Source organism: Streptomyces sp. NBC_00209, from assembly GCF_045206345.1.
Classification (GTDB): domain Bacteria; phylum Actinomycetota; class Actinomycetes; order Streptomycetales; family Streptomycetaceae; genus Streptomyces.
Window position 1 is genome coordinate 5,350,007 of the sequence record NZ_CP108121.1, and the last position, 922,746, is coordinate 6,272,752.

Annotated in this window: 822 protein-coding genes, 9 tRNA genes, 6 rRNA genes, 9 pseudogenes and 4 riboswitches (2 of these 850 only partly in view); of the genes and pseudogenes, 546 read left to right on the forward strand and 300 right to left on the reverse strand. The window is 72.3% G+C overall.

What is annotated here, in order from left to right:
- A protein-coding gene (locus OG867_RS24285; RefSeq protein WP_406288428.1) for a hypothetical protein crosses the window boundary here: on the forward strand, positions 1-767 show its 3' portion. 475 nt of this gene lie to the left of the window's left edge; the window shows 767 of its 1,242 coding nt (coding positions 476-1,242); the start codon falls outside the window, past its left edge; its stop codon occupies positions 765-767.
- On the opposite strand, the gene OG867_RS24290 is transcribed toward OG867_RS24285, so the two are convergent.
- Positions 724-1,989 (reverse strand): glycosyltransferase 87 family protein, encoded by a 1,266-nt coding sequence (locus tag OG867_RS24290; protein ID WP_406288430.1) that lies wholly within the window; start codon positions 1,987-1,989, stop codon positions 724-726. The two genes, OG867_RS24285 and OG867_RS24290, sit on opposite strands and share 44 nt — an antisense overlap.
- Positions 1,990-2,097: 108 nt before the next feature.
- Between OG867_RS24290 and OG867_RS24295 the strand changes: the two genes are divergently transcribed.
- The gene (locus OG867_RS24295; RefSeq protein WP_328899799.1) at positions 2,098-3,240 is read left to right on the forward strand and encodes a glycosyltransferase family 4 protein; all 1,143 of its coding nucleotides are present in this window, start codon (positions 2,098-2,100) and stop codon (positions 3,238-3,240) included.
- A gap of 124 nt (positions 3,241-3,364) precedes the next feature.
- On the opposite strand, the gene OG867_RS24300 is transcribed toward OG867_RS24295, so the two are convergent.
- Positions 3,365-5,161 carry an AMP-dependent synthetase/ligase gene (locus tag OG867_RS24300; RefSeq protein ID WP_406288432.1) on the reverse strand — a complete coding sequence of 599 codons (1,797 nt, stop codon included), beginning with the start codon at positions 5,159-5,161 and terminating at the stop codon, positions 3,365-3,367.
- A gap of 265 nt (positions 5,162-5,426) precedes the next feature.
- Between OG867_RS24300 and OG867_RS24305 the strand changes: the two genes are divergently transcribed.
- From OG867_RS24305 to OG867_RS24330, 6 genes are all read left to right on the forward strand, one after another.
- Positions 5,427-6,206 (forward strand): metallophosphoesterase, encoded by a 780-nt coding sequence (locus tag OG867_RS24305; protein WP_406288434.1) that lies wholly within the window; start codon positions 5,427-5,429, stop codon positions 6,204-6,206.
- Between the two features lie 99 nt (positions 6,207-6,305).
- A complete protein-coding gene (locus OG867_RS24310; protein WP_406288437.1) occupies positions 6,306-6,755 on the forward strand; it encodes an SRPBCC family protein in 450 nt (149 codons plus the stop codon).
- 4 nt (positions 6,756-6,759) lie between these two features.
- Positions 6,760-7,968 (forward strand): ArsA-related P-loop ATPase, encoded by a 1,209-nt coding sequence (locus OG867_RS24315; protein ID WP_406288439.1) that lies wholly within the window; start codon positions 6,760-6,762, stop codon positions 7,966-7,968.
- An 83-nt stretch (positions 7,969-8,051) separates the two neighbouring features.
- Positions 8,052-8,510, forward strand: coding sequence for a DUF5304 domain-containing protein (locus OG867_RS24320; protein WP_328899794.1), 459 nt, complete (start codon positions 8,052-8,054; stop codon positions 8,508-8,510).
- A 74-nt stretch (positions 8,511-8,584) separates the two neighbouring features.
- Positions 8,585-9,526, forward strand: a complete 942-nt coding sequence (locus tag OG867_RS24325) for an ROK family glucokinase (RefSeq protein ID WP_328899793.1) — start codon at positions 8,585-8,587, stop codon at positions 9,524-9,526.
- 80 nt (positions 9,527-9,606) lie between these two features.
- Positions 9,607-10,365 (forward strand): endonuclease/exonuclease/phosphatase family protein, encoded by a 759-nt coding sequence (locus OG867_RS24330; protein ID WP_406288443.1) that lies wholly within the window; start codon positions 9,607-9,609, stop codon positions 10,363-10,365.
- Here OG867_RS24330 and OG867_RS24335 read toward each other — a convergent pair.
- The gene (locus OG867_RS24335; protein ID WP_328899791.1) at positions 10,362-11,030 is read right to left on the reverse strand and encodes a hypothetical protein; all 669 of its coding nucleotides are present in this window, start codon (positions 11,028-11,030) and stop codon (positions 10,362-10,364) included. The genes OG867_RS24330 and OG867_RS24335 overlap by 4 nt on opposite strands.
- A complete protein-coding gene (locus OG867_RS24340; protein ID WP_406288446.1) occupies positions 11,023-11,814 on the reverse strand; it encodes an alpha/beta hydrolase in 792 nt (263 codons plus the stop codon). The genes OG867_RS24335 and OG867_RS24340 overlap by 8 nt, the downstream gene beginning before the upstream one ends.
- Before the next feature lie 223 nt (positions 11,815-12,037).
- On the opposite strand from OG867_RS24340, the gene OG867_RS24345 reads away from it, so the two are divergent.
- The 4 genes from OG867_RS24345 (at position 12,038) to OG867_RS24360 (ending at position 15,836) form a co-directional block, all read left to right on the forward strand.
- Positions 12,038-12,778: a lysophospholipid acyltransferase family protein gene (locus OG867_RS24345; RefSeq protein WP_406288449.1), complete on the forward strand. Its 741-nt coding sequence runs from the start codon at positions 12,038-12,040 to the stop codon at positions 12,776-12,778.
- A 34-nt stretch (positions 12,779-12,812) separates the two neighbouring features.
- On the forward strand, positions 12,813-14,045 hold the full coding sequence (gene macS / locus OG867_RS24350) for a MacS family sensor histidine kinase (protein ID WP_406288451.1): 1,233 nt from the start codon (positions 12,813-12,815) through the stop codon (positions 14,043-14,045).
- Positions 14,042-14,734 (forward strand): response regulator transcription factor, encoded by a 693-nt coding sequence (locus tag OG867_RS24355; protein WP_328899788.1) that lies wholly within the window; start codon positions 14,042-14,044, stop codon positions 14,732-14,734. The genes macS and OG867_RS24355 overlap by 4 nt, the downstream gene beginning before the upstream one ends.
- Positions 14,735-14,831: 97 nt before the next feature.
- On the forward strand, positions 14,832-15,836 hold the full coding sequence (locus OG867_RS24360; RefSeq protein WP_406288453.1) for a 2-hydroxyacid dehydrogenase: 1,005 nt from the start codon (positions 14,832-14,834) through the stop codon (positions 15,834-15,836).
- A gap of 22 nt (positions 15,837-15,858) precedes the next feature.
- On the opposite strand, the gene OG867_RS24365 is transcribed toward OG867_RS24360, so the two are convergent.
- The 3 genes from OG867_RS24365 to OG867_RS24375 form a co-directional block, all read right to left on the reverse strand.
- Positions 15,859-17,727: an anthranilate synthase family protein gene (locus tag OG867_RS24365; RefSeq protein WP_406288456.1), complete on the reverse strand. Its 1,869-nt coding sequence runs from the start codon at positions 17,725-17,727 to the stop codon at positions 15,859-15,861.
- Between the two features lie 97 nt (positions 17,728-17,824).
- Positions 17,825-17,881 carry a trp operon leader peptide gene (locus OG867_RS24370; protein ID WP_073968448.1) on the reverse strand — a complete coding sequence of 19 codons (57 nt, stop codon included), beginning with the start codon at positions 17,879-17,881 and terminating at the stop codon, positions 17,825-17,827.
- 92 nt (positions 17,882-17,973) lie between these two features.
- The gene (locus OG867_RS24375) at positions 17,974-20,769 is read right to left on the reverse strand and encodes an N-acetylmuramoyl-L-alanine amidase (protein WP_406288458.1); all 2,796 of its coding nucleotides are present in this window, start codon (positions 20,767-20,769) and stop codon (positions 17,974-17,976) included.
- Between the two features lie 168 nt (positions 20,770-20,937).
- Between OG867_RS24375 and OG867_RS24380 the strand changes: the two genes are divergently transcribed.
- On the forward strand, positions 20,938-22,284 hold the full coding sequence (locus OG867_RS24380) for a class II 3-deoxy-7-phosphoheptulonate synthase (RefSeq protein WP_328904294.1): 1,347 nt from the start codon (positions 20,938-20,940) through the stop codon (positions 22,282-22,284).
- A gap of 170 nt (positions 22,285-22,454) precedes the next feature.
- The gene (locus OG867_RS24385; RefSeq protein WP_328899784.1) at positions 22,455-22,691 is read left to right on the forward strand and encodes a (2Fe-2S)-binding protein; all 237 of its coding nucleotides are present in this window, start codon (positions 22,455-22,457) and stop codon (positions 22,689-22,691) included.
- Positions 22,692-22,697: 6 nt separating this feature from the next.
- Here the strand turns inward: OG867_RS24385 and bfr are convergent, their stop codons facing one another.
- Complete coding sequence (bfr, locus tag OG867_RS24390; protein WP_093709197.1) at positions 22,698-23,177, reverse strand: bacterioferritin; 480 nt, start codon at positions 23,175-23,177, stop codon at positions 22,698-22,700.
- A gap of 154 nt (positions 23,178-23,331) precedes the next feature.
- On the opposite strand from bfr, the gene OG867_RS24395 reads away from it, so the two are divergent.
- Complete coding sequence (locus tag OG867_RS24395; protein WP_328899783.1) at positions 23,332-23,964, forward strand: sulfite oxidase-like oxidoreductase; 633 nt, start codon at positions 23,332-23,334, stop codon at positions 23,962-23,964.
- A gap of 29 nt (positions 23,965-23,993) precedes the next feature.
- On the opposite strand, the pseudogene OG867_RS24400 reads toward OG867_RS24395, so the two are convergent.
- From OG867_RS24400 to thiO, 5 genes and pseudogenes are all read right to left on the reverse strand, one after another.
- Positions 23,994-24,131: pseudogene (locus OG867_RS24400) on the reverse strand (endonuclease IV); the annotation flags it as partial.
- A gap of 8 nt (positions 24,132-24,139) precedes the next feature.
- A complete protein-coding gene (pknB, locus tag OG867_RS24405; protein WP_406291161.1) occupies positions 24,140-26,074 on the reverse strand; it encodes a Stk1 family PASTA domain-containing Ser/Thr kinase in 1,935 nt (644 codons plus the stop codon).
- 181 nt (positions 26,075-26,255) lie between these two features.
- Positions 26,256-27,050 (reverse strand): thiazole synthase, encoded by a 795-nt coding sequence (locus tag OG867_RS24410; protein WP_406288462.1) that lies wholly within the window; start codon positions 27,048-27,050, stop codon positions 26,256-26,258.
- 2 nt (positions 27,051-27,052) lie between these two features.
- Positions 27,053-27,271 carry a sulfur carrier protein ThiS gene (gene thiS, locus OG867_RS24415; protein ID WP_405936375.1) on the reverse strand — a complete coding sequence of 73 codons (219 nt, stop codon included), beginning with the start codon at positions 27,269-27,271 and terminating at the stop codon, positions 27,053-27,055.
- Positions 27,268-28,443 carry a glycine oxidase ThiO gene (gene thiO, locus OG867_RS24420; RefSeq protein ID WP_406288464.1) on the reverse strand — a complete coding sequence of 392 codons (1,176 nt, stop codon included), beginning with the start codon at positions 28,441-28,443 and terminating at the stop codon, positions 27,268-27,270. The genes thiS and thiO overlap by 4 nt, the downstream gene beginning before the upstream one ends.
- A riboswitch (TPP riboswitch) is annotated at positions 28,441-28,552 on the reverse strand. Its footprint overlaps the gene before it by 3 nt.
- Positions 28,553-28,634: 82 nt before the next feature.
- On the opposite strand from thiO, the gene OG867_RS24425 reads away from it, so the two are divergent.
- From OG867_RS24425 to OG867_RS24450, 6 genes are all read left to right on the forward strand, one after another.
- On the forward strand, positions 28,635-29,867 hold the full coding sequence (locus OG867_RS24425) for an NAD(P)/FAD-dependent oxidoreductase (protein WP_406288467.1): 1,233 nt from the start codon (positions 28,635-28,637) through the stop codon (positions 29,865-29,867).
- A gap of 121 nt (positions 29,868-29,988) precedes the next feature.
- Positions 29,989-30,942, forward strand: a complete 954-nt coding sequence (locus OG867_RS24430; RefSeq protein WP_406283230.1) for an IS481 family transposase — start codon at positions 29,989-29,991, stop codon at positions 30,940-30,942.
- Between the two features lie 57 nt (positions 30,943-30,999).
- Positions 31,000-31,365: an Rv2175c family DNA-binding protein gene (locus tag OG867_RS24435; RefSeq protein WP_328899777.1), complete on the forward strand. Its 366-nt coding sequence runs from the start codon at positions 31,000-31,002 to the stop codon at positions 31,363-31,365.
- A 99-nt stretch (positions 31,366-31,464) separates the two neighbouring features.
- Positions 31,465-32,157 carry a thiamine phosphate synthase gene (gene thiE, locus OG867_RS24440; RefSeq protein ID WP_328899776.1) on the forward strand — a complete coding sequence of 231 codons (693 nt, stop codon included), beginning with the start codon at positions 31,465-31,467 and terminating at the stop codon, positions 32,155-32,157.
- A 150-nt stretch (positions 32,158-32,307) separates the two neighbouring features.
- Positions 32,308-33,225, forward strand: a complete 918-nt coding sequence (gene metF / locus OG867_RS24445) for a methylenetetrahydrofolate reductase [NAD(P)H] (protein WP_406288471.1) — start codon at positions 32,308-32,310, stop codon at positions 33,223-33,225.
- Positions 33,226-33,275: 50 nt separating this feature from the next.
- Positions 33,276-34,145 (forward strand): hypothetical protein, encoded by an 870-nt coding sequence (locus OG867_RS24450; protein ID WP_406288473.1) that lies wholly within the window; start codon positions 33,276-33,278, stop codon positions 34,143-34,145.
- Positions 34,146-34,155: 10 nt separating this feature from the next.
- Here the strand turns inward: OG867_RS24450 and OG867_RS24455 are convergent, their stop codons facing one another.
- From OG867_RS24455 to OG867_RS24475, 5 genes are all read right to left on the reverse strand, one after another.
- Positions 34,156-35,667 (reverse strand): phytoene desaturase family protein, encoded by a 1,512-nt coding sequence (locus tag OG867_RS24455; RefSeq protein ID WP_406288476.1) that lies wholly within the window; start codon positions 35,665-35,667, stop codon positions 34,156-34,158.
- Positions 35,668-35,705: 38 nt separating this feature from the next.
- Positions 35,706-36,335, reverse strand: a complete 630-nt coding sequence (locus OG867_RS24460; protein ID WP_328899772.1) for a DUF4126 domain-containing protein — start codon at positions 36,333-36,335, stop codon at positions 35,706-35,708.
- Between the two features lie 346 nt (positions 36,336-36,681).
- A complete protein-coding gene (locus tag OG867_RS24465) occupies positions 36,682-37,293 on the reverse strand; it encodes a TetR/AcrR family transcriptional regulator (protein WP_073864598.1) in 612 nt (203 codons plus the stop codon).
- 29 nt (positions 37,294-37,322) lie between these two features.
- Positions 37,323-39,410, reverse strand: a complete 2,088-nt coding sequence (locus OG867_RS24470) for a YhgE/Pip family protein (protein ID WP_406288480.1) — start codon at positions 39,408-39,410, stop codon at positions 37,323-37,325.
- On the reverse strand, positions 39,382-40,149 hold the full coding sequence (locus OG867_RS24475; protein ID WP_406288482.1) for an ATP-binding cassette domain-containing protein: 768 nt from the start codon (positions 40,147-40,149) through the stop codon (positions 39,382-39,384). Before OG867_RS24475 ends, OG867_RS24470 begins: the two co-directional genes overlap by 29 nt.
- A gap of 166 nt (positions 40,150-40,315) precedes the next feature.
- On the opposite strand from OG867_RS24475, the gene OG867_RS24480 reads away from it, so the two are divergent.
- The 3 genes from OG867_RS24480 (at position 40,316) to OG867_RS24490 (ending at position 42,379) form a co-directional block, all read left to right on the forward strand.
- Complete coding sequence (locus tag OG867_RS24480; RefSeq protein WP_328899769.1) at positions 40,316-40,843, forward strand: SAV_6107 family HEPN domain-containing protein; 528 nt, start codon at positions 40,316-40,318, stop codon at positions 40,841-40,843.
- Positions 40,844-40,940: 97 nt separating this feature from the next.
- Entirely contained in the window at positions 40,941-41,699 is a 759-nt protein-coding gene (locus OG867_RS24485; RefSeq protein ID WP_328899768.1) for a methyltransferase, read from the forward strand.
- A gap of 281 nt (positions 41,700-41,980) precedes the next feature.
- Positions 41,981-42,379: a DUF3040 domain-containing protein gene (locus OG867_RS24490; RefSeq protein ID WP_328899767.1), complete on the forward strand. Its 399-nt coding sequence runs from the start codon at positions 41,981-41,983 to the stop codon at positions 42,377-42,379.
- A gap of 91 nt (positions 42,380-42,470) precedes the next feature.
- On the opposite strand, the gene OG867_RS24495 is transcribed toward OG867_RS24490, so the two are convergent.
- The 4 genes from OG867_RS24495 to OG867_RS24510 all read right to left on the reverse strand — a co-directional run bounded on the left by OG867_RS24495 (position 42,471) and on the right by OG867_RS24510 (position 48,102).
- The gene (locus tag OG867_RS24495) at positions 42,471-44,882 is read right to left on the reverse strand and encodes a DUF3488 and DUF4129 domain-containing transglutaminase family protein (RefSeq protein WP_406288485.1); all 2,412 of its coding nucleotides are present in this window, start codon (positions 44,880-44,882) and stop codon (positions 42,471-42,473) included.
- A 10-nt stretch (positions 44,883-44,892) separates the two neighbouring features.
- Positions 44,893-46,263, reverse strand: coding sequence for a DUF58 domain-containing protein (locus tag OG867_RS24500; protein ID WP_406288487.1), 1,371 nt, complete (start codon positions 46,261-46,263; stop codon positions 44,893-44,895).
- A complete protein-coding gene (locus tag OG867_RS24505) occupies positions 46,263-47,312 on the reverse strand; it encodes a MoxR family ATPase (RefSeq protein WP_328899764.1) in 1,050 nt (349 codons plus the stop codon). Before OG867_RS24505 ends, OG867_RS24500 begins: the two co-directional genes overlap by 1 nt.
- A 259-nt stretch (positions 47,313-47,571) precedes the next feature.
- A complete protein-coding gene (locus OG867_RS24510) occupies positions 47,572-48,102 on the reverse strand; it encodes a beta-class carbonic anhydrase (RefSeq protein WP_406288490.1) in 531 nt (176 codons plus the stop codon).
- A gap of 377 nt (positions 48,103-48,479) precedes the next feature.
- Here OG867_RS24510 and rsmH point away from each other — a divergent pair, with 377 nt between their 5' ends.
- From rsmH to OG867_RS24590, 16 genes are all read left to right on the forward strand, one after another.
- Entirely contained in the window at positions 48,480-49,445 is a 966-nt protein-coding gene (gene rsmH, locus OG867_RS24515) for a 16S rRNA (cytosine(1402)-N(4))-methyltransferase RsmH (RefSeq protein ID WP_406288493.1), read from the forward strand.
- A 94-nt stretch (positions 49,446-49,539) separates the two neighbouring features.
- Positions 49,540-50,007, forward strand: a complete 468-nt coding sequence (locus tag OG867_RS24520) for a cell division protein FtsL (RefSeq protein WP_328904292.1) — start codon at positions 49,540-49,542, stop codon at positions 50,005-50,007.
- Between the two features lie 4 nt (positions 50,008-50,011).
- Positions 50,012-51,985 carry a peptidoglycan D,D-transpeptidase FtsI family protein gene (locus OG867_RS24525; protein WP_406288496.1) on the forward strand — a complete coding sequence of 658 codons (1,974 nt, stop codon included), beginning with the start codon at positions 50,012-50,014 and terminating at the stop codon, positions 51,983-51,985.
- Positions 51,986-52,002: 17 nt separating this feature from the next.
- On the forward strand, positions 52,003-53,721 hold the full coding sequence (locus OG867_RS24530) for a UDP-N-acetylmuramoyl-L-alanyl-D-glutamate--2,6-diaminopimelate ligase (RefSeq protein ID WP_328899760.1): 1,719 nt from the start codon (positions 52,003-52,005) through the stop codon (positions 53,719-53,721).
- A gap of 4 nt (positions 53,722-53,725) precedes the next feature.
- The gene (gene murF, locus OG867_RS24535) at positions 53,726-55,132 is read left to right on the forward strand and encodes a UDP-N-acetylmuramoyl-tripeptide--D-alanyl-D-alanine ligase (RefSeq protein ID WP_328899759.1); all 1,407 of its coding nucleotides are present in this window, start codon (positions 53,726-53,728) and stop codon (positions 55,130-55,132) included.
- Positions 55,129-56,199: a phospho-N-acetylmuramoyl-pentapeptide-transferase gene (gene mraY, locus OG867_RS24540; protein WP_328899758.1), complete on the forward strand. Its 1,071-nt coding sequence runs from the start codon at positions 55,129-55,131 to the stop codon at positions 56,197-56,199. Before murF ends, mraY begins: the two co-directional genes overlap by 4 nt.
- The gene (gene murD / locus OG867_RS24545; protein ID WP_328904291.1) at positions 56,196-57,623 is read left to right on the forward strand and encodes a UDP-N-acetylmuramoyl-L-alanine--D-glutamate ligase; all 1,428 of its coding nucleotides are present in this window, start codon (positions 56,196-56,198) and stop codon (positions 57,621-57,623) included. The genes mraY and murD overlap by 4 nt, the downstream gene beginning before the upstream one ends.
- A 50-nt stretch (positions 57,624-57,673) precedes the next feature.
- On the forward strand, positions 57,674-59,008 hold the full coding sequence (gene ftsW, locus OG867_RS24550) for a putative lipid II flippase FtsW (protein WP_406288499.1): 1,335 nt from the start codon (positions 57,674-57,676) through the stop codon (positions 59,006-59,008).
- Between the two features lie 6 nt (positions 59,009-59,014).
- Positions 59,015-60,109, forward strand: coding sequence for an undecaprenyldiphospho-muramoylpentapeptide beta-N-acetylglucosaminyltransferase (gene murG / locus OG867_RS24555; RefSeq protein WP_328899756.1), 1,095 nt, complete (start codon positions 59,015-59,017; stop codon positions 60,107-60,109).
- A gap of 51 nt (positions 60,110-60,160) precedes the next feature.
- Positions 60,161-60,955 carry a cell division protein FtsQ/DivIB gene (locus tag OG867_RS24560; protein ID WP_406288502.1) on the forward strand — a complete coding sequence of 265 codons (795 nt, stop codon included), beginning with the start codon at positions 60,161-60,163 and terminating at the stop codon, positions 60,953-60,955.
- Positions 60,956-61,231: 276 nt separating this feature from the next.
- The gene (gene ftsZ / locus OG867_RS24565) at positions 61,232-62,455 is read left to right on the forward strand and encodes a cell division protein FtsZ (protein WP_328899754.1); all 1,224 of its coding nucleotides are present in this window, start codon (positions 61,232-61,234) and stop codon (positions 62,453-62,455) included.
- Positions 62,452-63,210 carry a peptidoglycan editing factor PgeF gene (gene pgeF / locus OG867_RS24570; protein WP_406288504.1) on the forward strand — a complete coding sequence of 253 codons (759 nt, stop codon included), beginning with the start codon at positions 62,452-62,454 and terminating at the stop codon, positions 63,208-63,210. The genes ftsZ and pgeF overlap by 4 nt, the downstream gene beginning before the upstream one ends.
- Before the next feature lie 6 nt (positions 63,211-63,216).
- Entirely contained in the window at positions 63,217-63,936 is a 720-nt protein-coding gene (locus OG867_RS24575) for a YggS family pyridoxal phosphate-dependent enzyme (RefSeq protein WP_406288507.1), read from the forward strand.
- Between the two features lie 125 nt (positions 63,937-64,061).
- Entirely contained in the window at positions 64,062-64,679 is a 618-nt protein-coding gene (locus tag OG867_RS24580) for a cell division protein SepF (RefSeq protein WP_018104459.1), read from the forward strand.
- Between the two features lie 72 nt (positions 64,680-64,751).
- Positions 64,752-65,036 (forward strand): YggT family protein, encoded by a 285-nt coding sequence (locus tag OG867_RS24585; RefSeq protein WP_018104460.1) that lies wholly within the window; start codon positions 64,752-64,754, stop codon positions 65,034-65,036.
- A gap of 49 nt (positions 65,037-65,085) precedes the next feature.
- A complete protein-coding gene (locus OG867_RS24590; protein ID WP_018104461.1) occupies positions 65,086-66,213 on the forward strand; it encodes a DivIVA domain-containing protein in 1,128 nt (375 codons plus the stop codon).
- Between the two features lie 293 nt (positions 66,214-66,506).
- On the opposite strand, the gene ileS is transcribed toward OG867_RS24590, so the two are convergent.
- On the reverse strand, positions 66,507-69,650 hold the full coding sequence (gene ileS / locus OG867_RS24595; protein WP_406288511.1) for an isoleucine--tRNA ligase: 3,144 nt from the start codon (positions 69,648-69,650) through the stop codon (positions 66,507-66,509).
- 575 nt (positions 69,651-70,225) lie between these two features.
- On the opposite strand from ileS, the gene OG867_RS24600 reads away from it, so the two are divergent.
- The 5 genes from OG867_RS24600 to OG867_RS24620 all read left to right on the forward strand — a co-directional run bounded on the left by OG867_RS24600 (position 70,226) and on the right by OG867_RS24620 (position 74,754).
- Positions 70,226-70,867, forward strand: coding sequence for a TraR/DksA C4-type zinc finger protein (locus tag OG867_RS24600; protein ID WP_328899749.1), 642 nt, complete (start codon positions 70,226-70,228; stop codon positions 70,865-70,867).
- Between the two features lie 57 nt (positions 70,868-70,924).
- On the forward strand, positions 70,925-71,578 hold the full coding sequence (gene lspA / locus OG867_RS24605; RefSeq protein ID WP_406288514.1) for a signal peptidase II: 654 nt from the start codon (positions 70,925-70,927) through the stop codon (positions 71,576-71,578).
- A 65-nt stretch (positions 71,579-71,643) separates the two neighbouring features.
- The gene (locus OG867_RS24610; protein ID WP_328899747.1) at positions 71,644-72,585 is read left to right on the forward strand and encodes an RluA family pseudouridine synthase; all 942 of its coding nucleotides are present in this window, start codon (positions 71,644-71,646) and stop codon (positions 72,583-72,585) included.
- Positions 72,585-73,058: a GNAT family N-acetyltransferase gene (locus OG867_RS24615; RefSeq protein WP_406288516.1), complete on the forward strand. Its 474-nt coding sequence runs from the start codon at positions 72,585-72,587 to the stop codon at positions 73,056-73,058. Before OG867_RS24610 ends, OG867_RS24615 begins: the two co-directional genes overlap by 1 nt.
- Positions 73,059-73,167: 109 nt before the next feature.
- On the forward strand, positions 73,168-74,754 hold the full coding sequence (locus OG867_RS24620) for a Na+/H+ antiporter (protein ID WP_328899745.1): 1,587 nt from the start codon (positions 73,168-73,170) through the stop codon (positions 74,752-74,754).
- 12 nt (positions 74,755-74,766) lie between these two features.
- Here the strand turns inward: OG867_RS24620 and OG867_RS24625 are convergent, their stop codons facing one another.
- Positions 74,767-75,900: a mechanosensitive ion channel family protein gene (locus OG867_RS24625; RefSeq protein ID WP_406288518.1), complete on the reverse strand. Its 1,134-nt coding sequence runs from the start codon at positions 75,898-75,900 to the stop codon at positions 74,767-74,769.
- A gap of 37 nt (positions 75,901-75,937) precedes the next feature.
- Here OG867_RS24625 and OG867_RS24630 point away from each other — a divergent pair, with 37 nt between their 5' ends.
- Positions 75,938-76,516, forward strand: a complete 579-nt coding sequence (locus tag OG867_RS24630; protein WP_406288521.1) for a dienelactone hydrolase family protein — start codon at positions 75,938-75,940, stop codon at positions 76,514-76,516.
- Between the two features lie 51 nt (positions 76,517-76,567).
- On the opposite strand, the gene OG867_RS24635 is transcribed toward OG867_RS24630, so the two are convergent.
- The 4 genes from OG867_RS24635 to OG867_RS24650 all read right to left on the reverse strand — a co-directional run bounded on the left by OG867_RS24635 (position 76,568) and on the right by OG867_RS24650 (position 80,102).
- Positions 76,568-77,419, reverse strand: coding sequence for a thioredoxin domain-containing protein (locus tag OG867_RS24635; protein ID WP_406288524.1), 852 nt, complete (start codon positions 77,417-77,419; stop codon positions 76,568-76,570).
- A gap of 50 nt (positions 77,420-77,469) precedes the next feature.
- Positions 77,470-78,189, reverse strand: a complete 720-nt coding sequence (locus tag OG867_RS24640) for a hypothetical protein (protein WP_406288526.1) — start codon at positions 78,187-78,189, stop codon at positions 77,470-77,472.
- A gap of 58 nt (positions 78,190-78,247) precedes the next feature.
- Positions 78,248-79,573, reverse strand: a complete 1,326-nt coding sequence (locus tag OG867_RS24645) for a DUF2252 domain-containing protein (RefSeq protein ID WP_406288528.1) — start codon at positions 79,571-79,573, stop codon at positions 78,248-78,250.
- 349 nt (positions 79,574-79,922) lie between these two features.
- On the reverse strand, positions 79,923-80,102 hold the full coding sequence (locus tag OG867_RS24650) for a hypothetical protein (protein ID WP_330311654.1): 180 nt from the start codon (positions 80,100-80,102) through the stop codon (positions 79,923-79,925).
- Between the two features lie 222 nt (positions 80,103-80,324).
- On the opposite strand from OG867_RS24650, the gene OG867_RS24655 reads away from it, so the two are divergent.
- The 4 genes from OG867_RS24655 (at position 80,325) to OG867_RS24670 (ending at position 84,312) form a co-directional block, all read left to right on the forward strand.
- Entirely contained in the window at positions 80,325-81,638 is a 1,314-nt protein-coding gene (locus OG867_RS24655) for an NYN domain-containing protein (protein ID WP_406288532.1), read from the forward strand.
- 154 nt (positions 81,639-81,792) lie between these two features.
- A complete protein-coding gene (locus OG867_RS24660; RefSeq protein ID WP_328904290.1) occupies positions 81,793-82,767 on the forward strand; it encodes an ABC transporter ATP-binding protein in 975 nt (324 codons plus the stop codon).
- Positions 82,764-83,549 (forward strand): ABC transporter permease, encoded by a 786-nt coding sequence (locus tag OG867_RS24665; RefSeq protein ID WP_328899736.1) that lies wholly within the window; start codon positions 82,764-82,766, stop codon positions 83,547-83,549. Before OG867_RS24660 ends, OG867_RS24665 begins: the two co-directional genes overlap by 4 nt.
- Positions 83,550-83,583: 34 nt before the next feature.
- Positions 83,584-84,312 carry an ABC transporter permease gene (locus OG867_RS24670; RefSeq protein ID WP_406288534.1) on the forward strand — a complete coding sequence of 243 codons (729 nt, stop codon included), beginning with the start codon at positions 83,584-83,586 and terminating at the stop codon, positions 84,310-84,312.
- Positions 84,313-84,535: 223 nt separating this feature from the next.
- Here OG867_RS24670 and OG867_RS24675 read toward each other — a convergent pair whose 3' ends face one another.
- The 5 genes from OG867_RS24675 to OG867_RS24695 form a co-directional block, all read right to left on the reverse strand.
- Entirely contained in the window at positions 84,536-86,014 is a 1,479-nt protein-coding gene (locus OG867_RS24675) for a DUF1214 domain-containing protein (RefSeq protein ID WP_406288536.1), read from the reverse strand.
- A gap of 344 nt (positions 86,015-86,358) precedes the next feature.
- Positions 86,359-86,859, reverse strand: coding sequence for a Cys-tRNA(Pro) deacylase (gene ybaK / locus OG867_RS24680; protein WP_406288538.1), 501 nt, complete (start codon positions 86,857-86,859; stop codon positions 86,359-86,361).
- 5 nt (positions 86,860-86,864) lie between these two features.
- On the reverse strand, positions 86,865-87,608 hold the full coding sequence (locus OG867_RS24685; protein ID WP_406288540.1) for an LON peptidase substrate-binding domain-containing protein: 744 nt from the start codon (positions 87,606-87,608) through the stop codon (positions 86,865-86,867).
- 5 nt (positions 87,609-87,613) lie between these two features.
- Positions 87,614-88,654 (reverse strand): hypothetical protein, encoded by a 1,041-nt coding sequence (locus OG867_RS24690; protein WP_406288543.1) that lies wholly within the window; start codon positions 88,652-88,654, stop codon positions 87,614-87,616.
- 225 nt (positions 88,655-88,879) lie between these two features.
- Positions 88,880-90,481, reverse strand: coding sequence for an oxidoreductase (locus OG867_RS24695; RefSeq protein WP_328899731.1), 1,602 nt, complete (start codon positions 90,479-90,481; stop codon positions 88,880-88,882).
- A 146-nt stretch (positions 90,482-90,627) separates the two neighbouring features.
- Here OG867_RS24695 and hisD point away from each other — a divergent pair, with 146 nt between their 5' ends.
- The 12 genes from hisD to OG867_RS24755 all read left to right on the forward strand — a co-directional run bounded on the left by hisD (position 90,628) and on the right by OG867_RS24755 (position 102,613).
- The gene (hisD, locus tag OG867_RS24700) at positions 90,628-91,950 is read left to right on the forward strand and encodes a histidinol dehydrogenase (protein WP_328899730.1); all 1,323 of its coding nucleotides are present in this window, start codon (positions 90,628-90,630) and stop codon (positions 91,948-91,950) included.
- Positions 91,947-93,083, forward strand: coding sequence for a histidinol-phosphate transaminase (locus OG867_RS24705; RefSeq protein WP_406288547.1), 1,137 nt, complete (start codon positions 91,947-91,949; stop codon positions 93,081-93,083). Before hisD ends, OG867_RS24705 begins: the two co-directional genes overlap by 4 nt.
- Positions 93,080-93,676, forward strand: a complete 597-nt coding sequence (gene hisB / locus OG867_RS24710) for an imidazoleglycerol-phosphate dehydratase HisB (protein WP_328899728.1) — start codon at positions 93,080-93,082, stop codon at positions 93,674-93,676. The genes OG867_RS24705 and hisB overlap by 4 nt, the downstream gene beginning before the upstream one ends.
- Entirely contained in the window at positions 93,673-93,840 is a 168-nt protein-coding gene (locus tag OG867_RS24715; protein WP_018104487.1) for a hypothetical protein, read from the forward strand. Before hisB ends, OG867_RS24715 begins: the two co-directional genes overlap by 4 nt.
- Before the next feature lie 17 nt (positions 93,841-93,857).
- Complete coding sequence (gene hisH / locus OG867_RS24720) at positions 93,858-94,499, forward strand: imidazole glycerol phosphate synthase subunit HisH (RefSeq protein WP_328899727.1); 642 nt, start codon at positions 93,858-93,860, stop codon at positions 94,497-94,499.
- Positions 94,499-95,224 carry a bifunctional 1-(5-phosphoribosyl)-5-((5-phosphoribosylamino)methylideneamino)imidazole-4-carboxamide isomerase/phosphoribosylanthranilate isomerase PriA gene (gene priA / locus OG867_RS24725; protein ID WP_018104489.1) on the forward strand — a complete coding sequence of 242 codons (726 nt, stop codon included), beginning with the start codon at positions 94,499-94,501 and terminating at the stop codon, positions 95,222-95,224. Before hisH ends, priA begins: the two co-directional genes overlap by 1 nt.
- The gene (locus OG867_RS24730) at positions 95,221-95,625 is read left to right on the forward strand and encodes a RidA family protein (protein WP_328899726.1); all 405 of its coding nucleotides are present in this window, start codon (positions 95,221-95,223) and stop codon (positions 95,623-95,625) included. The genes priA and OG867_RS24730 overlap by 4 nt, the downstream gene beginning before the upstream one ends.
- Positions 95,622-96,377, forward strand: coding sequence for an imidazole glycerol phosphate synthase subunit HisF (hisF, locus tag OG867_RS24735; protein ID WP_328899725.1), 756 nt, complete (start codon positions 95,622-95,624; stop codon positions 96,375-96,377). Before OG867_RS24730 ends, hisF begins: the two co-directional genes overlap by 4 nt.
- 127 nt (positions 96,378-96,504) lie before the next feature.
- Entirely contained in the window at positions 96,505-99,189 is a 2,685-nt protein-coding gene (locus OG867_RS24740) for a LuxR C-terminal-related transcriptional regulator (protein ID WP_406291165.1), read from the forward strand.
- A 177-nt stretch (positions 99,190-99,366) separates the two neighbouring features.
- Complete coding sequence (locus OG867_RS24745) at positions 99,367-100,656, forward strand: PucR family transcriptional regulator (RefSeq protein WP_406288553.1); 1,290 nt, start codon at positions 99,367-99,369, stop codon at positions 100,654-100,656.
- Positions 100,657-100,755: 99 nt separating this feature from the next.
- Positions 100,756-101,343 (forward strand): helix-turn-helix domain-containing protein, encoded by a 588-nt coding sequence (locus tag OG867_RS24750; RefSeq protein WP_328899723.1) that lies wholly within the window; start codon positions 100,756-100,758, stop codon positions 101,341-101,343.
- A 22-nt stretch (positions 101,344-101,365) separates the two neighbouring features.
- Positions 101,366-102,613 carry an MFS transporter gene (locus tag OG867_RS24755; protein WP_406288558.1) on the forward strand — a complete coding sequence of 416 codons (1,248 nt, stop codon included), beginning with the start codon at positions 101,366-101,368 and terminating at the stop codon, positions 102,611-102,613.
- A gap of 30 nt (positions 102,614-102,643) precedes the next feature.
- On the opposite strand, the gene OG867_RS24760 is transcribed toward OG867_RS24755, so the two are convergent.
- The gene (locus OG867_RS24760) at positions 102,644-103,276 is read right to left on the reverse strand and encodes a TIGR03085 family metal-binding protein (protein ID WP_406288561.1); all 633 of its coding nucleotides are present in this window, start codon (positions 103,274-103,276) and stop codon (positions 102,644-102,646) included.
- A gap of 85 nt (positions 103,277-103,361) precedes the next feature.
- Here OG867_RS24760 and hisI point away from each other — a divergent pair, with 85 nt between their 5' ends.
- The 11 genes from hisI to lgt all read left to right on the forward strand — a co-directional run bounded on the left by hisI (position 103,362) and on the right by lgt (position 112,201).
- Positions 103,362-103,745, forward strand: a complete 384-nt coding sequence (hisI, locus tag OG867_RS24765; protein ID WP_406288564.1) for a phosphoribosyl-AMP cyclohydrolase — start codon at positions 103,362-103,364, stop codon at positions 103,743-103,745.
- An 11-nt stretch (positions 103,746-103,756) separates the two neighbouring features.
- Positions 103,757-105,244, forward strand: a complete 1,488-nt coding sequence (locus OG867_RS24770) for an anthranilate synthase component I (RefSeq protein ID WP_406288566.1) — start codon at positions 103,757-103,759, stop codon at positions 105,242-105,244.
- Positions 105,245-105,312: 68 nt separating this feature from the next.
- Positions 105,313-105,969, forward strand: a complete 657-nt coding sequence (locus OG867_RS24775; RefSeq protein WP_328899718.1) for a TIGR02234 family membrane protein — start codon at positions 105,313-105,315, stop codon at positions 105,967-105,969.
- Positions 105,970-106,091: 122 nt separating this feature from the next.
- Positions 106,092-106,340 (forward strand): HGxxPAAW family protein, encoded by a 249-nt coding sequence (locus OG867_RS24780; RefSeq protein ID WP_328899717.1) that lies wholly within the window; start codon positions 106,092-106,094, stop codon positions 106,338-106,340.
- Positions 106,341-106,486: 146 nt separating this feature from the next.
- Entirely contained in the window at positions 106,487-106,921 is a 435-nt protein-coding gene (locus OG867_RS24785; protein ID WP_406288569.1) for a DUF2752 domain-containing protein, read from the forward strand.
- Positions 106,922-107,048: 127 nt separating this feature from the next.
- Positions 107,049-107,858 carry an indole-3-glycerol phosphate synthase TrpC gene (gene trpC, locus OG867_RS24790; protein ID WP_328899715.1) on the forward strand — a complete coding sequence of 270 codons (810 nt, stop codon included), beginning with the start codon at positions 107,049-107,051 and terminating at the stop codon, positions 107,856-107,858.
- 7 nt (positions 107,859-107,865) lie between these two features.
- Positions 107,866-108,033 (forward strand): tryptophan biosynthesis modulator TrpM, encoded by a 168-nt coding sequence (gene trpM / locus OG867_RS24795; protein WP_328904554.1) that lies wholly within the window; start codon positions 107,866-107,868, stop codon positions 108,031-108,033.
- 118 nt (positions 108,034-108,151) lie between these two features.
- Complete coding sequence (gene trpB, locus OG867_RS24800) at positions 108,152-109,438, forward strand: tryptophan synthase subunit beta (RefSeq protein ID WP_328899714.1); 1,287 nt, start codon at positions 108,152-108,154, stop codon at positions 109,436-109,438.
- On the forward strand, positions 109,435-110,247 hold the full coding sequence (trpA, locus tag OG867_RS24805; protein ID WP_406288573.1) for a tryptophan synthase subunit alpha: 813 nt from the start codon (positions 109,435-109,437) through the stop codon (positions 110,245-110,247). Before trpB ends, trpA begins: the two co-directional genes overlap by 4 nt.
- A gap of 75 nt (positions 110,248-110,322) precedes the next feature.
- Positions 110,323-111,141, forward strand: a complete 819-nt coding sequence (locus OG867_RS24810; RefSeq protein WP_406288576.1) for a thioredoxin domain-containing protein — start codon at positions 110,323-110,325, stop codon at positions 111,139-111,141.
- 118 nt (positions 111,142-111,259) lie between these two features.
- Entirely contained in the window at positions 111,260-112,201 is a 942-nt protein-coding gene (gene lgt / locus OG867_RS24815; RefSeq protein WP_406288579.1) for a prolipoprotein diacylglyceryl transferase, read from the forward strand.
- A 212-nt stretch (positions 112,202-112,413) separates the two neighbouring features.
- On the opposite strand, the gene OG867_RS24820 is transcribed toward lgt, so the two are convergent.
- From OG867_RS24820 to OG867_RS24850, 7 genes are read right to left on the reverse strand one after another with little or no spacing between them, the layout of a single operon-like run.
- Complete coding sequence (locus OG867_RS24820; RefSeq protein WP_406288581.1) at positions 112,414-113,226, reverse strand: HpcH/HpaI aldolase/citrate lyase family protein; 813 nt, start codon at positions 113,224-113,226, stop codon at positions 112,414-112,416.
- The gene (locus OG867_RS24825) at positions 113,223-114,422 is read right to left on the reverse strand and encodes a CaiB/BaiF CoA transferase family protein (RefSeq protein ID WP_406288584.1); all 1,200 of its coding nucleotides are present in this window, start codon (positions 114,420-114,422) and stop codon (positions 113,223-113,225) included. Before OG867_RS24825 ends, OG867_RS24820 begins: the two co-directional genes overlap by 4 nt.
- Positions 114,419-115,303, reverse strand: coding sequence for a ribokinase (rbsK, locus tag OG867_RS24830; protein ID WP_406288587.1), 885 nt, complete (start codon positions 115,301-115,303; stop codon positions 114,419-114,421). The genes OG867_RS24825 and rbsK overlap by 4 nt, the downstream gene beginning before the upstream one ends.
- Positions 115,300-116,679 carry an ADP-ribosylglycohydrolase family protein gene (locus tag OG867_RS24835; protein WP_328899707.1) on the reverse strand — a complete coding sequence of 460 codons (1,380 nt, stop codon included), beginning with the start codon at positions 116,677-116,679 and terminating at the stop codon, positions 115,300-115,302. Before OG867_RS24835 ends, rbsK begins: the two co-directional genes overlap by 4 nt.
- Entirely contained in the window at positions 116,676-117,878 is a 1,203-nt protein-coding gene (locus tag OG867_RS24840; protein WP_406288591.1) for an ADP-ribosylglycohydrolase family protein, read from the reverse strand. The genes OG867_RS24835 and OG867_RS24840 overlap by 4 nt, the downstream gene beginning before the upstream one ends.
- Complete coding sequence (locus OG867_RS24845; protein WP_406288594.1) at positions 117,805-118,998, reverse strand: ADP-ribosylglycohydrolase family protein; 1,194 nt, start codon at positions 118,996-118,998, stop codon at positions 117,805-117,807. Before OG867_RS24845 ends, OG867_RS24840 begins: the two co-directional genes overlap by 74 nt.
- Entirely contained in the window at positions 118,995-120,083 is a 1,089-nt protein-coding gene (locus OG867_RS24850) for an ADP-ribosylglycohydrolase family protein (protein WP_406288597.1), read from the reverse strand. The genes OG867_RS24845 and OG867_RS24850 overlap by 4 nt, the downstream gene beginning before the upstream one ends.
- A gap of 281 nt (positions 120,084-120,364) precedes the next feature.
- On the opposite strand from OG867_RS24850, the gene OG867_RS24855 reads away from it, so the two are divergent.
- The 3 genes from OG867_RS24855 (at position 120,365) to OG867_RS24865 (ending at position 127,520) form a co-directional block, all read left to right on the forward strand.
- Positions 120,365-121,099, forward strand: a complete 735-nt coding sequence (locus tag OG867_RS24855; RefSeq protein WP_328899703.1) for a VIT1/CCC1 transporter family protein — start codon at positions 120,365-120,367, stop codon at positions 121,097-121,099.
- A gap of 408 nt (positions 121,100-121,507) precedes the next feature.
- The gene (gene gltB, locus OG867_RS24860) at positions 121,508-126,067 is read left to right on the forward strand and encodes a glutamate synthase large subunit (RefSeq protein WP_406288600.1); all 4,560 of its coding nucleotides are present in this window, start codon (positions 121,508-121,510) and stop codon (positions 126,065-126,067) included.
- The gene (locus OG867_RS24865) at positions 126,060-127,520 is read left to right on the forward strand and encodes a glutamate synthase subunit beta (RefSeq protein ID WP_406288603.1); all 1,461 of its coding nucleotides are present in this window, start codon (positions 126,060-126,062) and stop codon (positions 127,518-127,520) included. Before gltB ends, OG867_RS24865 begins: the two co-directional genes overlap by 8 nt.
- Before the next feature lie 109 nt (positions 127,521-127,629).
- Here OG867_RS24865 and OG867_RS24870 read toward each other — a convergent pair whose 3' ends face one another.
- A complete protein-coding gene (locus tag OG867_RS24870) occupies positions 127,630-128,850 on the reverse strand; it encodes an SLC13 family permease (protein ID WP_328899700.1) in 1,221 nt (406 codons plus the stop codon).
- 65 nt (positions 128,851-128,915) lie between these two features.
- Between OG867_RS24870 and OG867_RS24875 the strand changes: the two genes are divergently transcribed.
- From OG867_RS24875 to OG867_RS24885, 3 genes are all read left to right on the forward strand, one after another.
- Positions 128,916-129,401: a pyridoxamine 5'-phosphate oxidase family protein gene (locus OG867_RS24875; protein ID WP_406288607.1), complete on the forward strand. Its 486-nt coding sequence runs from the start codon at positions 128,916-128,918 to the stop codon at positions 129,399-129,401.
- 206 nt (positions 129,402-129,607) lie between these two features.
- Complete coding sequence (locus OG867_RS24880) at positions 129,608-129,811, forward strand: cold-shock protein (protein ID WP_018104519.1); 204 nt, start codon at positions 129,608-129,610, stop codon at positions 129,809-129,811.
- Positions 129,812-129,899: 88 nt separating this feature from the next.
- On the forward strand, positions 129,900-131,438 hold the full coding sequence (locus tag OG867_RS24885; protein WP_406288610.1) for a DEAD/DEAH box helicase: 1,539 nt from the start codon (positions 129,900-129,902) through the stop codon (positions 131,436-131,438).
- Positions 131,439-131,526: 88 nt separating this feature from the next.
- On the opposite strand, the pseudogene OG867_RS24890 reads toward OG867_RS24885, so the two are convergent.
- Together OG867_RS24890 and OG867_RS24895 are read right to left on the reverse strand one after the other, a co-directional pair.
- Positions 131,527-132,410 (reverse strand): annotated as a pseudogene (locus OG867_RS24890) (hypothetical protein).
- Positions 132,411-132,483: 73 nt separating this feature from the next.
- The gene (locus tag OG867_RS24895) at positions 132,484-134,259 is read right to left on the reverse strand and encodes a glycoside hydrolase family 35 protein (protein ID WP_406288612.1); all 1,776 of its coding nucleotides are present in this window, start codon (positions 134,257-134,259) and stop codon (positions 132,484-132,486) included.
- A gap of 136 nt (positions 134,260-134,395) precedes the next feature.
- Between OG867_RS24895 and OG867_RS24900 the strand changes: the two genes are divergently transcribed.
- From OG867_RS24900 to OG867_RS24925, 6 genes are all read left to right on the forward strand, one after another.
- A complete protein-coding gene (locus tag OG867_RS24900) occupies positions 134,396-135,274 on the forward strand; it encodes an AraC family transcriptional regulator (protein WP_161206568.1) in 879 nt (292 codons plus the stop codon).
- Between the two features lie 19 nt (positions 135,275-135,293).
- Positions 135,294-135,632, forward strand: coding sequence for a chorismate mutase (locus OG867_RS24905; RefSeq protein WP_328899695.1), 339 nt, complete (start codon positions 135,294-135,296; stop codon positions 135,630-135,632).
- Positions 135,633-135,728: 96 nt separating this feature from the next.
- Entirely contained in the window at positions 135,729-138,230 is a 2,502-nt protein-coding gene (gene pepN / locus OG867_RS24910) for an aminopeptidase N (RefSeq protein WP_406288616.1), read from the forward strand.
- A gap of 250 nt (positions 138,231-138,480) precedes the next feature.
- Positions 138,481-139,884 (forward strand): pyridoxal phosphate-dependent decarboxylase family protein, encoded by a 1,404-nt coding sequence (locus OG867_RS24915; protein WP_406288619.1) that lies wholly within the window; start codon positions 138,481-138,483, stop codon positions 139,882-139,884.
- Positions 139,881-141,287, forward strand: coding sequence for a SidA/IucD/PvdA family monooxygenase (locus OG867_RS24920; protein WP_328899692.1), 1,407 nt, complete (start codon positions 139,881-139,883; stop codon positions 141,285-141,287). The genes OG867_RS24915 and OG867_RS24920 overlap by 4 nt, the downstream gene beginning before the upstream one ends.
- A 221-nt stretch (positions 141,288-141,508) precedes the next feature.
- Positions 141,509-142,597, forward strand: coding sequence for a peptidoglycan-binding protein (locus OG867_RS24925; protein ID WP_328899691.1), 1,089 nt, complete (start codon positions 141,509-141,511; stop codon positions 142,595-142,597).
- Between the two features lie 77 nt (positions 142,598-142,674).
- Here the strand turns inward: OG867_RS24925 and OG867_RS24930 are convergent, their stop codons facing one another.
- Complete coding sequence (locus OG867_RS24930) at positions 142,675-144,486, reverse strand: bifunctional metallophosphatase/5'-nucleotidase (protein WP_406288622.1); 1,812 nt, start codon at positions 144,484-144,486, stop codon at positions 142,675-142,677.
- A gap of 194 nt (positions 144,487-144,680) precedes the next feature.
- Between OG867_RS24930 and OG867_RS24935 the strand changes: the two genes are divergently transcribed.
- Together OG867_RS24935 and pyk are read left to right on the forward strand one after the other, a co-directional pair.
- Positions 144,681-145,382, forward strand: coding sequence for an SIMPL domain-containing protein (locus OG867_RS24935; RefSeq protein ID WP_328899689.1), 702 nt, complete (start codon positions 144,681-144,683; stop codon positions 145,380-145,382).
- Positions 145,383-145,528: 146 nt separating this feature from the next.
- Complete coding sequence (gene pyk / locus OG867_RS24940; RefSeq protein WP_406288625.1) at positions 145,529-146,962, forward strand: pyruvate kinase; 1,434 nt, start codon at positions 145,529-145,531, stop codon at positions 146,960-146,962.
- A 9-nt stretch (positions 146,963-146,971) separates the two neighbouring features.
- On the opposite strand, the gene OG867_RS24945 is transcribed toward pyk, so the two are convergent.
- Together OG867_RS24945 and OG867_RS24950 are read right to left on the reverse strand one after the other, a co-directional pair.
- Entirely contained in the window at positions 146,972-147,742 is a 771-nt protein-coding gene (locus OG867_RS24945; protein WP_406288627.1) for a transcriptional regulator, read from the reverse strand.
- An 81-nt stretch (positions 147,743-147,823) separates the two neighbouring features.
- Positions 147,824-147,906: transfer RNA gene (locus tag OG867_RS24950), tRNA-Leu, on the reverse strand.
- 97 nt (positions 147,907-148,003) lie between these two features.
- Between OG867_RS24950 and OG867_RS24955 the strand changes: the two genes are divergently transcribed.
- On the forward strand, positions 148,004-148,654 hold the full coding sequence (locus OG867_RS24955; RefSeq protein ID WP_406288629.1) for an ANTAR domain-containing response regulator: 651 nt from the start codon (positions 148,004-148,006) through the stop codon (positions 148,652-148,654).
- A 65-nt stretch (positions 148,655-148,719) separates the two neighbouring features.
- On the opposite strand, the gene OG867_RS24960 is transcribed toward OG867_RS24955, so the two are convergent.
- From OG867_RS24960 to OG867_RS24990, 7 genes are all read right to left on the reverse strand, one after another.
- Complete coding sequence (locus OG867_RS24960; protein WP_406288631.1) at positions 148,720-149,436, reverse strand: ABC transporter ATP-binding protein; 717 nt, start codon at positions 149,434-149,436, stop codon at positions 148,720-148,722.
- Positions 149,433-150,311 carry an ABC transporter ATP-binding protein gene (locus OG867_RS24965; protein ID WP_328899685.1) on the reverse strand — a complete coding sequence of 293 codons (879 nt, stop codon included), beginning with the start codon at positions 150,309-150,311 and terminating at the stop codon, positions 149,433-149,435. The genes OG867_RS24960 and OG867_RS24965 overlap by 4 nt, the downstream gene beginning before the upstream one ends.
- 4 nt (positions 150,312-150,315) lie before the next feature.
- Entirely contained in the window at positions 150,316-152,094 is a 1,779-nt protein-coding gene (locus tag OG867_RS24970; protein WP_328899684.1) for a branched-chain amino acid ABC transporter permease, read from the reverse strand.
- A 5-nt stretch (positions 152,095-152,099) separates the two neighbouring features.
- On the reverse strand, positions 152,100-153,029 hold the full coding sequence (locus tag OG867_RS24975) for a branched-chain amino acid ABC transporter permease (RefSeq protein WP_406288636.1): 930 nt from the start codon (positions 153,027-153,029) through the stop codon (positions 152,100-152,102).
- 99 nt (positions 153,030-153,128) lie between these two features.
- Positions 153,129-154,346 carry a branched-chain amino acid ABC transporter substrate-binding protein gene (locus OG867_RS24980; protein WP_406291167.1) on the reverse strand — a complete coding sequence of 406 codons (1,218 nt, stop codon included), beginning with the start codon at positions 154,344-154,346 and terminating at the stop codon, positions 153,129-153,131.
- A gap of 648 nt (positions 154,347-154,994) precedes the next feature.
- Positions 154,995-155,465: a PaaI family thioesterase gene (locus OG867_RS24985; protein WP_406288639.1), complete on the reverse strand. Its 471-nt coding sequence runs from the start codon at positions 155,463-155,465 to the stop codon at positions 154,995-154,997.
- Between the two features lie 66 nt (positions 155,466-155,531).
- On the reverse strand, positions 155,532-157,817 hold the full coding sequence (locus OG867_RS24990) for an FdhF/YdeP family oxidoreductase (protein ID WP_406288641.1): 2,286 nt from the start codon (positions 157,815-157,817) through the stop codon (positions 155,532-155,534).
- A 170-nt stretch (positions 157,818-157,987) separates the two neighbouring features.
- Here OG867_RS24990 and polA point away from each other — a divergent pair, with 170 nt between their 5' ends.
- The gene (gene polA, locus OG867_RS24995) at positions 157,988-160,699 is read left to right on the forward strand and encodes a DNA polymerase I (protein WP_406288644.1); all 2,712 of its coding nucleotides are present in this window, start codon (positions 157,988-157,990) and stop codon (positions 160,697-160,699) included.
- A gap of 150 nt (positions 160,700-160,849) precedes the next feature.
- Here the strand turns inward: polA and OG867_RS25000 are convergent, their stop codons facing one another.
- Entirely contained in the window at positions 160,850-161,722 is an 873-nt protein-coding gene (locus tag OG867_RS25000) for a DUF4184 family protein (RefSeq protein WP_406288646.1), read from the reverse strand.
- Between the two features lie 223 nt (positions 161,723-161,945).
- Here OG867_RS25000 and OG867_RS25005 point away from each other — a divergent pair, with 223 nt between their 5' ends.
- Complete coding sequence (locus OG867_RS25005) at positions 161,946-163,682, forward strand: lytic transglycosylase domain-containing protein (protein WP_406288649.1); 1,737 nt, start codon at positions 161,946-161,948, stop codon at positions 163,680-163,682.
- 59 nt (positions 163,683-163,741) lie between these two features.
- Here the strand turns inward: OG867_RS25005 and hrpB are convergent, their stop codons facing one another.
- A complete protein-coding gene (gene hrpB / locus OG867_RS25010) occupies positions 163,742-166,243 on the reverse strand; it encodes an ATP-dependent helicase HrpB (protein WP_406288651.1) in 2,502 nt (833 codons plus the stop codon).
- A 61-nt stretch (positions 166,244-166,304) separates the two neighbouring features.
- Positions 166,305-167,105 carry a class I SAM-dependent methyltransferase gene (locus OG867_RS25015; RefSeq protein ID WP_406291170.1) on the reverse strand — a complete coding sequence of 267 codons (801 nt, stop codon included), beginning with the start codon at positions 167,103-167,105 and terminating at the stop codon, positions 166,305-166,307.
- A 408-nt stretch (positions 167,106-167,513) separates the two neighbouring features.
- Here OG867_RS25015 and rpsA point away from each other — a divergent pair, with 408 nt between their 5' ends.
- From rpsA to OG867_RS25035, 4 genes are all read left to right on the forward strand, one after another.
- Positions 167,514-169,025 carry a 30S ribosomal protein S1 gene (gene rpsA, locus OG867_RS25020; protein ID WP_328899675.1) on the forward strand — a complete coding sequence of 504 codons (1,512 nt, stop codon included), beginning with the start codon at positions 167,514-167,516 and terminating at the stop codon, positions 169,023-169,025.
- A gap of 168 nt (positions 169,026-169,193) precedes the next feature.
- Positions 169,194-170,132, forward strand: a complete 939-nt coding sequence (locus OG867_RS25025) for a PAC2 family protein (protein WP_406288655.1) — start codon at positions 169,194-169,196, stop codon at positions 170,130-170,132.
- Positions 170,133-170,210: 78 nt separating this feature from the next.
- On the forward strand, positions 170,211-170,819 hold the full coding sequence (gene coaE / locus OG867_RS25030) for a dephospho-CoA kinase (RefSeq protein WP_406288658.1): 609 nt from the start codon (positions 170,211-170,213) through the stop codon (positions 170,817-170,819).
- Between the two features lie 101 nt (positions 170,820-170,920).
- Positions 170,921-171,283 carry a tetratricopeptide repeat protein gene (locus OG867_RS25035; RefSeq protein ID WP_073968291.1) on the forward strand — a complete coding sequence of 121 codons (363 nt, stop codon included), beginning with the start codon at positions 170,921-170,923 and terminating at the stop codon, positions 171,281-171,283.
- Here OG867_RS25035 and OG867_RS25040 read toward each other — a convergent pair.
- Positions 171,280-171,573, reverse strand: a complete 294-nt coding sequence (locus OG867_RS25040) for a DUF6343 family protein (RefSeq protein WP_328899672.1) — start codon at positions 171,571-171,573, stop codon at positions 171,280-171,282. The genes OG867_RS25035 and OG867_RS25040 overlap by 4 nt on opposite strands.
- Here OG867_RS25040 and OG867_RS25045 point away from each other — a divergent pair.
- Complete coding sequence (locus tag OG867_RS25045; protein WP_406288662.1) at positions 171,572-171,742, forward strand: hypothetical protein; 171 nt, start codon at positions 171,572-171,574, stop codon at positions 171,740-171,742. The genes OG867_RS25040 and OG867_RS25045 overlap by 2 nt on opposite strands.
- 31 nt (positions 171,743-171,773) lie before the next feature.
- Here the strand turns inward: OG867_RS25045 and OG867_RS25050 are convergent, their stop codons facing one another.
- From OG867_RS25050 to OG867_RS25060, 3 genes are read right to left on the reverse strand one after another with little or no spacing between them, the layout of a single operon-like run.
- On the reverse strand, positions 171,774-172,856 hold the full coding sequence (locus OG867_RS25050; protein WP_406288664.1) for a tyrosine-protein phosphatase: 1,083 nt from the start codon (positions 172,854-172,856) through the stop codon (positions 171,774-171,776).
- Between the two features lie 38 nt (positions 172,857-172,894).
- Positions 172,895-174,886, reverse strand: coding sequence for a hypothetical protein (locus tag OG867_RS25055; protein ID WP_406288666.1), 1,992 nt, complete (start codon positions 174,884-174,886; stop codon positions 172,895-172,897).
- A 3-nt stretch (positions 174,887-174,889) separates the two neighbouring features.
- Positions 174,890-175,792, reverse strand: a complete 903-nt coding sequence (locus OG867_RS25060) for an SGNH/GDSL hydrolase family protein (protein WP_328899668.1) — start codon at positions 175,790-175,792, stop codon at positions 174,890-174,892.
- Positions 175,793-175,943: 151 nt separating this feature from the next.
- Here OG867_RS25060 and OG867_RS25065 point away from each other — a divergent pair, with 151 nt between their 5' ends.
- The gene (locus OG867_RS25065) at positions 175,944-177,197 is read left to right on the forward strand and encodes a PucR family transcriptional regulator (RefSeq protein WP_406288669.1); all 1,254 of its coding nucleotides are present in this window, start codon (positions 175,944-175,946) and stop codon (positions 177,195-177,197) included.
- 39 nt (positions 177,198-177,236) lie between these two features.
- Positions 177,237-177,434: pseudogene (locus tag OG867_RS25070) on the forward strand (SAM-dependent methyltransferase); the annotation flags it as partial.
- 86 nt (positions 177,435-177,520) lie between these two features.
- Here OG867_RS25070 and OG867_RS25075 read toward each other — a convergent pair.
- On the reverse strand, positions 177,521-177,868 hold the full coding sequence (locus tag OG867_RS25075) for a hypothetical protein (protein ID WP_328899667.1): 348 nt from the start codon (positions 177,866-177,868) through the stop codon (positions 177,521-177,523).
- Between the two features lie 237 nt (positions 177,869-178,105).
- On the opposite strand from OG867_RS25075, the gene OG867_RS25080 reads away from it, so the two are divergent.
- From OG867_RS25080 to OG867_RS25090, 3 genes are all read left to right on the forward strand, one after another.
- On the forward strand, positions 178,106-179,008 hold the full coding sequence (locus OG867_RS25080) for an SPFH domain-containing protein (RefSeq protein WP_406288673.1): 903 nt from the start codon (positions 178,106-178,108) through the stop codon (positions 179,006-179,008).
- A gap of 175 nt (positions 179,009-179,183) precedes the next feature.
- Positions 179,184-182,045, forward strand: a complete 2,862-nt coding sequence (locus OG867_RS25085) for an SNF2-related protein (protein ID WP_406288676.1) — start codon at positions 179,184-179,186, stop codon at positions 182,043-182,045.
- A complete protein-coding gene (locus OG867_RS25090; RefSeq protein ID WP_406288679.1) occupies positions 182,042-183,397 on the forward strand; it encodes an SWIM zinc finger family protein in 1,356 nt (451 codons plus the stop codon). Before OG867_RS25085 ends, OG867_RS25090 begins: the two co-directional genes overlap by 4 nt.
- An 18-nt stretch (positions 183,398-183,415) precedes the next feature.
- Here the strand turns inward: OG867_RS25090 and OG867_RS25095 are convergent, their stop codons facing one another.
- Together OG867_RS25095 and OG867_RS25100 are read right to left on the reverse strand one after the other, a co-directional pair.
- The gene (locus OG867_RS25095; protein ID WP_406288681.1) at positions 183,416-183,787 is read right to left on the reverse strand and encodes a TetR-like C-terminal domain-containing protein; all 372 of its coding nucleotides are present in this window, start codon (positions 183,785-183,787) and stop codon (positions 183,416-183,418) included.
- Between the two features lie 80 nt (positions 183,788-183,867).
- A pseudogene (locus tag OG867_RS25100) lies at positions 183,868-185,500 on the reverse strand (IS200/IS605 family accessory protein TnpB-related protein).
- Positions 185,501-185,694: 194 nt separating this feature from the next.
- Here OG867_RS25100 and OG867_RS25105 point away from each other — a divergent pair.
- The gene (locus OG867_RS25105; protein WP_328899662.1) at positions 185,695-185,928 is read left to right on the forward strand and encodes a hypothetical protein; all 234 of its coding nucleotides are present in this window, start codon (positions 185,695-185,697) and stop codon (positions 185,926-185,928) included.
- A 51-nt stretch (positions 185,929-185,979) separates the two neighbouring features.
- Here OG867_RS25105 and OG867_RS25110 read toward each other — a convergent pair whose 3' ends face one another.
- Entirely contained in the window at positions 185,980-186,510 is a 531-nt protein-coding gene (locus tag OG867_RS25110; protein ID WP_406288685.1) for a DUF3574 domain-containing protein, read from the reverse strand.
- A 190-nt stretch (positions 186,511-186,700) separates the two neighbouring features.
- Here OG867_RS25110 and OG867_RS25115 point away from each other — a divergent pair, with 190 nt between their 5' ends.
- Entirely contained in the window at positions 186,701-187,351 is a 651-nt protein-coding gene (locus OG867_RS25115; protein ID WP_328899660.1) for a helix-turn-helix domain-containing protein, read from the forward strand.
- Positions 187,352-187,386: 35 nt separating this feature from the next.
- Positions 187,387-188,700, forward strand: coding sequence for an MFS transporter (locus OG867_RS25120; RefSeq protein WP_406288688.1), 1,314 nt, complete (start codon positions 187,387-187,389; stop codon positions 188,698-188,700).
- Here OG867_RS25120 and OG867_RS25125 read toward each other — a convergent pair.
- Positions 188,660-189,871 carry a pyridoxal phosphate-dependent aminotransferase gene (locus tag OG867_RS25125; protein ID WP_406288691.1) on the reverse strand — a complete coding sequence of 404 codons (1,212 nt, stop codon included), beginning with the start codon at positions 189,869-189,871 and terminating at the stop codon, positions 188,660-188,662. The two genes, OG867_RS25120 and OG867_RS25125, sit on opposite strands and share 41 nt — an antisense overlap.
- Before the next feature lie 85 nt (positions 189,872-189,956).
- On the opposite strand from OG867_RS25125, the gene OG867_RS25130 reads away from it, so the two are divergent.
- Together OG867_RS25130 and OG867_RS25135 are read left to right on the forward strand one after the other, a co-directional pair.
- On the forward strand, positions 189,957-190,622 hold the full coding sequence (locus OG867_RS25130; RefSeq protein ID WP_406288694.1) for a winged helix-turn-helix transcriptional regulator: 666 nt from the start codon (positions 189,957-189,959) through the stop codon (positions 190,620-190,622).
- 106 nt (positions 190,623-190,728) lie between these two features.
- Positions 190,729-191,217: a cupin domain-containing protein gene (locus tag OG867_RS25135; protein WP_406288697.1), complete on the forward strand. Its 489-nt coding sequence runs from the start codon at positions 190,729-190,731 to the stop codon at positions 191,215-191,217.
- Positions 191,218-191,251: 34 nt separating this feature from the next.
- Here the strand turns inward: OG867_RS25135 and OG867_RS25140 are convergent, their stop codons facing one another.
- Positions 191,252-191,617, reverse strand: coding sequence for a nuclear transport factor 2 family protein (locus OG867_RS25140; protein WP_406288700.1), 366 nt, complete (start codon positions 191,615-191,617; stop codon positions 191,252-191,254).
- Positions 191,618-191,701: 84 nt separating this feature from the next.
- Here OG867_RS25140 and OG867_RS25145 point away from each other — a divergent pair, with 84 nt between their 5' ends.
- Entirely contained in the window at positions 191,702-192,340 is a 639-nt protein-coding gene (locus tag OG867_RS25145) for a uridine kinase (protein ID WP_406288703.1), read from the forward strand.
- A gap of 19 nt (positions 192,341-192,359) precedes the next feature.
- On the opposite strand, the gene OG867_RS25150 is transcribed toward OG867_RS25145, so the two are convergent.
- Positions 192,360-193,262: a carbohydrate kinase family protein gene (locus tag OG867_RS25150; RefSeq protein ID WP_406288706.1), complete on the reverse strand. Its 903-nt coding sequence runs from the start codon at positions 193,260-193,262 to the stop codon at positions 192,360-192,362.
- The gene (locus OG867_RS25155; protein ID WP_406288708.1) at positions 193,259-194,200 is read right to left on the reverse strand and encodes a pseudouridine-5'-phosphate glycosidase; all 942 of its coding nucleotides are present in this window, start codon (positions 194,198-194,200) and stop codon (positions 193,259-193,261) included. The genes OG867_RS25150 and OG867_RS25155 overlap by 4 nt, the downstream gene beginning before the upstream one ends.
- Positions 194,201-194,315: 115 nt before the next feature.
- Here OG867_RS25155 and OG867_RS25160 point away from each other — a divergent pair, with 115 nt between their 5' ends.
- Positions 194,316-195,137 carry a class I SAM-dependent methyltransferase gene (locus tag OG867_RS25160; RefSeq protein ID WP_406288710.1) on the forward strand — a complete coding sequence of 274 codons (822 nt, stop codon included), beginning with the start codon at positions 194,316-194,318 and terminating at the stop codon, positions 195,135-195,137.
- Positions 195,138-195,146: 9 nt separating this feature from the next.
- On the opposite strand, the gene OG867_RS25165 is transcribed toward OG867_RS25160, so the two are convergent.
- The gene (locus OG867_RS25165; protein WP_406288712.1) at positions 195,147-195,689 is read right to left on the reverse strand and encodes a methylated-DNA--[protein]-cysteine S-methyltransferase; all 543 of its coding nucleotides are present in this window, start codon (positions 195,687-195,689) and stop codon (positions 195,147-195,149) included.
- Between the two features lie 44 nt (positions 195,690-195,733).
- The gene (locus OG867_RS25170; protein ID WP_406288714.1) at positions 195,734-196,672 is read right to left on the reverse strand and encodes a glycerophosphodiester phosphodiesterase; all 939 of its coding nucleotides are present in this window, start codon (positions 196,670-196,672) and stop codon (positions 195,734-195,736) included.
- Positions 196,673-196,893: 221 nt separating this feature from the next.
- On the opposite strand from OG867_RS25170, the gene OG867_RS25175 reads away from it, so the two are divergent.
- The 5 genes from OG867_RS25175 to OG867_RS25195 all read left to right on the forward strand — a co-directional run bounded on the left by OG867_RS25175 (position 196,894) and on the right by OG867_RS25195 (position 204,008).
- Positions 196,894-197,772, forward strand: coding sequence for an MHYT domain-containing protein (locus OG867_RS25175; protein WP_328899648.1), 879 nt, complete (start codon positions 196,894-196,896; stop codon positions 197,770-197,772).
- Between the two features lie 39 nt (positions 197,773-197,811).
- Positions 197,812-199,980, forward strand: coding sequence for an excinuclease ABC subunit UvrB (uvrB, locus tag OG867_RS25180; RefSeq protein ID WP_328899647.1), 2,169 nt, complete (start codon positions 197,812-197,814; stop codon positions 199,978-199,980).
- Between the two features lie 137 nt (positions 199,981-200,117).
- On the forward strand, positions 200,118-200,696 hold the full coding sequence (locus tag OG867_RS25185) for a TerD family protein (protein ID WP_328899646.1): 579 nt from the start codon (positions 200,118-200,120) through the stop codon (positions 200,694-200,696).
- A gap of 121 nt (positions 200,697-200,817) precedes the next feature.
- On the forward strand, positions 200,818-202,758 hold the full coding sequence (locus OG867_RS25190; protein ID WP_406288718.1) for a TerD family protein: 1,941 nt from the start codon (positions 200,818-200,820) through the stop codon (positions 202,756-202,758).
- 266 nt (positions 202,759-203,024) lie between these two features.
- Positions 203,025-204,008 carry a TerC family protein gene (locus OG867_RS25195; protein ID WP_328899644.1) on the forward strand — a complete coding sequence of 328 codons (984 nt, stop codon included), beginning with the start codon at positions 203,025-203,027 and terminating at the stop codon, positions 204,006-204,008.
- Positions 204,009-204,039: 31 nt separating this feature from the next.
- Here the strand turns inward: OG867_RS25195 and OG867_RS25200 are convergent, their stop codons facing one another.
- Together OG867_RS25200 and OG867_RS25205 are read right to left on the reverse strand one after the other, a co-directional pair.
- Positions 204,040-204,696: an MBL fold metallo-hydrolase gene (locus OG867_RS25200; protein WP_406288720.1), complete on the reverse strand. Its 657-nt coding sequence runs from the start codon at positions 204,694-204,696 to the stop codon at positions 204,040-204,042.
- Between the two features lie 29 nt (positions 204,697-204,725).
- Entirely contained in the window at positions 204,726-205,415 is a 690-nt protein-coding gene (locus OG867_RS25205) for a maleylpyruvate isomerase family mycothiol-dependent enzyme (RefSeq protein ID WP_406288722.1), read from the reverse strand.
- Positions 205,416-205,591: 176 nt separating this feature from the next.
- Between OG867_RS25205 and uvrA the strand changes: the two genes are divergently transcribed.
- A complete protein-coding gene (gene uvrA / locus OG867_RS25210; RefSeq protein ID WP_406288724.1) occupies positions 205,592-208,588 on the forward strand; it encodes an excinuclease ABC subunit UvrA in 2,997 nt (998 codons plus the stop codon).
- A 229-nt stretch (positions 208,589-208,817) separates the two neighbouring features.
- Entirely contained in the window at positions 208,818-209,246 is a 429-nt protein-coding gene (locus tag OG867_RS25215) for a Rieske (2Fe-2S) protein (protein WP_406288726.1), read from the forward strand.
- Between the two features lie 22 nt (positions 209,247-209,268).
- Here OG867_RS25215 and OG867_RS25220 read toward each other — a convergent pair whose 3' ends face one another.
- Positions 209,269-210,195 (reverse strand): hypothetical protein, encoded by a 927-nt coding sequence (locus OG867_RS25220; protein WP_328899639.1) that lies wholly within the window; start codon positions 210,193-210,195, stop codon positions 209,269-209,271.
- Between the two features lie 227 nt (positions 210,196-210,422).
- Between OG867_RS25220 and OG867_RS25225 the strand changes: the two genes are divergently transcribed.
- From OG867_RS25225 to pgi, 12 genes are all read left to right on the forward strand, one after another.
- The gene (locus OG867_RS25225) at positions 210,423-211,073 is read left to right on the forward strand and encodes a papain-like cysteine protease family protein (protein ID WP_328899638.1); all 651 of its coding nucleotides are present in this window, start codon (positions 210,423-210,425) and stop codon (positions 211,071-211,073) included.
- 4 nt (positions 211,074-211,077) lie between these two features.
- Positions 211,078-211,932: a hypothetical protein gene (locus OG867_RS25230; RefSeq protein ID WP_406288729.1), complete on the forward strand. Its 855-nt coding sequence runs from the start codon at positions 211,078-211,080 to the stop codon at positions 211,930-211,932.
- A 117-nt stretch (positions 211,933-212,049) separates the two neighbouring features.
- Entirely contained in the window at positions 212,050-214,092 is a 2,043-nt protein-coding gene (gene uvrC / locus OG867_RS25235) for an excinuclease ABC subunit UvrC (RefSeq protein ID WP_406288731.1), read from the forward strand.
- Complete coding sequence (gene rapZ / locus OG867_RS25240) at positions 214,089-215,051, forward strand: RNase adapter RapZ (RefSeq protein ID WP_328899635.1); 963 nt, start codon at positions 214,089-214,091, stop codon at positions 215,049-215,051. The genes uvrC and rapZ overlap by 4 nt, the downstream gene beginning before the upstream one ends.
- Entirely contained in the window at positions 215,048-216,082 is a 1,035-nt protein-coding gene (gene yvcK, locus OG867_RS25245; protein ID WP_073864694.1) for a uridine diphosphate-N-acetylglucosamine-binding protein YvcK, read from the forward strand. Before rapZ ends, yvcK begins: the two co-directional genes overlap by 4 nt.
- On the forward strand, positions 216,073-217,062 hold the full coding sequence (gene whiA, locus OG867_RS25250; RefSeq protein ID WP_018104603.1) for a DNA-binding protein WhiA: 990 nt from the start codon (positions 216,073-216,075) through the stop codon (positions 217,060-217,062). The genes yvcK and whiA overlap by 10 nt, the downstream gene beginning before the upstream one ends.
- A 259-nt stretch (positions 217,063-217,321) precedes the next feature.
- Positions 217,322-218,332, forward strand: a complete 1,011-nt coding sequence (gene gap / locus OG867_RS25255) for a type I glyceraldehyde-3-phosphate dehydrogenase (RefSeq protein WP_219573458.1) — start codon at positions 217,322-217,324, stop codon at positions 218,330-218,332.
- Positions 218,333-218,443: 111 nt separating this feature from the next.
- On the forward strand, positions 218,444-219,655 hold the full coding sequence (locus OG867_RS25260; RefSeq protein WP_406288734.1) for a phosphoglycerate kinase: 1,212 nt from the start codon (positions 218,444-218,446) through the stop codon (positions 219,653-219,655).
- Between the two features lie 6 nt (positions 219,656-219,661).
- Positions 219,662-220,438, forward strand: coding sequence for a triose-phosphate isomerase (gene tpiA, locus OG867_RS25265; protein WP_018104606.1), 777 nt, complete (start codon positions 219,662-219,664; stop codon positions 220,436-220,438).
- A 110-nt stretch (positions 220,439-220,548) separates the two neighbouring features.
- Positions 220,549-220,785 carry a preprotein translocase subunit SecG gene (secG, locus tag OG867_RS25270; protein ID WP_161207408.1) on the forward strand — a complete coding sequence of 79 codons (237 nt, stop codon included), beginning with the start codon at positions 220,549-220,551 and terminating at the stop codon, positions 220,783-220,785.
- A gap of 109 nt (positions 220,786-220,894) precedes the next feature.
- Positions 220,895-221,230: an RNA polymerase-binding protein RbpA gene (locus OG867_RS25275; protein WP_073864697.1), complete on the forward strand. Its 336-nt coding sequence runs from the start codon at positions 220,895-220,897 to the stop codon at positions 221,228-221,230.
- 152 nt (positions 221,231-221,382) lie between these two features.
- On the forward strand, positions 221,383-223,035 hold the full coding sequence (gene pgi / locus OG867_RS25280) for a glucose-6-phosphate isomerase (protein WP_328899633.1): 1,653 nt from the start codon (positions 221,383-221,385) through the stop codon (positions 223,033-223,035).
- A 38-nt stretch (positions 223,036-223,073) separates the two neighbouring features.
- Here pgi and OG867_RS25285 read toward each other — a convergent pair whose 3' ends face one another.
- The 6 genes from OG867_RS25285 to tkt all read right to left on the reverse strand — a co-directional run bounded on the left by OG867_RS25285 (position 223,074) and on the right by tkt (position 230,112).
- On the reverse strand, positions 223,074-223,430 hold the full coding sequence (locus OG867_RS25285; RefSeq protein WP_328899632.1) for a VOC family protein: 357 nt from the start codon (positions 223,428-223,430) through the stop codon (positions 223,074-223,076).
- A 102-nt stretch (positions 223,431-223,532) separates the two neighbouring features.
- Positions 223,533-224,318 (reverse strand): 6-phosphogluconolactonase, encoded by a 786-nt coding sequence (gene pgl, locus OG867_RS25290; protein WP_406288738.1) that lies wholly within the window; start codon positions 224,316-224,318, stop codon positions 223,533-223,535.
- Positions 224,315-225,337 (reverse strand): glucose-6-phosphate dehydrogenase assembly protein OpcA, encoded by a 1,023-nt coding sequence (gene opcA, locus OG867_RS25295; RefSeq protein WP_406288740.1) that lies wholly within the window; start codon positions 225,335-225,337, stop codon positions 224,315-224,317. The genes pgl and opcA overlap by 4 nt, the downstream gene beginning before the upstream one ends.
- Positions 225,334-226,866, reverse strand: a complete 1,533-nt coding sequence (gene zwf / locus OG867_RS25300; RefSeq protein ID WP_328899629.1) for a glucose-6-phosphate dehydrogenase — start codon at positions 226,864-226,866, stop codon at positions 225,334-225,336. The genes opcA and zwf overlap by 4 nt, the downstream gene beginning before the upstream one ends.
- A gap of 5 nt (positions 226,867-226,871) precedes the next feature.
- The gene (tal, locus tag OG867_RS25305; protein WP_328899628.1) at positions 226,872-227,990 is read right to left on the reverse strand and encodes a transaldolase; all 1,119 of its coding nucleotides are present in this window, start codon (positions 227,988-227,990) and stop codon (positions 226,872-226,874) included.
- Positions 227,991-228,024: 34 nt separating this feature from the next.
- Positions 228,025-230,112, reverse strand: a complete 2,088-nt coding sequence (gene tkt / locus OG867_RS25310) for a transketolase (protein ID WP_328899627.1) — start codon at positions 230,110-230,112, stop codon at positions 228,025-228,027.
- A 446-nt stretch (positions 230,113-230,558) separates the two neighbouring features.
- On the opposite strand from tkt, the gene OG867_RS25315 reads away from it, so the two are divergent.
- Both OG867_RS25315 and OG867_RS25320 read left to right on the forward strand, forming a co-directional pair.
- On the forward strand, positions 230,559-231,512 hold the full coding sequence (locus tag OG867_RS25315; RefSeq protein WP_328899626.1) for a heme o synthase: 954 nt from the start codon (positions 230,559-230,561) through the stop codon (positions 231,510-231,512).
- A 92-nt stretch (positions 231,513-231,604) separates the two neighbouring features.
- A complete protein-coding gene (locus OG867_RS25320; RefSeq protein ID WP_328899625.1) occupies positions 231,605-231,967 on the forward strand; it encodes a hypothetical protein in 363 nt (120 codons plus the stop codon).
- 85 nt (positions 231,968-232,052) lie between these two features.
- Here OG867_RS25320 and OG867_RS25325 read toward each other — a convergent pair whose 3' ends face one another.
- The 3 genes from OG867_RS25325 to OG867_RS25335 all read right to left on the reverse strand — a co-directional run bounded on the left by OG867_RS25325 (position 232,053) and on the right by OG867_RS25335 (position 234,838).
- The gene (locus tag OG867_RS25325) at positions 232,053-233,066 is read right to left on the reverse strand and encodes a COX15/CtaA family protein (RefSeq protein WP_406288746.1); all 1,014 of its coding nucleotides are present in this window, start codon (positions 233,064-233,066) and stop codon (positions 232,053-232,055) included.
- 75 nt (positions 233,067-233,141) lie between these two features.
- Positions 233,142-233,909, reverse strand: a complete 768-nt coding sequence (locus OG867_RS25330; RefSeq protein ID WP_406288749.1) for an ABC transporter permease — start codon at positions 233,907-233,909, stop codon at positions 233,142-233,144.
- A complete protein-coding gene (locus tag OG867_RS25335) occupies positions 233,906-234,838 on the reverse strand; it encodes an ABC transporter ATP-binding protein (RefSeq protein ID WP_328899622.1) in 933 nt (310 codons plus the stop codon). Before OG867_RS25335 ends, OG867_RS25330 begins: the two co-directional genes overlap by 4 nt.
- Positions 234,839-234,974: 136 nt before the next feature.
- Here OG867_RS25335 and OG867_RS25340 point away from each other — a divergent pair, with 136 nt between their 5' ends.
- From OG867_RS25340 to OG867_RS25380, 9 genes are all read left to right on the forward strand, one after another.
- Positions 234,975-235,715: a metalloregulator ArsR/SmtB family transcription factor gene (locus tag OG867_RS25340; RefSeq protein ID WP_328899621.1), complete on the forward strand. Its 741-nt coding sequence runs from the start codon at positions 234,975-234,977 to the stop codon at positions 235,713-235,715.
- Positions 235,712-237,133: a Fe-S cluster assembly protein SufB gene (sufB, locus tag OG867_RS25345; protein ID WP_031094525.1), complete on the forward strand. Its 1,422-nt coding sequence runs from the start codon at positions 235,712-235,714 to the stop codon at positions 237,131-237,133. Before OG867_RS25340 ends, sufB begins: the two co-directional genes overlap by 4 nt.
- A 60-nt stretch (positions 237,134-237,193) precedes the next feature.
- A complete protein-coding gene (gene sufD, locus OG867_RS25350) occupies positions 237,194-238,375 on the forward strand; it encodes a Fe-S cluster assembly protein SufD (RefSeq protein ID WP_328899620.1) in 1,182 nt (393 codons plus the stop codon).
- Positions 238,375-238,692, forward strand: coding sequence for a bifunctional 3-phenylpropionate/cinnamic acid dioxygenase ferredoxin subunit (locus OG867_RS25355; RefSeq protein ID WP_073720274.1), 318 nt, complete (start codon positions 238,375-238,377; stop codon positions 238,690-238,692). Before sufD ends, OG867_RS25355 begins: the two co-directional genes overlap by 1 nt.
- Positions 238,693-238,699: 7 nt before the next feature.
- Positions 238,700-239,464, forward strand: a complete 765-nt coding sequence (sufC, locus tag OG867_RS25360) for a Fe-S cluster assembly ATPase SufC (RefSeq protein WP_328899619.1) — start codon at positions 238,700-238,702, stop codon at positions 239,462-239,464.
- Positions 239,461-240,717: a cysteine desulfurase gene (locus tag OG867_RS25365; protein ID WP_328899618.1), complete on the forward strand. Its 1,257-nt coding sequence runs from the start codon at positions 239,461-239,463 to the stop codon at positions 240,715-240,717. Before sufC ends, OG867_RS25365 begins: the two co-directional genes overlap by 4 nt.
- 21 nt (positions 240,718-240,738) lie before the next feature.
- Positions 240,739-241,194 (forward strand): Fe-S cluster assembly sulfur transfer protein SufU, encoded by a 456-nt coding sequence (gene sufU / locus OG867_RS25370; RefSeq protein WP_073968341.1) that lies wholly within the window; start codon positions 240,739-240,741, stop codon positions 241,192-241,194.
- The gene (locus OG867_RS25375) at positions 241,191-241,529 is read left to right on the forward strand and encodes a metal-sulfur cluster assembly factor (RefSeq protein ID WP_018104628.1); all 339 of its coding nucleotides are present in this window, start codon (positions 241,191-241,193) and stop codon (positions 241,527-241,529) included. Before sufU ends, OG867_RS25375 begins: the two co-directional genes overlap by 4 nt.
- 89 nt (positions 241,530-241,618) lie before the next feature.
- Positions 241,619-241,984, forward strand: a complete 366-nt coding sequence (locus OG867_RS25380; protein ID WP_406288754.1) for a VOC family protein — start codon at positions 241,619-241,621, stop codon at positions 241,982-241,984.
- Here the strand turns inward: OG867_RS25380 and OG867_RS25385 are convergent.
- The gene (locus tag OG867_RS25385; protein ID WP_406288756.1) at positions 241,981-243,045 is read right to left on the reverse strand and encodes a hypothetical protein; all 1,065 of its coding nucleotides are present in this window, start codon (positions 243,043-243,045) and stop codon (positions 241,981-241,983) included. The genes OG867_RS25380 and OG867_RS25385 overlap by 4 nt on opposite strands.
- A 77-nt stretch (positions 243,046-243,122) precedes the next feature.
- On the opposite strand from OG867_RS25385, the gene OG867_RS25390 reads away from it, so the two are divergent.
- Positions 243,123-243,443 (forward strand): multidrug efflux SMR transporter, encoded by a 321-nt coding sequence (locus OG867_RS25390; RefSeq protein ID WP_018104631.1) that lies wholly within the window; start codon positions 243,123-243,125, stop codon positions 243,441-243,443.
- Complete coding sequence (locus tag OG867_RS25395; RefSeq protein ID WP_406288758.1) at positions 243,443-243,979, forward strand: TetR/AcrR family transcriptional regulator; 537 nt, start codon at positions 243,443-243,445, stop codon at positions 243,977-243,979. The genes OG867_RS25390 and OG867_RS25395 overlap by 1 nt, the downstream gene beginning before the upstream one ends.
- Before the next feature lie 7 nt (positions 243,980-243,986).
- On the opposite strand, the gene OG867_RS25400 is transcribed toward OG867_RS25395, so the two are convergent.
- Entirely contained in the window at positions 243,987-245,285 is a 1,299-nt protein-coding gene (locus OG867_RS25400; RefSeq protein ID WP_406288760.1) for a lipase, read from the reverse strand.
- 360 nt (positions 245,286-245,645) lie between these two features.
- Between OG867_RS25400 and dapD the strand changes: the two genes are divergently transcribed.
- Complete coding sequence (gene dapD, locus OG867_RS25405) at positions 245,646-246,635, forward strand: 2,3,4,5-tetrahydropyridine-2,6-dicarboxylate N-succinyltransferase (RefSeq protein WP_406288762.1); 990 nt, start codon at positions 245,646-245,648, stop codon at positions 246,633-246,635.
- Here dapD and dapA read toward each other — a convergent pair.
- Both dapA and OG867_RS25415 read right to left on the reverse strand, forming a co-directional pair.
- Entirely contained in the window at positions 246,632-247,525 is an 894-nt protein-coding gene (gene dapA, locus OG867_RS25410) for a 4-hydroxy-tetrahydrodipicolinate synthase (protein WP_406288764.1), read from the reverse strand. The two genes, dapD and dapA, sit on opposite strands and share 4 nt — an antisense overlap.
- A gap of 115 nt (positions 247,526-247,640) precedes the next feature.
- Positions 247,641-248,084 carry a GNAT family N-acetyltransferase gene (locus OG867_RS25415; RefSeq protein ID WP_328899612.1) on the reverse strand — a complete coding sequence of 148 codons (444 nt, stop codon included), beginning with the start codon at positions 248,082-248,084 and terminating at the stop codon, positions 247,641-247,643.
- Between the two features lie 221 nt (positions 248,085-248,305).
- Between OG867_RS25415 and OG867_RS25420 the strand changes: the two genes are divergently transcribed.
- The 3 genes from OG867_RS25420 to OG867_RS25430 all read left to right on the forward strand — a co-directional run bounded on the left by OG867_RS25420 (position 248,306) and on the right by OG867_RS25430 (position 251,709).
- A complete protein-coding gene (locus tag OG867_RS25420; RefSeq protein WP_406288766.1) occupies positions 248,306-249,823 on the forward strand; it encodes a hypothetical protein in 1,518 nt (505 codons plus the stop codon).
- Between the two features lie 145 nt (positions 249,824-249,968).
- Complete coding sequence (locus tag OG867_RS25425) at positions 249,969-251,432, forward strand: alkaline phosphatase PhoX (protein WP_328904285.1); 1,464 nt, start codon at positions 249,969-249,971, stop codon at positions 251,430-251,432.
- Positions 251,433-251,478: 46 nt separating this feature from the next.
- Entirely contained in the window at positions 251,479-251,709 is a 231-nt protein-coding gene (locus OG867_RS25430) for a CarD family transcriptional regulator (protein WP_018104640.1), read from the forward strand.
- Between the two features lie 54 nt (positions 251,710-251,763).
- Here the strand turns inward: OG867_RS25430 and OG867_RS25435 are convergent, their stop codons facing one another.
- Entirely contained in the window at positions 251,764-252,969 is a 1,206-nt protein-coding gene (locus OG867_RS25435) for a TerD family protein (RefSeq protein WP_406288769.1), read from the reverse strand.
- A gap of 109 nt (positions 252,970-253,078) precedes the next feature.
- Positions 253,079-253,894 (reverse strand): NAD(P)-dependent oxidoreductase, encoded by an 816-nt coding sequence (locus tag OG867_RS25440; RefSeq protein WP_328899609.1) that lies wholly within the window; start codon positions 253,892-253,894, stop codon positions 253,079-253,081.
- Between the two features lie 198 nt (positions 253,895-254,092).
- On the opposite strand from OG867_RS25440, the gene OG867_RS25445 reads away from it, so the two are divergent.
- Positions 254,093-255,037 carry a 5-dehydro-4-deoxyglucarate dehydratase gene (locus OG867_RS25445; protein ID WP_328899608.1) on the forward strand — a complete coding sequence of 315 codons (945 nt, stop codon included), beginning with the start codon at positions 254,093-254,095 and terminating at the stop codon, positions 255,035-255,037.
- Positions 255,034-256,239 (forward strand): hypothetical protein, encoded by a 1,206-nt coding sequence (locus OG867_RS25450; RefSeq protein ID WP_406288772.1) that lies wholly within the window; start codon positions 255,034-255,036, stop codon positions 256,237-256,239. The genes OG867_RS25445 and OG867_RS25450 overlap by 4 nt, the downstream gene beginning before the upstream one ends.
- Here OG867_RS25450 and OG867_RS25455 read toward each other — a convergent pair.
- Positions 256,225-257,436, reverse strand: coding sequence for an MFS transporter (locus tag OG867_RS25455; RefSeq protein ID WP_406291172.1), 1,212 nt, complete (start codon positions 257,434-257,436; stop codon positions 256,225-256,227). The genes OG867_RS25450 and OG867_RS25455 overlap by 15 nt on opposite strands.
- A 265-nt stretch (positions 257,437-257,701) precedes the next feature.
- Here OG867_RS25455 and OG867_RS25460 point away from each other — a divergent pair, with 265 nt between their 5' ends.
- The 12 genes from OG867_RS25460 (at position 257,702) to OG867_RS25515 (ending at position 271,456) form a co-directional block, all read left to right on the forward strand.
- Positions 257,702-258,358, forward strand: coding sequence for a GntR family transcriptional regulator (locus tag OG867_RS25460; RefSeq protein WP_406288774.1), 657 nt, complete (start codon positions 257,702-257,704; stop codon positions 258,356-258,358).
- Between the two features lie 29 nt (positions 258,359-258,387).
- The gene (locus OG867_RS25465) at positions 258,388-259,290 is read left to right on the forward strand and encodes a dihydrodipicolinate synthase family protein (RefSeq protein WP_328899605.1); all 903 of its coding nucleotides are present in this window, start codon (positions 258,388-258,390) and stop codon (positions 259,288-259,290) included.
- Positions 259,287-261,014 carry an L-arabinonate dehydratase gene (araD, locus tag OG867_RS25470; protein WP_328899604.1) on the forward strand — a complete coding sequence of 576 codons (1,728 nt, stop codon included), beginning with the start codon at positions 259,287-259,289 and terminating at the stop codon, positions 261,012-261,014. The genes OG867_RS25465 and araD (OG867_RS25470) overlap by 4 nt, the downstream gene beginning before the upstream one ends.
- Before the next feature lie 158 nt (positions 261,015-261,172).
- A complete protein-coding gene (locus OG867_RS25475; protein ID WP_328899603.1) occupies positions 261,173-262,102 on the forward strand; it encodes a sugar ABC transporter permease in 930 nt (309 codons plus the stop codon).
- On the forward strand, positions 262,099-263,016 hold the full coding sequence (locus tag OG867_RS25480; protein ID WP_406288776.1) for a carbohydrate ABC transporter permease: 918 nt from the start codon (positions 262,099-262,101) through the stop codon (positions 263,014-263,016). Before OG867_RS25475 ends, OG867_RS25480 begins: the two co-directional genes overlap by 4 nt.
- Before the next feature lie 5 nt (positions 263,017-263,021).
- Entirely contained in the window at positions 263,022-264,200 is a 1,179-nt protein-coding gene (locus OG867_RS25485; protein WP_406288778.1) for a Gfo/Idh/MocA family protein, read from the forward strand.
- Positions 264,197-265,024, forward strand: a complete 828-nt coding sequence (locus tag OG867_RS25490) for a PmoA family protein (RefSeq protein WP_406288780.1) — start codon at positions 264,197-264,199, stop codon at positions 265,022-265,024. The genes OG867_RS25485 and OG867_RS25490 overlap by 4 nt, the downstream gene beginning before the upstream one ends.
- On the forward strand, positions 265,021-266,562 hold the full coding sequence (locus OG867_RS25495; RefSeq protein ID WP_406288782.1) for a family 43 glycosylhydrolase: 1,542 nt from the start codon (positions 265,021-265,023) through the stop codon (positions 266,560-266,562). The genes OG867_RS25490 and OG867_RS25495 overlap by 4 nt, the downstream gene beginning before the upstream one ends.
- Before the next feature lie 80 nt (positions 266,563-266,642).
- A complete protein-coding gene (locus OG867_RS25500; RefSeq protein ID WP_328899598.1) occupies positions 266,643-267,977 on the forward strand; it encodes a sugar ABC transporter substrate-binding protein in 1,335 nt (444 codons plus the stop codon).
- A 106-nt stretch (positions 267,978-268,083) separates the two neighbouring features.
- Entirely contained in the window at positions 268,084-268,905 is an 822-nt protein-coding gene (locus OG867_RS25505) for a rhamnogalacturonan acetylesterase (protein WP_406288785.1), read from the forward strand.
- A gap of 62 nt (positions 268,906-268,967) precedes the next feature.
- Entirely contained in the window at positions 268,968-270,302 is a 1,335-nt protein-coding gene (locus OG867_RS25510) for a pectate lyase (protein WP_328899597.1), read from the forward strand.
- A gap of 68 nt (positions 270,303-270,370) precedes the next feature.
- Positions 270,371-271,456: a pectinesterase family protein gene (locus OG867_RS25515; RefSeq protein WP_406288788.1), complete on the forward strand. Its 1,086-nt coding sequence runs from the start codon at positions 270,371-270,373 to the stop codon at positions 271,454-271,456.
- On the opposite strand, the gene OG867_RS25520 is transcribed toward OG867_RS25515, so the two are convergent.
- The 7 genes from OG867_RS25520 to OG867_RS25550 all read right to left on the reverse strand — a co-directional run bounded on the left by OG867_RS25520 (position 271,457) and on the right by OG867_RS25550 (position 278,169).
- Positions 271,457-272,203: a hypothetical protein gene (locus OG867_RS25520; RefSeq protein ID WP_406288791.1), complete on the reverse strand. Its 747-nt coding sequence runs from the start codon at positions 272,201-272,203 to the stop codon at positions 271,457-271,459.
- Positions 272,200-272,787: a SigE family RNA polymerase sigma factor gene (locus OG867_RS25525; protein ID WP_328899594.1), complete on the reverse strand. Its 588-nt coding sequence runs from the start codon at positions 272,785-272,787 to the stop codon at positions 272,200-272,202. Before OG867_RS25525 ends, OG867_RS25520 begins: the two co-directional genes overlap by 4 nt.
- Positions 272,788-272,884: 97 nt before the next feature.
- Positions 272,885-274,330: a peptidoglycan D,D-transpeptidase FtsI family protein gene (locus OG867_RS25530; RefSeq protein ID WP_406288794.1), complete on the reverse strand. Its 1,446-nt coding sequence runs from the start codon at positions 274,328-274,330 to the stop codon at positions 272,885-272,887.
- Positions 274,331-274,430: 100 nt separating this feature from the next.
- Positions 274,431-275,090: a response regulator gene (locus tag OG867_RS25535; RefSeq protein WP_406288796.1), complete on the reverse strand. Its 660-nt coding sequence runs from the start codon at positions 275,088-275,090 to the stop codon at positions 274,431-274,433.
- Positions 275,087-276,349 (reverse strand): sensor histidine kinase, encoded by a 1,263-nt coding sequence (locus OG867_RS25540; RefSeq protein ID WP_406288798.1) that lies wholly within the window; start codon positions 276,347-276,349, stop codon positions 275,087-275,089. Before OG867_RS25540 ends, OG867_RS25535 begins: the two co-directional genes overlap by 4 nt.
- On the reverse strand, positions 276,346-277,311 hold the full coding sequence (locus OG867_RS25545; protein ID WP_406288801.1) for a hypothetical protein: 966 nt from the start codon (positions 277,309-277,311) through the stop codon (positions 276,346-276,348). The genes OG867_RS25540 and OG867_RS25545 overlap by 4 nt, the downstream gene beginning before the upstream one ends.
- 87 nt (positions 277,312-277,398) lie before the next feature.
- Positions 277,399-278,169, reverse strand: coding sequence for an IclR family transcriptional regulator (locus tag OG867_RS25550; RefSeq protein WP_405897149.1), 771 nt, complete (start codon positions 278,167-278,169; stop codon positions 277,399-277,401).
- 167 nt (positions 278,170-278,336) lie between these two features.
- Between OG867_RS25550 and OG867_RS25555 the strand changes: the two genes are divergently transcribed.
- From OG867_RS25555 to OG867_RS25580, 6 genes are all read left to right on the forward strand, one after another.
- Positions 278,337-279,857, forward strand: a complete 1,521-nt coding sequence (locus OG867_RS25555) for an aldehyde dehydrogenase (NADP(+)) (protein ID WP_406288804.1) — start codon at positions 278,337-278,339, stop codon at positions 279,855-279,857.
- Positions 279,854-280,459, forward strand: a complete 606-nt coding sequence (locus OG867_RS25560; RefSeq protein WP_406288806.1) for a DUF1349 domain-containing protein — start codon at positions 279,854-279,856, stop codon at positions 280,457-280,459. Before OG867_RS25555 ends, OG867_RS25560 begins: the two co-directional genes overlap by 4 nt.
- Before the next feature lie 48 nt (positions 280,460-280,507).
- A complete protein-coding gene (locus OG867_RS25565; protein WP_328899586.1) occupies positions 280,508-280,996 on the forward strand; it encodes a GNAT family N-acetyltransferase in 489 nt (162 codons plus the stop codon).
- A gap of 113 nt (positions 280,997-281,109) precedes the next feature.
- The gene (locus tag OG867_RS25570; RefSeq protein WP_328899585.1) at positions 281,110-281,808 is read left to right on the forward strand and encodes a DsbA family oxidoreductase; all 699 of its coding nucleotides are present in this window, start codon (positions 281,110-281,112) and stop codon (positions 281,806-281,808) included.
- Positions 281,809-281,877: 69 nt separating this feature from the next.
- A complete protein-coding gene (locus OG867_RS25575; protein WP_406288809.1) occupies positions 281,878-282,939 on the forward strand; it encodes an aminotransferase class V-fold PLP-dependent enzyme in 1,062 nt (353 codons plus the stop codon).
- Between the two features lie 117 nt (positions 282,940-283,056).
- Complete coding sequence (locus OG867_RS25580) at positions 283,057-284,010, forward strand: IS481 family transposase (protein ID WP_331720360.1); 954 nt, start codon at positions 283,057-283,059, stop codon at positions 284,008-284,010.
- A gap of 45 nt (positions 284,011-284,055) precedes the next feature.
- Here OG867_RS25580 and OG867_RS25585 read toward each other — a convergent pair whose 3' ends face one another.
- The 6 genes from OG867_RS25585 to OG867_RS25610 all read right to left on the reverse strand — a co-directional run bounded on the left by OG867_RS25585 (position 284,056) and on the right by OG867_RS25610 (position 289,800).
- Positions 284,056-285,066 carry a VOC family protein gene (locus OG867_RS25585; RefSeq protein ID WP_406288811.1) on the reverse strand — a complete coding sequence of 337 codons (1,011 nt, stop codon included), beginning with the start codon at positions 285,064-285,066 and terminating at the stop codon, positions 284,056-284,058.
- A gap of 91 nt (positions 285,067-285,157) precedes the next feature.
- Positions 285,158-286,051 (reverse strand): ectoine hydroxylase, encoded by an 894-nt coding sequence (thpD, locus tag OG867_RS25590; RefSeq protein ID WP_406288813.1) that lies wholly within the window; start codon positions 286,049-286,051, stop codon positions 285,158-285,160.
- Positions 286,052-286,056: 5 nt separating this feature from the next.
- Positions 286,057-286,455, reverse strand: a complete 399-nt coding sequence (locus OG867_RS25595; RefSeq protein WP_328899581.1) for an ectoine synthase — start codon at positions 286,453-286,455, stop codon at positions 286,057-286,059.
- Between the two features lie 51 nt (positions 286,456-286,506).
- Positions 286,507-287,769 (reverse strand): diaminobutyrate--2-oxoglutarate transaminase, encoded by a 1,263-nt coding sequence (ectB, locus tag OG867_RS25600; RefSeq protein WP_406288815.1) that lies wholly within the window; start codon positions 287,767-287,769, stop codon positions 286,507-286,509.
- 75 nt (positions 287,770-287,844) lie between these two features.
- A complete protein-coding gene (ectA, locus tag OG867_RS25605; RefSeq protein WP_202534490.1) occupies positions 287,845-288,375 on the reverse strand; it encodes a diaminobutyrate acetyltransferase in 531 nt (176 codons plus the stop codon).
- A 318-nt stretch (positions 288,376-288,693) separates the two neighbouring features.
- A complete protein-coding gene (locus OG867_RS25610) occupies positions 288,694-289,800 on the reverse strand; it encodes an aminotransferase class V-fold PLP-dependent enzyme (protein WP_328899579.1) in 1,107 nt (368 codons plus the stop codon).
- Between the two features lie 133 nt (positions 289,801-289,933).
- On the opposite strand from OG867_RS25610, the gene OG867_RS25615 reads away from it, so the two are divergent.
- Both OG867_RS25615 and OG867_RS25620 read left to right on the forward strand, forming a co-directional pair.
- A complete protein-coding gene (locus tag OG867_RS25615; protein WP_328899578.1) occupies positions 289,934-291,034 on the forward strand; it encodes an amidohydrolase family protein in 1,101 nt (366 codons plus the stop codon).
- Between the two features lie 323 nt (positions 291,035-291,357).
- On the forward strand, positions 291,358-292,455 hold the full coding sequence (locus tag OG867_RS25620; RefSeq protein ID WP_406288819.1) for an SCO1860 family LAETG-anchored protein: 1,098 nt from the start codon (positions 291,358-291,360) through the stop codon (positions 292,453-292,455).
- A 158-nt stretch (positions 292,456-292,613) separates the two neighbouring features.
- On the opposite strand, the pseudogene cobC reads toward OG867_RS25620, so the two are convergent.
- Positions 292,614-294,224: pseudogene (cobC, locus tag OG867_RS25625) on the reverse strand (Rv2231c family pyridoxal phosphate-dependent protein CobC).
- 6 nt (positions 294,225-294,230) lie between these two features.
- Here cobC and OG867_RS25630 point away from each other — a divergent pair.
- Positions 294,231-294,953 carry a ZIP family metal transporter gene (locus OG867_RS25630; RefSeq protein WP_406288821.1) on the forward strand — a complete coding sequence of 241 codons (723 nt, stop codon included), beginning with the start codon at positions 294,231-294,233 and terminating at the stop codon, positions 294,951-294,953.
- 5 nt (positions 294,954-294,958) lie between these two features.
- Here the strand turns inward: OG867_RS25630 and OG867_RS25635 are convergent, their stop codons facing one another.
- The 7 genes from OG867_RS25635 to OG867_RS25665 all read right to left on the reverse strand — a co-directional run bounded on the left by OG867_RS25635 (position 294,959) and on the right by OG867_RS25665 (position 303,518).
- A complete protein-coding gene (locus OG867_RS25635) occupies positions 294,959-296,392 on the reverse strand; it encodes a cobyrinate a,c-diamide synthase (protein ID WP_406288823.1) in 1,434 nt (477 codons plus the stop codon).
- Complete coding sequence (gene cobO / locus OG867_RS25640) at positions 296,386-296,985, reverse strand: cob(I)yrinic acid a,c-diamide adenosyltransferase (RefSeq protein WP_018104683.1); 600 nt, start codon at positions 296,983-296,985, stop codon at positions 296,386-296,388. Before cobO ends, OG867_RS25635 begins: the two co-directional genes overlap by 7 nt.
- On the reverse strand, positions 296,985-299,006 hold the full coding sequence (locus OG867_RS25645) for a putative cobaltochelatase (protein WP_406288826.1): 2,022 nt from the start codon (positions 299,004-299,006) through the stop codon (positions 296,985-296,987). Before OG867_RS25645 ends, cobO begins: the two co-directional genes overlap by 1 nt.
- On the reverse strand, positions 299,003-300,556 hold the full coding sequence (locus tag OG867_RS25650) for a cobyric acid synthase (protein ID WP_406288828.1): 1,554 nt from the start codon (positions 300,554-300,556) through the stop codon (positions 299,003-299,005). Before OG867_RS25650 ends, OG867_RS25645 begins: the two co-directional genes overlap by 4 nt.
- Complete coding sequence (locus OG867_RS25655) at positions 300,553-301,581, reverse strand: cobalamin biosynthesis protein (RefSeq protein WP_406288830.1); 1,029 nt, start codon at positions 301,579-301,581, stop codon at positions 300,553-300,555. Before OG867_RS25655 ends, OG867_RS25650 begins: the two co-directional genes overlap by 4 nt.
- Positions 301,582-301,703: 122 nt before the next feature.
- Positions 301,704-301,833: riboswitch (cobalamin riboswitch) on the reverse strand.
- 146 nt (positions 301,834-301,979) lie between these two features.
- Complete coding sequence (locus tag OG867_RS25660) at positions 301,980-302,213, reverse strand: hypothetical protein (protein ID WP_328899572.1); 234 nt, start codon at positions 302,211-302,213, stop codon at positions 301,980-301,982.
- A 33-nt stretch (positions 302,214-302,246) separates the two neighbouring features.
- Complete coding sequence (locus OG867_RS25665; protein WP_406288833.1) at positions 302,247-303,518, reverse strand: anion permease; 1,272 nt, start codon at positions 303,516-303,518, stop codon at positions 302,247-302,249.
- A gap of 132 nt (positions 303,519-303,650) precedes the next feature.
- Here OG867_RS25665 and OG867_RS25670 point away from each other — a divergent pair, with 132 nt between their 5' ends.
- The 3 genes from OG867_RS25670 to OG867_RS25680 all read left to right on the forward strand — a co-directional run bounded on the left by OG867_RS25670 (position 303,651) and on the right by OG867_RS25680 (position 306,992).
- Complete coding sequence (locus OG867_RS25670; protein WP_406288835.1) at positions 303,651-304,307, forward strand: class II aldolase/adducin family protein; 657 nt, start codon at positions 303,651-303,653, stop codon at positions 304,305-304,307.
- Between the two features lie 80 nt (positions 304,308-304,387).
- On the forward strand, positions 304,388-305,515 hold the full coding sequence (locus OG867_RS25675; protein ID WP_406288837.1) for an alpha/beta hydrolase: 1,128 nt from the start codon (positions 304,388-304,390) through the stop codon (positions 305,513-305,515).
- 184 nt (positions 305,516-305,699) lie between these two features.
- Positions 305,700-306,992 (forward strand): hypothetical protein, encoded by a 1,293-nt coding sequence (locus OG867_RS25680; protein WP_328904283.1) that lies wholly within the window; start codon positions 305,700-305,702, stop codon positions 306,990-306,992.
- Between the two features lie 135 nt (positions 306,993-307,127).
- Here the strand turns inward: OG867_RS25680 and OG867_RS25685 are convergent, their stop codons facing one another.
- Positions 307,128-308,015 (reverse strand): neutral zinc metallopeptidase, encoded by an 888-nt coding sequence (locus tag OG867_RS25685; protein ID WP_406288839.1) that lies wholly within the window; start codon positions 308,013-308,015, stop codon positions 307,128-307,130.
- A 244-nt stretch (positions 308,016-308,259) separates the two neighbouring features.
- Between OG867_RS25685 and OG867_RS25690 the strand changes: the two genes are divergently transcribed.
- The 3 genes from OG867_RS25690 (at position 308,260) to OG867_RS25700 (ending at position 311,341) form a co-directional block, all read left to right on the forward strand.
- Positions 308,260-309,858, forward strand: coding sequence for an ABC-F family ATP-binding cassette domain-containing protein (locus OG867_RS25690; RefSeq protein ID WP_328899567.1), 1,599 nt, complete (start codon positions 308,260-308,262; stop codon positions 309,856-309,858).
- 319 nt (positions 309,859-310,177) lie between these two features.
- Positions 310,178-310,399: a helix-turn-helix domain-containing protein gene (locus OG867_RS25695; RefSeq protein WP_018518904.1), complete on the forward strand. Its 222-nt coding sequence runs from the start codon at positions 310,178-310,180 to the stop codon at positions 310,397-310,399.
- 150 nt (positions 310,400-310,549) lie between these two features.
- On the forward strand, positions 310,550-311,341 hold the full coding sequence (locus OG867_RS25700) for an enoyl-CoA hydratase/isomerase family protein (protein ID WP_406288842.1): 792 nt from the start codon (positions 310,550-310,552) through the stop codon (positions 311,339-311,341).
- Positions 311,342-311,402: 61 nt separating this feature from the next.
- Here the strand turns inward: OG867_RS25700 and OG867_RS25705 are convergent, their stop codons facing one another.
- Complete coding sequence (locus tag OG867_RS25705; protein WP_406288844.1) at positions 311,403-312,113, reverse strand: hypothetical protein; 711 nt, start codon at positions 312,111-312,113, stop codon at positions 311,403-311,405.
- Between the two features lie 93 nt (positions 312,114-312,206).
- On the opposite strand from OG867_RS25705, the gene OG867_RS25710 reads away from it, so the two are divergent.
- Genes OG867_RS25710 through amaP form a run of 5 tightly spaced genes read left to right on the forward strand, consistent with a single transcriptional unit; the run spans position 312,207 to position 314,540 of the window.
- Positions 312,207-312,689 carry an Asp23/Gls24 family envelope stress response protein gene (locus OG867_RS25710; protein WP_406288846.1) on the forward strand — a complete coding sequence of 161 codons (483 nt, stop codon included), beginning with the start codon at positions 312,207-312,209 and terminating at the stop codon, positions 312,687-312,689.
- 33 nt (positions 312,690-312,722) lie between these two features.
- Positions 312,723-312,914 (forward strand): hypothetical protein, encoded by a 192-nt coding sequence (locus OG867_RS25715; RefSeq protein WP_328899563.1) that lies wholly within the window; start codon positions 312,723-312,725, stop codon positions 312,912-312,914.
- A complete protein-coding gene (locus tag OG867_RS25720) occupies positions 312,911-313,273 on the forward strand; it encodes an Asp23/Gls24 family envelope stress response protein (RefSeq protein WP_406288848.1) in 363 nt (120 codons plus the stop codon). The genes OG867_RS25715 and OG867_RS25720 overlap by 4 nt, the downstream gene beginning before the upstream one ends.
- Entirely contained in the window at positions 313,270-313,956 is a 687-nt protein-coding gene (locus OG867_RS25725) for a DUF6286 domain-containing protein (protein ID WP_328899562.1), read from the forward strand. Before OG867_RS25720 ends, OG867_RS25725 begins: the two co-directional genes overlap by 4 nt.
- Complete coding sequence (gene amaP / locus OG867_RS25730; RefSeq protein ID WP_406288851.1) at positions 313,953-314,540, forward strand: alkaline shock response membrane anchor protein AmaP; 588 nt, start codon at positions 313,953-313,955, stop codon at positions 314,538-314,540. The genes OG867_RS25725 and amaP overlap by 4 nt, the downstream gene beginning before the upstream one ends.
- 235 nt (positions 314,541-314,775) lie before the next feature.
- On the opposite strand, the gene OG867_RS25735 is transcribed toward amaP, so the two are convergent.
- The 5 genes from OG867_RS25735 to OG867_RS25755 form a co-directional block, all read right to left on the reverse strand.
- Entirely contained in the window at positions 314,776-315,531 is a 756-nt protein-coding gene (locus OG867_RS25735) for an SDR family oxidoreductase (RefSeq protein WP_406288853.1), read from the reverse strand.
- Positions 315,532-315,535: 4 nt separating this feature from the next.
- Positions 315,536-317,362, reverse strand: coding sequence for a glycoside hydrolase family 15 protein (locus OG867_RS25740; RefSeq protein WP_406288855.1), 1,827 nt, complete (start codon positions 317,360-317,362; stop codon positions 315,536-315,538).
- Positions 317,363-317,424: 62 nt separating this feature from the next.
- On the reverse strand, positions 317,425-318,240 hold the full coding sequence (locus OG867_RS25745; RefSeq protein ID WP_406288857.1) for an SURF1 family protein: 816 nt from the start codon (positions 318,238-318,240) through the stop codon (positions 317,425-317,427).
- A 71-nt stretch (positions 318,241-318,311) separates the two neighbouring features.
- Positions 318,312-318,545, reverse strand: coding sequence for a hypothetical protein (locus OG867_RS25750; RefSeq protein ID WP_026171732.1), 234 nt, complete (start codon positions 318,543-318,545; stop codon positions 318,312-318,314).
- Positions 318,546-318,608: 63 nt separating this feature from the next.
- On the reverse strand, positions 318,609-319,616 hold the full coding sequence (locus OG867_RS25755) for a DEDDh family exonuclease (RefSeq protein ID WP_328899557.1): 1,008 nt from the start codon (positions 319,614-319,616) through the stop codon (positions 318,609-318,611).
- A gap of 82 nt (positions 319,617-319,698) precedes the next feature.
- On the opposite strand from OG867_RS25755, the gene OG867_RS25760 reads away from it, so the two are divergent.
- The 4 genes from OG867_RS25760 to OG867_RS25775 all read left to right on the forward strand — a co-directional run bounded on the left by OG867_RS25760 (position 319,699) and on the right by OG867_RS25775 (position 323,149).
- On the forward strand, positions 319,699-320,412 hold the full coding sequence (locus tag OG867_RS25760) for a VIT family protein (RefSeq protein ID WP_328899556.1): 714 nt from the start codon (positions 319,699-319,701) through the stop codon (positions 320,410-320,412).
- Between the two features lie 116 nt (positions 320,413-320,528).
- A complete protein-coding gene (locus OG867_RS25765; protein WP_406288860.1) occupies positions 320,529-321,428 on the forward strand; it encodes a sterol desaturase family protein in 900 nt (299 codons plus the stop codon).
- The gene (locus tag OG867_RS25770) at positions 321,425-322,084 is read left to right on the forward strand and encodes a lysoplasmalogenase (RefSeq protein ID WP_406288862.1); all 660 of its coding nucleotides are present in this window, start codon (positions 321,425-321,427) and stop codon (positions 322,082-322,084) included. The genes OG867_RS25765 and OG867_RS25770 overlap by 4 nt, the downstream gene beginning before the upstream one ends.
- Positions 322,085-322,105: 21 nt before the next feature.
- Entirely contained in the window at positions 322,106-323,149 is a 1,044-nt protein-coding gene (locus OG867_RS25775) for a zinc-dependent alcohol dehydrogenase family protein (protein ID WP_328899553.1), read from the forward strand.
- Between the two features lie 56 nt (positions 323,150-323,205).
- Here OG867_RS25775 and OG867_RS25780 read toward each other — a convergent pair whose 3' ends face one another.
- A complete protein-coding gene (locus OG867_RS25780; RefSeq protein ID WP_406288865.1) occupies positions 323,206-324,744 on the reverse strand; it encodes a S8 family peptidase in 1,539 nt (512 codons plus the stop codon).
- A gap of 288 nt (positions 324,745-325,032) precedes the next feature.
- Between OG867_RS25780 and OG867_RS25785 the strand changes: the two genes are divergently transcribed.
- The 3 genes from OG867_RS25785 (at position 325,033) to moaA (ending at position 328,168) form a co-directional block, all read left to right on the forward strand.
- Positions 325,033-325,398 (forward strand): DUF485 domain-containing protein, encoded by a 366-nt coding sequence (locus tag OG867_RS25785; protein ID WP_406288868.1) that lies wholly within the window; start codon positions 325,033-325,035, stop codon positions 325,396-325,398.
- Positions 325,395-327,026 (forward strand): cation acetate symporter, encoded by a 1,632-nt coding sequence (locus OG867_RS25790; protein WP_406288871.1) that lies wholly within the window; start codon positions 325,395-325,397, stop codon positions 327,024-327,026. The genes OG867_RS25785 and OG867_RS25790 overlap by 4 nt, the downstream gene beginning before the upstream one ends.
- A 152-nt stretch (positions 327,027-327,178) precedes the next feature.
- Positions 327,179-328,168: a GTP 3',8-cyclase MoaA gene (gene moaA, locus OG867_RS25795; protein ID WP_406288873.1), complete on the forward strand. Its 990-nt coding sequence runs from the start codon at positions 327,179-327,181 to the stop codon at positions 328,166-328,168.
- 10 nt (positions 328,169-328,178) lie between these two features.
- Here moaA and OG867_RS25800 read toward each other — a convergent pair whose 3' ends face one another.
- Positions 328,179-328,418 carry a hypothetical protein gene (locus tag OG867_RS25800; RefSeq protein WP_406288875.1) on the reverse strand — a complete coding sequence of 80 codons (240 nt, stop codon included), beginning with the start codon at positions 328,416-328,418 and terminating at the stop codon, positions 328,179-328,181.
- A 209-nt stretch (positions 328,419-328,627) separates the two neighbouring features.
- Complete coding sequence (locus OG867_RS25805; RefSeq protein WP_328899547.1) at positions 328,628-328,996, reverse strand: DUF3099 domain-containing protein; 369 nt, start codon at positions 328,994-328,996, stop codon at positions 328,628-328,630.
- Between the two features lie 198 nt (positions 328,997-329,194).
- Here OG867_RS25805 and OG867_RS25810 point away from each other — a divergent pair, with 198 nt between their 5' ends.
- Positions 329,195-329,470: a GlsB/YeaQ/YmgE family stress response membrane protein gene (locus tag OG867_RS25810; protein WP_328899546.1), complete on the forward strand. Its 276-nt coding sequence runs from the start codon at positions 329,195-329,197 to the stop codon at positions 329,468-329,470.
- 90 nt (positions 329,471-329,560) lie between these two features.
- Here the strand turns inward: OG867_RS25810 and tyrS are convergent, their stop codons facing one another.
- The 3 genes from tyrS to OG867_RS25825 are packed head-to-tail and all read right to left on the reverse strand — an operon-like array spanning position 329,561 to position 333,792.
- Positions 329,561-330,829, reverse strand: a complete 1,269-nt coding sequence (tyrS, locus tag OG867_RS25815; protein WP_406288879.1) for a tyrosine--tRNA ligase — start codon at positions 330,827-330,829, stop codon at positions 329,561-329,563.
- 48 nt (positions 330,830-330,877) lie between these two features.
- Complete coding sequence (locus tag OG867_RS25820) at positions 330,878-332,272, reverse strand: metallopeptidase TldD-related protein (protein ID WP_406288881.1); 1,395 nt, start codon at positions 332,270-332,272, stop codon at positions 330,878-330,880.
- Positions 332,269-333,792 carry a TldD/PmbA family protein gene (locus OG867_RS25825; protein WP_328899543.1) on the reverse strand — a complete coding sequence of 508 codons (1,524 nt, stop codon included), beginning with the start codon at positions 333,790-333,792 and terminating at the stop codon, positions 332,269-332,271. Before OG867_RS25825 ends, OG867_RS25820 begins: the two co-directional genes overlap by 4 nt.
- Before the next feature lie 222 nt (positions 333,793-334,014).
- Here OG867_RS25825 and fabG (OG867_RS25830) point away from each other — a divergent pair, with 222 nt between their 5' ends.
- The 3 genes from fabG (OG867_RS25830) (at position 334,015) to OG867_RS25840 (ending at position 336,061) form a co-directional block, all read left to right on the forward strand.
- Positions 334,015-334,734, forward strand: a complete 720-nt coding sequence (gene fabG / locus OG867_RS25830) for a 3-oxoacyl-[acyl-carrier-protein] reductase (protein WP_018104724.1) — start codon at positions 334,015-334,017, stop codon at positions 334,732-334,734.
- A gap of 5 nt (positions 334,735-334,739) precedes the next feature.
- Complete coding sequence (gene fabI / locus OG867_RS25835; protein ID WP_406288886.1) at positions 334,740-335,507, forward strand: enoyl-ACP reductase FabI; 768 nt, start codon at positions 334,740-334,742, stop codon at positions 335,505-335,507.
- 173 nt (positions 335,508-335,680) lie between these two features.
- Positions 335,681-336,061: a hypothetical protein gene (locus OG867_RS25840; RefSeq protein WP_406288889.1), complete on the forward strand. Its 381-nt coding sequence runs from the start codon at positions 335,681-335,683 to the stop codon at positions 336,059-336,061.
- A gap of 10 nt (positions 336,062-336,071) precedes the next feature.
- Here the strand turns inward: OG867_RS25840 and OG867_RS25845 are convergent, their stop codons facing one another.
- Entirely contained in the window at positions 336,072-336,746 is a 675-nt protein-coding gene (locus tag OG867_RS25845) for a FadR/GntR family transcriptional regulator (protein ID WP_328899541.1), read from the reverse strand.
- 100 nt (positions 336,747-336,846) lie between these two features.
- Here OG867_RS25845 and OG867_RS25850 point away from each other — a divergent pair, with 100 nt between their 5' ends.
- From OG867_RS25850 to OG867_RS25865, 4 genes are all read left to right on the forward strand, one after another.
- Positions 336,847-338,136: a CynX/NimT family MFS transporter gene (locus OG867_RS25850; RefSeq protein WP_328899540.1), complete on the forward strand. Its 1,290-nt coding sequence runs from the start codon at positions 336,847-336,849 to the stop codon at positions 338,134-338,136.
- A gap of 26 nt (positions 338,137-338,162) precedes the next feature.
- Positions 338,163-338,273 (forward strand): SGM_5486 family transporter-associated protein, encoded by a 111-nt coding sequence (locus tag OG867_RS25855; protein ID WP_328904281.1) that lies wholly within the window; start codon positions 338,163-338,165, stop codon positions 338,271-338,273.
- 145 nt (positions 338,274-338,418) lie between these two features.
- On the forward strand, positions 338,419-338,619 hold the full coding sequence (locus OG867_RS25860; protein ID WP_018104730.1) for a hypothetical protein: 201 nt from the start codon (positions 338,419-338,421) through the stop codon (positions 338,617-338,619).
- A 72-nt stretch (positions 338,620-338,691) separates the two neighbouring features.
- Entirely contained in the window at positions 338,692-339,210 is a 519-nt protein-coding gene (locus OG867_RS25865) for a histidine phosphatase family protein (protein ID WP_328899539.1), read from the forward strand.
- An 84-nt stretch (positions 339,211-339,294) separates the two neighbouring features.
- Here OG867_RS25865 and serB read toward each other — a convergent pair whose 3' ends face one another.
- Complete coding sequence (gene serB / locus OG867_RS25870; RefSeq protein ID WP_328899538.1) at positions 339,295-340,551, reverse strand: phosphoserine phosphatase SerB; 1,257 nt, start codon at positions 340,549-340,551, stop codon at positions 339,295-339,297.
- A gap of 228 nt (positions 340,552-340,779) precedes the next feature.
- Between serB and OG867_RS25875 the strand changes: the two genes are divergently transcribed.
- Positions 340,780-343,356 carry an FHA domain-containing protein gene (locus OG867_RS25875; RefSeq protein WP_328899537.1) on the forward strand — a complete coding sequence of 859 codons (2,577 nt, stop codon included), beginning with the start codon at positions 340,780-340,782 and terminating at the stop codon, positions 343,354-343,356.
- An 85-nt stretch (positions 343,357-343,441) separates the two neighbouring features.
- Here the strand turns inward: OG867_RS25875 and OG867_RS25880 are convergent, their stop codons facing one another.
- Positions 343,442-344,200 (reverse strand): transglycosylase SLT domain-containing protein, encoded by a 759-nt coding sequence (locus tag OG867_RS25880; protein ID WP_328899536.1) that lies wholly within the window; start codon positions 344,198-344,200, stop codon positions 343,442-343,444.
- 441 nt (positions 344,201-344,641) lie between these two features.
- On the opposite strand from OG867_RS25880, the gene OG867_RS25885 reads away from it, so the two are divergent.
- Together OG867_RS25885 and OG867_RS25890 are read left to right on the forward strand one after the other, a co-directional pair.
- Complete coding sequence (locus tag OG867_RS25885) at positions 344,642-345,787, forward strand: GAF domain-containing sensor histidine kinase (protein WP_406288895.1); 1,146 nt, start codon at positions 344,642-344,644, stop codon at positions 345,785-345,787.
- Positions 345,780-346,424, forward strand: coding sequence for a response regulator transcription factor (locus tag OG867_RS25890; RefSeq protein WP_328899534.1), 645 nt, complete (start codon positions 345,780-345,782; stop codon positions 346,422-346,424). The genes OG867_RS25885 and OG867_RS25890 overlap by 8 nt, the downstream gene beginning before the upstream one ends.
- A gap of 59 nt (positions 346,425-346,483) precedes the next feature.
- Here the strand turns inward: OG867_RS25890 and OG867_RS25895 are convergent, their stop codons facing one another.
- Complete coding sequence (locus tag OG867_RS25895; protein WP_406288897.1) at positions 346,484-347,263, reverse strand: hypothetical protein; 780 nt, start codon at positions 347,261-347,263, stop codon at positions 346,484-346,486.
- Between the two features lie 154 nt (positions 347,264-347,417).
- Between OG867_RS25895 and OG867_RS25900 the strand changes: the two genes are divergently transcribed.
- The 5 genes from OG867_RS25900 to OG867_RS25920 all read left to right on the forward strand — a co-directional run bounded on the left by OG867_RS25900 (position 347,418) and on the right by OG867_RS25920 (position 351,420).
- The gene (locus tag OG867_RS25900; protein WP_406288899.1) at positions 347,418-348,215 is read left to right on the forward strand and encodes an ABC transporter ATP-binding protein; all 798 of its coding nucleotides are present in this window, start codon (positions 347,418-347,420) and stop codon (positions 348,213-348,215) included.
- 33 nt (positions 348,216-348,248) lie between these two features.
- Complete coding sequence (locus tag OG867_RS25905) at positions 348,249-349,094, forward strand: hypothetical protein (RefSeq protein ID WP_406288901.1); 846 nt, start codon at positions 348,249-348,251, stop codon at positions 349,092-349,094.
- Positions 349,095-349,153: 59 nt separating this feature from the next.
- Positions 349,154-349,585, forward strand: a complete 432-nt coding sequence (locus OG867_RS25910; protein ID WP_328899531.1) for an NfeD family protein — start codon at positions 349,154-349,156, stop codon at positions 349,583-349,585.
- Positions 349,586-349,659: 74 nt separating this feature from the next.
- Entirely contained in the window at positions 349,660-350,589 is a 930-nt protein-coding gene (locus tag OG867_RS25915) for an SPFH domain-containing protein (RefSeq protein WP_328899530.1), read from the forward strand.
- A 63-nt stretch (positions 350,590-350,652) separates the two neighbouring features.
- The gene (locus OG867_RS25920; protein WP_406288905.1) at positions 350,653-351,420 is read left to right on the forward strand and encodes a sulfite exporter TauE/SafE family protein; all 768 of its coding nucleotides are present in this window, start codon (positions 350,653-350,655) and stop codon (positions 351,418-351,420) included.
- A gap of 4 nt (positions 351,421-351,424) precedes the next feature.
- Here the strand turns inward: OG867_RS25920 and OG867_RS25925 are convergent, their stop codons facing one another.
- The 4 genes from OG867_RS25925 to OG867_RS25940 all read right to left on the reverse strand — a co-directional run bounded on the left by OG867_RS25925 (position 351,425) and on the right by OG867_RS25940 (position 353,913).
- On the reverse strand, positions 351,425-351,892 hold the full coding sequence (locus OG867_RS25925; protein WP_406288908.1) for a hypothetical protein: 468 nt from the start codon (positions 351,890-351,892) through the stop codon (positions 351,425-351,427).
- A complete protein-coding gene (locus tag OG867_RS25930) occupies positions 351,892-352,398 on the reverse strand; it encodes an HNH endonuclease (protein ID WP_406288910.1) in 507 nt (168 codons plus the stop codon). The genes OG867_RS25925 and OG867_RS25930 overlap by 1 nt, the downstream gene beginning before the upstream one ends.
- A 149-nt stretch (positions 352,399-352,547) precedes the next feature.
- Entirely contained in the window at positions 352,548-353,087 is a 540-nt protein-coding gene (locus tag OG867_RS25935; protein ID WP_406288912.1) for a YbhB/YbcL family Raf kinase inhibitor-like protein, read from the reverse strand.
- Positions 353,088-353,130: 43 nt separating this feature from the next.
- The gene (locus OG867_RS25940; RefSeq protein WP_328899525.1) at positions 353,131-353,913 is read right to left on the reverse strand and encodes a sporulation protein; all 783 of its coding nucleotides are present in this window, start codon (positions 353,911-353,913) and stop codon (positions 353,131-353,133) included.
- A 73-nt stretch (positions 353,914-353,986) separates the two neighbouring features.
- Here OG867_RS25940 and OG867_RS25945 point away from each other — a divergent pair.
- The 3 genes and pseudogenes from OG867_RS25945 to OG867_RS25955 all read left to right on the forward strand — a co-directional run.
- Positions 353,987-354,244, forward strand: a pseudogene (locus OG867_RS25945) (DNA-3-methyladenine glycosylase); the annotation flags it as partial.
- Between the two features lie 14 nt (positions 354,245-354,258).
- The gene (locus OG867_RS25950) at positions 354,259-354,870 is read left to right on the forward strand and encodes a DNA-3-methyladenine glycosylase (protein ID WP_406288915.1); all 612 of its coding nucleotides are present in this window, start codon (positions 354,259-354,261) and stop codon (positions 354,868-354,870) included.
- A 169-nt stretch (positions 354,871-355,039) separates the two neighbouring features.
- The gene (locus OG867_RS25955) at positions 355,040-355,558 is read left to right on the forward strand and encodes a hypothetical protein (protein WP_406288918.1); all 519 of its coding nucleotides are present in this window, start codon (positions 355,040-355,042) and stop codon (positions 355,556-355,558) included.
- A gap of 297 nt (positions 355,559-355,855) precedes the next feature.
- Here OG867_RS25955 and OG867_RS25960 read toward each other — a convergent pair whose 3' ends face one another.
- The 4 genes from OG867_RS25960 to OG867_RS25975 all read right to left on the reverse strand — a co-directional run bounded on the left by OG867_RS25960 (position 355,856) and on the right by OG867_RS25975 (position 359,079).
- A complete protein-coding gene (locus OG867_RS25960; RefSeq protein WP_406288921.1) occupies positions 355,856-356,689 on the reverse strand; it encodes a Scr1 family TA system antitoxin-like transcriptional regulator in 834 nt (277 codons plus the stop codon).
- A complete protein-coding gene (locus OG867_RS25965; protein ID WP_406288923.1) occupies positions 356,686-357,210 on the reverse strand; it encodes a DUF6879 family protein in 525 nt (174 codons plus the stop codon). The genes OG867_RS25960 and OG867_RS25965 overlap by 4 nt, the downstream gene beginning before the upstream one ends.
- Positions 357,194-357,400, reverse strand: coding sequence for a hypothetical protein (locus OG867_RS25970; RefSeq protein ID WP_284578267.1), 207 nt, complete (start codon positions 357,398-357,400; stop codon positions 357,194-357,196). Before OG867_RS25970 ends, OG867_RS25965 begins: the two co-directional genes overlap by 17 nt.
- A gap of 230 nt (positions 357,401-357,630) precedes the next feature.
- Complete coding sequence (locus OG867_RS25975; protein WP_406288925.1) at positions 357,631-359,079, reverse strand: recombinase family protein; 1,449 nt, start codon at positions 359,077-359,079, stop codon at positions 357,631-357,633.
- Positions 359,080-359,147: 68 nt separating this feature from the next.
- Here OG867_RS25975 and OG867_RS25980 point away from each other — a divergent pair.
- The 6 genes and pseudogenes from OG867_RS25980 to OG867_RS26005 form a co-directional block, all read left to right on the forward strand.
- A pseudogene (locus OG867_RS25980) lies at positions 359,148-359,543 on the forward strand (DNA-3-methyladenine glycosylase); the annotation flags it as partial.
- Between the two features lie 555 nt (positions 359,544-360,098).
- Positions 360,099-361,624, forward strand: a 16S ribosomal RNA gene (locus tag OG867_RS25985).
- 299 nt (positions 361,625-361,923) lie between these two features.
- Positions 361,924-365,048, forward strand: a 23S ribosomal RNA gene (locus tag OG867_RS25990).
- A 136-nt stretch (positions 365,049-365,184) separates the two neighbouring features.
- A 5S ribosomal RNA gene (rrf, locus tag OG867_RS25995) occupies positions 365,185-365,301 on the forward strand.
- The 16S, 23S and 5S rRNA genes sit together here, the layout of an rRNA operon.
- Positions 365,302-366,112: 811 nt before the next feature.
- Positions 366,113-366,742: pseudogene (locus tag OG867_RS26000) on the forward strand (hypothetical protein); the annotation flags it as partial.
- 75 nt (positions 366,743-366,817) lie between these two features.
- Positions 366,818-367,510: a tetratricopeptide repeat protein gene (locus tag OG867_RS26005; RefSeq protein WP_328904279.1), complete on the forward strand. Its 693-nt coding sequence runs from the start codon at positions 366,818-366,820 to the stop codon at positions 367,508-367,510.
- Between the two features lie 49 nt (positions 367,511-367,559).
- Here the strand turns inward: OG867_RS26005 and OG867_RS26010 are convergent, their stop codons facing one another.
- Complete coding sequence (locus tag OG867_RS26010) at positions 367,560-368,840, reverse strand: DUF1015 domain-containing protein (protein ID WP_328899522.1); 1,281 nt, start codon at positions 368,838-368,840, stop codon at positions 367,560-367,562.
- A 71-nt stretch (positions 368,841-368,911) separates the two neighbouring features.
- On the opposite strand from OG867_RS26010, the gene OG867_RS26015 reads away from it, so the two are divergent.
- The 4 genes from OG867_RS26015 to OG867_RS26030 all read left to right on the forward strand — a co-directional run bounded on the left by OG867_RS26015 (position 368,912) and on the right by OG867_RS26030 (position 373,025).
- The gene (locus OG867_RS26015) at positions 368,912-369,940 is read left to right on the forward strand and encodes an HAD-IIA family hydrolase (protein WP_328899521.1); all 1,029 of its coding nucleotides are present in this window, start codon (positions 368,912-368,914) and stop codon (positions 369,938-369,940) included.
- Between the two features lie 150 nt (positions 369,941-370,090).
- Positions 370,091-371,050, forward strand: a complete 960-nt coding sequence (locus OG867_RS26020; protein ID WP_328904278.1) for an iron chelate uptake ABC transporter family permease subunit — start codon at positions 370,091-370,093, stop codon at positions 371,048-371,050.
- Positions 371,047-372,120 carry a FecCD family ABC transporter permease gene (locus OG867_RS26025; RefSeq protein ID WP_406288928.1) on the forward strand — a complete coding sequence of 358 codons (1,074 nt, stop codon included), beginning with the start codon at positions 371,047-371,049 and terminating at the stop codon, positions 372,118-372,120. The genes OG867_RS26020 and OG867_RS26025 overlap by 4 nt, the downstream gene beginning before the upstream one ends.
- 65 nt (positions 372,121-372,185) lie before the next feature.
- The gene (locus OG867_RS26030) at positions 372,186-373,025 is read left to right on the forward strand and encodes an ABC transporter ATP-binding protein (RefSeq protein ID WP_328899519.1); all 840 of its coding nucleotides are present in this window, start codon (positions 372,186-372,188) and stop codon (positions 373,023-373,025) included.
- Between the two features lie 7 nt (positions 373,026-373,032).
- Here the strand turns inward: OG867_RS26030 and OG867_RS26035 are convergent, their stop codons facing one another.
- The gene (locus OG867_RS26035) at positions 373,033-373,380 is read right to left on the reverse strand and encodes an SCP2 sterol-binding domain-containing protein (RefSeq protein WP_328904277.1); all 348 of its coding nucleotides are present in this window, start codon (positions 373,378-373,380) and stop codon (positions 373,033-373,035) included.
- A gap of 54 nt (positions 373,381-373,434) precedes the next feature.
- Here OG867_RS26035 and OG867_RS26040 point away from each other — a divergent pair, with 54 nt between their 5' ends.
- The 6 genes from OG867_RS26040 to OG867_RS26065 all read left to right on the forward strand — a co-directional run bounded on the left by OG867_RS26040 (position 373,435) and on the right by OG867_RS26065 (position 379,485).
- Positions 373,435-373,707 (forward strand): hypothetical protein, encoded by a 273-nt coding sequence (locus tag OG867_RS26040; RefSeq protein WP_018103593.1) that lies wholly within the window; start codon positions 373,435-373,437, stop codon positions 373,705-373,707.
- A 7-nt stretch (positions 373,708-373,714) separates the two neighbouring features.
- Positions 373,715-374,530 (forward strand): TlyA family RNA methyltransferase, encoded by an 816-nt coding sequence (locus tag OG867_RS26045; protein ID WP_328899518.1) that lies wholly within the window; start codon positions 373,715-373,717, stop codon positions 374,528-374,530.
- On the forward strand, positions 374,527-375,432 hold the full coding sequence (locus tag OG867_RS26050) for an NAD kinase (protein ID WP_328899517.1): 906 nt from the start codon (positions 374,527-374,529) through the stop codon (positions 375,430-375,432). The genes OG867_RS26045 and OG867_RS26050 overlap by 4 nt, the downstream gene beginning before the upstream one ends.
- Positions 375,433-375,473: 41 nt before the next feature.
- Positions 375,474-377,219: a DNA repair protein RecN gene (gene recN / locus OG867_RS26055; protein WP_328899516.1), complete on the forward strand. Its 1,746-nt coding sequence runs from the start codon at positions 375,474-375,476 to the stop codon at positions 377,217-377,219.
- Between the two features lie 205 nt (positions 377,220-377,424).
- The gene (locus OG867_RS26060; protein ID WP_406288932.1) at positions 377,425-378,498 is read left to right on the forward strand and encodes a glycosyltransferase family 4 protein; all 1,074 of its coding nucleotides are present in this window, start codon (positions 377,425-377,427) and stop codon (positions 378,496-378,498) included.
- Positions 378,499-378,567: 69 nt separating this feature from the next.
- Entirely contained in the window at positions 378,568-379,485 is a 918-nt protein-coding gene (locus OG867_RS26065) for a sulfurtransferase (protein WP_406288934.1), read from the forward strand.
- A 71-nt stretch (positions 379,486-379,556) separates the two neighbouring features.
- On the opposite strand, the gene OG867_RS26070 is transcribed toward OG867_RS26065, so the two are convergent.
- Positions 379,557-381,359, reverse strand: coding sequence for a glycoside hydrolase family 15 protein (locus OG867_RS26070; protein ID WP_328904276.1), 1,803 nt, complete (start codon positions 381,357-381,359; stop codon positions 379,557-379,559).
- Positions 381,360-381,761: 402 nt separating this feature from the next.
- Here OG867_RS26070 and OG867_RS26075 point away from each other — a divergent pair, with 402 nt between their 5' ends.
- From OG867_RS26075 to OG867_RS26135, 13 genes are all read left to right on the forward strand, one after another.
- A complete protein-coding gene (locus tag OG867_RS26075; protein WP_328899513.1) occupies positions 381,762-383,435 on the forward strand; it encodes a CTP synthase in 1,674 nt (557 codons plus the stop codon).
- A 90-nt stretch (positions 383,436-383,525) separates the two neighbouring features.
- Complete coding sequence (locus OG867_RS26080; protein ID WP_328899512.1) at positions 383,526-384,152, forward strand: NUDIX hydrolase; 627 nt, start codon at positions 383,526-383,528, stop codon at positions 384,150-384,152.
- A 204-nt stretch (positions 384,153-384,356) separates the two neighbouring features.
- Positions 384,357-386,420, forward strand: coding sequence for a tetratricopeptide repeat protein (locus OG867_RS26085; protein WP_328899511.1), 2,064 nt, complete (start codon positions 384,357-384,359; stop codon positions 386,418-386,420).
- 142 nt (positions 386,421-386,562) lie between these two features.
- On the forward strand, positions 386,563-387,678 hold the full coding sequence (gene ald / locus OG867_RS26090) for an alanine dehydrogenase (protein WP_328899510.1): 1,116 nt from the start codon (positions 386,563-386,565) through the stop codon (positions 387,676-387,678).
- 368 nt (positions 387,679-388,046) lie between these two features.
- Positions 388,047-389,165, forward strand: coding sequence for a ParA family protein (locus tag OG867_RS26095; protein WP_328899509.1), 1,119 nt, complete (start codon positions 388,047-388,049; stop codon positions 389,163-389,165).
- The gene (locus OG867_RS26100) at positions 389,162-389,710 is read left to right on the forward strand and encodes a hypothetical protein (RefSeq protein ID WP_406288938.1); all 549 of its coding nucleotides are present in this window, start codon (positions 389,162-389,164) and stop codon (positions 389,708-389,710) included. Before OG867_RS26095 ends, OG867_RS26100 begins: the two co-directional genes overlap by 4 nt.
- A gap of 114 nt (positions 389,711-389,824) precedes the next feature.
- The gene (locus OG867_RS26105; protein WP_406288939.1) at positions 389,825-390,793 is read left to right on the forward strand and encodes a segregation and condensation protein A; all 969 of its coding nucleotides are present in this window, start codon (positions 389,825-389,827) and stop codon (positions 390,791-390,793) included.
- Positions 390,793-391,431, forward strand: coding sequence for an SMC-Scp complex subunit ScpB (scpB, locus tag OG867_RS26110; protein WP_406291176.1), 639 nt, complete (start codon positions 390,793-390,795; stop codon positions 391,429-391,431). Before OG867_RS26105 ends, scpB begins: the two co-directional genes overlap by 1 nt.
- Positions 391,431-392,591 carry a pseudouridine synthase gene (locus OG867_RS26115; protein ID WP_406288941.1) on the forward strand — a complete coding sequence of 387 codons (1,161 nt, stop codon included), beginning with the start codon at positions 391,431-391,433 and terminating at the stop codon, positions 392,589-392,591. The genes scpB and OG867_RS26115 overlap by 1 nt, the downstream gene beginning before the upstream one ends.
- A gap of 127 nt (positions 392,592-392,718) precedes the next feature.
- Complete coding sequence (pnuC, locus tag OG867_RS26120; RefSeq protein WP_406288943.1) at positions 392,719-393,366, forward strand: nicotinamide riboside transporter PnuC; 648 nt, start codon at positions 392,719-392,721, stop codon at positions 393,364-393,366.
- Complete coding sequence (locus OG867_RS26125; RefSeq protein WP_406288945.1) at positions 393,363-394,442, forward strand: AAA family ATPase; 1,080 nt, start codon at positions 393,363-393,365, stop codon at positions 394,440-394,442. The genes pnuC and OG867_RS26125 overlap by 4 nt, the downstream gene beginning before the upstream one ends.
- Positions 394,439-395,173 (forward strand): NUDIX domain-containing protein, encoded by a 735-nt coding sequence (locus OG867_RS26130; protein WP_328899503.1) that lies wholly within the window; start codon positions 394,439-394,441, stop codon positions 395,171-395,173. The genes OG867_RS26125 and OG867_RS26130 overlap by 4 nt, the downstream gene beginning before the upstream one ends.
- Positions 395,170-396,186 carry an ADP-ribosylglycohydrolase family protein gene (locus OG867_RS26135; protein ID WP_328899502.1) on the forward strand — a complete coding sequence of 339 codons (1,017 nt, stop codon included), beginning with the start codon at positions 395,170-395,172 and terminating at the stop codon, positions 396,184-396,186. Before OG867_RS26130 ends, OG867_RS26135 begins: the two co-directional genes overlap by 4 nt.
- A 7-nt stretch (positions 396,187-396,193) precedes the next feature.
- Here OG867_RS26135 and OG867_RS26140 read toward each other — a convergent pair whose 3' ends face one another.
- Positions 396,194-396,886, reverse strand: coding sequence for a DNA polymerase beta superfamily protein (locus tag OG867_RS26140; RefSeq protein WP_328899501.1), 693 nt, complete (start codon positions 396,884-396,886; stop codon positions 396,194-396,196).
- Positions 396,887-397,039: 153 nt separating this feature from the next.
- Between OG867_RS26140 and aroH the strand changes: the two genes are divergently transcribed.
- From aroH to der, 5 genes are all read left to right on the forward strand, one after another.
- A complete protein-coding gene (aroH, locus tag OG867_RS26145; protein WP_073968087.1) occupies positions 397,040-397,402 on the forward strand; it encodes a chorismate mutase in 363 nt (120 codons plus the stop codon).
- A complete protein-coding gene (locus OG867_RS26150) occupies positions 397,399-398,484 on the forward strand; it encodes a prephenate dehydrogenase (RefSeq protein WP_328899500.1) in 1,086 nt (361 codons plus the stop codon). The genes aroH and OG867_RS26150 overlap by 4 nt, the downstream gene beginning before the upstream one ends.
- A 124-nt stretch (positions 398,485-398,608) precedes the next feature.
- Entirely contained in the window at positions 398,609-399,325 is a 717-nt protein-coding gene (gene cmk, locus OG867_RS26155) for a (d)CMP kinase (protein WP_018103617.1), read from the forward strand.
- Entirely contained in the window at positions 399,322-399,984 is a 663-nt protein-coding gene (locus OG867_RS26160) for a lysophospholipid acyltransferase family protein (protein ID WP_328899499.1), read from the forward strand. The genes cmk and OG867_RS26160 overlap by 4 nt, the downstream gene beginning before the upstream one ends.
- A 64-nt stretch (positions 399,985-400,048) precedes the next feature.
- Positions 400,049-401,518 carry a ribosome biogenesis GTPase Der gene (gene der / locus OG867_RS26165; protein ID WP_328899498.1) on the forward strand — a complete coding sequence of 490 codons (1,470 nt, stop codon included), beginning with the start codon at positions 400,049-400,051 and terminating at the stop codon, positions 401,516-401,518.
- Positions 401,519-401,593: 75 nt separating this feature from the next.
- Here the strand turns inward: der and OG867_RS26170 are convergent, their stop codons facing one another.
- Entirely contained in the window at positions 401,594-401,923 is a 330-nt protein-coding gene (locus OG867_RS26170) for a hypothetical protein (protein ID WP_406288949.1), read from the reverse strand.
- 152 nt (positions 401,924-402,075) lie between these two features.
- A complete protein-coding gene (locus OG867_RS26175) occupies positions 402,076-402,858 on the reverse strand; it encodes a hypothetical protein (protein ID WP_406288952.1) in 783 nt (260 codons plus the stop codon).
- Positions 402,859-403,489: 631 nt separating this feature from the next.
- Here OG867_RS26175 and OG867_RS26180 point away from each other — a divergent pair.
- On the forward strand, positions 403,490-403,705 hold the full coding sequence (locus tag OG867_RS26180) for an I78 family peptidase inhibitor (protein WP_406288954.1): 216 nt from the start codon (positions 403,490-403,492) through the stop codon (positions 403,703-403,705).
- 75 nt (positions 403,706-403,780) lie between these two features.
- Here OG867_RS26180 and OG867_RS26185 read toward each other — a convergent pair whose 3' ends face one another.
- The gene (locus OG867_RS26185; protein WP_328899494.1) at positions 403,781-404,806 is read right to left on the reverse strand and encodes a phosphatase PAP2 family protein; all 1,026 of its coding nucleotides are present in this window, start codon (positions 404,804-404,806) and stop codon (positions 403,781-403,783) included.
- Positions 404,807-405,272: 466 nt separating this feature from the next.
- Here OG867_RS26185 and OG867_RS26190 point away from each other — a divergent pair, with 466 nt between their 5' ends.
- Both OG867_RS26190 and OG867_RS26195 read left to right on the forward strand, forming a co-directional pair.
- Complete coding sequence (locus tag OG867_RS26190) at positions 405,273-406,994, forward strand: MFS transporter (protein ID WP_406288957.1); 1,722 nt, start codon at positions 405,273-405,275, stop codon at positions 406,992-406,994.
- A gap of 63 nt (positions 406,995-407,057) precedes the next feature.
- Positions 407,058-408,269 carry an acyl-CoA dehydrogenase family protein gene (locus OG867_RS26195; RefSeq protein WP_328899492.1) on the forward strand — a complete coding sequence of 404 codons (1,212 nt, stop codon included), beginning with the start codon at positions 407,058-407,060 and terminating at the stop codon, positions 408,267-408,269.
- A 15-nt stretch (positions 408,270-408,284) separates the two neighbouring features.
- Here the strand turns inward: OG867_RS26195 and OG867_RS26200 are convergent, their stop codons facing one another.
- Positions 408,285-408,728: a cell division protein SepF gene (locus OG867_RS26200; RefSeq protein ID WP_406288960.1), complete on the reverse strand. Its 444-nt coding sequence runs from the start codon at positions 408,726-408,728 to the stop codon at positions 408,285-408,287.
- 365 nt (positions 408,729-409,093) lie between these two features.
- On the opposite strand from OG867_RS26200, the gene OG867_RS26205 reads away from it, so the two are divergent.
- From OG867_RS26205 to OG867_RS26225, 5 genes are all read left to right on the forward strand, one after another.
- Complete coding sequence (locus tag OG867_RS26205; protein WP_406288962.1) at positions 409,094-410,263, forward strand: DUF5685 family protein; 1,170 nt, start codon at positions 409,094-409,096, stop codon at positions 410,261-410,263.
- A gap of 436 nt (positions 410,264-410,699) precedes the next feature.
- Positions 410,700-411,674: an LLM class flavin-dependent oxidoreductase gene (locus tag OG867_RS26210; RefSeq protein ID WP_328899489.1), complete on the forward strand. Its 975-nt coding sequence runs from the start codon at positions 410,700-410,702 to the stop codon at positions 411,672-411,674.
- Positions 411,671-412,597, forward strand: a complete 927-nt coding sequence (locus OG867_RS26215; RefSeq protein WP_406288965.1) for an LLM class flavin-dependent oxidoreductase — start codon at positions 411,671-411,673, stop codon at positions 412,595-412,597. The genes OG867_RS26210 and OG867_RS26215 overlap by 4 nt, the downstream gene beginning before the upstream one ends.
- A 5-nt stretch (positions 412,598-412,602) precedes the next feature.
- Positions 412,603-413,403 (forward strand): DUF1684 domain-containing protein, encoded by an 801-nt coding sequence (locus OG867_RS26220; protein ID WP_406288967.1) that lies wholly within the window; start codon positions 412,603-412,605, stop codon positions 413,401-413,403.
- Positions 413,404-413,589: 186 nt separating this feature from the next.
- Positions 413,590-414,489: a S1 family peptidase gene (locus tag OG867_RS26225; RefSeq protein WP_328899486.1), complete on the forward strand. Its 900-nt coding sequence runs from the start codon at positions 413,590-413,592 to the stop codon at positions 414,487-414,489.
- A gap of 62 nt (positions 414,490-414,551) precedes the next feature.
- On the opposite strand, the gene OG867_RS26230 is transcribed toward OG867_RS26225, so the two are convergent.
- Positions 414,552-415,037, reverse strand: a complete 486-nt coding sequence (locus tag OG867_RS26230) for a phospholipase (RefSeq protein ID WP_406288969.1) — start codon at positions 415,035-415,037, stop codon at positions 414,552-414,554.
- A 137-nt stretch (positions 415,038-415,174) separates the two neighbouring features.
- Entirely contained in the window at positions 415,175-416,170 is a 996-nt protein-coding gene (locus OG867_RS26235) for a DUF3533 domain-containing protein (RefSeq protein ID WP_406288971.1), read from the reverse strand.
- 129 nt (positions 416,171-416,299) lie between these two features.
- On the opposite strand from OG867_RS26235, the gene OG867_RS26240 reads away from it, so the two are divergent.
- The 4 genes from OG867_RS26240 (at position 416,300) to OG867_RS26255 (ending at position 423,499) form a co-directional block, all read left to right on the forward strand.
- Positions 416,300-419,818: a DNA polymerase III subunit alpha gene (locus OG867_RS26240; RefSeq protein ID WP_406288973.1), complete on the forward strand. Its 3,519-nt coding sequence runs from the start codon at positions 416,300-416,302 to the stop codon at positions 419,816-419,818.
- Entirely contained in the window at positions 419,815-420,825 is a 1,011-nt protein-coding gene (locus OG867_RS26245) for a hypothetical protein (protein ID WP_328899464.1), read from the forward strand. Before OG867_RS26240 ends, OG867_RS26245 begins: the two co-directional genes overlap by 4 nt.
- Before the next feature lie 222 nt (positions 420,826-421,047).
- The gene (locus OG867_RS26250) at positions 421,048-421,941 is read left to right on the forward strand and encodes an esterase/lipase family protein (RefSeq protein ID WP_406288975.1); all 894 of its coding nucleotides are present in this window, start codon (positions 421,048-421,050) and stop codon (positions 421,939-421,941) included.
- Positions 421,942-422,020: 79 nt separating this feature from the next.
- On the forward strand, positions 422,021-423,499 hold the full coding sequence (locus OG867_RS26255) for a trifunctional class I SAM-dependent methyltransferase/NUDIX hydrolase/VOC family protein (protein ID WP_406288977.1): 1,479 nt from the start codon (positions 422,021-422,023) through the stop codon (positions 423,497-423,499).
- 37 nt (positions 423,500-423,536) lie between these two features.
- Here OG867_RS26255 and OG867_RS26260 read toward each other — a convergent pair whose 3' ends face one another.
- Together OG867_RS26260 and OG867_RS26265 are read right to left on the reverse strand one after the other, a co-directional pair.
- On the reverse strand, positions 423,537-424,034 hold the full coding sequence (locus OG867_RS26260; protein WP_406288979.1) for a DUF402 domain-containing protein: 498 nt from the start codon (positions 424,032-424,034) through the stop codon (positions 423,537-423,539).
- On the reverse strand, positions 424,015-424,935 hold the full coding sequence (locus OG867_RS26265) for a GNAT family N-acetyltransferase (protein WP_406288981.1): 921 nt from the start codon (positions 424,933-424,935) through the stop codon (positions 424,015-424,017). Before OG867_RS26265 ends, OG867_RS26260 begins: the two co-directional genes overlap by 20 nt.
- 69 nt (positions 424,936-425,004) lie before the next feature.
- Here OG867_RS26265 and OG867_RS26270 point away from each other — a divergent pair, with 69 nt between their 5' ends.
- The 4 genes from OG867_RS26270 to OG867_RS26285 all read left to right on the forward strand — a co-directional run bounded on the left by OG867_RS26270 (position 425,005) and on the right by OG867_RS26285 (position 427,590).
- Positions 425,005-425,379 (forward strand): GntR family transcriptional regulator, encoded by a 375-nt coding sequence (locus OG867_RS26270; protein ID WP_328899459.1) that lies wholly within the window; start codon positions 425,005-425,007, stop codon positions 425,377-425,379.
- Between the two features lie 193 nt (positions 425,380-425,572).
- Entirely contained in the window at positions 425,573-426,355 is a 783-nt protein-coding gene (locus OG867_RS26275; protein ID WP_328904274.1) for an SGNH/GDSL hydrolase family protein, read from the forward strand.
- A gap of 184 nt (positions 426,356-426,539) precedes the next feature.
- Positions 426,540-426,803, forward strand: coding sequence for a hypothetical protein (locus OG867_RS26280; protein ID WP_328899458.1), 264 nt, complete (start codon positions 426,540-426,542; stop codon positions 426,801-426,803).
- A 166-nt stretch (positions 426,804-426,969) separates the two neighbouring features.
- Entirely contained in the window at positions 426,970-427,590 is a 621-nt protein-coding gene (locus OG867_RS26285) for a TetR/AcrR family transcriptional regulator (RefSeq protein WP_328899457.1), read from the forward strand.
- A 56-nt stretch (positions 427,591-427,646) separates the two neighbouring features.
- Here the strand turns inward: OG867_RS26285 and OG867_RS26290 are convergent, their stop codons facing one another.
- Genes OG867_RS26290 through hmgA form a run of 3 tightly spaced genes read right to left on the reverse strand, consistent with a single transcriptional unit; the run spans position 427,647 to position 431,142 of the window.
- The gene (locus OG867_RS26290; RefSeq protein ID WP_406288985.1) at positions 427,647-428,936 is read right to left on the reverse strand and encodes a type ISP restriction/modification enzyme; all 1,290 of its coding nucleotides are present in this window, start codon (positions 428,934-428,936) and stop codon (positions 427,647-427,649) included.
- Positions 428,937-428,984: 48 nt separating this feature from the next.
- Positions 428,985-429,785, reverse strand: a complete 801-nt coding sequence (locus tag OG867_RS26295) for a GntR family transcriptional regulator (RefSeq protein ID WP_406288987.1) — start codon at positions 429,783-429,785, stop codon at positions 428,985-428,987.
- 28 nt (positions 429,786-429,813) lie between these two features.
- On the reverse strand, positions 429,814-431,142 hold the full coding sequence (gene hmgA / locus OG867_RS26300) for a homogentisate 1,2-dioxygenase (RefSeq protein WP_406288990.1): 1,329 nt from the start codon (positions 431,140-431,142) through the stop codon (positions 429,814-429,816).
- A gap of 119 nt (positions 431,143-431,261) precedes the next feature.
- Here hmgA and OG867_RS26305 point away from each other — a divergent pair, with 119 nt between their 5' ends.
- The 7 genes from OG867_RS26305 to OG867_RS26335 all read left to right on the forward strand — a co-directional run bounded on the left by OG867_RS26305 (position 431,262) and on the right by OG867_RS26335 (position 440,439).
- Positions 431,262-433,367, forward strand: a complete 2,106-nt coding sequence (locus OG867_RS26305) for a hypothetical protein (protein ID WP_406288993.1) — start codon at positions 431,262-431,264, stop codon at positions 433,365-433,367.
- The gene (locus tag OG867_RS26310) at positions 433,364-434,176 is read left to right on the forward strand and encodes a hypothetical protein (RefSeq protein ID WP_406288996.1); all 813 of its coding nucleotides are present in this window, start codon (positions 433,364-433,366) and stop codon (positions 434,174-434,176) included. Before OG867_RS26305 ends, OG867_RS26310 begins: the two co-directional genes overlap by 4 nt.
- Entirely contained in the window at positions 434,173-435,657 is a 1,485-nt protein-coding gene (locus OG867_RS26315) for a hypothetical protein (protein ID WP_406288999.1), read from the forward strand. Before OG867_RS26310 ends, OG867_RS26315 begins: the two co-directional genes overlap by 4 nt.
- Positions 435,658-435,694: 37 nt before the next feature.
- Entirely contained in the window at positions 435,695-436,312 is a 618-nt protein-coding gene (locus OG867_RS26320) for a TetR/AcrR family transcriptional regulator (RefSeq protein WP_328899450.1), read from the forward strand.
- 139 nt (positions 436,313-436,451) lie between these two features.
- Positions 436,452-437,810, forward strand: coding sequence for an ABC transporter ATP-binding protein (locus tag OG867_RS26325; RefSeq protein WP_328899449.1), 1,359 nt, complete (start codon positions 436,452-436,454; stop codon positions 437,808-437,810).
- A 108-nt stretch (positions 437,811-437,918) separates the two neighbouring features.
- A complete protein-coding gene (locus OG867_RS26330) occupies positions 437,919-439,313 on the forward strand; it encodes an aldehyde dehydrogenase family protein (RefSeq protein WP_406289002.1) in 1,395 nt (464 codons plus the stop codon).
- Between the two features lie 46 nt (positions 439,314-439,359).
- Positions 439,360-440,439, forward strand: coding sequence for a Zn-dependent alcohol dehydrogenase (locus OG867_RS26335; protein ID WP_406289004.1), 1,080 nt, complete (start codon positions 439,360-439,362; stop codon positions 440,437-440,439).
- Here the strand turns inward: OG867_RS26335 and OG867_RS26340 are convergent.
- Positions 440,436-441,092 carry a TetR/AcrR family transcriptional regulator C-terminal domain-containing protein gene (locus OG867_RS26340; RefSeq protein ID WP_328899446.1) on the reverse strand — a complete coding sequence of 219 codons (657 nt, stop codon included), beginning with the start codon at positions 441,090-441,092 and terminating at the stop codon, positions 440,436-440,438. The two genes, OG867_RS26335 and OG867_RS26340, sit on opposite strands and share 4 nt — an antisense overlap.
- A gap of 65 nt (positions 441,093-441,157) precedes the next feature.
- Here OG867_RS26340 and OG867_RS26345 point away from each other — a divergent pair, with 65 nt between their 5' ends.
- The 3 genes from OG867_RS26345 (at position 441,158) to OG867_RS26355 (ending at position 443,369) form a co-directional block, all read left to right on the forward strand.
- Complete coding sequence (locus OG867_RS26345) at positions 441,158-442,309, forward strand: acyl-CoA dehydrogenase family protein (RefSeq protein WP_406289008.1); 1,152 nt, start codon at positions 441,158-441,160, stop codon at positions 442,307-442,309.
- A 59-nt stretch (positions 442,310-442,368) separates the two neighbouring features.
- Positions 442,369-442,659, forward strand: coding sequence for a YiaA/YiaB family inner membrane protein (locus OG867_RS26350; protein ID WP_328899444.1), 291 nt, complete (start codon positions 442,369-442,371; stop codon positions 442,657-442,659).
- An 86-nt stretch (positions 442,660-442,745) separates the two neighbouring features.
- Positions 442,746-443,369, forward strand: coding sequence for a TetR/AcrR family transcriptional regulator (locus tag OG867_RS26355; protein WP_328899443.1), 624 nt, complete (start codon positions 442,746-442,748; stop codon positions 443,367-443,369).
- A 56-nt stretch (positions 443,370-443,425) separates the two neighbouring features.
- Here the strand turns inward: OG867_RS26355 and OG867_RS26360 are convergent, their stop codons facing one another.
- The gene (locus OG867_RS26360) at positions 443,426-443,887 is read right to left on the reverse strand and encodes a MaoC family dehydratase (RefSeq protein ID WP_161207181.1); all 462 of its coding nucleotides are present in this window, start codon (positions 443,885-443,887) and stop codon (positions 443,426-443,428) included.
- Between the two features lie 128 nt (positions 443,888-444,015).
- Here OG867_RS26360 and soxR point away from each other — a divergent pair, with 128 nt between their 5' ends.
- A complete protein-coding gene (soxR, locus tag OG867_RS26365; RefSeq protein ID WP_406289011.1) occupies positions 444,016-444,525 on the forward strand; it encodes a redox-sensitive transcriptional activator SoxR in 510 nt (169 codons plus the stop codon).
- A 42-nt stretch (positions 444,526-444,567) separates the two neighbouring features.
- Here soxR and OG867_RS26370 read toward each other — a convergent pair whose 3' ends face one another.
- Positions 444,568-445,179 carry a hypothetical protein gene (locus OG867_RS26370; protein ID WP_328899441.1) on the reverse strand — a complete coding sequence of 204 codons (612 nt, stop codon included), beginning with the start codon at positions 445,177-445,179 and terminating at the stop codon, positions 444,568-444,570.
- A gap of 229 nt (positions 445,180-445,408) precedes the next feature.
- Here OG867_RS26370 and OG867_RS26375 point away from each other — a divergent pair, with 229 nt between their 5' ends.
- Entirely contained in the window at positions 445,409-448,246 is a 2,838-nt protein-coding gene (locus tag OG867_RS26375) for a penicillin acylase family protein (RefSeq protein WP_406289013.1), read from the forward strand.
- A 42-nt stretch (positions 448,247-448,288) separates the two neighbouring features.
- On the opposite strand, the gene OG867_RS26380 is transcribed toward OG867_RS26375, so the two are convergent.
- Positions 448,289-449,581 (reverse strand): DUF1343 domain-containing protein, encoded by a 1,293-nt coding sequence (locus OG867_RS26380; RefSeq protein ID WP_328899439.1) that lies wholly within the window; start codon positions 449,579-449,581, stop codon positions 448,289-448,291.
- A 202-nt stretch (positions 449,582-449,783) separates the two neighbouring features.
- On the opposite strand from OG867_RS26380, the gene OG867_RS26385 reads away from it, so the two are divergent.
- From OG867_RS26385 to OG867_RS26400, 4 genes are read left to right on the forward strand one after another with little or no spacing between them, the layout of a single operon-like run.
- Positions 449,784-450,548 carry an SDR family oxidoreductase gene (locus OG867_RS26385; RefSeq protein ID WP_328899438.1) on the forward strand — a complete coding sequence of 255 codons (765 nt, stop codon included), beginning with the start codon at positions 449,784-449,786 and terminating at the stop codon, positions 450,546-450,548.
- A complete protein-coding gene (locus OG867_RS26390) occupies positions 450,545-452,200 on the forward strand; it encodes an AMP-binding protein (RefSeq protein WP_406289015.1) in 1,656 nt (551 codons plus the stop codon). The genes OG867_RS26385 and OG867_RS26390 overlap by 4 nt, the downstream gene beginning before the upstream one ends.
- Before the next feature lie 39 nt (positions 452,201-452,239).
- Positions 452,240-452,833 (forward strand): TetR/AcrR family transcriptional regulator, encoded by a 594-nt coding sequence (locus tag OG867_RS26395; RefSeq protein ID WP_018103668.1) that lies wholly within the window; start codon positions 452,240-452,242, stop codon positions 452,831-452,833.
- 45 nt (positions 452,834-452,878) lie between these two features.
- Positions 452,879-453,043, forward strand: coding sequence for a hypothetical protein (locus tag OG867_RS26400; protein ID WP_328899436.1), 165 nt, complete (start codon positions 452,879-452,881; stop codon positions 453,041-453,043).
- Between the two features lie 4 nt (positions 453,044-453,047).
- Here the strand turns inward: OG867_RS26400 and OG867_RS26405 are convergent, their stop codons facing one another.
- Complete coding sequence (locus OG867_RS26405) at positions 453,048-454,262, reverse strand: acyl-CoA dehydrogenase family protein (protein ID WP_406289019.1); 1,215 nt, start codon at positions 454,260-454,262, stop codon at positions 453,048-453,050.
- Positions 454,263-454,269: 7 nt separating this feature from the next.
- Entirely contained in the window at positions 454,270-455,292 is a 1,023-nt protein-coding gene (locus OG867_RS26410; RefSeq protein WP_328899434.1) for a phosphotransferase family protein, read from the reverse strand.
- A gap of 152 nt (positions 455,293-455,444) precedes the next feature.
- Between OG867_RS26410 and OG867_RS26415 the strand changes: the two genes are divergently transcribed.
- Together OG867_RS26415 and OG867_RS26420 are read left to right on the forward strand one after the other, a co-directional pair.
- Positions 455,445-456,734, forward strand: coding sequence for an enolase C-terminal domain-like protein (locus OG867_RS26415; RefSeq protein WP_406289023.1), 1,290 nt, complete (start codon positions 455,445-455,447; stop codon positions 456,732-456,734).
- 47 nt (positions 456,735-456,781) lie between these two features.
- Positions 456,782-457,726 (forward strand): NADP-dependent oxidoreductase, encoded by a 945-nt coding sequence (locus OG867_RS26420; RefSeq protein WP_328899432.1) that lies wholly within the window; start codon positions 456,782-456,784, stop codon positions 457,724-457,726.
- Positions 457,727-457,737: 11 nt separating this feature from the next.
- Here OG867_RS26420 and OG867_RS26425 read toward each other — a convergent pair whose 3' ends face one another.
- The 4 genes from OG867_RS26425 to OG867_RS26440 are packed head-to-tail and all read right to left on the reverse strand — an operon-like array spanning position 457,738 to position 459,918.
- Positions 457,738-458,049, reverse strand: coding sequence for a DUF202 domain-containing protein (locus tag OG867_RS26425; RefSeq protein WP_328899431.1), 312 nt, complete (start codon positions 458,047-458,049; stop codon positions 457,738-457,740).
- Positions 458,046-458,441, reverse strand: coding sequence for a DUF202 domain-containing protein (locus OG867_RS26430; protein WP_328899430.1), 396 nt, complete (start codon positions 458,439-458,441; stop codon positions 458,046-458,048). Before OG867_RS26430 ends, OG867_RS26425 begins: the two co-directional genes overlap by 4 nt.
- Positions 458,442-458,484: 43 nt before the next feature.
- Positions 458,485-458,997: an NUDIX domain-containing protein gene (locus tag OG867_RS26435; RefSeq protein ID WP_328899429.1), complete on the reverse strand. Its 513-nt coding sequence runs from the start codon at positions 458,995-458,997 to the stop codon at positions 458,485-458,487.
- A 30-nt stretch (positions 458,998-459,027) separates the two neighbouring features.
- On the reverse strand, positions 459,028-459,918 hold the full coding sequence (locus tag OG867_RS26440) for a DMT family transporter (RefSeq protein ID WP_328899428.1): 891 nt from the start codon (positions 459,916-459,918) through the stop codon (positions 459,028-459,030).
- A 182-nt stretch (positions 459,919-460,100) separates the two neighbouring features.
- On the opposite strand from OG867_RS26440, the gene OG867_RS26445 reads away from it, so the two are divergent.
- Both OG867_RS26445 and OG867_RS26450 read left to right on the forward strand, forming a co-directional pair.
- Positions 460,101-461,756, forward strand: coding sequence for an FAD-binding dehydrogenase (locus OG867_RS26445; RefSeq protein ID WP_328899427.1), 1,656 nt, complete (start codon positions 460,101-460,103; stop codon positions 461,754-461,756).
- Between the two features lie 87 nt (positions 461,757-461,843).
- Complete coding sequence (locus tag OG867_RS26450) at positions 461,844-463,085, forward strand: aromatic acid exporter family protein (protein ID WP_328899426.1); 1,242 nt, start codon at positions 461,844-461,846, stop codon at positions 463,083-463,085.
- Positions 463,086-463,092: 7 nt separating this feature from the next.
- Here OG867_RS26450 and OG867_RS26455 read toward each other — a convergent pair whose 3' ends face one another.
- Entirely contained in the window at positions 463,093-463,533 is a 441-nt protein-coding gene (locus OG867_RS26455; protein ID WP_328899425.1) for an ASCH domain-containing protein, read from the reverse strand.
- 111 nt (positions 463,534-463,644) lie between these two features.
- On the opposite strand from OG867_RS26455, the gene OG867_RS26460 reads away from it, so the two are divergent.
- Both OG867_RS26460 and OG867_RS26465 read left to right on the forward strand, forming a co-directional pair.
- Positions 463,645-464,382 carry a molybdopterin-dependent oxidoreductase gene (locus OG867_RS26460; RefSeq protein WP_406289028.1) on the forward strand — a complete coding sequence of 246 codons (738 nt, stop codon included), beginning with the start codon at positions 463,645-463,647 and terminating at the stop codon, positions 464,380-464,382.
- A 34-nt stretch (positions 464,383-464,416) separates the two neighbouring features.
- Positions 464,417-465,013 carry a cytochrome b/b6 domain-containing protein gene (locus OG867_RS26465; protein WP_406289030.1) on the forward strand — a complete coding sequence of 199 codons (597 nt, stop codon included), beginning with the start codon at positions 464,417-464,419 and terminating at the stop codon, positions 465,011-465,013.
- On the opposite strand, the gene OG867_RS26470 is transcribed toward OG867_RS26465, so the two are convergent.
- Together OG867_RS26470 and OG867_RS26475 are read right to left on the reverse strand one after the other, a co-directional pair.
- Positions 464,999-466,396 carry a gluconate:H+ symporter gene (locus tag OG867_RS26470; protein WP_328899423.1) on the reverse strand — a complete coding sequence of 466 codons (1,398 nt, stop codon included), beginning with the start codon at positions 466,394-466,396 and terminating at the stop codon, positions 464,999-465,001. The two genes, OG867_RS26465 and OG867_RS26470, sit on opposite strands and share 15 nt — an antisense overlap.
- 11 nt (positions 466,397-466,407) lie before the next feature.
- Positions 466,408-466,917, reverse strand: coding sequence for a gluconokinase (locus OG867_RS26475; protein ID WP_406289033.1), 510 nt, complete (start codon positions 466,915-466,917; stop codon positions 466,408-466,410).
- 142 nt (positions 466,918-467,059) lie between these two features.
- On the opposite strand from OG867_RS26475, the gene OG867_RS26480 reads away from it, so the two are divergent.
- From OG867_RS26480 to OG867_RS26490, 3 genes are all read left to right on the forward strand, one after another.
- On the forward strand, positions 467,060-467,761 hold the full coding sequence (locus tag OG867_RS26480; protein ID WP_328899421.1) for a FadR/GntR family transcriptional regulator: 702 nt from the start codon (positions 467,060-467,062) through the stop codon (positions 467,759-467,761).
- A gap of 105 nt (positions 467,762-467,866) precedes the next feature.
- Positions 467,867-468,952 (forward strand): S-(hydroxymethyl)mycothiol dehydrogenase, encoded by a 1,086-nt coding sequence (locus tag OG867_RS26485; RefSeq protein WP_406289036.1) that lies wholly within the window; start codon positions 467,867-467,869, stop codon positions 468,950-468,952.
- Entirely contained in the window at positions 468,952-469,581 is a 630-nt protein-coding gene (locus tag OG867_RS26490; RefSeq protein WP_328899419.1) for an MBL fold metallo-hydrolase, read from the forward strand. Before OG867_RS26485 ends, OG867_RS26490 begins: the two co-directional genes overlap by 1 nt.
- Here the strand turns inward: OG867_RS26490 and OG867_RS26495 are convergent.
- From OG867_RS26495 to OG867_RS26535, 9 genes are all read right to left on the reverse strand, one after another.
- On the reverse strand, positions 469,578-470,516 hold the full coding sequence (locus OG867_RS26495) for a pseudouridine synthase (protein ID WP_406289039.1): 939 nt from the start codon (positions 470,514-470,516) through the stop codon (positions 469,578-469,580). The genes OG867_RS26490 and OG867_RS26495 overlap by 4 nt on opposite strands.
- Positions 470,517-470,847: 331 nt before the next feature.
- Positions 470,848-472,017 (reverse strand): ATP-binding protein, encoded by a 1,170-nt coding sequence (locus OG867_RS26500; protein WP_406289041.1) that lies wholly within the window; start codon positions 472,015-472,017, stop codon positions 470,848-470,850.
- A 587-nt stretch (positions 472,018-472,604) separates the two neighbouring features.
- Entirely contained in the window at positions 472,605-473,645 is a 1,041-nt protein-coding gene (locus OG867_RS26505) for a serine hydrolase domain-containing protein (RefSeq protein ID WP_406291178.1), read from the reverse strand.
- Between the two features lie 111 nt (positions 473,646-473,756).
- Entirely contained in the window at positions 473,757-474,860 is a 1,104-nt protein-coding gene (locus tag OG867_RS26510) for a glycosyltransferase family 4 protein (protein WP_406289044.1), read from the reverse strand.
- Positions 474,857-475,393: a dCTP deaminase domain-containing protein gene (locus OG867_RS26515; RefSeq protein ID WP_406289046.1), complete on the reverse strand. Its 537-nt coding sequence runs from the start codon at positions 475,391-475,393 to the stop codon at positions 474,857-474,859. The genes OG867_RS26510 and OG867_RS26515 overlap by 4 nt, the downstream gene beginning before the upstream one ends.
- Positions 475,390-475,929, reverse strand: coding sequence for a dCTP deaminase (dcd, locus tag OG867_RS26520; protein ID WP_405939981.1), 540 nt, complete (start codon positions 475,927-475,929; stop codon positions 475,390-475,392). The genes OG867_RS26515 and dcd overlap by 4 nt, the downstream gene beginning before the upstream one ends.
- On the reverse strand, positions 475,926-477,140 hold the full coding sequence (locus OG867_RS26525) for a metallophosphoesterase (protein ID WP_406289049.1): 1,215 nt from the start codon (positions 477,138-477,140) through the stop codon (positions 475,926-475,928). Before OG867_RS26525 ends, dcd begins: the two co-directional genes overlap by 4 nt.
- Positions 477,137-478,456 carry a UDP-N-acetylglucosamine 1-carboxyvinyltransferase gene (locus OG867_RS26530; protein ID WP_406289051.1) on the reverse strand — a complete coding sequence of 440 codons (1,320 nt, stop codon included), beginning with the start codon at positions 478,454-478,456 and terminating at the stop codon, positions 477,137-477,139. The genes OG867_RS26525 and OG867_RS26530 overlap by 4 nt, the downstream gene beginning before the upstream one ends.
- A complete protein-coding gene (locus tag OG867_RS26535) occupies positions 478,453-478,956 on the reverse strand; it encodes an ATP-binding protein (protein ID WP_406291180.1) in 504 nt (167 codons plus the stop codon). Before OG867_RS26535 ends, OG867_RS26530 begins: the two co-directional genes overlap by 4 nt.
- Positions 478,957-479,076: 120 nt before the next feature.
- Between OG867_RS26535 and OG867_RS26540 the strand changes: the two genes are divergently transcribed.
- Positions 479,077-480,360, forward strand: a complete 1,284-nt coding sequence (locus OG867_RS26540; RefSeq protein WP_406289053.1) for a helix-turn-helix domain-containing protein — start codon at positions 479,077-479,079, stop codon at positions 480,358-480,360.
- Positions 480,357-480,911: a flavoprotein gene (locus OG867_RS26545; protein WP_406289056.1), complete on the forward strand. Its 555-nt coding sequence runs from the start codon at positions 480,357-480,359 to the stop codon at positions 480,909-480,911. Before OG867_RS26540 ends, OG867_RS26545 begins: the two co-directional genes overlap by 4 nt.
- A gap of 82 nt (positions 480,912-480,993) precedes the next feature.
- Here OG867_RS26545 and OG867_RS26550 read toward each other — a convergent pair whose 3' ends face one another.
- The 5 genes from OG867_RS26550 to OG867_RS26570 all read right to left on the reverse strand — a co-directional run bounded on the left by OG867_RS26550 (position 480,994) and on the right by OG867_RS26570 (position 487,018).
- The gene (locus OG867_RS26550; RefSeq protein WP_406289058.1) at positions 480,994-481,395 is read right to left on the reverse strand and encodes a DNA-binding protein; all 402 of its coding nucleotides are present in this window, start codon (positions 481,393-481,395) and stop codon (positions 480,994-480,996) included.
- Positions 481,392-481,640, reverse strand: a complete 249-nt coding sequence (locus OG867_RS26555; protein ID WP_406289061.1) for a hypothetical protein — start codon at positions 481,638-481,640, stop codon at positions 481,392-481,394. The genes OG867_RS26550 and OG867_RS26555 overlap by 4 nt, the downstream gene beginning before the upstream one ends.
- An 82-nt stretch (positions 481,641-481,722) precedes the next feature.
- Entirely contained in the window at positions 481,723-482,892 is a 1,170-nt protein-coding gene (locus tag OG867_RS26560; RefSeq protein ID WP_406289064.1) for a hypothetical protein, read from the reverse strand.
- A 14-nt stretch (positions 482,893-482,906) separates the two neighbouring features.
- Positions 482,907-483,980 carry a hypothetical protein gene (locus OG867_RS26565; protein WP_406289066.1) on the reverse strand — a complete coding sequence of 358 codons (1,074 nt, stop codon included), beginning with the start codon at positions 483,978-483,980 and terminating at the stop codon, positions 482,907-482,909.
- A 149-nt stretch (positions 483,981-484,129) separates the two neighbouring features.
- On the reverse strand, positions 484,130-487,018 hold the full coding sequence (locus OG867_RS26570; RefSeq protein WP_406289069.1) for a glycoside hydrolase family 2 TIM barrel-domain containing protein: 2,889 nt from the start codon (positions 487,016-487,018) through the stop codon (positions 484,130-484,132).
- A gap of 240 nt (positions 487,019-487,258) precedes the next feature.
- On the opposite strand from OG867_RS26570, the gene OG867_RS26575 reads away from it, so the two are divergent.
- From OG867_RS26575 to OG867_RS26610, 8 genes are read left to right on the forward strand one after another with little or no spacing between them, the layout of a single operon-like run.
- Entirely contained in the window at positions 487,259-489,091 is a 1,833-nt protein-coding gene (locus tag OG867_RS26575; RefSeq protein WP_328899414.1) for a hypothetical protein, read from the forward strand.
- A 28-nt stretch (positions 489,092-489,119) separates the two neighbouring features.
- Positions 489,120-490,301 carry a hypothetical protein gene (locus tag OG867_RS26580; RefSeq protein ID WP_406289072.1) on the forward strand — a complete coding sequence of 394 codons (1,182 nt, stop codon included), beginning with the start codon at positions 489,120-489,122 and terminating at the stop codon, positions 490,299-490,301.
- Complete coding sequence (locus tag OG867_RS26585) at positions 490,298-492,934, forward strand: hypothetical protein (protein WP_406289075.1); 2,637 nt, start codon at positions 490,298-490,300, stop codon at positions 492,932-492,934. The genes OG867_RS26580 and OG867_RS26585 overlap by 4 nt, the downstream gene beginning before the upstream one ends.
- Positions 492,931-494,253, forward strand: coding sequence for a hypothetical protein (locus OG867_RS26590; RefSeq protein ID WP_406289077.1), 1,323 nt, complete (start codon positions 492,931-492,933; stop codon positions 494,251-494,253). Before OG867_RS26585 ends, OG867_RS26590 begins: the two co-directional genes overlap by 4 nt.
- Positions 494,250-495,806, forward strand: coding sequence for a VWA domain-containing protein (locus OG867_RS26595; protein WP_406289080.1), 1,557 nt, complete (start codon positions 494,250-494,252; stop codon positions 495,804-495,806). Before OG867_RS26590 ends, OG867_RS26595 begins: the two co-directional genes overlap by 4 nt.
- The gene (locus tag OG867_RS26600) at positions 495,803-496,462 is read left to right on the forward strand and encodes a 4Fe-4S single cluster domain-containing protein (protein ID WP_406289081.1); all 660 of its coding nucleotides are present in this window, start codon (positions 495,803-495,805) and stop codon (positions 496,460-496,462) included. Before OG867_RS26595 ends, OG867_RS26600 begins: the two co-directional genes overlap by 4 nt.
- Positions 496,452-497,840, forward strand: a complete 1,389-nt coding sequence (locus OG867_RS26605) for a hypothetical protein (protein WP_406289084.1) — start codon at positions 496,452-496,454, stop codon at positions 497,838-497,840. Before OG867_RS26600 ends, OG867_RS26605 begins: the two co-directional genes overlap by 11 nt.
- The gene (locus OG867_RS26610) at positions 497,837-500,425 is read left to right on the forward strand and encodes an ATP-binding protein (protein WP_406289087.1); all 2,589 of its coding nucleotides are present in this window, start codon (positions 497,837-497,839) and stop codon (positions 500,423-500,425) included. Before OG867_RS26605 ends, OG867_RS26610 begins: the two co-directional genes overlap by 4 nt.
- A 66-nt stretch (positions 500,426-500,491) precedes the next feature.
- Here OG867_RS26610 and OG867_RS26615 read toward each other — a convergent pair whose 3' ends face one another.
- Entirely contained in the window at positions 500,492-501,484 is a 993-nt protein-coding gene (locus OG867_RS26615; RefSeq protein ID WP_406289089.1) for a hypothetical protein, read from the reverse strand.
- A 120-nt stretch (positions 501,485-501,604) separates the two neighbouring features.
- On the opposite strand from OG867_RS26615, the gene OG867_RS26620 reads away from it, so the two are divergent.
- Both OG867_RS26620 and OG867_RS26625 read left to right on the forward strand, forming a co-directional pair.
- Complete coding sequence (locus OG867_RS26620; protein WP_406289091.1) at positions 501,605-501,925, forward strand: CU044_2847 family protein; 321 nt, start codon at positions 501,605-501,607, stop codon at positions 501,923-501,925.
- A gap of 6 nt (positions 501,926-501,931) precedes the next feature.
- Positions 501,932-506,332, forward strand: a complete 4,401-nt coding sequence (locus OG867_RS26625; RefSeq protein WP_406289093.1) for a tetratricopeptide repeat protein — start codon at positions 501,932-501,934, stop codon at positions 506,330-506,332.
- Between the two features lie 19 nt (positions 506,333-506,351).
- Here OG867_RS26625 and OG867_RS26630 read toward each other — a convergent pair.
- A tRNA-Leu gene (locus tag OG867_RS26630) sits at positions 506,352-506,439 on the reverse strand.
- Positions 506,440-506,597: 158 nt separating this feature from the next.
- On the opposite strand from OG867_RS26630, the gene OG867_RS26635 reads away from it, so the two are divergent.
- The 3 genes from OG867_RS26635 to OG867_RS26645 all read left to right on the forward strand — a co-directional run bounded on the left by OG867_RS26635 (position 506,598) and on the right by OG867_RS26645 (position 509,207).
- Positions 506,598-507,932, forward strand: a complete 1,335-nt coding sequence (locus tag OG867_RS26635; RefSeq protein ID WP_328899403.1) for a M20/M25/M40 family metallo-hydrolase — start codon at positions 506,598-506,600, stop codon at positions 507,930-507,932.
- A gap of 144 nt (positions 507,933-508,076) precedes the next feature.
- A complete protein-coding gene (chpH, locus tag OG867_RS26640) occupies positions 508,077-508,310 on the forward strand; it encodes a chaplin ChpH (protein WP_328899402.1) in 234 nt (77 codons plus the stop codon).
- Positions 508,311-508,445: 135 nt separating this feature from the next.
- A complete protein-coding gene (locus OG867_RS26645) occupies positions 508,446-509,207 on the forward strand; it encodes a chaplin (RefSeq protein ID WP_406289096.1) in 762 nt (253 codons plus the stop codon).
- 100 nt (positions 509,208-509,307) lie between these two features.
- On the opposite strand, the gene OG867_RS26650 is transcribed toward OG867_RS26645, so the two are convergent.
- Complete coding sequence (locus OG867_RS26650; RefSeq protein ID WP_018103708.1) at positions 509,308-509,496, reverse strand: DUF5703 family protein; 189 nt, start codon at positions 509,494-509,496, stop codon at positions 509,308-509,310.
- A gap of 47 nt (positions 509,497-509,543) precedes the next feature.
- Here OG867_RS26650 and OG867_RS26655 point away from each other — a divergent pair, with 47 nt between their 5' ends.
- Entirely contained in the window at positions 509,544-510,203 is a 660-nt protein-coding gene (locus tag OG867_RS26655) for a hypothetical protein (protein ID WP_018103709.1), read from the forward strand.
- An 81-nt stretch (positions 510,204-510,284) separates the two neighbouring features.
- Here the strand turns inward: OG867_RS26655 and OG867_RS26660 are convergent, their stop codons facing one another.
- Both OG867_RS26660 and OG867_RS26665 read right to left on the reverse strand, forming a co-directional pair.
- Positions 510,285-512,543, reverse strand: a complete 2,259-nt coding sequence (locus OG867_RS26660; RefSeq protein WP_406289099.1) for a helix-hairpin-helix domain-containing protein — start codon at positions 512,541-512,543, stop codon at positions 510,285-510,287.
- Complete coding sequence (locus tag OG867_RS26665) at positions 512,540-513,523, reverse strand: aldo/keto reductase (RefSeq protein ID WP_406289101.1); 984 nt, start codon at positions 513,521-513,523, stop codon at positions 512,540-512,542. The genes OG867_RS26660 and OG867_RS26665 overlap by 4 nt, the downstream gene beginning before the upstream one ends.
- Positions 513,524-513,629: 106 nt before the next feature.
- Here OG867_RS26665 and OG867_RS26670 point away from each other — a divergent pair, with 106 nt between their 5' ends.
- Together OG867_RS26670 and OG867_RS26675 are read left to right on the forward strand one after the other, a co-directional pair.
- Positions 513,630-514,679: an LLM class F420-dependent oxidoreductase gene (locus OG867_RS26670; RefSeq protein WP_328899398.1), complete on the forward strand. Its 1,050-nt coding sequence runs from the start codon at positions 513,630-513,632 to the stop codon at positions 514,677-514,679.
- 242 nt (positions 514,680-514,921) lie between these two features.
- Positions 514,922-515,710, forward strand: coding sequence for a ferritin-like domain-containing protein (locus OG867_RS26675; protein WP_406289104.1), 789 nt, complete (start codon positions 514,922-514,924; stop codon positions 515,708-515,710).
- Between the two features lie 16 nt (positions 515,711-515,726).
- Here the strand turns inward: OG867_RS26675 and OG867_RS26680 are convergent, their stop codons facing one another.
- Complete coding sequence (locus OG867_RS26680; protein ID WP_328899397.1) at positions 515,727-516,722, reverse strand: magnesium and cobalt transport protein CorA; 996 nt, start codon at positions 516,720-516,722, stop codon at positions 515,727-515,729.
- Between the two features lie 74 nt (positions 516,723-516,796).
- Between OG867_RS26680 and OG867_RS26685 the strand changes: the two genes are divergently transcribed.
- From OG867_RS26685 to OG867_RS26705, 5 genes are all read left to right on the forward strand, one after another.
- Complete coding sequence (locus OG867_RS26685) at positions 516,797-517,495, forward strand: histidine phosphatase family protein (protein ID WP_328899396.1); 699 nt, start codon at positions 516,797-516,799, stop codon at positions 517,493-517,495.
- Between the two features lie 93 nt (positions 517,496-517,588).
- Entirely contained in the window at positions 517,589-518,179 is a 591-nt protein-coding gene (locus OG867_RS26690; protein ID WP_020207450.1) for a DUF3090 domain-containing protein, read from the forward strand.
- Positions 518,143-518,982, forward strand: coding sequence for an SCO1664 family protein (locus OG867_RS26695; protein WP_406289109.1), 840 nt, complete (start codon positions 518,143-518,145; stop codon positions 518,980-518,982). The genes OG867_RS26690 and OG867_RS26695 overlap by 37 nt, the downstream gene beginning before the upstream one ends.
- A gap of 110 nt (positions 518,983-519,092) precedes the next feature.
- Positions 519,093-520,322, forward strand: coding sequence for a cysteine--1-D-myo-inosityl 2-amino-2-deoxy-alpha-D-glucopyranoside ligase (mshC, locus tag OG867_RS26700; RefSeq protein ID WP_406289111.1), 1,230 nt, complete (start codon positions 519,093-519,095; stop codon positions 520,320-520,322).
- A gap of 123 nt (positions 520,323-520,445) precedes the next feature.
- Positions 520,446-523,496, forward strand: a complete 3,051-nt coding sequence (locus OG867_RS26705) for an NPCBM/NEW2 domain-containing protein (RefSeq protein ID WP_406289114.1) — start codon at positions 520,446-520,448, stop codon at positions 523,494-523,496.
- Positions 523,497-523,556: 60 nt separating this feature from the next.
- On the opposite strand, the gene OG867_RS26710 is transcribed toward OG867_RS26705, so the two are convergent.
- Positions 523,557-524,699: a PAC2 family protein gene (locus OG867_RS26710; protein ID WP_328899392.1), complete on the reverse strand. Its 1,143-nt coding sequence runs from the start codon at positions 524,697-524,699 to the stop codon at positions 523,557-523,559.
- A 233-nt stretch (positions 524,700-524,932) separates the two neighbouring features.
- Between OG867_RS26710 and OG867_RS26715 the strand changes: the two genes are divergently transcribed.
- The 5 genes from OG867_RS26715 (at position 524,933) to OG867_RS26735 (ending at position 530,719) form a co-directional block, all read left to right on the forward strand.
- The gene (locus tag OG867_RS26715) at positions 524,933-526,270 is read left to right on the forward strand and encodes an enolase C-terminal domain-like protein (protein WP_406289117.1); all 1,338 of its coding nucleotides are present in this window, start codon (positions 524,933-524,935) and stop codon (positions 526,268-526,270) included.
- Positions 526,267-527,046, forward strand: a complete 780-nt coding sequence (locus tag OG867_RS26720; protein WP_328899390.1) for an SDR family oxidoreductase — start codon at positions 526,267-526,269, stop codon at positions 527,044-527,046. The genes OG867_RS26715 and OG867_RS26720 overlap by 4 nt, the downstream gene beginning before the upstream one ends.
- 63 nt (positions 527,047-527,109) lie before the next feature.
- On the forward strand, positions 527,110-528,150 hold the full coding sequence (locus OG867_RS26725) for a sugar ABC transporter substrate-binding protein (RefSeq protein WP_406289120.1): 1,041 nt from the start codon (positions 527,110-527,112) through the stop codon (positions 528,148-528,150).
- Between the two features lie 2 nt (positions 528,151-528,152).
- The gene (locus OG867_RS26730; RefSeq protein WP_328899388.1) at positions 528,153-529,670 is read left to right on the forward strand and encodes a sugar ABC transporter ATP-binding protein; all 1,518 of its coding nucleotides are present in this window, start codon (positions 528,153-528,155) and stop codon (positions 529,668-529,670) included.
- Positions 529,667-530,719, forward strand: a complete 1,053-nt coding sequence (locus tag OG867_RS26735) for an ABC transporter permease (RefSeq protein ID WP_328899387.1) — start codon at positions 529,667-529,669, stop codon at positions 530,717-530,719. The genes OG867_RS26730 and OG867_RS26735 overlap by 4 nt, the downstream gene beginning before the upstream one ends.
- Before the next feature lie 131 nt (positions 530,720-530,850).
- Here OG867_RS26735 and OG867_RS26740 read toward each other — a convergent pair whose 3' ends face one another.
- The 5 genes from OG867_RS26740 to OG867_RS26760 form a co-directional block, all read right to left on the reverse strand.
- Positions 530,851-531,522, reverse strand: a complete 672-nt coding sequence (locus tag OG867_RS26740; protein ID WP_328899386.1) for a FadR/GntR family transcriptional regulator — start codon at positions 531,520-531,522, stop codon at positions 530,851-530,853.
- Positions 531,523-531,645: 123 nt separating this feature from the next.
- A complete protein-coding gene (locus OG867_RS26745) occupies positions 531,646-533,259 on the reverse strand; it encodes a glycerol-3-phosphate dehydrogenase/oxidase (RefSeq protein WP_328899385.1) in 1,614 nt (537 codons plus the stop codon).
- A gap of 5 nt (positions 533,260-533,264) precedes the next feature.
- Entirely contained in the window at positions 533,265-534,806 is a 1,542-nt protein-coding gene (gene glpK / locus OG867_RS26750) for a glycerol kinase GlpK (RefSeq protein WP_328899384.1), read from the reverse strand.
- Between the two features lie 42 nt (positions 534,807-534,848).
- A complete protein-coding gene (locus OG867_RS26755) occupies positions 534,849-535,640 on the reverse strand; it encodes an MIP/aquaporin family protein (RefSeq protein ID WP_328899383.1) in 792 nt (263 codons plus the stop codon).
- A gap of 240 nt (positions 535,641-535,880) precedes the next feature.
- Positions 535,881-536,645 carry an IclR family transcriptional regulator gene (locus OG867_RS26760; protein WP_406291182.1) on the reverse strand — a complete coding sequence of 255 codons (765 nt, stop codon included), beginning with the start codon at positions 536,643-536,645 and terminating at the stop codon, positions 535,881-535,883.
- Between the two features lie 238 nt (positions 536,646-536,883).
- On the opposite strand from OG867_RS26760, the gene metH reads away from it, so the two are divergent.
- The 3 genes from metH to OG867_RS26775 all read left to right on the forward strand — a co-directional run bounded on the left by metH (position 536,884) and on the right by OG867_RS26775 (position 542,970).
- On the forward strand, positions 536,884-540,396 hold the full coding sequence (gene metH, locus OG867_RS26765) for a methionine synthase (RefSeq protein ID WP_328899382.1): 3,513 nt from the start codon (positions 536,884-536,886) through the stop codon (positions 540,394-540,396).
- Between the two features lie 119 nt (positions 540,397-540,515).
- Positions 540,516-541,208 (forward strand): HAD family phosphatase, encoded by a 693-nt coding sequence (locus OG867_RS26770; protein ID WP_018103732.1) that lies wholly within the window; start codon positions 540,516-540,518, stop codon positions 541,206-541,208.
- 157 nt (positions 541,209-541,365) lie between these two features.
- Positions 541,366-542,970, forward strand: coding sequence for an ABC transporter substrate-binding protein (locus OG867_RS26775; RefSeq protein ID WP_406289126.1), 1,605 nt, complete (start codon positions 541,366-541,368; stop codon positions 542,968-542,970).
- Positions 542,971-542,991: 21 nt separating this feature from the next.
- On the opposite strand, the gene OG867_RS26780 is transcribed toward OG867_RS26775, so the two are convergent.
- Together OG867_RS26780 and OG867_RS26785 are read right to left on the reverse strand one after the other, a co-directional pair.
- On the reverse strand, positions 542,992-543,663 hold the full coding sequence (locus tag OG867_RS26780) for a response regulator transcription factor (protein WP_018103734.1): 672 nt from the start codon (positions 543,661-543,663) through the stop codon (positions 542,992-542,994).
- A gap of 9 nt (positions 543,664-543,672) precedes the next feature.
- Positions 543,673-544,518: a RecB family exonuclease gene (locus tag OG867_RS26785; RefSeq protein ID WP_406291183.1), complete on the reverse strand. Its 846-nt coding sequence runs from the start codon at positions 544,516-544,518 to the stop codon at positions 543,673-543,675.
- Between the two features lie 183 nt (positions 544,519-544,701).
- Here OG867_RS26785 and OG867_RS26790 point away from each other — a divergent pair, with 183 nt between their 5' ends.
- The 3 genes from OG867_RS26790 (at position 544,702) to OG867_RS26800 (ending at position 547,719) form a co-directional block, all read left to right on the forward strand.
- Complete coding sequence (locus tag OG867_RS26790) at positions 544,702-545,952, forward strand: site-2 protease family protein (protein WP_406289129.1); 1,251 nt, start codon at positions 544,702-544,704, stop codon at positions 545,950-545,952.
- Between the two features lie 71 nt (positions 545,953-546,023).
- On the forward strand, positions 546,024-546,929 hold the full coding sequence (locus OG867_RS26795) for a tRNA (adenine-N1)-methyltransferase (RefSeq protein ID WP_328899379.1): 906 nt from the start codon (positions 546,024-546,026) through the stop codon (positions 546,927-546,929).
- Positions 546,930-547,128: 199 nt separating this feature from the next.
- Positions 547,129-547,719 (forward strand): hypothetical protein, encoded by a 591-nt coding sequence (locus OG867_RS26800; RefSeq protein ID WP_406289131.1) that lies wholly within the window; start codon positions 547,129-547,131, stop codon positions 547,717-547,719.
- A gap of 36 nt (positions 547,720-547,755) precedes the next feature.
- Here OG867_RS26800 and OG867_RS26805 read toward each other — a convergent pair whose 3' ends face one another.
- A complete protein-coding gene (locus tag OG867_RS26805; RefSeq protein WP_328899377.1) occupies positions 547,756-548,067 on the reverse strand; it encodes a ferredoxin in 312 nt (103 codons plus the stop codon).
- Between the two features lie 242 nt (positions 548,068-548,309).
- On the opposite strand from OG867_RS26805, the gene arc reads away from it, so the two are divergent.
- From arc to prcA, 6 genes and pseudogenes are all read left to right on the forward strand, one after another.
- Positions 548,310-550,076, forward strand: a complete 1,767-nt coding sequence (gene arc / locus OG867_RS26810; protein WP_328899376.1) for a proteasome ATPase — start codon at positions 548,310-548,312, stop codon at positions 550,074-550,076.
- A gap of 241 nt (positions 550,077-550,317) precedes the next feature.
- The gene (gene dop, locus OG867_RS26815) at positions 550,318-551,829 is read left to right on the forward strand and encodes a depupylase/deamidase Dop (RefSeq protein ID WP_406289134.1); all 1,512 of its coding nucleotides are present in this window, start codon (positions 550,318-550,320) and stop codon (positions 551,827-551,829) included.
- A 130-nt stretch (positions 551,830-551,959) separates the two neighbouring features.
- The gene (locus OG867_RS26820) at positions 551,960-552,178 is read left to right on the forward strand and encodes a ubiquitin-like protein Pup (protein ID WP_406289137.1); all 219 of its coding nucleotides are present in this window, start codon (positions 551,960-551,962) and stop codon (positions 552,176-552,178) included.
- Positions 552,179-552,284: 106 nt separating this feature from the next.
- Positions 552,285-552,429: pseudogene (locus OG867_RS26825) on the forward strand (endonuclease domain-containing protein); the annotation flags it as partial.
- Positions 552,381-553,229, forward strand: a complete 849-nt coding sequence (prcB, locus tag OG867_RS26830; protein ID WP_328899373.1) for a proteasome subunit beta — start codon at positions 552,381-552,383, stop codon at positions 553,227-553,229. The pseudogene OG867_RS26825 and the gene prcB, both read left to right, overlap by 49 nt.
- A 63-nt stretch (positions 553,230-553,292) precedes the next feature.
- The gene (gene prcA, locus OG867_RS26835; RefSeq protein WP_406289140.1) at positions 553,293-554,117 is read left to right on the forward strand and encodes a proteasome subunit alpha; all 825 of its coding nucleotides are present in this window, start codon (positions 553,293-553,295) and stop codon (positions 554,115-554,117) included.
- A 51-nt stretch (positions 554,118-554,168) separates the two neighbouring features.
- On the opposite strand, the gene OG867_RS26840 is transcribed toward prcA, so the two are convergent.
- Positions 554,169-555,194, reverse strand: coding sequence for a LacI family DNA-binding transcriptional regulator (locus tag OG867_RS26840; protein ID WP_406289143.1), 1,026 nt, complete (start codon positions 555,192-555,194; stop codon positions 554,169-554,171).
- Between the two features lie 131 nt (positions 555,195-555,325).
- On the opposite strand from OG867_RS26840, the gene OG867_RS26845 reads away from it, so the two are divergent.
- The 12 genes from OG867_RS26845 to OG867_RS26900 all read left to right on the forward strand — a co-directional run bounded on the left by OG867_RS26845 (position 555,326) and on the right by OG867_RS26900 (position 567,343).
- A complete protein-coding gene (locus OG867_RS26845; RefSeq protein ID WP_406289146.1) occupies positions 555,326-556,585 on the forward strand; it encodes an MFS transporter in 1,260 nt (419 codons plus the stop codon).
- A gap of 9 nt (positions 556,586-556,594) precedes the next feature.
- The gene (pafA, locus tag OG867_RS26850; protein ID WP_026171599.1) at positions 556,595-557,956 is read left to right on the forward strand and encodes a Pup--protein ligase; all 1,362 of its coding nucleotides are present in this window, start codon (positions 556,595-556,597) and stop codon (positions 557,954-557,956) included.
- Between the two features lie 143 nt (positions 557,957-558,099).
- Positions 558,100-559,062 carry an FKBP-type peptidyl-prolyl cis-trans isomerase gene (locus OG867_RS26855; RefSeq protein WP_406289149.1) on the forward strand — a complete coding sequence of 321 codons (963 nt, stop codon included), beginning with the start codon at positions 558,100-558,102 and terminating at the stop codon, positions 559,060-559,062.
- A 43-nt stretch (positions 559,063-559,105) separates the two neighbouring features.
- Positions 559,106-559,477: an FKBP-type peptidyl-prolyl cis-trans isomerase gene (locus OG867_RS26860; RefSeq protein ID WP_328899368.1), complete on the forward strand. Its 372-nt coding sequence runs from the start codon at positions 559,106-559,108 to the stop codon at positions 559,475-559,477.
- A gap of 112 nt (positions 559,478-559,589) precedes the next feature.
- Positions 559,590-560,543, forward strand: coding sequence for a WYL domain-containing protein (locus OG867_RS26865; protein ID WP_361035202.1), 954 nt, complete (start codon positions 559,590-559,592; stop codon positions 560,541-560,543).
- A gap of 14 nt (positions 560,544-560,557) precedes the next feature.
- Positions 560,558-561,514, forward strand: a complete 957-nt coding sequence (locus OG867_RS26870; protein WP_328899367.1) for a WYL domain-containing protein — start codon at positions 560,558-560,560, stop codon at positions 561,512-561,514.
- A 16-nt stretch (positions 561,515-561,530) separates the two neighbouring features.
- Positions 561,531-561,809 (forward strand): hypothetical protein, encoded by a 279-nt coding sequence (locus OG867_RS26875; protein ID WP_328899366.1) that lies wholly within the window; start codon positions 561,531-561,533, stop codon positions 561,807-561,809.
- 14 nt (positions 561,810-561,823) lie between these two features.
- Positions 561,824-562,021: a hypothetical protein gene (locus tag OG867_RS26880; RefSeq protein WP_328899365.1), complete on the forward strand. Its 198-nt coding sequence runs from the start codon at positions 561,824-561,826 to the stop codon at positions 562,019-562,021.
- A 221-nt stretch (positions 562,022-562,242) separates the two neighbouring features.
- A complete protein-coding gene (gene tatA / locus OG867_RS26885; RefSeq protein WP_328899364.1) occupies positions 562,243-562,527 on the forward strand; it encodes a Sec-independent protein translocase subunit TatA in 285 nt (94 codons plus the stop codon).
- Positions 562,528-562,578: 51 nt separating this feature from the next.
- A complete protein-coding gene (gene tatC / locus OG867_RS26890) occupies positions 562,579-563,529 on the forward strand; it encodes a twin-arginine translocase subunit TatC (protein ID WP_328899363.1) in 951 nt (316 codons plus the stop codon).
- Positions 563,530-563,546: 17 nt separating this feature from the next.
- Entirely contained in the window at positions 563,547-564,464 is a 918-nt protein-coding gene (locus OG867_RS26895; RefSeq protein WP_406289155.1) for a diacylglycerol kinase, read from the forward strand.
- Between the two features lie 44 nt (positions 564,465-564,508).
- The gene (locus OG867_RS26900; protein ID WP_406289158.1) at positions 564,509-567,343 is read left to right on the forward strand and encodes a DEAD/DEAH box helicase; all 2,835 of its coding nucleotides are present in this window, start codon (positions 564,509-564,511) and stop codon (positions 567,341-567,343) included.
- 56 nt (positions 567,344-567,399) lie between these two features.
- Here the strand turns inward: OG867_RS26900 and OG867_RS26905 are convergent, their stop codons facing one another.
- The 3 genes from OG867_RS26905 to OG867_RS26915 form a co-directional block, all read right to left on the reverse strand.
- A complete protein-coding gene (locus OG867_RS26905; protein WP_018103758.1) occupies positions 567,400-567,789 on the reverse strand; it encodes an SPW repeat protein in 390 nt (129 codons plus the stop codon).
- Positions 567,790-568,029: 240 nt separating this feature from the next.
- Positions 568,030-568,677 carry a fasciclin domain-containing protein gene (locus OG867_RS26910; protein WP_406289160.1) on the reverse strand — a complete coding sequence of 216 codons (648 nt, stop codon included), beginning with the start codon at positions 568,675-568,677 and terminating at the stop codon, positions 568,030-568,032.
- Positions 568,678-568,786: 109 nt separating this feature from the next.
- Positions 568,787-570,358, reverse strand: coding sequence for a molybdopterin-dependent oxidoreductase (locus OG867_RS26915; protein WP_406291185.1), 1,572 nt, complete (start codon positions 570,356-570,358; stop codon positions 568,787-568,789).
- A gap of 207 nt (positions 570,359-570,565) precedes the next feature.
- Here OG867_RS26915 and OG867_RS26920 point away from each other — a divergent pair, with 207 nt between their 5' ends.
- From OG867_RS26920 to OG867_RS26940, 5 genes are read left to right on the forward strand one after another with little or no spacing between them, the layout of a single operon-like run.
- A complete protein-coding gene (locus OG867_RS26920; protein WP_406289163.1) occupies positions 570,566-571,840 on the forward strand; it encodes an NAD(P)/FAD-dependent oxidoreductase in 1,275 nt (424 codons plus the stop codon).
- Positions 571,837-572,559 (forward strand): DUF1365 domain-containing protein, encoded by a 723-nt coding sequence (locus OG867_RS26925; protein ID WP_406289165.1) that lies wholly within the window; start codon positions 571,837-571,839, stop codon positions 572,557-572,559. The genes OG867_RS26920 and OG867_RS26925 overlap by 4 nt, the downstream gene beginning before the upstream one ends.
- Complete coding sequence (locus OG867_RS26930) at positions 572,556-573,839, forward strand: cyclopropane-fatty-acyl-phospholipid synthase family protein (RefSeq protein ID WP_328899356.1); 1,284 nt, start codon at positions 572,556-572,558, stop codon at positions 573,837-573,839. Before OG867_RS26925 ends, OG867_RS26930 begins: the two co-directional genes overlap by 4 nt.
- Positions 573,836-575,167, forward strand: a complete 1,332-nt coding sequence (locus tag OG867_RS26935; protein ID WP_406289167.1) for a class I SAM-dependent methyltransferase — start codon at positions 573,836-573,838, stop codon at positions 575,165-575,167. The genes OG867_RS26930 and OG867_RS26935 overlap by 4 nt, the downstream gene beginning before the upstream one ends.
- A complete protein-coding gene (locus tag OG867_RS26940; protein ID WP_406289169.1) occupies positions 575,164-575,967 on the forward strand; it encodes a DUF1295 domain-containing protein in 804 nt (267 codons plus the stop codon). Before OG867_RS26935 ends, OG867_RS26940 begins: the two co-directional genes overlap by 4 nt.
- 57 nt (positions 575,968-576,024) lie before the next feature.
- Here OG867_RS26940 and OG867_RS26945 read toward each other — a convergent pair whose 3' ends face one another.
- Together OG867_RS26945 and OG867_RS26950 are read right to left on the reverse strand one after the other, a co-directional pair.
- On the reverse strand, positions 576,025-576,786 hold the full coding sequence (locus tag OG867_RS26945; protein ID WP_328899353.1) for an anti-sigma factor: 762 nt from the start codon (positions 576,784-576,786) through the stop codon (positions 576,025-576,027).
- Positions 576,783-577,367, reverse strand: a complete 585-nt coding sequence (locus OG867_RS26950; protein WP_406289172.1) for a sigma-70 family RNA polymerase sigma factor — start codon at positions 577,365-577,367, stop codon at positions 576,783-576,785. Before OG867_RS26950 ends, OG867_RS26945 begins: the two co-directional genes overlap by 4 nt.
- 220 nt (positions 577,368-577,587) lie before the next feature.
- On the opposite strand from OG867_RS26950, the gene OG867_RS26955 reads away from it, so the two are divergent.
- On the forward strand, positions 577,588-578,223 hold the full coding sequence (locus OG867_RS26955) for a PadR family transcriptional regulator (protein WP_406289175.1): 636 nt from the start codon (positions 577,588-577,590) through the stop codon (positions 578,221-578,223).
- Between the two features lie 100 nt (positions 578,224-578,323).
- Positions 578,324-579,103, forward strand: a complete 780-nt coding sequence (locus OG867_RS26960) for an ABC transporter permease (RefSeq protein ID WP_406289178.1) — start codon at positions 578,324-578,326, stop codon at positions 579,101-579,103.
- Positions 579,104-579,321: 218 nt separating this feature from the next.
- Here the strand turns inward: OG867_RS26960 and OG867_RS26965 are convergent, their stop codons facing one another.
- Both OG867_RS26965 and OG867_RS26970 read right to left on the reverse strand, forming a co-directional pair.
- Entirely contained in the window at positions 579,322-580,164 is an 843-nt protein-coding gene (locus OG867_RS26965; protein ID WP_406289181.1) for a siderophore-interacting protein, read from the reverse strand.
- Between the two features lie 79 nt (positions 580,165-580,243).
- Positions 580,244-581,152, reverse strand: a complete 909-nt coding sequence (locus OG867_RS26970; RefSeq protein WP_406291187.1) for a 5'-3' exonuclease H3TH domain-containing protein — start codon at positions 581,150-581,152, stop codon at positions 580,244-580,246.
- Between the two features lie 320 nt (positions 581,153-581,472).
- On the opposite strand from OG867_RS26970, the gene OG867_RS26975 reads away from it, so the two are divergent.
- The 3 genes from OG867_RS26975 to OG867_RS26985 all read left to right on the forward strand — a co-directional run bounded on the left by OG867_RS26975 (position 581,473) and on the right by OG867_RS26985 (position 585,882).
- Complete coding sequence (locus OG867_RS26975; protein WP_328899348.1) at positions 581,473-582,537, forward strand: betaine/proline/choline family ABC transporter ATP-binding protein; 1,065 nt, start codon at positions 581,473-581,475, stop codon at positions 582,535-582,537.
- Positions 582,530-585,163 carry an ABC transporter permease/substrate binding protein gene (locus OG867_RS26980; RefSeq protein WP_406289184.1) on the forward strand — a complete coding sequence of 878 codons (2,634 nt, stop codon included), beginning with the start codon at positions 582,530-582,532 and terminating at the stop codon, positions 585,161-585,163. Before OG867_RS26975 ends, OG867_RS26980 begins: the two co-directional genes overlap by 8 nt.
- Positions 585,164-585,336: 173 nt before the next feature.
- Complete coding sequence (locus OG867_RS26985; RefSeq protein ID WP_018103775.1) at positions 585,337-585,882, forward strand: helix-turn-helix domain-containing protein; 546 nt, start codon at positions 585,337-585,339, stop codon at positions 585,880-585,882.
- A gap of 28 nt (positions 585,883-585,910) precedes the next feature.
- Here the strand turns inward: OG867_RS26985 and OG867_RS26990 are convergent, their stop codons facing one another.
- The gene (locus OG867_RS26990) at positions 585,911-587,053 is read right to left on the reverse strand and encodes a TDT family transporter (protein ID WP_406289189.1); all 1,143 of its coding nucleotides are present in this window, start codon (positions 587,051-587,053) and stop codon (positions 585,911-585,913) included.
- 70 nt (positions 587,054-587,123) lie between these two features.
- Here OG867_RS26990 and OG867_RS26995 point away from each other — a divergent pair, with 70 nt between their 5' ends.
- The 3 genes from OG867_RS26995 (at position 587,124) to OG867_RS27005 (ending at position 589,583) form a co-directional block, all read left to right on the forward strand.
- Positions 587,124-588,053 (forward strand): LysR family transcriptional regulator, encoded by a 930-nt coding sequence (locus OG867_RS26995; protein ID WP_406289192.1) that lies wholly within the window; start codon positions 587,124-587,126, stop codon positions 588,051-588,053.
- A gap of 73 nt (positions 588,054-588,126) precedes the next feature.
- Positions 588,127-588,627, forward strand: a complete 501-nt coding sequence (locus OG867_RS27000; protein ID WP_406289195.1) for a GNAT family N-acetyltransferase — start codon at positions 588,127-588,129, stop codon at positions 588,625-588,627.
- Entirely contained in the window at positions 588,624-589,583 is a 960-nt protein-coding gene (locus OG867_RS27005; RefSeq protein WP_406289198.1) for an aminoglycoside phosphotransferase family protein, read from the forward strand. Before OG867_RS27000 ends, OG867_RS27005 begins: the two co-directional genes overlap by 4 nt.
- On the opposite strand, the gene OG867_RS27010 is transcribed toward OG867_RS27005, so the two are convergent.
- Positions 589,580-590,263, reverse strand: coding sequence for a gamma-glutamyl-gamma-aminobutyrate hydrolase family protein (locus OG867_RS27010; protein WP_328899339.1), 684 nt, complete (start codon positions 590,261-590,263; stop codon positions 589,580-589,582). The two genes, OG867_RS27005 and OG867_RS27010, sit on opposite strands and share 4 nt — an antisense overlap.
- 107 nt (positions 590,264-590,370) lie before the next feature.
- Here OG867_RS27010 and OG867_RS27015 point away from each other — a divergent pair, with 107 nt between their 5' ends.
- The 4 genes from OG867_RS27015 to OG867_RS27030 are packed head-to-tail and all read left to right on the forward strand — an operon-like array spanning position 590,371 to position 594,910.
- Positions 590,371-591,738 (forward strand): glutamine synthetase family protein, encoded by a 1,368-nt coding sequence (locus tag OG867_RS27015; RefSeq protein WP_406289200.1) that lies wholly within the window; start codon positions 590,371-590,373, stop codon positions 591,736-591,738.
- Positions 591,739-591,792: 54 nt separating this feature from the next.
- Entirely contained in the window at positions 591,793-593,157 is a 1,365-nt protein-coding gene (locus OG867_RS27020) for an aldehyde dehydrogenase family protein (RefSeq protein WP_406289202.1), read from the forward strand.
- 6 nt (positions 593,158-593,163) lie between these two features.
- A complete protein-coding gene (locus OG867_RS27025; protein ID WP_328899336.1) occupies positions 593,164-593,952 on the forward strand; it encodes a 3-oxoacyl-ACP reductase in 789 nt (262 codons plus the stop codon).
- A 22-nt stretch (positions 593,953-593,974) separates the two neighbouring features.
- Positions 593,975-594,910, forward strand: coding sequence for a DUF2510 domain-containing protein (locus OG867_RS27030; protein ID WP_406289204.1), 936 nt, complete (start codon positions 593,975-593,977; stop codon positions 594,908-594,910).
- On the opposite strand, the gene OG867_RS27035 is transcribed toward OG867_RS27030, so the two are convergent.
- Positions 594,907-596,109: an amino acid deaminase/aldolase gene (locus OG867_RS27035; protein ID WP_328899334.1), complete on the reverse strand. Its 1,203-nt coding sequence runs from the start codon at positions 596,107-596,109 to the stop codon at positions 594,907-594,909. The genes OG867_RS27030 and OG867_RS27035 overlap by 4 nt on opposite strands.
- A gap of 303 nt (positions 596,110-596,412) precedes the next feature.
- Here OG867_RS27035 and OG867_RS27040 point away from each other — a divergent pair, with 303 nt between their 5' ends.
- The 4 genes from OG867_RS27040 (at position 596,413) to OG867_RS27055 (ending at position 599,873) form a co-directional block, all read left to right on the forward strand.
- Positions 596,413-597,150 carry a hypothetical protein gene (locus OG867_RS27040; RefSeq protein WP_406291189.1) on the forward strand — a complete coding sequence of 246 codons (738 nt, stop codon included), beginning with the start codon at positions 596,413-596,415 and terminating at the stop codon, positions 597,148-597,150.
- Positions 597,147-598,319: a type VII secretion-associated serine protease mycosin gene (mycP, locus tag OG867_RS27045; protein ID WP_406289206.1), complete on the forward strand. Its 1,173-nt coding sequence runs from the start codon at positions 597,147-597,149 to the stop codon at positions 598,317-598,319. Before OG867_RS27040 ends, mycP begins: the two co-directional genes overlap by 4 nt.
- 34 nt (positions 598,320-598,353) lie before the next feature.
- Positions 598,354-599,082, forward strand: a complete 729-nt coding sequence (locus OG867_RS27050) for an SseB family protein (RefSeq protein ID WP_406289209.1) — start codon at positions 598,354-598,356, stop codon at positions 599,080-599,082.
- An 83-nt stretch (positions 599,083-599,165) separates the two neighbouring features.
- Positions 599,166-599,873, forward strand: a complete 708-nt coding sequence (locus OG867_RS27055) for an MIP family channel protein (RefSeq protein ID WP_406289211.1) — start codon at positions 599,166-599,168, stop codon at positions 599,871-599,873.
- Positions 599,874-599,946: 73 nt separating this feature from the next.
- On the opposite strand, the gene OG867_RS27060 is transcribed toward OG867_RS27055, so the two are convergent.
- Positions 599,947-600,309, reverse strand: coding sequence for a DUF1844 domain-containing protein (locus OG867_RS27060; protein WP_406289213.1), 363 nt, complete (start codon positions 600,307-600,309; stop codon positions 599,947-599,949).
- 387 nt (positions 600,310-600,696) lie between these two features.
- On the opposite strand from OG867_RS27060, the gene infC reads away from it, so the two are divergent.
- From infC to OG867_RS27105, 9 genes are all read left to right on the forward strand, one after another.
- Positions 600,697-601,365 carry a translation initiation factor IF-3 gene (gene infC, locus OG867_RS27065; RefSeq protein WP_328904266.1) on the forward strand — a complete coding sequence of 223 codons (669 nt, stop codon included), beginning with the start codon at positions 600,697-600,699 and terminating at the stop codon, positions 601,363-601,365.
- Positions 601,366-601,485: 120 nt separating this feature from the next.
- A complete protein-coding gene (rpmI, locus tag OG867_RS27070; protein ID WP_099176763.1) occupies positions 601,486-601,680 on the forward strand; it encodes a 50S ribosomal protein L35 in 195 nt (64 codons plus the stop codon).
- A gap of 107 nt (positions 601,681-601,787) precedes the next feature.
- Positions 601,788-602,171 (forward strand): 50S ribosomal protein L20, encoded by a 384-nt coding sequence (gene rplT, locus OG867_RS27075; RefSeq protein WP_003970214.1) that lies wholly within the window; start codon positions 601,788-601,790, stop codon positions 602,169-602,171.
- Positions 602,172-602,291: 120 nt separating this feature from the next.
- Positions 602,292-603,134, forward strand: a complete 843-nt coding sequence (locus tag OG867_RS27080) for an RNA methyltransferase (RefSeq protein ID WP_328899328.1) — start codon at positions 602,292-602,294, stop codon at positions 603,132-603,134.
- 148 nt (positions 603,135-603,282) lie between these two features.
- Positions 603,283-604,395, forward strand: a complete 1,113-nt coding sequence (locus OG867_RS27085) for a PAS domain-containing sensor histidine kinase (RefSeq protein ID WP_328899327.1) — start codon at positions 603,283-603,285, stop codon at positions 604,393-604,395.
- Between the two features lie 154 nt (positions 604,396-604,549).
- Positions 604,550-605,677, forward strand: a complete 1,128-nt coding sequence (gene pheS / locus OG867_RS27090) for a phenylalanine--tRNA ligase subunit alpha (RefSeq protein ID WP_328899326.1) — start codon at positions 604,550-604,552, stop codon at positions 605,675-605,677.
- A complete protein-coding gene (gene pheT / locus OG867_RS27095) occupies positions 605,677-608,226 on the forward strand; it encodes a phenylalanine--tRNA ligase subunit beta (protein WP_406289218.1) in 2,550 nt (849 codons plus the stop codon). Before pheS ends, pheT begins: the two co-directional genes overlap by 1 nt.
- 310 nt (positions 608,227-608,536) lie before the next feature.
- Entirely contained in the window at positions 608,537-609,889 is a 1,353-nt protein-coding gene (locus OG867_RS27100; protein ID WP_406289220.1) for a transcriptional regulator, read from the forward strand.
- A 50-nt stretch (positions 609,890-609,939) separates the two neighbouring features.
- Positions 609,940-610,470 (forward strand): NUDIX domain-containing protein, encoded by a 531-nt coding sequence (locus OG867_RS27105; protein WP_406289223.1) that lies wholly within the window; start codon positions 609,940-609,942, stop codon positions 610,468-610,470.
- A 56-nt stretch (positions 610,471-610,526) separates the two neighbouring features.
- Here the strand turns inward: OG867_RS27105 and OG867_RS27110 are convergent, their stop codons facing one another.
- A complete protein-coding gene (locus OG867_RS27110; protein ID WP_328899322.1) occupies positions 610,527-611,387 on the reverse strand; it encodes a 3-hydroxybutyryl-CoA dehydrogenase in 861 nt (286 codons plus the stop codon).
- Positions 611,388-611,622: 235 nt separating this feature from the next.
- Between OG867_RS27110 and OG867_RS27115 the strand changes: the two genes are divergently transcribed.
- Complete coding sequence (locus tag OG867_RS27115) at positions 611,623-612,873, forward strand: glycoside hydrolase family 10 protein (RefSeq protein ID WP_406289227.1); 1,251 nt, start codon at positions 611,623-611,625, stop codon at positions 612,871-612,873.
- A 10-nt stretch (positions 612,874-612,883) separates the two neighbouring features.
- Here the strand turns inward: OG867_RS27115 and OG867_RS27120 are convergent, their stop codons facing one another.
- Together OG867_RS27120 and OG867_RS27125 are read right to left on the reverse strand one after the other, a co-directional pair.
- A complete protein-coding gene (locus OG867_RS27120) occupies positions 612,884-613,099 on the reverse strand; it encodes a DUF1918 domain-containing protein (RefSeq protein WP_328899320.1) in 216 nt (71 codons plus the stop codon).
- A gap of 48 nt (positions 613,100-613,147) precedes the next feature.
- Complete coding sequence (locus tag OG867_RS27125; protein ID WP_406289230.1) at positions 613,148-614,116, reverse strand: DMT family transporter; 969 nt, start codon at positions 614,114-614,116, stop codon at positions 613,148-613,150.
- Here OG867_RS27125 and OG867_RS27130 point away from each other — a divergent pair.
- A complete protein-coding gene (locus OG867_RS27130; RefSeq protein ID WP_406289233.1) occupies positions 614,115-615,584 on the forward strand; it encodes a PLP-dependent aminotransferase family protein in 1,470 nt (489 codons plus the stop codon). The genes OG867_RS27125 and OG867_RS27130 overlap by 2 nt on opposite strands.
- A gap of 54 nt (positions 615,585-615,638) precedes the next feature.
- Positions 615,639-616,202 (forward strand): histidine phosphatase family protein, encoded by a 564-nt coding sequence (locus OG867_RS27135; protein ID WP_328899317.1) that lies wholly within the window; start codon positions 615,639-615,641, stop codon positions 616,200-616,202.
- Here the strand turns inward: OG867_RS27135 and OG867_RS27140 are convergent.
- The 5 genes from OG867_RS27140 to OG867_RS27160 form a co-directional block, all read right to left on the reverse strand.
- The gene (locus OG867_RS27140) at positions 616,162-618,411 is read right to left on the reverse strand and encodes an MMPL family transporter (protein WP_406289236.1); all 2,250 of its coding nucleotides are present in this window, start codon (positions 618,409-618,411) and stop codon (positions 616,162-616,164) included. The two genes, OG867_RS27135 and OG867_RS27140, sit on opposite strands and share 41 nt — an antisense overlap.
- A 77-nt stretch (positions 618,412-618,488) precedes the next feature.
- The gene (locus OG867_RS27145) at positions 618,489-619,244 is read right to left on the reverse strand and encodes a Clp protease N-terminal domain-containing protein (RefSeq protein WP_406289239.1); all 756 of its coding nucleotides are present in this window, start codon (positions 619,242-619,244) and stop codon (positions 618,489-618,491) included.
- Between the two features lie 131 nt (positions 619,245-619,375).
- A complete protein-coding gene (locus tag OG867_RS27150) occupies positions 619,376-619,873 on the reverse strand; it encodes a peptidylprolyl isomerase (protein WP_328899314.1) in 498 nt (165 codons plus the stop codon).
- A gap of 47 nt (positions 619,874-619,920) precedes the next feature.
- Entirely contained in the window at positions 619,921-620,433 is a 513-nt protein-coding gene (locus OG867_RS27155; RefSeq protein WP_328899313.1) for a DinB family protein, read from the reverse strand.
- A gap of 39 nt (positions 620,434-620,472) precedes the next feature.
- Entirely contained in the window at positions 620,473-621,255 is a 783-nt protein-coding gene (locus OG867_RS27160) for a LysR family substrate-binding domain-containing protein (protein ID WP_406289242.1), read from the reverse strand.
- A 58-nt stretch (positions 621,256-621,313) separates the two neighbouring features.
- Between OG867_RS27160 and OG867_RS27165 the strand changes: the two genes are divergently transcribed.
- Complete coding sequence (locus OG867_RS27165; RefSeq protein WP_406289245.1) at positions 621,314-621,718, forward strand: DUF5997 family protein; 405 nt, start codon at positions 621,314-621,316, stop codon at positions 621,716-621,718.
- A gap of 66 nt (positions 621,719-621,784) precedes the next feature.
- Here the strand turns inward: OG867_RS27165 and OG867_RS27170 are convergent, their stop codons facing one another.
- The 4 genes from OG867_RS27170 to OG867_RS27185 all read right to left on the reverse strand — a co-directional run bounded on the left by OG867_RS27170 (position 621,785) and on the right by OG867_RS27185 (position 626,008).
- Positions 621,785-623,266 carry an FG-GAP and VCBS repeat-containing protein gene (locus tag OG867_RS27170; RefSeq protein ID WP_406291191.1) on the reverse strand — a complete coding sequence of 494 codons (1,482 nt, stop codon included), beginning with the start codon at positions 623,264-623,266 and terminating at the stop codon, positions 621,785-621,787.
- Positions 623,267-623,445: 179 nt separating this feature from the next.
- Positions 623,446-624,444, reverse strand: coding sequence for a type I glyceraldehyde-3-phosphate dehydrogenase (gene gap / locus OG867_RS27175; RefSeq protein ID WP_406289248.1), 999 nt, complete (start codon positions 624,442-624,444; stop codon positions 623,446-623,448).
- Positions 624,445-624,623: 179 nt separating this feature from the next.
- The gene (locus OG867_RS27180; RefSeq protein ID WP_328899309.1) at positions 624,624-625,574 is read right to left on the reverse strand and encodes a helix-turn-helix domain-containing protein; all 951 of its coding nucleotides are present in this window, start codon (positions 625,572-625,574) and stop codon (positions 624,624-624,626) included.
- Entirely contained in the window at positions 625,574-626,008 is a 435-nt protein-coding gene (locus OG867_RS27185) for a VOC family protein (RefSeq protein WP_406289250.1), read from the reverse strand. Before OG867_RS27185 ends, OG867_RS27180 begins: the two co-directional genes overlap by 1 nt.
- A gap of 99 nt (positions 626,009-626,107) precedes the next feature.
- On the opposite strand from OG867_RS27185, the gene argC reads away from it, so the two are divergent.
- Genes argC through OG867_RS27210 form a run of 5 tightly spaced genes read left to right on the forward strand, consistent with a single transcriptional unit; the run spans position 626,108 to position 630,941 of the window.
- On the forward strand, positions 626,108-627,136 hold the full coding sequence (gene argC / locus OG867_RS27190) for an N-acetyl-gamma-glutamyl-phosphate reductase (protein ID WP_406289253.1): 1,029 nt from the start codon (positions 626,108-626,110) through the stop codon (positions 627,134-627,136).
- Complete coding sequence (argJ, locus tag OG867_RS27195; RefSeq protein WP_328899306.1) at positions 627,133-628,287, forward strand: bifunctional glutamate N-acetyltransferase/amino-acid acetyltransferase ArgJ; 1,155 nt, start codon at positions 627,133-627,135, stop codon at positions 628,285-628,287. The genes argC and argJ overlap by 4 nt, the downstream gene beginning before the upstream one ends.
- A complete protein-coding gene (gene argB, locus OG867_RS27200; RefSeq protein WP_328899305.1) occupies positions 628,284-629,186 on the forward strand; it encodes an acetylglutamate kinase in 903 nt (300 codons plus the stop codon). The genes argJ and argB overlap by 4 nt, the downstream gene beginning before the upstream one ends.
- On the forward strand, positions 629,183-630,394 hold the full coding sequence (locus OG867_RS27205; protein ID WP_406289256.1) for an acetylornithine transaminase: 1,212 nt from the start codon (positions 629,183-629,185) through the stop codon (positions 630,392-630,394). The genes argB and OG867_RS27205 overlap by 4 nt, the downstream gene beginning before the upstream one ends.
- A 10-nt stretch (positions 630,395-630,404) precedes the next feature.
- On the forward strand, positions 630,405-630,941 hold the full coding sequence (locus OG867_RS27210) for an arginine repressor (RefSeq protein ID WP_018103822.1): 537 nt from the start codon (positions 630,405-630,407) through the stop codon (positions 630,939-630,941).
- Here the strand turns inward: OG867_RS27210 and OG867_RS27215 are convergent.
- A complete protein-coding gene (locus tag OG867_RS27215; RefSeq protein WP_406289258.1) occupies positions 630,938-631,645 on the reverse strand; it encodes a L,D-transpeptidase family protein in 708 nt (235 codons plus the stop codon). The genes OG867_RS27210 and OG867_RS27215 overlap by 4 nt on opposite strands.
- Before the next feature lie 49 nt (positions 631,646-631,694).
- A complete protein-coding gene (locus OG867_RS27220) occupies positions 631,695-632,927 on the reverse strand; it encodes a HEAT repeat domain-containing protein (protein WP_406289260.1) in 1,233 nt (410 codons plus the stop codon).
- 90 nt (positions 632,928-633,017) lie between these two features.
- Between OG867_RS27220 and argH the strand changes: the two genes are divergently transcribed.
- From argH to OG867_RS27240, 4 genes are all read left to right on the forward strand, one after another.
- A complete protein-coding gene (gene argH, locus OG867_RS27225) occupies positions 633,018-634,490 on the forward strand; it encodes an argininosuccinate lyase (protein WP_406289263.1) in 1,473 nt (490 codons plus the stop codon).
- A gap of 65 nt (positions 634,491-634,555) precedes the next feature.
- Positions 634,556-635,527: an aldo/keto reductase gene (locus OG867_RS27230; RefSeq protein ID WP_406289265.1), complete on the forward strand. Its 972-nt coding sequence runs from the start codon at positions 634,556-634,558 to the stop codon at positions 635,525-635,527.
- A 63-nt stretch (positions 635,528-635,590) separates the two neighbouring features.
- A complete protein-coding gene (locus OG867_RS27235) occupies positions 635,591-636,142 on the forward strand; it encodes a TetR/AcrR family transcriptional regulator (RefSeq protein ID WP_328899299.1) in 552 nt (183 codons plus the stop codon).
- On the forward strand, positions 636,139-637,683 hold the full coding sequence (locus OG867_RS27240) for an MFS transporter (RefSeq protein WP_406289267.1): 1,545 nt from the start codon (positions 636,139-636,141) through the stop codon (positions 637,681-637,683). The genes OG867_RS27235 and OG867_RS27240 overlap by 4 nt, the downstream gene beginning before the upstream one ends.
- A gap of 59 nt (positions 637,684-637,742) precedes the next feature.
- Here OG867_RS27240 and OG867_RS27245 read toward each other — a convergent pair whose 3' ends face one another.
- Positions 637,743-638,414 carry a lysophospholipid acyltransferase family protein gene (locus OG867_RS27245; RefSeq protein ID WP_328899297.1) on the reverse strand — a complete coding sequence of 224 codons (672 nt, stop codon included), beginning with the start codon at positions 638,412-638,414 and terminating at the stop codon, positions 637,743-637,745.
- A gap of 234 nt (positions 638,415-638,648) precedes the next feature.
- On the opposite strand from OG867_RS27245, the gene OG867_RS27250 reads away from it, so the two are divergent.
- Both OG867_RS27250 and OG867_RS27255 read left to right on the forward strand, forming a co-directional pair.
- Positions 638,649-639,815, forward strand: a complete 1,167-nt coding sequence (locus tag OG867_RS27250; protein ID WP_406289270.1) for a glycerophosphodiester phosphodiesterase — start codon at positions 638,649-638,651, stop codon at positions 639,813-639,815.
- Between the two features lie 204 nt (positions 639,816-640,019).
- Positions 640,020-640,526, forward strand: a complete 507-nt coding sequence (locus tag OG867_RS27255; RefSeq protein ID WP_406289273.1) for a GNAT family N-acetyltransferase — start codon at positions 640,020-640,022, stop codon at positions 640,524-640,526.
- Positions 640,527-640,556: 30 nt separating this feature from the next.
- Here OG867_RS27255 and OG867_RS27260 read toward each other — a convergent pair whose 3' ends face one another.
- Together OG867_RS27260 and OG867_RS27265 are read right to left on the reverse strand one after the other, a co-directional pair.
- A complete protein-coding gene (locus OG867_RS27260) occupies positions 640,557-640,991 on the reverse strand; it encodes a hypothetical protein (protein WP_328899295.1) in 435 nt (144 codons plus the stop codon).
- A 2-nt stretch (positions 640,992-640,993) separates the two neighbouring features.
- Positions 640,994-641,353 (reverse strand): hypothetical protein, encoded by a 360-nt coding sequence (locus tag OG867_RS27265; protein ID WP_328899294.1) that lies wholly within the window; start codon positions 641,351-641,353, stop codon positions 640,994-640,996.
- A gap of 573 nt (positions 641,354-641,926) precedes the next feature.
- Here OG867_RS27265 and OG867_RS27270 point away from each other — a divergent pair.
- From OG867_RS27270 to OG867_RS27305, 8 genes are all read left to right on the forward strand, one after another.
- Complete coding sequence (locus tag OG867_RS27270; RefSeq protein ID WP_328899293.1) at positions 641,927-642,985, forward strand: ATP-binding cassette domain-containing protein; 1,059 nt, start codon at positions 641,927-641,929, stop codon at positions 642,983-642,985.
- Positions 642,982-643,650: a methionine ABC transporter permease gene (locus tag OG867_RS27275; RefSeq protein ID WP_328899292.1), complete on the forward strand. Its 669-nt coding sequence runs from the start codon at positions 642,982-642,984 to the stop codon at positions 643,648-643,650. Before OG867_RS27270 ends, OG867_RS27275 begins: the two co-directional genes overlap by 4 nt.
- A 71-nt stretch (positions 643,651-643,721) precedes the next feature.
- The gene (locus OG867_RS27280; protein WP_406289278.1) at positions 643,722-644,579 is read left to right on the forward strand and encodes a MetQ/NlpA family ABC transporter substrate-binding protein; all 858 of its coding nucleotides are present in this window, start codon (positions 643,722-643,724) and stop codon (positions 644,577-644,579) included.
- A 102-nt stretch (positions 644,580-644,681) separates the two neighbouring features.
- Positions 644,682-645,368, forward strand: a complete 687-nt coding sequence (locus OG867_RS27285) for a GNAT family N-acetyltransferase (protein ID WP_328899290.1) — start codon at positions 644,682-644,684, stop codon at positions 645,366-645,368.
- Positions 645,369-645,475: 107 nt separating this feature from the next.
- A complete protein-coding gene (gene cbiE / locus OG867_RS27290; protein ID WP_406289281.1) occupies positions 645,476-646,714 on the forward strand; it encodes a precorrin-6y C5,15-methyltransferase (decarboxylating) subunit CbiE in 1,239 nt (412 codons plus the stop codon).
- A 331-nt stretch (positions 646,715-647,045) separates the two neighbouring features.
- On the forward strand, positions 647,046-650,258 hold the full coding sequence (cobT, locus tag OG867_RS27295) for a nicotinate-nucleotide--dimethylbenzimidazole phosphoribosyltransferase (RefSeq protein WP_406289283.1): 3,213 nt from the start codon (positions 647,046-647,048) through the stop codon (positions 650,256-650,258).
- 443 nt (positions 650,259-650,701) lie between these two features.
- A complete protein-coding gene (gene cobA, locus OG867_RS27300; protein WP_328899287.1) occupies positions 650,702-651,952 on the forward strand; it encodes a uroporphyrinogen-III C-methyltransferase in 1,251 nt (416 codons plus the stop codon).
- A gap of 58 nt (positions 651,953-652,010) precedes the next feature.
- Positions 652,011-652,829 carry an RNA methyltransferase gene (locus tag OG867_RS27305; RefSeq protein WP_328899286.1) on the forward strand — a complete coding sequence of 273 codons (819 nt, stop codon included), beginning with the start codon at positions 652,011-652,013 and terminating at the stop codon, positions 652,827-652,829.
- 1 nt (position 652,830) lies between these two features.
- Here the strand turns inward: OG867_RS27305 and OG867_RS27310 are convergent, their stop codons facing one another.
- Entirely contained in the window at positions 652,831-654,114 is a 1,284-nt protein-coding gene (locus OG867_RS27310) for a protein kinase domain-containing protein (RefSeq protein ID WP_328899285.1), read from the reverse strand.
- Between the two features lie 205 nt (positions 654,115-654,319).
- Between OG867_RS27310 and OG867_RS27315 the strand changes: the two genes are divergently transcribed.
- The 4 genes from OG867_RS27315 to OG867_RS27330 all read left to right on the forward strand — a co-directional run bounded on the left by OG867_RS27315 (position 654,320) and on the right by OG867_RS27330 (position 656,562).
- Complete coding sequence (locus OG867_RS27315) at positions 654,320-654,580, forward strand: hypothetical protein (RefSeq protein ID WP_161207865.1); 261 nt, start codon at positions 654,320-654,322, stop codon at positions 654,578-654,580.
- 186 nt (positions 654,581-654,766) lie between these two features.
- The gene (locus tag OG867_RS27320) at positions 654,767-654,958 is read left to right on the forward strand and encodes a hypothetical protein (RefSeq protein WP_328899284.1); all 192 of its coding nucleotides are present in this window, start codon (positions 654,767-654,769) and stop codon (positions 654,956-654,958) included.
- A gap of 291 nt (positions 654,959-655,249) precedes the next feature.
- A complete protein-coding gene (locus OG867_RS27325) occupies positions 655,250-656,215 on the forward strand; it encodes a phosphotransferase enzyme family protein (protein WP_406289287.1) in 966 nt (321 codons plus the stop codon).
- A 68-nt stretch (positions 656,216-656,283) separates the two neighbouring features.
- Positions 656,284-656,562: a zf-TFIIB domain-containing protein gene (locus tag OG867_RS27330; protein WP_328899282.1), complete on the forward strand. Its 279-nt coding sequence runs from the start codon at positions 656,284-656,286 to the stop codon at positions 656,560-656,562.
- Between the two features lie 50 nt (positions 656,563-656,612).
- Here OG867_RS27330 and OG867_RS27335 read toward each other — a convergent pair.
- The 5 genes from OG867_RS27335 to OG867_RS27355 all read right to left on the reverse strand — a co-directional run bounded on the left by OG867_RS27335 (position 656,613) and on the right by OG867_RS27355 (position 657,072).
- Positions 656,613-656,684: transfer RNA gene (locus tag OG867_RS27335), tRNA-Val, on the reverse strand.
- 22 nt (positions 656,685-656,706) lie between these two features.
- Positions 656,707-656,778 (reverse strand) — tRNA-Val (locus tag OG867_RS27340).
- 37 nt (positions 656,779-656,815) lie between these two features.
- A tRNA-Val gene (locus OG867_RS27345) sits at positions 656,816-656,887 on the reverse strand.
- Position 656,888: 1 nt separating this feature from the next.
- Positions 656,889-656,962 (reverse strand) — tRNA-Cys (locus tag OG867_RS27350).
- 37 nt (positions 656,963-656,999) lie between these two features.
- Positions 657,000-657,072: transfer RNA gene (locus OG867_RS27355), tRNA-Gly, on the reverse strand.
- Between the two features lie 163 nt (positions 657,073-657,235).
- Here OG867_RS27355 and OG867_RS27360 point away from each other — a divergent pair.
- The 3 genes from OG867_RS27360 (at position 657,236) to OG867_RS27370 (ending at position 659,993) form a co-directional block, all read left to right on the forward strand.
- Entirely contained in the window at positions 657,236-658,273 is a 1,038-nt protein-coding gene (locus tag OG867_RS27360; RefSeq protein ID WP_406291193.1) for a chorismate-binding protein, read from the forward strand.
- Entirely contained in the window at positions 658,270-659,091 is an 822-nt protein-coding gene (locus OG867_RS27365; RefSeq protein ID WP_406289289.1) for an aminotransferase class IV, read from the forward strand. The genes OG867_RS27360 and OG867_RS27365 overlap by 4 nt, the downstream gene beginning before the upstream one ends.
- Before the next feature lie 65 nt (positions 659,092-659,156).
- The gene (locus OG867_RS27370; RefSeq protein WP_406289291.1) at positions 659,157-659,993 is read left to right on the forward strand and encodes a GNAT family N-acetyltransferase; all 837 of its coding nucleotides are present in this window, start codon (positions 659,157-659,159) and stop codon (positions 659,991-659,993) included.
- Positions 659,994-660,001: 8 nt separating this feature from the next.
- Here OG867_RS27370 and OG867_RS27375 read toward each other — a convergent pair whose 3' ends face one another.
- Positions 660,002-660,529 (reverse strand): DsbA family protein, encoded by a 528-nt coding sequence (locus OG867_RS27375; RefSeq protein ID WP_406289293.1) that lies wholly within the window; start codon positions 660,527-660,529, stop codon positions 660,002-660,004.
- A gap of 158 nt (positions 660,530-660,687) precedes the next feature.
- On the opposite strand from OG867_RS27375, the gene OG867_RS27380 reads away from it, so the two are divergent.
- The 3 genes from OG867_RS27380 (at position 660,688) to OG867_RS27390 (ending at position 662,676) form a co-directional block, all read left to right on the forward strand.
- Positions 660,688-661,158, forward strand: a complete 471-nt coding sequence (locus tag OG867_RS27380; protein ID WP_406289294.1) for a hypothetical protein — start codon at positions 660,688-660,690, stop codon at positions 661,156-661,158.
- Between the two features lie 237 nt (positions 661,159-661,395).
- A complete protein-coding gene (locus OG867_RS27385; protein WP_406289297.1) occupies positions 661,396-662,367 on the forward strand; it encodes an acetylxylan esterase in 972 nt (323 codons plus the stop codon).
- A 153-nt stretch (positions 662,368-662,520) separates the two neighbouring features.
- Positions 662,521-662,676: a hypothetical protein gene (locus OG867_RS27390; RefSeq protein WP_202542324.1), complete on the forward strand. Its 156-nt coding sequence runs from the start codon at positions 662,521-662,523 to the stop codon at positions 662,674-662,676.
- A 4-nt stretch (positions 662,677-662,680) separates the two neighbouring features.
- Here OG867_RS27390 and OG867_RS27395 read toward each other — a convergent pair whose 3' ends face one another.
- Together OG867_RS27395 and OG867_RS27400 are read right to left on the reverse strand one after the other, a co-directional pair.
- Positions 662,681-663,256: a CGNR zinc finger domain-containing protein gene (locus OG867_RS27395; protein ID WP_328899276.1), complete on the reverse strand. Its 576-nt coding sequence runs from the start codon at positions 663,254-663,256 to the stop codon at positions 662,681-662,683.
- Positions 663,257-663,449: 193 nt separating this feature from the next.
- The gene (locus tag OG867_RS27400) at positions 663,450-663,863 is read right to left on the reverse strand and encodes an SsgA family sporulation/cell division regulator (RefSeq protein WP_003959770.1); all 414 of its coding nucleotides are present in this window, start codon (positions 663,861-663,863) and stop codon (positions 663,450-663,452) included.
- A gap of 190 nt (positions 663,864-664,053) precedes the next feature.
- Between OG867_RS27400 and OG867_RS27405 the strand changes: the two genes are divergently transcribed.
- Positions 664,054-664,545 carry a TIGR02611 family protein gene (locus tag OG867_RS27405; RefSeq protein ID WP_328899275.1) on the forward strand — a complete coding sequence of 164 codons (492 nt, stop codon included), beginning with the start codon at positions 664,054-664,056 and terminating at the stop codon, positions 664,543-664,545.
- 66 nt (positions 664,546-664,611) lie between these two features.
- A tRNA-Val gene (locus tag OG867_RS27410) sits at positions 664,612-664,683 on the forward strand.
- Positions 664,684-664,745: 62 nt separating this feature from the next.
- On the opposite strand, the gene OG867_RS27415 is transcribed toward OG867_RS27410, so the two are convergent.
- Positions 664,746-667,241, reverse strand: a complete 2,496-nt coding sequence (locus OG867_RS27415) for an SCO7613 C-terminal domain-containing membrane protein (RefSeq protein WP_406289302.1) — start codon at positions 667,239-667,241, stop codon at positions 664,746-664,748.
- 83 nt (positions 667,242-667,324) lie between these two features.
- Between OG867_RS27415 and OG867_RS27420 the strand changes: the two genes are divergently transcribed.
- Positions 667,325-667,771, forward strand: a complete 447-nt coding sequence (locus OG867_RS27420; protein WP_406289305.1) for an SRPBCC family protein — start codon at positions 667,325-667,327, stop codon at positions 667,769-667,771.
- 39 nt (positions 667,772-667,810) lie between these two features.
- A tRNA-Val gene (locus tag OG867_RS27425) sits at positions 667,811-667,882 on the forward strand.
- 68 nt (positions 667,883-667,950) lie between these two features.
- On the opposite strand, the gene OG867_RS27430 is transcribed toward OG867_RS27425, so the two are convergent.
- Positions 667,951-668,676, reverse strand: a complete 726-nt coding sequence (locus OG867_RS27430; protein ID WP_328899272.1) for a 3'-5' exonuclease — start codon at positions 668,674-668,676, stop codon at positions 667,951-667,953.
- 189 nt (positions 668,677-668,865) lie between these two features.
- Between OG867_RS27430 and OG867_RS27435 the strand changes: the two genes are divergently transcribed.
- From OG867_RS27435 to thrS, 3 genes are all read left to right on the forward strand, one after another.
- Positions 668,866-669,432 (forward strand): DUF4365 domain-containing protein, encoded by a 567-nt coding sequence (locus OG867_RS27435; RefSeq protein WP_406289308.1) that lies wholly within the window; start codon positions 668,866-668,868, stop codon positions 669,430-669,432.
- Positions 669,432-670,619, forward strand: a complete 1,188-nt coding sequence (locus OG867_RS27440; protein WP_406289310.1) for a hypothetical protein — start codon at positions 669,432-669,434, stop codon at positions 670,617-670,619. Before OG867_RS27435 ends, OG867_RS27440 begins: the two co-directional genes overlap by 1 nt.
- A gap of 90 nt (positions 670,620-670,709) precedes the next feature.
- A complete protein-coding gene (thrS, locus tag OG867_RS27445; RefSeq protein WP_406289313.1) occupies positions 670,710-672,686 on the forward strand; it encodes a threonine--tRNA ligase in 1,977 nt (658 codons plus the stop codon).
- Between the two features lie 39 nt (positions 672,687-672,725).
- Here thrS and OG867_RS27450 read toward each other — a convergent pair whose 3' ends face one another.
- Positions 672,726-673,403, reverse strand: a complete 678-nt coding sequence (locus OG867_RS27450) for an ion channel (RefSeq protein WP_328899269.1) — start codon at positions 673,401-673,403, stop codon at positions 672,726-672,728.
- 66 nt (positions 673,404-673,469) lie between these two features.
- Here OG867_RS27450 and OG867_RS27455 point away from each other — a divergent pair, with 66 nt between their 5' ends.
- The gene (locus OG867_RS27455) at positions 673,470-674,030 is read left to right on the forward strand and encodes an HIT domain-containing protein (RefSeq protein ID WP_328899268.1); all 561 of its coding nucleotides are present in this window, start codon (positions 673,470-673,472) and stop codon (positions 674,028-674,030) included.
- Positions 674,031-674,104: 74 nt separating this feature from the next.
- Here the strand turns inward: OG867_RS27455 and OG867_RS27460 are convergent, their stop codons facing one another.
- Entirely contained in the window at positions 674,105-675,775 is a 1,671-nt protein-coding gene (locus OG867_RS27460; protein WP_406289315.1) for a hypothetical protein, read from the reverse strand.
- Between the two features lie 154 nt (positions 675,776-675,929).
- Positions 675,930-678,140: an elongation factor G-like protein EF-G2 gene (locus OG867_RS27465; protein WP_406289318.1), complete on the reverse strand. Its 2,211-nt coding sequence runs from the start codon at positions 678,138-678,140 to the stop codon at positions 675,930-675,932.
- Positions 678,141-678,503: 363 nt separating this feature from the next.
- Here OG867_RS27465 and pgsA point away from each other — a divergent pair, with 363 nt between their 5' ends.
- From pgsA to OG867_RS27540, 15 genes are all read left to right on the forward strand, one after another.
- Positions 678,504-679,154 carry a phosphatidylinositol phosphate synthase gene (gene pgsA / locus OG867_RS27470; protein ID WP_406289320.1) on the forward strand — a complete coding sequence of 217 codons (651 nt, stop codon included), beginning with the start codon at positions 678,504-678,506 and terminating at the stop codon, positions 679,152-679,154.
- The gene (locus tag OG867_RS27475) at positions 679,151-680,092 is read left to right on the forward strand and encodes a phosphatidylinositol mannoside acyltransferase (protein ID WP_328899264.1); all 942 of its coding nucleotides are present in this window, start codon (positions 679,151-679,153) and stop codon (positions 680,090-680,092) included. Before pgsA ends, OG867_RS27475 begins: the two co-directional genes overlap by 4 nt.
- Positions 680,089-681,249 (forward strand): glycosyltransferase family 4 protein, encoded by a 1,161-nt coding sequence (locus tag OG867_RS27480; RefSeq protein ID WP_328899263.1) that lies wholly within the window; start codon positions 680,089-680,091, stop codon positions 681,247-681,249. Before OG867_RS27475 ends, OG867_RS27480 begins: the two co-directional genes overlap by 4 nt.
- Positions 681,250-681,288: 39 nt before the next feature.
- Positions 681,289-681,837, forward strand: a complete 549-nt coding sequence (locus tag OG867_RS27485) for a membrane protein (RefSeq protein WP_018103869.1) — start codon at positions 681,289-681,291, stop codon at positions 681,835-681,837.
- Between the two features lie 149 nt (positions 681,838-681,986).
- Positions 681,987-682,907: a pyridoxal 5'-phosphate synthase lyase subunit PdxS gene (gene pdxS, locus OG867_RS27490; RefSeq protein ID WP_328899262.1), complete on the forward strand. Its 921-nt coding sequence runs from the start codon at positions 681,987-681,989 to the stop codon at positions 682,905-682,907.
- A gap of 6 nt (positions 682,908-682,913) precedes the next feature.
- The gene (gene pdxT / locus OG867_RS27495) at positions 682,914-683,507 is read left to right on the forward strand and encodes a pyridoxal 5'-phosphate synthase glutaminase subunit PdxT (RefSeq protein ID WP_406289323.1); all 594 of its coding nucleotides are present in this window, start codon (positions 682,914-682,916) and stop codon (positions 683,505-683,507) included.
- 61 nt (positions 683,508-683,568) lie between these two features.
- Positions 683,569-684,321, forward strand: coding sequence for a YebC/PmpR family DNA-binding transcriptional regulator (locus tag OG867_RS27500; RefSeq protein ID WP_328899260.1), 753 nt, complete (start codon positions 683,569-683,571; stop codon positions 684,319-684,321).
- 134 nt (positions 684,322-684,455) lie between these two features.
- The gene (gene ruvC / locus OG867_RS27505) at positions 684,456-685,025 is read left to right on the forward strand and encodes a crossover junction endodeoxyribonuclease RuvC (RefSeq protein WP_328904262.1); all 570 of its coding nucleotides are present in this window, start codon (positions 684,456-684,458) and stop codon (positions 685,023-685,025) included.
- Positions 685,022-685,648: a Holliday junction branch migration protein RuvA gene (gene ruvA / locus OG867_RS27510; protein WP_406289325.1), complete on the forward strand. Its 627-nt coding sequence runs from the start codon at positions 685,022-685,024 to the stop codon at positions 685,646-685,648. Before ruvC ends, ruvA begins: the two co-directional genes overlap by 4 nt.
- Positions 685,649-685,724: 76 nt before the next feature.
- Complete coding sequence (gene ruvB, locus OG867_RS27515) at positions 685,725-686,798, forward strand: Holliday junction branch migration DNA helicase RuvB (protein ID WP_406289328.1); 1,074 nt, start codon at positions 685,725-685,727, stop codon at positions 686,796-686,798.
- A gap of 165 nt (positions 686,799-686,963) precedes the next feature.
- On the forward strand, positions 686,964-687,434 hold the full coding sequence (yajC, locus tag OG867_RS27520; protein ID WP_328899257.1) for a preprotein translocase subunit YajC: 471 nt from the start codon (positions 686,964-686,966) through the stop codon (positions 687,432-687,434).
- A 147-nt stretch (positions 687,435-687,581) separates the two neighbouring features.
- Positions 687,582-689,336: a protein translocase subunit SecD gene (gene secD, locus OG867_RS27525; RefSeq protein ID WP_328899256.1), complete on the forward strand. Its 1,755-nt coding sequence runs from the start codon at positions 687,582-687,584 to the stop codon at positions 689,334-689,336.
- Between the two features lies 1 nt (position 689,337).
- A complete protein-coding gene (gene secF / locus OG867_RS27530; protein ID WP_328899255.1) occupies positions 689,338-690,435 on the forward strand; it encodes a protein translocase subunit SecF in 1,098 nt (365 codons plus the stop codon).
- Positions 690,435-690,986 carry an adenine phosphoribosyltransferase gene (locus OG867_RS27535; RefSeq protein ID WP_328899254.1) on the forward strand — a complete coding sequence of 184 codons (552 nt, stop codon included), beginning with the start codon at positions 690,435-690,437 and terminating at the stop codon, positions 690,984-690,986. Before secF ends, OG867_RS27535 begins: the two co-directional genes overlap by 1 nt.
- Before the next feature lie 150 nt (positions 690,987-691,136).
- The gene (locus OG867_RS27540; protein WP_328899253.1) at positions 691,137-693,695 is read left to right on the forward strand and encodes a bifunctional (p)ppGpp synthetase/guanosine-3',5'-bis(diphosphate) 3'-pyrophosphohydrolase; all 2,559 of its coding nucleotides are present in this window, start codon (positions 691,137-691,139) and stop codon (positions 693,693-693,695) included.
- A gap of 68 nt (positions 693,696-693,763) precedes the next feature.
- On the opposite strand, the gene OG867_RS27545 is transcribed toward OG867_RS27540, so the two are convergent.
- Complete coding sequence (locus OG867_RS27545) at positions 693,764-694,993, reverse strand: DUF349 domain-containing protein (RefSeq protein ID WP_328899252.1); 1,230 nt, start codon at positions 694,991-694,993, stop codon at positions 693,764-693,766.
- Between the two features lie 173 nt (positions 694,994-695,166).
- A complete protein-coding gene (locus OG867_RS27550) occupies positions 695,167-695,964 on the reverse strand; it encodes a peptidylprolyl isomerase (RefSeq protein WP_406289334.1) in 798 nt (265 codons plus the stop codon).
- A 149-nt stretch (positions 695,965-696,113) separates the two neighbouring features.
- On the opposite strand from OG867_RS27550, the gene OG867_RS27555 reads away from it, so the two are divergent.
- From OG867_RS27555 to OG867_RS27570, 4 genes are all read left to right on the forward strand, one after another.
- Entirely contained in the window at positions 696,114-696,809 is a 696-nt protein-coding gene (locus OG867_RS27555) for an MBL fold metallo-hydrolase (RefSeq protein ID WP_406289336.1), read from the forward strand.
- An 11-nt stretch (positions 696,810-696,820) separates the two neighbouring features.
- On the forward strand, positions 696,821-698,083 hold the full coding sequence (gene hisS, locus OG867_RS27560; RefSeq protein ID WP_328899249.1) for a histidine--tRNA ligase: 1,263 nt from the start codon (positions 696,821-696,823) through the stop codon (positions 698,081-698,083).
- A 275-nt stretch (positions 698,084-698,358) separates the two neighbouring features.
- Positions 698,359-698,994 (forward strand): vitamin K epoxide reductase family protein, encoded by a 636-nt coding sequence (locus tag OG867_RS27565; protein WP_073864340.1) that lies wholly within the window; start codon positions 698,359-698,361, stop codon positions 698,992-698,994.
- Positions 698,995-699,065: 71 nt separating this feature from the next.
- The gene (locus tag OG867_RS27570; RefSeq protein WP_406289339.1) at positions 699,066-700,442 is read left to right on the forward strand and encodes a replication-associated recombination protein A; all 1,377 of its coding nucleotides are present in this window, start codon (positions 699,066-699,068) and stop codon (positions 700,440-700,442) included.
- A gap of 33 nt (positions 700,443-700,475) precedes the next feature.
- On the opposite strand, the gene OG867_RS27575 is transcribed toward OG867_RS27570, so the two are convergent.
- Entirely contained in the window at positions 700,476-701,177 is a 702-nt protein-coding gene (locus OG867_RS27575) for a DUF2470 domain-containing protein (protein ID WP_406289341.1), read from the reverse strand.
- Positions 701,178-701,365: 188 nt separating this feature from the next.
- Here OG867_RS27575 and rpsD point away from each other — a divergent pair, with 188 nt between their 5' ends.
- Positions 701,366-701,980: a 30S ribosomal protein S4 gene (rpsD, locus tag OG867_RS27580; RefSeq protein WP_136327444.1), complete on the forward strand. Its 615-nt coding sequence runs from the start codon at positions 701,366-701,368 to the stop codon at positions 701,978-701,980.
- Here rpsD and OG867_RS27585 read toward each other — a convergent pair.
- The gene (locus OG867_RS27585) at positions 701,968-704,172 is read right to left on the reverse strand and encodes an ATP-binding protein (protein ID WP_406289345.1); all 2,205 of its coding nucleotides are present in this window, start codon (positions 704,170-704,172) and stop codon (positions 701,968-701,970) included. The two genes, rpsD and OG867_RS27585, sit on opposite strands and share 13 nt — an antisense overlap.
- A 217-nt stretch (positions 704,173-704,389) precedes the next feature.
- On the opposite strand from OG867_RS27585, the gene OG867_RS27590 reads away from it, so the two are divergent.
- From OG867_RS27590 to nusB, 14 genes are all read left to right on the forward strand, one after another.
- Positions 704,390-704,830, forward strand: coding sequence for a DUF948 domain-containing protein (locus OG867_RS27590; protein WP_406289347.1), 441 nt, complete (start codon positions 704,390-704,392; stop codon positions 704,828-704,830).
- 7 nt (positions 704,831-704,837) lie between these two features.
- Entirely contained in the window at positions 704,838-705,185 is a 348-nt protein-coding gene (locus OG867_RS27595; protein ID WP_328899244.1) for a DUF6167 family protein, read from the forward strand.
- Positions 705,185-707,854, forward strand: a complete 2,670-nt coding sequence (gene alaS, locus OG867_RS27600) for an alanine--tRNA ligase (protein WP_406289351.1) — start codon at positions 705,185-705,187, stop codon at positions 707,852-707,854. Before OG867_RS27595 ends, alaS begins: the two co-directional genes overlap by 1 nt.
- A gap of 8 nt (positions 707,855-707,862) precedes the next feature.
- Positions 707,863-708,336 carry a Holliday junction resolvase RuvX gene (gene ruvX / locus OG867_RS27605; RefSeq protein ID WP_328899242.1) on the forward strand — a complete coding sequence of 158 codons (474 nt, stop codon included), beginning with the start codon at positions 707,863-707,865 and terminating at the stop codon, positions 708,334-708,336.
- A gap of 95 nt (positions 708,337-708,431) precedes the next feature.
- Positions 708,432-710,249: an endolytic transglycosylase MltG gene (gene mltG / locus OG867_RS27610; RefSeq protein WP_406289354.1), complete on the forward strand. Its 1,818-nt coding sequence runs from the start codon at positions 708,432-708,434 to the stop codon at positions 710,247-710,249.
- Positions 710,246-711,073: a shikimate dehydrogenase gene (locus OG867_RS27615; RefSeq protein WP_406289356.1), complete on the forward strand. Its 828-nt coding sequence runs from the start codon at positions 710,246-710,248 to the stop codon at positions 711,071-711,073. The genes mltG and OG867_RS27615 overlap by 4 nt, the downstream gene beginning before the upstream one ends.
- Positions 711,074-711,218: 145 nt before the next feature.
- On the forward strand, positions 711,219-712,403 hold the full coding sequence (gene aroC, locus OG867_RS27620) for a chorismate synthase (protein WP_406289358.1): 1,185 nt from the start codon (positions 711,219-711,221) through the stop codon (positions 712,401-712,403).
- Positions 712,400-712,942 carry a shikimate kinase gene (locus OG867_RS27625; RefSeq protein ID WP_406289361.1) on the forward strand — a complete coding sequence of 181 codons (543 nt, stop codon included), beginning with the start codon at positions 712,400-712,402 and terminating at the stop codon, positions 712,940-712,942. Before aroC ends, OG867_RS27625 begins: the two co-directional genes overlap by 4 nt.
- Positions 712,939-714,033, forward strand: coding sequence for a 3-dehydroquinate synthase (gene aroB / locus OG867_RS27630; RefSeq protein WP_406289363.1), 1,095 nt, complete (start codon positions 712,939-712,941; stop codon positions 714,031-714,033). The genes OG867_RS27625 and aroB overlap by 4 nt, the downstream gene beginning before the upstream one ends.
- Positions 714,030-714,470 carry a type II 3-dehydroquinate dehydratase gene (gene aroQ, locus OG867_RS27635; RefSeq protein ID WP_406289365.1) on the forward strand — a complete coding sequence of 147 codons (441 nt, stop codon included), beginning with the start codon at positions 714,030-714,032 and terminating at the stop codon, positions 714,468-714,470. Before aroB ends, aroQ begins: the two co-directional genes overlap by 4 nt.
- A 123-nt stretch (positions 714,471-714,593) precedes the next feature.
- Positions 714,594-715,448, forward strand: a complete 855-nt coding sequence (locus OG867_RS27640) for a Pro-rich N-terminal domain-containing protein (protein ID WP_328899235.1) — start codon at positions 714,594-714,596, stop codon at positions 715,446-715,448.
- Between the two features lie 92 nt (positions 715,449-715,540).
- Positions 715,541-716,647 carry a M24 family metallopeptidase gene (locus OG867_RS27645; protein ID WP_328899234.1) on the forward strand — a complete coding sequence of 369 codons (1,107 nt, stop codon included), beginning with the start codon at positions 715,541-715,543 and terminating at the stop codon, positions 716,645-716,647.
- Between the two features lie 51 nt (positions 716,648-716,698).
- Positions 716,699-717,265, forward strand: coding sequence for an elongation factor P (gene efp / locus OG867_RS27650; protein WP_328899233.1), 567 nt, complete (start codon positions 716,699-716,701; stop codon positions 717,263-717,265).
- A 2-nt stretch (positions 717,266-717,267) separates the two neighbouring features.
- Positions 717,268-717,699: a transcription antitermination factor NusB gene (gene nusB / locus OG867_RS27655; RefSeq protein ID WP_328899232.1), complete on the forward strand. Its 432-nt coding sequence runs from the start codon at positions 717,268-717,270 to the stop codon at positions 717,697-717,699.
- A 191-nt stretch (positions 717,700-717,890) separates the two neighbouring features.
- On the opposite strand, the gene bldD is transcribed toward nusB, so the two are convergent.
- Positions 717,891-718,391 carry a transcriptional regulator BldD gene (gene bldD, locus OG867_RS27660; protein ID WP_018103903.1) on the reverse strand — a complete coding sequence of 167 codons (501 nt, stop codon included), beginning with the start codon at positions 718,389-718,391 and terminating at the stop codon, positions 717,891-717,893.
- A gap of 221 nt (positions 718,392-718,612) precedes the next feature.
- Between bldD and pyrR the strand changes: the two genes are divergently transcribed.
- The 14 genes from pyrR (at position 718,613) to OG867_RS27730 (ending at position 735,202) form a co-directional block, all read left to right on the forward strand.
- A complete protein-coding gene (pyrR, locus tag OG867_RS27665) occupies positions 718,613-719,197 on the forward strand; it encodes a bifunctional pyr operon transcriptional regulator/uracil phosphoribosyltransferase PyrR (RefSeq protein WP_406289370.1) in 585 nt (194 codons plus the stop codon).
- Positions 719,198-719,283: 86 nt separating this feature from the next.
- Positions 719,284-720,276: an aspartate carbamoyltransferase catalytic subunit gene (locus OG867_RS27670; RefSeq protein ID WP_406291195.1), complete on the forward strand. Its 993-nt coding sequence runs from the start codon at positions 719,284-719,286 to the stop codon at positions 720,274-720,276.
- 2 nt (positions 720,277-720,278) lie between these two features.
- On the forward strand, positions 720,279-721,565 hold the full coding sequence (locus OG867_RS27675) for a dihydroorotase (RefSeq protein ID WP_328899230.1): 1,287 nt from the start codon (positions 720,279-720,281) through the stop codon (positions 721,563-721,565).
- Positions 721,562-722,137 (forward strand): hypothetical protein, encoded by a 576-nt coding sequence (locus tag OG867_RS27680; RefSeq protein WP_406289373.1) that lies wholly within the window; start codon positions 721,562-721,564, stop codon positions 722,135-722,137. Before OG867_RS27675 ends, OG867_RS27680 begins: the two co-directional genes overlap by 4 nt.
- Positions 722,134-723,273, forward strand: coding sequence for a glutamine-hydrolyzing carbamoyl-phosphate synthase small subunit (gene carA / locus OG867_RS27685; protein ID WP_406289375.1), 1,140 nt, complete (start codon positions 722,134-722,136; stop codon positions 723,271-723,273). Before OG867_RS27680 ends, carA begins: the two co-directional genes overlap by 4 nt.
- A complete protein-coding gene (gene carB / locus OG867_RS27690) occupies positions 723,266-726,574 on the forward strand; it encodes a carbamoyl-phosphate synthase large subunit (RefSeq protein ID WP_406289378.1) in 3,309 nt (1,102 codons plus the stop codon). Before carA ends, carB begins: the two co-directional genes overlap by 8 nt.
- Positions 726,575-726,631: 57 nt before the next feature.
- Positions 726,632-727,741: a quinone-dependent dihydroorotate dehydrogenase gene (locus OG867_RS27695; protein ID WP_406289380.1), complete on the forward strand. Its 1,110-nt coding sequence runs from the start codon at positions 726,632-726,634 to the stop codon at positions 727,739-727,741.
- Positions 727,738-728,577, forward strand: coding sequence for an orotidine-5'-phosphate decarboxylase (pyrF, locus tag OG867_RS27700; protein WP_328899225.1), 840 nt, complete (start codon positions 727,738-727,740; stop codon positions 728,575-728,577). Before OG867_RS27695 ends, pyrF begins: the two co-directional genes overlap by 4 nt.
- A 245-nt stretch (positions 728,578-728,822) precedes the next feature.
- Positions 728,823-729,146, forward strand: a complete 324-nt coding sequence (locus tag OG867_RS27705; RefSeq protein ID WP_018103912.1) for an integration host factor — start codon at positions 728,823-728,825, stop codon at positions 729,144-729,146.
- Between the two features lie 38 nt (positions 729,147-729,184).
- Entirely contained in the window at positions 729,185-729,802 is a 618-nt protein-coding gene (gmk, locus tag OG867_RS27710) for a guanylate kinase (protein WP_026171628.1), read from the forward strand.
- 82 nt (positions 729,803-729,884) lie between these two features.
- The gene (gene rpoZ, locus OG867_RS27715; protein WP_003970369.1) at positions 729,885-730,157 is read left to right on the forward strand and encodes a DNA-directed RNA polymerase subunit omega; all 273 of its coding nucleotides are present in this window, start codon (positions 729,885-729,887) and stop codon (positions 730,155-730,157) included.
- Positions 730,158-730,290: 133 nt separating this feature from the next.
- On the forward strand, positions 730,291-731,493 hold the full coding sequence (coaBC, locus tag OG867_RS27720; protein ID WP_406289385.1) for a bifunctional phosphopantothenoylcysteine decarboxylase/phosphopantothenate--cysteine ligase CoaBC: 1,203 nt from the start codon (positions 730,291-730,293) through the stop codon (positions 731,491-731,493).
- A 239-nt stretch (positions 731,494-731,732) separates the two neighbouring features.
- The gene (gene metK, locus OG867_RS27725) at positions 731,733-732,941 is read left to right on the forward strand and encodes a methionine adenosyltransferase (RefSeq protein ID WP_328899222.1); all 1,209 of its coding nucleotides are present in this window, start codon (positions 731,733-731,735) and stop codon (positions 732,939-732,941) included.
- A gap of 128 nt (positions 732,942-733,069) precedes the next feature.
- On the forward strand, positions 733,070-735,202 hold the full coding sequence (locus OG867_RS27730; RefSeq protein ID WP_406289388.1) for a primosomal protein N': 2,133 nt from the start codon (positions 733,070-733,072) through the stop codon (positions 735,200-735,202).
- Positions 735,203-735,345: 143 nt separating this feature from the next.
- Here OG867_RS27730 and OG867_RS27735 read toward each other — a convergent pair whose 3' ends face one another.
- Positions 735,346-735,822 (reverse strand): hypothetical protein, encoded by a 477-nt coding sequence (locus OG867_RS27735; protein WP_161211039.1) that lies wholly within the window; start codon positions 735,820-735,822, stop codon positions 735,346-735,348.
- A 243-nt stretch (positions 735,823-736,065) separates the two neighbouring features.
- On the opposite strand from OG867_RS27735, the gene fmt reads away from it, so the two are divergent.
- From fmt to OG867_RS27755, 4 genes are all read left to right on the forward strand, one after another.
- Positions 736,066-736,998: a methionyl-tRNA formyltransferase gene (gene fmt, locus OG867_RS27740; RefSeq protein ID WP_406289392.1), complete on the forward strand. Its 933-nt coding sequence runs from the start codon at positions 736,066-736,068 to the stop codon at positions 736,996-736,998.
- A gap of 120 nt (positions 736,999-737,118) precedes the next feature.
- On the forward strand, positions 737,119-738,552 hold the full coding sequence (locus OG867_RS27745; protein ID WP_328899219.1) for a transcription antitermination factor NusB: 1,434 nt from the start codon (positions 737,119-737,121) through the stop codon (positions 738,550-738,552).
- 114 nt (positions 738,553-738,666) lie between these two features.
- The gene (gene rpe / locus OG867_RS27750) at positions 738,667-739,350 is read left to right on the forward strand and encodes a ribulose-phosphate 3-epimerase (RefSeq protein WP_328899218.1); all 684 of its coding nucleotides are present in this window, start codon (positions 738,667-738,669) and stop codon (positions 739,348-739,350) included.
- A 138-nt stretch (positions 739,351-739,488) separates the two neighbouring features.
- Positions 739,489-740,505 (forward strand): sugar-binding transcriptional regulator, encoded by a 1,017-nt coding sequence (locus tag OG867_RS27755; protein ID WP_406291197.1) that lies wholly within the window; start codon positions 739,489-739,491, stop codon positions 740,503-740,505.
- 77 nt (positions 740,506-740,582) lie between these two features.
- Here OG867_RS27755 and OG867_RS27760 read toward each other — a convergent pair whose 3' ends face one another.
- The gene (locus tag OG867_RS27760; RefSeq protein WP_406289396.1) at positions 740,583-741,605 is read right to left on the reverse strand and encodes a terpene cyclase; all 1,023 of its coding nucleotides are present in this window, start codon (positions 741,603-741,605) and stop codon (positions 740,583-740,585) included.
- A 307-nt stretch (positions 741,606-741,912) separates the two neighbouring features.
- Between OG867_RS27760 and OG867_RS27765 the strand changes: the two genes are divergently transcribed.
- The 4 genes from OG867_RS27765 (at position 741,913) to OG867_RS27780 (ending at position 746,755) form a co-directional block, all read left to right on the forward strand.
- The gene (locus tag OG867_RS27765; protein WP_406289398.1) at positions 741,913-743,379 is read left to right on the forward strand and encodes a GuaB1 family IMP dehydrogenase-related protein; all 1,467 of its coding nucleotides are present in this window, start codon (positions 741,913-741,915) and stop codon (positions 743,377-743,379) included.
- 97 nt (positions 743,380-743,476) lie between these two features.
- Entirely contained in the window at positions 743,477-743,920 is a 444-nt protein-coding gene (locus OG867_RS27770) for an Lrp/AsnC family transcriptional regulator (RefSeq protein ID WP_161208500.1), read from the forward strand.
- A 285-nt stretch (positions 743,921-744,205) separates the two neighbouring features.
- On the forward strand, positions 744,206-745,003 hold the full coding sequence (locus tag OG867_RS27775; RefSeq protein ID WP_406289401.1) for a carbon-nitrogen hydrolase family protein: 798 nt from the start codon (positions 744,206-744,208) through the stop codon (positions 745,001-745,003).
- 51 nt (positions 745,004-745,054) lie between these two features.
- Positions 745,055-746,755 carry a flavin monoamine oxidase family protein gene (locus tag OG867_RS27780; protein WP_406289404.1) on the forward strand — a complete coding sequence of 567 codons (1,701 nt, stop codon included), beginning with the start codon at positions 745,055-745,057 and terminating at the stop codon, positions 746,753-746,755.
- Between the two features lie 13 nt (positions 746,756-746,768).
- Here the strand turns inward: OG867_RS27780 and OG867_RS27785 are convergent, their stop codons facing one another.
- Both OG867_RS27785 and OG867_RS27790 read right to left on the reverse strand, forming a co-directional pair.
- A complete protein-coding gene (locus OG867_RS27785; protein WP_328899213.1) occupies positions 746,769-748,160 on the reverse strand; it encodes a solute carrier family 23 protein in 1,392 nt (463 codons plus the stop codon).
- Positions 748,161-748,314: 154 nt separating this feature from the next.
- Positions 748,315-749,541, reverse strand: a complete 1,227-nt coding sequence (locus OG867_RS27790) for an MFS transporter (protein WP_406289408.1) — start codon at positions 749,539-749,541, stop codon at positions 748,315-748,317.
- Between the two features lie 122 nt (positions 749,542-749,663).
- Here OG867_RS27790 and OG867_RS27795 point away from each other — a divergent pair, with 122 nt between their 5' ends.
- Positions 749,664-750,839, forward strand: a complete 1,176-nt coding sequence (locus OG867_RS27795) for an ROK family transcriptional regulator (RefSeq protein WP_406289410.1) — start codon at positions 749,664-749,666, stop codon at positions 750,837-750,839.
- A 91-nt stretch (positions 750,840-750,930) separates the two neighbouring features.
- Here the strand turns inward: OG867_RS27795 and OG867_RS27800 are convergent, their stop codons facing one another.
- Positions 750,931-753,252 carry a chitinase C-terminal domain-containing protein gene (locus tag OG867_RS27800; protein WP_406289412.1) on the reverse strand — a complete coding sequence of 774 codons (2,322 nt, stop codon included), beginning with the start codon at positions 753,250-753,252 and terminating at the stop codon, positions 750,931-750,933.
- Positions 753,253-753,529: 277 nt separating this feature from the next.
- Positions 753,530-753,660, forward strand: a riboswitch (FMN riboswitch).
- Between the two features lie 155 nt (positions 753,661-753,815).
- Here OG867_RS27800 and ribD point away from each other — a divergent pair.
- From ribD to OG867_RS27850, 10 genes are all read left to right on the forward strand, one after another.
- Positions 753,816-754,916 carry a bifunctional diaminohydroxyphosphoribosylaminopyrimidine deaminase/5-amino-6-(5-phosphoribosylamino)uracil reductase RibD gene (gene ribD, locus OG867_RS27805; protein WP_406289414.1) on the forward strand — a complete coding sequence of 367 codons (1,101 nt, stop codon included), beginning with the start codon at positions 753,816-753,818 and terminating at the stop codon, positions 754,914-754,916.
- Complete coding sequence (locus OG867_RS27810) at positions 754,917-755,534, forward strand: riboflavin synthase (protein ID WP_406289417.1); 618 nt, start codon at positions 754,917-754,919, stop codon at positions 755,532-755,534. It abuts the gene before it with no gap.
- Entirely contained in the window at positions 755,531-756,175 is a 645-nt protein-coding gene (locus OG867_RS27815; RefSeq protein ID WP_018103934.1) for a nicotinamide mononucleotide transporter family protein, read from the forward strand. Before OG867_RS27810 ends, OG867_RS27815 begins: the two co-directional genes overlap by 4 nt.
- A complete protein-coding gene (locus tag OG867_RS27820; RefSeq protein WP_406289419.1) occupies positions 756,172-757,470 on the forward strand; it encodes a bifunctional 3,4-dihydroxy-2-butanone-4-phosphate synthase/GTP cyclohydrolase II in 1,299 nt (432 codons plus the stop codon). The genes OG867_RS27815 and OG867_RS27820 overlap by 4 nt, the downstream gene beginning before the upstream one ends.
- Positions 757,471-757,499: 29 nt before the next feature.
- Positions 757,500-757,985: a 6,7-dimethyl-8-ribityllumazine synthase gene (gene ribH, locus OG867_RS27825; protein WP_018103936.1), complete on the forward strand. Its 486-nt coding sequence runs from the start codon at positions 757,500-757,502 to the stop codon at positions 757,983-757,985.
- A gap of 34 nt (positions 757,986-758,019) precedes the next feature.
- Positions 758,020-758,292 carry a phosphoribosyl-ATP diphosphatase gene (locus OG867_RS27830; RefSeq protein WP_018103937.1) on the forward strand — a complete coding sequence of 91 codons (273 nt, stop codon included), beginning with the start codon at positions 758,020-758,022 and terminating at the stop codon, positions 758,290-758,292.
- Positions 758,293-758,355: 63 nt separating this feature from the next.
- The gene (gene hisG, locus OG867_RS27835) at positions 758,356-759,204 is read left to right on the forward strand and encodes an ATP phosphoribosyltransferase (RefSeq protein WP_403995813.1); all 849 of its coding nucleotides are present in this window, start codon (positions 758,356-758,358) and stop codon (positions 759,202-759,204) included.
- Positions 759,205-759,229: 25 nt separating this feature from the next.
- Entirely contained in the window at positions 759,230-759,694 is a 465-nt protein-coding gene (locus OG867_RS27840; RefSeq protein ID WP_328899205.1) for a PH domain-containing protein, read from the forward strand.
- A gap of 186 nt (positions 759,695-759,880) precedes the next feature.
- Complete coding sequence (locus OG867_RS27845; RefSeq protein WP_328899204.1) at positions 759,881-761,242, forward strand: hemolysin family protein; 1,362 nt, start codon at positions 759,881-759,883, stop codon at positions 761,240-761,242.
- Entirely contained in the window at positions 761,239-762,336 is a 1,098-nt protein-coding gene (locus OG867_RS27850; RefSeq protein WP_406289423.1) for a hemolysin family protein, read from the forward strand. The genes OG867_RS27845 and OG867_RS27850 overlap by 4 nt, the downstream gene beginning before the upstream one ends.
- A 42-nt stretch (positions 762,337-762,378) precedes the next feature.
- Here the strand turns inward: OG867_RS27850 and OG867_RS27855 are convergent, their stop codons facing one another.
- Complete coding sequence (locus tag OG867_RS27855; RefSeq protein ID WP_328899202.1) at positions 762,379-764,268, reverse strand: AAA family ATPase; 1,890 nt, start codon at positions 764,266-764,268, stop codon at positions 762,379-762,381.
- Positions 764,269-764,671: 403 nt separating this feature from the next.
- On the reverse strand, positions 764,672-765,256 hold the full coding sequence (locus OG867_RS27860; protein WP_328899201.1) for a hypothetical protein: 585 nt from the start codon (positions 765,254-765,256) through the stop codon (positions 764,672-764,674).
- A 192-nt stretch (positions 765,257-765,448) separates the two neighbouring features.
- Here OG867_RS27860 and OG867_RS27865 point away from each other — a divergent pair, with 192 nt between their 5' ends.
- Together OG867_RS27865 and OG867_RS27870 are read left to right on the forward strand one after the other, a co-directional pair.
- Positions 765,449-766,801: a peptidase C39 family protein gene (locus OG867_RS27865; RefSeq protein WP_406289426.1), complete on the forward strand. Its 1,353-nt coding sequence runs from the start codon at positions 765,449-765,451 to the stop codon at positions 766,799-766,801.
- A gap of 25 nt (positions 766,802-766,826) precedes the next feature.
- Positions 766,827-767,876, forward strand: a complete 1,050-nt coding sequence (locus tag OG867_RS27870) for a glucose 1-dehydrogenase (RefSeq protein ID WP_406289428.1) — start codon at positions 766,827-766,829, stop codon at positions 767,874-767,876.
- Positions 767,877-767,900: 24 nt separating this feature from the next.
- Here OG867_RS27870 and OG867_RS27875 read toward each other — a convergent pair whose 3' ends face one another.
- Positions 767,901-768,551, reverse strand: coding sequence for a TetR/AcrR family transcriptional regulator C-terminal domain-containing protein (locus OG867_RS27875; protein WP_406289430.1), 651 nt, complete (start codon positions 768,549-768,551; stop codon positions 767,901-767,903).
- A gap of 71 nt (positions 768,552-768,622) precedes the next feature.
- On the opposite strand from OG867_RS27875, the gene OG867_RS27880 reads away from it, so the two are divergent.
- The 5 genes from OG867_RS27880 (at position 768,623) to OG867_RS27900 (ending at position 774,763) form a co-directional block, all read left to right on the forward strand.
- Positions 768,623-770,044 (forward strand): FAD-dependent oxidoreductase, encoded by a 1,422-nt coding sequence (locus OG867_RS27880; RefSeq protein ID WP_406289433.1) that lies wholly within the window; start codon positions 768,623-768,625, stop codon positions 770,042-770,044.
- 172 nt (positions 770,045-770,216) lie between these two features.
- Positions 770,217-770,924, forward strand: coding sequence for a response regulator transcription factor (locus OG867_RS27885; RefSeq protein WP_406289435.1), 708 nt, complete (start codon positions 770,217-770,219; stop codon positions 770,922-770,924).
- A 110-nt stretch (positions 770,925-771,034) separates the two neighbouring features.
- A complete protein-coding gene (wecB, locus tag OG867_RS27890) occupies positions 771,035-772,168 on the forward strand; it encodes a non-hydrolyzing UDP-N-acetylglucosamine 2-epimerase (protein WP_406289438.1) in 1,134 nt (377 codons plus the stop codon).
- 46 nt (positions 772,169-772,214) lie between these two features.
- Entirely contained in the window at positions 772,215-773,549 is a 1,335-nt protein-coding gene (locus OG867_RS27895; RefSeq protein WP_406289441.1) for a glycosyltransferase family 2 protein, read from the forward strand.
- Positions 773,550-773,587: 38 nt separating this feature from the next.
- The gene (locus tag OG867_RS27900) at positions 773,588-774,763 is read left to right on the forward strand and encodes a PP2C family protein-serine/threonine phosphatase (protein ID WP_406289443.1); all 1,176 of its coding nucleotides are present in this window, start codon (positions 773,588-773,590) and stop codon (positions 774,761-774,763) included.
- A gap of 75 nt (positions 774,764-774,838) precedes the next feature.
- On the opposite strand, the gene OG867_RS27905 is transcribed toward OG867_RS27900, so the two are convergent.
- A complete protein-coding gene (locus OG867_RS27905; protein ID WP_406289445.1) occupies positions 774,839-779,125 on the reverse strand; it encodes a S8 family serine peptidase in 4,287 nt (1,428 codons plus the stop codon).
- Positions 779,126-779,462: 337 nt separating this feature from the next.
- Between OG867_RS27905 and OG867_RS27910 the strand changes: the two genes are divergently transcribed.
- Positions 779,463-783,551 (forward strand): S8 family serine peptidase, encoded by a 4,089-nt coding sequence (locus OG867_RS27910; protein ID WP_406289448.1) that lies wholly within the window; start codon positions 779,463-779,465, stop codon positions 783,549-783,551.
- A 43-nt stretch (positions 783,552-783,594) separates the two neighbouring features.
- On the opposite strand, the gene OG867_RS27915 is transcribed toward OG867_RS27910, so the two are convergent.
- Complete coding sequence (locus OG867_RS27915) at positions 783,595-784,449, reverse strand: helix-turn-helix transcriptional regulator (protein WP_406289450.1); 855 nt, start codon at positions 784,447-784,449, stop codon at positions 783,595-783,597.
- 206 nt (positions 784,450-784,655) lie between these two features.
- Here OG867_RS27915 and OG867_RS27920 point away from each other — a divergent pair, with 206 nt between their 5' ends.
- Positions 784,656-788,432: a S8 family serine peptidase gene (locus OG867_RS27920; RefSeq protein ID WP_406289452.1), complete on the forward strand. Its 3,777-nt coding sequence runs from the start codon at positions 784,656-784,658 to the stop codon at positions 788,430-788,432.
- Between the two features lie 195 nt (positions 788,433-788,627).
- Positions 788,628-788,777: an SCO1431 family membrane protein gene (locus OG867_RS27925; RefSeq protein WP_406289454.1), complete on the forward strand. Its 150-nt coding sequence runs from the start codon at positions 788,628-788,630 to the stop codon at positions 788,775-788,777.
- A 65-nt stretch (positions 788,778-788,842) separates the two neighbouring features.
- Here OG867_RS27925 and OG867_RS27930 read toward each other — a convergent pair whose 3' ends face one another.
- Positions 788,843-790,117 (reverse strand): glycoside hydrolase family 18 protein, encoded by a 1,275-nt coding sequence (locus tag OG867_RS27930; protein ID WP_406289456.1) that lies wholly within the window; start codon positions 790,115-790,117, stop codon positions 788,843-788,845.
- A 391-nt stretch (positions 790,118-790,508) separates the two neighbouring features.
- Between OG867_RS27930 and OG867_RS27935 the strand changes: the two genes are divergently transcribed.
- Positions 790,509-791,681: an acyl-CoA dehydrogenase family protein gene (locus OG867_RS27935; RefSeq protein WP_328899187.1), complete on the forward strand. Its 1,173-nt coding sequence runs from the start codon at positions 790,509-790,511 to the stop codon at positions 791,679-791,681.
- Positions 791,682-792,079: 398 nt separating this feature from the next.
- On the opposite strand, the gene OG867_RS27940 is transcribed toward OG867_RS27935, so the two are convergent.
- Entirely contained in the window at positions 792,080-792,475 is a 396-nt protein-coding gene (locus tag OG867_RS27940) for a hypothetical protein (RefSeq protein WP_328899186.1), read from the reverse strand.
- A 202-nt stretch (positions 792,476-792,677) separates the two neighbouring features.
- Here OG867_RS27940 and OG867_RS27945 point away from each other — a divergent pair, with 202 nt between their 5' ends.
- The 4 genes from OG867_RS27945 to fxsA all read left to right on the forward strand — a co-directional run bounded on the left by OG867_RS27945 (position 792,678) and on the right by fxsA (position 796,733).
- A complete protein-coding gene (locus tag OG867_RS27945; RefSeq protein WP_018103953.1) occupies positions 792,678-793,118 on the forward strand; it encodes an Lrp/AsnC family transcriptional regulator in 441 nt (146 codons plus the stop codon).
- 46 nt (positions 793,119-793,164) lie between these two features.
- Complete coding sequence (locus OG867_RS27950; protein WP_406289461.1) at positions 793,165-794,805, forward strand: amidohydrolase; 1,641 nt, start codon at positions 793,165-793,167, stop codon at positions 794,803-794,805.
- Between the two features lie 527 nt (positions 794,806-795,332).
- Complete coding sequence (locus OG867_RS27955; protein WP_406289463.1) at positions 795,333-796,100, forward strand: polyprenol monophosphomannose synthase; 768 nt, start codon at positions 795,333-795,335, stop codon at positions 796,098-796,100.
- A 54-nt stretch (positions 796,101-796,154) separates the two neighbouring features.
- Complete coding sequence (gene fxsA, locus OG867_RS27960; RefSeq protein ID WP_406289465.1) at positions 796,155-796,733, forward strand: FxsA family membrane protein; 579 nt, start codon at positions 796,155-796,157, stop codon at positions 796,731-796,733.
- Positions 796,734-796,872: 139 nt separating this feature from the next.
- Here fxsA and OG867_RS27965 read toward each other — a convergent pair whose 3' ends face one another.
- The 4 genes from OG867_RS27965 to OG867_RS27980 all read right to left on the reverse strand — a co-directional run bounded on the left by OG867_RS27965 (position 796,873) and on the right by OG867_RS27980 (position 800,371).
- Positions 796,873-797,247, reverse strand: a complete 375-nt coding sequence (locus OG867_RS27965) for an RNA polymerase-binding protein RbpA (protein WP_003959706.1) — start codon at positions 797,245-797,247, stop codon at positions 796,873-796,875.
- A 274-nt stretch (positions 797,248-797,521) separates the two neighbouring features.
- Positions 797,522-798,898 carry an MFS transporter gene (locus OG867_RS27970; RefSeq protein ID WP_406289468.1) on the reverse strand — a complete coding sequence of 459 codons (1,377 nt, stop codon included), beginning with the start codon at positions 798,896-798,898 and terminating at the stop codon, positions 797,522-797,524.
- A gap of 49 nt (positions 798,899-798,947) precedes the next feature.
- Entirely contained in the window at positions 798,948-799,712 is a 765-nt protein-coding gene (locus OG867_RS27975; RefSeq protein WP_328899182.1) for a glycerophosphodiester phosphodiesterase, read from the reverse strand.
- Complete coding sequence (locus OG867_RS27980) at positions 799,709-800,371, reverse strand: YitT family protein (RefSeq protein WP_406289472.1); 663 nt, start codon at positions 800,369-800,371, stop codon at positions 799,709-799,711. The genes OG867_RS27975 and OG867_RS27980 overlap by 4 nt, the downstream gene beginning before the upstream one ends.
- Before the next feature lie 102 nt (positions 800,372-800,473).
- On the opposite strand from OG867_RS27980, the gene OG867_RS27985 reads away from it, so the two are divergent.
- Positions 800,474-801,973, forward strand: coding sequence for a PLP-dependent aminotransferase family protein (locus OG867_RS27985; protein ID WP_406289475.1), 1,500 nt, complete (start codon positions 800,474-800,476; stop codon positions 801,971-801,973).
- 55 nt (positions 801,974-802,028) lie between these two features.
- Here OG867_RS27985 and OG867_RS27990 read toward each other — a convergent pair whose 3' ends face one another.
- Both OG867_RS27990 and OG867_RS27995 read right to left on the reverse strand, forming a co-directional pair.
- Positions 802,029-803,648 carry a hypothetical protein gene (locus tag OG867_RS27990; protein WP_406289477.1) on the reverse strand — a complete coding sequence of 540 codons (1,620 nt, stop codon included), beginning with the start codon at positions 803,646-803,648 and terminating at the stop codon, positions 802,029-802,031.
- A gap of 37 nt (positions 803,649-803,685) precedes the next feature.
- Positions 803,686-803,880: a hypothetical protein gene (locus OG867_RS27995; RefSeq protein ID WP_018103962.1), complete on the reverse strand. Its 195-nt coding sequence runs from the start codon at positions 803,878-803,880 to the stop codon at positions 803,686-803,688.
- A gap of 243 nt (positions 803,881-804,123) precedes the next feature.
- Here OG867_RS27995 and OG867_RS28000 point away from each other — a divergent pair, with 243 nt between their 5' ends.
- The 6 genes from OG867_RS28000 to OG867_RS28025 all read left to right on the forward strand — a co-directional run bounded on the left by OG867_RS28000 (position 804,124) and on the right by OG867_RS28025 (position 817,275).
- Positions 804,124-804,516 (forward strand): ankyrin repeat domain-containing protein, encoded by a 393-nt coding sequence (locus tag OG867_RS28000; RefSeq protein WP_330311228.1) that lies wholly within the window; start codon positions 804,124-804,126, stop codon positions 804,514-804,516.
- Positions 804,517-804,766: 250 nt separating this feature from the next.
- A complete protein-coding gene (locus OG867_RS28005; RefSeq protein ID WP_406289482.1) occupies positions 804,767-806,188 on the forward strand; it encodes a HEAT repeat domain-containing protein in 1,422 nt (473 codons plus the stop codon).
- 99 nt (positions 806,189-806,287) lie between these two features.
- Positions 806,288-809,917, forward strand: a complete 3,630-nt coding sequence (locus tag OG867_RS28010; protein WP_406289484.1) for a hydantoinase B/oxoprolinase family protein — start codon at positions 806,288-806,290, stop codon at positions 809,915-809,917.
- 70 nt (positions 809,918-809,987) lie between these two features.
- Positions 809,988-811,514 carry a hypothetical protein gene (locus tag OG867_RS28015; RefSeq protein WP_406289487.1) on the forward strand — a complete coding sequence of 509 codons (1,527 nt, stop codon included), beginning with the start codon at positions 809,988-809,990 and terminating at the stop codon, positions 811,512-811,514.
- Between the two features lie 55 nt (positions 811,515-811,569).
- Entirely contained in the window at positions 811,570-812,484 is a 915-nt protein-coding gene (locus tag OG867_RS28020; RefSeq protein ID WP_406289489.1) for a hypothetical protein, read from the forward strand.
- Between the two features lie 57 nt (positions 812,485-812,541).
- On the forward strand, positions 812,542-817,275 hold the full coding sequence (locus OG867_RS28025) for a hypothetical protein (protein ID WP_406289492.1): 4,734 nt from the start codon (positions 812,542-812,544) through the stop codon (positions 817,273-817,275).
- A gap of 27 nt (positions 817,276-817,302) precedes the next feature.
- Here the strand turns inward: OG867_RS28025 and OG867_RS28030 are convergent, their stop codons facing one another.
- Entirely contained in the window at positions 817,303-817,749 is a 447-nt protein-coding gene (locus OG867_RS28030; RefSeq protein ID WP_406289495.1) for a hypothetical protein, read from the reverse strand.
- Between the two features lie 400 nt (positions 817,750-818,149).
- On the opposite strand from OG867_RS28030, the gene OG867_RS28035 reads away from it, so the two are divergent.
- Genes OG867_RS28035 through OG867_RS28050 form a run of 4 tightly spaced genes read left to right on the forward strand, consistent with a single transcriptional unit; the run spans position 818,150 to position 822,328 of the window.
- Complete coding sequence (locus tag OG867_RS28035; protein WP_406289498.1) at positions 818,150-820,870, forward strand: nitrate- and nitrite sensing domain-containing protein; 2,721 nt, start codon at positions 818,150-818,152, stop codon at positions 820,868-820,870.
- A complete protein-coding gene (locus tag OG867_RS28040) occupies positions 820,867-821,310 on the forward strand; it encodes a roadblock/LC7 domain-containing protein (RefSeq protein WP_328899171.1) in 444 nt (147 codons plus the stop codon). Before OG867_RS28035 ends, OG867_RS28040 begins: the two co-directional genes overlap by 4 nt.
- A 9-nt stretch (positions 821,311-821,319) precedes the next feature.
- Positions 821,320-821,742, forward strand: a complete 423-nt coding sequence (locus OG867_RS28045; RefSeq protein WP_328899170.1) for a DUF742 domain-containing protein — start codon at positions 821,320-821,322, stop codon at positions 821,740-821,742.
- Positions 821,723-822,328 (forward strand): ATP/GTP-binding protein, encoded by a 606-nt coding sequence (locus OG867_RS28050; protein WP_328899169.1) that lies wholly within the window; start codon positions 821,723-821,725, stop codon positions 822,326-822,328. Before OG867_RS28045 ends, OG867_RS28050 begins: the two co-directional genes overlap by 20 nt.
- A gap of 78 nt (positions 822,329-822,406) precedes the next feature.
- On the opposite strand, the gene OG867_RS28055 is transcribed toward OG867_RS28050, so the two are convergent.
- A complete protein-coding gene (locus OG867_RS28055; RefSeq protein WP_406289501.1) occupies positions 822,407-822,757 on the reverse strand; it encodes an Mpo1-like protein in 351 nt (116 codons plus the stop codon).
- Between the two features lie 117 nt (positions 822,758-822,874).
- Positions 822,875-823,681: a M15 family metallopeptidase gene (locus tag OG867_RS28060; RefSeq protein ID WP_406289503.1), complete on the reverse strand. Its 807-nt coding sequence runs from the start codon at positions 823,679-823,681 to the stop codon at positions 822,875-822,877.
- Between the two features lie 124 nt (positions 823,682-823,805).
- On the opposite strand from OG867_RS28060, the gene OG867_RS28065 reads away from it, so the two are divergent.
- The 3 genes from OG867_RS28065 to OG867_RS28075 all read left to right on the forward strand — a co-directional run bounded on the left by OG867_RS28065 (position 823,806) and on the right by OG867_RS28075 (position 827,639).
- Complete coding sequence (locus OG867_RS28065; RefSeq protein WP_328899166.1) at positions 823,806-824,315, forward strand: NUDIX domain-containing protein; 510 nt, start codon at positions 823,806-823,808, stop codon at positions 824,313-824,315.
- Positions 824,316-824,674: 359 nt separating this feature from the next.
- Positions 824,675-826,651, forward strand: coding sequence for an acetoacetate--CoA ligase (locus tag OG867_RS28070; protein WP_406289505.1), 1,977 nt, complete (start codon positions 824,675-824,677; stop codon positions 826,649-826,651).
- Between the two features lie 40 nt (positions 826,652-826,691).
- Positions 826,692-827,639, forward strand: a complete 948-nt coding sequence (locus tag OG867_RS28075) for a hypothetical protein (protein WP_406289508.1) — start codon at positions 826,692-826,694, stop codon at positions 827,637-827,639.
- Positions 827,640-827,707: 68 nt separating this feature from the next.
- Here the strand turns inward: OG867_RS28075 and ptsP are convergent, their stop codons facing one another.
- The gene (ptsP, locus tag OG867_RS28080) at positions 827,708-829,378 is read right to left on the reverse strand and encodes a phosphoenolpyruvate--protein phosphotransferase (RefSeq protein WP_328899163.1); all 1,671 of its coding nucleotides are present in this window, start codon (positions 829,376-829,378) and stop codon (positions 827,708-827,710) included.
- A 79-nt stretch (positions 829,379-829,457) separates the two neighbouring features.
- Positions 829,458-829,907 (reverse strand): PTS glucose transporter subunit IIA, encoded by a 450-nt coding sequence (locus OG867_RS28085; RefSeq protein WP_328899162.1) that lies wholly within the window; start codon positions 829,905-829,907, stop codon positions 829,458-829,460.
- A gap of 689 nt (positions 829,908-830,596) precedes the next feature.
- On the opposite strand from OG867_RS28085, the gene OG867_RS28090 reads away from it, so the two are divergent.
- The 13 genes from OG867_RS28090 to OG867_RS28150 all read left to right on the forward strand — a co-directional run bounded on the left by OG867_RS28090 (position 830,597) and on the right by OG867_RS28150 (position 845,852).
- Positions 830,597-832,122 (forward strand): 16S ribosomal RNA (locus tag OG867_RS28090).
- 301 nt (positions 832,123-832,423) lie between these two features.
- Positions 832,424-835,548 (forward strand): 23S ribosomal RNA (locus tag OG867_RS28095).
- Positions 835,549-835,627: 79 nt separating this feature from the next.
- Positions 835,628-835,744, forward strand: a 5S ribosomal RNA gene (gene rrf / locus OG867_RS28100).
- A gap of 148 nt (positions 835,745-835,892) precedes the next feature.
- Positions 835,893-836,501 (forward strand): CDP-alcohol phosphatidyltransferase family protein, encoded by a 609-nt coding sequence (locus OG867_RS28105; RefSeq protein ID WP_328899161.1) that lies wholly within the window; start codon positions 835,893-835,895, stop codon positions 836,499-836,501.
- Between the two features lie 112 nt (positions 836,502-836,613).
- Positions 836,614-839,109, forward strand: a complete 2,496-nt coding sequence (locus tag OG867_RS28110) for a mannose-1-phosphate guanyltransferase (RefSeq protein ID WP_328899160.1) — start codon at positions 836,614-836,616, stop codon at positions 839,107-839,109.
- Positions 839,110-839,214: 105 nt separating this feature from the next.
- Positions 839,215-840,117: a DUF881 domain-containing protein gene (locus OG867_RS28115; protein WP_406289512.1), complete on the forward strand. Its 903-nt coding sequence runs from the start codon at positions 839,215-839,217 to the stop codon at positions 840,115-840,117.
- Entirely contained in the window at positions 840,114-840,446 is a 333-nt protein-coding gene (locus OG867_RS28120) for a small basic family protein (protein ID WP_003970459.1), read from the forward strand. Before OG867_RS28115 ends, OG867_RS28120 begins: the two co-directional genes overlap by 4 nt.
- 5 nt (positions 840,447-840,451) lie before the next feature.
- Positions 840,452-841,240: a DUF881 domain-containing protein gene (locus OG867_RS28125; RefSeq protein WP_328899158.1), complete on the forward strand. Its 789-nt coding sequence runs from the start codon at positions 840,452-840,454 to the stop codon at positions 841,238-841,240.
- An 82-nt stretch (positions 841,241-841,322) separates the two neighbouring features.
- Positions 841,323-842,186 carry an FHA domain-containing protein gene (locus OG867_RS28130; RefSeq protein WP_328904257.1) on the forward strand — a complete coding sequence of 288 codons (864 nt, stop codon included), beginning with the start codon at positions 841,323-841,325 and terminating at the stop codon, positions 842,184-842,186.
- A gap of 42 nt (positions 842,187-842,228) precedes the next feature.
- Positions 842,229-842,969, forward strand: coding sequence for a MerR family transcriptional regulator (locus OG867_RS28135; protein ID WP_328899157.1), 741 nt, complete (start codon positions 842,229-842,231; stop codon positions 842,967-842,969).
- Between the two features lie 53 nt (positions 842,970-843,022).
- Positions 843,023-843,499, forward strand: a complete 477-nt coding sequence (locus OG867_RS28140) for a bifunctional nuclease family protein (protein ID WP_026171779.1) — start codon at positions 843,023-843,025, stop codon at positions 843,497-843,499.
- A gap of 167 nt (positions 843,500-843,666) precedes the next feature.
- Positions 843,667-844,284 (forward strand): MerR family transcriptional regulator, encoded by a 618-nt coding sequence (locus OG867_RS28145; protein WP_328899156.1) that lies wholly within the window; start codon positions 843,667-843,669, stop codon positions 844,282-844,284.
- Positions 844,285-844,376: 92 nt separating this feature from the next.
- The gene (locus OG867_RS28150; protein WP_406289517.1) at positions 844,377-845,852 is read left to right on the forward strand and encodes a DNA polymerase IV; all 1,476 of its coding nucleotides are present in this window, start codon (positions 844,377-844,379) and stop codon (positions 845,850-845,852) included.
- On the opposite strand, the gene OG867_RS28155 is transcribed toward OG867_RS28150, so the two are convergent.
- A complete protein-coding gene (locus OG867_RS28155; RefSeq protein WP_406289520.1) occupies positions 845,777-846,145 on the reverse strand; it encodes a PRC-barrel domain-containing protein in 369 nt (122 codons plus the stop codon). The two genes, OG867_RS28150 and OG867_RS28155, sit on opposite strands and share 76 nt — an antisense overlap.
- 116 nt (positions 846,146-846,261) lie before the next feature.
- Positions 846,262-846,359: riboswitch (glycine riboswitch) on the forward strand.
- Between the two features lie 194 nt (positions 846,360-846,553).
- Here OG867_RS28155 and gcvP point away from each other — a divergent pair.
- Complete coding sequence (gcvP, locus tag OG867_RS28160) at positions 846,554-849,439, forward strand: aminomethyl-transferring glycine dehydrogenase (protein WP_406289522.1); 2,886 nt, start codon at positions 846,554-846,556, stop codon at positions 849,437-849,439.
- A gap of 72 nt (positions 849,440-849,511) precedes the next feature.
- Here the strand turns inward: gcvP and OG867_RS28165 are convergent, their stop codons facing one another.
- Together OG867_RS28165 and OG867_RS28170 are read right to left on the reverse strand one after the other, a co-directional pair.
- On the reverse strand, positions 849,512-849,718 hold the full coding sequence (locus tag OG867_RS28165; protein WP_328899152.1) for a DUF5999 family protein: 207 nt from the start codon (positions 849,716-849,718) through the stop codon (positions 849,512-849,514).
- Positions 849,719-850,040: 322 nt separating this feature from the next.
- Entirely contained in the window at positions 850,041-850,637 is a 597-nt protein-coding gene (locus tag OG867_RS28170) for a hypothetical protein (RefSeq protein ID WP_328899151.1), read from the reverse strand.
- A gap of 479 nt (positions 850,638-851,116) precedes the next feature.
- Between OG867_RS28170 and OG867_RS28175 the strand changes: the two genes are divergently transcribed.
- The gene (locus OG867_RS28175) at positions 851,117-852,622 is read left to right on the forward strand and encodes a glutamate-cysteine ligase family protein (RefSeq protein WP_328899150.1); all 1,506 of its coding nucleotides are present in this window, start codon (positions 851,117-851,119) and stop codon (positions 852,620-852,622) included.
- A gap of 33 nt (positions 852,623-852,655) precedes the next feature.
- Here OG867_RS28175 and OG867_RS28180 read toward each other — a convergent pair whose 3' ends face one another.
- Entirely contained in the window at positions 852,656-854,440 is a 1,785-nt protein-coding gene (locus tag OG867_RS28180) for a VWA domain-containing protein (protein WP_406289525.1), read from the reverse strand.
- A 184-nt stretch (positions 854,441-854,624) separates the two neighbouring features.
- Between OG867_RS28180 and OG867_RS28185 the strand changes: the two genes are divergently transcribed.
- Positions 854,625-855,404, forward strand: a complete 780-nt coding sequence (locus OG867_RS28185) for a CPBP family intramembrane glutamic endopeptidase (RefSeq protein WP_406289528.1) — start codon at positions 854,625-854,627, stop codon at positions 855,402-855,404.
- Between the two features lie 42 nt (positions 855,405-855,446).
- On the opposite strand, the gene OG867_RS28190 is transcribed toward OG867_RS28185, so the two are convergent.
- Positions 855,447-856,265, reverse strand: coding sequence for a PhzF family phenazine biosynthesis protein (locus OG867_RS28190; protein WP_406289531.1), 819 nt, complete (start codon positions 856,263-856,265; stop codon positions 855,447-855,449).
- Between the two features lie 129 nt (positions 856,266-856,394).
- Here OG867_RS28190 and OG867_RS28195 point away from each other — a divergent pair, with 129 nt between their 5' ends.
- Together OG867_RS28195 and OG867_RS28200 are read left to right on the forward strand one after the other, a co-directional pair.
- A complete protein-coding gene (locus OG867_RS28195) occupies positions 856,395-857,063 on the forward strand; it encodes a HEAT repeat domain-containing protein (RefSeq protein ID WP_406289533.1) in 669 nt (222 codons plus the stop codon).
- A 19-nt stretch (positions 857,064-857,082) separates the two neighbouring features.
- Entirely contained in the window at positions 857,083-858,084 is a 1,002-nt protein-coding gene (locus OG867_RS28200; RefSeq protein WP_328899145.1) for a MerR family transcriptional regulator, read from the forward strand.
- Between the two features lie 25 nt (positions 858,085-858,109).
- Here OG867_RS28200 and OG867_RS28205 read toward each other — a convergent pair whose 3' ends face one another.
- Positions 858,110-858,535, reverse strand: coding sequence for a nuclear transport factor 2 family protein (locus tag OG867_RS28205; protein ID WP_328899144.1), 426 nt, complete (start codon positions 858,533-858,535; stop codon positions 858,110-858,112).
- Positions 858,536-858,619: 84 nt separating this feature from the next.
- Between OG867_RS28205 and OG867_RS28210 the strand changes: the two genes are divergently transcribed.
- On the forward strand, positions 858,620-859,189 hold the full coding sequence (locus tag OG867_RS28210; protein WP_406289536.1) for a TetR family transcriptional regulator: 570 nt from the start codon (positions 858,620-858,622) through the stop codon (positions 859,187-859,189).
- Positions 859,190-859,381: 192 nt separating this feature from the next.
- Here the strand turns inward: OG867_RS28210 and OG867_RS28215 are convergent, their stop codons facing one another.
- Together OG867_RS28215 and OG867_RS28220 are read right to left on the reverse strand one after the other, a co-directional pair.
- The gene (locus tag OG867_RS28215) at positions 859,382-860,206 is read right to left on the reverse strand and encodes a phosphotransferase (protein WP_406289538.1); all 825 of its coding nucleotides are present in this window, start codon (positions 860,204-860,206) and stop codon (positions 859,382-859,384) included.
- 61 nt (positions 860,207-860,267) lie between these two features.
- Positions 860,268-860,621 carry a hypothetical protein gene (locus OG867_RS28220; RefSeq protein ID WP_406289541.1) on the reverse strand — a complete coding sequence of 118 codons (354 nt, stop codon included), beginning with the start codon at positions 860,619-860,621 and terminating at the stop codon, positions 860,268-860,270.
- A 131-nt stretch (positions 860,622-860,752) separates the two neighbouring features.
- On the opposite strand from OG867_RS28220, the gene OG867_RS28225 reads away from it, so the two are divergent.
- Positions 860,753-861,367, forward strand: coding sequence for a PadR family transcriptional regulator (locus tag OG867_RS28225; protein ID WP_406289544.1), 615 nt, complete (start codon positions 860,753-860,755; stop codon positions 861,365-861,367).
- A gap of 63 nt (positions 861,368-861,430) precedes the next feature.
- On the opposite strand, the gene OG867_RS28230 is transcribed toward OG867_RS28225, so the two are convergent.
- A complete protein-coding gene (locus OG867_RS28230) occupies positions 861,431-861,619 on the reverse strand; it encodes a hypothetical protein (RefSeq protein ID WP_328899140.1) in 189 nt (62 codons plus the stop codon).
- Between the two features lie 147 nt (positions 861,620-861,766).
- Between OG867_RS28230 and OG867_RS28235 the strand changes: the two genes are divergently transcribed.
- Complete coding sequence (locus OG867_RS28235; RefSeq protein ID WP_406289547.1) at positions 861,767-862,744, forward strand: EamA family transporter; 978 nt, start codon at positions 861,767-861,769, stop codon at positions 862,742-862,744.
- Here the strand turns inward: OG867_RS28235 and OG867_RS28240 are convergent.
- Positions 862,741-863,430, reverse strand: a complete 690-nt coding sequence (locus OG867_RS28240) for a pyridoxamine 5'-phosphate oxidase family protein (RefSeq protein WP_406289550.1) — start codon at positions 863,428-863,430, stop codon at positions 862,741-862,743. The genes OG867_RS28235 and OG867_RS28240 overlap by 4 nt on opposite strands.
- A 35-nt stretch (positions 863,431-863,465) precedes the next feature.
- Here OG867_RS28240 and OG867_RS28245 point away from each other — a divergent pair, with 35 nt between their 5' ends.
- On the forward strand, positions 863,466-864,797 hold the full coding sequence (locus OG867_RS28245) for an aminotransferase class I/II-fold pyridoxal phosphate-dependent enzyme (RefSeq protein ID WP_406289553.1): 1,332 nt from the start codon (positions 863,466-863,468) through the stop codon (positions 864,795-864,797).
- Between the two features lie 54 nt (positions 864,798-864,851).
- On the opposite strand, the gene OG867_RS28250 is transcribed toward OG867_RS28245, so the two are convergent.
- Positions 864,852-865,811: a DMT family transporter gene (locus OG867_RS28250; protein ID WP_406289555.1), complete on the reverse strand. Its 960-nt coding sequence runs from the start codon at positions 865,809-865,811 to the stop codon at positions 864,852-864,854.
- 74 nt (positions 865,812-865,885) lie between these two features.
- Here OG867_RS28250 and OG867_RS28255 point away from each other — a divergent pair, with 74 nt between their 5' ends.
- Positions 865,886-866,809, forward strand: a complete 924-nt coding sequence (locus OG867_RS28255; RefSeq protein WP_406289557.1) for a LysR family transcriptional regulator — start codon at positions 865,886-865,888, stop codon at positions 866,807-866,809.
- A gap of 30 nt (positions 866,810-866,839) precedes the next feature.
- Here the strand turns inward: OG867_RS28255 and OG867_RS28260 are convergent, their stop codons facing one another.
- The 3 genes from OG867_RS28260 to OG867_RS28270 all read right to left on the reverse strand — a co-directional run bounded on the left by OG867_RS28260 (position 866,840) and on the right by OG867_RS28270 (position 871,332).
- On the reverse strand, positions 866,840-868,978 hold the full coding sequence (locus OG867_RS28260) for a prolyl oligopeptidase family serine peptidase (RefSeq protein WP_328899134.1): 2,139 nt from the start codon (positions 868,976-868,978) through the stop codon (positions 866,840-866,842).
- Between the two features lie 75 nt (positions 868,979-869,053).
- Positions 869,054-870,652 carry an MDR family MFS transporter gene (locus tag OG867_RS28265; protein WP_406289561.1) on the reverse strand — a complete coding sequence of 533 codons (1,599 nt, stop codon included), beginning with the start codon at positions 870,650-870,652 and terminating at the stop codon, positions 869,054-869,056.
- A 77-nt stretch (positions 870,653-870,729) separates the two neighbouring features.
- On the reverse strand, positions 870,730-871,332 hold the full coding sequence (locus tag OG867_RS28270) for a TetR family transcriptional regulator (RefSeq protein ID WP_406289563.1): 603 nt from the start codon (positions 871,330-871,332) through the stop codon (positions 870,730-870,732).
- Positions 871,333-871,459: 127 nt separating this feature from the next.
- Here OG867_RS28270 and OG867_RS28275 point away from each other — a divergent pair, with 127 nt between their 5' ends.
- Positions 871,460-872,248 carry a maleylpyruvate isomerase family mycothiol-dependent enzyme gene (locus OG867_RS28275; RefSeq protein WP_406289565.1) on the forward strand — a complete coding sequence of 263 codons (789 nt, stop codon included), beginning with the start codon at positions 871,460-871,462 and terminating at the stop codon, positions 872,246-872,248.
- Between the two features lie 16 nt (positions 872,249-872,264).
- On the opposite strand, the gene OG867_RS28280 is transcribed toward OG867_RS28275, so the two are convergent.
- The 4 genes from OG867_RS28280 to chvE all read right to left on the reverse strand — a co-directional run bounded on the left by OG867_RS28280 (position 872,265) and on the right by chvE (position 877,280).
- Positions 872,265-873,242, reverse strand: coding sequence for a DUF6215 domain-containing protein (locus tag OG867_RS28280; protein ID WP_406289567.1), 978 nt, complete (start codon positions 873,240-873,242; stop codon positions 872,265-872,267).
- A gap of 92 nt (positions 873,243-873,334) precedes the next feature.
- Positions 873,335-874,582, reverse strand: coding sequence for a multiple monosaccharide ABC transporter permease (gene mmsB, locus OG867_RS28285; protein ID WP_406289569.1), 1,248 nt, complete (start codon positions 874,580-874,582; stop codon positions 873,335-873,337).
- Positions 874,579-876,126, reverse strand: coding sequence for a multiple monosaccharide ABC transporter ATP-binding protein (mmsA, locus tag OG867_RS28290; RefSeq protein ID WP_406291199.1), 1,548 nt, complete (start codon positions 876,124-876,126; stop codon positions 874,579-874,581). Before mmsA ends, mmsB begins: the two co-directional genes overlap by 4 nt.
- Positions 876,127-876,170: 44 nt before the next feature.
- Positions 876,171-877,280: a multiple monosaccharide ABC transporter substrate-binding protein gene (gene chvE / locus OG867_RS28295; RefSeq protein WP_406289571.1), complete on the reverse strand. Its 1,110-nt coding sequence runs from the start codon at positions 877,278-877,280 to the stop codon at positions 876,171-876,173.
- A 317-nt stretch (positions 877,281-877,597) separates the two neighbouring features.
- On the opposite strand from chvE, the gene araB reads away from it, so the two are divergent.
- The 3 genes from araB (at position 877,598) to araD (OG867_RS28310) (ending at position 881,624) form a co-directional block, all read left to right on the forward strand.
- A complete protein-coding gene (gene araB, locus OG867_RS28300; RefSeq protein WP_406289573.1) occupies positions 877,598-879,304 on the forward strand; it encodes a ribulokinase in 1,707 nt (568 codons plus the stop codon).
- 62 nt (positions 879,305-879,366) lie between these two features.
- Positions 879,367-880,875, forward strand: a complete 1,509-nt coding sequence (gene araA / locus OG867_RS28305) for an L-arabinose isomerase (RefSeq protein WP_328899126.1) — start codon at positions 879,367-879,369, stop codon at positions 880,873-880,875.
- Positions 880,876-880,910: 35 nt separating this feature from the next.
- Positions 880,911-881,624, forward strand: coding sequence for an L-ribulose-5-phosphate 4-epimerase AraD (gene araD, locus OG867_RS28310; RefSeq protein ID WP_406289577.1), 714 nt, complete (start codon positions 880,911-880,913; stop codon positions 881,622-881,624).
- A 79-nt stretch (positions 881,625-881,703) separates the two neighbouring features.
- Here araD (OG867_RS28310) and OG867_RS28315 read toward each other — a convergent pair whose 3' ends face one another.
- On the reverse strand, positions 881,704-882,744 hold the full coding sequence (locus OG867_RS28315) for a LacI family DNA-binding transcriptional regulator (RefSeq protein ID WP_406291201.1): 1,041 nt from the start codon (positions 882,742-882,744) through the stop codon (positions 881,704-881,706).
- 378 nt (positions 882,745-883,122) lie between these two features.
- On the opposite strand from OG867_RS28315, the gene OG867_RS28320 reads away from it, so the two are divergent.
- From OG867_RS28320 to OG867_RS28350, 7 genes are all read left to right on the forward strand, one after another.
- Positions 883,123-883,974: a HipA family kinase gene (locus OG867_RS28320; RefSeq protein ID WP_406289579.1), complete on the forward strand. Its 852-nt coding sequence runs from the start codon at positions 883,123-883,125 to the stop codon at positions 883,972-883,974.
- Positions 883,971-884,354, forward strand: a complete 384-nt coding sequence (locus OG867_RS28325) for a DUF3037 domain-containing protein (RefSeq protein ID WP_406289582.1) — start codon at positions 883,971-883,973, stop codon at positions 884,352-884,354. Before OG867_RS28320 ends, OG867_RS28325 begins: the two co-directional genes overlap by 4 nt.
- Before the next feature lie 213 nt (positions 884,355-884,567).
- On the forward strand, positions 884,568-885,329 hold the full coding sequence (fabG, locus tag OG867_RS28330; RefSeq protein WP_328899122.1) for a 3-oxoacyl-ACP reductase FabG: 762 nt from the start codon (positions 884,568-884,570) through the stop codon (positions 885,327-885,329).
- A gap of 20 nt (positions 885,330-885,349) precedes the next feature.
- Positions 885,350-886,105, forward strand: coding sequence for an SDR family oxidoreductase (locus OG867_RS28335; RefSeq protein ID WP_328899121.1), 756 nt, complete (start codon positions 885,350-885,352; stop codon positions 886,103-886,105).
- Between the two features lie 117 nt (positions 886,106-886,222).
- The gene (locus OG867_RS28340; RefSeq protein WP_406289585.1) at positions 886,223-887,815 is read left to right on the forward strand and encodes an ABC transporter substrate-binding protein; all 1,593 of its coding nucleotides are present in this window, start codon (positions 886,223-886,225) and stop codon (positions 887,813-887,815) included.
- A 103-nt stretch (positions 887,816-887,918) separates the two neighbouring features.
- A complete protein-coding gene (locus tag OG867_RS28345; protein WP_406289588.1) occupies positions 887,919-888,602 on the forward strand; it encodes a uracil-DNA glycosylase in 684 nt (227 codons plus the stop codon).
- Between the two features lie 94 nt (positions 888,603-888,696).
- Entirely contained in the window at positions 888,697-889,182 is a 486-nt protein-coding gene (locus OG867_RS28350; RefSeq protein WP_406289590.1) for a hypothetical protein, read from the forward strand.
- 25 nt (positions 889,183-889,207) lie between these two features.
- Here the strand turns inward: OG867_RS28350 and OG867_RS28355 are convergent, their stop codons facing one another.
- Both OG867_RS28355 and OG867_RS28360 read right to left on the reverse strand, forming a co-directional pair.
- The gene (locus tag OG867_RS28355) at positions 889,208-889,669 is read right to left on the reverse strand and encodes a hypothetical protein (RefSeq protein ID WP_406289593.1); all 462 of its coding nucleotides are present in this window, start codon (positions 889,667-889,669) and stop codon (positions 889,208-889,210) included.
- Between the two features lie 101 nt (positions 889,670-889,770).
- A complete protein-coding gene (locus tag OG867_RS28360) occupies positions 889,771-890,358 on the reverse strand; it encodes a TetR/AcrR family transcriptional regulator (RefSeq protein ID WP_406289595.1) in 588 nt (195 codons plus the stop codon).
- Between the two features lie 93 nt (positions 890,359-890,451).
- Between OG867_RS28360 and OG867_RS28365 the strand changes: the two genes are divergently transcribed.
- Both OG867_RS28365 and OG867_RS28370 read left to right on the forward strand, forming a co-directional pair.
- Complete coding sequence (locus OG867_RS28365) at positions 890,452-891,666, forward strand: FAD-dependent monooxygenase (protein ID WP_406289597.1); 1,215 nt, start codon at positions 890,452-890,454, stop codon at positions 891,664-891,666.
- Between the two features lie 19 nt (positions 891,667-891,685).
- Positions 891,686-892,585 carry a Gfo/Idh/MocA family protein gene (locus OG867_RS28370; RefSeq protein WP_406289599.1) on the forward strand — a complete coding sequence of 300 codons (900 nt, stop codon included), beginning with the start codon at positions 891,686-891,688 and terminating at the stop codon, positions 892,583-892,585.
- Here the strand turns inward: OG867_RS28370 and lnt are convergent.
- Together lnt and OG867_RS28380 are read right to left on the reverse strand one after the other, a co-directional pair.
- Positions 892,582-894,153, reverse strand: a complete 1,572-nt coding sequence (gene lnt, locus OG867_RS28375) for an apolipoprotein N-acyltransferase (RefSeq protein ID WP_406289602.1) — start codon at positions 894,151-894,153, stop codon at positions 892,582-892,584. The genes OG867_RS28370 and lnt overlap by 4 nt on opposite strands.
- A gap of 92 nt (positions 894,154-894,245) precedes the next feature.
- Complete coding sequence (locus tag OG867_RS28380; RefSeq protein WP_406289604.1) at positions 894,246-895,115, reverse strand: universal stress protein; 870 nt, start codon at positions 895,113-895,115, stop codon at positions 894,246-894,248.
- Between the two features lie 153 nt (positions 895,116-895,268).
- Here OG867_RS28380 and OG867_RS28385 point away from each other — a divergent pair, with 153 nt between their 5' ends.
- Positions 895,269-895,649, forward strand: a complete 381-nt coding sequence (locus tag OG867_RS28385; RefSeq protein ID WP_406289606.1) for a hypothetical protein — start codon at positions 895,269-895,271, stop codon at positions 895,647-895,649.
- 46 nt (positions 895,650-895,695) lie between these two features.
- Here OG867_RS28385 and OG867_RS28390 read toward each other — a convergent pair whose 3' ends face one another.
- Entirely contained in the window at positions 895,696-896,568 is an 873-nt protein-coding gene (locus OG867_RS28390; protein ID WP_406289608.1) for an undecaprenyl-diphosphate phosphatase, read from the reverse strand.
- 187 nt (positions 896,569-896,755) lie between these two features.
- Complete coding sequence (locus OG867_RS28395) at positions 896,756-897,472, reverse strand: TVP38/TMEM64 family protein (RefSeq protein ID WP_406289610.1); 717 nt, start codon at positions 897,470-897,472, stop codon at positions 896,756-896,758.
- A 363-nt stretch (positions 897,473-897,835) separates the two neighbouring features.
- Between OG867_RS28395 and tuf the strand changes: the two genes are divergently transcribed.
- Positions 897,836-899,017 carry an elongation factor Tu gene (tuf, locus tag OG867_RS28400; protein WP_406289612.1) on the forward strand — a complete coding sequence of 394 codons (1,182 nt, stop codon included), beginning with the start codon at positions 897,836-897,838 and terminating at the stop codon, positions 899,015-899,017.
- Positions 899,018-899,123: 106 nt separating this feature from the next.
- The gene (locus tag OG867_RS28405) at positions 899,124-899,969 is read left to right on the forward strand and encodes a spermidine synthase (protein ID WP_406289614.1); all 846 of its coding nucleotides are present in this window, start codon (positions 899,124-899,126) and stop codon (positions 899,967-899,969) included.
- Here OG867_RS28405 and OG867_RS28410 read toward each other — a convergent pair.
- Together OG867_RS28410 and OG867_RS28415 are read right to left on the reverse strand one after the other, a co-directional pair.
- Entirely contained in the window at positions 899,931-901,244 is a 1,314-nt protein-coding gene (locus tag OG867_RS28410) for an MFS transporter (protein WP_406289616.1), read from the reverse strand. The two genes, OG867_RS28405 and OG867_RS28410, sit on opposite strands and share 39 nt — an antisense overlap.
- Before the next feature lie 54 nt (positions 901,245-901,298).
- On the reverse strand, positions 901,299-902,396 hold the full coding sequence (locus tag OG867_RS28415) for a hypothetical protein (RefSeq protein WP_328899107.1): 1,098 nt from the start codon (positions 902,394-902,396) through the stop codon (positions 901,299-901,301).
- Between the two features lie 156 nt (positions 902,397-902,552).
- On the opposite strand from OG867_RS28415, the gene OG867_RS28420 reads away from it, so the two are divergent.
- Positions 902,553-902,990 carry a DUF4442 domain-containing protein gene (locus tag OG867_RS28420; protein WP_328904252.1) on the forward strand — a complete coding sequence of 146 codons (438 nt, stop codon included), beginning with the start codon at positions 902,553-902,555 and terminating at the stop codon, positions 902,988-902,990.
- A gap of 156 nt (positions 902,991-903,146) precedes the next feature.
- Positions 903,147-903,809 carry a DedA family protein gene (locus OG867_RS28425; RefSeq protein WP_406289618.1) on the forward strand — a complete coding sequence of 221 codons (663 nt, stop codon included), beginning with the start codon at positions 903,147-903,149 and terminating at the stop codon, positions 903,807-903,809.
- 12 nt (positions 903,810-903,821) lie between these two features.
- On the opposite strand, the gene OG867_RS28430 is transcribed toward OG867_RS28425, so the two are convergent.
- Positions 903,822-904,352 (reverse strand): gamma carbonic anhydrase family protein, encoded by a 531-nt coding sequence (locus tag OG867_RS28430; RefSeq protein ID WP_328899105.1) that lies wholly within the window; start codon positions 904,350-904,352, stop codon positions 903,822-903,824.
- Between the two features lie 139 nt (positions 904,353-904,491).
- On the opposite strand from OG867_RS28430, the gene OG867_RS28435 reads away from it, so the two are divergent.
- A complete protein-coding gene (locus tag OG867_RS28435) occupies positions 904,492-905,229 on the forward strand; it encodes an acyltransferase (RefSeq protein ID WP_406289620.1) in 738 nt (245 codons plus the stop codon).
- 5 nt (positions 905,230-905,234) lie between these two features.
- Here the strand turns inward: OG867_RS28435 and OG867_RS28440 are convergent, their stop codons facing one another.
- A complete protein-coding gene (locus OG867_RS28440; protein ID WP_406289622.1) occupies positions 905,235-906,101 on the reverse strand; it encodes an EamA family transporter in 867 nt (288 codons plus the stop codon).
- 92 nt (positions 906,102-906,193) lie between these two features.
- Between OG867_RS28440 and OG867_RS28445 the strand changes: the two genes are divergently transcribed.
- Together OG867_RS28445 and OG867_RS28450 are read left to right on the forward strand one after the other, a co-directional pair.
- On the forward strand, positions 906,194-906,766 hold the full coding sequence (locus tag OG867_RS28445; protein WP_328899102.1) for an XRE family transcriptional regulator: 573 nt from the start codon (positions 906,194-906,196) through the stop codon (positions 906,764-906,766).
- 43 nt (positions 906,767-906,809) lie between these two features.
- On the forward strand, positions 906,810-907,382 hold the full coding sequence (locus OG867_RS28450; protein ID WP_406289625.1) for a YbaK/EbsC family protein: 573 nt from the start codon (positions 906,810-906,812) through the stop codon (positions 907,380-907,382).
- Here OG867_RS28450 and OG867_RS28455 read toward each other — a convergent pair.
- A complete protein-coding gene (locus OG867_RS28455) occupies positions 907,379-907,786 on the reverse strand; it encodes a CoA-binding protein (RefSeq protein ID WP_406289627.1) in 408 nt (135 codons plus the stop codon). The two genes, OG867_RS28450 and OG867_RS28455, sit on opposite strands and share 4 nt — an antisense overlap.
- A 59-nt stretch (positions 907,787-907,845) precedes the next feature.
- On the opposite strand from OG867_RS28455, the gene OG867_RS28460 reads away from it, so the two are divergent.
- The 3 genes from OG867_RS28460 (at position 907,846) to OG867_RS28470 (ending at position 912,947) form a co-directional block, all read left to right on the forward strand.
- Entirely contained in the window at positions 907,846-908,466 is a 621-nt protein-coding gene (locus tag OG867_RS28460) for a YigZ family protein (protein WP_406289629.1), read from the forward strand.
- Positions 908,467-908,589: 123 nt separating this feature from the next.
- Positions 908,590-909,756, forward strand: coding sequence for an exonuclease SbcCD subunit D (locus OG867_RS28465; protein ID WP_328899098.1), 1,167 nt, complete (start codon positions 908,590-908,592; stop codon positions 909,754-909,756).
- Entirely contained in the window at positions 909,753-912,947 is a 3,195-nt protein-coding gene (locus OG867_RS28470) for an AAA family ATPase (RefSeq protein WP_406289632.1), read from the forward strand. The genes OG867_RS28465 and OG867_RS28470 overlap by 4 nt, the downstream gene beginning before the upstream one ends.
- Here the strand turns inward: OG867_RS28470 and OG867_RS28475 are convergent.
- Positions 912,937-913,383 carry an Lrp/AsnC family transcriptional regulator gene (locus tag OG867_RS28475; protein WP_406289634.1) on the reverse strand — a complete coding sequence of 149 codons (447 nt, stop codon included), beginning with the start codon at positions 913,381-913,383 and terminating at the stop codon, positions 912,937-912,939. The two genes, OG867_RS28470 and OG867_RS28475, sit on opposite strands and share 11 nt — an antisense overlap.
- A gap of 93 nt (positions 913,384-913,476) precedes the next feature.
- On the opposite strand from OG867_RS28475, the gene OG867_RS28480 reads away from it, so the two are divergent.
- Positions 913,477-913,965 carry a rhodanese-like domain-containing protein gene (locus OG867_RS28480; protein ID WP_406289637.1) on the forward strand — a complete coding sequence of 163 codons (489 nt, stop codon included), beginning with the start codon at positions 913,477-913,479 and terminating at the stop codon, positions 913,963-913,965.
- Positions 913,966-914,011: 46 nt separating this feature from the next.
- Here the strand turns inward: OG867_RS28480 and OG867_RS28485 are convergent, their stop codons facing one another.
- Positions 914,012-915,697 carry a DUF885 domain-containing protein gene (locus tag OG867_RS28485; protein ID WP_328899094.1) on the reverse strand — a complete coding sequence of 562 codons (1,686 nt, stop codon included), beginning with the start codon at positions 915,695-915,697 and terminating at the stop codon, positions 914,012-914,014.
- Between the two features lie 38 nt (positions 915,698-915,735).
- A complete protein-coding gene (locus OG867_RS28490; protein ID WP_328899093.1) occupies positions 915,736-916,254 on the reverse strand; it encodes an Lrp/AsnC family transcriptional regulator in 519 nt (172 codons plus the stop codon).
- Positions 916,255-916,313: 59 nt separating this feature from the next.
- Between OG867_RS28490 and OG867_RS28495 the strand changes: the two genes are divergently transcribed.
- Positions 916,314-917,561: a trans-sulfuration enzyme family protein gene (locus tag OG867_RS28495; protein ID WP_406289640.1), complete on the forward strand. Its 1,248-nt coding sequence runs from the start codon at positions 916,314-916,316 to the stop codon at positions 917,559-917,561.
- On the opposite strand, the gene OG867_RS28500 is transcribed toward OG867_RS28495, so the two are convergent.
- The 3 genes from OG867_RS28500 to OG867_RS28510 all read right to left on the reverse strand — a co-directional run.
- Positions 917,488-918,882, reverse strand: a complete 1,395-nt coding sequence (locus OG867_RS28500; RefSeq protein ID WP_406289642.1) for a GNAT family N-acetyltransferase — start codon at positions 918,880-918,882, stop codon at positions 917,488-917,490. The two genes, OG867_RS28495 and OG867_RS28500, sit on opposite strands and share 74 nt — an antisense overlap.
- A gap of 143 nt (positions 918,883-919,025) precedes the next feature.
- Entirely contained in the window at positions 919,026-921,689 is a 2,664-nt protein-coding gene (locus tag OG867_RS28505; RefSeq protein WP_406289644.1) for a DUF6493 family protein, read from the reverse strand.
- Positions 921,686-922,746: the 3' portion of an SWIM zinc finger family protein gene (locus OG867_RS28510; protein ID WP_406289647.1), read on the reverse strand. It continues 313 nt past the right edge of the window; 1,061 of the gene's 1,374 nt are visible here — the last part of the coding sequence; its start codon lies off the right edge, out of view; it ends in the stop codon at positions 921,686-921,688. Before OG867_RS28510 ends, OG867_RS28505 begins: the two co-directional genes overlap by 4 nt.

The window sequence follows — 922,746 nt, forward strand, 5'->3', positions numbered from 1 at the left end:
AGCAGGGCGACGTCGAGGTGGTGCACGGGAAGCACAGCCTGGTCCTGGGCGTCGGCCGCACCCGGGACGAGCTGGACACCATCGCGGCGACGGCGGACGAGGCGGTGCCCGCGGTCTCCGCCGCCTGGCCGGAGCGGTGGGCGGGGCGCGTGGTGGTGCTGGTGCCGGACAGCGTGACGGAGATGGGCCGGCTGCTCGGGTCGCCCGCCTCGAACTACAAGGGCATAGCGGCCGTCACCACCGGCGAGACCGGCGGCACCGGGAAGGCCCCCGCGGACCGGGTGATCGTCAACCCGGAGGCGTACGCCCTGCTCGGCGGGTTCGGGCAGCGCGTCGTCCTCACCCACGAGACCACCCATGTGGCCACCCGCAAACGGACCTCGTCGGCCACCCCGACCTGGCTCTCCGAGGGCTTCGCGGACTGGGCGGCCTACCGGGACCAGGACCGCACCGCCGAGGAGATCGCCCCCGAGCTGGCCGACGCGGTCCGGGCCGGTGACGTGCCGGCCGGGCTGCCGGAGGACGAGGACTTCGCCTTCGCCGGGGACGCGGACCGGCTGGCGAAGGCGTACGAGGGCGGCTGGCTGGCCTGCGAGCTCATCGCCGACCGCTGGGGCGAGGAGAAGCTGTTCGCCTTCTACCGGGCCGTCGGCGCCCACCACGGGCGCGACGGGGCGGTCGAGGACGCCCTGCACGAGGTCCTCGGCACCACCCCGCAGGACTTCACGGCGCGCTGGCGGGTGTATCTGCGCGACCGGCTCGGCTGAGCGCGGGCTCCGCCTCCGCCTCCCGGACTTTCCTGCGGACCGGGGCCCGTACGGTGTCCCGCCACAGCCGCACGGCCGCCAGCACAGACGCGGCGACCAGCAGTCCGTTGCGCAGGAACATCAGCGTCAGGCCCTGCGCGTCGCTCGTCACCACATGGACGAAGCCGATCGGGAACTCCAGCTGCGTCACGCCCGTGGCCGCCACCACCAGCACGGCCGGCCACCCCATCCGGCTCTCCCGCAGCACCAGGCACACCGCCGCGAGACCGACCAGCCACAGCATGTACTGCGGGCTGATCACCCGGCTCGTCGTGGTGAACAGCAGCACCGCCGTGAACGCCGCGTCCGCCGGCGTACTCACCCCGAACGTCCGCGCCCGCAGCCGCCACACCAGCAGCCAGCCGAACGCGGCCACGCTCAGCCCCAGCGCCAGCGTGCTCACCAGCGGCACCTGCGGCCCCAGGAACTCCAGCGAGCCGTAGTGCAGCTCCACCCGGCCCTCCCAGCCGAACTGCCGCCACACATGGAAGACCAGCGCCCCCAGCGACTCGACCTCGGTGCCCCGGTCCCGCTGGAAGCCGAGGAACGCCAGCGCGCCCGGCGCCGCCGCCACGCACACCAGGAGCAGCCCGGCCGCCACCGCCGCCGCCGTCCCCCAGGCCAGCCGGGTCGCGCGCCCCCGGGCCGTCCCGGCCAGCAGCAGCGCCGGCCACACCTTCAGCAGCGCCCCGAACGCGGCCAGCGCTCCCAGCACCCGGGGGTGCCGCAGCCCGGTCAGCAGCGCCGCCACCGCCACGGCCGTCACCATCACGTCGTACCGGGCGTACGCGGTCGTGCCGAGCAGCGGGACGCCCGCCACCCACACCCACACCCCGGCCGCCCGGCGCCCCGGACCGTCGCTCGCCCGCAGCAGCATCCCCAGGACCAGCGCGTCGCACAGGAACGCCAGCACGAAGAAGGCCGTGGCGTAGTCCAGGAACGGCAGCAGGGCGGGGGAGAGGACCGCCAGGGCCGCCACGGGCGGGTATTGCCAGGTGACGTCGGACTCCGGGTAGCTGCCGGAGCGCAGCACCTCGGACCAGCCGTGGTAGATCACCGACACGTCGCTCGTCACGTCGAACCCGGGCGGGGTGACCACCTTGGTCACCCAGAGCAGCAGCACCGCCCTGGTGAGCGCCCACACCACGAAGGCCGCCGGACGCGTGCCGCTGGAACCCGTCATGACCTGCCCTCACCCGTCCTGTACGCCGTACGAAACAGCCATGATGCCCGCAGGGCCTGTGCGCGGGCCATCAGGCACGGCCGCCGGGGCCCGGTACTGTCGGCGGCGATGGACAAGACCTTGATCGTGACCAACGACTTCCCGCCCCGCCCGGGAGGCATCCAGGCGTTCCTGCACAACATGGCGCTGCGGCTCGACCCCGGCCGGGTCGTCGTCTACGCCTCCACCTGGAAGCGCGGGGCCGAGGGCGCGGCCGCCACCGCCGCCTTCGACGCCGAGCAGCCCTTCACCGTCGTCCGCGACCGTACGACGATGCTGCTGCCCACCCCGCGGGTGACCCGGCGCGCCACGGAGCTGCTGCGCGCGCACGGCTGCTCGTCCGTCTGGTTCGGCGCCGCCGCCCCGCTCGGCCTGATGGGCCCGGCGCTGCGCGAGGCGGGCGCCCGGCGGCTCGTCGCCACGACGCACGGCCACGAGGCGGCCTGGGCGCAGCTGCCCGCGTCCCGGCAGCTGCTGCGCCGGATCGGCGAGGGCACCGACACGCTGACCTACCTCGGCGAGTACACCCGCTCCCGGATCGCCGCCGCGCTGAGCCCGGACGCCGCCCGCCGCATGGTGCGGCTGCCCCCCGGGGTGGACGAGAAGACGTTCCGCCCGGACTCCGGCGGCGACGAGGTCCGGGCCCGGCTCGGGCTCACCGAACGGCCCGTCGTGGTCTGCGTGTCCCGGCTGGTGCCCCGCAAGGGCCAGGACACCCTGATCCTCGCGATGCCCGCGATCCTGGCCGCCCAGCCGGACGCGGTCCTGCTGATCGTGGGCGGCGGGCCCTACGAGGACGACCTGCGGGGGCTCGCCGCGCGCACCGGCGTCGCGGACTCCGTGCGGTTCACCGGGCCGGTGCCCTGGTCCGAGCTGCCCGCGCACTACGGGGCCGGGGACGTCTTCGCGATGCCCTGCCGGACCCGGCGCGGCGGCCTCGACGTGGAGGGCCTGGGCATCGTCTACCTGGAGGCGTCCGCGACCGGGCTGCCGGTGGTGGCCGGTGACTCCGGCGGCGCCCCGGACGCGGTGCTGGACGGCGAGACCGGCTGGGTGGTGCGCGGCGGCGAGCCCGGCGAGGCGGCGGAGCGGATCACCGCGCTGCTGGGCGACGCGGAGCTGCGGCGGCGCATGGGGGAGCGGGGCCGGGCCTGGGTCGAGGAGAAGTGGCGCTGGGACCTGCTCGCGGACCGGCTGCGCGAACTGCTCTGATACGACGACGAGGGGGCCCGCACCACACCGGTGCGAGCTCCCTAGGGGGTGTCTTGCCGATCATGGCCGGGTCCGCGGCCTGACCGACCCTGATCGGCAAGACACCCCCTAGTCCACGTACGTCTCACGAGCGGTAGATCGACTCCACCTCGTCCGCGAAGTCCTTCGCCACGACGTTCCGCTTCAGCTTCAGCGAGGGCGTGATGTGGCCCGCCTCCTCGGTGAACTGGGCGCCCAGGATGCGGAACTTGCGAACGGACTCGGCCTTGGAGACCGCCGCGTTGCCGTCGTCCACCGCGCGCTGCACCTCGGCGATCAGCTCCGGGTCGCCGCGCAGCGACAGCGCGGTCGAGCCGGCGGGCTTGCCGTGCTCCTCGGCCCAGTGGCCCAGGAACTCCTCGTCCAGCGTCACCAGCGCGCCCACGAAGGGCCGCCCGTCGCCGACCACCATGCACTCCGCGACCAGGGCGTGGCCCCGGATGCGGTCCTCGATGACGGCGGGCGCGACGTTCTTGCCGCCGGCCGTGACGATGATCTCCTTCTTGCGGCCGGTGATCGCGAGGTAGCCGTCCTCGTCCAGCGTGCCGATGTCCCCGGTGTGGAACCAGCCGTCCGCCAGCGCCTCGGCCGTCGCCGCCTCGTTGTTCCAGTAGCCGGAGAACAGGTGCTCGCCGTGGAGCAGCACCTCGCCGTCGTCCGCGATGCGCACCACGGAACCGGGGAGCGGCTGGCCGACCGTGCCGATCTTCTGCCGGTCCCACGGGTTGAAGGCGGTGGCCGCGCAGGACTCGGTCAGGCCGTAGCCCTCCAGGACGGTGAAGCCGATGCCCCGGTAGAAGTGGCCCAGGCGCTCGCCGAGCGGTGCGCCGCCGGAGATCGCGTGCTCGCCGCGCCCGCCGAGCACCGCGCGCAGCTTGCCGTAGACCAGGCGGTCGAAGACCTTGTGCCGGAACTTCAGGCCCATGGAGGGGCCCTGCGGGGTGCCCAGCGCGCGGCTGTACGCGATGGCCGTGTCGGCGGCCCTGTCGAAGATCTTGCCCTTGCCGTCGGCCTGCGCCTTGGCGCGCGCCGCGTTGTAGACCTTCTCGAAGACGCGCGGCACGCCGAGGATCAGCGTCGGGCGGAACGCGGCCAGCTCGTCGGTGAGGTTCTTGATGTCCGGGACGCAGCCGAGCTTGATCGGTGCCATCACCGAGGCGACCTCCACCAGCCGTCCGAAGACGTGCGCGGCGGGCAGGAACAGCAGGACCGAGCACTCGCCGGTACGGAAGAGGGGTTTGAGGCGTTCCACCACGTTGCCGCACTCCGCGAAGAAGCTGCGGTGCGTCAGCACGCAGCCCTTCGGGCGGCCCGTGGTGCCCGAGGTGTAGACGATGGTGGCGGGGTCGTCCGCCCGGGCCGCCGCGCTGCGCAGGTCCACGGTCTCCTCGGAGACCCCTTCGCCCTCGGCGCGGAGCGTGTCGACGGCGCCCTTCTCGATCTGCCAGACGTGGCGCAGCCCGGGGAGCCGGTCGCGCACGGAGGCGACGGCGGCGGCGTGGACGTCGCTCTCGACCAGGACCGCGACGGCCCCCGAGTCACCGAGGATCCACTGCACCTGCTCGGGCGAGCTGGTCTCGTACACCGGCACGGTCACCGCGCCGGCGCTCCAGATCGCGAAGTCCAGCAGCACCCACTCGTAGCGGGTGCGGGACATCAGGGCGACCCGGTCGCCGGGCTCGACGCCCGCCGCGATCAGGCCCTTGGCGGCCGACCGGACCTCGGCCAGGAACCGCGTGGCGGTGACGTCCGTCCAGACGCCCGCCACTTTGCGGCTCATCACCGCGACATCGGGATGCTGAGCGGCATTGCGGCGGATGAGATCCGTCAGGTTGCCGTCCGAGGGGACCTCGTACAGGGCCGGAAGGCTGAACTCGCGCAAGACTGCTGCTCCTCATCGGGCTCCGGTGCCACGGCTCTGTGTGACGCACCGGCGCGGTCCAAGATGGCGGGTGCTCAGTGGGGTGAGCACGACTGGACTGCCCGGACGTTACCCACCAGTACTCGGTTCCGGATAGGGGGTCCCGGCCAGATGTCTTATGCGTCACACATATCGGGACGTCCTTTCGCGCACAGTAGTCCACCCGTACACGCACCAGGAAGTAACCGCAGGTCCGGGGCCTCTGCGCAGGCCCTAGGCTGTTTTCATGCGAGCAGGAGCGAACACCCGCGTCCATGTGGTCAGCGACGTGCACGGCAACACCGAGGCGCTGGCCCGCGCCGGGGACGGTGCCGACGCCCTGATCTGCCTCGGTGACCTGGTCCTCTTCCTCGACTACGCCGACCACTCGCGCGGCATCTTCCCCGACCTCTTCGGCGTCGAGAACGCCGACCGGATCGTCGCCCTGCGCACGGCCCGCCGCTTCGAGGAGGCCCGCGCCTTCGGCCGGGGCCTGTGGCAGGGCATGGACCGCAACGCCGCGATCACCGAAGCGGTCCGCCGGCAGTACGCCGAGATGTTCGCCGCGCTGCCCACCCCGACGTACGCCACCTACGGCAACGTCGACATCCCCGCCCTGTGGCCCGAGTACGCCACCCCCGGCACCACCGTCCTGGACGGCGAGCGCGTCGAGATCGGCGGCCGCGTCTTCGGCTTCGTCGGCGGCGGCCTGCGCACGCCGATGCGCACTCCGTACGAGATCGACGACGAGGAGTACGCCGCCAAGATCGAGGCGGTCGGCGAGGTGGACGTGCTCTGCACCCACATCCCGCCCGAGGTGCCCGAGTTGGTCTACGACACCGTGGCGCGTCGCTTCGAGCGCGGCAGCCGGGCCCTGCTCGACGCCATCAGGCGCACCCGCCCCCGCTACTCCCTCTTCGGCCACGTCCACCAGCCGCTGGCCCGCCGGATGCGGATCGGCGCCACCGAGTGTGTGAACGTCGGCCACTTCGCCTCCACCGGCCGGCCCTGGGCACTGGAGTGGTGAACCGCCCCACCCTGGGACGGGTCGCCGGGCGCACGCGATAGCCTTCTGGCGGCAGGCTCCTGCCGACGGACCGGTACACCGCACTGGAGGGCCACAGCGATGGCTGAACACACCAGCTCGAGCATCACGATCGAGGCGGCGCCGGCCGACGTCATGGGTGTGATCGCCGACTTCGAGCGCTATCCGGAGTGGACCGGCGAGGTCAAGGAGGCCGAGATCCTCGGCACCGACGAGCACGGCCGCGCCGAGAAGGTCCGCCTCGTCCTGGACGCCGGCGCGATCAAGGACGACCACACCCTCGCCTACACCTGGATCGGCGACTACGAGGTCAGCTGGACCCTGGTCAAGTCCCAGATGCTCCGCGCCATCGACGGCTCCTACGCGCTCGCCCCCCTCGGCGACGGCGACCGCACCGAGGTCACCTACCGGCTGACCGTCGACGTCAAGATCCCCATGCTCGGCATGATCAAGCGCAAGGCGGAGAAGGTCATCATCGACCGTGCCCTCGCCGGCCTGAAGAAGCGCGTCGAGTCCGTCCCGAAGGGCTGAGCACGTGCGTACGGTCCTGGTCACCGGACCCGGCGGAGCCGGCCGTACGATCGTCGCGGCGGCCACCGCGCTCGCCTCGGCCCGCGACGGCGCCCGCACCCTGCTGATCTCCGCCGACCCGATACCCGGCTTCCCCGACGCCACCGCCCCCACCCCGGTCACCGCCGGGCTGCGGTCCGTCCGGATCGACTCCGCCGCCCACTTCCGCGGCGAACTCCTGGCCCTCCAGGAGCAGTTGTCGTCCGTCCTCGACCTGCTCGGCGGCAACCGGCTGGACGGCGAGGAGCTGACCGAACTTCCCGGCAGCGGCGAACTCGCCCTGCTCCACGCCCTGCGCCGGGCCGCCCACGGCGACTGGTCCGCCGAGACGTACGACCTCCTCGTGGTGGACCTCCCGCCCCTGCTCGACGCCCTCCGTCTGCTCGCCCTCCCCGAACAGCTGCGCCGCTACCTGCGCCGGCTGCTGCCCCAGGAGCGCCAGGCCGCCCGCGCCCTGCGCCCGATGCTCGCCCAGCTGGCCGGTGTGCCCATGCCCGCCCCGTGGCTGTACGAGGCCGCCGCCCGGCACGACGCCGAACTGGCCCAGGTACAGGCGCTGATCGAGGACCGGGCCACCACCCTCCGCCTCGTCGCCGAGCCGGGCCCGGCCGCCGACGAGGCCCTGCGCGCCGCCCGCACCGGCCTCGCCCTGCACGGCCTGCGCGCCGAGGCGCCGGTCGCCAACCGGATGCTGCCCGGCCACTCCCCTGACCCGTTCTTCGCCGCGCTCGCCGCCCAGCAGGAGAAGTCCCTCGGGCGCTGGGCGGACGAGGGCGCGGCCCCGGTCCGGATCGCCCACCTCGGCCGCGACCCGCAGGACCCCGACGACCTCCTGTCCCTGGCCGGCGCGGACGGTGAGGAGGGCTCGCTCGCCGTGTCCGGCACCGGCGAGGTGGGCGGCCGGGCCCCGGACCCCTGGTGGACCGAGGAGGCCGGCGGGCCGGACGGCGACGGGATACTCGTCTGGTGCCTGCGGCTCCCCGGCGCCGTCAAGAAGGACCTCCAGCTCGTCCGGCGCGGCGGCGAACTCCTGCTGACCGTCGGCCCGTTCCACCGCATCGTCCCCCTGGAACCCGCCCTGCGCCGCTGCACCGTCTCCGGCGCGGCCCTCACCGACGGGGTGCTCCGGGTCCGCTTCACGCCCGATCCCGCGCTCTGGCCCCGGACGGGCTGAACGGCCCACCAGCGTTCGGGTACCGTCGAAGGTACGTGTCCGGTATGCCGGGCCGCCCGGCCACGATGCCCCAGGAGTCCGCCATGAGCGAAGCCACCGATCGCCCCGCCGACGACAACGCCTGGGCCGACGCGTGCGCCGAGGACCTCGCCGCCGAGCAGGCCCGCCGCCGCGCCGCCTACGGCCCGCCGCCCGGCTCCGCCGCCGAGGAGCTGCGCAAGCTGATGGACGCGGTGTCCGACAAGCTCGGCTCGTTCCAGGCGCCGCTTCTCGGACTGGCCGCGCAGGGTGCCGTGCAGCAGGTCATCCAGCAGGCCAAGGCGGCCGTGGAGCCCGTGATCGAGCGCAATCCGGACGTTTTCGATCACATCGCGGCGGCCGGTAACGAACTCCTCGCCGCCTACCGCTCTGCGGTCCAGGGCCAGGAAGGCCGCTGGACCCGGGGGGCGGGGGACCCCGCGGGCACCGAAAAGAAGGTGGAAGACCCCGAAGGCCCCCGGGACGAGGGGTCCGGCGCCGGCGAACACATCGACCTCGACTGACCGGCGCCGGACAGGACGGGGCCCGGCCTCGGGTACGGTTGCCTCAGCGGGGCTCGACCGGAACTGAGGGATTCATGGGACTCACCATCGGCGTCGATATCGGCGGCACGAAGATCGCAGCTGGAGTGGTCGACGAAGAGGGCCACATCCTCTCGACCTTCAAGGTGCCGACCCCGCCGACGGCCGAAGCCATCGTGGACGCGATCGCGGCGGCGGTCTCCGGCGCGAGCGCCGGGCACCAGGTCGACGCCGTCGGCATCGGCGCGGCCGGATATGTGGACGACAAGCGGGCCACCGTGCTGTTCGCACCCAACATCAACTGGCGCCACGAGCCGCTCAAGGACAAGGTCGAGCAGCGCGTCGGCCTCCCTGTCGTCGTGGAGAACGACGCCAACGCCGCCGCCTGGGGCGAATACCGCTTCGGTGCCGGCCAGGGCCACGACGACGTCATCTGCATCACGCTGGGCACGGGCCTCGGCGGCGGCATCATCATCGGCAACAAGCTGCGCCGCGGACGCTTCGGCGTGGCCGCCGAGTTCGGCCACATCCGGGTCGTCCCGGACGGTCTGCTCTGCGGCTGCGGCAGCCAGGGCTGCTGGGAGCAGTACGCCTCCGGCCGCGCCCTCGTGCGGTACGCGAAGCAGCGCGCCAACGCCACCCCGGAGAACGCCCCGATCCTGCTGGCGCTCGGTGACGGCACGGTCGACGGTATCGAGGGCAAGCACATCAGCGAGGCGGCCCGCCAGGGCTGCCCGGTGGCCATCGACTCGTTCCGCGAGCTGGCCCGCTGGGCCGGTGCCGGACTCGCCGACCTGGCCTCGCTGTTCGACCCGTCGGCCTTCATCGTCGGCGGCGGCGTCTCGGACGAGGGCGAGCTCGTCCTCGACCCGATCCGCAAGTCGTTCCGGCGCTGGCTGATCGGCGGCGAATGGCGCCCGCACGCGCAGGTGCTCGCCGCCCAACTCGGCGGCAAGGCAGGACTCGTGGGCGCCGCGGACCTGGCCCGCCAGGGCTGAGCCCGACCCGCACGACCAATCGCCGGACGCCCGTCGCGCCCCCTGGGGGAGCGACGGGCGTCCGCCGTATCGTGAGGGGCATGGCCACGATGTCGCTGCCCGATTCGTGCACCGAGCCGGACGGTTCGGCCGTCATCCGCGTGCTCAGCTACAACATCCGCTCGATGCGCGACGACCGCGCGGCCCTCGCCCGGGTCATCCGCGCCTGCGCCCCCGATCTGGTCCTCGTCCAGGAGGCGCCGCGCTTCTTCCGCTGGCGCAAGTACGCCGCCCGGCTCGCCGCCGCCACCGACCTGGTGGTCCTGGGCGGGGGCGCCACCGCCGCCGGGCCGCTGCTGCTGTGCTCGCTGCGCGCCACGGTCGAGCGCACCGAGGACATCCTGCTGCCCCGCACCCCGGGCCACCACCGCCGGGGCTTCGCCACCGCCGTGGTCCGGTTCGCGGGCACCCGGGTCGGCGTGGTCAGCTGCCACCTGAGCCTTCAGCGGCAGGAGCGGCTGGCCCAGGCGGAGCGGCTGGCGGAGACCGTGGACGCGCTGGGCGTGGCGCACGCCGTCGTCGCCGGTGACCTCAACGACGTACCGAGCGGGCGGGCCTTCCGGCGGCTGGCCGGTCGCTACCAGGACTGCTGGGAGACCAAGGCGCAGGGTGGCGAGTACACCTTCCCCGCGCACGAGCCGCGCCGCCGCATCGACGCCGTCTTCGCCACCGGCGGCATCGAGGTCCTCGGCTGCGGGGTCCCGGACGGGCTGCCCGGCGTGCGCGAGGCCGACCTGCGGGCCGCGACCGACCACCGCCCGGTACTGGCCGCGCTGCGGGTGCCCGCCGACAGGACCTAGACCACCGCGCCCCGGCCCGGGTCGTCGTCGTCCTCGTCGGAGTCCATCCGCGCCACCAGCGTCACGAAACCGCCCAGGAACCCGCCGACGCAGACCGTCGTCAGCCACCAGGTCATCTCCCAGGACAGCAGCACCGCGAGCAGCATCAGCACCGGCCCGCCGACCACCGCGAGCCAGGCGAACTTCGCCGTGGCGTCGGCCTCCGGCAGCGGCGGCGGCTCCGGCGGCACGAAGTGCCCCTCGTCGTCGTCCCCGCCGCCCGTGCCGGGCGCGTCGGGGTCGGCCGGCTCGAAGTCGCGCGGGCCCACGCCCGGCGCGAAGACCACGGAGCCACCGAGCGGCTTGTCCTCCGCCGGCTTCGGCTTGGGCGGCCGCTTGCCGAGCCCCTTGTCCGAGGCCGGGGCGGTCAGCGGACCGTCGTCCGGCAGCGCCAGATCCTCGATCGACCGGAAGGGCCGCGCACCCGGCGGGTCCGGCGGCTCGTCCCCGTAACCCTCCACGATGGCCCGCCAGACGGCTTCCTCGTCCAGCGGTCCGTCCCCCGCACCGGCCGGTGCGTCGGGTGCCGCGCCCTTTCCGTCGTCGTCGGCGACGGCCGCCCCCTCCACGGGGACCGGCTCGCGCTCCTCCTCGCTGCCCGCGCGTTCCGCGTCGTGCTCAGCCACCGGACGTGCTCCCCTTCTTCCCGCCCTGATCCTTCTCGCTCGGAGCGAGGCGGCCGATGAACACAAGACTCTCGTCGAAGATCCGCTTCGCATCATGGTCCAACGTCGCCACGTGGTAGCTCTGTTCCAGCAGGATCTCCCGGACGTCCGTCGAGGAGACGCGGCTCAGGATGCGGGCCGTGTCGGCGGGCGGCACGACATGGTCCTGCGGGCTGTGCAGCAGCAGGAGCGGCTGGGTGACCTGGGGCAGCTCGCCGTCGACCAGCCGGAAGAACCTGCGCACCGAATGCGCCGCGTGCAGCGGCACCCGGTCGTAGCCCACCTCCGCGACGCCCTCCAGGGCGATGTCGCTGACCAGGCCCTTCGTCGTCGGCACCAGATGGCGGACCACCGGCAGCGCGTGCGCCGCGAGGCCGTGCACCTTGTTGGCCGGATTGACGAGCACCAGACCGCTGACCGCGTCCCCGTGCTTCGCGGCCAGCCGCAGCGCCAGCGCACCGCCCATCGAGAGCCCGAAGACGAACACCCGCTCGCAGCGCTCCAGCAGCCCGCGGAGCTCCCGGTCCACCTCCGCGTACCAGTCCTGCCAGCCGGTCACCTGCATGTCCTGCCAGCGCGTGCCGTGCCCGGGGAGCAGCGGCAGCGAGACCGTGAGGCCCCGCTCGGCCAGATACTCGGCCCAGGGGCGCAGCGACTGCGGGGAACCGGTGAATCCGTGACAGAGGAGGACGCCGACCTCTCCGCCCTCGTGGCGGAACGGCTCGGCTCCGGGAAGGACCGGCACCGGGGTCTCCTGTTCATGAGGCTCGCGGGGGAGCGAGCGGGGAGCGGAAGGGAGGTTCGGAAGGATGTACGGGATACGCGAGGATTACTTCACCGTACGCGACCGGGCCGACACCGACCAGGGCCGTCACCGCCCGGGCCGCGTGCACCCTTCCGCGCCGGGCGGGAGGAAGGGGGACGCGGCGGGTTAAGGTCTGTCGGACAGCACACAGGAGGCATCCGAGTTGATCTACGGCGCTATGAAGTTCTCCATCGGCGGGTCGCTGAAGCTCGCCTTCAGGCCGTGGGTGGAGGGCCTGGAGAACATCCCCGCGCGCGGGCCCGCGATCCTCGCCAGCAACCACCTGTCGTTCTCCGACTCCTTCTTCCTGCCGGCCGTCCTGGACCGGAAGGTGACCTTCATCGCGAAGGCCGAGTACTTCACCGCGCCCGGCGTGAAGGGCAAGCTCACCGCCGCGTTCTTCAAGGGCGTCGGACAGCTCCCCGTCGACCGCTCCGGCGCGCGCGGCGCCGGTGAGGCGGCGATCCGGGCGGGCATCCAGGTCGTGGAGAGCGGCGGCCTCTTCGGTATCTACCCCGAGGGCACCCGGTCGCCCGACGGCCGGCTCTACCGGGGCAAGCCCGGCGGTCTGGCCCGCGTCGCGCTGGCCACCGGGGCGCCGGTCATCCCCGTCGCGATGATCGACACGGAGAAGATCCAGCCGCCCGGCCAGGTGATGCCCAAGCTGATGCGCCCCGGCATCCGGATCGGCAAGCCGCTCGACTTCAGCCGCTACCACGGCATGGACGGCGACCGCTTCATCCTGCGCTCGGTCACCGACGAGGTGATGTACGAGATCATGAAGCTCTCGGGCCAGGAGTACGTCGACATCTACGCGACCGCCGCCAAGCGGCAGATCGCCGACGAGGCCAAGCGCCGGTCCGAGGCCGCGAAGAAGACGGACGGCGACGGCGCCGGCGCCTGAGCGGCGCGGCGGTCGGGGGACGGGGGAGAACCGCATGGTCAAACGCGTACGCGTGGTCCGGATGTCGGTGGAGCAGCCGCTGTGGCGCGCCCTGACGGCGTACCGCGTGCTGACGATGCTCTACGCGGTCCTGCTCGCCGCCTTCGCCCGGCACGACTACGAGCGGCCCTGGATAGCGATCACCTTCCTGTCGCTGATGGGCGTCTGGACGCTCGCCACCCTGCCGAAGGTGGGCAGTGCGGCCGCCTGCACCAAGCGCTTCCTGGGCGCGGACCTGGCCATCGCCCTCATCGGGATCGTGGTCACCCCGCTCGCCGACTTCCAGGCGCAGCACGTCGACGGGCCGACCCTGCCGTCCATCTGGACCGCCGGTTCCGTCCTGGCCTTCGCGATCAAGGGCGGCTGGCGCTGGGCGGGCTTCGCCTCCAGCCTGGTCGCCGTCGCCAACCTCATCGAGCGCGGCGAGCCCAGCCGAGACACCCTGCACAACGTGATGCTGGTCTGGGTCGCCTCCATCGCCATCGGTTACGTGGTGGAGGTCGCCCGGGCCAGCGAGCGCACCCTCGCCCGCGCCCTGGAGATCGAGGCCGCCACCCGCGAACGCGAACGCCTCGCCCGGGACATCCACGACGGCGTGCTCCAGGTCCTCGCGATGGTCCAGCGGCGCGGCGCCGCGCTCGGCGGCGAGGCTGCGGAGCTCGGCCGGATGGCCGGGGAGCAGGAGGTCGCCCTGCGCACCCTGGTCTCCAGCGGCCTCGTGCCGCCCACCCGGCTCTCCGAGGACGCCTCCGAGGGCGCCGTCGTCCGGACCGTCGAGACGGACGACGACGAACCGGGCGCCGGGGACGGCGGCGAGACCGACCTGCGCACGCTGCTCGCCCGGCACGCCGGCTCCCGGACCAGCTTCGCGGAGCCCGGCGCCCCGGTGCCGCTGCCGTCCGCCGCGGCGGCGGAGCTGGCGGCCGCGGTCGGCGCCGCCCTGGACAATGTCCGGGTGCACGCGGGCGAGGGTGCCCAGGCGTGGATCCTGCTGGAGGACTGGCCGGACGAGGTCATCGTCACGGTCCGGGACGACGGGCCCGGCATCCCCGAGGGGCGGCTCGCGCAGGCCGAGGGGGAGGGGCGGCTCGGGGTCGCCCTGTCGATCCGCGGCCGGCTGCGCGATCTGGGCGGTACGGCAGAGCTGATCTCGGTTCCCGGCCAGGGCACCGAGGTCGAATTGAAGGTTCCTAAGGTTTCACGGGGGAAGGCGGGGTCGGTCCGATGAGCGCGACACACGAAGAGGGCACCGGGCAGCGGGCGATCAGGGTGATGGTGGTGGACGACCACCCGATGTGGCGCGACGCCGTGGCCCGCGACCTCGCCGAGGCCGGCTTCGACGTGGTGGCCACCGCCGGCGACGGGCCCCAGGCCGTACGCCGGGCCGGCGCCGTCACCCCGGACGTCCTGGTCCTCGACCTCAACCTGCCCGGCATGCCCGGCGTGCAGGTCTGCAAGGAGCTCGTCGGCAGCCGGCCCGGACTGCGGGTCCTCGTGCTCTCCGCCAGCGGCGAGCACGCCGACGTCCTGGAGGCGGTCAAGTCCGGCGCCACCGGCTACCTGATGAAGTCGGCGAGCACCCAGGAGCTGACCGAGGCGGTCCGCCGCACCGCCGCCGGCGACGCGGTCTTCACCCCGGGCCTGGCCGGCCTGGTCCTCGGCGAGTACCGCAGGCTCGCCTCGGAGCCCGCGCCGGCCGCGTCCAACGAGCCCAAGGCCCCCGAGCTGACCGACCGGGAGACCGAGGTGCTGCGGCTCGTGGCCAAGGGGCTCTCGTACAAGCAGATCGCGGAACGGCTCGTCATCTCGCACCGGACCGTGCAGAACCACGTCCAGAACACCCTGGGCAAGCTCCAGCTGCACAACCGGGTCGAGCTGGTGCGGTACGCCATAGAGCGCGGGCTCGACGACGCTTAGGGCCTGTCGTTCGGATCAGGCCCTGAGCGGCGGGGCGGGGTACGCCACCGTATATTCGCGATGACCGGCCCGCCCAGCACGCAGACAGGGAGACGTCGTGGAGATCCTGGCCTTCGGAGTGCAGTCCGACGAGAAGCCGCTGATCGAGAAGGCGTTCGCCGGGAAGCACGAAGTCCGCTGCCTGGACGTCTTCCTGAACCGGGACACCGCCCCCATCGCGGCGGGCTACGAGGCCGTCTCCACCAGCGTCAACTGCGACCTGGGCGGTGCGGTCCTGCAGACCCTCGCGGCCGGCGGCACCCAGCTGGTCGCCCAGCGCTCCACCGGCTTCAACAACATCGACCTGGACGTCGCCGAGCGCCTGGCCCTGCGCGTCGCCCGGGTCTCGTACTACTCGCCCTACTCCGTCGCGGAGTTCGCCTGGACCCTCGCCATGGCGGTCAACCGCCGGGTGATCCGGGCCGCGAGCCGCACCCGCGACTTCGACTTCCGGCTCGACGGGCTCCTCGGCCGCGACATGCACGGCCGCACGGTGGGCGTCATCGGCACCGGCAAGATCGGCGAGGCGTTCACCCGGATCGCCCACGGCTTCGGCATGAAGCTGCTCGGCTGGGACGTCGCCGAGAACCCGGCCTGCGCCGAGCTGGGCATGCGGTACGTCGACAAGGAGCGGCTGCTCGCCGAATCCGACCTGGTCAGCCTGCACGTGCCGCTGCTCCCCTCGACGCACCACCTCATCGACAAGGACGCCCTCGCCCTGATGAAGGACGACGCGATCCTCGTCAACTCCAGCCGGGGCGGCCTCATCGACACCTCGGCCCTGGTCGGCGAGCTGCGCGCGGGCCGCTTCCTCGGCGTCGGACTCGACGTGTACGAGGCGGAGGCCGGGCTGTTCTTCCTGGACAAGTCCCTGGAGGGCGTGGACGACGACACCCTGGCCCGGCTCGTCACCTTCCCGAATGTCATCGTCACCTCGCACCAGGCGTACTACACCGAGGACGCGGTCGGCCAGATCATCGACGCCACCGTCGAGAACGTCGGCGACTACCTGGCCGGCCGCCACAGCGACAACGTCCTGGTCCCGGCCCGCCCCGGGACCTGACCCCGAGGCCCGGGGAAGCGTCTCAGCCGCGCACCGGCAGCCCCGCCAGCAGCTCGGACACGATCGCCGCACCGCGCAGCGTCAGCACCGACTCCGGGTGGAACTGCACCGAGGCGAACCCGGCCCCGCGCAGCGCGTGCAGCTCCCCGGACGCCTCGTCCCGGCTCGCCTCGATGCCGTGCGCGGTCAGCTCCGCCGCCCCGGAGTCGTCGCAGCGCGCGGTGAAGCTGTTGTAGAAGCCGACCGTCTCGGGCCGCCCGAACAGGTCGATACGGGTCTGCGCCCCCTGGTACGGCACCGCCTTGCGGACGATCTCCAGGCCCAGTTCGGCCGCGATCAGCTCATGGCCCAGGCACACCCCGAGCAGCCCGTGCCGGTGGTCCCGGACCAGCTCGGCGGCCAGCGCGCGAAGCAGCCGCATCTTCGGGTCGGCCGCGTCCGCCGGATTCCCCGGGCCGGGGCCGAGCACCACGGGCCCCTCGTGCGCCCGCACCGCATCCCGCAGCCCCGGCTCGTCGTAGCGGCGCACGGTGACGTCGAGCCCCGAGGCGCGCAGCAGGTGCCCGAGCATCGCGGTGAACGTGTCCTCGCCGTCCACCACCAGGGCGTGGCCGACGCGGTCGGCGGCGCGCTCCTGCATCCGCAGCCAGAACGGGGCGAGCCCGTCCCGCCGGGCGTCCAGGGCCGCCCGCACCCGGGGGTCGTCGGCCAGCCGGGGCCGCTCCCGCTCCGCCCCGGGGCGGGCCGGGCGCACGCCGAGGGCGGCGAGGACGCCTGCCGCCTTGGCGTGGGTCTCGGCGACCTCGCTCTCCGGGTCGGAGTGGCGCACCAGGGTCGCCCCGACCGGCACCCGCAGCGTGCCGTCCGCGTCGATGTCGGCGGTCCGGATCAGGATCGGCGAGTCCAGGCTCTGGGTCCCGTCGGGCTCCCGGCGCAGCAGGGCCAGCGCGCCCGCGTAGTAACCGCGCCCGCCGTCCTCGTACCGCTCGATGACACGGCAGGCGTTCTGCACGGGGGAGCCGGTGACGGTCGCCGCGAACATGGTCTCCTTCAGCACCTCCCGTACATCCAGTGAGGAGCGTCCGCGCAACTCGTACTCGGTGTGCGCGAGATGGGCCATCTCCTTGAGGCGCGGGCCGATCACCACACCGCCCATGTCGCCGACGGTGCACATCATCTTCAGCTCCTCGTCCACCACCATGGAGAGCTCCTCGGTCTCCTTGCGGTCCCCGAGGAAGGCGAGCAGGCTCTCGGGGGTGGGCCCCTCGGCGGGATAGCGGTAGGTGCCGCTGATCGGGTTCATCACGACGGTCCCGCCGGACATGCGTACGTGCACCTCGGGGCTGGCGCCGACCAGCACGCGATCCCCGGTGTGCACGACGAACGTCCAGTACGCGCCCCGCTCGCCCGCCAGCAGCCGCCGGAACAGGGCCAGCGCGTCCGCCCGGCCGAAGCCGTCGATCCGGCCCCGGAACGTCCGCCGGATGACGAAGTTCGCACCCTCGCCCCGGCCGATCTCGTCCTCGATCACCCGCCGCACGGTGCCGGCGTACTCCTCGTCGCTGACGTCGAACGCCCCGTCGTCCACCCGGACTTCGTGGCGGGGGAGCGCGTCCAGCGCCTCGTCCAGGGACATCGTGTACGTCTCGTCCGCGACCAGGACCGACAGCGGTGTGCCGTCGTCGCGTACGTCGAAACCGCGCTCCGCGATCTGCCGGAACGGCACGAGCGCCAGCGACGGGAGGTCGCCGACGGGGATGTCGGCGAGCCGGTCCGCCTCGTGCACCCGGCCGATCAGCACCTCGACGGTGTCGTGGTCGTGGCCGGGGGTGCGGCGGCGCAGCAGGGCGAACGGCGGGCAGTCGTCGCGCAGGAGTCGGTCGAAGCTCATGGGTCGGTTCCTTCCAGGGAATCAGCTGGGAGGAACGGCCCGTGGACACGGAAAAGGCCGCCCCTCGGGCGGCCTCTGCGTCAGTGTGTACGCGCGATCAGCGGGCCGCCGGATGAGCGGTCCACCACCAGTTACGGGTCGAGTGCGCGAACATGCCCCGTACCCTAGCCCACGCCGGACGGCGGCGGGGCCCTTTCCCACCGGCCGGGTGGGAAAGGGCCCCGCGCGCACGAGACGTCCGGTCGGCTAGAACAGGGTGTCGTAGATCTGCCAGCCGTCCCCGACCTGCGACTTCGTCGCGAACGGGGCCGTCACCTTGCCGGTGGAGTGGTAGAACCAGAAGTCTCCGGCCGAGTCCACGCCGACCAGGTCGCCCCGGCCGTCACGGTCCAGGTCGCTCGGGCCGAGCAGCAGCTTGTACTTGCCCCAGCCCGAACCGATCTTCACCCGCGCGTCGTACGGCTTGGTGGCCGAGCCGGTGCCCGTGTAGATCCACAGGACCCCGGACTTGTCCCGGGCCACGAAGTCCGCCTTGCCGTCGCCGTTCAGGTCGCCGGTGGAGACGATCTGGTCGTAGATCTGCCAGCCGTACCCGATCTTCGCCTTGGGCTCGAAGGGCTTCGCCGGGGCACCCGTGCCCTTGTAGAAGTAGATGTCGCCGGCGCTGTTCCGGGCGATCATGTCGGCCTTGCCGTCACCGTCGAGGTCGCGCATGCCGTTGAGGCTGCTGTACTGGTTCCAGCCGCTGCCGACCTTGAGCCGGGCCAGGTACAGCTTGTCCGGGTTGCCGCTGCCCCGGTAGTACCAGAGGACGCCGTCCTTGTCGCGGGCCACGAAGTCGCCCGTACCGTCGGCGCGCAGCGCGGTCATCGCGGTCAACGCCGTGTAGCTGCCCCAGCCGTAGCCCGCCTGGTAGCGGCGGTAGTACGGGGAGGAGGCGCTGCCGGTGCCCTGGTACTGCCAGATCTTGCCGGCACTGTCGCGGCCGATCATGTTGTAGCGGTCGGTGGCGGCGTCGGGGGCGGTGCTGGCCGCCTCCTGGACGTCACTGGCCTTCACCCAGGCGATGCGGTGGTTGTAGCGGATCGGGGTGTAGACCGTGGTGCCCACGACCCGGATCTGCGAGGAGCCGAAGTAGTCGTCGCCCTGGACGTCCGCCCCGGCCCGTACGTACGCCTGGCCGGCGGGCAGCTTGTACTTCGTGAGGTAGTCCGGGTTGTCCGTCGGGGCCTCGGCGCCCGTGCCCTCGTACGCCGAAGCCTCGGGGAAGGAACGGCCGTACAGCCGGGCGGTGGCCCCGCTCTTCAGCTTGATCACGGCCGGGGCCGGACCGTCGACGCGCGAGGTGAACTGGCCGCCGGGGTTGGAGAACCACGCCTTCTGACCGCCGTACCAGATGGCGGTCCAGTCGGCCTTCGCCTCGGCGACGACGTACTTGCCGCCGGCGACGACCTTGTTGCCCCAGTTCGGGCCGTCGGTGGCCTTCACGTTCGGCATGTACGGGTCGACGATCTTCGACGCGGATGTGGAGGCCGAGGTGTACAGGTAGCCGAAGTTCGCCGGCTGCTTGGCGACCGTGCTGCCGCCGTACGTCAGTTCCGGCTGGTTGGCCGTGGTGAAGGGGGGTACGACCCGGACCACCTGACCGGCCTTGACCGGGCCGCCCGCGCCCTCGGCGCCGGTCGGGGCGCCCATCAGCGCCATGTAGTGGTTCCAGTCCCAGAACGGGCCCGCGTCCCAGTGCATGCCGGCGACGCTGGAGGGCCCGGAGTCCAGGGTGCCGGGCACCTCGTCGTGGCCGATGATGTGCTCACGGTCCAGCGGGACGCCGTACTTGCCGGCCAGGAACTTCACCAGGGCGGCGGAGGACTCGTACTGCGGCTCCGTGTACCACTTGCCCGCCTTGATCGCGTAGCCCTCGTGCTCCACGCCGATCGAGTGCATGTTGAGCGACCAGTTGCCCGCGTGCCACGCCAGGTTCTTGTTCTCGACCATCTGGGTGACCAGACCGTCCGAGGCGCGGATCACGTAGTGGGCGCTCGCGCCCTGTGACGGGTCCCGGAAGGTGTCCAGCGCGGCCTGGTAGCCGCCCTCGGTGTCGTGGATGACGATCTGGCGGATGTCGTAACCGCCCGCGGGGCGGTTGGCGAGGCTGTAGTTCCGGGTGCCGCTCTTCGGGTCCTCGGCCGGGACGAAGTTGCAGTTCAGGCCGGAGGGGCACTCGGGCGTAGGCGTCGCGGCCGTGCTCGCGGGCGTCGCGGCGAGCGAGAGCTTCGACGGCTTGACCGGGGCGACGGACGGGTCGGCGGGAAGCGTGACCTGCTGACCGTCCGCCGTGACCTCGCGCTCGCCGGTCCTGACCGACTCGAAGACCCGCTTGGCGAAGAGGTCGGCACCCTTCGTGTCCGGGGCCTGGCTGTACCTGGCCACGGCCGCGTACCAGCGGCCCGGCTCCTTCGGCAGCGAGCCGGTCGCGTCCCGCTGGTACTCCGCCAGCAGCGCGGCGCCCGCGCGGATGGACTGCTCCGTGCTGTCCTTCACCGCCTCCGTGCCGGCGTCGATCAGCTTCGCGGCCTCGTCCAGCGTGTGCAGCCGGGGGTCGCTGGTGTCGACGGTCTCCTTCGGGAGCGAGCGCTTCGCCTTCTCGGCGTCGAACTTCTTCTCGATCTCGGGGCTGCCGCTCAGGTTGACGTGCGCGAGGCCGTCCTCGTCACCGGGCCGGGCGACATCCTGCGGGGTCACCCGCGTGAGCCCCATGACGTTGTACGCCCCGCTCGTGCTCGGCTCGCCGTCGTGGCTCTCCCAGCGCGTCTGCCGGTACGAGACCGCCATCAGCACGCTCCGGGGCACGTCGAACTCACGGGCCGCGTCCTCGAACTGGGCCTGGAGCACGGCGGACGGCGAGGCGGGCTCGGCGTTCCCCGGGTCCGGGTCCTGCGAGGCCATGGCCAGGGTGCCGATCGTCGCGGTCGCGACCACGGCGGCGCCGACGCCGATCAGCAGCCGTCTCTTCTTGAGATCCCTCCGGTGATTCCGCTTCAAGTCCCCACCCTCGATGTTTACTTGGCCAACGTTGTGCAACGCTGAAAGTCGTGAGGCTAGCAGGCCGCCGGGCCCGCCCCGGCACCGACCGTGGCGAGACGTCCGTCTCAGTGACTGGGCAACCGGGAAGGGGAGCGGGCGCGACCCCGTAATGTGGACGCCGTGACCGTGAACGCCAATACCTCCGTCGCCGGTGGCAACACCTGGCGAGACCTTCCCGCGGCGCAGCAGCCCGAGTACCCCGACTCCGAGGCCCTGCGCGATGTACTCGCGGACCTCGCGTCGTATCCGCCGCTCGTCTTCGCGGGCGAGTGCGACCAGCTGCGTGCCCGTCTGGGAGCCGTCGCCAAGGGCGAGGCGTTCCTCTTGCAGGGCGGAGACTGCGCCGAGGCATTCGACGCCGTGTCGGCCGAGCACATCCGCGCCAAGCTGAAGACGCTGCTCCAGATGAGCGCCGTCCTCACCTACGCGGCCTCCGTGCCCGTCGTCAAGGTCGGCCGGATCGCCGGCCAGTACTCCAAGCCGCGCTCCAAGCCGACCGAGACCCGCGACGGCGTGACCCTGCCGACCTACCGGGGCGACTCCGTCAACGGCTTCGCCTTCACCGAGGCCGAGCGCGTCCCCGACCCCGAGCGCCTGAAGCGGATGTACCACGCGTCCGCCTCCACGCTGAACCTCGTGCGCGCCTTCACCACCGGCGGTTACGCCGACCTGCGCCAGGTGCACGCGTGGAACCAGGACTTCGTGAAGTCGTCCCCGTCCGGCCAGCGCTACGAGGCCCTGGCCCGCGAGATCGACAACGCGCTGAACTTCATGAAGGCGTGCGGCACCGACCCCGCCGAGTTCAAGGCCGTCGAGTTCTACGCCTCGCACGAGGCCCTGCTGCTGGACTACGAGACGGCGCTGACCCGCACCGACTCGCGCACCGGCCACCTGTACGACACCTCGGGCCACATGGTGTGGATCGGTGAGCGCACCCGCCAGATGGACGGGGCGCACATCGAGTTCGCCGCCCGGGTCCGCAACCCGATCGGGATCAAGCTCGGCCCGACGACCACCGTGGACGAGGCCCTGGGCTACATCGAGCGCCTCGACCCCGAGCGCGAGCCCGGCCGGCTGACCTTCATCGTCCGGATGGGCGCCGACAAGGTCCGCGACAAGCTGCCCGAGCTGGTCGAGAAGGTCACCGCCTCCGGTGCCACCGTCGCCTGGGTGACCGACCCGATGCACGGCAACACCTTCGAGGCGGCCTCCGGCCACAAGACGCGCCGCTTCGACGACGTCCTGGACGAGGTCAAGGGCTTCTTCGAGGTGCACAAGGGCCTCGGCACGCACCCCGGCGGCATCCACGTCGAGCTGACCGGCGACGACGTCACCGAGTGCGTCGGCGGCGGCCACGAGATCTTCGTGGACGACCTCCACCAGCGCTACGAGACGGCCTGCGACCCCCGGCTCAACCGCAGCCAGTCGCTCGACCTGGCCTTCCTCGTCGCCGAGATGTACCGCGACCAGTAAGGGCCGCGGCAGGCGGCACCGTACGACTGTGGGGCACGGATCGATGTGATCCGTGCCCCACAGGGCGTTCACGGGCTTTTGCCACCCGGGCGCGACAGGTAAGGTTAGGTTAGCCTCACCGATCATCGGGGCGGCGCCCACGACCCGTCCCCGCCCGGGAGGTGAACCGCATGTACGTCTGCTCGTGCTTCGGCGTTACGGAGCAGCAGGTCAAGGACCATGCGGCGGCCGGGGCCTGCACGCCCCGCCAGATCGCCTCCGCCTCCAAGGCCGGCACGGACTGCGGCGGCTGCGTCCGCACCATCCAGGCGATGCTCGGCCGGGGCGCCTGCCCGCGCCGCGAGCTCCTGGAGCAGAAGCAGACGCCCGCCACCGCTCCGGTGGAAGGGCTCCCCGAAGCCGCCTGAGCGCGGTCAGCTCTCCGGCTGCTCGATGAGCTGCGCGATGTACAGCGGCTCGCCCAGCTTCTCGACCAGGTCGAGCTGGGTGTCGAGATAGTCGATGTGGTGCTCCTCGTCCGCGAGGATCGACTCGAAGATGTTCGCCGACGTGATGTCGCCCTTGTTGCGCATCAGCTCGATCCCGCGCTTGAGGCGGTCGATCGCCTCGACCTCGACCTGCCGGTCGGCCTGGAACATCTCGGTGACCGTCTGGCCGACCCGTACATGGAACAGCCGCTGGTAGTTCGGCAGACCGTCGAGGAAGAGAATGCGGTCGGTCAGGATCTCCGCGTGCTTCATCTCGTCGAAGGACTCGGCGCGCGTGTATTTCGCCAGCTTCGTCCAGCCGAAGTTGTCCTGCATCTTCGCGTGCAGGAAGTACTGGTTGATGGCAGTCAATTCGGCGGTCAGCTGTTCATTCAGGAACTCGATGACCTCGGGGTCGCCCTGCATCGCAGAGGCTCCTTCCAACCGGTGAACTGGGCACGTTGGCGGCATCCTCGCACCGGACCCGGTAACCGTCCAGTAAGTGCATGCTTAGTACGAGTTGCCCGAATAGCCTCCGCCCTGGTCACGACCACCCCCGCCTGTCTGTCACCATGGAGTCATGGGTCAGCCGGAAAGCCGGGAACACCGCGCGTCAGAGCAGTCCGAGCTTCCGCCGGGCCAGCGGCTGCAGCGTGGGTGGCCGGTGACCCACTACGGGCCCGTCCCCAAGTTCAAACCGGAACGCTGGGAATTCCGCGTCTTCGGCGCGACCGCGGACGGCGAGAAGCACTGCTGGAACCACGAGGAATTCTCGGCGCTGCCGTTCTCCTCGGTCGTCGCCGATCTCCACTGCGTCACGAAATTCAGCATGCTCGGCGCCGAGTGGGGCGGTGTGCTCGCGCGCGACGTGGTCGCCCTCGCGCCGCCCGCCCCTCAGGTCACGCATGTGATGGTCTGGGCCGAGTACGGCTTCAGCTCCAACCTCCGGCTGGACGACTTCCTCACCGACCGGACCCTGTTCGCCACCCACAAGGGCGGCGAACTGCTCACCGCCGAACACGGCTTCCCGCTCCGGCTCGCCGTCCCCCATCTGTACGCGTGGAAGGGCCCCAAGTGGGTCCGGGGTATCGAGTACATGACCGCCGACCGCCGCGGCTTCTGGGAGGAACGCGGCTACCACAACATCGGCGACCCCTGGCAGGAACAGCGCTACTCCTACCAGGAGGAGCCCGGGGACGGCCCCGAACTCTGAACCGGGCCCCGCACCGTCTCTGAACCCGCGCCGGACCGGGTGGCCCAGCCGCGCGGGTCGGCGACGAAGACCTGGACGGCCTCGGCGCCCACCCCGCGGGTGTGGGGGAGACCGACTTCGGCGAGACCGCCGGTCACGGGGACACGGCCGCCGACTGGGTTGCGCATACGGATCTCTACAGTCCCTTGGTCTTGATGGTGATGGTGCTGCCCTCGGGGGCCCGGTCGCCGCCGTCCACGGACTGGCTGGAGACCTTGTCGCTGAAGGAGAGGAAGCCGCGGTCGACCTTGACGTCGAAGCCCGCGGCCTTCAGCTCGTCCTCGGCGTCGTCCACGTCCATACCGACCACGTCCGGCACGTCGGCCATGCGTGGCCCGTCGGAGATCGTCAGCGTCACGGTGTCGCCCTCGGCCGCCTCGTCGCCCTCCTTCGGTGACTGGACGGCGACGTCGCCCTCGTCCTCCGGCGAGTGCACCCGGCCGGGCTTCACCTTCACCTTCAGGCCCTCGTCGGCCAGCGTGTCCGTGGCGTCGTCGACGGAGAGTCCGGTGACATCGGGGACGTCGACGCGGCTGCCCTTGGAGACGACGATCGCGACCGCCGAGTCCGGGTGGCGGTCGGTGCCCGCCTCCGGATCCGTACGCAGCACCTCGCCGGCCGCCACGTCCTCGCTGAACTCCTTGGTGACCATGCCCGGGAGCAGGCCCGCCTTCTTCAGCCGCTGCCTGGCGTCGGCGAGCCGGTCGCCCGCGACATCGGGCACCTGGATGATCTCGGGGCCGCGCGAGACGACGAGCGAGACCGAGCCGTTGCCCCTGATCCGGGCGCCGGACTCGGGGTCGCTGCTCATCACCTTGCCCCGGTCGACGGTGTCGCTGAAGGCCCGCTCCACGCCCTTCAGCTCCAGGCCGGCGCCGGAGAGCCGCTCCTTGGCCGTCTTCTCGGTCTGGCCCAGGAGCGAGGGGACCTTCGTGAACTGTCCGGAGTTGATGTACCAGACGCCGCCGCCGACGCCCAGGACGACGAGCACCGCCAGGACCGCCGCGATCAGCCCGCGCCGGGCGCCGCCGAGCGGCCCGGTCCGGCGGGGCGGCAGCGGGTGCTGCGGGGGCGGGGGCATCTCCAGCCGGCTGGTGTGGTGGGCGGTGCCCAGGTCCCTGGGCAGGACCCGCGGGATCACCGTCGTCCGCGCGTCGGACCGCTCCGCCCCGCCGTCCGGTCCTGGCTCCGGCAGCGCCTGCGGCGGTACGGCGTCGAGCTGCGCGTCCGTGAGGGCGGCGCGCGTCCGGCGGGCCCCGGCGAGCAGCACCACCGCGTCGAACGGGCGGGCCTCCGGGTCCCGGGCGGTGGCGCTCGCCACCAGCGCGTCCAGCTCGGGCGCGAGGCCGGGGACGACGGCGGACGGGGGCGGCACGTCCTCGTGCAGATGCTGGTAGATGACCTGGGCGGCGGACTCCCCGTCACGCGGCTTGGCGCCGGTCAGCATCTCGTACAGCACGACGCCGCAGGCGTACACGTCGGCGCGGGTGTCCGCCGTGCCGTGCTCGATCTGCTCCGGGGCCAGGTACGAGACGGTGCCGAGGATTGTCCCGGTGGTGTTCGTGACCGTGTCCACGGCCCGGACCAGGCCGAAGTCGGCGACCTTGACCCGGCCGTCGTCCCCGATCAGCACGTTCTCCGGCTTCATGTCGCGGTGCACGAAGCCCGCCCGGTGCGCCGCGCCGAGGGCGGCGAGGACCGATTCCAGGATGTCCAGCGCGGCCCGGGGGCGGAGCGCGCCGCGCTCGCTCAGCACATCGCGCAGCGTGCACCCGGCGACGTACTCCATGGCCAGATAGACGTACTGACCCTGGGCGCCCTGGTCGAAGACCCCGACCACGTTGGGGTGGGCGAGATGCGCCACCGACTTGGCCTCGCGGATGAAGCGCTCGACGAACGAGGCGTCGGTCGCCAGCGCCGGGTGCATCACCTTGAGGGCGAGCACCCGGTCGAGCCGCATGTCCATGGCCCGGTAGACCGTGGCCATGCCGCCCACGGCGATGCGGGCATCGACGCGGTAGCGGCCGTCGAGCAGCTGCCCGACGAGGGGGTCCTGGAGGGTCGTATCCACCATGCGAGTCTACGAGCCGCCGCGGACAGGCCCGCCGCTGTGCAGCGAACCCGGCGCAGGACTGAAGCCGAGCCGTGACAGGGGCGCGCCGCCCGAGCCCGGAATCCCGGCTTCCCACGGCTCCCAGGCTCCGGAACTGTGGATTTCGGCACGTTGGTCCGGACCGGGCGGCCCTTCGCCCTCAGAACGCCGGCCGCTCCGGATCGAGCACCGCCCGCCCGGCCGTCGGCGACGACGCCTCCGCGAAGTGGCGGCGCGGGATGCGTCCGGCCCGGTGCGCGAGCCGCCCGCCCTCCACCGCGTGCCGCATCGCGGCGGCCATCAGCTCCGGCTCCTGGGCCCGGGTCACCGCCGAGGCGAGCATCACCGCCGAGCAGCCCAGCTCCATCGCGAGCGCCGCGTCCGACGCGGTCCCGGCGCCGGCGTCCAGGATCACCGGCACCCCGGCCCGCTCGGTGATCAGCTGGAAGTTGTGCGGGTTGCGGATGCCCAGGCCCGAGCCGATGGGGGAGCCGAGCGGCATGACCGCCGCACACCCCACGTCCTCCAGCTTCCGGGCCAGGACCGGGTCGTCGTTGGTGTACGGCAGCACCGTGAATCCGTCGTCCACCAGGATCTCGGCGGCGTCCAGCAGCTCGACCGGGTCCGGCAGCAGCGTCCGCTCGTCGGCCACCACCTCCAGCTTCACCCAGTCCGTGCCCAGCGCCTCACGGGCCAGCCGGGCGGTGAGCACGGCCTCCCCGGCGGTGTAGCAGCCGGCGGTGTTCGGCAGCACCCGGATGGACAGCTTCCGCAGTACGGAGAGCACCGAGCCCTGCACGGTCGGGTCGAGGCGGCGCATCGCGACGGTGGTCAGCTCGGTGCCGGACGCGATCAGAGACCGCTCCAGCACGTCCAGGCTGGGCGCCCCGCCCGTGCCCATGATCAGCCGGGAGGCGAAGTCGCTGCCGCCGAGGGTGAGCAGATCGTCGGACATCGTCAGCCTCCCTGGACCGCGGTCAGGACCTCGACCCGGTCGCCGTCGGCGAGCGCGGCGGCGGGCCACTGGCCACGCGGCACCACGGTCTCGTTGAGTGCGGCGGCCACCCCCGCCGTCGCGTCGGTCAGCGTCGCGACCAGGGCGTCCAGGGTGGTGCCCGGCGCGACGGCGGCCGGGGCGCCGTTCACGGACACGGTGAGCGGGGTGGGCTCGGTCATGCGGGCTGCTCCTGGGGTGCGGGGACCGGGGCGAACCGGCCGGGGGAGAAGGGGCGGACCGCCTCGGGCGGCTCGCCGCCGGCCAGCAGCGACGCCATGGCGTCCCCGGTGACGGGGGTGAGCAGCACGCCGTTGCGGCCGTGGCCGGTGGCGAGGTGGAGGCCGGGCAGCGCGGTGCGGCCGAGCAGCGGGGCGTTGTCGGGCGACGCGGGGCGCAGGCCGGCGCGGGTCTCGGTGAGCGGCAGCTCGGTGATGCCGGGCACCAGCTCGTGGGCGTCGCGCAGCAGCTCGTAGACCCCGCCCGCGGTGACGGTGGTGTCCCAGCCCATCTCCTCGGTGGTGGCGCCGACGACCAGCTCACCGTTCTCGCGCGGTACGAGGTAGACGTGGCTGCCCCGGACCACCGCGCGCACGGTGCGCGAGAGGAAGGGGGCGTACGCCGGGGGCACGGTGAGGCGCAGCACCTGGCCCTTGACCGGGCGCACCGGCGGCAGGACGTGGGCGGGGACCCCGGCGAGCCGGCCGCTGAGGCTGCCCCCGGCGAGCACGACCTGATCGGCGGCCACCTCCGTACCGTTGTCGAGCACGGCCCCCACGGCCCGGTCCGCGACCACGGAGAGCCGGTCGGCGCGGTGGCGGTGGAAGACCACTCCGGCCCGTTCGCACGCGGTGAGCAGCGCGGCGGCGAGGCGGCGCGGGTCGACCTGGTGGTCGCCGTCCACCCGGAGGCCGCCGCGCACGCCCGGGGCGAGCATCGGTTCCAGGCGGCGGCACTCGCGCCCGGTCAGCCACTCCGACTCCAGGCCCGAGCGGCGTTGCAGCTCGTGGAGCTCGCGCAGATGGGCGCGGTCGTCCGCGTCGAGCGCGACGGCCAGGGTGCCGCAGGCGCGGAAGCCGATGTCCTGCCCGCTCGCCTCCTCCAGCTCGGCCGTGAACGACGGATAGCGCCGGGCCGAGGCGAGGTTGAGCCCGAGCAGTGTCTCCTCGCCGTAGTGCAGTTCGGTGACGGCGGCCAGCATCCCGGCCGCGACCCGGGCCGCTCCGCCGCCCGGCTCGGGGTCGGCGAGCGCGACGGTCAGACCGCGCCGCGTGGCCCGCCAGGCGGTCACCAGGCCGATGACGCCGCCCCCGATGACGAGGACGTCGGACCCTTCGGTGGGATGGGTGCGCATGGGTGTCCAGCCCCTCCCTTCGCCGGCATGACCCGGATCAGGTTCGTACGGTCGGAGGCCGCCAGCCTCCCTCTCAGCCCGGTGCGCCCGGGCTCCCGCGTGTCTTACGGTGGCCAGCCTAACGACCTCACCCGGCGGACCGGATAGGGGGCGCTCTTCCTGATGGATCGTCAGCTACGTAGGGTGGACAGGTGAGCGAGCAGCAGCGGGCAGAGCGGACGGAACGCCGGGTCGTCGTCGCGGGCGCGGGCATGGCGGGCGTGCAGACCGCCGTCGCCCTGCGGGAACAGGGCTTCACCGGCCCCGTCACGCTGATCGGCGCCGAACCCCACCAACCCTACGACCGGCCCCCGCTGTCCAAGGCGGTGCTGCTCGGCAAGGCCGAGGAGTCCGCCTTCGACATCGACTTCGAGGGGCTGGACATCGCCCTGCGCCTGGGCTGCGAGGTCACCGGAGTCCGCGCCGGAGACCACGAACTCGACACCTCCGAGGGCCCGGTCCCCTACGACGTCCTGGTCCTCGCCACCGGCGCCGAACCCGTCGCCCTGCCCGGCTCCGCCGGGGTCCCCGGCGTCCACCTGCTGCGCACCCTGGACGACGCGGCCCGGCTGCGCCCCGTCCTCGAAGCCGGGCACCCCGTCGTGGTCGTCGGCGCCGGCTGGATCGGCGCCGAGTTCGCCACCGCCGCCCGTGCCGCCGGCTGCGAGGTCACCGTCGTGGAGGCCGCGGACCGACCCCTGGCCGGTGCCCTGCCCGCCGAGGTCGCCGCCCCGATGACCGCCTGGTACGAGGAGAGCGGCGCCCGGCTCCTCACCGGCGCCCGGGTCGCCCGCGTCGAGCCCGGCACGGTGGTCCTCGCCGACGGGCGCACCCTCCCGGCCGGCGCGGTCGTCGTCGGCATCGGCGCCCGCCCCGCCACCGGCTGGCTCGCCGGCTCCGGCATCGCGCTCGGGCCCGAGGGCTCGGTGACCGCCGACGCGGCGCTGCGCACCTCGCTGCCGGATGTGTACGCGGTCGGCGACTGCGCCTCCTTCCCCTCGGCCCGCTACGGCACCCGCCTGGTCGTCCACCACTGGGACAACGCCCTCCAGGGGCCCAGGACCGCCGCCGCGCACATCGCGACGGAGGGCGCCGGCATCCCGCCGTACGACCCCGTGCCCTACTTCTGGTCCGAGCAGTTCGGCCGGTTCGTGCAGTACGCCGGACACCACGCGGACGCGGACACCCTGCTGTGGCGCGGCGACCCGGCCGGGCCCGCCTGGTCGGTGTGCTGGCTGCGCGACGGCGACCTGGTCGCGGTGCTCGCGGTGAGCCGCCCGCGCGACCTGGCCCAGGGGCGCCGGCTCGTCGAGGCGAGGGCCCGGATCGACGCGGACCGGGCCGCAGACCCCTCCGTACCGCTCAAGTCGGCGGTCCTGCCCTAGGTGTTCTGTCCGAGGAGGTTGTGGACGGGTGAGCCATATCTCGGCTGAGGGATCTTGAACGGGTGAGGGCCTTCCGGGTTCGGTGTGGATTGCGACATCTGCACCGACCAGAAAGGCCCTCGTGCCCCACCGTAATGCACCCCTGACCGAGACCGGCCGCCTGCGTCTGGCCCACTGCGTCGTCGAGGACGGCTGGCCCCTGCGGCGGGCGGCCGAGCGCTTCCAGGTCTCACCCACCACCGCCCAACGATGGGCGAGCCGCTACCGGGACCTCGGCGAGGCCGGCATGACCGACCGCTCCTCCCGCCCCCACCACAGCCCACGACGGACCCCGACCCGCACCGAACGCCGGATCATCAAGGTCCGACTCCTGCGCCGGTGGGGACCGGCCCGCATCGCCCACCTGCTGGGCCTGGTCCCCTCCACCGTCCACCGCGTGCTGGTCCGCTTCGGCCTGGCCCGCCTCACCCACCTCGACCGCGCCACCGGACACGTCATACGCCGCTACGAACGCGACCGCCCCGGCGAACTCGTACACGTCGACATCAAGAAGCTCGGCAACATCCCCGACGGCGGAGGCCACAAGGCCCTGGGCCGCCAGGCCGGCCGCAAGACCCGCTCGAACGCCGGCTACAGCTACATCCACACCGCCGTCGACGACCACTCCCGCCTCGCCTACAGCGAGATCCTCACCGACGAGAAGAAGGAAACCGCCACCGCCTTCTGGACCCGCGCCCACGCCTACTTCACCAGCGCAGGCATCACCGTCGAACGCGTCCTGACCGACAACGGCTCCTGCTACAAGTCCCACACCTGGCGCGACACGCTCGCAGCGGCCGGGATCGCCCACAAACGCACCCGCCCCTACCGCCCCCAGACCAACGGCAAGGTCGAACGCCTCAACCGCACCCTGCTCGACGAATGGGCCTACGCACGCCCCTACCGATCAGAACAAGAACGCCGCGACGCGTTCCCACAATGGCTCCACACCTACAATCACCACCGCGGACACACCGCGCTCAAGGGCCAACCACCCGCCAGCCGCGTCCCTAACCTCACGGGTCAGTACACCTAGGGCCTGAAGAGCCGAGTCCGGGTTTCGGCTGTCAGTCCGGGATGGCAGGCTTGTCCCGTGACCGAGATTGACGCAAAGACCGATGCACTCGTCCCCGCCTGGCTCCACCTGCCCGACATCGCGGAAATGCTCGATGTCGAGGTGACGCGTGTGCGGCAGCTGGTCAAGGAGGGCCAGCTCATCGCCGTACGCCGTGGGGAGAACCGGACGCTTCAGGTGCCCGCCGCCTTCATCGACGGCGACAAGGTGGTAAAGGGCCTCTCCGGGACCCTGACGCTCCTGAGGGACGACGGCTACTCCGACGAGGAGATGCTCGAATGGCTCTTCACCACCGACCCGTCCCTGCCGGGCACGCCCGCGCAGGCACTGAGTGAGAATCGCGGCACGGAGGTGAAGCGCCGCGCCCAGGCGCTCGCCGTCTGACCGGCCGGGCAGCGGGCCGCATCGCCCGAGCGGGCGGCCCGCTGCCCCGCGCCGTACCCTGATCCGCCGTCACCGTCTTCCCCGGGGGGGAACCGCACCATGTCCACGCCGAGGCCGTATCCGGAAAGTCCCGTCTGGTCCGCAACGCCTGGCACGCCGCTGTCCGACGCCCGGCTCTACCTGTGCACGGACGCGCGCAGGCGCCAGGGCGACCTGCCCGACTTCCTCGACGCGGTCCTCGCCGGCGGCGTGGACATCGTCCAGCTCCGCGACAAGGGCATGGAGGCGGGCGAGGAGCTCGACCACCTCGCGGTCCTCGCGGACGCCTGCAAGCGTCACGGCAAGCTCCTCGCCGTCAACGACCGGGCGGACGTGGCTCACGCCATCGGCGCCGACGTGCTGCACCTGGGCCAGGGCGACCTGCCCGTGCCCGCCGCCCGCGCGATCATCGGCGCCGAGCCGGTCATCGGCCGCTCCACGCACGCCGAGGCCGAGGTCGACGCCGCCGTCACCGAGCCCGGCGTGGACTACTTCTGCACCGGCCCCTGCTGGCCAACCCCCACCAAGCCCGGCCGCCACGCCCCCGGCCTGGACCTCGTGCGGTACGCCGCCTCGCTCGCCCCGGCCCGCCCCTGGTTCGCCATCGGGGGCATCGACGCGGACAACCTCGACCAGGTGCTGGACGCCGGGGCCCGCCGGATCGTCGTCGTACGGGCCCTGACGGAGGCGTCCGACCCGGGTGCCGCCGCCGCCGAGCTGGCGCGACGGGTCCGCGAGCGCGCCGGAGCCTGACGGGGACGGCCGCTTCCGAAGCGGCTGCCCGGGCCGAGCCCGGGCCGGTCCTGGGACGAATCTGTCCGAAGGATGGACAAGAACCAGTCAATTCCGGCAAATGACTCTGCTTGGGTTGGGGGCCCGCCCCGCCCTGGTTAACCTGCCCATATGGCCCTTGGCACACCTTCCACCAGGACAGATCACGCGCGCACCGTGCGTGAGATGCTCGCGACCGGCAAGACCTCGTACTCGTTCGAGTTCTGGGCGCCCAAGACCGAGAAGGGCGAGCGCAACCTGTGGAACGCGCTGCGCCGGGTCGAGGCCGTCGCCCCGAGCTTCGTCTCGGTGACGTACGGAGCCGGCGGCTCCACCCGCACCGGCACGGTGAAGGCCACCCAGGACATCGCCGCCGAGTCCACGCTCACCCCGGTCGCGCACCTCACGGCGGTCAACCACTCGATCGCCGAGCTGCGCAACATGGTCGGCCAGTACGCGGACGCCGGCATCCGGAACATCCTCGCCGTGCGCGGAGACCCGCCGGGCGACCCGATGGGCCCCTGGGTCGAGCACCCGCAGGGCGTGAAGTACGCGGCGGACCTGGTCCGGCTGATCAAGGAGGCCGGCGACTTCTGCGTGGGCGTCGCGGCGTTCCCCGAGCGGCACCCGCGCTCCGACGACTGGGACACCGACGTCCGCCACTTCGTGGACAAGTGCCGCGCGGGCGCCGACTACGCGATCACGCAGATGTTCTTCGACCCCGCGGCATATCTCCGGATGCGTGACAGGGTGGTCGCGGCGGGTTGCGAAACCCCGGTCATCCCCGAGGTCCTGCCGGTCACCAACGTCCGGCAGTTGGAGCGGCTTTCCCAGCTCAGCGACGCGGCGCTGCCCGACGACCTGAAAGAGCGCATCCTCGCCGCCAAGGACGACGCCGCCGCTGTACGCTCCATTGGCATCGACTTCGCAACGCGGTTCAGCGCGAAGCTGCTCTCCGAGGGCGTGCCCGGACTGCACTTCATCACGCTGAACAACTCGACTGCGACGCTCGAGATCTACGAGAATCTCGGACTGCACAAGCAGTCGTGACCGGCCGTACCCGCCACCATCCGGGGCGGTGGCCGTAGAAGGGGGCGGGCATGGGCTGGACGGTCCTCTACATCGCGTTCGGTGTCGTCGCGCTGTGGCTGCTCGGCGAAGTGCTGCTGCAGTACAAGGCGCGGCTGCGCTGGCGCCTCCTCGCCTTCACCGGCTTCCTCGGTGTGGTGATCGGCGTCCTGGTGCCGTCCGTACCCGTCATCGCCCTCGGCGCGGTCGCCTTCGCCACCGGCCAGACCTACGTCACGCTCTCGTTCCGCAAGGGCTTCTCCACCGGCTGGGCGATAGGGGGCAAGCCCGGGGAGAGCCGCCGCCGGCGCGGTGCGGCCGCACGCAAGCCCACCCTGGAGGTCTCGGACCTGGAGGTGGAGTACGAGGGTGGCGCCCCCGACGCCCCGGCCGCCCCGCCGTCCGCCCCTGGCCCCGCAGCCGTCTACGCGACCGAGCCGATGCCCGAGGACACCGGGCAGTACGGCATCTACACCGAACCCGCGCCGCCCCGCCCGGCCCAGGAGCCCCAGGCCGCGCAGGGCCACGAGGCGTACGACCCCTACGGGTACCCGGCCCACCAGCCCCAGGGTCAGGACACCTACGCCGGAGCCGGGCAGTACGACTACGGCACCGATCAGCAGAGCTACGCCGCCTACTCCGACCCGTACATCGGCACCACCGCGAGCACCCCGCAGTACGGCACGTACGACGGCTACGGGAACTACGACGGCTACGGCGGCCAGCAGCAGTACGCCGACCCGTACGCGCAGGCCGACGGCTACGGATCGGAGACCCCGCCGGGCGGCGTCTGGGTGCCGCAGCAGCGCGAGGGCGAGCAGTACCCGCAGCAGCCCGCCGCCCAGCCCGCCCCGTACCCGAACGGCTACGACACCGGCTACAACGAGCAGTACCGCTACTGAGGTGCCCGGCTCACCGCGAGCCGCGGAAGTCCTCCCCCTCCACCACGGTCCCCGCGACCAGCGCCCCGGACATGCCCGCGTGCGCCAGTCCGCCGCCCGGATGCGACCAGCCGCCGGCCAGCAACAGGCCCGGCAGCCGGGTCCGGTTGGCGGCGTGCAGGAAGGCGCCCCCGGCACCGCCCAGCGCAGGCGGCGGCACGGCACCGCCCTCGGCACCCGTGTCCGCGGCGGTCTCGGCGGGCGTCCGCACCCGCGTCCGCAGCACCCGCTCCCGCAGGCCCGGCACCGCCGCGCCCGCCACCCCGGTCAGCGTCTCCGCGAACCGGGCCCGCAGCGCCTCGTCCGTCCAGTCCACCGGGCCGTGCGGGGCCACCGTCGCCACCAGCGTCACCGCCTCGTGCTCCGCGTCGGGGCGGGTCGACGGATCGTCGGGGCGCAGCACCGTCACCGTCGGGTGCGCGGCGATCCGGCCCCCGAACACCGCCGCGCGCTCGGCCGCCCCGTCCGCCGGGTGCACCACGGTCCGGTGCACGGCGTCCGCGGGCCGCCCGCCGCGCAGCGACAGCATCACCACGAACCGGCCGCTCGCCCCCGCCCCGTCCGCACGGACCGTCACATCCCCGTCGGCCCACAGCTCCTGACCCGGCACCAGTCCGGGCCACGGCCGGGCCCCGAGCACCACGTGGGCGGCCTCCGCGACCGTCCCGTCCGCCAGTTCCACGCCCGCCGCGCGGCCGTCCTTCGCCACGACCCGGGCCACCTCGGCGCCGAAGACGAACTCCACCTTCCGGGCCAGGCACCGCTCGTACACCGCCCGGGCCAGCGCCCGCATGCCGCCGCTCACGTACCAGGCGCCGAACGTCTCCTCCATGTACGGCAGGAGCGCCGCGCCCGCCGGGGCGCGCGAGGGGTCCAGGCCGTACCCGAGGGCGTATCCGTCGAGGAGGGCCGCCAGCCGGGGGTCCGCCAGCTCCCGGGCGCCGACCTCCGCCACCGTCCCGGCCCGCCGCGCCGGGCGCAGCAGCCGCCGGTGCTCCTCGGCCGGATACGGGTCACGGCCCAGCACCTGCCAGTCGGGGCGCAGGGGCTCCTCCAGGAGCGGCCGCCGCGAGCGGTCCCAGGCATCCCGGGCCCGGTCGAGGAAGGCCCCCCACTTCGCACCCGCCCCACCGCCGAGCGCGGCGTCCAGGGCGGCGACGGTCCCGGCGCGCGAGGCGTTCGGCAGGGACACGGAGGTGCCGTCCGCGAACAGGTGCCGGCTCGCCGGATCCACCTGGCTCAGCGTGACGCACCGCTCCAGCGGCTCCTTGCCGGTCTTCACGAACAGGTCGCGGTAGACCGCGGGGAGGTGGAGGAGTCCGGGGCCGGTGTCGAACGTGAAGCCCTCGTCGGCGTACTGCCCGAGCGAGCCGCCGTACGTCCGGGACCGCTCGTACACCGTCACCCGGTGGCCTGCCACGGCCAGCCGGGCCGCCGCCGCCATGGCGCCCATCCCGGCGCCGATCACCGCAATTCGTGCCATGCAGGCGACCTTAACGGCCGCCACCTACAGCCCCGCCGTCAGCCCCAGGGAGCGCCGGAAGGGGGGATGACGGGCTGCCGCACCCCGCGCTTCTCCTCGCGGCGCCGCGCCCTGCGGCGCCAGAACCGGCGGATGCGGGAGGCCAGGAAGATCACGAGCGCGAGACCCACGACCAGGAGTGTCCCGGCGAGGGTGGCGGCTATCCACGGATGGAAGATCGCGAAGGTGACGATGCCCGCGACGCCCAGGTCCTCGGCGGCGCTCAGCGCGATGTTGCTGAAGGGCTCGGGGGAGGTGTTGACCGCCATCCGCGTCCCGGCCTTCACCAGATGGCTCACCAGGGCGGTCGAGCCCCCGATGGCCCCGGCCGCGATCTCCGGGAGCGAACCGCTCTCGCCGGCCAGCAGGGCCGCGACGACCGCGCCCATCACCGGCCTGACGACCGTGTGCACCGCGTCCCACGCGGTGTCGACGTAGGGGACCTTGTCGGCGACCACCTCGCAGAGGAAGAGGACCGCGACGACGACGAGCACGTCCGTGCGCTGGAGCGAGGCGGGCACCTCGTCGCTGACACCGGTCGCGCCGAATATGCCGAGCAGGAGGACCACCGCGTACGCGTTGATCCCGCTCGCCCAGCCGCTTGTGAACACCAGAGGGAGTACCGACACGCAGGCGATCGTAGCCAGCGGGTCTGGCCCTCCGGCAGTGCGCGTGAAACCCGGCTCTGAGTACCCGTACTCAGAGCGCGGGATGAGTAGCCGCACGGATGGCCGTGACCTGCCGGAACGGCAGAGTGGGTGTCCACGGAAGGGGCGCCGCCCCGCCACCGCCGGCACGGGGCGGCGGTGGCGGGGCGGCACCTCCCTTCCGAACGGGGGTGCGCGACGGAGGACTTCGGGACCACGGGGGACACGGGGTCACGGGGGAGGGTCCTCCGGCAGCACGGAAGGCGCCGGTCGGGCGGGCTCGGGGGACGGGCCACGCGCGACCGGCGCCTTCGTGCGTACGGGGTGTTCAGTGTCCGCTGACGCGGCCGCGCAGCAGCAGGGACAGCGCCGAGTGCACGTCGTCGATCGAGCGCTCCGGCTGGAACGCCTGCCAGTCGAGCGCCGCCACCAGCACCATCCCGACGAGCGCCGCCGCCGTCAGGGGCACGTCGATCTCCTCGCTCAGCTCGCCGTTCGCCACGCCTTCCGCGATGACGCCCTCCACCACGGCGACCGCCTCGCGGCGCACCACCAGCAGGGTGGACTGCCAGGCGCGGTTGGTGCGCCAGAGCTCGGCCACGTACAGCTGGGTGAAGGCCGGGTAGCGGTCGATGAAGACCAGACCGGCCCGGATCATGGCGTCCAGCGCCTCGACCCGGCTGCCGCCTCGGGCGCCGGTCTCCTCGGCCGCCGCGCGCAGCGAGGAGGTGAGCAGCCCGACGCCGTGGCGCAGCAGCTCCTCGAAGAGCTCGGTCTTGCTCTTGAAGTTGTAGTAGACCGTGCCCTTGGCGACCCCGGCCCGGTCGGCGATCTCGTCCACCGTGGTCGCCGAGAAGCCCTTCTCGGCGATGAGGGTGACGGCCGCTTCGTAGAGCCTCTGCCGGGTGGCCTGGCGGCGCGTGCTGCTACTGCTTTCCATGGACCTGATTCTCACAGGTCCCGGCACGGTCACAGGCTCAGCTCCGGATGCAGCCGCTCCAGTGTCCACATCTGCTTGCGGCGGGCCGACAGGGCGGTCAGCGCGAGCGCCCCGGCGGTGAAGGCCGCGAGCACCGCGCAGCCCTGCCAGACCGGGCCGAGCCCGCCGCCCGTGATGAGCCGGCGCAGCCCCTCCACGACGTAGCTCATCGGCAGGTACGGGTGGATCGCGTTGAAGAAGCCGGGACTGGTCTGGACGGGGTAGGTGCCGCCGGCCGAGGTCAGCTGGAGCATCAGCAACGCGAGGACGAGGATGCGCCCCGCCGCGCCGAAGCAGGCGTTCAGCCACTGCACGATCGCCGCGAAGCAGCAGGTGACCAGCGCCAGGAAGCCGAGCGTCCCGGCGGTGTGCGCCATGTCCAGGCCGGGGCCCCAGTGCAGGACGGACATCAGCGCGGCCGTCTGGAGCAGCCCGACCCCGGCCACCGGCAGCCAGCCCGCGAGGGCGATCCGCCGGGCCGGTGCCCCGGCGGCCAGGGCGCGCCCGCTGAGCGGCTGGATCAGCATGTACGCCACCATCGCGCCGACCCAGAGGGAGAGCGGGATGAAGTAGGGCGCGAAGCCGGTGCCGTAGTTCGGGGCGGAGTGCAGCGACTGCGAGGCCAGTCGCACGGGGTCGGCCATGACCTCCGTACGGGCGTCGCGGTCCTTCTTCCCGTAGTCGGGGATCTCGCCGACGCCGTCGCCGAGCCCCTGGGCGAGCGTGGTGGACCCGTCCTTCAGGCGGACCAGGCCCTTGTCGAGGCTGTCGGCGCCCTTCTTGAGCCTGCCGACGCCCGTGTCCAGGTCGGACGAGCCGGTCTTCGCCGTGCCCAGGCCGGTGTGCAGCCGGTCCGTGCCGGTGGCGACCTTGTGCGCGCCGGTGTTCAGCGCGTTGATCTTCCTGACCGCGGCTTCCAGGTCCTCGTCCAGGTGCGGGGAGCGGGCGGCGAGTCCCTTCGCCTGCTTCTCCAGCGTGGTCAGCTGGGTGCGGAGCTTCTTCAGGTCCCCGTTCTGGTTCTTGACCAGGGCGTTCACGTCGTCGGCCACGGCGGCGACGTCGTCCGCCGCTGTCACGGCCCGCTTCAGCGGCGGGCAGACGGCGGGGTCGGGGACCGGCTGCTCCTCGCAGCGGGTGCGGTGGATATCGGTGAGGTCGTCGGCGGCGGTGTGCGCGGCGGTGGCGGCGGTGGGCGCCGCCTTCACGAGCAGGTCCAGGTTGTCCCGTACGGTCTTCGACGTGTCGGCGACCAGCCGGGCGGTGTCGCCGATGGCCTTTCCGTTGTCCTTCAGGAACGGGCGCACGTCGGCGGCGACCCCGTTGACCTTGTCGGCGAGGAGCTGGGTGCCGTCGGCGACCTGGCGAGAACCGGTCTCCAGGTCGCCCGCGCCCTTGTCGAGCTTCACGATCCCGCCGGACAGCTTCTTGCTGCCCGCCTTCGCGTCCTCCAACCCGTCCGCGAGGTCCTTCGAGCCCTTCTTCGCCTTGCCGGTCCCGTCCCTGAGGTCGGCCGCGCCCTTGGCCGCCTTCGCCGTCCGGTCGTGCAGGTCGGAGAAGCTGATGAAGATCCGGTCGAGGAACCCGCGCGAGGCGTTGGCGGACGCGGCCGTGCGGACCTCGGAGAACACCGTGCGGGATATCTGCCCGACGATGTAGTTGTTCGCGTCGTTGGTACGCACCTGGAGCGCGCCGGTCTCGGGGGAGTCACCGGCACTGGAGGCGATGCGCGCGCTGAAGTCCGCGGGCATGCGCAGCGAGAGGTAGTACGTGCCGTCCTCGACGCCCCGGTCCGCTTCCTCGGCGCTCACCTCGTGCCAGTCGAAGGTCTTCGACTCCAGGAGCTTGCCGGTGATCCGATCGCCGGCCGCCAGGCGCTCGCCGTCGGCGGTGGCGCCCTTGTCGTCGTTGACCAGGGCGACCGGGATGCGGTCGAGGCGCCCGTACGGGTCCCAGAAGGACCACAGGTACAGGGCGCCGTAGAGCAGGGGGAGCAGCAGGAGCGCGGCGAGGGCGGCGCGCGGCAGCCGCCCCCTTCCGAAGCGCCTCAGCTCAAGCGCGGCCAGTCTCGGGATACGCATCGGCCGGTTCCTCCTCGTGCGTGGTGGCTTCGGTGGTGTCCGGGGCGGTGCCCGTGTGTACGGTGACGGCGCCCTCGGGGGCCTCGCTGCAGACGGCCAGGACGGTGGTGCCGGCGGCGGCCACGGAGCGCAGCAGCTCCCACACCTCGGCCCGCTCGGCGTCGGACAGCTTCAGATCGGTGTCGTCCACCGCGAGCAGCCGGGGCCGGCCCATCAGCGCGAGGGCCACGGACAGCCGCAGCGCCTCGGTCCGCTCCAGATCCCGTACGGCGGTGCGCTCGGCCCTGGGCAGCGTCGCGGGGTCGAGCCCGGCGCCGGCCAGGGCGGCGTCGATCCGGGCCCGGGCGGCGGCGGCCCGCTCACGGGGCCGGCGCAGCAGGGCGCGCGGGGAGCCGTCGTAGCGGCGCAGGAGCAGGGCCCGTTCGCGCAGGTGCTCGGCGACCGTGAACGCCGGGTCCAGCTCGCTGACCCCGGGCACCGGACCCAGGGCCGCGACGCGGCGGACGGCGGCGGCCCGGCGCGGCAGGGCGAGGCCGGCGGTCGCGGCCTCGCCCTCGGTGGGGCGCATACGGCCGGTGAGGGCGAGCAGCAGGCAGGTGCGGCCGGAGCCGGACGGGCCCTCGACGGCGATCAGGGAACCGGGGTCCGCGCGGAAGCCCACCCCCCGGAAGGCCCAGCCGCGCGGCCCTTCGAGCCCCAGATCCTCGGCGGTGACGGCCGCCCCGTGCGGACTCTCCACGCACCCCACCCCTCTTTTGAACTGACTGGTCAGTTCAAAAAGTAGCCCGAACTTGCGATCGAAGCAAAAGCCCAGGTCAGGGGAGTGTGAGGGTCGATTGTCAGTGGGGGCCGTCACGATGGATACAGACGGCCACAGAGCCGTTACCGAGACAGGAGGTTCTGTCATGGCCCACTCGTCCGCAGCCGCCGCCCCGCGACGCCGCGCAGACGGCCCTGCTCCCTCACCGACCGGCCCGGCCCGCGATGTCCACCCCGTCGTCCGGCGCACCACCGCACCGCCCGCCGCCCTCGATCTCCTCACCCAGGCCCGCACCGGCCTGGACGAGGCAGCTGTCCTCTCCGTGCCCAACGAGCGGTACGCCACCGCTCACCTCGCCGCCCTGCGCACCGCGGCCGCGGTCCTCGCCGCGCGGGCCCGCCCCGAGCCCGCGCGCCGGCGCAGGGAACCGATCCGCAGCGCCTGGGAGATCCTTCCGGAGCTGGCCCCCGAGCTCGCCGAGTGGAGCGCCCTCTTCGCCTCCGGCGCCGCCCGGCGGGCCCGCGCCGAGGCGGGCATACCCGGCGCGGCCAGCCGGCGGCAGGCCGACGACCTGCTGCGCGACGCCGCCCTGTTCCTGCGCCTCGTGGAACGGCTGCTCGTGCTCCAGCCGGTGCTGCCCCAGCCGCGCGGGGAGCGGCCCGACGCGGGGTGACCGCGTGGGCGGCGCCAGGCCATAGGGTGGGCGGTACCCGTTACCTGCGCTGTTCACGCTCCGCCCCCGGGCGGCCCGTGCCGAGGAGTCAACTGCCGTGTCCGACCCGCTGCGCCCCCGTGCCTCCCTCCGTACCGCCGTGGTCTGGGAGGTCCTGAAGGACGCCCTCGACCGACGGGTCAAGGTGACCGGCCGGGACGCCCTGGACGTGCTGGACACCGGCGGCGGCACGGGCAACTTCGCGGTGCCCGCCGCCCGGCTCGGCCACCGGGTCACCGTGGTCGACCCCAGCCCCAACGCGCTCTTCGCGCTGGAGCGCCGGGCCGCCGAGGCCGGGGTCGCCGACCGGGTGCACGGGGTGCAGGGCGACATCCTCGGCCTGTTCGACGTGGTCGAGCGCGGGGGCTACGACGCGGTGCTCTGCCACGGCGTCCTGGAGTACGTGGACGACCCCGCAGAGGGCGTACGGCACGCGGTGGAGGCCCTCCGTCCGGCCGGCGCGCTGAGTCTGCTCGCCGCCGGGCTCGGCGGAGCCGTCCTGGCCCGCGCGCTGGCCGGCCACTTCAACGAGGCGCGGCACGCGCTGGGCGACCCGGAGGGCCGGTGGGGCGACGGGGACCCGATGCCCCGGCGGTACACGGCCGAGCAGCTGGCCGAGCTGGTCACCGCCGCCGACGTCGAGGTGGGCGCCGTGCACGGGGTCCGGGTCTTCGCCGACCTCGTGCCCGGGGTCCTGGTGGACACCGAGCCGGGCGCGATGGAGGCTCTGCTCCGGCTGGAGGCCGCCGCAGCCGAACTGCCCGCGTTCCACTCCGTGGCCACCCAACTGCACGTCCTGGGCACCAAGCGGGGCTGAACCCCCGGAGGGGTACCGGCGGGAGCGCGGCTGATCAGCGACGCAGCGGCAGACGGAGTACGCACCGACCGCCCCGTTCGGCGCTCCGGCCCCGTATGATCGGGGGACACCATCCGGCATGACGGATCGGAGGTTGGGGAATCAACTCAACAACCGAGCCGTCGTGGCGGCCCGGACTGGCTGTTTGGCAATGAGGGCGGGTTTCACCGGGGCGATTCCCTGCCTATCCTGGAAGGGCCGCATACCGGCCGCCCCCCGCGGCCGACGACGAGGAGGACTCCGTGCCGCTCTCGGAGCACGAGCAGCGAATGCTCGAGCAAATGGAGCGAGCGCTGTACGCCGAAGATCCCAAGTTCGCGACAGCGCTCGAGGGAAGTGGGCTGCGTACGTACACCCGGCGACGGGTCTACCAGGCGATCGCTGGCTTTCTGGTGGGTATCGCGCTCCTCATGGCCGGAATGGTCGCTCAGCAGATCTGGATCAGCGTGGTGGGCTTCCTCGTCATGCTGGGCTGCGCGGTGCTCGCGGTCACGGGATGGCGCAAGGCGCCCAAGCCGGGCGAACAGCAGTCGGTGCGCAGCGGTGGTGCGGGAGACCGCAGGCAGTCCCGCCAGCGCCGGTCCGTGATGAACCGGATCGAACAGCGGTGGCAGCGCCGCCGCGACGAGCAGGGACAGTAGGCACAGAACACTTCAGTTGAAGGGGCGGCCGCGATCACGCGGCCGCCCCTTCACGCGTGCGGGCGCCTCGGGCGCCCGCACGGTGGCCCCCTCAGCCCTCCTGGCGGGACGGGCGCCGGCTCCACGCCGGGCGGGGGAAGCGGAAGCGGGCGGACAGGGACGCCCGGCGCCTGGAGAGGGCCCAGGCCACCCGTACGGACGAGCGGGGGGCAAGGAGCGCGCGGAGACGGGCCGGGCGGCCGGCCGACAGGCCCAGACCGGTCCGTACCGCCCGCGCGTCCTCAGCGAGGCCCGACGCCGGCTGCGGCTCGCGGGCGTAGAGCGCCTGCTCCACCGCTCCCGCGACCCGGTGCACCGCGTCCGCCGCCTCCGTGTCCAGCCGGCCCAGACGCACCAGCCGCTCGGCGGCCCGGCGCGGGGTCAGCGCCTCGTCCGGGGGAATGCCGTGGTCCCACGCCGTGTCGGTGACCTCGCGCCACGCCGCCAGCGTCCGCGCGGTCGCGTCGGCGGGGGTGCGGCCGCCCGAGGAACCCAGGCGGCGGGCCCGCGCCCGCCGCCGCCAGAACATCGGCAGCAGGGGCAGCACCAGGACGAGCACCACCGCGGCGGCCACGCCCAGCACGGTGCCCGTCGGCGTCCCCGGGTCCGTCGGCGCGGCCGCACCGGGCGCCGCCGACTGCCCGCACTCGCCCTGCTTGCGCAGCTGGGCCGGGCAGCTCTCCGACGCGGACGGCGTGGCCGCGACCGGCGCCGAGGCGTCCGCCTCCGGCTGCGCCGGGTCCGCCGTGTCACCGGTCGGCGCGTCGGGCAGGGTGTACGACGGGACGGAGCCCCGCGTCGGCGTCGGCTCGAAGCGCGTCCAGCCGATCCCCTCGAAGTACAGCTCGGGCCAGGCGTGCGCGTCGCGCAGACCGACCGAGTACGAACCGTCCGCCTGCGCGCTGCCCGGCGTGAAGCCCACCGCGACCCGGGCCGGGATGCCCAGCGTCCGGGCCATCGCCGCCATCGTGAACGAGAAGTGGACGCAGAAGCCCTGCTTGTCCTTCAGGAAGCGGGCGATGGCCGCGCTGCCCGTACCGGAGTCGACCGAGGTGTCGTACCTGAACCCGCCGTCGGTCGAGAAGTAGTCCTGGAGCTTCACCGCCCGCTCGTAGGAGTTGGCGGCCCCCTTCGTGACCTCGTCGGCCGTCCGCGCGACGACCTTCGGCAGCGAATCGGGCACCTGCGTGTACTCGCGCAGGAGGTCCGGCGGCACCGCGCCCGCGTGGGCGAGCTGGTCGGACGTCGGCTGCACGTCGAGGCTGGTCACCGTGTACTGCGCGCCGCCGGTGGTCTCCCCGTCGTCACCGACGAGGGTGCGCCCCTCCGGCTCGAAGCGCCACCGGCCGCCCACCCGCACCTCGGACGCCGGGTAGGGCAGCGGCAGATACGTCTGCTTGTAGGACGCCGAAGCCGAGACGGTCGACCTGATCTCCGTGACCGCGACGGACGAGGAGAGACCGGCCGGGGCCGGCAGCCGCTTCGGCACGTCCTGGAGCCCGCGCGTCGAGGCACGCCACTCGTTCCCGTTGAACTGGTCCAGGGCCAGGATGCGCAGATAGAAGTCGCTCGGACTGCTCGCGCTGGTGCGGTACGACATGACCTGCCGGTTATCCGGCTGGTTGAGGTTGTCCTGGAGCGAGACCAGCGGGTTCACCGCGGAGATCGTGCCGCCTCCGCGCCCCTTGCCGCCCCCGCCGCCCGTACCGCCCAGCAGCCCGCCGTCGAGCGCGGGCAGCGCCGCCGGCACCACCAGCGCGATCCCGAGGGCCACCGCCCCGATCCGGCGCCCCGTACGCACCGGGGCGAGCGCCCGGCCGCCCCCCGTGGTGTCGAGCCCGGCGGACGAAGAGCCCCGGGGCCGCGCGGCCCCCGCGAAGACCCGGCCCCACTGGGAGAGCCGGTCGCGCCCCTCGGCCAGCAGGAGCAGCAGATAACCGCAGGCGGCCAGGAGGAACCACAGCCAGCCCGCGCTGCCCTCCGCCAGCCCGGCGGCCACCGAATACAGCGCCAGCAGAGGCAGCCCGGCGGGCGCGGCGCCGCGGAACGTGACCGCCAGCGTGTCCACCAGCAGCCCGACCAGCAGGACACCGCCCACCAGCATCAGCCGGATGCCCGGGGTCGCCGGCGCCGGGATCGCGTACTGCCCGACGTCCTCCCCGCCGGTGGTCAGCAGGTCCACGAGCTGCCGCACGGCCTGCGGTCCGGGTAGCACGCCCGCCACCGCCTGCTCCCGGGCGAACGCCACGGTCAGCAGCACCACCATGACCAGCGCCTGGGCGGCGGCCGTCAGCAGCCGGGGCAACGGCACCCGGCGGCCCAGCACCCCCACCCCGCACTGCACGGCCAGCAGGAAAGCCGCCTGCACGATCCAGCTCACCGGGTCCACCAGCGGCAGCATCGAACAGGACGCCATCAGCGTCGCCGCGAAGGCGGCCAGCGCCAGCCTGCCCCGACCGCTCATGACCGCCCCCTCATGACCAACTCCCGAATCCCGCCGGACCGGCCGCTCCGCCGGACCCGGCCACCGCACCGTGCCGGCCCGCCAGCTGCCACAGCTCGGCCAGCCGTGCGCCGGGCTCCACCGGCACCACCGTCCACCCCGCCTCGCGCAGCAGCCGCAGTCGATGTTCCGCCGCCTCTCGGGTGGCGGGCGACTCGCCGTTCACCCAGGCGGCGCTGTCCAGGACGAAGGCCACGGCCCCGCCGCTGCGCTGCCGCATCCGGGCGGCCATCCCCGTCTGCTCCTCGTCCAGATCGCCCAGGAAGGCGATCAGCAGTCCCTCGCCGCCCCCGCGCAGCACGTCGTGGGCGCGGGAGAGGCCCCCGCCGTCGGAGTGCCCGATCTCCGCGAGGGTGTCCATCATCAGCCCCGCCGCGTCCGCGGTGGCCTGGGTGGCGCCGGCGAAACCGCCCTCGCCCTCGCCCGGCACCGCGTTCCCCGCGTCCGTCAGCAACCGGACCGCGAAGCCGCGCTCCAGCATGTGCACCAGCGCGGACGCCGCCCCGGAGACGGCCCACTCGAACGCGGAGTCCGGCCCCGCCCCCCGGTAGGCGGTCCGGCGGGTGTCCAGCAGAACCGTGCACCGGGCGCGCTGCGGCTGCTCCTCGCGGCGCACCATCAGCTCCCCGTAGCGCGCGGTGGAGCGCCAGTGGACCCGGCGCAGATCGTCCCCGTAGCGGTAACCGCGCGGGATCACGTCGTCGTCACCGGCCAGCGCCAGGGACCGCTGGCGGCCCTCGCCGTATCCGGAGGACTCACCGGCCAGCGGCACGGGCGGCAGCGGTTCGGTGCGGGGGACCACGACCAGGGTGTCGTGGGCGCTGAACGAGCGGGTCAGCTCGCACATGCCGAAGGGGTCGCTCAGCCGCAGTTGCAGCGGGCCGAGCGGATAGCGCCCGCGCAGGTCGGACCGGACCCGGTAGGACACCTCGCGGCGCCCGCCCGCCTCCACCCGGTCCAGCACGAACCGGGGCCGCGGCCCGAGCACGTACGGCACCCGGTCCTGGAGCATCAGCAGACCCGTGGGCAGCCGCGAGACGTTGTCCATGCGCAGGTGAACGCGGGCCTCGGAGCCCGCCGGGACGCGCGAGGGGGCGAGCCTGCGGGTGCCCGTGACCCGGTAGCGGGTCCGGTGGAGCACCGTCACCGACACCAGCGGCAGCACGGCGAGCAGCAGCCCGACCCGCAGCAGGTCGCCCTGGCCCAGCACATAGGCGCAGACCGCCGCCGCGATCCCGGCCGCGAGAAAGGACCGGCCACGGGTCGTCAGGCCGCCGAACGCGGCCCGCAGCCCGCCCTTGTCGTCGCCGCCGTCCATCGCGACGGGCCCCGACGCGGCCATCACGGACGCCGCGCGCCGGGCTGCTGCCCTCCGCCGTACGCCGGGCCCGCCGGATACGCGGGGGCGGGGGCACCGGACCCGCCGGAGGCCGTGGGCACCGGGGTCTGCTGAAGGATCTCCAGCACCACCTGCTCGGCGGTGCGGCGGTTGAGCTGGGCCTGCGCGGTGGGCAGCAGCCGGTGGGCGAGCACCGCGCAGGCCAGGGCCTGCACGTCGTCCGGCAGGCAGTAGTCCCGGCCGGTCAGCGCGGCGGACGCCTTGGCGGCGCGCAGCAGGTGCAGCGTGGCGCGCGGCGAGGCGCCGAGCCGGAGGTCGGGGTGGACGCGGGTGGCCGCGACGAGCTGGACCGCGTATCTGCGGACGGCCTCGGCGACGTGGACCGCGCGGACCGCCTCGATCAGCTTCACGATGTCGTGCGCGTGTGCCACGGGCTGGAGGTCGTCCAGCGGCGAGACGCCGCCGTGCACGTCGAGCATCCGGAGCTCGGCCTCCGCGCTGGGATAGCCGATCGACACCCGGGCCATGAACCGGTCGCGCTGGGCCTCGGGCAGCGGATACGTGCCCTCCATCTCCACCGGGTTCTGCGTCGCCACGACCATGAAGGGGTCGGGCAGCTCGTAGCTGTGCCCGTCGATGGTGACCTGGCGCTCCTCCATCGACTCCAGGAGCGCGGACTGGGTCTTCGGGGAGGCGCGGTTGATCTCGTCGCCGATCACGACCTGCGCGAAGATCGCGCCGGGCTTGAACTCGAAGTCCCGGCGCTGCTGGTCGTAGATCGACACACCGGTGATGTCCGAGGGCAGCAGGTCGGGCGTGAATTGGATGCGCCGCACCGAGCAGTCGACGGACCGGGCCAGCGCCTTGGCCAGCATGGTCTTGCCCACACCCGGGACGTCCTCGATCAGGAGGTGCCCCTCCGCGAGCAGCACGGTCAGCGAGAGCCGCACGACCTCGGGCTTGCCCTCGATCACGGCCTCCATCGACCTGCGCACCCGATCCACGGTGGTGGTCAGATCTGTGAGGCTCGCTCGATCGTCATAGGTCGTCACCCCGGCCCTCCTCGGCCCCGCCCCACGCTCACCAGGAGCAAGGGGATTCCCCAGTCACGGGCCGGCGCCCTCGTACGGCCCGGCCCACCCCGAATTGCCGACACCGCGCCGGACGGGGTCCGGCGGGGTGTCACTCACGCATTCTTGTTGCCGTTACCGCTTCGTGTCACTCGCCTGTGGACAACCGGGGGCGATATGTCGGATTGGGTGAGGATTTCGTCACCGGAAGGTGGTGGTCCGGGACCACTCGGGCCTTCGGTCAGGAGACGGGCAGGACCTCACGCAGCTTGCCGGTGGTCACGTCGAAGACAAAACCGCGCACGTCGTCGGTGTGCTTGAGGAACGGCGAGGTGCGGGCCCGCTGCATCGACTGCCGCACGTCCTGGTCGGCGTCGGTGTACGCCTCGACGGCCCAGGACGGCCGCTGGCCGACCTCGTGCTCCAGCTCCTGGCGGAAGTCCTCCGTGATCGACTCCATGCCGCAGCCCGTGTGGTGGATCAGGACGATGCTGCGGGTGCCCAGGGCCCGCTGACTGATCGCCAGCGACCGGATGACGTCGTCGGTGACCACACCGCCCGCGTTGCGGATGGTGTGGCAGTCGCCCAGTGCGAGGCCGAGGGCCTTGTGCAGGTCGAGACGGGCGTCCATGCAGGCGACCACGGCGACCTGGAGCACCGGCTTGGCGTCCATGCCGGGGTCCTTGAAATCTGCTGCGTAACGGCCGTTCGCCTCGACCAGGCGGTCGGTGACGGTGGGGGTGGAGGCGGGGGAGTGCGCGGAAGTCGACATGCTCAAGACGTTAGCCCTCACCACCGGCCCCCGGGCGAGAGGGAAGCGGACAAAAAACGTCAACAGTGCTTGTTGTGAGGTAATCCACAAGCCCGCCTCCGGCCACCCGTGCGGGTGAACGCGCGACGGCCGACGCGCTGTCGGGTTGATTGATCGGGAATCGATCGAGTGGCAGGGTGGACTAAAGTGACGGGAAGTTACCGACACCCTGCACATTTCGAACTTTTACCCGTGTGCGCGGCGTACGTACGGCCCGGCCCTCTCCCGCTCGCCGGTCGGCTGACGCCCCTTCCCCGGCGTCGGCGGACCTCCCCTTCGCGAGCGGGCGGGGACCAGGCCGTACGTCCCGCCACCGGGAGCTGAGCCTGAGAGGGCGCATGAGCCAGACCCGACACGTCCCGGTGATGCTCCAGCGATGCCTGGACCTGTTGGCACCGGCTCTGGAGGCCCCGGGCCCGCAACCCCCCGTGGTGGTCGACTGCACCCTCGGCCTCGGCGGCCACAGCGAGGCGCTGCTTTCCGCCTTCCCCACCGCCCGGCTGATCGCCCTCGACCGGGACAAGGAGGCCCTGCGCCTCTCCGGCGAGCGGCTCGCCCCCTACGGCGACCGCGCGACCCTGGTGCACGCCGTCTACGACGAACTGCCCGAGGTGCTCGACCGGCTCGGCATCCCCAAGGTGCAGGGCATCCTGTTCGACCTCGGCGTCTCCTCGATGCAGCTGGACGAGTCCGACCGGGGCTTCGCCTACGCCCGCGACGCACCGCTCGACATGCGCATGGACCAGACGACCGGCGTCAGCGCCGCCGAGGTCCTCAACACCTACCCGCCGGGCGAACTGGTGCGCATCCTGCGCGCGTACGGCGAGGAGAAGCAGGCCAAGCGCATCGTCTCCGCCGTCGTGCGCGAGCGCGAGAAGGAGCCCTTCACCAACAGCGCCCGGCTGGTCGAACTCATCCGCGAGGCCCTGCCGCAGGCCGCCATGCGCACCGGGGGCAACCCCGCCAAGCGCACCTTCCAGGCCCTGCGCATCGAGGTCAACGGAGAGCTCACCGTCCTGGAGCGGGCCATTCCGGCCGCCGTCGCCGCCCTCGCCGTCGGCGGGCGCATCGCGGTCCTCTCGTACCAGTCCCTGGAGGACCGGCTCGTGAAGCAGGTCCTCGCGGCGGGCGCCGCCAACACCGCCCCGCACGGCCTGCCCGTCGTCCCCGAGCGCTACCAGCCCCGGCTGAAGCTCCTCACCCGGGGCGCCGAACTCCCCACCGAGGAGGAGGTCGCGGAGAACCGCCGCGCCGCCCCCGCCCGGCTGCGCGGCGCCCAGCGCATCCGCGAGGACGAGCGGTGAGCCGGCGGACGGCCGCGCGCGCCGGGGACGGAGCGGCGCGGTGAGCAAACCGGCCGGGCAGTCGAAGGGACGCGTCGCACGGCTCACCCGGCTGATGCCCGCCGGGCCGAGCACCGCGGCCCGGACCCCGTTCGTCCTGCTGGTCGTGGTGCTCCTCGGCGGCGGCCTGATCACGCTGCTGCTGCTCAACTCCGCGCTCAACGAGGGCTCCTTCGAACTGAGCGAGCTGAAGAAGCGGACCACCGAACTCACCGACGAGCAGCAGGCCCTCCAGCGCGACGTCGACGCCTCCTTCGAGCCCGACGCCCTGGCCCGCCGCGCCCGTGAGCTGGGCATGGCCCCCGGAGGCAGCCCCGCCTTCCTCGACCCCGACGGCAAGGTCCGGGGCGTCCCGTCCAAGGCCGCTCCGGCCCCGGTCGTCGCGCCCCCGCCGAGCACGCCGACCCCCACGCCGACACCCACCCCCACCGGAACGGCCGCCGTCACCCCGGCGCCCGGGCCCACCGGGCCCACGCCCTCCGGCACACCGGCAGCCCAGCCCTCCACGAGCCCCGGCAGGTGACGCAGTGCCCCCCAAGGAACCGCCGCGCCGCCGGGTACCCGGCCCTGCGCGTCCCCGTAACGCCGCTGCTGCGTCCGGCCGCCCCCGCCCCCAGCAGCGGCGGCGGTCCCCGTCCGCCGCTCAGCGCGCCCGCTCCCGGCGGCCGCTGCGGCTGGGCAGCCCGCGCCCCCGGCTGCGGCTGGTCAGCCTCGCCCTGACGCTCGTCATGATCGCGTTCGTCGTACGGCTCCTCCAGGTCCAGGCCGTCGACGCGCACGCGTACGCCGCGAAGGCCGAGACCAACCGCTACCTGAGCTACACGGTCGCCGCGGAGCGCGGTGAGATCACCGACCGCAGCGGCATCGCGCTGGCCACCAGCGTGGACGCGTACGACATCACGGCCGACCCCAAGATGTTCACGCCGGCCGACAGCAAGGCACCCGACGCCCCCCAGCAGGCCGCCGCCCTGCTCGCGCCGATCCTCGACGTCGACGCGGACGGACTGGTCGGGAAACTCTCCAAGCCGAAGAGCCGGTACGCGGTCCTGGCGCGCAGGCAGACCCCGCAGGTCTGGAAGCAGATCAAGGACCTCAAGTCCGCCTTCGCCGAGAAGGCCGCCAAGGACAAGGCGGCCGGCGGGCCCGGCGCCAACGTGCTGGCGGGCGTCTTCCAGGAGGGCACCACCAAGCGGGTCTACCCCAACGGCACCCTGGCCGCCGGGATACTGGGTTACGTCAACGCCGAGGGCAAGGGCGCCGGCGGCCTCGAATCCCAGCTCGACAAGGAGCTCGCGGGCGAGGACGGCACCATCAAGTACGCCCAGTCCGGCGGCCGCAGGGTGCCCACGGCGGGCACCAAGGAGGTCCCCGCGGTCCCCGGCTCCGACATCGAGCTGACCATCGACCGCGACATCCAGTGGGCCGCCCAGAAGGCCATCTCGGAACAGGTGACGGAGTCCAAGGCCGACCGCGGCTACGTCATCGTGCAGAACACCCGCACCGGCGAGGTCCTCGCCATGGCCAACGCCCCCGGCTTCGACCCCAACGACCTCTCCCAGGCCGACGCCGCCTCGCTCGGCAACGCGGCCCTCCAGGACGTCTACGAGCCCGGCTCCACCAGCAAGGTGATGTCCATGGCCGCCGTCCTCGAAGAAGGCGCCGCCACGCCCCTCACACACGTCACGGTCCCCAACCGGCTGCACCGGGGCGACCGCCTCTTCAAGGACGACATCGACCACGCCACCTGGCAGCTGACGCTCAACGGTGTGCTCGCCAAGTCCAGCAACATCGGCACCATCATGGCCACCGGCCAACTGGGCAGGACACAGTCTCAGGCGAACAAGGTGCTGTACTCCTATCTGAGGAAATTCGGCATCGGATCGCCCACCGGGCTCGACTACCCCGGCGAGACGCCCGGCCTCCTCGCCAAGCCGCAGGACTGGTCCACCTCGCAGCAGTACACGATCCCGTTCGGCCAGGGCCTCTCCCTCAACGCGATGCAGGCCGCCTCGATCTACTCGACCGTCGCCAACGGAGGCGTACGGATCCAGCCGACGCTCGTACGCGGCACCAAGGGTCCGGACGGCCGCTTCACCCCGGCCGAGGCGCCCGAACAGACGCGCGTGGTCAGCGAGAAGACCGCGAAGACGCTCGCCACCATGCTCGAATCGGTGGTCGCCGACCAGGAGGGCACCGGCACCAAGGCCCAGATCCCCGGCTACCGGGTCGCGGGCAAGACCGGCACCGCCAACCGCGTCGACCCCGTGCGCGGCGGCTACCACGGCTACACCGCCTCCTTCGCCGGGTTCGCGCCCGCCGACGACCCCCAGGTCACCGTCTACTGCGCGATCCAGAACCCCACCAAGGGCAGCCACTTCGGCGGCCAGACCTGCGGGCCCATCTACAAACAGGTCATGGAATTCGCCCTCAAGACGCTCCAGACACCCCCGTCCGGCCACGCGCCGGCCAAGCTGCCGGTGTTCTTCGGAACCGGCGAGTGAACGCGCGGAGACCACCAGTGACAACCATCACCCCCGACCCCGGGAACCGGAACGAGGACGTCCGATCCGCGGGCCCCTCACTTCGCGAGAGGCCGGGTGAGCCCGGTACGCTCACCGCCGTGCCCCACGCCGAACAGCCCCGAACGACCCAGAAGGACGCGCCTGTGAACTACCCGGGAGCGCCTCGCCCGGACCGCCTGCGGCCCACCTCCCTGGTCACGCTGGCAGAGCGGCTGGGACTGGAACCGCCGGGCACCGGCGACATCACCGGCATCACCCACGACTCCCGGGCGGTGCGCCCCGGAGACCTGTACGCGGCCCTGCCGGGCGCCCGCCTGCACGGCGCCGACTTCGCCACCCAGGCGGCCGGTCTCGGCGCCGCGGCCATCCTCACCGACCCCTCCGGCGCCGACCGCGCCCGGGCCACCGGCGTGCCGGTCCTGGTCACCGAGGACCCGCGCGGCCGGATGGGCGAACTCGCCGCCGAGATCTACGGCCACCCCGGCACCGGCCTCCTCCAGGTCGGCATCACCGGCACCTCCGGCAAGACCACCACCGCCTACCTGGTCGAGGGCGGCTTCCGCGGCGCCGGACGCACCTCCGGGCTCATCGGCACCGTGGAGATGCGGATCGGCGACGAGCGCATCAAGTCCGAGCGCACCACGCCCGAAGCCACCGATCTCCAGGCACTGTTCGCCGTCATGCGCGAACGCGGCGCCGACGCCGTCACCATGGAGGTCTCCAGCCACGCGCTGGTCCTCGGCCGGGTCGACGGCTGCGTCTTCGACGTCGCCGTCTTCAACAACCTCAGCCCGGAGCACATGGAGTTCCACTCCGGCATGGAGGACTACTTCCAGGCCAAGGCCCGGCTGTTCACCCCGCGCCGCAGCAAACGGGGCGTCGTCAACTACGACGACGAGTACGGCCGACGGCTCGTCACCGAGGCGACGGTGCCCATCACGACCTTCTCCGCCGAGGGTCACCCGGACGCCGACTGGCGCGCCGAGGACGTCGTCGTCGGCCAGCTCGGCTCCACCTTCACCGTCGTCGGGCCGAACGGCGAGCGGGCCACCGCCAAGGCCCCGCTGCCCGGCCCGTTCAACGTCGCCAACACCCTGGCCGCGATCGTGGCCCTCGCCGTCGCCGGCATCGACCCGCAGACCGCGGCGGACGGCATCGCGACCGTGCCCGGGGTGCCCGGCCGGCTGGAGCGGATCGACGCCGGACAGCCCTACCTCGCCCTGGTCGACTACGCGCACAAGACCGACGCCGTGGAATCCGTGCTGCGGTCCCTGCGCAAGGTCACCAAGGGCCGGCTGCACATCGTCCTCGGCTGCGGCGGCGACCGCGACACCACCAAGCGCGCCCCGATGGGCGCGGCGGCGGCCCGGCTCGCCGACACCGCCGTACTGACCTCCGACAACCCCCGCTCCGAGGACCCTCTCGGCATCCTCGCGGCCATGCTCGCGGGCGCCGCCGAGGTGCCCGTCCACGAGCGCGGCGACGTCCTGGTCGACGCCGACCGCGCCGCGGCCGTCGCCGCCGCGGTGGCCCGGGCCGAGCCCGGCGACACCGTGCTCGTCGCCGGCAAGGGCCACGAGCAGGGCCAGGACGTCCACGGTGTCGTCCGCCCCTTCGACGACCGGGTCGTCCTGCGCGAGGCCATCGAGCGCTCCCTGGAGCACGAAGGCGCCGGACCCCGTGCCTCCCACCACGAGAACAACAGTCAGGGATGACCAAGTGATCGCCCTTTCCCTCGCCGAGATCGCCGAAATCGTCGGCGGGCAGACGCACGACATACCGGATCCGTCGGCAACCGTCAGCGGGCCCGTCGTCATCGACTCCCGCAAGGTGACCCCCGGCAGCCTCTTCGTCGCCTTCGCCGGCGAACGGGCCGACGGCCACGACTACGCCGAGCGCGCCGTCGCGGCGGGCGCGGCCCTCGTCCTGGCCACCCGCCCCGTCGGCGTGCCCGCGATCGTCGTGGACGACGTCGTGGCCGCCCTCGGCGCGCTCTCCCGCGCCGTCGTCGGCCGCCTCGGCGCCACCGTCGTCGCCCTCACCGGCTCCGCGGGCAAGACCTCCACCAAGGACCTCATCGCCCAACTCCTGGAGCGCAAGGGGCCCACCGTCTACCCGGAGGGCAACCTCAACAACGAGATCGGCCTGCCGCTCACCGCGCTGCGCGCCACCGACGAGACCAGGCACCTGGTCCTCGAAATGGGCGCCCGCTACATCGGGGACATCCGCTACCTCACCGGACTCGTCCCGCCGCGCATCGGCCTCGTCCTCAACGTCGGCAGCGCGCACATCGGTGAGTTCGGCGGCAAGGAGCAAATCGCCCAGGCCAAGGGCGAGATGGTCGAGTCGCTCCCCGAGGACGGCATCGCCGTGCTCAACGCCGACGACCCTCTCGTACGCGCCATGTCCTCCCGTACCAAGGCCCGCGTCGTCCTCTTCGGCGAGGGCGCGGATGCGGACGTACGGGGCGAAGACGTCCACCTCACCGACGACGGACGCCCCGCGTTCCGCCTCCACACACCCACCGGGTGCAGCGAGGTGACCATGCGCCTGTACGGTGAGCACCACGTGTCGAACGCGCTCGCCGCGGCCGCCGTCGCCCATGAGCTGGGCCTGTCCGCAGACGAGATCGCCGAAGGGCTCTCCGAGGCGGGCACCCTCTCCCGCTGGCGCATGGAGGTCACCGAGCGTCCGGACGGCGTGACGTTCGTCAATGACGCCTACAACGCCAACCCCGAATCCATGAAGGCAGCGCTCCGCGCGCTGGCCGCCATGGGGAAGGGGCGTCGTACGTGGGCGGTGCTCGGCCTGATGGCCGAGCTCGGCGACGCCTCGCTCGCCGAGCACGACGCGGTCGGACGGCTCGCCGTCCGGCTCAACGTCAGCAAGCTCGTCGCGGTCGGGGGCAGAGAAGCCTCCTGGCTGCAACTGGGCGCATACAACGAGGGTTCGTGGGGTGAGGAGTCGGTGCACGTGTCCGACGCACAGGCTGCCGTCGACCTGTTGCGCAGGGAACTGCGCCCGGGAGACGTGGTGCTGGTGAAGGCGTCCCGGTCGGTCGGCCTTGAGCAGGTCGTCACAGCACTGCTGGAGAACGCGACCGAGGGCGAGGTCGCGGGCCGATGAGGCAGATCCTCTTCGCTGGAGCCATCGGGCTCTTCCTGACCCTGGTCGGCACGCCGCTGCTGATCAAGCTCCTGGCCCGCAAGGGATACGGGCAGTTCATCCGCGACGACGGCCCGCGTTCCCACGGGTCCAAGAAGGGCACGCCCACGATGGGCGGCATCGCCTTCATCCTGGCGACGCTCATCGCGTACGTCCTGGCGAAGGTGATCACCGGCGAGGAGATGCGCTTCTCCGGTGTGCTGGTCCTCTTCCTGATGGCCGGCATGGGACTCGTCGGTTTCCTCGACGACTACATCAAGATCGTCAAGCAGCGCTCGCTCGGTCTGCGCGCCAAGGCGAAGATGGCCGGCCAGCTGATAGTCGGGATCGCCTTCGCGGTGCTCTCGCTCCAGTTCGCCGACGCCCGCGGCAACACCCCGGCGTCCGACAAGCTCTCGTTCGTCGAGGACTTCGGCTGGTCGATCGGCCCGGTGCTCTTCGTCCTCTGGGCGCTGTTCATGATCCTCGCCATGTCCAACGGCGTGAACCTGACGGACGGTCTGGACGGCCTGGCCACCGGCGCGTCGGTGATGGTCTTCGGCGCCTACACCTTCATCGGGCTCTGGCAGTTCCAGGAGTCCTGCGCCAACGCCACCACCCTCACGAACCCGAGCGCCTGTTTCGAAGTGCGCGACCCCCTCGACCTCGCGGTCGTGGCCTCCGCGCTGATGGGCTCCTGCTTCGGCTTCCTGTGGTGGAACACCTCGCCGGCCAAGATCTTCATGGGGGACACCGGCTCGCTCGCCCTCGGCGGCGCGCTCGCCGGCCTGGCGATCTGCTCCCGCACCGAATTCCTGATGGCGATCCTCGGCGGCCTCTTCGTGATGATCACGATGTCCGTCGTCATCCAGGTCGGCTCGTTCAAGATGACCGGCAAGCGCGTCTTCCGCATGGCCCCGCTCCAGCACCACTTCGAACTCAAGGGGTGGTCCGAAGTCCTTGTCGTGGTCCGCTTCTGGATCATCCAGGGCATGTGCGTGATCGTCGGACTCGGCCTCTTCTACGCAGGATGGGCAGCCAAGAAGTGAGCAACGTGGACTGGCAGGGCAAGCACGTCACGGTCGCCGGGCTCGGGGTCTCCGGAATCCCGGCGGCCCGGGTCCTGCACGGTCTCGGCGCCGTCGTCACCGTGGTCAACGACGGCGACGACGAGCGCTCCCGCGCCCAGGCCGCCGAGCTGGAGGCGCAGGGCATCGCCGTGCGCCTCGGCGACGGCGACACCCTGCCCCCGTCCACCGGACTCGTCGTCACCGCCCCCGGCTGGAAGCCCGGCAAGCCGCTGTTCGCCGCGGCCGCCGAAGCGGGCGTCCCGGTCTGGGGCGACGTCGAGCTCGCCTGGCGGCTGCGCGGCCAGGACGGCCGGGAGCCGGCACCCTGGCTCGCGGTCACCGGCACCAACGGCAAGACCACGACCGTACGGATGCTCGCCTCCATCCTGGAGGCCGCCGGGCTGCGCACCGCCGCCGTCGGCAACATCGGCGTCTCCCTGCTGGACGCCGTCCTGGGCGAGGAGACGTACGACGTGCTCGCCGTCGAACTCTCCAGCTACCAGCTGCACTGGGCGCCCTCGCTGCGCGCCCACTCCGCCGCCGTGCTCAACCTGGCCCCCGACCACCTGGACTGGCACGGCTCCATGGAGGCGTACGCCGCCGACAAGGGCCGGGTCTACGAGGGCAACCGCGTCGCCTGCGTCTACAACGCGGCCGACCCGGCCACCGAGGACCTGGTGCGCGAGGCGGACGTCGAGGAGGGCTGCCGCGCCATCGGCTTCACCCTCGGTACCCCGGGGCCCTCGCAGCTCGGTGTGGTGGACGGCATCCTGGTCGACCGGGCGTTCGTGCAGAACCGCCAGAAGCAGGCCCAGGAGCTGGCCGAGGTCGGCGACGTCAACCCGCCGGCCCCGCACAACATCGCCAACGCCCTGGCCGCCGCGGCGCTGGCCCGCGCCTTCGGCGTCGAACCCGGCGCCGTCCGCGACGGGCTGCGGAACTTCCGCCCCGACCCGCACCGCATCGAGCACGTCGCGGACGTGGCCGGGGTCGCGTACGTGGACGACTCCAAGGCCACCAACACGCACGCGGCCGAAGCCTCGCTCGCCGCCTACGACTCCATCGTCTGGATCGCCGGCGGCCTGGCCAAGGGTGCCACCTTCGACGAGCTGGTGACCGGCTGTGCCAAGCGGCTGCGGGGCGTCGTGCTCATGGGCGCCGACCGCGCCCTGATCCGCGAAGCCCTCGCGCGACACGCCCCCGAGGTACCCGTGGTCGACCTCGACCGGACCGACACTGGGGCGATGTCCGAGGCGGTCCGCGAGGCCGCGCGGCTCGCCCGGCCGGGTGACACCGTACTGATGGCCCCGGCCTGCGCCTCCATGGACATGTTCGTCAACTACAACAAGCGGGGCGAGGCATTCGCGGACGCCGTCCGCGCACGCGCCGCCGAGAGCGTCTGACGGGCCCGGCCGCCGCGCCCCGGGCACGAGCAGGGGGAGGGGACAGGGACATGCCGGCCGAAGAGAGCGTGCGGGTCAGGCCCGCGGCCAAGGCCCGGCGGCCCGCGGCGGTGCGGGCCCGGAGCACCGGCGGCCCCCGCAGCCCGCGCGGCGGCGGGGTACGGCGACTGTACGAGCGGGCACGGCGGGCCTGGGACCGGCCGCTGACGGCGTACTACGTGATCCTGGGCGCCGGACTGCTGATCACCGTGCTCGGCCTGGTGATGGTCTACTCCGCCTCGATGATCAAGGCGCTGGAGCTCGGCAAACCCGGCACCTACTTCTTCCGCAAGCAGTTCCTGGCCGCCGTGATCGGGGCCGGGCTGATGGCGGCCGCCGCCCGGATGCCGGTGAGGCTGCACCGCGCGCTGTCCTACCCGCTGCTCATGGGCGCCGTCTTCCTGATGGCCCTGGTCCAGGTGCCGGGGATAGGGATGTCGGTCAACGGCAACCGCAACTGGCTCTATCTGGGCGGGCCCTTCCAGCTCCAGCCCAGCGAGTTCGGCAAGCTGGCGCTCGTGCTGTGGGGGGCCGACCTGCTCGCCCGTAAACAGGACAAGCGGTTGCTGACCCAGTGGAAGCACATGCTGGTGCCGCTGGTACCGGTCGCCTTCATGCTGCTCGGGCTCATCATGCTCGGCGGCGACATGGGCACTGCGATCATTCTCACGGCCATCCTGTTCGGCCTGCTCTGGCTGGCCGGGGCACCCACCCGGCTGTTCGCCGGAGTGCTCGCCACCGCCGGGCTCATCGGCTTCCTGCTGATCAAGACCAGCCCCAACCGCATGTCCAGGCTGGACTGCATGGGGGCCAGCGAGCCGGGGCCGGGAGGCTCCTGCTGGCAGGCCGTGCACGGCATCTATGCTCTGGCATCGGGCGGATGGTTCGGTTCCGGCCTCGGCGCGAGTGTGGAAAAATGGGGCCAACTTCCCGAACCGCACACCGACTTCATCTTCGCCATCACCGGGGAGGAACTGGGGCTGGCGGGGACGCTGTCGGTGCTCGCCCTCTTCGCGGCTCTAGGCTATGCGGGTATCCGCGTGGCCGGACGCACGGAGGACCCCTTCGTGAGGTACGCAGCGGGAGGTGTGACCACCTGGATCACGGCGCAGGCCGTGATCAACATCGGTGCGGTGCTCGGCCTGCTGCCGATCGCCGGTGTCCCGCTCCCGCTGTTCTCCTACGGGGGGTCGGCCCTGCTGCCGACCATGTTCGCCGTCGGGCTGCTGATCGCGTTCGCGCGGGACGAGCCCGCCGCGAAGGCGGCCCTGGCCGTGCGGAGGCCCGGGGTGAGATGGAAGACGATGAGACGGCGCGTCAAGAAGCGGCCGTCCGGAGAGCGGTGAAATTCGGTGCATGTCGTACTCGCCGGCGGGGGGACCGCCGGCCACATCGAGCCCGCGCTCGCCCTCGCGGACGCCCTGCGCAGGCAGGACCCGAGCGTGGGGATCACCGCTCTCGGCACGGAGCGCGGACTCGAAACCAGACTCGTACCCGAGCGGGGGTACGAACTGGCGCTGATCCCGGCCGTGCCGCTGCCGCGCAAGCCCACCCCTGAACTCATCACCGTCCCGGGCCGGCTGCGCGGCACCATCAAGGCCGCCGAGCAGATCCTGGAACGCACCAGGGCCGACTGCGTGGTCGGCTTCGGCGGTTACGTGGCCCTCCCGGGCTATCTCGCCGCCAAGCGCGCGGGCGTCCCGATCGTGGTCCACGAGGCCAACGCCCGCCCCGGCCTGGCCAACAAGATCGGCTCGCGGTACGCGCACGGCGTCGCCGTCTCCACGCCCGACAGCAAGCTGCGCGGCGCCCGCTACATCGGCATCCCGCTCCGCCGCACCATCGCCACCCTCGACCGGGCCCGCGTCCGCCCCGAGGCGCGCGCGGCGTTCGGCCTCGACCCCAACCTGCCGACGCTGCTGGTCTCCGGTGGCTCGCAGGGCGCCCGCCACCTCAACGAGGTGGTGCAGCGCGTCGCTCCGCTGCTCCAGCGCTCCGGCATCCAGATCCTGCACGTGGTCGGCCCGAAGAACGAATTGCCGCGCGTGGACAACATGCCCGGGATGCCCCCCTACATCCCGGTACCGTACGTGGACCGGATGGATCTCGCGTACGCCGCGGCCGACATGATGCTCTGCCGCGCGGGCGCGATGACCGTCGCCGAACTCTCCGCCGTCGGACTGCCCGCCGCCTACGTCCCGTTGCCCATCGGCAACGGCGAACAGCGGCTCAACGCCCAGCCGGTGGTCAACGCCGGCGGCGGTGTGCTGGTGGACGATGCCGCGCTCACTCCCGAGTGGGTGCAGGGCAACGTCCTCCCGGTGCTGTCTGATCCGCACCGATTGTATGAAATGTCTCGGGCCGCCGCCGAGTTCGGCCGCCGGGACGCCGACGATCTGCTGGTCGGCATGGTGTACGAGGCGATTGCCGCACGCCGTAACGCGTGAGGCCGACGGGTCCGGGGGCGGTGGCCCCCGGGCCCGGCATAAGGAGCGAGCGTGGCCGGACCGACGACCGCCCAGCGTGGTGCAGGGAAGCAGGAGGACGCCCCGGACCGGCCGCCGCGGCCACGCCCCGAGGGGCGCCGCGTCTCCCGGCGCCGGCTGCTGCTCCTGATCGCCGGAGCCGTGCTGCTGCTCGGCTCCGGCGCCGTCTGGGCGCTGTACGGCTCCTCCTGGCTGCGGGTCGAACAGGTCAGGATCACCGGTGTCGGGGTGCTGACGCCGGCCGAGGTGGAGCGCGCCGCGGCGGTGCCGATGGACGCCCCCCTCGTCTCCGTGGACACCGGCGCCATCGAGAAGAGGTTGCGCCAGAAGTTGCCTCGTATCGACAAGGTGGATGTCGTTCGGTCATGGCCGCACGGGATCGGACTTAAGGTGACCGAACGAAAGCCGGTCCTGTTGGTGGAAAAGGGCGGAAAGTTTATCGAAGTGGACGACGAGGGCGTCCACTTCGCGACGGTGGACAAGTCGCCCGGGCACGTGCCTCTGCTGGAAGTGGCCAAGGGCCGTTCCGCGAGCCTGCGCCGCTTCGGCAGTGACCGGCTGGTGCGGGAAGCGGTCCGGGTCGCGGGTGACCTTCCGGACGGCATCGCCGAGGACACCCGGGTCGTCCGGGTCGACTCGTACGACGCCATCTCCCTGGAACTCAGCGGGGATCGCACGGTGATGTGGGGAAGCGGCGGAGCGGGCGCGGTGAAGGCGAAAGTCCTCACCGCTCTCATGAAGGCCGCCCCCAAAGCGGGACACTTCGACGTGAGTGCCCCCACCGCCCCCGCGGTGTCGGGCGGTTGACGCACATTTGGCCTGGCCAGCACCCTGGTTGGTCAGCGCTACGGGTGATCACATAGGGTGAAAAGAAAAACGGGAGGTTCGGCGTGTTCGTTGAACGTGCGCCACTTGTCGACTTAGTGTCCTGTTCGGAAGAGTCCATGAAGCAGACACACTGGTAACCCTAAACTTGAACGTTAGGGTTTGGGTCGGCGTTCGGACCGTCCCAATCGGCATCCGTCGTCGCGGCGGGATCACCGCGAAGCGACGACACGTAACTCGAGGCGAGAGGCCTTCGACGTGGCAGCACCGCAGAACTACCTCGCAGTCATCAAGGTCATCGGTGTCGGCGGCGGTGGTGTCAATGCCATCAACCGAATGATCGAGGTCGGTCTCAAGGGCGTCGAGTTCATCGCGATCAACACGGATGCGCAAGCCCTGTTGATGAGCGACGCCGACGTCAAGCTCGACGTCGGCCGCGAACTCACCCGCGGCCTCGGCGCCGGGGCGAACCCGGCCGTCGGTCGTAAGGCGGCAGAGGACCACCGTGAGGAGATCGAGGAGGTCCTCAAGGGGGCCGACATGGTCTTCGTCACCGCAGGCGAAGGCGGCGGCACCGGCACCGGTGGCGCACCCGTCGTCGCCAACATCGCGCGCTCGCTCGGCGCCCTGACGATCGGTGTGGTCACCCGCCCGTTCACCTTCGAGGGCCGGCGCCGCGCCAATCAGGCGGAGGACGGCATCGCCGAGCTCCGCGAAGAGGTCGACACCCTCATCGTCATCCCCAACGACCGGCTGCTGTCCATCTCGGACCGCCAGGTCAGCGTGCTCGACGCGTTCAAGTCGGCCGACCAGGTCCTGCTCTCGGGTGTCCAGGGCATCACCGACCTCATCACCACCCCGGGCCTGATCAACCTCGACTTCGCCGACGTCAAGTCGGTCATGTCCGAGGCCGGTTCCGCGCTCATGGGCATCGGCTCCGCCCGCGGCGACGACCGCGCGGTGGCCGCCGCGGAGATGGCGATCTCCTCGCCGCTCCTGGAGGCGTCCATCGACGGCGCCCGCGGTGTCCTGCTCTCCATCTCCGGCGGCAGCGACCTCGGTCTCTTCGAGATCAACGAGGCCGCGCAGCTGGTGAGCGAGGCGGCCCACCCGGAGGCGAACATCATCTTCGGCGCGGTCATCGACGACGCCCTCGGCGACGAGGTGCGGGTCACCGTCATCGCGGCGGGCTTCGACGGCGGGCAGCCGCCGGCCCGCCGGGAGAACGTCCTCGGTGCGAACAGCGCCAAGCGCGAGGAGCCGGCCCCGACGCCGGTCCGGTCCGCGCCCGAGCCGGTGCGCCAGTCCGGCGGGCTCGGTTCGGTGCCGCCGCGTGAGGAGCCGCCGGTGCAGGCCGAGCCGGTCCCGGTGTCGGGTGAGACCCACCTTCCGCCGGTCGTCTCGCCGCCGCACGTCCCGCCGGCACGTCCCTACTCGGACTCCCAGGCCGAAGAGCTGGACGTACCGGACTTCTTGAAGTGATAGGTCCGCATGACGCAGTGAACCCGACGGTTTCTGTCTTTTCGCGGGGCGGCGCTCATTTCTCCTTCACCGACAGGTGGGGCGGAGTGAGCGCCGCCCCGTACGCGGAGCTCAATCTCGGCGGCGCGGTCGGTGACGACCCCGCCGCCGTTCTCGCCAACCGCGAGCGGGCCGCGCGCGCCCGGGGGCTCGACCCGGCGCGGGTCGTCTGGATGAACCAGGTCCACGGCCGGGACGTGGCCGTGGTCGACGGACCCTGGGGCGAAGCGGCGGAGATTCCCGCCGTGGACGCGGTGGTCACCGCGCGGCGCGGACTCGCGCTCGCCGTGCTGACCGCCGACTGCACACCCGTCCTGCTCGCCGACCCGGAGGCCGGCGTCGTCGCCGCGGCGCACGCCGGGCGGCCGGGGCTGGTCGCCGGGGTCGTGCCGGCCGCGGTCGCGGCCATGGTCCGGCTCGGCGCGGAGGTCTCCCGGATCACCGCCCGGACCGGGCCGGCCGTCTGCGGACGGTGCTACGAGGTGCCGGCGGCGATGCGGGACGAGGTCGCCGCGAGCGTGCCGGGCACCTGGTCCGAAACCAGCTGGGGCACTCCGGCGGTGGACGTCACCGGCGGAGTGCACGCCCAGCTCGCGGAGCTCGGCGTCACCGACCGGCAGGCGTCGCCCTTCTGCACCCTGGAATCGGGCGACCACTTCTCGTACCGACGCGACCGCACCACCGGGCGGCTCGCCGGATATGTCTGGCTGGACTGATAGGGCATGACGGAACGCAAGGAACAACTCGCCGCGAATCTGGCGCGGGTGGAGGAACGGATCGCTTCGGCCTGCGTCGCGGCCGGGCGCGAGCGGGAGGAGGTGACCCTGCTCGTGGTCACCAAGACCTACCCCGCGAGCGATGTGCGGATTCTGCACGGACTCGGTGTGCGCCAGGTCGCGGAGAACCGGGACCAGGACGCCGCCCCCAAGGCCGCCGAGTGCGCGGACCTGTCCCTCTCCTGGCACTTTGTCGGCCAGTTGCAGACCAACAAGGTCCGTTCCGTGGTCGGTTATGCCGATGTCGTGCAGTCCGTGGACCGTACGAAGCTGGTGACCGCCCTCTCGACGGCGGCCGAGCGCCGCGAGCGCGAACTCGGCTGCCTCATCCAGGTCGCGCTCGACGCGGAGAGCGGCGAGCGGGGAGCCCGCGGGGGCGTCGCGCCCGACGGGATCGAGGAGTTGGCGGACGCGGTCGCCGCCGCGCCCGGGCTCCGGCTGGACGGACTGATGACCGTCGCGCCGCTCGCCGGCCCCTTCGCCGGGCGGCAACGGGCCGCGTTCGACCGGCTGATGGAATTCTCATCCCGGCTGCGCGGGAACCATCCGGCTGCGAACATGGTCTCCGCAGGGATGAGCGCGGACCTCGAGGACGCGATCGCGGCCGGAGCGACACATGTGCGCGTCGGTACTGCGGTACTCGGAGTCCGCCCCGGGCTCGGGTAACGTCGCCAAGCAAGTCGGACCACAGCAGAAAATATGGTCATTACCGCCCAGGGCGGGTAGGCCGGAGTGGATCGCGGGCACTTGGTGACAGATGCCGATCCACCACAGAGCGGAGGACTCAGAGCATGGCCGGCGCGATGCGCAAGATGGCGGTCTACCTCGGCCTCGTGGAGGACGATGGGTACGACGGCCCGGGGTTCGACCCCGACGACGAATTCGAACCCGAGCCGGAGCCCGAGCGCGACCGGCGCCGGCACCAGCCCGCGCATCAGGTGGAGCGGGACCGGGAGCGCGACGAACCGGTCCGCGCGGTCCAGCCGCCGGCGCAGCGGGAGCCGGTCCAGATCCCCGCGGAGCGTGAGCGACCCGCCCGGATCGCACCCGTGGCATCCATCACACCTGAACGTCCGAACATGGAGAAGAACGCACCGGTGATCATGCCCAAGGTCGTGTCCGAGCGCGAGCCCTACCGGATCACGACGCTGCACCCCAGGACGTACAACGAGGCCCGTACCATCGGGGAACACTTCCGTGAGGGCACTCCGGTGATCATGAATCTCACGGAGATGGACGATACGGACGCAAAGCGACTTGTCGACTTTGCCGCGGGACTCGTCTTCGGTCTCCATGGCAGCATTGAGCGAGTGACACAGAAGGTGTTCCTGTTGTCGCCTGCTAACGTCGATGTCACGGCGGAGGACAAGGCCCGCATCGCAGAGGGCGGATTCTTCAACCAGAGCTGAGAACACGACACCGGGAACAACCCGGCCGAGAGGCCGGTGCTACGAGAGCCAGGGGAGAGGGAAGCGCGAGAGATGGGCGTCGCACAAAGTGTTGTCTACATCGCGTTGATGTGTTTCCTCATCGTGCTGATCTTCCGGCTCGTCATGGACTACGTCTTCCAGTTCGCACGTTCATGGCAGCCGGGCAAGCCGATGGTGGTCGTCCTGGAGACGACCTACACGGTCACCGATCCACCGCTCAAGCTCCTGCGGCGGTTCATCCCGCCGCTGCGTCTCGGGGGCGTGGCACTCGACCTGTCCTTCTTCGTTCTGATGATCATCGTTTCCATCCTGATCAGCATCGTGGTCAGGCTGTGAGCGATACGGTCTTGCCGACTGCCGACGACTACGTAGAGGTGAAGAAGAGATGCCGCTGACTCCCGAGGATGTGCGGAACAAGCAGTTCACGACGGTCCGCCTCCGAGAGGGCTACGACGAGGACGAGGTCGATGCCTTCCTCGACGAGGTCGAGTCGGAGCTGACCCGCCTGCTCCGTGAGAACGAGGACCTGCGTGCCAAGCTGGCCGCCGCCACGCGTGCCGCCGCGCAGAACCAGCAGCAGGGCATGCGTAAGCCGCCTGAGCAGCAGGACCGGCCGGGTGCCCCGGTGCCCGCCGCCATATCGGGCCCGCCGGTCCAGCAGCAGCCCCCGCAGATGGGTCCCCCCCAGCTGCCCGGTGGTGCTCCGCAGCTGCCCGCCGGTCCCAGCGGTCACGGCCCCCAGGGCCCGCACGGCCCCGGTCCGCAGGGCCCCCACGGCCCCGGCCCGATGCAGGGTGGCCCCATGGGCGGCCCGATGGGCGGTCCCATGGGCGGTCACAACCCGCAGCAGCAGATGCAGCAGATGCAGCCGCCGCCGCAGATGCAGCAGCAGGGCCCCGGTGGCGACAGCGCCGCCCGTGTCCTGTCCCTGGCCCAGCAGACCGCCGACCAGGCGATCGCGGAGGCCCGTTCCGAGGCCAACAAGATCGTCGGCGAGGCGCGCAGCCGCGCCGAGGGCCTGGAGCGGGACGCCCGCGCCAAGGCGGACGCGCTGGAGCGGGACGCGCAGGAGAAGCACCGCGTGGCGATGGGCTCGCTGGAGTCGGCCCGCGCGACGCTGGAGCGCAAGGTCGAGGACCTGCGGGGCTTCGAGCGCGAGTACCGGACGCGTCTGAAGTCCTACCTGGAGAGCCAGCTGCGTCAGCTGGAGACCCAGGCGGACGACTCGCTGGCTCCGCCGCGCACCCCGGCCGCCGCGTCGCTGCCGCCGTCGCCCTCGCTGGCTCCGGCCGGCGCGGGTGCCATGGGGCACACGATGGGCGGCAACCACGGCGGTCAGCCGATGGGTGGCGGGAACCCGTCCATGGGCGGTGCCCCGTCGTACGGCGGTCAGCAGCAGATGTCGCCGGCGATGACGCAGCCGATGGCGCCGGTGCGGCCGCAGGCGCCGCAGCCGATGCAGCAGGCGCCGTCGCCGATGCGTGGGTTTCTGATCGACGAGGACGACAACTGAGCGGGGCGCGCTCGTTGAGCGCGTAGCCGTCGGCAGGCTGAGGGCCGGGCCCCGGGGTTTCCCCGGGGCCCGGCCCTTTTGCGTACCCGATCCGCTGCGCGGGGCTTGTTCCCCGCCCCGCCCCTTCCCGGAACTGGGGCTCCGCCCCAGACCCCGCGCCTCAAACGCCGGCGAGGCTGAAGGTTGCGGCGCGGCGAAATCAAGCCCCTCCGGCGATTGAGGAGCGGGGGCGGGTAGGGGAACAGCAAAGGGCCCGGCCGGAGTGTTCTCCGGCCGGGCCCCTCCGGTTACCGCTACGCCTTGCGGAGGCGGAACGTCAGGGACAGGCCCTCGTCCTCGAACGGGGTGCCGTACGTGGTGTCCGCCTCGTCCCGCGCGTAGTCCACGGCCAGGACCTCGTCCGCGATCAGGGTCGCGTGCTCCGTGAGGGCCTCCGTCGTCGCGGGGGACGTGGAGGTCCAGCGGACGGCGATGCGGTCCGCGACGTCCAGGCCGCTGTTCTTGCGGGCCTCCTGGATCAGGCGGATCGCGTCACGGGCCAGGCCCGCGCGCCGCAGCTCCGGGGTGATCTCCAGGTCCAGGGCGACCGTCGCGCCCGAGTCCGAGGCGACCGACCAGCCCTCGCGCGGGGTCTCCGTGATGATCACCTCGTCCGGCGAGAGGGTGACCGTCTCGCCGTCCACCTCCACCGACGCCGTGCCCTCGCGCAGGGCGAGCGACAGGGCCGCCGCGTCCGCGTCCGCGACCGCCTTGGCCACCGCCTGTACGCCCTTGCCGAAGCGCTTGCCGAGCGCCCGGAAGTTCGCCTTGGCCGTGGTGTCGACCAGCGAGCCGCCCACCTCGGAGAGGGAGGCGAGCGAGGAGACGTTCAGCTCCTCCGTGATCTGGGCGCGCAGCTCCGCGGACAGGGCCTCGAAGCCCGAGGCCGCGACCAGCGCCCGGGACAGCGGCTGGCGGGTCTTGACGCCCGACTCCGCACGCGTGGCCCGGCCCAGCTCGACCAGACGCCGTACCAGTGCCATCTGCGTCGAGAGCGCGGGGTCGGTCGCCGCCGGGTCCGCCTTCGGCCAGGACGACAGGTGGACCGACTCCGGCGCGTCCGGGGCGACCGGCACGACCAGGTCCTGCCAGACCCGCTCGGTGATGAACGGAGTCAGCGGGGCCATCAGCCGCGTGACGGTCTCCACCACCTCGTGCAGCGTGCGCAGCGCCGCCTTGTCGCCCTGCCAGAAGCGGCGCCGGGAGCGGCGCACGTACCAGTTGGACAGGTCGTCCACGAACGCGGACAGCAGCTTTCCGGCGCGCTGCGTGTCGTAGCCCTCCAGGGCCTGCGTGACCTGGTCGACCAGCGTGTTCAGCTCGCCGAGCAGCCAGCGGTCCAGGACGGTCCGCTCGGCGGGCGCCGGGTCCGCGGCCGAGGGCGCCCAGCTCGACGTACGGGCGTACAGGGCCTGGAAGGCCACCGTGTTCCAGTACGTCAGGAGCGTCTTGCGGACGACCTCCTGGATCGTGCCGTGGCCCACGCGCCGGGCCGCCCAGGGGGAGCCGCCCGCCGCCATGAACCAGCGCACCGCGTCCGCGCCGTGCTGGTCCATGAGCGGGATCGGCTGGAGGATGTTGCCCAGGTGCTTGGACATCTTCCGGCCGTCCTCGGCGAGGATGTGGCCCAGGCAGACGACGTTCTCGTACGACGACTTGTCGAAGACGAGCGTGCCGACCGCCATCAGCGTGTAGAACCAGCCGCGGGTCTGGTCGATGGCCTCCGAGATGAACTGCGCCGGGTAGCGGCTCTCGAAGATCTCCTTGTTCTTGTACGGGTAGCCCCACTGCGCGAACGGCATCGAGCCCGAGTCGTACCAGGCGTCGATGACCTCCGGGACGCGGCGCGCCTCCAGGCCGCAGCCCTCGTGCGTACAGGCGAAGGTGACGTCGTCGATGAACGGGCGGTGCGGGTCCAGGCCGGAGAGGTCCGTGCCGGACAGCTCGCCCAGCTCGGCGCGCGAGCCGACGCAGGTGAGGTGCCCCTCCTCGCAGCGCCAGATCGGCAGCGGGGTGCCCCAGTAGCGGTTGCGGGACAGCGCCCAGTCGACGTTGTTGGTCAGCCAGTCGCCGAAGCGGCCGTGCTTGACGGAGTCCGGGAACCAGTTGGTCTTCTCGTTCTCCTGGAGCAGCCGCTCCTTGACCGCGGTGGTGCGGATGTACCAGGACGGCTGCGCGTAGTACAGCAGCGCGGTGTGGCAGCGCCAGCAGTGCGGGTAGCTGTGCTCGTACGGGACGTGGCGGAAGAGCAGGCCGCGGTCGTTGAGGTCCTCGGTCAGCGCCTCGTCGGCCTTCTTGAAGAAGACCCCGCCGACCAGCGGCAGGTCCTCCTCGAAGGTGCCGTCGGGGCGGACCGGATTGACCACCGGCAGTCCGTACGCCTTGCAGACCAGGAGGTCGTCGGCGCCGAAGGCGGGGGACTGGTGGACCAGCCCCGTACCGTCCTCGGTCGTCACGTACTCGGCGTTGACGACGTAGTGCGCCTCGGCCGGGAAGTCGAGCAGGGCGAACGGGCGCTCGTACGTCCAGCGCTCCATCTCGCGGCCCGTGAACGACTGGCCGGTGAGCTCCCAGCCCTCGCCGAGCGCCTTCTCCACCAGCGGCCGCGCGACGACGAGCTTCTCCTCGCCGTTCGTCGCGACGACGTAGGTGACGTCCGGGTGCGCGGCGACGGCGGTGTTGGAGACCAGGGTCCACGGGGTCGTCGTCCAGACGAGGAGCGCCGCCTCGCCGGCCAGCGGTCCGGAGGTGAGCGGGAAGCGCACGAAGACGGAGGGGTCGACCACCGTCTCGTAGCCCTGCGCCAGCTCGTGGTCGGACAGGCCGGTGCCGCAGCGGGGGCACCAGGGGGCGACGCGGTGGTCCTGGACCAGCAGGCCCTTGTTGAAGATCTCCTTCAGCGACCACCACACGGACTCGACGTACTCGGGGTCCATCGTGCGGTACGCGTCGTCCAGGTCGACCCAGTAGCCCATGCGGGTCGTGAGCTCGGCGAAGGCGTCGGTGTGCCGGGTCACGGACTCGCGGCACTTGGCGTTGAACTCGGCGATGCCGTACGCCTCGATGTCCTTCTTGCCGTTGAAGCCCAGCTCCTTCTCGACCGCCAGCTCGACCGGCAGGCCGTGGCAGTCCCAGCCGGCCTTGCGGCCCACGTGGTAGCCCTGCATGGTCCGGAAGCGGGGGAAGACGTCCTTGAAGACGCGGGCCTCGATGTGGTGGGCGCCGGGCATGCCGTTGGCGGTCGGCGGGCCCTCGTAGAACACCCACTCGGGGCGGCCCTCGGACTGGTCGAGGCTCTTGTTGAAGACCTTGTTCTCGCGCCAGAAGTCGAGCACGGCGTGCTCAAGGGCGGGCAGGTCGACCTGGGCGGGTACCTGGCGGTACTGCGGCGATGTCATGTGCGGGCTTCCTCCGGCGGATGTCTTCCACTTCCGTCGGAGGGACGAGAACCGAGCCGGTCCCCGCGGTACCACCCTCCTTGGCCCCGGGCGTGCGCCCCGGGCCCCCTCATTGGGGTGCGACGCCGGTTCTACTGACCCTGGGGCCCGTGGGCGGAGCCCACTGACCCGAGCGTTCTTCCGGCGGCTCCGGGGTGATCTTCACGACGCGCTCGCCCCCGGGCTCCCACCGTCCCCGGGTCGCTGCCGGCTGCGTACGACGCTACTCGTCCCATCCAAGCCTCTCGCTGAGCCCAGTGTACGGGCCCCGGGGCACGACGTCCGACCGGTTTACGGAGGGGCCCGGCGTGACCCGAATGGCCACACGGGGCGTACGCGGCCGGAGCGCTGCCGGGCGCGCGGCGGAAAGCCGGATTACCCGGCGGGGAGCTGGGCACAACGGATGCAGACACACGGTGATCGGGACACGGGGAGGCGGGATGCGGCGGCGTGCCCCGTTGCCGCGGGACCTGGGTCGACTTATCGTCCCAGCACGACTCGCGAGCAAGATCACAGTGTGTGAAGGGGCCGCGGCCATGGTGGAGAAGAAGGCGCCCGGCAAGAAGACCTCCGCCAAGAAGGCGGCGGCCCGGAAGACCGCGTCGAAGAAGACCACGCCGAAGAAGACCGGGGCCACCGCGGCCTCGGCGACCACGGGGGCGGCCGAGGCCGCCGATCAGACGGGAGCCCACACGGTGGTAGCCAAGAAGAGCGCGGCCGGTACCCGGACCGCGGGCGAGGACACGGCACCCGTGCCGCCCGCCCGGGGCGCCACGGCGCCGGGAGACCTGGCCGTACGGCCGGGCGAGGACCCCTGGACCCCGGAGGAGGTCGCCTCCGCGCGGGACGGGCTGACCGGTGAGGCCACCCGGCTCCGCAACGAGCTGGAGGCGTCCGGTCTCGCGCTGGCCGGGCTGATGCGGGACTCCGGCGACGGGGCGGGCGACGACGAGGCCGACACCGGCACCAAGAACATCACCCGCGAGCACGAGATGCAGCTCGCCGCCAACGCCCAGGAGATGCTGGACCAGACCGAGCGCGCCCTGGCCCGGCTGGAGGCCGGCACGTACGGGCTGTGCGAGGTCTGCGGCAAGCCGATCGGCAAGGCGCGGATGCAGGCGTTCCCCCGGGCCACGCTGTGTGTCGAGGACAAGCAGAAGCAGGAGCGCCGAGGCTGATTCGCACGGGCGTGCCGTACCCTCGTCCTCAGTCGGGAACTAGGTTGAGGGACTCACGTGGCAGAGGCGGAGCGCATCATCGGTACGCCGGACATCACCGGGGCTGAGGGAAGCGGAGAGACCGGGCCGGACGGCTCGGCCGCTTCCCCGGACCAGGTTGAGCCGGAGGCCCGGGACACCGGGGCCACCGCGGCGGACGCGGACGTCGACCGCTCGCCGGCCACCCGTCGGCGCCGGGTCATCCTGCTGTTCTGCGTCGCCGTCGTCGCGTACCTGCTCGACCTCGGCAGCAAGATGCTCGTCGTGGCGAAGCTGGAGCACCAGGAGCCGGTCGAGCTCCTCGGGGACTGGCTCAAGCTGGACGCCCTGCGCAACTCGGGGGCCGCGTTCGGCATCGGCGAGGCGTTCACGATCATCTTCACGATCATCGCGGCGACCGTCATCGTGGTGATCGCGCGGCTCGCGCGCAAGCTGTACAGCCTGCCGTGGGCCATCGCGCTCGGCCTGCTGCTCGGCGGGGCCCTCGGGAACCTCACCGACCGCATCTTCCGCGCGCCGGGCGTCTTCGAGGGCGCGGTGGTGGACTTCATCGCCCCCGCCCACTTCGCCGTCTTCAACCTGGCCGACTCCGCGATCGTCTGCGGCGGCATCCTGATCGTGTTCCTCTCCTTCAAGGGCCTGGACCCCGACGGCACCGTGCACAAGGACTAGGTCCTTTCTCAGGGCCTTTCGGACCGCGGGACGAGGGACCGGCGGGGGCAAGGCATACTCGACTGGTGAGTACGCAACCCGAGGTCCGCACCCTGCCCGTCCCCGATGGTCTGGAGGGCGAGCGCGTCGACGCCGCCATCTCCCGGATGTTCGGCTTCTCCCGCACCAAGGCCGCCGACCTGGCCGCCGCAGGAAAGGTGCAGGTGGACGGCTCGGTGGTCGGGAAGTCCGAGCGGGTGCACGGCGGTGCCTGGCTCGAAGTGGAGATGCCGCAGGCGCCCGCGCCCGTGCAGATCGTCGCCGAGCCCGTCGAGGGCATGGAGATCGTCCACGACGACGACGACATCGTGGTCATCGCCAAGCCCGTAGGCGTCGCCGCGCACCCCAGCCCCGGCTGGACCGGCACCACCGTCATCGGCGGCCTCGCCGCCGCCGGGTACCGGATCTCGACCTCCGGCGCCGCCGAGCGCCAGGGCATCGTGCACCGCCTCGACGTCGGGACCTCCGGGCTGATGGTCGTCGCCAAGTCCGAGCGCGCCTACACCCTGCTGAAGGCCCAGTTCCGCGACCGGGTCGTGGAGAAGAAGTACAACGCGCTGGTCCAGGGCCACCCGGACCCGATGAGCGGCACCATCGACGCTCCCATCGGCCGCCACCCGAACCACGACTACAAGTGGGCGGTCGTCGCGGACGGCAAGCCCTCGGTGACCCACTACGACCTCATCGAGGCGTACCGGGCCGCCAGCCTCCTCGACATCAAGCTGGAGACCGGGCGCACCCACCAGATCCGGGTGCACATGGCCGCCCACCGCCACCCCTGCGTCGGCGACCTCACCTACGGCGCCGACCCCACCATGGCCAAGCGCCTCGGCCTGACCCGCCAGTGGCTGCACGCGGTGAAGCTGGGCTTCGAGCACCCCGCCGACGGGAGCTGGGTCGAGTTCACCAGCACCTACCCCGACGACCTCCAGCAGGCGCTGGACCGTATCGCGGCGGAGAGCGAGTGATGGCCGGGCCCCTCGCGTACACCACCCGGACCGTCGCCGACGAGCAGGACCGCGCCGGGTGCTTCCAGGTGCGCAAGGAGGTCTTCGTCGGGGAGCAGAACGTGCCCGAGGAGATCGAGTACGACGCCCACGACGCGGACGCGCTGCACGTCATAGCCGTCGCCGCCGACGGCACCGCGCTCGGGACCGGCCGGCTGCTGCACGGCCCCGCCGCCGCGTCGCACACCGGCGGGGACCCCGCCGTCGGCTCGCTCGGCCGGCTCGCGGTGAGCAAGGAGGCCCGGGGCCTCGGCGTCGGCGCCGCGCTCGTGCGGGCCATCGAGGACGCGGCCCGGAGCCACGGCCTCACCGCCGTCGACCTGCACGCCCAGACGCACGCCCTGCGCTTCTACGAGCGCCTCGGCTACGAGCCGTACGGCCCCGAGTTCATGGACGCGGGCATCCCGCACCGGGCGATGCGCCGGACGATCTGACGCCCCGCCGCGCCCCCTGACCTCGGCAGGCGGGGGGCGCATGGCAGGGTGAGGGGCATCGGCCGGGCGTGGGACCGGGCCCCGGCCGGAGCGCTCCGGAAGGCACTCCGTGGACCAGATGTCACTGCTGCTCGTGCTGCTGCTCGGGGCCGTGGTCACGGTTCCGCTGGGGGACCGGCTGAAGCTGCCGGCGCCGGTGCTGATGACGCTCTTCGGCGTCGTGCTGGCCTTCCTCAGCTTCGTGCCGAACGTGGACATCCCGCCGGAGATCATCCTCCCCGCGCTGCTGCCGCCGCTGCTCTACGCCTCGGTGCAGCGCACCTCCTGGCGGCAGTTCGCCGCGAACAAGCGGCCCATCCTCCTGCTGGCCGTCGCCCTGGTCTTCCTCACGACCGCCGCCGTCGCCGCGGTCGCCGACGCGATCGTGCCGGGGCTGCCGCTCGCCGCCGCCGTCGCCCTCGGCGCGCTCGTCGCCCCGCCCGACCCGGTCGCCGCCACCGCCGTCGCCGGGTCCGTCGGGCTGCCCCGGCGGCTCATCTCCATCCTGGAGGGCGAGGGGCTGTTCAACGACGTCACCGCGATCGTGCTCTACCACGTGGCCATCGCGGCGGCCGTCAGCGGGACCTTCTCGTGGCCCGAGGCGTTCGGGCTGCTCGTGCTGTCCGCGGTGGTCGCCGTCGCGGTGGGCGTCGCGCTCGGCTGGCTCACCATCAAGCTGATGGGGCTGCTCGGCGACGCCACCCTCCAGGTCGGCCTGACCCTGCTGGTGCCGTTCGTCAGCTACGTGCTCGCCGAGGAGCTGATGGGCTCCGGGGTGCTCGCCGTCCTGATGACCGCGATGTTCCTCGCGGAGCACACCGCGGACGCCGACGACGTCCTCGGCCGGCTCACCGGACGCACCTTCTGGGAGATCGTGGACACCCTCGTCACCGGGATCGCCTTCGGGCTCATCGGCCTCGAACTCCACAACGTGTTCGGCACGGCCGACGGACGCCTGCTGGAGACGGCCGGCTGGGGCCTCGCGGTCGTCGCGGTCGTCGTCGGCGTACGGCTGCTGTATCTGCTGCCGGCCACCTGGCTCGCCAAACGGCTGCACACCCGGCGGGACGTCAGCGAGGAGATCCCCACCAGCTGGCGGGAGACCGTGATCATGTGGTGGGCCGGGATGCGCGGGGTGGCCTCCGTCGCGCTGGCCCTCGCGATCCCGCTGGAGACGGACGACGGCAAGCCGTTCCCCGGCCGCGACGAGATCGTCTTCATCGCGTTCTCCGTGATCATGGTGACCCTGGTCTTCCAGGGGCTGACGCTGCCCTGGCTGGTGCGGCGGCTCGGGGTGCGCGCGGACGCGGACGCCGAGGCGGCCCTGGAGAAGGACCTCGCGGTCCGGGCGGCCAAGGCGGCCCGGGAGCGGCTGAAGAAGATCGAGGCGACCGAGGACCTGCCCGAGGACGTGGTCGAGCGGCTGCACCGGCTCGCGTACGACGTGGGGGCGCGGATCAGCCCGGAGATGGTGGACGACGAACGGCGCGACGCCTACGCCAAGCGCGTCGAACGGTTCCAGGCGGTCAGCCGGATCCAGCGCGAGATGATGTCGGCCGCCCGCCACGCCGTGCTCTCCGCGCGCAGCGAACCCGGCTCCGACCCGGAGGTCGTGGACCGGGTCCTGCGGCAGCTGGACGTACGCAGCCTGCGCTGAGGCCCGCGCCGGTCAGCCCCGGCCGGTGCGCGGGGTCCGGTTCCAGCCGCTCGCGGGCTTCTCGTCCTTGCCGGTCCCGTTCACCGACGGCCAGGCGTCGCCGGGCGGGAGCGCCGCGGGTGCCGTCGCGACCCTCGGCAGCGCGTACGGGTGGTGGTCGCGCAGCCAGCCGATCAGCTGCTCCCGGACCGCGCAGCGCGCCGTCCAGATGTCGTCCGCGTCCTTCGCCGTGACCACCGCGCGCACCTGGATCGTCGTCGGGGTGGTGTCCGTGACCGCCAGGGACCAGTTCCGGCCGTCCCAGGCGGCGCACTCGCCGAGGATCTCCCGCAGCTTGTCGCGCATCGCCTCGACCGGCGCCGAGTGGTCGAGGTGGAAGAAGACCGAGCCGGTCATCTGCGCCCCGCCGCGCGACCAGTTCTCGAACGGCTTGCCCGTGAAGTACGAGACCGGCATCGTGATCCGCCGCTCGTCCCACGTACGCACCGCGAGGAAGGTCAGGGTGATCTCCTCGATCGTGCCCCACTCGCCGTCCACCACCACGGTGTCGCCGATGCGGACCATGTCGCCGAACGCGATCTGGAGGCCCGCGAAGAGATTGCCCAGCGTGGACTGGGCGGCGACACCGGCGACGATGCCGACGAGACCGGCCGACGCCAGCATCGAGGTGCCCACCGCCTGCATCTCGGGGAACGTCAGCAGCATCGCCCCGACGGCCAGGATCGTCACAACGGCGATGACCACGCGCTGGATCAGCGTCACCTGCGTCCGCACCCGCCGTACCCGCGCCGGGTCCCGGTTGTGGGCCGCCGCGTAGCGCGCGTACACCGAGTCCACGACCGCGATGGCGATCCGAACCACCAGCCAGGCCGACGCGCCGATCAGCACCAGCGTCAGCAGCCGGCCGATACCCACCCGGTGGTCCTGGACCGGGCCGAGACCGGTCCTGGCATACGTACCGCGCAGCAGCGCCGCGCACATGACCAGCTGGAACGGGATCCGGCACTGCCGCAGCAGGCCCCACAGCGGGGTCTCGTGGTGCCGGGCGTCGGCGCGCCTCAGCAGGAAGTCGAACAGCCAGCCCGCCGCCAGGGTGATCACCACCGAGCCGCCGAGGACGATCAGCGGCCGCAGAACACTCTCCATGCTGTCGCTCTCCATCCCTTCGAACGCAACTGGCACCATGGGCGCCATGAACATCATGCTTTTCCACTCGATGTACGGTCTGCGCCCCGCCGTGCAGGCCGCAGCCGACCGGCTGCGCGCCGCGGGGCACGAGGTGCGCGTGCCCGATCTGTTCGAGGGGCACACCTTTGATTCGGTGGAGGAAGCGGAGGCGTTCCGGGAGGAGACCGGCAAGGAGGAGCTGCTGAAGCGGGCCGTGCTCGCCGCCGCGCCCTACTCCGACCAGGGCCTCGTCTACGCCGGATTCTCGCTCGGCGCCTCCGTCGCCCAGACGCTGGCGCTCGGCGACGAGAAGGCGCGCGGGCTGCTGCTCCTGCACGGCACCTCGGACATCGCGGAGAACGCCTCGGTGGACGAGCTGCCCGTACAGCTGCACGTCGCCGACCCCGACCCGTACGAGACGGCCGACTGGCTGAACTCCTGGTACCTGGACATGCAGCGGACCGGGGCGGACGTGGAGGTCTACCGCTACCCGGGCGCCGGGCACCTGTTCACCGACCCGGAGCTGCCGGACTTCGACCGGGAGGCGGCGGAGCTGGTCTGGAAGGTCGCGATCGGGTTCCTCGCCACGCTGTGACGCGCGAAGGGCTCCGCGCGGTGGGTGCGCGGAGCCCTTCGAGGGGGCGGGTCAGCCCTTCAGCGCGGCGGTCATCGCCGTGTTGAAGTCCTCGGCCGTCATCGGTGCGTTCTTGCCGTCGCTGCCGGTGATCTTCTTGCCGTCCATGACCAGGCTCGGCGTGCCGGTCACGTCGTCCTTGTTCTCGTCGAAGCTCTTGGACATCTTCAGGGCCCAGGCGTCGTACGTGCCATCCTCGACGGCCTTCTTGAAGTCCTTGTTGCCCTTGAGGTCCTTCACCGAGTCGGCGACCTTGAGCAGGTAGCTGTCGTCCTTGAACTTGTCGTCCGACTCGTCCGGGTGGAACTCCGCCGAGTACAGCGCGCTCTTGTACTCCAGGAAGGCGTCGGTGCTCACGTTCAGGGCGGCGCCGAGCGCGCTCAGGGCGTTCTTGGAGCCCTCGCCGCGGGTGCCGACCGACGGGTCGCCGCCGCCGAGGCTGTCGCCGTCGATGAACGACGCGCCTATGTACTGGATCTTGTACTTGCCGTCCGCGACGTCCTTGGTGAGGGTCGGGCCGACGGTCTGCTCGAACGAGGCGCAGATCGGGCAGCGGGAGTCCTCGTACAGCTTCAGGGTCTTCTTCGCGCTGTCCTTGCCGATGACGACGGTGGTGCCGTTCGTGCCCGAGGTGTTCTTGGGCGCGACGACCGTCTTCTCGTCCTTGAGGGAGTCCCAGTGGGACGGCTTGTTCAGCTGCATCACCGCGTAGCTGATACCCGCGACGACGGCGAGGCCGGCGACGACCGAGACGCCGACGATGACCTGCCGGCGGGCCTTGTCCTTCTTCGCCTGGCGCTCGCGCTCCTCGCGCAGCCGCTCGCGGGCGGCGGATTTGTTGGCCTGGCTGTTGCGCTTGCTCATGGTGGTGTTCTCCGTGGGATATGGGTCGTACGGTCCGGGGTTCGCGTTGCTCAGAGGGCACAGGCCCCGAGCGGCGGACCCCTCCGTCCCACGGAGTGCACGAGGAGGCGGGCGCGGCCCGGCAGCAGCGGGCCGGATGCGGCGGGGCGGGCCCCGGTCCGCCGGGAGCGGCCCGCCGTGCGGACCACGGCCACCGCGATCAGCAGCGGCCGGAACGCCAGCAGTGCGCCCGCCCGGAGCAGCCCGGCGAGCGCCAGCTCTCCGCGGTGCAGCCAGGCGGCGGCGAGCAGCCCGACTGTGACATGGGCGGCGAGCAGCAGCCAGGGGACCAGCGGGCCGGGGGAGGCGAGCAGTGCGGCGGTGCCTTGGCCGCCCGCGGTCACCGAGGCCAGCGGTGTGCCGACATCGCCGAGCTGTGCGGCGCCGGGGCCGAGGTCGCCGCCCCCGCACAGGACGTCGACGCCGACTGAGCGCAGGGGGCCCGCTATCGGACCGCCCGCCGCCCCGTAGCAGAGGTGCTGGCCGGTGGTGAAAAACGTGTCGGCGGCCAGCTCCAGGGGGACCAGCAGCCCGGCGATCGCCCCGAAGCCGCGCTGACGCCCGGCCAGGGCGTAGGTCACCGCGAAGACGGCCACGGCCAGCACGGCTACGGAGGCCAGGGGCAGTGCGACCTGGGAGAGCAGGACGTGGGACGCGGCGGAGAGCGTCACGACGAGCGCTGTGAAAAGCGCCGCGCGTGCCGCTCTGAGCCGCGTCCCGGATATGTCCATCGCCCAGGAGTGTCGCATGCGAACCTGTAAGCGATCCCTAAAGGTTCCGTTTCGCCGGCTACAGGCCCGGGATGCGTCCGTTGCGGAACAGGTCCACGAAGATCTGGTGGTCCGCGCGGGCCCGGGCGCCGTAGCTGTGGGCGAAGTCCACGAGGAGGTCCCCGAAGCCTTCCTCGTCGGCCGCGATGGCGGCGTCGATCGCCCGCTCCGTGGAGAACGGCACCAGTGAGTGGCCGCTCTCGTCGTCCGCCGCCGAGTGCATCGTTGCCGTGGCCCGGCCGAGGTCGGCGACGAGCGCCGCGATCTCCTCGGGCTCGTCGATGTCGGACCAGTCCAGGTCCACCGCGTACGGCGACACCTCGGCGACGAGCTGGCCGGCGCCGTCGAGCTCGGTCCAGCCGAGCCACGGGTCGGCGTGGGCCTGGAGGGCGCGCTGCGAGATGACCGTGCGGTGGCCCTCGTGCTGGAAGTAGCCGCGCACGGCCGGGTCCGTGATGTGCCGGGAGACGGCCGGGGTCTGGGCCTGCTTGAGGTAGATCACGACGTCGTTCTCCAGGGCGTCGCTGTTGCCCTCCAGGAGGATGTTGTACGAGGGCAGGCCCGCCGAGCCGATGCCGATGCCGCGCCGGCCCACGACGTCCTTGACCCGGTAGGAGTCCGGCCGGGTCAGGCTCGACTCCGGCAGCGTCTCCAGATAGCCGTCGAACGCGGCCAGCACCTTGTACCGTGTCGCCGCGTCCAGGTCGATCGCGCCGCCGCCCTCGGCGAACCGGCGCTCGAAGTCGCGAATCTCGGTCATCGAGTCCAGCAGCGAGAACCGGGTCAGCGCGCGGGCGGTGCGCAGCGCGCCGAGCAGCGGGCCCTCGGCGGTGTCCAGCGTGAAGGGGGGCACCTCGTCGTTCTTGGCGCCCGTCGCCAGGGCGCGGATGCGCTCGCGGTAGGCCGCCGCGTAGATCCGTACCAGCTCGGTGATCTGCTCGTCGCCCAGCGCCTTCGCGTACCCGAGCAGGGCGACGGAGGCGGCGAAGCGCTTGAGGTCCCAGGTGAAGGGGCCCACGTACGCCTCGTCGAAGTCGTTCACGTTGAAGACGAGGCGGCCGTTGGCGTCCATGTAGGTGCCGAAGTTCTCCGCGTGCAGGTCGCCGTGGATCCAGACCCGGCCGGTGCGCTCGTCCAGATACGGGCCGCCGTGCCGCTCGCGCTCCAGGTCGTCGTAGAACAGGCAGGCCGTGCCCCGGTAGAACGCGAAGGCGGAGCCCGCCATCTTGCGGAACTTGACCCGGAAGGCGGCCGGGTCGGCCGCCAGGAGTTCCCCGAAGGCGGTGTCGAAGACCTCGAGAATCTGCTCCCCGCGCCGCTCCGCGCCGGTCTGCGTGTCCGACATCTGTGACTGCCTCCTGGTACCCGACCTGGGTGATGACGTGCATGACAAAAGGGACGGGTGGTCCCGCCCTTCCAACGCGCGACCGTATCGCGGAGTGCCCGCCGCCGCGCTCCTCGGAGACGCAGACTTCCACGCTGTCCCCCCAGACATCGCCCAGGGTGGCGACGTGATCCTCTTCGGACTCACGGCTGTCCGCAAGCGCGAGGACGTGCCGCGCCTGGTCGCGAGGGAATGCAGGTCCCCGACATCTCGAACGCGGGGACCAACGCGCCGGGTACGCGTACGGGAGGGGCGGCTCCGCTTGCGCGGGGTCGCCCCTCCCGGTGTGCCGGCCTTACCGGGAGTCCGGTCAATTGTGGCCGAAGCGCCGCTGATGCTTACGCGCGACATCGGCAGGGCTGCCCTGCGCCTGCGACTGCATCGAGCTCTGGGCCTCGGTGGCCGTCGAGCGCGACTGCTCGGAAGCGCGCTCCGCCTGCGAAGCGCGATCCTGCTGGCTGCCCTGCTTGCGGTTCTTGTTCTTGGCCATGGTGTTCCTCCTATAAGGACTCTCGGGGCCAGGACCACCGTCAGATTCACATAATCGGATAAACATCGCATGTCGGATCATTACCGTGCGTAGTGGCGGGGTATGATGCGCGCTTTTCGCGATCCGCCACGCCGATGATCGAGTTCCGGCCGTTAACCCCGGCGTGGTCGGGCAGACTCGAAGGAACCCTGAGAAAACCCGATCCCGATTGCCTGGAAGAGGGTGGAACGCGTGGACCGTTGCGTCGTCCTGGTGGACGCCGGCTACTTGCTGGGCGCAGCCGCGAGTCTGCTGGCAGGAGAGCCCGCCCGGTCCCGCATCACCGTCGACCACGCGGCCCTCATCCAGCAGCTGCGCGAGCGCGCCGAGGCCGACACCGCGCAGCCGCTGCTGCGGATCTACTGGTTCGACGGCGCCCCCGACCGCGTTCCGCAGCCCGAGCACCGCAGGCTGCGCGTGATGCCCCGGGTCACCGTCCGGCTGGGCGCACTCACCCGCAGTGACGGGCGCTGGGCGCAGAAGGGCGTCGACGCCGCGATGCACGCCGAGCTGACCGAGCTCGCCCGCAACCGCGCCTGCTCCGACGTGGTCCTGGTGACCGGCGACGGCGACCTGCTCCCCGGCCTGATGTCCGCCAAGGAGCACGGCGTCGCCGTCCACCTCTGGGCCGTCCAGGCCGCCGACGGCGACTACAACCAGTCCGAGGACCTGGTCGCCGAGGCCGACGAGCGCCGCGTCCTGGACCGCGCCTGGATCACCCAGGCCGTCCGGGCCAAGGAGACCGGCGGCCTCTGCGCCCCGCCGCCCGTCCCGCGCCCCGAGATCGCCGCGATCCTCTCCGCCCCGCTGCCCGAATCGGCCCTCGCCGCCTCCGCCGAGCGCGCGTCCCGGGCCGCCGCGCAGGCCGGCGCGGCGGCCCGGGACGACGAGGAGGCGGCGCCCCGGCCCGGTGAGGCCCCCGCCCAGCCCGCGCAGGGCCAGGGCGCCAAGGGCGTGCCCACCCCGAAGGACCTGGCCGGCACCCTGCGCGGGCCCGCCGGACCGGCCGAGCGGCAGCCCGCCCCGCAGCCCGCGGCGACCCTGCGCTGGTCATCGGACCGGGGCTGGGTGGAGCGCGGCGGTCCGCTCGGCGAACCCCCGGAGACCGCGTCCCTGCCGACGCTCGCCCAGCTCACCAGCGCCGAACAGCGCTGGGCCGACCGCGAGGAGGACATCACCACGGTCGGCGGCGACCCCTTCGAGGTGGGTCAGGTCTTCGCCCGGCGCTGGATGGAACGGCTCCCCGAGACAGGCCACCTCCAGAAGCTCTCCGCCCTCTACCCGCGCGTCCCGCACCGCATCGACGGCGAACTCCTGCGGTACGCGGCCCGCTTCGGCCTCCTCGCCCACAAGGACGACCAGATCGATGAGCACGACCGGTACGCGATCCGGGCGGGCTTCTGGCGCGAGATCGACGTACGGGCCGCCGCCGACCACGCGCCGGCGGCGGAGCCGGCCGCGGAGAAGGCCGGGAAATCCGGGCCCGCCGGGAGCTGAGTCCGGATTCGGGTGAGAGCCGCTCAACCCGGCGGCCGTCCGTGGCGTTGATGTCCGATCGGTGCGGCCCCGGGCGTAATGCCGGTCCCCGGACCCCGTACCCTCGTACCTCGTGAGTACGGGGACAGTACAGGCGCCGACGGCGAGCGGCACCGTGTGCGCGGTGCGCGATCTGGTGAAGACCTACCCCCCGGCCCGGGGCCGCCGCGGCACGCCCGCGACCCCCGAAGTACGCGCCACCGACGGCATCAGCCTCGACGTCCGGCGCGGTGAGATCTTCGGACTGCTCGGGCCCAACGGAGCCGGCAAGTCCACCCTCGTACGCCAGCTCACCGGGCTGATGCGGCCCGACTCCGGCAGCGTCGACGTCCTCGGCCACGACCTCGTGCGCCACCCCGAGCGGGCCTCCCGGCTGATCGGCTACCTCGGGCAGGAGTCCACCGCCCTGGACGAGCTGACCGTCGCCCTCGCCGCCGAGACCACCGGGCGGCTGCGCGGGCTCCCCGTGCGCGAGGCCAGGGCCGAGCGCGACGCCGTCCTCGACGAGCTCGGCCTCACCGACATCGCGGGCCGGCCGCTGAAGAAGCTCTCCGGCGGCCAGCGGCGCCTCGCCTGCTTCGCCGCCGCGCTCGTCGGGGAGCGCCCCGTGCTCGTCCTGGACGAGCCCACGACCGGCATGGACCCGGTGGCCCGGCGCGCCGTCTGGGCCGCCGTCGACCGGCGGCGCGCGGAGCGGGGTGCGACGGTCCTGCTCGTCACCCACAACGTCATCGAGGCCGAGACCGTCCTCGACCGGGTCGCCGTCATCGAACGCGGCAAGGTCATCGCCTGCGACACCCCCGCCGGGCTCAAGGAGCGCGTCGCCGGGGAGGTCCGGGTCGAGCTGGTGTGGCGCGACCGCGCGCCCCTGGAGATCCCCGAGGTCGCGGCCCTGCGCGCGCGTGCGCAGGAGTCCGGGCGGCGCTGGGCGCTGCGGCTCGCGCCCGACGAGGCGCGGGCGGCGGTCGCCGCGGTGACCGGGGGCGCGGCCTTCGCGGCACTGGACGACTTCAGCCTGGCGACGCCGAGCCTGGAGGACGTCTACCTCGCGCTCGGCGGCGGCGCGACCAAGGGACTGGTGAAGGCATGAGCGGAATCGGTGCGGTGGCCGGGGCGGCCGCGACGCTCGCCCCCCGGGCCCGGCTGTTCCCCTCCCTCGCGGCCGTCTACCGCGCCCAGCTCTCCCGGGCCCGGGTGGCCCGCATCCCGCTGCTCTTCGTGGCGACCTTCCAGTCCATCGGCATCATGATCCTCATGCGCGGGGTGGTGGACGGCGGCTCCGAGGCACGGGCCGTCGTCGCCGGGTCCAGCGTCCTGGTCGTCGCCTTCGTCGCTCTGAACCTCCTCGCCCAGTACTTCGGGCAGCTCCGGGCGAGCGGCGGGCTCGACCACTACGCCACCCTGCCCGTGCCGCCCGCCGCCGTCGTGCTCGGCGCGGCGGGGGCGTACGCCTCCTTCACCGTGCCCGGGACCGTCGTCACGGCGGTGACCGGCAGCGTGCTGTTCGGGCTGCCGATGGCGCATCTGTGGGTGCTCGTGGCCGTCGTGCCGCTGTCCGGCGCGGCGCTCTCGGGTCTCGGCGCCGCGCTGGGGCTCCTCGCGCCGCGTCAGGAGCTCGCCACGCTCCTCGGGCAGCTCGGCATGTCCGCCGCGCTCCTGCTGGGCGTCCTGCCGGCCGACCGGCTGCCGGAGCCGGTGGGCTGGGCGCGCGATCTGCTGCCGTCCACGTACGGGGTGGAGGCGCTGGCCCGGTCCTTCGGCGCCCATCCCGACTGGGCGGTCGTCGCGCTGGACCTCGCGGTCTGCGCCGTCGTCGGTGTCGTCTCGCTCGCCGTCGCGACCTGGGCGTACCGCAGGGCGGCGGTCCGGTGAGGCGCGGCTCACGGGCGCCTGGCACGATGGCACGGTGACCGCACCTCTGACGCCGCCGAACCGGCCCTCGTCCGACGACCACCACGACTGGCAGAAGCCGGATCCGGGGGGTGAGCCGGGCGGTCCCGCCGCTGTGTACGGCTCCCACCTGGCGCCCGCGCCGGGGGTGGACCGGGACGGGCTGCGGGCGGATCTGCTGCGGGCGGGTGTCACCGTCGTCGTGGTGACCGTCGCCGGTGTCCTGATGGGGCTGCTGTGGCTGTGGCTGGCGCCCCGGGTGCCGCTGATCTCCGACAACACCGCGGTGTTCCTCAACGACAGCGAGGGCGAGGAGGCGATCGGAGCCGACGGCACGTTCGCCCTGCTCGGGCTGGCGTTCGGGGTGGTGTCGGCGGGGCTCGTCTTCTTGTTCCACCGGCGCGGCGGGATCTTTCTGACGGTGGGCCTTGCGGTGGGCAGCGTGCTCGGGTCGCTGCTGGCGTGGCAGCTCGGGACGCGGTTGGGGCCGACGTCCGATGTGGTCGCGCATGCGCGGGAGGTCGGCAAGGGGGTCGTGTTCGACGCGCCGCTGGAGATGCATGCGCACGGGGTGCTGCTGGCTTGGGGGCTGGCGGCGATGGTGGTGAATCTGGGGTTGACCGCGGCTTGGGGGCCGCGGGAGTTCGAGGGGGAGTGGGCGTCTTACGGGGGGTGGGGGCCGGGGACGCCAGGGGCGCCTTCGGCGCCGTCGTCCGGGTCCGCCGCGCCGTCCGACGGGGCGTAGGGGGCCGTCGCGCGGGGCCTTTCCCCTACCCGGCCTCGGGACTCGTAGGGCCGCGTGTCGAGGTATCGCGTATTCTCACCGCCGGCGGCGGGGCGGAGCAGAGACGGCCGTGCGCCGGCCCGCCACGACGCGGCGCGTTCCGCGAGGTCGTGCACTGCGGGTGTGTCCCGGCGCGGGGCGAGTGCGTGCGGGACGGTGTCCAGGCGGCGGATGGCTCGCGGCGTCAGCGATCGCCAACGCGTTCGAAGTCGCCGGGGATGTAGAGGCGTTCGAAGAAGGCTTCCTCGGGACCGTAGAAGCGGATGATTGCGAACCAGCCCCGCCCGGGTACGGTCCTGATCCAGTTGGTGGCGTCCTCGGGCCGCTCGGGGCCGGTGTGCAGGGTGATGGACCGGTCACCGTTGAGGGCGATGTCGTTCATGCCGTTGAGCGAGGAGAAGGTCTGTCCCTCGGCATCGACTTCGGCGGCGGTTTCCGCGTCGTAGAGGGTGAGCGACCAGAAGAGATGGGCCGGTGGGTCGGCCGGCAGGTCGAGGCGGTAGGTGTGCTCGCCCCGGAGCGCCTCTCCGGTGTGGTCACGGTAGGTGTTGGCGTATTTGGCGCCGGAACCGACGATGGCGCTGATCATGCCGGTGCTGATCGAGTAGTGGTTGACGAACATGTGGGCCTTGGCGTTGATGTCCGTGTGCCCGGTCTCACGGCTGCGGAACTCTTCGTCGAGGAGGGTGTGCCAGAAGTCGTCCTGAGCGGTCTTGACATGCGCGACCCACTGGCGGTCCGCCCACCACAGTGCCCCTTCCTCCTCGTTGTAGGTGGCCGCCGTCGTCTTGGCCATCCGCCATGCGGTGGCCGCCGCCAGGTCCAGCAGTTCGCGCCGGCGGGAGGTGGGGGCGAAGGCTCGCCCCTTGCGGATGCCCAGGGCGGCCAGGACTCCGTGCATGTAGGGGTCGACCAGGTCGACCCGGTCGCGCTGGATGAAAGCGTCGAGCATCGTGAAGAACGATCCGTCGCGGGGAAACAGAGCGTCGGCCGGAACGTCGGAGACGTGGCGGAAGTCCATCGGCAACGCCTCGCCGGTCAGAGGCCGCAGACGGATGCCCTCGATGGACTCCACCCCGGGACTCACATCGTCCACGGAGGCGAAGAAGCCGCGCAGCAGGAAGTAGATGTTGTTGGTGGTGCTGCGGTAGACGTAGTAGTCGTCCCACGCGTCCTCGGTGTCGGGCTCCAGGTCGTCGGGCACGATCAGGTACGACCCGCCCTTGCCCGCATCCGGGCCGGGCAGCCCGATGTCGCCGCGGTAGCGCACGCCGTCGATCAACGGGCCCGTCAGTGGGCGGTGCCAGAAGTCGTCCACCAGGCCCTGGATGCCCGGCGGGGCCTCCACCACCAGCGGCCCCGTCTGCGACAGGTCGGCGAACGCCATCCCGTAGATCACGTCGCAGTTCGGCGTCGTGATCACGGTGCGAGGCTTCAGCCGCTGCTCGTACACCGATACCACCTGATAGCCGGCACCGGCCGCAGCCCCGAGGCCGTCGCGCATCGCGCACGCGTTCACGACCGGCAGTGCCCATAGATAGGTCTGCACCGCCCGCTGGAAGAACAGCTCCTCCTGAAGCGTCCGCGTGGTCGCGTCCGACGGGTATCCGCCCTCCAGCGGCAGCGCCGCCAGCTCCTGGTACCGCTCGTCCATCGACGTCATCGGCAAGTTCCTCCACCATCGCCCATGCTCGGGCGTCGTCACTGAAAAGACCTTGAAGGTCACGCTAGGCGATCTCCATGCGTGTGCGCCCCACAAGAACAGGGCGGCCTGTCGGGTGGAGGGGGTGGGAGATGAGCGGTCGGAGGCGAGGCGAGGGCGGGACGTCCGCATGCCCGAGCGCCTCGACGCCGTCCTCATCGGCCTGAACTGGATCGGCAACTCCCTCGCCCCGCCCAACATCGACCCGATGATCGAGTGCTTAGCGCCAACGGCTGTGCCGTTGGTCCCCAGGCCGCTACCCGTACCTTCCCGAAACCGGTCCGCCAGGGGTCCCGCGCCCCGCGTCAACCTCGGCCGATGTCCGCGAACACCGCGCCCGTCAGCGCCGCCAGGTCCTCCGGGGACAGCTCCACCTCCAGGCCCCGGCGGCCCGCCGAGACGCAGATCGTGGGGTGGGTGCGGGAGGACGCGTCCAGGACCGTGGGGAGGCGTTTGCGTTGGCCCAGGGGGGAGATGCCGCCGCGGACATAGCCCGTGGTGCGTTCGGCCGCGGCCGGGTCCGCCATCGTGGCGCGTTTGCCGCCGGCGGCCGCGGCCAGGGCCTTCAGGTCCAGGGAGCCGGCGACCGGGACGACGGCGACCGTCAGGCGGCCGTCCACGTCGGCGATCAGGGTCTTGAAGACGCGGTCGGGGGAGACGCCCAGGGCCTGGGCCGCCTCCTCGCCGTAGGAGGGCGACGCCGGGTCGTGTTCGTACGCGTGCACGGTGAACGCCGTGCCCGCCGCCGTCAGGGCGACCGTGGCGGGGGTGCCGCCGGACGGGGGCTTCTTCTGCTTCTTGGCCATGGGCGTCAGTTCGGGTGTGTCGGGGCGACGGTCAGGTCCACCGCGGGGAGCGACGGCAGGTGCCGGATGACCGCGGTCTCCGCGCGCAGGATCCGCAGCTCCTCGCGGAGCCGGGTCGCGGTGTCCGGGGCCTGGAGGAGCCGCTGCTTGGCGGGGACGTCCAGGATCACCGTGGAGGCGACCAGATACGAGACGACCGACGGGTCGTCCGGCAGCTCCGCGCCCGTGGTGAGGGAGCGCTCGCTCGCGCCCGCCAGGCGCTTCTGGTAGCCGCGGAAGGCCCGCAGGACGCCCTCGGCGAGCGGGCCCGCCTCGTCGCCCGGGTCCTCCTCCAGCTCCTCCAGCTCGGCCGTGAGGAAGGGGCCGCTCGCGTCCACGGACAGGAGCCGGACCCGGGTGGTGCCGGTGGCCAGGACCTCGAAGCTGCCGTCCGCGCGCTCCCGGATGGTCGCGGCGTCGGCGACGCAGCCCACCCGGTGCAGCGACTGGAGGGGATCGGGTCCGAAGCCGTCGGCCGGGGCGCGTTCGACGGGCTTGCGGACCGCCTCCGGCATGCCGAGACCCGTGACGGCGGTCTCCCGGCCGTCGCGGATGGCGACCACGGCGAACCGGCGCGGTTCGTCCTCGTCAATCGTCAGGAGCTCCCGCATCATGGCGCGATATCGCTCCTCGAAGACGTTGAGGGGCAGCACGAGGCCCGGGAACAGCACCGCGTTCAGCGGGAACAGAGGCAGGCGAGCGGTGGTCACAGCGGTCAAGCGTAATGGCCGCGCGCCCGCCCTCGTCCGGAGCCTTGCCTCAGCGGGGTCGCGGAGGCCACCCGGAGCCGTGCGCCGTCCCGCGCGTCCAGGAACCGGCCCAGTGGATCGCCGGACACCGAAGCCCACGGGAACGAGGACGCGTGCGGGCCGATCCGGCCGAACTGTTCCAGTGCCTCGGCCCACCGGCCCCGTACCACCAGGACGTACGCGAGCAGATTGCGGACCTCGGCCGGCCAAGGGTCGCCCGGGGCGAAGGCGGCCGACAGCGAGATCGCCAGGTCCGCCGCCGCGTCGATCCGCTCCACCTGCACCGAGGTCGACCGGGTGTCCCAGGGACCCTCGGTCAGCATCGCGAACGCGGCCCGCAGCGGCAGCGCCTGGACCAGGGAGCTGGGCACCGAGTCCTCGGCGGCCCGCTCCGCGAAGTCGAAGCACTCGCGGTGCGAGCCGTACCAGGCGGCCGAGAGGTACTGGAGGGCGGCGACATGGCAGCCGTAGTGGTGCGTGGAGCGCTGGAGGGCTTCCCCCCACAGCGCCTCGAACGCGGTGTGCGTGGCCTGCGTGCCCCGGGCGTGGTCCAGCGCGAGGCGCCAGGGCACCGGGTCGCGCGGGTCACCGGCCGCGGCCGCCGTGATCAGCGGCCCCACCTCGCGCAGCTGCTCCGCGCGCGCCGGGGACTCCCAGGCGCGGTCGACCGAGAGCTGCGCCTTGACGAGCAGCGCGTCCGGATCGTGCGGCGCGGCGGCCAGCCAGTCCGCGAGCCAGCCGTCCCGGTTGCGGGCGAACGCGACGAGCCGTCTCAGGTAGCGGTCCCGGCTCTCCCACTCGGCCGCGTCCCGGGTGGTCGCCAGGAGCTTCGCGGCCGGTTCGTACTCCCCGGCCGCGGCGGCCACCAGCGCGGGGGACAGCCGTTCGTCGGGGGCGTCGAGCAGCACGGCGTGGTCCGTGGGCAGCCCGGTGGAGAGCGCCGGGGTGTAACGGAACACGCGCGCGGTTCGGAGCAGAGCGCGGAGGAAAGGCATGGTGCAGACCATTGAAAAGCGCTGGTGGAGGCAGGCGCCAGGGGGAGTGCTGTGAAGCATTTGTGCCGAGTGGATGGGTTGCCCGGCCGTCGGTCAAGGAGCGGTAAAGGAATCCGGGGATTCTGGCTCATTCTCGTCGGTCCCGGGCAGAAGGTCCGTGGTCCGTCCAGGCGGTGACGGTGCCCCGCGCGGCCTGTGGCCGCCGGGGAGGGCCGTCCGCGCTCCGGCGTCCGGCGGTCAGCCCCGGCGCAGCAGCCGGGAGGCGCCCGCCGCGACCGTGGTGGCCAGTATCCACCCCACCAGGACCAGCCCGGCCGCCATCCACTGCCAGCCGCCCTCCAGCCGCCAGTAGCCCTGCTGGCCGAGATCGATCACCGGGACGAGCAGATCCAGCGCGTACAGCGCCGCGTTCCACTGCGGATGCTCCGCGCCCTTGATCGAGGCCGGGTCGTACCGCGAGAAGGCCAGCGTGCCCGCCGCCCACAGCACCGCCATCCACACCGCGGCCCGCCCCGGCCGGTATCCGTAGGCCACCGTCCAGTCCTGGAGGTAGCCCCACAGCTTCCCGGCCGGCGGCAGGGTCTCGCGGCGGCGGCGCTGTTTGGCGAGCAGCACCTCCCGGGCGTCCGCGTCCTCCCCGCAGCTCCGGAGCACCGCCGCCAGCCGCTCGTACGGCTCCGGCACGTACTCCGGGGTCGCCGCCGCCACCCACTCCAGGCGCCGGGACAGCGGGAAGTGTCCGTACGGGACGAGGTTCTCGTACACGAAGCCGCCCATCGCGAGCCCGCCCGGGCCCGGCCAGCTGGACGACACGTCGATCAGCGTGACGACCTTCGCGCCGTTGAGCACCACCCGGCCGCGCACCGGCCGCTCCGGGTTGAACCGCAGCTCCGGCGTGACCGTCCGGCGCAGCGACAGCTCCTCGTGCGCGTCCAGCACGAACACCGCCTTGTGCAGGTCCACCGCGTCACCGAACCTGCCGTCGTCCAGCCGCACCCCGCCCCGGCAGCGGAACACCTGCGAGCGGGTGCCGTGCGCCGGGGTCGGCGAGGTCGCGATGCCGTACGGGGGAGTGGTGCCCTGGTTCCCCGTGTCGACGCTGACCCACGCCTCGCTCATGTACAGCGTCCGCTCGACGCTGAGCTGCGGGGCGTTCAGCGCGCGGCGGCCCCGGCCCGCGCGCAGCCGGCTGCCGCGCAGGCTCAGCGAACCGCCCACCTTCGCCCCGCGCAGACTCAGCTCGCCCAGCATGTCGGCCATCTCGGCCTGGAGGTCCTGGGCGACCGCAAGACCGTCCCCGAGCAGCGCCCGCCCCTGCCGGTCCGGGCCGACCTCGATCTGGTTGACCAGCAGGTCCGTGCCGATCTGGGCGTCCGTGAGCCGGATCCCGCGCTCCACCCGGCAGCGCGGCAGATGCAGATCGCCCTCGGTGCGCAGCCGGGCCGCGTCGAACCGGGGCATCGCGCACCCCACCAGCCGCAGGGTCGTGAAGTGGCACTCCGGGAACACCACCTCCTCGTCGAACCGGCAGCCGGTCAGCTCCACGTACGGATCGACGCGACCGCCCGCCAGGTCCAGCTTCCCCGTGATCCGTACGCCCCAGAGCTTCAGCGCCGTCACCCGGCCCGGCCGGGCCGGCGGGCCGCTCAGCAGCAGCCGGGCGACGACCCGGGCCGCCACACTGCGCTCGGGGCCCCACTCGTGCGGGGCGAACGGATCGTCGCGGACCCGGTCGCGGGACCGGAGGTCGTAGGTCGTGCCGTTCCGGAAGGACTGCCACATGCCCAGCTCCGCCGCGCTGAGGCCGTCCGGGAGATCATCGTCGTGCCGCTCCGTCACCGGTGCCCCTTTCGTTCGGAGGCGTGATCCCGTTATTCCCTCTGAGTGACGGAATGAACGCACATAGTCAGCCGTCACAGCACCGGCATGTATCAGCCAGTGATACGGCCGTCCGGTCGCGCGCGGCGGTCTGCGAGAATTGCGGTGTGATCTCTCGAATCGATCTGCGCGGCGATGCCCTCCCCGAGGGTGCCGCCCTGCGCGACCTGCTGCCCCGTGCCGAGTTCGACGTGGAGGCCGCCCTGGAGACGGTGCGGCCCATCTGCGAGGACGTACGCCATCGTGGCTCGGCGGCAGTGATCGACTGGGGGGAGAAGTTCGACGGCGTCCGGATCGAATCGGTCCGGGTGCCCGCCGCCGCCCTCGCCCGGGCGCTGGAGGAGCTGGATCCGGCCGTCCGCGCCGCCCTTGAGGAATCCGTCCGCCGCGCCCGCCTCGTCCACCGCGCCCAGCGCCGTACCACGCACACCACCCAGGTCGTCCCCGGCGGCACGGTCACCGAGAAGTGGGTGCCCGTCGACCGCGTCGGGCTCTACGTGCCGGGCGGCCGCGCGGTCTACCCGTCCTCCGTCGTGATGAACGTCGTCCCGGCCCAGGAGGCGGGCGTCCCCGGCCTCGCCGTCTCCTCGCCGCCCCAGAAGGAGTTCGGCGGACTGCCGCACCCGACGATCCTGGCCGCCTGCGCCCTCCTCGGCGTGGACGAGGTCTACGCCGCCGGCGGCGCCCAGGCCGTCGCGATGTTCGCGTACGGCACCGAGGACTGCCGCCCCGTCGACCTGGTCACCGGCCCCGGCAACATCTACGTCGCCGCCGCCAAGCGCCTTCTCAAGGGCCGCATCGGCATCGACGCCGAAGCCGGACCCACCGAGATCGCGATCCTGGCCGACGCCACCGCCGACCCGGTGCACGTCGCCGCCGACCTGATCAGCCAGGCCGAGCACGACCCGATGGCCGCCGCCGTCCTCGTCACCGACTCCGAGGAGCTGGCCGCCGCCACCGAGGCCGAGCTGGTCACCCAGGTCGCCGCGACCAAGCACGTCGAGGAGCGCATCGAGCCCGCCCTGGCCGGCCGGCAGTCCGCGATCGTCCTCGTCAACGACCTGGCGGACGGCCTCACCGTCGTCAACGCGTACGCCGCCGAGCACCTGGAGATCCAGACCGCCGACGCCGCCGCGCTCGCCGACCGCGTCCGCAACGCCGGAGCGGTGTTCGTCGGCCCCTGGTCGCCCGTCTCGCTCGGCGACTACTGCGCGGGCTCCAACCACGTGCTGCCCACCGGCGGCTGCGCCTGCCACTCCTCGGGCCTGTCCGTGCAGTCCTTCCTGCGCGGCATCCACATCGTGGACTACACGCGCGACGCGCTCGCCGAGGTCACCCACCACGTGGTGACCCTCGCCGAGGCGGAGGACCTCCCCGCCCACGGCGCCGCGCTCAAGGCCAGGTTCGGGTGGAAGGTTCCCCAGCGGTGACGAACAGCGACACGGGCGGCCCCACGGCCAACCCCTGGGACGCCCTGCCCCTCCGCGACGAACTGCGCGGCCAGTCCCCGTACGGCGCGCCCCAGCTCGACGTTCCCGTACGGCTCAACACCAACGAGAACCCCTACCCGCTGCCCGACGCCCTGGTCGACCGCATCGCCGAACGGGTCCGCGAGGCCGCCCGCGACCTCAACCGCTACCCCGACCGGGACGCCGTCGAGCTGCGCACCGAGCTCGCCCGCTACCTCACCCGCACCGCCGGGCACCGCGTCGAGACCGCCAACGTCTGGGCCGCCAACGGCTCCAACGAGGTCCTCCAGCAGCTGCTCCAGACCTTCGGCGGGCCCGGCCGCACCGCGATCGGCTTCGAGCCCTCGTACTCGATGCACGCCCTCATCTCCCGCGGCACCGGCACCGGCTGGATCTCCGGGCCGCGCAACGAGGACTTCACCATCGACGTCGACGCCGCGTGCGCCGTCATCGCCGAGCGCCGCCCGGACGTCGTCTTCATCACCTCCCCCAACAACCCCACCGGCACCGCCGTGGACGCCGACACCGTCCTCGCGCTGTACGAGGCCGCGCAGGCGGCCAAGCCGTCGATGGTCGTCGTGGACGAGGCGTACGGCGAATTCAGCCACCACCCCTCGCTGCTCCCGCTGATCGAGGGCCGCCGCCACCTGGTCCTCTCGCGCACCATGTCGAAGGCGTTCGGCGCCGCCGGGCTCCGCCTCGGCTACCTCGCCGCCGATCCCGCCGTGGTCGACGCGGTGCAGCTGGTCCGGCTGCCGTACCACCTGTCCTCCGTCACCCAGGCCACCGCGCTCGCCGCCCTGGAGCACACCGATACGCTCCTCGGGTACGTCGCGCAGCTCAAGAGCGAGCGCGACCGGATCGTCACCGAGCTGCGCGGTCTCGGCTTCGACGTCACCGAATCGGACGCCAACTTCGTCCAGTTCGGCCGCTTCGCCAACAGCCACGCCGCCTGGCGGCAGATCCTCGACCGGGGCGTCCTGGTCCGGGACAACGGCGTACCGGGATGGCTGCGGGTCTCCGCGGGGACCCCGGCAGAGAACGACGCGTTCCTCGATGCGGTGCGCGGACTGAAGAAGGAGCACGACGCATGAACCCCCGCACAGGCCGCGTGGAACGCACCACGAAGGAAACGTCCGTGCTGGTCGAGATCAACCTCGACGGCACCGGCAAGGTCGACGTCGCGACCGGGGTCGGCTTCTACGACCACATGCTCGACCAGCTCGGCCGGCACGGTCTGTTCGACCTCACCGTCAAGACCGACGGCGACCTGCACATCGACTCGCACCACACCATCGAGGACACCGCCCTCGCGCTCGGCGCCGCCTTCAAGCAGGCGCTCGGCGACAAGGTCGGCATCTACCGCTTCGGCAACTGCACCGTCCCGCTGGACGAGTCGCTCGCCCAGGTCACCGTGGACCTCTCCGGCCGCCCCTACCTGGTGCACACCGAGCCCGAGAACATGGCGCCGATGATCGGCGCCTACGACACGACGATGACCCGGCACATCCTGGAGTCGTTCGTCGCCCAGGCGCAGATCGCCCTGCACGTCCACGTCCCGTACGGGCGCAACGCGCACCACATCGTGGAGTGCCAGTTCAAGGCGCTCGCCCGTGCCCTGCGCTACGCCAGCGAGCACGACCCGCGCGCGGCCGGCATCCTCCCGTCCACGAAGGGCGCCCTGTGACCGGCCTCAACACCATCCTGATCCTGGTCGGCCTGTTCCTGGCCGGCGGGGTCTACTCCTTCTCCAAGCAGGGCATGCCCAAGGGCGTCATCGTGCTGCTCTCCATCGCATCGCTGATGTGCCTGGTGGCGGGCGTCCTGCGCATTCAAGGTCTCTGGGACTAGGAAGCGACGAGCGACACGTGGATACGAAGAAGAAGGTCGTCGTCTTCGACTACGGCTTCGGCAACGTCCGTTCCGCCGAGCGCGCCCTCGCCCACGTCGGCGCGGACGTCGAGATCACCCGCGACTTCGACGCCGCGATGAACGCGGACGGGCTGCTCGTGCCCGGCGTCGGCGCGTTCTCGGCGTGCATGGAGGGCCTGAAGAAGGCCCGCGGCGAGTGGGTCATCGGCCGCAGGCTGGCCGGCGGACGCCCCGTCATGGGCATCTGCGTCGGCATGCAGATCCTGTTCGAGCGCGGCATCGAGCACGGTGTGGAGACCGAGGGCCTGGACGAGTGGCCCGGCACGGTCGGCCCGCTGAAGGCCGACGTCGTCCCGCACATGGGCTGGAACACCGTCGAAGCCCCCGAGGGCTCCCAGCTGTTCGCCGGACTCGACCCCGAGAGCCGGTACTACTTCGTGCACTCCTACGCGGCGCACGACTGGTCCCTCGAAGTCACCAACGCGAAGATCCGTGCCCCCAGGGTCACCTGGGCCACGCACGGCGAACGGTTCGTGGCGGCCGTGGAGAACGGCGCGCTGTGGGCCACCCAGTTCCACCCCGAGAAGTCCGGCGATGCCGGCGCCCAGCTGCTGACCAACTGGATCGAGACGCTGTAATGCCGAAGCTTGAACTGCTCCCCGCCGTAGACGTCCGCGACGGCCAGGCGGTCCGCCTGGTGCACGGCGAGTCCGGCTCCGAGACCTCCTACGGTTCCCCGCTGGAGGCCGCACTCGCCTGGCAGCGCGCCGGCGCCGAGTGGCTGCACCTCGTGGACCTGGACGCCGCCTTCGGCACCGGGGACAACCGGAGCCTCATCGCCGAGGTCGCCGGCGCCATGGACATCAAGGTCGAGCTGTCCGGCGGCATCCGCGACGACGCCTCGCTCGCCGCCGCCCTCGCCACCGGCTGCCGCCGCGTCAACCTCGGCACCGCAGCCCTGGAGACCCCGGAATGGGTCGCCAAGGTCATCGCCGAGCACGGCGACAAGATCGCCGTCGGCCTGGACGTGCGCGGCACCACCCTGCGCGGCCGGGGCTGGACCCGCGACGGCGGCGACCTCTACGAGACGCTGGCCCGCCTCGACTCCGAGGGCTGCGCCCGCTACGTCGTCACCGACATCGCCAAGGACGGCACCCTCCAGGGCCCCAACCTGGAACTCCTGAAGAACGTCTGCGCCGCCACCGACAAGCCCGTCGTCGCCTCCGGCGGCGTCTCCTCGCTGGACGACCTGCGCGCCATCGCCTCGCTCGTTCCGGCGGGCGTCGAGGGCGCGATCGTCGGCAAGGCCCTGTACGCGAAGGCGTTCACCCTCGAAGAGGCGCTGGAGGCGGTCTCCGTATGACCGAATCCGCATCCGTGCGCCGCGTCTCCTCCGGTGCCCCCTGGGAGGAGAAGTTCGGCTACTCCCGCGCCGTCGAACTGCCGAACGGCCTGGTGCTCGTCTCCGGCTGTACGTCCGTGGTGGGCGGCGAGATCGCCGCGGGCGGCCCGTACGACCAGACGGTCACCGCCTTCCACGTCGCCCTCGACGCGCTGAAGGAGCTGGGCCTCGGCCGCGAGGACGTCGTCCGCACCCGGATGTACGTCATGCACGCCCGGGACACCGACGAGGTCGGCCGCGCCCACAAGGAGCTGTTCGACGCCGTGCGCCCCGCCGCCACCATGGTCGTGGTCTCCGGCTTCGTGGACCCGGGCCTGGTCGTCGAGGTCGAGGTCGAGGCATACCGGGCGGGTGCGCGATGAGCCTCGCGGTACGCGTCATCCCCTGCCTCGACGTGGACAACGGCCGGGTCGTCAAGGGCGTCAACTTCCAGAACCTGCGGGACGCGGGCGACCCCGTCGAGATGGCGAAGCTGTACGACGCCGAGGGCGCCGACGAGCTGACCTTCCTGGACATCACCGCGTCCAGCGGCGACCGGGAGACCACCTACGACGTGGTGCGCCGCACCGCCGAGCAGGTCTTCATCCCGCTCACGGTGGGCGGCGGCGTCCGCACCCCGGACGACGTCGACAAGCTGCTGCGGGCCGGCGCGGACAAGGTGGGCGTCAATACGGCGGCCATCGCCCGGCCGGAGCTGATCCGGGAGATCGCCGAGCGCTTCGGCCGCCAGGTCCTGGTGCTCTCGGTGGACGCCCGGCGCACCCCGGAGGGCACGTTCGAGGTCACCACGCACGGCGGCCGCCGGGGCACCGGCATCGACGCCGTCGAGTGGGCCCACCGGGCGGCGGACCTCGGCGCCGGGGAGATCCTGCTCAACTCGATGGACGCCGACGGGACGAAGGACGGCTACGACACCGAGATGATCGCCGCCGTCCGCGAGCACGTCCGGGTCCCCGTCATCGCCTCCGGCGGCGCCGGCCGGCTCGCGGACTTCGCGCCGGCCATCGACGCCGGGGCCGACGCGGTCCTGGCCGCTTCCGTCTTCCACTTCGGCGACCTGCGCATCGCCGAGGTCAAGGGCGCGCTGGCGGAGGCCGGGCACCCGGTGCGCTGACCGGCCGGTTGTGCGCGTGCACAGACATGGGGCGTCCTTCCCTGGGAGGGCGCCCCACACGCGTACGCGCACCTTCCGGGCCCCGGTACGCGGGCCTAGCGTGCCGGGCGTGACTCCCCCCACGACCGTGCACCGTCCGCTCCGGCTGTACGGCCGTAGCGGTGAACTCGCCGCCCTGGACGCCCTGCTGACGCTCCTTCATCGCGGCGAGGGCGGCGCTCTGGTCCTCACCGCCCCGCCCGGCTCGGGCCGCACCGCCCTGCTGGCCCACGCCGTCGCGGCGCACCGCGACCGGGGCGCGGGACCCGTCCTCCACGTCGTCGCCGCCCCCGGCGAACGGTGGGTGCCGTACAGCGGGCTGCACGCGCTGCTGTGCGCGGCGGGCCCCGCACCCGGCAGCCCCGGCCCCGTACCGCGCGACGGCCTTCTCGCCCTGCTCCGGCGGACCGGCGGCGGCCGGCCGCTCCTCGTGTGCGTGGACGACGCCCACCTCTGGGACCCCGACTCCCGTGCCGCTCTCGCCTTCGCCGCCCGCCGGCTCGGTCCGGGCACCCCGGTCGCCGTGCTGATCGCCGCCGGGGACGAGGCCGGCTTCGCCGGGCTGCCCGCCCTCCGCCCCGGCCCCCTGGACGACGAGGCGGCCGCCGCGCTCCTGGACCGGCTCACCGGGGCGGACCGGGCCGACCCGGTGGTGCGGGGCGAGCTGCTCCGGGAGGCGGCCGGGAACCCCGGGCTGCTCACCGGTCTCGCCGCCTGCCTCACCCCCGCCCAGCTCGCCGGGCGGACCCCGCTGCCCTATCCGCCGCCCGGCGGCGAGGAGGTCCTGGCCGCCCACGCCGACCGCGTCGGCCACCTCCCCGCCGCCACCCGGGCCCTGCTCCTCATCGCGGCCGCCGCCCACGCGCACGAGCCGGAGGGCGCGGGGGCGGACCTCGCTCTCGTACACCGGGCCGCCGCGTCGGCCGCCGTCCCGCACCCCCCGGGCTTCACGGCCGGTGCGCTCCGGCGGGCCGGCGACCGCGTCCACTTCGGCGAGCCCCTGATGCGCCGCGCCCTTCTGCACCGGGCGCCCCCGGACCGCCGCCGCGCGGTGCACGCCCTGCTCGCCGGCCTGCTCGCGCCCGGGTACGCCGCCCTCGTCCAGCGGGCCTGCGCGTCCCCCGGCCCCGACGCCCCGCTCGCCGCCGCACTGGAGGCCGCCGCCGCCCCGCCCCGCCCGCACGCCGACCGCGCGACCGCCCTCGCCCACGCGGCCGCGCTGACCCCGGACGGGGCGACGAGGTCCGCCCGGCTCGTAGCGGCGGCCGAGCAGTACCGGCTCGCGGGGGACCCGGGGCGGGCGCGTGCCTCGCTGGCGCGGGCGGCGGCCCCGCCCGGCCACGGCCCCGCCCACCACACCCGCGGCCTGCTCGCCCTCGCCGACGGGCCCGCCCCGGACGCCCACGAGACCCTGCTCACCGCCGCCGCCCTGCTCGCCCCGCACGACCCCGGGAGCGCCCGGGACGCCCTGCTCGGGGCCGCCGAGGCCGCCTGGGCGGCGGGCGACGCCCTCGGCTACCTGGACGCGCTGACCCGTATCCCCGCGGACACCGCCGACCGGGACCTGGCCCACTACCGGGACGGGATGTGCGCCGTGCTGCGTGGCCGGATCGGTGCGGGGCACCGGCTGCTGCGCCGCTGTCTCGACTCCGGCGCCCGCGACCCGGGGGCGCTGCTACGGGCCGGGGCGGCCGGTCTGGTGCTCGGCGACCTCGACGCCGCCCGCCGGGCCGGGACCCGCGCCCTCGCCGCCGTGCACGCGAGCGGTGCCGACGCCCTGCTGCCGCAGGCGCTGGAACACCTGGCCTACGCGGAACTGCGCGCCGGCCGGCACGCCCGGGCCCGGGCCCATGCGCTGGACGGCCTGCGCGCGGCACGCCGTACCGGGCGGCCCAACACCGCCGCCCATCTGCACGCCGTACTCGCCCTCGCGGCCTCGGTGGAGAGCGGGGCGCGGGAGTACGCGGCGCACGCCGAGGCCGCGCTCGCGGGCGCCGCACCGCACGGGCTCGTCCAGGCGGAGACCCTGGCCACCTGGGCGCTGGCTCGGGCCGATCTGGCGGCCGGGCGCCCGGCGGAGGCGGCGGCGCGGCTCGACCCGCTCGTCCGGCCCGGGCCCCGGCGCGGCCACTTCGCCACCCGGATGCTCGCCGTGCCCTGCTACGTCGAGGCGTCCGTGCCGGCCGGGCGGGCGGTCCGGGGCGGGGGAGCGGACCCGGTGGCCGAGGCGGTGGCGGAGTTCGCCGTGTGGGCGACGCGCACCACGGACCCCCAGGTCCCCGCCCAACTGGCCCGCTGCCGGGCCCTGCTGGCGCCGGAGAGCGAGGCCGCCGGGCGGTACGGGGAGGCCCTGGCCCATCACGACCGGGCCGGCGGCGACTTCGAACAGGCCCGGACCCGGCTGCTGTTCGGGTCCTGGCTGCGCAGGCGCCGCCGTACCCGCGAGGCCCGCGAGCCGTTGCGGGACGCCCTCGTCGGCTTCGAGCGGTGCGGGGCCCCGGCCTGGGCGGCCCGGGCGAGCGGTGAACTGCGGGCCGCCGGTGCGGCGGTGGATCCCCCGGGGCCCGCCGGGGCGGCCGCGCCGCTGACCGGGCTCACCCCGCAACAGGCCCGGATCGCCCGGTGCGTGGCCGAGGGGGCCACCAACCAGGAGGTCGCCCGGCGGCTCTCGGTGAGCACCCGGACCGTCGACCACCACCTGCGCAACGTCTTCGCCGCGCTGGGCGTGCGCTCGCGGACGGAGCTGGCCGGGCTGCTGGGGAACGGGCGCTGAGAGCGCCCAAGTTGCGGGACCGTGATGAGAAGGAGGCCGCACGCCTCTAGGTACCGACTGGGCGGTATGTCATTCTGCGGGCGTCAGGATCATTCGGTGCGCCCGCGGCCCTGTCCTGGGCGAGGCGTGCCGGAACCGGCCGCGCACCGAGCCGGCCGAATCCCGGTGGAGGCCGCCATGCCGCAGGTCGTACGTTCACGGGTCAGGGCGCTGCACGCGCCGCCGCCCGTCGCCCCGGCCCCGCGCCGCTTCCGTTCGCTGGCCGACCGCGAGGCCGTCGCCGTCCTGCACCGGGCCGCCCGGGTGCTGGTCGCGGCGCTCCCGGAGCTGACGGACCGGATGGTGGAGGCGCTGCGGGAGCGGGAGCCCGCCTACCGCGCGGCGATCGAGGCCGCCCCGGCGGAGATCTGGCAGGAGGTGCACCAGTCGCTGCGGCACAACGTCGGTTCGCTCATCCAGCCCCGCGAGTTCCGGGAGGCCGCGCACCGCACCTCGCGGCGGATCGGCGAGGTCCGGGCCGAGCAGGGGGTGCCGCTGGACGCGGTCCTGCACGCGTTCCGGATGGGCGGGGCGATGGTCTGGCAGGACCTGGTGGACGAGACCGCCCGCCGCCACCCCGAGGACATCCGGCTGCTGGTCCATGTCGCCGCGGACGTCTGGAACTTCGTGGACGAGCACTGCGGGCTCGTCGCCGACGCCTACCGCGGGGCGGAGCGCCGCCTCGCCTGGCGCCGGGAGAACCGGCACCGCCTGATGACCGCCGCGCTGCTCGACGGCACCGCCCGGGTCGCCGACCTCCCGGACACGGCAGCGGCCCTCAGCCTGCCGGAGGACGGCCGGTACGCGGTGCTCGCGCTGCGCGACGCCCGCCGCTCCCCGCACGGCGCGGCGCACCCGCCCCTGGAACTGCCCGCCGGCCCGGACACCGTGTGGCACACGGGGGCCGAGGCGGAGTACGCCGTCCTGTCGCTGGGCCGGGCCGACGGCACGGACCCGGCGGACGCCCTCGCCGCGCTGGCCGCCGGCCTGTGCGTGCCGCCCGGGGCCCGGGCCGGCATCGGCTCGGCGGTGGACGGGCTGGCGGCGGTCGGGGACGCCCGGCGCCTCGCGGACACGGCGCTGCGGGCCTGCCCGGCGGAGGGCGGGACCGTCCTGCTCGACGCGCACCTGCCCGCCGCCCTGGTCGTCTCGTCCCCGGTGCTCGGCGCGGCCCTCGCCGACCGGGTCCTTGGCCCTCTGGACCGGCTGGACGCGGCGGACCGGGACGTGCTCATCGACACGCTCACCGCGTGGTTCGACGCGGACGGCTCGGCGCCCCGGGCGGGCGCCCGCCTCTACTGCCACCGCAACACCGTCCTCAACCGCCTCCGCCGCTTCGAACAGCTCACCGGCCGCTGTCTGACCCGCCCCTCGGACGCCACCGAGGTCTCCCTGGCGCTCGCGGCCCGCCGCCTGCTGCCGGGCTGAGACCCCGCGAGGTCCGTCCGGCCGGCGCGTACCAAGACGCGCAACATTTCTTTCGCAATAAATATTGCGCAAGTTTTCTTTCCTATCTACGCTCGGGACATGGCACGCGAAGAATCACGCCGGGTCTCCGACCTCGGCACCCTCAAGGCGTTCGGGCACCCCCTGCGGATGAAGCTCTACCGGGCCCTCTACATCTCCCGGCAGGCCACCGCGTCCCAGCTCGCCGAGCAGGTGGACGAGGCGGTCTCGCTCGTCAGCTACCACCTGCGCAAGCTCGCCGACCACGGGCTGATCGAGGAGGCCGACCGGCAGGGCAGGGACGGCCGCGAGCGCTGGTGGCAGCCCGCATCGGAGGGGCTGAGCTTCCACGACGAGGACTTCAGCGACGCGCCCGAGAAGGCCGCGACGCACTCCGCCGTCAGCAGGCTCTCCTTCGACCAGCACGTCGAGATGTACCGCCGCCACCTCGACGCGCACCGCACCTGGCCCGCCGAGTGGCGCCGCGCCTCCTTCAGCTCCGAGTACCTCGCCCGGCTGACCGCCGACGAGCTCGCCGCACTGGCGTCCGAGATGAACGACCTCATCAAGCGCTACGAGCAGCGGGGCCGCGTCCGCGAGGAGGCCGGCGACGGCGAGAACCGCGAGAACGTCGCGCTCCACGTGTACGGCTTCCCGTTCCGCACCTGACGGCCCCCGAGAGGACGAGACCGTGACCGCCACCCTGCCCGCCTCCGCCGAGGCCCCCGCCCGCCCGGCCCACCGCGACGGCAACGTCCTGCGCTGGCTCGGCGCGTACACCGCGTCCATGATCGGCGACAGCGTCTACTACATGGCCCTCGCCTGGGCCGCCGCCCGCACCGGCAACGCCTCGCAGACCGGCCTGGTGCTCGCCGCCGGCTCCATACCCCGGGCGGTGCTCCTGCTCGGCGGGGGAGTGCTCGCCGACCGGCTGGGCCCGCGCCGCGTGGTCATCGCCAGCGACACCGCCCGCTGCCTGGTGATCCTCGGCCTCGCCGGGACCCTGCTGCTCACCTCGCCCACGGTGTGGACGCTGATCGCCGTCGCGCTCGTCTTCGGCGCCGTCGACGCCCTCTTCCTGCCCGCCGTCGGCGCCCTGCCGCCCCGGATCACCGCCGCGTCCCAGCTCGCCCGCGTCCAGGGCATGCGCGGCCTCGCCACCCGGACCGCCAACGTCGTCGGCGCCCCGCTCGGCGGCGTCGCCGTCGCCCTCGGCGGCCCGGTCCTCGCCTTCGCCGCGGCCGGGATCCTCTTCGCCGTGTCGCTCCCGCTCCTGCTGGCCGTACGGATGGCCCCGCTGCCCGCATCCGAGTCCGCCGCCCCCACCGGCACCGCCTGGCACGGACTGGCCGACGGGCTGCGCCACATCCGCCGGCACCCGCTCCTCGGGCCCCTGATGCTCGTCATCGCCGTCAGCGAACTCGGCTTCGTCGGCCCCCTCAACCTCGGCCTCATCCTGCTCAGCGACGAACGCGGCTGGGGCGCCTCCGGCATGGGCTGGGTCATCGCCGCCTTCGGCACCGGAGCGGGCGCCTCCGCCCTCCTCCTCGCCGTACGCGGCCGCGTCCCCAGGGCCGGACTGGTCATGTGCCTGACCGTCCTCGTCGGGTCCTTCGCCATCGCGGCCCTGGCGTACGTGCCCTCCGTACCGCTCGCCGCGGCCGTCGGGGTCCTCGTCGGGCTCTTCGCCGGCCTCGGCGGCTCGCTGTGCGGCGCGCTCACGCAGACCGTCACCGACCCGGCCTACCTGGGCCGCGTCACCTCGGTCTCCACACTCTTCACGCACGCCCTCGCGCCGCTCAGCTACCCCGTCACCGGCGCCGCCGTCGCCCTCTGGGGCACCGGCCCGGTCTTCGTCGCCAGCGCCGCCCTGTGCGCCGCCGGCGCGGGCACCGGCCTGCTCCTCGCCCCGCTCCGCCGGGCGGAACTCCCGGGCTGACCGGGCGGCCCGAGCCCTGACGCGTACGGGCTACATGCCCAGCTTCGCCGTCGTCACCCGGCCGATCGCCTCCGGCTCGCCCTCCAGCTCCACCCGCGCCGCGTCCTGCCGCCCGAACGCGAACAGCAGCAGCTCGCCCGGTTCACCGGTCACCGTCACCACCGGCGTCCCCCGGTGTGCCACCGCGGTCTGCCCGTCCGGGCGGCGCAGCACCAGGCCCACCGGCGCCTTCCGGCCCAGCATCCGCGCCGCCTTCTCCGTACGCGCCCACAGCACGTCCGCGAAGACCGGGTCCAGCTCACGCGGCGTCCAGTCGGGCTGCGCCCGGCGCACGTCCTCCGTGTGGATGTAGAACTCCACCGTGTTCGCCGCCTCGTCCAGCTGCTTCAGGCCGAACGGGGACATCCGGGGCGGGCCGGTGCGGATGAGCTGGATCAGCTCCTCGTACGGCTTCTCGGTGAACTCGGCCATGACCCGGTCCCGCCGGGCCCTCAGCGGCCCGATGAGCGTCCCGGCCGCCGCGTCCGGCCGCCGCTCCCGCACCACCACATGGGCGGCCAGATCACGGGCCGTCCAGCCGTGGCAGAGGGTCGGGGCCTGCGGACCCGCCGCCTCCAACAGGTCGGCGAGCAGAAGACGTTCGCGCTTCGCATGGGTCGACATGCCCGCCAGCGTACGACCGCCGTCCCCCGTCCGCCCAGTGGACGCCCGCCCGGACACCCCGCGCCACCACGGCACAATGGGGCCCATGAGCAGCACGCCCCCGCCCGGCACCCCCCGGACCGCCAGCGACCTCGACCCCGCCATCGCCGCCCGCCTCAAGCGCGGCGCCGACGGACTCGTCCCGGCCGTCGCCCAGCAGTACGACACCGGCGAGGTGCTGATGCTGGGCTGGATGGACGACGAGGCGCTGCACCGCACCCTCACCACCGGCCGCTGCACCTACTGGTCCCGCAGCCGCCGGGAGTACTGGGTCAAGGGCGACACCTCGGGCCACATCCAGCTGGTCAAGTCCGTCGCCCTGGACTGCGACGCCGACACCGTCCTCGTCAAGGTCGACCAGACCGGCGCCGCCTGCCACACGGGCGACCGCACCTGCTTCGACGCCGACACGCTCTTCCTCGGACAGTAGGGTCTGCCGCCATGGACCTCGACACCTTCCGCAAGCTGGCCGTCGACCGGCGCGTCATCCCCGTCACCCGCCGCCTCCTCGCGGACGGCGACACCCCCGTCGGCCTCTACCGCAAGCTCGCGGGCGAGCGCACCGGCACCTTCCTGCTGGAATCCGCGGAGAACGGCCGCACCTGGTCGCGCTACTCGTTCATCGGCGTACGCAGCGCCGCCACGCTGACCACCCGCGACGGCGAGGCCCACTGGCTCGGCACCCCGCCGGTCGGCGTCCCCGTCGACGGCGACCCGCTGCACGCCCTGCGTGCCACCATCGAGGCCCTGCACACCCCGCACGACCGGGAATCCGGCCTCCCGCCCTTCACCGGCGGCATGGTCGGCTACCTCGGCTACGACATCGTGCGCCGCCTGGAGAAGATCGGCGAGAGCGGCGGCGACGACCTGAAGCTGCCCGAGCTGACCATGCTGCTCACCTCGGACCTCGCGGTCCTGGACCACTGGGCCGGCAGCGTCCTGCTCATCGCCAACGCCATCAACCACAACGACCTGGCCACCGGTGTGGACGAGGCGCACGCCGACGCCGTCGCCCGGCTCGACGCGATGGAGCGCGACCTGCGCCGCCCCGTCGAGAACGCCCCCGCCGCCCTGCCGCCCTCCGAGCTGCCCCCGTACACCGCGCTTTGGGGCGGCCAGGCGTACCAGGACGCCGTCGAGGACGTGAAGGAGCGCATCCGGGCCGGCGAAGCCTTCCAGGTGGTGCCCTCCCAGCGCTTCGAGACCCCGTGCACCGCGAGCGCCCTCGACGTCTACCGGGTGCTGCGCGCCACCAACCCCTCGCCGTACATGTACCTCTTCCGGTTCGACGGCTTCGACGTCGCCGGGTCCAGCCCCGAGGCCCTGGTCAAGGTCGAGGACGGCCGGGCCATGGTCCACCCCATCGCCGGAACCCGGCACCGCGGGGCCACCCCGCAGGAGGACCAGGCCCTCGCCGACGAACTCCTCGCCGACCCCAAGGAGCGCGCCGAGCACCTGATGCTCGTGGACCTCGGCCGCAACGACCTGGGCCGGGTCTGCGAACCGGGCAGCGTCGAGGTGGTCGACTTCATGTCCATCGAGCGCTACTCGCACGTGATGCACATCGTCTCCACCGTCACCGGCAAGGTCGCCCAGGGGCACACCGCCTTCGACGTGCTGACCGCCTGCTTCCCCGCCGGCACCCTCTCCGGCGCCCCCAAGCCCCGCGCCCTCCAGATCATCGAGGAGCTGGAACCCACCCGCCGGGGCCTGTACGGGGGCTGCGTCGGCTACCTGGACTTCGCCGGGGACTCCGACACCGCCATCGCCATCCGCACCGCCCTGCTCCGCGACGGCACCGCCTACGTCCAGGCGGGCGCGGGCGTCGTCGCCGACTCCGACCCGGTCGCCGAGGACACCGAGTGCCGCAACAAGGCGGCGGCCGTCCTCCGCGCCGTCCACACCGCCAACCGCCTCGGCGGCGTCTAGGGCCTGGCCGGGGGTCCTAGGGCCCCCGGCCAGGGGCGCGGTGGGGCGTTCCCGGCCGGTGAGGGATAGTGGAGTACGTGAGTGCCGTCCCCGTACCCCAGCCCCGTACCGAAGCCGCCGCCGCGCCCGACAGTGCGGGGAGCCGCCGCACCCTGGCCGCCGGCCTGCTCCTCGGGGCGGCCGGCGCGACCGTCGTCCTGCTCGCCTCCGGGCAGACCTGGGCCGAGGGCAAGGCCCCCGTCGGCGGCGGCAGCCTGCCGCTGAGCGCCGACGGGCAGGACGTCACCGGACTCCCCGCCGCCCTCGCGATCGTCGGCCTGGCCGCCCTCGTCGCCGTCTTCGCCGTACGCGGCGGCGGCCGGCGGGTGGTCGCCGGACTCCTCGCGCTCAGCGGACTCGGCGCCGCGCTCAGCGCCTTCCTCGGCGTGTCCGACAGCGGGGCGCTGGACGAGAAGGCCGCGCAGACCAGCGGTGACGCCGCCGCCACCATCACGACGCTCAGCCACACCGCCTGGCCGTACGTCACGGCGGCCGGCGGTCTGCTGATCCTGCTCGCCGGGCTGCTCGCCCTGCGCTACGGCAGCCGCTGGCCCACGATGTCCGGGCGCTACGAGCGCGACGGCACCCCCCGCCCCCGCAAGGCCCCCCGCCCGCTCGACCCCGACCGGCCCGAGGATCTGTGGAAGGCCCTGGACCGCGGCGAGGACCCGACGCGCGAGGCATGACCCCCCAGCTCACGTCCTACCCGCACGTACGGGACAATGACGGTGAGCTGGCACAGCGGCACGGGCCGTGGGCACAGCGACCCGAGCGATTCCAACAGCGCAACACCAACGAGGAGCAACTCATGGCGGGCAGCAGCCACGGACACACCCCGGCCGCCTGGACCGGTGTCATCATCGCCTTCATCGGCTTCTGCGTCGCGGGCGTCTTCATGGTCGCGGCCAACCCGGTCGGCTTCTGGGCCGGCATGGGCGTCATCCTGCTCGGTGGTGTCGTCGGCGTCGCGATGAAGGCCGCGGGCCTCGGCATGCCGAAGGAGTCGGCCGAGATGAGCGCCGCCCGAGCCCGCGCCGGCCAGGCGCAGACCTCCTGACCCCCGCACCACGTACGCCGGAAAGGCGCGGCCCGGACCGGGCTGCGCCTTTCCGCGTCAGCGGCGACAATCACCGGGTGGACGCAACGCCAACGCCAACGCCAGCCCCCGCCCCGGCTCCCGGGCCGCCGCCGCCCTTCGCCCCCGTGCGGGCCCCCCTCTTCCCCACGGCCCCCGCCGGCGCCTCGCGGCTGCGGCGGATCGCCGTCCCGGTGGGCGTGCTCGCCGGAGTCGTCGGCGCCTTCGGATACGTCGCCACCGTCGACCCGAACCAGCCCGGCCACTACCCCGTCTGCCCGCTGCTGCGGTTCACCGGCATCTACTGCCCGGGCTGCGGCGGCCTCCGCAGCGCCCACGCCTTCGCCCACGGCGACCTGGCCGCCGCCTTCGGCGCCAACGCGCTCGCCGTCGTCGGCTACGGGATCTTCGCCGTGCTGTGGGCCGTATGGCTGATCCGCGAGGCCCGCGGAAAGCCCCTGCGGATCGGGCTGCGGCCGGTGCACTGGTGGGCGATCGGCGCCGTACTGCTGCTCTTCACGGTCATCCGGAACCTCCCCTTCGGTTCCGCGCTCGCCCCGTGAAGTCCCAGGTAGTGGGACAGCGGCCGGGCGGATGCGGGCCCAGCGCCCTCCTGCGGATAACATCGGAGTGGCTGATCCTGTGGCCTGTTACGTTTTTTTGTCACCGTTCCGGAAGGGGGCCGCTCGCGTGAGTGTGCTCGACGAGATCATCGACGGCGTTCGCGCCGACCTCGCGGAGCGGCAGGCGCGCGTCAGCCTCGACGAGCTCAAGGAACGCGCCGCCCGTGCCCCCCGCGCCAAGGACGGTGTCGCCGCCCTGCGCGGCGAGGGCGTGACCGTCATCTGCGAGGTCAAGCGCTCCAGCCCCTCCAAGGGCGCGCTGGCCGCCATCGCCGACCCGGCCGCGCTCGCCGCGGACTACGAGGCCGGCGGGGCCTCGGTCATCTCGGTCCTCACCGAGGAGCGCCGCTTCGGCGGCTCGCTGGCCGACCTGGAGGCCGTCCGCGCCAAGGTCGACATCCCGATCCTCCGCAAGGACTTCATCGTCACCTCGTACCAGCTGTGGGAGGCGCGCGCGTACGGCGCCGACCTCGTGCTGCTGATCGTCGCCGCCCTTGAGCAGGAGGCCCTGGTCTCCCTGATCGAGCGCGCCGAGTCCATCGGCCTCACGCCGCTGGTCGAGGCGCACGACGAGGAGGAGGCCGAGCGCGCGGTCGAGGCCGGCGCCCGGATCATCGGCGTCAACGCCCGCAACCTCAAGGACCTCAAGGTCGACCGCTCCACCTTCGAGCGCGTCGCCCCCGAGATCCCCGCCCACGTCGTCAAGGTCGCCGAGTCCGGCGTCCGCGGCCCGCACGACCTGATCGCCTACGCCAACGCCGGCGCGGACGCCGTGCTGGTCGGCGAGTCCCTGGTCACCGGCCGCGACCCGCGGACCGCCGTCGCCGACCTCGTCGCCGCCGGCGCCCACCCCGCGCTGCGCCACGGACGGAGCTGACCCGGCCGTGTCGTCCGTTCCGCACCCCGAGCCGATGCGCTGCGCGCTGCCCTCGTGGCACCGCGGCTGCCGGGCGCCCGCGCGCCGGGTACGCGGCCGGCGGGTGCGGTACGTGATCGGCGCCGAGCCCGGTCAGGTCAACGGCATGCGATGGCGCACGACGCGCGCGCTGTAGAGCGAGCCCCGGCGCCGTCCCGCGTGTCCGAAACCGCCCCGGTCCCGGACCGGGGCGGCGCTCTGCTCACGGCGCAGACGGTGCAACCACCCCTGTGACGACTAGGAGCACGTCCCGCATGTCTTCCGACTTCTTCATCCCGGACCCGGAGGGTCTGATCCCCAGCGCCGAGGGCTACTTCGGCGCGTACGGCGGCAAGTTCATCCCGGAGGCGCTGGTCGCCGCGGTGGACGAGGTCGCCGTCGAGTACGAGAAGGCCAAGGCCGACCCCGCGTTCGCCGCCGAGCTCGGCGAGCTGATGGTCCACTACACCGGACGGCCCAGCGCCCTCACCGAGGTGTCCCGCTTCGCCGAGCACGCCGGCGGCGCCCGCGTCTTCCTCAAGCGCGAGGACCTGAACCACACCGGATCGCACAAGATCAACAACGTGCTGGGGCAGGCCCTGCTGACCCGGCGCATGGGCAAGACCCGCGTCATCGCGGAGACCGGCGCCGGACAGCACGGCGTCGCCACCGCGACCGCCTGCGCCCTCTTCGGCCTCGACTGCACCATCTACATGGGCGAGATCGACACCCAGCGCCAGGCGCTGAACGTGGCGCGCATGCGGATGCTCGGCGCCGAGGTCATCGCCGTGAAGTCCGGCTCCCGCACCCTCAAGGACGCCATCAACGAGGCGTTCCGCGACTGGGTCGCCAACGTGGACCGCACCCACTACCTCTTCGGTACGGTCGCGGGCCCGCACCCCTTCCCGGCGATGGTCCGCGACTTCCACCGCGTCATCGGCGTGGAGGCCCGACGGCAGATCCTGGAGCGGGCCGGCCGGCTGCCGGACGCCGCCGTGGCCTGCGTCGGCGGCGGCTCCAACGCCATCGGCCTCTTCCACGCCTTCGTGCCCGACGCGGACGTCCGCCTCATCGGCTGCGAGCCCGCCGGACACGGCGTGGAGACCGGCGAGCACGCGGCGACCCTGACCGCGGGCGAGCCCGGCATCCTGCACGGCTCGCGCAGCTACGTCCTCCAGGACGACGAGGGCCAGATCACCGAGCCGTACTCCATCTCGGCCGGTCTGGACTACCCGGGCATCGGCCCCGAGCACGCCTATCTCAAGGACGTGGGCCGGGGCGAGTACCGCGCCGTCACCGACGACGCGGCCATGCAGGCGCTGCGCCTGCTCTCCCGCACCGAGGGCATCATCCCGGCCATCGAGAGCGCGCACGCGCTGGCCGGGGCGCTGGAGGTCGGCAAGGAGCTGGGCAGGGACGGGCTGATCCTGATCAACCTCTCCGGGCGCGGCGACAAGGACATGGACACGGCGGCCCGCTACTTCGGGCTGTACGACACCGACGCGGCGGTCGAGGCGGATGCCGGCAGCCGGAACGCGGAGATCGAGGGGGACGCGCTGTGAGCGGCAACATCGAACTGCTGAACACCACGCTCGCCGCCACGCGGGCCGAGGACCGGGCCGCGCTCATCGCGTACCTGCCGGCCGGCTTCCCGACCGTCGACGGCGGCATCGAGGCCATCAAGGCCGCCGTGGCGGGCGGCGCCGACGTCATCGAGGTGGGGTTGCCGCACAGCGACCCGGTGCTCGACGGCCCGGTCATCCAGACCGCCGACGACATCGCGCTGCGCGGCGGCGTGCGGATCGCCGACGTGATGCGCACGGTGCGCGAGGCCCACGAGGCCACCGGGGCGCCGATCCTGATCATGACGTACTGGAACCCGATCGACCGGTACGGCGTCGAGCGGTTCACGGCGGAGCTGGCCGAGGCGGGCGGCGCGGGGTGCATCCTGCCCGACCTGCCGGTCCAGGAGTCCGCGCTGTGGCGCGAGCACGCGGAGCGGCACGGCCTGGCCACCGTCTTCGTCGTCGCGCCCAGCAGCAAGGACGAGCGGATCGCCACCATCACCGACGCGGGCTCCGGCTTCGTCTACGCCGCGTCCCTGATGGGCGTCACCGGCACCCGTGCCTCGGTCGGCGCGCAGGCGCAGGAACTGGTCCGGCGGACCCGGGCCACCACCGAGCTGCCGGTCTGCGTCGGACTCGGAGTGTCCGACGCCGCCCAGGCCGCGGAGGTCGCCGGCTTCGCCGACGGCGTCATCGTCGGCACGGCCTTCGTCAAGTGCATGCTGGACGCTCCCGACGAGGCGGCCGGCCTCGCGGCCGTCCGTTCGCTGGCGGCCGATCTTGCCGAAGGTGTTCGAAAGCGCTGACACCTGGGGTAACCCGAACGGGTGGACCTCGGTCCGGGGAGGCACGCGAGTGCCTCCCCGGGTCGTTTGCGCGGTGTGAGCGAGAAGAACGAACAGGGTAAGAGGGCCGCGCGAGACCGGCTGATCCAGCAGCGCGAGCAGGCGAAGGCGCGCGACCGCCGGCGCCGCACGCTGATCGTGTCCACGGCCGTGGTGGGGGTCCTGGGCCTGGCCGCCGTCGTCGGCGTGATCGCGGCGAACACCGACGGCAAGAGCGACAAGTCCAAGGCGTCCGGACCCGCCGTCGCCCCGTCCGGGGCGACCGGGAAGGACGCCCTGGCCATCCGGGTCGGCGCGGACGACGCCCCGTCCACGCTGACCATCTGGGAGGACTTCCGCTGCCCGGTCTGCGCCCAGTTCGAGACCGCGTTCCGCGACACGATCCATGAGATGGAGCGCGACGGCCAGATCAAGGTCGACTACCACCTCGCCACGATCATCGACGGCAACATGGGCGGCAGCGGCTCCCTCAAGGCGGCCAACGCGGCCGCCTGCGCGCAGGACGCCGGCAAGTTCCCCGCGTACCACGACGTGCTGTACAGCAACCAGCCGGCGGAGACCGACGACGCCTTCGGCGACAACGACAAGCTGATCAAGCTCGCCAAGAAGGTCCCCGGTCTTGACACGCCCGACTTCCGGGGCTGCGTCGAGGACGGCAAGCACGACGCGTGGGTGCAGAAGTCCAACAAGGCATTCAGCGACGGCGGCTTCCAGGGCACTCCGACGGCGCTGCTCAACGGAGAGTCGATCTTCCCGAAGAAGGGCGACGAGGCGATCACCGTGGCCAACCTGAAGAAGTGGGTCGCCGAGGCCAACAAGGGCAAGGAACCGGCCACCCCCACGGCCACGCCGTAGGGCCTCGGGGGCCGGCTCCCATGGGGCCGGCCGGGGGAATCGACGGCCCGCTCGTTACCCAGACGTTGCCGGGCGGGTTGTCCTCCCTCCCGTCCGGCAGGGTAGCGTCGACGCTGCCATGAACCTTGCCTACATTCCCAGCCCGTCGACCGGCGTGATCGATCTCGGACCGATCCCGCTCCGCGGCTACGCGTTCTGCATCATCATCGGTGTCTTCGTCGCCGTCTGGTTCGGCAACAAGCGCTGGATCGCCCGAGGAGGCACCGCCGGCACCGTTGCCGACATCGCCGTCTGGGCCGTCCCCTTCGGGCTTGTCGGCGGCCGGCTCTACCACGTCATCACCGACTACCAGCTGTACTTCAGCGACGGTGAGGACTGGGTCGACGCCTTCAAGATCTGGCAGGGCGGCCTCGGTATCTGGGGTGCGATCGCGCTGGGCGCGGTCGGTGCCTGGATCGGCTGCCGCCGCCGCGGGATCCCGCTGCCCGCCTGGGCCGACGCCCTCGCCCCCGGCATCGTGCTCGCCCAGGCGTGCGGCCGCTGGGGCAACTGGTTCAACCAGGAGCTGTACGGCAGGGCGACCGACGTCCCGTGGGCGCTGAAGATCAGCGACGGGCCGAACCGGTTGGCCGGCACCTACCACCCGACCTTCCTGTACGAGTCGCTGTGGTGCGTCGGCGTGGCCGTCCTGGTGGTCTGGGCCGACCGCCGCTTCAAGATGGGCCACGGCCGGGCGTTCGCGCTGTACGTCGCGGCGTACTGCGCGGGGCGCGCGTGGATCGAGTACATGCGGGTGGACGAGGCGCACCACATCCTGGGCCTGCGGCTCAACGTGTGGACCGCGCTGATCGTGTTCGTGCTCGCGGTGACGTACATCGTGATCTCGGCGAAGATCCGCCCGGGCCGCGAGGAGGTCGTCGAGCCGGGGGCGCCGGAGGCGCCGGAATCCTCGGACGAGTCCAAGGACGACGCCGCCGACGAGGCCGATGCGAAGCCGGACGCCGACGCGGATGCGGACGCGCCGAAGGCGGACGGTACGGCGGAGGCCGCGAAGGGCTGACGCCGCGCGCCAGCTGAGTGAGGGGCCGCCGAGGTATTCGGCGGCCCCTTCGCCGTCGTGGGGTGTCCTCAATCGCCGGACGGGCTTGATTTTGCCGCTCACCGTTGAATTGGCTCCGCCGGACGGGCTTGATTTTGCCGCTCGCCGTTGATGCGGCGGAAATCCAGCCCGTCCGGCGATTGAGGACAAAGCGGTAAGGGTGGAGCGCCAGGTCACCGCTTCCGTTGGGCCAGCGCCAGCGTCCGCCGCGCCTGCGCAACCACCGCCGCGTCCACGAAGCGGCCGTCCGGGAGGGCCTGCGCGCCCGCCTGGTCGCGGGCCGCCTCCACGATTTCCCAGGCCGCTTCGACCTCCTGCGGTGTCGGGCGGAACGCGCGTTCGATCACCGGGAGCTGGCGGGGGTGGATCGCCGCCCGGCCCAGGAAGCCCAGGGCCCGGCCATGGACGCAGGAGGTCCAGAGGCCGTCCAGGTCGCGGACGTCCGCGAAGACCGACTGCGTGGGCGGCGCCAGGCCCGCCGCCCGGGCGGCGACCACCACCCGGCTGCGCGACCAGTCGAGCCCCGTGTCCTCCCGTACGCCCAGATCCGCGCGGAGGTCCGCCTCACCCAGGGCGATGGCCCGGACCTGGGGGTGGGCGGAGGCCACCGAGTACGCGTGCTCGATACCGAGCGCCGACTCCAGGAGCGGGCACAGGGCCACCCCGGGGGCCAGCGCCGCGATGTGGTGCACGGACGCGGCATGGGTGATCTTCGGCAGCCGCAGCCCGCCGAGCCCCGGCAGCCCGGCGAGCGCCCCGACGTCCGCCTCGTCGTTGACCCGCACGTGCACGGGCGGCCCCGTGTCGGCCGGCGGGTCCGACAGCAGCTCCACCGTCGCCGCGCGGGCGTACTCCTTGCGGTCGGGGGCGACCGCGTCCTCCAGGTCCACGATCACCACGTCCGCCCCCGAGGCGGCCGCCTTGCGCACGACGTCCGGCCGGTCCCCGGGCACGTACAGCAGGGTGAGGGGGGCCGCCGCGCTCACAGCACCCGCTCCGCCCGCAGCGCCGAGATCTCGGGCCCGCTCAGCCCCAGCTCGGTCAGGATCTCCTCGGTGTCGGCCCCGTGCGGGCGGCCCGTCCAGCGGATCGCGCCCGGCGTCCGGGAGAGCCGGAAGAGGACGTTCTGCATCCGCAGCGGGCCCAGCTCCGGGTCGTCCACCTCGGTGACCGTGTCCAGTGCCCGGTACTGCGGGTCCTCCATCACGTCCCGTACATCGTGGATGGGGGCGATGGCGGCCTCCGCCTTCTCGAACGCGGACAGGGCCTCCTCCCGGCTGTGCCGGGCGATCCAGCGGCCCACGGCCTCGTCCAGCTCGTCGCTGTGCTCGGCGCGGGTGGCGCCCGAGGCGAACCACGGCTCGTCGATCAGGTCCGCCCGCCCGACCAGCCGCATCACCCGCTCCGCGACGGACTGCGCGGAGGTGGAGACGGCCACCCACTGCCCGTCCGAGGTGCGGTAGGTGTTGCGCGGGGCGTTGTTGCGCGACCGGTTCCCGGTGCGCGGCTGTACGTAACCGAGCTGGTCGTACCAGAGCGGCTGCGGGCCGAGCACCGTCAGGATCGGCTCGATGATCGCCATGTCGACCACCTGCCCCTCGCCGGTCCGGTCGCGGCCGGCCAGGGCGGCCATCACCGCGTACGCCGTGGCGAGCGCGGCGATCGAGTCGGCCAGCCCGAACGGCGGCAGGGTCGGCGGTCCGTCCGGCTCCCCGGTGATCGCCGCGAAGCCGCTCATCGCCTCGGCGAGCGTCCCGAAGCCGGGCCGGTGGGAGTACGGGCCGAACTGCCCGAAGCCCGTGACGCGCACCAGCACGAGCCGGGGGTTGACCGCGTGCAGCTCGTCGGGCCCGAGGCCCCACCGTTCCAGCGTGCCCGGCCGGAAGTTCTCGATGATCACGTCGGTGCCGGCGGCGAGCCGCAGCAGCACATCGCGGCCCTCCGGGGCGGACAGGTCGAGCGTCAGGTTGCGCTTGTTGCGGCCGAGGAGCTTCCACCACAGGCCCACGCCGTCCTTCGAGGGCCCGTGGCCCCGGGAGGGGTCGGGGCGGACCGGATGCTCGACCTTGATCACCTCGGCGCCGAAGTCGCCCAGCATCGTCGCGCAGAGCGGGCCCGCGAAGAGCGTGGCGAGATCGACCACCCGCAGTCCGGTGAGCGGCGGCGCCGCTGGGGCGCTCACGCGCCGTCGATTTCGCTGCGGTACGGCATGGAGACCGAGGCGCCCGGCTTCTGCACGCAGAGCGCGGCGGCGGCCGAGGCCCAGGCGACGGCCTGCGGGACGGGGCGCCCCTCGCCGAGCGCCACGGCCAGGGTGCCGACGAAGGTGTCCCCGGCGCCGGTGGTGTCGACGGCGGTCACGTCCGGGGCCGGGAAGTGGATGGTGCGGCTGCCCCGGGCCGCGTACAGGCTGCCCTTCGAGCCCAGCGTGATGAGCACCGCGGGGACCTGGCCGAGCAGGATCTCCGCCGCCGCGTGCGGGTCGTCGTAGCCGGACAGCCCGGCCGCCTCGTGCTCGTTGGGGATCAGCAGGTCGACGTGGTCGAGGAGCTCGGGGGGCAGCTCCTGTACGGGGGAGGGGGTGAGCACGGTCCGTACGCCCTGGGCGTGACCGGCGCGGGCGCCCTCGATCACGGCGGACATCGGCAGCTCCAGCTGGAGCAGCAGCAGATCCGCCTCGGCGATGGCGGCCACCTCGCCCGGGCCGAGCGCGGTCAGGGTGCCGTTGGCGCCGGGGATGACCACGATCGCGTTGGAGCCCTTGGCGTCGACCACGATGTGGGCGGTGCCGCTGGGGCCCTCGGCGGTGTGCAGCAGGTCGGTGTCGACGCCGGACTGCTCCAGGTTCTCCCGCATCCGTACGCCGTACTCGTCGTCGCCGACCGCGCCGATCATCAGCACGTCACCGCCCGCGCGGGCGGCGGCGACCGCCTGGTTGGCGCCCTTGCCGCCGGGGATGGTGCGGAACTCCCGTCCGGTGACGGTCTGGCCGCGTTCCGGGGCCCGGTCGACGTAGGCCACAAGATCCATATTGGTGCTGCCGAGCACCGCGATCCTGGTCATGGGCGGAGTGCCTCCTCGTGGGTGAGCCGGTGGGTCAGGGCGGCCAGGGTGTCGAAGCCGGACCCGTCGAAACCGGGGACGGACGTGGCGAGCCGGTTCTTCAGCGGGGTGGTCCACCGGTCGGGCAGCGCGTCCGGCCGGCCGGCGAGCAGCCCGGCGAGCGAACCGGCGGTCGCGCCGTTGGAGTCGGTGTCCCAGCCGCCGGACACCGCCTTGCAGACGGAACCGGTGAAGTCGCCGTCGGCGTGGGTGAGGGCGGCGGCCAGCAGGGCCGCGTTGGGCAGCACGTGCACCCAGTGGTACCTGCCGTACGCCGCGTGCAGCCGGTCCACGACCGTATCGAAGTCCCGCTCCTCGCGGGCGGCCGCGATGCCGTCCCGTACGGCCGCCGCGAACCGCGAGCGCGGCGGCACCACGCGCAGGCCGGTGGCCAGGCAGCCGTGCACGTCGGTCTCGCCGTCGGCCGCCTCGGCCAGCGCCGCCGCCGTGAACATCGCGCCGTAGACGCCGTTCCCGGTGTGGGTGAGGACCGCGTCGCGGTACGCCTGCTCCGCGGCGCCCGCCGGGTCGCCGGGCCGGGTCCAGCCGTGCACGTCGGCCCGGATCTGCGCGCCGATCCATTCCCGGAACGGGTTGCGGTGCCGGGCGGTGTCCGGCGGCTCGATGCCGTCGAGCAGATTGCGGTACGCGATCCGCTCGGCGGTGAACGTACGCCCCGCCGGGAGCTCGTCCAGCCACAGCCGGGCCAGGTCCGCGGTGGTGAACGCGGTGCCGTGCCGCTGGAGCAGCAGCAGGGTGAGCAGGGGGTGGTTGAGGTCGTCGTCCTCGGGCATCCCGTCGATGTTCTCGGCGAGCGAGGTGGCCGCGGAGCGCCGGTTCCACGGGTAGGTGGCGGCCAGCGGGGCGGGCAGGCCCCGGGCGGTGAACCAGGTGTTCAGCGGCCAGTTGCCGGTGGCCCGGGCGAGGGCGCGGATCCCTTCCAGCGGCAGCTTCTCGACCGGTTTGCCCAGCAGGCACCCGGCGGCCCGGCCCAGCCAGGCGGCGTGCAGCCGCTCCGGACCGGCGGTCCGCACGTCCCGGGCGTGCGGCCACTGCGGGCAGGCGGCCCGGATCTCGTCCAGGCCGTCCGGCTCGTCACCGGCCAGCGGGGACTCCAGCAGGGCGAGTTCGTCGAGCAGCCGTTCGGCGACCGCGCGCAGCCCGGGCGGGGCGCCGGGGTCGGACGCGCCGGCACGCTCCGGGGCGGGGGAGCCGCCGGCCTCGTACCACCGGCGGGCGAGGGCGCGCGCGTCGCGGCCGTCCTCGGCGGCCTGCCGCAGCTCGTGGCCCACCAGGTCCTCCGGCTGTACCCAGGTCACCCGCACCGCCGTGGTCACGGGGTACCCGCCAGCGTCGCGAAGGCGGCCTCGTGGGCGCGGCGGCGGGCGGTGTCCCGGGCGAACACCTCGCGGGCGACCTCGGCCAGGGTCCGGGCCGGGGCGCGCAGATCGAGGCGGCTGGCCTCCGCGACCGTCGCGGCCCAGTCGGCGGGGACGGCCCGCTCGCCGTACAGGGCGCCCGCGAGCGCGCCGCTCATGGTGGCGATCGAGTCGCAGTCGCGGCCGTAGTTGACCGAGCCGAGGACCGCCTGCCGGTAGTCCCCGCCGGCCGCCAGCAACATGCCGAGGGCGACCGGCAGCTCCTCGATCGCGTGCAGCCGGGACGGGCGGCGGGCGCCGAGCGAGGGCTCTCGGTAGTCGGGGCCGACGGTGTCGAAGGGGGCGACGGCCGCGCGCAGCGGGACGAGCGCCGACTCGACGTCCCGGTGGCGGGAGGCCGCCTCGCAGACGGCCTCGATCGCGGCACGGGTGCCGTCCTTGGCGAGCGACAGGCACGCCTCCACGACCGTGGCGGGCGTCGCCCCGGGCGCGCAGGCGGCGGCGACCGCGGCCGCGAAGACGCCCGCCGCCTCCCTGCCGTAACTCGACTGGTGGGCGCCCGCGACGTCGATCGCCTCGGCGTACGCCGCCTGCGGATGGGCGGCGTTCACCAGGCCGACCGGGGCCATGTACATCGCCGCCCCGCAGTTGACGATGTTTCCGGAGCCCGCCTCGCGCGGGTCGACGTGCCCGTAGTGCAGCCGGGCGACGATCCACTTCTCCGCGAGGAAGACCCGCTGGAGCGGCAGCGCCTCGGCCTCCAGCTCGGGAATCCAGCGGGGTTCGCCGATCATCTCCGGTACGAGGTGGTCGGCGACCGCGTACGCGTCGAGATGGCCGCGCACCTTCCCGTACACCCGGACCAGCGCGTGCGTCATCAAGGTGTCGTCGGTGACGTGCCCGTCGCCCTTGTGGTACGGGGCGATCGGGCGGGCGGTCCGCCAGTCGTCGCCGTCCCAGGGGCCGACGATCCCGGTGATCCTGCCGCCGTGCCGGGCCGTGATCTGCTCCGGGGAGCGGCCCTCGACCGGGCCGCCCAGCGCGTCGCCGACGGCGGCGCCGACGAGGGCACCGGCGATCCGGTCATCGAGCGTGGGCGTCGTGGCTGTCGTGGGGGAGGGGGATGTCGTGGGCGCCAGGGGCACGGTGGATGTCATGTCCGGATTGTCCACCCGTGGGGGCCGGTTCCGTGGCTGCCAGCAGCCCGGCGAGTTCCACCAGATCCGTGCCGGCGAACCGGGGGAGCGCGCAGCCGGCCAGCGTCCGGCAGGTCTCCCGCCAGCCGTCGGGCACGGAGCCGATGGTGCCCAGTGCCCCGGTCAGCGCCCCGGCCAGGGCGGGTGCGGAGTCCGCGACCCGGGACAGGCAGGCCGCCGCGGGCACGGCCTGCGCGATGTCGCCCCGGGACGCGGTGGCCAGAGCGAGGGCGACCGGTACGGTTTCGGCGGCGGCGATCCCGTAGCTGTAGACGTGGTCCACGATCTGGTGCTCCAGGACCGGGACGAGCGCGAACGCCCCGGCCCGTTCCCCGGCGAACTCCCGGGCGATCCGGACCGCGTGGGCCGCGTTGCGGGCGATCTCGGTGCCGTCGGGGAGCTGGGCCAGCGCGGCGTTCACGGCCGTGTCCACGTCCGCCCCGCCCAGCGCCTCGGCGCTCGCGGCGGCCATCGCCCGCGCCCCGTGCACCCCGTCGCCGTCCTGCGTGAAGCGCGCGTCGAACTCGGCGAGTTCCGCCGCCGCGTGCGGGTCGCCCGGGTGGACGACCGCGAGCACGGCCGCCCGTACGCACGCCGCGTCGTCGAAGTAGTGCGGGTTGTCGTGCCCGGTGGCGGGCGGCCGCAGCCCGGCCGCGAGGTTCCCGAGCCCGGCCCGCACCGAGATCCGGGCGCGCAGCGGCAGCACGGCCGCCTCCACCTCGGGCGCGCGGGCCGCGGCCGCGGCGACCTCGGCGGCGAGCGCGTTCCAGGCCCCGGCGACGGCGGCGCGCACCCGCCCCGGTCCGGCGGCCGCCAGCACGGTCGCCGCCGCGAAGGCCGCCCACTCGGCGTCGTCGGACGGGCCGAGCCGCAGCGGCTCGGGGGGCTGGTTGAGCGCGATGGGCACGGGGAGCGTGGTCGTCGCGTTGTGCTCGGCGAAGGTGTCCAGCTCGCGGGTCAGCCGCCGGGTCCACTCCGGCATCCGGGCCGCCCGGTGCCGGGCCGCGGGCCACCCCGCGGCGTCCCCGGCGGCCAGCCCGATCAGCAGCCCCTCGATGCGGGCGCGCCGTGCGCCGCTCATCGCCGCACCGCCCCCTCGCCACCGGGTTCTCCGTCCGCCGCGCCCGCCAGCAGGTCCGCGACGTCCACCACGTGGTACCCCCGCATCGACGGCAGGCAGCTGCCACGGACCGGGCCGATCGCGTCCGCCCAGAGGCGCGGGATGGCCGACGCGCCGTGCAGGGCACCGGAGAGGGCGCCCGCCACCGCGGCCGTCGTGTCGGCGTCGCGGCCCATGTTGACGGCCATGAGCACCGCCGTACGGAAGTCGCCGCGCGCCGCGGCGAACGCGCCGAAGGCCAGGCCGACCGCCTCCGGGGCCAGGTCGGTCCAGGGGTAGCCGCCGACCACCACGGCCGAGCGGACCGCGCGTTCGCCGGTGAGGCGGTCGGGGTACGGGCGCTGCGCCGCCGTCACCGCGCGGCGCAGGGAGCGGGCCGTCCAGGAGTCCATGGGGACGACCGAGAGCGCGGCGGCGATCACCGAGGTGACCGAGGCGCCGGTCATCGCGGCGGCCACCCCGGCGGCCACCGCCTGGCCGCCGTAGATGCCCTCGCCCTCGTGGCTGACCCGGCCGTCGACCGCGACCAGCCGGGCCGCCTCGGCGGGGCGGCCGGCCGCGAAGACGCCGAAGGGCGCGGCCCGCATCGCCAGGCCGTCGCTCCAGGCGTGCCGGTGCTGGGCGGAGATCGGCGCGGCCAGACCCCGGCGCAGGTTCTCCAGCGTGCCGCGCTCGCTGAAGCCGGCGCCCCGGAACGGCCCCTCGTCCAGGTCGGCGATCCACAGCCGCCAGGCCCGCTCGACATCGGTGACGGTGAGCTCCGAGCCGTGCCGGGCCAGCAGCAGCCCGGAGAAGATCGCGTACTCCGTGTCGTCGGTGCCCGCCGGGTCGTCGCTGACGAAGCCCTCGATCCGGCCCCAGCGGCGGCGGATCTCGGAGGGCCGCATGTTCTCCGCCGGGGCGCCGAGCGCGTCGCCGACCGCGAGGCCGAGCAGCGCGCCCCTGGCCCGGTCGACGGACCCGCCCGGTTCCGGATCGTCCGGAGGCCGTGCCGTCTGTGTGCCGCCCGCCCGCGGCGCCGTCGGATTTCCTGCGACCGTCTCCATCGCGTCGACCCTTCGCTCGTACCGAGCCAGTACTCGTGCCTGTGGGATCCGTTCCACGCCGAGCCCGGACGAAGGCCGGTTACGCACACAAAAGGGCCACTCGGATGACGCCTTCCGGACAGCAAGGCAAGCCGTACCTATCCGGTTACGCAGGGTGGTAAGTACGGCCTTCCTTGCTGGCAGGAGCGATTTTTCGTGCGTATTTTCGATGGTGTCGAGCGGGGGCGGGCGGGCAGGAGGTCCGTCTCCGGAGAACCCGGACCAGGGGAGAGGGATACGTCGTGGCCATCATCGAGACCGACGCCGTACTGCACGAGGCGCACCGGGACAACCACACCCACCGCGACGTCAACGGCGGCTGGCTGCGTCCCGCGGTCTTCGGCGCGATGGACGGCCTCGTCTCCAACCTGGCCCTGATGACCGGCGTCGCCGGCGGCGACGTCTCGCACCGCACCATCGTCATCACCGGCCTCGCCGGGCTGGCCGCCGGGGCCTTTTCCATGGCGGCCGGCGAGTACACCTCCGTGGCCTCCCAGCGCGAGCTGGTCGAGGCCGAGCTGGACGTCGAGCGGCGCGAGCTGCGCAAGCACCCCGTGGACGAGGAGCGGGAGCTCGCCGCGCTCTACGCGTCCCGGGGCGTCGAGCCCGCGCTCGCCCGCGAGGTCGCCCGACAGCTCTCGCGCGATCCGGAGCAGGCCCTCGAAATACACGCCCGCGAGGAGCTGGGCATCGACCCGGGTGACCTGCCGTCGCCCCTGGTGGCCGCCGTCTCCTCGTTCGGCGCCTTCGCGCTGGGCGCCCTGCTGCCCGTGCTGCCATTCCTGCTGGGGGCCGGTGCGCTGTGGCCGGCCGTGCTGCTGGCGCTCGCCGGACTGTTCGGCTGCGGCGCGGTGGTGGCCCGGGTGACCGCCCGCAGCTGGTGGTTCAGCGGACTGCGCCAGCTGGCGCTGGGCGGCGCGGCCGCCGCGATCACGTACGGCCTGGGCGCCCTGTTCGGCGTGGCGATGGGCGGCTGACCCCGCCTGCTTCGTACGCGTAACGGGCCGGTTCACGCAACCGCCCCGTTACGCGTATGCCACGCGTGTGACGTACGTCTTGGCCCGGGCCTCTGGGCGCGACCACGCCGCGCACCGTAAAATGAGTCTCTATGCAGGGCTGCACATATGTAGCCACTACCCGGCGGTTTCGTTTTCCCCGCCACCGGGCATGAGCCGTAGACACCGCAGGCAACGACGCCTGCTCTCCGCGTCTCCCGGGCGCCGATCCTCCGACAGCGACCCACTTCACCGTCGTCGACGGTGTCCGCATGTTGGAATGGTTCATCCGCTTTTTGAGAAGCGCCCCATCATGTAATCTGCACGAAATTTCGCAGAGGGCCAACGTCGTCCCTCGGCACATATGCCACGACGACGACGGGAGAGCCGATGCGCACCGACGCCTGGTCGCCCATGGACGGTCGCCCCGCCCCCCAGGGGATGTACGACCCCCGCAACGAGCACGACGCCTGTGGCGTGGGGTTCGTAGCCACTCTGACCGGTGTGCCCGGCCACGAGATGGTCGAGCAGGCTCTGACCGTGCTCCGCAACCTCGAACACCGCGGTGCCACCGGATCGGAGCCCGACTCCGGTGACGGTGCCGGCATCCTGCTCCAGGTCCCGGACACGTTCCTGCGCGCCGAGGTCCCCTTCGCGCTCCCCGAGGCCGGTGGCTACGCCGTCGGCATCGCCTTCCTGCCCGCCGACGACTCCACCGGTGCCGTCCGCGAGCTGGAGAAGATCGCCGGCGAGGAGGGCCTGACGGTCCTCGGCTGGCGCGAGGTCCCGGTCACCCCGGACATCCTCGGCAACGGCGCCCGCGCCACCATGCCCGAGTTCCGCCAGCTCTTCGTCTCGGACGGCGAGAGCACCGGCATCGCCCTGGACCGCAAGGCGTTCCTGCTGCGCAAGCGCGCCGAGCGCGAGGCCGGGGTCTACTTCCCGTCGCTCTCCGCCCGCACCATCGTCTACAAGGGCATGCTCACCACCGGTCAGCTGGAGCCGTTCTTCCCGGACCTCTCCGACCCCCGGTTCGCCACCGCGGTCGCCCTGGTCCACTCGCGCTTCTCGACCAACACCTTCCCGAGCTGGCCGCTCGCCCACCCGTACCGTTTCGTCGCGCACAACGGCGAGATCAACACGGTCAAGGGCAACCGCAACTGGATGAAGGCCCGCGAGTCCCAGCTCGCCTCCGGCCTCTTCGGCGACGCGCCGCTCGACCGGATCTTCCCCGTCTGCACCCCGGACGCATCCGACTCCGCGTCCTTCGACGAGGTCCTGGAGCTGCTCCACCTCGGCGGCCGCTCGCTGCCGCACTCGGTGCTGATGATGGTCCCCGAGGCGTGGGAGAACCACGACTCGATGGACCCGGCACGCCGCGCGTTCTACCAGTACCACTCCGCGATGATGGAGCCCTGGGACGGCCCGGCCTGCGTCACCTTCACCGACGGCGTCCAGGTCGGCGCGGTCCTCGACCGCAACGGTCTGCGCCCCGGCCGCTACTGGGTCACCGACGACGGCCTCGTCGTGCTCTCCTCCGAGGTCGGCGTCCTGGACATCGACCCGGCCAAGGTCGTCCGCAAGGGCCGCCTGCAGCCCGGCCGCATGTTCCTCGTGGACACCGCCGAGCACCGCATCATCGAGGACGACGAGATCAAGGCGTCCCTCGCCGCCGAGCACCCCTACCAGGAGTGGCTGGAGACCGGCGAGATCGAGCTGGAGGACCTCCCCGAGCGGGAGCACATCGTCCACACGCACGCCTCCGTCACCCGCCGCCAGCAGACCTTCGGGTACACCGAGGAGGAGCTGCGCGTCATCCTCGCCCCGATGGCCCGCACCGCCGGCGAGCCCCTGGGCTCCATGGGCACCGACTCGCCGATCGCCGCGCTCTCGGCCCGCCCCCGGCTGCTGTTCGACTACTTCACCCAGCTGTTCGCGCAGGTCACCAACCCGCCGCTGGACGCCATCCGCGAGGAGCTCGTCACCTCGCTGCGCTCCGTGCTCGGCCCCTCGGGCAACCTCCTGGAGCCGGACGCCGCGTCCTGCCGCAGCGTCGCGCTGCCCTTCCCGGTGATCGACAACGACGAGCTGGCCAAGCTCATACACATCAACGCCGACGGCGACATGCCGGGCATGAAGGCCGCCACGCTCTCCGGCCTCTACCGGGTGCACGGCGGCGGCGACGCGCTGGCCGCCCGGATCGAGGAGATCTGCACCGAGGTCGACGCCGCCATCGAGGACGGCGCCCGCCTGATCGTCCTGTCCGACCGGCACTCCGACGCCGAGCACGCGCCGATCCCCTCGCTGCTGCTCACCTCCGCCGTCCACCACCACCTCATCCGCACCAAGCAGCGCACCCAGGTGGGCCTGCTGGTCGAGGCCGGTGACGTCCGCGAGGTCCACCACGTCGCGCTGCTGATCGGCTACGGCGCCGCCGCGGTCAACCCGTACCTGGCCATGGAGTCCGTCGAGGACCTGGTCCGGGCCGGCACCTTCATCGAGGGCATCGAGGCCGAGCAGGCCATCCGCAACCTGATCTACGCCCTGGGCAAGGGCGTCCTGAAGGTCATGTCCAAGATGGGCATCTCCACGGTCGCCTCCTACCGGGGCGCCCAGGTCTTCGAAGCGGTCGGCCTCGACCAGTCCTTCGTGGACCGGTACTTCAACGGCACCGCCACCAAGATCGGCGGCGCCGGTCTCGACGTCGTCGCCAAGGAGGTCGCCGCCCGGCACACCAAGGGCTACCCCGCCTCCGGCATCTCCGCCTCGCACCGCGCGCTGGAGATCGGCGGCGAGTACCAGTGGCGCCGCGAGGGCGAGCCGCACCTGTTCGACCCGGAGACGGTCTTCCGCCTCCAGCACGCCACCCGCAACCGCCGGTACGACATCTTCAAGAAGTACACGGACCGGGTGAACGAGCAGTCCGAGCGGCTGATGACGCTCCGCGGCCTGTTCGGCTTCACCTCGGACCGCCCCTCGATCGACATCGAGGAGGTCGAGCCCGTCTCGGAGATCGTCAAGCGCTTCTCCACCGGCGCCATGTCCTACGGCTCCATCTCGCGCGAGGCCCACGAGACCCTCGCCATCGCGATGAACCAGCTGGGCGGCAAGTCCAACACCGGTGAGGGCGGCGAGGACGCCGACCGGCTCTACGACCCGGCCCGCCGCTCGTCCATCAAGCAGGTCGCCTCCGGCCGCTTCGGTGTCACCAGCGAGTACCTGGTCAACGCGGACGACATCCAGATCAAGATGGCCCAGGGCGCCAAGCCCGGCGAGGGCGGCCAGCTGCCCGGCCACAAGGTCTACCCGTGGGTCGCCAAGACCCGGCACTCCACCCCGGGCGTCGGCCTGATCTCCCCGCCGCCGCACCACGACATCTACTCCATCGAGGACCTGGCTCAGCTGATCCACGACCTCAAGAACGCCAACCCGCAGGCCCGCATCCACGTGAAGCTGGTCTCCGAGGTCGGCGTCGGCACCGTCGCGGCGGGCGTCTCCAAGGCGCACGCGGACGTGGTCCTCATCTCCGGCCACGACGGCGGCACGGGCGCGTCCCCGCTCACGAGCCTCAAGCACGCGGGCGGCCCCTGGGAGCTCGGCCTCGCCGAGACCCAGCAGACCCTGCTGCTCAACGGCCTGCGCGACCGCATCGTCGTGCAGACCGACGGCCAGCTCAAGACCGGCCGCGACGTCGTCATCGCCGCGCTGCTCGGCGCCGAGGAGTTCGGTTTCGCGACCGCGCCGCTCGTCGTCTCCGGCTGCGTCATGATGCGCGTCTGCCACCTCGACACCTGCCCCGTCGGCATCGCCACCCAGAACCCGGTGCTGCGCGACCGCTTCTCCGGCAAGGCCGAGTACGTCGTCAACTTCTTCGAGTTCATCGCGCAGGAGGTCCGCGAGCTCCTCGCCGAGCTCGGCTTCCGCACGATCGAGGAGGCCGTCGGCCACGCCGAGCTGCTGGACACCGACCGGGCCGTCACCCACTGGAAGGCGCAGGGCCTGGACCTCGCCCCGCTGTTCTACGTCCCCGAGCTGCCCGAAGGCGCGGTCCGGTACCGGAACACCGAACAGGACCACGCCCTCGACAAGGCCCTCGACAACGAGCTGATCAAGCTCGCCGCCGACGCCCTCAAGGCCGGCAGCCCCGAGACCGCCCAGCCGGTCCGCGCGCAGATCGCGATCCGCAACATCAACCGGACCGTCGGCACGATGCTCGGGCACGAGGTCACGAAGAAGTTCGGCGGTGCGGGCCTGCCCCAGGACACCATCGACATCACCTTCACCGGCTCCGCGGGCCAGTCCTTCGGCGCCTTCCTGCCCAGCGGGGTCACCCTGCGCCTGGAGGGCGACGCCAACGACTACGTCGGCAAGGGCCTGTCCGGCGGCCGCGTCGTCGTCCGCCCCGACCGCGGCGCCGACCACCTCGCCGAGTACTCCACGATCGCGGGCAACACCATCGCCTACGGCGCCACCGGCGGCGAACTGTTCCTCCGCGGCCGCACCGGTGAGCGCTTCTGCGTCCGCAACTCCGGCGCCACCGTCGTCTCCGAGGGCGTGGGCGACCACGGCTGCGAGTACATGACCGGCGGCCACGCCGTGGTGCTCGGCGGGACCGGGCGCAACTTCGCGGCCGGCATGTCCGGCGGTGTCGCGTACGTCATCGACCTCAACCGCGACAACGTCAACGCCGGCAACCTCGGCGCGGTCGAGGAGCTGACCGACACCGACAAGCAGTGGCTGCACGACGTCGTGCGCCGCCACCAGGAGGAGACCGGCTCCACCGTCGCCGAGAAGCTTCTCGCCGAGTGGGACACCGCGGTGGCTCGCTTCAGCAAGATCATCCCGTCCACCTACAAGGCAGTGCTCGCCGCCAAGGACGCCGCTGAGCTCGCCGGTCTCTCCGAGCAGGAGACCACCGAGAAGATGATGGAGGCGGCGACCAATGGCTGACCCCAAGGGCTTCCTGACCACCGGCCGCGAGGTCGCGCAGACCCGCCCCGCCGGCGAGCGCGTCAAGGACTGGAACGAGGTCTACGTTCCGGGCTCGCTGCTCCCGATCATCAGCAAGCAGGCCGGCCGCTGCATGGACTGCGGCATCCCGTTCTGCCACAACGGCTGCCCGCTCGGAAACCTCATCCCCGAGTGGAACGACTACGCCTACCGCGAGGACTGGTCCGCCGCGTCCGAGCGGCTGCACGCCACGAACAACTTCCCGGAGTTCACCGGGCGGCTGTGCCCGGCGCCCTGCGAGTCGGCGTGCGTGCTCGGCATCAACCAGCCGGCCGTCACCATCAAGAACGTCGAGGTCTCGATCATCGACAAGGCGTGGGACAGCGGCGACGTCACCCCGCAGCCGCCCGAGCGCCTGTCCGGCAAGACCGTCGCCGTCATCGGCTCGGGTCCGGCCGGTCTCGCCGCCGCCCAGCAGCTCACCCGGGCCGGTCACACGGTCGCCGTCTACGAGCGCGCGGACCGCATCGGGGGCCTCCTCCGGTACGGCATCCCCGAGTTCAAGATGGAGAAGTCGCACATCAACCGCCGCATCGAGCAGATGCGCGCGGAGGGCACCAAGTTCCGCACCGAGACCGAGATCGGCCGGGACATCGACGCCGCGAAGCTGCGCCGCCGCTACGACGCCGTGGTCATCGCCGCCGGTGCCACCGTCTCGCGCGACCTGCCCGTCCCGGGCCGGGAGCTCAACGGCGTGCACTACGCGATGGAGTACCTGCCGCTCGCCAACAAGGTGCAGGAGGGCGACCTGACGGTCTCCCCGATCACCGCCGAGGGCAAGCACGTCGTCGTCATCGGCGGCGGCGACACCGGCGCCGACTGCGTCGGCACCGCGCACCGCCAGGGCGCCCTGTCCGTCACCCAGCTGGAGATCATGCCCCGGCCGGGCGAGGAGCGGAACACCAACCAGCCCTGGCCGACCTTCCCCATGCTCTACAAGGTCACCTCCGCGCACGAGGAGGGCGGCGAGCGGGTCTACTCCGTCTCGACCACCCACTTCGAGGGCGACGAGGACGGCAACGTCCAGGCCCTCCACCTGGTCGAGGTGGCGTTCAAGGACGGTAAGCTGGAGCAGAAGCCCGGCACCGAGCGGGTCATCCCCGCGCAGCTGGTCACGCTCGCGATGGGCTTCACCGGCACCGACCAGGCCAACGGCCTGGTCCAGCAGTTCGGTCTGGAGCTCGACGCACGGGGCAACATCGCCCGTGACGAGGACTACGCGACCAACGTCGGCGGCGTCTTCGTCGCCGGGGACGCGGGCCGCGGCCAGTCCCTCATCGTGTGGGCCATCGCCGAGGGCCGATCCGCGGCACGCGGAGTGGACCGCTTCCTGACCGGAGCCAGCGCGCTGCCGGCCCCGATCCGCCCGACGGACCGTTCCCTGACGGTCTGATACGGCACACAGACGTCCCGCACAACGGCGTGCGGAACTGAACGCGGCGCCTGCCCGTCCCCGACCGGACGAATCGGCAGGCGCCGTGGCGCGTCCGGGGGCAGGTGGCTCAGGCGGTCAGCGCCAGCGCGCAGGTCGCCGCCGCCGTCGCCGTCACCGCGAGGACCAGGCCGGTCAGCGCGAAGCGCCGTACACCGATCCGCGTCCCCTGGAACCGGCACCGCTCGAACCACAGGAGCGTCGCCAGCGACCCCCACGGGGTGACCAGCGGGCCCGCGTTGACCCCGATCAGCAGGGCCAGCAGCTGGTGGTGGTTGTCCGCCGGGACGACCGCCTCGCCCGCCACGTACGCCGGAAGGTTGTTCAGTACGTTGGCGAGCCCCGCGCCCACCCCGGCGGTGCGGAGCATGCCCACGAGGCCGTCGTCCGAGCCGAGCGCCCGCACCAGCACCTCGTGCAGCCCGTGCGCGTTGACGGTCTCCACCACCAGGAACATCCCCGGCACCAGGACCAGCAGCCGCCACGGGACCAGCGAGAGCCGCAGCTCCTCGCGCCGCCGCACCGCGTACGCCCCCACCACGACGACCATCGCCACCAGCGAGGCCGACCAGAGCGGCACGTCCACCACCAGGATCGCCAGCAGGAACCCGGCACACGCCACCGAGCAGACGCCCAGCAGCACCCGGTCGTCGGGCGACGGCACCTCCGGCGGGGTGTACGTGTCGGCGCCCCGCCGCCCCCGGCGCCAGTAGAAGACCCACAGGCACAGCGCCGTCATCCCGATCGCGGCCAGCTGCGGCAGCCACATCACGGCGGCCAGACCGGCCGGGGACAGCGCCACCCGGTCCGCCGCAAGCAGATTGGTCAGATTCGATACGGGGAGCAGCAGGCTCGCCGTGTTGGCCAGCCACACCGTCGTCATCGCCAGCGGCACCGCCGCGATGCCCACCCGCCCGGCCAGCGCCAGCATCACCGGGGTGAGCAGCACGGCGGTCGTGTCGAGGTTCAGGGTGATCGTGGTCAGCGAGGCGAACGCCACGCACAGCCCGAACAGCAGCGGATACCGCCCCCGCCCGGCCCGCGCCACCCACGCCGCGACCACGTCGAAGACCTGCGCCCGGCCCGCCAGCTCCGCCAGCACGATCACCGTCGCCAGGAACGCGAGCAGCGGCCCGATGCGCCGCAGCTGGTCCTGCGCGGGCCCGGACGGCAGCAGCCCGGTCGCCGCGGCGATCACCCCGAGCAGCAGCAGCCCTCCGGCCAGCCAGTCCAGGGGATGCAGCCGCCGCACCAGGGCGCGCGAGCGCTCCGTGAAGTGATCATTCCGCATGCGCTCATCGTGTCAGACCTCAATACCTGACAGAGGATGACGGGATTCTCCGGTTCCATGGGCCCATGACCACAAGCACCTGGACCGACTTCCGCACCGCCGAGCCCGACTTCGCCGACACCGTGCGACGGAGGTTCGCGCCGTACAAGCACCATGTCCTCGCCACCCTCCGCCGGGACGGGTCGCCCCGGCTCACCGGCCTGGAGGTGGACTTCTGGGAGGACGAGCCGCACCTCGGCATGATGCCGAACTCCCGCAAGGCCCTCGACCTGCGCCGCGACCCCCGCTTCTGCGTGCACGCCAACCCCGGGCCCGACGCCGTGATGGCCGACGGGGACGTCCGGATCTCCGGACGCGCCGTCGAGGTGACCGACCCCGCCGTCCTCGCCCGCTTCATCGAGGAGCGCACCCCGCCCGAGCCCTTCCACCTGTTCCGCGTCGAGCCCACCGAGGTGGTGCGGGTCGGCCTGGAGGGCGGCGACACCCTCGTCATCAGCACCTGGCGTCCCGGCCGCCCGCTGCGCACGATCCGCCGGGGCAACGAAGGCTGACCGACCCTCCTCCCGACATCCGGCGGCTGCTCGTGCTACGGTGGTCGTGTTGCAGTTTTGGTACCCATGAACTTTATGTGCGCCTGACGGGAATGCTTCGTCAGGCGCTTTATTGTTTTCCGGCTTTCTCCGGATGGGGCTCAATGCGGCGACTTGGAATTCGTAAAGTGCGAATTTCCGGCACTGCACCTCCTTAGGAGATCGACATGGCTACTGGAACCGTGAAGTGGTTCAACTCTGAAAAGGGCTTCGGCTTCATCGAGCAGGACGGCGGCGGCGCCGACGTCTTCGCCCACTACTCGAACATCAACGCCCAGGGCTTCCGTGAGCTCGTCGAGGGCCAGAAGGTCAGCTTCGACGTCACGCAGGGCCAGAAGGGCCCGCAGGCGGAGAACATCGTCCCGGCCTAATTTTCGCCGGACGCGTACCTCGCAGCCGGGGCCCGCACCGTCAAGGTGCGGGCCCCGGCTCGTGCTGTCCCAGGAGGACAATCCCGATATGACCCGCTCCGAACGCCAGGACCGTCCCGCTCGCAACCGCCCGTCCAGGGCGCGCGGCACGGACCGGGCACAGGCAACCGCACAGGGTTCCGGCAAGGGAACCGGAAAGGCGTCGCCCCGTCGCAGGGCCACGCCGCCGCAGGGCGAATTCGCGCTGCCCGAGACCATCACCCCCGCACTGCCCGCCGTTGAGGCGTTCGCCGAGCTGGACATGCCCGCAGCCCTGCTGAAGACCCTTGCCGCGCAGGGCGTGACCGAGCCGTTCCCGATCCAGGGCGCCACACTGCCCAACTCGCTGGCCGGCCGTGACATCCTCGGCCGGGGCCGCACCGGCTCCGGCAAGACCCTCGCCTTCGGGCTCGCGCTCCTGGCCCGCACCGCCGGCCGCCGCGCCGAGCCGAAGGCACCCCTGGTCCTCGTCCTCGTCCCGACCCGCGAGCTCGCCCAGCAGGTCACCGACGCGCTGACCCCGTACGCCACCTCGGTCAACCTGCGGCTGGCCACCGTCGTCGGCGGCATGTCGATCACCCGGCAGTCCGCCACGCTGCGGCGCGGCGCCGAGGTGCTGGTGGCGACCCCGGGCCGGCTCAAGGACCTCATCGAGCGCGGCGACTGCCGCCTGGACCAGGTCGCGATCACGGTCCTGGACGAGGCCGACCAGATGGCCGACATGGGCTTCATGCCCCAGGTCACCGCCCTGCTCAGGCAGGTCGAGGCGGGCGGCCAGCGGATGCTGTTCTCCGCGACCCTGGACAAGAACATCGACCGCCTGGTCAAGATGTTCCTGACCGACCCCGTCGTGCACTCGGTCGACCCGTCCGCCGGTGCGGTCACCACCATGGAGCACCACGTCCTCCATGTCCTGGACGAGACCGACAAGAAGGCCGTCGCGACACGGATCGCCGCCCGCGAGGGTCGCGTGATCATGTTCGTGGACACCAAGCGCGCGGCGGACCGTTTCGCCAAGCGGCTGCTCGCCAGTGGGGTACGCGCTGCCGCGCTGCACGGCGGGCGCTCGCAGCCGCAGCGCAACCGGACCCTGGACCAGTTCAAGAACGGCCAGGTCACGGCGCTCGTCGCGACGAACGTGGCGGCCCGCGGCATCCACGTGGACGACCTCGACCTCGTGGTCAACGTGGACCCCCCCACCGACCACAAGGACTACCTCCACCGGGGCGGCCGCACGGCCCGTGCCGGTGAGTCCGGCAGTGTCGTCACCCTCGTCCTGCCCGACGAGAAGCGGGACATGACCCGTCTGATGCGCGACGCGGGCATCGACCCGCGCACCACCCGCATCCGCTCCAGCGACGAGGAGCTGACCCGTATCACGGGCGCCCGCGAACCGTCCGGAGTCGCGGTCGTCATAGAGGTCCCGCAGCCGACGCAGCCGAAGCCGCGCACGCGGCCGGCAGGCACGGGCACTCGCTCGGGCAGCCGCGGCCGGGGCCGAGGGGCCGGTGCGTCCCGCAGCACCGGTGCCTCCCGCAGCACCGGTGCCCCCCGGGGCGCGGCGCAGCGCAGCCGCCGCGCCGCGTAACACCCCCGGGGGCGCTGCCCCCGGACCCCCGCTCCTCAATCGCCGGAGGGGCTTGATTTCGCCCCTCCGGCGCGTGCGCGGTGACCGGTCACGTCGTGCAATCCAGCACCGCGCGACACAGCGCGCACCGCACCCGCACCCGCCCCCGCACCGGAACCCGGTTCCGCTGGTGGCAGACGGGGCACGGGAACGCCACCCGCAACCCGTCCTCGCCCGCCTCGAAGGCGTACGACCCCCCGGGCCCCCCGGACCCGGTCCGCCGGTCCCGCGCATAGCGCCGCCGCCCCGCCCACCCCGCAGCCGTCAGCGGCGCCCGCGCCGCATCCCGCAGCGCCCGCGCCCGCCCCTCCGTGTACGCGGTGTACGCCTGCGGACTGGTGAACCACGGCGAGGGGTCCTCGCCGAACACCAGCGCCCGCTCGGCCAGCACGTACCCGAACTCCTCCGGCGTCAGGTACCCCAGCTTCTGGCTGGACGTCGCGTCCTCGCGGAACGCGTCGAGGAGCAGCCACCCCGCCCCCAGGTAGGCCGCCGCCGTGTCGGTCAGGATCTCGTTGTCGCGGGTGCCGGGGAACTCCAGGCCCAGCCGGTGCAGCAGCACATGGGCGACCTCGTGCGACAGGGCCGCCCCGATGTCCCGGCGATGGGTGCGAAGCGGTCGTTCAGCTCCACGAAGTACTCCGGCCCCGCCGCGAGTTCGACGCTGCCCGCGTGCTCCATCGACCGGAACGCCACGATCACCCGGGCGTCCGGCAGCCGGTAGTGGTGCACCATCGCCCGCGCCACCCGCTGCGCGCCCAGGTGCAGATCGTCCGCGTCGGCGAACGCGGCGTCGACCGGGGCGAGGCTCGTCGCGAACTGCTGGACGCCGTCCGCCGACAGCCTCCGGTACAGCGCGGTGATCGCCGAGCGGACCGTCTCCAGATGCGGGAACCCGTGCGCGACCGGGCTGCGGCGGGGGCTGTCCGGCATGTCCGCACCCCCGCTCCTCGCTCCGGGCCCGACTCCTCACCAATGTAGACGGGAGAAGGGCGTCCCGGGGTTGTCAGCCGGTACGGACCGGCAGCCCCGGGCCCAGCTCGACGAACGGCGCGCCCGCGCCCTCCGTCTCCAGCACCCACACCTCGTTGACCCCGTCCCGCAGCACCGGACCCGGCACGTACAGCGTGTGCTGCGGGCCCGCCGACCAGTACCGGCCCAGGCAGAAGCCGTTCACCCAGACGAACCCCCGCGTCCAGCCCGGGAGTTCGAGCCCCGCGTGGTCCGCCCCGGCCGTCAGCTCGAACGTGCCCCGGTACAGGCCCGTCCCGCCCTCCCCGTCGACCGGCGCGAACGGCACGCCCGCCACCGCGCCCGGCTCCTCGAACGCGTCGAGCCGGAGCGCCCGCGCCCGCACCCCGTGCAGATACTGGCGCTCGTGCAGCACGCCCCCGGTGATGCCCTTCGGTTCGCCCAGGCGCGGCCCGTAATTGACCCGGCCCAGCGACTCCACCCACAGCTCCACGTCGGCGGGCCCGGCCACCGGCTCCTCCAGGGTGGCGGCCCCCTCGCTCAGGACGCCCCGGCGCACCCCGTCCACGTACACCACCGCACGGTCCCGCAGCCCCGAGACGCCCAGCGGGTACGGGCGGCGCGGACCCGGCACGGCGACCCGGTAGCGGACCAGGCCGCGGTCCACGCCCAACTCCTCGAACGTCGGCGGCACCCCGGACTCCGCCTCCTCGTCGCCCAGCGCCTCCAGCACCGCGTTCAGCGGCGCCCACTCGGTCAGCTCCGCCCGGACCGGGGCGGCCGGCCCGACCGGCTCGGGAGGCAGCGGGGGCAGCGGCCCGTCCGCGTATCCGGCGAGGACCTTCCGGAACAGCCGGAACTTCTCCGTGGCCCGGCCGTACTCGTCCACCGGCGCGTCGTAGTCGTACGACGTCACCGTCGGCAGCAGCTCCTGGTCCTGGAGCGGGCCGGATCGGTTCGCGCCCGCCCATCCGGCGAAGTTCGTACCGCCGTGCGCCATGTAGACGTTCACCGACGCCCCGCACTCCAGGATCTCCGCCAGCGCACCGGCGGCCTGAGCCGGATCCCGCACCACCGGCGGCGCGCCCCAGTGCTCGAACCAGCCGCACCAGAACTCCATGCACATCAGCGGACCCGACGCCTGGTGGCGGCGCAGCACCCGGAACGCCTCGCGGGCGCCCGAACCGAAGTTGGCGGTGGCGAGGAGGCCGGGCACCGAACCGCCGGTGAGCATGTGGTCCTCCGGCCCGTCCGAGGTGAACAGCGGCACGCTCACCCCGTACGCGCGCAGGAGCTCCGCCACCCGGCGCAGGTAGACGGCGTCGGTGCCGTAACTCCCGTACTCGTTCTCGGCCTGCACCATGATCACCGGGCCGCCGCGGTGGATCTCCCGCTCGGCGACCTGCGGCAGCAGCTCCGCGAACCAGGCTCGGACCGCGTCGAGATAGCCCTCGTCGCGGGTCCGCACCCGGCGCCCGAACCGCCCGGTCACCCAGGCGGGCAGACCGCCGTTCTCCCACTCCGCGCAGATGTACGGGCCCGGGCGCACGATCGCCCACAGACCGGCCCGGTGCGCCGCGTCCAGGAAGCGGCCCAGCGCCCCGGTGTCCCGGAAGCGGCCGGACCGGGGCTCGTGGAGATTCCACGGGACGTACGTCTCCACACAGTTCAGGCCCATCGCCCGCAGCATCGCGAGCCGGTGGTCCCACTGGCCCTCGTGCACCCGGAAGTAGTGCAGCGCCCCGGACAGCAGCCGTACGGGCTCCCCGTCGATCCGGAAGCCGTCGTCCCCGACGGTGAAGTCAGCCATGGTGCCCGTTCTCCCGATGCGCGGAATGTCTCGGTCCAGCCTCAGCCCTGGCGTGCGGCCGGTCCATGGACAAAGATCTTGGCTGTTTGGACGCGTGTTGCCTGACCAGAGGGCCGGACCGGGGAGGAAGAGGCCGATGTACCACACCTGGATGCGCTTCTTCACGCCCAGCCCGCTCCACCACCGCCTCGGTCTCGTCTGCCTCGGCGTCGGCCTCCAGCACGGCACCCTGCCGACGGTCGGCCCGCGCACCCTGGACCACCATGTGGCCGTCGTCGTCCACTCGGGCAGCGGCTGGTTCGCCGGGCCGGACGGGCGGCGGGTCCCGGTCACCGCGCCCAGCCTCATCTGGCTGACCCCGGGCACCCCGCACCACTACGGCGCCGACCCCGCGACCGGCTGGGACGAGAGCTTCGTGGACTTCACCGGGCCCGCCACCGCCACGTACACCGAGCTCGGCTACATCGAGCCCGACCGCCCCCTGGTCCCCCTCGCCGACACCGCCGCCCCGCGCGCCGCGATCGGCCGGATGGTCCGGGCGGCCCGGCGCGGCAACCCGCTCCTGGAGGTCGAGACGGGGGCCGCCGTGCACGAACTCCTCGTCGCCCTGCGCCGGGCCCGCGCCGACGTCGGCCCCGACGGCGACCCGGTGCTCCAGGCGCTCGCCCGGGACGCCTTCCAGCCGCTGTCCGTCGCGGAGCACGCCGCCCGGCACGGGATGACCTCCGCCGAACTGCGGACGGCGGTGCGCCGGGGCGCGGGATGCAGCCCGAAGGACTACCTCCTCACCATCCGGCTCGGGCGCGCGAAGGAGCTCCTCGCCACGAGCGACCTGCCGGTCGCGGCCGTCGCCCGCCGGGTCGGCTACGACGACCCGGCCTACTTCTCCCGTCTCTTCGCCCGGCGCGTCGGCATCGCCCCGGTCCGCTTCCGCGAACAGCAGGGGCGTACGGTCCCGGGCGGCTGGAGCGACCGCGTCCCGGACCCCGAACACCCACCGACAATCACCTCGTAGCCCCGTAAGCTCGCTGCCCATGACCACGAACGACATCGACGCCTCCGTACGCGTCGAACTCGACCGGCTGCGCCAGAGCATCGACAACATCGACGCCGCCGTCGTCCACATGCTGGCCGAACGCTTCAAGTGCACCCAGCAGGTCGGCCACCTCAAGGCCGCCCACCAGCTCCCCCCGGCCGACCCGGCCCGCGAGGCCCGCCAGATCACCCGTCTCCGCGAGCTCGCGGAGAGCGCCCACCTCGACCCGGCCTTCGCCGAGAAGCTGCTCAACTTCATCGTCGCGGAGGTCATCCGCCACCACGAACGCATCGCGGACGAGTCCGCGAACGGCACGGAGGCGGCCGGGGAGCGATAGAGGGGTTTTCCGCCCCGGCCCCGGCCGCCTCCGCGGCCGTCCGCCCCCAGCGGAACCCGCCTGCGCGCCGCCGCGGCGATACGGCAGCATGTCCCCATGTCCGTACTGACGCGCGATGAAGCGCAGGCCCGAGCCCAGATCCTCGACGTACAGCGATACACGATCGAACTCGATCTCACCGCGGGGGAGGAGACCTTCGACTCCCGTGCCGTGATCGAGTTCACCGCCCGCGCGGCCGGTGACACCTTCATCGAGCTCAAGCCCGCCACCCTGCGCTCGATCACCCTCGACGGGCAGCCGCTGGACCCCGCGGACCTCACCGGGAACCGGTACCCCCTCACCGCCCTCACGGCCGGACCGCACGAGATCCGCGTCGACGCCGCCATGCGCTACTCCCGCACCGGCGAGGGCATGCACCGCTTCACCGACCCCAGCGACAACGAGACATACGTCTACACCCAGCTCTTCATGGAGGACGTCCAGCGGGTCTTCGCCGCATTCGACCAGCCCGACCTCAAATCGGTCTTCGCCCTCACCGTCACCGCCCCCGAAGGCTGGACCGTCCTCGGCAACGGCGTCACCGAGCACACCGGCGACGGCCGCTGGACCATCGCCCCCACCCCGCCGCTCTCCACGTACCTCGTCGCCGTCGCCGCCGGCCCCTGGCACTCCGTGACCACCGAGCACGCCGGACTGCCCTTCGGCATCCACTGCCGCCGCTCCCTCGCCCCCCACCTCGACGCCGACGCCGACGAGATCCTCGACATCACCCGGGCCTGCTTCGACCGGTTCCAGGAGAAGTTCACCGAGCCGTACCCCTTCGACTCCTACGACCAGGCGTTCGTCCCCGAGTTCAACGCCGGCGCCATGGAGAACCCCGGACTCGTCACCTTCCGCGACGAGTTCGTCTACCGCTCGGCCGTCACCGACACCGAACGCCAGACCCGCGGCATGGTCATCGCCCACGAGATGGCCCACATGTGGTTCGGCGACCTCGTCACCCTCGCCTGGTGGGACGACATCTGGCTCAACGAGTCCTTCGCCGAGTACATGGGCTACCAGACCCTCGCCGAAGCAACCAGGTTCACCGACACCTGGGTCGACTTCGGCGTAGCCCGCAAGGGCTGGGGATACGACGCCGACCAGCGCCCCTCCACCCACCCCGTCGCCCCCGACCCGGCCGACGTCCCCGACACCGCCTCCGCACTCCTCAACTTCGACGGCATCTCCTACGCCAAGGGCGCCTCCGCCCTGCGCCAGCTCGTCGCCTGGCTCGGCGAGAAGGACTTCCTCGCGGGCATCAACACCCACTTCGCCCGCCACAAGTTCGGCAACGCCACCCTCGCCGACTTCATCGACAACCTCGCCTCGGCCACCGACCGGGACGTCCACGCCTGGGCCGAACAGTGGCTCCGCACCACCGGCGTCGACACCCTCGCCGCGCACACCACCGAGACCGACACCACCTGGTCGCTCACCGTCGACCACCGGGGCACCCGCCCCCACCGCATCAGCGTCGGCGTGTACGACCACAGCCTCGACACCCAGCACGGGCCCACCCCCCTCGTCCTGCGCGAACGCTTCGACGCCGGCATCCCCGAGGAAGCCCCCGTCACCCGCCCCGGCCGCCGCCCCGCCCTCGTCGTCCCCAACGACGAAGACCTCACCTACGCCAAGATCCGGTTCGACCCGCACTCCTGGAACACCGTCCTGGACAGCCTCTCCGGCATCCCCGACGCCCTCACCCGCGCCGTCGTCTGGAACGCCGCCCGCGACATGGTCCGCGACGCCGAACTCGCCCCCACCACCTACCTCGAAGCCGCCCGCGCCCACCTCCCGTACGAGACCGACCTCGCCCTCCTCCAGGGCGTCCTCGCCTTCGCGGACACCCAGGTCGCCGGCCGCTACACCGCCCCCGAGGACCGGCCCGCCGCCCTCGCCACGATCGCCTCCCTCTGCCGCGACCTCATCCGCCGCACCGAGGACGGCACCCACCCCGGACTGCGCCTCACCGCCGTCCGCCACCTCATCGACGCCGCCACCCAACCCGACACCATCCAGGGCTGGCTCGCCGACGACACCGTCCCCGGCGGACCCGAACTCGACCCCGAACTGCGCTGGCGCATCCTCACCCGCCTCGCCGTCCTCGGCGCCACCGACGAGACCGCCATCGACGCGGCCCTGGAGGACGACCCCAGCGCCACCGGCCAGGAAGGCGCCGCCCGCTGCCGCGCCGCCCTGCCCACCCCCGAGGCCAAGGCCACCGCCTGGGACGCGATGTTCCACGACGACAGCCTCTCCAACTACCTCTTCACGGCCACCGCCCAGGGCTTCTGGCAGCCCGAACAGACCGACCTCGTACGCGCATACGTGCCCCGCTACTACCCCGAGGCCGCCCAGCTCGCCGCCCGCCGCGGCCCCGCCATCGCCGAAGCCGCCGGACACCACGCCTTCCCCGCCCACGCCGTCGACGCCGACAGCCTCCGCACCGGCGAAGAGGCCCTGAACGACCCCGCCCTCACCCCGGCCCTCCGCCGCAAGCTCACCGACCAGATCGACGACCTGCGCCGCGCCCTGAACGTACGCAACGCCAACTGACCCCACCCGCACCACCCGTGCCCGGCCCGCCCCTCACCACGAGGAGCGCGCCGGGCACACGCGTACCACCGCACGCCCTCAGGGCAGGCCCTACCACCCCGACCCCCGACACCACACCCCCACCCGCACCCCGCCACCCTTTCGAGTTCAGATCACCCGGTCCCCGGCCGCGCCACCCGAAACCCGGACAAGCTGGCACGCACACCCATGCCCGCAGCCCGTCCCCGCGCGCCCGAAGGACCCCCGCCCCATGCCCGTACCACCCCTCGCCGGGTCCACCACCGGACCCGACGCCCTGCGCCCCCTCCTCGACACCGTCCTCACCGCCCTCGCCGAAGGCGCCCGACGCCGCGCCGGCCCCCTCCCCGCAGGCGGACCCGACACCGTCACCCCCCGCACCCGCACCGTCCTCACCCCCCTCATCCCGGACCAGGGCACCGGCGCCCACCACGCCCTCGCCACCCTCGTCCAAGCCCTCACCGAAGGCGCCGCCGACCCCGCCGACCCCCTCTGCGCCGCCCACCTCCACACCCCGCCCCTCGCCCTCGCGGCCGCCGCCGACCTCGCCGCCTCCGCCCTCAACCCCTCCATGGACTCCTGGGACCAGGCCCCCGCCGCCTCCACCCTCGAAGCCGACACCACCGCCGCACTCGCCGCCGAGGTCTACCCCGGCCACCCCGCACCCGACGCCCTCATCACCACCGGCGGCACCGAGGCCAACCAACTCGGCCTCCTCCTCGCCCGCGAACGCCACGGCCCCGTCCAGACCATCACCGGCACCAACGCCCACCACAGCTTCACCCGCGCCGCCTGGCTCCTCGGCCTCCCCGAACCCCTCACCGTGCCCGCCCCGAACGGCACCATCGACATCCCCGCGCTCCACGAGCTCCTCGCCCGCAACCAAGGACAGGGCCCCCTCCTCGTCACCGCCACCGCCGGCACCACCGACACCGGCCAGATCGACCCCCTCGCCGAGATCGCCGACCTCTGCGCCCGCCACGGCGCCGAACTCCACATCGACGCCGCCTACGGCGGACCCCTCCTCCTCAGCCCCGCCCACCGCCCCCTCCTCGACGGCCTCGACCGCGCCGACAGCGTCACCCTCGACCTCCACAAACTCGGCTGGCAGCCCGCCTCCGCCGGCATCCTCGCCGTCCCCGACCGCCACCACCTCCACGCCCTCCACCACCAAGCCCCCTACCTCAACGCCGACGACGACACCGAAGCCGGCCTCCCCGACCTCCTCGGCCGCTCCCTGCGCACCACCCGCCGCCCCGACGTCCTCAAGATCGCCGTCACCCTCCGCGCCCTCGGCCGCACCGGACTCGCCGACCTCATCGACCGCACCTGCGCCGCCGCGCACACCCTCGCCGACCTCATCACCGCCACCCCCGGCCTCGAACTCCACGACCGCCCCACCATCAGCACCGTCCTCTTCCGCCCCACCGACGCCGACGACCACACCGTCGCCACCATCCGCCGCACCCTCCTCACCCGCGGCCACGCCGTACTCGGCCGCACCCACACCCACGGCCGCCTCTGGCTCAAGGCCACCCTCCTCAACCCCCACACCACCCCCGACGACCTCCACCGCCTCCTCGCCCTCGTCACCCACCTCACCGCCGAACTCAAGGAAGGCAGCACCCTCCGATGACCGCCGCCCCGGCCACCCCCGACCCCCTCCGCACCCACGACCTCGTCGGCATCGGCATCGGCCCCTTCAACCTCTCCCTCGCCGCCCTCGCCCACGGCCTCCCCACCCCCCTCACCACCGCCTTCTACGAACAGCGCCCCGCCTTCCACTGGCACCCCGGACTCCTCATCGAAGGCGCCACCCTCCAAGTCCCCTTCCTCGCCGACCTCGTCACCCTCGCCGACCCCACCAGCCCCTGGACCTTCCTCAACTACCAACGCACCCAGGACCGCCTCTACCCCTTCTACTTCGCCGAGCGCTTCCACATCCACCGCGCCGAATACGACGCCTACTGCCGCTGGGTCAGCACCCAGCTCCCCGGCCTCCACTTCGGCCACCAGGCCGACGCCATCCGCTGGGACCCCCAGACCGCCCGCTTCGACGTCGACCACACCCAGCTCGACGCCCACGGCGAAGCCGAATCACTCGGCCGCACCCACACCCGCCACATCGCCCTCGGCATCGGCACCGAACCCCACATCCCCGAACCTCTCAAACCCCTCACCGACACCGGCACCGCCCCCGTCATCCACTCCGCCGACTACCTCCAGCACCGCGACCGCCTCCTCCAGGCCCGCCACATCACGGTCATCGGCTCAGGACAGTCCGGCGCCGAGATCTTCCTCGACCTCCTCCGCGCCCGCCCCACCGGCAACGAAGGGCTCCACTGGCTCGCCCGCACCCCCGCCTTCGCGCCCATGGAGTACTCCAAACTCGGCCTCGAACACTTCACCCCCGACTACACCCGCTACTTCCACGCCCTCCCCGAAACCGTCCGCGACACCCTCGTCCCCCAGCAGTGGCAACTCCACAAGGGCATCGACCACGACACCATCGCCGCCCTCCACGACGAGCTCTACCGCCGCACCCTCCACGGCGGCTGGCCCGACGCCACCCTCACCCCCGGCGTCACCGTCCGCACCGCCGGACGCGTCGCCAACACCCGCGTCGAACTCCACCTCGAACACACCCAACAGGGCACCCGCACCCGCCTCACCACCGACGCCGTCGTCCTCGCCACCGGCTACCGCGAACGCCCCCTCGACACCCTCCTCCACCACCTCGCCCCCCACCTCCGCCGCGACGCCGCCGGCCGCCCCCGCGTCGACGCCCACCACCGCCTCGACCTCGGCCCCGCGGTCACCGGCCACATCTACGTACAGAACGCCGAACGCCACACCCACGGCGTCGGCGCCCCCGACCTCGGCCTCGCCGCCTGGCGCAGTGCCACCATCCTCAACGACCTCACCGGCACCACCCCGTATCCCCTCCCGAAGCGCACCGCCTTCACCACCTTCGGCCTCACCCAGCCCGCCATCCCCACCCAGCAACCCACCCTCGTCCCCCTCGCCCACAACAACTGACCCACCCGGCCCCCGAGACAAGCCGCCCACCAATCGCCGACATTGTTGAGGTCACGTCACTACCGGGTGCGGCTTTCGCACAACACTGGTCCGACGCCCCCCCACTTGCCATCGTGGTGCCCCGTCAGCCACCTCAGGCGGCACACCAAGAACGACAGCACCCCCCCACCAGTGGGCGCCGTCGGACCGTGTGCCGCGCCTGGACTCACATCGGGGGACCCATGTCCATCACACGCCGCACACAGATCGCCCTCGCCGGCCTCGTCGCCGCGGGAATCGCCGCCGCCGTCGTCGTCGTACCGTCGCTCACCGACGACACCACCGACCAGAAGACCGTCGCCGCCACCAGAGACACCGACTACGGCCCCGAACCCGAGGCCGACAGCGACCTCGTCACCCAGGCCGACCAGATAGCCTCCATGGCCACCGGCACCATGTCGCCCGACACCATGATCAACCGGGCCCGCACCTGGCTCACCGCCAACGGCGGCCACCAGGTCCCCTACAGCATGCAGCGCGTCTGGAAGGACGGCTACCGCCAGGACTGCTCCGGCTTCGTCTCCATGGCACTCGCACTCGGCAAGCCCGGCCTCAACACCGTCGGCCTCGCCAGCTCCGCCAGCGGCGTCACCAAGCACCTCAGCAGCACCAGCCAGCTCAAAAAGGGCGACCTCCTCATCGACGCCAGCACCAGCGACGGCGACTTCCGCCACGTCGTCATCTTCGAGAAGTGGGCCAACTCCTCCCACAGCTCCTACTGGGCCTACGAACAGCGCGGCTCCCACGGCACCACCCACCGCACCCTGAGCTACGGCATCGGCAAGGACAACTACGACCCCTACCGCCCCCTCAAGCTCAGCGGAAGCAGCAGCGGCGGAGGCAGCAGCACGCCCTCCACCCCCAGCGCCGCCTGGCCCGTCCTCAAGAGCGGCTCCAAGGGCACCGACGTCCGCTCCGCCCAGCAACTCCTCATCGCGCGCGGCTACTCCATCGCCGCCGACAGCAGCTTCGGCCCCGCGACACGCGCCGCCGTCATCCGCTTCCAGAAGGCCCACGGCCTCGCCGCCGACGGCGTCATCGGCCCCAACACCTGGTCCAAGCTCATCGTCGTCGTCAAGTACGGCACCAAGGGCAACGCCGTCAAGGCAGCCCAGAACCAGCTCAAGGTCTACGGCTACTCCCTCGCCGTCGACGGCAGCTTCGGCGCCAAGACCAAGGCCGCGACCCTCGCCTTCCAGAAGAAGTACCACCTCACCGCCGACGGCGTCATCGGCCCCAACACCTGGCGCACCCTCCTCGGCACCCGCTGACACACGCCACAGCGGCCCCCTTTCCCCCCGCACCCGCGGAAGGAAAGGGGGCCGCCGTCACACCCGTACAGGCGCCCCTAGAACACCGGCACCCCGTCCCGCGTCAGTTTCCAGTCCACCGAAGCGAACTCCGCACCGTCCACCGAACCCTTCGCCTGCACCCAGCCGATGATCGTGTTCCGGATCTCCTCCGAATTCGCCCACAGCTGCTTCGCCGCCGGAACATGCGGGAAATTGCCGCCCCCGCTCGCCCGGTAGTTGTTCACCGCCAGCACGAACTGCGCCTTCGGGTCGAGCGGCTTCCCCTCGAACGACAGATTCACGATCCGCGAACCCACCGGCTTCGCGATGTCGATGTCATACGTCAGACCCGACACCGCGTCGTAGTTGTAGTCCGGAGTGCTGTCCGCATTCGTCAGCTTCTCCGGATCCACCGGAGCACCCGCCGCCGTCTGCACGTAGTACCTCGCCGAGAACTCCAGGTAGTCCAGGATCTGCGCACCCGTCACCAGACGCGCCTCCAGCGTGTTCTCGAACGGATACAGACCCGCCGCGTCCTTGATCGTCACGTTCCCGGCCGGAATCCGCGCCGTACGCGAGAAGCACGACGCCTGCGACAGCACCGGCAGCTCCGCGTACTCACCACCCGCCAGCGCCGCCTTCACCGTCTCCGCCTGGACGACGTTGATCAGATCGATGATCGGCTCGTCCTTCCACGCCGCCTCCGCCGTGGTCATCTCCGACGCCGCCGTACCGATCACCTGGTTGACGTACGCCACGACCTTCCGGTGCTCGTCCGCCAGCAGCTTCGTGATCTTCCGGTCCTCCGCCGCCGTGTTCGAGTTCAACACCCGCGAACCGGCCTTCTCGACCACCCAGCGGCCCTTCTCCCACACCACCTCGAAGTCGAACAGCGTCAGCCGCTGCCCCCACTTCAACGGCTCCGAGAGCACGACCTTCTTCCCGGTCTCCTTGTTCTCCACGAAGTACTCGGGAATCTCCAGGTGCGCGTGACCCACCAGGATCGCGTCGATCCCCGGCACCTGCTCCGCCACCAGACCCGCCGCGTTCTCCACGTACGGAATCTGGTCCCCGTACGACGACGTCCCGCTGTTCCCCGAGTGCGCCGACACGATCACCACGTCCGCGCCCATCGAACGCAGCCGCGGCACATACTTCGCCGCCTGCTCCTCAAGACCCGGGAACACGATCTTCCCGCTCACGTTCGCCTTGTCCCAGATCGCGATCCCCGGGTTCGTCAGCCCCAGGACCGCCACCTTCACATCCCGGCCGTGCTGCGTCCGCAGCTTCTTGATGACGTACGGCGCGAACGCCGGCCGCAGCGTCTTCGCGTCCAGCGCGTTCGCCCCGAGCAGCGGGAAATCACACTGCTCCTCGAACTTCCGCAGCACCGGAATCCCGTAGTTGAACTCATGGTTCCCCAGCGCCGCCGCGTCGTACCCGATCGCGTTCATCGCCTGCGCCATCGGGTGCACCGGACCACGCTTCGCCGTGATCGGGTCGATCTTCGCGTAGTAGTACGAGAGCTGCGTCCCCTGGATCGTGTCACCCGCGTCGATCATCAGGGTGTTGTGACGGCCCTTCTCGCGCCGCACCTGCTCCACCAGCGTCGAGATCTTCGCCAGACCGACGTCGTTGTGGTCCTTGTCGTCGAACTCGGCATCCGTGAAGTAGTCCCAGTTGAAGACGTTCCCGTGCAGGTCCGTCGTCCCCATCACGGTGAACGAGTACCGCTTCTGCGGACGCCCGTGACCATGACCGTGCCCACGCCCGTGCGCCTGGGCGGGCGACGCGGCGCCGCCCACCACCACCGCACCCGCGCCGGCCGCGGCCGATGTCCCCAGGAACGTCCTTCGGTTCAGCGGCATCTCGTCTCCCACATTTCGGTTCACCTGGTGCGAAGTTCTGTCGTACGCCGTCCAGCGACGCGCGTAGATAATCACCCGGGCGCCACCTCCGGCAACACCCCCGGCAGGTTTCCGTTCCATGACCACACATCGACAGGACGGCGTCCGGCCGTACACACCCCCCCACTGTCACGCCCGGATGCCACAGTGGACCCATGACCGAGCCCGCGCAGCCCTTTGGCACCCCGGACCAGCCCCGCGTCGCCGTCCGAGGCGAAGCCCGCCTCCAAGTCGACCCCGAGATCGCCCGCCTCTCCCTCACCGTCACCGCCCGCGGCAAGGACCGCCGCGCCGCACTCGAAGACCTCACCCGCCGCAACACCACCGTCCTCGAACTCGCCCGCACCTACGGCGACGCCATCGAAAAGCTCGAAACCGGCTCCCTCTTCGTCAGCCCCGAACTCACCCAGCGCGGCCGCGACGAGAAGATCCGCGCCTACCACGGACGCGTCTACATCAACACCACCCTCAACGACTTCACCGTCCTCGGTGAATTCATCACCCGCGTCGGCGACCTGGAGATGACCCAGGTCAGCGGACCCTGGTGGGCCCTGCGCCCCGACTCGCCCGCCCACGGCGACGCCCGCCGCCAGGCCGTCCGCGAAGCCGTCCAGCGCGCCCGCGAATACGCCGGAGCGCTCGGCGCGGAACTCGCCGCGCTGGTCGAACTCGCCGACATAGGCGCGGAGAACGCCGCCCCGCCCGTCGCGTACGCCAGGGCCGGCGGCTACGGCGCCCCGCCCCAGGCACCCGGCGCGGCCGCCGGAGCCCCGCCCGCCATCGACCTCGAACCGCAGCGCCAGACCGTGTACGCGCAGGTGAACGCCCGCTTCACCATGACCCCGCCGAAACTCTGAATCACCGCCCACGGGGACGGCGGCGCGTGCTCATCAGAGCGCGCCGCCGCACAATTCAACACTTGTCAATAACCCTTCACGCAAAGGTGGTTGGACAGTCATGCGGAGCCAATTACCTACCCATAGGTAAGGTCTAGGCTCGCACCATGCGCCGAGCCAAAATCGTTTGCACCCTGGGACCCGCAACCGACTCATACGACCAGATCAAGGCCCTGGTAGAGGCGGGAATGGACATCGCCCGCCTCAACCTCAGCCACGGCAGCTACGCCGAACACGAAGAGCGCTATCAACGCGTGCGCAAAGCGTCCGACGAGGCGCACCGCAGCGTCGGCGTCCTCGCCGACCTTCAAGGCCCGAAGATCCGCCTCGGACGCTTCCGCGAAGGACCCGTACTCCTTGAACGCGGCGACGACTTCACCATCACCGTCGAGCCGATGGAGGGCGACCGCAACGGCTGCGGCACGACGTACGACGGCCTCGCCGCGGACGTCACCCCCGGTGAGCGCATCCTGATCGACGACGGCCGCGTCACCCTGGAGGTCATCGAGGTCGACGGCCCCCGCGTCCGCACCACCGTGGTCGAGGGCGGCATGGTCTCCGACCACAAGGGCCTCAACCTCCCCGGTGTCGCCGTCTCCGTCCCCGCGCTCTCCGAGAAGGACATCGAGGACCTGCGCTGGGCCATCCGCACGGGCGCCGACATCATCGCCCTCTCCTTCGTCCGCAGCGGCCGCGACATCGAGGACGTCCACCGCGTCATGGACGAGGAGGGCCGCCGCCTCCCCGTCATCGCCAAGGTCGAGAAGCCGCAGGCCGTCGAGAACATCGAGGACATCGTCGCCGCCTTCGACGGCATCATGGTCGCCCGCGGCGACCTGGGCGTCGAAATGCCGCTGGAGCAGGTGCCGATCGTCCAGAAGCGCGCGATCAAGCTCGCCAAGCGCAACGCGAAGCCGGTCATCGTGGCGACGCAGATGCTCGACTCGATGATCGACAACTCCCGGCCCACCCGCGCCGAGGCGTCCGACGTCGCGAACGCGATCATCGACGGCACGGACGCGGTGATGCTCTCCGGCGAGACGAGCGTCGGCAAGTACGCGATCGAGACGGTCCGCACGATGGCCCGCATCGTGGAGGCGGCCGAGGAGGACATCCTCGCGAAGGGGCTCCCGCCGCTGACGGACCGGAACAAGCCCCGCACCCAGGGCGGCGCGGTGGCCCGCGCGGCGGCGGAGATGGGCGACTTCCTCGGCGCGAAGTTCCTGGTGGCCTTCACGCAGAGCGGCGACACGGTGAAGCGGTTGTCGCGTTACCGCTCGCCGATCCCCCTTCTGGCCTTCACCCCGGACCCGGCGACGCGTTCGCAGCTCAACCTGACCTGGGGCGTCGAAACGTTCCTGGGCCCGCACGTGGACTCGACGGACGCGATGGTCGCCCAGGTGGACGAGGAACTCCTGAAGATCGGCCGCTGCCGGAAGGGCGACGTCGTGGTCATCACGGCGGGCTCCCCGCCGGGTGTCGCGGGCTCCACGAATCTGGTGCGCGTGCACCACATCGGCGAGGACGACAGCCCGAAGTAGCGGGGCGGCTCAGTATTTCGGCCCGACGTGAGCGTCCATGAGAGCGACGGACGCCCGTCGGGCGACGGAGATGTTCTTGCCGTTGGTGTCCTTCCACTCGACGCCGACCCGGTCGAGCGTGTCGGTGTAGAGCCTCAGGATGTCGGCCGACAGATTGGTGAAGAAGTAGCGCGGGTACTCGTAGCGCCGTCGCTCGCCACGGACGAGGCGGGTCGCCCAGTTGGTGATGCGGCAGCCGTCGGAGTGGATCAAACCACTGATGAACTCCCAGGGATGGGCGTCCACGATTTCTTGTTGCCACTCGGCCAGAGCGATGTGGCGGTCGTGCTTCTTGCCGGGGCCGTGCTGGGGGAACAGGCAGGTCCAGTGCTTGCTGAGGCACGTCACGTACTGGCAGCCCTGCCGCTGTACCCGGAACACCTTGTTGGCTGGTCGAATGATTTGCATGGCTTCGGCGCACGCGTCCATGATCCCGGGCCATGCGTCGGCGCAGGCGATGCGGAGTGCGTAGACACCTCGCCTGCCCTGGCTGATGCAGCCGTCTCCGAGGTAGAGCCCGAGCAGATATGCGTAGGCGAGGCGATCAAATTCCCCGCCTGTGCACTGTGGGCAGTCGGCGGGCCGTTGGGAGGGGATTCCGCGCCGTCTGCGATCTGCGTACAGCCACGAGCCGATCGTTCCGGCGGGAACGTTCAGTTCTCGTGCGACGTCCGCATTGCGGGCTCCGCCGCGGAGAAGGGTGAGGGCCCTCTGTCGTAATTCCGTTTCGTACACGTTCACGTGAATAGGATGAACGCCCCGAACCTGCCCCACGCAGCAAAAAGCGGATGTTCACGAGAACGTGAACATCCGCTTTGTATGTGCCCGGTGTGGGATTCGAACCCACATGCCCGAAGGCACGGTGGTTTGAGCACCGCGAGTATGACCAGTTCCTCCAACCGGGCAAGGTGGGAGCTGTGCAGCAGTGTACCGGGTCCCGTTGCTGCGGCGAAGCTAGGTAGGCTCAGAGGCAGCAGTCCTGTCCTGGAACAAGGAGCCCCCGTGACCACCCCCGAGTCGCCCCAGCCCGTCGCCGATGACGACAAGTCGCACGTTCCGCCGCTGACGACCCGTGTCGTCATCGCCGAGGACGAAGCGCTCATCCGCCTCGACCTCAAGGAGATGCTCGAAGAGGAGGGGTACTCCGTCGTCGGGGAGGCCGGGGACGGGCAGCAGGCCGTCGAGCTGGCGCGGGAGCACAAGCCGGATCTGGTCATCCTCGACGTGAAGATGCCGGTCCTCGACGGGATCTCCGCCGCCGAGAAGATCGCCGAGGAGTCCATCGCCCCGGTCCTCATGCTCACCGCGTTCTCGCAGCGCGACCTCGTGGAGCGGGCCCGGGACGCCGGGGCGATGGCGTACCTCGTGAAGCCGTTCAGCAAGAGCGACGTCGTCCCGGCGATCGAGATGGCCGTGTCCCGGTTCTCCGAGCTGAAGGCCCTGGAGGACGAGGTCGCCGACCTCGCCCAGCGGCTGGAGACGCGGAAGCTGGTGGACCGGGCGAAGAGCATCCTCCAGACGGACTACGGGCTCTCCGAGCCGGAGGCGTTCCGGTGGATCCAGAAGACGTCCATGGACCGCCGACTGTCGATGCAGCAGCTCGCCGAGGCCCTGATCGAGGACGCCGAGGAGAAGAAGAAGGCCGCCGAGTAGGCCCCGTACAGCACAGGAAAGGCCCGCGCCACGGAGGCGCGGGCCTTTCTCGTACGCGTGAGCGCTCAGTCCTCGCCCAGGTACGCCTTGCGGACGGACTCGTCGTGGAGGAGGTCCCGGCCGGTCCCCGAGAGGACGATCTTGCCGATCTCCATGACATGACCCTGGTCGGCCAGGGACAGCGCGGCCTGGGCGTTCTGCTCGACCAGGAGGATCGTCGTGCCGGAGGCACGGAGTTCCACGATGGTCTCCATGATCTTCTGCATCATGATCGGCGAGAGCCCCATGGAGGGCTCGTCCAGCATGAGCAGCTTGGGCTGGGACATCATCGCCCTGCCCATGGCGAGCATCTGCTGCTCGCCGCCGGAGAGCGTTCCGGCGGCCTGCTTCCGGCGTTCCCCGAGAATGGGGAAGAGCTCGTAGGCGCGCTGGACGTCCTTCTCGATGCCCGCCTTGTCGTTGCGGAGGTACGCGCCGAGCAGCAGGTTCTCCGTGATCGTCAGCCGGGGGAAGATGTGCCGGCCCTCGGGGGAGTGGGCGAGGCCCAGGGAGACGATCTTGTGTGCGGGGATGTTGGTGAGCGGTTCGCCTTCGAAGAGGATGCGTCCGGCGAGGGGTTTGAGCAGCCCGGAGAGGGTGCGCAGGGTGGTGGTCTTGCCGGCGCCGTTGGTGCCGATGAGGGTGACCACCTGGCCGGCCTCGACGGTGAACGAGATGCCCTTGACGGCTTCGATCTTGCCGTAGGCGACGCGGAGGTCCTCGACCTCCAGCAGTGCGGTCATCGGTTGTCCTCCTCTTCCGTGCTCGTGGTGGTGGCGCTCGCTTCCGCCTTCTCGACCTCGGCGACCTCGTCGGCGCCGGGGGCGCCTTCGAAGGGGGTGCCGAGGTAGGCGGCGATGACGCGCTCGTCGCTCTGGACCTCGGAGGCGGTGCCCTCGACCAGTTTCTCGCCCTGGACGAGGCAGGCGACGCGGTCGCAGAGGTTGAAGATGAAGCGCATGTCGTGCTCGATGACGAGCACGGCGATGCCCTGGTCCCGGATCGCGAAGATGAGCTCTTCGGTGACGCGGGTCTCCTGCGGGTTCATGCCGGCGGTGGGCTCGTCCAGGAGGAGGAGTCCGGGGTCGCTGGCGAGCGCGCGGGCGATTTCCAGCTTGCGCTGGTCTCCGTAGGGGAGGTTGCGCGCGAGGTGGTCGGCCTTGTCCTGGAGGCCGATGAACTCCAGGAGTTCCATGGCGCGTTCGCGGCTGGAGTTCTCCGCGGCCCGGTAGCCGGGGAGGTGGAGCAGCGCCGACCAGAGCCCTTCCTTGGTCCTGGTGTGGCGTCCGACGAGGACGTTCTCCAGGACGGTCATGTTGGCGAAGAGCCGGATGTTCTGGAAGGTGCGGGCGATGCCGGCCTTGGTGACGAGGTGGGGCTTGGGTGGCAGGACGGTGCCCTTGTAGCTGACCTTGCCCTCGGTGGGGACGTACAGGCCGGTGAGGCAGTTGAAGAAGGTGGTCTTGCCGGCGCCGTTGGGGCCGATGAGGCCGACGATCTCGCCGCTGTTGACCTGGAGGTCGACGTCGCGGACGGCGGTGAGGCCGCCGAAGCGCATGGTGACCCCGCTGGCGTCCAGGACGGTCGTCCCGGTGGCGGTCTCTGTGGTGGTGGTCATGGTGTTACGCCCCCGCCTTGGCGATGCCGGCGTCCGTCTCGTCGGACTTCCGGGGTGTGGGCACGTCGAGCTGGTCGTTCTCGTGGAATTCGAGCTGCTTCCTGCGGTCGGCGACCAGGCCCTCGGGCCGGAAGCGCATCAGGAGGACGAGCGCGATGCCGAAGAGGAACAGCTGGTAGTCCTGCATGAACTGGAGCTTCGCCGGGATGAGGTAGAGCAGTGCGGCGCCGACGAAGGGTCCGCTGAGGGTTCCCATGCCGCCGAGGATGACGGCGGCGAGGAGGAACGCGGAGTTCGGCGGCACGGAGCCGGCGAACTGGTACTGCTCGGGCGTCACGGTGTAGTTGACGTGTGCCTGTACGGTGCCGGCGAGGCCGGCCAGTGTGGCGCCGAGGGCGAAGGCGAGCAGCTTGAGCCGGAAGGCGTTGATGCCCATGGCGGTGGCCGCGGTCTCGTCCTCGCGGATGGCGACCCAGGCGCGGCCGATGCGGGATTCCCCGGAGCGGCGGAAGACGAGCACGACGACGGCGGTGACGACGAGCATCAGCAGGTAGTAGTTGGCCGGCCTGCTGAGGGTGAAGGGTCCTACGTCGTGGCTGAGGGCGAAGTCGATCCCGAACAGGTTGAGGTCGGGGATGCTGGGGATGCCCTGGGAGCCGTTGGTGAGGTCGGGGCCGCTGTTGCCGTTGAGGTTGTTGACGGTGACGCGGAAGATCTCACCGAAGCCGAGGGTGACGATGGCGAGGTAGTCGCCGCGCAGCCGGAGGGTGGGGGCGCCGATGAGGACGCCGAAGATCATCGAGACGACCGCTCCGGTGAGGACGGCGGCCCAGAAGGGGAATTTGACGCCGATCGCGGAGAGGGGTGCGCCGGAGACCAGGGCGGCGGTGTAGGCGCCGACGCCGAGGAAGGCGACGTAGCCGAGGTCGAGGAGGCCGGCGAGGCCGACGACGACGTTGAGGCCCAGGGCGACGGTCGCGAAGATGAGGATGTTGACGCCGATGAGGGCGTATTCCGCGGTGTCCTGGGTGAAGGGGAAGCAGAGTGCGGCGACGAGGGCGGCCGCGAGGGTGACGTTGCGGTGCTTCGAGGTCAGCGCGGTGAGCCGGGCGATGAGTCCGGCGCGGGTGAGGGCGGTGAAGGCGAAGCCCGCGGTGATGAGGAAGCCGATGAACTGTTCGGAGTCCTCGGTGGGGATGTCGATCCCGTAGGTGAAGACGTAGAGCGCGAGGCCGAAGGCGACCGCGATGATGATGATCTCGGCCCAGGCCGGGAGGGCCTTGGCGCGGGGGGCCGACGGGGCGGCGAGGCTGTTGCGGAAGCGCTGCCAGGCGTTCGGCGCGGGGCCGTCGGCGGAGGGCGGGACGTCGTAGGGGAGGGCGAGGGAGGCGATGACGGCGATGAGTGCGCCGATGCCGCTGACCCAGGCTCCCGGTTCGAGGTTGACGACGCCGCCGAGCTCGTAGGAGATCGCGCCCATGGTGTAGCCGGTGGTGCCGAGGGTGGCGAGGGCCAGGAGGCGGACCGGGCTGTTGGTGCCGGCGGGGGTGAGCCAGCGCAGTCCGGGGATGCCGTAGCCGGTGAGGGCGAAGAGCAGGGTGAGGATCGCGCCGGTGAGGGTGAGGACCTGGAGGCCGCCGGGGTAGCCGGTGACGGTGAGGTCGCCGGGGAATTCGGAGGTCCAGGTCCAGGGGAGGAGGGTGCCGGTGAGGGCGGCCGCGGCGCCGGCGAGGGTGGCGATGCGGGCGGCGGGGGCGGGGAGGGGGAGCAGTGCGGTGGTCATCCGTATCACGCCCTGTCCGCGACGCGTTCGCCGAGCAGGCCCTGGGGCCGCAGCAGCAGGACGACGATGAGGAGGACGAAGGCCCACACGTCCTTCCAGGCGCCGCCGCCGAAGAGGTCCATCCCGGGGACGTCGCTCATGTAGCCGGTGGCGAGGGATTCGGCGACGCCGAGGACGACGCCGCCGAGCATGGCGCCGTAGATGTTGCCGATGCCGCCGAGGACGGCGGCGGTGAATGCCTTGAGGCCCATGAGGAAGCCCATTTTGAAGCCGATCTGGCCGTTCTTGAGCCCGTAGGCGACGGCGGCGACGGCGGCGAACGCGGCACCGATGGCGAAGGCCATGACGATGATGCGGTCGGTGTTGATGCCCATGAGCTTGGCGGTGTCGGGGTCCTGCGAGGTGGCCTGCATGCCGCGGCCGGAGCGGGTCTTGGAGACGAAGAGCCCGAGGGCGATCATGCAGACGGGGGCGGCGATGAGGACGAAGAGGTCACCGCGCTGGACGTGGGCGCCGAAGATGTTGAAGGCGTCGCCCTTGAACTGCGGGAAGGGGCGGTCCTTGGTGGCGTCGGGGTACCACTTCCAGATGGCCTGCTGGAGTGCGAGGGAGAGCCCGATCGCGGTGATCAGCGGGGCGAGCCGGGGGGCGTTGCGCAGGGGCCGGTACGCGAAGCGTTCGGCGGCGACGCTGATGGCGACGGAGCAGATGACGCCGCCGATGATCATGACGGGGACGATAGCGAGGAGGTTGGCGCCGGCCGGCATCCAGAGGTACACGGTGAGAGCTCCGAAGCCTCCGATCATGAAGATCTCGCCGTGGGCGAAGTTGATGAGCTGGATGATTCCGTAGACCATCGTGTAGCCGATCGCGATGAGTCCGTACATCGCGCCGAGGATGAGTCCATTGGCCAGCTGTTGCGGCAGTTCGTGCACCGCAGGGCCTCCGTGGAGTGGTTCGGATATGGCACCGCGCGGGAGTGCTCGTAGCGCTCCCGCGCGGTCTGGGGTCGGTCGGGGCGTGCCCGGGAGCGGTTACGGCTTGTATGCCTCGCTGAGCTTGGAGGCCCACTTGCCACCGTCGACCTGGTAGGCGGTCATCATGGTGTTGGTGGTGTCGCCGAACTCGTCGAAGGAGACCGGGCCGGTGACGCCGTCGAACTTGACCTTGCTCATGGCGGCGAGCACCTTGGCGCGGGCGTCGTCGGGGAGCTTGCCGTCGTTCTCGGAGACGGCGAGCTTGACGGCCTCGATGATGGCCCAGGTGGCGTCGTAGGTGCCGCCCCCGTAAGCCTCGTAGGCGTCCTTGTAGCCGGCGGTCTTGTAGTCCGCGATGAACTTCTTGGCGGAGTCGAGCTCCTCGACGGGCTTGCCGACGGAGGTCGCGATGTCGCCCTGGGCCTTCTTGTTGAGCTTGATGAAGTCGGCGCTGTACATGCCGTCGCCGCCCATGAGCGGGATCTTGACGCTGTCCTTGAGCTGCTGGCTCAGGGGCGCGCCTGCGGGGTACTCACCGCCGTAGTAGACGGCCTTGGCGCCGGACTTCTTGACCTTGGTGACGACGGCGTTGAAGTCGCGGTCCTCGGGGTTGACGTGGTCGGAGCCCACGATCTTGCCGCCGAGGCCGGTGAAGGTCGCCTTGAAGGAGGCGGCGAGACCGGCGCCGTAGGGCTTCTGGTCGTCGATGAGGTAGACCTGCTTGATCTTCGCGTCGTTGTACAGGTACTTCGCGGCGAAGGCGCCCTGGATCTGGTCCGTGGTGGCGGTGCGGAAGTAGGTCGCGAAGGGGCGCTTCTTGTCGCCGGTCTTCCAGTTGTCGCCCTGGGTCAGCTCGGTGCCGGTGTTGGCGGGGGAGACCTGGGTGAGGCCGGCGTCGTTGAGGGGCTTCTGCATCGACTGGGCGACGCCGGAGTTCAGCGGGCCGACGACTCCGACGACCTTCTTGTTGTCGATGAACTTCGTGGCGTTCTGCTGGCCGACGGAGGGCTGGGCCTGGTCGTCGAGCGGCTGCACCTCGAAGGTGATGCCGGGGACCGTCTTGTCCTTGTTCGCCGTCTTGGCGGCGAGGTCGGCGGAGTTCTTGATGCCGAGGCCGAGCGCGGAGAGGTCACCGGTGAGCGGCGCGTCGACGCCGATGACGACGGTCGTGTTGCCGCTGCCGCTGTTGCCGTCGCTCTTGTTGTCGTCGTCGCGCGACCCGCAGGCGGTGAGCGTCAGTGCACCGGTGGTGAGCACTGTGGTGAGGATGAGCAAAGAACGGTGTCGCACGAAAGGTCCTTTCCCTGGCGCGGCCTCCTCGCTTGAGGTGCCGTGTCGTTCGCCGGGCCGTACTGGGTTGGTACAGGGCCGTGCTTGCAGACGCGCCCGGCGGCGCGGTGACTGGCCGTGACTCTAAGGGCAGTGGTGGGGGTCGGGAGGGGTGCCGGCCAAGGATGTGACTGTCTTGTTATGCCCTTGAGCAAGGCTTGAGGTGGCTGGGTGGACATGTACGGTTTTTTACCGGACCGTGAAGTGACCGCAATGTGAGAACGCGCAGCTCTGCTAAGGGGCTTGAGGTGATCTTGCTGCTGTCGCCCGGCGGGGGCCCGGTGCGGGGGCGTGGGGGCATGCCGGAGGGCCCGGTGGTGTCGGGGCCGGGCTGATCGCGTCGTGACGAAGTGCGTCACCTCGGGCGTTGATTACGCTGCGTTACGGTGGCGGGGGTGCGGCGACGCGGTGTGGTGGCGGGGGCGGGTGAGGTGTGGGCAGCTGAGTGGGCCATGGAACGGGGCGTCGGGTCAAGGGGGTTGACGCCGTGCGCCGCTCAATTTCCTTGATCATGGCGGTGGTTGTGCCCGGATATGCCGCTGCCCGGCCGTTTTGGGTCACGGCCGGGCAGGGGTGGTGGAGCGTGGTGCGGGGTCAGGCGGCTTCGGGTGCGGGTGCCTCGCGCAGCAGGCAGGTGAGGCGCGCGGTGCAGACCCGCTTGTCCTGCTCGTCGGTGATGGCGATCTCGTACGTGGCGGTGGTGCGTCCCCGGTGCACGGGGGTGGCGGTGCCGGTGACGAGGCCGCTTCGTACCCCTCGGTGATGGGTGCAGTTCAGGTCGACGCCCACGGCGAACTTGGACGGGCCGCCGTGCAGCATCGACCCGACGGAGCCCAGGGTCTCGGCGAGGACGGCGGAGGCGCCGCCGTGCAGGAGTCCGTACGGCTGGGTGTTGCCCTCGACCGGCATGGTGCCGACGACGCGCTCGGCGGAGGCTTCGAGGATGCGGACGCCCATGCGTTCGCCGAGGTGGCCGGCGGAGAAGAGGGCGGGCAGGTCGACGCCGAGCGCGGCGTACTCGTCGATGATCTCCTGGGGGAACGTGGGTGCGGTGTGCTCGCCCATGGGTCCGCCTTTCGTCTCGGTGCGGTGCTCGTACGCGTCGTTCTTATCAGACGCCTGAGCGAGCGCTTAGGGCGTGTCGTTGTGCGCGGGCTCGAAGCGCACCACGACGGACTTGGAGGCGGGGGTGTTGCTGGTGTCGGCGGTGGAGTCGAGGGGGACCAGCACATTGGTCTCCGGGTAGTACGCGGCGGCGCAGCCCCGGGCGGTGGGGTAGTGGACGACGCGGAAGCCGGGGGCGCGGCGCTCCACACCGTCCTTCCACTCGCTGACGAGGTCGGTGTAGGACCCGTCGGCCAGTCCGAGGGCTTCCGCGTCCTGCGGGTGTACGAGGACGACGCGGCGGCCGCCCTTGATGCCCCGGTAGCGGTCGTCCAGGCCGTAGATCGTGGTGTTGTACTGGTCGTGGGAGCGCAGGGTCTGGAGCAGCAGCCGGCCCTCGGGCAGCTCGGGGAACTCGACGGGCGCGGCGGTGAAGTTGGCCTTCCCGGTGGCGGTGGGGAAGCGGCGGGAGTCGCGGGGGCCGTGCGGGAGGGTGAAGCCGCCGGGGTGGGCGATGCGCGCGTTGAAGTTCTCGAAGCCGGGTACGACCCGGGAGATGCGGTCCCGGATCGTCGCGTAGTCCTTCTCGAACTCGTCCCAGGGCGTGGTGGATTCGGGCCCGAGCACGGCGCGGGCGAGGCGGGCGACGATGGCGGGTTCGGAGAGCAGGTGCGGGCTCGCGGGGGTGAGGTTGCCGCGCGAGGCGTGGACCTTGCTCATGGAGTCCTCGACGGTGACGAACTGCTTGCCGCCCGCCTGGACGTCCTTGTCGGTACGGCCGAGGGTGGGCAGGATCAGCGCGCGGGCGCCGGTGACGGCGTGGGAGCGGTTGAGCTTGGTGGAGACGTGGACGGTGAGGCGCGCGTTGCGCATGGCGGCCTCGGTGACGTCGGTGTCGGGGGTGGCGGCGACGAAGTTCCCGCCCATCGCGAAGAAGACCTTGGCCTCGCCGTCGCGCAGGGCGCGGATCGCGCGGACCACGTCGTAGCCGTGGTGGCGCGGTGAGGTGATCCCGAACTCCTTGTCCAGGGCGTCGAGGAAGGCGGGCGCGGGCCGTTCGAAGATGCCCATGGTGCGGTCGCCCTGGACGTTGGAGTGGCCGCGCACGGGGCAGACGCCGGCGCCGGGGCGGCCGATGTTGCCGCGCAGCAGGAGGAAGTTGACGACCTCGCGGATGGTCGGCACGGAGTGCTTGTGCTGGGTGAGGCCCATGGCCCAGCAGACGACGGTGCGCTCCGACTCCAGGACCATCGCGAGGGCCTGCTCGACGGCGGCGCGGTCGAGTCCGGTCGCGGTGAGCGTCGCGTCCCAGTCGGCCCCGGCCGCGGCGGCGGCGAACTCCTCGTAGCCATGGGTGTGTTCGGCGACGAACGTCCGGTCGACGGCGCCCTCGGTCTCCAGGATCAGCTTGTTCAGGAGGCGGAAGAGGGCCTGGTCGCCGCCGATCCGGATCTGGAGGAACAGGTCGTTCAGCGGGGTGCCCTTGAGCATGCCCTGCGGGGTCTGCGGGTTCTTGAAGCGTTCGAGGCCGGCCTCGGGCAGCGGGTTCACCGAGATGATCTTCGCGCCGGCCGCCTTGGCCTGCTCCAGGGCGGAGAGCATCCGGGGGTGGTTGGTGCCGGGGTTCTGCCCGGCGATGATGATCAGGTCGGCGTGGTGCAGGTCCTCCAGGGACACCGAGCCCTTGCCGACGCCGATCGTCTCGGTGAGCGCGGAGCCCGAGGACTCGTGGCACATGTTGGAGCAGTCCGGCAGGTTGTTGGTGCCGAACTCGCGGGCGAAGAGCTGGAGGAGGAACGCGGCCTCGTTGCTGGTGCGCCCGGAGGTGTAGAAGACGGCCTCGTCGGGGGAGGCGAGGGCGCCCAGTTCCTCGGCCATGATGTCGAAGGCCCGCTCCCAGGTGACCGCCTCGTAGCGGTCGGCGCCCTCGGGCAGGTAGACGGGCTGGGTGATGCGGCCCTGCTGACCGAGCCAGTAGCCGCTGCGCCCGGCGAGGTCGGAGACGGGGTGCTCGGCGAAGAAGTCCGGGGTGACGCGGCGGAGCGTGGCCTCCTCGGCGACGGCCTTGACGCCGTTCTCGCAGAACTCGGCGGTGTGCCGCTTGTCGCCCTCGGGCCAGGCGCAGCCGGGGCAGTCGAAGCCGTCCTTCTGGTTGACCTTGAGGAGGGTCTGCGCGGTGCGGCGCAGACCCATCTGCTGCTGGGCGACGCGCAGGCTCTGGGCGACGGCGGGCAGCCCGGCGGCTGAGTGCTGGGCCGGTCCGACCCGGGGGGCGTCCTGGACGGGGTCTCCTGCGGGCGGCTTGCTGGCCATGGTGCTCCCCTTCGAGCCGGCTGCGGGCCCCCGGGAGGTGTCTCGCGGGTCCGCCGTGGGTGTTTCCTTCTCCCTACCGATCCTGGCACGGGGGCCGGGCCGGGTGCCCGGTGAGGCGTCGCGGGCGGCGGCCGGTCCGGAATGTCAGTGGTCCGTGGCAGGATCGGGGTGTGGCTGAGACGGCATCGAAGAAGACGGCAGACAACCGACCGCGCCTGCTCCTCATGGACGGGCACTCCTTGGCGTACCGGGCGTTCTTTGCGCTGCCCGCGGAGAATTTCACGACGGCGGCGGGCCAGCCGACGAACGCGGTGTACGGCTTCATGTCGATGCTCGCGAACACGTTGCGTGACGAGGCGCCGACGCACTTCGCCGTGGCGTTCGACGTGTCCCGCAAGACGTGGCGGGCGCAGGAGTTCCCCGAGTACAAGGCGAACCGGTCGAAGACCCCCGACGAGTTCAAGGGCCAGGTCGAGCTGATCGGCGAGCTGCTGGACGCGATGCACGCGGACCGGTTCGCGGTGGACGGTTTCGAGGCGGACGACGTCATCGCGACGCTGGCGACGCAGGCCGAGGCGGCCGGCTTCGAGGTCCTGATCGTCACGGGCGACCGCGATTCGTTCCAGCTGATCACGGACAACGTGACCGTGCTCTACCCCACCAAGGGCGTCTCCGAGCTGACCCGGTTCACCCCGGAGAAGGTCGTGGAGAAGTACGGCCTCACCCCGCGGCAGTATCCGGACTTCGCGGCGCTGCGCGGTGACCCGTCGGACAACCTTCCGAGCATCCCCAAGGTCGGTGAGAAGACCGCCGCGAAGTGGATCAACCAGTTCGGCTCGTTCGACGAGCTGATCGCGCGGGCCGACGAGGTCAAGGGCGTCGCCGGGCAGAATCTCCGCGACCACCTGGACGCGGTGAAGCTGAACCGCGTGCTGACCGAGATGGTCCGGGACGTGGAGCTGCCGAAGACCCCGGAGGGGCTGGAGCGCGCCCCGTACGACCGCACGGCGGTCACCGGCATCCTCGACCTGCTGGAGATCCGCAACCCGAGCCTGCGCGAGCGGCTGCTCGCGGTGGACCCGGGCGCGGCGGAGGCCGAGCCGCCCGCGCCCGCCGCCGGGATCGAGCTGGACGGGGCCGTGCTCTCCACCGGCGAGGTGGCCCCCTGGCTGGCGGAGCACGGGGCGCAGCCGCTGGGCGTCATGACGGTCGACACCTGGTCGCTCGGGGTGGGCACGGTCACCGAGATCGCGCTCGCCGCAGCCGACGGCTCCGCCGCCTGGCTGGACCCGGCGCAGCTGGACGCGGCCGACGAGCAGGCGTTCGCCGCCTGGGTCGCGGACCCGGCCCGGCCCAAGGTCATGCACAACGCGAAGAGCGCGATGCGGGTCTTCCCGGAGCACGGCTGGCACCTCGACGGCGTCACGATGGACACCGCGCTCGCCGCGTATCTGGTGAAGCCGGGCCGCCGCTCCTTCGCGCTGGACGCGCTGGCCGTGGAGTACCTCGGCCGCGAGCTGGCGCCGGCCGCCGCGGCCGACGGTCAGCTGGCGTTCGGCGCCGACGACCGGGCGGAGGCCGACGCCCTGATGGCGCAGGCCCGTGCGGTCCTGGATCTCGGTGACGCGTTCACGGAGCGGCTGAAGGAGGCCGGCGCGGCCGAGCTGCTGCACGACATGGAGCTCCCGACGTCGATCCTGCTCGCCCGCCTGGAGCGGCACGGCATCGCGGCGGACCGGGCCCATCTGGAGGGCATGGAGCAGCAGTTCGCCGGGGCCGTCCAGCAGGCGGTGAAGGAGGCGCACGCGTCGGTGGGCCGGGAGTTCAACCTCGGTTCGCCGAAGCAGCTCCAGGAGGTCCTGTTCGGTGAGCTGGGCCTGCCGAAGACCAAGAAGACCAAGACCGGTTACACGACGGACGCGGACGCGCTGGCCTGGCTGGCCGGCCAGACGGAGCACGAGCTGCCCGTCCTCATGCTGCGCCACCGCGAGCAGGCGAAGCTCCGGGTCACGGTCGAGGGCCTGGTGAAGACGATCGCGGCGGACGGCCGCATCCACACCACGTTCAACCAGACGGTGGCCGCGACCGGCCGCCTCTCCTCCACCGACCCGAATCTGCAGAACATCCCCGTCCGCACGGACGAGGGCCGGGCGATCCGCCGCGGCTTCGTCGTCGGCGAGGGCTTCGAGACGCTGATGACGGCCGACTACAGCCAGATCGAACTGCGCGTGATGGCCCACCTCTCCGAGGACGCGGGCCTGATCGAGGCGTTCACCTCCGGCGAGGACCTGCACACCACGGTCGCCTCGCAGGTCTTCGGCGTGGAGAAGTCCGCGGTCGACCCGGAGATGCGGCGCAAGATCAAGGCCATGAGCTACGGCCTCGCGTACGGGCTGTCCGCCTTCGGCCTCTCCCAGCAGCTGAACATCGAGGCGGGCGAGGCCCGGGTCCTGATGGACACCTACTTCGAGCGGTTCGGCGGGGTCCGGGACTATCTGCGCCGTGTGGTGGAGGAGGCCAGGGCCACCGGGTACACGGAGACCGTCTTCGGCCGCCGCCGCTACCTCCCCGACCTGAACAGCGACAACCGCCAGCGCCGCGAGACCGCCGAGCGGATGGCGCTCAACGCCCCGATCCAGGGCACCGCCGCCGACATCGTCAAGGTCGCCATGCTCCAGGTCGACCGGGCGCTGAGCGGGGCGGAGCTGAAGTCCCGGATGCTGCTCCAGGTGCACGACGAAATCGTGCTGGAGATCGCCGCGGGCGAGCGGGAGCAGGTGGAGCGCATCCTGCGCCACGAGATGTCCACGGCGGTGCGGTTGCGCGCCCCGCTGGACGTGTCGGTCGGCGTCGGCGGTGACTGGGAGTCAGCGGCCCACTGACCGCTTCCGGCCGGGGCCCGCGGGGGCCCCGGCCGACTCCGCCTCCCGCCGCGCCGGGGCTAGGGCCTTTCGTTTGGATCAGGCCGGGCTCGCGGGGCCTGGCGCGCGCATCTGCCGCGTTGTCGTCAATCACCAACGCTCCGCGTTGCTTCAATCCTCCGCCTTGCAGCTGCACGTGCCAGGCCCCGCTCCCTGATCCGGCCTGATCCAAACGAAAGGCCCTGGCCGCACCGCCGCCGCGTACAGCAGGAGCCCGGCCGCGAGGCCCGCGCCCGCGCCGAAGCAGGCGGTCGGGATGATGTCCAGCGGCGTGTCGATGTGCCCGTAGTACGCGTACCAGCGGGCGCACCGATGGGCGGTGCCCAGCACGGCGCACAGCCCGATCGTGGCGAACGCCCAGCCCCGGACCCGCGCGGTCAGGACCGGCACCGAGGCGGGCACCGGCCGGTCCCCGGTCCGCCGCAGCCCCGACACCGTGAACCAGGCGAGCAGCAGCAGGGCCGGGGCGGACGTGCCGTACTGGACGAGCGTGAAGACCGGATACCCGGCCACGCTGCCGTCGAGCCCGGGGACCAGCCGTACACCCCACCGGTCGTGATGGGTGAAGGCGTCCCACACGACATGGGTGGCGGACCCGATCACCGCCGACACCACGAACCACGCGGCGTCCCGTGCCCCAAGTCCCCACCGCCCGGGGCCCGTCGGCGCCCCGCCGCCCCGCAGCCAGGTGTGCACACGCCCCCGCCACCGCTCCGGCAGCAGCGCCACCAGCGGGTCGCGCAGCAGCAGCCACAGGCCGAGCGCCAGCGCGGTGATCAGGACGTCCACGGTGGCGACGCCCCACACCGCGTGGGTGACCTCGCCGAACTCCATCGCGCCCGGAACCACCGAGTCCGCGAAGTACGTCAGGTCGGGGGCGAACGACCCGGCGACCAGGGCCGAAGCGAGCAGCGGACCACGGCCCGTGCCGTCGCGCCGAATCCCGGGGAGCACGGCGGCGGCATGGCTGAGCGTGAAGGGCATGCGGGCAGTATGCGTGACCCGGCGGGGCAGGTCCGGGGTGGCTCGGCGGGCAGGAAGATCCGTCACGGGGATGTCCCCACGTGGACAACTTGTGTTCAGGAAGGTGAGAAAGCGGTAAGAACCGGCCCGCCCGCTGTGTGCGCGCCGCGGGAGTTGCCGTAGGGTCGCCTGAGTCCAGGCGCAGGGGAGCGCCGACAGCGACGAGGGGGAGGGCCCACACACCATGGCAGCGCAATTCGGTCGCCGACTGTACAGAGGAGCGGCCACCACCGCCGTGGCTGCCGTGGCCGTCGCGGCGCTTTCCGCCTCGCAGGCCCCCGGCGCCCCGTCCGCGGTCGTCGCGGCGGACGGCGACCAGCCGGCCGCGGGCTCCTCGACCCCCGCGGACCAGGGCGGCGGCGTCTCCGGCGACTCGCCGTACTACACGGACCTGCCGCCGCTGAACACCCCGGCCAAGCCCGGCGGTTCGGCCGACCTGCCGGTGACCGGCCCCGCCGAGTCCGGCATACCCGCCTCCGTCCTGGCGGCGTACAAGAAGGCCGAGCGGACCGTCGCGGGCACGGACGCGGCCTGCCGGCTGCCGTGGCAGCTGCTCGCCGCGATCGGCAAGGTCGAGTCCGGGCAGGCCCGCGGCGGCCGGGTCGACGCGCAGGGCACCACGCTCTCCCCGATCCTCGGCCCCGCCCTCGACGGCAACGGCTTCGCGCTGATCAAGGACACCGACAACGGTGCCTACGACGGGGACCGGACGCACGACCGGGCGGTCGGCCCGATGCAGTTCATCCCGTCCACCTGGGCGACCTGGGGCCAGGACGGCAACGGCGACGGCCGCAAGGACCCCAACAACGTCTACGACGCCGCGCTCGCCGCCGGGCGCTACCTCTGCGCCGGCGACCGCGACCTGTCGGCCGCCGCCGACGTGGACCGGGCGGTCCTGAGCTACAACCACTCCGACGTGTATCTGCGTACGGTCCGCTCCTGGTTCACGTACTACAACCGCGGCACGCACGAGGTCCCCGACGGCACCGGCGCCCTCCCGACCGGCCCCACCAGCCGGAACCCCGGCCCCAGTCGGCCGGACGGCGGCCCGTCGAGCACCCCGTCCCCGACGCCCCCGCCGTCCGAGACGCCGAAGCCGGGCGGTTCCACCGAGCCCACCGAGCCGTCCGAGCCGTCCGAGCCGTCCGCCGAGCCCTCGGGCCCGGCCGGGACGGCCAAGCCGCCGGCGCCGTCGCACACCCCGAAGCCGGCGCCCAGCCCGACGCACGTCGCGGCCTCGCTGGAGAAGGTGTCCTCCATCGACGACACCGCCATCGCCGGTGAGACCTTCGAGGGGCACGCAGGGGTGCGGGCGCGCAGCCTCCTCGGTGGCCCGGTGGCCAAGGAGGCCGTGACCTTCAGCATCACCGGCAACGCCGGTGTCACGTTCGAGGGCGGCCTCAGGACCGTCGTCGTCGTGACCGGAGCCGACGGCATCGCGACCGCCCCGGCCGTGCGCGCGGGCGAGAAGACCGGCGAGTTCCAGTTGGATGCCACTGCCCGAGGCGTTTCGAGGGTCTGGACCTTCTTCCGCGGTACGGTCACCTCCCGTCTGCCCGACACCCTTGTGCTGACCGGCACCCCGAAGCTGACCGCCGTCGCCGGTGAGACCTTCGAGGGCATCACGATCGCCGCCACCCACAAGGGCAAGGCCGTGGGCCGGGTCCCTGCCTACGCCTCCGTAGTCACCGACGGCCGCGACCCGGACGCGCCCGGCCAGGGCCCGTTCTGGACGAACGGCGCAGGCGACATCACCCGCAGCCTCGACGAGCTGCACACGGAGGCCGACGGCACCCTCAAGGTACCGACGTTCTACGCCGACGGGGCCGGTACGTACGTGCTGCGCGTCGCCACCGGCGGCGGCGCCACGCTCGACATCGAGCTGACCGTCGAGGCGCCCCCGGCCACCACCGGCTCCTGACGAGGCACACACCCGGGCAGCCCCTCCGCCGCCGGCCGGCCGAGGGGCTGCCCCCTGTTTCAGTCCCGCTTCAGGCGCGCCTTCGTGAACCGGGTCGCCTCCATCGTCGCCGGGTCCTCCGGCCACGGGTGCTTCGGGTAGCGGCCGCGCAGCTCAGCCCGGACCGCCTTGTAGCCGTCGCGCCAGAACGACGCCAGGTCCGCCGTCACCGCCGCCGGCCGCCCCGCGGGGGAGAGCAGGTGCACCAGGACCGGCACGCCCGCCACCTCCGGGGTCTCCTGGAGGCCGAACAGCTCCTGGACCTTCACCGCGAGCACCGGCTGGTCCCCGCCGTACTCCACCCGGATCCGCGAACCGCTCGGCACCTCGATCCGCTCCGGCGCCAGCTCGTCCAGCCGGACCGCCTCGCCCGTCGCCCACGGCAGCAGCCTCCGCAGCGCCTGCCCCGCGTCGATCGCGGCCAGGCCGGAGCGCCGCCGCGCCCGGGACAGCTCGGGCTCCAGCCAGGCCCCCGGGTCCGAGAGCAGCGCCTCGTCCGACACGTCCGGCCAGGGCTCACCCCGCACCCGGTGCAGGAAGGCCAGCCGCTCCCGCAGCTGCCCCGCGTCCCGGCTCCACCGCAGCAGCCCCGGGCCTTCCCGCCGCAGCCCCTCGACCAGGGCTTCGCGGACCAGCGCCGGATCGGGCTGCTTCAGCGGGCGCGCCGCCAGCTCGACCGCCCCCAGCCGCTCCACCCGGCGGGCCACCACGTCCCGGCCGTCCCAGCGGACCTCCTCGCCCGCGAACCGCAGCGGCCCCGCCGCCAGGAGCGCGGTGTCCTCATCGATGACGGCCGCCAGGCGCACCCGGGCGGACGCCGCGTGCGCGGGCCGGTCCGCGACCGCCACGGCCAGCCAGGGCGCCCCGCGCAGCCCGGAGCCCTCGCCCGGCTCCGCGCCCGTGCCCGACGCCATCAGGAACGCCCCGCCGCCCCGCGCCCGCGCCACCCGCTCCGGGAACGCCAGGGCCGCCACCAGCCCCACCGCCGCGTCGTCCGCGACGGTCCGCCCGCCGCCGTCGCCCTTGAGCGCGGACGACAGGCGCCGCACCTCCTGGCGCCAGCGCCCCGCGTAGGCGTCCTGGCCCCGGCGCGCGGTGCGCAGCGCGGCCGCCAGATCGTCCCCGTACGCGCGCGGCGGTTCCTCGCTCAGCAGCGCCACCACCTCGGCGGTCCGGCGCCCGCCCACCTCGGCCGCCCCGTCCAGCAGCGCCCGGGCCAGCCGGGGGTGCAGTCCGAGCCGGGACATCCGCACGCCCCGTTCGGTGACCCGGCCGTCCGGCCCCACCGCGCCGACCGCGCCGAGGACCTCGCGCGCGGCGGCCATCGCCCCCTCCGGCGGCGCGTCGAGCAGCGCGAGCCCGGTGGCGTCCGGATCACCCCAGCAGGCCGCCTGGAGGGCGAACGCCGTCAGGTCGGCCACCCTGATCTCCGGGGCCGGGAACCGGGCGAGCCGGCCGTCCTCGGCCCGGTCCCAGCAGCGGTACACCGTCCCCGGCGCCTCGCGCCCCGCCCGGCCCGCGCGCTGCCGGCCCGCCGCCTGCGACGCCCGTACGGTGGCCAGCGCGCTCAGCCCCCGGGCGTGATCGGTGCGCGGCTCCCGGGCGAGCCCCGAGTCGACCACCGTCCGCACCCCGGGGACCGTCAGCGACGACTCGGCCACCGAGGTCGCCAGGACCACCCGCCGTCCCTCCGAGGACCCGGCCAGCACCGCGTCCTGCACGGCGGCCGGGGCCCGACCGTGCACCTGGAGCACCTCGGCCGCCACACCCGCGAGCTGCCCGGCCACCCGGCCGATCTCGCCGACGCCGGGCAGGAAGCACAGCACGTCGCCGTCCCGCTCGGCGAGCGCCCGCCGTACCACGGAGGCGACATGGCCCAGCAGCGCCGGGTCGACCCGCATCCCGTGCGGCGGCCGCACCGGCACGGACGGCGGGGCCCACACCACCTCCACCGGGTGCGACACGCCCCGCGCCTCGACCACCGGGGCGTCCCCGAGCAGCCGCGCCCAGCCCTCCGCGTCCGTCGTCGCGGACGCCGCCACCAGGCGCAGGTCGGGGCGGAGCGCGGCGCGCACGTCCAGCAGGAACGCGGCCACCGTGTCCGCGTCGAGATGGCGCTCGTGGCACTCGTCGATGATCACCGCGTCCACCCCGGCCAGCTCCTGGTCGCGCTGCAACCGCTGGAGCAGCACGCCGGTGGTGACGACCTCCACCACGGTGTCCGGGCCCACCACCCGCTCGCCGCGCACGGTGAACCCGACGCGCTCCCCGGCCCGCTCGCCCAGCAGCCACGCCATCCGCCGGGCCGCCGCGCGGGCGGCGATCCGGCGCGGCTCGGCGACGACGACCCGGCGTACCGGGCCCCCGCCGGTCAGCCCGGCCAGGGCGAGCGGGACGAGGGTGGTCTTGCCGGTGCCGGGGGGTGCGCACAGCACCGCGGTCCCGTGGTCGTCCAGTGCCTGCCGGAGGGCGGGGACGGCGGTGCGGACGGGCAGCCGGTCGAGGGCGTCGGTGCGGATCACGCCCCCAGTCTCGTACGAAGGGCGCCCGCGCCCTGATCCGGCCTGATCCAAAGGAAAGGCCCTAGTCCCGTACGCAGACGAAGATCGCGGTCCCCGGGATCAGGTTGCCGCGCAGCGGGGACCAGCCGCCCCACTCCTGGTCGTTCCAGGCGGGCCACTCCGGCTCGACCAGGTCCACCAGCCGGAAGCCGCCCGCGACCACGTCCCGGATCCGGTCGCCCAGCGTGCGGTGGTGCTCGACGTAGACCGCGTCGCCGTGCTCGTCCTGCTCGACGTAGGGCGTGCGGTCGAAGTAGGAGGCCGCGACCGACAGGCCCTCCGGGCCCGGCTCGTCGGGGAAGGCCCAGCGAAGGGGGTGCGTCACGGAGAAGACCCAGCGGCCGCCGGGGCGCAGCACCCGGCGGACCTCGCGGAAGACCTGGACCGGGTCGGCGACGAAGGGCACCGCGCCGTAGGCGGAGCAGGCCAGGTCGAAGGAGGCGGTGCGGAACGGCAGCCGTCCGGCGTCCGCCTCGACCAGCGGGACGTCCTCGCCGATGCGCCGGGCGTGCTGGAGCTGGCGGTGGGAGAGGTCCAGGGCGACGGGGCGGGCGCCCTGCGCGGCCAGCCAGCGGGAGCACTGCGCCGCGCCGGCGCCGATCTCCAGGACGTCGAGCCCCTTCAGGGCGGCGGCGGGGCCCAGCAGCCCGGCCGTCTCCTCGTCCAGGCCCTCGGGGCCCCAGACGAAGCGGTCGTCGCCGAGGAAGGCGCCGTGGTCGCTCTGGTACTCGTCGGCGTTGCGGTCCCACCAGCCCCGGCTGGCCCGGCTGCTCTCGGCGGTCCCGGCGCTGCGGCGGGTCGCCTCGGGTTCGGCGGCGTACATCTCTTGGCTCATCGTGTCCGTCGTTGTAGTTTGCCTTCACCCCGCCGTACGCGGTACGTACCAAGGGGGCCTGCGCAGCGCTGTACCGGTGTGTCCGGACGTTGCCGGACACGATCTGGCCTCGGGGAACCCGAGTTGTGCCGGATATGGGGCTTTCCGTCCGCGGTGTCCGCCTTCGCGCATTGACCGTGCCCTGCTGCCCCCGTATGCTACAAGTTGCGCTGCGAGCCTGCGCTCCTCAGACCTAGCAGGCCGCGCTCGCATCTGTTGCTAGTCCCCTCGGTTCACGAGGCGCCTTCCGGTCACGGAATGGGCGCTTACCGGGCTGTCCGGCTTAGGCAGAGGCGATACGGGCTTTCGGCGTAGCAGTACCTACGACTCACTGTCCGTACCGGAGCCCTTTCCCACATGACGAGCAGCACCGAGACCACCGCCACCACTCCGCAGGTTGCGGTCAACGACATCGGCGACGCGGACGCGTTCCTCGCGGCGATCGACGAGACGATCAAGTACTTCAACGACGGCGACATCGTTGACGGTGTCATCGTCAAGGTTGACCGGGACGAGGTTCTCCTCGACATCGGTTACAAGACCGAAGGTGTCATCCCGAGCCGCGAGCTCTCGATCAAGCACGACGTCGACCCGAATGAGGTCGTCAAGGTCGGTGACGAGATCGAGGCCCTGGTTCTCCAGAAGGAGGACAAGGAAGGCCGCCTGATCCTCTCGAAGAAGCGCGCTCAGTACGAGCGTGCCTGGGGCACCATCGAGAAGATCAAGGAAGAGGACGGCATCGTCACCGGTACCGTCATCGAGGTCGTCAAGGGTGGTCTCATCCTCGACATCGGCCTCCGTGGCTTCCTCCCGGCGTCGCTCGTCGAGATGCGTCGTGTCCGCGACCTCCAGCCTTACGTGGGCAAGGAGCTCGAGGCCAAGATCATCGAGCTGGACAAGAACCGCAACAACGTGGTCCTGTCCCGCCGCGCCTGGCTCGAGCAGACCCAGTCCGAGGTCCGCCAGACGTTCCTCACGACCCTCCAGAAGGGTCAGGTCCGCTCCGGCGTCGTCTCCTCGATCGTCAACTTCGGTGCCTTCGTGGACCTGGGTGGCGTCGACGGTCTGGTGCACGTCTCCGAGCTGTCCTGGAAGCACATCGACCACCCCTCCGAGGTTGTCGAGGTCGGCCAAGAGGTCACCGTCGAGGTTCTCGACGTCGACATGGACCGCGAGCGCGTCTCGCTGTCGCTCAAGGCGACGCAGGAAGACCCGTGGCAGCAGTTCGCCCGTACGCACCAGATCGGGCAGGTCGTCCCCGGTAAGGTCACCAAGCTCGTTCCGTTCGGTGCGTTCGTCCGCGTGGACGAGGGCATCGAGGGCCTGGTCCACATCTCCGAGCTGGCCGAGCGCCACGTGGAGATCCCGGAGCAGGTCGTCCAGGTCAACGACGAGATCTTCGTCAAGGTCATCGACATCGACCTTGAGCGCCGTCGCATCAGCCTCTCGCTGAAGCAGGCCAACGAGGCGTTCGGCGGCGACCCGGCCTCGGTCGAGTTCGACCCGACCCTGTACGGCATGGCCGCGTCCTACGACGACCAGGGCAACTACATCTACCCCGAGGGCTTCGACCCCGAGACCAACGACTGGCTCGAGGGCTTCGAGTCCCAGCGCGAGGTCTGGGAGACGCAGTACGCCGAGGCGCAGCAGCGCTTCGAGCAGCACCAGGCCCAGGTCATCAAGTCCCGCGAGGCCGACGAGGCCGCTGCTGCCGAGGGCGCTGCCGCCCCCGCCGGCAACGCCCCGGCCGCCTCGGGCGGCAGTGGCGGCGGCTCCTACTCCTCGGAGTCCGCGGACAACTCCGGCGCCCTGGCGTCGGACGAGGCCCTGGCCGCGCTCCGCGAGAAGCTGGCGGGCGGCCAGAGCTGACGCTCTGTCCCTCCGGCCGGTCATCGGCTGCGGTAGGTAAGTGACCGTGAGGCCCGCTCCCTTCGGGGAGCGGGCCTCACGTGTTTCCGGCGTGAAAGAGCGCGTACGGGGAATGACCGGGGTACCCCGGGGCGTTCTTCTCCAGGAACACAAGGAGGAGCGGTAACCGTGCCTGATCCGCAGAGTTTGTACGAATGGGAGCCGAAGGGCCTGGCTGTGGTCGACATGGCGCTCGCCCAGGAGTCGGCCGGCCTGGTCATGCTCTACCACTTCGAGGGCTACATCGACGCGGGTGAGACCGGCGAGCAGATCGTTGACGGCCTGCTCGAATCGCTGCCGCACCAGGTCGTGGCCCGCTTCGACCACGACCGCCTGATCGACTACCGCGCACGGCGTCCGCTGCTGACGTTCAAGCGCGACCGCTGGGCGGCGTACGAGACACCCGCCCTGGAGGTCCGCGTCGTCCAGGACGCCACGGGCGCGCCGTTCCTGCTGCTGTCCGGGCCCGAGCCCGACGTGGAGTGGGAGAGGTTCGCCGCCGCCGTCGAGGAGGTGGTCGAGCGCCTGGGCGTCCGCCTCGCGGTCAACTTCCACGGCATCCCGATGGGTGTCCCGCACACCCGCCCCGTCGGCATCACCCCGCACGGCAACCGCACCGACCTCACGCCCGGCCACCGCAGCCCCTTCGAGGAGGCGCAGGTCCCCGGCTCCGCCGAGGCGCTGGTCGAGTACCGGCTGATGGAGGCGGGCCACGACGTGCTCGGCGTCGCCGCCCATGTGCCGCACTACGTCGCCCGCTCCTCCTACCCGGACGCGGCGCTCACCGCGCTGGAGGCGATCACGGCCGCGACCGGCCTGGTCCTGCCGTCCGTCGCGCACGCCCTGCGCACCGAGGCGCACCGCACCCAGACGGAGATCGACCGCCAGATCGGCCAGGGCGACGAGGAACTGGTCTCGCTGGTCGAGGGCCTTGAGCACCAGTACGACGCGGTCGCGGGTGCGGAGACCCGGGGCAACCTGGTCGCCGAACCGGCTGACCTGCCGTCGGCCGACGAGATCGGCCTCGAATTCGAGAAGTTCCTCGCCGAACGCGAGGGCGACGTCTGAGCGTCGCGCCGCTCTCGTGCCCGCTGCCCATGGCCCCGCCTGTCGGGGCGGCGGGCAGCGGGCACTAGGCTGCCGGGCATGCTGAGAGTGGGCCTGACCGGGGGCATCGGAGCCGGTAAGAGCGAAGTGTCCCGGCTGCTCGTCGGCCACGGTGCCGTGCTCATCGACTCGGACCGCATCGCCCGCGAGGTGGTCGAGCCAGGCACCCCCGGACTCGCCGCCGTGACCGAGGAGTTCGGCCCCGGCATCCTGACCCCCGACGGCACCCTGGACCGGCCCGCGCTCGGCGCGATCGTCTTCGCCGACCCGGACCGCCTGGCCGCGCTCAACGCGATCGTCCACCCCCTGGTCCGCGACCGCTCCGCCGAACTGGAGAAGGCCGCGGGGCCGGACTCCGTGGTCGTCCACGACGTCCCCCTCCTCACCGAGAACGGCCTCGCCCCCCTCTACGACCTGGTCATCGTGGTCGACGCCGCCCCGGAGACCCAGCTCGACCGGCTCGTCCGGCTGCGTGGCATGACCGAGGGGGACGCCCGCGCCCGGATGGCCGCCCAGGCCACCCGCGAGCAGCGGCGCGCCGTCGCCGACCTGGTCATCGACAACGACGGACCGGTCGAGGAGCTGGCGGCCCGGGTCCGCGAGGTCTGGGCGGAGCTGGCGCGCCGGGCGGCGGCGGAGACCGGCTGAGCCGGGTCCGTACCGCATCGCCGGCCGGGCCCGTCGCCGTACCGGAATACCCGCAGCCGCCCCCGTGTTGACCTCGGGACGGACCAGAGAAGGATGCCACCGTGCCCGAGAGGACCCCGGAAACCGACGTCATCGACTTCCGAGCGGCCGAGCAGCTGCTCGCCGCGCGCGATCCCCGGGGCGCCGTGCGGCTGCTCGACTCGGTGATCGCCGCCCACCCCGAGAACACCGCCGCCCGGCTGCTGCGCGCCCGCGCCTTCTTCGCGGCGGCGCAGCTGCGCCCCGCCGAGCTGGAATTCGAGCTGGTGCTTGAGCGCGAACCGGACAACGCCTTCGCACACTTCGCCCTCGCCCGCACCTTCGAACGCTCCGGCCACCCCGAGCGGGCCACCCGCCACTTCCGGCTGGCGGCCGCGCTCGACCCGAAGCCGGAGTATCTGCGGGCCGCCCGCTTCGAGGACTAGGGGGTGCCCGGCGGCGGGCCCTGGCCGCCGTGCGGGCCGTGGTCGGGGTCGTACGGGGGGATGGAGCGGCCCGGCTGGTAGTGCGCGCCCTGGCGCAGCCGGTGCACGACCACGCACAGGTCCACCAGGACCAGGACGAGCAGCACCCCGCAGACGGCGGCCCAGCCGGTGCGGCCGTTCACGGCGAAGGCCGTCACGCCGAAGACGGCCCAGGCCAGGCCCCATAGACTCAGCCAGAGCCGCATCCGCAGCGGACTGCGGGCGGTCGTCGGTTCATTGCCGGTACGCATGGCATCGCCTCCCTACCAGCATGGACCCGCGGCCGGACAGGTGCGGTGCGGGAGGGCGGGGGCCGACGGTGACGGGTACGGCGGGGTGATCGCCGAGGTGGCCGACGACCTGTGCCCGGAGTTCGAGCACGCCGTCGGGTGGCCGCCGGACCACTGCCCGGGCTGCTGAGCGCCGGAGGGCGCGGCGGCCGGGTGCGCGGTCAGCCGGTCAGCAGCTTCGCCCGCAGCGCCGCCACGGTCGCCGCGTCGAGCTTCAGCCCCTCACGTACGTACGTGTCGAAGTCGCCGTAGATCTGGTCCACCTCGGCGTACGCGGCGCGCAGCCAGCTCAGCTCCACGGCCTGTGGGTCGCCGGTGTACTGGTTGCTGGCCAGGAAGTCCGCCTCCACCGTGGCCCGGGGGACACCGAGCAGGGTGAGCAGGACGGCCGTGCCCCAGCCGGTGCGGTCCTTGCCCGCGCTGCAGTGGAAGACCGTGGCGCCGGAGGTGTTCGTGGCGACGGCCGTGACGAGGTCGTGGAAGGCGTAGTCCGCTCCCACGAAGTTGACCATGAACGGGTAGCCGATGGACTGGCCGAGGTCCGAGGAGCCGGAGAAGAGCCCGGCGGCGATGGCCTCCGCCAGGGTCATCAGGGCCGAGTCGTGGAAGCGGATGCCGTGCGCGAGCGAGACGACGTCCGCGACCTGGTAGCGCACCCCGGCGGGCAGCCGGTCCGGGTCGTCGTGGCGCTCCTGGGCGTTGCGCAGGTCCACGTCGAGCGTCAGCTTCTGGGAGACCAGCCGCTGCTGGTCGGCGTCGGTGAGACCGCTCAGCTTGTTGGAGCGGTAGACCAGGCCCGGGCGCACCCAGTGCCCGTCCGTGGTGCGGTAGCCGCCGATGTCCCGGAAGTTGCGGGCCGAGGCCAGGCCGAGCGAGCGGTCGGCGACGACGAGCGGGCTGCCGCTGTCCGGGACCAGCCGGAAGTACCAGCGCCCGGCCTCCGGGAGGGTGCCCGGGGCGACGGTCAGCGAGCCGGTGCCGGGGGCCGTGCCGAGCGCGGTGCCGGTGGTGGCGTCGGGCGAGGTGACGGCGGTGACGGTCACCGATCCGGCGGGCGAGGCCCAGGACAGGGTGTGGCCGCCGTCGGCGGTACGGGTGGCGGTGGCCGCCGTGAACGGGACGGCGGACTGCGCGACGGAGGACGAAGCGGTCGTGGGCGGCGCGGCGAGGGCGGCCGGGGCCATGACCGTACCGGTGAGAAGGGCGGTGGCGAGGACGGCTCCGGCGATGCGGTGCGTACGCATGGTGCTCCTTGTCGTGACCCTGCGGGGCAGGGGAGGCGTCAGGAGGTCGGTGTGGCGGTGCACGGGGTGGTGCCGCAGACATTGATGACCCGCCCGGTGGTCAGGAAGGTGGCCTTCTGCTGACGTGCGGCGGACGAGTTGCGGGGATCTTCGTGCGGGTCGTGCCCGTACGCGGGTCCGGCGGGCGGCGTGTTGGTGACCGGGGGTGTGGGCGTACCGCTGTCCCAGACGGTCATCGCCGAACCCCGGTAGGGCAGTTGGTGCGGGCCGATGCGCCGGATGCCCCAGTACGGGACGGTGTCGGGGCTGCGGCCCGCGGCGAGCGCGGGGGTGAGCAGCCGGGCGCCGATGGTGCGCGCCTCCACGTCGGCCGCCGCGTTCGCGACCTGGTGGTCGCCGTACGCGAGGTGCATCAGGACCTGGTGGCGGTCGGTGAGGTGGTTGGCGTACGCGTTGGTCTCGCCCCGGTCCCAGACCATCTGGAAGAGCTGGAGGACCAGTTGCTGGTGCAGCTTGTCCGGGTAGGCGGCGTCCAGGACCTGCTGGAACGGGGCGAAGTCGGCGCTGCGGTTGAGGAGCAGGCCGTAGTTCATGCCGGTGACGCCGAGCACCCCGCGCCGGATGTCGGTGGAGGCGGCGACGAGCGCGCCGCCGAGGATGCCGCCCTGGCTGTTCCCGTCGTACGCGAGTCCGTGCCGGGTGTCCACGAGCGGACGCCCGTCGGCGGTGCGGAACGCCGGGTCGGCGGTCAGGCCCTGGGCGTGGATCAGGGCGCGGCCGAGGAACAGGGCGTTGAGGATGCCCTGTTCGCTGCGCTCGGGGACGGCCGGGAAGAGGCTCGGGTCGGCGAGTGCGGCCAGCACGACGGGGATGTCGTCCTTGGCCATGCCGATCCAGTCCGTCGCGCAGAACGTGAAGTCGTGCTCGGCGGCCATGTCCTTGACGTTGCCCGCGCCGACCTCGTTGCGTGAACCGAGCAGCCCGTGCCCGTAGAGCGAGGGGTGCGACGGCCCGCGGAAGGCGGCGCGCGGGATCTCGCAGCGGAACGCGGCGGTCTGGGTGCTGCCCGGAAGCGCGCGCGGGGCGCCGTTCCGGTCCCGGTTCAGCACCGCGCCGGGCGGCCCGCCGGGGGCGTCCAGATAGCCCGGGACGCTGATCTCGCCGGTGACCTCGCGGGCGATCCGGGTGTCCTGCTCCTCGGTGAAGTCGGTGACCCCGGTGACCGTGAAGGCGGGCGCGCGGTCGCCGAGCCCGCGGAACGCGTCGTCGCGGAGGGTGAACAGGTCGCCGGTGAGGCTGCGCGTCGAGGCGACCGTGAAGTCCCAGGCGAGGTTGAGTCCCTGGGGGGAGACGCCCGCCCGGCGCAGCGCGGACAGCCCGGGCCGCAGCCGGTCCTGGCGGGTGCGCAGCGGATCGTGTGCGGGCAGCCGTCTCCCGGCGACGGCGGCGAAGGGGGCGGCGGCCGGAATCGTACGGCCCGACCCGTCCTTGAGGTGGCGCAGCGCCACGGCGTAGTGGTGGCCGTCCTCGAAGTTGCGGGCCGGGTGGATCAGCAGGGCCCGGCGCGCGGGGTCGGTGGCGTTGCTGTCCGGCTCCGCCCAGTACGGCCACCGCTCACCGGTCGTGGTGTCCAGCAGGACGATGGGCGCGTCCCGGTCCAGGGACCGGCCGATGTCGGTGAGCGGGGCCGCGCCGGTCCTGGCCAGGTCGAGCCCCGGGACCTGGGCGATCAGCGTGGAGCCGGGGGAGAAGCCGTCGGACCGGTTCCAGGCGGCCGGGTCGACGGTCTGCCCGGTCGCGGGCCGGGGCAGCGCCGAGGTGTCGAAGGCCACCCGGCGGCCCGTGTCGGTGCGCGGGTCCGGCCGGGTGTACCAGTCGTTGGGGAACGGCAGCAGGCACTCGGCGGGTGCCAGCGGGTCGCAGCCCCGCGCCGGGGAGGGGCCCGCCGGGGCCGCGTGGGCGGGCGGGGCGAGGAGCGCGGCCGTGCCGAGCGCCACCGCGAGCAGTCCGTCGAGCATCCGCTGCCGCACGGCTCAGCTCCCCTGGAGGTGGGCGCCGATGATGCGCGCGTAGGCGGCCTCGCCCCGCTGGTTCGGGTGCAACGGGGCAGCCGACGCGGTCGGCACGTACCCCTCGACCCACTTGTCGGACGGGGCCTGGCAGGCGTCGTGGCCCTTGCTCGGCGTGGCGACGTCGATGTACTCGGCACCGTGCGCGGCGCTCTGCTCGGCGATGACCGCGTTCATCCGGTTCACGCTGCCCTGGAGGAAGTCCGCGTCGACCGGCAGCACGGGCTGCAGCGGCCAGCAGCCGCCCGGCTTGATGTAGAGCCCGTACCCCGTCACGAGGACCCTGGCGTGCGGCGAGCGCTGGTGGATTCCGTCCAGTACGGCTCCGAGGCGCGGCGCGAAGGCGGCGATCCGCTGCGCCACCTGGTCGACCCCGCCCTCGGTCAGCTTGTCCTTGCACGGGGTCGCGGTCGGGTCGAGCTGCATGCAGTCCTGCGCGATGCCGACGAGACCGGCGTCGTTGCCGCCGATGGTGAGGGTCACCAGGCCGGTGTCGGCGCGCAGCGCGTCGAACTGGGGTGCCGCCGAGCCCATCGGCACGTCGAGCAGCGACAGCGACTGCTTCTCCGTCATGTGCTTGGACTGGGCCCCGCTGCAGGTGACGTCGCGCAGCGAGGCGCCGATGCTCGCCGCCAGCTCGTGCGCGTAGTTGTGCGTGGATCGGCCGCAGGCCAGCGGTCCCGTGATGCCCGGGATGAGCGGTCCCGAGGCCATCGAGTCGCCGAGGGCCACGTACTGCACGGGGGCGTCGGCGCTCGCCGCCCAGGCGCCGGACGCGGTGGTTCCGACGGCCAGGGAAGCCAGGGCGGCGGCGGTGGCGGCTCCTCTGGCAGTACGACAGAACGTCTTGTTCCGGAACGAGTTCATGACGACCTCCGGTGCGCTATGAGTGGGGGCATGGCGGGTGTCGCCGGTCATCATGCAGACTCGAACGCCGTCGTTTAACTGGTGGGTAACGCAGACTTCGCCGGGGGCTTTTGTGACGCGTGACAATGAACGGACAGCTGGACAGGGGCCGTTGGCCATCGCCGGACGCCCGGTGGCGGTCCGGTTGCGGGCCCGCGTTCCCGCCCTGACCACCCGGGTGGTCGCCCGTCTTCTCAGTGACCTGCCGGTCTACGCGGAGCTGCCGCACGAGGAGATCGCGGGCGATATCGCGGACATCGTCCAGCACAATCTGCGGCTCTTCGCGGACGTCCTCGAACACCGCAGGGCCGCCACCGACGGCGAACTCGCCCAGCAGCGCGACTCGGCGGCCCAGCGCGCCGAGGAGGGCGTGCCGCTGGACGCCATCCTCACCGCCTACCAGGTGGGCGTCGCGATGTGCTGGGAGGAGACCGCGCAGGACGCCGGGCCCGGGGACCTGCCCGCCGTGCTGGAGATCATGGACCGCATCCTCGTCCTCCAGCAGCAGCTGACCTCGGCGGTGAGCGGCGCCTATCTGGAGGCCCGGCAGATCCTGGACAGCCAGGAGCACGGCGGCCGGCACGCGCTGATGGCCGCGCTGCTGACCGGTGAGGACCTGGACGGCTTCACCCGCCGCACCGGCCTGCGCCCGGCCGCCCGCTATCTGACGATGGCGCTCGCGCTGGCCCCGCACCCGGACGAGACGGGGCCGGGCCTGCCGCAGGGTCCCGGGGCCGGTACCGCGTCCGGCCCCGGTTCCGGGGCGGGCGCGGGCGTGGCCGCCCGGCGGAAGATACGGCGCATCCGGACGGCCCTCGACCGGTTCGCCGGGACGCCCGCGCTGACCGCCCTGGACGCGTCCGGCGGCACCGTGCTGCTGCCCGTCGCGGAGCCGCCGCGGTGGGACGGGCCCGGCGGGCTGTGCGACCTGATCGCCGAGGCGACCCGGGCGGCGGGGGTCCCCGTGACGGCCGCGGCCGAGACCGCGGCACCGGACGGGGTGCCCGCGGCGGTGGCCCGTAACGGGGAGATCGTGGACCTGGTGGCCCGCACCGGCCGGGCCCCCGGCCTCTACCGGCTGGCCGACGTGCTCCTGGAGTACCAGCTGAGCAGGCCCAGCGAGGCGCTGCGCGGGCTCGCGGGGCTGTTGAGCCCGCTGGACGCCAAGCCGGAGCTGCTGCACACGTTGGAGACGTACCTCGGACACGGCCTCGACCGCCGGGCCGCGGCGGCGGCGCTGCACGTCCACCCCAACACCGTCGACTACCGCATCCGCCGCATCGACCGCCTCACCGGCCTCTCCCCGGCCCGCCCGGCCGACCTCCAGCACCTGAGCGCGGCCCTGGTGGCGCGCCGCTCCGTCTGAGGCCGGGAACGCCTGCGGCCGTACGGTCGTTCGGTGGGTATGAGCGCACAGCTGGTACGTGAGGGTTGCTCAGGGACGGGGCCGGGCGCGATCACCCCGGACGGCTGCGCGGTGGAGGTGTACACCCGGCTGCCCGTGGGCGACGAACCGGACGTGATCGAGGCGGCCGTCCCCGCCGGTGCGCACATCCTGGAACTGGGCTGCTGGGTGGGCCGGGTGACGCACCCGCTGATCGAGGAGCGGCCGGGCTGAAGGTGGACCGCTATCCCACGGACGACGGCATCTGGGTGCGGGCCGTGCCCGTGTAGCGGCCGCCCGGGCGGTCAGTGGATGGTGCTGAAGCTGCGCCAGGGGCGCGCGTTCGGCGCGTTGACGTCGGAGAAGGTGGTGGCGACGTACGTCGTGCCCTTGCCGGTGCAGTCGGGCGTCCGGTACAGCACGATGTCGACCAGGGTCTCGTTGGCCACCGCCTTCGCGCCGGCCGGGGCGAGCCGGTGGCAGCCCTTGACCGAGGGGCTGTTCACCTCGACCACGGCGTCCCGCTCGGTGGTGTAGATGACCGGGCCGACCGCGGTCCGGCCGAGGCCCGAACAGCCTGCGACGGTGAGGGTCAGGAACACGGCCTGGGCGGCGATGCCGAGCCGGCGGCGTCGGCGGTCGATCACGGGCATGGGCGGATCCTCGTCTGTCTCGTCACCACGCACACCGCGGGTGTACGTGCCGGTGCCGCTCACCCTGCCCGCTTCCCCGGGCCCCGGCATCCGGGAAGCGGCCGGGCGGGGGAGCGCGACCGCGCCCGGCGTACCTGCGGAGGTTCGACCCGGAGCAGAACTGGGCATATCGTGGTAATAGCGCACGAATGCGTGCGGTGCCGATTGTCGGGCTGTCCCGGCTGGCAGGGGGCCGTCATGGTCCAGGACCTCTTGATCGCGTTGGTCGTGGTGGCGCTCGCGGGCGCCCTCTACACGGCGGCGGCCGCCAGGGTCGTCAGGCAGTACGAACGGGGCGTGGTCCTCAGACTGGGCCGGCTCCGCGACGAGGTGCGCCCGCCGGGGTTCACGATGGTGCTGCCCGGCTTCGACCGGCTGCGCAAGGTCAACATGCAGATCGTGACCATGCCCGTGCCGGCCCAGGACGGGATCACCCGGGACAACGTCACGGTCCGGGTGGACGCCGTCATCTACTTCAAGGTGGTCGACCCGGCGAGCGCGGTCGTGGAGGTCGAGGACTACCGCTTCGCGGTCTCGCAGATGGCTCAGACGTCACTGCGTTCCATCATCGGCAAGAGCGACCTGGACGACCTCCTCTCCAACCGGGAGAAGCTGAACCAGGGCCTGGAGCTGATGATCGACAGCCCCGCGGTCGGCTGGGGTGTCCAGATCGACCGGGTCGAGATCAAGGACGTCTCGCTGCCGGAGACCATGAAACGCTCCATGGCCCGCCAGGCCGAGGCCGACCGTGAACGGCGCGCCCGGGTCATCAACGCGGACGCGGAGCTCCAGGCGTCCAAGAAGCTGGCCGAGGCGGCGTCGCAGATGTCCACCCAGCCCGCCGCGCTCCAGCTGCGACTGCTCCAGACCGTGGTGGCCGTGGCGGCCGAGAAGAACTCCACACTGGTGCTGCCGTTCCCGGTGGAGCTGCTGCGGTTCCTGGAACGGGCCCAGCAGCAGGGGGCGCCGGGGGCGCCCGCCCCCGAGGCCGGGCAGGCGCCGGACACCGGCACGCCCTCGCCTCCGGCCGCCTCCTCCGAGGACCCGGGCACGCAGGCCCCGAGTCCGTCCCCCTCCGCCGAGCCGTACGCCCACCACTGACCGGCCCGCGCGGCCGCTCCCCGGCCGCCGTCCGACCCGTACGAGCTGCGGGGACGGCGGCGGCCGGGCCCTTGTCCGGGTCTTTGTCAGACCCCCCGCCTAGACTCGCCGGACAGAGGGACCGGTACGGACGATCCGTGCTGACCAGGGACGAAGCGCGTGAGGGGAGGGACCGGTGAGCACCGCACCGCCGCCGCAGGACGCGGACGACAGCCGCCTGCCGCGCTGCGCCGCCGTCTTCCTGCCCGGTACGCCGCCGCGCCGGGGCCGCGTCGCCTTCTGGGACCCGCTCGATGCCCCGCTCCCCGGGACCGAAAGCGCCCGGAGCGAGGAGATCACGGTCGTCCGGCCGTACGGCGCCGGGGGCGAGGTCCGCCCGCAGGCCGTGCCCGCGCTCCTGTTCACCGTCGCCGACGCCCTGCCCCTGCTCGCCCGCGCCCGCCACCTGCGCTCCGCCCACCCGGCCACCCGCGCCTGGGGCGCCGCCGCCCTGCACGCGCTGCACCTGGTGGCCGGCGGCCGCATGCTCCCCGGGCTGACCGCCGACGACCACGACGCCTGGCGGGCCGGCCCGCGCGACGCCGGGGACGTCGCCCACCTGCGCGCGGTGGCCGCCGCCCTGCCCTGGGAGGGGCACGCCGTCCCGCTGCCCGGCCCGACCCCGCCCCGGCTGCCCGAACCCGAGGCGCTGATCGGCGCCTTCCTCGACGCCGTCGCCGACACACTGCCCCGGACACCCGCCGCCGCGTTCGCCGTGGGCGCCCCCTTCGCGGCCGCCGAGCCCCAGCGCCTGCCCGGCGCCCGGGACTGGGCCGTCGAGGTCGCCTCGGGCCTGGACACCGGGGTCCGGGTGTCGCTCCGCCTGGACCTCTCCGCGTACGAACTCTTCGACACGACCGGCCCCGACGCGGCGACCGACGAGACCGCCCGGCACGCCGCGGCCGCCGTCACCCAGGTGCACAGCCTCGCCGACCCCACCTACGTGGTCGACGCCGCCGCCCTGTGGGCCGGTGAGGCGGGCGAGCCGTTCGGGCCCCGGGCGCGGGTCGACACCGCGCTCGCCCTGCGCCGCGCGGCCCGCGTCTGGGCCCCACTCGAACGGCTCCTGGACCAACCGGTCCCCGATGTGCTGGCCCTCGGCGAGGACGAGCTGTACGAGCTGCTCGGCGTCGCCGGGAGCCGGCTCGCCGCCGCCGGGGTGAGCGTCCACTGGCCCCGGGAGCTGGCCCGTACCCTCACCGCCGCCGCCGTGGTCAGGCCCGCGCCCGGCACGGCCACGGACGGCACCGCGTTCTTCGACGCCGAACAGCTCTTCTCGTTCGACTGGCAGCTCTCGCTCGGCGACGAGCGGCTCACCGAGGCCGAGATGGACGTGCTCGCCGAGGCCCACCGCCCCGTGGTGCGGCTGCGGGACCAGTGGGTCGTCGTGGACCCCGCGCTCGTCCGCAAGGCCCGCAAGCGGGAGCTGGGCCTGCTCGACCCGGTGGACGCCCTGGCCGTCGCCCTGACCGGCAGCGCCGAGGTGGACGGCGAGCAGGTCGAGGCGGTGCCCGCCGGGGCGCTCGCGGAGCTGCGCACCCGTCTCCTCACCGAGGACACCGCGCTCGCCCCGCCGCCCGGACTCCACGCCACGCTCCGGGACTACCAGCTGCGCGGCCTCGCCTGGCTGGACCGGATGACCTCCCTCGGCCTCGGCGGCTGCCTCGCCGACGACATGGGCCTCGGCAAGACGATCACCCTGATCGCCCTCCACCTCCACCGCGCCCACCCCGCGCCCACGCTGGTCATCTGCCCCGCCTCCCTGCTGGGCAACTGGCACCGCGAGATCAACCGCTTCGCCCCCGGCGTTGCCGTGCGCCGGTTCCACGGCACCGGCCGCACCCTCGCCGGGGCGGACCGGGGCTTCGTCCTCACCACGTACGGCACGATGCGCTCCAGCGCCGCCGAGCTGGCCGCCCACGGCTGGGGCCTGGTCGTCGCCGACGAGGCGCAGCACGTCAAGAACCCCCACTCCTCCACCGCGAAGGCCCTGCGCACCATCCCGTCCCCGGCGCGCGTCGCCCTCACCGGCACCCCCGTGGAGAACAACCTCTCCGAGCTGTGGGCGCTGCTCGACTGGACCACGCCCGGACTGCTCGGCCCGCTCAAGGCGTTCCGGGCCCGCCACGCCCGGATCGTGGAGAACACCGGCACGGCGGCCGGCCTCGGCAACGACGAGGCGGTGGAGCGGCTGTCCCGGCTCGTGCGGCCGTTCCTGCTGCGCCGCAAGAAGTCCGACCCCGGGATCGCGCCCGAGCTGCCGCCCAAGACGGAGACCGACCACCCCGTCTTCCTCACCCGCGAGCAGGCCACGCTGTACGAGGCCACGGTGCGCGAGACCATGGCGTACATCGAGGCGTCCGAGGGCATCGCCCGGCGCGGCCTGATCATGAAGCTGCTGGCCTCGCTCAAGCAGATCTGCAACCACCCCGCGCAGTATCTGAAGGAGGACGCCGCCCGGCTCACCGGGCGCTCCGGAAAGCTCGCCCTCCTGGACGAACTGCTCGACACGATCCTCGCCGAGGACGGCTCCGTGCTCGTCTTCACCCAGTACGTGACGATGGCCCGGCTGCTGTCCGCCCACCTGACCGCCCGCGCGGTCCCCTCGCAGCTCCTCCACGGCGGTACGCCGGTGGCCGAGCGGGAACGGATGGTGGACCGCTTCCAGTCCGGCGAGGTCCCGGTCTTCCTGCTCTCCCTCAAGGCGGCGGGCACCGGGCTCAACCTCACCCGGGCCGCCCATGTCATCCACTACGACCGCTGGTGGAACCCGGCGGTCGAGGAGCAGGCCACGGACCGGGCCTACCGCATCGGCCAGACCCAGCCCGTCCAGGTGCACCGGCTGATCGCCGAGGGCACGGTGGAGGACCGGATCGGCGAGATGCTGCTCGCCAAGCGGGCCCTTGCCGACGCCGTCCTCGGCAGCGGCGAGAGCGCGCTCACCGAGCTGAGCGACCGCGACCTGGCCGACCTCGTCTCCCTCCGGAGGCCGTCATGAGCCCCGCCCCCCGCCGCCCCGGCGCCGCCCGCCCCACGACCGGACCGCTCGCCGCCCGCCGGGACGCCGGCCGCGACATCCGCCCCGGCGCCCGCTCCCGCCCCGGCCCCGACGACCTGCGGCGCACCTTCGAGGCCGTCCCGGCGCGCACGTCCGGCGAGGGCGAGCCGTTCGCGGAGAGCTGGTGGGGCCGGGCCTGGGTGGCGGCGCTCGAATCCCTGTCGATGGACGGCCCGCGCCTCGCCCGGGGCCGGGACTACGCGGACGGCGGCCACGTCGCCGCGATCACCGTCACCCCGGGGCACGTCGTCGCGTACGTGCACGGCAGCCGCCCCCGCCCGTACCGCGCGGAGCTGCGGCCGCGCACCTTCACCGACCCCGACTGGGACACCCTGCTCGACGCGGTCGCCGCCCGCCCCGGCCACCTCGCCGCGCTGCTCGCCAAGGAGATGCCGCACTCCCTGGCCGAGACCGCGACCGCCGCCGGGATGACCCTGCTGCCCGCCCCGGGCGACCTCGACCCCGCCTGCACCTGCCCCGACCGAGGCAGGCCCTGCAAGCACGTCGCCGCCCTCAGTTACCAGATGGCCCTCCTGCTGGACGCCGACCCGTTCGTCCTGCTCCTGCTGCGCGGCCGGGGCGAGCGCGAACTCCTTGAGGAGCTGGGCCGGCGCAACGCGGCACACTCCGCCCGGGAGCGGCCCCCCGCCCCCGACACCCCGTCCGTCCCCGCCGAAGAGGCGCTGGCCGGCCGATTCCTGCCCCCGCTGCCCGCGCCCTTCCCCGTCGATCCGCACCCGGGCCGCCCGCCCGCCTACCCCGTCCTCCCCGGCGCCCGGGACCCGCTCGCCCTGGACCAGCTCGCCACCGACGCGGCAGCCCGCGCCCACGCCCTGCTGACCACCGGCCACGACCCGCTCGCCGGGCTCACCACCTGGCAGGACGCCGTCCGTCTCGCCGCCGCCGGACCCACCGCCGGGCTCACCGCGACGACCCGCGCCCTCTACCGGGAGCTGGCCTCCGCCACCGGCCGCAACACCACGGACCTGGCCCGCGCCGTGGCCGCCTGGCGGCAGGGCGAGGCCGAGGGTCTCGCGGTCCTGGAGACCCCGTGGGACCCCCCGGCCGGCCCGTTCGACCGCGCCCGCCCGGCCCTCGCCGCCGCCGGCTACCCCCGCTTCCAGCCCTGGCGCAACCACCTCACGCACCCCGGCGGCGCCCTCCAGCTCCGCTTCGGCCGCGACGGCCGCTGGTACGGCTACGAGTCGGACCCGGGCCAGGACGAGTGGTGGCCGCGCGCCGCCCCGGACCACGACCCGGTCGGCGCCCTCCTGGAACTGACCGGCGGCTGAAGCGTCGCGAGGCCCCGCTCAGCCGGTCCCGGGCAGCACCCCGTCGACCACGGCGGCGGCGAACCCGGGCGGTACGGGCTCGTTCCTGAGCACCGCCCGCACCCACACGGCCCCGGCGATCAGGTCGAGCAGCAGCTTCGGGTCGGCCCCCGGAGGCAGCTCGCCGCGTGCGGCGGCCCGGGCGAACACCGGCTGCTCGCGCGCGAACCGGTCCGCGAAGAAGTCCCGGGCCAGCGCGGCGAGCTCGTCGTCGGCCAGCCCCGTCCCCGAGGCCAGGGCCCGCACGACCGCCCGCGTCCGTACGCCGGTGACCAGGGCGGCCACTTGCTCCGTGAGGGCGATCAGGTCTCCGCGCAGCGAACCGGTGTCGGGGATGTCGATGTCCAGCACCCGGGCCCGGAGCAGCGCCGCCCGCAGCAGCGCCGCCTTCGACGGCCACCAGCGGTAGATCGTCGTCTTGTTGACCGTTCCTAGTCAGTGAGCAGGAGTGGGTCTTGGACCCACATCCTGCTCACTGCGGACATCCCGAACGGTTTTGGGTGTCCTGGTTGCCCGCGTTCTCGCCGCGTCCGGTGGCACGGATCGTGTCCGTGGTCCGGGAATGCGGGGGCGGGTTCCCTCACGCCCAGGGCCACGCCGGTCGGCCTGGACGGTCCGATGCCCGTGCACATCGCTCTGGTGCGCACGGGGCGGTGTCGTCCGACGCCGGATCGGGTGTCCGAGGGCGCGTCGCCCGATCGCGACACCGGCGGCATCGTGACGGGACATCTTCCGGCGGGGCGTGGTCAGCGGCTTCTGCCAGTGCTGACCACCCCACACCGAGGTGTAGGCCGGGTCGACCGCGATGATCGCCAAGCTCTGTTCGGCGGCCATGGAGACAAGGCGGGCCTTGAGCCTGCCGGTGGGCATACCGGAGATCAACTGCCTGAAACGCTTCCGGCGACCGTGCTTCTCCCGCGTCTTCTCCGCACCGAAGTCCAGATCCTCGATGGCGATCACGGTGACGCCGGTCCGGCGGGCCCAGTGCAGGAGGCGAGTGAGGGCGTGGCGGACCTGCGCGTCACGATGTGCGGCCGTTCCGGACAGGTCGTACGGAAAGCGCTGCGGTTCGCCAACCGGGTTGCCGTGGAGGTCGAGGCGGTAGGCAGCGAAGTGGTCGGCGTTGGTGTCCACCCCGATCACACCCCCGACCCTCGCCGCCTCCAACGGGACGGTCCGCACGACCGGTCGCTGCCAGGACGCCGTCAGGTACCAACGCCCCCGGCCGGTGTCGTAGTGGATGCGGTAGGCCACAGCACGGTTGCCTTCGACGCGGTCGGCCCACTCCACACCCCGGTGCGCAAACCCGACCGTGGGAGTGAGGGTGTAGCGGCCGTGTGCGCTGTTGGCGAGGTGAGCCAAGGGGGCGGGGAGCTTGATGCTGACCTGCCCCTCCGGAGTGACGCGGATCGTCTCGTTCCCGTACCGCTTGCCCGACTCGCCGTCCGCCGCCAGGAACCACCGCTCAGCCTCCCACCGCCCCCGCCACTCCTCCTCGCTCAGTCCGGCCTCGGCGAGGTGATGGCGGGTGTTCAACAGGCGCTTCCCGCCCCGCACGACCCGGACCCGTCCTGCCCGCCAGTCCGCAACAGCGGCAGCGAGCCGGTCCTCCAAGGCTGTGAGACGGCGGGACTTGTGAAACCACTCACCCCGGGACCTGTAACCACCCGGCGCACGCTTCGTGCCCTTGGCCCCGACCGGGAGCGACAACCGGTGCCGCAGGGTCCTGATCCCGGCCTCCAGCGAACGGATGTGCGCGGCCAGGCACCGCCGGGCCAGCGCCCATTGATCATGCGACGCCTTCGTGATCGCCCCAGCGATCCGCGACGACGACACCCCCGTCAACCCACGCTTACGCGAAGCCCACGACTCAGCAGTGTGATTCAGGCCGTCCGCACACCGCGCCTTCAGATCCCGCGACGCCAGCCCACCCTGATACGCGCCGACAGCCCGCAACACCCGCTCGTCCTGTTCGGTCAGGTACGTGAGACGGTCCCGCACCGCCACCCCGGACGGTCCGGGCACCACGAACGACGCCGCCACATCCCTCACCGCGCCCACCATCGCACCCCCACCGGCCCAGCCCGTCCCCCAGCACAACGAGCAACCATCCACCAGGTCACCCATTCGATCCCAGAACCCACATCCCCACGCCGTCCACCCGCACCACCCTGCTCACTCCCATGCACGACGACTCACTCACACGCACTCCACACACAGCAGTTCAGAACCCCCGCCTCCTGGGCGACGGCCTCGATGTGAGTCCCGCGTGCCCGCGCTCGGCGAGCAGCCGCAGCGCGGCGTCGAAGATCGCCTCGCCGACCGTGGTCATTCCGTACTCGCTCTGGGCGCTGCGCCGGTTGCGGGCGGCGGGCATCCCGGTCGGCGGCGCCCGGGAGACCGCGGCCGGACTGGCGCTCCTCCCGGTCGCCGTGGCGGGCGCGCACGCGGCGGCCAGGGTGCTGGCCCGGCCCGGTACGACCGGTGCGTGACGCGACCGGGCCGGCCCGGGCCCGTACCACTGGCGCGGGAACGGGCCGCGCTCAGAAGTCCGCCGTCACCCGCTCCTCCAGCCGGCCCACCGAGTCCTGCGCGTACTCCTTCTCGTACGCGTCGCGGATGCGCTCGATCTGGCGGCCGCGCAGCCGGGCCTCGGAGGCCGGGTAGAGCAGGGTCAGCTCGTAGCTGCGCTCGTGTTCGATGACGCCGTGGGAGTCGCGCCACTGGCCCCGGCCGTCCTGGAGGGTCAGCCCGTTCGGGAAGCGCGGGGTGACCTCCTCGTCGATGAACGCGAGGAACTGCCGGTCGGTCACCACCGCCCCGCCGTCCGGGCGTTCGGTGCCGAAGAGCAGCCGGGTCTCGATGTAGTCCTTCCCCCGTACGGCCCCCGCCACCGCCGGGCGGGGCTCCGGCGAGGCGCCCGAGCCGAGGGTGGCGTACGCGACGGGCGTGCCCACCGCCAGGACGGCGAGCCCCGCCGTGGCGGCGACGAGCGCGGTCCGCCGGCGCGGGCGGCGGTTGTCGGGGGAGCCGGCCGGCTCGCTCGCGGCGGCGGTGCGGAACAGGAGAGGCATGGGGGAGCCCTTCGGTCCGGATACGGGGAGAGGCGCGCGGACGCGCGGGCCTCACTGTCGCAAGCGGGCCCCGACGGCCCCTGCCGGACAAGGGGTGCCACAGGGATTCCACCCGAACGGGCGGGAGCGCACGGACGCGTCGGGCGCCCCCTCTATTGACAGAATTCTATCGAGAGAACACTCTCATTGCATGGCGCAGTCGAAAGAATCCGCACAGCGAGCCCATCGAGCACCTGCCCCGGCCGAGGCGGAGGCCCGGCCGGCCGGTACCGACGAGGCCGATGAGCAGGTCTTCGCTCCCGAAGGCCCCCGCCGCCTCACCGATCCGGCCTCCATGCGGGCGCTCTCGCATCCCGTGCGGCTCGCGCTCATCGAAGCCCTCAGCGTCCAGGGGCCGTTGACGGCGACCCAGGCGGGGCAGCTGATCGGCGAGTCCCCCACCACCTGCTCGTTCCACTTTCGCCAGCTCGCGAAGTACGGCTTCGTGGAGGAGGCCGGACCCATGCCCGGCCGCTCCCGTCCATGGCGGGTCACCCGGCTCGGCTGGTCCATGGAGAGTGATCCCGACGACGAGACGTCCGCCGGGCGGGAGCGCGACCTGGCGGTCCGGCATCTCGGTGACCTGGCCCTGGAGCGCCAACTCGAACGCCATCGGGCACACGGGCGGAAAAGCGAGCGGACGCACACGATTTGGTGGGTCACCCCGGACGAGGCGGACGAACTCCAGGGAGAGATCGACACGTTGGTCATGCGCTACCGGGACAGGCTTCACGACCCCGCGTCGAGGCCGGCGGACGCCAGGCCGGTGGAGGTGGTGATCCTCACCCATCCGTTCGCCTGAACACACCGCCAGCACCGAACGACCGGGGGGACAGCATGACCGCCGAAACAGCGGCCACAGCGGATACGAAGCCCGACGGCACGAAGCCGTTACGCAGAAACAGGGACTTCACCCTGCTGTGGGGAGGTCAGGCGGTCTCCGAGCTCGGCACCGCAGTGTCGCTCCTGGCGTTCCCCCTGCTCGTGCTGTCGCTGCGCGGTTCCGCCGTGCAGGCGGGGGCACTCGGCACGCTCCAGGCGGTCATCCGGGTCGGCTTCATGCTCCCCGCCGGTGTGATGGCCGACCGCCTGAACCGGAAGCGCGTCATGCAGGTGTGCGACGCGGGGCGGGCCGTCCTCTTCACGGTCCTGGTCGCGGCGCTCCTGCTCGGTCACGCCTCGCTCGCGGTGATCTTCGTGGTCGCGGGGGCGGCCGCCGTGCTGGACGTGCTGTTCGGCGCGGCCGAGATGTCGGTCATCAGCCAGCTCGTACCGGAGTCACAGCTCGCGGACGCCTTCGCCAAGAACGAGGCGCGCTCGTACGGGGCATCGCTGGCCGGGCCCCCGCTGGGAGGCTTCCTATACGGGCTCGGCCGTGCGGTCCCGTTCCTCTTCGACGCCCTGAGCTACCTGCTCTCGTTCCTGGCGGTCTCCTTCATCCGCAGACCCGCCCACCCGAATCAGGCAGGGAGCGCCGCGACCTCGCTCCGCCACGACACGCTGGAGGGCCTGCGCCATGTCCTGGCGAGCCCCTACCTCCGGTCGGTGGTCCTCGTGGCGGCACCGGTGAACTTCGCGCTGACGGGTGCGCAGTTCTCGACCGTGCTGATCCTCGCGGAAGCCGGTCACAGCCCGAGGGCGCTCGGTCTGGCCCAGGGCTGCATCGCGATCGGGGGCCTGCTCGGAGCCCTCTGCGCGGTCCGCCTGCAAGGGCTCCTGCCCTTCCACCGCCTGCTGCTGGCGGCCCTGGGCGCCCTGCTGGCCCTGCTCGTGGCGAGCACCGCTCTGAACGGCAGCCTGCTGATGGTGGCCCCGCTCGCCGCAGGTCTGTTCCTGGCTCCTGCCGTCAACTCGCTGCTCTTCGGACGCCTCGCCGCGACCACTCCGGCCCGCATCCAGGGCCGCGTCATCAGCGTCGTCGCGCTCGCGGCCACGGGGGCCGCCTCGCTCGCCCCGGTCGTCGTCGGCACGCTGGTGGAACAGCGCGGGGGCACGGCCGCGATGACCACGGCCGTGGCAGCCGCAGTCCTCTCCCTCGCAGCCGCCGGCCTTGGCCGTGCCGCGCTCCGGGAAGACCAGGAAGGCCAGGACGATCAGGAAGCCCGCGACCTCACTGCCGGTACCCCGCCAGGAACCGCCCGATCCGGCTGATGGCCGCGTCGAGGTCGTCCGCGTGCGGCAGGGTCAGGATGCGGAAGTGGTCGGGGCGCGGGTAGTTGAAGCCGGTGCCCTGGACGACCTGGATCTTCTCGCGCAGCAGCAGGTCCAGGACGAACCTCTCGTCGTCCGCGATCGGGTGCACCTTCGGGTCGATGCGCGGGAAGGCGTACAGCGCGCCCTTCGGCTTCACGCAGGAGACGCCCGGGATCTCGTTCAGCTTCTGCCAGGCCCGGTCGCGCTGCTCGTACAGCCTGCCTCCGGGCACCACCAGGTCCCGGATCGACTGCCGGCCGCCGAGCGCGGCCTGAATGGCGTACTGGGCGGGGGCGTTGGGGCACAGCCGCATGGAGGCCAGCATCGTCAGCCCCTCCAGATAGCTGCGGGCGTGCTGCTTCGGGCCCGACACCACCATCCAGCCGGAGCGGAACCCGGCCACCCGGTACGTCTTCGAGAGCCCGCTGAAGGTGAGGCAGACGAGGTCCGGGGCGAGTACCGCCACGCTGTGGTGCTCGGCGTCGTCGTAGAGGATCTGGTCGTAGATCTCGTCGGCGAACACCATCAGGCCGTGCCTACGGGCCAGGTCGAGGATGGCCTCAAGGACCTCGCGCGGATAGACGGCGCCGGTCGGGTTGTTGGGGTTGATGATCACGACGGCCCGGGTGCGGTCGGTGATCTTCGAGGCCATGTCGGCGACGTCCGGGTTCCAGTCGGACGCCTCGTCGCAGGTGTAGTGCACGGCCTTCCCGCCGGCCAGCGTCGTGACCGCGGTCCACAGCGGGTAGTCCGGGGACGGGATCAGCACCTCGTCGCTGTCCTCCAGGAGCCCCTGCACGGCCATCGAGATGAGCTCGGAGACGCCGTTGCCGAGGAAGACGTCGTCCACGCCGACCTCGGTCAGCCCCATCGCCTGGTAGCGCTGGACCACGGCGCGCCGGGCGGACAGGATGCCGCGCGAATCCGTGTAGCCGTGGGCCTGCGGGAGCATCCGGATCATGTCCTGGACGATCTCCTCCGGCGCCTCGAAGCCGAAGAGGGCCGGGTTGCCCGTGTTGAGCCGGAGCACGCTGTGGCCCGCCTCCTCCAGGGCGTTGGCGTGCTCGATGACGGGGCCCCGGATCTCGTAGCAGACCTCGTTGAGCTTGCTGGACTGGCGGAATTCCATGCGGTGCCTCCCCGACCCGATTGCGATACTTGGTTTTACCAAGCTCGGGCTTGGAAAGTCCAACAACATGTCTAGACTGCGTCGCATGCCACGTCAGACACAGCCGGCCCCCCGCCCGGCCCGCCGCCGGAGTTACGACCAGTTCTGCGCCGGCGCCCGCGCCCTCGACGCGGTCGGCGACCGGTGGACGTTGCTGATCGTCCGTGAACTGCTGGCCGGTCCCCGCCGCTACACCGATCTCCACGCCGACCTGCCCGGCGTCAGCACCGACGTGCTGGCCTCCCGGCTCAAGGACATGGAGCAGGGCGGCCTCGTCACCCGTCAGAAGCTCCCGCCGCCGGCCGCCGCCACGGTGTACGCGCTCACCGCACGCGGCCACGGACTGCTGCCGGTCCTCGCCGCGCTCGCCGAGTGGGGCGCCCCCGCGCTGGTCGAGCGGCGGCCCACGGACGCGGTCCGGGCGCACTGGTTCGCGCTCCCGCTGCTGAGGGCCCTGAAGGGGGCGGCCACGGGCGTGCTCGATGTCCGTCTGGACGAGGGCGAGTTCCACATCCGTACGGGCGAGGTGGCGGCCGGCGTGCCGGTGTACGGGGACGGGCCCGCCGCGGACGCCGACGCGCGCGTCGTCCTCGACGCGGAGCTGTGCCTCGCGCTCGGGCGCGGCGAGCCGACGTTCGCGGAGGCGGTCAGGGACGGCCGGATCGAGGTCTACGGAGACGGCGCGCTGGCCGAGGAACTGCGCGGCGCCTGACGGCCGGCCGGCTGGGCCGGATGCCGATGGCGTGATTCCAGCGGTCCTCTTCCGGGTACCGTCCGGGCATTTGAGATGTCCGTGACACCCGAGACAGGAGAGAGCCATGGGGAACGGCGTACAGCGGGTGCGGCAGAGCCGGTGCGGCAGGGCGTTCGTCGTCGCGGGGTGCGTGGCGGCGCTCGCGTTCGTGCCGACGGCGGCCGGTGCCACGCCCGGCAGCGGGGTGACCGCGACCGTCGTCGCCAAGGGCACCTCGGTGGGCAAGCTGAAGGTGAAGGCGCCGAAGGGCCGGGCGGACGTCACCTTCCGCACGATCACCATCGAGCCGGGCGGTTCCACCGGCTGGCACACCCACACCGGCCAGCTGATCGCCGTCGTCAAGTCCGGCACGCTGACCCGCACCCTGGACGACTGCTCGGTCGAGGTGTCCCCGGCGGGCACGTCGTTCATCGAACCGTCGGGGAAGAGGCACCGTCACATCGGGCGCAATCTGGGCACCGAGCCGGTGGTCCTCTGGGTGACGTATCTGCTGCCCGAGGGCAGCGAACTCTCCGACGACGCCGACGCGGTGGAGTGCGGACCGGGGAAGTGACGCGCGGGGACGCCCACCCGTCGGCCGGCCGCAGTCAGCGGGCGAGTGTCTCCCCGTACGCGCCGAGCCCGGCGATCACCAGCCCGTCGCGGAGGGTCAGCACCTCGTACACCCGGCCGCCGATCTGGTTCCGGTAGTCGATCACCAGCGAGTCGACGCTCGCCCGGACGTCCATCACCTCGAACTCCAGGTCCGGGATGAGTGCGAGCCCGCGCGCCCAGTACGCCCGCAGGGCGTCCTTGCCGCGCACGGTCCCGGAGGGGTCGCCGGTGAAGCGCGCGATCATCGGGGAGCTGAAGGTCACGTCCTCGTGGTAGTGCGTCAGGATGCGTTCCAGGTCGTGGGAGTTCCAGTCGTCCTGCCAGCGCGCGGCGAACGTACGGGCGAATTCAAGATCCATGGCCACGACCGTAATCCTCGCGGCGGATCGCGGCCGAGGCATTCCGGCATCCGGCCACCGGGCGCGACGCGCGATGATGGACGGGTGCGATTCGAAGCGATCACCCGGGACCGGCTGACGGACGCGCTCGCCGCGCACGCCGACGCGCGGGAACCGGCCGACGGCGGACCCTGGCTGAAGATCGCCGTCGACGGCGCCCCGGCCGCCCGCCCCGGCGACCTGGCCGGTTCGGTCGCCGCGGCGCTGCGGCTCCGGGGCCGCGCCGTGCTCCCCGTCTCCACCGCCGGATTCCTGCGGCCGGCGAGCCTGCGGTACGAGTACGGGAAACAGGACCCGGACGCGTACTTCGGCAGCTGGTTCGACACCGGCGCCCTGTGGCGCGAGGTGTTCGGCCCCCTGGAACCGGGCGGCAGCGGGCGGGTGCTGCCCGATCTGTGGGACCCGGCGACGGACCGGGCCACGCGCAGCCCGTACCAGCGGCTGCCGGAGGGCGGGGTGCTGATCCTGCACGGACCGCTGCTGCTCGGCCACTGGTTCCCCTTCGACCTCGCCGTCCACCTGCGCCTATCGGCGGGCGCCCTGCGGCGGCGCACGCCGGAGGACGAGCTGTGGACCCTGCCCGCCTTCGAGCGGTACGAGGACGAGGTGGCGCCCGCCGACAACGCGGACGCGGTGGTGCGGGCGGACGACCCGGGGCACCCGGCATGGACGGGGCTGGGGTGAGGCGCGGGTTCGAGTCCCGTTACTCGCCCGGCAACGGCGGCCGCCCGCCCACCGTTGCGACGGCCTCCGCCCCCGCCCGGCACCCCGCCGCAGCCGCCACCGCGTCGTCCGCGCCCGCCAGCCGCGCCGCGAGGAAGCCCCCGGTGAACGCGTCGCCCGCCCCGGTCGAGTCCACGGCCCGCCCGGCCGGCGCCGCCGGGACCCGGCCGGTCACCGCGCCCCCGGTGGCGAGCAGCGCCCCGCCCCCGCCGAGCGTCACGACCACCCGGCGCGCGGGCATGCTCAACTTCGCGGCCGCGTCCGCCGGGTCCGGCAGGCCGGTGAGCAGCCGGGCCTCGTCCGCGTTGGGCAGCAGCAGGTCCGCCCGCTCGGTCAGGGCGAGGAACCGGTCGACGCCGAGACCGGCCAGGAAGCCCGCCGACGCGGGGTCCACGCTCACCGGAACGTTGCGCCGTACGGCCTCCCGCAGGGCGAGCAGGGCCGTCGCCCGGCTCGTATCGGCGAACAGCAGATAGCCCGACAGGTGGAGGTGGGCGACCCCGTCGAGCAGCGTGGGCGACCAGTCCTCGGGGGAGAGCCGCAGCACCGCGCCGCTGTCGGTGAGGAAGGTGCGCTCGGCGGCGGAGTCCACCAGGGCCACGACGGTCGCGGTCGGCGCCTCCTCGTCCACCGCGAGCAGCCCGCGCACTCCCGCCCGCCGCAGCAGCCCGCGGTGCCAGTCCGCCGAGTCGGCGCCCACCCGGGCCAGCAGCCGCACGTCCCGGCAGCCCGCGCGCGCCGCCCAGCAGGCCACGTTGGCCCCCGCGCCGCCCGCCCGGGTCCGGATCACGGCGGCCGTGTCCGTGCCGTGGGCCAGCGCCGACCCGTGCCGGGCCACCACATCGGTGACCACGTCCCCGACGACGAGGAGGCCGCCGCTCACCGCGCCGCCCAGGCCGTCGCGATACGGGCGGCGAGCGCCACATTGCCCCGGACCGCGGCGAGGTTGGCCTCCAGCGAGGCGCCGCCGGTGTGCCGCACCAGATGGTCCAGCAGGAACGGCGTGACCGCCTGCCCCGCCACCCCCCGCTCCCGGCAGGCCGCCAGCGCCTCGGCGAGCACCCGGTCGTGCAGCCCGGGGTCCAGCTGTTCGTCCTCCGGTACGGGGTTGGCCACGATCAGCGCGGCCTCGGGGCCGCCCAGCGCGTCCTGGGCACGCATCACCTCGGCGACCTCCCCGGGCGAGGTCACCGTCCAGTCGACCGGCTCGCCCGAACTGCTCAGGTAGAACCCGGGGAACGTGTCCGTGCCGTAGCCGAGCACCCCGACGCCCAGCGTCTCCAGCCGTTGCAGCGTGGCCGGGACGTCCAGGATCGACTTCACACCCGCGCACACCACGGTGATCCCCGTACGCGCCAGCAGCCGCAGGTCCGCCGACTCGTCCTGCGTCTCGGTCCAGCCCCGGTGCACCCCGCCGAGCCCGCCGGTCGCGAAGACCCGCAGCCCGGCCCGGGCCGCCAGGTGGGCGGTCGCGGACACGGTCGTCGCCCCGCTCGCCCCGGCCGCCAGCGCCGGGGCGAGGTCGCGGTGCCCCAGCTTGCGCATCCCCGGGTCCTCGGCCACCCGTTCCAGCTCGGCCTTGTCCAGCCCGATCCTGGCCCGCCCGTCCAGCACCGCCACGGTCGCGGGCACGGCCCCGGCGGACCGCACGAGCCCCTCCAGCTCCCCGGCGACCCGCAGATTGCGGGGGCGGGGCAGACCGTGGGCGATGATCGTCGACTCCAGGGCGACGACCGGCCGGTGCGCGGCGAGGGCGGCCCGCACCTCGGCGGAGAGGACCGGCGCGTAGGGGGTGGCGTCGAGGGGCGCGTTGAGTGACATGTCCACATCCCTGTCGCGGGTGGGCGGCACTCAAACGTGGCAGGGCCCGCCCCGGCCCGCCGGGTGGCGCGAAACCGTCCGCCGGCAGCCGCGTAGGGGGCGTTAGGGTCGGCCCATGCCCTCCGCGACCGGCCAACCCACCTCCTCCGTACGTGACTTCTACGACGACCTCGCCGCCGACTACGACCTCGTGTACGCCGACTGGCAGGCGAGCATCGAGCGCCAGGCCGCCGCGCTGTCGGGCCTGATCACCACCGCGCTCGGCGAGGGCGCCCCGTACGACGTACTGGACTGCGCCTGCGGCATCGGCACCCAGGCGCTCGGCCTCGCCGCGCGCGGACACCGGGTCACCGGCAGCGACCTGAGCCCCGCCGCCGCGGCCCGCGCAGCGAAGGAGGCGGCCGCGCGCGGCCTGGACCTGCGCACGACGGCCGCCGACATGACGCGACTGCCCTTCGGCGACCGCTCCTTCGACGTCGTCGTGTGCGCCGACAACTCGCTGCCGCACCTGCTCACCCCGGAAGCGGTGCAGGCGGCACTCGGCGAGATGCGCAGGGTGCTCCGCCCCGGCGGCGTACTCCTGGTCTCCACCCGGCCGTACGACCGGCTGCGCCGCGCGCGGCCCGCGTCCACGCCGCCGCAGGTCAGGGACGAGACGGGCGGCCGGGTCGTCACCTTCCAGCTGTGGCACTGGCGCCCGGACGGCGAGCGCTACGACCTGGAGCACTTCCAGCTGCACCCGGCGGCGGAGGGGGACGAGGGCTGGGACGTGCGTACGCGCCGCACCTCGTACTGGGCGCTCGCGCAGGACCAGCTCACCGGCTTCGCCCGGCGGGCCGGCCTGACGGAGCCCGCCTGGCACCAGCCGGAGGCGACGGGCTTCTTCCAGCCGGTGCTGGTCGCGCACCGGCCGGACGCGGACCCGGACCCCGTCTGACGGCACGGCTCAGAACAGCGGCTCCGGCAGCACCCCTTCCAGCGCCAGCAGTTGCCGCTTGGTCTCCAGGCCGCCGCCGAAGCCGCCTATCCCGCCGTCGCTCTCCACCACCCGGTGGCACGGCACCACCACGGGCAGGGGGTTGGACCCCATCGCCGCGCCGACCGCCTGGGCCGCGCCCGGCTGCCCGACCCGCTCGGCCAGCTCCCCGTAACCGGCGACCGCCCCGTACGGCACGCCCCGCGCCAGCTCCTGCAGCACTTGGCGGTGGAAGCCGGCGGTCAGCGACCAGTCCAGGCCGAGCGAGAACTCCCGCAGCGTCCCCGCGAAGTACGCCTCGAACTGGCGTATCGGCTCGGCCAGCCGGGCGGAGCCGGGGGCCCGCACCGGCTCCGCGCCGAGCCGGCCCCGCAGCCGGTCCAGCGCCCTGTCCCGTATCTCCGGGCGGGCGTGGAAGACGACGCTCACCAGCCCCGTCTCCGTCGCGGCCAGCATCAACGGACCGATGTCGCTCTCGACCACGGCCCACTCGACGACCCCGTTGCTGTCCATGCCACCACCGTACGGCGGCCCACTGACAACGGGGCCCGGCGGACTCAGCCCCGGGTGGCCGCGCGCACCACGTCGGGGGTGTTCGTGATGATCCCGTCCACCCCCATGCCCTCGACCCGGCGCGCGGCCGCCGCGCCGTTCACCGTCCAGGGGTTCACCTGGAGCGCCTTGCCGTGCGGGCCCTTCAGGGCGTGCGCCGCCGTCACATAGCCGCCCGACAGGCCCGTGTACGAGGGGTTGATCTGGTCGGCGAACGCCGCGTAGGCGGGCAGCTCGGAGACGGCCGGGGCGCCGAGGAAGCCGGTCACCACGTCCGGGCGCAGGGAGTGCACCGTACGCACGCTGTCGGCGCCGAAGCTCTGGATCACCAGGCGGCTCCGGACATGGCTCGTGTCCAGCCAACCCTCCTCGTCCAGCACCCGGAGGGTCGCCCGCTCGATCCCCGGGTAGCTCTCCGGGCTCTTGATCTCCAGCAGGAGGTTCTGCCCGTTGTGGCCGAGCCGCTTCAGATACTGGTGCAGGGTCGGCACCCGGGTCCCGGCGTACGCGGGCCCGAACCAGCCGCCCGCGTCCAGCCGGGAGATCTCGGCGGCGGTGAAGTCCTTGACCGCCCAGGGCGCACGGTCCGGGAACACCTCCTCGGCGTTCGTCGTCCGCCTGAGGTCGGTGTCGTGGATGACGACCACCACCCCGTCCCTGGTGAGCTGGACGTCGTTCTCCACCCAGTCGAAGCCCAGCGCGTCGGCCTTGTCCACGGACCTGAGCGTGTTCTCGGGAGCGTACGCCGAGGCGCCCCGGTGGGCGTAGACGCGCGGGTGGTCCGCCTTGGCGTCGGCGGCCCGGCGGACCGGGGCGACCCGCTGGACCGGGTGCCGGGTCAGCGGGGTGTCCGCGACCGGGGTGCCCGGATGCGGCATCAGCAACGTGCCGGCGCCCATGACGGCAGCGGCGGCGACGGAGGCGGTAGCGGTGCCTGCGTACACGTGGACTCCTTGCGTCAGAGTTGCGGACGGCCCGAGCGTCTCAGCCGGCCCCGAACACCGAACAGGCGCAGGATGGCCACTGTGTGAAGGGACCGCGTCACCCGCTGTCGGCCCGGTCGATAAGATGCGGCACTTCTGTTGTGTCTGCCGGGCCTTGCGCCCGGACGACAGCCCCTGGGATCGTCCTGACCCGGGCTTGCTGCTGCGAAGGGCGTACAAGGATGCAGGGCACGATCGACGGCTTCAGCTACGGAGCGGTGACCCCTGCGGCGGCGTTCCTGATGGCGTGCCTCGGTGCGGCGCTGGGCCTGCGCTGCACCACGCGGTCACTGCGTACCGAGCGTTCCTTCAGGGCCGGCTGGCTGGCTCTCGGGGCGACCTCCATAGGTTCGGGCATCTGGACCATGCACTTCATCGCGATGACGGGCTTCTCCGTCGAAGAGGTGCCGATCGGCTACGACAAACCGATCACCTTCGCCAGCCTCGCCGTCGCGATCGTCATGGTCGGCATCGGGATCTTCCTGGTCGGGTACCGGGGCGCCACCCGCATGGCCCTGGTGACGGGAGGCACGATCACCGGACTCGGTGTGGCCTCCATGCATTACCTCGGCATGGCGGGAATGCGTCTTGATGGGCGGTTCGAGTACGACACGGTGACCGTGAGCCTCTCCGTGGTCATCGCCGTGGTCGCCTCGACCGCCGCGCTGTGGGCCGCCGTCTCCATCCACGGCTTCCTGCCCAGCCTCGGCGCGAGCATCGTGATGGGCGTCGCCGTGAGCGGCATGCACTACACCGGCATGGCCGCGCTCCGGGTCCATCTGCACCCCTCCGCCTCGGCCGCCGCCCACGCCCCCGGCGACAGCGCGGGCGCGCTGCTGGTCCCCATGCTGCTCGGCCCCGCCTGCTTCCTGCTGCTGGCCGCCGTCGTGGTCATGTTCGACCCGCTGGTGGTCATGGGCACGCCCGACTGGGACGACCCGCGCGCCGTGCGGACGCCCGGCGTCCCGGCCCAGCGCCAGGTCCCGCGCTTCGGCACGTACGCCGACCCGGCCTCCTTCCACTCCCGCCCGCGCGACGCCGTGGGGCCCGCGGACTGGTGAACCGGGCCCGTTGTCAGTGGCGGGTCGTACGGTGGTTGCATGCGGCCAGTCTCGAAGATCGAACGTACGGTGGCGCCTTTCGAGGTCATCAGCCCCTACCAGCCCAGCGGCGACCAGCCCGCGGCCATCGCCGAGCTGGAGAAGCGCGTCCGCGCGGGGGAGAAGGACGTCGTGCTCCTCGGCGCGACCGGCACCGGCAAATCCGCGACCACCGCGTGGATGATCGAGAAGCTCCAGCGCCCCACGCTGGTCATGGCGCCGAACAAGACGCTCGCCGCCCAGCTGGCCAACGAGTTCCGCGAGCTCCTGCCCAACAACGCCGTCGAGTACTTCGTCTCGTACTACGACTACTACCAGCCCGAGGCGTACGTCCCGCAGTCGGACACCTACATCGAGAAGGACTCCTCGATCAACGAGGAGGTCGAGCGGCTGCGCCACTCCGCGACCAACTCGCTGCTCACCCGGCGCGACGTCGTCGTGGTCGCCTCCGTCTCCTGCATCTACGGCCTCGGCACACCGCAGGAGTACGTGGACCGCATGGTCCAGCTCAAGGTGGGCGAGGAGATCGACCGCGACCAGCTGCTGCGCCGCTTCGTGGAGATCCAGTACACGCGCAACGACCTGGCCTTCACCCGGGGCACCTTCCGGGTGCGCGGCGACACCATCGAGATCTTCCCGGTCTACGAGGAGCTCGCCGTCCGCATCGAGATGTTCGGCGACGAGATCGAGGCCCTGTCCACGCTGCACCCGCTGACCGGCGAGGTCATCAGCGAGGACCAGTCCCTCCACGTCTTCCCCGCCAGCCACTACGTGGCGGGTCCCGAGCGCATGGAGAAGGCCGTCAGCGGCATCGAACGGGAGCTGGAGGAGCGGCTGGCCGAGCTGGAGAAGCAGGGCAAGATGCTGGAGGCCCAGCGGCTCCGTATGCGTACGACGTACGACATCGAGATGCTCCGCCAGATCGGCACCTGCTCCGGCGTCGAGAACTACTCGATGCACTTCGACGACCGTTCCCCCGGCACCGCCCCCAACACCCTCCTCGACTACTTCCCGGAGGACTTCCTCCTGGTGCTTGACGAGTCGCACGTCACGGTCCCGCAGATCGGCGCCATGTACGAGGGCGACGCCTCCCGCAAGCGGACCCTGGTCGACCACGGCTTCCGGCTGCCGTCCGCCCTGGACAACCGCCCGCTGAAGTGGGAGGAGTTCCTCCAGCGGATCAACCAGACGGTCTACCTCTCCGCCACCCCGGGCACCTACGAACTGTCCCGCGGCGACGGCTTCGTGGAGCAGATCATCCGCCCGACCGGCCTGGTTGACCCCGAGGTCGTCGTCAAGCCCACCGAGGGCCAGATCGACGACCTGGTGCACGAGATCCGGGTGCGCGCCGAGCGCGACGAACGGGTCCTGGTCACCACGCTCACCAAGAAGATGGCGGAGGACCTGACCGACTACTTCCTGGAGCTCGGCATCCAGGTCCGCTACCTCCACAGCGACGTCGACACGCTGCGCCGCATCGAGCTGCTGCGCGAGCTGCGCTCCGGCGAGTACGACGTCCTGGTCGGGATCAACCTCCTGCGCGAGGGCCTGGACCTGCCCGAAGTGTCCCTCGTGGCCATCCTCGACGCCGACAAGCAGGGCTTCCTGCGCTCGGGCACCTCGCTGATCCAGACCATCGGCCGCGCGGCGCGCAACGTCTCGGGCCAGGTCCATATGTACGCGGACAAGGTCACCCCGGCCATGGCGCAGGCCATCGACGAGACCAACCGCCGCCGCGAGAAGCAGATCGCGTACAACACCGAGCGCGGCATCGACCCGCAGCCGCTGCGCAAGAAGATCAACGACATCGTCGCCACCATCGCGCGCGAGGAGGTCGACACCGAGCAACTGCTCGGCACCGGCTACCGCCAGGGCAAGGAGGGCAAGGCACCCGTGCCCTCCCTCGGCAAGCACGCCGTCCCCGGCGACGGCAAGGCGGCGACGGCCGGGAAGTCCGCGAAGGCCGGCAAGGCGGGCAGGTCCGGCCGGGACGCCGCGGCGGTCACCGACCGCCCGGCGACCGAACTGGCCGGGATCATCGAGGAGATGACGGACCGGATGCGCGCCGCCGCGGCCGACCTCCAGTTCGAGGTCGCCGCCCGGCTGCGCGACGAGGTGGGCGAGTTGAAGAAGGAGCTGCGCCAGATGCGCGAGGCCGGTCTGGCCTGACCGGCCGGGTGGTTCGGGCGGCATGTTGCAGGACCGACACAAAACGGCCCAGGCCCTCCGCGCGGGTGACACCACTGCGTAGGGTGCGGGGAAACCGCACAAGGACGGTTGCGGGGAATGCGGAGAGGGGACAGCGCGTGACGGTCAATATGACCAAGGGCCAGGCCATCAGCCTGCAGAAGAGCGACGGGGGGACCCTGACCGCGGTACGGATGGGGCTCGGCTGGCAGGCGGCACCGCGCCGCGGTCTGTTCGGCTCGCGCACCCGGGAGATCGACCTGGACGCCTCGGCCGTCCTGTTCGCCGACAAGCAGCCGGTCGACGTCGTGTTCTTCCGGCACCTCACCAGCGACGACGGCTCGGTGCGGCACACCGGGGACAACCTCGTGGGCGGCGCCGGTTCCGGCGGCGACGACGAGTCGATCCTCGTGGACCTCCAGCGGGTGCCGGTCCACATCGACCAGATCGTCTTCACGGTGAACTCCTTCACCGGCCAGACGTTCCAGGAGGTGCAGAACGCCTTCTGCCGCATCGTGGACGAGACCAACGGCCAGGAGCTCGCCCGCTACACGCTGGACGGCGGCGGGCAGTACACCGCGCAGATCATGGCGAAGGTGCACCGCGCGGGCAACGCCTGGAAGATGACCGCCATCGGCACCCCGGCCAACGGCCGCACCTTCCAGGACCTCATGCCGGCGATCCTGCCGCACCTGTAGGACGGCACACCGGACCGTCAGGTCCGCATCGCGGTACGCGCAGCTCCCGGCGGCATCGGCCACCGGGAGCTGCCCGCATACTTCACCCACACCAGCGGTACCACGTCGAGGGGACAGGGCAATGACGGCCGAGCTGGTCCGGGGGCAGAACCACACCTTGCCCCAGACCCGTCTGGAGATCCGGATATCGGCCGGGGCGCCCGTCGTGGCCGGTGCCACGCTCGGTGACGAGCACGGCAGGGTGGCCGGCGTCGAGTGGATCGCCCACCCCGGGTCACCGCAGCTGCACGGTCTTGAGGTCTCCCGGCAGGCCGCCGCCGACCACCGCCTCGCCGTCGACCTCGACGCCCTGCCCGAGGGGGTCCACCGGGTCACGGTGCTGCTGGCCCTCCCGCTCGACGCCGGCGGGCCGACCCGGTTCGGCGCCGTCGCCTCGCCCTTCGTCGCGGTCACCGCCCTCGACGGCGCTGAGATCGCCACCTTCACGCTGACCGGCCTCGACAGCGAGTCCGCGGTCGCCGCCCTGGAGCTGTACCGCCGCCAAGGCGCCTGGAAGGTCCGCGCGGTCGGCCAGGGATACGCGGGCGGCCTCGCGGCCATGCTCGCCGACCAGGGCGTGGACCGGGCCGCCGAGCTGGCCGGGACCATCCAGGACGCGGTCGCCCGGGGCCTCGCCCGCTCGGTGGCTCCGCCGCCGCCCCGCACCCCGGAGGGCGACCGGGTCAGGCACGCGCCCACCCCGGCCCCCGCCCCGGGCAACGGGCAGCCGCCCGTCCCGCCGCCCCCGCCGGCCACACCGGCGCAGCCCGAGCCACTGGCGGAGCCGGCCGCTCCGGGCGGCCCGGTCAACTACGCGCACCCGCGCCGCCAGTCCACCGCGCCCCCGCCGCCGCCCCCGGCCGCGCCGCCCGCCCAGTCGGGGCAGCCCGCCCAGCCCGTCGCCGGGGACGCCACCGGCTGGTCCATGGACGAGCGCCTGTACAACCAGGTGTGGGGCATGTTCGAGGACCTGGCCCGCGCCGTCGCCGCCTACCGCAGCGCCGTCGACTTCGCCGAGTCCCGGATGGACCAGGAGCTGGAGCGCACCCTGTCCGACCCGCGCAGCCGCATCGGCGGCGCGGGGGACCGGGCCCGCGAGGAGGCCCGCGCCAAGCGCGACGAGCTGACCGCCCGTGCCCGCGAGTCCCTGGACCGCGACCTCGCCCAGCTCGACGCCGAGTCCGCCGTCGTGGAGCCCGCGCTCCCCGCCCCGTACGCGGGCTGGGACAACCCCGTCTGGCACGGCTACCGGGTGCCGATGGAGATCCCCATGGCGCTGCGCATCGGCGACCTCCACCTCCCGGAGCGCGCCGACCTGCGCATCCCGCTCCTCGTCCGGCTGCCGCTGGAGCGCGGCATGTGGATCGACAGCGGGCGCACCGCCTCCGAGGCCGCCGCCCTGACCGGCCCGGACCAGCTGCGCAGGCTCGCGATGGAGACCGCCGTGCTGCACGCGGCCCGGCTGCTGGCGGTCTACCCGCCGAACGAGTTCACGGTCCACGTCATCGACCCGGCCGGATCGGCCGCCGGGGCGCTCGCCCCGCTGGTCCGCTCCGGGGTGCTGCCCTCGCCGCCCGCCGCCGGGGCGCAGGGCGTCTCCTCGGTCCTCGCCCACCTCACCCGGCGGGTGGACCTGGTGCAGATGGCGATCCGGGCCGGAGCCGCCGACTCGCTGCCGCCGGACCTGGACCCGGCCGAGCAACTGCTGATCGTCAACGACTTCCCGCACGGCTTCGACGACCGGGCGGTGACCCAGCTGCGCTACCTCGCCGACGAGGGGCCGTCCGTGGGCGTCCACCTGATGATGGTCGCGGACCGGGAGGAGGCGTCCGAGTACGGCCCCATCCTGGATCCGCTGTGGCGCTCGCTGCTGCGGGTCACCCCGGTCGCCGACGACCATCTGGCCGACCCCTGGGTCGGTCACGCGTGGACGTACGAGCCGCCCAGGACGCCGCCGGGGAGCGCGGTCCTGGACCAGGTGCTGGAGCGGGTGGCGCAGGCCCGTCGCACCGGGCACCGCTGAGCCGCCGGGCCCCGTAACGCCTTCGGCAAACCGCCATTGACCTGCTCTTTTGGAGATTCTTTAGGCTTCTCTTTACCTTTCCTTGGTATTTCCTGTACCGTTCATGGAGCGGAGGGGAGTACTCCCATACGCGGCGTTCCCGTCAGTACGGACTGTGACCGGTCCCGGGGCGCCGGCCCAGGTGCGCAGCCCGCGCGCCCGGGTGGAAGAGACCTCCGGCAGCGACGACGCTGATCAGTAGCCCGTAGCGAACTGCCGGAGGCGCAGTGGACGTTTCATGGACCCTCTGGGCGCTGACCATCTTTGGTCTGTGCGCCCTCATCGCCGTCGACTTCTTCATCGGGCGCAAGCCCCATGACGTGTCGACCAAGGAAGCCGGGATCTGGACGATCGTCTGGATCGTGCTGGCCGCACTCTTCGGCCTCGGGTTGCTCGTCTTCGGCGAGACCCAGGCATCGGGCGAGTTCTTCGCCGGCTACATCACCGAGAAGTCGCTCAGCGTCGACAACCTCTTCGTCTTCGTGCTGATCATGGCGAAGTTCTCGGTGCCCTCCCACCTCCAGCAGCGGGTGCTGCTGATCGGCGTGCTGATCGCACTGGTGCTGCGGGCGATCTTCATCGCCGCCGGCGCCGCGGTCATCGCCAACTTCTCGTGGATCTTCTACATCTTCGGCGCGTTCCTGATCTACACCGCCTGGAAGCTCATCCAGGAGGCGCGGGCCGACGACGAGGACGAGGAGTTCGAGGAGAACCGCCTCCTGAAGAGCATCGAGCGCCGCTTCGGCGTCGCCGACCGGTACCACGGCACCAAGCTCTTCATCCGCAACAACGGCAAGCGCGTCATGACCCCGCTGATGGTCGTCATGCTCGCCATCGGCACCACGGACGTGCTGTTCGCGCTGGACTCCATCCCCGCGATCTTCGGCCTCACCCAGGACCCGTACATCGTCTTCACCGCCAACGCCTTCGCCCTGATGGGCCTGCGCCAGCTGTACTTCCTGATCGGCGGTCTGCTGGAGAAGCTGGTCCACCTCAGCTACGGGCTGTCGGTGATCCTCGGCTTCATCGGCGTCAAGCTGGTGCTGCACGCCCTGCACGAGTCCGGGGTGCACGTCCCCGAGATCTCCATCCCGGTCTCGCTCGGCGTGATCTGCGGGGTGCTGATCATCACCACGATCACCAGCCTCATGGCCAACAAGAAGAAGGCCGAGGCCGAGGCCCGCGCGACGAAGACCGGGGACCGCGTCTAGCCCCGGCGGTACGGGGACGGACGGTCCCGCCTCACCAGCCCCGGGCGCGCCACTCGGGCAGGTGGGGGCGTTCGTCCCCCAGCGTGGTGTCGCGCCCGTGGCCCGGGTAGACCCAGGTCTCGTCCGGCAGCGGCGCGAAGAGCTTGGTCTCCACGTCGTGCAGCAGGCTCGCGAACGCCTCGGGGTCCTTGTGCGTGTTGCCGACGCCGCCGGGGAAGAGGCAGTCCCCGGTGAACAGATGCGGCGCCCCGTGCGGGTCGTCGTACAGGAGCGTGATCGAGCCCGGGGTGTGACCGGCCAGACGGCGGGCGGTGAGGGCCACCTCGCCGACCCGGATGGTGTCGCCGTCCTCGACCAGGACCTCTGTCGGCACCTCGATGCCCTCGGCGTCGAACCGCCCCGCGTAGGTGCGCGCCCCGGTCGCCGCGACCACCTCGCCCAGCGCCCGCCAGTGGTCGCGGTGCCGGTGGGTGGTGACGACGGAGAGGACCGAGTCGTCACCGATCAGCCGCAGCAGCGTCCCGGCCTCGTCGGCCGCGTCGATCAGCAGCTGCTCGCCGGTGGCCCGGCAGCGCAGCAGATAGGCGTTGTTGTCCATCGGGCCGACGGCGACCTTCGAGATCATCAGATCCGTCAGCTCGTGCACATCGGCGGGCCCGCCGACCCTGACCGCTCCGCTGTACGTCATGCTTCTCAGCCTATAGCGGGGGCAGCGGCCTACAGCGGGGGCAGTGCCGGAAGCGTGCCGCCTTCGGCCGTCAGCGCCGCGCCGTCGCGCCGCCCGCTGAGCCAGCCCAGCAGCTCGGGCGCCGTGCCCCGGACCGCGACCGGCCCGCCCTCCGCGCCGCCGCCGGTCGTCCAGACCCGCCCGGTGTCGTCGGCGAGCGACGCCGGCACGACCTCCGGGTGTCCGGCGAACCGCTCGGCCAGGAAGCCGATCTCCCGCGCGGTGAACTCCTCCGGCAGGTCCTCCAGCTCGTAGCCGACACCCAGGTCGACGTGGTGCAGCTCCACCTCGCCGCGGCGCCGGAACGGCACGTGGACCGCCGAGTCCGTCACACCGTTGCGCAGGGTCACCGTGCGCGACCAGTCCGCCGGCTCGGCCGCCGCCTCCACGAAACGGGCCGCGCTCGCCGTCAGATCGGCCAGCTGTTTCGCCTGGGACCGGGGGGCGTCCCGCTCGATGTCGCGGTCGCGGGTTTCGCTGTCTGCGTACATCGGCAGGCCGCGGAGAACATTTGCGAGCGCGTCGGCGTTACGAGAGAGGTGCGCGATGACATGACCGCGGCTCCAGCCCGGCAGCCGTGACGGCTCGGACAGCGCCGCGTCGTCCAGTTTTCCGGTGGCTCCGAGCAGCCGATCCGTCGCTTCCCGGAGTGCTGCCAGGTCGTGCGCATGATCAGTCATGGGGCCGAGCCTAGCCTCGGCCACTCGTTCGGGTGAAGGAGTTCTCAGCCGTCCGCAATTCGAATGTGCGTGCTATACGCTCGAAGTCGAAAGCTTCGTACACCGCTGTGGCGCCCCCCATACCCTGGGCCGGGGGCTCAGTTCCCCCGCTTCTCTCCAGAAAGGTGCGGACCGGCGTGGCCGACCGTCTCATCGTCCGTGGTGCTCGCGAGCACAACCTCAAGAACGTCTCGCTCGACCTTCCCCGCGACTCCCTGATCGTCTTCACCGGGCTCTCCGGGTCGGGCAAGTCATCGCTCGCGTTCGACACGATCTTCGCCGAGGGCCAGCGACGCTACGTGGAGTCGCTCTCCTCGTACGCCCGGCAGTTCCTCGGCCAGATGGACAAGCCGGACGTCGACTTCATCGAGGGCCTGTCGCCCGCCGTCTCCATCGACCAGAAGTCGACCTCGCGCAACCCGCGCTCGACGGTCGGCACCATCACCGAGGTCTACGACTACCTCCGGCTGCTCTTCGCCCGGATCGGCAAGCCGCACTGCCCCGAGTGCCACCGCCCCATCTCGCGCCAGTCGCCGCAGGCCATCGTGGACAAGGTCCTCGGCCTGCCCGAGGGCAGCCGCTTCCAGGTGCTCTCGCCGTTGGTGCGCGAGCGCAAGGGCGAGTTCGTGGACCTGTTCTCCGACCTCCAGACCAAGGGCTACAGCCGAGCCCGGGTGGACGGCGCCACGATCCAGCTCTCCGAGCCGCCCACGCTCAAGAAGCAGGAGAAGCACACCATCGAGGTCGTCATCGACCGCCTCACCGTGAAGGACAGCGCCAAGCGCCGGCTGACGGACTCCGTCGAGACCGCGCTCGGCCTCTCCGGCGGCATGGTCGTGCTCGACTTCGTGGACCTCCCCGAGGACGACCCCGAGCGCGAGCGGATGTACTCGGAGCACCTCTACTGCCCGTACGACGACCTCTCCTTCGAGGAGCTGGAGCCGCGCTCCTTCTCCTTCAACTCCCCGTTCGGCGCCTGCCCCGACTGCACCGGCATCGGTACGCGGATGGAGGTCGACCCGGAGCTGATCGTCCCGGACGAGGAGAAGTCCCTGGACGAGGGCGCCATCCACCCCTGGTCCCACGGCCACACCAAGGAGTACTTCGGCCGCCAGATCAACGCCCTGGCCGAAGCCCTCGGCTTCCGTACGGACATCCCCTGGGCCGGGCTGCCGCAGCGCGCCAGGAAGGCCCTGCTGCACGGCCACAAGATCCAGACCGAGGTCCGCTACCGCAACCGGTACGGGCGCGAGCGCGCCTACACCACCCCGTCCTTCGAGGGCGCCGTCCAGTTCGTCAAGCGGCGGCACTCCGAGGCCGAGAGCGATTCCAGCCGGGAGCGCTTCGAGGGGTACATGCGCGAGGTCCCCTGCCCGACCTGTGAGGGCACCCGGCTCAAGCCGATCGTCCTCGCGGTCACGGTGATGGAGAAGTCCATCGCCGAGGTCTCCGCGATGTCCATCAGCGAGTGCGCCGAATTCCTCGGCCGCCTCAAGCTGAACGCGCGCGACAAGAAGATCGCCGAGCGGGTCCTCAAGGAGGTCAACGAGCGGCTGAAGTTCCTGGTCGACGTCGGCCTGGACTACCTCTCGCTGAACCGCGCCGCGGGCACCCTGTCCGGCGGCGAGGCCCAGCGCATCCGGCTCGCCACCCAGATCGGCTCCGGCCTCGTCGGCGTGCTCTACGTGCTGGACGAGCCCTCCATCGGACTGCACCAGCGCGACAACCACCGGCTGATCGAGACTCTGGTCCGCCTCCGCGACATGGGCAACACGCTCATCGTCGTGGAGCACGACGAGGACACCATCAAGGTCGCCGACTGGGTGGTCGACATCGGCCCCGGCGCCGGTGAGCACGGTGGCAAGGTCGTCCACTCCGGCTCGCTCAAGGAGTTGCTGGCCAACGACAAGTCGGTCACCGGGCAGTATCTGACCGGCAAGAGGTCGATCCCCGTGCCCGACGTGCGGCGCCCCGTGGACCCCTCGCGGCTGCTCACGGTGCACGGCGCCCGGGAGAACAACCTCCGGGACATCGACGTCTCCTTCCCGCTCGGCGTGCTGACCGCCGTCACCGGCGTCTCGGGCTCCGGCAAGTCGACGCTGGTCAACGACATCCTCTACACCCACCTGGCCCGCGAGCTGAACGGCGCCAAGTCGGTGCCCGGCCGGCACACCCGGGTCGACGGGGACGACCTGGTCGACAAGGTGGTGCACGTCGACCAGTCGCCCATCGGCCGTACGCCCCGGTCCAACCCGGCCACGTACACCGGCGTCTTCGACCACGTCCGCAAGCTGTTCGCGGAGACGATGGAGGCCAAGGTCCGCGGCTATCTGCCGGGCCGGTTCTCCTTCAACGTCAAGGGCGGCCGCTGCGAGAACTGCTCCGGCGACGGCACGATCAAGATCGAGATGAACTTCCTGCCCGACGTGTACGTCCCGTGCGAGGTCTGCCACGGTGCGCGCTACAACCGGGAGACCCTGGAGGTCCACTACAAGGGCAAGTCCATCGCCGAGGTCCTGGACATGCCGATCGAGGAGGGCCTGGAGTTCTTCGAGGCCGTCCCCACGATCGCCCGTCATCTGCGCACGCTCAACGAGGTCGGCCTCGGTTACGTGCGGCTCGGCCAGTCCGCGCCGACGCTCTCCGGCGGTGAGGCCCAGCGGGTCAAGCTCGCCAGCGAGCTCCAGAAGCGCTCCACCGGCCGCACGGTCTACGTGCTGGACGAGCCGACCACCGGTCTGCACTTCGAGGACATCTCCAAGCTGATCAAGGTGCTCTCCGGCCTGGTCGACAAGGGGAACTCGGTGATCGTCATCGAGCACAACCTCGACGTCATCAAGACCGCCGACTGGGTCGTGGACATGGGCCCCGAGGGGGGCAGCGGCGGCGGCCTGGTCATCGCCGAGGGCACCCCGGAGTACGTGGCGGGCGCCCCCGCCAGCCACACCGGGAAGTTCCTCCAGGAGATCCTGGACGCCGACCGGGTCAGCGAGGCCGCCGTCCCGGCCGCGCGTAAGCCGGTGGCCAAGAAGGCCGCGAAGTCCGCCCCGGCCGCCCGGAAGACGGCGACGGCCAAGACGGCGACGGCGAAGAAGACGGCCGCCAAGAAGACGGCACGCGCCCGCAAGAGCTGACACCGGACACCCGGTGCGAGGCGGCGGCCCCTGACGACGGGGGGGGGCGCCGCCTCGCCGCGTTCCCGGCTGTCCTGCCCGCCGCCGACCAGCCACGATCGCCACGACCGGCCCCCGCGCGGAGGCGCCCGTCTCCGCCGGTATCGTCGGTTACGTCACCGATGCCGCGGCCGCCCCGGGCAGCTCCGGCACGGTTTCCCGTTCTGACCGCCCTACCCGTGGAGACCGCATGTCCGGCCAGCCCGCCGCCCGCCGCACCGTGCTGAAGGGCGCCGCTCTCGCGGGCGTCGCCGGGCTGGGGGCCGCCGCCTGCTCGACCGACTCGAAGCTCGGCCACGCCCAGACGCCGACCCCCACCGCCCCCGTCGAGCTCGGCGCGCCCGACGAGATCCCCGTCGGCGAGTCCAAGCTCTACCGCGAGCAGCGCGTCGTCGTGACCTGCCCGGCCAAGGGGGAGTTCAAGGCGTTCAGCGCCCAGTGCACCCACGCCGGCTGCCTGCTGGACAAGGTCGAGAAGAACGAGGGCCACTGCCCCTGCCACGGCAGCCGCTTCGACACCACGACCGGCAAGGCCATCCACGGCCCCGCGACCGTGCCGCTGCCCGCCGTCCCGGTCCGCGTCGAGGGCGGAAAGCTGATCGCGGGCCCCGACGCCTGATCCGGCCCCCGCGCCCGCGGACCTACTCCCAGTCCCAGTCGATCCCCACCAGCCCCGGCCGCACCCCCTGCTCGACCAGATGTACGGTCCGGTGCCGGCCGGTCAGCGTGAGCTCCGCCCGCGCGCCCCGGGGCGCGCCCGCCGACGCCTGGGCGAAGCTCCGGCACCGTACCGGCAGCGCCTCCTCGGCGAACCCGACCTGGAGCACGTACTGCCCGCCGCCGAAGGTGAAGCCGCGCATGTACTCGCCGCACGGCCCGCCGGTCCCGTCCTCGAAGCCGTAGCCGAAGAGGTACGTGTCGCCCGCGCGCAGCCGGGTGTCGAACAGCAGCTCGGCGACCAGTACCCCGGTCTCCCGGTCCCAGCGGACCCGGCCCGTCCGGCAGTTCTCCCGGGCGCGCACCGTCACCCGCGCCGGATCGCACCCCGGGTCCCCCACGTACACCGCGAGATAGCGGTCGATGCCGTCCCGGTGGGCGCGCACGACGTGCTGGGAGGCCCGCTGCTGCATCTGGCGCCCCGGCCCGATCCGCACCCGCTCCTGGTGCCCCACTGTGTGCAGCCCGCCGTCCGCGGGTGACTCCAGCCCCGCGAGCAGCCGCTCCACGGCCCCGGACGTCTCCACCAGCGAGCGGTACGTGCGCGCGGGCGGGCGCTCGGTGTCCGGGCGGGGCTCCTCGGCGTCCAGGAGGCCGAGCAGCGCATTCGGTGGCAGGGCGAGGACCTCCTCCAGGGCCTTCACGGCGCGCAGCGACTCCGGACGCTGCGGGCGGCGGGCCCCCTGCTGCCAGTAACTCAGGCTGGTCACGCCGAGCTTGATTCCCCGGTGCGCCAGATGGTGCCGGACCCGCTGGAGCGGCAGCCCGCGCACCGACAGCGCGGTGCGCAGGGCCAGGTGGAACGGGCCGGTGTGCAGCACCTGCGCCAGTTCGGCCTCGGTGTGCCGCATGGGTCCTCCAGGTGAACGTTCACGCCGGCCGGGCACGGGGCCGCGCCGACGGGTGCCGGTCCGCAGGTGGCCGGGGGCGCGCGTTCACACCTCGGCCCCGGGCGTTCACACCGCGGTGTTCACCCGCATTCAAGCGTGTTGACCCGTCCCCGACAACGGTTGATGCTCCTCCACAGCGTCCGGACGCGCTCCTCGGAACCCCCACCCCCCGCCCCGGGAGGAACGCCATGCGCAACCCAGGTACGAGGCCGGCCCGGCTGTCGGTGACAGCCGTACTGGCCGCCCTGCTGCTCGCCGTCCCCACGGCGACCGCCACCGCCGCCGACCAGCCCCGCATCGCAGCCGCCACCGCCACCGCCCAGGTCCGGACCGCGTCCGCCCCGACGGCCGCCCTCGCCGCCACCAAGCGGCTGAACATCACGATGCAGGCCCAGCAGAAGACCAACTGGTGCTGGGCCGCGTCCGGCAACACCATCGCCACCTGGTACGGCCGGAACTACAGCCAGAACGAGTTCTGCAACGCCGCCTTCAACCGCGCCCAGGGCTACGACTGCCCGAACTCGCAGGCCGCCCTCGACAACGTGCAGAACGCCCTGTACTGGGCGGGCATCAGCCCCGGCTCGTACGTCAGCGGCTGGCTGCGCTACTCCACCGTGCAGACCGAGATAGCCGCCGGACGCCCGGTCGAGACCCGTATCCAGTGGTCGTCGGGCGGCGGCCACATGCACGTCCTGTACGGCTACGACGACGCCAACAGCCTCGTCTACTGGGGCGACCCCTGGCCCTCCAGCAACCGCTACAACTGGGCCTCGCACGCCTGGTACGTGAACAACAGCGAGTTCTCCTGGACCCACTCGCTCTACCGGATCGGGGCGTGACGCCATGACCACCACCCGTACCCGGAGCGCCCGCCGCCCCCTCGCCGCCGCCCTGGCCGCCGCCGGTGTCCTCGCCGGCACGGCCCTCCTCACCGCCGCCCCGCAGGCGGCCGCCGCCGACGGCCCCCAGGCCGGTCCCGCGGCCCTGGCCGCGGCCCACGAGGCGGCCACCGAAACCACCACCCTGAACACCCTGTCCCGGTTCTTCGCCCGCGAGGGCGCCGTCACCGAGAAGGCCGCCGCACCCCGCATCCAGGGCGAGGCGGTGCCCGTGCGCACCCTGTCCGCCGGGTTCGTCGCGGGCGAGCCGGGCGCCCCCGTCTCCTCCCTCGACTACCTGGCCAGCACCGCCGTCTCCTCGGACGGGCAGAAGGCGTCGCTCTGGACGCTGCCGGAACCCGGCAAGGACGGCGGGATGCGGGTGGTGAACATCGCCACCGGCGACGACGAGGCCCGCTACACCGCGGCCGGCGCCCGCGAGCTGCCCGGCGGCATCGTCTTCCACGAGCCCCAGATCGACGCCTGGTACGTGCAGAAGGGCGACCGGGTGCTCCCGCTCGACCAGGACGCCGTCCGTGCGGTCGGCAAGCAGGGGACGACGCTCTCCGCGTACCGCACCCGGGTCCACGCCGCCTACGCGGACAAGCTCCCCGGATCCGCGTACGCCCGCAAGGGCGAGGCCGGCGGCTACGGGCCCGAGGCGAAGAAGGGGTCCGGCCCCGCCATCGCCGCCGCCTCCACCACCAACGGGACCGCGCTGACCGCGGGCTCCATGGCGGCCGCCGGGGGAGCCGTCGCCGTACTCGCCCTGTGCGGCGTCACCGCCCTGCGCCTGAGGAGCCGCCGCCGGACCGGATGACCGGGCCGCGGCCCCCACGACCCCGCGCTCCGGGACAGGTGCTCCCCACCCCTGTCCCGGAGCGCGGCGCCATCCGCGCACCCCGCGCTGTCACTGCCCGCAAGTAGGGTGGGGAGCATGGCAGACCCCTCCAGCTACCGCCCCAAGCCGGGACAGATCCCCGACTCCCCGGGGGTCTACAAATTCCGCGACGAACACCGCCGGGTGATCTACGTCGGGAAGGCCAAGAGCCTGCGCCAGCGCCTGGCCAGCTACTTCCAGGACCTCTCCGGCCTCCACCCGCGTACGCGCACGATGGTGACCACGGCCGCCTCCGTGGAGTGGACGGTCGTCGCCACCGAGGTCGAGGCGCTTCAGCTGGAGTACTCCTGGATCAAGGAGTACGACCCCCGGTTCAACGTCAAGTACCGCGACGACAAGAGCTATCCCTATCTGGCGGTCACGCTCAACGAGGAGTTCCCCCGCGTCCAGGTGATGCGCGGCGCCAAGAAGAAGGGCGTGCGCTACTTCGGTCCGTACGGGCACGCCTGGGCGATCCGCGAGACGGTCGACCTGATGCTCCGCGTCTTCCCCGTCCGCACCTGCTCCGCCGGCGTCTTCAAGAACGCCGCCCGGACCGGCCGCCCCTGCCTCCTCGGCTACATCGGCAAGTGCTCGGCCCCCTGCGTCGGCCGCGTCACCCCCGAGGAGCACCGCGAACTGGCGGACGACTTCTGCGACTTCATGGCCGGCCGCACCGGCACGTACATCCGCCGCCTGGAGAAGGACATGATGGCGGCCGCCGAGGAGATGGAGTACGAGCGGGCCGCGCGGCTGCGCGACGACGTCGAGGCGCTCAAGCGCGCGATGGAGAAGAGCGCCGTCGTCCTCGCCGACGCCACCGACGCCGACCTCATCGCGGTCGCCGAGGACGAGCTGGAGGCCGCCGTCCAGATCTTCCACGTGCGCGGCGGCCGGGTCCGCGGCCAGCGCGGCTGGGTCACCGACAAGGTGGAGAACGTCGACACCTCCGGCCTCGTGGAGCACGCCCTCCAGCAGCTGTACGGGGAGGAGAGCGGCGACGCCGTCCCCAAGGAGGTCCTGGTCCCGGCCCTGCCCGAGGACCCCGCGGCGGTCTCCCAGTGGCTCGCGGACCGGCGCGGCTCCCAGGTGAGCCTGCGCATCCCGCAGCGCGGCGACAAGAAGGACCTGATGGTCACCGTCCAGCGCAACGCCCAGCAGGCCCTCGGACTGCACAAGACCAAGCGCGCCTCCGACCTCACCACCCGCTCCCGGGCCCTGGAGGAGATCGCCGGGGCCCTGGACCTGGACACCGCCCCGCTGCGCATCGAGTGCTTCGACATCTCCCACCTCCAGGGCGACGACGTCGTCGCGTCCATGGTCGTCTTCGAGGATGGTCTCGCCCGCAAGGGGGAGTACCGCCGCTTCCAGATCAAGGGCTTCGAGGGCCAGGACGACGTCCGCTCGATGCACGAGGTGATCAGCCGCCGCTTCCGCCGCTACCTCCAGGAGAAGGAGCGCACGGGGGAGTGGGAGGAGACCCCGGCGCCCACCGGCCCCGTCCCGGCGGTCCTCGGCGACTCCCCGGCCGACAGCGACGCCCGGGCCGCTGAGGATTCCCGCGAGGACGACGGCCGACCCAAGCGGTTCGCGTACCCGCCGCAGCTCCTCGTGGTGGACGGCGGGCAGCCGCAGGTCGCCGCCGCCAAGCGGGCCCTGGACGAGCTCGGCATCGACGACATCGCGGTCTGCGGCCTCGCCAAGCGCCTCGAAGAGGTCTGGCTGCCCGATGACGACGACCCGGTGGTCCTGCCCCGCTCCAGCGAGGGCCTGTATCTCCTCCAGCGCGTCCGCGACGAGGCGCACCGCTTCGCCATCACCTACCAGCGCGCCAAGCGGGCCAAGCGCATCCGCGCCAGCCCGCTGGACGCCGTCCCCGGCCTCGGAGACACCCGGAAACAGGCCCTGATCAAGCATTTCGGCTCCGTCAGGAAGCTGCGGCAGGCGACAATCGAAGAGATCTGCGAGGTTCCCGGGATAGGCCGCAGGACAGCGGAGTCCGTGGCCGTCGCCCTCGCGGCGGCCGCCCCGGCCGCACCCGCCGTGAACACGGCCACAGGAGAGATCATGGAAGAGGACGACGGGGGCAGCACGACATGACCGAGCACGAACATGAACACGGGCACGACCGCACGGACCGAGCAGACGGAGCAGCACACGTGAGTACGGGCACCCCGACCGAGACGGGCGACGCCGCGGCCATCCCGGAGCTGGTGATCATCTCCGGCATGTCCGGCGCCGGGCGCAGCACAGCGGCCAAGTGTCTGGAGGACCTCGGCTGGTTCGTCGTGGACAACCTGCCGCCCGCGCTGATCCCCACCATGGTGGAGCTCGGCGCCCGCTCCCAGGGCAACGTGGCCCGGATCGCCGTCGTGGTCGACGTGCGAGGCCGCCGCTTCTTCGACAACCTGCGCGAATCCCTCGCCGACCTGGACGCCAAGGGCGTCACCCGCCGGGTGGTCTTCCTGGAGTCCTCCGACGACGCGCTGGTCCGCCGCTTCGAGTCGGTCCGCCGCCCCCACCCGCTCCAGGGCGACGGCCGCATCGTGGACGGCATCGCCGCCGAGCGCGACCTGCTGCGCGAGCTGCGCGGCGACGCCGACCTGGTGATCGACACCTCCAGCCTCAACGTCCACGAACTGCGCGCCAAGATGGACGCCCAGTTCGCCGGCGACGAGGAGCCGGAGCTGCGCGCCACGGTGATGTCCTTCGGCTTCAAGTACGGCCTGCCGGTCGACGCCGACCTGGTGGTCGACTGCCGCTTCCTGCCGAACCCGCACTGGGTGCCGGAGCTGCGCCCCTTCACCGGGCTGAACGAGGAGGTGTCCGCGTACGTCTTCGACCAGCCCGGCGCCAAGGAATTCCTCAACCAGTACACCGAACTGCTCCAGCTCGTCGCCGCGGGCTACCGCCGCGAGGGCAAGCGCTATGTGACCATCGCGGTGGGCTGCACGGGCGGCAAGCACCGCTCGGTGGCCATGTCCGAGAAGCTGGCGGCCCGGCTCGCTACGGAGGGGATCGAGACCGTGCTCGTGCACAGGGACATGGGGCGCGAGTGACCAGTCGCAATCTGCGCCTGCGCCGGCTGCGGGGCGCGGCGCCCGCGCTCTCCGTGCGCAAGCGCGGCGCCCAGCCCAAGGTCGTCGCCCTCGGCGGCGGCATGGGCCTGTCGGCCTCGCTCACCGCGCTGCGCCGGATCACCGGCGATCTGACCGCCGTGGTCACCGTCGCCGACGACGGCGGCTCCAGCGGGCGGCTGCGCGAGGAGCTGGGCGTCCTGCCCCCCGGCGACCTGCGCAAGGCGCTGGCCGCCCTGTGCGGCGACGACGAGTGGGGCCAGACCTGGGCCCAGGTCATCCAGCACCGCTTCCAGTCCAAGGGCGACCTGCATGAGCACGCGGTCGGCAATCTGCTGATCGTCGCCCTCTGGGAGCAGCTGGGCGACCACGTCCAGGCCCTGGACCTGGTCGGCAAGCTGCTCGGCGCGCACGGCCGGGTGCTGCCCATGTCCGCCGTGCCGCTGGAGCTCCAGGCCCTCGTCAAGGGCCACGACCCGGACCGTCCGGAGGACGTGGACACCGTGCGCGGCCAGGCCACCGTCGCCCTCACCCCGGGCGAGGTGCAGTCCGTGCACCTGGTCCCGGCCGACCCGCCGGCCGTCCCCGAGGCGGTCGCCGCCGTCCGGGACGCGGACTGGGTGGTCCTCGGCCCGGGCTCCTGGTTCTCCTCGGTCATCCCGCACCTGCTCGTCCCCGAACTGCTGGACGCGCTGATCGAGACGAAGGCCCGCAAGGTCCTTTCGTTGAATCTCGCACCGCAACCCGGTGAAACAGATGGCTTCTCACCGCAGCGTCATTTGGAGGTTTTGGGACGACACGCCCCTAAACTCGCCCTGGACGTGGTGCTGGCCGACGAGGCCGCCGTGCCCGACCGCGATTCCCTCGCCGACGCAGCCAAACGGCTCGGTGCCGCGGTCGAGCTGGCGCCCGTGGCCTCACCCGACGGCGTTCCGATCCATGATCCGGAGCTGTTGGCCGCCGCGTACGACCGTATTTTTCGGATGCATGGAAGGATCGGCCCATGGCGATGACGCCGGCGGTGAAGGACGAAGTCTCCCGGCTTCCCGTGACCCGGACCTGCTGCAGGAAGGCAGAGGTCTCGGCGATTCTCCGGTTCGCGGGCGGCCTCCACCTGGTGAGCGGCCGGATCGTGATCGAGGCGGAGCTGGACACCGCGATGGCGGCGCGCCGGCTCAAGCGGGACATCCTGGAGATCTTCGGGCACAGCTCGGAGCTCATCGTGATGGCCCCCGGCGGACTGCGGCGCGGCTCGCGTTACGTCGTACGGGTGGTGGCGGGCGGCGACCAGCTGGCGCGCCAGACCGGCCTGGTCGACGGCCGGGGCCGCCCCATCCGCGGCCTCCCCCCGCAGGTGGTCTCGGGGGCCACCTGCGACGCCGAGGCCGCCTGGCGCGGGGCGTTCCTGGCGCACGGCTCGCTCACCGAGCCGGGCCGCTCCTCCTCGCTGGAGGTGACCTGCCCGGGCCCGGAGGCCGCGCTCGCCCTGGTCGGCGCCGCCCGCCGGCTCTCCATCGCGGCCAAGGCCCGCGAGGTGCGCGGCGTGGACCGGGTCGTCGTCCGCGACGGCGACGCGATCGGCGCCCTGCTCACCCGGCTCGGCGCCCATGAGTCGGTGCTGGCCTGGGAGGAGCGCCGGATGCGCCGCGAGGTCCGGGCCACCGCCAACCGCCTCGCCAACTTCGACGACGCGAACCTGCGCCGCTCCGCCCGGGCCGCGGTCGCCGCGGGCGCCCGGGTCGGCCGCGCCCTGGAGATCCTGGGCGAGGAGGTCCCGGAGCACCTGGCGGCCGCCGGGCGGCTGCGCATGGAGCACAAGCAGGCGTCGCTGGAGGAGCTGGGCGCCCTCGCCGACCCGCCGCTGACCAAGGACGCGGTCGCGGGCCGTATCCGCCGGCTCCTCGCGATGGCCGACAAGCGGGCCCAGGACCTGGGCATCCCCGGCACGGAATCCACTCTCAGCGAAGAGCTGGCCGACGGCCTGGTCGGCTGAGCCGTACCGGCGGTACGCGCCCCGCGAGGGGAACGGCCCGCCGGCCCGCGGTCGTTGACGCTGCGTAATCGTCGCAGAGGAGGCCGCGCGGCGCCCGGAGGCCCGTATTCCTACTGGGGAGTACGGGCCTCCCGCGTTCTTACGGCACGGCTCGATGTCACCCCGGCGGCTCCGGAGAGGTAGGGTCGGAGGCGGTCGGGGACATCCCATACAACTCGCCGGCGTCGAAAACCGGCGTACCTAACGAGGAGATCGGTTCGTGACGATCCGCGTAGGCATCAACGGCTTTGGCCGCATCGGTCGTAACTACTTCCGCGCGCTGCTGGAGCAGGGTGCGGACATCGAGATCGTGGCTGTCAACGACCTGGGTGACACCGCGACCACGGCCCACCTGCTGAAGTACGACACCATTCTGGGTCGTCTGAAGGCAGAGGTGAGCCACACCGCCGACACCATCACCGTCGACGGCCACACCATCAAGGTGCTCTCCGAGCGCAACCCGGCAGACATCCCGTGGGGTGAGCTGGGCGTCGACATCGTCATCGAGTCGACCGGCATCTTCACCAAGAAGGCCGACGCCGCGAAGCACATCGCCGGTGGCGCGAAGAAGGTCCTCATCTCGGCTCCGGCCAAGGACGAGGACATCACCATCGTGATGGGTGTCAACCAGGACAAGTACGACGCGGCCAACCACCACGTCATCTCCAACGCCTCCTGCACCACCAACTGTGTGGCGCCGATGGCCAAGGTCCTCGACGAGAACTTCGGCATCGTCAAGGGTCTGATGACGACGGTCCACGCGTACACGAACGACCAGCGCATCCTGGACTTCCCGCACTCGGACCTGCGCCGCGCCCGCGCCGCCGCCGAGAACATCATCCCGACCACGACGGGCGCCGCCAAGGCGACCGCCCTGGTCCTCCCGCAGCTCAAGGGCAAGCTCGACGGCATCGCGATGCGCGTCCCGGTCCCGACCGGCTCGGCCACCGACCTGGTCGTGACCCTCCAGCGCGAGGTCACCAAGGACGAGGTCAACGCCGCGTTCAAGAAGGCGTCCGACGACGGCGACCTCAAGGGCTTCCTGACGTACACCGAGGACCCGATCGTCTCCTCGGACATCGTCAGCGACCCGTCGTCCTGCACCTTCGACTCCTCCCTGACGATGGTCCAGGAGGGCAACACGGTGAAGATCCTCGGCTGGTACGACAACGAGTGGGGCTACTCCAACCGTCTCGTGGACCTCACCGTCTTCGTCGGCGGCCAGCTCTGAGCACCGCCGCACCGGCAGGCATCTCGATGTGAGCACGGGGCTCGAACAGCGCGACGCTGCGCTGTTCGAGCCCCCTCGCATGCTCACTCGTCCTCCAAGGAGTCCAGACAGATGAAGACGATCGACGCACTTCTCGCCGAAGGGGTCGCCGGTAAGCGGGTATTCGTCCGCGCCGACCTCAACGTGCCGCTGAACGGCACCACCATCACCGACGACGGCCGCATCCGCGCCGTCACCCCGACCGTCCGCAAGCTGGCCGAGGCCGGCGCCCGGGTCGTCGTCGCCTCGCACCTGGGCCGCCCCAAGGGCGCCCCGGACCCGGCGTTCTCGCTGGCCCCCGCCGCCACCCGGCTCGGTGAACTTCTCGGCGCCGACGTGGCGTTCGCGACCGACACGGTCGGCGAGTCCGCCCGCACCACCGTCGCCGCGCTGACCGACGGCCAGGTCGCGGTCATCGAGAACCTCCGCTTCAACCCCGGCGAGACCTCCAAGGACGACGCCGAGCGCGGCGCCTTCGCGGACCAGCTCGCCGAGCTGGCCGACCTGTACGTGGGCGACGGCTTCGGCGCCGTCCACCGCAAGCACGCCTCGGTCTTCGACCTCCCGGCCCGCCTCCCGCACGCGGCCGGCGACCTCATCGCCACCGAGGTCGGCGTCCTGAAGAAGCTCACCGACGAGGTGCGGCGGCCCTACGCCGTGGTGCTCGGCGGCGCCAAGGTCTCCGACAAGCTGGGCGTCATCGACCATCTGCTGGAGCGCGCCGACCGCATCCTCATCGGCGGCGGCATGGCGTACACCTTCCTCAAGGCCCAGGGCCACGAGGTCGGCAGCTCGCTGCTCCAGGAGGACCAGATCCCGGCGGTCCAGGAGTACCTGCGGCGCGCCGAGGCGAAGGGCGTGGAGTTCGTGCTCCCCGTCGACGTCGTCGTCGCGCCCGCCTTCCCGGACCTGAAGACCAAGGCCCCGGCCCACCCGGAGACCGTCGCCGCCGACGCCATGCCGGCCGGGCAGATGGGCCTGGACAACGGTCCGGAGACCAACAAGCTCTACGCATCGAAGCTCGCCGACGCGGCCACCGTCTTCTGGAACGGCCCGATGGGCGTCTTCGAGCACCCCGACTTCGCCGAGGGCACCCGGGCCGTCGCCCAGGCCCTTGTCGACTCCTCGGGCTTCAGCGTGGTCGGCGGTGGCGACTCCGCCGCCGCGGTCCGCATCCTGGGCTTCGACGAGAACGCGTTCGGACACATCTCGACCGGTGGCGGCGCCAGCCTCGAATACCTCGAGGGCAAGACGCTTCCCGGCCTCGCCGCTCTGGAGGACTGACCTTTCATGACCACTCGCACCCCGCTGATGGCGGGCAACTGGAAGATGAACCTCAACCACCTTGAGGCCATCGCGCACGTCCAGAAGCTCGCCTTCGCCCTGGCCGACAAGGACTACGACGCCGTAGAGGTCGCCGTCCTGCCACCCTTCACCGACCTGCGCTCCGTGCAGACGCTGGTCGACGGCGACAAGCTGAAGATCAAGTACGGCGCCCAGGACATCTCGGCGCAGGACTCCGGCGCGTACACCGGTGAGATCTCCGGCCCGATGCTCGCCAAGCTGAAGTGCACCTTCGTCGCCGTCGGCCACAGCGAGCGCCGCCAGTACCACGCGGAGACCGACGAGGTCTGCAACGCCAAGGTGAAGGCCGCGTACAAGCACGGCCTGACCCCGATCCTCTGCGTCGGCGAGGGCCTGGACGTCCGCAAGGCCGGCGACCAGGTCGCCTACACCCTCGCGCAGCTCGACGGTGCCCTGAAGGACATCCCGGCCGAGCAGGCCGAGTCCATCGTGATCGCCTACGAGCCGGTCTGGGCCATCGGCACCGGCGAGGTCGCCACCCCGGAGGACGCGCAGGAGGTCTGCGGTGCGATCCGCGTCCGCCTCGCCGAGCTGTACTCGCAGGAGCTGGCCGACGCGGTCCGCATCCAGTACGGCGGCTCGGTGAAGTCCGGCAACGTGGCCGCGATCATGGCCCAGCCCGACGTCGACGGCGCCCTGATCGGCGGCGCGGCGCTCGACGCCGACGAGTTCGTCAAGATCGTCCGCTTCCGCGACCAGTGAGTATGCGGTAGCGCGGATCCGTCGTACCCTTGCGGGGGCCGGGGAGGGCGACCTCCCGGCCCCCGTTGTTCGCACACGCAGTCGGTATTTCCGGAAAGTAGGGACCAGCCGTGATTCTGGGGTTCGAGATCGCCCTGATCGTCTTCAGCCTGCTGCTGATGCTGCTGGTGCTCATGCACAAGGGCAAGGGCGGCGGTCTCTCCGACATGTTCGGTGGCGGCATGCAGTCCTCCGTCGGCGGCTCCTCGGTCGCCGAGCGCAACCTCGACCGCATCACCGTCGTGGTCGGTCTGGGCTGGTTCGCGTGCATCGTGGTGCTTGGTCTGCTCATCAAGCTGGACAGCTGACCCGTCGTGCACGTTTCCCGGTGACGGTGTAACTCCTTTCACTGGACGCGCGTTGGGCCTTACGTAGACTGGGGCACCTTCGAGCACCATCACGCAGGGAGTTACGACCGTGGCAAGTGGCAACGCGATCCGTGGAAGCCGGGTCGGGGCGGGGCCGATGGGGGAGGCCGAGCGCGGCGAGTCCGCGCCACGGCTCCGCATCTCCTTCTGGTGCTCGAACGGGCACGAGACGCAGCCCAGCTTCGCCCATGACGCGCAGGTACCGGACACCTGGGACTGCCCGCGATGCGGTTTCCCGGCCGGCCAGGACCCGGAGAGCCCGCCCGACCCGCCGCGCACGGAACCGTACAAGACACACCTCGCGTACGTACGCGAGCGCCGCAGCGACGCGGACGGCGAGGCCATCCTCGCCGAGGCCCTGGCGAAGCTCCGCGGCGAGATCTGAAGACGTTCACCGGCCGGACGCCCCCTGGGTGCCCGGCCGGAATGCTTCTGTCCTGCCGCAGCCTGCCGCTGTCACGTCCGGCCCGCCTGATCAATTAGGTTGGAGGGGCAGCGGGGAACTGCGGTGACGAGAGAAGTGGGCTGATGTCCGGGATGAACGCAACTAGCCGTACCAGGCTCAACCAGACGCCGGAATGGGCGGCGCTGGGAAAGCACCGTGAGCAGCTCGGGCCGGCCGGTCTGCGCCAGTTGTTCGCGGACGACCCGGAGCGCGGCACCGGGTACACCCTGCGGGTCGGCGACCTGCACCTCGACTACTCCAAGCACCTCGTCACCGACGAGACGCTGACCCTCCTGCGCGAACTCGCCGCGGCCACCGACGTGTTCGGGCTGCGCGACGCCATGTTCCGCGGCGACAAGATCAACACCACCGAGGACCGGGCGGTCCTGCACACCGCGCTGCGCGCCCCGCGCGACGCCGTCGTCGAGGTCGACGGCGAGAACGTGGTGCCGGCCGTGCACGCGGTGCTCGACAAGATGGCCGCGTTCTCCGACCGGGTCAGGTCGGGGGAGTGGACCGGTCACACCGGCAAGCCCATCAAGAACATCGTCAACATCGGCATCGGCGGCTCGGACCTGGGCCCCGCCATGGCGTACGAGGTGCTGCGCTCCTTCACGGACCGCTCGCTCACCTTCCGCTTCGTCTCGAACGTGGACGGCGCCGACCTGCACGAGGCCGTCCGCGACCTCGACCCGGCCGAGACGCTGTTCATCATCGCCTCGAAGACCTTCACCACCATCGAGACGATCACCAACGCCACCTCCGCCCGCGACTGGCTGCTCACCGGCCTGAGGGCCGGTCAGGACGCCGTCGCCAAGCACTTCGTCGCGCTGTCGACCAACGCGGAGAAGGTCGCGGACTTCGGCATCGACACGGCCAACATGTTCGAGTTCTGGGACTGGGTCGGCGGCCGCTACTCGTACGACTCCGCCATCGGCCTCTCGCTGATGATCGCCATCGGTCCGGACCGGTTCCGCGAGATGCTCGACGGCTTCCACCTCGTGGACGAGCACTTCCGCACCGCCCCCGCCGAGGAGAACGCCCCGCTGCTGCTCGGCCTGCTGGGCGTCTGGTACGGCGCGTTCTTCGACGCCCAGTCGCACGCGGTGCTGCCCTACAGCCACTACCTGTCCAAGTTCACCGCGTACCTCCAGCAGTTGGACATGGAGTCCAACGGCAAGTCCGTGGACCGCGACGGCAACCCCGTCGACTGGCAGACCGGACCGGTCGTCTGGGGCACCCCCGGCACCAACGGCCAGCACGCCTACTACCAGCTGATCCACCAGGGTACGAAGGTGATCCCGGCCGACTTCATCGGCTTCGCGCAGCCGGTCGAGGACCTGCTGCCCGGCCTGGTCGCCCAGCACGACCTGCTGATGGCCAACTTCTTCGCCCAGACCCAGGCCCTCGCCTTCGGCAAGACGCCCGACGAGGTGCGCGCCGAGGGCGTCCCCGAGGAGCTGGTGGCGCACAAGACGTTCCAGGGCAACCACCCGACGACGACGATCCTCGCCGACCGGCTCACCCCGTCCGTGCTCGGCCAGCTGATCGCGCTGTACGAGCACAAGGTCTTCGTCCAGGGCGCCATCTGGAACATCGACTCCTTCGACCAGTGGGGCGTCGAGCTCGGCAAGGTCCTCGCCAAGAAGATCGAGCCCGTCCTGACCGAGGGCAAGGGCGGCGAGCAGCTGGACAGCTCGACCGCCGCGCTCGTCTCGACGTACCGCGAGCTGCGCGGGCGCTGAGCCTCACCTGAGGGGCCCCGCCGGACGGGTGGGGTCCCTCAGCCGTGCGTCGTGTCGATGACGCAGAAGCGGTTGCCCTCCGGGTCCGCCGGCACCACGAAGTCCGGGTCCTCCGGATACAGCTTCCAGTCCACCTCCGCCGCGCCCAGCGCGAGCAGCCGGGCCACCTCGGCGTCCTGCTCCTCCGTGTACAGGTCGAGGTGGACCCGGGGCACCTCCTGCACCGGGGACGTGCCGCGGCCCAGCGAGAGCCCGACGCCCGGCCCCTCGGCGGGGACCAGGACCACCCAGTCCTCCGCGGCCGGTTCCCGCTCCACGTAGCCCAGGGCCGCCTTCCAGAAGGCCGCCGCCCGCGCCACGTCCGACGCGCCCATCACCACGGTTCCGATACGCATGGGGCCGAGCCTTTCACGCACCGCCCCGCCCCCGGAAACGCGCCGGGCCCGGCCCGCCCCGAAGGACGAACCGGGCCCGTGGGCAGCCCCGCCGGCGGCCGGTCAGGCGGAGGCCGGCGGATACAGGGCGCGCGGGAGGCGGGAGGCCGCCGCCGCGTCCAGCAGCCACAGCGTGCGGGCACGGCCGTACGCACCGGCCGCCGGCGCCTGGATCTCGCCGGCCCCGGACAGGGCGATGGCGACCGCCTCCGCCTTGTCCTCGCCCGCGGCCAGCAGCCACACCTCGCGCGCCGCCCGGATGGCGGGCAGCGTCAGCGAGACCCGGACCGGCGGCGGCTTGGGCGCACCGTGCACACCGACGACGGTGCGCTCGGTCTCCCGCACCCCGGGCAGTTCCGGGAAGAGCGAGGCGACATGCGTGTCCGGGCCGACGCCCAGCATCAGCACGTCGAACTCCGGCACGGGGCCGTGGTCCTGCGGCGCCGAGGCGGCGGCCAGCTCGGCCGCGTACCCGGCGGCCGCGGCATCGGCGTCCGGGCCGTAGGGGCCGTCCGTCGCGGGCATCACGTGCACCCGCGACGGGTCCAGGGGCACGGCGTCCAGCAGGGCCTCGCGGGCCTGCGTGACATTGCGCTCCGGGTCTCCCTCCGGCAGGAACCGCTCGTCGCCCCACCACAGGTCGAGCCGCGACCAGTCGACCGCGTCCCGGGCGGGCGCGGCGGCGAGCGCGGCCAGGAGGCTGTTGCCGTTGCGCCCGCCGGTGAGCACCACCGAGGCGTCGCCGCGCGCGGCCTGGGCGTCCACGATCTTCGTGATCAGCCGGGCCGCGGCGGCCTGCGCCATCAGCTCCTTGTCGCGGTGCACGACGAGCTGCGGGACTCCGGTCACTTGGCCGCCGCCTTCTTCGCCGGGGCGGCCTTCTTCGCGGCGGGGGCCTTGTCGGAGGCCGGGGCGGGGGCCTTGGCGGGCTCGCCCGGACCCGCCTTCTCCAGGCGGTCCACGCCGAACTTCACGGTCGACTCGTAGATGTTGTCCGGGTCGAGCCGCCGCAGCTCCTCCGCGAGGAGCTCCGCCGTCTCGCGGCGCTTGAGCGCCACCGCGCGGTCCGGCTGACCCACCATGCAGAGCGTGGCGAGCGAGCCGTCGGCCCGGTCCAGGACGATGTCGCCGTTCTTCGTGGTCATCCGGACGGCCGTCAGACCGGGGCCGCCGGACGTGGTGCGCTCCACCGGGACGCCGAGCCGGTCCGCGAGCCACATGGCCAGCAGCTCGCAGCTCGGGTTGTCCGACTCGCCCTCGACCGTGGCCGACACGACCTCGGCGGGCTGCTGGTCGAGCGCCGCGGCCAGCATCGAGCGCCACGGCGTGACGCGCGTCCATGCCAGGTCCGTGTCACCGGGCCGGTAGGTCCGGGCGCGCGTCGCCAGCTCGTCGAGCGGGTGCTCGGCCGAGTAGGTGTCGGTGATCCGGCGCTGGGCCAGCGCGCCGAGCGCGTCCTTCGCCGGGTCGGCGGGGGAGTCCTGCGGCCACCACGCCACCACCGGGGCGTCCGGCAGCAGCAGCGGCAGGACGACCGACTGGGCGTGGTTGGCCAGCTCGCCGTGGAGCCGCAGCACCACGGTCTCGCCGGAGCCCGAGTCGGAACCGACCCGGATCTCGGCGTCGAGCCGTGCGTCGCGGCGGGCGCGCGGCGATCGGCTGAGCCGCTTGATGACGGCGATGATCCGCGAGGGATGCTCCCGCGAGGAGTCGCTCGCTGCCTTCAGCGCGTCGTAGGCGTTCTCCTCGTCGGTGACGATGACGAGGGTGAGGACCATCCCGATCGCCGGGGCGCCGACCGCGCGCCGGGCCGAGATGAGCGCCTGGTTGATCTTGCTGGACGTGGTTTCCGTGAGATCGATCTTCATGGCCGGCGCCAGCTCCGTCCGTCGCGTGCGAGCATCTCGTCCGCCTCGGCCGGGCCCCAGGTGCCGGCCGGGTACTGGGCGGGCTTGCCGTGCTTGTCCCAGTACTCCTCGATCGGGTCGAGGATGTTCCAGGAGAGCTCGACCTCCTGGTGGCGCGGGAAGAGGTTGGCGTCGCCGAGCAGGACATCGAGGATGAGCCGCTCGTACGCCTCCGGGCTGGACTCCGTGAAGGACTCGCCGTACGCGAAGTCCATCGTGACGTCCCGGACCTCCATCGAGGTGCCGGGCACCTTGGAGCCGAACCGCACCGTGACGCCCTCGTCCGGCTGCACCCGGATGACCAGGGCGTTGCCGCCCAGCTCCTCGGTGGCACCGGACTCGAACGGCAGGTACGGGGCGCGCTTGAAGACGACCGCGATCTCCGTGACCCGGCGGCCGAGCCGCTTGCCGGTGCGCAGATAGAACGGCACGCCCGCCCAGCGGCGGTTGTTGATCGTCAGCTTGATCGCGGCGAAGGTGTCGGTCTTCGACTTGGGGTCGATGCCGTCCTCCTCCAGATAGCCGACGGCCTCCTCGCCGCCCTGCCAGGCGTGCGTGTACTGGCCGCGCACGGTGTGCTTGCCCAGGTCCTCGGGCAGCTCCACCGCCGTGAGCACCTTGAGTTTCTCGGCGACCAGGGCCTTCGGGTGGAAGGAGCCGGGCTCCTCCATCGCGGTCAGCGCGAGCAACTGGAGCAGGTGGTTCTGGATGACGTCGCGGGCGGCGCCGATGCCGTCGTAGTAGCCGGCCCGGCCGCCGATCCCGATGTCCTCGGCCATCGTGATCTGCACGTGGTCGACGTAACTGCGGTTCCAGATCGGCTCGAACATCGTGTTGGCGAAGCGGAGCGCCAGGATGTTCTGGACGGTCTCCTTGCCGAGGTAGTGGTCGATCCGGAAGACCTCGTTCGGCGGGAAGACGTCGTGCACGATCTGGTTGAGATCCTGCGCGCTCTTCAGATCGTGGCCGAACGGCTTCTCGATGACGGCGCGGCGCCAGCTGCCTTCCTTCTGGTCGGCCAGCCCGTGCTTCTTGAGCTGCTGGACGACCTTGGGGAAGAACTTCGGCGGGACGGACAGGTAGAAGGCGAAGTTGCCGCCCGTGCCCTGCGCCTTGTCCAGCTCCTCGATCGTGGCCCTGAGGGTCTCGAAGGCCACGTCGTCGTCGAAGTCGCCCTGCACGAAGCGCATGCCCTGGCTGAGCTGCTGCCAGACCTCTTCGCGGAAGGGGGTACGGGAATGCTCCTTGACGGCGTCGTGGACGACCTGGGCGAAGTCCTCGTCCTCCCAGTCGCGGCGCGCGAAACCGATGAGTGAGAAGCCCGGCGGCAACAGGCCGCGATTGGCCAGGTCGTAGACCGCGGGCATCAGCTTTTTACGGGACAAATCGCCCGTGACGCCAAAGATGACCAGGCCCGACGGCCCCGCGATGCGCGGGAGCCGTCGGTCCTGGGCGTCACGGAGCGGGTTGGCTCCGGGAACACCAGACAAAGTGGTCAGCCCTTCGAGGGGGCGAGGCGCTGCAGCTCCGCCTCGGTCGACTTGAGCAGGTCGTTCCAGGACGTCTCGAACTTCTCGACGCCCTCGTCCTCCAGCAACTGCACGACGTCGTCGTAGTCGACACCGAGCTTCTTGATCGCGTCGAGGTCGGCGCGAGCCTGGTCGTACGCGCCGGAGACGGTGTCGCCGGTCACCTCGCCGTGGTCCGCCACCGCGTCCAGAGTCGCCTCCGGCATGGTGTTGACCGTGTTCGGCGCGACGAGGTCCACGACGTACAGGGTGTCCTTGAGGGCCGGGTCCTTCACGCCGGTCGAGGCCCACAGCGGACGCTGCTTGTTGGCGTGCGCCTTGTCCAGGGCGGCCCAGCGCTCACCGGCGAAGACCTCCTCGTACGCCTCGTAGGCGAGCCGGGCGTTGGCCAGGGCGGACTTGCCCTTCGCGGCCTTCGCCTCGTCGCCGCCGACGGCGTCCAGGCGCTTGTCGATCTCGGTGTCCACGCGGGACACGAAGAAGGACGCCACCGAGTGGATCTTGGAGAGGTCCAGGCCCGCGGCCTTCGCCTTCTCCAGGCCCGTCAGGTAGGCGTCCATGACCGCGCGGTAGCGCTCCAGCGAGAAGATCAGCGTGACGTTGACGCTGATGCCCCGGCCGATCGTCTCGGTGATCGCGGGCAGGCCCGCCTTGGTCGCCGGGATCTTGATCAGCGTGTTCGGGCGGTCCACCAGCCAGGCCAGCTGCTTGGCCTCGGCGACCGTGGCCGTCGTGTGGTGCGCCAGGCGCGGGTCGACCTCGATGGAGACCCGGCCGTCCTGGCCGTCCGTCGCGTCGAAGACCGGGCGCAGGATGTCGGCCGCGTCCCGGACGTCCGCGGTGGTGATCATGCGGATCGCCTCCTCGACGGTCACCTTGCGGGCCGCGAGGTCGGTGAGCTGCTGGTCGTAACCGTCGCCCTGCGAGATGGCCTTCTGGAAGATCGACGGGTTGGTCGTGACCCCGACGACGTGGCTCTGGTCGATCAGCTCGGCGAGGTTGCCCGAGGTGATCCGCTTGCGCGAGAGGTCGTCGAGCCAGATCGCCACGCCCTCGTCGGAGAGGCGCTTGAGTGCGTCTGTCATGAGAAATGCATCTCCTACTAGTCGTATACCGGCGTCAGCGCGTGGCGGCGGCGAGGGATTCCCGGGCGGCGGCGGCGACGTTCTCGCCGGTGAAGCCGAACTCGCGGAACAGGACCTTCGCGTCCGCCGAAGCGCCGAAGTGCTCCAGCGAGACGATCCGGCCGGCGTCTCCCACGTACCGGTACCAGGTCAGGGCGATGCCCGCCTCGACGGCCACGCGTGCCTTGACCGACGGGGGCAGGACGGAGTCCTTGTAACCCTGTTCCTGCTCCTCGAACCACTCGACACACGGCATCGAGACCACACGGGTCGGAATTCCGGCCGCCTGGAGCTCCTCGCGCGCCTCGACGGCGAGCTGGACCTCGGAGCCCGTACCGATCAGCACGACCTGGGGCTTGCCGCCCTCGGCCTCGAAGAGCACGTAGCCGCCCTTGGCCGCGTCCTCGTTCGCCTCGTACGTCGGCACGCCCTGGCGGGTCAGCGCCAGGCCGTGCGGGGCGCCCTCGCCGAACACCTTGGTGTAGCGGCGCAGGATCTCGCGCCAGGCGATGGCGGTCTCGTTGGCGTCGGCCGGGCGCACGACGTTGAGGCCCGGGATGGCGCGCAGCGAGGCCAGGTGCTCGACCGGCTGGTGGGTCGGGCCGTCCTCGCCGAGGCCGATCGAGTCGTGCGTCCACACGTAGGTCACCGGCAGGTGCATCAGCGCGGACAGGCGCACGGCGTTGCGCATGTAGTCGGAGAACACCAGGAAGGTGCCGCCGTAGATGCGGGTGTTGCCGTGCAGCGCGATGCCGTTCATCGCGGCGGCCATGGCGTGCTCGCGGATGCCGAAGTGGATCGTGCGGCCGTACGGGTCGGCCTCCGGCAGCGGGTTGCCCGCCGGGAGGAACGACGACGTCTTGTCGATCGTGGTGTTGTTCGAACCGGCCAGGTCGGCGGAGCCGCCCCACAGCTCGGGGATGATCCCGCCGAGCGCCTGGAGCACCTTGCCGGACGCGGCGCGGGTGGCGACGCCCTTGCCCGTCTCGAAGACCGGCAGGCTGTCCTCCCAGCCCTTGGGCAGCTCGCCCGCGGCGATGCGGTCGAAGTCGGCGGCGCGCTCGGGGTTGGCGGCGCGCCAGGCGTCGAAGCCCTTCTCCCACGCGGCCTTGGCCTCGCGGCCCCGGTCCAGGGCGCGGCGGGTGTGCGCGATGACCTCGTCGGCGACCTCGAAGGACTTCTCCGGGTCGAAGCCGAGCACCTTCTTGGTCGCGGCGACCTCGTCGTCGCCGAGCGCCGAGCCGTGCGACGCCTCGGTGTTCTGGGCGTGCGGGGCGGGCCAGGCGATGATCGAGCGGGCCGCGATGAACGACGGGCGCCCGGTCTCGGCCTTGGCGGCCAGCAGGGCGTAGTAGAGGCCCTCGGGGTCCAGGTCGCCGTTGGGCAGCTGGTCGACGCGCTGGACGTGCCAGCCGTACGCCTCGTAGCGCTTGACGGTGTCCTCGGAGACCGCGGTCTCCGTGTCGCCCTCGATGGAGATGTGGTTGTCGTCCCACAGCAGGACCAGGTTGCCCAGCTTCTGGTGGCCGGCCAGCGAGGACGCCTCGGCCGAGATGCCCTCCTGGAGGCAGCCGTCACCGGCGACGGCCCAGACCATGTGGTCGAACGGGGAGGTGCCGGGGGCCGCCTCCGGGTCGAACAGGCCGCGCTCGTAGCGGGCGGCCATGGCCATGCCCACGGCGTTGGCGACGCCCTGGCCCAGCGGGCCGGTCGTCGTCTCGACCCCGGTGGTGTGGCCGTACTCCGGGTGGCCCGGGGTCTTGGAGCCCCAGGTGCGGAACGACTCCAGGTCGTCCAGCTCCAGGCCGTAGCCGGCCAGGTAGAGCTGGATGTACAGGGTCAGGCTGCTGTGGCCCGCCGACAGCACGAACCGGTCGCGGCCGGTCCAGTCCGCGTCCGCCGGGTCGTGCCGCATCACCTTCTGGAAGATGGTGTACGCGGCGGGAGCCAGGCTCATCGCCGTGCCCGGGTGGCCGTTTCCGACTTTCTGTACGGCGTCCGCGGCGAGGACGCGGACGGTGTCCACGGCCCGCTGGTCCAATTCGGTCCACTGGAGGTCTGTGGTGGTCGGCTTGGTGCTCACCCTGAGTCAGGGCTCCTCTCCAACTGTTGTAGACCGGTGACTTCGACCGCACCGGATGCTGTCGAGCCTACCCCCGTCCGTACCCGTGTTTTCCGGCTCCTACCAGGGTGCGGGCGGCCCGTGGAATCCGCCTCCCGTATGAGCGGAAGGGCTCACCGATGGGCTTCTCCGATGAGCGCGGAGACCCACTCCTGGGCGCTCCGAAGAGCGGCCCCGGGCCCGGTTGCGGAGACCCCGGAAGCGGGTCGCGCGAGCCCTGCGACACCAGTGCGTCACTCGTGCGTACGAGACGGCTCGCGGCCGGGCCGCGGCGGCCGTCCGCGCCACATCAACACGACCCCACCCCCGCGAAGGGCGGCCTGTCCCCAACGTCTACAGTGGTCGGGTTCGCGCAAGTCTTCACCGGGCCCTCACGCCCGGAGCTTGCTGGGATTTCTCTGTCAGGGGTGTGCGTGACGGCCGTCGAGTCCCGACCCGCAGGGGTCGCCTTGACTCCGAGCCCAGGGGGCCAACGCCCGTTCGGGGCCCGTGTCAAGGCATTCGTGGCACTGACCAAGCCTCGGATCATCGAGCTGTTGCTGATCACCACTGTTCCGGTGATGTTCCTGGCCGCTCAGGGTGTACCCGACCTGTGGCTCGTGCTCACTACCACCATCGGCGGCTATCTGTCCGCCGGCGGTGCCAATGCACTGAACATGTACATCGACCGCGACATCGACGCGCTGATGGACCGTACGTCGCAGCGCCCGCTGGTCACCGGGATGGTGAGCCCGCGCGAGTGCCTGGCCTTCGGCATCACCCTCGCGGTGGTCTCGACGGTCTGGTTCGGTCTGCTGGTCAACTGGCTGTCGGCGGCGCTGTCGCTGGGCGCCCTGCTCTTCTACGTCGTGGTCTACACGATGCTGCTGAAGCGCCGCACCTCGCAGAACATCGTCTGGGGCGGCATCGCGGGCTGCATGCCGGTCCTCATCGGCTGGTCCGCCGTGACGAACGAGATGTCCTGGGCCGCGGTGATCCTCTTCGCCGTCATCTTCTTCTGGACGCCGCCGCACTACTGGCCGCTGTCGATGAAGGTGAAGGACGACTACGCGCGCGTCGGCGTCCCCATGCTCCCGGTCATCGCGTCCAACCGGGTGGTCGCCCGCCAGATCGTCGCCTACAGCTGGGTGATGGTCGCCGTCTCGCTGCTGCTCACGCCGCTGGGCTACACCGGCTGGTTCTACACGGCCGTGGCGCTGCTGACCGGCGGCTTCTGGCTCTGGGAGGCGCACGGGCTGCTCAGCCGGGCCAAGTCCGGGGTGACGGGCGCGAAGCTCAAGGAGATGCGGCTGTTCCACTGGTCGATCACCTATGTGTCGCTGCTCTTCGTCGCCGTGGCGGTGGACCCCTTCCTCCGGTAGAACCCCTGTTCCGTCCGACGGGCGGGGAGCGTGGCCGATGCCACGCTCCCCGCCCGTCGCCGGTTGATCTACCCGCCGGTAGCATCCTGTCCATGGCAGAGACGGCAGAGGCTGAGACCCAGCAGGTGGACGGCAGGCAGGCGGCGCGCGCGGAGCGCAGGGCGGCCCGGCTGGCCAAGCAGATCGGTGCCTTCGCGAAGGCGCACGGCGGCGCCGAGGGGCAGCTCGCCTACCTCGGGCAGATGGGCGCCCGCATCGTCCTGGTGGGCGAGGACGGCGCGTGGGGCGATCTGGTCGCCCCCTCGTACGAGATCGCCGAGAGCGCCGCGCAGCGGTCCGGGATCACGCTCCACGAGTCCTTCGACGGCGAGTTCGCGGCGAAGGTGCGCACGGGGCCGTACGAGTGGAGCCGGATGGCCGGCATCCAGGTCGGCGGCCCGTCCAACGCGGCCTGAGGCCGGAGAAACGGACCGGGGCTCCCGCTCCGCGGCTGTGCGCCGTCGGAGCGGGAGCCCCGGTCCGTTCGTGTGTGCCCCCGCGTCAGCCCGCCGCGGCGGGCTCCGCCTGTGCGGCCGCCGGTGCCGGAACCCCGGCGACGGCCACCGGCCGCTCGCGCAGCGACAGCATGACGCGTACGACCCCGGTCCACACCAGGCACGAGCCGAGCATGTGCACGCCGACCAGGATCTCCGGGGTGTCGGTGAAATATTGCACGTAGCCCACGATTCCCTGGCTCATCAGGATCAGGAACAGCTCCCGGGTCCGGTGCAGTGGCCCGATCGGCGCGTCCACGGCCTTCAGGACGAACCAGAGCGCGACGGTCAGCGCCACCACGACCCAGGCCAGGTCCGCGTGCAGCTGGGCGACCGTCTTCCAGTCGATCGGGATGCGGTGGACGTCGCTGGAGTCGCCCGCGTGCCGTCCGGCGCCCGTGACCACCGTGCCCACGGCGATCAGCAGGCCCGCCGCGACGGCCAGCAGCCAGGCCAGCTGGGCGACCGCCTTGCCGACCAGGGGGCGCGGCGCCTCGTCGCCCTCACGGGTCCGCTGCCAGGTCATCAGGGCGACCGTGAGCAGCGCGGCGGAGAGCAGGAAGTGCGCCGCGACGGTGTACGGGTTCAGCCCGACGAGCACGACGATGCCGCCGAGCACCGCGTTGCCCATCACGATCCAGAACTGGACCCAGCCGAGCCGGGTGACACCGCGCCGCCAGGGCTTCGCGGACCGGGCCGCGATGATCGCCCAGCCGACGGCCGCGCACAGCACGTACGTGAGCATCCGGTTGCCGAACTCGATGGCGCCGTGGAAGCCCATCGCGCTCGTCGCCGTCAGGCTCTCGTCGGTGCACTTGGGCCAGGTCGGGCAGCCGAGGCCGGAGCCGGTGAGCCGGACGGCGCCGCCGGTCACGACGATGAGGACGGCCATCACGACCGCGGACATGGCCGCGCGGCGCACCGTCCGGGGCTCGGGCGTCCAGCGCTCGGCGATGTACAGCAGCGGATTGCGCAGGGCTTGAGCGACTTCGGCTCGGGTCAGCTTGGGCACGCGCACCATGGTAGGACGCCGCTTGTGCAAGCTTTCACGAGGGGGACGAGTTACGCGTATCGGCGACGGAACGCGTCTGCCGGGTCACTCCCAGCGGAAGAAGCGGGCCGCCGCGCCGAGCCCCAGTACCGTCCAGACCGCGAGGATGCCCAGGTCGCCCCACGGCATACCGGCGCCGTGTTGGAGGACGTCCCGCAGCCCGTCCGAGAGGGCCGCGATCGGCAGCAGGCCCAGCACCGACTGCACCGCGTCCGGGAACTTCTCCAGCGGCACGATCACCCCGCCGCCCACCAGGAGCAGCAGGAAGACCAGGTTGGCCGCGGCGAGGGTCGCCTCCGCCTTCAGCGTCCCGGCCATCAGCAGCCCGAGCCCCGAGAAGGCGGCGGTCCCCAGCACCAGGAGCAGCAGCACGGAGAGGGGGTTGCCGTGCGGCGACCAGCCGAGCACGAAGGCGATCACCGTCAGCAGGACCACCTGGAGGACCTCGGTGACCAGCACGGACAGGGTCTTCGCCGTCATCAGCGCCCAGCGGGGCAGCGGTGAGGCGCCGAGCCGCTTGAGCACCCCGTAGCGCCGCTCGAAGCCGGTGGCGATGGCCTGGCCGGTGAAGGCGGTCGACATCACGGCCAGCGCCAGCACGCCGGGCGTCAGGAAGTCGACCGGCTCGCCCGCGCCGGTGTCCACGATGTCCACGGAGCTGAACAGCACGAGCAGCAGCGTCGGGATGACCACGGTCAGCAGCAGCTGCTCGCCGTTGCGCAGCAGCATCCGCGTCTCCAGCGCGGTCTGCGCGGCGATCATGCGCGGCAGCGGGGCGGCGCCAGGCCGGGGGGTGTACGTACCGGCGCTCATGCGCGCAGCTCCTTGCCGGTCAGTTCGAGGAAGACGTCCTCCAGGGTGTGGCGCTCGACGGAGATGCCGGAGGGCATCACGCCGTGCTGCGCGCACCAGGAGGTGACGGTGGCCAGCAGCTGCGGGTCGATCTCGCCGGTGATGCGGTACGTGCCGGAGCTCGGTTCGTCCGCCTGCGTGCCGTCGGGCAGCGCCTTGAGCAGCGAACCGAGATCGAGCCCGGGGCGGCCGGTGAAGCGCAGGGTGTTCTCGGCGCCGCTCCGGCACAGGGCCTCGGGGGAGCCCTGGGCGACGATCCGGCCGGCGTCGATGACGGCGACCTCGTCGGCGAGCTCCTCCGCCTCGTCCATGAAGTGGGTGGTGAGCACCACGCTCACGCCGTCGGCGCGCAGCTCCCGGACCAGGTCCCAGGTGGAGCGGCGGGCCTGCGGGTCGAGCCCGGCGGTGGGCTCGTCCAGGAAGACCAGCTCGGGCCGGCCCACGACCGCCATGGCCAGGGCGAGCCGCTGCTGCTGGCCGCCGGAGAGCCTGCGGTAGGAGGTCCGGCCGCAGGAGCCGAGGCCGAGGCGCTCGGTCAGGGCGTCGACGTCGAGCGGGTGGGCGTGCAGCTTCGCCATGTGGCGGAGCATCTCGTCGGCGCGGGCGCCGGAGTAGATCCCGCCGGACTGGAGCATCACGCCGATCCGGGGGCGCAGCCGCGCGGCGTCGGCGACGGGGTCGAGGCCGAGGACCCGGACGGTCCCGCCGTCGGGGCGGCGGTAGCCCTCGCAGGTCTCGATGGTGGTGGTCTTGCCGGCGCCGTTGGGGCCGAGCACGGCGGTGACCGCGCCGGCCGGGATCTCCAGGTCGAGGCCGTCCACCGCGGTCTTGTCGCCGTACCGCTTCACCAGGCCGCTGATCCGGACGGCCGGGCGGGGCTCGCTGTTCATGGCAGACGAGTCTAGGCAGCGGCCCGGGAAGACCAGGCCCCGGGGCTTGATTAGGTAACCCTAAGTGATGAAAGGCACCGTTGATCGTTTCGGACCGTGGTTGTCACGGCCGGAGGAATTACGCAACAATGGCGTTGTGAAATACACGGGCGAGGCTCCTCAGGAGGAACTCGCGACCGGTGAGCGCTCGACGCGCAACCGCGTCGCGCGGTCCATCCTGGACCACGGCCCGTCCACCGTCGCGGAGCTGGCGAAGCGGCTGAGGCTCACCCAGGCCGCCGTGCGCCGCCATCTCGACGCGCTCGCCTGCGACGGCGTGGTCGAGGCCCGCGAGCAGCGGGTGTACGGGGCACGGACCCGGGGCCGTCCGGCCAAGGTCTTCGCCCTCACCGACTGCGGCCGGGACGCCTTCGACCAGTCCTACGACACGCTCGCCGCGGACGCCCTGCGCTGGATCGCCGAGACCGCGGGCGACGATGCGGTCATGGCGTTCGCCCGGGCCAGGACCGCCGAGCAGTCGGCGGCCTACCGCGCGGCGATCGATGCCGCGGACCCCGAGGCCCGTACGGAGGCGCTGGCCAGGGCGCTGTCCGCCGACGGGTACGCTGCTACGGCGCGCAGCGCGCCGGGCCCGCAGCAGGGTGAGCAGCTGTGCCAGCACCACTGCCCGGTCGCGCACGTCGCCGAGCAGTACCCGCAGCTGTGCGAGGCGGAGACGGAGATCTTCTCCAGCCTCCTGGGGACCCATGTGCAGCGTCTGGCCACCATCGCCCACGGCGACGGGGTGTGCACGACGTACATTCCGCGCAGCGGACACCCCACCCCACAGACCACCGATTCAGCATCTGCAAGCACGGCCGGGAGGAACCCCGCATGACGCTCCCCACGGAGACTGCCCACCCTGAGCTCGATGGCCTGGGCACGTACGAATTCGGCTGGGCCGACTCCGACGCGGCAGGCGCGGCGGCCAAGCGCGGCCTCTCCGAGGCCGTCGTCCGCGACATCTCGGAGAAGAAGAACGAGCCCGAGTGGATGCTGAAGCTGCGGCTCAAGGGCCTCAAGCTCTTCGGCAAGAAGCCCATGCCGAACTGGGGCTCGGACCTGTCGGGCATCGACTTCGACAACATCAAGTACTTCGTCCGCTCGACGGAGAAGCAGGCGGAGTCCTGGGAGGACCTGCCCGAGGACATCAAGAACACGTACGACAAGCTCGGCATCCCCGAGGCGGAGAAGCAGCGCCTCGTCGCCGGCGTCGCCGCGCAGTACGAGTCCGAGGTCGTCTACCACCAGATCAACGAGGAGCTGGAGGCGCAGGGTGTCATCTTCATGGACACCGACACCGCGCTGAAGGAGCACCCGGAGCTCTTCAAGGAGTACTTCGGCACCGTCATCCCCGTCGGTGACAACAAGTTCGCCTCGCTGAACTCGGCCGTGTGGTCCGGCGGCTCGTTCATCTACGTGCCGAAGGGCGTGCACGTGGAGATCCCGCTCCAGGCGTACTTCCGTATCAACACGGAGAACATGGGCCAGTTCGAGCGCACGCTGATCATCGTGGACGAGGACGCCTACGTCCACTACGTCGAGGGCTGCACGGCCCCGATCTACTCCTCCGACTCGCTGCACTCCGCGGTGGTCGAGATCATCGTGAAGAAGGGCGGCCGCTGCCGCTACACGACGATCCAGAACTGGTCGAACAACGTCTACAACCTGGTCACCAAGCGCGCCGTGGCCTACGAGGGCGCGACCATGGAGTGGGTCGACGGCAACATCGGCTCCAAGGTCACCATGAAGTACCCGGCCGTCTACCTGATGGGCGAGCACGCCAAGGGCGAGACCCTGTCCATCGCCTTCGCGGGTGAGGGCCAGCACCAGGACGCCGGCGCCAAGATGGTCCACATGGCCCCGAACACCTCGTCCAACATCGTCTCCAAGTCGGTGGCGCGAGGCGGCGGCCGCACCTCCTACCGCGGCCTGATCGAGATCGGCGAGGGTGCGCCGGGCGCGAAGTCCAACGTCCTCTGCGACGCGCTGCTCGTGGACACGATCTCCCGGTCCGACACCTACCCGTACGTCGACGTCCGCGAGGACGACGTGTCGATGGGCCACGAGGCGACCGTCTCCAAGGTCTCCGAGGACCAGCTCTTCTACCTGATGAGCCGCGGCATGACCGAGTTCGAGGCCATGGCGATGATCGTGCGCGGCTTCGTGGAGCCGATCGCCAAGGAGCTCCCGATGGAGTACGCCCTGGAGCTCAACCGGCTGATCGAGCTGCAGATGGAGGGTTCGGTCGGCTAGTACGCCGCCGAACACGTCCTGAAGTACTTGTTGACTGAGAAAGCGAGCACTACGACAGCCATGGCTGAGGCTCAGAACATCCCCGCGGGGTCCACCACCGCCGGTTCCATCGCGGTGGCCGCGGAGTCGACCGTCGCCACGCGCATGAGCGCCCCGCCGTCCTTCGACGTCGCGGACTTCCCCGTTCCGCACGGCCGCGAGGAGGAGTGGCGGTTCACCCCGCTGGAGCGGCTGCGCGGCCTGCACGACGGCACCGCCGTCGCGACCGGCAGCGGTGTGAAGGTCGCCATCGAGGCCCCCGAGGGCGTCGTGGTGGAGACCGTCGGCCGTGACGACGCCCGGCTGGGCAAGGCCGGCAAGCCGGTCGACCGGGTGGCCGCGCAGGCGTACTCGTCCTTCGAGCAGGCCCACGTCGTCACGGTGCCCAAGGAGGCCGTGCTGACCGAGCCGATCCGGATCGCCGTGCACGGCGAGGGCGGTGTCGCCTACGGCCACCAGCTCGTGGAGCTGGGCGCCTTCGCCGAGGCCGTCGTCGTCATCGACCACACCGGTGACGCGGTGCTCGCCGCCAACGTCGACTACGTGCTGGGCGACGGCGCCAAGCTGACCGTCGTCTCCGTGCAGGACTGGGACGAGCGCGCGGTCCACGTCGGCCAGCACAACGCGCTGGTCGGCCGGGACGCCTCGTTCAAGTCCGTGGTCGTCACCTTCGGCGGCGACGTGGTCCGGCTGCACCCCCGGATCGCGTACGCGGGCACCGGCGGCGAGGCCGAGCTGTTCGGCCTGTACTTCACCGACAAGGGCCAGCACCAGGAGCACCGCCTCCTGGTCGACCACAACACCCCGCACTGCAAGTCCAACGTGGCCTACAAGGGCGCGCTCCAGGGCGACGAGGCGCACGCGGTGTGGATCGGCGACGTGCTCATCCAGGCCGCCGCCGAGGGCACCGACACCTACGAGATGAACCGCAACCTGGTCCTCACGGACGGCGCGCGGGTCGACTCCGTGCCGAACCTGGAGATCGAGACCGGCGAGATCGTCGGCGCCGGCCACGCCTCCGCGACCGGCCGCTTCGACGACGAGCAGCTGTTCTACCTCCAGTCCCGGGGCATCCCGGCCGAGGAGGCCCGCCGCCTCGTCGTGCGCGGCTTCTTCGCCGAGCTGGTCCAGCAGATCGGTCTGCCGGACGTCGAGGCCCGGCTGCTCGACAAGATCGAGGCCGAGCTGGAGGCGTCGGTCTGATGGCCTTCGTCAAAGCCTGTGCGCTGAGCGAGCTGGAGGACGACACCCCCAAGCGGGTGGAGCTCGACGGCACGCCGGTCTCCGTCGTCCGCACCGAGGGCGAGGTGTTCGCGATCAACGACATCTGCTCGCACGCGAACGTCTCGCTGTCCGAGGGCGAGGTCGAGGACTGCATGATCGAGTGCTGGCTGCACGGATCGAGCTTCGACCTGCGCACCGGCAAGCCGTCCGGCCTTCCCGCGACGCGCCCCGTCCCCGTATACCCCGTCAAGATCGAAGGGGACGATGTGCTCGTCTCCGTCACCCAGGAGTCCTGAGTCACCCATGGCAACGCTTGAAATCCGCGACCTGCACGTCTCCGTCGAGGCCGACAACGCCACGAAGGAGATCCTCAAGGGCGTCGACCTGACCGTGAAGCAGGGCGAGACCCACGCCATCATGGGCCCCAACGGGTCCGGCAAGTCCACCCTCGCGTACTCCCTCGCAGGCCACCCCAAGTACACGATCACCAGCGGCACGGTGACCCTGGACGGCGAGGACGTCCTGGAGATGTCCGTGGACGAGCGGGCCCGCGCCGGCCTGTTCCTCGCCATGCAGTACCCGGTCGAGATCCCCGGTGTCTCGGTCTCCAACTTCCTGCGTACCTCCGCCACCGCCGTCCGCGGCGAGGCGCCCAAGCTGCGTACCTGGGTGAAGGAGGTCAAGGAGACGATGGCCGGCCTCCAGATGGACCCGTCCTTCGCCGAGCGCAACGTCAACGAGGGCTTCTCCGGCGGTGAGAAGAAGCGCCACGAGATCCTTCAGCTGGAGCTCCTCAAGCCGAAGGTCGCCATCCTGGACGAGACCGACTCCGGTCTGGACGTCGACGCCCTGCGCGTCGTCTCCGAGGGCGTCAACCGGGTCCGTGAGTCCGGCGAGGTCGGCACGCTGCTGATCACGCACTACACCCGGATCCTCCGGTACATCAAGCCCGACTTCGTCCACGTGTTCGCCAACGGCCGGATCGCCGAGTCCGGCGGCGCCGAGCTGGCCGACAAGCTGGAGAACGAGGGCTACGAGGCATACGTGAAGGGTGGCGCTGCCGCGTGACATATCTGCCGGGCCTCCTCGACACCGAGGCGATCCGCAAGGACTTCCCCCTCCTGGACCGCACGGTCCACGACGGCAAGAAGATCGTGTACCTGGACAGCGCGGCGACCTCGCAGAAGCCGCGCCAGGTCCTCGACGCCCTCAACGAGTACTACGAGCGCCACAACGCCAATGTGCACCGGGGCGTGTACACGATCGCGGAGGAGGCCACGGCGCTGTACGAGGGCGCCCGCGACAAGGTCGCCGCCTTCATCAACGCGCCCAGCCGCAACGAGGTCATCTTCACGAAGAACGCCTCGGAGTCGCTGAACCTCGTGGCCAACATGCTCGGCTGGGCCGACGAGCCCTACCGGGTCGACCACGAGACCGAGATCGTCACCACGGAGATGGAGCACCACTCCAACATCGTTCCCTGGCAGCTGCTCTCGCAGCGCACGGGCGCGAAGCTGAAGTGGTTCGGCATCACCGACGACGGCCGGCTCGACCTGTCCAACATCGACGAGATCATCACCGAGAAGACGAAGATCGTCTCCTTCACGCTGGTCTCGAACATCATGGGCACGCACAACCCGGTCGAGCAGATCGTCCGCCGCGCCCAGGAGGTCGGTGCGCTCGTCTGCGTCGACGCCTCCCAGGCGGCCCCGCACATGGTGCTCGACGTGCAGGCGCTCCAGGCCGACTTCGTGGCCTTCACCGGTCACAAGATGGTCGGCCCGACCGGCATCGGCGTCCTCTGGGGACGGCAGGAACTCCTGGAGGACCTGCCGCCGTTCCTGGGCGGCGGCGAGATGATCGAGACCGTGTCGATGCACTCCTCGACCTACGCCCCCGCGCCGCACAAGTTCGAGGCCGGTACGCCCCCGATCGCCCAGGCCGTCGGCCTCGGCGCGGCCGTGGACTACCTCTCGGCGATCGGCATGGAGAACATCCACCGCCATGAGCAGGCCATCACCGCCTACGCGGTGAAGCGGCTCCTGGAGGTGCCGGACCTGCGGATCATCGGCCCGGCCACCGCGGAGGACCGCGGCGCGACGATCTCCTTCACGCTCGGCGACATCCATCCGCACGACGTGGGGCAGGTGCTGGACGAACAGGGCATCGCGGTCCGGGTCGGCCACCACTGCGCCCGCCCGGTCTGCCTGCGGTACGGAATTCCTGCGACGACGCGAGCGTCGTTCTATCTGTACTCCACGCCCGCCGAGGTCGACGCCCTGGTGGACGGCCTGGAACACGTCCGGAATTTTTTCGCCTAGACGCGGCTGGGGATTGAACTCGTGAAGCTGGATTCCATGTACCAGGAAGTGATCCTGGACCACTACAAGCACCCGCACGGGCGCGGTCTGCGGGACGGCGACGCCGAGGTGCACCACGTCAATCCGACGTGTGGTGACGAGATCACGCTGCGGGTGCGGTACGACGGCGAGACCATCGCCGACGTGAGCTACGAGGGCCAGGGCTGCTCCATCAGCCAGGCCAGCGCCTCCGTGCTGAACGAGCTGCTGGTCGGCAAGGAACTGGGCGAGGCGCAGAAGATCCAGGCCGCGTTCCTGGAACTGATGCAGTCGAAGGGGCAGCTGGAGCCCGACGACGCGATGGAAGAGGTGCTGGAGGACGCGGTCGCGTTCGCCGGTGTCTCGAAGTACCCGGCCCGGGTGAAATGCGCGCTGCTGAGCTGGATGGCGTGGAAGGACGCGACGGCGCAGGCGCTGTCCGAAGGGAAGACCGCATGAGCGACAACGAGACCGTGACGACCAAGCCCGCCTCCGAGGAGGAGGTCCGCGAAGCGCTGTACGACGTGGTCGACCCCGAGCTGGGCATCGACGTCGTCAACCTGGGGCTGATCTACGGCATCCACATCGATGACGCCAACATCGCCACCCTCGACATGACCCTGACGTCCGCGGCCTGTCCGCTGACCGATGTCATCGAGGACCAGGCGAAGTCCGCGACGGACGGCATCGTCAACGAGCTCCGGATCAACTGGGTCTGGATGCCGCCGTGGGGCCCCGACAAGATCACGGACGACGGCCGCGAGCAGCTGCGCGCGCTGGGCTTCAACGTCTGAGCCTCCGCGTACGAACCGAAACGGCCCCGGCTGCCCGCCGGGGCCGTTTCGGCATTGTGGGCGCACGAGCCGCGGGGCAGACTGGGCCCATGGCCCTTCGCTTCTATCAGCTCGCCGTCGACGCCCACGATCTCCCCGCCCAGGCGCGCTTCTGGTGTGCCGCCCTGGACTGGCGGGTGCTCTACGAGGACGAGGACGAGATCGTCATCGGCGCCGACGAGACCGCGCTGCCCGGCATCTGCTTCCTGTCCGTGCCCGAGGACAAGGCGGTCAAGAACCGGCTGCACATCGACCTCTCCCCGGACGACCAGGCCGCCGAGGTCGAACGGCTGACCGCGCTCGGGGCCCGGCGCATCGAGGTCGGCCAGCCGTCGGACGTGACGTGGGTGGTGCTGGCCGATCCCGAGGGCAACGAGTTCTGCGTACTGCGCCCGAAGAAGACGCTGACCGACTAGGGCGTGTACCGCGGCGGTACGCCGGCGGCCTCGGTGAGGACCGGGGCCAGGTTCTCGGTGCGGATGCGCCGGTCCACGTACAGCAGCCCCGTGATCAGCGGCGGGAACACGGCGACGACCAGCTGGCCCACGAGCTGGCCGAGCACCGCGAGGACCAGGTAGCCGCCCAGGGCGGTGATGATCGCGGCCGGGTGCGTGTGCTCGTCCACGGCGGTGGAGCCCATCGCGCCGGTGAACATGCCGAGGAAGTTGAACGGCAGTTGGATGATGTAGCTCACCGCGGAGGAGATGAGGCCCGCGAGGAGCATCATGCCGAAGATCCGCCACCAGTCGCCGCGCACCAGCAGGGCCGAGCGGCGGAGCGAGGCCAGGGGGCCCTGGTTCTCGAAGACGGCGGCCGAGGGGGCGAGCGCCAGCCGCACCCAGAGCCAGAGGATCAGCGGGATGAAGGCGAGGAAGCAGACCGCGCCCACGACGATCAGCGTCACCGCGCCCCCGCCGCCGTCCGTGGCGACCGCGGCGATGATGCCCGCGGTGAGCGCGCCCACCGCCAGCGCCATCGGCACCATCGTGATCAGCCCGGTCAGCAGAAGCGTGCCGATCACCGCGGGCGTCCGCGCCCAGGCCCGCCGCCAGACCGCGGAGAACGTCGTCGGCCGGCCCAGCACCGCGTCCTGGAGGAGCGCCGGTACCGCCGCGTAGACCACGGCCGAGGCGATCACCATCGCGAGGAAGCCGAGCAGCACGACCACGCCGAAGGCGACGATCACCGGGACCACGTCCCCCGAGGCGGCGCTCTCGCCCTCGTCCAGATCGAACAGCCGGTCGAGATGGTCCGAGACCGCCCCGTACGCGACGGCGACCGCCACGCCCAGCACGACCAGGGCCCCGCCGTACAGCGCCGCGCCCACCGCGAAGAGCTGCTTGCCGTAGCGGCCCAGCGTCGAGAACGCGCCGTTGAATATGTCCCCGAGCCTCAACGGTCCCAGGGGTATGACCCCCGGCTTCGGCGGCGCCCAGCCACCGCCACCCCAGCCGCCCCACCCTGCGTCCTGCGCCACTGCTGCTCCCGCCCGTCTGTTCGATCATGTACTGAACGGACCACGGTAGCGGCAAGGCGTTGCGTACACTCGTACACATGGGATACGGACTGCTCGCCGCGGCCATCGCGGCGGAGGTGGCGGGGACGACCGCCATGAAGTACAGCGAGGGATTCACCCGGCTCTGGCCCTCGCTGATCACCGTCGCCGGCTACCTCCTGGCCTTCTCCCTGCTCGCCCAGACCCTCAAGACCCTGTCCGTCGGCACCGCCTACGCGATCTGGGCGGGCGTCGGCACCGCGGCCGTGGCCCTCATCGGGATGTTCTTCCTGGGCGAGTCCGCCACGCCGCTCAAGGCGCTCGGCGTCCTGCTGGTCATCGCCGGTGTGGTGGTGCTCAACCTGGGCGGGGCGCACTGATGGCCCGGCGGTACGACCCCGAGCGGCGCGACCGGATCATCGACGCGGCGATCCGGGTGGCCGGCGAGCGGGGCATCGCCGGGCTGAGCCACCGCTCCGTCGCCGCCGAGGCCGATGTGCCGCTGGGCTCGACCACGTACCACTTCGCCTCGCTGGACGAACTGCTGATCGCCGCCCTGCGCCGGACCAACGAGAACTTCGCCGCCGTCCTGCGCGAGAGCGCCGACCTCGCCGACCCGGACGCGGACCTCGCCACCGAACTCGCCCGGCTGCTCGGGGAGTTCTTCGCGGGCGGGCGCGGCCGGGCCGAGCTGGAGTACGAGCTGTATCTCGCCGCAGTGCGCAGGCCCGCGCTGCGCCCGGTCGCCGCCGAGTGGACCGACGAGGTGACCGCCCTGCTCCGGCCGCGCACCGATGCGGCCACCGCACGCGCCCTGGTCGCCCTGATGGACGGCATCTGCATCCAGGTGCTGCTCACGGGCGGCGCCTACGACGAGGCGTACGCCCGCGAGATGCTGGGCCGGGTCGCGCGCTGAGAGGGTGTCAGCGCCGGGAGAGCCCGGCGAACCAGCGGACGATGCGCGGGGTGGCCGCTACGTTCGACCCCAGGTGGCGCGAGCCGTGGTAGTCGGCCGCGCCGAGGTCCGTGACCGGGGCGTGCACCCCGTTCCCGGCCAGCGCCGCGTGGCAGATCGCCGTGTTTCCGGTCGTCGCCTGCTCGTCGCCGGAGGCCATGTAAAGGCGGACCGGGGCGCGCGGGGTCCAGTCCGCGCAGACCGCGTCGGTGGTCCGCAGCGCCTCGGCCAGGCCGCCCGTCGGGTGCGCGAGGAGGGCGCGGCCGTGCGCGGTCAGCAGCTCGTCCAGCGTCCCCGGGGTGCCCGCCATCAGCTCCTGGCCGGTGTGCGCGCCGTCGAAAAGGGCCTCCACGGTGGAGGCGTAGGGCTCCCGGAACACCTCACCCGGGTCCTCGTAGACCGGGTGCAGGCGGTTGAAGGCGACCAGGGTGTACGCGGCGTAGACCACGCTCGACTTGGCGTCCAGCTTGCCCGCGAGGAGCGCGCGCAGCTCCGCGCCGCCGAAGTCGTACGCCCCGCTGACCGGCGCCAGCGCGCCGAGCCGGAACCAGTGGTCCTCGCCCGCCTGGAGCGCCCGGCCGAGCCCGAGGGCCGCCGAAGCACCCTGCGAGAAGCCGGTGACCATGACCTCGCGGTCCAGGACGTGCCCGGTGCGGGGTGCGAAGGCGCGGGCGGCCCGGAGGAGGTCCAGCGACGCGGTGGTCTCGGAGCCGATGTCCATCCAGGGGTGGAGGCCGGGACCGGTGCCGAGGCCGAGGTAGTCGGGCGCGACCGCGAAGGACCCGGCCGAGGCGTGCGCGATCACCGGTGCGGAGACGAAGGCGGCGCGCTGGGCGGACGGGGCGTCGTCCCTGTGGCTGCCGGTGCCGTGGGCGAAGGAGACGGCGCGCAGCCGGGGCGCTCCGCGCAGCGGCACGGCGACGAGCCCGCTCGCCGTGGTGGGCCGGCCGTGCGCGTCGACGGTCCGGTAGACGAGCCGGTAGGCGACGACGCCGTACCGGACGGTGTCCGCGCCGAACCCGGCCGCGGTCAGGTCGGCGGTGACGGCCTGCGGGGTGGTCAGGGTGTACAGCCGCTCGGCGGAGACCAGGGTGCCCCGGCCGGCCGCATCGACGGGCGCGGCGTGCGTGGGGGAGGCGGGGGCCGGAGCGGCCAGGGCGGCCGGGCCGCTTAGCAGCAGCCCGCAGCAGGCGGCCGCCGCGACGGTGCGCAGGAGCACGCGGGAGCGGCGGGCGGGGAAGGCGGGCGAGGGGGCGGGTGCGGTCATGGGCCTCTCCAACTCAGGTGCTTTCTTGGCTACTTGAGCTTTTCGCGCCAGCGGGCCCGCGCGCATTGGCGGAGGCCCCCGGCCTGGTCGGGGGCTGTCCCCCGTACGGGTCAGCGGCTGCCCGCGCCCTCCACCGCCGCCCGCACGCTGTCCTCGGGTACAGCACCTCGCGGACCCGTACGGTCCCGGTCCACCACCGGGGTCAGCCGCGAAGGCCGCCTGCTCGTGCGGGCGTGTCGCGGGCGCCTCGATCAGCGGCCCGGCGGCTGCCCGGGTCTCCCGCGCCGGTCCCGGCGGCGCGCCGCCCGGAGGCTGGGACGGGTTCGCCCGCGCGGCCCCGGTCCGGTTAGGTTTCTGGTCATGACCGACACGACTTCCACCCGTACCACCGGCGCCGTCGCCGCCGGCCTCGCCACCATCGCCGGCGACGGTGCCGTCCTCGACACCTGGTTCCCCGCCCCCGAGCTGACCGCCGAGCCCGGCCCCGCCGGAACCGGGCGGCTCAGCCCCGACCAGGCCGTCAACCTGCTCGGCGAGGGCGCCGCCAAGGCCATCGGCGTCGACGCCCGCCGCGGGGTCGAGGTCGTCGCCGTGCGCACGGTCATCGCCTCGCTGGACGACAAGCCGCTCGACGCCCACGACGTCTACCTGCGCCTGCACCTGCTCTCGCACCGCCTGGTCCAGCCGCACGGGCAGAATCTGGACGGCATCTTCGGCCACCTCGCCAACGTCGCCTGGACCTCGCTCGGCCCGGTCGCCGTGGACGACCTGGAGAAGGTGCGGCTCAACGCCCGCGCCGAGGGCCTGCACCTCCAGGTCACCTCCGTCGACAAGTTCCCCCGCATGACGGACTACGTGGCGCCGAAGGGCGTGCGGATCGCCGACGCCGACCGGGTGCGCCTCGGCGCGCACCTCGCCTCCGGCACGACCGTGATGCACGAGGGCTTCGTCAACTTCAACGCCGGCACGCTCGGCACCTCCATGGTCGAGGGCCGCATCTCCGCCGGCGTCGTCATCGGTGACGGCTCGGACATCGGCGGCGGCGCCTCCACGATGGGCACGCTCTCCGGCGGCGGCAAGGAGCGCATCGTGATCGGCGAGCGCTGCCTGGTCGGCGCGGAGGCCGGGGTCGGCATCGCGCTCGGCGACGAGTGCGTCGTGGAGGCCGGTCTGTACGTCACCGCCGGCACCCGGGTCACCCTGCCGGACGGCCAGGTGGTCAAGGCACGCGAGCTCTCCGGCGCCTCGAACATCCTGTTCCGCCGCAACTCGGTCACCGGAGCCGTCGAGGCCCGCCCGAACAACGCGGTCTGGGGCGGCCTCAACGACGTCCTGCACAGCAACGACTAAGCAGCGACGAGGAGTTCCTCGTACGCCGCACGCAGCCCGTCGGACGCCTCGCGCCCGGCGGGCTGCAGCGGTTCGCGGACGGGGCCCGCCGCCAGCAGCGCCTTCGCGGTCACGGTGCCGGGCAGCCCGGAAGCCATCATCAGCGCGGTCAGCGGGGCCAGCCGCGCGTTCAGCCGGGCGGCCCCGGCGGTGTCCCCGGCGTCGAACGCGTCCAGCACCGCCCGCATCCGGCCCGGCACCACGTTGGCGACCGTGCTGACGTACCCGGCGCCGCCCACCGCGTACAGCGGCAGATTCAGCTCCTCGCAGCCCGAGTAGTAGGCGAGCCCGCCGGCGGCGATCACCCGGGTCGCCGTCAGCAGGTCCTGGGAGCAGTCCTTCACGGCCACGATGCGGGGGTGCTCCGCGAGCCTGAGCATCGTTTCCGGCTCGATGCGGGTGCCGGTACGGCCGGGGATGTCGTACAGCATCACCGGCAGGCCCGCCGCGTCCGCGATTCGCCGGAAGTGCGCCTCCACGGCCGCCTGCGGGGGCCTGCTGTAGTACGGGGTCACCACCAGGAGCCCGTCCGCGCCCGCCCGTTCCGCCTGGTGCGCCAGCTCGATCGTGTGCCGGGTGTCCGCGGTGCCGATGCCCGCCACCAGCGGCACGTCCGGGCCGACCGCGTCGCGTACCGCGCGCAGCAGCTCCGCCTTCTCGCCGTCGGAGGTGGTCGGGGACTCGCCGGTCGTACCGCTGAGCACCAGCCCGTCGCAGCCGCCCGCGACCAGGGCGACGGCGTGCGCGGCGGCCGTCTCCCGGTCGAGGGCGCCGTCGGCGGTGAACGGCGTGATCATGGCACAGAGGGCGCGGCCGAAGGGGCGCGGGCGGGCAGCGGCGGAAGGCGTCATGTCCGCAGTCTCGGCCCGCCTGACCGTGAAGGTCCACTTAGATCTGCTGTGGGTGAAGGTGAAGCAATGCTCAAGGGTGGGCGGGCGGCCGTGTGCTGCGGGGCGTCCCGGGCGCTCAGAGGGCGAGCTTGAAACCCTCATGGCTCGCGGTGAACCCCAGCGAGGTGTAGAAGCGGTGCGCGTCCGTCCGGCTCCGGTTGCTGGTGAGCTGCACCAGCGCGCAGCCGCGCAGCCGGGCCCGCTCCACGGCGAGCTCCATCAGCCGCCGCCCCAGACCGCCGCCCCGGCGGTCCGCCCTGACCCGCACGGCCTCGATCAGCGCCCGCTCCGCACCGCCCTTGCCGAGCCCGGGGATGTACGTCGCCTGGAGGCAGCCCAGCACCGTCCCGTCCGCCTCCAGCACCAGGATCTCGTTGCGCGCGTCGGCCGTGATGTCGGCGAACGCCTTCTCGTACGCCTCGCCCACCACGACCGACGCGGGGTCGGTCACCGCGTCCTCGTCGGCGAGCAGGGCGAGCACGGCGGGCAGGTCGGAGCGGGTGGCGGTACGCAGATTCACGCCCCGGATTCTGGCACGGGCGCCCCGGCGTGACACGGGCCGGTCCCGGGCACCGGAGCCCATGCCCGCATTCCGGTCGGCACGCGGCGAAATGCGTCTACGCTGGGGGCGTGTTCCGCATGTTTCACCTGCCCCGCCACAGGCCCTGGGCCCCGCGGCACATGTCCTGAGCCGGCCGGTCCGGCGACCGAAACCCCCGTATGTTCCGAGGAGACCCCCTGATGTCCGCAGAGCGCCCGACCCTGCCGCCGGTCCGGCTGCACACCGAGGCCGAGCTGGCACGGGACGCGCTGGCCGCGCCGCTGCTCGCCCGTGCCGCCCGGCTCGCCCGCTGGGCCGGCCCGGACACCAGGGTCGGCGCCGGCGGCGAACTGGTCGACGCGCAACTGCCCGCCGCCGCCGAACTCCTCGGCCTCACCCCGGACGAGGACGGCGCGGCCGAGGCCAGCGAGGCGTGGCGGCTCGCCGTGGACACCGGTCTGGTCGACATCGAGGACCCCGCAGGTGAGACGGGCGACCCGGACGACACCATCGGCGGGGAGGACGGCTTCGGCGGGGACGACGGGGCCGGGGGCGAGGAGCCGGCCGGGACCGTCACGCCCGGCGAGAACCTGGCGCTGCTGACCGGGGGTTCGCCTGCGGACGTCCTCGCGATCTGGCTCGACGGCCTGGAGGCCGCGTACGCCGACGCCACCGCGCCCGCCTTCGATGACTTCGCCGACCTCATCGGGGAGGACGGCTCGGTCGACTTCGACGCGCTCGACTGGGACCCGGAGACCGAGACGGAGTTCCTGGACGGCGTCCTCGGCAACCTCTACCTGCTCACCGTCGGCGAGGGGGCGGACGGGTCGCCCGTGCCGCTGCCCGCGCTCGCCGCCTCGATGATCGTCCCCGACGACATGGGCGAGCCCACCGACGACGTCCTGGAGCAGGTCTCGGACGCGATGATGCGGCTGGACGACCAGTTCCGGGTCCTCGAACCCATCGGCATCGTCGAGTACCAGCCGGTGGACGAGGCCCTGCTGGTGGAGGAGGGCGAGGACACGCCCGCCCCGGGCGACGAGGAGGACGTCACCCGCTACGGCATGGTCCGGCTCACCCCGCTGGGCCTCTACGGCATCCGCGCCCGCATGCTGGACGCCGGGGTGGACGCTCCGGCGATCGGCGACCTCGCGGACAAGGGAGCCGACGCGCTCCTCGGCGGCGTCGCCCACTACCCGGAGGCCGCGGCCCGCGCCGAGATCCAGCTGTGGCTCACCCGCCGGGGCCCGGACGGCGTCGCCGCCGAACTCCTGGACGCCGCGCGGGGCACGGACGAGCTGGGCCCGCTGCGCCGACTGCACTGCCAGCAGGCGCTCGCCCTGGTCGGCGCCGAGGCGGAGCCGGCCGTGCGCGCGGTGCTGGGCGACCCGGAGCTGGGCGGCCTGGCCCGGGTCTGGCTCGCCGAGCGCGGCGCGGAGGGCGTCCCGGCGCCCTCCGAGGAGATGATCTTCTGGCTCGCCATCGACACGATCGCGGCCCAGCTGGAGGCCGCCGGCGACCTCGAAGAGCTCCAGGGCCTGGTCGAGGGCCTGTCCGGCCAGCACAGCGGCTTCTTCGAGGAGGCGTGGCGCGTCGACCACCCGGCCACCGCGGACGTCCTGGAGGCGATGGGGCGGCTGCACAGCGACAAGAAGCAGGCCAAGGACGCCCGCAAGGCCGCGTTCAAGGCGCGCTCGCGCGGCGGTTCGGCCGACTGAGCGGGCGTACCACGACGGAGTGCGGGGCGGCCGAAGTTCACCGAACGGGCCGCCCCGAAGTCGTCACCGGTTCAACTGGTGTTGGGGAACGGACGGAACGGTGAGGGCCGTCAACAGCACGCCCCCGCAGCACCAGGAGTACGTGATGGCCTTCACGCGCAGGGAATTCACCAGACAGTCCGCCCTCACCGGCGCCGGCATCGCCCTCACCGGAACCGTCGCCGCGCTGGCCACCGCGCCCGGCGCCCTCGCCGCCGGGGACCCGAACCACGGCGATGGTCACGGCCACGACGGTCACGGTCACGGCCATGACCACGGCCCCGGGTACGGCCCGCTGCGCTCCGACCCGAAGGGCGTACTCGCGCTGCCCGCCGGATTCTCGTACCGGATCATCACGCACTGCGGGGTCACCAAGCTGGACAGTGGTGAGTACACCCCCTCCAACCACGACGGCACGGCCGCCTTCGAGGGCCCGCGCGGGGTGACCCTCCTGGTCAACAACCACGAGCTGGCCGGCACCCGGGAGGGCTGGGAGCACCCCGTGCCCCTCACCGACGGCCTGGTCTACGACCCGGTCGCGGCGGGCGGCTGCACCGTCGTGGAGACCCGCCGCGACGGCCGCACCGCCGAGTGGGTCGGCATCGCCGGCACCTCCACCAACTGCGCGGGCGGCGCCACCCCGTGGGACACCTGGCTCACCTGCGAGGAGACCGAGGACAAGGCCGGCAAGAACGGCCTCCTGAAGGACCACGGCTACGTCTTCGAGGTCGACCCGTACGACAAGCGCGCCAACCGCTCGCCGCGCCCCGTCAAGGCGTTCGGCCGGTACGCGCACGAGGCGGTCGTCATCGACCCCAAGCAGGGCCACGCCTACCTCACCGAGGACGCGGCCGGTCCCAACGGCCTGCTCTACCGCTGGGTGCCGCCGCACGGCTTCCGGCACGGCCGGGGCAAGCTGCGCACCCTCGCCGACGACGCGGGCGTGCTCCAGGCGTTCAAGTGCTTCGACAAGTCCGGAAAGTTCGTGGACGACCTCTCGCGGGCCACGAAGACCGGCACCGTGTACGGCGTGGACTGGGTGGACGTGCCGGACCGCGACGCCAGGTCCGTCTCGGTGCGCAAGCAGTTCGCGGACGGCACGGTCACCCGCGCCCGCAAGCTGGAGGGCATGTGGTGGGCCGACGGCGGCACGTACATCGTGTCCTCCTTCGCCCGTGACGAGAGCCCCGTCCAGCACGACGGCCAGGTCTGGTTCTACGACCCGAAGCGCCGCACGCTGACCCTGAAGGTGCTCCTCGGCGTCAACCCTGACCCGTCGAAGGACGGCGCCTTCGACGGCCCGGACAACATCACCGTCTCGCCGTACGGCGGCCTGGTCATCGCGGAGGACGGCGAGGGCGTCCAGCACCTCTTCGGGGCCACCGAGAGCGGCCGTACGTACCCCATCGCGCGCAACGAGCTGAACATCGGCAGCGAGGCGGAACCGGAGTACAGCGAGTTCACCGGGGTCACGTTCTCGCCGGACGGACGGACGCTGTTCGCCAACATCCAGACCCCGGGGATCATGGTCGCGATCACCGGTCCGTGGAAGCGGCAGCCCAACCGTTAACAGCGGGGCATGGCGTCGGGCCCCTCGGGGGCGCATACTCGACTTAATGAAACAGTCAGCCGGCTCCCGCCGCCACCTGCCGTCCAGTCCCTTCAACCGCCCGGCCCAGGCGGCCCCACCGGTCGAGTTGTTCGACGTGGGTGACCGGGTCTCGCACGACCAGTTCGGTCTCGGGCGCGTCCTCGCCGTCGAGGGCGACAACGATGCGGTGCTCATCGACTTCGCGGGCCGCCAGGGCCGCATCATGAGCCCGTACTCCAAGCTCACCAAGCTCTGAGGCCGTCACAGGGGCCGTCCGCCAGCCGCGCGGACGGTCCCTGAGCCATGCCCGCTACAGGGTTTGGGCGGCCGGTTTGACCATGCCCCGGACGGTCCGGGACTTCACGAAGTCGCCCAGTGCGGTCATCTCCCACTCGCCGGAGAACTGTTTGATCAGCTTGGCCATCATCACGCCGGTCTGCGGTTCGGCCCCGGTCAGGTCGAAGCGGACCAGCTCCTCGTCGGTGGCGGCGTCCACCAGCCGGCAGTACGCCTTGGCGACCTCGGTGAACTTCTGGCCCGTGAACGAGTTCACCGTGAACACCAGGCCCGTCGCCTCCGCCGGGATCCGGCCCAGGTCCACGACGATCACCTCGTCGTCCCCCGCGCCCTCACCGGTGAGATTGTCCCCGGAGTGCTTGATCGCGCCGTCCAGGATGGACAGCTTGCCGAAGTAGCAGCTGTCCAGGTGGTTGCGCTGGGGGCCGTACGCGATGACCGAGGCGTCCAGGTCGATGTCCTTGCCCCGGAAGGCGGGCTCCCAGCCGAGGCCCATCTTGACCCGGGAGAGCAACGGGCGCCCCGCCTTGACCAGCGAGACCGTCTCGTTCTTCCGGAGGCTGACCCGGCCCTTGTCCAGGTTGATCCGGCCGGGCGCGGCCGGTGCGGAGGCCGCGGGGGCGGCCGGGGGCGCGGGGGCGGTGACCGGAGCCGGGGCGGCGGCCGGCGGCGGGGGAGCGGGTGTGGTGACCGCCGGGGCGGCGGGCGCGGCGGCGGGCTCCTCGACCGTGACACCGAAGTCCGTGGCGATACCGGCCAGGCCGTTCGCGTACCCCTGGCCGACCGCGCGGACCTTCCAGGCGCCGCCGCGCCGGTAGATCTCCATGATCACGAGCGCGGTCTCGGTGCCCAGCCGGGGCGGGGTGAAGGAGGCGATCGCGGCGCCGTCGTCCGCGTTGCGCACGGTGGCGGTCGGCTCGACGCCCTGGAAGGTCCGGCCGGCGGTGTCCGGGCTCGCCGTGACGACGATCTTCTCGATGCCGGCGGGCACCGAAGCGGTGTCCACGACGACGGCGTCCGGCGCGCTCCCGCCGCCGGAGCGGTAGCTCACGCCGGGGCCCGTGGGCTGGTTGTAGAAGATGAAGTCGTCGTCTGAGCGCACCTTGCCGTCGGCGGTGAGCAGCAGGCCCGAGACGTCGAGCCGCACGGGCGCGGCGACGTCCACCGCCACGCGGACGGTGTTCAGCGGGAGGTTCGAGCCGGGTGTCATAGCGGTCATGTCCGGATGAACGAACGACCCGGCTTTGCCGTTCCCTTACCTTTCGGCAGCTTCGCCCGAACGGCGGAATGCCCCGTTCCGGGCGCCGCTCGGTGCGACCGGACCCCGCTCAGTGCGGCCAGCGGGGCGGGTGGGTGCAGAAGTGGCCGCCGAGGTGGGCGTGGTCCGGGTTGGCCGGGTCCAGCTCGCCCTGGTCCGCGACCAGCTTCGCCGCGTACGGCTCCGAGTCGTCCCGCGGCTCGTAACCCAGCGCGCGGGCCGAGGTGAGGTCCCACCACAGCCGGGTGTTGTCCGAGGAGCCGTGGACGACGGTGTGCCCGACGCCCTCGGCGGTGAGCGCGGCGTCGAGGAGCCGGGCGCCGTCGGCGGGGCTCATCCACACGGAGAGCATCCGTACGGAGGTCGGCTCCGGGAAGCAGGAGCCGATGCGGACGGAGACCGTCTCCACGCCGTGCAGGTCCCAGTAGAGCTGGGCGAGGTCCTCGCCGAACGACTTGGAGAGGCCGTAGAAGGTGTCGGGGCGGCGCGGGGTCTCCACCGGGATCAGCGGATCGCCCGGGAGCGGGCGCGGGGTGAAGCCCACCGCGTGGTTGGAGGAGGCGAACACGACGCGCCGGACGCCGGCCTCGCGCGCGGCCTCGTACAGGTTGTACGTGCCCTCGATGTTCGCCTTGAGGATCTTGTCGAACGAGGCTTCCAGGGAGATGCCCGCGAGGTGGATGATCGCGTCGACCCCCGTCACGGCCGCACGCAGCGCCTCCCGGTCGCCGAGGTCGGCGGTGATCGCGTCCGGCTCGCCCTCGATCGGCACCATGTCGAACAGGCGCAGCGTGTAGCCGTGGGCGGGCAGCAGCTCGCGCATCAGCGTGCCGAGGCCGCCGGCGGCGCCGGTGAGCAGGACGGTGCGGGGCTTTTCGGCGGGCATGCGGGGTCTCCTCTTGGATCAGGTTCACATGCGTGGACAAGGTATGCGGGGGGTCGGGAGGCGTCAAGGGAACCCGGCGGGGGGTTGGTCCGGACCCGGGCGTCGTCGCCTTGACCCCGGCGCCCCGCCGGGCCTAGCTTAGAAAGCGTTCATAAATATGGACACTAATCAGAGATGCGCACGCCTCAGGAGGCGCCCGTGAGCTCAGACCCGCTTGCCGCCCGGCTCACCGCCGTTGCCGGGCCGCTCTTCTTCCCCGTCACCGCGTACGACGCGACCGGCTCCGTGGACCTGGACGTCTTCCGGGCGCACGTCCGCCAGGGCGTCGACGCGGGCGCGGCGGCCGTCTTCGCGTGCTGCGGCACCGGGGAGTTCCACGCCCTGACCCCGGAGGAGTTCCGGAGCGTCGTCGCCGCCGCGGTGGAGGAGACCGCCGGACAGGTGCCGGTCGTCGCGGGCGCCGGGTACGGCACCGCGCTGGCCGTCCAGTTCGCCCGGCTCGCCGAGGAGGCGGGCGCGGACGGGCTGCTCGCCATGCCCCCGTACCTGGTCCACGCGGACCAGGAGGGACTGCTGGCCCACTACACCGCGCTGGCCGGGGCGACCGGCCTGGAGACCATCGTCTACCAGCGCGACAACGCCGTCTTCACCCCCGAGACCGTGCTCGCCCTGGCCCGGACCCCCGGGATCATCGGCCTGAAGGACGGCTACGGCGACCTGGACCTCATGCAGCGCATCGTGAGCGCGGTGCGCACCGGGCTGCCCGGGCAGGACTTCCTCTACTTCAACGGGCTGCCCACCGCCGAGCTCACCGGTCTCGCCTACCGGGGCATCGGCGTCACGCTGTACTCCTCGGCCGTCTTCGCCTTCGCCCCGGACATCGCGCTCGCCTTCTACCGCGCCCTGGAATCCGGCGACGACGCCCTGGTCAACGCGCTGCTCGACTCCTTCTACCGGCCGCTCGTCGAGCTCCGGGCCCAGGGCCGCGGCTACGCCGTCTCGCTCGTCAAGGCGGGCGTCCGGATGCACGGCCTGGACGTCGGGCCGGTGCGCAGCCCGCTCACGGAGCCGCCCGCCGCCCACATCAAGGAGCTGACGGAGATCATCGCCGCCGGGCGCGCGCTGCTGGAGGGGCGCGGATGAGGACGTCCGCCTTCCTCTACCCCTGGGACGTCGTCGGTGACCCGGACGCCCCCGCCCGCATCGCGGACCTCGGCGTCCAGCAGGTGACGCTCGCCGCCGCCTACCACTCCACCCGGGCGCTGACCCCCCGCCACCCCGGCCACCGCATCGTCACGGCCGAGTACGCGGCGGCCCTGTACCCGCCGGACGGACAACACTGGGCGGGCCGGGCGCTACGCCCGTACCGGCAGGCGTGGATGTCCTCCGACGACCCCTTCGCGGAGGCCGCCGAGGCGCTGTCCGGGGCCGGTCTCGACGTGCACAGCTGGGTGGTCCTCGCGCACAGCTCCCGCCTGGGCGCGGACCATCCGGACACCTCCGTGGTCAACGCCTACGGGGACCGCTACCCGTGGGCGCCCTGCATCGCGCGCCCGGAGGTCCGCGCCTATCTGGTGGACCTGGCGGCGGAGGCGGCGGTACGCGGCGGGGCGCGGGGCACCGAGCTGGAATCGTGCGGCTGGTACGGCTTCGCCCACCTGCACGCCCACGACAAGGTGGCCGGTGTCGGGCTCGGCGACGCGGCGCAGTACCTCATGTCGCTCTGCTTCTGCGCCGTCTGCCGGGCCGGTTACGCCGGAGTGGGCCTCGATCCCGAGGAGCTGGGCGCGGCCGTGCGCCGGGCCCTGGAACCGGTCTGGTCCGGCTCCGGATCACCGGACGCGGGCTGGGAAGCCGTCGGGAAGCTGCTCGGCGCCGACCTCGCGGAGGCGACGCTGCGGTGGCGCACCGAGGTGGCCCGGAGCCTCCAGGAAGCGGTGACCGGCGCGGTGCGCGCGGCGGCGGCGCCCGGGTTCCAGGTGCTGCTGCACGCCGACCCCGCCCCGTACCGCTGCGGGGCCAATGCGGGCGTCGACCCCGGGCATATCCTGTCCGTGGCGGACGGCGTGGTCCTGCCGTGCACGGGTACGGACGCGGCGCGGGAGGCGGTGCTCGGGCCGTTCGCCGGGCGGGCGGGCGGTCGCGGCGAGTCCACCGGCGGAGCCCCCGTGGTCGCCGCCAACCTCACCGTGGTGCGCGGCATGGGCGGCAGCCCGGACACCCTGGAACGGGACGCCGCGCACGCCGCCGCGCTCGGTGCGAACCAACTCCGCCTCTACCACGCGGGCCTGGCCTCCGACCCCGACCTGGCGGCCGTGGCGGGGGCGCTCTCACGCCTCGGCTGAGACCGCCGGGCCGCCGGGAACCATCCGTTCCCGGCGCCCCGCCGCCAACAGGAAGGCCGCCGTCAGGGCCGCCCCCGCGCCCACCAGCGGCAGCAGTACCGTGACGTCCACCCGCGCCACCAGACCCGCGCCGATCCCCAGCGCCACCGCGTTCGGCGACATGATCAGCGTGTCGGCGGTCGCGGCCGTGCGGCCGAGGACCGCGTCCGGGGTCTCCCGCTGGACCGCCGTCAGCGCGGCGATCAGCACGCATGGCAGGCCCACCCCGATCAGCGCGCACGCGGCGAGCGCCACCGCGTCGGACGGCACGGCCCGCAGCCCCACGGCGAACCCGAACACCGCGATCCCGGCCGCCCCGAACACCCGCCCCGGCAGCCGGCGCATCAGCGCGCCCGCGAACAGCCCGACCGTGACGGACCCGAGCCCCTGGGCGACCGACAGCACCCCGGCATACGCGGGGGAGTGGCCGAGGGTGTCCACGACGGCGTACAGCGTCGCCCCGTTGAGCCCGGCGCACAGCATCGTGGCCGAGGCGGCGAGGACCAGGGGGCGCAGCACCGGCGACCCCCACAACTGCCGCATCCCGGCCGTCCAGCCGCCCGAGCCCATCGGCGCGGGGCGGGCCGTCCGGCGTACCCGCAGCAGCGCGTAGAGGCCGGCCGCCAGGGCGAAGGAGACCGCGTCCAGGAGCGCCACCGCGCCGCCCCCGAAGCGGGCGTAGAGCCCGGCGCCGGTCAGCGGGGCGACCAGCTTCATGCCCTCGTTCGCCATCATCCGCAGCCCGTTGAAGTCACCGAGCAACGCGGCCGGGACCGCCCCCGCCACCACGGCCGACTCCGCCGAGTCCATCAGCACCGACAGGCCCCCGTACAGCACCAGCACCGCGAAGAGCAGCCGGACGCGCCCTTCCGCGCCCACCAGCGCGAGCGCCGCCATCAGGACCGCGAGGACGACGTTCGTGCCCACCAGCAGCGGCTTGCGCGGCAGGCGGTCCGCCACCGCCCCGAGCAGCGGGCCGAACAGGACCGGCAGCCACACCGCGAACAGGGCGAGCGCCGCCAGGGAGTCCGAGCCCGTCAGCGACCTGACCCAGATCCCGGCCGCCAGTCGCATCGCCGAACTGCCGAACCCCGAGACCACGACCGCCGCGAGGAACACCCCCGCCGTCCGGTTCCGCACCACCCGACCCACCGCCATCACACCCACCGCACCTTCCTGACCTGCGTGTTCTCCATGCGGTCAGGCTGGCGGCTGAGGCCCCGGCACGGCATCGGGCAGATGCCCTACCCCCGGGAACTCCCGCGCTCCGCACCGGGATCCGTGTACGGCACATGTCCCGGTCCCACGAAGTTCTTTTGTCAGAAGCGTTGACGAAACATTCGCGGCGGCCCTAGCTTCATCGCGTCGTACTTCGTACGTCATATATGAGACGCGATACGCGAGATGTGAGAGCCCTTCACCCATGACCTTTGCGCCCACCCCGATTCCGTCCCGCACCCAGTACGTGCTGGAGGCGATCAAGCACGCGATCCTCACGGCACAACTGAGGCCGGGGCAGGCGCTCGTGGAGACCGAGCTCGCCGCGCAGTTCGGGGTCTCCAAGACCCCCGTCCGCGAGGCGCTGAAGACCCTCGCCGGCACCGGACTCGTCGTCATGAGCCAGTACAAGGGCGCCATCGTGCGGCTGGTCGACGCGGCCATGGCCCGCGAGGTCTACGACGTACGGCTGCTGCTCGAACCGGAGGCGCTGCGCCGCTCGATCACCCGCAAGGCGTCGCTCGACGTGGCGCAGGAGGCCCTGGAGCGGGCGGACTCGGCGGGCGACAAGGCCGACCGCTCGCTCGCCAACCGGGACTTCCACCGGGCGCTCTACCTGCCCTGCGGCAACCCGCTGCTCGCCCGGATGCTGGACGAGGTCCGCGACCAGGCGGCGCTGGTCTCCACGGTCGCCTGGTCGGCGATCCCGTCCTGGGAGCGGGAGGCGGCCGAGCACCGGGAGATCCTGCGGCTCGCGCTCGCCGACGACGCGGACGCGGCGGCCGGGGCCCTGCACGACCACATCGCGTCGTTCGTCCGCCGCGCCTTCCCCGACGACGAGGACGGGGGCGGCGCGGCGTGAACCGGCACACCGACGAAAGGCCAGTCCGCATGGACCTCACCCCGCTGAAGGCGGCCCTCGCAGATGTCGTGGCGATCCCGGTGACCCCGTTCGCCGGGGACGGATCCATCGACACGACGGCGCACCGCGCCCTGCTGCGGAGACTGCTCGACGGCGGCGTGCGCATCGTCACCCCGAACGGCAACACCGGGGAGTTCTACGCGCTCACCCCCGAGGAGCGGCGCACCGTCACCGAGCTGACCGTCGAGGAGGCCGGCGGCCGCGCCACGGTCCTGGTCGGCGTCGGACACGATGTGCCGACCGCCGTCGCCGCCGCCGAGCACGCCCGGGACGCCGGGGCCGAGATGGTGATGGTCCACCAGCCCGTCCACCCGTACGTCTCGCAGGAGGGCTGGATCGACTACCACCGGGCCATCGCGGAGGCCGTGCCCGGGCTCGGGGTCGTCCCGTACATCCGCAACCCGCACCTGGACGGCGTCTGCCTGGCCGTCCTCGCCGACAGCTGCCCCAACGTCATCGGCGTCAAGTACGCGGTGCCGGACGCGGCCCGCTTCGCCGCCTTCGCCCGCGACGCCGGACTGGAACGCTTCGTCTGGGTCGCCGGCCTCGCCGAGCTGTACGCCCCGGCCTACTTCTCGGCCGGCGCCACCGGCTTCACCTCCGGGCTCGTCAACGTGGCGCCCGGCGTCTCGCTGGCCATGCTGGAGGCGCTGCGGGCCGGGGACCACCCGGCGGCCATGAAGGTCTGGGAGCGGATCCGCCGCTTCGAGGAGCTGCGCGCCGACCGGCAGTCCGCCAACAACGTCACCGTCGTCAAGGAGGCCCTGGCCGCCCTCGGGCTGTGCGACCGCGCGGTGCGCCCGCCCAGCCGGGTGCTGCCCGAGGCACAGCGCGCCGAGGTCGCCGACCAGATCGCCGGGTGGTCCATATGACCGCCCGCATGGCCCCCGAGGAACTGCGCAGCCACCAGTGGTACGGCACCGACGGGCTCCGCTCGTTCAGCCACCGCGCCCGCACCCGCCAGCTCGGCTACCTCCCCGAGGAGCACCTGGGCAAGCCGGTCGTGGCGATCCTCAACACCTGGTCGGACATCAACCCCTGCCACGTACACCTGCGCGACCGGGCGCAGGCCGTGAAGCGCGGGGTCTGGCAGGCGGGCGGCTTCCCGCTGGAGTTCCCGGTCTCCACGCTCTCGGAGACCTTCCAGAAGCCGACCCCGATGCTCTACCGGAACATGCTGGCCATGGAGACCGAGGAGCTGCTGCGCTCCTACCCGGTCGACGGGGCGGTGCTGCTCGGCGGTTGCGACAAGTCCACCCCGGCGCTGCTGATGGGCGCCGCGTCCGTGGACCTGCCGGCCGTCTTCGTACCGGCCGGACCGATGCTGCCGGGGCACTGGCGGAACGAGGTCCTGGGCTCCGGCACCGACATGTGGAAGTACTGGGACGACAAGCGCGCCGGGCTCATCGGCGACTGCGAGATGGACGAGCTGGAGAACGGCCTCGCCCGCTCGCCCGGCCACTGCATGACCATGGGCACCGCCTCCACCCTCACCGCCGCCGCCGAGGCGCTCGGCGTCACCGTCCCCGGCGCCTCCTCGATCCCCGCCGTCGACTCCGGCCACGACCGGATGGCCGCCGCCTCCGGCCTCCGGATCGTCGAACTGGTGTGGCAGCGGCGGAAGCTGTCGCAGATCCTCACGGCGGAGGCGTACGAGGACGCCGTCGCGACCGTCCTCGCGCTCGGCGGGTCCACCAACGCCGTCATCCACCTCATCGCGATGGCCGGCCGCTCCGGGATCAAGCTCACCCTGGACGACTTCGACCGCATCGCCCGCACCGTCCCGGTCCTCGCCAACCTGCGCCCCGGCGGGAAGTACCTGATGGAGGACTTCCACTTCGCGGGCGGCCTCCCCGGCTTCCTGGCCCGGCTCACCGACGTACTGCATCTGGACCGGCCCACGGTCGCGCACGACACCCTGCGCGAACAGCTCGACGGGGCGCTCGTGCACAACGACGACGTCATACGGAAGCGCTCCAACCCGCTCGCGGACGAGGGCGGCGTGGCGGTCCTGCGCGGCAACCTCTGCCCGGACGGCGCCGTCATCAAGCACATCGCCGCCACACCGCACCTGCTGCGCCACACCGGGCCCGCGGTCGTCTTCGACGACTACAAGGAGATGCAGCGCACGATCAACGACCCGGCGCTCGCGCTCACCCCCGACCACGTGCTGGTCCTGCGCAACGCGGGCCCCAAGGGCGGTCCCGGGATGCCCGAGTACGGCATGCTGCCGATCCCCGACTACCTGCTCAAGCAGGGTGTACGGGACATGGTCCGGCTCTCCGACGCCCGGATGAGCGGCACCAGCTACGGGGCGTGCGTGCTGCACATCGCGCCCGAGTCGTACGTCGGCGGGCCCCTCGCCCTCGTCCGCACCGGTGACCTCGTCACCCTGGACGTCGAGGCGCGGCTGCTCAGCCTCGACGTGCCCGACGAGGAACTGGCGCGCCGCCGCGCCGAGTGGACCCCGCCGCCCGTCCGCTACGAGCGCGGCTACCAGGCGCTCTACCAGGACCAGATCACCCAGGCCGACACCGGCTGCGACTTCGCCTTCCTGGCCCGGCCGGGAGAAGTGCCCGACCCGTACGCCGGCTGAACGGCCCCTCAGGAATTCCGGCGCCCCCTTGTTCGGCATACCGAACGCCATGCGGGAAGCGCTTGCGCACTACCCGCACCACCGGCTCCGCCGCGTAACACCGCACGAAGGAACACCGCACCACCCGCACCCCCGTACAGAGAGAACGGAGACGTGTCATGGCCCAAGCCTCCGCCGCGGCCACACCGCCCAAGGTGCCCCGGCGCCGCTCCGCGAGCCCTCGCCGGCTGCCGTACCTGCTGATCGCCCCCGCGGGGCTGCTGATGCTCGGCTTCATCGCCTACCCGGTGATCAGCGTCTTCTACTACAGCCTGCAGAACTACAACGTCACCAAGCCCTGGCGGAACGGCTTCGCCGGCCTCGACAACTTCACCCGGATCTTCACCGAGGACGACCAGTTCTGGACGACGCTCGGCTTCAGCGCCCAGTGGGTCCTCGTGCAGGTCGCGCTCCAGCTCACGCTGGGGCTCGCGCTGGCCCTGATCGTCAACCAGACCTTCATCGGCCGGGGCATCTCCCGCGCCATGGTCTTCTCGCCGTGGGCCGTCTCCGGGGTGCTGACCAGCACCATCTGGATCCTGCTCTACAACTCCTCGACCGGCTTCAGCCGCTACCTCGCGGACGCCGGAATCGGGGACTACGGCACCTCGGTGCTCTCCGACACCGGCACCGTCTTCTGGGCCGCGACCGTCGCCGAACTCTGGCGCGGCGTCCCCTTCTTCGCCATCCTCATCCTCGCCGACCTCCAGTCAGTCTCCAAGGAGCTGTACGAGGCGGCCTCCGTGGACGGCGCCGGACGGCTGCGGCAGTTCTTCCACATCACCCTGCCCCACCTGCGGGACGCGATCATCCTGTCCACGCTGCTGCGCGGGGTCTGGGAGTTCAACAACGTCGACCTGCTCTACACCCTCACCGGCGGCGGACCGGCCGGCGAGACCACCACGCTGCCGCTCTACGTCGCCAACACCGGCATCGAGGGCCACGACTTCGGCTACGCCTCCGCGCTCACCACCGTCGCCTTCGTGATCCTCCTCTTCTGCTCGATCGTCTATCTGCGCCTGAGCAAGTTCGGAGGCGACCACAAGTGACTGCCGCCCTCGCCGAGAAGAACGGCACCCACGCCACACGGCCGGCCGCTCACGCAGGCCCGCCGCCTGCCGCGCCCGGCCGCAGGCCCGGCCGCGAACGCGCCTTCGACGACGTACCGCGCTGGCAGATCTACGTACCGCTGGGCATCTACCTGGTCTTCACGCTCGTCCCGTTCTACTGGATGTTCCTCTTCGCCGTCCGGCCCGCGGGCTCCACCTCGCTGGTGCCGTGGCCGATGACCGGGGAGCACTTCTCCAAGGTCTGGAACGAGCGCAGCTTCGCCGTCTTCTTCCAGAACAGCATGATCGTCGGCGTCTGCACCCTGATCGCCACGACCCTCGTCGCACTGGCCGGCGGCTACGCCCTCGCCCGGTTCGACTTCAGGATCAAGAACGGCTTCATGCTGGCGCTGCTCTGCTCGCAGTTCATCCCCGGCGCGCTGATGCTCGTCCCGCTCTTCGAGATCTTCAAGAACCTCCAGATGATCAACTCCCTGGGGAGCGTGGTCATCGCCGAGACGGTCTTCCAGCTGCCGCTCTCCATCATCCTGATCAGCGGATTCATCAAGAACGTGCCGCCCTCGCTGGAGGAGGCCGCCTGGGTGGACGGCTGCTCGCGCTTCCGCGCCTTCTGCGCGGTCGTGCTGCCGCTGCTGCGCCCCGGGCTCATCGCCGTCGGCTCGTTCGCCTTCGTGCACAGCTGGAACCACTTCCTGTTCGCGCTGATGTTCCTCAGCGAGCAGGACAAGCAGACGATCCCGGTCGGCCTGAACACCCTCATCGGCGCGGACAGCGTCGACCTGGGCGCGCTCGCCGCGGGCGGGGTGATCGCCGCGGTACCCGTGGTGATCGTCTTCGCCTTCATCCAGAAGTGGCTGATCACCGGCTTCAGCGCCGGCGCCGTGAAGGGGTGACGCACATGACCTCGCTGCCCCCCACCGCCACCCCCGTGCCGATCGTCCTCGCGGGCGCCCGGGGCCACGGCCACTGGCACCTCGCCAACATCCGCCGCCTCCAGCACCAAGGGCTCGTCCGCCTCGCCGGCATCTGCGAGCTCACCCCGCTCGACGCCACCGAGCTCGACGCCTTCGCGGACGAACTCCCCGAGCAGTCGGCGGACTTCGGCGCCCTCCTGGACTCCACCGGGGCCCGTGCCGCCGTCATCTGCACCCCCATCCAGACCCACACCGCCCTCGCCCTGACCGCCGCCGGGCGCGGCGTGCACCTCCTCCTGGAGAAGCCGCCCGCCGCCACCCGCGCCGACTTCGACCGCATCCGCGCCGGGGTGCGCGACGCGGGCACCGCCTGCCAGGTGGGCTTCCAGTCCTTCGGCTCGCACGCCGTCCCCGCCATCCGGGAACTCGTCGCCACCGGCGCCATCGGCACCGTCCGGGGGTACGCGGCGGCGGGCGCCTGGGTCCGCGACGACGCCTACTACCGGCGGGCGCCCTGGGCCGGCCGGCGCCGCATCGGGGACACCGAGGTGGTCGACGGCGTCCTCACCAACCCGCTCGCCCACGCCGTCGCCACGGCCCTCGCACTCGCCGGGACCACCGCCGAGGACGTCACCGCCATCGACACCGAGCTCTTCCGGGCCCACGACATCGAGGCCGACGACACCTCCTGCGTACGCGTCACCACCGCGTCCGGGCCGCCCGTCACCGCCGCCGTCACCCTCTGCGCGGAACAGGCGGGGGAGCCGTACGTCATCGTCCACGGCGACCGCGGCCGCGTCACCTTCTGGTACAAGCAGGACCGCGTCCTCGTCCAGCGCGCGGGCCACGGCCCCGTGGAAACCGTGCACGGGCGCACCGACCTCCTGGAGAACCTGGTCGCCCACCTGACGGACGGCGCCCCGCTCCTCGTACCGCCGGAGCGCACCGGCGCCTTCATGGAGGTCGTGGAGGCGGTACGGACCGCGCCCGAACCGCGCCCGCTGCCGTCCGACGCCTGGCACACCGCCCCCGTGCCCGGCACCGGGGCCGCCCGCCGGGTGGTGCGCGGCATCGACGCCCTGGTCGCGTCCGGCGCCGAAACCCTCGCCCTCTTCTCCGAACTCGGCGCCCCCTGGGCACGCAGCGAGGTGACCTCCCCATGACGAACACCGCCCTGCTCAGCTGCGCCGGCCGCCCCGTCGGCCGCTACACCTACCGCCCCGCCGACGCGGGCCGCCCCTACCTCCACCCGGTCGCCACCCTCGCCGGCACCCTCGTCACCGAGGAGCGCCCGGCCGACCACGTCCACCACCTGGGCGCCTCCGTAGCCGTCCCGGACGTCTCCGGGCGCAACTTCTGGGGCGGGCGCACCTTCGTCCGGGGCCAGGGGCCCACCGTGCTCGACAACCACGGGACGCAGCGCCACCTCGGCTGGAAGCTGTGCGACCCGGACGGCTTCGTGGAGGAGCTCGGCTGGGAGGCCGGCGGCGGCGAACTGCTGCGCGAGCACCGTACGGTGGCCGCCGCCGCGCTCTCGGACACCGCCTGGGCGCTCGACTTCTCCTTCTCGCTCACCAACCCCGGCTCCGGCGACCTCTCGATCGGCAGCCCCGCCACCAACGGCCGTCCCGGCGCCGGATACGGCGGCTTCTTCTGGCGCGCCCCCAAGGAGGCGTCCCCGCCCGCCGTGTTCGGCCCGGCGGCGGACGGCGAGGAGGCGGTGCACGGGCGGCCCGCCGACTGGGTCGCGCTCTGCGGCGCGGGCTGGTCCCTGGTCTTCGCCGGGGCGACCGAGGAGACCCGCCGGGACCCGTGGTTCGTGCGCACCGCCGAGTACCCGGGCGTCGGCTCCTCCCTCGCCGCAGCCGAACGGCTGCCCGTCCCCGCAGGGGCCACGGTCGTACGCCGCGTGGTCACCGTCGTCGCGGACGGCCGCCTCGACCGGGCGGGCGCCGCCGCCCTCGTCCGCCGGGCGGTGACCGCGTGAGCGCCCGGCCCCCCTGGACCGCCGACCCGGGCGACGGCACCTACCGCAACCCCGTGCTCAACGCCGACTGGTCCGACCCCGACGTGATCCGCGTCGGCGACGACTTCTACCTCACCGCCTCCAGCTTCGGCCGCGCCCCCGGACTGCCGCTGCTCCACTCCCGCGACCTGGTCAACTGGACGCTGACCGGGCACGCCCTGGACCGCCTGGAGCCCGCCGCCGAATTCGCGGTACCGCGCCACGACTGCGGGGTGTGGGCGCCCTCGCTGCGGCACCACGCCGGACGGTTCTGGATCTTCTGGGGCGACCCCGACCACGGCATCCAGCAGATCAGCGCCGAGGACATCCGGGGCCCGTGGACCGCGCCGCACCTGGTGAAGGCCGGGCGGGGGCTGATCGACCCGTGTCCGCTGTGGGACGAGGAGACCGGCGAGGCGTACCTCGTGCACGCCTGGGCGAAGTCCCGCTCCGGGATCAAGAACCGGCTCACCGGGCACCGGATGAGCCCCGACGGGCGGGAACTCCTGGACGAGGGCAAGACCCTGATCGACGCCGACACGCTGCCCGGCTGGTTCACCCTGGAGGGCCCCAAGTTGCACCGCCGCAACGGCGAGTTCTGGATCCTGGCCCCGGCGGGCGGGGTCGCGACGGGCTGGCAGGGCGCGTTCCGCTCGCGCGACTTCTTCGGTCCCTACGAGGAGCGTGTCGTCCTCGCCCAGGGCCGGACCGGTGTCAACGGCCCGCACCAGGGCGCCTGGGTGGACACCCCGGCCGGGGAGGACTGGTTCCTGCACTTCCAGGAGCGCGGGGCGTACGGGCGCGTGACGCACCTCCAGCCGATGCGCTGGGACGGTGACGGCTGGCCGGTCATCGGCGACGCCGGCGAACCCGTCGCCACGCACCGCAAGCCCGCCCTGCCCGCCCAGCCCGTCGAGGCCCCGGCCTGCGACGACGGCTTCCCGGGCGGCCGCCACGGCAGGCAGTGGCAGTGGACGGCGAACCCGCGCCCCGGCTGGACCGTCGAGCACGCCGGGGACGGGCTGCGGCTGAGCTGTGTACCGGCCCAGGACGGGCACGACCTGCGGCTCCTGCCCCACGTACTGGTCCAGCGGCTGCCCGCCGAGACGTTCGGCGCCGAGGTCGGGCTCGCCCTGGACAGCGAGGTGCCCGGGGCGAAGGCGGGGTTCGCCGTGCTCGGGGACGCGTTCAGCTGGATCGGGCTCGAACGGCAGGCGGAGGGCGGGGCGCTGCTGGTGCACCGGTTCGCCGAGGCGACCGCCACCGCCGAGCGCGACGCCGGGCATGCCAGGCCGGCGCCCTCGGGCACGGCGCGGCTGCGGATCGAGGTGGCGGCGGGGGCCCGGTGCCGCTTCCTGGCCGACACCGGGGACGGGGCCGGGTTCCGGCCCTCCGGTCAGGTGTTCGCCGCCACCCCGTGGCGCTGGGTCGGCGCGCTGCTCGGGCTGTTCGCCACCGCGCCGCCCGGGACGGGCCCGACCGGGACCGCCCGTTTCACCGGCTTCCACGTCACCGCGTAACCGGACCACCGTCCGGCGCAACCCCCCATGCACGCGTACGAACCGAGAGACCCGAGAGAACCGAGAGAGAAGAGCCGATCATGAACATCTCGAAGACGCAGCGGGGGCGCGCCGCGGCCGCCGTCTCGCTCGCGGCGGTGCTCGCCCTGACGGCGACCGCGTGCGGCGACGACGGCAGCGGCAGCGGCGACGAGGGCAGCGGCAAGGGCGAGATCACCTTCTGGGACAACAACGGCGGTCCGCGCACCGCCGTCTGGAAGGAGATCATCCAGGACTTCGAGAAGAAGTACCCGGACATCAAGGTGAAGTACGTGCCGATCCCGATCGCGGACGTGCAGTCCAAGTACGACACGGCCATCGCGGGCGGCGGAGTGCCGGACGTCGGCGGCGTCGGCACCGCCTACCTGGCCAACATGGTCTCGCAGGAGGCCCTGGAGCCGCTGGGCGACCGGATCAAGGACTCCTCGCTCAACGGCAAGCTCGTCGAGGGCATGGTCGAGAGCGTCAAGGACGCGGCCGGCCGGGACGACGAGATGTACACCGTGCCGACCTCCGCGAACAACGGCGCGCTGTGGTACCGCACCGACCTCTTCGAGGCGGCCGGGCTCGACGCGCCCACCACCTGGGCGAAGTTCTACGAGGCCGCCGGGAAGCTGACCGACGCCAAGAAGAACAAGTTCGGCTACACCATCCGGGGCGGCGCCGGCTCCATCGCCCAGGCCGTCGACGCGGCGTACGGGCAGTCCGGGATCACCGAGTTCTGGAACGGCGACAAGACCACCCTCAACGACCCCAAGAACGTGGCGGCGCTGGAGAAGTACGCCGCCCTCTACAAGAAGACGACGCCGTCCGCCGACGTCAACAACGACTTCACCAAGATGGTCGCCCAGTTCGACACCGGCACCATCGGCATGCTGAGCCACAACCTCGGCTCCTACCAGGACCACCTGAAGGCCCTCGGCAAGGACAAGTTCGCCGGCATACCCAACCCGATCGGTGACGGCGGCACCCGGGTCCAGGTCTCCAACCCGGTCGACGGCCTCGGCCTGTTCAAGGCGAGCAAGAACAAGACGGCCGCCTGGAAGTTCATCGAGTTCGCCGCCTCGCACGAGTCGAACAGCAAGTGGAACGAGTCCGCGGGCGCCATCCCCGCCAACACCGAGGCCGCCAAGGACCCGTGGATCAGCGAGGCCGCGCCGACCGAGCTGGCCGCCAAGGCCCTCACCGACGGCTCCACCAAGATCGTGCAGCTGCCGTACTACCTGCCCGACTGGAACAACATCAGCAAGGCCGACAACGAGCCGGAGTTCCAGAAGCTGCTGCTCGGCAAGGTCACGGCCAAGGCGTTCCTGGACAAGATGGCCGACGAGCTGAACGCGGCCCAGAAGGAGTGGAAGGAGCGGAGCAAGGGCTGATCCGGCCCGGTGCGGGGCCGGGCGCGGGACCGTCGTGCGGACGGCCCGCCCCGCCCCGCCGCCCCTGCCCTCCTGCGTACCCACCCACGAGAGAGGCAGCTCCACCGTGTCACTGACCCGCAGACAGACCGCGGCCGCCCTCGCCGCGCTGCCCCTGGCCCTCGCCGCCACCCCCGCCGCGGCGCACGGCGCCCGCCCCCGTACCCGCACCGTGCACATCGCGGGTGACTCGACGGCCGCGCAGAAGTACGCCGACGCCGCCCCCGAGACGGGCTGGGGCATGGCCCTCCCGTTCTTCCTCGGGCACGGGCTCACCGTGGCCAACCACGCCATGAACGGCCGCAGTTCCAAGAGCTTCATCGACGAGGGGCTGCTCGCCGCCCTGCTGCCCGGCGTCCGCCCGGACGACCTGCTGCTCATCCAGTTCGGGCACAACGACGAGAAGACGGAGGACCCGGCGCGCGGCACCGACCCCTACACGACCTACCAGGACTGCCTGCGCCGGTACATCGCCGAGGCCCGCGCCCGGCGCGCCCGGCCCGTGCTGCTCACCCCGGTCGAGCGCCGCAGGTTCGCCGAGGACGGCACCGCCAGGCCCACCCACGGCGACTACCCGGCCGCGATGCGCGCCCTGGCTGCCGAGGAGCGGGTCCCCCTGCTCGACATGCAGGCCCGCACCCTCGACCGCTGGCAGGAGCTCGGCCCCGACGGCACCGAGGCGTACTTCAACTGGCTGGCGCCCGGCGAGTCCCCCAACTACCCCGACGGACGGCAGGACAACACCCACTTCCGGCCCGCCGGTGCGATCGAGGCCGCCCGGATGACGGCCCGCGCCCTGCTCGACGCGCGGGTGCTCGCCCCGCGTGAACTGCGCCGGCTCGGCGCACGCGTGCCCGAGACGTGGATCAGCTGGCCGCCGGCCGCCTGACACCCGCGCCACCCCCCGTCCTTCCCCTTCCACAGGTCCCGCACCAGAACCGAGGATTTGTCATGTCCACACGCAGAAACCGTGCCCGCGCCATCGCCGTCGCGATGGGCTGCGCCTCGCTGGCCCTCGCGCTGAGCGTCCCCGCCCAGGCATCCCCGCAGCCCCGCGGCACGAAGGGCGTCGACCGCGCCGTCCTGGCCAAGGGCGACGGCTGGGCCTCCGCCGAGGGCTCCACCACCGGTGGCGCCGCCGCGACGCCCGACCACGTCTACACCGTGCACAACCGCGCCGAACTCATCGCCGCCTTCGAGGACGCGGGCGACGCGCCGAAGATCGTCAGGATCGCCGGGACCGTCCACGGCAACGCCGACGCCCAGGGCACCCCGATCGACTGCGAGGCGTACCAGACCGACGGCTACACCCTGGACAAGTACCTCGCCGCCTACGACCCCGGCACCTGGGGCCGCGAGGAGGTCCCGTCCGGGCCGATGGAGGACGCCCGGCTCGCCTCCGCCAAGCTCCAGAAGGCCGCCGTCAACGTCTACGTCCCGTCCAACACCACGCTGATCGGCACCGGCAGGGACGCCACGGTCATCGGCGCCTCGATCCAGATCCAGGACGTCTCCAACGTCATCGTCCGCAACATCTCCTTCGAGGACACCTACGACTGCTTCCCGCAGTGGGACCCGACCGACGGCGACACCGGCCACTGGAACTCGGAGTACGACAACCTCGTCGTCTACGGCTCCGACCACGTCTGGGTCGACCACAACACCTTCAGCGACGGGGACCGCCCGGACGCCGACCAGCCCCGCTACTTCAACGAGCTGTACCAGCAGCACGACGGTCTCTTCGACATCGTGAAGGGCGCCGACCTGGTCACCGCCTCCTGGAACGTCCTCAAGGACCACGACAAGACGATGCTCCTCGGCAACAGCGACAAGGCCGGGGACACCGACCGGGGCAAGCTCCGCGTCACCCTGCACCACAACCTGTTCAAGGACGTCAACGAGCGCGCGCCCCGCGTCCGCTTCGGCCAGGTCGACTCGTACAACAACCACTTCGTCGCCACGAAGGGGAGCGTCTACGGCTACTCGTACGGGATCGGCGCCGAGTCCCACCTGGTCGCCGAGCACAACGCGTTCACGCTGAGCGGTGAGTTCGACAAGGCGAAGATCCTCAAGAAGTGGTCCGAGTCCTCGCTGACGGCCTCCGACAACTGGGTCAACGGCCGCCGCACCGACCTGATCGCCGTCCACAACGCGGGCGTCCCCGAGGAGCAGCTGACCACGGGCGCCGGCTGGACCCCGACCCTGCGCAACCGGATCGACCACCCGCTGCTCGTGCCGCTCGTCGTGGGCCTCGGCGCGGGCGCGGGCCGGCTGCCCGGAGCCTGACCAGCCGCCCCTTCCTCCGCCGGCGCCGTGCGGGCGCCGGCGGAGGCCGCCCCCGCAAAGGAGCACCCATGCCCACCCGACGCACCGCCCTGACCCTCCTCGCCTCGTCCGCCCTCGCCCTCGGGACCGCCCAGCCGGCCGTCGCGCACGGCCGCCCCTTCGGCCGCTACGGCTCGCCCGCCCGCCGCCGCGACCGCGCCACCCTGTACGTCGACGCGCGCGGCCACGGCGACCACACCACCGTCCAGGCCGCCGTGGACGCCGCCACCGGCCCCGGGCGCACCCTGGTCATCGCCCCCGGCACCTACCGGGAGACCGTCGACATCCCCGCCGACCGGACCGGCCTCACCCTCATCGGCGCGAGCGGCGACCCGCGCGACACGGTGATCGTGTACGCCCACGCCAACGGCACCCCGCGCCCCGACGGCTCGGGCACCTACGGCACCAGCGGGTCCGCCACGGTCACCGCCCGGCCCGCCGGACTCACCGCCCGCGACCTGACCTTCGCCAACGACTGGCTGCGCGCCGACCACCCCGACTACACCGGCACCCAGGCCGTCGCCATCAAAGTGACCGGCGACCGCTCGGCGTTCCACCGCTGCCGCTTCCTGGGCCACCAGGACACGCTGTACGCGGACTCGGCGTCGCTCACCGACTTCGCCCGGCAGTACTACCGCGACTGCTACGTGGAAGGGGACGTCGACTTCGTCTTCGGACGGGCCTCCGCGGTCCTGGACCACTGCCACTTCCGCACCCTGGTCCGCACCGACCTGGCCACCGCTCCCCACGGCTTCGTCTTCGCGCCGAGCACCGCCGGGGCCAACGCGCACGGCTTCCTGGTCCTGCGCTCCCGCGTCACGAGCACCGCCCCCGACGGGTACTTCAAGCTGGCCCGCCCCTGGGTGCCGTCCTCGGACCTCACCGCGCACCCCATGCTGACGGTGCGCGACAGCCACCTCGGCGCGGGCATCGACACGGACGAGCCGTACGGCACCATGTCGGCCGGCTTCCCGTGGCAGGAGCAACGGTTCGCGGAATACCGCAACACGGGCCCCGGCGCGCGCGTCACCGTCCCGGCCGACCGCCCGCAGCTCACGGCGTCCGAGGCGCGGGCGCACACTCCGGCCGCGTGGTTCGGCGACTGGCGGCCGTAGTCACCGCGCCCGCCCGAAGTGGTCGCCCACCGCCGCCTTCCCGCCCGAGGCGCGGACCGCGTGGGCGGTCACGGAGTCGCCGGTGGCGTCCCGGTCGCCCTCCGCGTGGTTGTACTGCCCGGCGAAGGTATGCGTCCCGGCCGGGACGGTCCGGCCGGGACGCAGCGTCCACCGGTAGACCAGAAAGCCGCCGCTCTCGTTCACCGACACGGTGAAGTCCGGTTCGGGCAGGGAGCGCCAGGATCCGGTGCTGTTCACCCCGCCGGTCTCGGCGACCCGCAGCTCCACGGTGAGCGCGGACAGCGGCTCGGTGGTCCGCAGGGTGACGTTGCTCTGCGCCCAGTACGGGTTGCTGTTCGGGTCGACCACGCCGCCGGCCCACAGCGGACCGTCCTCGGGCCGCAGTCCGCCGGGGGCCTTCGCGGCGGGGGAGTCCGATGCGGAGGAGTCCGGGCCGGGGGAGTCCGGGCCGGGGGAGGGCGCCGAGGCCACCCGCCCGCCGCGCGCCCGGGCGTCGTCGCCCGCCGAGGTGACCGCGAACGCTCCGGCCGCCAGCACCCCGCAGACCGCCGCCGTCGCCCCGGCCACCCGCAGCCACGGGCGCACCGCGCGCGGCGGGCGCACGGACCGGGGTGCCGGGCGGTCGCCCGCCATCCCTCGCTCGATCCGGGCCAGCATCCGGGCCCGGTCGGGGCGGTGGGCCTCGGCGGCCTCCCGCAGCCGCCCGGGCAGCTCCTCGTCCTTCACCGGTCTCCTCCGCTGCGCTGCGCCGCGACGGCCACCCGGACCCGCGCGGCGGGCGTCTCGGGCCTGATCGGCAAGACGCCCCCCAGCATCCGCTGCAGTTCCGCGACGCCGCGCGAGGTCTGGCTCTTCACCGTACCCACCGAGATCCCCAGCACCAGCGAGGTGTCCCGCTCCGAGAGGTCGAACGCGTGCCGCAGCACCACACAGGCCCGCTTGCGGAACGGCAGCCTGCGCAGCGCCTCCTGCACATCCACCACCGCCGGCACATCGGGCCCCTCGGCCGCCCCGTCGTCCGCGCCGCCGCGCGGCGCCCAGAACAGGGCGATCCGGCGGCGCTCGCGTACCGCGCTGCGGATGCGCGTCCGGGCCAGGTTGGCGACGACGCCCCGCGCGTACGCCACCGGGTGCCCGGCCTCGCGGACCCGGTCCCAGCGGTGCCAGAGCGCGAGCAGGGCGTCCGCCGCGAGATCGTCGGCGGCATCCGCCTCCCCGGTCAGCAGATGGGCGAGGCGGGCCAGTTCCGCGTAATGGGCCTCGAAGAACGCATGGAACTCGGCGGCGGCATCGTCGACTGCTGTGCCCACGGCAACCCCGTCCCCCTGCGCTCGCACGCCCGGCCCGTCCGGATACGCCCCCGCCGGGGCGTGAGCGTACCGCAAGCGCTTCGACAGGGGGACGGGTCTACCGCCGCAGCGCGGCCTCCATCATCTTCCTGGCGACCGGCGCCGCGAGCCCGTTGCCGCTGACCTCCGACGCGGTCGAACCGGAGTCCTCCACGATCACGGCCACCGCGACCTCCTGGCCGCCTGACTTCGCGTACGAGGTGAACCAGGCGTACGGGGTGTTGCTGTTGTCCACACCGTTCTCGGCGGTGCCCGTCTTGCCGCCGACCTCGGCCCCGGCGATCCGGGCGTTGGTACCGGTGCCCTTCTCCACCACGGTCACCATGGCGCTGCGCAGCTGCTTCGCGGTGTCCTCGGAGACGATCCGCTTCGTGTCGCCGTCCGCGAAGTCCTCCAGCGTGCCGCCGTCCCCGTCGGTCACCTTCGACACCATGTGCGGGGCGGCCAGCTCACCGCCGTTGGCCAGGGCGGCGGAGACCATCGCCATCTGGAGCGGGGTCGCGGTCACCTCGAACTGGCCGATGCCCGACAGCGCCGTCTGCGGCTTGTCCATGTCCTCCGGATACACGCTCGTGGACGCCCGCACCGGCACGTCGAGCTTCTCGTCGTCGAAGCCGAACTTCTCCGCCATCGCCCGCACCTTGTCCTGGCCCAGATCGGCGGCGACCTTGCCGAAGACGTTGTTGCACGAGTACTGGAGGGCGACCCGCAGCGAGGCGTTCTCGCAGGGGGCGGACGCGCTCTCGTTCCGCAGGGGGGTGCTGGTGCCCGGCAGGGTGTACGGGACGGGGCTCTTCGTCGGCTCGTCCACGGAGTCGTACAGGCCGTTCTCCAGCGCCGCCGACGCCACGACCAGCTTGAACGTCGAACCGGGCGCGAGCGGCTGCCGCAGCGCCCGGTTGACGAGCGGCTTGTCCTGGTCGGCGAGCAGCTTCGACCAGGTGTCGCCGTCGTTCGTGCCGCTGATGTCCGACGGGTCGTACGACGGGGAGGACACCATGCCCAGGATCTGCCCGCTCCTCGGGTCGATCGCCACGGCCGCGCCCTTGTCGTCGCCGAGCGCGTCGCTCGCCGCCTTCTGGACGTCCGGGTCGATCGTCGTGACCACGTCACCGGGCGCGGACCGCTTCCCCGTCAGCGCGCCCAGCGGACTCTTCAGCCGGTCGTCGGTGCCGTCCAGCACATGGCTGTAGATCCCTTCGAGCTGCGTCGAGCCGTACGCCTGCGAGCTGTAACCGGTCACGGACGAGTAGAGGCCGCCCTGCCGGTAGGTGCGCTTGTACGCGAGATCGCTGCCCTCCGTCCGTTTCGAGCCCGTGACCGGCGAACCGGCCACGATGATGTCGCCCAGCGGCTGCGCGTACTGCGCGATGGTCTTCCGCCGGTTGTGGTCGTCGTCTGCGAGCGCCTTGGCCTGGTACGTCTGCACCCAGGTCGCCCGCCCGAGGAGGGCGAGGACCAGCAGCAGACAGAAGACCGAGGCGCGCCTTATCGTCTTGTTCATCCCGCTCGGTGGACGAGCGGGATGCGGCGGGTCGTTCCCGGTTGTGCCGCTTCTCACCGATTCCTCATACGGTGACCACGGCGTGCACGGCCCTACGGGCTCAGCCCGGCGTGATGAACCCCGACTCGTACGCCGTGATCACCGCCTGGGTACGGTCCCGGGCCCCGGTCTTCGCGAGGACCGCCGCCACATGGGTCTTGGCCGTCGCCGCGCCCACCGCCAGCCGGTCCGCGATCTCCGCGTTCGTCAGCCCCGCCGCGATCAGCCGCAGCACCTGCGCCTCCCGCTCGGTGAGCCGCGCGGCCCACGGCGGGGCGGGTGCCGGCACGGGCGTCCCGTACGCGGCGGCGAGCTGCCGCACGGCGGACGGGAAGAGCAGCGAGTCGCCGCACGCCACCAGCCGGACCGCCTGCACCAGCTCCTCGGCCGCCGCCCGCTTCAGCAGGAAACCCGCTGCCCCGGCGCGCAGCGCCTCGTACACATAGGCGTCGTGCTCGAAGGTGGTGACGACCAGGACGCGCGGGGCCGGGTCGAGGCCGGCGAGGATCTGCTCGGTGGCCCGGATGCCGTCCGTCTCGGGCATCCGGACGTCCATCAGCACCACGTCGGGCCGCAGCGCCCGCACCACGGAGACCGCCTCGGCGCCGGTGGCGGCCTCGCCGACGACCTCCAGGCCGTCCTCGGCGTCCAGGATCGCCCGCAGCGCGGTGCGCACCATGCGTTCGTCGTCGGCGAGGACGATCCGGACCGGTGTGCTCATCGGCGCTCCTTCGCGGGGGCGTGCAGGGGGAGGCAGGCGGCCAGCCGCCACACGCCGTCGTCGCGGGGACCGGCCTCGGTGGCGCCGCCGAGCAGCAGGGCGCGTTCCGCGACGCCGGTCAGTCCGCGTCCGCCGCCGGGGCGGGCGACCGGGGGCCGGGGCGGAAGCGCGCTGTCCAGGACGAGCGTCAGCTCGCGGGGGCCGACGCCGACGCGCAGCCGGACCGGGGCCCCGGGGACGCCGTGCCGCAGCGCGTTGCTCAGGCCCTCCTGCACGATCCGGTACGCCTCGGCCGAGACGGGTCCGGGGACCGCGCCCGGGTTCCCGTCGGCCTCGTAGCGCACGGGCACCCCGCACCGGGCGAGCAGCCCGCCGAGCGCGTCGAGCCCGGGGCCCGCGAGCGCGTCGGACCCGTCGCCGTCCTGCCGCAGCAGGCCGAGGAACGCGTCGAGTTCGCCGACCGTGCGCCGCGTGGTCTCCTCGATCGCGGTGAGCGCCTGCCGGGCGAACTCGGGGTCGCTGTCCAGGACCCGCCGGGCGGCCCCCGCCTGGAGGGTGACGGCGCTGAGCGCGTGGCCGACCGAGTCGTGCAGCTCGCGGGCGAGCCGGTTGCGCACGGCCAGTTCGGCGGCCCGGCGCTCGGCGGCGGCCAGCCGGTCGTCCGGGGTCGGGCCGAGCAGCACCGGCGCCCGGTTCGCGAGCAGCGCCCCGGCCGCCGCCGCGCACCCCGCCAGCGCGACGAGCATGGCCGCCCCGGCCGGGGGCGCGGCGGCCAGGACCCAGGTGTGGTCCAGGGCCGGGCGGGCGTCCAGGGCGGATTCGTGGAGGGCCGGGACGAACGGCAGCGCCATCACGCAGACCGCGAACGGGACGAGCGCCAGCGTCATCCCGCTGATGATCCCGCCGAGGCCGACGTGCAGCGTGAACCAGGCGGCCGAGCGCGCCCGCGCCTGCCGGGAGGCGGCGGGCCCGTCCGCGAGCGGCCGGTCCGGGGCCAGGCCGCACAGCGCGCGGGCGGCGGCCACCGAGAGGGGCCGGGCGGTGGGGAGCAGCGCGGTGACGGCGGCCATCGGCAGGGCGCAACCGAAGGCGGCGAGCTGGGCGGGGAGCGAGGTGAAGGGGTTGACGCCGGGCGCGTACAGGCCGACGGCCACCGTGCCGACCAGGAAGTACGGCATCAGCAGGGCACCGCCGATGATCAGGTGCAGCCACCGCAGCCGGGCACGGCGGCCCACCAGCCGGGGTATGAGCGGGGTCATGCCGGGGCGCCTCGCGTCCCGGCCGCGCGTTCCGCGAGGAAGTACGCGCCGAGGGTCACCACCAGCGTCCCGACCAGCATCTGCACAGCGTAGGTGAGCACCATGCCGGGCGTGGCCGCTTCCGCGGCCTCCCCGGCCGAGCCCAGCGCGGCCAGGCAGAGCCAGCCGCCCCAGCAGGCCGTCGCCCCGGACCCGCCCCACGCCAGCGCGAGCGGCACCCGCAGCGGCAGCGCGGACCGGCGGAAGGCCAGCAGCAGGACCCCGGCCACGGCGACCGCGATCCACAGCACGTACACCGCCTCCAGCACGTGGAAGCCGCTGTCCCGCCCGGCCGCCCGGTCCGGGGTGAGGCCGGCCGTCGAGCCCGCCGCCCAGAGCAGATGCGCGGTGCCGGGCGCCAGGGCGAGGAGCGACGCGGCGACGGCGGCGGCCCGCAGCGCGGGGGCGGTCGGGCTCGCGGGCAGTTCGCCCAGGGTGCCCCGCCAGAGGTGGCCCCAGCGGTCACGGGCGTACAGCACGAACAGCGCGCCCAGGGACAGACCCTGGAGGATGAACCCGCCGTAGACGACGCCGAACACCCACGCGTGCAGGAAGGGCCGGCCCGCGGCCTCCGCGCCGCCGGTGTCCCCGCCCAGCGCCCCGGCCAGCAGCTGCGCCGGGTAGCCGGTCATGATCGGCAGCAGCAGTCCGGTCGCCGTCCACATCGGCAGCGCGAGCAGCCACGCGGGCACCCGCAGCCCCCAGGGCCGGGTGAGCAGCAGGGCGAGGACCACCACCGCGCCGTCCATCAGCACCGAACCGCCGTTGGTGACGGCCATCAGGGCGCGGTGGTCCAGCAGCACGCTGCCGTCCGGGATCCCGACGCGGCTGCCCGCCACCCACGCGGTCTTGAGCGTGATGTACGGCAGGCAGGAGACGATGGCGACGGTGCGCAGCGCGGTGCGGGCGGAGACGGATGTCATGGCCCCCACGCTGCCCGGCGCCCCGCTCCCGCACGTCCTGCCCGATGACGATCCGCCTCCGCCGCGCGGGGGAGACGGACCGGGGCCTCAGAGCCTGCGGGTGGCGAGCGTCAGCCGGTCGCGCGCGTCGAACAGCGCGTCCTTGACCAGCTGTTCGTGCGCGGGCGTGAGCCGGGCGACCGGCACCGAGCAGCTGACGGCGTCCCGGGCCGGGGTGCGGTACGGGACGGCGACGCCGAAGCAGCGCAGCCCCAGCGTGTTCTCCTCGCGGTCCACCGCGTACCCCTGCTCGCGGATCTGGTGCAGCTCCTCGATGAGCTTCTCCCGGTCCGTCAGGGTGTGTTCGGTGAGCGCGGGCAGCGTCTCGGGCAGCATCTTGCGGACCTGCTCGTCGCTGTAGGTGGCCAGCAGCGCCTTGCCGAGCGAGGTGGAGTGCGCGGGCAGCCGGCGGCCGACGCGGGTGAAGGGGCGCAGATAGTGCTGGGACTGGCGGGTGGCGAGGTAGACCACGTTGGTGCCGTCGAGCCGGGCCAGGTGGATGGTCTCCGTGGTGTCGTCGGAGAGCCGGTCGAGCGTGGGGCGGGCCGCGGCGACGACCTCGTCGCCGTCGATGTACGAGGTGCCGACCAGCAGCGCCCGTACGCCGATCCCGTAACGCGTCCCCGTCGCGTCGGTCTCGACCCAGCCCAGCTCCACCAGGGTGCGCAGCAGCATGTAGAGGCTGGACTTCGGGTAGCCGACGGCCTCCTGGACCGCGGCGAGCGAGTGCATGCCGGGCCGTCCCGCGAAGTACTCCAGCAGCTCGACCGTCCGTACCGCGGACTTGACCTGCGCCCCACCCGACTCGGGAACCGACATCGCCCTGCCCCTTTCACCCCGCCGACGAAACACTGCGACTTCTTGCCAACACCGAACGCCCGGAAATAGAGTCGCTTCACATTCACGTTCAGGAACGCTGTTCAGAATACCGAACAGCTTATACCGGACGACTTCTGATGTGCGGCAGTGGAGCGGAAGGAAACACGGTGGCAGCAGCACCAGTCTGGAGCGTCGACCCCCGCACCGGGAACCCGCGCGAGCAGGTTGCGGTGGAGGCCACGGCGGAGGAGGTCGACCGCGCGGTCCGCGCCGCCCACGCGGTACGCGCGTCCCTCGCCGACCGCACGAAGCGCGCCGCGTTCCTGCGTACGGCCGCCGAACTGCTCACCGAGGCCGGGGACCACGTCATCGAGGCCGCCGACGCCGAGACGGCCCTCGGCCCGGCCCGGCTGACCGGCGAACTCGCGCGCACCGCGGCCCAGCTGCGGGCCTTCGCGGAGGTCGTGGACGAGGGCGCCTTCCTCGACATCCACATCGACCACGCGGACGCCACCCGCACCCCGCCCTGGCCCGACCTGCGCCGCTACAAGATCCCGCTCGGCGTCGTCGCGGTCTACGCGGCCAGCAACTTCCCGCTCGCCTTCTCCGTCCCCGGCGGCGACACCGCCAGCGCCCTCGCGGCCGGCTGCCCCGTCGTCGTCAAGGCCCACCCGGACCACCCGGCGACCTCCGAGCTCTGCGCCTCGGTCCTGCGCCGGGCGGCCGCGCGCACCGGGCTGCCCGAGGACGTCGTCACCCTGGTGCACGGCTTCGACGCGGGCGTCGCCCTCGTCCGGCACCCGCTCGTCGCCGCCGCCGGCTTCACCGGCTCGGTGCGCGGCGGGCGCGCCCTGTTCGACGCGGCCGCCGCCCGCCCCGCGCCCATCCCCTTCCACGGCGAGCTGGGCTCCCTCAACCCCGTCGTCGTCACCGAGGCCGCCGCCGCCGAGCGCGGCGAGGAGATCGGCACGGGCCTGGCCGGATCGGTGACCATGGGCGCCGGACAGTTCTGCACCAAGCCCGGATTCGTCCTGGCCCCCGAGGGCGAGGGCGGCGACCGCCTCCTCAAGGCGCTCACCGAGGCCGTCAGCGACACCGAGGCCGGCGTCCTGCTCGACCACCGCATGCGCGACGCCTTCCTCGCCGGGGTCACCGAGCGCGCCGCGCTCCCCGGGGTCGAGGCGCCCGTCACCCCCGGCGCGGGCGGCGAGCACACCGTCGCGGCCGGCTTCCTGACCGTCCCGGCCCGCGAGCTCACCGCCGAGGGCCCGCACGACGCGCTCCTGGAGGAGTGCTTCGGCCCGGTCACCGTCGTCGCCCGCTACGCCTCCGAGGACGAGATCACCGCCGTCCTGACCCGTCTCCCCGGCAACCTCACCGCCACCCTCCACATCGACACCGAGGAGGCCGACGGCGGCGCCGCGGACGTCCTCGCCGCCCTCACCCCACTCGCCGGGCGGGTCCTGGTCAACGGCTGGCCGACCGGCGTCGCCGTCGCGCCCGCCCAGCACCACGGCGGCCCCTACCCGGCCACCACCTCCACCTCCACCTCGGTCGGCGCCACCGCCATCGAGCGCTGGCTGCGCCCGGTCAGCTACCAGGCGACCCCCGAAGCGCTCCTCCCGCCGGAGCTGCGCGAGGACAACCCGCTGGGCCTGCCCCGCCGCGTGGACGGACGACCCGCATGAACCTCCCCGAACTCCCCTTCGCGCTCGATCCGCACGGCCCCGGCGGCGGCTGGACGTACGGGAACGGCGCACTCACCGGCCGCGCCGGCGCCCGCCAGGACCGCTTCGTCCCGCCGGGCGGCGACAGCCTGGACCCGGCGAGCGACGCGCCCCGGCTGCTGGGTGCCGCCCCGGCGGGCGACTTCCAGCTCGTCGCCCGGGTGAAGGTGGGCTTCGCCGCCGCCTTCGACGCGGGCGTGCTCTACCTCCACGTCGGCGACCGGGAGTGGGCCAAGCTCTGCCTGGAGCTGTCCCCGGAGCGCCCGACCGTCTGCACGGTGGTCACCCGGGGCCACTCGGACGACGTCAACTCCTCCGTCGTGGACGGCGACACCCACTGGCTGCGCCTGAGCCGTACGGGACACGCCTTCGCCTTCCACGCCTCGGCCGACGGTGAGAAGTGGACCTTCGTCCGCGTCTTCACCCTCGGCACCCCGGAGCAGGCGGCCACCGCATCCGTCGGCTTCCTCGCCCAGTCGCCCACGGGCGAGGGCTGCGAGGTGACCTTCGACCGGATCGCCTTCCGGGCGGAGGGCCTGGCGGACCTCCGCGACGGCAGCTGACGGCCGGGGCGCCGGAACCGGCGCCCCGGCCCGTACGTCCTCCCCACCGTGATCCGTACAGCGACGCAGGACGACCTCGACGCGATCGTCACCCTGCACACCGAGGCCAGGGCCACCTACTACAGCGGCCATCTCGCCGAGGAGGAGTACGCGGGCCCGGCCGAGGTGGGCCGGGCCCGGGAGGGCTGGTCGGGGGCGATCGACCGGGACGACGCCACCGTGCTCTGCGTGGAACGGGACGGCGCCCTCGTCGGCATCGCCGCCTACTCCGTACGCGAAGGCTCCGCGCACCTCTCGCAGGTCCATGTGTCCCCGGCCCACTGGCGCGAGGGCGTCGGCAGCGCCCTGCACCTCGCGTGCGTCGCCGACTGGCAGCGGCGCGGTGTGACGTGCGCCCGTCTGGAGGTCTTCGAGCCCAACAAGCGCGCCCAGGCGTTCTACTCGGCGTGCGGCTGGGTCGCCGACCCGGAGAAGCCCCGGCACGGCGACCATCTGGTGCTGCGCCTCGCGGTGCGGGAAGCGCCGGGGAGAGGCTGAGCACATCGGGCACGGGCCCGGGAATGGCCCGCGCCCGTCACGCGTTGGGCGGGGAGCGGAGGGTGCCTCCGCGCCTGCCGCAGCCGTCGATGAGTCCGGAGAGAAGAAGAGTCATGCGCGTCGAGATCTGGAGCGACATCGCCTGCCCCTGGTGTTATGTCGGAAAAGCCCGTTTCGAGAAGGGCCTTGCGGGCTTCGCCCACCGCGACGACGTCGAGGTGGTGCACCGCTCCTTCGAGCTCGACCCCGGCCGCGCCAAGGACGACACCGAGCTGGTCACCGACATGCTGGCGCGGAAGTACGGGCGCACCCCGGACGAGGTCCGCTCGATGGAGGCCAACGTCGCGGCCAACGCGCAGGCCGAAGGGCTCGGCTACCGCGCCGAGGGCCGCGACCACGGCAGCACGTTCGACATCCACCGCCTGCTGCACCTGGCCAAGGCCCGCGGCCGCCAGGAAGAGCTGCTGACCCTCGCCTACCGGGCCAACTTCGCCGAGGAGCGGTCCGTCTTCGACGACGCCGTCCTGCTGGACATGGCCGTCGAGGCGGGGCTCGACGCCGAGGAGGCGCGCGCCGTGCTCGCCGACCCGCGGGCGTACGCCGACGAGGTGCGCGCCGACGAGCAGGAGGCGGCCGAGCTGGGCGCCAACGCGGTGCCGTTCTTCGTGTTCGACCGGCGCTACGGCATCTCCGGCGGCCAGCCCGCCGAGGTCTTCGCCCAGGCGCTGGAACAGGCGTGGAAGGACCGCCCGGTGACCGCCGCCGGCGACGCGGCGGCCTGCGACGCCGACGGGGCCTGCGAGGTCCCATAAGCATCGCTTGGGGTCGGCCGTGAATTTCTGTCAATTGACCCCAGATCGGCGAAGGTTCACGCTGAACGCATGACGATCTCCCCGCTCAGCCGTGCCGTCGCCGCCGAGTTCGCGCCCGAGACCACCTACCTCAACACCTCCACCTGCGGGCTGCTGCCCCGTCGCACCGTCGACGCGGTGAAGACCCTCGCCGAGGAGGGCGCCTCCGGCCGCCGCGCCGGTTCGGGCGACTTCGAGGCGGTGGAACGCGCCAGGGACGGCTTCGCGCGGCTCGTCGGCGTCGGGGCCGACCGGGTCGCCGTCGGCAGCTCGGTCGTCGCCCACGTCGGGCTGATCGCGGCCTCGCTGCCCCCGGGGTCCGAAGTGCTCGCCCCCGAGGGTGAGTTCAGCTCGGTCGTCAGCCCCTTCGCGGTCCGCGGCGACCTCGACATGCGGTACGTGCCGCTGGACGGGCTGGCCGGAGCCGTGCGCCCGTCCACCGCGCTCGTCGCCTTCTCCTCGGTGCAGTCGGCGGACGGCCGCCGCGCCGACCTGGACGCGGTCCGGGCCGCCGCGGCCGCCCACGGCGCCCGCACCCTGCTCGACGCCACCCAGTCCGCGGGCTGGCTGCCGCTCGACGCGGGGGCCTACGACTACACGGTCACCGGCGGCTTCAAGTACCTGCTCTGCCCGCGCGGTACGTCGTTCCTCACCGTCACCGAGGAGGCGCAGGAGGACGTGCGGCCGGTCGACGTGGGCATGGCCGCCTCCGAGGACCCGTGGGGCAGCGTGTACGGACCGGTCACCAAGCTCGCCGCCGACGCCCGCCGCTACGACGAGCCGCCCGTCTACCTCGCGTACCACGGTGCCGAGCACTCCCTCGCCCTGCTCCACGAGATCGGCGTCGACGCCCTGCACGACCACGCCCTCGCGCTCGCCGACCGCTTCCGCGCCGGCATCGCGGCCCTCGGGCACCCGACCGTCCCCGCGGACACCGTCGTCGTCGCGGTGCCCGGGCTCGGCGACCGGGCACCGGAGCTCCAGCGGGCCGGGGTGCTGGTCGCCGGCCGGGCCGGCAACCTGCGCGCGTCCTTCCACCTCTACAACACCGAGGCGGACGTGGACCGCGCGCTCGACATCCTCGCTGCCTAGGTGTTCTGTCCATGGAGGTTGGTGACGGATCCCACGGCTTGGGGATCTTGAACGAGTGAGGGCCTTCCGGGTTCGGTGTGGATTGCGACATCTACACGGAACGATCAGAAGGCCCTCATGCCCCACCGTAATGCACCCCTGACCGAGACCGGGCGTCTGCGTCTGGCCCGCTGCGTCGTTGAGGACGGCTGGCCTCTGCGCCGGGCCGCCGAGCGCTTCCAGGTCTCGCCCACCACGGCTCAGCGGTGGGCGGGGCGCTACCGCGAGCGGGGCGAGGCCGGGATGACCGACCGCTCCTCCCGGCCCCACTACAGCCCGCGCCGGACACCGACCCGTACCGAGCGGCGGATCATCAAGGTCCGTGTCCTGCGGCGCTGGGGACCAGCCCGCATCGCCTATCTGCTCGGGCTGAACCCGGCGACCGTGCACCGCGTCCTGACTCGCTACAAACTCGCCCGCCTGGCCCATCTGGACCGAGCGACCGGCCGGGTGATCCGCCGCTACGAGCATGCCGCCCCCGGTGACCTCGTGCACGTCGACATCAAAAAGCTCGGCAACATTCCCGACGGCGGCGGCCACAAGGCCCTCGGCCGGCAAGCAGGCCGCAAGAACCGGGCGGGCGCCGGCATGAGTTTCCTGCACAACGCAGTCGATGATCATTCCCGTCTCGCCTACAGCGAGATCCTCACCGATGAGAAGAAGGAAACCGCCGTCGGATTCTGGCAGCGCGCCCACGCCTACTTCGCCGCCGCCGGGATCACCGTCCAGCGCGTCCTGACCGACAACGGTTCCTGCTACACGTCGTACCTCTGGCGCAACTCACTTGTTTCACAGGGCATTTCACACAAGCGCACCCGCCCCTACCGGCCCCAGACAAACGGGAAGGTCGAGCGGTTCAACCGGACCCTGCTGGACGAGTGGGCCTACGCCAAGGCATATCGGACCGAGACCGAACGGCGTGACGCCTACTCGCGATGGCTCCACACCTACAATCACCACCGCGGACACACCGCGCTCAAGGGCCAACCACCCGCCAGCCGCGTCCCTAACCTCACGGGTCAGTACACCTAGGGCCTGTCTGACCATTCCCGTCTGCCGGGCACGGTCAGACAGGCCCTAGTCCAGCGGGGCGCTCCGCCACTTCCAGGACGTCACGCGCTCGCGGCCGGGCAGTTCGGCGCGACCGGTGGACCAGAGCAGCACGGCCCACCGGTCCTTGTCGTCCGGCGCCCCGGGGAAGAGCCGGGCCAGCGTCCGGTCGCACAGCCCGGCGGGCGGCTCCCAGGAGACGCCCAGGGCCGAGGCGATGTCATGGGCGTGCACCAGGGTCTCCACGACGCTCATGGCCGCGAAGCCCTCCGGGTCGGAGACCCCGTACGCGTGGTACGAGCGGGTGGCCGGGGATGCCGTACGGACCATCGCGGCCAGCAGCGCGCCGCTCGCCTCCACGGTCTGGAGCAGCCCCGCCACACCCGCCTCCGGGTTGGCGGAGACCGCGTTCCACGGGCCGCCCTCGTGCCGGGGGGCGTAGTGGTAGGGCGCGTGGGTCTCCACCGACGGCGTACGCGGGCCCAGCTGGACGGCGTACGAGAACAGGTCGTCGCTCAGGTGCTCCGCGGTCTCCCAGCAGTCCCACGTCAGCGTCCCGGCCGGGACGCGCCAGTCCGCGGCCGAGGCGGCGGCGAGCGTGTCGACGGCCAGCCGGACCGCCTCGGTCACGTCGTCCGCGGTGACCGGCAGCCGCGTACCGGTGAGCGCGGCCCGTTCACCGGCGCCGCACTCCACGCAGAACTCGTTGCCCTCCGGGTCTGCCAGGGTCGCCCAGCCCCGGCCGTTCGGCTTGCGGTGGTCGGCGACCAGGGTGGCGCCGAGGGCCAGCAGCCGCTCGACCTCCTCGTCCCGGGTGCGGTCCTCGGGCCGGATGTCCAGGTGGACGCGGTTCTTGGTCTGCTTCTTGTCGGGCACGGTGACGAACAGGAGGGCGGCGCCCGGCGATTCGACCAGGGCCTCGGGGTCACCGGGCAGATCGTCGTCGGCGAGCGGGGCGCCGAGCACGGCCGACCAGAAGGTGCCCAGGGTGTAGGCGTCGGCGCAGTCGATGGTGATGTGCTTTACGTGGGATGTCATGCGCTCACTGTTCCCGCCCGCCCCGCCCCCGGTCCACCCAGATATGCCGGAGGGGGCGGCACGGGAATCCGTACCACCCCCTCCCAAGGCCCTACTTCACCGGGGTGAAGTCGCGCGCCCCGATGAACTCCGGGCGGCGGACCGGCGCCGCGAACGGCTCCTGCGCGGCGTTCTCCACGCTGTTGAACACGATGAACACGTTGCTGCGCGGGTACGGCGTGATGTTGTCGCCCGAGCCGTGCATCGCGTTGCAGTCGAACCAGGTCGCCGAACCGGGCCTGCCCGTGAAGAGCCTGATGCCGTGCCGGTCGGCCATCCTCGTCAGCGCCTCGTCGGACGGGGTGCCCGCGTCCTGCATCTGGAGCGACTTCTTGTAGTTGTCCTTCGGCGTCTCACCCGAGCAGCCGAGGAACGACTTGTGCGAGCCGGGCATGATCATCAGCCCGCCGTTGGTGTCGTGGTTCTCGGTCAGCGCGATCGACACGGACACCGTCCGCATGTTCGGCAGACCGTCCTCCGCGTGCCAGGTCTCGAAGTCCGAGTGCCAGTAGAACCCCGAAGCCCCGAACCCGGGCTTGACGTTGATCCGCGACTGGTGGACGTAGACGTCCGAACCGAGGATCTGGCGGGCCCGGCCCACCACCCGCTCGTCGGCGACCAGCCGGGCGAAGACCTCGCTGATCCGGTGGACCTCGAAGACCGACCGCACGGACTGCGACTTCGGTTCGATGATGGAGCGCTCGTCGGCGCGGACGGCCGGGTCGGCGATCAGCCGTTCCAGCTCGGCGTGGTAGCCGGCCACCTCGTCCGGGCTGATCAGCTGCTCGACGGGCAGGAAGCCGTCGTGCTCGTAGCCCTGGAGTTCCCTGGCGGTGATGGGACCCGGCGCGCCCGGCGCGGACCAGATGACCGGGTCCTGGCGGGGAGTGGTCATCTCGGCGGCGCCGCGCGAGGGGTACAGGTCGGTGCGTACGTCGGTGGTCATGGGGTTCAGCCCTCCTCGGTCAGCAGTGGATAGACACCGTTCTCGTCGTGCTCCTCCCGTCCGGTGACCGGCGGGTTGAAGACGCAGACACAGCGGAAATCGGACTTGGGCCGCATCGTGTGGCGCTCGTGGCCGTTGAGCAGGTACATCGTCCCCGGCGTGATCCAGTGCTTCTCACCGGTCTCGTCGTCGGTCAGCTCGGCCTCGCCCTCGACGCACAGGACCGCCTCGATGTGGTTCGCGTACCACATCGACGTCTCGGTACCCGCGTACATGATGGTCTCGTGGAGCGAGAAGCCGACCTTCTCCTCGGCGAGCACGATGCGCTTGCTCTCCCAGGTGCCGGAGGCGGACTTGATGTGCCGGTCGGTGTTCTCGACGTCGGCGAACGATCGGACGATCACGGTGGTTCGATGCCTTTCTCTGTACGGAGGTGAGGTGTGCGGTCCGGACCGTCAGGCGGTCTCGCGGACGGCACGGGCCAGCGTGCGCAGGCCCTCGTCCAGCTCCTCGGGTGTGATGGTGAGCGGCGGCAGCAGCTTCACGACCTCGCTCTGCGGGCCGGAGGTCTCCAGGAGCAGCCCCAGCCGGAACGCGCGGGCGCAGACCGCGGAGGCGCGCGCCGGGTCGTCGAACTCCAGGCCCCAGACCAGGCCGCGGCCACGGAACCGGGCGCTGTCGTGCTCGCCGCAGATGGCCAGCATCGTCTGCTCGATCTGCTCGCCCCGGGCCAGCGTCTGCTTCTCCATCTGGCCGTCCGCCCAGTAGGCGTCCAGCGCGGCGGCGGCGGTGACGAACGCGGGGTTGTTGCCGCGGAAGGTGCCGTTGTGCTCGCCCGGCTCCCAGACGTCCAGCTCCGGCTTGAACAGGCAGAGCGACATGGGCAGTCCGTAGCCGCTGATGGACTTCGACAGCGTCACGATGTCCGGCGTGATGCCGGCCTTCTCGAAGGAGAAGAAGCCGCCGGTACGGCCGCAGCCCATCTGGATGTCGTCCACGATCAGCAGCATGTCCTGGCGGTGGCACAGGTCCTGGAGCGCGCGCAGCCACTCGGCGCGGGCCACGTTGATGCCGCCCTCGCCCTGGACGGTCTCCACGATCACGGCGGCCGGGTGGTTGAGCCCGGAGCCCTGGTCCTGCAGGAGCCGCTCGAACCAGAGGAAGTCGGGGACCTGGCCGTCGAAGTAGTTGTCGAACGGCATCGGCGTGCCGTGCACCAGCGGGATGCCGGCACCGGCCCGCTTGAACGCGTTGCCGGTCACGGCCAGCGAGCCGAGCGACATGCCGTGGAAGGCGTTGGTGAACGAGACGACGGACTCGCGCCCCTTGACCTTACGGGCCAGCTTCAGCGCCGCCTCGACGGCGTTGGTGCCCGTCGGGCCGGGGAACATCACCTTGTACGGCAGGTCGCGGGGGCGCAGCACGACGTTCTGGAAGGTGTCCAGGAAGGCGCGTTTGGCGGTGGTGGCCATGTCGAGGCCGTGCGTGATGCCGTCGCGTTCGATGTAGTCGATCAGCGCGCGCTTGAGTACGGGGTTGTTGTGGCCGTAGTTGAGCGAGCCCGCGCCGGCGAAGAAGTCCAGGTACGAGTGGCCGTCCTCGTCGGTCAGCCGGGCGCCCTGGGCGCGGTCGAACACGGCGGGCCAGCCGCGGCAGTAGCTCCGGACCTCGGATTCCAGGGTCTCGAAGACACTGAGGGCGGGCGGGGTGATGGTCACAGCGGGTCTCCTGCGGGGCGTGAGGTGGTGTGACGGGCGGCGTTGAAGGAAGCTGCGGCGGGTGGGAGTGCGCGCTCAGGCGTGGAACGGGCCGATGCGGTAGAGCACTTCCGGCAGATGGGTGCCTTCGGGGAACAGTCCGCCGTCGAAGAGCACCTCGCGCTCCAGGGCCACGTCGTGGCGCTGCGCGTAGGAGGTGAAGAGGCGGTCCGACGCGGTGTTGTCCGGGGTGACGGTCGTCTCGACCGAGGCCAGGCCCTGTTCGGCGGCGACCCGCGCGGTCAGGGAGTCCAGCAGCTTCGCCGCCAGGCCCGTACCGCGGTGGCCGTGGTCGACGGCCACCTGCCAGACGACGAGCGTCTCGGGGCGGTCCGGCCTGATGTACCCCGTCACGAAGGCGACCGGGGCGCCGGTCTCGTCACGGGCGACCACGGAGGTCGCCGCGAAGTCACGACACCACAGCAGGTAGCTGTACGAGGAGTTGAGGTCCAGGACCTCGGAGTCGCGGGCGATGCGCCAGATCGCGGCCCCGTCCTCCACCCGTGGCGTGTCGATCGTAAGGAATTCGCTTCGGGCACTTGCAAAATCTGCTGGTGCGGCGGTCATGGCATTTGAATTTACCCAGCAAGTTTTTAAATTGCATCGAGGCAAGGGGTTGGGTGAGGCGGGCGTCTGTGTTATCAGGCGGGTGCGCGCACCGGCGCGAGCAGCCTTCTCTTTCTGGCGTTCTGTCCGGTATTTATCGGGCAAATCTCCGACTGTGTGGAGTCGGTCACAAGCCCATAACTCTCTCCACACACAACCGAAATGGGGCCCGGGAACAGCTTGAAAACTGGGGTGTTTAGCCTGGGGAGAAGCGGGCATAAGAATGCGGGGAGCTGCTCTGATTCAGGCAGCTCCCCGCATTGTTTATCGGCCCCGCTTTTATGTGCTGGGCCAGGTTTCCGAGACGGCCTTCCGGGCAGCCTCCAGATCGACCTGCCGGCCCGTCCCGGCCAGCGCCGCCCCCAGAGCCGCGAGCGAGGAGAGCACCGCGCCCCGCGTCGCATCCACCCCGTAGTGATTCACCCGGATCATCTCCTTGGCCAGCGCACCCCCGCCCGCGATCAGCGGCAGCGAGGGCTCGGCCGCGAGCGCCCGCGCGACCACCTCGGACGCGTCCACGTCCTCCGGCGTGCGCAGCGTCGTCGCCACCGGCGCCGCGTCCCGGGCCTCGTGGACGTACGGGGTCAGGCCGCCGCCCAGCGCCACCGCACCGGCCCGGGTGGCCGCCGCGGCCGCCGCGTGACGGGCCGTCACCGCGTCCAGGCCCTCCGCCTCGATCCGTTCCACGCACGCTTCCAGGGCCAGCATCTCCAGCTGGGCCGGGGCGTGCAGCAGCGCCGTGCGGCCGCCGTCGATCCAGCGCTCCTTCCAGTCGAGGAGCGACAGGTAGGACCGGCGCGGCGCCTGCGGGTTGGCCGCGATCCGCTCCCAGGCCCGTGCGCTCACCGACACCGCCGAGACCCCGGCGGGCCCGCCCATCGCCTTCTGCGCCCCGATCACGCACAGGTCCACGCCCCAGACGTCCGGCAGCAGCGGCTCGGCGCCCACCGAGGCGACCGCGTCCAGCATGAACAGCGCGCCGTGCGCCCGCACCACCTCGCCGATCTCCGCGACCGGGTTGGTGTTCCCGGTCGCCGCCTCGGCGTGGACCAGCGAGACGAAGTCGATCTCCGGATGCGCGGCCAGCGCCTCGGCGACCTGGTCCGCGGTGACGGCCGTGTGGAACGGCACCTCCAGGTCGACGACCTCGGCCCCGCAGTCGCGCAGCCAGTTCCCGAAGGTCTGCCCGTACGGTCCGGTCACCACGTTCAGCGCCGTCGAACCGGGCCGGGCGCCGCCCCGGATGCAGCCCTCCAGGGGCAGCAGCGCCTCGCCCTGCATGATGACGACGTCCTGCTCGGTGGCCAGCAGACCGGCCACCCGCCGCTCGATCGCCGCGAAATGCGCGGCGGTCAGCGGAGCGAGGTCGAGGAAGGGGTGCGTCACGGCGGTGCTCTCTTCGGTTTCGGTCGGCGGGCTCCGGCCTGCTGACCGGGCGCCTCCGAGAGTACCCAGCACCGTCCGGACGGGCCGGGACAGGGCATGTCGCACGCGATGGGCCCCTCGTACAGTGCTGTGCATGAGTGATCACGAGGCATCGCGGGTGCTGCATGTGAAGGGGCGGGTGCTCGTCGGACCCGAGGAGGTCAGGGACGAGCTCTGGGCGGTCGGCGGACTGATCACCTACGAGCGGCCGCCCGGCGCGGACGACGCCGTCACCGTCACCGGCTGGGCCCTGCCCGGCCTGGTCGACGCCCACTGCCACGTCGGACTCGACCACCACGGCGCCGTGGACGCGGCGACCAGCGAGAAGCAGGCCCTGGACGACCGGGAGGCCGGGGCGCTGCTCCTGCGGGACGCGGGCTCGCCCGCCGACACCCGGTGGATCGACGACCGCGAGGACCTGCCGAAGATCATCCGGGCCGGCCGCCACATCGCCAGGCCCCGCCGCTACACCCGTAACTACGCCTGGGAGGTCGAGCCCGATGAACTCGTCGCCCATGTCGCCCAGGAGGCGCGCCGGGGTGACGGCTGGGTGAAGCTCGTCGGCGACTGGATCGACCGCGAGGTGGGCGACCTGACGGCGCTCTGGCCGCGCGAGGCGGTCGAGGCGGCCATCGCGGAGGCGCACCGGCTGGGCGCCCGCGTCACCGCGCACTGCTTCGCGGAGGACTCGCTGCGCGACCTGGTCGAGGCCGGGATCGACTGCGTCGAGCACGCCACGGGCCTCACCGAGGACACCATCCCGCTCTTCGTGGAGCGCGGTGTGGCGATCGTTCCGACGCTGGTCAACATCGCCACCTTCCCCTCGCTCGCGCAGAGCGGCGAGGCGAAGTTCCCGCGCTGGTCCGCCCATATGCGTCGGCTCCACGAACGCCGTTACGACACCGTGCGCGCCGCCTACGACGCCGGGATCCCGGTCTTCGTCGGCACCGACGCGGGCGGGGTCCTCGCGCACGGCCTGGTGGCCGACGAGGTCGCGGAGCTCGTCAAGGCGGGCATCCCGCCGCTGGCGGCGCTGTCCGCGACGACCTGGGGGGCGAGGTCCTGGCTCGGCAGGCCCGGCCTGGAGGAGGGGGCACCGGCCGACCTCGTGGTGTACGACGAGGACCCGCGGGCGGACGTGCGGGTGCTGGCCGGGCCGCGCCGGGTCGTCCTGAACGGGCGCGTGATCGGCTGACGCACCGCGTTGACCGGCAGTGACCTGGGAGCGGCCCGCTCGTTGAACCTTTTCCGTGTACGCGGCACGGTCCTCGTACGGGCCGCCCCCGACGGTCCGAAACGCCCCGGCACTCAGTGAAACGGGTGAACCCGAGGAACGCACGTGCCGGAATATTCGAATACGGGCGCGAAAACCCCCCTTTGGAGTGAACTGGCCTCAGGTGTCCGCCAGTTCACCCTCTGTGCGTAAAGATTCACGGAGTCGAGGCCACCGGTGCCCGCGATGTCCCCCATTGGACGGCGCGCCGGTGGCTCCATGTCTCCTGTGGGGGTTCCACCATCTTGAACAGCAACACCTTCCGTCTCGCCGCCCTGGCGGTCGCCGCAGCTCCCGTCGCCGCCCTCGTCGCGGTCCCGGCTCATGCCGCCCCCGCGACCACCACGGCCGGCGGCGACGGGAAGGCGAGCGCGGTCGTGCTCCGTACCGCGCTCGACGTCTCCCTCCTCAACAAGACGGTCGATGTGCCGTTGAAGGTCACGCTCAACGAGGTGCGGGCACCGCGCAGCGCCGAGCAGACCGCGCTCAGCGTGCGGCTCGACGGCGTGGACCGCGGAAAGCCGTTCAGCGTCCTCAAGGCGGACGTGGCCACCGCGAAGGCCACCGCCGACAAGCACCGGGCGGCCGGATACAGCAACCTCGCCAACGCCCGGGTGAGCCTCCCCGGGCTCACGGTGTTCCCGCTGCTCAAGGTGGAGAAGGTCACCTCGAAGGCGGTCTGCGAGGTGGGCAGTCGGCCGGTCGCCGAGGCCAACGTGCTCGGGTACGTGTCGGTGCTCGGCAAGCGCGTCACGCTCACGGCGGGCGGCACCACGCGGGTCGCGGTGCCGCATGTGGGCGAGGTGACGCTCGACCTGTCGAAGACGGAGACCACCTCGCGCACGGCCGCGGCGGTGGCGCTCCGGCTGAAGGTGTCGGTCAACCCGCTCGACCTGAACGTCGCGGACGTCAAGGGCGAGGTCACGCTCGCGGAGGCCACCTGCGAAACCCCGAAGGGCCACGGCGGCCACACGGGCGGCGGCGACAACGGGGGCGGCCACAACGGCGGCGGCGACAACGGCGGCAACGAGAACGGCGGCAACGAGAACGGCGGCGGCGACAACGGGGGCGCGACCGGGGGCGGTTCGACGGACGGCGGCTCGGGTGACGGCGGCTCCGGGAACGGCGGCTCCACGGACGGCGGCGACAAGGCCGGCTCCACCGGGGGCGGCGGTGACGTGAAGACCCAGACGGGTACGGACCAGGCCCCGGCCGCCACCGACGGGGACCTGGCCGAGACGGGCGGCAGCTCCAGCACCCCGTACATCGCGGGCGGCGCGGCGCTGCTGTTGGCGGCCGGCGCGGGCGCCATGGTCCTGACCCGCCGCCGCGCCCGAGGCTGACGGCCCGAGGGGAGGAACCCCGGGGGAGGGGATGGTGAGCGGTGCTCCGAGGGGGGAGCATCGCTCACCTATGGAAGCGCCGCGCGCCGAACGGAGCGTCGCTCACCAACCAGAGCGCCGCTCACCAACCGGAGCGCCACCCACCATCCGGAGCGCCGCTACCGCCCCGCCACCGTCAGTGCCTGGAGCGCCAGGTCGAGCGCCTGGAGGAAGCGGTTGGTCGTCGTCCGGTCGCGTACCGCCAGCCGCAGCCAGCCGTCCCCGAGCCCCGGAAACGTATCTCCTCGCCGCGCCGCGAACCCCAGCATCCGCAGCCGCTCCCTTATCTCGGCGGCGCCGTCGAGGCGGATCAGCACGAACGGCCCCTCGGCCGGCTCCACCACCCGGACCTCGGAGAACTCCCGCAGCCCGGCGACCAGATGAGCCCGGTCCACCACGATCCGGTCCGCCGCACCGGCGGCCTCCGCCAGCGCGCGCGGCTCCACGCACGCCTCCGCCGCCGCCAGCGCGGGCGACGACACCGGCCACAGCGGCTGCGCCTCCTCCAGGGTGCGGATGGTCTCCGGGTCGGCCGCCACGTAACCGATGCGCAGCCCGGCGAGCCCCCAGGTCTTGGTGAGGCTGCGCAGGACGACGAGCCCGGGGATGTCCGTACGCCCGCACAGGGCCTCGCGCTCGCCCGGCACCGCGTCCATGAACGCCTCGTCCACCACCAGGGTCCGGCCGGGACGCGCGAGGCGTTCGAGGACGGCGGCGGGATGGAGGACGGACGTCGGGTTGGTCGGGTTGCCGACGACCACCAGGTCCGCGTCGTCGGGCACGTCCGCCGGGTCGAGCCGGAAGTCGTCCCCGGCCCGCAGCAGCACCCGCCCCACCTCGTGCCCGGCCGCGCGCAGCGCCGCCTCGGGCTCGGTGAACTGAGGGTGCACCACGTACGGCCGCCGGGCGGGCAGCGCACGGGCGACGAGGACGAACGCCTCCGCCGCGCCCGCCGTCAACAGGACGCGTTCGGGCGGAAGTGCGTGCCGTGCGGCAACGGCCTCGCGGGCCTCGCGGCCGTCCGGATACGCGGCGAGCGCGCCCAGGGAGCCGGCTATGCGCTCCTTCAACCAGGCCGGTGGGGTGCCGGCCCGTACGTTGACGGCGAGATCGGTCAGATCCCGGCCCCGTCCGCGTACTTCCGCGTCGCCGTGGTGACGCAGATCGTGGGTGCCCGCGCCTGTCGCGTCGGGACTCTCAGTGGGAGTGTGCATGACCGCCGTGGTGGGGGTGTGGTGTGGGGGTGTGCGCCGTGGCCTGGGTGGACTCCGGCAGGATGACTATGCGCCCCGCACCCTGTTTCACGCAACGGTCCCGACGGGCCGGCGCGCGACCGCGCAGGTGGCCATCGACGGGTGCCCGTCGCGAGGCCGTGACTTCCTTTTGGGTACGAGGAGTTGACCGCCGCCGGCGAGGGCGGCGGCCTCGGCCACCGAGGGGGTGCCGAGGGCGGTGAGCGCCGCGCCGGAGGGGTGCGGGACGGGGACCAGGGCGAGCACGTCCGCCGGGTAGGCACGCAGCGGAACCCCGAGCCGCGCGGCGGCCCCGAGCAGCCCCGGCTCACGGGCCTTCGCCGTTACGGTCACCAGCGCGGCGAGCTCCGTGAGCCCTGCCTCCCGCAGCACCTCCAGGACCAGCCCGGTGACCTCGTCGGCGGAGACACCTCGGGAGGCGCCGACGCCGACGACCAGCGCGCCGAGATGCGCGGAGCGGGGTGCATCGGCTAGCAAGAGGCCATGGCGGTGTTCGTCGCGCTCGGCGCGTTCCTGATGACCCTGGCGGGCGGCTGGGTCGCCCAGCGCGTCAGCGACCGCCGCCACCTGGTCCTCGGCCTGGCCGGTGGGCTGATGCTCGGCGTGGTCGGGCTGGACCTGCTGCCCGAGGCGGTGGAGGCGGCGGGCGGCCTGGTCTTCGGCGTCCCGGCGGCGTTGCTGCTGTTCGTCGGCGGCTTCCTCGTCGCCCACCTCGTGGAGCGGCTGCTCGCGGTGCGCCAGGCGGCCCACGGGGCGGCCGAGGAGCGGGTCCCGCAGGTCGGGCTGACGGCGGCGTCCGCGATGGTCGGCCACAGCCTGATGGACGGGGTGGCGCTCGGCGCGGCCTTCCAGGTCGGCGGCGGGATGGGGACGGCCGTCGCGCTCGCCGTGATCACGCACGACTTCGCGGACGGCTTCAACACGTACACGATCACCAGCCTGTACGGGAACGCCCGCCGCAAGGCCCTCACGATGCTCTTCGCGGACGCGGCGGCGCCCGTCGTCGGGGCGGCGACCACGCTGCTGTTCACCCTGCCGGAGGAACTGCTCGGCTGCTATCTCGGCTTCTTCGGCGGCGCGCTGCTCTACCTCGCCGCCGCCGAGATCCTGCCCGAGGCCCACCACGACCACCCGGCCCGCTCCACCCTGCTGTGCACGGTGGCCGGAGTGTGCTTCATCTGGCTGGTGGTCGGCCTCGCCCAGTGACCCCGTCACCCCCGGCACCGCTCCACGAACCGTGCGGCCGTGCCGGGCGAAGCGGCCCAGTGGGTGTGCAGATAACTCGCGTGTACGTTGCCCCGGACGAACCCCTCCACACGCCGCTCGGGCCGGTGCATGCCCCAGGCGGGTTCGTCACCGGCCCCGGGCTCGATGACGGTCCGGTGGAACTCGTGCCCCCGCATCCGCGCCCCGGCGGGCGCCAGCACGTTGTCGGTGAGCGCCACGGCGTCCCGGTACCCGAGCGTCAGCCGCTTGGTCATCCGTGCATCGGCGTCGAGCACCCCGCACATCGGCAGCCCGTCCAACGACCGCCCCAGATACAACAACCCGGCACACTCGGCGGCCACCGGCGACCCCGAGAGAGCCAACTCCGCGACGGCCTTCCGCAAAGCTTCGTTGGCCGACAACTCGGGGGCGTACACCTCGGGAAACCCACCCCCGATGACGACGCCCCGCGTCCCGAGGGGGAGAGCCTCGTCCCGCAGCGGATCAAAGGAAACGACGTCGGCCCCGGCAGCGGCGAGCAATTCGGTGTTCTCGGCGTACGAGAACGTAAAAGCGGCCCCACCAGCAACAGCAACAACAGGCTTGACGCCCGCCAAATCAAGCCCCTCCGGCGCTTGAGGAGCGGGGTCCGGGGCAGAGCCCCGGTTACGGGAAGGGGCGGGGAGGGGGAAACCGCCGCCGACAGCACCCCCCGCATCCCACACCGCCCCACCCGGCACCCCCGGTGCCGACCGCGCCAAAGCCAACAACCCCTCCAGATCGCACCCCGCAGCCACCTGCCCCGCCATCGCCGCGACAGCGGCCACCGCATCGGACCGCCGCTCCGCCACCGGCACCAACCCCAGATGCCGCGACGGCACGGAGACCCCCTCCGCCCGCCGCAAGGCGCCCAGCACCGGCACCCCCGACTCCTCCAACGCCTCGCGCAGCAACGCCTCGTGCCGGTCGGACCCCACCTTGTTCAGGATCACCCCGCCGATCCGCACCCCCGCGTCCCAGGACGCGAACCCGTGCACCAGCGCCGCCACCGACCGTGACTGCGACGACGCGTCCACGACGAGCACCACCGGCGCCCGCAGCAGCTTCGCCACCTGCGCGGTGGACGCCAGCTCACCGAGCCCCGAGGCCCCGTCGTACAGCCCCATCACGCCCTCGACCACGGCCAGCCCGCACCCCCGCGCGCCATGCGCGAACAGCGGCGCGATCAGCTCGGGCCCGCACATGTAGGCGTCGAGGTTGCGCCCCGGCCGCCCGGTCGCCAGCGTGTGGAAGCCGGGGTCGATGTAGTCGGGGCCCACCTTGTGCCCGGACACGGCGAGCCCCCGCGCGGCGAACGCGGCCATCAGGCCCGTCGCGACGGTGGTCTTGCCGCTGCCCGACGAGGGCGCGGCGATGACCAGGCGTGGCACATTCACCACTCGATGCCCCTCTGGCCCTTCTGCCCGGCGTCCATCGGGTGCTTGACCTTCGACATGTCCGTCACCAGGTCCGCCGCGTCCAGCAGCGCGGCGGGCGCGTTGCGGCCGGTGATCACCACGTGCTGCGTCCCGGGGCGGTCGCGCAGCACCGAGACGACCTCGTCGGTGTCGATCCACCCCCAGTGCAGCGGGTAGGCGAACTCGTCCAGCACGTACAGCCGGTACGTCTCGGCGGCCAGGTCGCGCTTGACCTGCTCCCAGCCCTCCCGGGCCTTCGCCTCGTTGTCCGTCTGGTCGTCCCGCTGGACCCAGGACCAGCCCTCGCCCATCTTGTGCCAGGCGACGGACCCGCCCTCGCCGCTCGCGCCGAGGACCTTCAGCGCGTTCTCCTCGCCGACCTTCCACTTCGCCGACTTGACGAACTGGAAGACCCCGATGGGCCACCCCTGGTTCCAGGCGCGCAGCGCGAGCCCGAAGGCCGCCGTCGACTTCCCCTTGCCGATGCCGGTGTGCACCATCAGCAGCGGCCGGTTGCGCCGCTGCCGGGTGGTCAGTCCGTCGTCCGGCACGCTCTCCGGCTGTCCCTGCGGCATTACGCGACCCTCCTGTCGGTGTGCCCGAGGCCCGCGCCCCGGACGTCCTTGACCAGCCCGGCGATCGATTCGGCGCGCAGCTCGTCCAGCGTGACGGCGGTGCCGCCCAGGTCGGCGGCGAGGGCAGCCGCGAGCCCCAGCCGTACCGGGCCCGTCTCGCAGTCCACGACGACCGACGCCGTGCCCTCGGCCGCGTGCAGCCGGGCGGCCCGCGCCGCCAGCGCCACCGGGTCCGGCCCACCGGTCGCCCGTCCGTCCGTCACCACGACCAGCAGGGCCCGCCGGGACGGGTCGCGCAGCCGCTCCACCCGCAGCACGTCGTGCGCCTTCAGCAGCCCGGCGGCCACCGGGGTCCGCCCGCCCGTCGGCAGCGACTCCAGGCGGGCCGCCGCCGCGTCCACCGACGAGGTCGGCGGCAGCGCCACCTCCGCCTCCCGGCCCCGGAAGGTGACCAGACCGACCTTGTCGCGCCGCTGGTAGGCGTCCATCAGCAGGGACAGCACCGCGCCCTTGACGGCGCCCATGCGCTGCCGGGCGGCCATCGACCCGGAGGCGTCCACGACGAACAGCACGAGATTGCCCTCGCGCCCCTCCCGCGTCGCCTGCCGCAGATCGTCCCGCCGCACCACGAGCCCCCGCCCGGACCGGCCCCGCGCCCGCTGGTGCGGGGCGGCGGCCAGGACCGTCGCGGCCAGATGCAGCTTGGTCAGCGTGCCCTCGGGCCGCCGCGAGCCCGTCGTCCGCCCGTGCGCGGTGCGGGCCCGGGACCGCCGCCCCGCCGCCCCCTCGCCGAGACCGGGCACGCTGAGCATCTTCGTACGGAACGGCTCACCGGCCCGTACGGGCTGCTGCTCACCGCCCTGCCCAGGCACGGGCGCCCCGGGCGTGTCGTCCGCCGTGTCCTCGGGCCGGGGCGGCGTGTCGGGCCCGTCCCCCTGCGGCGGAAGCCCGCCGCCACCTCCGCCGCCCCCGCCGTCACCGGGCCCGTCCGGCTCCGGCTCGTCGTCCCCGCCGCCGTTCCGCTCCAGCGTGTCGTCCAGCTTGTCCTCGTCGAGGCCCGGCGCGTCGAAGGGATTCCGCCGCCTCCGGTGGGGGAGCGCGAGCAGCGCCGCCCGCCGGACGTCCTCGGCCTGTACGTCGGTGCGCCCCGCCCACGCGGCCAGCGCGGTCGCGGTCCTGGCCATGACGATGTCCGCGCGCATCCCGTCGACCTCGAAGGCCGCGCAGGTCGCCGCGATCTGCCGCAACGCCTTGTCCCCGAGCACCACTTCGGACAGCAGCGCCCGCGCGGCCGTGATCCGGTCCCGCAACTCCGCTTCCTCGTCGGCCCAGCGCGCCGCGAAGGCCGCCGGATCGTCCTCGTAAGCGAGCCGCCGCCGCACGACCTCCACCCGCTGGTCCGTCTCCCGGGACGCCGCGACCTCGACGGTGAGCCCGAACCGGTCGAGCAGTTGGGGCCGCAATTCGCCTTCCTCGGGGTTCATCGTCCCCACGAGCAGGAACCGCGCCGCATGCCGCACGGAGACGCCCTCGCGCTCCACGTACGAGGCACCCATGGCCGCCGCGTCGAGCAGCAGGTCCACCAGATGGTCGTGCAGGAGGTTGACCTCGTCCACGTACAGGATGCCGCGGTGCGCGTCCGCGAGCAGGCCCGGTTCGAAGGCTTTCACGCCCTCCGCGAGGGCCCGTTCGATGTCGAGCGCCCCGACGAGCCGGTCCTCGGACGCGCCGACCGGCAGCTCCACGGTCCGCGCCGCCCGCGACACGCCGGAGGCGTCCTCGTGCGGGCCGTCCGGACACGCCGGGTCGGGCGAGGCGGGGGCGCACGAGAAACGGCACCCCGGCACGACGGCGACCTCCGGCATCAGCGCGGCCAGCGCGCGCACGGCGGTCGACTTGGCGGTGCCCTTCTCGCCACGGACCAGGACCCCGCCCACGGCCGGGCTGACCGCGTTGAGCAGCAGCCCGAGCCGCAGGTCGTCCTGGCCGACGATGGCGGTGAAGGGGTAGGGCGTACTCACAGGGCCTCCTTGACGGGGATGGCGGGCGCTCCCGGCGGGATGAACGGCAGACCGGACGGCGCGCCCGACTCGATGAGCCGCCACAGCGCGTCGGTGTCCGCGTGTTCCTCGATCAGGTCGCCGAGGCGGTCGAGCTGTTCCTCGCGCAGACCGGCGAAGCAGGTGTCGGGCGCGGGCACGAAGCGGCGGCCGCCGAGCCGGGCGACCTCGGCCAGGAACCGGCGGCGGAAGGCGTCGCTCTCCAGCGAACCGTGCCAGTGCGTGCCCCAGACGGCACCGGACCGGCAGCCGTCCAGCGGGGTGCCCCGGCCGTCCGTCAGGAACGGTTCGCCGCCGCGCACATCGGCGACGCCGTGATGGATCTCGTATCCCTCGACGGGCTCACCGAGCGCCTCGCCGGACGGCCGGGCGAGCGTCTTCCCGCAGTCGAAGCGGACGCGCACCGGCAGCAGCCCGAGCGCGTCGACCCGCCCGGCGCGCGACTCCACCTCGTCCTCGATGCGCTCGCCGAGGATCTGGTAGCCGCCGCAGATCCCGAGCACCGGCCGCCCCTCGGCGGCGCGCCGCCGCAGGGCCTCGGCGAGCCCCCGCTCGCGCAGCCAGGCCAGCGCCTTCACGGTGCCCCGGGTGCCGGGCACGATGACGAGGTCGGCGTCGACCAGCTCCTCGGCCCGGTCCACGAAGCGGACGACGACGCCCGGTTCGGCGGCCAGCGCGTCCACATCGGTGAAGTTCGACATCAGCGGGATCGCGCACACGGCGACGCGCAGGATGTCCTCGCCGTGCGGCGGGGCGACCGCCGACTCGCGTACGGTCCCGCGCAGCGACACCCGCAGGCCGTCCTCCTCGTCGATGCCGAGCCCGTGCGCGAAGGGCAGCACCCCGTACGTGGGACGGCCCGTCAGGTCGCGCAGCATGTCGAGCCCCGGCTCCAGCAGCGAGACGTCGCCCCGGAACTTGTTGACCAGATACCCCGCGATCAACTCCTGGTCCTCGGGAGCGAGCAGCGCGGTCGTCCCGAAGAACGAGGCGAAGACCCCGCCCCGGTCGATGTCCCCGACCACCACGACCGGGAAGCGCGCGGCCCGGGCGATGCCCATGTTCACGATGTCCGTGCGGCGCAGGTTGATCTCGGCGGGCGAGCCCGCGCCCTCGCAGATCACCGCGTCGTACGTGCTCCGCAGCTGCTCCAGGCAGTCCGTGACGGTGGACAGCAGCTGTTCCTGCCGCCCGCCGTGGTAGCCGCGGGCGCTCATCTCGCCGACCGGCCGCCCCATCAGGACGACCTGGCTGGAGCGGTCGCCGCCGGGCTTGAGCAGCACCGGGTTCATCAGGGCGGTCGGTTCGACGCGGGCGGCCTGGGCCTGCATCGCCTGGGCCCGGCCGATCTCGGCGCCCTCGCGGGTGACGAAGGAGTTCAGCGACATGTTCTGCGCCTTGAACGGGGCGACCTTCACGCCCCGGCGCACCAGCCAGCGGCAGATGCCCGCCGTGACGACGCTCTTGCCCGCGTCCGAGGTGGTCCCGGCGACCAGCAGTCCGCCGCTCATATCGCTCTCCGTCCAGCAGTACGGGATACGTGAGGTCTGCGGGCCGGGCGCGCGATCGGGGTCTGCCCCGCTCCTGAGATCCGGCGCGCGAGGGCCCCCGCGCCCAGCCGGGCGGCCACGCTGACGCCGAGGGCGAGCACGCCCACCCGGCGCGAGAGCCGCACCGCGCGCTCGATGTCCCCGGTCTCCACCGCCCGGCCGGCCTGCCCGTTGAGCACGGGCCGGTGCTCGACGCGCCCGCCGTAGGCGAGGGTCCCGCCCAGCCGTACGCCCAGCGCCCCGGCGAACGCGGCCTCCACCGGCCCCGCGTTGGGGCTCGGGTGCTGCGCGGCGTCCGCCCGCCAGGCCCGTACGGCCTCCCGGGGGCGGCCGCCGGAGGCCACGGCGAGCAGGGCGGTGAGGCGGGCGCCGGGCCAGCCCGCGAGGTCGTCCAGGCGGGCCGAGGCCCAGCCGTACCGCAGGTGGCGGGGCGACCTGTGGCCGACCATCGCGTCGAGCGTGTTGGCGGCGCGGAAGCCGACGAGCCCGGGGACACCGGCGAGGGCGCCCCAGACGAGGGCGCCGACCACGGCGTCCGAGGTGTTCTCGGCGACGGACTCCACGACGGCGCGCGCGATCCCGGGGCCGTCCAGCGCCTGCGGGTCGCGTCCGCACAGGTGCGGCAGCCGCTCCCGGGCCAGCTCGATGTCCCCCGCGGCGAGCGCCCCGCCGATGGCCCGGGCCTCGCGCCCCAGCGACGTACCGCCGACGACGGACCAGGTGGCGGCGGCGGTCAGGGCCACGGACGCGGCGGGGTGGCGGCGCAGGGCACGGGCGGCGAGCGCCGCGCTCCCGGCGGCGCCCCCGGCGCAGATCAGGGTGTGCAGGGCGCCCCGGCCGCGGTGGTCGCGCCAGAGCCGGTCCTCGACGGCCGCGGCGGCCCGCCCGAAAGCGGCGACCGGGTGCCCCCTGCGGGGGTCACCGAGCAGCAGGTCGCCGATCAGGCCGGCGGTGGCGCCGTACGCGTAGATGCGATCGGCACGCACGGTTCAGCCGGCCGTACCGGAGTCCGCCGACAGAGGCTGTGGGGGGAGGGGCGCACGGCAGCCGGGCATGGCGGTATGTCCTCACTCAGGGTCCGCGCCCTGGTTCGACGTGACGGCGACAAGAGTCTCCTGGCTTCCGGATCGGCGGATTCCCCGGTCTTCCAGCCCGCTCGCGCGGGCCGTGACGTGCGGTGGGGGACCGCTCCCCGGTGACAGTGGCGGGACCGCGCCGGATTCGCACCGGCTTCCTCTGCTGTCGCCGTAATGGCTCCGGCAGTCCACCACGCCCCGCGAACGCCCGTCAACTCGCCGTTGACCTGCGACGGCGGGGTGGAGGCGGACGCGCGTCGGGCCGGACGCGCACGAGGTGCGTCCGGCCCGACGGGGCGGGTGTCGCGTCAGGCGACGATGAGATAGATGCCGTACGCGACCGCCGCCGCGCACAGCCCGAAGCAGACGTACGCTCCGGCGCGCGCCAGCAGGAGCGAGGAGCCCGCCGGACCGCCCTGCGCGGCCGGTTCCGGCTGCTTGGAGAGGCCGGCGATGCCGAGCGTGAAGAGCCCCACCAGGGCGACGGTGGCGACGAGGGAGACGCCGAAGACGGTGCCCAGAGCTGCCCAGTCGATGTTCATACGGGGTGTCCTTTACCGGAGTACCGGGGTCTGTCAGACCGTGGCGGGTCGGGCCGGATCGGCGGCGACGGGTGCGGCGGGCGCCGGGATGGTGGCGGCGAGGTCGTGGGCCTGGGCCACGGTGGGCGGCGGGCTCACGGCCGCGATGGCCTGGGTGACGACACCCGCGGGCTCGGCCGGGGCCGTGGCCTCGGTGCCCGGTGCGACATCGCCGTGGCCGACGGGCGTGCGGCGCGAGAGCACCCAGATCGCCCCGGAACCGGCGATCAGGAGGGCCGCGACGACCACGACACCCCAGGTGCCCTGCTTCGTCAGGAACTCCGCGCCCGCGCCGACCAGACCGGCGGCCGGCAGGGTCAGGCCCCAGGCGACGAACATCCGGGTGGCGGTGGACCAGCGGACCACACCCCCCTTGCGGCCGAGGCCCGCGCCCATCACGGCCCCGGAGCAGGACTGCGTGGTGGAGAGGGAGAAGCCGAGGTGCGAGGAGGCCAGGATGACGGTGGCCGCGCTGGTCTGGGCGGCGAAGCCCTGCGGGGGCTTCAGCTCGGTCAGGCCGCTGCCCATGGTGCGGATGATGCGCCAGCCGCCGAGGTACGTGCCGAGCGCGATGGCCAGACCGGCGCTGACGATGACCCAGACCGGCGGGTTGGAGCCGGGGGAGAGGACGCCGCCGGTGACCAGGGCCAGGGTGATGATGCCCATCGTCTTCTGCGCGTCGTTGGTGCCGTGGGCGAGCGAGACGAGCCCGGCCGAGGCGATCTGCCCCGCCCGGTAGCCCTTGGCGGTCGCCTTCTCCTGGGCGTCGTTGCGGATCTTCCCGCCGATCCGGTACGTGAGCCTGGTGGCCAGGAGCGCGGCCACGCCGGCCACGATCGGGGCGGCGACGGCGGGCAGCAGCACCTTGGTGACGACGGTGCCGCCGTTGACCGACGACCAGCCGGCGGACATCACCGCGGCGCCGATGAGGCCGCCGAACAGTGCGTGGGAGGAGCTGGACGGGAGTCCGACCAGCCAGGTCAGAAGATTCCACAGGATGGCGCCGACGAGCGCCGCGAAGATGACCTCGGTTCTGAGGCCGTCCTCGTTGACGATCCCGCCGGAGATCGTCTTGGCGACCTCCACGGACAGGAACGCGCCGACCAGATTGAGAGCGGCGGACATCGCGACCGCCGTCTTGGGTTTGAGTGCGCCGGTCGAGATGGTCGTGGCCATCGCGTTGGCGGTGTCGTGGAAACCGTTCGTGAAATCGAACACTAGAGCTGTCACGATCACTATCGCGAGCAGCAGCGTGATGTGTTCCATTTACCCAGGCAATCGTTCGACGTCATTGGCACGTGGAACGTAGGCAACTTGAGTGAACGGAAGATGAACTGAGCAGGGCGCTGCGGTGACCCCCGTGGCGGCGGCCGGGCGGCGCCCGGAAAGGATCTTCGGATGAGTGACGGACAGCACGACGCGATCGCCCGGGGATGGGAGGCGGTCGTGGCCACGGCCCGCCGCACGGCGGCCGAGGGACTGGTCGTCGGAACCTCCGGAAACGTCTCGCTGCGGGTCGGTGACACGGTGCTGGTCACACCCAGCGGAGTGCCGTACGACCGGCTGGGCCCCGAGGACCTGACCGGCGTCGATCCGGAAGGCAACCAGACCTTCGGGACACTGGCCCCCACCAGCGAACTTCCCCTCCACCTCGCCGTCTACCGGAACACCGAAGCGAAGGCCGTCGTGCACACCCACGCGGTCCACGCCACCGCCGTCTCCACCCTCGTCCCCGAGGTCCCCCCGGTCCACTACGCCGCCGCGATGCTCGGCGGCACGGTCCGCGTCGCCCCCTACGCCCGGTATGGCACCCCCGAGCTGGCCGCGAACATGCTCACCGCCCTCCGCGACCGCACCGGCTGCCTGCTCGCCAACCACGGCACCGTCGCCTACGGCGCCACCCTCGACGAGGCGTACGACCGCACCGCCCAGCTCGAATGGCTCTGCCGCGTCTGGCTCACCGCGAGTGCCGTACCCGGCCGCACCCCGGCCCTGCTGTCGGAGGACCAGCTCGGCGAGGTCCTGGAGGCCCTGAAGGGATACGGGCAGCGCTGAGGCGGTCCGTATGGGGCCCGGACCGGCCCGGACGGCCCTGCCCACTGGCATCGCGGCGCCCGGACCCCGACACTGAGGGTGTGCGCCCGGTTACCGCGACGGCAGCGGCCGTCACCACACTCATCAGCGCCGGCGCGGCAGCGGTCGCGGCCGGCCGGTTCGCCGGCGACGTCGCCCTCAAGACGCCGCCCGGCCGACCGCTCCCCGCCGACCGCGAACTCACCGTCCACGCGACGGCCGCCGGGCAGGTCACCCTGACCCGGTCCCTCACCTCGCTGCGCCCCGGCACGTACGGGCTGACCGGCAAGGACGTCCACGCCGTCGTCGGCCCCGTGATCGACCGGGCCCACCAGGCCGCCGACACCGTCGTGCGCCGGCTGGAACGCGTCGACCACGGCATCCTCGCCCCCGGCGACAAGGTCCGCCTCACGCCCCAGGTGTACAGCGGCGACCCCGGCAGCGCGCTCGGCCTGGCCTTCCGCGAGGTGCGGATCCCTGGCGAGCTCGGCGAACTGCCCGCCTGGTACGTCCCGGCGCCCCGCCGCACGTGGGTCATCACCGTCCACGGCATCGGCGCCACCCGCGAGCACCCGCTCAACCTCCTGGGCTTCCTGCACGGCAGGCAGCTGCCCGTGCTCGACCTCGCGTACCGGGGCGACCCGGGCGCCCCCCGCTCCCCGGACGGGCTCGGCCACCTCGGCGAGTCCGAGTGGCGCGACCTGGACGCCGCGATCCGCTTCGCCGTCCGCAACGGCGCCGAGCAGGTCATCCTGTACGGCTGGTCCACCGGCGCGTCCATGGCGCTGCATGCCTGCGTGGGCTCCGCGCTCCGCGACCGGATCTCCGGCCTCGTCCTCGACTCGCCCGTGCTGGACTGGACCGACACCCTGCGCGGCCTGGCCGCCGCACGCGGGGTCCCCGCCGCGCTGCTGCCGCTGGCCGTGCGCGCCGCCCAGGGGCAGACCGGACTGCACGGCACCGCGCTCCTGGACACCTCGGTCCCGGTGACCCTGCACGTCCCCACGCTCGTGCTCCACGGCCCCGACGACACCCTGGCCCCCTTCATCCACTCCCGCCGGCTCGCCGCCGCCCGCCCCGACCTGGTCTCCCTGCACACCGTGGACCGCGCTCCGCATGCGGCGATGTGGAACGCCGACCCGGACCAGTACGAAGAGACGCTGCGCCGCTTTCTCACGCCCCTGATGTGAGGTGATGCGCCGGTTCGGCCGATTGGTCCCGGCCGGCGCGCGAGCCCGTCAACGCCGGTGACCCGGGTTCCGTTTGGGCTTTCGGGCCGTCAGGGGCAAGACTGCTCCCGTGACGTCCCGTACCCCGCGCGACTCCAGGCTGCGTCTTGTCCGCCCGCGACCCCTCGCCACCGCCCGAAGGGCCGTGACCACCCGGCGCACCAGGCCCGCGCCGCGCCCGCCCGAGGGCACCCCACCCCGGGCGGAGCTGGCCCGCCAGGCCCGGACGGTCCTCGCCGACGCCGTGCGGATCGCCCGCTGGGCGGCCCCCGGCACCACACCGCCGGCCGCCCTCGAACACGCCGCCGCCGCGCTGGACATCTCCCCGGAGCAGGTGCGCTCCGGCTGGGACCGGGCCCGGCTCGCCGGACTGGTCGAACTCCACGGCGACACGGCACGCCCCGGCTGGCGGCTGCGCGCCTGGGACCGGGACGACTCCGCGGTGCTGCGCGGCTGGGTGGCGCTGTTCGACGCCTGGTCGCTCGTCCACCCCGCGCCCCGGGGCGTCGAGTCCACCGCGGTCGCCGAGGCCGTCGAGGCCGTGCCGCAGGTCCTCTCGCTGCTCCAGCTCTCGGCCGGTCCGGTCACCGTGCCCGCCCTCCTCGACCTCCTCGGCCAGCGGGTCGCGGAACTCCACGAGGAGCGCTGCGAGGTGCCGTACGGCCCCGAGCCGCTGCCCGCCCCCGCCGAACCGGCCCCCACCGCCCACCCCCCGGCCCTCGTCGCCCGCCTGCTCGACTGGGCCCTGGAGGGGCTGGCCGACGTCGGGGCGCTCACCCTCGGCGCGGACCAGGCCACGCTGACGCCGCTCGGCAACTGGGCGGTCTGGGTCAAGCTGGAACAGATCTGCGTCGCCGCGCAGAGCCCCGCCGGCAACATCGAGCAGGCCGCCGCCGACATGCTCCTCGGTTGCGCCCGCCTCACCCCCGGCCCCGCCCGCGCCGAATACCGCGCCTGGCTGGCCGCCCGCCCCGTCGGCAGTGCCGTCGCCGAACTCCTCGACGTCGCCCGCGGCGAGGACGCGTTGTTGCGCGGCCTGGCCTTCGAGGCCCTGCGCGTGGTCGGCGCCCCCGCGGAGCCCGAGGTCCGGGCGGTCCTGACCGCCCCGTCCCTGCGCCCGTACGCGCTGCTCTGGCTCGCCGAGTACGACGGTGCGGACCCCGAGGACGCTCAGGAGGTCCTCAGCCGCGAGGAGGCCACGTGGCTCTGGGTCGACACGGCGGCGGCCGTCGCCGACCACGGTGAGACGGGCCTCCTGGTCCGCCACCTCGACTCGGCGGTCCAGGGCACGGTCCCGGCCCTCCTGGACGAGGTCCGCGCCGTCGGTCACCCCCGCACGGTCCAGGTCCTGGTGGCCCTGGCCGCGGCCCACCCGGACCCGGCCCTGGCCAAGGCGGTCCGCAAGGCGGCTTTCCAGGTCCACACGGGCGGCTCCTGACCCGGGGGCGCTGCCCCCGGACCCCCGCTCCTCAATCGCCGGAGGGGCTTGATCGTGCCGCGCGACGAACCCCAGCCCCTACATACGGCCTCGTGTGATTCAGGTCTCAGTCTCGCACCGCCCACCGACGCCGGCTCAGCGGAACGTGTCGCAGTCGCCCATGTCCCCGCTCCGGAACCCCGTGGTGAACCACTCCTGCCGCTGCGCCGCGGACCCGTGCGTCCAGGACTCGGGCGTGACCCGGCCCTGGAACCGCTCCTGGATCCGGTCGTCCCCGACCGACGCCGCCGCGTCCAGGCCGTCCCGGATGTCCGCCCGGGCGACCTCGGTGATCAGCGGCCGCCCGGTCGACTCGTCGGGCGTGGTCGTCGCGTGGTGCGCCCAGACCCCCGCGTAGCAGTCCGCCTGGAGCTCCACCCTGACCGCGTTGCTGTTCTCGCCGGTCCGCCCGTCCTGGGTCCGGCCCAGCGTCCCCATCTGGTTCTGCACGTGGTGCCCGTACTCGTGGGCGACGACATACGCCTGGGCGAACGGCCCGCCGCTCGACCCGAACTTCGTCCGCAGCTCGTCGAAGAACCCCAGGTCGAGGTAGACCTGCCGGTCACCGGGGCAGTAGAACGGCCCCACGGCCGAGGTCGCTGAGCCGCAGGCCGTGCCGACCCGGTCGGTGAACAGGACGGTCCGCGCCGTCGCGTACCGCGCGTCGCGCCGGGTGAACTCCTGACCCCAGTAGTCCTGCACGCTGTTGACCACCGCGACGATCCGGCAGTCGTCCCTCGTGTTGGCGTCCCGCCCGGTCCGGCACTCCCGCGCCACCTGCCCCGCCGACGACGCGGTCGCCGTCGGCGAGTCGCCCGACGAGAGCCCGAGCTGATCGGGGCCCACCCCGAAGAGCAGCCCCAGGATCAGCGCGATCACCCCGGCGATGCCCCCGCCCACGGTGGCCCGGCCGCCCGGGACGCGGCTGCCGCGTACGTCCCTGACCTCCGAGGTGTCCAGACCGGCGTCGTCGTCGAACTGCATCGCACACCCTCCGCCACGGATCACGGTCCCTTCGCCGAGTATCCGGTGATACACCCCGTAATGCCCTGTTCACGTCCTGTGCCCGGGCCGGCGCCGGACGGGGGAGCACGCGGAAAAGTCGGTGGACACCGCCAGTAGACTGGTTTCCATGGCAGTTCTCCTTGTGCGTGTGCGTGAGTAGCGGCGTCGATCCGTCAGCACCCGTCGTTCCTCCGCCCTTCCTTCCGCCCTGGAGTACCTCCCCGTGATCACCGCCTCCGGCATCGAGCTGCGCGCCGGCGCCCGTCTGCTCATCGAATCCGCCAGCTTCCGCATCGCCAAGGGCGACCGCATCGGCCTCGTCGGCCGCAACGGAGCAGGCAAGACGACCCTCACCAAGTGCCTCGCCGGCGAGGGGACCCCCTCCGCCGGCACCATCACCCGCTCCGGCGAGGTGGGCTACCTCCCGCAGGACCCCCGCACCGGCGACCTCGACGTCCTGGCCAGGGACCGGGTCCTGTCCGCCCGCGGCCTGGACGAGATCCTGCGCAAGATGCGGGAGAACGAGGAGCGGATGGCGAACGGCAAGGGCGCCACCCGCGAGAAGGCGATGAAGAAGTACGAGCGCCTGGAGACGGAGTTCCTCACCAAGGGCGGTTACGCCGCCGAGGCCGAGGCCGCCACCATCGCCGCCGCGCTCAGCCTGCCCGACCGGGTGCTCGGCCAGCCGCTGCACACCCTCTCCGGCGGTCAGCGCCGCCGCGTCGAGCTGGCCCGCATCCTCTTCTCGGATGCCGACACGCTGCTCCTGGACGAGCCGACCAACCACCTCGACGCGGACTCGATCGTCTGGCTGCGCGACTACCTCAAGTCCTACCGCGGCGGCTTCGTCGTGATCTCCCACGACGAGGAACTCGTGGAGACGGTCGTCAACAAGGTCTTCTACCTCGACGCCAACCGGTCCCAGATCGACGTGTACAACATGGGCTGGAAGCTCTACAAGCAGCAGCGCGAGGCCGACGAGAGGCGCCGCAAGCGCGAGCGCCAGAACGCCGAGAAGAAGGCCGCCGCCCTCAACGCGCAGGCGGACAAGATGCGCGCCAAGGCGACCAAGACGGTCGCCGCGCAGAACATGGCCAAGCGCGCCGACCGGCTGCTGTCCGGCCTGGACGAGGTCCGCGTCGCCGACAAGGTCGCCAAGCTGCGCTTCCCCGACCCCTCGCCCTGCGGCAAGACGCCCCTGATGGCGGAAGGGCTCTCCAAGTCCTACGGCTCGCTGGAGATCTTCACCGACGTCGACCTGGCCATCGACAAGGGCTCCCGCGTCGTCATCCTCGGCCTCAACGGCGCTGGCAAGACCACGCTGCTGCGGCTCCTCGGCGGCGCCGAGCGGCCCGACACCGGCGAGGTCGTGGAGGGGCACGGCCTCAAGCTGGGCTACTACGCCCAGGAGCACGAGACCCTGGACCCGGACCGCACGGTCCTGGAGAACATGCGCTCCGCCGCTCCCGACCTGGACCTCGTTGCCGTCCGCAAGACGCTCGGCTCCTTCCTGTTCTCCGGGGACGACGTGGACAAGCCCGCCGGGGTGCTCTCCGGCGGTGAGAAGACCCGTCTGGCCCTGGCGACCCTGGTCGTCTCCTCCGCCAACGTGCTCCTGCTGGACGAGCCCACCAACAACCTGGACCCGGCCAGCCGCGAGGAGATCCTCGGCGCGCTGCGCACGTACAAGGGCGCGGTCGTCCTCGTCACCCACGACGAGGGCGCGGTCGAGGCCCTTCAGCCGGAGCGGATCATCCTGCTCCCGGACGGCATCGAGGACCTGTGGGGTGCGGACTACCGGGACCTGGTCGCCCTGGCCTGATCCCCCGGACTGGATCATTCGGCCTACCCGAGATCCGTCATCTGTGTGAGTACGTCTCATACCTCGGCGCGGCGCCCGGCAGATAACTGCCGGGCGCACCCATTTCCGCCCCCCTGTCCGTGCGTGCCCTGACCTGGACGTTCCTTTCCGGACGCCCACGCCACACCGCGTACGAGCTGTTGGAATGAGGCATTCCGGTCGCACCGGCGCACTCCCGGGGCGCGAATCCGGTCGCAGAGACCTTGCCGAATGGGTGGCCAGGAAGCGCCCGAGGGGTGATCATGAGAGTCCAGAGCGCACTTCCCACGAGGAGGCACGGGTGGCCGAGACTCTGAAGAAGGGCAGCCGGGTGACCGGCGCCGCGCGCGACAAGCTCGCGGCAGACCTGAAGAAGAAGTACGACTCCGGTGCGAGCATCCGGGCGCTGGCCGAGGAAACGGGCCGCTCCTACGGATTCGTCCACCGGATGCTCAGCGAATCCGGCGTGACGCTCCGCGGACGCGGCGGCGCCACACGAGGCAAGAAGGCCGCGACGGCCTGACGGCCGGCAGCGGATCGGGGTACGTCACGGGACGGCCCCGGGAGTTCCTGGTCCGGGTGCGCCCACCCGGTCGGCCGTAGAGCCGATCCGGTGGTTACTGTTCAGTCACTTAGCTTGATGTGCTGACTGCACCCGAACCGGAGGCCCCGTATGACCTCGCTCGACTCCGTGCTCGACCAGGACGGCGTCCGACTCACCGTCGACGACGCGGTTGCCACGGTGACCCTCACCAACCCGGCGAAGCGCAACGCCCAGTCTCCCGCTCTGTGGCGGGCGTTGACCGAGGCCGGACGGGCCCTGCCCGGCAGTGTGCGGGTCGTCGTGCTGCGCGCCGAAGGCGTGTCGTTCTCCGCCGGACTCGACCGCCAGGCGTTCACCCCCGAGGGGTTCGACGGTGAGCCGTCGTTCCTCGACATGGGTCGTGGCCCGGAGGCCGAGCTCGACGCGCTGATCGCCGAGTACCAGGAGGCGTTCACCTGGTGGCGCCGCAACGACATCGTGTCGATCGCGGCCGTCCAGGGCCATGCCATCGGCGCGGGCTTCCAGCTCGCCCTCGCCTGTGACCTGCGCATCGTCGCCGAGGACGTCCAGTTCGCCATGCGCGAGACCAGCCTCGGCCTGGTGCCCGACCTCACCGGCACGCACCCCCTGGTGCACCTCGTCGGGTACGCCCGCGCGCTGGAGATCTGCGCCACCGGCCGCTACGTCCACGCCGAGGAGGCGGAGCGCACCGGCCTGGCCAACCTCGTCGTGCCCGCCACCGAGCTCGAAGGCGCCGCGCGCGATCTGGCGGGCGCCCTGCTGGCAGCCCCGCGTGACGCCGTCATCGAGACCAAGGCGCTGCTGGGCGGCGCCCTCTCGCGTACGTACGAGGAGCAGCGCGCCGCCGAACGGGCCGCGCAGGGCCGCCGCCTCCGCGATCTGGCGAGCGCCCTCGGCTGACGTACGGGGCGGGCCGGAACCGCAACGCGCCCTCCGGCCCGCCCTCGATCCGTACCGGGGCTCAGCCCGCCGCGCCGTCCTCCGTGACCGCCGTGACCAGCACGGCGACCGGGGGCCGCCCCTCGGCCGCCTCCGTCACCGCCTCGCGCACGGCGCGGGCCACGTCCAGCGCGCGGTGGCCGCTCTCCGTCGCCAGCTCGACGCGCACATGGTCCTCGCCCGTCCGCACCGCCGGGCCCAGCACGCCGGTCAGCGCCGCCACCCCGGCCACCGAGGCGGCGGCCCGCCCCGCGGCGTTCTCCGCGTCCACCGGACGCACCTCCACAGGCTCCGGCTCCACCCGTTCGGGCGAGCCGTCGAGCAGTCCCGTCACCCGCAGGTCCACCTCGGAGACCACCAGGCCCAGCCGGCGCGCGGCGGCCGACAGAAGGGCCGCGCGCAACGCGTCGGCGGCTGCGGGCAGGGGCCGGTCGGCCGTCGCGGTCATCGTCGCCTCGATTCGTAGGGGACCCGGCGGCAGCGCGCTCGGGGGCGGGGGGACGTGGGCGGCGGGAGCCGAGTCCGGGTCGGCCACGGCGATCCGCAGCTCACCGAGGACCGGACCGGGCTCGGGGCCCGCCACGGCCCGGCGCAGCACCGCGACCGCGGCCCGTTCCGCGATCCAGGCCCCGTCCGCCGGACCGCCCAGAGGGAGTAGCCGGCCCAGCGAGAGCCGTTGGCGTACCGCAGCCGTCCACGCGTGGGCCCTGTGCGGGCCGTCAGCCGTCGTCATGGCCACCAGACTGCCGTATCCACGGCGCGAGTCGGGGCAAGCGCCCTTAATGTGGGCAAAGTAGTCACATCTGCCCCGAAGGGAAGAGCGGCGATGACCGAGACCCCACAGCGGAACCGGCCCGAGAACCCCGACAGCAACGCCTCGGGCGGCAGCAGCCTGACCAAGCGCGGCGGAGGCGATCCCGGCACCCGCGGCCGTACGACCATCGCGGACGGAGTGGTCGAGAAGATCGCCGGAATGGCGGCACGCGACGTCGTCGGGGTGCACGCGATGGGCAGCGGCCTGTCCCGCACGTTCGGCGCGGTCCGCGACCGGGTCCCCGGCGGCTCCAAATCCGTCACCCGGGGCGTCAAGGCCGAGGTCGGCGAGACCCAGACCGCGCTGGACCTGGAGATCGTCGTCGACTACGGCGTGTCGATCTCCGACGTCGCCCGCGATGTACGGGAGAACGTCGTCGCGGCCGTCGAGCGCATGACCGGCCTGGAAGTGGTCGAGGTCAACATCGCCGTCAGCGACGTGAAGCTGCCCGACGAGGACGACGATGACGACGAGTCAGAGTCCCGCGTCCAGTAGTCCCGGCGTCCCCGAGCGGTTGAGGAGCACACGATGAGCATGGCTGTGGCCGGTCTGCTGGCCGGCATGGCGCTCGGTTTCGCCGGATACTTCGGCGGATTCGGAGCCTTTGTGCTGGTGGCCGCCCTCGGAGCGGTCGGCTTCGTCGCCGGCCGCTTCGCCGACGGCGATCTGGAACCCGGCGACTTCTTCCGCAGTCGCGAGCGCGGCGACCGACGGCGGTGACGGAGGTGTCGGGGGCGAGCGGCCCGGTCTCGGCCGGGGAACGGGGAGAGACGCGGATCGCCGACCGGGTGGTCGCGAAGATCGCCGCCCAGGCGGCCAAGGAGGCGGTCGACACGACCCCGAAGGAGGCGGCGTCGCCGCGTGCCACGGTCACCGTGCACCGTGACACCGCCCGCGTACGGGTGAGCCTGGAGCTGGGATATCCCACGGACATCGGCCACCAGTGCGGTGCCGTGCGTCGACGGGTCGCCGAGCGGGTAAAGGCGTTGGCGGGGATGGAGGTGCCCGAAGTGGCCGTCCAGGTCGAACGCCTGCATCCCACCGGAGCGAGCCTGGCGGCACAGGGGAGGATTCGATGACCGAGCCCCACGACCCGGACGACGGCACAAGGCGACCGCCCGATGGCGGGGCGGTGGAACACGGCAGTGTCCTCGCGCTCGACCAGTCGGCCTCCTCCGCGGCCTACGACCCCGCGCCCGGCAAGGAACGGCCCGAAGGCGGCGCGGGGCGCTTCTGGGCCGCCCGCCGCATCCCCGCCGGCATCGTCGCCGCGGTGATCCTCGGCGCGAGCGGCCTGCTCCTCTACGACGTGGCGGCGGTCCGCGCCGGACACCCCGCGATGCGGTGGCGCCGCAGCCTCGCGGACGAGCTCGCGACCCGGCGGCTGGACGACGTCTGGGTGCTGACCGGCGCGTCCGTCGCGGCCGCCCTCGGGCTCTGGCTGCTGCTCCTCGCGCTCACGCCCGGGCTGCGCGACCTGCTGCCGATGCGCCGCGAACACACCGACGTGCGCGCCGCGCTCGACCGGACGGCGGCCGCCATGGTGCTGCGCGACCGGGCCGTCGAGGTGGCCGGCGTCCAGTCGGTCCGGGTCCGCATGGGCCGGAGCAAGGTGGGGGTGCGTGCCCTCTCGCACTTCCGGGAACTGGACGACGTACGGGCCGACCTGGACACCGTGCTCTCCACAGGCATCCGGGAACTGGGACTGGCCAGGCAGCCGAGCCTGTCGGTCCATGTCCGCCGGCCGGCGAAGAAGGGGTGAACGGCGTGCTCAGGACCGTCAACCGGGTACTGCTGGGGCTGGCCGGACTGGTGCTGCTCTGCGTGGGCGGCGGGGTGCTCGCCGCGGCGGCGGGCCTCTCCGTGCCCTCCTGGTGGCCCTGGTACGGCAAGAACGACGTCCTGCTCAGCGAGGCGGACCGGGACCGCTGGCGCGGCGAGGGCTGGTGGTGGCCGACGGTGATCGCGGTCCTCGCCGTCCTCGTGGTCCTCGCCCTGTGGTGGCTGCTGGCCCAGCTCCGTCGCTCCCGCCTCAACGAGGTGCTGGTGGACAGCGGCGACGGCGAGGGCGCCCTGCTGCGCGGTCGCGCCCTGGAGGGGGTGCTCGCCGAGGAGGCGGGCGCCCTGGACGGGGTCGCCCGCGCCCAGGTCACCCTGACCGGCAAGCGCTCCACCCCGGCCGCCCGGGTCCGGCTGCTGATGGAGCCGCACGCCGCGCCCGACGAGGCGCTGGGGCGGCTGAGCGACGAGGCGCTGGCCCATGCCCGGGACTCCGCCGGGCTGGCCCGGCTGCCCGCCGAGGTCCGGCTCAAGGCCGTCAAGCACCGGGCCGCGCGGGTGAGCTGACGGGCGGTGATACGGCGGTGGCGCGGGCTCCGCGCCGCCGCCGTATCACCGCCCGCGGCCAGGGCGTGTCCGCAAAGTCCCGTCTGGCCCGCGGCGTCTGGCACGCACTCTCGCCGCACCGGCCGAAATCCCAAGTACGTCCAGTACGAGGGATTGCGGCCGGCACGCCGAGAGCACGCACCAGACGCCGCGGGCCACGCCCTTCGGGCGTACGACGGGACTTTGCGGACACGCCCTAGAAGCCGTGCCGGTAGCCGCCGTCGACCGGCACCATGATGCCCGTCAGGTACGAGGCGGCCGGGGACAGCAGGAACGCGGCCGTGCGGCCGAACTCCTCCGGGGTGCCGTAGCGGCGCAGCGGGATGTTCGCCTCGTTGGTGTTGCGCGCGGCCTCCGCGTCGCCCGACAGCGCGTCCAGCTCCCGCACCCGGTCCGTGTCGATCCGGGCCGGCAGCAGCCCCACGACCCGGATGCCGCGCGGACCGAGCTCGTCGGCCATCGACTTCGCGGCGCCCGCCAGGCCGGGGCGCAGCCCGTTGGAGAGGGTCAGCCCGGGAATCGGCTCGTGGACGGAGCCGGAGAGCACGAAGCCGATGACCCCGCCCTCGCCGAGCGCCGCGGCGGCCGCCCTGGCCAGCCGTACCGCTCCCAGGAAGACGGACTCGAAGGCCGTCCGCCACTGCTCGTCGGTGTTGTCCGCGATCCCGCCCGGCGGCGGACCGCCGACGCTGATGAGGATGCCGTCGAGCCGGCCCAGGCCCTCCCGGGCGGCCTCCACCAGCCGTTCGGCCGCCGCCGGGTCGCCGTTGTCGGCGGCGAGACCGACGGCGTCCGGGCCCAGGTCGGCGGCGGCCTGCTGGGCGCGCTGCTCGTCCCGGCCGGTGATGACCACCTTCGCGCCGTCCGCCACCAGGGCCCGCGCGGTGGCGTAGCCGAGCCCGCGCGTCGCTCCGGTGACGATGTACACACGGTCCTTCAGTCCAAGATCCATGGCCCTATCCTGCCGTGCCGCCCCCGGCGTCGTCCTCGGCGGCCCGCACTTCGGCCGGCTGCGCCTCGGCCAGTGCGACCGCCGTGCCGACCAGGCCGATATGGCTGAACGCCTGCGGGAAGTTGCCGAGCTGGCGCCCCGCCGCCGTGTCGTACTCCTCGGCCAGCAGGCCCACGTCGTTGCGCAGGGCGAGCAGCCGCTCGAAGAGCTCGGTGGCCTCCTCGGTGCGCCCGGTCATGCGCAGGGCGTCCGCCAGCCAGAACGAGCAGGCCAGGAAGGCGCCCTCGTCGCCCGGCAGCCCGTCGATCGAACCGCCGTCCGTGCTGTAGCGGCGCACCAGGCCGCCGCTGCCCAGCTCCTCGCGCACCGCGTCCACCGTGCCGATCACCCGCGGGTCGTCCGGCGGCAGGAAGCCGGTCCGGGCGATCAGGAGCGTCGCGGCGTCCAGCTCCCGGGAGCCGTACGACTGGGTGAAGGTGTTGCGCACCGGGTCGTAGCCCCTGTCGCACACCTCCCGGTGCACGGCGTCCCGCATCGCCCGCCAGCGGTCGGCGTCCCCGGCCAGCGAGGGGTCGCCCTCCAGGCTGCGTACCGCCCGGTCGGCCGCGACCCAGGCCATCACCTTGGAGTGCACGAAGTGGCGCCGCTGCCCGCGGATCTCCCACAGCCCCTCGTCCGGCTCCCGCCAGGTGGACTCCAGGAAGCCGAGCAGGCTGAGCTGGAGGCTCCAGGCGTGCGGCTTGTCGTCCAGGCCCGCGTCCCGGGCCAGCCGGAGCGAGTCGATGACCTCCCCGTACACATCCAGCTGGCGCTGGCGCACCGCCGCGTTGCCGATCCGGACCGGGGCGGAGTTCTCGTAACCGCGCAGCCACGGCAGCTCGGACTCGGGGAGTCTGCGCTCGCCGGCCAGCCCGTACATGATCTGGAGGTCCGCCGGGTCCCCGGCGACCGCGCGCAGCAGCCAGTCCCGCCAGGCGGCGGCCTCCTCCAGATAACCGGCCGAGAGCAGTGCGCCGAGGGTGAGCGTGGAATCCCGCAGCCAGCAGAAGCGGTAGTCCCAGTTCCGTACGCCGCCGATCTCCTCCGGGAGCGAGGTCGTCGCGGCCGCCACGATGCCGCCCGTCGGGCCGAAGGTGAGCGCCTTGAGGGTGATCAGCGAGCGGATCACGGCGTCCCGGTACGGCCCCTGGTACTTGCAGCGGGCGGACCACTCGGCCCAGTCGGCCAGGGTGTTCTCCAGCGCCTCGTAGGGGTCGACGCGCTTGGGCCGGGGTGAGTGCGAGGGGTGCCACGTGAGGACGAAGGCCACCTTCTCGCCCTTGGACACGGTGAAGGACGAACAGGTGGAGAACTGCTGGCCCCACGTCTTGACCGGTGGTTCGCTGCGCAGCCAGGCGGAGTCCGGCCCGGCGACCGCGACCCGGTGGCCGTCCGTACGGCGCATCCAGGGCACGATGGACCCGAAGTCGAAGCGCAGCCGGATCACGGACGCCATCTCGACGGTGCCGCTGACCCCTTCGACGATCCGCATCACGTCCGGCTCCTTGTCGCGCTGCGGCATGAAGTCGATGACCTTGACGGTGCCGGTGCGCGTCTCCCAGTACGTCTCCAGGACCAGGGAGTCGCCCGCGTAGCCGCGCCGGGTGCAGGTGTCCGCGCCCTTGGGTGCGATCCGCCAGTGGCCGTTGTCCTCGTCGCCGAGCAGGGCGGCGAAGCAGGCGCCCGAATCGAAGCGGGGCAGGCACAACCAGTCGACAGAACCGTTTTTGCCGACCAGGGCCGCGGTCTGGAGATCGCCGATGAGGGCGTAGTCCTCGATGCGTGGGGTCACGTTCAGGCGTCTTCCCGAACCCGGCCTCCGTTAAGCAGACTGTGTGCCAGGAGAGGCGGGAGTCACGCCTGGGCGGGCTCGGGCTCCGGCTCCGGTGTCGCGTCCTCGGCGGCAGCGGCGGCCGCCTCCGCGGCGGCGATCCGGTCGCGCTTCTCGCGCCGGGCCAGGACCACGAAGCCCACCGGGACCCCGGCGGCGAACAGCCACCACTGCACGGCGTACGCCATGTGCGGGCCGATGGAGCTGTCGTCGGGGGCCTCGATCGGTTCCGGCGAGCCGCTCTTCGGCGCCGGGGCGGTGAGCTCGACGTAGCCGCCGAGCACCGGGCGGTCGAGCAGCCGGGCCTGCTGGGCGCTGCTGATCAGCATCACCTGACGGTCCGGAAGGTCCGAGATGTCCTTGATGCCGCTCGCGCCGGTCGTCTCGTCGGCCTTGAGCCGCCCGGTGACGGTGACCTCGCCCCTCGGGGCGGCCGGTACGTCGGGGAAGGCGTGCTGGTCGTCGGCGGAGGGGACCCAGCCCCGGTTGATCAGGACCGTGCCGCCGCCCTTGAGGTCGAACGGGACCAGTACATGGACGCCGATGGAGCCGTCGGTGGCGGTCCTGCGGCGGACGACGACCTCGTGCTTCTCGTCAAAGGTCCCGGTGGCCGTCACGGCGCGCCAGTAGTCCGAGCGCGGAACGGTGTGGCCGGGGGAGGTGAGCGCGGACACGGCGACCGGGTCCGCCTTCAGATTGCGCGAGATCAGGGCGTTCTGCGCGACCTTGTGCTCGTGCCGGTGCAGCTGCCAGAAACCCAGCTCGATCATCGTGGGGATGAGGACGAGCGAGAGGAGGGCGAGGATCAGCCACTGCCGGGTCATCAGGAAGCGGTACACCCCACGACGGTACAACCGGCCGCGGGGCGACTCGCGCACGGGGTGGCCGAAGGGGTGGCCGCCCCGTGTCCTCAGACGCGGTCCACGATGCCCACCTTCCCCTCCGCGCGGGCGCAGTGCCCGCCGCAGAACCAGTGCCCGTCGACCTCGACGCCCTGGCCGATGACCTGGACCCGGCAGTGCTCGCAGATGGGCGCCATGCGGTGGATGGCGCAGGCGAAGCAGTCGAAGACGTGCACCGCGCCCTGCGCGTGCACCTCGAAGGACATCCCGTAATCGTTTCCGCAGACCTCACAACGTGCCATGCGCCACAGGGTGGGACCCGGAGGCGGCGGCGGGCGGCCGGCGGGCGGCGAGTCGCCCCCGGTTCACTCCGATGACGGCGTGGGCGCGGGCACCTTCGCGACGGCCGGGGCGACATCGCGCAGGAGATGTGTGAAGGCGCTCTCGTCCAGGACCGGGGTGCCGTACGTCTTCGCCTTCACCGTCTTCGACGTCGCCGAGTCCGGGTCGTTGGTGACGAGCAGGCTGGTCAGTCGGGAGACGCTGGTCGCCACGTGCAGCCCCGCCTCCACCGCCCGGTCCTCCAGCAGTTCGCGGTCGACCGAGGTGTCCCCGGAGAACGCCACCCGCATGCCCTGCTTGAGTGGTTTGTCCTTCTCGTACCGTCCCGGGTTCGGATACGGGCAGGCCGGACGCTTCCGCGAGGCGCGCCAGGTGCCGTGTCCCCCGTACGAGGACGAGGAGCCGGACCGCGGGGTCACCGGCGAGTGGGACCACTCGGTCAGCGGCAGGCACTCCAGGAGCGGCAGCCGCACCCCGTCCCGCGCCGCCGCGTGCAGGCTCGGGCGGAACGCCTCCGCCAGCACCCGCGCGTCGTCCAGCGCGTGGTGCGCGTGCTGCTGGACCACGCCGAAGTGCTCCGCGAGGGACGCCAGCTTGTGGTTGGCCAGCGGCAGCCGGAGCTCCTTGGCCAGCGCGATGGTGCACAGCCGCTGCCGCACCGGCGCGGTGACCGAGGCGCGCGCGTACTCCCGCGCCAGCATCGACCAGTCGAACGCGGCGTTGTGCGCGACGAGCACCCGGTCCGCGAGCCGTTCGGACAGCTCGGCGGCGATCTCCGGGAAGAGCGGCGCCCCCTCCAGCACGTCACTCGTCAGCCCGTGGATCCAGACCGGCCCCGGATCGCGCTCCGGATTGACCAGCGTGTACCAGTGGTCCTCGACGTCGCCCCGCGCGTCCAGGCGGTAGACGGCAGCGGACACTATCCGGTCGTCCCGGGCGAGCCCGGTGGTCTCCACGTCGACCACCGCGTACCCCTGCGGGTAGGCGGCGGGCCACGGTGCTGCGGTCTGCGGGTCGTCGAGCATGGTCACAGAGAATACGGGCCGACTCGGACAGTCCCCTATTCGGTGGGCGTCCGTGCCCGGTGGCGCCGCGAGGTGAGACCATCCCGGGATGACGCGAGCGCCGGAGCACGACGAACCTCACGGTGGCGGGCTGGGTACCCGGCTCAACTGGCTGCGGGCCGCGGTGCTCGGGGCGAACGACGGTGTGGTGTCCACCGCCGGGCTCGTCGTCGGTGTGGCCGGAGCCACCGACGACCGGGGTGCCCTGCTGACGGCCGGGCTGGCCGGGCTGCTCGCCGGGTCGTTGTCGATGGCGGCCGGCGAGTACGTCTCGGTGTCCACCCAGCGCGATTCGGAGAAGGCCGCGCTGGCCACGGAGAAGCGGGAGCTCCTGGAGACCCCGGAGGCGGAACTCGCCGAGCTGGCGGGCCTGTTGGAGGGCAAGGGGCTGAGCCGCGAGGTGGCCCGGGAGGCCGCCGTCCAGCTCACCGAGCGCGACGCGCTGCGCGCCCACGCGGAGGTCGAGCTCGGCATCGACCCGGACGACCTCACCAACCCCTGGCACGCGGCGGGCGCCAGCTTCCTCGCGTTCACGGTCGGCGCCGTGCTGCCGTTGCTCGCGATCGTGCTGCCCCCGGCCGCCGCCCGGGTCCCGGTGACCGTGCTCTCCGTCCTCGCGGTGCTGGCCGTGACCGGTTGGTGGAGCGCCCGCCTGGGCGAGGCCGCCCCCGGCCGGGCGGTGCTCCGCAACATGGGCGGGGGAGCGGTGGCCATGGCGGTGACGTACGTTGCGGGGCATCTGCTGGGGGCGGCGGGGGTGTGAGGCCCGGTACGGCGCGCACCCTGTCGGAAGTCACCAAAGAGCGCTGACCGCAGGTCTCCCATACTTGTTGGTAACAACATCTGGTCCCCGGCCGACCCCGGCCCTACCGTGCAGGCATGCCGACGAACCTGCCCGACGTAGTGCTCTGGTCCATACCGGCCTTCGTCCTGCTCACCGTTCTGGAGATGGCGCTGCACCACTTCCATCCCGACGAGGACGCCGCCGGGTACGAGGCGAAGGACGCCGCCACCAGCATCACCATGGGGCTGGGCAGTCTGGTCTTCGACCTGATGTGGAAAGTGCCCATCGTCGCGCTCTACACCGCGGTGTACGAACTGACGCCGCTGCGCGTCCCGGTCCTGTGGTGGACGGTCCCGCTGATGCTGCTCGCGCAGGACTTCTTCTACTACTGGTCCCACCGCGGCCACCACGTCATCCGCATCCTGTGGGCCTGCCACGTCGTGCACCACTCCAGTGAGAAGTTCAACCTCTCCACCGCGCTGCGCCAGCCCTGGACCTCGCTGACGTCCTGGCCGTTCTATCTGCCGCTCATCGCGTGCGGGGTGCACCCGGCGGCGCTCGCGTTCTGCTCGTCGGCCAACCTCGTCTACCAGTTCTGGGTGCACACCGAGCGGATCGACAAGCTGCCCCGGCCCTTCGAGTACGTGCTCAACACGCCCTCCCACCACCGGGTGCACCACGCCTCGCAGGGCGGCTACCTCGACCGCAACTTCGGCGGCATCCTCATCGTGTGGGACCGCTGGTTCGGCTCGTTCGCCCAGGAGACGGCGCGGCCGGTCTACGGGCTCACCAAGAACATCCACACGTACAACCCGCTGCGCGTCGCCACCCACGAGTACGCCGCCATCGCCCGCGACGTCCGCGCCGCGAGCGGCTGGGGCGAGCGGGCCGGGCGCGTCTTCCGCGGCCCGGGCTGGCAACCGGCCGCGGCCCGCACCGCCCCGGCGACCGTCCCCGCAGCCGTGGCCGCGCCCGCCCCGGAGGGCACCGCATGAACGAGCGCTTCGCCCGGCCCCTGCTCATCGCCTTCCTCGTCGCGTGCGCCGTCGACCTCGTCGGCGTGCTCACCGGCCCCGACTGGCTCCACCTCGGCGCCAAGCCGCTCCTGATGCCGCTGCTCGCCGGGTACGCCCTCGCCCGGCGCGGGCCCAGGCTGCTGATCGCGGCGCTGCTGTGCGGCTGGGCGGGTGACGTGTTCCTGCTGGTCGACTCCGACCTGGCGTTCCTCGTCGGGATGGCCGGGTTCGCCGCCGGGCACGTCTGCTACCTGGTGCTGTTCGGCCGGGCGCGCGGGGCCCTGATCCCGGCGCTCGTGTACGCCGTCGTGCTCACCGTGTTCCTCGTCCTGATCTGGGACGGGCTGCCGGCCGGGCTGCGGATCCCGATGGCCGGCTACAGCCTGCTGCTGACCGCCATGGCGTACCGCTCCGGCGTCCTCGGCCGGTACGCGGCGACCGGCGGGGCCCTCTTCCTGCTCTCCGACGCGCTCATCGCCACCGGCATCGCGGACTGGCCGCAGCTCCCGGCCCCCGGCTTCTGGGTGATGCTCACGTACGTGGCCGCACAGCTCCTGCTCACCCTGGGGGTGCTCGCCCCGGCCCGGCAGGAAGCCGGCCCGGGGGCGTACCGTGAAAGGAGTATCAGCATCTGAGATCAGCAAGGACCCCCACGCATGCGCGCCACCGTTATCCACGCCCCCCACGACATCCGCGTCGAGGAGGTGCCCGACCCGGTGATCCAGCAGCCCACCGACGTGGTGCTGAGGGTCCTGCGGGCCTGCATCTGCGGCAGCGACCTGTGGGCCTACCGGGGTGAGTCCGCCCGGCAGCCGGGTCAGCGCATCGGCCACGAGTTCCTCGGGATAGTAGAGGAGGCCGGGTCCGAGGTGCGCGGGTTCTCCGCCGGGGACCTGGTCGTCGCCCCGTTCGTCTGGTCCGACGGCACCTGCGCGTACTGCGCCGAGGGCCTGACCACCTCCTGCCCGCAGGGCGGCTTCTGGGGCTCGGTGGGCTCCGACGGCGGGCAGGGCGAGGCCGTCCGCGTCCCGCACGCCGACGGCACCCTGGTCGCCCTGCCCGCCGCCGCGGCCGCCGACGACCGGCTGCTCACCGGCCTGCTGGCCCTCTCCGACGTGCTCGGCACCGGCCACCACGCGGCGGTCGGCGCGGGCGTACGGGCCGGCTCGACCGTCGCCGTCGTCGGGGACGGGGCCGTCGGGCTGTGCGGAGTGATGGCCGCCAAGCGGCTCGGCGCCGAGCGGATCATCGCGCTCGGCCGGCACACGGCGCGCACGGACATCGCCCGGGACTTCGGTGCCACCGACGTCGTCGCCGAGCGCGGCGACGCGGCGGTCGCGGCCGTACGGGAGCTGCTCGGCGGCGAGGGCGCGCACTGCGTGATCGAGGCCGTGGGCACCGAGCAGTCGATGCGCACCGCCGTCGGCATCACCCGGGACGGCGGGGCGATCGGCTACGTTGGCGTCCCGCACGGCAGCGGCACCGGACTCGACCTCGGCGACATGTTCAACCGGAACATCGCGCTGCGCGGCGGCGTCGCCCCCGTGCGCACGTACATCCCGGAACTGCTGCCCGACGTGCTGGACGGCACCATCGACCCCTCGCCCGTCTTTGACCTGTCCGTCGGGCTCGAAGACGTACCGGCCGGCTACAAGGCGATGGACGGGCGGACGGCGCTGAAGGTCCTCATCACGCCGTGAATCACCCGTGACCCGGAGGCCCGGGGGCCGGGACGCACCGGCCCCGGACCCCGGGCTCACCAGCGCACGGCGTCCAGCGCGTCGACCACACCGGCCCCATAGAAGCCGTTGCGGTTCTTGCCGCCCTCGCAGACCGCGTCGGCCGTGCCGTCACCGTCGATGTCGTACGGCGCGTCGCACGCCTTCGCGTCCGCCTCCAGCGCCAGCAGCGCCTTGACGGCGGCGGGCGGGGCGTACGGGTGCTTCGACTTGATCAGGGCCACGACACCGGCGACATGCGGGGACGCCATCGACGTACCGGCCTTGTAGCCGTACGTGCCGCCCGGCAGCGTCGAGAGGATGAGGCCGCTCGTCGCCGGGGGCTCGGGGGTCTGGTAGATGGTCGAGTCCCCGCCGGGCGCGGCCACGTCGATGACCCCGTTCCCGTAGTTCGAGTACGACGCCTTCAGGCCCTTCGCGCCCGTCGCCGAGACCGTGACGACGCCCGGGAGCATCGTCGGGATGTCCAGGCACTGGCGCGGGTCGACGGTCCGGCCGCCCGGGGTGGAGTCGTTCGGGCTGGTCGTGTCCTCGATGGAGTCCGCCGCCAGGTCCTCGGCGGAGTTCCCGGCGGCCGCGACGTTGACCGCGCCCTTCAGCTCGGCGTACCGGGTGGCCCGGTACACGGCTTCGACCAGGGCGCCCTGGTCCGGGTCGTTCTTGCAGTTGTACATCCACGGGTCGGTGTAATAGCTGTTGTTGGTGACGTCCACCCCGTGCTCGGCCGCCCAGACGAAGCCGCAGACGACGGACTCGGTGTAGAAGAAGCCGTCCGGGTTGGCGACCTTGATGCCGGACACCTTCACGCCCGGCGCCACGCCCGTCACGCCGATGCCGTTCTTGGCCGCCGCGATGGTGCCGGCGACATGGGTGCCGTGGTCGCTCTCGCCGGGGTTCGGACGCCAGGCGCCGTCCGTGGTGTCCGGTGCGCCCGACGCGCAGTTCGCGGAGGCCGCGCGGTCGAAGTTGGGCGCGAGGTCCGGGTGGGTGTCGTCCACGCCGGTGTCGATGACCGCGACGGTCACCTCGGAGCTGCCCAGCGACTTCTGGTGGGCCTTGTCCGCCTTGATGGCCGGCAGGTCCCACTGCAACGGCTCCATCGGGTCCTGGTCCGCCGTCGCCTTCGCCGCCGCGGCCTTCTCCTGCGCCGCCGTCAGGGGCTGCTCGACCCCGATGTCCTTGGTGGCCTGGGGCACGATCGGGTTGGTGCGCGTGGCACCCGCCGACTGGACGCCCCTGACCTTCCGGACCGTCTTCGCGAAGTCCGGGTTCGTCGAGTGGACGACGATGACGCCGATCCGGTCGTAGGCGATCACCACCGTGCCGCCGGCCCGTTCTATCGCCTTGCGCACCTGCCTGACGGTGCCCGGACCGCCCTGGGTGTTGACCACGTACGACAGTTCCGGTCCGTCCGCCGGCACCGCCGCCGCGGGGGCACCGTGCCCCTCCGGGGCGGCGGAGGCGACCCCCGCCGGCAGGAAGCCGAGCGAGGCGGTGAGGGCCAATCCGACGGGCAGCGTCAGTGCGCGCGTCCGTCCGGATCCCAGATGAGCCATGGGGTCTCCACTTCATCCGTGTCAGCCGACCGGACACCAGGCGTGTCCGGTCGCGTACATGACCAGTGAAGCTAGCGCCGATCATCCCGGCACATCAATCGATTCGCGCGAACACGTGCACATCGGACCCCCCGAAGGGGTGGCGAAGAGAAGCGGCGAACCCAAGTGAACCGCTTCGCCGCGCGTTGCGTGCCGTTGTCAGGGGAAGCGCACCACCACCCCCCGAACACGAGGTCCCCAGTGCAACCGACCGTCCCCACCACCGCACCCGCGTCGCGAGGAGAATCCGTGGCTACCGATGCACCGCCGCCCGAGGGCGGTCCGGAGAAGAGCCCTGCCCAGCCCACGACCGAGGCGTTCCTCGCGGAGCAAGGCAGCGCGGAGTTCGGCGAACTGCGCCGCGCCCACCGCTCGTTCGCCTTCCCGCTGACCGTCGCCTTCGTCCTCTGGTACCTGCTGTACGTGCTGCTCTCCAATTACGCGGGCGGCTTCATGGGCACCAAGGTCTTCAGCAACATCAACGTGGCCTTCGTCTTCGGCCTCGCCCAGTTCGTCACCACCTTCCTCATCGCCTGGCTCTACTCGCGCCACGCCAACGCGAAGCTCGACCCGAAGGCCGAGGCCATCAAGTCCCGTATGGAGGCCGACGTATGAGCGCCGCGTACCACTCCCACACCGCCGTGACCCTCGCCGCCTCGTCCACCAGCGAGCACCGGCCGCTCATCATCACGCTGTTCGCGGTCTTCGTCGCCGCCACCCTCGGCATCACCGTCTGGGCCGGCCGCCAGACCCGCAGCGCCTCCGACTTCTACGCGGGCGGGCGGCAGTTCACCGCCTTCCAGAACGGACTCGCGGTCTCCGGCGACTACATGTCCGCCGCGTCCTTCCTCGGCATCGCCGGCGCCATCGCCCTCTTCGGCTACGACGGCTTCCTCTACTCCATCGGCTTCCTCGTCGCCTGGCTGGTGGCGCTCCTGCTCGTCGCCGAACCCCTGCGCAACTCGGGCCGTTACACCATGGGCGACGTCCTCGCCTACCGGATGCGCCAGCGCCCGGTGCGCACCGCGGCGGGCGTCTCCACCATCATCGTGTCGATCTTCTACCTGCTGGCGCAGATGGCGGGCGCCGGAGCACTGGTCACCCTGCTCCTCGGCATCAGCAGCGACGGCGGAAAGATCCTCATCGTTGCGCTGGTCGGCGTACTGATGATCGTCTACGTCACCATCGGCGGCATGAAGGGCACCACCTGGGTCCAGATGGTCAAGGCCGTCCTGCTCATCGCCGGCGCCCTCCTGATGACCCTCATGGTGCTGTGGAAGTTCGACTTCAACGTCTCCGACCTGCTGGGCACCGCCGCCGAGAAGAGCGGCCACGGCTCCGCGTTCCTGGAGCCCGGCCTGAAGTACGGCGCCACCGGCACCTCGAAGCTGGACTTCCTCTCCCTCGGCCTCGCCCTGGTCCTCGGCACCGCGGGGCTCCCGCACATCCTGATCCGCTTCTACACCGTGCCCACCGCCAAGGCCGCCCGTAAGTCCGTCAACTGGGCCATCGGCATCATCGGCGCCTTCTACCTGATGACCATCGCCCTGGGCTTCGGCGCCGCCGCGCTCATCGGCCCGAAGAACATCGCGGCGCCCGGCAACACCGCCGCCCCGCAACTCGCCGAATACCTCGGCGGTGTCGGCACCACCGGCGGCGCGGTCATGCTCGCCGTCATCTCCGCGGTCGCCTTCGCCACCATCCTCGCCGTCGTCGCCGGACTGACCCTCGCCTCCTCGTCCTCCTTCGCGCACGACATCTACGCCAACGTCATCCGCAAGGGCCAGGCCACCGAGCAGGAGGAGATGAAGGCCGCCCGCTGGTCCACCGTCTTCATCGGCGCCGCCGCGATCGTCCTCGGTGTCTTCGCCCGCGACATGAACGTCGCCGGGCTCGTCGCCCTGGCCTTCGCCGTCGCCGCGTCCGCCAACCTGCCGACGCTCCTCTACAGCCTCTTCTGGAAGCGCTTCACCACCCAGGGCGCGCTGTGGTCGATCTACGGCGGCCTGGCCTCCTCCGTGATCCTGGTGCTGTTCTCGCCGGTCGTCTCCGGCAACGAGAAGTCCTCGATGTTCAAGGGCGTCGACTTCGCCTGGTTCCCGCTGGAGAACCCCGGCCTGATCTCCATCCCGCTCGGCTTCCTGCTCGGCTGGATCGGCTCGCTCCTGTCCAAGGAGGAGCCCGACAAGGGCAAGTACGCCGAACTGGAGGTCAAGTCCCTCACCGGCATCGGAGCCCACTGACCCGTGCCCGTACGAGGCTGCGTCGTAGGGTCCTACGACGCGGCCTCGCCGCACCTCGTGCCAAACGGGCCCCCTCCGCCGCCTCCGGTCTCGCGTAGGCTCGAAAGAGTCAGCTACCGCGACCGGGAAGTCACCGGGGGAGGGGGCCCACCATGCTCATCGACACCTACGACAGGGTCGCCACCGACCTGCGCGTCTCGCTCACCGACCGGTGCAACCTGCGCTGCACCTACTGCATGCCCGAGGAGGGCCTGCAGTGGCTGGGCAAGCCCGACCTGCTCACCGACGACGAGATCGTCCGGCTGGTCCGCATCGCCGTCACCACGCTCGGCGTCACCGAGGTCCGCTTCACCGGCGGCGAACCGCTGCTGCGCCCCGGCCTCGTCTCCATCGTCCAGCGCTGCGCCGAGCTGGACCCCCGCCCGAGGATGTCCCTCACCACCAACGGCATCGGGCTGAAGCGGACCGCCGCCGCCCTCAAGGACGCCGGACTCGACCGGGTCAACGTCTCGCTCGACACCCTGCGGCCCGAGGCGTTCAAGACCCTCACCCGCCGCGACCGCCACCACGACGTGCTGGCCGGTCTGGAGGCCGCCCGCGAGGCCGGACTCACCCCCGTCAAGGTCAACACCGTCCTGATGCCGGGGCTCAACGACGACGAGGCCCCCGACCTGCTCGCCTGGGCCGTCGAGCACGGTTACGAGCTCCGCTTCATCGAGCAGATGCCGCTGGACGCCCAGCACGGCTGGAAGCGCGACGGCATGATCACCGCGGGCGACATCCTCGCCTCGCTGCGCACCCGCTTCGACCTCACCCCGGAGGACGACGGCGAGCGCGGCTCCGCCCCCGCCGAGCGCTGGACCGTCGACGGCGGACCGCACCGGGTCGGCGTCATCGCCTCCGTCACCCGCCCCTTCTGCCGGGCCTGCGACCGCACCCGGCTCACCGCCGACGGACAGGTCCGCACCTGCCTGTTCGCCCGCGAGGAGACCGACCTGCGCGGGGCGCTGCGCTCGGACGCGCCCGACGAGGAGATCGCCCGTATCTGGAAGCAGGCGATGTGGGGCAAGAAGGCCGGGTCCGGCCTCGACGACCCGAGCTTCCTCCAGCCCGACCGCCCCATGTCCGCGATCGGCGGCTGACCCCACCCCCTTACGGGGAGGTGGGGCGCGACTCCCACTCCGCCAGCGTCACCACGTCCTTGAGGAAGCCCCGCGCCCCGAGGAACGAGGACAGGTGCTCCCGGTGCTCCTCGCAGGCCAGCCACGTCTTGCGGCGCTCCGGCGTGTGCAGCTTCGGGTTGTTCCAGGCCAGCACCCAGACGGCGTCGGCCCGGCAGCCCTTGGCCGAACACAGGGGGGCGGGATTCTCGGCGGATTCGGGGGAGTTCACGGACCCAACCCTAGGACGCGTCCCCTGCGGGAAAGAAAGCGGGGGAAAAGGCGACGCCGGGCAGCCACGGGGGGAGCTGCCCGGCGTCGGTCCGTCGCTCCGACGGGGGATGCGGAGCGCCTGCAAAGTATGTCACGCACACCCTGCCGCGGTGCACCGGAACTTCATGATTGATCTGAGCTTTTCTTGAGCTTGGGCCCGCCGTGGGTTCAGCCGTGCTCCGGCCCATCCGAAGACCGGAAACCGCGTCCGGACTGCGGTGAGGGCGTCGCCGCACCGGCTTCGAGCGCCGGGTGCGACTGGGGCGGCAGGGCGAACGTGGACGGCAGCGAGGGGCTGGTCTCGCGGCCCGCGTTGGCGATGACGACGGCCACGTACGGCAGCAGCACCCCGAGGCCGAGCGCCACGAACGCGATGTGCCGCTCCACGTTCCACAGGACCGCGGCGGCCACCACCGACACCGTGCGCACCGACATCGAGATCACATAGCGGCGCTGTCTGCCGCGCACGTCATCGGCGAGCCCCTGCCGGGCCCCCGTGATCCGGAAGACCTCCGCACCACCCTGTTTGCGCACCACGTCCCCACCAACCTTCCCCGGACCCGGACCGGCCGCTCCTACGCTACGCCCGGCTTTCGGCGCGTACGAGACCGGGGCACGCCCATTGCGTACATTCCGGCCCTCGCCCGCACGGACCCGCACGACATGCGGTGGCGCGCCGCAGCGTCGACACTGGGCGGGACATGCGCGACACGGCGTCGCACAAGGAGGCAGCACATGGGCTGGTTGTGGGCAATCATCGTGGGCTTGGTGCTCGGACTGATCGCCAAGGCGATCCTGCCGGGCAAGCAGCAGATCCCCCTCTGGCTGACGGTCATCTGCGGCATGGTCGGCAGCATCCTCGGAAATGCTGTCGCGACGTGGATCGGCGTCAACGACACCAAGGGCATCGACTGGACGCGCCATATCCTCCAGCTCATCGGCGCGGTGGTGGTCGTCGGTGTCGGCGACATGCTGTACGCCTCGCTGCGGGGCAACAGACAGCGCACCTGAATCCGTTCCGGGACTCCCGGAACGGACGAAGCGGCCGGACACGCGAGACGTGTCCGGCCGCTTCTCCGTCGGTACGGGTACGCGTACGGCTCAGCCGGCCGTGACCTCGATCGCCGCCAGGTTCTTCTTGCCCCGGCGCAGCACCAGCCAGCGCCCGTGCAGCAGTTCCTCGCGGGCCGGGGCCGCCTCCCCGTCGACGGCCTTCACGTTGTTCACGTAAGCGCCGCCCTCCTTGACCGTGCGCCGCGCCCCCGACTTGGACGGCGCCAGACCGGCCTCCACCAGCAGGTCCACCAGCGGGCCCAGCTCGGTGACCCGGGCGTGCGGCACCTCGGACAGGGCGGCGCCCAGCGTCGCCTCGTCCAGCTCGCCCAGGTCACCCTGGCCGAACAGGGCCTTCGACGCGCCGACGACCGCCGCGCACTGGTCGGCCCCGTGCACGAGCGTCGTCAGCTCCTCGGCCAGCGCGCGCTGCGCCGTCCGCGCCTGCGGGCGCTCCTCCGTGACCTTCTCCAGCTCCTCAAGATCGGCCGGGGTCCGGAAGCTGAGGATGCGCATGTAGCGCGAGATGTCCCGGTCGTCCACGTTCAGCCAGAACTGGTAGAACGCGTACGGCGTCGTCATCTCCGCGTCGAGCCAGACGGCCCCGCCCTCCGACTTGCCGAACTTGGTGCCGTCCGCCTTCGTCATCAGCGGCGTCGCCAGCGCGTGCACCTCGGCGCCCGGCTCCAGGCGGTGGATCAGGTCCAGGCCGGCCGTGAGGTTGCCCCACTGGTCGCTGCCGCCCTGCTGGAGGGTGCAGCCGTAGCGGCGGTACAGCTCCAGGAAGTCCATGCTCTGGAGCAGCTGGTAGCTGAACTCGGTGTAGCTGATGCCCTCGTCGGACTCCAGCCGGCGGGCGATGGACTCCTTGGTCAGCATCTTGTTGACCCGGAAGTGCTTGCCGATGTCCCGCAGGAACTCGATCGCGGACAGGCCCGCGGTCCAGTCCAGGTTGTTCACCATGACCGCGGCGTTCTCGCCCTCGAAGGACAGGAACGGCTCGATCTGCGCACGCAGCCGGGTCACCCACTGGGCGACGGTCTCCGGGTCGTTCAGCGTGCGCTCGGCGGTCGGCCGGGGGTCACCGATCTGACCGGTGGCCCCGCCCACCAGGGCGAGCGGCCGCAGCCCCGCCTGCTGGAGCCGGCGCATGGTGAGCACCTGCACCAGGTGGCCGACGTGCAGGCTGGCCGCGGTGGGGTCGTAGCCGCAATAGAACGTGACGGGACCGTCCGCGAGAGCCTTGCGCAAGGCGTCCTCGTCGGTGGACTGGGCGAACAGCCCGCGCCACTTCAGCTCGTCGACGATCTCCGTCACGGTTCCAGTGCTCCTTAAGCGATACGTTTGACGGTTCAGTCTAGGCGGTCAGACGCCCCGGCTGACCGAGCTCATGTTGAAGTCCGGGATGCGCAGCGCGGGCATCGCGGCCCGGGTGAACCAGTCGCCCCACTCGCGCGGCAGCGTCTTCTCGGTGCGGCCCGCCTCGGTGGCGCGGGACAGCAGCCCGACGGGGGACTCGTTGAACCGGAAGTTGTTCACCTCGCCCACCACCTCGCCGTCCTCCACCAGATAGACCCCGTCCCGGGTCAGCCCGGTCAGCAGCAGCGTGGCCGGGTCCACCTCGCGGATGTACCAGAGGCAGGTCAGCAGCAGCGCGCGGCCGGTCGTCGCGGCGACCATCTCCTCCAGCGACCGCTCGCCCCCGCCCTCCAGGATCAGGTTGTCGATCGCCGGGGCGAGCGGCTGCTTCGTCAGGGCCGCGGTGTGCCGGGTCGTCGTCAGCCGCTCCAGGCGGCCGTCGGCGACCCAGTCCGTCCGGGGCAGCGGCAGGCCGTTGTCGAAGACCGATCCGCCGTCCCCGGAGGAGTGCGCGATGACGAAGGGCGCCGACTCCAGGCCCGGCGCGTGCGGGTCGCTGCGCAGGGTCAGCGGGAGCGGGGACAGCGTCTCGCCGAGCCGGGTGCCGCCGCCCGGCTTGGAGAACACCGTCCGGCCCTCCGTCGCGTCCCGCGCCGTGGAGGACCAGAGCTGGTAGATCAGCAGGTCCGCCACCGCGGTCGGCGGCAGCAGCGTCTCGTACCGCCCGGCGGGCAGCTCGATCCGGCGCTCCGCCCAGCCGAGCCGCCGCGCCAGCTCCGCGTCCATCTCGGCCGGGTCGACGTCCTTGAAGTCCCGTGTGGAGCGGCCCGCCCAGGCGGAACGGGTGCGGTCGGGCGACTTCGCGTTCAGCTCCAGCGTGCCGTTCGGCTGGTCGTGGCGCAGCCGCAGCCCCGTGGAGGTGCCCAGGTAGGTGGAGGTCATCTGGTGGTGCGCGAAGCCGTACAGCTCGCGCCCCCCGGCCCGGGCCCGGGCGAAGGCGTCCCCGAGGGCCGGCGCGAACGCGGCGAACACCTCGGAGTCCGTCTCGGCGGGCGCGTCCGTGAAGCCGGGCGACGCGGGCACCCCGGTGACCAGCGGCTGGGCGTCCTCGGCCGGTCCCGCGGAGCGCGCGGCGGCCTCGGCGGCCCGGACCAGCTGCTCCAGGTCGTCCGTGGTGACGGCGGCCCGGGACACCACACCGGAGGCGGTGCCCTCGGCGCCGTCGACCGTGGCGACGACGGTCAGGGTCCGGCCCCGGGTGACCCCGTTGGTGGTCAGCGCGTTGCCGGCCCAGCGCAGATTGGCCGACGACTCCTCGTCCGCGATGACCACACAGCCGTCGGCGGTGGACAGTTCGAGCGCCCGCTCGACGATCTCGTACGGCTTGCTGACGCGGCTCATCGCCCGGCCTCCTGCGTCGTATTGAGGATGTTCACGCCCCGGAACAGGGCCGACGGGCAGCCGTGCGAGACCGCCGCGACCTGGCCCGGCTGGGCCTTGCCGCAGTTGAAGGCGCCGCCCAGTACGTACGTCTGCGGGCCGCCGACCTTCTCCATCGAGCCCCAGAAGTCCGTCGTCGTCGCCTGGTACGCGACATCGCGCAGCTGTCCGGCCAGCCGGCCGTTCTCGATGCGGAAGAACCGCTGCCCGGTGAACTGGAAGTTGTACCGCTGCATGTCGATGGACCACGACCGGTCCCCGACCACGTAGATCCCGCGCTCCACCCCGCCGATCAGATCCTCCGTGGAGAGCCCGCCCGGATCCGGCCGCAACGACACGTTCGCCATGCGCTGTACGGGGACATGGCCGGGGGAGTCCGCGTAGGCACACCCGTTGGACCGGCCCAGGCCGGTGAGCTTCGCGATGCGGCGGTCCGTCTGGTAGCCCACCAGGGTCCCGTCCTTCACCAGGTCCCAGGACTGCGCCTCGACGCCCTCGTCGTCGTAGCCGATCGTCGCGAGCCCGTGCTCGGCGGTGCGGTCGCCCGTCACGTTCATCACGGGCGAGCCGTACGCCAGCTTGCCCAGCTGGTCGAACGTGGCGAACGACGTTCCCGCGTAGGCCGCCTCGTAACCCAGCGCCCGGTCCAGCTCCGTGGCGTGGCCGATCGACTCGTGGATCGTCAGCCACAGGTTGGACGGGTCCACGACCAGGTCGTACGTCCCCGCCTCCACGCTCGGCGCCCGCATCTTCTCGGCCAGCAGCCCGGGGATGCGCTCCAGCTCACCGGCCCAGTCCCAGCCGGTCCCGGTCAGGTACTCCCAGCCGCGCCCCACCGGAGGCGCGATGGTGCGCATCGAGTCGAACTCGCCGGTCGCCGAGTCCACCGCCACGGCCGTGAACTCCGGGTGCAGCCGGACCCGCTGCTGCGTGGTGACCGTGCCCGCCGTGTCCGCGTAGAACTTGTTCTCGTGCACGGCCATCAGCGAGGCGTCCACATGTGCCACGCCCTCGGCCGCCAGCAGCCGCGCGCTCCACTCGGCGAGCAGTCCGGCCTTCTCCCCGGCCGGTACGTCGAAGGGGTCGACCTCGTATGCCGAGACCCAGGTGCGCTCCCCGTGCGAGGGCTCGTCCGCCAGCTCCACCCGCTCGTCGGAACCCGCCGCCGCGATCACCTTCGCCGACAGCTTCGCCATCGCGACGGCCTGCGAGGCCACCCGCGCCGCCGCGTCCATCGTCAGATCGACGCCCGAGGCGAACCCCCAGGCCCCGCCGTGCACGACGCGGACCGCGTAACCGAGGTCGGTGGTGTCCGAGCCCCCGGCGGGCCGGGCGTCCCGCAGCCGCCAGGTCGCACTGCGCACCCGCTCGAACCGGAAGTCGGCGTGCGCCGCCCCGAGCGCCCGCGCCCGGGCGAGCGCCGCGTCGGCGAGGGCCCGTAGCGGAAGCGCCAGGAACGACTGATCTACCTCATGGGGCACGGGCGGCCTCTCCTTCGCGGTCACATACCCAGGGATCGTTTACGAGGCAGTGAAGCACGGCCCACGTCCCGTCGCGGACGATTTTCCCGGGCCGGCCGGGACCTCGGACTGTAGGAACCCGACAGTGCCCGGCCAGAGGCGCTGTCAGGGGCCGATTCTCCGCCGCGCGGACGGTACCGATAGGTTTCCGAGGTACCAGACCGCTAACGAAAGGGTGATCCGTTGAGCCGCTCGGTTCTCGTCACCGGAGGAAACCGGGGCATCGGCCTCGCCATCGCCCGCGCTTTCGCCGACAACGGCGACAAGGTCGCGATCACCTATCGTTCCGGCGAGCCGCCCGCCGAGCTCACCGAAGCCGGTGTTCTCGCGGTCCGTTGCGACATCACGGACCCCGAGCAGGTGGAGCAGGGCTACAAGGAGATCGAGGAGAAGCACGGCAACGTGGAGGTGCTGGTCGCCAACGCCGGTATCACCAAGGACCAGTTGCTGATGCGCATGTCCGAGGAGGACTTCACGTCCGTCCTCGACACCAACCTCACCGGCACCTTCCGGGTCGTCAAGCGCGCCAACCGCGGCATGCTGCGCGCCAAGAAGGGCCGCGTCGTCCTGATCTCCTCGGTCGTCGGCCTCCTCGGCTCGGCCGGCCAGGCCAACTACGCGGCGTCCAAGGCCGGTCTGGTCGGATTCGCCAGGTCCCTGGCGCGCGAGCTCGGCTCGCGGAACATCACTTTCAACGTCGTCGCGCCCGGCTTCGTGGACACCGACATGACGCAGGTGCTCACCGAGGAGCAGCGCAAGGGCATCGTGGCCCAGGTGCCGCTCGCGCGTTACGCGCAGCCCGAGGAGATCGCCGCCGCGGTGCGCTTCCTCGCCTCCGACGACGCGTCGTACATCACTGGAGCCGTCATCCCCGTTGACGGCGGATTGGGCATGGGTCACTGATCACCATGAGCGGAATTCTCGACGGCAAGCGCATCCTCATCACGGGTGTGCTGATGGAGTCGTCCATCGCGTTCCACGCCGCCAAGGTGGCGCAGGAGCAGGGCGCGGAGGTCATCCTCACCGCGTTCCCGCGGCCCACCCTGACCGAGCGCATCGCCAAGAAGCTCCCCAAGCCCGCCAAGGTCATCGAGCTGGACGTGACCAACCAGGAGCACCTGGACCGCCTCGCCGGCCTGGTCCGCGACGAGCTTGGCTCGCTGGACGGCGTGGTGCACTCCATCGGCTTCGCGCCGCAGGACGCGCTCGGCGGCAACTTCCTCAACACCCCGTTCGAGTCGGTCTCCACGGCGATGCACGTCTCGGCGTTCTCGCTGAAGTCGCTCGCCATGGCGTGCAAGCCGCTGATGAGCGAGGGCGGCTCGATCGTCGGCCTCACCTTCGACGCGCAGTTCGCCTGGCCGCAGTACGACTGGATGGGCCCGGCCAAGGCCGCCCTGGAGGCCACCTCCCGCTACCTGGCCCGCGACCTGGGCCCGGACGGCATCCGCTGCAACCTGATCTCGGCCGGGCCGCTCGGCTCCATGGCCGCCAAGTCCATCCCGGGCTTCGACGGGCTCGCCGACGTGTGGAACACCCGCGCGCCGCTGGCCTGGGACATGAAGGACCCGGAGCCGGCCGGCCGCGGCATCGTCGCGCTGCTCTCGGACTTCTTCCCGAGGACCACCGGCGAGATCGTCCACGTCGACAGCGGCGTGCACATGATGGGCGCCTGACCTCCCGGTCCCGTACGTTCCGACCGCGCACCGTCCCCGGAGCCCCCGGAGGCGGTGCGCGGTCGTCCCTCCCCCTGCGTACGCCCTTGCCGCGCTCAGGTCGAAAAGCCGGACGATCCACCGCAGAATGTGGAGGAACCGGACTTCCGGTCCGGTGTGGGGAGGAGATCGCTGTGCGACGCACACCTCACCGAACCCGTTCCCTGCTGGCCTCCGGCGCGGTCCTCGCCGCGCTGCTCGTCCCCGCCGGTCTGTACGCCGCCGGGCACGTCGGAGCCGCCGGTGCGGCCGCGCCGCCCGCGCCCAGCCCCGAACCCGCCGGCTCCGAGTGCCGTACGTCCGTCGAGGGCTCCCGGGTCGTCGCCTACTGCCACAACCCGTACCCCTCGGCCGACCGCGTCCAGCTGCACACCGAGTGCGCCCGCTGGTGGGACGTGGACGCGGACTCCAAGCCGGTGACCGTCGGCCCGGGGCGCACGGTGCGCCTCGCCGACCGCTGCTGGAAGGAAGTCGCCTCCGCCTGGGTCACCCACAGCGCGGCGCCCAAAGCCTAGGAACCGGGCCTCAGACCCGGTCCGCCAGACAGGTCAGCGCGTGGCTCGCGGCCTCCGTGGCCGCCGTCTCCGCGTCGCCCGCCCGGATCGCCTCGACCAGGCGGCTGTGGTCCATGTGGTTCTCCGGCCGCAACTCCTGGCCGACGTCGCCGCGCAGGTAGTCCCGCAGCAGGTCGCCCAGGTCCGCGTAGAGCCCCGTCAGCACGTCGTTGTGGGAAGCGGCCACCACGGCCAGGTGCAGCGTCGCGTCGGCGGCCACGAACGCCTCGGCGTCCCCGGCGGCCCAGGTCTCCTCGCGCCGCCGCATCAGCGCGTCCAGCTGCTTCAGGTCCCGCTCGGTGCGCCGGACCGCCGCGAGCCGCGCCGCCGAGGACTCCAGGGTCGACCGGAGCTCCGCGATGTGGCGCGGGTCCGCCGAGGCGAACCGGCGGTGCATCACCCCGGCCAGCTCGCTGGTGGCGACCACGTAGGTGCCCGAGCCCTGCCGGATGTCCAGCAGCCCGTTGTGCGCGAGTGCCCGGACCGCCTCACGGACCGTGTTGCGGGCCACCCCCAGCTGCTCGACCAGCTCGGGCTCGGTCGGGATGCGGGAACCCACCGGCCACTCGCCCGTGGTGATCTGGTTCCTCAGCTGGGCAATCACCTGGTCGGCGAGTGCCGAACGCCTCGGGGACGTCAGCGCCATGGTGCTCCTCGGTCGCAACTGCTCATGGGCCCGATCTTCTCAGGGTTGGGTGGGCGGACGGAATGGACAACCAATCATCCCATGATTCTATGATGGCCTCATGCGTGACGAAGAGACGACTCCCCAGACCGCGACCGGGACCCTGAACCCCGGCGCCCCGGCAGCCATCCGCGCCGACGCCCCCGCACCGCGGACCGGCCCCTCGCCGTGGACGCTGCGCCTGGTCACCATCGGGCTCGTCCTCACCGCGCTCAACCTCCGCCCCGCCATCACCAGCCTCGGCGCCCTCCTCGAAGAGGTCCGGGACGGGCTGCACATGAGCGGCAGCGTCGCCGGGGTCCTCACCTCCGTGCCCCCGCTCTGCTTCGCGGTCTTCGGCGTCATGGCACCGCGCCTCGCCCGCCGCTTCGGCCCCGGTGCGGTGGTCTGCGCGGGCATGGTCGCCATCACCGCGGGCCTGGTGATCCGGCCCCTGGTCGGCGGCACCGCGGGCTTTCTGGCCGCCAGCGCCCTGGCCCTCATGGGCATCGCCGTCAGCAACGTCCTGATGCCGGTGATCGTCAAGCGCTGGTTTCCCGACCGCGTCGGCTCCATGACCGGGCTCTACTCCATGGCCCTGGCCCTCGGCACCTCGCTCGCCGCCGCCGTGACCGTGCCCCTGACCGACGCGATGGGCGGCAGCTGGAAGGCAGGACTCGGCATCTGGGCCATCCTGGCCGCCGCCGCGATCCTGCCCTGGATCCCGCTCCTGCGGGCCCGGGCCACCGCCGACGGGCCGGTCCCGGCCGCCGCGCGGCCCGAGGCCCCGGAGCTCCGGATCACCCGCAGCCGGACCGCCTGGGCCCTCGCCTGCTTCTTCGGCCTCCAGGCCACCGCCGCGTACATCACCATGGGCTGGATGCCCCAGATCTTCCGGGACGCCGGGGTCTCCGCGGGCACCGCGGGCGTCCTGCTCGCGGTCACCATGGCCATGGGCGTCCCGCTCGCCTTCGTGATCCCGCGCGTCGCCGCCCGGATGCGCACCCAGGGCCCGATCGTCGTCTTCCTCGGCGCCTGCGGCCTCACCGGCTACGCGGGCCTCTACCTGGCCCCCTCCGGCGGCGCCTGGGCCTGGGCGCTGCTCCTGGGCATCTCGAACTGCGCGTTCCCGCTCGCCCTCACGATGATCGGCATGCGGGCCCGCAGCGGCGCCGGAGTGGTCCGGCTGTCCGCGTTCGCCCAGTCCACCGGCTACCTGATCTCGATCCCCGGACCGCTCCTGGTCGGCGTGCTCTACCAGCACAGCGGCGGCTGGGGCGTGCCGATCGCGCTGATGGCCGCCCTGATGGTGCCGCAGATGGCCGTGGGCGTGCTGGCCGGCCGGGACCGGACGATCGAGGACGAATCCTGAGATGCGAGACTGGGGCCATGTCACCTGTGCTCGATCCGAACCCCCAGAACGGTCAGAAGAAGCTGCTCCTCGTCCTCGGGGCCATGCTGCTGATCACGGTCGTCGTCGGCGTCATCGCCGCCATCGCATCCCCGTGACGCCCCGGCCCGGCCGGGGTGGTGCTAGCACCACCATCCCCTAGGGGGCCAGGGTCAGGGTGAAGTGGGTGGGTCACCGGATGGGAGCGGCGCCCCCGCCTCCGTAGGTTCTGAGTATCAGAACCGACCACCCACGGAGGCGGACATGCCGGCCCGTACGCACACCACCCGTCCGGAGCCGAGCGGCGTCGACGTACGGCTGCCGTGGTGGGCCATCGCGCTGCCCGCCGTCGCCTTCGCCGCGCTCCTGCTGCTGATCGCCGGACCGGGCCAGGCGCAGGCCGCCACCGGTGAATCGGCGACCGGCCAGCTGCTGCGGCACCTCGTGGAGCTGGTGACCCGCTGACCTCCGGCCCCGGGGGCACGAAGCCTCCAACACCCTGCGCCAGCTGGCGCGTTTCATGCGAAGCTGAGGTGTATGAGCGCCGATACATCTCGCAGGATCGTCCTTCTCAGGCATGCCAAGGCGGAATGGTCGCAGGAGTCCGACCACGAGCGGCCCCTGGCCGAGCGCGGCCGCATGGAGGCCCCCATGGTGGGCCGCAGGCTCGCCGATTCCGGGATCGTCTTCGACCTGGCCCTCTGCTCGACCGCCGTCAGAACGCGTGAGACGTGGAAACTGGCCGTGCACGAGATGCCCGAGCGCCCGAGGACCGTGTACGAGGAGCGGCTCTACGAGGCATCGCTCGGCGAGCTGATCGCCCTGGTCAACGAGACCCCGGACGACGTCGCGGACCTGCTGGTCATCGGCCACAATCCCGGCATGTACGCGCTCGCCGACGCCCTCTCCGGGAGCGGCGAGGGCGACGCGCTCGCCCGGATGGCGCGCGGCGGCTTCCCGACCGCCGCCTTCGCCGTGATCGGGTTCACCGGCCCCTGGAAGAGCGTCGAGCACGGCGTCGGCAGGCTCGCCGAGTACTGGACCCCCAACGACTGACCCGCCGCCCGTGCGGGAAGGGCCCCGGCGCGCACCTCGCGGTGTGTGCCGGGGCCCTTCCCGTAGCCGTAGCCGCGGCGGAACCTACTCCACGAGGCCGTCGGCCGCCTCGACCTCCTCGCGGGAGACGCCGAGCAGATAGAGCACGGTGTCCAGGAACGGCACGTTCACCGCCGTGTGCGCGGCCTCGCGGACCACCGGCTTCGCGTTGAACGCGACCCCGAGCCCCGCCGTGTTCAGCATGTCCAGATCATTGGCCCCGTCACCGATCGCCACCGTCTGCGCCAGCGGCACCCCCGCCTCGGCGGCGAAGCTCCGCAGCAGCCGGGCCTTGCCCGCCCGGTCCACGATGTCCCCGGTCACCCGGCCCGTGAGCTTTCCGTCCACGACCTCCAGCGTGTTGGCGGAGGCGAAGTCGAGTCCCAGGCGCTCCTTCAGATCGTCGGTCACCTGCGTGAAACCGCCCGAGACCACGCCCACTTGGTAGCCGAGCCGCTTCAGCGTACGGATCAGCGTCCGGGCCCCCGGCGTCAGCCGGACCTCGGCGCGGACCTTCTCCACCACGGACACGTCAAGACCCGCGAGCAGCGCCACCCGGGCGTGCAGCGACTGCTCGAAGTCCAGCTCGCCGCGCATCGCCCGCTCGGTCACCTCGGCGACCTCGGCCTCGCAGCCCGCGTGCGCCGCGAACAACTCGATGACCTCGTCCTGGATCAGCGTCGAGTCGACGTCCATCACGACGAGCCGCTGCGCCCGGCGGCTCAGCCCCGCCGAGACGACCGCCACGTCCACGCCGATGCCCGCGGCCTCCGGCGCCAGCGCGGTGCGCAGCTCCTCGGTCCCCGTACCGGACACCGCGAACTCGACCGCCGTGACGGGGTACTTCGCCAGCCGGAAGATGCGGTCGATGTTCCCGCCGGTCGAGGTGATCCGGGCCGCTATGGCCGCCGTGGACTCCGCGGTGAGCGGGTGCCCCAGCACCGTGACGTGCGAACGGCCCACGCCGCGCGGCCTGTTGTCGCCGGTGCCGGAGATGATCTCGGCCTGGAGCTTCAGCGACTCCGCCCAGTTGTGCACGGTGGCCCGCAGCTCGCCCTCGGTGGTCCCGCCCGCGGTGGGCGCGGTGACCAGCGCGCACAGGACGATGCGGCCCCGGGTCACGACCTGCTCGATGTCGACCACGTCGACCGAGTAGGCGGCGAGGGTGTCGAAGAGGCCCGCGGTGATCCCGGGGCGGTCCTTCCCGAAGATCTTCACCAGCAGGGTCGGTACGTCCGGACCCTGCCGGGACGCGGCGGGCTCGGGAGACAGGGCGGGCTCAGGAGGCCGGGATACGCTCATGGTGCACCCACCGTATCGGTCCCCGAGCGCGCGCAGGGAGCCCGTCCCGAGTGCCGGACACTCCGGGCACCCGCACCCGGTCCGTCCCCTTTCGCCTGGCTGCGCAGGTCTCGGTGCGGTCACCCTCGGCCGCCCGGCTTTCGTATCCGGGACCGGTCCTGGAATAGTTCCCCACGATGTTCAGCATCCCTAGACTCCCTGCGACGGGGGTAACACGGGGGACAACTAGTGGGGCGCGGAGTGCCGGAACTCGTACTGGAATTGAATGGCAGGACCTGGACGCTCGATCCGTCCAGGACATACACCCTGGGGCGTGATCCGCAGGGGGACATGGCGATCGATGACGCCAGAGTGTCGTGGCGGCACGCCACGATCAGCTGGAACGGGCGCAGTTGGTTCATCGAGGACCACGGCAGCACCAACGGCACGTACGTGCACGGGCAGCGGATCCACCAGCTGGAGATCGCGGCCGGCTCCACCGTGAACCTGGGCAACGCCACCGACGGACCCCGGCTGAGCCTGAGCGCCGCGGACCTCTACAGCGGCCGGTCCGCCGGCCCCGCGCAGCCGCAGCAGACCCCGCCGCACCAGCCCCAGCAGGGCGGCCCGGGCTGGCAGCAGCCGACTCCCCAGCAGCCGCCCCTCCAGCATCAGGCACCTCAGCAGCCCGTCCCGCCGCAGCAGCAGGGCTGGCAGCAGCCCGCGCCGCAGCAGCCGCACGTGCCGCAGCAGGGCGGGGCCCCGGGCCCGCCCGGCCCCGGCACCGGCCCGGCGGGAGCGGCGCCGGTCTACGGGGACCGCAGCCCGACCACGTTCCACCAGCTGGCGCTCGGCCGGGTGATGCGGATCGGCCGTGCGCTGGAGAACGACCTGGTCGTCTCGGACCTCCAGGTCTCCCGTAACCACGCCGAGTTCCACGCGACGCCCGACGGCCGCTTCGAGATCCGCGACCTCGGCTCGCACAACGGCACGTACGTCAACGGCCAGCCGCTCTCCAAGTCCGGCTCGGCGCTCATCGGCCCGAACGACACCGTCGGCGTCGGTCACTCGACGTTCCGGCTCGTCGGCGACCGGCTGCAGGAGTTCGTCGACACCGGTGAGGTCTCCTTCGCGGCCCGCCACCTCACGGTCACGGTCGACGGCGGCAAGCAGATCCTCCGGGACGTCTCGTTCGGCGTCCCGGAGAAGTCGCTCATCGGCGTCATCGGCCCGTCCGGCTCCGGAAAGTCCACGCTGCTCAAGGCGCTCACCGGCTACCGGCCCGCCAACCAGGGCGACGTCCTCTACGACAACCGGAACCTCTACAAGCAGTTCGCCGAGCTCCGCCAGCGCATCGGCCTGGTTCCGCAGGACGACATCCTGCACAAGGAACTGACCGTCACCCGCGCCCTGAAGTACGCGGCCAAGCTCCGCTTTCCCGCGGACACCACCGAGACCGAGCGCCAGGCCCGGATACACGAGGTCCTGGCCGAGCTCAAGCTCGACGTCCACAAGGACAAGAAGGTCACCTCGCTCTCCGGCGGCCAGCGCAAGCGCGTCTCGGTGGCGCTGGAGCTGCTCACCAAGCCGTCGCTGATCTTCCTGGACGAGCCGACCTCCGGCCTCGACCCGGGCATGGACCGCGATGTGATGCAGCTGCTGCGCGGACTGGCCGACGACGGCCGTACCGTCCTGGTCGTCACGCACTCGGTGGCCGAGCTGGCCATCTGCGACAAGCTCCTGGTGATGGCGCCGGGCGGCGCCGTGGCCTACTTCGGCCCGCCGGACGAGGCGCTGAACTTCTTCGGCTACACCACCTGGGCCGACGTCTTCTCGGCGTTCGAGAACTACCGCGACTACGACTGGTCGGGGCGCTGGCGCGGTTCGCAGCACTACCAGATGTACGCCGCCGACATCGACGCCGCCGCCGTGCAGTCCGTACACATGCCGCCGCCGCAGCAGATGCGCCCGCCGAAGCCGCAGGGCTGGGGTACGCAGCTGTGGACGCTGATGCGCCGCTACCTCTCGGTGATCGGCTCCGACAAGGGCTTCATGGGCCTGATGGTGATCCTGCCCGCGGTGCTCGGCATCGTCAGCGTGGTCATCCCCGCCGACTTCGGCCTCGCCCCGCCCAAGCCGCCGTCCCGGTTCAACGGCGACGCCGGAACGATCATGCTGATCCTGGTGATCGGCATGACGTTCTCCGCGGCGGCCAACTCCGTACGAGAGCTGATCAAGGAACGGGTCATCTACGAACGGGAACGGGCCACCGGCCTCTCCCGCTCGGCCTACCTGATGTCCAAGGTGATCGTGCTCGGCGTGATCACGGCCATCCAGGGCGTCATCATCTGCGGCATCGGCTTCGCCACCCGCGATCTGCCCGCCGAGGGCCTGATCATGCCGCCCGCCGTGGAGCTCTGCGTGACGATCATCGCGCTCGGCTTCACCTCGATGATGTTCGGCCTGGTGATCTCCGCGCTGGTGAAGACCTCCGAGAAGACCATGCCGCTGCTGGTCATGTTCGCGATCGTCCAGGTCGTCTTCACGGGCATCCTCTTCCAGGTCTACGGATCGCCCGGCCTGGAGCAGTTCGCCTGGCTCATGCCGTCCCGCTGGGCCATCGCGGGCGCGGGCTCCACGCTCGACCTCGCCCACCTGATGCCGCCGTGGGACCAGAAGAACCCCACGGACCTGGACCCGCTCTGGGAGCACTCGGTGAGCCAGTGGGGGATCAACCTCTCGGTGCTGCTGTTCATCGGCGTCGTCTGCGGCTTCGCGGTCGCGCGGCTGCTGCGCCGCCACGAGCCCGAGGTCATGCGCAAGTAACCGGCCCGGACACGCGCCGAAGGGCGGCACCCACGCGGGGTGCCGCCCTTCGGCGTCTGTCATCGGCGGTACGGATCGCGGCGGATCAGTACGCGCTGTCGACGTTGTCGATCGAGCCGTACTTGTCGGCGGCGTAGTTGGCCGACGCGGTGATGTTGGCGACCGGGTCGTACTGCGTGTGCGGGGTGCCGGACACGTGGTAGTAGTCGAAGGTCGGCTTGATGATCTGGAGCAGACCGATCGACGGCACGCCGTTCTGGGCGTTGATGTCCCAGTCGTTGATGGCCTTCGGGTTGCCGCTGGACTCGCGGATGATGTTGCGGTGCAGGCCCTCGTACGTGCCCGGGATGCCCTTCTTGTGCATGATGTCGAGGGACTCCCGGATCCAGCCGTCCAGGTTGTTGCCGTACAGGTGCGTACGGGCGGAGGAGCGGCTGGAGCGCGACTCGGACGTGTGGGACTTGGCCTTGGAGTGGGCCTTGGCCTTCGCCTTCTTCTTCAGCTCGACCTTCTTCTCGGCCTTCTTCGCCTTGGCCTCGGCCTTCTCCTTCACCGCGGCGGCCTTCTTGGCCTTGGCGGCGTCGGCGGCCTTGACCAGCTTCTCGGCGGTCGAGTGCTGCTGGATGACGCTGTCCTGGATCGCGCGGGCCTGCTTGGAGCTCGCGGAGTCGAAGATGACCGGGGAGGCGGCGGACACGGCCTGCGGTTCGGTCTCGGCCTCGGCGTGACCGGGCACCAGGGACAAGGAGAGTGCAGCGGCGGCGACGGCGGAGACGCCGGCGGCGGAGAGCTTCTGGGTCTTGTTCAGGTTACGGAGACGGCCGGTGAAGCGGGACGCGGACATACAGGCTTACCTCTTCGAATTCGGGGGGGTCCTCACGGAGGACGAAGACGGGAGCGACTGCGCATCTCCGTCGGGGACGAGCTCAATTCTTAGCGGCGGCAAAATGCCGTGGCAAAGGTGTGACGTACGAAGCCGGGTAGTGGAATGGTGGGCGGTTTGCCGGGTTCGCTCCCAGGTCATCCGCACCCAAATCGCCCTTTTCGGTCGACTAAGCGGCTTCGTAAGTGACGTGGGCCCTATGCCCGGCCTCACATCGGGCGAGTAGCAGCCTCACTATGTGTTGCCGAAGCAATGCGGAATGCGATGTTCCGGAGAGGGTTCGGGAAGCCGTCTCCGGCCCCGCCCGCAGCGCACCGGCCGCAGGTCCTAGTCCCTCCGCCCCGGTCCCCGGCCGCCTCCGGTCCGATACGGGGCTCGGAGGCCGCCGGTACGGTGAGGCGCATGAGCCACCGACCGCCCTCCGGCCTCGCCGCCGTCAGCGCCGCGCTGCTCGCCATGAGCCGTCACCTGGAGGTACGGGACGTCCTGAAGACGATCGTCGCCTCGGCCCGCGAGCTCCTGGACGCCGAGTACGCCGCCCTCGGGGTCCCCGACGACCACGGCGGCTTCGCCCAGTTCGTCGTGGACGGCGTCAGCGACGAACAGTGGAAGGCCATCGGCCCGCTGCCCCGGCAGCACGGCATCCTCGCCGCGATGCTCCACGGCGCGAAGACCGAGCGCCTCGCCGACGTCCGCAAGGACCCCCGCTTCGAGGGCTGGCCCAGCGCCCACCCCGACATGTCCGACTTCCTCGGCCTGCCCATCCGGGACGGCGACGAGACCATCGGCGCCCTCTTCCTCGCCAACAAGCGATGCCCCAAGCCCGAGGGCGTCTGCGGCTTCAACGCCGAGGACGAGGAACTGCTCTCGACCCTCGCCCAGCACGCGGCCATCGCTCTCGCCAACGCCCGCCTCTACGAACGCAGCCGCGAGCTCACCATCGCCGAGGAGCGCTCCCGCCTCGCCCACGAGCTGCACGACGCGGTGAGCCAGAAGCTCTTCTCGCTGCGGCTCACCGCCCAGGCCGCCGCCGCCCTGGTCGACCGCGACCCGGCCCGCGCCAAGGGCGAGCTCCAGCAGGTCGCCGCCCTCGCCGCCGAGGCCGTGGACGAACTGCGCGCCGCCGTCGTGGAGCTCCGCCCGGCCGCCCTGGACGAGGACGGCCTCGTCGCCACCCTCCGCACCCAGGTCCAGGTCCTCGACCGGGCCCACACCGCCCGGGTCACCTTCACCGGCACCGGCGTCCGGGCCCTGCCCGCCGCCCAGGAGGAAGCACTGCTCCGGGTCACCCAGGAGGCCCTGCACAACGCCCTGCGCCACGCCGACGCGGCCCACGTCGACGTCACCCTCGCCCGCCACGACGGTGCCACGCTGCTGCGGATCACCGACGACGGCCGGGGCTTCGAACCCGCCGCCACCCGCCGGGCCGGGCGCCACCTGGGCCTGGTCTCCATGCGGGACCGGGCGAGCGGCGTCGGCGGCCGCCTCACCGTTGAATCCGCGCCCGGCAAGGGCACCACGATCGAGATGGAGATCCCCGGTGGCTGACAGGATCATCAGGGTGCTGCTCGTCGACGACCACCAGGTCGTCCGCCGCGGCCTGCGCACGTTCCTGGAGATCCAGGACGACATCGAGGTCGTCGGCGAGGCGGCCGACGGCGCCGAGGGCGTGGCCAGGACGGAGGAGCTGCGGCCCGATGTCGTACTGATGGACATCAAGATGCCCGGCACCGACGGCATCGAGGCGCTGCGCCGCCTCCGCGAGCTGGAGAACCCGGCCAAGGTGCTGATCGTCACCAGCTTCACCGAGCAGCGCACGGTCGTCCCCGCCCTGCGCGCGGGCGCCTCCGGTTACGTATACAAGGACGTCGACCCGGACGCCCTGGCCGGCGCCATCCGCTCCGTGCACGCCGGGCACGTCCTGCTCCAGCCCGAGGTGGCCGGGGCGCTCCTCTCCCAGGACGAGCCGGGCACGGGCACCGGCCGGGGGAGCACCCTCACCGAACGCGAGCGGGAAGTGCTCGGCCTGATCGCCGACGGCCGGTCCAACCGCGAGATCGCGCGGGCCCTGGTCCTGTCCGAGAAGACGGTCAAGACCCACGTCTCGAACATCCTCATGAAGCTGGACCTGGCCGACCGCACCCAGGCGGCGCTCTGGGCGGTCCGCCACGGAGCGGCGGGCTGAGCCGGGGGAGCGGGGCGAGTCCGGAGAGCGGGCGTCCCCAACCGCGCCCGCTCCTCCCCTTACCGCGCCCGCTCCTCCACATACGCGTTGTACGCCGCCACCTGCGCCCGCCGGGCCACCCGCTCCACCGGCCGCAGCGCCGCGCCCCGCGCCGCCATCTCCGACGCGCTCACCGCGCCGCCGGGCCCGTTCTCGTACGCCACCGAGACCAGCAGTCCGACCCGCTGGGCGAGCTCAAGGACCCGCACCGCCCTCGGCGGATAGCCCGGGGCCAGTACCTCGCGCCCGTGCTCCGCCCGCGCCCGGTACGCGTCCGCCGCCGCCTCGGCCACCGGCCCCGAACCGGCCACGTCGAGCCGGGTCAGCAGCGCCGTCGCGTCCCGCAGCGCCTCGGCCAGCTCCCGTTCCGCCTCGCCCAGCGAGGGCACGTCGGCCGGCGGAGCCTCCCGTACCGCCAGGCAGTGCCACACCACGTCCACGTGCACATCGCCGGCCGGGCCCGCCTCGCGCACCTCGGGCACCAGCCCGTACGGGGCGCCGTGGGTCACCACGGCCTCCTCCGCCTCCAGCGCCCGGGCGTTGAAATCGGCCGGACCGCTCAGCCCCAGCGGATGCCCCGGCACCGGCAGCGCGACCCGGAAGCCGCTCACCCCCAGCGCCCGCAGCCGCCCCAGGGCGAACGTCAGCCCGACCGGACCGGCCTCACCCGGCAGCCCCTCGACGCGGTGCACCGCGTCCTCCCCGACGATGGCGAGCGCCGCGTCGTCCGGGGACACGAGCCCCGCCAGCAACGCGTTCCCCCAGGCGGTCAGCAGCCCTGAACGTGGTTCCGAAAGCATGCGGACAGCCTAGGGGGTGCCTTGGCGGTCAGGGCCGGGTCCGCGACGGCGGGCCCAGCGCCGCCGGTGCTCACGCGGTGGCGTAGGTTTTCCCTGGGAGCTGTGCCCACAGGCACGCGACGATCTCGACACTGCATGGGGAGACAACGCGCTCATGAGCGATGTACTGGAGCTGGTGGACGTATCCGTGGTCCGCGACGGACGCGCTCTGGTGGACGACGTCTCCTGGTCGGTCAAGGAGGGTGAGCGCTGGGTCATCCTCGGCCCCAACGGCGCCGGCAAGACCACCCTGCTCAACATCGCCTCCAGCTACCTCTTCCCCACCAAGGGCACCGTCAGCGTCCTCGGCGAGCGCCTCGGCGGCGTCGGCACCGACGTCTTCGACTTGCGCCCCCGCATCGGCATCGCGGGCGTCGCCCTGGCCGAGAAGCTGCCCCGCCGCCAGACGGTCCTCCAGACGGTGCTCACCGCCGCCTACGGCATGACCGCCACCTGGAACGAGAACTACGACAAGGTGGACGAGGACCGCGCCCGCGCCTTCCTCGACCGGCTCGGCATGACCGAGTACCTCGACCGCAAGTTCGGCACCCTCTCCGAGGGCGAGCGCAAGCGCACCCTGATCGCCCGCGCCATGATGACCGACCCCGAGCTCCTCCTCCTGGACGAGCCCGCCGCTGGTCTCGACCTCGGCGGCCGCGAGGACCTGGTCCGCCGCCTCGGCCGGCTGGCCCGCGACCCGTACGCGCCCTCCATGATCATGGTGACCCACCACGTCGAGGAGATCGCCCCCGGCTTCACCCACGTGCTCATGATTCGCCAGGGCAAGGTGCTCGCCGCCGGCCCCATGGAGACCGAGCTCACCTCCCGCAACCTCTCCCTCTGCTTCGGCCTCCCCCTCGTGGTCGAGCACCAGAGCGACCGCTACACCGCCCGCGGACTGCCGCTCGGCTAGAGCGGCGCCGAATACACCAGAAGGTGCTGTCTCGTGGGTCTGGGGTGGGATGTGGAACGACAGCAGTACGTGGCGCGTTGCTCGGAGCTCTTCGCGGTGGGTGGCTACGCGGCCGTGAGGAAGGCCGCCGAGGCGGGGCTCCAGGAGTCCGGACCCGATCCGGCTCTCTATCGCTGGCTCGGACAGGCGCACGCCGCGGAAGACGACGACGACCACGACCGTGAGGCCGAGACGGCCTATCGCAAGGGTCTCGCACTGGCGGAAGACGATCTCGGGCTCATGGTGGCGTATCTGGAGCTGTGTCTCCGCTCGGACTCCTGGGCACACCCGGGGCGGGCGCGCCGGGCGGCGGCCCTGCGGGAGAGGATCGACGAGCTGGCTCCGCCCGGGTCACCCGAGCGCGAGCGAGTCGACGACGCGACGGGCTGGGCCGGCCGGGGTTATTGGGATGACCTGTACGTGGCCGCCGCTCGCGGGCAGGCCGATCAGGCGGCTGTGGCGGAGCAGAGCGTGCTGGTCACCGACGCGCTACGGCGGGCCGCCCGGGGCGAGTCCACCGCGGACACCGGCGAAGACCTGCGGGCAGCCGAAACCGCCGCGGCGGTCGAGCTCCTTCAGGGCGCCCGGAACGCACCACTGCGCCTGCTCCTCGCGCACCGGGTCGCCGCGTACGTGCTGACGTTCGCGGCGTCGTTCGGCCTGAACAAGGCACTGGTGCTGAGCGGGACGCTGGACTTCAGCCTGTGGGGCTGGCTGCTCTGGGTTCCCGTGCTCCTGGCCGAGGCCAAGCTCCGCGAGGCGAGGAACCTGGGACGGGAGCGCGTGATCGCCCGCATCCAGGCGCGCCACGGCGAAACGCCCCTCAAGTCCGCCCCGTAGCAGGCGTCCTGCCCGGTCGTGCCCTGTCCTTGGAGTGCGCGCGGTCCTACCATGACCACGTGGACATCGACGCGTGGGTGTGGTGGCTGATCGGCGCGGTGGGACTGGGCATTCCGCTCGTCCTCACCGCGATGCCCGAGTTCGGCATGTTCGCCGTGGGGGCCGTCGCCGCCGCGGTCGTGGCGGCCCTCGGCGGCGGAATCGTCGCCCAGGTCCTGGTCTTCGTCATCGTCTCGGTGGCACTCACGGCCGTGGTACGCGTGATCGCCGGGCGGCAGCGCGCGGACCGGACGCCGGTGCACGCCACCGGCATCGACGCCCTGAAGGGCCGTCAGGCGGTCGTCCTGGAACGGGTGGACGGCGCCGGTGGCCGCATCAAGCTGGCGGGCGAGATCTGGTCGGCGCGCGCACTCGACCCCGGATTCAGCTACGAGCCCGGCCAACAGGTCGACGTCGTGGACATCGACGGGGCGACGGCCGTCGTCATGTGACCGAACTGCCCCCACACCCAGGCGCGTTCTGTCAGACTCGATGACGATCATCAACCGAAGGGCACGAGGAAACGATGCAACCGATCATCATCGTCCTGATCATTCTGGTGGTGCTCGTCTTCATCGCCCTGATCAAGACGATCCAGGTCATCCCGCAGGCCAGCGCCGCCATCGTGGAACGCTTCGGCCGGTACACCCGCACCCTCAACGCGGGCCTGAACATCGTCGTCCCGTTCATCGACTCGATCCGCAACCGGATCGACCTGCGCGAGCAGGTCGTGCCCTTCCCGCCGCAGCCCGTCATCACCCAGGACAACCTGGTCGTCAACATCGACACCGTCATCTACTACCAGGTGACCGACGCCCGGGCGGCGACGTACGAGGTCGCCAGCTACATCCAGGCCATCGAGCAGCTCACCGTCACCACCCTCCGCAACATCATCGGCGGCATGGACCTGGAGCGGACCCTCACCTCCCGCGAGGAGATCAACGCGGCCCTGCGCGGCGTCCTGGACGAGGCCACCGGCAAGTGGGGCATCCGCGTCAACCGTGTCGAGCTCAAGGCGATCGAGCCGCCCACCTCCATCCAGGACTCGATGGAGAAGCAGATGCGCGCCGACCGCGACAAGCGCGCCGCCATCCTCCAGGCCGAGGGCACCCGCCAGTCCGCGATCCTCACCGCCGAGGGCGAGAAGCAGTCCGCGATCCTGCGTGCCGAGGGTGAGGCCAAGGCCGCCGCCCTGCGCGCGGAGGGCGAGGCCCAGGCCGTCCGTACGGTCTTCGAGGCGATCCACGCCGGCGACCCGGACCAGAAGCTCCTCTCGTACCAGTACCTCCAGATGCTGCCGAAGATCGCCGAGGGCGACGCCAACAAGCTCTGGATCGTGCCCAGCGAGATCGGCGACGCCCTCAAGGGCCTCAGCGGCGCCTTCGGCAACCTCGGCTCCGGCGCACCCGGCTTCAACACCGGCAAGGAACGACGCGAGGAACCCCCGGTCGACTGACGGGTACATCCCCCCGTGCATGATGCGGTGCAGCAAGCACCGATCACGCACGGGGGATACGCCATGTCCATCTGGGAGATGCTCGCGGTCTTCGCCGCGGGGATCAGCGCCGGCACGATCAACACGATCGTCGGCTCCGGCACACTCATCACCTTCCCCGTCCTGCTCGCCACCGGCCTGCCCCCGGTCACCGCCACCGTCTCCAACGCGCTCGGCCTGATCCCCGGCTCCATCAGCGGCGCGATCGGCTACCGCAAGGAGCTCGAAGGACAGCGCTCCCGCGTCCTCAAACTCAGCGTGGGCGCCCTCATCGGCGGCCTCACCGGCGCCACCCTGCTCCTGGCGCTGCCCTCGACGGCCTTCGAGACCATCGTCCCGGTCCTGGTCGCCCTGGCCCTCCTCCTGGTCATCCTGCAACCGCGCATCAGCAAGGCCGTCCAGGAGCGGCGCGCCCGCACCGGGGTACCCGCCCACCCCGACGGCGGCCCGCTGCTCTACGTCGGCCTGACCCTCGCCAGCGTCTACGGCGGCTACTTCACGGCCGCCCAGGGGATCATCTACCTCTCCCTCATGGGCATGCTGGTGGACGACACCATCCAGCGCCTCAACGCCGTCAAGAACGTCCTCGCCGCCGTCGTCAACAGCATCGCGGCGCTGTTCTTCCTCTTCGTCGCCGACTTCGACTGGACCGCCGTCGTCCTGATCGCGGTGGGCTCCGCCATCGGCGGCCAGATCGGCGCCAAGGTCGGCCGCCGCCTCAGCCCCGCCCTGTTGCGCGCCCTCATCGTCACGGTCGGCACGGTCGCCATCGTCCAGCTGCTGCTGCGCTGACGGCTCAGGAAGGGGTGAGGTACGCGGCCGCCGCGTCGACGAACCGGTCGTGGGCGGCCCTCGCGGCCTCCTGGGCAGCGGTCAGCGCCTCGGTGCTGTGGGACAGGTCCTGCATGGTGTAGGCGGCGACGACCATGTTCTTCGCCGCGGTACGTACGGCCGCGTCCGGGATGAGCACCTGCACGGCGACGAGCGGCCGGGTGATCGCGGACCGCGTCACGTGCGAAGCGGCGCGCAGTTCCGCGAGCCGCTCGTCGGAGGCCCCGGCGAGCTGGGCCTCGCCCCGCATCCACATGGCCCGGCGGTGATCGGAGCCGGCCGCGGCCAGCGTGGTCACCGCCTCCAGCCGCTCACGGCGCACCTGCTCGGTGGCCGCCGCGGCGGCACCGCGGCTCGCACTCCGCTGCTGGAAGACCCCCGCGACCACGGCACCGAGCAGGGTGCCGAGCACGGCGATGGCGGTGGTGACCACTACGCCGCCGTACGCGCCAGCCACTCCGGCAGCGCCGAGCGGTCACCCGCCCCCAGCGCCAGCAGCATCGCCTCCGCGGGGGAGGGAACGAAGGGCCTCCGCAGCAGCGGCATCCCCGCCTGCTCCGGCGTACGGTCCGCCTTCCGGTGGTTGTCCTCCGCGCAGGAGGCCACCGTATTGAGCCAGGTGTCCTGCCCGCCCTGGGCCCTCGGCACCACGTGGTCGACGGTGCTCGCCCGCTTCCCGCAGTACGCGCACCGGTGCTGGTCCCGGACCAGGACGCCCCTTCTGGACCACGGGGCCTGTCTTCGGAACGGCACCCGTACGTACCGGCAGAGCCGGATCACCCGGGGCACCGGGATGTCCACATCGGCGCCGCGCATCCGGAGGCCGGGGTGGGACTGCTCGACAACGGCCTTGTCCTGGAGGATCAGCACCACCGCACGGTTGAGTGTCACCGTCGACAGCGGCTCGAAGCTCGCGTTCAGTACCAGCGTGTCCCGCATCCCGCCCACCTCCCGTGTGCCGGCCGCCCCCTGGCAGGCCCGGATCAACTCTGGCCCCGGCACGCCGTGATGGACAACGCATTAAAAAATGCCCTGCCCTGATCTCTCCAAGACCAGGGCAGGGCAAACGGATGCGGACGTTTTGGTGTTCAGGCGCTGTCGGCCGGCTCCGCGTACTCGGCGACCAGCTGAGCCCGGCCCACGGTGTGGAACCGGAGGTTGAACCCGACCACAGCGGGCGAGGCGTCGCTGTCGGGCCCCAGCTTCTCGCTGTCCACCGCGTACACGGTGAACACATAGCGGTGGTTCTCCCCGGCCGGCGGGGCGGCACCGCCGAAGTCCTTCGTCCCGTAGTCGTTGCGCGCGTGCACGGCACCGGCGGGCAGTCCCTCGGACTTCCCGCCGCCCGCGCCGGCCGGCAGCTCCGTGACGGACGCGGGGATGTCGAAGAGCACCCAGTGCCAGAACCCGCTGCCCGTGGGCGCGTCGGGGTCGAAGCACGTCACGGCGAAGCTCTTCGTCTCCACCGGGAAGCCCTCCCACCGCAGCTGCGGCGAGGCGTTCCCCGCCGCGTACACCTGCGCGTCGGAGAGCACGGCCCCCGGGGCGATGTCCTCGCTCACCACGGTGAACGAGGGGACCTCCGGATGGAAGTCGTGCGGCAGCGACGCCCTCTTCGGCTCGGTCACGTCAGCACCTCTCTGTCGGCTCCGTCGGATGACGCCTCCGACCCTAGAGCCAGTTGCGCGAACCGCCGACCTGCGCCAGCCACTGGTTCAGATAAGCCGCCCAGTCGGTCTCGTGGAAGTTGTGCAGACCGACCTTGAAGGCGCGGTACGAGTCGCTGCCCTCGCTGAACAGACCCGCCTTCTTGTCCATCTCCAGGATGACGTCCATCTCGCGGTCGTCCGCGACGAACGACAGCTCCACCTGGTTCAGCCCCCGGTACTGCTGCGGCGGGTGGAACTCGATCTCCTGGTAGAACGGCAGCCGCTGCCGCGTACCGCGGATGTGGCCGCGCTCCATGTCGGCGCTGCGGAAGCTGAAGCCGAGCTGGCCGAAGGCGTCGAGGATGGCCTCCTGGGCCGGCAGCGGGTGCACGTTGACCGGGTCGAGGTCGCCGGAGTCCAGCGCCCGCGCGATCTCCAGCTCGGTCGTCACCCCGATGTTCATGCCGTGCAGGTGCTGGCCGGCGAACATGGTGATCGGCGTCTCCCAGGGGATCTCCAGGCCGAACGGCACCACGTGCACCGCCCCCGCCCGCACCTGGAAGCCGCCGCCGACGCGCAGCTTGGTGAACTCGATGTCCTGCTTGTACTCCTGGTCCTGGCCCTCGACCTCGACCCGGGCCTGCAGGCCCACGGACAGCCCCTCGATCTGCTGGTCGACGGAGCCGCCCTGGATGCGCACCTCGCCCTGGACTACCCCGCCCGGGACGACGTTGACCTCGCTCAGCTCGGTCTCCACCGAGGCGCCGCCGGCACCCATGCTCGCGAGCAGCCGCTTGAAGCCCATGTTTTCTCCTCCTAGGTCCTGACCCCTACATACGCGCGACGACCGTAGTCGGTTCCCAGTAACCTCGAACCTCATGATCGATGGCCCGGACCGTACGCCGCTGACGCGGGACTTCTTCGACCGCCCCGTACTGCAGGTGGCGCCCGACCTCCTCGGCCGCACCCTGGTCCGCAGCACCCCGGAGGACCCGATCGCCCTGCGCCTCACGGAGGTGGAGGCGTACGCCGGCGAGATCGACCCGGGTTCGCACGCCTTCCGGGGCCGGACGCGGCGGAACGACGCGATGTACGGCCCGCCGGGCCACGCGTACGTCTACTTCACGTACGGCATGTCAAGGCAGTCAGCATGAACGTTGATTTCCTCTCCCATCCCGCTGAAGAGGTCGCCCCCAAGCTGCTCGGATGCGTCCTCACCTGCAAGACCCCCGAGGGGACTGTGAGCATCGCCATTACGGAAACCGAGGCGTACTCCGGCACGGCTGACCCAGCTTCCCATGCCTACCGGGGCCGGACTGCCCGCAACGCCACCATGTTCGGGCCCGCAGGACACCTCTACGTCTACCGGTCCCACGGTCTCCACTGGTGCGCCAACGTCGTCACCGGTACGGACGGCGTCGCCTCGGGTGTCCTCATCCGGGCAGGCAGGGTCATCGAGGGTGAAGACCTGGCACGCAAGCGGCGAGGAGCGAAGGTCGATAGTCCACGTCTCGCCCGCGGTCCGGGGAACGTCGGCCAGGCACTCGGCATCACGGCAGAGCACAACGGCGCAGACCTCCTGACGGGTACCTCGGTCATGCTGTCCGAGGGGGAGCCGGTACCTGCCGCACTCATCCGGGTCGGTCCTCGGGTAGGCGTGAGCAAGGCCCACGACTGGCAACACCGGTTCTACCTCGCCGGCGATCCGACGGTCTCGGCGTACCGCCTGAGCCCGCGAGCCAAACCGACCACCGGAGCTTGAGCCTCTGTGCGCCTTGCTGACGGCCCGCCGGTGAGTCGGTGCGGAGTTTGGGGCAGGCGATGCGTGATCGTCCGCGAGCGCGGCCCGTGACGCGTTCCTGGCCGGTCGAGTGACTGCTGGCGGTGGCCCGCCGGGTTCTGATGTCGTACTCCGCTTCTATGCTCCTGCGATGACGTCTTACGAAGGAACGCATCCCACCGTTCTCGTCCGGGTCGGCAACCTCCAGGCCCAGATCGACGAGCAGCTCGCACCAGCTATCCAGGCGATCTGGGAGTGTGGCATCGACACGTTCACCTGCTGCCAGGACCTGGCCGAGAGCAACGCGGACTGGCCGGTGAAGTTGCCGCACATGGCGGAGTGGGTGGAGTCCCGCCGCGGTTGGATGCTCATCGACTTCCCGGTGGACAGCGGACTCGCCTTCCTTTCGGCTGTCGCAAATGCCGGACCGCGAGACGCGTTCTACGTGCGAACGACCCACTGGGCCGCCCCCGACGCCTGGGACGTGAAGATCAAGCCGATGGACGCGGCGATGTTTCAGGGGGACCAGCCGTCGGACTTCGGCCTGCGCCTCCTGCAGGTCAGCTTCCCTGCCTACGATCTGCCGGAACTGACCCGGCGCCTCGGCGAACACGCCGCAGGCCGTACGGTGCCGCCTGCCCCCGCCGACTGGAGCACAGTGGGTCGCTAGCATAAGATTCCTGGCCAGGTCGCCGCCGTCGCTCCCGACCGCACGAGACCGAGTTCAGACCCGAAGGGCTTGAGCGTCCACCTGTGAAGAGATCGTGCCATCCGTGCACGATCCACCCCTGCAACGAAAGGGAGGTAGATGTCCCGCCATCCGGCGGGGGTCACTGGCGCACTCGTGTGCGCCGCACAGGAAGGAGCCACCCCCAGTGGCTATCAGCTTCGGCCATGACCGCCCGTGGGGCGGAGTCTCCCAGCACGAGTACCGGCGCATGGCACAGCATCCGGGACACCTACTCGCCTACCGCGTCCACTTCGCTGCCATCGGGTGGGCAGACCGGCAAGGACACGCAGGCTTCCAGCCCGGCCGGCTGGCCGCCCTATTGGGCAAGGACGGCAAGTCGCTGTCCGACCAGAGCACCCGCAACGCGGTGGCCCGCGCCAAGGAACTCGACACCAACGCGGCGTCGTAGATGGTGAACGTACTCAGAGGGGTTCGCGGCGTCGGTGCCCCTACGGGGATCACCCCGATCTGAACGTTCGGGAGGTAGGACAGGGACGCGAGACGGTCCATCTGCTCGGCCAGTGCGAGTGGGGAGACGACCGGCCAGCGAACCGCCTGCTCGGTCAGAACGAACGTGAACCGCTTGGAGGCGTCGTAGAGGACGGCTTGCCGTCCCAGCTTCCCCGCCACTGCCTTGCTCGTGTCGGCTGTCGAGTGGGCCAGGCTCGCCCGTACGTACTCCGGGGTTGCGAGCAGTCCGGTAACCATCGAGAGCAGGAAGTACCGCATCTGCGTGGAGGACGCTTCGAGGGACTTCAGCTCGGCCTGTCTCGTACCGAGTCCCTTGCGCCGAAGTTCTCGGAGGTTCCGCCACTCGGTGTTCGCCATTCTGGCGAGGGCGGAGACCTCCGCGACCAGTCCCGGCGGAGCGTCCAGAGCTCGCAATATCTGCTCGACGTCGACCAGGGACGGCCGTGTCCGGCCGTTCTCGATGCGAGACACCTTCGACTGGGACATGTTGCAGCGCGCTGCGAGCCGGTCCCCTGAGAGGCCGGCTCGCTTGCGCAAGTCCCGAAGCAGAGAGGCGAGTTCGGTACCAGACTCGCCAAGCTGCTCAGCTTCGAACGTCACTCCGCCACGCGCTCCGCGTACTCCAGGAAAGGGACGGACTCGGCAATGGCGATGCGCTGCCACTCGACGAACGGCGCAGGGTCACCCTCGTACAGCTCCCGGCTGATCTGCGTGCCGTCGCCCCCGTAGTGCATCAGGACGACTGTCGAGCGGTCGAACATCCAGAAGTCCTCGACATCCGGCAACGGGTTCTCTCGCTCGGTCACGTCAAGGATGCGGATGTCCTCCCCGGCGAGCACGTGCGGGGCGTAGTACCGCGAGAACTCGAAGCGCAGGTACTCGGAGAGCGGTCGAGTCAGGACGTGCACTCGACCCTTGCTCTTACCCTCGCCGCGCAACCGCTTGAGGTCTTCCGTGTACGCCGACGAGTAGCTGTTCGGGTCCACGTGCTTACCTGCCCGGAAGGCTTCGAGCTCTTCCGCCTCCTGCGGTACGAGGTACTGGGGCAGGGTCTCCAGTCGCCACGCCTCCGACTGGAAGCCTCGGAGCATCGCCCGCCACTCGTCACCATCCAAGAGCACGAACGGCCTCCCGAAGAACGCTCTCGGGGATCTCCACAAGTCCTTCCCCTTGCGGGGGAGCGAAGGCGTCGGACACGTCGCCCTGAACCACGATGGAGCCGGAAGCGGTGCGGTAGACGTTCGGGCAGTCGTCCTCGCCGCACGTGCCGTTGCCGTTGCCGGTGAGCCGAGTCAGTTCTTCGCGTGCCATGCGGAACCCCCTTGACTTGGCGGCCTGGTCAGGCCGCCCGAAACGACCGTACGGGGGCCGCCTGCGGCCGTCCATGCATGGACGTGACTCATGCACGTTGTTGCATGAACTGGGCAGCGAGAGGGGCGCGCTTCCTCGACGGGCATGGCGAAGGGCCCCGCCCGACACTGGTTGGCAGGGCCCGTGCTCACCGAGCGCCGACAGCCGGCTCGGCTCTCTGCGGTCGGATCTCAAGGGTTCCGGAACGTGATCCGGCAGTGCTCGCCCTTGAAGGACCGAACCCCTCGACCGCGCGGCATCAGTTCGACTCGCTCGCAGACCTGCATGACGACGGTCCGCACGTAGTCGATGCGGTCGGGGTCCTCATAGTCCAGTTCCTCCCACAGGTACTCGATGTCGCCGAGGTCGACGCGCACCCGCTGCGATGCCAGGTCTGCCAGCTCGGCCCGGATCTTGGTCAGGTCGGCGTCGCACCTGCTGATGCCCGTCCGCAAGGTCGACGCGTCGATGTCCCCTACGGCGAACATCTCCGCCAGGGCGGTGCGCCTCTCGGATGCGGCCGTCTCCTCGGCCAGCAGCTCGGCCTCTCGCTCCTCGTCTGCGGCATCCGTGGCCGGTGCCGCGTTCCACTCCTCGGCCTTGTCGATGACCTTCCTGACCACGAAGGAGTCGAGCGGGTCCGCGGGGCAGGTGATGCACCGGCCACCCGAACAGGTGTAGATGCGGTACCGCTCTCCTGCCGCATTCTTCTTGCTCCACCCCTGAGTGACGACGGCCTGACACTTCGAGCAGCGGACCACGCCGGACAACAGGGCCTTGCGCTTGCCGCCCCCGCCCGTGTTGCGCTCGGGGTCGCTCAGGTGGCGGACCAGGGCCCGGAATATGCCCTCGGAGACGATCGCCTCCCAGCTGCCTGCGCCGGTCTCCTCGGTCCGTCGCACCCGCGTCCCGTCCGGCTTCTCGACCCACTGCGAGTACGTCTGGATTCCCGCGTTCCTCGGCTTCAAGAGGACCATCCGAAGGTTCGAGCTGCGCCACTCCTTGCCATGCGGCGAGAGCAGCCCACGCGTGTTCCAGTCCTTCGCGATGGACCAGAGGGTGACGCCGGCCAGGGCATCCCGGTACGCCTGCCGCAGGGCTTCCGCCTCTGCTTCCCGGTGCCTGCCGTCCCGCTCGAAGCCGAAGGGGCGAGTACTCCAGAAGGGCCTGCCCGACTCCCTGCGCCGCTGGTGTCCGAGCACCTGACGCTCGACTCGCATCTCGGTCTCGTTGCGAGCCACCACAGCGCCGATGCGAGCAGCGAGACGGCCGGACGGGGTGGACAGGTCGAGCACTCCCTGCGCCTGTGCGGCGGCCAGCGTGACGCCGGTCGCCTCGGCCAGGTCCACCAGATCCTCCAGGTCCCAGGGGGTGCGGTACATACGGTCGTAGTGGCGGGACACGATGGCGTCTGCCTTGCCGTCCTCCACCAGAGCCTTGACGCGCTCCCACTCGGCGCTCCGCTTGGTTCCCCGCTTCGTCGAAGCCGACGTGTCCTTCTCAACGATCGTGGCTACGACTGACCAGCCCCTCCGGTCGCACAGCGCCTGACTCAGCTCGACCTGTTGTGTCAGGTTCCCACCCTTGGATTCCTCGCCCCTCGGGGTGGGGCTGAGCCTGGCGTAGATGATCGCTCGCACTGCCTGTCTCCTGCTTGTCGTCGCTTTGCCGATGCTGCCGGACCAACGACATACATGCCTAGTGAGTTACCTACGGCATGTGGCACTGAACGAACCTGGTGTGCGGCCCCGAGGGCAGGGCGAGCGGGGTGCTGCTCCGGGCCGGCGAGATCCTGGAGGGCGCGGAGCTGACGCGTAAACGTCGAGTTTCGGCCCGCAATGACAAGGAACTGGCCAAAGGCCCGGCCCGCCTCGCGACTGCCCTGGACATCGGCCGCGCACTGGACGGCGCCGACGCCATCGCCCACGAGGGCGCCGAGCTCTCCGTGTTCCACGGCACCCCGCCCCTTCGTGACCAGGTGCGGAACGGACCGCGGACCGGAGTGGGCGGCGACGGGGCGGTGCACCCCTGGCGGTTCTGGATCGACGGGGACCCCACGGTGAGCCCTTACCGCGCCCATGTGCCGCGTCGCAGGTCAACTTGACTCGCTCGGGTGGGCGCCCTAATGTTGTCCGGGTCGCTTGACACGGGTACAGCTGTTGGTTCGGTCCATTCGGATCGTGAACCGCGCAGACCCGGAGCGGCCAACCACTACCTACGACTCACCCCAGAGGGTGCGAGTTTCGGCATGCCGGAATTTGGTCCCACTGACTCGATTATGAGTAAACGGGAGAAGCCGCTAAAGTAGTGGACACGCCGAAAGGCGAAAGAAAGACCCGCTTCGACCGGGAAATTGGACACGAAAGAGTCTGATAGAGTCGGAAACGCAAGACCGAAGGGAAGCGCCCGGAGGAAAGCCCGAGAGGGTGAGTACAAAGGAAGCGTCCGTTCCTTGAGAACTCAACAGCGTGCCAAAAGTCAACGCCAGATATGTTGATACCCCGGCCTGCTTCGGCAGGTTGGTGGTTCCTTTGAAAGTCCTACACGGTCCTCTTTGGGTCCGGGTAGGCAAAACACAGCGAGGACGCAGTGGACGACGGGTCTTATTCCGACCTTGTCGTTCCGCTCTCGTGATGTGTCTCCCGATTACGGGAAAACATTCACGGAGAGTTTGATCCTGGCTCAGGACGAACGCTGGCGGCGTGCTTAACACATGCAAGTCGAACGATGAAGCCCTTCGGGGTGGATTAGTGGCGAACGGGTGAGTAACACGTGGGCAATCTGCCCTTCACTCTGGGACAAGCCCTGGAAACGGGGTCTAATACCGGATAATACTTTCTCCCTCCTGGGAGAAGGTTGAAAGCTCCGGCGGTGAAGGATGAGCCCGCGGCCTATCAGCTAGTTGGTGGGGTAATGGCCTACCAAGGCGACGACGGGTAGCCGGCCTGAGAGGGCGACCGGCCACACTGGGACTGAGACACGGCCCAGACTCCTACGGGAGGCAGCAGTGGGGAATATTGCACAATGGGCGAAAGCCTGATGCAGCGACGCCGCGTGAGGGATGACGGCCTTCGGGTTGTAAACCTCTTTCAGCAGGGAAGAAGCGAAAGTGACGGTACCTGCAGAAGAAGCGCCGGCTAACTACGTGCCAGCAGCCGCGGTAATACGTAGGGCGCAAGCGTTGTCCGGAATTATTGGGCGTAAAGAGCTCGTAGGCGGCTTGTCACGTCGGTTGTGAAAGCCCGGGGCTTAACCCCGGGTCTGCAGTCGATACGGGCAGGCTAGAGTGTGGTAGGGGAGATCGGAATTCCTGGTGTAGCGGTGAAATGCGCAGATATCAGGAGGAACACCGGTGGCGAAGGCGGATCTCTGGGCCATTACTGACGCTGAGGAGCGAAAGCGTGGGGAGCGAACAGGATTAGATACCCTGGTAGTCCACGCCGTAAACGTTGGGAACTAGGTGTTGGCGACATTCCACGTCGTCGGTGCCGCAGCTAACGCATTAAGTTCCCCGCCTGGGGAGTACGGCCGCAAGGCTAAAACTCAAAGGAATTGACGGGGGCCCGCACAAGCAGCGGAGCATGTGGCTTAATTCGACGCAACGCGAAGAACCTTACCAAGGCTTGACATACACCGGAAAGCATCAGAGATGGTGCCCCCCTTGTGGTCGGTGTACAGGTGGTGCATGGCTGTCGTCAGCTCGTGTCGTGAGATGTTGGGTTAAGTCCCGCAACGAGCGCAACCCTTGTTCTGTGTTGCCAGCATGCCCTTCGGGGTGATGGGGACTCACAGGAGACTGCCGGGGTCAACTCGGAGGAAGGTGGGGACGACGTCAAGTCATCATGCCCCTTATGTCTTGGGCTGCACACGTGCTACAATGGCCGGTACAATGAGCTGCGATGCCGCGAGGCGGAGCGAATCTCAAAAAGCCGGTCTCAGTTCGGATTGGGGTCTGCAACTCGACCCCATGAAGTCGGAGTTGCTAGTAATCGCAGATCAGCATTGCTGCGGTGAATACGTTCCCGGGCCTTGTACACACCGCCCGTCACGTCACGAAAGTCGGTAACACCCGAAGCCGGTGGCCCAACCCCTTGTGGGAGGGAGCTGTCGAAGGTGGGACTGGCGATTGGGACGAAGTCGTAACAAGGTAGCCGTACCGGAAGGTGCGGCTGGATCACCTCCTTTCTAAGGAGCATCTAGATTCCGCAAGGAATCCAGAGCCACTACGTCGGCAAATGTTCGACGGTGGTTAGCTCATGGGTGGAACGTTGACTACTCGGCACGGCAAGTTGTTTGTCACTAGTACTGCTTCGGCGTGGAACGTGAAAAATGATTGGTCGGGTCGGGCACGCTGTTGGGTATCTGAAGGTACGGCCGTCATGGTCGTCCTTCGGTTGCCGGCCCCAGTGAACTCGCCTGTATTGGGTGGGGTGGTGGGTGGCTGGTCGTTGTTTGAGAACTGCACAGTGGACGCGAGCATCTGTGGCCAAGTTTTTAAGGGCGCACGGTGGATGCCTTGGCACCAGGAACCGATGAAGGACGTGGGAGGCCACGATAGGCCCCGGGGAGCTGTCAACCAAGCTTTGATCCGGGGGTGTCCGAATGGGGAAACCCGGCAGTCGTCATGGGCTGTCACCCGCTGCTGAACACATAGGCAGTGTGGAGGGAACGAGGGGAAGTGAAACATCTCAGTACCCTCAGGAAGAGAAAACAACCGTGATTCCGGGAGTAGTGGCGAGCGAAACTGGATCAGGCCAAACCGTATGCGTGTGATACCCGGCAGGGGTTGCGCATGCGGGGTTGTGGGATCTCTCTTTCATAGTCTGCCGGCTGTGAGACGAGTCAGAAACCGTTGATGTAGGCGAAGGACATGCGAAAGGTCCGGCGTAGAGGGTAAGACCCCCGTAGCTGAAACATCAACGGCTCGTTTGAGAGACACCCAAGTAGCACGGGGCCCGAGAAATCCCGTGTGAATCTGGCGGGACCACCCGTTAAGCCTAAATATTCCCTGGTGACCGATAGCGGATAGTACCGTGAGGGAATGGTGAAAAGTACCGCGGGAGCGGAGTGAAATAGTACCTGAAACCGTGTGCCTACAAGCCGTGGGAGCGTCGCTGTATGTGCTTGCACATGCAGTCGTGACTGCGTGCCTTTTGAAGAATGAGCCTGCGAGTTAGCGGTGTGTAGCGAGGTTAACCCGTGTGGGGAAGCCGTAGCGAAAGCGAGTCCGAATAGGGCGATTGAGTTGCACGCTCTAGACCCGAAGCGGAGTGATCTAGCCATGGGCAGGTTGAAGCGGAGGTAAGACTTCGTGGAGGACCGAACCCACCAGGGTTGAAAACCTGGGGGATGACCTGTGGTTAGGGGTGAAAGGCCAATCAAACTCCGTGATAGCTGGTTCTCCCCGAAATGCATTTAGGTGCAGCGTCGTGTGTTTCTTGCCGGAGGTAGAGCACTGGATAGGCGATGGGCCCTACCGGGTTACTGACCTTAGCCAAACTCCGAATGCCGGTAAGTGAGAGCGCGGCAGTGAGACTGTGGGGGATAAGCTCCATGGTCGAGAGGGAAACAGCCCAGAGCATCGACTAAGGCCCCTAAGCGTACGCTAAGTGGGAAAGGATGTGGAGTCGCAGAGACAACCAGGAGGTTGGCTTAGAAGCAGCCACCCTTGAAAGAGTGCGTAATAGCTCACTGGTCAAGTGATTCCGCGCCGACAATGTAGCGGGGCTCAAGCGTACCGCCGAAGTCGTGTCATTCATACACATAGGGCCAACGCCTGTATGGATGGGTAGGGGAGCGTCGTGTGCCGGGTGAAGCAGCCGCGGAAGCGAGTTGTGGACGGTTCACGAGTGAGAATGCAGGCATGAGTAGCGATACACACGTGAGAAACGTGTGCGCCGATTGACTAAGGGTTCCTGGGTCAAGCTGATCTGCCCAGGGTAAGTCGGGACCTAAGGCGAGGCCGACAGGCGTAGTCGATGGACAACCGGTTGATATTCCGGTACCCGCTTTGAAACGCCCAGTACTGAATCAGGCGATGCTAAGTCCGTGAAGCCGGCCCGATCTCTTCGGAGTTGAGGGTAGTGGTGGAGCCGATGAACCAGACTTGTAGTAGGTAAGCGATGGGGTGACGCAGGAAGGTAGTCCAGCCCGGGCGGTGGTTGTCCCGGGGTAAGGGTGTAGGCCGTGTGGTAGGCAAATCCGTCACACGTTAAGGCTGAGACCTGATGCCGAGCCGATTGTGGTGAAGTGGATGATCCTATGCTGTCGAGAAAAGCCTCTAGCGAGTTTCATGGCGGCCCGTACCCTAAACCGACTCAGGTGGTCAGGTAGAGAATACCGAGGCGTTCGGGTGAACTATGGTTAAGGAACTCGGCAAAATGCCCCCGTAACTTCGGGAGAAGGGGGGCCATCACTGGTGAGAGCACTTGCTGCTTGAGCTGGGGGTGGCCGCAGAGACCAGCGAGAAGCGACTGTTTACTAAAAACACAGGTCCGTGCGAAGCCGTAAGGCGATGTATACGGACTGACGCCTGCCCGGTGCTGGAACGTTAAGGGGACCGGTTAGCTGCTCTTCGGGGTGGCGAAGCTGAGAACTTAAGCGCCAGTAAACGGCGGTGGTAACTATAACCATCCTAAGGTAGCGAAATTCCTTGTCGGGTAAGTTCCGACCTGCACGAATGGCGTAACGACTTCTCGACTGTCTCAACCATAGGCCCGGTGAAATTGCACTACGAGTAAAGATGCTCGTTTCGCGCAGCAGGACGGAAAGACCCCGGGACCTTTACTATAGTTTGATATTGGTGTTCGGTTCGGCTTGTGTAGGATAGGTGGGAGACTTTGAAGCGGCCACGCCAGTGGTTGTGGAGTCGTCGTTGAAATACCACTCTGGTCGTGCTGGATGTCTAACCTGGGTCCGTGATCCGGATCAGGGACAGTGTCTGATGGGTAGTTTAACTGGGGCGGTTGCCTCCTAAAGAGTAACGGAGGCGCCCAAAGGTTCCCTCAGCCTGGTTGGCAATCAGGTGTTGAGTGTAAGTGCACAAGGGAGCTTGACTGTGAGACCGACGGGTCGAGCAGGGACGAAAGTCGGGACTAGTGATCCGGCAGTGGCTTGTGGAAGCGCTGTCGCTCAACGGATAAAAGGTACCCCGGGGATAACAGGCTGATCTTCCCCAAGAGTCCATATCGACGGGATGGTTTGGCACCTCGATGTCGGCTCGTCGCATCCTGGGGCTGGAGTCGGTCCCAAGGGTTGGGCTGTTCGCCCATTAAAGCGGTACGCGAGCTGGGTTTAGAACGTCGTGAGACAGTTCGGTCCCTATCCGCTGTGCGCGTAGGAATATTGAGAAGGGCTGTCCCTAGTACGAGAGGACCGGGACGGACGAACCTCTGGTGTGCCAGTTGTCCTGCCAAGGGCATGGCTGGTTGGCTACGTTCGGAAAGGATAACCGCTGAAAGCATCTAAGCGGGAAGCCTGCTTCGAGATGAGTATTCCCACCCTCTTGAAGGGTTAAGGCTCCCAGTAGACGACTGGGTTGATAGGCCAGATGTGGAAGCCCGGTAACGGGTGGAGCTGACTGGTACTAATAGGCCGAGGGCTTGTCCTCAGTTGCTCGCGTCCACTGTGTTGTTCCCAGGCCACGAACAGTCGTGCTGGTTGAACAGCGTCATTCATTAAATTGAAAAGTGTGCTTGTTCGCTAAGTGCCGATACTCCGCCTTGCTGGGGAGTGGCCGATAGTGTTTCGGTGGTCATTGCGTTAGGGAAACGCCCGGTTACATTTCGAACCCGGAAGCTAAGCCTTTCAGCGCCGATGGTACTGCAGGGGGGACCCTGTGGGAGAGTAGGACGCCGCCGAACAATTTTTGAAGGACCCTTGGTCCCAGCGTTCAGCGCTGGGGCCAAGGGTCCTTTTTGTTTTGCCCGAAGCGCGTCGGGTGTCCGGCTGCGCAAGAATGTCTGTAGTACCCCGATGACAGGAGCTCCACCCATGTCCACCAACTCTCCCGACGATCGTTCGGAGCGCGAGCCGCGTCGCCGGGATGGCGGTGACCGGGGCGGCTTTGGCAGCGGTCGCGACGACCGTTCGCGCGGTCCGCGCCAGGACGACCGCCCCTCCGGGGGCGGCTTCCGACGCGACGACCGGGACCGCGACCGGGATCGTGGACCGCGCCGCGATGACCGTCCCTCCGGCGGTGGTTTCCGCCGTGACGACCGGGGTGGTTCCACCGGTGGTGGGTTCCGCCGGGACGACCGTGGCGGCGGCTCCGACAACCGTGGTGGCGGCTTCCGTCGCGACGACCGTGCCCCGCGCCGTGAGGATGACCGTGGTGGCCGGCCGGGTGGCTTCGATCGCCGCGATGACCGTCGTGACGACCGTCGTGACGACCGGCCCCGTGGCCCCCGTCGCGACGACGACAACCGCGGTGGCGGCTTCCGCCGCGATGACCGCCCGTCCGGTGGTGGCTTCCGCCGGGACGACCGTGGCGGCAACTCCGGTGGCGGTTTCCGCCGGGACGACCGTGCCCCGCGCCGTGAGGATGACCGTGGTGGCCGGCCGGGTGGCTTCGATCGCCGCGATGACCGTCGTGACGACCGTCGTGACGACCGGCCCCGTGGCCCCCGTCGCGACGACGACAACCGCGGTGGCGGCAACTCCGGTGGCGGTTTCCGCCGCGACGACCGTGGCGGCAACTCCGGTGGCGGTTTCCGCCGCGACGACCGTGGCGGCAACTCCGGTGGCGGTTTCCGCCGCGACGACCGTGGCGGCAACTCCGGTGGCGGTTTCCGCCGCGACGACCGTGGCGGCAACTCCGGTGGTGGCTTCCGCCGCGACGACCGGGGCGGTTCCACCGGTGGTGGCTTCCGCCGTGACGACCGTGCCCCGCGCCGCGAGGACGACCGTGGTGGCTTCCGCCGCGACGACCGTGCCCCGCGCCGCGAGGACGACCGTGGTGGCTTCCGTCGCGACGACCGGGGTGGTTCCACCGGTGGTGGGTTCCGTCGTGACGACGACCGCGGTGGCCGCCCCGGCGGCTTCGACCGTCGTGACGACCGCCGCGATGACCGTCGTGACGACCGGCCCCGTGGCCCCCGTCGCGACGACAGCCGTCCGGCCGGCGGCGGGTTCCGCCGTGACGACCGGGACCGGGACCGCGATCGTGGCCCCCGCCGTGACGACAACCGGGGCGGCGGCTACCGCGGCCAGCGGGACGACCGTGGTGACCGCGGCGGCTACCGGGGCGGCGACGACCGAGGCGGCCGCCAGGGTGGTTACGAGCGCCGGGACGACCGGGACCGGGAGCCCATCAAGCGGCTGCCCATCCCGGACGACGTCACCGGTCACGAGATCGACCAGGACGTCCGCCAGGAGCTGCTGAGCCTGCCCAAGACGCTGGCCGAGGACGTGGCGCGGAACCTGGTCATGGTGGCCCGGCTCATCGACGAGGAGCCCGAGGAGGCATACGCGTACGCGCGCATCGCCCTCCGGCTCGCCTCGCGCGTCGCCGCCGTCCGCGAGGCCGCCGGTTTCGCCGCCTACGCGACCCAGAAGTACGCGGAGGCCCTGGCGGAGTTCCGGGCGGCCCGGCGGATGACCGGGTCCGTGGAGCTGTGGCCGGTCATGGCCGACTGCGAGCGCGGTCTCGGGCGGCCCGAGAAGGCCATGGCGATGGCCGGTGAGCCCGAGGTGCAGAAGCTGGACAAGGCAGGCCAGGTCGAGATGCGTCTCGTGGCCGCCGGCGCCCGGCGGGACATGGGGCAGATCGACGCCGCCATCGTCACCCTGCAGAGCCCCGAGCTCGCCTCGAACGCCGTGCACCCGTGGACCCCGCGCCTGCGCTACGCCTACGCCGACGCGCTGCTCGAAGCCGGCCGCGAGGACGAGGCGCGCGAGTGGTTCGGCAAGGCGCTGGAGGCCGACAAGGACGGCGCCACCGACGCGTCCGACCGCCTCGCCGCGCTGGACGGCGTCGAGTTCGTGGACGCCCTGGACGACGACGAGGCCGAGCCCGTCGCCGCCGACGCGGACCGGGACGAGGCCGACGAGGACGACGAGTCCCAGGCGTAACGCATGAGAAGAGGGCGGCACCCCGTGCGGGTGCCGCCCTCTTTCGCGTTCAGCCCAGGTTCAGGCTGCGCAGGACCAGGCCCGTCGCCGGCTTCGGGCCGAACGACGTCGACTTGCGGGGCATGGTGACGCCCTGGCGGGCCAGGTCCCGGACGAGCTCCTCGCGTACCGGATGCATCAGCACCGCCGTGGAACCGTGCCGCTCGGCCTGCTCCACGGCGGCGGCGGTGTCGTGGATGTACGCGATGTGCGCCGGGTCGTCCGGGATACGCCACACCCGGTCGAGCAGCGCCGAGTGCAGGACCGTCGCGTCCAGGGTGCGCCAGCCGGCCGGGCGGTCCGCCGGGACCGTGCGGGCCAGCAGCGCCTCGTCCGGGAGGTCGGCCAGATGGAAACCCCCGTCGCCCGCGAGCAGGAAGGCGTTGCCCTCCGCGGCCGCCCCGGCCAGGGCCTCCATCGCGTCCGGAAGCGGCCCCGCCACCTCCCGTATCCGGAACAGCCCGGTCAGCCTGGCCAGCGCGTCCGCGACGGGCAGACCGTGCAGCAGGCGGTGGATGGCGCGGACCCGGAGCGGGTAGCGGACGGTGTCCACCAGCAGCACGAGGCCGTAGTCCCAGGGGCCCGGGACCGTGTGTTCCTGCTGGAGCCTGAGATAGGTGGCCCAGCGGTGGTGGCCGTCCGCGATGAGCGCCTGGCGCCGGGCCAGGTCCGCCTGGATCTCCGCGCGCTCGGCGGGATCGGTGACCGCCCACAGGCGGTGGCGGAAGCCGTCCTCCGTGGTCGTGCAGAGCAGCGGCTCGCGTGCGACGGTCCGCTCGACCACCGCGGTCGCCCCCGTCGCCGAGTCCTCGTCGCCCCGGTACGTCAGCAGCAGCGGTTCCAGATGGGCGGCGGTGGCGCGCATCAGGTCGGCCCGGTCCTCGACCACATGCGCCATGACGTCCTCGTGCGGAAGCACCACGCCCTCGGCCGGCCCGGAGAGGGCGAGGGCGCCGATGACGCCCCGTTGCAGGATCTCGTCGTCGCGCTGCTCGTACACGTACAGGGCGGGCTCGGCGTCCGGGGCGAGGACGCCCTCCGCGAGCCAGTCGTCCAGGGTGGCGGCGGCCCGGGCGTTGCGGGCGGCGACCGTGCCGGCCTGCGGCAGGATCAGCCGGACGATGTTGTGCGGGTCCGCCGACTCCAGGTGCAGCAGCCCGTCGGGCCGCACGACCACGTCGTACGGGGGAGAGGTCACCGCGGCGAGGCTGCCGACCCGCTCGGGAACGTAACGCAGGCCACGGAACGGAAGCAGACGCAGTCCCTGGTCCGTCGTGCCTCGTGTGTTCATCCACGCATCGTATGTGGGCTGCACGGATGCGCGATGATCGGGGGAGAAGCAGTCGAAGAGGAGCGCGGAACATGAGTGGGACGAGCAGGACCAGGCCGAGCGGCAGCAGTACCGCGCTGAGTGAGGCGTACGACACGGCGCTGCTCGACCTCGACGGTGTCGTGTACGCGGGCGGGCACGCGATCGACCACGCCGTCGAGGCCCTCGGCGCGGCCCGCGACGGCGGGATGCACCTGGCGTACGTCACCAACAACGCGCTGCGCACCCCGGCCGCCGTGGCCGAGCACCTCACCGAGCTGGGCGTCCCGGCCGAGCCCGGCGACGTGATCACCTCGGCGCAGGCCGTGGCCCGGCTGGTCGCCGACCAGCTGCCCGCCGGGGCCCGGGTCCTCGTCATCGGCGGCGAGGGACTGCGCGTCGCGCTGCGGGAACGCGGCCTCGAACCCGTCGAGTCGGCCGACGACGACCCGGTCGCGGTGGTCCAGGGGTACGGCGGCCCGGACCTGGCGTGGGGCCGGTTCGCGGAGGCGTCGTACGCGATCAATCGCGGGCTGCCGTGGTTCGCGTCCAACACCGACCTGACGATCCCCGGCGCGCGGGGGATCGCGCCGGGCAACGGGGCGGCCGTCGAGGTCGTCCGTATCGCGACCGGCGCCGAGCCGCAGGTCGCCGGGAAGCCGCTCCCGCCGATGCACCGCGAGACCGTGCTGCGCACCGGCGCGGAACGGCCGCTGGTGGTCGGCGACCGGCTCGACACCGACATCGAGGGGGCCTTCAACGGCGGTGTCGACTCGCTGCTCGTGCTCACCGGGGTGACCGACGCGGTCCAGCTGGTGACCGCCGTGCCCGAGCACCGGCCGACGTACATCGACGCGGACCTGCGCGGCCTGCTCACCGGACAGCCCGAGGTGGCGGAGGCCGGCGAGGGATTCCGCTGCGGCGGCTGGACGGCCTCCGCCGGGGGCCGCGCGCTCGTGCTGGAGGGCGACGGCGACGCGCTCGACGGGCTGCGGGCGCTGTGCGCGGCGGCCTGGGCGCACGCCGGGGACGGGGCCTGTGACCTGGACGCGGACAAGGCCGTGGCCCGGCTGGGGCTGTGAGGACGGGCCCGGGATCCGAGGGGCTGGGTAGGCTAACCTAACCGGGTGTTGGTTGAAAGCCCCCCGGATTCCAGTTCCGGCCCGATAGCCGCGCCGGACAAGGCCGCCGCTCCCCGCAGACGTCATGCGGCGAGAGCGGCGGGGCTCCTGGTGGCCGTGGCCGTCCTCGTGCTGGTGTGTCTCGCGTCCATCGGGATCGGCGCCAAGGCGCTGCCGCTCTCCGACGTGTGGCACGGCCTGTTTCATGACGCGGGCAGCGGCGACGACGTCCTCGTACGCAAGGTGCGCGTCCCGCGCACCGTGCTCGGGCTCCTCGTCGGTGCCGCGCTCGGCCTCGCCGGGGCGGTCATGCAGGCGCTGACCCGTAACCCGCTCGCCGAGCCCGGCATCCTCGGTGTCAACGCGGGGGCCTCGGCCGCCGTCGTCTCCGCCATCAGCTTCTTCGGCGTGACCTCGCTGACCGGCTATGTGTGGTTCGCCTTCGCGGGCGCCGCGATCGTGTCGGTGGCCGTGTACTTCCTCGGCGGAAGCCGCTCCTCCACCCCGGTGCGGCTCGCGCTCGCCGGGACGGCCGTCACCGCCGCGCTGTACGGATACGTCAACGCCGTACAGCTGCTGGACTCGGCGGCGCTGGACCGGCTGCGGTTCTGGACGGTCGGCTCGCTGGCCTCCGCGAACACGGAGACCGTCGGCAAGGTGTGGCCGTTCATCGCGGCGGGCGTCCTGCTGACCGTGTTCATCGCGCGCCCGCTCAACGCCCTGGAGATGGGCGACGACACCGCCAGGGCGCTGGGCGCGAACCTGACCCGGACCCGGGTGCTCGCGATGCTCGCCGTGACGCTGCTCTGCGGGGCGGCGACCGCCGCGTGCGGGCCGATCGTCTTCATCGGGCTGATGATCCCGCACCTGGTGCGCACCCTCACCGGTCCCGACCTGCGGTGGATCCTGCCGTACGCGGCGGTGCTCTCCCCGGTGCTGCTGCTCGGCGCCGATGTGGTCGGCCGGGTCATCGCCCGCCCCTCGGAGCTCCAGGTCGGCATCGTCACCGCGCTCATCGGCGGGCCCGTCTTCATCTACCTCGTACGACGCAAGAGGATGTCCCAGCTGTGAAGGCCACGACCACGAAGGAGACGGCGCGCGCCGTCCGTCCGGTACGGGCCGTGCGGACGGCCGGGGGGTACTCGTTCCGGATGAACGTGCGGGCGGCCCTGGTCGTCCTGCTCCTGGCCGTCGTGGCGGCGGGCGCCTCGGTCGTCCTCATCGGCAGCGGCGACTTCTCGATGACGCCCGCCGAGGTCCTGACCACGCTCTTCGGCCACGGGACCTTCCAGCAGGAGTTCATCGTCACCGACCTCAGGCTGCCCCGAGTGCTCGTCGGGCTCCTCGTCGGCGGGGCGCTCGGCGTCGGGGGCGCCGTCTTCCAGACCATCTCCCGCAACCCGCTCGGCAGCCCCGACGTGCTCGGCTTCGGCCAGGGCGCCACGGTCGGCGCGCTCACCGTGATCGTCCTCTTCCAGGGCGGCGCGAAGGAGGTCGCGGCCGGTGCGGTCGTCGGCGGCCTGCTGACCGGTGTCGCGGTCTACCTGCTCGCGTGGAAGCGCGGCGTACACGGCTTCCGGCTGGTCCTGGTGGGGATCGGGGCGGCGGCCATGCTGACCGCCGCGACGCAGTACCTGATCACCAAGGCGAACCTGGTCGACGCGACGCGTGCCGTCGTCTGGATGACCGGCTCGCTCGACGGCCGCGACTGGGCGCAGGTCTGGCCGCTGCTGGTCGTCTGCGCCGTGCTGCTCCCGCTGGTGTACGGGCACGGGCCGGCCCTGCGCGTCATGGAGATGGGCGACGACGCGGCGTACGCGCTCGGGGTACGGGTGGAACGCACCCGCCTCCTCCTCATGGGCGCCGCCGTGCTGCTCGTCGCCGTCGCCACGGCCGCCGCCGGGCCGATCGCCTTCGTCTCGCTGAGCGCCCCGCAGCTGGCGCGCCGGCTGACCCGGTCCACCGGCCCGAACCTGGTGGCCGCGACGTTCATGGGGGCGGCGCTCCTGCTCGTCGCCGACTGGATCGCGCTCGACGCGTTCGGCGACCGTCAGCTGCCGGTGGGTGTGGTCACCGGGGTGCTCGGCGGCTGCTATCTGGTGTGGCTGCTGGTGACCGAGCGCAAGGCGGGGCGCATATGAGACCCCGTACCACCGCCCCTCTCCAACCGTCCGACAGCCGACCGTCCGACCCCCGGAGTACGACCATGCAGCGCCTCACCGCGGACTCGGTGACCCTCGGATACGACCAGCGGGTCATCACGGAGAACCTTTCGGTCGAGATACCCGACCGCTCGTTCACCGTGATCGTCGGCCCCAACGCCTGCGGCAAGTCGACGCTGCTGCGGGCGCTCTCCCGGATGCTGAAGCCGAGCCGGGGCCAGGTGCTGCTGGACGGGCAGTCGATCCACGGGCTGCCCGCGAAGAAGGTCGCCAGGACGCTGGGCCTGCTGCCGCAGTCCTCGATCGCGCCGGAGGGCATCACGGTCGCGGACCTCGTGGCGCGGGGGCGGTACCCGCATCAAGGGCTGCTGCGGCAGTGGTCGCCGGAGGACGAGCGGGTCGTCCAGGAGTCGATGGGGGCGACAGGCGTCGGGGAACTGGCCGATCGCTATGTCGATGAATTGTCCGGCGGTCAGCGCCAGCGGGTCTGGATCGCGATGGCCCTCGCCCAGCAGACGCCGCTGCTGCTGCTGGACGAGCCGACGACGTACCTCGACATCCAGCACCAGATCGATGTGCTGGACCTGTGCGCCGAACTGCACGAGACGCAGGGGCGGACGCTGGTGGCCGTCCTGCACGACCTGAACCACGCGGCGCGGTACGCCACGCATCTGATCGCGATGCGCGGTGGGGAGATCGTCGCGGCGGGGGCGCCGGGGGAGATCGTCACCGCGGAGCTGGTGGAGCGGGTGTTCGGGCTGCGGTGTCAGGTGATCTCCGATCCGGAGACGGGGACGCCTTTGGTGGTGCCGGCCGCGCGGGTGCGCGGGGCGCGCGTTGCGCGCGGGGCCGAAAAGACGTCCTCAAGCGCCGGACGGGCTTGATTTTTTGCTACAGCAGTGACTTCAGTTTCAGGAGGTCTCTGAAGCCTGCCTCCAGGCGGACTCGCCCCGAGGCCCATGCCTTCGCGAAGTTCAGGTTGCCGTCGACCAGGGCGACCAGGTCGTCGCCGGTCATCGCGAGGCGGATCTCGGCCTTTTCGTGGGGTGGGCCCTCCAGCGTGTTCAGGACCTGGATGCGGCCGCCGGACAGGCGGCCGGTGAACGTGATGTCCAGGTCCCGGATGTGGCAGCTCAGCGAGCGGTCCAGGTCGGCGGCGCGGCGCACGTCGCCGTCGGCCCCCGCGAGGTTGTCGGAAAGTCTGTCGAGTGCGCTGCGGCACTCCGCCATGGTCGCCATCAAGATCGACGTTACCCCAGCGCTTCGCGGTAGCGTTTCCGCATGAGCGACCCGATGCCCGAGCCCGAGACGGACGCCCCGCCGGAGCCGGCCGAGCCCGCGGGGCCGGCGCCCCTCGGTGTCGTACGGACGCCCACCGGCAGTGCCGAGGTGGACGGTCTCCTTGAGCGGCTGGCCGACGCCGACCACCTCGCGGCGGACGGACACACCGAGGTGTACGAGGATGTACACCGGGGCCTGCGCGAGGCGCTGAGCGCGCTGGACGCCGGGCCCGCCCCCGCACCGGGACCACCCGTACCGGTGCCCCCGTACAACCACAGGAGCTGAACCGAACGTGGCAGGAGTCGCCCGTCGCCGTCTCGATGCCGAGCTGGTACGCCGCAAGCTGGCCCGGTCGCGCGAGCACGCCGGCCAGCTGATCGCGGCGGGCCGGGTGACCGTCGGCGGCAACACCGCGACCAAATCGGCCACCCAGGTCGAGACCAGCGCCGCCGTCGTGGTCACCAAGGACGACAGCGACCCGGAGTACGTCTCGCGCGGCGGCCACAAGCTGGCCGGCGCCCTCGCCGCCTTCGTCCCGCTCGGGCTGGAGGTCGAGGGCCGCCGGGCGCTGGACGCGGGCGCCTCGACCGGCGGGTTCACCGATGTGCTGCTGCGTGCCGGGGCCGCGCGGGTCGTGGCCGTGGACGTCGGCTACGGGCAGCTCGCCTGGTCGCTCCAGTCCGACGAGCGCGTCGTCGTCAAGGACCGCACCAACGTCCGGGAACTGACGCTGGAGGCCATCGACGGCGAGCCGGCCGACCTGGTGGTCGGCGACCTGTCGTTCATCCCGCTCGGGCTCGTGATGCCGGCCCTGTTCCGCTGCACGGCCCCCGGCGCCGACCTGGTGCTCATGGTCAAGCCGCAGTTCGAGGTCGGCAAGGATCGGCTCGGCAGCGGCGGGGTGGTGCGCAGCCCCGAACTGCGCGCCGAGGCGGTACGGGAAGTGGCCCGCCGGGCGTGGGCGCTGGGCCTGGGGGTGCGGGGCGTGACCGCGAGCCCGCTGCCGGGGCCCTCCGGGAACGTCGAGTACTTTCTGTGGCTGCGGGCCGGAGCACCGGAACTGGATCCCGCGGATGTCGACCGTGCAGTGGCGGAGGGGCCCCGTTGACGACGCATGAGGCACGAACAGTCTTCCTTCTCGCGCACACCGGCCGCCCGGCCGCGATCCGCAGTGCGGAACTCGTCGTGCAGGGGCTGCTGCGCAACGGCCTGGGGGTGCGGGTCCTCGCCACCGAGGCGGCCGACCTGCCGCTGCCCCCCTCCGTCGAGACGGTCACCGATGCGACGCCCGAGGTACTCAACGGCTGCGAGCTGCTGATCGTCCTCGGCGGCGACGGGACGCTGCTGCGCGGCGCCGAACTCTCCCGCGCCTCCGGCGTGCCCATGCTCGGCGTCAACCTCGGCCGGGTCGGCTTCCTCGCCGAGGCCGAGCGCGACGACCTCGACCAGGTGGTCGACCGGGTCGTCACCCGGGCGTACACGGTCGAGGAGCGCATGACGATCGACGTCCTGGTGCACAGCAACGGGAACGTCGTCCACACCGACTGGGCGCTCAACGAGGCGGCCGTGCAGAAGGTGTCGCCCGAGCGGATGCTCGAAGTCGTCCTGGAGATCGACGGCCGGCCGGTGACCGGGTTCGGCTGCGACGGCATCGTGTGCGCGACGCCCACCGGCTCGACCGCGTACGCCTTCTCGGCCGGCGGGCCCGTCGTGTGGCCGGAGGTCGAGGCGCTGCTGATGGTCCCGATCAGCGCCCACGCCCTGTTCGCCAAGCCGCTCGTGACCTCGCCCACGTCGGTGCTCGCCGTCGAGGTCCAGCCGCACACCCCGCACGGGGTGCTGTGGTGCGACGGGCGCAGGACCGTCGAGCTGCCCTCCGGGGCGCGGGTCGAGGTGCGGCGCGGCGCCGTGCCCGTCCGGCTGGCCAGGTTGCACCGGGCGTCGTTCACGGACCGCCTCGTCGCCAAGTTCGCGCTGCCCGTCTCGGGATGGCGGGGCGCGCCCCACTGACCCCGCCCGTGTGCACGCGGGCCGGGAAACCTCGTATGGTCATGTCCGTGTTGGAGGAGATGCGGATACGGTCGCTCGGGGTCATCGACGACGCGGTGGTGGAGCTGTCACCCGGTTTCACCGCGGTGACGGGTGAGACCGGCGCCGGCAAGACCATGGTCGTCACCAGCCTGGGGCTGCTGCTCGGCGGGCGTGCCGACCCCGCCCTGGTGCGGATCGGTGCCAAGGCCGCGGTGGTCGAGGGCCGGATCACGGTGGCCGACGGCGACGCGGTGGCGCTGCGCGCCGAGGAGGCCGGGGCCGAGATCGAGGACGGGGCGCTGCTCATCAGCCGCACCGTGTCCGCCGAAGGGCGCTCCCGGGCGCACCTCGGCGGCAGATCCGTGCCCGTGGGCGTGCTGTCCGAGCTGGCCGACGAGCTCGTCGCCGTGCACGGCCAGACCGACCAGCAGGGCCTGCTCAAGCCCGCCCGGCAGCGCCAGGCCCTCGACCGGTACGCGGGCGACGGCGTCGCCGTGCCGCTCGCCCCGTACGCGGCGGCCCACCGGCGGCTGCGGGACGTCGCGGCGGAGCTGGACGAGCTGACGACGCGCGCCCGCGAACGCGCCCAGGAGGCCGACCTCCTGCGCTTCGGCCTCAACGAGGTCGCCGCCGTCGAACCCCTGCCCGGGGAGGACACCGAGCTGGCCGCCGAGGCGCAGCGGCTCGGCCACGCCGACGCGCTCGCCTCCGCCGCCGCCCTCGCGCACACCGCGCTGGCCGGCAACCCGGAGGACCCGGAGGCCCTGGACGCCACGACCGTGGTGGCCGCCGCCCGGCAGGCCCTCGACGGGGTGCGCTCGCACGACCCGGCGCTCGCCTCGCTCGCGGACCGGGTCGGCGAGATCTCCATCCTGCTCGCGGACGTCTCCGGAGAACTGTCCGGTTACGCGGACCAGCTCGACGCCGACCCGCTGCGGCTCGCCGCCGTCGAGGAGCGGCGCGCCGCGCTCACCGCCCTCACCCGCAAGTACGGCGAGGACATCACCGCCGTACTCGCCTGGGCGCAGGAGGGCGCGGACCGGCTCACCGAGCTGGAGGGCGACGACGACCGGATCGGGGAGCTGACCGCCGAGCGGGACGCCCTGCGCGCCGAACTCTCGGGCCTCGGGCAGGCGTTGACCGACGCCCGGACGGCCGCCGCCGCGTCCTTCGCGGAGGCGGTGACCGAGGAACTGGCGTCCCTGGCCATGCCGCACGCCCGGGTGTCCTTCGACATCCGGCAGACCGAGGTGGCGGACGAGGCGTCCGGCATCGAGATCGGCGGCCGCAACGTGGCGTACGGCCCGTCCGGCGCCGACGAGGTCGAACTCCTCCTCGCCCCGCACCCCGGCGCCCAGCCCCGGCCCATCGCCAAGGGCGCCTCGGGCGGTGAGCTGTCCCGGGTGATGCTAGCGGTCGAGGTGGTCTTCGCGGGCTCCGACCCGGTGCCCACGTACCTCTTCGACGAGGTCGACGCGGGCGTCGGCGGCAAGGCGGCCGTCGAGGTCGGGCGGCGGCTCGCGAAGCTGGCGAAGTCCGCCCAGGTCGTCGTCGTCACGCACCTGCCCCAGGTGGCCGCGTTCGCCGACCGGCAGCTGCTGGTCGAGAAGACCGTGGACGGCTCGGTGACCAGCAGCGGGGTCACCGTCCTGGAGGGTGAGGACCGGGTGCGGGAGCTGTCCCGGATGCTCGCGGGCCAGGAGGACTCCGAGACGGCCCGCGCGCACGCCGAGGAACTGCTCGCCACGGCCCGCGCCGACGGATAGCCGTGACGGCCGGGGCGTCCGTGCGCCCCGGCCGTACGGGTGTCGTGGTGCCGTACACACTTTCACCCGTGCGGGTGGTGTCGGCCGTCCGATTTGTCGTGGTGAGCCCCGGAGTTACGGTTCCGTCGTGCCGGAACGTGCGTACGGACTGGCATCCTTGGCGGTGTTCGTACCCCCGACTCGGGAGCCCCGGGAGCCAATCGACGTGTCACAGCTGCGCACGGTTCAGGTAGTCGGCGGCGGCAGTGCCGGCAGCAGCACGCACGCCGGCTCGCTGGCCGCCGGGCTGGTCGCCCGGGGCGTGCGGGTCACCGTCTGCGCGCCGGCCGCGCTGGACCGCGTCCACGACTTCGCCGCCACCGGCGCCCACTTCGCGCCCGTGCCCCGCCGCAGCGACCCGGCGGCCGTCGCGGCCCTGCGCGCCGCCTGCGCCGAAGCGGACGTCGTCCACGCGCACGGACTGCACGCCGCCGTGCGGGCCGCCCTGGCGATCGGCCGCCGGCCCGTCCCGCTGGTCGTCACCTGGCACACCCGGGCCCACGCCGAAGGGGCCCGCCGCCGGCTGCTGCACCTCCTGGAGCGCAGGGCCGTGCGCGCGGCGGCCGTGGTGCTCGCCACCTCGTCCGACCTGGTCGACCGGGCGCGCGCCCGGGGCGCCCGCGACGCCCGGCTCGCGCCCGTCGCCGCCCCCCGGCCGCCGAGCCCGGCCGGGCCGCCCGCCGCCAAGGTCCGCGCCGAACTGGGCGCGGTGGGGCGGCCGTTGATCGTGGCGCTCGGCACGCTCGTACCGCATCACGGCTACGACACCCTGCTCGACGCGGCGGCCGTGTGGAGCCTGCTCGACCCCGTACCGCTGGTGGCCGTCGTCGGCGAGGGGCGGGAGCGGGCGGCCCTGCGGCGGCGGATCGCGGCCGAGGGCCTGCCCGTCGAACTGCTCGGCGACCGTTCCGACGCCGCCGCCCTCCTGGCCGCCGCCGACGTCGCCGTCCTGCCCAGCCGCTGGGAGTCCCGCTCCACCTCCGCCCAGCAGGCGCTGCGGGCCGGGGTGCCCCTGGTCGCCACGGCGGTCGGCGGCACGCCCGAACTCGTGGGGGACGCCGCCGTCCTGGTGCCGTACGCGGACGGCGAGGCGCTGGCCACCGAGGTGGCCCGGCTGCTCGGGGACCCGGCCGAGCGGGACCGGCTGGCCGCCGAGGGCCTGCGGCAGGCGGCGAGCTGGCCGACGGAGGACGACACGGTGGCCCAGGTGCTCGCCGTGTACGACGAGCTGGCCCGCTGAGGAAGCCGTTGACAGCCTCCCGGGCGGCTGCGATCTTGAAAAATCGGACTGGGCGGCTGGGGAGGGCGTATGGACGGGGAAACGCACGCGTACGGGGACGAGGGCACCGCTGTCGGCGCGTTGCCCGGCCCCCTCGTCTCCGTGGACTGGCTCGCCGCGCGCCTCGGCGCCCCCGGGCTGCGGGTGTTCGACGCGTCGGTCGGCGCTCCCGGGCCGGTGCTCGACGCGTCGGCCGCCGCGCACCGGGGGAGCGGCACGCGGATCGCGGGGGCCGGGGTCTTCGACATCGACGGCGCGCTCTCCGACCCCACGGCGCCGGTGCCCCACACCATGCCGGACGCCGCCCGGTTCACCGAGGAGATGCGGGCGCTCGGCCTGAACGACGCGGACACCGTGATCGTGTACGACGCCGCCGGGATCTACTCCAGCGCCCGGGCCCGGTGGATGCTTCGGGCCATGGGCTTCGACCGGGCCGCCGTCCTCGACGGGGGCCTGCCCGCCTGGACCGCCGCCGGACTGCCCGTCACCGAGGGCGCGCCCGAACCGGCCGCCGGGCGCGGGGACTTCACGGCCCGGCCCCGGCCCGGGCTCCTCGTCGGCGCCGGCGAGGTGGCGGAGGCGCTGGCGGACCCGGAGGCGGCGGTGCTCGACGCCAGGACCCGGGGGCGGTTCGAGGGCACGGAGCCCGAGCCGCGGGCCGGGCTGCGCGGCGGCCATATGCCGGGGGCCGTCAGCCTGCCCTTCGGCCGGCTCCAGGACGAGGGGCGGATGCGGGCGCCCGACGAGCTGCGCGCGGCGTTCGCCGGTGCGGCGGGTGGCCGAGAGCGGCTGTACTTCAGCTGCGGGTCCGGGGTGACCGCCTGCGTCCTCGCGCTGGGGGCCGAGCTGGCCGGATACCGGGACCTGACCGTGTACGACGGATCGTGGAGCGAGTGGGGCCTCCCCCAGGCGGACCCGGCGGACCGGCCCGTCGTGACGGGCCCGTAAGAAGCGCTGATACGGCTCCGCCCGGCTGCCGGGGTCCGGCAGCCGGGCGGGGAGGACGCGGACCGCGTCCGTCAGCCCACGTACGCCCCGCTCGCCGTCAGGCGCAGGGCCGTGTCGATCAGCGGGACGTGGCTGAACGCCTGCGGGAAGTTGCCCACCTGGCGCTGGAGCCGGGCGTCCCACTCCTCGGCCAGCAGGCCCAGGTCGTTGCGGAGGGACAGCAGCCGCTCGAACAGGCGGCGCGCCTCGTCCACCCGGCCGATCATCGCGAGGTCGTCCGCCAGCCAGAACGAGCAGGCCAGGAACGCGCCCTCGTCGCCCTCCAGGCCGTCCACGCCCGCGTCGTCGCCCGCGGTCGGGTAGCGCAGGACGAAGCCGTCCTCCGTGGACAGCTCCCGCTGGATCGCCTCGATGGTGCCGATGACCCGCTTGTCGTCGGGCGGCAGGAAGCCCATCTGCGGGATCAGCAGCAGGGAGGCGTCCAGCTCCTTCGACCCGTACGACTGGGTGAAGGTGTTGCGCTCGGGGTCGTAACCCCGCTCGCAGACGTCGCGATGGATCTCGTCGCGCAGCTCGTGCAGCCGCTCGACCGGGCCCTCCGCGTCGCCGGATTCGATGAGCTTGATGGTCCGGTCGACCGCGACCCAGGCCATCACCTTGGAGTGCACGAAGTGGCGGCGCGGCCCGCGCACCTCCCAGATGCCCTCGTCCGGCTCGTTCCAGTGCTTCTCCAGGTACTCGATCAGCTTGAGCTGGAGCCCGGTGGCGTAGTCGTTGCGGGCCAGGCCCGTCATGTGCGCCAGGTGCAGCGCCTCGGTGACCTCGCCGTACACGTCCAGCTGGAGCTGGCCCGCGGCTCCGTTGCCGACGCGGACCGGGGCGGAGCCCTCGTAACCCGGCAGCCACTCCAGCTCCGCCTCGCCCAGCTCCCGTTCGCCCGCGATCCCGTACATGATCTGCAGGTTCTCCGGGTCGCCGGCCACCGCGCGCAGCAGCCACTCGCGCCAGGCGCGGGCCTCCTCGCGGTAGCCGGTGCGCAGCAGCGAGGAGAGGGTGATCGCGGCGTCGCGCAGCCAGGTGTAGCGGTAGTCCCAGTTCCGGGAGCCGCCGATGTCCTCGGGCAGTGAGGTGGTCGGCGCGGCGACGATGCCGCCGGTCGGCGCGTAGGTCAGGGCCTTCAGCGTGATCAGCGAGCGGACCACGGCCTCGCGGTACGGGCCGTGGTACGTGCACTGCTCGACCCACTCGCGCCAGAAGTCCGCGGTCGCCTCCAGCGAGCCGTCCGGGTCCGGGAGCGCGGGCGGCTCGTGGTGCGAGGGCTGCCAGCTGATGGTGAACGCGATCCGGTCACCGGGGGAGACGGTGAAGTCGGAGTACGTCGTCAGGTTCTCGCCGTAGGTGTCGACGGGCGTGTCCAGCCACACCGAGTCCGGGCCCGCGACGGCGACCGTACGTGAGTCCACCTTGTGCACCCAGGGGGTGACGCGGCCGTAGCTGAACCGCATGCGCAGCTCCGAGCGCATCGGCACCCGGCCGCTGACGCCCTCCACGATCCGGATCAACTGCGGTGCGCCGTCGCGTGGCGGCATGAAGTCGGTCACTCTGACCGTGCCGCGCGGCGTGTCCCACTCCGATTCGAGGATGAGGGAATCCCCGCGGTAGCGGCGGCGGTCGGCCGGGGGAGGCTCGGTGCCCTCCGGGACGGCCGGTCCCAGACGCCAGAAACCGTGTTCGTCGGTGCCCAGGAGGCCCGCGAAAACGGCGTGTGAATCGAAGCGGGGCAGGCAGAGCCAGTCGGCTGTGCCGTCCCGGCAGACCAGGGCTGCGGTCTGCATGTCTCCGATGAGTGCGTAATCCTCGATGCGCCCGGCCACGTGCATCTCCAGTCGAACGGCCATGTCGCCCCGTGGGGCGCTTACTGCGGGTCAAGAGGTTGTCGCAAGGGGTTGTAGTGGGGGGACCTGCGAACTTCCGGCCTCGCCCGAGCGAGTGTCCGAGCAGGATACGACGCAGCCGGGTGATCCGCGCGCCCCTCTTGCCAACCGGAGTGGTCCGATTGAGCGGGATGCGAGCGGCATATGCGGCTCGCGCCGCGCTCGCGGGCCGGTGGCCGGAAGCAGTCTCCCCCTGTCGCTGATACCCTGGTAGCCCGTGGACCGGTGGTTGTCGGCGAGAGCAGACGAGGCCCCCGAACCGCAGCGACGGCATCTCCGGAATCTCCGGACGGCAAGCCGGTACGCACCTCACGATCGCGACCACGGGAGCCCCCTTTGGCTATGCAGCCCACATCCACGACGACCAAGCACATCTTCGTCACCGGGGGTGTCGCCTCTTCCCTCGGCAAGGGTCTGACTGCCTCCAGCCTCGGTGCCCTGCTCAAGGCGCGCGGCCTCCGGGTCACCATGCAGAAGCTCGACCCGTACCTGAACGTCGACCCCGGCACGATGAACCCGTTCCAGCACGGCGAGGTCTTCGTGACCAACGACGGTGCGGAGACGGACCTCGACATCGGCCACTACGAGCGCTTCCTCGACGTGGACCTCGACGGCTCGGCCAACGTCACCACCGGCCAGGTCTACTCGCAGGTCATCGCCAAGGAGCGGCGCGGCGAGTACCTGGGCGACACCGTGCAGGTCATCCCGCACATCACCAACGAGATCAAGCACCGCATCCGGCGCATGGCCACCGACGACGTCGACGTGGTCATCACCGAGGTCGGCGGCACCGTCGGCGACATCGAGTCGCTGCCGTTCCTGGAGACCGTGCGCCAGGTCCGCCACGAGGTCGGCCGGGACAACGTCTTCGTCGTGCACATCTCGCTGCTGCCCTACATCGGCCCCTCCGGCGAGCTGAAGACCAAGCCCACCCAGCACTCCGTGGCCGCCCTGCGCAACATCGGTATCCAGCCGGACGCGATCGTGCTGCGCGCCGACCGCGACGTGCCGACCGCCATCAAGCGCAAGATCTCGCTGATGTGCGATGTGGACGAGGCCGCCGTGGTCGCCTGCGTGGACGCCAAGTCGATCTACGACATCCCCAAGGTGCTGCACACCGAGGGCCTGGACGCCTACGTCGTGCGCAAGCTCGACCTGTCGTTCCGCGACGTCGACTGGACCGTCTGGGACGACCTGCTGGACCGCGTCCACAACCCCGACCACGAGGTCACCGTCGCCCTGGTCGGCAAGTACATCGACCTGCCCGACGCCTACCTCTCGGTCACCGAGGCCATCCGGGCCGGCGGCTTCGCCAACAAGGCCCGGGTCAAGGTCGAGTGGGTCGCCTCCGACGACTGCAAGACCCCGGCCGGTGCCCAGAAGGCCCTGGCCGGCATCGACGCGATCTGCATCCCCGGCGGCTTCGGCGAGCGCGGCGTCGTCGGCAAGGTCGGCGCGATCCAGTACGCCCGCGAGAACAAGGTGCCGCTGCTCGGCCTCTGCCTGGGCCTCCAGTGCATCGTGATCGAGGCGGCCCGCAACCTCGCGGAGATCCCCGACGCCAACTCCACCGAGTTCGACGCCGCGACCTCGCACCCGGTCATCTCGACCATGGAGGAGCAGCTCGCGTACGTCGAGGGCGCCGGTGACCTGGGCGGCACCATGCGGCTCGGCCTGTACCCGGCGAAGCTCGCCGAGGGCTCGCTCGTCCGCGAGGCGTACGAGGACCAGCCGTACGTGGAGGAGCGCCACCGCCACCGCTACGAGGTCAACAACGCCTACCGCGCCGAGCTGGAGAAGAAGGCCGGCCTGGTCTTCTCGGGCACCTCCCCGGACAACAAGCTGGTCGAGTACGTCGAGTACCCGCGCGAGGTCCACCCGTATCTCGTCGCCACCCAGGCGCACCCGGAGCTGCGCTCCCGCCCGACCCGCCCGCACCCGCTCTTCGCCGGCCTGGTGAAGGCGGCCGTCGCCCGCAAGACGGGCGCCGCGGCCGGAGGCGAGCAGAGCGAGTAGGCGGCACCTCCGCAGGCGTTACGGTTGACCGGGGCGCGCGTCCGAGCAGGGACGCGGGCCCCGGTCACCGTTTTTCGTGGGAGGACGCAGATGGGTTTCCAGGACACGCCCGAGGAATGGCGCGTCACCGAGAGCGCGACCCCGTTCCGGGGGAAGAAGACCAGCGTCCGCTCCGACGACGTCGAGATGCCCGACGGTACCGTCGCGCACCGCGACTACCAGGTGCACCCCGGCTCGGTCGCCGTGCTCGCGCTGGACGACGAGGGCCGCGTCCTGGTCCTGCGCCAGTACCGCCACCCCGTCCGCCACAAGCTGTGGGAGATCCCCGCCGGGCTGCTCGACGTGCCCGGCGAGAACCCGCTGCACGCCGCACAGCGCGAGCTGTACGAGGAGGCGTACGTCAAGGCCGAGGACTGGCGGGTGCTCTCCGACGTCTACACCTCGCCCGGCGGCTCCGACGAGGCCGTACGCATCTTCCTCGCCCGGAACGTCTCCGAGGCGGAGGGCGAGCGCTTCGAGGTCGCCGAGGAGGAGGCCGACATGGAGCTGGCCCGGGTGCCGCTCCAGGACCTCGTGCGCAAGGTGCTCGCCGGCGACCTGCACAACAGCTGCCTGGTCGTGGGCGTGCTCGCGCTCACCGCGGCCCTCGCGGGCGACGGCGTCGACGCGCTGCGCCCCGCCGACGCGCCCTGGCCGGCCCGCCCCTTCGAAGCCTGACGGGCCGTCTGAAACCGTGCGGGGCGGTCGATGAGCTCGCCCGTACGGTCACTCCCGCGCATCCCCCGATCGTAAAATCTGCTGATCCGATCGGGGGATGCCCGGGTCGCGCTCCCCCTTCTCCGGCCATCCGCCTGAACTACGCTTCGAATGCCCTGACCGGAGTCCCGCAGGGCGACGCGTCAGCGAAGTGGAGCGTGGCCCGTGACGGATCAGGCGGTGGACACCAGCGGCCCGGCCGAGGCAGCGGGGACCGAGGAGCCGCCCGCCCCGGAACCGGCCCGATTCTTCGGCCGCGAACGCGAGTTGAAGGAACTGCGCGACGACATCGAGCGCGCCGGACTCGACACCATGGCCGGCCGCCGCAGCGCCCGCGCCCGGGTCCTCCTGATCGCCGGACGCCCCGGCTCCGGCCGCACCGCGCTCGCCTCCGAGCTCGCCCGCCGGCTCCTCGAAACCGGCGACTACCCCGGCGGCCTGCTCCGTGTCCGGCTCGCCGAGACCGGCGGCGGCCCCGTCCCCCCGGAGCGCGCCGCCCGCGACCTCCTCGGCCGGCTCGGCCTGACCGGACCGCCCGGCGCCGACGCCGACGAACTGACCGAAATGGTCCGCGAGGCCCTGGCCGTCCGCCGGGTCCTGCTGCTCCTCGATGACGCGGCGGACGCCGAACAGGTCGACCCGCTCCTGCCCGACAACCCGGACTGCCTCGTCGTCGCCACCTCCGAGGGCCCGCTCACCGGCATCCCCGGCGTCCGGCCCTGCACCATCGGCGGCCTGGACGCGGGCTCCGCCGTCCAGCTGCTCGGCCGCGCCACCGGTCAGGTCAGGATCACCGTCGACCCGCTGACCGCCCAGACCGTGGCCGAGGAGTGCGGCGGGCAGCCGGCCGCCCTCGTCCTCATCGGCGGCTGGCTCGCCGCCCGCCCGACCGCCTCCGTGGCCGACGCCGGGCGGCAGCTGCGCGCGCTGCCGGACGACCCCGAACTGCCCGCCGGGACGCGCCCGCTGACCCGCGCCTTCCGCCTCGTCCACGACTCGCTGCCGGCCACCCCCGCGCGGATACTGCGACTGCTCTCCCTCGCCCCCGGCGGCCTCGCCGACGCCCACACCGCCTCCGCGCTGGCCGGCTGCTCCGTCTCGGCCGCCCGGACCACCCTGGACGACTTCGTCACCCTCGGCCTGCTGCGCCGCGAGGGCGCCGACGGACCGCAGTACGAGGTCCCGGGCTGCCTCGCCGGGCTGCTGCGGGCGCTCCTGGAGGACCGGGACCGCCCCGCCGAGATCCAGCTCGCCCGGGCCAGGATGCTGGAGCGCACCGTGCGCCTGCTCCAGTCCTGCCGCGCCGTCACGGACCCCGAGGGCTCGCCGTCCCGCCGCAAGCTGGCCGGCCTCCCGCGCACCCTGCGCTTCCCGGACCCGGAGACCGCCGCCGCCTGGCTGCGCGCCCGCAGGCCCGCCCTGCTCGCCGCCGCCCGGATCGCCGTCGAGGACGGGGAGCTCGACACGCTGGCCCGTCGGCTGGTCGCCGCGCTGGTGCGGGCGCTCGCCGCGCACGAGGGCACCGACGCCGCCGCCCCCGACCTCTACGCCCTGCACGGCCTGGTGCTGGCCGTCGCCGAGCGGCGCGACCTGCCCCGCGAGCGGGCGGCGGCCCTGCTCAACCTGGCCGACCTGGACGCCGGGACCGGCCGCACCCGTGAGGCGCTGGCCCGCTACCGGGAGGCGCTGGACGCCGGGCGGGCCGCGAAGGACCTCTACGCCACCGGGCGGGCCATGGAGTCCGTGGGCGGCGCCTACGCGGAGCTGGGCGACTACCCCCGGGCCTCCGACTGGTACGGACGGGCGCTCGCCCAGCGCCTCACCCAGGGCGAGCCCGCCGAGGCGGCGCGCCTGTACGGGCGGCTCGGCACCGTCCACACCTACGCCGGGCGGTACGGCGAGGCGCTGCGGAACTGGCGGGCCGCCGCGGCGGGCCACCGCAGGCTGGGCGACCTCGCGGCCCAGGCGCGGGCGCTCAGCGAGATGGCCCGGGTCCAGGAGTACGCGGGCCGGCCGCAGGAGTCGCTGCGCACCTGCCGGGAGGCGGTGGAGTGGGCGCGGCGGGCCGAGGACGTACGACTTCAGGCGGCGCTGGAGCTGCGGCTCGCGGACACCCTGGACCGGCTCGGCGACCCCGCGGCGGCGGGGCTGCACCGGGGAGCGGCCGACAGATTGCTGGGCGAAGCGGGCGCGACCTGCGAAACCGACGGTGCTTCCTCAGAAAAATAATGCTTTGCAAGGCTAGACAGCGGGAAGCCCTTCATTAAACTGGCTGTACCGCGGCCTTTCGCGGTGCCTTCACATGTGATGCATCTACCCTTTTTGCATTGCTGTGCCCGGATTATCCTCTGAGCCAAGGACCGTGATCGACATGAAGGTCGGCATCCCCCGCGAGGTCAAGAACAACGAGTTCCGCGTGGCGATCACGCCTGCCGGTGTGCATGAGCTCGTCCGCCACGGCCACCGGGTCGTCGTCGAGCGGAACGCCGGAGCGGGCTCCTCCATCACGGACGAGGAGTACGTCGCGGCCGGGGCGGAGATCCTGCCCACGGCCGACGAGGTCTGGGCCGCCGCCGACCTGCTGCTCAAGGTCAAGGAGCCGGTCGCCGAGGAGTACCACCGCCTCCGCAAGGGCCAGACCCTCTTCACCTACCTGCACCTCGCGGCCTCCCGCGCGTGCACGGACGCGCTCCTGGAGTCGGGCACCACCGCCATCGCGTACGAGACCGTCGAGACGGCCAACCGCGCGCTGCCGCTGCTCGCCCCGATGTCGGAGGTCGCGGGCCGGCTGGCCCCGCAGGTCGGCGCGTACCACCTGATGCGCTCGGCCGGCGGCCGCGGCGTGCTGCCGGGCGGTGTCCCGGGTACGGCGGCCGGCCGCGCCGTCGTCATCGGCGGCGGTGTCTCCGGCTGGAACGCCACCCAGATCGCCGTGGGTCTCGGCTTCCACGTCACACTGCTCGACAGGGACATCAACAAGCTCCGCGAGGCGGACAAGGTCTTCGGCACCAAGGTGCAGACCGTCGTCTCCAACGCCTTCGAGCTGGAGAAGGCCGTGGTCGAGGCCGACCTCGTCGTCGGTGCCGTGCTGATCCCCGGCGCCAAGGCCCCGAAGCTGGTCACCAACGAGCTCGTCGCCAAGATGAAGCCCGGAAGTGTACTTGTCGACATTGCAATTGATCAGGGTGGCTGCTTCGAGGACTCGCACCCCACGACGCACGCCGAGCCGACCTTCCAGGTCCACGACTCGGTCTTCTACTGCGTCGCGAACATGCCCGGCGCGGTGCCCAACACCTCGACGTACGCCCTCACCAACGCGACGCTGCCCTACATCGTGGAGCTCGCCAACCGGGGCTGGGCCGAGGCGCTGCGCCGGGACGCCGCGCTCGCCAAGGGCCTCAACACCCATGACGGGCAGGTCGTTTACCGCGAGGTGGCCGAGGCGCACGGCCTTGACCACGTCGACCTGAACACGCTCATCGGCTGACCCGGGTCAACCGCCTCGTCAACTCCGTGCTTCCGGCCGGACCTTGCTGTCAAGGTCCGGCCGGAAGCATGCCGGGGCCGCGCGCGCCCCCGAGCAACTCGTCTCGAACGTAACCCTTTAACCGTTTCGTGCACTCGGGAAAAGTGTGTACCGAGGGTTGCGCGCCCTTGACAGCGGGGCGTTCGATTGCCGACACAACGGGCCGGGTCCGGCGGATTGTGTTGCTGCGGACAGGGGACACGCCATAGAGTCGCCAATCGTCGGCATGGTGCCACGCTGACCTATCGATAAGTTTCCTGGTCACGTCCAAGGAGGTAAGACGACTTGTGAATGAGTCGACAATTACTCCCGGGGGTGTTCAACCAGGGATGCCTGCACGGGGCCAGAGCCCGAACGGGCTGGAGGCTGTCGGCTCCGTCGCTGTCCGCACCTTCTCCACCCACCAGCACATGACGACAGCCCCCCAGATGATGGACGGCCTACACGTGAACGCCATGGCCGGCAACGAGAGTGGCCGGGACACCGCCCCCCTCGCCGACTTCGCCGAGACGCCCCAGGCGCATTTCTACGACCCCGACGCCGAGTACGAGCCCGACCCGGAGTACGCGGCCACGCTCGCGCCGGACGCCGCCCGGCAGCGCCGTGAGCGGATCGGCCCGACCGGCCGCCCCCTGCCCTACTTCCCGATCCCGGGCCCGCTGACCGACCACGGCCCCGCGAAGATCATCGCGATGTGCAACCAGAAGGGCGGCGTCGGCAAGACCACGTCGACCATCAACCTGGGCGCCGCGCTCGCCGAGTACGGACGGCGCGTGCTGCTGGTCGACTTCGACCCGCAGGGTGCCCTCTCGGTCGGCCTCGGGGTCAACCCGATGGAGCTCGACCTCACCGTCTACAACCTGCTCATGGAGCGGGGCATGGCGGCCGACGAGGTCCTGCTGAAGACCGCGGTCCCCAACATGGACCTGCTCCCCAGCAACATCGACCTCTCCGCCGCCGAGGTGCAGCTCGTCAGCGAGGTGGCCCGCGAGTCGACGCTCCAGCGCGCCCTGAAGCCGCTGATGGCCGACTACGACTACATCGTGATCGACTGTCAGCCCTCGCTCGGCCTGCTCACGGTGAACGCGCTGACCGCCGCGCACAAGGTCATAGTGCCGCTCGAGTGCGAGTTCTTCGCGCTGCGCGGGGTGGCCCTGCTCACCGAGACGATCGAGAAGGTCCAGGAGCGGCTCAACCCGGACCTGGAGCTCGACGGCATCCTCGCCACCATGTACGACTCCCGTACGGTGCACAGCCGCGAGGTCCTGGCACGGGTGGTCGAGGCGTTCGACGACCACGTGTACCACACGGTCATCGGGCGCACGGTCCGCTTCCCGGAGACCACGGTCGCCGGTGAGCCCATCACCACGTACGCGTCCAACTCGGTCGGTGCCGCCGCCTATCGCCAGCTCGCCAGGGAGGTGCTCGCCCGGTGTCACGCCGAGTGAGTCTGCCCGGGGCCGACGAACTGTTCCGTACGACCGGGGGGATGGGGCTCCAGTCCTCGTCGCCCGCGGAGCGCAGGCGCAAGGCGAACGGCGAGGCCCGGGTCCCGGCTCCGGCCGGTGAGAACGAACCCGGGGCCGAGGCGCCGGGGGAGACCGCCCCGGACCCCGGCGCCGACGCGGGCGACTCGCGCAGCCGGTCCGCCGAGGGCGACCGGGTCGCCGTCGCCGCCCAGGCCGGCCGCCGCCCGCAGCAGCCCGCCGAACCCGCCCCGGCGCCCGTCGTGCAGCAGCAGCGCAGGCGCGGCGGCGGACGCGGTGCGAACCGGCGGCCCAGCGGCCGCGAGCGCCACGACGAGAAGATCACGGTCTACGTCTCCGCCGAGGAGCTGATGGACCTGGAGCACGCGCGCCTCGTCCTGCGCGGCGAGCACGGCCTCGCCGTGGACCGGGGCCGGATCGTCCGCGAGGCGGTCGCCGTCGTCCTGGCGGACCTGGAGTCGCGCGGCGACGCGAGCATCCTCGTACGACGGCTGCGCGGCCGCTGACCGGTACGGCGCCGGTAGCCTGCCCGGAAGGCCCGCCGCCGGTCGTGCGGCCCGCCTCCCTTTCGTACGGGCCGCCGCCCGCCGCCGTAGCCCGCCCGCGCACCCTGGATCTCCATGCCGACACCCGACGAGCCCGCCCGCACCGCCCGTCGCCCCCTGGGGCGCGGGCCGGGGGCGGGGGGCGTGCCCGTGGAGGCGCCGGCTCCGCCTGAGGCGCCCGCGCCGGAGGAGGTCCCCGAAGCGGCCCCCGCCCCCGACGACGGCCGGTTCAGAGTCCGGCTCGCGAACTTCGAGGGTCCCTTCGACCTGCTCCTCCAGCTGATCTCCAAGCACAAGCTGGATGTGACCGAGGTCGCCCTGTCCAGGGTCACCGACGAGTTCATGTCCCATATTCGCGCGATGGGCCCCGACTGGGACCTGGACCAGACGACCGAGTTCCTGGTGGTCGCCGCGACCCTCCTCGACCTGAAGGCCGCCCGGCTGCTCCCCGCCGCCGAGGTCGAGGACGAGGCGGACCTCGCGCTCCTGGAGGCCAGGGACCTGCTCTTCGCGCGGCTCCTCCAGTACCGCGCGTACAAGCGCGTCGCCGACATCTTCAGCGGCCGGCTCGAAGCTGAGGCCCGCCGCTTCCCCCGTACCGTCGGCCTCGAACCGCACCACGCCGCACTGCTGCCGGACGTCGTCATCAGCATCGGCGCCGAGGGCTTCGCCCGGCTGGCCGTGAAGGCGATGCAGCCGAAGCCCGCGCCGCAGGTGTACGTCGACCACATCCACGCCCCCCTGGTCAGCGTCCGCGAGCAGGCGGGCATCGTGGTCGCCCGGGTCCGCGAGGCCGGCGAGATGAGCTTCCGGGCGCTGACCGAGGACGCGCCGGACACCCTCACCGTCGTCGCCCGCTTCCTCGCCCTGCTGGAGCTGTACCGGGAGAGGGCCGTCGCCCTGGACCAGGACGTGGCGCTCGGCGAGCTGATGGTGCGCTGGGCCGGCGAGGCGGGGGCCGAGCCCGTCGTGACGGACGAATTCGACCAGGAGGCCCCGGACGCCCCGGACGGCCCCGAGACCCCGGAGGACGAGACGCCATGATGGACCCCACCGGCTCCGCGGTCGCGGACCTCGACCTCAAGCCCGCCCTGGAGGCCGTCCTGATGGTCGTGGACGAGCCCGCCACCGAGGAGCACCTGGCCAAGGTGCTGGAGCGCCCCCGACGGGCGGTGGCCGCCGCGCTGCGGGAGCTGGCCGACGAGTACACCGTGCAGCGGCGCGGCTTCGACCTCCGGCTCGTCGCGGGCGGCTGGCGCTTCTACACCCGGCCCGCGTACGCGGCGGCGGTCGAGGGCTTCGTTCTGGACGGCCAGCACGCCCGGCTGACCCAGGCGGCGCTGGAGACCCTGGCGGTGGTCGCGTACCGGCAGCCGGTGGGCCGGTCGCGGGTCTCGGCGGTGCGCGGGGTGAACTGTGACGGGGTCATGCGGACCCTGCTCCAGAGGGGCCTGGTCGAGGAGGCGGGCACGGAACCCGAAACAGGTGCGATCCTGTACAGGACGACGAACTACTTTCTGGAGCGGATGGGCCTGCGTGGCCTGGATGAGCTCCCGGAGCTCGCGCCCTTCCTCCCCGAGGCGGACGCGATCGAGGCCGAGACGCCAGAGGGTGTGCCGTCGTTCGATCCGGACGCACCGGACACCCCGGAAACTCACGCAGACGACAAGACGGACTTTTGATGCGAAGCAGTGGCAGGAACAGCGGTAGCGGCGGCGGCAGGAGCGGCGGCAGCGGCGGGGGCCGGAGCGGCAGGAACAACAGCGGCACCGGCAGGAACAGCAACCCGAACGCGCGGACCCCCCGCTCGGAGCGCGAGGACCGCCGGAACGAGGAGCGCCCCCGCAAGCCCAGGCCCGAGGAGCGCCGCTACGACACGGGCTCCGACAAGCCCGGCGCCGACGGTGCCCGCAAGGGGCGCGGCGCGGCGGCCCGGGGCGGCGCCAAGGGCGGCCCGAAGAGCCCGCAGGGCGGCGGCGCGAAGGGCGGCGCCCGGCGCGGTCCGTACGGCGCCCCGGCGCGCCCGCGCGAGCTCGACGCCAAGATCGAGCAGCGCAACCGCGACCGGTACGCGAACAAGCCCGAGATCAAGACCCCGAAGACGCACCCGGGCGCCGAGCAGGAGGGCGAGCGGCTGCAGAAGATCCTGGCCCGCGCCGGCATGGGCTCGCGCCGCGCCTGCGAGGAGCTGATCGACCAGAGCAGGGTCGAGGTGAACGGTGAGATCGTCGTCGAGCAGGGCATGCGCGTCGACGTGCACAAGGACGAGATCAAGGTCGACGGGCTGACCGTCGCCACCCAGTCCTACCTGTTCTTCGCGCTGAACAAGCCGGCCGGGGTCGTCGCCTCCATGGAGGACCCGGACGGGCGCCAGTGCCTCGGCGACTACGTCACCAACCGCGAGACGCGGCTCTTCCACGTCGGCCGGCTGGACACCGAGACCGAGGGCATCATCATGCTCACCAACCACGGCGAGCTGGCCCACCGTCTCACCCACCCCAAGTACGGCGTCAAGAAGACGTACCTGGCGGCCATCCAGGGCCCCCTCCCGCGCGACCTGGGCAAGCGGCTCAAGGACGGCATCCAGCTGGAGGACGGGTACGCCCGCGCCGACCACTTCCGCGTCGTGGAGAACACCGGCAAGAACTACCTGGTCGAGGTGACCCTGCACGAGGGCCGCAAGCACATCGTGCGCCGCATGCTGGCCGAGGCGGGCTTCCCCGTCGACCGGCTGGTGCGCACCGGCTTCGGTCCGATCGCGCTGGGCGACCAGAAGTCGGGCTGGCTGCGCCGGCTCACCAACACCGAGGTGGGCATGCTGATGCGCGAGGTCGGGCTGTAGCCCGTCCCTCGTAGCGCCTGAAGGCCCGCGGCCGGTTCCCCGGAATTCTCCGGAGAGGAACCGGCCGCGGGCCTTTCGCATGCTCGGTCCAGCATTTATAGTCATGGTGACTATTAAGGAGGTGGGCGTGAGTCTCGCGGACATACTCGATCCCCTGCGGCAGCCCCTGGTGACGGTCCTGGACACCCCGGTCAGCTGGACCGAGGTGCTGGGCTTCGGCAGCGGCGCGCTGTGCGTCTGGCTCGTGGCCCGCCAGCACCTCGCCAACTGGCCGATCGGCATCGCCAACAACCTCTTCTTCCTCCTGCTGTTCACCCAGTCCGGCCTGTACGCCGACGCCGGACTCCAGATCGTCTTCATCGCCCTCGCCGCGTACGGCTGGTGGACCTGGACCCACGGGGGTGGACCGGGGACGGAGCTGCCGGTGCGGCGCACCACGCGCACCGAGTGGACCGGGCTGCTCGTGGCGGGGGCGGTGGGGACCGCGGCGCTGACCGTCCTGCTCGACCGGGCGACCGACTCGACCGTGCCGTTCTGGGACGCGCTGACGACCGCGCTCTCGCTCGCGGCGACCTACGGGCAGTGCCGCAAGCTGGTCGAGTCCTGGTGGCTGTGGATCGCCGCCGACCTCGTGTACATCCCGCTGTACGCGTACAAGGAGCTGTACCTGACCTCGCTGCTGTACGTGGGCTTCCTGACGCTCTGCCTGACCGGCCTGCGCAACTGGCGCCGCGACCTCACCCCGTCCACCCCAAACCCTGGGACCCTGGCATGAAGCGCTACCCGCACGGACTCGTGCTCGGCAAGTTCTACCCGCCGCACGCCGGCCACCACCACCTCGTCCGCACCGCCGCCGTCCGCTGCGAACGGCTCACCGTCCTGGTCTGCGCCGCCTCGGTGGAGTCCGTCCCGCTCGCCGACCGCGTCGACTGGATGCGCCAAGCCCACCCCGACGTGACGGTGGTCGGCGCCATGGACGACACCCGCATGGACCTCCACGACCCGGCGATCTGGGACGCCCACATGGCCGTCTTCACCGCCGCCGTGCCCGAGCGGGTGGACGCCGTCTTCACCTCGGAGTCGTACGGGGACGAACTGGCCCGCCGCTTCGGCGCCGAGTCCGTCTGCGTCGACCCGGACCGCACCGCGTACCCCGTCTCCGGTACCGCCGTCCGCGCGGACCCGGCCGACTGCTGGGGCTTCCTCGAAGCGCCGGTGCGGGCGGCGCTCGCCCGCCGCGTGGTCGTCCTCGGCGCGGAGTCCACCGGCACCACCACACTGGCCCGCGCGCTCGCCGCCCACTACCGGCAGCGCGGCGGGATCTGGGCGCACACGGGGTACGTGGCCGAGTACGGGCGCGAGTTCAGCGAACGGAAACTGGCCGGGCTGCGCGAGCGGTGGCCCCGGGCCCAGTGGGAGGACGTCACCCTCGCCACCCATGACTTCCCGCACATCGCCGAGGTCCAGAACGCCCGCGAGGAGGAGGCCGCCCGCACCGGCTCCCCGGTGCTCTTCTGCGACACGGACTCCTTCGCGACGACCGTCTGGCACGAGCGGTACGTGGGCGGGCGCAACCCCCTGGTCGAGCGCGTCGCGGACCGGGCCCGCCACCACCTGTGGCTGCTCACGGACCACGAGGGCGTCGCCTTCGAGGACGACGGGCTGCGCGACGGCGAGGAGCTGCGGCCCTGGATGACCGACCGCTTCCGGGCCGAGCTCACCCGTACCGGCCGGACCTTCATCGAGGTGACCGGCAGCCGTGAGGCGCGCCTCGCCCGCGCGGTCGAGGCCGTCGACGCGCTGCTCGCCGAGGGCTGGGACTTCGCCGCGCCCCTCCCGGAGCACCGATGAGCGCCGCCGCCCCCGAGGGGTACGACCCGAGCGCCTTCGAGCCGTTCGCGGTCACCGTGGACCTGGCGGTCTTCACGGTCCGCGAGTCCCGGCTGCACGTCCTGCTGGTCGAACGCGGCGCGGAGCCGTACCGGGGCCACTGGGCGCTCCCCGGCGGCTTCCTGCTGCCCCGCGAGTCCGCCGGGGCCGCCGCCCGCCGCGAGCTGGCCGAGGAGACCGGGCTGAGCGACGACACCGTCTCCGGCCTCCACCTGGAGCAGCTGCGCACCTACAGCGACCCGGACCGCGATCCCCGGATGCGCGTCGTCTCCGTCGCCCACACCGCCCTCGTCCCGGACCTGCCCGAGCCGCGCGGCGGCGGTGACGCGGCGGGCGCGCGCTGGTGGGACGCGGCCCGGACGGGCCCGCTCGCCTTCGACCACGACCGCATCCTCGCGGACGCCCGCGACCGGGTCGGCGCCAAGCTGGAGTACACCTGCCTGGCCACCGCGTTCTGCCCGCCGCACTTCACCCTGGGCGAGCTGCAACAGGTCTACGAGACGGTCTGGGGCGTCGAGCTCGACCGCCCCAACTTCCGCCGCAAGGTCCTCGCCACTCCGGGCTTCGTGCAACCCGCGGAGGGGGCCCCGCGCCGCACCGGCGGCCGCGGCAAACCGGCCGCCCTCTACCGGGCGGGCGACGCCACCGCACTCCACCCCCCGCTCCTGCGACCGGAAGGACGCCCAGCATGACGACGACCCGTACGAAGAAGGCCGCGACCGGCGCGCTGACCGGGCTCGCGCTCGGCGACGCGCTGGGGTTCCCCACCGAGTTCAACGACGTCCCGTCGATCCTCGCCACGTGCGGGCCCTGGCGGGAGATGGAACTGCCGAAGCCGGCCTTCGTCACCGACGACACCCAGATGACCCTGGCGCTGGGCCGGGGCCTGCGCACCGCCATGGACCGGGGCCTGCTCACCGGGCTGCGGCTGGCCCGCCCGGTGCGCGAGGAGTACGTCGACTGGTACCACTCGCCCGACAACAACCGCGCCCCCGGCCGCACCTGCCTGGAAGCCTGCGAACTCCTCGACAGCGACCGCGTCTGGCAGGAGGCGAGCCGGACCGGCTCCAAGGGCTGCGGCGCCAACATGCGCGTCGCGCCCATCGGCCTGGCGCCCGGCCTCAGTGACGAGCAGCGCTCCGGTGCCGCCCAGCTCCAGTCGGCCCTGACCCACGGCCACCCGACCGCGCTCGCCGCCTCCGACCTGACCGCCCGGGCGGTGCACCTGCTCGCCCGGGGCACCGAACCCCTCGGCCTGATCGGACAGCTGCGCTCGTACGCGTACGAGAACCGCGAGCGCTACCTCGACCGGTGGCTCGGCGACCTCTGGCGCCACACGCACGACGCCTCGCCCGAGGCGTACATCAGCCGGGGCTGGGACGAGTGCCTGGCCGCGCTGGAGACCGTCCAGGACGCCCTGCGCGCCCCCTCGCCGGAGACCGACCCCTGCGAGCGGACGGGGGACGGCTGGATCGCCGAGCACGCCCTCGCCACCGCCCTGCACTGCTTCCTGCTCTTCCCGGACGAACCCGTCACCGCCCTGCGCCGCGCCGCCTGCACCCGGGGCGACTCGGACTCCATCGCCTGCCTGACCGGCGCGCTGGCCGGTGCCCACCTGGGGCCGGACGCCTGGCCCGCCGCATGGGTGGAGCGCATCGAGTACCGGGACGAGCTGCTGGAGCTCGGGGCGCTCTGGGACGCCTGAACCGCGCTCAGGCCGCCGCCGACGCCCGCCGTGTACGGACCAGGAAATCCTCGACGCGGGCCCGGTCCGGCCCGGCCGGCAGCGGGGAGGCGCCGGTCGCCTCGTCGTTCTCGGCGGCGAGGCGGGTCATGCGGCGTTCGACCTCCGGCCAGGGGACCTCGCCGCGCCTGACCGCGAGGAGGGCTTCGCGGGCCTCGCCCACCTCGATCGTCAGTTCGCCGGTGCGCAGCAGGTCCCGGCAGCTCGCCAGCAGGCGCAGCAGGTGCATCGCGTGCTTCCAGCGCGGGGCGCCGTGGACGCGGACGTCCGCCTCCAGCTTGCGGCGCTGGGCCAGGGCGTAGCGTACGAACGAGTCGTGCGCCCGGCGGGAGAGGAAGGCGCCGCGCAGGGCGAGCAGTTCCCGGCCGGTGTCGTCCACGTGCTCCACGAGCGGCGAGTGCAGGCACTCCAGCACGTTCGGATTGGCTCGCAGCGCCAGCTCGCAGAAGCGTTCCAGCTCCCAGGAGAACTGCTCGTCCGCCGGACCCTCGATGTGCGTGGGCGGCTTCTCGAAGCGCCAGAACAGCGGGGTCGGTGCCAGGAACACGCCCCGCCGGTCGGTGTCGCTGGTCTCGGTGGCGAGACCGAAGGCGCGCGACCCCATCACACAGGAGTACACCGTGTGGCGGCGCACCAGGTCCTCGTCGGTCGGCGTGATCATGCCGGGAGGCTACGCGAGGACCGGGCGCGGGCGCGTCTCATAAAAAGGGCGGGCGGGCACGGGACCCCGCCGCCCCTCTACGCTGATCGCAAGCAGCAGCGCTACTGGTAGCGCACACGCAAGAAGCGGTACGGAACAAGCGAGGAGCACGACGTGGCGGTACGAGCGGTCCGGGGCGCCGTCCAGTTGGACCGGGACGAGACCGGGCACCTGCACGAGCAGGTCGGCGCCCTGCTCACCGCCGTGCTGGAGCGCAACGAACTCGTCGCGGACGACCTGATCAGCATCTGGTTCACGGCCACGCCCGACCTGCACAGCGACTTCCCGGCCGCCGCCGCGCGCTCCCTCGGGATCGTCGACGTGCCGCTGATCTGCGCCCAGGAACTGGACATCGAGGGGGCCATGCCCCGGGTGGTCCGGGTCCTGGCGCACGTCGAGACCTATCTGTCCAAGGCCGAGATCAACCACGTCTACCTCGGCGCCACCGCCGCCCTGCGCAAGGACATCGCCCAGTGAGAACCGCCGTCGTCATCGGTACCGGCCTCGTCGGGACCTCCGCGGCCCTCGCCCTCGCGGGCCGGGGCGTCACCGTCCACCTGGTCGACCACGACCCCGAGTCCGCCAGGACCGCCGCCGCGCTCGGCGCCGGTACGAACGAGCCGCCCGAGGGCCGCGTGGACCTGGCGGTCGTCGCCGTGCCGCCCGCCCACACCGCGACCGTGCTCGCCGCCGCCATGCGCGACGGGGTCGCCCGCGGCTACCTCGACGTCGCCAGCGTGAAGGGCGGCCCGCGCCGCGAGCTGGAGGCGCTGGGGGCCGACCTCACCCCGTACATCGGCACGCACCCCATGGCCGGCAAGGAGCGCTCCGGTCCGCTCGCCGCGACCGCCGACCTCTTCGAGGGGCGGCCCTGGGTGCTCACCCCGACCCGGGACACCGACACCGAGGTGCTGAACCTCGCCCTGGAGCTGGTCGCGCTGTGCCGGGCCGTCCCGGTCGTCATGGACGCCGACGCCCACGACCGGGCCGTCGCGCTCGTCTCGCACACCCCGCAGCTGATCTCCTCGATGGTCGCGGCGCGGCTTGAGGACGCCGACGAGAGCGCGGTGCGGCTGTGCGGGCAGGGGATCAGGGACGTGACCCGGATCGCGGCCTCCGACCCGCGCATGTGGGTGGAGATCCTGTCCGCCAACCCCGGTCCCGTCGCCGACGTCCTCGCGGGCGTCGCCGCCGACCTGGAGGAGACGGTCACCGCGCTGCGCGGGCTCCAGTCCGCCGACGAGGAGAAGCGGCGCGCGGGCACCGACGGCATCCGCGACGTCCTGAGCCGGGGCAATGCGGGCCGCGTCCGGGTGCCCGGCAAGCACGGCGCCGCCCCGGCCTCGTACGAGACGGTCGCCGTCCTGATCAGCGACCGGCCCGGCGAGCTGGCCGCGATCTTCGCCGACGCGGGCCGGTCCGGGGTCAACATCGAGGACGTGCGCATCGAGCACGCCGGCGGCCAGCAGGCCGGTCTCGTCCAGCTCATGGTTGAACCCAGCGCCGCACCCGGCCTGGCGGCGGCCCTCCGCGACCGGGGCTGGTCGATCCGTCAGTAGGACCGTGGGACACTAACCGGTCGCACGCTTGTCCACAGGGGTGACCGGACTCCTCCCCGCACTCGGTAACCTTGTGCGGGGCGGGTTCACGCGTCCCGCCCAGCCCGCCCCGAGCACCAGGAAGGTGTCCACCACCGTGGAAACCGTAAGCGCCGCCGTCCGGACCGCCCCGGCCGCAGTGATCGTCGCCATCGACGGCCCCTCCGGCACCGGCAAGTCCAGCACCTCCAAGGCCGTCGCCGCCCAGCTCGGCCTCAGCTACCTGGACACCGGCGCCCAGTACCGCGCCATCACCTGGTGGATGCTGAACAACGGGATCGACGTGCACGACGCCGCGCAGGTCGCCACCGCCGCCGCCAAGCCCGTCATCGTCTCCGGCACCGACCCCGCCGCCCCGACGATCACCGTCGACGGCGAGGACGCCTCCGGCCCGATCCGCACCCAGGAGGTCACCTCCAAGGTCAGCGCCGTCAGCGCCGTCCCCGAGGTGCGCACCCTGATCACCGAGCTCCAGCGCACCATCGCCGCCGAGGCGGAGAAGGGCATCGTGGTCGAGGGCCGCGACATCGGCACCACCGTGCTGCCCGACGCCGACATCAAGATCTTCCTCACCGCGTCGCCGGAGGCCCGCGCCGCCCGCCGCAGCGGCGAGGTCAAGGGCGCCGATCTCGCCGCCACCAAGGAAGCGCTGATCAAGCGGGACGCCGCGGACTCCGGCCGCAAGACCTCCCCGCTCGCCAAGGCGGCCGACGCGGTCGAGGTGGACACCACCGAGCTGACCCTCCAGCAGGTCATCGAGTGCGTCGTCACCCTCGTCGGGGAGAAGCGGGCCGCGAAGTGACCGACGCCACGAGCGCGCCCTCGCCGCGTGGTGCGGCGGTCGGGCGCGGCATCGGGATCGGGCTGATGTACGGGCTCTTCAGGCCCCGTGTCCTCGGTGCCTGGCGGGTCCCGGCCGCCGGACCCGTCATACTCGCGGTGAACCACTCGCACAACATCGACGGGCCGATGCTGATGGGCACCGCGCCCAGGCCCGTCCACTTCCTGATCAAGAAAGAGGCGTTCGTCGGCCCCCTGGACCCGTTCCTGCGCGGAATCGGGCAGCTGGAGGTGGACCGCACGACCGCCGACCGCACCGCCATCACCCGCGCGCTCGGCGTGCTGGAGGACGGCGGGGTGCTGGGGATCTTCCCCGAGGGCACCCGGGGCGAAGGAGACTTCGCCTCGCTGCGCGCCGGGCTCGCGTACTTCGCGGTGCGCAGCGGCGCGCCGATCGTCCCCGTGGCCGTCCTGGGAAGCACCGAGCGCCGCGGACGGTTGATATCGGCACTGCCTCCGCTGCGCAGCCGCGTGGACGTCGTCTTCGGGGACGCTTTCGAGGCGGGCGACGGCAGCGGCAGGCGTACGCGCAAGGCGCTGGACGAGGCCACGCTGCGCATCCAGGCCCGGCTGACCGGCCACCTGGAGCACGCCGGGCGCCTTACCGGGCGCACCGGGTAAGACGTGAGTAGTGGATCGCGCGCTGCGTGGTCCATCGATGATGATGCAAAGAGGAACGGACTTCATGAACGACCAGATTCACTCCGGCGGCTCGGACCACGAGCACGGAGAGCTTGGCGATGCCGAGTACGCGGAGTTCATGGAGCTCGCCGCGCAGGAAGGGTTCGACCCCGAGGAGGTCGAGGGCGCGCTGGACGAGGCCGGTCACGGACCGCTCCCCGTCCTCGCCGTCGTCGGCCGGCCCAACGTCGGCAAGTCGACCCTGGTGAACCGGATCATCGGCCGCCGCGAAGCCGTCGTCCAGGACAAGCCGGGTGTCACCCGCGACCGCGTCACCTACGAGGCCGAGTGGGCGGGCCGCCGCTTCAAGGTCGTGGACACCGGCGGCTGGGAGCAGGACGTCCTCGGTCTGGACGCCTCCGTCGCCGCCCAGGCGGAGTACGCGATCGAGACGGCCGACGCGGTCGTCTTCGTCGTGGACTCCACCGTCGGCGCCACCGACACCGACGAGGCCGTCGTCAAGCTGCTGCGCCGGGCCGGCAAGCCGGTCGTGCTCTGCGCCAACAAGGTCGACGGGCAGAGCGGCGAGGCGGACGCCAGCGCCCTGTGGTCGCTCGGCCTCGGCGAACCGCACCCGGTCTCCTCGCTGCACGGCCGCGGCACCGGCGACATGCTGGACGCCGTCCTGGAGGCCCTGCCCGAGGCCCCGCCGCAGTCCTTCGGCACGGCCGTCGGCGGCCCGCGCCGCATCGCGCTCATCGGCCGCCCGAACGTCGGCAAGTCCTCCCTGCTGAACAAGGTGGCCAACGAGGACCGCGTCGTCGTCAACGAGCTGGCGGGCACCACCCGTGACCCGGTCGACGAGCTGATCACGCTCGGCGGCATCACCTGGAAGTTCATCGACACGGCCGGCATCCGCCGCCGCGTCCACCTCCAGGAGGGCGCGGACTACTACGCCTCGCTGCGCACCGCCGCCGCCCTGGAGAAGGCCGAGGTCGCGGTCATCCTGATCGACTCCAGCGAGTCGATCAGCGTCCAGGACCAGCGCATCGTGACCATGGCCGTGGAGGCGGGCCGTGCCGTCGTGCTCGCCTTCAACAAGTGGGACACGCTGGACGAGGAGCGCCGCTACTACCTGGAGCGCGAGATCGAGACCGAGCTCGCGCAGGTCGCCTGGGCCCCCCGGGTCAACGTCTCGGCCCGCACCGGCCGCCACATGGAGAAGCTGGTCCCGGCGATCGAGACCGCGCTCGACGGCTGGGAGACCCGCGTCCCGACGGGCCGGCTCAACGCCTTCCTGGGCGAGATCGTCGCCGCCCACCCGCACCCGGTCCGGGGCGGCAAGCAGCCCCGCATCCTGTTCGGCACCCAGGCGGGCACCAAGCCGCCGCGCTTCGTCCTCTTCGCCTCCGGCTTCCTGGAGCACGGCTACCGGCGCTTCGTGGAGCGCCGCCTGCGCGAGGAGTTCGGCTTCGAGGGCACCCCGATCCACATCTCGGTCCGGGTCCGCGAGAAGCGCGGCCGCAAGAAGTAACCCCGTACGAGGCGGTACGCGACAGCCCCGGAGCGCTCGGTCACCGAGCGGTCCGGGGCTGTCGCGTACGGGAGGTCAGGCGTCCCGTGAGCCGGGCGGCAGCGCCGCGGGCCGGGTACGCCCCGCGTGACGGCCCACCCGCTGCCAGCCGCCGAGGCTCCCGGAGCGGGTGCCCGTGCCGGAGCGGTCGCCCGCCGCCGTCACCGTACCGCCGGGGGAGGAGTGGCCCGAGTGGCCGCGCATCGGGGCGCGCGAGCCGAAGAGGCCGAGGGCCTGGAGGCCCAGACTCTCCTCGCCGGTCCGGTCACCCGGCAACGCCCGGAACGAGCGGCGGTACTCGGAGTACAGCGCGTCGTAGATCGGGGTGTGGGACGGGCCGCCCGAGGGGTCCTGCGCGGGACGCATGGCAGGGATCGGGCTCGGACGCTGGTGGAAGGGGTCGTATGAGTGCACGTAGGTGCCAACGACCTCGTCGGCCGTCGGATGCGGGCCTGCCGGGGAAACACCCGTCGGGCAGACAACTGTTCGCCGCCGGGGCCCCGGATACGCGGCCACGGTCAGGTCCCGGCCAGCGGCATGGCGGCGGCGACCAGCAGCCCGGCGGCCGACGCCTTCTCCAGTGCGTCGCGCAGCAGGTCCTCGCGGGGCTGCTGGCCGATGGAGCCCGCCGGGGCGGCGTAGACCAGCACGGTCTGCGACTTGTTGGCGGCGGTCCGCCAGCCCTCGGTGACCTGGAGCGGCGCGTGCGCCTGCCACCAGGCGACCGGGGTGCCGCCCCCCGTACCCGGCTGGAGCACGGCGTGCAGCTGGCCCATGGCGAGCAGGATCGACCAGCCGTGCAGCACCTCCGGCACCTGTTCCATGCGGTGGACCGGCTGGAATCCCTGTTCCAGGAGGAGCTGCAGGAACTGGTCGCCGTCCCGGCCGTCCGTCCCGGGGCGGGCGATCGCGCCGGTCGGCTCGACCACCAGGGCCGGGTGCAGCTCGTCGTCGATCAGGACGAGGCCGCTGGTGATGCCGAGGACGGCCTGCTCGGGGACGACCCGCTCCGGCTCCCCCTGGTCGCCGCCGGTGATGCTGCGGACGGCGCCCTGAAGCTGCTCCTCGGCGACCTGGACGACCTGCGAGGGGATGCAGCTGGCGTGCGCGAAGGCGAGCACGGCGGTCTCGTCGCCGACGAACAGCACCGTGCTGGTGCGCTCCTGCTCGGAGTCGCCGGGGGTGCGGCAGGAGGTGCAGTCGTAACTGCCCGGGGCGTTGTCGCCGACGAGCAGCCGGTCGGCTTCGGCGTCGCCGATCTCGGCGCGTACGTCCTCGCTGACGTCGAGCATGCGCGGCACGGGGGCTCCTCGAACTCGGTACGTGCGCCGGGGGGTTCCCGGCTCAGAGATGACAACGGGCGAGCCGCTGCCGGGGTCACGCGGGAAGCCGTACGGAATCGGGCCCGGGTGCGCCGGGAGGGTGGGGGACCGGCGGGGGATCGGCTGACAAAAGGGGAGAAAACAGCCCGCGCGGACGGGTGTGGAGGGCGGGCGCGGGGTACGCGCGCGAAGCGGACGGCCACCCGGCCGCGTGCCGGAATGCGCGGAACCGGGTTGTCCGCTATACGGTCCGGTGGCCACGGGCGGGTCCGTCCGATGGTATGTCTGTCGGTCCCGGGGATAAGGGTGCGATAAGGGAGGGTGAATTACCGGCGAAGCCCGTCTTCGCGGAACGTTTTCCCGCAGGAAATTCGGCCTCGTCCCCGGGTGGAAATCCTCGTCGATTTTCCGCCGGTCCGAAGATCGTTCACCGGCCTGTGCGATTACTGTGCGTCCGGTCGTGAATCGCACGTTCGGGTGAAGGGGTCCGTGGGGAACGCGTGTCGGGATCCTGTGACACAAGCGTGACCGGTGAGCGACGTGAGGATGCCGTGTGCCCGCGCGCGGCCCCCGCTACCGCCCCCGCGCCCGGGCGCCTACGGTGAGAGGTATGGCACCCATACCGACTCCGCCCGCCCGGCCCGACGACGCCACCGGCGCGTATGTGGGGCTCTCCGCAGAGACCGCCGAGCAGCGGGCCCGGGAGCACGGCTGGTCCACCGTACGGACCCTCGCACCGGGCACGGTCATCACCATGGAGTTCCAGGTGGGCCGGATCAACTTCGAGGTCGACGGCGGCGTCGTCAGGCGCTGCTGGACCGGCTGAGCCGCCCGGACTGCCGGCGTACGCGAGGAGGGGCCCCGACCACGTGGTCGGGGCCCCTCCTCGCGTACGCCGGGCTCAGCCGCCGGCGACCGGCCGGGCCGGAGCCGTGCCCCCGCGCGGCGTGCGGTCGGCATGCGGCGGGCGCCGGCTGCCGGCCGGCGTCACCGGGGACCGCTCCGAGCGCGCCGCGTGGGCCGCGGCCGGCGCGGGATGGGGGCGCGGGCGGCCATTCGCGGCCGGCGGACGGCCTGCCTGGCCGCGCGCCGGGCCCTGCGCCGCCGGCTCCTCCGCGGGCGGCTGCAGGGCCGGCTGTGCGGCCGGCACGGGCGCCGGGGCGTCGGGGGCGGGCACCGGGGCCACGGGGCGGCTGCCGGGGGCGCCCAGCCGGGCCCGGGCGGCGAAGATCCAGTTCTCGGCGCGGGTGATCAGCGGCTCCACCCAGGGCAGGCCGAGCAGGATCAGCAGGCCCGCCGCCCAGCCGAGGAGCACGTCGCTCAGCCAGTGCGTACCGAGGTAGACCGTCGTCAGACCGACGCCGAGCGAGACGATCGCGGACATGGCCGACAGATAGCGCCTGGCCCTCGGGGTGGCGGCCAGGTAGGCGAGGATCCCCCAGGTCACGACGGCGTTGGCGGTGTGGCCGGAGGGAAATATATCGCCGCCGGCGAAGAGCTCGGCCGATCCGATCCTGGTCGCGTAGTGCGGGCCGAGCCGGCCGAGGCCGATCTTGACCGCGCCCACCGTCAGGTTGAGCAGCAGCAGCGAGGCGCCGAGCGTCAGCAGCGGACGCAGGGTGTGCTGCCGCCAGGAGCGCCAGCCGAGCCAGCAGGCGACCATGACCGCGGTGGGCCCGCGCTGACCGAGGACCACGTAGTAGTCGAGGGCGGCGTGGATTTCGGGCCACTGCTGGTAGGGCCGGAAGAGCATGACCTTCCAGTCCAGGGCCACCAGCCAGGACGACATGAGCACGGCAACGACGATGGCCAGATAGAACGCCAACGTCCCGCCGAAGAGAGCGATGCGGTGACGGCTCATCCGCGGTGTCTCTATCTTCGGCGGTTCCGGCTCCCGGTCCAGCCGGGCGAAGAAGTCGGTACGCACCCAATCGACGTTACAGCGAGTGAGTGGGCGCGCCTGTCGATCCGGGCGCTTTGTGATGACGATGTGATGTGGAGTATGTCTCAGCCGCCGGGTTTTTCCAGGGAGTCCGAATAACCCATCTATTCTTTTCGGCCTGTTATGCGATTCCTGTTCGACAAATAATTCGCTGACGCCTGCGAAGAATTCCGGGGATCTCGAAGTGTGTTTATCCACGGTGCGGCGGAACGGAACGGAGGGTGCCAGTCCGGTTACCGTACGGCTTCGGGTGGGGGGTCGGACGGGGCCGCCGGGTGGCGTGCGCAGTGGCGTACGCCACACTCCGCCGGGTCGGACGGTATGAGATGGGCCACGTGTGGCCCCGCCGAACTCGCGTACGCTGACGGATCACTCGCCCGTCGACGCCGGGCCCGGACACCGCGTCCCGTGGGCCCGCCGAGAGCGAGGGGACCATCTGGGAGGTAGATGCATGACCGGGACGCCCACCGCCCGAATCCGTCTGCGCGCAGCCGCCGACGGTGCCAACCGCTGGGTCGTCCTGGTCGTCCTCTGCCTGAGCCTGCTGCTCGTCGCGCTCGACGCGACCGTGCTGCACGTGGCCGTCCCCGCCGTCACCGAGGACCTGCGGCCCAGCGCCGTCGGTCTGCTGTGGATCGTGGACGCCTACCCGCTCGTCTGCGCCTCGCTGCTGATCCTCTTCGGCACCCTCGGCGACCGGGTCGGACGCCGCCGCGTCCTGCTGCTCGGTTACGCCCTCTTCGGCGTCGCCTCGGCCGTCGCCGCCCTGGCCGACAGCGCGGGCGTGCTCATCGCGGCGCGGGCCCTGCTCGGCGTCGGCGGGGCGATGATCATGCCCGCCACCCTCTCGATCCTGCGCCAGGTCTTCCCCGACCGGCGCGAACGGGCCGTGGCGATCGGCGTCTGGTCCGCCGTGGCCGCCGTCGGCGCCGCCACCGGGCCCGTCATCGGCGGCTTCCTGGTCGAGCACTACTGGTGGGGCTCGGTCTTCCTGATCAACATCCCGCTGATGGCCCTGATCCTCCCGGTCGGCCGGCTGCTGCTCCCCGAGTCCCGGGGCAACGACGACGGACCCTGGGACGTGCTCGGCGCGCTGATGGCCGCCGGCGGGGTGCTCGGCATGGTCCTCGGCGTGAAGCGGGCCGGCACCGGCGAGGGGCTGGCCGACCTCGCGACCCTGGTGCCGCTGCTGCTCGGGGCCGCCCTGCTCGCCGCCTTCGTGCGCCGCCAGAAGCGGCGCACCCACCCGCTGATCGACATCGGCATGTTCACCCGGCCCGCCTTCTCGACCGCCGTCGGCTGCATCGTCCTGGCCATGCTCGCCCTGGTCGGCCTGGAACTCGTCGCCGTCCAGTACCTCCAGCTCGTCCTGGGCCTCAGCCCCCTGGAGACCGGTCTCCGGCTGCTGCCGCTCACCTTCGCCGCGATGGCCGCCGGCGCCACCGGCTCCCAGACCCTGCGCCGGATCGGGCCGCGCCGGATGGTCGGCTGGGGCTTCGTCCTGACGGCCGCCTCGGTGCTGGCCCTGACCGTGATGGGCCGCGACGACCGGCCCGTCCTGCTGGCCTCCGCCTTCGTGGCCCTCGGCTTCGGCCTCCAGTCCACGCTGTTCGGCGCGTACGAGTCGATGCTCAGCGAGGCCCCCGTCGATCGGGCGGGCGGGGCGGCGGCGATCGGGGAGACCTCCTACCAGCTGGGCGCCGGGATGGGGATAGCGCTCCTCGGCAGCGTGATGAACGCCGCCTATACGCCCGGCCTCGCGGGGCTGCACGCCGACGGCGTCCCCGCGTCCGCGGCCGCCGGGGCCGGTCACTCGCTCGGCGAGGCGTACCAGCAGGCCGCGGCGCTGGGCGGGCCGCTCGGCGCCGTCCTGCGCACCACGGCCCGGGACGCCTTCATCGACGGGCTGCATGTGACGCTGCTGGTCAGCGCGGGGCTCCTGCTGCTCGGGGCGCTGGCCGCGCTGCGGCTGCCCCGGGTGATGGAGTGCGCCCCGAAGCTCTGCGAGCCCCGGGAGCCGGTGGAGCGGCTCGACGACGCGCCACCGCGCGAGGCGGACCGGCTCGACGCGCCGCCCCGGGTGCCCGGGCGGCGCCGGCCGGGCGGGGCGGGCTCCGGACACTCTGGACGTCCGGCACGCCGGGTCGTAACGTCGGCACGGCACCGTAACTAACGCTGCTAGTTTTCGAGAACCGACGCTGCTGGTTTTCGAGCACCCCGCCGGAGGCGCACCCTCATGTCCACCGCCCCCACCCCGAAGCTCCCGCCCTTCGACCCCCGGGACCCGATCGGCGTCGACGACCTGCTGAGCCCCGAGGACCTCGCGATCCGCGACACCGTCCGCACCTGGGCCGCCGACCGCGTCCTGCCGCACATCGCCGAGTGGTACGAGAACGGCGAGCTGCCCGGCATCCGCGAGCTGGCCCGCGAGCTGGGCGCCCTCGGCGCGCTCGGAATGTCGCTCCAGGGCTACGGCTGCGCCGGCGCGACGGCCGTCCAGTACGGGCTGGCCTGCCTGGAGCTGGAGGCGGCCGACTCCGGCATCCGCTCGCTGGTCTCCGTACAGGGCTCCCTCGCCATGTACGCCATCCACCGCTACGGCTCCGAGGAGCAGAAGCAGCGGTGGCTGCCGGGCATGGCGGCGGGCGAGACCATCGGCTGCTTCGGCCTCACCGAGCCCGACCACGGATCGGACCCGGCCGCCATGCGCACGTACGCCAGGCGCGACGGCGAGGACTGGGTGCTCAGCGGCCGCAAGATGTGGATCACCAACGGCTCGGTCGCCGGTGTCGCGGTCGTCTGGGCGCAGACCGACGAGGGGACGGCCGGCACCGGCATCCGGGGCTTCGTCGTCCCGACGGACGCACCGGGCTTCTCCGCGCCCGAGATCCGGCACAAGTGGTCGCTGCGCGCCTCGGTCACCAGCGAACTGATCCTGGACGAGGTGCGGCTGCCCGCCGACGCCGTCCTGCCCGGGGTCAGCGGGCTGCGCGGCCCGCTCAGCTGTCTGAGCCACGCCCGCTACGGCATCGTCTGGGGCGCCATGGGCGCGGCCCGGTCCAGCTTCGAGGCGGCCGTCGACTACGCGCGCACCCGCGAGCAGTTCGGGAAGCCGATCGGCGGCTTCCAGCTCACCCAGGCCAAGCTGGCCGACATGGCCGTCGAACTGCACAAGGGCATCCTGCTCGCCCACCACCTGGGGCAGCGGATGGACGCGGGGCGGCTGCGCCCCGAGCAGGTCAGTTTCGGGAAGCTGAACAACGTGCGGGAGGCCATCGAGATCTGCCGCACCTCGCGCACGATCCTCGGCGCCAACGGGATCTCGCTGGAGTACCCGGTGATGCGGCACGCGACCAACCTGGAGTCGGTCCTCACCTACGAGGGGACCGTGGAGATGCACCAGCTGGTCCTGGGGAAGGCGCTCACCGGCCTGGACGCGTTCCGATGAGCGCCCGGAGGGCGGTCAGCTCTGGTTGAAGAAGCCGTCGGCCGGCCGGCCGGCGGCTTCGCCGTTCATCACCTGGGTGTCGGCGGGGGTCAGCAGGAAGACCCGGGTGGCGACGCGGTCGATCGACCCGCGCAGTCCGAAGATCAGCCCTGCGGCGAAGTCCACCACGCGCTTGGCGTCGGCGGAGTCCATGGACGTGAGGTTCATGATCACCGGGACGCCGTCCCGGAAGAGCTCGCCGATGGCGCGGGCGTCCCGGAAGCTGTCCGGGGTCACGGTGGCGATCCGGCGGCCCGTCTCCTCGGCGGTCTCGGAGGCCACCCGTACCCGGGGATCGGTCACCCACGCCTGACCGGTACCGGTCCGTGCACCCTCGGAGTACTCGTCGTCGTCGTAGTACCGCTCGTCGTTGTCCTCTACGAGGCCCAGCCAGGCACTCGCCTTGCGCACCGATCCCATGGACGCCTCCTCTCACCGCGGTTCCTTGGTGTTCCGCATCTCTTTCGTATCCCTATGGTCGTCCATGATGCGGATCGTGCGCCAAGGGGATAGGCGGCGCGCAGGGCATTCGTGACGGTACTGGTGCAGAGGATGTGGCGATTCGTCAGGGTTCATACGGATAAAGGGGCCTGAAGAAAGAAAATATGATGTCCGAGCCGTACGGGTGACATGGGGGACGTACGGGTGAACGGGACGCTGGGTACGATGCCGTCGCGTCCGCGCCCGAGTGCGGCGCACCCGCGAACGAAACCCGGGGGACGGCCGTGTTCGGAATAGTCAGGCCCTGTACGCATCGCCTCTCCGAGAGGCTCAAGACCGAGTGGATGGCCCATCTCTGCGGGCTCTGTCTGGCGCTCCGCTCCGACCACGGGCAGTTCGCCCGGGTCGTCACCAACTACGACGGCCTGATCGTCTCGGTCCTGACGGAGGCTCAGGCCGAACGCGCCCCCGCACAGCGCCGCACGGCCGGGCCCTGCCCCCTGCGCTCCATGCGCACCGCGCCCGTCGCGCGCGGCGAGGGCGCCCGGCTGGCCGCCGCCGTCTCGCTGGTGCTTGCCTCGGCGAAGGTGCGGGACCACGTCGCCGACCGGGACGGCCTGTTGGCGCGCCGCCCGGTGGCCGCGGCGGCCCGTCGGGTCGCGGCGAGCTGGGACCGGGCCGGGGCGCGCACCGGCGCGCAGCTCGGCTTCGACACCGCGGTCCTGGTCGACGCCGTCGACCGGCAGACCGGCATCGAACTCCTCGCCGGACCCGGCACCCCGCTGCTGACGGTCACCGAACCCACCGAGACCGCCACCGCCGCGGCGTTCGCGCACACCGCCGTCCTCGCGGGCAGGCCGGAGAACGCCGAGCCGCTCGCCGAGGCGGGGCGCCTCTTCGGACGCCTCGCGCACCTGCTGGACGCCGTGGAGGACCAGGAAGCCGACGCGGCGTCGGGTGCCTGGAACCCGCTCACCGCGACCGGCACCTCGCGCGCCGAGGCCCGGCGGCTGTGCGACGACGCGCTGAAGGGCGTACGGCTCGCGCTGGCGGACGCGGAGTTCACCGACGGAAGGCTCGCCCATGTGCTGCTGACCCACGAGCTGCGGCGCTCGGTGGACCGGGCCTTCGCCACGGACGTCTGCTCCCACCGGTCCGGCGGGCTGCTGACCGTACCCGGCGAACCGTCAGGAACGGCGCCCGCGAGCTCCTTCGGGCCGCCGCCGGGCAATCCGTACGCGCCCACGGGACCGGGTGGTCCCTCCGGGCCCCGGCCACCCGAGCCGCCGCGCGACCGGCGCGGGCTCGTCGTGGGCTGCCTGGTGTGGGCCGGGCTCGCCTGCACCTGCCAGATGTGCTGCGGCACCTTCGAGGACCCCTGGTCACGTCAGCGGCGTGAGGGGCTGTGCAGCCAGTGCGACTGCGGGGACTGCTGCGACGGCTGCGACGCGTGCAGCAACTGCTGCGACTGTTGCAGCTGCTGTGACGGTTGTGACTGCGGGTGCGACTGCTGAGGCGGTGTCACCTGTACGTCGTCACCCCTGCGTCCCGCTCCGCGGCATGGCGGAGCGGGACGGAGCGAGGGGAGGGTGTGCTGCTGTGCCGGACGTGCGAGGGCGCGCCTGGACAAGGGTGGGACAGGCGCGGGGAGCAGGGCGTCGGCTCAACAGGAACAGGACCACACACGACCGAAGTCGATGTGGGAGCGCTTGACCAGCCACTGCTGCGATTGCATGGCCCCAGTGGAACAGCCGTCCGATGACCCGTCAACTGCCTTGAGACGTACTGCTCACAGTGTGGACAGGCTTGACAGTCCGCCCCCGGCACCGCTTGTCTCGGGGGAGGACCGGGCTGAGGGGCCCGTCCGCCCTGCTCCACGCTGCTGCGATTCCGCGTTTCCGCGCCGAGGGCGCGCCCCGTGTCCGATCACCGTATCCACGGAGCCTCCCCATGCCCGCGCGCACATCCGCATCCCGTCCTGTCCTGCGCCCCCTCCACCTGGCCGCCGAGATCGGCGGCCCGCCCCGGTACGACGCCGCCCACCACACCGGCCTCGCCCGGCTCGCGGAGGGCGGCGCGCTCGACTTCGTCACCCTCGGCGACTCCTTCGCCCGGCCGGGGCCCGACGCGCTCGCCGTCCTCGCCCGGGTGGCCCCCGCCACCCGCCGCATCGGCCTCGTGCCGACGGTCACCGCCACCCACACCGAGCCGTCCCGCCTGGCGTCCGCCGTGGCGACCCTGGACTGGGTCAGCCGGGGCCGGGCGGGCTGGCGGGCCGGCGTGTCCGCGACGGAGGCCGAGGCCCGGCTCCTCGGCCGCCGCCCCGCCGCGTCCGCCGACGCGCTGTGGGACGGGGCCGGGAAGTGCGCGGAGCACTGCGCCCGGCACTGGGACCACTGGGAACCGCCCCAGGGCCACCCCGTCGTCGTCATCGACGGCACGCCCGAACCGGCCAGGGCCGTCGCCGCCCGCCATGCCGACGTCGTCCTCGTCCGGGCCGCCACCCCCGAGCGGACCGCCGCGATCCGCGACGACGTGCGCCGCCGCGCCGCCGCGCACGGCCGGGACCCCGACGCGCTGCGGGTGTTCGCCGCGCTCACCGTCGACCTCGGCGACGCCGAGACGGCACCGGAACCGGGGCTGGCCGACGAGCCGCCACCGGCCGACCGGGGGACCTACTACCGGGGCGGCCCGGTCGACCTGGCCGCGCTGATCACCCGGTGGCACCGGGCCGGCGCGGTCGACGGCTTCCACCTCACCCCGATCACCCCCGGGCGTGACCTCGAACGGATCGTCAACGGCACGGTGGCCCTGCTCCAGCACCGCAGCCTGTTCCGGACCTTCTACCCGGGCGGCACCCTGCGCGAGCACCTGGGCCTGGCCCGGCCCGCCCGCCGGTACGCACGGGCCGGAGCGGGCGTATGACGACCGCGCCGACCCGGCCGATGCACCTCGCCGCGCACGCCCCCGGCGCCGGCGAGCGGGCCGGGTTCGCCTCGTACGAACAGCTCGCGCGCACGGCGGAGCGGGGCCTGTTCGACTTCCTCCTCGTCGCGGAGGGGGAGTCCGGCGGGCCCGACGCGCTCACCGTGCTGGCCGCCCTCGCCGCCGGCACCGAGCGGCTCGGTCTGGCCGCCGGCGCCGCCTTCGGGGAGCCCTGCGAACTGGCCCGCCGTCTCGCCACCCTCGACCACCTCAGCGCCGGCCGGGCCGCCTGGCACGCGCACCCCCCGGCCGGCGGGCACCCGCGCGCCGCCGAGTGCGTCGCCGCCGCCCGCGCGCTCTGGGACTCCTGGACGCCCGACGGCACCCCGCGCCCCGTCACCCATCACGGGCGGTATTTCGCGGTGGAGGGCGAGTTCACCGTGGAACGCTGTCCGCAGGGGCATCCCGTCACCGTCCTGGCGGGCGACTCACCGGAGGACCGGGAACTCGCCGCGTCCGCCGCCGACATCGTCCTCGTCCCGCACACCACGCCGGGCGCGGCCCGCGCCCGCTACGCGGAGGCGAAGGGGCGGCTCGCGGCCCACGGCCGGGCGCACGGCGAGCTGAAGGTCATGCTCCGCGTCGGCTTCGTACTCGACGACACCGGCGCGCACCCGGCCCGGCCCGCCGGGCAGAAACCCTTCACCGGCAGCCCGGCCGACATCGCCGCGCTGCTCACCGCGTACGTCGCCGAGGGCGCCGCCGACGGTTTCGTCCTCGTCCCGTACGCCCCCGGCGGCCTCGACGGCTTCGTGGACCGGGTCGTTCCGCTCCTCCAGGACCGGGGGGCGTTCCGCCGTACGTACACCGGTTCCACGCTGCGGTCGCACCTCGGGATCGCCGCACCCGTATGGAAGGGTTGACCACCATGAGCACGCACGCACAGCAGCAGGCAGCGCGGGACTGGGAGCGCTGGCACGAGGAGCGGACCGCCACGGTCTCGGCGCCCTACGGTCCGCTCTCCCTCACCGGGACCCACTGGCTCGCGGACTACCCGGAGGGGCGAATTCCGGCCGTCCCGGGCCGGTGGCGCGAGGAGGACGGCACACCGGTGCTCGACGCGGCCCCGGAGGACGGGCTGACCGTCGACGGGAAGCCCTTCGCCGGGGAGGTCCGGCTCGGTGCGGACCAGGGGCCGATCGACGCCTCCCGGGTCGCGCACGAGGGGCGCAGGCTCGTCGTGCTCCGCCGCGAGGGCCTGTGGGCGGTCCGGGTCTTCGACCCCGGTTCGCCCGCGCGGCGCGCGTTCCGGGCGATCGAAGCGACCCCGTACGCGCCGGGCTGGGCGGTGCCGGGCACCTTCCGCCCGTACGCGGACGCGCGCACCGTCCGGGTCGAGAACGCCGACGGTGTCGCACGCGGGCTCGGGCTCGCCGGGGAGATCGCCTTCGAGCTGGACGGGGCCGGGCACACGCTCCAGGTCGCCGTCGAGCCGGACGGGTCGCTCTGGGCCGTCTTCGCCGACGCGACCAGCGGGAACAGCAGTTACCGCTTCCGGTTCCTGCGGCCCGCCGCACCGGACGCCGACGGCGCGGTGACCGTCGACTTCAACCGTGCGCTGCTGCCGCCGTGCGCCTTCGCGGACCACTTCATCTGCCCCTTCCCGCCGCCGGGCAACACCCTTCCGGTGGCCGTGGAGGCGGGGGAGCGGCAGCGGGCCGACGGCTGAGGATGTCGCGAGCTCAGGCCAAAAGGCACCCTTGCGCGAGAAGTTGACGCCTTGAATACTCCCGAGCAGCGCTTGTCAGGGGCACGGCATATCCGGAATGCGGACGGATGGCCGTGTGCCTGACTGCGCCTCACGGGCCCGACCACCCCACAGGCGGGCCCCCGATTCCCCTCGGGAGGAATGACAGTGAGGATCAAGCGCACCACCCCCCTCAGCGGTACCGCCAGACGCACGCGGGCCCTCGCCATCGCGGCGGGCCTGGTCGCCGTAGGCGCCCTGGCCGCCCCCACCGCCCAGGCGAACTCCAGCGGAACGTACAGCGCCAACCAGCTCGCCGCCGCCAGTGACGCCGTCCTCGGCGCCGATGTCGCCGGCACGGCGTGGAGCGTCGACCAGAAGACCGGGAAGGTCGTGGTCACGGTCGACAGCACGGTCTCCGCGGCGGAGATCAAGCAGATCAAGGACTCCGCGGGAGGCAACGCGGGCGCCCTGCGCATCGAGCACACCCCCGGCACGTTCAACAAGCTGCTCGCCGGCGGCGACGCGATCTACGCCCCCGGCTGGCGCTGTTCCCTCGGGTTCAACGTCCACAGCGGCAGCACGTACTACTTCCTGACCGCCGGTCACTGCACCGACGGCAACCCGCCCTGGTACACCAACTCCTCGAACAGCACCTACATAGGCCCGACGGTCGGCTCCAGCTTCCCGGGCAACGACTACGGAATCGTGCGCTACGACAACACCTCGCTCGCCCACCCGGGCAAGGTCGGCAGCGTCACCATCACCGGCGCGGCCAACGCCACGGTCGGCATGTCGGTGACCCGCCGGGGCTCCACGACCGGCATCCACAGCGGCACCGTCACCGGTCTCAACGCCACGGTCAACTACGGCAACGGTGATGTCGTCTACGGCATGATCCAGACCAATGTGTGCGCCGAGGGCGGCGACTCGGGCGGTCCGCTCTACTCCGGCAGCAAGGCCGTCGGCCTGACCTCCGGCGGCAGCGGCAACTGCAGCTCCGGCGGTACGACGTTCTTCCAGCCGGTCACGGAGGCGCTGAGCGCGTACGGCGTCACCCTGAACTGACGCCCGGCCCGTACGGACACATGGCCCCCGGTTCCGCCGGGGGCCATGTGCGTGGGTGCCGGTCAGCCTCTGCCCGCGCCCGCCCCGGCCGGTGCCACGCCGAAGATGTCCACCGCGTGGTAGTACGTCCAGGCCGTGCCGTCGCACGAGGTCCGCTTGGCGCCGGAGTAGGCGGCGCACACCCGCTTGAGGTCCGAGTAGAGCGCGTTGTCGAGCCGGGCCTTGTTGGCGGAGAACGTGCCGGCGGCCTTGTAGTTGCGGTACCCGAAGTCGTGGCGGGCGCAGGCCGTCTGGAACGGGAAGCCGAAGGGGTTGTCGGGCGAGGTGCTGCAGTAGTCCGTCGACCAGTCGAAGCCGTACGCGGACCAGGCGCCCTTGTTGTTGCGGGCGGAGTTCCACGCGTTGTAGCTGGCGGCGCTCGTCTGCGTCCAGGAACTGAGCACCTGGGGCTTGTCCGCGGGGGCCGCCGAGGCGGACGCGACGGGCAGCAGGGCGAGCGGGAGCGACAGCCCGAGGGTGGCGAGCAGGGTGGCGACGCGACGGCGCATGGACAACCTCCGTGGGGAGAGGGGCAGTTGGATCGTTCTCGCGGGCGTGCGAGGTCGCTCCAGAATGCCGCCATGCACCTGTCATGCCTAGGGGCGTGCGGTGGCTCTTCGGGGCTGTGCGCCGTGCGGGGTACGCGTCAGCGGGCGCGCCGCCGCATCGCCGTCAGCAGCGTGCCCGCCGTGCCCACCACCGCCCAGGCGGACAGCACCAGCAGGGGGCCGGTCACCGCGTTGCCGTGGAAGTACGCGATCGAGCGGGCCGTCCAGGTCGACGCGCCCGGGGGCAGGGCGGGGCCGATCGCGCGCCAGAAGTCCGGGAGCATCGGGAGCGGGAAGGCGCCGCCCGCGCTCGGGTTGCCCGCGATGACCACGATCAGGACGGCCAGGCCGATGCCGACGATGCCGGTCAGCCCCTCCAGGGCGAGGGTGATCATGCCGACCGCGAAGACGGTCAGCGCGCCCAGGCCCGCCAGCCCCCAGAAGCTGCCGGGCAGGGCGCCGAGGACCGGGCCGATGATGAGCGCGCCGCCGATGCCGCCCGCGATCGCGTACAGCGCCATGACCCCGGTCCGGATCAGCGCGCGCTGCCGGTTGGCGGGGCGGGTGCCCGCGCTGATCGCCAGGATCGAGGCGCACAGATAGCCGCCGACGCACCAGCCCACCGCCAGGTAGAACGCGGACAGCCCGTCGAAGTCCTGGGGCGAGGCCGGGGCCACGTCGACGGCGCGCACCGTGCGCCGCTGGGCCGCCTCCGCCTCCTTGACGATCTTCGTGAGCGAGGTGGCCAGGACGGTCCCCCCGCCGGAGGCGACCAGCACGGTGTCCCTCGTGCCCCGGGGGTCCACGATCAGGGCGCCGTCGATCTCGCGGTCGAGGATCTGCCGGCGGGCGGTGGCCTCGTCGGAGACCGTACGCGGGTCGAGCGGACCGCCCGGGAGGCCGTCCAGCTGAGCGACGAGCCGGGCGGACGCCTGCTGGGGCGCGACGACGCCGAAGGGGACGTCCGTCGGCTTCGGGTGGTGCAGCGCCCCGATGTAGGACGCGATGAACAGCAGCTGGAGCGCCAGCACCCCGATGACGAGCAGAGCGGCCCGGGGGGTGACGGCGTTCCGCACCTCGTCGGCGAAAGTCATGCCCCCACGCTCCGGGCCGCCCCTCGCGCGCGCAGTCGGGGCGCGGCCGAACGGCGGAAGGGGAGGGCCGCGTGACCGGGGGAGATCAGGCGGGCGCCGGTTATCGTACGAGTGTTCGAAACTTGGTTTATGGTGGAGAGCGAGGGGGTGGCCAGCGCGTACGAATCGGTTCAGGAGGTGCAGGTGCCAGGGTTCACGCATCTGCATACCGCCTCCGGGTTCTCCCTGCGGTACGGGGCCTCGCACCCGGAGCGGCTGGCGGAGCGCGCCGCCGAGCGCGGTCTGGACGCCCTCGCGCTGACCGATCGCGACACCCTCGCCGGCGCGGTCCGGTTCGCCAGGGCCTGTGAGCGGGAAGGGGTGCGCCCGCTGTTCGGGGCGGACCTCGCGGTGGGACCGGGGACGGGGGAGGCGCCCGCCCGGCGCCCCCGCACCCCCGCCCGGGGAGGCGTCTTTGTCGATGAATCGGCGCCTCGGGTCACCTTCCTCGCCCGCGACGGCGCCCTGGGCTGGGCCGAGCTGTGCCGTCTGGTCACCGCCGCCCACGCCGCCGTTCCCGAGGGCGGGCGGCCCCTGGTCGGCCCGCCCGCGCTGCCCGCCGAAGGGCTCACCGTGCTGCTCGGCCCCGCCTCCGACGTGGGCCGGGCCCTGTCGGCGGGCCGTCCCGACCTGGCCGCCGCCCTCCTCGCCCCCTGGCGCGAGATGTACGGCGACGGCCTGCGCCTCGAAGCCGTCCACCACGGGCGGACCGGCACCGGGCCCGGTTCGCTGCGGCTCGCCGCCCGTACCGTCGGCCTCGCCGCCGAGCAGGGCGTACGGGCGGTGCTGACCAACGCCGTCCGGTACGCCGACCCGGGGCAGGGCCCGGTCGCAGACGTGCTCGACGCCGCTCGCCGGCTCGTCCCCGTCGACCCGCGCCGCGCCCCGCTCGACAGCGGTGAGCGCTGGCTCAAGGACACCCGCGCGATGGCGGAGGCCGCCGAGCGGATCGCCTCGGCCGCCGGGCTCGGCGCCGGTGCCGGGGTGCGGCTCCTCGCGGAGACCCGGGACACCGCCGAGGCGTGCGTGGTGGACCCCAAAAACGACATCGGCCTCGGCTCCGTCCACTTCCCCGAGCCCGGCCTCGTCGGCGCGGACCGGCGCACCGCCCAGCGGGTGCTGGCCTCCCGCGCGGCCGCCGGCATGGTGCTGCGCGGCTACGACCGCAGGCCCGGGTACTGGGACCGGATGCACCACGAACTGGACGTCATCGCCCACCACGGCTTCGCCTCGTACTTCCTGACGGTCGCCCAGGTGGTGGACGACGTACGCGCGATGAAGGTGCGGGTGGCCGCCCGGGGCTCCGGGGCCGGTTCGCTGGTCAACCACCTGCTGGGCATCGCCCACGCCGACCCGGTCGAGCACGGGCTGCTGATGGAGCGCTTCCTGTCCAGGCGCCGCTTCGTGCTGCCCGACATCGACATCGACGTCGAATCGGCCCGCCGCCTCGACGTCTACCGCGCGATCATCGACCGCTTCGGCGCCGAGCGGGTCGCCACCGTCGCCATGCCCGAGACCTACCGGGTGCGCCACGCCATCCGCGACGTCGGCGCCGCGCTCTCCATGAACCCGGCCGAGACCGACCGGCTCGCCAAGGCGTTCCCGCACATCCGGGCCCGCGACGCCCGCGCGGCCATGGAGGAGCTGCCCGAACTGCGCGAGGTCGCGAGGACCAGGGAGACGTACGGGAGGCTGTGGGAGCTGGTGGAGGCGCTGGACGCGCTGCCGCGCGGCGTCGCCATGCACCCGTGCGGGGTCCTCCTCTCGGACGCCTCGCTGCTGCGCCGCACCCCCGTCGTGCCCACCAGCGGCGAGGGCTTCCCGATGTCCCAGTTCGACAAGGAGGACGTGGAGCACCTGGGGCTGCTCAAGCTGGACGTGCTGGGCGTACGGATGCAGTCGGCGATGGCGCACGCGGTCGCCGAGGTGAAGCGGGCCTCCGGGCGCGAGGTGGACCTGGACGCCGTGGAGCCGGGCGACCCGCGCACGTACCAGCTGATCAGGACGGCCGAGACGCTGGGCTGCTTCCAGATCGAGTCGCCGGGCCAACGGGACCTGGTCGGCAGGCTCCAGCCGGAGAACTTCCACGATCTGGTGGTCGACATCTCGCTGTTCCGGCCGGGCCCGGTCTCCGCCGACATGGTCCGCCCGTTCATCGAGGCCCGGCACGGCCGGGCGCCGGTCCGCTATCCGCACCCCGACCTGGAGGGCGCGCTGAGCGAGACGTACGGCGTGGTGGTCTTCCACGAGCAGATCATCCGGATGGTCGACATCATGACCGGCTGCGGTCGCGACGAGGCCGACCGGGTCAGGCGCGGGCTCTCCCACCCCGAGTCCCAGGCCCTGATCAGGGTCTGGTTCGCCCAGCACGCGGCGGCGCGCACGTACGACGCGGAGGTCATCGCCCGCGCCTGGGAGATCATCGAGGCGTTCGGCAGCTACGGCTTCTGCAAGGCGCACGCGGTGGCCTTCGCCGTACCCACGTACCAGTCGGCCTGGCTGAAGGCGCACCACCCGGCGGCCTTCTACGCCGGGCTGCTCACCCATGACCCGGGGATGTACCCGAAGCGGCTGCTGCTCGCCGACGCCCGGCGGCGCGGGGTGCCCGTGCTGCCGCTGGACGTGAACCGGTCGGCGGCCGCCCATCAAATCGAACTGGTGTCTGATGGTGGGGAGGAGAGGGAACGCTGGGGGCTGCGGCTCGCGCTCTCCGACGTGCACGGGATCAGCGAGGCCGAGGTCGCCCGGATCGAGGACGGCCAGCCCTACAGCTCACTGCTGGACTTCTGGCAGCGGGCCCGCCCGGGAAAGCCGGCCGCCGAACGGCTCGCCCAGGTGGGCGCGTTGGACGCGTTCGGCGCCAACCGGCGCGATCTGCTGCTGCACCTGTCCGAACTGCACCGCGCCCAGCGCGGCGCGGGCTCCGGCGCGCAGCTTCCGCTCGGCGGCGGCCACCGCACCGCGTCCGCCGGCCTGCCCGACCTCAACGAGGCGGAACGGCTCAGCGCCGAGCTGGGCGTGCTGAGCATGGACGTCTCGCGCCATCTGATGAGCGATCACCACGCCTTCCTCAAGGAGCTCGGCGCGGTCTCGGCGAAGCGGCTGCGCGAGGCGCGGCACGGGGAGACCGTGCTGGTCGCGGGTGCCAAGGCGGCGACCCAGACCCCGCCCGTCCGCTCCGGCCGCCGGGTCGTCTTCACCACCCTGGACGACGGTACGGGCCTGGTCGACCTGGCCTTCTTCGACGACAGCCACGCCGCCTGCGCGCACACCGTCTTCCACTCCTGGCTGCTCCTTGTACGCGGGGTGGTGCAGCGGCGCGGGGCGCGCAGCCTGAGCGTGGTCGGCGCGGCCGCCTGGAACCTGGCGGAGCTGGCCGAGCTGCGGCGCACCGGCGGACTCGACGCGGTCGCGGAGCGGCTGGCGCAGGTGCCGGAGCCGGAGGCCGGGGGTTCGCCATCGGATGAGGCCCCGCCCGGTGACGACGGGCGGCGCATCCGGATGCCCACCGGTTACGAGATGAACCCCTGGGCCGACCTCAAGCCGCCCGGCGAGGGGCTGCCCACCGGAAGGAAGCTGTGGCACCAGAGCCCGGGGAGCGCGGGATGACCGGGGTGCCGGACGGGCAGCCCGATGTCCTCTGCCTGCGGTTCCGGCGGGTCGGCGGCGGGCCCCCGGACGCCGCCGGGTACGCGGGGCTGCTCGCCCTGCTCGGCTCGTTCACCCCGGTCGTGGAGGCGGCCCCGCCGGACGGGGCGCTCGCCGATGTGCGCGGCGCGCTGCGCTACTTCGGGCGGGACGTGAAGGGCCTGGCCTCGGTGATCCGGGTCCGCGCGCTGGCCCTGCACGGGGTGGACTGCGCGATCGGGGCCGCCCCGAACCCGATGCTGGCCCGGATGGCGCTGCGGCAGGCCGCGCCCGGGACGACCTTCGTGGTGCCCGCCGACGGGGTGGCCGCCTTCCTCGCGGACCGGCCCGCCGCCGCGCTGGACGGCGTCGGGGCGGCGACGGCCCGGACGCTGTGCGGGTACGGGCTCGACTCCGTCGGCCGGATCGCGGCGGCCCCGCTCGGCACTCTGCAACGGATCACCGGGACGCGGACCGGGCGCGACCTGTGGGAGCGGGCGCACGGCGTCGACCGCACCGCCGTCCGGCCGAACGCCGCCGCCCGCTCGGTCGCCGCCGAGCGCACCTTCCCGCGCGACGAGCTGGACCCGGAGCGGCAGCGGCGCGCGCTCATGTCGCTCACCGAGGAGCTGGGGGCGCGGCTGCGGGGCGAGGGGCAGGTGTGCCGCGCGCTCGCGGTCTCCGTGCGCTACGCCGACCGCACCGGCTACGCGACGCTGACCCGGAGCCGTACCCTCCGCGAACCCACCGCGCACTCCGCGGAGCTCACCGCGCTCGCGTACCGCATCCACGACTCGTTCGGCCTGCAACGGGCCCGGGTGCGGGGGATCGGGCTGCGCGCGGAGGGGCTGGGCGAGGCGGAACGGGCCGCCCAGCAGCTGAGCTTCGACCCGGTGGACGAGCGGGCCCGGCGGATCGAGGCGGTCGCGGACGAGCTGCGGGAGCGGTTCGGCCCCCGGGCCGTGATGCCGGGGCGGCTGGCGGCCTGAGGGGGGTTCGCCACCCGCCGCGTGGCCGCGGCGGCTCGTGGGCCGGTCGCGTAACCCCGGCCGTCCCGCGCCCCGCGGACTTTTTACCGACGCGTAACTTCCCAGCGAACCCTACTCATGCGTAATTTGGCATGAGCACGCAGAACATCAGCGGAAACTTGTGGTCCGGGCCGCAGGGTGCACAGACATCGCAACTCCCTTGAGCCGCAAGGAGACCCCACGATGCTGCCCTGGACCCGTGCGTCGCGTTCCCCACGCGCCCGCCGGACACTCGCCGCCCTGCTCCTCGCCGTCGCCGCGGTCGCCACCCCCACGGCGACCGCGGCGGCCGCCCCCGCCGCCGCGACGGCCGCCACCTCGCGCGGCTGGAACGACTACTCCTGCAAGCCCTCCGCCGCCCACCCCCGCCCCGTCGTCCTGGTCCACGGGACCTTCGGGAACTCCGTCGACAACTGGCTCGTCCTCGCCCCGTACCTGGTGAACCGGGGCTACTGCGTCTACTCGCTCGACTACGGCCAGCTGCCCGGCGTGCCGGTCTTCAACGGGCTCGGTCCGATCGACAAGTCGGCAGGCCAGCTCGCCACGTTCGTCGACAAGGTGCTCGCCTCCACCGGCGCCCCCAAGGCGGACCTCGTGGGCCACTCGCAGGGCGGCATGATGCCGAACTACTACCTGAAGTTCCTCGGCGGCGCGGCCAAGGTGAACGCCATGATCGGCCTCGCCCCCGACAACCACGGCACCACGCTGCTCGGCCTGACCAAGCTCCTGCCGTACTTCCCCGGCGCCGAGTACCTGCTCAACGCCGGTACGCCCGGACTCGCCGACCAGGTGGCCGGATCGCCCTTCATCAAGAAGCTCAACTCCGTGCCCGACACCGTGCCCGGCGTCCACTACACCGTGATCGCGACCCGCTACGACGAGGTCGTGACCCCGTACCGGACCCAGTTCCTGGACGGGCCGGACGTGCGCAACGTCCTGCTCCAGGACCTGTGCCCGGTCGACCTGTCCGAGCACGTGGCGATCGGGACCATCGACCGGGTCGCCTACCACGAGGTGGCGAACGCCCTGGACCCGTCGCACGCCGGCCCGACCAACTGCGCCTCGGTCATCGGCTAGAGCCGTACGCCCCCGTCCCGGTGAGGTCCTTCCTCGCCGGGACGGGGGCGTTGTCAGTGGCGGCTGGCACGATCGGATCATGACGACGACCGACTGGGATTCCCTCGCCGACACCTTCGACCAGGAGGCCGATCACGGGCTGCTCGACCCGGTGGTCCGCGCCGCCTGGGCGCGGCGGATGGAGAGCTGGCTGCCCGCCGGACCGTCCGACGTGCTCGACCTCGGCTGCGGTACGGGGAGCCTGGCGCTGCTCGCGGCCGGGCAGGGCCACCGGCTCACCGGCGTGGACAGTTCACCGCGCATGGTGGAGCGGGCCCGCGCCAAGCTGGCCGGCACGGACGCCGAGGTGCTGGTGGGGGACGCGGCCCGGCCGCCCGTCGGCGACCGCGGGTTCGACGTGATCCTCGCCCGGCACGTGGTGTGGACGCTGCCCGACCCGGCGGCCGTCCTGCGCCACTGGGCGGGGCTCCTGCGCCCCGGCGGCAGGCTGGTCCTGGTGGAGGGCGTGTGGAACGGCACCGGTCTCTCCGCCGGACGCCTCACCGCGCTGCTCGCCCCGCTCACCGAGCGCGTCCACCACGAACGGCTCTCCGGCGACCGCGACCTCTGGGGCAAGGACGTGGACGACGAGCGGTACGCGCTGGTCGCCCCCGTGCGCGGGACGCGCCGCCACACCGAGGTGGTCGACGTGCACCTGATCCTCCGCCGCGGCTCCGAGGTCCTGCTCGCCCGCCGGTCCGGCACGGGGTACGCGGACGGCCTGCTGCACGCCCCGTCCGGCCATGTGGAGGACGGCGAGGACGTGCGGCAGGCGCTGATCCGGGAGGCGGCCGAGGAGACCGGCCTCGCCCTGGACCCGGCGGAGCTGCGCGTGGCCCTGGTCATGCAGCATCGGGGCCCGGGCGGCGCCCCCCGCACGGGCTGGTTCTTCGAGGCCGCGTACGACCCCGCGCGGCCCCCGTACAACCGCGAACCCGACAAGTGCTCCGAGCTGGCCTGGTATCCGCTGGACGCCCTCCCCGACGACATGGTCGCCTACTGCCGCGCGGGCCTCGAAGGCTACCGGGCGGGGGAGCGCTTCCTGATCCACTGGCACGAGGACGGCGACCCGGTCGCGTACGAACCGGAGGGCCGTCGACGGGCGGTGGTACTGCCGGTGGGCGGTACCCGCACGGGGCAGGTCCACCACATCGAGCTGTGGGTGCCCGACCTGGCGGCGGCCGTGCCGGGCTGGGACTGGCTCCTCGGCGAGCTGGGCCATGTCCCGTACCAGGACTGGGCGCACGGACGCAGCTGGCGGCGCGGGGACAGCTATGTGGTGATCGAGCAGTCGCCCGACCTGGCCCCCGGGACGCACGAACGCCGCCGCCCCGGCCTCAACCACCTGGCGTTCCACGTCGAGCACCGGGCCGCCCTGGACGCCCTGGTGGCCCGGGCCCCGGACCACGGCTGGCGGTTGCTCTTCGCGGACCGCCATCCGCACGCGGGCGGCGAGGACTGCGTGGCCGCCTACCTGGAGGACGCGGCGGGGTACGAGGTGGAGCTGGTGGTGCGCTGAGGGGGCGTCGGCCGGGCGCGAGGGCCGGGCCCCGCACTCACGCCAGCAGCGGGGCGAGCCCGTCCGCCGAGCGGGCCAGCCGGTCCAGTTCGTCCAGCGCCGCCGCCGCGGCCCGCGCCGCCTCCGGGTCGCGCTCGGCCAGGCCGCTCGCGGCGAACTCGTCCTCGTCCAGGCGCAGGACCTCCGCGCGGTCGGCCGACACCCACAGGTCGAGGTCCAGGTCCTCCACGACCAGCTCGCCGTCCCGGAGCACGGCCGGGCGGGTCACATCGCAGTACCAGCCCTTGAGTTCGCCCGCGCCGGTGCGGACCTCCTTCACCGCGAACCAGGCGTTCCGCCAGTAGTGCTCGGTGAAGACGTCGCCCGGTTCGAAGCGGACGAAGCCGAAGTCCCGGACGCCGGGGGCGGCCCAGGGGGCCCGTACGGTCACCCGGGTGCCGTCGTCGGCGACCAGGGCCGCCGGATACCTGATCTTGGTCTTCCCGGCCTTGACCAGGACGACGGTCGGGCCGGCGTCAGCCGAGCCTGCGGGCATGGCGTACCTCCGTGGCGCAGATGGTGTAGCCGAACCAGCGGTTGATCGCCAGCATCGGCCCGTTCCCGGCGTCGTTGCCGGTGTAGGCGTCGGTGTACCCGGCGGCGCGCGCCCGGTGCAGCGAGTCGTTCTTCGCGAGCTTGGCGAGGCCGCGGCCCCGGTGCGCCCGGCGGGTGCCCGTCATCGCCGAGCCGTAGCGGCTCACCCCGTCGGTCCGGGCGGCGCTGAAGGCCGCCACCTCGCCGCCGGCCAGCACGACCGAGGTGAGGCGGTGGTCCAGGCCGGGGTCGTTCCAGGTTTCGGCGAGCCATTCCGCGTAGTCGTCGAGCCGGGCGGGCGTGTCGCTGGGCTCGTCCGCCGTGGCCTCGGCGTCCGCCTCGAAGAGCGGGCGGGGATCGTCGGCGAAGTCGGCGCCCGTCCGCAGCTCGACGCCGGTCGGCGGCTCCTGACGCGGCGGCAGCGAGCCGTTCGCCAGGTCCAGATGGAGGAAGTGGGCCGGCCGGCTCGGCGTGTAGCCGTGCTTCGCGGCGAACGCCCGGTTGCCGGGTGTGTCCAGGACCCAGGTGTAGAGCGAGCTCGCCCCGGCCCGTGCCAGATACTCCTCGGCGGTCCGCAGCAGCAGCGTGCCCGCGCCCCGGCCGGTCCGCTCCGGGTGGGTGTACGGATTGCAGAACCCCTGCCCCGGCTCCGGGCTCTCATGGGCCAGGCCCACCTGCGCCGTCCCGATGATCTCGCCGTCCTCCTCGGCGACCAGCATCCGGTACCGCCGCGCCGCCGGGGCCCCGGTGAGCTCGGCCACGGTCTGCTCCGGCGTGGTGATCATGTACGGGAGGGCGGCGTGCCGCACCCGCACCCACCCCTCGGCGTCGTCGGGCCGGAAGTCGCGTACGAGGACAGTCATGCGCCGGACGCTAGCCGCGCCGCCGACCCGACCGCCTCCCATTTTCCGCCGGTGGGGGACAATCGGCCCGTGACCCTGAAGATCGCTGTGGACCCGGACTCCGGCATCGCCCCGTACGAGCAACTGCGCACCCAGATCTCCGAACAGGCCCGCTCCGGCGTGCTGCCGGTCGGCTACCGGCTCCCGACGGTACGCGGCTTCGCCGAGGAGCTGGGCCTCGCCGCCAACACGGTCGCCAAGGCGTACCGCGCCCTGGAGGCGGACGGCGTCATCGAGACCCGCGGCCGCAACGGCACCTTCGTCGCCGCCGCGGGCGACACCGCCGACCGCAACGCCGCCGCCGCGGCCCGTACGTACGCGGAACAGGCCCGCCGCCTCGGCCTCTCCCACGCCCGCGCCCTGGAACTCGCCGAGGACGCGGTACGCGCCGTCTTCGCCGACTGAGAGCGGGCATCTGCTGTAACCCCTGCGCCTACGGGCTGAGTTGACGGGGTGGCCGGTCATGAGCGCTTCGGAAAAAGCTCACCCGTTCGACTTGGCATGAACACTTCCGGAAACGGTGTCCGCGCTGCTACCACTGAGTAGGCAGAGATCCTGCCGGTCGCTCAAGGGAGATTCCGTGAAACTGTCCAGACTCGTGGCATTCTCGTCCTCGCTCCTGCTCGGCGCCGTCATCGCCCTGACCGGGGCGGCCACCGCGAACGCCGCGGCCTCCGTCGACTACGTCGCCCTCGGGGACTCGTACTCCTCGGGTGTCGGCTCCGGGAGTTACATCAGCTCCAGCGGCGACTGCAAGCGCAGCACCCTCGCCTATCCCTCCCTCTGGGCCTCCGCCCACTCGCCCGCCTCCTTCTCCTTCACGGCCTGCTCCGGGGCGCGTACGGGCGATGTGATCGCCAGTCAGCTCGGACCGCTGAACTCATCGACCGACCTCGTCTCGATCTCCATCGGCGGCAACGACGCGGGCTTCTCCGACGTGATGACGACCTGTGTCCTCCAGTCGGAGTCCACCTGCCTCAACCGCATCGCGACCGCCCGCAGCTACGTGGACAGCACGCTGCCCGGCAAGCTGAACTCGGTGTACGACGCGATCGAGGCCAAGGCACCCTCCGCCCATGTCGTCGTCCTCGGCTACCCGCGCTTCTACAAGATCGGCGGCAGCTGTGTCGTCGGGCTGAGCGACAAGGTGCGCAGCGCCATCAACGGCGCCGCCGACTACCTCAACGCGGCCACCGCCAAGCGCGCCGCCGACCACGGCTTCAGCTTCGGCGACGTCACCTCCAAGTTCACCGGACACGAGATCTGCTCAAGCAGCGTCTGGCTGCACAGCCTCAACGTGCTGAACATCGGCGAGTCGTACCACCCCTTCGCCGCCGGGCAGTCCGGCGGCTACCTGCCGGTCCTGAACGCGCTCGACTAGGCCGGTGGCGCGCCCCGAAAGGGGCGCGCCCGTCAACTCGCCCCGGAATCGGGCAGATTCGCCGACGCCTCGTCAACCTCCGTATATGTGTGCGCAATCCCGCTCCCGGGATACACGAGTGTCGGTGGCAGGCGATAGGGTTAACCTGCCCGGGCCGAGTGCCCTCGTACGGGTGGGGAGTGACATGGAACAGATAACGGTGCGCAGCAGGGCGCGCGTGCCTGCCATTACATGCGGGAGCAGCGCGACGAGTTCGCGCCTCGACCGCCATCTCGCGGTGCTGGGCGGTCCTGTCGTGCCGCAGCGCGAGGCGGCGGAAGCGACGCTGCTGATGCGCGAGCTCACCTCGCGCGACGCCGGACACACCCGGCGCAGCAGAAGTGCACGGGTGTCGCTCTTCGCGCCACTGCGCCGACTGCGGCGCTCGCTCTTCGGCAGCCGCCGCTGACCCGACCGCGGTCCTGATTCCCGCAGCGCGCTGCTGCCCGCTCTTCCGTCATCCCCGGAGCCGGCAGTGGCGCGTCGCCATGTCCGCACCTGGTCACAGGCTGTGTCCGGCAGGCCCGCCTGGGTGCCGAGTTAATTCGGTGCCGAACTACTTCTACACTGTGCTCATGCCCGAGAAGCGAGCCGCGCGTCTGCATCCCGACGAGCGAAGGGCACAATTGGTGGCAATTGGCGTGGACATGCTCGCCGACTGTTCCCTGGACGAGCTCTCCACCGATGCCGTGGCCCGGCGGGCCGGCATATCGCGCGGCCTGCTCTTCCACTATTTCGACTCCAAGCGCCACTTCTACCGGTCCGTGGTGCGCCGTGAGTGCGACGCGTTCGCCGCCGCCACCGCACCGGACGCCTCGCTGGACCCGGTCGCCTGGATGCGCGCGTTCATCGCCGGTTTCATCGGGTACGTGACCGGGCGCCGCAAGGTCTACCGCGCCCTCGTCCGGGGCGCCGCCGGCAGCCACCCCGCCGCCGGGGACATCGTGGAGGCCACCCGCGCCACCCTCGCGTGCCGGGTCGTGGAGGGGCAGCGCCGGCTCGGGATGGCGCCGTCGCCCCGGCTGACCCTGGCCGCCCGGGCCTGGCTCGCCTTCGCGGAGGAGGCGGTCACCGGCTGGCCGCTGGACGAGCCGGACGCCCTGGACGAGCTCCGCGCCTTCCTGGAGACGGCCTTCGTCCGACTTCTCGGCGACCTCGGCCGGCCGGCCGCCCTGGCCGAGCAGGGCGCCGGCTAGGGCCTGTCGTCACATTCCCGTCTGCCGGGCGGACAACGGGAATGTGACGACAGCCCCTAGAGCAGCGCGAACTGCCCGTCCGGCCCCTCCTCCTGATGGTCCAGGACCGAGGCGGGCCGCCGTGCCGCCTCCCCGACCGGCAGCACCCCCGCCGCCCGTAGCTCGTCCTCCCCGGTCCCCGGGCCCGCCGCCAGCGCCCCGGCCAGCTCCTCCTGACGGGGCCGCAGCCCGGCGAGGAGGGCGAGGAGCGTGACCAGGTCCAGCAGCTCCGAGGTCCACTCCTGCGGCCAGGCGCGCGGCCGGACCGCTTCGAGCCCCGCCGCGTCCGCCCCCGGCGCCCCGCACACCGCCGCCCGGCGGTCGAACCACAGATCGAGGACCCGCACCCCGCTCACCCGGAACTCCCACGCACCGGCGGGCACCGGCGCGACGCGGCCGGTGCCGAGCACGAGCACCCGCTCCTCGGGCTCGTACGACAGGGACGCCGGGACCGGCGGGACGGCCGCCCGCACATAGGGGCGCTGTCCGCCCGGCAGCCGGGGGCGCTCCGCCCCGCGCGCCCCGCGCAGCTGGAGCCGCAGCAGCTCGCGGCCCAGCTCGACCCCCTCCGCCCAGCGCGCGGCGTCCGCCGGGAGCGGGACCACGCAGCCGGCCGGTGAGGGGCGGGCCGCCGCCAGGATCCAGGCGAGCACCGACTCGGCGGTGACCGCGTCCCCGTACCGGGCTCGCAGTACGGGGAGCAGGCCCGGGGCGAGGTTGGGTTCGAGGCCGCCGGGGCGGCGGTACAGCGGGCGGACCCGGCCGGGGCGGCCGGCGGGGGAGTAACCGTCGGGCAGCAGCGTCGTCACCGACAGGGCGGGGCCCGGATCGTGGGGCACCCGGCCGTGCTCGACCAGGAAGAGCTGGTGGTCGTCGGCGACCCGCCACAGCTCGGGCCTGGCCACGTCGATCAGGCGGTGGTCGGGCAGCAGCCACTGTTCGTCGTACGGCCCGTGCAGCACCCGCACCGGCTCCGGACAGGGGCCGCTCTCGCGGGCGAAGCGGCCGGTGGCGCCGGACCGGCCGGGCAGGGCGGCCACGGCACTCTGCTGCGTACGGGCGCGGGTCGGGGCGAACAGTCGCTCGCGCTCCTCGCCCGATGCCCGCACGAGGCGGTCCCAGCGGGCCCGCAGAGAGGCCGCGTCCGGGGCCGTCACCCAGGCGCGCCCGGTGCGCAGCGGCCGGACCGACCAGGGCATGAGGTCGTCCAGGAGGGGGCCGCGCGGGTCCTCGCCGGACCCGGCCGCTGCCGGTGCTGCCACCGTGTCGCCCTCCCCGCCTGCCGCGCCCGCCGCCTTCCCCGGCATCGTAACGGCGTCGACGGGGGCGGCGTCAGGGTGCCTTCCCGTGCGGGATCAGCGCGCTTCCACCGTCACCGAGAACGAGAACCGGTCGCCCCGGTAGTGGATCCGGGCCACGTCGACCACCCGGCCGCCCTCGTCGTACGTGACGCCCGTGTAGTAGAGGATCGGGCTCAGCAGCGGGACGCCCAGCAGTTCGGCGGTGGCCGGGTCGGCGAGGCGGGCCTCGACCGTGTCGGTGATCCGGGAGATCGGGACGCCGACCCGGTCGCGCAGCACCTTGGTCATCGGCCACCGGTCGAGGTCCGCCGGGTCGAGGTCCGCCGCGACCTCCGGGTGCACCCAGTTCTGCGCCCAGTTGGTCGGCTCGCCGGTCGTCCCGTCGCACCGCAGCCGGCGGTAGCCGACGACCTCCGTACAGCCCGGGAAGTGCTCGGCCACCTCGCCCGGGACCGGGACCGGGCCGTGGCCGAGCAGGGTGGAGCGCTCGCCCGACTGCTGGGCCACGATCGCGTCGATCGAGCCGAGCAGCCGGACCGGCGATCCCCGGCGGGCGTGCGGCTCGATGAACGTGCCGCGCCGCCGGTGCCGGCTGATCAGGCCCTCCGCCTCCAGCTCCTTGAGCGCCTGGCGCATGGTCAGCACGCTCACCCCGTAGTGCGCCGCGAGCTGCTCCTCGGTGGGCAGCCGCAGCGTGGCGTCCGGGGCGCGGCCCAGTATGGACGCCCGCAGCGACTGCGAGACCTGGTACCACAGCGGCAGCTTGCGGTTCAGGACCAGCGAGTCGGGCGCGAAGGCGGTGCCCCGGGGCGCGGGGCTGTTCGCGGCGGGCTGCGGCACCTGATCCTCCTGCATGCGTCGTCGCCGGGCCCGGGAGGGCGCGTTACGGCCTGAAGTTGCGGCTCAGACCCTGCCATACGTCGTCGTAGCCCTGCTGAAGGTGGTCCGCCGTCGCGGCCTGCGCGGTCGTGGTGACCGGCCAGCGGGTCTCGAACATGAAGGCCAGGCCGTCGTCGATCTTCTGCGGCTTCAGCTCGGCCGCGCCGGCCTTGTCGAAGGTCTCCCGGTCCGGGCCGTGCGCGGACATCATGGTGTGCAGCGAGCCGCCGCCGGGCACGAAGCCGCCCTTTCCGGCCGTCTTCGCGTCGTACGCGCCCTCGATCAGGCCCATGTACTCGCTCATCACGTTGCGGTGGAAGTACGGCGGGCGGAAGGTGTCCTCACCGACCAGCCAGCGCGGCGCGAACACCACGAAGTCCACCCCGGCCAGGCCCGGCGTGTCCGAGGGCGAGGTCAGGACCGTGAAGATCGACGGGTCCGGGTGGTCGTAGCTGATCGACCCGATGACGTTGAACCGGTGCAGGTCGTAGACGTACGGGCTGTGGTTGCCGTGCCAGGCGACGACGTCCAGCGGGGAGTGGTCGTAGGTCGCCGTCCAGAGGTTGCCGCAGTACTTGTTGATCACCTCGACCGGGCGCTCCACGTCCTCGTACGCGGCGACCGGGGCGAGGAAGTCCCGCGCGTTGGCGAGGCCGTTGGCGCCGATCGGACCCAGGTCCGGGAGCATGAACGGGCGGCCGTAGTTCTCGCAGACGTACCCGCGTGCGGTCTCGTCCAGCAGCTCGACCCGGAAGCGGACGCCGCGCGGGATCAGGGCGACATGGCCGGGCTCGGCGCGCAGCAGGCCCAGTTCGGTGCGCAGCAGCAGCCCGCCGTGCTGGGGGACGATCAGCAGCTCGCCGTCGCTGTCGCTGAACACCCGGTCCGTCATCGCCGCGTTGGCGCTGTACAGGTGCACGGCCATGCCGGTGCGCTGCGCCGCGTCGCCGTTGCCGCCGAGCGTCCACAGGCCCGCCACGAAGTCCGTCCCGGGCGCGGGCTCGGGGAGCGGGTCCCAGCGCAGCCGGTTCGGGTCGGGCACGGTCTCGGTGAACGGGGCGGTGCGCAGAGCGCCGTTGTCCGTGCGGACGAACGGGGGATGGGCCGCCGAGGGGCGGATGCGGTACAACCAGCTGCGGTGGTTGTGGGCGCGGGGCTCGGTGAACGCGGACCCGCTCAGCTGCTCCGCGTACAGCCCCAGCGGGGCGCGCTGCGGGGAGTTGCGCCCGTGCGGGAGCGCTCCCGGCACCGCCTCCGAGCTGTGCTGATTACCGAAACCGGTGGAGTACGCAAGCCCCTCCGCCGTCTTCCTCGCCTGCTCGATGCCGCCCATGTGCGCTCCCGTCCGAAGGAATCCTATGCATAACCGTAGGAATGGAAGCGTGGCGCGTCAACGGCATTCGTCGTGCAGAAGGGGTTCAAAAAGCTGAACAATGCTCTACTCTCCCGCACATGTCGTGGACACGAAGACTTTTGGCGGTTCTGGCGGTGCTCGCCGCCGCACTGCTCGCGGCCCCCGCCGCCCAGGCGCACGAGGAACGGCCGGTCACCCTGCCCGACGGCACCGGCAGCGTCCCCGTGTACCGCACCGGCGAGCCCGATCTCCTGGTCTGCAAGACCGACCGGGCCGACTTCGAGCGCCGGATCTCGGGTTTCCCCGAGGCGTTGAAGGCGCGCAACCTCACGCTCTTCGAACGGTGCCGCACCTCCGGCTACCGCCACCTCCAGCAGGCGGTCGACGCGGTCGACGGGCCCGGGAAGAACATCGCGATCCTCCCCGGCCTGTACGAGGAGGAGCCCTCGCTCCCCGCGCCGAAGGGGGAGTGCACCCGGCTCAAGGCCCCCAACTCGCAGCTCGGCTACCAGATCCTCAGCTACGAGCAGCAGGCGAAGTGCCCGCACAACCAGAACCTGGTGGCGATCCTCGGTAAGAAGGACCTCCAGATCGAGGGCACCGGCGCGGCCCGCACGGACGTCGTCATCGACGCCAAGTACCGCAAGCTGAACGCGATCCGCTCGGACAAGTCCGACGGGATCTACTTCAGGAACTTCACCGCCCAGCGCACCACGTTCAACTCGCTCTACGTCCTGGCCCAGGACGGCTTCGTCATCGACGACGTGCTGACCCGCTGGAACGACGAGTACGGCTTCCTGACCTTCGCCGGCGACCACGGCCTGTACAAGAACTGCGAGTCCTACGGCAACGGCGACTCCGGCATCTACCCGGGCAGCGCCTCCGACATCAACGACGGCTACGGCTACGACGTACCGCGCTACTCGATCGAGATCACCGGCTGCCGCAGCCACCACAGCATGGTCGGCTACTCCGGCACGGCGGGCGACTCCGTCTACGTCCACGGCAACGAGTTCGACCACAACATGGGCGGCGCCTCGATGGACAGCGCCTTCCCCGGCCACCCCGGACTCCCGCAGAACCACGCCCGCTTCGAACGCAACCTGATCCACGACAACAACGCCGACTACTACCGCTACGTCGCCGACGGCACCTGCGCCAAGCCGCCCGCCGAGCGGGGTTACGAGGACGGCGTCGTCTGCCCGCAGATCTCCATGCCCCCGGGCACCGGCATCATCACCGCCGGCGGCAACTGGAACCGCTACGAAGACAACTGGATCTACGGCCAGAACCGCGCCGCGTTCTTCCTGAGCGCGGTCCCCGCCTTCATCCGCGGCGAGAACGCCCTCGGCAAGCAGACCGACACCTCGCACCACAACCGCTACGCCGGCAACCACCTCGGCACCGACAAGAGCGGCACGTCCCGCCCCAACGCCACCGACGTCTGGTGGGACGGCCAGGGCGACGGCAACTGCTGGCAGTCGGACACCGGCGCCTCGACCCCGCGCTCCCTGCCCAGCTGCGGCGACAAGCGGGGCGACGTGTCGGGGTCCACCGACCGGATCGCCGGCGAACCCGTCAAGCTCGCCCAGCTGCTGGTCTGCGCCGACTACGACGTACGCGCCCGGCGGCTGCCGGCCGGCTGCGACTGGTACGGGGCACGCGGCATCGCACGCATCGAGGTCCAGGCCGCCCTGGGCATCGCCGTGGTCCTCGTGCTCGTCGGCGGGGTGCTCTGGTGGCGGCGGCTCCGGACCAGCCGGCTCGCCACGGTCGCGTCCGCCCTCGGCGTCCTCGGCCTCGGCCTCGACGTGGCCGGGTCCACCATGGGCCTCGCCGCCACCTACGTCCCCGCCGTCGCACTGCTGCTCACCGGGCTCTGGTGGACCGGCCTCGGCCTGGCACTGCGTCCGGCGCGCCCGGTGTTCGGCTGGGTGACCGTGGTCCTGGGCGCGCTGACGCTGCTCGACGCGCTGGACAAGGGCGTGTTCATGATCCCGTGGATCCCGCTCAGCCCGGCCTGGGTACGGGGGCTGCTCGGCCTGGTCTGGGTCGTCTGGGCCGTCGTGGCCGCGGCCCGGCACGGGGAGCGGGGGCGCGCGGAGCGCGCCGAAGGCGGGGGCGGGGACGGCCGTTCGGAGCCCTCGGCCGCCACCGCTTCGACGCGGACCCCCGCCCCGGACTCGGAAGGCGACCCCTCATGACCCGCGCCCGCCCCGCCGCCCGCCCCGCCCTCGCCCTGCTCACCGCCGCCGTCCTCGTCCTCGGTGCGGGCGCCTGCGGGGGCAGGGCCACCACCCACCACAAGCCCGGCACCAGTCACGCCGAGGACACCGGCAGCAACGGCCGCCTCCTGAAGGCCGACGACGGCGACGGCCACCGGCTCCGCCAGGTCGACGCCGACGGCGCCCCCGAGGTGGACCTCGCCGTCCGGCCCGACTCGGAGGACGGCTGGAACGTCCACCTCACCGTGCGCGACTTCCGCTTCACCCCGGACAGCGTGGGCGGCGGCGCGCTCGCCGGACGCGGCCACGCCCGGCTCTTCCTGGACGGGCACCCGCTCGCCCGGGTCTACGGCGCCTGGTTCCACCTCCCCGAATCGCTGCTGCGCGCGGCCGGGGGCGGCACCCACCTCACCGCGGGGCTCTACGCCGACGACCACACCGCCTGGGCCGTCGGCTCCGCCCCGGTCCGGGCCGCCGCCACGCTCGGCGACGCCTCCGCGAGCCCCTCCGCCCCGCCCGACGACGACACCACCACCGTCGACATCGCCATCGAGGACGGCAAGGTGAGCCCCGCGCCCGGCCGCACCGAGATCGCGAAGGGCCGCACCGTACGCCTGCGGGTCCACAGCGACCGCGACGACGTCCTGCACGTCCACGGCTACGACAAGGAGGCGAGGCTCCCCGCCGGACGGACCGTCACGGTCACCTTCACCGCCGACCGGACCGGGCTCTTCGAGGTCGAGACCCATGAGTCGGACCTCCTGCTGACCCAGCTCGTCGTCCGGTGACGGGCGCCCCCGCCCCCGGTGCCGTGCGCGTCCTCGCCCACGGCATCGGGGCCCAGCACGACCTGCCCCTCTCGCCGTTCTACGCGTTCGCCGGGGCCTTCGCCGCGCTCTTCGTCTCCTTCCTCGCGCTCGGCCTGCTCTGGTCGGACTCGCGGTTCACGGGCGACACGGCGGGCCGCCCGCTCCCGGCCGCCGTCCAGCGCCTGGCCGACGCCCGCGCCACCCGGCTCACCGCCCACGGGCTCGGCCTGGCCGCCGCGCTCGCCGTCGTGCTGTGGCTGCTCCTCGGCCCCGCCGACCCGGACCGCAACCCGGCGCCCGGCGCGGTCTACGTCCTCCTGTGGGTCGGGCTCGTCCCCGCCTCGCTGCTCCTCGGCCCCGTCTGGCGCCCGCTCAACCCCCTGCGCACCCTGCACCTCCTCGCCTGCCGCGCGCTCCGCCGCGACCCGGACACCGGCCGACCCCTCCCCGCAAGCGTCGGGATGTGGCCCGCCGCGGCCGGGCTCCTCGCCTTCACCTGGCTGGAACTCGTCGCCCCCGACCCCGCCTCGCCCACCGCCCTGCTGGTCTTCCTCGGCGTCTACGCGGCCGTCCACCTCACCGGTGCGGCGGTGTACGGCGCCCGCTGGTTCGACCACGCCGACGCCTTCGAGGTGTACTCCGGCCTCCTCGGCAGGCTCTCCCCGTTCGGCCGTGTCCGTGCAGTCCCGTCTGGCCCGCGACGCCTGGCACGCACTCTCGCCGCACCGGCCGAAATCCCAAGTACGTCCAGTACGAGGGATGTCGGCCGGTACGCCGAGAGCACGCACCAGACGCCGCGGGCCACGCCCTCCGGGCGTACGACGGGACTTCACGGACACGGCCGCCGCCGCCCCGCCGACGGCCGCCTCGTCGTGCGCTCCCCGTTCAACGGGCTCGACGCCACGCCCCGGCTCCCCGGACTCGTCGCCACCGTCTGCGTGATGCTCGGCTCCACCGCTTACGACGGCTTCTCCGACGCGCCGCGCTGGATCGCCACCGTGCAGACCTCTGAGCTCGGCCGTACCACCACCGCCACCCTGGGGCTGCTCGGCGCCGTCGCCCTCGTCGCCACCCTGTACGGGCTCTGCGCCGGCGCCGCCCGGCTCGTCTGCGGCACGCTGCCCCACCCGCTCACCGCGTTCGCCCACTCGCTGGTGCCGATCGCCCTCGGCTACCTCGTCGCCCACTACTTCACGCTCTTCGCCACCGAGGGCCCGCACACCGTGCGCCTGGCGTTCGGCGCCGACCGGCCCCCCGTGCCCGAACCGCCCCTGGGGCCGGGCGGCGTCGCGACGCTCCAGGTCCTCGCGATCGTCACCGGCCACGTCCTCGGGGTCATCGCCGCGCACGACCGGTCCGTACGGCTCATGCCGCCCCGGCGCGCCGTCATCGGACAGCTCCCGCTGCTCGTCCTGATGATCGCGTACACCGTGGGAGGGCTCGCCCTGCTCATCGCCTGAGCCCAGGCTCCCGCCGCCGCAGGAGGTGCACGGCATCATGGAAGGCGTGCCCGACACGAACAACCTCCGCCGTGCCCCGGTCCAGCAGCGCAGCGCCGAACGCCTCGCCCGGATCCTCGACGCCTGCGCCGGACTCCTGGACGAGATCGGCTACGAGCAGCTGTCCACCCGGGCCGTGGCCCAGCGGGCCGGGGTGCCCATCGGCTCCGTCTACCGCTTCTTCTCCAACAAGCGGGCCCTGGCGGACGCGCTGGCCCGCCGCAACCTGGACAGCTACGCCGAGCGCATCACCGCCCGGCTGACCGCCATCGAGACCGCCGACTGGCGCGGCGCGATCGACGCCGTGCTGGACGAGTACCTGGCGATGAAGCGCACCGTCCCCGGCTTCGCCCTGGTCGACTTCGGCGCCCCCGCGCCCGACGAGGACCCGGCCGACGACGCCAACCAGCGCGTCGCGTCCCGGCTCACCGGGCTCCTCGCCGGACAGCTCGGCCGGGAGGCCGACGCGGACCTGCTGCGCGCCATCCTGGTCTGCGTGGAGGCGGCCGACGCCCTGCTCAAACTCGCCTTCCGCGGCGACCAGTCCGGCGACGACGCCCTCGTCGCCGAGACCCGCGAACTCATCCACGCGTACCTCGCCCGGAGGCTCGACTGATCTTCCCTCGGCTGTGAATGCGCCCGGGGGGTTACCCAACTTTGCGCGAGTCATTCCCTCACCGGGCGCGGTGGGCTAATTTCGGGCCACTGCTGCCGCTCCCCACCGCTCCCTCACGAACCCTCCCGGGCGGAACCACATGACTCGCGCCATCACCCTGCACAACGTCAGCAAGGCATACGGGCGGTCCCCGCGCGCCGTCGACCGTCTCTCGCTCTCCATCGACCCGGGCGAGTTCGTCGTCCTGCTGGGCCCCTCCGGCTGCGGCAAGTCGACCGTGCTCCGCATGATCGCCGGCCTGGAGGACACCAGCGAGGGCGAGATCCTCCTCGACGGCGAACCGGCCAACCACCTCACCCCGCGCGAACGCGGGATGGCCATGGTCTTCCAGAACTTCGCGCTGTACCCGACCATGACCAACCGGGCCAACATCGGCTTCCCGCTGAAGCTGGAGAACCCGCGCGCGGACCACAACGAGCGCATCGAGAACACGGCCAGGATGCTCGGGATCGAGCGCGTCCTGGACCGGCTCCCCGGCCAGCTCTCCGGCGGCGAGCGCCAGCGGGTCGCCATGGGACGGGCCATCTCGCGCCAGCCCTCCGCCTTCCTCATGGACGAGCCGCTGTCCAACCTCGACGCCAAGCTCCGCAACCACCTGCGCGCCGAGATCGCCCAGCTCACCAAGGAACTCGGCGTCACCACCGTCTACGTGACCCACGACCAGGCCGAGGCCATGTCCCTGGGCCACCGGGTCGCCGTCATGCGCGGCGGAGTCCTCCAGCAGGTCAGCCCGCCGCGCGAGGTGTACGCCCTGCCGGAGAACGTCTTCGTCGCCGCGTTCATCGGGACGCCCCGGATCAATCTCCTCCAGGCCGTGGTGCACGCGCCCCTGGAGGGCCGGATGTCCATCGACCTGGGCCGCCAGCGCCTCCCGCTGCCCGAACCGCTCAGCCCCGACCACCAGCTCCTGCGCATCCAGCAGGGCCGCCCGATCATCGTCGGCCTGCGCTCGGAGGCGGTCCGGATCGCCCCGCCCAGCCACGCCCGCCCGGGCGAGGTCGCGCTCAGCGGCATCGTGGAGCACGTCGAATACCAGGGCCACGAGGCGCTGGTCCACCTCAACACCGGCTCCCGGCCCGCCGTCGTCCCCGAGCTGGAATCGGCCCGCACCGACCGGGGACCCGCGCGCAGGCGGCGCGGCGGCCAGGGCGGTACGGGGATGCTGGAGCGGATCAGGGAGCGCGCCACCTCCTACGTGGGCGGGTCCGTCGCCGTCCTGGACGCGCCGGAGGCCGACGACCTGCCGCCGGGCATGCACAGCCCGGACCGCCCCGCCGTCACCGCCAGCGACCTCGTGGTGCGGACCGGGCCCGACATGATGCTGCGCACCGGCGGCCAGGTGCCCCTCCTGGTCGACCTCGCCCACCTGTACGTCTTCGACCACCAGGGCCGCCGCATCTGCCCGCTGCCGAAGGACGTGCCAGGGCTGGACATGTAGCCGGGGGAGGGCCGGCACGTGACGGGGGTCTCTGGCGCCTGAAAACTAACAGCGCTAGTTTGGGCTCCGGACGATCCCGTCCGTCACCGTGCCCGGGAGGAACCAGCGATGAAGGCCCACGACGGTATGTACATCGGCGGCGCCTGGCGGCCCGCCGCGGGAACGGACACGATCGCGGTCGTGAACCCGGCGGACGAGCAGGTCATCGGCCACGTCCCGGCCGGCACCGCCGAGGACGTCGACGCCGCGGTACACGCCGCCCGCGCCGCCTTCCCGGGCTGGGCCGCCACCCCGCCCGCCGAGCGAGCCGCCCGCATCGCCGCCCTCCGCGACGTGCTGGGAACCCGCGCGGAGGAGATCGCCGGAACGGTCACCGCCGAGCTGGGCGCCCCGCCCGCGCTCGCCGCCTCCGTGCACGCGGGCCTCCCGGTCCTGGTCGCCGGGACCTACGCCGAGCTCGCCGCCACGTACGCCTTCGAGGAGCGGCACGGCAACTCGACGGTGTACCTGGAGCCCGTCGGCGTCGTCGGCGCGATCACCCCGTGGAACTACCCGCTGCACCAGATCGTCGCCAAGGTCGCCCCCGCGCTGGCCGCCGGCTGCACGGTCGTCCTCAAGCCCGCCGAGGACACCCCGCTCACCGCCCAGCTCTTCGCCGAGGCGGCCGCCGAGGCCGGGCTGCCCGCGGGCGTGTTCAACCTGGTCACCGGCCTGGGCCCGGTCGCCGGACAGGCCCTCGCCGCGCACGAGGACGTCGATCTCGTCTCCTTCACCGGGTCCACCGCGGTCGGCCGCCAGATCGGTGCCACGGCCGGCGCCGCCGTCAAGCGCGTCGCGCTGGAACTGGGCGGCAAGTCCGCCAACGTGATCCTGCCCGGCGCGGACCTCGCCAAGGCGGTCAACGTGGGCGTCGCCAACGTGATGTCCAACTCCGGGCAGACATGCAGCGCCTGGACCCGGATGCTGGTGGACGCCGAGCGGTACGAGGAGGCCGTGGCGCTCGCGGCGGCGGCCGTCGCCAAGTACGTGCCCGGGGACCGGGTCGGCCCGCTCGTCAACGCCAAGCAGCGGGCCCGGGTGCGCGGTTACATCGAGAAGGGCGTCGAGGAGGGCGCCCGCCTCGTCGCCGGCGGCCCCGAAGCACCGCTGCCCACCGGCTACTACGTCAGCCCCACGGTGTTCGCCGACGTCACCCCGGAGATGGCCATCGCCCAGGAGGAGATCTTCGGCCCCGTCGTCTCGATCCTGAAGTACGAGGACGAGGACGACGCGCTCCGTATCGCCAACGGCACGGTCTACGGGCTCGCGGGCGCGGTCTGGGCCGCCGACGACGAGACGGCCGTGGCCTTCGCCCGCCGGATGGACACCGGCCAGGTCGACATCAACGGCGGCCGCTTCAACCCGCTGGCGCCCTTCGGCGGCTACAAGCAGTCCGGCGTCGGCCGCGAACTCGGCGCGCACGGCCTCGCCGAATACCTCCAGACCAAGTCCCTCCAGTTCTGAGCCTCCTATCACCCACCCCCATCAGCGATCAGCAAGGAGCCAGTCCGTGGTCCGCGCCGCCGTACTGCCCGCCGTCGGAGCTCCGCTGGAGATCACCGACATCGTCCTGCCGGAGCCCGGCCCCGGCCGGGTGCGCGTCCGCCTCGCCGCAGCCGGGGTCTGCCACTCCGACCTCTCGCTGTCCAACGGCACGATGCGGGTGCCCGTCCCCGCCGTCCTCGGCCACGAGGGCGCCGGCACCGTCGTCGCGGTCGGCGAGGGCGTCACCCATGTCGTCCCGGGCGACGGCGTCGTCCTCAACTGGGCGCCCTCCTGCGGCAGCTGCCACCACTGCGGCATCGGCGAGGTGTGGCTCTGCGCGGGCGCCCTGGCCGGCGCGGCCAACCTGCACGCCCGCACCGCCGACGGCACCGACCTGCGCCCCGGGCTGAACGTCGCCGCCTTCGCCGAGGAGACCGTCGTCGCCGGGAACTGCGTGCTGCCCGCCCCGGACGGCATCCCGCTCACCGACGCGGCGCTCCTGGGCTGCGCGGTGCTCACCGGCTACGGCGCGGTCCACCACAGCGCGCGGGTCCGCGCGGGGGAGTCCGTCGTGGTGTTCGGCATCGGCGGCGTCGGGCTCGCCGTGCTCCAGTCCGCCCGGATCGCGGGCGCCTCGCAGGTCATCGCGGTCGACGTCTCCCCGGAGAAGGAGGAGCTGGCCCGCCGGGCGGGCGCCACGGACTTCGTCCTCTCCTCGGAGACCACGCCCCGGGACATCCGGAAGCTCACCGGGGGCCAGGGCGCGGACGTGGCCGTGGAGTGCGTGGGGCGCGCGACCACCATCCGGAGCGCCTGGGAGTCCACCCGGCGGGGCGGCCGCACCACGGTCGTCGGCATCGGCGGCAAGGACCAGCAGGTCACCTTCAACGCCCTGGAGATCTTCCACTGGGGCCGCACCCTGACCGGCTGCGTCTACGGCAACAGCGACCCGGCCCGCGATCTGCCGGTGCTGGCGGACCACATCCGGGCGGGCCGCTTCGACGTCTCCCTGATGGTCACCGAACGCATCGGCCTGGACGGCATCCCGGCCGCCTTCGACAACATGATCGCGGGCAAGGGCGGCCGCGCGCTGGTGGTCTTCTAGGGCCGGGCGCGGGCGGGCTCCAGCTGCGCGTACTGCAGCTCCAGCCCGTCCACCAGCGCCCGCAGCCCGGTCTCGAAGGCCCCCTCGTCCACCTGCTGCCGCCGCTCGGCCAGCAGGTGCGCCTGGCCCAGGTGCGGGTAGTCGGCGGGGTCGTACGCCGTCTCGTCGTCCACGAACCCCCGGGCGAAGGAGCCGAGCGCCGAGCCGGTGATGAAGTACCGCATCAGCGCCCCGATGTACGTGGCCTGGGCGGGCGGCCACCCCGCGCGCACCATGGCCCCGAACACGGCGTCCGCGACCCGCAGCCCGGCCGGGCGGCGCCCGGGCCCCTGCGCGAGCACCGGGACGATGTGCGGATGCGCGGCGAGTGCCGCCCGGTAGGAGACCGCCCAGTCGTGCAGGGCGGCCCGCCAGTCGCGGGGGTCGGACTCCTCGAACATCGACAGGTCGACCTGTGCCGAGACGGCGTCGGCGACCGCGTCCAGGATCTCGTCCTTGTTGCGGAAGTGGTTGTACAGGGAGGGCCCGCTGACCCCCAGCTCGGCCGCCAGGCGGCGGGTCGACACCGCGTCCAGCCCTTCGGCGTCCACGAGGGCGCTCGCCTTCTCGACGATGCGTTCTCTGCTCAGGAGGGGCTTGCGCGGGCGGGCCATGCGGCACATAGTAGGCCCTGCCAGCTGAAAACTAGCAGTGCTAATTAAGGCGGAGGGTGCGGCCGATGAACCTGGAGCTGAGCGAGGAGCAGGAAGCCGTCCGGCAGCTCGCGAGGGACTTCGTCGCCCGCGAGGTCACTCCGTACGCGGCCGAGTGGGACCGGTCCGAGAACGTCGACAAGTCGATCGTCAAGAAGCTCGGCGCCCTCGGCTTCCTCGGCCTGACCGTCCCCGAGGAGTACGGCGGCTCGGGCGGCGACCACCTCGCGTACTGCCTGGTGACCGAGGAGCTGGGCCGCGGCGACTCCTCGGTGCGCGGGATCGTCTCGGTCTCGCTCGGCCTGGTCGCCAAGACCATCGCGGCCTGGGGTGACGAGGAGCAGAAGCGCCGGTGGCTGCCCCGGCTCACCTCGGGCGACGCGGTCGGCTGCTTCGGGCTCACCGAGCCCGGCACCGGCTCGGACGCGGGCGGCCTGGCGACCCGGGCCGTGCGGGACGGCGGCGACTACGTGATCAACGGCGGCAAGATGTTCATCACCAACGGCACCTGGGCCGACGTGGTGCTGCTCTTCGCCCGCACCAACGACACCCCCGGCCACAAGGGCGTCTCCGCCTTCCTGGTCCCCGCCGAGGCCCCGGGCCTCAGCCGCCGCACCATCCACGGCAAGCTCGGCCTGCGCGGCCAGGCCACGGCCGAACTGGTCCTGGAGGACGTCCGGGTGCCCGCGAGCGCCCTGCTGGGCCCCGAGGGCAAGGGCTTCTCGATCGCCATGTCCGCCCTGGCCAAGGGCCGGATGTCGGTGGCCGCCGGCTGCGTCGGCATCGCCCAGGCGGCCCTGGACGCGGCCGTCGGCTACGCCGGTGAACGCGAGCAGTTCGGCAGGCCCATCGCGGGCTACCAGCTCGTCCAGGAGCTCATCAGCGACATCTCCGTGGACGTCGAGGCGGCGCGCCTGCTCACCTGGCGGGTCGCCGACCTCATCGACCGGGGCCAGGACTTCGCCACCGCCGCGTCCCGGGCCAAGCTGTTCGCGTCCGAGGCCGCCGTCCGGGCCGCCAACAACGCGCTCCAGGTCTTCGGCGGCTACGGCTACATCGACGAGTACCCGGTCGGCAAGCTGCTCCGGGACGCCCGCGTGATGACGCTCTACGAGGGCACCAGCCAGATCCAGAAGCTGATCATCGGCCGGGCCCTGACCGGGGTCTCGGCGTTCTGAGTATCTTCTGAGTATCCGAACGGATGTGGCGTGCGTCATACCGCCGGATGCTGGGCGCCATGAGTGAGACGACATCGGTCAAACAGCAGACCACAGGCGCCTACTTCGGGCAGGCCGTCGCGTCCTTCGGGATCGCGATGGCCGCGGTGACCCTCGGAATCTACTTCCTCGACGCCGACGCCTGGGTGCGGGGCTTCCTCGCCGTCGGCGTCCTCTACCTGGTCACGTCCTGCTTCACCCTGGCCAAGGTCATCCGGGACCGGCAGGAGGCGGGCCAGCTGGTCAGCCGGGTCGACCAGGCCCGGCTGGAGAAGATCCTCGCCGAGCACGACCCGTTCCAGAAGCTCTGACCCCCACCTCGCGAAACGTTCCCCTAAGCGCTTGCTCAGGATCGGGGTATGGTGTGCGTCCTGCTGACTGAGAGGGGCGAGCGACGATGAGCACGGCGCAGGAGACCGACGCCGAGGACCCGCCGTGGGCCGAGGTGACGCCCGAGGCCGCGCGGCGGCTCCTCGTCGCGGCCGTCGACGCCTTCGCCGAGCGCGGGTACCACGCGACCACCACCCGGGACATCGCGGGCCGCGCCGGAATGAGCCCCGCCGCGCTCTACATCCACTACAAGACGAAGGAAGAGCTGCTCCACCGGATCAGCCGGATCGGCCACGACCGCGCCCTGGCCGTGCTGGAGGCGGCCGCCGACAGCGACGGCACGGCCGCCGAACGGCTCGCCACCGCCGTACGCGCCTTCGTCCGCTGGCACGCCGAACGGCACACCACCGCCCGCGTGGTCCAGTACGAGCTGGACGCGCTCGGCGAGGAGCACCGCACCGAGATCATCGCGCTGCGCCGCAGCACCGACGCGGTGGTGCGCCGGATCATCGGTGAGGGCGTCGCCTCCGGCGAGTTCGACGTACCGGACGTGCCGGGCACCACGCTCGCGGTGCTGTCGCTCTGCATCGACGTGGCGCGCTGGTTCAACGCGCAGGGCAGCCGGACGCCCGACGAGGTCGCCGAGCTGTACGCCGGCCTGGTGCTGCGGATGGTCGCCGCCGGGCGCTGAGCACGTTCACGTCCCCGTGGGGCCGGGGGCGTTCGCGTATGCACGCGGGCGCGGGCTCAGAAGTAGTAGCGCGACACCGACTCGGCGACGCAGGCCGGCTTGTCGCCGCCCTCGCGCTCGACCGTCACGACGGCGGTGATCTGCACGCCGCCGCCCGCCTCCTCGACGCTCTTCAGGACGGCCGTCGCGCGCACCCGGGAGCCGACGGGCACGGGGGAGGGGAAGCGGACCTTGTTGGTGCCGTAGTTGATGCCCATCTTCGCGCCCTCGACCGCCATGACCTGCGGGACGAGCACCGGCAGCAGCGACAGCGTCAGATAGCCGTGCGCGATGGTCTTCCCGAACGGGCCGGCCGCCGCCTTCTCCGGGTCCACGTGGATCCACTGGTGGTCGCCGGTGGCGTCGGCGAACAGGTCGATCCGCTTCTGGTCGACCTCCAGCCAGTCGCTGTACCCCAGCTGCTCGCCCACGCCGTCCCGCAGCTCCTGCGCGGACTCGAAGATCCTCGGCTCAGCCATGTCCCTGCTCCCTGCCCTTCACACTCTCCTGATCATCCACGCTTTCTAAGCGCTTGCTCAGCATCCTGCGCGGGTGCGTTCCTGTCAACGACGGACCGGCCGGGCACCGGCCACGTAGGCTTCGACGGGTGCCCCAGATCCCGCAGACACTTCACGAACTCACCGTCGGCCAGCTCTCCGCGCGCAGCGGCGCCGCCGTGTCGGCCCTGCACTTCTACGAGGCCAAGGGCCTGATCAGCAGCCGCCGCACCAGCGGCAACCAGCGCCGCTACAGCAGGGACGCCCTGCGCCGGGTCGCCTTCGTCCGCGCGGCCCAGCGGGTGGGCATCCCGCTGGCCACCATCCGCGAGGCGCTGGCCGAACTCCCCGAGGAGCGCACCCCGAACCGCGACGACTGGGCGCGGCTCTCGCACGTCTGGCGTTCCGAGCTGGACGACCGGATCAAGCAGCTGGGCCGACTCCGCGACCACCTCACCGACTGCATCGGCTGCGGCTGCCTCTCGCTGGAGACCTGTGTCCTGTCCAACCCGGACGACATCAACGGCGAGAAGATCAGCGGCTCGCGCCTGATGCCGGAGCGCAAGCCGGACCGCGCGCCGGCCGCCCGTGCGGCGGAGAGCGCCGAGGGCTGCTGCTGACCGATGCGTACCGGGCGGCCCCTGCGGTGGGCCGCCCGCCCCTCAGGCCACCGTCGCCAGCTCGCCCGCCCGGTCGCGGCGGGCCCGCGCCAGGGCCGCCGGGGTGAGCACGGGCTGCGGCACCACGATCCCGCACCCCGTGCAGACCGGGCCCGACCACGGCTCGGTGTCCAGGTCGTGCCGCCAGGTGATCCCGGTCTTGCCGCACACCGGGCAGCCGGCGCCGGGCTCCGCCTCCAGGGCCGAGATCAGCCGGGCCAGCACCTCGGCGAGCGGGGCCGAGGGATGGACCGCCGGGTCGTCGCAGCGCGCGACGCCGTTGCCGCCCCAGGTGCGCCGGTGCCAGTCGTCGAAGGCGCCCGGCCGGCGCAGCCCCCGGTGCTTCTCCCGCCTGCGGCGCTCCGCGAACCCCGCCTCGTAGCCGAGCCAGACCGTGCGGGCCCGCTCCAGCTCGTCCAGTGCCCGCACCAGCCGCACCGGGTCCGGGTCCCGGTCCTCGGGGGCTATGCCGTGCCGTGCGCACAGATGGTCCCAGGTCGCCCGGTGCCCGTAGGGGGCGAAGCGTTCCAGGCATTTGCGCAGCGAGTACCGCCGCAGTGCCAGATCGCTTCTCGGGTCGCGGACCTGTCTCGCCAGACTCCGGAAACCGGCCATTGAGCCGCCACCTCCGTCGCTCGTACTCCGTCGCCCGTACTTCGGCGTCAGGGGATGGACGTACGCCTGCCCGGATCGGCTCCATCCAAAGACCGAAGCGTCCGAAAGATGAGACGCCGCACAGAATCCGGCGGCATGTGGCGATTCGGAAAAGGTGACCGATGTTCACCTTACCGGCGGGTCGTACCGCCAGTAACCTGCCGCGCATCGGCCTCTCGGAGGAGTACGCATGCCCCCACGCACCCGTATGACCCGCACCGGTACCACCAGAGCCGCCGCCCTCGCCGCGGCTCTCGCCCTCGGTACGTCCCTGCTCGCCGCCGCTCCCCACGCGGGCGCCGCCGAGGCGGACCCCGTCCCCGACTACTGCCAGGGGCAGTGCGACGACATCCTGCCGCCCGGCGAGAACGGCAACGCCACCCTGGTGGAGATCCTGGGCAACAAGGCGTTCGGCACCCATCCCGCGCACAGCGACGACCAGCTCGACCGCTACGACGGGCTGGTCGCCGGGCACACCGGGCTCACCGACCAGAAGCTCACCGACTTCTTCAACGACGCCTCGTTCGGCGTCCCGAAGGCCCAGGTGGAGTCCGTCACCGCACCGCGCGACGACGTCACCATCACCCGCGACAAGTCCTCCGGCGTCCCGCACATCAAGGGCACCACGCGCTACGGCACCGAGTTCGGCGCCGGGTACGCGGCCGGGCAGGACCGGCTGTGGTTGATGGACCTCTTCCGGCACATCGGGCGCGGCGAGTTGACCTCGTTCGCGGGCGGGGCCCTCGCCAACCAGGGCCTGGAGCAGCAGTTCTGGCCGCAGGCCCCGTACACCGAGGCCGATCTGGAGGCCCAGGTCGAGTACATCAGGACCCATGAGGGGGCCCGGGGCGAACAGGCCATGGCGGACGCGCAGGCGTACGTGGACGGCATCAACGCCTACCGCAAGAAGTCGAAGGACGGCCGTTACTTCCCCGGCGAGTACGTCCTGACCGGCAAGATCGACGCCATCACCAACATCGGCGAGATCCAGCCGTTCAAGCTCACCGACCTGATCTCCATCGCCTCGGTCGTCGGCGGCCAGTTCGGCGGCGGGGGCGGCGGCGAGGTGCAGGCGGCGCTGTCGCTCCTCTCCGCGCAGCAGAAGTACGGCGTCGCCGAGGGCACGAAGGTCTGGGAGTCGTTCCGCCAGCGCAACGACCCCGAGGCCGTGCTCACCATCCACGACGGCACCTCCTTCCCGTACGCCGACAAGCCCGACAAGGCCGTCGGCACCGCCCTCCCGGACCAGGGTTCCGTCACCGCCGAACCCCTCATTCACGACCGCACCGGTTCGGCGGGCACGGGTGTGAAGGCCCCGGTCAAGGCACCGGCCGCGCTCAAGAAGGCGCAGGGCATCTTCGACGACGGCGTCATCCCGGAGGGCTCGCTGCCCGGCTCCGGCTCCGGCGCCCAGAAGCGCGGGATGTCCAACGCCCTGCTGGTGTCCGGCAAGAGCACCGCGAGCGGGCACCCCGTCGCCGTGTTCGGACCGCAGACCGGCTACTTCGCGCCGCAGCTGATGATGCTCCAGGAGCTCCAGGGCCCGGGCATCAGCGCGCGCGGCGTCTCCTTCGCCGGTGTCGGGATGTACATCCAGATGGGCCGGGGCCAGGACTACGCCTGGAGCGCCACCTCGGCAGGCCAGGACATCACCGACACGTACGCGATCGACCTCTGCGAGCCCGACGGCTCCACGCCCACCAAGGACTCGACGCACTACCTCTACCGGGGCACCTGCACCGCGATGGAGAAGATGGAGAAGTCCAACTCCTGGAAGCCGACCGTCGCGGACTCCACCGCCAAGGGCTCGTACCGGATGCAGGTATGGCGTACCGACTACGGCATCGTCACCCACCGCGCCACGGTGGCCGGCAAGCCCGTCGCGTACACCACGCTCCGCTCCACCTACCGGCACGAGGCCGACTCGATCATCGGCTTCCAGATGCTCAACGACCCGGCGTACGTCACCGACGCGGCGTCCTTCCAGCGGGCGGCGAGCGACATCGACTACGCCTTCAACTGGTTCTACGCCGACTCCCGCACCGCCGCCTACTACAACAGCGGCATGAACCCGGTGCGCGCGCCCGGCGTCGACCCGGCGCTCCCGGTCCGCGCCGAGAAGGCGTACGAGTGGCAGGGCTACGACCCGGCCGCCAACACCGCCGCATACACCGCCTTCGCCGAGCACCCGCACTCCAGCGGCCAGGACTACTACATCTCCTGGAACAACAAGCAGGCCGAGGGGTACGCCGCTTCGGGCTTCGGGCTCAGCGCGGTGCACCGGGCCGACCTGCTGGACGACCGGGTCGCGAAGCTCGTCGCGGAGGGCGGTGTGACCCGCGCCTCGCTCACCCGGGCCATGGCGGACGCGGCCCTCACGGACCTGCGCGGCGAGCAGCTGCTGCCCGAGCTGCTGAAGGTCATCCGCTCCCAGCCGGTGACCGACCCGGACCTGAACGCGGCGGTCCAGCAGCTGGACTCCTGGCGCGCGGCGGGCGCCCAGCGCAAGGAGACGAGCCCCGGCTCGCACGCGTACGGGCATGCCGACGCGGTCCGGATCATGGACGCGTGGTGGCCGCGGCTGATCGAGGCGGAGTTCCGGCCCGGTCTCGGTGACGACCTGTACGGGGCGCTCACCGCGAACCTCGCCACCGACGAGTCCCCGGCCGCCAGCCACGGGCCGAGCGGGGCGCACAGCGGCTCGGCCTTCCAGTACGGCTGGTGGGGCTTCGCCGACAAGGACCTGCGCCAGGTGCTCGGCCAGGAGGTCAAGGGCCCGCTGGCCAAGTCCTACTGCGGCAACGGCGACCTGAGCGCCTGCCGTGCGGCGCTGCTCGCCTCGCTCAAGGAGGCGGCGGCGGTGCCGGCGGCCGAGGTCTACCCGGCCGACGACAGCTGCAAGGCCGGCGACCAGTGGTGCACGGACTCGATCATCCACCGTGCGCTGGGCGGCATCGCCCAGAAGGCCGTCCACTGGCAGAACCGCCCGACGTACCAACAGGTGGTGGAGTTCCCGAGCCACCGTTGAAACCGCGGCCGGGCGGGTCCTCGCGGGCCCGCCCGGCCCACCTCACCGGTACTGCAAGTACCGCTTACGGACGGCCCGGAACTTCGCGAGGTCCGACGCCCAGGCGCCGACAACCTCGTCCAGATCCGCCCCCGCATCGATCATCGTGCGCACCCGCGTATTGCCGGTCAGCTTGTCGATCCAGTTGTCCGACCGCCACGCGAACCCGCTCCACGTCCGCTTCGCGGTGATCAGCAGCGCGATCCCCGTACGCACCGGGTCGAAGACCTCGCGGTCCTGGACGTGCAGCTGCACGCCGCCCACCGTGACGCCCTGGAACTTGGAGAACGTCGGCGCGAAGTACGCCTCGCGGAACGCCACCCCCGGCAGCTCCAGCGCGTTGGCCGCGTCGGCCCACGTGTGGTCGATGCCCTCCGCGCCCAGCAGCTCGAACGGGCGGGTCGTGCCGCGCCCCTCGGACAGGTTCGTCCCCTCGAAGAGGCACGTTCCGGAGTAGACGAGCGCCGTGTCGGGCGTCGGCATGTTCGGGCTCGGTGGCACCCACGGCAGCCCCGACGCGTCGAAGAAGTCGGAGCGCGACCACCCCGTCATCCTCACGATCTCCAGCTCGGCCGGGCGGTCCTTCAGGAACTCCCCGTTGAACAGCAGCGCCAGCTCGGTCACCGTCATCCCGTGCGCCTGGGAAATCTCCCGGCGCCCCACGAACGTGCCGAACGCCGGGTCGAGCACCGGTCCGAGCGCCGCCCGCCCCGACACCGGGTTCGGCCGGTCCAGCACGACGAACTTCTTGCCCGCGAGGGCGGCCGCCTCCATGCAGTCGTACAGCGTCCAGATGTACGTGTAGAAGCGGGCGCCGGCGTCCTGGATGTCGAAGACGATCGTGTCCACGCCGGACGCGGTGAAGACGTCGGCGAGCGCCTGACCGCTCTTCAGATACGTGTCGTAGACCGGCAGCCCGGTCGCCGGGTCGTCGTAACGCCCCTCGGAGCCGCCCGCCTGCGCGGTGCCCCGGAAGCCGTGCTCGGGGCCGAAGACGGCGGTGAGGTTCACCCGGCCGTCCGGGTGCATCACGTCCACGATGTGCCGGACGTCGGACGTGATCCCGGTCGGGTTGGTGACGACGCCGACGCGCTGCCCCTTCAGCAGGGCGTAGCCGTCGGCCGCCAGCCGGTCGAAGCCGGTACGGAACCGCTGCCCGCCCCCGTGGCCGTTCCCGTGCCCGTGGCCCTTGCCGTGCGCCGTACCGGCGGCCGCGGGGCCGGCCGACGCGGCCGTGGCCGCGAGGGCTCCCATCGCACCGCCGGCGCTGAGCAAACCACGCCTGGACAGGCTCATTCGGCTACCTCCAAGATCGCGACGAGTGTCATGGCCACGCACGCTAGCGCGCCGAGCGGCCCGGGGGGAACGTGTCGGACGGGGCCGCCGCGCCGGGAGTGGCCGATGAGACGGCTCCACCCCTTCCCGCACGCCACCCCTTCCCACACGACATACCGACTGGTTAGTCTGCCCGTGCAGTCGGCTGAGAGGTGCGAGAGCGATGAGTACGGTGCAGGGCGCTGGCGTAGTGGTCACCGGGGCCGGAGGCGGCATCGGCGCCGCCCTCGCCCGCAGATTCGCCGCCGAGGGCGCACGGGTCGTCGTCAACGACCTCGACGCGTCCCGGATCGAGGCGCTCGCCGAGGAGACCGGCGCGATCCCGGTCGCCGGGGACGCCTCCCGGATCGTGGAAGCCGCCCGGGACGCCCTGGACGGCACCATCGACGTGTACTGCGCCAACGCGGGGCTCGCCTCGCCGGGCGACCCGATGGCCGACGAGGAGGTCTGGGCCGCGGCCTGGGACGTCAACGTGATGGCCCACGTCCGGGCGGCCCGCGCGCTGCTTCCGGACTGGCTGGAACGCGGCAGCGGCCGGTTCGTCTCGACCGCCTCCGCCGCCGGGCTGCTCACCATGATCGGCGCCGCCCCGTACAGCGTCACCAAGCACGGTGCGGTCGCCTTCGCGGAGTGGCTGTCGCTGACCTACCGGCACCGGGGCGTGAAGGTCCACGCGATCTGCCCGCAGGGCGTGCGTACGGACATGCTCACCGCCGCCGGATCGGCCGGCGAACTCGTCCTCGCGCCCGGTGCCATCGAGCCCGAGGCCGTCGCGGACGCCCTGTTCGACGCCATGGCGAACGACCGGTTCCTGGTCCTGCCGCACCCCGAGGTCGGCCGCTACTACGCGGCCAGGGCCGCCGACACCGAGCGCTGGATCCGCGGCATGAACCGCCTCCAGCGCACCTGGGAGGAGACCGGAGCATGACCGAGTCCATCTACGCGGCGAAGCCCTGGCTCCCGCTGCTCAGCGAGGCCCAGCGGGCCCCCGTCCACCCCGCCGAGACCCTGGTGCACGCCTTCCGCGAGTCCGTCGGCCGCACCCCGGACCACCCGGCGCTCGCCTACTTCGACGGCCGCCTCAGCTACCGGGAGACGGACGAGCTCTCCGACTCCGTGGCCGGCCACCTCGCCGCCCGGGGCCTGGAGCGCGGCGACCGGGTCGCGATCATGCTCCAGAACTCCCCGCAGTTCGTCCTGGCGCTCCTCGGCGCCTGGAAGGCCGGGGCCACCGTCGTCCCGCTCAACCCGATGTACAAGTCCGCCGAGGTCGGCCACGTCCTCAAGGACGCCCAGGTCACCGCCCTGATCTGCGCCGACCGGGCCTGGGAGGCGTACCTCAGGGACACCGCCGCGGCCGCGCCCGGCGTCCGGATCGCGCTCACCGCCTGCGAGCTGGACCTCCAGACGAAGAACGACGAGCGGGTGCTGAACTTCGAGCGGCTGCCCGCCGCCGGGGACGCCGACGACCTCGTCGCCGTCGCCCGCCAGGGCCTCCCCCCCGCCGGACGGGAGCTCACCGCCTCCGACACCGCGCTGATCAGCTACACCTCCGGGACCAGCGGCACCCCCAAGGGCGCCCTGAACTCCCACGGCAACATCATGGTCAACGCCGAACGCCAGCGCACCGGCCACCCCGTCCCCGAGGGCGCCGCCTACTTCGCGCTCGCCCCGCTCTTCCACATCACCGGCATGGTCTGCCAGCTGGCCGCCTGCCTCACCAACGCGGGCACCCTCGTCCTCGCCTACCGCTTCCACCCCGGGGTCGTCCTCGACGCCTTCGCCGAGCACCGCCCCGCGTACACCGTCGGGCCCTCCACCGCCTTCATGGCGCTGGCCGCGACCCCCGGCGTGACGCCCGAACACTTCGCGTCCTTCCAGGTCATCTCCTCCGGCGGCGCGCCGCTGCCGCCCGCGCTCGTGGAGCAGTTCCGGACGGGCCTCGGCCCGTACATACGCAACGGCTACGGCCTCACCGAGTGCACCGCGCCCTGCGCCTCCGTACCCCCGGAGCGCGAGGCGCCCGTCGACCCGGTCTCCGGCACCCTCTCGGTCGGCGTGCCCGGGCCGGACACCGTCGTCCGCATCCTGGACGAGAACGGCGCCGAGGTGCCCTTCGGGGAGCAGGGCGAGATCGCGGTGCGCGGCCCGCAGGTCGTCTCCGGCTACTGGGGACTGCCCGAGGCCACCGCGGCCGCCTTCCCCGACGGCGAGCTGCGCACCGGCGACATCGGCTTCATGGACCGCGAGGGCTGGCTCTATGTGGTCGACCGCAAGAAGGACATGATCAACGCCTCCGGCTTCAAGGTGTGGCCGCGCGAGGTGGAGGACGTCCTCTACACGCACCCGGCCGTCCGCGAGGCCGCCGTCGTCGGCGTGCCCGACACCTACCGGGGCGAGACCGTCCGGGCCTACGTCAGCCTGCGCCCCGGCGCGTCCGTGGAGCCGGACGAGCTGGGCGCGTACTGCAAGGAACGGCTCGCCGCCTACAAGTACCCGCGCGAGGTCGAGATCCTGGCCGAGCTGCCCAAGACGGCAAGTGGGAAGATCCTCAGGCGGGAACTGCGTTCAGCCCGCTAGAACAGACATACGCGTACGCACGGAAGGAAGGCGGCGGCTATGGCCAAGGAGACGGACGGGAGCGGCACCCCCGTCCCGCAGCGGCTGCTGGCCGCCGCCACCCGGCTCTTCGCCGAGCAGGGCTACGACCGCACCTCGGTGCAGGAGATCGTGGAGGCGGCCGGTGTCACCAAGGGGGCGCTCTACCACTACTTCGGCTCCAAGGAGGACCTGCTCCAGGAGGTGTACGCCCGGGTGCTGCGCCTCCAGCAGGAGCGGCTCGACGCCTTCGCGAACGCCGAGGCGCCCATCGAGCAGCGGCTGCGCGACGCGGCGGCCGACGTGGTCGTCACCACCATCGAGAACCTGGACGACGCCTCGATCTTCTTCCGCTCCATGCACCACCTGAGCCCGGAGAAGAACAAGCAGGTACGGGGCGAGCGGCGGCGCTACCACGAGCGCTTCCGCGCCCTGGTCGAGGAGGGCCAGCGCAGCGGCGTGTTCTCCACGGCCACCCCGGCGGACCTCATCGTGGACTACCACTTCGGCTCGGTCCACCACCTGTCGACCTGGTACCGCCCGGACGGCCCCCTCACCCCGCAGGAGGTCGCCGACCACCTGGCCGACCTGCTGCTCCGGGCGCTCAGACCGTAACGGGTCCCCGCTGCGGTTGAACCGGACCGGGGCCAAGCTGGATTCATGGCGCACAGCCGGAGCACCACCCGCATCCCCGCCCTGTGGACCGTGGCCTACGGCCCCCACCGCCCCCTCCCGGTCAGGCTGCTGGCCCGCACCCTGCTGCGGGTGCGGGCCTTCGCCCGCGAACTGGCCCTGGCCGACCACGTACCGTACGGGGGCTATTGAAGCGCTACAGGTACTTCTTGATCTCCCGCCGGGCCAGCGAGCGCTGGTGCACCTCGTCCGGGCCGTCCGCGAGGCGCAGCGTGCGGGCCGAGGCCCACAGCTCGGCGAGAGGGAAGTCCTGGCTGACCCCGCCCGCGCCGTGCAGCTGCACCGCCTGGTCGAGGATGGCGACCACCGCGCGCGGGGTGGCGATCTTGATGGACTGGATCTCCGTGTGCGCGCCCCGGTTGCCGACGGTGTCCATCAGCCAGGCCGTCTTCAGCACCAGCAGCCGCAGCTGCTCGACGGTGACCCGGGCGTCCGCGATCCAGTTCTGCACGACACCCTGCTGGGCGAGCGGCTTGCCGAAGGCCGTACGCGAGACCGCCCGCCGGCACATCAGCTCGATCGCCCGCTCCGCCATGCCGATGAGCCGCATGCAGTGGTGGATGCGCCCCGGACCCAGCCGGGCCTGGGCGATGGCGAAGCCGCCGCCCTCCTCACCGATCAGGTTCGACGCCGGAACGCGCACGTCCTCGAAGACGACCTCCGCGTGGCCGCCGTGCCAGTGGTCCTCGTAGCCGTACACCCGCATGGCGCGCTTCACCGTCAGACCGGGGGTGTCCCGGGGCACCAGGATCTGCGACTGCTGGCGGCGGATGTCCGCGCCGTCCGGGTCCGTCTTGCCCATCACGATGAAGATCTCGCAGTCCGGGTTCATCGCCCCGGAGATGTACCACTTGCGGCCGTTGATGACGTAGTCACCGCCGTCACGGGTGATCCGGGTCTCGATGTTGGTCGCGTCCGAGGAGGCGACCTCCGGCTCCGTCATCGCGAAGGCCGACCGGATCTCCCCGGCCAGCAGCGGTTCCAGCCACCGCTTCTTCTGCTCGTCGGTGCCGAACTCGGCCAGCACCTCCATGTTCCCGGTGTCCGGCGCCGCGCAGTTCGTCGCGGTGGGCGCCAGACGCGGTGAGCGGCCCAGGATCTCCGCCAGCGGCGCGTACTGGAGGTTGCTCAGCCCGGCCCCGTGCCCCGTGCCCGGCAGGAAGAGGTTCCACAGGCCCTGCCTGCGGGCCTCCGCCTTCAGGTCCTCCACGATCTGCGGGGTCTGCCACGGAGAGTCCAGCTCCGCGCGCTGCTCGTCCGCGATCCGCTCGGCCGGGTGGACGTGCTCGTCCATGAAGGCGAGGAGCCGGGTGCGCAGCTCCTCGGTACGGGCGTCGAATGCGAAGTCCATGGGTGGTTCAGCCTTCCTGGAGGGTGGTGAGGCCGTGCTCGATGAAGACGGGGACGAGGTCGCCGATGCGGTCGAAGCCGCCGCCGACCGTCTGGCCCAGGGTGTAGCGGTAGTGGATGCCCTCCAGGATCACGGCGAGCTTGAACCACGCGAACGCCGTGTACCAGGAGAGGGCGGAGGTGTCGCGGCCGGAGCGGGCCGCGTAGCGCTCGATCAGCTCGGCCGGGGACGGGTGGCCTGGCGCACCGCTGGTCGTGGAGACCGGCGACTCCGGCAGCCCCAGGTCGGAGCTGTACATGACGAGCAGCCCGAGGTCGGTGAGCGGGTCGCCGAGCGTGGACATCTCCCAGTCGAGGACGGCCTTGATCTCGTCGTCGGCGCCGATCAGCGCGTTGTCCAGGCGGTAGTCGCCGTGCACCACGGTGGGCGCGGGGGAGACGGGCAGCGCGCGGCCGAGCGCCGTGTGCAGCTCCTCGATGCCGGGCAGCTCGCGGTTGCGGGAGGCGGCCAGCTGCTTGCCCCAGCGGCGCAGCTGCCGGTCCAGGAAGCCCTCGGGCCGCCCGAAGTCGCCGAGCCCGACCGCCTCGGGGTCCACGGCGTGCAGCTCGACCAGCGTGTCGACCAGGGCGAGCACCGCCGCGCGGGTGCGCTCGGGGCCGAGCGGGGCCAGCTGCTCCGCCGTGCGGTACGGGGTGCCCTCCACGTACTCCATGACGTAGAACGGCGAGCCGATGACCGTGTCGTCCTCGCAGAGCAGCAGCGGTTCGGGGACCGGGACCGCCGTCGGGTGCAGGGCGCTGATCACCCGGTGCTCGCGCTTCATGTCGTGCGCGGTGGCCAGGACATGCCCCAGCGGAGGCCGGCGGACGACCCAGCGGCCGGTTCCGTCGGTGACGAGGTACGTCAGATTCGACCGGCCGCCCTCCACGACGCGGGCGTCGAGCGGTCCGCCCACCAGTCCCGGGCGCTCGCGGTCCAGGTGCCCGCGCAGCCGGTCGAGATCGAGACCTGGCGGATGGACGTGGCTCATCGTGCGTACCTCCGGGGTGGGCGAACGGTCGCTCTCATGATGCCGACCAGTCGGTATGTCGTCCAGTGCGTCCCCGGAACCGGATGCGGAGCCTCCGGTCCCAGTACTGCCCCGCCCTGGCGTCTGGTCGCATCCCTGAATAGGGTTCACGTATGGATACCGCGCTGCTCATCGAGGAAGTCCGGCTGACCCCGATCCTCATCGCCGACCCGCCCCTGCTCAACACCCAGGGCGTCCACCAGCCGTACACGCCCCGGCTCGTCGTGGAGGTCGTCACCCGGGGCGGGGTCACCGGGATCGGGGAGACCTACGGCGACGGCACGTACCTGGAGCTCGCGAGGCCCCTGGCCGCCGCCCTGCCCGGACGCCCGGTCAGCGATGTGAACGGGCTGTTCGCCCTGGCCGACGAGGTGTGCGGCGATTCACGGGCGGCCGACGAGCGGGTCGACGCGGGCGGGCTGCGCGGCGTCCGGACCGCGGACAAGCTGCGGCTCTCCGTGGTGTCCGGCTTCGAGGTGGCCTGCCTGGACGCGCTCGGCAAGGCCGTCGGGCTCCCGGTGCACGCGCTGCTCGGCGGCAAGGTCCGGGACCGGGTCGAGTACAGCGCGTACCTCTTCTACCGCTGGGCCGCCCACCCGGACGGCGGGGAGCGCGACGACTGGGGCGCCGCACTCGACCCGGCCGGGGTGGTCGCCCAGGCCCGCCGGTTCGCCCGTGACCACGGCTTCTCCTCCTTCAAGCTCAAGGGCGGCGTGTTCCCGCCGGACGAGGAGATCGCCGCCGTCCGCGCCCTCGCCGAGGCGTTCCCCGGGCAGCCGCTGCGCCTGGACCCCAACGGCGCCTGGTCCGCGGAGACCTCGCTGTACGTCGCCGAGCGGCTGAAGGACGTCCTCGAATACCTGGAGGACCCGGCGAGTGGCACGGCCGCGATGGCCGCCGTCTCGGCCGCCACCGGTGTGCCGCTGGCCACCAACATGTGCGTCACGACGCTCGCCGAGGTCCCCGAGGCGTTCGCCCGGGACGCCGTCCAGGTCGTCCTGTCCGACCACCACTACTGGGGCGGGCTGCACCGCACCCGGGAGCTCGCCGCGATCTGCCGCCTGCACGGCGTCGGGCTCTCCATGCACTCCAACACCCACCTGGGGATCAGCCTCGCCGCGATGACGCACGTCGCGGCCACCGTCCCCAACCTGGACTACGCCTGCGACAGCCACTACCCCTGGCAGACCGAGGACGTCATCACCGCCCGCCACGTCTTCGAGGACGGCCGCCTCACCGTCTCCGACGCCCCCGGGCTCGGCGTCGAACTCGACCGGGACCGGCTCGCCGCGCTGCACCGCCGCTGGCTGGACGACGACGGCACCATGCGCGAGCGCGACGACGCCGCCGCGATGCGCAAGGCCGAGCCGGAGTGGCGCACCCCCTCGATCCCCCGCTGGTGAGACCCGGCTGAGTTGCGGGCGCCCCGGCCCGCCCCGAGGGTCGGAGCATGAAGGCGATCAGCTACAGCAGATTCGGCGGCGAGGACGTCCTGGAGTACGGCGAGCGGCCCGACCCGAAAGTGGGTCCCGACACCGTCCTGGTCAAGGTCCGGGCCGCCGCGGTGAACCCCGTCGACCGGGCGACCCGGGAGGGCAAGCTCGACGGCGTCCTGGACACCGTCTTCCCGGTGATCCCCGGCTGGGACGTCTCCGGGGTCGTCGTCCAGCCCGGCGTCGCCGTGGACGAGTTCGCGGTGGGCGACGAGGTCATCGGCTATGTGCGCGAGGACTTCCTCAGCCGGGGGACCTTCGCCGAGTACGTGGCCGCGCCCGTGCGCACCCTCGCGCGCAAACCCCTGCGACTGAGCTTCGAGGAGGCGGCGGGCCTGCCCCTGGCCGGGCTCACCGCCTACCAGGTGCTCCACCGCACCCTGCGCGTCCAGGAGGGCGACACCGTCCTCGTCCACGCGGCGGCGGGCGGTGTCGGCTCACTCGCCGTCCAGCTCGCCCGGCACGCCGGATGCCGCGTCATCGGCACCGCGAGCGAACCCAACCACGACCACCTGCGCACGCTCGGCGCGGAGCCCGTGGCGTACGGGGACGGGCTGGCGGACCGGCTGCGGGCCCTGGCCCCCGACGGCATCGACGCCGCCTTCGACACCGTGGGCGGGGACGCCCTGCGCGTCTCCGCCGACACCCTGGCCCCGGACGGACGCCTCGCCTCCATCGTGGACCCCGAGGTCTTCTCGTACGGCGGCCGGTACGCGTTCGTCCGGCCCGACGCCGCCGATCTGGCGCACCTCGCGGAACTGGCCGAGCAGGGCATCGTCACCGTCCACGTCGACCAGGTCTTCCCGCTGGCCGAGACGGCGGCGGCCCAGCGGCTCAACGCGGAGGGCCGGACGCGCGGCAAGATCGTCGTCACCGTGGACTGGGACGCGCCCGAGGGCTGAGCAGGGCGCCCTCAGACCAGCATCGCCGCCGCGAACACCGCCAGCGCCACCGTGCACGCGGCGGCCGTGATCGCGCCCGCCGCCTCCATCGGCCGCGGACGGGCGCCGCCCATGGACTGCACCCGGCGGTTCGCGATCCACAGGAACCCCAGCCAGGCCAGGGCGCTGAGCGACAGCGCGATGACCCCCCTGTCCGTCGCCCCGCCGTGCAGCGTCTGCCGCACGGCCAGCACTGCGGCCACCGTGCACGACAGGGTCGTACGCCGCCACGCCAGCCGGGTCCGCTCCGGCTGGAGCCCCGGGTCGCGCTCCCCGCCGGTCACCGGCCCTCCCAGCCGAAGAGGACCACCACCACCATCGCCACCGCCACGACGGCGACCGCGATGCTCAGCAGCGTCGGGAAACGCGAGACGGGCAGATCCTCGCCGCGCCGCATCGCCCGCTCGCACCGCACCCAGTGGTTGACCGCCCGCAGCGCGCACAGCACGCCCGCCGCGAGCAGCGCGAGCGCCAGCCCCGTGCGCACCGCCCGGGACAGCTCCGGCAGGAACTGGTCGACCGCGAAGCCCCCGCCGATCAGGGCCAGCGCCGTCCGGATCCAGGCGAGGAAGGTCCGCTCGTTGGCGAGCGAGAAGCGGTAGTCGGGGGTCTCGCCCTCGGCGCGGATGCGCTCCGGCGCAAACCACAGCCGCAGGCTCTGTACGAATTCGTTCACGGGTGGACCTTATCCGCCGCTTTTCCGATCGCTTCCGACCGGCTCAGGCGGCTTCCCGGAACGCCCGCAGCCGCCGGTAGCAGTCCAGCCCGTCCGGCACCCACAGCCAGTCGCCGATCCGCCGGTCCAGCTCCGCGTCGTCCAGGAAGGTGTGCCAGGCGACCTCCTCCACCTGCGGGTTCACCGGCAGCTCGCACCTGACCCGGTAGACCGACGACCACCAGGCGTGGCTGCCGTCCTCGTACAGGAACTTGAACAGCGGCTCCGGGCGCGGGAGCCCCGAGACGCCCAGCTCCTCCTCGGCCTCCCTGAGCGCCGCCTCGTCGTAGCCCTCGCCCGCGCCGACCACCCCGCCGACGAACATGTCGTAGTGCGAGGGGAACACCAGCTTGGTCGCGGTCCTGCGGTGCACGAAGACCCGGCCCTCGGCGTCCCGCGCCTCGATGAAGACGCACCGGTGGCGCAGGCCCCGGGCGGTCGCCTCGCCGCGCGGGGCCTGCCCCACCACCACATCGTTCTCGTCCACGATGTCCAGGATCTCGTCAGAAGGATTCATGCGGGCCATCCAACAGCACCGCCCCCGCGCTCAGTGCCCCTGGAGGCTGTGCGTACCGCGCCGCACCGGGCCCTCCGGCATCGCCGGATGCAGCCCCAGCAGCACGATGCCCGTCACGATCGCCGCCAGCCCCGCGGCCTGCCAGGCCAGCGCGCCCGCGTCCGTCCGCACCTGGTCGCCCAGGAACCCGATCCCGCAGGCGATCCCGGCCAGCGGCTGGGCAGCCGTCAGCGCGGGCAGCGACATCCGCAGCGGCCCCGTCTCGAAGGCGCTCTGCACCAGCAGCAGGCCCGTCACCCCGAGCGCGAGCACCACGTACGGCTGCCAGGACGTGATCAGGCCCGACCAGCCGACCTCCGAGAAGCGCTCACCACTCACCCGGGTCAGCGCGTCCTGCAAGCCGTAGAGCAGCCCGGCCGCCACCGCGAGCAGCGCCGGGGACGTCCGCGACCTGCGGCGCTTGGCGATCGCGGTCAGCAGCAGGGCGAGCCCGGCCACCACCCCGACGACCAGCCAGTGCCGCAGCGGGCTCGACACCGCCTCGCCGCCCTTCGGCTCGCCCGCCACGAGGAACGCGGCGACCCCGAGGGCCAGCAGCCAGAGCCCCGCCCAGCCCTGGCGGCCCAGCCGCTGGCCGGTGCGGTGCCGGGACAGGGCCATCGCGAAGAGCAGGTTCGTCGCCAGCAGCGGCTCCACGACGGAGACCTCGCCCTTGCCGAGCGCCAGCGCCCCCAGCACCATGCCGCACACCATGAGCCCGATGCCCGCCAGCCAGCTGCGCACCTTCATCAGGTCGAGCAGCAGCCGGAACGTCAGATAGTCGCGCTTGGGCGCGTGCGCGGCGGCGGCCTGCTGGAACACGAAGCCGAAGCCCAGGCAGCAGGCGGCCGTCACGGCGAGCACGAGGACCAGCACCGACACGCTTGTCCACCCCACGTCAGGCCGGAGGAGGGTGATGTGTTCCGACGATAACCGCCCGCCCCGGCCGGTGCGGCGACGGCGCGGCCGACCGGGTCGGATGACCGGGCGGTTGACGCGGGGACGGGCGGTGCCCAAGATCTGACGCACCAGTAACTTCGCGAGCCCCGACAAGGATGGAAACCATGGCGTACGACGCTGATGTGATCGTGATCGGGGCGGGGCTCGCCGGTCTCGTGGCCACCGCGGAGCTGGTGGACGCGGGGCGCTCGGTCCTCGTGCTCGACCAGGAGCCCGAGCAGTCGCTCGGCGGCCAGGCGCACTGGTCCTTCGGCGGCCTCTTCCTCGTGGACTCGCCCGAACAGCGCCGGATGCGCATCAAGGACAGCCACGAGCTGGCCCTCCAGGACTGGCTGGGCACGGCCGGTTTCGACCGCGAGGAGGACCACTGGCCGCGCAAGTGGGCGGAGGCGTACGTCGATTTCGCGGCCGGTGAGAAGCGCTCCTGGCTGCACGCCCGGGGCATGCGGTTCTTCCCCGTCGTCGGCTGGGCGGAGCGCGGCGGCTACGACGCGAACGGCCACGGCAACTCCGTACCCCGCTTCCACATCACCTGGGGCACCGGACCCGGTGTCGTCGCCCCCTTCGAGCGCCGGGTCCGCGAGGGCGTCGCCAAGGGCCTGGTCACCTTCCGCTTCCGCCACCGGGTCACCGGCCTCGCCCGTACCGGGGGCGCCGTCGACACGGTGACCGGCGAGATACTGGAGCCGAGCGCCGCGCCGCGCGGGACCGCGAGCGGCCGGGAGACCGCGGGCTCCTTCGAGCTCAGGGCCCAGGCGGTGATCGTCACCTCCGGCGGCATCGGCGGGAACCACGACCTCGTGCGCGCCCAGTGGCCCGAACGGCTCGGCACCCCACCGGCCAAGCTGCTCTCCGGCGTCCCCGCGCACGTCGACGGGCTGATGCTCGGCGTCGCCGAGAAGGCGGGCGCCCACCACATCAACCGCGACCGGATGTGGCACTACACCGAGGGCATCGAGAACTGGAACCCCATCTGGGACAAGCACGCCATCCGCATCCTGCCCGGCCCGTCCTCCCTCTGGCTGGACGCCACCGGCAAGCGGCTGCCCGTCCCGCTCTTCCCCGGCTTCGACACGCTGGGCACCCTCGAACACATCATGCGCACCGGCCACGACTACACCTGGTTCGTGCTGGACCAGAAGATCATCGGCAAGGAGTTCGCGCTCTCCGGCTCCGAACAGAACCCCGACCTGACCGGCAAGTCCGTCCGCGGCGTGATCGGCCGCGCCCGCGCCGACGTCCCGGCCCCCGTGAAGGCGTTCATGGACAACGGGGCGGACTTCGTCGTGGAGCGGGACCTCGGCGCCCTCGTGCGCGGCATGAACGCGCTCACCGGGGACGGCCTCATCGACGAGGAAGCGCTGCGCCGCGAGATCACCGCCCGCGACCGGGAGATCGCCAACCCCTTCACCAAGGACCTCCAGATCACCGCGATCCGGGGCGCCCGCAGCTACCTCGGCGACAAGCTGATCCGCACGGCCGCGCCCCACCGCATCCTCGACCCGAAGGCCGGGCCGCTCGTCGCCGTACGGCTGAACATCCTGACCCGCAAGTCGCTCGGCGGCCTCCGGACCGACCTGTCCTCGCGCGTCCTGACCGCGGACGGCTCCCCGCTGCCCGGGGTGTACGCGGCGGGGGAGGCGGCCGGCTTCGGCGGCGGCGGGGTGCACGGCTACCGCTCGCTGGAGGGCACCTTCCTGGGCGGCTGCATCTTCTCCGGCCGCGCGGCGGGCCGGGCGGCGGCGCAGGCGGTCGGCTGAGGGCTTCCCACCCCGGGGCGCGTCCGTCCGGTGGGGTTCCGGGGGCGGAACCGTGGGGAGACGGTCCTATCCGGGCATGGGAAGAAGATGCCAGGAGTAGCCGAACCCGTCATCAACCTCGTCCGGCGCACCACGGAGCCCGTGGCGGCGCAGACCCTGCGCTCCACGGGCGCCGCGGTCATCGCCTATGCCGTGGCGACCGCGACGCTGGCCGAGCCCGCGCCCCTGACCGCACCGCTGACCGCGCTGCTCGTCGTCCAGGTCACCCTCTACGCCACCGTCAACATGTCGGTCAAACGTGTGGTGGCCGTCATCGTCGGCGTGCTCATCGCGAGCGGCTTCAGCGCCCTGGTCGGCATTTCCTGGTGGAGCCTGGGGCTGACGATCTTCACGGCGCTGATCATCGGCAGACTGGTCCGGGTGGACGAGTTCGTCCCCGAAGTGGCGATCAGCGCGATGCTCGTCCTCGGCGTCGCCTCACACACCGCGCGGTCCAGCATGGCCTGGGAGCGGGTGTACGAGACGCTGATCGGCGCCGGTGTGGGCCTGCTGTTCAACCTGCTGTTCGCCCCGCCCGTCTGGGTGGAGACCGCGGGCGCCTCCATCGACGGGCTGGCCCGCGAGATGGGGCAGATGTTCCGCGACCTGGGCAGCGACCTCGCCCGCCCGGTCACCGTCCCGGAGGCGGCCGAGCGGCTGCACCGGGCCCGTCGACTCGACCACGACATCGTGGAGGTGGACGCCTCCCTGCGGCAGGCCGAGGAAAGCCTCATGTACAACCCGAGGGTGCGGCAGGGGCTGCTGCACCGGGTGGTGCTGCGGACCGGTCTGGACACGCTGGAGATCTGCGCCGTCGTCGTCCGGGTGCTGTCCAGGACCCTGACCGACCTCGCCAAGGACCGGGGCGACGCACCCCAGTTCCCCACCGAGGTCGCCGCACACATGACGGAGCTGTTCGAGCAGATGGCGGGGGCCATCGAGAGCTTCTCGCTGCTCATCACGACCCCGGTCGCCGCCAGCGCCGAGGAGGCCGAGGACCGGCTCACCGACGCGCTCGACACCAGCCGCAGAACCCGCGACCTGGTGGCGGACATGCTGCTGGCCGCCGTCCAGGAGCACCCCCGGAAGTGGCAGCTGCACGGGGCGCTGCTCGCCGAGGTGGACCGCATCCTGGACGAGCTCGACATCGAGAAGCGCGCCGAGCGCCTGGGCCAGGAGCTCGACCGCCGCTCGGCGGTGCTGCACGAACGGCACCCCCGGCTGCTCGCCTTCCGTCGCCGCCTGGGGCTGGTGAAGGGGGCGGACCGGGAGAAGCGGAAGGAGACGTAAGGCCCGCTCAGCCTTCCGCGTCCGGCTCGATGAGCGCGACCACCCGAAACCGCTCGGCGACGATCATCGTCCCGTCGTCCACCGTGAACTCCGGGTCGCCGAGCGCGTCGCGCATCTCCTCGCTGTGCCAGAACCGCTCGTGGCCCGCCCGCCACTCGGCGACCGACGCATAGCCCTCGCCCTCGTCCAGCGCGTGCTGGAGGTCCACGTCCGCCAGCGGCAGCACCCGTACCTCCGTCACTTCGAGTACGGCGGTCTCCCGGCCGTCCGAGTCGATGAGGGCGGACCGCTCACCGACCGGCGGCAGCTCCTCCTGCTCGATCTCGTACTCCACGAGCAGTCCGGAGGTCGACACCTTCCGCCCGTCCAGGACCGCGGCGACCAGTTGGTCGCGCAGCGGGCCGGGAAAGGCGAGCAGGGTGGGCTTGAGCGCTTCACGGTTCGGCATGGCGCCAGTCTGGCACCGGGCCCCGGACCGGCGCGCGGGTAAATCTGACGAGCTGGTGACGGCCCGCCGCCGCCTCTGGCGTCCGGGCGCCCCGGGTGCTCGAATCGTGGGGTGAACAGTTCCCCACCCGATGACGGCCCGGACGGCGTCGGCGCCCCCGTCGGGCGCCGCGTGGTCCTGGCCATGCTGGGCCTCGGCGCCGCCGGACTCGTCGCCGCGCCCGTGCTGCAACGGACCCTGGAATCGGGCCTGGGCGCGGTCGCGGGCAAGGACCCCACCGGGCTCACCGGGCTGCTGCCCAACGGCGGCGGCTTCCGCTACTACTCCGTGGCCTCCTCCGTACCGGCCAGGGGCGCCGCCGACTACCGGCTCAGGATCGACGGGCTGGTCGACCGCCCGGCCACGTACACGCTGGACGCCCTGCGCGGCATGGAGCAGACCCGGACCGTCCGGGACGTCCAGTGCGTCACCGGCTGGCGGGTCCCGGACACCGCCTTCGAGGGCGTGCGGCTCTCCGCCCTGCTCGACGCGGCCGGGGTGCGGCCCGGGGCGAAGGCCGTCCGCTTCACCTGCTTCGACGGGACCTACAGCGAGAGCCTGACCCTCGCCCAGGCCCGCCGCGCCGATGTGCTCGTGGCGCTGCGGATGAACGACGAGCCGGTGTCCCACGCGCACGGCGGGCCGGTACGGCTCTACGTGGCCCCGATGTACTTCTACAAGTCGGCGAAATGGCTCTCCGGGATCACCGTCACGGACTCCGTACGCCCCGGTTACTGGGAGAAGCTCGGTTATGACGTCGATGCCTGGGTCGGCCGGTCCAACGGCCGCGACGACGCCCCCACCGTCTGACCCGGCCGGCCGGGTCCACCGGTTCGCCCGCCCGGTGCGCCTGGTGCACCGGGCCACCGCCGCGCTGACGCTGCTGTGCGTGGCCTCGGCCGCCTGCCTGTACGTGCCGCAGCTCGCCGAACTCGTCGGGCGCCGCCACCTCGTGGTCACCGTGCACGAGTGGTCCGGGCTGCTCATCCCCGTACCGCTGCTCGCGGGTCTCGCGGCGCGGTCGCTGCGGGCGGACCTGCGGCGGCTCAACCGGTTCGGGCCGCACGACCGGACGTGGCTGCGGGCGGTGCTGCGGCGCGACCGGCGGTCCGGTGCGCGGCCGGCCGGGAAGTTCAACGCCGGGCAGAAGCTGTACGCGGCGTGGATCGCCGGGGCGGTGCTGGTCATGGCCGGCACCGGGCTCCTGATGTGGTTCACCGGATTCGCACCGCTGGTGTGGCGCACGGCCGCGACCTTCGTCCACGACTGGCTGGCCCTCGCGGCCGGCCTCGTCCTGGCCGGCCACATCGCCAAGGCATACGCCGACCCGGAGGCACGCCGCGGCATGCGCTCCGGGTCGGTGGGCCGGGAGTGGGCCCGCCGCGAGCACCCGCTGTGGGCACCCGGCGAGCGGGCGGGGAACCGGCTAGAGGATCAGTGACAGCAGCAGGATGAAGACCATCGAGACCACGGAGATGATCGTCTCCATCACCGACCAGGTCTTCACCGTCTGGCCCACGTCCATGCCGAAGTACTCCTTCACCAGCCAGAAGCCGGCGTCGTTGACATGGCTGAAGAAGAGCGAGCCCGCGCCGACGGCGAGGACCAGCAGGGCCGCGTGCGAGGTCGACATGTCGGCCGCGAGCGGGGCGACCAGGCCGGCCGCCGAGATCGTCGCCACGGTCGCCGAGCCGGTCGCGAGCCGGATCGCGACCGCGATCAGCCAGCCGAGCAGCAGCGCGGGGATCGACCAGTCCTCGGAGAAGTCCAGGATCATCCGGCCCACGCCCGCGTCGATCAGCGTCTGCTTGAAGCCGCCGCCCGCGCCCACGATGAGCAGCACACCGGCGATCGGGGCGAGCGACTTCTCCACCGTGGTCGAGAGCCGCGCCTTGGTGAAGCCGGCCGCCCGGCCCAGCGTGAACATGCCGACGATCACGGCCGCGAGCAGCGCGATCAGCGGCGAGCCGATCACGTCGGTGACCTTCTGGAGCCCCTGCTCCGGGTCGTCCACCACGATGTCCACGAGCGCCTTGACCAGCATCAGCACGACGGGCAGCAGGATCGTGGCGAGGGTGGCGCCGAAGCCGGGCCGGCGCTCCAGGTCCTCGGAGGGGCGCTGCGGGATCATCTTCTCCGGCGCCTTGATGTCCACCCAGCGGGCGGCGTAACGCGAGAAGACCGGTCCGGCAAGGATCACCGTCGGGATCGCGACGACCACGCCGAGGGCCAGCGTGACGCCGAGGTTGGCGTCCAGCGCGTCGATCGCGACGAGCGGGCCGGGGTGCGGCGGGATGAGGCCGTGCATCACGGACAGGCCGGCCAGGGCCGGGATGCCGATGCGCATCAGGGAGTAGTTGCCGCGCTTGGCGACGAGCAGCACGACCGGGATCAGCAGGACGATCCCGACCTCGAAGAACAGCGGCAGTCCGATGATCGAGGCGATGAGGACCATCGCCCACGGCATGGCCCGCTCGCTCGTCCGCGCCAGGATCGTGTCCACGATCTGGTCGGCGCCGCCGGAGTCCGCGAGCAGCTTGCCCAGGATCGCGCCGAGCGCGATCAGGACGCCGACGCCCGCGACGGTCGAGCCGAGGCCCGCGGTGAAGCTCGCTATCGTCTTCGCCGGCGCGGCACCGGCGAAGGAGCCGAGCGCCAGCGAGCCGATGGTGAGCGCGAGGAACGCGTGCATCTTGAACTTGGTGATGAGCAGGACGATGACGGCGATGCCCGCCAGGACGGCGATGCCCAACTGCGCGTTGCCGGCCGAGGTGATCGGTTCGACGGCGTCCGCTGCCAGCGTCTCGACGCTGAGACTGGTCACGGTGGTGGTCCTTAGCTGTCGAGCCGGCGCAACGCGGCGACGGCTCGCTGGGTGATTTCTTCGGGGGTGCCGGAGACGTCCACGGCGACGCCGGCCTCGTCGTCCTCCAGGGGCTGGAGGGTGGCGAACTGCGAGTCGAGGAGCGCGGTCGGCATGAAGTGGCCCTTGCGGCCCGCCATCCGCTCCTCGATCAGGGACCGGTCACCGGTCAGGTGGAGGAAGACCGCGCCCGGGGCCTCGGCGCGCAGCCGGTCCCGGTAGGAGCGCTTGAGCGCGGAGCTGCTGACGACCCCGCCGAGCCCCGCCCGGCCGTGCGCCCAGCGCCCGATCGCGTCGAGCCAGGGCCACCGGTCCGCGTCGTCCAGCGGGGAGCCGGCCGACATCTTGGCGATGTTCGCGGGGGGATGGAAGTCGTCGCCCTCGGCGTACGGAACGCCCAGTGCGTCGGCGAGCAGGGGGCCGATCGTGGTCTTGCCGGTCCCTGCCACGCCCATCACCACGACGACGTGGGGGGTGCTCATTGCGGTGCCTCGCTGTCTCTGCGATGTCTTCCTCGACATCGGTCCGTCGCGCCACTGAAACCCATACGTACGACTTATTCAAGCGGGTGTGACATAAACGTCGTACTTAATGACCCCGGAGGCTGCCCCGTACCCTGGGTCCATGACCACACCTGCCCAGGGGCTCCACACGCATGTCCTGGACACCCTGGGCCTGGAGATCGCCGCCGGGGAGCACCCGCCCGGCCAGGTGCTGCGCACCGACGAGCTCGCCCGGCGCTTCGACGTCTCGCGCACGGTGGTCCGCGAGGTGATCCGGGTCCTGGAGTCCATGCACCTGGTCGAGTCCCGCCGCCGCGTCGGCGTGACCGTACGGCCCGCCGAGGCGTGGAACGTGTACGACCCCCAGGTCATCCGGTGGCGGCTGGCCGGCGCCGACCGCCCCCGCCAGCTGCGCTCCCTCACCGTCCTGCGCTCCGCGATCGAGCCGGTCGCCGCCTCGCTCGCCGCCCGCCACGCCACCCCGGAGCAGTGCGCCGAGCTCACCGAGCGCGCCCTCGGCATGGTCGCCACCTCGCGCGGCCAGCAGCTGGAGGGCTACCTGGAACACGACATCGCGTTCCACCGCATCGTCCTCAACGCCTCCGGCAACGAGATGTTCGCGCGCCTGGGCGACGTGGTCGCCGAGGTCCTGGCGGGCCGCACGCACCACCAGGTGATGTTCGAGGACCCCGACCCGGCGGCGGTCACCCTGCACGTACGCCTCGCCGAGGCGGTACGCGCCGGGGACGCGGCCGAGGCCGAGCGCCTGACGAAGGAGATCGCCGTCGGCGCCCTCCACGAGCTGGACGTCCTCGCGCCCTGAGACCGGCGGACACCCCGCACGGCGTACCGTGGCCCGTGATCGATCCCGGCCGAAAACCGGGAGCACCGGTCTCAGTGAAGAGTCGGGAAAAGGGAGTCCACGGGAATGCCGCAGCACGTACAAGGGGTCATCGCGCCGGGGAAGAACGAACCGGTCCGCGTCGAGACGATCGTCATTCCGGACCCCGGGCCCGGTGAGGCCGTGGTCAAGGTCCAGGCGTGCGGCGTCTGCCACACCGACCTGCACTACAAGCAGGGCGGCATCAACGACGAGTTCCCCTTCCTCCTTGGCCACGAGGCCGCGGGCGTCGTGGAGTCCGTCGGCGAGGGCGTCACCGACGTCGCCCCGGGCGACTTCGTGATCCTCAACTGGCGTGCGGTGTGCGGCCAGTGCCGCGCCTGTCTGCGCGGACGCCCCTGGTACTGCTTCGACACGCACAACGCCAAGCAGAAGATGACCCTCCTCGACGGCACCGAGCTCTCGCCCGCCCTGGGCATCGGCGCCTTCGCCGAGAAGACCCTCGTCGCCTCCGGCCAGTGCACCAAGGTCGACCCGGAGGTCGCCCCCGAGGTGGCCGGGCTGCTCGGCTGCGGTGTCATGGCGGGCATCGGCGCCGCCATCAACACCGGACAGGTGGGCCGCGGCGACTCGGTCGCCGTCATCGGCTGCGGCGGCGTCGGCGACGCCGCGATCGCGGGCGCCCGGCTGGCCGGCGCGGCCCGGATCATCGCCGTGGACATCGACGACCGCAAGCTGGAGACGGCGAAGTCGATGGGTGCCACGCACACCGTCAACTCCCGCTCCACCGACCCGGTCGAGGCCATCCGCGAGCTGACCGGCGGCAACGGCGCCGACGTCGTCATCGAGGCCGTCGGCCGCCCGGAGACGTACCAGCAGGCGTTCTACGCCCGCGACCTCGCCGGCACCGTCGTCCTCGTCGGCGTCCCCACCCCCGAGATGCGGCTCGAACTCCCGCTGCTCGACGTCTTCGGCCGCGGCGGCTCGCTCAAGTCCTCCTGGTACGGGGACTGCCTGCCGTCCCGCGACTTCCCGATGCTGATCGACCTCCACCAGCAGGGCCGCCTCGACCTCGCCGCGTTCGTCACCGAGACCATCGGCCTCGGCGACATCGAGCAGGCGTTCGGCCGGATGCACGACGGCGATGTGCTGCGCTCGGTGGTGGTGTTCTGATGGCCGCCCGCATCGACCACCTCGTCACCTCCGGCACCTTCGCGCTCGACGGCGGTGAGTGGGACGTCGACAACAACGTCTGGATCGTCGGCGACGACTCCGAGGCCGTCGTCATCGACGCCGCGCACGACGCCGCCGCCATCGCGGACGCCCTCGGCGGCCGTACGCTGCGCGCCATCATCTGCACCCACGCGCACAACGACCACATCGACGCCGCCCCGGCCCTCGCCGACGCCACCGGCGCGCCGATCCTGCTCCACCCGGACGACCTGCCGCTGTGGAAGCAGACCCACCCCGACCGCGCCCCCGACGGCGAACTGACCGACGGCCAGGAGATCACGGTGGCCGGCACCACGCTGACCGTGCTGCACACCCCGGGCCACGCGCCGGGCGCGGTCTGCCTGTACGCCCCCGAGCTGGCCACGGTCTTCACCGGGGACACGCTCTTCCAGGGCGGGCCCGGCGCCACCGGCCGGTCCTTCTCCTCGTTCCCGGTGATCGTGGACTCCATCCGGGACCGGCTGCTCGCCCTGGACCCGGCGACCGAGGTGCGCACCGGCCACGGCGACTCCACCACCATCGGCGCGGAGGCCCCGCACCTGGACGAGTGGATCGCGAGGGGCCACTAGTTCTCTTCCGGCCACGCGGAGAGCCGCAGCCCGCTCTCGAAGCGGCGCGGCTCTCCCGTGACCGGGTCGGTGAACTCCAGTACCCGGGCCAGCAGTTGCAGCGGGTGCGAGAAGTCGCCGGGCGCCGCGTCCGGCTCGGTCACCGGATAGACCGGGTCGTCGACCAGCGGCAGGCCCAGGCTGTTCATATGCACCCGCAGCTGGTGCGTGCGCCCGGTGGCGGGCAGCAGCCGATAACGGCCGAGCCCGCCCCGGTGCTCCAGCAGTTCGATCCGGCTCTCGCTGTTCGACTCGCCCGGCACCTCGCGCGCCGCCAGCACCCCGCGCTCCTTCACGACGCGGCTGCGCACCGTACGCGGCAGCACGAGCGAGGGATCGTACGGCGCCACGGCCTCGTACTCCTTGCGCACCAGCCGGTCCCGGAACAGCGTCTGGTACGCCCCGCGCTCCCCGGGCCGCACCACGAACAGCACGAGCCCCGCCGTCAGCCGGTCCAGCCGGTGCGCGGGCTGCAACTCCGGCAGGTCGAGCTCGCGGCGGAGCCGGGCCACCGCCGTCTCCGTGATGTGCCGGCCACGCGGCATCGTCGCCAGGAAGTGTGGCTTGTCCGCGACGACCAGATGCTCGTCCCGGTACACCACCCCGACCGGGAACGGCACGGGCTCCTCCGGGGCGAAGTCCCGGTGGAACCAGAGATAGAGCCCCGCCGTGTACGGCTCGTCGCCGAGGACCGGCCCCTCCGCGAACACGAAGCGCCCGCCCGCGAGCAGCGCCTCCACCCGCCCGGCCCCGATCGCCCCGGCGAACCGGTCCACCAGATGCTCCCCGACGGTGGCCCACCGCCCGTCCGGATCAGCGGGCAGCCGAACCCGGACCGGATCGACACCGTCACGCTGGGGAAGCGGCGACGGCGGCGGCTTCGCCCGTCCCCTCACCGGGGGCCCCGGCCCGGCACCGGAAAGCTGATGGTTCTCATGGTGCCGGGCATCCTTTCACGGCGGCCGGGGGTTACTCGACGCGGAACCACCAGTGCTTGCACTGGCGCAGTCACCCTGACCTGCATGTCTGACCGGTCCGGGTGCGCTCGGCGAGGTCTTCGGAAGCCGCATTTGACCGCTGGTGTCCGCTGCGAAGGGAACAGATGGGGCACGGCGGCCGAGAGCCGATTAGTTCCTCTCGTAAACCGCGAGCTGTTACGCGGTCGGCATTGCGTCGGACCATCAATCCTCGTGAGGGATGTGATTGGTGGACCACACTACTGAAGGTCTACTCGGAGCTGGTCGCCATTCGGTAAGCAGAAGCGCTCCCCCTCTTCCCTGGGACACGCTCAATCTGTCCAGCATCGATTAGCCGAAGGAAAATTGTTTTAACCTTGTTCTCCGATCCGATTCCGGTTAGTGCTCGCACTGTCCGGTTGTTGATCTCCTCGTGACTAGTGAGGTACTGCATCACTATTTCCTCGGGCGATCCCAGTCGCTCGTGACGGATGTTGACGAGGACGGAGTTTTCTAGTTCCTCGATTACAGGGTCTTTTAGTTTCAGCTTTTTCATGGCGGCGAAGGCCGTGGCCAAGCCCTCGCCTACATCCTTGTTTGGTGGATCCGGGAACTTGTTAATTAGTCGAACAATTGCGCCATTTCGGGAAAACCTCTCTTTGAGGATGTTGTGAGTCGTGATGTGGGCGGGCAGGCGTCCGGGGCTCTCTACCTCGACCCGGTTGTCGAAAATTCTGACATGTACGTCGTCTGCGGTGCCGTAATCCCTGTGGATTACGGCATTCGTGATAATCTCGTGCAAAGTTTCAAACGGATACGTGATCGGTGCGAGCCCTTCGGGGCCGAGTATTTTTACTTCTTCGATTAGTTCGGAGGTTTTCGCTACAGCTGCCTTAATTTGTTCGTAAAGAGAGCCCTCGATGGTTAGCGGGTCGAATGCAAGATTCTCGCGCGAACCTGTCGGGTCGGTGGTCTTGTATCTGTAGATTTTGATGGCGCAGCGCTTGGGTAGTGGGGCTTGTGGCTCGTCTGAGTAGAGAAGAACGCCTGCCACTGTGGGCTTATCTCCTACGATCATCATTTGTTTTCGCAGCCACGGTTCGGGCTCTCCGGTGGGGACGCTGCTAAGCATGAAATCGATTACGGTCAGAGAATTAGTGATTATTTCGACCGGGGCGGATACGGTTTCGGATTCAAAAGACGTGATGCCTTTGTTGCGGCGCAGGCTTTCAAGGCGATCTGCGCCTACTGGGAGGCTTTGGCTGCCACGGCGGACGTATGGTTTCCCGTCACTGGCGCGCTTGATTTCCTTGGTCTTCTGGATGATGACGTGCAGGACTAGGCCGGGGTGTCCGTCGCATTGCATGAATTCGTAAAGAAAGTCCCCGCCGAGTGGGAATAGATCTTCGAATACTTGCAGATGTCCATTGGCTGCTTCCATGTTATCGAATCCGCGCCAACGGTGATTTTTCCCATTGGGTCCTTCTCAATCCCGACATAGAGTTCTCCGCCGTCTGCGTTAGCGAAAGCGGAAATTGCCTTCGTGAGCTTTGCTGGTGAGATGTCGATTGCCTTGAGGTCCTCGAAGTGCCCTTCTTCTATTTGGAGGATCTTGTGGACCTGGTTCTTCGGTACCGAGATTTTTTGAATCGACATTCGGCGGTAGCCTCCCATGCCTAGTTTGTTCCATCGATCGTACCCAGTCGCTCTCGTCCTGGGAGTGGACGCGTAAGCCAAAGTCGGTGAAGCGGCTTTGGGTTGGAGCTGTTTCGGTGCGATGATCTTGACGTCGTGAGCGTCGGCGTGTCGGGCAGTCTTGTGGACGTGCCCGCTAACCTCGATCTTGGTGCCGGTCCGCGGGCTTCTTCGGTGTGCCATTTCGATTGTTCGGGCTAGGGGAAGGGCTGACTCAAAGGCTGGGTTGTTGTAGGCCGCCCAAGACACCTGGAGGACGCGACAGCCCTGGGGTTCGGGGTGGCGGGGCTCTCCCCCTCTGCCCAGGGCCTGGAACGAGGGCAGCCGGACTTCTCAGAACGCCAGCTCGCGGAACTTGTTGCGGATGTCTGTCAGTGGCTGGCGGTCGCGGGTGTAGTAGAGCTTGTTTGTTAGCAGTACTGCCCACCGGTCCTCAGCGGGGGAGATCCACATACCGGTGCCGGTGAAGCCGTAGTGGACCCAGACATCCTGCTCGTCGGTGGTGCCGGGGGCCGGGTGCCAGAACAGGCCGCGCTCCGGTTGGAGGCCGCCGGTCTGCACGGTGAGGGAGTAGGCACTCCACTCCGCGCCGAAGCCGGCCTCGGCGGGGGCCGTGGTCGGGGCGAGCATGTAGCGCAGGAAGACGGCCAGGTCGTCGAGGACGGTGAAGACGCCGGCGATACCGCACACGCCGCCGAGGAGCCGGGCGGAGAAGTCGTGGGCGATGCCCTTGAGGTGGGTGTCGGTGTCCTGGTCGAGTTCGGTGGGAGCGCACTTGGCCGCGAGGTCGGCGGGCAGCGGCCCGTACCGAGTGGAGCCCATGCCGAGTGGGCGCCAAGTCCTCTTCTCGGCCAGCTGGTCGAGCGGTTGACCGGAAAGGTGTTCGGCGAGGTAGCCGAGAATGAGGGCGGCCCGGTCGGTGTACTCGACGGCCTCCCTGGGTGGCCGGTTGAGGGCTTCGCGCAGAACCCCGTGGCGAATGGCGACGGGATCGCTGCCGTAGAGGTTCTTCAGCTGGGCGCGCAGGGGCAGACCGGCGGTGTGGGTCAGGAGCTGGCGAGCTGTTACGGCGCCGAGGGGGTGGCCCGCGACCTCGTCCCAGAAGGTGCCGAGCGGGGCGTCGAGGTCGAGGACGCTGTCCTCCCACAGCGCGCCGATTGACGCCCAGACGGCAAGGATCTTGGTCAGGCTGGCGGCGTCGAAGACAGTGTCCCGCCGCATCCTCACGTCGGGTTCGTCGGGATCCAAGGCCCCGGTGGCACCAGCCGCCTGGACTCCGTCGGAGTCGCCAGCAGCCCACACCGCGCCCGGATAGACCTTGTCGCGGACGCCTTCGCTCAGCAGGTTCTCGATGCGGTCGGTCTGGAACGGCATGGTCTCCCTCTTCATGTGGGCATCCCGGTGGCCAGCGTAGTGAAGTGAGTGGTGCGGGACGGGCAGCGGCGTGCCGCTGGGATGCAGGGCGCGGTGCCCGGCCCGCTGGTCTCAGGTGAGCTGACGGCCGAGGCCGGCCAGTTCTCGGGCGGTCTTCGACAGGGGGTAGCGGGCGGCGTTGGCGTATCCGGCCTGCCTGAGGGCCGCGAGGAGTCCACGTTCGGTTCGCAAGCGATCCAGATCCCGGCTGAGCACGGAGGAGCGAGTGAAGTCGGCGGTCATACCGGAGGGGCCGAGGGCTTCGTTGAGGCCGGGGACCGGCTGGTACAGGACGGGGAGTCCGCAGGCTTGGGCTTCGAGGGCGACCAAGCCCATGGCCTCCAGGGTCGTGGAGGGCATCACGAGTAGGTCGTGCTCGGCGAACGTTCTCCACAGCTGGGGACGGCGGAGCCAGCCGAGATAGCGGGCCCTCACTCCCACCTGCTGTAACTGTGGGGCCAGCGCCCGGAATTGAGCGCTGGGAGCGGCGATCGAAAGTTCGACGCCCTTGAGTGGGGCCACGCTCCGGATCAGCGCTTCCACGCCCTTCTCAGCGGTAAGTCGACCCGCGTACAGCAAGCGGAAGTGGCCCCTGGCCGTGCGTACGGGCTGGGTCGGCGGCTGAGTGAGGAGGTGGTCGGGGATTCCCCACGGGATACGGGTGACCTTGCGGCGGTCGGTCTGCGGGGCGAGCTTGAGGAGGTGATCGGCCATCGCGTTGGTGGGTACGACGATGGCGTCGGCAGCGCGTGCGGTCGCTCGCAGGACCTGGAGTTGGTCGTGGTGGGCTTCGGCGAAGATCAGGTCGGTGCCGTGCACCAAGGCGATTCGGGGGTGCTCGGGGAAGGCCCGGACCAGCGCTGGTGTCGCCCCGAATGCGAGGTGTTGCAGATGCAGGATTCCGACGTCTGCCGGATCTACCGCCCTGACCAGCGCCCGCTGGAGGGTGGCAACGTAGTGCTGGAAGGTATAACCAGTCAGGCACTTGCCCGGCGCCTCAACCAGACCCAGCCCTGCTGGTGCTGTCGGCCTCGGCCCCCTGCCCTCTGGCGCGAGCATGAAGGCTCGGGCGGGCAGGAGCGGATCGCCGCCGGTGTACAGGTCCAGGAAGAGTTCGACGCTTCCGCCGGGGCTCGGAAACGGCAGGTCGAGGGCCGTGAGGATGGTGGGGTTCACGCGTGGCCTCCCGGGTTTTCCTCGTAGAGGCGGGACGTCTCAATGCCTTGGCTTGCCCGGTATTTGAGGCCGTGGTCCTGGTAGCTGGCCGCAGCGCCGAGGGCCTGGAGGAAGACCAGCTTTCCGAAGGTCATGCGTGGGTAGACCCAGACTGGTCGGCTGGCGCGGATCTCCAGGGTCCAGCGGATGGCGTGGCCCTGGTGTCCGAGGGGAGCGGAGACGTGGACCCAGATGCCGAGCGCGCCGATCGTTCGGTTGCCGTTGAGGAACTGCGCGTACGTCTCCGAGCCGGTTCGCTCGTACGTCGTTCCCAGGTAGAGGACCTCCGGCCGCAGCACGTAGCCGGTGGCGGGGATCAGCACCTCCTGGAACTCGGTCGGCTTGGCTGCGTCCAGGGAGCCGTCGTGGAAGCGCAGGGTGTCGCCGAGGCTCCAGTCGTAGGCGTTGGGGGACACCTTCTGCGGCTCGTACGGCTCGATGGTGATCTCGCCGGCGGCTCTGGCGGCGGCGATGGCGGGGCCGGTGAGGATCACGAGGCCACCGCCCTTAATGCGGCGAGGTCGCGCCAGTACGCGGAGGGCTGGGGGCCGGCAGCGGACTGGTATTTGCCCGAGTAGAGCGCCACCGGGCCGACGGACACGAAGAACATGATCTGACCGATCCGCATGCCGGGGTACACGCGCAGGGGTCGTATCGGGGAGAGCATGAGTGTCCACTGACCGTGAAAGCCGATGTCGCCGATGGGTGCGGTGATCTCGACGAACAGGCCGAGGCGGCCTACCGAGGACCGGCCGAAGAGCAGCGGCACGAACGTGTTGGAGCCGACCTCTTCGATGGTGTGGCCGAGGTAGAGCTGGCCGGGTTGGAGTTCGTAGCCGTCGGGGCCGATCTCGATCGGCACGGTGGGATTCGGCTGGTGGGCGTCGAGCGTGTCGGCGGCGTACGTGAGCAGTGTCCCGCCGAGACGGACGTTGTAGCTGTTCGGGTTGACCTGTGTCGGTTCGAACGGGGAGATGCGGATGCGGCCGTCGGTCGCGGCCTGGGTGATCTCGGGGCCGGTGAGGATCATCGCAAGCCTCCATCGGTGAGCGTGTGCTGCACGGCTTGGCTAAGGGGGATGCCGGCCTGCCGGGTACGGCCTCCGAGGTACGTCTCGGCCAGATAGCCGGTGGTGAGCACGGTCGGCACGCGGTCGGGCAGGGGCTCGGGAGCGAACACGATCGGGCCGGCTCTCTCCGCGAGATGAGAGAGGAGGGTCGTCGGGTCTGTGGCGAAGGGCTCGGGCACACGGGCATGGACGAGCTGGTTGTTGAAGGGCTCGATGGCCAGGAGCGTTCCCGTGGTGAGCGTGGTCCTGAGCTGGACTGTGCGGAGAGCCGTTTCGTTGAGTACGACGACTTCGGCGGCCAGGCCGCTGTGGAGGCGGTTGGAGAGGTCCTGGAGAAGGGCCCGACGTTCGAGAGGGCGGTTCTCGTACGGATGCCGGATTGGCCCGAGCGGTGTGCTCAGCTCCTCGCGGACAGTGTCGATAGCTTCTCGCACCAGCGTGAGCTCGTCCGGGAGCCCGCCCGCTGCTGGGAAGTCCGCCAGTCGACCCGCCCAGCCGGAGTGCAAAGGCTGCGCGAGTGCGTATCCCGCTGCCAGCTCGCGTCCCTTGAGGACGAGCGTGTCTCCGACGGGCACCGGCTTCGGACGGTCGCTGTGGCAGTGTCCGGCAAAAACGACGTCCAGGAACGGGCAGGCGGCGGCCAGCTTGAGGTCCTCGTCGAACCCGGAGTGGCTCAGCACAACCCAGGAGTCCGCGTGGTGGTGATGGGCCAGCATCAGCTCGCGCAGTGCACGCACGGGCTCGACTACACGGTGGCCGGCGCGCTGGTCGGGCGGGATGGCGTTGAATGCCTGCGGCCCGATGACGCCCGTGAGGGCGATACGGCGGGTGCCGATGCGCACCAGGCGGACTTGGTGGAAGAGCGGCTCACCGGTGTCGTCGCCGACGACGTTCGCGCACACGCTGATGTCGTGGAGGGCGGGTTCGAGGTGGTGGCTCCAGCCGTGATTGCCCGGAACGACGGCGTCGTAGAGGCGGAGCAGGACGTCTCGTTCGATCCGTCCCCGGCCGAGCCGGTAGTAGCCCGTGCCCTCGAAGAAGTCCCCGCAGTCGACGATGAGGCTGTCGTGTCTCATGGCGTGCAGGTGCGCGAGCATCGGTGCGGCGTCGTCGAACGCCGAGTGGAAGTCGGTGGTGGCGATGATGCGCTGGAGGCGTCTCGGGGCGGTCATGGGGTGACCTCGCAGATGTCGGCGCCGAGTGCGAGGAGCTTGCCGGGCAGATCGGCGTGGCCGCGGCGGATCTGGTCGACTCTGCCGAGCGTGGTGACGCCTCGGGCGGTGAGCCCGGCGATCATCAGCGCCGAACCCGTACGGATGTCGGTCGCCTCCACCCCGGCGCCCGTCAGGCGCTGCGGTCCGGTGAACCGGCATTCGGTGGTGGACAGTTCGGTGATGACTCCGCCCATGCGGACGAGCTGAGGGATGAGGTTGCTGTGGCGGCCCGGGTTGATCGGGTCCGAGAAGAAGTGCGTGCCGGGGAATCCCAGGGCGAGTCCGAGGAGCGGTGGCTCGAAGTCGGCATCGAGGCCGTTGGGAGCGAGGGAGGCCATGGCCCGGAGCGGCCGACCGGTCGGCTGGATGTCCTGACCTTTTACGACGAGCGCCTCGGCTTCGTAGGCGGTGGGGATGCCTACCCGGTTCAGCGCCGTGATCAGCGGTTCTATGTCGGGACCGTGGACACCCTCGACCCGGGCGGTACCGCCAGTTGCGGCCACGGCACAGGCCAGCGTCCCGGCCTCGATCTTGTCTCCGGGCACTTTCCAGGCAGGTACGTCCTGCGAAACGGAGGACGGCGCTACGAGGGTGAGGACGCGCTCACCGGCACGGCACTCGTAACCGATGGCCTTCAGCGCGTTCACAACGCCGAGGACCTCCGGAGAGAGGTTCGGCTGACCGAGCCGAAGCGGGGTACCGGCGACCACGGCGCGCAGGATCGCGGCGATCGTCGCCCCGCGTGAGCGGAACGGCAGGACCAGTGACACCGTGCCTCGGACCGCCTTGCCGAGTTCGACCAGGTACCCGCGATCATCCACGCGGATCCGGTCGCCGAAGGCTTCGTACACCTTGAAGTGCTGTTCCATGCCACGGTCGCCGATCCGGCACCCGCCGGGCCAGGAGAGCCGGGCCCGGCCGCACCGGGCGATAAGGGCGGGGACGAGGTAGTACGAAGCACGGATGCTGGACGCGGCCTCACCCAGATCGTCGGGCGTCAGGGTCGTCTCACCAGGGAGCACCAGGGTGGTTGGGCCCTCACTGAGCGGGTGAGCGGCGTTCCAGCCCGCCTGCTGTAGCAGGTCGAGCAGAGTCCGTACGTCGGAGCTGGCGGGCACGTTGTCGAGGCGCACGGGTCGAAGGAGGGCAGCCGCAGCCGCGACGAGCGGGAGCGCGGCATTCTTCGAACCGTCAACCGTCACAGCACCGGTGAGCGGCCGTCCGGGCCGGATCGCGATGACCTCGGATGTGACTGTGGGGGCACAGGTATTCACATGCAGCTCCTCTGCGTAGGAGGGGCCGAGGCGGATACAGCCCCGGCGGAAGGTGGAACCGCCGCGTCGATCTCGGCCCAGCAGCACTTGCCGGAGTCCGTCGGTGCCGTACCGAAGCGGTCCGCGAGGACGCCGACGAGGAAGAGACCGCGTCCGCCCTCGCTGTCCTTGTCCGGCAGCGCCAGCTTCGGCGTGGTGCGGCTCGCGTCGCTGACCTCCACCCGCACAACCCCGCCGGAGAGCTGAGCCCTGACGCCGATCGGGTGGTGACCGGCGTAACGGACCGCGTTCGTGACGAGCTCGCTGACGACCAACTCGACCGTGTCGACGGCGTCCGGCATCGCGAGCACTGCCGACCATGCGGCTATGGCCTCCCGCACCCGGCGCCGTGCCACGGGCACGGCAACCGGTGTCGGCGGGAGAGTAAAGGTGAGCTGGTGCGCTTCCACGAGCGGCCTCCAGGAATCGGTTGCGACCGCCCCAAGAAATCGCGACCACAACGCAGTTCGCGATGGCCTGTGCCCGTACCGCATCGTCTATGCAGATGCTGCATGAAGCCCCTGCACCGCTCGCCTACGCTCGTTCACGAGGGCATGCTCGGTGAGGACGGAAGGGCATGGATGGCAGACGTGAAGACCGAAGCCGAGAAGATCGGCGAGGCGATCAAGCACGCCCGCCAGCGCACCGGCCGCTCGCAGACGGACGTTGCCACCGCTCTGGGCTACCACCAGTCCAAGCTCAGCCGCCTGGAGAACGGACGGGGTACAGAAGACACCCGGGTCTTACGTGCAGTCGCAGCCGAACTCGGCATCTCTTTAAGCCTCCTCGGCCTGAGCACTACCGGCCCGTCCACAGAACCGACCGACGATCCCGAGATAGAAGACATGCGCCGCCGCACCTTCCTCGCCGGGAGCATCGCCTCCTTCACGGCCCACACCGCACCTGCCACGGCCGCCCACGCCGACCTCGTCCGCGCCCTCCTCCCCGGCCCCCAGATCACGTCCGCTCAGGCAGGAGCCTCGGACACAACCTCTCTGGAGTCCCGCGTCGCCGCCGCCCGGCGCCTGTTCTCCATGTGCGACTACGCACAGCTGGAAGCCGTCCTGCCCGCCCTGCTCACCGACCTGCGGGAGGCTGCGGCCGACCACCGCAACGGGACCGAAGCATCCGGACTCCTGGCCACCGCGTACCAGACCTCGACCAGCCTTCTGCTCAAGCAGGGCGACCACGGCAACGCCTGGCTCGCGGTGGGCCGCGCCCTCTCCGAAGCCGAGCGCTCCGGCGACCCCGTCGTCCTGGCCTCCAGCGTCCGCGTGCACGCCCACGTCCTGACGCGAGAGAAACACACCGCCCAGGCCGTCACTCTCGTCCGGCACACGGCAGGCCAGCTCGCCGGCGCGTACGACCAGCGGCCCCCTCGCTACCTGGCCGCTGTGGGGCTACTCCTCCTCCGGGGCGTCACAGCCGCCAGCACAGCCGGAGACCGCGCAGCTACACGCGAATTCCTCGACGAAGCCCGGAACGTCGCCCGCTACGTCGCGCTCGACCAACCCGACGCCTGGGCGAACTTCAGCCCCACTAATCTCTCCCTTCACGCCGTGAGCGCCGCGGTCGCCTTCGGCGACGCGGGCATCGCCCTGAACACCGCCGCGCCCCTCATGCGGCGCCACATCCCCGTCCCTGAACGCCGAGCGGCCCTGTGGGTCGAAGCGGCCCGTGCGTACAGCCAGCAGGGCCGCCTCGCGGAGGGCTATCAGGCTCTGCGTATCGCCGAATCCTGCGCCACCCAGGACGTACGCCGCCCCGCGGTCCGCGACCTGGTAGTCGACATGGCCGCCCGCGACAGGCGACGTACGCTGCCCGAACTCCACCGACTGAGCCGACGACTGGGAGCCCCAGCGTGACGAGACAATCCTTCCTGTACGTCGTCGTCTGCGCAGCCGGCATCGCGGGCGACGCCCACAAGCTGATCACCGCCGCACAGAACAAGGGCTGGGGCGTCGGGGTCGTAGCCACACCCCAAGGGCTCGGCTTCCTCGACTCGGAAGCGATCGAGGCCCAGACCGGCTATCCGATCCGCTCGGCCTGGCGCAGTCCCGGAGACCCGCGTCCGCTCCCGCCCGCCGACGCCATCGCCGTCGCGCCCGCCACCTTCAACACGATCAACAAATGGACGGCCGGCATCGCCGACACCCTGGCCCTCGGCATCCTGTGCGAGGCATACGGGCTCGGCATCCCGACCGCCGTCCTCCCGTACGTGAACACGGCCATGGCCGCCCACCCGGCCTACGGACGGAGCCTGGAGCAGCTCCGCGGGATGGGCGTGCGGATCGGGTCGTACGAGCCGCACCGGCCGAAGGCGGGAGGTGGAGCGGACCGCTTTCGATGGGAGGAGGCGCTGGAGCTGTTGGAGGCAAGAGCGGGTGACGAAAATCGAACTCGCGCTCTGAGCTGATGCGCAGGTCGATGGCTTTCCGTCTCTGGGAATGGGGCAAGAGCGCCGGCAGTGCGACGCGTGCTCCCGGCGGGCCGACTGGTCAGAGGGCGATGATGCGGATCTGGTTTCCGCAGAGTTCGGTCATGTCGTCACTGTCGGAGGTCAGGAGGGCGACCGGTTTCGGTTGGCGCAGTGCTACCTCGGCGACCGTGGCGTCGATGGCGTACTTGTGGCCGTGCAGTCCTGCGGCTTTGAGGAGTCCCGCTGCCGCTTTCGCCGCCTGCTCGGTGACGGGCTCCACCTTGACACGGGACAGGGCCCAGTTCAGGCGAGGCATGTTGGTACGGGCGTGGGTTACTTCCACGATGGTGTTCGCCCCGATCACCAGGTCGGCGCCCATGTCGTGGAAGACCTGCAGCATCGCGAGGAGCTTGCGGTCCTGCGCGACCCAGGCGGACAGCCCTTCCGAGTCCAGGACGACGGTCTCGATGCGCTCGCTCACGCGGCGTCCGCACCCTTGGAGACGCCGGGGGAGCCGAAGATCCTCGCGCGGGCCTCGGCGAGTTCCTCGTCGCTGAAGCCTCCGTGCTCTTCCTCGTGCCGACGGAGGTCGTCGCCCAGAAGCTGGTGACGGATCTGGCGGGCCACGGCTTCCGCCACGTAGCCGGAGACGTTGTCCGTGAGCTTGCGAAGCTCCGCAACCTGGTCGCTGGGAAGCGTGACGGTAATGCGAGTCGTTGAGGACATGTGGCCAGCATACTGAAGTATGCACGAGTGTGGGTCGGTACGCTCCCTCGTTGTCAGAGCCTCCTCCTAAGGTCAACGCAGCTCAGGACGTGGGGAACGTCAGCTTCTGCGGGGCGCAGCCGATGCGTTCCGCCTCTGCCGCCGCATAGGCCGGGAGCAGGTCGTGGGTGAAGGAGAAGCGGGTGCCCGGGCCTGCCGGACGCAGCTGCTCCAGTACGAACATCACCTGGCCCGTCTGGCAGACCGCCCGGTACACCGCCCGGTTCCCGCCCACCTTTCCGTAACCCCCGGTCCCCTTGACGGGTGCGCCCGAGTGCAGCGCGTCCGAGGCGTAGATCTCGGCCAGTACCGGGTCGGTGACCGTGGTCAGCCGCACGGTCTTCTCGTCGAAGTCGTACCCCGCCTCGCAGATCCGGGCCGGGCCGCCCTCGCCGCTGACGCGCGTCTCCCGCAGGTCCTTCCGGTACGCCGCCGGCAGGGTGAGGCCCTTGATTCCGCAGAACCCGGACGTCCGGGCGGTGTCCCAGTCGACCGGCGCGTCCAGATCGCGCGGTTCCTGGTACGTACCGGAGCAGCCGAAGTCCTCGATGACGCCGTTGACCGCGTCGATCAGGGCCCCGGTCAGGGCCGCGCGGTCCCGCAGGGTGTACTCGGAGGACACCTCGAAGTCCGCCCGGCCCATGCCGATGTCCACCACCGTGGGCCCGGTGAAGTCGTCGCGCCCGGTGCACGCCTGCGGCAGCGCGATCCAGGCGCGCGAGGACGAGGTCATACCGGGCAGCCCCTCGCCGAGCGGCACCATGCCCGAGGACAGGAACTCGCTCGGCCAGTCCTGGGAGTCGGTGCCCCGCAACCCGTCCAGCCGGCGCACGTTCACCGTCACCTGGCGGCGGGCCCGGTCGCCCTCGTAGCTCGTGATGCGGCACTGCCCGTACGAACCGCCGTCGCCCATGGGGTCGTTGTTCAGCGACTGCTCCTCGACCTCGGTCCGGCGGTCCCCGAACAGGGACTCCATGGAACCGGATCCCAGCGAGTCCCAGCAGGGGGAGGGCCCCAGCAGCGGAAGCGTGTCCGTGCGCCAGGCGACCGTGCCCGCGCCCAGCAGGACCCCGGCCAGCGCGGCGGCGGTTGCGGCGCGCACGGTACGGCTGCGCAGCAGACGGCGGACCAGCGGGGGCCGGGGGGCGTCGGGGGCCTCCGGGGCGTCGGGGGCGGCGGAGGCCGGTTCGGCCGGGGCTTCCGTGTCCGTCACGGGGTTCTCCTCGCTCACGCGTCCTCACCGCTTCCGCATCCGATGCGCTTCCCCACGGACTCCACGAACCGCTCGAACACCCGCTGGTCGGACGGGCGCCCCCGGTCCTGGAGACCGGTCTCCACATGCCCGTAGAACACGGTCTTCCGCCCGTCGCAACTGCGGCGTACGAGCCCCTGTTCCGCGCCCTCCGGCATGCCCTCGAACAGGTCCGCCAGACGGCTCCCGTTCGCCATCACGTACTGCGCGGACGGCTCGTCGGGCATCCGCAGGGTCTTCCACACCACCGAGCAGGTCTGCAGCCGGCCGGTGACCGCGCCCACCTGCTGCTTGTAGCGGGAGCCGTCGCCGTAGTCGAAGGTCATCCCCGGTATCCGGCACAGCGGGGAGGAGGCGGACTCCTCGTCCTCGGCCACCGTCACCATCGGGGAGCTGCTGCGCAGAGGGTGTGCGGGTGCACATCCGGCCTTGTCCATGGCGGTGCCGGCGGCGTCCAGCAGCATCCGCAGGACGTCCGCGCGGGTGCCGATCGTGAACGGCATGGCGACCTTGCCGAGATGGCCGTCGCCCGTGCTCTCGCTGCGGATCGTCACCACGGTCGGCCCGCCGTCCCGGTCGCAGGCCGACGGCAGCACCAGCATGCCCCGGTCCCCGGCGACCATCCCGTCGAGCCCGTCCGGCAGCGGCGAGGCCGAGCCGTGGAAGTTCCGGGCCAGCCAGTCCCGGTGCTCCTTGACCTCGGCGGGTACGGGCCCGAACTCCAGGGTCACCGAATCCTTGAAGGTCAGCGGCTCGTCGGAGTCGTCGTCCTCGACCTCGGAGGTGACGGCCACCGTGCAGGTGCCGTGCGGGCCGCCCGCCGAGGACGCGGCGGACGCGGCGGACTCGGTGGCGCGGCGCTCGGAGCCGGACTTCCCCAGCGCCTCGTCGCCGAGGAAGGACGGGCCGCTGTTCTGCTTCCACGCGCCCCAGCAGTAACTGTCCCGGAACGGCCCGCTGTCCGTCGCCCACAGGGTGGTGCCCGTCGCCAGCACCGCCCCGGCCGCCACCCCGGCGATGACGGAGGCTCGTCGCCTGCCGATGCCCATCACATTCCCCCTTGTGAAGTAGTAAAGATCGCGCAAAGTGCCGATGCTACGACGTCGCTGCTTGCGGCGGGGAAGGGGGTCGCGGGCCCAACTCGGTACAGAACGGGCCCGGCTGCCGATTCCGTACGGCACCGGGCCCGCCCGGAACCTCAGCCGAGCGCCGAGAACACGAAGGAGAACTCCTCCGGTGCCGCGTCCAGCCGGTACGCGGGCAGCACGCCCGGCCCGCACGACCCCGAACCGATGCCCTGCACCGCGTGGTCCAGGCCCACCTGGACCCGGTCCCCGGCCACCAGATCCGTCAGGTGCTCCGCCGCGTCCAGCTCCTCGCCCGTCCAGCGCCGCGCCGTGAACGAGAACGGCGCCCCGCCCTCCGCGCGCAGCCCGCCGCCGCCCGCCCCGGCCAGCTCCACCCAGCGCACCCCGGCCCGGGCCCCGTTCTCCTGCGGGCGGACGTACGGGGTCTGGAGCTCGTCCACGCCCGTGGCCCACCGGCCGAGCATCGCGGCCGCGCGGGTGTCCGGATACGCCTCGCCCGGGCCGCCGCCGAACCACCGCACCGCGTCGTACGCGGAGGGCAGCGCGAACCGCACACCGAGCCGGGGCAGCGGCACCCGCCAGTCGCCCTCCGGCGCCACCGACACCGCCAGCCCGAGCCGGTCCCCGGCGGCCGTCCACCGGTACACGGTCCGCAGCCCCAGGTCCCCGCCGGCCGGCGCCACCCGGGTGCGTACGGTCAGCGCCTCCGCGCCCGCCTCCACGGCGTCCAGGCGGTGGCGCATCCGGTGCAGCCCCTGCTCCCGCCACAGCACCCCGTACCGCTCGTCCGGCTGCCAGGCGGCCCCGTTGTCGTTGTCGGTGGGCGCCCGCCACACGTCGAGGCGCAGCCCCTCCACCGGGATGTCCCCGACGCGCAGGAGCGCCCCGGTCGCCGCGTCGAAGGTGCCGGGGCCGAGCGAGACCGTCGAGCCGGAGACGCGCGGGCGCGCCCCGGAGGCCGGGGGAGGGGCGGCCGGGGTGCCCGTCTCGGCCTGGCCCCAGGCGACCAGGTGGCCGCGTCCGGCCCAGCACGTCGCCTCGGCGAGGACCGCCCGCAGCGTCCGGAGCCCGTCACCCGAGGGGGCGTCGGGTGCCACGTCGGCCGAGGCGCCCGGGGCGAGCGGGGGCACGGCGAGGGTGCCGGAGGCGACGAGGACGCCGTCCACCTCGTGCGACCAGCGGAACTCCAGGTGGTCCAGGCCGGTGAAGTCGTAGCCGTTGGTGACGGTGAACGTGCCGGGCGCGGTGCCCGGGGCGATGCGCACCGGCTCGATGACCTTCTTGTACTCGGCCAGGCCCGGGGACGGGGTGCGGTCCGGGAAGAGCAGCCCGTCGCACACGAAGTTCCCGTCGTGCGGCTCCTCGCCGAAGTCACCCCCGTACGCGAAGCCCAGCTCCGGGTGGGCGAGGCCGTGGTCGATCCACTCCCAGACGAAGCCGCCCTGGCAGCGCTCGTACCGCTCGAAAAGCCGCTGGTACTCGCTCAGTCCGCCCGGTCCGTTGCCCATGGCGTGCCCGTACTCGCACAGCACGAACGGCATCGCGCGCCGCCGGGCGTCCAGCTCCGGGTCCTTCAGCGGCTCCTCGGCGCGCCGCCCGATGAGCTCCACCTCGGCGTGCGAGGCGTACATCCGGGAGTACAGATCGACGTCCGCGCACGACGGGTCGCCCTCGTAGTGCAGCGGGCGGTCCGGGTCGCGCTCCCGCATCCACCGGGCCATCGCGCCCAGACCGGCGCCCGTGCCGCACTCGTTGCCCAGGGACCAGACGATCACCGAGGGGTGGTTCTTGTCCCGCTCGACCATCCGGGCCGCCCGGTCGAGCAGCGCGGGTGTCCAGCGCGGATCGTCCACCGGGTTGTTCCGCCAGTCCACCTCCGCGAAGCCGTGGGTCTCCAGGTCGCATTCATCGATCACCCAGAGGCCCAGCTCGTCGCAGAGGTCGAGGAAGGCGGGGTGCGGCGGATAGTGGCTGGTGCGTACGGCGTTGATGTTGTGCCGCTTCATCAGGACCAGATCGCGCCGCATGGTCTCCGCGTCGACCGCCCGGCCCGTCTCCGGGTGGAACTCGTGCCGGTTCACGCCCCGGAACAGCAGCCGCCGGCCGTTGACCCTGAGGACGCCGTCCTCCACGGCGACCGTACGGAAGCCGATGCGCAGCGGGACGCGCTCGCCGGGCGTCACCAGCTCCCCGTCGTACAGCCGGGGCGTCTCGGCGGTCCACGGCTCGACCGGCAGCGTCACGGCCTCGCCCGTCGCGAGTTCCAGCCCGAGCCCCGGCACCAGGACCCGCCCCTCCGCACCCTCGCACTCCACGCGCAGGGTCCCCGAGCCGGTGCGGTGGTCGTAACCGGCGTGTACGAAGAAGTCGCCGGGCGACCCCGCAGGGCGGTGCAGCAGCGTCACGTCCCGGAAGATCCCGGGCAGCCACCACTGGTCCTGGTCCTCCAGATAGCTGCCGGACGACCAGGCGTGCACCCGTACGGCAAGGACGTTGGCACCCGGCCGCAGCAGCTCGCCCACGGCGAACTCGTGCGGCAGTCGCGAGCCCTTGAAGTCGCCCAGCTCCACCCCGTTCAGCCACACCCGGGCTGCCGACTCCACCCCGTCGAACCGCAGCACGCTCCCGCCGCCGTCCGGCCAGTCGCCGGGCAGCTCGAAGACCCGCAGATGGTCGCCGGTCGGATTCTCCGACGGCACCCTCGGCGGATCGACCGGGAAGGGATAGACGACATTGGTGTACGCGGGTGCCCCGCCCGCCCCCTGAAGCACCCAGTGCCCCGGTACGGCGACCGCCGCCCAGCCCGAGGCGTCGAATTCCGGCCGTACGAAAGAGGTGTCCTCGCCGTCCGCGCGCGGCGAGAGGCGGAACGCCCAGCGGCCGTTCAGCGACACCCGCCGGGCGTCGGACTCCGCGTACCAGGAACGCGGCGGCAGACAGCCCGTGCCGGGGGACGGATTCTCGTACCAGGTCAGCAAGTCGGTGTCGGTGCGGCTCATGCGTCTCCTCGGTCGGCGGGATCCTCCGCGATCACGCTAATGAGCGAAGAACCGGTTCACCATGGGGTGTTCGGCGAGATGATCGGGTTCATCCTTCCGAACCCTGACGGTCGCGCCCGCCGTTGTGTCACCATGACGCCCCGGAGCCGAGCGCCTGTGGTCAGTGATCATGCGCGGAGGTGAGCGACGGGCTACGAGGGGAGCCGGGGTGTGGCGAGGGGAACCGGTGCGGTGTGTCCCGTGTGCGCGGCACCGGACACGGGCGGCCAGGAGTGCGCCGGCTGCTCCTGGCGCATGTGGGACGACCCGGTCCTGGGCGCCCTGACCGACGAGGACACCGAGACCGCCCGGACCGCCCTGCACACCGCCCAGCACGCCTGGGACCTGCGGGCCGCGACGCTCGCGCAGGGCGTACGGCGGCTCGCGCCGCTGCTCAGGGCCCGACCGGCGGACGTGGGAGAAGAGCCCGCACCGCCGTCGTTACCCCGGGAATCCTTACCGCCGCACGACTCCGCGCGCTGGCAGCAGATCCTCACCGACCTGGTCGCCGGCCGCATCCCCGACGTGGTGTTCGCCGAATTCACGCCCGACCGCCTGCACGTCATCCGGGCCGCCGCCGACCGCAGCGGCATCCCCCGCCAGACCGACGCCGGGAGCACCGACTGGGCCGCGCTGCTGCCCCAGCTGGACGGCGACGCCGCACCGCGCCGCTTCCGGCTCGCCGGCGGCATCGGCGCCCAGGAGCCCCTGGACCGCGCGGAGTTCGACGCGGCCGTCACCCGGTGGCTGCGCACCCACCCCGCGCTCTCCCGGGCCCGCACGCTCGTGATCCTCGGCCGCCGCAGCGGCTGGGTCCTCCTCGACCGGGCCGCCGCCCTGCTGCGGGCCGTGCACCGGCCGAGCGCCGAGATCGGCCCCGGGCCCGGCGAAGCCGCCTCCGGCAACGACGGCACCGACACCGCCGACGCGGTGCGCGCGGCGCTGCGGACGGCACCGCTGGCCGTCGACCACTCCCTGCTCCTCGCCCGCGTGGACCGCCGCACCGGCGAGGTGCACGCCCACACCCAGGTCCTCTTCCCGGCCGGCTCACGGCTGCGGCGCGGCGAGACCGCCACCGCCGAGATCACCGTCTACGGCGGACTCGCCGCCCGCGCCCCGGTGCTGCTGCCCGTCCTCGCCGGCACCCCGGGGGCCGACGGCAGCGGCGCGGTGGCCCTCTCGGCGCGGCGGACCGACCTCGCCGCCTTCGCGCCGGCGCGCCTCGCCTTCGTCCTGCACGGCCCGGGCGAGGTCACCCCGCACGAGGGCGCCCACGCCGAGGGCCGGGGCGAACTGCCCGACATCCCCGCGCTGGTGGGCAGCCTGCCCCGGCGTGTCATCCACCCGCCCGCCCTCGACGTGTTCCTCACCGTCGACATGAGCGGCGCCGACGCGGGCGAGACCGGCGAACGGCTCGGCTTCGCCCGGGACGTCATCGCCACCCTGGCCCGCCGGCACGGACCCGGCCTGCGCGTCGGCGTCGTCGGCCACTACGACCACGCGGTCCACGAGAACCGCTACGGCCCCCGCCCCGTGCTCCTGCTGCGCGTCCCGACCGGGCCCGCCCGGGCCGCCCTCGCCGCGCTGACCGGCTGGCGGCCCGCACGGCGCGAACAGGACACCGCCTCCTCGCTGGAGGACGCCCTCAAGGAAGTGGGCCGGCTCGTCCGGGCCCGGCCCCGCACCGCGCGCGCCCCCGACACCCAGCGCGTCCTGCTCGTCGTCGGCCGCCGCCCGCCCGGACTGCCCGAGCAGCACGAGGTGGTGCCCGCCTGCCCCCTCGGCGCCGACTGGCGCGCCGAACTCGACGCCCTGCGCGCCCGGGACGTCCGGGTCCTCGCCCGCGCGGACCCGGACACCGGCCCGAAGGGCCCCGTACACCGCTACACCGCGTCCGCGTGGGACGCGCTCGGGGCCGGCGGCGCCTTCCGCCCCGGCTCCGACACGGCGGACGACGTGGCCGACACCCTCGCCCCGCCCTGGCGGTGGGACGGCCCGCCCTGCCCGCTGGCCCTCGCGACCCCGCTGCTGTGACCGACCGCTCCGGTACGAGGAGAGACACATGACCGATCCGTACTACGACCCCAACGAGCCCCCCGAGGACGCCGTCGGGCCCTCCGAACCGCCGGGTCACACCGCCTCGTCCTCCGACCCCGACGCCACCACCGCCCCCTGGGGCAGCCTGCCCCCGCAGCCCGACACCACCGCCGCGTACGGCCCGGGGCCGTCCTCGTACCCCTCGGCCGACGGGCATCTCGAACCCCTGCCGATCCCGGTCGCCCCCACCGGAGTGGAGAACCCGGCGTCCGACCGCGTCCGCATCGGGCTGTGGGGGGCGCCCCGCTCCGGCAAGACGACCTACCTCGCCTCGATGGCCATCGCGGCGATGCAGCAGCAGCGCCACAGCCGCTCCAACTGGGTCATCGGCGGGATGAACCCGGAGTCCATCGAATTCCTCAACGACGGCGTCACCCAGCTGGCGATCCAGCGCCGGTTCCCGGACGCGACCGTGGGCCTCCAGCCCCTGTCCTGGTCCTTCCAGGGGGACGAGCCGACGGCGGGGCCGTTCCGGAGGAACCGGGAGACCGGATTCATCCTGGAGGTCCAGGACGTCACCGGCGAGGCGTTCCGGGGCGACGAGGCCAACGCCCTGCGGCCCAGGGTCCTCGACCAGCTGGCCCGCTCCCAGGGGCTGATCTACCTCTTCGACCCGCTGCTCGACAGCCAGCGGGCCGGGGAGGGGCTCAACTTCCTCTACTCGATGCTCACCGAGCTCAACGCCCGGGTCCGGGACGCCGGAAAGCTCCACCGCAACCGGCTGCCCCACCACGTCTCGGTCTGCATCACCAAGTTCGACAACCCCGAGGTGTTCCGCCCGGCCGTGGAGGCGGGCTGGGTGACACAGAGCCAGGAGGGCAACCGGCTGCCGCGCGTCCCCGGCCACCAGGCGGACCGCTTCTTCCAGTGGATGTGCGACGACGTGCGCGGCGCCAGCGCCCGCCTGGTGCGCGACGGCCTGGCCAACTTCTTCCACCCGACGCGCATCTCGTACTACGCGACCTCCGCCATCGGCTTCCGGCTCAACCCGCAGAACGTCTTCGACTACCGCAACTACCTGAACGTCGAGGTCGTGGACGGCGTCCGCCGCATCTGCACCTCGCCCGTGCCCATCAACGTGCTGGAACCGCTGATCGACCTCGAAAAGCGCATCCGGTCCGGCGGCTCGAAGCTGTGGCAGCGGTGAGCGAGGGCCCGGGCGCGGTCCCGCTGCCCGCCGACTGGGCCGTGCTGGGCAAGCGGCCCGGTCGCATCATGGGGTACGAGGTACTGGACGGCAGCCTGCCGCGGGACAGGGCCCAGCGCTACCTGTGGAGCGCCACCACCGGCACCCCGGACGGCCGCGATCCGGCCGGCGGCCTGCCCTGGCGGGTCTTCCTCAGCACCGCGGACGGCGAGGACCGGCCGGTCTGCGCGGTGGTCGACACCACCTGGGACGGTTCCAAGGACGGCACCGACACGCCCAGTTACACCTGGCGGCTGCTGCTCACCGAATGGCAGCCGGCCGCCCGGGCCGGGGTGACGTGGACCTCCCTCGACCGGGCCGCCGCCCGCACCGGGGCCCTGCCCGGCGCGGAGGCCGTCCTGCACGCCGAGCGCACCCCCGCCGCCGAACTCGCCGACACCATCGACCGGCTGGGCTTCGAGTGGGCCGCCGGAATGGCCGCCCTCCTCCTGGACGGCCGCCACCTCGTCATCACCGCCCCGCGCGGCGCCACCCTCCCGGGCATCGATGAACGGGTCCGGGTCCTCGACGCGGTCTGCGCCCTGCTGCCGTACGGCTGCCGCACCTGGCTCAGCGGCGCCACCTGGGCCGGGAAGACCGAGCACGCGCTGCGACTGGTGTTCGCCGGGTCCGCGCGCAGCGGGCAGCTGGAGACCCCGCTCGCCACCGGCCGGCCGCCCGCCCCGGGCGGCGACACGGCCCGTCGGTATCTCGCCGAGCTGCTACGGGTACGCGCCAAGCGGGAGTCGACCGCCGACGTCGTCGCCCACCTCCTCGCCGCCACCGCCCCCGTCCCGCTGCGCGCGGGCGCCGGCGCGGTGCGCCTCCTGGGCGAACTCGACCTCCTCGACTCCGTGCTGGACGCGGTCCGGCAGGGACGGGGCCAGGCGGAGGACGTCGGGCGGCTGCTCGCTCTGCACGCCCTGGAGGCCCTGGACGAGCAACGTCGGCTGGAGCTCGTCCGCTTCCTCGCCGACAGCGCCGGGCACGCCGACGGCGGCACCGCGGCGGCCGTGCTGACCCGCCACTGGACCCCGCAGGTCCCGGACCTGCTGGCCGCCGCGGTCCTGGCGCCGCCCGCCTCCCAGGAGACCTACGGCAAGGCCGTGGAGTACCTGGGACTGCTGCGCGGTCTGGAGGGGGCGGCGAACTCCGGGGCATTCGGCAGGCTCTTCACCACCCTGGCCACCGCACCTGGCCATGACCCCGTCTGGGTGGGGCAGCTCGTGTACCTGGTGGAGAAGAACTTCGGGTACTCCACCGACGCGGTCGACCGGGTCCTGACCGGCGTCCCGGCGGCCGGACGCGCCTGGGTGCGGGGGCTGTTCGGCAACCGGCCCTGCGAACCGGCTCCGCTGGACCGCCTGCTGGCCCTCGCCACCGAGCCCGGGAACGGCCCGGTCCCCGGCTGGCTGCGCTTCGCCGGCGCGCTCACCGGCCACCGTGCGGCCGCCGGCGCCACCGAGGCCGACGCCACCGCGTTCGTCGGGGACAACGAGGAAGCCTGGCGCATCGCCCTGGAGACCGCCCGCGACCACGGGCAGCCGGGCGTCATCGGCCCGCTGTGGCCCGTCCTGCGAGGCGTCCTGCGGTCCGGCCGGCAGGCCGAACTCCTCGCGCTGCTCGACGAGCTGGCCCGCCCCGGAGCGCCCGGGCTCCCGCCGGGCCCCGCCGCCGACGCGGACCTGCTGTGGCTCATCGGCCGGGCGGCGGACCCAGGATTCCGTCCGGCGGCCGCGCTGCCCCGGCTGCGCGGCATCACCGACGGGGCCCCCGCCCTGGACCGGTACACCGACACGCTCGTGGCCCGCACCGACGGCGACCCCGCCCTGCGCGACGAGGTGATCGCGGCCCTCCTCGGGGACCGGCCGGACCTCGCGCACGGCTGGCCCGTCCTCACCCGCTGGATGAAACAGCGGCCCAGCATCACCACCACCGTCGGTGAGGGCCTGGCCCGGCGGCTGATGGCCCCCGACTACGCCCACTGGCTCGACCTCGACCTCCCCACCGACCTGGTCAACGAACTGGAATACAAGGGGCTCGGCTGGCACCGGGCGGTCCAGCGGCTGCGGCTGGCCGTCAACGCCCGGGCGGAGCTGGACGAACTGGCCAGGATCATCATCAGCGGCTGCCCGCAGCCCACGGTCACCGGCCGTCTGCTGGACGAGATCGCCGCCCTCGTCAGCGACTACGGCTCCGCGTTCGGCTACACGCTGACCACGGAACTCGACCGGCAGCGGCCCGCCATGGGCCTCGCGGTGTACCAGGCGCTGGGCCGGGACGCCCGGTACGGCGAGCTGTGCGCCCGTCTCGTCCGCCACAGCAACCGCGAGGAGGTCCGCCACCGCCGGATCATCGGCGCCCTCAGCGCCCCCGCGCAGACCGCCCCGCCCCCCGGCCCGTACCAGCACCGCCCCTTCCCGCCCGCCGCCCCGCCGTCCGACCCCCAACCGCAGCCCTCCGCCGCCGACGGCCCCCAGGGCGCCCCGCCCCGGAGGCCCGACGGCCACCCCGCCTACCCGCCCGCCTCCGCGTACCAGGAGGAGCGCTCGTCCCGGTGGGGGTTCCGGTTCAAGAAACGGGGGGACGGATGACGGCGCTCGCGATCGACGCCGGATCGCGGTACGTGCGCCTCGCCCGCCTCGCACCCGGCGGCGGCCCCGAACCGGTCGGACTGCCGGGCGCGGTGCCCGGCGAGGGCCTGCCCGTGCCCGAGGCGGCGCGCGGCGACCGGGCCGCCGCCCTGCGCACCGCGTACGACGCCTACCTCCGGCACCACGACGCCCCGGCCCGGCTGCTCGTCGTCGTCCCGCAGCACGACCGGGCCGGCCACGCGCGCCGCGCCGCCGAAGCCCTCACCACCGCGCACGCCCGGGGACCGGCCCCCGACGTGCGCACCCTCGCCACCCCGCACGCGGTGCTCGCCCTGCTCCGGCACACCGGCGGCCTCGCGCCCGGCCGCTACGCGGTGTGCGACCTCGGCGCGGCCGCCGCCGAGGTGTCCGTGTGCGTCGTGACACCCGGCGCGGTGGCCGTCGCCGCCGCCTCCCGGAACGCCCCCGACGACGGCTACGGCGCCGGCTTCGACGCGGCCCTCCTCACCCGGTCCGGGCTCACCCCCGACGACGACACCCGCCGCGCCCTGGCCGCCGTCCGGGCCGAGCCGGGCGCCGGCCGCCGCCTCGCCCTCGTCCTCGACCGGGCCGCCCGCGACCCCGCACGCTTCGAGACCACCGCCGTCCACCACATCGCGGGCCGCCCCGTCACCGCCGGCACGGTCCGCGCCGCGCTGCCGCTGCTCACCGACGGCCTCGACCGGGCGCTCGCCGAGGCGCTGGGCCCCGCCCGGACCGCCCCGCTCGCCCTGGCCGGCGGCGTCGCCCGCTTCGGCCCCCTCCGCCCCCACCTGGACGCCGCAGGGCTGCCGCTCACCGCGTTCCCCGACGGCACCGACCCGGCCCATGCGGCGGTCCTCGGCGCCGCGCTCGTCGCCGCAGGACGCGTCGACCCGGCCGACCGCTACCCGTACGAGCTGTGGATCGGCGCCCACCGCACCGAGGCCGGCCGCCCCACGGACCGGGAACTGCTGATCAGCGCCGCCGGAACGCTGGAACCCGGCGGACCCCCCGTCTACGCCGAGGCCGACGGGCGGCGCGTCGGCGTCCGCACCGCGCCCGGCCGCCCGGTGCGGGTGCGGGTGACCGACCCCGCGAGCGGCGCCGGCGCCCCCCTCAGCCCCCTCACCCTGCCCGGCAGCGGCGAGACGGACCGCTTCCACGTGGGCGTCCGGCTCGCCGTCGACGGGACGGCGGCCCTGGTCCTGCACCCCCTCGGCGCCGGACCGCCCGGAGCGTTCCCGCTGGGCACCCTGCCGGCCGACATCGGCACCGACTCCAAGGAAGTGGGCCCGTGAACCACACCGCCCCCGCGCGGTCGCTCCGGCGCTGCGCCGCGCTGCTCACCGCCGCGCTCCTCGCCGCGCTCCCGGCCGTCCCCGCCGAGGCCGCGCCCGCCGCCCCGGACCCCACCCGCTCCGGGATATACCGGGCGCTCCAACTGGATCGGGAACCGGCCGACTACGCGATCCTCGTGGACACCTCCGGCTCCATGACGCGGGAGGGCCGGTACGACACCGTCCGCGCGACGCTGCGCCCCTTCCTGGACGGGCTCACCCCCGAGGACCACGTCGCGCTGTTCACCTTCGACTCCCGCACCGAAGCGCGGTACGTGGGCCCGGCCGGCGACACCTCGAAGATCATCGCCGCGCTCCCGGCCGCGCCCACCAAGGACGGCGACACCGACATCGGCGCCGCCCTGGACGCCGCCCTGAAGGAGGTGGCCCGCGACGACGCGTCCCCGGTCGCCTCGGTCGTCCTGCTCACCGACGGCGAGCACCGCCCCGCCGCCCACTCCCGCTACCCCAAGGCGTCCGGCCCCGCCTGGGACGCGCTCACGAAGCGGGCCAAGGGGGTCGCCGGCCGGACCGAACTCGCCGGATACGCCATCCCCCTCGGCGGCGGCGCGACCGGCGCCGGCCTCCTCGCGAACGTCGTCCCCGACACCACCGTCCTGCGCCCCGACGGCATCCAGGACCTCGGCGCCTACCTGGCCAGGGCCGGCGAACGCACCCGGGCCCGCAAGGCCGCGCGGCTCCTCGCCCCCGACATCGGCAAGGGCGTCACCGCCACCTGGCAGGACGGCGACACGCCCGACCTCGGCGACGGCTCCGCCACCAGGAAACTCACCCTGCGCTCGGCCACCGCCCACGTCCCCCTCACCGTCACCGGGCTGCGCGCCTCCGTCACCGGCCCGGACCTGACCGTCGGCGGACTGCCCGCCCGGCTCGCCCTGGAACCGGGCGAGTCGAAGACGTACACCCTCCGACTGCGCGGCCGGCTCTCCGGCGGCGCCCTGCCCTACCGCCGCACCGAGAACGCCACGGCCACCTTCCACCTGGCCGGCAGGGTCACCTCCAGCTGGCAGCGGCCCCTCGCCCCCGACATCCAGCTCAGGACCCCGGCGGCGATACGCGTCCAGCGGACGGACCTGCCGCTGCGGGCCGATGTGGGCTCCGCCGTGTTCCTGCCCGTCCTGGCCGCCGGGCTCGTCGTCCTCGTCCTCGCCGGCTGGCTGATCTGGCGGCGGACCAACCGCCCGCCGCTGCGGGGCGTGCTCCTGCTGGCCACCCCCTTCGGCGGCCCCCTGCCCGAACGCATCGAGCTGCGCGGCCGCCGGATGGCCCTTCGCCCCGCCTCGGCCGGCGGCCGGGGCACCGTGCACGGCAGGCGCAGGTCCACCCGCGAGGGCCCCCGCACCGATCTGCGCATCCGGTTCTCGCCGGACGGCACCGCCGCCCGCGAGAGCGGCGCGGTCTGCGCACCCGGCGCCGAAGTCGTCGTCAGCGGGGTCTCCTTCACCTACCTGGACGCGCCCGGCCAGGCCCCCGTCCCCGGATGGCCCGGATGACCGGGACCGCCCTCAACGTGGCCGCCACCCGCGTCGGCACCGAGGCGCTCGGGCCCGGTGTGCGGTCCGCGCTCTGGGTCCAGGGCTGCCCGTTCAGCTGCGCCGGCTGCATGGCCCCCGACTGGATCCCCTTCCGGCCCGCCCGGCAGGCAGCACCGGCGGAGCTGGCCCGGGAGCTGCTGGCCGACGCCCGGGTGACCGGACTGACCTTCTCCGGGGGCGAGCCGATGGCCCAGGCGGCCGGCCTCGCCGAAGTGGCCCGGCGCGCCCGGGAGATCCGCGACGTGACGGTGATCTGCTTCACCGGGCACCGGCTCGAACGGCTCCGCGCCCGGCCCCCGGGCCCCGGCGTCGGCGCGCTCCTGGCCGAGGTGGACGTCCTGGTCGACGGCGTGTACGTGGCCGCCCTGGACGACGGACGCGGGCTGCGCGGCAGCACCAACCAGCGCGTCCACCACCTCACCGGACGCCTCGCGGACACCGGTTACGACTTCGAGCACCGCACCCGGTCCGCCGAGATCGCCGTCAACGGCCCGGAGGCCCTGCTCATCGGCGTACCGCCACCCGGCCTGCTGGACGCCTTCGACCTCGCGGTCGACGCGGTCCGCACCCGTACCACGATCCCCGTGAGAGGACAGGAACACGATGAGCGGTAGGAAGCGCATCCAGGTCGACGAGTCCGAGTGGTACCGCATCCAGCGCAAGGCCCAGCAGCTCAAGGACGTCCAGCGCAACATCCCCGACCTCATCGAGGAGGTCCGCCGCAGGACGGGCGAGGACCTGGACCGGGTCTTCTCACGCGTCGAGGAGCGTCAGCAGCGGCACGACGCGGTCGTCCAGGGCCTCAGCGAGCAGACCCGCCGCCTTGAGGCCGACACCGCGCGCCGGCTCCGCGAGCAGGCCGCCGAGGTGCGCGGGGCGCTCGCCGCGTCCGCCGGGCAGATCCGCGAGGAGACCCGGCAGCACCTCGCCGACCAGCAGGAACGGACCCGCCGGGCCATCGCCGGGGAACGCGCCGAACGCCGCGCCGAAACCGCCCGGCTGGCCCGGGAGATCGGCGCACACACCGAGGACCGGGCCCGGGCGGACCGCACGGCACGCAGCTGGATCGCCGACGCCCGCGCCCTGGCCGCCGACCTCACCGAGGGCGGGCTGCACGAGCGCTACGCACCGGGCGAGCTGGACCGCCTCACCGGCCGGCTCACCACCGCCGAACAGAACGCCGCCGAGGGCAGGTTCGACGCCGCACTCGCCCTCGTCCAGGAGATCTGCCACTCCCTGAGCGAGCTGCGCGCCGACACCGAACAGCGCGAACTGGAGCGCTGCACCGCCCAGCTGGCCGCCATCGACGCCCTGGCCACCGTGGCCGGCGCGATCGAGGGCAGCCGCGAACAGCCCGTCACCGGACCCGACGGCGCCGTCCTGCCCGACTACACCGTGGACGTCGCCTACTGGTCCGAGGGCGACTGGGACCGGCTGCGCACCGAGGCCGCCGAGACCCTGGCCCGCGCCCGCGACGACGCCACGGGCACCGACGAACTCCTCGGCCTGCGCGACCGCGAGGCACCCCGTCTGGAGGACGAGCTCGGCGACACCGTGGGTCGGGCGACGATGCGCCACCTCGCCTCGCAGCTCCGGGTGAACCTGGCCGACACCGTGGCCCACAGCCTGAGCAGGCTCGCCTACTACGACTTCGTGGACGGCGAGTACGAGAACGCCGACCCCCGGGGCTCGTACTACGCCAAGCTGCGCCACGAGAACGGCAACGAGATCGTCCTCGACATCTCGCAGGCCGCCCCCGACTCCGGCGAACAGGTCGTCCGGGTCCTCTCCTACGACTACGACATCACCTCCGAGGACCAGCTCCGCGACCGCGCCGAGGCCGTCCGCCAGGCCCTCGCCGAGGACGGCCGGGCCGCCCCGGCCGCCCCCGAGGCCGAACCCGGCACCCCCGACCGCGGCTTCCTGGACATCGAGGCCCACCGGCAGCGCGGGGAGCAGGCCCGGCGGAGGGGGACGGGGAGCGGCGCATGACCCGGCTGGACAAGCCGCCCCGCCCCGCCGCCGCACCGGTCGTGCAACGCCTCGACCCGGCGGCCCTGCGCGGCGGCGAACCGTTCACGATCCTCTACGGGCCCGGCGCCGGCGACGTCTTCGTGGACACCGCCCACCAGGTCTGCCGGCTGGAGGAGGCGCTGTGGCGGCTGCTGCGCGCCGAGGGCTACGAGCGCATCGTCTTCAGCTCCACCGACCACCCCGTCTACTTCCGGGACACCGCGTCGCGCGACCTGTCCCGCCCCGGCGGCCGCACATCCGGCCCGCGCACGGGCGGCGGCACGGGGCGCCCCCTCATGCGTACGCCGGGGATGCGCGGGCCGATGGGAAACCTCCGGGTCACCGGCGCCGCGCCCCGCGCGGACAGCGCGCCGCTGCCCGCGCCCGGCCCCGCGCCCGGGGTCAGCGACCCGTTCGCCGTGATGACCCTGAAGGGCTATCTGACGCAGCGCCAACACCGTACGGCCGTCGTCTTCGCGCACGCCGAGGGCACCCTGCTCCACTACCGCGCCCAGCGCGAACTGGCCGGCGCCATGGACGCCTGGACCGACGACCACGGCAACGGCAACCTGTGGCTGATGGTCTTCCGCCGGTCCGGCCTGGACGAGGTGGCCCGGTTCGTGGAGTCGTGCCACGCCTACCCGGTCCTGGAGGCCCTGACCCGCCAGCAGGCCGCCACCCCGGGCCGCCCCGGCACCGCCAGGATCGGGCACCCGCCCGCCGCCGAGGTCGAGCGGCTCATCCACACCGTACGGCTGCGCACCGGACTCCGCGTCGGGGACTGGCGGGAAATGGACACCGTCGTCAAGGCGATGGGCAGCCACCCCCGCACGGCACGCGCCTGGCAGGCGTGGCTGGAGCAGCTGGCCGGCACCCCGGGTGCCGTCCTCGGCCCGGCGGCCGTACGCGACGCCTTCCCCGGCGCCACCGCGGGCGACCCCCGCAGCCCCTGGGACCGGCTGACGGCCATGCCGGGGCTCGACGTGGTGCGGGACCGCTTCGAGCAGTTGCGGGCCGAGGTCGAGACGGCGGAGGCGCTGCGCGCGGGCGGCCGGGCCGGCGTCTGCGAACCGCCCTCCCTGCACCTCGCGTTCACCGGCAACCCGGGCACCGGTAAGACCACGGTGGCCCGGCTCGTCGGCGAGATCTACCGCGACCTCGGACTCCTGGAGCGGGGCCATCTGGTCGAGGCGAAGATGAGCGACCTGGTCTCCGGATACGTCGGCGGGACGGCCGGGCTCACCGACGCCACCATCGACCGGGCCCTGGACGGGGTGCTGTTCATCGACGAGGCGTACGGGCTGAGCGACCAGCGCGACGGATTCGGCCACGAGGCCATCCAGACCCTCCTGACCCGCATGGAGAACGACCGGGGCCGGCTGGTCCTGATCGTCGCCGGATACCCCGACAAGATGACCGAGTTCCTGGACGCCAACCCCGGCCTGAGGAGCCGGATCGCCGAGGACAACATCCTCCGCTTCCCCGACTACCCGCCGCCCGCCCTGCACACCATCGCGCTCGGCCGACTCCGCGAGCGCGGGGCCCGGCCCGCCCCCGAGACGGAGTCCCAGCTCCTGCGGATCGTCACCGGGATGCACCGCACCCGCGACGGGTCCTTCGGCAACGCCCGCGAGATGCGCACCCTCGCCGACGCCGTCTTCACCCGCTGGTCCCACCGGGTACGCCGCCGGGTGGACGAACCCGTCGTCCCCGACGACCTGCCCGAGCGCTACCGGGACTACCTGGAACGCCCCGCGCCCGACCCCGCGCGGCTCCTCGCCGAGCTGGACGCGTACGTGGGCCTCGGCCCGGTCCGCGAGGTGCTGACCGGCCTCGCCAACCGGCAGCGGCTGCGCCAGGCCCACGGCACCGGCGAGCTGACACCCCCGCACCTGGTGTTCGCCGGGCCGCCCGGGACCGGGAAGACCTCCGTCGCCCGGCTCGTCGGCACCCTCTTCCGCGACCTGGGCCTGCTGCGCAAGGGGCACGTGGTGCAGGCGAGCCGGGCGACCCTGGTCGGCGCCTATCTCGGCGAGACCGCCCGGCTGGTCCGCCAGGCCGTGCAGGACGCCCTGGACGGGGTGCTGTTCATCGACGAGGCGTACAGCCTGGCCCACGACGTGCGCGGAGGGTACGGGCAGGAGGCGATCGACACCCTGGTCCTGGAGATGGAGCAGTGGCGCGGCCGGCTCTCCGTGATCGTCGCCGGCTACCCCCGTGAGATGGACGCCTTCCTCAACGCCAACTCCGGCCTGCCGTCCCGCTTCACCGAGCACGTCCCCTTCCCGCACTACGGACCGGACGACCTCCTGGAGATCCTGCGCCGGATGGCCGAGGGGCAGGGCTACACCCTGCACCCCGAGGTGCCCCGCCACGCGGGGGAGTGGCTGGCCGCGACCCGCCGCGCCGACCCGGCGGGCTTCGGCAACGCCCGGACGGTCCGCAAACTCCTGGAACTCATGGAATCCCGCCTGGCCGCCCGCTTCGCCCGGGCAGGCGAGGGGGCCGAGCCCGGGACCTTCAGCCGGTTCCTGCCGGAGGACGTACCGGCTCCGCCGCTCTGACGGGGCGCGGCACCCCGGCCGGCGCACACCGCGCGCCGCGCCGGGGCACACCGCGTCCGGCGCCCCTCACGGCGTCCGGTGCACCACCGACTTCCCGCCCCGGTCCCGCGCGTCCCGTTCCGCCAGTACGCGCCCCAGCGCCTCGTCCGCCGCGCCCAGCCGCCGTTCCATCTCCTCCGTCGCCGCCGCCACCTCGGCCAGCGCCACCCGGTGCTCCGGCGCCACCGCGCCCTCCGGCGCGCCCCCGGGCGCCGCCAGCGCGCCCGCCAGGTCGCGGTCCACCGCCGCGTACCGCCGCAGCGAGGCGACCCGGTCGCCCTGCGCCTCCCGGATGTGCTCAAGCCGGGCCTGCCGCTCCGCGAGGTCCGCCGCCGCGTCGCCGTGCACCCGCTCCTCCTCGGCCAGCGCGCGCTGCGCCGCCCCGGCCCGCTCCAGGACCTCCCGGGTGCGCGGGGCCAGGGCCGCGAGCCGGTCCTCGGAGAGCCGGACCAGCGCGTCGCTGCTGGTCCGCAGCGTCCCCTCGACCCCCGCGTCCCGCCCGCGCAACGCGGCCAGCCGCTCCGCGATGACCTCCTGCTGCTCCTGGAGCGCGTCCAGGGCGAGCACCAGCCGCTCCAGCCTCCGCAACTCGTCCACCTGGCGGCGCAGCGCCTCGTGCTCGGCGAGCCGGTCCCGCAACGCGTCCTCGGCCGCCGCCAGCTTCTCCAGTGCGGCGTGCGCGAGATCGGTCCGCTCGCGCTCCTCCCGGACCCGTTCGCGTACGACGGCCAGCCGGCGCATCAGCTCCTCCGTACCGCCGCCGAACGCCTCGCCCGGCATCGCCGCCGCCAGCAGCCCCGGAAGCGCCTCGGCCAAGGCCCCGGACTCCATGAGCGCGTCCTCCAGCAGGAACAGCGCCTCAAGGGCCTGCGTACCGCTCTCCCCGCCGTCGACCCGGCCCAGCGCCGCCCCCGCCCACCGGAAGGCCAGGCCGAGGACCCGCAGCGCCACCTCCGCCTCCGGGCCGTCCGCCCCGGCCCCCGACAGCGCGGCGGTGATCTCCTCCGTGGCCTCGTACACGACCCTCTCCGTCCCCCGGCTGCACATCCGCACCATCATCACATCACTCGAAACGCCCACGCGGGGTCCGTCCCGGCCGATACGATCGACCCACAACCCACCCGAACGCAGGGGGACTTCATGCCGGAAGTCGTGTCCTTCGAGGGGCCGGACGGCGCCTCGCTCCAGGTCGAGGTGCCCGACGACGCCCCCGGACTCGAACGCATCGCGCGCGACTCCGGCGAGGTCGTACGCGCCGGCCGGCGGCTGGAGGACGCGCTCGCCCAGACCCGCCCCGCCCTCCGCTCCGTGCTGGAGTCCGTGCGCGCGCTCGGGCCGGACGCGTACGAGATCGAGTTCGGCATGAAGTTCAACGCCGAGTCCGGCGTGGTGATCGCCAAGACCGCGATCGAGGGGCACTTCGCGGTCAAGGTCTCCTGGAACCGCCCCCAGGCGGACTGACCTCCGGTGTCGCCGGACTGGGAACGCCCGCCCTGGCTGGTCAGCGTACGCAGGACCGAGCACGGCGACCCGGTGGGCGCCGGATTCCTCGTCACCCCGCGCCACATCGTGACCTGCGCCCACGTCGTCGGCCCCGGCCGGGCCCCGGAGCCGCCCGCCCGGCCGGTCTACGTACGGTTCCAGCACGCCGCCCCGCACGACCCGCTGCCCGCGACGGTCGTCCCCGGCGGCTGGCACCCGGACACCGGCGACGGCACGGGCGACGTCGCCGTCCTCGAACTCGCCGCGCCCGCACCCCCCGAGGCCCTGCCCGCCCCGCTCCGCACCACCGGCCCCGGCACCTGGGACCACCGCTTCCGCGCCTACGGCTACCCCGAGGAGCACAAGCGCCGGGGCGTCCCGGTCCGCGGCGAGATCATCGGCCACGCCGGCAGCGAGTGGATCCAGGTGGAGGCGGGCCCGCACACCGGCTGGGGCCTGGAGAAGGGGTTCTCGGGCGGCCCGGTCTGGGACGTCGACCGGCAGGGCGTCGTCGGCATGCTCGTCGCCCGCGACTCGGTGACCTCCGTCGACCGGCGCACCGCCTACGCGATCAAGGCGGAGGCCCTGGCCCGCTACTGGCCCGGACTCGGCCCCCTCGTCCGCGACATGACGACGACCGAGGTCCGCGACCGCCTTGAGGCCCTGCTGTGGACCCCGCTCACCGAGGACGGCCGCATCCCGAGGGTGGCCGAGGTGGACCCGTACGACATCGGCGTCTGCCGCTCCAAATACAGCGACCCGGACCGGGGCGGCTCCGCCCGCGCCCCCTACGTGTGCCGCAGCCCCCAGGACGGCCGGCTCGCCGAACTCCTCACCGCCAGACGGTTCGTGCTGCTCGCCGGGCGCTCCAAGGCGGGCAAGTCCCGCACCCTGTACGAGGCGCTGGCCCGGGCCATGCCGGACGCCCGGCTCGTCGTGCCGCGCCCCGGCGACCCGGCCCGCCGGACCCTGGACGACCTCAGCCGCCTCAGCCTGCCCACCGGCTCCGACCGGGTGATGCTCTGGCTCGACGACCTGCACCGCTACCTCCACCCGGGCGGCCTCGACCTCCAGATCCTGGACCGGCTGGCCCGCAGGCAGCCCGCCGTGACGATCGTGGCGACCATCCCCGCCAAGCAGCGGGCCGCGCTGACCGCCATGGAGAACGACGTCGGCCGCATCGCCCGCACCGTCATCGACAAGGCGAGCACCGTCGAACTGCCCACCCTGCTGGGCCCCCAGGACGCGGAGGCGGCCCAGGAGATGTACCCGGGCGAGGACTTCGCGGCCCGGGGCATCGGCGAACTCATGGTCGCCGCCCCCAGCCTGGAGCGGCGCTTCACCGACGGCGCCGAGAGCTGCCCGGCCGGCTGGGCCCTGGCCCGGGCCGCCGCCGACTGGATGCGCATGGGCGTCAACGACCCGGTCCCGGACGCCGTCCTGCGCGAGCTCTTCGCCGGCTACCTGGCCGAGCACCACCCCGCGCTCGACGCCGACGACGCCACTTTCCGCACCGCCCTGGCCTGGGCCCGCGAACCGGTCGCCGGCACGATCGCGCTCGTCCACCGCACCCCCGGACCCGGCGGCTACACCGGCACCCCGTACCTGTCGGAGTACCTCGACAGCCGCGACGACGACCCGTCCGCCCCGGTCCCGTGGTTCGCCTGGAAGTACCTCGCCGACCGCCGCCCCGCCGCCGCACTCCTCCCCAGCGCCTACACCGCCCTCGTCCGGGGCGAGGCAGTGATCGCCGAACGGCTCCTGGAACGCATCGCGGACGGCACCGACGACCGCGACAGCGCCGCCTGGGCCGCCCTCATGCTCGGCGAGATGCACCTCTACCTCGCCGACTTCGACGCGGCCGCCCGGCTCCTGGAACGCGCCGCGGAATCCGCCGTGGACAGCGTCGTCCCGCTCGCCCGGGCCGTCCTGGCCGAACTGCTCATGATGTACGGGGACCGCGACCGCTCACGCCGGCTCCTGGAGAGCGCCGTCGCCGCCCGCGACCCCCAGCTCTCCCAGGTCGCCCAGGTCGGCCTGGCCACCCTGCTCTTCGCGGACGGCGAGGAGGAACGCGCCGAGCGCATCCTGGAGGCGATCGTCGCGGCCGGCGACACCGAGGCCGCCCCGCTCGCCCAGGCCCGCCTGGTGAGCGTCCTCAGCGGCGCCGACGGCGACGCCGCCGGAGCGCGTACGGGACAGCGCCCCGGCAGCGGCCAGGGCAAGGGCACCATGCGCGCCGGCGGAGCCCCGGCCGGGCGCACCGAACCCGTCGAGCAGCCCTGGTCGCTCTCCCGCGCGGTCGGCGAGTCCATGGCCGGCCAGGTCGCCTCGGTCGCCCAGGCCAGCCTCGGCTCCCTGCTGGTCAGCCAGGGCGACGTCGACCGCGCCGAGGAACTGCTGCGCTCCGCCCTGGCCGGTGGACGTGTCCACGCCGTGCCCCGGGCGCAGGTGGGCCTCGGCGAGCTGTTGATCGTCCGGGGCCGCAACGAGGAGGCGGGGGAGGTCCTGCGCGCCTTGATCGGCTCGGGCAACCCGCTCCTCATCCCGTACGCCAAGATCCTGCTCGCCGTGTCCCTGCGCCCGCGCGGGCTCATCGACCAGGGCATGGACCTCCTCCGCGAGGCCGCCGCCTCCGGCCACCCGGCCCAGGGCCCGCGCGCGCTCTGCGGCCTCGCCGAGTGGTACGCGAACGACGGCGACCTGATCTCCGCCGAGGAGTTCTTCGAGCGGGCCATCGCCACCGGCCACCCGGAGTGGGGCGGCATGGCCCGGGTCGAGCTGGCCCTGATGCTCGCCGGCGGCGGCGAGGGCCTGGACCGGCCCGCCGCGCTGCTGGACACCGTCATCGAGGCCCGCCACCCCGGCCTCTCCCCGCTCGCCGCCGCCGCGCTCGGCGACCTGCTCGTCCGGGAGGGCCGCATCGAGGACGCCGAGCAGGCGTACGGCCTCGCGGTCGCCTCCGGCCACCGCGACTGGGCCCAGGTCGTCCGCATCGAACTCGCCCTGCTCCAGGCGGCCCGGGGCGACAGCGCCGGCGCGGAGGCGGCCGCGGACCTCTTCACCGCGGTGATCGACTCCGGCCACCCGCACCAGGGGCCCCGCGCGGCCGACCTCCTCGGCGACCTCCTGGTGCGCGAGGGCCGCTTCGAGGACGCCGAGCACTCCTACCGCGTCGCCATCGACTCCGGTCACCCCCAGTGGTCGCTGATCGCCCGCATGGACCTGGCCGTCATGCTCGCCGACCACGGCGACTTCGAGGAGGCCGAACGCCTCCTCCTGGTGGTCGCCGCCTCGGACGACCCGGGCGCCGAGGCATGGGCGCGCGGCGTCCTCGGCGTCGTCCACCTCGGCAACGAACGCCCGGAGGAGGGCCGCGAGCAGCTGCGGGCCGCCGCGGACGCCGACGTGGGCGCCGCCTCCCAGTTCGCCCGCTTCCACCTCGCCAAGTGCCTGGCCGCCGACGGCGAGGACGAGGCCGCCGAGGCCCTGGTCCGCACGGTGGTCGACGGCGAACCCTCCCAGGTCACCGAGGTCGCCCGGGCCTGGCTCGCGGTCCGGCTGCTGCACCGCGACCCGGACGCCGCGCAGGCTCTCCTGGTCCGGGTGGAGGACTCCGGCGACGCGGAGGCCATCGTCGCCGGCTACCTCGGCGCCGGCGAATACCTGCTGGAGACCGGAGAGGTCCAGACGGCCGGCGAACTGCTCGAAGCGGCCCTGGAACTGGCAGGCCCGGACACCGCGCCCCGGATCGGCGCCCTGCTCGGCGTCGTCCGGCGCTCGGTCAACGACCTGGACCGGGCCCGCGCACTCCTGACGGACGCCCTGGCCGCGGGCGACCCGGAGACCGAACCGCTCGCCCGCCGCTACCTCGGCAGCACCCTCTTCCGCCTGGGCCTGCTCCCCGAGGCCGAGGAGGTCCTGCTCCCGCTGGCCCGCTCCGACGACACCGAGCACCGCCCCCAGGCCCTGCTGCTGCTCGGCCGCGTCCTGGCGGCGGACAACCGTCCGGAGGAGGCGTACCCCTGGCTGGAGGCGGCCATCGAGTGCGCCGCCGGCGACGGCGACACGGAGACCGGCGCCCGCCAGACGTACGCGGAACTGCTGCTCAGCGCGGGACAACGGGAGCGCGCCATGGAGATCTACCGGCCCCTGGTGACGGTGGAAGAGGAGGAGACGGTCATGGACGGCACCGCGCCCCCGGACACCGACCGCCCGACGCTCACCCTGCCCGCCCCCGCACCTCCCGCAGCCGCCCCGCACCCGCTTCCGCCGACGCTGCTCGCGCTGCTCGGCGATGTGGCGGACGCGGAGGGCGCCCACGAGGAGGCCGCGTTCTGGTACGGCCTGGCCGGCCGCACAACGACACAGGCCCACGGTTCCTGAGGAACCGTGGGCCTGTTGCTGGTGTCCGAGGGGGGACTTGAACCCCCACGCCCGATAAAGGGCACTAGCACCTCAAGCTAGCGCGTCTGCCATTCCGCCACCCGGACAAGGTGTCTGTCTCGCGGGCCTCGCCCGTTCCGACGTGGAAAACCATAGCAAACATTGGCGGGTGCTCGATCACGCCCTGTTCCGTGGGGGCCTTGGGTGCGCGGGCCCGGCGATGGAGGATGGGAGGGAGCACCACGGCGACAGGGAAGGAACCAGCGTGAGCGAGAGCAATGCGGCCCGGAGCGGCTCGGGCGAGACCGCCGAGAACGAGGTGGTGGACCTCTGTCGTGACCTGATCCGGATCGACACCAGCAACTACGGCGACCACTCCGGGCCCGGTGAGCGGGCGGCCGCCGAGTACGTGGCCGAGAAGCTGGCCGAGGTCGGGCTCGAACCGAAGATCTTCGAGTCCCACAAGGGCCGTGCCTCGACCGTGGCGCGGATCGAGGGCGAGGACCCGTCCCGCCCGGCCCTGCTGATCCACGGCCACACCGACGTCGTCCCGGCCAACGCGCACGACTGGACGCACCACCCGTTCTCCGGGGAGATCGCGGACGGCTGCGTGTGGGGCCGGGGCGCGGTCGACATGAAGGACATGGACGCGATGACGCTGGCGGTGGTGCGCGAGCGCATGCGCAGCGGCCGCAAGCCCCCGCGTGACATCGTGCTCGCCTTCCTCGCGGACGAGGAGGCGGGCGGCACGTACGGCGCCCGCTACCTCGTGGACAAGCACCCCGACCTGTTCGAGGGCGTCAGCGAGGCGATCGGCGAGGTCGGCGGCTTCTCGTTCACCGTCAACGAGAACCTGCGGCTGTACCTCGTGGAGACGGCGCAGAAGGGCATGCACTGGATGCGCCTGACCGTGGACGGCACGGCGGGCCACGGCTCCATGACCAACGACGACAACGCGATCACCGAGCTGTGCGAGGCGGTCGGCCGGCTCGGCCGGCACACCTGGCCGGTCCGGGTGACCAAGACCGTGCGGTCCTTCCTGGACGAGCTGTCGGACGCGCTCGGCACCCCGCTGGACCCGGAGGACATGGAGGCCACCCTCGCCAAGCTGGGCGGCATCGCCAAGATGGTCGGCGCCACCCTGCGCAACTCCGCCGCCCCCACCATGCTCGGCGCCGGCTACAAGGTCAACGTCATCCCCGGACAGGCCACCGCCCACGTCGACGGACGCTTCCTGCCGGGGTACGAGCAGGAGTTCCTGGCCGACCTCGACCGCATCCTCGGCCCGCGCGTCCGGCGCGAGGACGTGCACGGCGACAAGGCGCTGGAGACCGACTTCGACGGCGCACTCGTGGACGCCATGCAGACGGCGCTCAAGGCCGAGGACCCGATCGCCCGCGCCGTGCCGTACATGCTCTCCGGCGGTACGGACGCCAAGTCCTTCGACGACCTGGGCATCCGCTGCTTCGGCTTCGCCCCGCTGAAGCTCCCGCCGGAGCTCGACTTCGCGGGCATGTTCCACGGCGTGGACGAGCGCGTTCCGGTCGAGGGACTGAAGTTCGGCGCCCGCGTCCTGGACCGGTTCATCGACCACAGCTGACCCGCGAGAGGCGGAAATCGCCAGGATGTACGCCTCTCACCGGAACGAGTGAATGGAGCGTTTGCCTCGTAGCCCCGTTACTTCCTCCTCGTTACAGGGGGTGCGGTCCGCGGCTGGGACCGTGTTTGCCAACTAGGAGGAATCATGATCAAGAAGATCGTCGCCGCTGCGGCTGTCACCAGCGGTCTGGTGCTCGCGGGCGCCGGCATGGCCGTCGCCGACTCGGGTGCCCAGGGTGCCGCCATCGGCAGCCCCGGCGTGCTCTCGGGCAACGTCATCCAGGTTCCCGTCCACGTTCCCGTGAACGTGTGCGGCAACACGATCAACGTGATCGGGCTGCTGAACCCGGCCTTCGGCAACGTCTGCGTCAACGACTGACGTTGCGCGTCAACCCGTAAGGGTTTGAGCCCGCTCGGCCCCGGACCGCACTCCACGCGCTCCGGGGCCGTCGGGTCCTTTGCCTCCGCACGGTAGTCCGGGGGTACTCCGGAAGGTAGAAGGCAGGAAACACCTATGCGACAGGTCACGCGAAACGGCCTGATCACCATGGCGGCCGCGGGGGGCGTTCTCGCCCTCGGCGGCGGCTACGCGCACGCCGACGCGGGAGCGGTCGGCGGCGCTTCGAATTCCCCGGGGGTGATTTCAGGGAATTCGGTACAGATTCCGGTCAGCGTGCCGGTGAACGTCTGCGGAAACTCCGTGAGCGTCGTCGGACTGCTCAACCCGGCCGCCGGAAACGCCTGCGGAAACGGTTCGGACGGCGCGTCCGCCGGCCGGTCCGGCGCCGCCTCGGGCACCTCCGGCAACCACGCCGGCAACCGGGCCTCCGACGAGCGGACCCGGGGGATGAAGTCGGGCACCGGCAAGCACCGGGCCGGCGGCGGCAACGGCGGCGGGGCCACCGCCCAGGGAACCACGCAGGGATCGCCCGGTCTGCTCTCGGGCAACCAGATCCAGGCGCCCATCGACATTCCGGTGAACGTCTGCGGCAACAGCATCGACGTCGTCGGCCTGCTGAACCCGGCGATCGGCAACACGTGCGAGAACGACAGCACGCCGCCGGTCGACGTTCCGGAGCCTCCGGTCCGCCACGTCACGCCGCCGACGCCCGAGAAGCCCACTCCGAACACGCCGGAGCCGCAGACCGTGCCGGAGGCGCCGCAGCTCGCCCACACCGGAGCGGGCGGGCTCGACCTGCTCATTCCGGCGAGCGCGGGCCTGCTGCTGGCCGGCGCGGGCACGGTGCTCTACCGCCGCGCGAAGGCCGCCGCCTGACGGCAGCGCCGCACCGGCGAGCACGCAGAGCAGGAAACGGGCCCCGCCATCGCGGGGCCCGTTTCGTGTGGTCGGACGGTCTGCGGCCGGGCCTTCCGGCTCACCACGTGGCCCGTAGCTGACGGATGATCCGGCGGCGCAGCCGCACGCGGCGGCTGCCGTCCCGGCGCAGCGTCAGACGGTCCAGCTCCCAGTGCCCGTACTCGGCGTGGTCGGTCAACAGGCGGGCCGTGTCCTTCCGGGACACCCCGCGTGGCACGTACACATCGACAAATTCGTATTCCGGCATCGAATCCATTGTGCGGGCAAGGCCCCGGTACGGATAGCGTCTGCCCCATGTCTGATGCTGCGCAGCCCACCGCTGCCGAGGTACGCGCCGCCGCCGATGCGGTCAAAGCCGCGATCGACCACCACCTCGCGGCGGTCGAACGCCGGTCGGGGGACGATGATCCCGCTGTCTACGACGCGTTCAACGCACTGGCCGCCGCCGCCGAGGTCTACGACGAACTCCTCTACGACCGCCACGACGAGGTCACCCCGTTCGAGATCCCGGGGGAGCAGGACGCCCTGCCGCCCTACAACGGACCCGACGAGCCGCACGCGCTCAGCGTGCTGATCCGCCGCGACTACGCGGTGGTGGAACCCCAGCGGCTGCTGGCCCAGGCCCAGCGCCTCGCCGACGCCGACCCGGACGAGCGGGAGGACGCCGGGGCGGCGGTCGTCGGCACCAGCGTGCACGCGGCCCTCGGGGTGCTCTTCGGGGAGTACGAGGCGGACGAGATCGCCTCCCGGCACACGGAGTTCGGCCTGGAGGAGGGCGACTCCACGCTCTGGGTCGCCGCGGCGGACGAACTCCCCGAACCGGGGGAGTGGCTGGCCGCCCCGTTCGATGACGCCGACCCCGAGCTGGTGGTCTGCCGCTTCGACGTCAGCGCGGTCTTCGATGACGACGACCTCGACGACGAGGCGGAGGGACCGGGGCACCCCGCCGGCTGACCACCGGACCGGAACCCCACAGGAACGACCGGAGGGCCCCCGCGTACGCGCCAGGCGTACGCGGGGGCCCTCCGGGCGCTCTCACCGCTCGGCGGGCTCCTGGGCCTCCTGGGACGCCTCCAGCAGGGCCCGCAGGCGCGTGCTGCGCTCCTGGGCGGGCACCTCGGCCACCGCGTGCGGCAGGGCCTGGTCGACGCCGTGCACCACGGACAGATGGCGCTCGCCCCGGCCGAACGCGGTGTAGACCCACGGCCTGCTCAGCCCGCGCGCCGCGTCGCCCGGCAGCACCACGACGGCCGCCGGCCACCGCGTCCCGGCCGCCTGATGGGCACTGAGCGCCCACGCGTGGCGCACGGAATCGGCCACCCGCTCCTGCGGTACGACGACGGGGGTCCCGGCACAGTCCAGGTGCAGCCCCTCCGCGTCGGCCGAGACGACCACGCCGGGCACCGTCCGCCCCGGCGCCGGGACATGGGCGACCCGGTCGCCCGGGTCGAACCCGCCGAAGCGGCCGGGGCCCGGGTTGAGCCGCTGCTTCAGCGCCTCGTTCAGCACCCGGGTGCCCGCGGCGCCGCCGTGGCCCACCGTGATGACCTGGGTGTCCTCGGACGGCACCCCGAGGGCGCGCGGCACCGAGTCGGCGACGAGCTGCACCGTGCGGTGGACCGCCTCGCCGGCGTCCCGGACCGGGACGATGACGACCTCCTTGCCCGGCGCCTCCACCTGGTTCAGCTCACCGATGCCGATGCCCGAGACCAGCTCGCCGACCGGGCCCGGGTCCGGGGTGCGGGAGGAGACGTGGGGGCAGGCGCGGGCGGCCAGCACATCGGCGAACACCTGCCCGGCGCCCGCCGAGCCCAGCACGCCCGGGTCACCGCTGAGGACCAGGCGGACACCGTCGCCCAGAGACTCCACCAGCATCGCGCCGGTCTCCACGTCCAGCTGGGGCGCGTCCAGCACGACGAGCAGGTCGAGCGCGAGCGCCCCCTCCTCGTCCCGCCCCGGCCCCTCGGTGCCCGACAGCAGCCCGGCGAGCGTGACGGCCGCCTCCGGGGCGCCGGTGTCCTGAGCGAGCCGCCGACGGCCGTCCACGCTGTGCGCGGCGCCCAGGGCGCGCAGGCCGAGCCCCCGGGCGGCGGCGATCAGGGCGGCCGGCTCGGCCCGGGCCGCCTCGCCGCCCGTGTGCGCGACGAGGCCGTGGGCGGCGGCCGCGCGGATCAGCTCGGCGGCCGAGGGCGAGGGCGCCGCGGCGGCCGCCTCCGACCAGTCCGCCTCCTTGTCGCCGCCGTTGACCAGCCGGGCCAGCCCGTCGGCCAGGCTCTCCTCCGCCAGCGCGTACCGGTCGAGCCCGAGGAGCACCGGGCCCGGCGCGACGGCCTCGGCCGCCCCCTCGGCGTCCTGCTCCTCCGGGTCCTCCGCGTCCACCTGGTCCTCCGGGCCGTCCTGGAAGACCAGCACGACGCCCTCCGCGACGGCGTGCTGCACGGCCGCCGCGGGGTCGCTCACGCCCCGGCCGGCCAGCGCCTCGCGCACCCGGTCCGCGTCCAGCGCGGTGTGGCCGCGGAGCGCGGCCTGCTCCAGGACCCAGCCGGTCAGGGCGGCGGTGCGGCGCTCGTCGTCGGGCCCGCAGGCCGCGCCGAGCAGCGCCCGGGCGAAGCCGTCCGCCTGCTCGGCCCCGACGCCGGGCAGGGCCAGCAGCTGCCAGGGGTCCTCGCGCAGGAGCTCGGCGGCCCGGTCCCCGAGCAGCGCGGCGGCGGATCCGCCCAGCGCGGCGGGGGCCCCGCCGGCGGACAGCACGGCCGCCACGGAGGCGACGCTCTCGGGCGAGGCGGGCCGGGGGGCGGGGGCGGACCCGGGGGCCCGTTCCCGTACCGGAGCGGGGGCGGGGGCCGCCCGGCGGGCGGGGGCCGGAGCGGGCGAGTCGTAGAACGTCGTGGCGGGCTGCTGTCCGCTCTCCACGGCCCGGACGGCCGCCAGCAGATCGGCCGCGGTCCCGCTCAGCTTCCCCCCGGCGTCGATGGGCCCGTCCTTCTCGGCCTTCCGCTTCTCGATCCGCTCCCGCAGCTCCCGCTGAGCGGCGATCTCGGCCTCGGCCTCGGAGGCCGCGGGGGCGCCTTCGGCGCCGGCCTCCGGGGCGGAGGAGTCGCCCGGCTCGCCGCCCGCCGCCGCGCCCTCGCCGGCCACGGCCTCGGCCTCCGCGTCGTCGTCGGCCGCCGGTCCTGGCTCCGCCTCGCTCGCCGCGTCAGCGGCACCGGCGGGGCCCGGATCGTCCGGGACGGCGACGGTGTCGTCCTCGGTGGCCGAGGGGCCGGGGGATTCGCCCCGGGGTAGCGCGGTCACAGCGTGCTCCAGTCCTGGTCGGGATAGCGGTGCACGGGCGCCGACACATCGTCCAGCGCCTGGCAGATCTCGTCAGGAAGACTAAGCGCCTCCACTGACAACGCCTCCGTCAGCTGCCGCGCGTTGCGCGCGCCGACGATCGGGGCCGCGACCCCGGGCCGGTCCCGGACCCAGGCCAGCGCGACCTGCGCGGGCGTGGTGGCCAGCCCGTCGGCGGCGGTCGACACCGCGTCCACGATGCGGCGCGCCGCCTCGTCCAGATACGGCTCCACGAAGGGGGCCAGCAGCTCGGACGCGCCACGCGAGCCGACCGGGGTCCCCGTGCGGTACTTGCCGGTCAGCACGCCCCGGCCCAGCGGCGAGGAGGGCAGCAGCCCGACGCCGAGGTCGAGCGCGGCGGGCAGCACCTCGCGCTCCACGCCGCGCTGGAGCAGCGAGTACTCCATCTGCGTCGCCGCCAGCCGGCTTCGCGCCCCGGGCGCGGCGAGCTGCCAGGTCGCCGCCTTCGCGAGCTGCCAGCCGCAGAAGCCGGACACCCCGGCATAGCGGGCGCGTCCGGAGGACACCGCGAGGTCCAGCGCCTGGAGCGTCTCCTCCAGCGGGGTCTCCGGGTCGAACGCGTGGAGCTGCCACAGGTCCACGTAATCCGTGCCGAGCCGGCTCAGCGAGGCGTCGAGGGCCGCCAGCAGGTGTCCGCGCGAGGCGTCGACCCTGCGGTACGGGTCGGCGACGCTGCCCGCCTTGGTCGCGATGACCAGGTCGCGCCTGGGCACCAGGCCGTCCACGAGCCGCCCGAGCAGATACTCGGCCTCGCCGCCCCCGTACACATCGGCCGTGTCGACCAGCGTGCCGCCCGCCTCCCAGAACACCTTCAGCTGCTCGGCAGCGTCGTGCTCGTCGGTGTCCCGGCCCCAGGTGAGGGTGCCGAGCCCGATCCTGGACACACGAAGGCCGGTGCGGCCCAGATGCCTCTGCTCCATGGGCGCTGAGATTACAACCGGCGTGGGGCCGCCCCCTGCCGGATCAACTTCCCGCGCGCTAGAGTCCGGAACTCAGGGACGTTACTGATCGGTAAGGGGTTCGGCTATGCGGCTCGGCATCAATCTCGGCTACTGGGGCGCGGGGATGGACGGCGACAATCTCGCCGTCGCACAGGAGGCCGACCGGCTCGGCTACGACGTCTGCTGGGCGGCCGAGGCGTACGGCTCCGACGCGCCGACCGTGCTGGCCTGGGTGGCCGCGCAGACGGAGTCCATCGACGTCGGCTCCGCCATCCTCCAGATCCCGGCGCGCCAGCCCGCGATGACGGCCATGACGGCGGCCACGCTCGACTCCCTGTCCGGCGGCCGGTTCCGGCTCGGCCTGGGCGTGTCGGGCCCGCAGGTCTCCGAGGGCTGGTACGGCGTCAAGTTCGACAAGCCGCTGGCCCGCACCCGGGAGTACGTGGACATCGTCCGCAAGGCGATGACCCGTGAGCGCCTCGCGTACGAGGGGGAGCACTGGACGCTCCCGCTGCCGGACGGCCCGGGCAAGCCGCTCAAGCTGACCGTGCACCCGCAGCGCGAGCACATCCCGCTCTACATCGCCGCGATCGGCCCGAAGAACCTGGAGCAGACCGGCGAGATCGCCGACGGCGCCCTGCTGATCTTCCCGTCGGCCGAGCACCTGGAGGAGACCGCGATCAGCCGGCTGCGGGCCGGCCGGGAGAAGGCCGGGAAGACGATGGAGGGCTTCGACGTCTGCCCGACCGTCCCGCTCGCCATCGGCGACGACATCCCCGGCCTCGCGGACATGTTCCGCCCCTACACCGCGCTGTACGTCGGCGGCATGGGCAGCGCCAAGCAGAACTTCTACAACCGGCTCGCGCAGCGCATGGGGTACGAGAAGGAGGCCGCCGAGATCCAGGAGAAGTACCTCTCCGGCGACAAGAGCGGTGCGGCGGCCGCCGTACCGCACCAGCTGATCGACCAGACCACGCTGCTCGGGTCCGTGGACCGGATCGCCGAGCGCATGCAGGCGTACGCGGAGGTGGGGGTCACGACCCTGACCCTGGCGCCGGCCGGCTTCACCCTGGACGAGCGGATCGCCGCGCTCCGGGCCGGCACGGACGCGCTGGAGCGGGCCGGGCTCGCGTAACCGGAAGAGGCTCTGCGGCCGTGGTGGGGGCTCGGGGGGTCCTCCCCGCCACGGCCGTCACGGGGAACAACGCGGGCGGCCCGGCGGGGTTACGGGTGCACGCAAAAACGGTTCGCCCGCCGCGGTCCCGCCGCCCCGCCCCGGCGCCACCCGTCCGGCCCAGCCGCCGCACGCTCCTGTTGCCCGCCCCGGCCCGGCGCATTTGACTGGCGCTCGGCGACGCCGGCACGGAGGTGGCAGTGATGCTCTCGGCAAAGAACCTGTTCCAGGAGATCCTCGACAACGACGACTCGTTCCGGCTGTTCTGCTCCATCGCGGCCAGCGGCGAGTCCCAGGGCGGCTGGGAGAACGGCCGGATCGCGGCCCTCGTCCCCGCGAGCCAGCGCCCCCTGGCCCCCAAGGTCGCCCGGCACGGCGCCGACGAGGACAAGCACGGCCGGATCTTCAACGCGCTGCTCAAGAAGCGCGGCCTGGCCCCCGGGCCCGTCCCCCCGGACACCGACTACACGATGCTCCTGGAGAGCCACGGCATCGGACTCGCGCACGAGCAGCTGGGCCGCGACGAGCCCCTGACCGAGCGCGACATCATCACGTACCTGGCCCACAGCCGGGTCACCGAGCAGCGCGCGTCCGAGCAGATGCGGCTGCTGACCAAGCACTTCGCGGACCACCCCGGGCTCGGCCGCGCGGTCCGGATGATCTCGCACGACGAGGACAACCACCTCGCGTACTGCCACGAGGAACTGCTGCGCTTCGCACGGGCCGGGCACGGCCGCACGATCCAGCGCATCCTGCGCGAGTGCGCGCTCGCCGAGATCCGGGTCTACCGCGACGTCAGCCTCGCCGTCATGGACCACATGGGCCGGGTGCTCGGCTGGTCCCGCGCGAAGGCCGCCGTGCTCGCCGCGGGCATCCACGCCATGTACGCGTACGAACGCCTCGGCGGCTGGCGGCGCATGGTCAGCCTGGCCCCGCCCGCCCGGCGCGACGCCCTCGGCGGACCCCCGACGCCCGCGCCCGAGTACGCCTGAGAGGCGCCCGGGGCCGTCAGAGCCAGCCGCGCCGCTTGAACTGGCGGTACAGGCCCACGACCGCTCCCGCCATCAGCAGCAGCACCAGTGGGTACGAGCCGACCCACCGCAGCTCCGGCATGTGGTCGAAGTTCATTCCGTAGATCCCCGCGACCATCGTCGGCACCGCTGCCATCGCCGCCCAGGCGGAGATCTTGCGCATGTCGTCGTTCTGCCGCACCCCCATCTGCGCGAGATGCGCGGACAGGATGTCGGACAGCAGCCGGTCAAGACCCTCCACCTGCTCGTTGGCCCGGGTCAGATGGTCCTGGACGTCCCGGAAGAACGGCTGCGCGTGCTCCTGGACGAACGGCACCCCGGCCCCCGCCAGCCGGGCCATCGGCCCGGTCAGCGGGACCGTCGCCCGGCGGAATTCCAGCACCTGGCGCTTGAAGGTGTAGATGCGCGCCGCGGTGTTCTTGGAGTCGTCCGTCCCGCTCGGCGCGAAGACCTGCGTCTCCAGCTCCTCCAGGTCGACCTGGAGCTCGCCCGCCACGTCTATGTAGTGGTCCACGATCGCGTCGCTCACCGCGTACAGGACCGCCGTCGGCCCGTGCTTCAGCACCTCGGGGTCGGCCTCCAGACGTCGGCGTACGGCCGCCAGCGGCGCGCCCTCGCCGTGCCGCACGGTCACGACGAACGAGTCGCCCATGAACACCATCAGCTCGTGCGTGGTCACCGTGTCGCTGTCGTGGTCGTACAGCACCGGTTTGATCACCGCGAACAGTGAGTCGTCGTACACCTCCAGCTTCGGCCGCTGGTGGGCGGAGAGGGCGTCCTCCACCGCCAGCGGATGCAGCCCGAACTCGTGGCTGACGAGGTCGAACTCCTTCTCCGTCGGCTCGTGCAGGCCGATCCAGAGGAACGCGTCGCCGGACTCCCGCGCCTGGGCGAGCGCGTCGGAGAAGTCGGCGGGGCCCTCGGTCCGGCGTCCGTCGCGGTAAATGGCGCAGTCGACAATCACGGCGCGCATTCTTCCCTGCTTCCGGCCCGGTATGCACCTTTGGCCCCGCCGGGAGACCGGGCCGCGCCCGTACGCTGGACCGCATGCCCACCCTGATCCTCGTACGCCACGGACGCTCGACCGCCAACACGGCCGGGGTGCTCGCGGGCCGGACGCCCGGCGTCGCCCTGGACGAGCGCGGCGCCGCGCAGGCCGCCGCGCTCCCCGGACGGCTGGCCGCACTGCCGCTCGCGGCCGCCGTCAGCAGCCCCCTGCAACGCTGCCGGGAGACCCTGGAGCCCTTGCTGGCCGCCCGCCCGGACCTGCCGCTGCACGTCGAGGACCGGATCAGCGAGTGCGACTACGGCGACTGGTCGGGCCGCAAGCTCGCCGAGCTCACCGACGAACCGCTGATGACCGTGGTCCAGCAGCACCCCTCCGCCGCCGCGTTCCCCGGCGGCGAGTCGATGCGCGCGATGCAGGCCCGCGCCGTCGACGCCGTACGGGAGTGGAACGCCCGGATCGAGGCGGAGCACGGCGAGAACGCCGCGTACGTCATGTGCTCGCACGGCGACATCATCAAGGCCCTGGTCGCCGACGCGCTCGGTATGCACCTCGACCTCTTCCAGCGCGTCCAGGCCGACCCGTGCTCGGTCACCGCGATCCGCTACACGAGGCTCCGCCCCTATCTGGTGCGCCTCGGCGACACGGGCGACCTCGCCGGACTCGCGCCCCGCGAACCCGGCCCGGACGCCGGTGCGGCCGGGGACGCGGCGGTAGGGGGCGGCGCTGGGGCACCGTGATCGCCGCGCGCAGTAGGGTGGACGCGCCGTAGAACGCTTTCCGAGGCTCCGGCCCACCCCCATCTGCCCGTCGACTCTCAAGGGAGACAGGACGTGTCCCGTCAGGTGTTCCTCTACGACCCCCCGGACCGCTTCGTGGCCGGCACGGTCGGGCTGCCTGGACGCCGTACGTTCTTCCTGCAGGCATCCTCAGGCGGACGTGTCACCAGCGTGGCCCTGGAGAAGACCCAGGTCGCCGCGCTCGCCGAGCGCGTGGACGAACTGCTGGACGAGGTCGTACGCCGCACCGGCGGGAACTCCCCGGTGCCCGCCGTCGCCCCGATGGACGTCACGGACACCGCGCCGCTCGACGTCCCCGTCGAGGAGGAGTTCCGCGTCGGCACCATGGCGCTCGCCTGGGACGGCGAGGAGCAGCGCATGATCGTGGAGGCGCAGGCCCTGGTCGAGCTGGACGCCGACTCCGTCGAGGACCTGGCCGAGGCCGAGGAGCGGCTGCTCCAGGACGAGGAGAACGGCCCGCCGATGCTCCGCGTCCGGCTCTCCGGCGCCCAGGCCCGCGCCTTCGCCAAGCGCGCCCTGGACGTGGTGAACGCCGGCCGCCCGCCCTGCCCGCTGTGCAGCCTGCCGCTCGACCCGGAAGGACACGTATGCCCGCGCCAGAACGGATACCGCCGGGGCGCCTGAGCGACGCGGAGCAGGTCGCCCTGCTGGCCGAGGGCACGCTCACCGTCCTCGGGCAGGTCCGCGGCGCGTCCAACGCGGTGCTGTACTGCTCCGTCGCCCACGAGGGCGAGGAGGCGTACTGCGTGTACAAGCCCGTGGCCGGCGAGCAGCCGCTCTGGGACTTCCCCGACGGCACCCTCGCCCAGCGCGAGGTGGCCGCCTACGAGGTCTCCGAGGCCATGGGCTGGGGCCTGGTCCCGCCGACCGTGCTGCGGGACGGGCCGTACGGCCAGGGCATGTGCCAGCTGTGGATCGAGGCCGAGGAGCCGGGCGAGGACGAGCCGGGGCTGCTCGCGCTGGTCGAGGACGAGGAGCCCGGCGAGGGCTGGAAGGCTGTCGCGTTCGCCGAGGTGGGGGAGGGGAAGACCGCCCTGCTGGTGCACGCGGACGACCCCCGCCTGCGGCGGCTTGCCGTCCTGGACGCGGTCATCAACAACGGCGACCGCAAGGGCGGCCATCTGCTGCCCGCGCCCGGCGGCCGGCTGTACGGCATCGACCACGGGGTGACCTTCAACGCCGACGACAAGCTGCGCACCCTGCTCTGGGGCTGGGCGGGCGAGCCCCTGACCCCCGAGGCCGTCGGGGTCCTGGACCGGCTGGCCGCCGCCCTGGAGCCCGGCGCGGGCCTGGTCACCCGGCTGGCCGAACTCATCACGGCGGCCGAGATCGAGGCCCTGCGGGCCCGGGTGGCCGGCCTGCGGACGACCGGGCTGCACCGGGAGCCCAGCGGCGAATGGCCCGCCATCCCCTGGCCGCCCGTCTGACGGCCGGTCCACCCCGATGCACGCCGGGCGCGGCGGCGCAAGAGTGCCTCTTCGGTCAGGATCACCCCTCCGGTTCGTATCCGGAAGCCGCATCCGGTTACGCTCGTGGCATGCATGCCTGGCCCGCTTCTGAGGTCCCCGCCCTGCCCGGCAAGGGCCGCGACCTTCGGATCCACGACACCGCGACCGGCGGACGGATCACCCTTGACCCCGGTCCCGTCGCCCGCATCTACGTCTGCGGCATCACGCCGTACGACGCGACCCATATGGGTCATGCGGCGACCTACAACGCGTTCGACCTCGTTCAGCGCGTGTGGCTCGACACCAAGCGGCAGGTTCACTATGTCCAAAATGTGACGGACGTGGACGACCCGCTGCTGGAGCGGGCCGTGCGCGACGGACAGGACTGGACCGAGCTCGCGGAGCGCGAGACGGCCCTGTTCCGCGAGGACATGACCGCGCTCCGCATGCTCCCGCCGCGGGACTACATCGGAGCCGTCGAGGCGATACCCGGCATCGTGCCGCTCGTGGAACGGCTCCGCGACGCGGGCGCCGCCTACGAGCTCGACGGCGACATCTACTTCTCCGTGGACACCGACCCGCACTTCGGCGAGGTGTCGAACCTCGACGCCGAGGCCATGCGCCTGCTCTCCGCCGAACGCGGCGGCGACCCGGAGCGCCCCGGCAAGAAGAACCCGCTCGACCCCATGCTCTGGATGGCCGCCCGCGCGGGCGAGCCCCGCTGGGACGGCGGCTCCCTCGGCGCCGGACGCCCCGGCTGGCACATCGAGTGCGTGGCCATCGCCCTCGACCACCTCGGCATGGGCTTCGACGTCCAGGGCGGCGGCTCCGACCTCGCCTTCCCGCACCACGAGATGGGCGCCTCGCACGCCCAGGTGCTCACCGGCGAGCACCCCTTCGCCCAGGCGTACGTGCACGCCGGCATGGTCGCTCTGGACGGCGAGAAGATGTCCAAGTCCAAGGGCAACCTCGTCTTCGTCTCCGCGCTCCGCCGCGACGGCGTGGACCCGGCCGCGATCCGCCTGGCCCTGCTCGCCCACCACTACCGCTCCGACTGGGAGTGGACCGACCAGGTGCTCGCCGACGCCGTGGCCCGGCTCGACCGCTGGCGCGCCGCCGTCTCCCGCCCCGACGGGCTGTCCGCCGACGCCCTGGTCGAGGAGGTCCGCGCGGCCCTCGCCGACGACCTGGACGCCCCGGCCGCGCTGGCCGCGGTCGACCGCTGGGCCGAGCGGCAGACCGCCCAGGGCGGTACGGACGAGGGCGCGCCCGGCCTCGTCTCCCGCACCGTGGACGCGCTCCTCGGCGTGGCCCTGTAGCTCTTTTTTCGTAACTCTCCGTCGTAGCAGCCGACTTCACCGGCCCCGGACTTCTTCATGAAGTTCGGGGCCGGTTCCGTTTTGTCCATGGTCAAATGCTCGGTGCTGCGCTAAAAGCGCTCTATGCAATCATCAACGCGCATCAGATCGGCGGTAGTTGCAGCGCTGCTGGGACTCCTCGCCGTACTCACCGGACCGGGTGCCGCCCGCGCCGACGACACGGCGGAGCCCGCCGGGACGACGGTCGGCGATCTCACCGGCTTCAAGGCCGACGGGGCCGTGTACCGCCTGACGGCGGGGGACGCGGCGGCCCGGGTCAGCTTCGTCTCCGAGGAGACCTTCCGCATCGAACTCGCCCCCGACGGCACCTTCGAGGACCCGGCCGGCGACGCCATCGTGCTCCCGCAGGGCGCCCCGCCCCGCACCCGCTGGAAGGAGCGCGGCGACCGCTACGAGCTGTCCACCCGGAGCGTCACCCTCCGTGTCTACAAGTCGCCTTTGCGGTTCGCCTTGTACCGGGCCGACGGCAGCCAGGTCTGGTCCGAGGCGAAGGGGCTGAGCTGGGACGCCGAGCAGACCACCCAGACCCTGGCGCGCGGCGCGAACGAGCAGTTCTACGGCGCCGGGATGCAGAACGGGCGGGGCAACACCTCGCACCGGGACAAGACCGTCGAGGTGGGCGTCGATTACAACTGGGACGACGGCGGCCACCCCAACTCGGTGCCGTTCTACCTCTCCTCGGCCGGCTACGGCGTCTTCCGCAACACCTTCGCGCCGGGCACCTACGCCTTCGACGACCCGGTGACAACCAGCGAGAAGGAGCGGCGCTTCGACGCGTACTACTTCGCCGGTGACAGCGCCAAGGACGTCATCGGCCAGTACACGCAGCTCACCGGCAAGCCGTTCCTGCCGCCCGTCTACGGCATGGAGATCGGCGACGCCGACTGCTACCTGCACAACGCCAACCGGGGCGAGCGCCACACCCTGGACGCGCTGAAGGTCGCCGACGGCTACCTCGACAACGACATGCCCAACGGCTGGATGCTCGTCAACGACGGCTACGGCTGCGGTTACGAGAATCTCGCCGAGACCGCGAAGGGCCTCCAGGACCGGGGCATGCAGGCCGGGCTCTGGACCGAGGACGGCATCGACAAGCTCGGCGACCAGGTCAAGGCCGGGCAGCGCGTGGCCAAGCTGGACGTCGCCTGGGTCGGTGACGGCTACAAGTTCGCGCTCGACGGCTGCAAGGACGCGTACAAGGGCATCGAGGCCAACAGCGACGCGCGCGGCTTCACGTACGCCCCCGAGAGCTGGGCCGGTGCGCAGCGCTGCGGCGTCCAGTGGTCCGGCGACCAGTACGGCACCTGGGACTACATCCGCTGGCAGATCCCGACCTACGCGGGCGCCACGATGTCCGGCCTCGCCTACACCACGGGCGACGTCGACGGCATCTTCGGCGGCAGCGCCAAGACGTACACCCGTGACCTCCAGTGGAAGATGTTCCTGGGGACCACGATGACCATGGACGGCTGGGCCGCCAGCGACAAGCAGCCCTTCCGCTACGGCGAGCCGTACACCTCCATCAACCGCGACTACCTCAAGCTCAAGGAGTCGCTGCTGCCCTACCAGTACTCCTACGCCCACGAGGCCACCAAGACCGGTGTCGGCATGGTCCGCCCGCTGGTCCTGGAGTACCCGGACGACCCGAAGGCCGCGACCGACGCCGCGAAGTACGAGTTCATGTCGGGCGAGGACTTCCTCGTCGCGCCGGTCTACGAGGACAGCACCGAGCGCGACGGCATCTACCTGCCGAAGGGCACCTGGACCGACTACTGGACCGGGCGCACCTACCAGGGCCCCGTCACCCTCGACGACTACAGCGCCCCGCTGGACACCCTGCCGCTGTTCGTGAAGGCCGGGGCGAGCGTGCCGATGTGGCCGGGCATCCGCTCGTACACCGACCGCACCGCCTCCTCCCCGCTCGCCTGGGACATCTACCCGCAGGGCCGCTCCTCGTTCACGCTGTACGAGGACGACGGCGTGACCCGTGAGCACCGCGACGGCGCGTACGCCACGCAGACCGCCGACGTCCGCGCACCCGCCCGGGGCTCCGGGGACGTGACCGTGGACATCGGCGCCGGCAAGGGCACGTTCCAGGGCAAGCAGAGCAGCCGCCCGTACGAGTTCACCGTGCACACCGGCTCCGAGCCGAGCGCGGTACAGCTCAAGGGCAAGCTGCCCCGCCTCAGCTCGGCCGCCGCGTACGCGAAGGCGAAGCAGGGCTGGTTCTACGACCGGGACGACCGGGGCGGTGTGGTGAAGGTCAAGACCGCGCCGCTGCCCACGGACCGGACGTTCTCCGTGCGGCTCAAGCACACCAGCGCGGTCGGCGGCCGGAACGCCACCGCCACGGCCGCCGTCACCGCCCCACGCGGCCAGGAGACCGGCGCGGGCGCCCCGAGCACCGTCGCCGTCGATGTGACGGCGGGCCGGGCGGACGTCACGGACGCGTCCGTCACGCTCGACGTCCCCGAGGGCTGGCAGGCCACCCCCGCAGCGCCCGTGCAGCGGATACCGGCGGGCACCACCCGCCGCGTCGAGGTCCGGGTCACCCCGGCGAAGGACGCGAAGGCGGGGGAGGCGCGGCTGACCGCCCTCGCCCGCTACCGGTCGGCGGACGAGTCCCGCACCGCCACCGAGCGGCTCGCGGTCTCCGTCATGCCCGCCCCGCCCAGCGGTGAGACCTGGGCGAGCGACATGGAGTGGCTGACCGCGACCAACGGCTACGGACCCGCCGAACGCGACCGCAGCAACGGCGAGTCGGGCGCGGCCGACGGGCACCCGCTCACGCTGGCCGGGAAGACGTACGAGAAGGGGATCGGCACCCACGCCGACTCCGACATCGAGGTCTACCTCGGCGGCCAGTGCTCCCGGTTCACCGCGGACGCCGGCATCGACGACGAGATCGACGGGTACGGCGAGGTCGCGTTCTCCGTGGAGGCCGACGGCAAGGTGCTGTGGACCTCGCCGAAGGTGACCGGGGCGTCGGAGACCGTACCGGTCGATGTGGCGCTCGACGGGGCGCGGCACGTACGCCTGAAGGTCACGGACACCAACGGGTCCAAGACCGGTGACCACGGCGACTGGGGCGCGGCGCGCTTCGTCTGCTCCTGAATGACGGTCATCCAGCACAGGAGCCGGACGGGTTCGCACCCGCCCGGCTCCGTGCCGCGCTCAGTCCTGCGACGGGGGGCCGTCGGCCCCGTCACCGTCCGCCGGGCCACTGCCCGGGCGGTCAGTGTCCGGCTCGTCGTCGGACGCCCCGGCCGGGCCGCCGTCCGCGTCCGTGGCCCGGTCGCCGGGCCCATCGGCCGGTGGCCGGCCGGTCGCCGGACGGCCGGGACCCTCGGGCTGCGCCGGACCGCCCGGCTGGCCGGGCCCCGGTTTCGGCGGTCTCGTCCGGCCGCTCGACGTGTCCCGGAGGTACGTCGCGTCGCCGCTCTCCGTGGCATGGCCGCCGGGCGGCGGCGCGGAGCCCGGTTCGCGGCGCCGGAGATAGCGCTCGAACTCGCGGGCGATGGCCTCGCCGCTCGCCTCGGGCAGCTCGGCGGTGTCCCGGGCCTCCTCAAGGGTCTGCACGTACTCGGCCACCTCGCTGTCCTCGGCGGCCAGCTGGTCGACGCCGACCTGCCAGGCGCGCGCGTCCTCCGGCAGCTCGCCGAGCGGGATGCGCAGCCCGATCAGGTCCTCAAGCCGGTTCAGCAGGGCCAGCGTCGCCTTGGGGTTGGGCGGCTGCGACACATAGTGCGGCACCGCCGCCCACAGGCTCACCGCGGGCACCCCGGCATGCGTGCACGCCTCCTGGAGGATGCCGACGATGCCGGTCGGACCCTCGTACCTGGTCTCCTCCAGGTCCATGGTGCGGGCCAGGTCCGGGTCGGACGTCACCCCGCTGACCGGGACCGGGCGGGTGTGCGGGGTGTCGCCCAGCAGCGCCCCGAGCACCACGACCATCTCGACGCCCAGTTCGTGCGCGAAGCCCAGGAGCTCGTTGCAGAACGAGCGCCAGCGCATCGACGGTTCGATGCCCCGGACCAGGACGAGATCGCGGGGCTTGTCCCCGCCGACGCGGACCACGGAGAGCCGGGTCGTCGGCCAGGTGATCTTGCGTACCCCGTTGTCCAGCCACACCGTCGGGCGGTTGACCTGGAAGTCGTAGTAGTCCTCGGCGTCCAGCGCCGCGAACACCTCGCCCTTCCACTCCCGGTCCAGATGCGCGACCGCTGTGGAGGCGGCGTCACCGGCGTCGTTCCACCCCTCGAACGCGGCCACCATGACCGGGTCGATCAGCTCGGGCACACCCTCGAGCTCGATCACCCCAGCCTCCTTCCGAAGTTCCCTTGCGTACGGACCAACCTTACGGCCTGCGGCCTCCCGGAACGCAGCCCCCGTGCACGGCCGGATGGTTCGTCCGGTACAACGGCGCACCATCGATACATCCGAGCTGTCGGTGGAAAAATCCCGCCTCTCTCTGGACTTGCGCCCTCAGGGGCGGCTATACATCGGATGACCGGAACAGAGGTCCGATGTTATTTCTCCTGGGGGCGCGCATGAGTCAGACCGTCACGGATTTCGAGGTCCACGACATCCGTTTTCCGACCTCGGAACAACTGGACGGCTCGGACGCCATGAACCCCGACCCCGACTACTCGGCCGCCTACGTCGTCCTGCGGACCGACGCCGCCGGCGCGGACGGCGAGCCCGTCGAGGGCCATGGCTTCTGCTTCACCATCGGTCGCGGCAACGAGGTCATGGCCGCCGCGATCGAGGCCCTGCGCCCCTATCTGACCGGGCGCCCCGTGCCGCGTACGGCCGATGCCCTCGGCGCCCTGTACCGGGACCTCACGCACGACTCCCAGCTCCGCTGGCTGGGCCCCGAGAAGGGCGTGATGCACATGGCGGCCGGTGCGGTGGTCAACGCCGCCTGGGACCTGGCGGCCAAGCTGGCGGGCAGACCCGTCTGGGAGTTCCTGGCCGGGATGACCCCGGAGGAGCTGGTCTCCCTCGTGGACTTCCGCTACCTCACCGACGCCCTCACCCCCGACGAGGCGCTGGCCATCCTGCGCGCCGCCGAACCGGGGCGCGCCGAACGCGCCGCCCGGCTGCGCGCCGATGGCTACCCCGCGTACACCACCTCGCCCGGCTGGCTCGGCTACTCCGACGACAAGCTGGTCCGGCTCGCCAAGCAGGCCGTCGCCGACGGCTTCACCCAGATCAAGCTCAAGGTCGGCGGCCGGGTCGAGGACGACGTCCGCCGCATGGCGCTCGCCCGCGAGGCCGTCGGACCCGGCGTCCGAATCGCCGTCGACGCCAACCAGCGCTGGGACGTCGCCGACGCCGTCGCCTGGATGACCGCGCTCGCCCCGTACGACCCGCACTGGATCGAGGAGCCCACCAGCCCCGACGACGTGCTCGGCCACGCCGCCGTCCGCGCCGGACAGCCGGTCAAGGTCGCCACCGGGGAACACGTCGCCAACCGGGTCGTGTTCAAGCAACTCCTCCAGGCCGGGGCCGTCGACTTCGTCCAGATCGACGCCGCACGCGTCGCCGGCGTCAACGAGAACCTGGCGATCCTGCTGCTCGCCGCCAAGTACGGCATCCCGGTCTGCCCGCACGCGGGCGGCGTCGGGCTCTGCGAACTCGTCCAGCACCTCTCGATGTTCGACTACGTGGCCGTCTCCGGCACCCGCGAGGACCGGGTGATCGAGTACGTCGACCACCTCCACGAGCACTTCACCGACCCGGCCGTCATCGTGAACGGCCGCTACACCGCCCCGGCGTCCCCCGGCTTCTCGGCCAGGATGCGCCCCGAGTCCATCGCCGCACACCGCTACCCGCAGGGCCCCGTCTGGCAGGCCCGGCGCCACGACAAGGAGGAGAGCCGATGACCGGCACACGCGACTTCGAGGGGATGAACGCCCTGGTGACCGGCGGCGCCTCCGGCATCGGGGCCGCCGTCACCACCCTGCTCCTGGAACGCGGCGCCCAGGTCGCCGTCCTCGACCGGGACACCTCCGGCGCACCCCGGGGCGCCCTCGCCGTCGAGGCCGATGTCACCGACGACGCCGCCGTCCGCGCCGGGGTGGACCGGGCCGCCGCCGCCCTGGGCTCCCTGCACACCCTCGTCTCCAACGCGGGCATCGGCGCCATCGGCACCGTCGCGGACAACGACGACGCCGAGTGGGCCCGGGTCCTGGACATCAACGTCCTCGGCATGGTCCGCGCCGCCCGGCACGCCCTGCCGCACCTGCGCCGCGCGGCCGCCGAGCGCCCCGGAGCCGTATCCATCACGCACACCTGCTCCATCGCCGCGACGGCCGGGCTGCCCCAGCGCGCCCTGTACAGCGCGAGCAAGGGCGCCGTCCTCGCGCTCACCCTCGCCATGGCCGCCGACCACGTCCGCGAGGGCGTCCGCGTCAACTGCGTCAACCCGGGCACCGCCGACACCCCGTGGATCGGCCGGCTGCTCGGCCAGGCGGAGGACCCGGCCGCCGAACGCGCCGCGCTCAACGCCCGGCAGCCGCTGGGCCGGCTGGTCTCCGCCGACGAGGTGGCCGCCGCGATCGTCTACCTCGCCGGTCCCGCCGCGGCCTCCGTGACGGGCACCGCCCTGGCCGTCGACGGCGGGATGCAGGGCCTGCGCCTGCGCCCCGCCGGCAGCTGAACCCGCACCTCCCGCCATGCCCACCGGGTCCGAGCCGCGACCCCACACAGGAACGGGACACCAATGAGAGTGCGTACGACGAGTGCGGCAGCCTGTGCCGTACTGCTGGCCGTCACCGCCCTCGCGGGCTGCAACCGCGAGTCGTCGGACGACGGGGCGGGCGGCGGCAAGGTCGGCATCGACCTGCCGCGCAGCGACAGCGACTTCTGGAACTCCTACCAGAACTACATCAAGAAGGGCGTCAAGGACGGCGAGGTCTCCGCGCTCCCGCTGACCAACTCGCAGAACGACATCGGCAAGCTCGTCGCCAACGTCCAGACCTTCACCGACCAGGGTGCCAAGGCCGTCGTGATGGCCCCGCAGGACACCGGCGCGATAGCCGAGTCGCTCAACACGCTCAACGAGAAGAAGATCCCCGTCGTCAGCGTCGACACCCGCCCCGACAAGGGCGACATCTACATGGTGGTGCGCGCCGACAACAAGGCGTACGGCACCAACGCCTGCAAGTACCTCGGCGAGCAGCTGAAGGGCAAGGGCAAGGTCGTCGAGTTCCAGGGCGACCTGTCCTCCATCAACGGCCGCGACCGCTCCGAGGCGTTCAAGGCGTGCATGGACAAGGACTACCCGGGCATCCAGGTCTTCGAGCTGGCCACCGACTGGAAGGGCGACGTCGCCTCCGCGAAGCTCCAGTCCACGCTGGCCGCGCACCCCGACATCAACGGCATCTACATGCAGGCCGGCGGCGTCTTCCTGCAGCCCACCCTCGCGCTCCTGGAACAGAAGAAGCTCCTCAAGCCCGCCGGCACGGACGGCCACATCACCATCATCTCCAACGACGGCATCCCCGAGGAGTTCGAGGCCATCCGGGCCGGGAAGATCGACGCCACCATCTCCCAGCCCGCCGACCTGTACGCGAAGTACGCGCTGTACTACGCGAAGGCGGCCCTCGACGGCAAGACGTTCAAGGAGGGCCCCACGGACCACGACTCCACCATCATCAAGATCCCCAACGGCTACGAGGACCAGCTCCCCGCACCCCTGGTGACCAAGGAGAACGTGGACGACCCGAAGCTGTGGGCCAACCAGCTGGAGAAGAAGAGCTAGTTATGGACCAGGCACTCCCTCCCGCCGTACAGGCGGAAGGCGTCGTCAAACGCTTCGGACCGACCGTCGCGCTCGACGGGGTGAAGCTGACCGTCCGGCCCGGCGAGTCCCACGCGCTCGTCGGCCGCAACGGCGCCGGCAAATCGACCCTGGTCGGCGTCCTCACCGGCCTCCACAAGGCGGACGCGGGCACCGTCACCTTCGGTGGCGAGCCCGCCCCCGCCTTCGGGGACACCACGGCCTGGCAGTCCAGGGTCGCCTGCGTCTACCAGAAGTCCATGGTCGTCCCCGACCTCACCGTCGCCGAGAACCTCTTCCTCAACCGGTTCGAGGAGAACGCCCGCTGGATCAGCTGGGGCAGGCTGCGCAAACGGGCCGAGCGGCTGCTCGCCGCGTACGGCGTCGAGGTCGACCCGAACACCCGGGCCCGCGATCTCGCGGTCGAGCAGCGGCAGTTCGTGGAGATCGCCCGCGCCCTGTCCTTCGGCGCCCGGCTCATCGTCCTGGACGAGCCGACCGCCCAGCTCGACGCCCGGGGCATCGCGCGGCTCTTCGACAAGCTCCGTGAACTCCAGTCCCAGGGCGTGGCGTTCCTCTTCATCTCGCACCACCTCCAGGAGGTGTACGAGCTGTGCACCGCGGTCACCGTCTACCGTGACGCCCGCCACGTCCTCACCGCCCCCGTCGCCGAGGTCGCCAAGGAGGACCTGGTCGCCGCGATGACCGGCGAGCGGGCGGCCGGTGCCACCGCCTGGCACGCGGCCGGTGACGCGGCGCCCGACCCGTCCGCCGCACCCGTCCTGAGCACCGAACGGCTCAGCCTCCCGGGCCGGTTCGAGCCCCTGGACCTCCAGGTGCGCCCCGGCGAGGTGCTGGGCCTCGCCGGGGCGGCGGCCAGCGGCAACACCGCCGTGGGCGAGGTGCTGGCCGGGATGCGCAAGGCCGGCGGCGGCACGGTCCGGGTGCGGGGCAGGGCCGTACGGGCGGGCAGCGTGCCGGACGCGCTGGCCGCCGGGATCGGCTACATCCCGGAGGACCGGCACGAGCAGGGCCTCGTCCTGGAGCGCAGCGTCGCGGAGAACGCCACGCTGACGGTCGCCGACCAGCTCGGCCCCTGGGGCACCGTCCTGCCCTCCCGTACGCGGCAGTTCGCCCGGTCCATGATCGACTCGCTGGACATCAAGACCCAGGGCCCCGAACAGCCCGTCTCCGGGCTCTCCGGAGGCAACCAGCAGAAGGTCGTCGTCGCCCGCGCGCTGGCCCGCGACCCCAGCGTGCTCGTGGCGGTCCGGCCCACGGCGGGCGTGGACGTCAAGTCCAAGGACTCCCTCCTCGGAGTCGTACGCCGGGTCGCCGACGCGGGCAACGCGGCCGTCGTCGTCTCGGACGAACTGGACGACCTGCGGGTCTGCGACCGGGTCCTCGCCCTCTTCCACGGGCGGGTCGTCGCAACGTTCGACAGCGGGTGGACCGACGGGGAACTCGTCGCCGCCATGGAAGGTGTGGGGGAGAGGGAATGACCGGCACGGTACGGCCGTCCACGGCCGACGACTTCGACGCGGAGCTGAAGGGCTCCCCGGGCGGGAACACCCCGCTGAGCAGGCTCAAACTGATCCGGTGGAGCGACTTCTCGCTGGTGCCGGTGATCCTGGTGCTGATGCTGATCGGCTTCATCGTCTCGCCGGTCTTCCTCACCTCCGACAACCTGATCAGCGTCGTCCAGCAGTCCTCCGAGCTGAGCCTGCTCGTCCTCGGCCAGGCGCTGATCCTCATCTGCGGCCGGATGGACCTCTCGCTGGAGTCCACGATCGGCATCGCGCCGGTCGTCGCCATGTGGCTGGTGCTGCCCCCGGACGGCGGCCGCTTCGCCGGCCTCGGGCTGCTTCCCGCCTGGTCCGCGATCCCGCTCTGCCTGCTGGTCGGCCTGGCGATCGGCGCCGTCAACGGCTTCCTGATGCTGAAGCTCCGGGTCAACGGCTTCATCGCCACGCTCGGCATGCTCACGATGCTGCGCGGCCTCCACATCGGCATCACCGAGGGCAAGTCCATCACCGATGTGCCGGAGTCCTTCCGCTACCTCGGCAAGAGCGAGTGGTTCGGGGTCCCGGCCGCCGTCTGGATCTGCCTGGTCCTCTTCGCGGCCGGCGGCGCCGCGCTCGCCTGGCTGCGCCACGGACGCGCGCTGTACGCGATCGGCGGCAACCCGGAAGCGGCCCGCGCGGCCGGCATCCGCGTCGACAGGGTCACCTGGATCGTCCTCGCCGTCGGCGGCCTGCTCGCGGCCTTCGCCGGCATCCTCTACACCGGCCACTACGGGGCGGTCGCCGCCACCCAGGGCGACGGCTGGATCTTCCAGGTGTTCGCCGCCGCGGTGATCGGCGGCATCAGCCTCAAGGGCGGCCGCGGCACGCTGTTCGGCGCCCTCACCGGCGTACTGACGCTCCAACTGGTCGTCAACGTCATGACCCTGGGCGGCGTCCCGGCCCTCTGGAACCAGTTCCTGAACGGCGCGATCATCATCGTCGCCCTGGTCATCTCCCGCTTCGCGAGCGGCGAGAAGCAGGACTGAACCTTCTGGTCCTCCATCGCCGGACGGGCTCCTTCAGCCCGTCCGGCGCTTCTTTTCAAGCCCCTCCGGGCGGGCCGTCTCAGCCCCTTCGGCGCTTGAGGAGCGGGGTCCGGGGCAGAGCCCCGAAACGGTCACAGCGTCGACCGCAACCACTGCTCCACGCTCGCCACATGCACCGTGGCCCACGCCCGAGCCGCCTCCGCGTCCCCATCCCGCAACGCCGACAGAATCGCCCGATGCTCATGCAGCGTCCGGCTCACCGCGTCCTCCTGCGTCAGCCCGCGCCACACCCGCGCCCGCGTCGTCGGCCCCGACAGCCCGTCCAGCAGCGAGCACAGCACCGAGTTGCCCGACGCCTGGACGATGCCCCGGTGGAAGTCCAGGTCGCAGGCCACCAGCTCCTCCACCGAAGGATGCTCGCCCAGCGCGTCGAGCTGCGCGCTCAGCGCGTCCAGTTGCTCCTCGCCGATCCGGCTCGCCGCCATGGCCGTCGCGGCGGGCTCCAGGATCCGGCGCACCGCCAGGAACTCCAGCACGGTGTCGTCCCGGTGGAAGTCCACGACGAAGCTCAGCGCTTCGAGCAGCAGCTGCGGGTCCAGGCTCGTCACATACGTGCCGTCGCCCTGGCGGACGTCGAGAATGCGGATCAGCGACAGGGCGCGCACCGCCTCCCGCAGCGAGTTCCGGGAAAGCCCCAGCTCCGAGGCGAGTTCGCTCTCCTTGGGGAGACGATCGCCGGGCCGTAGCGCACCCGAGACGATCATTCCCTTGATCTTCTCGATGGCCTCGTCGGTGACAGCCATGGGCGACCTCCAGACATCCGATGTATCGCCCTATTATGCGGCCACGACCAGGTGGCCACGACAAGGGCCGGTGCGGCCGTCGGACCGACTCCCGGTCCGACGGCCGCACCGGCCCGTCCCCGCTCAGCCGCGCCGCTCGCCGAGCACCTTCTCCACACCGGCCCGGACCTCGTCCGTCGCCAGACCCCGGATCGTCAGCGTCGTCCGCCGCCGCAGCACGTCGTCCGCGGTCTCGGCCCACTCGTGGTCCCGGGCGTAGGCGACCTGCGCCCAGACCTCCGGCGCGTCCGGGTGGATCCGCTCGGCCAGCGCCGGGTTCTCGTTGGCCAGCCGGGCGATGTCGAACGCGAGCGAACCGTAGTGCGTGGCCAGGTGCCGGGCGGTGTCGGCGGCCATCCGGGGACCGGGCGTCCCGCCGTCCACCAGCAGCCGGCGCGCCACCGCGTTCGGGGAGGCGATCCCGGGCAGCGGCAGCTTCCTGGGCAGCCGGGCCATCGGCTCCATGTCCTCCGCCAGCGGGTGCCCCGGCAGCGCGGCGAGCTTGTTCATCACCGTACGGCCGATGTGGCGGAAGGTCGTCCACTTGCCGCCGGCCACCGACAGCATCCCGCCCCGGCCCTCCGTGACGACCGTCTCGCGCTTGGCCTTCGAGGTGTCGCCGGGACCGCCCGGCAGCACCCGAAGACCGGCGAAGGAGTACGTGATCAGGTCCCGGGAGAGCTGCTGGTCCCGTACCGAGAACGCGGCCTCGTCCAGGATCTGCGCGGTGTCCTTCTCGGTCACCGCGACATCCGCCGGGTCGCCCTCGTACTCCTCGTCCGTCGTGCCGAGGAGCAGCATGTCCTCCCACGGCAGGGCGAAGGTGATGCGGTACTTGTCGATCGGCGTGGCCAGCGCGGCCTTCCACGGCCGGGTCCGCTTCAGCACCAGGTGCGCGCCCTTGGACAGGCGTATGGAGGGCGCCGCGTTCGGGTCCTCCATCTTCCGCAGGTGGTCCACCCACGGCCCGGTCGCGTTCAGCACCAGCCGGGCGGTCACCCCGAACTCCGTACCGTCCATGGAGTCCCGCAGCTCCGCGCCCGTCACCCGGCCCCGGGTGAAGCGGAGTCCGGTCACCGCCGCGTGGTTCAGCACCACCGCGCCCGCGTCGACGGCCGCGCGGACCGTCATCAGCGCCATCCGCGCGTCGTTCATCTGGTCGTCGCCGTAGACCGCGACGGCCTTGAGGTTCTCCGTACGCAGCTCCGGCACGTCGCGCGCCGCCCGGGACGGGCTGATCACATGGCCGACGCCGTCGCCGAAGGCGGACAGCGCCGAGTACGCGAACACGCCCGCGCCGAGCTTCGCCGCGCCGTGCGGCCCGCCCTTGTAGACCGGCAGGTAGAAGGTGAGCGGGTTGGCCAGGTGCGGGGCGACCTGGCGGGAGACCGCACGGCGCTCGAAGTGGTTCTCCGCCACCAGCTTCACCGCACCGGTCTGCAGGTAGCGCAGACCGCCGTGCAGCAGCTTGGAGGAGGCGGAGGAGGTGGCGCCGGCGAAGTCACCGGCGTCCACCAGGGCCACCCGCAGTCCGGACTGCGCGGCGTGCCAGGCGGTGGAGATGCCCAGGATGCCGCCGCCGATCACCAGGAGGTCGTACGTCGCCTTGGAGAGCTGCTCCCGGGTCTCGGCGCGGCTCGGAAGGGAGCCGGAGGCCGGATGCGTCCCGAGTGCGGGGACGCTCTGCAGGGTGGTCATGTTCTCTACTCCTCGTCGTCGAGCCAGCCCATGGTGCGTTCCACGGCCTTGAGCCAGCTCTTGTACTCGCGGGCGCGGGTGTCCGCGTCCATGCGGGGGGTCCACTCGGCGGCCCGGCGCCAGTTGGCGCGCAGCGCGTCGGTGTCCGGCCAGAAGCCGACGGCCAGGCCGGCGGCGTAGGCGGCGCCGAGGCAGGTGGTCTCGGCGACCATCGGCCGCACCACGGGCGCGTCCAGGAAGTCGGCGAGCGTCTGCATCAGCAGGTTGTTGGAGGTCATGCCGCCGTCGACCTTGAGCGCCGTCAGCTCGACGCCGGAGTCCTTGGTCATGGCGTCGCTGATCTCACGCGTCTGCCAGGCGGTGGCCTCAAGGACGGCACGGGCGATGTGCGCCTTGGTGACGTAGCGGGTGAGACCGGCGATGACACCGCGGGCGTCGGGGCGCCAGTACGGGGCGAACAGGCCGGAGAACGCGGGCACGAAGTACGCGCCCCCGTTGTCCTCCACCGAGGAGGCCAGGGTCTCGATCTCGGCGGCGGACTGGATCAGCCCCATCTGGTCGCGCATCCACTGCACCAGCGAACCGGTGACGGCGATCGACCCCTCCAGGGCGTACACCGCCTTCTGGTCGCCGATCCGGTAGCCGACCGTCGTCAGCAGCCCGTTGTACGAGTTGACGGGCGTGTCACCGGTGTTGATCAGCATGAAGGTGCCGGTGCCGTACGTGGACTTGGCCTCGCCCTCGGCGAAGCAGGTCTGGCCGAACAGCGCCGCCTGCTGGTCGCCCAGCGCGGAGGCCACCGGCACCCCGTCGAGCACGCCGCCCTGGGTGGTGCCGTAGACCTCGGAGGAGGACCGGATCTCGGGCAGCACGGCCATGGGCACGCCGATGGAGGAGCAGATCTTCTCGTCCCACTGCATGGTGTGCAGGTTCATCAGGAGCGTCCGCGAGGCGTTGGTGACGTCGGTGACGTGGACGCCGCCGTCGGTGCCGCCGGTCAGGTTCCAGATGACCCAGGAGTCCATGGTGCCGAAGAGGATGTCGCCGCGCTCGGCCCGCTCGCGCAGCCCGTCGACGTGGTCGAGCAGCCAGCGCGCCTTGGGTCCGGCGAAGTACGAGGAGAGCGGCAGCCCGGTCTCGCGGCGGAAGCGGTCCGCGCCGACGTTGCGCCCGAGCTCCTTGCAGAGCGCGTCCGTGCGGGTGTCCTGCCAGACGATGGCGTTGTGGACGGGCTCACCGGTGTGCTTGTCCCACAGCAGGGTGGTCTCGCGCTGGTTGGTGATGCCGATCGCCTTCACGTCGGCGGCGGTGATGCCCGCCTTGGAGATCGCCCCGGCGACGACTTCCTGGACGTTCTCCCAGATCTCGGTCGCGTTGTGTTCGACCCAGCCCGGCTTGGGAAAGATCTGCTCGTGCTCCTTCTGGTCGACGGAGACGATCCGCCCGTCCTTGTCGAAGACGATGCAGCGGCTGGAGGTCGTGCCTTGGTCGATGGCCGCGATGAACGGCCCTGTGCCGTGGCTGCCGGTGGTGTGTGCGTCGGTCACGGTGTGCTCCCGGAGGTCTGTGCGGTGTGGTGTGAGGGCGGGTCAGGCGAACGCGAGGTTGTAGAGGCCGCCCGCGAGTGCGCCGCCGATCAGCGGGCCGACGACGGGGACCCACGCGTAGCCCCAGTCGGAGCCGCCCTTGTTCGGCAGCGGAAGCAGCGCGTGCACGATACGCGGACCGAGGTCGCGGACCGGGTTGATCGCGTAGCCCGTCGGCCCGCCGAGCGACAGGCCGATGCCGACGACGACCAGCGCGGTGATCAGCGCGCCCAGCGCGCCGAGCCCGTTGCCGTCGTCGTTGAGGCCCTGGGTGAGGATGGCGAGGACCAGCACGACCGTGGCGATGACCTCGGTGAGGACGTTCTGCACGGCGTTGCGGATCTCGGGGCCCGTCGAGAAGACACCCAGGACCGGTCCCGCCTTGGGGGCGGCGGCCTGGTCGACCATGCCCTCCTCACCCGAATGGGCGCGCAGGATCTCCGGATCGGTCAGGTGCGCCCGGAACTGCCCGTAGTAGGTCAGCCAGACCAGCACCGCGCCGATCATCGCGCCGAAGAGTTCGGAGGCCAGGTAGAGCGGTACGTCGCTCCACTTGGTGCCGCCCTCGATGGCCAGGCCGATGGTGACGGCCGGGTTGAGATGCGCTCCCGACACGCCGCCGGCGATATACGCGCCGGTCAGTACCGCGAAGCCCCACCCGAAGGTGATGGCGACCCAGCCGGCGTTCTGCGCCTTCGAGTGCTTGAGCGTGACGGCGGCACAGACACCGCCGCCGAGCAGGATGAGTACGGCGGTACCGATGGTCTCGCCGATGAAGATGTCGGAGCTGGACACCCGCGACTCCTTTGTCCTTCGTCCAGGAAGCCGAACCCCGGGTCCCTCCGGTGGTCCGCGCCCTCGTGTGAGGGCTTGGCCGGCCCTAGGCACCGTCACACCCTAACGCGAATATCCGTTAAGTGTTCGACAATGCCGACCGATGAACGGCAGTGTTTCTCCCAGGTGAAGGCAGCGTCAAGAGGGATGTGACGTACGAGTCGATCGTTACGAGGGAAGCCGGCCGGGTACGCGGGCGGCTCAGAACCGACGGGCGCCCAGGTCCCGCGAGACCGCGCGGGCGCAGTCGCGGACCGCCGCGACCAGCTCCGGGCGCAGCTCGCCGTCCTTGCAGACGCGCTCCACCGCTCCCGTGACGGCTATGGCCCCCACCGGCATCCGGCGCCGGTCGTGGATCGGCGCGGCCACCGCGGACACGCCCTCCCAGGTCTCCTCCACGTCGGACCCCCAGCCCCGCGCCCGTACGACGTCGAGCACCGCCTCGAACTCCTCGGCGCCGGTCACCGTCCGGGGCGTGAACAGCTGCCGCTCGGCCTCCATGGCCTCGGTGTGCGCCACCGGGTCGTACGCGGCCAGCACCTTGCCCAGGGCCGTGGAGTGCAGCGGCTGCATGGCGCCCACCTCAAGCACCTGGCGGCTGTCGTCGGGCCGGAAGACGTGGTGGACGATGAGGACGCCCTGCTGGTGCAGTACGCCCAGATGGACGCTCTCGCCGCTGGACCGGGCCAGGTCGTCCGTCCAGACCAGGGCCCGGGCCCGCAGCTCGTGCACGTCGAGGTAGCTGTTGCCCAGGCGCAGCAGCTCCGCGCCCAGCTGGTAGCGGCCGGAGGCGGCGTCCTGCTCCACGAAGCCCTCGTGCTGGAGGGTGCGCAGGATGCCGTGTGCGGTGCCCTTGGCCAGGCCCAGTGAGGAGGCGATGTCGGACAGCCCCAGCCGCCGCTCCCCGCCTCCCAGCAGACGCAGCATCGCGGCCGCCCGCTCCAGCGACTGGATGTTCTTGGCCATCGCGCCGTACTCCTCCACCTTGTTCGACAATGCTGAACACTATCGGTCGATGCCGACCCATGCTCGACCGCGGGGGAAGTCCGCAGCACCCCGCGACACCGGAAACCCCCGTCATCAGGATGCCGTCCGGCTCGTGGGACAGAGTGACGGCCCAGGTCGCGGCCCGGCTACCCTGGCCGGGTGCGCCTTCCGCCGAAGACGCAAAGCCGACAGCCGTCGCATCCCAGGGAGTACATCCATGGCCTCGTCGCCGACCCCTTCCGCCGACAGCCGGAACCGATCCGCAGCCCTCCGTGAGGCGCTCGCCACCCGCGTGGTGGTGGCCGACGGTGCCATGGGCACCATGCTCCAGGCCCAGGACCCCACGCTCGCGGACTTCGAGAACCTCGAAGGCTGCAACGAGATCCTGAACCTCACCCGGCCGGACATCGTGCGCTCCGTGCACGAGGCGTACTTCGCCGTCGGCGTCGACTGCGTCGAGACCAACACCTTCGGTGCCAACACGGCGGCGCTCGGCGAGTACGACATTCCCGAGCGGGTCCACGAACTGTCCGAGTCCGGCGCGCGCATCGCCCGCGAGGTCGCCGACGCGTACACCGCCTCCACCGGCGAGCAGCGCTGGGTCCTCGGCTCCATGGGCCCCGGCACCAAGCTGCCCACCCTCGGCCACATCGCGTACGCCACCGTCCGCGACGGCTTCCAGGCGAACGCCGAGGGCCTGATCGCCGGCGGCGCCGACGCGCTGATCGTGGAGACGACGCAGGACCTCCTCCAGACCAAGGCCGCCGTCCTCGGCGCCCGCCGCGCCCTCGACGCCCTCGGCAGCGACCTCCCGCTGCTGTGCTCCCTGGCCTTCGAGACGACCGGCACCATGCTCCTGGGCTCCGAGATCGGCGCGGCCCTGACCGCCCTGGAACCCCTCGGCATCGACATGATCGGCCTGAACTGCTCGACCGGCCCGGCCGAGATGAGCGAGCACCTGCGCTACCTGACCCGGCACTCCCGCATCCCGCTGCTCTGCATGCCCAACGCCGGACTGCCGGTCCTCACCAAGGACGGCGCGCACTTCCCGCTCGACGCCGAGGGGCTGGCCGACGCGCAGGAGACCTTCGTCCAGGAGTACGGCCTCTCGCTGGTCGGCGGCTGCTGCGGCACGACCCCGGAGCACCTGCGCCAGGTGGTCGAGCGCGTACGGGGCACGGTCCCGGGCGCCCGGAACCCGCGCCCGGAGCCCGGTGCCGCCTCGCTCTACCAGACCATTCCGTTCCGCCAGGACACGGCGTACCTGGCGATCGGTGAGCGTACGAACGCCAACGGGTCGAAGAAGTTCCGGGAGGCCATGCTCGAAGGCCGCTGGGACGACTGCGTCGAGATGGCCCGCGACCAGATCCGCGAGGGCGCGCACATGCTCGACCTGTGCGTGGACTACGTGGGCCGCGACGGGGTCACCGACATGGACGAGCTGGCCGGCCGGTTCGCCACCGCCTCCACCCTGCCGATCGTGCTGGACTCCACGGAGCTGCCCGTGCTCCGGGCGGGCCTGGAGAAGCTGGGCGGCCGCGCGGTCCTCAACTCGGTCAACTACGAGGACGGGGACGGCCCCGAGTCGCGCTTCGCGAAGGTCACCCAGCTGGCCGCGGAGCACGGGGCCGCGCTGATCGCGCTGACCATCGACGAGGAGGGCCAGGCCCGTACCGTCGAGCACAAGGTGGCCATCGCCGAGCGTCTGATCGCGGACCTGACGGGCACCTGGGGCATCCATGAGTCGGACATTCTCATCGACACCCTGACGTTCACCATCTGCACGGGTCAGGAGGAGTCCCGCAAGGACGGGATCGCCACTATCGGGGCGATTCGCGAGCTGAAGAAGCGCCACCCGGACGTGCAGACGACGCTCGGCCTGTCGAACATCTCGTTCGGCCTGAACCCGGCCGCCCGTGTGGTGCTGAACTCGGTCTTCCTGGACGAGTGCGTGAAGGCGGGTCTGGATTCGGCGATCGTGCACGCGTCGAAGATCCTTCCGATCGCGCGGCTTGAGGAGGAGCAGGTCAAGGTCGCGCTCGACCTGATCCACGACCGGCGTGCCGAGGGCTACGACCCCCTTCAGAGGCTCATGGAGCTCTTCGAGGGCGTCAACATGAAGTCGATGAAGGAGGGCAGGGCCGAGGAGCTGGCCGCCCTGCCGCTGGACGAGCGCCTCAAGCGCCGCATCATCGACGGCGAGAAGAACGGCCTGGAGGATGATCTCGCCGAGGCGCTGAAGGACACGCCCGCGCTCGACATCGTCAACAACACCCTCCTGGAGGGCATGAAGGTCGTCGGCGAGCTCTTCGGCTCCGGCCAGATGCAACTGCCGTTCGTCCTCCAGTCCGCCGAGGTCATGAAGAGCGCGGTCGCCTACCTCGAACCGCACATGGAGAAGTCGGACGCCGAGGGCAAGGGCACGATCGTGCTGGCCACCGTCCGCGGCGACGTCCACGACATCGGCAAGAACCTGGTCGACATCATCCTCTCCAACAACGGGTTCAACGTCGTCAACATCGGCATCAAGCAGCCCGTCTCCGCGATCCTGGAGGCCGCCGAGGAGCACAAGGCGGACGTCATCGGGATGTCCGGCCTCCTCGTCAAGTCCACGGTGATCATGAAGGAGAACCTGGAGGAGCTGAACCAGCGCAAGCTGGCCGCCGACTACCCGGTCATCCTCGGCGGCGCCGCCCTCACCCGCGCCTACGTCGAGCAGGACCTCCACGAGATCTACGAGGGCGAGGTGCGCTACGCGCGCGACGCCTTCGAGGGCCTGCGCCTCATGGACGCGCTGATCGCCGTCAAGCGCGGCGTCCCCGGCGCCACCCTGCCCGAGCTGAAGCAGCGCCGCGTCCCCAAGCGCGACACCGCCGTCCTGGAAGTGAACGAGCCGGAGGAGGGCGTCCGCTCCGACGTCTCCGTCACCAACCCGGTCCCCGCCCCGCCGTTCTGGGGCAGCCGGGTCGTCAAGGGCATCCAGCTCAAGGAGTACGCCTCCTGGCTGGACGAGGGCGCCCTCTTCAAGGGGCAGTGGGGCCTGAAGCAGGCGAGGGCCGGTGACGGACCCACGTACGAGGAACTCGCCGAGAGCGAGGGTCGCCCGCGGCTGCGCGGCCTCCTCGACCGGCTCCAGACGGACAACCTGCTCGAAGCGGCCGTCGTCTACGGGTACTACCCCTGCGTCTCCAAGGGCGACGACCTGATCCTGCTCCACGAGGACGGCTCCGAGCGCACCCGCTTCACCTTCCCGCGCCAGCGCCGCGGCCGCCGCCTGTGCCTGGCGGACTTCTTCCGGCCCGAGGAGTCCGGCGAGACGGACGTCATCGGCCTCCAGGTCGTCACCGTCGGTTCAAAGATCGGCGGCGAGACCGCCAAGCTCTTCGAGGCCAACGCCTACCGCGACTACCTGGAGCTGCACGGCCTCTCCGTCCAGCTCGCCGAGGCCCTGGCCGAGTACTGGCACGCCCGGGTCCGCTCGGAGCTCGGCTTCGCGGGGGAGGACCCGGCGGAGGTCGAGGACATGTTCGCCCTGAAGTACCGGGGCGCGCGCTTCTCGCTCGGTTACGGCGCCTGCCCGGACCTGGAGGACCGCGCCAAGATCGCGGACCTGCTCCAGCCGGAGCGGATCGGCGTCCACCTCTCCGAGGAGTTCCAGCTGCACCCCGAGCAGTCGACCGACGCGATCGTCATCCACCACCCCGAGGCGAAGTACTTCAACGCGCGGTAAGACTCCGTTCGACGCGTCGTAGCCGATCACGTCGTAGACTGGTCGGTCCAGCGCAGGCCGGTCGCCCATCCTCCGGGACGGGTGGCCGGCCTTCTCGTCCCTCATGGAAGGTGTGCCGGATGACCAGTACGGTTCCCGCGTCCCTGACCCGCACGGCGGAGGGCGCTGCCCTTCAGGCCGTCTTTCTCGACATGGACGGCACCCTGGTCGACACCGAGGGCTTCTGGTGGGACGTCGAGGTCGAGGTCTTCGCCGGCCTCGGCCACCGGCTGGACGAGGCGTGGCGCGACGTGGTCGTCGGGGGGCCCATGTCCCGCAGTACCGGCTACCTCATCGAGGCGACCGGCGCGGACATCACCCTCGAAGAGGCCGCCGTACTGCTCAACGACCGGTTCGAGAAGCGCATCGGCAACGGGGTGCCGCTGATGCCCGGCGCCGCCCGCCTCCTCGCCGAACTGCGCCGGCACGAGATCCCCACCGCCCTCGTCTCCGCCTCGCACCGCCGCATCATCGACCGGGTCCTGGACTCGGTGGGCCACCACCACTTCGCGCTCACCGTCGCCGGCGACGAGGTCACCCGCACCAAGCCGCACCCCGAGCCCTACCTCACCGCCGCGCGCGGCTTCGGCGCCGACCCCCGGCTGTGCGCCGTCATCGAGGACACCGCGACCGGGGTGGCCGCCGCCGAGGCCGCCGGCTGCCGGGTGGTCGCCGTGCCGTCGGTCTCCCCGATCGCGCCCGCCGAGGGCCGGGTGGTCGTGGGATCGCTGGAAGAAGTGAATCTCACATTCCTCCGGAGCCTCATCAACTGAATGCGCCGGTGCGGGCACCGAGAGTATTCCTGTGAATGAAGGGAAAAGCTCCCGCGGTGGCCGTGCGAAAGAATTCCGCGCACAACCCCCGTCCGGTATTCCGGAACGGGCCCGCTAATGTATTTCTCCCTGAACCGATGAGGGAGAACGGCCAACCATGAAACGCAAGACCCTGGTGCTGCCGGCCGTCGCGGGCATTCTGGCGCCCGTGCTCGCCGGCTGCGGTACGGCGGGCGGCGGCACCACCGGGAGCGGCACCGGCTCCGTCGTCGTCGGCACCACGGACCGGATCGCCGCATCCGCCGGCGCCCGCGCCCCGCTCGACCCGGCCGTCGGCTACGAGGCGGGCGTCTGGAACGTCCTGCGGCAGACCGTGCAGACCCTCATGGCCACCCCGCGCGGCGGCGGCCCCCCGGTCCCCGAAGCGGCCGAGAGCTGCGCCTTCACCGACCGGGAGAGCGAGAGCTACCGCTGCCGGCTGCGCGCCGGGCTCACCTTCGCCGACGGCACCCCCGTCACCGCCGACGACGTCAAGTACTCCCTCGACCGGGTGCGGCGCATCAAGTCCGCGAACGGGCCGGCCGCCCTCCTCGACAACATCGACACCGTCGAGACCAGCGGCACCCGCGAGGTCGTCTTCCACCTCAAGACGCCCGACGCCACCTTCCCGTACAAGCTCGCCACCCCGCCTGCCGGAATCGTCCCGCGCGATGAGTACCCCGCGAATTCCGCCCGCAGCGGATTCCAGGTGGACGGCTCGGGGCCGTACACCATGAAACCCGAAGTGAAATCCGGGCGGGTTGTGAAAATCTCCTTCACCAGGAATCCCCATTACCGGGGGAGCTACGAGGTGCGGAGCGGATCCGTCGAACTCGATCTCTTTCCCGACGCCACCGCCATGGGCAAGGCGTTCGACGCCGAGAAGATCGACATGATGGCGCGCACCCTCTCCACCGGGCAGGCCCAGCGCATGCTGGCCAAGCCCGAGGACGGCGTCCGGCTCACCGAGATGCCCGGACTCGCCATCAGCTACCTCGGCTTCGACACCGAGGAACCCGCCCTCCGGAACAAGGCCGTCCGCCAGGCCATCGCCCAGGTGGTCGACCGGGGCAGGATCGCGAGCGAGGTCTACGGCACCACCGTCGAACCGCTGTACTCACTCATCCCGAGCGGGATCACCGCCCACGACAACGCGTTCTACAGCACCTATGGCGAACCCAGCGCCGCCAAGGCCGCCACCCTTCTCAAGAAGGCCGGGATCCGCACCCCGGTGCGCTTCACGCTGCACTACACCGACGACCACTACGGCCGGGACACCGCCACCGAGTTCCAGGCGCTGAAGAAGCAGCTCAACGACACCGGGCTCTTCGACATCACCGTCGAGGGCGCCCCGTGGAGCCGCTACCGCCCCGCCGAACTCCGCGGCGACTACGCCGCCTACGGCATGGGCTGGTTCCCCGACTTCCCGGACCCCGACAACTACACGGCGCCCTTCCTCGGCCCGGACAACTTCCTCGGCTCGCCCTACACCTCCACCGAGGCCCGCGAGCTCATCGCGCACTCCCGCCGGCAGGCCGACCGGGGCGCCGCCGCGCCCGCCTTCGAACGGCTCCAGGACATCGTCGCCCGGGACGTGCCCGTCCTCCCGCTCTGGCAGGGCAAGCAGTACGTCGCCTCCCGCGAGGACCTGAGCGGCGTCGAATGGGCGGTCGACTCGGGCGCCGACCTCCACCTCTGGGAACTGGGACGGGGCACGGACTGAGCACCCCGCCGCGCCCCGGTGTCACTGCGCGCCGGGGCGCACCAGGCCGCTCTCGTAGGCGTACACCGCGGCCTGGACCCGGTCGCGCAGGCCCAGCTTCGTCAGCACATGGCCCACATGGGTCTTCACCGTCGTCTCGCTGACGAACAGGTCGGCGGCGATCTCCGCGTTCGACAGGCCGCGCGCCACCAGCTTCAGCACCTCGACCTCGCGGTCCGTCAGCGTGTGCAGCGTGTCCGGCACGGGCTCCTCGCCCGACGGCAGATGGTCCGCGTACTTGTCGAGCAGCCGGCGCGTCACGCTCGGGGCGAGCATCGCCTCACCGCCCGCCACCACCCGGATCGCCTGCACCAGCTCATCGGCCGGCGCGTCCTTCAGCAGGAAGCCGCTCGCCCCGGCCCGCAGCGCCTCCACCACGTACTCGTCCAGATCGAACGTGGTCAGCACCAGCACCTTCGCCGGACCGTCCCGGCCCGGACCGGTGATCTGCCGGGTCGCCTCGACCCCGTCCATCCGCGGCATCCGGATGTCCATCAGCACCACATCGGGCTGGAGCGCGCGCACCTGGTCGAGAGCCTGGAGGCCGTCACCGGCCTCGCCCACCACCGCCAGATCGCCCTCGGCCTCCAGAATCATCCGGAAGCCCGTGCGCAGCAGCGGTTGGTCATCGACCAGAAGGACGCGGATAGCCACCAGATCTCCTCAATGCCCGTCGTGGGCCACAGGCCGGCCGGCCTCGGCCCGGACCGGCTCCATTCTGCCCTGGTCATCCTCCGCCGGACCCGCCGGGCGGACCGTCAGCGGATAGACCGGGGGAGTCCCCCCGAATTCCGGACAGAGCGCCTGGTGGTCGCACCAGCCGCACAGCTTCGTCGGACGCGGCCGCCACTCACCCGTCCGCGTCGCCAGCGAGATCGCCTCCCACAGCGCCAGCAGCTTGCGCTCCACCCGCTCCAGGTCCGCCACCACCGGGTCGTACGTCAGCACGTCACCGCTGCCCAGATAGACCAGCTGGAGCCGGCGCGGCACCACGCCCTTCAACCGCCAGATCACCAGGGCGTAGAACTTCATCTGGAACAGCGCACCCTCCGCGTACTCCGGACGCGGCGCCTTCCCCGTCTTGTAGTCCACGATCCGGACGTCACCCGTCGGCGCCACGTCGATACGGTCGATCACCCCGCGCAGCCGCAGCCCCGACTCCAGCTCCGTCTCCACGAACAGCTCGCGCTCCGCCGGCTCCAGACGCGTCGGGTCCTCCAGCGAGAACCAGCGCTCCACCAGCTGCTCCGCCTGACCCAGCCACCGCGCCAGCCGCTCGCCCCCCGCGTCCTCCGCGAAGAGCTCCCCCAGCTCCGGCTTCGACTCCAGCAGCCGGTCCCACTGCCCCGGGACCAGCGCCGTCGCCCTGCCGGGTGTGCGCTCCACCGCCGGGTTGTCGAACAGCCGCTCAAGCACCGCATGGACCAGCGTCCCGCGGGTAGCCGCCTCGCTGGGCTTCTGCGGCAGCTTGTCGATGACGCGGAAGCGGTACAGCAGGGGGCACTGCATGAAATCGCTCGCCCGCGACGGGGAGAGCGAGGAAGGCGGCTGCGGCACCGGCCGGGACGGCGGCGGAACGGAGGTCATGCGAAGACCCTACGACCCGCCACTGACACCAACCGGCATACCATCGACCACAGACCCTCGAACACCGCATCATCGTGCCGAAAGGCACCGAACCGAAGGGACCTCGTGGACGAGAGCGGCGACGGCCGGCAGCCGCAGCCCGGACCGACCGGCACCGGCCCCGGCGGCGGCCCCGGCAAGGACGCGCCCCCGCGCCGGGACGAGCCCGGGGGCGGCATCCTCATGGGCCGCCCCTTCGGCGTACCCGTCTACGTCGCCCCCAGCTGGTTCCTGGTGGCGGCCCTGATCACCTGGGTCTTCGGCGGCCAGCTCGACCGGGTGCTGCCCGAGCTCGGCGCCGCCCGCTACCTCGTCGCGCTCTTCTTCGCGATCGCCTTCTACGCCTCCGTCCTCGTCCACGAACTGGCCCACACGGTCGCGGCCCTGCGCTACAAGCTCCCCGTCCGGCGTATCCAGCTCCAGTTCTTCGGCGGCGTCTCGGAGATCGAGAAGGAGTCCGAGACCCCCGGCCGCGAATTCGTCCTCGCCTTCGTCGGCCCGCTGCTCTCGCTCGTCCTCGGCGGGCTCTTCTACGTGCCCCTGCGCTTCGTGGAACGCGGCACCGTCCCCGCCGTCCTGCTCGGCGGGCTGATGATCTCCAACCTCATCGTCGCCGCCTTCAACCTGCTGCCCGGCCTCCCGCTCGACGGCGGCCGCATGCTCAGGGCCGTCGTCTGGAAGATCACCGGCAAGCCGATGAGCGGCACCGTCGCCGCCGCCTGGGTCGGCCGCGCCCTCGCCGTCGGCACCCTCGTCGGCCTCCCCCTCCTCACCCGCAGCGGCTCCCTGGGCAACGACGCGGGCGAGATCAGCGGCATGGACACGGTCACGGACGCCCTGCTCGCCGCGATCCTCGCCGCCATCATCTGGACCGGCGCCGGCAACAGCCTGCGCATGGCCCGGCTCCGCGAGCACCTGCCCGGCCTGCGCGCCCGCAGCCTCACCCGCCGCGCCGTCCCCGTCGAGGCCGCCACCCCGCTCTCCGAGGCGCTGCGCCGGGCCAACGAGGCCGGTGCCCGCGCCCTCGTCGTCGTGGACGGCACCGGTGCGCCCAAGGGCCTCGTCCGGGAGACGTCCATCGTCGCCGTCCCCGAGCACCGCCGCCCCTGGGTCGCCGTCAGCGGCCTCGCCCAGGACCTCACCGACGGCATGAAGGTCCCCGCCGAACTCGCCGGCGAAGCCCTCCTGGACCGCCTCAAGGCCACCCCCGCCACCGAGTACCTCGTGGTGGAGGAGACCGGCGAGATCTACGGCGTCCTCTCCACCGCCGACGTGGAGCGCGCCTTCGTCGCCGCCATGGCCCGCCCCGCCGCCTGACGCCACCCCCGTCCCCGTACATCCGTACGGGTGGCGGTCGGCGGCCCGCGAAACACCGGTACGCTGGTCACATGTCTGAACCGACCGGTGCCGCCCGCCGACGCGGGCCCTTCAAGGTCGGGGACCAGGTCCAGCTCACCGATCCCAAGGGACGCCACCACACCTTCACGCTCGAAGCCGGAAAGAACTTCCACACCCACAAGGGTTCTTTCCCGCACGACGAGCTGATCGGTGCCCCCGAGGGCAGTGTGGTCCGTACCACGGGAAACGTCGCCTACCTCGCGCTGCGCCCCCTGCTCCCCGACTACGTCCTGTCCATGCCCCGCGGCGCCGCCGTGGTCTACCCGAAGGACGCGGGCCAGATCCTCGCCTTCGGCGACATCTTCCCCGGCGCACGCGTCGTGGAAGCGGGCGTCGGCTCGGGCGCGCTCTCCACCTTCCTGCTCCGCGCCATCGGCGAACAGGGCATGCTGCACTCGTACGAGCGCCGCGAGGACTTCGCCGAGATCGCCCAGCAGAACGTCGAGCGCTACTTCGGCAGCCCGCACCCCGCCTGGCAGCTCACGGTCGGCGACCTCCAGGACAACCTCACGGACACCGACGTGGACCGCGTCGTGCTGGACATGCTGGCGCCCTGGGAGTGCCTGGACGCCGTCTCCAAGGCGCTCGTCCCCGGCGGCATCCTCTGCGCGTACGTCGCCACCACCACCCAGCTCTCCCGGACGGTCGAGTCCATCCGTGAGATCGGCTGCTTCGCCGAGCCGCAGCCCTGGGAGTCGATGATCCGCAACTGGCATGTGGAGGGCCTGGCCGTGCGCCCGGACCACCGCATGATCGGGCACACCGGCTTCCTCGTCACCGCCCGCCGGCTCGCCGACGGCGTCGAGGCCCCGGCCCGCCGTCGCCGCCCCTCCAAGGGCTCCTACGGCGAGGACTACGACGGCCCGGGCGGCCGGAGCGCACCCTCCCGCGACTGACCTCGCGGCAACGCACCGGCGCCGCCGCCGAGTTCCCGGACCGACCCGGGGACCCGGCGGCGGCGCCTTCTCCGTATGCGGCACGTCATCCTTGCGCACCCCACCGTTCCGCTGCCGTGTGAGGTGTGGCACGATGCTGGCCACCCCCGTACCGCCGACGCCGACGGCCGCACCACAGGAACCACAGGAGACAGCCCGCGTGCAGACCTCCGCGCTCCCGGACCTCGCGCACACCGACACCAGGCCCATGCACTGGCTCGCCACCGCGGCGGCCATGGCCGCCGTCATCGCGGCAGCCGGTCTGCTCCAGCCCGACAGCAGCGCCTCGGCCTCCACCCGGCACCGCACCACGGCCCAGCAGCAGCACGAGGAAGCGGCCGTCGCCCCGGATCCGGCCAAGGCGGACTTCCCGCTGGACTGCGGCGACGTCGGCGACACCGTCGCCAAGCAGGCCCCCGGCGACCTCGACGGGGACGGCAAGCCCGAGACCGTCGCGGTGGTCCACTGCGCGGCCGGATCGGGCACCCCGCCCAGCGGCGTCTACGTCCTCACACAGGCGAGCGGGGCCGCGCCCAGGATCGTCGCGACCCTGGTGGACCCCGCCCAGCAGCTGACCATCGGCGACTTCACGGTCCGCGACGGCGTCATCTCCGCCACGCTCCTCGGCTACTCCTCGTCGTCGGTGCCCTCGTGCTGCCCCGACCAGCAGGAAAAAGTCACCTGGAAGTGGCAGAACGGCGCCTTCACGCGGAACAGCGATACGGCCGGGAGCACCGGCGCCGGAGTCTGACCCCGGCCCGGCACCGCCACCCGGAGCCCCGGACGGTCAGGCCGCCTCGGGCCCGTAGACCTCGACCCTGTCCGAAACGCGACGCACGTGGATGCAGTCGCCCGGGCACTCCTTGGCCGAATCCACGATGTCCTGGAGCAGCGGCAGCGGCACCGGCGTCGTCGCGCCCTTGTCCTGCAGCAGCTCGTCGTCGTCGCTCTTCACATACGCCAGACCATCGATGTCCAGCTCGAACACCTCGGGCGCGTATTGCACGCAGATGCCGTCCCCCGTGCACAGGTCCTGGTCGATCCAGACCTCCAGGTCCTGCGCCTCGCCACCGGTGGGAGAGTCCTGCCGCACGGTCATGTCGCCTGCCGTTTCCTGCGTAGCCGGACCGGGAAAGAGCCAGCCCTGACGGGTGTTGAACGCTTTGACGATACAACCGGCCGCTTTCCGATGTTGAACGGTGGGTATCCACCTGGGACGGGGGAGAGCGCAAGGGTGAAGATCGGACACACCTCACAGTCTTTGTGATCTAGGGGTTTCAATCACCACCCACGCAGGTAGGGTCAGGAAGCGTCCAGCTCCCCTTGGAGGAGGTGAGGACCGTGGCAGCCCACGACGACGACATCAACCGCGGCATCCGGCCCGGGCGGGGGTCCGACGACCCAGCCGGCCAGGTCGCCTATCTTGAGCAGGAAATCGCCGTCCTGCGACGTAAGCTCGCCGACTCTCCGCGGCATACGAGGATTCTCGAAGAGCGGATCGTCGAATTGCAGACCAACCTCGCAGGCGTGTCCGCCCAGAATGAGCGGCTCGCCGGCACACTCCGCGAGGCCCGCGACCAGATCGTGGCCCTCAAGGAGGAAGTCGACCGGCTCGCACAGCCGCCGGCCGGCTTCGGGGTTTTCCTGCAGACGAACGAGGACGGCACCTGCGACATCTTCACCGGGGGCCGCAAGCTCCGGGTGAACGTCAGCCCCAGCGTCGCACTCGAAGACCTCAGGCGCGGCCAGGAGGTCATGCTCAACGAAGCGCTCAATGTGGTCGACGCCATGGAATTCGAGCGTGCCGGGGACATCGTCACCCTCAAGGAAATCCTTGAGGACGGCGAACGCGCCCTGGTGATCGGGCACACCGACGAGGAAAGGGTGGTGAGGCTCGCCGAGCCGCTGCTGGACATCACCATCCGCCCCGGCGACGCCCTGCTGCTCGAACCCCGGTCCGGCTACGTCTACGAAGTCGTGCCCAAGAGCGAGGTCGAAGAACTCGTCCTCGAAGAAGTGCCCGACATCGACTACAACAAGATCGGCGGCCTGGGCGACCAGATCGAGCTGATCCGCGACGCGGTCGAGCTTCCCTATCTCCACCCCGACCTCTTCAAGGAGCACGAGCTCCGCCCGCCGAAGGGCATCCTGCTCTACGGTCCGCCCGGCTGCGGCAAGACGCTCATCGCCAAGGCCGTCGCCAACTCCCTGGCGAAAAAGGTCGCCGAAGTCACCGGACAGCCCGCCGGCAAGAGCTACTTCCTCAACATCAAGGGCCCCGAACTCCTCAACAAGTACGTCGGCGAGACCGAGCGCCACATCCGCCTGGTCTTCCAGCGTGCCCGCGAGAAGGCGAGCGAGGGCACCCCCGTCATCGTCTTCTTCGACGAGATGGAGTCGCTCTTCCGCACCCGTGGATCGGGCGTCAGCTCGGACGTGGAGAACACCATCGTCCCGCAGCTGCTCGCCGAGATCGACGGCGTGGAGGGCCTGGAGAACGTCATCGTCATCGGCGCCTCCAACCGAGAGGACATGATCGACCCGGCGATCCTGCGCCCGGGACGGCTCGACGTCAAGATCAAGATCGAGCGCCCCGACGCGGAGGCCGCGAAGGACATCTTCGCGAAGTACCTCACGCCTTCGCTGCCCCTGCACGCGGACGACCTGGCCGAGCACACCGGCTCGAAGGAAGCCGCCGCGCACGCCATGATCCAGTCGGTCGTCGAGCGGATGTACACCGAGTCCGAGGAGAACCGCTTCCTCGAAGTCACGTACGCCAACGGCGACAAGGAAGTCCTGTACTTCAAGGACTTCAACTCCGGCGCGATGATCCAGAACATCGTGGACCGGGCCAAGAAGATGGCCATCAAGGCGTTCCTCGACCACGGCCAGAAGGGCCTTCGCGTCTCCCACCTCCTCCAGGCTTGCGTGGACGAGTTCAAGGAGAACGAGGACCTGCCGAACACCACCAACCCGGACGACTGGGCCCGTATCTCCGGCAAGAAGGGCGAGCGGATCGTCTTCATCCGCACGCTCGTCACCGGAAAGCAGGGCGCGGACACCGGCCGCTCCATCGACACGGTGGCCAACACCGGTCAGTACCTGTAGAAGGCGTACCGGCTGCGGATGCCCGGCCGGGCATCCGCAGCCGGTTGCTTTCCGGCCAGCCGTGGGCGACACCGCGGCAATGACGGCGCAATTGATCTCCCCACCGGCACGCGGGCGTTCTAGGCTCAGGCGTACCGCCCGTTCGCGCAGCGCGGGACGGGCAGACCGCGCACGCACCGAACAAGCAGCGGTACTTGAGCGCCGCCCCCGCAAGGGAGCGCCGCCGGGCAAGGAGGGCCGCATGACCGTACGGCGAGTAATGGGCATCGAGACGGAGTACGGGATCTCCGTCCCCGGACACCCCAACGCCAATGCCATGCTCACCTCGTCCCAGATCGTCAACGCCTACGCGGCGGCGATGCACCGGGCGCGCCGCGCCCGCTGGGACTTCGAGGAGGAGAATCCGCTGCGGGACGCGCGAGGCTTCGACCTCGCCCGCGAGACCGCCGACTCCAGCCAGCTCACGGACGAGGACATCGGCCTGGCCAATGTCATCCTCACCAACGGGGCCCGGCTCTACGTCGACCACGCGCACCCCGAGTACAGCTCCCCGGAGATCACCAACCCCAGGGACGCGGTCCTGTGGGACAAGGCCGGCGAGCGGATCATGGCCGAGGCGGCCGAGCGCGCGGCGCAGCTCCCCGGCGCCCAGCCGATCCACCTCTACAAGAACAACACCGACAACAAGGGCGCCTCCTACGGGACGCACGAGAACTACCTGATGAAGCGGGAGACCCCGTTCTCGGACATCGTGCGCCACCTGACGCCGTTCTTCGTCTCGCGGCAGGTGGTCACCGGCGCCGGACGGGTCGGGATCGGCCAGGACGGCGGTGAGCACGGCTTCCAGCTCAGCCAGCGCGCCGACTACTTCGAGGTCGAGGTCGGCCTGGAGACCACGCTCAAGCGCCCCATCATCAACACCCGCGACGAGCCGCACTCGGACGCCGAGAAGTACCGTCGGCTCCATGTGATCATCGGCGACGCGAACCTCTCCGAGATCTCGACGTATCTGAAGCTCGGCACCACCTCGCTCGTCCTGTCCATGATCGAGGACGGCTTCATCAACGTCGACCTGGCCATCGACCAGCCGGTGCGCACCCTGCACCACGTCTCCCACGACCCCGGGCTCCAGCAGCTGATCACGCTGCGCAGCGGCCGGACACTCACCGCGGTGCAGCTCCAGATGGAGTACTTCGAGCTGGGCCGCAAATACGTCGAGGACCGGTACGGCTCGGACGCCGACGAGCAGACCAAGGACATCCTGAGCCGGTGGGAGGACACCCTGAACCGGCTGGAGAACGACCCGATGAGCCTGGCCGGTGAGCTGGACTGGGTGGCGAAGCGGCAGCTCATGGAGGGCTACCGGCGCCGTGACGGCCTGGACTGGGACGCCGCCCGGCTGCATCTGGTGGACCTCCAGTACGCGGACGTACGGCAGGACAAGGGGCTGTACAACCGCCTGGTGGCCCGCGGCCGGATGAAACGGCTCCTGGACGAGCGCGAGGTCGAGGAGGCCCGTACGGCGCCGCCCGAGGACACCAGGGCGTACTTCCGCGGCCGCTGCCTCGAACAGTACGCGGACGACGTGGCCGCGGCCTCCTGGGACTCGGTGATCTTCGACCTGCCGGGCCAGGACTCCCTCCAGCGGGTGCCCACGATGGAGCCGCTGCGGGGCACCCGGGAGCACGTGAAATCCCTCCTGGACCGGTGCCGCACGGCGCAGGAGCTGGTCGACGTCCTCTCGGGCCGCTGAAAGCGCCTGAAAGGGCTCCCGGCTGGGAATCATTCCGATGACCTCCGGACGTTGAGACAAGTACCGGGCCAATGTCGGACCCCATGGGTAGGGTCTGATCAAGTGCTTCGAACCGAGCGGGGTGAGCTAGATGGCGACCAAGGACACCGGCGGCGGACAGCAGAAGGCGACGCGCTCCACGGAGGAGGTCGAGGAGCAGGCGCAGGACGCGCAGGCTGCCGAGGACCTCAAGGCACGCCAGGAGAAGCTGAGCGACGACGTGGACGACGTCCTGGACGAGATCGACGACGTACTCGAGTCGAATGCCGAGGACTTCGTCAGGTCATTCGTACAAAAGGGCGGCGAGTAACCGGCGCCGCGCCGGAGGCCGGCGGCGGGTGTGCGGCACGGGCGGACCGCCCGTGCCGCACACCGCGGGCACGGACCGCGCTCCCCGTCCGATTGCCTGCATCTTCTATGTGGATCACCGCCACAGGGCGGGTAGGGTCCGGGGCGTAACGTGCGTCAACTGCAATGCGGCGCAGGGCCATCGCATACCTGGAGGGAAACGCGTGGAAGCCAACACTCGTAGCACCGGGCGTCTGCCGGCTGCCTTCCTGACGCCGGGATCGTCCTCCTTCATGGACTTCCTGTCCGACCAGGCGCCGGAGATGCTGCCGGGCCACCGGCAGGCGCCGCCCATGAAGGGCGCCATCGAGGCGCCGCACGGCACGACGATCGTGGCGGCGGCCTTCCCCGGCGGTGTCGTCCTGGCCGGTGACCGGCGGGCGACCATGGGCAACATGATCGCGCAGCGCGACATCGAGAAGGTCTTCCCGGCCGACGAGTACTCGGCGGTGGGCATCGCCGGTACGGCGGGTCTCGCCGTGGAGATGGTCAAGCTCTTCCAACTGGAGCTGGAGCACTTCGAGAAGGTGGAGGGCGCCCAGCTCTCCCTGGAGGGCAAGGCCAACCGGCTCTCCACGATGATCCGGAGCAACCTGGCGATGGCCATGCAGGGCCTCGCCGTCGTCCCGCTCTTCGCCGGTTACGACATCGACCGCGAGCGCGGACGCATCTTCAGCTACGACGTCACCGGCGGGCGCTCCGAGGAGCACGTCGGCTACGCGTCCACCGGTTCCGGCTCGATCTTCGCCCGGGGCTCGATGAAGAAGCTCTACCGCGAGGACCTCACGGAGGAGGAGACGCTCACGCTGGTCGTGCAGGCGCTGTACGACGCGGCGGACGACGACTCGGCGACGGGCGGCCCGGACGTGGGCCGGCGTATCTATCCGATCGTCACCGTCATCACGGACGAGGGTTTCCGGAAGCTGACCGACGCGGAATCCGCCGGGATCGCCCGCTCGATTCTGGAACGCCGCCTGGAGCAGCCCGACGGCCCGCGCGCCGCGCTGCTCTGAGCACGCGTTCGTATCCAGCCTTCTTCGATGCTCCCGCCACTGACAGAAAGGGACGGATAGCCGGTGTCGACGCCGTTCTATGTCTCACCTCAGCAGGCCATGGCCGACCGGGCGGAATACGCCCGGAAGGGTATTGCCCGCGGTCGCAGCCTGGTTGTGCTGCAGTACGCCGACGGAATTGTGTTCGTCGGCGAGAACCCGTCCCGTGCGCTGCACAAGTTCAGCGAGATCTACGACCGGATCGGTTTCGCCGCCGCCGGCAAGTACAACGAGTACGAGAACCTCCGCATCGGCGGAGTCCGTTATGCCGATCTGCGCGGTTACACCTATGACCGCGACGATGTGACGGCCCGTGGACTGGCGAACGTCTACGCGCAGACGCTCGGCACCATTTTCTCCAGCGCGGCCGAGAAGCCGTACGAGGTGGAGCTCGTGGTCGCCGAGGTGGGCACCGAGCCCGAGGGCGACCAGATCTACCGGCTGCCGCACGACGGCTCGATCGTGGACGAGCACGGCTCGGTCGCGGTCGGCGGCAACGCGGAGCAGATCAGCACCTTCCTGGACCAGCGTCACCGCGACGGGATGTCCCTCGCCGAGGCGCTGAAGCTGGCCGTGCAGGCACTGTCCCGCGAGGCCAACGGCAACGAGCGGGAGATCCCCGCCGACCGGCTGGAGGTCGCGGTCCTGGACCGCACGCGGCCGCAGCAGCGCAAGTTCAAGCGGATCGTCGGCCGGCAGCTGGCCCGGCTCCTCGAAGCGGAGGCCGACGCGTCGACCCCGACCGACGCCCCGTCCGACGCGGAGGACGGCGAGTCCACGGACAGCCCGACGGCCACGACGGACCCGAAGAGCACCGACACGACGGATTCCGGCGGCGACGTGGAGTAGCGGCTCCCGAACCGCCGAGCCCCGGCCCGCCTCAGGCGGACCGGGGCTCCGTCATGCCGGCGGCGGGGCGGTGGAGCCCCGGACCACCAGCCGCACCGGCAGGCTGCCCGGCTCGGCGGCCCGCCCGTCCAGGACCGCCAGCAGGGCGGCCATCCCGCGCTCGCCGACCTGCACGGCGGGCAGCCGGACCGTGGTCAGCTCCGGCTCCACCGCCGTGGCCAGGGCCAGGTCGTCGAAGCCGGTGACCGAGACGTCGTCCGGCACCCGCAGCCCGAACCGGCGGGCCGCCTTGCACGCCCCCGCCGCCAGGATGTCGTCGTCGCAGACGATCGCGGTCGGCCGGGGCCCGGGCAGCCCGAGCGTGTGTTCCGCCGCGTCCCGCCCCGCCCGTACGTCCAGCGCGGCGGTCACCGTGCGGATCTCGGTGCCGGGGGTCCGGCGCAGCTCCTCGCGCAGGGCGTCCGCCCGGCAGGCGAAGGTCCAGGTGTCGACGGCCGAGGCGAGGTGGAGGAAGCGCCGGTGGCCGAGGGCGAGCAGATGGCGGGCCACCTGGCGCATCCCGTCGGCGATGTCCAGGTTGACCCGGGCGGCGGGCCCGGGCGCCGAGGGGTCGCTGTCCAGCATCACGAGGGGGACGTCCGCGCCGTGCAGGGCGTCGAGGGCGTCGGCGGCCATGGAGGAGGCGATGACCCCGTCCAGCGCGGCCCGGGCCGACGGGAACGGGTCGCGGGCCGGTCCGGTGCCGTCGGGGGAGGGGTAGAGGACGACCCCGAAGCCGTGCTCGGCGGCGACGGCGGCGGCCCCGGTGTACACCCGGGCGAAGAACTCGTTGGTGAGGGCCGGGACGACCAGGAGCGCCGTCCGGGTCCGGCCGAGGCGCAGATTGCGGGCGGCGAGATTCGGCCGGTAGCCCAGGCCGCGGGCGGCGTCCCGGACCCGGCCGGCGGTGGACTCGGAGACCCGGCCCCGCCATTTGTCGCCGAGCACCAGCGAGACGGTGGCCTGGGAGACGCCGGCGGCCCGCGCCACGTCACGGCTGGTGGGCCGGGGCGGGCCGGGTGGTGCGGGGCTGGTCACGCGGGCCTCCGGGCCGTTCGGTTCAGGCCCGTGAGGTGGACCTGCGGACGGGCTCATGGTACGTATGAACCCGGAAGTTATACGTAAAACCTCGCAGGCCCGCACAGGCACCCGAGGGAGAGGGGCGGGACATGGCCGCGGGATATCTGGACATCCTCCGGGCGCGGCACGCCGCCAGGCTGCTGACGGGCACCCTGGTGGGACGGCTGCCGAACGGCACGGCGAGCATCGCGATCGTGCTGTTCGTCCGGGCCGAGGGCGGCAGCTACAGCATCGCGGGCGTGCTCGCGGCGGTGTACGGGCTGGCCACGGCGGTCGGACAGCCGCTGCTCGGCCGGGCGGTGGACCTGTACGGGCAGCCGCGCGTCCAGTTGCCCGCCGCCGTCGTATCCGCGCTCGGCATGGCCGTCCTCGCCCTCGCGGGCACCGGCTCGCTGCCGCTCGCCTACGCGGCGGTGGCGGTGGCCGGTCTCTTCACGCCCCCGTTGGAGGGCGGCCTGCGGGCGCTGTGGCCGAACGTCCTGGGCGGTGAGGAGCGGGTGCACCGCGCCTACGCCATGGACGCCGTCGCCCAGGAGGTCATGTTCACCGCGGGGCCGCTGCTCGTGACGCTCCTGGTCGCCCTCTGGTCGCCCGCCACGGCGCTGCTGGTCATCAACGCGATCGGGGTGCTCGGCGCCCTGTCGGTGGTGCTCTCGGAGCCCTCGCGGGCCTGGCGCTCCGCCCCGCGCGAGGCGCACTGGCTGGGCGCGCTGCGCTCGCCCGGGCTGCTGGCGCTGCTCGGCTCGTTCTTCTTCGTGGGCCTGGCGCTGGGCTCGATCACCGTGGCCGCGATGGCGTACGCCGACGACCAGGGCCGGGAGTCGGTGTACGGCTGGCTGATGGCCGCGCTCGGCCTCGGCGCCCTGCTCGGCGGGGTGGTGTACGGGGCGCGGCAGTGGGCGGGGGCTCCGGAGCGGCGGCTGCGGGTCATCGTGGCGCTGCTCGCGGTGGGCTACCTGCCGCTGGTGCTGACGCCGGGCCCGGTCGCGATGACCGTACTGGCGGCCCTCTCCGGGATGTTCCTCGCGCCGGCCGTCGCGTGCTCGTTCATCGTGGTCGACCGGCACGCGCCGCGGGGGACGGTGACGGAGGCGTTCTCGTGGCTCGTGACGACCTTCGGGGTGGGCGCGGCCGCGGGGACGGCGGTGGCCGGCCCGGCCGTCGAACTGGGCGGGACGGCGTGGAGCTTCGCGGTCGCGGGGGCCGGTGGAGTGGCGGCGCTGCTGGTGTTGCTGGCCACCGGATCGGTGCTCGCGGCTCCCGCCCGTACCGCCGTAACGGTGCGAGGGTCGGAAAATGATCGAAACGGTGCCGTCGAACCCGGTTTCAGCTCGGGCCATCAGGCGTAATGTTCAGTCATGGACCGCCGCATTTTCGGGCTGGAGAACGAGTACGGCGTCACGTGCACGTTCAGGGGACAGCGCCGACTGTCTCCTGATGAAGTGGCGCGCTACCTCTTCCGCCGTGTTGTGTCATGGGGCCGCAGCAGCAATGTCTTTCTGCGGAACGGCGCCCGCCTCTACCTCGACGTGGGATCGCATCCGGAATATGCAACCCCCGAATGCGACAACCTGACCGAACTCGTCACCCACGACAAGGCCGGCGAGCGCATTCTCGAGGGCCTGCTCGTCGACGCCGAACGCCGCCTGCATGAGGAGGGAATCGCCGGCGACGTCTATCTCTTCAAGAACAACACCGACTCCGCGGGAAACTCCTACGGCTGCCACGAGAACTACCTCGTGGCCCGGCACGGGGAATTCTCCCGCCTCGCGGACATCCTCATTCCCTTCCTCGTCACCAGGCAGCTGATCTGCGGCGCCGGCAAGGTGCTCCAGACCCCCCGGGGCGCGGTCTACTGCGTCAGCCAGCGTGCCGAGCACATCTGGGAGGGCGTCAGCTCCGCGACGACGCGCTCCCGCCCGATCATCAACACCCGCGACGAACCGCACGCGGACGCGGAGCGCTACCGCCGCCTCCACGTCATCGTCGGGGACTCCAACATGTCCGAGACGACCATGCTGCTCAAGGTCGGCGCGACCGACCTGGTGCTCCGCATGATCGAGGCGGGCACGGTGATGCGCGACCTGACCCTGGAGAACCCGATCCGGGCGATCCGAGAGGTCAGCCACGACACCACCGGGCAGCGCAAGGTCCGCCTCGCCAGTGGCCGGGAGGCGTCGGCCATAGAGGTGCAGCGCGAGTACTACGAGAAGGCCGTGGACTTCGTGGACCGCCGCGGCATCCGCACGGGCAACGTCGAGCGCGTCCTCGAACTGTGGGGCCGCACGCTCGACGCGATCGAGGCCGAGGACCTCGACCGGATCGACACCGAGATCGACTGGGTCATGAAGTACAAGCTCATCGAGCGCTACCGGGCCAAGCACAACATGACCATGTCGAATCCGCGGGTCGCGCAGATAGACCTCGCCTACCACGACATCCACCGCCGGCGGGGGCTGTACTACCTGCTGGAGCGCAAGGGGCAGGCCGCCCGCATCTGCAACGACCTGAAGATCTTCGAGGGCAAGTCGGTGCCCCCGCAGACGACCAGGGCGCGGCTGCGCGGGGACTTCATCCGGCGGGCCCAGGAACAGCGGCGGGACTTCACCGTCGACTGGGTCCACCTCAAGCTCAACGACCAGGCGCAGCGCACGGTGCTGTGCAAGGACCCGTTCCGCTCGGTGGACGATCGGGTGGAGAAGCTGATCGCGGGTATGTGAGGCGCAGGACACGCTCCGGCGCCGGTGCGACTCGGGCCCCGTACGTTCCTCGTACGGGGCCCTTCGCACGGCCTAGAGTGGCGGGGTCCCGGGTCCCCCCTGGGGCGTGTCCCCCACAATGCCGTCTGAGATCTGAGGAACCAGTGCGCCGACTTGCCGGCCTTCTCGTCGTCCCCCTGCTGCTGTTGTCGTCAGCGGCCTGCGGCAGCGACGACGACAAGGGCTCCGACTCCGCTTCCGCCTCCGCGTCCGCCCCCTCCAAGGGCGGCTTCCCCGCCATCACCGCGGGCGAGAAGTTCGGCGAGAAGCCCACCCTGGCCAAGGGCACGGGTACGCCGCCCAAGGAGCTGAAGACCAAGGTCATCAGCGAGGGCGACGGCGCGAAGCTGAAGAACGGCGACGTGACCCAGGTCAACTACCTCGGTCAGGCGTACGACTCCACCAAGCCGTTCGACAACAGCTTCGACCGCAAGCAGCCGTTCGACCTGACGCTCGGCGCGGGCATGGTCATCCAGGGCTGGGAGAAGGGCCTGGTCGGCCAGAAGGTCGGCAGCAGGGTCCAGCTGGTCATCCCGCCGGACCTCGGTTACGGGGCCCAGGGCCAGGGCGACATCAAGGCGAACGCCACCCTGGTCTTCGTCGTGGACATCCTGAAGGCGAAGCAGATCCCGGCCTCGGCCAAGGGCACCGCCGTCGCCCAGGACAACACGGACCTGCCGAAGGTGGGCACCAACACCGACGGCAAGGCACCGAGCCTGACCATCCCGAGCAAGGTCGCCCCGCCGAAGAAGCTGGTCTCCGACTACGTGCTGGAGTCCAAGGGAGACGTGGTCAAGGAGAGCGACTCGGTCGTCGTGAACTACGTGGCCAAGCTCTGGAAGGACGGCAAGGAGTTCGACAACACGTACACCACGGGCAAGACGCAGACCTTCCCGCTGGCGCAGGTCACCCTCAAGGGCCTGAAGGACGGCCTGGTCGGCAAGAAGATCGGCAGCCGGGTGCTGCTGGTCGTGCCGCCGGACCAGGGCCTCGGTGACAAGGAGCAGTCGGGCGTCCCCGCCAACTCCACGCTGGTGTTCGCCGTGGACCTCCTGGCGAAGATGTAAGACTGTCCCGGTTGCCCAGTTCATCAGTAAGAGGAGCAAGTCAGTGAGCATCGACAAGCCCGAGATCGACTTCCCGGGCGGCGAGCCGCCGGCCGACCTGGAGATCAAGGACATCTGGGAGGGCGAGGGCGCCGAGGCCAAGGCCGGCCAGATGGTCTCCGTCCACTACGTGGGGGTCGCCTTCTCCACCGGCGAGGAGTTCGACGCCTCGTGGAACCGCGGCAAGCCGCTGCAGTTCAAGCTCGGTGCCGGCCAGGTCATCGCGGGCTGGGACAAGGGCGTGCAGGGCATGAAGGTCGGCGGCCGTCGCCAGCTGACCATCCCCGCGCACCTCGGCTACGGTGACCGCGGCGCGGGCAGCGCGATCGCCCCGGGCGAGACGCTGATCTTCGTCTGCGACCTGATCGCCGTCTGATCCGCGCGTAGGACGAGCAGGGCCCGTGCCACCAGGCACGGGCCCTCGCTTTTGTCCGGACACCCCGGGGCGGTACGGTCGAGCGTCGTAGAGCACGAGGGAAAGGGCGTCAATGGCGATTGCCAAGGCCGAGCGGCTGATGAATCTGGCGCTGTGTCTGCTGGGGACCCGGCGCCCGCTCAGCAAGCGCGAGCTGCGCGGCTCCATCGAGGCGTACCTCGAAGCGGCCTCCGACGATGCCTTCAACCGGATGTTCGAGCGCGACAAGGACGACCTGCGCGAGCTCGGCCTGGTCATCGAGACCGTGGAGAACCTGGACGGCGACACCGGCTACCTCGCCCGCCGCGACAGCAACCGGCTGCCGCCCATCACGCTGGACGCCGAGGAGGCCGCCGCGCTCGGCCTGGCCGCCAAGGTCTGGCAGCAGGCCCGCCTCGCCGGCGCGGCCAGTGGCGCCCTGCAGAAGCTGCGGGCGGCCGGGATGCCCGAGACCGAGGACACCTACGAGGTGCACAGTGCCCTCGAACCCCGCATCCCCGTCCACGAGGCCGCGTTCGAACCTCTGATGCTGGCCTGCCGGGACCGCCGCCCGGTGACCTTCGACTACCGCAAGGCCAACGCCGCCCAGCCCGAGCAGCGCCAGGTCGAGCCGTGGACCCTGGAATGCTGGCGCGGCCACTGGTATCTCGCCGGCTGGGACCGGGAGCGGGGCGCCGAGCGCGTCTTCCGGCTCTCCCGGATCACCGGCAAGGTGCGCTCCCGGGCCGGCGCCTTCACCGCCGAGGTGCCCGACGTGGTCACCGTCCGCGAGACCGTGGAGAGCTGGGCCGGAGAGACGGCCACCCGGACCGCCCTGATCAGGCTCCGCACCGACTCCGGCTACCCGCTGCGCGCCCGGGCCCTGTCGGTCCGGGAACTCGGGAACGGGTGGGACGAGTTGGAGATCCCGTACGGACACGGCCTGGACGCCTGGCTCGTGGAGTTCGGGCCCGACGTCGTCGTCACCGGACCCGAGGACCTGCGGGCCGACGTGGTGGACCGGCTGCGCGCCGTGGCCAAGGACTGAGGGGACCGAATTCCATGGCCACGAACGCCATCGACCAGACGCGCCGGATGCTCTCCCTGGTGACGTACCTGCGCGAGCGCCCCGGCGCCCACGTCCAGGACGTCGCCCGGGCCTTCGGGATCACCGAGGACGAGCTGATCTCCGACCTGGACGTGCTGCCCATGTGCGGGACCAGCTTCCGGGGCGGCGACCTGCTCGACATCGACACCGACGGCGACCGCATCTGGTGGCACAACGCGGACGACGTCGCCGAACCGCTGCGGCTCGCCGCCGACGAGGCGACGGCCCTGCTGGTCGCCGCCCGCGCCGTGGCGACCCTGCCCGGGCTGCGCGAGAGCGACCGGCAGGCGCTGCTGCGGGCCACCGCCAAGCTGGAGACCGCCGCCGGAGAGGTGGGCGCCGCCAGCTCCCGGCTCTCGGTCACCTTCGAGTCCGAGGGCGGCGTCTTCGCCGAGGTGGACCGGGCGATCTCGGAGCGGCGCCGGCTCTGGCTGCGCTACTACTCGCCCGCCCGCGACGAGCTCACCGAGCGCGAGGTGGATCCGATCCGGCTCTTCGCCGTCGGGCACACCTATATGGAGGCGTGGTGCCGCTCATCCGAGGACCGGCGCACCTTCCGCCTCGACCGGGTCGCCGAGATCCGGCTCCTCGACGAGCCCGCCGCCCCGCCCGAGCTGGAGCTGCGGGACCTGTCCGAGGGGCTGGTCCAGCCGGCCGCCGAGGACCCGGAGGTCGTGATCGAGGTCGGCCCCGGCGGGCGCTGGGTCGCCGAGTACTACCCGCACGACCTGGCGGAGGAGCGGCCCGACGGCGGTATGCGCATCACCCTGCGCACCCCGGACCCGGCCTCGCTGCGCCGGCTCGCGCTGCGGCTCGGCCGGGAGGGGCGCATCGTCTCGCCCCCGGAGCTGGCCGGGAGCGCGCGGAGTGCGGCGCGGGCGGCGCTCGCCGCGTACGACGGCACGGTCTGAGGGGGCGGCCGCACCCATGGGCCACCTGTCCGCGCGGCCGGGCCGCGCCGCCGTACCCACCGTGGCGGTGCCGGAGTCGGCGCGCTTCAAGGCCGCCTGCCCGGACTGCCGCGCGCGGTTCGAGCTGGCGGCGGCGGAGTTCCGGCTGGTGATCGGCGCGACCAGCCGCACCACGTTCTACTCCTTCACCTGCCCCGACTGCGCCGCGTGCGTCCGTAAGCCGGCGGGGGAGCGGATAGTGGAGCTCCTCACCGACGGCGGCGTCCGCACGCTGCGTCTGCACACCGGCTCCTGAAAGGCTCCTCGCGCATGTTCTGGCCCATGCTCGCCATCGCCCTGGGATTCCTCGGAATCGCCGTGCTCGGCCTGCTGGCCATCAGGGTGTTCGTCGAGGCCCAGCGCCTCGGCCACCAGGTGACCCGCACCACGGAGCGCATCAACCGAGCCGCCGACGACCTGGAACGCGCGGCCGAACGGCTCGCCGCCACGGGGGAGACGCTGCCCTAGAGGCGCCGTAGACGCGGCCTCCTGTTTCGGAGGACCGGGGGGTACGCTGCTGAAGGACGGCCCAGGCAGGAGGTGCGGGCCGCTATCGAAAGTATGCACGGGCATTGCCTCGCGTTTACTCCCGCGGGTTACGATCGCTGCCGGCGAATCGTCGGATGTGTATCCGCCACCCAAGGGCAGCGAGCCCACCTCCAGCCGCCTCAGCCAGAAGGAAGCACACCATGGGCAATCTGAAGCCTCTCGAGATCGTTCTGATCATCGCTGTCATCCTGCTGTTGTTCGGCGCCAAGAAGCTTCCCGACATGGCCCGTTCGCTCGGCAAGTCGGCCCGCATCCTCAAGAGCGAGGCCAAGGCCATGAAGAAGGACGACGAGCCGACGGTCACCGCCACCACGGACGCCCCCGCCGACGCCCCGCAGGCCGCAGCCCGTACGATCCAGGCCGCGCCCGGTGACGTCACGAGCTCCCGCCCGGTGAGCGAAGCGAAGCCCACCACCCAGAGCTGACCGCGCTGACGGACTCTTCCGTCAGCCGCCGCACGAGACGAGGGAAGTGGGTTGCTCAAGTCTGCCCGCAAGCAGGAGAAGGACAGCGAGGGGCGGATGGCTCTCGCTGATCACCTGCGAGAGTTGCGTAACCGACTGTTGATCGCGGTTGTGGGGATTCTCGTGATCACGGTGGTCACGGCCTTCTTCTACAACGACCTGATCAACTTCCTGATCCGCCCGGTCCTGGAGTCGGTCGGCTGCGCCCACGGTGAGAGCAAGCAGGCCAACGGCAACCCGTGTGCCGAGATGACGGTGCAGGGTGTCGTCGCGCCCTTCTCCATCGCCCTCAAGGTCTCCCTCATGGCAGGCGTGGTGTTCTCCACCCCGGTCTGGCTCTACCAGCTGTGGGCCTTCCTCGCCCCCGGTCTGCACAAGCACGAGAAGCGGTACGCGCTCGGCTTCGTCGGCGTCGGGGTCCCGCTCTTCCTGGTGGGCGCCGCTCTCGCCTACATCCTGATGCCGCAGACCGTGTCCGTGCTGCAGGAATTCACCCCGGACAACACGAAGCCCCTGCTGCCCATCGACGACTACCTCAACATCATCACGCGCATGGTGGTCGTGTTCGGGCTCGCCTTCGAGCTGCCGCTGCTGCTCATCCTGCTGAACTTCACCGGGGTGCTCACGGCCAGGCGGCTCGGCTCCTGGTGGCGCTGGATGGTCATGGGTATCACGATCTTCGCCGCCGTGGCGACCCCGACCGGGGACCCGCTCACGATGATCACGCTGGCCGCGCCCATCGTCCTGCTGTACTTCATCGCGCTCGGCATCTGTCTGGCCAACGACCGGCGCCGGAAGCGGAACAACCCGGACGCCGACCTCGATGACGACGAGGCGTCGGAGCTCGACCTCACCCCCGACGACATCGGCGACATGGAGCATGTGTCGGCGTCACCGACGCTGCCCGGTCAGTCCGACGGCGGACGGTCCTCGGCGCGCGACGGTTACGACGACATCACCTGACCTTGTAGGGTCCCCGGGTGACCAGCGAGATCACCCTCTTCGTCAATCCCACCGCGGGACGCGGCCGGGGCGCGCGAGCCGCGCAGCCGGCCGCTTCCGCGTTGCGGGAGGCCGGCTTCTCCGTGCGCACGATCCTCGGCGAGGACGCGGGTGACGCGCTGCGCCGGGCCCGGGACGCGGTCGCGGAGGGGACGGGCGCGCTCATAGCCGTCGGCGGGGACGGGCTCATGTCGCTGGCGCTCCAGGCGGTCGCCGGGACGCTCACCCCGCTCGGCGTGGTGGCGGTGGGGACCGGCAATGACTTCGCGCGCGCCCTGGGCCTGCCGATACGCGACCCCGGGGCGGCGGGCCGGCTCGCCGCCGCCGCGCTCAAGGGCCGGGCGCCGGTGCGCGAGATCGACCTCGGCCGGGCCGGGGAGCGCTGGTTCGGCTCCGTGCTCGCCTCCGGTTTCGACTCCCGGGTCAACGACCGGGGCAACCGGATGCGCTGGGGCGGCCGCTTCAAGTACGACCTGGCGATCCTCGCCGAGCTGGCCGCCTTCAAGCCGGTCACGTACCGCATGACGCTCGACGGGGGGCCGCCCCGGGAGCTTCGGGCGACGCTCGTCGCGGTGGGCAACGGCACCTCGTACGGCGGCGGCATGCGGATGTGCGCCGACGCGGTCATGGACGACGGTCTCTTCGACATCACGGTGGTCGGCGAGTGCAGTCGTACGACCCTGCTCAAGGTCTTCCCCCGGGTGTACAAGGGGACCCACCTCGGCCACCCCGTCGTCACCGTGCACCGGGCCTCGTCGGTCACCCTCGAAGCCGTCGGCGTCAGCGCCTACGCGGACGGCGAACCGCTCGGCGCGCTCCCGCTGACCGCCGCCTGCGTGCCGCGCGCGGTGCGGGTGCTGGGAGCGGGGCCCGAAGCGCGGACCATGGGCGATTAAAGATCGCGTCACTGTCAGAGGTGGCGGGTAGGCTCGACAGCAAGATGACAGACGACCTCTCACCAGCTGAGCGCTACCAGGCTTCCCGGCTCCGGGCGGCCGAGCAGGCGACCGCTCTCGGGCCGTTCCGCGAGATGTACGACTTCGATCTCGACCCGTATCAGATCGAGGCGTGCAAGGCGCTGGAGGGCGGGAAGGGCGTGCTCGTCGCCGCCCCCACCGGCTCGGGCAAGACGATCGTCGGCGAATTCGCCGTGCACCTCGCCCTGGAGCAGGGCCGCAAGTGCTTCTACACCACGCCGATCAAGGCCCTGTCGAACCAGAAGTTCGCCGACCTGGTCAGGCGCTACGGCTCCGACAAGGTCGGCCTGCTCACCGGTGACAACAGCGTCAACGCGGACGCCCCGGTCGTCGTCATGACCACCGAGGTCCTGCGGAACATGCTGTACGCGGGCTCCCAGGCGCTGAACGGCCTCGGACACGTGGTCATGGACGAGGTGCACTACCTCTCCGACCGCTTCCGGGGCGCCGTCTGGGAAGAGGTGATCATCCACCTCCCCGAGTCGGTCACCCTGGTCTCCCTGTCGGCGACCGTGTCCAACGCGGAGGAGTTCGGCGACTGGCTGGACACCGTGCGCGGCGACACCGAGGTGATCGTCTCCGAGCAGCGGCCCGTCCCACTGTGGCAGCACGTGCTGGCCGGGCGGCGGATGTACGACCTCTTCGAGGAGGAGACCGACCACGGCGGCCGAGGCGTCGGCCGCCGCGAGGTCAACCCCGATCTCGTCCGCCTCGCCCGCATGGAGAACCAGCGCGGGTACAACCCCCGCGACCGCCGCCGCGGCAAGATGGTCCGCGAGGCCGACCGCGAGCGCGAGCGGCGCCAGCGCAGCCGGATCTGGACGCCCTCGCGCCCCGAGGTCATCGACCGGCTGGACGCGGAGGGGCTGCTCCCCGCGATCACGTTCATCTTCAGCCGGGCCGCCTGCGAGGCCGCCGTCCAGCAGTGCCTGCACGCCGGGCTCCGGCTCAACGACGACGAGAAGCGCCGGCTGGTCCGGGAGATCGTGGAGGAGCGGACGGCGTCCATCCCGTCCGAGGACCTGCACGTCCTGGGCTACTACGAGTGGCTGGAGGGCCTGGAGCGGGGCATCGCCGCGCACCACGCCGGGATGCTCCCGAGGTTCAAGGAGATCGTCGAGGAGCTGTTCGTCCGGGGCCTCGTCAAGGCCGTCTTCGCGACGGAGACGCTGGCGCTCGGCATCAACATGCCCGCCCGCTCGGTGGTCCTGGAGAAGCTCGTCAAGTGGAACGGCGAGCAGCACGCCGACATCACCCCCGGCGAGTACACCCAGCTCACCGGCCGGGCCGGGCGGCGCGGGATCGACGTCGAGGGCCATGCCGTGGTGCTCTGGCAGCGCGGCATGGACCCGGGCGCCCTCGCCGGACTCGCCGGCACCCGCACGTATCCGCTGCGCTCCAGCTTCCGCCCCTCGTACAACATGGCCGTGAATCTGGTCCACCAGTTCGGGCGGCACCGCTCGCGCGAGCTCCTGGAGACCTCCTTCGCGCAGTTCCAGGCGGACCGGTCGGTGGTCGGAATCTCCCGCCAGGTCCAGCGCAACGAGGAGGGCCTGGAGGGCTACCGCGAGGGCATGACCTGCCATCTCGGTGACTTCGAGGAGTACGCGCGGCTGCGCCGCGACCTCAAGGACCGGGAGACGGAGCTGGCCAAGCAGGGCGTCTCGCAGCGGCGGGCCGCCGCCGCGGCGTCCCTGGAGAAGCTGAAGCCCGGCGACGTCATCCATGTGCCGACCGGCAAGTTCGCCGGCCTCGCGCTCGTCCTCGACCCCGGGCTTCCGGCCGGCCGTACCAACGGGCACGGGCACCGCGGCATGGAGTACCACGACGGGCCCCGCCCGCTGGTGCTGACCGCCGAGCGGCAGGTGAAGCGGCTCGCCTCGATCGACTTCCCGGTGCCCGTGGAGGCCGTGGAGCGGATGCGGGTGCCGAAGTCGTTCAACCCGCGCTCGCCGCAGTCGCGCCGGGACCTGGCCTCCGCGCTGCGGACCAAGGCCGGGCACATCGTCCCGGACCGGCACCGCCGGGGGCGCGCCCCCGCCGCCGACGACCGCGAGATCGCGCGCCTGCGGGCCGAGCTGCGCGCCCACCCCTGCCACGGGTGCGACGAGCGCGAGGACCACGCCCGCTGGGCCGAGCGCTACCACCGGCTCCAGCGCGACACCCGGCAGCTGGAGCACCGCATCGAGGGGCGCACCAACACCATCGCCCGCACCTTCGACCGGATCGTCGCCCTGCTCACCGAGCTCGACTACCTGCGCGGCAGCGAGGTCACCGAGCACGGGAAGCGGCTGGCCCGGCTCTACGGCGAGCTGGACCTGCTGGCGAGCGAGTGCCTGCGCGCCGGCGTCTGGGAGGGGCTGAACGCGGCGGAGCTCGCGGCCTGCGTCTCCGCCCTCGTGTACGAGGCGCGGCAGGCCGACGACGCGGTGGCGCCGAAGCTGCCGTCGGGGCCCGCGAAGACCGCGCTGGGTGAGATGGTCCGCATCTGGGGGCGGCTCGACTCCCTGGAGGAGGACTTCAAGATCAACCAGGCCGAGGGGGTGGGCCAGCGCGAGCCCGATCTCGGCTTCGCCTGGGCGGTGTACATGTGGGCGTCCGGCCGCCCGCTGGACGAGGTGCTGCGCGAGGCGGACATGCCGGCGGGCGACTTCGTGCGCTGGTGCAAGCAGGTCATCGACGTGCTGGGCCAGGTGGCCGCCGCCGCACCGCGCGAGAACAGCACGGTGTCCCGGAGCGCCCGCAAGGCGGTCGACGAGGTGCTGCGGGGCGTGGTGGCGTACAGCTCGCTGGGCTGAGACACGCGGAAGCCGGCCGGGCGCGCGGTCCGGTCGGCTTCTGTGCGGCTCCCTTTCTAGGACCGGCCGCCTCGGCTCATTTTCATCGACGCGCCCGCGCAGACCAGCCCGAGCAGGGCGGTGAGTCCGCCGATGATGACGTTGTTGAGGATGACGCCGGTGTCCGGGCTGCTGCCGACCACCCAGGGCGAGATGATCATCCACGCACCCATGGCGCAGATGGCCCAGCTCAGGCCGTACATCCGTTGCGGCATCGCCGTGAACCCGAGGCCGAGCACGGCGATCGCGATGCCCATGACCAGGTTGTGCGTCACCAGTGCGGACTGCGAGGTGGTGAAGTGCAGCACCCAGGGGGAGACGGCGCAGTAGAGACCGACCAGGAAGACCGGCGCGTCCACGAGCGCCACGTCGCGGCCGCCCATCACGCGGGCGTATCGGTCGCTCATTTCCGTTGCATCGGGGTGTCCGGCCATGTCGTGGCCGACGTGCGAGACGTTTGACATCAGTTTCGTCCCCTTCGGATCATGCGGACCCGGTCACCGCCACGCGCGGGAAGCGGCCCGCACTGTCCATTCTGCTCTTATCCGTCGCTTATGTGTAGGTTCAAGGCGACTGGATTCCGCAGGATCCGCACCGGCCCGCCCGGGGTCCCGCGGTGGGCCGGTGGCCCACCGCGGGGGGTGTGGTCAGGCGGCGGGCGGCATCAGGACCGTGTCCACGATGTAGACCGTGGCGTTGGCCGTGGGGACGTTGCCGCAGACGACCTTTGACGAGTCGTTCACGGTGTACGTCATGTCCGAGCCCGAGGTCGTCAGCTCGCCCTTCTCCAGGGTCTCGAAGGAGCCCTTCTCCAGCTGCTGCGGCGTCAGCTTCTGGCCCACCACGTGGTACGTGAGGACCTTGGTGAGCGCGGCCTTGTCGGCGAGCAGCTTGTCGAGGTCGGCCTTCGGGACCTTGGCGAAGGCGTCGTTGGTCGGGGCGAACACGGTGATGTTATGGGCGTTGTTGAGGGTGTCGACCAGACCGGCCTTCTTGACCGCGGTGACCAGGGTGGACAGGGCCGGGTTGTGCGAGGCCGCCGTGGCCACCGGGTCCTTCGCCATGCCGGTGAAGGAGCCCGCGCCGCTCTTCGGGACCGAGGCGCAGGCCGGGCCGAAGGGCTTGTCCGTGTCCATGGACTTCTCGGCGGACGGCGAGGTGGGGGCCTTCGCGGAGCTGGCGCTCGATCCGGACGCGCTGTCCTTGGAGTCGTCGGAACAGGCCGTCAGGGCCAGCGGCAGGACGAGCGCGGCGGACAGCGCCACGGCGGCGCGGCGGGCGTGGATGACCTTCATGGTGTTCTCCTGTGTGGGTAATCGGTTGATTGCGTACGGTAATTGGCTTGGGGTGCGCGCGGCCCGGGCGGGCGGTGCGCGTGTCGGGCGGAGGCGGCGGGCCGCGTCGTCAGGACACGTCGACCACCACCGAGTGCCGGCCGGTGGCGCCGTTGGGCACGGTGCCGGCGCGCCGGGCGGTCTGGGTGGCGCCGGTGCTGTCGGTCGCGCGGACCTCCAGGGTGTGGCTGCCCGGGGTGGCCGGCCACTCCCACACCCACTGGCGCCAGATGTCACGGCCGGCCGGCGCCGCGAGCCGCGCCGGGTGCCACGGGCCGCCGTCCACCCGGACCTCGACCCGGGTGATCCCGCGGTGCTGGGCCCAGGCGACCCCGGCGACCGCCACCGTGCCCGCCTTCGGGGACGCGAAGGGGCGCGGGGTGTCGATGCGGGCCTGGGTCTTGATGGGCGCCCGCCGGGACCAGGTCCGCTTCACCCAGTACGCGTCGTACGCGTCGAAGGTGGTCAGCTCGATGTCCTTGATCCACTTGCAGGCCGACACGTATCCGTACAGGCCGGGGACGACCATCCGGACCGGGAAGCCGTGCTCGAAGGGCAGCGGCTCCCCGTTCATGCCGAAGGCGAGCAGGGCGTCGCGGCCGTCCATGACGTCCTCGACCGGGGTGCCGATCGTCATGCCGTCCACCGAACGCGCCACGAGCTGGTCGGCCCGTCCGCCCTCGGACGGCGGCCGCACCCCCGCCTCGCGCAGCAGGTCGGCCAGGCGCACGCCGAGCCACCGGGCGTTGCCGACGTACGGTCCGCCCACCTCGTTGGAGACGCAGGTCAGCGTGATGTCGCGCTCCACGGCCCGCCGGCGCACCAGGTCCTGGAAGCTGAGCGTCACCGGACGGGTCACGCCCTTGCCGTGGATCCGCAGCCGCCACTCCCCGGCGTCCACCCTCGGCACGACCAGGGCCGTGTCGACGCGGTAGAAGTCCTTGTTGGGCGTGACGAACGGGCTCAGCCCCCGGATCGCCAGCGCCGCGCCGGCCGGTACGGCGGGGGCGGGCGAGGCGGGCACGGGGAGCTTCAGATCGCGCCGGGACGCCTCCGCCCCGGCCTGCACGGCCGAGGTGAGCCGCCGCCCCAGCAGCCCCGCCCCGGCGGAGGCCACCGCCGCGACACCCGCCGCGACGACGAACCCGCGCCGGTCGAAGCCGCTCGCGGCTCCCTCCCCCGAGGAGGGGGCCGCGGCCGGGGACAGACGACCGGCGAGGAAGTACAGGACCCCCGCGGCCAGCACCGCGCCCACCACGGAGGGCAGGGCGTCCGAGACCTGGCTCTCCGGCCGGCCGGCCGCCGCCGTCGCGCCGACCGCGCCGAAGACCAGCACGGCCGCCGATCCGGCGAGCCGGTGGCGGAGCGTCAGCAACCCGACCGCCACGGCGAACAGCGCCAGGATCGCCAGGATCCCGAGCTCCAGGACCAGCTTGTCGTTCGTCCCGAAGTTCCGTACGGCGAAGTCCTTGAGCGCCGGGGGAGTGCGGTCGATCACCGCACCGCCCACCGCCGCGACCGGACCCGCCTCGGGACGCACCAGCGCGGCCACCAACTCGGCGACGGCCAGGGCGGCGAACCCGGCGATCACGCCACCGAGCGCCGCGCAGGCCGCACGCACCCAGCGGGACCGCCGGGACATGACGGGCCCGCTCTCCGGATCGTTCCGCTCTTCACTCACGACGGGGATTCGGCGCCGAGCGCCGAGCGGATTGGTCTGTCACCCGATCGGATGAACGCCGGGTTCCGCCAATCCGCCGGGCGGCCTGCGACGAATCACTTCCAAAGAGGCATCCGCCGCGCCTCCGCTTCCGGGGGAGGGCGGCGGGGCCGGTCCGGAAGGAGCGCAATGAGCGACAGGCGGCGACGCACGGCCGTCGTGGGCAGCGGGGTGGCGGGACTCACGGCCGCCCACATCCTGCGAAGGGCCCATGACGTGACGCTGTTCGAGGCGGACGACCGGGTGGGCGGCCACGCCCACACCCACGACCTGCCCGGGGCCGACGGCCGCGTCCACCACGTCGACTCCGGCTTCATCGTGCACAACCGGCGCACCTACCCGCACCTGCTCCGGCTCTTCGCCGAACTCGGTGTGCCCACGCAGGAGTCGGAGATGAGCATGTCCGTCCGGTGCCAGGGATGCGGCCTGGAGTACGCCGGGGCCCGCGGCCCGGCCGGTCTCCTCGCCCGTCCGGCGTCCTTCCGCGATCCCGCCTATCCCCGGATGCTCGCCGCCGTGCCCCGCTTCCACCGGCTGGCCCGGCGGCTGCTGCGGGACGGCGGACCGGACGCGGAGACGCTGACCCTGGGCGAGTTCGCCGCACGCGGCCGCTTCTCGCCCTACTTCACCGCGCACTTCCTGACACCCGTGGTGGCGGCGGTCTGGTCCTGCGACCCGGTGACCGCGATGCGCTACCCGGCCCGCTACCTCTTCCGCTTCCTCGATCACCACGGCATGCTCGCGATCGGCGGCTCCCCGGCCTGGCGCACCGTCACCGGCGGCTCGCGCACCTACGTGGAGCGCGTGACCAAGCAGCTCTCCGCCGTCCGCACCGCCACCCCGGTCCGCGCGGTCCGGCGGCACGCGGACGGCGTCGGGATCACCACGGACGACGGCACCACCGAGCCCTTCGACCATGTCGTCGTCGCCACCCACCCAGACCAGGCCCTCCGCCTCCTCGCCGACCCCACCGACGACGAGACCCGCACCCTGGGCGCCTTCCGCTACTCCCGCAACGCGACCCTGCTGCACACCGACACCCGGCTGCTGCCCACGGCGACCGGCGCCCGCGCCTCCTGGAACTACCTGATGCCGGACTGCGCCGCCGACGCCTCCCACGTCACCGTCAGTTACGACATGAACCGGCTCCAGCGGCTCGACGCCCCGGAGACCTACGTCGTCACGCTGAACGGCGCCGACCGTGTGGCCCCCGGCCTCGTCCGGGCCCGCATGCTCTACGAACACCCCGTCTACACCCCGGAGTCCGTGGCCGCCCAGGCCCGGCTGCCCGCCCTGTCCGGGCCGGTCACCGCCTACGCGGGCGCCTACCACGGCTGGGGGTTCCACGAGGACGGCTGCCGCTCGGGCGCCGAGGCCGCGGCGGCCCTGGGGGTGGACTGGTGAACGCCCTCTACCCGTGCACGATCAGCCACATACGGACCGCGCCGACCCGGTACGGCTTCCACCACCGCACCTACCTGTGGCTGACGGACCCCGACGGGCCCCAGCCGCTCCCGCGCGCCCTGCGCTTCCTCGCCCGCTTCGACGCCCGCGACCACTTCGGCGGCACCGCCCCGACGATCCGGGCCGGGCTCGCCCGCTTCCTGGCCGCGCGCGGCATCGACCTCGCCGACGGCACCGTCCTCATGCTGACCCAGGCCCGGGTCCTCGGCTACGTCTTCAACCCGCTCACCGTCTACTGGTGCCGGCGCGCCGACGGCACCCCGCTGTGCACGGTCGCCGAGGTGCACAACACCTACGGCGAACGCCACTCCTACCTGCTGCGCCCCGACGACCGGGGGCGGTCGGTCACCAGCAAGGAGTTCTACGTATCGCCGTTCTTCGGCACCGACGGCGAGTACTGGATGCGCCTGCCGGAACCGGGCCCGCAGCTGCGGCTGACGGTCCACCTGGAACGCTCCGGCACCCGCCCGTTCACCGCGACCGTCCGGGGCGAGCGGCGGCCGGCGACCACCCGCGTGCTGCTCGGCCTGGCCGTGCGGCACCCCTGGTCCACGGCCGTCGCATCGGCCGCCATCCGCCTGCACGGCATACGCCTCTACTTGCGCGGGCTGCCCGTCCGGCCCCGCCCCCACCACCGCGCCCAGGAGGGCATGCGATGACCGCCTCCACGTTCCGTACCCCGTCCGTGCCCGCCCCCGCCGCGGCCGTGGGCGTCGACCCGGCACGCTGGCCGGACGTCGTGGCCCTGCCCCGCGCCTCCCGGCTCCGGACGGCCGTCGCCGAGCGGATCGTCCGCCACGCCCTGGCCCGGCTGCCGCTGCGGGTGCGCCTCGACGGGCGCGAGGACATCGGGCTCGGCGGCCCGCTGCTGGACGTCCGCGACCCCGACGCCTTCTTCCGCAGGATCGGCGCGGCCGGGCTCATCGGCTTCGGCGAGTCGTACATGGCACGGGAATGGGACGCGCCCGACCCCGTCGGCGTCCTGACCGTCCTGGCCGGTCAGGTCGCCACCCTGGTCCCGCCGCCCCTGCAACGGCTGCGCGGACTGTGGGCGCGCCGCCACCCCGAGGCGCAGAACGGCACCCGCGAAGGGGCCCGGACCAACATCAGCCACCACTACGACCTGTCCAACGACCTGTTCGCGCTCTTCCTGGACGAGACGCTCAGCTATTCGTCGGCGCTGTTCCGCGGCTTCCCCGCCGAGCCGGCTCTGCTCCCCGCCGCCCAGCACCGGAAGATCGACCGGCTGCTCGACCTGGCCGCCGTCGGCCCCGGCACCCGGCTCCTGGAGATCGGCACCGGCTGGGGCGAACTCGCGCTCCGTGCCGCCGCCCGCGGCGCCCACGTCGTCTCCGTCACCCTCTCCCGGGAACAGCGCGACCTCGCCCTCCGGCGGATCGCGGCGGCGGGCCACGCGGACCGGGTCGACGTCCGGCTGTGCGACTACCGGGAGATCGAGGGGACGTACGACGCGATCGTCAGCGTCGAGATGATCGAGGCGGTCGGCGCGGAGTTCTGGCCCGTCTACTTCCGCACCCTGGACCGGCTGCTCGCCCCCGGCGGCCGGATCGCCCTCCAGGCCATCACCATGCCCGACGACCGCATGCGGGCCGGCCGGGACACCTTCACCTGGATCCAGAAGTACATCTTCCCGGGTGGCCAACTCCCTTCCACCGAGGCCATCGACCGGGTCACGGCCGCCCACACCGGACTGCGCGTGGAGCGCTCCGACGGCTTCGGCACGCACTACGCCGAGACGCTCAGGCTGTGGCGCGAACGCTTCACCGCGGAGGCGGAGGCCGTCGACGCCCTCGGCTTCGACGCGACGTTCCGCCGCATGTGGACCCTCTACCTCGCCTACTCCGAAGCGGGCTTCCGCTCCGGCTACCTCGATGTACGGCAGTTGCTGCTGACCCGTCAGGAACAGGAAACGGCATGACACTCACCGACAAGCGCCCCGTCCACGGGGCCGCCCAGCGCATCGAGCCCCTGGCCGAGCAGTTCCTCGGCGGCCGGCTCCCGGTCAGGGTGCGCATGTGGGACGGCAGCGAGACCGGCGCCGCCGACGGCCCCCTGATCCACGTCCGGGCCCGCCGCGCCCTGCGCCGCCTCCTGTGGGAACCGGGCGAACTCGGCCTCGCGGAGGCGTACATCACCGGCGACATCGACATCGAGGGCGACCTCGCCGAGGGACCGCGGGCCGTACGCCGCGCCGTACGCGAACGCGGACTCGCCGCGCCCCGGCCGCGCCTCGCCGACCGGCTGCGCGCCGCCGGCACCGCCGTGCGCCTGGGCGCGGCCGGGCCCAGGCCGCCCGTGCCCGCCGCCCGCGCCACCGGACTCGACGGCGCCCTGCACAGCAAGGCCCGCGACCGGGCGGCGATCAGCCACCACTACGACCTCTCCAACGCCTTCTACGCCCTCCTGCTGGACGAGACGATGGCGTACTCCTGCGGCTACTGGACCAGCGAGGAGCCCGGCTACGGCCCGGCCGACGCGCAGCGCGACAAGCTGGAGCTGATCTGCGGCAAGCTCGGGCTGCGCCCCGGTGCACGGCTGCTGGACATCGGCTGCGGCTGGGGTTCACTGACCCTGTACGCGGCCGAGCGGCACGGCGTCCGCGTCACCGCCGTCACCCTCGCCGCCGAACAGGCCGCCCACGTGCGCCGGCAGGTGACCGAACGCGGCCTGGACGACCTGGTCGAGGTGCGCTGCTGCGACTACCGCGACATCGCGGACGCCCCGGACCATGAGGGCGGCTACGACGCGGTGTCCACCATCGAGATGGGCGAGCACGTCGGGGACGCCCAGTACCCGGCCTTCGCGGCGACCCTGCACGGCATGGTCCGCCCGCGCGGCCGGGTGCTCGTCCAGCAGATGTCGCGCGGGCGGGAGGCGCCGGGCGGCGGAGCGTTCATCGAGGCGTACATTGCGCCGGACATGCACATGCGCCCCCTCGGCGAGACCGTCGCGCTGCTGGAGGGCGCCGGTCTTGAGGTGCGCGACGTCCACGGGCTGCGGGAGCACTACGTCCGGACCGTCGACGCCTGGCGCCGGACCCTGGAGGAGAACGAGGCGCGGTTCACGGACCTGGTCGGCGAGGAGACCGTACGGGTGTGGCGGCTGTATCTCGCCGGTGGCGCCCTCGCCTTCGCGGAGCGCCGGATGGGCGTGGACCAGATCCTCGCCGTACGGCCCGGTGGTGACGGCGAGTCGGGGATGCCGGACACCCGTGACGGACTGCGCGCGGCCCGGGACGCGTCATGAGCGGCTTCGCCTGGGAGGCGTTCGCGCGGGGTCTCGCGCCCTGCGCGGGCGCCGCGCTGCTCGTCCTGCTCGTCGCGTTCGCCGTCGGGGTCCGCAAGGGCATGCACCGGGGCGTGGACGTCGCCTGGGGTCTGGGCTTCGCCGCCGTCGCACTCGTCTCGTACGGACTGTCCGCGGGGGAGGGGGACACCACTCGACGGCTCCTCGTCACGGCGCTCACCGCGGTCTGGGGGGTGCGTCTGGCGTGGCACATCGCCCGGCGCGGACGCGGGCACGGCGAGGACCCGCGCTACGAGAAGATGCTCGCCGAGGCGCCCGGCAACCCGGACCTCTACGCCCTGCGGAAGGTGTACCTCCTCCAGGGCGCCCTGGTCTGGCTGATCTCGCTCCCCGTGCAGGCGGCCGGCTACCTCACCGGGCCGGTGAACGCCCTGGCGTGGGCCGGAGCGGCGCTCTGGGCGCTCGGCATGTTCTTCGAGGCGGTCGGCGACCACCAGCTGGCCCGGTTCAAGGCCGACCCGGACAACCGGGGCAGGATCATGGACCAGGGGCTCTGGTCCTGGACCCGGCACCCCAACTACTTCGGGGACTTCTGCGTCTGGTGGGGCCTGTTCCTGATCGTCTGCCAGGCCCCGGCCGCCGCGGGCGCCACGCTGGTCGCGCCCGCCCTGATGACGTATCTGCTCATCGGCGGCAGCGGCAAGGCCCTCCTGGAACGGCACATGGCCGACCGCCCCGGCTTCGCCGCGTACGCCGCGCGCACCAGCGGCTTCTTCCCGCGCCCGCCGCGCAGAGGCTGAACACGCCCGCCACCGGGACTGAGAGGCGCGGGCCCGGGGGAGCCCCGGGCCCGCCCCTCACGCGGGCAGCTCCATCAGCGCCACCGGATCCGAGGTCGGCCGCGTCGAACCGCCCGCCGGTTCCACGGTGATGCCCATGCCCGTGGCCCCGTCGACCGGGCCGTCGAGCAGCGTCGTGTACGTCGTCGAGGACGAGCCCGAGGCGTGCAGCAGGCCCGCCGGGCGCATCGTGCCGCCGTCCGAGAACCACAACTGGTAGACCTTGCCGCTGGGTGCCTCGCCCAGCCCGGAGGCCAGGAACACCGCCCGGTCCTCGTGCCGGGAGACCACCACCGTGCCCTGCGCCCCGTCGTCCAGCGCGCCGGACGTGGTCTTCGCGTCGGGCGCGGTGAGGACCCGGGCCACCTGCTCGGCCCGGAGCCGGGTCGCGTCCGCCTGCCGCTGGGCGTCCCGCGCCTCCTGGTGCTGCCACACGGCGATCCCGCCGAAGCCCACCGCCCCGGCGAGGCACGCGGCCAGGGCGAACCGGGACCATCCGGCCGCCCCGCCCCGCCGGTCCGGCGAGCGCCCGCGGCGGGGGAGGGCGGGCGGCTCCTGGCGTACGGTCGTAATCTCCCGGAGCACCCGCTCCCGCAGCTCCCGGGGGGCCGGCGCGGCGACGGCGAGGCCGAGGCGGGTCGCGGTCTCGGAGAGCTCGCGCACCTCGGTGGAACAGGCGTCGCAGGCGCCCAGGTGCCGTTCGAAGTCCCGGCGTTCGATGTCCGGCAGGGCGTGCAGGGCGTAGGCGCCCGTCAGCGTGTGGAGTCCGGCGTCGGTCATGAGGTCACCCCGAGGCAGTCGCGCATCCGGATCAGCCCGTCGCGCAGTCGAGTCTTGATCGTGCCGAGCGGTACCGCGAGCAGTTCGGCCACCTCGCGATAGGTCAGCCCCCGGTAGTACGCCAGGGTGACGGACTCCCGCTGGAGTTCGGAGAGGGTCCGCATGCAGCGGCGCACCTGCTCGCGTTCCAGCCGGGTCTCGACCTGTTCGGTGACCTCGTCGAAGGCGGGCGTGCGGTCGAGCAGGGCGGCCTTGTGCTCGCGCGCGGCCGACGCCTGTGCGGAGCGCACCCGGTCGACGGCGCGGCGGTGGGCCAGGGTCAGCACCCAGTTCATGGCGCTGCCCCGGGCGGCCTGGAAGCGGGACGCGGTGCGCCACACCTCCACCAGGACCTCCTGGGCGACCTCCTCCGACTGGGCGGGATCGCGCAGCACATTGCGGACGAGCCCGAGCACCGGGCCGCTCACCGCGTCGTAGACCTGGGCGAACGCGTCCTGGTCGCCCCGGGCGACCTGCCCCATCAGCTCCTGGAGATCGGGCCCCGCCGAGGCCATTCCGCTGATGTACACGGCTTCTTTCACGCGGGGTTCCCTTCGGTGGTCATCGCTCTCCGGGGGTGATTCGGAGCCGGTGCCCGGGCGGATTGGCCGGAAGCCGGAGATCCTTCCACGGTTTCCCGGGGTCCGGCACGGGAAACGGCGCGAAGAATCGCGATACAGCGCGGTTGGCGCGCCCTCGGAAATCGAGCCATGTTCGGCCACGAGTATGCGTGGACGAGCAAATGTACGGAGGTGGGCGGCGGTGACCAAGCGGCGCAAGCTCGGCAATCCGCTGGCGCTCACGGTGATGGTGCTGCTCGCCGAGCGGTCCATGCATCCGTACGAGATCGCCCAGACCCTCCGCAGGCGCGGCAAGCAGCACAGCGTGAAGATCAACTTCGGTTCGCTGTACACCGTCGTCCAGAACCTGGAGAAACACGGCTACGTCGAGGTGGCGGGCGTACAACGCCAGGGCAACCGACCGGAGCGCACGCTGTACGGCCTCACCGAGGCCGGGCGCGCCGAGATGCTGCACTGGCTGTCCGACCTGATCGCGGTGCCGGCCGAGGAGTACCCGGTCTTCGACACGGCACTGGCCCTGCTTCCCGCGCTGCCCCCGGAGGAGGTGAACGAGCTCCTCGCGGACCGCGAGCAGGCGCAGATCGTGCGGGCCGCGGCGCTGCGCGGGGTGCTCGCCCAGCTCGGGGACTCGGTGCCCCGCGTCTTCGTCGTGGAGACGGAGTACCAGCTCCACATGCTGGAGGCGCAGCTGGAGTGGATCCGTACGTTCCGCAAGGAGATCGGCGAGGCCACCATCAGCGGCATCGAGGAGTGGAGGTCGTTCCACGAGACCGGCGAGGTCCCGCAGGACTGGCAGGACCTCGAAGACCGGGCGTAAGCAGAAAAAGACCCCGACCGGACTGTTGGAGCAGTCCGCGCCGGGGTCTCGAACCCCAAAGCCGGACCACCGTGGAGGCGGCCCTCGCGGGAGGCGCCCGATGAGCGCTCAGGCCCTGTCCCACACCGGGTACATGACGCAGCGGCAGCTGAGGGCGATCCTCCGGCAGCCCGTCTTCCTGGCGATGGCCCTGATCCAGCCGGTGATCTGGCTCTTCCTCTTCGGCGACCTGTTCAAGAAGGTGGTCGAGCTCGGCGGCTTCGGCACCACCTCCTACCTGGACTACCTCGTCCCCGGCATTGTCGTGATGAGCGCGCTGGGGTCGAGCATGTGGGCCGGCATGGGCACCCTGGAGGAGATCGAGCGCGGCACGCTCAACCGCTTCCTGACCACGCCCGTCAGCCGGAACGCCCTGATGAACGCCAACGTCGTGCAGAACGGCATCGCCACCACCGCCCAGTCCATGGCCATCCTGCTGCTCGGCCGGGCGGCCGGGGCCGGCTATCCGGGCGGGGCGGCCGGTCTGCTGATCCTGATCGCCGCCTCGGTGCTGCTCGGCACCGTCTTCGGGGCGCTCTCGAACGCCGTGGGCATGATCGTGCGGGAGCGGGAGTCGATCAGCGGCATCAACACGTTCCTGCTGATGCCGCTCACCTTCCTGTCCACGTCCTTCATGGCGCCCAGCCAGATGCCCGGCTGGATGCGGGACATCGCGGCCTTCAACCCGGTCAACTGGGCCATGGTGGCCGGACGGTCCGCGCTGGGCGCCGATCCCGAGTGGCAGTTGGTCGTCACCCGTTGCGGCGGGCTCGCGCTGCTCGCCGCGGCCGCGGTGGCGCTGTCGACCCGTACGTTCCGCTCGTACCAGAAGTCCGTGTGACGGGCGGCCCGTCCGCCGCCCCGCCGCCCGGGCCGGGAGTCCGCTCCCGGCCCACCAGCCGGCGCGCCGGCCCCGGGTGACCAGCCCCAACCAGGCGAGTTACGACGCCGGGCACGAGCGCAGGCTCCGGCTGATCCGGGGGCGGGGCGGAGGGGCCTGAGCCGCGACATGGCTGTGCCCCGGTCCGCCGGACCGGGGCACAGCGGGGCGTACGAAGGTCAGGCCGCGCTCTCCTGCTCGCGCTCCACCTGCTCGTTCCACTGGCGCTTGACGGAGCGCCACGCCTCGTCGTCGTGGCCGAGCCGCCAGTAGCCGGAGATCGACAGCTGGGAGGCCGGGATCTCGCGCTCAAGCCGAAGGTGGCGCCGGACCTCCTTGACGAAGCCCGCCTCGCCGTGCACGAACGCCTGGACCCGGCCGGACGGGAACTCCAGCCCCGTTACCGCCTCGGTGAGCGCCGCGCCGACCGGCCGTCCGGCCCGGTGCAGCCAGGTGACCTCCACGCCGTCCGGCGTGGCGATCTTCTGCTCCTCCGCGGCGTCCGCCACCTCGACGTACGCGTGCACCACCGCCCCCGCCGGCATCCGCTCCAGCGCGGCGGCGACGGCCGGCAGCGCGCTCTCGTCGCCCGCCAGGAGGTGCCAGTCCGCCGAGGCGTCGGGGGCGTAACCCCCGCCGGGGCCCAGGAACGTCACCTGGTCGCCCGGCTGTGCGCCCGCCGCCCAGGGCCCGGCGAGGCCCTCGTCGCCGTGCACCACGAAGTCGATCGCCAGCTCCCGGGCGGCCGGGTCCCAGGAACGCACCGTGTAGGTACGGGTGGTGGGCCACAGCTCGCGGGGGTACTCCTCGCGGATGCGGGCCATGTCGAAGGGGTGGGTGTAGTCCGCGCCCTCGGGGGCGAAGCACAGCTTGACGTAATGGTCGGTGAAGCCCGCGAGCGCGAACGCGGCGAGACCGTCGCCGCCGAGCACCACCCGGATCATGTGCGGGGTGATCTGCTCGGTGCGCAGGACCTGCGCCCCCTGAGCCTTCGGTGCCCGCCGCTCCGGTCGATCTGCCACGAGGTCTGCTCCCTGCTGCCGGAATTGGAAACCGTCCACCGATGCCCACATCGGCCTTAGGGTGACCTAACTTAACACCTCAGGTTCGCAGTGCGGAGTGGAGACGCTGCAGGGCCCCGCCCAGCCCCCACCGGGTCGCGAGCGCGTCGAGGGCGGCCGGATCGCGCGGCGCCGCGGGCAGCGCCGGGTCGAAGTCCGGCAGCGGTACGTCACCGGCGACCCGCACCACCTTCGGCGCGACGGCCACATAGGCGCGGGCCTCGTCCAGCCGCTTGCGCTGCGAGGGCGTCAGCTTCGCCGCCGGATCGTCCACCGCCGCCATGATCCCGGCCAGACCACCGAAGGCGTCCAGCAGCTTCGCCGCCGTCTTCTCGCCGATCCCGGGCACGCCCGGCAGCCCGTCGCTCGGGTCGCCGCGCAGCAGCGCCAGGTCCACGTACCCGGGGCCGTCCACTCCGTACTTCCCGCGCAGCCACGCCTCGTCCGTCAGCTGGAGGGTGCCGACCCCCTTCAGCGGGTAGAGCACCCGCACCCCGCGGGCGTCGTCCACCAGCTGGTACAGGTCCCGGTCGCCGGTGACGATGTCGACCGGGCCGGCCGCCCGCCCGGTCAGCGTGCCGATCACGTCGTCCGCCTCGTACCCCTCGGCGCCGACCCGGGCGATGCCCAGCGCGTCCAGCACGTCCGCGATCACCGGGACCTGAGGGGCCAGCGTGTCCGGCGTCTCCTCCTCGTCGGGCACGCCCGCCCCGGTCTCGACGGCCACCCGGTGCGCCTTGTACGTCGGGATGAGGTCGACCCGCCACTGCGGCCGCCAGTCCGCGTCCCAGCAGGCGACGAGGTCGTCCGGCCGGTGGTCCTGCACCAGGCGGCCGATGAAGTCCAGCAGCCCGCGCACGGCGTTGACCGGGGTGCCGTCCGGCGCGCGCACCGAGTCGGGCACGCCGAAGTAGGCGCGGAAGTAGAGGGAAGCGGTGTCGAGGAGCATCAGGCGTCGCGTCACACGCCGATGATGCCGCACGGCACCGACAGGGGCCGCCGCGGACGCGGTTCCCGGAAAACCAGGCTGCTTTATGTGATCCAGGTCACTCTTGCGTTTGCTCCGGATAAGCCGGGGCAGGCGCGCCATCGGAGCGGAGCACGTCGCGTTTTCAACTACTGCACGTGCCATGCGGACAGAATCCGTGCCGCTCCACGGTCTGCCGGCGGGGGTGGCAGACCGTTCTCGGTTCAACGCGTGAGGTGTATGTGTCCAGGCTGCAAGCCGAGCACTTGTACAAAGTGTTCGGCAGACGACCCGATCAAGCCGTGCAGAAGCTGCGGAGCGGCACCGGCCGCGACGCGCTGCGCGCCGACGGAACCACCGCAGCGGTGATCGACGCTTCGTTCACCGTGGAACCGGGCCAGATCTTCGTCGTGATGGGTCTGTCCGGCTCGGGCAAGTCCACTCTGCTGCGGATGCTCAACGGCCTGCTGGAGCCCACCTCCGGCCAGGTGCTCTTCGACGGCCAGGACCTGACCGCCCTGAGCCCCGCCGAGCTCCGCCGTGTCCGCTCCACCAAGATCAGCATGGTGTTCCAGCACTTCGCGCTCTTCCCCCACCGGAGCGTCCTGGAGAACGCCGCGTACGGCCTGGAGGTGCAGGGAGTCCCGCGCGCCGAGCGCAACCGCCGCGCCACCGAGGCCCTGGAGCTGACCGGCCTGGCCGGCTGGGAGAAGTCCTGGCCCGACGAGCTGTCCGGCGGCATGCAGCAGCGCGTGGGCCTCGCCCGCGCCCTCGCCACCGACGCCGACCTGCTCCTCATGGACGAGTCCTTCAGCGCGCTCGACCCGCTGATCCGCCGCGACATGCAGGACCAGCTCCTGGAGCTCCAGAAGCGGCTGAAGAAGACCATCGTCTTCATCACCCACGACCTCAACGAGGCCATGCGCCTCGGCGACCGCATCGCCGTGATGCGCGACGGCGAGATAGTCCAGCTCGGCACCGCCGAGGACATCCTCGTCACCCCGGCCAACGACTACGTCGCCTCCTTCACCCAGGACGTGGACCGTGCCCGGGTGCTGACCGCCGGCGCGATCATGGCCGAGACGGACACCGTCATCGGCACGCTCTGCGACCAGGGCAAGGAGATCCGGAACACCGACGACGTGCTGCGGGCCACCCCGGCCACCGTCACCGAGTCCACGCCGATCATCGAGCTGTTCACGCCCTGCTCGCAGAGCCGGGTCGCGGTCGCCGTGACCGACGACAAGGGCAAGCTCCTCGGCGTCGTGCCCCGTGAGCGGCTGCTCGCCGTGCTCGGCGAGCCGATGACCCCCGCCCAGGCTCCGCAGGACGCCGCGACCTCGCTGAAGAAGGTGGCCGGTGTTTAGGCTCCATCTCGGCGACTGGGTCGACTCCGCGGTCGACTGGCTCCAGACCCACCTCTCCTGGCTCTTCGACTTCATCAGCTCCGTCGTGAGCGGCATGTTCGACGGCATCGCCGCCGTGCTCTCCGCTCCCGCGCCCCTGCTCTTCGCGGGCATCGTCGCCGTCATCGCCTGGTGGCTGCGCGGTCTGCTCGCCGGAATCCTCGCGTTCGTCGGCTTCGCCCTCATCGACTCGGTCGAGCTGTGGGACGAGGCGATGGACACGCTCACGCTGGTGCTCGTCGCGACGATCGTGACGCTGGTCCTGGCGGTGCCGCTCGGCATCTGGGCCTCCCGCTCCAAGACGGTGAGCGCGGTGACCCGGCCGGTCCTGGACTTCATGCAGACCATGCCCGCCATGGTCTACCTGATCCCCGGCGTGATCTTCTTCGGTGTCGGTGTCGTTCCCGGCATCATCGCCACCATCATCTTCGCGCTGCCCCCGGGCGTCCGGATGACCGAACTCGGCATCCGCCAGGTCGACGGTGAGCTGGTCGAGGCGGCCGAGGCGTTCGGCACGACCTCCCGCAACACCCTGCTGCGGGTCCAGCTGCCGCTGGCCCTGCCCACGATCATGGCGGGCATCAACCAGGTCATCATGCTGGGCCTGTCCATGGTGGTCATCGCCGGCATGGTCGGCGGCGGCGGCCTCGGCGGCTCCGTCTACCGGGCCATCGGCAACGTCGACGTCGGCCTGGGGTTCGAGGCCGGTGTCTCCATCGTCATCCTGGCCATGTACCTGGACCGGATGACCAGCGCCCTGGGCCGCGAGGTCTCCCCGCTCGCCCGCCGCGCGCTCGCCAAGGCGCAGTCGATGGCCGGCGGCCTGAAGATCTGGCACCACCGCCCGCAGCCCGTCGTCGCCGTCGCGGGGGTCGTCGCCCTGGCGCTCGTCGCCGGCGGCATGGGGATCTTCGGCTCCTCGGACGACGAGTCCACGACCGCGTCGGACCCGAAGAACATCGGCGCCGGCAAGAAGATCAGCATGGGCTACATCCCGTGGGACGAGGGCATCGCCTCCACCTTCCTGTGGAAGGAGCTGCTGGAGCAGCGCGGCTTCGAGGTCGACGTCAAGCAGTACGAGGCCGGCGCGCTGTACACCGGCATGGCGGGCGGCCAGATCGACTTCGAGACCGACTCCTGGCTGCCGGTCACCCACGCCACGTACTGGAAGAAGTACAAGGACCGCCTGGAGGACATGGGCTCCTGGTACGGCCCCACCTCGCTGGAGCTGGCCGTTCCCTCGTACGTCAAGGACGTGAAGTCCCTGGCCGACCTCAAGGGCAAGGCTTCGAAGTTCAAGGGCCGGGTCGTCGGCATCGAGCCCAGCGCCGGTGAGATGGGCCTGCTCAAGGACAAGATCCTGCCGGGCTACGGCCTGGACAAGGAGTACAAGGTCGTCGACGGCTCCACGCCGTCCATGCTGGCCGAGCTGAAGCGCGCGTACGCCAAGAAGGAACCGATCGTCGTTCCGCTCTGGTCGCCGCACTGGGCGTACAACCAGTTCGAGCTGACCAAGCTCAAGGACCCCAAGAACCTCTGGGGCCAGGGCGACGGCATCCACACGCTGACCCGCAAGGGCTTCACCGGGGACAACCCCGAGGTCGCCAAGTGGCTCAAGGACTTCAAGATGAGCGAGGACCAGCTCACCAGCCTTGAGGCCCAGATCCAGAAGAGCGGCTCCGGCAAGGAGCAGGAGGCCGTCCGCACCTGGCTGAAGGCCAACCCGGACGTCGCCGACAAGTGGACCCCGGTGAAGAAGTCCGCGCCGGCCAAGGGCGCGAACGGCAAGGACGAGCGCGACCGCCCGGTCGAGATGGCCTGGTTCCCCTGGGAGGAGGACATCGCCGCCACGTACCTGTGGAAGGCCGTCCTGGAGGACCGCGGCTACAAGATCAACCTCAAGCAGTTCGAGGTCGGTCCGATGTACACCGCGATGTCGCGGGGCCAGATCGACGTGCAGTTCGACGGTTGGCTCCCGTTCACCCAGAAGAACTACTGGGACAAGTACGGCTCCAAGCTGACGGACGTCGGCTCCTGGTACGGCCCGACCTCCATCGAGGTCGCGGTGCCCGACTACGTCAAGGACGTGAAGTCCCTGGCCGACCTCAAGGGCAAGGGCTCGAAGTTCAAGGGCCGGATCGTCGGCATCGAGCCCGGCACCGCCACGATGGAGAACCTGAAGAAGAACGTGCTCCCGGCCTACGGTCTGGACGACGAGTACAAGGTGGTCGACGCCTCGACGCCCGGCATGCTCGCCGAGCTGAAGCGCGCGTACGCCAAGAAGGACCCCATCGCCGTCCTGCTGTGGACCCCCCACTGGGCGTACAGCGAGTACAAGATGACCAAGCTCCAGGACCCGAAGAAGGCGTTCGGCGAGGGCGACCGGCTGCACACCATCGCCTCCAAGGAGTTCCCGGAGAACTACCCGCAGCTGACGAAGTGGTTCAAGAACTTCAAGCTGAGCGAGGAGCAGCTCGCCGGCCTGGAGAACCAGATCCAGAAGCTCGGTACAGGGCATGAAGAGGAAGCCGTGAGCGCCTGGATGGAGAAGAACCCGGGCATCGCGGACAAGATGGCCCCCCAGTAGGAGCCGTCACCGGCCCCCACCAGGGCCGCAGCCCGTGAAGGGGTGGATCGCGCCGACGGCGCGATCCACCCCTTCCGGCGTTCCGGTGTGCTCACTTTCCGGGCCGTCCTGGCGTAACGGTGTGCGCGACGGGCCCACAACCGGAAGGATGGCGTTTCGGGAGGGAGCCGGACATGGACGAGAAGGAAACACTCCGGGTGGGCGCCGCGGTCCGCCGACAGCGCAGATCCCTGGGACTCACCCTGGCCGCCGTCGCCTCGCGCAGCGGCCTTTCCGTGCCGTTCCTCAGCCAGATCGAGAACGAGCGCGCCAGACCCAGCGCCCGGTCGCTCGACCGGGTCGCCGAGGCGCTGGAGACCACCACGGCCCGGCTGCGCGCCGCCGCGGACTCGGCACGCGCGGTCGACGTCGTGCGCGCCGCCCAGGAGGACGGGGTGCACCGGGTGGTCCGCGGACGCCACCAGCTCAGCGCCCTGGAATTCACCGGGGAGCTCGACCTCGGGCGCGAGTTCCAGCACCGCAACGACGAGCTCCTGTACGTCGCCGAGGGCGCCGCCGAAGTGGAGGCCGAGGGCCGGGCCTACCGGCTGGTCCAGGGCGACACGCTCTTCCTGTCCGGCGGGGTCCGCCACCGCTGGCGGGCCACCCTCCCCGGCACCCGGCTGCTGTGCGTCGCGGTCGCCGAGCACATCGACGCGACGTCCGACCCCAGGCGCTGACCGCCCGGGGCCGCCGACGGCGGGACGCTCAGGCGGTACGGGCCGCCACCGACGCCCGCGGTGCTGCGAGCAGCGCTCCGCTGAGCAGCCCGCGCACCGTGCGTACGCCCGCCACCGCCCACGCCGACACCAGCAGCACGTACAGCGCGACGGCGAGCCAGGTGAACGCGGTCAGTCCGGTGTGCCGGGCCAGGCCCGACGCGCCCGTCACGCAGGTGCCGACGGGGAACGTGAAGCCCCACCAGGTCATCGAGAACGTCATCCCGCCCCGTACCGCCCGCACCACCAGCGCCACGGCCAGGGCCAGCCACATCAGGGCGAAGCCCATCACCGGCACCCCGTACAGCACCGCGAAGGCCCGCAGCGCCGAGGCGTACGGGGCCCCGATCGCGCCCGGCGCCACATCGGCCAGCGCGTTGACCGCGGTGGTCGACTGGCCCAGCGGGCCGAGCACCAGGAACAGGGTGGGCGTCAGGGCGAGCGGCAGCGGCCCCCCGTGCACCAGCCGGCCGAAGACCAGCGGGAGCATGACCAGCGTCGCCAGCAGGCTCAGCCCGAACATCGCGTAGCAGCCGAGCAGCAGCGCCTCGCGCCCCTGGCCCGGGGGCAGCTCCGCCACGAGCAGCGGGCCGAGCGCGGCCGACACCATCGGCGCCACCACCGGTAGCAGCCACACCGGGGACGCGGTGCCCGGCTCCGGCCGGTGGCGCACGATCATGAGATACGGGACCGCCACGGCCGCCACCAGGCCGGTCACCGTGCCCGCCGTGTACAGCACCACGTCCAGCGCGAGCGCCGCCGGGTGCCCGATGAGGTCCCTGCCCACGGTCATGCCGGAGCCCCCGACGGCCAGCAGCGCCATCGAGAGGCAGCCGTAGAACGGCGCGACGGCCTGGTCCGCGAGATGGGCGCGCGCCTGGTCGCGATGGGCGGCCCAGTGCCCGGCGCGGGCGGCCAGCACGGCGGCGAGCAGCAGCGCCGAGAACAGCCACACCACGGTGCACGCGCCGCGCAGCCCGGGTACCCGCACCGGCAGCGCCGCGCCGGCGCTCGCGACGATCGCGGTGCCCATCACCGTGGCGTACCAGTTGGGCCCGAAGTGGCGCAGCGCGGGCCGCCGGAGGGTGTCGGAGTACGGGGGAGCGGGGCGGGTCCGCAGATAGATGGCCATGCCATGATCTTCTGCCGCGCAGCGGGACCCCACCAGGGAGCACCGACCTATGAGGTCATAAACTGGACTTATGCCCAGCGAACCGCCCGTCCCCCTGTCCCACCGGGTGCCCGACCTGGGCGCGCTGGAACTGCTCCTCGCCGTCGCCCGGCACGGCAGCCTCGGCCGGGCCGCCCGGGACGTCGGCATCACCCAGCCCGCCGCCAGCAGCAGGGTCCGCTCGATGGAGCGGCAGCTCGGCCTCGCCCTCCTCGACCGCTCGCCCCGCGGCTCCCGGCTCACCGACGCGGGCGCCCTGGTCACCGACTGGGCGCGCCGGGTCGTGGAGGCCGCCGAGGCGTTCGATGCGGGCGCCCAGGCGCTGCGCGACCGCCGCGACTCCCGGCTGCGGGTCGCCGCCTCCATGACCATCGCCGAATACCTGCTCCCCGGCTGGCTCATCGCCCTGCGCGCCGAACGCCCCGGCACCGCGGTCTCACTGCTCGCCGGGAACTCCGCGGTCGTCGCCGAGCGGCTGCTGAGCGGCGAGGCGGACCTGGGCTTCGTGGAGGGGCTGTCCGTCCCGGCCGGACTCGACGGTACGGTCATCGCGCACGACCGCCTCGTCGTGGTGGTCGCCCCCGCCCACCCGTGGGCCCGCCGCCGCACCCCGCTGACCCCGGGCGAACTGGCCGCGACCCCGCTGATCCTGCGCGAGCACGGCTCCGGCACCCGTCAGGTCCTGGACGCCGCGCTCGCCGTCCACGGCCCGCTGGCCCCGCCGCTCCTGGAGCTCTCCTCGACCACCGCGGTCAAGGGCGCGGCGGAGAGCGGCGCCGGCCCCTGCGTCCTGAGCGAGCTCGCGCTCGGCGAGGAGCTGTCCGCCCGCCGCCTGGTCAAGGTCCCGATCGCCGGGGCCCGGCTGCGCCGCCAACTGCGCGCGGTCTGGCCCTCGGGCCACCGCCCGACGGGCCCGGCCCGCGACCTGCTCGCGCTGACGAGGACACCCGCCGGCGCCTGAAAAAAAGGGGGCGACGCGCCCGGGCCGCGCACGACACCCTTGCGGGGCACGGCACCCCACCGAGAGGACTTCCATGAGCACTTCGCCGCACCTGAGAAGGGCCGGAGCGGACGACGCCGCCGAAGTCACCCGGTTGCGCCTGGTCATGCTCGCCTCCATGGGCGACGTCCCGGAAGCCGACTGGACCCCGGTGTGCGAGGCGTACTTCCGCGAACGGCTCGCCACCGACCCGCACTTCGTCGCCTATGTGATCGACGCCGGGGACCGGCTGCTGTCCAGCACGGTCGGCCAGTACATGTGGTCGCTGCCCCGGCCGGACCGTGCCCCGTACGTCGGGCACATCGCCTCGGTCGCCACCGACCCCGCCCACCGGCGGCAGGGATACGCCCGCCTGACCTTCCGGGCCGTCCACGACCACCTGGTCGAGGCCGGGTGCTCCCGGATCAACCTGACCGCGACGCCCGAGGGCGAGGGCCTGTACCGCTCGCTGGGCTACGGAGACCTCACCGGCCCCACCCCGCTGACGTGGACCGCCGCCACCGCACCGGACGGACCGGAAGGCACGCACCGATGACCGCCACCGCACCGCCCGCGCAGGGCGTCCGCCGCCCCTGGTCCGGCCTGCCCGCCGCCGTACGCGCGGCCGTCGAGGACATCCTCGGCGCACCGGTCACCGAGGCCCGCACCCAGAACGGCGGCTTCTCGCCCGGCGTCGCCGCCCGGGTCCGCCTCGCGAACGGCGGCCGGGCCTTCGTCAAGGCGGTGAGCGCCGAGGTGAATCCGGACAGCCCCGACATGCACCGCGCCGAGATCCGGCACACCGCGCTGCTCCCGGCACACGCCCCCGTACCCCGGCTGCTCGGCTCGTACGACGACGGCACCTGCGTCGCCCTCGTGCTGGAGGACATCGACGGCCGCCAGCCCCGGGTGCCCTGGGACCGGGCCGAGCTGGACCGGGTCCTGACGGCCATCGGCGACCTCTCCCGCGCTCTCACCCCGGCCCCGGCCGACGTGACCTCGGCCGTCCGGGGCAAGTCCTCGATGTTCGACGGCTGGCGCACCCTGCACGCCGCCGGCGGTGACGCCCGCCTCCACCCCTGGGCCGCCGACCGCCTCGCCGTCCTCGCGGAGCTGGAATCCGGCTGGGCCGAGGCCGCCGCCGGGGACACCCTCGCCCACAGCGACCTGCGCGCCGACAACATCCTGCTCACCGGGGACCGGACCGTCTTCGTGGACTGGCCGCACGCGGTGCGCGCCGCGCCCTGGTTCGATCTGCTGGTGATGCTCCCGTGCGTGGCGGCCCAGGGCTACGCCTCCGGAACGGGCCGCCCCGATCCGGAGGCCCTGTTCACCGCCCACCCGCTCGGCCGGGACGCGGACCCCGACGCCGTCACCGCCGTACTCGCCGCCGTCGCCGGGTACTTCGCGGAGCACGCGCTGCGCCCCGACCCGCCCGGCCTGCCGACGCTCCGGGCCTTCCAGGCCGCGCAGGGCGCCGCCGCCCTGACCTGGCTCCGGCAGCGGCTCTAAGCGCCTGCCGCCTCCACCAGACCCCGCACCACGCGGAAGTCCTCGCCCATCTCCGGATGCCACTGCACCCCCAGGACCCAGTGGTCTCCGGGGAGTTCGACCGCCTCCACGGTGCCGTCCGCCGCGTGCGCCGACGCCACCAGGCCGGTGCCGATCCGGTCCACGGCCTGGTGGTGGTAGGTGGGCACGGCGCACACCTCCGGCGCCAGCGACGCGTAGCGGGTGCCCGGGACCGGCGTCACCGGGTGCGAACCGAACACGCCCACCGCCCCGGTGTGGCCGTCCAGATGCTGGGTCAGGGTGCCCCCGCACACCACGTTCAGCAGCTGCATCCCCCGGCACACCCCGAGCAACGGCGTCCCCGACTCCAGTGCCGCGCCGGTCAGCGCCGCCTCCCAGGAGTCCCGCTCCGGCGCCGGCGGCCCGGTACGCGGATCGCGCCCGGCCCCGTAACGCGCCGGGTCCACATCGGGGCCGCCCGCCACCACCACCGCGTCCAGCCGGGCCACGGTCTCCGCCGCGGCATCGGGCGCGTCCGGCGGCAGCAGCACGGCCAGGCCGCCCGCCTCCCGCACCATCCGGGCGTACCCGGCGGGCAGCAGCGCCGCCGGCAGATCCCATACGCCCCAGCGCGCCGAAGCCACCAGGTAGGTGCTGATCCCGACCAGCGGACGGTTCACGGGTGCTCTCCCTCGTACGGCGCGCGGAACACCCCGGCACCGTACCCACAACACCCGCCCTGCCCATAGATTTGGACCTGCCCGGCCCGCGAGGAGAGGACCCGCCCGTGTCCGACCGCACCGCCCCGCTCGCCCTCGGAGACCTGCGCCGCCTCGTGCACGGCGGGGAGATCGACACCGTCGTCCTGGCCTTCCCCGACATGCAGGGGCGGCTCCAGGGCAAACGCTTCGCCGCCCCCTTCTTCCTCGACGAGGTCGTCCGCCACGGCACCGAGGGCTGTGCCTACCTCCTCGCCGTCGACACCGACATGAACACCGTCGACGGCTACGCCATGTCCTCCTGGGACAACGGCTACGGCGACTTCGCCCTGCGCCCCGACCTCGACACGCTGCGCCGGGTGCCGTGGCACGACGGCACCGCGCTGGTCCTCGCCGACCTCGCCTGGGCCGACGGCGCGCCCGTCACCGCCGCGCCCCGGCAGATCCTGCGCCGCCAGCTCGAACGCCTCGCCGAACACGGCTACACGGCGCACGTCGGCACCGAGCTGGAGTTCATCGTCTTCAAGGACACCTACGAACAGGCATGGGACCGGGGCTACCGCGACCTGACCCCCGTCAACCAGTACAACGTCGACTACTCCGTCCTCGGGACCGGCCGCGTCGAGCCCCTGCTGCGCCGCATCCGCAACGAGATGGCGGGCGCGGGTCTCGCCGTCGAGTCGGCCAAGGGCGAGTGCAACCCGGGCCAGCACGAGATCGTGTTCCGCTACGACGAGGCCCTGGTCACCTGCGACCAGCACGCCGTCTACAAGACCGGCGCCAAGGAGATCGCCGCCCAGGAGGGCATGGCGCTCACCTTCATGGCCAAGTTCAACGAACGCGAGGGAAACTCCTGCCACATCCACCTCTCGCTGCGCTCCACCACCGGCCCCGGACGCTCCGTCATGGCCGGTGCGGACGGGAGGATGTCGCCCGTGATGCAGCACTTCCTGGCCGGCCAGCTCGCCGCCCTGCGCGACCTCGCCCTCCTCTTCGCGCCCAACATCAACTCGTACAAGCGGCTGCGCCCCGGCTCCTTCGCCCCGACCGCCGTCGCCTGGGGCCACGACAACCGCACCTGTGCCCTGCGCGTCGTCGGCCACGGTGCCTCGCTGCGCTTCGAGAACCGGCTCCCCGGTGGCGACGTCAACCCGTATCTGGCCGTCGCCGGACTCGTCGCCGCAGGGCTGTACGGCATCGAGCACAAGCTCGAACTCCCCGAACCCTGCGAGGGAAACGCCTACACCGCCGCGTACGAGCACGTCCCGGCCACCCTGCGCGAGGCCGCCGCGCTCTGGGAGGACAGCGAACTCGCCCGCGAGGCGTTCGGCGAGGACGTCGTGGCGCACTACCGCACCATGGCCCGCGTCGAACTCGACGCCTTCGACGCGGCCGTGACCGACTGGGAACTGCGCCGCTCCTTCGAACGCCTGTGAGTGCGACGCCTGTGCCCACGACGCCCGCGAGGCCACGACCGCTGTGAGGACCACGTGATCCACGAGCACCACGTCCTGAACCCGGCGACCGAAGAGGTCGTCGCCACCGTCCCCGCCACCCTCGCCCCGGCCGTCCACACCGCCGTCGTCCGGGCCACCGCCGCCCAGCGCACCTGGGCCGCGCTCGCCCCCGCCGACCGGGCCCGGCTGCTGCGCCGGTTCGCCGCAGCCGTCGACGCCCGCACCGAGGAACTGGCCCGGCTGGAGGTCCGGGAGGCCGGCCACACCCTCGGCAACGCCCGCTGGGAGGCCGGCAACGTCCGCGACCTGCTCGACTACGCGGCCGGGGGAGTGGAACGCCTCAGCGGCCGGCAGATCCCCGTCCCGGGCGGCATCGACCTCACGATCCTCGAACCCCTGGGCGTCGTCGGCGTCATCGCCCCGTGGAACTTCCCGATGCCCATCGCCGCCTGGGGCACCGCCCCCGCCCTCGCCGCCGGCAACGCGGTGATCCTGAAGCCCGCCGAGACCACCCCGCTCACCGCCCTCCGCCTCGCGGAGATCGCCCTGGAGGCGGGCCTGCCCGAACACCTCTTCCAGGTCCTGCCCGGCGCGGGCGACGAGGCGGGCAACGCCCTGGTCGAACACCCGGACGTCGCCAAGATCGTGTTCACCGGCTCCACCCGCACCGGCAAGCGGATCATGGCCAAATGCGCCGACCGCCTCAAGCGGGTCACCCTCGAACTCGGCGGCAAGAGCCCCAACATCGTCTTCGCCGACGCCGACATCGAGGCCGCCGCGGCCGCCGCCCCCGACTCCTTCCTGGACAACGCCGGCCAGGACTGCTGCGCCCGCACCCGCATCCTCGTCCAGCGCTCCGCGTACGACCGCTTCCTGGAACACCTCGCCCCGGCCCTCGCCGCGTACACCGTCGGCGACCCCGCCGACGAGAGGACCCGGATGGGCCCGCTCATCTCCCGTACCCAGCTCGAACGCGTACGCGGTTACGTTCCCGACGGCGCCGACGCGATCCGGGGGAGCGCGCCCGAGGGGCCCGGCTTCTGGTTCCCGCCGACCGTCCTCACCGGCGTCCCGGCGGACGCGCCCGTCGCCACCGAAGAGGTCTTCGGGCCCGTCGCCGTCGTGCTGCCCTTCGAGGACGAGGCGGACGCCGTGCGGCTCGCCAACGCCACCGACTACGGGCTCGCTGGCTCGCTCTGGACCCGCGACGTGGGGCGCGCCCTGCGCGTGTCCCGGGCCGTCCGGGCGGGCAACCTCTCCGTCAACTCGCACGCGGCGGTGCGCTACTGGACCCCGTTCGGCGGGTTCAAGCAGTCCGGCGTCGGGCGCGAGCTGGGGCCCGACGCCCTCACCGCCTTCACCGAGACCAAGAACGTCTTCCTGAGCACGGAGGTCTGAACCGCCATGACCACGGACCACGGGACCAGCTGCCGCCGCCTCGTCGGCCGCACCGCCGTCATCACCGGCGCCGGCAGCGGCATCGGCCTGGCCACCGCCCACCGGCTCGCCTCCGAAGGCGCGCACGTCGTCTGCGGCGACATCGACGCGAAGGCCGGCGAGGCGGCGGCCGAAGCGGTCGGCGGCACCTTCGTACGCGTCGACGTGACCGACCCCGGACAGGTCGCCGAACTGTTCCGTACCGCCGACGACACCTACGGCTCCGTCGACATCGCGTTCAACAACGCGGGCATCTCACCGCCCGAGGACGACTCCATCCTCACCACGGAACTGGAGGCGTGGAAGCGCGTCCAGGACGTCAACCTCACCTCCGTCTACCTCTGCTGCAAGGCCGCCCTGCCCTATATGCGCCGCCAGGGCCGCGGCTCCATCATCAACACCGCCTCCTTCGTGGCCCGGATGGGCGCGGCCACCTCGCAGATCTCGTACACCGCTTCCAAGGGCGGGGTGTTGGCGATGACCCGCGAACTCGGCGTCCAGTTCGCCCGCGAGGGCATCCGCGTCAACGCGCTCTGCCCCGGACCGGTCAACACCCCGCTGCTCCAGGAGCTGTTCGCCAAGGACCCGGAGCGGGCGGCCCGCCGACTGGTGCACATTCCGCTCGGCCGGTTCGCCGAGGCCACCGAGATCGCCGCCGCCGTCGCGTTCCTGGCGAGCGACGACTCCTCCTTCGTCAACGCCACCGACTTCCTGGTGGACGGCGGCATCTCGGGTGCCTACGTGACACCGCTGTAGTCCTCTCTCCTAGAGTGGAGCGATGAGCTACCCGACGCCGCCCGGCTGGTACCCGGACACCGCCGCGCCCGGCACCGAGCGCTGGTGGGACGGGACGGCGTGGACCGCTCACACCCGGGCACCCGCCGCCGCGCCCGTACCCGCGCCGATGCCGGTCCCGGCTCCGGCCCCGCAGGGCGGCGGCAGCGCCCGGGCCGTCGCGCTCGTGGTGGCCGGGGCGGTCGTCGTCGGCGCCGTCGTGACCGGGGCCGTGCTCCTCACCCGGAACGACGACCCGGAGGCCCCGACCGCCCACGCCTCGCAGTCGCCCACCCGGACCGGCACCGACGGGGTGCCCGGCGACGACGACCCCTCACCGGACGGCACACCCGCGCACGAGGCCGCGAACGTGCTCACGGACCAGCTCAACGGCATCACGCTGCCCATCCCGGACGGCTGGGAGCGGCCGGAGCGGACGTCCGGTCAGCTGCTCACGATGCGCACCAAGGACTCGTACGACTGCCCCGGCGCGTCCTCCTCGTACTGCTACCCCGGCACCGTCACCACCCGGACCCCCGGTGGCACCGACGCCACCACGCCCGAAGCCCTCGCCAAGGAGGACATCGCCGAGGCCGCCGACCGCGCCTACGAGGAGGACATCGTCGGTCGGCGCATCCACGGCGGCATCACCGCGCACCGGCAGACCGCCGCGGGCGAGGTCACCGTCGTCGGCCGCACCGGCTACTACATCCGCTGGAAGGTCACCACCGCCAAGGGCCCCGGCGGCTACGTGCAGACGCTCGCCTTCCCCTCACCCGTCGGCAGCGAGTCGCCCGTCATCGTGCGGTACGCCTTCGACGCCGGCCCCGACGGACCGTCCCTGGCCCTCATGGACACCCTCACGAAGGGCATCCGCCCCCTCGGCGGGAAAGCGACGGACGGCGGCGTCGGCAGCGCGGTCGAGCACCCGGCCGGCTAGAGGAACGTACGGCCTTCGCCCCGGTACGTCGGAACCGTCGCCGTCACCCGGTCGCCCTCGATCAGGTGCAGCGCGTCGAACCGCTCGCACAGCTCACCGGCCTTCGCGTGCCGGAACCAGACCTTGTCACCGATCAGCAGATCGTCGGCCGGGGCGCCGAGCAGCGGGGTCTGCACCTCGCCGGGGCCCTCCTGCGGGTCGTAGCGCAGCCCCTCCGGGAGATACGGGACCGGCAGCCGGTCCGCCCCGGCCGCGCCCGACGCCGGATAACCGCCCCCGAGCACCGTCACCACGCCCACGCCCGGCCGCCGCACCACGGGCTGCGCGAACAGGGCCGCCGGGCGGGCCGTGAACGAGGTGTAGTTGTCGAACAGGCGCGGCACGTACAGCCCCGAACCGGCGGCGATCTCCGTCACCGCGTCCTCCGCCGCCGTGTGCTGCACGCTGCCCGTGCCGCCGCCGTTCACGAACTCCAGGTCCGGCGCCACGGCCCGGACCGCCCGCACCACCTCGGCCCGCCGGGCCGCCAGCTCCCTACGGGCCGTGGCCTGCATCAGCCGGATCGCCCGGGACCGCAGCGGACGCCCCGCCACCGAGTCCCCGACGCCCGCGATGTGCCCCTCGTACGCCATCAGCCCGACCAGCCGGAAACCCGGGCGCCGGACCACGGACCTGGCGAGGTCGGCCAGCTGGGCGGGGGAGCGCAGTGGCGAGCGCAGGGCCCCGATCCGGACCCGGCCGCCGAGCATCCGAAGCGAGGTGTCCAGCTCCAGGCAGACCCGGATCTCCTGCGTGCCGCCCGCCCGCGCCGCGTCGATCAGGTCGAGCTGGGCGTGGTCGTCCACCATCACCGTGACGGCGCCGGCGAGCTTCGGATCGGCGGCCAGCTCCGCGTACGCCGGGCGGTCCGCGGAGGGGTACGCCAGCAGCACGTCGTCGAAGCCGGCCCGGGCCAGCCACAGCGACTCCGCGAGCGTGAACGACATGATCCCGGCGAACCCGGGCCGGGCCAGCACCCGTTCCAGCAGGGCCCGGCAGCGTACCGACTTGCTCGCCACCCGCACCGGCTTGCCCGCCGCCCGGCGGACGAGATCGTCCGCGTTGGCGTCGAACGCCTCCAGATCCACGACGGCTACGGGAGCGTCGAGATGGGCGGTGGCCCGGTCGTAACGGGCCCGGTCAGTGGCTCGGGCAGTCATGGCCGCAGCTTGCCAGACGGTTCTACCGCTGGGTAGGGGGATGATCCGTGCAGATCGGCCGGTGCGCGGACCGCCCGCTCCCGCCCGGGTCTCCGCAGCCCGTAGAGTGACGCCCACGCGGCGAACGGGGTCCCGCCCACGCGGGCGGAGGGACGCGCGGTACGGAACGGACCAGGGGGGCGGATGAGCACCGAAGCGCGGCGCGCCCCCGTCCCGCCCCGCCCGACGACCCCGCCGTACGAGCCCGCACCGACCCCCGCCGCGTGGCCGCCCCCCGAGGTGCCCGCCCGCCCCCGCCGGACCGTGGCCGCCGGCGTCTGCGGCGTCCTCGGGCTCGGGCTGATCGCCGGGGCCGCCGCCGGCAGCCGGCTCACCGCCGGCTCCGACGACGACCCCGCCGCCCGCAGCGCGTACACCGTCGGCCGGGAAGCCTGGCACAGCATCCCCGTGGACACCCTCTTCCCCCGCACCCTGAAGGGCGACGGCACCGGGCCCGGTGGCGCCGACCGGGTCTGGACCAGGCTCGCCGTCGCCCCCGACGGCGGCTGCGCCGACGCGCTCGACCCGCTCCTCGCCAAGACGCTGCGTACGGTCGGCTGCGCCCACGTCCTGCGCGCCACGTACACCGACGCGACCGCCAGCAGCGTCACCACCGTCGGGCTGGCCTTCACCGAGGCCGACACCGACGCGATGCGGGCCCTCGGCGCCCGGTTCGCCGGCCGGCACCTCGACCGCCGCACCGACCTGATGCCCCGCACCTACCCCGTGAAGGACAGCCCGGCCGCCTCCTTCGGCGCCCGGCAGCGCGCCAGCTGGTCCGTCCACGTACTGACCGAGATCCCCGTCGTCGCCTTCGCCGTGACCGGGTTCGCCGACGGACGCGTGAGCACCCCGCCCCAGCCCGCCGACCGGGCCATGGCCGACGGCGCCACGACCCCCGCCGCGCAGGCCGGACTCGGCCACGAGGCCAAGGGCCTGTCCGACGGCGTCGAACGCGCCCTGCGCACCCACGTGGCCGACCTCACGGAGCAGCCGGAATGAAACACGCCCTGGGCGTCCTCTGCGCGGCCACCGCTCTCGTCCTGCTCCCCGCGGCCCCCGCCGGGGCCGACACCATCCGGGCCCAGCAGTGGGGCCTGGCCGCCATGCACACCGACCGGGCCTGGGAGAGCACGCGCGGCAAGGGCGTCACCGTCGCCGTGGTCGACACCGGGGTCGACGGCAGCCTGCCCGACCTCGCGGGCCAGGTCCTGCCCGGCAAGGACCTCATCGGCTTCGGCGCCGGGCGCGGCGACAAGGCATGGGCCAGACACGGCACCGCCATGGCCGGGATCATCGCGGGCCGGGGCCACGGCAGCGGGCGCGCCGACGGCGTCCTCGGCATCGCGCCCGAGGCCAGGATCCTGCCGGTCCGCGTCATCCTCGAAGCGAGCGACCCGGACCGCGCCGAGGCCCGCAGGACCCGGGGCACCGCGCTGGCCGACGGCATCCGCTGGGCCGCCGACCACGGCGCCGACGTCATCAACCTCTCCCTCGGCGACGACAGCGAGTCCGCCCACCCCGAGCCCGGCGAGGACGCCGCCGTCCAGTACGCGCTGAAGAAGGGCGCCGTCGTCGTCGCCTCGGCCGGCAACGGCGGCGAGAAGGGCGACCACATCTCGTACCCCGCCGCCTACCCCGGGGTCATCGCGGCCGCCGCCGTGGACCGGTACGGCACCCACGCCTCGTTCTCCACCCGCCGCTGGTACGCCACCGTGAGCGCCCCCGGCGACGACATCGTCGTACCGGCGCCCGACCACAAGTACTACGTGGAGTGGGGCACGTCCGCCGCCGCCGCGTTCGTCTCCGGCGCGGTGGCCCTCGTGAAGTCCGCGCACCCCGGGCTCACACCCGCGCAGATCAGGAAGCTGCTCACGGACACCGCGCGCGACGCCCCCGCCGATGGCCGCGACGACGCACGCGGCTACGGGATCGTCGACCCGGCGGCGGCCATCGAGGCGGGCGGCGGCCTGCGCTCCGCCGACGCGCGCGGCGACTCCGCCCCGGCGGGCTACCGCGAGCGGTACTTCGGCGCCGGACCCACGCCCGAGCCCGAGGACGGCGGACCGGCCGGATGGCTCGCCCCGGCGGCCGGGGGCCTCGGCGTGCTCCTGCTGGTGGCGGGCGTGCTGCTGTGGCGCGGCCGCCCCCCGTTCACCCGGAACCGCTGACCGGGCGCCGCCGGCCAGGCACTACGCTCGCCCTGTGGCGCAGAAGAACATCCCGGACCCCGGTTTCTCCGACGACGACGGCACCGCCGACCCCACCCTGGCCTCGGCACTCGCCGGCTGGGCCGAGGACCGCCGCGCCGTCGCGCCGGTCCTCGAAGCGCTGAAGAGCGCCCGGCTCCTCGTCCCTGTCGTGGCCGTCCTGGGCGAGGTGGAGGAGGACGAGAGGGGGCTGCGGCGCGAGAAGACGAGCGACATGGCGGTGCCCACCCTCCAGGCCGGCGACCGCCGCGCCCTGCCCGCCTTCACCTCCACCGCGTCACTGGCCCGGTGGGACCCGCAGGCCCGCCCCGTCGCCGTACCCCTGCACCAGGCGCTCCAGGCCGCCGCGCACGAGAAGGCCGACACGGTGGTGCTGGACCTCGCGGGGCCGGTGGCCTTCGAGCTGACCGGGGCCGCCCTGCGCGCTCTCGCCGAGGGCCGTACCAGCGCGGACCCGCTGGACGACCCCGCGGTCACCGCCGCCGTCCGCGCCGCGGTCGCCGCCGAGCCCGCCGTGCTCCGCGCCCACCTCGGCCCCGGCAGCGCCGACGGCACCCTCGCCCTGGTCCTCGCCCCCGACGCCGACCCGGCCCAGGCGGCGGGCCGGGTGGCCCGCGCGCTGGCGGCCGACGAGGTGCTGCGCGCCCGGCTGGTCCGGGGCCTGGACCTCGCGCTGCTCCCGGCCGGGGCGAACACACCGGGTGAGCCGCTGTTCACGCGCTGATCACCCGCACGGCTCAGCGCGCGCGAAGCCGTACACAGCCGGAGAATTGCGAAGAAAAGGAACGATCTTCGCGAGGTGGTTGTATGCGGACGCGGACAGCCGTGTCGGAGTTCCTCGGCACCCTGCTGCTGGTCTTCTTCGGTGTCGGCTCGGCGGTGCTGGGCACCCAGTTCATCGGGGTCGTGGGCATCGCGCTCTCGTTCGGCTTCGTGCTTCTCGCACTCGCCTACGCCCTCGGCCCGGTCTCCGGCTGCCACATCAACCCGGCGGTCACCCTCGGCATGCTGACCGCGCGGCGGATCGACGTGCGCACGGCCGTGACGTACTGGATCGCGCAGTTCCTCGGCGGCATCGCCGGCGCGGCGCTGCTCTTCCTGCTGGCCAAGCAGATTCCGGGGCTGAAGACCAGCGGGCACTTCGGCAGCAACGGCTACGGTGACCGCTCCGACGTGCACATCAACATCGGCGGCGCCTTCCTCGCCGAGGTGGTGCTCACCTTCCTGCTGGTCTTCGTGGTCCTGGCGGTGACCCACAAGGTGGCGGTCGTCGGCTTCGACGGACTGCCGATCGGCATCTCCCTCGCCGTGATCCACCTGGTCGGCATCCCGCTCACCGGCACCTCGGTCAACCCGGCCCGGAGCCTCGGCCCGGCCCTGTTCGCGGGCGGCGCGGCCCTCTCCCAGCTGTGGCTGTTCATCGTGGCCCCGCTGGCCGGCGGCCTGCTCGCGGCACTCGTCCACCGGCTGACGCACCCCTCCATGCGCGGCGGGGAGACCGCGGCGGAGATCTGACCCCCGTCCCCGAAGCGAAGAGCCCCCCGCCGGTGGACCGGCAGGGGGCTCGCGTACGCAGGAGGGGAGGAGCTCAGCCGAAGACCGGGCCGGTGTACTTCTCGCCCGGGCCCTTGCCCGGCTCGTCCGGGACGACCGACGCCTCGCGGAACGCCAGCTGGAGGGACTTCAGGCCGTCGCGCAGCGGGGCGGCGTGGAAGGAGCTGATCTCGGTGGTGCTGGCGTCCAGCAGGCCGGCCAGCGCGTGGACCAGCTTGCGGGCCTCGTCCAGGTCCTTGTGCGCGTCGCCGTCCTCGGTCAGGCCGAGCTTCACGGCGGCGGCGCTCATCAGGTTGACGGCGACCGTCACGATCACCTCGACGGCGGGCACCTCCGCGATGTCGCGGGCCATCTCGTCGAAGCCGGGGGAATCACTGCTGGGGGTCGCGTCACTCATGCGCCTTACGATAGGCCCCCGGCGACGGCCCTTCGCCTGCGGGAGCCGGTGAGACGGCCGGTTGGTGCCCGCTCGGCCAAGCTGCTAACCTTGTGTAACGACCGGCCGGACAGCTATGTGCCCGGCCCACAAGTGGAGGCTCCGTTCTCCCACCTGACCGCCCTCAGGGCGGCGGGTCACCGGTCAGGTGGTCCCCATCGTTCCGTACGGACGATGGAACCGCCCGATGCGCCCCGCGGTTCACCGCGGCGGTGTTCCGGTTTTCCAGGAGCCCCGCCTGTGTCCCGTCCGGGGCATTTTTTGTTGCTCCGATGCGGTTGGTCTGTCTGAAACAGACGTTACGCGGCTGTCCGCCAGGCGGTCGCGTGGTGCTACCGAGGAGGATCCATCAGCGCCGAGCCCCGCATCAACGACCGGATTCGCGTGCCCGAGGTGCGACTTGTCGGTCCCAGTGGCGAGCAGGTCGGGATCGTGCCGCTTGCCAAGGCCCTGGAACTCGCACAGGAGTACGACCTCGACCTGGTCGAGGTGGCGGCTACCGCCCGTCCGCCCGTGTGCAAGCTCATGGACTACGGGAAGTTCAAGTACGAGTCGGCCATGAAGGCCCGTGAGGCGCGCAAGAACCAGGCGCACACGGTCATCAAGGAGATGAAGCTCCGGCCGAAGATCGACCCGCACGACTATGACACCAAGAAGGGTCACGTCGTTCGGTTCCTCAAGCAGGGCGACAAGGTCAAGATCACGATCATGTTCCGTGGTCGTGAGCAGTCCCGCCCCGAGCTGGGCTTCCGACTGCTCCAGCGTCTCGCTTCGGACGTGGAGGAACTCGGCTTCATCGAGTCCAACCCGAAGCAGGACGGCCGGAACATGATCATGGTTCTGGGCCCGCACAAGAAGAAGACCGAAGCCATGGCCGAGGCCCGCGAGGCCCAGGCCGCCCGCAAGGCGGAGCGCCAGGGGAACAACACCCCCGACGCCGCGCCCGAGGAGACGGCCCCCGAGGCTCCGGCCGAGGCGGCGCCCGAGGCCGAGGCCGAGACACCTTCCGAGGCGTGACCGCGGGGGGTGCCACCCAGGCACCCCCGGGTCCCCCCGGAACCCCCATCAAGATCTGACGCCCCTGAGGTTCGGTGCCCGCACCGAGAGGGGCGCCACTGACGAGGAGAGAACGGCGCGATGCCGAAGAACAAGACGCACAGCGGTGCCAGCAAGCGCTTCAAGATCACCGGCTCCGGCAAGGTGCTGCGCGAGAAGGCCGGCAAGCGCCACCTGCTCGAGCACAAGTCGTCCAAGAAGACGCGTTCGCTGACCGGCACGGTCGTTGTGGCTCCGGCCGACGCCAAGAAGGTCAAGAAGCTTCTCGGCAAGTGAGGCCGTCGTCCCCGGTGAGCCCGGGGACGCGCCCTCGATCCGACCGGGACCCAATCGTTTCCGGGCCGTGTGAGTACAACCACGGCCCCGCTACAAGGAGTTAACAAGTGGCACGCGTCAAGCGGGCAGTCAACGCCCACAAGAAGCGCCGGGCAATTCTCGAGGCCGCCAGCGGTTACCGCGGTCAGCGCTCGCGCCTGTACCGCAAGGCCAAGGAGCAGGTCACCCACTCCCTGGTCTACAACTACAACGACCGCAAGAAGCGCAAGGGCGACTTCCGTCAGCTCTGGATCCAGCGCATCAACGCGGCTGCCCGCCAGAACGGCATGACGTACAACCGCCTCATCCAGGGTCTGAAGGCCGCCAACATCGAGGTGGACCGCAAGATCCTGGCCGAGCTCGCGGTCAACGACGCCAACGCGTTCGCCGCCCTCGTCGAGGTCGCCCAGAAGGCCCTCCCGAGCGACGTCAACGCCCCGAAGGCCGCCTGACCCAGGCCGTACTTCTTGGTTGTGAGCCGGACCCGCAGGCGCTCGCCGTCTGCGGGTCCGGTGCGTTGCACCACCTGTCACGACCCGCACCTTCGTACGCAGAGAGGCTCGCCGCCGACCATGGGCATCCCTGAACTGATCTCCCCGCGTTCGCCGCGGGTCGCCGCCGCCCGGCGGCTGGCCAGGCGCACCTTCCGCGGCAAGGAGCGCAGGTTCATCGCCGAGGGGCCGCAGGCCGTGCGCGAGGCCGCCGAGCACCGGGGCGACGACGGCGAACCGACCCTGGTCGAGCTCTTCGCCACCGTCGAGGCCGCCGACCGCTACGCCGCCATCATCGACGCCGCCCACGCGGCCGGCGCCCGCGTCCACCTCGCCGGCGCCGACGTCCTGGCCGACGTCTCCCAGACCGTCACCCCGCAGGGCCTCATCGGGGTCTGCCGCTTCCTCGACTCGCCCTTCGACGCGATCCTCGCGGCCCGGCCCCGGCTGGTCGCCGTCCTGGCCCACGTCCGCGACCCCGGCAACGCCGGCACGGTGCTGCGCTGCGCCGACGCGGCGGGCGCCGACGCGGTCGTCCTGACCGACGCCTCCGTCGACCTGTACAACCCCAAGTCGGTGCGCGCCTCGGTCGGTTCGCTCTTCCACCTGCCGGTCGCCGTGGGCGTCCCCGTCGAACAGGCCGTACGCGGGCTGCGCGGGGCGGGCGTCCGCATCCTGGCCGCCGACGGCGCGGGCGCGGACGACCTGGACGACGAGCTGGACGCCGGCACGATGGGCGGGCCCACCGCCTGGGTCTTCGGCAACGAGGCGTGGGGCCTGCCGGAGGAGACCCGTGCCCTGGCCGACGCCGTGGTGCGGGTGCCGATCCACGGCAAGGCGGAGAGCCTGAACCTCGCCACCGCCGCCGCCGTCTGCCTGTACGCCTCCGCGCGCGCCCAGCGCCCCCGCCGCACCACCGGCTGACCCCGCCGGGCGCCCCCGCTTCGACGGAGAGCCGCCACAGGGTGTCGCTCCGTCACCGACGGCTAGTAGGGTGACGCACTCGTGGACCCGGCCATGACCGGCAAGGCGCCCCCCGGGCCCACCGCACCGGTCGAGAGTGGGGTACGGAATGGCTGTCGGCATGAGCGGACCGCGTGCGGCACGGACGGGCGTCGCGGACACAGCGGGCGGCCTCGGGCTGGACCCGGACGACCTGCCCGACGGGCTCGTCGTCGCGGACGGGACCGGCCGGATCGTCTGCTTCAACGCCGCCGCCGCCCGCATCACCGCCGTGCCGGAGACCGCCGCCCTCGGCCGCCCGGTCGAGCAGGTGCTGCCGCTGGAGGACCTCAAGGGCCGCCGCTGGTGGGAGCTGACCGACCCCTACGGCGGCCTCGCCACCCGGACCGGCCAGCCCGAGCGCAACCTCCTGCTGCCCGGCGGGCGCGAGGTCCTGGTCTCCGCCCGCTACGTGCGCGAGACCCCCACCGGACCGGTCCGCCGCCTGGTCGTCAGCCTGCGCGGCACGGAGGCCCGCCGCCGCACCGAGCGCAGCAACGCCGAGCTCATCGCGACCGTCGCCCACGAACTGCGCTCGCCGCTGACCTCGGTCAAGGGCTTCACGGCGACGCTCCTGGCCAAGTGGGAGCGGTTCACCGACGACCAGAAGCGCCTGATGCTGGAGACGGTGTACGCGGACGCCAACCGGGTCACCCGCCTCATCACCGAGCTCCTGGACATCTCCCGGATCGACTCCGGCCGCCTGGAGCTGCGCCGCCAGCCCGTCGACCTGTCCGCCGCCGTCGAGCGCCACGTCCAGGCGCACACCGCGGCCGGCCAGGACCCCGGCCGCTTCCTCGTCCGCACCCTGCAGCCGCTGCCCGCGGTGTGGGCCGACCCGGACAAGGTCGACCAGGTGCTCGGCAACCTGCTGGAAAACGCGGTGCGGCACGGCGAGGGAACTGTCACCATCGACGTGGCACCCGCACCGGCGAAGAGCGACGAGAGGGGAGCGGCCGTCACCGTGAGCGACGAAGGTCCCGGCATCCCCGAGGAGTCGATGAGCCGCGTCTTCACCCGCTTCTGGCGGGGCAGCAAGCGCGGCGGCACGGGGCTGGGCCTCTACATCGTCAAGGGCATCGTCGAGGCCCACGGCGGCACCATCACGGTCGGCCGCGGCCCCCGAGGCGGCGCGGAGTTCCGATTTATGCTGCCCGTGAGCACGCCGGCCTATCTCAGTTGAGGCCCGAGCGGCCCACGGGCGCCCCACCCGCCCCGCGACCCTTAGACTCGACCCTTGGCACCTTTGCGTCCTCCGGTCTTCGAGCGAGGTCACGGGGGTCCGGGAGTATCCCCCGGTAAGCGCAGCACTCAGCCAATCGGAAGTACGGGAAGAGATGTCGGCACCGAACAAGTCGTACGACCCAGTCGAGGTCGAGGCACTGAAACCGGAAGAGATCGAGCGCATCCGGGACGAGGCGCTCGCCGCCTTCGCCGCCGCGGGTGACCTCGACGCGCTCGCCCAGGCGAAGACCGCGCACACCGGTGGCACCTCGCCCCTGTCGCTCGCCAACCGCGAGATCGGCGCACTGCCCCCGCAGGCCAAGGCCGAGGCCGGCAAGCGCGTCGGCCAGGCCCGCGCCGCCGTGGGCCGCGCCCTCGCGGCCCGCCAGGTGGAGCTGGAGGCCGAGCGAGACGCCCGCGTGCTGGTCGAGGAGGCAGTGGACGTCACCCTGCCCTACGACCGCACCCCGGCCGGCGCCCGCCACCCGCTGACGACCTTCATGGAGCGCGTCGCCGACGTCTTCGTGGCGATGGGCTACGAGATCGCCGAGGGCCCCGAGGCCGAGGCCGAGTGGTTCAACTTCGACGCCCTCAACTTCGTGCCCGACCACCCGGCCCGGCAGATGCAGGACACCTTCTTCGTCCAGGGCGCCGACGGCGCGAAGAACGACGAGTCCGGTGTCGTGCTGCGTACACACACCTCCCCGGTCCAGGCCCGCACCCTGCTCGACCGCGAGCCCCCGGTCTACGTCGTCTGCCCCGGCCGCGTCTACCGCACCGACGAGCTCGACGCCACGCACACGCCGGTCTTCCACCAGATCGAGCTGCTCGCCGTGGACGAGGGCCTGACCATGGCCGACCTGAAGGGCACCCTCGACCACATGGTCCAGGCGCTCTTCGGCCCGGACATGAAGACCCGGCTGCGGCCGAACTTCTTCCCGTTCACCGAGCCGTCCGCCGAGATGGACATGGTCTGCTACGTCTGCCGCGGCGCCTCCGTCGGCAACCCGGACCGCCCCTGCCGCACCTGCGGCAGCGAGGGCTGGATCGAGCTCGGCGGCTGCGGCATGGTCAACCCCAAGGTGCTCACCGCCTGTGGCGTCGACCCCCAGAAGTACAGCGGATTCGCCTTCGGGTTCGGCATCGAACGGATGCTGATGTTCCGCCACAACGTCGAAGACATGCGAGACATGGTCGAAGGTGACGTCCGGTTCACCCGGCCCTTCGGGATGGAGATCTGATGCGCGTCCCGCTTTCCTGGCTGCGGGAGTACGTCGACCTGCCGGCCACCGAGACCGGCCGCGACGTGCAGGCCAAGCTGGTCGCCGTCGGCCTGGAGGTCGAGACGGTCGAGCAGACCGGCGCCGGCCTCACCGGCCCGCTGGTGGTCGGACAGGTGCTGACCATCGAGGAGCTGGAGGGCTTCAAGAAGCCGATCCGCTTCTGCACGGTCGACGTCGGCACGGCCAACGGCACCGGCGAGCCGCAGGAGATCGTCTGCGGCGCCCGTAACTTCGCCGTCGGCGACAAGGTCGTCGTGGTCCTGCCCGGCGCCGTTCTCCCCGGCGACTTCGCGATCGCCGCCCGCAAGACGTACGGCAAGACCTCGCACGGCATGATCTGCTCCGCCGACGAGCTCGGCATGGGCGACGACGGCACCCACGGCATCATCGTGCTCCCGCCGGAGTACGAGGTGGGCACCGACGCGATCGAGCTCCTGGAGCTCCGCGACGAGGTCCTGGACATCGCCGTCACGCCCGACCGCGGCTACTGCTTGTCCCTGCGCGGCGTCGCCCGCGAGGCCGCCATCGCCTACGGCCTGCCGCTGCGCGACCCGGCGCTCCTGGACGTGCCCGCGCCCAACGCGTACGGCTACCCGGTCAAGGTCTCCGACCCGGTCGGCTGCTCCCGCTTCACCGCGCGCACCGTCACCGGACTCCAGCCCGAGGCCCGCACCCCGATCTGGATGCAGCGCCGGCTGCAGAAGGCGGGCATGCGGCCGATCTCGCTCGCCGTCGACGTCACCAACTACGTGATGCTCGAACTGGGCCAGCCGCTGCACGCCTACGACCGGACCCGCATCGAAGGACCGATCGGGGTCCGCCGTGCCGAGCAGGGCGAGAAGCTCACCACGCTCGACGGCGCGGTCCGCGTTCTGGACTCCGGCGACCTCGTCATCACCGACAACCGCGGCCCCATCGGCCTCGCGGGCGTCATGGGCGGCGCCGACACGGAGATCGCCGACGCCGCCGAGGGCGCGCACACCGCCGAGGTCGTCATCGAGGCCGCGCACTTCGACGCGATCTCGATCGCCCGCACCGCGCGCCGCCACAAGCTGCCCTCCGAGGCGTCCAAGCGCTTCGAGCGCGGCGTCGACCCGCAGGCCGCCGCCGCTGCCGCGCAGCGCACCGTCGACCTGCTGGTCCTCCTCGCCGGCGGCACCGCCGAGGCGGGCGTCACCGAGGTCACCGCCCCGTCCGCGCCCCGCACCATCACGATGCCGGCCGACCACCCCGACAAGGTCGCCGGTGTCGCGTACGGCCGCGAGACCGTCGTCCGCCGCCTCCAGGAGGTCGGCTGCGACGTCTACGGGCAGGACGAGCTCCTGGTCACCACGCCGTCCTGGCGTCCCGACCTCACCGAGCCGAACGACCTGGCCGAAGAGGTCATCCGCCTGGAGGGCTACGAGAACCTGCCCTCCACGCTCCCGACGCCGCCCTCCGGCCGCGGCCTCACCGACCGCCAGCGGCTGCACCGCCGCGTCGGCCGGGCCCTCGCGGGCGCGGGCTACGTCGAGGCGCTGAACTACCCGTTCATCGGCGAGGCGGTCCTCGACCAGCTCGGACTGGAGGCGGACGACGCCCGCCGCCGCACCGTCAAGCTCGTCAACCCGCTCTCCGACGAGGAGCCCTCGCTGCGCACCACGCTGCTGCCGGGCCTCCTCGGCGCGCTGCGGCGCAACGACGGCCGCGGCAGCCACGACCTGGCGCTCTTCGAGACCGGCCTCGTCTTCCTTCCCCAAGCTCTCAGCTCCGTTCGAGCAGGGGAGACCCCACTGACCGGCCAGGAGACCAAGCCCGTCCGGCTGCCCGTCGACCGGCGCCCCTCGGAGCAGGACATCGCCTCGCTCGACGCCGCGCTCCCGCGTCAGCCGCGCCGCGCCGCCGTCGTCCTCGCGGGCGCCCGCGAGCAGGCCGGCTGGTGGGGCAAGGGCCGCCCGGCCGACTGGGCGGACTCGGTCGAGGCCGCGCGTACCATCGCCCGCGAGGCCGGGGTCGAGGTCATCGTCCGCGCCGACCGGCACGCCCCCTGGCACCCGGGCCGCTGCGCCGCGCTGTATGTGACCGCGGCCGGCGAGGAGACCCTGCTCGGACACGCCGGTGAGCTGCACCCGCGCGTCGTCAAGGAGCTCCACCTGCCCGAGCGCACCTGCGCCATGGAGGTCGACCTCGACATCCTGGAGCAGGCCGTCGACGGCGTCCTGCGGGCCCCCCGGATCTCCGCCTTCCCGGTGGCGACCCAGGACGTCGCGCTGGTCGTCGGCCAGGACGTGCCGGCCGCCGACGTGGAGCACGCGCTCCGCGAGGGCGCGGGCGAACTCCTGGAGTCGCTGCGGCTGTTCGACGTCTTCACGGGCGAGCAGATCGGCGAGGGAAGCAAGTCCCTGGCGTACGCGCTGCGCTTCCGCGCCGCCGACCGCACCCTGACGGTCGACGAGGCGAGCGCCGCGCGTGACGCGGCGGTGGCCCTGGCCGCCGCACGTACCGGCGCGGTGCTGCGCGGAGCGTAGGACCACCCCGCTGTACGAAGGAGGGGCGCATCCGGCCACCGGATGCGCCCCTCCTCTGTGCTCGCCGTCCGACCCCGCCGTGGAGTGTCGGGCAGGCCGGCGGGGTGGACTGCGCGGATGCGGGCCGCCCTGCTGTACGAGGGGGAGCAGACGGCCCGTTCGCGCCCTGCGAGGGGAATCATTCAAGCGAGCCTCCGGCCGCTGCGGCAGCGTGCGCGGCGGGACGGTTCGGGCATTCCGTTCACACCCCGTGTGAATCGTGCTCCACTGGGGCGACACGTCCTGGCGTGTCGAACCACCGGAGGGGGACATGGGGCCAAGGGAGCCCAACACCGCGCTGGAGGCCCTGATCGAGGAGGCCGGCGTCTCCCGGGCGGGACTGGCCGCCCATGTGAACCGGGCCGGCCGTGCGCGCGGTCTCGGACTGCGTTACGAACACACCGCCGTCGCCCGCTGGCTGAAGGGCCAGCGCCCGCGCGGCCAGGTGCCCGACCTGATCTGCGAGGTGCTGGGAAACCGCCTGCGCCGGGCCGTTTCGCTGGACGACATCGGCATGGCGGTCCCCGACGGAGGCCACGCGCCCGTCCAGGGCTCCTCACTCACCGGCTTCGTGGAACGTGCCACCGCGGTGTGGCGCTGCGACGCCCAGCAGCGCCCGCACGTCGTCGCCGCCCCGGCCGTCACCGGGACCGGTGCCGTGATGCCCGTCTGGGAGTGGGAGAACCCGCCGGAGGACGCCGATGTGTCGCGGGCCGGGCCGGCCGGCGTCGGTGCGGCCGACCTGGCAACACTGCGCGCCGCCCGTGACCACTACGAACTGATGTACCGAAGGGCGGGCGGGATGGCGACGCGGGCACGTGTCGTCGGCTTCCTCAACGCCGGGGCCGCCCCGCTGCTGCGCGGCGGCTACAGCGATGTGACGGGCCGTCAGCTGCACCGGGCGACGGGCGCGTTGGTGGCCGTCGCGGGCATCTGCGCCTACGACTCCGACGCGCACGGCCTCGCCCAGCGCTACTTCCACCAGGCGCTGAGGCTGGCCAAGGCGAGCGGGGACCGGGCGCTCGGCGGCTACGTGATCGCGCTGCTGGTCAACCAGTCGCTGTTCCTCGCCGAGTTCCGCCAGTCCGTCGCCTTCGCCGAGGCCGCCCTGCGCGCGGCCGGGCGCGAGATCACGCCCGCGCTCGCCGCCGACCTGCACGCGATGCAGGCCAAGGCGTACGCGAGGCTCGGCGACCGGGCGAGCGCGCTGGCCTGCATCGGCCGCGCCGAGTCCGAGGCCGCCCGCATCCGTCCGGGCCGGGAGCCGGACGAGACGGGCTATGTGCAGCCGGGTCTTGTCGATGTGCAGGTGGCGGAGGCGCTGCTGAGCCTCGGGGACCTTCCGGCGGCCCGGGAGCACGCGGTGGCCGCGGTCCGGACGCCCGCCCACGACCGGGGCCGGGTCCACCGCCTCGCCATGCTCACCACGGTCGAGCTGCGCCGGGGCGAGGCGGACCGGGCCGCGGCCACGGCGGTCGAGATGGCGGAGCGGGCCCGGGGCATGGAGTCGCAGCGGCTGCGCGACCGGCTGCGGGCGGTCCGGGCGGACCTGGCCGCCAGTGGGAGCGCCGACGCGGAACGGGCCGCCGAACGCGTGGAGGGGGCGCTGCGCGTACCACTGTGAGCCGAAGTCTGCTGCGATACCGCCACCAACGATCGAAAGGTGGCAGAACCGTGCAGTGGACGAACCTGAACGAACAACCCGTCTACGAGAACCCGTGGTTCCGGGTCAACCTGGCCGATGTCGAGCTCCCCGACGGCGGCCGGCTCGACCACTTCGTGATCCGGCTGCGCCCGGTGGCGGCGGCCACCGTCGTCAACGCGGCGAACGAGGTGCTGCTGCTGTGGCGGCACCGCTTCATCACCGACAGCTGGGGCTGGGAGCTGGCGGCGGGCGTGGTGGAGGACGGGGAGTCCCTGCCGGAGGCGGCCGCCCGCGAAATGGAGGAGGAGACCGGCTGGCGCCCCGGCCCGCTCCACCCGCTGCTGACCGTGGAACCGTCCAACGGCCTCACCGACGCCCGGCACCACTTCTACTGGTCCGAGGAAGCGCACTGGACGGGCGAGCCGCACGACGCCTTCGAGTCCTCGCGCCGCGAGTGGATCCCCCTGAAGCTGATCCCCGACCTGACAGCCGCCGGCGAGATCCCGGCAGCGGGCATGGCGGCGGCCCTGCTGATGCTGCACCACTTACGACAGGGCTGAGCCCTGTCCCGTACGTGCGAGGGCTCCCCGGCCCCCGCACGTACGGGCCGGAGGCGTCACCCGTACGGGTAGAACCCCGACCCCGACTTCCGGCCGAGCCGCCCCGCGTCGACCATGCGCTGGAGCAGCGGGGGAGCGGCGTACAGGGGCTCCTTGTACTCGGCGTACATGGAGTCTGCGACCGAGGCGACCGTGTCCAGGCCGATGAGGTCCGCGAGCTTGAGCGGGCCCATCGGGTGGGCGCAGCCCATCTCCATGCCGTTGTCGATGTCCTCGCGACTGGCGATGCCCGACTCGAACATCCGGATCGCCGAGAGGAGGTACGGGATCAGCAGCGCGTTGACGACGAAGCCGGAACGGTCCTGGGCGCGGATCGGGTGCTTGCCCAGTATGTCCTGGACCACGGCCTCCGAGCGCTTGATCGTCTCGTCCGACGTGGTCAGCGCGGGGATCAGCTCCACGAGCTTCTGCACGGGCGCCGGGTTGAAGAAGTGGATGCCGATGACCTGGTCCGGGCGGGAGGTCGCGACGGCCAGCTTCACCAGCGGGATCGAGGAGGTGTTGGAGGCCAGGATCGCGTCCGGGCGGGTCACCACCTGGTCGAGCACCTGGAAGATCTCGGTCTTGACCTGCTCGTTCTCCACGACGGCCTCGATGACGAGGTCGCGGTCGGCGAACTCGCCGAGGTCCGTGGTGAAGCTCAGCCGGCCCAGGGTCTCGTCGCGCTCCTCCGCCGTGATCTTGCCGCGCTCGGCGGCCTTCGACAGGGAGTTGTGGAGCCGGGTCCGGCCGATCTCCAGCGCCTCGCCGGTCGTCTCGGCCACCTTGACGTCGAGGCCGCTGCGCGCGCACACCTCCGCGATGCCCGCGCCCATCTGGCCGCAGCCCACCACTCCGACGCGTGCAATGTCGGCCATAGAGTCCGTCACCTCGTGCCTTTCGCTGTTCCCGTTCGGCGGCTTCCGTCTGGTTCCGGGCTCCACCACGACTCCCCGACGTTACTCCGCGCCTTACCAGGGATAGCAGGCCGGGGCGTGCATGCTCGGCTCTGGACACCCCCTGCGCCCCGAATGAGGGGATACGGCGGGGCTTCGGCGTGTACGGAGAGAGAGCGGGTGCGACGCGATGCGAGGTAGGGACCGGAGAGGGTTCGTGACGGGTGCGGCCGGGGCGGTCGCGGGGGTGGTGGGAGCGGTGGCGGTGGCCGGTGACGCGGCCGCGCGGCCCCGGCGGGCGCGGGGTTGGCCGGGGTCCGCCGCCGCGCGCGACGTGGTGCGGCGCGAGCTGCGCGGCGTGTGGGTGGCGACCGTCGCCAACACGGACTGGCCGTCGAGGCCGGGCCTGTCCGCCACCGCGCAGCGGGCCGAGCTGACCGCCCTCCTCGACCGGGCGGTGGCGCGGAAGCTGAACGCGGTGATCCTCCAGGTCCGCCCGACCGCCGACGCGCTGTGGCCCTCCGCGTACGAGCCCTGGGCCGAGTGCCTGACCGGGGCACAGGGCAAGGACCCCGGCTGGGACCCGCTGGGCACCGCCGTCCAGGAGGCGCACGACCGGGGCCTGGAACTGCACGCCTGGTTCAACCCGTACCGGGTCGCCAACCACACCGACCCGTCCCGGCTGACCGCCTCCCACCCCGCGCGCCGCAATCCCGGCTGGGTGCTCCCGTACGGCGGCAAGCTCTACTACAACCCGGGCCTGCCCGAGGTCCGCGCCTTCGTCCAGGACGCGATGCTCGACGCGGTCCGCCGCTACGACATCGACGCCGTGCACTGGGACGACTACTTCTACCCGTACCCGGTGGCCGGCCAGAGCTTCGCGGACGGCGCCGCCTACGAGAAGTACGGCGCCGGCTTCCCGGACCGGGCGGCCTGGCGCCGTGACAACACGGACCGGCTGGTGCGCGAGATGTCCGAGCGCCTGAAGTCGCTGAAGCCCGGTGTCCGCTTCGGGATCAGCCCCTTCGGCGTCTGGCGCAACGCGGACACGGACCCGGCGGGCTCGCGGACGAGGGCGGGGGTGCAGACGTACGACGATCTGTACGCGGACACGCGCGGCTGGATCAAGAAGGGCTGGCTGGACTACGTGGTCCCGCAGCTGTACTGGCACATCGGCAACGCCGCCGCCGACTACGCCGAACTCGTGCCGTGGTGGTCCGACACGGTACGCGGGACGGGCGTCGACCTCTTCATCGGCGAGGCGCTGTACAAGTGCGGCGACCCGACCCAGCCCGCCGCCTGGCAGGACCCGGCGGAGCTGTCCCGCCACATCGACCTCGCGGCCCGGCACGACCAGGTCCGCGGCCACGCGTACTTCTCGGCGAAGAGCGTGGCGGCGGACCGGATCGGCGCGATGGACCGGGTGGTCGCCGACCACTACCGCTCGCGCGCGAGGCCGCCGCGCTGAGGGTCGGCGGTCAGGTGATGTCGGTGTCCCGGCCCGCCGTGCAGCCCGTGTGCTGGACGACGGTGTCGGGGCCCGGTGCGAGCAGATGTTCGTGTCCGTCGCCGAAGCGGACGCGGTACGGGGGAGTGCCCCGGTCTCCGAGCACTTCCACGATCTCCGCGACCCGGTCGTGCTGCCCCACGGTCCTGCCGTGCGTCAGCAGCCGGTCGCCCTTGTGTGCCTCCATCGGGAGTGACCTCCTCGGGTGGCGTTGCGTGCCGTACTGCAGACCAGTCTAGGACCGGGTGCGCGTCGCGCGCTGGGTGAGCGCGATGCAGACCAGGACCGCGACGGCCGCCACCGGGGCCGCCGCCGCGATCTCCTCGCCGAGCAGGAAGAACGACCAGAACAGCGTCAGCAGCGGCTGCGCGAGCTGGAGCTGGCTGGCCCGGGCTACCCCGATCTCGGCCATGCCCCGGTACCAGACGTACAGCCCGAGGAACGTGGAGCCGGCCGCCACCCAGACCAGCCCGACGACCCCGTGCACGCCGAGCCGCACCGGCTCGTACGCCAGCGCGACGGCGGCGCCCGCGAGGTTGAGCGGCAGCGTGAGGATCAGTGCCCAGCCGGTCACCTGCCAGCCCGGCAGCACCTTCGCCAGCCTGCCGCCCTCGGTGTACCCGGCCGCGCACACCAGCAGCGCGCCGAACAGGAAGAGGTCCCCGGCCGACAGCGCCCCGCCGCTCTGCGCCACGGTGAAGGCGATCACCACGGCCGCCCCGGCCAGCGCCGCCGCCCAGAAGGCGCGGGGCGGGCGCGTCCCGGTCCGCAGCGAGGAGAAGACCGCCGTGGTCAGCGGGAGCAGCCCCCCGACCACCGCGGCGTGCGAGGTCGTGGACGTCCGCAGCGCCAGCGTCGTCAGCAGCGGGAAGCCGACCACCACCCCGCCGGCCACGACGGCGAGCCCCGCCCAGTGCTCCCGGGCGGGCACCCGGACCCGGGCCGCGAGGAGGAATCCGCCGGACAGCACCGCCGCGAGCAGGCTCCGCAGCGCCACCAGGGACCAGGGGCCGAAGCTCTCCAGACCCCAGGCGGTGGAGGGGAAGGTCAGCGAGAACGTCACCACGCCCAGCAGTGCGAGCAGCGTGCCCCGGCGTGCCGGGGCGGAAGCCGGGGCGGAGATCGCGGCGGGCGGGCGTGGGCGGCCTTCGTCGGGAGCGGCCGCTATCGTGTTCGGCGCAGTAGCGCTACTCTCTGCTCTCATGCATGAGCGTAGCAGCGTGGCGGACTTGGTCGCAGCCCTGCGGTCCGAGCTGGACCGCTACTCCCCGGGTGAGAAGCTGCCGTCCAGTCGGGCCCTGGTGAAGCGCTTCCGGGCGAGCCCCGTGACCGTGTCGCGGGCCGTTGCCCAGCTCGCCGCCGAAGGGCTCGTCGTGACCCGGCCCGGTTCCGGCGCCTACCGGGCGCAGCCGTCCGCCCGTCCGGCGCCCCCGGCCGGGGACACCTCCTGGCAGGAGGTCTCGCTCAGCGGCGACGGCTCCCCGGAGGCGGTGCCCCGCAGCGTCGACGCGTCCGGCCTCCTGGTCAGCCTCGTCCCGCCGCCCACCGGGGTCATCGAGCTCAACGGGGGCTATCTGCACGCCTCGCTCCAGCCCGAACGGGCCCTGGCCGCCGCCCTGGCCCGGGCCGGCCGCCGCCCGGGGGCGTGGAGCCGGCCGCCGGTCGACGGGCTCACCGAGCTGCGCGCCTGGTTCGCCCGCGACATCGGGCCCTCGCTCGGCGCCGCCGACGTGCTGGTCACTGCGGGCGGGCAGAGCGCCCTGGCCACCGCGCTGCGGGCCCTCGCCCCGCCCGGCGCGCCGGTGCTGGTCGAGTCGCCCACGTACCCCGGCATGCTGGCCGCCGCCCGCGCGGCCGGGCTGCGGCCGGTGCCGGTCCCGGTGGACTCCGAGGGGGTCCGGCCCGACCTGCTCGCCGCCGCCTTCCGGGCGACCGGCGCCCGCGTCTTCGTCTGCCAGCCGCTGTTCCAGAACCCGACGGGCACAGTGCTCTCCTTGGCCCGGCGCCCCGAGGTCGTCCGGATCGCCCGGGAGGCGGGGGCCTTCGTCATCGAGGACGACTTCGCCCGCCTCCTCGCGCACGACGACGCGGGCCCGCTGCCGGCGCCGCTCGCCGCCGACGACCCCGACGGCGTCGTCGTCCACACCCGCTCGCTCACCAAGGCCGCCTCGCCCAGCCTGCGGGTGGGCGCGCTGGCCGCCCGGGGCCCGGCCCTGGAGCGACTGCGCTCCATCCAGGTCGTGGACAGCTTCTTCGTCCCCCGGCCGCTCCAGGAGGCCGCGCTCGAACTGGTCGGCTCGCCCGCCTGGGCCCGCCACCTGCGCGCCGTGTCCGCCGAGCTCGGCGCCCGCCGTACGGCGATGACGGCGGCGCTGCGGACGGCCCTGCCGGGCCTCGGCCTCCCGCACATCCCGTCCGGCGGCGGCTACCTCTGGCTGACCCTGCCCGGATCCGAGGCGGGCACGGACGAGTCCACGATGGTCCAGGAGGCCCTGCGCGCGGGCGTGGCCGTCGCCCCGGGGCGCCCGTACTTCTCCGCCGAACCCCCGGCCCCGCACATCCGCCTGAGCTTCGCCTCGGTCGCCGGGCCGCCCGAGATCACGGAGGGCGTACGCCGACTGCGTACGGCCTGGGAGGGCACCCCCGCCGCCCTGATACCTACTCGGGCGTAGGAGTGCCCGAACGACCTCTTGACCCGCGTCGCGATCCGCCTCACGATCGCGGCCATGAGTGTTCGGGTCACGCTCCTCGCCGCGGCGCGCGGCTCCGCCCTGCTCGGTGAGCGCTTCGATGACGACCGGCCGCTCGACGAGGCCGGCTGGTACGCGGTGCAGTTCGCCGCCCCGGCCCTGGCGCCCCTGGGCTCCGCCGAGCTGCGCTACTGCTCGCCGACCCCGCGCAGCCGCGCCACCGGTGAGGCATTGGGCTTCCGCCCGCTGGTGCAGCCGGCCCTGCGCGACTGCGACATGGGGCGCTGGCGCGGCCGTACGCTCGCCGAGGTCACCGCCCTCGAACCGGCGGCCGTGGACGCCTGGCTGGCGGACCCGCGTTCCGCGCCGCACGGAGGTGAGCCGCTGCTCGCGTTCATCTCGCGGATCGGCGGCTGGCTGGACACCCGCCCCGCCTGCGACGGCGCGATCGTCGCCGTCGCCGAACCCGCCGTGGTCCGGGCCGCCCTCGTCTACGCGCTGAAGGCCCCGCCCTCCACGTACTGGAACGTCGACGTCGGCCCGCTCTCCACCGTCACCCTCACCGGCCGCTCGCGCCGCTGGAGCCTGCGCCTGGAATAGGCGAAGACCCGTCGGAGCCCTCCGTGTCGATGTGCGGCAGCACCCGGTCCAGCCACCTCGGCGACCACCACGCCGCGCGCCCCAGCAGCGTCATCACGGCCGGGACGAGCAGCAGCCGTACGACCGTGGCGTCGACCAGCACACTGACCGCGAGGCCCAGGCCCAGCATCTTGACCACGATGTCGTCGCTGAGGATGAACGCGGCGAAGACGCTGACCATGATGAGCGCGGCACAGGTGATCACCCGGGCCGTGATCTCCAGGCCGTGCGCCACCGCGTCCCGGCTGTCCCGGGTGCGCAGCCACGCCTCGTGCACCCGGGAGATCAGGAACACCTCGTAGTCCATGCTCAGCCCGAAGACGATGGCGAACATCATCATCGGCACGTAGCTCTCGATCGGCACCGTCCCGGACACGCCCAGCGAGGGCCCGCCCCAGCCCCACTGGAAGACCGCCACCACCACCCCGTACGAGGCGGCGATCGAGAGGAGGTTGAGGACGGCGGCCTTCAGCGCGACGAGCACACCCCGGAAGACGATCAGGATGATGAGGAAGGCGAGGCCCACCACGACGGCGATGATCCCGGGCAGCCGGGCCGCGATGATCGCGAGGAAGTCCTCCTGGGCGGCGGTCGTCCCGGTCACATAGCCCGAGGCGGCCGTCCCCGACACGCCCTCCGGGAGCGCGTCGTCCTTGAGGCGCTTGAACAGGTCCGTCGTCCCCGCGTCCTGCGGGGCGTCCTTCGAGACCGCGGTCCCGACGAGCAGCGCGTCGTCACCCGTCGGCTGGAGCGCGCTGACGCTCGCCGCGCCCGGCACGTCCGTGAGCGCCTTCTTCAGGTTCGACGCGAGCGCCGAACGGTCCGCGTCCGGCACCGACCGCTGGTCGACCACCAGGGTGAGCGGTCCGATGGCGCCGGGCCCGAAGGCCGAGGAGACCAGGTCGAAGGCGCGCCGGTCCGTGAAGCTCGTCGGATCCGCCCCGTCGTCGATGTGCCCGAGCCGGATCGAGAACAGCGGGATGGCCAGGACGCCCACCACGACCGCCCCGGCGACCAGGAACCACCACGGCCGCCGCTCGACCCGGCGGGCGTAGTGGTGCCAGCCGCCCTGCTGGGCGACGCCCGCCCCGGCCCCGCCCTCGGCGACCGGCGGCCGGACCCGGAGGCGGTCGATCCGCCGGCCGACGAGTCCCAGCAGGGCGGGGACCAGGGTGAGCGCGCCGAGGACGGCGGTGACGACGGTGACCGCGGCGGCGGCCCCGAGCTTGCCGATGAACGTCACGCGCGAGACGTACAGCCCGGCGAGCGCGACGACGACGGTGCCGCCGGAGACCAGCACGGCGCGCCCGCTGGTGGCCACCGCCCGCCCGGCCGCCCGCACGGGATCGTCGCCGTCCATGACGAGCTGGCGGTGGCGGGTGATCAGGAAGAGCGCGTAGTCGATGCCGACGCCGAGCCCGATCATGGTGGCGAGCGTGGGCGAGACACTGGCGAAGGTGGTGAGCGCGGCCAGCAGCCCCAGACAGCTCACCCCCACGATCACCGCGACCAGCGCGGTGACCAGCGGCATGCCCGCGGCGATGACGCTCCCGAAGCCGATCAGCAGGACGACCACCGCGACCGCGAAGCCGATGGCCTCGCTGGTGAAGTCCTTGGTCTCGGGCCGGGCGAGCTCGCCGAGCGGACCGCCGTACTCCACCTGTACACCGGTGCTCCGCAGCGGCTTCACCGCCGTGTCGACCTGGTCGAGGTAGGAGTCGTCCAGCGAGGTCGGGTTCACGTCGAACCGGACGGTGATGTACGCGGTCTTCCCGTCCTTCGACAGCGCGGTGGACGAGGAGGAGGACGACGAGGGCAGCGGGTTCCGGGCGGACAGGACGTGCGGCAGCTTCTCCAGGTTCCCGACCACCTCGCCGACCTGGTCGCTCACGTCCGTCAGTGGTTTCTGCGCGTCGTGCAGGACCACCTGCGCGCCGGTGCCGCCCGCGGCCGGGTCGTGCGCCCGCAGCAGGTCGGCTCCGGTGCCGGACTGCGTACCGGACAGATCGAAGTCGTCGGAGTACGTGCCTCCGAAGGCGCTCTGCAGGACGTGCAGCCCGCCGAGCGCCAGCAGCCACAGGACGAGGACCACCACACCATGGCGGGCGCACCACTCACCGAGCCGGAGGAGCCGCCCGCGCCGCCCCGCCCCTGCCTCATACGTACTCACGCCGCGAACGTAGAGGCCCTACGCGGGGCGGCCGGTGCGACACGTTCAGCCGCCGGCGCGGTTCCACCGCACGGAGGTCACTCGGCCGTGCCGGACGTCTTCTTCTTGGAGACGAGGATCGAGAGCGCGTAGGTGATGGCCTGTTCGGCGGCCGCCTTGTCGACGCCGAGGCCGCTGAGCACACCGGAGCCGTCCTCGTACTCCAGCAGGGCGAGCAGGATGTGCTCGGTGCCGACGTAGTTGTGCCCCATCCGCAGCGCCTCGCGGAAGGTCAGCTCCAGCGCCTTGCGCGCGTCACCGTTGTACGGGATCAGCTCGGGGAGCTCGCCCCCGGTGGCCGGGGGCAGCGCCTCTGTGGCCGCCTGCCGGACGGTGTCCAGGGCGACGCCCTGCGCCTTGACGAACGCCGCCGCCAGGCCCTCGGGCTCGCTGAGCAGGCCGAGGACGAGGTGTTCGGTGCCGATCTCGGCGTTGCCGGCCGCCCGGGCCTCGTTCTGGGCCGCCATCACCACGTTCTTGGCGCGCTGTGTGAAGCGGCCGAAGCCCTGGCCCGGGTCGAGGGCGGTGCCCTCGCCGGGGGCCTTGGCGACGAAGCGCTTCTGGGCGGCCTGCCGGGTCACGCCCATGCTCTTGCCGATGTCGGTCCAGGAGGCGCCGGAGCGGCGCGCCTGGTCCACGAAGTGGCCGATGAGGTGGTCGGCGACGTCGCCGAGGTGGTCGGCGGCGATGACGGCGTCCTGAAGCTGGTCCAGGGCGTCGGAGTGCACCTTCTTGATGGCCGCGATCAGGTCGTCCAGGCGGACGGGCTGCGACGGCACTACGGGATTCGTCATGTGTCAACCGTAAGTTGACAGTCATCGAGTGTCAACCAATGGTTGACAGTGCACGTGTTTCCGAATGCGGAAACGCGCCGCCCCGACGGGAAACGTCGGGGCGGCGCGTTCGGTCAGCCGGAGAGCCGGGATCAGAGGATGCCGGAGTCCGCGATGGTGATCTTCGCCTTGGTGCGGCCGCTCTGCGAGCCGAGGCCCTCGATGTGCTTGACCAGGATCATGCTGTCCTCGTCGGCGACCTCGCCGAAGACGACGTGCTTGCCGTCCAGCCAGGACGTCACGATCGTGGTGACGAAGAACTGCGAACCGTTCGAGTTCGGACCGGCGTTGGCCATCGAGAGCAGGCCCGGCTTGGTGTGCGCCAGCTCGAAGTTCTCGTCGGGGAACTTGTTGCCGTAGATGCTCTTGCCGCCCGTGCCGTCGCCGCGCGTGAAGTCGCCGCCCTGGAGCATGAACTGCGGGATGACCCGGTGGAAGGAGGAGCCCTTGTAACCGAAGCCGTTCTGGCCGGTCGCCAGCTGGCGGAAGTTCTCGGCGGTCTTGGGAACGATGTCGTCGAACAGATTGAAGACGATCCGCCCGGCGGGCGCGTCGTCAATGGTGATGTCGAAGAAAACCTGGCTCGTCATGGATCCCATCCTGACATCTCCCCGGAGCGACCCGGAAACCCGGCCCGTCAGATACCGGTGCTCCCGTCGATCCGCTCCCGGAGCAGATCGGCGTGACCGCTGTGGCGGGCGTACTCGCCGATCATGTGGTGATAGATCCAGCGGAGCTTCACCTCGCCGCCCATGAAGGGGGCCGAGTCCTCCGGTGAGCGCCCGGCGCAGACCGCGCGGGACGCGGCGACCTCCTCCCGCCAGACCGCCAGGGCGTCGGCGAAGGCGGCGTCCGCGGGGAGGTCGAACCCCCCGCTGTGGGCCCCCGGACCGGCCGGCGGGCCGTACAGCGGCGGCACGTCCTCACCGGTCAGGACCCGCCGGAACCAGTTCCGCTCGACCTCCGCGAGGTGCTGGACGAGCCCCATTGGCGTCAGCGACGACGGCGCTACGGAGGCGCTGCGCGCCTGCGCGTCGGTGAGGTCCTCGCACTTCTGGGCCACGGTGGCCCGGTAGAAGTCGAGCCAGCTCTCCAGGCCGGTGCGCTCGTCGGCGTCGAGGGGCGGCATCGGGCGTTCGGTGTGCGTCATGCTCGCCGATGCTGCCAGGCGGGTCCGACAACGACCCGGTCACGGCCTCCGGCGGGGCTTCCCGCGCTTGGCGGCGGCGCCGCGAGCGCCCTTGGCGGCCTTGGAGCCGCCGGAGCCTCCCGCGCCGCCCCGGGAGCTCTTCCCCGACCCCGTACCGGAGGCGCGCTTCGCCTTGTCCTTCGCCTTCGGCTGAGCGGCGGGCGCCGCCCCCGCCCGGCCGCGCGAGCTGTTCACCGTACGGCCGCGGACGATGCCGATGAAGTCCTCCACCTGGTCGGTGGTCTTCTCCTGCGGCCAGGACAGCGCGACGCGCGACTCCGGCCCGTCCGTCAGCGGCCGGTACGTCAGGTCCTTGCGGTGGTGCAGCCGGGCCAGCGACTGGGGGACCACGAGGACCCCGATCCCCGCCGCGACCAGCTCGACGGCGTCCCCCGTGCTCGCCGGCCGCTCCAGCGCCGGGCGGCCGGGCAGCTGCTCCCAGGGCAGGGCGTCGTCCATCGGGTGGAGCACGATCTCGTCGGCCAGCTCCGCGACCGACACCTCGTCCACCGCCGCGATCAGGTGGTCCTTCGGGACCACGACGACCGTGGTCTCCGTGTACAGCGGGATCGCGCTGAGATCCGTGCCCTCCACCGGCAGCCGGAGGAACGCCGCGTCGGCGTCACCGGCGCGCAGCAGCTCCTGGGCGCCGTGCGCGGGGACCTGGACGAGGGCCAGGGGGAGGTCCGGCAGGCGCTCGTTCCAGATCCGCACCCATTTGGCGGGAGTCACTCCGGGGACGTACGCCAGCCGGAACGGGGAGGTCGCTTCGGGGCCTGTCACCCCGCCAGGCTACCGGCCGTGGTCGAGGGCGCCGCACGCGCTGGATACCCTTGACCCCATGAAGTCCCACCAGACCGCCCAGACGATGAAGCCCGCCACCGCGGCGAAGAAGCTGGGTGTGTACCTCGACGCCACCCCCGCCGAATTCCAGGAGGGTGTCGTCTCGCGCGCCGAGCTGGCGGCCCTCCAGGCCGATCCGCCCGAGTGGCTGCGCGACCTGCGGAACAACGGCCCGCACCCCCGCCCGGTCGTCGCGTCCAAGCTGGGCGTATCCATCTCGGGCCTGGCCCGCGGCGGGATCACCGAGGCGCTGACCACCGAGCAGATCGACGCCCTGAAGCAGGACAACCCCGAGTGGCTGCAGAAGGAGCGCACCACCCAGGCGGACGTCCGCAAGGAGAACATCCGCATCAAGGAGCGGAACACCGAGCGCGAGGCCAAGGACCGCGACGAGAGCGCCTGACGCCCGGAGAGAGAAACGTGTGAGGGGCCCGTTCCGCGTCTGCGGAACGGGCCCCTCGGCCGTGGCTCAGTAGCTGTAGAGCCCGGCCCCGTTGTCACCCGCCAGGTTCAGGCCGAACCGGGCCTTCTTCGCCAGGATGCCCAGGTCGACCGGGTTGAAGGCGAGGGCGCCGGTCGTCGTCGGCCCCGTCGGGGTGCCGCGCAGCGACCACACCGCACCGCCGTCCGCGATCGCCTCCAGGTCCTCGTCCGGCGCACCGGCCGTCAGCTCCGCCCTGCCGTCCCCGGTGACGTCCAGCAGCCGCACCGAAGCGCCGAAGTGGTCGCCCTTCTCCGCCACCCCGGGCATGCCCGCCGTGTCCTGGTGGAACGACTTGGAGCCGGTGCCGCTCAGGCCGCCGGGCCCGCCCTTCAGCAGGACCACCGCGCCCGCCCCCGCCTTCGACTCCAGGGCCTCGAACGGCACGCCCACCGCGAGGTCGTCGTAGCCGTCGCCGTTGACGTCGCCCGCGCTGAGCCGGGCGCCGAACTGGTCGCCCTTCTCGCCCACACCCGGGACGCCCGCGGTGTCCTGGGTGATCACCTTGGTCCGGGTGGTGCTCGGACCGGATGCGGAGCCGTAATAGATCTTGACGGTGCCCGGGTCCGTCGGGAAGTCCTCGTAGATGCCGTTCGGCACCACCCGGACGGCGAGATCGTCCTTGCCGTCCTTGTCGAAGTCGCCGACCGTCGGGGACGAGCCGGAGGGCAGCCGGGTGGAGGTCGTGGACAGGCCCTGGGGGGTGCCCGCCCAGAAGCTTCCCCCTTCGGCGTGCTCCTCGTAGCTGAAGAAGGTGCACAGGTCGTCGATGCCGTCGCCGTTGAAGTCGCCGACAGCGGGGTTGGACATGAAGTTGTCCGAGGTGAACATGGTCACCCGCTGCTCGCGGACCGGCTCCCCGGCCCGGCTGAACGGCCCGTACAGCACGCTTCGCTGTTCGAGGTCCCCGTCGCCCCAGCCGTGCGCCATCATCAGGTCCGCGTCGCCGTCGCCGTTGAAGTCGCCGGCGATGACGTTGTTCCCGATGTCGTTGCTCGCGGGGCCCTGGATGCGTACCGCGCCCGCGCCCGACAAACCGCTCGTGCGGCCCCACAGGATGATGACGGAGCCGAAGTTGTTCTGCTCCGGGACCGTCTCGCTGGTGTAGAGCGCGAGATCCGTCAGGCCGTCGTGGTCCAGGTCGGCGGGGATCATCCGGAAGCCGAAACCGTGGCCTTCGCCCGGGTCGCCCGGGACACCCGGCGTGCTCTGGTCGATGGTCGTCGTGCGCGCGGTGCTCAGACCCTGGGCGGAGCCGTAGGCGACGGTGAGGTAACCGGCGTAGGGCTGCCCGTCGACCGGGGCGTTGGGGGCCGCGACGACGACGTCCTGATACCCGTCCCCGTTGAAGTCCTCGCGGACGGTGGTGCCTGCCGATCCCCCGGCCGTGCCCGCGTGCGCGCCCCCCGGCGCTGCGACGGCCACACCGCCGGTCAGCGCCGTGGCGGCACATACGGCCACGGTCAGCATGGTGCGAATGCCCACAAAATTCTCCTTGGTCGCGTACGTGGAGCCAATGGCGTACGAGGTGTGAGGGCTCGCATAGGAGACACGTGCGAAGCGGAGAAGGTTGCACGGCGAACGAGAGGTGAACTCGGCGCGCGGCCAAGGGAGTCGGGGGCGGCCGACGACCGCCCCCGTACGCCTTTCTAGCGGCCGGCCAGCAGGGTGAGCGTGTCGATCACCCGGTTGGAGAAGCCCCACTCGTTGTCGTACCAGGCGGACACCTTGATGTGGCGTCCGTCGACCCGGGTGAGCTCCGAGTCGAAGATGGAGGACGCCGGGTTGCCGGTGATGTCGGCCGACACGAGCGGGTCCTCGGAGTATTCGAGTACGCCCGCGAGCGGGCCCTCGGCCGCCGTCCGGTACGCGTCGAGCACCTGATCGCGCGTCACGTCCCGCGCCACGGTGGTGTTCAGCTCCACGATCGAGCCGACCGGGACCGGCACCCGGATCGAGTCGCCCGACAGCTTGCCGTCCAGCCGGGGCAGCACGAGCCCGATCGCCTTCGCGGCGCCGGTCGTGGTCGGCACGATGTTGACGCCCGCGGCGCGGGCGCGGCGGGCGTCGCGGTGCGGGCCGTCCTGGAGGTTCTGCTCCTGGGTGTAGGCGTGCACGGTCGTCATGAAGGCGTGCTCGATGCCGGCGAGGTCGTCCAGCACCTTGGCGAGCGGCGCGAGCGCGTTGGTGGTGCAGGAGGCGTTCGACACGACCGTGTGCAGCTCGGGGTCGTACGCGTCGCTGTTGACGCCGTACGCGAGCGTCACGTCCGCCCCGTCCGAGGGAGCGGCGACCAGCACCCGCTTCGCGCCGGCGTCGAGGTGGGCGCGGGCGGCCTTCGCCGAGGTGAAGCGGCCGGTGGCCTCCACGGCGATGTCGACACCCAGCTCCGCCCAGGGCAGCCGCCCCGGCTCCCGCTCGGCGAGCACCTTGATGCGCCGGCCGTCCACGACGAGGGTGTCCCCGTCCACGGTGACCGGGCGGCCCAGCCGGCCCGCGGTGGTGTCGAACGCCAGCAGCCGGGCGAGGGTGGCGGGCTCCGAGAGGTCGTTGACGGCGACCAGGTCGAGGTCGCTGTCGCGCTCCAGCAGCGCGCGCAGCATGTTGCGTCCGATGCGGCCGAATCCGTTGATGGCGATGCGAGTCATGTGAGATGTCCCTTCTCTCTTCGCCCTCCACGATCGCGCTTGGCGCACGTCCCGGACAGCGGCGTGATCGCCACGGTCCGCAAGGATCCCGCCGGCCGGGGGTGGCGGCGGCAGGCCCTGTCCGCCCCTATTCGCCCCGGGCGGCCGTGTCCTCTATTCGCCCCGGGCGGCCGTGTCCTCTATTCGCCCCGGGCGAAGGTCCGCCGGTACTCGCTCGGGGTGGTGCCCAGGATGCGCTGGAAGTGCAGCCGCAGATTCGCGCCGGTCCCGAGCCCCACATCGGCGGCGATCTGCTCGACGGCCCGCTCCGAGCGTTCGAGGAGTTCGCGGGCCATGTCGATACGGGCCCGCATCACCCACTGCATCGGGGTGTACCCGGTGTCCTCGACGAACCGCCGTGAGAACGTGCGGGGCGACACCGCCGCGTGCCGGGCCAGCGCGTCGAGCGTGAGGGGTTCGCCGAGCCGGTGCAGCGCCCACTCCCGGGTGGCCGCGAACCGCTCGCCCAGCGGCTCGGGCACGCTGCGCGGCACGTACTGCGCCTGCCCGCCGCTGCGGTACGGGGCCGCGACGAGCCGCCGGGCCGCGTGGTTGGACGCGGCGATGCCGAGGTCGCCGCGCAGGACGTGCAGGCACAGGTCGATCCCGGACGCGGCGCCCGCCGAGGTGAGGACGCTGCCCTCGTCCACGAACAGCACGTTCTCGTCCACCCGGACCAGCGGGTACTTCGCGGCGAGCGCCCGTGTGTAGTGCCAGTGCGTGGTGGCCCGGCGGCCGTCGAGCAGCCCGGTAGCGGCGAGCGCGAACGCCCCGGTCGAGATGGCGGCGAGCCGCGCCCCCCGCGCGTGCGCGGCGACCAGTGCCTCGATCACGGCCCGGGGCGGATCCTCCCGGTCCGGCTGCCGGTACCCCGGTACGAAGACGATGTCCGCCCAGGCGAGCGCTTCGAGCCCGTGCGTCACGTGGTACGCGAGACCGTCGCCCCCGGTCACCGGCCCCGGGGCCGCCCCGCACACCCGTACCTCGTACGGCATGCTCGCCCGGGTCGTGAACACCTGGGCCGGGATGCCCACGTCGAGCGGCTTGGCCCCGTCGAGCACGAGGACGGCGACGCGGTGCAGACGGTCCATCAGTCGAGGCAGAACTCGTTGCCCTCGACGTCCTGCATGTTGAGGCAGGACTCGTTCTCCTCGTCGGCGAGCAGCAACTGCCCGCGCTCGGCGCCGAGCGGGAGCAACCGCGCGCACTCGGCCTCAAGGACGGCAAGCCGCTCCTCGCCCTTGAGCCCGGTGCCCACCCGGACATCGAGGTGCAGCCGGTTCTTGGCGACCTTGCCCTCGGGAACCTTCTGGAAGTACATGCGCGGACCGGCCCCGGTCGGGTCGGAGGCCGCGAACCACGTGTTCCGCTCCTCCGCCGGCAGCGAGGCGTTGTACGCGTCCCAGGAGTCGAACCCCTCCGGCGGCTCCGGCGCGACGTATCCGAGCACCTCGCACCAGAAACGCCCCACCCGCTCGGGGTCCGCGCAGTCGAAGGTCACCTGGAACCGGTTGATCTTTGTCATGGGGTCACCCTAGACGCGGGGCCCCGTGGTGCATCCAGCGGATTCTTTGCATAAAAGTGCATCGCTGCGTATAGTCATGCCATCGATGAGGAGGCTTTCATGGCGGTACGCGCAGCAGTGGCAGGAGCGAGCGGATACGCGGGCGGGGAACTGCTCCGTCTGCTGCTCGCCCACCCGGAGGTGGAGATCGGCGCACTCACCGCCAACTCCAACGCGGGACAGCCCCTCGGCGCGCTCCAACCGCACCTGCGCCCCCTGGCCGGCCGCATCCTCCAGCCCACCACCGCCGACGTGCTCGCCGGGCACGACGTCGTCTTCCTGGCCCTGCCGCACGGCCAGTCCGCCGCCGTGGCCGAACAGCTCGGTGACGACGTCCTGGTGGTGGACATGGGCGCCGACTTCCGCCTCCGGGACGCCGGTGACTGGGAGAAATTCTACGGCTCGCCGCACGCCGGCACCTGGCCCTACGGACTGCCCGAGCTGCCCGGCGGCCGCGCCGCCCTCGCCGGGACCAAGCGGATCGCGGTGCCGGGGTGCTACCCGACCGCCGTGTCGCTCGCGCTGTACCCGGCGTACGCGGCACAGCTCGCCGAGCCCGAGGCCGTGATCGTCGCCGCGTCCGGGACCTCCGGCGCCGGCAAGGCGGCCAAGCCGCACCTGCTCGGCTCCGAGGTGATGGGCAACATGTCGCCGTACGGCGTCGGCGGCGTCCACCGCCACACGCCCGAGATGATCCAGAACCTCAGCGCCGCCGCCGGCGAGCCGGTCACCGTCTCCTTCACGCCGACCCTCGCGCCCATGCCGCGCGGCATCCTCGCCACGTGCAGCGCGAAGGCGAAGCCCGGGGCGAGCGCCGAGAGCGTACGCGCCGCCTATGAGAAGGCGTACGCGGACGAGCCGTTCGTGGACCTGCTGCCCGAGGGGCAGTGGCCCGCCACCGCCGCCGTGTACGGCTCCAACGCCGTGCAGATCCAGGTCGCGTACGACGAGGCAGCCGGGCGGATCATCGTGATCAGCGCCATCGACAACCTCGCCAAGGGCACCGCGGGCGGGGCCCTGCAGTCCATGAACATCGCCCTCGGACTGCCCGAGGACACAGGTCTTTCCACGATCGGAGTCGCACCGTGAGCGTCACGGCAGCACAGGGATTCTCGGCGGCGGGCATCGCCGCCGGAATCAAGGAGAACGGCAACCCGGACCTGGCCCTCGTGGTCAACAACGGTCCGCGCCGCGCCGCCGCGGGCGTCTTCACCTCCAACCGCGTCAAGGCCGCGCCGGTCCTCTGGTCGGAGCAGGTCGTCAAGGGCGGCGAGGTCACCGCCGTCGTCCTCAACTCCGGCGGCGCCAACGCCTGTACGGGTCCGCAGGGCTTCCAGGACACCCACGCCACCGCCGAGAAGGCGGCCGAGGTCCTCCAGGGCCACAGCGCGGGCGAGATCGCCGTCGCCTCCACCGGGCTCATCGGCCTCCTTCTCCCCATGGACAAGCTGCTCCCGGGCATCGAGAAGGCGGCGGCGGCCCTCAGCGAGCACGGCGGCGAGAAGGCCGCCATCGCCATCAAGACCACCGACACCGTGCACAAGACCGCCGTCGCGGGCGGCGCGGGCTGGACCGTCGGCGGCATGGCCAAGGGCGCCGGCATGCTCGCCCCGGGCCTGGCCACCATGCTCGTCGTGCTCACCACCGACGCCGACGTGGACGCCGCCGGTCTGGACGCCGCCCTGCGCGACGCGACCCGCACCACCTTCGACCGGGTCGACTCCGACGGCTGCATGTCCACCAACGACACCGTGCTGCTGCTTGCCTCCGGCGCCAGCGGGATCGCCCCGGAGCAGAAGGAGTTCGCCGAGGCCGTCCGTACCGTCTGCGACGACCTGGCCCGGCAGCTGATCGGGGACGCCGAGGGCGCGTCCAAGGACATCCGGATCGAGGTCGTCAACGCCGCGACCGAGGACGACGCCGTCGAGGTGGGCCGCTCCATCGCCCGTAACAACCTCCTCAAGTGCGCCATCCACGGCGAGGACCCCAACTGGGGCCGGGTGCTCTCCGCCATCGGCACCACGAAGGCCGCCTTCGAGCCGGACGCGCTCAACGTCGCCATCAACGACGTCTGGGTCTGCCGGGGCGGCTCGGTCGGCGAGGACCGTGACCTGGTCGACATGCGCTTCCGGGAGGTCCGGATCACCGCCGACCTCGCCGCGGGCACCGAGTCCGCCGTCATCTGGGCCAACGACCTCACCGCGGACTACGTCCACGAGAACAGCGCGTACAGCTCATGACGGCGGCGCGGAAGCACACCGCACTCCCGAAGGCGCAGATCCTCATCGAGGCCCTGCCCTGGCTGACCCGGCACAACGGCAAGACCGTCGTCATCAAGTTCGGCGGCAACGCCATGATCGACGAGGAACTGAAGGCGGCCTTCGCCCAGGACGTCGTCTTCCTGCGCCACGCAGGGCTCAAGCCCGTCGTCGTGCACGGCGGCGGCCCCCAGATCAGCGCCCAGCTCGACAAGCAGGGCCTGGTCAGCGAGTTCAAGGCGGGCCTGCGCGTCACCACGCCCGAGGCGATGGACGTCGTCCGCATGGTGCTCGCCGGACAGGTCCAGCGCGAGCTGGTCGGCCTGCTCAACCAGCACGGGCCGCTCGCCGTCGGCATGACCGGCGAGGACGCCCACACCATCACGGCCATACAGCACCGGCCCACCATCGACGGCGAGCTGGTCGACATCGGCCGGGTCGGCGAGATCACCGCCATCGACACCGGCGCCATCCAGGCCCTGCTGGACGACGGCCGCATCCCGGTCATCTCCTCCATCGCCCGGTCCGCCGACGACAACCACGTCTACAACGTCAACGCCGACACCGCCGCCGCCGCACTCGCCGCCGCGCTGAACGCTGAGACGCTGATGGTCCTCACCGACGTCGAGGGCCTGTACGAGGACTGGCCCAACAGCGACGACGTGATCAGCCGGCTCACCGCCACCGAGCTGGAGAAGCTGCTGCCCGAGCTGTCCAGCGGCATGGTGCCCAAGATGCAGGGCTGCCTGCACGCCGTACGCAACGGGGTGGAGACCGCCCGCGTCATCGACGGCCGGGTCCAGCACTCGATCCTGCTGGAGATCTTCACCGACGAGGGAATCGGCACGATGGTCGTGCCCGACGCACAGGGGGAGTCATGAGCAACGCCGAGCTCGCGCAGCGCTGGCAGCACGCACTGATGGACAACTACGGCACCCCGAAGCTGTCCCTCGTGCGCGGCGAGGGCGCCCGCGTGTGGGACGCGGACGGCGCCGAATACCTCGACTTCGTCGGCGGCATCGCGGTCAACGCCCTGGGACACGGCCACCCCGCCGTCGTGGAGGCGGTCACCGCCCAGATCTCGACCCTCGGGCACGTGTCCAACCTGTACATCGCCGAACAGCCCGTCGCGCTCGCCGAACGGCTCCTCTCGCTCTTCGGCCGTACGGGCAAGGTCTACTTCTGCAACTCGGGAGCCGAGGCCAACGAGGCCGCGTTCAAGATCGGCCGGCTGACGGGGCGCACCCACATGGTCGCCACCGACGGCGGCTTCCACGGCCGGACCATGGGCGCGCTCGCGCTCACCGGCCAGCCCAAGAAGCGCGAGGCGTTCACCCCGCTCCCCGGCGACGTCACCCATGTGCCGTACGGGGACGTGGAGGCGCTGCGGTCCGCCGTCACCACCGACACCGCGCTCGTGATCATCGAGCCGGTCCAGGGCGAGAACGGCGTCGTCGTCCCGCCCAAGGGCTATCTGGAGGCCGCCCGGGAGATCACCCGGGCCACCGGCACCCTGCTCGTCCTGGACGAGGTCCAGACCGGTATCGGCCGGTGCGGCACGTGGTTCGAGCACCAGGCACACCAGGGCGTCGAGCCCGACGTCGTCACCCTCGCCAAGGGGCTCGGCGGCGGACTCCCGATCGGCGCCACGGTCGCCTTCGGCGCGGCGGCCGACCTCCTCGCACCCGGCGGGCACGGCACGACGTTCGGCGGCAACCCGGTCGCCTGCGCCGCCGGCCTCGCGGTCCTGGACACCCTCGCCGCCGACGGCGCCCTCGACCGGGTGAAGCGGCTCGGCGAGCGCATCCGGGAGGGCGTGGAGGGGCTGGGGCACCCCCTGGTCTCCCATGTCCGGGGCTCCGGGCTGCTGCTGGGTATCGTGCTCACCGAGCCCCTCGCGCCCCAGGCGCAGCAGGCGGCTCAGGGGGCCGGTCTCCTGGTGAACGCGCCCGCGCCCGACGTCCTGCGGCTGATGCCGCCGCTGACGATCGGCGACGCGGAGGTGGACGCGTTCCTCCGGGCGCTGCCGGATGCCCTCGACGCGGCATACGGGGACGGACGATCCGGACAGAAGCGCTCCGGAGAATGAGGCGACGACGATGACCGAGGCGCAGGAATCCGAGTTCGGCGGGCCTTCGGTGCCGCAGACCCGCACGGCGCGCCACCGCCGGATCGTGGACATCCTCAACCGGCAGCCGGTGCGCTCGCAGAGCCAGCTGGCCAAGCTCCTCAGCGACGACGGGCTGAGCGTGACCCAGGCGACGCTCTCCCGGGACCTGGACGAGCTGGGCGCGGTGAAGATCCGCAACACCGGCGGCGAGCTGATCTACGCGGTGCCGAGCGAGGGCGGTTTCCGCACCCCGCAGGCTCCGCTGGGCGGCTCCGCCAAGGAGGAGCGGATGCGGCGGCTCTCCGCCGAGCTGCTGATCTCGGCGGAGGCTTCGGCCAACCTGGTGGTGCTGCGTACGCCGCCGGGCGCCGCGCAGTTCCTCGCCTCGGCCATCGACCAGGCCGAACTGCACGACATCCTCGGCACCATCGCGGGCGACGACACGCTCATGCTGATCAGCCGCGACCCGGCCGGCGGGCAGGCGCTCGCCGACCATCTGCTGCGGCTGGCGCAGAACGAGCGTTAGTAGCCGGTGATCGCGGTCGCGCCGGCGACGGTGCCGATCGCGATGTGCGGGCTGCGGGCCGGGTCGGCCCAGGCCAGGATGCGGTCCATCGCGTCCGCCGGTACGGAGACGCAACCGGCGGTCGCCCCGGACCCGTTGACGTGCAGGAAGATGCCGGCGCCCCGGCCGCGTACCGGCTTGTCGTAGTTGAATCCGATGACGAGCGCCCGGGCGTACTGCGTGGGGTACGCGGTGATCTGCTCGGACTCCGAGGCCCGGCAGTCCGAGGGCAGTGGCTCGACCCAGCGGTTGTAGGCGGCGGCCTCGTTGTCCTCGCACCACCAGGACGTGGTGGTGGCCTGCCGGTACGAGTAGCGGGTGCCGGCGGGCGCGGCCTTGACCCCGAAGGCGTACGGCAGGTCGTAGAGACCGGTCGGCGTCGTGTACGTGCTCTGCTGACGGGTGCTGCCCTCGGTGAGCCCCTTCGAGCCGAACCGGGCGGCGGCGGTCCCGGCGGCGACCCACTTCCCGTCGCGCAGGTCCCACCAGGTGAGGGTGCCGACGGTGGACGAGGTGGAGTCCGCCATGGCGGTGATCAGCTGGGTGCCGCCGCCCGTGTCGGCGAGCCGGGTCGGCAGCGGGGCGGTGGCCAGCGGCGGCCGGCCGGCCCCGACGACGGTGCCGAGGGCCAGCAGGACAGCGGCGGTGGTCATAAGTCTTCGCATGCCAGGGACTTTAGGCCGCTCATCGTTCGGCCGCCCCCGAAACGTCCCGTCAGCCGGCGCAGGGCCGGCCCGCCGCCCGCAGCAGCCGCCGCGCCGCCACCCGCACCGCCCGGGGTGACTCCGGGGTGTCGCGCTCGCGCAGCCACGGGCCCGGGAACTCGGCCGCGTGGGGGAGCAGGGCCCGGGTGGCCGCCCGGACGACGGCGGGTGACGGGTCGTCCAGCAACGGCGTCAGGCTCTCCCGCCGCACCGCGTCCAGCGCCCGCAGCCCGTTCACCGCCTGGGCGCGCACGGCCGGGTCCGGGTGGCGGACCAGGGCCCACAGCGTGCCCGCGTCCTCCTTCCGGTCGCCGCACTCGCCGAGCCCGGCGGCGGCGCCCGGCGCGACGGACTCGCCGGTGCACAGAGCCCGGTACAGCGGCAGCGGATCGGTCCCGCCCTGGCGCACCACGTACCGGGCGCAGGCCCGCACCACGGCCGAACGGTCCGTCAGGTGCGCCCGCGCCTCCTCGAACCGCCCGGCGCGCCGCAGCGCGGTGACTCCGGCGGCCCGGACGCGGGGCGGGCGGGCCGCCAGCAGGACGTCGAGCACATCCTTGTCATCGCTCTGCCGGAGCGCCGCTTCCGCGCACAGGTCCTGGAGGACGACGTCCCCCGAGCGCGCGGCGATCCGGGCCAGCCGCAGCGGCGGCAGCAGTCCGCGCTCGACGGCGATGCGGTGGGCGAACCGGCGCGTCGCCCGGTCGGCGCTCGCCAGCAGCGGGGGCAGGGCCTCGGCGGGGCCCTCGCGCAGTGCCCGGCCCAGCAGCTCCACGGCGAACACGCCCTGTCCGCGCCGGCCGAGGAGCAGGATCAGCTCCGCCTGCGCGACGAGCGCGGCAGGTGGTGCCTCCGCGAGCAGGGCCCGGGCCCGGTCGCGTACCGGAGCCGCCCAGTCCGCGCAGCGCACGACGAGGAGGGGCAGCAGGTCCGGGTAGCGGGACACCCGGTCGAGCGCCGCCTCCCGGATCCGCCCGTCCGGGTGGCACAGGGCGATGGCGGTCGCGGGCTCCGGCTCCGCCGCGCGCTCCCGGGCGCGCCGGAAGGTCGGCAGCGTGGCGTTCCAGTCCCAGCGCAGCGACGGCCCGCCGCGCGGGGCGTGCACGGGAAGATCCTCCGGCGACAGCCACCGCACCGCCAGGTCGAGCGCCACCCAGCACTCCGCCGAGTCCCGCCCGCCGAGCGCTTCGCGCAGCGGCACGCCGTCGGCCAGCTGCCGCACCGTCGTCCAGGCTTGGTCCATGATCCCCCCAGGTGTTCCGGAGGCCGACCGTAGCGGCGGCCGGGCCACCCGGCACCTGCTTTGACAAACCATGCAGTGGACTGCATAGTTATGCCCATTACTGATCGTGGCACTTCCGAGGAGCACGTAGTGAGCAACGGCAACGGCAACGGCGACGTACGTCTCTGGGGCGCCCGCTTCGCCGACGGACCGGCCGAGGCGCTGGCCCGGCTGTCCGCGTCCGTCCACTTCGACTGGCGCCTCGCGCCGTACGACATCGCCGGCTCCCGTGCCCACGCCCGTGTCCTCAACAAGGCCGGCCTGCTCACCGAGGACGAGCTGAACCGGATGATCGCCGGGCTCGACCAGCTCGAAGCGGACGTGGCCGACGGCTCCTTCACCGGCACCATCGCCGACGAGGACGTCCACACCGCCCTGGAGCGCGGCCTGCTGGAGCGGCTGGGCCCCGACCTCGGCGGCAAGCTCCGCGCCGGCCGGTCCCGCAACGACCAGATCGCCACGCTCTTCCGGATGTACCTGCGCGACCACGCCCGCGTCATCGGCTCCCTGATCGCCGGCCTCCAGGACGCGCTGGTCGGCCTCGCCGAGGCGCACCCGGACGTCGCCATGCCCGGTCGTACGCACCTCCAGCACGCCCAGCCGGTGCTCTTCGCCCACCACGTCCTGGCCCATGTGCAGTCCCTGTCCCGGGACGCGGAGCGGCTGCGGCAGTGGGACGAGCGGACCGCCGTCTCGCCGTACGGCTCCGGCGCGCTGGCCGGGTCCTCGCTGGGGCTCGACCCGGAGGCGGTCGCGGCCGACCTCGGCTTCGAGCGGGGCTCGGTGGGCAACTCGATCGACGGCACGGCCTCCCGGGACTTCGTCGCCGAGTTCGCGTTCGTCACCGCGATGATCGGCGTCAACCTCTCCCGGATCGCCGAGGAGATCATCATCTGGAACACGAAGGAGTTCTCCTTCGTCGCCCTGCACGACGCCTTCTCGACCGGCTCCTCGATCATGCCGCAGAAGAAGAACCCGGACATCGCCGAGCTCGCCCGGGGCAAGTCGGGCCGGCTCATCGGCAACCTCACGGGCCTGATGGCCACGCTGAAGGCCCTGCCGCTCGCGTACAACCGCGACCTCCAGGAGGACAAGGAGCCGGTCTTCGACTCCTGCGACCAGCTGGAGGTCCTGCTCCCCGCCTTCACCGGCATGATGGCGACGCTCACCGTCAACCGGGAGCGCATGGAGGAGCTGGCCCCGGCCGGTTTCTCGCTCGCCACGGACATCGCGGAGTGGCTGGTCAAGAAGGGCGTGCCGTTCCGCGTCGCCCACGAGGTGGCCGGCGAGTGCGTCAAGGAGTGCGAGCACCACGGCATCGAGCTGGACGAGCTGACGGACGAGCAGTTCGCGAAGATCTCCGAGCACCTGACCCCGGAGGTCCGCACCGTCCTCAACGTGGCCGGCGCCCTCGCCTCCCGCGACGGGCGCGGCGGCACCGCCCCCTCGGCCGTCGCCACCCAGCTGGCCGAGGTCACGGCGGACTTGGCCGTGCAGCACGCCTGGGCGGACGCGCACAAGTAGTCGAAAACGCATCGCGGGCTACGTTGAAGGGTAGGCGCGTCCTGCCCGACGACGAGGAGCCCGCGATGCCGTTCGCCCGACTGTCCGAAGCGACCACCCCCACCGCCCACATCGGGCTCGGCCTGGCCGCCGTCGGCCGGCCCGGTTACATCAACCTCCACCGCGACCGCGATCTGCCCCAGGACCGCTCGCCAGACGCCCTGCGCGACCGTACGCACGAACTCCTCGACGCCGCCTACGCGCAGGGCGTCCGCTACGTCGACGCCGCCCGCTCCTACGGGCGCGCCGAGGAGTTCCTGGCCGGCTGGCTGGCCGCGCACCCGGAGGCGGACGACGTCGTCGTCGGCAGCAAATGGGGCTACACCTACACCGCCGACTGGGGCCTCGACGCCGAGGCGCACGAGGTCAAGGACCACAGCCTCGCCGCGTTCGAGCGCCAGCGCGCCGAGACCGCGGCGCTGCTGGGCGAGCGGCTGGACCTCTACCAGATCCACTCGGTGACCCCGGACAGCCCGGCGCTCTCCGACAAGGAGCTGCACGCCCGCCTCGCCGAACTGGCCGCGCAGGGCGTCAGCGTCGGCATCTCCACCAGCGGCCCCTCCCAGGCCGAGGCGATCCTCGCCGCCCTCGCCGTCACGGTCGACGGCGCCCCCCTCTTCCGTACGGTCCAGGCCACCTACAACGCGCTGGAGACCTCGGCGGGCCCCGCCCTCGCCGAGGCGCACGCGGCCGGGCTCACCGTCATCGTCAAGGAGGGCATGGCCAACGGCCGGCTCGCCGGTGACCAGGCGCCCGCCGTCGTGCGGGAGATCGCGGACGAGGAAGGGCTCGGGAGCGACGCGGTCGCCCTGGCCCTGGTGCTCCACCAGCCGTGGGCCGGCGTCGTGCTCTCCGGTGCGGCCACCGTCGCCCAGCTCTCCGGCAACCTCCACGCGGCCGTCCCCGTCCTCGACGAGGAACGGCGGGCCGGGCTGGAGGCCCTGGTCGAGGAGCCGGAGGCGTACTGGCGGCACCGCGCCTCGCTGCCCTGGAGCTGACACCGGTGACACGACACTCACCCGAATGAGACATTGACGTCTCATTCGGGTTAGTGTCGTCTCATGACTCTTGATCGTGAGCAGGTGCTGCGCAGTGCCGCCGCCCTGCTGACCCGTAAATCCACCGCCACCATGGACGAGGTCGCCAAGGCGGCCGGCATCGGGCGCGCCACCCTGCACCGGCACTTCGCCGGGCGGGACGCCCTGGTCAGGGCGTTGGAGGAGCTGGGTATCCAGGAGTTCGAGGCCGCGCTCGACGCCGCCGCGATGGACGAGGGCACGAGTGAGGAGGCGCTGCGCCGGTTCGTTCGCGCGATGGAGCCGAGCGCCGGGCTGCTCTCGTTCCTCGTGACGGAGAACCAGCTCTGGGAGGACGGCGACCAGAACGCCGGCTGGGACCGGCTGGACGCCCGCGTCGCCGCCTTCTTCCGGCGCGGCCAGGAGCGCGGCGAATTCCGCATCGACCTGACCCCGGCCTGGCTGACCGAGGCGCTGTACGGGCTCATCGGCAGCGGGGCGTGGGCCGTTCAGGCGGGCCGGGTGGCGGCCCGGGACTTTCCGTACATGATCGCCGAGTTGCTGCTCGGCGGTGCACGCCGGAGCGTGGAGCAATGAGCAGCGTCGAAGAGCACCCGGAGCCCCCCGTCGATCCGTACCGCCCCGGACGGTGGATCGCGCTGGCCGTCCTCGTCCTCGCCGTGCTGCTGGTGGCCGTCGACGCGACCGTGCTCGGCCTGGCGACCCCCTTCCTCAGCGAGGACCTGGAACCGACCGGCACCCAGCTGCTCTGGATCGGTGACGTCTACTCCTTCGTGATCGCCGGGCTCCTGGTCTCCATGGGCAGCCTCGGCGACCGCATCGGCCGCAAGAAGCTGCTGCTGTGCGGCGCCACCGCCTTCGGCGCGGTCTCGGTGCTCAACGCGTACGCGCACACGCCCGAGATGATGATCGTGGCGCGGGCCCTGCTCGGCGTCGCGGGCGCCACCCTGATGCCGTCCACCCTGGCCCTGATCCGCAACCTCTTCCACGACCCCCGCGAGCGCAGCCTCGCCATCGGCATCTGGGGCGCGATGGCCTCGGCCGGTGCCGCCGTCGGGCCCGTCGTCGGCGGATTCCTCCTCGAACACTTCTGGTGGGGCTCGGTCTTCCTGATCAACCTGCCCGTCATGGCGGTGCTCGTGGTGGTCGGCATCAAGATGATCCCCGAGTCGAAGAACCCGGCACCGGGGCCGTGGGACCTGCCGAGCGTGGGCCTCTCGCTGGTCGGCATGATCGGGGTCGTCTACGCCATCAAGGAGATGGCCGCGCACGGCGTGGGCTGGACCCCCGCCCTGGTGGGCGTCGCCGGGCTGCTGGCGCTGATCTGGTTCGTACGCCGTCAGTTCCGGCTCCCCGCCCCGCTGCTGGACATGCGGCTCTTCCACCACCGGGGCTTCTCCGGCGCGGTCCTGGCCGACCTGCTGACCATCCTCGGCCTGTCCGGGATCGTCTTCTTCCTCTCCCAGTTCCTCCAGCTGGTCCAGGGCCGCGGACCCCTGGAGGCCGGGCTCGCCGAACTGCCCGCCGCCATCGGTGCCGTCACCGCGGGCCTGCTGGCGGGCACGGTCGCCCGGCGGTTCACCGTACGGACCGTGGTGGCCGGCGGGCTCGGTGCGATCGGCCTGGCGCTGGCCGCGGTCGCCGCCGTCCACCGGGACACGGCCTACCCGCTGATCGGGGCGCTGCTCCTGATCGTCGGCGTGGGCGCGGGCTTCGCGTTCACCGTGACGTCCGACGTCATCCTCTCCAGCGTCCCCAAGGAGCACGCGGGCTCCGCCTCCGCGGTCTCCGAGACGGCGTACGAGCTCGGCGCGGCGCTCGGCATCGCGCTGCTCGGCTCCATCGTGACCGGCGCCTACAAGAGCTTCCAGGCCCCGCCCGGCACCCCGCCCGCCGTCTCGGACGCCGCGCACGAATCGCTCGGCGGCGCCGTGGAGTCCTCGCACCTGCTGCCGCCGCACGAGGCCACCGAGATGGTCACCGCCGCCCAGGACGCGTTCGTGGACGGGCTGCACCTCGCCTCGGTCATCGGCGCCGTCGTCCTCGTGGCGACGGCGGTCGCCGCCTGGTTCCTGCTCCGCGGTCAGGAGCTGGAGGAGGGCATCGTGCACGACTGACACACGCGTGAGGGCCCGCCCCCGGACCGGGGGCGGGCCCTCACGTATGCGTCAGCGGATCAGGCAGCCTTCGCCTTGGTCGCGTACATGTCCACGTACTCCTGGCCGGACAGCCGCATCACCTCGGCCATCACGGAGTCGGTCACCGCGCGCAGCACATAGCGGTCGCGGTCCATCCCCTCGTAGCGCGAGAACTCCATCGGCTCACCGAAACGCACCGTCACCTTGCCCGGACGGGGCAGACCCGAGCCGCCCGGCTGGAGCTTGTCCGTGCCGATCATCGCGAACGGCACCACCGGCGCCCCCGTCATCAGCGTCAGCCGCGCGATGCCCGTACGGCCCCGGTAGAGCCGGCCGTCGGGGGAGCGGGTGCCCTCCGGGTAGATCGCGAACGCCTTGCCCTCCTCCAGGATCCGGCGCCCCGTCATCAGCGCCGCGACACCGCCGCGCCCGCCGTCCCGGTCCACCGGGATCATGCCGACGCCCGTGAAGAACCAGGCCATCAGCCGGCCCTTGAACCCCTTGCCCGTCACGTACTCGTCCTTGCCGATGAAGTACACCGGACGGTCGCAGCAGATCGGCATGATCATCGAGTCGATGAACGTCAGATGGTTGCCCGCCAGGATCACCGGCCCGCTGCCCGGAATGTTCTCGATGCCCTCCATCCGGGGACGGAACATCAGGCGCAGGATCGGTCCGAGCACTGCCTTGATGAGTGCGAGACGGGACAACGCTTCCTCCGGTGTAGTGGCCGGGCCGGCCGGGGCCACGGATTGTAAAGGTCCATGCAGGTGAGGACGATACTCGCGGGTACCGCCCGATCGCACATCGGGTTCACACACCCGATACGCCGTGTTGACATGTGTTCGCGCCATGTTCGTCCAGGTGCCGCCCCCAGGACCGTACTCCTGCCTACGCTCGATCCTCGCTCGACAGGTGCCGTACATCACATGCGAGGAGCATTCATGACAGAGCGTGCGCAGGCCGCGCCGGGCCGCCGGACCGTCATCGGAGCGGGGGCGGCCGTCCTCGGAACCGCCGCCCTGGGCGTCACCACAACGGCGCAGGCGGCCGACCGCAACGGCGGACACGGGGACCGCGGCGGCCACCGCCTCGACCTGCCCGTCCCGACCGTCATCGGCCACCGGGGCACCAGCGGCTACCGCCCCGAACACACCCTGGGCTCCTACCAGCTCGCCCTGGACATGGGCGCGCACATCATCGAGCAGGACCTCGTCCCCACCCGCGACGGCCACCTCGTCTGCCGCCACGAGAACGACATCACCGCCACCACCGACGTGTCCGCGCACCCCGAGTTCGCGAACCGGCGCACCACCAAGACCGTCGACGGCGTCTCCCTCACCGGCTGGTTCACCGAGGACTTCACCCTCGCCGAGCTCAAGACGCTCCGCGCCAAGGAGCGCATCCCGGCCAACCGCCAGAAGAACACGCTGTACGACGGCCGCTGGGAGGTCCCCACCTTCGAGGAGGTCCTGCGCTGGGCCGACCGCGAGGGCCGCCGCCGCGGAAAGCCCGTCTGGCTGTACGTCGAGACCAAGCACCCCACCTACTTCCGGGGCCTCGGGCTCGGCCTGGAGGAGCCGCTGGCCAAGCTGCTGCGCCGCTACGGACGCCACCGCGCCCAGTCCCCAGTGATCCTCCAGTCCTTCGAGCCCGGCAGCGTCCAGCGCCTGGCGCGGCTGGTCGCGACCCCGCGCATCGTTCTGCTCTCCGGCACGGGCACCAGGCCCTGGGACTTCGAGGTGTCCGGCGACCCGCGCACCACGGACGACCTGGTGAAGCCGGCCGGCCTGAAGTGGATGGCCTCCTTCGCGCAGGGCATCGGCCCCACCCTGGACCTGATCATCCCCAAGGACGCCGCCGGCCGGCTCGCCGAGCCCACCACCCTGGTGCGCGACGCCCACGCGCAGGGCCTCGTCCTCCACCCGTACACGATGCGCAACGAGAACACCTTCCTGCCCGCCGACTTCCGGCGCGGCAGCGACCCCAACGCGTACGGGGACGCGTTCGGCGCGTTCGCCGCGTACTTCGCGACCGGGATCGACGGCATCTTCTCCGACAACCCGGACACCGCCCTGCTCGTGGCGGCGGACTTCGCGGCGAAGAAGTAGCGCGGCGGGCCCGACTTCCCGTCAGCACCCCGATCCCGTCACATCGCAGGGGAGTTGGCTATGTCACAGGGGAGTTTGGGCCCCATCCGTTCCCGATGCCTTGGATGTCTGCGCAGAATGCTCGCGGCGGAGGTTGTCGCTCCTGAACCGTGGGAAAGGAGCGGGAGACAACCGGCGGATCAGGTGAGCGGGAGGCATGCGCACATGGGCATGAGCGTGATCATCTCGGCGGCGGACGTGCGGGACGCCGAAGAGATTCTGAAGCTGCAGTACCTCTGTTTCCAGAGTGAGGCGGAGCTGTACGGCAATTACCGCATCGACCCGCTCGTCCAGACCCTCGACTCGGTACACGCCGAGATCGCGGACAACCTGGTGTACGTGGCACGGCTCGGCGACGAGGTCGTCGGCTCGGTCCGGGGCTCGGCCGACGAGGACGGCACCGGCCGGATCGGCAAGCTCTGCGTCCACCCCCGCCTGCGGGGCCACGGCCTCGGCGCCCGGCTGCTGCGCGCGGCGGAGACGGGCCTCGCCGACGAGCGCGCCGCCACCCGCTTCCGGCTGCACACCGGCCACCGCAGCGAGGGCAACCTGAGGCTCTACCAGCGCGCGGGCTACGCCGCCGTGGGCAACGCCCCGGGAAGCGACGGGGTCATGATGATCCTGCTGGAGAAGGACGCCCAGGCCCCCACCGCGTACGTGACCAGCGCCTAGCCGTATGGTGCGAGCGCCGCGCCCCCGCCGTCACGCGGTCCGGGCGCGGCGCAGCCACATCATCCCGGTGACCGGCAGGATCACCGGGATGAACAGGTAGTCCCGGCCGCAGTACGACCACACGGTCGCGTCGGCGAACGCGGACGGCTCCACCAGCGTCCACGTCCCCACGATCAGCACCCCGGCCAACTCGGCGGCGCAGCACACCAGCGCCGTCCGGCGCGCCCGCTCGCCGCCGCGCACCAGCGAGTACGTGATGAAGCCGTAGACGAGCGCGGCGACCGCCGACAGCACGTAGGCGAGGGGCGCGCGGCCGAAGTCCAGGACCATCTGGACGATCGAACGGGACGCCGCCGCCACGGTGAACACGCCGTAGAACCAGACGAGGACCCGGCCGGGACCGGTGCCGAGGTCGAAGGGCGGCTTCTCGCCGGCCGTCGCCTGCGTGGTGTCGGTGTCGGTCACGGTCAGCTTCCCCAGATGTCGTAGAGCCGTACTTCGAGGACGGCCAGGACGACCGCGCCCGCCGCCACCGTCACCGAGCCCCAGCGGGTCCGCTCGCTCAGCGACAGGAACCCCGCCGCCGGCACGGCGAGGAACGCCCCGGCGAGGTACGCGATGAAGATGGTCATGCCCTGCTCGGGCCGCTCGCCGCGGGCCAGCTGCACGATCCCCGTCACCAGCTGCGCCAGGGCCAGCAGCGAGACGACGGCCATGCCGATGAAGTGCCAGTCCTTGGTGGGCTGGTCCCGGTAGGCGGCGTATCCGCACCAGGCGGCGAGGGCGAGGGCGGCCGCGGCGACCGCGACCGTCAGGGCGTCGAGCATGAGCCGAGGGTATTACGGCGCGCCGGGCTCCCCGCGTGCGCCCCCGATTCGCGGCGGGAAGCGCGGCGGGGGCGCATGATCGTGGCCTTGACCACAGGGCGAGCGGCTGTCGGGCCTCGGCGGAGTGGCGTGGCCGGGCTCGATACGAGCACATCACCGCAGGTCAGAGCGATGTGGCTGGAAAGCGTCGGCTGATACGAGACTGCCGCGGCGGCCCATCCATGACCGTCCGCTATCCGGACAATCGGTCCGGCGGCGAGCTCACGTCTGTTTTACTTGAGCCCATGACCACGACGAGCAGCCGCATCCTTGCGACCGAGGCGATCACGACGCCCGGTGCTCGTTGTATGGGTCGAATGCGCGCCTTCTGAGGGCCCACGACCGAGCCTCGCGCCCCGAAGCGAGATCCTTCCCGGCCGCCCGCACGGGCCCCCGGCCCGCGGTGACCGCCGCGCCCGGACGCCCCGGGAAACCGCTCGGAACGTCCGATCGAAAACGTCCGGATCACCCCCGGACGCATGCCCCGTGCCCGGCGGACACCGCGCCGCGCACTCGACAGTGACGGAAACCCCTGTGATCACCACGACGGGCCTCACGAAGGTCTACCGTTCGCGCGACCGCGAGGTCACCGCCCTGGACGGCGTCGACCTCCACGTACGCGAGGGCGAGGTGTACGGCGTCATCGGCCGCAGTGGCGCCGGCAAGTCATCGCTCATCCGCTGCGTCAACCTCCTGGAACGCCCCACCTCCGGCACCGTGACCGTGGCCGGCCAGGACCTCACCGCCCTCGCGGGCCGGGGCCGCCGGGCCGGCAAGGAGCTGCGCGAGGCACGCAGCCGCATCGGCATGGTCTTCCAGCACTTCAACCTGCTGGCCTCCCGCACCGTGCAGCGCAACGTCGAACTCCCCCTGGAGATCCTCGGCGTCACCGGCCGCGCACGCTCCCGCAAGGCCCTCGAACTCCTCGACCTGGTCGGCCTCGCCGACAAGGCCACGTCCTACCCGGGTCAGCTCTCCGGCGGCCAGAAGCAGCGCGTCGGCATCGCCCGCGCCCTCGCCGGCGACCCCAAGGTGCTCCTGTCCGACGAGGCGACCTCCGCCCTGGACCCCGAGACCACCCGCTCCATCCTCCAGCTCCTGCGCGACCTCAACCAGCAGCTCGGGCTCACCGTCCTGCTCATCACGCACGAGATGGACGTCGTCAAGACCATCTGCGACTCCGCCGCGCTGATGCGCGGAGGCAGGGTGGTCGAGTCCGGCACCGTCGGCGAACTGCTCGCCACCCCCGGCTCCGAGCTGGCCCACGAGCTGTTCCCCGTCGGCGGCACCGCCTCCGCGCCCGACCGCACCGTCGTGGACGTCACCTTCCACGGCGAGGCCGCCGCCCGCCCGGTGATCTCGCAGCTCTCCCGTACGTACAACATCGACATCTCGATCCTGGGCGCCGCCATGGACACCGTCGGCGGCAAGCAGATCGGCCGCATGCGCATCGAACTGCCCGGCCGGTTCGAGGAGAACGTCGTCCCGATCGGCTTCCTCCGCGAACAGGGCCTCCAGGCCGAGCTCGTCGACGGCACAGACGCCGCCCCCGTGTCCGTACCCGCACCGCTCACCAAGGAGGTGGCGAAGTGACCTGGTCCGAAATGCAGCCGCTGCTCACGCAGGGCACCGTCGACACCCTCTACATGGTGTTGTGGTCCGCCCTCGTCACCGTCCTGGTCGGACTGCCCCTCGGCGTCCTGCTCGTCCTCACCGACAAGGGCGGACTGCTCCAGAACACCCCGGTGAACAAGGTCGTCGGCGTGATCGTGAACATCGGCCGCTCGCTGCCGTTCATCATCCTGCTGATCGCCCTGATCCCGTTCACCACCTGGGTCGTCGGCACCTTCATCGGTCCCACCGCGATGATCGTGCCGCTCGCCGTCGGCGCCATCCCGTTCTTCGCCCGGCTGGTCGAGACGGCGGTGCGCGAGGTCGACCACGGGCTCGTGGAGGCCGTCCAGTCGATGGGCGGCTCCATCCCGACCATCGTCCGCAAGGTGCTGCTCCCGCAGGCCCTGCCGTCCCTGGTCTCCGGGATCACCACCACCGTCATCGTGCTCATCGGCTACTCCGCGATGGCCGGCGCGGTCGGCGGCGAAGGGCTCGGCTCCAAGGCCGTCACGTACGGATTCCAGCGCTTCGACAACCGGTTCATGCTGATCACGGTCGCGTTGCTGATCGTCATCGTGACCCTCGTCCAGCTGATCGGCGACCTCTCCGGCCGCCTGCTGGCCCGCCGCGGCCGCACCTCCTGACTTCCTTCCCCACCAAGCCCGCACTCCTTGTCCGGGCGCTCCACCATCACCACCTGAAAGAGGCACTTTTCGTGCGTACCAGCGTCAAGATCACCGCCGCCGCCGCGGCCACCACCGCCCTCGCCCTCGGCCTCACCGCCTGCGGCACGGACTCCGACCCGTCCGCCAAGAGCGGCGGCGGCACCGACAGCTCCAGGACCCTCGTCGTCGCCGCGTCCCCGACGCCGCACGCCGACATCCTCGGCTTCGTCAAGAAGAACCTCGCCGACAAGGCCGGGCTCAAGCTGGAGGTCAAGGAGTTCACGGACTACGTCCTGCCGAACACCGCCACCGAGACCGGCCAGGTCGACGCCAACTTCTTCCAGCACCAGCCCTACCTGGAAGACTTCAACAAGAAGAACGACACCCACCTGGTCTCCGTCGGCACCGTCCACCTCGAACCCCTCGGCCTCTACTCCAAGAAGGTCAAGAGCCTCGACTCCATCAAGGCCGGCCAGACCATCGCCGTCCCCAACGACACCACCAACGAGGGCCGCGCGCTCCAGCTGCTCGCCGAGAACGACCTCATCACCCTCAAGGCCGGCGTCGGCACCAGCGCCAAACTGAGCGACATCACCGACAAGAAGGGCCTGGAGTTCAAGGAGCTGGAGGCCGCCACGGTTCCGCGCGCCCTGAACGACGTGGACGCCGCCGTCATCAACGGCAACTATGCCATCGAGGCCAAGCTCAAGCCCGCCAAGGACGCCCTCGTCCTGGAGAAGGCCGACGGCAACCCGTACGCCAACATCGTCGCCGTGAAGAAGGGCAACGAGAAGGACCCCCGCGTCCAGAAGCTCGTGAAGCTCCTCCACTCCGACGAGGTCAAGAAGTTCATCGAGGACACCTACCAGGGCTCGGTCGTCCCGGCCTTCGGTGACGCCAAGTCCTGACCCGTACACGGCACTTGCCTCAGGAGCCCCGCACACCCCGCCCGGGGGGTGCGGGGCTCCGCCGTACCGACCCGGCCATGCACGCGCCCCCCGCGATGCTGCATGCTGTGCATTTACACGGTCTTCGGCATGGAGCTGCGCATGACTTCCACCTTCCCGGACATCTCCATCAGCACGGACCGGCTGGTGATGCGCCCATTCGACATGGCGGACCTCCCCGCGTACATCGAGATGATGAACGACGAACTGGTCACCGCCTGGACCGACGCCCCCCACCCCTACACCCAGGTCGACGCCGAACGCTGGGTGCGCAGAATCGCTCCGGCACACCGCACCAAGGGCGACGGGATCGCCCTCGCCGTCACCGAGTTCCTCACCCAGCGCCTCGTCGGCTCCGTACGGCTCCGCAACACCGACTGGCGCACCCTGTCCACCGAGGCGGACTACATCACCGCACCCTGGGCCCGCGGCGAGGGCTACGCCACCGAGGCCGTGCTCGCCGTCGCCCAGTGGCTCTTCCGCGACCAGGGCTTCGAGCGCATCGAACTGCGCACCGCCGCCGACAACACCGCCTCCCAGCAGGTCGCCCAGAAACTCGGCTGCATCAGCGAGGGCGTCCTGCGCAACGCCCGCATAGCGCGTACCCGGACCGAGAACGGCACGGACGGCGGATGGACCGACATCCGCACCGACCTCATCGTCTGGGGTCTGCTCCCCGAAGACCTCGAAGGCGTCGCCGAGCAACTCGCCGACGCCGGCGGCTACGGCACCTACAACGACTGGAACTGACCGGCGCCGGGGCCCCGGCACCCCGTGGGAGGCGACCCGGTAACCTCACCCTGCCCGCTCCGGGCAACCCGCCCCGCCTGCGACGACTCCAGGAGAATGACACCAAGATGGCCGACCGGGTCACAGTGATCGGCTGGGACGGCTCGCCGCTGACCAGAGCGGCCACCGCAGCGCTCTCGGCCGCCACCCTGGTCGCCGGAGCCGCCCACCACCTCGCGCTGCCGGAGGTCCCCCGGAGCGCCGAACGCGTCCGCCTCGGCTCCGTCGACCTCGCCGCCCGCCGCATCGCCGGCCACCGCGGCAGCGCCGTCGTCCTCGCCGACGGCGACCCCGGCTTCTTCGGCGTCGTCCGCACCCTGCGCGCCCCGCAGCACGGCCTGGAGGTCGAGGTGGTCCCGGCCGTCTCCTCCGTCGCCACCGCCTTCGCCCGCGCCGGCATGCCCTGGGAGGACGCCCAGACGGTCGTCGCCCACCCCCGCACCCTGCGCCGCGCCGTGAACGTCTGCCGCGCCCACCACAAGGTCGCCGTCCTCACCTCGCCCGGCGCCGGACCCGCCGAACTGGCCCTGCTCCTCGAAGGCGTCCACCGCACGTTCGTCATCTGCGAGGAACTGGGCACCGACCGAGAACAGGTCACCGTCGTCACCTCCGACACGGCCGCCGACCACGTCTGGCGCGACCCCAACGTCGTCATCGTCATCGGCGGCGGCCCCGAACAGCAGGCCGAGGGCGCCTGGATCGCCGGCCGCCACCCCGCCCACCCGCAGGGCGTACGGGGATGGGCCCTGCCCGCCGGCGCCTACCCGGACCCCGGCGCCCGCCCGGCGGGGGAGAGCGGCGAGGGGGAGGGACCCGTCCTGCGCGCCGCCCAGCTCGCCCACCTCGGCCCCCGCACCGGCGACCTCGTCTGGGACATCGGCTCCGGGGGCGGCGCGCTCGCCGTCGAGGCGGCCCGCTTCGGCGCGGCGGTCCTCGCCGTGGACAGCGACCCCGACGCCTGCGCCCGCACCACGGCCGCCGCCCGCGCCTTCGGCGTACAGCTCCAGGTCGTGGAGGGCCGCGCCCCGCACGTACTGGAACGGCTGCCCGAACCCGATGTCGTACGCATCGGAGGCGGCGGTGTCCCCGTCGCCACCGCCGTCGCTGACCGCCGCCCGGAGCGGATCGTCACGCACGCCTCCACCCGCGACGAGGCCGAGGCACTGGGTGCCGCACTGGCCGGAAACGGCTACACGGTCGACTGCTCGCTCCTCCAGTCCGTCGAACTCGACACGACCGCCTGGTCGGAGCGCGAACGCACGGTCGTCTTTCTGCTTTCCGCACTTCGTTCGGACCTTGCCCCCTGACCCGTCGGCAAGCGGTGCGAGGTAGGCTGGCCGATCGTCGCACCGCTCCCGGATGTTCGTCGCTTCGTTCGTCAATGTCCGGAAAAGGGGACCGTTTTGGTCCCCGTTGTGGTACGGCAGCACCCTGGGACGCGCAACGTGGCGCAGTCCACAGCGGGCCGTGGCGAAATCAGCTGCCGCGGCGGCGAAGGACCGCGAGAATGCAGGATGTCCGCGACCGATTCGTGCCGCGCGGCGCGCCCGCTCGTTCCACCGGACGAGCACCGCGTGCCGTGTCCGGGCGTCCCGGGCGAAGGGCCGAAGGAGCACTGACGATGGGCGAGGGGAACGCATGAGTGACACCGGCCGGATCCCGGGCGAGGGACTGCCGGAGAACACGGGCACGGTGGAGCAGCCGGGCGTCCCCGCGCCTGACTCCTACACCTACCTCGAACCCTCCGCGCACACCCCCGAGGAGGACGACCTCCTCCTGATGCCGAGCGCCCAGGGCGCCTGGGGCGAACCCCAGCCGACGGCTCAGCCGGCGGACCACTACGCGGACCCCGCCGCGCAGGGCGCGTACCCGCCGCACTTCCACCCCCAGCCGGCCGACCCGGGGCACGCCCAGGGCCCTGTCCAGCTCCAGGAGCAGGCCCCCGCGTACGCGATGCACCAGGCCGCCGCCGTGTCGCTGCCCGAGGCCGGCCCCGGCGCGCACGAGTCCGGAGGCCGCGACTCCGGCTCCGTCGACCTCGGCGCCGTCCGCATCCCCGCCCCCGCCGCGCAGCCCCCCGTGCGCCGCCCGCTGCACCGCGGCCCGGCCTCGCCCGAGCCGTCCTTCGGCGGTACGTCGGGGGCCGGCGTGGTCCGCTCCCTCGCCGACCGCGGCCCGGCCGGCGCACCCCCCGCCCGGCACGCGGGCCCGGCCACGGCCGAACCCGAGTACTTCGACCCGCAGCCCGCGGACCAGCCCCTCCCCGGCCCCCAGCTGGGCGAGATCCCGCCGCAGAGCGCCCACCAGTGGGCGCCGCTCGCGCCGGAGCAGGCCGAGCCCCTGGCCGAGCCCGCGCCGGTCGTCGAGACGGTGGCGCCGACGGTGCCGGAAGAGCCCGTCGCGGAGCCCGCACCCGTGGCCCCGGTGGCCGAGGTGCCGGCCCCCGCACCGGAACCGGCCCCCGCACCGGAACCTGCGCCCGAGGTGCAGGAGCCCGTGGCGCCGGTCGCCGAGCAGCCCGTGGCGGAGCCCGAGCCGGTGGCCGTGGTGGAGCCCGTACAGGTCGTGGCGCCGGAGCCCGTCGCCGTGGTGGAGCCCGAGCCGGTACCGGTCGTTGAGGCCGCACCGGTGCCGGTGGCTGAGCCCGTCGCCGCTGTGGAGCCGGAGCCGGTGGCCGTGGCGGAGCCGGTAGCGGCCCCCGAGCCGCAGCCGGCCCCTGAGCCGGAGCCGGTAGCGGTGGCTGAGCCCGTTGCGGCCGCCGAGCCGGAGCCGGTGGCCGTGGCGGAGCCCGTAGCGGTCCCCGAGCCGCAGCCCGTACCCGCCGCCGAGCCGGAGCCGGTCGCGGTGCCGGAGCCCGTGCAGACGCCCGAGCCCCAGCCCGTCGCGGTCGCGGAACCCGTACCGGCTGCCGAGCCGCAGCCCGAGGCCGCAGCCGAGCCCGCCCCGGCCCCCGAGCCGGAGGCCATCGCTCCGCTCGCCGAACAGTCGATACAGCCCGAGGTGCCCGCCCCCGCCCCCGCCCCCGAGCCCGAGGCCGGTCCCGAGGTCATCGAGACCCCGGACCTGAGCGACGAGGCGGAGCCCGTACAGCAGGAGGCTCCCGAAGCGGCGCCCACGGCGCCCCCCGCGCCGGGCTACGACGACGCCGAGCGCGAGGCCGTCCTGCGCGTGATGCGGGAGCGCCGGGACATCCGCAACGGATTCCGCAGCGACCCCATCCCGCACGAGGTGCTGCTGCGCGTCCTGGAGGCCGCGCACACGGCGCCCAGCGTGGGCCACTCGCAGCCCTGGGACTTCGTGGTCATCCGGTCCGCCGAGACGCGCCGCTCGATGCACGAGCTGGCGCAGCAGCAGCGGGAGGCGTACGCGAAGTCGCTGCCGAAGGCGCGGGCGAAGCAGTTCAAGGAACTGAAGATCGAGGCGATCCTCGACACCCCGGTCAACATCGTCGTGACCGCCGACCCGACACGGGGCGGCCGCCACACGCTCGGCCGGCACACGCAGCCGCAGATGGCCCCGTACTCGTCCGCGCTCGCCGTGGAGAACCTCTGGCTCGCGGCACGCGCCGAGGGCCTGGGCGTCGGCTGGGTGAGCTTCTTCGACGAGCGCGAGATGGTGCGCGCGCTGGGACTGCCGGAGCACCTGGAGATCGTGGCGTACCTCTGTGTGGGGTACGTGGACGAGTTCCCCGAGGACCCGGAGCTGATGCAGGCGGGCTGGTCGAAGCGGCGCCCGCTGTCCTGGGTCGTCCACGAGGAGACGTACGGCCGCCGCGCCCTGCCCGGCGAGGCGCCGCACGATCTGCTCCAGGAGACGATCTCCACCATCCGCCCGTTGGACGCCAAGGCGCTCGGCGAGGCGTGGGAACGCCAGAAGCGGATGACGAAGCCGGCCGGTGCGCTCGGCATGCTGGAGATCATCTCGGCGCAGCTGGCCGGGCTCTCCCGGATGTGCCCGCCGCCGATCCCGGAGCCGGCGGCCGTCGCGGTGTTCGCGGGCGACCACGGGGTGCACGCGCAGGGCGTCACGGCGTGGCCCCAGGAGGTCACCGGCCAGATGATCGCCAACATGCTCGGCGGCGGCGCGGTGTGCAACGCGTTCGCGTCCCAGGTGGGCGCCGAGGTGTGCGTGGTCGACGTGGGCGCGGTCGCGGAACTGCCCGCGATGCCGGGCCTGCTGCCCCGGAAGGTACGGGCGGGCACGGCGGACTTCACCACGGGACCGGCGCTCACCCGCGAGGAGGTCCACGCGGCGATCGAGGTCGGCATCGAGACCGCCCGCGACCTGGTGGCGGCGGGCAACAAGGGCCTGCTGACCGGCGAGATGGGCATCGCGAACACGACGGCGTCGGCCGCGCTGATCTGCGTGTACACCGGGATGGACCCGGCCGAGGTGACGGGCCGGGGGACCGGCATCAACGACGAGATGCACGCCCGCAAGATCGACGTGGTGCGGCGCGCCCTGGAACTCCACCGGCCGGACCCGGCGGACCCGATCGGCGTCCTGGCGGCCGTCGGCGGCCTGGAACACGCCGCGATGGCCGGCTTCCTGCTGGGCGGCGCGTCGCTCCGGACGCCGGTCATCCTGGACGGCGTCAGCGCGGGCGCGGCGGCCCTGGTGGCCCGTGCGATCGCCCCGGAGGCCCTGGCCGCCTGCATCGCCGGCCACCGCAGCGCGGAGCCGGGCCATGTCGCCGCGCTCAACAAGCTCGGCCTGCGCCCGCTGGTCGACCTGGACCTCCGCCTCGGCGAGGGCACGGGTGCGCTGCTGGCGCTGCCGATCGTGCAAAGCGCGGCGCGTGCGATGCACGAGGTGGCGACGTTCGACTCGGCGGGCGTGACGGAGAAGTAGGCGGTGCCGGTTGCGGGGGCGCTGCCCCCGTACCCCCGCTCCTCAATCGCCGGAGGGGCTTGATTTTCGCTCCTGTCGCCGCACATCCGCGGCGACAGGAGCGAAATGCGGCCTCGGCGGCGTTTGAGCCCCGGAAGACCAGCCCCTGCGGCGCTTAAGGAGCGGGCCCCGGGGCTGAGCCCCGAAACCCCAGCCCCTCCGGCGATTGAGGAGCGGCGCCCGGGGTTGAGCCCCGAAACCCCAGCCCCTCCGGCGATTGAGGAGCGGGGCCCGGGGCAGCGCCCCGGTTTCGGGAAGGGGCGGGGAGGGGACAAGGCCCGCCGCAGGCGCCCACCGCACACCGTGGCCCCCGGGCCACCCCGTATCGTGAACACCACCCACCACGCCGCTCCACCGCCGCAGCGGCCCGCGCTTCCGCACCGCCCCGAGGAGCCCGCACCGCCATGGCCGAGCACGCCGATCGCCCCGCCTACCCCGTCGGACTGCGCCTCAACGGGCGCCGCGTAGTCGTCGTCGGCGGCGGCCAAGTCGCGCAGCGCCGCCTCCCCGCCCTCATCGCGGCCGGCGCCGACATCGTCCTCGTGTCGCCGTCCGCCACCCCCTCCGTCGAGGCGATGGCGGACGCCGGCGAGATCCGCTGGGAGCGCCGCGGGTACGCCGACGGAGACCTCACCGACACCTGGTACGCGCTCATCGCGACCGACGACGACGCCGCCAACGAGGCCGCGTCCGCCGAGGCGGAACGCACCCGCACCTGGTGCGTCCGCAGCGACGACGCCGAAGCGGCCACCGCCTGGACGCCCGCCACCGGCCGCAGCGAGGGCGTCACCGTCGCCGTGCTCACCGCCGGCGCCCACGGCCGCGACCCGCGCCACTCCGCCGCCGTCCGCGACGCGATCGTGGAGGGCCTGCGCGACGGCAGCATCGCCGCCCCGCACCACCGCACCCGGACCGCCGGCGTCGCCCTGGTCGGCGGCGGCCCCGGCGACCCGGACCTCATCACCGTCCGGGGCCGCCGCCTCCTGGCCGAGGCGGACGTCGTCATCGCCGACCGCCTCGGCCCCCGCGACCTGCTGGATGAGCTCCCGCCGCACGTCGAGGTGATCGACGCCGCGAAGATCCCGTACGGCCGCTACATGGCGCAGGAGGCCATCAACAACGCGCTGATCGAGCACGCCAAGGCCGGCAAGGCGGTCGTCCGGCTCAAGGGCGGCGACCCGTTCGTCTTCGGCCGGGGCATGGAGGAGGCGCAGGCGCTCGCCGCCGAGGGCATCGCGTGCACCGTCGTGCCCGGCATCTCCAGCTCCATCTCGGTCCCCGGCGCGGCCGGCATCCCCGTCACCCACCGCGGCGTCGCCCATGAGTTCACCGTGGTCAGCGGGCACGTCGCCCCCGACGACGCACGCTCCCTGGTCGACTGGGCCGCCCTCGCCCGGCTGCGCGGCACCCTGGTGCTCCTGATGGCCGTCGACAAGATCGGCGCCATCGCCCGTACGCTCGTGGAGCACGGCCGCTCGCCCGAGACCCCGGTCGCCCTCGTCCAGGAGGGCACGACGGCCGCGCAGCGCCGCGTCGACGCGACCCTCGCCACGGTGGCCGAGCGGGTGGCCGCCGAGGACGTCCGCCCGCCCGCGGTCATCGTGATCGGCGCGGTCGTGGAGGTCGGCGCGGACCTCGCGCCGGCCGGCGCGTAGTCGGCCGTGACCGCCCCAGACAGTCGGCACTCCCACCGGACAAGGCAGCACCAGAACCGTGGCTGAACCCCTCACCGTCGACACCCCCGACGACCCCCGCCTCAGCGACTACGTCAGCCTCACCGACGTGGAGCTCCGGCGCAGGAAGGAGCCCGCGGAGGGCCTCTTCATCGCCGAGGGCGAGAAGGTGATCCGCCGCGCCCTGCAGGCCGGGTACACGATGCGCTCCATGCTGCTCTCGGCGAAGTGGGCCGACCAGATGCGGGACGTCATCGAGGAGAGCCCCGCCCCCGTCTACACGGTCGCCCCGGACCTCGCCGAACGCGTCACCGGCTACCACGTGCACCGGGGCGCCCTCGCTTCCATGCAGCGCAAGGCCCTCCCGGCCGCCGCCGAACTCCTCCGCACGGCCCGCCGCGTGGCCGTCATGGAGGCCGTCAACGACCATACGAACATCGGCGCGATCTTCCGCAGCGCCGCCGCCCTCGGGATGGACGCCGTCCTGCTCTCCCCGGACTGCGCCGACCCGCTCTACCGGCGCTCCGTCAAGGTCTCGATGGGCGCGGTGTTCTCCGTACCGTACGCCCGCCTCGACACCTGGCCGCAGGGTCTGGAGACCGTGCGCGAGGCCGGGTTCACGGTGCTCGCGCTGACGCCCGCCGAGAAGGCCGTCAGCATCGAGGAGGCGGCGCCGCACCGGATGGAGCGGGTCGCCCTGATGCTCGGCGCCGAGGGCGACGGCCTCTCCGCCCGGGCCCTCGCCGCCGCCGACCGGTGGGTGCGCATCCCGATGGCCCACGGCGTGGACTCCCTGAACGTCGGCGCGGCGGCCGCGGTCGCGTTCTACGCGGTGGCCACGGGCCGCCCGGAGAGCTGAACTACGGCCGGCCCTGGCTCTGGCCCTGCCCGAGGTCCACGCCCAGCCCCCGGGCCGGCCCCTGGCAGCCCTGCGCCGCCGCGATGCCCAGCGCCACCAGCAGCGTCACCACCACGAAGACGACGAGCCGCTGCCGAAGCAGCTTCGGGTTGGCCGGACGCCGCCCCGTCGAGGTCGTCCGGGTCCCGGGCCGGGTGCCCGGCCTGCCGTTCGTCCCGTTGGTGCCCTGCGGACGCCTGGCCGGACGCGCCGTCCCGCGCGGCGGCTGCGGCACCGGCCGGCCGCCACCGGTGCGGGCGGGGGCGGAACGCGCCGCCGACGGCCGGTTCTGCGGGCGCGACCCCGGGGGCGGACCGGCCGCCCGGCGGGTCTGCTGCTCGGTGTACGGGCCGTCCAGCCGGCCGGTCGGGCGGTCCGCCTCCTGGGCCGAACGCTGGACCGGCGGCCGGCTCTCGTGCAGCCCCTGCGCCTCGCGCGCCGCGATCTCCTTGAGCCGCATCGACAGCTGGAGCGTGCTCGGCCGCTCCTCCGGGTCCTTCGCCAGACAGGCGCTCACCAGCGGCGCCAGCGCGTCGTGCACATCGAAGAGCTGGGGCTCCTCGTGCACCACGCGATACAGCATCACCTCGGAACTGCCGTGCCCGAAGGGCGAGTCGGCCATCGCCGCGTACGCCAGCGTCGCCCCGAGCGAGAACACGTCCGTCGCCGGCGTCACCGCCGCGCCGCGCACCTGCTCGGGCGCGAGGAAGCCGGGTGAGCCCACCGCCGTACCGACGTGCGTCAGCGTGGACGCGCCGGTCGCCCAGGCGATCCCGAAGTCGATGATCCGGGGGCCCTTGGGAGAGAGGAGGATGTTCGACGGCTTCAGGTCCCGGTGGACCACCCCGGCCTCGTGCACCGCGACCAGGCCCTCGGAGAGCGCCGCCCCGATCGAGGCCACCTCGGCGGCCGACAGCGGGCCCTCCTCGGCCACCTTGTCGTGCAGCGAAGGCCCAGGAACGTACTGCGTGGCGAACCAGGGGCGGTCCGCCTCCAGATCGGCGGCGACCAGCCGGGCCGTACAGCCGCCGCGGATCCGCCGGGCAGCGGACACCTCGCGCGCGAACCGCGAACGGAACTCCTGATCCTCCGCCAGGTCCGGGCGGATCACCTTGAGCGCGACGCGCTGGCCCCGCCGGTCCGAACCCAGGTAGACGACGCCCATCCCGCCGGCCCCGAGCCGCCGGTGCAGCCTGAACGAGCCGACGACACGCGGGTCCTCGCGCCGGAGCCGCATCATCGCCATGTCTGCCCATCCCCGCTGCCTGGTACGCCTGACGAGGCACAGCTTACGTACCCGCCGCCCGGGGTGCTCAGAGGCCGCGCCCTCAAGGGAGATCCGATTGTCAGTGGCGGGTGGGAGACTTGAGGAGTGGTCAGGGAGCCGCGGATCCAGGCGCTCCGGCCCGTGCGAGATCTCAAAGGTCCGTCGCAGAAGGGGGATTGGATCAATGAAGGGCGATCGAGTCGAGATAGTGGTGGACGCCGGGGACAGCACCCGGACCTACGAGGTAGTGGCCTCCCGGGCAGGCCGCCGGGTGGAGACCGCGGTCCGCCGGGGCGTGGTCGAAGTGAGTGAAGTCACCCGGAACGGGTCCGTGGTGCGCACGGCCCGGTTCATGGCGACCAGGGTCCTCGCCCTGGTCGAACAACCGGTACCCAGGGAGGACAGCTCCGAGCGTCCCCTCCGGGAAGACCCCAACCCCGCATAGCCCGGTCTCCACCCAGGGGAGTACGCCGACCGAGCACGGCTCATCCTCCGGGAGGCCCGGGATTCGGTACGCGGGCATGACGCCGCCCGCCCCCCGGATCCCTAATGTTGAGTCCAAGCGGCGGGCGTCGCACTCGTCCCCCGAGGTCAAACGCCCGCCGCCCCACATCAGGTCAGGAGAGGAACCATGGCTGACACGGCAGCACGGACGGTGGTCCGTACGCGGACACGCACCTCGTACGCCGCGTCCGGCCGCCGCCACCCGCTGGTGGCGACCGCCATGGTCCTTCCCCTGGCGGCCCTGCTCGTCGTCGTCTTCGGCGGCTGGGAAGCAGTGGTCACACAGGCGTCGTCCGTGGGCGTGATGCTGGGGCGCTGAGCGGCGCCCCGGGTCCGGAAGAGCGGTCCGGACCGGGACATCCGGCCAACAACCCCGTGGGGACGGGGGTGCGGCGGACGGCAGCGTTTGTCCGGTCAGCTGGGGAGCTGACCGGACATCGCGCTGTCCGGGGCGGAATGCCTCCGGCCACAACCCGTTCGCGTACGCCCTGCCGAGCCGCGTCCGGCCCCGGAGGGTTGGTTGCCACGGCCCAGACCTCCGGCGCCTTCCCTCCGCGTACGCTCTGCCGAGCGTGACCGCCACAGCCCGTCCGTACCACCGGGGGAGACCGTGACCACCGCACTCGTCCGCGCGCTGGGGGACCTCGCCCACCGGGCGGTCCACCCGGCCGGCTGCGGTCCCCGCGCCTGCCCGACCCCGTCCGTGCTCGCCGAACGCGACGACGGGACCGTCGTCCGCAGCGGCCCCGTCGTCGCCAAGGCGCACGCCGCCGGCACGGACACGACCGCTCTGGCCGCGCGGCTGCGTCTGGCGGCCGGGCCGGGGCAGGAAGGCGTCCTGCTGGCGCCCCTGTCCGCAGCACCCGGCGCCCACCTCACCGAGCTGCACGGCCGCCCCGTCACCCTCTGGCCCCACGGCGAGCCCGTCGACCCCGGCGACCCGGACACCGCGCCCTGGGAGGAGGCCGGGGCGCTCCTGGCCCGGCTGCACCGCACCGGGGTCCGGGGGCCGCTCCCGGCCATGCACGGGCCCGTGAAAGCGGCGCTCGCCGTGGCCCGCATGCGCGCCGCCCGCCCCGGCGGCCCGGCCGTCGCGCCCGTACTCGCCGCCTGGCACGGGCTGCCGGGCTGGGCGCGGGGGGAGACAGCGCCTCCGGCCGGCCGGGGAACGTACCTCTGCCACGGAGACCTCCACCTGGGCCAGCTCGTACGCCACCCCGCCCCGCACGGCGCCTGGCTGCTCATCGACGTGGACGACGCGGGCCTCGGCGACCCCGCCTGGGACCTCGCGCGCCCCGCCGCCTGGTACGCGGCCGGGCTGCTCCCGCCGGACGTCTGGCTCCGCTTCCTGGACGCCTACCGGGCGGGCGGTGGCCCCGCCGTACCCGCCGACGGCGACCCCTGGCCCGCCCTGGACGTGCCGGCCCGCGCGCTGACCGTACAGACCGCGGCCCTCGCCTGGGCCAAGTCGGCGGCGGAGGACCGGGCTCCGGATGAGGTGGAACAGGTCATGATCGACGCATGTGCCCGAATCGCCACGCTCCCGCCCGAGTTGGCGGCCGAACGCACGTCGTAGGGTGAACCGACCGTCGGCGGGCATGCATTCCGGCGACGGCGAACCGACGGCGAGGAGTGAGCCCGAACATGCAGTGTCCCAAGTGCCACGCACAGATGCACACGTACAACCGCAACGGCATTCAGATCGAGCAGTGCAGCGGCTGCCGGGGGATATTCCTGGACTACGGCGAGCTGGAGACGCTGACCCGTATCGAGTCCCAGTGGACGCAGCAGGCCCCGCCGCCGGCCGCCCCGCCGCAGGCGTACCCCTCCGCCCCCGCGCCCGCCTGGGGCGCCCCGCACCAAGGCGGCCACCACGGTCACTACCGGCAGAAGAGCTTCGGCCGGATGCTCTTCTCCTCCTGAGTGAGCACGACGAAGCCCCGGTCGTCGAGACGACCGGGGCTTCGTGGCGGTGCGCGATACTGGGATTGAACCAGTGACCTCTTCCGTGTCAGGGAAGCGCTCTCCCGCTGAGCTAATCGCGCGGGTGATCCTGCGTGTACTGCGTGCGCGATACTGGGATTGAACCAGTGACCTCTTCCGTGTCAGGGAAGCGCTCTCCCGCTGAGCTAATCGCGCGGGTGATCCTTACGGACCGGTGATCCTTGCGGACCGGTGGACGATACTGGGATTGAACCAGTGACCTCTTCCGTGTCAGGGAAGCGCTCTCCCGCTGAGCTAATCGTCCGTGGAGGTGGAGACGGGATTTGAACCCGTGTAGACGGCTTTGCAGGCCGTTGCCTCGCCTCTCGGCCACTCCACCAGGGGTGGGAGACCGGTGAAGATCCCCACCTTCTGCGAGCGGACGACCAGGTTCGAACTGGCGACCTCAACCTTGGCAAGGTTGCGCTCTACCAACTGAGCTACGTCCGCTTGTCATTCCCGGTCCGCTTGCGCGTCCCGGCGACGTGTTGAACTCTAGCGGATTCCGGGGCCAGTACAAAAACGCGTTTGTGCAGCGTGCTGAGGTGCGCTTGCCCCGGCGCGGGTCACCGTGCGCCGTCCTACACTCGCGGACGTGCACGACCTCGCTCCCATGGCCCGCTTCGGCGGCCTCGTCGCCTCCGGTCTGCGGGATGTGACCAGTGATCCCGCCGCCCTCGACTCGTCCGGCTTCTGGGCCGTCTGCGCGGGCTTCGAATCCGTCCTGACCTGCGCCCGCTTCGACACCGTGCGCCCCGCTCCCGTGCCCGCGCCGGTCGCCGGCGCCTGGCGCGGCCCGGGCGCCGGGGACTGGACCTCCTCGCTCGACCGGGAGGCGTACATCGAAGGCGTACGGCGCATCCGCGCGTACATCGCGACCGGCGAGGTCTACCAGGCCAACCTCTGCCGCGTGCTGACCGCACCGCTGCCCGGCCCGGGCTCGGCCGACGTGGACGCCCTCACCGCACTGCTGGCGCGCGGCAACCCGGCCCCGTACGCAGGAACGATTCGGCTCCCCGCGCAGGGCGTCGAGATCGCCACCGCGTCCCCCGAGCTCTTCCTGCGCAGGGACGGCCGCACGGTCGAGTCCGGACCCATCAAGGGCACCGGCCGCACCGAGGCGGACCTGCTGGAGAAGGACCACGCCGAGAACGTGATGATCGTGGACCTGGTCCGCAACGACCTGGGACGGGTCTGCGCCACCGGGTCGGTCACCGTCCCCGACCTCTGCGCCGTCGAGAAGCACCCCGGCCTCGTCCACCTCGTCTCCACCGTGCGCGGCCGCCTCGCCGAGGGCGCCGGCTGGCCGGAGATCCTCGCCGCGGCCTTCCCGCCCGGCTCGGTCACCGGCGCCCCCAAGTCCAGCGCGCTGCGGATCATCCGCGAACTGGAGACCGCCCCGCGCGGCCCGTACTGCGGCGGCGTCGGCTGGGTGGACGCCGACCGGAGGACCGCCTCGCTCGCCGTCGGCATCAGGACCTTCTGGACCGACCGCACCGGACCCGCCCCCCTCCTGCGCTTCGGCACCGGGGCCGGGATCACCTGGGGCTCCGATCCGGAACGCGAATGGGACGAGACCGAACTCAAGGCGTCCAGGCTGCTCGCTGTAGCGTCGGGCGCATACGAAGCAACCGGAAGGACCGCACCATGAGGATCTGGGTCAACGGCGAGCTGCGCCCCGCCGACGACGCCCGGGTGTCCGTGCTCGACCACGGGCTCACCGTCGGCGACGGCGTCTTCGAGACGCTCCGGGTCTCCCACGGCCGCCCCTTCGCCCTCACCCGCCACCTCGACCGGCTGACCCGCTCCGCCCAGGGCCTCGGCCTGCCCGCCCCCGACCTGGACGAGGTGCGCCGCGCCTGCGCCGCCGTCGTGGAGGCCAACCCGGTCGGACTGGGCCGGCTGCGGATCACGTACACCGGCGGCATCTCGCCCCTCGGCTCCGACCGCGGCGACGCGGGCCCCGGCCTCGTCGTCGCCCTCGGCGAGGTGAGCCGCCGCCCCGACGCCACGGCCGTCGTCACCGTGCCCTGGACCCGCAACGAACGCTCCGCGCTCACCGGCCTCAAGACCACCTCGTACGCGGAGAACGTCGTCGCCCTCGCCCGCGCCCACGAGCAGGGCGCGTCCGAGGCGCTGTTCGCCAACACCGTCGGCCGGCTCTGCGAGGGCACCGGGTCCAACGTCTTCGTCGTCCTGGACGGGCAGCTCCACACCCCGCCCGTCTCCTCCGGCTGCCTGGCCGGCATCACCCGGGCACTCGCGGTGGAGTGGACCGGCGCGCAGGAGACCGACCTGCCGTTCGACGTCCTGGACCGGGCCGACGAGGTCTTCCTGACCTCCACCCTCCGTGACGTGCAGGCCGTCCACCGGATCGACGGCCGGGAGCTGCCGGGCGTGCCCGGACCGGTGACCGCGAAGGCGATGCGGATCTTCGAGGAGCGTGCGGCAGACGACCTCGACCCGTGACCGGCGGCGGCCCGTCCGCGTAAATGCGGGTGACGGGCTCCCGGGCAGGGGATAGAAACCACCTGATGACGACGACACTGCGGCCGGCCGGGCCGATCCAGTCAGGCGCCGACGGCGCACAGCGGCGCGCGTACGACGTGTGCGACAACGGGCGCCCCGTCGGCTCCGTCGCGCTCGCCGTGGCGCCGGGCGCGGGCGGGGCGACGGGCCTGATCAGAGCCCTGCGGATCGACGAGGCCGTCCGCAGGCGCGGTCGGGGCACCATCGCCGCCCTGGCCTCCGAGGAGATCCTGCGCGGCTGGGGTTGCTCCCAGGTGTGTACGGAGGTGGCCGCCGGGGACACCGCGGGGGAGCGGCTGGCCGCGGCGCTCGGCTACACCGAGCGCAGCCGCAACATGGTCAAGACGCTGCCCGAGGAGCCCCCGACCCTCCCCGGCGGGCTCACCGCACAGCCGATGACGCCCGAGGAATTCGCCGTCTGGGAGCGCGACGCCGTCGCCGCGTACACGGAGAACCTGGTGAGCCGGGGCGTCCCGCGCGAGGCGGCGCCGGCCGCGGCCCGCGCCGCCCACGCCCGCCACCTCCCGGACGGCCTCGCCACCGAGGGGGTGCGGCTGGACCACCTGCGCCACGGGGCCGAGACGGTCGGCCATGTCTGGGAGGCACCGTTCGAGATGCACCCCGGCCTGCGCATCGGCTACGTGTTCGACGTGGAGGTGGCGGAGCCGTACCGGGGGCGCGGCTACGGGCGGGCTCTGATGCTCCAGGCCGAGCGGATCGCGCTGGCGGCGGGCGAGACGCGGATCGGGTTGCACGTCCTCACGGCCAACACCCCGGCCCTGCGGCTGTACGAATCGCTCGGTTACGAGCCGACCCGGCACAGCCTGGCCAAGCCGCTGTAGCCCCGCGCTCAGCCCTGCTGGGGCCCGTCCGGGGCGAGCAGCCGGTCGGCGATCTCCTCGATCCGCTCGCGGAGCCCCTCCTGGCTCTTGCCGCCGTCCAGCCGCTCCCCGCCGATCACGTACGTCGGCGTGCCGGTCACCCCGATCGCCTTGCCCTCGGCCTGGTCCGCGTCCACGATCAGCATGTGACGGCCGTCGATGAGCGCGGTGTCGAACTCCTCCGCGTCCAGCCCCAGCTCCCCGGCCACCTCGACCAGCAGCTCCTCGCCCCGCGCCCCGAGGTCACCGGTGCGCGCGAGGACCGCCTCGATGTACGGCCGGCCGCTGCCCTGGACCACGGCCTCCTCGGCGGCCTGCGCGGCGGCGTAGGCGTGCTTGTTCTTCTCCAGGGGGAAGTGCCGCAGCCGGACGTCCAGCCGGTCGCCGTACCGGGCGCGCAGGGCGTGCACATCGGTGAGGGCGTGGTGGCAGTCGGGGCACTGGAGATCGCACCAGACGTCGAGGACGACCGGTGCGGCGGGGGTGGAATCGCTCATGGGGCCAGTCTCGCAGGCTGCGCGGCAGGGCGGCCGCCCGGCACCTGGGGAGGAGCCCGGCCCCTGAGATCTCCCTGATACGGGCCCGGGGCATGGCCGCGCGCCCGGTGGGCGGTGCAGGATGGAAGGGACGTATCCCCCTGCGCCAGGAGGCACCGATGCTTGCCGAGACCATTTGTTCCGCGGTGTCCGCGGCGGGCCTGGGCATCGCGGCCGTCACCGCGTACCGCAAGCGGTTCCTCACCGCGACGAGGATCGCCGCCTACGCGCTGGTGCCGGTCGGCCTGGTGCTGACGGGCGTCGTGAAGTGGGTGTCGGACATCGCCTTCAAGCCGAGCGTCTGGCTGGGCTTCGGCCTGCTGGGCGTGGCCTGGCTGCTCTTCATGCTCACGCGCGCGGTCGAACGCCGGGGCGGCGGCGGCCGCAAGGAGCGCCGGGCCGCGGCCCGGGCCGCCCGGGGCGAGGCCGTGGAGCCGGGCGCTTCGGCCCCCTCGCTCGGCGCGGGCTCCTCGCCGGCCGGCGCGGGCTCGCGCGGCAAGCCGGCGAAGCAGGGCAAGCAGTCGGCCTCGTCCGGATCCGGCGAGGACTTCAGCGACATCGAGGCCATCCTGAAGAAGCACGGCATCTGACACCGGTGCCGCCCGGACCCACGGGCCCCGTCGCAGCACGCGGCGGGGCCCGCCCCGTCTCACCAGGTGAATCGTTTTCCCGGGTCGCCCGGGATTCCTTGACCCTGCCCGGCGGGGCCGCATAGCGTCCCGCTGGGCTGTGAACGTATGCGTTCAAGGCCCCATGACACCGGGGGCGGGACGCGTGGACCTGTGCGGCGGACGCCGCCCCTTCCGCGTGCCCGAAACGGAGAAGCGATGGCCCTGTTCGACCTGCCCCTGGACCAGCTGAGCGGCTACCGGCCCGAGCCCGACGAGCCGGAGGACTTCGACGCCTTCTGGCAGCTCACCCTGGACGAGGCCGCCGCCCACCCGCTGGACGCCGAGTTCGCGCCCTACGACAGCGCGCTGGCCGCCGTCGACTCGTACGACGTGTCGTTCGCCGGCTGGGGCGGGCACCGGATACGCGCCTGGCTGAACGTTCCCGCGGGCGCGGAGGGCCCCCTGCCGACCGTCGTGCACTACCTCGGCTACAGCGGCGGGCGCGGGCTGCCCCACGACCACCTCGTGTGGCCCTCGGCCGGCTGGGCCGCGCTGGTCGTGGACACCCGGGGCCAGGGCGCGGTCAACCACCACTCGGCGGGCGCCACCCCGGACCCGTACGGCGCCGCCAACCCGCAGGCGCCGGGCTTCATGACCAACGGCGTCCTCGACCCGGAGACGTACTACTACCGCCGGGTCTTCACCGACGCGGTGCGCGCCGTCGAGGTCGCCCGCAGCCACCCGGCCGTCGACCCCGCCCGCATCGTCGTGAACGGCGCCAGCCAGGGCGGCGGCATCGCCCAGGCCGTGGCGGCCCTCAGCCCGCACGTGAAGGCCGCGTTCGTGGACGTGCCGTTCCTGACGCACTTCCGGCGGGCCGTCGAGATCACCGACGAGGACCCGTACCAGGAGATCGTCCGGTTCCTCGCCACCCGGCACGGCGCGGACGCCCAGGTGTTCCGCACCCTGTCGTACTTCGACGGCGTCAGCTTCGCCGCCCGCGCGACGGTGCCCGCGCTCTACTCGGTCGCCCTGATGGACGCGATCTGCCCGCCCTCCACGGTCTTCGCCGCCTACAACCGCTGGGCCGGGCCCAAGGAGATCGAGATCTACCCCTGGAACGGCCACGAGGGCGGCACCGGCGCACAGCGCCAGGTCCAGCTGCGGATGCTGCGCGAACTGAGCTGAGCCGCCGGGCCCGCGGGGGAGCGGGGGTTAGGAAATGTGCTGGGGGCTCGCACGCCGGAGCGATTAACGAGGCCCCCATGACGAGTGAACTCCCGTCGTGAAGAGGCATGTTGGTACGGAGCACCCCGGGGACTGCGTCATGATCGTCCGGAAATGGTGGACACCTCTCGGGGCGACGCCCCCGCACCCCCTGGCGAAGAGCCGCGCGGCTGCCTCTTCGCGCTTTCCCAGCCCCCTCTGATGATCTTCCTCACGGTCATCGGCAGCCTGCTGCTGATGGCCGCGTTGCACGATCTCTTCCTGCTGTGAGCCGTCAGCCGGCCGCTTCCCGGCGGCGTGCCCGGTACGCGGCCACGTGCAGGCGGTTACCGCAGGTGCGGCTGGAGCAGTAGCGGCGGGAGCGGTTGCGCGAGAGGTCCACGAAGGCGTTCCGGCAGTCCGGCGCCTCGCACCGCCGCAGCCGCTCCGTCTCGCCCGCCACGATGATGAAGGCGAGGGCCATGCCGCAGTCGGCCGCCAGGTGGTCGGCGATCGAGGCGTCCGGCGAGAAGTAGTGCACATGCCAGTCGTAGCCGTCGTGGGCGGTGAGCTGCGGGGTGGTGCCCGCCGCGGCCACCAGGGCGTTCACCAGCTCGGCGGCGGTGCGCGTGTCCCCGGCGGCGAAGACCTCGGCGAACCGGGCGCGCACGTCGTGCACGGACTTCAGGTCCCGCTGGTCGAGCACGCCGATCCCGCTCACGCGGTGGCGTACGGCGAACGCGTGGAGTGCCGCGACGTCGGCGAGCCCGTCGGCCGGTGTCCCGCCCCCTTCCGGTTCGCTCTCCGGCGCGGTGTTCACCAGATCGACCACTAGGTCGAGGGCGATCCGGGTGTCGTGGGGGATCAGCACGCATTCGCTCCCTGGCCTCCGGCGTGCGGGCGCCCGCCGATGCCGGACGACTCTACTGGCTCGGGCGCGACGCGGACCGGCGCCGGTCGCCGCGGTGGATCCGCGGTCACCGGCGCCGGTGTCAGCCGTATGAGGTTGTCCGCGCGACGCCGTCTCCCCGAGTCGGACGGCGTCGTGCAGCTCTCGGCCTGGCTCAGCTCTCGGCCAGGATGTGTGAGAGCTCCGTATCGAGGTCGAAGTGACGGTGTTCGGTGCCCGGTGGAACCGCGGCGTCGGTCCGCTTCAGGAACGACTCCAGGGCCCGTGCCGGGGCCTCGAGCAGTGCTTCGCCCTCTGGGGAGCTCAGCGCGATGCAGACGACGCCCTGGCCGTGACTACGGGATGGCCAGACACGTACGTCTCCGGTGCCGGTGGGCCGGTGCAGCCCCTCGGCAAGGAGGTCGCGGGCGAAAACCCACTCGACCGTCTCCTCCGCTCCGGTGTGGAAGGTGGCGTGCACGGCATAGGGATCGGCCGTGTCATACCGCAGGCCCGCGGGTACAGGCAGTGAGGACTCGCTCGACACAACGAGGCGCAGGTGCAGCTCGCAGCTGACCGTGGTGTTCATAAGCGCCAGGGCCTTTCGCTCAGTGTGCGCTCGGGGATTCGCACGTCGGCGAAATCGACATGCCACCTACGGTGGCGTTGTAAACCCCTCTGACCGTTTTGAGATGCTTCAGGTAGCTCGTACAGCGGTGTGTAACTTTGCGTCATGCGGCCATTCAAGTGAACGCGAGCCTGTCCGGTAGGTTGGATCCATGAATGCGGAGAGTGACGAGCGGGACGGTGCCGCCGCGGCGAAGGCACCGGCTTCCGCCGCGGGGGAAGCGCCCCGCGACGCGACGGGGGACGTCATACCGGGAGTGACCAAGGAGGACCCGTCGCTCGGCTCCAGAGCGCCCGGCTTCATCAAGGCGTCCCGGGCCCTGCACATCAGCTGGCAGGTCGGCGTCTTCGTCGTCGGTCTCGCCGTCGTCGTGGCCGGCATCATCATGCTGCCGCTGCCGGGCCCCGGCTGGCTGGTGATCTTCGGCGGTATGGCGATCTGGGCGACCGAGTTCGTCTGGGCCCAGCTGGTGCTGCGCTGGACCCGGCGCAAGGTCACCGAGGCCGCCCAGCGGGCGCTCGACCCCAAGGTCCGCCGGCGCAACATCATCCTCACGGTGATCGGACTCGTGATCATCGCGGTGCTCGTCGGGATCTACGTGTGGAAGTTCGGGATCGTCATGCCCTGGAAGATCCACGAGTGACCCCCGGGCGGTCCCCGGGATGGTCGGGGGACGCCGCTGACATGGGGTAATGTTTGCGGTGCGCCCGGGCGATTAGCTCAGTGGGAGAGCGCTTCGTTCACACCGAAGAGGTCACTGGTTCGAACCCAGTATCGCCCACCCCGGACCGACGGCCCGGAAGCTCCAAGAGCTTCCGGGCCGTCGGCGTTCCCGCCCTCCCCTCACCGCATCCGCCCCAGCGCCTCCTTCAGCCGCCGGGCGTCCCGCAGCCGCTTCTCGTACGTCGCCCCCACCACCAGCAGCAGCGCCCCGGCCAGCGCAGGCGCCACCCACCGCGGCAGCGCCCCCGCCACCTGCACCACGTACGGCGCCAGCTCGTGCAGTGCGTCCAGCGCCAGCACCGCGCCGCCCAGCACCAACAACGCCTGGAGCCGCAGCCGCGCCCCCGCCAGCGTGACCCCCAGGGCCGCCACCCCCAGCAGCAGCGGGCGCGTCCAGTGCGGGTCCGTCCAGGCCGCGCCCAGCGACGGCACCAGCGTCACCGCGAGCCCCGCCCCGTACGCCGCCCACGACGAGGCCGACGGATCGCGGCGCCGGCGCAGCACCCCGACCACCAGCGCCGGCACGGTCACGGGCAGGGTGTACGCCTCCGGGGCCGAGACCCCCGACACCGCGAGCCGCGCCCACGCCGCCAGCACGAACAGCACCGTCGCCAGGTACCCCGCGAGCGGCCGCCGCTCCGGGCGCAGCGCCGTCCCCGCCGCGAGCACCCCGCACAGCGCCAGCACCAGCGCCAGGAACCGCGCGTCGTCCGCCGCCATGGCGACCGCCACCACACCCGCCGCCGCACCGGTCACCTCGACCGGCACCGCCACCGGGTGCCCCTTCAGCCGCGCCCCCACCAGCACCGTCACCGCCGGCACCGCCAGCAGCGGCACGGCCGCCTCGTACACCGCGAGGCCCAACGAAGACCCCAGCGCGCCCACCGGCACCACGGCGCACGCCACCGCCGCACAGGCCGCCGCCGACACCACCCCCGGCGAGACACCCTCCTGCCGGTCCAGGGCCACCGCGAGCGCCACGAACACCACCACCAGCAGACCGAACGCCGTGTACGTGGCCGCCTCCGTCGCCAGCGACAGCAGACCCGCGCCCGCCGCACCGGCCACCCCGACCGCACCGGCCGTCACCGCCACAGCCCGCGCCCCGGCCCGCAGCCCGGCCACCGCCAGGCCGAACGCCGCCACGGCCAGGACCAGCTGCCCCGCCCGGGCCGCCACGAAGGACAGGTCCAGCGCGGCCGGCAGCACCATCAGCCCCGCCCAGCCCAGCGCCACCCCGGCCGCCCCCGCCACCCCGGCCGCCCCCGCCGCGCCCCGCCACGCAGCACCGGGCACCAGCACCGGCCCGGCCCACCGGAGCAGACCGTTCCACCAGCGGCACGCGGCGCCGAGCGCCACGGCCACCAGCAGCAGCACCACCGGGGCGGACACCATCGCGTCCCACGGCAGGCCCGTCGCACCCGCCGCGCCCCGGGCACCGCCGCGCGGCGCACCGGACCACACCGCGCCCAGTCGCGTCACCGGGCCCGCCGCCACCACCGTCACCGGCACCAGCGACACCAGCACCGCGCCGGCCGCCACGACCGCCGACGCCCACACGAGCCCCCGGGCCGCCGCGACGCCCAGCGGAGCACGTACGGAGAACAGCAGGGCACCGGCGCACAGCAGGTACGACGCCACCCGCCAGCCGTCCGGCACCCCGGCCGCCGGCACTCCGCCCACCGCCGCCACGGCCGCCAGACCGGCCACCGCACCACCGGCCGTCGCGAACGGCACCGCGGCCCGGCGCGCCCCCGCCAGGGCGAGCGCCGCACCGGCCAGCAGCAGCGCCCCCGGCGCCACCGCACCAGCGGGCCCGGCCGCCGTCAGCGACTCCACCAGCGCCACCAGCAGCCCCGCCCCGCCCGTCACGCACAGGGCGACGCACGCCATGACCCGTACCGACGCCCGTCCGACGGTCAGCGCCACCACGCCGTCCAGCGCTGCCGTCGCCAGCAGCGCCCCCGAGAACCACAGCGGCCCGCCGTCCGCCGCCCACACCCACAGCACCAGCGGCAGCTGCGCCGAGACGACCGCCAGCGGCAGCGGCAGCCGCAGCTTGCCCAGGAGCAGCCCGTAGGCCGCCCACAGCAGTGCGAGCACCGCTGCCGCCGTCCCCGTGTACGCCGCACCGTCCGCGTCCGGCACCGCCACCGCGTACACCGCGTACGCGTCGAGCACCATCAGCACCGACGCCACCGCCACCAGCGCCTCCGCCGTCGCGGCCAGGCCCCGGCGCAGCAGCGTCACCGGCGCGGACAGCGCCCCGGCCGTCACCGCGGTCAGCACCGCGCTGCGCCCGCCGATGCCCAGGTCGCCCCAGCTGACCAGGGTGAACGCGAGGGCGGCGACCGCGAGCAGCAGCCCGCCGAGGACCAGCAGCACGTTCTGCACACTGCGCTTCGAGGCCGGACGCGCCGGGCCGAACCCTCCGGGGCCCGGGCCCCAGGGCGCGACCGGGCCCCGGGGCGGCCCCCAGGGGACGGGTCCGGTGGCTTCCAGCGCCCGCAGCAGCCAGGCGCGGCGGGTCAGCAGCTGGGCCCGGTGGGCGTCCAGCCGGGCCAGTTCACGATCGAGGAGCGCCAATTCCTCGGCGGGCGGCGGCACATGTTCCATGAACGCGAGTGTGCTGCGCGCCACGCGACCGAACATGCGTCCAGGTACTCAGATACCCGTCTGAGTACGCGCATCCTGGGGAAATGAACTGGAACCACTACCGATTCGTCAGCGTATGGGAGTTCCGGGCGCCGCCCGAGGCCGTGTACGCCGAACTGGAACGCGTCGAGCACTACCCGCGGTGGTGGCCGCAGGTCCGCGAGGTCACCCGGTCCGGCAGCGACTCCGGCACCACCCGCATCCGCTCCCTCCTCCCGTACGACCTCGTCACGACCGTGCGCGAACGGCGCCACGACCCCGCGCACGGCGTCCTCGAAGCCGCGCTCGGCGGCGATCTCGACGGCTGGGTCCGCTGGACGGTCGCGCCCCGCGGTTCCGGCACCCGCGTCGTCTACGAGCAGGAGGTCGAGGTGCGCCGGAGACTGATGCGGGTCCTCGCGGCGCCCTGCCGCCCGGTGTTCCGCGCCAACCACGCCCTGATGATGTGGGCCGGGCGGCGCGGACTCGCGGCCCGGCTGGAAGCGGTTTGAACCACGGCCGCCCGGCCCTGTATGGTTCAACCCGTTCCCGGGCGATTAGCTCAGTGGGAGAGCGCTTCGTTCACACCGAAGAGGTCACTGGTTCGAACCCAGTATCGCCCACCCCGGAGAGGCCGGTCCGTCAGCACCACCGACGGACCGGCTTCCGCATGTCCGGCCGCTCCTGCCCCTCACGCTGCCGTGCGCAGTTCCGGGCGCAGCGGCCAGGCCGGGTCCACCGTCTCCGGAGTCCCGCTCCGCGCGAACCATGCCTGGAGTCCCCGCGCCTGAGCCGCGTGCCACACCGCCTGAAGCGTGTGCAGCTCCGCCGGGGTCAGCCGTTCGAGGCGCGCCGAGAAGCGGCGCCCCACCGCCCGGACCAGCTCCAGCGAGGCCGCCGCGTCCGCCGCCGCGTCGTGCGCCCCGTCGAGCAGCACGCCGTACAGCTCGCAGAGATCCGTCAGCGTGCGCCGGCCCTTGCGGTAGCGGTCCAGGTGCTTGTCCAGCACCCGGGGGTCCAGCACGCACAGCGGCGACCGCTCCAGGTACGCGCCCAGCGACGACGCCCGGTGCCGCTTCAACTCCCGGTCCAGCAGCGTCAGATCGAACGGCGCGTTCATCACGACGAGCGGCCGGCCCGCCGCGCACTGCTCGGCCAGCGCCCGTGCCATCTCCTCGACCACCGGCGCCGGCCAGCGGCCGTTGCGCTGGAGGTGGTCGTCCGTCAGTCCGTGGATCTCCGTCGCTCCCGGGGGGACCGGCACCCCCGGATTCACCAGCCAGCGGGTGACGCGCACCGGGCCGTCCGCACGGTCCTGGATCACCAGGGCGGCCGAGACGATCCGGTCCTCCTCGACGTCCACACCCGTCGTCTCCGTGTCGAAAGCGGCCAGCGGCCCTTCGTACCAATGAGTCATCCCCGAACTCCTCGCGCACGCACGGCAGATGGCGGGATTCCTCTGCCCGGTTCGGTGATACCCGCGCCCTTTGCCTGATACGCCGTTTGCGGACGGTCCCCTGCGGTGACAACACAAGTACCGGCAGCGGAAGTTGACCGCCCGGCACCCCTCATCCCCATTGGTACGGCCCGGAAGGCTTACGGAGCCATGGCGCTCGCGCAGCCCGAACCGAGCGGGCTGCTGCCCCAGCGGACCGCACCGCTGCGCGGCGGACTCGCCACCACCGCCTGCATGGAGACCCTCCAGGTGGGCTACCTCCACGCCGTCGCCGCGGCGGCGGGCTGCTCGCTGTCGCAGCCCTTCCCCGACAACGGCATCGACTGGCACGTCAGCCACGGTTCCCCCGGGCATCTCGTGGACGACGAGGTGACCATCAAGGTCCAGCTGAAGTGCACCTACCAGATACCGTCCCGGCCGCCCGGCCCGACCTTCGCCTTCACGCTGGACAACGCCCACCTGGTGAAGCTCGCCCGGACGCCCGTGTCGGTGCACAAGATCCTGGTCGTGATGCTCGTGCCGCGCAGCCAGGACGACTGGCTGCGGGCCGGCCCGGACAGCCTCGACCTGCGGCACTGCTGTTACTGGACCAATCTGGCCGGCCACCCCGTGACCGGCCGCCACCGGACCACCGTGCGGCTCATGACCTCGCGCGTCTTCGACGACCGGGCGCTCTGCGAGATCATGACCCGCGTCGGGGCGGGAGGGAGACCCTGATGCACGAGTCCGTACGCGTCCACGGCGAGGCCGCCCCAGGTACCTGGGGCCTGCCCGACCCGGCCCGCGTCGAGCCCGCCGTCCTCGGCGCCCTGCTCGCCCGGCACGGCTGGCGGCGGCGCGGCACCGACGGCGGCCCCTACAGCCGCTGGACCCCGCCCGGCGGCACCACCAGCCTCCTCGTGCCCCGCACCAGGACCTTCCCCGACAGCGAGGACCTGCTCGCCGAGGCCCTGACCGCGCTCGCCCGCAGCGGCGCTCCCCGCGCCCGCGAGATCCTGGTCGCCCTCGCCGTCCCCAGCGACGAGATCCGCTGGCACCGCGAGGTTCCCGAACCCGCCGCCGGGGCCGCCGACTGGCTCGGCGCGGAGCAACTGCACGGTGCCGCCCGCCAGATCCTGCTGGCCGGCGCGCTCGCCGCCCGGGGCGCGGCCGGCTACCACGGCGCCCGCCGCCGCGGCCGCGCCCTGGCCGCCCTCGGCCCCGTGCTCACCGGCCCCGGACCCGGCGGCCGTTCCCTCACCGCCTTCGTCCCGGTCGACCCGGGCCGCCCCGTCGCCGTCCGGCTCCACCACGCCCTGCACGCCACCCGCGAGGCGGTGGACTACCAGCGGGCCACCGGCGGCATGGAAGCCTTCGACAACGCCGTCGCGGCGGGCGTCAGCCGGGAGCTCACCGAGGCGGTCGTCGCCCTCGTCCGGGGCTCGGAGGGCGCCGCGATCGCCGTGGACTGGGCGCCCGCCGCCGGAACCCCCGCCGGCTGCCCCGCCCGCCCCGAACCCGTCGAGTTCTCCCCGGGCGACCTGCCCGCCTTGCGCCGGGCCGGGGCGCGCTACCTGCGCGACGAGCCCGCCGTCGCCGTACGGATCACCGGGGCCGTCGTCCGGCTGCGGCGGTCCGGGCCGCGCGGGGCCGGGATCGTACGGCTGCGGGTGCTGGCCGGGGCCGAGGTGCCGCACGTCCGGATCGAGCTGGACGAGGAGGCGTACCGGATCGCGGGCCAGGCCCACCTGGTCGGGTTGCCGGTCCGGGTGGAGGGCCGGTTGGAGAGCCGGGGCGGCTTCCGGCGGCTGACCGGGGCGTCGCAGGTCGTCCCCGTGCAGGTGGACGACGAGGAACGGGACCGGTTGATGAAGTCGCTCCAGGAGAACGTGGACTTCTTCGAGGAGGCGTGCACGGGGGAGTAGGGCCTTTCGCAATGGGGGCCCTCGGCTCGGTACGATTCCTTCTGCACGCGCCAGAGGAGTGCGGTGCGCCCCCTGAGTCAGGAGAGACCGGTGTCAGACGTCCGTGTGACCATCCAACGCGATTCCGAGCGGGAAGAGCGCGTGGTGACGACGGGCACTACGGCTGCCGAGCTCTTCCCCGGTGAGCGCACCGTCGTCGCGGCCCGCGTCGGCGGCGAGCTGAAGGACCTCGCGTACGAGCTCAAGGACGGCGAGACCGTCGAGCCCGTCGAGATCTCCTCCGAGGACGGCCTCAATATCCTGCGCCACTCCACCGCGCACGTCATGGCCCAGGCCGTGCAGGAGCTGCACCCCGAGGCCAAGCTCGGCATCGGCCCGCCGGTCAAGGACGGCTTCTACTACGACTTCGACGTCGAGAAGCCGTTCACGCCCGAGGACCTCAAGGCCATCGAGAAGCGGATGCAGGAGATCCAGAAGCGGGGCCAGAAGTTCTCCCGCCGGGTCGTGACGGACGAGGCCGCCCGCGAGGAGCTGGCCGACGAGCCGTACAAGCTGGAACTCATCGGCATCAAGGGCTCCGCCTCCTCGGACGACGGCGCGGACGTCGAGGTGGGCGGCGGCGAGCTGACCATCTACGACAACCTCGACCCGAAGACCGGCGAGCTGTGCTGGAAGGACCTCTGCCGGGGCCCGCACCTGCCGACCACCCGGTTCATCCCGGCCTTCAAGCTGATGCGGAACGCTGCCGCGTACTGGCGGGGCAGCGAGCGCAATCCGATGCTTCAGCGCATCTACGGCACCGCCTGGCCCACCAAGGAGGAGCTGAAGGCGCACCTGGAGTTCCTGGAGGAGGCCGCCAAGCGCGACCACCGCAAGCTCGGCAACGAGCTGGACCTCTTCTCCTTCCCCGACGAGATCGGCCCCGGCCTCGCCGTCTTCCACCCCAAGGGCGGCGTCATCCGCCGGGCCATGGAGGACTACTCGCGCCGCCGGCACGAGGAGGAGGGCTACGAGTTCGTTTACTCGCCGCACGCCACCAAGGGCAAGCTCTTCGAGAAGTCCGGCCACCTGGACTGGTACGCCGACGGCATGTACCCGCCCATGCAGCTCGACGACGGGGTGGACTACTACCTCAAGCCGATGAACTGCCCGATGCACAACCTGATCTTCGACGCGCGCGGCCGTTCGTACCGTGAACTGCCCTTGAGGCTGTTCGAGTTCGGCACGGTGTACCGGTACGAGAAGTCGGGCGTCGTGCACGGCCTGACCCGCTCGCGCGGCTTCACGCAGGACGACGCGCACATCTACTGCACTCGTGAGCAGATGGCGGAGGAGCTGGACCGGACGCTCACCTTCGTCCTGAACCTGCTCCGGGACTACGGGCTCACCGACTTCTACCTGGAGCTGTCCACCAAGGACGAGACCAAGTTCGTCGGCTCCGACGAGACCTGGGAAGAGGCCACCGAGACCCTGCGCCAGGTCGCCGAGAAGCAGGGCCTGCCCCTGGTCCCGGACCCGGGCGGGGCCGCGTTCTACGGCCCGAAGATCTCGGTGCAGGCGCGGGACGCCATCGGGCGGACCTGGCAGATGTCGACCATTCAGCTCGACTTCAACCTGCCGGAGCGGTTCGACCTGGAGTACACCGGTCCGGACGGCTCCAAGCAGCGCCCGGTCATGATCCACCGTGCCCTGTTCGGCTCCATCGAGCGCTTCTTCGCGGTGCTCCTGGAGCACTACGCGGGTGCGTTCCCGGTCTGGCTGGCCCCGGTCCAGGCGGTCGGCATCCCGATCGGCGACACCCACATCCCGTACCTCCAGGAGTTCGCGGCGGAGGCGCGGAAGAAGGGGCTGCGTGTCGACGTGGACACGTCGTCGGACCGGATGCAGAAGAAGATCCGCAACCACCAGAAGGCCAAGGTGCCGTTCATGATCATCGTCGGTGACGACGACATGAACGCGGGCACGGTGTCGTTCCGCTACCGCGATGGCTCGCAGGAGAACGGCATCGCCCGTGACGAAGCGATCGCCAAGCTCGTTGACGTGGTGGAGCGTCGCGTGCAGGTGTGAGGTGTTCCCCGCGCAAGCGAGAAGGAGCCCCCGGCCGAGCTACCCGCTCGCCGGGGGCTCCTTCTCGTCCTCCCTGCGGAACACCTGGATCAGCCACGACGAGAACGAGCCCGTCACCGCCCCCAGCAGCCCCAGTCCGCACGCCATCAGTCCCGCCGCGATGATCCTGCCCGCCGTCGTCACCGGCACCACGTCCCCGTACCCCACCGTCGTCAGCGTCTCGCACGCCCACCAGACGGCGTCCCCGAAGGTGCGGATCGAGGAGTCCGGGGCATCGTGCTCCCAGTGGTAGACGCTGAGCGCCGCCGAAAAGCCGAGAAGGACGGCCGTCATCCCGGCGTACGAGATCACCCGGGCGTACAGGCCGAGCCGGGGCCGGTCCCGCCGCTCCTGGACCGCCGCGTAGACCTGGACCATGCGCAGCGGGCGCAGCAGCGGCATGACGAGGACGAGCGTGTCGAGCCAGTGCATGCGTGGGAAGCGGTGGCCGAGCCCGCTGAGTCGCAGGCGCACTGTGTAGTCGAGGATGAACAGCAACCAGGTCGCGCCGACCAGTCCCAGGGAGATGTCGTGCCAGGGCTCGGCGTCGTACGGGGCGAGGACGCGGAACGCGTAGCCGGCGAGGAAGACCAGGGCGGCGGCGAGGAGCGGGACCTCGGTGCGCCGCTCCCAGCGGGTGAGGGCGGGAGGGGGCGGGGCCGGGGTGCGCGCGCTCATCGGCCCAGCATCGCGGTGCGTGTACGGGATCGGCCCCGGCGACACGCTCCGCACAGGTGAAGCAATATGCTGGCCGGCATGACGAGTGAGCCGGAGCAGCAGATCGGAGTGGGGACGCCCGACGCGTTCCAGCGCCTGTGGACGCCCCACCGGATGGCGTACATCCAGGGGGAGAACAAGCCGACCGGCCCGGAGGCGGGCGACGGCTGTCCGTTCTGCGGGATTCCGGAGAAGTCGGACGAGGACGGGCTCGTCGTCGCGCGCGGTGCGAAGGTCTACGCCGTGCTGAATCTGTACCCGTACAACGGGGGGCACCTGATGGTGGTGCCGTACCGGCATGTCGCGGACTACACGGAGCTGGACGGTCCGGAGACGGCGGAGCTGGCCGATTTCACGAAGCGGGCGATGAGCGCGCTGCGGGCGGCCTCGGGTGCGCACGGGTTCAACATCGGGATGAACCAGGGTGCGGTGGCGGGGGCGGGGATCGCCGCGCATCTGCATCAGCACCTGGTGCCGCGGTGGGGCGGTGACGCCAACTTCATGCCGGTGGTGGGGCACACCCGGGTGCTGCCGCAGCTGCTGGCGGACACGCGGAAAATGCTGGCGGACGCCTGGCCGGCCGCTTGATCTTCCTGTTTTTCCTGCTCGTCGTGCGGGGCGCTCCGGATTTCTTCCGGGGCGCCCCGTTCGCGTACCCGGGGTTACGCGTCGTAGAGGTCGGCCTTGCCGGGGGCGGGCTGCTGGACGAGGCCGCTCAGGACCGACGAGCGGCTGTTGAAGCGCTCGGTGTCCACGCCGTGCTCCTCCAGGACCTTGATGGCGGCGTTGTGCACGACGCGCAGGACGGGGGTGGCGGCGCGCATCGCGTCGTCGGCCATGAAGCGGTGGCGCCAGGGCTTCTCGGCCCAGGCGTGGCGGAGGCCGAAGGGCTCGGGCAGGGCGATCTTGCCGCCGAGGTGGTCCAGGAGCGGCGGATACCAGGTGAAGGGGGCGCGCAGGGCGAGGCGGGTGACCTCGTGGGCGTCGACCAGGGCCAGGGTGATGTCGCGGGTCTCCCAGAAGCGGACGGTCTTGTTGACGGTCCGCTTCTTCGCGGCGGGCTTGGTGGTGAAGAGGGAGTGGACGGGGCCGAGGGCGTGTCCGGTGACCTCGATGCGCAGGGTCTCGAAGAGGACGGTGACGGTGATCATCATGGTGATGACGAGCTGGCCGTCCCAGAGGGTGAACTGGACGCCGAGGTAGTGCCGGTCGCCGCCGCCGAACTGCTGGTGGTTGCAGATCCGCTGTATTTCGTGGGGCTTGATCTGGAAGGTGGCGACGTCCTCGCCCTGGCGGCGGGTGACGGAGTCGGCGTTCTCCCCGATGGGGGTGACGATCCAGTGGGTGACGGAGGGGGTGGGGAACCCGCCGGTGTTCAACGGGCCGCGTTCCAGCAGTTTGAGCTGGTCGTGGATGACGCGGACGACGTCCCAGCTGCGGAACTGGTGGATCTCCTTGCCGGGCTCCTTGGGGACGAGGTCCTCGGCGAGCTGCCAGCTGCCCCAGCGGGTGCCCATGCCGAGGATGCCCTTGGGGCCGGCGTAGAAGACGGAGTTGGACTGCTGCTCGGCGGAGAGCTTCTCCAGGCCCTGGCGCAGGGCCTCGCGGGCGGTCTCGCTGGGGTTCTTCGGGACGGACTCGGGGATCTTGGCGGTGACGCCGCCGCCGGAGAGCAGACCCTCCCAGCGGGTGCGCATGTCCCGGGCGGAGCTCTCGGCGATCCGTTTGGCGAAGTACCAGCCGATGACCGGGGCGACGAGCATGGCGCGCAGGTAGAGGGCGAGGAGTCCGGTCAGGGGCAGTCGGATCATCAGGAGGACGACGCCGATGCCGACGAGGGGCAGGATGCTGTTGCCGAGGGTGGTGAGGAGCCGGTCCTTGGTCCTGGCGAAGCCGTCGCGGAGCCGGAAGGCGATGACCCACAGCAGCATGCCCGGCAGGAACAGGAAGCCGAACAGCACGGTGACGGCGGTGAGCCGGGTGTCGCGCTGCTTGCGGAGGCTGTTGGCGGAGAGGCAGTGCTCGACCACGGACTGCGGGTCGGTGCCGAAGGACTGGATGAGGTCCTTGCGGGCGCCGCCGAGCATGCGCTCCTGTACGGCGCGGGCGAACGCCTCGCCGAGGTTGGGCTTGAAGTAGTCGGACTTGAGGAAGCCGGAACGGCCCGCCTTCACCTCGGACTTGTGCCACTCGCTGTTGGCTTTGAGGATCTCCTCCACCGGGCTGTCGCGGTACGCGGCGGAGGCGAGGGCGTTGGTCGCCACCGCCGCGCCTGCCGACCCCTGGAGCGGAATCTGCGCTCCGGGTGAGAAATCGAATCCGTTGCTGGCCACTGTCGCCCCCACTCGCCACCGAGGAACCGCTCCTGCGGCTGTTTCCCAACTGCCGTGCCCGGCACACTTTCTGAGCTGGGGTGTCAGCGTATCGTCCGGATACGTCCGCCGTCCGGCCCTGTGGACAACGTACGGGGGAGTGGCCCGTTTCGCGTCACCCCTGGGGGGCGTGGACCCGGTCGGCGAGCTGTGGGGGCATGGGTTCGTGGCGGGCGTACGAGCGGTCGAAGCGGCCGGTGCCGTGGGTGAGGGCGCGCAGGTCCACCGCGTACCGGCCGATCTCCAGTTCGGGGACGTCGGCGCGGACGAGGGTGCGTCCGGAGCCGGACTGTTCGGTGCCGGTGACCCGGCCCCGGCGGCCCGAGAGGTCGCTCATGACCGGGCCGACGTAGGCGTCGGGCACCAGGACGCCGACCTCGGCGACGGGTTCCAGGAACTGGACGTGCGCCTCGGCGGCGGCCTCGCGCAGGGCCAGGGCGCCGGCGGTCTGGAAGGCGGCGTCGGACGAGTCCACGGAGTGGGCCTTGCCGTCGCGCAGGGTGACCCGGATGTCGACCAGGGGGTGTCCGGCGGCGACGCCCCGGGCGGCCTGGGCGCGGACGCCCTTCTCGACGGAGGCGATGAACGGGCGGGGTACGGCGCCGCCGACGACCCGGTCCACGAATGCGACGCCGGAGCCGGCGGGCAGGGGTTCGACGTCGATCTCGCAGACCGCGTACTGGCCGTGGCCGCCGGACTGCTTGACGTGGCGGCCGCGTCCGGTGGCCGGTCCGGCGAAGGTCTCGCGGAGGGCGACGCGGTGCGGGACGGTGTCGACCTGGACGCCGTAGTGGTCGCGCAGCCGGTCCAGGGCGACGTCCAGGTGGGCTTCGCCCAGGCACCACAGGACGAGCTGTCCGGTCTCCGGGTTCTGTTCGAGGCGCATGGCCGGGTCCTCGGCGACGAGGCGGGCCAGGCTGTGGGAGAGCTTGTCCTCGTCGGCCTTGCTGTGGGCCTGGACCGCGAGCGGGAGCAGGGGGGCGGGGGTGGTCCAGGGTTCGAGGAGGAGGGGGTGGCCGGTGCCGGAGAGGGTGTCGCCGGTCTCGGCGGTCTCCAGCCGGGCGACGCAGGCCAGGTCGCCGGCGACGCACGCGTCGAGGGGCCGCTGCTGCTTCCCGAAGGGTGAGGTGAGGGCGCCGACGCGGGTGCGCGTCTCGTGGTCGGCGCGGTCCTCGTGTGCGGGGGAGTCGAGGCCGTGGCCGTGGACGTGGACGGTGTCGTCGGGGCGCAGGGTGCCGGAGAAGACGCGGACGAGGGAGAGCCGGCCGACGTAGGGGTCGGAGGACGTCTTGACGACCTCGGCGACCAGGGGGCCCTCGGGGTCGCCGTCGAGGGCGGGGAGCGGGGAGCCGTCCGGCGTGGTGACGGCGGGCAGCGGGTGTTCGAGGGGGGTCGGGAAGCCGCCGGTGATCAGGTCGAGCAGTTCGACGGTGCCGATGCCCTGGCGGGCGCCCTCGGCGGCGGGGGCGGCGGCGAGGACGGGGTGGAAGGAACCGCGGGCCACGGCGCGTTCGAGGTCGGTGATCAGGGTGCCGGTGTCGATGGTCCCGCCGCCGAGGTAGCGGTCCATCAGGGTTTCGTCCTCGCTCTCCGCGATGATGCCCTCGATGAGGCGGGCGCGGGCCTCGGCCAGGGGTGCCTGCTCGTCGCCGGACGCGGGGAGTTCGACGCGCTCGCCCCCGGAGTAGTCGAGGACGCGCTCGGTGAGCAGGCCGGTGAGGCCGGTGAGCGGGGCGTGCCCGTCGGCGGCCTCGGGGCCGAGCACGGGCAGGTAGAGGGGGAGTACGGCGTCGGGGTCGCCGCCGCCGAAGAGCTCCCCGCAGATCCGGGTCATCGCGTCGAACGGGGTGCGGGCGGTGTCGAGGTGCGTGATGACGAGGGCGCGGGGCATGGCGACGGCGGCGCACTCCTCCCACAGTGCCCGGGTGGTCGCGGCGACGGCCTCGGGCTCCTGGGCGGCCGAGACGACGAAGAGGGCCGCGTCCGCCGCCCGCAGCCCGGCCCTGACCTCCCCGACGAAGTCGGCGTACCCGGGGGTGTCCAGCAGGTTGATCCGGTGCCCGCCCCAGTCCACGGGGACCAGGGAGAGCTGGACGGACCGGTTCTGGCGGTGCTCGATCTCCTCGTGGTCGGAGACGGTCGTGCCGTCCTCGACCCGGCCCGGCCGGCCGAGGGCGCCCGCGGTCTGCGCGAGCGCCTCGACCAGCGTGGTCTTGCCGGAGCCGCTGTGGCCGACCAGTGCCACGTTGCGCAGGGCGCGGGGGTGGTGGCCGGCCGCCGGTGTCCCTGCGGCGGCTCCGGTGCGTGCGTGTGCCTTGTCGCCCATGATCATGCCTCCCGTCGGTGGCGCACGGGCACGCGCTCAGGGGCGGCGACGCCCGCGGTCATTCGAGCGTGGCACTGCCCCGGGACCGCGTCCACAGGGGCGTCCGGGGTGCCCGGAGGGTGACCGCTGCCGGGCGTGACTAACATGGGCTCGGAGGGTGCTGAAGGCCCTGGCCGGGCTCGCGGCGCCCGGCACGCGCGTCTGCGGCGTTGCCGAAACGCCTTCATGGCTCCGCCATGGAGACGCTCCGGCGCCTTGCAGCCGCACGCGCCGGCCACCGCTCCCTGATCCGGCCAGGGCCTTCAGCACCCTCCAGCCGGTGGCCGACGGGGTCACGCGGCCCAGCTACCCCTCGGGAAGGCCATGCTGAACAAGTACGCGCGTGCCTTTTTTACGCGTGTCCTCACGCCGTTCGCCGCACTGCTCCTCCGTCTCGGCGTGACCCCGGACGCGGTCACCCTGATCGGTACGGCCGGGGTGATGGCCGGTGCGCTGGTCTTCTTCCCGATGGGGGAGTTCTTCTGGGGCACGATCGTCATCACGATCTTCGTGTTCTCCGACCTCGTCGACGGGAACATGGCGCGCCAGGCGGGCGTCTCCAGCCGGTGGGGCGCGTTCCTGGACTCCACGCTCGACCGGGTCGCCGACAGTGCGATCTTCGGCGGCTTCGCCCTCTGGTACGCGGGCAGCGGCGACGACAACATCCTGTGCGCGGTGGCGATCTTCTGCCTGGCGAGCGGCCAGGTGGTCTCGTACACGAAGGCGCGCGGTGAGGCGATCGGGCTGCCGGTGGCGGTCAACGGGCTCGTGGAGCGTGCCGAGCGCCTGGTGATCTCGCTGGTGGCGGCCGGTCTCGCGGGTCTGCACACGTTCGGGGTGCCGGGCATCCAGATCCTGCTGCCGATCGCGCTGTGGATCGTTGCCGTCGGCAGCCTCGTGACGCTGCTCCAGCGGGTCGTCACCGTGCGCCGCGAGGCGGCGGACGCGGACGCGGCCGGCTCGGGCGGGCAGTGAGCGGCGCCGACGCGCGGCCCGGCGCGAAGGAGCGGCTGAGCGACGCGCTGTACGGGCTGGGCTGGGCGGCGGTCAAGACGCTGCCCGAACCGGCCGCCCGGGCCCTCTTCCGTACCCTCGCCGACCAGGTGTGGAAGCGGCGCGGAAAGAGCGTGCTCCGGCTGGAGGCCAACCTCAAGCGGGTCGTGCCGGACGCCGACCCGGCCCGGCTGGCCGCCTTGTCGAAGGCGGCCATGCGTTCGTACATGCGCTACTGGATGGAGTCGTTCCGGCTGCCCACCTGGAGCCCGGAGCGGATCAAGGCGTCGATCGACGTCACGGACGCGCACCGGCTGACGGACGGGCTCGACTCGGGGCGCGGGGTGATCCTCGCCCTGCCGCACCTGGGGAACTGGGACCTGGCCGGGGCGTGGGTGACCACGGACCTGAAGGTGCCCTTCACCACGGTCGCCGAGCGGCTGAAGCCGGAATCGCTGTACGACCGGTTCGTCGCCTACCGCGAGGGCCTGGGCATGGAGGTGCTGCCGCACACCGGCGGTGCCGCCTTCGGGACGCTGGCCCGGCGGCTGCGGTCGGGCGGCCTGGTCTGCCTGGTCGCCGACCGCGATCTGTCCTCGTCGGGCATCGAGGTGTCGTTCTTCGGCGATACGGCCCGGATGCCGGCCGGGCCCGCGCTGCTGGCCCAGCAGACCGGCGCGCTGCTGCTGCCGGTGACGCTCTCGTACGACGGCACAGCCGTGATGAAGGCGCGCGTCCATCCGCCGGTCGAGGTGCCGGAGACAGGCGACCGGGCCGGGAGGACGTCCGTGATGACACAGGCCCTGGCCGACGCGTTCGCCGTGGGCATCGCCGAGCACCCGGAGGACTGGCACATGCTGCAACGGCTCTGGATCGCCGACCTCGAACCCCGTGCGGACCGGAGCGGAGACCCGACGTGAAGATCGGCATCGTCTGCCCGTACTCCTGGGACGTTCCGGGCGGTGTGCAGTTCCACATCCGCGACCTGGCCGAGCATCTGATCCGGCTCGGGCACGAGGTGTCCGTGCTGGCCCCGGCCGACGACGAGACGCCGCTGCCGCCGTACGTGGTCTCCGCGGGCCGGGCCGTGCCGGTCCCGTACAACGGCTCGGTGGCCCGGCTGAACTTCGGGTTCCTGTCGGCGGCGCGGGTGCGGCGCTGGCTCCACGAGGGCACGTTCGACGTGATCCACATCCACGAGCCGACCTCGCCGTCGCTCGGACTGCTGACGTGCTGGGCGGCGCAGGGGCCGATCGTCGCCACGTTCCACACGTCCAACCCGCGCTCCCGGGCGATGATCGCCGCGTACGCGATCCTGCAGGCGGCGCTGGAGAAGATCAGCGCGCGGATCGCGGTCAGCGAGTACGCCCGGAGGACCCTGGTCGAGCACCTGGGCGGCGACGCCGTGGTCATCCCGAACGGGGTGGACGTCGACTTCTTCGCGCGGGCCGAGCCCCGGCCCGAGTGGCAGGGCGGCACGATCGGCTTCATCGGCCGCATCGACGAGCCCCGCAAGGGACTGCCCGTCCTGATGCGCGCGCTGCCCGCGATCCTCGCCGCCCGCCCCGAGACCCGGCTCCTGGTGGCCGGCCGGGGCGACGAGGAGGAGGCCGTCGCCTCGCTGCCCAAGGAGATGCGCGCGCGCGTCGAGTTCCTGGGCATGGTGAGCGACGAGGACAAGGCGCGGTTGCTGCGCAGCGTCGACCTGTACGTGGCGCCCAACACCGGGGGCGAGAGCTTCGGGATCATCCTGGTCGAGGCCATGTCGGCGGGCGCGCCGGTCCTCGCCAGCGATCTGGACGCCTTCGCGCAGGTCCTGGACCAGGGCGCGGCGGGCGAGCTGTTCGCCAACGAGAACGCGGACGCGCTGGCCGAGGCGGCGATCCGGCTGCTGGGCGACCCGGAGCGGCGCGCCGGGCTGCGCGAGCGGGGGAGCGCCCATGTGCGGCGCTTCGACTGGTCGACGGTCGGGGCGGACATCCTCGCGGTGTACGAGACGGTGACGGACGGCGCCGCCTCGGTGGCGGCCGACGAACGTACGGGGCTGCGCGCCCGGTTCGGGCTGGCCCGGGAGTAGGGCCTGGCGGGGGCCTCCGCCCCGGTAGCCTTGCCGCCCGTGACCGTAACCCTCATCATCTGGGCCGTCGTGGTGCTCGTCGCGATCGGCCTGTACCTCAGCTGGACCGCCGGCCGCCTCGACCGGCTGCACACCCGCATCGACGCGGCCCGGGCCGCCCTCGACGCGCAACTGCTGCGCCGGGCCTCGGTCACCCAGGAGCTCGCCACCTCCGGCGTCCTCGACCCGGCCGCGTCCATCGTGCTGTACGAGGCCGCGCACGCCGCGAGGCAGTCGCCCGAGGACCACCGCGAGGTCGCCGAGAGCGAGCTGAGCACCGCCCTGCGCGCCGTGTTCGGCGAGAGTGCGCAGGTCGAGGCGGTACGGGAGATCCCGGGAGGCCAGGAGGCGGCGTCCGAGCTGGCGGCCGCGGTGCGGCGGGTGCCGATGGCGCGGCGCTTCCACAACGACGCGGTCCGGGCGGCGCGGGCGCTTCGGCGCCACCGCACGGTGCGATGGTTCCGGCTGGCCGGGCACGCGCCGTTCCCGTTGGCCTTCGAGATGGACGACGAGCCGCCGGTGGCCCTGGCGGACCGGCCGGGCAGCTGACGGACAGTGCCCCGTCCCCGTACACAGGGGGTAGGGGAAAACGATCCACCGGCCTCTTATTGGCCCTTGCTGTGGACTGGTGCGGGGGAGTTTGCTCGGGACTGCGTCATTCGGCGCGCCCGCATCCGCTCCCCCCAGTGAGGTCATCCGTGTCCACGCTTCCCAGCACCCCGCAGTCCGCCGACGCCCCGGCCACCGGCACCGCCCGCGTCAAGCGCGGCATGGCCGAGCAGCTCAAGGGCGGCGTGATCATGGACGTCGTCAACGCCGAGCAGGCGAAGATCGCCGAGGACGCGGGCGCCGTGGCGGTCATGGCACTGGAGCGGGTGCCGGCCGACATCCGCAAGGACGGCGGCGTGGCCCGGATGTCGGACCCGAACATGATCGAGGAGATCATCGAGTCGGTGTCCATCCCGGTGATGGCCAAGTCCCGCATCGGCCACTTCGTGGAGGCGCAGGTCCTCCAGTCCCTCGGCGTCGACTACATCGACGAGTCCGAGGTGCTGACCCCGGCCGACGAGGTCAACCACAGCGACAAGTTCGCCTTCACCACCCCCTTCGTCTGCGGCGCCACCAACCTGGGCGAGGCGCTGCGCCGTATCGCCGAGGGCGCGGCGATGATCCGCTCCAAGGGCGAGGCGGGCACCGGCAACGTGGTGGAGGCCGTCCGCCACCTGCGCCAGATCAAGAACGAGATCGCCCGGCTGCGCGGCTACGACAACAACGAGCTGTACGCCGCCGCCAAGGACCTGCGCGCCCCCTACGAGCTGGTCAAGGAGGTCGCGGAGCTGGGCAGGCTGCCCGTCGTGCTGTTCTCCGCGGGCGGCGTCGCCACCCCGGCCGACGCGGCGCTGATGCGCCAGCTCGGTGCCGAGGGCGTCTTCGTCGGCTCCGGGATCTTCAAGTCCGGCGACCCGGCCAAGCGCGCCGCCGCCATCGTGAAGGCCACCACCTTCTACGACGACCCGAAGATCATCGCGGACGCCTCCCGGAACCTGGGCGAGGCCATGGTCGGCATCAACTGCGACACGCTGCCCGAGGCCGAGCGCTACGCCAACCGCGGCTGGTAGTCACCGATGAACGACACCCCTGTGATCGGAGTCCTGGCCCTCCAGGGCGACGTACGGGAACACCTGATCGCCCTGGCCTCGGCGGACGCCCTGGCCAGGCCGGTCCGGCGCCCCGAGGAGCTGGCCGAGGTGGACGGCCTGGTCCTGCCCGGCGGCGAGTCCACCACCATGTCCAAGCTGGCCGCCCTCTTCGGCATGCTGGACCCCCTGCGCGAGCGGATCGCGGCCGGGATGCCGGTGTACGGCACCTGCGCCGGGATGATCCTGCTCGCCAACAAGATCCTCGACCCCCGGTCCGGCCAGGAGACGCTGGGCGGCATCGACATGATCGTGCGCCGTAACGCTTTCGGGCGGCAGAACGAGTCCTTCGAGGCGTCCGTCGACGTCGCCGGGATCGACGGCGGGCCGGTCGAGGGTGTCTTCATCCGGGCCCCCTGGGTCGAGTCGGTGGGCGCAGGCGCGAAGGTGATCGCGGAGCACGGCGGTCACATCGTGGCCGTACGCCAGCACAACGCCCTCGCCACCTCGTTCCACCCGGAACTGACCGGGGATCACCGGCTCCACGCCTACTTCACCGAGATGGTGCGCGCGGCCGGGTGACTCGATCCCGGTAGGATCTCTCGGGTTCGTACGGAATTTGGTGACGCGAAGGAGAAGGCAGATGTCCGGCCACTCTAAATGGGCTACGACGAAGCACAAGAAGGCCGTGATTGACGCCAAGCGCGGCAAGCTCTTCGCGAAGCTGATCAAGAACATCGAGGTCGCGGCCCGCACCGGTGGTGTGGACCTGGAGGGCAACCCGACCCTCGTGGACGCGATCCAGAAGGCGAAGAAGAGTTCGGTCCCGAACAAGAACATCGACTCCGCGGTCAAGCGCGGTGGCGGTCTTGAGGCGGGCGGTGTCGACTACCAGACGATCATGTACGAGGGCTATGGCCCCAACGGTGTCGCGGTGCTCATCGAGTGCCTCACCGACAACCGCAACCGTGCCGCGTCCGACGTACGGGTCGCCATGACCCGCAACGGCGGCTCGATGGCCGACCCGGGTTCCGTCTCGTACCTCTTCCACCGCAAGGGCGTCGTCATCGTCCCCAAGGGCGAGCTGGCCGAGGACGACGTGCTCGGTGCCGTTCTCGAAGCGGGCGCCGAGGAGGTCAACGACCTCGGCGACTCCTTCGAGGTCGTCAGCGAGGCCACCGACATGGTCGCGGTCCGTACCGCGCTCCAGGAGGCGGGCATCGACTACGACTCGGCCGAGGCCAACTTCCTGCCCACCATGCAGGTCGACCTGGACGAAGAGGGCGCCCGCAAGATCTTCAAGCTGATCGACGCGCTGGAGGACAGCGACGACGTGCAGAACGTCTTCGCCAACTTCGACGTCAGCGACGAGGTCATGGCGAAGGTCGACGCCTGAGCCGCGTCTGACGCAGCTGTTGCGGACGGGCCGGCGGGGGGACACACCCTCCGCCGGCCCGCCGCATTGTCGGCGCCGACCGATAGCCTGCTGAAACAGTGGAACAGTTGACCGATCGGCAGGGAGGGGCGACCGTGCGCGTGCTCGGCGTGGACCCGGGACTGACCAGGTGCGGGGTCGGCGTGGTCGAGGGCGTCGCGGGCCGCCCGCTCACCATGCTCGGCGTGGGCGTCGTGCGCACCCCCGCCGACGCGGAGCTCGGCCAACGCCTGGTCGCCGTCGAGCGCGGCATCGAGGAATGGCTGGACGAGCACCGCCCCGACTGCGTCGCCGTGGAACGGGTCTTCGCCCAGCACAACGTGCGTACGGTGATGGGCACCGCCCAGGCCAGCGCCGTCGCCATGCTCTGTGCGGCCCGGCGCGGCCTCCCCGTAGCCCTGCACACCCCCAGCGAGGTCAAGGCCGCCGTCTCCGGCAGCGGACGCGCCGACAAGGCGCAGGTGGGAGCCATGGTGACCCGGCTCCTGCGACTGGACGCCCCGCCCAAGCCGGCCGACGCCGCGGACGCCCTGGCGCTCGCCATCTGCCACATCTGGCGCGCCCCCGCCCTCAACCGCCTCCAGCAGGCGCACGCGGCGGCCGCCGCCCGCACCCCGCGCGTCCCGCGCACCGCAGTCCCGCCCGTCCGGAAGGTCCCCCGATGATCGCCTTCGTCACCGGCCCCGTCGCCGCGCTCGCCCCGACCACGGCCGTCATCGAGGTCGGCGGCATCGGCATGGCCGTCCAGTGCGCCCCGAACACCTTGGCCACCCTGCGCATCGGCCAGGAGGCCAGGCTCGCCACCTCACTCGTCGTCCGCGAGGACTCGCTGACCCTCTACGGCTTCGCCGACGACGACGAGCGGCAGGTCTTCGAGCTCCTCCAGACCGCCAGCGGCGTCGGCCCCCGGCTCGCCCAGGCCATGCTGGCCACGCACACCCCGGACGCCCTGCGGCTCGCCGTGGCCACCGGCGACGAGAAGGCGCTCACCGCCGTCTCCGGCATCGGCAAGAAGGGCGCCCAGAAGCTCCTGCTGGAACTGAAGGACCGGCTCGGCGAACCGATCGGCACCCACGCCCCCGGCCAGGGCATCGGCGCCGCCGTCTCCGCCTCCTGGCGCGACCAGCTCCAGGCCGCCCTGATCGGCCTCGGCTACGCCACCCGCGAGGCCGACGAGGCGGTCGCCGCCGTCGCGCCCCAGGCCGAGGAAGCCCTCGCCGCCGGGGGCCAGGCACCCGTGCCGCAGCTGCTGCGCGCCGCCCTGCAGACCCTCAACCGGGCGCGCTGAGCGGCACGGGCCCCCTTCTCCGCCCGGCCGGCCACCCCCGGCCCGGGCACCGATACATCCGAGGCGGACAGACGAGATGAACTGGGACGACACCGGAGCCGGCATGGACGACCGGCTGGACGAGCGGCTGGTCGACGCCGGCGCGGACGGCGACGACACCGCGGTCGAGGCCGCGCTGCGCCCCAAGGACCTCGACGAGTTCGTCGGCCAGGAAAGGGTCCGCGAACAGCTCGACCTGGTCCTCAAGGCCGCCCGCGCCCGCGGCGCCACCGCCGACCACGTCCTGCTCTCCGGTGCGCCCGGTCTCGGCAAGACCACCCTCTCCATGATCATCGCGGCGGAGATGAACGCCCCGATCCGGATCACCTCGGGCCCCGCCATCCAGCACGCCGGCGACCTCGCGGCGATCCTCTCCTCGCTCCAGGAGGGCGAGGTGCTGTTCCTGGACGAGATCCACCGCATGTCCCGGCCCGCCGAGGAGATGCTGTACATGGCCATGGAGGACTTCCGGGTCGATGTCATCGTCGGCAAGGGCCCCGGCGCCACCGCGATCCCGCTGGAGCTGCCCCCCTTCACGCTGGTCGGCGCCACCACCCGGGCCGGCCTGCTGCCGCCCCCGCTGCGCGACCGCTTCGGCTTCACCGGGCACATGGAGTTCTACGCCCCCGCCGAGCTGGAACGGGTGCTCCACCGCTCCGCCCGCCTGCTCGACGTCGAGCTGGACGCCGAGGGCGCCGCCGAGATCGCCGGGCGCTCCCGGGGCACGCCCCGCATCGCCAACCGGCTGCTGCGCCGCGTGCGGGACTACGCCCAGGTCAAGGCCGACGGCCGGATCGACCGGGAGGTCGCGTCGGCGGCCCTCGGGGTGTACGAGGTCGACGCCCGGGGGCTGGACCGGCTGGACCGGGCGGTGCTCGGGGCGCTGCTCAAGCTGTTCGGCGGCGGTCCGGTGGGCCTGTCCACGCTCGCGGTCGCCGTGGGGGAGGAGCGCGAGACGGTCGAGGAGGTCGCCGAGCCCTTCCTCGTACGGGAAGGACTGCTGGCCAGGACGCCGCGCGGACGGGTCGCCACCCCGGCCGCCTGGGCCCACCTGGGACTGGTCCCGCCGCAGCACGGCGTAACGGGACAACAGGGCTTGTTCGGGGCGTGATGCATCACAGGTTGACCGCAAGCGGAACCACGGTGCCATGCTGGGCGTTGTTCCATCGATGCGGACTCGCTTAGACTCCGCCGATGCCGCCCGTAACGGGTCGGTGTATCCACCCCCGTAGACCAGGCCGTTCTTCAGTGCGGTCGTGCGAAGGAAACTCGTCCCGTGAATGTGTCCCTTCTCCTCCCCTTCATCGTGCTCATCGGGGCCATGTTCCTGATGACGCGGTCCGCCAAGAAGAAGCAGGCCGCGGCCGCTGCCATGCGCAACGAGATGCAGCCCGGCACCGGCGTCCGCACGATCGGGGGCATGTACGCCACCGTCAAGGAACTGAACGACGACTCGGTCCTCCTTGAGGTCGCCCCCGGCGTCCACGCCGTGTACGCGAAGAACGCGATCGGCGCCGTCCTGGACGACGCGGAGTACAACCGCATCGTGCACGGCGACGACCCGGAGCTCGACGCCGACGACGCGGTAGTGCCCGACGACGCCTCCTCGCTGACCGAAGCCGACGACGACGCGAAGACCGACCTGGTCAAGAAGACCGACTCGGACGACGACGTCGACACCGACGCCGAGGCCGCGGACGACAAGAAGTCCGAGGGCAAGGCCGACGGCGAGGCCGACGCGAAGTAGCACACCCGCGACCCGGGGATGCCGTGAGCCCACAGGCGTCCGGCCCCCGGTGCGTGAGTGCCTTCGCGGGGGCGGGTCCCCACTTAACTTCGTGGCCGCTTGGGCGCATACCCGGCGCGGGGCGGTTGGACAGGGAGAATCAACAAGGTGGCAGCACCGAAGAAGGGCCGAGGCGCGGCCGGCGGTCAGGGGAACCCAGTGCGTTCCCTGGCGCTGATCCTGATCGCCATGGTCGCCCTCACGGGCGGGATGTTCCTGGCCCACCAGCCGACGCCGCGACTCGGCATCGACCTGGCGGGCGGCACCTCCATCACGCTGGAGGCCAAGGCCGAGCCGGGCCAGGAAAAGGCGATCAACAAGACCAACATGGACACCGCGGTCGACATCATGAACCGCCGTGTCAACGGTCTCGGGGTCAGTGAGGCCGAGGTCCAGACCCAGGGCAACAGAAACATCATCGTCAACATCCCCAAGGGCACGAACTCCGCCCAGGCCCGGGAGCAGGTCGGCACCACCGCCAAGCTGTACTTCCGGCCGGTGCTGACCGTCGCCCCGGGCACCACCACCCCGGACCCCAGCGCCTCGCCCTCCGGCAAGGCCAGCACCTCGCCCTCGCCGAAGGCGTCCGCCTCCGAGAAGGCGACGGACGGCGACAAGGCCGCCAGCCCCTCGGACAAGCCGTCCGCGTCCGCCACCACCCAGGGCCGCGCGGTCACCGGCGCCCTGAAGGCCGACTCCTCGCCGTCGCCGAAGGCCAGCAGCACGCCCGAGGCCGCCGCGTCCCCGTCCGCCGAGGACCAGGCCGCCGCCGCCAAGCTCCAGAAGCAGTTCGAGTCGCTCGACTGCTCCAGCAAGGCGTCCCGCTCCAAGGCAGCCCAGGGCAGCAAGGCCGGCGACACCGTCGTGGCCTGCAGCCAAGAGGGCGACATGAAGTACGTGCTCGGCCCGGCCGAGGTCTCCGGCACCGAGGTCAAGACCGCCAAGGCCGCCTTCGACCAGCAGCGCGGCATGTGGATCGTCCAGATGGAGTTCAGCGGCAAGGGCTCCAAGCAGTTCCAGACGATCACCAAGAAGCTCTCCACGCAGCAGGAGCCGCAGAACCAGTTCGCCATCGCGCTGGACGGCGAGGTCGTCTCCGCCCCCCGCGTCAGCGAGCAGCTGAGCGGCAGCGCCGAGATCTCCGGCAGCTTCAACCAGGAGTCCGCCGAGGCCCTGGCCAACCAGCTCTCCTACGGTGCGCTCCCGCTCTCCTTCAAGGAGCAGAGCGTCACCACCGTCACCGCCGCGCTCGGCGGCGAGCAGCTGAAGGCCGGGCTCATCGCCGGCGCCATCGGCCTCGCCCTCGTGGTCATCTACCTGGTGGCCTACTACCGCGGTCTGGCGTTCATCGCCCTGCTCAGCCTCCTGGTCTCCGGCATCCTCAGCTACACGATCATGTCGCTGCTCGGCCCGGCCATCGGCTTCGCGCTGAACCTGCCGGCCGTCTGCGGTGCCATCGTGGCCATCGGTATCACCGCCGACTCCTTCATCGTGTACTTCGAACGCGTACGGGACGAGATCCGCGAGGGCCGTACGCTGCGCCCCGCCGTGGAACGCGGCTGGCCGCGCGCCCGGCGCACCATCCTGGTCTCCGACTTCGTGTCGTTCCTCGCCGCCGCCGTGCTCTTCGTGGTGACCGTCGGCAAGGTCCAGGGCTTCGCGTTCACGCTGGGTCTCACCACCCTGCTCGACGTCGTCGTGGTCTTCTTCTTCACCAAGCCGCTCATGACGCTCATGGCCCGCAAGAAGTTCTTCGCCGGCGGCCACCCGTGGTCCGGCCTGGACCCGAAGCGCCTCGGCGCCAAGCCGCCGCTGCGCCGTTCCCGTCGTGTCAACGCCCCCACCGAACCGAAGGAGGCGTGAGATGTCGCGACTCGGGAATCTCGGCGCCCGTCTCTACCGAGGCGAGGTCGGCTACGACTTCATCGGCAAGCGCAAGATCTGGTACGGCGTCTCCGTCCTGATCACCATCACAGCCATCCTCGGCCTGGTGGTCAGCGGTCTGAACATGGGCATCGAGTTCAAGGGCGGTGCCGTCTTCACCACCCCGAAGACGAGCGTGTCCGTCTCCGAGGCGGAGGACCTGGCGTCCGACGCCTCCGGACACCAGGCCATCGTCCAGAAGCTCGGCAACGGCGGTCTGCGCATCCAGATCACCGAGGTCGACACCGCGAAGTCCGACCAGATCCAGGACAAGCTCGCCAAGGACCTCGACGTCCCGCGCGAGAAGATCGCGGCCGACCTCGTCGGTCCCAGCTGGGGCGAGCAGATCGCCAACAAGGCGTGGACCGGCCTCGGCGTCTTCATGGTCCTGGTCGTGATCTACCTGGCCATCGCCTTCGAGTGGCGGATGGCGGTGGCGGCCCTCGTCGCGCTGATCCACGACATCACCATCACGGTCGGTGTCTACGCCCTGGTCGGCTTCGAGGTCACCCCGGGCACCGTGATCGGTCTGCTGACCATCCTCGGTTACTCCCTCTACGACACGGTCGTCGTCTTCGACAGCCTCAAGGAGGGCACGAAGGGGATCACCAAGCAGAACCGGTGGACGTACAGCGACATCGCCAACCGCTCCATCAACAGCACGCTGGTCCGCTCGATCAACACCACCGTCGTCGCCCTGCTGCCGGTCGCCGGTCTGCTGTTCATCGGCGGCGGCGTCCTCGGCGCCGGCATGCTGAACGACATCTCGCTCGCCCTCTTCGTCGGCCTCGCGGCCGGTGCGTACTCCTCGATCTTCATCGCCACCCCGCTGGTCGCCGACCTCAAGGAACGCGAGCCGCAGATGAAGGCCCTCAAGAAGCGGGTCCTCGCCAAGCGCGCGGCCGCCGCCGCCAAGGGCGAGACCGAGGAGGACGACCGGGACGAGGGCGACTACGAGGACGCCGCGCCCGCCGGTGCGGTCGTCGGACAGCGCCGGCAGCAGCCGAGGGGCCACGGCCGGACCCCGGGGAAGCACTGATGACCAGCACCACCGAGAGCACCAGGGAGCTGCTGCTCAGCCGCATCCGTGACGTGGCGGACTACCCGAAGCCGGGCGTGATGTTCAAGGACATCACTCCGCTGCTCGCGGACCCGGTCGCTTTCACGGCGCTCACCGACGCCCTCGCGGAGCTGTGCCTGCGGCACGGTGCCACGAAGATCGTCGGCCTGGAGGCCCGCGGCTTCATCCTGGCCGCGCCCGTCGCGATCCGGGCCGGCCTCGGCTTCGTACCGGTCCGCAAGGCCGGGAAGCTGCCGGGGGCCACGCTCAGCCAGGCGTACGAGCTGGAGTACGGCACCGCCGAGATCGAGATCCACGCGGAGGACCTGTCCGCCGACGACCGGATCATGGTCATCGACGACGTGCTCGCCACCGGCGGCACCGCCGACGCGTCCCTGGAGCTCATCCGCCGGGCCGGCGCCCAGGTCGCCGGGGTCGCCGTCCTCATGGAGCTCGGCTTCCTGGCCGGCCGGGCCCGCCTGGCCGACAGCCTGCGCGGGGCCCCGCTGGAGGCCCTGATCACGGTCTGAGGACCTGCCGCACCGACGCCGACGGGCACCCGGGAACAACCGGGTGCCCGTCGGCGTTGTCAGGGCTCTCACGGTCCCCGGGGGAGGACCGGCCGCCGGGTCGTTACGATGGCCCTTCCGGGTGTGTCCGGATCCGCACGAGGAGCGCTCTTGCCAGACGAGGCCCAGCCAGTCGCCGCCCCGCAGCCCGACAAGCCCGGGGGCGCCTCCGACACGCCCGCGGAGCAGCAGCCCGCGGAGAAGCCGAAGCCTCCGGCGCCCCAGCCCGGCACGGGCCCGGCGCCCGCCGAGGCCAACGGCCCCGCGCCCGCTTCCCCCGCCCAGCCGGCCGCGCCTGCTCCGACCGCGCCCAAGCCCCCCGCGAAGCCCGCCGCCGGGTCCACCTCGCCCACCGGCCCGGCCTCCCGCTCCGGCGGCTCCTCCAACCGCGTCCGGGCCCGCCTCGCCCGGCTCGGCGTCCAGCGCTCCAGCCCGTACAACCCGGTCCTCGAACCGCTGCTGCGGATCGTCCGCGGCAACGACGCCAAGACCGAGACCTCCACGCTGCGCCAGATCGAGCGGGCCTACCAGGTCGCCGAGCGCTGGCACCGCGGCCAGAAGCGCAAGAGCGGCGACCCGTACATCACGCACCCGCTCGCCGTGACGACGATCCTCGCCGAGCTGGGTATGGATCCGGCCACCCTGATGGCCGGGCTGCTGCACGACACGGTCGAGGACACCGAATACGGCCTGGACACCCTGCGCCGCGACTTCGGGGACCAGGTCGCCCTGCTGGTCGACGGCGTCACCAAGCTGGACAAGGTCAAGTTCGGCGAGGCCGCGCAGGCCGAGACCGTGCGCAAGATGGTCGTCGCCATGGCCAAGGACCCGCGCGTCCTGGTCATCAAGCTCGCCGACCGGCTGCACAACATGCGCACCATGCGGTATCTCAAGCGGGAGAAGCAGGAGAAGAAGGCCCGCGAGACGCTGGAGATCTACGCCCCGCTTGCCCACCGGCTGGGCATGAACACCATCAAGTGGGAGCTGGAGGACCTCGCCTTCGCGATCCTCTACCCCAAGATGTACGACGAGATCGTGCGGCTGGTCGCCGAGCGCGCGCCCAAGCGCGACGAATACCTCGCCGTCGTCACCGACGAGGTCCAGGCCGACCTGCGCGCCGCCCGGATCAAGGCCACCGTCACCGGACGGCCCAAGCACTACTACAGCGTCTACCAGAAGATGATCGTGCGGGGCCGCGACTTCGCCGAGATCTACGACCTGGTGGGCATCCGCGTCCTCGTGGACACCGTCCGCGACTGCTACGCGGCGCTCGGCACCGTGCACGCGCGATGGAATCCGGTCCCCGGCCGGTTCAAGGACTACATCGCGATGCCCAAGTTCAACATGTACCAGTCGCTGCACACCACGGTGATCGGCCCCAGCGGCAAGCCCGTCGAGCTCCAGATCCGTACGTTCGACATGCACCGCCGCGCCGAGTACGGCATCGCCGCGCACTGGAAGTACAAGCAGGAGGCGGTCGCGGGCGCCTCCAAGGTCCGCACCGACGTCCCCAAGAACACCGGGCGCGGCCAGGACACCGTCAACGACATGGCGTGGCTCCGCCAGCTCCTGGACTGGCAGAAGGAGACCGAGGACCCCAGCGAGTTCCTGGAGTCCCTGCGCTTCGACCTCTCGCGCAACGAGGTCTTCGTCTTCACGCCCAAGGGCGACGTCATAGCGCTGCCGGCCGGGGCCACCCCGGTCGACTTCGCGTACGCCGTCCACACGGAGGTCGGCCACCGCACGATAGGAGCACGGGTCAACGGCCGGCTCGTGCCGTTGGAGTCCACGCTCGACAACGGCGACCTGGTCGAGGTCTTCACCTCCAAGGCGGCCGGTGCCGGGCCCTCCCGCGACTGGCTGGGCTTCGTCAAGTCGCCCCGGGCCCGCAACAAGATCCGCGCCTGGTTCTCCAAGGAGCGCCGCGACGAGGCGATCGAGCAGGGCAAGGACGCCATCGCGCGGGCCATGCGCAAGCAGAACCTGCCGATCCAGCGCATCCTGACCGGCGACTCGCTGGTCACCCTGGCGCACGAGATGCGCTATCCCGACATCTCGTCGCTGTACGCCGCGATCGGCGAGAGCCACGTAACCGCCGCGGGCGTCGTGCAGAAGCTGGTCCAGGCCCTCGGCGGTGAGGACGCGGCCAACGAGGACCTGGAGGAGAGCACCCCGCCCTCCCGCAGCCGCACCAAGCGCCGCTCCAACGCCGACCCCGGAGTCGTCGTCAAGGGCGTGGACGACGTCTGGGTCAAGCTCGCCCGCTGTTGCACCCCCGTGCCGGGCGACCCCATCATCGGCTTCGTCACCCGGGGCAGCGGCGTCTCCGTGCACCGCGCGGACTGCGTGAACGTCGACTCGCTCTCGCAGCAGCCGGAACGGATCCTGGAGGTCGAGTGGGCGCCCACCCAGTCCTCGGTCTTCCTGGTCGCCATCCAGGTCGAGGCCCTGGACCGCTCCCGGCTCCTGTCGGACGTCACCCGGGTCCTCTCGGACCAGCACGTCAACATCCTGTCCGCCGCCGTCCAGACGTCCCGGGACCGGGTGGCCACCTCGCGCTTCACCTTCGAGATGGGCGACCCGAAGCACCTCGGCCACGTCCTGAAGGCGGTACGGGGCGTGGAGGGCGTCTACGACGTCTACCGGGTGACCTCGGCCCGCCGGCCGTAGCACGCATACGAAGAGGGGCCCTTCCGCGCGGTGCGGAAGGGCCCCTCTCATGAAGCACGGGCGGAGGATCAGCCGCCGAACTCCTCCAGGCCCTTGAGCGCCTGGTCGAGCAGGGCCTGCCGGCCCTCCAGCTCACGGGCCAGCTTGTCCGCACGGGCGTTGTTGCCCGAGGCGCGGGCCGCGTCGATCTGGCCGCGCAGCTTGTCCACGGCCGCCTGGAGCTGCCCGGTCAGACCCGCGGCGCGGGCCCGCGCCTCCGGGTTCGTCCGGCGCCACTCGGCCTCCTCGGCCTCCTGGAGCACCCGCTCCACCGCCTGCATCCGCCCCTCGACCTTCGGACGGGCGTCACGCGGTACGTGGCCGATGGCCTCCCAGCGCTCGTTGATGCCCCGGAACGTGGCCCGGGCCGCCTTCAGGTCCCGTACCGGCACCAGCTTCTCGGCCTCGTCGGCGAGCTCCTCCTTCAGCTTGAGGTTCTCGCCCTGCTCCGCGTCGCGCTCCGCGAAGACGTCGCCCCGGGCGGCGAAGAAGACGTCCTGGGCACCGCGGAAACGGTTCCACAGCTCGTCCTCGGCCTCGCGCTGGGCGCGGCCCGCCGCCTTCCACTGGGTCATCAGGTCGCGGTAGCGGGCGGCCGTGGTCCCCCAGTCCGTGGACCCGGAGAGCCCCTCGGCCTCCGCGACCAGCTTCTCCTTGACCTTGCGGGCCTCCTCGCGCTGGGCGTCCAGCGAGGCGAAGTGGGCCTTGCGGCGCTTGGAGAACGCCGAGCGGGCGTGCGAGAAGCGGTGCCACAGCTCGTCGTCGGACTTGCGGTCGAGCCTGGGCAGGCCCTTCCACGTGTCCACGAGGGCGCGCAGCCGCTCGCCCGCGGAGCGCCACTGCTCGCTCTGCGCCAGCTCCTCGGCCTCGGTGACCAGGGCTTCCTTGGCGTGCTTCGCCTCGTCGGCCTGCTTCGCCTTCTGGGCCTTGCGCTCCTCGCGTCGCGAATCGACCGTCGCGACGAGCGCGTCCAGCCGCTTGCGCAGCGCGTCCAGATCGCCGACGGCGTGATGCTCGTCGACCTGGGTGCGCAGGTGCTCGATGGCGGTCGCCGCGTCCTTCGCGGACAGATCGGTGGTCTTCACCCGCCGTTCGAGGAGGCCGATCTCGACCACAATGCCCTCGTACTTGCGCTCGAAGTAGGCCAGGGCCTCCGCCGGTGAACCGGCCTGCCACGATCCGACAACCTGCTCGCCGTCGGCTGTACGCACGTACACGGTGCCCGTCTCATCGACACGGCCCCACGGGTCGCTGCTCACAGCGCCTCCTCCACCTGATGCCCGCGAGGGGATCACCCCCCTGGCATCGTCCACAGTTTCCTGGGGCGGGCACCGCCCGCCCTGCACGACGCCAATCTAGGCGACGGGCCGCCCGGCTGTCCGCACTCAGCACGGCCGGATTTATTCGCCACCGGGCGGGCCCGCCCCCTGTATCACTCCTTGTCGACGGTCAGCTTCGAGATGTTCACGGCCTTCTTCGGCGCCCCGTCGGGGCCGCCGCCGTCCACTCCGGCCTTGCCGACGGCCTGCACGGCCTTCAGCGACTTCGCGTCCATCGTGCCGAACGGCGTGTACGTGGGCGGCAGCTTGCTGTCCTTGTAGACCAGGAAGAACTGGCTGCCGCCGGTGTGCGCCTGGCCGGTATTGGCCATCGCCACCGTGCCCGCCGGGTACGTCACCGAGCCTTCCGCGCCCGCCTTGCCCAGCGCGGTCAGGTTCTCGTCGGGGATCGTGTAGCCCGGACCGCCGGTGCCGTCGCCCTTGGGGTCGCCGCACTGGAGAACGTAGATGTTCTCCGTGGTCAGCCGGTGGCACTTGGTGCCGTCGAAGAACTTCTTGTCGGCCAGCGACTTGAAGGAGTTCGTCGTGTGCGGGGTCTTCGACGCGTCCATGGTGAACGCGATGTCGCCCTGACTCGTCTTGAGCGACATCGTGTACGCGGCCTTCTTGTCGATCTTCATCGCAGGCTCGGGCTTCGCCTCCTCCGTGGGGGAGGGCGACGCCTCGGCCGACGGGCTCTGGCTCGCAGCCGCCGCATCCGTCTTGTCCTTGTCGTCGTCCCCGCTGGTGGCGAGGTACGTCGCGCCCGCGATGACCGCCACCACGGCGACCGCCGAGGTGATGGCGAGCGTCAGCCGCCTCGTACGCCGCCGCGCGTCCTCCCGGCGCCGCTGCTGCCGCTCGTACTTCTCCCGGGCGAGCTGCCGCCGCCGCTGATCGCTGGTGACCACCGGGTGTTCTCCTTGTACGTCGTGTGTTCGGGCCTGGGTCGCCCCGTACCGTATATGGGTTAGCTGTGGAATGAGGAGCGCCGGTAGGCTCTGAACTGCTGTGACCTCGCGGTCGCTCTTCCGCGTAGGACGACCAATTAAGGACGATCGTGCTGATTGCCGGGTTCCCCGCCGGGGCCTGGGGGACCAACTGTTACCTGGTCGCCCCCGCCGCGGGTGAGGAGTGCGTGATCATCGACCCGGGCCACCAGGCCGCCGCCGGAGTCGAGGAAACGCTGAGGAAGCATCGGCTCAAGCCCGTCGCCGTCGTCCTCACTCACGGCCACATCGACCACGTCGCCTCGGTCGTCCCGGTGTGCGGCGCGCACGACGTCCCGGCCTGGATCCACCCCGAGGACCGCTACATGATGAGCGACCCGGAGAAGGCGCTCGGCCGCTCCATCGGGATGCCGCTCATGGGCGAGCTGACGGTGGGGGAGCCGGACGACGTCCAGGAGCTGACCGACGGCGCCCGGCTGAGCCTCGCCGGCATGGAGTTCGGCGTCTCGCACGCGCCCGGCCATACCAAGGGGTCGGTGACGTTCAGGATGCCCGAGACCCCGGAGGTCCCCCCGGTCCTCTTCTCGGGCGACCTGCTCTTCGCCGGCTCCGTCGGACGCACCGACCTGCCCGGCGGCGACCACGCCGAGCTCCTTGAGTCGCTGGCCCGTGTGTGCCTGCCGCTCGATGACTCGACCGTGGTGCTGTCCGGCCACGGCCCCCAGACGACCATCGGCCGCGAGCGCGCCACCAACCCGTTTCTGCCCGGGATGACCGGTGTGGACGCGCCCCGACGAGGAATGTGACGAGAGCGATCGTGAGCACCTTCAAGGCCCCCAAGGGCACGTACGACCTGACCCCGCCGGACTCCGCGAAGTACCTGGCGGTGCGCGAGGCGATCGCCGCCCCGCTGAAGAACTCCGGCTACGGCTACATCGAGACCCCCGGCTTCGAGGACGTGGCCCTCTTCTCACGCGGTGTCGGCGAGTCCACCGACATCGTGACCAAGGAGATGTACACCCTCACCACCAAGGGCGGCTCCCAGCTCGCCCTGCGCCCCGAGGGCACCGCATCGGTGCTCCGCGCGGCCCTGGAGGCCAACCTCCACAAGCTGGGCAACCTGCCGGTCAAGCTCTGGTACTCCGGCTCGTACTACCGCTACGAGCGCCCGCAGAAGGGCCGCTACCGCCACTTCTCGCAGGTCGGGGCGGAGGCCATCGGCGCCGAGGACCCGGCGCTCGACGCCGAGCTGATCATCCTCGCCGACCAGGCGTACCGCGCGCTGGGCCTGCGCGAGTTCCGGATCCTGCTGAACTCGCTGGGCGACAAGGAGTGCCGCCCCGTCTACCGGGACGCGCTCCAGGACTTCCTGCGCGAGCTGGACCTGGACGAGGAGACCCGCCGGCGCATCGAGATCAACCCGCTGCGCGTCCTGGACGACAAGCGCCCCGAGGTCCAGAAGCAGCTCACCGGCGCCCCGGTGCTGCGCGACTTCCTCTGCGACGCGTGCAAGGCGTACCACGAGCAGGTCCGCGACCTGCTCAACGAGGCCGGTGTGATCTACGAGGACGACGAGAAGCTGGTCCGCGGCCTGGACTACTACACGCGCACCACCTTCGAGTTCGTCCACGACGGGCTCGGCTCGCAGTCGGCGGTGGGGGGCGGCGGCCGCTACGACGGGCTCTCCGAGATGATCGGCGGCCCGGCGCTCCCGTCGGTCGGCTGGGCGCTCGGCGTGGACCGCACGGTCCTCGCCCTGGAGGCCGAGGGCATCGAGCTGGACCTGCCCTCCGCCACCAGCGTCTTCGCGGTCCCGCTCGGCGAAGAGGCCCGCCGGGTCCTGTTCGGCGTCGTCACGCGGCTGCGCCGGGAGGGAGTGGCCGCGGACTTCGCGTTCGGCGGCCGGGGGCTGAAGGGCGCGATGAAGAGCGCCAACCGCTCGGGCGCCCGGTTCACGATCGTGGCCGGCGAGCGCGACCTGGCCGAGGGCCACGTCCAGCTCAAGGACATGGAGTCCGGCGAGCAGACGCCGGTCCCCGTCTCCGACGTGGTCGAGACGGTCCGCGCGCGCCTCGCCTGAGACGTTGACGCCGGGGGCGGTGCTCCCGCCCCCGGCGTCAACGCGGTGCGCGCGGATTCATCCCGCACGGTGATTCCGTCCGTGCGGGATGTGACGGCGGGGGAGGGGGCGCGAGGGGCCTGCTGGCCCTCGTCGTGGCTGCGGGGCCCGGGATCCGCTCCGGGACGAGCCCGCTCGGGTGCGTACGTCTTTATGTGCATCGAACGGAAGAGCGGCCGGGCCGTGCGGCACAATGACCCTGCCCCAGCAGGCTACTCAGTGACGGAAACGGCGATATGACGACTGCAGCGGTTGACCATCCCTCCTCCGACCAGGACGAGAGGGGCGGGAAGCGGACCATCGGCGGCAGCCGCGCGCTGGCCATCCTGCTCATGATCACGGGCGCCGCCGGAACACTCGCCGCATGGGTCATCACGCTCGACAAGCTCAAGATGATGGAGGACCCCTCCTTCGTCCCCGGGTGCAGCCTCAACCCCGTGGTCGCCTGCGGCAACATCATGAAGAGCGAGCAGGCGTCCGCCTTCGGCTTCCCCAACCCCTGGCTCGGCATGGTCACCTACCCGGTGATCATCGCCATCGGCCTGGCCATCCTCGCCGGAGCCCGCTTCCGCCCGTGGTACTGGCTCGGCATGAACGCGGGCACGCTGTTCGGCGTCGGCTTCTGCACCTGGCTCCAGTACCAGTCGCTGTACAACATCAACTCGCTGTGCCTGTGGTGCTGCCTGGCCTGGGTCGCCACCATCCTCATGTTCTGCTACGTCACCACGCACAACATCCGGCACCGGATCATCCCCGCGCCCTCCTGGCTGCGCAACGGCCTCACCGAGTTCCACTGGGTGCCCCCGGTGCTCTGGATCGGCATCATCGGCATGCTGATCCTGACCCGCTGGTGGGACTTCTGGACCAGCTGACCGCCGCCGTAGCGCCGGGCCGGACCACCGGCCCGGCCGCGTTGTCAGTGCGGTGACATAGGCTTCGAGACGTGGAGCCCGACCTCTTTACCGCCGCTGCCGAAGACCGGCAGGAGAAGGATCCGTCCAGCAGTCCGCTGGCCGTCCGGATGCGTCCCCGTACGCTGGACGAGGTCGTCGGCCAGCAGCATCTGCTCAAGCCCGGCTCGCCCCTGCGCCGCCTGGTCGGGGAGAGCGGCGGCGGACCGGCCGGCCCCTCCTCGGTCATCCTCTGGGGCCCGCCCGGGACCGGCAAGACCACCCTCGCGTACGTGGTCAGCAAGGCGACGAACAAGCGATTCGTGGAGCTCTCCGCGATCACCGCGGGCGTCAAGGAAGTCCGCGCCGTGATCGAGGGCGCCCGCCGCGCCACCGGGGGCTACGGCAAGGAGACCGTCCTCTTCCTGGACGAGATCCACCGCTTCTCCAAGGCCCAGCAGGACTCCCTGCTCCCCGCCGTCGAGAACCGCTGGGTCACCCTGATCGCCGCGACCACGGAGAACCCGCACTTCACGATCATCTCCCCGCTTCACTCGCGCTCGCTGCTGCTCACGCTGGAGCCCCTGACCGACGACGACCTGCGGGGCCTGCTGCGCCGCGCCCTCACCGACGAGCGCGGGCTCGGCGGAGCGGTGAGCCTCCCGGAGGACGCCGAGGAGCATCTGCTGCGCATCGCCGGGGGCGACGCCCGCCGCGCGCTGACCGCCCTGGAGGCCGCCGCCGGGGCCGCGCTGTCCAAGCAGGAGGAGGAGATCACACTCCTCACCCTGGAGGAGACCGTCGACCGGGCGGCCGTGAAGTACGACCGGGACGGCGACCAGCACTACGACGTGGCCAGCGCCCTGATCAAGTCGATCCGGGGCTCCGACGTCGACGCGGCCCTGCACTACCTGGCCCGCATGATCGAGGCGGGGGAGGACCCGCGCTTCATCGCCCGGCGGCTGATGATCTCGGCCAGTGAGGACATCGGCCTCGCCGACCCCACGGCGCTGCCCACCGCGGTCGCGGCCGCCCAGGCGGTGGCCCTGATCGGCTTTCCCGAGGCGGCGCTCACCCTCAGCCACGCCACCATCGCCCTGGCCCTCGCCCCCAAGTCCAACGCGGCGACGCTGGCGATCTCCGCCGCCCGCGAGGACATCCGCAAGGGGCTGGCCGGCCCGGTTCCGGCCCATCTGCGCGACGGCCACTACAAGGGCGCGGCCAAGCTGGGCCACGCCCAGGGCTACGTCTACCCGCACGACGTGCCCGGCGGCATCGCCGCCCAGCAGTACGCGCCGGACGCGGTGAGCGACAAGCAGTACTACCGCCCCACCCGCTACGGCGCCGAGGCGCGGTACGCGGACGTGGTGGACCGGGTCAGGGAGCGGCTGGGCCGGACGGACGGCGAGGACGGGACGGGCGCGGCCTGAGTCCGTGCCCGGCGGGCGTCCGGGGCGCGCTCCTCAGTGACCCGCGGCCGCGAAGAGCGTGTGCATGGCGTGGCTGAGCTCCACCACGTCCCGCACCGGCTCGGGGAACTCGAAGCGGGCGTCGAAGCAGCCGCCCTCCTGCTCGCAGAAGCGCACCCGCAGCCCGAACCGGTCGAGCACCAGCGGCACCACGGCCGGCCGGTGCTCGGGGCAGGAGCACACGGCCCGCTCGCCGAGCAGCTCGCACAGCGACGCCAGCTCCTCCGTGTGCGACGAGTAGAGGTGCTGGAGCAGTTCGGCCTCGTGGAGGGCGAGCGGGTCGGGGGCGGCATCGCGGAAGCTCTCGGCCTCTACGCCCTCCACGCCCCAGAGGTCGTCGATGTGCGCTTCGTCCGTCTCCAGGCGGAGCATCATCCGGCCGGGGCCCGCCATCCCGGGCACGGCGGTCAGCCAGCCGCTGACCCGGGCCCGGCCCCGGATCCGGTGGGGTACCGAGACCGGGGCGACGTCCGTGATCTCCAGCACGGCCGGCAGCTCGTCGTCCTGGGCGTGCGTCGCGGCCCGTACGGACGGGGAGTCCGCGGGGAATTCCAGGAACAGGTCGCCGTCCGGGCCCACGCCCCGGGACAGCGGCATGAGCTGGTCCGAGCCCGCGGTTTCGAGCCCGGGAACGAGCAGTACCGCGGAGCAGGTACTCTGTACGAGAGTTCGTGTGCGCTCGGCTGCTGACGGCATCCGTGTGACTTCAAGCCCGCTGGGACGCGGCTGACCACGATCTGATCGGTCCTCCGTCATCTCGACGCCTTCAGGCGCGTCGATGCTGTCTGTGCTGTCCGTGACGTGTGTGGTGTTCCCAGGGCGAGACATGCGATCTCCTTGAGTAAGGTGAGCCTAACCTAACCTACAACGGAGGTCTGGAGAACGTGCCTAATCAGTCGCGTCCCAAGGTCAAGAAGAGCCGCGCGCTCGGCATCGCGCTGACGCCGAAGGCGGTCAAGTACTTCGAGGCCCGCCCCTACCCGCCGGGTGAGCACGGCCGCGGCCGCAAGCAGAACTCGGACTACAAGGTCCGTCTGCTCGAGAAGCAGCGTCTGCGCGCGCAGTACGACATCAGCGAGCGCCAGATGGCGCGTGCCTACGACCGCGCCAAGAAGGCCGAGGGCAAGACGGGCGAGGCGCTCGTCGTCGAGCTCGAGCGTCGCCTCGACGCCCTGGTCCTGCGCTCGGGTATCGCCAAGACGATCTACCAGGCCCGCCAGATGGTCGTCCACGGCCACATCGAGGTCAACGGTGGCAAGGTCGACAAGCCGTCGTTCCGCGTCCGTCCGGACGACATCGTCATGGTCCGCGAGCGCAGCCGCGAGAAGTACCCCTTCCAGGTGGCCCGCGAGGGTGGTTACGACACCGACGGTGAGACCCCGCGCTACCTGCAGGTGAACCTGAAGGCCCTGGCCTTCCGCCTTGACCGGGACCCGAACCGCAAGGAAATCCCCGTGATCTGCGACGAGCAGCTCGTCGTCGAGTACTACGCCCGCTGATCCAGGCGTAGCCGCTCTTCACCGGCGCTCAGGCCCGCCCCTTCCCGGTCCCCGGGGAGGAGGCGGGCTTTCGCGTTCTCCCGCGCCAGCAGCGCCCGGGCGACCGCCGCGTCCGGCGCCAGCTCACCGCCCGCGCCGAGCGCCGCCGCGTACCGCGCCCCGCCCAGCTCCCGCAGCGCCAGCTCCTCGCAGCGGGCCCTCGGCGCCCCGTAGTACGCCGAGCCGAACAGCGGCAGCCCCACGGAGGGCCAGATCCGGTCGGCGGCCCCCTGGAGCAGCGCCGCCTCGGCCGCGTCCCCCTCGGTGACCGTGACCAGGGCCAGCAGTTCGAGGACCAGGACCGTGCCGAGCAGGTCGTGGAATCCGTGGCTGATGGCCAGCGATTCGAGGAGCAGCCCCCGGGCCCGCTCCGGGTCCCCCCGGTCCAGGGCGGCGTAGGCCAGGACGTACAGCGCGTAGCTCAGTGCCCACCGCTCGCCGTGGTCCTCGCAGATGTCCCGGACCTCCTCGCAGATCGCGACGGCCCGCTCCGCGTCCCCCAGGAAGCCGGTGGCCATGGCCAGTTCGACCTGGGCCATCAGGACGTTGCTGTTCAGCTCGCCCAGCTCCCGGTAGCGGGCGAGCGCGTCGTCCAGGAGCCCCCGGGCGCGCTCCATGTCGTCGGTGACCAGGGCCAGGCATCCGGTGCGGTGCACGGCGTACGCGGCGGCGGTGGCGTCACCCTCCGCCTCGGCCTCCTCCCGGCACTCCGTCAGCGCGGAGATCGCCCCCACCGGGTCCCCCTGGAGGACGGCCACGTATCCCAGCACCCACAGGGCCTTCAGCCGCGAGGAGTCGTACGGGGTCTCCTCCTCCAGTACGTGCTCCAGCCAGTGCCGGCCCTCCGAGAGGCGCCCGCAGCCGACCCACAGGAACCACAGCGTTCCCGCCAGGTACTGCGCCAGATGCACTTCCTGCGGGCTCTCCAGCGAGCACTCCATGGCCCGGCGCAGGTTCGGCAGTTCGCTCTCGGCCCGGGCCGCCACCTCCGCCTGCCGGGGGCTGAACCAGTCCAGCTCGCACCAGGTCGCGAGCCCCAGGAACCAGTCGCGGTGCCGCCGGCGCAGCCGGTCGGTGTCCCCGGTGGCGGCCAGCCACTCGGCGCCGTACTCGCGCACGGTGTCCAGCATCCGGTAGCGGGTGCCGGCGGGGGAGTCCTCGCGCAGCACCACGGACTGGGCCAGCAGCGCGGACAGCACGTCGAGCACCGAGTCGGCGGGGAGGTCGGGTCCGCTGCAGACGTACTCGACGGCCTCCAGGTCGAACTGCCCGGCGAAGACCGAGAGCCGGGCCCACAGCAGCCGCTGCGGCGGCGCGCACAGCTCATGGCTCCAGCCGATGGCCGTCCGCAGCGTCTGGTGCCGCTCCAGCGCGCCCCGGCTGCCCCCGGTCAGCAGCCGGAAGCGGTCGTCCAGCCGTTGCAGCACCTGCTCGGTCGACAGGGCCCGCAGCCGCCCCGCCGCAAGTTCCAGGGCCAGCGGGATCCCGTCGAGCCGGCGGCACAGCTCCCGGGCATGGGCGCGGCCGCGCTCGGTCAGCCGGAAGCCGGGGCGCACCCCGGCGGCCCGCTCGGCGAACAGCCGGAGCGCGTCCTCGTCGGTCATGGTCGCGAGCGGGTGGACGGCCTCGCCCGCCAGCTCCAGCGGCAGCCGGCCCGCCGCGAGGACCCGCAGCCGCGGGGCGCGGCGCAGCAGCTCCCGTACCAGCGCGGCGCAGTCGTCCACCAGGTGTTCGAAGCCGTCGATCACCAGCAGGAGGCCGCGGTCGGCGCAGTGTTCCAGGATCGCCGCGCGGGGCGGCCGGGCGGTGTGGTCGGTGAGGCCCAGCGCCTCGGCCACGGCGTGTTCCAGCAGCCCGGCGTCGTGGACGGCGGACAGCTCCACCAGCCACACCCCGTCGCAGTACCGTTTCTCCAACAGCGCCGCGGCTCTGGTGACCAGACGGGTCTTGCCGACCCCGCCCACCCCGGTCACGGTGACGAGCCGGGACTCGTCGAGGGAACGGGCGAGAGCGGCCAGCTCGCTGTCCCGGCCCACGAAGTCGTTCAGCTCGGCGGGCAGATTGCCCGGGTGCGGATGCGCGGCGGTGTCGTCGGCGGCGGCCGGGATACCGGAGTCGTCGGCGGGCGGAGAAGGGCGCTGAGGGCGTCGCATGAGACACGCAGAGTACTGGCTTGAAAGCGCTCCGTACAATCTCGTCGCCCAGATCCCCCGTTGCCCGCCCGGTCATGCGGTGCGGGGCGTGAGCCCCGGCGCGATAGGCTCGGGGGAAGGTGACGGGCCACCACGACGGCCCTCGCCGCAGAGCAAGAGAACAAGACAGAGACAGACGACAAGCCAGAGAGCGCGGTGCACTGTGTCCGGTGGCGAGGTGGCCGGGATCCTGGTGGCCGTCTTCTGGGCGATCCTGGTTTCGTTCCTCGCCGTCGTGCTGGTGAGGCTCGCGCAGACGCTCAGGGCGACCACCAAACTCGTGGCGGACGTGACCGAACAGGCCGTCCCCCTGCTGGCGGACGCCTCGGCGACCGTACGCTCCGCGCAGACCCAGCTCGACAAGGTCGACGCCATCGCGACGGACGTGCAGGAAGTCACCTCCAACGCCTCCGCGCTCTCCACCACGGTCGCCTCCACCTTCGGCGGCCCGCTGGTCAAGGTCGCCGCGTTCGGCTACGGGGTCCGGCAGGCCATCGGCCGCCGGTCCGCCCCCGAACCGGAGGCGCGGTCCCGGCGCTCGGTGATCGTCGGCCGGACCCTCCCGTCCGCGCGCGGCAGGAAGCGCGGCGGCCGAAATTCCCGCGGATCTAAGGACTGACGCAGCGATGTTCCGCCGTACGTTCTGGTTCACCGCCGGCGCAGCCGCCGGGGTATGGGCCACCACCAAGGTCAACCGGAAGATCAAGCAGCTGACCCCCGAAAGCCTCGCGGCGCAGGCCGCCGACAAGGCGATCGTGGCCGGTCACAAGCTCAAGGACTTCGCGCTGGACGTCCGCGAGGGCATGGTCAGGCGCGAGGCCGAACTCGGCGAGGCGCTGGGCCTCGAAGCGGCGGACCCCCGTGAACTGCCCGCGGCGCGCCGCCCGGCCGTCGAGGCGGCCGACGCGGACCCGGCCCCCGCCACGTACCGCAAGCTCCCCTACCACTCGTACAACCGGAATGAGGACCACTGATGGAGTCGGCAGAAATTCGTCGCCGCTGGCTGAGCTTCTACGAGGAGCGCGGTCACACCGTTGTCCCTTCGGCGTCGCTCATCGCGGACGACCCGACTCTGCTGCTGGTCCCCGCCGGCATGGTGCCGTTCAAGCCCTACTTCCTCGGTGAGGTCAAGCCGCCCGCGCCGCGCGTCACCAGCGTGCAGAAGTGCGTGCGTACGCCGGACATCGAAGAGGTCGGCAAGACCACCCGGCACGGCACCTTCTTCCAGATGTGCGGCAACTTCTCGTTCGGCGACTACTTCAAGGAAGGCGCCATCGAGTACGCCTGGGAGCTGCTGACCAGCTCCGTGGCGGACGGCGGCTTCGGGCTCGACCCCGAGCGCCTGTGGATCACCGTCTACCTGGACGACGACGAGGCCGAGGCCATCTGGCGCGACAAGATCGGCGTCCCGGCCGAGCGCATCCAGCGCCTGGGCAAGAAGGACAACTTCTGGTCCATGGGCGTCCCCGGCCCCTGCGGCCCGTGCTCCGAGATCAACTACGACCGGGGCCCCGAGTTCGGCGTCGAGGGCGGCCCGGCCGTCAACGACGAGCGGTACGTGGAGATCTGGAACCTGGTCTTCATGCAGTACGAGCGCGGCGCCGGCGACGGCAAGGACGACTTCCCGATCCTCGGCGACCTGCCCTCCAAGAACATCGACACCGGTCTCGGCCTCGAACGCCTCGCGATGATCCTGCAGGGCGTGCAGAACATGTACGAGACCGACACCCTGCGCGTCGTCATGGACCGCGCCACCGAGCTGACCGGCGTGCGTTACGGCGCCACCGACGCCACCGACGTCTCCCTGCGCGTGGTCGCCGACCACATCCGCACCTCCGTCATGCTCATCGGCGACGGCGTCACCCCCGGCAACGAGGGCCGCGGCTATGTGCTGCGCCGCATCATGCGCCGCGCCATCCGCAACATGCGCCTGATGGGCGCCACCGGCTCCGTCGTCCGCGAACTGGTCGATGTCGTGGTCGACACGATGGGCCGGCAGTATCCGGAGCTGATCACCGACCGCAAGCGCGTCGAGACCGTCGCGCTCGCGGAGGAGGCCGCCTTCCTCAAGGCCCTCAAGGGCGGCACCAACATCCTGGAGACCGCCGTCACCGAGACCAAGTCCGCCGGCGGCACGGTCCTCGCCGGCGACAAGGCGTTCCTGCTCCACGACACCTGGGGCTTCCCGATCGACCTCACCCTGGAGATGGCCGCCGAGCAGGGGCTCTCCGTGGACGAGGACGGGTTCCGCCGCCTCATGCAGGAGCAGCGGGCCAAGGCCAAGGCCGACGCCAAGGCCAAGAAGACCGGCCACGCCGACCTCTCCGCCTACCGCGAGGTCGCCGACAACTCCGGCGTCACCGAGTTCACCGGCTACACCCTGACCGAGGGCGAGTCGACCATCGTCGGCCTCCTCGTGGACGGTGTCCCCTCGCCCGCCGCCACCGAGGGCGACGAGGTCGAGGTCGTCCTCGACCGCACCCCGTTCTACGCCGAGGGCGGCGGCCAGCTCGGCGACCAGGGCCGCATCCGGCTCGACAGCGGCGCCGTCATCGTGATCCGCGACGTCCAGCAGCCGGTCCCGGGCGTCTCCGTGCACAAGGGCTCCGTCCAGGTCGGCGAGGTCACGGTCGGCGCGTCCGCGTACGCGGCCATCGACTCCACCCGCCGCCGCGCCATCGCCCGCGCCCACAGCGCCACGCACCTCACGCACCAGGCGCTGCGCGACGCGCTCGGCCCGACGGCCGCCCAGGCCGGTTCGGAGAACTCCCCGGGCCGCTTCCGCTTCGACTTCGGTTCGCCCGCCGCCGTTCCCGGCACGGTCCTCACCGACGTCGAGCAGAAGATCAACGAGGTCCTGGCCCGCGAGCTCGACGTGCAGGCCGAGGTCATGTCGATCGACGAGGCGAAGAAGCAGGGCGCCATCGCGGAGTTCGGCGAGAAGTACGGCGAGCGGGTCCGCGTCGTCACCATCGGGGACTTCTCCAAGGAGCTCTGCGGCGGTACGCACGTCCACAACACCGCCCAGCTCGGCCTGGTCAAGCTGCTCGGTGAGTCGTCCATCGGGTCCGGCGTGCGCCGCATCGAGGCCCTGGTCGGCGTCGACGCGTACAACTTCCTGGCCAGGGAGCACACGGTCGTCGCCCAGCTCCAGGAGCTGGTCAAGGGCCGCCCCGAGGAGCTGCCCGAGAAGATCGCGGGCATGCTCGGCAAGCTGAAGGACGCCGAGAAGGAGATCGAGAAGTTCCGCGCGGAGAAGGTCCTCGCGGCCGCCGCCGGTCTCGTGGACTCCGCGACCGACGTACGCGGCATCGCCCTGGTCACCGGCCAGGTGCCGGACGGCACTTCCGCCGACGACCTGCGCAAGCTCGTCCTCGACGTGCGTGGCCGCATCCAGGGCGGCCGCCCGGCCGTCGTCGCGCTGTTCACGACGGCCAACGGGCGCCCGCTGACCGTCATCGCGACCAACGAGGCGGCCCGCGAGCGCGGCCTCAAGGCCGGCGACCTCGTCCGTACCGCCGCCAAGACCCTCGGCGGCGGGGGCGGCGGCAAGCCGGACGTCGCCCAGGGCGGCGGCCAGAACCCGGAGGCGATCGGCGACGCCGTCGCCGCCGTCGAACGCCTCGTCACCGAGACGGCGTGACGCCGGGCATGACGGAGATGCGCCGCGGTCGCCGGCTGGCGATCGATGTCGGGGACGCCCGGATCGGGGTCGCCTCGTGCGACCCCGACGGGATCCTCGCGACGCCGGTGGAGACCGTGCCGGGACGCGATGTCCCGGCCGCCCACCGGCGGCTGGGACAGATCGTCGCGGAGTACGAACCGATCGAGGTCGTCGTCGGGCTGCCACGCTCCCTGGGCGGCGGGGAGGGGCCGGCCGCCGCCAAGGTCCGCGCCTTCACCGATGTGCTCGCCCGGGCGGTCGCACCCATTCCGGTGCGCCTGCTGGACGAGAGGATGACCACAGTGACGGCCAGCCAGGGGCTGCGCGCCTCGGGCGTGAAGTCCAAAAAGGGCCGATCCGTCATCGACCAGGCTGCCGCTGTGGTGATCCTGCAGAACGCTCTGGAGTCGGAGCGCGCTTCGGGCAATCCACCGGGCGAGGCCGTCGAAGTAGTGGTCTGATCGCAATACGGTAACGTTCCGCGCGATGCGGCGGTGTTCGAACAAACACCGCACAGCAAAGAGACGGAACATCGTCTCGCGGCTCAAGGGGATCGATGACTGAGTATGGCCGGGGCCCCGGCTCCGAACCGTGGCATCCCGAGGACCCCTTGTACGGGGACCAGGGGTGGGGCGGCCAGCAGCCTGCCCACGGCCAGGCCCAGTACGACGGCCAGAACCAGTACGACGGCACGAACCAGTACGAGGGCCAGAACCAGTACGGCGCCCAGCAGCAGTACCCGCAGGGCCAGTACGACCCGTACCAGCAGCAGCCGCAGGACCCGTACGCGCAGCAGCATCAGCAGCAGGACCCGTACGGCCAACAGGACCCGTACGCACAGCAGCATCAGCAGCAGGACCCGTACGCCCAGCAGCAGTACCAGCAGCAGGCGTACGGGAACCAGCACCCGCAGGACCCGTACGGGCAGCAGCCGCAGCCGCAGCAGCCGCAGCCCGGCTACGACTCCGGCTGGGACACGGGCCAGCAGGCGGTGCCGCCGTACGAGGGCCAGCCCGCCGCCACGTACGGCTACGGCGAGACGAACGACTACTACGGCACCCCCGAGGCGTACCCGCCCCCGCAGCCCCCGGGCCGCCGCGAGGCCGCTGCCGCCGAGGCGCCCCAGGCGGCCCCGGACTGGGACCCGGAGGAACCGCCGGAGGAGACCCACCCCTTCTTCACGGGCGTGGACGAGAAGGACGACAGCAAGAAGCCCCGGGACGACGACTACGACGAGGACGACGACCGCGACGGCGGCGGGGGCGGCGAGCGCCGGGGCAAGGGCAAGAAGAAGAAGGGCCGCAGCGGCTGCGCGTGCCTGGTCGTCTCCCTCGTCCTGGTCGCCGGCGTCGGCGGCGCGGGCTACTTCGGCTACTCGTTCTACCAGGACCGCTTCGGCCCCGCCCCGGACTACTCGGGCAGCGGCTCGGGCTCGGTCGAGGTGGAGATCCCGAAGGGCGCGTACGGGTACGACATCGGCAACATCCTGAAGAAGGCCGGCGTCGTGAAGAGCGTCGACGCCTTCGTCTCGGCGCAGAACGAGAACCCGAAGGGCAAGGGCATCCAGGCGGGGGTCTACCTCCTCCACTCGGAGATGTCGGCGTCCGAGGCCGTGAAGATGATGGTGGACCCGAAGAGCCAGAATCTTCTGGTGATTCCGGAGGGCACGCCGAACCGGCTGGTGTACGCCTCGATCGACACGAAGCTGGGCGTCGCCAAGGGGACGACCGCCAAGGTGGCCAAGAAGGAGTCGGACAGCCTCGGCCTGCCGGGCTGGGCACAGAACCACAAGGGTGTCCTGGACCCGCTGGAGGGCTTCCTCTACCCGGCCGCGTACCCGGTCACCAAGGGCATGAAGCCGGAGACCGTCCTCAAGGCGATGGTCTCCCGCGCCGACGAGGAGTACGAGAAGGCGGATCTGGCGGCCAACGCCAAGAAGCTGAAACTCAAGAGCCCCTGGCAGCTGATCACCGTCGCCAGCCTCGTCCAGGCCGAGGGCAAGTACAAGCACGACTTCGACAAGGTCTCACGGGTCGTCTACAACCGGATGAAGCGCGACAACCCCCAGACCTGGGGGCTCCTGGACTTCGACTCGACCGTCAATTACGCGAGGAAGCAGAGCACCCTCGACACCGGAGCGGTGTCGGATCTGCGGAACTTCAAGCACCCGTACAACACGTATTACATCCACGGCCTGCCCCCCGGCCCCATCAACAACCCGGGTGATGCGGCGCTGAAGTCGGCGATCAAGCCCACACCCGGCCCCTGGAACTACTTCGTGTCGGTCACGGAGGACAAGACGGTCTTCGCCGTGACCAACGAGGAGCACGAGCGGAACCGCGAGAAGTACAAGAAGGAGCAGGCGGGACAGTGAGCACCCACCACCGCGCCGCCGTCCTCGGCTCGCCCATCGCCCACTCGCTCTCCCCGGTCCTGCACCGGGCCGCGTACGCCGAACTCGGCCTCGACGACTGGTCGTACGGCCGGTTCGAGGTCGACGAACAGGCGTTGCCCGGGTTCATGGAGAGGCTGGACGGGAGCTGGGCCGGGCTCTCGCTGACCATGCCGTTGAAGCGGGCCGTCATCCCGCTGCTCGACGGGATCACCGACACCGCCGCCTCCGTGGAGGCCGTGAACACCGTGGTCCTCGGCGAGGACGGCCGCCGCACCGGCGACAACACCGACATCCCCGGCATGGTGGCGGCCCTGTGTGAACGCGGCGTCGAGAAGGTCGAGTCCGCCGCGATCCTCGGCGCCGGCGCCACCGCGTCCTCAGCGCTGGCGGCCCTGTCCGGCATCTGCGCCGGACCCGTCACCGCGTACGTCCGCAGCGCGGCCCGCGCCGACGAGATGCGCGGCTGGGGTGAACGGCTCGGCGTCGACATCCGCATCGCCGACTGGGCCGAGGCCGACCGGGCACTGAGCGCGCCGCTCGTCATCGCCACCACCCCCGCCGGCGCGGCCGACGCGCTGGCCGGGGCCGTACCGGAGCGCCCCGGCACGCTCTTCGACGTGCTGTACGAGCCGTGGCCGACCCGGCTCGCCTCCGCCTGGGCGGACCGCGGCGGCGCAGTCGTCGGAGGTCTCGACCTCCTCGTGCACCAGGCGGTCCTCCAGGTCGAGCAGATGACGGGCCGCTCGCCCGCCCCGCTCGCCGCCATGCGCAAGGCCGGGGAAGAGGCGCTGGCCGCCCGCTGACGCCCGCCCGGCCCCGGCCGAGCCGTCCGTCTGCTGGACCGGCGGCGGGGCGGGGGCCCCGGTCGTGGGAGGATCGGGGGCGGCGGGCCAGGGCCGCGCACCCGGTCGCGCCGCTGGATTTCAGGCGCGAGCATGAGGAGCACCGTTGAGCAGGTTGCGCTGGCTGACCGCGGGGGAGTCGCACGGCCCCGCACTGGTGGCGACGCTGGAGGGCCTTCCCGCCGGCGTCCCGGTCACCACGGAGATGGTGGCGGACGCGCTCGCCCGGCGACGGCTCGGTTACGGCCGCGGTGCGCGGATGAAGTTCGAGCGGGACGAGGTCACCTTCCTCGGCGGTGTCCGGCACGGTCTCACCATGGGCTCCCCGGTCGCCGTGATGGTCGGCAACACCGAGTGGCCCAAGTGGGAGCAGGTCATGTCGGCCGACCCGGTCGACCCCAAGGTGCTGGCCGAGCAGGCCCGTAACGCCCCGCTGACCCGGCCCCGCCCCGGCCACGCCGACCTCGCCGGCATGCAGAAGTACGGCTTCGACGAGGCCCGCCCGGTCCTGGAGCGCGCCAGCGCCCGGGAGACCGCGGCCCGGGTCGCCCTCGGTGCCGTCGCCCGGTCCTACCTCAAGGAGACCGCGGGCATCGAGATCGTCAGCCATGTCGTGGAGCTGGCCGCCGCCAAGGCGCCGTACGGGGTCTACCCGGTCCCCTCCGACGTGGAGCGGCTCGACGCCGACCCGGTGCGCTGCCTCGACGCCGACGCGAGCAAGGCGATGGTCGCCGAGATCGACCAGGCCCACAAGGACGGCGACACCCTCGGCGGTGTCGTCGAGGTGCTGGCGTACGGCGTGCCCGTCGGGCTCGGCTCGCACGTGCACTGGGACCGCCGGCTCGACGCCCGCCTCGCCGGGGCGCTCATGGGCATCCAGGCCATCAAGGGCGTCGAGGTCGGCGACGGCTTCGACCTCGCCCGGGTGCCCGGGTCCAAGGCGCACGACGAGATCCTGGTGACCGAGGACGGCATCAAGCGCGCCTCCGGCCGGGCCGGCGGCACCGAGGGCGGCCTCACCACCGGCGAGCTGCTGCGCGTCCGCGCCGCGATGAAGCCGATCGCCACCGTGCCGCGCGCCCTGGCCACCGTCGACGTGGTGACCGGTGAGCCCGCCAAGGCCCACCACCAGCGCTCCGATGTCTGCGCCGTCCCGGCCGCCGGCATCGTCGCGGAGGCGATGGTCGCCCTGGTCCTGGCCGACGCCGTGGCGGAGAAGTTCGGCGGCGACAGCGTCACCGAGACCCGCCGCAACGTGACGTCGTACCTCGACCACCTCCAGATCCGATGACCGGACCCCTGGTCGTCCTGGTCGGCCCGATGGGCGTCGGCAAGTCCACGGTCGGCGAGCTGCTCGCCGGCCGGCTGGGCACCGGCTACCGGGACACCGACGCGGACGTCGTCGCGACCGCGGGCAAGCCCATCGCGGAGATCTTCTACGACGAGGGCGAGGACCACTTCCGGGCGCTGGAACGGGAGGCCGTCCGCACCGCCGTCGCCGAGCACACCGGCGTCCTCTCGCTCGGCGGCGGGGCCGTCCTGGACGAGTCGACCCGCGCTCTGCTCGCCGGCCTCCCGGTCGTCTACCTCTCGATGGACGTGGACGAGGCGGTCAAGCGGGTCGGGCTCAACACCGCCCGCCCGCTGCTCGCGGTCAACCCGCGCCGGCAGTGGCGCGAGCTGATGGAGGCCCGCCGACACCTCTACACCGAGGTCGCCCGCACGGTCGTCGCCACCGACGAGCGCACACCCGAAGAGGTCGCCCAGGCGGTCCTCGACGCACTGGAGCTGCCGGACGGGGCCCCGTCCGGCCGGGAGAACACACCATGACCCAGCAGGCACCCATCCGCGTCCGCATCGCCGGCAGCGCGGGCACCGACGCGTACGAGGTACTGATCGGCCGACAGCTCCTCGGCGAGCTGCCCGGGCTCATCGGTGAGCGGGCCAAGCGCGTCGCGGTCCTCCACCCCGAGGCGCTCGCCGAGACCGGCGAGGCGGTCCGCCAGGACCTCGCCGGCCAGGGCTACGAGGCCATCGCGATCCAGCTGCCCAACGCCGAGGAGGCCAAGACCGTCGAGGTCGCCGCCTACTGCTGGAAGGCGCTCGGCCAGACCGGCTTCACCCGCACCGACGTCATCGTCGGCGTCGGCGGCGGCGCCACCACCGACGTGGCCGGCTTCGTCGCCGCGTCCTGGCTGCGCGGGGTGCGCTGGATCGCCGTACCGACGACCGTGCTCGGCATGGTCGACGCGGCCGTCGGCGGCAAGACGGGCATCAACACCGCCGAGGGCAAGAACCTCGTCGGCGCCTTCCACCCCCCGGCCGGGGTCCTCTGCGACCTGGCCGCCCTGGACTCGCTGCCCGTCCACGACTACGTCTCGGGCATGGCCGAGATCATCAAGGCCGGCTTCATCGCCGACCCGGTGATCCTGGACCTGATCGAGCAGGACCCGCAGGCCGCCCGTACGCCCACCGGACCGCACACCGCCGAGCTCATCGAGCGCTCGATCCGGGTCAAGGCCGACGTCGTCTCCAGCGACCTCAAGGAGTCCGGACTCCGCGAGATCCTGAACTACGGCCACACCCTGGGCCACGCGATCGAGAAGAACGAGCGCTACAAGTGGCGCCACGGCGCCGCCGTCTCGGTCGGCATGGTCTTCGCCGCCGAACTGGGCCGGCTCGCCGGCCGCCTGGACGACGCCACCGCCGACCGGCACCGCGCGATCCTCGAATCCGTCGGACTGCCGCTCACCTACCGGGGCGACCAGTGGCCCAAGCTGCTGGAGAACATGAAGGTCGACAAGAAGTCGCGCGGCGACCTGCTGCGCTTCATCGTCCTGGACGGCCTCGGCAAGCCCACCGTCCTGGAGGGCCCCGACCCGGCCGTCCTGCTCGCCGCCTACGGGGAGGTCGCGGTATGACCCGCCGGGTCCTCGTGCTCAACGGCCCCAACCTCGGCCGGCTCGGCTCCCGCGAGCCCGACGTCTACGGCTCCACGTCGTACGCCGGGCTCGTGGAGGCGTGCCGCACCCTCGGCAAGGAGCTCGGTTTCGACGCCGACGTGCGCGAGACCAACGACGAGGGCGAGCTGATCCGCTGGCTCCACGAGGCCGCCGACGGATCGATTCCGGTCGTTATCAACCCGGGTGCCTTCACGCACTATTCGTACGGGATGCGGGACGCGGCAGCCCAGCGCACCGCCCCGCTGATCGAGGTCCACATCTCGAACCCGTACGCACGGGAGGAATTCCGCCACAACTCGGTGATCGCCCCGGTCGCCAGCGGGACCGTGGCCGGATTCGGCATCGGCTCCTACCGTCTCGCCCTGCGCGCCCTGGCGGACGAACTCACCGACTGAACAGGGGCGCCGGGCACCTGGGGTGCCTTGCCCCTCCCCGGCCGTTGTCCGTGTGGCGGCCGGGGAAGGTACGGTTGCCGTTGCACCAGCGCCAGTTGCCTGTACGAGACGGAGTTGCACCGGATGCAGCACGCAGTGGGGGCCCCGCTGCCTCCGCCCCAGGGTCCCGGAAACGGCCCCGTCGGCTGGCCGCACCAGGCCCAGCACCCCGGCCCGCCGCACCAGCCCCCGGCCGGCCCGCCCGCCGGTCACCCCGGGCCGCCGCCCGCGGGCCCGCCCGCGCCGCAGGGCCACGGCTGGAACGGGCCGGCGCCGCAGCAGGCCCCGGCGCCGGTCTCCCGCGAGACCACCGGGCACATCCAGCTGCCGCCCGGCAGACCCGTACCGCTTCCGGCGCCGCCCGCCGAGCCCGGCACGGGCAACGCGACGCTCGCGGTGCTCCTGATCGGCCCGGCGGGCGCCGGCAAGACCACCGTGGCCCGGCTCTGGGCGGCCCGCCGCCGGGTGCCCACCGCCCACGTCAGCCTGGACGACGTCCGGGAGTGGGTCTGCTCCGGCTTCGCGGACCCGCAGGCCGGGTGGAACGACCAGTCGGAGGCCCAGTACCGGCTGGCCCGCCGCACCTGCGGCTTCGCCGCCCGCAACTTCCTGGCCAACGGGATCTCCTGCATCCTGGACGACGCCGTCTTCCCCGACCGGCCGGTCGTCGGCCTCGGCGGCTGGAAGCGGCACGTGGGCCCCGGTCTCCTCCCCGTCGTGCTGCTGCCCGGCCTGGAGATCGTCCTGGAGCGCAACGCCGAGCGCAGCGGCAACCGCCGCCTCTCCGACGAGGAGGTCGCCCGCATCCACGGCCGGATGGCCGGCTGGTACGGCTCCGGGCTGCCGATCATCGACAACTCGACGTACGACGTGGAGACCACCGCCCGGGTCCTGGACGACATACTCGCCCGGTCCCTGGCCAGCCCGCCTTCCTGGTGAGGCGGCGGCGCCCGCCCCGCCCACGGCCGCCCGACCCCCCGGTCGGATGCGCCCGCCGGGCGGGCCCGGCGCCGCGCTCGTACGCTCGACGCATGTCAGAGGTGTACGCCGTCCGACGCGGGCTGCTCCGCGACCGGTGCGCCGCAGTCGGATCCGCGGCCGCTCTGGTCTCCCGCCCCGCCAACGTCCGCTACCTGGCCGGGGGAGCGCCCCCGGGTGCCGTGCTGCTGCTCGGCCCCGGCGAGGACGTCCTGCTCTGCCCCCGTCCGCCCACCGGTGACCCGGCCGACGGGCGCACCGACGAGTACGTGCGGGTCGATCCGCTGCCGGTGGCGGGCGGGGACCCGGTGGTCGCCGCCGCCGACCTGGCCGCGGCGGCCGGCGCGGAGTCGCTGGCCGTCGAGGAGCACGACCTGACGGTCGCCCGGCACCGGGCCATGGCCTCGGTCGCCCCGAAGCTGCGGCTGGCCGATCTGGGCGCGACGGTCGAGCAGTTGCGCATCGTCAAGGACGAGGAGGAGATCGGCTGCCTGCGGATCGCGGCCGAGATCACCGACCAGGCCCTGGGCGAACTCCTCGAATCGATCCTCGTCGGCCGCACCGAACGGCACCTGGCGCTGGAGCTAGAACGCCGGCTGGTGGACCACGGCGCCGACGGCCCCGCCTTCGCGACCTCCGTCGCCACCGGCCCCAACTCCGGCCGGGGCCGCCACCGGCCCTCGGACCGGCGGGTCGAGGAGGGAGATTTCCTCTCGGTCTGCCTGGGCGCCAACTACCGCGGCTACCGCTGCGAGGTCGGCCGTACCTTCGTCATCGGAACGGCTCCCGCCGACTGGCAGATCGAGCTCTACGAGCTGGTTTTCGCCGCTCAGCGGGCCGGCCGCGAGGCCCTGCTGCCCGGCGCCGAGTACCGCGACGTGGACCGGGCCGCCCGCCATCTCCTGGACTCCGCGGGCCACGGCGAGGGCCTGGCGCCCTTCACGGGCCACGGGGTGGGGCTCGAAATCGATGAGGACCCGCAGCTGGCACCCGCCGCCATGGGTAAACTGGACGCTTGTGTGCCGGTCACCGTCGAACCGGGGGTCCACCTCCCGGGCCGGGGCGGGGTCCGGATCGATGACACGCTCGTCGTGCGCCCCGAGGCGGACGGCGGACCCGAGCTACTCACCATTACGACCAAGGAGCTGCTCGCGCTCTAGCGGGCGTCCCTCGGTCGTTCCACCAGCTTCAGCCCAGGAGATTCCGCAACCGTGGCTTCCACGAACGACCTCAAGAACGGCATGGTGCTCAAGCTCGACGGGGGCCAGCTCTGGTCCGTAGTCGAGTTCCAGCACGTCAAGCCCGGCAAGGGCCCGGCCTTCGTGCGTACCAAGCTCAAGAACGTGCTCTCCGGCAAGGTCGTGGACAAGACCTTCAACGCAGGCATCAAGGTCGAGACGGCCACGGTCGACCGGCGCGACATGCAGTTCTCGTACATGGACGGCGACTACTTCGTCTTCATGGACATGGACACCTACGACCAGCTGATGGTCGACCGCAAGGCCGTCGGTGACACCGCCAACTTCCTGATCGAGGGCTTCACCGCCTCCGTCGCCCAGCACGACGGCGAGGTGCTGTACGTCGAGCTGCCGGCCGCCGTCGAGCTGAAGATCCAGCACACGGACCCGGGCGTCCAGGGCGACCGCTCCACCGGCGGCACCAAGCCGGCCACCCTGGAGACCGGTTACGAGATCGGCGTCCCGCTGTTCATCACCACGGGTGAGACGATCAAGGTCGACACCCGCTCCGGCGATTACATCAGCCGGGTGAACAAGTAGTCGTGGCTGCTCGTAACACGGCGCGCAAGCGCGCCTTCCAGATCCTCTTCGAGGCCGACCAGCGCGACGAGTCCGTGCTGACGGTCCTCGCGGACTGGGTACGGCACTCGCGGTCCGACACCCGCCAGCCGCCGGTCACCGAGTACACGATGGAGCTCGTGGAGGGGTACGCGCAGTACGCGGACCGCATCGACGACCTCATCGTCACCTACGCCGTGGACTGGGAGATCGACCGCATGCCGGTCGCCGACCGGAACATCCTGCGGCTCGGTGCCTACGAGCTGATCTGGGTCGACGCGACCCCGGACGCGGTGGTCATCGACGAGGCGGTACAGATCGCCAAGGAGTTCTCCACCGACGACTCCCCGTCCTTCGTGAACGGCCTGCTGGCCCGTTTCAAGGACCTCAAGCCGAATCTCCGCCGGGAGCAGTGACCCGGCGGCGTTCCGCTGCCGAAGGGCCCATGGCTGAAGCCGTGGGCCCTTCGGCATGCCCGCGCGCGTCTCCCGGGCGTACGGCTTGGGGTGTGGGGCGTACGGCGTGGGGCGAACGAGAAAAGCCGGGCCCGGCGGGGCACCCGTTCGGGGCCCCGCCGAACCCGGCGGCACGTTTCTCCGGGGGCTGCTCAGCCCTCGTCGTGGGCGACGGCGCGGCGCGCGTCCGCGTCGAGCACGCCCCAGCTGATCAGCTGCTCGGTCAGCACCGAAGGCGACTGGTCGTAGATCACGGCCAGCGTGCGCAGGTCGTCCTGGCGGATCGACAGCACCTTGCCGTTGTAGTCGCCGCGCTGGCTCTGGATCGTCGCCGCGTAACGCTGGAGGGGACCGGCCTTCTCCGGCGGCACGTGCGCCAGGCGCTCCAGCTGGAGGACCAGCTTCGGCGGCGGCTCGGCGGCACCGCCGGGCGTCGTGCCCGGCAGGAGCTCCTGGACCGGGACGCCGTAGAAGTCCGCCAGCTCGGCAAGGCGCTGCACGGTCACGGCACGGTCGCCGCGCTCGTACGAACCGACCACGACGGCCTTCCAGCGGCCCTGGGACTTCTCCTCCACGCCATGGAGGGAGAGGCCCTGCTGGGTGCGGATGGCACGGAGCTTGGCCCCGAGCTGTTTTGCGTATTCGCTGGACATAAGGCTCCCCGGACGCTGGAACGTACGCGGCTGGGCCGCGTGGCTGGTAACTCACTGTGAGGTTACGCAGCGTTACTTGGTCGCGTCAAGCTGAGATGGTCCGTACCGGCTTTCCCCGGGGGTGCGGGCGAGCTCCGGTAGCGGCCCTGGTAACGTGGATGACGCAATTTCGACGTCCTTTAAGGTCCGTCCCGTGAGGCGGAGAAGGAGGTCCGTTTCTTATGGACGCACAGTACGACGCCACCGGCAATGCGGCACGCCCCGTTCTGGAGGCTCCCGACATCGCCCGGGTCCTGACCCGCATCGCCCACGAGATCGTCGAGCGCGCCAAGGGCGCCGACGACGTGGTGCTCCTCGGCATCCCGACCCGCGGGGTCTTCCTCGCCGGCCGGCTCGCCGCCAAGCTCGAAGAGATCACCGGCCGCACGATCCCGGTCGGCTCCCTCGACATCACCATGTACCGCGACGACCTGAGGCTGCGCCCTCCGCGCGCCCTGGCCCGCACCGAGATCCCCGGCGAGGGCATCGAGGGCCGCCTGGTCGTCCTCGTGGACGACGTCCTCTTCTCCGGCCGCACGATCCGCGCCGCCCTCGACGCGCTCGGCGACATCGGCCGGCCCCGCGCGGTGCAGCTCGCGGTCCTCGTGGACCGCGGACACCGCGAACTGCCGATCCGCGCCGACTACGTCGGCAAGAACCTCCCCACGTCGCTGCGGGAGACGGTCAAGGTCCAGCTCGCCGAGGAGGACGGCCGCGACGCCGTGCTGCTCGGGGTCGAGCAGGCCGCCCCCGCGGTCGAGCGTTAGCTTCCCGCCCGTACGGCCAGCCCGCCGTGCGACGGCTTCCGCGCGCCCGCATGCCTGAAACCTCCAGCCACCCGGAGAACACCCAGATGAAGCGCCACCTCATCTCGGCCGCCGACCTCACCCGCGACGACGCCGTCCTGATCCTCGACACCGCCGAGGAGATGGCCAGGGTCGCGGACCGGCCGATCAAGAAGCTCCCGACCCTGCGCGGCCGGACCGTCGTCAACCTCTTCTTCGAGGATTCGACGCGTACCCGCATCTCCTTCGAGGCGGCCGCCAAGCGGCTGTCCGCCGACGTCATCAACTTCTCCGCGAAGGGCTCGTCCGTCTCCAAGGGCGAATCCCTCAAAGACACCGCCCTGACCCTGGAGGCGATGGGCGCCGACGCCGTCGTCATCCGGCACGGCGCCTCCGGAGCCCCGTACCGGCTGGCCACCTCCGGCTGGATCGACGGCGCCGTCGTCAACGCGGGCGACGGCACCCACGAGCACCCCACCCAGGCCCTCCTGGACGCCTTCACGATGCGCCGCAGGCTCGTCGGCGCCGACGCCGGGCTCGGCAAGGACCTCGACGGCCGCCGGATCACCATCGTCGGCGACATCCTGCACAGCCGGGTCGCCCGCTCCAACGTGCACCTGCTGACCACGCTCGGCGCCCACGTCACCCTCGTCGCCCCGCCCACCCTGGTCCCGGTCGGCGTCGAGCAGTGGCCCTGCGACGTCAGCTACAGCCTGGACGAGGTGCTGCCCCAGTCCGACGCTGTGATGATGCTTCGTGTGCAGCGCGAGCGGATGAACGCCGCCTACTTCCCGACCGAGCGCGAGTACTCGCGCCGCTACGGCCTGGACGGCGAGCGGATGGCGCGGATGCCCGAGCACGCCGTCGTCATGCACCCCGGACCCATGGTCCGCGGCATGGAGATCACCGCCGAGGTCGCCGACTCCGACCGCTGCACGGTCGTGGAGCAGGTCGCCAACGGCGTCTCCATCCGCATGGCCGTGCTCTACCTGCTGCTCGGCGGCTACGAGTCAAGCGCCCCCAGCACCCCCACCGCCGCCCGTACCGAGGAGAACAAGTAACCATGAGCAAGATCCTTATCCGCGGTGCGAAGGTACTCGGCGGCGACCCCCAGGACGTCCTCATCGACGGCGAGACCATCGCCGCCGTCGGCACCGGCCTCGACGCCGGCGACGCCACGGTGATCGAGGCGGCGGGCCAGGTCCTGCTGCCCGGCCTGGTCGACCTCCACACCCACCTGCGCGAGCCCGGCCGCGAGGACTCCGAGACCGTCCTCACCGGCACCAGGGCCGCCGCGGCCGGCGGCTTCACCGCCGTCCACGCCATGGCCAACACCTTCCCGGTCGCCGACACCGCCGGCGTGGTCGAGCAGGTCTGGCGCCTCGGCAAGGAGTCCGGCTACTGCGACGTCCAGCCCGTCGGCGCCGTCACCGTGGGCCTGGAGGGCAAGCAGCTCGCCGAGCTCGGCGCCATGCACGACTCCGCCGCCGGGGTGAAGGTCTTCTCCGACGACGGCAAGTGCGTGGACGACGCGGTCATCATGCGCCGCGCCCTGGAGTACGTGAAGGCGTTCGACGGCGTCGTCGCCCAGCACGCCCAGGAGCCCCGCCTCACCGAGGGCGCCCAGATGAACGAGGGCGTCGTCTCGGCCGAGCTGGGCCTCGGCGGCTGGCCCGCCGTCGCCGAGGAGTCGATCATCGCCCGCGACGTCCTGCTCGCCGCGCACGTGGACTCCCGGGTCCACATCTGCCACCTGTCGACCGCGGGCTCCGTGGAGATCGTGCGCTGGGCCAAGTCCAAGGGCTGGAACGTCACCGCCGAGGTCACCCCGCACCACCTGCTGCTCACCGACGAGCTCGTCCGGAGCTACAACCCGGTCTACAAGGTGAACCCGCCGCTGCGCACGGAGGCCGACGTGCTGGCGCTGCGCGAGGCGCTGGCCGACGGCACCATCGACTGCGTCGCCACCGACCACGCCCCGCACCCGCACGAGGACAAGGACTGCGAGTGGGCCGCGGCCGCCATGGGCATGGTGGGCCTGGAGACCGCGCTCTCCGTCGTCCAGCAGACGATGGTCGAGACCGGGCTGCTCGACTGGGCCGGCGTCGCCGACCGCATGTCGGCCCGCCCCGCGGCCATCGGACGGCTCGAAGGACACGGCCGCCCCGTCTCGGCCGGTGAGCCCGCCAACCTCACGCTGGTCGATCCGGCATACCGTGGAGAGGTGGACCCCGCGGGCTTCGCCTCCCGCAGCCGCAACACCCCGTACGAGGGGCGCGAGCTGCCGGGCCGAGTGACCCACACCTTCCTGCGGGGCCGTGCCACGGTCGTCGACGGGAAGCTCGCGTGACAACACAGACCCTGTACCAACTCGCCGCCGAGCAGAAGTCGGCGGAAGTCACCGACTGGTCCGCCCGGATCAGCTGGGTGATCGGACTCCTCGTCCTCGTCGCGTTCGTCTACTGGCTGATGCGCCAGGGCTGGAAGTGGCGCGGAAACCTCCAGTCCGACCTGCCCGCCCCGGCCACCGCGCCGGAGAGTTTCGCGGACGGCGAGAAGCTGCTCGCCCTCTCCGGCCGCTACCACGCGTCGACCACGGCCGGGCAGTGGCTCGACCGGATCGTCGCCCACGGCCTCGGCACCCGCAGCCGCGTCGAGCTCACCCTCACCGCCGAGGGCCTCGACGTCGTACGGCCCGGCGCCGCGGACTTCTTCGTCCCGGCCGCCGACCTGCGCGGCGCCCGCACCGAAAGGGCACTGGCGGGCAAGGTCCTGCCCGAGGGCGGACTCCTCGTCATCACCTGGGCGCTCGGCGACCGGCTGATCGACTCCGGATTCCGCTCCGACCACTCGGCCGAACACCCCGCCTGGGTCGACGCCGTCAACCACCTCACCAGCACTACGGAAGGCATCGCACGATGACGACCTCCACCCGGGGAACCCAGGTTCCCGCCGTACTCGTCCTGGAGGACGGCCGCACCTTCCGCGGCCGCGCCTACGGGGCTGTGGGGGAGACCTTCGGCGAGGCGGTCTTCTCCACCGGCATGACCGGCTACCAGGAGACGCTGACCGACCCCTCGTACCACCGCCAGGTCGTCGTGATGACCGCCCCGCACGTCGGCAACACCGGCGTCAACGACGAGGACCCCGAGTCCCAGCAGATCTGGGTCTCCGGCTACGTCGTCCGCGACCCCGCCCGCACCCCCTCCAACTGGCGCTCCCGCCGCACCCTCGACGAGGAGCTGGCGACCCAGGGCGTCGTCGGCATCAGCGGCATCGACACCCGTGCCCTCACCCGCCACCTGCGCGAGCGCGGCGCCATGCGCGTCGGCATCTTCTCCGGCGACGCCGTCACCGGCGACGCGGCGATGCTGGCCCGCGTCCAGGAGGCCCCCGAGATGAAGGGCGCCGACCTGTCCGCGGAGGTCGCCACCAAGGAGGCGTACGTCGTCCCCGCGATCGGCACCAGGAAGTTCACGGTCGCCGCGGTCGACCTCGGCATCAAGGGCATGACCCCGCACCGGATGGCCGAGCGCGGCATCGAGGTCCACGTGCTGCCCGCCACCGCCACCCTGGAGGAGGTCTACGCCGTCGCCCCGGACGGCGTCTTCTTCTCCAACGGCCCCGGCGACCCGTCCACCGCCGACCACCCGGTCGCCCTGATGCAGGGTGTCCTGGAGCGGCAGACCCCGCTCTTCGGCATCTGCTTCGGCAACCAGATCCTGGGCCGCGCGCTCGGCTTCGGCACGTACAAGCTGAAGTACGGCCACCGCGGCATCAACCAGCCCGTGCAGGACCGCTCGACCGGCAAGGTCGAGGTCACCGCGCACAACCACGGCTTCGCCGTCGACGCCCCCCTCGACAAGGTCTCCGACACCGCCTACGGGCGCGCCGAGGTCTCCCACGTATGCCTGAACGACCAGGTGGTCGAGGGCCTTCAGCTGCTCGACCGGCCGGCCTTCAGCGTCCAGTACCACCCCGAGGCGGCCGCCGGCCCGCACGACGCCGCGTACCTCTTCGACCGCTTCGTTTCCCTGATGGAGGGCCAGCGTGCCTAAGCGCTCCGATATCCAGTCCGTCCTGGTCATCGGCTCCGGCCCGATCGTCATCGGGCAGGCCGCCGAGTTCGACTACTCCGGCACCCAGGCGTGCCGCGTGCTCAAGGCCGAGGGCCTGCGCGTCATCCTGGTGAACTCCAACCCCGCGACGATCATGACCGACCCGGAGATCGCCGACGCCACGTACGTCGAGCCGATCACCCCGGAGTTCGTGGAGAAGATCATCGCGAAGGAGCGCCCCGACGCGCTGCTGCCCACCCTGGGCGGCCAGACCGCGCTGAACACCGCGATCTCCATGCACGCGAACGGTGTCCTGGAGAAGTACGGCGTCGAGCTCATCGGCGCCAACGTCGAGGCCATCAACAAGGGCGAGGACCGCGACCTCTTCAAGGGCGTCGTCGCGGCCGTCAAGGAGAAGATCGGCTACGGCGAGTCCGCCCGCTCGGTCATCTGCCACTCCATGGACGACGTCCTCGCCGGCGTCGACACGCTCGGCGGTTACCCCGTCGTCGTCCGCCCCTCCTTCACCATGGGCGGCGCCGGCTCCGGCTTCGCCCACGACGAGGAGGAGCTGCGCCGCATCGCGGGCCAGGGCCTCACGCTCTCCCCGACCACCGAGGTGCTGCTCGAAGAGTCCATCCTCGGCTGGAAGGAGTACGAGCTGGAGCTGATGCGCGACCGCAACGACAACGTCGTGGTCGTCTGCTCCATCGAGAACTTCGACCCGATGGGCGTCCACACCGGTGACTCGATCACCGTCGCCCCGTCGATGACCCTCACCGACCGCGAGTACCAGCGGCTGCGCGACATCGGCATCGCGATCATCCGCGAGGTCGGCGTCGACACCGGCGGCTGCAACATCCAGTTCGCGATCGACCCCACCGACGGCCGCGTCATCGTCATCGAGATGAACCCGCGCGTCTCCCGCTCCTCGGCGCTCGCCTCCAAGGCCACCGGCTTCCCGATCGCCAAGATCGCCGCCAAGCTGGCCGTCGGCTACACGCTGGACGAGATCCCCAACGACATCACCGAGAAGACCCCGGCCTCCTTCGAGCCGACCCTCGACTACGTCGTCGTCAAGGCCCCGCGCTTCGCCTTCGAGAAGTTCCCCTCCGCCGACTCCACCCTCACCACCACCATGAAGTCGGTGGGCGAGGCCATGGCGATCGGCCGGAACTTCACCGAGGCCCTGCAGAAGGCCCTGCGCTCCCTGGAGAAGAAGGGCTCGCAGTTCACCTTCACCGGCCCGGTCGGCGACAAGGCCGAGCTGCTGGCCGAGGCGGTCCGCCCGACCGACGGCCGCATCAACACCGTCATGCAGGCGATCCGGGCCGGCGCCACCCAGGAGGAGGTCTTCGACGCCACGAAGATCGACCCCTGGTTCGTGGACCAGCTCTTCCTGATCAAGGAGATCGCCGACGAGCTGGCCGCCGCCGACAAACTCGTCCCCGAGCTGCTGGCCGAGGCCAAGCGGCACGGCTTCTCCGACGTCCAGATCGCCGAGATCCGCGACCTGCGCGAGGACGTCGTCCGCGAGGTCCGCCACGCGCTCGGCATCCGCCCGGTCTACAAGACGGTCGACACCTGCGCCGCCGAGTTCGCCGCGAAGACCCCGTACTTCTACTCCTCCTACGACGAGGAGACCGAGGTCGCGCCCCGCACCAAGCCCGCGGTGATCATCCTCGGCTCCGGCCCCAACCGCATCGGCCAGGGCATCGAGTTCGACTACTCCTGCGTCCACGCCTCCTTCGCGCTCAGCGACGCCGGCTACGAGACCGTGATGGTCAACTGCAACCCGGAGACGGTCTCCACCGACTACGACACCTCCGACCGCCTGTACTTCGAGCCGCTGACGCTGGAGGACGTGCTGGAGATCGTGCACGCCGAGTCCCTGGCGGGCCCGATCGCGGGCGTCGTCGTCCAGCTCGGCGGCCAGACCCCGCTGGGCCTGTCGCAGGCGCTCAAGGACAACGGCGTGCCCGTCGTCGGCACCTCCCCGGAGGCGATCCACGCCGCCGAGGACCGCGGCGCCTTCGGCCGCGTCCTGGCCGAGGCCGGCCTGCCCGCCCCCAAGCACGGCACCGCCACCACCTTCGCCGAGGCCAAGGAGATCGCCGACGAGATCGGCTACCCCGTCCTCGTACGCCCGTCGTACGTGCTCGGCGGGCGCGGCATGGAGATCGTGTACGACGAGGCCCGGCTCTCCGCGTACATCTCCGAGTCCACCGAGATCAGCCCCACCCGGCCGGTCCTGGTCGACCGCTTCCTGGACGACGCCATCGAGATCGACGTCGACGCCCTCTACGACGGCACCGAGCTCTACCTCGGCGGCGTCATGGAGCACATCGAGGAAGCCGGCATCCACTCCGGCGACTCCGCCTGCGCGCTGCCCCCGATCACCCTCGGCGGCCACGACATCAAGCGGCTGCGCGCCTCCACGGAGGCCATCGCCAAGGGCGTCGGCGTCCGCGGCCTGATCAACATCCAGTTCGCGCTCTCCGGCGACATCCTCTACGTCCTGGAGGCCAACCCGCGCGCCTCCCGGACCGTGCCCTTCACCTCGAAGGCGACCGCGGTCCCGCTCGCCAAGGCCGCCGCCCGGATCTCGCTGGGCGCGACCGTCGCCGAGCTGCGCGAGGAGGGGCTGCTGCCGAAGACCGGCGACGGCGGCACGCTGCCGCTGGACGCGCCGATCTCCGTCAAGGAGGCCGTCATGCCGTGGTCGCGCTTCCGCGACATCCACGGCCGCGGCGTCGACACCATCCTCGGCCCGGAGATGCGCTCCACCGGCGAGGTCATGGGCATCGACTCGGCCTTCGGCACCGCGTACGCCAAGTCGCAGGCCGGCGCCTACGGGCCGCTGCCCACCAAGGGCCGCGCCTTCATCTCGGTCGCCAACCGCGACAAGCGCTCGATGATCTTCCCGGCCCGCGAGCTGGTCGCCCACGGCTTCGAGCTGCTGGCCACCTCCGGCACCGCCGAGGTCCTCAAGCGCAACGGCATCAACGCCACGGTCGTGCGCAAGCAGTCCGAGGGCGAGGGCCCGAACGGCGAGCCGACCATCGTCCAGCTGATCCACGAGGGCGGTGTCGACCTCATCGTCAACACCCCGTACGGGACCGGCGGCCGGCTCGACGGCTACGAGATCCGCACCGCGGCCGTCTCCCGCTCGGTGCCCTGCCTGACCACGGTCCAGGCGCTCGCCGCGGCCGTCCAGGGCATCGACGCCCTCAACAACGGAGACGTCGGCGTCCGTTCCCTCCAGGAACACGCGGAACATCTGACCGCGGCCCGCGACTAGGCAGCCCACAGGGGGGACACCGGAGACGGTGTCCCCCCTCTTCATGAGGACACCGTGATGTACAAGTTCTTCTTCCAGCTGGTCTTCAAGCGCATGGACCCGGAGCAGGCCCACTACCTCGCCTTCCGCTGGATCCGCCTGGCCGCCCGCGTCCCCGTGCTGCGCACCTTCCTGGCCGCCGCCCTCGCCCCCCGGTACAAGGAGCTGCGCACCGAGGCCCTGGGCCTGCGGATGCACGGCCCCTTCGGCCTCGCCGCCGGCTTCGACAAGAACGCCGTCGCGATCGACGGCATGGCGATGCTCGGCTTCGACCACGTCGAGATCGGCACCGTGACCGGCGAGCCCCAGCCGGGCAACCCGAAGAAGCGCCTGTTCCGCCTGGTCGCGGACCGCGCGCTGATCAACCGCATGGGCTTCAACAACGAGGGCTCGGCCGCCGTCGCCGAGCGCCTGGCCGCCCGCAACCCGGTCTTCCGCACCACCCTCGGCGTCAACATCGGCAAGACCAAGGTCGTCCCCGAGGCCGACGCCGCCGCCGACTACGTGAAGTCCACCGAGCGCCTCGCCGCCCACGCCGACTACCTCGTCGTCAACGTCTCCTCGCCCAACACCCCCGGCCTGCGCAACCTCCAGGCCACCGAGTCGCTGCGCCCGCTGCTCACCGCCGTGCGCGAGGCGGCCGACCGCACCGTCACCCACCGCCGCGTCCCGCTGCTCGTCAAGATCGCCCCGGACCTCGCGGACGAGGACGTCGACGCGGTCGCCGACCTGGCCGTCGAACTGGGCCTGGACGGCATCATCGCCACCAACACCACCATCGCCCGCGACGGGCTGGGCCTGAAGTCCCCGGCCGCCCTGGTGAAGGAGACCGGCGGCCTGTCCGGCGCCCCCCTCAAGGAACGCTCCCTGGAGGTCCTGAGCCGCCTCCACCGGCGCGTGGGGGACCGGATCACCCTGGTGGGCGTCGGAGGCGTGGAGAACGCCGAGGACGCCTGGCAGCGCATCCTGGCCGGCGCCACCCTCGTCCAGGGCTACAGCGCCTTCATCTACGAGGGCCCGTTCTACGCCCGCGCGATCCACAAGGGGCTGGCCGCGCGCCTGGCCGCCTCCCCGTACGCCACGCTCGCCGACGCCGTCGGCGCGGAATCCCGGAAGGCAGCGAAATGACCCTGGAACCCTTCGGCGCCCGGCTGCGCCACGCCATGGACACCCGTGGCCCGCTCTGCGTCGGCATCGACCCGCACGCCTCCCTGCTCACCGCCTGGGGCCTCAGCGACGACATCGCGGGCCTGGAGCGGTTCACCCGTACGGTCGTCGAGGCGCTGGCCGACCGGGTCGCCGTGCTCAAGCCGCAGTCCGCGTTCTTCGAGCGGTTCGGCTCGCGCGGCATCGCCGTCCTGGAGAAGGCCGTCGAGGAGGCGCGCGCGGCCGGGGCCCTGGTCCTGATGGACGCCAAGCGCGGCGACATCGGCTCGACCATGGGCGCCTACGCGGCGACCTACCTGGACAAGGACTCGCCGCTGTTCTCGGACGCGGTCACCGTCTCGCCGTACCTCGGCTTCGGCTCGCTGCGGCCCGCGCTCGACGCGGCGGCGATCTCCGGCGCCGGCGTCTTCGTCCTCGCGCTGACCTCCAACCCGGAGGGCGCCGAGGTGCAGCGCGCCACCGCCGCCGACGGACGGCCGCTGGCGCAGCTGATGCTCGACCACATGGCCGCCGAGAACGCGGGCGCCGCCCCGCTCGGATCGGTCGGCGCGGTCGTCGGCGCCACGCTCGGCGACGCGGGCGTGGATCTCGCGATCAACGGGCCGCTGCTCGCCCCGGGCATCGGCGCGCAGGGGGCGACCCCGGCCGATCTGCCGGGCGTCTTCGGCGACGCGGTGCGCAATGTGGTGCCCAGCGTCAGCCGGGGCGTGCTGCGCCACGGGCCGGACACGGCGGGGCTGCGCGGGGCCGCCGAACGGTTCGCGGACGAGGTCCGCGTGGCCGTCTCGGACCGCTGACCCTGCCACGTAACCGTGTGTTGACGGAATCCTGACGAAAAAAGTCGGTGGTTATGCCTGAAAAGTCCCGGTCGGCAGAGGCTGACCAGGACTTTTCGTCTGTTCTCGCTGACTCCGGCGGCCTTGGCCGCTAGTCTCCGTCGAGAGCCGACGAGCACGGGTTGTTCGCGGCTCAGCAGGTGAGGGGCGATCCCGCTGCCTCACCGGTCCGTATCCGACAGATCGACATCCGAGGTGACGTAGGCGTGGCTCTTCCGCCCCTTACCCCTGAACAGCGCGCAGCCGCGCTCGAAAAGGCCGCCGCGGCTCGCCGGGAGCGGGCCGAGGTCAAGAATCGACTCAAGCACTCCGGCGCCTCCCTCCACGAGGTCATCAAGTCGGGCCAGGAGAACGACGTCATCGGCAAGATGAAGGTCTCCGCCCTGCTGGAGTCCCTGCCCGGTGTGGGCAAGGTCCGTGCCAAGCAGATCATGGAGCGGCTCGGCATCTCCGAGAGCCGTCGTGTGCGGGGTCTTGGCTCCAACCAGATCGCATCCCTGGAGCGTGAGTTCGGCGGCACCGCCGCCTGACGTTCTCAGGCACCCCTGAGAACCTGGATAATCGCTCCATGGCTGCAACATCCCGGGGGACGTCCCCCGTACCCCCGGACGTACGTCCGCGGCTGACCGTGCTCTCCGGCCCCTCGGGGGTCGGCAAGAGCACGGTCGTCGCGCATATGCGCAAGGTCCACCCCGAGGTGTGGCTCTCGGTGTCGGCGACGACCCGCAAGCCCCGCCCCGGCGAACGCAACGGCGTCCACTACTTCTTCGTGGACGACGAGGAGTTCGACAAGCTGATCGCCAACGGTGAGCTGCTGGAGTGGGCCGAGTTCGCCGGCAACCGCTACGGCACGCCGCGCCGCGCCGTGCAGGAGCGGCTGGAGGCGGGGGAGCCGGTGCTCCTGGAGATCGACCTCCAGGGCGCCCGGCTGGTCCGCCAGTCCATGGCCGACGCCCAGCTGGTCTTCCTCGCCCCGCCGAGCTGGGAGGAGCTGGTCCGCCGGCTCACCGGCCGGGGGACCGAGGCGCCCGAGGTGATCGAACGCCGGCTCGGCGCCGCCAAGGTGGAACTGGCCGCCGAAGCGGAGTTCGATACGACGCTGGTCAACACCTCCGTCGAGGACGTGGCACGTGAGCTGCTAGCCTTGATGCTGGAGGCTTCCGGCCACCGCGCCGCCGGCGAGTGAAACACCGGCAGCGGGGGCCCGGCATCAAGGCCCCTGACTGTCAAAGAATTCTTTGATCTTCATCCCCTTCGGAAGGCAGAGCGTGTCCTCTTCCATCACCACGCCCGAGGGCATCATCAACCCGCCGATTGATGAGCTCCTCGAAGCAACCGACTCGAAGTACAGCCTCGTGATCTACGCCGCCAAGCGCGCGCGCCAGATCAACGCGTACTACTCGCAGCTCGGTGAGGGCCTCCTCGAGTACGTCGGTCCGCTCGTCGACACCCACGTGCACGAGAAGCCGCTCTCGATCGCGCTCCGCGAGATCAACGCGGGCCTGCTCACGTCCGAGGCCATCGAGGGCCCCGCGCAGTAAGCAGCGACGACGCACCTTCACCCCGGGCCCGGCGGACATCCGCCGGGCCCGGGGTGCGTTCCGGGCCGACCGTCCGGTGCGCGTACCCGTGAGGCAGCATGGAGGCGTACGCAACCGAGTGCGGGGAGACGCAGTGGACAAGCCGAAGGTCGTTCTGGGGGTCAGCGGCGGCATCGCCGCGTACAAGGCGTGCGAGCTGCTGCGCCGGCTGACCGAGTCCGGCCACGACGTACGGGTCGTCCCCACCGCGTCCGCCCTCCACTTCGTCGGCGCCGCCACCTGGTCGGCGCTCTCCGGCCACCCCGTCTCCACCGAGGTCTGGGACGACGTCCACGAGGTGCCGCACGTCCGGATCGGGCAGCACGCCGACCTCGTCGTCGTCGCCCCCGCCACCGCCGACATGCTGGCCAAGGCCGCCCACGGCCTCGCCGACGACCTGCTCACCAACACCCTGCTCACCGCCCGCTGTCCGGTCGTCTTCGCCCCGGCGATGCACACCGAGATGTGGGAGCACCCCGCCACCCAGGAGAACGTCGCGACGCTGCGCCGCCGGGGCGCCGTCGTCATCGAGCCCGCCGTGGGCCGTCTCACCGGCGTCGACACCGGCAAGGGCCGGCTCCCCGACCCGGGCGAGATCTACGAGGTCTGCCGCCGGGTCCTCGCCCGGGGCGCGGCCGCCCCCGACCTCGCGGGCCGGCACGTGGTGATCAGCGCCGGCGGTACGAGGGAGCCCCTCGACCCGGTCCGCTACCTCGGCAACCGCTCCTCCGGCAAGCAGGGCTACGCGCTCGCCCGCACCGCCGTCGCGCGCGGCGCCCGGGTCACCCTGGTCGAGGCCAACACCGGGCTGCCCGACCCGTCCGGCGCCGACGTCGTCCGCGCCGGCACCGCGACACAACTGCGCGAGGCCGTGCTGAAGGCGGCCCGGGACGCCGACGTCGTGGTCATGGCCGCCGCCGTCGCCGACTTCCGGCCCGCCGAGTACGCCACCGGCAAGATCAAGAAGAAGGACGGCCAGGAGCCCGCCCCGATCACGCTCGTCCGCAACCCGGACATCCTCGCCGAGGTCTCCGCCGAGCGCGCCACGCCCGGGCAGGTCGTCGTCGGATTCGCCGCCGAGACCGACGACGTCCTGGCCAACGGCCGCCAGAAGCTCCGCCGCAAGGGCTGCGACCTGCTGGTGGTGAACGAGGTCGGGGAGCGCAAGACCTTCGGCTCCGAGGAGAACGAGGCCGTGGTGCTCGCCGCCGACGGCACCGAGACCCCCGTCCCGTACGGGCCCAAGGAGGCCCTGGCCGACACGGTGTGGGACCTCGTCGCGGCGCGCCTCGGATGAATTTCCGGTGACACGCCGGGGCCGGCAGCACCCCCGCGACACGGTCCCGGGCCTTGCGGCAGCAGCCTTCCGGGGTCCTCCGGACCTGGTGGAACACGTCACAGGAAGGCCAAAGGGCGAGACACGTTGTCCGCCGGCCGGAGCCGACCGATAAACTGCTCCCTGGACCGTGCCGGGCGCAGCTCCCGGACCGTCCGCCCAATGATCAGCCAGCAGCCGCTGCAACCCCAGGGAGCGATGTGTCCCGCCGTCTCTTCACCTCGGAGTCCGTGACCGAGGGCCACCCCGACAAGATCGCCGACCAGATCAGCGACACCATTCTCGACGCGCTCCTGCGCGAGGACCCGTCCTCCCGCGTCGCCGTCGAGACCCTGATCACCACCGGTCTCGTGCACGTCGCGGGTGAGGTCACGACCAAGGCGTACGCCGATATTCCGACGCTGGTCCGCAACAAGGTCCTGGAGATCGGCTACGACTCCTCGAAGAAGGGCTTCGACGGTGCCTCCTGCGGCGTCTCGGTGTCCATCGGGGCCCAGTCCCCGGACATCGCCCAGGGCGTCGACACCGCTTACGAGAAGCGGGTCGAGGGCGACGAGGACGAGCTCGACAAGCAGGGCGCCGGCGACCAGGGCCTGATGTTCGGCTACGCCTGCGACGAGACGCCCGAGCTCATGCCGCTGCCGATCTTCCTCGCGCACCGGCTCTCCCGCCGGCTGTCCGAGGTCCGCAAGAACGGGACCATCCCGTACCTGCGCCCCGACGGCAAGACCCAGGTCACCATCGAGTACGACGGCGACAAGGCCGTCCGCCTCGACACCGTCGTCGTCTCCTCGCAGCACGCCAGCGACATCGACCTCGACTCGCTGCTCGCGCCCGACATCCGCGAGTTCGTGGTCGAGCACGTGCTGAACCAGCTCATCGAGGACGGCATCAAGCTCGACACCGAGGGCTACCGCCTGCTGGTCAACCCGACCGGGCGCTTCGAGATCGGCGGCCCGATGGGCGACGCCGGCCTCACCGGCCGCAAGATCATCATCGACACCTACGGGGGCATGGCCCGCCACGGCGGCGGCGCCTTCTCCGGCAAGGACCCGTCGAAGGTGGACCGCTCGGCCGCCTACGCCATGCGCTGGGTCGCCAAGAACGTCGTCGCCGCCGGCCTCGCCGCCCGCTGCGAGGTCCAGGTCGCGTACGCGATCGGCAAGGCCGAGCCGGTGGGCCTCTTCGTGGAGACCTTCGGCACCGCCGCGATCGAGACCGAGAGGATCGAGCACGCCATCGGCGAGGTCTTCGACCTCCGCCCGGCCGCGATCATCCGCGACCTCGACCTGCTGCGCCCGATCTACGCCCAGACCGCCGCGTACGGCCACTTCGGCCGCGAGCTGCCCGACTTCACCTGGGAGCGTACGGACCGGGTGGACGCGCTGCGCGCCGCCGCCGGTCTGTAAGCACCGCACCCGCCGGTCATCCGCCGGAGCCCGGACGCCGACACGGTGTCCGGGCTCCGGCGTTTCACGGCTTGGTGTGACGGAGACGGCCGGCGCCGTTGTCCGAGGCGTCTGGTAGGGATGGAGCTGTGAGCAGCGAGAACGAGCGGTCTGACGAGCCCGGGGCGCCGGAACAGCTTGCGCTGATCCGGGAGGCCGTCCGCCGGGCGGATGTGCCGCGCGCCAAACCGCGCACCTGGCGCGGTGCCGCCCTCGCCAAGGAGCTGCCCGTCGCCCGCGTCCTCGTCAACAAGGGCGCGCTCCCTCTCGACCAGTACTTCGACTACGCCGTCCCCGAGGAGCTGGACGCCGCCGCACAGCCCGGGGTGCGCGTCCGGGTCCGCTTCGGCGCCGGGGGCCGCAATGTGCGCGGCGGCCGGCGCGAGGGCGGCGGCCTCGTGGACGGCTTCCTCATCGAGCGGCTGGCCGAGTCCGACTACAACGGGGCGCTCGCCGCGCTCGCCTCCGTCGTCTCGCCCGAGCCGGTCCTCGGCCCCGGCCTCCTCGCCCTCGCCCGCGCCGTCGCCGACCGGTACGCGGGCAGCCTCGCCGACGTCCTCCAGCTCGCCGTCCCCCCGCGCAACGCGCAGGCCGAGGCCAAACCGTCGCCCGCGCCCCTGCCCGCCCCCGCGCCCCCCGCCCCCGGGAGCTGGGAGCGGTACCCGCAGGGCCCCGCGTTCCTCTCCGCACTGGCCGGCGGGGGCGCGCCCCGGGCCGTGTGGACCGCGCTGCCCGGACCGCACTGGCCCGCCGAGATCGCCACCGCCGTCGCCGCGACGCTGTCCTCCGGGCGCGGCGCCCTCGTCGTCGTCCCCGACGGGCGGACCGCCGGCCGGGTCGACGCCGCGCTCACCGCCCTGCTCGGCGAGGGGCGGCACGCGCTGCTCACCGCCGGATCCGGGCCCGGGAAGCGCTACCGGGAATGGCTCGCCGTGCGGCGCGGCTCCGTCAGGGCGGTGGTGGGGACCAGGGCGGCGATGTTCGCTCCCGTCGCCGACCTCGGGCTCGTCGTCGTCTGGGACGACGGGGACTCCAGTCACAGCGACGACCGCGCCCCCTTCCCGCACGTCCGCGAGGTCCTGGAGCTGCGGGCCACGCACGGCCGGTGCGCCTTTCTGCTCGGCTCCGTCAGCTGCACGGTGGAGGCCGCGCAACTCGTGGAGAGCGGGTGGGCGCTGCCGCTGCGCGCCGACCGGGAGCAGGTGCGGGGGGCGGCGCCCGTCATCCGCACCGTGGGCGACGGCGAGCTCGCCCGGGACGGGGCCGCCCGGGTCGCCCGACTGCCCAGCCTCGCCTGGCAGACCGTCCGGGACGGGCTGCGCGCCGGTCCGGTGCTGGTCCAGGTGCCCCGGCGGGGTTACGCCCCCCGGCTCGCCTGCGAGCGCTGCCGGGAGCCCGCCCGGTGCCGGCAGTGCGCGGGGCCGCTGGAGGCGCCGGACCAGCAGGGCCTGAACTGCGCGTGGTGCGGGCGGGCCGAGACGTCCTGGCACTGCGTGGCCTGCGGGGGGCGTCGGTTGCGCGCCCAGATCGTGGGGGCCCGGCGCACGGCGGAGGAGCTGGGCCGGGCGTTCCCGGCGGTGCCGGTGCGGACGTCCGGGCGTGACCATGTCCTCGACTCGGTGCCGGACCAGCCCGCGCTGGTCGTCAGCACGCCGGGCGCCGAGCCGGTCGCCGAGGGCGGGTACGCGGCGGCGCTCCTGCTCGACGGCTGGGCGATGACCGGCCGGCCCGATCTGCGTGCCGGTGAGGAGGCACTGCGCCGGTGGACGGCCGCCGCCGCGCTGGTCCGGGGGCGGCCGGAGGGCGGCACGGTGGTCGTCGTCGCCGAGCCGACGCTGCGGCCCGTGCAGGCGCTGGTCCGGTGGGACCCGGTCGGGCACGCCCGGCGGGAGCTGGCGGAGCGGGCCGAGCTGGGCTTTCCGCCGGTGTCCCGGATGGCGTCGGTGACGGGGGAGCCGGGGGCGCCGGCCGCGTTCCTCGCGGCGGCGCGGTTGCCCGGGGACGCGGAGGTGCTGGGGCCCGTGCCGGTGCCGGCCGCGGAGCCGGGGCGGCCCCGGCGGACGTTCGAGGCGCCGGTGGGGGAGGTCTGGGAGCGGGCGCTGGTGCGGGTGCCGCCCGGGAGTGGGGCGGCGTTGGCTGCGGCGTTGCGCGCTGCGCGCGTGGCGCGCGGCGGGGGTGGGGAGGCGGTGCGGGTGCGGGTGGATCCGGTGGACATCGGCTGAGGTGTTTGTCCTCAATCGCCGGACGGGCTTGATTGTGCGGGCGGGCTTGGTTTTGCGCGGGTGCGTTTGGGCGCAGGCGCGGTTGGTGCGTGAGCGGGTCGTCCCCTCGCGTGTGCGAAGGGACGACCCGCCTCACCCCCAGGTCAACCGTTGCGGGGGCCCGGGAAGGGGTTGGGGCGGTCTGTGGGGGGTTGGGGGGCTCGGGCGGCGGGGACCGTGGGGCCGCGTTGGGGGATGACCTCCGCGGACTCGGGTGCCGTGGGCTGCGGGGTCGTGCGCCGTGATCCGTAACGGCGGTGGACGGCCTGCTTGGTGACCCCGAGCGCGGAGCCCACCGCGTCCCAGGAGAAGCCCAGCGAGCGGTCGAAGTCCACGGCCGCCGTGACCAGCGTCTCGACGCTGTCCCGCAGTTCCTGGGCCAGTCTGACCGTCGGGGCCGGGGCCCTGCCGTAGACGACGAAGCCCGCGGACGGGCCGGAGCGGCGCGGACGGTAGACGTTGCCCAGCTGTGCGGTGAGCGTGCGCAGTGCGTCCACCTGCCGCCGGACCCGCTCGATGTCCCGCACCAGGAGATGCAGGCTGGCCCGCGCTTGGGCGTCGTGGGTTGCGTGGTCGGCCATGAAGAAGCCTCTCGAACCGGCGTTGAAAGGGATCGGGCCGCACCAGGGCGGCTCGCTTCGGTCAATCTCTCTTGACCAACGCCGCACCGGGGGATCTGGTCACGCTCGGGGGGCGTATGCGCACCTGCGAGGGGCGCGCGACAGTGCGTACGCCCCCCGGCCCGCCGCCCCATAGACTTGTGCGTTGCTCGTCACCGTAACGTTTCGGCCTGAGAGTCCGGCCTGAGAGGCAGTCAGCCACCCATGAAGCTCGTCTTCGCAGGCACCCCCGAGGTAGCCGTTCCCGCACTCGACGCCCTGATCGCCTCCGGCCGGCACGAGGTGGCCGCCGTCGTGACCCGGCCCGACGCGCCCGCGGGGCGTGGCCGGCGACTGGTGGCCAGCCCGGTCGCCGAGCGCGCCGAGGAGGCCGGGATCGAGGTGCTGAAGCCCGCCAGGCCCCGGGACGAGGACTTCCTCGCGCGGCTGCGCGAGATCGCGCCGGACTGCTGCCCGGTCGTCGCGTACGGCGCGCTACTGCCCAAGGCGGCGCTCGACATCCCCGCGAAGGGCTGGGTCAACCTGCACTTCTCGCTGCTGCCCGCCTGGCGCGGCGCGGCCCCCGTGCAGCACGCGGTGATGTCCGGCGACGAGGTGACCGGGGCGTCCACCTTCCTGATCGAGGAGGGCCTGGACTCCGGGCCGGTCTACGGCGTCCTGACGGAGGAGGTCCGCCCGACCGACACCAGCGGCGATCTGCTGACCCGGCTGGCGTTCGCCGGGTCCGGGCTGCTGGCCGCCACCATGGACGGCATCGAGGACGGCACCCTGCACGCTGTCCCGCAGCCCGCCGACGGGGTCACCCTCGCGCCGAAGATCACCGTCGAGGACGCCCAGGTCCAGTGGTCCGCGCCCGCCCTCCGCGTCGACCGCGTCATCCGCGGCTGCACCCCCGCCCCGGGCGCCTGGACGCCGTTCCGGGGCGAGCGCCTGAAGCTCGTCCAGGCCACCCCCGCCGTGGACCGGTCCGAGCTGGCGCCCGGTGAGCTGTCGGTGGGCAAGAACAACGTGTTCGTCGGCACCGGGTCGCACGCGGTCGAGCTGCTGTGGGTGCAGCCGCAGGGCAAGAAGCCGATGCGCGCCGCCGACTGGGCGCGCGGGGTGCGCATCGCCGCCGGCGAGCTGGTCGGGAGCTGATCCCCGGGGCGGGGCGCAGGAGCTGATCCCCGGGGGCGGGGCGCGGGGACCGATCACCCCGGGGCGGGGACGTAGGCTGGGAGGGTTCGCCCTCTCGATATTCAGCGGAGCACCTTTCACGTGAACGACCAGCCGCGTCGCCGTCCCGCCAAGCCGCACCGCCGTCCCCAGAAGGACCCGGTCCGCTTCCTGGCCTTCGAGGTCCTGCGGGCCGTGGACGAGCGCGACGCGTACGCGAACCTCGTCCTGCCCCCGCTGCTGAAGAAGGCCAGGGCCAAGGGCGACTTCGACCACCGCGACGCCGCCCTGGCGACCGAGCTGGTCTACGGGACGCTGCGCCGCCAGGGGACGTACGACGCGATCGTCGCCGCCTGCATCGACCGGCCGCTGCGCGAGGTGGACCCGCCGGTCCTGGACGTGCTGAACATGGGCGTGCACCAGCTCCTTGGCACCCGTATCCCGACCCACGCGGCCGTCTCCGCGAGCGTGGAGCTGGCCCGGGTGGTGCTGGGGGAGGGGCGCGCCAAGTTCGTCAACGCCGTCCTGCGCAAGGTGTCCGCCGACGACCTCGACGGCTGGGTCGCGAAGGTGGCCCCCTCCTACGAGGACGACGCCGAGGACCACCTCGCGGTCGTCCACTCGCACCCGCGCTGGGTCGTCTCCGCGCTCTGGGACGCGCTCGGGGGCGGCCGCGCCGGGATCGAGGACCTGCTCGACGCCGACAACGAGCGCCCCGAGGTCACCCTCGTCGCCCGCCCCGGCCGCTCCACCACGGACGAGCTCACCGAGGAGCTGGGCGAGGACAACGCGCTGCCCGGCCGCTGGTCGCCCTACGCCGTGCGGATGGCCGAGGGCGGCGAGCCCGGCGCCCTGACCGCCGTGCGCGAGAGCCGGGCCGGGGTCCAGGACGAGGGCAGCCAGCTCGTCGCCGCCGCCCTGGCGGCCGCCCCGCTGGAGGGCAGCGACGCCCGCTGGCTCGACGGCTGCGCGGGCCCCGGCGGGAAGGCCGCCCTGCTCGCCGCCCTCGCCGCCGGCCGCGGCGCCGCCCTGCTGGCCGCCGAGAAGCAGCCCCACCGGGCCCGCCTCGTGGAACGCGCGCTGGCCGGCAACCCCGGCCCGTACCAGGTGATCACCGCCGACGGCACCCGCCCGCCGTGGCGCCCCGGCAGCTTCGACCGGGTCCTGATGGACGTGCCGTGCACCGGGCTCGGCGCGCTCCGCCGTCGCCCCGAGGCCCGCTGGCGCCGTCGTCCGGAGGATCTGGAGAGCTTCGCGCCCCTCCAGCGCGGGCTGCTGCGCGAGGCGCTGAAGGCCGTACGCGTCGGCGGTGTCGTCGGGTACGCGACCTGCTCGCCGCACCTCGCGGAGACCCGGGTCGTCGTGGAGGACGTGCTCAAGGGACGCGGCGGGGCGCCCGTCGAGGCGGAGTGGATCGATGCCCGTCCGCTGCTGCCGGGCGTGCCCGCGCTGGGCGACGGACCCGACGTCCAGCTCTGGCCGCATCTGCACGGCACCGACGCGATGTACCTGGCGCTGCTCCGCCGTACCGCCTGACCGCGGGCCCCTCACCGGGGCGAAACGCCGGGAATGCGCGAACCGTAATGATCCCGTGAGCCTTTGGAGCGCACCGAGGCCGGGAAGTGACGCAGAACATGGCAGGCTTGGCCCATGGCCCAGATCAACCCGAGTATTCTCTCCGCCGATTTCGCGCGCCTCGCCGATGAGGCCAAGGCCGTGGAAGGTGCCGACTGGCTCCATGTCGATGTCATGGACAACCACTTCGTGCCCAATCTGACCCTCGGCGTTCCGATCGTGGAATCGCTGAGCAGGGCCACGGACACGCCGCTGGACTGCCATCTGATGATCGAGGACGCGGACCGCTGGGCCCCGCAGTACGTCGAGGCGGGGGCCGGGTCGGTCACCTTCCACGTCGAGGCCGCCGCCGCCCCCGTGCGGCTGGCCCGGGAGATCCGCGCCAAGGGCGCCCGCGCCTCCATGGCGCTCAGGCCGGCGACGCCCATCGAGCCGTACGAGGACCTGCTCCCCGAGCTCGACATGCTGCTGATCATGACCGTGGAGCCGGGCTTCGGCGGCCAGGCGTTCCTGGACATCATGCTGCCGAAGATCCGCCGCACCCGTGAGCTGATCTCCAAGCACGGGCTCGATCTGTGGCTCCAGGTCGACGGCGGCGTCTCCGAGTCCACCATCGAGCGGTGCGCCGAGGCCGGCGCCGATGTCTTCGTCGCCGGCTCCGCGGTCTACGGGGCGGGCGACCCGGCCGCCGCGGTGCGGGCGCTGCGCGCCCAGGCCGACGGGGCCATCGGAGCGGCCGGCTGGGCCTGCGCGCACTGAGTCCGGGGCGGGCGAGCGTCGCGCGGGCCAAGGGCAGATGAACGGGGTCCGACGGGACCCGGCAGGGATCGCCGTATCTGACAGGATGAACGGCGTATCAAGAGCGTGAACAGCAGTGAGGAGAACGCGGTGTCTGCAATGTCGGCGGGCCGGTCCGCCCTGCGGATGGGGCCCGCGGAGCTGGTGCAGGCGGCGGCCATGGCCCGCCGCTTCTACCTTGAGGGCAAGTCCAAGATCCAGATCGCCGAGGAGTTCGGCGTCAGCCGCTTCAAGGTCGCCCGGGTGCTGGAGACCGCCCTGGAGCGCGACCTCGTACGCATCGAGATCCGGGTCCCCGCGGAACTGGACGCGGAGCGCTCCGACGCGCTCCGGGCCCGCTACGGGTTGCGCCACGCGGTCGTCGTGGAGTCCCCGGCGGAGGAGCAGGACGACGCGGCGGACCCGGAGAACCTGGGCGAGGTCGCGGCCGACCTGCTCGGCGAACTGGTGGCCGAGGGCGATGTGCTCGGGCTCGCCTGGGGCCGCTCCACCATCCATATGGCCGCCGCCCTCGACCGGCTGCCCCCGTGCACGGTCGTGCAGCTCACCGGGGTGTACGACGCGGGCACCGCCGAGCGCGGTTCGGTGGAGGCCGTGCGGCGCGCCGCCCAGGTCTCCGGGGGCGAGGCCCACCCGATCTACGCGCCGATGCTGCTGCCCGATCCGGCGACGGCCGCCGCGCTGCGCCATCAGACGGGGATCGCCCGCGCCTTCGAGTACTTCGACAAGGTGACGGTCGCGGCCGTCTCCATCGGTTCCTGGGAGCCGGGCATCTCGACCGTGCACGACATGCTCTCCGACGAGGAGCGCCGGCACTACGCCTCGCTCGGCGTCGCCGCCGAGATGTCCGCCCACCTCTTCGACGCGGAGGGCCGCCGGGTCGGCCGGGACCTCGGCGAGCGGTGCATCACCGTCGAGGCGGACCGGCTGCGCCGGATCCCCGAGGTGGTGGCCATCGCGGGCGGGCAGCGCAAGGCCGCCGCGATCGGCGCGGTGCTGCGGTCCGGCCTGGTCACCAGCCTGGTGACGGACACGGCCGCCGCCGACTACCTCCTCACCGAGTCCGCCGCCCCGCGCCGGCCGGCCCTGGACCGCACGGACCCGGACAGTGACTGAGCCGTACGGGCCTACGGTCGTACGGGAGAGGGGCGAGCGGTCCGTGACCGCTCGCCCCTCTCCCGTACCGCCGGTGCTCAGTCCTGGGAGACGCCCAGGACCGTGGACTCCAGATACTGCTCGGGCTGCTCGTACTGGCTGACGTCGGCAGGGTTGTAGCGGGGCGTCTGGCGGGACCAGTCGAGATTGCCGCGCATCCAGCTGCGCATGCCGTCGAGATACGGCTCCAGCATCGGCGTCAGCTGCGGATACGCCTCCAGCAGTTCGGTCTCCGCCGTCAGGAAGCGCTCCGTCTCGACGGCGATCTCCGCGCAGACGTGCTCCAGCGCCTCCTGCTTGCCGTAGCCGCGGTGGTGGCGGACCAGGTGGACGAGGTTGTGGATCTCGCCGAGCACCTGCTCCTTCTCGTACGAATACACGTCATTGGCCCAGCAGACGTGGTTGCAGGACGCCTCCAGAGCGGTGATGAACCGGGGGTCGTTGTGGATCGAGGAGGGCGCCTCGATGCCCGCGACGATCTCTATCAGGTCCATGCAGACGATGATCGCGCCGGTGTGCCGGCGCTTCTCCACGTACAGCTCCTCCGACGGCACCACGTTCGCCGCCCGGTTCCCGGCTTCCCAGGTGGTGGCGGTGGTGAGGTACTTCTTCAGGTGCCAGGCGAACCTGCGCCGCCAGTGCACCGCCGCGGTCGGCGTCGTACGTTGCCACAGGTCGACGAGGGCCACCACGGCGGCGGGCAGCTCCTCGTTCTCCAGCACGCCGGTGCGGGTGCCCTCGACCACGGCCAGCATCAGGGCGACGACGTCCCGCACCCGCTCCGGGCTCCGGCCGAGATGGCCGTCGTCCAGTTGGTCGTCCACGAGGAAGAGCCAGACGAACCAGTCGGCGACCAGGTCCAGATTCTCACTGTCGGCGGTCGGGTAGACCATGCCGACGAACGCGCCGAAGTCCGCCTGCTCGAAACGCTCCCTGGCCGAATCCCGGTGCACCAGACCGGTGTTGCGGGTCCAGGTGTCCAGATGCTCCCGTACGTGGGTGACGTGCGGGTTCGTCCGCTGGGGGAACGGGCAGTAGATGTCCGGCAGTTCGTTCTCCACGGGCGGGTCGTGATCCTCTCCGGTCGTACGGGTGACGGAAGTTGAGCATGATCCGTCCGTTCCTCCGGGGCGTTGTGGTGACCCACGGGACCTGCGGGTTTGAAGCTACCTGACCCCTTGTCACCAGGTCCAGGGCGGATGATCGGGAATGGTTGAAAGCTGTTCGGGTAAGGTCCGGGGGTAAGGCAGGTGGCACTTGCCCGGGACTCCCGCAGCGGTTCTTTCGTAGGAACATACGAGTGCGGGAGTCATTTGCTGTGTCTTCGTGGAAGCGACCTGCGCCATTTCGTATGAAAAAATGAGTGTTATGCGTTTTCTTGAGCCCGGCACCGGTCGCTATACAGAGTCCCCCTCGGTTCCATACGACCTCACGTACGACGACGTCTTCATGGTCCCGGGCCGGTCGGCGGTTGGATCACGCCAGGCCGTCGACCTGTCCTCGCCCGACGGCAGCGGCACCACCATCCCCCTCGTCGTCGCGAACATGACCGCGATCGCGGGCCGCCGGATGGCCGAGACCATCGCCCGCCGCGGCGGGCTCGTCGTCATCCCGCAGGACATCCCGATCGAGGTCGTCACCGAGGTCGTCGCCTGGGTGAAGACGCGCCACCTGGTGCTCGACACGCCCATCGAGCTGTTGCCCGGCCAGACCGTCGCCGACGCGCTGTCCCTGCTGCACAAGCGCGCGCACGGCGCCGGGGTCGTCGTGGACGCCGACCGCCGGCCCGTCGGCGTGGTCACCGACCACGACCTGTCCGGCGTGGACCGCTTCACCCAGCTCTCCGAGGTCATGTCCAAGGACCTGGTCGTCCTGGACGCGGACATCGACCCGCGCGACGCCTTCAACAAGCTGGACGGCGCCAACCGCAAGCTCGCCCCCGCCGTCGACGCGGAGGGGCGCCTCGTCGGCATCCTCACCCGCAAGGCCGCCCTGCGCGCCACGCTCTACACCCCGGCCACCGACGCGGCCGGCAAGCTGCGGATCGCCGCCGCCGTCGGCATCAACGGCGACGTGGCCGGCAAGGCGAAGCAGCTCCTCGACGCGGGTGTGGACACCCTCGTCGTGGACACCGCGCACGGTCACCAGGAGTCCATGATCAGCGCGGTGCGCGCGGTCCGGGCGCTGGACCCGCAGGTGCCGATCGTGGCGGGCAACATCGTCGCCGCCGAGGGGGTGCGCGACCTCATCGAGGCCGGCGCGGACATCATCAAGGTCGGTGTCGGACCCGGTGCCATGTGCACCACCCGCATGATGACCGGCGTGGGCCGCCCCCAGTTCTCGGCCGTGCTGGAGTGCGCCGCCGAGGCGAAGAAGTACGGCAAGCACGTCTGGGCCGACGGCGGGGTCCGCCACCCGCGCGACGTCGCCATGGCGCTCGCCGCCGGTGCCTCCAACGTGATGATCGGCTCCTGGTTCGCCGGGACCTACGAGTCCCCGGGCGACCTCCAGCAGAGCGCCGACGGCCGCTTCTACAAGGAGTCCTTCGGCATGGCGTCCGCGCGTGCCGTGAAGAACCGGACCTCCGACGAGTCCGCGTACGACCGCGCCCGCAAGGCGCTCTTCGAGGAGGGAATCTCCACCTCGCGGATGTTCCTGGACCCGGCCCGCCCCGGCGTCGAGGACCTGATCGACTCGATCATCGCGGGCGTCCGCTCCTCCTGCACGTACGCGGGCGCGGCCTCCCTCGCGGAATTCGCCGAGAAGGCCGTCGTCGGGGTGCAGAGCGCCGCCGGCTACGCGGAGGGCAAGCCGCTGCACGCCAGCTGGAGCTGACCCGTGGTCTACTGCCGGGGGGACGGCGCGTGCCGGCCCCCCGGCACAGTCATGCCCGGATCCGTCCGTGCCCCCGTAGAGAAGTGACCCGTACGACGTGCGACTGAACGACCTCGACGAACGCATCGTCCACGCCCTGGCCGAGGACGCCCGCCGCTCCTACGCCGACATCGGCTCGATCATCGGCCTGTCCGCGCCCGCCGTGAAACGCCGGGTCGACCGGCTGCGCGCCGAGGGGGCCATCACCGGGTTCACCGTGCGGGTGGACCCGGCGGCGCTCGGCTGGGAGACCGAGGGGTACATCGAGATCTACTGCAGCCGCAACACCTCCCCGGAGTCCATCAAGCAGGGGCTCGCCCGGTATCCCGAGGTCGCCTCCGCGTCCACGGTCACCGGCGACGCGGATGCGCTGGTCCAGGTCTTCGCGGCGGACATGCGGCACTTCGAGCAGGTGCTTGAGCGGATCGCGGGGGAGCCGTACGTGGAACGGACGAAGTCCGTGCTGGTGCTTTCGCCGCTGTTGCGGCGGTATCCGGGGTAGCGGCCGTCCGCTGGGTGGGCCGGGTCCTCCGGCGAGGGTTCCGTCCTCAAACGCCGGACGGGCTGGAATGGGCTGCTCCCGGCCGCAAAGCGGGGGTCGGGCCGGAATGGGCCCCGGGTCCTCGAAGCGCGGGTCGGGCCGGAGCGGCGCAATGAATCTTCGCGCCCCGCGCGAACCGCGCAACGGATCGGCCGTCGGTGCGCAACGCTCGCGTCTTGTTCGGGCCGAAGCGTGGAACGTACCGTTTCTACGTCCCCGCCCCGCCCGTATCGTCCGAGGTCAGCCATGCCGCCGTTGCGCACCGCCCTGTTCCAGAGCTCCGGGCGTCCCGGCTCGGTCGCCGGGTCCGTCGAGCTGCTGGCGGACGCCGCGCGCCGCGCCTCCGCCACCGGCGCCCGGCTCCTGGTCTGCCCCGAGCTGTACCTCACCGGGTACGCCATCGGCGACGACGTCCCCCGGCTGGCCGAGGCCGCCGACGGGCCAGCCGCCCGCGCCGTCGCCGAGATCGCCGTACGCCACGGGATCGCCGTCCACTACGGCTACCCGGAGCGCGAGGGCGACACCCTGTACAACTCCGCGCAGCTCATCGGCCCCGACGGCACCACGCTCGCCAACTACCGCAAGACCCACCTCTTCGGGGACTTCGAGCAGCGCTGGTTCACCCCCGGCGGGCAGCCCGTGGTCCAGGCCGAGCTGGACGGGGTCCGCCTCGGCCTGCTGACCTGCTACGACGTCGAGTTCCCGGAGAACGTACGGGCGCACGCCCTGGCCGGCACCGACCTCCTGCTGGTCCCGACCGCGCTGATGCACCCCTTCTCGTTCGTCGCCGAATCCCTCGTCCCGGTCCGCGCCTTCGAGAGCCAGCTGTACCTCGCGTACGTCAACCGCACCGGCCCGGAAGGCGCGTTCGACTTCACCGGGCTGAGCTGCCTGGCCGGTCCGGACGGCACGGTCCGCGCCCGTGCGGGGCGCGGCGAGGAACTGGTCACCGCCGACGTCGACCCCGCGCTGCTGGCCGCATCCCGGGCCGCCAACCCGTATCTCCGCGACCGCCGCCCCGGCCTGTACGGCTCCCTCGTCTGAGTCCGCCCGCCCCGTCACGTCTTCGCCCGTCCCGCAAGGAGCCCGTACCCCATGACCGCCGTGCCCCCCGCCGTCCAGCACACCGAGGAAGCGGCCCCGCCGATCACGATGTTCGGGCCGGACTTCCCGTACGCGTACGACGACTTCCTCGCCCACCCGGCGGGCCTCGGCCAGATACCGGCGACCGAGCACGGCACCGAGGTGGCCGTCATCGGCGGCGGGCTCTCCGGCATCATCACCGCGTACGAACTGATGAAGATGGGCCTCAAGCCGGTCGTCTACGAGGCCGACCGCATCGGCGGACGGCTGCGCACCGTCGAGTTCGAGGGCTGTGCCACCGACGGCGAACCGCTCACCGCCGAGATGGGCGCGATGCGCTTCCCGCCCTCCTCGACCGCCCTCCAGCACTACATCGACCTCGTCGGCCTGGAGACGAAGGCGTTCCCCAACCCGCTCTGCCCGGCCACCCCTTCGACCGTGGTCGACCTCAAGGGCGAGTCGCACTACGCCAGGACCATCGATGAACTCCCGCAGGTCTACCGCGATGTGATGGACGCCTGGAACCGCTGCCTGGAGGAGGGCGCCGACTTCTCCGACATGAACCGGGCGATGCGCGAGCGCGATGTGCCCCGGATCAGGGAGATCTGGACCCGGCTGGTCGAGAAGCTGGACAACCAGACCTTCTACGGCTTCCTCTGCGACTCCGACGCCTTCGCGTCCTTCCGGCACCGCGAGATCTTCGGCCAGGTCGGCTTCGGCACCGGCGGCTGGGACACCGACTTCCCCAACTCCATCCTGGAGATCCTGCGCGTCGTCTACACGGAGGCGGACGACCACCACCGCTCCATCGTCGGCGGCAGCCAGCGGCTCCCGCTGCGCCTCTGGGAGCGGGAGCCGCGGAAGATCACGCACTGGCCGCTCGGCACCTCGCTGTCCTCGCTGCACGGCGGCGAGCCGCGCGGGGCCGTCACCCGGCTGAACCGCACGGCCGGCAACCGGATCACCGTGACCGACGCCTCCGGCGACATCCGTACCTTCCGGGCGGCCGTCTTCACCGGGCAGTCCTGGCTGCTGCTCTCCAAGATCGCCTGCGACGACGCGCTCTTCCCGATCGACCACTGGACGGCGATGGAGCGCACCCACTACATGGAGTCGTCCAAGCTGTTCGTGCCCGTGGACCGGCCGTTCTGGCTGGACAAGGACGAGACCACCGGCCGCGACACGATGTCGATGACGCTGACCGACCGGATGACCCGGGGTACGTATCTGCTGGACGACGGGCCGGACCGGCCGGCGAGCATCTGCCTCTCGTACACCTGGTGCGACGACAGCCTGAAGTGGCTGCCGCTCTCGGCGACCGAGCGGATGGACGTCATGCTGAAGTCGCTCGGCGAGATCTACCCGAACGTCGACATCCGCAGCCACGTCACCGGCAACCCGGTCACCGTCTCCTGGGAGAACGAGCCCTGGTTCATGGGCGCGTTCAAGGCCAACCTGCCCGGCCACTACCGCTACCAGCGACGCCTGTTCACCCACTTCATGCAGGACCGGCTGCCCGCCGACAAGCGGGGCCTGTTCCTGGCCGGTGACGACATCTCCTGGACGGCCGGCTGGGCCGAGGGCGCCGTGCAGACCGCGCTGAACGCCGTGTGGGGCGTGATGACCCACTTCGGCGGCGCGACCGACGCGACCAACCCCGGCCCCGGCGACCGCTTCGACGAACTGGCCCCGGTCGAACTGCCCGAGGACTGAGCGAGGGCCCCGGTCACGCATCCGTGGCCGGGGGCTCCTTGTCGTACGCCGAGGTGCCCGAGTCGAGCAGCGGTTCCTGGGTCTTCAGGTGCGCCGGGGCGAAGGCGCGCAGCACGTGGTAGCCGGTGATCACGACGATGGTGCCGAGGGCGATCCCGCTCAGCTCGAAGTTGTCCGTGATCTTCAGGCTGACCCCGCCGACGCCGATGATGATGCCCGCCGCGGCCGGCACCAGGTTCAGCGGATTGCGCAGGTCCACCTTGGCGTTCAGCCAGATCTGGGCGCCGAGCAGGCCGATCATGCCGTACAGGATGACCGTGATGCCGCCGAGCACCCCGCCCGGGATCGCCGCCACGATCGCGCCGAACTTCGGGCAGAGGCCGAAGAGCAGGGCGAAGCAGGCGGCGGCCCAGTAGGCGGCGGTGGAGTACACCCGGGTCGCGGCCATCACGCCGATGTTCTCGGAGTACGTGGTGTTCGGCGGGCCGCCCACCGCCGTCGACAGCATCGAGGCGGCGCCGTCCGCCGCGATGGCCGTGCCCAGCTTGCCGTCCAGCGAACGGCCGGTCATCTCGCCGACCGCCTTCACATGCCCGGCGTTCTCCGCGATCAGGGCGATGACGACGGGCAGGGCGACCAGGATCGCCGACCACTCGAAGCTCGGCGCGTGGAAGGAGGGCAGCCCGATCCAGTCGGCCTTCCCGACGCCCGACAGGTCCAGCCGCCAGTGGTCCACCGACTCGGCGCCGCCGGCGGGGGAGTGGATCTTGCCGAAGACCAGGTCGAGCAGCCAGGACAGGACGTAACCGAAGACCAGCCCCAGGAAGATCGCGATCCGCGAGAAGAAGCCGCGCAGGCACACCACGGCCAGACCGGTGAACAGCATCACCAGCAGGGCCGTCCACTGGTCCTGCGGCCAGTACGTCGACGCGGTCACCGGCGCCAGGTTGAACCCGATGAGCATGACCACCGCGCCCGTCACCACCGGCGGCATCGCCGCGTGGATGATCCGCGCGCCGAACCGCTGCACCGCGAGACCGGCGAGGAAGAGCACCACGCCGACCACGAAGACCGCGCCGGTCACCACCGCGCTGTCGCCGCCGCTCGCCCGGATCGTCGCGGCGACCCCGACGAACGAGAGCGAACAGCCCAGATAGCTCGGCACCTGGCCGCGTGTGGCCAGCAGGAAGATGGCCGTCGCGACACCCGACATCATGATCGCCAGGTTGGGGTCGAGCCCCATCAGGACCGGCGACACGAACGAGGCGCCGAACATGGCGACCACGTGCTGCGCGCCGAGCCCGGCGGTGCGGGGCCAGGAGAGCCGCTCGTCGGGGCGGACCACCGCTCCCGGTGCGGGCGTCTTCCCGTCGCCGTGCAAGGTCCAGCGCACGCCGAGGCCCATGGTTGCTCCCTGTGTGTAGGTGCGTGAGCCCGTACCGGCCGGGCATGGCGCTCATCGCGGAAAAGATCAGCGCCATGGTAGTGCCGCCCGGCCCGCACCCCTCGGCCGGACCCACCCGTTCCGGTTCGCCGGTTCCGCGAGGCCCGGGGGAGGGTCAGGCGCCGGGCCCGGCCGCCGCGTCCCGTACCGGGGCACCCTGGGACGTCGGCTTGCGGTCACCGGCCCGCAGCACCCCGGCCCCCAGGACCAGGCCGAACGCCAGCACCGTCACCAGGCCGAACGACACGACCAGCGAGGTCGCCTCGGCCAGCGAACCGATCGCCGACGGGGCGATGAGGCCCGAGGTGTACGTGATCGTCGCGACGCCCGCGATGGCCTGGGTGGGCTTGGGCCCACTGCGCCCGGCCGCCGCGAAGGCGAGCGGGACCACCACGGCGATGCCGAGCCCCATCAGCCCGAACCCGCACATGGCGAGGGCCACGTGCGGGGCGGTGACCACCAGGACCCCGCCGATCGTGGCCAGGACGCCCCCGGCCCGTACGGTGCGCACCGCGCCGAAGCGGTCCACGACCCGGTCCCCGGCGATCCGGGCGACCGCCATCGTCAGCGCGAAGGCGGTGGTGGCCACCGCCGCGAGACCGGCCGAGCTGTCCAGCGTGTCGCGGAGGTAGACCGCCGACCAGTCGAGGCTGGCGCCCTCGGCGAAGACCGCGCAGAAGCCCACCGCACCGATGATCAGGGCCGACTTCGGCGGCAGCGCGAAGCGCGGCGGCGGCTCCTCGTCCGGCTCGCTGCGCAGGTCGAACACCCACTGGCAGGCGGTCAGGCCGAGCAGCGTCAGCACCACGGCGGCTATCACATGGTGCAGCCGGGCGTCCGTGCCCGCGTGGGCGGCCACCGTGCCCGCCGCCGAGCCCAGCAGGGCGCCCACGCTCCACATGCCGTGCAGCCCGGACATGATCGACTTGTCGAGGCGGTTCTCCACCTCGACCCCGAGCGCGTTCATCGCCACGTCGGACATGCCGGACGAGGCCCCGTACACGAACAGCGCCGCGCACAGGGTGAGCAGGTTGGGGGCCAGGGCGGGCAGGATCAGCGCGAGCGTCCACAGGGCCAGCAGTCCGCGCAGCGCGGTCCGCGCGCCGAAGCGGTGGCTCACCGTGCCGGCCAGCGGCATCGCGACCGAGGCGCCGATGGCGGGGAAGGCCAGCGCCAGGCCCAGCTGGCCCGCGCTCACGCCCGCGTGGTCCTGGATCCAGGGGACCCGGGTGGCGAAACTGCCGGTCACCGCCCCGTGCACGGTGAAGACCGCCGCGATGGCGTACCTGGCCCGCCGCACCTCCTGGGTGCCGAAGACCGTAGCCGTGGATGTGGTTGTCATACCGCTGTGCCCTCCCCTGAAGTCCTGTTCCACGATGCGGGCGATAAACTATCAGGAACCCTGCCTGATAAATAGACCGTCCGTACGACTCCGGTCCGGCGGTGATCTGGAAGGATTCCGGCATGCCCGCATCACCGAGCACCGCCCGGGCCATCAACGACCGGCTCGCCCTGCGGCTCCTCCAGCAGGACGGCCCCCTGACGGCCACGCAGCTGAAGACCCTGACCGGGCTCTCCCGGCCCACCGTCGCGGACCTGGTCGACCGCCTCCGGGGCGCGGGTCTCATCCATGTCGTCGGCGAGACCGGGGCCGACCGCCGGGGGCCCAACGCCCGGCTCTACGGCATCGTCGCGGACCGCGCGCTGCTGGCCGGGCTCGACGTGCGCACCGACAGCGTGGCCGTCGTCATCGCCGATCTGCTGGGCGCGACGCTGGCCGAGGCGACGCTGCCGGTCGGCGAGACGGAGGGGGACGACGCCGTGGAGCGGGCCGTCGCGCTGCTGGCGGCCACCGTCCGCAACGCGGGGAGCGCACCCCTGCACAGCGTCGGCATCGGCGCGCCGGGGCTGATCGACCCGGTCACGGGGGAGCTGCGGGACAGCAGCGGGCTGCCGTCCTGGCACCGCAGCCTGGTCCGGGCGCTCCAGGAGCGGCTGCCGGCGACGGTGCTGGTCGAGAACGAGACGAACCTCGCCGCAGTCGCCGAGCACCGCGTCGGCGCGGCCCGCGACCACGACACGTTCGTCCTGCTCTGGCTCGGCCACGGGGTGGGGGCGGCGGTCATGCTCGACGGAAAGGTGCGCCGGGGGGCCTCGGGCGGCGCGGGCGAACTCGGCTTCCTGCCGGTCCCGGGCACGGCGGGCACGCCCTCGGCCGTCAACTGCGAAGGCGGCTTCCACTCACTGGTCGCCTCGGCGCCGCTCTGCGGGCTGGCCGCGCGGTACGGGATCGCCGTGACGCAGAAGGGTCAGGAGCCCGGTGCGGCGGAGGCCGTCCGGGCGGCGCTCGCGGGGGAGGGGGACAGCGAGGGCTTCCTCGGCGCCCTGGCCGACCGGATCGCGCTGGGCGCCGCGGCGGTGGCCTCGGTCCTCGACCCCGGGCTCGTCCTGCTCTCCGGCGAGGTGGGCCAGGCGGGGGGCGACGCGTTGGCCGCCCGGGTCGAGGAGCGGCTGGCCGCGATGTCCCCGCTGCGCACCGGGGTGCGGGCGGGTCTGCTGGGCGGCACGGCGGTCCGCCGGGGGGCGTTGCTCGCGGCGCGGGATGCGGCGCAGGAGGTGCTTTTCGCGCCGAGCGCTTGATCCGTGTCCCGGTCCGGGGGCCCTCGCGAGTCGCCCCGGACCGGCGAACCGGTTCCGTCCTCAATCGCCGGACGGGCTCAAGAGGCAGGGCTCAGCAGGTGCCCAGGTCCTGCCAGACGCCCCACTCACCGGTGGACCCGGGCTTCTCGCCCTTCGTCCACCACTTCGCCTTCCACCGGTGGCCGTCCTGGCTCACCGTCGTACCGGTGCCGTATTCCGCGCTCGCGCTCCACGCAGCCGCCGCGCACGTGCCGCCCGACGGGTCGGGCGTCGGCGTCGGGGTCGAGCCCGTGTCCGGCTCGACCACCGTCGTGCCCCGGGCCAGGTCCGCCGCCAGCGCGTAGGACGTGCCGCCGAAGGTCACCGTCCAGTTGGACGGCGTGGACGTCGGCAGGTAGTACACGAAGTCGACCTGGACCGAGGCGCCGGGCGCCAGGCTCTGCCAGGACGGCAGCTTCAGCGAGACGCGGTTGTAGTCGCCCTTCAGCCCGCCGACGTTGTTCGCGGCGGTGTGGTCACCGCGCACGATCGTCGTGCCGAAGCCCGACTGGTCCTTGGCGTTGGCCGGAGCCGAGGTGGAGTAGTCGAACTGGAACTCCGTACCGCCGGGCAGCGTCGCCTCGGTGTGGTTGGTGATCGTCAGCTTGGGGCTGATCGGGTAGTTGGAGTCGCCCAGCGGGAACTGGCCGAAGGACACGTCGATGTCCAGCGCCTTCGTCGGCAGGTCGATCGTGGAGCGCTTCGCCCCGTACGGCGCGGCCGTCCTGAAGGTGTCGTACATCGTCGAGGTGAGCGTGGAGCCGGGCTCGTACTGCCCCTTGGCCGCGTTCCAGCCGTAGTCCCCGGCCAGCTCCCAGATCATCGTGCCGCCGATGCCCTTGTCGGCCACGTAGTCCGCCTTGGCCTGCACGGACTGCTCGTCCTCGGTGGAGAGGAAGACCTTCTTGTCGGCGTTCCACAGCCACGGCGCGACCAGCGTCGAGTCGTAGTTGCGGACGTAGGTCCCGGTCAGCTTCGTGTCCGCGGGGAACCCGTAGTCCGTGACGTAGTCGCCGACGATGCCCTTCTCCAGGTTCTTCGCGTGCCACATCGGGTTGGACCCGGCCGGCGACTCCTTGCCGTTGGTGTCCAGGTCGTGCCAGAGGTTGTCGATGCCGACGGCACCGTCACCGCACTTGGTCAGCCCCGCGCCGGCCGGGCAGTCGGTCGAAGCCGCCTTGCCCCACAGGCCGTTGGTGCCGCCCTGCACGTTCTTGAAGCCGCGGGTGTAGTACGGCAGGCCGATGTTGATACGGCCGGACGGCATCGAACCGCGGAAGTAGTGGTACGCCCAGTCCGTGTTGAGGTATCCGGTGCCGCCGTACTGCGAGGTCGAGTAGACACTCGCCTGGGCGAGCTCCGCGTCCTTGCCGTCGTCGTAGAGCGCGGCGTTCGGGCCGACGTACTCGTTCCAGGCGCCGTGCAGGTCGTACGACATGATGTTGACGTAGTCCAGGTACTTCTGGACCTGGAACGTCTCCATGCCGCGCAGCAGGTAGCCCGACGAGGGGGCGGCGACGCTGAGCAGGTAGTGGTGGCCGTCGGCGGCGGAGGCCCGGTCCAGCTTCTCGCGCAGGGTCTTCATCAGCGCGGCGTAACCCTTGACCAGACCGGCGCGGCGGGCGTTGGACAGCGTCCAGTCCAGCGGGTTGCCCGCGTCCTTCATGGTCGTCGGGTACTCGTAGTCGATGTCGACGCCGTTGAAGCCGTACTTCCGGACGAAGTCGACCGCCGAGGCGGCGAAGGTGTCGATGCCGGCCTGGTTGACCGAGCCGTCGGCGTTGGTGGCCATGGAGTAGAAGCCGCCCGAGCCGACCCGCTCGCCGTCGTCGCCGAAGTAGCCGCCGGTCTCGGCCCAGCCGCCGACGGAGACCATCGTCTTCACGTTCGGGTACTGCTTCTTGAACTTGCCGAGCAGGTTGAAATGGCCCTTGTAGGGGAGGTCCGGGTCCATTTCGGCGCCCTTGACGCCCGGCCAGGTCATCCCGGTGGAGGCGTTTTCCGGCCCATCCGCGCCCACGGAGAGCTTGTTCGCCCCGTCGACGTGCGCGAAGGCGTAGTTGAGGTGGGTGACCTTGTCCCAGGGGATGTCGGAGGCCAGGTAGGCGGGCTTGCCGTCCTTGCCGGTCCGCCAGTTGGTGAAGTAGCCGATGACGCGCCGGGGGTGGTCGGCGCCCATCTTCTCGCGGCCCTCGGAGTCGTACACGGAGCAGTAGGGGACGGAGACGCCCGGCGTCTCGTAGAGCCCGTCGGGGCGACAGGACTCCTGGTCGGCGGCTTGCGAGGGGGTCGCGGAGAGCAAGCCGATCAGCAGCGTGGCGATGCCTGCGCCGGCGGCGAGGAGCGAGGCTCTCGCACGGGTGGGGGACAGCACGTTCGGTTCCTCCTGGGGAGGTCGGCAGAACACAACTGAACAAAGGGGGGTGGGTCGTGCCTGGTCCCGGGCGTGCGCACACCGCGGAACCGCTCCTCGGAGGTGACGCAGAGATTAAGAGGACTAGACCAGTGCGTCAATAGGTCTGGACCAATCGCGGTACTTTCCTGTACGGATGTCCGAAAGAGTTCTTGTCACGTGCCGTCTGTGAGCCACTCCACAGCGTTCACCCGGTTGGCCCCTGCCGGGTCGTGGCACACTGATCGTGTACCAGCAGCAGCGCACTCCGGGGTCGGTGCAATTCCGAACCGGCGGTTACAGTCCGCGACCCGTCCGCATCCAGCGGCCGGTTGACCAGGTGAAATTCCTGGACCGACGGTTAAAGTCCGGATGGGAGGCAGTGCGCGGCGGGCCGTTTCGCGGGTACGCCGCCGTCGGCGGAGGTTCCGGATCGCCGGAGTCCTCCGTGTTTTCCGGCATCAGGCGTCCCTGTTGTGCGTTCCGCTTCATCTGTCGTCATCGACAGGCCCCGGAGTCCGTGCCCGAAGAGGCAGGAGGACCCGGTGGCCACCGCAGCCGACATCACCGCCATGCGCCGAGCCATCACGCTCGCCGCCCGCGGCCTCGGCTCCACCAGCCCCAACCCGGTCGTGGGATGCGTCGTCCTCGACGCCGCCGGCGCGACCGCGGGCGAGGGCTTCCACCAGCGCGCCGGCGGCCCGCACGCCGAGATCCACGCCCTGCGCGCGGCCGGCGACCGGGCCCGGGGCGGGACCGCCTACGTCACCCTCGAACCGTGTAACCACACCGGCCGCACCGGCCCCTGTGCCCAGGCGCTCATCGAGGCCGGGATCGCCCGTGTCGTGTACGCGGTCGGCGACCCGAACCCGCAGGCGACCGGAGGCGCCGACACGCTCCGCGCCGCCGGCGTCCGGGCCGAGGCGGGCCTCCTCGCCGACGAGGCCGAGGCGGGCAACGCCGCCTGGCTCACCTCCGTCCGCCGGGGCCGCCCGCACATCACCTGGAAGTACGCGGCGAGCCTGGACGGCCGGGTCGCCGCCGCCGACGGCACCAGCCGCTGGATCAGCTCCGCCGAGTCCCGCGCCGACGTGCACCGGCTGCGCGCCGAGGCCGACGCGGTCCTCGTCGGCTCCGGCACCGCCCGCGCCGACGACCCCCAGCTCGGGGTGCGCGGCATCGACGGCGCCGTCCAGCCCCTGCGCGTCGTCATGGACACCCGCGCCACCGCCGTACGCCCCGGCGCCCGGGTCCTCGACGCCACCGCGCCCACCCTGGTCGCGGTCGCCGAGGACGCGGACACCGGCCACCTGCCCGACGAGGTGGTCCTGCGCCTGCCCCGCGCGGCCGGCGGGCCCGGGCTCGACCCGGCCGCCCTGCTCGCCGCCCTCCACGAGCGCGGCGTCCGCTCCGTACTCCTCGAAGGCGGCCCGGTCCTGGCCGGCGCCTTCGTCGCCGCGGGACTCGTCGACAAGGTCGTCGGCTATCTCGCCCCCGTCCTCATCGGCGCGGGCCCCGCGGCCCTCGCCGACGCCGGAATCTCCACGCTGACCGAGGCGTTGCGCCTCGACGTGACGGAGACCGTCCGCATCGGCCCCGATCTGCGCGTCACCGCCGTCCCCGGCCCCGTCCGGAAGGAGAACTGAATGTTCACCGGAATCGTCGAAGAACTGGGCGAGGTCACCGCCGTCGAGCAACTGGACGACGCCTCCCGCTTCCGCCTGCGCGGACCCGTCGTCACCGAGGGCGCCAAGCACGGGGACTCCATCGCCGTGAACGGGGTCTGCCTGACCGTCGTGGACCTCGGCGAGCACGAGTTCACCGCCGATGTGATGGCGGAGACGCTGAACCGCTCCAGCCTCGGCGCCCTGACGACCGGCTCCCGCGTCAACCTCGAACGCCCGATGGCGCTCGGCGGACGGCTCGGCGGCCACATCGTCCAGGGCCACGTCGACGGCACCGGCCGCATCCTGGAGCGCAGGCCCTCCGAGAACTGGGAGATCGTCAAGATCTCGCTCCCCGGCGCCCTCACCCGGTACGTGGTGGAGAAGGGCTCGATCACCGTCGACGGCGTCAGCCTGACCGTGGTGGACGCCGGATCCGACTCCTTCACCATCAGCCTCATCCCCACCACCCTCGCGCTGACCACGCTCGGCATCAAGGGCCCCGGCGACCCGGTCAACCTCGAAGTGGACGTCATCGCCAAGTACGTCGAGCGGCTGCTCGGCAACGGCGCGCCGGAGACCGGGGAGGACGCGAAGTGAGCGCCCTGCACTGGCTGAACTCCGAGGCGTTCACCGTCCTCGACCAGCACATCATCTGGTCCGACATGATCGGCAACACCGTCGGCCTGATCGCGCTCGCACTCGGCTGGCTGCGCTCGATCTGGACCTGGCCCGCCCAGCTCCTGTCCGGCGTCGTGCTGGTCGCCGCCAACGTCTCCGTCCAGCAGGCGGGCAGCGTCGGCAAGCAGGTCATCGTGATCGCGGTCGCCGTCTGGGGCTGGCAGCAGTGGACCCGGGGCCGGCAGCAGGCCCAGGACGGCTCCATAGCGGTCCGCTTCGCCACCTGGCGCGAACGCGGCTACCTGGTCGGCGGGGCGGCCCTCGGCACCCTCGCGGTCGGCGGCCTCTTCACCGCCTTCCCCTCGCTCTCCTGGAGCCCGTGGGCGGACGCCTACATCTTCGCGGGCACGCTGGTCGCGATGCTCGCCCAGGCGCGCGGCATGGTCGAGTTCTGGTTCGCCTGGCTCCTGGTCGACCTCGTCGGCGTCCCGCTGAACTTCCACAGCGGGCTCGCCTTCTCCGGTCTCATCTACGTCGTCTACGGGGCCCTCGTCCTGTGGGGCATGCGCGACTGGTGGCTGCGTACGCGGACACCCGCTCTGGAAGGAGCCACGGCATGACTGCCCAGCCCACCTGGTTGCACCGGGAACACGAAGCGCCCGTCGAGGACCTGGCCCTGGACCCCGTCGAGCAGGCCATCCGGGACATCGCGGCGGGCCGCCCCGTCGTGGTCGTGGACGACGAGGACCGCGAGAACGAGGGTGACCTCGTCATCGCCGCCGAGAAGGCCACGCCCGAGATCGTCGCGTTCATGATGAGCGAGTGCCGCGGACTGATCTGCGCGCCCATGGAGAGCGACGAGCTGGAACGGCTCGCACTGCCCCAGATGGTGGACCACAACACCGAGTCGATGAAGACCGCCTTCACCGTCTCCGTCGACGCCACGGCCGCCCACGGCGTCTCCACCGGAATCTCCGCCGCCGACCGCGCCACCACGCTCCGGCTGCTCGCCGACGGCGTGGCCGGCCCCGGCGACTTCGTCCGCCCCGGCCACGTCTTCCCGCTGCGCGCCCGCTCCGGCGGGGTCCTCGTGCGCAACGGGCACACCGAGGCCGCCGTCGACCTCGCCCGGCTCGCCGGACTCCGGCCCGCCGGGGCGATCGTCGAGATCGCCGGCGAGGACGGCGTCATGCTGCGGCTGCCCCAGCTGGTGCCGTTCGCCCGCAAGCACGGCCTCACGATCATCTCCATCGAGGACCTGATCGCGTACCGCCGCGGCAACGAGCCCACCGTCCGCCGCGAGGCCGAGGTCCGGCTCCCCACCCGCTTCGGCGCGTTCACCGCGTACGGCTACCGCTCGACCGTGGACGGCGTGGAACACGTCGCGCTGGTCCACGGCGACCTCGGGGACGGCGACGACGTCCTGGTCCGGGTCCACTCCGAGTGCCTGACCGGCGACATCTTCGCCTCCGAGCGCTGCGACTGCGGCCCCCAGCTGCACGCCTCCATGGAGCGGATCACGGACGAGGGACGCGGGGTCGTCGTCTATCTCCGCGGCCACGAGGGCCGGGGCATCGGCCTGCTCTCCAAGCTCCGCGCGTACGAGCTCCAGGAGCGCGGCGTCGACACGCTCGACGCCAACCTGGAGCTCGGCCTGCCCGCCGACGCCCGGGACTACGCGGCGGGCGCCCAGATCCTCGCGGACCTCGGGGTGCGCAGCCTGCGCCTGATGACGAACAACCCGGACAAGACGGCCGCGCTCACCCGGCACGGCCTGACCGTCACCGGGCGCGAGCCGATGCCCGTCCAGGCCGGCGAGCACAACCTGCGGTACCTGCGCACCAAGCGCGACCGCATGGGACACGACCTGCCCTGGCTCGACGCGGTCCCCGCGTCCGCCTGCGGCAACCAGTAGCAGAACCGTACAGAGAACCCAGGAGAGACATGAGCGGCAAGGGCGCACCCGAACTGTCCGTACGCAACTGCGGTGACCTGCGTGTGGCGGTCGTCGCCGCGCAGTGGCACGAGAAGGTCATGGACGGGCTGGTCGACGGGGCCCTGCGCGCCCTGCACGAGCTGGGCATCGACGAGCCGACCCTGCTGCGGGTCCCGGGCAGCTTCGAGCTCCCCGTCGTCGCGAAGGTGCTGGCCGGGCGCGGGTACGACGCGATCGTCGCCCTCGGCGTGATCATCCGCGGCGGCACCCCGCACTTCGAATACGTGTCCCACGGCGTCACCAACGGCCTGACCCAGGTCGCCGTCGACACCGGCGTCCCGGTCGGCTTCGGCGTACTCACGTGCGACAACGAGGAGCAGGCGCTCGACCGGGCCGGCATCGAGGGGTCCAACGAGGACAAGGGGCACGAAGCGGTCACCGCCGCGGTCGCCACCGCCGCCACACTGCGCTCGGTCAGCGAACCCTGGCGCTGAGTGCGGGCGCGGCACCCCGTATTCTGGGCACATCATGGCGAACAAAACCTTCGAAGAGCTCTTCGCCGAGCTGCAGCTCAAGGCCGCCAACGGCGACCCCTCCACCTCCCGCACCGCCGAACTGGTGGAGAAGGGGGTCCATGCCATCGGCAAGAAGGTCGTCGAGGAGGCCGCCGAAGTCTGGATGGCCGCCGAGCACGAGAGCAAGGACGCCGCCGCCGAGGAGATCTCGCAGCTGCTGTACCACGTCCAGGTGATGATGGTCGCGCGCGGGATCTCCCTCGACGACGTCTACGCCCACCTCTGAGCCAGGCCCCGCACCCTCCCGTACGTCATCCCGCCACCCCTTTCGCAAAGGAAACCCGACCTCATGCTGCGCATCGCCGTCCCCAACAAGGGTGCTATCTCCGGGCCTGCGATGGCGATGCTCCATGAGGCGGGCTACAAGCAGCGCAAGGAGTCGAAGGAACTCGTCCTGGTGGACCCCGCCAACGAGGTCGAGTTCTTCTACCTGCGCCCCCGCGACATCGCGATCTACGTCAGCTCGGGCCGCCTCGACATCGGCATCACCGGCCGCGACCTGCTGCTGGACTCCGGTGCCGAGGCCGAGGAGATCCTCCAGCTCGGCTTCGCCCGCTCCACCTTCCGCTACGCCACCAAGCCCGGGACCGTCGCGGGCCCCGAGGGCTTCGACGGCCTGACGATCGCCACCTCCTACGAGGGCATCGTCGCCCAGCACCTCGCCGAGGCCGGTGTCGACGCCTCCGTCGTCCACCTCGACGGCGCCGTCGAGACCGCGATCGAACTCGGCGTCGCCCAGGTCATCGCGGACGTCGTGGAGACCGGCACCAGCCTGCGCAACGCCGGCCTGGAGGTCATCGGCGAGCCCATCATGACCTCCGAGGCCGTCGTCATCCGGCGCACCGGAGCCCCCGCCGACGAGCCCAAGGTCCAGCAGTTCCTGCGCCGCCTCCAGGGCGTCCTGGTGGCCCGCAGCTACGTGATGATGGACTACGACTGCCGCGTCGAGCACCTGGAGCGCGCCGTCGCCCTCACCCCGGGCCTGGAGTCGCCGACCATCTCCCCGCTGCACCACGAGGGCTGGGTCGCCGTCCGCTCCATGGTCGCCGCCGCCGAGGCGCAGCGGATCATGGACGACCTGTACGACCTCGGCGCCCGCGCCATCCTCACCACCGCGATCCACGCCTGCCGTCTCTGACGGCGGGAGACGGAAGAAGAGCACGATGTCAGCCCCCGCACCCCCGCCCGGCCCGACGGCCCTGCCGGTCACCTTCCGGCCGACCCGCACCCGGGTGGTCCTGCTGACCGTCGGCGCGGTGATGTTCGCCGTCATCACCGTCGTCGCCTTCACCCTCGAACAGCTCAGCGGGGGAGAGCGGGTCAGCTTCGTCTTCACCGCGCTGCTCTTCTTCGGCGTCCTGGCGCTGCTCAGCCGCCCCAAGGTCGTCGCGGACGAGGAGGGCGTGACCGTGGTCAACCTCACGCGCAGCCGCCGTCTCTCCTGGGCCGAGATCGTCCGCGTCAACCTGCGGGTGGGCGACCCGTGGGTCTTCCTCGACCTCAGCGACGGCACCAGCATGCCCGCCCTCGGCATCCAGCCCGGCATCGCCAAACAGCGCGCCATCCAGGACGCCCGGGCGCTGCGCGCCCTCGCCGAGAACCACGGCACCGGCACGGACAACGGCTGAGCCCCCTGCCCCGCACGGCCTCTCGTTGATTACTCTGGAGGGCGGAGGCGCCCCATGCGCGCCCCGCCCCGCCCGAAGGCCCATGCGGCCGGCGGGGATTTTCCTGCGACCCGAGGAGTGACTCCCTCCAGCAATGGACGGATCGTCCGGTAGTACCTGCGCCGCCCCCTCCGTGGAGGCGGCGGCATGACAACCCCCCTCTTGCTGCTCAGCGCGGCATTCCTTCTCATCCTCGCCAACGGCTTCTTCGTGGCGGCCGAATTCGGTCTCGTCACCGTGGAACGCGCGGACGCCGAGCGCGCCGCCGCCGAGGGCGACCGGCGGGCCCGCACCGTCACCGACGCCCTGCGCGAGCTCTCCTTCCAGCTCTCCGGCACCCAGCTCGGCATCACCATCACCTCGCTGGTGGTCGGCATGCTCGCCGAACCGGCGCTCGCCCAGCTGCTGGACGGCCCCTTCGCCCTGACCGGGCTGCCCGACGGCGCCGTGCCCACCGTCAGCGTGGTGACCGGCATGCTGCTCGCGGCGGCCGTCCAGATGGTCATCGGCGAACTCGTCCCGAAGAACTGGGCGGTCTCCCGCCCGCTCACCGTCGCCCGGTTCGTCGCCGGACCGCAGGCCCGCTTCACCCGCCTCTTCCGGCCGGTCATCGGCGCCCTGAACACCGCGGCCAACCGTCTCGTACGCCTCCTCGGCGTCGAGCCCACCGAGGAGCTGGCCTCCGCCCGCACCCCGGGCGAGCTGGTCTCCCTCGCCCGGCACTCCGCCGAGGCGGGCACCCTCGAACAGGACACCGCCGACCTCTTCGTACGGACCCTGTCGCTCGCCGGGCTCACCGCCCAGCACGTCATGACCCCGCGCGTGAAGGTCAGCGCCCTGCAGACCTCCGCCACCGCGGAGGACGTCCTCAACCTCACCCGGGCCACCGGCCTGTCCCGCTTCCCGGTCTACCGGGAACGCATCGACGAGGTCGTCGGCATGATCCACCTCAAGGACGCCCTGGCCGTCCCGGCCCCCGACCGGCTGCGCACCACGGCCGGCCGGATCGCCGTGCCGCCGCTCCTGGTGCCCGAGACGCTGCCCGTCGAACAGCTCCTCCAGCGGCTCCGCAAGGAGCAGCCGATCGCCGTCGTGGTCGACGAGTACGGCGGCACCGCCGGGGTCGTCACCCTGGAGGACATCATCGAGGAGCTGGTCGGCGAGGTCCGCGACGAGCACGACGCGGAGGGCGCCGACCGCCCCGAGCTGGCCCCCGCCCCGCCCGAGGACGGCAGCCCCGCCTGGGACGCCGAGGGCAGCTGCCGGGTCCTCACCCTGCGCCGTATAGGACTCGACGTGCCCGACGGCCCGTACGAGACGGTCGCCGGGCTCGTCGCCGATCTGCTGGGCCGCATCCCCGCGCCCGGCGACCGGGCCGAACTCCCCGGCTGGCGGATCGCGGTCCGCCAGGTCGGCCACTACCGTGCCGAGAAGGTCCGCTTCGTCCGGGTGGCGGCCGCCACCGGTGCGGACGCCTCGGCGCCGACGGTCCTGGAGGCGGCGCGATGAGCCTCGTCCAGCTGGTCTTCGCCGGACTCCTGGTCCTGGCGAACGGCTTCTTCGTCGGCGCGGAGTTCTCGCTCGTCTCCGTACGCCGCAGCCAGATCGACCCCCTCGCCGCCGCCGGTTCCGGCCGCGCCCGCCAGGTGCTGTACGGCCTGGAGAACCTGCCGCAGATGATGGCGGCGGCCCAGTTCGGCATCACCGTCTGCTCCCTGACCCTCGGAGCCGTCGCCGAACCCACCGTCGCCCACCTCCTGGAGCCGGTGTTCGCAGCCGTGCACCTGCCCGAGGGGCTGATCCACCCGCTCGGCTACGTCCTCGCGCTCGTCCTCGTCGTCTTCCTCCACCTCGTCATCGGCGAGATGGTCCCGAAGAACCTGGCGATGGCCGCGCCCGAGAAGACCGCGCTCTGGCTGAGCCCCGGCCTCGTCGGCTTCGCCCGGCTCTGCCGCCCGGTCACCGCGGCGCTCGGCGCCTGCGCCCGGCTGGTGCTCCGCCTCTTCGGCGTCGAACCGAAGGACGAGGTGGAGGCCGTCTTCACGAGCGAGCAGCTCAACCGCCTCGTGGAGGACTCCGGGCAGGCCGGTCTCATCGAGCCCGAGGCGCAGGAACGCCTGGAGGACGCCCTGGAGCTGGGCAGCCGCCCCGTCAGCGACGTCCTGCTGCGCCGGGCGTCCCTGGTGACCGTGGACCCGTCGGTCACTCCCCGCCGCATCGAGGAGCTGACGGTCCGCACGGGCTTCTCGCGCTTCCCGGTCTGCGCCGAGGGCGGCGGCCCCTTCATGGGCTACCTGCACGTCAAGGACGTCCTCGACCAGGAGGACCGGGAGCGCGCGGTGCCGCAGCAGCTGTGGCGCCCGATGGCCACCGTACGGGCCGAACTCCCGCTGGACGACGCCCTCACCGTGATGCGACGCGCCGCCACGCACCTCGCCCAGGTCGCGGACGCGTCCGGCCGGGTGCTCGGCCTGGTCGCGATGGAGGACGTCCTGGAGACGCTGGTCGGCGAGGTCCGCGACCCGGCGCACCGGGTGGCGGAGCCCCGCCGCGCGGAGGAGCGGACGACGGACCCGGACGGGGCCACGGCCCTGGTGGGCTGAGCTCGACCCGGCCGCCGGAGCCCTCCGGCGGCCGGGTCGAACTCACAGCGCCGGCGGCTCCTGCTGCCCCCGGCCCACCGGACCGCGCCCCGACAGGACCTCGCCGTACGCCTGCATCAGGTCCGGCAGCCGCAGCGTGGCCAGGTCGTCCCGGGTGGGCAGCGTCGTACAGCCGGAGAGCCGGAGATCGCGGTAGGCGCAGCTCTTCTCGTACAGCGTCCGCAGGAAGCGGCCGTTGCCCAGCTCGTCCAGCCAGCCCTGGTCCACCACATGGCCGCTGATCGAGCGCAGCTCCTCCAGCGACTCCTCGTCCCAGACATCGCCGTTCTCGGCGGCCAGTACCTCGCCGATCGCGGTGAGTTCGAGGGGCCGGTAGCTGGGGAAGTCCACCCGGGTGGTGAAGCGGGAGGAGAGTCCGGGGTTGGTGGACAGCAGCCGGTCCATGCCCTCCGGATAGCCGGCGAGGATGACGACCAGGTGGTCCCGGTTGTCCTCCGCCCGCTTGAGCAGCACCTGAAGGGCCTCGTCGCCGTACGCGTCGCCCTTGCTGTACCCGGTGTTGGACAGGCTGTACGCCTCGTCCACGAACAGCACCCCGCCCAGCGCCGAATCGATCAGCTCGTTCGCCTTCACGGCGGTCTGGCCCAGGAACTCGCCGACCAGGTCCGCCCGTTGCGCCTCCACGAGGTGGTCGCCGCCGAGCAGGCCCAGCGCGTAGAAGACCCGGCCCAGGATGCGGGCCACGGTCGTCTTGCCGGTGCCGGACGGTCCGGAGAACACGAAGTGCCGCTTCGGCGGCTGTACGGGCAGCCCCTGGCCCGCCCGGAGGCGCGCCATGTTGAGCTGCGCCGAGAGGGCCTTGACCTGGCGCTTCACCGGTTCCAGGCCGACCATCCGCTCCAGCTCGGCCAGCGCCTCGGCCAGCAGCGCCGGGTCGCTGGGCCCGGCCGGGAAGGGCTGCGGCGCCGGGGACTTCGCCCGCACCCCGCCGGGCAGTGGGGCGCCCCCGGCACCGGGCACGTCCTGCGGTTCACCGCCGGGCGGCAGCTCCCGCCCGTCCGCCGGGTCGGCGCCCGGCGCCGGGGCGCCCTCCGCGTAGAACGCGTCCGCCTCCACGCCGGTCAGGGACACGGACGCGAGCCCCGGCACGTCCTCGGAGCCGTCGAGTCCGTCGTAGTCCGCGATGGCCGCGAGGCGCGCGGAGGTGTCCATGAAGGCCGGGTCGATGCGGTGCACGGCGCGGTAGAGGGGGAGGGCGGCTGCGCTGCGGCCGGTGCCCTCGTGGGCGCGGGCCAGCCAGTAGCGCAGCTCCTTGCGCTGCGGCTGCTCGCTGCGGCACCGCATCAGGGCCGTCGCGAGCATCGGCTCCGCCTGCCCGTACATCTCAAGCCGCACCCGGGCCATCCCGCCGAACAGCCCCGCCTCGATGCCCAGCAGGGGGTCCTCGATCAGCTGCTCGGTGTGGCGTACGAGCTGTTCCCAGTCCTTGACCAGGTAGGAGCGGCAGGCGTGCAGGAAGCGGACCTGGGGGTCGGTCTCCACGGGCGGCAGGGCGGCCAGCGCCCGGTCCAGCTCCGCGACATGGCGGCCGTCCAGCCAGTGCGAGGCGTGCGCGAGCAGCAGGTCGCGCGGGCTCTCCAGGACCGGCTGCACCCACCAGCCCAGCCAGTACCAGGAGTTGAGCGTGCGCCGGTAGCGGGTGCGCTGCTCGCCGAAGCGGTCGCGGTGGCGGTGCATGTGCAGCAGCGCCGACGCGGTGTCGACGCGCAGGGCGTGCAGTCCGAGCCAGGCGTCCGCCATGCCGGGGTCCTGGCCCACGGCCGCCCGGAACTCCTCCTCGGCCTGCGGATACGCGCCCATCGTGTAGGCGTCCACGCCCCGCAGCCAGGCGAGGTCGGCCGGGGCCTGCGTGCCCTGCGTACCGAAGTCCATCAGGTCCCCCACGAACGTGCCCCCAGGATGTCCCGCCGCCCGAAAGCCCGCCCAGAGCCTGCCGAGGCGCGCCGAATCGCTGTGCCGTGGACGGGAATTGACCGCACCGAGAGGCATCGTACCTGTGCGGTGCGTATCCGACGAAGGGTGCCGCAGGCCGAAGAGGCGCCGTGACCCAGGGTGAGAATGAGGGCGCCGGAAAGGCGCCGGGAGCACAGGACGAAGCCCCCGGTCACGGGGGAACAACCGGGGGCTTCGCGTCTGTGGGGGCTCCGAAAAGCCGCACATTGAGAACGTAAGACCTGTACCGCCCCCCGGTCAAGCGGAGTTGAGGTACTTCCGAGCCGTATTCCGGCGGCGCGAGAGGGCGGCGCGAGCCGGTCACACCGGGTGACGAAACGGTTCAGCGCCCCTGCCGCAAGGGTCCCTCCAGCCACTCGTACCCCTTGGGCAACTGCCGCACCAGAACGTCCGCCCAGGGGCGCGACGGGTCGGCCGCGAAGTGCGCGGTCTCGGCCGCCGTCCAGCCGTCCCAGAAGGAGCGCAGCGCCGGTCCGTCGCGCCGTCGGCCGCGCGCCCAGGACTCCTCGGCGGGCAGGTCCATCCACAACAGCCGCGCCAGCAGGGGCCGAAGGGCGCGCCGGCCCGCGCCGACGCCCTCGATCAGGACGACGGGCGCGGGCTCCAGGGTCCTGACCGGGCCGAAGGCCCGCGCCGTCCAGTCGTACGGCGCGTAGCGCGCGGGTTCGCCGCGCGACAGCGGCCCCGTCACCTGCTCGCGCAGTCGGCCGGTCCAGGCGAACAGTTCCTCGTGCGTGGCCAGATCGTCCAGATGCAGCACGGGTGCCCCGCCCAGCGCCGTCGCGAGCCGCCCGGCGAAGGTGCTCTTGCCCGATCCCGCGTGCCCGTCCACGGCGACCAGCCGCACCGGTCCGCAGGACGGCGGGAGGGCGGAGAGCCGCGCGGCGTGGAGCGCGAGAGCGTTCATGCGCCCAGCCTACGAGCCGGGGCGGGCGGTAGCCCGTTCGGCCCAGCCGCAGGTCACGCCAGTGGTCGAGACCAATATTGGTTGATCGGCGCGGGTCGAATCGCTGGCCGAACCGGGACGTGACCCGCGATAGTTGGCGCACTGTCGTGCACCGCAGCCCCATTCCGCAGACGACGACCGGGGGTCTCGCCCATGCCCAGTCCCACCTCACGCCGCACCGTGCTCGCCGCCGCCGTCGTGGCGGCCGCCGGTGCCGGAACGCTGTCGTCCGCCGCCTCCGCGGCGGCGGCCCCCCGCCGTGCCCGGCCCGCGCCGCCCTCGGTGGACCACCACGCCTGGACCACGTACACCGACTGGCGCTGCGGCGACCGCGCCGGGACCCGTGCGGTCGCCGGCCGCCGTGCCGGCCTTGTCATCGCCCACCCGCTGGGCAGCACGGACTACACCGACCCGCACACCGGCACCACCGCCGCCTGGGAGTACGCGACCTGGACCTCGCCCGTCCACCGCTCCCGCGTCCCCGCGACCGAGGTGATCGCCTCCTGGAACGCGGAGACCCCGGCCGGCACCTGGCTCCAGGTCGAGCTGTGCGGCCGCTACTCGGACGGTACCGAGACCCCGTGGTACGTGATGGGCCGCTGGGCCGCCGGTGACGCGGACATCCGCCGCACCTCGGTGGACGACCAGAGCGACGGCAAGAGCTCCATCTGGACGGACACCTTCTCGGTGGACGACGCGGCGAGCGGCCTGCGCCTGCTCACGTACCGCCTCCGGCTGACGCTGTACCGCACCCCGGGCAGCCGCCTCACCCCGACGGTGTGGCGGGTGGGCGCGATGGCCTCGGACATCCCGGACCGCTTCACGGTGCCCGCGAGCACCCCGGGCCTGGTCCGCGAGCTGCCGGTGCCGCGCTACTCGCAGAACGTCCACGTCGGCCAGTACCCGGAGTACGACAACGGCGGCGAGGCGTGGTGCAGCCCCACCTCCTCGCAGATGATCGTCGAGTACTGGGGCCGCGAGCCCTCCGCCGCCGACCTGGCCTGGGTGGAGCCCGGCATACAGGACCCCTCGGTCTGCCACGCCGCCCGCTTCACGTACGACAACCAGTACGAGGGCTGCGGCAACTGGCCGTTCAACGCCGCCTACGCGGCCACGTACCACGACATGAGCGCCGCCGTGACCCGGCTCGGTTCCCTGAACGACGTGGAGACCCTGGTCCGTGCGGGCATCCCCGTCATCACCTCGCAGTCCTTCCTCAAGGAGGAGCTGACCGGCGCGGGCTACGGCACCTCGGGCCACCTGATGACGGTCATCGGCTTCACCGCCGACGGCGACGTCATCGCCAACGACCCCGCGTCCCCGAACGACGACGCGGTCCGTCACGTCTACAAGCGCCACGAGTGGGAGACCATCTGGCTGCGGACGAAGCGGTACGACGCGAGCGGCAACGTCAAGAGCGGGACCGGCGGGGTCTGTTACGTCTACTGGCCGGCCCACCCGACCCCGGCGCAGCGGTGGGCGCTGCGGTCGTTCGGGCTGGTCTGAGCCCGGCGCTCCGGGAAGGGGACTCATGCGTGCCGTGACCGTCCGGCCCTCCGCCGGCAAGAGCCTTGAGGTCCGCGAGGTCCCCGACCCGGTGCCGGGTGCGGGGGAGCTCCTGGTCGACGGGATCTCCGTGGGGGTGTGCGGCACGGACCGGGAGATCCTGGCCGGCGTGCTCGGGCGGGCGCCGCGGGGCGAGGACCGGCTGATCATCGGTCATGAGTCGCTGGGCCGGGTGCGGCAGGCGCCCGCGGGGAGCGGCTTCGCCGCAGGTGACCTGGTCGTGGGCGTCGTGCGGCGCCCCGATCCGGAACCGTGCGGCGCCTGCGCCCGGGGCGAGTTCGACATGTGCCGCAACGGGCGCTACACGGAGCGCGGGATCAAGGAACGGCACGGTTACGCCAGCCGGTTCTGGACCGTCGAGAGCGACTACGCGGTCCGGCTCGACCCGTCCCTGGAGCGCGTCGGCGTCCTGCTGGAGCCGGCCACCGTGCTCGCCAAGGCGTGGGAGCAGGTCGAACGGATCGGCGCGCGCTCCTGGTTCGCGCCGGAGCGGGTCCTGGTCACCGGTGCCGGGCCGATCGGCCTGCTGGCCGCGCTGCTGGGCCGGCAGCGCGGGCTCGACGTCCACGTCCTCGACCGGGTGACCTCGGGGCCGAAGCCCGGTCTGGTGGCCGGGCTGGGCGCCACGTACCACAGCGGCTCCATCGATGACGTGGCCTCCGCCCTCCGGCCCGACGTGGTGATCGAGGCGACGGGCGCCGGGGACGTGGTCCTGGGGGCGATGCGGGGGACCGCGAGCTACGGGATCGTCTGCCTGATCGGTGTGTCGCCGGAGGCCCAACGGCTGCCGGTGGAGGCGGGCACGCTCAACAACGAGCTGGTGCGGGGGAACGTCGCCGTGGTGGGCTCGGTCAATGCCAGTCTGCGCCACTACCAGGCGGGCGCCGATGCCCTCCGGCGCGCCGAGCCGGCCTGGCTGGAGCGGATGATCACCCGGCGGGTGCCGCTGCGGGACGCCGCCGACGCGTTCACGCCGCAGGACGGCGACATCAAGGTCGTCATCGATCTGGACTGACGTCCCCGGCCGCCACGCGCGCCGTCAGCCGACGCCGTAGGCCGCCGCGACGCCCGCGATCACCAGGTCGAGCGCTTCCTCGTAATGCTGCTCGTAGTCCGCGAAGATCTCCGCACCCGCCGCGGCGGTCAGCGGGTGGGCGGCCAGCATCCGCGCGCGCTCGGCCACGTCGAAGCCCTCCCGGCGCAGGCCCGGCAGGGGCTCGACGCCCTGCTGCTCGATGACGAAGCCCAGCGTGAACATGTACGTCGTCGTGGCCGCCCGCACCGCCTGGGCCAGGGTGAACCCGGCGGCCGTGAGCAGCCGCAGGCTCTCCTCCATCTGCTCGGCGTGCACCGCGCCCGTGAAGCGTGAACCGCTGAACACCCTGGCGCCGTCCCGGTAGCCGAGCAGCGACGTCCGCAGCGCGTGGTTGGTCTTCCGCAGCCGCTCCCGCCAGGTGTCGTCCGGGTCGAAAGGGGTCCCGGCGAGCATGCGCCGGTACATCTCCGTCGCCATCTCGTCCAGCAGTGCCTGCTTGTCCTTGAAGTGCCAGTACAGGGCGGGCGCCTTGACGTCCAGCTCCTTCGCGATGGCGCGCAGGGTCAGCCCGTCCAGGCCCACCTCGTTCAGCAGGCTCAACGCCGTGTCCGCGACCCGTCGGCGGTCGAGGGGGGCGCGTCGGTCGGTACTCACGCTTGACAGCTTAACGCCGTTAAGGACATCCTCGGAACCACTGAGCACTTAACAACGTTAAGGAGATCGTCATGGACGCGGATGCCGTGATCGTCGGCGCGGGCCCCACCGGTCTCGCCCTCGGAGTGGACCTGGCCCGGCGCGGCGTGCACGCGCTCGTCCTGGAACGCGCGGACGCGCTGTTCCCCGGCTCCCGGGGCAAGGGCCTCCAGCCCCGCACCATGGAGGTCTTCGACGACCTCGGGGTCATCGACGCGGTCCACGCGGCGGGCGGCGCCTACCCGGTCGGCATGGTCTGGCGCGACGGGGAGCGGGTCGGCGAGCACCACCTGTTCGACCCGGTCGAGCCGAGCGAGGACTCGCCGTACAACGAGCCGTGGATGGTGCCGCAGTGGCGCACCCAGGAGATCCTGGCCGCGCGGCTGGCGGAGCTGGGCGGCGAGGTCTCCTTCGGCCGGGAGGCGGTCGGCCTCACGCAGGACGCGGAGGGCGTCACCGTGCGGCTCTCCGGTGGCGGTACGGTGCGCGGCCGTTGTCTGGTCGCCGCCGACGGCGGCCGGTCGGCGGTGCGCCGCGCGCTGGGCATCGGGATGACGGGGGAGACCGTCGATCCGAACCCGATGCTGGTCGCGGACGTCCGCATCGCCGGCCTGGACCGCGACAACTGGCACATCTTCCCGCCCCGCGACGGCGACGACCTCCTCGCGATCTGGCCGCTGGCCGGCACGGAGGACTTCCAGGTGACCGCCCGGTTCGCGGAGGGCACCGACGTCGACCTCACCCCGGACGGCATCCGCGAGGTCGTCGCCGAGCGCTCGCACCTCCCCGCCGAGGCCGTCACCGAGGTGCGCTGGGCCTCGGACTTCCGCCCCCGCGCCGCCCTGGCCGACCGCTTCCGGGCGGGCCGGGTCTTCCTCGCCGGGGACGCCGCGCATGTGCACTCCCCGGCGGGCGGCCAGGGCCTGAACACCAGCGTCCAGGACGCCTACAACCTGGGCTGGAAGCTGGGCGCGGTCCTGACGGGCGGCGCCCCGGCCGCGCTCCTGGACAGCTATGAGGAGGAACGGCGCCCGGTCGCCGCCCAGATGCTCGACCTGTCCACCGGCGTCCACCGCGGCGAGGTCCGCCGAGGCGACGCCACCCGCCAACTGGGCCTCGGCTACCGCGAGTCGTCGCTCACCGAGGAGACCCGGGAGGCGGTCCCCGAGGGCGCACTCCGGGCCGGCGACCGCGCCCCCGACGCGACCGTGGACGGCGTACGGCTCTTCGACGCCTTCCGGGGGCCGCACTGGACGCTGCTCGCGCTCGGGACCGACGCACCCGACGCACCCGGCGGAACGGGCGGACCGGTCGCCCGGGTGGTCGGCGGGAGTGCGCCCGGCGCGTACGGCACCGGGCTCTTCCTCGTACGGCCGGACGGGTACATCGGCTGGACCGGAACCACACCGGACGGCCTCGACGCCTACCTGAGCCGGTTCGGCCCGACCGGCTGAGGCCGCTGCCCAGGTGTTCCGTCCACGGAGGTCGGTGACACGGCTGATCGGGGGTTCGCCGCCGAGTGCGGTGGGCGGTGGACGGGCATTGCTGGTTCACTCGAAGTACGTGCCCGCTCGCGCCGCGCCCGTGCCGGCGCGGGACGGCCTGCCTGGAGGGCTACGGTCCGCGATGCCGAGACTCTTGATCGTGGAGGACGACCCGGCGTCGGCCCTGGCGTTGCGCGAGCTGCTCGCGGGGGACGGGTACGAGGTGCTGCACGCCGCCGACGGCCGGGACGCGCTGCGGCTGCTGTTCGAGGAGCGGCCGGCCCTGATGCTGCTCGATCTGGGGGTGCCCGGCCTCGACGGCTGGCGGGTGCTGGCCCGGACCCGGGACATGAGCGACCTCCCGGTCATCGTCCTCTCCGCCCGCGACGACCTCGCGGACCTGGTGCGCGGGCTGCGCGGCGGCGCCGACGACTACGTGGTCAAGCCGTTCCGGAACGAGGAGCTGCTGGCCCGGGTCGAGGCGTTGCTGCGCCGGTCCGGCGCGGGGCGCGCCGGGGACGAGGTGAGCAGCCACCTCAGACTCCTCGCGGACCGCCGGACCGTCCTGTGGCACGGGGCCGAGGTCCGCCTCAGCGACATCGAGTACCGGCTGCTGCAACTGCTGGTACGCAACCGGGGCGCCGTCGTCACCACCGAAGCCCTGCTCGACCGGGTGTGGCACGACCCGACCACGCTCGGCCGGGACCGGGTGAAGTTCGCCGTGCTCCGGGTGCGCCGCAAGCTGGCATCGGCGGCCGGTGACGGCGTGCCGGACCCGGTCGAGTCGGTGCGGGGTGTCGGCTACCGCTTCGTCGGTGGTGCCGCCGGGACCTCGGTGAGTCCGCGGTAGGGCAGAACGACTCTGTCGTACGTCCCCGGTGGCCGTTCCGGACCGGAAGCAACCGTTCGACAACGTTGTCGCAGCCGTTTTGGCAACCATGTTCATCAACACTCGGGGGCATGGCTCCTCTTCCTTCCCACAGCGTCGCCGTCGTCCTCGGTACCCGCCCCGAGCTGGTCAAACTCGCCGAGCTGATCCGGGTCCTCGGGCCCGCGGCCCGGGTCGTGCACACCGGCCAGCACTACGACGAGGCCCTGTCCGGGGGCTTCCTGGAAGAGTTCGGGCTGCCCGAGCCACGATTCCTCACCGGCGTCGGAGGGCGGCCCAGGGCGGTGCAGGTCGGCGCCGCGCTCACCGGTCTCGACCAGCGGTTCGCGGCCGACCCGCCGCGCGCGGTCGTCGTCCAGGGTGACACCAACGCCGCACTCTCCGGGGCCCTCGCCGCCAACGCGCGTTCGCTGCCGCTCGTCCACGTCGAGGCGGGCCTGCGCAGCCACGACCGGAACATGCCCGAGGAGCACAACCGGGTCCTCATCGACCGGCTCGCCGACGTGCTCTGCGCCGCCACCCCCGACAACCGCGCCCACCTCGTCGAGGAGGGGATCGACGCGGACCGCATCGCCGTCACCGGCAACACCGTGGTCGAGGCCGTCCGCGACCATCTGCCGCCGCCGGACGAGCGGACCCGGCTCCTCGCGGACCACGGGCTCGACGCGGACGGCTACGTCCTGGCCACCGTGCACCGCCCGGAGAACACCGACGACCCGGCCGTGCTGGCCGTCGTGCTCGGCGAACTCGCGGGCCTCGCCAAGCGGCTGCCCGTCGTCATGCCCCTGCACCCGCGCACCCGGGCCCGCGTCGAGGAGGCGGGACTGTGGCCGCTGCTCGACGCGGTCACCGTCGTACCGCCGACGGGCTACGGCGCCTTCCTGGCCCTCGCCCGGCACGCGGCGCTGATCATCTCCGACTCGGGCGGCATCCAGGAGGAGGCCACCGTCCTCGGCCGGCCGCTCGTCGTCGTCCGCCGGTCCACCGAACGGCCCGAATCGCTCACCGACTTCGCGGACCTCGTGGAGCCCGGCCTCGGCATCGAAGCCGCCGCGCGCCGCAGGCTGGCCGAGGGCCCGGACGGCCTGCGGCGGCTCGCCGGACTGCCGAGCCCGTACGGCGACGGCAGCGCCTCGCGCCGGATCGCCGGTCTCACCGCGGACGCGGCGCTGCCGGGCGGCGTGGCCGGCCCGGTCCCCGCCTGAGCCGCGGACCGCCCGTCCTCGTCCGCCGCCTCCCAGGAGCGTCCGCATGGTCCTCGATCTCCTCCTCTACGTCTTCCCGTTCCTCCTGCTCGCCTGTTTCCTCCTCTACTGGGCCGGTGCCCGCCGTGCCTACGCGCACCGACGGCCCTCCCGTACCGGCGACCCCGACGCCTTCGGCTGGCACTTCCTCGTGCCCTGCCGTGACGAGGAGACCGTCATCGGGACCACCGTGACCCGGCTGCGCGCCGACTTCCCGGGCGGGCACGTCTGGGTCATCGACGACGCGAGCGAGGACCGGACGGGCTCGATCGCGGGTGCGCTCGCCGCCCGCGACGACCGGGTGCACCTCGTCTCCCGGCGGCTGCCCGACGCCCGCAACGGCAAGGGCGCCGCGCTCAACGCCGCGTACGCGGCACTCTCCGAGGAGCCGGACCGGGACCGGGTCGTCGTCTGCGTGGTCGACGCCGACGGCAGGCTGTCGCCGGACGCGCTCGCGTACGCGGCGGGCCCCGACGCCTTCGGCGACCCGGAGACCGGCGGGGTGCAGATCGGCGTCCGCATGCGCAACGTCGAGGACGCCCGCCCGCTCCCCGGCCGGGGCAGGCTCGCCAACGCCTACGCCCGGCTGCTGCTCCGCATGCAGGACGCGGAGTTCGCCGTGTCCAACACCGGCATGCAGCTCCTTCGCCGCCGCACCGGCTCGGTGGGCCTCGGCGGCAACGGCCAGTTCACCCGGCTCACCGCGCTCGACCGGATCGCGGCGGAGCACGGCCGGCCGTGGGCGCGCGCGGCGCTGTTGGAGGACTACGAACTGGGCGTCCAGATGCGGCTGGCCGGCTACGGCGTCACCCATCTGGCGGACACCTGGGTGACCCAGGAGGCCCTGCCCCGCACCCGGCGCTTCCTCACCCAGCGCACCCGCTGGGCGCAGGGCAACATCCAGTGCGTGCGGTACGCGGGCCGGATCACCGGCTCCCGGCACTACTCGGCCAAGGGCGTGCTGGAGTGCCTGTACACCTTCTTCCAGCCGGTCGCCCATCTCGCGACCCTGCTGCTCAGCGTCCTCATGCTGACCGCGCTCGTCCTCGACGGCGAGGCCGCCCACGTGGTGCTCTCCGCCTGGCCGGTCGCGCTCGCCCTGGGGCTCCTGTCGATCGTCCCGTTCGTGCTCTGGGGCCCGGTCTACCGCCGCGAGTTCGCGCCCGAGCGGTCCCGGCTCACCGGGGTGCTCTGGGGGATCGCGCTCTGGCTGTACGCGTACCACCTGTTCATCGTCTCGGCGCGCGGCTTCGTCCGGTTGCTGCGGGGCCGTACGGGCTGGGCCAAGACCCGGCGCAACGCGGAACCCGCCGCCGACGGCCGGGTCGCCATCGAGGTCTGAGAAGCCCCGGGGCCGGGGCGCCCACGGTAGGGAGAGTCATGAAGAACCCGAGAATGCCGGCCTTCACGTACCTCGACTGCGGCGGCGCGTGGGCCGTACTCGCCGTCGCCCTGCTCGACCTGGTGCTGGGCGAGGAGGTGAAGCTGCTGGCCCTCTACGCGGTGGGCCCGGTCGTCGCCTCGGCGCGCGGGCGCCCTCCGGCCGTCGCCGGCACGGGCCTGTTCGCGGCGGTCTGGGCCACGGTGCTGGCGTATCACGACGACGTGCTCGCCTCCCCCAGGGCAGGGGTGTCGCTGCTGGCCGTCGCCGTGGTCACCGCCGTCGCCACCGCGGCGGCGCGCATCCGGCAGGGCCACGAGTCCGGGCACGCCGTGATGCGCGACGTGGCCGCCACCGCCCAGGACGCCCTGGCCCCGACGGTCCCCGAGACGGCGGGGCCCGTACACATCGCGGCGTCGTACGAGTCGGCGGCGGACGCGGCCAGGATCGGCGGGGACTTCTACGAGGTGGTGCCCGTCCGGGGCGGCGTCCGGGTGCTGATGGGGGACGTCCAGGGGAAGGGGCTGCGGGCCGCCGGGCTCGCGGCGGCCCTGCTGGGCGCCTTCCGGGAGTACGCGGCGGTGTCGCCGAGCCTGGAGGAGGTCGGGGTGCGCATGGCGTGCGCCCTGGCCCGCCGACCGGACGACGAGCGGTTCGCCACCGCCGTACTCGCCGAGCTGACCTCGGACGGCCGGATGACCGTGCTCAACTACGGTCATCCGGCGCCGCTGGTGGTCCGGGCGGGCGGCGGAGTGACCTGGACCGAGCCGGACCGGCCCGGGATGCCGCTCGGGCTCGACGCCCTGGGGGACGGCCGGCCGGGGCGTCATCGGGGGCTGCTGCACGACGGGGACCGGGTGCTGTTCCACACCGACGGACTGGCCGAGGCCCGGGACGAGGACGGTCGCTTCTACCCGCTTGGTTCGCACAGCGGACTGCTGCGCGACGGACCGGTCGGCCACTGCCTGGCCAGGATGCGCGAGGACGTGCACCGGCACGCCACCCCGTGCGGGGCGGACGATTCGGCGTTGCTGCTGCTGGAGTTCGAGGGGCCGGTGGGGGCTTCCGCCGCCCCGCGGGGCGGCGGAAGCCACGTGCCGCTCCGGGCGGTGGAGCTCGGGTGCGACGTGTGTGTGGTGCGGGACTGCCCGATCGTCGCCCGGCTGCGGGACTGACGTCCGGCACGGAGAAGGCGCGCCGCCCTCCCCGCCACCGGGCGGCCGGCGGCGGGGAGGGCGGACGAGCGGGGGTCAGGAAGGCAGCTGAGCCAGGACGACCTTGGTCGAGCCCCCGTTCTCCACGTCCATGGCGTAGTACGCCACCTCGCCCCGGTTGTTGATGCTGATGCCCTCCAGCGGAACGAAGCGCGAGGAGCCGGTCATCGCCGACAGCTCGTACATCCGGCCCTCGGGGTCCCAGACGACCGCGGTGTCCGTGTCCGGCGTGGTCTGCGCCGTTCCCATGATCCAGCCCGCGTCGTTCACGGCCAGAGCCTTCGCGTCGAATCCGAAGTCGGGCAGCCGGGCCATCGTGGAGCCGGGCTTGAGGACGAACGCGTCGTCACCGCTGGTGCCGACGATCGTTCCCGAGGCGTTGACCGACTCGGCGTAGCTGTCGGCCATGCCCGGCAGCGTGCCCAGGTCGGTGATCTTCCCGTCCGCGTCCCACTTCACGGCGCGGCGCTTGCCGTCCTTCGAGGAGTGGCCGACCACCACACCGGCGTTGTTGATGGCGATCGGCTCGGTCAGGTTGCGGCTCTCGGTGAGGTGCGGCAGCTTGCGGAAGCCGTCCGCCGCGCTCCAGACGAAGCCCTCGTTCACTTCGAGGCTGCGTCCGGTGGCCGGGTCGGTGATGTTGCCCGTGGCGTTGCCCACGACCGTACCGGAGTCGTTGACGGCGAAGCCGCGCGCGAAGCGGTAGGTCTCCCAGTCGGGCAGCGGCAGTGTGGTGAGCTTGCCGTCCGCGTCCCAGACACCCGCCCGGGTGCCCTCGGCGAGCGTCAGCTGACCGGTGGCGTACCCCTTGGACTGGCTCTGGTTGAGGACGTGGCCGTCACGGGCGTCGGCGTTGTCGAGCAGCGTGACGCCCTTCTCCGCGTCCCAGCGCATCGGCCGGCCATGGCCGGAGACCTGTTGCGAGCCGGCCATCCGGCCGCTGTCGTCCAGGCTGAAGGCAATCGCCGGGCCGAACGAGGAGGTGATCTCCGCATGCGGGGTGACGACCTTGCCGATCAGCACGTCGGCACTGCCCAGCGTGGCGCCGGTGTCGCTCGCCAGCGAGAACCGGCCCACCAGGCGACGGCCCGCCGGCGGCACGGTGTCCGCGACCAGCCGGCCGCTGACCTTGGCCGACGTGCCGTTGGCGAGGCGTACCGGCTTGTCCTGGTCCACGGTCACCGCGCCGAGCGACGAGGAGAACATCGTGTCCTGGATGTCGAACGAGGTGCTGCCCGACGGCACGTCCGTACCCGCGATGTAGAGCAGGTAGTAGCCGGGCGTCGGCTTGTCCAGCACGATGGACTCGCGGGAGCCGCCGTTGGTGGAGGAGGCCACGAGCTGCCCCGACTGGGTCAGCAGGTACAGGTCCAGGTCGGCGTCCGGGTCGGATGCGTTGCCCATCGACACCTCGAAACGCGTCGCGTCCCGGGGCACCGTGACCTGCTTGCCGGTCATGTCCTGGTCGGAGACGGTCGGGTGGGCCTCGGACAGCGCGCCCAGGACGCCGCCCACCGCGTGCGCGGTCACCGGCGCGAACCGGTTGACGGCCGTGAAGCTCTTCTCGGCCGCCGAGTGCAGCGCCGCCTCCTCGATCACCGAGGACGCCGGGTCGAGCGTGGCGCCCTGCACGGTCGTGGTCAGCCGGTACGGGTTGGTGAGCTGCGGCGAGGTGCGGCGCGCCTCCACCTCGAACTCCCAGACGCCGGGCATCGGCTGCGCGTACGTGCGCGAGCCGGAGGCGCAGTCCGCCTCGTCCGAGAAGTGGGTGTAGCAGCGGCTCACGGTGGTGTCCTCGACCGGCATGCCCTGCGGGTCGACGGCCAGGAACCGGGTCTGGCTGTCACGGGAGACGCCGGACAGGTCCACCTTCAGTGCCGCCGCGCCCTTGGGTACGGAGACGAAGAACGAGCGGGTGGCGTTGCGGTCGACCGTGCCCGCGGTGGACACCGCGTACGACGGCTTCGCCGGGTCGGCGGCGGCCACGACGGTGACCGGGACGAGCAGGTCGGTACCGGGGGTGGCCGGGTCGTCCACGCGCAGCAGCGCCGAGTGCGCGCCGGTGGACTTCGCCTGGGCGCGGACGGTGATGCCGGTGGCCCTGCCCTCGCTGAGCTTCACCGTGCGCGGGGCGCTGAACGTACCGTCGTTGCCGACCCAGGAGAGGCCGGCCTCACGGCTGCCGGAGCCGGTGCGGGTGAGCTTCACCGTGTAGTTCTTCGGGCGGTGCAGCGGCTGCCCGCCGTCGGCGGGGGAGCAGCGGTTGTAGACGCCGGTACCGGACTCGGGGGTGGTCAGCATGCCCGCGAGGACACCGCAGACCGGCGCCTCGACGGAGTACGCCGTCGGCTTCGGGCCCTTCGCCAGCAGCTTCCACGCCGCCGGTACGGAGACGAGGCCGGCGCCCTGCGCGTACGCGGGCTGGTCCGGCAGGTACGTCGCCGAGCTGGTCAGCGCGGACCGCATCCCGGCGGGCGACACCTTGACGTGCGAGGCGGACGCGGCGGAGAGCAGGACGGCGACGGCACCCGCGGCCTGCGGCGAGGCCATCGACGTGCCGTTGAACATGCCGTAGCCCGGGGGAAGCTCGTAACCGGCCTGGGGCACGCCCTCGCCGGGCAGCCAGGTCGGGATGGAGGAGACCGCGGCGCCCGGGGCGACGATCTCCGGCTTCATGCCGCCGTCCTCACGCGGCCCGCGCGCCGAGAACGGGAACAGCGACCGGCGGTCCTTCACCTCGGAGCCGTAATCCGCCCACCAGGTGTCCTTGCTGACCGAGGCGCCCACCGCGATGACCTTGTCGGCGACGGCCGGGTCGGACACCGTGTTCATGCCGGGACCGTCGTTGCCCGCCGACGAGACGATGTGCACGCCGTACTGGTCGATCAGCCGGTTGTAGAGGACCGAGCGGACGTTGGCGCCGTCGTTGAGCGCGGGCAGCCCGCCGATCGAGAGGTTGACGACGTCGGCGCCCTTGTTGACGACGACGTCGATCATGCCCTCGGTGAGGGCGTACGAGGTGCAGCCGGCGGCGAAGAGACAGACGCGCTCGGAGACAATGCGGGCGCCGGGCGCGGCGCCGTCCATCTTCCCGCCGAACAGCCGGTGGCCCGCGGTGATGCCCGCGACATGGGTGGCGTGGGCGCCGGAGACGATGCCGATGCTGACGAAGTCCGCCTTCTTGCCGGCGCTCGTGCTGCCCCGCGCCGACAGGTCCACGTCGTCGCGGTACTCGACCGTGAACGGCATCGACTCGGCGACGGCCGTGTCCGGGTCGTCCTTGCCGAACGCGGCCCACGTGCCGGACTTCGCGTACGGCTCGACCACATCGGCGTCGCCGAAGGTCCGGTCGAGGTTCGCGTCGACCCAGACCCGGTGGTCCGCCTTGCGGTACAGGACGCCGAACGTGTCGTTGTAGTCGCCGTCCCGGTTGACGTCGCCTTCCAGCTCGCCGCCCCAGGTGTCGCCCTCCTTGAACACCTGGAACTCGTAGTCGCCGTCGGGGGCCTTGTAGTCGACCCCGCCGTAGCGGAAGGTGCCGTCCTTCGCGGTGACCTTCAGCCGCATCTCCAGCCAGGTCGGGTCGCCGTCCGTCACCGGGTCGGTCGCGGTGACCCAGTCCTTGATCTTCGGCTGCCCGGTCGTGGTGGTGCGCAGCGCCGGGTGGGCGAGGTCGACGCCGGTGTCCAGGATGCCGACGGTGACGCCCCGGCCGTCCCAGGTGCGGTGGTCCTCGGTGAAGCCGGTGGACCCGGTCTCGGCCACGGGCAGGTAGGGGTTGTCGGCCGGGGTGGTGCGGCCCGGGGCCTTCGGCGTGCCGGGGCCGTGGCCGTCGTGGCCCTTGTCGTCCTTCTTCCGGTCCTCGGTGGCGACCGGCGACGGGTCGGGGATCTTGTACGTCTCGTTGAGGTCGACGGCCCGGACCGAGGAGAGCGCGGCGAGCGCGGTGACCTTGCCGGTCGGCACGGTGGCGCGGACGTAGCCCAGCTTGTCGTCGGCCCTGGCGACCCGGCCGCCGAGGTCCGCGACCTTCCTGCGCAGCGCCCCGGTGTCGCCCTCGCCGGTGGCCAGCAGGACGGTGACCGTCTTGGCCTTCCTGCTCTCGGCCTTCTGGAGCAGCGTACGGTCGTGGGCGCCCAGCTTGTCGCGCTGGGAGGCCAGGGCCTTCTTGGGTGCGTCCGGGACGGCCGTCCCCAACGGATGCGGTACGTCGGCGGCTTGGGCGGGCAGTGCCGACAGGCTCATCAGCGAGCCGGTCAGGCCGGCCGCCAGGACGGCGGCGGTGAACCGGCGTCTGCGGCGCGTGGTGATGGGGCGGGACATGGATGCCCTTTCGCGTGGCGGGGGCCTCGGCAGGACCGGGACCGCGTCGGGGATCTCCCGCCGGAGTCGTGGGCGCCGGCGAAAGGTCGTGGCACGGGTCTACCGAGCCCGGGCGGGGCGCCGCAGCACCCACGCGTGGCGGATGCATGACACGACGTGTTGTCGCCAGTTCCCGAACTGGCCTTTTCCTGCTGGCGACTTGACGACAGGCGGGATCTCGCCACCGGTTCCCCATTCCCACCGGAGGCCCACGCACCGACGATCATGCGATGCCCGTCCCCCGCAGCTCATGAGGCGAGGGGGACACCGTCCCTGCCCAGAGCGGAGCCCACGAATCATGACGCAAGCCCCGGGGCGCAGACACCTGGCCCTGGCCGCGGCGGCAACCGTGCTCGCCACCCTCGCGGCCACCGCCCCCGCAGCCTTCGCCGCACCCTCCGCGTCCGGTACGCCGGGTGGAGCCGACCTGCTCGCCTCCCTGGACGACCAGGAGCTGGGAGCCCTGCACCGCATGGCCGCCCTGGACATGGGCGGCCTGCACGTCACCGACAAGGCCGCGCTGCGCAGCAGCAAGCCCGTCGACGTCATCGTCCAGCTGAAGACCCCGCCCGCCAGGACCGCCCGCCTGCTCGCCGCGGCCGAGGGCCGCACGGTCAGCGAGTCCGCCGCCCAGGACGCCGTGACCAAGGCGCACCAGCGCTTCCGCACCGCGCTGGACGGCATGTTCGCGCACCGCGCCAGGACGGCGGCGGCCCCGAAGCCCGGCCGCACCTACACCCACAGCTTCGACGGCGTGAGCCTCAGGCTCCCCGGCGACCGCGTCGCCGAACTCCTCGACAACGACGAGGTCACCGCCGTCTGGCCGGACACCACGGTCAAGGCGCTCGACCGCCCCGCCCCCGCCGACGGCGGCGGGACCTCCGGCGCCACCCAGGACGACGACGGGGTGGCCCGGCTGCACGCCGAGGGCATCACCGGCAAGGGCGTCAAGGTCGGCATCATCGACACCGGCATCGACTACCACCACCCCGACCTCAAGGCCGCGTTCAAGGGCGGCTACGACTTCGTGGACGACGACGCCGACCCGATGGAGACCACGTACGCCGACTGGAAGGCGTCCGGGCAGGCCGAGACCAACCAGGGCTCCCTGTACTACACCGAGCACGGCACGCACGTCGCCGGCATCGTCGCCGGCCGGGGCGCGGAGTCCGAGGAGCGCGCCGCGCACGGCGTGGCGCCGGGAGCCTCCGTGTACGCGTACCGGGTGCTGGGCCCGTACGGGCGCGGTCGTACGAGCGACATCATGGCCGCGATGGACCGGGCGGCCGACGACGGCATGGACGTCGTCAACATGTCGCTCGGCGCGGCGGTCAACGACCCGATGAGCCCGGAAGCGATAGCCGCCGACAACCTGGTGCTCGCGGGGATCACCACCGTCATCGCCGCCGGCAACAGCGGCCCGGCCGGTAACACCCTCGGCACCCCGGGCGCCGCCGCGCTGCCGCTCACCGTGGGCGCGCACGACGAACCGATGACCCTGCCGGAGTACCGCATCGCCGCGGGCACCACCTCGGCCACGGGCCGGCTGCTCGCCCGGCCGTTCGGCGACGCGCTCTCCGACCTGACCTCGGGCACCTACCCGGTCGCCGACGCCGGCACCGGCACCGCGGCCGGCTACAGCGGCAAGGACGTCAAGGGCAGGGCCGTCCTCGTGAAGCGCGGCGGGATCACCCTGGACGAGAAGGTGCGCCGCGCCGCCACCATGGGCGCCGTCGCCGTCCTCCTCGTCAACGACAACGCGGACGAGGGCCACATCCCGAACTACATCGGCGAGAGCCCCGCCTACGTGCCGGCCTTCTCGCTGACCGCCGCCGAGGGCACCGCGCTGGCCGCCGGGACCGCCGACGCCACCGCCCGCCTCACGTTCACGGAGGGCGGTACGTTCGTGCTCGGCAGCGGCGGGCTCGCCGACTTCAGCTCGCGCGGCCCGGCGTACGGCACCGGCGCCATCAAGCCCGAGGTCACCGCGCCCGGCGTCAGCGTGCTCTCGTCCGTCCCGGCGGACACCGTCGCGCCGGAGACGGGCGACTACTCCGCCGCGTACGCCCGCCTCAGCGGCACCTCCATGGCCTCGCCGTACGTCGCCGGGGCCGCCGCGCTGCTGCTCCAGCACGACCACCGGCTCACGCCGGACGGGGTCAAGGCGGCACTGATGAACACCGCCCGCCCGGTGCCCGGCAAGGTGAGCGTCTTCGACGCGGGCGCCGGCGCGGTCGACCCGTACGCCGCCGTGCACACCGAGACCTCCCTCCAGGTGTCCGCGAAGACCCCGTACGTCTCCCTGGACGGCACGCGCAAGGAGCTGGACCACCGCACCGGCGCGCTCGACCTCGGGCTGCTCCCGGTCGGCCGGTCCGCCCGAGTCGAGAAGCGGCTCGACCTGGTCAACGACAGTGGCACCAAGGGGCGTTACGTGGTCGCCGCCGCCTTCACCCGGGGCAACGGGGCCTCCGGGGACGCCCGCGCCGCCGGTATCACCCTGTCCGCCGACCGCCAGGTGACCAGCAAGCCGCACGGCCGCACACCCGTCCGCACCACCCTGCGGGTGCCGTCCGACGCGCCGGCCGGCTACTACGAGGGCTTCGTCACCCTGACTCCCGTACAGGGCACGGGACTTCATGCCCTGCGCATGCCGTTCGGGCTGCGCGTCGCCGAGTCCGGCTTCGCGGAGATCGACATGACGAAGCAGGTCATCTCGACCAACCAGTTCTCCGACGCCGGGTCCGTCGGCGGCGGCGCCGCCACCTTCGACCTGCGCATGGCCGGACAGCTGACGAGCGTCGACATCTTCCTCGCCGACGCCCGCGGCAAGGACCTCGGCTACATGGGCGGGATCAACACGACCGGCCTCACCGAGGGCGTGCTGTACGGCCCGGCGACGGTCGGCGGCTGGTACTTCCCGGTGACCGGGCGCAAGGACACGCCGTTCGATCCCCGGGGCCGCTGGGTCGCCGACGGCCACTACAAGCTGCGCATCGTGGGCACCGACGCCTTCGGCGGCACCGACACGGAACTGCGCGACATCTACGTCGACTCGCACGCCCCCACGTACGAGGACGCCTACGGCGCCTGGGACCCGTCCCGCCCCACGGTCGTGGAGATTCCCGCCGACGCCACGTCGTTCGCCTTCTCGGGCCGGCTGCGCGACGGCGAGACCGACGCGATCCACAAGGCCGGGCTCGACATCGGCCAGAAGGACAACGCGCTGTACTACTCGACGTACAGCCCCAACGCGCCCACCGGGCACGTCAACGCCGACGCCGACGGCAACGTCGACGCGTCGGTGGCCATCTCTCCCGGCCCGCCGACCGCCTACGTCAAGATGTGGCCCGCGGACGCCGCCGGGAACATCAGTGACGTACGCTCCCTCAACCTCATCAAGGAGGGCACCCCGTACGTCGTCGGCGCCGCCGACGCCCCGGTGGCGCGGGCCGGCGACCGGATCACGTACACCCTGACGGCACACGACCTGAAGCACTGGAAGTCCTACAGCTCGCAGATCCGCTACGACGACCGCAACGTACGGATCGCCGGCATCGAGCCGACCGCCGAACTGGCCGCACACGGCCCGTCGAAGATCACCACCACCGACGTGTCCGCCGGCGCGTCCTCGTACACCACCCTCGGCTTCGACGTCTCCGACCCGGAGGGCCTGAGCGGCGACTCGATGCCGCTGCTCAAGGTGACGTACGAGGTGACCGGGGAGCACTGGACGACATCGGCGGGGCTCACCACGGGCACCACCAGCGCCATGGACACCACCGGCACCAAGGTGCCGCTGAACATCCAGTTCTACGGCGCGGTCCGGATGCTCAATCCGGAGTCGACCTTCGGCGCCCGGCCCGCCGCCGAGGCGCTGCTGACCAAGGACTACGCGTACGACACAGGGCGCGACTACAGCCTCGACGGCTTCCGGGCCGAGCTGACCGCGCCGGACGGCACCCGGCACCCGATGACCGCCGACGCGACCGCCCGGATCTCGGCCGACGGACTGAAGCCCGCCGAGAAGCCGTACCGCCTGGTGATCCGGGTGCCCGGCCACTTCGCCTGGACCGAGGACATCGACCTCGGCCTGGACGGCTACGGGCCCGTGGCCGGGGCCGGCGGCACGTCGAAGGCGGCCCTGATCGCGGGTGACGTCAACGGCGACGACGTCATCGACGTACGCGACGCCGCCGCCGTGTACGACGCCCGGGGCACCGCGAAGCGTTCCGCCGACATCAACCACGACGGGACCGTCGACGGGAAGGACCTCACCTGGGTGGTGACCAACTACCTCCAGCAGAACTCCATGGCGGACCGCTACACCGACCCGGTGAAGCGTCTGCACGGCCGGACGCTGGAGTACTACACCGACCGGATGTGACGTTCCGTCGTCCGGGGCGCCGTGTGCGCCCCGGACGGCCCGCTCAGACCCAGTTGTTGCGCATCGCGTACCAGCCGAGCTGGACGCGCGAGGAGACCGAGGCCGCGTCCATCAGGGCGCGCAGCCTGCGCTGGACCGTACGGGGCGACGTGCCGAGCTGGTGGGCCGTCGCCGCGTCCGTGAGGCCGGACAGCATCAGCTGGAGCAGCCTGCGGTCGGTGGGATCGAGGTCGCCGTCCTCCCGCAGATAGGGCCGCGAGCGCTGCCACACCGACTCGAACAGCTCGACCGCCAGCCGTACGAGGGGCGGCCCGAGGACCATCGACCTGCCCGCCTCCAACTGCACCATGGCGGTCTCCTCGTCCGCTATGAGGAGCTTGATCAGGGGCTGGTCCACCACCCGCACCTGATGACCGGCCGCCAGCCGCTCGTCCAGCGCCCGCAGCGCCGCCGGCTCGGTGAGGAAGGCCCGGTCCACGACGACGCGGTACGCGGCGTGGGGATTGCCGTCCTTGCGCCACGGGGGCTCCGCGTCGGCGTCCCGCGCCTCCTCCGCCTCTTCCTCCTCCTCCGGGGTCACGTCCTCCGGCGCCGCCAGCGTGGACGGCACGGGGGCGACCGTGTTGGCCCCCGACTGAAACCCCATCAGGGACGTCCGGGCCCCGTACTCCAGCTCGTACAGACGGCGGGCCTGGGCCTCGCGCCCCTCCCAGAACTCCACGAACTGCCCCGGCACCTCGCGGCCGTCGGGCCGCCACGCCCCCAGCAGCCGCACCAGTGAGTCATCGGCCCGGCGCAGGTCCTCCTGCAACCGGATCAGGGAGGAGCGCACGGAGGCGGGCGGGCCGGGGAACGGCTCGGCCCACGGGGACGGTGGCACTTCTGGATGGGACGACATGGCTCAAGTGTCGCCACCCGCGGAACGGCCTGGCAACGGACCCCCCGCGCGGTGCCGGTGACCGGCCCCGCGCAGGTGTCGGGTTTGCGCCATGGCAGCCACTCGCCAGCCCCAAGGCCCCCACGGAGCAGCGGTGTTGGCCACGCTGCTGCTCACCGGCCCCTCCCTCCGAGGTCACCGGACACCTTCCCTCCTGGAGACCAACGATGAGACGTACGAGGCCATGGCGCCGGACCGCCGCCGGGCTCGCCACCGCCGCCCTCCTCGCGGCGGCCGCCCCCGCCGCCTCCGCCGGCACCCCGGCGGACGCCGCCCAGCCGCTCACCGACGGACCCGGCCGCGCGGTCACCGTCACCCTGATCACCGGCGACGTGGTCGAGGCCCGCGTGGACGCCGCCGGCCGGGTCCTCTCGGCGGCCCTGCGCGGCGCCGACGGCCAGGGCGCCGACCACGCCGCCGCGACCTGGCAGGACGGCAAGCGGACCTATGTGTTCCCGCAGGGCGTCGAGCGCCTGGTGGACGCCGGGCTCGTGGACGCCGCGCTCTTCGACATCGGGCGGCTCGTCGCCGACGGTTACGACGACGCGCACACGGACACCCTGCCCGTCGTCGTGGAGTACGCGGGCGGCGCGGCCCGGGGCCTGCGCGCCGCCGCCGTCCCCGGCACCCGGACCACCGCGACCCTGGAGTCCATCGGCGGCGCCGGACTGGCCGTCAGCAAGAAGTCGGCCGCCGACGCCTGGCAGAAGCTCGCGCCGGGCGACCCGGGCACCGAGCGCCCCGCCGCCCGGACCGCCACCACCGGCGCCGTCAGCAAGATCTGGCTCGACGCCAAGGTCCGGGGCACCGCCGTCAGCGGCCTCGGCACCCCCACCGTGCCCCTCACCGGCGCCACCACCGCGCACCGGGCCGGCCTCGACGGCTCCGGCGTCAAGGTCGCCGTGCTGGACACCGGGGTCGACGCCGGCCACCCCGACCTCGCCGGACGCGTCGCCGGAAGCGAGACCTTCGTTTCCACCCCGGCCACCGACGACCGCACCGGCCACGGCACCCACACCGCGTCCACCGTGGCCGGCACCGGCGCCGCCTCGCACGGCACCTACGCGGGCATGGCCCCCAAGGCGGACCTGCTCATCGGCAAGGTGCTCGACGACGACGGCTCCGGCTCGCTCAGCGGCATCGTCAACGGCATGGAATGGGCGGTCGACCAGGGCGCCCGCGTCGTCTCCATGTCGCTCGGCTCCGACGGCGACACCGCCTGCGCAGGACCCGGCGTCGACGCGGTGGAACGCCTCAGCGGCCAGGCCCTGTTCGTCATAGCCGCCGGCAACGCCTCGCTGCACGGCACCGTCTCCACCCCCGGCTGCGCGCCCAGCGCCCTCACCGTTGGCGCGGTGGACCGTAAGAACGCCACCGCGTCCTTCTCCAGCCGGGGTCCCTCCGTCGACGGCGTGAGCGCCAAGCCGGACATCGCGTCCCAGGGCGTCGGCGTCGTCGCCGCCAACTCCGGTGGCCGGGGCGCCCAGGCGTACCAGGAGATGTCCGGCACCTCGATGGCCACCCCGCACGTCGCGGGCGGCGCCGCGCTGCTCCTGCAGCAGCACCCCGAGCTGACCCCGGCCGGGCTCAAGGCCCTGCTCACCTCGTCGGCCCGGTCCACCGACGCGCCGGTCCTGGAGCAGGGCGCGGGCCCGATGGACGTGGCCCGCGCGGTGTCCCAGCCGGTCACCGCCCCGCCCGTGCCGCTCCTGGGCGACTTCGCGTACCCGCAGCGGAACCTCGACCCGGTCGACAAGACGGTCACCCTCACCAACCTCACGGACAAGGACGTGCGCCTCGGCCTGCGCGTCGAGGACGTCCGGGGCGACGACGGCAGCCGCGTCTCCGGCTTCGCGCGTCCCGCCCGCACCACGGTCACCGTGCCGGCGCGGGGGACCGCCGAGGTGCCGGTCCGCATCGACCCGGGCACCCGCCTGAGCGCCGGCGCGTACGGCACGGTCACCGGCCGCCTCGTCGCGACCGGGTCGCACGGGGTCCGCGTCACCGTCCCGTTCGGCGTGCACATGGAGGTCCCGTCCGCCGACCTCACCGTCAAGGGCCTCGACCGGCACGGCGACCCGGCGTCCTCGCTCTCCACGTTCCAGCTGTTCGACGACCACCGCGACACGGCGAAGCGCTACGTCATCGGCTACCCCGAGCCCGGCAGCACCACGATCCGGGTGCCCCTCGGCACGTACGCGCTGAGCGGCCTCGTCATGACCCGCGACGAACCCGGCGACATCGGCAGCGTCGACTCGGTCAGCCAGCTCTACCGCGAGAAGCTGACGGTCTCCGGCGACACCGAGGTCACCCTCGACGCCCGCGACGCGCGCCGTATCTCCTGGGACACCGAACGCCCCAGCCAGGGCGCCGGGTTCGCCATCGGTCTCGCCCTCGGTCTGGACGACTCGCGCCGCCTCCAGGCCGGTTACCTCACCACCGTCCCCTCGTACGTCAAGGGGATCTACGCCCAGTCGGCGCACGGGGACGACCGGCTGACGTTCCTCGCCGCCGCCCGGCAGACCGCGCCGCGCGCCGCGTTCACCATCCCCGGTGGCCGGGTCCTGGACTCGCTCCCGGTGCAGAAGGCCACCGAGTTCGACGGCAAGGGCTCCGCGCCGGTGACGTACATCGGCAAGGGCACCGACGCGAACTTCGCCGCCCACGACCTCACCGGCCGCATCGCCCTCGTGGACGCGGGCACCGGCGGCGGCAACGCCTTCACCTGGGACTCCGCCGCCAGGCGGGCGGGCGCGGCGGGTGTGCTCGCGGCGTCCCCGGACGCCGAGGGCCGGTTCCAGCTGACCGGCCCCGAGGGCGTCCCGCAGGCCACGATCACCGCGGCCGACTCGCGGGCGATCCGGGCCGCCCTGGACAAGGGCGACGTCCGCCTGTCCTGGTCCGGCACCGCGACCGACCGCAGCCCGTACGTGTACAACCTGGCCCACGCCTCGCACGGCTCGATCGACACCGGCACCCGGCGCGTCCGGGACCGCGACCTCGCGGCCGAAGACGCCCGCTACCACGTACAGGGCGCCGACGACGCGACGTACTGGTCGGACGTCAAGATCGGCGCGCCCGGCATCCCGGCCGTCTGGGCCGGCGGCACCACCCTGCCCCTGCACGCACCGCAGCAGCGCACGGAGTACTTCACCCCGGCCGGCCGCGACGGGCTGACCTGGACCACGCTGATGCGCCGGGACCTCGGCCCGTACACGAGCACCTCCTACGACGGGCCGCGCGAGCGGGACAAGGGCCGCACCACGTCCCAGTGGTACAAGTCGCCCTACGGGCCCGTCCGCAACACCTACGCCCAGCCGCTGATGAACCGCGAGAGCAACCGCCTCGGCTTCACCATCGCCCCGGTCGGCGACGCGGGCGGCCACGACGCCACCCTCGGCATGACCGACTCCGGCACCCGGCAGCTGCTGCTCGACGGCGAGCCCCAGAACCTGGTCTCCGGCACCTACGACCTTCCGCGGACGAAGGCCGAAGTGACGTTCCGCCAGCAGTGGCAGCGCCGCGCCGGCACGCTCGACCGCACGGGCCTCGCCTACGCCACCGAGTGGGTCTACACCACCGACGCCTCGGACCAGGGCGCCCAGCACCTGCTGGTCCCGGTCCTCGACGTACCGTCCGACCTGCGCAACTCCCGCCCGGCGGGGGAGCCGACCACGATCGGCCTCAGCGCCGTCACCGACGACTCGGCACGGCCGGCCACGCTGCGGAAGGTGAGCCTGGAGTACGCGTACGGCACCGAGTCCACCGTCGACGCGGTCACCGGCTGGCACCAGGCCCGCGCCACGTCCACCCGTGACAGCTGGCAGGTCCGCCTCCCGGGCGACGCGCCCGCCGGAACGTTCGTCCACCTGAAGGTCACGCTCACGGACAAGGAGGGGGCCCGGGTCAGCCAGACCATGATCAGGGCGTACGAGGTGCGCTGACCGCCCGGTGTGGTCTCCGGCACACACGGCACCGCCCCCTCACCCGGTTTCCGCACGTCGTGGGGGCGGTGGCGGGGCGGGGCGCCCGGTGGCAGTGACGGACGTCTCTACCCCCGGACCCGCCGGGCTGGCACTGTGGTCGGGTCCCGGCCGGGTGCTGGGCGTGCCCCCTGCCGGCCGACCGAACGAGATGCCATGACCGCGACTGCCGCCTCCCTCACCGCCGCCCGCCGCCGCGCCCGTACCGGCGGCCCCGACGACGGCCCCAAGCTGCTGGAGCACGTCCTGGGCTGGACCCTCGTGGTCGTGGTCGCCATGCTCGTCACGCAGCTCGGCCTGCTCTAGGCCCGCGCGTCAGGGGCGGGGAGCCCGACCGGCTCCCCGCCCCTGGTGTTCGCCGCGCTACCGGGTCAGTCGATCGCCTTGATCAGCTCGCCGTCGGTGGTGTCACCGCTCAGCTCCCAGAAGAAGGTGCCACCCAGGCCCTGCTGGTTCTTGTACGCCATCTTGGTGCCGATGGTCTCCGGGGTGTCGTAGCTCCACCAGTTGCTGCCGCAGTGCGCGTACGCCGTGCCCGCGACGGTGCCCGTGGCGGGGCAGGTGTTCTTGAGGACCTTGTAGTCCTCGATGCCCGCCTCGTACGTACCCGCGGCCGCGCCGGTCGCCGTTCCGCCCGGCGCGTCCTGGGTGACGCCGGTCCAGCCGCGCCCGTAGAAGCCGATGCCGAGCAGCAGCTTCGAGGCCGGGACGCCCTGCGCCTTCAGCTTCTCGATGGCCGCCTCGCTGTTGAAGCCGTCCCTCGGGATGCCCTCGTAGGAGGTCAGCGGGGAGTGCGGGGCGGTCGGGCCCTTCGCGTCCCAGGCGCCGAAGAAGTCGTACGTCATCGGGTTGTACCAGTCGACGTACTGCGCCGCGCCGCCGTAGTCGGCGGCGTCCAGCTTGCCGCCGTCCGAACCGTCCGCGCTGATCGCCGAGGTGACCAGGTTGTCGCCGCCGAACTTCGTACGCAGCGCCGACAGCAGGCTGCCGTAGGCTTCCCGGCCGCTGGTGTCACAGGTCAGGCCGCAGTCGTTGGGGTACTCCCAGTCGATGTCGATGCCGTCGAACACATCGGCCCAGCGCGGGTCCTCGACCAGGCTGTAGCAGGAGTCGGCGAACGCGGCCGGGTTCTGCGCGGCCTCACCGAAGCCGCCGGACCAGGTCCAGCCGCCGAACGACCAGAGCACCTTCAGGTCCGGGTGCAGCTTCTTCAGCTTGCGCAACTGGTTGAAGTTGCCCCGCAGCTCCTGGTCCCAGGTGTCCGCGACGCCGTCGACGGACTGGTCGGCGGTGTACGCCTTCTCGTAGTCCGCGTACGAGTCACCGACCGTGCACTTGCCGCCCTGGACGTTGCCGAAGGCGTAGTTGATGTGCGTGAGCTTGTCGGCCGAGCCCGAGGTCTCGATGTTCTTGACGTGGTAATTGCGGTCGTAGACACCCCATTCGGTGAAGTATCCGACCACCTTGTCACCGGCCGCTGTGGGGGCGGCGGGTGCTGCTGCCGGTGCGGCGGCCCGGGGCGCGGCGGGGGCCGCGCCGGCGGAGCCGGTGCCGGCGACGCCGAGCAGGGCCGCACCCAGAGCGGCGGTACACGCGGCAGCGGCGAGGGCCCGAAGACGGGCTCCCGGGCGATGCAGTCCGGTCATGGTTGCTCCTCGTGGGGGAGGGGACGTGCCAATGGACTACCGGCTTCCGGCGCTCGATTTGGCATGAACGCGGAAAGCCGGTTCGCCGGGAACGGTAGATGGACTAGACCAGTTGGGTCAATGGTTCGGACCAATATCGATGATCTCCGGGCGTCCGAGCCGGGTACCCGAAGCCCAATCATTCGTATGTTCGGTCAACCGGTGACGGATGCCATCCGATCGGGCATACTCGTCCCGCCACAGCCGCCTGCCTGCGCCTCTCGTAATCCGGGAGGGCAACATCGGCTGGGCAGCAGTGATTTCGGGCATCGCCCGGAGATCCCCCCGGCGGCGCCGCTCACACCCCGCGCGCGCGACCGCCGCAACGCCCGACAGGGAGGAGAGCGCCGTCATGTCCGACCGTGCCCCGCAGTGGGTCGAACGCCGTCTGCCCACCGAGGAATCCAGCCAGCTGATCGACCTCGTACGGGACATCGCCCAGCGGGAGATCGTCCCGGGGGCGGCCGAGGAGGAGGAAGCGGGCCGCTTCCCCCGCGAGGTCTTCACCCTGCTCTCCGAGTCCGGCCTGCTCGGCCTGCCCTACGACTCCGAACACGGCGGCGGCGACCAGCCGTACGAGGTCTACCTCCAGGTCCTCGAAGAGCTCGGCGCCGCCCGGCTCACCGTCGGCCTCGGCGTCAGCGTCCACTCCCTCGCCTGCCACGGACTCGCCGGCTACGGCACCAAGGAGCAGCGCGCCGAACACCTCCCGTCGATGCTCTCCGGCGGCCTGCTCGGCGCCTACTGCCTCTCCGAACCGGCCTCCGGCTCCGACGCCGCCTCACTGCGCACCAAGGCCGTACGGGACGGCGACGACTGGGTGATCACCGGCACCAAGGCATGGATCACGCACGGCGGCATCGCCGACTTCTACACCGTGCTGGCCCGCACCGGCGCCGAGGGTGCCCGGGGCATCACGGCCTTCCTCGTCCCCGGCGACGCCGCCGGGCTGAGCGCGGCCGTCCCCGAGAAGAAGATGGGCATGAAGGGCTCGCCCACCGCCCAGCTCCACTTCGACGGCGTCCGCGTCCCCGACGCCCGCCGGATCGGCGAGGAGGGCCAGGGCTTCGCGATCGCCCTGTCCGCCCTCGACTCCGGCCGCCTCGGCATCGCCGCCTGTGCCATCGGCGTCGCCCAGGCCGCGCTGGACGAGGCCCTCGGCTACGCCACCGGCCGCAAGCAGTTCGGCCGCCCCATCGCGGACTTCCAGGGCCTGCGGTTCCTGCTCGCCGACATGGCGACCCGCATCGAGGCCGGCCGCGCGCTCTACCTGGAGGCCGCCCGGCTGAGGGACGCGGGCCGCCCCTTCTCGCGCCAGGCCGCCATGGCCAAGCTCTTCTGCACGGACGCCGCGATGCAGGTGACCACCGACGCCGTCCAGGTGCTGGGCGGCTACGGCTACACGCAGGACTTCCCCGTCGAACGCCTCATGCGCGAGGCCAAGGTGCTCCAGATCGTGGAGGGCACCAACCAGATTCAGCGGATGGTCATCGCGCGCCACCTCGCGGGCCCTGAGTCCCGCTGACCCGCAGCGGCCGCTCGGACCACACGGGCGTCGTCATGATCCGGTTCCAGTCCTGGTCATGACGGCCCGGCAGGGTCCGGCCCGTGCTCTCCCAGTGCCGCAGCAGCGCCCGGTAGATCGGCGGATCGCTCGAATGGGGCACCGCGCGCGGAGCCGACCGGGGTGGTTCGGACCGGGACGCCGGTACGGAGCCGGACTGCGGAACCGATTCTTCGGAGGGTGGAGCGACGAGACGGCGGCGCCCGGGGCCGGCCGTTGAATGCAGCGGGGTCATACCGGGGCAACGCCGTGGGGCGCGGCGGGGTAACTGGCTGTTCGATTCGGGCGCATGTTCACCCGGTTCTCCCCGGCTGCCGGGTTGCTGCCGCACCCCGGCCGCGCGTTCGGGAGGAGGAGGCTCAGGCGGCCTCGCGCCGGAGCGGGGAGACCACCCGGATCGGGCGGCAGCCGGCACCGCCGGCGTGCGAGAAGGGCTGCGTCCGCCAGTCGAGCCCCTGCGGGAGCGTCAGCAGCAGCGCCGTCTCCTGCTCCTGCACCCCGTCCGCCTCGGCGGGCGGGTCCCCGGCGGCACGCCCCGTACCGGGGCACACGGTGAGCACGAACGGGTTCCACGGGGACGGGCACAGCGCGTGCTCCGGGAGCACGTCCTCGTCCGCCAGGAGCGCGATGGGCTGCGCGCAGTCCGGGCACACGACCCGGTACATCTCGAAGGTGTCGTACGCGTCGGGAGCGGCGTCCTCGAACGGATCGACGGGCTCCGGTTCGGTACGTCCGGTGAGCTTCAGGTGTGGCATGGGAAATCCCCCCTCGGATGGGCCGGCATGACGCTGTGGCCTCGGCCACAGCAAGCATTTCCCGCCGCCGATCGGCCGTAACCGTTCCGTGTCCCCTTACTGTCGCGTAAACCTGTGGCGTTGGTCACATGCCCGGCGCAGGTGCCGTCCCAAGGGCTGGGCGGCTGTGCCGGGAACGACTCATGGCCATAGATTGATCCATATGGAGGAGCTGGACCGTCACATCGTGGAGTTGCTCGTCAAGGACGGGCGGATGAGCTACACCGACCTGGGCAAGGCCACCGGCCTGTCCACCTCGGCGGTTCATCAGCGCGTCCGCAGGCTGGAGCAGCGCGGGGTGATCCGCGGCTATGCCGCGGTCGTGGACCCGGAGGCGGTCGGCCTGCCGCTGACCGCGTTCATCTCGGTCAAGCCGTTCGACCCCAGCGCCCCGGACGACATCGCCGAACGGCTCGCCGGAGTCCCGGAGCTGGAGGCGTGCCACAGCGTCGCCGGCGACGAGAACTACATCCTCAAGGTCCGCGTGGCGACCCCGCTGGAGCTGGAGAACCTGCTCACCCGCATCCGCTCGCTGGCGGGCGTCTCCACCCGCACCACGGTCGTCCTGTCCACTCCGTACGAGGCACGCCCGCCGCAGATCTAGGGGGCCGCGCACGGGGGACGTGTGCGCAGGCGGGAGACTGGTGCTCATGACCGAGAGCACCGCCCCCCAGAGCGACCACCGCACCGTGCTGCTGCGCGGTGGAGACGTCCACAGCCCCGCCGACCCCTTCGCAACGGCCATGGTGGTCGAACGGGGCCATGTCGCCTGGGTGGGCTCCGAAGGCGCCGCCGACGCCTTCGCGAGCGGCGTCGACGAGGTGATCGACCTCGACGGGGCCCTGGTCACCCCCGCGTTCACCGACGCCCACGTCCACACCACCTCGACCGGCCTGGCCCTCACCGGGCTCGACCTCTCCGGCGCCCGCACCCTCGGCGACGCCCTCGCCCGCGTCCGCGCCCACGTCGCAGCCCACCCCGCGGACCGGGTCGTCCTCGGGCACGGCTGGGACGCCACCCGCTGGCCCGAGCAGCGCCCGCCCACCCGCGCCGAACTGGACGAGGCGGCGTCCGGCCGGCCCGTCTACCTGCCCCGGGTCGACGTGCACTCGGCGGTCGCCGGCACCGCCCTGCTCGACCTCGTCCCCGGCGTCACCACGATGCCCGGATACCACCCCGAGGGACCGCTGACCGCCGCCGCCCACCACGCGGTGCGCGCGGCCGCCCACGACGCCGTCACGCCCGCCCAGCGCGCCGAAGCCCAGCGCGCCGCGCTGCGCCACGCCGCCTCCCTCGGCATCGGCTCGCTCCACGAGTGCGGCGGCCCCGACATCTCCGACGAGGACGACTTCACCGGGCTGCTGAAGGTGGCCGCCGAGCAGCCCGGGCCCCGGGTCTTCGGCTACTGGGCCCAGGAGGTGGCCGACGAGAAGGACGCCCGGCGGATCCGCGAGCTCGGGGCCGTCGGCGCGGCCGGCGACCTCTTCGTGGACGGCTCCCTCGGCTCGCACACCGCCTGCCTGCACGAGCCGTACGCCGACGCCCCGCACACCGGAGCCGCCCACCTGGACGCCGCCCGGATCGCCGCCCACGTCGCCGCCTGCACCGAGGCGGGGCTCCAGGCGGGCTTCCACGCCATCGGGGACGCGGCGCTCTCGGCGGTCGTCCAGGGTGTCAGGGCCGCCGCCGAGAAGGTGGGCCTCGCCCGGGTGCGGGCCGCCCGGCACCGCGTCGAGCACGCGGAGATGCTCACCCCCGAGACCGTCGCGGCCTTCGCGGAACTGGGCCTCACCGCCTCCGTCCAGCCCGCCTTCGACGCCGCGTGGGGCGGTGAGGAGGGCATGTACGCCCAGCGCCTCGGCGCCGGACGGGCCGCCACGCTCAACCCGTACGCGGCGCTGCTGCGGGCCGGCGTGCCGCTCGCCTTCGGCTCGGACAGCCCGGTGACCCCGCTGGACCCGTGGGGGACCGTACAGGCCGCCGCCTTCCACCGGACGCTGGAGCACCGCGTCTCGGTCCGGGCCGCCTTCACCGCGCACACCCGGGGCGGCTGGCGGGCCCTGGGGCGGGACGACGCGGGGACCCTGGTGCCCGGCGCCCCGGCCGACTACGCGGTCTGGCGCACCGACCAGCTGGTGGTCCAGGCCCCGGACGACCGGGTGGCGCGCTGGTCGACCGACCCCCGGTCCGGGACGCCGGGGCTGCCCGACCTCGGCCCCGGCGCCGACCTGCCGGTCTGCCTGCGCACCGTGGTCCTCGGACAAACTGTCTACGTAAGGCCGAACGAGTGACGTGCGGACATTCCGGTCCGCCGATCGAAGGCCGGTCCGCTCTTACGCCACCTGGGGATCTTCGGGACTGACCAGGCAATTTCGGTAATCGATGCAGGTCAGGCAGGTATTGACAGAATGCGGCCATCGGCCGGTAGGTTCGGCCGAGTCCACCACAGGACGTCCGACCGGTAAAACCTCCACGCAGTCGTCGAACGCCGCTGGGTCATGGGGTGGTGCGCCGCACCGGCGCACCGCCACTGACAGCCAGGTTCAGCGCCCGCGCCTCGGGGGCGAGGGAAGGTTTCAGCCGGACGGAGGGTGCGACCCGGGTGGGGCCCGGACGTTCAGTAGACAACGGCTCTAGGTCGACCCGCAGCCAGCGGGTCCCAGGTCGGCCCGAAGGACACCGGGCCCCGATCCGCACTTCTGTCCCCGATTCCGCTCTTCTGTCCGCCGCGGCTCCCGCGCCACCCCGACCGGGTCGGCGTCCCGCCCCGCCGCGCTCGATATGGTGGGAACCTGCGTACGGACGTGAGGGGCAGTAAGTGAACGACGGCGGTCAGCGGCAATTCGGCCCGCTCGGCAGTGTCCTGGTGATCATCCCGACCTACGACGAGGCCGAGAACATCAAGCCGATCGTGAGCCGGGTGCGCGCCGCCGTGCCGGAGGCCCACATCCTCGTCGCCGACGACAACAGCCCCGACGGGACGGGCAAGCTGGCCGACGAGCTGGCCGCGGACGACGATCACGTCCACGTCCTGCACCGCAAGGGCAAGGAAGGGCTGGGCGCGGCCTACCTCGCCGGCTTCCGCTGGGGCATGGACCACGACTACGGCGTCCTGGTCGAGATGGACGCCGACGGCTCCCACCAGCCCGAGGAGCTGCCCCGGCTGCTCACCGCGCTCAAGGGCGCGGACCTGGTCCTCGGCTCCCGCTGGGTGCCCGGCGGCCGGGTGGTGAACTGGCCCAAGTCCCGCGAGTTCATCTCGCGCGGCGGCAGCACGTACTCCCGGCTGATGCTGGGCCTGCGGACCCGGGACGTCACCGGCGGCTACCGGGCCTTCCGCACCGAGACCCTGAAGGGCATCGGCCTGGACGCGGTCGCCTCGCAGGGCTACTGCTTCCAGGTCGACCTGGCCCGCCGCGCGATCGAGGCCGGCTTCCATGTGGTCGAGGTGCCGATCACCTTCGTGGACCGCGAGGTCGGCGACTCCAAGATGAGCAAGGACATCCTGGTCGAGGCGCTGTGGCGGGTGACCGCCTGGGGCGTCACCAGCCGGACGAACAAGGTGCTCGGCCGCCGTACCCCCTGATCCGGCCGTCACCCCCTTGCGGCGTACGGACGCGTGGCCAGGCACACTGGGGGCATGACGACCGGCACACCGCCCCCGACCGCCCGCGGGCGCTCGCGCGCCCGGACCTTCGTACCTCTCGCCGTCGCCGCCTGGGCGGTGCTGGAGATCTGGCTGCTGATCCTGGTGGCGGACATCGCGGGCGGGCTGACCGTCGTGATCCTGCTGGCCGCCGGGATCGTGCTCGGCGCCGCGGTGATCAAGGGCGCGGGCCGCCGGGCCTTCCGCAACCTCACGGAGACGCTTCAGCGGATGCCGGGACAGCCGGGCGCGGACGGCTCCTCGCCCGCCGCCCCCGAGAGCGGCCGGGGCAACGGCTTCCTGATGCTCGGCGGGCTGCTCATCATGATCCCCGGCCTGCTCTCGGACGTGGCCGGGCTGCTGCTCCTGATCCCGCCGGTGCGCACGGCACTCAGCCGTTACGCGGAACGCTCGCTGGACCGCCGCATGCGGACGGCCGCCCCCGGCGGCTTCTCGGACGCCTTCCAGCAGGCCCGCATCCACCGCCCCGACGGCAAGGTGGTCCAGGGCGAGGTCATCCGCGACGAGCCCTCCGGCCCGGACGACGAGCCGCGCCCGCCGCTGACGCGGTGACCCCGCTATTTCAAGCCCGTCCGGCGATTGAGGACAATCCTTGACGCAGGCCGGGACGGGCCGCAGCAAACGACAAAGCCGCGGGCCCGGTACACATTCGTACCGAACCCGCGGCCTGCCGCGGAACCGTGCTAACGGGTCACGCAGACTTCCTGCTGTCCCGAGGATGCACAGCAATATTCATCGCCCCGGAGCGCAGGACGGCCAGCCGTTCGGCCAGCACCTCCTCCAGCTCCTCGCGCGTACGCCGCTCCATGAGCATGTCCCAGTGCGTACGCGCGGGCTTACCCTTCTTCTCCTCGGGGCCATCCCCGTCCACCAGGAGTGCCTGGGCGCCACACGCCTTGCACTCCCACTCCGGCGGAATTTCCGCCTCTACCGAGAACGGCATCTCGAATCGATGTCCGTTCTGGCATGCGTACTCCACCGCCTGGCGCGGGGCCAGATCGATGCCGCGGTCCGTCTCGTAGCTGGTAACCACGAGTCGCGTGCCGCGGAGAGCTCGCTCACTCATGAATCGTGCCTCCCGGGCTTGTCGCCCACAGGACAGGTGTCGCTGTCGTCGTCAATCGGTCAACGTCCGGTCGGCGGCAAAGATTCCCGTTGCCGGTCATGTGTCGCCCGTCGAACCGCTGATTTTCAGGTTTCCCAGGGTTCAAGTACCCGCCCATACCCGGTTTGTCACCTTTGACGGAAGTTGTCACCCAACGGTTCGCGAAGTTCCACTCGCCGTAACGGTCACCCGGGGCAGGCCAAAGGCGTACACTACCGGCCTTTTACTTCAACGTCTAAATTCGCTCCGGTACGGGGTTTCCCGCCGCCGCCACCGCCTCCCTGAGCGGGACCCGCGCGAGCAGCACCGAACCGACGACGAAGAAGACCACCAGCGAGATGATCGCGTCCCGGTAGCTGCCGGTCAGCTGGTAGGCGAGCCCGAAGACCAGGGGCCCCAGCCAGCTCAGACCCCGGTCGCTCATCTCGTACGCCGAGAAGTACTCGGCCTCCTTGCCGCGCGGCACCAGATGCGAGAACAGGGAGCGTGACAGCGCCTGGCTGCCGCCCAGCACCAGGCCGATCGCCGCCGCCAGCACATAGAAGAAGACGGGCGACCCGGCGGGCAGGAAGTACCCGGCGACCAGGATCAGGGTCCACACCACCAGCGAACCCAGGATCGTCTGCTTCGCGCCGTACACCCGGGCCATCCGGCCCATCGCCAGCGCCCCGGCCACCGCCAGCACCTGCACCAGCAGCACCGCCGTGATCAGCGTCGACTGGCCGAGGCCCAGCTCCTCGGAGCCGTACACCGACGCCTGCGAGATCACCGTCTGCACGCCGTCGTTGTAGACCAGGTAGGCGAGCAGGAAGGACAGGGTCAGCGGATGGCGGCGCATGTCCGCCAGCGTGGCCCGCAGCTGCCGCCACCCCGAGCCCGTCGCCGCGCCCCGGCCGCCCGGCGCCACCCGGCGGTCGCGCAGCCGGCGCAGCGGGATGACGGTGAAGACGCCCCACCAGAGGCCCGCCGACGCCAGGCAGACGCGCACCGCCTCGGACTCGGAGAGGCCGAAGGAGTCGTGGCCCGAGTACAGGATCAGATTCAGTACGAGGACGAGCGCCCCGGAGGTGTAGCCGAACGCCCACCCCCGCGAGGAGACGTCGTCGCGCTCCTCGGGCTCCGCGATCTGCGGCAGGTAGGAGTTGTAGACCATCATCGCCACCGCCGTCGCGGCGTTCGCCACGATGAGCAGGAAGGCGCCGAGCAGATAGCGCTCCCCGGCCAGGAAGAACATGGCGGTCGTCGCCGCGGCCCCGGTGTACGCCGTCGCCGCGAGGAGCGGCTTCTTGCGGCCCGTACGGTCGGCCGCCGCGCCCACCACGGGCATCAGGACGATCGCCAGGACGAGCGAGGCCGACACCGCGTACGCGAACAGCGACCCGGCGCGCACCGGGACGCCGAGCGGGTGGACGAAGCCGTCCGGGTCCGCGGCGGCCTTGGCGACCGAGGTCAGGTACGGGCCGAGGAAGACCGTGACGACGCTCGTGGAGTAGACGGAGCACGCGAAGTCGTAGAAGTACCAGCCGCGCTGCTCCCTGCGCCGCGCGGCCCGGCCGTCGGGGCCCGCCGCGCCCTCGGCCGGCTCGGCGGTGTCTGCGGTCCCGGCCGTCATGGCGCCCCCTGGAATCTCCCCGTGAAGACAGCGGCCGGCCGGCGGCGGGTCAGGCCCAGGCCCCCCGCTCGCTCAGCACCGTGCGCAGCGTCTCGATGTGATCGGTCATGATGCCATCCACCCCCAGGTCCAGGAGAGCGGCCATCCGTTCCGGTTCGTTCACCGTCCACACATGCACCTGGAGCCCGCGCGCATGGGCCTCGCGCACGAAGCGGCGGTCGACCACCCGGATGCCGTTCTGGCGCTCCGGCACCTGCGCGCACACCGCTCCGGCGCGCAGCGCGGCCGGGATGCCGTACGAGCGCAGCCGCAGCCCGAGCACTCCGCGCACGCCGTACGAGGTGGCCAGGCGCGGGCCGCCCAGCCGCTGCGCCCTGGCGACCCGGGCCTCGGAGAACGAGCCGACGCACACCCGGTCCCAGGCGTCCGTCGCCCGGATCAGCTCCAGGAGCGGCAGGAGGGCGGCCTCCGCTTTCACGTCCACGTTCCACCGGGCCTCGGGGAAGGTCTCCAGCAGCTCCTCGAACAGCGGCAGCGGCTCGCGCCCGGCGACCCGGGCCCGGCCTATCTCGCTCCACGGCAGCTCCGCCAGACGTCCCCGGGCGTCCGTCACCCGGTCCAGCGTGGCGTCGTGGAAGGCGACCAGCCGGCCGTCCGCCGACGCGTGCACATCGGTCTCGAAGTAGCGGTACCCGGCGTCGGCGGCCCGGCGGAAGGCGGCGGCCGTGTTCTCGATGCCGTCCGCGGCCCCGCCCCGGTGGGCGAACGCGAGCGGAACGGGGTGGTCGAGATAGGGGTGGCGTTCGGAGGTCACCGCCGCAGTATGGACCGCCGGGGCGCGGGCGTCCCGGCCGAGGGGGCGCTTTCCCCGGGGATCGCGAAGACCCGCAGGAAGACCTGGGCGAGCGGGCCGATGGCCAGGGCGTACAGCACCGTGCCGACACCGAGGGAGCCGCCGAGCAGGAACCCGGTGACCACGACGGCGATCTCGATCGCCGTGCGCACCAGCCGGATCGACTTGCCGGTCCGCCGGTGCAGCCCGGTCATCAGCCCGTCCCGGGGGCCGGGGCCGAACCGGGCGCTGATGTACAGCCCCGTCGCGACACCGTTCAGCACGATCCCCGCCGCCATCACCCCGGCCCGCGCCACGAGGCCGTGCACCTCGGGGACCAGGGCGAGCGTGCCGTCCATCGCGAGGCCCACGGCGAACACGTTGGACACCGTGCCCAGGCCCGGCCGCTGACGCAGCGGGATCCAGAGCAGCAGCACGATCGCCCCGATGATGATCGAGACCACCCCGATGCTGATCCCGGTGCGCTCGGCGAGCCCCTGGTGCAGCACGCCCCACGGCTCCAGGCCGAGACCGGCGACGACCAGTAGGGCCGAGCTCGCCCCGTACAGCGCCAGCCCCGCGTACAGCTGGACCAGCCGACGGGTGAGGTGCGCCCCCTGCGGGGCGAGGGTGTCGGACAAGGGGTGCCCCCTGGTGTGGTGGTGTTGGACTGCTCCGTGTCACTCTGTGGCAGGGGATTGGCCGCCAACCATGGCCAATCCGAGGAAGGTGGACTGATTCTCATGGCGCAGTGGACTTCGGCGGTCGGCGCGGCCCAGCTGGCCCGGCAGCTCCAGGCCCAGCAGCAGCGGCCGGCCGGGCCCGGCAGCCGCCGCCCGCCCGCCTACCGCGCCCTCGCCGACGGCATCCGGCTGCTCGTCCTGGAGGGCCGGGTCGCGGTCGCCGCCCGCCTCCCCGCCGAACGCGAGCTCGCCCTCGCCCTCGCCGTCAGCCGCACCACGGTCGCCGCCGCCTACGAGGCGCTGCGGGCCGAGGGCTTCCTGGAGTCCCGGCGCGGCGCGGGCAGCTGGACGGCGGTCCCGGCGGGCAACCCGCTGCCCGCCCGCGGCCTGGAACCCCTGCCGCCCGAGGCCCTGGGCTCCATGATCGACCTGGGCTGCGCCTCGCTGCCGGCCCCCGAGCCCTGGCTGACCCGGGCCGTCCAGGGCGCCCTGGAGGAGCTGCCCCCGTACGCCCACACCCACGGCGACTATCCCGCCGGTCTGCCCGCCCTGCGCCGGATGATCGCCGAACGCTACACCGCCGACGGCATCCCGACCATGCCCGAGCAGATCATGGTCACCACCGGCGCGATGGGCGCCATCGACGCCATCTGCCACCTCTTCGCGGGACGCGGCGAGCGCATCGCGGTGGAGTCCCCGAGCTACGCCAACATCCTCCAGCTGATGCGCGAGGCGGGCGCCCGGCTGGTCCCCGTCGCCATGGAGGAGGGGCTCGGCGGCTGGGACCTGAACCGGTGGCGCCAGGTCCTGCGGGACGCCGCGCCCCGGCTCGGCTACGTCGTCGCGGACTTCCACAACCCGACCGGGGCGCTGGCCGACGAGGAGCGCCGCCGGGCGCTGGTGGACGCCGCCCGCTCGGCGGGCACGGTGCTGGTCGTCGACGAGACGATGCGGGAGCTGCACCTCGATGAGGACGTGGCGATGCCGCGCCCGGTCTGCGCGTTCGACCCTGCGGGCAGCACGGTCCTGACCGTGGGTTCGGCCAGCAAGGCGTTCTGGGCGGGCATGCGGATCGGCTGGGTGCGGGCCGCGCCCGACGTGATCCGCAGCCTCGTCGCCGCCCGTGCGTACGCCGACATGGGCACCCCCGTCCTCGAACAGCTCGCGGTGAACTGGCTGATGGGCACCGGCGGCTGGCAGGAGGCCGTGCGGCTGCGCCGGGAACAGGCCCGGGAGAACCGCGACGCGCTCGTCGCGGCCGTGCGCCGGGAGCTGCCGGAGTGGGAGTTCGCCGTGCCCGCCGGCGGGCTCACGCTCTGGGTGCGCACCGGCGGCCTCTCCGGCTCCCGGCTCGCGGTGGCCGGCGAGGGGGTCGGGGTGCGGGTTCCGTCCGGGCCCCGGTTCGGGGTCGACGGCGCCTTCGAGGGCTATGTACGGCTGCCGTTCACGGTCGGCGGCCCGGTCGCGGACGAGGCGGCCCAGCGTCTCGCCCAGGCGGCCCGGCTGGTCGGCGCGGGCGGCGGGGCGGGCGCGGAGGCACCGCGTACGTTCGTGGCGTGAACGACGGAGGAGGGCCCGGCGCGCCGCCGGGCCCTCCTCCGTCGCTGCCACGCGTTCAGTCGCCGACGGCCACGGCCTCCAGCGCGACCGGTGCCGCCACGGCCTCGACCGGCGCCGGTTCCGGCGCCCCCGCCTCGACCGGCGCCGGTTCCGGCGCCCCCGCCTCGACCGCCGTGCGCCGCTCCGGCAGCAGGCTCAGCACCGCCGCGCGCTGCGCCTCGTTCGTGGCGTCGTCGTACGGGTCGGGCGTGGCCGGGACCTGGATGCGCAGCACCGGACCGGCGCCGAACCGGGCGTAGCCGCGGCCGGCCGGGGCGTCCGGCGGCGGGGTGGTGTGCGGTCCGGTGCCGAGCACCGACTCGACCTGCTCGGCGGTGCACTCGCCGAGCACCACCCGGGCCCTGGTGTGCGTCCGGACGGTCTCGCCGAGGCCGTCGAGGTGGTCGAACGCCTCGGCGAGGACCACGACGACATGGGCGGCCCGGCCGTGCCGCAGCGGGATCTGGAGCAGTTCCCGCACGTCGGGCGTGCCGTCTCCGGCCGGCCGGGCGAGCGCGCTCGGCCGGTCCAGCAGGATCCAGAGCGGCCGCGTCAGGTCCTCGGGGACCGGGTCCCCGGCCTGCCGGGCCCGGTTCGCCTCGATCAGCCGGCGTTCCGTCTCGTTGGCCGCCCACTCCAGCGTGGAGAGCGCGCCGGCGGGCCCGCACTCGACGGCCAGGACGCCTTCGCGCCCGGTGAAGCAGGCGTACTCGCCGGTGCCGCTGCCCTCCACGATGAGGATGTCGCCCTGCTGGAGCGCCTGGAGGGCGATGGACCGCAGCAGGGTGGTGGTGCCGCTGCCGGGCTGCCCGGCGACGAGCAGGTGCGGTTCGGTGGAGCGGGGGCCGGTGCGCCAGACGACGCCGGGCGCGTCCCGGGTGCCGGCGTCGTCGCTCACCGGGAGGGTGCGCGGTACGGCGTCCTCGTCCGTGAAGCCGAGGACGGTCTCGCCGGGGGCGGTGACGAAGCGCTGCGCGGTGAGCGAGGTCGGCAGGGCGTCCAGGACGCTCATCACGAGCCGGTTGCCCTCCTCGTCCCAGCTGAACCGGTACTCCCGGCCGCGGCCCGACTTGGCGTGCAGCAGCTGTTCGATCCGGGCCCGGGACTCGGGCTCGCTGTCGGTGAAGTACGCGGGATACGCGACCTGGAGGCGCGAGACGCGGCCGTCGCCGTCGAACTCGTAACCGCTGAAGACCTGCTCCCACTCGCCGCCGTGGCTGAACAGCGGGCCGGGGTCGTCGGCCGTCGAGAAGTACGGCACGAGGGCTTCGTACAGGGAGCGCAGCCGGGCGGTCTCCGCCTCGTCGGGGCCGGTCCTGACGGGGGTGCGGTCGCGCCCCTTCCACGCGGCTGCGCCCATCACCGTGACGAGGGCCAGCACCGGCCCGTACGGGATGAGCGCGACCACGAGCACGCAGGCCGCGACGAGGAACAGCGTGGGTCCACGCCGGTCCTTGGGCGTCGCGGCCCACTTCTGCCGTCCTGCGCCGGCCAGCAGCCGCAGACCGCGCGTGAGCGTGATCAGCGGATGGAGCACATCGGTGGCGCTGTCGGCGGCCGTGCGCGCGAACTCTCGACTGCGAGTGATCGAAGCGCTGCCGCTGCTCAGAATGCGGGGGAGTGGTCGCCTGGCCACGTCTGTCTCCTGAAGGGGTCGGTGCGGAGGCGGAGGGTCAGAACTTGATCCCGCCCAGGAGTCCGGCCAGGCTCGCTCCGCCCGCGGTGATGCTCGGTGCGATGGCGGTCCCGGCCAGGTAGAAGCCGAACAGGGCGGTGACGAGGGCGTGCGACGCCTTGAGGCCGTCCTTCCTGAAGAACAGGAAGACGATGATGCCGAGGATGACGACGCCGGACATGGAAAGGATCATGAGTGTTCTCCTGGTTGGAGGGGACGGTCACCATGAGTCCTTCCAGGCTCACCCCAAGTATCCATAAGATAAAAGGTGCAATCGGGTGAAAAGGGTGATTATCCACCCGATCGGCGGAGGGGGAGCCCGCTCCTGATCATGGGCTCGCCCGGGCAGTACCCTGTCGGTTCACTCGCACGGCCCCCGCCGTGCACGGGCCGGCCGCCGACGGCGGCCCGAACGGTCAAGGAAGGCGGTACCCCGATGAGCGACGTCCCCGATCCCGAGGTCGTGGAGCTGGCCTCCAAGGTGTTCGACCTGGCACGCGCCGGCGACGCCGACGCCCTCGCCGCCTACGTGGACGCCGGGGTGCCCGCCAACCTCACCAATGACCGGGGCGACTCACTGCTGATGCTCGCCGCCTACCACGGCCACGCCCCCGCGGTCACCGCTCTCGCCGCCCGCGGCGCCGACCCGGGCCGGGCCAACGACCGGGGCCAGACGCCCCTCGCCGGAGCCGTCTTCAAGGGCGAGGAAGCGGTGATCCGCGCCCTCCTCGACGCGGGCGCCGATCCGGCCGCCGGAACGCCCTCCGCGGTCGACACCGCACGCATGTTCGGCAAGGACGACCTGCTGGAACTCTTCGGCGCCCGCTGAACGGGTACGTCGTAAATGTGGTCGCGGTGGCGAAATGGCTGGGTCATCATGACGTCGCGGGCCCGATCCGGGCCACCCGACGAGAGGCAGAGGAAGATGCTCTACACCAGGCGGAAGACGGCGGTCGGCGAATCATGTTGCTGTGCGGCCTAGGGCGGACACGCCCTAGGGCTCGCCCCAGTGCTCGTCCCGGAGCACGTGGAACTGCACAGTCCCGGTTGTGTCGACAGCTTGATGTGAGGCTTTCCCCATGTTCGATCCGTTCATAGCGCCGAGCGGCACCCTGCTCGGCCTGCTCCAGAGAGGCCGCGGCGACGGCACGCTCCACGCGCTCGCCGCACCGCGCTCCGAGGCCCTGGCGGCTCTCCACCACTGCGTCCTGAGCGACCCGCGCCACGACTGGCAGGTGGAGAACCGTTCCCTGTACTACGCGCGCCTCCACCTCGACCTCGACGGCGGTGTCGAGGAGATCGAGCGGCACCTGACCGACCCCGAGGACCACCTCGACACCGAGGACTCGCGGACCGGCCTCGCCCTGTCCGTCCTCGGTCACCTCGCCTCCTACGGGCGCGGCGACGCCCTCGCCCTGCTGCGGCGCTACGCCGCGACCGGCTCCAACTGGGCCTGGGCCCTGGACGAGCTGGCCCTGCGCGACGACGACGCCGGACTCCGCTCCCTCGCCGAGCCCGTGCTCGCCCGCTTCCCCGACGACCCCGAGGGCCGCGCCGAGCTGGCCGCGACCGTGCGGGACGCCTACGAGCCCCGCCCCTGGCGCCTCTGGGCCGACGACCCGCGCGAGGCCGTCGGCGCCCGCGTCCGGGCCGCGTCCGAGCAGGGGTCCTTCGACCGCTGGCAACGCCAGATGCGGCCCGGCGGCCCCCGGCCCGGCTGGAGCGTCCAGGCGGTCTTCGACTGGGCCCAGCAGGGGCTTGAGCGCGGCAGCGTGCTGCACGTGCCGGCCGCCCGCTGCCTCGCCGCCGTCGCGGGCCCCGAGGACCGGTCCGGAATCGTCGCGGCCGCCCGCAGCGGACCCGACGCCGCCCGCTGCGCGGCCCTCCACTACCTGGCCGCCGAGGTCCGCGACCCCGTCGTGCTCGACCTCATCGAGACCGCCGCCACCGAACCCCGGGGCACCGTCGCCGACGCCGCCGTCGCCGCCTTCGAGCGCATGTGCGGCGAGGACGCCGTGGAGCGCGCCCGCCGCTGGGCCCGCAGGCCGGACGCGCTCGGAGCGTCCGCCGCCGGAGTGCTGGCCGGCCGGGGCGGCCCGCAGGACGCCCCGGCGGTGCTCGGCGCGCTGCGCGACGCCGTACGCGGCGACGGACCCGACGCGCCACGGCTGTGGGCGCTCGTGGACGGCGCCGGCCGCCTCGGCATCGCCTGCGCCGCACCCGTACTGCGCCACATCTACCGGGAGACGTCCTCCTCGCAGCTGCGCGGCCGGACCGCCCGGGCCCTCGCCGCCACCGACCCGTCCTTCGCCACCGGGTTCGCCGTCGAATGCCTGTGGGACTGCGAGGAGACGACCCGCGAGGTCGCCGCCCACCACGCCGAGACCGGTGACCTGCGCGTCGCCGAGCGGCTGCGCCGCCTGGCCGCCGACCCCGCCGAGGAGGCCGAGGTCCAGTCGGCGGTACGCAGCAGGATCGGCCCGGACGCCCCGGCGGTCTGACCGGCGACATCCCGCGGTACCCCAGGAGCGCAGCGCGTCGGGGGCGCGCCGCTCCCCGCCCTGCTCCGCGATCACCGGACGGCGGGCCAGTATGGGGGCATGACGGGGCGCTGGGAGTTCTGGATCGACCGTGGCGGCACCTTCACCGACGTGGTGGGGAGGCGCCCCGACGGAGAGCTCGTCACCCGCAAACTCCTCTCCCACGACCCGGACCGCTACCGCGACGCCGCCGTCGCCGGCATCCGGCTGATGCTCGGGCTCGGACCCGACGAGCCGGTCCCCGCCGACCGGGTCGCCGCCGTCAAGATGGGCACCACCGTCGCCACCAACGCCCTGCTGGAACGGCGCGGCGAACCGACCGCCCTGGTCATCACCGAAGGCTTCCGGGACGCCCTGCGCATCGCGTACCAGAACCGCCCCCGCCTCTTCGACCGCCGCATCCTGCTTCCGGAAGCCGTGTACGACCGGGTCATCGAGGTCCCCGAGCGCATCGACGCCCACGGCCGCACCGTCACCCCGCTCGACCGCGAGGCCGTCGCCGGACTGCTCCGCGAGGCCCGCGCCGACGGGCTGAGCAGCGCGGCCGTCGTCCTGATGCACGGCTACCGCCACCCGGCCCACGAGCAGGCCGTCGCCGCCGAGGCCAGGGCCGCCGGCTTCACCCAGATCAGCTGCTCCCACGAGGTCAGCCCGCTGATCAAGCTCGTCCCGCGCGGCGACACCACCGTCGTGGACGCCTACCTCTCGCCGATCCTGCGCCGGTACGTCGACTCGGTCGCCGCCGAACTCCCCGGCATCCGGATCATGTTCATGCAGTCCAACGGCGGCCTGCGCGAGGCCGCCCACTTCCGGGGCAAGGACGCGGTGCTCTCCGGACCGGCCGGCGGCGTCGTCGGCATGGTCCGCACCTCCGCCCAGGCCGGCCACGACCGGGTCATCGGCTTCGACATGGGCGGCACCTCCACCGATGTCTCGCACTACGCGGGCGAGTTCGAACGCGAACTGGGCACCGAGGTCGCCGGTGCCCGGATGCGCGTCCCCATGATGAACATCCACACCGTCGCGGCCGGCGGCGGCTCCGTCCTCCACTTCGACGGCCGGCGCTACCGGGTCGGCCCCGACTCCGCGGGCGCGGTCCCCGGCCCCGCCTGCTACCGCCGGGGCGGGCCGCTGACCGTCACCGACGCCCAGGTCATGCTGGGTCGCATCCGCCCCGCCCACTTCCCCGCCGTCTTCGGGCCGGACGGCGACCAGCCCCTCGACGCGGACATCGTGCGCGAGCGCTTCGACGAACTGGCCGAGGAGGTCGCCCGGGCCACCGGCACCAAGCGGACGGCGGCCGAGACCGCGGCCGGCTTCCTGGAGATCGCGGTCCTCTCCATGGCCAACGCCGTCAAGAAGATCTCCGTACAGCGCGGCCACGACATCACCCGCTACGCCCTCACCGGCTTCGGCGGCGCCGGCGGCCAGGCCGTCTGCGCCGTCGCCGACGCCCTCGGCATCGACACCGTCCTCGTCCCGCCGCTGGCCGGGGTGCTGTCCGCGTACGGCATCGGGCTCGCCGACGCCACCGCCATGCGCGAGCAGTCCTTCGAAGCCGCCCTGGACGCGGACTCCGAGCCCCGGGTGCGGGAGCTGTGCGCCGAACTCGCCGCCCGTACGAGCGCCGACCTGCGCGCCGACGGCGTGCCCGCCGACGCGATCACCACCCGCGCCCGGGTCCTGCTGCGGTACGAGGGCACCGACGCGAGCCTGCCCGTCGCCCTGGACACGGCCGCCGCCATGACCGACGCCTTCACCCGCGAGCACCGCGCCCGCTACGGCTTCACGGCCGACCGGCGGCTCGTCGTGGAGACGGTCTCCGTCGAGGCCACCGGGACCGCCGGCGGCCACGCCGAGCTCCGGCCGGCCGGGCGGGACGAGGGCGCCCCCACCACACCCCGCCCCCACGACACCGCCCGCATGTTCGCGGAGGGGCACGAGCAGGAGGCCCCGCTCCACCGCCGGAACGACCTCAGGGCCACCGACGTCGTCACCGGCCCCGCCGTCATCGCGGAGGCGGACGCCACCACCGTCGTGGACCCCGGCTGGCGGGCCGAACTCGCCGCCACCGGCCACCTCGTCCTCACCCGCGCCCGCCCGCGCCCCGCCCGGCAGGCCGTCGGCACCCAGGTCGACCCGGTGATGCTGGAGGTCTTCAACAACCTCTTCATGTCCATCGCCGAGCAGATGGGCGTGACCTTGGAGAACACCGCCCGCTCCGTCAACATCAAGGAGCGCCTCGACTTCTCCTGCGCCCTGTTCGACGCCGACGGCAACCTGATCGCCAACGCGCCCCACATCCCCGTCCACCTCGGCTCCATGGGCGAGTCGATCAAGGAAGTGCTCCGGCGCAACGCCGCCACCCTGCGTCCCGGCGACGTCTACGCCATCAACGACCCGTACCACGGAGGCACCCACCTCCCCGACGTCACCGTAGTGACACCCGTGTTCGACACGACCGGCGACGGACCGGTGCTGCGCTTCCTGGTGGCCTCGCGCGGCCACCACGCCGAGATCGGCGGCATCACCCCCGGCTCCATGCCCGCCTTCAGCCGGAGCGTGGACGAGGAGGGCGTCCTCTTCGACAACTGGCTCCTGGTCCGGGACGGCGCCTTCCGCGAGGACGCCACCCGCGACCACCTCACCACCGCCCCGTACCCCTCCCGCGACCCCGAGACCAACCTCGCCGACCTGCGCGCCCAGATCGCCGCCAACGAGAAGGGGATCGCCGAACTGCGCGCCGTGACCGACCAGTTCGGCACCGAGGTCGTGGACGCCTACATGGGCCATGTGCAGGACAACGCCGAGGAGTCGGTGCGCCGCATCATCGCCGGGCTCGGCGACGGCCACTACCGCTACGAGACGGACGACGGCGCCGTCATCGAGGTGACCGTCACCGTCGACCGCGAGGCCCGCGACGCCGTCATCGACTTCACCGGTACGTCCCCGCAGCAGCCGGGCAACTTCAACGCCCCGAAGTCCGTGGTCATGGCCGCCGTGCTGTACGTCTTCCGCACCCTGGTCGCCGAGGACATCCCGCTCAACAGCGGCTGCCTGAACCCGCTGGAGATCCGCATCCCCGAGGGCTCCATGCTCGCGCCCGTCCCGCCCGCCGCCATCGTCGCCGGCAACGTCGAGACCTCGCAGGCGGTGACCGGCGCGCTGTACGCGGCCCTCGGCGTCCAGGCCGAGGGCTCCGGCACCATGAACAACCTGACCTTCGGCAACGACCGCGTCCAGTACTACGAGACCGTCGCCAGCGGCTCCGGCGCCGGCGAGGACTTCGACGGCACCGACGCCGTCCAGACCCACATGACCAACTCCCGGCTCACCGACCCCGAGATCCTGGAATGGCGCTACCCGGTCCGGCTGGAGAGCTTCCGGGTGCGCGAGGGCAGCGGGGGAGCGGGCCGCCACCGGGGCGGCTGCGGCGTCGAGCGCCGCATCCGCTTCCTCGAACCGGTCACCCTGGCCCTCCTCACCGGACACCGCCGGGTGCCCCCGTACGGCATGGCGGGCGGCGAACCCGGCGCCCTCGGCAGCCAGCACATCGAACGCGCCGACGGCGGCCGCACCGAACTGGCCGCCCGCGACAGCGCGGACGCCGGCCCGGGCGACGTACTGGTACTGCGTACGCCCGGGGGCGGGGGTTACGGGGAGCGGGGCGGGGAGAACACGGGGAACTGACCGGTCCGCCGGGAGCGGCCCTTCTGCGCCGTTTCGACCGTTGTCGGTGCGAGGACCTAATCTGTGCACCGTGACTTCGCCTGCCTACACGGACAACGCTGCGCCCCAGCTCAGCGCGGGGCCGCGGCCCGCACCGGGCCCGGCCGCCGACGAGGGGCTGTCCCGGCGGCTGCGCGCGCTCGCCTGCACGGCGCCGCTGCACGACCTGGACGTCCGCAAGGCGAACCTCGCCGGTGAGTACAGCGGCTACGCGATGGCCGAGGTCGCCCTCGCCGCGATCGACCACGTCACGCTCAACATGGACTTCGACACGGGCGCGGACCACGACCAGATAGTGACCAGGCTCCTCCCGCGCGTCGCCGCCCAGGCCCCCGCCCGCCCCGCCGCCGAGCACGAACGGGTCGCCCGCTGGGTCCTGGAGAACCTGATCAACGTCGGCAGCGTCGACCGCGGATTCCGCGCGGTCTACGGCACCTTCGGGCCCGACGGCGCCTACGTCCGCCGCGACTACGACTTCAAGCTGATCGAGGAGGTCCCCGGGCACGGCGGCAGCGTCTACCTCAGGGCCACCGACGAGGCGGTCAACGTCCTGGTCGGCGCCCTCGACACCGACGTCACCAGCGCCCAGATCGCCGCCGAGGTCAAGCTGGAGGTCCTGATCAGCCGGGGCCGCCTCGCCGACGCCCAGCTCGCCGCCGAACAGGCCCGCTACCGGACCGTGCAGTACGCGGAGACGCTCCGCAGGACGCTCGACGCCACCCGGCGCAACGTCCGCGCGGTCGACTGGCTCAACGCCGTGCCCGACATGATCGCCGAGGCCCTGGACCACGTCGCCGACCGCTACCGCCACGAGAACGCGATCCTGACCAACATCCGCAAGGCCCGCGACGAGGCCGAGGACCCCGAGCACAAGCGCCGCGCCGCCGAGCTGGTCGACATCGTCAAGGACTGCATCCGCCGCCACACCCAGCTCCAGTCCCGGCTCCTGGAGGCCGGCCCGCTCTTCCGCGCCGAGCAGGACCGCCAGGCGTTCGCCGCCCCCGCCGTCCGCACCGGACTCGACCTCTACGGGCAGCTCCTCGGCCCGCTGCTACCGCTCCCGGTCGAGCGGGCGAGCCGCGCCACCGATGCCTTCTTCGCCCACGGCACCGGCCTGCGCACCCCGGTCTCCGTACGGGTGGGCGACCTGGTCGACCTGCTCCTCAGCCCGCCCCCGGCCCGCGAACACCTCGGCGCCGAGATGCCCGAGCCGGACCTGATCGCCACCCCGGACGACAGCCGCTTCAGCGAGGAGCAGCTGGCCGCCGCGATGGAGCTGCTCGACCTGGAGCACGACGCGCCGCGCCGGCTCTCCGGGCTCCTCGCCGACGCCCGCCGCCGCGACCCCGACCTGCCCTACCTGGTCGCCCTGCTCGCCGTGCACGCCGCGAGCCCCCCGGTCGGCACCGCCTACCGCCAGGGCGAGCGCCGCCTGCTGTTCTCCGTGGACGACGGCACCCCGCTGGACGACGAGGAGTTCGGCGGCGCCGACCTGATCGTCGGCACGGCCCTGCTCGACGCCGCCGGCATGGCCGCCGACCGCTCGGAGGCTTCGTGACAGCCCGGCCGCCCGCAGCCACTTTCCGTACCTTCCGCACCGAGGAGCCAGTGTCGTGAGCGACCACCGCGCAGAGCACGCCGACGCGTGGAGCGAGCCCGCCGACCGGCCCGCCCACGAGCCCGACCGCCCGGCGCCCGCACCGGCCGCCGTCACCCCGGCGGACACGGCCGACGCCGCCCGGCTCGTCGCCTTCGGCCTCCAGCCCAAGCTGCTCCCCGCCCGCGACGCGGAGTACGCCGAACTGCTGCGCCGCTACCGGGACGACCCCGCCTTCGCCCGGCTCGCCGACGCCGTCGCCACCGGCCTCGGCCTCATCGTCCTGGAAGTCTCGCCCCGGGCCGGCATGGCCGTCACGGCGGGCGAGGACTCCGTCTTCGCCGTCCGCATGGGCGACTACGCGCGCCGCGCCTCCTCGGACAGCGCCGACCGCTTCCTGCACGGCCTCGCCCACCTCGCCGTCGCCGCGATGGCCTTCCCGCGCCCCGAGGACCTGGCCGACGACGCCTACATCGGCCGGATCACGGTCAACGGCGTGGACGCCTTCGTACGCCAGGCATGCGACCGCCTGGAGCAGCGTGCCGAGGAGCTGGGCGACAACACCGACCCGGCCAGTGACACCCCGGGCCTGGAAGCCGGCTGGCGCGTCTACGCCCGGCGCAGCGCCACCGGCGCCACCAAGGACGCCCGCCGGCTCGCCGGCTCCACCACCGGCATCATCGGCAAGGCCGCCGCCTTCCTCACCGACTCCGGTTTCCTCCAGCGCACCGGCGACGACGCCGGAGGCACGTACCGCACCACCGCCCGCTACCAGCTCCAGGTCCGCGACATGGCCGGCACCGCCGCCATGGCCGGGCTCCTCGACCTGGGCGTCGTCCCCGTCACCGACGGAAGCGCCACGCTGCTGCCGCCGCCGGACCCCGACGACCTGGAACTGGTGGCCGACGCGGGCCTGCCGTTCCACGGCTGACCGCAGCCCGTCACCGACGCCTTCCCTCCGCTCCCAGACCGACGAGAGTCCGCCGCCATGTACGAGCTGTCCCGGGTCCGCCTCTACTCCATCGGACCGGCCGGCGCACGCTACGCCGACACCGTGCTCGACCTGCGCGGAGTCGGCGAGCCCGTGCCCCGCCCCGCCCCGGCGCAGGCGGAGTTCTTCGAGGACGAGCCGGTCGGCCCGCCGCGCCGGCCCGCCCCCGCCGGCGTCCTCTTCCTGGAGAACGGCGGCGGCAAGTCCGTCCTGCTGAAGCTGATCTTCTCGGTGATGCTCCCGGGCCACCGCAACACCCTCGGCGGCGCCAGCTCCGGCGTGCTGCGCAAGTTCCTGCTGGCCGACGACTGCGGCCACGTCGCCCTGGAGTGGCAGCACACCCTGACCGGCGAGTGCGTGGTCGTCGGCAAGGTCAGCGAGTGGCGCGGACGCCAGGTCTCCAACGACCCCCGGAAGTTCGCCGAGGCGTGGTACTCGTTCCGGCCCGGCCCCGGACTCGGGCTCGACTCGCTGCCCGTCGCCGAGTCCACCGCCGTCGGCCGCCCCGCCGAAGGCGTCTCCGGCGCCCGTGGCCGCCGCCGCACCATGAAGGGCTTCCGCGACGCGCTCACCGAGGCCGGGAAGTTCTACCAGCACCTCGACGTGCACTGGGAGGAGATCCACGACCGCTGGAACGAGCACCTGGGCGACCTGGGCCTCGACCCCGAACTCTTCCGCTACCAGCGTGAGATGAACGCCGACGAGGGCGAGGCCGCCGGCCTCTTCGCGGTCAAGAAGGACTCCGACTTCACCGACCTGCTGCTGCGCGCCGTCACCGACACCCGCGACACGGACGGCCTCGCCGACCTCGTCAGCGGCTTCGGCAACAAGCTCGGCCGCCGCGCCGAGCTCACCGCCGAACGCGACTTCACCGCGGGCTCCGCCGACCTCCTCGGCCGCATCGTCGAGGCCGCGGGGATCCGCGCCCGCACCCGCGACATCCACGCCGGATCCGAGCGCCGCACCCGCACCCTCGCCCGCCGGCTCTCCGCCCGCGCCGGCGAGGAGCGCGGCCGGGCCGCCGAGCTCGCCCAGCAGGTCACCTCCGCAGCCCACACCGTCACCGGTGCCGAGGAGACCCGCGGGCGCAACGCCCTGATCGCCGCCGAACTCGCCTACCGGCACGCCTCGCTGGCACTCACCGCCGCCGAGAGGAGCGCCGCCGCCCAGCGCCGCGAACTCGGCGACGCGCGCACCCTGCACGCCGCCTGGCAGGCCGCCGAGGCCGTCCTGCGCCACCGCGCCGCCGCCGACCGCTCCGCCCGCGTCGCCGCCGCGATCCGGGAGGCCGAGCGCGACGCCGCTCCCGCCCTCGCCGCCCGCGCGAGCGCCGCCGCCGACCTCGTACGCGCCCTGCACACCGCCGCCGAGGCGGGCGAGAGCCGGGCCAACGAGGAGGAGGAGCGCTCCGACACCCTCCAGAGCGCCGGCGAGGCCGCCCACCGGGACGCCACCACCGCCGCCACCGAGGCCCAGCGGGCCCGCAGCGAGGCCGGCCATCTGCGCCAGCGCCTCGCCGAGGTCGAGCAGGAGACCGCCGAAGCCGTCCGGGCCGGCTGGCTGGACGACACCGCGCCGCACGCCGACCCCGCTCGGGCCGCCCTCGCCGCCAACGACGCCGAACAGGCCGCCGTCGCCGCCTGGGACACCGCCCGCGAGGCCGCCGGAGCCGCCGCCGACCGGGCCCGCCGGGCCACCGCCGACGAATCCCGCGCCGAACTGGCCGCCGCCCGCGCCGCCGACGCCGCCCGCGCCGCCGAGCAGGCGTACGAGGCGGAGCTGAGGGCCGCCGACTCGATCGCCGCCGAACCCCGCCTCGCCGAACTGCTCGGCCTGCCCGGCGCCGTCCCCCGGCCCCGCCGGGCCGCGCGCGGCGCCGAAGCGGCCGGCGACGACCCGCACCGCACCGACGAGGCCGCAGGCCAAGGCGGAGCCCCCGCCGACCGCCCCCAGCCCCTCACCGCCGACGAGTTCGACCGCGGCGCCGACGAGCTGCGCGCCCTGCTCGACCAGGGCGTCGCCACCGCCGAACGGCGCCTGTTCGAACTGCGCACCGCGGCCGCCGACGACGCCCGCATCCTGGGCGCGCTCGGCGACGGCGGCCTCCTCCCGCCGAGCCCCGACGTCCTGGCCACCGTGGAATACCTCGGCGAACAGGGCATCCCCGCCCTCCCCGGCTGGCGCTACCTCGCCCAGGCCGTCGACCCCGCCGACCACGCCGCCGTCCTCGCCGCCCGCCCCGAGCTCGTGGACGGCGTCGTCATCACCGACCCCGACGCGCACGCCCGCGCCCGCGACGTCCTCGGCGCCGCCGCCCTGCTGCCCCGGTCCGCCGTCGCCGTCGGCACCGCCGCCGCCCTCCTCGCCCCCGTGCCCGGCCCCGGCACCGGCGCGTCCGGCGCCGGCGAAGGCGTCTTCCTCGTACCGCCGAACCCGGCCATGCACGACGAGCACGCCGCCGACGAGGAGCGCCAGGCGCTGCGCAGCCGGGCCGCCGCCCGCGACGAGGACATCCGCGTGCTCGCCGCCCGCCTCGGCGCCGACCGCGCGCTCGCCGCCCGCATCGGTTCCTGGCGCGCCGACTGTCCGCCCGGCATGCTCGCCGAGCTCGCCGAAGCCGCCGGCACCGCCCGCACCGCCGCCGAGACCGCCGAAGCCGTCCTCGCCGAGGCCCGCACGGTCCGCGCCGAGGCCGACGAGGCCGCCGCCGACACCGGCCGCGTCCGCGAGGAGCGCCAAGAGGCCGCCCAGCGCGCTCGCCGGGCCGCCGACGCGCTCGCCGGACTCGCCTTCCGGCTGCGGGAACGGGCCGGCTGGCAGGCCAAGCTGCGCGAGCTGACCGACGAGGCGGCGGAGAGCGAGGCCCGCGCCACCGTCTTCCTGGAGCGCGCCCGGGCCGCCGACGAGGACCGCCGCGCCGCCCAGCGCGCCGCCGACGACGCCCGCCGCACCGCCCGCGCCCTGCGCGCCGAACGCGCCGAGATCGCCGGTGCCCCCGAACACCTCCCCGACCTCGGCGAGGACGCGCCCCGTCAGGCCCTGCCCACCCTGCGCGAGGCGTACCGGGCGGCGTCCCAGCTGTACGAGAAGGTGGGCGTCGGCGCCGACCTGCGCGCCGAGCAGGCCCGCGCCGAGAGCGACGAGAGCGCCGCCCTCGCCGAGCTGGACCGCCTCACCAACAAGGTCCGCACCCGGGCCGCCCAGCTCCTGGAGGGCACCGACGGCGCCGACGGCCCGTCCCGGCAGGCCGCGGCCGCCCGCGCCGAATCCCTCGTCCAGCTCCTGGAGACCCGGGCCTCCGCCGCCAGCGAGCAGCTGGGCCGGCTGCGCGGCGAGGCCGAGCGCCTGGCGCCCGCCGACGGCGAGAGCCTGCACACCGAGCTGCCCGACGACCGGGTGCCCGCCGACGCGGAACAGGCCCAGGCCCTCCTGCGCACCGCCACCGGCGAGCTGGCCGCCGCCACCGCCGCGCTGGACACCGCCCGGGCCGCCCACGCCGAGCTGCTGCACTCCCACCGCGCGGCGGAGGACGCGGCGGGCGGCTTCGACGAGACGGCCGCCCTGCTGCGCGACCTGCTCAGGGACCACGGCGCCGAGGACGACCAGGAGGAGCCCGAGCCCTACCCGGGCAGCCTGGAGGAGGCCCGGCAGTCCGCCGCCGAGGCCCGCCGCTCGCTGCGCGGCTGCGCCGCCGACCTCTCCGCCGCCGAAGCGGCCGTCCGGGAGGCGAGCGACGTCCTCGTACGGCACGCCAACTCCACCCGCTACGAACAGGTCCGCACCCCGGCCCGGCAGCAGATCCGCGAACTGCCCGCCGCCGCGCTCCCCGAGCACGCCGAGAAGTGGGCCGCCGCCTTCGCGCCCCGGCTGCGCGTCCTGACCGACGAGCTGGCCCAGCTGGAGCGCAACCGCGACTCCATCGTGGACCGGCTGCGCGGCCTGGTGGAGTCCGCGCTCACCACGCTCCGCTCCGCCCAGCGGCTCTCCCGGCTCCCCGAGGGCCTGGGGGAGTGGTCCGGGCAGGAATTCCTCCGTATCCGCTTCGAGGAGCCCGACCAGGCCACCCTCACCGAACGGCTCGGCGAGGTCGTGGACGAGGCGACGAGGGCGGCCCTCCGGAAGAACTCCGACCTGCGCCGCGACGGCATGTCGCTGCTCCTGCGCGGCGTCGGGGCGGCCCTGGAACCCAAGGGCGTCGCCGTCGAGATCCTGAAGCCGGACGCCGTGCTGCGCGCCGAGCGCGTACCGGTCGGGCAGATGGGCGATGTCTTCTCGGGCGGCCAGCTGCTCACCGCCGCCATCGCCCTGTACTGCACGATGGCCGCCCTGCGCAGCAACGACCGGGGGCGTGACCGCGCGGAGCAGCGGCACGCGGGCACGCTGTTCCTGGACAACCCGATCGGCCGGGCCAACGCCACCTATCTGTTGGAACTCCAGCGCGCGGTGGCCGACGCGCTCGGCGTACAACTGCTGTACACCACCGGCCTGTTCGACACGACGGCCCTGGCGGAATTCCCGCTCGTCATCCGGCTCCGCAACGACGCGGACCTGCGCGCCGGGCTGAAGTACATCAGCGTCGAGGAGCACCTGCGCCCCGGGCTGCCGCAGCAGGACCCCGGCAGCGAGACGGTGCACGGGGAGATCACCGCGACCCGCATGTTCAAGCGCGGCGCCCCGGCACCCCGGACCCCGGAGGCGTCCGAGACGATCGAGGAAACCCGGGCTCCGTAGCGCCCGGGCGGCGGGGCCCGGGCGCGGTCAGGCCCGCGACAGGCGGTCCGTGCCCCGGTGCCCTATCCGCGCCGCGTCCCGCTGCGCGATGCGGGCCTCACGCCGGGCCCTGCGCCGCTCGCGGCGCAGGGCCCGGGCCGAGCTGCTGGGCTCGGAGACCACGCCGTTGCGCTGGTTCCACACCTGGCGGGTGACCCAGACGTCCAGCACCGCCCAGGTCGCGACCACCGTGCTCGCCACCCCGCTCAGCACCATCGGGAAGGAGAGCCAGGACCCGGCCAGCGCGGTGAGGAACGCCACCATCGCCAGAATCATCGTCAGCGACATGACGAGCACCGCCCGCACCGCCGCCGTCCGCACCGGGTCGGGCATGCGCCTGCGTGTCGTCGGCTCCTCCACCCACAGCGCCTGCCGCCCCGGCTCGCTCACCTCACCCGCAGGCTCCACCGCGCCTTCACGCTCCTGTGTGTCCAAGGCCGTTCACTCCCACCGCTGTCCGTCTTCAGGGTTGCTGCCCGGCATACACCCTTTCTACGCGGACGGTCCGTCCCGTCCGCCCGAGCGTGCCCCGTTGGTCCCCCTACCCCCGTACAGACAGACGAGTGGTCAGCGGTGAAGATTCCTCCCAGGCGTCACGAAGCGAAGAATTCCAGCCAACCGGGACGTGAAGGAACCTGCCATGCTCCCGGGCCTCTTCTGCCGCTTTCGTGAATTTCATCTCCCGGAATACCGGGACAAGCCATGGTCAACTCCCGGTAAGGCGGCCGAAAATCGTCCGGACATGCCTTCGGGTTGTCTGTGTGTCGGTAGTAGGCTCGCGCCGTTTGTTGACGAAACCCGTCCCCGGTCCCGCGGGGATGACCTGGGGGAGGCCATGCGCTTTCGCGGAAAGTCCATCCGCAGGAAGATCGTGGCGTTGCTCGTGGTGCCCCTCGTATCGCTCACCGCCCTCTGGGGATTCGCCACCTATCTCACCGGGCGCGAGGCCGGGAAACTGCTCGGCGCGAGCACCGTCGTGGAGAAGGTCGGCCACCCCCTGGAGGACACCGTCCGGGTCATCCAGAGCGAACGCCGCCAGACCCTCGTCTTCCTCGCCGACCCACGCGCCTCCGACGCCCTGCCCGTACTGCGCCGCCAACGCGCCGCCACCGACCGGGTCGTGGCCGAGGTCCGCGAGAGCGCCGGGCAGAAGGACATCCGCGACGCACTCGGCGCCACCGCGGAAACGCAGCTCGGCTCGATACTCGGCGCCGTCGAAGGACTCGACGCCCTGCGCGATTCCGTCGACAAGCGCACCATCGGCCGGCTCAAGGCGATGGCGTACTACAACCGCCTGATCGACCCCTGCTACCGATTCCTGACCGGCCTGCACACCATGGAGAACGTTTCCATGGACCGGCAGGTCCGCGCACTGACCGGCATGTCCCGCGCCCGCGAAATGCTCTCCCGGGAAGACGCCCTGGTCGCCTCCGGACTCCTGGCAGGCCGCCTCACCGCCCCCGAACTCCGCCAGATATCCGACCTCGTCGCGCAGCGCGGCCTGCTCTACGAGACCAACCTCGACCTGCTCCCGGCCTCCGAACGCCGCCGCGCCCAGGAGTACTGGCAGGGCCCGGACAGCGAACCGCTGCGCTCCACCGAGTACGGGATCATCTCCCGGGGCCCCACCACCAGCCCGCGCACCGCCGACGCCGCCCGCTGGCAGGAGGTCGCCCCGGCCGCCCTGCAACGGCTGGCCAACGACTCGACGGAGATGAACAACCGCTTCAAGGACCGGGGCAAGCCCGCCGGCTACGGCATCCTGATCAAGGCGGGCATCGCCGGCGTCCTCGGCTTCCTCGCCCTCGTCGTCTCCGTCTTCGTCTCCGTACGCATCGGCCGCGAGCTCGTCCGCGACCTCACCCGGCTCCGCAAGGACGCCCACGAGGTCGCCGGCGTCCGGCTGCCGAGCGTGATGCGCCGCCTCGCCTCGGGTGAACAGGTCGACGTGGAGACCGAGTCCCCGCACCTCCAGTACGAGCGCGACGAGATCGGCCAGGTCGGCCAGGCCCTCAACACCCTGCAACGCGCCGCCGTCGAGGCCGCCGTCAAACAGGCCGACATGCGCCGCGGTGTCTCCGAGGTCTTCGTCAACCTCGCCCGCCGCAACCAGGTCCTGCTCCACCGCCAGCTCACGCTCCTGGACACCATGGAGCGCCGCACCGAGAACACCGACGAACTGGCCGACCTCTTCCGCCTCGACCACCTCACCACCCGCATGCGCCGGCACGCCGAGGGCCTGGTGATCCTCTCCGGCGCCGCCCCCTCCCGGCAGTGGCGCAAGCCCATCCAGCTGATGGACGTGGTCCGGGCCGCCGTCGCCGAGGTCGAGGACTACGAACGCATCGAGGTCCGCCGACTGCCCCGGATCGGCGTGGGCGGCCCGGCCGTCGCCGACCTCACGCACCTGATCGCCGAACTCCTGGAGAACGCCACGGTGTTCTCGCCGCCGCACACCGCGGTCCAGGTGCACGGCGAGCGCGTCGCCAACGGCTTCACCCTGGAGATCCACGACCGGGGCCTCGGCATGCCCCCCGACGTCCTGCTCGACGCCAACCTCCGGCTCGCCGAGACCCCCGAGTTCGAGCTGTCCGACACGGACCGCCTCGGCCTCTTCGTGGTCAGCCGGCTCGCCCAGCGGCAGAACGTCCGGGTCTCCCTCCAGACCTCCCCGTACGGCGGCACCACCGCCGTCGTGTTCCTTCCCGCCGCCCTCCTCACCGACGCCCCCGAAGCGCACGGCACCGGCTTCCGCCTCGACCGCCGGGCCGAGAAGGCCATCGCCGGCAGCACGCCGGACGGCGACACCCGGCGCCCCGAGGCCGACGACTCGGTGCCCGGCCGGCCCAGCGGCCTCTCGCCGGTCCCCACGGGCCTGGTCGACCCGGTCCTGCTCAACGGCCCGGTCGAGCTGGAGGGCGACGAACCGCTGGACTTCACCCGCGACCCGGTCCTCGAAGCGGTGGCCGGGCCCGGGCTCGACCCCGTGCTCGACGGGGTCGCCGACCTGGAGGACACCGAGAGCGAACGCGGCGGCATCTTCCGCGCCCGCGCCCTGCGCCGCGAGGGCGAGCGCGAGCAGCACCAGCAGGCTCCGGACGACGGCGTGCGCGCCCTGCACCCCGAGGGCACCCGGCCGCTGCCCCGCCGGCGCCGCCCGCCGACGCTGGTCACCGACCGCGGCCGACGGGTCGACGGGGGAGACCGCGCCCACCCCGCATCCGATGACCGCGAGCCGGCCCGCCCGGTGGACCGCCGACCGGCCGTGCCCGCACCCCGTAAGCCCGAACCCGCCCCCGACACCGTGGGCGGCCTGCCCCGCCGCGTCCGGCAGGCCAGCCTCGCCCCGCAGCTGCGCGAGGGCCCGGACGCCCGCACGGCGGGGCCCGGTCCGGTGGAGAGCGCCGAGGACGTCGAGCGGGACGCCGACCAGGTACGCAGCCGTATGGCTTCGCTCCAGCGTGGCTGGCAGCGCGGCCGCCAGGAGAACGCCGAGGACCCGACGGGCCCCGGCGACACCGCACCAGGAACCACTCCGGGAGGGGACGGTCCATGACCGCACCGAACGCCGCCGAAGCCGACACCGCACGCCAGGGGTCCGGCGAACTCAACTGGCTCCTCGACGAACTCGTCGCGCGCGTCGCCAGCATCCGCAAGGCGCTGGTGCTCTCCAGCGACGGCCTGCCCACCGGCGCGTCCAAGGACCTGACGCCGGAGGACGGCGAGCACCTGGCCGCCGTAGCCTCCGGCTTCCACAGCCTGGCCAAGGGCGTCGGCCGCCACTTCGACGCGGGCAGGGTCCGCCAGACCGTCGTGGAGCTGGACGAGGCGTTCCTCTTCGTCACGGCGGCGGGCGACGGCAGCTGCCTCGCCGTCCTGGCCGAATCCGAATCGGACGTGGGGCAGGTGGCGTACGAGATGACGCTCATGGTCAAGCGCGTGGGGAGCCACCTGGCCAACGCGCCCCGGACGGCCGGTCAGCCCTCCGGGGGGTGAGCGGACGCCATGAGCGCCGCATCGCCCGGCTCCCCGGAGACCCCGGAAAGGCCGCGCACCCCGCGCTGGTACGACGACGACGCGGGGCCCGTCGTCCGCCCCTACGCGATGACCCGCGGGCGCACCAGCAGTGCGTCCCGCCACCGCCTCGACCTGATCGCGATCGTCGTGCCCGAACCCGAGGCCGACGACCCGGACAGCGACCAGCTGCTCACCCCGGAACACGTCGAGATCCTCGAACTCTGCGATGAGCTGCCCCAGTCGATCGCCGAGCTCGCCTCGTCCCTGGACCTGCCCGTGGGCGTGGTACGGGTGCTGGTCGGCGATCTCGTGGACGACGAGCTGGTACACGTGACCCGTCCCGTTCCGCCGGCCGAGCTGCCGGACGTGAACCTTCTCCGTGAGGTGATCAATGGCCTTCGGGCGCTCTAGCCGCAGCAGGCGGCCCGTGGAGCCCGTCACCCTCAAGATCCTGGTGGCGGGCGGCTTCGGCGTGGGCAAGACGACGCTGGTGGGCGCGGTCAGCGAGATCAGGCCGCTGCGTACGGAGGAACGGCTGACCGAGGCGGGCCGTCCGGTGGACGATCTGGACGGCGTCGAGGGGAAGACCACGACGACCGTGGCCATGGACTTCGGGCGGATCACGCTCCGCGAGGACCTGGTGCTGTACCTCTTCGGCACACCGGGGCAGGACCGGTTCTGGTTCCTCTGGGACGAGCTGGCGCAGGGCGCGCTGGGCGCGGTCGTGCTCGCGGACACCCGGCGCCTGGCCGACTGCTTCGCGGCCGTCGACTACTTCGAGCGCCGGGGGATCCCGTTCGCCGTCGCCGTCAACCGCTTCGAGGGCGCGGACCTGTTCCCGGAGGCGACGGTACGGGCCGCGCTCGACCTGGACCCGCAGGTGCCGCTCCTGATGTGCGACGCGCGGGACCGGGCCTCGGCCCGGGACGTGCTGGTGGCCGTGGTCGAACACGCCCTGGCCCGCGCGGACCGCCCGCGCGAGCCCGTCACCACCTAGGGCTCTTCCTTTGGATCAGGCCGGGCTCGCGGGCTCTGGTGCCCGCTCCCTGATCCGGCCTGATCCAAAGGAAGAGCCCTAATGGCCGTTCTCCGCCAGCCACTTCCCGGCGGTCTGCGCCAGCTCGTGGTCGCGCCCGGCCAGCATCATCCGGATCATCTGCGCGTCACCGCGCAGCGACCAGGCCGGGTGGCCGAAGGTGGCCGGGTTGTTCTTCTCGATGAGGAAGTGCGCGGGCCAGGCCGTGCCGTAGCCGATGAGCGGCAGCGCGGCCAGATACCGCTTCCGGCCGCGCGCCAGCCCGTAGGCGCTGATGGCGAGACCGGTCAGGGTGCCGGTGAGATGGACCCAGCGGGTCGCGGCCCGGGAGTGCATCGCGACGTAGTACGGCCAGAACTCTTCGTACGAATCGAACGTCTGCTGTGGCATACGGGCACCGTAATGGCTGATCCGGCAACCGGAAACGGCTGCGCCGCGTCCGAAAAGGAGAACGGGCGGCCGGAACCCACGGGGGTGGTCCCGGCCGCCCGTTCACACGCGGCCGGTTCAGTGCCCGGCGACCGACCTGCGGGCCACCGGGAAATCGAAATAGGTGGCGGGGAACGTCTCGGGCTGGAAGGTGTAGTGCCACCACTCCTCGGCCAGATTCACGAAACCGGCCTCGGTGAGCGTCTTCTTCAGGAACTGCCGGTTGGCGCGCTGCACCCCCTGGATCCGGGGATCATCGGTGTGCGAGAGCGTGTCGAAGCAGTCGAAACCGGTGCCCATGTCCACCGAGTTGTCGGGGAAACGGTCGGCCTTCGGCGCGTAGCACGGCACCAGCTTCTCGCCCGGGCGATACGGCCTGGTCGGCGCGGCAGGGAGCCGTACGAGCGTCAGGTCCACGGTGCTGCCCCGGCTGTGCCCCGACTTCTCCGCGATGTAACCGTCCGCGAAGAGCCGGGACTTGTCGACCCGGGGATAGAACTCGCCCTTCATCGTCTCGTCGTCCAGGTCCTTCGCCCACCGCACGAAGTGGTCGACGGCCCGCTGCGGGCGGTAACAGTCGTACACCTTCAGCGAATAGCCCTGCCGCAGGAGCCGGAGCTGCGCCCGGTGCAGGGCCTCGGCGGCCGGCCGGGTCACGATGCAGAGCGGTTGACGGTACCCGTCCACGGGCTCGCCCATGAAGTCGTGGGCGCTCGGGTAGCGCATCTCCTGGAGGATCGTGGGGTCCACCGAACGCAGCGAGACGAACTCCCGGGGCGCCTTCGGCTCGGGCCTCGCCTGCGCCACCGGTGCGGTGACGGGCACGGCGAGCAGGGCGGCGGCGGTGGCCGCCAGGGCACGGAAAGCGGTCACGATGGATGTCATGAGCACATCCTCCACGGTCCGGGCCCGCCGCAAAGGGGATCCGGTACAGTCCGCGCGTGTCCGCCACCGGTCCCACGCCCGGTCACCACGAGCGCCGGCCGGCCCCGAGGAAACGGAGCAGCCCGTGACGTACTCCCACTGCCCCGGCTGCGGAGCCGCGTACACCGGCCTCCCGGCCCCCGACACCTGGCCCCGCACCTGCGCCGCCTGCGGCGAGACCGCCTACCGCAACCCGCTCCCGGTCGCCGTCGCCCTGCTCCCCGTCACCGACGGCGACACCACCGGACTCGTCGTCATCACCCGCACCATCGAACCCGCACGCGGCGGCCTCGCCCTGCCCGGTGGCTTCATCGACCACGCCGAGGACTGGCAGCACGCCGTCGTACGCGAACTGCGCGAGGAGACCCGCATCGAGGCACGCCCCCAGGACGTCCGCCTCGCCGACGCCCTCAGCTCACCCGCCGGACACCTGCTCCTCTTCGGACTCCTTCCCGAACGGCCCGCCGCCGCGCTCCCGCCGTCCGCCCCCACCGACGAGACGTCCGGCCACACCCTGCTCACCGCCCCCGCCACGCTCGCCTTCCCCCTCCACACCGAGGCCGTCCACCGCTGGTTCGCCGGCCGCTACCGCTGAGCCCCGTCACCCCCCCCCGGCAGCGCCCGCGCGTCCGCACGCGCCCGGCGCCACGCCGAGCGCACCGTGCGCAGCCCTCGCTTCGAACCCACCAGCTTCATCGGGCGCACCAGGTCACGACCGTTCATGCCGCTCACCCTGCCACCCGCCCGGCCGCGAACAGTCGGCGTTCAACTTCCGTTCGCCCCGCACCGGACGTGGCGGGAGCACATACCGGGACACGGAACCATGTACGGGCAACCCTGGTGCGAAAGTCGATCACATGGCATCGTCCGTGACGTCGCCTCACGCGCACACCCCGCACGTGCGCGCGACCTGCGCACACACCGCGTACCCGCTACAGCCAGGGAGCCGCCCCCATGACCTCAGCAGCCGACGAAGCCCCCCTGTGGCAGCCCGGCCCCGACCGCATCGCGGCCGCCGCCGTCACCCGGTTCCAGAGCTGGGCCGCCGAACACCACGGCGCCCCCGCCGAGGGCGGCTACGCCAGTCTGCACCGCTGGTCCGTCGATGAGCTCGGCACCTTCTGGAAGGCCGTCGCCGAGTGGTTCGACGTGCGCTTCTCCACCCCGTACGAGCAGGTCATCGGCGACCGCTCGATGCCCGGCGCCACCTGGTTCCCCGGCGCCACCCTCAACTACGCCGAGCACGCGCTGCGCGCCGCCGAGGACACCCTGCGCGCCGACGCGCCCGCCCTGCTCCACGTGGACGAGAGCCACACCCAGGCCCCGACCTCCTGGTCAGGGCTCCGCCGCCAGGTCGGCTCGCTCGCCGCCGAACTCCGCGCACTCGGCGTCACCCCCGGCGACCGCGTCAGCGGCTACCTGCCCAACATCCCGCAGGCCGTCGTCGCCTTCCTGGCCACCGCGGCCGTCGGCGGCGTCTGGACCTCCTGCGCCCCCGACTTCGGCGCCCGCAGCGTCCTCGACCGCTTCCAGCAGGTCGAACCCGTCGTCCTGTTCACCGTCGACGGCTACCGCTACGGCGGCAAGGAACACCACCGCGCCGACACCGTCGCCGAGCTCCGCCGCGAACTGCCCACCCTGCGCGCCGTCGTGCACATCCCGCTGCTGGGCACCGAAGCCCCCGAGGGCGCTCTCGACTGGGCCGCCCTCACCGCCGCCGACACCGAACCGGTCTTCGAGCAGGTCCCCTTCGACCACCCGCTCTGGGTCCTCTACTCCTCGGGCACCACCGGCCTGCCCAAGGCCATCGTCCAGTCCCAGGGCGGCATCCTGCTCGAACACTTCAAGCAGATCGGCCTCCACTGCGACCTCGGCCCCGAGGACCGCTTCTTCTGGTACACCTCCACCGGCTGGATGATGTGGAACTTCCTCGTCTCCGGCCTCCTCACCGGCACCACCCTCGTGCTGTACGACGGAAGCCCGGGCTACCCGGACGTCAGCGCCCAGTGGCGCGTCGCCGAACAGACCGGCGCCACCCTCTTCGGCACCTCCGCCGCCTACGTGATGGCCTGCCGCAAGGCGGGCATCCACCCGGGACGCGATTTCGACCTCTCCCGCGTCCAGTGCGTCGCCACCACCGGCTCCCCGCTCCCGCCCGACGGCTTCCGCTGGCTCCACGACGAGGTCGCCGACGACCTCTGGATCGCCTCCGTCAGCGGCGGCACCGACGTCTGCAGCTGCTTTGCCGGCGCGGTGCCCACCCTCCCCGTCCACATCGGCGAGCTCCAAGCCGCCTGCCTCGGCACGGACCTCCAGTCCTGGGACCCGGCGGGCGAACCCCTGACCGGCGAGGTCGGCGAGCTCGTCGTCACCCAGCCGATGCCCTCCATGCCGGTCCACTTCTGGAACGACCCCGACGGCAGCCGCTACCACGACAGCTACTTCGACGTGTACCCCGGCGTCTGGCGCCACGGCGACTGGATCACCCTCACCGACCGAGGCTCCGTCGTCATCCACGGCCGCTCCGACTCCACCCTCAACCGGCAGGGCGTCCGCATGGGCTCCGCCGACATCTACGAGGCCGTCGAACGCCTCCCCGAGATCCGCGAATCCCTCGTCATCGGCCTGGAGGAACCGGACGGCGGCTACTGGATGCCGCTCTTCGTCCACCTCACCGAGGGCGCCACCCTGGACGACGCCCTCCGCGACAGCATTAAGCGCACCATCCGCGAGAACCTCTCGCCCCGCCACGTCCCCGACGAGGTCATCGAGGTCCCCGCCATCCCGCACACCCTCACCGGCAAACGCATCGAGGTTCCGGTCAAGCGCCTGCTCCAGGGAACAGCCCTGGAAAAGGCCGTCAACCCCGGCTCGATCGACAACCTGGAACTCCTCCACTTCTACGAGAAGCTGGCCCGCGAACGCCGCTGACCGCCCCGTTGTCAGTGCCATTGATTACGCTGAGTGAGCAATGATCGACAGCGTACTGGGGGACATCATGGCGCAGACAAGGAACAAGCGGTCCACCGTCCACGGACGGACCGTGACCACCACCATGCGACGCACGCTGCGCCGCGAAGCACCCACCACCATCGGCCTGCTGGCCGATGAGGAGGACTTCGCGGTGATGCGCCGCTTCCGCACCTTCACCTTCGACGACCACCGCGTCTATCTGGATCAGGTGGAGGCCCTGCTCAAGGCCCTCACCGCACAGGGCGTGCACACGACGGTCGCCCTCTTCGACCCCCTGGAGTACGTGCGGTACTGCGCGGAGGCCGGCATCGTCCCCGACACCCCGGCCGGCCGCAGCCGCTTCACCGCGGAGATCGCCGCCTGCGGAGCCACCGTCACCTACGAGGGACAGCCCCTGGACGCCCTGATCCAGGTGCTCGTCGGCCGTGCGGTCCGCCGGGCCACCTGGGAGTACGCCACCATGCTCCTGGCCGGCCTCGGCGACTGCGCGGACTGCGGCCGGGACATCGGCAGCGCCGCCTTCGACCGTGCCTCCCACCTCCTGGAACGCACCCTGGAGGTGGCCGGACCCGGCACCCACCACCTGGTGTGCAGTACCCCCACGGAGAACGACCAGCTGCTCGCCGCCCTGCACACCGACCGCCCCACCGCGGGAGCCGTCCTGCTCGACACCTCGGAGGGCGCCGAGTTCGTGAGCGTCCTCGCCGTCGCCATCGCCCTGGAGAGCCACGGCGGAGTCGTCCTGCGTACGAGCACACCCGGCGCCCCGGACCGCGTGCACGGCTGGCGGCTGAGCCGGGGCAACCTCGACCCGCTCACCGCCGGCGAGGTCTTCAGCGCCTACTGCACCGACGCGGACACGGGCGAGCCCGTCGCCCCCGAGTCCGGTGTGGAGTACTGCGCGGGCTTCGACATCGGCGCCGACGAACCGGAGGAGCACCGCTGACATGACGAAGGGGCTCTCCGCCGTTCCCCGGCGGAAAGCCCCTTCACCTCGTGTCGTCCGGTCCCGGACTACTCGCCCGACAGCACCGCCTGCGCCGCCCGGCGCGCTTCCTCGGCGGAGTCCGCGGCACGCGCGGCCGAAGCGGCCCGCTCACACTGCGCGAGCGTGTACTTGGCCAGCGTGGCGCGGACATAGGGAATGGACGCCGCACCCATCGACAGGGACGTCACCCCCAGACCCGTCAGCACACAGGCGAGCAGCGGATCGGAGGCCGCCTCACCGCAGACACCACAGCTCTTGCCCTCGGCCTTCGCGGCGTCGGCGGACAGCGCGACCAGATCCAGCAGTGCCGGCTGCCACGGGTCCTGGAGCCGGGAGACGGCCCCCACCTGACGGTCGGCCGCGAAGGTGTACTGCGCCAGGTCGTTGGTGCCCAGCGACAGGAACTCCACCTCCTGCAGCACCGAGCGCGCCCGCAGCGCGGCGGACGGGATCTCGACCATCGCGCCGAACTTCGCGTTCAGCCCGGCCTCGCGGCAGGCGTCGGCGAAAGCCTTGGCGTCCGCGCGGTCGGCCACCATGGGCGCCATGACCTCAAGGTGGACGGGCAGCCCCTCGGCAGCCTTCGACAGAGCGGTCAGCTGGGTGCGCAGCACGTCCGGGTGGTCCAGGAGGCTCCGCAGCCCGCGCACGCCCAGCGCCGGGTTCGGCTCGTCCGCCGGGGTCAGGAAGTCGAGCGGCTTGTCCGCGCCCGCGTCCAGCACACGCACCACGACACGGCCCTCGGGAAAGGCTTCGAGCACCGCGCGGTACGCGGCGATCTGCTTCTCCTCGGACGGCGCCTGCTTGCTGTCGTCCAGGAAGAGGAACTCCGTACGGAACAGGCCGACGCCCTCCGCACCCGCCTCCACGGCCGCCGGCACATCGGCGGGACCGCCGACGTTGGCGAGGAGCGGCACCTTGTGACCGTCCGACGTGGCACCGGGGCCCGTCGTGGCGGTCAGTGCGGCCTTGCGCGCGGCGGCGGCGCTCTCCAGCTCCGCCCGCTTGGCGTCGCTCGGCTCCACGAAGATCTCGCCGGTGCTGCCGTCCACGGCGATGAGCGTGCCCTCGGCCAGCTCACCGGCCCCGGGCAGGGCCACCACGGCGGGGACACCGAGCGCCCGGGCCAGGATGGCGCTGTGGCTGGTCGGCCCGCCCTCCTCGGTGACGAAGCCGAGGACCAGCGCGGGGTCCAGCAGCGCCGTGTCGGCGGGGGCGAGGTCCCGGGCGATCAGGACGTAGGGCTCGTCGCTGTCCGGCACGCCGGGCATCGGCACACCGAGCAGCCGCGCCACGATGCGGTTCCGGACGTCGTCGAGGTCGGCGACCCGGCCGGCCAGGTACTCCCCGGCACCGGCCAGGAGTGCCCGATACGAGGCGAACGCGTCGTACACCCCGCGCTCGGCGGTGCTCCCGACGGCGATGCGGCGCTCGACATCGGCCATGAGCTCGGGGTCCTGGGCCATCATGGCCTGGGCCTCCAGCACATGCTGGGCCTCGCCACCGGCCAGGTTGCCGCGTGCGATGAGGTCGGCGGCCACGGCCTCCACCGCCTGCCGGGCCCGCCCCTGCTCGCGTTCGGCCTCCTCGGCGGGGATCTGCTTGGCCGGCGGTTCGAGCACCGCGGTGCCCATGTGCCGTACCTCGCCGATCGCCACACCGTGGCTCACGCCTACGCCTCGCAGCGTTGTCTCCATTTCACCCGTCTCCGGTCGTGCGGTGGCCGTTGCCTCCGCGGTGGTGGATATCCAGTCGGCTGTCACTGCGCCGATCGCGTTACTGCCAGCCGAACAGCGCGTCGCCGGCCGCGACATCGCCGGACTCCACGAGGCCGGAGAGGGACTCGGCCGTCGCTTCCAGCGCCACGATCGGGCACACCGGCGACTTGCCCGCCTTCTCTACGGCGGAGGGGTCCCACCGGACGACGGCCTGACCGCGGGTGACGGTGTCGCCCTTGCTCACGAGCAGCTCGAAGCCCTCGCCGTTGAGCTGGACCGTGTCGATGCCCAGGTGCGTGAGCACACCGTGCCCCTCACTGTCGACCACCACGAAGGCGTGCGGGTGGAGGGAGACGATGACTCCGTCGACGGGGGAGACCGCCTCGGAGGGCTCGCGGACGGGGTCGATGGCGGTACCGGGACCGACCATCGCGCCGGCGAAGACGGGGTCGGGTACGGCAGCGAGCCCAATGGCACGTCCTGCAAGAGGGGACGTCACAGTGGTCATGGGGGGCCTCCCAGTGGAGCTTCGAAGGTGCCGCCGCGGCTGGACAGGAGGACGGCGTACTGCTCAGCAGCGTAAGTCATGAGAAGTCCCGGTTCCGCCCGAGTCCTGACGGTTCGAGGACCTAGGGGCGCACCGGAAACGATTTGCCTCGACTCCCGGCTGCCTGTACTGTCGTACTCCTGCCTGGCCCCAACGCGACTTTGAGTCGGGGGTCGGCAACGGCTATTGAGCCCAAACCCTAACCCGAAATCGGGCACCCGCATGCCTGCGGGGGGCCGGTCAGGGGGACCGGAAAGGTTTGATAGTGTCGGACTCGCCGGAAAGGGAAACGCGAAAGCGAAGAACTGGAAAGCGAAAATCGCTTGACCCGCTTCGACCGGGAATCGGACACGAAAGAGTCTGATAGAGTCGGAAACGCAAGACCGAAGGGAAGCGCCCGGAGGAAAGCCCGAGAGGGTGAGTACAAAGGAAGCGTCCGTTCCTTGAGAACTCAACAGCGTGCCAAAAGTCAACGCCAGATATGTTGATACCCCGGCCTGCTTCGGCAGGTTGGTGGTTCCTTTGAAAGTCCTACACGGTCCTCTTTGGGTCCGGGTAGGCAAAACACAGCGAGGACGCAGTGGACGACGGGTCTTATTCCGACCTTGTCGTTCCGCTCTCGTGATGTGTCTCCCGATTACGGGAAAACATTCACGGAGAGTTTGATCCTGGCTCAGGACGAACGCTGGCGGCGTGCTTAACACATGCAAGTCGAACGATGAAGCCCTTCGGGGTGGATTAGTGGCGAACGGGTGAGTAACACGTGGGCAATCTGCCCTTCACTCTGGGACAAGCCCTGGAAACGGGGTCTAATACCGGATAATACTTTCTCCCTCCTGGGAGAAGGTTGAAAGCTCCGGCGGTGAAGGATGAGCCCGCGGCCTATCAGCTAGTTGGTGGGGTAATGGCCTACCAAGGCGACGACGGGTAGCCGGCCTGAGAGGGCGACCGGCCACACTGGGACTGAGACACGGCCCAGACTCCTACGGGAGGCAGCAGTGGGGAATATTGCACAATGGGCGAAAGCCTGATGCAGCGACGCCGCGTGAGGGATGACGGCCTTCGGGTTGTAAACCTCTTTCAGCAGGGAAGAAGCGAAAGTGACGGTACCTGCAGAAGAAGCGCCGGCTAACTACGTGCCAGCAGCCGCGGTAATACGTAGGGCGCAAGCGTTGTCCGGAATTATTGGGCGTAAAGAGCTCGTAGGCGGCTTGTCACGTCGGTTGTGAAAGCCCGGGGCTTAACCCCGGGTCTGCAGTCGATACGGGCAGGCTAGAGTGTGGTAGGGGAGATCGGAATTCCTGGTGTAGCGGTGAAATGCGCAGATATCAGGAGGAACACCGGTGGCGAAGGCGGATCTCTGGGCCATTACTGACGCTGAGGAGCGAAAGCGTGGGGAGCGAACAGGATTAGATACCCTGGTAGTCCACGCCGTAAACGTTGGGAACTAGGTGTTGGCGACATTCCACGTCGTCGGTGCCGCAGCTAACGCATTAAGTTCCCCGCCTGGGGAGTACGGCCGCAAGGCTAAAACTCAAAGGAATTGACGGGGGCCCGCACAAGCAGCGGAGCATGTGGCTTAATTCGACGCAACGCGAAGAACCTTACCAAGGCTTGACATACACCGGAAAGCATCAGAGATGGTGCCCCCCTTGTGGTCGGTGTACAGGTGGTGCATGGCTGTCGTCAGCTCGTGTCGTGAGATGTTGGGTTAAGTCCCGCAACGAGCGCAACCCTTGTTCTGTGTTGCCAGCATGCCCTTCGGGGTGATGGGGACTCACAGGAGACTGCCGGGGTCAACTCGGAGGAAGGTGGGGACGACGTCAAGTCATCATGCCCCTTATGTCTTGGGCTGCACACGTGCTACAATGGCCGGTACAATGAGCTGCGATGCCGCGAGGCGGAGCGAATCTCAAAAAGCCGGTCTCAGTTCGGATTGGGGTCTGCAACTCGACCCCATGAAGTCGGAGTTGCTAGTAATCGCAGATCAGCATTGCTGCGGTGAATACGTTCCCGGGCCTTGTACACACCGCCCGTCACGTCACGAAAGTCGGTAACACCCGAAGCCGGTGGCCCAACCCCTTGTGGGAGGGAGCTGTCGAAGGTGGGACTGGCGATTGGGACGAAGTCGTAACAAGGTAGCCGTACCGGAAGGTGCGGCTGGATCACCTCCTTTCTAAGGAGCATCTAGATTCCGCAAGGAATCCAGAGCCACTACGTCGGCAAATGTTCGACGGTGGTTAGCTCATGGGTGGAACGTTGACTACTCGGCACGGCAAGTTGTTTGTCACTAGTACTGCTTCGGCGTGGAACGTGAAAAATGATTGGTCGGGTCGGGCACGCTGTTGGGTATCTGAAGGTACGGCCGTCATGGTCGTCCTTCGGTTGCCGGCCCCAGTGAACTCATCCGGTATTCGGGTGGGGTGGTGGGTGGCTGGTCGTTGTTTGAGAACTGCACAGTGGACGCGAGCATCTGTGGCCAAGTTTTTAAGGGCGCACGGTGGATGCCTTGGCACCAGGAACCGATGAAGGACGTGGGAGGCCACGATAGGCCCCGGGGAGCTGTCAACCAAGCTTTGATCCGGGGGTGTCCGAATGGGGAAACCCGGCAGTCGTCATGGGCTGTCACCCGCTGCTGAACACATAGGCAGTGTGGAGGGAACGAGGGGAAGTGAAACATCTCAGTACCCTCAGGAAGAGAAAACAACCGTGATTCCGGGAGTAGTGGCGAGCGAAACTGGATCAGGCCAAACCGTATGCGTGTGATACCCGGCAGGGGTTGCGCATGCGGGGTTGTGGGATCTCTCTTTCATAGTCTGCCGGCTGTGAGACGAGTCAGAAACCGTTGATGTAGGCGAAGGACATGCGAAAGGTCCGGCGTAGAGGGTAAGACCCCCGTAGCTGAAACATCAACGGCTCGTTTGAGAGACACCCAAGTAGCACGGGGCCCGAGAAATCCCGTGTGAATCTGGCGGGACCACCCGTTAAGCCTAAATATTCCCTGGTGACCGATAGCGGATAGTACCGTGAGGGAATGGTGAAAAGTACCGCGGGAGCGGAGTGAAATAGTACCTGAAACCGTGTGCCTACAAGCCGTGGGAGCGTCGCTGTATGTGCTTGCACATGCAGTCGTGACTGCGTGCCTTTTGAAGAATGAGCCTGCGAGTTAGCGGTGTGTAGCGAGGTTAACCCGTGTGGGGAAGCCGTAGCGAAAGCGAGTCCGAATAGGGCGATTGAGTTGCACGCTCTAGACCCGAAGCGGAGTGATCTAGCCATGGGCAGGTTGAAGCGGAGGTAAGACTTCGTGGAGGACCGAACCCACCAGGGTTGAAAACCTGGGGGATGACCTGTGGTTAGGGGTGAAAGGCCAATCAAACTCCGTGATAGCTGGTTCTCCCCGAAATGCATTTAGGTGCAGCGTCGTGTGTTTCTTGCCGGAGGTAGAGCACTGGATAGGCGATGGGCCCTACCGGGTTACTGACCTTAGCCAAACTCCGAATGCCGGTAAGTGAGAGCGCGGCAGTGAGACTGTGGGGGATAAGCTCCATGGTCGAGAGGGAAACAGCCCAGAGCATCGACTAAGGCCCCTAAGCGTACGCTAAGTGGGAAAGGATGTGGAGTCGCAGAGACAACCAGGAGGTTGGCTTAGAAGCAGCCACCCTTGAAAGAGTGCGTAATAGCTCACTGGTCAAGTGATTCCGCGCCGACAATGTAGCGGGGCTCAAGCGTACCGCCGAAGTCGTGTCATTCATACACATAGGGCCAACGCCTGTATGGATGGGTAGGGGAGCGTCGTGTGCCGGGTGAAGCAGCCGCGGAAGCGAGTTGTGGACGGTTCACGAGTGAGAATGCAGGCATGAGTAGCGATACACACGTGAGAAACGTGTGCGCCGATTGACTAAGGGTTCCTGGGTCAAGCTGATCTGCCCAGGGTAAGTCGGGACCTAAGGCGAGGCCGACAGGCGTAGTCGATGGACAACCGGTTGATATTCCGGTACCCGCTTTGAAACGCCCAGTACTGAATCAGGCGATGCTAAGTCCGTGAAGCCGGCCCGATCTCTTCGGAGTTGAGGGTAGTGGTGGAGCCGATGAACCAGACTTGTAGTAGGTAAGCGATGGGGTGACGCAGGAAGGTAGTCCAGCCCGGGCGGTGGTTGTCCCGGGGTAAGGGTGTAGGCCGTGTGGTAGGCAAATCCGTCACACGTTAAGGCTGAGACCTGATGCCGAGCCGATTGTGGTGAAGTGGATGATCCTATGCTGTCGAGAAAAGCCTCTAGCGAGTTTCATGGCGGCCCGTACCCTAAACCGACTCAGGTGGTCAGGTAGAGAATACCGAGGCGTTCGGGTGAACTATGGTTAAGGAACTCGGCAAAATGCCCCCGTAACTTCGGGAGAAGGGGGGCCATCACTGGTGAGAGCACTTGCTGCTTGAGCTGGGGGTGGCCGCAGAGACCAGCGAGAAGCGACTGTTTACTAAAAACACAGGTCCGTGCGAAGCCGTAAGGCGATGTATACGGACTGACGCCTGCCCGGTGCTGGAACGTTAAGGGGACCGGTTAGCTGCTCTTCGGGGTGGCGAAGCTGAGAACTTAAGCGCCAGTAAACGGCGGTGGTAACTATAACCATCCTAAGGTAGCGAAATTCCTTGTCGGGTAAGTTCCGACCTGCACGAATGGCGTAACGACTTCTCGACTGTCTCAACCATAGGCCCGGTGAAATTGCACTACGAGTAAAGATGCTCGTTTCGCGCAGCAGGACGGAAAGACCCCGGGACCTTTACTATAGTTTGATATTGGTGTTCGGTTCGGCTTGTGTAGGATAGGTGGGAGACTTTGAAGCGGCCACGCCAGTGGTTGTGGAGTCGTCGTTGAAATACCACTCTGGTCGTGCTGGATGTCTAACCTGGGTCCGTGATCCGGATCAGGGACAGTGTCTGATGGGTAGTTTAACTGGGGCGGTTGCCTCCTAAAGAGTAACGGAGGCGCCCAAAGGTTCCCTCAGCCTGGTTGGCAATCAGGTGTTGAGTGTAAGTGCACAAGGGAGCTTGACTGTGAGACCGACGGGTCGAGCAGGGACGAAAGTCGGGACTAGTGATCCGGCAGTGGCTTGTGGAAGCGCTGTCGCTCAACGGATAAAAGGTACCCCGGGGATAACAGGCTGATCTTCCCCAAGAGTCCATATCGACGGGATGGTTTGGCACCTCGATGTCGGCTCGTCGCATCCTGGGGCTGGAGTCGGTCCCAAGGGTTGGGCTGTTCGCCCATTAAAGCGGTACGCGAGCTGGGTTTAGAACGTCGTGAGACAGTTCGGTCCCTATCCGCTGTGCGCGTAGGAATATTGAGAAGGGCTGTCCCTAGTACGAGAGGACCGGGACGGACGAACCTCTGGTGTGCCAGTTGTCCTGCCAAGGGCATGGCTGGTTGGCTACGTTCGGAAAGGATAACCGCTGAAAGCATCTAAGCGGGAAGCCTGCTTCGAGATGAGTATTCCCACCCTCTTGAAGGGTTAAGGCTCCCAGTAGACGACTGGGTTGATAGGCCAGATGTGGAAGCCCGGTAACGGGTGGAGCTGACTGGTACTAATAGGCCGAGGGCTTGTCCTCAGTTGCTCGCGTCCACTGTGTTAGTTCTGAAATAACGAACAGCCGTGTTTTCATCCGGTGTTGGTTAATTTCATAGTGTTTCGGTGGTCATTGCGTTAGGGAAACGCCCGGTTACATTCCGAACCCGGAAGCTAAGCCTTTCAGCGCCGATGGTACTGCAGGGGGGACCCTGTGGGAGAGTAGGACGCCGCCGAACTCCTTTTAGGAAGAGCCCCGTGCCCTTGTGGCACGGGGCTCTTTCGCGTTTTCCAGGGGCTGCCCGGCCCCCTCTGCACCCGTCGGCCGGGGCTGAGGGTAGGGTCAGGGGGCATCATTGGCACGTTCTTGACACAGGAGGCCCCCGGGTGGAGGTCCAGGAGACCCGCGTTCAGACGGACCGGGTACTCACCATCCCCAACATCCTCAGCATGTTGCGCCTGGTCGGCGTACCTGTCTTCCTGTGGCTGATTCTCCGCCCCGAGTTCGGCGGGCCCCAGAGCGACGGCTGGGCTTTGCTGGTCCTGATGTTCAGCGGGGTCAGTGACTACCTCGACGGCAAGCTCGCGCGCCGGTGGAACCAGATCAGCAGCCTCGGACGGCTTCTCGACCCCGCCGCCGACCGGCTCTACATTCTTTCCACCCTCGTCGGACTCACCTGGCGCGAGATCCTGCCGCTCTGGCTCACCCTCGCCCTGCTCGCCCGCGAGCTCATGCTCCTCGTCATGGTGGGGATCCTCCGCCGGCACGGCTATCCGCCGCCCCAGGTGAACTTCCTGGGCAAGGCCGCCACGTTCAACCTCATGTACGCATTCCCCTTGTTGCTGCTCAGCGACTGGCATGGTTGGCTGGCAGAGGTGGCCACCGTTTTCGGATGGGCGTTCGCAGGGTGGGGTACAACCCTCTATTGGTGGGCAGGAATCTTGTACGTGGTTCAGGTCCGCCGCCTGGTCAAGGCGGATGCAGTAGCCGATTGAGCTCGCTGATGTGGTGCCGTGCAATGTCGCCGGCCATCGGCTGATGACACAGAAGCTGCCCTGACGGGTGAAGTCGGCTCGACCGTCGTCTCTCAAGGAGGACGTTTCCGACATGAAGGCCGTCGTGATGGCTGGCGGCGAAGGCACTCGTCTTCGCCCGATGACCTCGAGCATGCCCAAACCGCTCCTGCCCGTGGCCAATCGGCCGATCATGGAGCATGTGCTCCGGCTGCTGAAACGGCACGGGCTCAATGAGACGGTCGTGACCGTCCAGTTCCTTGCCTCCCTGGTCAAGAATTACTTCGGGGACGGCGAAGAGCTCGGCATGGAGCTGAGCTATGCCAACGAGGAGAAGCCGCTCGGCACCGCCGGCAGCGTGAAGAACGCCGAAGAGGCGCTGAAGGACGACACCTTCCTCGTCATTTCCGGTGACGCGCTCACCGACTTCGACCTCACGGATCTCATCGCTTTCCACAAGGAGAAGGGCGGTCTGGTCACCGTCTGCCTCACCCGCGTTCCCAATCCCCTGGAATTCGGGATCACGATCGTGGACGAGCAGGGTCAGGTCGAGCGCTTCCTGGAAAAGCCGACCTGGGGCCAGGTCTTCTCGGACACCGTGAACACGGGCATCTACGTCATGGAGCCCGAGGTCTTCAACTACGTCGAGGCCGACGCCTCCGTGGACTGGTCCGGGGACGTCTTCCCGCAGCTCATGAAGGAAGGCAAGCCCATCTACGGCTATGTCGCCGAGGGCTACTGGGAGGACGTGGGCACCCACGAGAGCTATGTGAAGGCCCAGGCCGATGTGCTGGAGCGCAAGGTCGACGTCGAGATCGACGGCTTCGAGATCTCGCCCGGGGTCTGGGTGGCCGAAGGCGCCGACGTGCACCCCGACGCCGTGCTGCGCGGCCCCCTCTACATCGGGGACTACGCCAAGGTCGAAGCCGGCGTGGAGATCCGCGAGCACACGGTCATCGGGTCGAACGTCGTCGTCAAGAGCGGCGCCTTCCTGCACAAGGCCGTGGTCCACGACAACGTGTACGTCGGCGACCACAGCAACCTGCGCGGCTGCGTCGTCGGCAAGAACACCGACATCATGCGCGCCTCCCGGATCGAGGACGGCGCCGTCATCGGCGACGAATGCCTCGTCGGTGAGGAATCCATCATCCAGGGGAACGTCCGCGTCTACCCTTTCAAGACCATCGAGGCCGGCGCCTTCGTCAACACCTCGGTGATCTGGGAGTCCCGCGGCCAGGCCCATCTGTTCGGGGCGCGCGGCGTCTCCGGAATCCTGAACGTCGAGATCACCCCCGAGCTCGCCGTCAGGCTGGCCGGTGCCTACGCGACGACGCTCAAGAAGGGCTCCACCGTCACCACCGCCCGGGACCACTCCCGAGGCGCCCGGGCGCTCAAACGGGCCGTGATCTCCGCGCTCCAGGCCAGCGCCATCGACGTACGGGACCTGGAGAACGTACCGCTGCCCGTCGCGCGTCAGCAGACCGCGCGCGGCAGTGCCGGCGGGATCATGATCCGTACGTCTCAGGGCGTGCCCGACTCCGTCGACATCATGTTCTTCGACGAACGCGGAGCGGACCTCTCCCAGGCGCGGCAGCGGAAACTGGACCGGGTCTACGCCAGGCAGGAGTACCGGCGGGCCTTCCCCGGCGAGATCGGCGACATCTACTTCCCGTCCAGCGTCTTCGACTCGTACACCGGGTCCCTCCTGCGCAACGTGGACACCACCGGGATCGCCGACGCCCAGCTGAAGGTCGTGGTCGACGCGTCCAACGGCAGCGCGGGGCTCGTGCTGCCGAGCCTCCTGGGACGGCTGGGCGTGGACGCGCTCACCATCAACCCCGGTCTTGACGAATCCCGGCCGACCGAGACGGCCGAAGCCCGGCGCAAGGGTCTCGTGCGCCTCGGTGAGATCGTCTCCTCGGCGCGGGCGGCCTTCGGTGTCCGCTTCGACCCCGTGGGCGAGCGGCTGTCCCTGGTGGACGAACGCGGCCGGATCGTGGAGGACGACCGGGCCCTGCTCGTCATGCTCGACCTCGTCGCCGCCGAGCGGCGCAGCGGGCGGGTGGCGCTCCCGGTCACCACGACGCGGGTCGCCGAGCAGGTCGCCGCGTACCACGGCACGCAGGTCGAGTGGACGACCACGTCGCCGGACGACCTGACCCGGGTGGGGCGTGAGGAAGGCACCATCTTCGGAGGAGACGGGCGCGGCGGCTTCATCGTTCCGGAATTCGCCAGCGTCTTCGACGGCACGGCCGCGTTCGTGCGGCTCATCGGGCTCGTCGCCAGGACCCAGCTCACGCTGAGCCAGATCGACGCCCGCATTCCGCGCGCCCACGTCCTGCGCCGCGACCTGGCGACACCGTGGGCCGTGAAGGGCCTGGTCATGCGCCGGGTCGTGGAGGCGGCCGGCGACCGGGACGTCGACACGACGGACGGCGTACGGGTCGTGGAGGCGGACGGGCGCTGGGTCATGGTGCTGCCGGACCCGGCGGAAGCCGTCACCCACCTGTGGGCCGAGGGGCCCGACGACGCCTCCGCCGAGGCACTGCTCGACGAGTGGGCGGCGATCGTGGACAGCGCGGGCAACTGAGAAGGGGCCGCGGGGACGGGCGGACGCACCGCCCGTCCCGGCGGCCGCCCGTCCAACGGTGGGGCCATTCGGCGTAAGCCGCCGCGACATGCGACGATGTGCGGCATGTCGCAGCAGCCCCACGGTCGGAGCACGGCCCCGCCGCCCAAGCGCCCCGACGCATCCATGCTGCTGCTGACCAACGTGATGGAACACAGCCTGGACGACGGCTACGCCGAAGCGGCGGCCCGGCGGGCGGCCGAGGGGCGCGCGGGCATGCCCCGTACGCTCAAGGCCAAGCTCGGTCTCGCCGCCTGTCTGGTCCTCGCCGCCCTGGTCGTCACGCTCGGCGCCGCCCAGGCACGGGTGACCGCGCCGGTCCTGGCCAAGGAGAAGCAGGAGCTGATCGACCGCATCGACGCCGAGACGGCGGCGGCCGACACCCTGGAGTCCCAGGTGGAGGACGTCCGCGACGACGTCAGTACCCGGCAGCGCAAGGCCCTTCAGGAACACGGGGGCGACCAGGCAGAGCTGGTGGCGCTGCTCTCCGGGGCCACGCCCGTGCACGGGCCGGGACTCAAGGTCGTCGTGGACGACGCCGAGGACACCGACCAGGGCGGCGGCGGACCCCGCGAGACCAGCGGATTCTCCGACACCGGGCGGGTCAGGGACCGGGACATGCAGCGCGTCGTGAACGGGCTGTGGGAGTCCGGCGCGGAGGCCATCGCCATCAACGGACAGCGGCTGACGGCCCTGTCGGCGATCCGGGCCGCGGGCGACGCCATACTGGTCGACAACAAACCGCTCGTGCCCCCGTACTCGGTGCTCGCGGTGGGGGACGGCAAGAAGCTGGGTGCGGCCTTCCGGGACAGTGCCGACGGCCGCTACCTGCAGGCGCTGAAGGACACCTTCGACATCCGGACCAGCATCTCCGTCCAGGAGAAGCTGAGCCTTCCGGCCGCCCCGAGCCTGATGGTACGGACAGCAGAGCCATACAAGGCCGCAGACACAGGGAAGGGCACATCGTGATCGCCGTACTGGGCCTCGTCGTGGGAGTCGTGGTCGGACTGTTGGTCCGGCCCGAAGTTCCGGCGGTGGTCGAGCCCTATCTCCCCATCGCCGTCGTCGCCGCGCTCGACGCGGTGTTCGGCGGGCTGAGGGCCATGCTCGACGGCATCTTCGTCGACAAGGTCTTCGTGGTCTCGTTCCTCTCGAACGTGGTCGTGGCGGCCCTCATCGTCTTCCTGGGCGACAAGCTGGGCGTCGGCGCCCAGCTCTCCACGGGTGTGGTGGTCGTGCTGGGCATCCGGATCTTCTCCAACGCCGCGGCGATCCGCCGGCACGTCTTCCGGGCCTGATGCCGATGAGCAACGACGACTTCAACGTGAACTCCGACGACGGCGCGGAGCCCCGGGCCGACGCCCCGCAGGAGCTCACCGGGCGCCGGCGGCTGATCGCCGGTCTCTGGCCGCCCCGGGTGACCCGCGCCCAACTCATCGTCGCCGTCCTCCTGTTCGGCCTCGGGCTCGGGCTCGCCATCCAGGTGCGGTCCAACAGCGACAGCAACGCCCTGCGCGGGGCGCGCCAGGAGGACCTGGTGCGCATCCTGGACGAGGTGGACGACCGCACGCAGCGGCTGGAGGACGAGAAGCAGCGCCTCGACGCCCAGCGCACGGAGCTCGAGAACAGCTCCGACCAGGCCGAGGAGGCCCGGAAGCAGACGGTTGAGAAGGAGCGGCAACTCGGCGTGCTCGCCGGGACCGTGGCGGCTCACGGCCCCGGGATCACCATGACGGTCAACGACCCCGGCGGCGCCGTGCGTCCCGACATGCTGCTCGACGCCCTCCAGGAGCTCAGGGCGGCCGGCGCCGAGGCCGTCGAGGTCAACGGCGTCCGTGTGGTGGCCAATACGTACTTCTCCGGTGACGCGGGTGCCGTCAAGGTCGACGGGCGCAAGATCACCGCACCGTACGTCTTCAAGGTCATCGGCAAGCCGCAGGATCTGGAACCGGCGCTGAACATCCCCGGGGGTGTGGTGCAGACGCTGGAGAAGGAGCAGGCCACCGTGCATGTGCTGCGGGCCGACGACATTGTCGTGGACGCCTTGCGACCGGCGGAGCGGCCTGACTACGCTCGGTCGTCGGGCCAGTGATCCCCGGGCGCCCGGGCGTCGGGGAACACGAGCGGACGGTTGCGGGGGGTCGCCGCATCGTAATCGTGGCGCGTGGTGGAAACTGTCGAGTGGATACGGACGTTGTGAAGATGTCCGGGTCGGCAGGTGTGTTCATTCAGGGTTCGTCCTGCCCCACGGGCGGGTCTGTTTCGGTCAAGGGGAATCGCCCGTGAAGTTGTTTGGGAAGTTGTTCGGCAAGAGCGCCCGCGATGAGAACGCACGTCATCGCGCGCCGCGCCATGGTCAGCCCGACGAGCAGGGCGCGGAGCGCCCTCTCTTCCGCGACCAGGTGACGGGCCAGGGGGGTGACTACCCGGGCGGTCCCGGCGCGTCGTCCGTTGACCCTGCCGGTCCCGGCCGCATAGGTTTCGGAGCCCCGAGCCAGGAGGCTTCGTCCATGCCGGTGTGTACGAGGTGCGGCCACCGCAACGCCGAGGCCAGCCGTTTCTGCTCCAACTGCGGTGCGCCGCTGCGGGGCGGGGTCCCGGAGCGCGCCTCGGAGACGACGTCGACCATCTCGATCTCCGGCCTTGAGGCGTACGAGGCGGAGGCCACCGGCCAGACCGCCGTGCCGTCGCTGTCGCCCGAGGCGCAGGCCGCCGTCGACGCCCTGCCGCTCGGCTCGGCGCTCCTGGTGGTGCGCCGCGGCCCGAACAGCGGCAGCCGCTTCCTGCTGGACGGCGAGCTGACCACGGCCGGCCGTCACCCGCAGAGCGACATCTTCCTGGACGACGTGACGGTCTCCCGCCGCCATGTGGAGTTCCGCCGGGGCGCCGACGGCAGCTTCACGGTCGGGGACGTCGGCAGCCTCAACGGCACCTATGTCAACCGTGAGCGGATCGACTCCGTCGCCCTGTCCAACGGTGACGAGGTGCAGATCGGCAAGTACCGGCTGGTCTTCTACGCGAGCCAGCGGGGCATCTGACCCGCCCCCGGACGCCGTCCGGGGGGAACCCCAGGAAGGTCCATGCTGAGAACACCGAGCGGCGGTGCCCGACACGGCATCGCCGCCGACGGCCGGCCGATGAGCATCGGCACGGTGCTCCTGCAGCTGCAGGAGGAGTTCCCCGAGGTCACCATCTCCAAGATCCGCTTCCTGGAGACCGAAGGGCTGGTCGAACCGCAGCGGACCCCCTCCGGCTACCGGAAGTTCGTCGCCGCGGACGTCGAGCGGCTCGCCCAGGTGCTCCGGATGCAGCGGGACCACTACCTGCCGCTGAAGGTCATCCGCGAGCACCTGGACGCCCTCGCCCGCGGTGAGCAGGTGGCCCTGCCGTCCCCCGACGGTGAGCCGGGGCAGGCGGACGGTGAACCGGCCGGGCTGCCGGGCCGGGCCACGGCCGCCCGGATCGGCCGCGCCGAGCTCCTGGTGGCCGCCGAGGTCACCGAGAGCGACCTGGACGACTGGGAGTCGTACGGCCTGGTCGTCCCCGCGGCGGACGGCGGGTACGACGCCGATATGGTGACCGTCGCCAGGCTTGTGGCGGAACTGGGGCGATTCGGTCTGGAACCTCGTCACCTCAGGGCCGTACGGGGCGCCGCAGACCGGGAGGCCGGGCTCATCGAGCAGATGGTCGCGCCGCTGCGCCGGCACCGGAATCCGCAGACCAGAGCGCATGCGGAGGCGACCGCGAAGGAGCTGGCGGAGCTGTCCGTACGGCTGCACTCCGCGCTCGTTCAGACCGCTCTGCAGGTACGGCTGCGCTGAAGGCGGACGAGCCCGACTACCCAAACCTGCCGAGCACGTCCTAGGGTTGCTGTGTGAACGAGCTCGACGTTGTGGGTGTCCGGGTGGAAATGCCCTCCAACCAACCGATCGTGCTCCTGCGTGAAGTGGGAGGCGACCGGTACCTCCCCATTTGGATCGGTCCTGGTGAGGCGACCGCGATCGCCTTCGCCCAGCAGGGCATGGCTCCGGCCAGGCCGCTGACCCATGATCTCTTCAAGGATGTGCTCGAGGCCGTCGGCCAGGAGCTCACCGAGGTCCGGATCACGGACCTCCGCGAAGGGGTTTTCTACGCGGAGCTGGTCTTCGCCGGCGGTGTCGAGGTGAGCGCGCGGCCTTCCGACGCCATAGCCCTCGCCCTGCGCACCGGAACGCCGATCTACGGCAGTGACGGGGTGCTGGACGACGCGGGGATCGCGATCCCCGACGAGCAGGAGGACGAGGTGGAGAAATTCCGCGAGTTCCTCGACCAGATCTCTCCGGAGGACTTCGGGACGAACAACAGCCAGTGACGTCTTTGGCGGTGGCCACCGGCACATCCGGTGAGCCTTTCCCCGTCAACGGTCACGCGAAACCACCCTCAGGGTGATTATCACTCGGCGTGCCGAGTGTGGCGATCGTTGACGCACCCCGGGTGACTGCCTACCTTCGAGTGGGCAGGTCAAGGACGGAGGTCGGCGTGAGAAGCAGCGGCGACGGTACGGCAGCGGGTGCGCCGTATCCGCAGCAGGGGAGTACGGCCGGCCGGACCATCAGGCAGTCGGCTTCGCCGGCTGCGGTGGCGGGAGACGGCGTGGCATCGGCCGAGGACATCGGTTACCGCGGGCCCACGGCGTGCGCGGCGGCGGGGATCACGTACCGGCAACTGGACTACTGGGCGCGCACCGGCCTCGTGGAGCCGAGCGTCCGTCCGGCGTACGGGTCGGGCACTCAGCGGCTCTACAGCTTCCGGGACGTCGTCCTGCTGAAGATCGTGAAGCGCTTCCTCGACACCGGCGTGGCGCTCCAGAACATCCGGACCACGGTCCAGCATCTGCGGGCCCGCGGTTTCCAGGATCTGGAGCGGATGACGCTGATGAGCGACGGGGCCACGGTGTACGAGTGCTCCTCGCCCGCCGAGGTGGTCGATCTGCTCCAGGGCGGCCAGGGCGTCTTCGGGATCGCCGTCGGAGTCGTCTGGCGGGACGTGGACGCCGCCCTGTCGCAGCTGCACGGGGAGCGCGTGGACACCGGTGAGACGCTGATCGGGCACAACCCGGCCGACGAGCTCGCGCGGCGCCGCAACCGGGCCGTCTGACACCTCTGAGGGCGCGCCCGGGGCGGGAATCGCGGGGGCCGGGGCCGTGATGACGCGGCGATTGTCAGTGCGGTAGGGCAGCATCGGCTGGTGTGAGAGCCGCGCCCACCATCCTGCATCTGGACATGGATGCCTTCTACGCCTCCGCGGAGCAGGCGGCGAAGCCCAGCCTGCGCGGCAAACCGGTCGTGGTGGGCGGGCTCGGGACGCGCGGGGTCGTCGCGACGGCCTCCTACGAGGCACGGCGCTTCGGGGTGCACTCGGCGATGCCGATGGCGCAGGCCAGACGGCTCGCGCCGAACGCCGCCTATCTGGTCCCGCGCTTCACGCTGTACCGCACGGTGAGCGACCAGGTCATGGAACTGCTCGGCCGGCTCTCGCCGCTGGTGGAACCGCTCAGCCTGGACGAGGCGTTCGTGGACCTCGAAGCGGGCGGCACCGCCGACGACACCGCCTCCGCCCTGGAGATCGGCCGGGAACTGCGCGAGGTCATCCAGGCGGTCACCGGACTGAGCGGATCGGTCGGGCTCGCCGGGTCCAAGATGCTCGCCAAGATCGCCTCCGAGGAGGCCAAGCCCGACGGGATGCGCCTGATCGAGCCCGGCACCGAGCGGGCGCACCTCGCGCCCATGCCGGTGCGCACCCTGCCCGGCGTCGGCCCCGCCACGGCGGACCATCTGCGCCGCGCCGGCATGACGACCGTCAACGACCTCGCCGAGGCGGGCGAGGCGGAGCTGGTACGGCTCCTGGGCAAGGCCCACGGCGCCGCGCTGCACCGGATGGCCTCCGGCTACGACGACCGGCCCGTGGTCGCGGAGCGCGACGCGAAGTCCGTCTCCGTCGAGGACACCTTCGAGGTGGACCTGCACGACCGCGTCCGGGTGCGCACCGAGGTGGAGCGGCTGGCCGACCGGTGTGTCCAGCGGCTGAGGGGGGCGGGGCGCTCGGGGCGCACGGTGGTGCTCAAGGTGCGCCGGTACGACTTCTCCACGCTGACCCGCTCCGAGACGCTGCGCGGCCCCACGGACGACCCCGCGGTCGTCCGGGAGGCCGCCGCCCGGCTCCTGGAAACCGTGCACACCACGGGCGGGGTGCGGCTGCTGGGCGTCGGGGTCACGGGGCTCGCCGACTACACCCAGGAGGACCTGTTCGCCCAGGCCGCCGGTGAGCGGGCGGCGGCCGAGGCTCTCACGGACGACGACGCGGCGCGGCCGCGGGAGGACGCCGATGCCCGCGAGGGGGCGGCGGGCGGCGGGCCCGGGCCGGAGGAGTCCGCCGAGCAGCTCGCGGCTCGGCGCTGGCCGGCCGGGCACGATGTGCACCACGAGGTCCACGGACACGGGTGGGTGCAGGGGAGCGGGGTCGGGCGGGTGACCGTGCGGTTCGAGGAGCCGGGGGCGACGGCGCCCGGCCGGGTGCGTACGTTCCGCGTGGACGACCCCGCGCTGCGGGCCGCCGACCCGCTGCCGCTCGTCCCGGACCCGCCGGACTACTACTCCTCCTGGCCCGCCAGTCGGCCGAAGTCGCGGTCGGGGGCCGGGGCGCCGGGGGCGGCGTCCAGGCCGTAGTGCCGGTAGAGCTGGAGCTCCTGCTCGGGGGAGAGATGGCGACCCACGCCGAAGTCGGGCGCGTCCTTGATCAGCGCACGGTCGAAGGGGACGCGCAGGGTGTCGTCCACGAACTCGCTGGGCTCCAGCGGCACGAAGGCGTCACGGCTGAAGAGCCTGGTGCGCACGGCCGCCCATTCCGGGACCCCGGTCGCGTCATCGAGGTACACCTCGTCCACGGTCCCGATCTTGGTGCCCTTGCGGTCGACGGCCTTGCGGCCGATCAGGCTGCGCGGGTCGATGTCGGTCTGCACGGTCCCTCCCACACTGGTCGCGGCTGGTCCACAGGGACTACAGAAATGCAGTTCCGTGGTCTTGGCCACTCGAGAATTCTCGTCGTGTACCCCGCTGGTAGGCTGGCCATGGCTGCTGACCCCGTGCGGGAGAGTCGTCCGGAGCCCATCCGGAGGACGCCGAAGGAGCAAATCCTCCCCGGAATCTCTCAGGCCCCCGTACCGCACGGACGAGGTCACTCTGGAAAGCAGGGCGGGTTGCGCGCGGCCGATGGGCCGTACGGAACCTCTCCCTCACCGACGGTGAAAGCCGGCGCCCGCCGTGGTGCCGGTGAAGCTCTCAGGTTGAGATGACAGAGGGGGAGGCCGTCAGGGCACCCGGCGCCGTGGTGCCCTTCGCAGGTCGTGACAGACCAGGAGGCCTCCACCATGACCCCCCGTCGCACCCCGCTCACGCAGCTGGAACAGGGCATTCCGTTCGAGCAGCGCCACATCGGCCCCGACGCCGAGGCGCAGGCGAAGATGCTCGCCCAGGTCGGTTACGGCTCGCTGGACGAGCTGACCGCGGCCGCCGTGCCCGACGTGATCAAGAGCGCCGAGGCGCTGGCCCTGCCGGGGGCCCGGACCGAGGCCGAGGTGCTGGCCGAGCTCCGCCGGCTCGCCGACCGCAACCAGGTCCTCGCCCCGATGATCGGGCTCGGCTACTACGGCACGTTCACCCCGCCGGTGATCCTGCGCAACGTCATGGAGAACCCCGCCTGGTACACGGCGTACACGCCGTACCAGCCCGAGATCTCGCAGGGCCGGCTCGAAGCCCTCCTGAACTTCCAGACGATGGTCGCCGAGCTCACGGGCCTGCCCACCTCCGGCGCCTCGCTGCTGGACGAGGGCACCGCCGCCGCCGAGGCCATGGCGCTCGCCCGGCGCGTCGGCAAGGTCAAGAAGGGCGTCTTCCTGGTCGACGCCGACACCCTGCCGCAGACCGTCGCCGTCATCGAGACCCGCGCCGAGCCGACCGGCGTCGAGGTCGTCGTCGCCGACCTCACCAACGGCATTTCGGCCGAGGTCGCCGAGGGGGGCGTCTTCGGCGTGCTCCTCCAGTACCCCGGCGCCTCCGGGGCCGTCCGGGACCTCAAGCCCGTGATCGACCAGGCCCACGAGCTGGGCGCGATCGTCACCGTCGCCGCCGACCTGCTGGCCCTCACGCTGCTCACCTCGCCCGGCGAGCTGGGCGCCGACATCGCCGTCGGCACCACGCAGCGCTTCGGCGTCCCGATGGGCTTCGGCGGGCCGCACGCCGGCTTCATGGCGGTCCGCGACAAGTTCGCCCGCAGCCTGCCCGGCCGCCTGGTCGGCGTCTCGGTGGACGCCGACGGCAACAAGGCGTACCGCCTGGCCCTCCAGACCCGCGAGCAGCACATCCGCCGTGAGAAGGCCACCAGCAACATCTGCACCGCCCAGGTGCTGCTCGCCGTCATGGCCGGCATGTACGCCGTCTACCACGGCCCCGAGGGCCTGCGCACGATCGCCCGGCGCACCCACCGCTACGCCGCGATTCTCGCCGCGGGCCTGCGCGCCGCCGGGGTCGACGTGGTGACCGGCTCCCACTTCGACACGCTCACCGTCCGCGTCGCCGGCCGGGCGGGCGAGGTCGTCGCCGACGCCCGGGAGCGCGGGGTCAACCTGCGCCTGGTCGACGCCGACACCGTCTCGCTGGCCTGCGACGAGACGACGACCCGCACCCAGGTCGCCGCCGTCTGGGCCGCCTTCGGCGCGGACGGGGACGTCGAGGCGCTGGACGCCACCACCGAGGACGCGCTGCCCGAGGCGATGCTGCGCACCGACACGATCCTCACCCACCCGGTCTTCCACCAGCACCGGTCCGAGACGGCGATGCTGCGCTACCTGCGCAAGCTCGCCGACCGCGACTACGCGCTGGACCGCGGCATGATCCCGCTCGGCTCCTGCACGATGAAGCTGAACGCGACCGCCGAGATGGAGTCGATCACCTGGCCCGAGTTCGGCGCGCTGCACCCGTTCGCGCCCGCCGAGCAGGCGCAGGGCTTCCTGACGCTGATCCGCGAGCTGGAGGAGCGGCTGGCCGAGGTCACCGGTTACGACGCGGTGTCCCTCCAGCCGAACGCCGGATCGCAGGGCGAGTTCGCGGGGCTGCTGGCCGTCCGCGCGTACCACCGCGCCAACGGCGACGAGAACCGGACCGTCTGTCTGATCCCGTCCTCCGCGCACGGCACCAACGCCGCGAGCGCCGTGATGGCCGGCATGAAGGTGGTCGTCGTCAAGACCGCCGACGACGGCGAGGTCGACATCGAGGACCTGCGCGCCAAGATCGCGCAGTACCGCGACGAGCTGGCCGTGCTCATGATCACCTACCCGTCGACGCACGGCGTCTTCGAGGAGCACGTCGCCGACATCTGCGCCGAGGTGCACGACGCCGGCGGCCAGGTCTACGTCGACGGCGCCAACCTCAACGCGCTGGTCGGCCTCGCCAAGCCCGGCCGGTTCGGCGGCGACGTCTCGCACCTCAACCTGCACAAGACCTTCTGCATCCCGCACGGCGGCGGCGGCCCCGGCGTCGGCCCGGTCGGTGTGCGCGCGCACCTGGCGCCGTACCTGCCCAACCACCCGCTCCAGCCCGCGGCGGGTCCGGAGACGGGCGTCGGCCCGATCTCGGCGGCCCCGTGGGGCTCCGCCGGCATCCTCCCCATCTCGTGGGCGTACGTACGCCTGATGGGCGGCGAGGGCCTGAAGCGCGCGACGCAGGTCGCCGTACTCGCGGCCAACTACATCGCCAAGCGTCTGGAACCGCACTACCCGATCCTGTACAACGGCCCGGCCGGTCTGGTGGCGCACGAGTGCATCGTGGACCTGCGCCCGATCTCCAAGGCGACCGGCGTCAGCATCGACGACGTCGCCAAGCGGCTCATCGACTACGGCTTCCACTCGCCGACCATGTCGTTCCCGGTCGCCGGGACGCTGATGATCGAGCCGACCGAGAGCGAGGACCTCGCGGAGCTGGACCGCTTCTGCGACACGATGATCGCGATCCGCGCCGAGATCGAGAAGGTCGCGTCGGGGGAGTGGAGCGCGGACGACAACCCGCTCGCCAACGCCCCGCACACCGCCGCCGCGCTCGGCGGGGAGTGGGAGCACGCGTACAGCCGCGAGGTCGCGGTCTTCCCGGCCGGTGTCTCGGCCGCCGACAAGTACTGGCCGCCGGTGCGCCGGATCGATGGTGCGTTCGGTGACCGTAACCTCGTCTGCTCGTGCCCGCCCCTGGACGAGTACGACAACTGACGCGGACATGCGTCGGGGCCGGTGCGGAGACTTTTCTCCGGGCCGGCCCCTTCCTCTTTCCGTCCGGGCCGCTCAGGCGGCCTTGACCACCCGGTTCGCGGCCAGGGGCCTGTGCGGGGCGATGATCTGCCCGTCCGGAAGCAGCTCACCGGTGTCCTCGAAGAGCAGGACGCCGTTGCACAGCAGGCTCCAGCCCTGCTCCGGGTGGTGGGCCACCTGGCGGGCGGCCTCCCGGTCGGCTGAGTCGGCTGTCGGGCAGGGTGGCTGATGCTGGCACATGGATGGGTTCTTTCGCTGCGTCGAGTTGAGTGACCTGCGGTGTGAAGAGGTGTTCATGACCGCCCCCGTATCGATCGGTCGCATCCCAGTGTTGCCCCACGGGCGACAATCCGCAGGGATTTCGCCGCAGCGCTTCCACTCCTCCCATGACGCGTCACCCGCCCGGACGGTTCAACTCAACTGCACTGTCACTTCGGGTGGTTCGGGGTGGCCGGATGGGACTAGTCCGGATGGGCGGGGTGCCGTACGCGTGACCGTGTGCTGTGCCCCGCCGCCGGACGGGGCGACGGGGCACAGCACACGGAGAGGACGGCCGCCGGCCTCAGGCCGGGGCGGGCGAGCCCAGCAGCGGACCGGGGCCGGGTGTGATGCGGGTGGTGATCACCGGCAGCAGGTCGGCGGCCCGGTGCGGCCGGTGGGCGGCGAAGCCGGGCGGTGCCGGGGACAGCGGCACGAGCACGTCGTCCGGGCCCGGTGCGCCGCAGGACGCGTCCGCCGTGGGGTCGCCGTGCAGCCACAGGGCCAGCATGTACAGGTCGGGGATGGACAGCAGCCTCGGCTGGTAGAAGCCGCTCATCCCCTCCGCCTGGCGCAGCGCAAGCTCCGTCGAGGCGATGTACGGGCCCTCGAAGAAGTGCGAGAAGGTCCAGCCGTCCGCGGTGAGCATGGTGTCGGCCGCCGCCACCGCCCGCTCCGAGCTGCGGATCTGGAAGCGCCAGGCGGCGAGCCGGGTGGCGGGTGCGAGCCCGCCCTGGGTGACGCCCAGCACATGGACGGGCAGCGGGTGTTCGGGGCTCAGAGGTCCCTGTGCGGACCGCAGGGCGGGCGTGCGGGCCTCGCGGACCGCGGTCGGTGAACCGAGCGCCGCGAGGACGCTGCGCAGCGCGGGCGCGGGGGCCGGGGGAACATGCAGCGGCATAGTGGGTCGCCTCTCACTTCGGAGACACGGTGGTGCGCGGGCGGGTGCGGACGGCGTTGTCGGCGGGCGGGGCCAGAGGAGGCCGGTGACTGAGCCGGTGCGTCAACTCTCTGCCTCGTCCGCGGAGTTTATACGACACGTGTTCACGCGGTGTTTCCACTAGCCGCCGCGGCTATTGCCGGCAAGGCGGTATCCGGACTTTATTATGCGGAGATCATGCTGATTCGGCGCGAGCGGCACAGCCGCCGCCTCGGGTTTTTCCCGCGCCGCGGTCGGCCGAAACCCATCGGCGCTTTACGGGCTCGCCGTACGGGAAACAGCCCGGTGCGTCATGCCGAGCGAATGTGCCCGGGGCTCCGGCGCTCAGATTAGCGTGTGTGCGCCGTCCGCGGGGCGTTACGGATCACGTCCTGCGGGCATTATCGATCGTGATGCGGGCGGCCCGGGCCGCGTGCCGGCCACTTGAGGAGGACACTTCGATGGGGGAGAAGGTCGTCGCGGGCGCCTTTGACCTGTCCGACCGGCAGAGGTACCGGAGGAAGCTGCACCAGTGCGTGGAAGCACTGTCCGGGCTCCTGGCCGAGCGGCGGTTCGACCGGCCGCGCAACCTCATGGGCATGGAGATCGAACTGAATCTCACGGGCGCCGACGCCATGCCGAAGATGTTGAATGGGCAGGTACTGGAGCGCATCGCGAGTCACGATTTCCAGACGGAACTGGGGATGTTCAATCTTGAGGTGAACATAGTCCCCCATCATCTGTCGGGGCGTGTTCTGGATCAGTTGGCCGAAGAGCTGCGGACCGGGCTCGGATATGCCGACCGGAAGGCCGGCGAAGTCGATGCCGGGATCATGATGATCGGAATCCTGCCGACACTCGGCCGTGACGACATGGTCCGGTCCAATCTCTCCGACGTCGATCGCTACGCCCTCCTGAACGATCAAATGCTGGCGGCGCGCGGCGAGAGTTTCTCGCTCGATATCGAAGGCGTCGAGCGGCTGGTCGCCACTGCCGGATCGATCACCCCGGAGGCGGCCTGCACCTCGCTGCAACTGCATCTCCAGGTCACTCCGGAACGCTTCGCCGACGTGTGGAACGCGGCGCAGGCCGTCGCCGCCGTCCAGGTCGCCCTGGGGGCCAACTCGCCGTTCCTCTTCGGCCGGGAGGTGTGGCGGGAGTCGCGGCCGCCGCTGTTCGAGCAGGCCACGGACACCCGGCCGCCCGAACTGCGCAACCAGGGCGTGCGGCCCAGGACCTGGTTCGGGGAGAAGTGGATCGGCTCGGTCGAGGAGCTCTTCGAGGAGAACCTGCGGTACTTCCCGCCGCTCCTGCCCATCTGCGACGAGGAGGAGCCCCTGCGCGTCCTCGCCGACGGCGGGGTCCCCCAGCTGAAGGAGCTGGTCCTCCACAACGGCACGGTCTACCGCTGGAACCGCCCGGTGTACGGGATCGCCGACGGCGTCCCGCACCTGCGCGTGGAGAACCGGGTGCTGCCCGCGGGCCCGACCGTCGCCGACGTCATCGCCAACACCGCGCTGTACTACGGCCTGGTCCGGGCGCTGGCGGAGGAGTCGCGTCCGGTGTGGACCCGGATGCCGTTCTCCGCCGCCGCGGAGAACTTCGAGACCGCGTGCCGCCACGGCATCGAGGCCGAGCTGCTGTGGCCCCGGCCCGGCCGCTCCGGCGGGCTGACCCGGGTGCCCGTGACCAAGCTGATGCGCGACGAGCTGCTGCCGCTCGCCGCCGCCGGGCTCGACGGCTGGAACATCGAGCCGGCGGACCGGGAGCACTACCTCGGGATCATCGAGGAGCGCTGCAAGCGGCGGACGAACGGCGCGTCCTGGCAGGCGGACACCTACCACCGGGCGCGCGAGGCGGGCCTCGACCGGGGTGCCGCCCTCGCCGCGATGACCCGGCGCTACGGCGAGCTGATGCAGGGCGGCGACCCCGTGCACACCTGGCCGGCGGGCATCCCGGCACCGTGAGCGGCGGGGCCGGTCCGTGCTCCGGACCGGCCCCTACTCGCCGGCCGCGCGGGCGCCCTGGCCCGCCGTCATCACCGCCTGGAGGATCACCGCCTGGATCTCGGCCGGGTCGCTCACCTGGTAGCCGCCGCCCCCGGTGACCTCGGCGATCTCGTCCAGCTCCTCGCGGTCCGCCTCGGGCCCGACGGCGATGGCCAGCAGCGGGACCGGGCGCGTCGGGTCGGCGATGGACTTCAGCTCCTTGACGAGGGCGGAGCGCGAGATGGACCGCTCGTCCTGGTTCGACCCGTCCGTGAGGATCACCACCGCGTTGAACTTGCCCTTCACATACGTGCGCTGCGCCTCCTTGTACGCGGCGAGGGCGGTGTCGTACAGACCGGTCGCGCCGTCCGGCACCGGGCGCAACGCGGCGAACGCGGTGGCGAGCTTCTCCCGGTGGGTGCCGCCGCCCTTCGCGGGGTCGCCGAGCCTGGCGGTCGTCACCAGCTGCCGGTAGTCCTTGTCGCCGTCGAGCGTGGTCGCGAACTCCCAGAGCCCGATCTCGTCGTTCGGGGTGAACTGGTTGAGCGCCTGGATCAGCGAAGCCTTGGTGACGTCCATCCGGGACTGGTTGCGGCCCGGCACCGTCGCGGCCATGGAACCGGAGGCGTCGACGACAGTGGTGAGCCGCGCGCTCTGCACGGTGATCGTCCACATGCCGAGCGTCTCCTGCAGGGCCTCGTCCGTCGGGGCGGGCGGCTGCGTCGCGTCGTACGGCTGCGGAGACCGGCCGCCCGCCGCCGCGACCAGCTTCTCGTCCGCCGCGCCGTACGTGGTCCGGAAGCCGTGCTCCCGGAGGGTGCTCAGGGAGCTCTCCTCGGAGAGCAGGATCATGAACCGCAGCGCGGCCCGGCGCTCGTCCGTGGACTGGCGGCGCTCGTCCACCATCGTGAGCGGGTAGTTGAGCGGCGGGGTGCCGTCCTCGGGATAGAACAGGTCCAGCTTGCCGTCGGCCGCCGACTCGGCGTTGTGGGCGAAGGCGGCCTGTTCGGAGAGGAGTACCGCCTGGTTGCGTGCCGGGTTGCCCTCCTCCGCGCCCGAGCCGTCCTGCGGCAGGGTCGCCACGACCTGGGTGTCCCCGTCGGACATCCGCTGGGCGAGCAGCTTCGCGGTGGCCGCGACCCGGGTGTCGCTGTCGCCGCCCTGCTTCCCGGCGGAGGTGCCGATGCTGTTCAGGGCCAGCAGGCCGGTCGCCGAGCGCGCGGGGTCGGCGGAGCCGAGACGTACCCGGTCGGACTCCATGGCCGCACCCGTCAACGCGGCCCAGGTGTACGTCTTCTTCGGCCAGCCGAGGTGCTTGGCGGCCGCGGGGACCGCGGCGAGGGCGACCGGTGAGGTGGCGACGGAGCCGCCGGGGGTGATGGGGGTGCCGTCGCCGGCGCCCTTGGCCCTGGTCAGCCACAGGTCCGAGTCGGGCAGCCATATCTGGTAGTCGGGGCGGGTTCCGCTCGCGAGCGCGTCCGCCACCTTGTACGAATCGCGGGCCACCACGTTCACGTCGACGCAGCGCCCGTCGGAGCGCACCTCGTCCGTACGTGCCCGGTCGGCGATGACGCGTACGGCGGGGGCGATGTCCGGAGAGGCCACCATCGACAGATGGACCGCGCTCTCCTCGCACGACTTCGAGAACGGGAGCAGGCCGCCCTGCACCGCGACCGCCGCTCCCCCCGCCACGGCGAGGACGAGCACGGTGGCGATCGCCACGGTCCGGCGGCGGCGCGGTGGACGGTCCCCGCCTCCGGCCGCCGCGCGGTCATCGGGCAAGCTGTGACGTCCCATGTCGGTGGTGCCCCTCCTTGAGGATGTACAAGGAAAAGGGGGACCACACCATCGGCAATGGTGCTCGTCCCCCGGCCAGTCGCGCATGATCTTCGTACCTGCATTCGAGACCCTAGCGGGGCGGCGAGGGGCTTGGGACGCGAATGCACAACTGAGGGCAGGTGTACAGGTGGAGGCGGGGCGCGTGGCTGATTCTTATCCCCAGGAGGCCGTGTCACAACGGATTCTCCGGTCCGAGACGGTGCTGGTACTGGCGCTCTCGCTGGGGGCGAGCGGTGTATCCGCCCTTATCAGCTTTGTCGGATCGCTGACGAAGCCAGGGGGTTTGAAGGATCAGGCGGCGACCCTCAACAGCTCGGCCGCCCCGGGCCGCCCTTGGCTGGATCTCGCCTGGCAGCTCTTCGGCATCACGACCGCGCTGGTGCCCGTCGCGCTCGTCGCGCATCTGCTCATCCGGGAAGGGACCGGACTGCGGGCCCTCGGCTTCGACCGCACCCGGCCGGGGCAGGACGTGGCACGGGGCGCGGTCGTCGCGGCGGGCATCGGCAGCGCCGGGCTGGCCTTCTACCTGGTGGCCAGGGCCGCCGGCTTCAACCTCACCGTCGTGCCCGAGTCGCTGCCCGACGTGTGGTGGAAGTTCCCCGTGCTCATCCTGTCGGCCCTCCAGAACGCCGTACTGGAGGAGGTGATCGTCGTCGGCTATCTGCTGCGCCGGCTGGGGCAGCTGGGCTGGACGCCCATGGCGGCCCTAGTGGCGAGCGCGGTGCTGCGCGGCTCGTACCACCTCTACCAGGGCATCGGCGGCTTCATCGGCAACATGGCGATGGGCGTCGTCTTCGTGCTGCTCTACCGGCGCTGGCAGCGGGTGGGCCCACTCGTCGCGGCCCACGCGCTCCTGGACATCGGCGCCTTCGTCGGTTACGCCCTGCTCGCCGGGAAGGTGGGCTGGCTGCCCACCCCGTGAGCCCCGGGGCAGGGGGTGTCCTGCCGACCGGGGCCGGGTCCGCTACGGGCCGACGAGCAGTTCACCGTCCAGCACCGTGACCGCGCGGCCCGACAGCAGAGTGCGCTCGCCGCGCAGCGATGTCCGTACGAGACCCGAGCGGGCGGACGCCTGAAGTCCGGTCAGCTCGTCGCGGCCGAGCCGGGCCGACCAGAACGGGGCCAGGGCGGTGTGCGCGCTGCCGGTCACCGGATCCTCGTCGATGCCCACCGCCGGGAAGAAGCCGCGCGAGACGTAGTCGTACGCACGCATCGGCGCGGCGGCGGCCGTGGCGATGACGCCGCGCCGCGAGAGGGCGGCCAGTGCCGCGAGGTCCGGGGCCAGTGCCCGTACGGCCGCCTCGTCCGTCAGCTCCACCAGCAGGTCCCCGACCTGCGCACCCGTGTCGTGCACGGACAGCGGCTCCGCTCCCAGGGCTTCCGCGAGGCCGTCCGGCGCGGGCTCGGGGGTCAGCGGGGCGGTCGGGAAGTCGAGCGTGAGCGAACCGTCCGGGTGGGCGGTCGACGTCAGCGTGCCGCACCGGGCGGCGAAGCGGACCGTGCCGGTGGCGGCGCCCGTGGTGTGCAGGACGTGGGCCGTGGCGAGGGTGGCGTGGCCGCACATGTCCACCTCGGTGACCGGGGTGAACCACCGCAGCGCCCAGTCGGCGTCGCCGCCCGGCGGCAGCGGGTGGGCGAACGCGGTCTCGGGGAGGTTCAGCTCGCCGGCGACCCGCTGGAGGAAGGCGTTCTCGGGGAAGCCCTCGGTGCCGAACAGCAGGACGCCTGCGGGGTTGCCGGAGAAGGGGCGGTCGGTGAACGCGTCTACGGTGCGAATCCTCATGCGCCGACCGTAGGACTCCGTCCCGGCCCGGAACCAAGGCCAATCGCGGACCGGTGGCCCCGAAACCGCGCCGCGCTTGACCTTGTCACGGTGACAACCGCTTCACTCGGCCGCGAGGAGGTGGTCCCGATGACCACGGCGAACGAGGACACAGCCGTCACGCAAGCGCTGCGCGGGCTGGAACACGGAGACGCGTCGGTGCGGCTGCGGACCGCGCTGGCGGTCGGATCGGCGCCGGACACGCGGCTGGTCGACCGGCTCGTGGAGCGGTGCGCAGCCGAGCCGGACTTCTCCGTACGGGAGATGCTGACCTGGGCGCTCACCCGGCACCCACAGGACCTGACGGTGCCCAGGCTCGTCGCCGAGCTCCGTGCGGAGCGCCCGCAGGCCCGCAGTCAGGCCCTGCACACGCTGTCCAAGACCGGGGACCGGCGGGCCTGGCCGGCGATCACCCGGGCCCTGCTCACCGACCCCGACGACGAGGTGGCGCGCGCCGCGTGGCGGACCGCGGTCGTCCTCGTGCCCGAGGACGAGGCGCCCGCGCTCGCCGCGGTGCTGGCCGGGCAGCTCGGGCGTGGGGGCCGCGAGACGCGGCTGAGTCTCAGCCGGGCGCTGATCGCACTCGGTGCGGCGGCCGGGCCGGTGCTGGACGCCGCCGCCGCGCACCCCGACCCCCGAGTCCGCGAGCACGCCCTCGCCACGGAGGAGCTGCGGCGCGACCCGGACGCCGGGTTCGACCTCGCGATCGAGGAGGCGAAGCGGAGGGTGGCCCTCGGGGCTTACGGTGATCCAGCCTGATTCAAACGAAAGGCCCTGGGTGTTGATCGGTGAGGTGGCGCGGCGGTCCGGGGTCAGCGCGCGCATGCTCCGGCACTACGAGTCGCTGGGGCTGGTGCGGCCGACGGGGCGCAACGACGTCGGATACCGGGAGTACTCCGGCGAGGACGTCCGGCGCATCTTCCACATCGAGAGCCTGCGGTCCCTCGGTCTCTCGCTGCGCGAGGTGGGGCGCGCCCTGGACGATCCCGGCTTCAGCCCGGCCGGTCTTGTGGACGACCTCGTCCGGCGGACCCGGGAACGGATCGCGGGCGAGACGGAGCTGCTGAACCGGCTGAGCCGGATCGGCGCCGCCGAACCCGGGGACTGGGAGGGCGTCCTGCGTACCGTCTCCCTTCTCCAGGCCCTGGGCTCCGCCAGCCCGGGCACCCGGCAGCGGGCGGCGCTGTCCTCTGCGGGCGAGGCGCCCGTGCCGGTGGAGGCCCTGGTCGAGGCGGTCCTGAGCGAGCGGGACCCGAGCGTGGCGGGTGCGCTGCGGTGGGCCCTGGCGCGGGCGGGCAGCGGGCTCACCCTGCTGGCGGAGGGCCTGGACTCGCCGGTCGCGGCGGTGCGCGCCCGTGCGGTGCGGGCGGTCGCCGGGATTCCGGGCGAGGCCGCGAGCGTGCTGCTGCGGGACGCCCTCGGTCATCCCGATGTCGCGGTACGCCAGTACGCGGCGCCGGCGCTCGGTGCGCGCGGGGTGGCCGAGGCGGTCCCGACGCTCATCGGCATGGTCGCGGAGGCGGTGCGGGACGTGGACGCGGCCGACGCGCTGGGGGTGCTGGCCGCTGATCCGGAGACGGCCGAGCGGATCGCCTCCGCGCTCGTCGGCCGCCTCGCCGACCCCGCCCTCGACGCGCCCGCCCGCCGCCGCCTCACCCAGGCACTGGCGGACATCCCGGGCCCGACGGCGACGCGGGCGCTGGGGGAGCTGGCGGAGGACGGGGACCGGGGGGTGGCGGTGACGGCGGTGTATCTGCTGGGGCTGCGGGGTGAGGGGTGAACCCGGCCGGTGACGGCGCCGGGTCTCAGCGTCTGACGGCGGCGAGGGCCGCGGTGTCCATGTAGTCGCGGACCTGGGTGATCAGGCCGTCGCGGACCCGGAGCACGAGCAGGCCGGGGACGGCGAACGCGGTGCCCGTGGCCGGGAGCGTCCCCGCCACCACGTGCTCGGCGACGATCACCTCCGGGTCGTCCGTCCCGTACGCGGACACCGTCCTGACCTCGTCGATCCGTACGGGACTCGCGCCCCAGACCGCGCGGTAGCCGGTGCGTACCGCCTCGCGGCCCTCGTAGCGCGGTGGAAAGCCGGGAGCGGTGAAGGGGAACTCGTGCACCGCGTCGGCCGCGTACAGATCCGCGAGATCGTCCGCGGACTTGTCGAGCATGGCCCGGTGATAGGCGGCCAGGGCCTCGCGGGGGGTACGGGCGCGGGCGGTTTCCGGTTGCGGCACGGAACGACTCCATTCGCTCAACGCTTGTTGACCCCGACAGTAGGGTGGGAGGAGGGATTCGGTCAACGGCTGTAGAGTCGCGGCGTGACCACGCCCCGGGAGACCCGTGCCGACCGCCGCCGCGCCACCGAGGCGCGCATTCTCGAAAAGGCCCGGGAGGAGTTCGCCGCCAAGGGGTTCGACCGGACGACCATCCGCGCGGTGGCGGGCGCGGCCGGGGTGGACCCGGCCCTGGTCATGCAGTACTTCGGCTCGAAGCGTGAGCTGTTCGGCCGGGCCGTGCAGACGTTCACCGCGCCACCCCCGGAGGCCGCGGGCGCGGAGGCGTTCGCCGACCGGATGCTGGCCACGCTGGGCCTGAAGCTGGGCGGTCTGCCCGAGGGGACGCTCGCGGTGCTGCGGTCCATGCTCACCGATCCGGCGGCCGCCGATCACGTACGCACCGCGCTCGGCGGTCAGATCGCCGACGCCGGTGCCGCCGTCCCGGCGCCCGACGACCGGGAACTCCGCGCCGCCCTGGCGGTCACCACCCTGCTCGGCGTGACCATCGGTCATCAGCTCCTGGGGCTGCCCGCCTTGCGCGAGGCGTCGCCGGAACGCGTCGCCGCGTTGCTCAGGCCCGCGCTCAACGCGCTGGCCGAGCCCGGGCCGTGAGCGCGGGGATCCTCGGCCGGGTCCGCACGGTCCGCGTTCCGCTCCCGTGACGCGGCGGCCTCCTCCAGCAGAGGCCGGCCGTCCACCTCCACCCGGCGCCGGTCCGCCGGCTGCCATCCGTGCGCCGTCGCCACGTCCAGCAGGGCGCGGACGGCCCCGGGTTCGTGCAGGTTGAGGGAGGCGCCCCCGACGTCACCCACGTCCCCGGAGCCCAGGGGAGTCCAGCAGGGCGGCTGTGAACGTCCGGCGGTGGTCCGCCAGCCAGGTCTGTACGCGGTCCCAGCGTTCCCAGCCACCGCGCTCGGCCAGCGCCCGGACATAGACGGAGTCCTCGTCGGCCACGCGGCGGGCGACGAAGGCCCGGCAGACCTCCGTGGCCTGCTCGATGACGCCGGGCAACACGGCGCGGTCCTTTGCCGGGAGGCCGTGACCGTCGGCGAGGATCCGCAGTCGTGCGGCCGGGTCCAGCCCGGCGGGATAGAGGGCGGCCGCGGAATCGGGGTCCAGCATGGGCGCCCAGTAGCGGGCGGTCATGGCGATGTCCCAGAGGGCGCGGCCCGGGGCCGCCAGGTCGAAGTCGATCAGGGCCGCGGCGCGGCCGTCGCGGAAGACGACGTTGTCCGGGCACACGTCGTTGTGGCACACGAGCGTCCCGCCCTCCGGGTCGGCGAGGTCCGTCGGCCACGCGGCGCGGGTGTCGACCGCGACGGCCGCGCCGGCCTCGTGCAGGCGCCGCAGCAGGCGCCCCACCGATGCGAGGGCGGTAGACGTCATCGCCCAGTCGGGGAACGGCGGCAGCGCCACGTCGCCGGGGATGAACGTCAGCCGCTCGCGGCCGTCCGCGGTGAGACCGACAGGAGCCGGAGCCGCGTCGAAGCCGTGCTCCTTCAGCGCGCGGAGATACGCGTGGAGGTCGCGCGCGTGGCGCGATGCGGGCCGCTCCACCAGGTCCCCTCGGCGGAAGACGGCCCTCGCGTTCGCCATACCGCCGAGCAGCGGCCCTTCCCTGTCCGTCATGGCGATCACGCTATCGCGGCGCTGAGATCGCCCGAACCGGAGAGGCTTTCGGAGCGGCCGTCTACAGGCCGAGCCAGCCGTACAGCCGCGGGTGTCGGGCCTGCGCCCCGCACGGGTCGTAGTCGTCCGAGCCGATCGCGGCATCGGGGACCGCTACGGCGTCGGTGCTCGCGCCGGGACTGGGCTCTGGGCTTTCGAGCGGCACGTACCGGCCCTCGTACTCGACGTCACCTCGCCCCTTGGTGTCGGCAGGGTCGTAGGTGGACCCGTACGGGTCGGAGGACAGGGTCAGGCCCTCGTCGGGGCAGCTGCCGCCGGCGGGCTGTACGGCCCACCAGGCAAAGAGGCACAGGCCCGCGATCGTGCCGAAGGCGGCGAGCTTGCGGAGCGGAAGCGAGAGGAGAGGCGAGGTCACCTCGGGATGATACGGACGGTCGCCCGGCCGCGCCGGGAAGGGGTTGTCATGCGATCGGTTCCGATATATCGTTGAGGCATCGCGACAGTACAGCGATAGACGAAAGATCAACGTAAGCGGAGGAGTACGTCATGCGTTCACATGGATTCGAGCATGGACATGCACATGGTCACGGGCGCGGCCCGTACGGCCCCGAGGGGCGAGCTGGTGGTTCTGAGGGGCGGCGGGCGGCGTTCGGGCCGTTCGGGCCGCCGTTCGGCGGTGGGCCGTTCGGTGGCGGACGGAACCGGGGCGGCGGCCGGGGGAGGGCGCGGCGCGGTGACGTGCGCGCTTCGATCCTGGCGCTGCTCAAGGACCGGCCGATGCACGGGTACGAGATGATCCAGGAGATCGGCGAGCGCAGCGGCGGGGCCTGGCGGCCCAGCCCCGGCTCGGTGTACCCGACCCTTCAGCTGCTGGAGGACGAGCAGCTGATCGCCAGCGCGAGCGAGGGCGGCAAGAGGCTGTTCACGCTCACCGACACCGGCCGCACCGAGGCCGAGACCGGGCCCGAGGCGCCCTGGGAGGAGGCCGGGCGCGGGGTCGACTGGGAGAGCATGAACGAGGTCCGGCAGGCCGGATTCGGTCTGATGGAGGCGTTCGGCCAGGTCTGGAAGACCGGCTCGTCCGACCAGCGCGACAAGGCGGTCGCCGTCATCAACGAGGCCCGCAAGAAGCTGTACCTCATTCTCGCCGACGAGCACTGAGCCCCGCTGTGGGTCGGTGTGTGGAGGAGCCCGGCGGCCCCAGGCCGCCGGGCTCCTCGCCGTCTACGTGTCCGTCGTGAGGGGCCAGATCCGCGCCGCGTCGAAGCGGTCGGACGCGCGGGGGTGCGGGCCGTCGTCGTGGCAGTGGAACGCGCACCAGAACAGATCCGCCGGCAGGGCGTCCAGGGGCGCGTGGACCCGGTAGACGTACTCGCGCCCGTCGAGCGCCGGCAGGGACACCAGCCAGCTCACCCCGGTCCCCTCCCGCCGCGCCGCGAACAACCGCTCCGCCCTGTGGGACGTGTACGAACGGGGCGTCGGTTGCCCCGTCCGCCGAGCGCTGTACGAGTCAGGTGTCACCGGGGTGACGGTCCTGACCGCAGCTGTCATGATGTGCCGATGCACGCGTCTCAGGGGAGAAGCGCCGGCCTGGGACTCGCCCTCGCCTCGGCCTTCGCATTCGGTGGTTCCGGAGTGGCGGCCAAGCCGCTGATCGAGGCGGGGCTCGACCCGCTCCACGTCGTCTGGCTGCGGGTGGCGGGCGCCGCGCTCGTCATGCTGCCGGTGGCCTGGCGCCACCGGGCACTGGTGCGCAGCCGGCCCGTGCTCCTGCTCGGCTTCGGGCTGCTCGCCGTCGCGGGCGTGCAAGCCTGCTACTTCGCCGCCATCTCCCGCATCCCGGTGGGCGTCGCGCTCCTGGTGGAATACCTCGCCCCGGCGCTCGTCCTCGGCTGGGTGCGCTTCGTGCAGCGGCGCCCGGTCACGCGGGCGGCGGCCCTCGGGGTCGTCCTCGCGGCCGGCGGACTCGCCTGTGTGGTCGAGGTCTGGGCCGGGCTGGGCTTCGACGTGGTCGGGCTGGTCCTCGCGCTCGGCGCGGCCTGCTGCCAGGTCGGCTACTTCGTCCTCTCCGACCAGGGCGGCGGCGCCGAACCCCCGCACCCGGTCGGCGTCATCGCGTACGGCCTGCTGATCGGCGCCCTCGTGCTCACCGCGATCGCCCGCCCCTGGGGCATGGACTGGTCGGTGCTCGGCGGCGACACGGTCATGGACGGTGCCGCGGTGCCGGCCTGGCTGCTGCTCGTCTGGATCGTGCTGCTGGCCACCGTCATCGCGTACGTCACCGGGGTGATCTCCGTACGCCTGCTCTCACCGGCCGTCGCGGGCGTCGTCGCCTGCCTCGAAGCGGTCATCGCCACGGTCCTCGCCTGGTTCCTCCTCGGCGAGCACCTGGCCGCGCCGCAGCTCATCGGTGGCGCGCTCGTCCTGGCCGGCGCCCTCATCGCGCAGTCGTCCACGCCCCGGCCGCCCTCCGGGCCGGTCGCCGCGGGGGCGGGGGCGCCGGACGTCGTCGTGGATCGCGCCGACGCCCGCCTCTAGGGCAGGTACGCCGGTACGTCGATCGACGGGTCCAGGTCGTCCGCGGGGACCGGGGTGCCGTAGGCCGGGGCGACGGGGACGACGCCGGACCAGTACGGGAGGCCGAGGTCCTGGGGGTCGTCGTTCGGGCCGCCCGTGCGGATCTTGGCGGAGACCTCCCGCAGATCCAGCCGGACGACGGCGGTGGCGGCCAGCTCCTTGCCGTCGGCGGGCCGCGAGTCCTTCGAGCGCCCCGGCACCGCCTGGTCCACGATCGCGTCCAGGGCGACGCGCCGCTCCTCCGGGTCGGTCACGGTGTACGCGGTGCCGTGGACGACCACCGAGCGGTAGTTGAGCGAGTGGTGGAAGGCCGAACGGGCCAGCACCAGGCCGTCGACATGGGTCACCGTCAGGCATACGGGCAGCCCCTCGTCGCCGCTCCCGGCCGTCCGCAGTGGCCGCGAGCCGGTCGAGCCGTGCACGTACAGCCGCTCGCCGACCCGTCCGAAGAGCGTCGGCAGCACGACCGGCGCGCCGTCACGCACGAAGCCGAGGTGGCAGAGGTAGGCGCCGTCGAGTATCGAGTGCACCGTCTCCCGGTCGTACGCGGCGCGCTCCCGCGACCGGGTGGGGACGGTCCGGTCCGTCGGCTCATAGCCGGATGAGGCGTCCGGGGACGTGGTCTGCTGGGAAGCGGTCTCCGGCATTGCGTACTCCATTGCACTAGTGCATACTGTTGTTTGTGCTAGGAGAGTATCGGATCAGTGGACGGCGTGCACAGGAAATTGCCGCCAGCGTCGAGCGTGGGGTCGGTTCGGGCGAGCTGCCGCCCGGGCATGTGCTGCCCCCCATGCGGGAGCTGGCGGCCCAACTGGAGGTGAATCCGAACACCGTCGCGGCGGCCTACCGCACCCTGCGCGAGCGCGGGGTGATCGAGACCGCCGGGCGCCGGGGCAGCCGGATCAGGCCGCGCCCCGCGAGCACCGCGCGCGGTTCGATGCGGGTCGAGGCGCCCCCCGGGGTGCGGGACCTGGGTGACGGCAGCCCCGATCCGGCGCTGCTGCCGCGGCTGGGCGATGCGTTCGCGTCCGTCGCCAAGGCGTATGACCGCGAGCCCGGGCTGTACGGGCAGGCGGCCGTGGACCCGGAGTTCGCCGCACTCGCGCGCGCCGCGATGGACGCGGACGGGGTGCCGGCCGGACCGGTGGCCGCCACCTCCGGCTCGCTGGACGCGATCGAGCGGGTGCTCTCCGCCCACCTCAGGCCCGGCGACCAGGTCGCCGTCGAGGACCCCGGCTGGGGCGGGCTCCTGGACCTGGTCCCGGCACTCGGCATGCGGCCCGTGCCGATGGCGCTGGACGACGACGGGCCGTTGCCGGACGCACTCGAAGCGGCGCTCCGGGCGGGCGCGCGGGCCGTCGTGATCACGGACCGGGCGCAGAACCCGACGGGGGCCACGGTCTCCCAGGACCGGGCGGGGCGGCTGCGGGCGGTCCTCGCCCGGCACCCGGACGTCCTGCTCATCGAGGACGACCACGGCCACGCCATCGTGGACCAGCCGCTGTACCCGCTGGCCGGGTCCACGGGCCGGTGGGCGTTCGTCCGCTCGGTGGCCAAGGCGTACGGGCCGGACCTGCGGGTCGCGGTGCTGACCGGGGACGCGGTCACGGTCGACCGGGTGGCCGGCCGGCAGCGGCTCGGGCCCGGCTGGGTCAGCCGGCTGCTGCAACGGACCGTGGTGCACCTGTGGAGCACCGGCGCCGTGGACGCGCGCGAGGTGGCCCGCTCCTACGCCCGCCGCCGGGACGCCCTCGTCCGGGCGCTGGCGGAGCGCGGTGTGGAGGCGTACGGCCGCAGCGGGATGAACGTGTGGGTGCCGGTGAGCGACGAGACGGGCGCGGTGGCCCGGCTGTTGCAGGCGGGCTGGGCGGTGGCGCCCGGAGCCCGGTTCCGTATCGCCGCACCCCAGGCGGTCCGGATCACCGTCTCCCCGCTCACCGACGCCGACCTCGGGCCGCTGGCCGACGCGGTGGCGCAGGCGGCGGGACCGGCGCGGCCGCTGAGTTACGGGTGACGTCGCGGCGATGCGGGTGAGGCCCCGGGGTTTACGGGTGACGCCCCGGCCCCCTCAGGCGCGCCGTCTGCTCTGGGTGAGCGCGGCCCCGGCCAGGACGATGAGGGCGCCGACGGGGGTGTTCCAGCTCAGCCGCTCGCCGAGCACGGCCACGCCGGCCGTCGTGGCGATGACCGGGATGAAGTAGGTGACCATCTGCGCGGTCGTCGGCCCGACCTCGTTGACCAGGCCGTACTGGAGCAGCACCGCAAGGCCCGTGCCCAGCGCCCCGAGCGCGACGACGGCCAGGGTGGGCACGACCGGGAAGCCGCCCGGGACGGTGGTGAACAGCGGGGTGACGACCGCGAGTTGCACGGTGCCCAGGAAGAGCTGGCTGCCGGTGAGCGCGAGAGTCGACGCGTCGCTGCCGGCCAGCGTCCGGCGCACGTAGATCCAGCCCACCGGGTAGCTCAGCGAGGCCAGGAGCGCCATGGCGGTGCCGCTGAAGTCCAGCCCGGAGAAGCCCTGCCAGGCGCCGAGCACCGTCAGCACGCCGAGGAAGCCGAGGCCGAGACCGGCGACGCGGCGGCGGGTGGGCCGGTCCTCCGAGAGGGCGACGAGCGACAGCGCCATGCCCCAGAGCGGCGAGGTCGCGTTGCAGATGCCCGCCAGCGTGGACGGGATGGACAGCTCGGCGTACGCGAACAGGGAGAACGGCAGGGCGTTGAGGAAGAACGCCGCCACCGCCAGATGGCCCCAGGTCCTGGCCGAGCGCGGCAGCCGCTCCCGCTTCACCGCCATCACCACCGCAAGGACCGCGGTGCCCGACAGGAGCCGCCCCAGGGTCACCTGGAACGGGGCGTACGCATCGGTCCCCACCTTGATCAGGAGGAAGCTGAAGCCCCAGATCAGCGAGAGCGCCGCGAAACGCAGCCGCCAGTCCAGGGCCGGGCGGCGGGCGGGGGCGGGCGAGGGCCCGGGGAGTACGGCGGGGGCCGGCTCGGGGGTGGCTCTCGGGGCGGTCGGGGCGCTCATGGTGACAACGATCGCCGCCTCCACCTCGTAGCACAAGTGAGATTTTGTGCGCTGCTTCACGTAGCATCGCTTACATGTTGAACCTGGAGCGCCTCCGCACCCTGGACGCCCTGGCCAGGCTCGGTTCGGTCAGCGGCGCCGCCGAAGGGCTGCACGTCACGACGTCGGCCGTCTCGCAGCAGATGGCGAAGCTGGAGCGCGAGGTCGGCCAGCGGCTCCTGGCCAGGAACGGGCGCGGGGTGCGGCTCACCGACGCGGGCCGGCTGCTCGCCGACCACGCGGCCCGCATCCTCTCGCAGGTCGAGCTGGCCCAGTCCGACATCGAGGCCCAGCGCGGCGAGGTCGTGGGGGAGATCCGGCTCGGCGCGTTCCCCACGGCCGCGCGCGGCCTCTTCCCCGCCACGCTGCTCGCCCTCCGCGCCGGCCACCCCGAACTGCGCGTGCGCACCCTGGAACTGGAGCCGGAGGCCGGTATCCGGGCGGTGCTCCGGGGCGACATCGATCTCGCCGTGGTCCTGGACTGGAGCAACAAGCGGCTCCCGGTGCCCGGCGGGCTGACCCGGGCGGAACTGCTGGACGACGCCCCGGACATCGCCATGCCGGCGGACCACCCGCTCGCCGGCCGGTCCGAAGTGGACCTGGAGGACTTCGCGGACGACGACTGGGTGTCCTGGCCCGAGGGCGAATTCTGCTACGACTGGCTGATGTTCACGCTGCGCTCCAAGGGCATCGAACCGCGCATCGCCCACCTCGCGGGCGAGCACCACACCCAACTCGCGCTCATCGCCGCCGGGATGGGCGTGTGCGTGGCGCCGCGCCTCGGGCGGGGGCCGGTGCCCGACGGGGTGCGGCTGCTGCCGGTGCGCCAGCGGATGCGCCGCCATGTCCACGCGGTGTGGCGGACGGACGCGGACCGGCGCCCCTCGGTCCGCGCGGCGGTCGCGGCGCTGCGCGAGGCGGGGCGGGACCTGGACGACCCCATGGGGGAGCGACCCTAGGGCGTGTGTCCGCGAAGTCCCGCCCGCCCGTCAGCCCCCCAACGACCTCCGCAGGAAGTCCCGTTCCAGGCGCAGCAGCCCGCTCGCCGTGTGGTCCCGGCCCACCAGGTGACCGGCCCCGGACAGCGGCAGCACCGTGTGCGGGCGGCCCGCGGCGAGCAGGGCCGACGAGAGGCGCAGCGTGTGCGCCACGGTGACGTTGTCGTCGCCGAGTCCGTGCACCAGCATCAGCGGCCGGGTCAGCGACGCGGCCTCCGCAAGCAGCGAATTGCGGTCGTAGTTGTCCGGCAGCACGTCCGGGTGGCCGAGGAACCGCTCCTCCCAGTGGGTGTCGTAGAGCCGCCGGTCCGCCGGCGCCGCGCCCGCCACCGCCGCGTGGAAGACCTCCGGATGCCGGAGCACCGCCGCTGCCGCCAGGTATCCGCTGAACGACCAGCCGCGCATCGCCACCCGGCTCAGGTCCAGTTCGGGGCGAGCGGCGGCCACCGTGCGCAGGGCGTCGATCTGGTCCTCCAGCACGGCCGTCAGCCGGTCGCCGTGCACCGACTTCTCCCACGCCTCGCCGCGCCCCGGCGTCCCCCGCCCGTCCGTGACGAGGACCGCGAACCCCTGCTCCGCGAACCACTGGGCCACCGCCGTCCACCACGTCCGCACCTTCAGCACGACCTGCATGCCGTGACCGGCGTACGGGCTCAGCAGCACCGGCAGCGGTCCGTCGCCCGGGGCGTGCCAGGACGGCAGGTAGAGGCGGCTGCGCAGCTCGCGCGCCCCCAGGCTCAGGGCCAGGGGGCGCGGAATGACGAGCGGCTCCTCGGCCAGGACGGCGATCCGGCCCGCCTCCGCGCCGTCCCGGAGCACGCTCACCGTATGGCCGTCCGGCGTCCGGCTGTCGAGGACCACCACCGGGCCCCCGACGGCGGCGGTGTGCACACCGGGCACGCCGGACACCCGGGCCAGGCCGCCCCCGGCCGAGTCGTACGACCAGACGTGGACCTCCGTGGGTTCGTCGCCGCCCGTGAAGTACACCCGTCCGTCCGCCGCCCCGAGCACCTCGCGCACCTCCAGGCCCGGGGGCGTCCGAGCCCCGCCGATGTCCAGGCCCTGGGTGTCGCCGCCGGGATGCGCGGGTACGACGAGTGCCCCGGACGGCAGGCGCAGCGGGGTGCCCGGGCGCAGGGCCACCCAGGCCGGGTCGTGGGCGCGGTGCAGGGTCCTGGTGTCCCCGGTCGCCTCGTCCACCGCCAGCACGTGCAGGGAGCGCTGGTCCCGGGTCTGTACGGAGACCAGGGGCCCCCGGTCGTCCCAGCCCGCCGCCACCACGTACTCGAACGCCCGGTCCGTCCAGGCGGCTTCGGGGTGCCCGTCGCCCGCTGCTTCGGGGAGCCGGACGGCGGTGCGCGCGCCGGAGAGCCGCACGAGGTGCAGCGAGACCTTCGCGTTGGGGGTCCCGGCGGCCGGGTACGCCAGCTCGCGGGGCGGGCGCTCGGGGTGCGCGGGGTCGGTGAGGTAGCGGCGCCGGACGCCGGAGGTGTCGGTGCGGGCGACCAGGAGGGCGTCGCCGCGCGGGGACCACCAGGAGCCGCGCGTACGGCCGATGGACTCCTGCGACACGTAGTCGGACAGGCCGTACGTGATGTGCTCCCCGTCCGGTCCGGCGAGCGCGCGGTCGTCGGTGCCGTCCGCGCGTACCGTACGCAGCGCGCCGCCGGAGACGTACGCGATCAGCGAGCCGTCCGGGGAGGGGCGGGGGTCGACGGCGGGGCCGGCCGTGGGCAGGCGGCGGGGCGCGGAGCCGTCGGTGGGGACGAGCCAGAGGGTGCCCGCGAGGGCGAGGACCGCCAGGCGTACCGAGGCGTCGGTGGCGTACGAGACCACGCCGGACGAGGTCTCGTGGGCGCGTTCGCGCCGGGCCCGTTCCTCCGGCGGGACCTCGCCGGGGGCCTCCTCCGTGAAGCCTGGTCCGAGGGGGTCGGCGAGCATCCGCTCCGCGCCGTTCTCGTACAGCCAGAGCCGGCTCACCGGGTCGGTGCCCGAGGTGCCCCGGACGAACAGGATCCGCTCGCCGTCGGGGGAGACGGTGAACTGCCGTGGCACGCCCAGCGAGAAGCGCCGGGTGCGGGCGAACTGGTCGGGGAACGGGTCGGCGGGCGAGTGGGAGGGGGCTGTCATCTCGACACCATGACAGGTGGGCGGCGCGGAAGCCGTCCGGGGCCCGTTCACGGCGAACGGGCCCCGGACCGGGGATCAGTGCGTGGGAGCCGCGGCGGGCTGGGCCGCCGCCGTCTCCACCGCCAGGCGCTCCATGCCGCTCTGGGTGCGCAGCGGCTTCTCCTTGATGAAGAGCACCGCGACGAGCGCCAGGAACGCGAAGGGGGCGCCGATCAGGAAGACGTCGGCGGTGGCGACGCCGTACGCGTTCTCCACGATGACGCGCGCCGGCTCCGGCAGCTTGCTGAGTTCGGGGACACCGCCGCCGGTGCCCCCGGCCGCCCCGCCGAAGCCCTTCTCCAGCTCCTCGGCCACCCGGTGGCCGAGGACCGCGCCGAGCGCGCTCGTACCGATGGCGCCGCCGAGGCTGCGGAAGAACGACAGGACCGAGGTGGCCGCGCCGAGTTCGGAGGCGGGCACGTCGTTCTGGGCGGCCAGCACGAGGTTCTGCATCAGCATGCCGACACCGACGCCGAGGACCACCATGTAGACGCTGAGCAGGCCGAACGAGGAGTCGGCGCCGATCGTGGAGAGCAGCCCCATGCCCGCGGTCATGATGACGCCGCCCGCGATGAGGAAGCCCTTCCACTTGCCCCGGGAGGAGATGATCTGGCCGGCGACGGTCGTGGAGACCATCAGTCCGAGGATCATCGGCAGGCTCATCAGGCCCGCGATCGTCGGGGACTTGCCCAGCGAGATCTGGAAGTACTGCGAGAGGAACACCGTGCCGCCGAACATGGCGACACCGACCAGCAGGCTCGCCACGGTCGTCAGCGCGACCGTGCGGTTGCGGAAGATGGCCAGCGGGATGATCGGCTCCGCCACCCGGGACTCGACCCACACCGCGGTGGCCAGCAGGACCACGCCGGCGGAGACGAGCGCGGCGGTCTGCCAGGACGCCCAGTCGAAGCGGTTGCCCGCGAGGGTCACCCACAGCAGCAGCGAGCTGACCCCGCTCATGATGAGGACGGCGCCGACGTAGTCGATCCTCACCTCGCGGCGGATCGTGGGCAGCTTCAGGGTCAGCTGGAGCAGCACGATCGCCAGCAGCGCGAACGGCACACCGATGAAGAAGCACCAGCGCCAGCCCAGCCAGGAGGTGTCCACGAGGACCCCGCCGATCAGCGGACCGGCGACCGTGCCGACGGCGAAGACGGCACCGAAGACGCCGGAGTAGCGGCCGAGTTCGCGCGGCGGGATGATCGCCGCCATCACGACCTGGGCGAGTGCGGTGAGACCGCCGGCGCCGATGCCCTGCACGACGCGGCTGACGATGAGCAGTCCGATGCTGTGCGAGAAGCCCGCGACGAGCGAGCCGACGACGAACATCGACAGCGAGAGCTGGATGAGCAGCTTCTTGTCGTACAGATCGGAGAGCTTGCCCCAGATCGGTACGGTCGCCGTCATGGCGAGCAGTTCGGCCGTGACGACCCAGGTGTACGAGGACTGGGTGCCGTGCAGGTCGGCGATGATCCGGGGCAGGGCGTTGGAGACGACCGTCGAGGCCAGGATGGCGACGAACATGCCGGCCATCAGGCCCGACATGGCCTGGAGTATCTGGCGGCGCGTCATGCCTGACGCGGCCCCCTCGGTCGGACCGGCGGCGCCGGTTTCGGGTGTGACGGCAGCGGTCATCGGCTGACGTTCCTCATTCTCTGGTGACTGGCTCCGCGCCCAGTGGTGCGGGCGCGGAGGGTGGTGCGGTGGGCGGCTCAGCCCTTCAGGCCGGCGGCCAGCGAGGCGAACGCCTCGCGGTACAGGCTCTGGAAGGTACGGGTACGGCCCGTGGCCACCCAGACCTCGACGGCGGCCCGCACGGCGGCGACGGCCACGTGCGCGAGGAGCCGGGGATACAGGTCGGTCTCGGGGTCCTGGCCGAGGCGTTCGGCGACGACGGCGACCATGGCGGTCTCGTCGGCGCCCCGGGCGGCCAGGAAGTTGGGGAGCAGGGCCGGGCTCTTCCTCAGCACCTCCAGCTGGAGCTCCCAGCGCTCGTGGTCCTCCTCGATGGAGGCGAGCTCCTGGGCGATGGCCTCGCTGAGGGCGTCGAGCGCGGTGAGGTGCTCGGGGGCGTTGAGCACGGCCCGGCGGGTCCGCTCGGCGGTCTCCTGGACGGGGCGCGTGATCGCGTCCTCCAGGCACGGGAAGTAGTTGAAGAACGTGCGCACGGAGACCCCGACGGCGTCCGTGACCGCTTCCACGGTCACCTGCTCGAAGCCGCGGTCCGCGGCCATGCGCAGGGCCGCGCCCGCCAGGGCGTCACGCGTGGCGCGCTTCTTGCGTTCACGCAGCCCCAGGGGCGGGTCGTCGCTCATGAAGGTGCATGCTATGCAATTTTGCAGGCTGGGCAAAATTTTAACCGGGGGGTACGGGGCGTACAGGTGGCGGCGCGGGCGCGTAAATCGGTGTCCGGTGAGTGGATCTTGGTGATAGGCAGTCCCGGTGACCACACCCCATGACTTCACCGGCCTGCTGCGGCTCATCGATGAGCGGTCCGCGGCCTTCCGCGCCGCGATAGCCTCCGCGCCCGGCTTCGACGCGCTCGTGCCGGGCTGCCCCGGCTGGAATCTGTACGACCTCGCCCAGCACCTGGGCGGCGGTGACCGCTACTGGGCCGACATCGTCAAGGCGGGCCCCGCCGCCGCCCCGCCCGCCGAGGCTCTGGCCGCGCGCGCCGCCCTCGTCGCGCCGCGCGATCCGGAAGCGCTGGTGGCCTGGCTCGCCGAGTCCACGGGACTGCTGCTCGACACCCTCCGGGACGCGGGTCCGGAGCGCGGCTGCTGGACCTGGTGGCCGGCGGCCCGGACGCCCTCGAACGCCTGGGGCGTCGCCCGCCACCGGGTGCAGGAGAGCGCGGTGCACACCTACGACGCCCAGTGCGCCCTGGGCGCGCCGGAGCCGCTGCCGGAGGAGGTGGCGCTCGACGGTGTCGAGGAGTTCCTGTTCACCTGCGTCGCGACGCCGAGCCCCTGGCCGCACGCGCCGGCCGCCTTCGACTTCCACGCCTCCGAGGGCCGCTCCTGGCGCCTCGTGGTCGACGCCGACGGCGCCCGCTCCGACCGCGTCCCCGCGCCCACCGCCGAGGGCACCGGCACGGCCGGGGTGGCTGCCCGGGGCCCGGCCGGTGACCTGGTCCTCTATCTGTACGACCGGATCCCGGTGGAGGCCCTGCGGATCGACGGGGACGGGAAGCTGTTCGACCTGCTCCGGGACTGGGAGCCGGAGGCGTAGGGGCCGGCGCCTCGGCTCAGCCGGGCTGTCCGGGGAGCGTCGGGAGGATCTTCTCCACGATGCCGAGGATGACGTCGTCCTCCGGCAGGACCGCCCCGGACTTGCTCCACACCGTGAAGTCGAAGGTGCCGCCCGGGTCCTTGCGGTCGAGGGCCACGGTCAGCGTCCTCGCCAGGGGGCCCTCCGTGGCGGTGCTGCTGGATCCCTCGCCCCCGATGCGGAACTGCATGAGGTGGTCCGAGGTGAAGACCGCGGGCCGGCCGAGGACCTTGTCCTGCTTGTGGTCCAGGGTCTGGGGCGCCAGCACCTTCGCGTACAGGGCGATCGTCATGTGGTTGTACGTGGCCGAGAACTCCACGGTGTACGTGTCGAACTGGACCCGGGCCTCCGGCTCGGCGACCTTGTCGGCGGTCAGCGACGCGGTGCCGCTGTTGCCGTACGCCACCAGCGGCGTTTCACCGGGGGTGCCGAGGAGGTCCGCCAGGTCGGAGCGGTTGAGCGCCTTGCACAGGTCGTCGCCGGTCACCGCCCCCGGCGTCAGGCCGTACGCCTTCGGCAGCTTCTTCCCGGCGGCGTGGTCCGAGCAGGTGGCGGGCTTCCGGGAGGTGGCGGTGGCGTCCCCCGTGACGCGGGGAGCCAGCCACACCGCGCCCACGAGGGCCCCGACCAGGGCCAGGGCCACGAAGACCTGCGCCGCGGCGTTGGGCTCCTTCTTCTGCGGCGCCGGAGCCGGGGCCGGCGCAAGGCCGGCCGGCGGTCCCGTCTGCGCCGCCGGGGCGGCCGCCACCGTGCTCCGGCGGGCGCGCCAGGCGTGGCGCACCGTATGGATGCGGAACGCGGTGACGGCGAGGAGCGCCACGCCGCCACCGGCCATGAGCCAGTAGGACTCGTACACGGCGCGGACCGTGATGCCCACGCCGAAGAGGGAGCCGCCCAGGATGAGCAGGGGTTCGCGTACCCAGAAGGGCAGAACGCGGAGTATGAGACCGAGCATCCGGTGATCTCAGCAGAGCGTGATCATCTGCGCAATCGACTTCCGGGAATGGCTGGTGCCGCGGACCGGCGGCACCAGCCATTCCCCGCGGGTCAGGCGCCCGCCCTCCGCTTGTTCCACACGTCGAAGCCGACCGCCGCGAGCAGCACCAGGCCCTTGATGACCTGCTGCCAGTCGGTGCCGACCCCCACCAGGTTCATCCCGTTGTTGAGCACACCGAGGACCAGGCCGCCGATGATGGCGCCCAGCACGGTGCCCACCCCGCCGCTCATCGACGCGCCGCCGATGAACGCGGCGGCGATGGCCTCCAGTTCGAAGTTCACCCCCGCCTTCGGCGAGGCCGCGTTGAAGCGCGCCGCGAAGACGAGCCCGGCCAGCGCCGCGAGCATCCCCATGTTGAGGAAGACCGCGAAGGTCACCTTGCGGTCCTTGACCCCGGACAGCTTCGCGGCGGGCAGGTTGCCGCCGATCGCGTACACATGGCGGCCGATGACCGCGTTGCGCATCACGTAACCGAAGCCGACCAGCAGCGCGGCCAGGATCAGCAGCACCACCGGCGCGCCCTTGTAGCTCGCCAGCAGCAGGGTCGTGACCAGCACGGCGGCGACCAGCGCCGTCACCTTCAGGGCGAACAGGCCCACCGGCAGGGTCTCCAGCGTGAACTCGCGCTGCCGCCGGCGGTCCCGCAGCTCCTGGAACACCACGTACGCCGCAAGACCCAGGCCCAGCAGCAGGGTGATGTTGTGGTAGTTCGTCTCCGGTCCCACCTCGGGCAGGAAGCCGTTGGCGACCCGCTGCATGCCCTCCGGGAACGGGCCGAGCGTCTGGCCCTTGAGGAAGATCTCCGTCAGCCCCCGGAACAGCAGCATGCCCGCGAGCGTCACGATGAACGACGGGATACCGACGTACGCGATGAAGAAGCCCTGGAGCGCTCCCGCGACGGCCCCGAGCAGCAGGGTGAGGATCACGGCGACCGGCCAGGCCACATGGTGCTCGACCATGAGCACCGCCCCGACACCTCCGACCAGCGCCATCAGGGAACCCACCGACAGGTCGATGTGCCCCGAGATGATGACGATCATCATGCCGATGGCCAGGATCAGGATGTAGCTGTTCTGGAGCACCAGATTGGAGACGTTGCGCGGCAGCAGCAGGTCGCCTCCCGTCCAGATCTGGAACAGGAGCACGATCAGACCGAGCGCGAAGAGCATGCCGTACTGGCGCATGTTCCGCCGCACGCCGTCCAGGAGGATCCGGACGACCGGGACTCCCGCCGGCGGTGACCCGCCCTGGCCCGGGGGCGGGGTGGCCTTCATGTGGGTGCTGACGTCGGTGCTCATGCCTGGTGTCCTTCGGGTGGTACGGGGGTGGTGTCCTGGGTCATGTGCCGCATCAGCACTTCCTGGGTGGCGTCCGCGCGGGCGACCTCGCCGGTCAGCCGGCCGGCGGCCATGGTGTACACGCGGTCGCACATGCCGAGCAGTTCGGGCAGCTCGGAGGAGATGAAGAGGACCGCCTTGCCCTCGGCGGCGAGCCGGTCGATCACCGTGTAGATCTCGAACTTGGCGCCCACGTCCACACCGCGCGTGGGCTCGTCCAGGACGAGGACGTCCGGACCGGTGAGGATCCACTTGCTGAGGACGACCTTCTGCTGGTTGCCGCCGGAGAGCCGGCCGACCGGTTCGAGGACGTTCGGCGTCTTGATGTTCATGCTCCGCCGGTACCGCTCGGCCACCTTGCGCTCCTCGTGGCCGTCCACCACACCGCGCCGGGCGAGGGTGCCCAGTGAGGCCAGCGAGATGTTGCGGCCCACCGAGTCCCCGAGGTCGAGACCGTAGTGCTTGCGGTCCTCGGTGACGTACGCGATGCCGTGGGCGACCGCCTCGGGCACCGTACGGGTACGCACCTCGCGGCCGTCCCTGAGGACGGAGCCCCGTTCGTAATGCCCGTACGAGCGGCCGAAGACGCTCATCGCGAGCTCGGTCCGGCCGGCGCCCATCAGCCCGGCGATGCCCACGATCTCGCCGCGCCGGACCTGGAGCGAGACCCCGTCGACCACCTTGCGGGTGCGGTCGAGCGGATGGCGCACCGTCCAGTCCCGGACCTCCAGGGCGGGCCGGGCGTCGGTCTCGCCGGTGTACGGGGTGCGGTCGGGGAAGCGGCTGTCGAGGTCCCGGCCCACCATGCCGCGGATGATGCGTTCCTCGGTGGTGGCCGGGTCGTTGACGTCCAGGGTCTCGATGGACCGCCCGTCGCGCAGGATGGTGACCGAGTCGGCGATCCGGGCGATCTCGTTCAGCTTGTGCGAGATGATGATCGAGGTGATGCCCTGGTCCTTCAGCTCCCGCATCAGCCGCAGCAGCTTCGCGCTGTCCTCGTCGTTGAGCGCGGCGGTGGGCTCGTCCAGGATCAGCAGCCGGACGTCCTTCGCCAGCGCCTTCGCGATCTCCACCAACTGCTGCTTGCCGACACCGATATCGGCGACCCGGGTCTCCGGATGGTCGTCCAGGCCGACCCGCTTGAGCAGCGCGGACGCCCGGCGCAGCGACTCGCGCCAGTCGATGATCCCGCGCCGGGCCGGTTCGTTGCCCAGGAAGACGTTCTCGGCGATCGACAGGTGCGGGACGAGCGCCAGTTCCTGGTGGATGATGACGATCCCGCGCTGCTCGCTGGCCCGGATGTCCTTGAAGCGGCACGGTTCGCCGTCGAAGAGGATCTCGCCCTCGTACGAGCCGTGCGGGTGGACGCCGGAGAGCACCTTCATGAGCGTCGACTTGCCGGCACCGTTCTCCCCGCACAGGGCGTGCACCTCGCCGCGCCGCACGGACAGGGTCACCTCGGAGAGCGCCCGGACACCGGGGAACGTCTTGACGATGGACCGCATGTCGAGGACCGCGCCGGGCGCGGCGGGGGAATCGGGCGCGGCGGTCACCCGAGGTCCTCGGCGTCGATGTAGCCGGAGTCGACCAGGACCTTCCGGTAGTTCGACTTGTCGACGCTGACCGGGTCGAGCAGGAAGGCGGGCACGACCTTCTTGCCGTTGTTGTAGGTCGATTCGTCGTTGACCTCGGGCTTCTTGCCGTTGAGGACCGCGGTCACCATGTCCGCCGCGACCTGGGCCAGGGCGCGGGTGTCCTTGTAGACGGTCTGGGTCTGCTGGCCCGCGATGATCGACTTCACGGAGGCGAGCTCCGCGTCCTGACCGGTGACGACCGGGAGCGGCTTGGCCTTGCTCCCGTAGTCGTCGGACTTCAGGGCCGACAGGATGCCGATGGAGATGCCGTCGTACGGGGAGAGCACGGCGTCCACGTGTGCGGTGGAGTACGCGGAGGTCAGCAGGTCGTCCATGCGCTTCTGCGCGGTGCCGCCGTCCCAGCGCAGCGTGGTGACCTGGTTGAGCCGGGTCTGCTTGGAGCGCACGACCAGCTGCTTCTTGTCGAAGTAGGGCTTCAGCACCTTCATGGCGCCGTCGAAGAAGTACTTGGTGTTGTTGTCGTCGTTGGACCCGGCGAACAGCTCGATGTTGAACGGGCCCTTCTTCGCGCCGTCCTTCAGCCCGAGCTTGTCGACGATGTACGTGGCCTGGAGCTCGCCGACCTTCTCGTTGTCGAAGGAGGCGTAGTAGTCGACGTGCGGGGAGCCCAGGATGAGCCGGTCGTACGAGATCACGGGGATGTCGGCGTCCGCGGCCTGCTGGAGGACGTTGGACAGGGCCTCGCCGTTGATGGCGGCCACGACCAGCGCGTCCACGCCCTGCGTGATCATGTTCTCGATCTGGGCGACCTGCTGGTCGGGGTCGTCCTCCCCGTACTGGAGCGTGGTCGCGAATCCGGCCTTCTTCAGGCTCGTGGTCATGTTCTTGCCGTCGGCGATCCACCGCTCGGAGGACTTGGTGGGCATGGCGATGCCGATGGTGAGGTCCTTCTTGTCCTTCCCCTCCTGGCTGCCCCCCTCACTGTTCTGTCCGCAGGCGGTGAGGAGCAGGGCGCAACCGGTGGTCACCGCCACGAGGGCGGACGCGGCTCGGAAGTTCTTCATGGGCATTACCTGACAATCCCGTCGTGGCGGCGGCCTTGGTGGAGCTCGATTGTTAGCGCTCGCATCAACGCCGTGCAAGGGGCCTCGACGTCTTTTCTTACGCCGGCGCACGGCCGTAACCGGAGGAAACGGAGGTAATGGTGGCGCATCCCGCAGGTTCGACCTGTTGATCGCGCTACGCGCGGAGTCGGGTGTCGTCGCCGGGCCGGCCGGGAACGACGAAAGTGCACGCAACCCTTGCCCTCACAGATTGTTAGCGCTAACAATCAATGGGGGCCGTTGTCGCCCCGCTCACCCCTGACGAGAGAGACCGCATCGTGACGCCACACGCCTCTTCCGGCCCCGTCGAACGTCACCACCCCGACGCCTGCACGGTCGGGGTGGACTTCGGCACCCTGTCCGGGCGCGCCGTGGTGGTCAGGGTCCGCGACGGCGCCGAACTCGGCTCGGCGGTCCACGACTACCGCCACGCCGTCATCGAGGACCGCCTCCCGCTCACCGGCGCACCGCTGCCCCCCGACTGGGCGTTGCAGCACCCCGAGGACTGGCTCGACGTACTCCGCACCGCGGTCCCGGCGGCGGTCGAGGCCGCCGGGGTCGACCCCGCCCGCGTCATCGGCATCGCCACCGACTTCACCGCCTGCACGGTCCTGCCGGCCACCGCGGCGGGCGTCCCGCTCGCCCTGCTCCCCGAATGGTCCGACCGCCCGCACGCCTGGCCGAAGCTGTGGAAGCACCACGCCGCGCAGGAGCAGGCCGACCGCATCAACGCCCTCGCGCATGCCCGGGGCGAGACGTGGATCAGCCGGTACGGGGGCCGGATCTCCTCCGAGTGGCAGTTCGCCAAGGCCCTCCAGGTGCTGGAGGAGGACCCCGCGGTCTACGCCGCCTGCGCGCGCTGGATCGAGGCGGCCGACTGGATCGTCTGGCAGCTCACCGGCACCGAATCACGTAACACCTGCACCGCCGGCTACAAGGGCATCCACCAGGACGGGGCCTACCCTTCGCCCGCCTTCCTCGGCCAACTCCACCCGGACTTCGCGGACTTCCCCGCCACCCGCCTCGACCACCCGCTCGCGCCCCTGGGCTCCCGCGTCGGCGGGCTGAGCGGCCACGCCGCCGGGTGGACCGGCCTGCCCGAGGGCATCGCCGTGGCCGCGGGCAACGTCGACGCGCATGTGGCGGCCCCCGCCGCCGGAGCCGTCGAGAACGGGCGGCTGCTCGCCATCATGGGCACCTCCACCTGCCACGTACTCAACGGTGCCACCCTCGCCGACGTCCCCGGCATCTGCGGGGTGGTCGAGGGCGGCATCGTGGCGGGCGCCTACGGCTACGAGGCCGGCCAGAGCGCGGTCGGCGACATCTTCGCCTGGTGGCTCCGGCAAGGCGTACCGGACGACTACCGCACCGAGGCCAGGGACGCCGGCGAGGACCTGCACCAGCTCCTGACCCGCAAGGCCGCCGGGCAGCCGGTCGGGGCGCACGGCCTGGTCGCCCTGGACTGGATGAACGGCAACCGCTCCACCCTGGTCGACCACCACCTCTCCGGGGTCGTCGCGGGGCTCACCCTCGACACCCGCCCCGAGGACGTCTACCTCGCCCTCCTCGAATCCACCGCGTACGGAACCCGGGTGATCGTGGAGGCGTTCGAGGCCGGCGGAATTCCCGTCGAGGAGTTCATCGTCACCGGCGGCCTCAGGAAGAACGCCCTCCTCATGCAGATCCACGCCGACGTCCTGCGCCGCCCCGTCTCCCTCGGCACCTCCGAGCAGGGGCCCGCCCTCGGCTCCGCCATCCACGCCGCCGTCGCCGCGGGCGCCCACCCGGACGTCCGGACCGCCGCCGCCGCGATGGGGAGCGTCCAGCGGCACGCGTACACCCCGGACCCCGGGCGGGCGGACGCCTACGACGCGCTGTTCCGGGAATACCGCGCCCTGCACGACCACTTCGGCACCGGAGCCGACCTCCTCCTGCACCGCCTGCGCCGCATCCGCAACGCCGCGCGCACCACCACCACGGGCTGACCGGCGCAACACCCCTCAGGCCCGGACCTCTCTTCCCCGCACAACCGAGGAGCACACCCGACATGACGCCCGCCCAGCCCGACCGCGAGATCTGGTTTCTCACCGGCAGCCAGGCCCTCTACGGCGACGAGACCCTGGCCCAGGTCGCCGACCAGTCACGCGTCATCCGCGACACCCTCGCGGACCAGCCGCAGATGACGGTGCGCGTGGTCTGGAAGCCCGTCCTCACCGACGCGGCCGCCATCCGCAGGGTCTGCCTCGACGCGAACGCCGACGACCGGTGCATCGGCCTCATCGCCTGGATGCACACCTTCTCCCCGGCCAAGATGTGGATCGCCGGCCTCGACGCGCTCAGCAAACCGCTGCTCCACCTGCACACCCAGGCCAACCGCCAACTGCCCTGGTCCACCATCGACATGGACTTCATGAACCTGAACCAGGCCGCCCACGGCGACCGCGAGTTCGGCTTCGTGCAGACCCGCCTCGGCGTCCCCCGCAAGACCGTCGCCGGCCATGTCACCACCCCCGAGGTGGTCGACCGCATCGCCGGCTGGGCGCGCGCCGCCGTGGGCCGCGCCGAACTCGCCGGCCTCAAGCTCGCCCGGTTCGGCGACAACATGCGCGACGTCGCCGTCACCGAGGGCGACAAGGTCGAGGCCCAGCTGCGGTTCGGCGTCTCGGTCAACACCTACGGCGTCAACGACCTGGTCACCGCCGTCGACGCCGCCGACGAGGACACCGTCACCGCGCTCGTCAAGGAGTACCAGGACCTCTACGCCCTCGCCCCCGAGCTGCGGCCGGGCGGCGAGCGCCACGACTCCCTGCGCTACGCCGCCCGCATCGAGGCCGGACTGCGCGCCTTCCTCACCGAGGGCGGGTTCCGCGCCTTCACCACGAACTTCGAGGACCTGGGCGGCCTGCGGCAGCTGCCGGGGCTCGCCGTCCAGCGCCTGATGGCCGACGGCTACGGCTTCGGCGGGGAGGGCGACTGGAAGACCTCCGTCCTGCTGCGCACGCTCAAGGCCATGGCGCACGGGCTGCCCGGCGGCACGTCGTTCATGGAGGACTACACCTACGACCTCACGCCCGGCCAGGAGCTCATCCTCGGCGCCCACATGCTGGAGGTCTGCCCCTCGCTCACCACGGCGACCCCCAGCTGCGAGATCCACCCGCTCTCCATCGGCGGCCGGGAGGACCCGGTCCGGCTGGTCTTCGACGCGGCCCCGGGCCCCGCCGTGGTCGTCGGGCTCGCGGACATGGGCGACCGCTTCCGGCTCGTCGCCAACCACATCGACGTCGTCACCCCGCCGGAGCCGCTGCCCGCACTGCCGGTCGCCCGCGCCGTGTGGCGGCCCAGCCCCGATCTGCGTACCTCCACCGAGGCGTGGCTGACGGCCGGGGCGCCGCACCACACCGTCCTCACCACCGCACTCGGCGGCGAGGAGCTGGAGGACCTCGCCGAGATGCTGCGCACCGAACTCGCCGTCATCGACCGGGACACCACCATCCGGCGCTTCACCCGCGAACTGCGCTGGAACCAGGCGTACCACCGGCTGGCCCAGAGCCTGTGACCGCCGCCGACACCTCCACCAGGACGGAGCCCTCCGTGGCCGGGACCGTATCGAACGAGCTGCGCCGAGAAGTGCTCGAAGCCAACCTCCGCATCCCCCGGGCCGGGCTCGCCACCCTCACCTGGGGCAACGTGAGCGGGGTCGACCGGGAGGCCGGCGTCTTCGTCATCAAGCCGTCCGGGGTCTCCTACGACGCGCTGGGAGCCGACGACCTCGTCGTCGTCGCGCTGGCCGACGGGAGCGTCGTGGAGGGCCGGCTGCGCCCGTCCACCGACACCGAGACGCACCGCAGCCTCTACCTGGCCTTCCCCTCGATCGGCGGGGTGACCCACACCCACTCCACCCACGCGGTCGCCTTCGCCCAGGCCAGGCGCCCGATCCCGGTGCTCGGCACCACTCACGCCGACACCTTCAACGGGCCCGTCCCGGTCACCGCCGCACTCACACCCGAGCAGTGCGCCAAGGATTACGAGTACAACACCGGGCAGGTCATCGTGGACCTCCTGGCGGGCGACGACACCCGGGCGGGGGAGGTGCCCGGCGCCCTGGTCGCCCATCACGGCCCGTTCACCTGGGGCGCCGACGCCACCACGTCCCTGGAGCACGCCATCATCTGCGAGGCGGTCGCGGAGATGGCCCTGCACACCATCGCCCTGGGCGCGGTGGAACCCCCGCAGCACCTGCTGGACCGCCATTTCACCCGTAAACACGGCCCGGACGCCTACTACGGCAACCCCGGAGCCGTGTGACGCCACCGCACGACACACCGGCCCGGGCCCCGCACACCGTGTGCGGGGCCCGGATCGTCGTCGGCGCCGGTGGACCGGATCAGCGGCCGGCGGGCGGCCGCACGCTCTCCCGGCGGACGAGCTCCGGGGTGATGACGGGCTGCGCGCTCTTCGTCTCGGCACCGTTGATCAGCCCGAGCAGGAGGTCGAGCGTCGTGGTGGCGACCGCGCCGAAGTCCTGGCGCACGGTGGTCAGCGGCGGCGAGTAGAACGCCGACTCGGGCACATCGTCGAACCCGACGATGCTCACCTGCTCCGGGACCGCACGCCCCCGCTCGGTCATGGCGCGCAGGGCGCCGAGGGCCTGATGGTCGTTGGCCGCGAACACCGCGGTGACCTCCGGCATCCGGGCCAGCATCTGCCCCGCCCGGTACCCGGAGGCGGCGGACCAGTCGCCCGTACTGACCGGGGGCACCTCCGCCCCGGCCTCCTGGAGCGCCCGGCGCCACCCGCGGATGCGGCCCGCCGCGTCGAACCAGTCCGGCGGGCCCGAGATGTGCCACACGGTCTCGTGGCCCGCCTCCAGCAGGTGCTTCGTGGCCTCGTACGCGCCCTGCTCCTGGTCGACGGCCACCATCGGCGCGCCGCGCTCGGGGTCGCCGTCGATGGTGACCAGGGGGACCTCGGCGGGCACCCCGGCCAGCGCGGCGTCGGCCGAGGCGGTGGGCGCGATGACCACGATCCCGGCCACGCGCTCGTCGCGGTGGTGCTCGACGGCCGCGGTGATCGAGGACTGCCCGAGCTCGGGCACCCGGTGCACGCTCACCGCGAAGCCCTGGCGGGCGGCGGCGATCTCGAACGCGGCCAGGAGCGAGGAGGGTCCGTACAGCGTGGAGTTCTGCGCGATCACGCCGATCAGCCGCGAGCGGCCCGTCACCAGGGCGCGCGCCGCGCGGTTGGGCCGGTACCCCAGCTCCTTCACCGCCGCGAGCACCCTCAGCCGGGTCTGCTCACGGACGTTGGGGTGGTTGTTGAGTACCCGGGACACCGTCTGATGCGATACGCCCGCGAGCCGGGCGACATCGGTCATCGCCGGTTCCCGCACCACCGGACTCGTCACCGTGGCGTCCTCCACACCCATCTCCTCCTGACGGTGACCGCCCCGCCCCGGCCGCCGGCCGCGGGTGATCCGCATTGAACGTTCAATCTACGCCCCGGCCAAGGTACGGCCCCCGCCGTGCGGGCTTCGCCCGTGGCCCCGATCGATGGGGGAGGGCCGCAAGGCCGGCACGTGGCTGACCGGAACGCGCAGGGCGTGTCCGCGAAGTCCCGTCGTACGCCCGGAGGGCGGGCGAGGAACGCGCGATGCCGGGGCGACGGCATCCTCGACACCACGACGCTCGCGACCCGCCTCCCCGTCACCACGTACCGCGAGGGAGTCACCGTGACCCTGGGGGAGCTGCCCCGGTGGCACGGGAGCAGGCGAAACCTCCGGCCGGGCAGTGGGTAGCCTGGCGAAATGCTGACAGAGGTAACAGCGACCCGCTATGTCACACCCTTGCGTGAGGGCGGCTCGCTCCCCGGGATCGTCGAGGCCGACGACCTCGGCACGTACGTCATGAAGTTCACCGGAGCCGGGCAGGGCCGCAAGACGCTCGTCGCGGAAGTGATCTGCGGGCAGCTCGGGCGGCGGCTCGGGCTGCGGGTGCCCGAGCTCGTGCAGATCCAGCTCGATCCGGTCATCGGGCTCGCCGAGCCCGACCAGGAGGTGCAGGAGCTGCTGAAGGCCAGCGGCGGCCTGAACCTCGGGATGGACTTCCTGCCCGGCTCGCTCGGCTTCGACGCGCTCGCCTACGAGGTCGACCCGCGCGAGGCCGGGCGGGTCGTCTGGTTCGACGCGCTGATCAACAACGTCGACCGGTCCTGGCGCAACCCCAACATGCTCGTCTGGCACGGTGACCTCTGGCTCATCGACCACGGCGCCACCATGATCTGGCACCACAACTGGCCCGGTGTCCAGGCATCCGTCGCCAAGCCGTACAACGCCTCCGACCACGCCCTCGCCCCCTTCGGCCCCGACATCGCGTCGGCCGCCGCCGCGCTCGCCCCGCTGGTGACGCCCGGGCTGCTCGCCGAGGTGGCGGCCGACGTCCCCGACGAGTGGCTGGTGGACGAGCCGGGCTTCGGCTCGACCGACGAGCTGCGGCAGGCGTACGTGGACGCGCTGGCCGCCCGCGCGGCCACCATCCACGAGCGCATCGTCCTGGACGCGCCCACCCCCGACAAGCCGTCCCAGGCCCCGGGCTGGATCACCGAACGGCTCGCCCCGCGCGGCCACGCCACCGACGGCGAGAAGGGCGGCCGGGCATGAGCGGGCGCGATGTCTTCGAGTACGCGCTGCTGCGCGTCGTCCCCCGCGTCCAGCGCGGGGAGTGCTTCAACGCCGGGGTGGTGGTCTACTGCCGCGCCAAGGGCTTCGTGGCCGCCCGCACCGAGCTGGACGAGAACAAGCTGAAGGCGCTCGACCCCGGCGCCGACGTGACCGGGGTCCGGGCCGCGCTGCACGCCGTCGAGGGCATCTGCCGCGGCGGTACGGACGCGGGCCAGGCCGCCGGCGACGACGAGGGCAGGCGCTTCCGCTGGCTGATCGCGCCGCGCTCCACCGTCGTACAGCCCGGGCCCGTGCACAGCGGCCTCACCGCCGATCCCGAGGCCGAGCTGGAGCGGCTGCTCGACCTGCTGGTGCGCTGACTCCAGCCCCCGGCCGCCGTCCGCGCCCGCGTGCCGGCGGCCCGGCGGAGTGTGACATGCGCCGCTGCGCCCGTGGCCCGTTGACACCGGGTGCCAGGGCTTCTAGCGTCTCGTCTGCTGAAGGTACTAAGCGGTTGCTCAGTCATCGGGCGGTTTCCCTCCGGAGCCCCCGACGTCCGCTGAGCCGCTATCCAAGGGCGAGGAGAGCCAAGCATGTCGACCAGCGAGCAGCGCGTAGCCATCGTGACGGGAGCGGCCCGGGGCATCGGTGCGGCCACCGCGGTACGTCTGGCGGCCGAGGGCCGCGCCGTCGCCGTACTCGACCTCGACGAGGCGGCCTGCAAGGACACCGTCGAGAAGATCACGGCCGCCGGGGGCAAGGCCCTCGCCGTCGGCTGCGACGTGTCGGACAGCGCCCAGGTGGAGGCCGCCGTCGCGCGGGTCGCCGCCGAGCTCGGCGCCCCGACGATCCTCGTCAACAACGCGGGCGTGCTCCGCGACAACCTGCTCTTCAAGATGAGCGAGTCCGACTGGGACACCGTGATGAACGTGCACCTCAAGGGCGCGTTCCTGATGGCGAAGGCCGTCCAGAAGCACATGGTGGACGCCAAGTTCGGCCGTATCGTGTCGCTGTCCTCCTCCTCGGCGCTCGGCAACCGAGGCCAGGCCAACTACGCGGCGGTCAAGGCCGGTCTCCAGGGCTTCACGAAGACCCTCGCCAAGGAGCTCGGCAAGTTCGGCATCACCGCCAACGCCGTCGCGCCCGGCTTCATCGTCACCGAGATGACCGCGCAGACCGCGGCCCGCGTCGGCATGGGCTTCGAGGAGTTCCAGGCGGCCGCCGCCACCCAGATCCCGGTCCAGCGCGTCGGCTTCCCCGACGACATCGCCAACGCCATCGCCTTCTTCACTGGCGACGCCGCCGGCTTCGTCTCCGGCCAGGTCATGTACGTGGCCGGCGGACCGCTCAACTGACCCGAAGGGCTGCGGACATCATGACTGTGCAGGACAGCGGAAAGGTCGCGCTGATCACCGGCGCGAGCCGGGGCATCGGCTACGGCATCGCGCAGGCCCTCGTGGAGCGCGGCGACCGGGTGTGCATCACCGGGCGCAACGAGGACGCCCTCAAGGAGGCCGTCGAGACGCTCGGCGCCGACCGGGTCATCGGCGTCGCCGGCAAGGCGCACGACGAGGCGCACCAGGCGGTGGCCGTCGCGCGCACCATGGAGGCGTTCGGCCGGGTCGACTTCCTGGTCAACAACGCCGGCACCAACCCGGTCTTCGGGCCGATCGCGGAACTCGACCTGAACGTCGCCCGCAAGGTCTTCGAGACCAACGTGGTCTCGGCGCTCGGCTTCGCCCAGCAGACCTGGAAGGCGTGGCAGAAGGAGAACGGCGGGGCGATCGTCAACATCGCCTCGGTCGCCGGTGTCTCCGCCTCGCCCTTCATCGGCGCGTACGGCATGAGCAAGGCGGCCATGGTCAACCTGACCCTCCAGCTGGCACACGAGTTCGCGCCGGTGGTCCGGGTCAACACGATCGCTCCGGCGGTCGTCAAGACCCGCTTCGCCCAGGCGCTGTACGAGGGCCGCGAGGAGGAGGCGGCGGCCGCCTACCCTCTCGGCAGGCTCGGCGTGCCGGAGGACATCGGCGGCGCGGCCGCCTTCCTCACCTCCGCCCAGTCCGCGTGGATCACGGGGCAGACCCTGGTGGTGGACGGCGGCATTTTCCTGAATGCCGGAGTCGGCTGATCCTGCCTGGGCCGATATGGCCACGATTGCCTCAAGTGCCCCGTCGGGCCAGCGGATTGACCCGGCGGGGCGCTGCGGTATGGTCTGCCGACCCATGGCTGATCGAGGAGCGTGCACGTGTTCTACCGGGCCAGTCTGCAAGCCGCTGCAGCCCTTGCGTCCCTGTCCTTGCTGGCCGGCTGCGGGCTGTTGCCCGGCAGCGGCTCGGAGGTGGACCAGAAGCTCGCCGTCGGGACGACCAGTGAGCCTTCGACCCTGGACCCGGCGGCGGCGTGGGACGGCTCCTGGGAGCTGATGCGGAACGTGTTCCAGACCCTGGTGAGCTTCCCCACCGGCAGTACGAAGCCCGAGCCGGACGCGGCCGAGGAGTGCAGGTTCACCGATCGCACCAGCACTGCCTACCGGTGCACGCTCCGCAAGGGGCTGGAGTTCTCCAACGGTGACAAGCTGGACGCGGCGGCCGTGAAGTACTCGATCGACCGGATCTCGGAGATCGGCGTCAAGGGCGGACCCGTCGGCATGCTCGGCTCCCTCGACCGGGTCGAGACCAAGGGCGACGACGTCGTCATCTTCAACCTGAAGAAGCCCGACGCCACCTTCCCCTTCGTGCTGGCCACCCCGGCCATGTCCCTGGTCGCGCCGAGCGCGTACGCGAAGCACAAGATCCGCGACGACGGCAAGGTCACCGGCTCCGGCCCCTACCTGCTGGACTCCTACGAGCAGGGCGACCGCTCCGAACTGGTGAAGAACCCCGACTACAAGGGGTTCGCCGACCGCAAGAACGACGCCGTGACCATCCGGTACTTCAAGGACTCCGGCGCCATGGTGAAGGCGCTCCGGAAGAACGAGATCGACGCCACCTACCGCGGCCTGTCCGCCGAGGACGTCGTCAGCATCGAGGACAGCAAGAGCAACAGCAACGGGGAGGGCGGCGACCTCCAGATCGTGGAGTCCACCGGCGCCGACATCCGCTTCCTGGTCTTCAACCCGGACGACCCCGCCGCCGGGAAACCGGCCGTCCGGCGGGCGATAGCCCAGCTGGTCGACCGGGACGCGCTCGTCGCCAAGGTCTACCGGGGCACGGCCGAACCGCTGTACTCGATGGTCCCGAAGGGCGTCGCCACGCACACCACCACCTTCTTCGACACCTTCGGCAACCCCAGTAAGGACAAGGCCCGCAAGATCCTGGCCGACGCGCACATCACCACGCCCGTCCCCATGACCTTCTGGTACACCACCGACCGCTACGGCTCCTCGACCGAGCCCGAGTTCGATGAACTGAAGCGCCAGCTGGAGGCGTCCGGACTCTTCCGCATCACCCTGAAGCACCGCCCGTGGAAGACCTTCCAGGAGGGCTTCACCAAGGGCGAGTACCCGGTCTTCGGCCGAGGCTGGTTCCCGGACTTCCCGGACCCGGACAACTTCATCGCCCCCTTCGTGGGCAAGAACAGCGTCACGGGCATGCCGTACGCGCAGGACGAGATCACCAAGCAGCTGCTGCCCCAGTCCCGCAAGCAGAGCGACCGGGGCGCGGTCGGCCAGCAGTTCGAGCGGGCCCAGAAGATCCTGGTGGACGACGTGCGGCTGCTGCCGCTGTGGCAGGGCAAGCTGTACGTGGCGGCAGGCGAGGACATCGGCGGCGGCGAGCGCGCCCTGGACCCGCAGACCGTCATGCAGATGTGGGAGCTGTACCGCAAGGCCAGTTGGTAGCACCGCGCGCGGGCGGGCCCCGGTGGCCCGCCCGGACCGCGTTGTCAGTGGGGGCCGGTAGGTTCTGGGAGCAAGAACGGATTGCTTACCGGAGGTTGTTCACGTGACCGACACCGACCTGCTGCCCGAGTCCTGGCGCGGCGTCCTCGGCGAAGAGCTGCAGAAGCCGTACTTCAAGGAGCTCACCGAGTTCGTGGAGGAGGAGCGCTCCGCCGGACCGGTCTACCCGCCCCGGGAGCAGGTGTTCGCGGCCCTGGAAGCGACCCCGTACGACCAGGTGAAGGTCCTGGTCCTCGGCCAGGACCCCTACCACGGCGAGGGCCAGGGCCACGGCCTGTGCTTCTCGGTGCGGCCCGGTGTGAAGACCCCGCCCTCGCTGCGCAACATCTACAAGGAGATGCAGGAGGAGCTGGGCCTGCCCGTCCCGGACAACGGCTATCTGATGCCGTGGGCCGAGCAGGGCGTCCTGCTGCTCAACGCCGTGCTCACCGTCCGCGCGGGCGAGGCCAACTCGCACAAGGGCAAGGGCTGGGAGAAGGTCACCGACGCCGTCATCCGGGCCGTCGCCGCCCGCCCCGACCCGGCGGTCTTCGTCCTCTGGGGCAACCACGCGCAGAAGAAGCTCCCCCTGATCGACACCGAGCGCCATGTGGTGGTGAAGGGCGCCCACCCCTCGCCGCTGTCGGCGAAGAAGTTCTTCGGCTCCCGCCCGTTCACCCGGATAAACGAGGCCGTCGCCCAGCAGGGCCACCAGCCCATCGACTGGCGCATCCCCGACCTGGGCTGAGCCGCCCCCGAGCCTCCACGCGTCCGCCCGTCCCGGCGGCTAGCGTCGGGAGCCGGACCGCCCGTTTCGGGCGGACGGGCGCGAGGAGGCCGTGGTGACGGAGCAGCGGGAGGCGTCGGAGGACGTCTTCATGACCAGGATCGGCCAGGCGGTCATGCTGCTGCACGGAGGCGACCGGGAGGAGGCCCGCAACCGCTTCACCGTGCTCTGGTCCGAGATCGGCGACGAGGGCGACGCCCTGCACCGGTGCACCCTGGCGCACTACATGGCCGATACGCAGGACGACCCGGCCGACGAACTGGCCTGGGACCTGCGCGCGCTGACCGCCGCCCGGGCCCTGGCCGACGAAGGGGCGGCCGGAGACCGGGCCGCGCTGGCGATGCGCGCCTTCTACCCGTTGCTGCACCTCAACCTCGCCGCGGACTACATGAAGCTCCAGCGCCCGGGCGCCGCCCGGGACCACCTGGAGCGGGCCCGGGCGGCCTCGGCGGTGCTGGCCGACGACAGCACGGACGACGGTTACGGGGGCGGCGTCCGGGCGGCGATCGGCCGGCTGGAACGGCGGCTGCGCGAGTGGTGACCGGCGCGTTCCGGCCGCCGCCCCGTCAGCGCCCGTAGGTGCGGTCGCAGATCCGGGACTGCGTGCTGCCCGCCGGCCAGTGGCCGTAGCCCCTGCCGAGATCGCACACCCCGGACCCGTCGCCGGGCGCGGGCAGGACGGGTGCGGGAGGGGGCGGGGCGATCCGGCGTGGCAGCGGCAGGTCCGGGGCGGGCGCGGGCCGCTGCGGCAGCGCGAGGCGCGGTTCGCCCAGGGGCGCGGCCGGGCGCCCCGGCGACGGCCTGTGCACGGCGGACGGCGAGGCCGCGCGGGACGGCTTCGCCTTCGGTACGGCCTCCAGCGTGTCGTGGACCGGCGGTCCGGCGGTCTGCGGGGCCAGGTCGTGGACCGGGCGGCCGGCCCCGGGGCGCGGCGGCGCGGCCGGGTGCGGCTGGACGGACACGCATCCGGACAGGGCCGCGACCGCGAGGCAGGCCAGGAGTTTCACGGCGGTTCTCGTTCGTTGCACGTGATCAACTCTGCGGGGCCGGAGGCCGGTCCATGCCTCCGTCGTGCCGGATCCGCCCGCACGAGTGACACCGGTCAGCACGGCGCCGCCGCGACGGCGCGTCAGGGCCCCAGCATTCCGCGCAGCAGCTCGCCGAAGCCGGTGCGCAGCTCCGCCTCGCTCGGTACGGAGCGGTGGTAGGAGCCGGCCGCGCACGAGAACATCAGCCCCTCGCACCAGGCCACCAGGGACAGCGTGTGCCGTTCCGGTTCCGGCGACCCGGCCGCGGTCATCAGCGCCACGAGGGGCGCGCGGAACTGCATGCCCGCGGCGTCGAAGAACTCCCGAAGCTCGGGGCGGCGGGTGGCCTCCAGTGCCAGTTCGTACCGGCAGACCAGCAGCTCCGGGTGGTGCGTCAGATAGCGGTGCAGCGCCCGGGCCAGCCCCGCGACCAGCTCGCCGGTGTCCGTGCCCGCCCCGAGTCCGCCGGGTGCGAGGACCCGTCCCTCGCGCTCCGCCAGCCGTCGCACCGCCGCCTCCAGGAGGGCTTGCCGGGTCCGGGCGTGGTTCGACGTCGAGCCCTGGGGCAGTCCGGCCCGCTCGTCCACCGCCCGGTGCGTCAGCCCCCGCATGCCGCGCTCCGCGAGGAGGGCGAGCGCGGCGTCGGCGATCAGTCCGGCCCGGTCGGAGCCGGTGGGGCGTGCGGTCATGGGATCAATCTACCGTCGCAACTACAGCTGTAGTACGTTGGATGGCGTCACTACAGATGTAGTTACCGCGTGTCTCGGACCGGAGGAAGAGCCATGGACATGCCCCGTGCGGTCATCATCGGCAGCGGGATCGGCGGGCTCACCGCCGCGCTCGCCCTGCACCGGTCCGGCTGGCAGGTCACCGTGCTGGAACGCGCCCGCTCCCTGGAGCCCGTCGGCGCCGGCATCGGCCTCGCCCCCAACGCCCACCGCGCGCTCGACGTCGTCGGGCTCGGCGACGAGATCAGGTCCCTGGCCGCCTGGCAGGGCGAGGGCGGGATGCGCGCGCCGTCCGGCCGCTGGCTCGCGCGCACCGACGCCTCCGCGGCGGCCCAGCGCTTCGGCGGCCCGCTCGTCCTCGTGCACCGCTCCGTCCTCATCGACCGCATCGCCGCCCGGCTCCCCGCGCACGCCATCCGCACCGGCTGCCCGGCCCGCCTGGCCGACCCCGGCACCGCGGGCGGCGCCCCCGCCGTCGTCGGTACGCCGACGGGGACGATCGAGGCCGAACTCGTCGTCGGCGCCGACGGCATCCACTCCGGTGTACGGAGCGCCCTCTTCCCGGACGCCCCCGGCCCCTCCTACGCGGGCTTCACCACCTGGCGCGTCGTCGTCCCGGCCCCGGACCGCCCCTTCCCGCCGCACGAGACCTGGGGACGCGGCGCGCTGTGGGGCACCCAGCCGCTCAAGGACGGCAGGATCTACGCCTACGCGGCGGCGACCGCCCCTGCCGGGGCCCGGGCGGCCGACGACGAGAAGGCCGAACTCCTGCGCCGTTTCGGCGACTGGCACGACCCGGTCCCCGGGATCATCGCCGCCACCGCACCGGAGGAGATCCTCCGCAACGACGTGTACCGCATGGCGGACCCGCTCCCCGCCTTCCACCGGGGCCGCACCGCGCTGCTCGGGGACTCCGCCCACGCCATGGCCCCCACCCTCGGCCAGGGCGGCAACCAGGCCATCGAGGACGGCATCGTCCTCGCCCACCACGTGGCCCCCGGCCGGGACCTGGGCGCCGGCCTCGCCGCGTACACCGCCGACCGGCTGCCGCGTACCTCCGCTGTCGTCCGCAAGGCCGACCGGGTCTCCCGGCTCATGAGCCTGACCAGCACACCGGCCGTCGCCGCACGCGACTTCCTGATGTCCACCGTTTCGCGGCTCGGCCCCGGGCTCGTCCTGCGCACCTTCGACGGGATCGCCGACTGGCGGCCCCCGGGCGCCACGTATGCTGCCGGGACGACGAAGGAGGCGCCCGGCAGACGGCGCTGACCAGCGAGAGGATCACCCTGTGAAGGTCGGCTGCATCGGGCTCGGGGACATCGCGCGGAAGGCGTACCTGCCGGTGCTCGGCGCCCTGCCGGGCATCGAACTCCACCTCCAGACCCGCACCCCGGCCACCCTGGCCGAGGTCGCCGCCGCCCACCGCGTCCCGGCGGACCGGTGCCACCAGGACCTGGACTCGCTGCTCGCCCAGGGGCTCGACGCCGCGTTCGTGCACGCCTCGACCGCCGCCCACCCCGAGATCGCGGGCCGGCTGCTCGACGCGGGCATCCCCACGTACGTCGACAAGCCGCTCGCGTACACGCTGGAGGAGTCCACCCGGCTGGTGGAGCTCGCCGAGGCGCGCTCCACGGCCCTCACCGTCGGCTTCAACCGCCGGCTGGCCCCGGGCTACGCCCAGTGCGCGGAGCACCCGCGCGAGCTGATCCTCCTGCAGAAGAACCGGGTCGGGCTCCCCGAGAAGCCCCGGACCATGGTGTTCGACGACTTCATCCACGTCGTGGACACCCTGCGCTTCCTGGTACCCGGCCCCGTCGAGCGCACCGTGGTGAGCGGCCGGCTCGTGGACGGTCTGCTGCACCACGTGGTGCTCCAGCTCTCCGGCGACGGCTTCACCGCGATCGGCGCGATGAACCGGCTCAGCGGCTCGACCGAGGAGCGGCTCGAAGTGTCCGGCCAGGACTCCAAGCGCGAGGTGCACAACCTCGCGGAGGTCATCGACCACAAGGGCCAGCCGAGCGTGCGCCGGCGCGGCGACTGGGTCCCGGTGGCCCGTCAGCGCGGCATCGAGCAGGCCGTGCTGGCCTTCCTGGACGCCGTCCGCGAGGGCCGACAGCTGAGCGCCCGGGACGCCCTGGAGACCCACGAACTGTGCGAACGCGTCCTCAGGGAACTCGACACGCCCTAAACGGTTCGCGCCGCCGCCCGCGTACGCCTCCGGGCCCGCGCCCCCCGTACGCCCTCCGCCGCGCAGAAGACGGCCAGCACTCCCAGCGCCCCGTACACCGGCCAGTCGCCCAGGCGGACGTACAGCGTCGTGCCCCGGGCCAGCGGGACGCCGAACACGGCGGTGCCGCTGGTGTCCGTGCCGAGGCGGGGACCGACGGGCTCACCCCCGGGGCCGTACACCGCGCTCACGCCCGTGAGGGTGGCGTGCACCATCGGGCGCCCGCTCTCCGCAGCCCGCAGCGCGCCCAGCGAGGCGTGCTGGCCCGGTGCCCAGCCGTGCTGGAAGGACGAGGTGGAGGACTGGGCGACCAGAAGCCCCGCCCCGTCCCGGACCAGACGCCGGCTCATGTCCGGGAACGCGGACTCGAAGCAGACCAGCGGGCCGAGGCGCAGTCCGTCCGCGCCGGGCACCCGCATCGTGACCGGGCCCGTGCCGCGCAGCCGGTCCTCGCCCGCCGCCCGGCCCATCGAGGTCGCCCAGCCGAGCGCCGACCGGGCCGGGATGTACTCGCCGAACGGCACGAGCCGCATCTTGTCGTACCGGTCCCCGGTGAGACCCCGGGGCCCGACCAGCACAGCGCTCTTGAAGATCCCGGTGCGCCCCGCCGCGTCGGTCTGCCGGGCGTCCACGTTCACCAGGACGTACGCGCCCACCGACCGCGACAGCGCCGCCAGCCGGGCCGCGATCTCCGGCCGCCGGACCGGATCGACGCCGACGCTGCTCTCGCCCCACACCACCAGGTCGACGCCCTTGCCGGCGAGCGACCGCGTCAGCTCCTCGCTGAGGTCGAACCTGCGCTGAATGCTCCCCGGCCCCTCCACGATCCCCGGCTGCATGACGGCCACCCTGGCCGTGCCCGTCCGCTCGGGCTGCGGCGCCCACATCCAGGCCGCCCCGGCCACCAGCGCCCCCACCAGGAGCGACACGGCGGCGACGGCCCGGGCGGCGGAGTGCACCAGCAGTACGGTCACCGCCGTGTTGACGGCCACCACCAGCAGGCTCACCAGCCACACCCCGCCCACCGAGGCCAGCCGGAGCGCCGGTTCCACCTGCCACTGGCTCGCCCCCAGCAGCCCCCACGGGCCGCCCAGCGCCTCCCAGGACCGCACCAGCTCGATCATCAGCCAGCCGCACGGCACCACGACCACCGCCGCGACCGCCGCCCACCCGCCCACCGGACCCCGCAGCAGCCGGTGCACCAGCAGCCCCCACGGTGCCCACAGCAGACCGAGCAGCGCCGCGAGGATCACGATGAACACATGCAGGCTGGGCATCAGCCAGTGGTGCACGGCGATCATGTAACCCGTGCCGCCCAGCCACGCGTCGCGCGCCGCCCCGCGCCCCGTCCCGGCGGACCGGACCAGCAACAGCAGCGGGACCAGGCAGACATAGGCGAACCACCACAGCGAGGGCGCGGGGAAGGCCAGAGCCGGCAGCGCACCGGCCACCAGCGCTGCGGCCACGCGCCCCGGAGTCCGGTCCAGCCCCCGTGCGCCCCGCTCGCGCCACCCGGCCCACGACCCCATGCCCCGCCTCCTCGCCCCACCCTCCGGCAGGTCCGTCCGCATCCGATCCCGGTCTTCTTCCCCAGTGTGGACCGGTGGACGCGGCCCGGCTCTCAGCAGGGGACGACGGCCACCGGGCCCATCGCGTGCGTGAGGGTCGTGTGCGCCACCGGCGACAGCCCGAGGCCCAGCGACTCCCCGCCCCGCCGTCGCCCGATGACGGTCAGCGAGGCCGTCGCGGACGCGGTGACCAGGGTGCGTGTCGCGGAACCGTTGACCGGCTCCTTCATGACCTCGACCTGCGGATACCGGGCACGCCGGCCGGCGGTGAGTTCGGCCAGTGACCGCTCGGCCGCGTCCGCCGCCGCGTCCCGGTCGAAGACCGGCCCGCCCGACAGCACGGACGAGAACATCGTCCAGCCGTGCACGATGCGCAGCCGGGCGCCCGGGTGTGCCGCCGCCGTCTCGAAGGCGAAGTCCAGCACCCCTTCGCTGCTCTCGTCGGCGGCCACCCCGGCGACGATGTCCGGGAAGACCGCGCCCGCTTCCTCACCGGCCGGCTCCTCGTCGTCCCGGCCGCCGTGCACGATCACCACGGGGCACTTCGCCATGGACGCCGTCGCCAGGCTGTTGGACCCCAGCATCAGGGACCGGAACCCGCCGAGCCCCCGCGAGCCGAGCACCAGCAGCGAGGCGTCCCGGCTCAGCGAGACCAGCGCCGCCGACGGGAAGTCGAGCGGTGCGAGCGTCGTGGGCCGCAGCCCGGGAGCGACCCGCGCCACCCGGCGCACGGCCGACGCCAGCAGCTCGCCCGCCTCCCGCTCCTGCGCCTCCTGGTCGGTGCGCCGGGCCAGCTGCCGGACGTGCACGATGAGCAGCGGCCAGTCCCGTACGACCGCCTCACGGGCCGCCCAGTCCAGCGCGTCGAAGCTGTGCGAGGAGCCGTCGAGCGCCGCGATCACGGGAAGTCCGGTGCCGCTCATGGGTTCCTCTCCGCCGGTCCTGACCTGCTTCGTACGCTAAGGCGGCGCGGGCGCCGGTGCCGAGGTGGAGGCGGCCGTCCGGGCCCCGGCACGGTGTGGCCCCGCGCGTCGTTTGTCCCTCTGGGCCGGTCCGGCTGCGCCTATGCTCGCGGTATGGAGCAGAGCGAAGTGGTGAAGCGTGTGGTCGGCATCCTCACCGAGGCGGGGGAGATGCGCCGGCTGCTGGAGGAGAACCCGGACCGCGACGACGCCGACACCGACTCGACCGTGGTGACCGCCCTACTCAACGAGACCATGCCCCGGATCGCCATCCCCGAGGACGCCACGGTCGAGGACGTGGTCGTGGTCGTCGGACGCGAGGTCGGGGGAGCGGTGGAACAGCTCGTCGGGGCGTTCACCCTGGCGTTCGCCATGCTGGCCCAGATCCACGACTCCGGGCAGACGGACGTCACCTCGGCGGACGTGCTCCAGGACCTCGCCCTGCGCGCCGAGCAGTTCGGCGCCGAGGGCCCCGGCGACGACACGGAGACCTGACGCGGCGCGGCCCCCGGCCGAGGCCGGGGGCCGCGTACTACGGAGGTCAGCCCGCCGACTCACCCGCGTGCGGGCTCAGCGCATCGGCGCCGACGAGGATGAAGAGCAGCACGCCCAGGACGATCCGGTAGATCACGAACGGCATGAAGCTCTTCGTCGTGATGAACTTCATGAACCACGCGATGACCGCGTACCCCACCCCGAACGCGATGACCGTCGCGAAGATCGTCGGGCCCCAGGACACGTGCCCCTCGCCCGCGTCCTTCAGCTCGAAGACGCCCGAGGCGAGGACCGCCGGGACCGCCAGCAGGAACGAGTAACGTGCCGCCGCCTCCCGTGTGTAGCCCATCAGCAGACCGCCGCTGATCGTGGCGCCGGACCGCGAGACGCCGGGGACAAGAGCCAACGCCTGGCAGCAGCCGTAGATGAGGCCGTCCTTCACGCCCAGTTCACGCAGGGTCTTGCGCTGCTTGCCGGCCCGGTGCCTGCCGCCCTTCTCGTCGCGGGCGGCCATCCGGTCCGCGACACCCAGCACGATGCCCATCACGATCAGGGTGGTGGCGATCAGCCGCAGATCGCGGAACGGGCCCTCGATCTGGTCCTGGAACGCCAGGCCGAGCACACCGATCGGGAGGGAGCCGATGATGACCAGCCAGCCCATCTTGGCGTCGTGGTCGCCGCGCATCGAACGGTCCGTCAGCGACCTGAACCACGCCGAGACGATCCGCGCGATGTCCTTGCGGAAGTAGATGAGGACCGCGGCCTCCGTGCCGATCTGGGTGATCGCGGTGAAGGCCGCGCCCGGGTCCTGCCAGTCGGCGAACGCCGCGGTGAGCCGCAGATGCGCGCTGGAGGAGATCGGCAGGAACTCGGTCAGTCCCTGGACGAGGCCGAGGACGAACGATTCGAACCAGCTCATGGGGCTTGGGCCATCCCGGGGTACTCGTGCACCGGCCGCCGGCGTCGGGCGCAGGCGTCGGGCGGTTTGCGGTCACGCGAGGACAGGGCCCGGCCGGGCCCTGTCTCGTCTGTCGGTCGCGGGCAGCGTATCGCCCCCGGGTGAACGCCCGGCGACACCCCCCGCGCGGCCCGGCAGGTCGCGGTCCTCAGACGCCGAGGCGGTGCCGGCGCCGCCAGGCGACCACGGCCGCGCCGGCCCCCGTCAGCACGATGAAGCCCATCGCCGCCAGGAACGCGGGTGAGGTCGGCGACGACGCCTCGCTGCCCGCCACCACATAGGCGGCGGTGTTCGGGACCGAGCCCAGGCCCGTCGCCACGAGGAACGGCGGACAGCCCATGCGCGAGACGGCCGCGCAGTAGTTGGCGGCGGCGAACGGCACCCCGGGGAAGAGCCGCAGCGCCAGCATCGAGCGGAAGCCGTGCCGGCTCAGCTGCCCGTCCGCCGCCCGCAGCCAGCGCCCCCGCACCAGGGTGCGCAAGGCGTCCTGGCCCAGGACCCGGCCGAGCATGAAGGAGACCCCCGCGCCCAGCACCGTGCCGCCGATCGCCGCCGCGAGCCCCGCCTGCGCCCCGAACAGGGCTCCCGCCGCGAGGTTCAGCAGCGGACGCGGCACGAACGCCACCGTGCAGACGCCGTACGCGAGTCCGAAGAGCACCACCGCCGTGGAACCGCCGCTCAGCTCCCCGAGCCGGCCCGAGGTCAGCAGCCGCTGCGGATCCAGGAGCAGCATGGCCGTCGCGGCGGCCACCAGCACGGCGACGAGCAGCGAGAGCCGGGACCACGGCGACAGCAGCACCCGCGTGCAGCGCACGGCGAGGCCGGGAGCCGGGGCGGGCCGGGCGGCGGGGACGGTGTCGAGCATGCGGGGAGACTAACCGACAAGGGTGTGTGATCGCCGTAACGCGCCCCCGCCGGGGCCACGGCGGGGGCGCCCAATCCCCGTACGGCCCGCCGTAATTCGCTCGACGGGCGGGCGGCCCCTCGGAGATGATCGGCGCATGTCCCGGTACGCCTTCCCCGCAGCGCCGTCCGCAGTCGCGGACGCGCCGAAGGCTGCCGTGCGCACCCTCGCAGCAGGTGGCGCCGCAGCGGTCACCGCTGCCGCAGCGCCCCTCGGCGGCGCCCGAAGCTGACCCTCCCCCGGCCGTCCGGCGGACCCCGCGAGGGGAGGGTCGGCCGGCCCCGGGGTCCTCATGTCACGCTTCGCATCCCAAGGAATGAACCCATGCCCAAGACGGCATACGTGCGCACCAAGCCGCACCTCAACATCGGCACCATGGGCCACGTCGACCACGGCAAGACGACCCTGACCGCCGCCATCACCAAGGTGCTCAGCGACCGCGGCACCGGCACCTTCGTCCCCTTCGACCGCATCGACCGCGCGCCCGAGGAGGCGCAGCGCGGCATCACCATCAACATCGCGCACGTCGAGTACGAGACCGGCACCCGGCACTACGCGCACATCGACATGCCCGGCCACGCCGACTACATCAAGAACATGGTCACCGGGGCCGCCCAGCTCGACGGGGCGATCCTCGTCGTCTCCGCGGTCGACGGGATCATGCCGCAGACCGCCGAGCACGTCCTGCTCGCCCGCCAGGTGGGCGTCGACCACATCGTGGTGGCCCTCAACAAGGCGGACGCCGCCGATGACGGCGAGGACACAGTGCTGACCGACCTCGTGGAGCTGGAGGTCCGCGAGCTGTTGTCCGCGCACGGCTACGGCGGCGACACGGTGCCCGTCGTACGGGTGTCGGGGTTGCGGGCGCTGGAGGGCGACCCCCGCTGGACGGGGGCCGTGGAGGCGCTGCTCGACGCCGTCGACACGTATGTGCCGATGCCGGTGCGCTACACCGACGCGCCGTTCCTGCTGCCGGTGGAGAACGTCCTGACCATCACCGGCCGGGGCACGGTCGTCACCGGTGCCGTGGAGCGCGGCACGGTCCGCGTCGGCGACCGGGTGTCGGTGCTCGGCCCGGACATCGAGACGGTCGTCACCGGTCTGGAGACCTTCGGCAAGCCGATGGAGTCCGCCGAGGCCGGCGACAACGTCGCGGTGCTCCTGCGCGGCGTCGAGCGCGACCGGGTGCGCCGCGGCCATGTCGTCGCGGCGCCGGGCAGCGTCACCCCGAGCCGGCGCTTCACCGCGCGGGTGTACGTCCTGTCGGGGCGCGAGGGCGGCCGCACCACCCCGGTCACCACCGGGTACCGGCCGCAGTTCTACATCCGCACGGCCGACGTGGTCGGCGACGTGGACCTCGGCGAGGCGGCGGTCGCGCGCCCCGGCGACACGGTCACCATGACCGTCGAGCTGGGCCGGGACGTCCCGTTGGAGCCGGGCCTCGGCTTCGCGATCCGCGAGGGCGGCCGCACGGTCGGCGCGGGCACCGTCACGGAGCTGCTCTGAGCCGTACGGGCCCCGGGGCCCGCCTTCCCCGACCCCGGGGGAGGCGGGCCCGTCCGTCGTCGGCCCGGGCGGGCCCGCCTCCCCCGGGAGCCCTCACAATGGGGGAGTGAACGAGTCGATACCCGTCATCCGCGACGTGGACCACGGCACCGCGCGCCTCCTCCCGGACGTGGACCGGGAACGTGCCTGGCTGCTCACGGTCGACGGCGCGCCGCAGTCGTACGTCGACCTCGACGCGCCCGAGCACCTGGAGTTCGAGTACGCCCGCCGGCTCGGCCATGTCGTGGACTGCGCGGCGGACCCGGGCGAGCCGCTGGACGTCCTGCACCTGGGCGGCGGCGGCCTCACCCTGCCCCGCTATGTCGCGGCCACCCGCCCCGGCTCCCGGCAGGAGGTGGCGGACGCGGACCGCGGGCTCGTCGGCCTCGTCGCGGAGCATCTGCCGCTGCCCGCGGACTGCGGCATCACCGTGCACGCGGCGGACGCCCGCGCCCGGCTTGAGGGGACCGACCCCGGCTCGGTGGACCTGCTGATCGCGGACGTCTTCGGCGGGTCCCGGGTCCCCGCGCACCTCACCTCGGTCCCGTACGCCCGGGCGGCGGCGCGGGCGTTGCGACCGGACGGGATCTACGCCGCGAACCTGGCCGACGGGCCGCCGTTCGGCTTCCTGCGCTCGCAGCTGGCCACCTTCGCGGCGGTCTTCGAGGAGCTGGCGCTGATCGCGGAGCCGGGCGTGCTGCGCGGCCGCCGCTTCGGCAACGTGGTCCTGGTCGCCTCCCGCGCCCCGTTCGACATACCTGCCCTGGCCCGCCGGTGCGCGGCGGACGCGTTCGCGGCACGGGTGGAGCACGGCGACTCGCTGGCCGCGTTCGTCAACGGGGCCCGGCCGGTCGGGGACGAGGACGCGGTGGCGTCACCCGAGCCGCCCGATGGCGCCTTCAGCCTCGGCTGAGGTGGGCGGTACGAGCGGGGCGGCGGCCACCTCGACCGTCTCGGACCTGCGGGTCAGGTTGCGTACATCCGGAACGAACAGCACCGCACCCGTGACGAGCACGACCAGACCCGCGCACCCCCACAGCGCCTGGGAGCGCCCGACCAGCGACTCGACCGGTCCGGCGAGAGCGGTGGCGACCGGCACCATGGCCACCGAACCGAACCAGTCGTAGGCCGAGACGCGCGACAGCTTCTCCTCCGGGATCTCCTGGTGCATGGCCGTCATCCAGGAGACGCCGAACACCTCGATCGCCGTACCGGTGACGAACATCACCAGGCAGAGCCAGTACGCCGACAGCGGTACCGCGAGCCCGGCGGACGGCAGGGCCAGCGGGAAGACGCAGAGCGTTCCGGCCAGCAGCAGCCGGCGCGGCTTCCACCGCATCATCAGCAGCGCCCCGGCCAGGTTGCCGACGCCGAACGCGGCGAGCGCGAAGCCCCAGGGCCGGGCGCCGCCGAGTGAGTCGCGGGCGACCAGCGGACCGTAGACCGCCTCGGCCGCTCCGACGGCGGCGACCACCACGGAGAACTGGGCGACGATGGCCCACAGCCAGGGGCGGCCCGTGAACTCCTGCCAGCCGTCCCGCAGGTCCGCGAGCAGCCCGCCCCCGGGTTCACGTGCCGGGATGTGGCTGACGTCGAGGAAGGCGCGCAGGGCTCCGGCGACCGCGAAGGCGGCCGCGTCGACGGCGAGCACCCAGCCCGGGTCCATGGCCGCGATCATGGCGCCGCCGAGGGCCGCGCCCCCGATCGCGGCGCCCTGCGTCGACATCCGGAAGAGCGCGAAGGCGCGGCTCGCCTGTTCGCCGCTGACGCTCGACATCAGCATGCCCTCGGCCGCCGGGCCGAAGAACGCCTGCCCGGTGCCGCAGAGCGCGGTGAGCAGCATCATCTGCCACAGCTTCGGGTCGCCGGCCAGGACCAGCAGGGCGAAGAGGGCCTGCGAGACGCAGTTGAGGGTGTTGGCCGCGACCATCACCCGGTGGCGCGGCATCCGGTCTGCTATCGCCCCGCCGATGAGCAGGAACAGCACCAGCGGCACGGTCTTGGCGGCGGCGACGAGACCGACGTCACCGGCGTCGCCACCCGACTGGAGAACCGCGAACGCCGCCGCGATCAGCGCGCCGTGGGTGCCCAGGGCGGTGATGATCGAGGCGGCGGTCAGCAGCCGGTAGTTGCGGCCCGCCGGGACGGGTCGGGTGGTGCGGGAGGCGGGGGCGGCTGCTTCGGTCACTCAGGGACTATCGCGGCCGCCGCCCGGTTGTGCAAATAAGTTCCCCGACCGGGGTCAGGAATCGCCGTCGGGGTCCACGACCGGCACCAGACGTACGGTGCTGAGGATCTTCTCGATCGTCGCGTTCGGCAGCTCGTCGTCCACGCCCGCGGCGGCGTACAGCACCCACGAGGCGAACTCGTTCTTCTTGTTCTTGAACGTGAAGGCGTACGACTTGCCGTCACTGCTGCACTTGGAGCGCTTGGTGACGTTGGGCGCGGTCGCGGTGACCAGGCTCCCCGACAGCCCCGACTTGGTGGTGTACTGCTTGGCCTTGCTGATCTTGATGGTCTTCTTCGGCATGTGCTGCGCGAACGCGGCCCACGCCCAGGTGCCCGCCTCGTTGCGGGCGTTCACATCGGCGTCCGTGGCGCCCTGCGCCCCCCGGGTGCCGGTGCCGGCCAGGCTGTACTTGTCCTTGACGCCGTCCTTGTCGGCGTCGTCGGTGCACCACTCCTGCTTGAGGTCCGCCGGCCCGGTGAAGCCGATGAGCGGCAGGCCGTCGTTCTTCTTCTCGTCCTCGAAGAAGGACTGCACGCCGGGCGGGGACACCTCCCAGTCGCCGGGCACGTCGAACTGGGTGCCCCACTTGGGGTTCGTCACGACCTTCCAGCCCGCGATCTGCGGCTTGGCGTCCTCGCCGCCGCGCGGGTTGTCTTCCGGCGAGGACGGGGAGCCGGACGGCTTGACGGGCGCGGACGACTTCTTGTCGTCGGCGACGTTCTTGCCGTCCTTGTCGTCGTCCTTGTTCAGCACGATGACACCGGTGACCGCGGCGGCCACCACGACCGCCGTCGCGGCGACGATGGCGATGACCGTCGTCTTCTTCTTGTCGTTGCCCGGCTGCGGGTCACCGGGAGGACCGGGCACCGCGTACTGCGGAACCGTCGGTTGCTGGTACGGGTTGGGCTGTCCGTACCCCCCCTGCCCGCCCTGCTGCGGGTAGCCGTAGCCGGGCTGCTGGCCCGGCTGCTGGTTCGGCGGCTGTCCCTGCTGCTGATATCCCGGCTGCTGATAGGGATTCGGCTGCTGGTACCCCGGCTGCTGGTACGGGTTCTGGTTCTGGTCCTGCGGGTTCTGCTCGCCCCCGGGCGGCTGCTGTCCTGGCCACATGGCGAGTAACGATAGAGGGGCCCTGCCCCGCGTGCTACGTCCGCCCCCGTGTGCGAACGGTGAAGGAGCGGCGGCGGCCCGCCCGATGCGTGTCCGCAGAGGCATGGCCAAAGCTGTCTACCCATGAGTAACATCCCGTCCATGAGCGCTGAACAGATGACCGCGGGCGAGATGCTCGCCGCGACGGTTCCCATGGTCCGGACCCTCCACCTCGAATTCCTGGAGTCGACCGCCGAGCGCGCGGTGGTCCGCCTGCCGGACCAGGCCGGCTACCACAACCACGTCGGCGGACCGCACGCCGGAGCGATGTTCACGCTGGCCGAGTCGGCGAGCGGCGCCATCGTCATCGCCGCCTTCGGCGACCAGCTCTCCCGGGCCGTGCCGCTCGCGGTCGGCGCCGAGATCGGCTACAAGAAGCTGGCCATGGGCGAGGTCACCGCGACCGCCGTCCTCGGCCGCCCCGCCGCCGAGGTCGTCGCCGAACTCGACGCGGGCGAGCGCCCCGAATTCCCGGTGACCGTGGAGATCCGGCGCGGCGACGGCGCCGTGACCGGTGAGATGACCGTGATCTGGACGCTGCGCCCGAACTCCTGAGCCGTAGGGCCGCGGCTCCGCATCCGTACGAGAAGGGCCGCCCCGCACCGGCGGCCCTTCTCGCTGTCCGCCTCCGTGAAGCTGAGGGTAGGCTTCCCGCGGTGCGCCGATGAGTGTCCGGCGAGCGACAGGCCATCACTACGTGAGGAAACGGCGTTGCACATCCAGGAGTGGCTGGAGACCGTCCCCGCGATCAGCGTCTACATCCTGGTGGGCGCCGTCATCGGGCTGGAGAGCCTGGGCATCCCGCTGCCCGGCGAGATCGTCCTGATCAGCGCCGCACTGCTGGCCGCGAGCCACGACGGCATCAACCCCTGGATCCTCGGCGCCTGCGCCACCGCCGGAGCCGTGATCGGGGACTCGATCGGTTACGCCATCGGCCGCAAGGGCGGACGGCCCCTGCTGGCCTGGCTCGGCGGGAAGTTCCCCAAGCACTTCGGCGAGAGCCAGATCGGCATGGCCGAGCGCTCCTTCCAGAAGTGGGGCATGTGGGCCGTGTTCTTCGGCCGCTTCGTCGCCCTGCTGCGCATCTTCGCCGGTCCGCTGGCCGGTGTGCTGCACATGCCGTACTGGAAGTTCCTCATCGCCAACGTGCTCGGCGGGATCGCCTGGGCGGGCGGCACCACGGCCGTCATCTACTCGGTGGGCGTCGTCGCCGAGGCGTGGCTCAAGCGGTTCTCCTACCTCGGCCTGGCCATCGCGGTCCTGATCGGCCTCGCCTCCATGCTGGTCCTCAAGAACCGCGCCAAGAAGGCCGCCGCCGCGCACTCCGCCGCGGCCGCCGAGCCGGAACCGGGGACCGTGCCGGTCGCGGACTGAGCCGACGGTCCCTCAGCCCTCGCAGGCTTCGCGGTGGGCCTTGGCCAGCTCCACGTAACCCACCGCGTTGAAGCGGACGCCCGCCAGCTCCTCCTCGGTCAGCTCCCGCTTCACCTTCGCCGGGATGCCCGCGACCAGCGACCCCGGCGGCACGCGCATCCCCTGCGGTACGAGGGCCTGCGCTGCGACCAGCGAGCCCGCGCCGATGTGCGCGCCGTTGAGGACGGTGGCCCCCATGCCGATGAGGACGTCGTCCTCGATGGTGCAGCCGTGCAGGACCGCGTTGTGGCCGACCGAGACCCGCTCGCCGACCGTCACCACGAAGCCGGGGTCGACGTGGACGCTGCAGTTGTCCTGGATGTTGGAGTCCGCGCCGATCACGATGGGCCCGCAGTCCGCGCGCAGTACCGCCTGGTACCAGAGGCTGGAGCCCGCCGCCATGGTGATGTCGCCGATCGCCACCGACGTCGGGGCGGTGAACGCCTCCGCGTCGATGACGGGCTCCTTGCCGCCGATGCCCATGATCATCGCCTGCTCCGCCATCGCCCGTTCCTCCGTGCTCCGGTGCCGTCGGTCGCCGCCGGGGAAACCGTATGCGACGCGACGGAGCGGCCCCGTGTTGGGGTGAAGATCACAGGCCGGTCGCGCGGCCCGCCCGGTGGGCGCGGCTTACGGTGAGCGCGTGCCGAAGAACCGGAACCCGCTCGCCCCCCTGACCGCCTGGCGGCGGCGCGCCCTGTCCGGCGCCGTCCACCGCTGCTGGCGCTGGGCGCGCGAGGCGGGCGCGGTCACCGCCGAGCACTCCGGAGGGCTGCGGTTCGCCCGGATCGGCGAGGGGACGCGGCTGGCCTTCCCGCAGGGCACGGTCTTCGGGGAGCCGTGGATCCGGCTCGGCGACCACTGCATCATCGGCGAACAGGTCACGCTCACCGCGGGCCTCATGCCCGGCCTGGACCTCGGGCCCGGCCCCATCCTCACCCTGGGCGACGGTGTCGTGCTGGGCCGGGGCAGCCATGTCGTCGCCGACACGACGGTCACCATCGGCTCGGACACGTACTGCGGTCCGTACGTCTACATCACCTCGACCAACCACAGCTACGACGACCCGCACCAGCCGGTCGGCAAGCAGTGGCCCCGGATGGAGCCCGTCTCCATCGGCCCGGGCTGCTGGATCGGCACCGGCGCGGTGATCCTGCCCGGCGCCCGCCTCGGCCGCAACGTCGTCGTGGCCGCCGGGGCGGTGGTCCGCGGCGAGGTGCCCGACCGGTCGGTGGTGGCCGGAGCGCCCGCCCGTGTCGTACGCGGCTGGGACCCGGAGAAGGGCTGGCAGCCGCCCCTGCGGACACCGGCCCCGGTCCCGATCCCCGAGGGCGTCACCCCGGAACAGCTCCTCGCCGTGGCCCAGCTCGAAGAGGGCTGAAGGCCCTACCCCGTCGCGAGCAGCACCGTGCCCACCAGGGCCAGCCCCGCACCCGCCGCCTGCACGCCCCGCAGCCGCTCCTTCAGGACCCCGCGCGCGGCCAGGGCCGTCACCACCGGGTACAGCGAGGCCAGCACGGCGGCGACGGTGACCGGGCCGTGCTGGGCGGCCAGGGAGTACGTGCCGTTGGCCGCGACGTCCGCGAGGCCGACGAACGCCAGCGCCAAAAGCGCCGCCCGGACCGCCGCCGCGCCCCCGTCCTCGGGCAGCGCCCGGCCGCCGCGCCGCACGGAGACGTACAGCGCCCCACCGCCCACCGCCACGTTGGTGACGCGCTGCACGAACAGGGCGAGGAACAGCCCGGTCACCGTGGTCGACGCCTCGGCGATCAGCGACATCACGGCCCCGAAGCCGAAGGCCGCCACCAGCGTCAGCAGGACCGCCCGCCGCTGCACCGGCGCCCCGCGCAGCTGCGGACCGCCCGCCATCACGATGCCCACGACCGCCACCGCGACCCCGGCGCCCTGGAGGAGGCCCGGGCGCTCCCCGGCGATCAGCCCGACGCCCACCGGCACGACGACGCCCAGCGAGCCGAGCGGGGAGACCACACCCATCGGGCCGAGCGCGAGCGCCTGGTAGAAGCAGAGCATCGCCAGCGGTCCCACGACGCCCGCCGCGACCGCGTACCAGAGGCGGGGCCCCGCCTCGCTCCAGCCGCCCGTGGCGGTCACGACCAGGCCCAGCACCGCCGCCGCGATGATCTGCGAGACCACGATCACGGTCAGCGCGGGCGTACGCCGGGTCAGCAGGCCGCCCCCGAAGTCGGCCAGCCCCCACAGGAGGGCGGTGGCCAGGGCGAGCAGCGCGGTCATGGAAGCCTCGCAGTACAGTGCGGCGAACGAGTGGGTACACCGCACCGTAGTTCAGGATGATGGACCGTGTCATACAGAATATTGGACGGAATGTGACGGACCTCGATCAGCTGACCCAGTCCCTCGCGCGCAATCTCAAGCGCTGGCGCGGCGAACGGGGCTTCACCCTGGACCAGTTGGCCGCGCGCGCCGGGGTCAGCCGCGGCATGATCATCCAGATCGAGCAGGCCCGCACCAATCCGAGCGTCGGCACCACGGTCAAGCTGGCCGACGCGCTCGGCGTCAGCATCGCCAGCCTGCTCGACTACGAACAGGGCTCCCCGGTCCGCCTGGTCCCCCCCGACCAGGCCGTCCGCCTCTGGTCCTCCGACGCGGGCAGCTCGACCACGCTCCTGGTCGGCACGGACGCCCGGGGCCCGTTCGAACTCTGTTCCTGGCGGCTGATGCCCGGCGAGGGCACCCGCTCCGACCCGCACCCCGAGGGCACGGTCGAACTCCTCCACGTCACCGCCGGAACGCTCACGCTCGTCGTCGCCGACACCCCCTACGAGATGGGCGCCGGCACCTCCGCCACCTTCGAGGCGCACCACCCGCACGCCTACCGCAACGAGGGCACCGTACCGGTCGAACTCACCATGGCCGTAAGCGTTCCGCCCGTCAGATGAGACGGCGCACAGGCCCGCGTACGGCGCTGTTAGCGTGACGCGCATGCGCGCACCCATCGGCTCCTTCGCGGACGCCACCCCCGCCGTCGACCGTCAGGACCTGCTCACCGCCCCGGTGGCCGAGGCGGTGCGCACCGGCTGGGGCGGCATCACCCCCGACCAGGTCCTGCACGTCGACACCGACCCGGAGATCGCCGACACGGCGGCCTTCGTCGCCCACCACGGGGCCGATCTGCTCGACCACTCGGCGAACTGCGTCGTCCTCTCCGGCAAGCGCGGCGCCGACGTCACCCTCGCCGCCTGCCTGGTCCTGTCGCACTCCCGCGTCGATGTGAACGGCGTCGCCCGCAAGCACCTCGGCCTGCGCAAGGCGCGCTTCGCCTCGATGGACACCGCGGTCGGCGAGACCGGCATGGAGTACGGCGGCATCACGCCCATCGGGCTCCCCGCCGCCTGGCCGCTGCTGATCGACTCCGCCGTCCTGGACGAGGAGTGGGTCCTCATCGGCAGCGGCTCGCGCCGGGGCAAGCTGATCGTGACCGGCAAGGCGCTGGGCGCCCTGCCGGGCGCGGTGATCCTCGACGGACTGGGGGTGCGGGCCCCCGAAGCGCCCTAACCGAGCCTCGGGATCTCGATGGCGGGGCAGCGGTCCATGACCATGTCCAGGCCGGCCGCCCGGGTACGTGCGTACGCCTGCTCGTCCACCACGCCGAGCTGGAACCAGACGGCCCGGGCGCCCTTGGCGACCGCCTCGTCGGCCACCGCGCCCGCCAGCTCGCTGTTGACGAAGACGTCGACCACGTCCACCGGGAACGGGATGTCCGCCAGCGACGCGTACCCCTCCTCGCCGTGCACCCGCTCGGCCTTCGGATGGACCGGGACCACGAGCTTGCCGAAGCGCTGAAGCACCTCGGCGACCCCGTAGGCGGCGCGCGAGCGGTTGTTGGACAGGCCCACCACCGCCCAGGTGTCGCCGGTGTCTTCCAGGATCCTGCGGATCGTCTCCGTGTCTGCGTACATGATCCGCACAACCGGCGGCCCGCTCCGGCCATTCCCGCAGGTGCGCATAGGGTGGCGGGATGCAGGAGGAGTACCGGACCGTCGCCCGCGCGGGCGTGCACGAGAGCGAGATCAACCGGTCCCGCTTCCTCTGCGCGCTCGCCCCCGCGGCCACCGAGGAGGAGGCGCAGGAGTTCATCGCCCGCGTCCGCAGGGAGCACCCGGCCGCCACGCACAACTGCTACGCGTACGTGATCGGCGCCTCCGTACAGAAGGCGAGCGACGACGGCGAGCCCGGCGGAACCGCCGGCGTCCCCATGCTCCAGATGCTCACCCGCCGCGAGGTCTGCTTCGCCGTCGCCGTGGTCACCCGCTACTACGGCGGTGTGAAGCTGGGTGCCGGCGGGCTGATCAGGGCGTACGGGGGAGTGGTCGGGGAAGCCCTCGACACACTCGGCACCCGCACCCGCCGCCGCTTCCGGCTCGCCACCGTCACCGTCGGGCACCAGCGGGCGGGCAGGCTGGAGAACGAACTGCGCGCCACCGGACGGACCGTGCGCGAGGTCCGGTACGCGGCCGACGTGACCATCGAGATCGCGCTGCCGGACGCCGACGTCGAGGCGTTCCGCCGCTGGCTGGCCGACGCGACGGCGGGCGAGGCGCGGATGGAGCTGGGCGGCGAGGCGTACGACGACGCGTGACGACAGGCGCGTCGCGGGCCGGGTGGGCTTCCCGGACGCGCCCCCTGGCCCCCGGCGGGATGGGACACTGGGGGGCGTGAGGGCACAGGGGCGGAGGAAGCGCATGCGGACCGGAGCCGGGTCTTGAGGATTCTGCACACATCGGACTGGCACCTCGGCCGGTCGTTCCACCGGGTCCCCCTGCTCGACGCCCAGGCCGCCTACCTCGACCACCTGGTCGCCACCGTCGCCGAGCACGAGGCCGACGTCGTCGTGGTGGCGGGTGACGTGTACGACAGGGCGGTGCCCCCGCTCAGCGCCGTCCAGCTCTTCGATGACGCCCTGCACCGGCTCGCCGCCGCCGGGGTGCCCACGGTGATGATCTCCGGCAACCACGACTCCGCCCGCCGCCTCGGCGTCGGCGCCGGGCTCATCGGCCGGGCCGGCATCCACCTGCGCACCGACCCCGCGCGCTGCGGCACGCCCGTCGTCATCCCCGACGCGCACGGCGACGTGGCGTTCTACGGGCTGCCGTACCTGGAACCCGCCCTGGTCAAGGACGTCTTCAAGGCCGAGCGCGCCGGGCACGAGGCCGTGCTCGCCGCCGCCATGGACCGTGTCCGCGCCGACCTCGCCGCACGCCCGGACTCCACCCGCTCCGTCGTCCTCGCCCACGCCTTCGTCGCCGGCGGCGAGCCCAGCGACAGCGAGCGCGACATCACCGTGGGCGGCGTCGCCGCGGTCCCGGCCGGGGTCTTCGACGGCGTCGACTACGCGGCCCTCGGCCACCTCCACGGCTGCCAGGCCGTCACCGACCGCGTCCGGTACTCCGGCTCCCCGCTCGCCTACTCGTTCTCCGAGGCCACCCACCGCAAGACCATGTGGCTCATCGACCTGGACGCCTCCGGGGCGGTCACCGGCGAACGGATCGACTGCCCGGTGCCCCGCCGCCTCGCCCGGCTGCACGGCCGGCTGGACGACCTCCTCGACGACCCCGCGCTCGACCGCCACGAGGACGCCTGGGTCGAGGCCACCCTCACCGACCCGGTCCGCCCCACCGACCCGATGGCCCGCCTCACCGAGCGCTTCCCGCACACGCTCGCCCTCGTCTTCGAACCGGACCGGGCACCCGACGACCCGGACCTCTCCTACGCCCGCCGCCTGCGCGGCCGCGACGACCAGACCATCGCGGAGGACTTCGTGGCCCACGTCCGCGGCGGCTGGGGGACCGACGAGCAGGAGCGGGCGGTGCTGCGGGGCGCCTTCGACCACGTCCGGGTGGACGACGGCGTACACGAGGTGAACCGGTGAGGCTCCACACCCTCCGCGTCACCGCGTTCGGACCCTTCGGCGCCACCCAGGAGATCGACTTCGAGGCGCTCTCCGCCGCCGGGCTCTTCCTGCTCCACGGGCCGACCGGGGCCGGCAAGACCTCCGTCCTGGACGCCGTCTGCTACGCCCTGTACGGGGCGGTCCCCGGTGCCCGGCAGGGCCCCGGCACCTCGCTGCGCAGCGACCACGCCCCCGCGGACCTGCCGACCGAGGTGCTGCTCGACCTCACCGTCGGCGGGCGCCGCCTGGAGATCACCCGGCGCCCGGCCCAGCCCCGCCCCAAGAAGCGGGGCGGCGGCCACACCACGGAGAAGGCGCAGAGCTGGCTGCGTGAGTACGACCCCGAGGACGGCTGGCGGGCGCTCAGCCGGTCGCACCAGGAGATCGGGGAGGAGATCACCCAGCTCGTCGGCATGAGCCGAGAACAGTTCTGCCAGGTGGTCCTGCTGCCCCAGGGCGAGTTCGCCCGCTTCCTGCGCGCCGACGCCGAGGCGCGCGGCCGGCTCCTCGGGCGGCTCTTCGACACCCGGCGCTTCGCGGCCGTCGAGGACCGCCTCGCCGAGCTGCGCCGGGTGGCCGAGGCCCAGGTCAAGGCCGGTGACGACCAGATCCTCGCGCTCGCCCAGCGCATCGCCCAGGCCGCCGGGCCCGCTGCCCGCGAGTACCCGCTGCCGGACCTCCAGCCCGGCGACCCCGGCCTCGCGGACGCCGTCCTCGGCTGGGCCGCCACCGCCCGCAGCGGTGCCGGTGAACGCCACGACATCGCCGCGTCGGTCGTGGCCACGGCGGAGCGCCGGCACGCCGCCGCCCGCATCGCCCTGGACGCCGAACGGGAACTCGCCGCGCTCCAGCAGCGGTACGCCGAGACCCGGCACCGCGCCGACGCCGTGGAGACCGGCCGCGCCGCCCACGAGGAGGCGCGGGACCGCCTCGCACGCGCCCGCAAGGCGGACCTCGTCGCCCCGGCCCTCGAACTGCGCGAGGCGGCGGAGCGGGCGTACCGGCGGGCACGCGAGGAGCGGGACGGCGCCCTGGGCCGGCTGCCCGAGCCCCTGGCCGAGGCGGGCGCCGAACAACTGGCGGCTCTGGAGCACCGGCTCCGCGAGGAGCTGGGCGGCCTCGAATCGGCCCGGCGCGCCGAACAGCGGGCCGCCCGGATCGCCGAGGAGCGCGTCGCCCTGGACCGGCAGGCCCGGGCCGACGAGGAACTGGTCCGCGATGCCGAGGACTGGCTCGCCCACTGGGAGGCCAACCGGCAGGACCTCCAGGCCCGGCTGGACACCGCCCTCGAAGCCGCCACCCGCACCGAACTCCTGGCCCGCCGCCTCGACCCGGCCCGCCGCCGCCTGGACGCGGCGTGCCGCCGCGACGCGCTGGCCGCCGAGGCGAGGGCAGCCGGTCAGCAGCTCGCGGCCGCCCGCGAACAGGCCCTCGCCGCCCATGAACACTGGCTCGACCTGCGTGAACGCCGCCTCCGCGACATCGCGGCCGAACTCGCCGCCCAGCTGGCCGACGGCACCCCCTGCGCGGTCTGCGGCGCCCCGGACCACCCGGCCCCGGCCCGCCCCGGCGACGGGCACGTGGACCGTGCGGCGGAGGAAGCCGCCGAACGCGCCCACCGCGAGGCGGAACGGGCCCGCGCCACGGCGGAACAGTCCCTGGCCCTGGTACGCGAACGCCACGCGACGGCTCGCGCCGAGGCGGCGGGGGCCGTCGGGGCGGCCGGTGACGGGGAGACGGCCGCCACCGATGCCGCGACGGCCCCGGACGCCGCCGCTCCGGCAGGTGGCGCGGCCGCCCCGGCCTCCGCTCCGGCGTCGGCTCCCGGCAAGGGCACCGGCATCGGACCGGGCGACTCCGAGTGGACCGCGGTCGCGGCGGACGACGGCGACCCCGGCGTCGCCCAACTCGCCGACCTCGTGGACGGGCTCGCCGCCGAGCACGCCGAGGCGTACCGCCTCGCCGCCGGGGCGCACTCCGCGCGGGAGGCGCTGGCCGGGGCCGAGCGGGAGCAGCGGCGGCGGGCCGAGGAGCGGCAGCGGGTCGGGCAGCGGGGTGCCGCGCGGACCTCGCGGCGCGAGTCGCTGGACCGGGAGCAGACGGACATCGACGCGGTGCTGGACCGGGCGCGCGGGGGATACCCGAGCGTCGCCGAGCACGCCGCCGTGCTGCAGCGGCGGGTCGCCCTGCTCGCCGGGGCGGGCGTGGCGGTGCGCGAGGAGGAGAGCGCGGCGGCCCGGCTGAAGGAGGCCGACGACCGGCTCGCGGACGCCGCGTTCCGGGCCGGGTTCGACACGCCGGCGGCCGCCGCCGCGACGCTGCTGGACGACGCGGCGCAGCGTACGCTCCAGCACCGCATCGACGCCTGGCAGGCCGAGGCCGCGGCGGTCGCCGACCGGCTCGCCGAGACCGGTGCCCGGGACGCGGCGGACTGCCCGCCCGCCGCCCCTGAAGCCGCCCGGGAGCGCTTCGGCCGGGCCGAGCGCGCGTTGCGGGAGGCCGCGGCCGGGCTCGACGCCGCGCGGGAACGCCGTACCGAACTCGCCAGGCTCTCCCGCCGCGTGGCGGACGAGGTGCGTCGCCTCGGTCCGGTGCGCGAGGAGTACGAACGCGTCGCCCGGCTCGCCGGGCTCACCGCGGGCACCTCGGCGGACAACGCGCGCAAGATGCGCCTGGAGTCGTACGTGCTCGCGGCCCGTCTCGAACAGGTCGCGGCGGCGGCCACCGCCCGGTTGCGGCGGATGTCCTCGGGCCGCTACCAGCTCGTCCACTCCGACGCCCGTACCGGCGGCCGCCGGGCGGGGCTCGGCCTGCACGTCATCGACGCCTGGACCGGCCGCGAGCGCGACACCGCCACGCTCTCCGGCGGCGAGACGTTCTTCGCCTCGCTCGCCCTGGCGCTCGGCCTCGCCGACGTCGTGACCGACGAGGCCGGAGGCGTACGGCTCGACACCCTGTTCATCGACGAGGGGTTCGGCAGCCTGGACGACCAGACGCTGGACGAAGTGCTCGACGTGCTCGACTCGTTGCGCGAACGGGACCGCAGTGTCGGCATCGTCAGCCATGTCGCGGACCTGCGCCGCCGCATCCCCGCCCAGCTGGAGGTGGTGAAGGAGCGGCACGGGTCGGCCGTGCGGCTCCGGGCCGGGGCGGACGGGCTCAGCGACTGATCGGCCGCCCCGGCAGCGGCGAGGAGTAGACGACGCTGGTGGTGACCGAGCCGAGCGCGCCGATCTTCCCGGAGACGGTCTCCAGATGGCTCATCGAGCGGGCCGTCACCTTGAGCACGAAGCAGTCGTCGCCGGTGACGTGATGGGCCTCCACGATCTCCGGCGTCGTCTCCAACAGGTCGTGGAACGGCTTGTAGTTGCCGTTCGGATACCGCAGCCGTACGAAGGCGAGGATCGGCAGCCCGAGCCGTTCCGGATCGACCACGGCCGCGTAACCGCTGATCACCCCGGCCTCCTCCAGCCGGCGGACCCGCTCGGTCACGGCGCTCGGCGACATGGCCACCGCCCGCGCCAGCTCCGCGAAGGACGCGCGGCCCTCGCGTTGCAGCACGTCGAGAATGCGCCAGTCGGTGGCGTCCGGGGAATAGTCGTTCATACGGACAGGGAACCGTGGAATCCCCGGTAGATCAAGGCAGCTGCCGGGGATCCCGCCTTCCGGACCGGGGGCGCCGCTCATAGATTCTCAGGCATGACCTCCCAGCCCGGCACTCTCACCGCCCACCCCGTCCTGAGCGTCCCGCCCGCCGAACCGGCCGACGCGGTCGCCCACTTCGGAGCCTCGCTCGCCTTCCACGCCGACGTCTCGGACGTCGCGGCCGCCCTCACCGGCGGAGGCGACCCCGGCTTCGTCCTCCTCGACTCCCGGTCCACCGAGTCCTGGGACCAGGGGCACATCCCGGGCGCCCTGCACCTGCCGACGGCGCTCATCGCCGCGCAGGCGCCCCGGCTCCTCGACCCGGCCGTGCCGGTGGTCACCTACTGCTGGGGCCCCGGCTGCAACGGCGCCACCCGCGCCGCCCTCGCCCTGGCCCGGCTCGGCTACCGGGTGAAGGAGATGCTCGGCGGCTTCGAGTACTGGGCGCGCGAGGGATTCCCGTACGAGACCTGGGAGGGCGAGGGGAAGCGCGCGGCCGACCCGCTGACCGCACCGGCCGGGACGGACGACTGCGGCTGCTGACGGCGGCCGGCCCCGGGGGCGGTGCCCCGGGGCCGGCCGCACCAGGTCAGAGCTTCGACAGCTCGTCCACCAGGTCGTCCAGGCCCAGCGGACCCTGGGACAGGGCCGCCATGTGCCACGCCTTGAGGTCGAAGGCGTCCCCGTGCGCCGCCCGGGCGTTCTCCCGGCCCAGCAGCCAGGCGCGCTCGCCCAGCTTGTAGCCGATGGCCTGGCCCGGCATCGAGAGGTAGCGGGTCAGCTCGCTCTCCACGAAGTCGGCGGGCCGGCCGCTGTGGTTGCCGAAGAACTCCTGCGCCAGCTCCGGCGTCCACCGCTCACCCGGGTGGAACGGCGAGTCGGCCGGGATCTCCAGGCCCACGTGCATGCCGATGTCCACGATCACCCGGCAGGCGCGCATCATCTGCGCGTCCAGGTAGCCGAGCCGGCGCTCCGCGTCGGGCAGGAAGCCCAGCTCGTCCATCAGCCGCTCCGCGTACAGCGCCCAGCCCTCGGCGTTGGCGCTGACCATGCCGATCGACGCCTGGTAGCGCGACAGGCTCTCCGCCACGTGCGCCCACTGGGCGAGCTGGAGGTGGTGGCCGGGAACGCCCTCGTGGTACCAGGTCGACACCAGGTCGTACACCGGGAAGCGGGTCTCACCCATGGTCGGCAGCCAGGTGCGGCCGGGCCGCGAGAAGTCCTCGGAGGGGCCCGTGTAGTACGGGGCGGCGGCGCCGCCGGGCGGGGCGATCCGCGACTCCACCCGGCGCACCCGCTCGGCCAGTTCGAAGTGCGTGCCGTCCAGCGCCTCGATCGCCTCGTCCATCAGGCTCTGAAGCCACGCCTGGACCTCGTCCACGCCCTCGATGTGCTTGCCGTGCACATCGAGATGGGCCAGCGCCTCCCAGGGGCCCGCGCCCGGCAGCACCTTCTCCGCCTCGGTCTTCATCTCGGCGAGCAGCCGGTGGTATTCGGACCAGCCGTACGCGTACGCCTCGTCCAGGTCCAGGTCGGTGCCGTTGAAGTAGCGCGACCAGCGGGCGTAGCGCTCACGGCCCACCGTGTCGGGCTCGCCCTCGACCGCCGGCGCGTACACCTCGCGCATCCAGCGGCGCAGCTCGTCCAGGGCGCCGGCGGCCTGCGCGGCGGCCGCGTCCAGGTCCGCGCGCAGGGCGTCCGGGCCGTTCGCGACGAAGTCCTGGAAGAAGCCCTTCGTGCCGTCCCCGACCCACTCGTCCAGCTGCCCGACGAAGGTGGCGGTGGCGCGCGGACCGCCGTACAGCTTGCGCTCCAGACCGAGCGCCAGGGACTCCTGGTAGCCGGCCAGCGCCGCCGGAACGGCCCGCAGCCGCTCCACGACGGCCGCCCAGTCCTCGTCCGTCTCGGTCGGCGTCACCGTGAACACCCCACGGACCGAGTGCGCCGGCGAGTGCAGATTGGAAACGGCCCGCAGCGCCTCGTCCGCGTCGTGGACGGCGAGTTCGGCCGTCAGCCGCTCCCGCAGCAGCCGGCCGCAGCGGCGCTCGGCGTCATCGGCGGCCCCGGGCAGCTGCTCCGCGCGGTCCAGCCGGGCGAGCGTGTCCCGGGCCAGCGCGGCCAGCTGTTCCTGGCCTGCCGGGGAGAAGTCGGGAAGGCGGCGCGAGCTTGCCGCGACACCGAGGTAGGTGCCGGAGATCGGGTCGAGTTCGATGTAGGCGTCGACGTAGGCGTCGGCGATCTGGCGCGGCAGTGCGCTGCTGGAAGATTCTGACATGCGTACATCCTCGTACGGGGAGGGCCTCCGCGTCACTATCAATCGGCAGGACGGACCTGACCCGGAACCGCTCCCGCCGCCCCCGGCACCGGCGGAAGCAGCGGCCCGCACTCCCACTGCTGGAAGATCAGCCGCGTTTCCACCCGGGCCACTTCGCGCCGCGAGGTGAACTCGTCCAGCACGAGCCGTTGCAGATCCGCCGTGTCCGCCACGGCCACATGCACCAGATAGTCGTCGGGGCCGGTCAGATGGAACAGCGCCCGCGACTCCGGCAGCGAGCTGATCCGCTCTACGAACGGCCCGATCAGCTCCCGCCGGTGCGGCCGCACCTGTACGGAGAGCAGCGCCTCCAGGCCCCGGCCGAGCCTGGCCGGATCCAGCCGCAGCCGGTGCCCGAGGACGACCCCGGTGCGGCGCAGCCGGGCCACCCGGTCCAGACACGTCGAGGGAGCCACGCCGACCTCGGCCGCCAGCTCCCGGTACGTGGTCCGGGCGTCGTTCTGCAACAGCCGCAGAATGTGCAGATCGACCGTGTCGAGAGCGACGGAATCAGTCATTCGGCGAACGTAGCACGGCCTTTGAGCCGTATCTCCCGGTGCGCGTTCAGAGTGCGCGCATGGACAACGAATCCGTGCTGCCGCCCTCGACCACCCCGTCCCGGGCGCTCGCCACCGAAGCCGTGCACGCCGGACGCGACGACCTCGCGGCCCTCGGCCTGCACGCCGCCCCGATCGACCTCTCGACCACCTACCCCTCGTACGACTCCCGCGCCGAGGCCGAGCGGATCGACGCCTTCGCCACCACCGGGGCCCGCCCGGACGGCCCGCCGGTCTACGCGCGGCTCGACAACCCCACGACCGGCCGCTTCGAAACGGCCCTGGCCCGGCTCGAATCCACCGCGAGCGCGGTGGCGTTCGCCAGCGGCATGGCCGCGCTGACCGCCGTCCTGCTGGCCCGCGCGAGCGTGGGACTGCGCCATGTGGTGGCCGTGCGGCCGCTGTACGGATGCAGCGACCACCTGCTGGGCGCCGGGCTGCTGGGGACCGAGGTGACGTGGACGGACCCGGCGGGCATCGCCGAGGCGATCCGGCCCGACACGGGTCTGGTGATCGTGGAGACCCCGGCCAACCCGACCCTGGCCGAGGTGGACATCCGGGCCGTCGCCCACTCCTGCGGATCGGTGCCGCTCCTGGTCGACAACACCTTCGCGACGCCCGTCCTCCAGCGCCCCGTCGAGCTCGGTGCCCGGATCGTGCTGCACAGCGCGACGAAGTACCTGGGCGGGCACGGCGACGTGATGGGCGGAGTCGTCGCGTGCGACGAGGAGTTCGCCGCCGTGCTGCGCCGCGTCCGCTTCGCCACCGGCGGGGTCCTGCACCCGATGGCCGGCTATCTGCTGCTGCGCGGCTTGTCCACCCTGCCGGTGCGGGTCCGGGCCGCCTCCGCGAGCGCCGCCGAACTCGCCCGCCGGCTCTCCGCCGACCCCCGGGTGACCCGGGTGCACTACCCGGAGATCGGCGGCGCCATGGTCTCGTTCGAGGTGTACGGGGACCCGCATCAGGTCATCGCGGGGGTGCGGCTGATCACCCCCGCCGTCAGCCTCGGCAGTGTGGACAGCCTCATCCAGCACCCGGCCTCCATCAGCCACCGCATCGTGGACGAGGGAGACCGGCACGCCTCCGGCGTCGGTGACCGGCTGCTGCGGATGTCGGTGGGGCTGGAGGACGTCGAGGACCTGTGGGCCGACCTGTGCCAGGCGCTGTCCTGCGGGGAGCCCGTACGCGGTGGGGTCAGCGCTCGGCCTGCTCGTACGGCGGCAGTTGCGGCAGGGGGCGCGCCGGGGTCGCCGCGAGGCGTGCGGTGATCACGAGGGTGCCCTCCTCGATCTGGTAGTCGAGCGGCAGCGAGAGCGCGCGCATGGCGGCGACCATGCCGGTGTTGGACGCCTGGGTGACGGCGTAGACGTTCTCGCAGCCCGCCTCGTCGGCCAGTGCCACCAGGCGGGCCAGGAGCTCGGAGCCGATGCCGCGCCGCTGCCAGTCGTCCTCGACCAGGAGGGCCACCTCGGTCTCGTCGCCGTCCCAGAGCAGATGGCCGAGGGCGACCATCCGCCCGGACGCCGTCTGCACGGCGAGGGTGCGGCCGAAGCGCGGGCTCAGCAGGTGGTCCAGATAGCGGTCGGCGTCCCGGACCGGGCCGTGGTACCGCAGCCGCAGGGTCTGTTCGGAGCACCGTCCGTGCATCGCCACGGCCGCGTCGAGGTCGGCCCGGTCCGCTCGGCGCACGGTGATCTCGTTGCCCTCGGGCAGCGTGAGCACGTGCTCGCCGCGCGGGACACGGGGGCCGAGCCGGGCGTCGAGCTCCACCAGCGCACGGGCCCGCGCGAACTCGGTGGGCGTGAACGGCAGATAGGGCCGCTCCACGGTGATGACCCCGCCCGACGGGTCGCGCAGCCGCATCACCGTCTCCTCCAGCACCCCTTCGACCGGGGCGGTATCGCCGGTGGCGCGCCCGGTGACCGAGACGGCGGGCAGCGAGTGGATCGTGCACCGGCCGAGCAGCTGCCGCAGGGCGAGCGGGAGTTCGGCCGCGTCGAGTGCGGTACGGGTGGCGAGGCCGAGCACCCGGGTCGGGGCGTCCACCAGGTCGTGGGTGTCGGCCCGCTCCGTCCAGGTGGAGCTGCCCCCGGCGGCGGCCACCGCACGCGACAGCTCCCGGGCCGGCAGGGACGCGGGCACCCTCAGCAGGAACTCGTCCACGGTGCCCCGCGCCAGCGGGTGCGTCTGGAGCGTGAGGATGTCGATGCCGTGCCGGGCCAGCACGGTGCACAGCGCGGCCAGGCTCCCCGGAACGTCCCGCACGGTGGTCCGCATCCGCCACAGCACCGTCTCGCCGGCGGCTGCGGAGGTGCCGGGGTCATCGGACGCGGAGGGGGTATCGGCCGCCGGTGCGGGGGGCGGGGCGTGGCTGTGGCGCCGGGCCCACCAGGTGTGGAACGCCGCCGTCGCGGTCAGCGCCACGGCCGAGGCCACGAGCAGGTAGGGGCCGTCCGGCTGATGCCCGATCAGGTTGGCGATCGCGTCGGCGACCGCCACCGCCGTGAACAGCGCGGCGAGTTCGATCACGTCCCGCCGCCAGTGGTGGGGGCGGCGGGCACTCTTCGCGGATGTCGCATCAGTCGTCATGAACCCACTGTGACCGTACCGTGTTGCCTGATCACGAACGCTTTGTGACCGATGGGTTAAAGGGCAATCGGCCTTCCTGCCGTCGGTTTCGAAGGCGTTGGGGATCTGTTTCGCAGGGCACCCCGGGAGCCGGCGCGCGGGGCTCAGCCGGTGCCCACCCGGCAGGCGGTCTCCAGGCGTATCGCCTGCCGCACCAGCTGGGTCGTCCCGCCGCGCGCGGCCGTCTCCGCGAGCCCCGGGACCGGCCCGGTCCTCGGCGGGCCGCTGCGCTCCGCGCACTCCGCCGCCACGGCGAGCAGCTCGCTCAGTCCCCGGGGCGCCCGCTCCCGGGCCAGCAGCGCGGGCAGTACCGGCACCAGGAAGGACAGGACCGTCCCGTACGCCCCGGTCCCCGCCGCCGTCCGGGCCGCGTCCGCCAGCCGGTTCGGCTTGACCGACTCCCGCTGGAGCAGCGTGGCCAGCTCGCCGCCGAGCAGCCCCGCGTCCAGCCGGTCCCGGGCCGCCAGCACCAGCAGGGCGTCCACCGCCGCGAGCCGGTCCTCCGCGTCCCGGGCACCGAGCCCGTAGGCCAGGGCGAGATGGACCGCACCGGCGGCGGGCCCGCCGGTCTCGGCGAGCGCGGGCAGCAGCCAGGTGGTGCCCCGCTGCTCCTCCACGCCCGACGCGACGGTGGGCAGCAGCCAGGCCGCGAGGGTCTCGCCGTCCTCGGGAAGGATGGCGGTCCAGTGCGGCGACTCCACGACCCAGTGGTGGCAGCGGTCGTTGAGCGGCGCGTGCGGGCTGCCGAGCCAGTGGAAGGAGCGGGGGAACTTCTGCTGGACGAGGCGGTTCCCGTCGGTCGACAGCAGTACCCGGCGCACCGTGGTCACCGGCTGCCGCAGCCAGTCCCGGGCGACGGGCACCTCCGCCTCCACCTGCCGGGGCAGCACGGTGGCCACCGGCTCGTCCGCCCGGAGCCACGCCGCCAGCCGGTCGCCCTCCGCGGTGCCCAGCGCGGCGGCCCGCTCCGCGGCCTCCTCCTCACCGGTGCGCCGCACCCGCAGCAGGGCCTGCGCGAAGTCGACGGCCCCGGCCCTGACGTCCAGCGCCTGGTATCCGCTCAGCCGCTCGACCAGCTCCGACGCGTCGATGGCCCCCGTGTGCCAGGTGGGCGTGGCCAGCAGATACGGCAGCCTGCCCGTCCGTATCCCGGCCGCCGCCTCCCACAGGCGGGCGTGCACGATCGCGTCGAGAGCCGCGTGGCTGCAGGTGCCCGTCGCCGTCCCGCGGGTCTGTCCGTCGTGGACGGCGCGCCGCGAGATCCGCCCGAGCAGCGAGGCCACGACGAGGTGCAGGCCGTCGCGGCCGCGGAGCATCCGCCGGTCGGCGTCGTCCCGGGGGATCTTGGCCCACCACTGCCCGGCGAGCGCGGACTCCAGGGCCGCGACCAGCTCTTCCCGACCGGTGCGGGCATGCCGGACCAGCCCGTCCAGCGCCCGCTCGAACGCGGTGACGTCCTCCTGGTCCGACCGGAGCAGGGCCGCCGTCACCTCCTCGGTGAGCTCGGCCACGGACGCGGCCGGCGGGCCGAGCGGGCGCGGGGCCGGGGGCGGCGGCAGGATCTCCTCGTAGGCGGCGACCCCGGGTGCCTCCTCCAGCAGTTCCCCGAACACCGCGCGCGCCGCCTCCCGGTGCACCGGCGCCAGCAGCGATGCCATCCGGGCCGCCTCCTCGCGGACCTCCGGCGACACGGCGGGCAGTGCGCGGGCGGCCAGCTTGAGCGCACGCTCCTGCGCGTCGGTGTCCGGATGCCCGAAGGCGTCCGCGATCACCGGCAACAGCTCCTCGGCCGCCGAAGGGTCCCGGCGCAGCACCTTCCCCAGGTGGATCAACTGGGCGCGCACCAGCTTCTTCTCGGTGCGGAAGAGCACCGCGCCGGACACCTCGGCCAACTGCCGGACCGACAGCGCCCCCTGCGCGTCGAGCCGGGCCAGCACCTCCTGGGCGTGACCGGCCACCGGGGAAGGCCCGTCGGCCGCCATCGCCATCCAGTCGGCGACCCGCGCCGCCTCCTCCCCGGAGGTGGGCCCGAGTCGCCGTACGACCAGCAGGCAGAAGCGGAGATCGGTGGGCTTCCCACCGCGCAGCAGCCGCGCGGCACAGCTGTCGAGCAGGGCCGCGCGGTCGAGCAGCCCCTCCGCCACCAGGGCCGTCAGCGCGGCCGGCCAGGAACCGGCGGGGGAGTGGCTGTCGACCCAGGCCACCACCGGAGGCAGCTCCGGCATCGTCAGGAGATGCGGCACGAGGACGTCGAGCCGGGTGTCCGCCCGCAACACATCGATCAGGGGCTTCTCGGCCCCGCCCTGCCACCGCGAACTGTTGACCCGTTCCGCCCAGGTCCGGACCATGCCGTCCGAGACGGGCAGCGGACAGCCCGCCCGGCGGGCCAGCTCCTCGACCAGCCGGTACTCCGCGTCGGACTCCACGGCGCGCGCGGCCAGCCGGCGGGCGACATCGGCGAGCCAGTCCGGCTCGCGGTCGCCCAGCACCTCAAGCACCCACGGGTACGGCGAGTGCACCCAGTCCCGCATGTCGCGGGCGCCGAGCCACGTCGCGCAGCCCGCCGCCCCGGTGTGGCAGCCCGCACCGGCCACCAGGATCGCCTTGCGGACCCGGGTGCGCTCGCCCCAGCGCCAGCCCCGGGCCTCCTTGCGCAGGGCCTTCAACTCCTCAAGGGCGGCCTTGCGTCCGCCCCGGTCGAGCGGGGCCAGCAGGGGCCGGATGTCGTCCATGCGGCCCTCGCGGACCGCGTCCAGCAGTGTGGTCATCGCGCACCCCCGGCGACCGCCGCGCCACGGCGGACCATCCGGACCGCGAGGGCGTGCTTGCACGGGCCCCGGCGGCCCCGGTAGTCCGCCCACCACTGGCAGGTGCAGCTCAGCGCCCCCGACTGCTCGCGGACCTGGTAGCGCCGGTCGCCCGAGCGCACCGCGGCCAGCTCGCCGTCCAGGACCACCGCCCCCTCCCGGGCCAGCCGCCGCGCCGCGACCAGCCGGGGATTGTGGCGCTCGGCCCGGTCCGCGTCGTACGGCAGCTCGCGGTGGAAGTACGCGGCGTCCGCGAGGTCGTAGCCCACCCGGCCGGCCGTGCCCAGCCGGACCAGCGCGGCCCGGACCCGCTCCACCGGCAGGCCCGCCTGCTCCGCCAGCCGGTCCGGCTCTATCCGGGGCTCCCACGCCAGCAGCACCGACACCAGCTCCGCGTCGGCCGCGGCGTCGTCCGTGGCCAGCGCCTCCAGGACCCCGCCCTCGCCCGAGAAGCCGCGCGAGGCGTCGGGCGACAGCGTCAGTGTGAGCCGCATCCCGGGCAGCACGACCTCCCAGGCGCTCGCGGCGGCCGTGCCGTCGGCCACCGGCCCGTACACGCGGAGCGCCGACGCGTACCGCAGGACCCGCTGCAGGGTGGTCAGCCGCTGGGGGCCGGGAAGGCAGACGGCACCGGGCACCGGACGGGTCGTGGGCCGGAGCGTCCGCCCGGCCGGCACCACCCACCGCGCGCCGCGCGCGGCCGCCCCCGAGGACGCGGGCAGCGACCTCAGGAACCGTACGGCGTCCGCCGCCGGGAGCTCCGCCCGCAGATCGAAGGCGGCGGAGGCCACCTGCGCCTCCGCGAAGCCCCGCAGCCATCGGTCCGGCAGCGGGACCTTCTTCTCCACGACGGCGCCGTCCGTCGTGGTCACCGCCATCTCCTGCGGGCCCACCCGCAGATGCAGCGGCTCGTCACCGCCCATCCGCGAAAGCGCCTCCCGCAGCGGATGGTTCACGTCCACATTGGTGGTGCCATGCCCCGTCCGCACGCCCTCCAGGCCCTCGCTGAGCACGTCGA

Bases quoted from the DNA above. Each gene is read 5' to 3' on its own strand.
- OG867_RS24290 (WP_406288430.1), bottom strand. From the start codon at position 1,989: ATGACGGGTTCCAGCGGCACGCGTCCGGCGGCCTTCGTGGTGTGGGCG.
- OG867_RS24295 (WP_328899799.1), top strand. From the start codon at position 2,098: ATGGACAAGACCTTGATCGTGACCAACGACTTCCCGCCCCGCCCGGGA.
- OG867_RS24305 (WP_406288434.1), top strand. From the start codon at position 5,427: ATGCGAGCAGGAGCGAACACCCGCGTCCATGTGGTCAGCGACGTGCAC.
- OG867_RS24310 (WP_406288437.1), top strand. From the start codon at position 6,306: ATGGCTGAACACACCAGCTCGAGCATCACGATCGAGGCGGCGCCGGCC.
- OG867_RS24320 (WP_328899794.1), top strand. From the start codon at position 8,052: ATGAGCGAAGCCACCGATCGCCCCGCCGACGACAACGCCTGGGCCGAC.
- OG867_RS24325 (WP_328899793.1), top strand. From the start codon at position 8,585: ATGGGACTCACCATCGGCGTCGATATCGGCGGCACGAAGATCGCAGCT.
- OG867_RS24330 (WP_406288443.1), top strand. From the start codon at position 9,607: ATGGCCACGATGTCGCTGCCCGATTCGTGCACCGAGCCGGACGGTTCG.
- macS (WP_406288451.1), top strand. From the start codon at position 12,813: ATGGTCAAACGCGTACGCGTGGTCCGGATGTCGGTGGAGCAGCCGCTG.
- OG867_RS24355 (WP_328899788.1), top strand. From the start codon at position 14,042: ATGAGCGCGACACACGAAGAGGGCACCGGGCAGCGGGCGATCAGGGTG.
- OG867_RS24365 (WP_406288456.1), bottom strand. From the start codon at position 17,727: ATGAGCTTCGACCGACTCCTGCGCGACGACTGCCCGCCGTTCGCCCTG.
- OG867_RS24385 (WP_328899784.1), top strand. From the start codon at position 22,455: ATGTACGTCTGCTCGTGCTTCGGCGTTACGGAGCAGCAGGTCAAGGAC.
- bfr (WP_093709197.1), bottom strand. From the start codon at position 23,177: ATGCAGGGCGACCCCGAGGTCATCGAGTTCCTGAATGAACAGCTGACC.
- OG867_RS24395 (WP_328899783.1), top strand. From the start codon at position 23,332: ATGGGTCAGCCGGAAAGCCGGGAACACCGCGCGTCAGAGCAGTCCGAG.
- OG867_RS24410 (WP_406288462.1), bottom strand. From the start codon at position 27,050: ATGTCCGACGATCTGCTCACCCTCGGCGGCAGCGACTTCGCCTCCCGG.
- thiS (WP_405936375.1), bottom strand. From the start codon at position 27,271: ATGACCGAGCCCACCCCGCTCACCGTGTCCGTGAACGGCGCCCCGGCC.
- thiO (WP_406288464.1), bottom strand. From the start codon at position 28,443: ATGCGCACCCATCCCACCGAAGGGTCCGACGTCCTCGTCATCGGGGGC.
- thiE (WP_328899776.1), top strand. From the start codon at position 31,465: ATGTCCACGCCGAGGCCGTATCCGGAAAGTCCCGTCTGGTCCGCAACG.
- metF (WP_406288471.1), top strand. From the start codon at position 32,308: ATGGCCCTTGGCACACCTTCCACCAGGACAGATCACGCGCGCACCGTG.
- OG867_RS24450 (WP_406288473.1), top strand. From the start codon at position 33,276: ATGGGCTGGACGGTCCTCTACATCGCGTTCGGTGTCGTCGCGCTGTGG.
- OG867_RS24455 (WP_406288476.1), bottom strand. From the start codon at position 35,667: ATGGCACGAATTGCGGTGATCGGCGCCGGGATGGGCGCCATGGCGGCG.
- OG867_RS24465 (WP_073864598.1), bottom strand. From the start codon at position 37,293: ATGGAAAGCAGTAGCAGCACGCGCCGCCAGGCCACCCGGCAGAGGCTC.
- OG867_RS24470 (WP_406288480.1), bottom strand. From the start codon at position 39,410: ATGCGTATCCCGAGACTGGCCGCGCTTGAGCTGAGGCGCTTCGGAAGG.
- OG867_RS24480 (WP_328899769.1), top strand. From the start codon at position 40,316: ATGGCCCACTCGTCCGCAGCCGCCGCCCCGCGACGCCGCGCAGACGGC.
- OG867_RS24495 (WP_406288485.1), bottom strand. From the start codon at position 44,882: ATGAGCGGTCGGGGCAGGCTGGCGCTGGCCGCCTTCGCGGCGACGCTG.
- OG867_RS24500 (WP_406288487.1), bottom strand. From the start codon at position 46,263: ATGGCCGCGTCGGGGCCCGTCGCGATGGACGGCGGCGACGACAAGGGC.
- OG867_RS24510 (WP_406288490.1), bottom strand. From the start codon at position 48,102: ATGTCGACTTCCGCGCACTCCCCCGCCTCCACCCCCACCGTCACCGAC.
- rsmH (WP_406288493.1), top strand. From the start codon at position 48,480: ATGAGCCAGACCCGACACGTCCCGGTGATGCTCCAGCGATGCCTGGAC.
- OG867_RS24520 (WP_328904292.1), top strand. From the start codon at position 49,540: ATGCCCGCCGGGCCGAGCACCGCGGCCCGGACCCCGTTCGTCCTGCTG.
- mraY (WP_328899758.1), top strand. From the start codon at position 55,129: ATGAGGCAGATCCTCTTCGCTGGAGCCATCGGGCTCTTCCTGACCCTG.
- ftsW (WP_406288499.1), top strand. From the start codon at position 57,674: ATGCCGGCCGAAGAGAGCGTGCGGGTCAGGCCCGCGGCCAAGGCCCGG.
- OG867_RS24575 (WP_406288507.1), top strand. From the start codon at position 63,217: ATGACGGAACGCAAGGAACAACTCGCCGCGAATCTGGCGCGGGTGGAG.
- OG867_RS24580 (WP_018104459.1), top strand. From the start codon at position 64,062: ATGGCCGGCGCGATGCGCAAGATGGCGGTCTACCTCGGCCTCGTGGAG.
- OG867_RS24585 (WP_018104460.1), top strand. From the start codon at position 64,752: ATGGGCGTCGCACAAAGTGTTGTCTACATCGCGTTGATGTGTTTCCTC.
- OG867_RS24590 (WP_018104461.1), top strand. From the start codon at position 65,086: ATGCCGCTGACTCCCGAGGATGTGCGGAACAAGCAGTTCACGACGGTC.
- ileS (WP_406288511.1), bottom strand. From the start codon at position 69,650: ATGACATCGCCGCAGTACCGCCAGGTACCCGCCCAGGTCGACCTGCCC.
- OG867_RS24600 (WP_328899749.1), top strand. From the start codon at position 70,226: ATGGTGGAGAAGAAGGCGCCCGGCAAGAAGACCTCCGCCAAGAAGGCG.
- OG867_RS24615 (WP_406288516.1), top strand. From the start codon at position 72,585: ATGGCCGGGCCCCTCGCGTACACCACCCGGACCGTCGCCGACGAGCAG.
- OG867_RS24625 (WP_406288518.1), bottom strand. From the start codon at position 75,900: ATGGAGAGTGTTCTGCGGCCGCTGATCGTCCTCGGCGGCTCGGTGGTG.
- OG867_RS24630 (WP_406288521.1), top strand. From the start codon at position 75,938: ATGGGCGCCATGAACATCATGCTTTTCCACTCGATGTACGGTCTGCGC.
- OG867_RS24635 (WP_406288524.1), bottom strand. From the start codon at position 77,419: ATGAGCAAGCGCAACAGCCAGGCCAACAAATCCGCCGCCCGCGAGCGG.
- OG867_RS24640 (WP_406288526.1), bottom strand. From the start codon at position 78,189: ATGGACATATCCGGGACGCGGCTCAGAGCGGCACGCGCGGCGCTTTTC.
- OG867_RS24645 (WP_406288528.1), bottom strand. From the start codon at position 79,573: ATGTCGGACACGCAGACCGGCGCGGAGCGGCGCGGGGAGCAGATTCTC.
- OG867_RS24650 (WP_330311654.1), bottom strand. From the start codon at position 80,102: ATGGCCAAGAACAAGAACCGCAAGCAGGGCAGCCAGCAGGATCGCGCT.
- OG867_RS24665 (WP_328899736.1), top strand. From the start codon at position 82,764: ATGAGCGGAATCGGTGCGGTGGCCGGGGCGGCCGCGACGCTCGCCCCC.
- OG867_RS24675 (WP_406288536.1), bottom strand. From the start codon at position 86,014: ATGACGTCGATGGACGAGCGGTACCAGGAGCTGGCGGCGCTGCCGCTG.
- ybaK (WP_406288538.1), bottom strand. From the start codon at position 86,859: ATGGCCAAGAAGCAGAAGAAGCCCCCGTCCGGCGGCACCCCCGCCACG.
- OG867_RS24690 (WP_406288543.1), bottom strand. From the start codon at position 88,654: ATGGTCTGCACCATGCCTTTCCTCCGCGCTCTGCTCCGAACCGCGCGC.
- hisB (WP_328899728.1), top strand. From the start codon at position 93,080: ATGAACCCCCGCACAGGCCGCGTGGAACGCACCACGAAGGAAACGTCC.
- priA (WP_018104489.1), top strand. From the start codon at position 94,499: ATGCCGAAGCTTGAACTGCTCCCCGCCGTAGACGTCCGCGACGGCCAG.
- OG867_RS24730 (WP_328899726.1), top strand. From the start codon at position 95,221: ATGACCGAATCCGCATCCGTGCGCCGCGTCTCCTCCGGTGCCCCCTGG.
- hisF (WP_328899725.1), top strand. From the start codon at position 95,622: ATGAGCCTCGCGGTACGCGTCATCCCCTGCCTCGACGTGGACAACGGC.
- OG867_RS24745 (WP_406288553.1), top strand. From the start codon at position 99,367: ATGCCGCAGGTCGTACGTTCACGGGTCAGGGCGCTGCACGCGCCGCCG.
- OG867_RS24750 (WP_328899723.1), top strand. From the start codon at position 100,756: ATGGCACGCGAAGAATCACGCCGGGTCTCCGACCTCGGCACCCTCAAG.
- OG867_RS24760 (WP_406288561.1), bottom strand. From the start codon at position 103,276: ATGTCGACCCATGCGAAGCGCGAACGTCTTCTGCTCGCCGACCTGTTG.
- hisI (WP_406288564.1), top strand. From the start codon at position 103,362: ATGAGCAGCACGCCCCCGCCCGGCACCCCCCGGACCGCCAGCGACCTC.
- OG867_RS24770 (WP_406288566.1), top strand. From the start codon at position 103,757: ATGGACCTCGACACCTTCCGCAAGCTGGCCGTCGACCGGCGCGTCATC.
- OG867_RS24780 (WP_328899717.1), top strand. From the start codon at position 106,092: ATGGCGGGCAGCAGCCACGGACACACCCCGGCCGCCTGGACCGGTGTC.
- trpB (WP_328899714.1), top strand. From the start codon at position 108,152: ATGTCTTCCGACTTCTTCATCCCGGACCCGGAGGGTCTGATCCCCAGC.
- lgt (WP_406288579.1), top strand. From the start codon at position 111,260: ATGAACCTTGCCTACATTCCCAGCCCGTCGACCGGCGTGATCGATCTC.
- rbsK (WP_406288587.1), bottom strand. From the start codon at position 115,303: ATGACCAGGATCGCGGTGCTCGGCAGCACCAATATGGATCTTGTGGCC.
- OG867_RS24840 (WP_406288591.1), bottom strand. From the start codon at position 117,878: ATGACATCCACCGTGCCCCTGGCGCCCACGACATCCCCCTCCCCCACG.
- OG867_RS24845 (WP_406288594.1), bottom strand. From the start codon at position 118,998: ATGAGCGGCGCACGGCGCGCCCGCATCGAGGGGCTGCTGATCGGGCTG.
- OG867_RS24850 (WP_406288597.1), bottom strand. From the start codon at position 120,083: ATGGAGACGGTCGCAGGAAATCCGACGGCGCCGCGGGCGGGCGGCACA.
- gltB (WP_406288600.1), top strand. From the start codon at position 121,508: ATGCGCACCGACGCCTGGTCGCCCATGGACGGTCGCCCCGCCCCCCAG.
- OG867_RS24865 (WP_406288603.1), top strand. From the start codon at position 126,060: ATGGCTGACCCCAAGGGCTTCCTGACCACCGGCCGCGAGGTCGCGCAG.
- OG867_RS24870 (WP_328899700.1), bottom strand. From the start codon at position 128,850: ATGCGGAATGATCACTTCACGGAGCGCTCGCGCGCCCTGGTGCGGCGG.
- OG867_RS24875 (WP_406288607.1), top strand. From the start codon at position 128,916: ATGACCACAAGCACCTGGACCGACTTCCGCACCGCCGAGCCCGACTTC.
- OG867_RS24880 (WP_018104519.1), top strand. From the start codon at position 129,608: ATGGCTACTGGAACCGTGAAGTGGTTCAACTCTGAAAAGGGCTTCGGC.
- OG867_RS24885 (WP_406288610.1), top strand. From the start codon at position 129,900: ATGACCCGCTCCGAACGCCAGGACCGTCCCGCTCGCAACCGCCCGTCC.
- OG867_RS24895 (WP_406288612.1), bottom strand. From the start codon at position 134,259: ATGGCTGACTTCACCGTCGGGGACGACGGCTTCCGGATCGACGGGGAG.
- OG867_RS24900 (WP_161206568.1), top strand. From the start codon at position 134,396: ATGTACCACACCTGGATGCGCTTCTTCACGCCCAGCCCGCTCCACCAC.
- OG867_RS24905 (WP_328899695.1), top strand. From the start codon at position 135,294: ATGACCACGAACGACATCGACGCCTCCGTACGCGTCGAACTCGACCGG.
- pepN (WP_406288616.1), top strand. From the start codon at position 135,729: ATGTCCGTACTGACGCGCGATGAAGCGCAGGCCCGAGCCCAGATCCTC.
- OG867_RS24915 (WP_406288619.1), top strand. From the start codon at position 138,481: ATGCCCGTACCACCCCTCGCCGGGTCCACCACCGGACCCGACGCCCTG.
- OG867_RS24920 (WP_328899692.1), top strand. From the start codon at position 139,881: ATGACCGCCGCCCCGGCCACCCCCGACCCCCTCCGCACCCACGACCTC.
- OG867_RS24925 (WP_328899691.1), top strand. From the start codon at position 141,509: ATGTCCATCACACGCCGCACACAGATCGCCCTCGCCGGCCTCGTCGCC.
- OG867_RS24930 (WP_406288622.1), bottom strand. From the start codon at position 144,486: ATGCCGCTGAACCGAAGGACGTTCCTGGGGACATCGGCCGCGGCCGGC.
- OG867_RS24935 (WP_328899689.1), top strand. From the start codon at position 144,681: ATGACCGAGCCCGCGCAGCCCTTTGGCACCCCGGACCAGCCCCGCGTC.
- pyk (WP_406288625.1), top strand. From the start codon at position 145,529: ATGCGCCGAGCCAAAATCGTTTGCACCCTGGGACCCGCAACCGACTCA.
- OG867_RS24960 (WP_406288631.1), bottom strand. From the start codon at position 149,436: ATGACCGCACTGCTGGAGGTCGAGGACCTCCGCGTCGCCTACGGCAAG.
- OG867_RS24965 (WP_328899685.1), bottom strand. From the start codon at position 150,311: ATGACCACCACCACAGAGACCGCCACCGGGACGACCGTCCTGGACGCC.
- OG867_RS24970 (WP_328899684.1), bottom strand. From the start codon at position 152,094: ATGACCACCGCACTGCTCCCCCTCCCCGCCCCCGCCGCCCGCATCGCC.
- OG867_RS24985 (WP_406288639.1), bottom strand. From the start codon at position 155,465: ATGGGCGAGCACACCGCACCCACGTTCCCCCAGGAGATCATCGACGAG.
- OG867_RS24990 (WP_406288641.1), bottom strand. From the start codon at position 157,817: ATGGCCAGCAAGCCGCCCGCAGGAGACCCCGTCCAGGACGCCCCCCGG.
- OG867_RS25000 (WP_406288646.1), bottom strand. From the start codon at position 161,722: ATGCCCTTCACGCTCAGCCATGCCGCCGCCGTGCTCCCCGGGATTCGG.
- OG867_RS25005 (WP_406288649.1), top strand. From the start codon at position 161,946: ATGGCAGCGCAATTCGGTCGCCGACTGTACAGAGGAGCGGCCACCACC.
- OG867_RS25015 (WP_406291170.1), bottom strand. From the start codon at position 167,105: ATGTACGCCGCCGAACCCGAGGCGACCCGCCGCAGCGCCGGGACCGCC.
- rpsA (WP_328899675.1), top strand. From the start codon at position 167,514: ATGACGAGCAGCACCGAGACCACCGCCACCACTCCGCAGGTTGCGGTC.
- coaE (WP_406288658.1), top strand. From the start codon at position 170,211: ATGCTGAGAGTGGGCCTGACCGGGGGCATCGGAGCCGGTAAGAGCGAA.
- OG867_RS25045 (WP_406288662.1), top strand. From the start codon at position 171,572: ATGGCATCGCCTCCCTACCAGCATGGACCCGCGGCCGGACAGGTGCGG.
- OG867_RS25040 (WP_328899672.1), bottom strand. From the start codon at position 171,573: ATGCGTACCGGCAATGAACCGACGACCGCCCGCAGTCCGCTGCGGATG.
- OG867_RS25050 (WP_406288664.1), bottom strand. From the start codon at position 172,856: ATGCGTACGCACCGCATCGCCGGAGCCGTCCTCGCCACCGCCCTTCTC.
- OG867_RS25060 (WP_328899668.1), bottom strand. From the start codon at position 175,792: ATGAACTCGTTCCGGAACAAGACGTTCTGTCGTACTGCCAGAGGAGCC.
- OG867_RS25075 (WP_328899667.1), bottom strand. From the start codon at position 177,868: ATGCCCGTGATCGACCGCCGACGCCGCCGGCTCGGCATCGCCGCCCAG.
- OG867_RS25080 (WP_406288673.1), top strand. From the start codon at position 178,106: ATGGTCCAGGACCTCTTGATCGCGTTGGTCGTGGTGGCGCTCGCGGGC.
- OG867_RS25090 (WP_406288679.1), top strand. From the start codon at position 182,042: ATGAGCCCCGCCCCCCGCCGCCCCGGCGCCGCCCGCCCCACGACCGGA.
- OG867_RS25110 (WP_406288685.1), bottom strand. From the start codon at position 186,510: ATGCCTCTCCTGTTCCGCACCGCCGCCGCGAGCGAGCCGGCCGGCTCC.
- OG867_RS25115 (WP_328899660.1), top strand. From the start codon at position 186,701: ATGGCGCAGTCGAAAGAATCCGCACAGCGAGCCCATCGAGCACCTGCC.
- OG867_RS25120 (WP_406288688.1), top strand. From the start codon at position 187,387: ATGACCGCCGAAACAGCGGCCACAGCGGATACGAAGCCCGACGGCACG.
- OG867_RS25125 (WP_406288691.1), bottom strand. From the start codon at position 189,871: ATGGAATTCCGCCAGTCCAGCAAGCTCAACGAGGTCTGCTACGAGATC.
- OG867_RS25130 (WP_406288694.1), top strand. From the start codon at position 189,957: ATGCCACGTCAGACACAGCCGGCCCCCCGCCCGGCCCGCCGCCGGAGT.
- OG867_RS25135 (WP_406288697.1), top strand. From the start codon at position 190,729: ATGGGGAACGGCGTACAGCGGGTGCGGCAGAGCCGGTGCGGCAGGGCG.
- OG867_RS25140 (WP_406288700.1), bottom strand. From the start codon at position 191,617: ATGGATCTTGAATTCGCCCGTACGTTCGCCGCGCGCTGGCAGGACGAC.
- OG867_RS25155 (WP_406288708.1), bottom strand. From the start codon at position 194,200: ATGTCACTCAACGCGCCCCTCGACGCCACCCCCTACGCGCCGGTCCTC.
- OG867_RS25160 (WP_406288710.1), top strand. From the start codon at position 194,316: ATGCCCTCCGCGACCGGCCAACCCACCTCCTCCGTACGTGACTTCTAC.
- OG867_RS25165 (WP_406288712.1), bottom strand. From the start codon at position 195,689: ATGGACAGCAACGGGGTCGTCGAGTGGGCCGTGGTCGAGAGCGACATC.
- OG867_RS25175 (WP_328899648.1), top strand. From the start codon at position 196,894: ATGCAGGGCACGATCGACGGCTTCAGCTACGGAGCGGTGACCCCTGCG.
- uvrB (WP_328899647.1), top strand. From the start codon at position 197,812: ATGCGGCCAGTCTCGAAGATCGAACGTACGGTGGCGCCTTTCGAGGTC.
- OG867_RS25190 (WP_406288718.1), top strand. From the start codon at position 200,818: ATGACGGCCGAGCTGGTCCGGGGGCAGAACCACACCTTGCCCCAGACC.
- OG867_RS25200 (WP_406288720.1), bottom strand. From the start codon at position 204,696: ATGACGTACAGCGGAGCGGTCAGGGTCGGCGGGCCCGCCGATGTGCAC.
- OG867_RS25205 (WP_406288722.1), bottom strand. From the start codon at position 205,415: ATGACTGATCATGCGCACGACCTGGCAGCACTCCGGGAAGCGACGGAT.
- OG867_RS25215 (WP_406288726.1), top strand. From the start codon at position 208,818: ATGTCCGGCCAGCCCGCCGCCCGCCGCACCGTGCTGAAGGGCGCCGCT.
- OG867_RS25220 (WP_328899639.1), bottom strand. From the start codon at position 210,195: ATGCGGCACACCGAGGCCGAACTGGCGCAGGTGCTGCACACCGGCCCG.
- OG867_RS25225 (WP_328899638.1), top strand. From the start codon at position 210,423: ATGCGCAACCCAGGTACGAGGCCGGCCCGGCTGTCGGTGACAGCCGTA.
- OG867_RS25230 (WP_406288729.1), top strand. From the start codon at position 211,078: ATGACCACCACCCGTACCCGGAGCGCCCGCCGCCCCCTCGCCGCCGCC.
- uvrC (WP_406288731.1), top strand. From the start codon at position 212,050: ATGGCAGACCCCTCCAGCTACCGCCCCAAGCCGGGACAGATCCCCGAC.
- rapZ (WP_328899635.1), top strand. From the start codon at position 214,089: ATGACCGAGCACGAACATGAACACGGGCACGACCGCACGGACCGAGCA.
- whiA (WP_018104603.1), top strand. From the start codon at position 216,073: ATGGCGATGACGCCGGCGGTGAAGGACGAAGTCTCCCGGCTTCCCGTG.
- OG867_RS25260 (WP_406288734.1), top strand. From the start codon at position 218,444: ATGAAGACGATCGACGCACTTCTCGCCGAAGGGGTCGCCGGTAAGCGG.
- tpiA (WP_018104606.1), top strand. From the start codon at position 219,662: ATGACCACTCGCACCCCGCTGATGGCGGGCAACTGGAAGATGAACCTC.
- pgi (WP_328899633.1), top strand. From the start codon at position 221,383: ATGAACGCAACTAGCCGTACCAGGCTCAACCAGACGCCGGAATGGGCG.
- OG867_RS25285 (WP_328899632.1), bottom strand. From the start codon at position 223,430: ATGCGTATCGGAACCGTGGTGATGGGCGCGTCGGACGTGGCGCGGGCG.
- opcA (WP_406288740.1), bottom strand. From the start codon at position 225,337: ATGAAGATCGATCTCACGGAAACCACGTCCAGCAAGATCAACCAGGCG.
- tal (WP_328899628.1), bottom strand. From the start codon at position 227,990: ATGACAGACGCACTCAAGCGCCTCTCCGACGAGGGCGTGGCGATCTGG.
- OG867_RS25320 (WP_328899625.1), top strand. From the start codon at position 231,605: ATGGCAGAGACGGCAGAGGCTGAGACCCAGCAGGTGGACGGCAGGCAG.
- OG867_RS25325 (WP_406288746.1), bottom strand. From the start codon at position 233,066: ATGGTGCGCGTGCCCAAGCTGACCCGAGCCGAAGTCGCTCAAGCCCTG.
- OG867_RS25330 (WP_406288749.1), bottom strand. From the start codon at position 233,909: ATGAGCGCCGGTACGTACACCCCCCGGCCTGGCGCCGCCCCGCTGCCG.
- OG867_RS25335 (WP_328899622.1), bottom strand. From the start codon at position 234,838: ATGAACAGCGAGCCCCGCCCGGCCGTCCGGATCAGCGGCCTGGTGAAG.
- sufB (WP_031094525.1), top strand. From the start codon at position 235,712: ATGACGCTCCCCACGGAGACTGCCCACCCTGAGCTCGATGGCCTGGGC.
- sufD (WP_328899620.1), top strand. From the start codon at position 237,194: ATGGCTGAGGCTCAGAACATCCCCGCGGGGTCCACCACCGCCGGTTCC.
- OG867_RS25355 (WP_073720274.1), top strand. From the start codon at position 238,375: ATGGCCTTCGTCAAAGCCTGTGCGCTGAGCGAGCTGGAGGACGACACC.
- sufC (WP_328899619.1), top strand. From the start codon at position 238,700: ATGGCAACGCTTGAAATCCGCGACCTGCACGTCTCCGTCGAGGCCGAC.
- OG867_RS25375 (WP_018104628.1), top strand. From the start codon at position 241,191: ATGAGCGACAACGAGACCGTGACGACCAAGCCCGCCTCCGAGGAGGAG.
- OG867_RS25380 (WP_406288754.1), top strand. From the start codon at position 241,619: ATGGCCCTTCGCTTCTATCAGCTCGCCGTCGACGCCCACGATCTCCCC.
- OG867_RS25390 (WP_018104631.1), top strand. From the start codon at position 243,123: ATGGGATACGGACTGCTCGCCGCGGCCATCGCGGCGGAGGTGGCGGGG.
- OG867_RS25395 (WP_406288758.1), top strand. From the start codon at position 243,443: ATGGCCCGGCGGTACGACCCCGAGCGGCGCGACCGGATCATCGACGCG.
- OG867_RS25400 (WP_406288760.1), bottom strand. From the start codon at position 245,285: ATGACCGCACCCGCCCCCTCGCCCGCCTTCCCCGCCCGCCGCTCCCGC.
- dapD (WP_406288762.1), top strand. From the start codon at position 245,646: ATGACCGACACGACTTCCACCCGTACCACCGGCGCCGTCGCCGCCGGC.
- dapA (WP_406288764.1), bottom strand. From the start codon at position 247,525: ATGACGCCTTCCGCCGCTGCCCGCCCGCGCCCCTTCGGCCGCGCCCTC.
- OG867_RS25420 (WP_406288766.1), top strand. From the start codon at position 248,306: ATGTCCGCAGAGCGCCCGACCCTGCCGCCGGTCCGGCTGCACACCGAG.
- OG867_RS25425 (WP_328904285.1), top strand. From the start codon at position 249,969: ATGGCCTTCACGCGCAGGGAATTCACCAGACAGTCCGCCCTCACCGGC.
- OG867_RS25430 (WP_018104640.1), top strand. From the start codon at position 251,479: ATGAAACAGTCAGCCGGCTCCCGCCGCCACCTGCCGTCCAGTCCCTTC.
- OG867_RS25435 (WP_406288769.1), bottom strand. From the start codon at position 252,969: ATGACCGCTATGACACCCGGCTCGAACCTCCCGCTGAACACCGTCCGC.
- OG867_RS25440 (WP_328899609.1), bottom strand. From the start codon at position 253,894: ATGCCCGCCGAAAAGCCCCGCACCGTCCTGCTCACCGGCGCCGCCGGC.
- OG867_RS25450 (WP_406288772.1), top strand. From the start codon at position 255,034: ATGAGGACGTCCGCCTTCCTCTACCCCTGGGACGTCGTCGGTGACCCG.
- OG867_RS25455 (WP_406291172.1), bottom strand. From the start codon at position 257,436: ATGGCGGTGGGTCGGGTGGTGCGGAACCGGACGGCGGGGGTGTTCCTC.
- OG867_RS25460 (WP_406288774.1), top strand. From the start codon at position 257,702: ATGACCTTTGCGCCCACCCCGATTCCGTCCCGCACCCAGTACGTGCTG.
- OG867_RS25465 (WP_328899605.1), top strand. From the start codon at position 258,388: ATGGACCTCACCCCGCTGAAGGCGGCCCTCGCAGATGTCGTGGCGATC.
- araD (WP_328899604.1), top strand. From the start codon at position 259,287: ATGACCGCCCGCATGGCCCCCGAGGAACTGCGCAGCCACCAGTGGTAC.
- OG867_RS25475 (WP_328899603.1), top strand. From the start codon at position 261,173: ATGGCCCAAGCCTCCGCCGCGGCCACACCGCCCAAGGTGCCCCGGCGC.
- OG867_RS25485 (WP_406288778.1), top strand. From the start codon at position 263,022: ATGACCTCGCTGCCCCCCACCGCCACCCCCGTGCCGATCGTCCTCGCG.
- OG867_RS25490 (WP_406288780.1), top strand. From the start codon at position 264,197: ATGACGAACACCGCCCTGCTCAGCTGCGCCGGCCGCCCCGTCGGCCGC.
- OG867_RS25500 (WP_328899598.1), top strand. From the start codon at position 266,643: ATGAACATCTCGAAGACGCAGCGGGGGCGCGCCGCGGCCGCCGTCTCG.
- OG867_RS25510 (WP_328899597.1), top strand. From the start codon at position 268,968: ATGTCCACACGCAGAAACCGTGCCCGCGCCATCGCCGTCGCGATGGGC.
- OG867_RS25515 (WP_406288788.1), top strand. From the start codon at position 270,371: ATGCCCACCCGACGCACCGCCCTGACCCTCCTCGCCTCGTCCGCCCTC.
- OG867_RS25530 (WP_406288794.1), bottom strand. From the start codon at position 274,330: ATGAACAAGACGATAAGGCGCGCCTCGGTCTTCTGTCTGCTGCTGGTC.
- OG867_RS25535 (WP_406288796.1), bottom strand. From the start codon at position 275,090: ATGAGCACACCGGTCCGGATCGTCCTCGCCGACGACGAACGCATGGTG.
- OG867_RS25540 (WP_406288798.1), bottom strand. From the start codon at position 276,349: ATGACCCCGCTCATACCCCGGCTGGTGGGCCGCCGTGCCCGGCTGCGG.
- OG867_RS25545 (WP_406288801.1), bottom strand. From the start codon at position 277,311: ATGACATCCGTCTCCGCCCGCACCGCGCTGCGCACCGTCGCCATCGTC.
- OG867_RS25550 (WP_405897149.1), bottom strand. From the start codon at position 278,169: ATGTCGGTTCCCGAGTCGGGTGGGGCGCAGGTCAAGTCCGCGGTACGG.
- OG867_RS25560 (WP_406288806.1), top strand. From the start codon at position 279,854: ATGAACCTCCCCGAACTCCCCTTCGCGCTCGATCCGCACGGCCCCGGC.
- OG867_RS25570 (WP_328899585.1), top strand. From the start codon at position 281,110: ATGCGCGTCGAGATCTGGAGCGACATCGCCTGCCCCTGGTGTTATGTC.
- OG867_RS25575 (WP_406288809.1), top strand. From the start codon at position 281,878: ATGACGATCTCCCCGCTCAGCCGTGCCGTCGCCGCCGAGTTCGCGCCC.
- OG867_RS25580 (WP_331720360.1), top strand. From the start codon at position 283,057: ATGCCCCACCGTAATGCACCCCTGACCGAGACCGGGCGTCTGCGTCTG.
- OG867_RS25585 (WP_406288811.1), bottom strand. From the start codon at position 285,066: ATGACATCCCACGTAAAGCACATCACCATCGACTGCGCCGACGCCTAC.
- thpD (WP_406288813.1), bottom strand. From the start codon at position 286,051: ATGACCACCGACGTACGCACCGACCTGTACCCCTCGCGCGGCGCCGCC.
- ectA (WP_202534490.1), bottom strand. From the start codon at position 288,375: ATGACCGCCGCACCAGCAGATTTTGCAAGTGCCCGAAGCGAATTCCTT.
- OG867_RS25615 (WP_328899578.1), top strand. From the start codon at position 289,934: ATGAGTGATCACGAGGCATCGCGGGTGCTGCATGTGAAGGGGCGGGTG.
- OG867_RS25630 (WP_406288821.1), top strand. From the start codon at position 294,231: ATGGCGGTGTTCGTCGCGCTCGGCGCGTTCCTGATGACCCTGGCGGGC.
- cobO (WP_018104683.1), bottom strand. From the start codon at position 296,985: ATGCCGCAGGGACAGCCGGAGAGCGTGCCGGACGACGGACTGACCACC.
- OG867_RS25650 (WP_406288828.1), bottom strand. From the start codon at position 300,556: ATGAGCGGCGGACTGCTGGTCGCCGGGACCACCTCGGACGCGGGCAAG.
- OG867_RS25660 (WP_328899572.1), bottom strand. From the start codon at position 302,213: ATGAACATCGACTGGGCAGCTCTGGGCACCGTCTTCGGCGTCTCCCTC.
- OG867_RS25665 (WP_406288833.1), bottom strand. From the start codon at position 303,518: ATGGAACACATCACGCTGCTGCTCGCGATAGTGATCGTGACAGCTCTA.
- OG867_RS25670 (WP_406288835.1), top strand. From the start codon at position 303,651: ATGAGTGACGGACAGCACGACGCGATCGCCCGGGGATGGGAGGCGGTC.
- OG867_RS25685 (WP_406288839.1), bottom strand. From the start codon at position 308,015: ATGCAGTTCGACGACGACGCCGGTCTGGACACCTCGGAGGTCAGGGAC.
- OG867_RS25700 (WP_406288842.1), top strand. From the start codon at position 310,550: ATGACCTCGCTCGACTCCGTGCTCGACCAGGACGGCGTCCGACTCACC.
- OG867_RS25705 (WP_406288844.1), bottom strand. From the start codon at position 312,113: ATGACGACGGCTGACGGCCCGCACAGGGCCCACGCGTGGACGGCTGCG.
- OG867_RS25710 (WP_406288846.1), top strand. From the start codon at position 312,207: ATGACCGAGACCCCACAGCGGAACCGGCCCGAGAACCCCGACAGCAAC.
- OG867_RS25715 (WP_328899563.1), top strand. From the start codon at position 312,723: ATGAGCATGGCTGTGGCCGGTCTGCTGGCCGGCATGGCGCTCGGTTTC.
- OG867_RS25725 (WP_328899562.1), top strand. From the start codon at position 313,270: ATGACCGAGCCCCACGACCCGGACGACGGCACAAGGCGACCGCCCGAT.
- OG867_RS25735 (WP_406288853.1), bottom strand. From the start codon at position 315,531: ATGGATCTTGGACTGAAGGACCGTGTGTACATCGTCACCGGAGCGACG.
- OG867_RS25750 (WP_026171732.1), bottom strand. From the start codon at position 318,545: ATGGCACGTTGTGAGGTCTGCGGAAACGATTACGGGATGTCCTTCGAG.
- OG867_RS25760 (WP_328899556.1), top strand. From the start codon at position 319,699: ATGACGCGAGCGCCGGAGCACGACGAACCTCACGGTGGCGGGCTGGGT.
- OG867_RS25765 (WP_406288860.1), top strand. From the start codon at position 320,529: ATGCCGACGAACCTGCCCGACGTAGTGCTCTGGTCCATACCGGCCTTC.
- OG867_RS25770 (WP_406288862.1), top strand. From the start codon at position 321,425: ATGAACGAGCGCTTCGCCCGGCCCCTGCTCATCGCCTTCCTCGTCGCG.
- OG867_RS25775 (WP_328899553.1), top strand. From the start codon at position 322,106: ATGCGCGCCACCGTTATCCACGCCCCCCACGACATCCGCGTCGAGGAG.
- OG867_RS25780 (WP_406288865.1), bottom strand. From the start codon at position 324,744: ATGGCTCATCTGGGATCCGGACGGACGCGCGCACTGACGCTGCCCGTC.
- OG867_RS25790 (WP_406288871.1), top strand. From the start codon at position 325,395: ATGAGCGCCGCGTACCACTCCCACACCGCCGTGACCCTCGCCGCCTCG.
- moaA (WP_406288873.1), top strand. From the start codon at position 327,179: ATGCTCATCGACACCTACGACAGGGTCGCCACCGACCTGCGCGTCTCG.
- OG867_RS25810 (WP_328899546.1), top strand. From the start codon at position 329,195: ATGGGCTGGTTGTGGGCAATCATCGTGGGCTTGGTGCTCGGACTGATC.
- OG867_RS25820 (WP_406288881.1), bottom strand. From the start codon at position 332,272: ATGAGCCGCGTCAGCAAGCCGTACGAGATCGTCGAGCGGGCGCTCGAA.
- fabI (WP_406288886.1), top strand. From the start codon at position 334,740: ATGAGCGGAATTCTCGACGGCAAGCGCATCCTCATCACGGGTGTGCTG.
- OG867_RS25845 (WP_328899541.1), bottom strand. From the start codon at position 336,746: ATGGCGCTGACGTCCCCGAGGCGTTCGGCACTCGCCGACCAGGTGATT.
- OG867_RS25850 (WP_328899540.1), top strand. From the start codon at position 336,847: ATGCGTGACGAAGAGACGACTCCCCAGACCGCGACCGGGACCCTGAAC.
- OG867_RS25860 (WP_018104730.1), top strand. From the start codon at position 338,419: ATGCCGGCCCGTACGCACACCACCCGTCCGGAGCCGAGCGGCGTCGAC.
- OG867_RS25865 (WP_328899539.1), top strand. From the start codon at position 338,692: ATGAGCGCCGATACATCTCGCAGGATCGTCCTTCTCAGGCATGCCAAG.
- serB (WP_328899538.1), bottom strand. From the start codon at position 340,551: ATGAGCGTATCCCGGCCTCCTGAGCCCGCCCTGTCTCCCGAGCCCGCC.
- OG867_RS25880 (WP_328899536.1), bottom strand. From the start codon at position 344,200: ATGTCCGCGTCCCGCTTCACCGGCCGTCTCCGTAACCTGAACAAGACC.
- OG867_RS25885 (WP_406288895.1), top strand. From the start codon at position 344,642: ATGAGCCACCGACCGCCCTCCGGCCTCGCCGCCGTCAGCGCCGCGCTG.
- OG867_RS25895 (WP_406288897.1), bottom strand. From the start codon at position 347,263: ATGCTTTCGGAACCACGTTCAGGGCTGCTGACCGCCTGGGGGAACGCG.
- OG867_RS25900 (WP_406288899.1), top strand. From the start codon at position 347,418: ATGAGCGATGTACTGGAGCTGGTGGACGTATCCGTGGTCCGCGACGGA.
- OG867_RS25915 (WP_328899530.1), top strand. From the start codon at position 349,660: ATGCAACCGATCATCATCGTCCTGATCATTCTGGTGGTGCTCGTCTTC.
- OG867_RS25920 (WP_406288905.1), top strand. From the start codon at position 350,653: ATGTCCATCTGGGAGATGCTCGCGGTCTTCGCCGCGGGGATCAGCGCC.
- OG867_RS25930 (WP_406288910.1), bottom strand. From the start codon at position 352,398: ATGCGGGACACGCTGGTACTGAACGCGAGCTTCGAGCCGCTGTCGACG.
- OG867_RS25940 (WP_328899525.1), bottom strand. From the start codon at position 353,913: ATGGGCTTCAAGCGGCTGCTCGCGAGCATGGGTGCCGGCGGCGCCTCG.
- OG867_RS25950 (WP_406288915.1), top strand. From the start codon at position 354,259: ATGAACGTTGATTTCCTCTCCCATCCCGCTGAAGAGGTCGCCCCCAAG.
- OG867_RS25955 (WP_406288918.1), top strand. From the start codon at position 355,040: ATGACGTCTTACGAAGGAACGCATCCCACCGTTCTCGTCCGGGTCGGC.
- OG867_RS25970 (WP_284578267.1), bottom strand. From the start codon at position 357,400: ATGGCACGCGAAGAACTGACTCGGCTCACCGGCAACGGCAACGGCACG.
- OG867_RS26010 (WP_328899522.1), bottom strand. From the start codon at position 368,840: ATGAACACACGAGGCACGACGGACCAGGGACTGCGTCTGCTTCCGTTC.
- OG867_RS26015 (WP_328899521.1), top strand. From the start codon at position 368,912: ATGAGTGGGACGAGCAGGACCAGGCCGAGCGGCAGCAGTACCGCGCTG.
- OG867_RS26030 (WP_328899519.1), top strand. From the start codon at position 372,186: ATGCAGCGCCTCACCGCGGACTCGGTGACCCTCGGATACGACCAGCGG.
- OG867_RS26035 (WP_328904277.1), bottom strand. From the start codon at position 373,380: ATGGCGACCATGGCGGAGTGCCGCAGCGCACTCGACAGACTTTCCGAC.
- OG867_RS26040 (WP_018103593.1), top strand. From the start codon at position 373,435: ATGCCCGAGCCCGAGACGGACGCCCCGCCGGAGCCGGCCGAGCCCGCG.
- recN (WP_328899516.1), top strand. From the start codon at position 375,474: ATGTCCGTGTTGGAGGAGATGCGGATACGGTCGCTCGGGGTCATCGAC.
- OG867_RS26065 (WP_406288934.1), top strand. From the start codon at position 378,568: ATGGACGGGGAAACGCACGCGTACGGGGACGAGGGCACCGCTGTCGGC.
- OG867_RS26075 (WP_328899513.1), top strand. From the start codon at position 381,762: ATGCAGCCCACATCCACGACGACCAAGCACATCTTCGTCACCGGGGGT.
- OG867_RS26080 (WP_328899512.1), top strand. From the start codon at position 383,526: ATGGGTTTCCAGGACACGCCCGAGGAATGGCGCGTCACCGAGAGCGCG.
- ald (WP_328899510.1), top strand. From the start codon at position 386,563: ATGAAGGTCGGCATCCCCCGCGAGGTCAAGAACAACGAGTTCCGCGTG.
- OG867_RS26095 (WP_328899509.1), top strand. From the start codon at position 388,047: ATGCCTGCACGGGGCCAGAGCCCGAACGGGCTGGAGGCTGTCGGCTCC.
- OG867_RS26105 (WP_406288939.1), top strand. From the start codon at position 389,825: ATGCCGACACCCGACGAGCCCGCCCGCACCGCCCGTCGCCCCCTGGGG.
- scpB (WP_406291176.1), top strand. From the start codon at position 390,793: ATGGACCCCACCGGCTCCGCGGTCGCGGACCTCGACCTCAAGCCCGCC.
- OG867_RS26115 (WP_406288941.1), top strand. From the start codon at position 391,431: ATGCGAAGCAGTGGCAGGAACAGCGGTAGCGGCGGCGGCAGGAGCGGC.
- OG867_RS26125 (WP_406288945.1), top strand. From the start codon at position 393,363: ATGAAGCGCTACCCGCACGGACTCGTGCTCGGCAAGTTCTACCCGCCG.
- OG867_RS26130 (WP_328899503.1), top strand. From the start codon at position 394,439: ATGAGCGCCGCCGCCCCCGAGGGGTACGACCCGAGCGCCTTCGAGCCG.
- OG867_RS26135 (WP_328899502.1), top strand. From the start codon at position 395,170: ATGACGACGACCCGTACGAAGAAGGCCGCGACCGGCGCGCTGACCGGG.
- OG867_RS26140 (WP_328899501.1), bottom strand. From the start codon at position 396,886: ATGATCACGCCGACCGACGAGGACCTGGTGCGCCGCCACACGGTGTAC.
- der (WP_328899498.1), top strand. From the start codon at position 400,049: ATGAACGACCAGATTCACTCCGGCGGCTCGGACCACGAGCACGGAGAG.
- OG867_RS26170 (WP_406288949.1), bottom strand. From the start codon at position 401,923: ATGCGTCCCGCGCAGGACCCCTCGGGCGGCCCGTCCCACACCCCGATC.
- OG867_RS26180 (WP_406288954.1), top strand. From the start codon at position 403,490: ATGGCACCCATACCGACTCCGCCCGCCCGGCCCGACGACGCCACCGGC.
- OG867_RS26190 (WP_406288957.1), top strand. From the start codon at position 405,273: ATGACCGGGACGCCCACCGCCCGAATCCGTCTGCGCGCAGCCGCCGAC.
- OG867_RS26195 (WP_328899492.1), top strand. From the start codon at position 407,058: ATGTCCACCGCCCCCACCCCGAAGCTCCCGCCCTTCGACCCCCGGGAC.
- OG867_RS26200 (WP_406288960.1), bottom strand. From the start codon at position 408,728: ATGGGATCGGTGCGCAAGGCGAGTGCCTGGCTGGGCCTCGTAGAGGAC.
- OG867_RS26205 (WP_406288962.1), top strand. From the start codon at position 409,094: ATGGCCCATCTCTGCGGGCTCTGTCTGGCGCTCCGCTCCGACCACGGG.
- OG867_RS26210 (WP_328899489.1), top strand. From the start codon at position 410,700: ATGCCCGCGCGCACATCCGCATCCCGTCCTGTCCTGCGCCCCCTCCAC.
- OG867_RS26215 (WP_406288965.1), top strand. From the start codon at position 411,671: ATGACGACCGCGCCGACCCGGCCGATGCACCTCGCCGCGCACGCCCCC.
- OG867_RS26220 (WP_406288967.1), top strand. From the start codon at position 412,603: ATGAGCACGCACGCACAGCAGCAGGCAGCGCGGGACTGGGAGCGCTGG.
- OG867_RS26230 (WP_406288969.1), bottom strand. From the start codon at position 415,037: ATGCGCCGTCGCGTCGCCACCCTGCTCGCCACCCTCGGGCTGTCGCTC.
- OG867_RS26235 (WP_406288971.1), bottom strand. From the start codon at position 416,170: ATGACTTTCGCCGACGAGGTGCGGAACGCCGTCACCCCCCGGGCCGCT.
- OG867_RS26240 (WP_406288973.1), top strand. From the start codon at position 416,300: ATGGTGGAGAGCGAGGGGGTGGCCAGCGCGTACGAATCGGTTCAGGAG.
- OG867_RS26245 (WP_328899464.1), top strand. From the start codon at position 419,815: ATGACCGGGGTGCCGGACGGGCAGCCCGATGTCCTCTGCCTGCGGTTC.
- OG867_RS26250 (WP_406288975.1), top strand. From the start codon at position 421,048: ATGCTGCCCTGGACCCGTGCGTCGCGTTCCCCACGCGCCCGCCGGACA.
- OG867_RS26255 (WP_406288977.1), top strand. From the start codon at position 422,021: ATGACGACGACCGACTGGGATTCCCTCGCCGACACCTTCGACCAGGAG.
- OG867_RS26260 (WP_406288979.1), bottom strand. From the start codon at position 424,034: ATGCCCGCAGGCTCGGCTGACGCCGGCCCGACCGTCGTCCTGGTCAAG.
- OG867_RS26265 (WP_406288981.1), bottom strand. From the start codon at position 424,935: ATGACTGTCCTCGTACGCGACTTCCGGCCCGACGACGCCGAGGGGTGG.
- OG867_RS26280 (WP_328899458.1), top strand. From the start codon at position 426,540: ATGGAACAGATAACGGTGCGCAGCAGGGCGCGCGTGCCTGCCATTACA.
- OG867_RS26285 (WP_328899457.1), top strand. From the start codon at position 426,970: ATGCCCGAGAAGCGAGCCGCGCGTCTGCATCCCGACGAGCGAAGGGCA.
- OG867_RS26290 (WP_406288985.1), bottom strand. From the start codon at position 428,936: ATGCCGGGGAAGGCGGCGGGCGCGGCAGGCGGGGAGGGCGACACGGTG.
- OG867_RS26295 (WP_406288987.1), bottom strand. From the start codon at position 429,785: ATGCAGGAGGATCAGGTGCCGCAGCCCGCCGCGAACAGCCCCGCGCCC.
- hmgA (WP_406288990.1), bottom strand. From the start codon at position 431,142: ATGGGCGGCATCGAGCAGGCGAGGAAGACGGCGGAGGGGCTTGCGTAC.
- OG867_RS26305 (WP_406288993.1), top strand. From the start codon at position 431,262: ATGTCGTGGACACGAAGACTTTTGGCGGTTCTGGCGGTGCTCGCCGCC.
- OG867_RS26310 (WP_406288996.1), top strand. From the start codon at position 433,364: ATGACCCGCGCCCGCCCCGCCGCCCGCCCCGCCCTCGCCCTGCTCACC.
- OG867_RS26320 (WP_328899450.1), top strand. From the start codon at position 435,695: ATGGAAGGCGTGCCCGACACGAACAACCTCCGCCGTGCCCCGGTCCAG.
- OG867_RS26325 (WP_328899449.1), top strand. From the start codon at position 436,452: ATGACTCGCGCCATCACCCTGCACAACGTCAGCAAGGCATACGGGCGG.
- OG867_RS26330 (WP_406289002.1), top strand. From the start codon at position 437,919: ATGAAGGCCCACGACGGTATGTACATCGGCGGCGCCTGGCGGCCCGCC.
- OG867_RS26340 (WP_328899446.1), bottom strand. From the start codon at position 441,092: ATGGCCCGCCCGCGCAAGCCCCTCCTGAGCAGAGAACGCATCGTCGAG.
- OG867_RS26345 (WP_406289008.1), top strand. From the start codon at position 441,158: ATGAACCTGGAGCTGAGCGAGGAGCAGGAAGCCGTCCGGCAGCTCGCG.
- OG867_RS26350 (WP_328899444.1), top strand. From the start codon at position 442,369: ATGAGTGAGACGACATCGGTCAAACAGCAGACCACAGGCGCCTACTTC.
- OG867_RS26355 (WP_328899443.1), top strand. From the start codon at position 442,746: ATGAGCACGGCGCAGGAGACCGACGCCGAGGACCCGCCGTGGGCCGAG.
- OG867_RS26360 (WP_161207181.1), bottom strand. From the start codon at position 443,887: ATGGCTGAGCCGAGGATCTTCGAGTCCGCGCAGGAGCTGCGGGACGGC.
- OG867_RS26370 (WP_328899441.1), bottom strand. From the start codon at position 445,179: ATGGCCGGTTTCCGGAGTCTGGCGAGACAGGTCCGCGACCCGAGAAGC.
- OG867_RS26375 (WP_406289013.1), top strand. From the start codon at position 445,409: ATGCCCCCACGCACCCGTATGACCCGCACCGGTACCACCAGAGCCGCC.
- OG867_RS26380 (WP_328899439.1), bottom strand. From the start codon at position 449,581: ATGAGCCTGTCCAGGCGTGGTTTGCTCAGCGCCGGCGGTGCGATGGGA.
- OG867_RS26385 (WP_328899438.1), top strand. From the start codon at position 449,784: ATGAGTACGGTGCAGGGCGCTGGCGTAGTGGTCACCGGGGCCGGAGGC.
- OG867_RS26390 (WP_406289015.1), top strand. From the start codon at position 450,545: ATGACCGAGTCCATCTACGCGGCGAAGCCCTGGCTCCCGCTGCTCAGC.
- OG867_RS26395 (WP_018103668.1), top strand. From the start codon at position 452,240: ATGGCCAAGGAGACGGACGGGAGCGGCACCCCCGTCCCGCAGCGGCTG.
- OG867_RS26400 (WP_328899436.1), top strand. From the start codon at position 452,879: ATGGCGCACAGCCGGAGCACCACCCGCATCCCCGCCCTGTGGACCGTG.
- OG867_RS26405 (WP_406289019.1), bottom strand. From the start codon at position 454,262: ATGGACTTCGCATTCGACGCCCGTACCGAGGAGCTGCGCACCCGGCTC.
- OG867_RS26410 (WP_328899434.1), bottom strand. From the start codon at position 455,292: ATGAGCCACGTCCATCCGCCAGGTCTCGATCTCGACCGGCTGCGCGGG.
- OG867_RS26415 (WP_406289023.1), top strand. From the start codon at position 455,445: ATGGATACCGCGCTGCTCATCGAGGAAGTCCGGCTGACCCCGATCCTC.
- OG867_RS26420 (WP_328899432.1), top strand. From the start codon at position 456,782: ATGAAGGCGATCAGCTACAGCAGATTCGGCGGCGAGGACGTCCTGGAG.
- OG867_RS26435 (WP_328899429.1), bottom strand. From the start codon at position 458,997: ATGAATCCTTCTGACGAGATCCTGGACATCGTGGACGAGAACGATGTG.
- OG867_RS26445 (WP_328899427.1), top strand. From the start codon at position 460,101: ATGGCGTACGACGCTGATGTGATCGTGATCGGGGCGGGGCTCGCCGGT.
- OG867_RS26450 (WP_328899426.1), top strand. From the start codon at position 461,844: ATGCCAGGAGTAGCCGAACCCGTCATCAACCTCGTCCGGCGCACCACG.
- OG867_RS26455 (WP_328899425.1), bottom strand. From the start codon at position 463,533: ATGCCGAACCGTGAAGCGCTCAAGCCCACCCTGCTCGCCTTTCCCGGC.
- OG867_RS26475 (WP_406289033.1), bottom strand. From the start codon at position 466,917: ATGAGCACCCCCCACGTCGTCGTGGTGATGGGCGTGGCAGGGACCGGC.
- OG867_RS26480 (WP_328899421.1), top strand. From the start codon at position 467,060: ATGACCACACCTGCCCAGGGGCTCCACACGCATGTCCTGGACACCCTG.
- OG867_RS26485 (WP_406289036.1), top strand. From the start codon at position 467,867: ATGCCGCAGCACGTACAAGGGGTCATCGCGCCGGGGAAGAACGAACCG.
- OG867_RS26490 (WP_328899419.1), top strand. From the start codon at position 468,952: ATGGCCGCCCGCATCGACCACCTCGTCACCTCCGGCACCTTCGCGCTC.
- OG867_RS26500 (WP_406289041.1), bottom strand. From the start codon at position 472,017: ATGGAAGCAGCCAATGGACATCTGCAAGTATTCGAAGATCTATTCCCA.
- OG867_RS26505 (WP_406291178.1), bottom strand. From the start codon at position 473,645: ATGCCGTTCCAGACCGACCGCATCGAGAACCTGCTGAGCGAAGGCGTC.
- dcd (WP_405939981.1), bottom strand. From the start codon at position 475,929: ATGATCCTCACCGGCCCCGAGATCACCCAGGCCGCGACCGACGGCCGC.
- OG867_RS26525 (WP_406289049.1), bottom strand. From the start codon at position 477,140: ATGACCGCCCCGAGACGCCTCCAGCGCATCATCGCCACCACCGACTTC.
- OG867_RS26540 (WP_406289053.1), top strand. From the start codon at position 479,077: ATGGCAGACGTGAAGACCGAAGCCGAGAAGATCGGCGAGGCGATCAAG.
- OG867_RS26555 (WP_406289061.1), bottom strand. From the start codon at position 481,640: ATGTCCTCAACGACTCGCATTACCGTCACGCTTCCCAGCGACCAGGTT.
- OG867_RS26565 (WP_406289066.1), bottom strand. From the start codon at position 483,980: ATGGGCATCGGCAGGCGACGAGCCTCCGTCATCGCCGGGGTGGCGGCC.
- OG867_RS26570 (WP_406289069.1), bottom strand. From the start codon at position 487,018: ATGAGCCGCACCGACACCGACTTGCTGACCTGGTACGAGAATCCGTCC.
- OG867_RS26580 (WP_406289072.1), top strand. From the start codon at position 489,120: ATGACCGATCCGTACTACGACCCCAACGAGCCCCCCGAGGACGCCGTC.
- OG867_RS26590 (WP_406289077.1), top strand. From the start codon at position 492,931: ATGACGGCGCTCGCGATCGACGCCGGATCGCGGTACGTGCGCCTCGCC.
- OG867_RS26600 (WP_406289081.1), top strand. From the start codon at position 495,803: ATGACCGGGACCGCCCTCAACGTGGCCGCCACCCGCGTCGGCACCGAG.
- OG867_RS26605 (WP_406289084.1), top strand. From the start codon at position 496,452: ATGAGCGGTAGGAAGCGCATCCAGGTCGACGAGTCCGAGTGGTACCGC.
- OG867_RS26610 (WP_406289087.1), top strand. From the start codon at position 497,837: ATGACCCGGCTGGACAAGCCGCCCCGCCCCGCCGCCGCACCGGTCGTG.
- OG867_RS26620 (WP_406289091.1), top strand. From the start codon at position 501,605: ATGCCGGAAGTCGTGTCCTTCGAGGGGCCGGACGGCGCCTCGCTCCAG.
- chpH (WP_328899402.1), top strand. From the start codon at position 508,077: ATGATCAAGAAGATCGTCGCCGCTGCGGCTGTCACCAGCGGTCTGGTG.
- OG867_RS26645 (WP_406289096.1), top strand. From the start codon at position 508,446: ATGCGACAGGTCACGCGAAACGGCCTGATCACCATGGCGGCCGCGGGG.
- OG867_RS26650 (WP_018103708.1), bottom strand. From the start codon at position 509,496: ATGCCGGAATACGAATTTGTCGATGTGTACGTGCCACGCGGGGTGTCC.
- OG867_RS26655 (WP_018103709.1), top strand. From the start codon at position 509,544: ATGTCTGATGCTGCGCAGCCCACCGCTGCCGAGGTACGCGCCGCCGCC.
- OG867_RS26665 (WP_406289101.1), bottom strand. From the start codon at position 513,523: ATGGAGCAGAGGCATCTGGGCCGCACCGGCCTTCGTGTGTCCAGGATC.
- OG867_RS26670 (WP_328899398.1), top strand. From the start codon at position 513,630: ATGCGGCTCGGCATCAATCTCGGCTACTGGGGCGCGGGGATGGACGGC.
- OG867_RS26675 (WP_406289104.1), top strand. From the start codon at position 514,922: ATGCTCTCGGCAAAGAACCTGTTCCAGGAGATCCTCGACAACGACGAC.
- OG867_RS26680 (WP_328899397.1), bottom strand. From the start codon at position 516,722: ATGCGCGCCGTGATTGTCGACTGCGCCATTTACCGCGACGGACGCCGG.
- OG867_RS26685 (WP_328899396.1), top strand. From the start codon at position 516,797: ATGCCCACCCTGATCCTCGTACGCCACGGACGCTCGACCGCCAACACG.
- OG867_RS26695 (WP_406289109.1), top strand. From the start codon at position 518,143: ATGCCCGCGCCAGAACGGATACCGCCGGGGCGCCTGAGCGACGCGGAG.
- mshC (WP_406289111.1), top strand. From the start codon at position 519,093: ATGCATGCCTGGCCCGCTTCTGAGGTCCCCGCCCTGCCCGGCAAGGGC.
- OG867_RS26705 (WP_406289114.1), top strand. From the start codon at position 520,446: ATGCAATCATCAACGCGCATCAGATCGGCGGTAGTTGCAGCGCTGCTG.
- OG867_RS26715 (WP_406289117.1), top strand. From the start codon at position 524,933: ATGAGTCAGACCGTCACGGATTTCGAGGTCCACGACATCCGTTTTCCG.
- OG867_RS26720 (WP_328899390.1), top strand. From the start codon at position 526,267: ATGACCGGCACACGCGACTTCGAGGGGATGAACGCCCTGGTGACCGGC.
- OG867_RS26725 (WP_406289120.1), top strand. From the start codon at position 527,110: ATGAGAGTGCGTACGACGAGTGCGGCAGCCTGTGCCGTACTGCTGGCC.
- OG867_RS26730 (WP_328899388.1), top strand. From the start codon at position 528,153: ATGGACCAGGCACTCCCTCCCGCCGTACAGGCGGAAGGCGTCGTCAAA.
- OG867_RS26735 (WP_328899387.1), top strand. From the start codon at position 529,667: ATGACCGGCACGGTACGGCCGTCCACGGCCGACGACTTCGACGCGGAG.
- OG867_RS26740 (WP_328899386.1), bottom strand. From the start codon at position 531,522: ATGGCTGTCACCGACGAGGCCATCGAGAAGATCAAGGGAATGATCGTC.
- OG867_RS26745 (WP_328899385.1), bottom strand. From the start codon at position 533,259: ATGACCACCCTGCAGAGCGTCCCCGCACTCGGGACGCATCCGGCCTCC.
- OG867_RS26760 (WP_406291182.1), bottom strand. From the start codon at position 536,645: ATGGCCAAGAACATCCAGTCGCTGGAGCGGGCGGCCGCGATGCTGCGT.
- metH (WP_328899382.1), top strand. From the start codon at position 536,884: ATGGCCTCGTCGCCGACCCCTTCCGCCGACAGCCGGAACCGATCCGCA.
- OG867_RS26770 (WP_018103732.1), top strand. From the start codon at position 540,516: ATGACCAGTACGGTTCCCGCGTCCCTGACCCGCACGGCGGAGGGCGCT.
- OG867_RS26775 (WP_406289126.1), top strand. From the start codon at position 541,366: ATGAAACGCAAGACCCTGGTGCTGCCGGCCGTCGCGGGCATTCTGGCG.
- OG867_RS26785 (WP_406291183.1), bottom strand. From the start codon at position 544,518: ATGCAGTGCCCCCTGCTGTACCGCTTCCGCGTCATCGACAAGCTGCCG.
- OG867_RS26795 (WP_328899379.1), top strand. From the start codon at position 546,024: ATGTCTGAACCGACCGGTGCCGCCCGCCGACGCGGGCCCTTCAAGGTC.
- OG867_RS26805 (WP_328899377.1), bottom strand. From the start codon at position 548,067: ATGACCGTGCGGCAGGACTCTCCCACCGGTGGCGAGGCGCAGGACCTG.
- dop (WP_406289134.1), top strand. From the start codon at position 550,318: ATGACCGTACGGCGAGTAATGGGCATCGAGACGGAGTACGGGATCTCC.
- OG867_RS26820 (WP_406289137.1), top strand. From the start codon at position 551,960: ATGGCGACCAAGGACACCGGCGGCGGACAGCAGAAGGCGACGCGCTCC.
- OG867_RS26845 (WP_406289146.1), top strand. From the start codon at position 555,326: ATGGCCGCGGGATATCTGGACATCCTCCGGGCGCGGCACGCCGCCAGG.
- pafA (WP_026171599.1), top strand. From the start codon at position 556,595: ATGGACCGCCGCATTTTCGGGCTGGAGAACGAGTACGGCGTCACGTGC.
- OG867_RS26865 (WP_361035202.1), top strand. From the start codon at position 559,590: ATGGCGATTGCCAAGGCCGAGCGGCTGATGAATCTGGCGCTGTGTCTG.
- OG867_RS26870 (WP_328899367.1), top strand. From the start codon at position 560,558: ATGGCCACGAACGCCATCGACCAGACGCGCCGGATGCTCTCCCTGGTG.
- OG867_RS26875 (WP_328899366.1), top strand. From the start codon at position 561,531: ATGGGCCACCTGTCCGCGCGGCCGGGCCGCGCCGCCGTACCCACCGTG.
- OG867_RS26880 (WP_328899365.1), top strand. From the start codon at position 561,824: ATGTTCTGGCCCATGCTCGCCATCGCCCTGGGATTCCTCGGAATCGCC.
- tatA (WP_328899364.1), top strand. From the start codon at position 562,243: ATGGGCAATCTGAAGCCTCTCGAGATCGTTCTGATCATCGCTGTCATC.
- OG867_RS26900 (WP_406289158.1), top strand. From the start codon at position 564,509: ATGACAGACGACCTCTCACCAGCTGAGCGCTACCAGGCTTCCCGGCTC.
- OG867_RS26905 (WP_018103758.1), bottom strand. From the start codon at position 567,789: ATGAGCGACCGATACGCCCGCGTGATGGGCGGCCGCGACGTGGCGCTC.
- OG867_RS26910 (WP_406289160.1), bottom strand. From the start codon at position 568,677: ATGAAGGTCATCCACGCCCGCCGCGCCGCCGTGGCGCTGTCCGCCGCG.
- OG867_RS26915 (WP_406291185.1), bottom strand. From the start codon at position 570,358: ATGTCCCGGCGGTCCCGCTGGGTGCGTGCGGCCTGCGCGGCGCTCGGT.
- OG867_RS26920 (WP_406289163.1), top strand. From the start codon at position 570,566: ATGAGCGACAGGCGGCGACGCACGGCCGTCGTGGGCAGCGGGGTGGCG.
- OG867_RS26930 (WP_328899356.1), top strand. From the start codon at position 572,556: ATGACCGCCTCCACGTTCCGTACCCCGTCCGTGCCCGCCCCCGCCGCG.
- OG867_RS26935 (WP_406289167.1), top strand. From the start codon at position 573,836: ATGACACTCACCGACAAGCGCCCCGTCCACGGGGCCGCCCAGCGCATC.
- OG867_RS26940 (WP_406289169.1), top strand. From the start codon at position 575,164: ATGAGCGGCTTCGCCTGGGAGGCGTTCGCGCGGGGTCTCGCGCCCTGC.
- OG867_RS26945 (WP_328899353.1), bottom strand. From the start codon at position 576,786: ATGACCGACGCCGGACTCCACACGCTGACGGGCGCCTACGCCCTGCAC.
- OG867_RS26960 (WP_406289178.1), top strand. From the start codon at position 578,324: ATGAGCGCTCAGGCCCTGTCCCACACCGGGTACATGACGCAGCGGCAG.
- OG867_RS26970 (WP_406291187.1), bottom strand. From the start codon at position 581,152: ATGCTCCTCGACACCGCTTCCCTCTACTTCCGCGCCTACTTCGGCGTG.
- OG867_RS26985 (WP_018103775.1), top strand. From the start codon at position 585,337: ATGGACGAGAAGGAAACACTCCGGGTGGGCGCCGCGGTCCGCCGACAG.
- OG867_RS26990 (WP_406289189.1), bottom strand. From the start codon at position 587,053: ATGGCCATCTATCTGCGGACCCGCCCCGCTCCCCCGTACTCCGACACC.
- OG867_RS26995 (WP_406289192.1), top strand. From the start codon at position 587,124: ATGCCCAGCGAACCGCCCGTCCCCCTGTCCCACCGGGTGCCCGACCTG.
- OG867_RS27000 (WP_406289195.1), top strand. From the start codon at position 588,127: ATGAGCACTTCGCCGCACCTGAGAAGGGCCGGAGCGGACGACGCCGCC.
- OG867_RS27005 (WP_406289198.1), top strand. From the start codon at position 588,624: ATGACCGCCACCGCACCGCCCGCGCAGGGCGTCCGCCGCCCCTGGTCC.
- OG867_RS27025 (WP_328899336.1), top strand. From the start codon at position 593,164: ATGACCACGGACCACGGGACCAGCTGCCGCCGCCTCGTCGGCCGCACC.
- OG867_RS27030 (WP_406289204.1), top strand. From the start codon at position 593,975: ATGAGCTACCCGACGCCGCCCGGCTGGTACCCGGACACCGCCGCGCCC.
- OG867_RS27035 (WP_328899334.1), bottom strand. From the start codon at position 596,109: ATGACTGCCCGAGCCACTGACCGGGCCCGTTACGACCGGGCCACCGCC.
- mycP (WP_406289206.1), top strand. From the start codon at position 597,147: ATGAAACACGCCCTGGGCGTCCTCTGCGCGGCCACCGCTCTCGTCCTG.
- OG867_RS27055 (WP_406289211.1), top strand. From the start codon at position 599,166: ATGCGGACGCGGACAGCCGTGTCGGAGTTCCTCGGCACCCTGCTGCTG.
- OG867_RS27060 (WP_406289213.1), bottom strand. From the start codon at position 600,309: ATGAGTGACGCGACCCCCAGCAGTGATTCCCCCGGCTTCGACGAGATG.
- rpmI (WP_099176763.1), top strand. From the start codon at position 601,486: ATGCCGAAGAACAAGACGCACAGCGGTGCCAGCAAGCGCTTCAAGATC.
- OG867_RS27080 (WP_328899328.1), top strand. From the start codon at position 602,292: ATGGGCATCCCTGAACTGATCTCCCCGCGTTCGCCGCGGGTCGCCGCC.
- OG867_RS27085 (WP_328899327.1), top strand. From the start codon at position 603,283: ATGGCTGTCGGCATGAGCGGACCGCGTGCGGCACGGACGGGCGTCGCG.
- pheS (WP_328899326.1), top strand. From the start codon at position 604,550: ATGTCGGCACCGAACAAGTCGTACGACCCAGTCGAGGTCGAGGCACTG.
- pheT (WP_406289218.1), top strand. From the start codon at position 605,677: ATGCGCGTCCCGCTTTCCTGGCTGCGGGAGTACGTCGACCTGCCGGCC.
- OG867_RS27100 (WP_406289220.1), top strand. From the start codon at position 608,537: ATGGGGCCAAGGGAGCCCAACACCGCGCTGGAGGCCCTGATCGAGGAG.
- OG867_RS27110 (WP_328899322.1), bottom strand. From the start codon at position 611,387: ATGGCCGACATTGCACGCGTCGGAGTGGTGGGCTGCGGCCAGATGGGC.
- OG867_RS27120 (WP_328899320.1), bottom strand. From the start codon at position 613,099: ATGGAGGCACACAAGGGCGACCGGCTGCTGACGCACGGCAGGACCGTG.
- OG867_RS27130 (WP_406289233.1), top strand. From the start codon at position 614,115: ATGCATGAGCGTAGCAGCGTGGCGGACTTGGTCGCAGCCCTGCGGTCC.
- OG867_RS27125 (WP_406289230.1), bottom strand. From the start codon at position 614,116: ATGAGAGCAGAGAGTAGCGCTACTGCGCCGAACACGATAGCGGCCGCT.
- OG867_RS27135 (WP_328899317.1), top strand. From the start codon at position 615,639: ATGAGTGTTCGGGTCACGCTCCTCGCCGCGGCGCGCGGCTCCGCCCTG.
- OG867_RS27145 (WP_406289239.1), bottom strand. From the start codon at position 619,244: ATGACGAATCCCGTAGTGCCGTCGCAGCCCGTCCGCCTGGACGACCTG.
- OG867_RS27150 (WP_328899314.1), bottom strand. From the start codon at position 619,873: ATGACGAGCCAGGTTTTCTTCGACATCACCATTGACGACGCGCCCGCC.
- OG867_RS27155 (WP_328899313.1), bottom strand. From the start codon at position 620,433: ATGACGCACACCGAACGCCCGATGCCGCCCCTCGACGCCGACGAGCGC.
- OG867_RS27165 (WP_406289245.1), top strand. From the start codon at position 621,314: ATGAAGTCCCACCAGACCGCCCAGACGATGAAGCCCGCCACCGCGGCG.
- OG867_RS27170 (WP_406291191.1), bottom strand. From the start codon at position 623,266: ATGCTGACCGTGGCCGTATGTGCCGCCACGGCGCTGACCGGCGGTGTG.
- gap (WP_406289248.1), bottom strand. From the start codon at position 624,444: ATGACTCGCATCGCCATCAACGGATTCGGCCGCATCGGACGCAACATG.
- OG867_RS27180 (WP_328899309.1), bottom strand. From the start codon at position 625,574: ATGGACCGTCTGCACCGCGTCGCCGTCCTCGTGCTCGACGGGGCCAAG.
- OG867_RS27185 (WP_406289250.1), bottom strand. From the start codon at position 626,008: ATGACAAAGATCAACCGGTTCCAGGTGACCTTCGACTGCGCGGACCCC.
- argC (WP_406289253.1), top strand. From the start codon at position 626,108: ATGGCGGTACGCGCAGCAGTGGCAGGAGCGAGCGGATACGCGGGCGGG.
- argB (WP_328899305.1), top strand. From the start codon at position 628,284: ATGACGGCGGCGCGGAAGCACACCGCACTCCCGAAGGCGCAGATCCTC.
- OG867_RS27205 (WP_406289256.1), top strand. From the start codon at position 629,183: ATGAGCAACGCCGAGCTCGCGCAGCGCTGGCAGCACGCACTGATGGAC.
- OG867_RS27210 (WP_018103822.1), top strand. From the start codon at position 630,405: ATGACCGAGGCGCAGGAATCCGAGTTCGGCGGGCCTTCGGTGCCGCAG.
- OG867_RS27215 (WP_406289258.1), bottom strand. From the start codon at position 631,645: ATGCGAAGACTTATGACCACCGCCGCTGTCCTGCTGGCCCTCGGCACC.
- OG867_RS27220 (WP_406289260.1), bottom strand. From the start codon at position 632,927: ATGGACCAAGCCTGGACGACGGTGCGGCAGCTGGCCGACGGCGTGCCG.
- argH (WP_406289263.1), top strand. From the start codon at position 633,018: ATGCCCATTACTGATCGTGGCACTTCCGAGGAGCACGTAGTGAGCAAC.
- OG867_RS27230 (WP_406289265.1), top strand. From the start codon at position 634,556: ATGCCGTTCGCCCGACTGTCCGAAGCGACCACCCCCACCGCCCACATC.
- OG867_RS27235 (WP_328899299.1), top strand. From the start codon at position 635,591: ATGACTCTTGATCGTGAGCAGGTGCTGCGCAGTGCCGCCGCCCTGCTG.
- OG867_RS27240 (WP_406289267.1), top strand. From the start codon at position 636,139: ATGAGCAGCGTCGAAGAGCACCCGGAGCCCCCCGTCGATCCGTACCGC.
- OG867_RS27250 (WP_406289270.1), top strand. From the start codon at position 638,649: ATGACAGAGCGTGCGCAGGCCGCGCCGGGCCGCCGGACCGTCATCGGA.
- OG867_RS27255 (WP_406289273.1), top strand. From the start codon at position 640,020: ATGGGCATGAGCGTGATCATCTCGGCGGCGGACGTGCGGGACGCCGAA.
- OG867_RS27265 (WP_328899294.1), bottom strand. From the start codon at position 641,353: ATGCTCGACGCCCTGACGGTCGCGGTCGCCGCGGCCGCCCTCGCCCTC.
- OG867_RS27285 (WP_328899290.1), top strand. From the start codon at position 644,682: ATGCTGTGCATTTACACGGTCTTCGGCATGGAGCTGCGCATGACTTCC.
- cbiE (WP_406289281.1), top strand. From the start codon at position 645,476: ATGGCCGACCGGGTCACAGTGATCGGCTGGGACGGCTCGCCGCTGACC.
- cobT (WP_406289283.1), top strand. From the start codon at position 647,046: ATGAGTGACACCGGCCGGATCCCGGGCGAGGGACTGCCGGAGAACACG.
- cobA (WP_328899287.1), top strand. From the start codon at position 650,702: ATGGCCGAGCACGCCGATCGCCCCGCCTACCCCGTCGGACTGCGCCTC.
- OG867_RS27310 (WP_328899285.1), bottom strand. From the start codon at position 654,114: ATGGCGATGATGCGGCTCCGGCGCGAGGACCCGCGTGTCGTCGGCTCG.
- OG867_RS27315 (WP_161207865.1), top strand. From the start codon at position 654,320: ATGAAGGGCGATCGAGTCGAGATAGTGGTGGACGCCGGGGACAGCACC.
- OG867_RS27320 (WP_328899284.1), top strand. From the start codon at position 654,767: ATGGCTGACACGGCAGCACGGACGGTGGTCCGTACGCGGACACGCACC.
- OG867_RS27330 (WP_328899282.1), top strand. From the start codon at position 656,284: ATGCAGTGTCCCAAGTGCCACGCACAGATGCACACGTACAACCGCAAC.
- OG867_RS27360 (WP_406291193.1), top strand. From the start codon at position 657,236: ATGGCCCGCTTCGGCGGCCTCGTCGCCTCCGGTCTGCGGGATGTGACC.
- OG867_RS27365 (WP_406289289.1), top strand. From the start codon at position 658,270: ATGAGGATCTGGGTCAACGGCGAGCTGCGCCCCGCCGACGACGCCCGG.
- OG867_RS27370 (WP_406289291.1), top strand. From the start codon at position 659,157: ATGACGACGACACTGCGGCCGGCCGGGCCGATCCAGTCAGGCGCCGAC.
- OG867_RS27375 (WP_406289293.1), bottom strand. From the start codon at position 660,529: ATGAGCGATTCCACCCCCGCCGCACCGGTCGTCCTCGACGTCTGGTGC.
- OG867_RS27380 (WP_406289294.1), top strand. From the start codon at position 660,688: ATGCTTGCCGAGACCATTTGTTCCGCGGTGTCCGCGGCGGGCCTGGGC.
- OG867_RS27385 (WP_406289297.1), top strand. From the start codon at position 661,396: ATGGCCCTGTTCGACCTGCCCCTGGACCAGCTGAGCGGCTACCGGCCC.
- OG867_RS27390 (WP_202542324.1), top strand. From the start codon at position 662,521: ATGGTGGACACCTCTCGGGGCGACGCCCCCGCACCCCCTGGCGAAGAG.
- OG867_RS27400 (WP_003959770.1), bottom strand. From the start codon at position 663,863: ATGAACACCACGGTCAGCTGCGAGCTGCACCTGCGCCTCGTTGTGTCG.
- OG867_RS27405 (WP_328899275.1), top strand. From the start codon at position 664,054: ATGAATGCGGAGAGTGACGAGCGGGACGGTGCCGCCGCGGCGAAGGCA.
- OG867_RS27415 (WP_406289302.1), bottom strand. From the start codon at position 667,241: ATGGAACATGTGCCGCCGCCCGCCGAGGAATTGGCGCTCCTCGATCGT.
- OG867_RS27420 (WP_406289305.1), top strand. From the start codon at position 667,325: ATGAACTGGAACCACTACCGATTCGTCAGCGTATGGGAGTTCCGGGCG.
- OG867_RS27430 (WP_328899272.1), bottom strand. From the start codon at position 668,676: ATGACTCATTGGTACGAAGGGCCGCTGGCCGCTTTCGACACGGAGACG.
- OG867_RS27435 (WP_406289308.1), top strand. From the start codon at position 668,866: ATGGCGCTCGCGCAGCCCGAACCGAGCGGGCTGCTGCCCCAGCGGACC.
- OG867_RS27440 (WP_406289310.1), top strand. From the start codon at position 669,432: ATGCACGAGTCCGTACGCGTCCACGGCGAGGCCGCCCCAGGTACCTGG.
- OG867_RS27450 (WP_328899269.1), bottom strand. From the start codon at position 673,403: ATGAGCGCGCGCACCCCGGCCCCGCCCCCTCCCGCCCTCACCCGCTGG.
- OG867_RS27455 (WP_328899268.1), top strand. From the start codon at position 673,470: ATGCTGGCCGGCATGACGAGTGAGCCGGAGCAGCAGATCGGAGTGGGG.
- OG867_RS27465 (WP_406289318.1), bottom strand. From the start codon at position 678,140: ATGGGCGACAAGGCACACGCACGCACCGGAGCCGCCGCAGGGACACCG.
- pgsA (WP_406289320.1), top strand. From the start codon at position 678,504: ATGCTGAACAAGTACGCGCGTGCCTTTTTTACGCGTGTCCTCACGCCG.
- pdxT (WP_406289323.1), top strand. From the start codon at position 682,914: ATGAACGACACCCCTGTGATCGGAGTCCTGGCCCTCCAGGGCGACGTA.
- OG867_RS27500 (WP_328899260.1), top strand. From the start codon at position 683,569: ATGTCCGGCCACTCTAAATGGGCTACGACGAAGCACAAGAAGGCCGTG.
- ruvA (WP_406289325.1), top strand. From the start codon at position 685,022: ATGATCGCCTTCGTCACCGGCCCCGTCGCCGCGCTCGCCCCGACCACG.
- ruvB (WP_406289328.1), top strand. From the start codon at position 685,725: ATGAACTGGGACGACACCGGAGCCGGCATGGACGACCGGCTGGACGAG.
- secF (WP_328899255.1), top strand. From the start codon at position 689,338: ATGTCGCGACTCGGGAATCTCGGCGCCCGTCTCTACCGAGGCGAGGTC.
- OG867_RS27535 (WP_328899254.1), top strand. From the start codon at position 690,435: ATGACCAGCACCACCGAGAGCACCAGGGAGCTGCTGCTCAGCCGCATC.
- OG867_RS27565 (WP_073864340.1), top strand. From the start codon at position 698,359: ATGACGACTGCAGCGGTTGACCATCCCTCCTCCGACCAGGACGAGAGG.
- OG867_RS27575 (WP_406289341.1), bottom strand. From the start codon at position 701,177: ATGCCGTCAGCAGCCGAGCGCACACGAACTCTCGTACAGAGTACCTGC.
- OG867_RS27585 (WP_406289345.1), bottom strand. From the start codon at position 704,172: ATGCGACGCCCTCAGCGCCCTTCTCCGCCCGCCGACGACTCCGGTATC.
- OG867_RS27595 (WP_328899244.1), top strand. From the start codon at position 704,838: ATGTTCCGCCGTACGTTCTGGTTCACCGCCGGCGCAGCCGCCGGGGTA.
- alaS (WP_406289351.1), top strand. From the start codon at position 705,185: ATGGAGTCGGCAGAAATTCGTCGCCGCTGGCTGAGCTTCTACGAGGAG.
- ruvX (WP_328899242.1), top strand. From the start codon at position 707,863: ATGACGGAGATGCGCCGCGGTCGCCGGCTGGCGATCGATGTCGGGGAC.
- mltG (WP_406289354.1), top strand. From the start codon at position 708,432: ATGACTGAGTATGGCCGGGGCCCCGGCTCCGAACCGTGGCATCCCGAG.
- OG867_RS27625 (WP_406289361.1), top strand. From the start codon at position 712,400: ATGACCGGACCCCTGGTCGTCCTGGTCGGCCCGATGGGCGTCGGCAAG.
- aroB (WP_406289363.1), top strand. From the start codon at position 712,939: ATGACCCAGCAGGCACCCATCCGCGTCCGCATCGCCGGCAGCGCGGGC.
- aroQ (WP_406289365.1), top strand. From the start codon at position 714,030: ATGACCCGCCGGGTCCTCGTGCTCAACGGCCCCAACCTCGGCCGGCTC.
- OG867_RS27640 (WP_328899235.1), top strand. From the start codon at position 714,594: ATGCAGCACGCAGTGGGGGCCCCGCTGCCTCCGCCCCAGGGTCCCGGA.
- OG867_RS27645 (WP_328899234.1), top strand. From the start codon at position 715,541: ATGTCAGAGGTGTACGCCGTCCGACGCGGGCTGCTCCGCGACCGGTGC.
- bldD (WP_018103903.1), bottom strand. From the start codon at position 718,391: ATGTCCAGCGAATACGCAAAACAGCTCGGGGCCAAGCTCCGTGCCATC.
- pyrR (WP_406289370.1), top strand. From the start codon at position 718,613: ATGGACGCACAGTACGACGCCACCGGCAATGCGGCACGCCCCGTTCTG.
- OG867_RS27670 (WP_406291195.1), top strand. From the start codon at position 719,284: ATGAAGCGCCACCTCATCTCGGCCGCCGACCTCACCCGCGACGACGCC.
- OG867_RS27675 (WP_328899230.1), top strand. From the start codon at position 720,279: ATGAGCAAGATCCTTATCCGCGGTGCGAAGGTACTCGGCGGCGACCCC.
- carA (WP_406289375.1), top strand. From the start codon at position 722,134: ATGACGACCTCCACCCGGGGAACCCAGGTTCCCGCCGTACTCGTCCTG.
- OG867_RS27695 (WP_406289380.1), top strand. From the start codon at position 726,632: ATGTACAAGTTCTTCTTCCAGCTGGTCTTCAAGCGCATGGACCCGGAG.
- pyrF (WP_328899225.1), top strand. From the start codon at position 727,738: ATGACCCTGGAACCCTTCGGCGCCCGGCTGCGCCACGCCATGGACACC.
- gmk (WP_026171628.1), top strand. From the start codon at position 729,185: ATGGCTGCAACATCCCGGGGGACGTCCCCCGTACCCCCGGACGTACGT.
- OG867_RS27735 (WP_161211039.1), bottom strand. From the start codon at position 735,822: ATGGCCGACCACGCAACCCACGACGCCCAAGCGCGGGCCAGCCTGCAT.
- fmt (WP_406289392.1), top strand. From the start codon at position 736,066: ATGAAGCTCGTCTTCGCAGGCACCCCCGAGGTAGCCGTTCCCGCACTC.
- rpe (WP_328899218.1), top strand. From the start codon at position 738,667: ATGGCCCAGATCAACCCGAGTATTCTCTCCGCCGATTTCGCGCGCCTC.
- OG867_RS27755 (WP_406291197.1), top strand. From the start codon at position 739,489: ATGTCGGCGGGCCGGTCCGCCCTGCGGATGGGGCCCGCGGAGCTGGTG.
- OG867_RS27765 (WP_406289398.1), top strand. From the start codon at position 741,913: ATGCGTTTTCTTGAGCCCGGCACCGGTCGCTATACAGAGTCCCCCTCG.
- OG867_RS27775 (WP_406289401.1), top strand. From the start codon at position 744,206: ATGCCGCCGTTGCGCACCGCCCTGTTCCAGAGCTCCGGGCGTCCCGGC.
- OG867_RS27780 (WP_406289404.1), top strand. From the start codon at position 745,055: ATGACCGCCGTGCCCCCCGCCGTCCAGCACACCGAGGAAGCGGCCCCG.
- OG867_RS27785 (WP_328899213.1), bottom strand. From the start codon at position 748,160: ATGGGCCTCGGCGTGCGCTGGACCTTGCACGGCGACGGGAAGACGCCC.
- OG867_RS27790 (WP_406289408.1), bottom strand. From the start codon at position 749,541: ATGACAACCACATCCACGGCTACGGTCTTCGGCACCCAGGAGGTGCGG.
- OG867_RS27795 (WP_406289410.1), top strand. From the start codon at position 749,664: ATGCCCGCATCACCGAGCACCGCCCGGGCCATCAACGACCGGCTCGCC.
- OG867_RS27810 (WP_406289417.1), top strand. From the start codon at position 754,917: ATGTTCACCGGAATCGTCGAAGAACTGGGCGAGGTCACCGCCGTCGAG.
- OG867_RS27820 (WP_406289419.1), top strand. From the start codon at position 756,172: ATGACTGCCCAGCCCACCTGGTTGCACCGGGAACACGAAGCGCCCGTC.
- ribH (WP_018103936.1), top strand. From the start codon at position 757,500: ATGAGCGGCAAGGGCGCACCCGAACTGTCCGTACGCAACTGCGGTGAC.
- OG867_RS27830 (WP_018103937.1), top strand. From the start codon at position 758,020: ATGGCGAACAAAACCTTCGAAGAGCTCTTCGCCGAGCTGCAGCTCAAG.
- hisG (WP_403995813.1), top strand. From the start codon at position 758,356: ATGCTGCGCATCGCCGTCCCCAACAAGGGTGCTATCTCCGGGCCTGCG.
- OG867_RS27840 (WP_328899205.1), top strand. From the start codon at position 759,230: ATGTCAGCCCCCGCACCCCCGCCCGGCCCGACGGCCCTGCCGGTCACC.
- OG867_RS27845 (WP_328899204.1), top strand. From the start codon at position 759,881: ATGACAACCCCCCTCTTGCTGCTCAGCGCGGCATTCCTTCTCATCCTC.
- OG867_RS27850 (WP_406289423.1), top strand. From the start codon at position 761,239: ATGAGCCTCGTCCAGCTGGTCTTCGCCGGACTCCTGGTCCTGGCGAAC.
- OG867_RS27855 (WP_328899202.1), bottom strand. From the start codon at position 764,268: ATGGACTTCGGTACGCAGGGCACGCAGGCCCCGGCCGACCTCGCCTGG.
- OG867_RS27860 (WP_328899201.1), bottom strand. From the start codon at position 765,256: ATGAACGCTCTCGCGCTCCACGCCGCGCGGCTCTCCGCCCTCCCGCCG.
- OG867_RS27865 (WP_406289426.1), top strand. From the start codon at position 765,449: ATGCCCAGTCCCACCTCACGCCGCACCGTGCTCGCCGCCGCCGTCGTG.
- OG867_RS27870 (WP_406289428.1), top strand. From the start codon at position 766,827: ATGCGTGCCGTGACCGTCCGGCCCTCCGCCGGCAAGAGCCTTGAGGTC.
- OG867_RS27880 (WP_406289433.1), top strand. From the start codon at position 768,623: ATGGACGCGGATGCCGTGATCGTCGGCGCGGGCCCCACCGGTCTCGCC.
- OG867_RS27885 (WP_406289435.1), top strand. From the start codon at position 770,217: ATGCCGAGACTCTTGATCGTGGAGGACGACCCGGCGTCGGCCCTGGCG.
- wecB (WP_406289438.1), top strand. From the start codon at position 771,035: ATGGCTCCTCTTCCTTCCCACAGCGTCGCCGTCGTCCTCGGTACCCGC.
- OG867_RS27895 (WP_406289441.1), top strand. From the start codon at position 772,215: ATGGTCCTCGATCTCCTCCTCTACGTCTTCCCGTTCCTCCTGCTCGCC.
- OG867_RS27900 (WP_406289443.1), top strand. From the start codon at position 773,588: ATGAAGAACCCGAGAATGCCGGCCTTCACGTACCTCGACTGCGGCGGC.
- OG867_RS27905 (WP_406289445.1), bottom strand. From the start codon at position 779,125: ATGTCCCGCCCCATCACCACGCGCCGCAGACGCCGGTTCACCGCCGCC.
- OG867_RS27910 (WP_406289448.1), top strand. From the start codon at position 779,463: ATGACGCAAGCCCCGGGGCGCAGACACCTGGCCCTGGCCGCGGCGGCA.
- OG867_RS27915 (WP_406289450.1), bottom strand. From the start codon at position 784,449: ATGTCGTCCCATCCAGAAGTGCCACCGTCCCCGTGGGCCGAGCCGTTC.
- OG867_RS27920 (WP_406289452.1), top strand. From the start codon at position 784,656: ATGAGACGTACGAGGCCATGGCGCCGGACCGCCGCCGGGCTCGCCACC.
- OG867_RS27925 (WP_406289454.1), top strand. From the start codon at position 788,628: ATGACCGCGACTGCCGCCTCCCTCACCGCCGCCCGCCGCCGCGCCCGT.
- OG867_RS27930 (WP_406289456.1), bottom strand. From the start codon at position 790,117: ATGACCGGACTGCATCGCCCGGGAGCCCGTCTTCGGGCCCTCGCCGCT.
- OG867_RS27935 (WP_328899187.1), top strand. From the start codon at position 790,509: ATGTCCGACCGTGCCCCGCAGTGGGTCGAACGCCGTCTGCCCACCGAG.
- OG867_RS27940 (WP_328899186.1), bottom strand. From the start codon at position 792,475: ATGCCACACCTGAAGCTCACCGGACGTACCGAACCGGAGCCCGTCGAT.
- OG867_RS27945 (WP_018103953.1), top strand. From the start codon at position 792,678: ATGGAGGAGCTGGACCGTCACATCGTGGAGTTGCTCGTCAAGGACGGG.
- OG867_RS27950 (WP_406289461.1), top strand. From the start codon at position 793,165: ATGACCGAGAGCACCGCCCCCCAGAGCGACCACCGCACCGTGCTGCTG.
- fxsA (WP_406289465.1), top strand. From the start codon at position 796,155: ATGACGACCGGCACACCGCCCCCGACCGCCCGCGGGCGCTCGCGCGCC.
- OG867_RS27965 (WP_003959706.1), bottom strand. From the start codon at position 797,247: ATGAGTGAGCGAGCTCTCCGCGGCACGCGACTCGTGGTTACCAGCTAC.
- OG867_RS27970 (WP_406289468.1), bottom strand. From the start codon at position 798,898: ATGACGGCCGGGACCGCAGACACCGCCGAGCCGGCCGAGGGCGCGGCG.
- OG867_RS27985 (WP_406289475.1), top strand. From the start codon at position 800,474: ATGGCGCAGTGGACTTCGGCGGTCGGCGCGGCCCAGCTGGCCCGGCAG.
- OG867_RS27995 (WP_018103962.1), bottom strand. From the start codon at position 803,880: ATGATCCTTTCCATGTCCGGCGTCGTCATCCTCGGCATCATCGTCTTC.
- OG867_RS28000 (WP_330311228.1), top strand. From the start codon at position 804,124: ATGAGCGACGTCCCCGATCCCGAGGTCGTGGAGCTGGCCTCCAAGGTG.
- OG867_RS28005 (WP_406289482.1), top strand. From the start codon at position 804,767: ATGTTCGATCCGTTCATAGCGCCGAGCGGCACCCTGCTCGGCCTGCTC.
- OG867_RS28010 (WP_406289484.1), top strand. From the start codon at position 806,288: ATGACGGGGCGCTGGGAGTTCTGGATCGACCGTGGCGGCACCTTCACC.
- OG867_RS28025 (WP_406289492.1), top strand. From the start codon at position 812,542: ATGTACGAGCTGTCCCGGGTCCGCCTCTACTCCATCGGACCGGCCGGC.
- OG867_RS28035 (WP_406289498.1), top strand. From the start codon at position 818,150: ATGCGCTTTCGCGGAAAGTCCATCCGCAGGAAGATCGTGGCGTTGCTC.
- OG867_RS28040 (WP_328899171.1), top strand. From the start codon at position 820,867: ATGACCGCACCGAACGCCGCCGAAGCCGACACCGCACGCCAGGGGTCC.
- OG867_RS28045 (WP_328899170.1), top strand. From the start codon at position 821,320: ATGAGCGCCGCATCGCCCGGCTCCCCGGAGACCCCGGAAAGGCCGCGC.
- OG867_RS28050 (WP_328899169.1), top strand. From the start codon at position 821,723: ATGGCCTTCGGGCGCTCTAGCCGCAGCAGGCGGCCCGTGGAGCCCGTC.
- OG867_RS28055 (WP_406289501.1), bottom strand. From the start codon at position 822,757: ATGCCACAGCAGACGTTCGATTCGTACGAAGAGTTCTGGCCGTACTAC.
- OG867_RS28060 (WP_406289503.1), bottom strand. From the start codon at position 823,681: ATGACATCCATCGTGACCGCTTTCCGTGCCCTGGCGGCCACCGCCGCC.
- OG867_RS28070 (WP_406289505.1), top strand. From the start codon at position 824,675: ATGACCTCAGCAGCCGACGAAGCCCCCCTGTGGCAGCCCGGCCCCGAC.
- OG867_RS28075 (WP_406289508.1), top strand. From the start codon at position 826,692: ATGATCGACAGCGTACTGGGGGACATCATGGCGCAGACAAGGAACAAG.
- ptsP (WP_328899163.1), bottom strand. From the start codon at position 829,378: ATGGAGACAACGCTGCGAGGCGTAGGCGTGAGCCACGGTGTGGCGATC.
- OG867_RS28085 (WP_328899162.1), bottom strand. From the start codon at position 829,907: ATGACCACTGTGACGTCCCCTCTTGCAGGACGTGCCATTGGGCTCGCT.
- OG867_RS28110 (WP_328899160.1), top strand. From the start codon at position 836,614: ATGAAGGCCGTCGTGATGGCTGGCGGCGAAGGCACTCGTCTTCGCCCG.
- OG867_RS28115 (WP_406289512.1), top strand. From the start codon at position 839,215: ATGTCGCAGCAGCCCCACGGTCGGAGCACGGCCCCGCCGCCCAAGCGC.
- OG867_RS28125 (WP_328899158.1), top strand. From the start codon at position 840,452: ATGAGCAACGACGACTTCAACGTGAACTCCGACGACGGCGCGGAGCCC.
- OG867_RS28135 (WP_328899157.1), top strand. From the start codon at position 842,229: ATGCTGAGAACACCGAGCGGCGGTGCCCGACACGGCATCGCCGCCGAC.
- gcvP (WP_406289522.1), top strand. From the start codon at position 846,554: ATGACCCCCCGTCGCACCCCGCTCACGCAGCTGGAACAGGGCATTCCG.
- OG867_RS28165 (WP_328899152.1), bottom strand. From the start codon at position 849,718: ATGTGCCAGCATCAGCCACCCTGCCCGACAGCCGACTCAGCCGACCGG.
- OG867_RS28170 (WP_328899151.1), bottom strand. From the start codon at position 850,637: ATGCCGCTGCATGTTCCCCCGGCCCCCGCGCCCGCGCTGCGCAGCGTC.
- OG867_RS28175 (WP_328899150.1), top strand. From the start codon at position 851,117: ATGGGGGAGAAGGTCGTCGCGGGCGCCTTTGACCTGTCCGACCGGCAG.
- OG867_RS28180 (WP_406289525.1), bottom strand. From the start codon at position 854,440: ATGGGACGTCACAGCTTGCCCGATGACCGCGCGGCGGCCGGAGGCGGG.
- OG867_RS28190 (WP_406289531.1), bottom strand. From the start codon at position 856,265: ATGAGGATTCGCACCGTAGACGCGTTCACCGACCGCCCCTTCTCCGGC.
- OG867_RS28195 (WP_406289533.1), top strand. From the start codon at position 856,395: ATGACCACGGCGAACGAGGACACAGCCGTCACGCAAGCGCTGCGCGGG.
- OG867_RS28215 (WP_406289538.1), bottom strand. From the start codon at position 860,206: ATGACGGACAGGGAAGGGCCGCTGCTCGGCGGTATGGCGAACGCGAGG.
- OG867_RS28225 (WP_406289544.1), top strand. From the start codon at position 860,753: ATGCGTTCACATGGATTCGAGCATGGACATGCACATGGTCACGGGCGC.
- OG867_RS28235 (WP_406289547.1), top strand. From the start codon at position 861,767: ATGCACGCGTCTCAGGGGAGAAGCGCCGGCCTGGGACTCGCCCTCGCC.
- OG867_RS28240 (WP_406289550.1), bottom strand. From the start codon at position 863,430: ATGCCGGAGACCGCTTCCCAGCAGACCACGTCCCCGGACGCCTCATCC.
- OG867_RS28250 (WP_406289555.1), bottom strand. From the start codon at position 865,811: ATGAGCGCCCCGACCGCCCCGAGAGCCACCCCCGAGCCGGCCCCCGCC.
- OG867_RS28255 (WP_406289557.1), top strand. From the start codon at position 865,886: ATGTTGAACCTGGAGCGCCTCCGCACCCTGGACGCCCTGGCCAGGCTC.
- OG867_RS28260 (WP_328899134.1), bottom strand. From the start codon at position 868,978: ATGACAGCCCCCTCCCACTCGCCCGCCGACCCGTTCCCCGACCAGTTC.
- OG867_RS28265 (WP_406289561.1), bottom strand. From the start codon at position 870,652: ATGACCGCTGCCGTCACACCCGAAACCGGCGCCGCCGGTCCGACCGAG.
- OG867_RS28270 (WP_406289563.1), bottom strand. From the start codon at position 871,332: ATGAGCGACGACCCGCCCCTGGGGCTGCGTGAACGCAAGAAGCGCGCC.
- OG867_RS28280 (WP_406289567.1), bottom strand. From the start codon at position 873,242: ATGCTCGGTCTCATACTCCGCGTTCTGCCCTTCTGGGTACGCGAACCC.
- mmsB (WP_406289569.1), bottom strand. From the start codon at position 874,582: ATGAGCACCGACGTCAGCACCCACATGAAGGCCACCCCGCCCCCGGGC.
- mmsA (WP_406291199.1), bottom strand. From the start codon at position 876,126: ATGCGGTCCATCGTCAAGACGTTCCCCGGTGTCCGGGCGCTCTCCGAG.
- chvE (WP_406289571.1), bottom strand. From the start codon at position 877,280: ATGAAGAACTTCCGAGCCGCGTCCGCCCTCGTGGCGGTGACCACCGGT.
- araA (WP_328899126.1), top strand. From the start codon at position 879,367: ATGACGCCCGCCCAGCCCGACCGCGAGATCTGGTTTCTCACCGGCAGC.
- OG867_RS28315 (WP_406291201.1), bottom strand. From the start codon at position 882,744: ATGGGTGTGGAGGACGCCACGGTGACGAGTCCGGTGGTGCGGGAACCG.
- OG867_RS28320 (WP_406289579.1), top strand. From the start codon at position 883,123: ATGCTGACAGAGGTAACAGCGACCCGCTATGTCACACCCTTGCGTGAG.
- OG867_RS28325 (WP_406289582.1), top strand. From the start codon at position 883,971: ATGAGCGGGCGCGATGTCTTCGAGTACGCGCTGCTGCGCGTCGTCCCC.
- fabG (WP_328899122.1), top strand. From the start codon at position 884,568: ATGTCGACCAGCGAGCAGCGCGTAGCCATCGTGACGGGAGCGGCCCGG.
- OG867_RS28335 (WP_328899121.1), top strand. From the start codon at position 885,350: ATGACTGTGCAGGACAGCGGAAAGGTCGCGCTGATCACCGGCGCGAGC.
- OG867_RS28360 (WP_406289595.1), bottom strand. From the start codon at position 890,358: ATGACCGCACGCCCCACCGGCTCCGACCGGGCCGGACTGATCGCCGAC.
- OG867_RS28365 (WP_406289597.1), top strand. From the start codon at position 890,452: ATGGACATGCCCCGTGCGGTCATCATCGGCAGCGGGATCGGCGGGCTC.
- lnt (WP_406289602.1), bottom strand. From the start codon at position 894,153: ATGGGGTCGTGGGCCGGGTGGCGCGAGCGGGGCGCACGGGGGCTGGAC.
- OG867_RS28380 (WP_406289604.1), bottom strand. From the start codon at position 895,115: ATGAGCGGCACCGGACTTCCCGTGATCGCGGCGCTCGACGGCTCCTCG.
- OG867_RS28385 (WP_406289606.1), top strand. From the start codon at position 895,269: ATGGAGCAGAGCGAAGTGGTGAAGCGTGTGGTCGGCATCCTCACCGAG.
- OG867_RS28390 (WP_406289608.1), bottom strand. From the start codon at position 896,568: ATGAGCTGGTTCGAATCGTTCGTCCTCGGCCTCGTCCAGGGACTGACC.
- OG867_RS28395 (WP_406289610.1), bottom strand. From the start codon at position 897,472: ATGCTCGACACCGTCCCCGCCGCCCGGCCCGCCCCGGCTCCCGGCCTC.
- tuf (WP_406289612.1), top strand. From the start codon at position 897,836: ATGCCCAAGACGGCATACGTGCGCACCAAGCCGCACCTCAACATCGGC.
- OG867_RS28415 (WP_328899107.1), bottom strand. From the start codon at position 902,396: ATGTGGCCAGGACAGCAGCCGCCCGGGGGCGAGCAGAACCCGCAGGAC.
- OG867_RS28420 (WP_328904252.1), top strand. From the start codon at position 902,553: ATGACCGCGGGCGAGATGCTCGCCGCGACGGTTCCCATGGTCCGGACC.
- OG867_RS28430 (WP_328899105.1), bottom strand. From the start codon at position 904,352: ATGGCGGAGCAGGCGATGATCATGGGCATCGGCGGCAAGGAGCCCGTC.
- OG867_RS28440 (WP_406289622.1), bottom strand. From the start codon at position 906,101: ATGACCGCGCTGCTCGCCCTGGCCACCGCCCTCCTGTGGGGGCTGGCC.
- OG867_RS28450 (WP_406289625.1), top strand. From the start codon at position 906,810: ATGCGCGCACCCATCGGCTCCTTCGCGGACGCCACCCCCGCCGTCGAC.
- OG867_RS28455 (WP_406289627.1), bottom strand. From the start codon at position 907,786: ATGTACGCAGACACGGAGACGATCCGCAGGATCCTGGAAGACACCGGC.
- OG867_RS28460 (WP_406289629.1), top strand. From the start codon at position 907,846: ATGCAGGAGGAGTACCGGACCGTCGCCCGCGCGGGCGTGCACGAGAGC.
- OG867_RS28475 (WP_406289634.1), bottom strand. From the start codon at position 913,383: ATGAACGACTATTCCCCGGACGCCACCGACTGGCGCATTCTCGACGTG.
- OG867_RS28480 (WP_406289637.1), top strand. From the start codon at position 913,477: ATGACCTCCCAGCCCGGCACTCTCACCGCCCACCCCGTCCTGAGCGTC.
- OG867_RS28485 (WP_328899094.1), bottom strand. From the start codon at position 915,697: ATGTCAGAATCTTCCAGCAGCGCACTGCCGCGCCAGATCGCCGACGCC.
- OG867_RS28490 (WP_328899093.1), bottom strand. From the start codon at position 916,254: ATGACTGATTCCGTCGCTCTCGACACGGTCGATCTGCACATTCTGCGG.
- OG867_RS28495 (WP_406289640.1), top strand. From the start codon at position 916,314: ATGGACAACGAATCCGTGCTGCCGCCCTCGACCACCCCGTCCCGGGCG.
- OG867_RS28500 (WP_406289642.1), bottom strand. From the start codon at position 918,882: ATGACGACTGATGCGACATCCGCGAAGAGTGCCCGCCGCCCCCACCAC.
- OG867_RS28505 (WP_406289644.1), bottom strand. From the start codon at position 921,689: ATGACCACACTGCTGGACGCGGTCCGCGAGGGCCGCATGGACGACATC.